The organism is Polynucleobacter sp. MWH-UH19D (genome assembly GCF_040409795.1).
In the GTDB taxonomy this organism is placed as follows: Bacteria; Pseudomonadota; Gammaproteobacteria; order Burkholderiales; family Burkholderiaceae; genus Polynucleobacter.
Map to the genome: position 1 here is coordinate 1,265,300 of NZ_CP099571.1, position 685,680 is coordinate 1,950,979.

Below are 685,680 nucleotides of genomic sequence, written 5' to 3' on the forward strand. Positions count from 1 at the left end.
AGCGCGCATCAAAGCCTCTATCGCTCTGCGGTTTACTTGCCGACGATCTACGCGAGCACAAAAATCAAACAAGTCCTTGAATGGACCACCCGCTTCACGCGCTTTCACAATTACTTCAATTGCCGCCTCTCCAGTTCCCCTGACCGCCCCTAAACCATAACGAATATGACTAATCGGCGAGTCTGGTGCAGCATCTGGTGCTCGCAGCGGTGTGAACTCATATACCCCGGTATTAATATCAGGTGAGAACACACGAATTTGATTTGCCAAGCAATCGTCATACAAAATCTTCACCTTATCGGTGTCATCCATCGCGAGCGATAAGTTGGCTGCCATAAACTCAGCTGGGTAATACGCTTTTAGCCACGCTGTTTGATAGGCTAGTAATGCGTAAGCAGCGGCGTGAGATTTATTAAAGCCATAGCCCGCAAAACGCTCCATCAAGTCATAAATCTCATTAGCCTTAGATTCAGAGATACCACCTGCTTTTGCACCATCACTAAAGATCTTGCGATGTTGGGCCATTTCCTCTGGTTTTTTCTTACCCATTGCACGACGCAACATATCAGCGCCGCCCAGGGAGTAGCCGCCAATCATCTGAGCCATCTGCATCACCTGCTCTTGATAGACCATGATGCCGTAGGTTTCACGCAAAACCGGCTCAATACGCGGATCTGGATACTCTACTTTTTGACGGCCATGCTTACGCTCAATGAAGTCCGGAATCAAGTCCATTGGGCCAGGACGATACAAAGCCACCAAAGCGATAATGTCCTCAAAGCGGTCAGGCTTAGCTTCACGAAGCATGCCTTGCATGCCGCGACTTTCCAACTGAAATACCGCGACGGTATTTGCTCTTTTTAAAACCTCAAATGCCTTCTCATCATCGAGCGGGATATCGCTAATACTCCAATCCTTGCGATCCGCATGCAATGCTTTAATCCAACGCTCAGCAGCCGCCAAGATGGTAAGTGTAGTTAAGCCCAAGAAATCGAATTTCACCAGACCGATTGCTTCGACGTCATCCTTATCAAACTGACTAATAACAGAACTACTGTCTTGGTCTTTGGTTTCTTGGGTATAGAGCGGGCAGAAATCTGTCAAACGACCTGGTGCAATCAATACACCACCTGCATGCATACCCACGTTACGGGTCATGCCCTCTAATTGCTCTGCAAGAGACAGCAGTTGACGTACCTCATCTTCATTTTTCTCGCGCTCAGCAAGCTGTTTTTCTTCCTTCTTTGCCATGTCAATCGTCATGTATTGACCAGGCTTATTCGGTACTAGCTTTGCAATACCGTCAACAAAGTTATAGCCCTGCTCCAAAACTCGACCAACATCTCGAATCGCCGCGCGTGCTGCCATGGTTCCAAAGGTTGCAATCTGACTCACAGCGTCTTTGCCATACTTATCTTTGACATACTGAATGACGCGATCACGCCCATGCTGACAGAAGTCGATATCAAAGTCAGGCATCGATACCCGCTCAGGATTAAGGAAGCGCTCGAAGAGTAAGTTATAACGAAGCGGATCGAGGTCGGTAATGCCCAATGAGTAAGCCACCAAAGATCCTGCACCTGAACCACGTCCGGGTCCAACTGGTACGCCATTATTTTTTGCCCAGTTAATGAAGTCCGCCACAATCAAGAAGTAGCCAGGGAATCCCATTTGAGAAATGGTCTTTACTTCAAATACAAGTCGCTCTCTATAGCGCGGCATTTCCTTTGCACGTTCCTCGGGATCGGGGAAATTGCGCTCCATATGACGCTCAAGGCCCTGCTCTGATTGCGCCAGTAAATAGTCATCCAAGGTAATGCCCGGTGGCGTTGGAAAATCCGGCAAACGCGGTTGACCCAATACTAGAGATAAATTGCAGCGCTTAGCAATCTCTACGGAATTCGCCAATGCCACCGGCAAATCTGCAAACCGCTTTTCCATCTCCTCTTGTGTCAAAAAATACTGCTCTTCATTAAATTTTTTCTGACGACGAGGGTTACCAAGCAACTCTCCTTCGGCAATACAAACTCGCGCCTCATGAGCAATGAAGTCGCTCTTTTGCATAAACTGCACGGGATGAGTAGCAACCACAGGCAAATCTAGTTGACTTGCCACATGACAAGCTAACTGCAAATGTCTTTCATCTTGAGGATGTCCACCACGTTGCACTTCAATATAAAACGCATCAGGAAATATTTTTTGGAAACGTTTAATTGCTTTTTTAGCCTGATCTTCTTGACCCACTAGCAATGCCGCACCTACTTCACCCATACGCGCACCTGAAAGCGCAATCAATCCATAAGCAAGGGTTCTCCTGGCGTCCTTATCTTCAGCATTTGCAGCGGGCTCATTAAACCAAGACAAATCAATTTCAGCGCGACCACGATTTTGGTTATCTAGAGATGCTCTAGATAAAAGCTGGCATAGATTTAAGTAGCCCGAATGGTTTTGCACCAGCAACAGAAGACGATGTGGCTGATCTGGATCTTGTGGATTACTCACCCACACATCGGCACCCGCAATCGGCTTAATACCCCCAGAACGCGCAGCAGTATAGAAACGGACTAAACCAAACAAATTGCTGAGATCTGTAATAGCCAGAGCGCCCATCTCATCTTGAACTGCGGCAGCCACAGCATCGTCGATGCGCACCGTCCCATCCGTAATGGAAAACTCAGAATGGATGCGAAGATGTACAAAACGGGGTGAAGCCATGAGATGATTTTAGCTGTGTCCAAGCTCAAAAACCCCTCATCCCCAGCCGACGGCTATCGCGGGCGATTTGCCCCTTCGCCAACAGGGCCACTTCATGCTGGATCCCTTGTTGCAGCCCTTGGAAGCTGGTTAGACGCCCGTGCAAATGGGGGTCAATGGCTCCTCAGAATCGAGGATATAGACACCCCTAGATGCGTGCCCGGAGCCGACATTCAGATTCAAGCTCAATTGCGCGCTTGTGGCCTTTTTTGGGATGGGAAGCCTAGCTATCAATCTAGACGACAAGAGCACTATCAAATGGCATTCCAGCGTCTTAATAAGCTCGGCAAACTATATGCATGCTCCTGCTCAAGGCAAACGATTTCAAATGCTTTGTTAGCGGCGGGTATTCATACTCCACGCAACCAAGAGGTGGTTTATCCCGGAACTTGTAGGCCATCTCAGCCAACCCCTTATTCAGATGAGTTATTGGGCGATAGCAAAAAAGCATGGCGCATCGCCCTTCCGGAAAATTGCCAAATTAAATTTGAAGATCTTTCTCTCGGAATGCAAAAGCAAGACCTCAATCAAGCAGTGGGCGATTTTGTTTTACGCCGAAACGATGGGCTATTCACTTATCAACTCGCAGTCGTTGTTGACGATGCACAGCAAGGCATCACTCATATTGTTCGTGGGCAAGACTTGCTCAACAATACTGCGAGGCAAATTTATCTACAAAATCAACTAAATTACCCAACCCCAAGCTACCGCCACCTGCCTTTAGTGCTTGATGAGCACGGCGAGAAGCTAAGCAAACAAACGCTGGCCAGCTCAATCAATACCGAAAATGAGAAAAGTGCGCTTGCAGAGCTTCGCATAGCAGCAAAGCACCTTGGATTACATGGCTTGCCTGATGGGGATACCACTATTGCAGAGTGGTTGTTAGCGGCTGCAAAAGCTTGGAGAATCAATATCGCTAAATATGATTGATGCGCCAATAGAAATCTACGATGCTCGCCAAGAAAATAAAACTTAATGACTTAACTGAATTTGACATTGCTCGACTTCTAGAAAATAAGCGCGCGATGACTGAATATTTAAATCAAGTACTCGCTGATGGTGACGATGCCGAATTAGCCACCGCCTTACGGCACATTACCAGAACAAAAAGTAATGATAAAAATTGTTAGCCAGCTAGAAATAATTCAATCTCTTAAATCTATCGACAGCTTATTTTTTCTTAAAGCCACCAAGCAATGCGCCAACCGCAGGCTTAGCAGGGGTGATGCCTGCTTTTTTCACTTCTGGTAATTGAGCTGTTGGCGCTGAATCGGAATTTATAGATTTTGGTGTGCTACCGGGTTCATAGGGCTTGTAGAAGAATGGGTCTGTGATTTGACCTGGGGTGGATTTCACATCAGGTAAGGGCGCCACTTCTAGTTTGCGCTTCATTAATTTCTCGATGTCATCGAGTAAACGCTTTTCACTATCATCAACTAAGGCAATAGCATCACCTTTGCTTCCTGCGCGGCCTGTTCGCCCAATTCGATGAATAAAATCTTCGGCATTAAATGGCAACTCATGATTAATCACGCATGGCATATCAGGAATATCTAAGCCACGTGCCGCAACGTCAGTTGCCACTAGAGCTTCAATTGCACCTGACTTAAATGCCTCTAGGGTTAAAGTACGCTCTCCCTGACTCTTATCGCCATGGATCGCACCCGCTTTAATGCCATCACGCTCTAAGGCACGCGCTAATTTAGCGCAGCCTAGACGACTATTAGTAAAGATGATGCATTGGCGCGATAAGCCTTGGCGCGTACGATTCTCCAAGACCTTTACGATCGCGCGTTGCTTATCCATTGAAGACACCATATGCACTACTTGCTTCACCGTGTCTGCCGCGGCATTTTGTCTAGCAACCTCTACTGTCACTGGAGACCGCAAATAGCTTTGCGCCAATTTCTTAATCTCGGGCGAAAAGGTTGCCGAGAACAATAAGGTTTGGCGTTGCACTGGAATCAAATTAATGATGCGTTGCAAGTCTGGCAAGAAGCCCATGTCAAGCATGCGATCTGCTTCGTCCAATACCAGCAACTCTACCTGTGAAAGATTGGCCACCTTAGAGCCAATATGATCGAGCAAGCGACCAGGTGTAGCGATCAAGATTTCCACACCATTACGCAGGACTTGCACTTGCTCTTTCATATCAACGCCGCCATAAACCACGGCAGTTCGTAAATCCGTATGCTTGGAATAGCTTGCGGCGTTGTCAGCCACCTGAACTGCTAGTTCACGCGTTGGTGTCAGTACTAATGCCCGAATCGGGTGACGTGCTGGTGAAGCGCTATTACTTGCGTGACGCAAAATCTTTTGAATAATTGGCAATACAAACGCTGCCGTCTTACCAGTACCTGTTTGTGCCGCACCCATCAAATCACTTCCCGCAAGTACATGTGGAATTGATTGCGCTTGAATCGGCGTGGGATTGTTATAACCCTGTTCGGCAACCGCTTTTTGAATCAGCGGATCTAAACCAAAATCAGCAAAAGTGATTGTTGCTGTAGGGCTGGCAGCAGGAGCTGCGCCAGACCCAGAGGAAGAATTGTTATCAGTAGCAGTATTTGTCAAGGTAACTTACAGAATGGCCGCAATGCCGGCCTTAGCAGTCTCAGCATCTTCGGACGATTTAACGCCGGAAACGCCGACTGCGCCGATGGTAAACCCATTTACCTCGATGTTGACCCCACCCTCTAACATGCCGGCAATATGCGGAGCAGATAAGAAAGAAGTACGGCCATTGTTAATAATTTCTTCGTAAACACGGCTTTCACGTTTACCCATTGCAGCTGTACGCGCTTTCTCTTGTGCAATATATGCAGAAACAGGAGCGCAACCATCACGACGAATCAAGCCCAACATATGGCCACCATCATCACAAACCGCAATCGTTACTGCCCAGTTATTCGTAGCAGCGTGCTTGTTAGCAGCATCCAAAATCTTCTGAACATCTGCTTGCGTAAGGTAAGGTTTAGTAGCCAACATGTTGAATCCTTTTTTAAATACGTTTGTCTCGAATATGTTTTAAGGGATAAATACTTCATCAGCACAAGTGCCCAAGTGCTCAAATTATATAGGGTGCAGCAGGACTCGAACCTCCAAGCCCCGCTACACCGCATTCCTAAGCCAGAAGAGTTACTTCAGAAACTCTTGGGCAGCCACTACACCGCTGGCCTTAGGCTTGTAACCCATAGCACCCAGACTCATCTCTACACCGCTCAAAGCCGCCATTAAGCTCAATTCATTACAGTCACCTAAGTGACCAATGCGAAATGCCTTGCCTTTAATCTTGCCAAGGCCCGTACCCAATGAAAGATTAAATTTCTCAAGCGCGTGTTTACGCAATACATCCGCATCCATACCCTCGGGCACAGCAATACAAGTTAATACTGGTGAATAGCAATCTTTATCTTGACACTGAATTTCTAAGCCCCAAGCATTTACTGCTTCACGACAGGCTGCTGCTAAACGTTGATGACGCGCAAAAATATTATCCAAACCTTCAGCCATCATCATGTCCATTGCTTCGTGCAAGCCATACATTAGATTGGTGCTTGGCGTTGTAGGCCAATAACCATTTTTATTGGACTCCAAGATTTCATCCCAAGCCCAGTACGACTTTGGAAAAGTATTGTGCTTGCTGGCATCAATCGCTCTCGGAGATAAAGCATTAAAGCCAATACCAGGAGGCAACATCAAACCCTTTTGTGAACCAGACACCGTCACGTCGGCGCCCCACTTATCATGCTCGTAATCCGCCGAGCCCAAGCCAGACACACTGTCTACCAGCAACAAAGCTGGGTGCTTCAATGAATCAATTGCTTTACGTACTGCTGCAATATTGGAGGTGACGCCAGTAGAAGTTTCGTTATGCACTACGCAAACCGCTTTGATCTCGTGCTGGGTATCTTTACGCAAACGCTCTTCAATCACAGAAGCATCAACACCCCAGCGCCAAGTGTCTTGCCCTGGTTTGCCAACCACCTCAACATCTAAGCCGAGTCGTTTTGCTAAGGCACGCCACAAGTTTGCAAATTGACCGGTCTCATAGAAAAGCACCTTGTCGCCAGGGTTGAGAACGTTTACCAAAGCACCCTCCCATGATCCAGTTCCTGATGCGGAATAAATGATCACGGGTTGCTCAGTTTTAAAAATCTTCTTAATTCCCTCAAGCACCTGCAAACCAAATGCGCCGAATTCTGGACCACGATGGTCGATAGTTTGATAGCTAATTGAACGCAGTACGCGGGAAGGCACAGGGCTTGGGCCAGGAATATGCAAAAAATGGCGTCCTGATGCGTGGTTATCTAGTTTCAGCATAGTTTGTCTCGCTCTTGATTGGTTTTTAGGTAATTGAATGCTGTTGCTAGTGTATGCCAATTTTTGGGAATTTTCCATTTTGTATACAATTTATTTTGATTAAATTACCAAATTTAGCCAAATTTATGCTTTATTATGAGTTATTGACTATTTTGTATACAAATTTAGGATTCCAGAATCATGGCAAAAGAAACGCTGAATTCCCAGAATCTTCACGAAGCCACCTTCCAAAAACTCCGCTCTTTATTAGTGGAAGGCAAGATTGCCCCTGGTAACAAACTCAATGAGCGGGAGTTAGCTGAAAGTCTGAATGTTTCTCGCACCCCGATTCGCGAAGCGATCCGTCGCCTGGCCGCTGATGGTCTGGTGGAGTTGATCGCCAATCGCGGTGCAATTGCCCTACAACTAAGCCTAGAAGATGTTATTCATACCTTTGATGTCATTGCTGATCTAGAAGGATTCTCTGGTGAATTAGCAGCGAATAATATTAGCGATACCAGCCTTTCTGAATTAGAAGCTCTTCAATATGAAATGATGGCCTCTTACGCACGCAGAGATTTATCAAGCTATTACCAACTCAATCTACGAATTCATCACCTCATTAATCAAGCAGCAAATAATCCTGTTCTCTCTCGCTTATTCACTCAAGTCAATGCACGCATTGAAGCACTACGCTTTCGCTCCAACCAAGATGGCGTGAAATGGGAGAAAGCCGTTGAAGAGCATCAAGAGATGCTCGATGCGCTTAAGGCTAGAGACGGCGAGCGCATGCGCAATATCATGATGCGGCACGTTCATAACAAGCGAGATGTCGTTGTGCAATTACTCAAATCAGAAATGCCTACAGAGGCAATTGAGACAATCGAGGCAACCAAATCATGAACAAACCCCTTTCTAAAGAGCTCGTGATGGATACGACTATGCTAGCAAAACGCCTACGTCAAGAAACATCTGGCGAAGTAATGACGGATATGGCAAGTCGTGGACGCTATGCAACTGATGCCTCGATTTACCAAGCTATGCCAGTCGCTGTCTTTATTCCTAAGACGGCTGAAGATATTGCTAGCGCTATTCAGATTGCAGCAGATTTAAAAGTACCTGTACTACCCCGTGGTGGTGGCACTAGCCAGTGCGGCCAAACCACTGGTGCAGCTTTAGTCATCGACAACACAAAATACTTTCGCAATATTCTCGACCTTAATGTAGATAAGGGTTACGTAGAAGTTGAACCTGGAATGGTGCTTGATCACCTCAATGGTTCACTAAAGCAGCATGGTCTTTGGTATCCAGTGGATGTTTCTACTGCTGCGCAAGCAACCATTGGCGGCATGGCGGGCAACAACTCCTGCGGCAGCCGCTCCATCGCCTACGGCAATATGGTGCATAACGTATTAGGCATCGATGCATGGCTGGCAGATGGAAAGGTTGCGCAATTTGGCAACTATGCCAATAGCTCTGGTGCTGCCAAACAGCTGGGGGATTTTGTTAAGGGCTTAGCTTACACCCTACAACCTGAAATCGAAGCGCACTTTCCAAAAGTGCTAAGACGTGTTGCTGGTTACAACTTAGATATATTCCATCCACAAAGTGAGCTTCCCTACACTCAAGATGGCAGCGTCAATTTAGCGCATCTCTTAGTAGGCAGCGAAGGCACGCTAGCCTATTTCAAATCCTTGAAGCTTCAACTGGCTCCTTTAGCTAAACATAAAGTACTCGGTATTGTGAACTTTGCTAGCTTTTACAAGGCAATGGATAGTGCGCAGCATATTGTGAAGCTCGGCCCAACCGCAGTCGAGCTCGTCGATCGCACCATGATTGATCTAGCACGTAGCAACCCTAGCTTTAAGAAGACCATTGAGACTTCACTGATTGATCCTTCTGCACAAACACCCGAAGCTATTCTTCTTGTAGAGTTTTCTGGCGAATCGCACGCACCATTACTCGAAAAACTTAGAGCCCTTCAAGAGCTGATGGGTGACTTAGGTTTACCAGGCTCCGTGGTCGCAATGCCTGATACAGGTTTGCAAAAGAATTTGTGGGAAGTGCGCAAAGCTGGTCTTAATATCATGATGAGCCTAAAAGGTGATGGCAAGCCTGTCAGCTTTATTGAAGACTGCGCAGTACCTCTTGAAAGTTTGGCGGAATATACGCAGGCCTTAACTGATGTGTTCTCCAAATATGGGTCACGTGGCACCTGGTATGCCCATGCCTCTGTTGGTACTTTGCATGTCCGCCCCATTTTGGATATGCGTCGTGATGGCGCGCAGAAAATGCGCGCGATTGCCGAGGAAGCATCTGCCCTGGTACGCAAATACAAAGGCGCCTATAGCGGTGAACATGGAGATGGCCTATGTCGTGGCGAATGGATCTCTTGGCAATTTGGCCCCAGGATTACTGAAGCACTTGCACAAATTAAACAGGCGTTTGATCCAAATGGTTTATTTAATCCTGGCAAGATCATTAATCCACCCAAGATGGATGATGCGAGTAACTTTCGTTTTCCTCCAAGCTACAAGGTCATTCCCCTACAACCCGCTTTAGATTGGTCCGCTTGGAATGTACAAAATAATCCCGTTACAGAAGAGACCACTGCGCCAGGCACCGGAGGCGATCCCGCTCAAGGCTTAGCCAAAGCAGTTGAAATGTGCAATAACAATGGCCACTGCCGCAAGTTTGATGCAGATATGATGTGCCCAAGCTACCGCGTTACTCGTGATGAGAAACATCTAACACGTGGTAGAGCAAATACCCTGCGCTTAGCCCTCTCCAATCAACTGGATATTCATGATGAGTCATCTCCATTAGGTAGCGATGCCATTAAAGAAGTGATGGATCTTTGTGTGAGCTGCAAAGCATGTCGACGCGAGTGTCCCACTGGTGTTGATATGGCGAAGATGAAAATCGAGTTTTTAGCTGCTTACAAAAAAAGGGTTGGTCACTCCTTACGAGATTTGGCAGTAGCTTATTTACCCAAATATGCAGCCACAATTAGCAGTATTCCACTACTCCCAGCGCTGCTCAACCTACGTAATCACATCAAACCTATCGCCAAATTACAAGAATGGGTCATGGGCATCTCCGCACAGCGCAGCCTGCCCATTTGGAAGAGCAATACTTTTTGGAATCAGAAGAAAGCATCTAGTTACCAATCCAGCCCGTCTCAATTGCTTGGCGCAGATGGCAAAGGTGTTGTTCTGCTCGCTGATACTTTTAATGCCTACTTCGAGGATGAAAATCTTCAATCAGCCATCAAAGTACTTGAGGCAGCTGGCTATCGAGTACACATCCCCCATAAGAGCAAAGACAAGAACGAAAGCAAGATAAATCTCTCCACTAAAAATTCCTGCTCTAGAGAATTTTGTTGCGGCAGAACATATTTGGCAGCAGGTATGGTTGACGAAGCAAAAGCAACTTTGGGTGAACTCATTAATCACTTAGCACCGTACGCTGAGATGGGTATTCCAATTATTGGTTTAGAACCCTCTTGTCTTTTCACCTTAAGAGATGAAGCGCTCGTCATGGGGCTTGGCGAATCCGCAATAGCGGTATCCAAACAAGCCCAACTACTAGAGGAATTTTTAGCCAAGGAAGCTAAATCTGGAAAGTTAATACTCAAGCTCAAGCCAGCAACTCAGGAAGTACTATTTCATGGTCACTGCCATCAAAAATCCTTTGCAGCAGTCACGCCCGCACTGGAGTTGCTGAAATTGATTCCCAATGCGCAGCCTAAGCTAATTGAGTCATCGTGTTGCGGTATGGCGGGTAGCTTTGGTTATGAAGCGAAGCACATTGAAGTATCTAAACAAATGGCTGAAGCCAGTCTATTGCCAAGTATTCGTAAATCACCAGATAGCTGGGTAGTTGCTGATGGTACCAGCTGTCGCCATCAAATTGCCGATGGCACGAAACGCGAAGCAGTCCATATCGCCAAAATATTAGCAGCGCATCTTCAATAAAAATAGAGTAAAAATGTTTTAGCGAATGACGCCGTAACCTACCATGAGCAAGGTTCCAGTCAACAAGGCTGGAACTAAACGCTTGGTAGGTTTAGATACCATCACACCAATACTGAGCGCGCAAATGAGTATACGTATCCACAAGGGGACGGTTGACATTAATCCCAATGGCATCACAATCAATCGAATTGTTAAAGCCGCAACCATCGCATAAGTCACGGCAGAGAGCCAACGAAAGATCTCGCTATCTTGATTAATGCTATTAGAGAGCAAGACGCCAATCGCTCTACAAAAATAAGTGCCAAGGCAAGCGCCAACTAAGGCAATCCACAAACCCCATCCTGAGAGTGCATCAGCCATGTTATGAATCACATTCATTAACCAATCACCCCTGCTCTTTTGCGCAAGAACTTGCGATCAATAACATAAGCCAAGGTGCCACCAATGACGCCAGCAGTTAATAAGCTGGTATCGCGATCCACAATAAAAAAGATTGGGCCAAAGATACAACCCATCAAAATGGCGATGCGATTAATCCAGGGCTTTACTTCAGTAAAGGTTAGCAAGAAAAACAATGGGTTAATAAATACCAAACCCAAGGTGACTGCAGGTGGAACCATTCCTGCCAGATAAAACCCCAAAATGGTTCCCGGAATCGAAATCAGCCAACACAATAATCCCAAGCCCACAAAATAACTCAAGCGATGTTTGACTTCAATCGAATGAAACTCTTTCATAGAGATCGCCCATGCTGTCATCGCCAATAAATGCACTGAGGCATATAAATTTCGGTTGCGATCTTTTTGATGAAACTGCGGAAATAGTGTCACCGTCATCGTGACAAATCGGGTTGAGGTTAAGGTGACTGCCAAGGCAATTGCTAAAACAGATGAGCCTGTAATAGCCATTTCTAAGAGTACTACCTGACCTGGCAAGGCAAACATAAAGAAGGTTGTGAAGCTTGTAAACCAAACATCAAAACCATTGGTCTTACCCATAGCACCAAAGCCCACCATACCAGCAAATAGAACCATGGCTGGCGCCCCTGCCGCATCACGAATGCCCGACCAAAACGCATCGCTCCGATTTTGGAAGCGCTGCGCTACTAAAGTTTCGTTTGAGGACATGGTGTCATTGTAGAAGCCAAGCTCAATCTTTGCTAACTGTGCTTGTATTGTCTGAAAGGGCCCAGTCTATATGCTCTGCTACCAAAGGGTCTGCAGAAGCGATTGCATTCTCTAAAGCATGACGAATCAGCTGCTTGTCTTCAGTGCTGATCTTGGGACTAGCCAAAGCATTACCCAATCCAACAGCTAAATTGCGGCGCCATCGAGCATACCCAATGCGCCGAATCGCACTTCCTTCATGACGCTGATTGAATTCAGATTCCGTCCAAGACCAGAGCTGCAACAAAGTAGCTTGCCCCAAGCCATGACGCTGAGCAAAATCAGGAAGGCTGGATCGCTTAGCAAATTTATTCCATGGACAAATTAACTGGCAATCATCACAGCCATAGACGCGGTTACCAATCGCCCTGCGAAATTCAAGCGGAATAGTTTCTGGATTTTCGATTGTTAAATAGGAAATGCAGCGTCTTGCATCTAGTTCATAAGGTGCAGTAATCGCTCCAGTCGGGCAAATATCAATACAAGACTGGCAGGTTCCGCAATGCGCCTCTTGTGGCTCATCCACTGGTAGCGGTATATCCACCAAGATCTCTCCCAAGAAAAAAGTAGATCCTGATTCTCGGTTGAGCAATAGCGTATGTTTTCCACGCCAACCAAGCCCTGCTTTACGCGCTAATTCCACCTCCATCAGTGGCGCTGAATCCGTAAACACACGATATCCAAAACGACCAATTTTTTCCTCAATCGCTTTAGCAAACTCTTGCAAACGAGTGCGCAAGACTTTGTGATAATCGCGGCCTCGCGCATATAAAGAGATTGAGGCTTTCGTTGGATTCTCCAAGCCCTGCAATTCACTATCAAAGTCAACATCTAGCGATAAGTAATTCATGGAGACGCAAATGACTCTCAGAACACCTGGCACTAATAATGCAGGGTTTGATCTTAACTCTGCATGGCGCTCCATATAGTCCATATGACCATGACGCCCTGCTGCTAACCATTCTTGGAGCTTTTGACTCGCATCACCCAATGCGGTATCGGTAATGCGCAAATCATCAAAGCCCAACTCCACTGCCTTGGCTCCAAGCCATGCACGCAGCGTTGCTGCATCTAGGCCTGTAGCTTTGTCAGAAGAATGGGTTGATAAAGGCATATAAATGAAGAATGAAGCCGAATAATTGAAATAAACTAACGCAATGGCCAAAACACCAGAACCACTGGATACCATCACACAATATTGTAGGCAAGAAGCAGATACCGCTCAGCTCGCTCAGCGATTTGCTACCGGCATTTCCAGGGAGATCCAGCAAAACCCGAGCAACCACCTTAATATCGCACTCATTGGCAATTTAGGAGCAGGGAAAACTACCTTGGCTAGATATCTTATTCAAGACCTGGGTCATACGGGCAAAGTAAAAAGCCCCACCTACACTCTATGTGAGCCGTATTCATTGCAAGCCAACCAGATTCACTACACTGCGTATCATTTTGATCTTTATCGTATGCGCGATCCATTAGAGTGGCAAGAGTCAGGATTTGCAGAGTATTTTGATGCGCCTGGTTTTTGCTTGATTGAATGGCCAGATAAAGCAGAGGGAACATTGCCACCATTTGACATTCAGATTGAACTTGAATCTGGAAATGATGAGGCCGAACGCACTATTAAAATCAGCGCTTTCTCTGATCGCGGTCTAGTCGTCCTCAATAGCATTAATTGATCGACCCATGAGCCAGTCAATTCACCCCAAACAATCAGAAATGCAGGCGAGCCAATCTAGAAGACGGCACCTCAAGTCCTTAACGAAAGCGCTGGGCTTTGCTCTGCTCTTGGGTGAATTAGATCTGGCTTGGGGGGCAAAAATTTTAGGGGTGCGTGTTTGGCCATCTGAAGACTACACTCGGATTACTCTTGAGTCAGACACATCACTCCCCATCACACAGCAGATACTTACCAATCCCGACCGCTTAGTGGTTGATGTTCAAGGATTAGAACTCAACCCCACCCTGAAAGATTTGGTTGCCAAAGTCAAACCAAACGATCCTTACGTCTCGCAAATTCGAGTTGGTCAATTTCAACCTGGTGTAGTGCGTTTAGTGTTTGACTTAAAAGAGCCAATCAAACCACAACTCTTCACCCTTGATCCTATTGGAGAATACAACTATCGAATGGTGTTTGACTTATATCCAAGCACCCCGCTAGACCCACTCATGGAGTTGGTGAAAAATAGCACCCGCAAAGAAAATGCATTAGCTAAATCCAATGAAGAAGTAGATTTGATTGCACAATTTGCAACCAAAAAAGATAAGGAAATTGCGAAAGGGCCATCTAGTCCAACTGTCCAAGCTATTCCTGAATCTAAAGAAGCGCCGGCTTCAGCTAAATATAAGCGTCTCATAACAATTGCTATTGATCCTGGTCATGGCGGCGAGGACCCAGGCGCCATTGGCTCTCTAGGCTCCAAAGAAAAGCATGTTGTTTTATCGATTGCTAAGCGACTGAGAGATAAAATTGAAAACGAATCTTACATGCGCCCATTCTTAACCAGGGATGGTGACTACTTTGTACCGCTACACACCCGAGTGCAAAAAGCCAGAAGAGTAGAAGCTGATTTGTTTGTATCTATTCATGCGGATGCATTTATCCAACCCCATGCAAAAGGGGCTTCCGTATTTGCCTTATCTCAAATGGGTGCCAGTAGCACCATGGCCCGATGGATGGCCAATAAGGAAAATGCTTCCGATCTCATAGGGGGCATCAATATCAAGACCCAAGATCGGCAGGTAGCTAACTTACTACTAGATATGTCCACAACTGCACAAATTAAAGATTCGCTACAAGTAGGTAATTCGGTTTTAAAACAGATTGGTGGGTTTGCCCCCTTACATAAAGGAAAGGTGGAGCAAGCCGGATTTGCAGTTCTCAAAGCCCCTGACGTTCCATCCATCCTGGTTGAGACTGCTTTTATTAGCAACCCTCAGGAAGAATCTAAATTAAACGATGATGGCTACCAAGACCGGATTGCGGATGCCATTTTGAGGGGAATTAAGGATTATTTTGCAAAGAATCCGCCCGTCGCAAGACGGGGAAATGCATAGCGGTCTTGTAATTACAAGGGCTCGAGGGTTGACACTCAGCACCCAACGAAGAGCAATGAACTTCTTGCTATAATTTAAGGCTTAACTGGGTCGGTAGCTCAGTCGGTAGAGCAGCGGACTTTTAATCCGTTGGTCGCGAGTTCGAATCTCGCCCGACCCACCAGTGATTTGCAGTAGAAACTATGACTTGCTAACCGCAATTCATTTTTTTTGCTTATTTTTTTCGGATAGCGCAATCACAAAGATTTTTATAAGTGGCTTTGGCAGACTACTTTAATTGTGAGAATAAAGTTTGCGTGTTATTGCATACCCTTGCTTTGCTCAACTAGACCATCAAAAACTTTTTCCATTTTGGAATTCGTTCCGCGTATCCCAAGAACCACTGCCTGAGCCCAAGAAAAATACTCTTGTCTGCGCTTCAAATCCCATCCCGCTGGCGGAGATGCCAAAATATCTCTTAGGTTACAAATCTTGTCAGCAAGCTTGACGAGCTTTGCCTCATGACTGGCGAACGGGGCATGCTCGACTTGCATGCGTTTTCGTACATCCTTTGGAAGTGACTTATCGTCAGTAACTTCTTTAACAATTGACGCCACCTTCTTACCAAAGTGAGCTAACAATTCTTCTTCAGTCGTTTCTGTATCTTCAATAACATCGTGCAGTAACGCAGCACATAAGATATCCCAGGAAACTACTCCACCCTCATTGACCAAAACATTAACAAGTTCGATTGGGTGATTGATGTAGGGTGTAATCTGCGCATCTTTACGACGCTGATTTTTGTGTTTCTCGGCAGCAAAAGATAATGCATGAACAAAATGATTAATCATGGCATCAATTATAGGTATTTAAATATGCCGATTCTAGGTACGGTTCTCTGATTAATCGCCACCTGCGAACTAAACCATAGCTTGTTACGGGATGCCTCAATAGATACCATGAAGTAGACTGATTGATGTGCGGGTATTTGATTTCTCCAGCTAACTCAGTTCGTATTTAGAAAACTTCAGAAGCGATAATCCACGATTCCCTTCTCATTATTTGATTGCCCTATTAACCCTGGGGCTAAGCATCTATAAATTCTGGTGCTACTTGTTTGCCTCACAGAATCAAGCACTTACAGAACGCCTAATTTTGGTGCTCTGCAACGAAATTTCACCTCGTAAAAAAGAAGAAATTTTCATAGACAAATCTCTTCAGACCCATCAGCATAAGTCTATGCCGATAACTCAGTTGAACGTGTGTTCGGTCTTGTTTCGACACAACATGGATCAAGGGACTTATTGGCAACCAAATACTAGAATTCTTGAGGAGTACATCATGAATATTCGTCAATTAGAAATCGAAGAAGACAGTCTGTCTGAAAAGTTTTTTGAGTTGCAGTCGAATGAATTGGTACAAGAACGCTTGATTTGGCAGCATTTAACTAGACGCAAAATTAATGAAATGAATCATATCCCCGATCAAGATTTCAGTGATTGGGGTGATGATTAAACGAGAGTAGAAGCACTATGTTTGATCAAAAGAAATCTACGAATTACCACCTGCAATTTACTAACGAGATTGGAGCGGGGTCAACAGTACTGGGCAACCTAGAGGGCAATGGCCATTTTCGGGTTGGCGGGGATTTTATTGGCAATATCACTGAGGCCAAAGATAGTCAGGGCACCCTAGTGATCGATAAAAATGGGGTTCTCAAAGGTGACGTTCACTACACTAACCTGATTGTCGCAGGTCGGATCGAGGGCTCAATCACGGTAGATGAAAAAATGGAGGTCTATCCTAGCGCCGTAATCCGCGGTGATATCCGTTACAAAATTTTAGATATTCACCCAGACGCCAAAGTGGATGGTCTACTCTCCTGTGCCGCACTAGACAAAACCAACTCTTTAGATTCTGGAGTGCTAGAACTCAAACCCAATAAAAAGTCAGCCTAATTACTCTTTAGGGGATGATGCATGTCATATCGGATTGCACCAAAAAATGAATTCAATATTACTGAGCGAATGACTTACCGCAAAGACAACAAAGAAATTCATTGTGGCTTTTTATGGAAAACAGGTGCATTCATTACAAATCAGTCACCTGATTTTTTAGATGATTATGAGCCTAGCGTTGGTTTGAGTGTAAGTCTTCATGACTTTTCCGAGGTTAACCTTTCTGACGAAGGAAAAAAGCTCATTTACTTCTCGCCCACAACGCCACAGGCAGAGCAAAAAGTAATGACTGAAATATTTGAGAACAGCAGCACTATCGATGATTTTGATATTGGCTTCCAGCACAAAGGCTGGCAGTTAGTTGATGCTGATATTGTGATGTGGGGCGAGTTATCCACCACAAGCCACGAGGCAACTTTATAAACTAGGTCAAAATAAAACCACCCTAAGGTGGTTTGTAGGATGAAGTTAAATCCGAATCTAGGCTACGTATCGCAAAAATACAGGGATTGATTGCTCTATAGATTCCACTGAAAGAGTTTGCGTCATTGATTGAACTGAATTTGCTTGAACAGGCTTTTGCGATGAGCTAATCATCACACCCATTTTTTCAGCGCAGTGATAAATGCTAGCTTCAAATTGACTAATGCTTTGGCCGAATGCAAAGAAATTGCCATTCTCTAAATTCACAACTTGATTCACTGACATTCCACTTAAATTAGCCAAGCTAAGGACGCTCATACGTTGTGATTCGCGCGCCTTTTGCATCAACTTGCCCAACTCTTTTGCGCATTTAATCTCAGTTAAATTTGCCATGTCTCCCTCAATTTTTTTGAGTACGGAGGGCAATCTTGCTTCTAGATGAGATCGTTGTCAATGGCTCTAGGGCTAATATGAAAAGAAAAGGTTGGGTGAGCGTCGAACTTTTTCACACTAATGACCTACGATTAATTTGTTGCTACGCAACAAATTAATCTACTGTAATTTTTGCCTTCTCAACCACCTTAGCCCAACGACGCTGTTCAGACTTAATGAAACTCGCGAACTGAGCTGGCGTATCACCTACTAGGACGGCTCCATCCTCAAGCATTTTTTTGGAGTCTTCTTTCGATTTAAGGCCTTTAACAATCTCTTGCGCAAGCTTATCAATAATAGGCTGCGGCGTTCCAGCAGGGACGATGATTCCATACCATTGGGATGTCTCAAAGCCCTTATAGCCAGACTCCGCAATTGTTGGAACACTTGGCAAGACCTTAGACCTGTCCAATGAACCCACGGCCAATGGTCTCAATGCATTTCCCTTGATTTGCCCCATTAATGAAGGTAAGCCATTAAAGGTTGCCTGAATTTGACCTCCAATCAAATCGGTCAACATAGGTCCTGAGCCTTTGTAAGGCACGTGTACGAGATCAATTCCCGCCTCTGAGCAAAAATATTCCATAGCCAAATGGCCCGCACTGCCATTTCCAGCAGATCCATAATTGATCTTGCCTGGATTTTTTTTAGCATCAGCCACTAAATCACCCAAAGTCTTGTATTGACTTCTCTCGCTAACAGCAATGACATTGGGCACCTTAGCAACTAAAGTCACCGGAGCAAAATCCTTATTTGGATCATAGGGCAACTTCTTGCCGAACAGAGCTGGATTTACTGCAAGAGTACCAACATGACCCAACATTAATGTGTACCCATCAGGACTTGCACGCTTCACCTCCTCCATTGCAATATTGCCAGCGCCACCAGGTTTGTTATCCACATAGACTGATTGACCCAAACTAGTCGTCAGCATACTTGCCACTGAGCGAGCAACAATTTCTGATGTGCCGCCTGTAGCAAATGGAACCACCAAGCGAATAGATCTCTCTGGATAGGCGGCACCAACTACTGATGAGCCAATCGCAGCTAGTAGACACAACAATAATTTGGATGTGTTTTTCATTTCTAAAGCTTTGAGTAAATTAGCTTTACCATTGATTAGTCAACGGTAATCTTGCCTGTCTTGATTAACTTACTCCACTCTGCCATTTGTGTTTTGATAAATTTGTCTGCCGCATCTGCGTTTCCTAGAAAAGGTTCACCACCAAGACTAAGCACTTTATCTCTCACCTCTGATGACTGCATCACCTTTGTAATCGCATCCGCAATCTTGACCAGAATTACTGCTGGGGTTGCAGCTGGTGCGAAAATACCATTCCACTCATAAACCTCATAACCCGATACGCCTGCTTCAGCCATCGTGGGAACATTTGGCATAGATGAAGCTCTTTTCTTACCGGTTACAGCCAAGGCATTTAATTTACCTGTCTCAACATATTGCTTAGTTGATGCCACGCTACCGAAGAACACCGGCACTTGTCCACCAACCACATCATTCAACGCTGGTCCACCTCCCTTATAAGGAATATGCTGCATCTCCACGCCCGCCTTCACTTCAAAAAGCGCGCCCGCAAGATGCTGGGCGGAACCATTTCCAGAGGAAGCGTAAGAAATTCCATTCGGCTTTGCTTTAGCGATCGCCACCAATTCTTTTACAGACTTGACTGGAAAACTTGGGTTTACCAACAACACGTTTGGATATTGAGCTAATACACCTAGGGTTTTAAAGTCTTTGTTAGGGTCATATGGCAACTTAGGAAATAAAGATGGATTCACCGAATATGAGGAGGCATCTAACATCAAGGTGTAGCCATCGGCATTTGCTTTGGCCACATATGCAGCTGCAATTTGACCACTTGCACCTGGTTTATTTTCAACTACAACAGATGTTCCTAAAGCCTTACCTAATGGTCCCGCAATGGTTCTAGCCATCAAATCCGCAGTACCGCCGGGAGGATAACTTACTACCAATGAAATAGGTCGATTTGGCCACTCTTGTGCACTTACCATGCCAGTCAAAAAAAGTAGCGCCATAAAAAATGCCTTTATTACGTATTGCATACCACCTCCTTAATAGACTTCTGCAGAATATTCAAATGCCATTGCGTCACCGACTGAGCTGCGGTACTCAACTGGCTTACCCATTAAATCAAATGCCACTCGATGTACTCGCACCGCTGGATGACCCTCTTTCATATTGAGGGCTTTTGCATCAGCTTTTTTCATTAGTTCAAATCCAACTTGATCTTTTGCCCTTATGACAGCCACATTACACGCCTTGACATACATGGGATATAGTAATTCTTCAAATTCGCTGGGCTTCAATCCTTGTAGCCTCTTAAATTTAGGTAATGGCAAATAGATTGTTTCATTTAACAAAGGCCTGTCTTTCAGCAGTCTTAGGCGATGAATTTTTAACAATGATTTAAATGCCCAATCAGTAACTGCAGCAATCCTCTTTTCCATGGGTACTATTTTGATAGTCACTATTTTGGCTTGCGGAACTAATTGCCGGTGATCATCTAGTTGATAACGAAAAAAACGCAACATCGATTGACCGCTTAAACCGCTACTGACCTCTGTACTTTTCCCATGGCGCTTAACCAACACCCCCTCTTGTGCCAATTGCGCTATTGCCTGACGGATCGTACCCAGTGCAACACCAAACTCCTCTGCAAGACTTGCCTCAGAGGGAATTGCACCACCAATAGGCCACGCACCCGCCTCAACTCTTGCCCTAAAAGCTACCGCTAGGTCTTGATACCCTCGATATGTTTTATTACCTGCCATGAATAATCCATTGACTCAATTGCTAACATAACTCATCTAGATGAGTTATGTTAGCATAGATTCATGTACGTCGATACCCATTTCCACATTTTTGATAGAAATACTATTGACCCTGGCGCTACGCGTTATTCGGTCAACTATAGTGCGTCACTTAGCACGTGGTCTTCACTTTCCCGTTCGCACAATATTACTCATGGCGTTATCATTCAGCCCAGCTTTTTAGGCACCAATAATGCATTCTTATTGGATGCTATTGCTCAATTTCCCGATCAACTTAAAGGTGTTGGTGTAGTCGATGCTGCAATTTCTAAAGATGCATTACAAGCGTTAAAGAATCAGGGTATCTGTGGTGTGCGTCTAAATCTCTCAGAAGATCCTAATCCGCTAAGAACAATAGATAACAACCAAGCATTGCTAGAGCACTTATACGATCTTGATATGCATCTACAGATACATCATGATGATGGACTGCTAAATACATTACTACTAAACATACCGCATGGCCTAAAGATCGTGATTGATCACTTTGGCAGACCAAAATCAAATATAGAATTCTTAGCGGATCATCTAGGCATTGAGCACCATCAACCCAACTTATGGGTTAAGCTCAGCGCCCCTTACAGAACCCCTAATCTAGATCATCATTCAATCTATAAGTTTTGGCTTAATAAGATTGGCCCCTCTCGCCTGCTATGGGGAAGTGACTGGCCCCACACGCGCCACGAAGCCGAACAAAATTTTGCAGAACAAATGCAGCAATTTTTTTCTTTAACAAACGATCAAAGCATCAAAGACCAAATCCTAAATTACAACCCGATGGCGTTGTATTGGTCTTAACTTGCCACCTGTCTTTTCTGTTTTGCAACCAACTGCAGCCTTTGGCAATCAGGATTTGGCGTTCCATCATCGTTCAGGATATTGAACTCTCGACAAGGAGAAGGTCGGTTTTCATAAATAGAGCAACGCCAACCCTCTTCTTTGCTGTAACGTAATGCAATACATGGTGCACCACCCTTCTCGGTACCCCTCATGCAAGCAAGATGATCTGTGAGCTTAGTAGTGAGTTCGGCAGGCACGATACCAACACCATTACCTTCAATCTCCCCATGATAAAAACTTACACGGAAATGCTGGCAACACTGACCACAGTCAAAACACGGATTAGAAGTCATGCCAACATTCTAATAGTTTTGCTATCAATAAATACAAGGGAATAAGGAATCCGTGATTTCCTTATTCCCTCGCTGCTGATTGTTGTTCTTATTCTTTTATTTTTATTCTTACTTTTTACTGATACTGACGATTAAATACTTGCTTTGTTTCGATTTCGTGACGCTTGGTATTTTTCAACACTGCGCAGTACGACAGAATCATGATGGCAAGCAATGAGATGCCATTAAAGTTATTCATCAAGTTGCTTAATGTATTCATTTGTTTCTCCTTTACTTTGATTGCTTAGTTGTTTACTTAGTTATTACTAGATTACTGAGTTCAAAGCTCATGAAATGAGCTATTTAAAAATCGTTGTTTTTTCTGTATTTCATTCATATCTTTCATGGCCTTCCTAGCGTGCGACAGGCAACTCATCCCACTTCGTGGTGTAGTTGGGTGATCGATTGTTTGAACGCATTTGCCAAGCTTGTTTACTATCTTGCGTACCCGAGACTGCCGACCGAATCGCCGCATTTCCAAAGCGCGTATTAATCTCATCCATCACTTTCATAAGATGCGCTGATTTACCTTTGCACTCTAGATTCTCAAAGAGTGATTGCTGGACACTTGGCTTATCGCCAATACAGCTCAGGATGATTCCCGCTTTCTTATAGCGAAAGTTCGGCTGATAAATTTGTTTCAGACCTGCTAACGCGGCACTGGTTAGCGTCAATGTGTTATCTGTTGGGTCAGCTAGAGGAATAGTGGTACTTTGATGATGCTGTGGCTCGTGCTGCTTAAATGGATTTGTCTGAATAAATACTGTTAATGCGCTGGTCACTCCATCTTGGGCTCTTAATTTTTCTGCAGCTCTAGCAACATGGGTAGCCACCGACTGAGCTAACTCAGCTTGACTAGTGACCAGTTTGCCGAAGCTACGTGAAGCAATAATTTGCTGCTTATCAGATGCTACCTCTTCTAACTGCAGACAAGAAGTGCCTCGTAGCTCATAACAAAGTCGCTCCATCACTACGCCATATTGCTGACGCATTGCCTGGGGAGAAACATGTAGCAAATCAAACACACTGTGAATGCCTTGTGCTTTCAGTTTTTTGTTTAACTGGCGTCCAATACCCCACACTTCACCAACCTCAGTCTCACTGATCCACTGATAAAGCTCTTCTGTAGGCATCGCCTGTACATCACATACACCAGAGAATGTGGGATGTTTCTTGGCTAAATGATTGGCCAACTTCGCTAAAGTTTTACTAGCACCAATGCCGACACACACTGGCAGACCCGTTGTTTCTTTTACGGTTTTTCGAATCGATTGACCCAACTCAATCGTATCTTGGTAACGCTTTAAAACACTTTCAATTTGTAAAAAACTTTCATCAATGCTGTAGATCTCGATCTTTGGCGTAAATGTTTTGAGCACCTGAACTACTCGATTACTCATATCACCATACAGCGTATAGTTTGATGAGTAGGCAGTAATGCCATGCTGCCTTGCCAAATCTTGCATCTGAAACCATGGCGCGCCCATTTTGACGCCCAAGGCTTTTACTTCTGAGCTGCGCGCTACAGCGCATCCATCATTATTCGATAAGACAACCATCGGAACAGTTTCTAGTTTGGGCTGAAAAACACGCTCACAAGAAACATAGAAATTATTAACGTCCACCAAAGCAAATAATGCTGGGGTTAAATGAGCAGTAGGTAATTTTTTCGGCACGATCATTGCTTGATGCTCTTGTTGTAACGAGTGCTCGCAGTGCTGTACTTGCGCACTACGCCAACTACTACACCCCAAATCTGCAATTCATTACCCTCACTAAAAGTAATCGGTTGATAGCTTGGGTTCTCAGGCTGCAGCTCAATACGGCCACGTGATTGATATAAACGTTTGATGGTGTACTCACCATCCACCACTGCCACAACGATGTCTTTGTGTTTTGGCTTTAGTGCCTTATCCACAACCACCTTATCGCCATCACAAATCCCCGCGCCCAACATCGAATCACCCTTAACCGTGAACATGAATGTAGCCGGCTTGTTCTCGACTAGATACTGATTTAGATCCAGGCCATCCTCAGCGTAATCCGCTGCCGGACTAGGGAATCCAGCTGAAATTCGGTGACTGAAGAGCTTGAGCTCATAGGCGGCAAAATGACCCGCCAAAGCTTCTGGCGCCTGACTTAAGGTCGTTTTGAGGGGGCTTAACTGGGACTTCATAGTGATTAATATACTGTATGTTTATACAGTATATATAAAAACCTGAAAAATGAAGCTGTTTTTGTTGTTTTCCAGTCTTTGAGGTGGTTTTTCTAGTCATAAACCCCAATCTCCTCAAGAAGGATTTAACCCATAATGGGCTATGAGTTTTTGATGAAGTTCCATTCCAAGACAACCGATACCGGTGGGGGAGACAAATGAAGGTGCATCAAAAGGTAATTTCCATTGTTGCTGGATTTTGGTTTTGCTGGGGCCTGTGCACTACAGTTGTTGCGCAATCCTTAGGGCCCTTTCCCGACAAAACCATCCAGTACATCATTCCTTTTCCACCCGCCGGTGAGTCTGATTTGGTGGCTCGGTACCAAGCAGAAATCTCTGCGAAAAAATTTGGGCAGCCTATGGTGGTCATTAATCGCGCTGGTGCTGGTGGCGCCCTCGTTTGGAGCGCACTGAACACTTACCCTGCTGACGGCAGTACCGTAGTGGGAGTCAATATTCCGCACACGCTTTTGCAACCACTACAAGAAGGCATTCAGTACAAGACTGACGATATCAATGCGATCTACTACTATCACTTCACGCCAGATGCCTTAATGGTCTCTGCTGATAGCCCCTACAAAACCTATCAAGAATTTATTGCGGCAGCCAAAAAAGAACCTGGCAAGATGTCGCTTGCTGGTTCAGCCCAATACTCTGCCAACCATATGGCAGTAGAGCGCTTAAACAAATTGGCAGGCGTCAAAATCAACTATGTGCCGTTTAAAGGTACTGGTGATTTAATTACCGCCCTCATTGGCATGCACGTTGATGGCGCTATGGGCTACTTACCCTTAGCAATTCAGCAAAAAGGCAAAGTACGCACGCTTGCTATCGCTACTGAGAAACGCAATCCCGCGCTACCTGATGTGCCCACCTTTAAAGAACTAGGCCTGAACTGGGTAGATGGCGCTTATCGCGGTGTAGCCGTACCAAAATCCACACCACTCATACTGCAACAAAAAATGTCGGATTACTTCGCCAAACTTAATGCGGATCCTGATACTAGGAAAAAACTGGAGGAATCTGGTTTTGTATTAGTCGACATCCCTCTAGCAAAGATGCCCGCCTTTATCAAAGACAAAACTGCGCAATCTATGGAAGATGCTAAGAACGCTGGAATGATTAAGTAAGCGGAATAAAAAACGGGTGCAAGCTTTATGCTTGCCCAGTTTTATGCATAAAGATTTGAATATCTTCTTGCGAGACAGGTAGGCTAATAAGATCGGTGTAGTAAAGACTGGATCCAGGCAAACGCTCAATTGACTTCGGAGCGAGACGTCCAACAGGCACTAAATACTCTTGCCAAAGCTGACGCATATGCATGCTGTATGCACTCACTGGGACCTTTAACTCAATCGCTCGCTCTGTTAATTGCTCGCAAAGGGTCACTGGTCTTTCAATATGAAGTTCGTGAAGATGTGGCCGTTCCGATTTCGCTTTTTTTTCGTAACGCTCAACATGGTAGTCATGATATGTTCTCGTGCCGAAATCAAAAATATTGTCGGCAATCGCACGTGACAGCCAATAAGCATCAGTCGCGTCATAATCACTCAAAAGCACATCCTGCAATTTGTTTTGATAGCGCTCTTTGTATTTTTGGGTTTTATGACTATAAAAAGGGTGTGTTTTCATATAGCTGGCAACTAAGCCGCCTAACACTACCAAACCCCCGATTAATATCCCCTCAGTCATTCCCTAACATCCTTGCTGCCTTAGGTAAGCAGGCTATTTAGCCAAACTAGCAAATCTTTCTAAAATATTTAATCGATAACATACCAAAAAAATAGATCGACCGCATAAATCGTTGCACATTTTCTGTGCAAACTGAATTAACAAAACATAAATGCCAAGATGGCTGGGTCATCTAAAAACGCATTAGACAGATAAATACTGGCTCTAAAAAACCAAGGATTTGCCGCCTCAATGATTTCTGAAAGAATCTCCATGAGGCTATTGTAATAGCCTAGCCCCCGAGATAATCTGACTTACCTACTTCTACGCCATTGTGACGCAAGATGTTGTACGCGGTCGTAATATGAAAGTAGAAGTTGGGAATAATCCAAGCCAATAGGTATTGATCACCCACAAACTCAAAGCTCCACTCTTTAATCGAGAACTTAATCTCTTTGGTGTGGCTATCTACAAGCTGCGTTGGATTAATCGTTTTAGCAAAAGCAATTGTTTTCGCAATACGCTCTTGCAGTTGCTCAAACGTGCTTTCGTGATCATCAAATGTAGGCGGCTCAATACCAGCTAGGCGCGCCATCCCATTCTTGACTTGATCGCAAGCGATTTGTACCTGCTTCGATAACGGAAACATATCTGGTGCAAGACGGCTATTTACTAGCACCGCGCCATCAATGTTCTTATCCTTCGCGAAGGCTTCTCCTTTTTGCAAAATATTGGAAAGGTTTGTCAGCATCTTCACAAATTGCGGGATCGATGCTTCATACATATGTATTGCCATATTGATAGTCGCTCGCTGCTTTAAACGTCACTCATAAAATCACCACCACTATCGTCCCATGAGCTAGTACCACTATCGTCCCATGAACTTGCATCGCTCACACCAAAGTTTGGAGCATCTGGTGCAATTCCACCGACTTGATTAAACCCATTGTTAACGTTGCCAGGGTTCGATTGCTGGCCACCGCCCATCAAATGACTCGCTAGCGCTTGACCTGCAACCATGCCCGCACCTAAAGCAGCGCCAGTTACCAAACTACCCATCAAGCCGCTACCCGCACTAGGTGCGCCAGGATAGCCAGGAGGATAAGCACCGGGGGCGCCAGAGTAAGGACCATTTGCTGTTGGAGCGTTATATACCTCTACTGGTGGCTGACGCTTTTTCATAAAGAAAATAATGCCGGCGATCAAGATCACAATCAGAATCCAGAACAAGGGGCTAGTCAGGATCGAGCCTGCGCCAGAATTTACATTGGCAGGCACCGTGCCAGCACGCAACTCTGCTTGCAAACGTTGTACGGATTGAGCCTGTGCAAATGGTAATCCAGGCGCTAGATTTTCTGCCTTGATGTACGCTTGGCGTGCAGCATCGATTTTGCCTTCACGCAAATACAACTCAGCCGCAATGTAATGTGCCTTGGCGCTATTAGGATGGTTTTGCAAGACCTCTTTCATCATGGCATCCGCCTTTGCTAACTGACCAGATTGAATGGCTTGAGAAACCTCTGGCAATGTAGCTTCGGCAAAAGCCAGCGGGCTCGCCAGCAATAATGCACTTGCGAACACTGTCACAAAGATCTTCATTACATTACGCATTTTCATAAAAACTCCTTTTAGGAAATTTATTGCGATTTTTATTATCGCTAGTTTGGGTATTTTTGCTATCCCTCAGTTATATAGGGGCTTTTTAGAGAAATTCAAGTAAAGAGATGAAAATTCTAAGGGGAGTAACCTTATTTTTTGTAGCTATATTAATTCATTGATGTTATGATTTTATGTAACTACAATAATTTGAATGAAGTTTACCTATGATTCAGTAAAAAATAAGTCAAATCTAAAGAAGCATGGCCTACCCCTCTCAGCAGCTCAGTCTTTAGACTGGGATACGGCACTAAAGTGGGTTGATCTCAGAAAAGAATATGGGTAAGAAAGATGTGTCGCCTTAGCCTTAATGGATCAACGTCTTTATTGCGTAGTTTATGTAGAGTCAAGAGCAACAATGAGGATTATTAGCCTGCGAAAGGCAAACATTCGCGAGATCGACAGATATGAAGAAAAAAATTATTAGGCCAACTGCAAGAGAAAACATTGCCATTACTAAAGCCGCACTGTCTGATCCCGACTCACTTCCACTCACCGACAAAGATTGGAATGAAATTAAACACAGAACAGTTCGGGGGCGAGGAAGACCACCAGGCAGCGGCACCAAAGAGCAAATCACACTAAGAATTGATAAAGACACCTTGGATTTCTATAAATCCAAGGGTGAAGGTTGGCAAACCTTCATCAATCAAATACTGGGCGAAGTAAAAAGAGAGTCTAAAACCATCTCTACCATTGAAAAGAGACTTAATAAAGGCGTCTTAATTGCTAACAAATTAAAGGTGGCTGCTTAGATATTGCGCTTCCTCAAGAAAGCTCTTTAATTTCACCGAAAGAAGAGATCAAATAAGCCTTATTAGGTTTGTCCTTGCGGATTCGCGCTAACTCTTTCTGATAGTTTTGTAGCTGCTCGCGATATTTGACATACTTCTCGCTACCCGCCTCTGGAATGCTTAGCTTGTAATCCAAAATGGCAATGTGATCATCAAATTCAACCAATCGATCCATGCGATAACTCTTGCCTTCTTCGCTGGCGATATCCAACTCATTCCAAGCAGCAACCCACTGATCTGCTTTGAGGTAAGGCTTGAGCTCTTTAGCACTCATGACCTTTTCCACTCGCTCAATTAGTTTCTTGGCTTGCTCTTGATCCACTCCTAACCAATTCATCACCTCTTGTTCACTGGGTACGGGTGGTTTATTTGGAGTGTTGGAGTCTGGCACTAGGAACTCTAATAATTTATGGAAGTTTGTACCCTCTTCCAAAATTTCAGGGTCAGGCTGTTCCTGAGCTTGCTCTAATGATTTTGCGGCAAGCTCTTCTGCATACTTGCCATTTTCAATCTTGGAGAGAAGATCTTTGAAATCTGTTTTTGCTTGCTCCCATTCGATTTCAAAATGATCCATCGTGAATGGCAGACTGCCGAACTGCTCTTTAGTCTCGCTAGCCTGCTGAGCGACATCCTCAAGCTCAAGCGCATTTATATCCAAAGTAGGCACTCCTACAGCCAAGGCTCTGCCATACCATGATCGCTCTTTAATGCCAGTATTAGAGTTGGATGCAACGCCACTGATCCATAAGCCCTGCTTTGCCCTAGTCATTGCTACATATAGCAAATTCCAGTTTTCATTTTGGCTAACTTCTGCCTCTTTTTTAAATACTGCACTACGCTCACCCGTTAAGGTCTTAGAGGTATACAAGGATAAATGGCTTGGACTAGTATCTTCTGGCAACCAATCTAAAAGAACGCCACGATGGGGCGCCCTCCACTCCGTGTTGTTAGCATCAAGCATAAAGACAAATGGCGCCTCCAATCCTTTGGAGCCATGAATCGTCATTAAACGAACCCGTCGATGCTGATCCTCCTCAGACATCTCACTTTCTATATCGACCTCACCAATGTTATCGTCGATTTCCGATTCGGATTCCAACTCAACATCGCCTTCATCTGGAGTTTCATCATCATCGCCACGGCGCATGGCATTGATCTCATCAATAAACCTACTTAAGCTAGGGTAGCGACCACCGTCCTGATTCAAGGCAAGCTCTAAGAAGGCATCTAAATTAGCCAGCACTTGCGGGCGCGCTAAATTTTGGGAAGAAACCGCATACTTAATGCGTAAATCACTTTCGTGATAAATCAGATCCAGCAGATCATGAACTGGCAAAATCTCACCCAAGCTACGCCAGCGCTCTAGATATCGAGCCGCCTTCTGAATCATGGGGTTCTGACTTAGCTGCAGCGCATCCCACCAGCTTGGTAGCTCATCAACTACGCTCTTAGCAAGCTCTTGCATTTGTGCTTCAGTAAAGCCAAATATCGGACTACGCAATACTTGAGCTAAAGGTAGATCATGTCTTGGCGAGACGAGTACTGTTAGTAGCGCAATTAAGTCATCAACCTCTAGCGTATTGAGCAAGCCCCCTAATCGAGAGCTGTCATAAGCAAGACCTGCCTCACGTAAAGCCTTTTCGTATTGAGGTAAAAATTCACGGCGCTTAACCAATAAGATAAAGTCACTTCCCCTTGCTGGTCGCCAAATGGGTTTTCCATCCCTCTTATCCATTACTTGCCTTGTGCCTAACAAATAATGGATCAATTGACTGATAAGTTTACCCTCTTCGTAGCGCTGCTGAATAGCGGTGGTTTGCCCCGCATCCTCTATAGGACCTTCAAGTGCAGTGCCGCAACGCGTAGCAAGCACTGGCTCATCTCGAGCAATCAAAGGCAACAGATAGGCTTCACCCGTAGCTGAGTACTCATCCTTTGCTAGCCCATCGGATAGCGGCTTCCAAGCAGTAGTCTGCTTTGCGTAGCGATAACTCTCAGGCAAAGACCCCGCCAGGAAAATATTATTAACAGCATCATTAATGGCAGTTGCGTTACGTCTAGTCTCGTTTTGATAAAGAGGAATTGCCCCCAGCTTTTGAACCAAGAAATCGCGAGCGCTATCAAATAACCTAGGGTCAGCACGACGGAAACGATAAATCGACTGCTTGGGATCGCCAACAATAAAAATGCTTGGCATAGATTCGTCGCTACCATAACCTGCGAGCCATGAACGCAATATCTGCCATTGCAATGGATTTGTATCTTGAAACTCATCAATCAAAATATGTTTGTATCGAGCATCTAATCTTGCCTGTAAATATGCTGCGTTATCCGAGCTTGCCATTAGCTTGCTAACACCAATTTCCAGATCATCAAAGTCGCGTACACGCATTACCTCTTTGGTTTTTTCCATATGCGTGAGCATGGCCTTGCTCATCGCAAACCAAGCATCATTCAACTGATGAATCAAATGTTCGCTTTGCCAAATAAATAGGGCTTCATAGGTCTTGAGCCAATCATTACGAATTGCGGTAATTTCAGCAGGGTCTTGCCCAGTTTTCTCAAGATAGGCACGCATTGGCGCACTAATCTCTGCAATATCTTTTAAAGGGGTGCGCCTTTGAGTCAAGAAATAGCCTTCCCATTGATTGGCAATTTCCATAACCGGCTTACCTGCCGCATGATGAGCTATCACATCCAAGATAAATGGCGCTTTGTCTTTTTGAGTATTTGTGCCATTACTAAAGCACTTGTACATGAGTTCTAAATTGGCTTTTGTCTGTGGCTGCTTCCAAAATGCTTCTAGTGGATTTGCAGCACCTAAAGTTGACAGCAACTTGTTAAGACAATCAATAGGCTCAACACCTTGCGTATTGCAAGTATCTTGAAAAAATGTCCATGCGCCCCTTTGCTTGAACAAACTGTAATTGCCCATCAAGAATTTTTGGGTCTCAAACGCGCCGAACTCTTCCAATAAGACGTCGTAGTGTTCTTGCAAATCCTTTGGTAAATTTGCCCACCAGTCGGACATACACTCTTCCTGTAAACGCTTAGCGTCTTCACGCAAACGAAAGCCTGGCTGGACTTCAGCGGATACGGGAGCAGCATCTAAAAGTCGACCAAACCAGCCATGAAAGGTGTCAATTACCACTGCCTGAGGGCTTGCTAAGACCTTAAGATATAGCGAACGGGCATTTGGAAGCAATTGATTGGCGCCCTCTTTAGATACACCCCTCTGAACTAGTTGATCAACTAAAGCAACGTCATCCATGCTTGAGAACTCCTCTAACAATTGATAGAGGCGGTCGCGCATTTCTTGTGCAGCCTTGCGTGTAAATGTTAGGGCTAAAATTTCTTGTGGCTTTGCGCCCGCTAAAAGCAAGCGGATCATTCGAGAAACCAATAACCATGTTTTGCCGCTACCCGCACAGGCAGAGACAACCACCGATTTGCTAGGATCACAGGCAATTGCGCTGTCAAACTTTTCGCTCACCACATCCCCTTTCTGCAAACCCCTCGAGCATCGCAGTATTGGCAAACGCTGTCTGGTGCAAATGCTTGCATGGGTTTACGCGCCCATAGGTCATTTAAATCCTGAACAATCTGCACAGAAAATTCTTCCATCAGTCCTGGCATATCTTCAAGCTGGTGAGTGCGTCCATTCTTTTTCTCACCCTCGCCAATTTTTGCTTTCAAGCTGACCCACTCAGCCTGACCTATGGTTCGCCCCGGCAGTCTTGCGGCGACTGGATTTTCATCTACGCCGCGCGCATAAATTAATAACTGTGGATCATCCAGAATATTTTTTGCACGATCAGAAATCTTCTTCATGCTTTGATTTTTATAATCGATCACAGCCGCAATTGACTCATTAGATTGATGTATATCGAATCGATCGGCACGCCCTGCGATGCGAATCTCTCGTTCTACACCATCGGGATCTTTTAAGGTAATTGCAAAGCCTACTGGTAACTCAGCATCGTGATAGCGCCATCCTTCATTTTCACGTTTAATTTGCCAATCAATAAAGCTGGGTATTTGTTTTTGCCAATCTCGCAAGGTTCCCAAGATCTTCGCATCACCAGCAATTAACCTCTCAAACTCTTTTTCAGAAAATTGGGTTAGATGCTCGATCATCCATTGACGTCTCGCTTCGTCACCACTATGAATTAGTGAATGCGAATTTTTTTCTTCCGTTTTGAGGGCATGGAAAAAGTTTCTGAGTAAAGCATGCAGTGTTTGCCCTGCCAGTGAAGCATCAAAACCCTCTTCAAATTCTTTTGCCTTACGCAGTCCCAACAAACTACTCACATAGTAGCGATAAGGGCAATCGCGCAAAGCCTTGTAAGCGCTAGGTGAAATCGTTGTTGGGATAGGCAAATCATGATCTGGTTTACCGATGGCCATCTGAATCGGTTGAGACTGTCCCTCATAGGGCTTTAAGTTCGGCTCTAATATTTTTAATGCATTTTTACCTAACGCTACTTGCAGGCGAGCAATCCAAGCTGAAGACCTTAAAGGCTCACCACTCTTACTTTTGTTTTGCCATAACAAATCTACATTTGGACACGAAACCAATAGTTGAGAAAGATCTCTAGCTTGTTGAATATATTGCGCAGTAATCGTGGAAGACTTGAGATAACGATTTAAGGCATCAGAAAAAAATAATGGCGGCTCAGAGAATGCTGGCAACTGTTGCTCATCACAACCCACAAGCACTACTGCATCAAACTCACGCAGTCTTGTTGAGCTAAGCGGTAAAACACTTAAGGTTGCCTGCGAATCTTTGCCTGCCTCTTCATACGAAGACTCTTCAATTACGGTTTTCAGAAGACTCAGCCACTCGGGCAAACGCATCTTCAATTCACCATATGGACCTGCCCCAAGATCAAATTGCTTAAGGGCCTCTAGCAACTGCTTACCCGCAGCATCTTGCTCTAAGCGTCCAGCCATGCCCGTTATCTCCAACTGGGATTGCAACAGTTGATAGGCTTGCGCGCATGTAAAAACTGGGTTTTGCCACTGCCCATGCAACTGATTGACGAACCGAATTAAATCGATGAGCTGTTGATTGGGTGAACCTCCATGAGTTGTTGCATAGCTGTTTGCTTTTTCAATCGCAGCCATGAAAGTTTCCCAGCCGGATTTCGCTTGGCTAGCAACCAGAATATCTTCTAACTTCGCTAGCAGCCCCACACTAGATTCAGGGGTCTTGTGCAGGCTATGAGCAAGATCTAAATAGGGGTTTTGTAAAAACTCAAACAAAATGCTTGCACTCGGCCCCTCTTTGGGAGTGCGCACTAATTCTAGGAGGCTATCAAATGCAGCAGCTGCTCGAGTAGTGGATAACTTCCACCCAGTTTCGTCTCGTACTCGCAATGCATTGCCTAGACGACTTAATAATGCTCTGGCTCGGCGTGCAACTAAGCGATCTTGCGCTACTAATGCAATATTTTTCTTGCCCGAAATTAAATGAGACTCGACGGATTTCGTTGCAGCCCAGGCTAATTCTTCAAAACGCTTAGCAGAAATTAAACGCCAACCTTCGCGCACACTCGAATCGATATTGCGTTGTATCTGCCGCTCTTCTTTTGTATCAGGGCTAGCAACTTCTCCTAAGGCATTCTGACCCGTAAGCGCTTCCGACCACAAGGCTACGTTGGTCCAATCAAGAGAGGTGCGAACGACAGGCGCCCATTGAGCGTATTCCCCTAAGTAGCGATCAATCAGTTCTTGATCAATTGGCTTTGGATCTGCAGTTTGAACCCATATGAATGGGCGCGGACCGATATGGGTTAGCTTATGTGTTGCACTATCTTGTGCGGCTTGCAAGTGAACTGACATCGCGAGATGTTTACGAATGACTGGATCACCAGCATTGGTGAGGTAACGCCAAAAAGCGAGTAGCACCGCTGCCTCTTCATCAACGACATTTTTAGACAAGCCCACATAAGCTTTTGCTATAGCTTGATCTAAAACTTGCTCAACTTTCTTAAGCCATGCTTGAGTATCAAGTGCATGTGTCTGCAGCAAGCTATTGAATTCATCCTGTAGCTGCGGAACAACCAATTCTGACAATGCATCACAGGCTTGAATTACTGCTTGAGCAAGACCCCAAGCCCCAGCCTCACTCTCAGCCTTAAACCAAGCTTGTAGTGTTTTGTGTTTGCGTAAATTAATAAAAACCGATAGCCAACGCTCTAGGTCAGTCTGCTTTTTAGGAAACTTCCATGCACCTGGCGCCGCCTCTAACCAATCCGTAAAGCTAATGACCTGTGGCAAGAAAGCAATCTGAGGATCTAAGTGATTAGGTCGGTATTTTTCCAGTGCCGCTCTTATGCCAATCAAAGGGCCTGCAGTACTGAGCACCACAAGAGGGCGGGTTTTGGTTTGCACTGCACAATCCCAAATTCCGTTCGCCAACTGCTCAAGCGCAGTAGCATCAGGCGTTATAGCCCAAGCATGTACTTGTTTCTGCTTCGAAATCGGTGGAAATGGGTAGCGCATTAAATAGAGTTTTGAACTTGGGTTTATGACTTATTTTGAGTTTTGAGCAGAATGTTTCGCTTATTGCTAATATAAGCGTTGTAGCGCTATAACTAAATACATAACCAAATACGCCCAAATAAGGAATTTTCATGAGTGCCGGCATTAAATATGTAACTGACGCCTCTTTCGAACAAGACGTCCTCAAGTCTGATAAACCTGTTCTGCTCGACTTCTGGGCTGAGTGGTGTGGTCCTTGCAAAATGATTGGCCCTATCCTGGAAGAGCTTTCTGGTGAATATGGCGACAAGTTGCAAATCGCCAAAATGAACGTTGACGAGAACCAAGGCGTACCTGCCCAATTTAATATTCGCGGCATTCCAACCTTGATCCTATTCAAAAATGGCACCGTGGCTGCTCAAAAAGTAGGCGCTTTGGCCAAATCTCAGTTGACTGCTTTTATCGATAGTCATCTGTAAATAGTCCCACACCACAGGTTCATAGGCTGAGCCTGTGGTTTTAGTGTAGTATTTCGGTTATAACAGTTCAGCGCCTTTTTCAGTGCGCCCCGCTTCCCAGTAATTTATCTCCACCCGTTTTATATTTCCCCCTTCTTTTAGCAAAACTCAAATTCTGTTTTTCTACATCTGCACGATTTCATTCGACGCAGCCTAAGCTCAAAGTCAATTTATTTAATTTCTTTTTTTAACACCCGAGAACCACATGCAATTAACTGAACTCAAAGGCCTCCACGTATCCGCTTTGCTTGAAATGGCTGCTGGATTGGAAATTGAAAACACGCAGCGGATGCGCAAACAAGAATTGATGTTTGCAATTCTGAAGAAACGCGCTAAAGCTGGTGAAACTGTATACGGCGATGGCACCCTAGAAGTCTTGCCAGATGGCTTTGGATTCTTGCGTTCTCCAGAAGCCTCATACATGGCCTCTCCTGACGATATTTATATATCCCCTGCACAAATTCGTCGCTTTAACCTACACACTGGCGACAGCGTTGAAGGTGAAGTGAGAACGCCTAAAGATGGTGAGCGTTACTTTGCATTGGTGAAGGTCGACAAGATCAACGGTTTAGCTCCTGAAGCTCTCAAAAACCGCATCATGTTTGAAAACTTAACACCGCTTCACCCTAACCGCATTATCGGTTTAGAGCGTGACATCAAGGCTGAAGAGAATCTCACTGGTCGCATTATTGACATGATTTCTCCCATTGGTTACGGCCAGCGCGGTTTGATTGTGGCCTCACCAAAATCTGGTAAGACCGTAATGATGCAGCACATTGCACACGCAATCTCCGCAAACAATCCTGATGCAATTTTGATCGTATTGCTTGTTGACGAGCGCCCTGAAGAAGTTACTGAAATGCAACGCTCTGTTCGCGGTGAAGTAGTTGCTTCTACCTTTGATGAGCCTGCCGTACGTCACGTGCAAGTTGCCGAGATGGTAATTGAAAAAGCCAAACGTTTAGTAGAGATGGGCAAAGATGTGATCATCTTGCTTGACTCGATTACTCGTCTTGCACGCGCCTACAACACCGTTGTTCCTTCCTCAGGAAAAGTATTGTCTGGTGGTGTGGATGCAAACGCCCTGCAACGTCCAAAACGATTCTTTGGTGCGGCACGTAATATCGAAGAAGGCGGCTCTTTAACCATCATTGCAACCGCCTTGATTGAAACCGGTAGCCGTATGGATGATCTGATTTATGAAGAGTTCAAAGGCACTGGCAACATGGAAGTTCACCTTGAGCGTCGCTTGGCCGAGCGCCGTGTTTATCCTTCAATTAACCTCAATAAGTCTGGCACCCGTCGTGAAGAGCTCTTGGTTAAACCTGAGAACCTCCAGAAGATCTGGGTATTGCGCAAATTGCTGGCCGACATGGACGATATCGAGGCTATGAATTTCATCGTTGATAAGCTTAAGTCCACCAAAAACAATGGCGAATTCTTCGACCTGATGCGTCGCGGAGGCTAATTTAAGCCATCTTTGTGGTGGTTTTAGGTTTAAAAGGGGCTTTTTAGCCTCTTTTTACTTGGTCAGACAGCGCTTTCTTATTGATTTCATGGCATAATTTCGCTTTTGCTGCACCTTAACTGCTTTTAACTTGGGAAAGTATTTAAGTTCATGAACTTAAACGGCTACCCGCTGATAGGACCTCATATGAAACCTGGCATTCACCCCGAATATCGCGAAATCGTCTTTTTGGACGTTTCCAATAACTTCAGCTTTAAGACTCGCTCCACAATGGCTACTAAAGAGACCATTAAGTGGGAAGATGGCAATGAATATCCATTGGCCAAGATCGAGACTTCCTCTGAATCACACCCTTTCTACACTGGCACCCAAAAAATCATGGATACCGCTGGTCGTGTTGAGAAATTCCGTCAGAAGTTCGGTAGCAAAGCGGTTGCTAAAGCTACTGGTGATGGCGCTGCTAAAACAGCTGAGAAAAAAGCTGCTGCAGCAGAAGCAAAAGCTGCTGAGAAGTCATCTAAGAAGAAGGCTTAATACACCTCCTCATCGCAGGGTATGGCAATGCCTTTCTCTGCGAGATAATCAAGGCAGCGTTTGCTGCCTTTTTTATTTTTCCGTAGTTTGCTTTTGCATTTTGTTTTATTAATTTGCTGTATTGATACTGTTTCACCCGATTAGAGTTCATGGTCAAACTAACCGCCGCCGCTACTAGATCAATTCCGCGCATTATTATTTTTGCGCTGACACTGGTTTATGGATTTGCTGGCCTCTTTTTTCGTGATCCCTGGAAAAATGAGGATGCAATTGGGTTTGGTGGCATGTGGACTTTGTTTCGCGGCAACTCTCTTGACTGGGTTGTTCCACATCTTGCTGGTCGCGATGTTTCATTGGGGGCGCCACTACCCTATTGGATGGGTGCCACACTCATTAAATTATTTAGTCAATTTATTGGCGCAGCCAATGCAGCGCGCTTGTACTCAGCGATTTGCTTTTTCGCTGCAGCACTTGCCATTTGGTACGCCACCTATCTACTTGGTCGTCGTCGTGAAGTGCAACCCATGGCATTAGCCGTTGGTGGTCAGCCAGACATGAAGAGCTACGGCATGACCCTGGCCGATGGCGCATTGCTCATCTTCTTAGCTTGCGTTGGTCTTGCGCAGCGCGCTCATGAAACAACGCCGATGATGGCGCAATTGATGGGTATCAGCATTGTCTTATATGGCACCGTGCGCGGTCTTGATAAACCATGGCAAGGTGGCTTATGGACTGGCTTAGGCATTGCGATCGTCGCACTCTCCAGCAATCTCACCTTAAGTTTGATCGTTGTTACATCCACCATCATTGCAGTGATTGCGAGCAATGCAAAGTTACGTTTTCGCTGGACACTCACTAGTACCGCATTGGGTCTCATTGGTTTTGCACTCTGGCCTATCATTTGGTATCTAGCTGATCTTCCTTCTGAATGGCGTCACATTGCAGAAGAAGGTTGGCGCAATGCACCTGAGATGCGCTCAAGACCTTCCATCGAATCCCTAGGTTTTTTAAGTGTGAACTTCTGGGCATATGCATGGCCCGTATGGCCTCTCGCAGTGATTTCCTTAGCGCACTGGGGACGTGTTAAAGCAGCAGGCGCATGGCGCGCACCCCATCTATGCATTCCACTCAGCATATTTATTGGCAGCTTAATTTACGTATTGTTTCGACTTGAGGCAAATGAGCACGACCTCATGATCATGATCCCGAGCCTATCAATTATTGCGGCATTTAGCTTACCCATCTTAAAGCGTAGTGTCATTAGCTTCATTGATTGGTTCGCAATGTTTAGCTTTACCTTAATCGCTTTGGCTATTTGGATCATTTGGCTTGCAAAAGTCACGGGCTTCCCAGAATCTACCGCTACGAATATCACGCGACTCCTTCCTGGTTTTGAAAGTCAATTTAATTGGCTCGCATTTATAGTGGCCTTGGCCATTACTGGCGTCTGGCTCTCGGTAGTCCGCTGGAGGACCTCTCGCGCCCCTAAAGAAATCTGGCGCTGTCTGATTATTTCTGCATCTGGCACTACATTGATGTGGGTTTTATTAATGACCTTATGGTTACCAACCATCAATTACGCCAAGACCTATCGACAAGTCTCTGCTCGCTTAGTACAAGTAGTACCCTCTGGTGGTGGGTGTATCGATACCACCAATATTGGCCCCGCCCAACTTGCATCATTTGATTACTTCACCAAACTCGCTTTGCGTGATGATCCTAATTGCCCATGGATGCTCACTCATAATCAATCTGAAGCGCAAGCCTATGCTCAACTCAATAATAAAAAATTGCATTTGTTATGGGAAGATCGTCGTGCCGCAGACAGGGATGAGCGCCTACGTCTATATGAAGTGATTCCGGAGTAATCGTTGCTGCACTTTAAGGTATCGCGCCTACGCGAGGACATCCCCGCTCTATTAAAACTCGCTGGTCCACTACTCATTGGTCAATTAGCCGTAATTGCATTTGGTGTTTTAGATACCGCTATGACTGCGCGTTACTCTGCTGATGACTTAGCAGCACTAGCAATGGCATCGGCGATATTTATTAGCATCTATGTAGGCCTAACAGGCGTTGTCTCAGCGCTTGCTCCAATTGCTGGACAACTATTTGGCGCCAAACGTCATCAAGAGATTGGTGAAGAGGTGCGCCAAGCCACTTGGCTTGCTATGGGCTTAACTATTATTGGTTGTTTGATTTTGCTCAATGCAGATCAACTGCTAGCAATCTCACAAGTAGCGCCCGATATCGAAGCAAAAGCCAAGCTCTATCTAAACATTTTGGCCATTGGTTTACCTGCCAGCATGGGCATGCGCGTTTTAATGGCTTTACATAACGCAGTTTCTCGCCCAACTGTAATTACTGTCGTGCAATTGATTGGCTTAGCCCTCAAGCTACCATTAAATCTTCTCTTCATTTATGGAGGCTTCGGCATTGCAGGCATGGGCGGACCCGGATGTGCAGTAGCAACAGTCATCATCAACTGGTCTTGGCTATTAATGACCCTAGGCTTTGTGCTCTACGATCGCTTTTATCGACCCTTTCAGATTTTTGCGCACTTTAGCATGCCCGATTGGCATCGCATTTGGACTCTATTGAAGTTGGGGACTCCGATCGGATTTAGCTACCTCATTGAGGTCACATCATTCACCTTCATGTCCCTATTTATTGCGCGCTTAGGAACTACAGCCTTAGCGGGCCATCAAATCGTCGCTAATATGGGGACAGTTATTTATATGGTTCCGCTCTCATTGTCGATTGCAACCATGACTTTGGTGTCTCAATCCATTGGCGCCGACCAACCAGAACGCGCTGAGGAGATTGGCTGGTCATCGGTATTTTTCACTACTGGCACCTGTATTTTGATTGGGGTTGCAGTTTGGTTTTTTCGTATGCAGTTACTGGATTTATACGATCCACCGGAAGCGGTCAGAGTATTTTCGATTCCACTTTTTTTATTTATCGCCTTTTATCAAGTCTTTGATGCTTTACAAGTAACGGCGGCTTTTATTCTGCGCGCATATCGCATTGCGTTTTGGCCCATGGTGATCTACGCAGGTTCGCTGTGGGGCGTTGGGCTTGGTGGCGGATATCTAATGGGCTTTAATGTTCTAGGATTTACACCAGAATTTTTGCAAGGTGCCAATGGATTTTGGGCTGGCAACAGCATCAGCCTAGGACTAGCTGCCTGCTTGTTACTCTATCTATTTAGAAAAACGGCGGAACGTTATGAAAAAACGCATCCGCCTGTTGAGGTTTAAGTTAAATTAACTTACTAGCGATAGCTAGGACCCGATACGGGCGATGGGTAACTGGGTACTTGATTACCTTTGGAATACATGCACTGCTGATAAGCAATGTTGTACTGTGTCTGTGCTTGATTCTGCTTACCAGCAGAGTTCATCGCACCCATAGCAGCTCCGCCCAATAGGCCAACGCCTGCACCAGTACCAATATTTTGACTGCTGCCACCCTGAATTACTGCGCCTGCAGCAGCGCCAAGAGCAGCACCAATTGCAGCACTAGTAGCTCCTTCTTTTAAGGCGGCATTACTAGTGTCTTTTACTGCATTCGCAGCAAAATCACGACATACTTGATCTTCTTGCTGGAATACTTCAAATGGCTTTCCTTCACGCGGCATAATCGCAATAGTTGGTCCAGTTGGCGCAGAAACGCACGCACTCAAAACACCAGTAGCAACAGTAAGCAAAATAGCTACGCGAGTCATTCTTGTCATATATTGGTAAATCCTAAATTAATTAAAAGTTGTTGTTGATACTTTTTGTCTTGCCATTAATTTTGCGAGCGTGCATGAGGCGCACTACTTGTTGGCGGCGTTGCAGCTTGAGTCTGCCAACCAGTTGGGCACTCTTGAGCATATGGATAATATTTGCCACTTGCAGCGCAGTAATACCAAACTGCAGGTTGTGGTTGCGCAGCCAAAACAACTGGTTGCGACGGTGGCGCATAAGTAATGACAGGGGGTGGCGCATACACAACTGGCGGAGCATAATATCCCGCATAAGGTCCGTAATAACCGCCAGCATATCCCCAATTACCTCGCCATCCTGGGCCCCAGCCATGGCCCCAGCCAGGTCCATAAGCTACAGGACGCCAACCGCCATAACCACCTCCAACAGAAACATTCCAAGCGACATTACCAGCTTGAGCTTGCACTGATGAGCATGCTAAAACGGAAGCCAAAATTAGGCCTAAGACACTGAATTTATTGACTTGTTTCATGGTTGACCCCTTTTATATTTGGCCTTGATACGCCTTACATCTTCATTCTAGTTTCTACTTGTCTTACTATCAATAACGCCTGGATCATCATTAGGCTGACAGGAAATAGCGTTATTTTTGCAATGAATTACTCTAATTCATTGCTCCAACTTCGCACCTGATTGCTGGACCACCCTGCTCCATTTAGCGGATTCTTGCGCAATCAATTTTGAGAGATCTTTTGCGCTACTTGGGGCAGGATCTAAGCCTCCAGCAAGTAGGCGTTTTTTTACTTCTGGATCATTGAGTGCACGATACGTGAGTTGGTTTAACTGCTTCTGAATAGGCGACGGCAAATTAGCAGGCGCCATCAGCGAGAACCAGGAAACCGCCTCAAATCCTGACAAACCCTGCTCTGCAAAAGTGGGAATGTCTGGTGCCGCAGGAGAGCGTTTTAAGGTGGTAACTCCCAAAGCTTGCACTTCGCCTGCTTTGATCAGGGATAGTGAGGAAGATAGGTTGTCAAACAGCATCGAGATTCGACCGCTGACTAAATCAGGCAAAGATTGTGCGCGACCTTTATATGGAATATGCCGAATTTGTATACCTGCCATTTCTTTAAAAAGCTCACCCGACATATGTAATGAAGTCCCTACTCCCGATGATCCGAAGGTGAGTTGATTGGGCTTTAACTTGGCAAGATCGATCAGCTCATGCAAATTATTAACGCCGAGCTTTTTATTTACCACCAAAACATTAGGGGTGCTCGCAAGAAAACTAATGGGTGTGAAATCCTTAATCGGATCAAACGACATCTTTTCATAGAGTGCGCCATTAATTGCATGAATACCTACCGTACCAATCAATAGGGTATAGCCGTCAGGTTCACTCTTGGCAACGATTTCTGCGCCAATGTTGCCACCATAACCTGGACGGTTTTCAACCAAAACAGGAACGCCCAAACTTTGCTGCCAACTTTCCGCTAAAATACGCGCTAAGATATCAGGCGCACCACCTGGAGTAAAACTCACTACGATTCGAATATTTTGTTTAGGCCAACTAGCGCTCTTCAAAGTTTGCGACCAAGTCGTATTCGAACTTAGTAGCAAAGCAAGGCCAATCAAAAGAAAGAGAAAAAATGGGCGCTTAGCCACTTGAGGAAATTGCATTCTTAGCGAGCTCAGGTTAAACCTAAGCCAGTTCAATTAAAAACCAAAACGAGAACGTAACCAAAGCCAACCCTCGTAACGACTTGGATCATCGGCACAGGCACCAACACCACACTCCAGCAGCGTAGACACAAGATTGCCAAACACAAGCAGAATGAAAGCGATAATTAGAATATTGGCAAACCAAGAGCGCGAACGCACATCTCGATTTGGCAACATGAGCAAAATAGCCATGCCAGCTAACAAGCCCAAGTAACCAACAAAAGCCCAGGTATAAAAATGAAGCTCTAGAAAAGTTTTCCCGAAACCTTTATCGCCCGGAAGAATATGAAGAAAAACTTGACGCAAGGAAACCATCATCCCAACTAAACCACCGATGATGCCCCAACCATAGTGAGCAGAATGAGCACCACAACGAATATTTAATACCAGCGCAAATCCAATAATGACAAAACCAATGCGTTGCATCAAGCACAGTGGGCAAGGTAGCTCGCCAAAATAGAGCTGGTCGAAAAAGGCATAGGACAAGGCACCAACGACCGCCAATAAGGCTAGTTGATTACCAAGTGATGCCAATGAAGGAAAAGACTGTTTACTCATGCGAACTTAAAGACTGATATTCAGATGGCTATTCGCATGAAAACGGAACCACACTATGAGCACGGCAACGGTCACCGCAAGAACAGAAAGACCAGCAAGACGTTTCTCAAACCAAACCAGGATGAGACCAACAAAAGCTGTCAGAAAAGGCAGGAACATATACATAGGATAATTCTAGCGTAGTACCGTTTAGCGCCTAGCAAACAGTCAAACCAAACCTAGAAAAATGGTCTTTCAAAGTAGTCATTGTTTAGAATAACTCCATGAACGATAGCGTAAGTAAAAATGCCACATCCCCCTTGCCTTAATCTTCAAATAGACGGGGCAATTGCTCGCATTACTTTCAATAATCCGGCCGCACGTAATGCTATGACCTGGCCCATGTACGAGGAACTCAAATCTATTTGTGGCGCCTTGGCCATCAATCCATCCATTCGGGTCGCCATCTTTAGAGGTGCTGGTGACAAAGCATTTGTATCAGGCAGCGACATTCAGCAATTTGTTGATCTAAAAAAAGATGAGGCTTACGAAGTGGCTGTAGACAACATCTTCAGCTCACTCCAGCAATTACCGATGCCGACTATTGCCCTGATTGAAGGTTTAGCCGTTGGCAGCGGTTTGCTGATTGCTACCGCTTGTGATTTCCGCATCTCCACACCTGATGCACGTTTTGGTATTCCTGTTGCGCGCACTTTGGGCAATTGCTTATCTCCCAGCAACCTCTCATGGATTAGCGCTCACCTAGGCATCCCGATAGTTAAAAAAATGCTTCTGACTAGCGAATTAATTAAAGCCCCAGAGTTACTTGCCTCGGGCTATCTTTATGAAACTGCTAATGCAGAAGAAATTACTCAAGCAGCGGATGCTCTTGCCCAAAAGCTCGCCACTCTAGCGCCTATTACTCAAAAGGCCAGCAAGCTAACCATAGCGCGCTTATTAGAAAGCAATCTTCCCGAATGTACTGATCTGATGCGCGAGACCTACAACAGCCTAGACTTTAAAGAAGGCGTCAATGCTTTCCTAGAGGGTCGCCCACCGAAGTGGGCTGGCAAGTAATCTTTGACTTTAGTTCCTGCTTTTAGTTCTTGGCTTGATTTAAGAACTGAACAACTATAGTGACAAATAGATCGGGCACCTCAACGTGTGGGACATGACCAACGTTATCAATCGGCACTAGTTTCGCATTCGGAATGATGGCTTGAGCTTTTTTACCCAACTCTGGGAAGTTACCCAACGACTTCACCGCCTCTGGTGGAGCAAAGCGTCTTCCGAATACTGTACGGTCTTTTTGGCCAATCACCAACAATACTGGCATTTTGAGCTCTGGCAAATCATTGACCACTGGTTTCTCAGCAATCATTTGGTAGGTTAATACCGATGTCATTGCATATGCAGGATAGTCAGGACCCTTTTGTACACGAACATATACCTCCACAAACTTTTCATAAGCAGGTTGCCAATTTGGAAAATAGCTTTGCAAGAAACGGCGATAACTTGTCTCGGTTTGCGCCATTTCTAACTTTAATAAATTATCGTTTTGCTGTGACGGTATATCTTTGCTGTAATCCTCCAAACCTAAAGGATTTTCTAAGACCAGCTTTTGCACTGTTTGCGGATACAGGCGCGCAAACCGAACCCCAACCATACCGCCCATTGAGTTGGCAATCACAGAAACCCGCTGAATGCCCAATGATTTAAGCAAGGCTTTAGTATTTAAAGCCAAATCATCAAAGTGATATTGCACATTTGGCTTTGAGGATTTACCAAATCCAATTTGATCAGGTGCTATCACCCGATAGCCCGCTTGCGTTAAGCCAGCAATTGTTGGCGCCCAGTAGTCGCTAGAAAAATTCTTTCCATGAAAAAGTAGCACCACACCCTTTTGCTTCCCTTGGGCGGCAACATCCATATAAATCATGCTAGCTGGCACACCCTGCAAGCTAGTCTTGAACTCCTTGGTTGGATATGGATATGGCCAAGCACTTAAACGTAAATCGAGTGGGGCAGCATTGGCATAAAGCGATGCCGTGGGAGACCCACCATTTGCACTGGTAGCTGAGTTTACTGATGGATTACTGGCGCAGGAAGTTAATAATCCAATCAATACAGAAGCTGTGAATAACGTAGCAACTGTGGCAAGTACGCGAATCGTTTTCATATAAGCCCAGAAATTAAATTACACAATTTTGGTTTTGAGGTTTTTTAAACCCTCAACACTACCCTCTAAAACATCACCCTTCTTCACAGGACCAACTCCAGCAGGCGTTCCTGAAAAAATTAAATCCCCTGGCTCTAGAGTAAATAAGGTCGAAAGATACGCAATGGTGTCAGGCACGTTCCAGATCAATTGATTTAAATCGCCTGACTGACGTTCTTCACCATTTACAAGTAATTTCACGGCACCTTTACTTGGGTGACCACATTGAGTTACTGGGGTAATCTCACCGCAAGGTGCGGATTGATCAAATGCCTTGCCTGTATCCCAAGGGCGGCCCATCTTCTTTGCCTCTCCTTGCAAATCGCGTCTTGTCATATCAAGGCCCACGCCATAACCATACACATGGTCCAGGGCCTTATCGGCCGAAATATTTGAACCACCTTTACCAATTGCTACAACCATCTCAATTTCATGATGGACATCATTTGATAAATTGGGATAAGCCATATCCTTACCATCAGTAACGATCGAGTTTGCTGGCTTCATAAAAAAGAATGGCGGTTCGCGGTCGGGGTCATGCCCCATCTCTCTTGCATGATCCGCATAGTTACGGCCTACACAATAAATTCGGTTTACCGCAAAGCGACGACTATCGCCTGTCACAGGCAAAGAAATTTGCACTGGCGGATCTATTACAAATGCTGAACTCATAAAAACCTCTCTCAATATTATTTTTGTTGCTTTCTTTGTGTAGCAGTATGACGCAATTTCAACATCAAGATACTCAGCGCCAAAGCAAAGGTCATTGCATTAGCCAAAATCAATGGCCACTTCTCTAGAACCAAGCCATAAACTAGCCACAAACCCACCCCCGCTGTAAACAAAGAATACATCCCCAGAGATATTCCAGAAAGATCACGCGTTTTCCATGACCAAATTGCTTGAGGTAAAAATGCAACTGTAGTCAAAAAGGCGGCGCAATAGCCAACAATCTCAATCTGGTAGGGCTCAAGGTTCATGAATTTATTGTAATTTGCCTAGACCAGAACATTAATGGCCACATGAGGAAATATTTTCGCCGGCACTTAGCGCTGCAATCAAATCATCCTGATTAATCTTATCTCCAATATTTATAGGAAATAAAGAGTGGCGAATAAAAAAATTATTTCTTGTTCACTCCCGTTTTGCGAGCTTCAATCTCTTTGTTGATTGCTGCAATTGTTTTAGCGTCTGGCGACTTCCAGTTACCACCAGAGTTATTCACCATATAAACAAGCGCATCGGAGAATCCCTCAATACTTAAATTAGGATTGCCCCCTTTTGGCGGCATACCACGTACCCCAAAGTAAGCGTGGGCAGTCAAGGTAACTTGGCCTTCTGCGATTAATGGCGCCCACTTCGCCTTATCACCAAACTTAGGCGCATTTAGTACACCAGCGCCATGACAATTTGCACATACTTGCTTATAGGTATTCTCGCCAGATTGGGCAAATATACTGAATGACATAACGGAGGCAAGCAACCCAGTTACGATTGGCAATATCAATATCTTTTTCATTCGAACCTTCATATAGATCTATGTGAGTAAGAATGTATCGTAAATTACGGAAAATTGCTTTTAGGTGCCTACCCTAAGGAAAATGACTAACCCAAACCAAAATAAATAGCTATGCGATAAGTAATGAAAGAAGCGATATACGCTAGTCCAAATAAGTAACTCAACATTACAGCCGGAACTTTCCAGCCACCAGTCTCTCGCTTCACAGCAGCAATCGTAGATAGGCACTGGGGTGCAAATACAAACCAAGCCAATAAGGAAAGTGCGGTAGCTAAAGACCAATCCCCTGAAATCAGGGGTATTAACGCTTCAGCAGCATCAGCACTAGAGCTAGATAAAGCATACACCGTAGCCAATGAACTCACCACCACTTCACGTGCAGCCATCCCCGGCACTAAGGCAATGCTAATTTGCCAATTAAAACCAATTGGCGAAAAGATGTTCGCTAGAGCTTCGCCCAGCATCCCCGCAAAACTATATTGAATTGGTGGCAAGGTTGCACCTTCAGGCGGTAGCGGAAAGCTCGATAACACCCATAGTCCAATTGTCATCACTAAAATGACGCCACCAACTCGACGCAAAAAGATTTCAGCGCGTTGCCATAGGCTGATTGCTAGATTACCCAATCGAGGCAAGTGATAGCTGGGCAACTCCATCATCAATACATTGGTTCTAAACTGCTCGCTCGCAAAACGCTTCAATACCCAAGCAACTGCCATTGCCCCCAGGATTCCAGCGAGGTAAAGAAGGAATAAAACCAATCCCTGCAAATCAATATTCGCCCATAGCTTTTGTTGCGGAATAAATGCGGAGATCAACAACGCATACACTGGCAGACGCGCAGAGCAAGTCATCATTGGCGCTATCAAAATAGTTACCAAGCGATCCCGAGAATTAGAGATACTTCTCGTTGCCATGATTCCTGGAATGGCGCAGGCAAAACTAGATAGCAAAGGAATAAATGAACGGCCAGACAACCCTACCGACCCCATTACCCTATCTAACAGATAAGCCGCTCTTGGCAAGTAGCCAGACTCCTCAAGCAGCAGAATAAAGAAAAATAAAATCAAGATTTGTGGCAAGAAAATCACCACGCCACCAAGTCCCGCCAAAATACCATCAATCAACAAACTTCTAAGCCAGGTATCTGGAAGGAACTCGCTAATTTGACCGCCAAGATATTCAACAGAAGACTTAATTATTTCCATTGGCACTGTCGCCCAACTAAACACCGCTTGGAAAATAAAAAAGAGTAGCGCTACCAAAATAATGGGCCCCAAGACCGAGTGCAACAAGACAGAGTCCAAACGATCGCTCAAGCGATCAGGAATAATTTGATCGAGACCCAAATTCGTTAAGATCCGTTGAACTTGCACGTTATCTGCCTCAGCATGAGCAATATGCGAGGCAACATTTTCTAGGGTGGCGTCACTAGTACCAGTGCGCAAATTATTTAGATTGCGCCAATCTAATTCTGCTAAGCATGACTTAATTTCATCAGCGCCATTTGCATGAATACCTACGCTTGTAACTACGGGCAGACCCAATTCTTTTGAAAGCGCTGCAGTATCAATATTCAAACCTTGACGCTTAGCTACATCCAACATATTCAGAACAACTACGCAAGGTAAGCCCAAGCGCTTGGCAGCCAAAACTAAACGCAAATTACGACGCAAGTTCATTGCGCTCAAGATGCACAACACTAAATCTGGGCGCTTCTCACCTTCCGCACGACCCATCAATACATTACAAGTGACACGCTCATCAAGCGATCTTGGATACAAGCTGTAAGCACCCGGCAAATCTAATATGCGAATATTTTTTCCGGAAGATAAAGTGAGACGCCCTTCCTTTCGCTCAACGGTAACGCCAGAGTAATTAGCAACTTTTTGTCGGCTACCAGTTAACAAGTTAAATAAGGCAGTCTTTCCACAATTCGGATTGCCCAATAGGGCGACCAGGGGCTCGCTAGGGAAAAAGTGGACAGTGGATTCAGTCATTCACTGGCTCCACCTCAATCATGTGCACCTCGGAATAGCGCAAAGCAAATGTGGAAGCCCCTACTCGCACAAGATAGGGTCCTTTTTTTAATAAGCCTTTGCGCAATAAAGTAACCTGCTCTCCTGGCAAAAAACCAATATCTTCCAGTTGCCCCTTAATTTGAGGAGCGCCTTTGGGTGAATTGACTACGCTCACCCGATAAAGACTGCCTAAGCGTACTTGGTCTAAATTCATGTAATTTATTCAATATGCTTGTTTGTGCCTGAAGTTTTGATTTGATAGTCATTATAGCGATAAATGAGAATGACTATCATTCATACAAAAGAAGAGAAATTTAGACAAATAATGCGGTATTTTTAGTCAGCCAGCTTTGATCCAAAGCAAAAGCTGAGCTGCTAATGCATACTGACCAAAATCTTTTTATAGTTGAGAAATGTACTTACCAAAACACTTCGCTGCTGATGATCAAGACTTGCTAGCGCAGCTCATCAAGGAGTACCCGCTTGCCACTCTTGTTGGCAGCCTCAATGATCAACTCGAGGTTAATCACTTGCCATTGATGCTCAGCTCCGATAAAAAGAAGTTGCATGGGCACATCGCTAGAATGAATCCGCTGATGAAGATTGCGCAGAGTTCAGAAACTGCGGTTACGGCAATCTTTCATGGCCCTAATGCTTATGTCACTCCAGCATGGTACCCCTCTAAAAAGGAATCAGGAAAAGTTGTTCCAACCTGGAACTATGCGGTAGTTCATGCGCAAGGTCACATTAAACTCATTGAAGATGCGCTATGGCTCAGGAGTCATGTGTCGCAAATGACCAATATTCATGAGCCAACCTATCAATCAAACTGGAAGCTTGATGATGCTCCAGAAGACTATGTGCAAACAATGCTCAAAGCAATTGTTGGAATCGAGATCGAGGTTGAGAGTTTGGTTGGCAAATTTAAGCTTAGCCAAAATCGCCCTCCAGAGGACTGCGATGCCGTTGTGAAAGAACTAGAGAAATCCCCGCAAGAAATGTTGCAAGCTATGCGTCAATATATGAAGCCGTAAATGAATTGCGATTATGGTGTTGCATAACCATATTTAACTAGGATTGCCTTAGCCTGAGTGGTCTGCATAAATTGATACAACTCCCTAGCCTCTTGTGAGGCCCCTCTCAAGAGAACCATTCTTTGTTTGATGGGCTCATAAAGTTTTGGGTTTAACAAAACAAAATTTGTCTCTTTGATCACCTCAGGCGACTTTGCCAAGGAAAGCGCAGTAAACCCAATCTCTGCGGCACCTGTGACAACGTAGGTTGTTGCAATACCGATATTATCGCCGTACACCAACTTATCCTTAGCCAGACCCCATAAGCCCTCAGACTTCAGAAATTGAACCGTCGCCCTACCATAAGGGGCTAACTCTGGTTTGGCGATAGCCACCTTATTTGCTTTAGCAATTATTTTTGCTAACTCCACTTTGTTATCAACCAAAACCACCCCAGATTGACTCTTCGCGATCAAAGCCAATTTACCTACGGCATACACTACTCCATCATCAATTGTCTTGCCGTTCTTGTAAAGCTCCAAAGGAAATTGCTCATCTGCAGCAATAAATAAACTAAATGGCGCGCCATTCATAATCTGTGCAGTGAAATTACCTGACGAACCATAAACCACCCTCATCTCTGACTTTCCTGCCAATTTGAACGCAGAGGCAATTTCAGCGAAAGCGTCTTTCATATTCGAAGCTACAGCAACTGTTGTGCTTTGGGCAAATGCTAGATTTACACAGAGCAAGAAAACCGCTAATAGAAAATTTGAAAAAGGACGCATAGTTAGCCCTATTCTAGTCAAACAACTCTTCTATAACCACTATAGCCAGCTTTCAACTTGGCGATTTAGACTAATCGCTTTATAGCCCGGAATTTTGCTCGAATAACTACGAATTCTACGAACCAATTTCGATGATTCAGGATGAGCAAGCATCTCTTTATGCATTGCAATAAAAAATACCTCATCTTTCAGCGGCACAAAACCTAAGCCATTTTCTAAAGCAACATTTTTTACCCCAAGACCAACATCAGCCTTACCAGCCAATATCGCATTGGCAACTGCAGAGTGAGTAAATTCTTCATGAAGATAGCCATTGATTTCAGAAGGATCAATGCCTTGTTCGATCAAGGATGTATCAAGCAATAACCTTGTACCAGAGCTAATTTGGCGGTTAATGAAACGAATTTTAGGATTCAGCAAATCTTCAATTGCATGGATACGCAATGGATTCCCCCTCTTCACCATAAAACCTTGAGTACGCTTCATCACGGGGAAAATTTCAATACCGTGTTTGCGCAACCGCTCATGAATGACTCGCGAATTCTTTTCGTCTGATACATGGTAGCCGGCTATATGAGCATTGTTACTTAGCAATTGCTCTAAAGATTCTCCAGATCCAGCAATCTTTAAGCCAAATCCTTTTACTTCGGAAACAACCTTCTGAATAACCGAGTCACTACTGGAATAAAAACTCCAGCGAGCATTTTCTATTTTTTGATATTTCTTAATTTCTCTATGCAGAGTGTCTTCATAATTGATTCCATGCTGCACATAAGCGCCCTGCAACTCTTCAATAAATTGACATAGGAATGAGCCAAATTCTGTTAATTTTGAGCCGTGCCCTTTGGTACGAACTATCAAAGGTATACCTAGACTTGCCTCAACTTGATTCAACTTTCCCCAAACGCCGCGATAAGAAACTCCAGAGTTTTTGCTGGCCAAGACCAATGAGCTGCCACCCCGAATATCTTTTAATAACCCTACTAGCCAGTAAAGATCAATAGCATCCTTTTCCGGTTCTCGAGCATTCAGAATGAGGGTTGGTCTAGCTTCTATTCGCATATGTAATTTTTTGCATATTCATTAAGTATTAATGTATGCGATGATACAAATTTACTCAACCCCCATCGTATTTAAATGAGGTATTTCATGAACAAAGCACTTAACTCGTTTTTCGTAAGTCTCTTACTTGTCACATCCACCCTCACTTCGAATGTCCAAGCCCAAGAAAAAAGCATTATTGTTTCCTCAACAACATCTACTGAGCAATCCGGCTTGTTTGGCTATATCCTGCCAATCTTTAAGATGAAATCTGGCATTGATGTCAAAGTGGTCGCCGTTGGAACGGGTCAAGCACTTGATATCGGTCGGCGCGGTGATGCGGATGTCGTCTTTGTGCATGACAAACCCGCCGAGGAGCAGTTTGTTCAGGATGGCTACGCCACAAAACGCTATGAAGTCATGTACAACGACTTTATATTGATCGGACCTAAATCTGATCCAGCAAAAGTTGGCGGCGGCAAGGATATTCAGGCTGCCTTTCAAAAGATTGCAGCAGCTCAGGCACCCTTTGTCTCACGTGGAGATAAAAGCGGTACGCATGCTGCTGAACTCCGGTATTGGAAAGGCGCTGGTATTGCCGTTTCCCCAAGCCAGTCTTGGTATAAAGAAACTGGCTCAGGCATGGGTCCTGCTCTCAATACTGCCTCTGCTATGAATGGCTACATCCTTGCTGACAGAGGCACCTGGTTAAGCTTCAAGAATCGTGGGGATCTCACGATTCTTGTTCAAGGTGATCCCAAACTCTTCAATCAGTATGGTGTGATGCTGGTGAACCCAGCTAAGTTCCCTCATGTTAAGAAAGCAGAAGGGCAAGCATTTATTGATTGGCTAGTTTCCAAAAATGGTCAAGACGTCATTGCTAGCTATCAAATTGGTGGTGAACAACTCTTTTTCCCGAATGCGAAGAAATAATCATGCGCCTGCTGAATATATGTAAAGCAACATCTCTAGGTGCATTGCTTATCAGTGGATGTTATATATCTATGGCGCAAAGCAACCCAACTTCTCCAGAGGCCATTTATGGAAAGAGTGCTAAAAGCTTCACTCTCGCAACTGGTAGCCCTGGAGAGCTAGGTCTTCTACAAGCACTGGGTGAGGCTTTTGATAAAAAAGAGGGTGCTCGTTTAGTTTGGATCAAAGCAGGTAGCGGCGCCTCACTCAAGCTATTAAAAAATGCTCAGGTTGACATGATCATGGTGCACGCACCCGATGCCGTTAATAAAGCTATTGCTGAGGGTTGGGCCGTCAATAGAACATTAATTGGTTCGAACGAGTTTTATATTGTTGGACCAAAAAATGATCCAGCTAGCATCAAAATAGCTTCAAGCGGCGCTGATGCGTATTTAAAAATCGCAAATACACAAAGTAAATTCATTTCTAGGGGCGACAACTCTGGGACTCACCAAAAAGAAATAGATATCTGGAAGAAGACTGGCATCACGCCTAACGGCTCATGGTATATCGTCACAAATGACTTCATGACTGCATCCCTCAAAAAGGCAAATGCAGAGGATGCGTACTTTATGACTGATAGCAGCACTTGGGTCGCCGAGAAAGATATTGCTCCAAATCTGCAAATTCTTTATCGAGGCGATCCATTTTTAGTCAATACTTATGATGCCCTAGCAGCTCCAGTTGGGGCAACCGCCAATCGAGATATTGCAGTGAAATTCATTCAATTCGTTTCGTCGAATGAAGGCCAAAAGATCATTCGGGACTACGGCAAATCAAAGCACAGAGAGCCTCTCTATAATGACGCTACATATGCCAAGCAATATGCTCACTAGGGGAAATTATGGAATTAAAAGTTAAGCTAAGCGCACGCAATACTCTGAGCGGTAAAGTGGTTGAGCTCAAAATGGGTCAAACTACCTCGCATGTGAAATTAGATATTGGAGGGGGCCATATTGTGACCGCCTCGATCACCAACGAAGCCGTCGGAGAACTCAATCTAAAGGTGGGAGATCAAGCATGGGCGGTTATTAAAGCCTCTGACGTCATGGTGGCTAAAGAGGCTTAAAAGTAGGCTCCTTAAACAAAAAGCCCGCATTAGCGGGCTTTTTGTTTTGCCAGATTAATCCAGCAAATTTTATATAAGGAATTACTTCTTCGGCGTTACAAAACCAATCGCAGTGTCGTCCACAAACTCAACCATTACATCATCGCCAGCTTTAAATTTCTCGAGACCAAGAACACTGGAATCAACTTTCACTTTTTGCTTCTCGCCACTTGGCATTGTGAAAGTAACGATGCGAGTTTTTTGATCAATTGTGCTGATTTTTACGGTTGCATAAATCGTGTCGGTAGTTTCTTCAAAAGGCTTTGCAGATCCTTTACCAGCTACCACAACAGAACGAACACCAGAAACGCCAGGCTTGGCATCTTTGCCAGCAGCAGTTAAACCAACTGCAATCGCTTGGGCATGCTCAACCAAGAATACGTCACCCTTCTTTACTTTATCCAAATCATTTACAGACTTGGCAACATTCATCTGCGCCAAATTACCATTCGCATCTTTCAATACAACAATGCGTTTTTTTGCGTCCACTGAATCTACCGTTGCACTAAGAACTACTACATCGGCAGCCAAAGGCAACATTTTGGTAGGCAATTGAGCAGAGGCAGAGGTAGCAAAGGCAATACCAATAGCGGCAAATAGACCAGCAAGTAAAGATTTCTTCAAAATAACTCCTAAATGAATAAAGGGTTTAAGGGATTGACTTGGATATTCCAGAACGAATCGCTTACTTCATTGTAACCATAATCAATACGCCTCTAATTAGCTATTTCTTTGATACATTAGATAACCCCCCCACTACCAACATATACCCGTGAACATTCTGATTAGATCTTGGCAAGAAGCAGAAAAAGACGCCTTCAAGGTTAGGAGAGCGGTTTTTATTTTGGAGCAAGGCGTTCCAGAGGAGCTTGAGATTGATGAATTCGATTCATCTGCATTGCATGCTCTCGCCTACCATGACAATGTCTGCATTGGAACTGCTCGATTGCATATGAGTTATGATGGATCTGGCCAAATTGGGCGTATGGCTGTGTTAGCAGGATTTCGCAATCGTGGGCTAGGTCTTCAAATCATGAATGTTCTGATGGGGGTAGCCCAATCAAAAGGGCTTAGCTCCCTGATGCTGCACGCCCAAGTAGACGTCATTCCATTCTATGAAAAGCTGGGCTTCAGGGCAGAGGGTCCGATATATGACGAAGCTGGCATTCCACACCGTAATATGATGATGATATTGCCAACCTAGATTTACTGACTATGACAGCCACCACTCATTCAAACTCTTCTGCATTTACATATATTCATCGCGTTTGTTATTCCGATACTGATGCGGCAGGATTTGTTTATCACGGTCGCTATCTCGAAATTTTTGAGCGCAGTCGTGCTGAATGGCTTGCTCAGCGCGGCCAAAGCCCTACTAAGCTCATGAATGAATTTAACATCGTGATGCCAGTACGTGAGCTCACCATGAACTTCTATAAACCTGGAAGACTAGACGATCTCTTGCACATTGATCAAGTCATTGAGCATCGCGGTCGTACGCAAGTGAGCGTAAAGCAAACTGCTCAACGCAAACTCTCTGATAGCAATGAAATGCAGGTGATTGCTAGTGCTACTTTGCATATTGTTTGTGTAGATACCAATACCCTCAAACCCAAAGCTTGGCCAGATTGGTTATTTAATGCTGAGTAAGCTGGCGTCAATTAAGCTATGGAGAAAAATATGACTGATGGCAAGTTACTTACCTTTGTCAAAGAATTAAGCCAACTACTCAACCAAAATCCAAGTGAAGAAATTATTTTTACCAAAGGTAAAGGATTACTTCGGAATCTGATTGCTGTAGATGACTGGTTGCCAGTAGAATTTACAAAACCACATCCCCAGTACTACCAGCAATACCTTCTCTACGCAGATCCATTAGATCGCTTCTCAATTGTGAGTTTTGTATGGGGGCCTGGTCAGAAGACACCCATCCACAATCACACAGTTTGGGGTATGGTTGGACAGTTGCGCGGAGAGGAAAAAGGCACGCCTTACTATCGCCAAGCAAATGGTACGTTTAAAGCAGGTGAATCTTCTATTTGCCCTCCAGGCCATGTCGATACTGTCTCGCCAACCACTCACGATATTCACGTAGTGGAAAACAATCTTTCTGATCAGACCTCAATCAGTATTCATGTATACGGTGGCAATATCGGTAGAATTCAGCGCTTCGTTTTTGATCCGATTACAGGAGCAGAAAAATCGTTTGTATCGGGATACGCCAATACTCTCGTTCCAAATCTGTGGAACCCATAATCCATCACTAAAATTACTCGTATGACCACCATCAATAACACCAACCAATCAAATGAACCGCGCCTAACCTCCCTCTCGCATGGGGGTGGCTGTGGTTGCAAAATCGCACCTAGCGTTCTTTCTGAGATTCTCAAGAATGTGCCGCAGTTGCCATTCCCTAAAGAACTCTTGATTGGCATTGAAACTTCAGATGATGCGGCCGTATATCAAGTTAATGACTCGCAAGCGATTGTTGCTACTACTGACTTTTTTATGCCGATCGTAGATGATCCATTTGATTTCGGAAAAATTGCTGCAACTAATGCTATCAGCGACATCTATGCCATGGGTGGCACCCCACTCTTTGCTCTTGCCTTGGTTGGTATGCCCATCAAGGTGCTATCCAACACAACCATCGCCAAAATTTTGGAGGGCGGTGCTGAGGCCTGTCGCAGCGCGGGAATTCCAATTGCTGGCGGTCACACCATTGATTCGGTAGAGCCTATTTATGGACTAGTTGCTATTGGTATTGTGGATCCTAAACGCGTCAAAAGTAATGCGAAAGCGCAACCCGGAGATGTATTAATACTAGGCAAACCATTGGGCGTTGGTGTTTTGTCAGCAGCCCTCAAGAAAGATTTACTTGGACCAGATGGGTATCGTGAAATGATTTCAAACACCACGAAACTCAATTCTGCTGGCCCTGACTTGGCAAAAATCAATGGCGTACATGCCTTAACTGATGTCACAGGCTTTGGTTTAGCAGGACACACCCTAGAGTTGGCTCGGGCATCAAACTGCACTGCTCACATTGACTGGAGTCAAGTACCCCTACTATCCAATGTTCAAAATCTAGCGGATGAAGGAATCATTACGGGGGCATCTGATCGCAATTGGCTTAGCTATGGCGATGAAGTTGCTATACCCGCGAATTTCACTACAGCGCAGCGCGCACTACTAACAGATCCCCAAACCAGTGGTGGCTTATTAGTGTCATGCAGCCCTGAGTCCGTTAAAGAAGTGCTGAATATTTTTAACCAACATCATTTTTTAGGCGCTCGCGTGATTGGTCAAATGAGCAAACGACAAGGCAAGCCTTTAGCTGTTTCGTAAGCCAATCTTCTATTAGTCTTTGAGATTAAACACACTCGAAAAATCGAGCTGACCATTACCTGCTTTGCTGTGAGCCTCATAAAGTTTCCGAGACAAATCTCCTAGTGGTACGCTCGCACCAAGATCTTGAGCATTCTCAATTGCCAAGCCCATATCTTTGAGCATGAGGTCCACCCCAAATCCGCCAGCATAGCCTTTGGATGAGGGCACGTTTTCCATAACGCCAGGACAAGGGTTATATAACTCTAGCGCCCAATTACGCCCAGAACTTTTGGCCATGATGTCCGAGAGAACTTTTGGATCCATCCCATTTGCAATCCCCAAGCGCAAAGCCTCGCTAGTGCCCAGCATCTGAATACCCAAGAGCATGTTGTTACAAACCTTAACAGTCTGACCCGCACCATTACCACCCGCATGAAAAATATTTTTGCCCATCTTCTCCAATATTGGGCGTATACATTCCACTGCTGAACTTTCACCACCAACCATAAATGTCAATGTTCCCGCTTGAGCGCCTGCGGTGCCACCAGAAACTGGCGCATCGACCATTACAAAACCTTTAGCCTTTGCCTCACTTGCAACTGCCTGCGCAACTTTTGGTGAAATCGTTGAACAATCAATCAAGATCGCTCTGGGATTGGCGTTAGCTAGCAAACCCTTGTCACCTAGATATAAGCCTTCCACGTGACGTGAAGCAGGCAACATGCTAATCACAATATCTACTCCATCAGCGGCAGCATTGGCGCTAGTCGTCACTTTGCCTCCAGCTTGAGCAAACGCATCGATTTGGGCTTGCACTAGATCAAATCCGATTACCTCATAGCCCGCTTTTAGCAAATTGATTGCCATGGGTAACCCCATATTACCTAAGCCAATAAATCCGATTTTCATATTGCTCCTAGTTTATTAATAACTTGCGCGATGCTAAATACTTAACCCCAAGCGGTCCGTAGGTCTCTGAGTGGGTTTGATTAAATTCGAGTGCAAAAATATCGCCTACCCCATACCTTTTTGAGGCGCCTTGAATTTGGATTTCAATATAACCATCAATCACTAAAGCCTTTACTGCAAATGGGTGTGCGTGATCAGCAAGATGCCCATTGGGTGGTTGCTGAACTTCAACAGGCTCTGGATAACCCGACTGCGATAAGGCTTCCAAAAATTGTGTTTTATTCATGTTGAAACTATAGCGCGGATATACACTCTTTTCAGCATTCACTCTCTTTAGGAGATAAAACACCATGACAGTCAAAGTAATCGGCCTCATTCAACTTACAGATGAGCTCGCTTTTGAGCAATATCGCTCGCAAGTCGGTAAAACAGTTGAACATTACAAGGGCAGCGTCGAGTATCGCGGGTCTCTAACGGAGATCTTTTGGAACGAGCTCAGTTGTGAAGCATTTAGCGCATATGTTGAGCTGAGTTTTCCATGCAAAGAAGATGCTAAAGCTTGGGCTCATAGCGCTGAATATCAAAGTCTTTTAGGGGTTCGCAATCAGGCAATGAGGTTAACCCTATTTGGAGTAGAAAATTGACAATAAAAAAGCCCAGCTTTGTGAGCCAGGCTTTTCATCAATTGGGGGAAAGAATTATTTCTTCGCTTCCATTGCCTCTTTAGCAGCAGTAATTTCTTTACGACGCTCTTTGCATGCACCTGCAATCTCTTGCAAGGCCTTACGGGCGCGTGCGGCAGATGCCTTAATACCTTTTTCAATGAACTTCTCGTTTTCAGCTTTGTATGTTTCAAAAGCGGCTAACAATGTATCGTGTTGTGACATCTCGTCTCCCATTAATCAAATAAATAGTCATTACTACAGCGAAATTAGTATATCCCCATAAAAAGTGGAAAAAAGGGTCATTTTTATCAGGGATAACTCTTAGAAGCACCATATAAGCCAAAAATGTTCTAATAAGAAAAAACACTAGGAGACAGCAAAAATGATCAGAAATTTACTGATATTAGCCTTCACCAGCTTGATTTCACTGATGGCGGTAGCTCAGACCACCTCATGGCCCGCCCCCAATCGTCCAATTACTTTTATTAACCCGTTTCCACCTGGTGGTGCGGTAGATGCTTTTGGTCGCCCATTGGCAAAGCAGTTATCCGTTCAGCTAAATGACTCAATTGTGGTGGATAACCGAGGCGGAGCTGGTGGCACTGTAGGTGCTGCAGCTGCAGCAAAAATGACGCCTGATGGATACACTTGGCTCCTAGGTGCAGTTCACCATTCGATTGCGCCAAGCATGTATCAAAATCTTTCTTATGACATTACTAAAGATTTTGAACCAATCGCAATTATCGGTAGCGTTCCGCACGTAATTGTTGTCAACCCCACCAAGTTTCCTAAGAATGATTTGAAATCCATCATTGAGGAGATTCGTAAGTACCCTGGTAAATATAACTACGCCTCAACTGGCAATGGCACCTCTCAACACCTAACGGGCGAGCTATTCAAGATACAAAATAAGTTGTTTATCACGCATATCCCTTATCGCGGAACTGGGCCGGCTCTTCAAGACCTTGTTGCAGGCCAAGTGGATATGATGTTTGACACTCTTGCAGGTGCTGCACCCTTTATTAAAAGCGGTCAATTGATTGCGGTTGCTGTCGCGAGCAATCAACGTAGCCCAGCCTTTCCAAATGTTCCCACGGCACAAGAACTCGGCATCAGCAATTTCGTAGTCTCTAGTTGGTATGCCATGTGGGCTATCAAAGGCACCCCTAAAGAGATTGTCGACAAAATGAGTGCCGAAGTGCAAATTGCATTGGCCTCACCCGAGATCAAAGAGCGCTGGGCAGGAATGGGTGCGAGCGTCCCTAAAATGACGCGCAGTGAATTAAATACCTTCATCAACCAAGAAATCATTCGCTGGAGTGAAGTAGTCAAAAAATCAGGTGCTAAGCTCGATTAAAAATATTATTTCGCTAATACAGAAAATAAGAGACACGAAAAATCAATGCGCATTTCAACAAAAAACTACTCCTTTGTTCGCAATAAACTTTTAAATAAAGAAGAGATTGCATTTTTAGACGTCAGAGAAGAAGATCCCCATGCACGCGAGCACCCTCTATTCGCTGCTAACGTGCCACTGTCTCGCATCGAAGTAGATGCCTATGGAAAGCTTCCTAAAAAGAACGTGCCAATTGTGACACTTGATGATGGCGAAGGCTTTGCCGAATTGGCGGCAAAACGCTTAGTTCATCTAGGCTTTACAGACGTCTCGGTATTTGAAGGGGGCATTCAGGGCTGGAAAGATGCTGGTGGAGAATTGTTCAAAGATGTAAATGTGCCCAGCAAATCCTTTGGCGAGCTCGTTGAATCAAAACGACATACGCCTTCACTATCCGCTCAAGAAGTTAAACAATTATTGGACAACAAAGAAGATGTGGTGGTTGTCGATGTTCGTCGCTTTGATGAATACAACACCATGAGTATTCCTACGGGGATCAGCGTCCCTGGCGCAGAACTAGTTCTCCGTTTACCCGAGTTAGCTCCTAACCCTAAGACAAAAGTCATCGTCAATTGCGCTGGCAGAACTCGTAGCATCATTGGCACACAGTCATTAATTAATGCAGGCATTCCAAATGAGGTTAACGCTTTGCGCAATGGCACGATTGGCTGGACACTTGCAGGTCAAGAACTAGACAAAGGTCAAAGTCGTAAATTTAGGGAAGTAAGCGACAGCACTACCAATGAAGCAGCCGCCCGCGCCCGCAATGTAGCCGACCGCGCTGGTGTGAAACGAGTCAACCTCAATACTGTCCACGAATGGATGAAGCAAGCCGATAGGACAACTTACTTTTTTGACACTCGCACGCCTGAAGAGTTTGAACACAGTCATTTACCCGGCTTTCGGTCTGTACCCGGTGGACAGCTCGTTCAAGAAACCGAAATGGTTGCCCCCGTCAGAGGTGCACGCATCGTGCTTGTCGACCCCAGTGGCGGAGGCGTCCGCGCAAATATGCCAGCTTCTTGGTTGGCACAAATGGCGTGGGAGGTTTATGTCTTAGACGATATCAAGGCATCCGATCTTACCGAGCAAGGAGTATGGAAAGCACCAATGCCACCGCTACCCAAAGCAGCAACAGTGGATGCAAATACGCTATCAAAGTGGCTCAAATTGGATAGCAACACGATTGTGGTTGATTTCAGCACCCACGCTAATTACATCAAAGGTCACATTCCGGGAAGTTGGTATGCATTGCGATCTCAGTTGCAAGACGCCTTAAGTAAATTACCCAAAGTAGATCGCTATGTATTAACAAGTAACCCTAGCGAACTGAGTATTTTTGCAGCGCAAGAGTTTGAAACCCTTACCGATGCGGAGGTACTCGTCCTAGAGGGTGGTAATTCCGCCTGGATTAATGCAGGCTTTGAGATGGAAAAAGGAGCGAGCCACCTCGCATCACCCCCGCTTGATCGCTATAAACGTCCTTATGAGGGAACCAGTGTAGACCCAGCAGCAATGCAAGCATACTTAGACTGGGAATTTGGCTTGGTAGAACAACTGGGCAAGGACGGAACCCATCACTTCTGGGTCCTTTGAGTCCTTGCAACCAACTTGGTAATGAGTTGGCAATAGCTAGTTAAGCAATCTTATTGCGCAATACGCCTATCCCGGTGATATTTGTCTCCATAATGTCGCCAGGTTTCAAAAACTCTGGCGGCTTTCTACTAAAACCGACTCCAGAAGGAGTTCCGGTCGCAATGATATCCCCTGGCAACAAGGTCAAACTGCGAGAAAGCTCCGCAATGACTACAGGGATTTTGAAATACATTTGCTTATAGCTTGCGTTTTGCTTTTCAACGCCATTTACCCGACAGATAATGCGCGTGTCATCCAAATTAACACCGCCAGCCGTCACAATCCATGGACCCATCGGGCCATGTCCATCCAAACTCTTTCCTTTAAACCATTGTCCAGAATGACGCTTTTGCTGCACATCGCGAGCAGTTGTGTCGTTATAGGCTGAATAGCCAAAGACGTGGTCCATGGCGTTTTCTTCAGAAATATTTTTTCCTTTTTTACCAATCACAACTGCCAGCTCCGCTTCCCAGTCGATCATGGTGGAATAGCTTCCATCATAAGGAATAGGATCATAAGGGCCATTCATAGTCTGCGTGCCTTTAGTAAATAACACGGGTACCTTGGGATACTCTTTAACCCCTTGATCGGCACGCCTTTCTTTACCTTCATCAAAATGATCCAAATAGTTCCAACCAACGCAATAAATATTGCTTTGAGGTTTTGGAATGGGTGACAATAAAAGTACCTGATTTACGTTCTGCGCTTGAGTTCCACGATTTTTAAATAATGCGGCAAGCTCTAAAAGTCCTTTATTGCCAGAACCAGCCAAGGAAATCATTGATGTTGGGTCAAATGAGAGTTGTAATTTTTGACGACTTGCTTCTGCAGGAATGTCTATCACTAGACCGTCGTTCGTCACCAAACCTAAGCGTGAAGTAGCGCCCATTCGCGGCAGATAATTGGCTACCCTAAATCCTGCTTTACCTGTTAAGGGCTCAACCACAACTGGTGGCTGGCTATCTGCAGCAGCCAGAGCATTGGTCATCATCATGCCACTCAATGCGGCAGTTGCACTAAGTTTCAGCGCATCTCTACGATTTGTATCCACAGCATCTCCTTCGTTTAGCTTTAATTTTTTATGGTTAACTATTGCGATTCATTAAGCCTAAGCTCTGCGGTAAATCTTAATACCAAACTACAGTCTTGGGCATAAAAACTAAAACTTGGCTATTCTTGAGTCATGCCCAATCAGAAACACCACTCGATACTGCGCAGCCTAAGTTATACGGCTATGTTACTCAGCTTGATCGCCTGCGAGCGCGAGACCTATACGAGCTGGAACTGTCAATCAAGCAGTGAAACCAAAATTCCCATGGTGTTAAGAAAGGCACAGATGGAATTTCAGGGTCTAGAACTCAAATATTGTGGCAGCCTTGGAGACCAAAGTTACTTTGACCAAACTTGCGCAAAATAAACCGAACAATCCAATACTGTTTTCTCCCCCAAAACTGGCGCACTACTGCGACAAGACAAAGCTTACCAATGTGTCGCCTTATAAACCTTATCACTGACTTTCATGGACGGCTCACAATAAAGTCAATCCCAAAAAATTACTGCTTAGCAAATGGACCGCAGCTCAACCAATTGCCAAGCAAAAGCATTTTTTAGTAACTAAGGTCATTACACCAGAGGATCCTAAAGAGAAGATTGAGTTCGTAGAAATCGAAGCAATCTATAGTAAAAAAGTTCGTCAAATTGCATGGCGCGAACTTATGAACAGCGAAGAATGGTCACAAGGGTGGAAATAAAAAAACCGCCTTAATACCAATGGCAATTAAGGCGGTTTAGCTTGCAAGAAATAGTCTAATTACTTAATGCCTTACTCATCGCCCTTTTTCTTGCTGCCAGCAGGTCTCTTGACCATACCTTCAATATTTTTTTCTGCTGCATCAGCCACTTCATTCACAATGCGGCGACCTTCTTTAAACATCTTTTGACCTGCTGCCGACATCTCATTTACTACTTTAGATAACTTATCAGCATGAACTGGCACCTTGCTCTCGGCATCCTCCAGCCAAGTTACTAGGGAGCTACGAACTTTTTCAAGATGTTTCTCTGTTTCATCCGCAGCGCCCTCCCCCAAATCCTTCAAAACAGCTTTCACCTTTTTTTGATAAGCGGCTGCGCGTTTAGCCGCCTCTTTAGCGGCCTCTTCTTGCAAACTTTTGAGTTTAGCTAGGTCATTTTTTGCTGCTGACTTTGCGCTATCTAAGGCATTTTTCATACCCCATTCAATTTCAGCCATATGGTGATCGCTGAGTTTCTTGGCCGCCTCTAATAGAGTATGGGAATAATCAAATAATTCTTTGGCTTTTTCACGTTGCCATTTTTGTAAATCTTTTGCATCCATGTTGAACTCCAATCATCCTGTGGTTAAGGGGTTTATGACAGCTTACCTATCCACTCTATACCGAAATGGACAGGCTGCCAATGCCTTCAATATCCCACAAATTTAAGGCATTAAAATGACGTTATGACTGCAAGAAAAAGCATTTACGAAACCATTGGGGGTGTCGACAAAATAGATGAATTAGTCGACCGGTTCTACGATTTAATGGCCTTAGAGCCCCAGTTTCAAGGAATTCGGTCCATGCACCCCCAGGATTTATCCACCTCGAGAGAAAAGTTAAAGTTTTTCCTAACTGGGTGGATGGGCGGCCCTGATATCTACTCACCCAAGTATGGACACCCCATGCTGCGCGCTAGGCATTTACCTTTCAAGATTGGCGTTCATGAGCGCGACCAATGGCTTGCTTGCATGTATCGCGCAATGGAAGATTGTGGCATTGAAGGCAATATTGCAAAACAACTAGAAGAGTCATTCTTCAACACTGCAAATTGGATGCGCAATCAAGCACCCTAATCTAACTTTGCTCCTGCCTGCTTGACTGCTCTAGCCCACTTTGGCATTTCAGCAGCAAGATACTTGGTAAATTGCTCGGGATTTAAATAAGCTGGATCAGCACCTTGATCAATCATTCGCTTCTGTATCTCAGGGGATTCTAAAGTTTCTTTAAATGCATGACTTAACTGGCTTGCCACTTCTGGTGGCGTTCCTTTAGGAGCAAGGATTCCATAAAACCCGACAACTTCCAGATTGGCTACGCCGGTTTCAGCTACTGTTGGCGTATTAGGTAGCGCGGCATTCCGTTTGGCACTGGTCACCGCCAACGCTTTTACCTTACCTTGTTTTGCATAGATTGCTGCCTGAGGAACAGACTCCGCCATAAATTGCACATGCCCTGCAATTAAATCTGTAAATGCGGGCGCACTTCCTTTAAATGGAATATGCACCATGAAAATACCAGTTTCATTTTTTAACATCTCAGGGACAAGATGTGAAATACCGCCATTACCTGCAGAGCCATAATTCAATTTACCTGGATTAGCTTTTGCATAGGCAACAAATTCTTTTAAACTACTTACAGGAACATCCTTATTAACAATTAGCGCCAATGGTTGCTGGGCCGTTCTCGCAATCGGCTGAAAATCCTTTAATGTTTCATAGGGTGATTTTGAATAGATTGCTGGATTAATTACCATGGTCCCTGTATTGGCCAGCAACACGGTATATCCATCTGCAGGAGCTTGCATTACATACTGAGCACCTACTGCGCCACCTGCACCAGCCTTGTAATCTACGATGACTGGCTGACCCAAAATAGATTGCAGCTTGTCAATCAATAAACGAATATGTGCATCTAATGGCCCACCCGCAGGAAAACCAATAATGATCTTGATAGGTTTTTCGGGATATGCAGCGTGCACCCCATAGAATGGAATAGAGAGGCTAGTTACTAAAAACAATGTCCTGATAATTTGTATGGGCTTAAGCAACATAAAAGTAATCTGCATTCAGTTAAGTTAGATACACTTCATCTTAATGCGACTTATGAAAAATCAAAAATAATGGAAAACGCCTTGCAACTATTGAGTGACCCCAATGCTTGGGTAGCATTTTTAACGCTTTCCGCGCTAGAAATTGTATTGGGCATAGACAATATTATTTTCATTAGCGTTATTGCCAATCGCCTGCCAATTGAAATTCGGGAAAAAGTTCGTCGTTTTGGTCTACTTTTCGCCCTCGCAACTCGAGTCCTATTGCTACTCAGCTTGTCGTGGGTCATGAGCTTAACCGAACCGCTCATTACCATTTCAGAAAATCCAATTAGCGGAAGAGACCTGATCTTATTATTAGGCGGCTTCTTCCTCATTTGGAAAGCCTCTAAAGAAATCTATACCGAAGTAGAAGTTGGAGATCACGGCCTAGATGACATCACTGGAAATACGGACAATACAAACAAATCACTGTTCAGTTTATTTGTGGGCTCTATCGTACAAATTGGCTTGCTCGATATTATCTTTTCATTAGACAGTGTGATTACTGCTGTGGGCATGGTGGATCAAATTAGCATCATGATTACTGCGGTGATTTTCTCCATTGTCATTATGCTCATCGCAGCCAAACCAATTGGAGACTTTGTACATCGCCATCCTTCAATTAAAGTTTTAGCTTTATCGTTTTTAACGATAGTTGGAGTGGTGCTCATAGCTGAGGGCATGGGCATGCACATTCCTAAAGGCTATGTTTATGTAGCAATGGGCTTTTCACTAGCGGTCGAGCTTCTCAATATTCGCTCAAGAGAAAAGAAAAAACGTAAAGCATGAACGTAAACGCTTTTTGAGAAAGTCTCTAAAGGGCTTTTGCGCAAGCATGGCCGCTAGCCCATGCCCACTGAAAATTGTGGCCGCCTAAATGACCAGTCACGTCAACACATTCGCCAATAAAATATAAGCCTTGATGCTTGCGCGACATCATGGTCTGACTATCTAAGTCTTTAGTACTGACGCCGCCCAACATTACCTCAGCCTTTTTCCAGCCCAAAGTGCCAGCTGGCTTTATTGACCAATCCGTTAAAAGATTCTTTAGTGCTTGACGATCCTTTTTGGATACTTCGGCCCACTTTCGCCCCATTAATCCACATTGCTCTGCAAAAGCTTTTGCAAGGCGCTGTGGCATTAGAGAAGCTAGCATAGTTTCCGTCAACTTCAAGCGCTGATCATGATCACCAAATAAGTCATCACAACGAATCGCTCCTGACTGATCAGAATTTGCAAGCCAATCAATTCGTATTGGCTCACCTTCAATCCAATAGCTACTTGCCTGCAAAATAGCAGGCCCTGAAAGTCCTTTATGGGTAATCAAGACATCTTCATGAAAACGACAACCACCATAGCGAATGCCTTTGAGCCCAGACTCAATACCGATGGAAACACTTAATCCGGCTAACTCTTGAAGATAGTCAAATGCATCTGCAGTAAACGATAGCGGTACTAATGCAGGTCGAGGCTCAACCACAGCCAATTCAAATTGTTTTGCAATGTCTAATGAATAGGCACTTGCTCCAATAGCAGGCACAGGCAATCCACCTGTTGCCATCACTAACGATTGAGCTTGCTCCATACCAGCACTGGTTTGTACTAACCAACCATTAGCCTCTTGAACAATCGACTTTACAGTTACCGGATGGCGGATGGTGACGTTACCGCGTGCACACTCGGCCATTAGCATTTCTACAATCTGCATTGCCGAATCATCACAAAAAAGTTGTCCTTGATGTTTCTCGTGATAAGCAATTCGATATGAGTGAACCAGCTTAATGAATTCTGTAGCTGGATATCTGGCTAAAGCACTTTTAACAAAATGAGGATTAAGCGATAAAAAATTCGCTGGGCCACTATGTAAATTCGTGAAATTACACCGACCGCCGCCACTAATACGAATCTTTTCACCCAGCGTAGAGGCGTGATCTAAAACTAAGACCTTTTTACCAAGTTGACCAGATACACCCGCACAAAACAAGCCTGCAGCCCCACCGCCAACGATGATGGCATCCCATGCCTTACGCATCAGGGCATGCCCTACTCAATGCGGTCAATGATCTCAGGGGAAACATTGAGTTTTTTCATGTGCAGTCTTGTGTATGCCTGGCGAAAATTTCTGGTCATCGAAATCATGACTGATGCAGTCCAGGCAAAAGAAAACATGCCGGAGAAAGCAATAATCACCGCCAACATTTTCCAACCATTTGGCAAGATGTCTTCCATAAACCCCATAGCGGTATAAGTGCTGCCACTAAACAAAATACTTTGACCTAACTCTGGCAATAACTTGAAGCCATAAAGTGCAAAGCCCCAAAGCAGAATCTCTGCGATGTGCGTTAAAAATAAATAAAACACGCTGATGTAAAAACAAAGTCCAACCTCAGAATAACGCTTATCGGCAAGATAAATTAATGTTTTTACTTCATATCGTTTTGCAATCTGCAGCAATAGTGCCCCATGAAATACCATAATCACCAAAAGCATCACTCCACCTAAGAGGTATCCAGGCAGATCCATAGCGGTAGCAATGCTTGTATGAGTGGGATTCATAATGAGATAAAAAGTATTTTTAGTATTTTACCGAGCTGAGGGCATTAAATTGGACCGCTTAGATCAATTGATACCAATCTGCAATGATCTTCCAGGCCTCTTGAGCAGTTTCTACAAAGCGAATGGCCTTCATATCCACTTCGTCTATAACGCCAAATTTCACCATGGCTTCAAAGTTCACCATCTCATTCCAAAAAGATTTGCCGACCAGTATGACTGGGATGCTAACAACCTTCTTGGTTTGAATCAGGGTTAGCACTTCAAACAACTCATCAAAAGAGCCAAAGCCTCCAGGGTAAGCTACGATCGCTCTAGCTCGCAACATAAAGTGCATCTTACGAAGAGCAAAGTAATGAAAGCGAAAACTTAATCCCGGGCTAATATAAGGATTGGGGTGCTGCTCTCTAGGCAAGCTAATATTAAATCCAATTGTTTCATCCCCGGCCTCAAAAGCGCCACGATTGGCGGCTTCCATAATGCCGGGACCACCACCAGTGCAGATGTGTAATTTATTAGCACTCTCTTTTTGTGTTTTGTTATATGAGGCAACTATTGAACCGAACTCTCTAGCGGATTCATAGTATTGACTATGTAGCAAAGCCTTTTTTGCATCCGCAGTTTCCTGAGGGGTCTTTGCTTCACTTACTAAACTCTCCGCCTTCTCGCGACTCACAAATCGCGTAGAACCAAAGACAGTAATTGTGTGATCAATACCATGTTCTTTTAAAAGGATTTCTGGTTTGAGCAGTTCCAGTTCAAAACGAATACCGATCGTTTCTCTACGCGACAAAAATGCTTCATCATTAAAAGCAAATTTATAAGAATCAACGGACTCTTGTTCAGAGACCTGGTCTTTATGCAGGTTCAGAAACTCAGTAATAGTCTGCGCATTGTTTATGGGGAGCTTAGGGCTCATATATAGCCTTCAATATAAATGTGATCCGATCTTACTATCTATGCATCACAAAAATCAGTATTAATACCTAGTTTAGCCCAGTAAATCAAGGGCTAAGCGTCAACGAGCATTTACCACGACGCCAAGTAGAGTTAAGATGGATGCAATTTCAACCAAAACGAAGGAAACCCCCATGAGCAATCGTTCACTCATCATTATGGTGCTTGTATTAATTGGTGCCACCGCCTACCTACTTTTAAAGGGTGATGGCGATATTGATATGGGCGGTGAAAAGCATGGTGCTGAAGCAACTCATGTGGAAGAGAAAAAAGATGCTTCCGCAGCTCCTGCTGCCCCTGCTGCTCCAGCAGCAGCCCCTGCCGCTGACGCTAAGAAGTAATATTCTTTCGCACACTAAAACCGCGGTTCGCCGCGGTTTTTTTATCTTGATCGCATGAAAAAATTTCTTTTTTACCTTGCACTCTATTCTTTTTCAACTTTTTGTTACTGCCAACCTACTCGCACCATGAACACAATCAACGCAAGCATGCTTTCCTCATTTGCACCAACAGGGACTCTAAGGGTCGGCATTAATCTTGGCAACCCGATCCTGGCAGGTGAAAATAGTGCAACCCGCCAACTTCAAGGCATAACGATTGATATTGCCCACGAAATTGGTCAACGCACTGGATTGCCTGTTGAGCTGATTCCATTTAAAACCGCTGGCAATACAGTGGATGCCGTAAAAACTGGAGATATTGATCTAGTCTTTGTTGCCATTGATCCAATTCGAGGCGCCGATATTAGCTATACACCCCCCTATATTCAGATTGAGGGAGCGTACATGGTAAAGGTGACCTCTCCAATTACAGCAAATGAACAGGTTGATGTAGTAGGAAATGAAATCGTGGTTGGTAAAGGCAGTGCTTACGACCTTTTTCTAACTCGTGAAATAAAAAAAGCAAGTCTATTGCGGGCTGCAAGCTCTCAAGCGGTAGTCGATGACTTCATGTCTGGCAAAGGGAATATAGCAGCGGGAGTAAAACAACAATTAGAGAGCGATGCAAAACGGTATGCTGGATTGCGCATGCTGCCTGGACGCTTTATGGTAATTAATCAAGCAATTGGTATACCGAAAGCGCGGCCAGAATATGAAAGTACCACCGCTTACTTAAGTGAAATCATCAGTCAGCTAAAGCAATCTGGATTTGTGGCGCAGGCAATGCAACGACACCAAATTGAAGGCGCTAAAGTAGCAGAATAGAAACTAGCATACGTACGAGTGGAGTCGCTCTGGAATAATCACATTCTTCCAGCTCAACTCTTCTCGGATACATTGGGCAAGCACTGAGGCTGACTCTGGCTCCCCATGAACAACAAAAACAGTCTTTGGAGGCGACTTAAAGCCCTGCAACCAATCGAGCAAACCCGCCTGGTCAGCATGAGCTGAGAGTCCACCAATAGTGTGTATTGAAGCTCTCACTGCAACCTCCTCACCAAACAACTTTACCTTAGCGACTTTATCAACCAGGCGTCTACCCAGACTTCCATATGCCTGAAAGCCAGTAATGACTATGGCATTTTGAGCCCTAGGCAAGTTATTTGCTAAGTGGTGCACGATTCGCCCAGCATCACACATACCACTAGCTGAAATAATAATGGCGCCCCCCTTAATCTTATTGAGCGCCTTTGATTCTTCAACATCCGCAATAAACCGCAGGTCTACTGCACTAAGATTATTTTTGTACCAACTGAAGGTTGACTGCGAATGCGAGTCTAATTGCGAGAAAAAATGTTCAGTTAACTGTGTTGCAGCGGTTGCCATAGGTGAGTCTACCCACACAGATAAGTGCGGCAGCAATCCTCTTCTCACTAAGTCGATCAGAATGAATAAAATTTCTTGGGTGCGACCTACCGCAAATGCAGGAATAATCACATTACCCTGATTGGCCATAGTTGTTTTGATTACTTCAACAAATTCAGCTTCAGTTTCACCTAGGCCTCGATGTAATCGATCACCATAGGTTGACTCAATCACCACCACATCTGCCGCTGCTATCAAATCTGGATCGGGCATTAACACCTTACCCTTCATACCAATATCACCCGAAAAAACACAACGTTTTTTCGGAAAACCATCTTCTTGAATATCAATCACAGCTATAGCAGATCCTAATATATGACCTGCATTGCGGAACTGTAGATGAATTCCAGGCATGGGCTCACACTCCTGACCATACTCGAGCACTTCAATTTGTTTGAGCGCTAGATCCACTTCTTCCCGCGAATACAAGGCTACTGGCAACTCTCCTCGCCACCTTCCCAATTTCATTTTTCGTTCTGCACGCTCTAAATCCGCCAATTGCAGATGTGCACTATCGGGCAATAAAATTTTTAATAATTCATGGGTGGCTTTAGTACAGTAAATTGAGCCCTTAAAGCCTTGAGCACATAAGCGAGGCAATAGACCGCTGTGATCAATATGAGCGTGCGTCAGCACCACAAAGTCCAAATCATTTGGCGGTATAGGCACTGGCTCTAAATTTTTATTGTCTGCCTCGTGCCCACCCTGAAACATTCCATAGTCCACCATGAAATGTCGCACACTACCAACAAGAGCAGTCTCAACCAACTGTCGAGAACCCGTCACTTCACCCGCTGCACCTAAAAACTGAATCTTCATCTCCCCAGAATACTCTCTCTTACAATTAGCTCAAGCACTCATTCAAGACCATCATGCTGAAATAACTACTATGACAGGTAAGCCAGATACACTCAACGCATTAGGACTGATCTCGCGCCTACGCCGTGCACCCCATGAACATAAGGGCGATGCTGGCAAGGTCATTTTGGTTGGTGGTGCTGCTGGTATGGCCGGAGCCCTCTTGCTAGCAGGCAATGCATCCCTACATCTTGGGGCGGGCTGGACTATCCTCGAAATGTTTGACCCCGCTTCCGCACATGCCGATTGCCAACAGCCTGAGCTCATGATTCGCTTAGTAAACCCAAATCCCATTGAGTCATTAAAGCAAAGTCAACCTGATGCACTTGCAATAGGTCCTGGACTTGGAAGATCTGACTTGGCAACAGAATGGCTCAAAGCCAGTCTTACACATAATGCTGCACTCGTGATTGATGCTGACGCATTAAACCTGATCGCAGATTCCAAAGAATTATTGCAAGCCTTGCAACTTCGCAACCAACACTATCCAAATCAAACTGTTTTAACACCCCACCCTGGAGAGGCGGCAAGACTCTTAGGCCAAACCACAACTGATATTCAGTCAGATCGACTGGGTAGCGTTGAAAAGCTAGTCTCTCTGACCCAATCTATCGTCATTCTTAAAGGGCAACATACTTTAATTGCTGCACCAAATAAAGCACCCCTGCAATGCAAAGATGGCAATCCAGGCATGGGTATTGGCGGAATGGGTGACGTTTTAACAGGTAGCATTAGTGCCATTGCCGCTCAAGGAGTACGTCACAATATAAATCTATGGGAAGCAAGTTGTATCGCCGTTCAATTACATGCTAGTGCTGCGGATAAGCTAGTTCAAAAAGGAACTGGGCCAATTGGCCTGACTCCGTCCGAGACTATTCTGGAAATGCGAAGCATACTAAATAACCTGTTATAAAGCAGCATGCAATCAGCTAGTTCAGCACATCATCACCAACGCCACCTCTATGGTATTTTGATGGCCGCTATTGGCGCCATGTTGTTCTCTGGCAAGGCGGTATTGGTAAAACTCGCCTTTGTCTATGGTGCAAATGCGGAAACCTTGTTGGCCTTACGAATGCTAATGGCCTTTCCTCTATTTCTAGCGATCTTCTGGTGGGAAACTAGACGAAAGCCGATGAACCCCATTACTTGGCGTGATCGCGGAAAACTATTTTTCCTTGGTTTCTTGGGCTACTTTCTTTCAAGCTATGTAGACTTTTTAGGACTTCAATACATCTCCGTCGGTTTGGAGCGTATCGTCCTTTACCTTACACCCACTATCGTTTTATTAATTTCCTACTTTGGCTTGGGCAAATCAATTTCCCGCATGCAGTGGTACGCATTGGTAGTTGGTTACATTGGTGTATTCGTTGTATTTATTCAAGATGCTAGCTCTACAGGATTGCATGCATGGCTAGGAATGCTGCTGGTCTTTGGTAGTGCCTGCAGCTATGCCTTATATATGATTGGCTCTGGCGAAATGGTCAAACGTATTGGCAGCGTACGCTTAGTAGTCTATGCAAGCTCTGCCTCTATGGTCTTTAGCGTCATTCAATCCACGCTTCATAACCCTAGCGCGATTTTTGAACAGGCTCAAGAAATCTATTGGCTCAGCCTTCTTAATGCAAGTTTGTGCACCGTAATTCCCATGCTGTTAATTATGATTGCCATTAATCGGATAGGCTCACCTTTGGCTGCTCAAGCTGGCATACTCGGACCGGTATCGACGATTTTTTTAGGCTACTTTGTATTGTCTGAACCGATTACCAGCATGCAGATCGGCGGCATGATTTTGGTTATCGCCGCAATGTGGTTACTAGTACGCAATGACTCGCCAATAAAAAAGTCGCCAAACTCTCAAAAGTCTGGCGACCTAGACGAGGTTGAACCGCTAAATTGAATTACTGAGCTGCAGCCTCAGCAGCATTGGTCTTTTTCTTAGACTTCTTCTTTGATTTCTTTTCTGCTTTCTTTGGTTGCTTAGCTTGCTTCTTAACTTTCTTGGCCTCTGCTTTGTCGCTTGGAGCGGCTATCGGCGCTGTAGCAGGAGAAGCGGAAGGAGCCACAGCTGGTGCTGGCGCAGGATCGGCGGCACAAACTGAAAGTGGCGACAAAATAATGCTAGCTGATACCAAAGATGCTAGGGTTAAGCGGGCGGTACGTCCAATCATGCGATTCTCCAACAAAATAGATGATGCTTCATGATAACCAAAGTTTAAATACAAATACCAAATCTGTGATTTATGCCAAGTCACTCTGGCCTATCTATGGGCAAATAAAAAGGCCATCGATGATGGCCTTTTTATATTGGACTTTGTCAGCTGTGCTTGCAATAACTTATGCAGGCTGAGGTTGCGCTTCGGTGATCTTCTCCAAAGCTCCAGCAAGATGGTCGACAGTCCGATCCACATGACCAAGCTTCTCCAAACCAAACAAACCGATACGGAAAGTACGGAAATCAGGGCGCTCATCGCATTGCAATGGCACACCTGCCGCAGTCTGCAAACCCAATGCAATAAATTTTTTACCCGACTGAATATCTGGATCTGTGGTGTAGCTCACAACGACACCGGGGGCCTGGAAGCCTTTGGCTGAAACAGAATGGTAACCCTTAGACTCTAAAAGCTTACGCACTTTTTCACCCAACTCTACTTGCTTCGCTTTTAAATGGGCAAAGCCGAGCGACTGAGTTTCCTTCATGACGTTACGTAATATCTTAAGCGCATCGGTAGGCATTGTGGTGTGATAAACGTGACCACCTTTTTCATAAGCTTCCATGATTTGCAACCACTTCTTCAAATCCATAGAAAAGCTGCTACTTTGAGTTGCATCAATACGCTCACGTGCCCGCTCACCCAAAGCAATTAAAGCGCAGCAGGGAGAGCTACTCCAACCTTTTTGAGGCGCAGTAATCACAACGTCTACGTTGCAGGCTTTCATATCCACCCACATTGCACCAGAGGCAATGCAATCCAACACAAATAATCCATTTACAGAACGAACTGCCTCGCCCACTGCTTTAATGTAGTCATCTGGCAAGATAATTCCAGCAGATGTTTCAACGTGAGGTGCAAACACTACGGCCGGCTTTTCTTTTTTAATGAATGCAACAACTTCTTCAATAGGAGCCGGTGCAAATACGCCTTGAGCAGCATTCTCTAGCTGACGACCCTTGAGCACGGAGATATCACTAGTGATATGGTCTAACTCAAAAATTTGGGTCCAACGATAACTAAACCAACCATTGCGCAATACTAAGCATTTTTGATTGTTAGCAAATTGGCGCGCAACCGCTTCCATTCCAAAAGTACCGCTTCCTGGAACAATAACGGCTGAACTTGCGTTGTATGCATCTTTCAATACACTAGAGATATCAACCATCACACGCTTAAACTCTTCGGACATGTGATTCAATGAGCGGTCGGTATAGACTACTGAGAACTCTAGCAATCCATCTGGATCAACATTGGGAAGTAAGCCTGGCATAGTAATTTCCTAGGAATTTCTGTGAATAGCCCTAAATGATACCGATTTACCCATTTATTGCACCGCAACCAAGACAATCTTGATTAATTTGTCGATTTTTAAGGGGTGAGTGCGCTAAAACTAGATGGGTCCTACTCTAATCAGCGCCAAACTGTAGGCTATTCTTTTGGCGTTTCTCAACAGCATTTTTTAGCAAAGCCGTCATTCGATAGAAGCCATGAGCAAACTTGCTATAGGGCATCGTTAGAAATAAAGCCATCACGAAACCCAAATGCAGAATCAAAAGTAAAGCCATTGCTGGGGTATCGCGATAAACCAATAAAGCTAGACCAGAAGCGCTAATTAAAAATAGTAGTGCAATAAATGCTCTATCCATTGGCTTTTGACTAGCATCACCATGTGCGGAATTTCTTCGTAAATTCAAATACAGCAAACCCGCTGGACCAATTAATAAGCCGATGCCGCCTAAAATACCCAGCAGCACTGGCAAACTAGTCACACTATAAGGTGCATGCAAATGAAAAACATAGTGATAAACCGTCGCTACACTCGTCGCAGCAAAGCACAGCATAAATCCATAAAAGGTGAAATGGTGGAAACGCTTTCTCCATAGAGAAAAAGCATCATCTTCGTTATTGCAACCCTCCCCATGCCCACCACCAAGATATTTCAAAGTCAATACATCATGAGTGGCTTCGGCCACTGCATTACCTGAAATAGATCCAGGTGTGATCTCACACCAAAACCGTATTAATCCAATCGTTATTGCCAGCAAAGAAAAACTAAATACTGCGCCAAACATCAAGGCTAAAGTATTGTGTGAAAAAACTGCATAGAAATTTCCGCCTGCGGATGCCGATGAAAGCGTGCCGTTTAATAAGGCGCTCAGTATCAAGAAAAAACAGATTGAAATGGCAGTCACCAAAGACAACAACAAACCATTCTTTTTATATAAGGAACCAAATGTTTTTGGCCAAGCATAGGCCATGTACGTTTCTTTTCGAACCTGAGCCATTACTTGCGGAATATTGACACCAAACTCATGTGGCGGAGCATATTGGCAAGCATGCAGACAAGCGCCACAGTTGTGACATAAATTTGCCAAATAATTAACTACGCTTGGAGTAAATTCAATCCGCCTGGTCATTGCTGGAAATACCGCACAAAAACCTTCGCAATACCGACAGGCATTACAGATCTGCAGCATACGATCTGCCTCGGATTCTGGAGTAGTCATTTGACCCTGGGCTTCTTTAATCAGCGCATTAAGTGCTTGCATGTGCAAACTCCATTGGTTTTTTTGTTGCTGCTAGTGCAACTTGTGCAGCTTGCACTCCAGCAGCGCGACCAAAAACAGTGCCAATTGCCATGCCGATACCAGCTGCGTAACCCTTGCCTAAAACATTGCCCGCCATCATCTCGCCAGCGACAAATAAATTTGAGCTAGGTACATTATTAAAGCGGACGGCGGCAGTTTCATCCGTCTTTAAACCTAGATAGGTAAATGTTACGCCAGGGCGAACGGCGTATCCATAAAATGGTCCTTGATCAATCGGCAAAGCCCAATGCGTTTTCGCGGGCTCAATACCTTCCGTATGGCAATCATCCAAAATCGTATGATCAAAAGTACCTACCCTACAAGCTGCGTTGTAAGCCGAAATGGTTTTTACAAGAGCGCCAGAATCAAGACCCAATTTATTGGCTAATTCTTCAAGAGAATCGGCTTTCTCACCAGGAAAAACAGGAGGCATAAATCGTCCGAGCACTTTTGAATCAATGATCGAGTAACCAATCTGACCCGGTTGTTGTGCTACCAACCTCCCCCAAAAAGCATAACGCTTAGGCCAAAAATCTTCACCTTCATCTGAGAAACGTTGTCCATTTTTATTCACAACAATTCCAAATGAAACCGCATCAATACGAGTACAAATGCCGCCATCATATAGCGGGGCACGAGCATCAATTGCAACCATATGAGCTTGCATTGGATCGCTAACTGAATCCGCACCCAACTCAATCAGCTGTTTCAGCAGTACACCTTGGTTATATCGTGTTCCACGAATTAAAAAGTTTTCCGCAGGAGATTCGCCATGGTTGTTTACGCCCCATGCCTCTTTAAGCCATTCGCGATTCGACTCAAATCCCCCAGCAGCCATCACGCATGTTTTTGCCTGAATACGTTCATTACCAACATACGCCGCAACAAATTTACCGTTTTGAATTTCTACAGAAGATACGGGCGACTCATATCGAATCTGCACACCTAATTTTTCTGCACTGCGATAGTAAGCATTAACCAATGCTTTACCGCCCCCCATAAAAAATGCATTGGTGCGTGAGAGATTTAAGGTGCCTGATAGTGGTGGCTGAAAACGAACGCCATGATGTTGCATCCACTGGCGACATTGCGATGAAGCGCGGATCACGTAACGAGCTAATTGCTCATCGGTATGGCCACTAGTGACTTTTAAAACGTCCTGCCAATATTCTTCCTCAGGATAGGATTCCAGCATCACGTCTTCAGGATGATCGTGCATTGCACGAATATTGCGGGTGTGCGAAGAATTGCCGCCACGCCACTCTTTTGGCGCAGCTTCCAAAAGCAGCACGCTAGCGCCAGCCTCCCTAGCCATCAAAGCAGCACAGAGAGCAGCATTACCGCCACCAATTACTAGAACATCGACCATGAAGCTTTTAGAGGAAAAGAAAATACTTTACTGTTTTTTTGACTTATTTACCTAGACCGAAATCAATTCTGAAGAGATCGACCCTTGGTTGAGGATACCCAGATACCCAGCACAATTAAAGCAAACGCAATCCCGTGGAAAAGTTGTGGCGGCTCACCCAACATGGCAGCAGATAATAATGCGGTAAATAAAGGAATGAAGTTAGCAAAAAATGCAGCGGCAGTCGGGCCTGCGCCACTCACTCCTAGTCCCCAGCAACGATAAGCAATCAAAGATGGGCCAATTGCGACAAACAGAATTAGTGAACTAGTCCATAGATTGATCTCAAGATGAGCATGCCCCAGCGCAATTTCAAAGCCATCAAAAAAACTGGTCCATAACAGACCTACCAATACCTGCGCCATCAAGAAATCAGCCCATGGCCAACGTTGTTCGGTGCTAGGACCTGGTCGACTTAGCATCCAACTGTAAAAAGCCCACAAAATTGTGGCCAACATAATTAATAAATCACCCGCCACCATTTGCATCGAAAGTAATGCAGATAAATCACCCCTGGTTAATACAATTGCCACACCGATTAATGAAACAACTGCGCCTAACAATTGCAAAAGACTTGGCTTGACTTGATACCAGACCGCACCAATCAATAACATCCAAATTGGCATACTCGCGCCAATAAGAGTGACATTAATTGCACTGGAGGTTTGCAAAGCTAAGTAGAGCAATACGTTATAGCTCCCAACCCCAAATAGCCCTAAGAGTACAAAACGTTTTTTGTTTTGCCACAAAGGGCTTTGGGGCTTAAATACTCGCCAACCAAAAGGCAATAACAGCAAAGCAGCCAAGCCCCAGCGCGCGGCACTGAGGGTAATCGGCGAAACACTACCCACCAAAAGACGTCCCGCAATGGCATTACCTGCCCACAGGGCTGTAGCAATTAGTAAATAGGCGGCGGTAGCAAAAGTCAGTTTAGGCATTTAGGGTGGGTGGATTGGGTGCAACACAACATTTTAGAAACAATTCCCTGGTATTGCTAAGATAGAGCTAAATGAGAAGCATGCAAATACATTTGAAGGATTGATTGTGCCAGTAATTACCAATATCGAAGACCTGCGGGTTCTTCACAAAAAACGTACTCCCAAGATGTTTTATGACTACGCAGACTCTGGATCTTGGACTGAGTCTACTTATCGCGCCAACGAATCTGACTTTCAGAAAATTAAATTACGTCAACGTGTGGCCGTTGATATGACGAATCGAACAACCAAAACGAAAATGGTTGGGCAAGATGTCGCTATGCCAGTAGCACTTGCGCCAACTGGACTCACCGGCATGCAACATGCGGATGGAGAAATTTTGGCTGCAAGAGCTGCGGAAAAATTTGGTGTGCCATTTTGTCTTTCAACAATGAGCATTTGCTCTATTGAGGATGTTGCGGAGCGCACTACAAAACCATTTTGGTTTCAGCTATATGTGATGAAAGATCGTGGCTTCATTGAGCGCTTAATTGAACGTGCTAAAGCAGCAAAATGCTCTGCTCTCGTCTTAACTCTAGATCTGCAAATTCTTGGTCAACGCCATAAAGATCTGAAAAATGGTCTATCTGCTCCGCCAAAGTTAACCATTGCCAATATGATCAATATGGCTACCAAACCACGCTGGTGCCTAGGTATGGCGATGACGCCACGCAGAACCTTTAGAAATATTGTTGGCCATGCCACAGGCGTAGGCAATATGTCATCACTCTCTTCCTGGACTGCTGAGCAATTTGATCCTGGCCTTAATTGGGGTGATGTGGAGTGGATTAAAAAACTCTGGGGTGGAAAACTCATCATCAAAGGCATCTTGGATGAAGATGATGCAAGATCGGCAGCCAACTCTGGAGCGGATGCATTGATCGTCTCTAATCACGGTGGTCGCCAACTCGATGGTGCAGTCTCTAGTATTCAGGCACTGCCTGGAATTGTGGATGCAGTTGGTAAAGATATTGAAGTCTGGATGGATGGCGGTATCCGCTCAGGCCAAGATGTTCTTAAAGCCTGGGCACTAGGTGCTCGCGGCACGATGATCGGTCGACCATTCCTGTATGGACTAGGAGCAATGGGTGAGGCCGGCGTAACAAAATGCCTTGAGCTCATTCATAATGAGTTGGATATCACCATGGCCTTTACTGGTCATCGAGACATTCAGAACGTCACCAAAGACATTTTGTACCCAGGCACTTTCTAAAGCCACTAGAGCATTTAGCGCCTCGCCTTCAATCCCGCCGGGGGATGCCCTGCTTCGGCTGTTACAGGGTCAAAACCTCTCAATCAGGCCATGGCAATTCCCTAGTCTTGCTATTGTTAATGATATTGATTATCATTAACAATAAGTGAACTTAAGTTATTTTTTTCAATATGACCAAAAGCAAATATCACCCTGCCTCCATCTTTCTTCATTGGCTCGTATTTATTTTGGTAATAGCAGCCTTTATTACCATTGAATTAAAAAGCCAGTTTCCAAAGGGAAGTGAGCTCCGTGAGCTTTGTAAATCTATTCATGGTGTATTCGGTCAGTTGATTTTTTTGGCAATGATTCTTCGTCTAGCCATCCGCAATATCTATGGTGTACCTGAGCCAACGAATCCCATCCCCTTATTTACCCGTCTAGCGAAAGCAATGCATTATTTGCTTTACGCTCTGCTGCTAATTTCCCCTATTTTTGGCATTCTTTACTTCCAATATGCAGGCAAGGAAATTCATTTCTTTGGTCTAGTCTGGCCACAGTTTGTTACACCAAACCCAGAAATGAAGAAAACTGTTGAGGGCATTCATGAGTTTTTAGGTAATTCGCTTTACTTCCTGATTGGGATTCATGCATTAGCGGGTTTATGGCAACATTACATCCTGAAAGATGATTCTCTGCGGAGAATGTTGAATAAAAGTAAATCGCTCGCGTAAGGATTGATTCCGATGAAACCACTCTCTAAAAAAGCCAAGATGGCTGTGGGTTGGACTGTATTAATGACTGTAGTGGGTACGGCAATGCTGCATCAATGGCAATTCTTTGCTATGGGTTTAGCATCCCTAGCGCTCCTACTAATCGCCAATCACTATGATCTCCTCAAAGATCCTGAGGATAAAAACAAATAAGCCCCGGGCAAAAGTAAGGGGTGTTTATTTCGGGCGTTTATTTCTCTTGCTTTGCTTTTTTCAAATGAGCACCAAACTGCTCACGAATGCATTTTGACAGCGCACTAAATTCAGCAAGATGAGCAGTCGAGGATCTTGCAACCAAGGCAATCACCCTTTTTGGTGCTGGTGCACTCATTGCCTTAGCAATGAGGTCTGTGTTTTTTAAAATACTGCTTTTCACTGCCATCTCTGGCAACAAGGCGATACCAAAACCGGACTCTACCATTTGCAATAAAGTTAATAGGCTAGTTGCCTCCATGCTTTCATCCTTGCGAATATCTACTTTCTTGCAAGCCTGCAAACTATGCTCACGCAAGCAATGCCCTTCCTCAAGCAGCAAAAGTCTTTCTGCCATTTTTGCTGGAAGTGTGACCTCTTTTCCTTTAAGCGCAGGATCCCCTCGTCTAGCAACTAACCAAAAACCGTCATCAAATAATTCCTCCACAAGCAAACCGCTCACATCATAAGGTAAGGCGATGAGCGCAAAATCCAACTTATGGTCAGCGATTCTGGAAAGCAAGTTTGCGGTTAAATCCTCGCGCAAAGTAATCTTTAAATTTGGAAACCGATCACGCACTTCAGGCAATACAGCAGGCAGTAAGAATGGGGCGATAGTGGGAATCACGCCAAGTCTTATGGTAGCTGTCATTGGCTTACCAGAGGCGCCCGCATACTCCACTAAATCTTCAGAAGCAGTCAGAATGGTTTTTGCACGTTCGAGCACCTCCATGCCCGCCGGAGTAATGGATACGTTTTGGCGATCACGCTCGACCAATTGAATTCCCAGTCCATCCTCTAACTCTTTTAAGCCCGCACTGAGGGTGGATTGACCAACAAAACAAACCTGGGCTGCTCTTGTGAAATTGAGTTCTTTTGCCAATGCAACGAGATAGGTCAATTGTTTTAGTGAAGGTAAATAAGCCATACCACCCCCTTATCGAATATTTAGATAAATATTAGCATTTCTATTTGCAGAATGATTGACACGATCCAACAAGGAAATCCATCTCCACTTAAAATTACAGGAATAACAAAGGAATTCACATGAAATCATGGCAATGCATCGTATGCGGCTTTATATATGAAGAAGCAAAAGGTTTACCAGAAGATGGAATTGCACCTGGCACAGCTTGGGCTGATATCCCTAAAGATTGGGAATGCCCAGATTGTGGCGTCTCAAAATCAGACTTTGAAATGGTTCAAATCGGCTAAAACCATAACCCATCTTTTGAAACATTGATTTTTTAAATCAGGCATTAAGGGACCCACGTCATGAATCAAAGCAAACCGGAATCCTCTTCCGCCATCATCATTATCGGCAGTGGCTTAGCTGGGTATACCTTGGTCCGCGAAATTCGGAAGATTGATAAGGCTATCCCTATCACCCTGATTACACGAGAGCCTGGTTACTTTTACTCCAAACCAATGCTCTCCACAGCATTTGCAAGCAAAAAAGAAGCTGCTCAACTGATCTCTACAGCAACCGAAGCAATGGCTACTCAACTTGAAATTTCCATACTGCCCCAAACCGATGTGAGCGCAATCGATGTCACCCAAAAACTAGTGGTCTCTAATAAAGGTGAGATTGCTTATGACAAACTTGTCTTGGCGCTAGGCGCAGATCAGATTCGCGTTCCACTGCAGGGCAATGCTGCCCATGAAGTAATGACCGTGAATGATCTTGAAGAGTACGCTCAATTTCGAAATGCAATTAGCAATAAAAAGAAAATTGCAATTCTTGGTGCTGGCTTGATCGGGTGTGAATTCGCTAATGATTTAACGCTTGGTGGCTTTGAAGTTGATGTGATTGATCTTGCGCCGCATGCTTTAGGGCGCCTCATTCCTGAGACGGCTTCATCTACTTTGCAAGCGAAGCTAAGCCAAGCGGGAGTTCGGTGGCACTTTAATACCACCGCACAATCGATTAACCGCACAGGCGATATTCTGGATGTTGCTTTGGCCAATGGATCTAATATCACTTGTGACTTTGTGCTTTCCGCAGTGGGATTAAAACCGAGAGTGGATTTAGCTCAAGCCAGCGGCATTAATACTGGTATTGGCATTCAAGTTAACCGTGAATTACAAACCAACCTCTCTGATATTTACGCATTAGGTGATTGTGCTGAAGTGGAAGGTCTTGTTCTTCCATACGTCATGCCCATCATGCAAGCCGCTAGAGCGCTTGCCCAAACACTTACTGGACAACCTACTGCTTTAAGCTACCCAGCGATGCCAGTGATGGTAAAAACACCGGCTCTACCTACCATCGTATCCCCTCCTGCTAAAGGCATGGATGGCCAATGGAAAACTCAAGAAGTTGAAAATGGTTTAGAAGCTCGTTTTGAATCTGACGATGGAAAATTACTAGGATTTGTTTTGATGGGCTCGGCAACTACCCAGCGTGCAGCGCTTAGCAAAGAACTCCCCCCTATTCTTGCTTAAGTCTTTTTGATCTCATGTCGTAGAGATCAATGAAATAATAAGGCCCGCTAAGCGGGCCTTATTAACGATCAATATAACAACCAATAAACTCGATTAAGAAACAATCACAAACCAAGTAGTGTTATGAGATTGAGCAACCATCAAGAACAACATTGGCACAGAAAGCAAGGTGTTCAAGCGTGAAGTCAACATGGCTACGCGAGCAGATTTAGCCTTTACATCCGCATCTACAGTAACGATGCCGAGAGCACGTTTCTGATTTGGCCAAATAATGAACCAAACATTAAACGCCATTACTAATGCAATCCACATACCTAAGCCAATTGCACGAAATGGTGCTTGCAATGTAAAAGCTTGGTGGGCATAACCGCTCAATACAGCAATAATCAAGCCACTCAAAACAGTAAATAGAGCTGCATAACGGAACCAGAACAATGCTGTTGGGGCAATCACTTTGCCGATCGCTGGCTTTTGCTCATCAGGAATCTTTGGCATAGAAGGAATTTGCACAAAGTTAAAGTACCAAAGCAAACCAATCCACATAACACCAAACATTACGTGCAACCAACGAAATACAAATGGCAATTCAGCAGAGTTGAAGTTGCCGCCCAAAGCGAAAATAATCAATACGAGAAGCACAAAACCAGCAAGCACAGTGCGTCCCAATGAAGACAAGATTGAAGCCATGAATGGATCTCCTATATATAAAAATGCGTTCTAACTATAAACGATTCTTCTAATTTTGTTTGGCAGAGGAAATTTTTGAAAATCTGCACCAAAATAGCAAGCTAGATAGTGACTTCAGCCATTTTCAAGGGCAAAATCTCTAAAAATTGACTAATTAAAACAACGAGACGCCGCTTATGACCCAATCTAGATTATTGCGAGCAATTGGATGCCTATCCTTGCTTTGCATCGCACATATTTCCATTGACGCTTTCGCACAAGAATTCCCTCCAAAAAAGACCATCACGATTGTGGTTGGCTTTGCTCCAGGCGGCTCAGCTGATAGTGCGGCACGCGTTATTGCTAAAAAGCTTAGCGAAGATCTAGGTCAAAATGTAATTGTTGATAACAAACCTGGTGCTGGTGGCAATATTGCTCACGCGTATACCGCGACTGCGCCCGCTGATGGCTCTGTGATTTTGTTTGGCTCTATTGGCCCACTATCAATCGCGCCCCATCTCATGAAACTGCCATACGATCCCCAAAAAGATCTGGCACCGCTGACGATGGGCGTCACATTCCCAAATGTCTTAGTAGTCATTCCAGAACTTGGGGTTAAGAATTTCAAAGAATATGTTGCTCTAGCCAAAAAGAACCCGGGCAAAATTACTTATGCCTCAACAGGAAGCGGTTCTGCGTCTCACTTACAAGGTGAGCTCTTGAACGTACGTGCGGATATCGATACTGTGCACGTGCCATACAAGGGCGGCAGCCCTGCCATGGTTGATCTGTTGGGTGGCCGAGTTTCCTCATACTATTCAGCACTTGCGACAGCTGACCCCTACATTAAAAATGGCAAGCTCATTCCAATCGCTACAACTGGATTAAAGCGTGCGCCTACATTACCTAATGTACCTACGATTGCTGAATCAGGATATCCTGGTTTTGATGCAAGTAACTGGTACGCATTTGTTGCGCCAGGAAAAACGCCTGATGTCATCTTAGAGAAATGGAACAAAGCTTTAGTAGCTGCACTCAAAGACAAAACAACCAACGCCCAACTGGCAGAACACGGCCTCACGCCAAACCCAGGCAGCAGAGAGGATCTGCAGAAATATATCGCCAGTCAATCTGCGATGTGGGGAAAAATTATTGCTGATAGAAAAATCACCGCTGAGTAAACACGCAGCGGTGATATAAGTAAAGCTGAACAGTTCTTTATTGAGCTGTCCAGCCTCCATCCATATTCCACGCTACCCCTCTCACCTCTGATGCATCAGGTCCACATAAAAATACCGCCAATGCTGCAAGCTGTTCTGGAGTAACAAACTGACCAGAAGGCTGCTTCTCAGATACCAAAGCAATCTTAGCGGCTTCATTTGAAATGCCTTCACGCTCCGCACGGGCGTCAACTTGCTTTTGTACCAACGGTGTCAGTACCCAACCAGGGCAAATTGCGTTACAAGTAATACCAGTACGCGCATTTTCAAGAGCGGTTACTTTTGTTAAACCAATAATCCCGTGTTTAGCAGCAACATAAGCCGCTTTTTGTGTTGATGCAACCAAGCCATGCACTGATGCAATATTAATAATACGACCCCAGTTGCGTTTTTTCATACCAGGCAAAGCATGATGCGTTGTATGAAATGCCGAGCTTAAATTGATCGCAATGATTGCATCCCATTTATCCGTTGGAAATTCTTCAATACTTGCCGTGTGCTGAATACCAGCGTTATTCACCAGAATATCCAATGAACCAAAACGCTTTTCTGTCTGCTGAATGAGGTCTTTAATTTCCGCGGGCTTACTCATATCGGCGCCGTGATAATCGACCTCTACTCCACACGCCTTGATCTTGGCAATTGCCTCATCTCTTTCACCAAAACCATTCGCCATAATGTTGGCGCCCTGCTTGGCCAACGCAATCGCCATTCCAAGACCAATGCCGCTTGTTGAACCTGTAACTAGCGCTGTTTTACCTTTTAAAGAAGACATATAAACTCTCTCAAGAAATTAAGTGAACAAAATAAACAATATCAAATCAAATGCAGCCAATGGCCAAGTTGATGCCAAAAACTCTCAGGCACCAGTGTAAGCAACCAGGTCATGGTTAAATAACGCAACAATTTCCCAATAAACATATAAATTAAACAAGGCTTCCAAGCCAATTTAAGCCATCCTGCTGCCAAACATAATGGATCCCCAAATCCAGGCAGCCAGGAAAGCAGCAAAATTTTTGGACCCCAATCTTCCAACCACGCTTTAAGCTTAGTATTTTTAGGCTCTCCAACGGACTTCATCCCTTGACGCGCAATATATCCAAGCCACCAGTCGAGCATACCGCCCAGGGTGTTGCCAATAGTTGCCACCATGATGGCCACCCAAAACAACTGTGGGTTTAAGCTGATGTAACCAAATAAGATTGGCTCTGATCCAAGCGGTATTAAGGTTGCAGAAACAAAAGCGCTAATAAAGACAGCAGGTAAACCTACTGATGGCATGCCAAACCATGCAAAAAAGTGCTGAAGTGCTTGTTCTATCAAGCAAAAACTCCGGATTTTTTCAAAACAAGGCCGCTTTCATATTGAATGATCTCATTTTAAGCTCAAGCATGCTGAGGCATTCCTCCTGAATTTCAATTCTTGCTTAAACTAATGGTTTGCACTGAATAGCTATAGAACATCACCATGAATCACCCCATCCCCAAGCCAGATCAATATCAAGATATGCGTGAAGCGTTGCGCGACCTATGTGGCAGTTTTGATTCTGCATATTGGCAAAAAATTGATCACGAGCGTGACTATCCTGAGGCCTTTGTTGATGCGATGGCAAACGCGGGCTGGTTAGCAGCCTTGATTCCAGAAGAATATGGTGGCTCTGGTCTCGGTTTAGCTGAAGCCTCAGTCATCATGGAGGAAATTAACTTCTCCGGCGGTAATGCTGGTTCTTGCCATGGTCAGATGTACAACATGGGTACGTTATTACGCCATGGATCTGAAACACAAAAGAAACTCTATCTCCCCAAAATTGCAACTGGCGAATTACGTCTACAAACCATGGCTGTTACTGAGCCAACTACAGGAACTGACACAACCAAGCTTAAAACTACCGCTGTTAAAAAAAGTGATAAGTATGTTGTGAATGGTCAGAAGGTCTGGATCTCTCGTATTCAGCACTCTGACTTAATGATTCTCCTGGCAAGGACTACGCCACTTGCGGAAGTAACCAAAAAATCTGAAGGCATGTCAATTTTTATTGTTGATCTTAAAGAAGCAATCGGCAAAGGCATGACAATTCAACCAATCGCTAATATGGTGAATCATGAAACTAATGAGGTCTTCTTTGATAACCTAGAGATTCCTGCGGAGAACTTAATTGGCGAAGAAGGCAAAGGCTTTAAATACATCCTTGATGGACTTAATGCTGAGCGTACTTTGATTGCTGCTGAATGTATTGGTGATGCCTACTGGTTTGTGGATAAAGCGCGCCGCTATGCCAATGAGCGTGTAGTCTTTGATCGCCCGATTGGCAAAAACCAAGGCATACAGTTCCCGATTGCAGACTCTTATATCGAGACAGAAGCAGCTAACCTCATGCGCTTTAAAGCTTGCAATCTCTTTGATGCAAAAGAGCCTTGTGGCGCCGAAGCCAATATGGCGAAGTATCTAGCGGCTAAAGCTTCATGGGAAGCTGCAAACGTCTGCATACAAACTCATGGTGGATTTGGATTTGCTAATGAGTATGATGTTGAGCGCAAGTTCCGCGAGACACGCCTCTATCAAGTAGCACCGATCTCTACCAACCTCATCTACTCTTATGTGGCTGAGCATATCCTTGGTCTGCCAAGATCTTTCTAATCAATATTCAATATGAGCATTCGTCCACTAGATGGCATTACAGTGATTGCTTTAGAGCATGTCATTGCAGCTCCTTTTTGCACAAGACAATTAGCTGATCTTGGAGCTCGTATTATCAAAATCGAGCGCCCAGGCGATGGCGACTTTGCAAGAGGCTATGACACTCAAGTTGAAGGACTCTCCTCTCACTTTGTTTGGGTGAATCGATCCAAAGAAAGCATTACCCTTGACCTGAAACAAGACTCTGCTTTAGCGGTGCTAAAAAGCTTACTCAAAACAGCTGATGTATTTATTCAAAATCTAGCGCCAGGTGCAGCAGCTCGTATGGGCCTCACTCCAGAAGCGCTCCAAAAAGAAAATCCCGGCCTGATTCTTTGTGCGATTTCTGGTTACGGTAATGATGGCCCTTATCGCGACAAAAAGGCATATGACCTGTTAATTCAGAGTGAAGCAGGATTCCTCTCTATTACGGGCACCCCCGAAACCCCAAGTAAAGCAGGAAACTCTATTGCTGATATCGCGGCTGGCATGTACGCCTATACCAATATTTTGGCCGCCCTCTTACAAAGAGGCAAAACAGGCAAAGGCACAGTGATTGATATCTCCATGCTAGAGGCCTTGAGTGAATGGATGAGTTTTCCAATGTATTACGCCTATAAAGGCGCCAATCCACCATCTAGAAATGGTGCATCACATGCCACCATTTACCCCTATGGCCCTTTTAAAGCTGGGGATGGAAAGACAGTAATGCTTGGCCTACAAAACGAGCGTGAGTGGGTACAGTTTTGCGAAATAGTTTTACAAAATCCAGATCTAGCAAAAGACGAGCGCTTCGACAAAAACTATAAACGTAATGAGAAGCGCGCTGAATTATTGGAGATAATTAATGCATGTTTTCAAAAACTCACTGTGGAACAAGTAATCGCCAGATTAGATAAAGCGCATATTGCTAATGCACGACTTAATGACATGGAAGGCCTTTGGAAGCATGAACAACTGAAGGCTCGTCAACGTTGGGCTGAAATAGGAACTCCAGCGGGCAAGATACCAGCCCTTTTACCTCCTGGTCTAAATGATAGCTACGACTATCGAATGGATCCCATTCCTGCGGTTGGTGAGCATACCGAATCCATTCTCAAAGAACTCGGTATGAGTGATGATGAGATCGCACACATGCGTGCAAACGGAGCCATTTAAAGAAGCGGCGAAGCCAGATGTGCTGCGTTCTCAAGGTAGTGATGCCAACGTGGACGCTTTGCCCAAACCTTAGGATCAACCAAATCGGATTGTTGCAGATAGGTTTTGATGAGCTTTTCAAGCTTGGCACAGAAATCTTCGTTATACACAATAAGGCTGATCTCGAAATTCAAACGTAAGCTGCGCTGATCAAAATTTACCGATCCAAAAATTGCAATACGTTTATCAATTAGCAAACTCTTGGTGTGCAATAAACCCCCATGAAACTCTGCGATTTGAACGCCTGCGCCCATGAGGTCAGAATAAAAACTCTTGCTACTCCAAGCCACTAGCGTGGAATCATTTAATTTTGGAACGATCAAGGTAACCTTAACCCCCCTGCCAGCAGCAGCCATTAAAGCCTGGATCAAGCCATCATCCGGACCAAAATAAGGAGTGGTGATTGTGAGCTCTTGGCGCGCATCCATGATGGATGAAAGCAATACTTGATACAAAATATCATCTCGATAAACTGGACCAGATGAGAATTCTTGCGCCAATGCCGCACCCTCATGCGGAGATACGGGAGGCTCACGATCATTAAAATGCTTGATTCTAGGATTATCGACACTCCAGTCAAACGCAAAGGTAAGCTCAAACTGAGCCGCTACAGGGCCTTCAATTCTGACCATCGCATCGACCCATTCACCAACGCCTGAATCTTGCTTAAAGGTGCGCGGATCAACCATGTTCATACTGCCAGTCCACACAACGACACCATCAATCACAAATATCTTGCGATGCAATCTCAAATCTGCTCGTCGGAATTGAAATCGTCCAAACTGAATCGGCAAAGCTTCCGTCACCTGAATGCCAGCACTTCGAAAACGGGCCGGCCATTGCGACTTAAACCAATCTTTACTACCCAGTGAATCCAGCAGAACACGGCATGCTACACCGCGCTTGGCAGCAGAGATTAATGCTTCACCTACCTTGTCCGCATCTCCACCTAAAGCCCAGATATAAAACTCAAGGTGTAGACTTTTTTTAGCCCGCTGAATCTCATCAATAAATAATTGCAATATTTTTAAAGATTCTGTGTGCAACTCGATTTTATTTCCCGCAACAACAGGTGATCCATTACGGGACTCCGCAAGTAGACTGAGTGCTTGCCCCTCAAATGGTAATTTTTTTCGATCTACCAAGTGTTGTTGGCGCATTTCTTGAGTAATCTTTTCATACTCATGATTCATGCGAACAATTTTGCGGGTTAACTTGCGACCAACAGGGCGCTCGCCTATCAAAATATAAAGAGAAATACCAATGAGTGGCACCAAAATAACAATGAGGAACCAAGCAAAGGCAACTCCTACAGGTCTTCTAGCCGAGATGAGATAAACGCCAAATAAAACAACAATGCTGGCATGTAAGACTGGGATCCAGATTAATGAAAAACCAAAAACCGATCCAAAGATATATGACAGTATGTTCATTCCAATTCCAGTTCAGCAGCAATACCTAGATGATCCGATAACTTAAGCCATTCATGCAAAATTTCTCCTGAATGAATTTTAAGTCCACGCACATAAATTCGATCCATCGGCAAAATCGGCTTCATACTCGGGAATGTTCTTGCAGGAGCGCCCGTTAGCACTTCAAAAACCTCATTAAATCCTGCATCGCGCATCGGAAACCCTACTCGATTACGCCAGTCATTGAAGTCACCCGCCACAATGGTCGGCGCACCATCGGTCAATTCTTCGATATAACGAATAATTTCTGCAGTCTGTCGCGCTCTACCTCGCTCAAATAAAGCTAAGTGCACACAAAAGCAATGGATAGCCGGTCCAAGTTCATCAAATTGAATCATGCTATGCAATAAACCGCGTCTTTCAAAACGATATGCAGAAATATCGTAGTTATTTCCTTTGAATAATGGACGTTTAGAGAGAATTGCATTGCCGTGATGGCCATCAGGGTACTCGACATTTTTTCCATAATGCCAGTCATGCCAAAAATCCTCTGACAAAAAATTGGTTAATTCTGTCATTGGCCACTGAGCAAAGCGACGAATTCTTCCACGATGCTCTTGCTGCAATTCCTGCAAGAACAAAATATCGGGATGATGGCTGCGCATTTTTTGACGCAGTTGATGGATTGTTGAATGACGATGCAAGGGAGATAAGCCCTTGTGAACATTCATGCTCATCACTGTAAAGCGGGTTCCTTTAGCTGGACTCACTAAGACTGTCCCGCAGCATTTTGGCGCCGTATGCGCGCCATATAAATTTCACTTTCAACGAGATCCTGGCATTGCATGCATTTATTGCAAATCGAAGCTTGCTCCCTCAGCTCATCAATAGAACTAATCGGGTTAGCGTCTAAATACTCACGCAATTCAATATCAAAGACCTCATTACAGAGGCAAACTATTTCAGCCATAAGTTCTAAATAAGGGAATTCAGTCTCATTTCAGTCATTTTGCCATTGGCTTGATAGAATCAAGCGCATGTTCACCGCCTTTCATGATGCTTTCACACTACTAGCACGCCTCGATAGCGGTGTCATTGGCATTGTCTTGGTTTCTCTTCAGGTTAGTTTAAGCGCCCTTCTATTTGGCGCACTCATCGGGGTACCAATCGGAGCCCTGCTAGCTACCGAGGAATTTAAGGGCAAAAAGGCGATTATCGTGACCCTCAACACGCTCATGGGGGTTCCCACGGTTATTGTCGGGGTGGTGGTGTATCTAATGCTTTCCCGCTCAGGCCCCCTGGGAGCCTGGGGATGGCTTTTTACTGCAAAGGGTATGACCCTTGCTCAAACCTTGCTAACCACCCCCTTAATTGCTGCCCTTAGCCGACAAATCCTTGAAGACTCCTGGAAGATTCATCGGGACTCATTTTTAAGCCTTCGCCTACCGCTATTTTCTCGTTATAAGTGGCTTATTTGGGATTGCCGTTTTTCATTAACAATCGCTATTTTGGCTGGTCTTGCCAGAGCAATATCTGAAGTCGGCGCAGTCATGATTGTGGGTGGCAATATTGATCACTCCACCAGAACGATGACTACCGCTATCGCCCTAGAAACTAGTAAGGGTGATTTGCCGCTAGCCTTGGCATTAGGAATCATCCTATTAACCATTGTTCTTCTAGCCAATTTATTTACTTTTGCCGTGCGCCAGATAGTGGAGCGTCGTTATGGTTAATCACAAGGAACAGTTTGGGCGATTCATCGAGCTCAAAGATATTACCGTCGCAAGGAATGGTCGCACCATTTTGAATATTCCACATGCTCTCATCCCAGCAGATCGAATTACGGCCTGCATTGGGCCCAACGGGGCTGGAAAAACTACTCTACTAAAGCTACTCGCCGGACTCATTCAACCTGATACTGGCACCGTTCAATTTTCATTTGCTAGCAAAACCGCTTTAGTACTTCACCATAACCCAATGATCAAGGCATCAGCGCGCACTAACATCAGCTTAGCAAAAGAGGTTGATGCCACCATTACCGATCAAGCTATTGATGTCGCTTTGAAGCAGATTGGACTCAGCGAATTAGCACAAAATCCTGCACATAAGCTCTCAGCGGGCGAACGTCAAAAACTCTGCCTTGCTAGGGCTATGTTACAAAAACCAAATTTGCTACTACTAGATGAGCCAACGGCAAATCTTGACCCTAGCTCCACCGATCAAGTAGAGGGGATGATTCGCAAATTTAATATTGAAGGCGCGGATGTTCTCTTCTCCTCCCACCAACTTGCACAAGTACAAAGGTTGGCTCAATACATTCTCTTTATCGATCAAGGTGAGATAAAAGAAAAGGGACCCTCTGGCCCCTTCTTTTCAAATCCGCAAACTACTTCGGCTAAACGCTACTTACATCAAGAATTAATTCTTGAATAATCCTCGAATAACTATTTCGCTGCTGGCGTAGCAGCAACAGGCGCTACAAAAGGTGGAGGAGCAACACAGGCTGCTGGAGCAGGAGTCCCAGCAACCCTAAATCGATCAGCTACTCGATTTTGCGCCTGACACAGTTGATACGCAGAGACTTTATCTCCATAAGCAGCTTTCGCCTTGGTCAAGGCCGCAGCTTCAGCTTGCTCTGGCGTTAATGGAGGCAAAGCAGCAAAAGCTGTTGCGCCAACCAATGCACCGAATGCAAAAGCAATGATTTTTTTCATAGCCTATCCTTATTTATTCACCTTGTTATACCAAAGCTCATGATGCTCCTTAGCCCAAGTAGCATCCACGTAACCAGTTTTCATGCCGTCGATTGAACCTTGCGAGCCAATCGTACCAATGTAGATGTGCCCCATTGCCATCGCAGTCATCAAAATTGCTGCACTACTGTGAATAATATTGGCGATTTGCATCGTGCCACGGGTATATTCAATACTCATAAACGGAACGATCATATCAAGCACAAATCCAGACGCTGAGATTACCAAACCTAAGAAAGTCATCCCGAACCAGAACCAGAATTTCTCTCCAAAATTAAAGAAGCCTGCTGGAATATGTTTGCCAGAGAAAATGCCACCGAAACCCATAATCCAATCGACATCTCCTTTGCTAGGTATATTTTTATGAGCAAAGAGTAAAAAGAAGATCACGATACAGATCGTAAATAACGGGCCAGTAAAGTTATGGATATTCTTGCAAAGCGCTAAAAATGATCCATAAGCCACCCCACCCATCAATGGCATTGCAAAATACTTGCCATAGAGAATTAAGAGGCCCGTAAACGCAAGCGCCAAGAAGCTAAATGCCATCAGCCAATGCACAAGACGATCAAAAGCACTAAATCGCTTAATTTTTACGCCTGACAATGGCTCATGCAATTTCATTGGACCTTTTAAGGTGTAGGTTGCAATAATTCCAAAGAATGCAATCGCTAATAACCAACCACCATATACAGTAATGACCCCATTACGAATCAGGCGCCACTCTTGACCTGAACGCTGAATCAGAACACTCGACTCCTTGTCTGGAATGCTGACGTAGTTATAGGGATCGCTATTAGCTGTTGTAAAGATAGATGGGTTTGCGGGTTGTGATTGCGCTTGAGTTCCGCTCGCTAAAGCATTTGGATTTGCAGGCACCGAGGATGGCGGGATATCCACACCACTTGGTGATGGCAATGGCGCCATCGGCGCACGTTCCGCAAAGGCAACACCGCTAACCACCGTGAGCGATAAACCTAAAGTCACCACCAAAGTGCCTAGTAATTTAGAAAATGATCGTTTCATAAAAAATGTCCTTGAACGTTATCGACGTTATCGTTTTATTTATTGTTTTCTGATGATCACTTAATACGACTGTATTCGTTTTGACCTTGAGTACGCTTATCAATCGACTCAGTCCAGCTAGCTTGATTGCCGGGCGTCCAGCCTTTTGTCACGAAACCATTATTAGCGCCCATATATGGAGCAACATCGGGGCGCTTGGCTGCCTTAGCGGCAATCTCAGGCGGCTCGGAACAAGCAGTCAATAGTCCAGCAGCAATACAAAGACCTAGGATTTTGTAATAGGCTTTCATTATTTAGCTCCCGGAATTTTTGCTGCAGGCGTTGGAGTTGGTGCTGGCGTATCTGGACCACCGTAAGCAGTAGTCCAACCAAATGCTTTAGAGCCAGGATATTTGCCATTCTTCTCGCGAGTCTTCACGCGATTATTGAAAATATCGGTGATCACATCACTATCGCCACCAATCAATGCTTTGGTAGAACACATTTCAGCACACAAAGGTAACTTACCTTCTGCCAAACGGTTGCGGCCATACTTTTCAAACTCTGCAACACTTCCATTCTCTTCTGGTCCACCACTACAGAATGTGCACTTATCCATTTTGCTACGAGAACCAAAGGCGCCCTTACTTAAGAACTGAGGCGCACCAAATGGACAGGCAAATGAACAGTAGCCACAGCCGATGCAAATATCTTTGTCATGGAGCACCACGCCTTCATCGGTGCGGTAGAAACAATCCACTGGACAAACCGCCATACAAGGCGCATCGGTACAGTGCATACAAGCTACTGATACTGACTTTTCTTGTCCAATGATGCCGTCATTTACTGTGACCACGCGTCGTCTATTGACGCCCCAAGGCACTTCATTGTCATTCTTACATGCAGTAACACAGCCATTGCACTCAATACAACGCTCTGTATCGCAGATAAATTTCATTCTTGCCATTGTGTTCTCCTGACTCTATCTTTTAACTTAGGCAAATTTTTCGATTTGGCACATGGTTGTTTTGGTCTCTTGCATCATCGTGACCTGGTCATAACCATACGTAGTAGCAGTATTCACAGCCTCACCCAATACAACAGGGGCAGCACCTTCTGGGTAATACTTACGCAGATCATTTCCTTGCCACCAACCAGCAAAGTGGAATGGGACCCATGCAGTTCCTTGATCAACACGCTGCGTTACGAGTGCACGCACTTTGATCTTGGCGCCTGTTGGAGACTTAACCCATACATAATCCCAGTTCTTAATGCCACGATCAGCAGCAGCCTTAGGATTGATCTCCACAAAGTTCTCTTGTTGAAGCTCTGCAAGCCATGGATTTGAACGAGTCTCGTCACCACCACCCTCATACTCAACTAAACGACCTGAGGTCAGGATGATTGGGAACTTCTCATATAACTTCTGGTTCAAGTTTTGATCTTGAACAGTCTTATAGAGAGTTGGCAAGCGCCAGAAGTTCTTCTTATCCGCTGAAGTAGGATACTTGCGCATCATTGCCGCATTAGTACTGTAAAGCGCCTCACGGTGAATTGGAACTGGATCTGGGAAGTTCCAAACCACTGCGCGCGCTTTGGCATTTCCAAAAGGATGGCAACCATTTTTCATGACAACCCGCTGAATACCGCCAGACAAGTCTGTTTTCCAGTTCTTACCTTCGGCTAATTTCTTCTCGTCTTCGGTTAATTGATCCCACCAGCCCAACTTCTTAACTAAGACATGGTCAAACTCTGGGTAACCAGTCGTAATCGCGGAACCTTTGGAATATGAACCATCAGCAGCCAATAAGCTCACGCCATCACGCTCAACACCAAAGTTAGCGCGGAAATTGCCACCACCTTCCATCACGCTCTTGCTAGTGTCATAGAGGTTTGGAGAGCCTGGGTGCTTGATTGCGGCAGTACCATAGCAAGGCCATGGCAATCCGTAGTAATCACCAGTTGTATCGTATCCAGTAACTGGGTCAACTCCACCACGAGACTTCAGAGTCCTTGGATCAAAAACACCAACCATTCGCATGTGTGCTTTCAAGCGCTCTGGTGTTTGACCGGTGTATCCAATTGTCCAAACTGAGCGATTGATCTCGCGCAAGATATCTTCAATTTGCGGCTCTCTCCATTGCTTACCAGCAAACTTGGAATTGAGCATCTTGTAGTTCTTAGACAACTCTTCACCAAAACCTAAACGATCAGCAAAGGCTTGCATGATCACATGATCAGGCACGGATTCAAATAAAGGATCAATTACTTTTTCACGCCACTGCAGAGAACGGTTTGATGCAGTTGCTGATCCCACTGTTTCAAATTGCGTCGCGGCTGGCAATAAGTAAACATTGCGATTCTTATTAACGGTATCCCCTTCTGCTGCAGGCATTGCTGCCATCGCAGCAGTTGCACTTGGATATGGATCAACCACCACCAATAAATCCAACTTGTTCATCGCGCGCTTCATATCCAAACCACGAGTTTGCGAGTTAGGCGCATGACCCCAGAAGAAAACACCCTTCACATTTGTCTGCTGATCAATCATGTCATTCTTCTCGAGAACGGCATCAACCCAGCGTGAAACGGTGGTACCAGATTTTTCCATCATGTCTGGGGCGTAACGACCTTTGATCCAGTCATAGTCAACACCCCAAACTGTTGCATAGTGCTTCCATGAACCCGCGGCCAAACCGTAGTAACCAGGCAATGAGTCAGGATTAGGTCCTACGTCTGTTGCGCCCTGCACGTTATCGTGACCACGGAAGATGTTTGTACCGCCACCAGATTTACCAACGTTACCTAAAGCTAATTGCAAGATACAAGATGCACGCACCATGGAATTACCGATAGTGTGTTGAGTTTGTCCCATACACCAGACAATCGTGCTTGGACGATTCTTTGCCATGGTTTCGGCAACTTTATACATTTGTGCTTCAGGAACACCACAAGCCTCTTCTACAGCGGCAGGGGTCCACTTCTCCATAACCTCTTTACGAATTTCTTCCATTCCATAAACGCGGTCATTGATGTACTTCTTATCTTCCCAGCCATTTTTAAAGATGTGATAAAGCACACCAAACAAGAATGGAATATCTGTACCAGAGCGAATGCGTACATACTGATCAGACTTTGCCGCAGTCCGGGTGTAACGTGGATCAACCACAATTACCTTGCAACCATTTTCCTTAGCATGCAATAAGCTCAACATCGATACAGGGTGAGCTTCCGCAGCATTGGAACCAATATACAAAGCAGCTTTGGCATTCATCATGTCGTTATAGCTGTTTGTCATGGCGCCGTAGCCCCAAGTATTTGCTACACCAGCAACCGTAGTTGAGTGGCAGATACGAGCCTGGTGATCTGTATTGTTTGTTCCAAAGAAAGAGACCCACTTACGTAGTAAGTAGGCCTGTTCATTGTTATGCTTTGAAGATCCAATAAAGAACATTGCATCTGGTGAGTACTTCTCACGAATGCCCTTCATCTGAGCAGTAATTTCAGTAAGTGCTTGGTCCCATGAGATGCGCTGGTACTTACCATCCACCAACTTCATTGGATAACGCAAGCGGTAGTCACCGTGACCATGTTCACGAAGTGCCGCGCCCTTGGCACAATGAGCACCCATGTTAATTGGGGAATCAAAAACCGGATCTTGACGAACCCACACACCATTCTCAACTGTCGCATCTACTGCGCAGCCCACTGAACAGTGAGTGCAAATGGAGCGCTTAACCTCAATCTTGCCCTTGCCGTCCAACATAGCTTTACTTGGCTCGGCTGCAGCTTTTTGCACCAGACTTAATTGACTAGCAGCAATACCTGCACCAACTCCGATTCCGGAACGCTTTAAAAAGGTTCGACGATCCATCGTTGGCACGGCTGCCTTGAGACCGCGAGACAAGCTACCAATTAAACGAGATGTAGATCGACTGCTTTGTGGTGTATTGGATTTACGAGTCAGACTCATGTTTGATCCCTAAGAAATTTTTATCTGCAGAAAATAATTAACGTTTACAAAACCATTGAGTTAAATCAGGGTGCTTGCGTAATATTTGCGCATATGCTCAGTTATGGTTTTGGTCTCCTCCGTAACTTTTGCGCCACCTGCTAGTTCTTGAGTAATTGCTTTACCAACAGATGTTTGGGAAGCCACTGCGACAGTGCCTACTGCTGCGCCTGCACCAATAAAGAACATTCGACGAGAAGTTTTTGGTTGTTCGCTTGAGGCAACTTTAGTTTTAGTGCTCATGGCATGCTCCTTTGTAATTTTTCTTGATTGCAATCAAGTTTAATCACTTATTGCACTTTTGACATATTAGTTTCAAAAATAGTGGGTAAGGCTTTCCCCATATTGCAGCGCAGCATTAAATCATGTCAAAACTTTGGCCTTCGATATCTAGAAATTCTCTAGTCAGAATGGCAACTGGATGGTAAAGATGCATCTCGGGAAGATCTTGTATTGCATCGCACAATTCCCCATACCAAGGACGAATATGTTCGTTGAAAAAAACCCTTTGATTTGTAAGGTTAGATATTTCGACGTCATCCCCCGCAATCAAGTAGCGCATGACTTCGCATAGCGCAGAAATATGATCTTCGGTTTCGGTCACCTCTTCAGCGGCCTCAAGCCCAAACTCTTCAAGTGCCTTGCGAATATTGACCAAAGGCCTTTCATTGAGATGACCGGCCATATAAAACGACCCATTTAAAACAATGTTTGGCTTGCCCACACTAATAAAGTTCAAGTCAAACTCATCATGCCAAGCTTTTGCAGAGTTATTCTTCGCCACCTCAACCACATCCATCCATGCTTTGGCTAGTGGGGCATCATTAGATGCATCTTGCTGATCAGCGGTTGCGGCAATTTGATCTAAAAATTCTTGATCTGGCGGAAGATGAAAAAAGCGCGCAATCAATCCATAGAGATCGGCTCGCGCCAAATCCTCTGGTAACCCAACATCACCAACTTCAGTTGTTAATGGCTTATTTACCTTTTGCGCACTCTGATCCGTCATAACTCTTTCTTAACCATATCGACTACGCGGCAATCGCCGCACATTTTTAAGCGATCCATCGCTGCGCCGCTAAATGCGCTATGCGCACCTAGTTTTGCCAGCATGAGGTCAACCATTTTTGCAGTTCCAAATGGTTTACCACAGCTAATGCAATGAAAAGCCTGGGTCTCATTTAGGGTTTGCTTTTGTTTACGCTGTTCCACACTCTGTAAGCGCGGATCCAAGGTCAATGCGCTCTCGGGACATGTTTGCACACAGATGCCACATTGAACACACTGCTTTTCAATAAAGGAGAGTATTGGCTCATCAACGTTATCAAGAAGCGCACCCTCTGGGCAACTACCAACGCATGACATGCACAAGGTACACGCATCTCGATTAATCTTTAACCCACCTAATAAAGAATTTTTGGGGAGAGATGCGCCCGCCTCAGGCAAACGTGTCTTTGCCTGTTTTTGCAAATACTCTAAAACCGCCTCCAAAGTTTCTCTCTTTTGGTTAGATAAACCGAAACTAGCCGGAGAACAGATTGGCTTTAATGAGCCACGCTGACGCAGATCGCCCATTGCTTTGGATATTGGAGACAAATCTTCTTGCGAATCAGTCAATAACAATTGAATACGATCATCAAATCCATAGGCATTCAAAATAGCATTAGCGAGTTTCACTTGATTGGTTAGCGCTTCACGATAAGCAGGATCTTCATCGCCACTTAGCAACAAAATCACCTCTGCAAAACCATAAGAGAGTGCACCAAGCCACAACTCTAAACCCGTTGAAGCAATGTGTTCGATGCCGTAAGGCACTACAAAGGCAGGCAGACCCTCAAACCGTTTTGGCAAGACATGAGCAGACCGACCTAAGCTTTGAATCAGTTGGCCGCCTACTTTATGGTTGTGCAATAGCAAACTCGGGCTTAATTCCAAGTTGAATTTGGTAGCTTCAGCATTAAATACGCTAGCAATTGTTTTTAATTCTTTTCCTTGATGAGGCACGCTTGGATAGTTGTAGCGCATCGCACCAGACGGACAAACCGTAGAACAAGCACCGCAACCCATACAAAGATTCGGATTCACCTCTACGGCCCCTTGACCATTCTTAAATAGCGATCCGATTGCCCCTGTAGAGCAGACATCAATACAAGCACTGCAACCTACTTTGCCATTACGGCCATGCGCGCATATTTTTTCGTTGTATGCAAAATATTTGGGCTTTTCAAATTCACCAACCATCTCAAGCAATTGATTCATGATCAAAGCCTGGTCTAAAGGGTCGCTGCCAGTTGCGAAATAACCTTGTGGCGTTTGGCTCATACGCATCGCAGGACTTGAGCGTAGATCCAATATCAAATCAAACTCTGAACTACGCTCAATCTCTTGGCGATCAAATGATATTGCGCCAATACTTGCGCAAGCCGTTACGCATGATCGATGTGCCTTGCATTTATTTAGATCAATTTGAAATGAAAGATCAATCGCATTTTCTGGGCATACGTCAAGACATGCTCCACAGCGAATGCACATCTCCAAATCGATAGGGTTTCTTATATCCCAACTCACTGAAAAATTACCGAGATATCCATCTAACTTGGTCACTACACCACTGTAGATAGGGTAATCACGCGCTAATGGCAGCTCGCCTGGCTCAGTACAGAGCACGGAGACATCCAAAGCAGTTTGGAGTTTTTCTGCCCAAGGTATTGCCTGGTCACCAGAGCCTATGATTAGCAATCTACCCTGACTTTCATAATTCACAACTGGCACAGCTTCCGCTTCTGGCATTTCACTTAAAGCCAACAAGGCGGCAATCTTGGGTCCAGATGTTTTCGCCTCTTGAGTCCATCCAGCCACTTCTCGAATATTGACGAACTTCAAAGGAGCAATTAACGGCTTTTCAGATTGGGCTGCTAACTCACTAAATAAAGAAGCCTCTTGCGTGCAAGCGACCACAATGGAATCAGAATCGTTCAAGCCCTTGAGGAAAGAGCCAACCTCTTGCCTACATAAAGACTGGTGCATGGTCACGCCCAACGCCTTAGCATCTAGAGGCATCGTGCCGTTGCAATTACATACAAATTTTTGGGCCATTAACAACCTTCTAGGTTTTTTTCTGCTCTAACTTTGATAAGGGGCCGCTTGAATCTTTTTGGTCCTTTATCAACTCATTTGTCGACGCGTCAGCCCCCTGAATACTAGTGGATGTTAAATCAGTTTTAAATTCTGCCTCCAAAGTCTGATTTTCTGTATTTGACAAAGTGTCTGATGGTTCTGTATCAGCCCTATCCTTTACGATCGCTTCTGACTTTTTGCGGAATAGATTCAGCATGTCACTCTGCACCATGCGCTCCAACATGCCCGTTGGCAGTGGATCAGGCTTTGAATAATCATCAATATAAATGTCTAAACCATCCATCACGTTAAAGTGTGGGTCAGTAAACATTTTCTTTAAAGCGGCCTGCTGCACAGCAGGATCTACATCTGGCTTCATAAAAGCAGAAAAATCTGGGGCGAATCGATCGATTTTTTTTACATCCTCAAAAGTCACTGGTGGTGAACTTTGATCACCCAATTTATTGTGATCTGCAGAACTATTGTCTGCGATTGGCGAAGTGACTTGTTTCGATTCAGGCTGCTGAGGAACTTCATCTTCTTTTTCTTTGCCAGCCTTACGACGCGACCATCGACTGAGAAAACCTTCCGTCATCTTTCCTCCGCAGGGCGTTGTGCACCCTTGAATGAGGCAGGTTTATGGCGTTTTTTAGGTTCAGGTCGATAGTGCTCATCAACATATTCTTGTAACCATGCTGCATGCTCCTGACTCATCGGCACCGTATCAACAGACTCCCCGCCATCTAATAAACGCGCAGCCTCGTTATAACTGACGCAAATTCGGTGAGGAACAGCAATAGCGGTATCAGCCTTAGCTAGCTGCAGAGATGCTGCATCAATATATCGATCAATATCTTCTTCTAAACGCCACATTACAAACCAACAAGGCTTAGTAGCTGAAGTATTCAGGTAATAGCCCTCTGCCTCATCCTGATACAGGTTGAGCTCAAATCCCGTAAACAACCAGGTTTCACCTTCAGAGTCTTGCCCATGGAATCTTCCTGTAACAGAATTCGGTGATTGGCTTGCGTATTGCTCAAAATCAGGCAACACCTCTAGCGGTACCCAGCGGTGCGAGACCCATGGATTATCTATTTTTTGTTTACACATGAGCACCGCAAAGCGCATAGTAATTTAACTTTTTATGTGTTTTGAACAACAATGTTGGGGAACTTGCTACTCATATCCTTTGAGAGTGCAGCAACTCTGATCGCAACTCTTCTGGCGATGTTTTTGTAAATCGCACTGATAGCTCCATCAGGATCCGCAATCACAGTAGGTCTACCCGCGTCAGCTTGCTCGCGAATCGATAGATTGAGAGGCAAAGCACCTAAGAACTCTACTCCGTAGTCTTTACACATTTTTTCGCCGCCACCAGTGCCAAATACATGTTCTTCATGACCGCAACTCGGACAAACATAAGTGCTCATATTTTCAATAATGCCAACGATAGGTACCCCTACCTTCTCAAACATCTTAAGGCCCTTACGTGCGTCAAGTAATGCGATGTCTTGAGGCGTAGTCACAATCACAGAGCCGGTGACAGGCACCTTTTGGGAGAGTGTTAATTGAATATCACCCGTACCCGGGGGCATATCAACTACTAAATAGTCGAGGTCACGCCAACGTGTTTGGCGCAGTAATTGTTCTAATGCTGAAGTCACCATAGGACCGCGCCAAACCATCGGCGCATCATCATCAATCAAAAAGCCAATCGAGCTAGCTTGCAAGCCATGCCCTTCTATTGGCTCAATCGTGTTTTCTTCAAGAGAATCTGGTCTACCAGTAATGCCCAGCATCATAGGCTGACTTGGTCCATAAATATCTGCATCCAGTATTCCAACTTGTGCGCCCTCAGCGGCAAGAGCCAATGCTAAGTTAACTGCAGTAGTTGATTTGCCAACACCACCTTTACCGCTTGCTACAGCAATAATATTTTTAACGCCAGGCAATAACTTAACTCCTCGCTGAACGGCATGCGCAACAATTTGGCTAGTGACGTTCACGCTAACGTTTTTGACACCAGGTAAATTACGCAAAGAATTAATTGCCGCTTTTCGAATAGCATCAAATTGACTTTTTGCTGGATAACCTAAAACAATATCGAGTGAGATGTCACCATCTTCCACCTTGAGATTCTTGATATTTTTAGCGGTGACAAAATCGACGTTTGTATTCGGATCGATCAAACTCTTTAATACACCTTGAACCGCTTCAACAGTAACTGACACTACTTTCTCCCATGGCGAGCAACCCCTAGAATGCATCGCGGAGTTGTAAAAAATATTGAATTAATTAGAAGTAGATTAACCGCACCAGCAAAAAATTGCTTGAAATGAGATCGGGCGATCTTGCGAGGCTAGATTAAAAGATGATTAAGCTGAGGTAATACACCAGCATGGACATTAAGGCGGTAGCGGGAATGGTGAAAATCCATGCCCACACAATGTTTCCGGCCACACCCCAGCGGACCGCGCTAGCTCTTTGGGTAGAGCCTACGCCCACAATAGCCCCAGTAATTGTGTGGGTAGTTGAAACTGGAACGCCCAAAGCTGTAGCGGCAAAAAGAGTAATTGCGCCACCAGTCTCAGCACAAAAACCACCAACTGGTTTGAGCTTTGTGAGTTTTTGACCCATGGTCTTCACAATTCGCCAACCACCAAACATGGTGCCTAAAGCGATAGCGATGTAACAGCAAATAATTGTCCAGGTAGGCGGCATGGTGCCACCCGCTTCTGCGTAGCCAGTAATAATCAGCAATAACCAAATAATGCCAATGGTCTTTTGCGCATCATTACCGCCATGACCCAAGCTGTATGCGCCCGCCGAGAGTAATTGCAAGCGACGAAACCAGCGATCTGTCTTCGCAAGAGTGGCATGTCTGCAAACCCATGAAACCAAGAGCATTGTCAATGAGCCCAAGAGAAAACCAACTAGCGGAGAAATAAAAATAAACGCGACTGTCTTAAAGATCCCAGCCCAAACTAAACCAGAAAAACCTGCTTTTGGAAGAGCTGCGCCAACAAGACCGCCAATCAAGGCATGTGATGAGCTGGATGGAATGCCGTAATACCAAGTAATCACATTCCAAACAATTGCACCCACCAAAGCACCAAAGATGACATGCAAATCCACCGCCGATGGATGGACGATACCCTTACCTACAGTAGCAGCAACACTGAGGTGAAAAATAAAGATTGCTAGGAAATTGAAGAAGGCAGCAAAGACGACCGCTTGCTGCGGCTTTAAAACACCTGTGGAGACAACGGTCGCAATAGAGTTCGCCGCATCATGAAATCCATTCATGAAGTCGAAGCCAAGCGCCAGTATTACTAAAAGCGCTACTACCCAAAAAGCTACTTCTGTCGCTGGCAACTTATTTCGCCTTAAGAATTTTCAAGAACAATGCCTTCAACTAAATTGGCAACGTCTTCACATTTATCGGTCACTTCTTCGAGCAATTCGTAAATACGTTGGCATTTAATCAGCTCGCGAACCTCGATATCTTCACGGAACAATCTAGTAATAGCAGTGGATAAAAGACGATCAGCTCCAGACTCTAAATGATCAATTTCATCGCAAGTCTTCAATGCAGCTTTCGCAACTTCTGGATCAGATATATCTTTAAGCGTACCTACGGCATTCCTCATGCTGATGCAGCACTGATTACACAGTTCAGCCATTTGCAACATTTCTGGTGTCATTTGCTTTACATCGTAAAGATGCATAGCTTCTGTGCCGTTTTGCAATAGGTCGGCCACGTCATCCATCGTATTAATCAGTGAGAAGATTTGATCGCGATCGATTGGCGTAATAAATGTTTTGTGCAGGCGACGGTGCACCTCTTTCACAACATCATCACAAGCATGCTCAGCCTTATCAACTTCTTGCGTGTACTTTGCACGCAAAGCTTCATCGCCGTAATGCTCAACAAACTTCAAAAAAGATTCAGAAGCGGCAACAATATTTCCAGCGTGCTCATTGAACAATTCGAAAAAATTACCATCGTGAGGCATTAACTTACTGAAGAACATAAATCACGATCCTTTAGGAACAAAAACTACGGGTTTTGTTAGGTTTTGCGACATTCTAAACAAAAGCTTATTGAACAACTGGAAAGCCAGCATCTGTTATAAGCTGAGCAGCTTTTTCGACGGTAAGGCTGGTTTCTAATGTCACCGTTTGAGTTGCTAAATCAGCTTGTACTTTGGCGGCAGGATCCTCAGACTGCACCGCTCGGGTCACCGCATTAATACAGCCCCCACAGGTCATTCCGGATACCTTTAAATTCAACATATCAACCTTTATGAAGTAAATTCACCTGCTATCAGGTAGATTATCTTCCATATGAGCCTGCAAAATGACACGAATTCCTCGATTTTTACCCTAGATATTGATGGAATGACCTGCGCCTCTTGCGTGGCAAGGGTTGAGAAGGCGCTTAATCGAATTCCTGGGGTAGAGGCTGCTAGCGTCAACCTTGCTACAGAACAAGCCAAAGTTCGTCTCGAGCCTGGCTCATCAACCACAGCAGACGAAATCATCCATTTAGTGCAAAAAACAGGTTATGGCGCCAAGATCAGCTCAGCCCATGGCAATTTTGATCCCAATCCCGCCCATGCATTTTGGGGTTCAGATGGGTTTGGAAGAGTGCTACTGAGTTTTATTCTCTCCGCCCCACTCTTTTTGCCCATGTTTTTCATGCCATTTGGCATCCATTGGGCACTTGCTCCAAAGTGGCAAATTTTATTAGCAACGCCTGTGCAATTCATTTTGGGTTGGCGCTTTTATAAAGCTGGCCTTAAATCACTAATGGCTGGTGCAGGAAATATGGATTTATTGGTCGCACTTGGAACTAGTGCTGCATATGGACTAAGTGTTTATCAAATGATTGCATCGCCTCACGCGGACCATGAGCTTTACTTTGAAGGCTCTACAGTCATTATTTGCATGGTCTTGCTTGGTAAATGGCTAGAAGCCAGAGCGAAGCGACAAACCAGCGAGGCAATTCGTGCGCTTCAAAAATTATGGCCAGCGAATGCAAAGGTTCTCAACTCCAATCTTGTAATAAAAGAAGGTGTTGCTCTTGATCAGTATCGCGAATTGCCACTGGATCAGGTGTTTCCAGGCGATCATATTTTGGTATTACCAGGCGAACGCATTCCAGTTGATGGCTTGATTCTCCTTGGCAATAGCCACATTGATGAGTCGCTTTTAACCGGTGAAAGCGATCCCGTTAAAAAATCACTTGGCGCGAAAGTGATTGGCGGATCACTAAACGGCGAAGGTGTTTTGATTATTGATGCAAAAGCAGTTGGTGTTGAAAGCGTCTTATCAAAAATCATTACCTTAGTGGAAGATGCTCAAACGCAAAAAGCACCTATCCAGAAATTAGTTGATCGAGTTAGCGCAATTTTTGTACCAAGCGTCATCATTATTGCGTTATTAACGGGTTTGGCAAATTGGATTTATTTAGACTCGGTTTCTATTGCCATCTTGCGTTCCGTATCGGTTCTTGTCATTGCCTGCCCCTGTGCGCTTGGCCTAGCCACTCCTGCGGCCATCATGGCGGGGACAGGAGTTGCGGCACGCTTTGGCATCTTAATCAAAGACCCCCAAGTTTTAGAGTTGGCGCATCGATTACAAATTGTTGCCTTTGATAAAACTGGCACTCTCACTATTGGCAAGCCACAAGTACTCGAATTCATTGATCTTAGCGGCAGTAATCATCAGAAATTGCTTCTTGCAACTGCAGCGGGCTTGCAAATGGGCAGCGAACATCCATTAGCTAAAGCGTTGATTGATGCAGCCAAACTTGCAGGCGCCATTCCTATCCCACCTTCCCAAAGCGAAGCGTTGCCTGGGGTTGGGATCAGCGGCGTACCAAGTTCTGGACCTTGGGCCAATCAAAAGCTCTCGCTTCAAAGTATTGCTTCGCTCGTAAATAATTCACACTATTCAGAAATTCTAGATAAGTCGCAACACTGCCTAAGCCAAGGACAAACCGTATCTGTATTAGTACATTCCGAAACGCCATCAACACCTCTGGCAATCATTGGTTTTGGAGATGAACTCAAGAGCTCGGCAAAGGCAGCAATCTCTGCTTTACATCAATTACACATTCGTACCGTCATGCTCTCTGGCGACAATATAGCTGCCGCAAAAAGGGTTGGCCAATCCATTGGAATTGATGAAGTTTTTGGGCAAGTATTACCAAGTAATAAGGCGGAAATTATTCGTCAATTGCAATCCTCTGGCCAAGATCAAGCTAGACAATACGTCGCCATGGTTGGCGATGGAGTAAACGATGCTCCGGCCTTAGCAAGTGCAGATGTAGGCATGGCAATGTCGACGGGTACAGATGTGGCAATGCAGGCAGCAGGCATCACGCTCATGCGCGGAGACCCCAGTCTTGTTGCGGGTGCGATTGATATCTCTAAAAAAACTTGGAGCAAGATTGGGCAAAATCTTTTTTGGGCATTTGCATTTAATGCCACAGGCATTCCTTTGGCAGCCCTTGGTTATTTATCACCCATGCTCGCGGGTAGCGCAATGGCACTTTCTAGTTTTTGCGTTTTAAGCAATGCGCTCTTACTGAAGCGTTGGCGCCCTACGCATCACTAATTCAAGCATCGCGCTTATTTTGCAGACTTACGGATTAGCTCAATATCACCATAAAAAGCGCGAGTTTCAGATTTAGTGTTATCCGTATCAGTAAGCAAAGCTATGCCAATCAAATCTCCTGGAATTTCACCATAAGCTCGTTTATAGTCTGCCGACAAATCTCGCTGATGCTTGTGCCATTGACCTAAATTATCCCAACCTGAATCCACCACAATCATTTTGATCCGCGAAGTATGGGCATTCGTAATGATGGAATCTACAGGCGACTTACCAGACCAGATATACATCAAGGTGGCATAAGGCATTTCTTGGCCGCTAATTAAATTCGCCATCTCAAAATTCATTTTTTCTTTTAAAGAAAGTTTGGATTTATTGCCATCAAATGCAACCAATATTCTCAATGGGGCATCATCTCGATAACCTTCACTGTTATCAGCTTCAGGCATCGCACTCAACGCCTTCCACTCCCATTGCAGCCATAAATTTGACACCTTCTTTGGTTTTAGCTTGACCGCCAAACCTGATGCTGCCGTTTTTGAGTTCGCACTTAAAACTGTTCTGCCTTGGTAATTCTCCAAACGATAGATGGTGTTCTTCTTATAAGGTGCAATGCGATAGAAGTTCCATCCTTGCGGCATACCCTCGCGCCCCGCTTGAGCAGAAAATTTTGGCAACTCTTCCTGAGCGGGTATTTGATCAACTCGAAAGCTTTTGCCAGACTCATCTTGAACGGAGTCTCCGCCAAATCCAGCACATCCAGATAAAACAATGGCTAACAGGATTGTTGTGAGAAATAAGGCAATTTTTCGCATAACAGAATTGTCCCAAAGTTTTACCCAACTGAGACTAAAATCGTCAAATGCGCCAACACTCACCATCAAGCTGGGCCGCAATCAGCATTTGCATTGCGGCATTGGTGCACTTTGCTTTGGGCTTCTCAATTGAATTTTCTGTTGATGAGGCTCACTACGCTTTATATGCGCAACATCTTGCTTGGAGCTACTTTGATCACCCACCATTGGTGGGATGGATCCAATGGCCACTTATAAGCATCACTTCGCTTGAAGGAATCATTCGACTCATACCAGAGTTTCTTTGGGTGATCTCTTGTTACTTGGTTTATCAAGTGACATTAGAAATTCATCACCTCATCCAAGGCAGAAATGCAGGCTACCTAACTAGTACGCTGCCCGCTCAAAATACCTGCGGACTAATGGCTGTACTTGCGATTATTGCCGCTCCGATTCCTCACGTGCTCGCGATTGGTTTATTGCCAGATACTTTACTGACACCTCTGAGTCTTGGGCTCATGTTGATGGCACTTCGCTGGCTTAGCAAAGAGTACTTTAATGTCAGTGATTGGGTTTTTACAGGTGTTTTGTTAGGTCTATCAGGCCTCAGCAAATACACCGCAGCCTTTAGCGCTTTGGCACTCTTACTTGTCTTCTTAAGTAGCCCAAGAAAAAATTGGATTAACACTACTGGATTTTGGTTAGCCGCCATCATCGCTCTTTTTTGCATTAGTCCTGTCCTCTATTGGAATTGGGCAAACGACTGGATCTCATTTAAGTATCAAATTGCACATGGTGCAGGTAGTACATGGCTATGGCGAAAATTAGCTACCTATGTAGGTCTACAGATTTTGGTTTACGGACCTTTGCTGTTACTTGGTACTTATTTATTTATTAAATATTGTGTGCATGGTGCGAAGCTTTCTGTATGGGCATTGCTTGGATTTTTTGTCATTCCATTTGCCATCTTCGCATCACTCTCTGGCGGCGGAGGCCTGCCACACTGGACAGCCCCAGCATGGTTCTGTCTTGCCCCCTTTGCGGGAATCGGCTTAGCAAAAGCTTGGTCGATGCAACATCGCCGTCTCATTCAAATTCTGTTTGTCTCTCAGTTGCTACTTTGCACTATTGGATTCGCTTACGTTCTAGCGGGTGGCATTCAATCAGAAGTGATTAAAGCAAATCCAATAGCTGACCTATATGGCTGGAAATCAGCTGGACACAAGGCATCTGAGCTGACACAAGCAACAAAAGCTCAAGGAATTGCCGTGCAAAATTGGACCTTGGGAAGTAGAGCTGCATGGTATGCAAAACCGACCCCGGTATTTGTTTTGGATGAGCGACGAGATCAGTTTGACCTATGGTTTGGCGATCTTCCTCAAGGGGCAAATATTCTTCTCATCAACTGGTCTGGAATGTCCTTTCCTGCGCCAATTGGCAATAAAAACTCTTTTGAGCGATGTGAGCCCTTAGATAGCCTAGAAATTAAGCGTTTTGGGCAAATTTTGTCTAAATTTGACTTTAGCCTTTGTAGCAACTGGCAGGGATCTAGCTTAGCCAAGTAAATCACTAAAATTCAAGACCTTAGGCGCCCAAAGCATTATCCTTACGCCTATGCGTTCACAAGTTACATCTACCCCAAATCCAAAAAATACTGCTGGGTGGAAATCCATTCTAAAACGCGCATGGCCAACGATTCGTATTGTTCTGTCTATTGCTTTGCTTTGGAAAGCAACCAGTGGCATCGATTGGCATACCCTACTCGACTCTGAGATCAAGATGCAACCTATATGGCTGGTTGCTGCGGCAATTGCGATTTGCTGTGCCTTCATTTGTGGCGGCTTGCGCTGGGGTTTTCTGATGCGCAGCGTCGGATTCCAGGGCGGGCTATTTAAATATATCGCCTTATATTTTGCTGGCGGTTTAATTAATCAAGGCTTACCAAGCACTCTCGGCGGGGACAGCTATCGGGCAATCACTGCTACGCATTTCAATAGCGCCGGTAGCCTCAGCGAAACAAAAGAGCTTGATCAAGAACTACATCATTCCGTTGATTTAGAACATGCAACACCGAAGCTCCGCTTGAGCTTTGCAATGGTACTGGTAGATCGCCTCTTGGGATTGGCAGGAAATAATTTACTTGGTGGACTTGGACTTATTCTGGGTGGCGCCACTCTTGCAGCTTGGGGTCAAGATCTTGGCTATGCCGTGGTCGCCGTAATGGTATTGGCTGGACTCTCTATAGCATTGGTGTTGACTTGGAAACCCACAACCGAGTTATTGCAAAAGTTACTTGCTCGCTTAAACATGGGCAATGCAATGCCAGGAATAAGACTGGCTTTCTCCTGGCCAATGAATATTGCTCAAGCAATTTTTGCGATTGCCATCCATGGATTTATTATTTTGGCTTTTGGATTCTGCTTAAGAGCCTATGGGGCTGAAGCACCCATTTCCAGCCTGATGATTGGCTTGCCAGCACTAAGCCTTTTACTCATGCTGCCGATCAGTATTTCAGGGTGGGGTCTACGTGAAGCCACTCTATCTTCTGTCTTAGCACTTTGGGGGGTGAGCCCATCACTCACAGTATTAGCCTCAATTAGTTACGGCGCACTTACTGTGATTTCCGTTCTACCAGGTGCATATTTTTTACTAAAACGAAAATAATCTCAGAGCGAAATTATGGCTATTAGCGTCAATACTATGCGGGCAATTGATCATTGGGTTGGTGTACCCCTTTGTGCAATCGTTAGCCCCTTTGTGGCAGTAGTTGACGGCATCAAAAATATATTTAGCCGCGGACCAGAAACACCAAAAAAACTATTATTTATTGAGCTGTCTGAGATGGGTAGCGCAATTCTGGTAGATCCTGCCATGCGAAACGCACAGGCACGCGGCGCAGAGATCTTTTTCTTAATTTTTAAAAGTAATCGCGCTAGCCTTACCCTACTCAATACCGTAAAGCCAGAAAATATCTTCACGATTGACTCTTCTAGCTTAAGTGGCCTGATTAAAGATACATTGCGCTTTTTAGTTTTGGCTCGCTATCACCGCATTGATGCAGTGATTGATTTGGAATTATTCTCACGCTTTACTGCCCTCCTTACTGGTCTATGCGGTGCTCGCAAGCGCGTTGGTTATCATATTTTTCATGGTGAAGGGTTATGGCGCGGCTTTATGCTGACTCGCAAAGTTCATTACAACCCACATATTCATATCACCAAAAACTTCCTAGCCCTAATTCATGCGGCTTTTGCTAAAGAAATTGAAGTTCCTTATAGCAAGATTCATATTGCCGATGCTGAAGTAAAGCTTGAGCAAGCGGTGATTAATCCCGATGTTTTAAAGAAGGTACTAGCTCGCATTGAGAAAAAGGCTGCTGAAGCCGGCATTTCTTTTACCTTTGGAAAAAATCGCATTATCTTGATCAATCCAAATGCAAGTGACCTCTTGCCACAACGTCGCTGGTCGCAACAACGTTTCTCTGAGCTCATTCAAGCAGTAAATCAGCGCTATCCAGAAGACCTGATTTTGATCACAGGGTCACCAGCGGAATTTGTCTATGTAGATAAAGTGCGCTTTGTTGCCAATGTCAAGAACGCCCTAAACTTTGCAGGTCAGGTGACTTTTTCTGAATTGCCTCCGCTCTACACACTCTCTGATGTAATGGTCACGAATGATTCTGGCCCAGGACACTTCTCTGCGGTCACACCCCTCAGAACCGTGGTGCTGTTTGGCCCGGAAACTCCTGCGCTATATGGTTCAGTTGGTAATTCTATTGCGATTACTGCAAATCTTGCTTGCTCTCCTTGTGTCAGCGCAGCAAACCATCGTAAGACCCCTTGTCATGACAATGTTTGCATGCAAGCAATTAGCGTTGCTCAAGTTTTAGAGAAAGTTAGCATTCAATTGCAAGAAGCGGATAAAGCTAAAGGCCGCTAGTGAAATGAGCAAAAAAGCGATTTCTACGCTAACTTGGTTTATCCCGATCGCTCCTATAGCTCTTGCTGCAGCGATTTATTTTGGTGAATTTCAAAGCAGTAGCTTTTTATCAATCAATCGCTTTACTCAACTCCTACCAGACACCTTGTGGGCATGGCTCACGTTCTTGGGTAATGGTTGGGGAGTATTTGCCTTAGCATTTCCATTACTTTTATTGGCACCACGAATATTTAGTGCTGGCATTTTAGGTGGCGCGATCTCCGCTCTGGCTAGTAGCACCCTAAAAAATATCTTTGATCTACCCAGACCTGGAGGTCTGCTAGAGGATGGTAGTTTTCACCGAATAGGCGATCTTCTGCAATACAAGGCTTTTCCATCTGGTCATACCCTTACCGCTTTTGCAATTGCAAGCGCATTGTATTTTTCTTGCGCCAAGAATAATCGCACTCACCTACTGATCCTATTCCTTGTAGCCGGTCTAGTAGGTTTATCTCGGAATGCTGTTGGAGCTCACTGGCTAACCGATGTCTTGGCAGGCGCCGGAGTTGGAATGTGGTGTGGAATGATCGGCGCCTATCTAGCAAATTACCTGCCTGAATCTCAACTGAAGCCACAAGCCCTTTGGACTCGGTTTATTGCTGTTGGCGGGCTTGTATCGATTTATGCCCATTACTCCCAAGTCATGGATCTTGAGTTAAATCTCCCACTGCAATATGCCTCTATTGCGATTATTACCATCACCTTAATATTTTTTATCAAGGCACAGGCAAGTCATTCCCAAACGAATGTAGAGTAAGGCTCATGTTTAGTTATCGTCATGCTTTTCATGCTGGTAGTCATGCCGATATTCTGAAGCACATCGTTCTTATTCAACTGGTTCAATATTTACAAGAAAAACCTGGCGCATTAACCATCGTGGATACCCATGCTGGCGCTGGAATTTATAGCCTAGAAGATGGCTTTGCCGCTGTTAGCAAAGAGGCTGCGGGCGGAATCTTTCGTCTTCAGAAGTTTGTGGAGGCAGGCAATACTGTTCCTAAAAGTATCCAGCAGTATCTAGACTGTATTTCTTCTGAAAATCCTCAAGGTGAAATTCAGATTTACCCAGGATCGCCATTTATTCTTGCGCGCTTTTTAAGATTGCAAGATCGTCTCAAATTATTTGAATTGCATCCCAAAGAAATCGATATTCTGCGTCAGAATGTTTCGCAACTTAAACAGTCCAAACAAATCGATGTGTATGCACAAGATAGCTTTAGCAGACTAAAAGGTCTGCTCCCACCACCAAGTAGACGTGGTCTTGTGCTCATCGATCCTTCATATGAAGATAAACAAGACTACCGTAATCTTGAAATCGCAATTGAGGAAGCTTTGCGTCGCTTTGCAACGGGTTGCTATGCAATTTGGTATCCAGCCATTTCCAGAAGAGAATCCGCAGAACTACCAGAGCGTATGAAGCGGATTGCGACTGCCAATAAACGCTCTTGGTTACATGCCGAGTTAAGAGTAGAAAACGCTCCGAATGAGCGCCGTTTGCAAGCTAGCGGTATGTTTATTATTAATCCACCATGGACGCTTGAGAAACATCTAGCTGAAGCGTTGCCGGTATTAGTTAAGGCCCTCGGCTTGGATGGTGGAGCAAAACTAATATTGAAGAGCTTTGAGGCCTAAAGGATCTAAGAAAGCTCACTCACCAGCTTGCTTTAATACTGAATCCAGTTGGACTGTAATCTAGTGTCGCGTTTGCCCCAACGGGTAGCGTCAGTTTTTCTGCCTGATGACCAAATGGCAAATCCACTAGGATTGGAATTTGCTTTGGCAGGCGATCACGAATAGCTTCTACTGCATGCTCAAAGTTGTACCCTTTATCGTTATCGTACAAACGATATGCTGAAAAGCCGCCCAATAATATTGCAGACTGATTTTGAAGAATGCCAGCATCAAGTAGCTGCATCATCATTCTTTCTAGTCGATAAGGATGTTCATTCACATCCTCCAAGAATAGAATACCGCCCTTCGTTTGTGCTGAAGATGGTAGATGGGATGTGCCAACAAGACTGGCTATCACCGTCAAGTTGCCGCCCCAAAGCAATCCAGCAATCGAGCCTGCACTTACCTCACCCAAGAAAGATTGAGGTGACTGAATTTGGCAATCCAACTTCCGCTCTTGGGTGGCTGATAAGAAATGCTTCCACATAAATGGATCTGGTGCAAGCGCATTGCCATGCTCGTCTAATCGACCAAAGTCATAATTGAGCATTGGGCCAGACAAAGTCACTGCCCCAGTTTTTGCTAATAAACCCAATTCAAAAGCCGTGAAATCACTATGTCCGCAAATTTGCAAACCATTTTTTACCGCTTTTGCAATGGTGTTCCACGCGATATCTGGCAACAAACGATGAATGCCATAACCACCACGCATGGCCATCACCAGATTTTTTGGATCAACTGTTGCTAAACCATTTAATTCATTTAAACGCTCCGCATCAGTACCAGCAAAACGTTCATGAACGCGATGTACACATTGAGCATTTGAAATTTCAATGCCCTGACTATGTAAATAGGCAATTCCTGCTTCAGGACTATTAGGGTCGAGATTTGCGCCCGAAGGGGCAATTAAATAAATAGCCTTCATCTGCGCTCCTTAAAGAAGCTGCGTAGTAACTGACCGCACTCTTCACCCATAATCCCACCCTGAACTACCGTTTGATGATTAATTTGCTTGGATGAGAATACATCCAAAACGCTTCCAGCGGCACCGGTCCTTGGATCCGGCGCCCCATACACAACACGATCCACTCGCGCATGGAGTATGGCTCCAGCACACATCGTACAGGGCTCTAAGGTGACGTACAGGGTGCTACCGGGTAGACGATAGTTTTCTTCTGCTTTAGCGGCTGCCCTCAGCGCCAACATTTCTGCATGAGCACTCGGATCATGATGATGAATCGGCTGGTTAAATGCCTTAGAAATAACCTTACCATCTCGTACTAAAACAGCACCTACAGGAACCTCGCCCGCCAGAGCAGCCAGTTGAGCCTGCCCAATGGCTTGTTGCATAAATTGATGATCAAGGTCTGCTTGGGTCATTTATTGGTGATGTACATCCGCCCAGCAATTGGGTGTTTCATACAGACGAACTGCAGAAAGCTGAAGTCGACCACCAAAAGCTTGATTGAATACAGGTTGCAAAATTGCAAAAGCAGTATTGGCTAGGTTTTCTACTGTAGGAACATGTTCCATGATCACTGTTTTATGATTTGGCAAGCTTGCCAGGAACGCTACCAATTTTTCATCCTCTTTTGCCACTAAGAATGCGTGATCCCAAGGCTCAACCACATGCTGATTTGTGAGACGCTTAATGTCACCAAAATCCAGCACCATTCCATCATCCGCCTTACCAGGATGATCTGCTACCTCGCCAGTTAAGATTACCTCGATAGCATATCGATGTCCGTGCAAATGTCGGCATTGACCATCATGATTCGGAATGCGATGGCCTGAATCAAATTCAAGACGACGAGTAATAGAAATATTCGATGATTTATTAGCCATTTAGATCTATCAATTAATGATCGCTATAGCGACCCATTTATCGAATTCCAATCAGTTTATGTGATTGGATGCTTAATCTCCACAATGGGCGCTTTTGACATAAACCAACAGCCAATTCGGTATTGCTTTTTACGTTTGGCCCATCCATGGGTTGCAAGAAACGGTTGCGGTAATCCATCTTCTCAAACCGAGACATTACATTTTCAAGCGCATCGTGACCAACTTGCGGCACTACTAATTTCAGCTCATTTGCCTGAAGAACAATGAGCTCAGATCCAGCCTTCGGGCTAACGCATACCCAATCGACTCCCTTAGGGACTTTAATGGTGCCGTTTGTTTCAATCGCCACTTCAAAACCTCTTTGATGAAGCGCAGAAATGAGAGACTCATCTAATTGCAGCAATGGCTCGCCACCAGTGAAAACTACGTATCGCTGTTGAGGGCCAGCCGAAGTACTTTTCCAAGACTGCTCAATTGCGCTGGCAAGGTCTTGTGCGTTATCAAATTTTCCACCGCCAATACCATCACTTCCCACAAAATCGGTGTCGCAAAATTGACAAACTGCACTGGCGCGATCCTCCTCACGACCGCTCCACAAATTACATCCAGCGAAGCGGCAGAAAACAGCGGCACGACCAGCGTGAGCACCCTCGCCTTGGAGTGTAGGGAAAAGTTCTTTTACGGTATACATAGCAATACGCTTATTTTAGTCGCATTGCTTACTTCCAGGAGACTAGCTCCCACTGCCAATAGTCTTCCCAATACGCATTGGACCAAAAGACTCCAGGGGTAATGTAACGCCCAGATCCTCTACGGATGACCCAGCGACCAATTTCTGGGGAGAGCCAAACATCTTCCTCTCGAATGTTCATCACCCTAAATAGGTCGTTACTTTCAAAATATGGGATTTCATTATGGTAATGAAGAGCGGGGAAAAGACCTGCTGGTGAAGATACTTGCTCCCAACCTAAGGCCGTCATATTGAGACCCCAGTAAAAACTACTGCCCGGATTCGACAATACTTCATAGCGTGATTTATAAAATGCATTCCAACCAGCTTGAAGTTGTGATGGCCACAAAGGAATGGGTTGTTGAAATTTTTGTGGCGGAGTCCAATGAGGATCTTGCAGAACATAGCCCCAAGGAGATTGAATTTCATCTGGAAGTGGCCCTGCCTTAACACCCACACGCTGAATCCGGATGACCTCACCAACGGAAATTACTCTCTCCGTTACGGTATCGATAATTTCTTGATTAAAAACATTTCTTACTCGATACACCCACTCTTGGCCAACCTTTGGAGCCCTCGCGATAGGAGCGGGAATTGGTTGCGCTAGAGCTGGACCCTCAGGAAAGGGTTGTGAAGAAATACACCCCACCAATAAGATTGATAGGGCGATAGATAAAAGCGCCCTCCAAGAAATCACTTGTAAGCGGTTAACTGCCACTGCAGACTATCCTCAAGATTAACGTTACCTATTTGCCCCTGAATCATGTAAGAGCCGGAAGATTCACGTGCAACCCAGCGGCCAATACTTGGAGCAAACCAAACAGTTTCTCTACGAATGCAGTTAACTTTATTATCATCATCACTTTCGTAATTCACTAAGCTTTGATAGCGCAACGTTAAGAAAGTACCAGCGGGAACGGTAATCTGCTCCCAGCCGTGGGCGCTCATATATTGCTGCCAAACATAAGCAGAATCTGGGTATCCCGCCAATTTATATTTAGTTATAAATTGCTTATTCCAAGTGCGACTTAATTCTTGAGGCCACAACGGAATAGCAGGACTAAAACTCACAACCTTTGGCCATTGTGGATCGGTCATTACCATACCCCAAGGGCCCTGCACTTCATTAGCCAATCTTCCGCCACTCTCGTCTGAGCGCTCAATCACAATCGTTGAACCAATGCTGCTGACTCGTTCAGTTACTAAGCCCAAATTTTTTCCATCAAACACATCTCGTTTGATATAGGTCCACTCTTGCCCAATTTGTGGAGGTCTAATAGCTGGCAAAGGCCTTGGTTGAGCAACAGGTGTACCACGCTCATAAGCCAATGGCACACCACAGGCTACTGGCGCTAAAGCTGCTGAAGTAATGAATGCGCGACGAGATAAATTCATATTTCCTCCAAAATCTATTGAATCAACTATACCCCAAGCAAACTTAACTCCTCAACAGTAAATCCAGCTTGCTTACGAGCCTCAAGATTAAATGGCCCTCTTAATTTCGGGGCGCGGTATTTTCTTGCTAGATCTCGGTAAACTGAAATTGGAGATAAGGCAGCTTTACTGCACAAGAAATTAAACCAATGATTGCCAATAAAAACGTGGCCGATCTCATCACGAAGAATAATGTCAAGAATCTCGACTGCACGGGCATCCTTGATTTGTTTGAAACGATCACGAATCATAGGTACTGCATCAAGACCTCTTGCCTCCATCGTTCTGGGCACTAAAGCCATTCTGGCAATCACAGAATCCTGCGTTCTCTCTACCATTTCCCACAAGCTGTTATGCGCTTGAAAGTCTCCGTAAGAGTAACCAAACGATTGAATATATTCATCGATGAGCGTGAAATGATAAGCCTCTTCTTTGGCAACTTTTAGCCAGTCCGTATAGTACTGCTCTGGCATATCAGAAAAACGCCAGATGGCATCTAGTGCAAGATTGATAGCATTAAATTCAATATGCGCTAATGAGTGCAGTAAAGACGCCCTACCCTCAACGGTATCCATCTTTCTTTTGGGTACATCTAAAGGAGGCACTAACTCAGGCTTAATTGGTCGGCCTGGAAGTGCAAGATTCGCGTCATCATAATTTGCAGCAACATCAAGACTAAGATTTTGCAGTTGATGATCATCAAATAGCTGAAAAGTTCGAGCAACCTTAATCTGGGGATCGCTTATTGCCAAAATTTCAAGGGCGGTTTGGCGTAACTCAGTCATCTAGCAAACTAGAACTTATTCCCACTCGATCGTGGCAGGAGGTTTTCCGCTAATGTCGTATACCACTCGATTAATACCGCGCACTTCATTGATGATGCGATTAGATACTTTGCCAAGCAAGTCATGTGGCAAATGTGCCCAATGTGCAGTCATAAAATCTTGTGTTTGCACTGCCCTGAGAGCAACAACATACTCATAGGTTCTGCCATCACCCATCACTCCGACTGACTTGACTGGTAAAAATACGGCGAATGCTTGACTTGTCAGGTCATACCAAGATTTTTGACTTGCTTCATCTATCGTATTGCGCAACTCTTCGATAAAAATAGCATCTGCTCTTTGCAAAAGGTTCGCAAACTCTGCCCTTACTTCGCCCAAGATACGAACACCAAGGCCAGGACCAGGGAAGGGGTGGCGATACACCATCTCACGAGGTAAACCTAAAGCCACGCCAAGTTCACGCACCTCATCTTTAAACAGTTCGCGTAGCGGTTCAAGTAGCTTGAGGTGCATATCTTCAGGCAAGCCGCCAACATTGTGGTGACTCTTAATGGTGTGAGCACCTTTTTTTCCCTTACCAGCAGACTCAATGACATCTGGATAGATCGTACCCTGCGCCAGCCACTTGGCATTTTTAATCTTTCCGGATTCAGCTTGGAAAATTTCTACGAACTCTTTGCCAATGATCTTGCGCTTAGCTTCAGGATCGGCAACTCCTGCAAGCTTAGACATAAAAGTATCTTTTGCATCAACCCGAATCACTTTTACACCAAGATTGCGAGCAAACATCTCCATAACCATATCGCCTTCATTTAGACGAAGTAGGCCATGATCAACAAATACACAAGTCAACTGATCACCAATAGCACGATGGATTAATGCAGCGGCAACGCTCGAATCGACACCACCAGATAAGCCTAAGATGACTTCTTCATCGCCAACTTGCTTGCGAATATTTTCTACTGCTTCCGCAATGTAATCACCCATCACCCAATCTGGCTTACAGCCGCAAATTTGATGCACAAATCGCTCTAGAATTGCAGTGCCCTGAATGGTGTGCGTGACTTCAGGATGGAACTGGAAAGCGTAGAAGCGACGCTTCTCATCTGCCATGCCCGCAATCGGACAAGAATCTGTCGAAGCCATCAAAGAGAAATCGGGTGGCAATTGCGTTACTGAGTCGCCATGACTCATCCATACCTTCAGAATGCCATGGCCTTCGCTGGTAGAAAAATCTTGTATACCCTTGAGCAAATTAGTATGACCATGCGCACGTACTTCGGAGTATCCGAACTCACGAGCCTTTCCAAGAGATTCAGCGGAAGCAACCGCGCCCCCCAACTGGGTTGCCATCGTTTGCATTCCATAGCAAATTCCCAATACAGGCACGCCAAGTTCAAAAACAATTTGCGGTGCGCGTGGGCTTCCTGCTTCAGTAACAGAGCTTGGGCCTCCAGAGAGAATAATCCCCTTACCACCCTGCTCTTGAATAAACTTGCGGATGAATTCTGGGTCGCAATCATAGGGATGTATTTCTGAATACACTCTACCATCACGCACACGTCTTGCAATTAATTGAGTTACTTGTGAACCAAAGTCGAGAATCAGTATTTTGTCGTGCACGAAACAGTTACTCTTTAAGTCAGCGTTTATCTATTTTTAATCAATATGGTAGTTAGGCGCTTCCTTAGTGATCTTCACATCATGAACATGCGATTCACGCACCCCTGCTGATGTAATTTCCACAAAATTGGCTTTGTCATGCAACTCAGAAATAGTCTTACAACCCAGATAGCCCATTGAAGAACGAATGCCACCTGTTAATTGATGCAAGATGGCGAGCACACTTCCTTTGTAGGGAACTTGGCCTTCGATACCTTCAGGAACTAGCTTCTCAGCATTCGCAACAATATCGCTCTGGAAATAACGATCGGCAGAACCATCAGCCATCGCACCGAGAGAACCCATGCCGCGGTAGCTTTTATAAGAACGTCCTTGATATAAGAATACTTCGCCAGGCGCTTCTTCAGTGCCTGCAAACATACCGCCCATCATTACAGCGCTTGCGCCCGCAGCTAATGCTTTAGCCACATCGCCAGAGTAACGAATACCACCATCAGCGATCAATGGAATTCCAGTGCCTTTGAGAGCACTAGCAACATTGACGATAGCCGTTATTTGAGGGACGCCAACGCCCGCCACAATACGAGTAGTGCAAATTGAGCCTGGACCAATGCCCACTTTCACACCATCAGCGCCATGATCAGCCAGTGCTTTTGCTGCTTCCCCAGTGGCTATATTGCCGCCAATCACCTGGACCTGCGGATAATTTTTCTTCACCCATTTCACGCGATCAAGAACGCCTTGGCTGTGACCATGAGCGGTATCTACCACAATCACGTCAACGCCAGCGCGCACTAACAACTCAATACGCTCATCGTTGTCTGGACCTACGCCGACTGCTGCACCTACACGCAGCTTACCTTCACTATCTTTGCAAGCATTAGGATGCTCAGTCGCCTTCAAAATATCTTTTACGGTAATGAGGCCACGTAATTCAAATTTGTCATTAACAACCAGCACCCGCTCGAGACGATGCTGACTCATTAAGCGCTTCGCCTCTTCTAATGAAGCACCTTCTTTTACTGTGATTAAGCGCTCGCGTGGAGTCATCTTATTTTTTACTGGCGCATCTAAATCTTCTTCAAACCGCAAATCACGATTTGTAATGATGCCAACAACTTCTTTGCCTACCAACACTGGAAAGCCAGAAAATCCATGTTCACGTGAAAGCTGAATTACTTGGCGCACGGTTACGTCTGGACTAATAGTGATGGGATCGCGAAGAACGCCAGACTCATACCGCTTTACTTTAGCTACTTCACGAGCCTGCTCAGAGGGTCGCAAGTTTTTATGAACAATGCCGATGCCGCCTTCACTGGCCATTGCAATCGCCAAACGGCCTTCAGTGACAGTATCCATCGCGGCAGATACTAATGGCGTATTGAGTGAAATATCCCGAGTTAATTTACTAGCCAAGCTGGCATCTCGAGGGAGTACCGCTGAATAGGCTGGTACGAGGAGCACATCGTCAAAAGTGAGTGCTTTTTGAATGAGTCGCATGCAAAACCCCTAGTCGCAAAAACAGATTATAGCCTCCTAGCCCTCCTTTTGGCTGCCGCAGCCTGGAATTTGGCATCCTGGTTCTGGTTTGCCTTCTTGCGACGAACCGCCTTAGGATCGATCAGCAAGGGTGAGTAGAGCTCTAGGCGGTCACCTTCATAAATTGGGCTATCCCAGTCCTTACGCTTCCCAAAGACCCCAAAACAGCCTTTTCTGGAGATTGCTGGATCCTCTTGACCTGACACAACCCCTGCTTTTACCAAGGCAAGTCCAACTGTAGGACTCTCGTCTGGCTTTATGACCAGCTCAAATGACTTGAGCTTAGGCTCGCCATTTCTAGCATCGCAAAGCCAAATATTGAGGACTCGATTAACCATAAAGTTCTTCAGCACGCTTTACAAAGCAATCTACGAAGGTTCCAGCGATATGACCAAAAACCGGACCAATAATTTTGTCCAAGATCACGCTTTTGAACTCCCAATGCAATTTGAACTCGACCTTACAGGCATCATCTCGCAAGGGAATGAAGTTCCATTGACCAGAAAAATGCTTGAAGGGCCCATCTACAAAAACCATATCAATTGTTTCGGGTCGATGATTCACATTACGCGTGTGAAAAAACTGATTAATGCCCTTAAAGCTAATATTGATTTTGGCGTCCAAAACAGTTTCAGTCTGCTCAAAGATTTCCACTCCGCCACACCATGGAAGGAACTCAGGATACTTCTCTACATCAGTCACCAAACCATACATTCGGTCGGCTGATTGGCCAATTAAAACGGTCTTGTAGACGTCTGCCATAATCGTTGCTGGAAACTAAATAAATATGAGTATCGTTGATAACAAAAAAGCCTTCTTTGATTATTTTATCGAGGAACGCTTTGAGGCAGGACTAGTTTTAGAAGGCTGGGAAGTAAAAGCCATCCGAGCAGGTCGCGTGCACATCAAAGAAGCGTATGTAGTGATACGCAAAGCGGAGCTTTTTTTGATTGGCTGTCATATTACCCCCCTACTCTCCGCCTCTACCCACGTTGTTCCAGAGAATACCCGCACCAGAAAACTCCTATTGAATGCGATTGAGATTCGCAAGCTGATTGGCAAAGTGGAGCAAAAAGGTTACACCTTAGTCCCACTCAATCTGCATTTCTCCAAAGGAAGAGTCAAATGCGAAATTGGTTTAGCAAGGGGTAAAAAGCAACATGACAAACGTGCCGCTACAAAGGAGCGTGAATGGGAAGTGCAAAAAGGCAGAATTGCTAGGGGCGACCTCAACGGGTAGAAGCAAAAAGCCTAGATTTTCCTCTAGGCTTTTTGTTCACTACCATCTAAATCGAACTAAACCTTTAAGTTCTTGCCTAGCATTTCCCAAGTTTCAACGACGCTATCTGGATTCAGAGAAATTGAAGTAATGCCTTTCTCAACTAACCAGCACGCAAAGTCTGGGTGATCAGATGGGCCTTGACCACAAATACCTACATATTTATTTTGCTTACGGCAAGCCACAATAGAGCGCTCAATCATAAACTCGACTGCTGGATCACGCTCATCAAAGTCAATCGCAAGCAACTCCATACCAGAGTCACGATCAAGACCAAGCGTTAACTGAGTCATATCGTTCGAACCAATTGAGAAGCCATCAAAATACTCCAAGAATTGATCCGCCAAAATGGCATTTGATGGAATCTCGCACATCATGATGAGACGTAAACCATTCACGCCACGCTTCAGGCCAAATTTCTCCATCATATTAATGACACGCTCAGCTTGCTTGATGGTGCGCACGAATGGAACCATGATCTCGACATTATCAAGACCCATATCTTCACGGACGCGCTTCATTGCAGCACACTCCAGCGCAAATGCCTCGCCAAACTCTTCCGAAACATAACGAGATGCCCCGCGGAAACCTAACATCGGATTTTCTTCATCGGGCTCATAGCGTGATCCACCAATCAACTTCTTGTACTCATTTGACTTAAAGTCTGACAAGCGCACGATGACTGGCTTGGGGTAAAAAGCCGCGGCAATAGTCGCCACACCCTCAACCAACTTATCTTCATAGAATTGACGCGGGCTTGCATAACCACGAGCAACACTTTCCACGGCGCGCTTAAGATCAGGATCAATATTTGGGTACTCCAAGACCGCACGTGGGTGCACACCAATGTAGTTATTGATGATGAACTCTAAGCGTGCCAATCCAACACCTGCATTTGGCAATTGGCAAAAATCAAATGCCAATTGTGGGTTGCCAATATTCATCGTAATTTTGACAGGGATATCTGGTAATGCGCCACGAGAGACCTCGGTTACTTCGGTTTCAATCAAGCCATCATATATATGGCCTTCATCGCCCTCAGCACATGAAACCGTGACCACCATACCATCTTGCAATTGCTCGGTAGCATCACCGCAACCAACAACCGCGGGTACGCCCAACTCACGAGCAATAATCGCCGCATGGCATGTACGACCGCCACGATTCGTCACAATTGCAGACGCACGCTTCATGACTGGCTCCCAGTTTGGGTCAGTCATATCTGCAACCAATACATCACCAGGCTGGACGCGATCCATTTCGCTTGGATCACGAATTACACGTACTGGACCAGCGCCAATTTTTTGACCGATTGCACGTCCTTTTGCTAATACCTTAGAGCTACCTTTTAGTTTGTAGCGCATCTCAACCTGGCCAGCTGCCTGACTCTTCACAGTCTCAGGGCGTGCTTGCAAAATATAGATGCGTCCATCTTGACCATCTTTGCCCCACTCAATATCCATTGGGCGGCCATAGTGCTTCTCGATAATGACGGCGTATTTTGCTAACTCTGTAATGTCTGCGTCTTCTAAAGAAAAACGATTGCGCTTCTCAGGAGAAACATCTACTGTTTGCACCTTCTCCGCAGAACCCTTTGGTGCAAAGTGCATTTGAATCAACTTTGAACCCAAAGCCCGGCGAATGATTGCTTTTTTACCTTGCGCCAAGGTGGTCTTAAATACATAAAACTCATCTGGATTAACTGCACCCTGCACAACTGTCTCGCCTAATCCATAGCTAGATGTAATGAACACCACATCCTCGAAGCCAGATTCAGTATCGAGCGTAAACATCACGCCAGAGGCGCCCAGATCAGAGCGAACCATCCGCTGAATGCCAGCCGATAAGGCTACTTCTTCGTGGGCAAAGCCCTTGTGAACACGATAGGAAATTGCACGATCGTTATATAAAGAGGCGAAAACTTCACGAATCTTTTTTAGAACATCTTCGATACCTTCGACATTCAAAAACGTTTCTTGCTGTCCCGCAAAAGAGGCGTCGGGCAGATCCTCTGCAGTAGCGGATGAACGAACAGCAAAAGAGCCCTTGCCAGAGTCGTCTAAGGCAGCAAAAGCTTTGCGAATATCCTCCTCAAGCTTTGGCTGAAACGGTGCGGTCTCAATCCACTCACGAATCTCAGCGCCCGCTTGCGCCAAGGCTCGTACGTCATCAATATTCAGACCTTCTAAACGCTTTTGAATTCGCTCAGTCAAATGATTGTGTTTCAGAAAATCCCGAAACGCTAATGCAGTAGTTGCAAAACCTGTTGGTACTCGGACTCCTGTTGAAGCTAATTGTGAAATCATTTCACCTAAAGACGCATTTTTACCGCCAACTGACTCAACATCGGTCATGCGAAGTTGCTCAAAAGGCAAAACATAGGCGTTAGCCATACTGCTATTTTGTTGCTGGTGGTTGGACATAAAATACTCTCAAAAGATAAGGAAACTGGTCAAGCGATCGCCTAAAGTGCGACTTCATTTAATATGATTCTATTGTAGTTCTGACCCCCACATTTAGGCCAAATTGATGTCTACTGAATCCCGTATTGTTTTTATTGTCTCTGATGGCACCGGCATTACTGCTGAGAACTTCAGCCAATCGATTTTGGCGCAATTTGAGGCCAGTTTTAAGCATATTCGGATCCCGTTTGTGGATAGTGTCGATAAGGCTCACGAGGCGGTCAGTAGCATCAATCAGGCTGCTCATAAATATGGGGTTCAGCCTATTGTTTTCACCACCTTGGTGAATGCTGAGCTCAATTCGATTGTTGCTAAAGCCAATGGGCTTATTTTGGACATGTTTCAGACATTCGTTGCCCCTCTAGAGGCCGCTTTGGGCATGAAATCAACCCATGCCATGAACCGCCTACACCACAATGCTGATACTGAAGCCTATAAGAACCGAATTGAAGCTATAAATTACTCTTTGGCGCATGATGATGGGCAATCCAATCAAAACCTTGCTGAGGCTGACGTTATTTTGGTTGGGATATCCCGCGTAGGCAAAACGCCAACCAGCCTGTATCTCGCCATGCAGTATGGCCTCAAGGCTGCGAACTATCCATTGATTCCTGAGGATTTTGAGCGAGGCCAGTTACCCAAGGATCTGATTCCTTTTCGCCAAAAAATATTTGGCCTCATGATTGATGCCGAACGCCTTTCAGAGATTCGTAACGAACGACGCCCTGGTAGTAATTATGCCAAGCTTGAGAATTGCCGATATGAAATCAACGAAGCAACGGCAATGATGAAAAAACAATCCATTCCTTGGGTGATGACAACGAGTAAATCCATCGAAGAAATCGCCACAACAGTACTGCAAGCAATCAAGTCAGATAAAACAATATTGGGCTAATTGAATATTTAATTAGCCGCGTCGAACACGGACGGTCTCAAATAAACAAATGGCCGCAGCGGTAGAGACATTGAGCGATTCCACTCGTGGGTCAATCGGAATCGATACGCCCTTTGCTTGCGCCAACAAGTCCTCAGATACACCCTGACCTTCGCTACCCATAACCCAAGCTACGGGTTTCAGTAACTCGCATTTTAAATTGAAAAGGTCTTGCTCAGCATCCGCTGTTGCGGCCATCAAGGGGGATGTAATCGCGCTGAGTGCTTGTTGATTAGACCAACCCTCATATAGATCTAATAAACGATGGGCCCCCATGCCTGCACGCAAGACTTTAGTAGACCAAAGATGGGCACAACCCGACAGAGCAACGATCTGAGTAAAACCTGCGGCTGCGGCTGTTCGCAAAATAGCACCAACATTACCGGCATCCTGAATTCGATCTAGAACAACTACATCACCATCTAGGCTGGCAATCGATTGAGTGGTTGTTAGAGCTGATTTAGGCAACTTTAACAATCCCGCAATATGAGGAGCATTGATCAAGTCGCTTAATAGATTCCAAAGAGAACTATCTAGCTCATACACTCGCGTTTGCGGAAACATTTCAAGATGCGCATAAACAGCTTCGGCAATTTCAGGATTTTGCAATCCCAATTCAGATGTAAAAAGAGTTTCTAAAGCCGGATCACCCACCCAAGTCTGAACTAGATGAATGCCCTCAAGCAAAGCACACCCACTACTTAGTCTAGCCTTTTGACCTTTAGATCCAGTAGCCTGCAATAAACGCAGTTCTTTAAATAGCGGATTCTCTTTTGAGGAAATTTGATCGAATTTCATCGCTTAACCTTAACTCGCAAGGGAATCTAAAACTTTTCGGACGGGAGAAAAAGTTCGGCGATGCTCAGAGCACGCGCCGTAACGCTTGAGAGCTGCAAAATGTGCCTCAGTAGGGTAGCCCATATGCTGCGCAAATCCATATTCTGGATGTAACTCATGTAAACGCAACATTTGTCGATCACGAGTAACTTTAGCAATGATTGAAGCTGCTGAAATTGCCGGCTCTTTCGCATCTCCCTTCACAATTGCTTCTGCGGCAATCGGCAGCTCAGGGCAACGATTTCCATCAATGAGGGCTTTCTCTGGCCAGGCACCCAAACGCATACTTAAATCCTCAATAGCTCGTCGCATAGCCAACATGGTTGCTTGCAATATATTGATCTGATCAATTTCACTGGGACTAGCTTCACCAACCCCCCAAGCTTTGGCATTTTCCAGAATTTGCTCATACAAAACATCACGCTTTGCAGCCGTCAATTTTTTTGAATCTTTTAGCCCATGAATTGGGTTATTCGGATCTAGCACTACAGCACCAGCAACTACAGCGCCAACTAATGGACCGCGACCCGCTTCATCAACTCCACAAACCCACAAAACACTCATGGGGTAATTCGTCCGTTTTGACGATCCATCAAAGTTTGAGCAACCGCTTGAGCCACCAAGAGACCTGTTGGGCGGCGTAAGGTTTCATGCATCTTTGTAAATCGCTCTTTCAGTTGAGCAACCTTGGCAGGATGATTTAGCCAATCCAAAACGGCAGCACTTAATTTGTCCGCAGTCGCATCACCTTGCAATAATTCAGGAACAACAAACTCGCCGCATAAAATATTAGGCAAGCCAACATAAGGCAAATATCCTTGGCGTTTCATAATCTGAACCGTAAGCCAAGGCACCTTATAAGAAATCACCATCGGCTTCTTCCAAAGCGCAGCTTGCAAAGTAGCTGTACCACTTGCAATCAACACTACATCAGATGCTTCCAAAACCTCATCGGCCATGCCGTCTAACAAATGAATATGGATATCTGGAGATTTATCCTTGGTTACCTTTAGCAATGCCTCTAAAGGCGCTCGCAAACGAGGAGTAGCAACCGGAATCAGGAAATGCAGTTCCTGACCCCGAAGCTTTTCTGACAATAACTGCATCGTTTCAAAAAATACAGGGGCAATCAACTCGATCTCCGAAGATCGACTACCGGGCAGCACTGCAATGACTAGCCCTTCAAGATTTTCTTTGTTATCACCATTTAGGAAAAGTGTTTTAGCTATTCTGTCTCTTGCTTGAGACACATTGGGCTCAAATGGAATTTCGCTTGCCAATGGGTGCCCTACATAAGTAGAGGCAACACCTGCGCGATCATAGATCTCTGTCTCAAATGGAAAAATACAAAGCATCCGATCAACTGCTTGCGCTATTTTTTTAATCCGCCCAGCTCTCCATGCCCATATCGAGGGAGAAACTAAATGCAAAGTAGGAATACCTGCTTTACGCAATTGAAGCTCAACACCCAAATTAAAGTCAGGCGCATCAACCCCCAAAAAGACATCAGGTCGCTGCTCGCCTAGAAGGCTAGCAATTAACTCTTTACGCAATTTCAAAATGGCAGGCAATTGTTTAATCGCTTCAACATAGCCACGAACGCTCAAGGTCTCCATAGGCCAGTCTGAGCGCATTCCGTGTGCTTGCATTCGTGGACCGCCAATGCCATAAACCTCCAAGCCAGCCATATCTGGAATTTGATTTAAGGCATTTAAAACTGGCGCGGCTAATAAATCACCAGAAGGTTCGCCAGCTACACAAGCTAACTTTGGCAAGGCATTCCCGTTATCGAATGATGCCGCGAGTTGAGGCTGCAATAAAGTCATGAAACTGCGCAAGCTTTTCAGCGGTAGCCGGATCAGCTGCACTTGCAGAAACCATCTTCTGAATCTCTACTTTTGCTTCCTCAAAACTTAAACCATCCTTGTAGAGAACTTTATATGCTTGGCGCAATGCAGAAATCGTTTCGCTTGAAAAGCCACGACGTTTTAGGCCTTCTACATTGATACCATGGGGTGCTGCTTTATCACCAGCTGCAATGACAAAAGGCGGAATATCTTGCACAAGTGCAGACGCTCCACCTAACATCGCATGCTGGCCAATTCTTACAAATTGATGCACACCAGACATACCACCCATGATGGCCCAGTCACTCACTTGTACATGTCCAGCAATTTGGGCATTACTTGAGAAAATCGTGTGATTGCCAACCTGACAATCATGGGCAATATGAACATAGGCCATGATCCAGTTATCGTTACCAATGCGGGTAATACCCTCATCCTGCGATGTACCCGTATGTATCGTTGTGAACTCACGAATGGTGTTTCGATCTCCAATGATCAGTTGGGTTGGCTCGCCGCGATACTTCATATCTTGTGGTGGACCGCCAATCGCCGCAAAATGTGCAAAATTATTTTCCTTACCAATAGTGGTATGGCCCTCTATTACGGTGTGAGAGCCTACCTTAGTACCAGCACCAATTTTGACATGTGGCCCGATAACGGAATATGGTCCAATCTCGACATCGCTGGCAAGCTCAGCCTTGCTATCTACCACTGCAGATGCATGAATCCGAGTCATCACGCGCCCTTCGTCCGAACCGCACATGTAATATTTGCTTCCGCAGCAATCTCACCATCAACTGTCGCCTGCACAGCAAATTTATAAATACCAGCACGACCACGTTCTAATTTTGCAGTCATCATTAACTGATCACCAGGCAATACCGGCTTTTTGAAACGTGCGCCATCGATTCCTGCAAAGTAATAAATTGCATCTTCAGCACGCTCTTCTGAAAACGTTAACAAAGCCGCCGTTTGCGCCAAGGCCTCAATAATTAAGACTCCAGGCATTACTGGAAAGTCTGGAAAATGTCCCTGAAAGAATGGCTCATTCATGGTGACATTTTTTAATGCAGTAATCGTTTCGCGAGGAGTAATTTCAATCACGCGATCGACTAATAAAAAAGGATAGCGATGCGGCAGTAATTGCAAAATTTTATTGATATCAATTGCGATTGGTGTACTCATATCATGCCTACTTAAAGTTGTGTTTTCGTGACCTCAATCCGTGGATTGTCGACCTTTACTTTTTATCCAATAATCGTAAACGTTGTCGTATTTTATCTAGCCCACGCAAGATAGCCGCATTCTTCTCCCAAGCAGCATGCAACATTGATGGGTAAACGCCCGTGAAATGCTGGCCAGGCTCTGTAATAGATCGAATAATAGAGGTATTACCAGAAACGGTAGTTCTATCAGCAATCGTGAGATGACCAGCAAAATTTGCGGCGCCTCCAATAATGCAGAAGTTACCAATCTTGGTGCTCCCCGAAATAGCTGCGCAGCCTGCAATAACGCAACACTTGCCAACGATAACATTGTGCGCAATTTGTACTTGATTATCAATTTTGGTCCCCGAGCCAATTACAGTATCACTCATCGCCCCGCAATCAATTGTGGTTGAAGCGCCAATCTCAACATCATCACCGATTACCACATTTCCGGTTTGAGGAATTTTGACCCATTCACCGCCTGTCGCGGAAAAATCTGGAGCAAATCCAAATCCATCAGAACCAATCACTGCACCACTATGAATAATGCAACGCTCACCAACTTGCGTTCCAGAATAGAGAGATACCGATGGGTATATGAGAGAGTCGCTCGCAATTGCGCTATCTCTTGCAATAGTGGTATTACCCAAAATTACAACCCGCTCACCCAACTTTACATTTGACCCAATTTGTACAAATGGTCCAATATGGCATGAGGCTGGAACAATTGCTGAAGGATCTATTGCCGCACTCGCATGAATACCTGGTGCATGAGTCGGAGTGTTTTGCTTTGCAAAATGCTGCGCCATTCTGGCGAAAGTTGCATAGGGATTTGACGAGATAAAGTAGACTCGCTGAGCTGATCCTTTTCCAGGATTTGCTTGCAAGAATTCAAAATCAGACTTACTAACAATCAGCGCCCCCGCGCCACTATTGGCAGCCTGCTGACGATACAGGGGATTTGATAAGAATGATATTTGGTTTTGTGTGGCGTGCTCTAGGGGTGCCAAGCCAACAAAGGGGTTGGAAGCCTCCCCCACCAAGCTTGCTTGAAACTGATTGGCCAGCTCAATGGCGGTTGGCATAAATTACTTCTGGCTATTTAAAGCCTTGATTACATCATCAGTAATATCAGCCTTAGGACTTACGAAGGCAGCTTCCTGAACAATGATGTCCAATTTTCGTTGCTCAGCAATTTGACGCAAAACTGCGTTTGCCTTCTCAGCGATCTTACCGCGCTCTTCAAAAGTGCGCTGATTTAGATCCTCAGTGAACTCACGTTGCTTGCGTTGTAACTCACGATCCTGATCAGCCAACTCACGCTGACGACGAACACGCTCAGCCTCATTCATTACTGCGGCATCACGATCCAACTTCTCAGCAGCTGTTTGAATTTTTTGTGCGCTATCACGTAGGTCGTTCTGGCGTTTAGTAAATTCATTTTGCAAACGAGTCTGCATCGCTTTAGCAAGATTAGACTCGTTAAACACTTTTTCAGAATTTACGACGGCTACCCGTGTACCAGCATCCTGTGCAAAAACCTGTGATGCAGCAACTACCAATGCAATTGCAGCAATAATCCATTGAAGCGATTTAGAGGACTGAACAAACTTCATAAATACTTTCCTTAAACAATTAAAACGCTGTACCCACTTGGAACTGTAAACGCTGGACGTTAGCAGTTGGGTATGGCTTGTAGGGGATGCCATAACTAAATTTTAACGGACCAAGAGGGGATATCCATGATATACCCAATCCATACGAATAACTCAAGACCAAATTGATATTCTCTCCGAATGCGTTACCACCATCGATAAATGCAAAAGTACGCAGGGTCTTATCCACCCCAGAGCCTGGCACCGGCACCGTGTACTCAATGTTACCCACAATTTTTGACTGTCCGCCGGTCGGTTGATATGCACCAATCAAGGAGTTGTAATACTGGGGACCCAAAGACCCCGGAGAGTATCCGCGGACCGATCCAATACCACCAACATAGTAGTTTTTGGTGATCGGGAAAGGATATTGCCCATAGGCTTGGCTATACCCAACCTCACCATTTAAGGACAAAATATTACCTTTAGAGAAAGAGTGATACTTCTGATATTGGCCATACATCCGATAGAAAGTCATATTGCCAACCGGAGTGCCTACTTCTGCAGATAACTGCTCTAAAGAGCCATCTGACGGAATTAAAGCGCTATCACGACCATCGCGCGCCCAACCAACAGTCAATGGAACGTTATATGTTTGTAAGCGCCCATATGGTGAACCAGTGTATGACTGCACATAGTTTTGGTACGGTATTGGGGTATTAAGCGTCGAATAAACGCTAAATGCCTCAACACCAGTTCCAAAAAATACTCGATCTACCTCGGTGTAAGGAACACCAAACTTGATGTTAGAGCCCACAGACTTTATTTGGTAATCGGGGTCACCTACATAATACAAAGGCTTGGAAGATCTGTAGTAAAGATCGGTGTAGCGACTAATACCCTCTTCCGTAAAATATGGATCGTAGTTAGACAGGGTTAAGTTCTGATTGATCTTACCCAATGAAGCATTCAGACCCACTGAAGTACCGGTTCCAAAAGCATTATCCTGATTAATACCTGCCGAAAGAATCAACTTTTCAGTAGAGGAGAAGCCCGCACCAATCGTGACAGCACCAGTGGGCTTTTCGGTCACTTTTACATTGACATCGACCTGATCCGGAGAGCCTGGCACATCCTCAGTAGTGATATCGGTTTCGGTGAAATAGCCCAAACGACCAAGACGCTTTTTAGACAAATCAATTTTGTCGCTATCAAACCAAGAGCTTTCAAATTGACGCATCTCACGACGAATCACCATATCGCGAGTTTTGGCATTTCCAGAAATTTCTACTTTGCGTACATAGATACGACGACCTGGATCAATCACCAAGGTCAAATCTACTTCAGCTTGCTCGCGTCGAATATCTGGTTGCGGATTAATGGTTGCGAAAGCATAACCATAGGAACCCAATACCTCGGCGATTGCTTTAGTGCTCTCTGTTAACTTCGCAGAAGAGAATGTATCGCCAGGTTTCAGAACGATCAACTGCTTTAGCTCTGCTTCTTTACCGAGTAGCTCACCAGCTAAGCGAACATCTTTAACAGTAAATTTCTTGCCCTCGCGAATACTAATCGTCAGGTAAATGCCCTTTTTGTCAGGCGTGATGGATACCTGTGTCGACTCAATCACAAACTCAAGGTAACCGCGATTTAAATAGTAAGAACGAATCGTTTCTAAATCCGCAGTGAGCTTTTGCTTGGAATACAAGTTGTCTTTGCTGTACCAAGAAAGCCAGCCACCTGTTTTCAGTTGCATTTCGCTACGGAGAGTACCCTCACTGAACGCATCGGTGCCAATGAAATTAATTTCTTGGATTTTGGCAACTGGACCTTCATCAATATTGAAATACACTGCAACTTGGTTACGCTCTACAGGCGTAACAGTCGCAACCACCTCGGCTGCAAACATCCCTTTGCCAACATATTGACGCTTAAGCTCTTGCTCAGCTTTATCAATTAACGCCTTATCGTAAAAACGTGCTTCTGCTACACCAACTGTTTTGAGCGACTTGCGAACAATCTCCGGATCAAACTCCTTCATTCCCGTGAATTCAATTCGGGAAATAGTAGGGCGCTCATCCACAATCACGATCAGAATATTGCCCTGAGCTTGAATTTGTACGTCCCTGAAGAAGCCTGTGCTGTAGAGGGCCTTAATTGCTTCAGCACCCTTTTCTTCGGTAAACGTATCACCAACCTGAACTGATAAATAACTAAATACCGTCCCAGGCTCTACGCGTTGCAAACCTTCGACTCGAATATCTTTAACCACAAAAGAATCTGCTGCATGAACATGCAGACTCCATCCAATTGACATCAATAGAACGAGTTTTGCTAAAAAACGCATAAAGCGGAGGGAAGATGGTTTAAGAAAATTCAAGACGGAATATAGCGTTGTAAATCGTTAAACAAGGCCAAAAGCGACAAGGAAATCAGCAATAAAAAGCCCACTTTTTGGAGCTGCTCTTGCATCGAAACCGAAATCCGCTTTCCAGCAACTAACTCCCATGAATCATACAGGAGCTGACCCCCATCTAGCATGGGAAAAGGCAGTAAATTGAGCATCCCAATGCTGATGCTGATTAATGCCAAAAATGCTAAGAAGGGTTGCCAACCAACCTGGACCGACTTTCCAGCCATATCTGCAATGCTTAAAGGCCCTCCAAGCTGCTTTAAAGAGGCCTTGCCCGTGAATATTCCCAGCATCAGCCTGGCCGATACCTTAGTAATTAACCAAACCCTTTGGGTGGCAAGTCCCAAAGCTTGCAAAGGGCTCAGTTTCAGTTCTTGCCAATCCTGCAAGGGTATTGATATCGGCATGATTCCAAGATCTTTCATGACATCCCCGTCCGGCCTCATTATTGGGAGATCTTCGGCTTTAAATGTCTTGATAAAGCTACCGCCCGTCGAATCTTGCAACTCCAAAGCAAAACCAGACTCACCTGTTAATGCGTCCATCAAATTCCAGCGCAAAGCATTCCAGCTCAAGACACTTTTAAACTGTCCTGATATTGGCGCGGTCTCTAAACCTAAATCTTGCCACCCCACCACTCTATCCCCTTGGGAGATACCCAATTGAGCGGCAACCGAATTTTCAGGGGGGCTCTGCAATACCGCAGGCAATTGAGGGGCGCCCGAAACATAAATCACAGAAAACAATAAGACAGCTAAAAAGAAATTGGCAAATGGTCCTGCAGCCACAATCAGAGATCGCTGCCAAAGTGGCTTGTGATCAAAAGCATCATTGCGATCCTCAAGACGAATCACCTGATTGCGGTCGCGACCATCCAACAATTTCACATAACCACCCAAGGGAATAGAGGCTAGGACCCACTCGGTTTGATTAGTGGCTCGGTATGTGAATAGAGGTTTTCCAAAGCCAATCGCAAATCGTAATACTCGGACACCACAAGCTCGCGCCGCCAGAAAATGGCCAAACTCATGAAAACTTACCAGGACCCCTAGGGTTAATAAAAACGCGCCGAGAGTAATTAATGCTTGCATGAAATCATTACCTTAAACACCCAGCCTAGAGAGCTTGAATCAACTCGCGCGTTACTTTTCTAGCTTGTGCGTCAACGTGCAAAATCGTATCCAAAGAATCTGCACCCTCAATGGCAATTGCATTTAGCGTCTTCTCCACCACCACTGGTATTTGCAAATACGGCAGACCTTCATCCAAAAACGCAGCAACAGCAATTTCATTCGCAGCATTTAATACGGTAGGTGCAGTCCCCCCAGTTTTCGCGGCAGCAAATGCCAATGACAGGCAAGGAAAACGCGACAGATCTGGCTCTGAAAAACTCAAGTTAGCCAACTGAGTCAAACTCAAAGATGGCACTCCTGCGGCAATTCTCTCTGGCCATGCTAGGCCATAAGCAATGGGTGTACGCATATCTGGTTGGCCCATTTGTGCCAATACAGAGCCATCGCGATAGCGAACCATTGAATGCACTACGCTTTGCGGATGTATTAAAACTTTAATTTTTTCAAGGGGTAGTCCAAATAACCAAAAAGCCTCAATTACTTCCAGACCTTTATTCATCATCGTCGCTGAATCTACAGAAATTTTTCTACCCATTACCCAGTTTGGATGAGCACACGCTTGCTCTGGCGTAATGTTACTAAGCTGCTCCAGCGGAGTATTTCGAAATGGCCCACCAGAGGCGGTTAACCATAACTCTTCAACTCCTAGATACGCATTTTGAGGTGAAGATTCTTTAGTGAAATTATTGGGCAGGCATTGAAAAATAGCATTGTGCTCACTATCAATCGGCAGTAACTCACCACCACCCGCACTAATAGCATGCATAAATAAATTGCCAGACATCACCAAGGCTTCTTTATTAGCGAGCAAGACTCTTTTGCCTGCTTTGGCAGCCGCTAAAGCAGGTACAAGACCTGCGGCACCCACAATCGCCGCCATGACTGTATCGCAATCCGAATCTGTCACAGCAGCTACGAGAGATGATGGACCATGCATGACTTGAGTTGCTATATTTTTTTGACGCAATAACGCTTCTAGACGTTTAGCATCATCCGCTTCAGATACCACTGCAATCGCAGGTTGAAACTCAATGCACTGCTCCACTAAACGATCAATCTGTTTACCTGCAGTCAGCGCCGCTACATTAAAGCGATCAGGGTGCGCACGGATAACATCTAAGGTATTAACGCCTATTGATCCAGTAGAACCCAGAATGGCTACACGCCTTGTCATCACACGAGACCTGCAAGAAGGGCTGCGATGGGCATCGTCGGAATTAATGCATCAATACGATCAAGCACGCCACCATGACCTGGCAACAATTGACTACTGTCCTTGACTCCCGTCAAACGTTTTAATTGGGATTCAAAAAGATCTCCCAAAATACTAAATGCGGTCAAGAAGCTCACCATCAATAGCATCGGCACCCAGCCAAAACGAATAGCCCATGCCCCAAATAGAGTCGACTCAAATGGCAAGAAAAATACGCACGCCGTAGCATATGCATAACACAGCACAAGGCCACCTAAAGCGCCCTCTACAGACTTTCCTGGGCTGATTTGCGCAGCGAGCTTGCGCTTACCAAAAGCTTTACCTACAAAATAAGCGCCGATGTCTGCCACCCAAACCAAGGCCATTGTGGAAAGTAAAAAAACTAAACCTAACTCTCGCAAGAAAACGATTGCAAACCAAGTTGCCGGTAACAGTATGAGGCCAAGGACAACATAAAAAGGGCGTAATCTTTGCAGTGATAAGTTCATACCCTTCGCAAGAATGAACGGTGCAATAAAAAACCAAAAGATTACTGATAGCAACAATATTGAAAACTGCCAAGCTACATTTTGGAAAGCAAGCAAAACAAAGATGATTACCAAACAAAATGTAGCGTAAAGCCAAGCTGCGCGAAGAGCATCAGGATTTAATAAGCGACTCCACTCCCAAGCACCCGCCAATACCGCCACGAGAAAAAAGGCGCCAATATATACAGGGGGCAGAAAAAACAGAATTGGTAATAAGACTGCCAACAGAACAACGGCAGTAATAATTCGGGTCTTCAGCATGAAAAGTAAATTCTGGAATTAGACCGCGTCACTCATAACTTGCGATGCAAGCTGAGCACTGGTTCGTCCAAAGCGACGTTCACGCTGACTAAACCAGTCAAACGCTTTATGTAATTGCACTTCATCAAAGTCTGGCCACAGTACATCCGTAAAGTAGAGCTCTGTATAGGCTAATTGCCATAGCAAAAAGTTACTGACGCGTTGCTCCCCGCCAGTGCGTATAAATAAATCTGGTTCAGGCGCATAAGCCATGGAGAGGTATGGTTGCAACAACTCTTCACTAATATCCTCGGGCTTTAGATTGGGGTTTGCTGCCACACAACGTTGCATTGCCTGCAATATATCCCAGCGACCACCGTAATTAGCAGCAATCGTAAATGTCAGCGCTTTACAGTTCGCTGTTTTAGCCTCAGAAAATTCGACCATTTCTTGAATCGCATGATCAAATCGACTTAAGTCTCCAATGAGTCGCAAGCAGATATCGTTTTCAGCAAGCCGCGAGACCTCACCTTTGAGCGACTTTAGAAATAGCTTCATTAAAAAGCCCACCTCTTCGGGTGGGCGACGCCAGTTCTCAGAACTAAAGGCAAAGACCGTTAAATACTCAACGCCAATACGGCGACATTCTTGAACAATTTTCCTAACAGCACTCAAACCCTCGGAATGCCCAGCAACTCTGGGCATCATGCGCTTACTAGCCCAACGTCCATTGCCATCCATGATGATCGCAACGTGGCGAGGAATGGAGCTAACTTCCGGTATTGCTAGTGTTGAACTAAGATGTTGAGTCATAAAAATCGAAACGCAATACGGTTAAACCGTCATGATCTCTTTTTCTTTATCAGAGATGATTTTGTCAATCTCCACAACAGCTTTATCAGTCATCTTCTGAATTTCATCGGTTGCACGACGCTCTTCATCCTCAGAAATTTCTTTATCTTTAGTTAAGCGCTTCAAATGTTCATTAGCATCGCGACGTAAATTGCGTACAGCAATTTTGGTATCCTCGCCCTCGCCCTTGACGACTTTGGTGAGCTCGCGACGACGCTCTTCCGTTAATGCTGGCATTGGCACTCGAATGACTGTACCTTGAGATGCAGGATTTAAACCCAAGTCAGAGTCACGAATAGCCTTTTCTACTGCAGCAACCATCGTCTTCTCAAAAGGTTGAACATTGATTGTGCGCGCGTCTGCCAAACCCAAGCTAGCCACTTGACTTAAGGGAGTGGGGTTGCCGTAGTACTCCACCTGAATATGTTCCAAAATTCCCGGATTAGCGCGTCCAGAACGAATCTTTGCAAGATTTGCCTTCAAAGATTCAAGTGACTTTTGCATCTTCTGATCGGTATTGGTTTTAATTTCTACTGCAGACATCTGACCTCCTATTAAACGTGCACCAAAGTACCTTCAGGCTCGCCCTGCACTACACGCATTAATGCGCCTGGCTTGAGTATTGAAAATACTTTGATTGGTAATTTTCTGTCACGACACAATGCAAATGCAGTCGCATCCATGACTTGTAAGTTTTTAATCAACGCTTCATCAAAAGTGATCGTTTTATACAAGGTCGCTGATGGATCTTTTACTGGGTCAGCACTATAGATACCATCAACCTTAGTTGCCTTCAACATCACCTCTACACCCATTTCAGCACCGCGCAAAGCAGCTGCTGTATCAGTGGTAAAGAATGGATTACCAGTACCTGCTGCAAAAATGACAACCTTACCCTCACTCATTGCACGAATGGCGCGAGGACGAATGTAAGGCTCGACTACTTGATCCATTCTTAACGCAGATTGAACGCGAGCCTCTACCCCCTTTTGACGCAATGCATCTTGCAAAGCAAGTGAGTTCATCATGGTTGCCAACATACCCATGTAGTCAGCTGTTGCCCGATCCATGCCTGCTGCGCCACCTGCAACACCGCGGAAAATATTTCCTCCGCCAATCACAATTGCAAGCTCTACTCCGCTATTGACTACTTGAGCAATCTCAGAAACCATGGCATCGATGGTGACTGGATTGATGCCAAAAGCATCATCCCCCATCAGGGCTTCACCAGATAATTTTAGGAGGACGCGTTTGTAGCCTGGCATATCTATTTTCCGTAATTTGCCAAGTAATTTTCATACTTAGCTTATTGATCTTTAAGCACTTTTGATACCTGCCCTGAATTATAAATGGCTTGGGGATAACTAAAGAAAAGGGCACAGAAACTAAGGTTTCTGTGCCCATGAGGCTAGACCAGTCGGGACAAGCCCGGCAAGGACTAATTAAGCAGTCGCTTTAGATGCAGCGGCCACTTGGGCAGCCACTTCAGCAGCAAAGTCGTCTTGACGCTTCTCAATGCCCTCGCCCACCACAAACATCGTGAATCCCTTCACACTGGTATTGGCGGCTTTGAGCATTTGCTCAACAGTTTGCTTATCGTTTTTAACAAAAGTTTGATTCAAGAGAGATACCTCTTTGAGGTACTTCTGAATAGAACCCTCAACCATCTTCTCAACGATCTCTGGTGGTTTGCCTGATTCAGCAGCCTTTTGAACAGCCACGCTACGCTCAATCGCAATAGACTCAGCTGGCACATCAGCAGTAGACAAAGCCACTGGCTTCATTGCAGCAACGTGCATTGCCACATCTTTCGCAGCAACTTCATCGCCATCAAACTCAACCATCACACCAATACGAGTACCGTGTAGATAAGAAACTAACTTATTGCCACCAGCGAAACGCTTAAAGCGACGTGGCATGATGTTCTCGCCGATCTTACCGATTAGAGCGCTACGGACTTCATCAACAGTAGAGCCGTTCAAAGGTAATGCCAATAAAGCAGCTACGTCAGCAGGATTCTTTTCCGCTACCAACTTCACGCAGTCATTAGCAAAAGCCAAGAAATCATCGTTCTTTGAAACGAAATCCGTTTCGCAGTTCACTTCCAACAAAGCACCGGTAGTGCCGTTGATTGAGGATGCAACGATGCCTTCAGCCGTAACGCGAGAAGCAGCTTTACCAGCTTTGCTACCAAGCTTTACACGCAGAATTTCTTCTGCACGAGCCATATCACCATCAGCCTCGGACAAAGCCTTCTTGCACTCCATCATTGGAGCATCGGTTTTGGCGCGGAGTTCGCCAACCATTGCAGCGGTAATTGCGGCCATTATTCAGCTTTCCCTTCTTCAACAAACTCTTCTTCGCCTTCTTTAACTGCAGTTAATACTTCTTGAACTGCGTTTGCGCGACCTTCCAAAATAGCATCAGCAACACCACGTGCATACAAGGTGACTGCCTTGCTTGAATCGTCGTTACCAGGAATAACGTAATCAACACCTTCTGGTGAATGGTTTGTATCAACCACAGCGATTACCGGAATACCAAGCTTATTTGCTTCAGTAATAGCAATCTTGTGATAGCCAACGTCCACAACGAAAATTGCATCAGGAACGCCATTCAAATCTTTGATACCGCCAAGTGCTTTTTGCAACTTGTCGAGCTCGCGATCGTTTGTCAAAGCCTCTTTCTTAGAAAGCTTTTCCCAATCGCCAGCTTCTTTAGCAACTTCCATGTCCTTCAAACGCTTGAGGGAACCTTTAACAGTTTTGAAGTTGGTGAGCGTGCCACCTAACCAACGGCTGTCGATATAAGGCATGCCTGCGCGAGTTGCTTCTTCAGCAATGATCTCGCGAGATTGACGCTTGGTACCGACAAATAAAATCGTGCCACGATTAGCAGCAACTTGTTTTGCAAATTTCAGGGCGTCCTGAAACATTGGCAATGTTTTTTCCAAGTTGATGATGTGGATTTTGTTGCGATGACCGAAAATAAATGGGGCCATCTTTGGGGACCAGAAGCGAGTTTGGTGACCAAAATGGCAACCAGCCTCCAGCATTTGACGCATCGTTACTGACATAACTTCTCCTAAGGGTTATTTCTAAAGTTGAGTCCTAGCTGCGCTAAACAACGCCACCCTGGAAGGCTCAACTCGCGATTTCAAGTCCAAAATAGACCTGAGTCCGAAATTATATCTTAGATATCAATGATCTAGCTAGGCCGAGCCTACCCCGATCTTGGACGGATGGGGGCATTTACTGCCAATATCGCCCTAAAAAAGGGAATATTGCCTAATTTTTAAGCATTTGAACTCAGAAAAATCTCTCCAAGTCGTTGATAATCAAGGCATGAATAGTGTATTTACCGCAGAAAAAGACATCCAAGGGATGCGCGAAGCTGGTCGTTTGGCTAGTGAAGTTTTGGATCACGTTACTCCCCATGTCAAAGCGGGCATCACTACGGGTGAATTGGACCGCATTTGCCACGCCTATATGCGCGATATTCAAAAGACCATCCCTGCACCCCTCAATTATCAACCGCCTGGTTATCCACCCTTTCCAGCATCAATTTGCACATCCGTGAACGATGTGATCTGCCACGGGATTCCAGGCGACAAAGTACTTAAAAATGGTGATGTCGTGAATCTCGACATCACCGTTATTACTCCCGATGGTTACTACGGCGATACCAGTCGTATGTTCATGGTCGGCGAAGTTTCGGTGATGGCGAAACGGCTGACGCAAATTACTTTTGAATGCATGTGGCTTGGAATTGCCCAAGTAAAGCCGGGCGCATCACTTGGCGACATTGGTCATGTAATACAAACGCATGCAGAAAAAGCAGGGTACTCCGTTGTTCGCGAATACTGTGGCCATGGCATTGGCAAAGTATTTCATCAAGACCCGCAAATTCTTCACTATGGTCGCCCAGGTACCGGCGAGAAACTTCAAGCAGGAATGACATTTACGATTGAACCCATGATTAACGCTGGTCGTCGTGAAATTCGCACAATGCCTGATCAATGGACCGTAAAAACAAAAGATCGCAGTCTGTCAGCGCAGTGGGAGCACACCCTCTTAGTTACCAACACTGGCGTTGAAGTACTCACCTGGTCCGAAGGTAGTAACCCTCCTCCCGATTGCGTCAAAGGTCTTTCTTTTAGACCTTCTTCTGTTAGCGCCTGAATATGAACTCGTCGGTAACGACAAGCGAAGCCATGGATGTAAAAGGCCTTCACTCTGCGCGTGAAACTGCATATGCCGAATTTAAGAAAACGCAGGCTGTAGGCAAACTAACTAAGCAATTAAGTAAGCTCACCGATCAATTACTCACTCAGCTTTGGAATAAATGCGAGTTAAATAATTTAGCCACGCTTGTAGCGGTTGGCGGTTATGGCAGAGGTGGATTATTTCCATACTCTGATATTGATATCTTGATTTTGCTTCCAAATAAAAGTGAAGAATCTGAAGAGGTATCCAAGAAAGTTGAGCAGTTTATTGCGAACTGCTGGGATACTGGATTGGAAATAGGCTCCTCCGTGAGAACGGTTGCGGAGTGCATCTCCGAGTCAGAGCAAGACATCACAGTAAGAACTTCCCTCCTCGAAGCCCGCTATCTTTGCGGGCAAAAATCATCATTCAAAGAATTCGCCAAGACCTTTGAAGCTGCCATGGATCCTCGATCCTTTTTTCAAGCAAAACTTGCCGAGCAGATCCAGCGTCACTACAAATACCAAAACACCCCTTATTCACTTGAGCCAAATTGCAAAGAGAGTCCTGGTGGTCTTCGCGATTTACAGGTCATCTCGTGGGTCAGCAAAGCAGCTCTGCTTGGTAATACCTTTAAAGATTTACATGAAGCCGGCTTGATTACCAAGCGAGAGCTCACGGAACTCAATCGCAATCAACGACTATTGGAAACTTTGCGTGCAAATTTGCATCTCATAGCAGGACGCAGACAAGACGTCATTGCATTTGATTTGCAATCACCCTTAGCCCATGCCATGGGAATTGAAGAAGAATCATCACGTCGTGCAAGCGAAGCCATTATGCGTCGCTATTACTGGGCCGCAAAAGCGGTGACTCAATTAAATGATGTGCTACTTCAAAATATTGAAGCACTGCTATTTCCGCAGGAGTCGAAGACCACTCACCCTATACCAGGCGAAGAAAATCAATTTTTTATTGAGCGCCAAGGTGTTTTAGATATCACCGACCCACAACTCTTCCAAAGATATCCAGAGCAAATTCTGCGGACCTTTTTGGTGTTTGCACAAACAGCTAGCGTTAAAAGTCTGTCTGCCACTATTTTTAGAGCCCTCTATAACGCTCGTACAAAAATGGATAGCAAGTGGCGTGCCAACCCAATTAATCGGGCGCTATTTATTGAAATCCTGAAGCAACCCGAAGGGGTCAGTCGAGCTTTTCATCTGATGAATCGCAGTAGCGTACTCGGAAGATACTTGCCAGCATTCAGAAAAATTGTTGGCCAGATGCAGCATGACTTATTTCATGTGTACACAGTTGATCAACATATCTTGATGGTGCTGCGTAATGTACGGCGTTTCATGGTGCTTGAATACACTCATGAATTTCCATTTTGCAGTAGCTTAATTGCTCGTTTCGAGAAACCTTGGCTACTCGTCATCGCAGCACTCTTTCACGATATTGCTAAAGGCCGCGGCGGAGATCACTCACAACTTGGCAAAGCGGATATGCGTAAGTTTGCCAAAGAACATGGTTTAGATAAAAAAGATACTGAGCTCTTAGTATGGCTAGTAGCCGAGCATCTGAACATGAGCCAAGTGGCCCAAAAACAAGATATAACTGACCCCGATGTGGTCAAGGCATTTGCCAAGAAGATGGGCGATGAACGCCATCTCACTGCGCTCTACCTTTTGACTGTGGCCGATGTCCGCGGCACCAGCCCTAAAGTGTGGAATGCATGGAAAGGAAAACTGCTTGAAGATCTCTATCGCGCAACCCTAAGGGTATTGGGTGGAGCAAAACCCGATGCCTCCTCAGAACTCGCACAACACCAAGAAGAATCTAGAGCCAAACTGCGGCTTTACGGAATCAGCGACAGTTCTTATGAGGATCTCTGGAAACAATTGGATGTCGCATTCTTCCTACGACAGGATTCATCCGATATCGCATGGCTGACGCGCCACCTTTATAACAAAGTAAATACAGAACAACCAATTGTAAGAGCCAGACTCTCTCCCGTTGGTGAAGGCCTACAAGTAGCTATCTACGTAAAAGATCAAGAGGATCTATTTGCCCGAATTTGTGCCTACTTTGAAAGACATGGCTTTTCTATTTGGGATGCACGCATTCATACAACGCACCATGGCTATGCTCTTGATAGTTTCCAGATTTCAGGAAGTAATCTTGTAGATGAAGGCGGCAGCTATCGCGATCTGATTCAGCTAGTTGAGTTTGAATTAACTGCCGCTCTTTCCAATGCCGAGCCTTTGCCAAACCCCAGCATGGGAAGGCTATCGAGACAATCTCGTATTTTCCCAATTCAGCCGCGCATTCACATGACGCCAGATGATCGGGGTCGTTATTACACTCTTGCTCTTTCTGCCAGCGATCGTACAGGCTTGCTTTATACAATCTCTAGAGTCTTAGCGAAGCACCAGGTTTCCATTCACTCTGCCAGAATTAATACCCTCGGAGAGCGTGTTGAGGACGTGCTGCTATTGGATGCCGCCAACCTTGGCAAAAATCCAAAGCTACAGATTCAGTTAGAAACAGAGTTGCTAGAGGCTTTAAGCGCCTAGCAAATTAAGCATGTCCGCCTCATCAATGACGGGCACACCTAATTCCTCTGCTTTGGTGAGCTTGCTGCCGGCATCTGTACCAGCAACCACATAGTCTGTTTTTTTCGATACTGATCCAGCAACTTTTGCGCCAGCTTTCTCAAGCAGATCTTTTGCTTGATCACGAGTCATGGTTGGGAATGTACCCGTTAGAACAAAAGTCTTTCCAGCCACGGCGGCGCTGATCACCTTCTCTTCTACTGCTAACTGCATGCCCGATGCTAAAAGCTGTTCAATCACTTCACGATTGTGAGCCTCTTCCATAAAACTTAGGATGGAGTCAGCCACTACAGGGCCAACGTCTTTAACACTGAGCAACTCTTCCATATTCGCATCCATTAATGCATGCATGGACTGAAAATGATTCGCTAAATCTTTGGCTGTAGTTTCACCAACATGACGAATACCCAGAGCAAAGATAAATCTAGCCAAGGTTGTATTTCGAGATTGATTAATTGCTTGTATAAGATTGTCGGCAGATTTTTCGCCCATGCGCTCAAGATTAGCTAAAGCAGTGAAGCCTAGTCGATACAGATCCGCTGGTGTTCTAACTAAATTTTGATCAACTAATTGATCTACAATTTTTTCACCCAAGCCCTCAATATCCATAGCTCTTCTGTGAGCAAAATGGATCAGCGCTTGTTTGCGCTGGGCGCCACAAAATAATCCGCCGCTACAACGTGCCACAGCCTCATCCGCCAAGCGCTCAATATGAGAATTGCATACCGGGCAATGATCAGGCATCTGAAATGGTTTAGCGTCGCTAGGACGACGATCCTTAATAACGGATACCACCTCAGGAATCACATCACCCGCTCTTCTTACCGAAACCGTATCACCAATTCGAACATCCTTACGTCTCACTTCATCTTCATTATGCAAAGTGGCGTTAGTAACAGTAACACCCCCCACTTCAACTGGAGATAAGCGCGCCACCGGAGTAATAGCTCCTGTTCGGCCTACTTGCACATCTATCCCCAAAACCGTTGTGAGTGCCTCTTGAGCAGGATATTTATGCGCCAAGGAAAATCGAGGAGCTCGCGAGACATAGCCTAACTTGGCCTGCTCAGCAAATGAATTCACCTTATAGACAACGCCATCTATGTCATAAGGCAATGCATCACGCTTTGCTCCAATTGCGTTATAAAAGTTCAGAATCTCCTGTACAGAGTGCAAGACCTTGCGCTCTGTACATACAGGCAACCCTAGCTCAACATATTTATTTAATAATTCTTCATGCGTTTTGGGAAGCCAGGTTTGTGGCTCCAGAGCACCAAGACCGTAAGCGAAGAATGATAGCGGTCGTTTTGCAGTAATTTTTGAATCAAGTTGGCGCAAACTTCCAGCGGCAGCGTTGCGTGGGTTTGCGAACTCTTTCTCACCTGAGGCAGCAGCTTGCTGATTCATTTTTTGGAAATCTTTGAGGTACATAAAAACCTCACCGCGTACCTCTAAGACCTTAGGAATATCTTTTCCAGTGAGTTTCAGCGGAATTGCACGAATCGTTTTGATATTAGCAGTGACATCTTCACCGCTCGCACCGTCTCCGCGGGTAGCAGCACGCACCAAGGAGCCATTCTCATAACGCAAAGAGATTGCTAGGCCATCAAACTTTAATTCTCCAGCATAAGCCACGTGTTCGGCATGCAAGCCTTCACGACAACGGCGATCAAACGCAATCAACTCCGACTCTTCAAACGCATTATTCAAAGAAAGCATAGGAACTTCATGCGTTACCGAATCAAACTCTTTCAGCGCCACACCACCAACACGTTGAGATAAAGATTGTGGCGTTACCCAATCTGGATGGGTGGCCTCGATTTCTAGCAACTCTCGATAGAGCTTATCGTATTCAATATCGGGCAATAAAGGATTATCAAGAACGTAATAGGCATGCTCTAAGCGAGCCAATTCAGTTTGCAGAAAAGCGTAGCGCTCCGCTAAGTTTTTCGGACTATTGGGAGACAAAGGAAACTCCTAGCTAAAGAGTCGACTGGCAGTAGAAGAGCCTGCTGCAATACCAGACTTCTCAAGATTGGCATAGAGACCATCTAGATGCTGACGAATGCTAATCACAGCCGATTCGCTTAGATTAATTCCATTGTCATCTACCAATCGGCCATGTGCCGCTTGGGCAATCTCAACCCCCTCACCTAACATGCGCTCAAAAGCACGCTGATCTTGAGCGACCAAAGGAATTTCGAGCAACAAAGTTAATTGTGTAACAGGTGAATTTGGATCTAGATCAGTGCTATTGAAAATTAAGGTACCATTGCTAAAAAATTCATATGCACGTCCATTGCGAGCTAATTTAAAACCGCGCTGTCGCATCAGGGCGTCGAAATTTGCCCATGGATAAGGTTCATCAAATAAAACATTGATGCTTAGCTGAATATCGCTCTCAGCAGCCATTGCATCTAATTCTTTAGCGCTCTCGAGCATCGTGTTGACGCTTGGCATATCTATTTGAGCTGCCAAGGTATTTGCTAAGGCTTGGACTCGAGAACAAAAGTCTGACAGCTCTAGAACACCAATTGGACCACGTCGACTTGCCAACTGAATTGCTAACTGCAAATCAGAATAGGAGGCGTCCGCTCTAAGATCTTCCCAACCTTCTGCGGCATCGCGCTCAGTGTTAAGGCCTTCACAGATCCATCGTATGGATGCATTGGACTGCAAATCAGTCCAAGTATTAATTTCATCAAGAATTTCAGCACCAGAGATCGCCTCATCGAAGCGCAGTGTGATGACGCAATCAATCCGGGGATCAATTGCAAATTTTTCTGCCTTAGAGATAGTTGTTTGAGTCGCGCTACTAAACTTAGGCTCAACACGATCACTTATATCCGCATCAGCAAACCCTTTTGCAAAGGAGGGTTCACGAGTAAGGCGATCATCAATTACGTATTCGTTTTGCTCATGCGCATTACGGCGGGCGCGGGAGTATTTCCAATTCAGTACCGCCACCAATATCAATATCAGCAAACCGATAGCAATCAATGCAAACTGTAAATCAGACAAACCTAACATCGTCATGATTTGTTCTATGCTCACTTAAGCCGCCTCCACCATTGAAACGGCTGAAGAAATATCCACAGCAACAATACGAGATACGCCCTGCTCTTGCATCGTGACGCCAATTAACTGATGAGCAATTTCCATGGTGATCTTATTGTGTGAGATAAAGACAAACTGTGTCTTTTCTGACATTTTGGCTACCATCTGTGCATAGCGCAAGGTATTCGCATCATCCAATGGTGCATCAACCTCATCCAATAAACAGAATGGTGCAGGATTCAATAAGAAGAGCGAGAAAACTAAAGCAATCGCAGTCAAAGCCTTTTCACCACCAGAGAGCAAATGAATACTGCTATTTTTCTTACCTGGGGGCTGCGCCATTACCTGAACGCCAGAATCCAAAATCTCCTCGCCAGTCATAACCAGTTCGGCATGACCACCACCAAAGAGTTCTGGGAAGAGTTTTCCAAAATGGCCGTTTACTTCATTAAATGTGCCCTGCAATAATTCACGCGTTTCTGCGTCAATCTTTGCAATCGCATCCGTTAATGTCTGCATTGCTTCATTCAAGTCCGCCGATTGTGCATCGAGGAACTGCTTGCGCTCGCGTGAGCTAGCAAGCTCGTCTAATGCAGCCATATTGACTGGACCTAAAGACTGAATTTCAGTATTGAGACGATTCACTTCGCTTTGTAGCGCGCCAATCTTTAGATCAGGACTGAAATTCGCTTCTAATGCACTTAAATCCGCTTCCGCATCAGCCAACAAGGTTGCGAACTGTTCGTAATTCAAGCGTGCAGCTTGTTCACGCAATTGCAGATCAACTACCTTGTCGCGCATTGGCTGCAAACTACGCTCAATTTGCATACGAGCTTCATCGGCTTCACGCAGTTGATGTAATAGCGCGTCCTGCTCTGTACGAGCATTTGCTAGAGCAGCTTCACGCGCACTCCGTGCCAGCAGCAAACCTTGCAACTTCTCCTGAGCCTCTTCATCACTCAAAGTCTCCAGCTCTTGAGTAGCCAAATCATGTTTATCCTGAATCTCCATGATCTGGGTGCGTGCAGTACTTTGATCACGCTGCAAATCTGCAATACGCTGTTGTAATGAGCGTGTAGCAAACGCCGCTTCTTGAGCTGCCATTTCCGCATTACGCAAAGACTCGCGCAATTGGTCACGCTGTTGAGTGCTGAGCTCTAGCTTTTCTTGAGCTAATGACAGCGCCTCTTGAAGGCCTTGTTTGGCATCTTCTGACTGACTTAACTCAGCAGAGGCTTGTTCACGCGCCAAGCTCAACTGCTCCATTTGTTGACGCAACTCACTTAGCTCATTCTGAATTTGGGCAGCACGTTGACTATATTGCTCTTCAGCTTGAGTCAACTGCATTCTTTCCACTTCAAACCCGTGAGCCTCTTGAACAGATTGTTCAGCAGCAATGCGAGCCTGTTCGGCAGCTTGATGAGCGGCTTGATAGTTAGCAACACACTGATCTAGCTCACCCTGCAGTTCGCTTTGCATCAACTGCTGTGCACGCAACTGCTTCTCTAGACTTTCCATTTCCTGAGCGCGCGCCAACATACCAGCTTGCTCAGAGTCAGCAGCATAAAGCTGAACACTAACGCGACTCACTAGATGACCCTGTTGGGTAACAAACGTACCACCAGCAGGAAGCTTTTCACGACGATGCAAAGCATCCTCAAGACTAGAGGCTATGTAAATATTGTCTAACCACTCTTGTAACACTGAAGTCAATCGAGCAACACCAGCACTTTGAACACGACTCAATAAAGGCGTGAAGTCCGCAGGCGCAGAAGTGTGTGCAGGACTAATCTCCTCGGTAAGCAAAATTGCTAAGCGACTTGGAGGCGCATCATTTGCAAGCGCCAATGTTTCTTGAACGCTTTTTGCAGTAACAGCCGCTAGACGCTCACGTAATACTGACTCAAGGGCCGCTTCCCATCCGCTTTCTACTTTTAGCTCCTGCCAGAGACGCTTACTCTCTTTGAGCCCCTTGCTTTCCAGCCATGGACCAATTTTTCCTTGCGCTTGAACACTTGCTTGTAAGGCCGTTAGTGCTGTGAGTTTTGCTTCAGTTTGAGCTAATTCTTGATTAGCTGTTTGTATTTTTTGCTGAGCCGCATTACGAGCTTCATCAGCAGCAGGAACGCGTTGCTGAGTTTCACCAGCGCGCGCTCTTGCTTCTTCAACTTTACGTTGTGCCATTGCGTGGCGATCTATCGCCATTTGCAAAGCTTCGGCATCAGGTCGACGCATGCCCTCAAGCTCACCAGTGAGACGCACCTCGCGACCCTTTAACTCATCTGCTTGAGCCGACATTGCACGAATTCTCTCGCCCAAACTGGCGAGGCGCTGCTCAATTGTTGCCAAGGCTTCACGTGCAGCGTTCAAATCATGAGAAGCGGTTTGATAAGCCTCATCTCGGCTTGGCATCTGCTCTTCCAAACCATTTAACTCTGCTAATAGGGATTGCTCTTTCTCGCTAGCTAACGTGAGCTCATGCTCAGTCGTGCGCTGTGCCTGAGCGGCGTCGGTTTCTTGTACAGTCCAGCGCTGTAATTGCGCCTGCAAATCTTGAGTTTGCTGCTGCAATCGTTGACGCGCCTCTTGCACGTAATGGATTTGCGATTCAACTTGACTCACATCAGCGTTCGTTTGATACAACTCACCCTGCGCTTCAGATACCTTGTCTTGCAAAGCGTACTGCTGAGAGCGCATTGTCTCTAGCTCTGCCTCCACGTGACGCATTTTGGCAGTTTGCTCCTCAAGGCTAACCTGAGTATCTCGAATGCCGTTGGCATGGCGTTCTTGTTCTTTACCAGCCTCGGTCTGACGAACAAACCACAAAAGCTGCTGCTGCGATTTCATTTGAGCGGAGAGTTCAGCATGACGCTCTGCAACAGTCGCTTGCTTTTCTAAGCGAGTTAACTGTTGATCAAGTTCGCGCAGAATATCTTCAACGCGCGTTAGATTCTCTACCGTATCTTCAAGACGAGAAGCGGTTTCTTTACGACGCTCTTTATATTTAGATACGCCGGCGGCTTCTTCTAGAAATACTCTTAACTCTTCAGGCTTCGCCTCCAAAATACGATTGATCGTACCTTGACCAATAATCGCGTAACCTCTTGGACCCATACCAGTACCCAAGAAAATATCTTGAATATCCTTACGACGCACCACTTGGTTATTAACGTAGTAACTTGAATTTCCATCGCGGGTTAAAACACGCTTAACAGCTAATTCTGTAAAAGCACTCCACTGACCCTGTGCGCGTCCATCAGCGTTATCAAAAATGAGTTCAACACTGGCACGACCAGATGGCTTGCGCAGACCAGAACCATTAAAAATGACATCCTGCATGGATTCACCACGCAGTTCGCTGGCACGAGACTCGCCTAAAACCCAGCGCACAGCATCAATAATGTTCGACTTTCCACAACCATTTGGCCCAACAACGCCAATTAATTGGCCAGGCATTTCAAAATGGGTTGGGTCAACGAAAGACTTAAAGCCGGAAAGTTTGATGGATTTCAGTTGCACGGCGTACTTTGCTGGGAATAATAGGGGTTCAAATAAAGGGCTAAAAATTACATCTAAAGTAGGAGGATGATAGCAAGCCTAGGGCACTTAGACGGGTTTTTGCCCCATCGATATAATGATAAATCTACCTTCAGGGGCAAAATCCCTTAACAATCTGATAGTTAACTAAAAAGCATGAGCCAATCACCACAAAGCATCATTGAACAAGCCTGGGAAAACCGCGCAAACCTCTCTCCTAATAGTGCGCCTGGAGACGTCCGAGGTGCTGTAAATGCCGTCCTAGAAGGACTAAATGCGGGCACTATTCGAGTGGCTGAACGCAGAGATGTTGGTAAGTGGGAAGTAAATCAATGGGTTAAGAAGGCTGTACTGCTTTCTTTCCGCCTGGAAGACAACGTTCCGATGAGCGCTGGGGGCTATACCCAGTTCTATGACAAGGTTCCAAGCAAATTTGAGGGCTATACAGCTGCTGACTTTGCTGCTGGAGGATTTCGTGTGGTACCCCCAGCCGTAGCCCGCCGTGGGTCATTTATTGGCAAAAATGCAGTTTTAATGCCTTCCTACGTCAATATTGGCGCCTATGTTGGCGAAGGGACCATGGTGGATACATGGGCTACCGTAGGCTCCTGCGCACAAATTGGTAAAAATGTTCACCTTTCTGGCGGCGTCGGAATTGGTGGCGTTTTAGAGCCAATTCAAGCCGGTCCGGTCATTATTGAAGATAACTGCTTTATTGGTGCCCGCTCCGAGGTAGTCGAAGGTGTAGTGATTGAAGAAAATGCTGTCCTATCAATGGGCGTTTACATTGGGCAAAGTACCAAGATTTACGACCGCGAGACTGGCGAAGTTCACTATGGTCGCGTGCCAGCAGGCTCAGTTGTTGTACCTGGGTCACTGCCTTCTGCTTGCGGCAAGTACAGTCTTTATGCTGCTGTGATTGTGAAAAAAGTAGATGCTCAAACTAGAGCAAAAACTGCTATTAACGAACTTCTTCGCGACTAACTTAACTAGCTAATTATTTATGAGTGCAACCCTTGAGCTTACCGAGGCTCTCATTGAATGCCATTCCGTTACGCCCGCGGATGGTGGTTGCCAAGAATTAATTGCTAAACGTTTACAAGCGCTAGGTTTTCATACCGAGAGCGTTGTAAGCGGCCCTGAGAATTTTCAAGTCACCAACTTATGGGCAATCAAAAAAGGTAAGGCTGGCGATCAAGGCAAAGTACTGATGTTTGCAGGTCACACTGATGTCGTGCCAACTGGGCCACTAGAAAAATGGACTAGCAACCCGTTCACACCAAGCATTCGCGATGGCAAACTTTATGGTCGCGGCGCTGCTGATATGAAAACCTCATTAGCCGGCTTTGTTGTAGCTACCGAGGAGTTTGTAACCACCCACCCAAACCATCAAGGGTCAATTGCCTTTTTGATTACAAGTGATGAAGAAGGTCCGGCCAACGATGGCACAGTGATTATGTGTGAACGCTTACAAAAGCATGGTCAACGCTTGGATTACTGCGTGATTGGTGAGCCCACATCGGTCGATCAATTAGGCGACATGATCAAGAATGGTCGTCGTGGATCGCTATCTGGCAAATTAAGAATAAAAGGTACCCAAGCCCATATCGCCTACCCTCATCTTGGCAAAAATCCAATTCATTTGGCAGCACCTGCTATTGCTGCTTTAGTTGAAACTGAATGGGATAAAGGAAATGAATATTTTCAGCCAACCAGCTTTCAGATCTCCAATGTGCATGCAGGCACTGGCGCAAACAACGTTATTCCAGGTGAATTGGTGATCGACTTTAATTTCCGCTTTTCCACAGAAAGCAAACCCGAACAATTGCGCGAACGCCTAGAAAAAGCTTTGAGCAATGCCAGTCTCGATTTTGAGATTGATTGGGTCCTTGGTGGCAGCCCTTTTATTACCGGGGAAGGTGATTTGGCCAATGCATTACGCAAAGCAATTAAATCGGAAACCCAAATTGATGCGGAGCTTTCGACCACAGGCGGCACAAGTGATGGTCGTTTTATCGCCAAGATCTGCAAAGAGGTTGTGGAATTTGGGCCGCTCAATGCTACAAGCCACAAAATCGATGAGTGCGTGAACATTGATGATGTTGAGCCACTAAAAAATATCTATCGCAAAACACTTGAGCAATTGATTGCTTAAGTCTGCACAACCTCTTTCTACTTAAAAATCTCCCTATCCATCATGGACCCCGAGCCTTCACAAGCCTTTTCAGTCAATCAATCGATTGAGCAGATTACTCAAAAATTAGACGTCGCAAACTTGCACTACGGGCATGGCGCCATTGATGCACAAAGTGAAGCCCTTTGGATTGTGAGTAAACAAATTGGACTGAGCCCTGCAGATACGCTAGATCATCTGGAGCAAATACTCACAAGCGAGCAATACGAACAGGCTATCAATACTGCGAATGAGCGCATCACCACTCGCAAGCCACTTGCCTACATCCTTGGGGAAGCATGGCTCATGGGTGTTCCATTTTTTTGCAGTGAGCAAAGTATTGTTCCGAGATCATGGATTGCTGAGCTAATTGTTAACGGCTCACTAGAGCCATGGCTACCAGCAGATGGTAAGGTTTTAGATCTTTGTACAGGTAATGGGTCATTGGCAATCTTACTTGCGCTATCTTGCCCCGACATGCATGTCAGTGCATGTGATATTAGTTTGCCCGCACTCTCAATAGCAGCACGCAATGTGGATCGCCATGGCTTGAGCTCACAAATAGAGCTACTAGAAGGTGATTTATGGGATGCTCTGCCCGAGCCAAATGAAGACAACCTCTTTGATTTAATCATTTGCAATCCACCTTATGTGAATGCAAACTCCATGAACGCTTTACCAGCCGAATACCATGCTGAACCAGCGCTTGCACTTGCTGGTGGCGATGATGGCATGGATCTAATAAGGCGAATTATTGCCAATGCAGCCGATTACCTCTCTGAGCGTGGCGCTATTTTGATTGAGATTGGTAATGAGTATGAGAACTTCAAAAAAGCTTTCCCTCAGATTCCAGTCATTTGGATGGAAGTTTCTGCTGGTGAAGAACAGGTGCTACTGATTCAAGCGGAAGGTTTGCATTAAACCAATCTACAGCGACAATCATCTAGCTTAACTCGGCAGCAGCAGCAATTGCTTGATCAATTCGCTCGACCGGAATGACTTTCAAACCAGGAATTTTTGCCTTCGGCATATTAGCCTTGGGAATAATGGCAACAGTAAAGCCAAGCTTTGCCGCCTCCTTAAGACGCTCTTGACCACGTGGGCACGGACGAATTTCTCCCGCCAAGCCTACCTCACCAAAGACAATCAACTCCTTCGGTAATGCACGATTACGAATAGATGACTGAATTGCCAGCAAAACCGCCAAATCAGCTGCTGGCTCAGAAATCTTTACGCCACCAACCGCGTTCAAGAAAACATCTTGATCAAAACATGCCACTCCTGCATGACGGTGCAGCACCGCTAATAACATTGCTAAACGGGCTTGCTCTAAGCCAACAGCTAAGCGACGTGGATTAGGTATATGCGCAGTATCAACTAACGCCTGAATTTCCACCAACAAAGGTCTACTGCCCTCTTGAGTTACTAGTACACATGCGCCAGGAACCATCTGCTCATGTTGTGACAAAAAAATTGCCGATGGGTTAGTCACACCTCGCAAACCCTTTTCCGTCATCGCAAATACACCTAGCTCATTGACTGCACCAAAGCGATTTTTAATAGAGCGTATTAAACGGAATGAGGAATGAGTATCTCCCTCAAAGTAGAGCACGGTATCAACAATATGCTCTAACACACGCGGACCTGCTAAGTGCCCATCTTTAGTGACATGGCCCACCATCAATACACAAATACCACTTGCTTTCGCCGCTCTGGTTAATTGTGCGGCGCACTCTCTTACCTGAGCAACCGATCCAGGCGCAGAACTTAATACTTCGGAGTACAAAGTCTGAATTGAGTCCACAACCAATACTTGTGGCTTCACCGTATCCATAATCGCAATCAGCTTTTCTAGCTGAATTTCTGCCAAGACTTCTAATTGGGGCGCATCTAGTGCAATTCTTTTGGCACGCAAGGCAATTTGCGCTGCTGATTCCTCACCACTGCTATAAAGAACATTCATACCTGCAGCACTCATCTCAGCTAGTGCTTGCAATAACAAAGTAGATTTACCGATGCCCGGATCTCCGCCAAGCAGCACAACACCACCCTGAACTAATCCGCCACCCAATACGCGGTCAAACTCTTCTACACCAGTACTAAATCTTGGCAAATCTTCCGCCGTGATAGCGGAAAGCTTTTGTCTTGGCAACGATTGCGCCAAACCCTGAAAACGAGAATTAGATGAGGACTCGGGGAGCCCCTCTTCCATCGTGTTCCATGACTGGCAAGATGGGCATTGACCTTGCCACTTTGCTGCAGTACCGCCGCAAGACTGACAGATATAGATTGTTTTTACTTTGGCCAAGAGATATTCAGAAATACAAAAATAAGAGGTTAATCAAGCTGCGTGCCAGCTTTATTTTCTTGAGCACGCTTTGGCGCATCCTTACGACGTTGCTCAAGATCTGCCGCTCTGGCAGCTGAAGCTTTTTGTTTTTCCTCAAACTCGCGCTGATTACTGACGCGCTCAGCAGCTCTTTCAGGTGATGCACGCTCAGCAGCGCGCTTTTGATCCTCTTGGTCTTTGATACTTTTGCGCAATTTTCTCTGCACTTCATGCAACTCACGCTCTTGCTCGCTAATCGGATCAACTTCCTTTCGATATTGGGCTCGTGCGCTCCGCAAACAGTAATCTACCCAGTAATTTTGATAGCAGTCGGTTTTAGCTTTGCCCCATCGGTACTTGGCCCAATCACGTTGTAACTCTAGGTCCCGCTCTATTCTATCTAGTTGCTCCAATTCAAGCTCTTCAGCTGGTGTAGCTAACACCATCCCACTAATAGAGCTCGTCAGCAGAAAAATGACGAAAAAAAACTTGGATTTCAAGAGAATATCTATTTTCAAATTTCTACCTTGGCGCCCAACTCAACCAATCGATTTGCGGGAATCTTAAAAAAATCAGATGGTTTTGCGGCATTTTGCATCATCCAACTGAAAAGCTTTTCTCTCCACAAAGCCATGCCTGGTGATGAAGATGGAACGATGGTATCGCGTGAGATAAAGAACGAGGTATCCATCACATCAAAATGAATGCCTTCATGCTTCTCAATTAATTTAAGCACGTTATTAATATCAGGCGTTTCTTTAAATCCATGAACAGCTCTTACCAAATATACGCCACCACCAAAATCCTTCATGGTGATGCGCTGGTCATCATTTACATATGGCACATCCCAAGTACTCAATTTCACAAAGAAGATCCGCTCATGCATCACTCGATTATGTTTTAAGTTGTGGAGCATTGCGACTGGAACATAATCAACGTGAGCTGTCAAAAAGATTGCAGTACCTTCAACCCGATGAGGTGGATGAGCCAATAAACCTTGCACAAAAGCCTGCAAAGGAATAGAGCCCTCAACCATTTTTGCGCGCAATAGTTTTCGACCCCGATACCAAGTAATTAAACAGGTAAAAATTAAGAGACCTAAAAATAATGGGTACCAACCACCATCTTTAATTTTGATGAGATTTGCACTCCAGAAAGAAAAATCCAATGTAAAAAATAAGGATGTGAGCGCAATCACTAGGATTAAATTCATTTTCCATTCACGATACATCACAACCGCTAGTAATACAGCAGTGATCATCATGGTCGATGTCACAGAGATACCGTATGCAGCCGCCAAATTAACGGACGCTCTAAATTCAATGATGGTAATGACAACCATAAACAACAATGCCCAGTTCACAACAGGCACATAAATCTGACCTTGTTCAGAGTCTGAGGTGTGCAAGATGGTCATGCGAGGCATAAAACCTAGGAGAATGGCTTGACTGACTAGCGAGTAGGCACCTGAGATCACTGCTTGCGAGGCAATTACTGTAGCAGCCGTAGCTAAACCAACAACTGGCCACAAAGCCCATTCAGGGACCATTAAGTAAAACGGGTTTGATGCAGCTTCTGGATTAGAAAGCAGCAAGGCACCCTGACCCAAATAGTTGATTAACAAGCTTGGCAACACTATGAATAGCCAAGCGTAGCGAACTGGATTGCGGCCAAAATGTCCCATATCCAAATACAAAGCCTCTACCCCAGTTACTACCAGCACTACTGCGCCCATTACGATGTAAGCAGTCGTTGGATGCAAGGAAACAAAATGAATAGCATGCATCGGGTTAATTGCGCCAATAATTTGTGGTGCAGCACCGATGTTGATGGCACCTAAAATCGCAAGCACAATAAACCAGGCTAGAGTAATTGGGCCAAACAGTTTCCCAACTGCAGCGGTTCCAAATTTTTGAATCAGAAACAACGCAATCAAAATGGTCAACGAAATCGGAATAATGAATTTATGCAAACTCGGTGTTGCAATTTCGATACCCTCAACCGCAGAAAGAACAGAAATAGCAGGCGTAATTACAGACTCACCCAACAACATGCATGCACCAAGCATGCCTAAAATCATTAAACAGAAATACGTTTTTGAGTCGCTCTTATAGGAACGAAGTGCTAGAGCCATTAGGGAGAGCACGCCACCCTCACCTTTGTTATCTGCTCGCATCACAAACAATACGTATTTAAAAGTCACTACCAAAATCAGTGACCAGATCATCATGGCAATAACGCCGAACAGAGCCTCTGGTGAAAACGCAATACCATGTTGTGGATCAAAACACTCTTTAAGCGCATAAAGCGGGCTGGTTCCAATATCGCCAAACACGACGCCAATGGCAGCGAGCATCACCGCACCTAAACTACCCTTCTTATGGCCATTAGGGTCTTCATGCAAGTTGACTGGGTTTAATAGCGTTGAACTCGAAAACTCTGGATTGCTAATTGACATTGCAGGCCTTTGGCTCTTTGTTGCGTGGCAATATATTACTCCCTAAATCAGACCATCCCAAATGACATTGAGCAAGCCAAAACCGCGTTTTTTAGGCTGATTTTGTAGAAACGATCGACATTGCGGTGCAAAAAATGGTAGAATCTCAGCTTCAGACGCGGGGTGGAGCAGTCTGGCAGCTCGTCGGGCTCATAACCCGAAGGTCGTAGGTTCAAATCCTGCCCCCGCAACCAAGATTTACGTACTAAGCCCTTAATTTTTAAGGGCTTTTTGCTTTTAAGGTCAGGGCACTTATTGTCGATGCCATAAGCGCCTATCCTCCCAGCGCATAAACCAACTCGTAAATCCCAAAGAATTATCTCGGAACGTCCAAATTTGAGCACCCGTTTCTGGGGTTAAATAAAACGGAATACCCAAACTTTCATAGCGCGCTGTAACCGTGGGATGCGGATGGCCATAACGATTTCTATAGCCATTTTGAGCAAATGCAAAATCTGGCTTCAGCATATTTACCAACCCAATCGAAGAAGACGTTTTACTCCCATGATGTGGGGCCATAAAAATAAGTTGCCGATTACCAAGCTCCTTTGGCATCACTGATGCTAAGCGCTCAGTAATTTGTGCCTCGCCCTGTCGCTCTACATCACCAGTTAACCAAAACGAGTAACTTTTATTGCGTACCTCAAGAACACAGCTCATTTCATTTGGTTTCATGGAATATTGTTTTTGAAAATGAGTGGATTCATGCGGATGCCAAATCACAAACTCTACGTTATCCCAGAACCAGCGCTGACCATAACGACATGGAAAACTCGGAATTTTTCTTGTTTTTAAATTTTTTAACAGTGGATTATCACTTGGTAAGGAGCCCATCATTCCCCCAAAGGAAATGTGCTTCAGCAATGAAGATGCCCCACCTACATGGTCGCTATCGCTGTGACTAATAACCATTCGATCAATTTGATGAATGCCCCTACCTCTTAAATAGGGCAATATAGTTCGCTGACCAGCATCATCATGTTTGCCTTGTATGGGTCCAGTGTCATACAGCAATCGCTTATTGGCAGTTTCAATTAGGACTGCAGTGCCCTGACCAATATCTAAAACTATCGCCTTGAACTCACCCGGCTTTATGGCATTACCCTCTACATGTGACCAAGGCATAAAGAGTATCGCTGTTGGCGTTAGTGCGCACAACCTTGACCGCCAGGAAATTGCTAAATCGCCAGGCTGAATGGCATAAATCATTCCCAATGCCGAGGATGCCAAAAGCCACCATGTTGGCTGACTTGACCAAACTACAGACCAGCTCCAGCTTGCCAACCATGCTAATAATTTCGCCAAGCACTCCATTGTTGTGTGCGCAGGCAATAAAAGCCACTGACCAATAAACTCTGGCAGCAAGGCCCCAGCAATTGCCAAAGGTGTAACGATGTAACTGACAATAGGAATGGCAAAAGCATTTGCTAATGGCGAAACCATTGATGCCTGATAAAACCAAAATAGCGTGATCGGCAATAGCGCTATAGTGACAACAGCCTGTACTCGACAAGCCTCACGGCAGGCCTGCACAACTCTTGATGCCCAGGGTACCTCCAACTCTTTACCAGTAGGAATGCCCAATAGTCCTGATGAGTCTTTCATGGCATACAGAATGGCTGCGACAGCGCCAAACGATAACCAAAATCCTGGCGTATAAGGCGCCATTGGATCGATCACCAAAACAAATGCTAATGCCCACCACCAAATATCAAATGATCTAGGATTTCTGCCAGTCCACAAGGCGAACGCAACCACGCCCACCATATACATCGTTCTTTGAGCGGGTATCTGAAATCCAGCCAGCCATGCATATACAAATGCAGTAAGAAACCCGAAAAACGCCGCAACTTTCGCAACTGGAATCCGCAACGGTAAAGAACCACGTCTCCAAAAAAATGCCGCTAATGCAGACCCTACCCCCGCCAACATCGTGACATGCAATCCTGATATTGAAATCAGGTGCCCAATACCAGTTGCATTAAATACCCCCCAATCTTCTTGATGAATGGCATTTTGATCCCCCATCACTAGAGCAACAATCACACCTACATAACGCGCATCCGATGGCAAAGCGCTTTGAATTTTTTTTCGAAGATGATGGCGAGCTCGCTCCATCCGCAATTGAAATTCATTCAAGCCAATACCATCTGCTTGCAATAACTCACCGAATTGAACCGATCCACTAGCACCAAAGTCGTGGTGAAAAGCCCAGCGTTCAAAATCAAACGTATACGGATTTAACGACCCGTAAGGTCTTTTCAGTTTGACCTTCAATTTCCACCGCTGCCCAGGAATCATCTCCGGAATTGTTTGCTGACTCCTCCATGCAGGTTGCCAGCTCAAATAAACTTGCTTTGGAAATTGCGTCCTTGTTTCGCCTCTAATGAGCATATCGTCAATTGCGAAAGGAAACTTCGCTCCAGCACCTCCAGTTTGAGCTAATCCAACAACCCTACCCTCAACAATGAATTCCTTCCCCTCTAATTCCTGCGAAAGAATATTTTGCAAACGTCTATCAGCATAATTTGCGTTCCATGCAAAACCTAGAACAAATAAGATGATGCAAATGAAGATATGTCGTAATGGTTGAATTCGATGACATAAACAAATGCAGAACAAACACATCAAGAAAGCGATAAGGCAAATGGATTCCCAATTCAAGGGCACTTGCGGTAAAAGAAAAAGGAGTGACCCCCCGGCAATGAATGCCGTAATTGCTGAGCGCAAAAGTTTAGGAGATCTGAATTAGATTTGGATTATCAGCACAAAGAGTTGACCAACGAGGTAAAACCTGCATGGCATTACGCCAGACTCTTGAAGCAAATTCAGATTCATTTATCCCACGAATAGCAGCAAGCTCTCTGGCAATCCTAGGCATAAATGCTGGCTCATTGAATGCGAGATTTTCACTACGCAGCCAAGCCGGTGGAATATCTGGTGCATCAGTTTCAGTCACAATACTCTCAAGTGGTAATTCTTTGATGAGTCTACGGATCTGCAAGGCACGCTCATAGGTTGCCGCTCCACCAAATCCTAACTTAAAGCCAAGCTCAATAAATTGCTCTGCTTGCTGAAAGCTACCATTAAATGCATGCGCAATACCCCCCGGAATGTTACGCCTGCGTAATGCTTTCAAAATAGCGTCTTGAGAACGACGCACATGCAAAATAACAGGCAGCTGAAATTGCTCTGCCAACTCTAATTGAGCATGAAAAATATACTCTTGTTGATGAGGGTCCAAGTCCTCAACAAAGTAATCCAAACCAATTTCTCCGACCCCAACAAATCTTGGATCGACAAGTGCCCCAGTTATTTGCTCCTCTAATAAATTGAGATCACTTTCTTGGGTTTGATTGGTATACAAGGGATGAATGCCCAAGGTATAGACTAGGCCCGGAATCTCATTGCTGTATTGCGAGGCTAGCATTCGTACACTTTCTGAGTCTGCAGCCTTTACAGCGGGTAACAAAATAGCGCCAACATTTTTGTCTTTCGCTGCACTGATAATAGAGGCTAGCGAAGATGAAAACTCTGGGGCATCTAGATGACAGTGTGTATCAATCCACATGGGAGCAAAATTACTGTGCAAAGGGTTTAAGCACTCCGCGCTCTAAATGCAAAATACGATCACACCGTTGGGCTCGGACTGGATCATGCGTCACAATTACAAAAGCAGTACCCTGCTCACGTGCAATTTCTAGCATTAAATCAAACACGCTATCAGCTGTTTCCGCATCTAAATTTCCTGTCGGCTCATCAGCCAAAACGCAGGCAGGGTTACCAACCAATGCTCTAGCAACCGCAACACGCTGGCGCTCACCACCAGATAATTCGCCGGGTGTATGTTCAACTCGATTGGCCAAACCGACAGCCTCCAAAATCTTTGCAGCTCGGCGTTCGCAATCTCCCCGATCAAGACCTCTGATGCGAAGTGGCAATGCAACATTCTCTAGGGCCGTGAATTCATCTAACAAATGATGAAACTGATAGATAAATCCTAAATTCTCATTACGCAGCAAATCCAACTGCTTAGTGCCAAGCTGTGAAAGGACTAAGCCTGATAACGTGACAGAGCCAGCCGTTGGAGTATCAAGCCCACCCAATAGATGGAGCAAAGTACTTTTACCAGATCCAGAAGAACCTACGATAGCAACTTTTTCGGCTGGCTCGACTTCTAAATGAATGCCTTTTAGTACCTCAACAGCATTGGGCCCTTGACCATAAGTCTTACTGAGATTGCGCGCAATCAATACCGAATTTGCAGCGCCAGAATTGTGTTGACTCATCACATTACTCATAGCGAAGAGCCTCCGCAGGCTGAACCTTAGCAGCGCGACGACTAGGATAGAGGGTGGCTAAAACTGACAACCCAAAAGCCATTAGCCCAACCGTGACAACATCGCCCGTACGCACATCCGATGGCAACTCACTTATGAAGTACACATCACGCGGCAAGAATCGCACCCGAAAGACCGCCTCAATCGCAGGAACAATCACATCAATATTGAGCGCAATCAATAGACCAAGAGCGACGCCCGCCAATGAACCCAATAAGCCAATAGCCAGTCCCTGAACCAAAAAAATTCTCTGAATCAATCCTGGACTTGCGCCCATTGTTCTCAAGATGGCGATATCTGCCTGCTTCTCATTTACCGTCATCACAAGAGTAGAGACCAAATTAAATGCCGCTACCGCAATAATGAGAGTCAAGATGATAAACATCATCTTTTTCTCAGTCTGAACTGCCGCAAACCAATTTCGATTTGATCGAGACCAATCGGAAACCCACAAAGCTTGCGGAACTACTGCAGCAAGTGCCGTCGCCACCTCTGGTGCTCGCTGCATATCATCCACCTTGATGCGTAAACCAGATGGATCGTGCAAACGCAATAAGGCGGCGGCATCTTTCCAGTGCATGATCGCTAGTGAGCTGTCATATTCATAATGGCCACTATCAACAATACCTACCACTTGAAGAGTACGCATTCTTGGCATAGCGCCCGCTGGAGTTAAATCACTCTCAGGCACAATTAAATTGACTCGGTCTCCGATGCGCGCGCCAACCATATTTGCCAGTTGCGCACCAAGAGCTACCCCAAAGCCTCCAGGCTGAAGATCATTGATGTTTCCAGCAACAAATTGTTTTGGAAGATCGGATACCTTCCCTTCCTCGCTCGGGGAAATTCCTCGAATGGCAACACCGCGCATGACGTTGTCGCGAGTTAATAATCCTTGCGAACTCACCATCGGTGCGACACCAACTACATGAGGCTCTTTAGTTAACTTTTGCGCAAGAGGCTCCCAATTAGCCAAACCCTCAGGCGCAGAAATTTCCACATGTGAAAGCACAGAAAGCATGCGATCACGCACCTCTTTCTGGAAGCCATTCATGACCGATAAAACCACAATCAGGGAAGCTACGCCCAGAGCAATACCCGCAGTAGAAATTCCTGAAATAAAGGAGAGAAAGCCGTCACGTTTACCCACCGCCTTTCGGCGCTTGGAGCGGGTATAACGTAAGCCAATTTCTAGATCGATTGGAATTCTCAACATAGCCACAGTTTAGACAATTGCGCGGGCAAACTGATGGAATCTACAAATGCCACCTAAAATTAGGGAAATGACTCAGAAACCAGCCCACCCTCAAAATATGCAAGGTTATCCTCGACGCTTCACCCTGATGCTTGCGGGAGAAGATGTCTTAGATGAGCAAGGCAGCAATCAAGCACGTCAAGGGTTGCCGCATGAACGGTTTCTTTTGGGGGACAAAGTGCCGTTGGCACCAGTCCTATTATTGAGCCAATCTTCTCAACATGTAGATCCCAATCTGGAAATCGCATGCTTACAGCCGGTTCATTTACACGCCACTCGAGACCACCTGATTTTGATGGGCCAAAATCAGATTGGCCTGACAGAAGCTGAATCTACGCAATTACTGAATGCGGCACTGCCCCTCCTCACGGAAGACTTTGGACATGAGTTGTTGTTTCACAATCAGTACTACTGGTTTATCCCAGCTGGTCCATTTAGTAAGTTAGCCAGCTATAGCGTTGAACAGGCACATGGCCGCAACGTTGATTGGTGGATGCCCCATGACATCGATGAGCAGGGCGTCGCCAAGCGTTGGCGCAAATTGCAAAATGAAATCCAAATGCTTTGGCATATTGATTCAGTGAATGAAGCTAGACAAGAAAATGGTTTACCTAGCATCAACTCTATCTGGATTAGCGGCATCGGAAAACTGAGTGATGTTCAGGCGCCACTAGCAGTGACACAAGCCAAGCACATATTTGGTCAACACCCCCTTCTTTCAGGTCTTGCAAAAGTCTGTGACATTCCGTTTAACGCAAATGCCTCTATCGAGCAATTTACTAACGCCTTCGCTTGGGTAAATAATCCAGAAATACTTTGGCCTCAGTTAATTACTCAATTACTCAATAAGCAACTAGACGAGTTACTGATCATTGATTTCCTCGGCGGGAAAATCCGTGAACGAATATTTACTATGCGTGATATTCAAAAGAAATCGTGGATGTTCTGGAAAAAACCCAGAATCCTCTCTTGGAATGATTTAATTCAATCGTGAGCCATTTTTCTAAACGATTATTTTCTGAGAGAGCTGCTACCTGGCTAGAGCAAAGCGGCTTACATCCATTGTTAGCCAGACTGTACGCAGCTCGAGGCGTAGAGTCTCCCGATGAGCTCTCTTTGGAACTCAAAAACCTACTCTCTCCGAGCGATCTCAAGAATTGCACCAGTACCGCGACTTTGCTCGCAGATATTTTGGATCAAAGAGAGTCTATGCTGATCGTTGCAGACTATGACTGCGACGGTGCAACAGCCTGCGCTGTTGGTGTTCGCGGCTTAAAAATGCTTGGTGGCGCAGATACCCCTATTCAGTTTTTAGTTCCCAATCGCTTTACGATGGGTTATGGCTTAACGCCTGATGTCGTTGAGCTTGCAGCCCAACAAATCCCAAAACCCAAATATTTAATTACTGTTGATAACGGTATTGCTAGTGAAGCAGGCGTTGAACGCGCTAATGAACTTGGTATGGCAGTGATTGTGACTGATCACCACTTACCCGGTAACAAACTACCTAAGGCTGCCGCTATCGTCAATCCTAATCAACCAAACTGTGAATTTGCAAGCAAAGCGTTGGCTGGTGTTGGGGTAATGTTTTATGTATTGATAGCACTTCGTGCGGAATTACGTAAACGTGGCAAATTTACTAACGAGACACAACCCAAATTAGAAAACCTATTAGATCTAGTGGCGCTCGGCACTGTTGCAGATGTTGCGCAATTAGACCGCAACAACCGGATCTTAGTTTCCAATGGATTAAAACGCATCCGTGCTGGAATATCGCAAGCAGGCATGCAGGCACTATTTCAGGTGGCAACACGTGATCCTCGCACAGCCAATACCTTTGACCTTGGCTTTGCAATAGGACCAAGACTTAATGCCGCAGGGCGCCTCGCGGATATGACCCTAGGCATTCGATTGCTATTAACTGATAACTCCGCTGAAGCCCTAAGTCTTGCCCAAGAACTTGATCGCATTAATCGAGAGCGGCGCGTCATTGAAACAGGGATGCAAGAAAGCGCGCTAGCCCATCTCTCTGAGGAGCAACTCTCAGGGACGATGGCGCTACGTTCAAGTATTTGCTTATGGAATCCTGAGTGGCACCAAGGCGTTGTTGGCATTGTGGCCTCACGCCTCAAAGAGCGATTTAACCGCCCAACGATTATCTTTGCACCCGATGGCAATACAGGCGAGGAATTAAGGGGCTCGGGCAGATCTCTAACTGGATTTCATTTGCGTGATGCGCTAGATCTTGTCTCCAAAAAAGAGCCTGGTTTGATCCTCAAATTTGGCGGTCACGCCATGGCTGCAGGTTTAACTATTCGGAAAAATGATTTTGAACGATTTGATGCCAGCTTCCAGGAAGTTGCTAATGACTTATTAACGAATGAGCTTCTAGAACGCCAACATATTCATGACGGGGCTCTCCATCCCTCAGAATTTACCCCTGAAATAGGCGATCTCCTCGCAGATGAAATCTGGGGCCAAGGATTTCCACAGCCCATCTTCTATGGCGACTTTGAAATCACTCAGCAAAGCCTCATGAAAGAGAAACATCTGCGTTTACTTGTAAAGCCAGTTACCTCGGAATCCGCTGGCACAACGACCAAACCATTAACAGCCGTTTGGTTTAATCGCACTCAAAGCCTGCCAAGCAAAGCCAAACTTGCCTATCGCCTAGTGACGGATCGCTATCAAGGGCAAGCTCGCGTCCAACTCATGATCGAAGCGCATGATGAAACCCAAGTCAACTAAGGGTCAGTTGGAATAACCCCCTTATAATTAGGGGATGGAAGCTGAACAACTCAACACGATCTCCAATACCTTGTCCGATCTGCTCACCCGTGAGCAAGCTCTTCGGGGGTATCTTTGACTACGACGTAAAGTCACGTCGCCTCACGGAAGTAAATTCCATCCTTGAAGATCCGAGCATCTGGGATGATCAAAAGAAAGCCCAAGCCTTAGGCAAAGAGAAGAAATTGCTTGATGGCGTGGTGTCCACGCTTACTGACCTCAATACCAATATCACTGGCGCGATTGAGCTCTTTGATATGGCTAAAGAAGAAAACGATTTTGAAACGATCGCTGCTATTGAGAAAGATGTAGAAAGTTACAGCAAGATCATCAATGATCTTGAGTTCCGCCGCATGTTCCATAACGAGATGGACTCTTGTAATTGCTTTATTGATATTCAAGCTGGCGCTGGTGGCACTGAAGCCTGTGACTGGGCAAGCATGCTCTACCGTCAATACTTAAAGTATTGCGAACGTAAAGGTTACAAAACCGAGATTTTGGAAGAATCCGATGGTGATGTTGCGGGTATCAAAAGCGCCACAATCAAAGTCGATGGCGAATATGCCTATGGACATCTTCGTTCTGAAACAGGTGTGCACCGCTTGGTAAGAAAGTCCCCTTTTGATTCATCGAATGGGCGTCATACTTCTTTTGCGTCAATTTACGTCTATCCTGAGATTGATGACTCAATTGAAATTGAAGTCAATCCTGCAGATATCCGCACTGATACCTATCGTGCATCTGGCGCAGGCGGTCAGCACATTAACAAAACTGACTCGGCAGTGCGCTTAACGCATATTCCAACTGGAATTGTGGTGCAGTGTCAAAACGATCGCAGCCAACACCGTAACCGCGCTGAAGCGATGAGCATGCTGAAATCTCGGCTTTATGAACACGAGATGCAAAAGCGGCGGGCAGAACAAGATAAATTAGAAGCTAGCAAAACCGATGTAGGCTGGGGTCATCAGATTCGCTCTTATGTATTAGATCAGAGCCGCATTAAAGACTTACGCACTAACGTCGAGATTTCCAATACTCAAAAAGTATTAGATGGTGATCTTGATGCATTCATTGAAGCCAGCCTGAAACAAGGCGTTTAACCAAGCACGACCATGAACGATAAAACGAATTCAGCCAACCCCCAAGCTCCTGTAACCGAAGCAGTTGATGAAAACCATATCATTGCTGAGCGTCGCGAGAAGTTAGCCAAGCTTCGCTCAAATGGCGTTGCCTTCCCAAATGATTTTGTACCAACCCATTTAGCGGCAGATCTTCACGCTCATTACGATAGCCTGACTAAAGAAGAGCTCGCCGCAAAAAAGATTCATGTCAAAGTTGCCGGACGCATGGTTCTCAAGCGTGTTATGGGTAAGGCTAGTTTTGCCACCATCCAAGATCGTAGTGGACAGATTCAGTTTTATATCAATGATGAGCTCACTGGTACCGATACCCATGGCGCATTCAAGCATTGGGATATGGGCGACTTTATTTCAGCTGAAGGCAATCTCTTTAAAACTAATAAGGGCGAGCTTTCTGTTGAATGCAATCAATTGCGCCTGTTAAGTAAATCATTGCATCCATTGCCAGACAAATTTCACGGCCTCTCTGATTTAGAAACAAAATACCGCCAGCGCTATGTCGACTTAATTGTTAACCCAGACAGTCGCAATACCTTTAAAGCACGCAGCAAGGCGATTGCTTCACTTCGTCGTCACATGCTTGATGCAGACTTTATGGAAGTCGAGACGCCGATGCTTCACCCGATACCTGGTGGCGCAGCAGCTAAACCATTCATTACCCATCACAATGCCTTAGACATGCAAATGTTCTTGCGTATCGCGCCTGAACTCTATCTCAAGCGCTTGGTGGTCGGTGGCTTTGAACGCGTCTTTGAAATTAACCGCAACTTCCGTAATGAAGGTGTAAGCCCTCGCCATAATCCAGAATTCACGATGATGGAGTTCTATGCGGCCTATACCGATTACCGCTGGTTAATGGATTTCACTGAAGGACTCATTCGTGCTGCAGCAATCGATGCGCAAGGCACCGCAGTATTAACGCATCAAGGTCGCGAACTGGATTTAAGCAAACCATTTCAGCGCTTAACTATTAATGAAGCCATCCTGAAATACTGTGGTCAGTCTGGCAAAAACTATGACCCCGCTCAACTTGAAGATGCTGCATTCATACGTGCAGAGTTGAAGAAAGGCGGCGAGAATCCAGATTCCCCAACTCTTAAAAACGCAGGAATCGGTGCATTGCAATTAGCGCTATTCGAACTGGTTGCAGAGGAACACCTATGGGAGCCAACTTACATCATTGATTACCCAATTGAAGTTAGTCCACTTGCCAGAGAGTCTGATACTCGTCCAGGCATTACTGAGCGCTTTGAATTATTTATTACTGGTCGTGAAATTGCCAATGGCTTCTCAGAACTTAACGATGCCGAAGATCAAGCGAATCGTTTCCGCAAACAAGTAGAACAGAAGGAAGCTGGTGACGAAGAGGCGATGTACTTTGATCATGACTTCATTCGCGCCCTCGAATACGGCATGCCGCCCACAGGTGGGTGCGGCATCGGTATCGATCGCTTGGTCATGCTTTTGACCGATGCGCCCAATATTCGTGACGTGATTCTCTTCCCACATTTGCGTCGCGAAGAAGAGTGATCAATAAAAAGCTCTTAGAGCACTCAAAGTAAAAAGGCACCACTAGGTGCCTTTTTTGCTAATCAAAAAAAGAGGGGTTAGTTTTTTTCAAATCCCATCAAATTGATTTGTGTCATGCTGCAAAACTTGCTGAGCGATCAACAAAATCCCTGCAAAGAAACTAGCGCAGACTAGTAGCGCAAATGCATGATATTGATTTAATCCGCTTTGATTTAAGGCGCTTAAATATCTTTCGCTTTCCACGGCAAGGTGCGTTGATATGGCTAGCAGAGCAACTCCAACGAGCACCTGAATCACAGAAAGGATTGAATTTGTCAGCTGCTTTCGAGCGCGCACTACCTGATCGACATCTATGATGGATGTCTTGGCGATAAATTGCGAATTGTCTTGAAAATATGTCATATAGAGCCTTTGATCTCGTATGGCTCAAATCTTATGAGCTGGTCTTATATATGTAAACAACGTACTTTTTATATCTAAACTACTTTTAGATATAAAGATTACCCACATCAGTACATGACGGGTCAGAGCGTTTTCTTTGTTACAGGCACAGGCCAGCGGGCATAAATACTCATTTATGACTAAAAATTTGATGTATATCACTACTTTGTACCATTTGATTTACACCAATGGACGGTTAAAGCGCATTGAAATGGGATAATCACCTGTTTTCACAAATTCTCGCTTAACGACCGCTAGTCATGGCTGCATACAACACCGAAACTGTTTTATCCGTTCATCATTGGAATGACACCCTATTTAGCTTTACCACTACCCGCAATAAGGGGCTTCGTTTTCGTAGCGGGCACTTTCTGATGATAGGCCTTGAGGTAGAGGGAAAGCCACTGGTGAGAGCCTATAGTGTTGCCAGCCCCAATTACGAAGAACATCTCGAATTTCTGAGCATCAAAGTTCAAGACGGGCCACTCACCTCACGCTTACAAAAAATTCAAGTGGGCGACTCGATACTTGTTAGCGAGAAATCTGTTGGCACCTTGGTGCTTGATGATCTTAACCCAGGTAAACATCTTTACCTCTTTAGCACGGGCACAGGTCTTGCTCCCTTTATGAGCATCATTCGCGATCCAGAGACTTACGAAAAATTTGAAAAAGTTGTATTAATTCATGGGGTACGCTTAGTCAGTGAGTTAGCTTATGGTGATTACATTAAAAATGAGTTAACTCAGCATGAATACCTTGGTGAACTCATTCGAGAAAAGCTCATCTACTACCCCACAGTTACTCGAGAGGCATTCAAACACACCGGACGCCTTACCACCGCTATCGAATCTGGTCAGCTATTCACGGACATTGGCTTGCCACCATTAGATCCAACTGTCGATAGGGCAATGATTTGCGGCAGCCCTTCTATGCTCAAGGAAACCTCAGAAATGCTTGATGCCAAAGGTTTTAAAGTTTCCCCAAGCCTTGGACAGATGGGGGATTACGTGTTCGAACGTGCTTTCGTAGAGAAATAACTCAAATAAATCTTTATTTCCAATAGTTATTTAGATATCTCTATATATTTCTTGTGGATATATAGACTGCTTGATACATTCAGCATATCAAGCCACCTAGCAAGGAATAAAGATGTCACCCGTACGCGAGCAATACAACCCAGTTATCACTAAATTACTGCGTGAGCATGATTTATTGCCGCACGACAAAGTTAGTGAACGAAAAAATATTCAGAGACGCATTCTGTTTCTGATGACCACCATCAAAATGGAAGAGTTTTCAGATTCTTTTGCTTAAAAAGCATCACTTATTTCTCGATAGGAATAAAACCATCTCGATTAGGCATCTTTATCAACGGCAAAGTCTTAGCATCCATCACTTGATCTGCCGTAATGATCTTATTCATATACAAAATATAAGCGGTCGCCGCGTACACCTGATCATTCGTTAAAGATTGTGGTGCCTGATGAGGCATCGCCCTTCTGACGTAATCAAAAATTGTGGTTGAGTATGGCCAAAAACTTCCTACGGTCTTTACAGGCTTATCAGTATTAAAGGCGCCGCCTCCTACCAACCGGTTTGCAGGGCCACCCTGACCTTTATCGCCGTGACACGCCGCGCACTGTTGTTGATATAACTTCTCTCCCGCAGCAACTGTTCCAGAACCAGCAGGTAGACCGGCACCACTTGGGCCAACATCTATATTCCATGCGCGAAGTTGATCTTCTGAAATTGGTCTACCAAGCCCTACGGGACCATTTGCTTGATAACCCCCCACACAACCCATGAGCGCCCCAACTATTGTCATGCCACTCAAAATGGCGATGTATCTTTTAGCGGCCATTAGTAACCTCCCCATTGGCAGCGACTCGCCAAGGTTGAATCGCATTATTGTGATAGAAAGTATTTGCGCTTTTTGCTTTGATAACTGCATCCATAGTTGGCTGAATCTCACCACTAGAGTCCATTGCGCGGCTCATTAATGTAGCAGGCTCTCCATCCCAAACCCAGGGGAAGCGAAAACGAACCAGAGACTTGTCCATTACAGGCTCCTGGAGCACCGCATCACTCCAAGACTTACCGCCATCCGTTGAGACCTCTACTCGTCGAATCTTTCCGTTACCAGACCAAGCAAAACCAGAGATTTCATAAAAACCTTTAGATTTGAGCTTCATCATTCCCGATGGTTGCGTAATTACGGACTTTACCTCCATGGCAAAGGTAAATTGCAGGGCCTTACCATCAGCCCGAAGATCGGTATATGCAGATGTTTCTTCACGAGTTTGCCAAGGCTCAGTACCCAGCTTTATTCTACGCAACCACTTAATGCTCATATTACCTTCATATCCAGGCAAAAATAATCTCAAAGGGTAACCCTGCTCAGCCCGTAACATTTCACCGTTTTGTGCATAGACTAGCAAAGCATCATCCATTAGCTTACTCATGGGAATACTGCGGGTCATTGCCGCACCATCAGCACCCTCTGCCAATGCCCATTTAGCACTAGATTGCACTCCACATTCCTGCAAAATCGTAGATAGACGTACGCCAGTCCATTCACAACAAGAAAGTAATCCATGAATTTGCTGGACTGTTTGATTGCTTGCCTTTTTAAGTTCAGCAGCGCTATTGCCAGAGCACTCCAGAAAATAAATTCTAGATTCCGATGGGAATCGAACAATGTCGTCCATTGTGAAGACCATGGGCCTTTCAACCAAACCGTGAATTACTAATTGATGCAAGTCAGGATTAATATCAGGGACGCCTGCATGATGACGCTCAAAAACTAAGCCATTCGGGGTAATAATTCCATGCAAACTTTGTAATGGAGTACGCGATCCTGTTAAAAAGGTTGGCGCAGGCGAAGGCAGAAGACGCACAACATTTTTTTCATACTTGGATGGCAATCCATAAGGAGGATTTACAAATCCAGATCCTTGAGTCTTAGACCACGGATCAATCTCAAGAAATCCATTATCCAAATTTTTGGGTGCAGCAGAGTATGCGCTAGTTGCTGCACCTGCACTTATCCCAACAGCAACCGATGATTTTAAAAAACCTCTGCGATTAGAAAATACATCCTTTTTAGACATAAATACTTTGCCTCCAATGTATAAATAACCTTATTCTGTATTTAACGCACACAAGACAATCTACATCAAATTACAACTATGTGATGTAAAAAATAAATATCAAACCCAAAAGCGCAATAAAAAGGGTTTCAACCACCAACATGAGTACTGGTTGCCATCCGAGTTTAGCCAACTCCTCAAAGTTAGTTTTCAAGCCAGCTGCGGCAATTGCAATTACTAACATCCAACGAGATAGTCCGCCAATTTGCTGAGTAAGCACAAGTGGCAGAATTTTCATTGAGGCGACAATAGATAGAGCCACAAAACCTAATAAAAATGTGGGGATCAGTTTTAAACTCCCCCATCCTAGTTTATTAGTAGATTTTTGGGTGCCAAAGAAAATTGAAATCACTAGAACCACAGGAAGCAATAAAGCAACACGAAATAACTTCACTACCGTAGAAACATCACCCGCCTCGGGACCAAAAAGCATACCCGCAGCCACTACTTGTGCAACATCATGAATCGTAGCGCCAATAAAAATTCCCGCAGAAAGATTATCTACATCAAGTATTCGAAGTCCGAATGGGTATGTGACCATGGCAATAGTAGAAAGCACTGTTACACCCACAACCACCAAGAGGGTAAATTGTTCATTCTCTTTCGACTTAGGTAAAACAGAAGCCACCGCAAGAGCCGCAGAGGCTCCACAAATACCCACCGAACCACCAGCAATCAGACCAAAGTCCGGGGATAACTTTAAAAGCTTTGCCAGCAAAAACCCCAAGATAACCGTTGCCACTACGGCACATATCACCATTAAACCTGTATTAACGCCAATCGCACTAATATCAGAAAATGTAATTCGAATTCCTAAAAAAGCGACGCCCAATCGCAAAATCGTTTTTGCACAAAAATCTATCCCCGGTCTAACGGTATCTTGAAGATAGAGAAAATGAAGTGATAAACCTATCAGCAAGGCATAAAGCAACTGGGGGCCACCATAGTTTTCCGATAAAAAACTGGTTGACATGGCAATCACCAGACACACCAAGACGCCCGGCAAATTTAGCTTAATCACATTAGTCATTAGTACTATGCAACTAACTCACTGAAATATTCGTACCGATCGGTATTGAGCATTGAAACACGCCACTCCAGTGGCTCATCCTGCATCCCAAGCGCGACTCTTCGAATGATAAGAACTGGGGAATTTGACTTTAGGTCCAACCACTCTGAGTATTGCTTCCCAGCTAGGCCTGCTCTTAAGCGCTCGCTGCTTCGAACAACTGTTTGACCATACTTCATTTGATATAACTGATAGATACTGCCCTCACGCTGAATAAAATCAGTGCGAGTAAGATTTTTAAAGCGCTTCTTGTCTAAAGTGATGTGATCAATCATCACGCAATAATCATCAAGGTATAGGCGATTAATGATTCGCCAAACTGCTGCACCCTCTTTGATCTGTAATTTCTCAGCCTCTTCTTTTGATGCTGTAGCTGACACTAGTGAAACTAAATCAACACGAGGATTAATTTTTTTCTCAGCATCGTGCTTAACGACATGAAAAAAGTAGTAAAGCAAACGCTTCACATCATGCTCAGCAACAAAAGTTCCTTTGCCTTGTTTGCGCACAACAATACCCTCAGCAACCAGCTCATCTACTGCTTTGCGTAAGGTGCCTATCGAAACATCTAGCTCTTTGGATAAATCCTTTTCTGCAGGCAAAGCCTGCCCGGTTGGAAAACGACCCCTGACCAGATCTTCAGTGATCCTTTGCTTTACTTCTTGATAAGCAGTCAGGGGTCTCATACGTTTTACTTACGCAGACTCATACAAACGAGTTAATACAAACTCACGATGCCCAAGAATTTCCGAGGCAGTCAACTCGCCATCTGCTGTGCGCAAGAGGCATTCCAACAACTTGTCACCTGCTTGATCCATATTTTCTTCGCGACGCAAAATTCCTGAAACGTCAACGTCGATATGCTCACTCATGGTACGAACAGTTTTTGGATTTGCACAAATCTTAATGACTGGAAGAATGGCATTGCCAATGACGTTGCCTTGACCTGTTGGAAAGAAGTGAGCAGCAAAGCCAGCGGCTGCACACAATGTCACCATCTCAGCAGCAGCTGATGAGGAATCCATAAAATGCAGACCAGGGATAGTAGGTGTTTCAGCTTTATCGAGAACGCTATCCACAATACATTTCTTACCGATTTTTTGGATATTGCCCAAGGCTTTCTCTTCAATCGTTGTTAGACCACCAGCTATATTTCCTTTTGTTGGCTGAGAGTCTGACAAGTCGCTCGTTTTATGACGCTCAATCACATCCTGATAACGATCGAACATTTCACGGAACTTTTTCTTCACTTCATCATTGCGACAACGGGCTTCTACCAAATGTTCACCACCAGTCAACTCGGTTGTTTCACCAAACACTAGGGTTGAACCAATTCCATATAACTTATCAAATGCATCACCTACAGTTGGATTTGCGCCGCAACCAGAAGTAGTATCAGACTCACCACATTTTGTGGATACCCACAGCTCTGATAAAGGAGCTTTGACGCGTTGTTGCTTCGAAGCATGCTTCATCATTTTGTAAGCTGCCTTACTTGCAGAGGCAATCGTAGCTGTATCGCCATTACCCTCAATCCAGAAGCCCTCAACTGGCTTACCAGATGCTTTGATACCGTCTACTACGATTTTGGTCCACTGTGGCTCGATGCCAATAACTACTACGCCAGCTACGTTTGGGTTTGTGCCCGTGCCAATCAAAGTGCGGAAATGAAGCTCTAAGTCTGCACCAAATTGCAAACGGCCATAGGAGTGAGGAATCGCCATTGTTCCTTTGATATTGTTCGCAACGGCTTCACAAGCAGCATTCGACAAATCATCTAAAGGCAAAATTAATACGTGATTACGGATACCCATACGACCATTCTCGCGACGGTAGCCCATAAAAGTTGCGTCTTTTAAATTAATCATCTTTTTTCTTTCTCAATGAATAAATGGAAGGTTGGCTTACCAACGCTTTGTTTTAACGTTCTGAACGTGAAGGTGCTCGCCTTTTTTGATTGGAGCAACTACCTTGCCAATATCGATACCGTATTTCATGACCGTATCGCCCGGCTGAAAATCCTTCAATGAAATTTTGTGGCCAATTGGAATATCACTCATTGACTTAAAGTTCAATGTCAGGTCGCCATCCATCACCCAACCAATTAAATCGTCGCCTGCCTTAACGCCTTCAACGACAACTACGCCTACGCCATCACCTGGCTCATGCACGACAAAATGGATCATTACTCTCTCCTCGTTAATCCCATTAAGTTACGAATTACTCCATGACTGGCGAATACCAGCCTGAATTTCTTGCACCACTACCTCAGAAACATTTACACCATTCTTAAAACCACTTGCACGTTGCTTAAAGCGACGCTCGCCAGGTATACGTGTACCAGCATCAGCAGATAAAGCTCTTAAAAAATCGTGCATTCTGCTAGCAAAAACAGACCCCCCAGAAAGACCTGGGTCAATCGTTAACAAAAGTTGTCCGATGCGTGGACGATTGCCTTTCGCATCAAAAAAGGAATCTGCTTCATATGAAAAACGACTGCCTGATAAACCTACAACTAAAAGTTCCACAATTAATGCAAGCAAAGCACCTTTATCTCCACCCAAAGGAACCATCAAACCCTTGAGTCCCTCTTGCGGATCAGTGGTTGGCTTACCATCAGCTGTTAACGCCCACCCTTCAGGAATGGATTCACCCTTCTTTGCAGCAACCAACAACTTACCTCTTGCAACCGCAGAAAGAGACATATCAATTACTAAAGGATCTCGCCCCTCAATTGGAAAAGCAGCAGCCAATGGGTTGGTGCCAAACATCGCCTTGCTTCCCCCAACCATAGGCATCGCAGCAGGGGTATTACCAAATAACAATGAGATATAACCAGCACGGGCAGCAGCCTCAGCATAATGTCCTGCAACCCCAAAGTGATGACTGTTTGTTACCGCAACCAAACCAACCCCAGTTTTTGAGGCAAGGTTAACGGATAAGTCAGTAGCAAAACGCAATGCTAGAAACGCTAGCCCATCGCAAGCATCAACCAATGCAGCAGACGATTTAAATGGACGAACTTTAATTTTGGGGGCCAACTCGATACGACTATTTTTTGCATGTCCCGCATACTGGGATACTCGCGCTAGGCCGTGAGAAGCTAAACCGTCTAATTCGGCAAGCGCTAAAAATTGCGCAGTCTCAAATGCTGCTTTTTCTCCAATACCAGCAGCCATCAAACCAGATGATGCTAACTCAACTATCTGCTCATAGGACAAGCTCATCTTAAGCTCCTAAAAAAAGATTGACTTCATCAGCAATCATTTGACTAACACGCTCATTGCTTTCATGTGTCACGCCAGCAATATGCGGAGTCAGAATTAAATTCTCTATGCCCACTAAATGACTTAAATCTTTAGCAGGCTCAGCAGAAAATACATCTAATGCAGCTCCACCCAAATGACCTGATCGCAGGCATTCAGCCAAGGCGAATTCATCCACAATTCCACCACGCGCAGTATTAATCAAGCAAGCGCCTGCTTTCATTTGACTCAAAATATCTAAATTAAATAAACCTTTTGTCTCAGGTAAAAAAGGTAGGTGAAGGGTTACCGCATCACTTTGAGATAACAACGTATTTAGGGAAACTAAAGGAACATTAAACCCCTCTAATGCCACTTCATTTCCACTTAATACGGGGTCATAAGCAAGACACTTTAAGCCAAATGCATTAGCTTTTTTTGCAACAATGCGGCCAATACTTCCAAAACCTACAATCCCGATAGTTTTTCCTAAAAATTCGTGATAGCCAGAAAACCGCGGGCGAGGCCACTCACCCTTTAGGGTGCTGATCGTTGCAGGAATAAATCCACGGGTCAAAGCAATCGCAGCACCGATGACGTACTCGGCTACAGATTCAGCGTTTGCTCCGGTTGCAGGTATTACTTTGATATTGCGCTTAGCACAAGCTGGAAGTTCAATATTTTCAAGCCCAACTCCAAGACGACCGACTACTTTCAATCTCGCTGCTTTGGCCAAAACTTCTTCGTTAACCTGAGTCAGATTTCGAACAATTAAAGCCTCCACATTTTGCGTCGCAGCAATCAATGCAGCCCGATCCTTGTATAACTCGGGCTCGTAAACAACCGAATGCTTCGAACGCAGGGTTTCTAAGGCTTGACTTGTAATGAACTCAGAGATCAAAATAGATGACATATCTAAATCATATAGATGATTTAGATATCTTGCAATACTCAATTCATTGTGCAGCGCAATTTAAATATATTTTTGCTGAGCAAAGTCTGGGGGAGACAGTGGTTTTACATAAGCTTATTACTATTAAATAGAAGTTGATCTTATTTTTGAATCAAATCGAAGATAAGATAGAAACATCAAATTAACACCTGGAGGGTATAGGCATGTTTAAGCAAGTTATTCGCAATCTAAGCAAAAATCTTGCCTGGATTGTTGGAGCAGTAACATTAATCGCATCACCAATTTCATTTGCACAAAACTGGCCAACTAAGCCAATCAAGCTTGTAATACCTTTTGCTGCTGGCGGCACCACCGATATTCTCGGTCGCTTACTTGCGCAACAACTTTCCAAGGATCTGGGTCAAAACGTTATTGTTGAAAATAAACCTGGTGCTGGCGGCAATATTGCTGCAGAGTACGTAGCCCAGTCAGCCGCAGATGGTTATACGATCATGCTGGCATCTGGCAGCATGCTGACCGTTAACCCAAGCCTTTATAAAAAATTGCCTGTGAACTATGCAAAAGATTTTGTGTACATCACCAATGTCGCCAGTGGACCAATGCTATTGTCCGTAAGCACTAAGTTACCAGTAAAAAATCTTGGTGAATTCATTGCATACGCTAAAACAAAGGACCTGAACTTTGGTTCAGCTGGTATTGGAAGTCAAGTTCATATGGCGGCTGAGAATCTAACCTACTCCGCCAATATTCCAGCTACCCACGTTCCTTATAAAGGTGAGTCTGCCGCACTAAATGATCTGGTTGCGGGCCAAATTGATTTCATGGTGGGCAATCTCACAGCAGCAACTGGTTTTGCTAAATCTGGACAGATTAAGCCTCTAGCAGTGACCAGCTTGAAACGGTCCAAACAATTACCAGATGTTCCAACAGTTGCCGAATCGGGTATTCCTGGTTTTGAATCTACTGGCTGGTTTGGACTCGTTGCGCCCGCCAATACACCTAAAGCCATTACCGACAAAATCTACGCTGCTACCGTGAAGGCCGTTGGCTCAGAGGCGATGAGAAACAGCCTTGATCTCAATGGTTTAACCGCTATAGTAAATACTCAGAAAGATTTTGAATCCCAAGTAAAAACTGAATCAGTTACCTGGGAAAAAGTTATAAAAGGTCGCAATATTAGCGCACAGTAAAAGCAAAGTCGCACTCTAATGTGCGACTTTTTTATTCGCTTATTTGTAAAAAATAAAAAGAGGGTTTTATGAAATTAATTCAAATTCTCACACAAAGCCGCCTCCTGAAAGGTATCGCTGTCTGTTTTTTTATTTATTCCAGTAACGCGTTTGCCCAAAACTACCCAAATAAGCCAATTACGATTGTTGTACCGTTCAATGCTGGCGGAGATGCGGATCAGTCAGCGCGGAATCTAGCAACAGTGGCTCAAAATGTACTCAAGCAACCGATCATTGTTACCAATAAAAGTGGGGCAAGCGGAGCGATAGGCTCACAATTTGTTAAAGATGCGCTACCTGATGGCTATACACTTTTAATGGCAAGGGTGGGATCCCAATCCGTTTTACCCGCAATGAAATCAGACCTAAGCTATAAATGGAATGACTTTACTTTCATTGGATTGCTTGAGCTAAATCCTGTGGTTTGCGTAGTTCATCCAGAATCACCTTACAAAACATTTGAAGATTTAACCAAGGCTATTAGCTCACAACCTGGAAAACTCAATTACAGCTCATCTGGACCTGGAACAATTCTCAATTTTGGACCTCAACTTATTCTGCAAACTCTAAAACTCAAACCTGACGCAGCAGTTAACATTAGTTATAAAGGCGGCTCAGAAGCAGTTGTTGCCGTACTTGCCAAAGAAGTTGACTTTAGTTGTGGCAATCTCACATCAGCATTAACCCAAATTAATAGCGGCAAGTTGCGAGCTCTAGTAGTGACAACTCCAGACCGCGTTAAGGATATTCCATCCGTACCAACAGCCAAAGAAGTGGGCATGCCGCAACTTGAGGCTATCGTTGGCTGGAGCGCCCTTTACGGACCACCTAAATTAAGCTCAGAGATAGTGGCTAAATGGGTAGACGTATTGGTCGTCGCTGATAAGGATGCTAATTGGCAGGCAGGCAATGCTCGTTACGGCGGCATCCCTCGAATTCTTTCGCCCGCAGATACTGAAAAGTTTGCAGCCTCTCAATATGTTTCGTATTCAAAACTCAGTACTCAGCTAGGCATTAAATAACTTAACAAGAAAACTATGAGTTTAAAAAATAAAAATGGTGCTAATGCATTTGTTGAAACCCTAGAATTAGCGGGCATCGATAAAATCTTTACGCTTTCTGGCAATCACATCATGCCCATATACGATGCTATTTTTGGATCAAATATTGATCTGATTCATACTCGACATGAGGCAGCTGCTGTACATATGGCTGATGCTTGGGCACGACTTACTGGAAAGGTTGGAATAGCGCTTGTTACCGGCGGACCAGGTCATGCAAATGCCATTTCCGCACTCTATACCGCCAGCATGTCTGAATCGCCAGTAATCCTATTTTCTGGCCACGCCCCAATCGGGCAACTTGGCAAAGGCGCATTTCAAGAAATGCTTCAGGCCGATATAGCAGCACCTCTTACTAAAGCTTCTTGGGTATGCCAAGAATCTAAAAACATAGCTCAAGATGTTGCAAGAGCGATTCACATTGCCAAATCCGGCAGGCCTGGTCCGGTGCATGTTAGCCTCCCAACCGATATTCTTGAGGCGCCGTATCCCGATACCGCAAATAAGATCACACCAGATTCATTTGCGCCAGAACATATGGCTATCAATTCAAGCGAATTAGAAGCGCTCATAGATCAACTTAAGCAAGCGAAGAAACCGCTCATTCTCGCTGGCCCAATGATGCAATCCAGGGATGGAAGAGTCAAACTCAAATCCATTGAAGATCTCCTTTCCATTCCAGTTATTGGAATGGAAAGTCCACGTGGAATTGGCGATCCAAGTCTAGGTGCATTCTCTGAAGTCTTAAGTCAGGCCGACTGCATATTACTGCTTGGTAAAAAAATTGACTTTACTTTGAAGTTTGCGCAAAGCCCAAGCATCAATCAAGAGTGTGTCTTTCTGCAAATTGATCCCGATCAAGAAGAAATCAATCGAGCTAAAAACGCTGTTGGCAATAGACTTTCTCATATTTTAAAAGCTGATATACCAACCGCCATTCAAACCATCACCAATCTTATAAGCATTGAGACCGAAGCGGTAAATAGCGATTGGCAACACGAAGTCCGTAACGCCATTCAATTTAGGCCAAATGCTTGGAATGCTTTGCCAAAAACCACAAATAATATTCACCCCGCCCAAGCTCTTAAACCATTACAGGAAATATTGGATAGCCACCCAGACTCCATATTAATAAGTGATGGGGGTGAAATTGGTCAATGGGCACAAGCATGCCTTAGTGCACCTAATCGAGTAATAAACGGAGTTGCAGGATCAATTGGATCGGCTCTTCCATTTGCAATTGCCGCAAGAGTTGCAAAACCTGATGCTCCAATTATCTCGGTAATGGGCGATGGTACGTTTGGATTCCACAGTGCAGAAATTGATACTGCGGTTCGCTACAAACTTCCTTTTGTATTGGTTGTTGGAAATGATGCTCGTTGGAACGCAGAGTATCAAATACAAGTCCGCGAATATGGAAAAGATAGAACCATTGGCTGCGAATTACTCCCATCTCATTATGAGAAAGTTTGCGAGGCATTCGGTGGATATGGAGAATTAGTGCAAGACTCAGACAAGGTGCTTCCAGCAGCAAAACGTGCAGCAGCGACCAATCTTCCCTCCTGCCTTAATATCATGATCGAGGGACTTGCTGCGCCAAATATAAAGCGAAATTAAGGTGGATCAGCATAGTAGATTCATTGAGCAATGCCAAAAGATTATTGGCATTTCAAATGTTTTAACTTCTGACTTCGATAAGAAACCATTTTTGCTTGACTGGAGCAAACGCTATTCTGGTAAAGCCATTGCAGTCTTAAAACCCAAAACTACCGAAGAGATTGCAGCATTAGTAAAGTTATGCTGCCAACAAAATATTGCAATTACTCCACAAGGAGGTAACACCGGTCTGTGCGGTGGCGCCACCCCAAGATCACATGGAGATTCCGTTGTTATATGCACAACCCGTCTAAATACCATTCGAGAAATAGACCTAGATAATTCGACGATTACGGTAGATTCTGGCGCCGTTCTATCTACGGTTCAAGAGACTGCGTTAAAGGCGGGCATGCTCTTTCCGCTAAGCCTGGCCGCTGAAGGGAGCTGCACAATTGGAGGCAATTTGGGTACTAATGCAGGCGGCATACAAGTACTTCGCTATGGGAATATGCGTGATCTTACCTTGGGGATAGAAGTTGTAACTGCAAATGGGGAAATTTTGCATGGTTTACGTGGTTTACGCAAAGATAACACCGGTTACTCATTGAAGGATCTCTATATTGGGTCTGAAGGTACTCTTGGAATTATTACTGCGGCAACACTTAAGCTCTACCCACTCCCGAAATCAAAAGCAACCGCATTGGTTGCCATCAAAAATATTGAATCAGCCATCAAGTTAATCGACTTAGCACGCAAAAGATGCAATGCCGATCTTACTGCTTTTGAACTTATATCAACTCGCGCACTAGATTTAATATCAAATCAAGAAAAAAATTGGTCGTCAATTCTTAACGCTAAATCAGGTTGGGCAATTTTGCTGGAGTTATCAAGCATGGAAAATTCCGAATACAGTCGCTCTCAGCTTGAAACATTTCTTACAGAAGCTTTTAAGTTAGAGTTTATTGATGATGCAATTATTGCCAACTCGATCCAACAAAGTAGAGATTTGTGGCACGCAAGAGAGAATATTCCTGAGGCTCAACTAAAATTAGGAACCATCATTAAACATGATATTTCAATACCCATTTCAAAAATCGCTGACTTTGTTAAAGATACGGAGATAAAACTTAAAGCTCGCTGGCCAGAAACGCAAACTATTGTTTTTGGCCATGTTGGCGATGGAAATTTACACTATAACTTAGCGCCCATTGCCACTGATGATTCTTTGAGTAGTATGGAATCAAAGAGGCGAGCGATTAATGAATTAGTTCACAATCAAGTCTATTTGTACTCAGGCTCATTTTCTGCTGAACATGGTATCGGTCAGGCAAAAAGGGAGGAGTTACCTTTTAGAAAAAATATTGTTGAAATAGATCTTATGAGAGCAATTAAGAAAGCTCTTGATCCAAAAAATCTGATGAACCCCGACAAAATTCTTTAAAGCAATTGTCGGATAAGCAAGGTAGCGCCTGCAAAAATCAAAATTGATCCATAGGTAATCCGCATTCCTGCATTACTTAATTTAGTGTGCACATGGGTTCCAAGCCAAATTCCCATAAAAGTTGCTGGTAATAAACAAACTGCCAAGCCAATCACAGACCAACTCAGAATAAGTCCTGTTACCAGCATTAAAGTGAGCCGCAAAAATGTCAGCATAAAAATAGCAAATGCCATCGTAGCGCGTAGCACTTTAGGATCATTAATCCGCAAGCCTAAATACGAAACATAAATTGGACCACCCGTTGCAAATAGCGCAGTAAAAGTACCGCCCATGAAACCAAATGGAGCAGCCCACCATTTATTGATGGGATCAACCATTTCATGATTCCTTTGCCAGAGCACCCGCGCCCCATTCAATGCAGCAAAACATCCTAGAGTAATTAATAGCGGTTCACTTGGCGACTGAATTAATAGCGCGATTCCCAAAATCATGCCAACCAAACTAAACGGAAATAGCCACTTCAACTCTTTTAGGTTGGCATCTTTGGATGACTTTTTTCCAACATAAAGGGAGGCGCAAATGTCGACAATGACCATCATTGGTACTACAGACTTCAATGGGTACATCTGTACTAATAGTGGTACTGCAACAATGGATGAACCAAAACCTGAAATACCAAAAATGAAATAGGCGCCAAAAATGATTAGCGTCGCTAACCCGAAATGGATGGGGTCAATTAATTCAAAAATATTATGACTCTACTAATATTGTTTGACCTGGCTTAATCATCGTAAATTGAACCGGCTGATTCTGAATTCGCAGTCCGTTTTGATCTAGGTTTACAGCTGTGTAATATGACTCCTCTAAAGAGCCCGGCTCAGGAAAATCATCGCGATAATGCGCCCCTCGAGAATTCTCTCTCGAAAGAGCGGCTTCAACTACAGCCTGGCTAACTAAAATCAAATTCTGCAAATTCATCCAATCCTGCCAAGTATTACTGTACTCGCGCTGAATATTACCCACACCCATTTGCTTTAACTGAGATGCGAGCTCTTGAAGCCGTAGACGTGCTCGCAATAAACTCTCTTGTGTTCTTGAGATCCCTACGTCATCCCACATACACTGCGCCAATGCATCACGGATGATCTCAATATCGCCAGCCTCTTTCTGCAAAGGTTCCTCATGAAGACGGATACTAGCGGCAACTTCATCCAAATCATATTCACGTAACTCTTGCGTGCCAACCCACTGCGCCATGGACTCGCCCGCTATACCCCCGAAGACCGTGGAGTTTGCTACCCCATTTCCTCCTAAGCGGTTGGCACCATGTACCCCGCCAGTATCTTCACCAGCCGCAAAGAGCCCAGGAAGATCAGTGCTGCAATCTTTTTTGAAAACTAAACCGCCCATCATGTAATGCGCCGTGGGCACTACCTCCACCAAGTCATTTGCCAGATCAAAACCACTATCAGCGCAACGCTCAACCATCCCTTTAAATTGCTTGCGAACATTATCTGGACCTAAGTGGCTCATTTGAATATAAACGCCCCCATTTGGTGTGGCTCGCCCAGCTCGAATCTCTGAGTTAATTGATCTTGAAACAATATCTCTTGTAGCTCGCTCATTGCGCGAATCATAGTTACCCATGAATCGCTCTTTATTTCCATTTAGTAGATAGCCGCCTGCACCACGTAGACCTTCCTCCAAAACAGTACCAGTCATGCGGGTACCCGGTCCAGCCAATAAACCGGTTGGATGAAACTGCACCATTTCCATATCACGCAAAGTTAAGCCAGCACGTAATGCCATCGCTAGACCATCGCAGCTCTTATCTCCGGATGGTGTGTGATATTTGTACATCGTAGGCCCACCGCCAGTTGCTAATAAAACTGCTTTGGCGCGTACCAACACAAACTGCCCAGTTTGCATATTGAGCATCAAAACACCAGCAAGCGCTTTTTTATCTTTGCTATGTATCAACTCAATAGCACGATGCTCCTCAAGGCGATGAATACCCCTTGACCAAACCTGTTCTGCAAGGCGATTAATAATTTCAATTCCGGTTAAATCCCCTTTGTGCACGGTGCGATCGAAGGTTTGCCCCGCAAATGCTTTTTGATGAATAGTGCCATCGGGGTTTCGGTCAAAGAAGCAACCTAACTCATTCTCTAACTCATGAATTCGCTCAACCGCTTTAGTCACCAATGTCCAGGCTAATTCTTGATCCGATAGCCACTTACCGCCTTCAATCGTATCCATAAAATGACGCTCAACAGAATCACCCTGTGCAAGCGCAACGTTATAGCCGCCTTGAACCATGCGAGTACAGCCGCATTTTCCCAGCAATCCCTTTACTGCAATAGTGATATCTAAGTTTGGATTTGCTTGATGTGCATGGAGAGCAGCAAATAAACCAGCTCCGCCAGATCCCAATATCAGAATATCGGTATCAATGGTTGGAATGTTGCTCATGGATTAATTCCCAAGCTCTTTAAAACAGCGTCTTTATTTCGCGCCACATCCCCCTTGACCTCTTGATAAATACTTCCGCCATGACTATCCATCGCAACCAATAAAGGACCAAAGTCTTTAATCTTGAAGCGCCATAGTGATTCAGGATTAAGGTCATCCATATCCACATCTTCAATTTGCTCAATCCAGGTTGTCTCTAAGGCAGCTGTGCCGCCAATAATGGCGAGATAGACCCCGCCCAACTCCTGAAAGGCCTCTGAGGATCCCTCACGCATGCCACCTTTGCCCACGATCATGCGTACACCATTTTGCGTCATCAATGGTCGAGTAAAGCGCTCCATACGATCTGATGTAGTGGTGCCAATACAGATAGGCTGATAACCCGCGGGGAACTCTTTACTTGCAGGCACCTTGCGCACATTCGGTGCAGTGTGTATCACCGCATGGCCATTTAAATCAAAGCGAGTCTTGCGACCATGGTCAAACATATGAATTTGAGTTGCATCACGAATACCAAAAAGTGTGTTTTGCAAAGTAACCGTATCGTTAATGCGGAGTTTGCGAATATCTTCTTCGCTAACAGGAGTCGGTAGGTTGTAATGAGCCATAGTCTCTTTTTAAAATCCGTAAGTAACACCCGCAGGTGTAATGGTTGCCCGCGATCTACGAGCAGAATGGCACTGCATGTTAACGGCTACTGGGTTCAAGGTGATATGGGTATGCGCCAACTCGACGTGGACAGCAAAGGCCGTGCCATCACCACCCAATCCCTGAGGGCCAATACCTAATTTATTTACTGCAGCGCTAAGTTCCTTTTCAAGCTTTGCACCCTCTTCATCGTGGCATACACTACCAAGCGCACGAGTTGCCGCCCGTTTTGCCATGGCAACACACTGATCAGATGTTCCACCAACGCCAACTCCTACGATTGTTGGGGGGCATGTCTTACCCCCAGCAGAGACAACGCTTTCAATAACAAAAGCTTTAACGCCAGCAATTCCGTCCGCAGGAATTGCCATTTTTAAAAATGAGTTGTTCTCTGAACCACTCCCTTTGGGAACCATCTCAATTTCTACTGAATCTATAGCATCACAAAAATCAATATGAATTGCAGGCATATCGATACCGCAGGATGTGTGATTATTTTTACGAGTAATGGGATGAACTACCGAAGATCTCAAGGGGTATTCTGTAGTGGCGCGCTCACAGCCCTTGCGAATAGCTGCCTTCAAAGCCATGCCATCAAACTCAACGTTACTACCAATCTTGACGTTATAGATTGGCAAGCCGGTGTCTTGGCAGAGAAGATTATCTTCACGCTCTGCTACAGAAATATTGGTGATCATGGTTTTCAAAACGACTTGAGCACGCTTATCCGTCTCAGACTGATCAAGCTTTTCAATGCCACCTTTGATGTCATCAGGAAGCACTTTTAAGGCTCGGATGTAGAGCTCTTTACAAGCATCCTCAACTAAATTCATTTGTAACTGCATATCAATCCAATTAATTGGCTAAAGATAAAAATAGAATTCCACATGCAATAGCGAACAAGATGGAAACTTGAACCCACCCTTTACGTAATCCATGCCATGGTCCAAACTCAATCATGAGCAAACGAATTCCCCCGGCTAAGTGAATGGCCAGCAGAATAACAAGTGCCCACTCACCAAACTTAAATACCCAAAAATCAGTCAAGCTCAAAGATTTCTGAAAGCCCTCCGCACCCCTTAAAGATTGAGACAGCATTAAGAAATGTATTGGAATAAAACAAGCGAGCAACAAGCCAGAGAATCGATGGCATGCATATGCAAAATAAGATAAATGACGTTTAGCCCGAATATCCAGTTTTGGTCTTGATCTCATCATGCACCACCTGTGAAGACACCAAATACCGCAACCGTGCCTAAAACTAAGATCAAGAGCGCCAATGAAATTGAAACCGGCCTTACCATGCCACTTTTAGGAAAAGTTTCTTGCAGAATATTAGCGACTCCAATCGGGGCATGGACAAAGCAGGCGATTACAAAAATCTCATAAAAAATAGCAAACCCTATATTTCCTTGAGTACGACCCAAAATCTCTTGCGCACTTAATCCGCCACGGATAGCGTAAAAAATGATTAGCAAATGAATAGCAACACAAAGTCCGAGCACCATAGCGCTAATGCGTTGTGCGTACCATAACTTTGCCTGTAGCACGCCACTCATAACTTGCCCCACTTGCTTCCACGTACAGCAGCCTTGGCGATCAACTTTTTCAGTCCAGCGATACTAGCTGTAGGCTCAATAGCCTTAGGGCAACGCTCAGTACAAGACCCTTGGGTATGACAGGCATGACAACCAGCATCACCCGCCACAGCGCGCATCCGCTCAAGCTGCTGGGTATCCCGAACATCATTTGCTAGAGTCCATGCGCGGTTAAGGGCAGCAGGACCAAGATAGCTAGGTCTTGCTTCAACCACCTCACAGGATGCATAACAAACACCGCAACCGATGCACTCTATCCCTGCATTAGCTAATTGGCGCTCTTTAGAATCTGGCTCAACTTTTGCAAAATCATCATGCCTTGTTTGATTTCCCTTAAAAAATCCAACGGCGCCCTTCCACTTATTAAAGAACTCACGCATATCGGTTGCGAGATCTTTAATGACAGGCAAGTTATTTAAAGGGGCTATTTCTAAGGAATCGCCTTCTACGATTTGCGAGACGTGTGTTCGACAAGTCCAACGTGCAACACCATTAACCGTCATCGCACATGAACCACACATGCCTACTCGACATGCAAAGCGATAGCTCAGCGTTGAATCTAGCTTACGCTGTATATAAGTCACAACATCCAAAACCGTTTGGTTTGGATTGCGTGGTACTAGGTACTCGACGAATTCGCCCTCTTGAGCACCACGCCAGACTTTTACTTTGAGTTCTGCATTTGACATAGTCTCATTATATTGGTGGAATATAAAAAATAAATCGAATATATTTTTCTTTGAGATAAATTATTTCTTTATAATTAACCAATGTCCAGCATTCGCATCCTAAAAAATTTCCTGATAATTGCGCGCCACAAGAGCGTAGCGGCTGCATCACGCGAAATCGGACTCACCCCCGCTGCTGCTGGCCAACAAATACAGCAACTTGAGGAAGAAATTGGCTTAACGCTTTTTGATCGAACCAAGCGCTCGCTAAGCTTAAATACAAATGGCAGATCTTTAATCGAACCAATCCAAGAAATTGTTGCGCGCTTCGAAGCTCTGGGTTCGAATTTAAAGTCAGGATTAAGTGGAACCATTGTGATTGGAGCCCTTGTTTCATCGCTCATGGGCGCATTCGGTAAAACATTAAATGAACTAAAGCTGCGTTACCCTGATTTAGAAATTAAATTATTGGCAGGGCTTTCAAGCAACTTTTTAGATCAAATTTTAGAAGGCAGTATTGACGGGGCGATTGTTACAGAATCGCCATTTACGCTCCCTCAAAATGTTCAATGGACCGAGCTCTATAGGGAGCCAATGATTTTAATTACGCCAGCCCTCACTACTAATAAGGGTACAAAGTCACCCCCAAGAATTAAGCTCCCATTTATTCGATTTGAGCGAAACACCTGGACAGGGCATTTAGTCGATCAAACAATTAAAGCAAACAAATTACCCATAGAAGAAAGTATGGAGCTGAATTCTGTTGAAGCAATTATTGAGTTAGTACGACAAGGAATTGGTTATTCAATCGTCCCTAAACTGGCTAGCATTTCCTGGGAAACTGATCGACAGTTAACTATACAGAGGCTACCGGGTAAAACAATCTATAGAAAAGTGGGTTTGCTAGAGCGCAAAAAGCATGGACGGCAAAATATTACGCTGGCAATTAAGCAACTCTTTTTATCTGATACCTAAACTTACATTTCCTTACAGATAGCGCTCCGAAGGTATTGCCAAGGCCTAAAAAGAAAGCCATCGTTTCCGATGGCTTAAAGAGATTTATGGAGGAACAGAACAACAACTCCATCGTATTCTTACTTTGCTATTCGATCGATCGATCATGCCCGCAAAGTAAGCGTTAAGCACCAATCTAGTGCGTTAATGATTCTCTTTGGCATGGTTAATTGAGTATTTCGGAATCTCAATTACCAAATCTTCCTTGGCGACAATTGCCTGACAGGACAAGCGCGACTGAGAATTCAAGCCCCAAGCACGATCCAACATATCTTCTTCGTTCTCATCGGGTGGATTCAAGCTTTGATAGCCCTCTTTCACAATCACGTGACAGGTGGTGCAGGCACAAACCATATCGCATGCATGCTCAATCGGAATATCGTTTTCTAGTAGAGCTTCGCAAATAGATGTGCCTGGAGGGACGTCCACTACTGCACCCTCAGGACAATATTCACTATGAGGAAGAACAACAATTTGGGTCATGATGGCTTCTTATTATTTGATGGTTGATTTTTATCTATCTTAGATTTCAGTAACATTTTTTCCAGCTAATGCTTTCTGTATGCTGGCATTCATTCGCTTCTGCGCAAAATCATCAGTTGCTTTAGCCGCATGATCAACCGCCTTACGAACCACTGCGCTATCAGTTTCATTTTTTAGGATTGCTTGAAGAGTCTGAATTTCCGCATCAATTGCAGATTGCTCCTCTTGATTCAAAAGCTCTCGATCACTTGCTAGCGCAGTCTGCACGGCGTCGATCAAACGCTGAGCACTAACCTGCTCTTCTCTCAGGGATCGCGCCAGTAAATCCTCTTTGGCAGAAGCAAAACCATCTTGCAACATGCGCGTGATTTCAGCATCCGTTAAGCCATAAGAAGGCTTAATATCAATCGAGGCCTTTACACCAGAACCTTGCTCAATAGCACTAACCGATAACAAACCATCAGCGTCTACCTGAAAGGTCACTCTTATGCGTGCGGCACCCGCGGCCATTGGCGGTATTCCCCTTAGCTCAAAACGACCAAGAGAACGACAGTCTTGAGCAAGTTCGCGCTCACCCTGAACAACTTGTACGACCAATGCGGTCTGCCCATCCTTAAAAGTTGTAAAGTCTTGGGCTCTTGCCACAGGGATCGGCGTATTGCGCGGAATAATTTTTTCAACCAAACCGCCCATAGTCTCTAAACCCAGTGACAATGGAATCACATCTAACAAGAGCCACTCATCATCTTTGCTTTGATTACCAGCCAGCAAATCTGCCTGCATAGCAGCACCTAATGCAACGACCTGATCAGGATTTAAATTATTTAATGGCTGAGTACCAAATAATTCGCCAACTGCACGCTGCACATTAGGCATACGAGTAGAGCCACCAACCATCACAACACCCTTAACATCTTCGGCCTTTAGGCCTGCATCACGCAGAGCCTTTTTACATGCCATTAAAGTTTTGGTCACTAAGTTTTGGGTGATCTCAAAAAATTGGGCTTGACTAACCCCAACGTTCACTACAGTTCCATCAGATAGGGTTTCATGTACACGAGCTAATGGGTTATGACTTAACAATTCTTTTGCATGCTTACATGCCTGGAGCAAAGTGCGATGATCGTGAACAGATAAAGGTGGTAGTTTTGCCTGCTCTAGAACCCAACAGTACAAGCGGTGGTCAAAGTCATCGCCACCTAAAGCAGAATCTCCGCCTGTAGAAAGCACCTCAAAAATACCCCTACTCATTCTTAATATAGAGATATCGAATGTGCCACCTCCGAGGTCATACACTGCATAAACACCTTCAGAAGCATTATCTAAGCCGTACGCAATTGCCGCTGCAGTTGGTTCATTCAATAGACGCAGTACTTCAACACCAGCCAGCTTTGCAGCATCTTTGGTTGCTTGCCGTTGGGCATCATCAAAATAAGCTGGAACAGTAATCACTGCACCAACAATATCTTCAGCAACAGAATCCTCGGCTAACTGACGCAAACGCGCCAAGATTTCAGCAGAGACTTCAATAGGACTCTTGTCGCCAGCAATTGTCCTCAACTTGAGCATGCCAGGCTGATCTACAAAATCGTATGGGGCACTCTCACTGTTTTCTACATCACTTAGGCCGCGCCCCATGAAGCGTTTTACTGAAATGATGGTGTTTTTAGGATCGATTACCGCATTCTCTAGGGCCTCAAAACCCGCCTGGGTTCGGCCATTGGGTAAATAACGCACCACGGAAGGAAGCAATTCACGACCATGCTCGTCAGGCAATACTTTTGGTAACGCATCGCGCACAATCGCTACCAATGAGTTTGTGGTCCCCAAATCAATACCCACAGCAATCCGACGCTGATGCGGTGCGAGCGATTTACCGGGTTCTGAGATTTGCAATAAGGCCATAAGATCAGTGTATCGCTAGATTAGCGCCGCAATTGCATCATCTAACTCACTTGCGAACTTATCAACAAACAATAAGCCTCGAAGAAGTTCGGCAGCACGTTGATAATTTTTAGCGCCATCAATAGCTTGAGCAATCTCCACCAAGATATTCGATTTGGATTCCTCTACCTCAGTCATTAAGGCCTCAAGCTCTGGCAACTCTTCCGCTTGTTCATCAAGCGCTTCGCGCCACTCCATTTGCTTCATTAAAAACGCAGCTGGCATAGCAGTATTTGTTTCCAACTTGGCATCTACACCATATAACCGACATAAATAGAGCCCACGCTGAATTGGATTTTTTAAGGTTTGATATGCGGTATTCGCTAAGGTAGCCATTTGCATAGCCAAACGTTGCTCGGCTTCACTTCCACGAGCATGTCGGTCTGGATGAACCTCTTTCTGTATTGCTAAATATGCCTGATCAAGTGCAGGCAAGTCGATGTTGAATTGCTGATGAATGCCAAAGAATCGAAAGTAATCGTCAGACGCGGAAAGATTCGCCACAACCACACTCATCTTTTACGTTCGGATTTTGAAACTTAAATCCCTCGTTCAAACCCTCGCGCACAAAATCCAGTTCCGTTCCATCTAGGTAAGCCAAGCTTTTTGGGTCTACAAAAACTTTAACACCATTAGATTCAAATACTTGATCCTCTGCAGCAGGCTCATCCACATATTCCAACTGATAAGCCAAACCAGAACAGCCGGTGGTGCGAACACCCAATCGTAAGCCACAACCTTTGCCGCGTTTCTCTAGGTTTCGGTTAACGTGCTTTGCTGCTTTTTCAGTTAAGGTAATTGCCATGTTGGATCTCGAATTAAATCACTAGTATTTCTACTCAACTTATTTTGCAGGATGCTTTTCTTTGTAATCAGCCACTGCCGCCTTGATGGCATCTTCAGCCAAGATTGAGCAGTGAATCTTTACAGGGGGCAATGCTAATTCTTCGGCAATTAAGGAGTTCTTAATTTCAAGAGCTTGATCTAAGGTCTTACCTTTTACCCACTCGGTAACCAAAGAAGATGAAGCAATCGCAGAACCGCAACCATAGGTTTTGAACTTTGCATCTTCAATAACGCCTTGATCATTCACGCGGATTTGCAGTTTCATGACATCACCACATGCTGGGGCGCCAACCATACCAGTACCTACACTGTTATCGCCCTTTTCAAAGGAGCCCACATTACGGGGGTTTTCATAATGGTCAATGACTTTATCGCTATATGCCATGGTATTTCCTCTTTAATTTCTCTATTTTGTTTCTTTAGTGCGCAGCCCACTGAATGGTGCTGAGATCAATTCCATCTTTATACATTTCCCACAATGGGGATAGTTCACGCAACTTCGCAATCTTTTCTTTCACTAACTTAATTGTGAAATCCACTTCCTCTTGAGTAGTAAATCGGCCCAAGGTAAAGCGAATTGAGCTGTGAGCCAATTCATCATTGCGACCTAAGGCGCGCAATACATAAGACGGCTCTAGTGAAGCGGAGGTGCAAGCGGAACCTGATGAGATTGCCAGATCTTTGAGAGCCATCATCATCGACTCACCTTCCACATAGTTAAAGCTGATATTCAGGTTATGTGGCACACGACTTTCCATATCGCCATTCACATAGACTTCTTCAATATCTTTTAAACCAGCCAATAAGCGATCACGCAAGGCACGAATACGTTTACTCTCTTCAGCCATTTCAATGCGAGCAATGCGGAAAGCTTCGCCCATACCCACAATTTGGTGAACTGCCAAAGTGCCTGAACGCATGCCGCGCTCATGGCCACCACCATGAATTTGTGCCTCAATGCGAATACGTGGTTTACGACGCACGAATAATGCGCCAATACCTTTGGGACCATAAGTCTTATGAGCAGAGAAACTCATCAGATCTACCTTGATTTTCTCAAGATCAATTTCAACCTTACCAGTTGCTTGGGCAGCATCTACATGGAAGATCACGCCACGAGAACGACATAACTCACCAATGCGAGGAATATCTTGCACCACACCAATCTCATTGTTGACATACATGACAGATGTCAAAATGGTACCTGGCTTCATTGCAGTCTCAAGCTGAGCAAAATCAATTAGGCCATTTGGCAGCACATCTAAATAAGTAACTTCGAAACCTTCGCGCTCTAATTCACGGCAAGTATCCAAGGTCGCTTTGTGTTCAGTTTTAACGGTAATGATGTGATTACCGCGATCCTTGTAAAAGTGGGCAGCACCCTTCAAGGCCAAATTAATACTCTCAGTAGCACCACTAGTAAACACGATCTCTCTTGGATCAGCATGCACTAGTAGCGCTATTTCCGAACGCGCCCACTCAACCGCCTCCTCTGCTGCCCAACCATATGCATGACTGCGGGAAGCAGCATTACCAAATTGCTCGCGCAAATATGGCAGCATTTTGTCGACAACACGAGGGTCTATTGGAGTTGTTGCGGAATAGTCCATATACACCGGAAAGTGTTTAGGGCTAAACATCGGAACCGGTTGTTGTGGAAGGTCTTGTGGTGCGTTCATGTTGTATTTCTAAAGGAAGAATTGCTAATTAACTTTGTCGCGCCAAATTAAATACTGAGTTGACTAGCGGCGCTTTTGGGGCAACTTCTTTTTTTGCTGCAAGTACTGGGGCTGGTTTTTCAGCTTTTGTACCTTCAATTTTGATCTTCTTAGGACGCATATCTTGAATCACAATGCCGCGCCCTTCTTGCTGCTGCACTAAATCACGCAAGGTCACTGAGCTGAGGTACTCAACCATCTTTAGATTGAGATTGCTCCACAGATCATGCGTCATACAGCGACCATGATTTTCTTCATCGGTATGGCAATTACCTTTACCACCACACTGAGTAGCATCCAAAGGCTCATCAACCGCCACAATGATGTCGGCAACGCTCACCTCATTAGAGGGGCGAGCCAACGTGTATCCACCTCCAGGGCCACGTGTGCTTTCAACAATGTTGAAGCGACGTAGCTTGCCAAATAGCTGCTCGAGGTAAGAAAGCGAAATTTTTTGTCTCTGACTAATTCCTGCCAGCGTCACAGGACCATGCGCTTCACGCAGGGCTAAATCAATCATGGCGGTTACTGCAAAACGACCTTTGGTTGTAAGTCTCATATGTCACCTTGGTAATGGATTGTTATGGACAGCTAATAGACAGCTTGGTAATACCTGACTATTCCACTCAACTTTACCATAATCCCTAGCAATCTGCTCGGGAATTATCTCAAAAAACCCCACCAGGCGCGTGGCAAACTGAATTAGCTTGGGAGATCCCTGGAGCGCGCCCCAAAAGCCATTTCCTTGATTTTGGAGAGCCGATCCCGCGTACTGGCTGCCTTTTCGAACTCCAAATTCTTCGCCTCAGCAATCATCTGTTTCTCTAAGCGTTTGATTTCATTGGATAAGTCTTTCTCACTCATGTCCTCATAATGGGCTCGCTCTTGCTCAACAGCCATCTCTTGACGCTTTTCTTTAACGTCATAAACACCATCAATAATGTCTTTAATGCGCTTTTGAACCCCTTTAGGCTCGATTCCATGAGTCTTATTGAAGGCAATTTGCTTGCTACGACGCCTCTCCGTTTCACCCATTGCCCTACGCATGGAATCAGTGACCTTATCGGCATACAGGATTGCCTTGCCCCGAACATTGCGAGCAGCACGGCCGATGGTTTGAATAAGCGAACGTTCAGAGCGCAAAAAGCCTTCTTTATCAGCATCCAAAATAGCTACTAAAGATACTTCCGGAATATCTAGACCCTCTCTAAGTAAGTTAATACCAACTAACACATCAAATACGCCCAGCCGGAGGTCGCGCAAAATCTCAACACGTTCAACGGTATCTATATCTGAATGCACATAGCGCACTTTTACGCCGTTATCAGAAAGAAAGTCTGTCAGTTGCTCTGCCATCCGTTTTGTTAGCACCGTTACCAAGACCCGTTCACCCACTTTTACACGCTCATGAATTTGACTGAGCAAATCATCAACCTGCGTGCTTGCTGGCAACACTTCAATTTCGGGATCAACTAAACCTGTAGGTCTAGCCACTTGTTCAACGACTTGGCCTTGATGCTGACTTTCATATTCAGCAGGTGTTGCCGATACAAAAATTGTTTGGCGCATTTTGGTTTCAAATTCAGTGAATTTGAGCGGGCGATTATCCATTGCGGACGGCAAACGAAAACCAAACTCAACCAAAGTGTGTTTGCGAGACTTGTCGCCGTTATACATGGCATTTAATTGACCAATGAGCACATGACTCTCATCCAAAAACATCAATGCATCATTTGGTAAATAGTCAACCAAGGTAGGCGGAGCCTCGCCTGGAGCGGCCCCCGAAAGGTGACGCGAGTAGTTCTCAATCCCCTTGCAAAATCCCAGCTCATTTAACATTTCCAAATCAAAACGCGTGCGCTGTTCTAAGCGCTGAGCCTCAACCAGTTTTCCATCTTTGACAAACTCATCTAAGCGAATTCGCAATTCTTCTTTGATGGTTTCAATCGCTTTCAAAACCGTTTCGCGCGGCGTGACATAGTGCGAACTTGGATAAACAGTAAAGCGCGGAATTTTTTGGCGAATCTTTCCAGTCAGCGGATCGAAAAACTGCAGACTCTCTACTTCATCATCAAATAATTCAACCCGCAGTGCTAATTCATTATGTTCTGCCGGGAAGATATCAATAGTGTCACCGCGCACTCGAAATACACCGCGCTTGAAATCCATTTCATTACGCTCATACTGCATGGCAATGAGTCGAGCCAAAATATCGCGCTGACTCATTTTGTCACCAGGTCGCAGAGTCATCACCATGCTGTGATAGTCGCCAGGATTGCCAATACCGTAGATTGCTGAAACGGTGGCCACAATCACCACATCCCGACGCTCTAACAAACTCTTAGTTGCCGATAAGCGCATTTGCTCAATGTGCTCATTTATAGAGGAGTCTTTCTCGATAAAAAGATCGCGCTGAGGAACGTAGGCTTCTGGCTGGTAATAGTCGTAGTAGCTCACAAAGTACTCGACCGCATTTTTAGGGAAAAACTCTCTAAATTCACTGTAAAGCTGGGCAGCCAAAGTCTTATTCGGGGCAAAAACAATGGCTGGACGACCAGTTCTAGCGATCACATTGGCCATCGTGAAAGTCTTGCCAGACCCCGTAACTCCCAATAGGGTTTGATAGGTCAGACCATCCTCAACCCCCTCCACTAGGGCATCAATAGCTGCCGGTTGATCTCCAGCGGGGGGAAATGGCTGGTAGAGCTGGTAAGGGGAGTCCGGAAAGGTCGCAAATTTGGCTGGATCGAGCTCATGCCCAGCATTCTCCTGAGGATAGGAGCTGGCATTTTTTTGAGCAGCCTTAGGCTCTATTTTTGTGTCAGTTTTACTAAACTTAGGGGGCATCTCGGCTATCATTTCATCTGTGAGTTTTCTTCACAGCGAATTTTGTACAAACAATGATTTTGCCGTTTTTATTAAGAAATAGTTAGCTCTGATTACAAAAACAGACAATTTAGCCTAATTTAACGTCAATTAATAACAAAACCACCCATAAACCACCATTTTTAATACCAAATGACCCTGTTTGCCTCAGTTCAATTAGCCCCAAAAGACCCTATTTTCGGACTCACAGAAGCTTATGTTGCCGATCAACGTCCTGACAAAGTGAACTTAGGTGTTGGCGTGTACTACACCGATGAAGGCAAGGTGCCTCTTTTAAAGGCTGTTATTAAGGCTGAAGAGGCGATTGTGGCAAAACATTCTCCACGTAGCTATATTCCAATCGAAGGTCCAAATCCATACAACAGCGCTGTACAAAACTTATTGTTTGGTGCGGATTCAGCATTAATTAAAGATGGTCGCGTGGTTACCGCAGAATGCTTAGGCGGAACTGGCGCATTGCGTGTTGGCGCTGACTTTATTAAACGTTTGAATTTGAATGCGCCATGCGCAATCAGCAACCCCACCTGGGAAAACCATCGCGGCATTTTTGAATCTGCTGGCTTTGAAGTGCTTGAATACACCTACTTTGACGGCAAAACTCGCGGTGTTGATTTTGACGGTATGGTGAAGTCTCTTGAGTCTTTTCCAAAAAATACAACTGTCTTGTTGCACGCTTGCTGCCATAACCCAACAGGCGCAGACATTACTGAAGCGCAGTGGCGTCAAGTGATTGATATCTGCAAGAACAAGGGTCTCATTCCATTTTTGGATATGGCTTACCAAGGTTTTGCTGCGGGTATTGATCAAGATGGCGTCGCAGTACGTCTCTTCGCCGAATCTGGCATGTCCTTTTTTGTTTCTAGCTCTTTCTCCAAATCATTTTCACTCTATGGTGAGCGTGTTGGAGCCTTGTCTATCGTGACACAAAGTAAAGATGAATCCACACGCGTGCTATCGCAGTTAAAACGTGTTATTCGTACAAACTACTCAAACCCGCCTACCCATGGTGCAGCTATTGCCGCAGCCGTTCTAAATTCGCCTGAGCTGCGCAAACTCTGGGAAGATGAGTTAGCAGAAATGCGTGATCGCATTAAAGCAATGCGTCAGGGATTGGTGCAAAAATTAGCCGCTGCTGGCGTCAAACAAGATTTCGCGTTTATTGAAAAACAACGCGGTATGTTTTCTTATTCTGGCTTAACCGCTGAACAAGTAGATCGTTTGCAAAAAGAAGATGGCATATATGCCCTCTCCACTGGACGTATTTGTGTGGCTGCTCTCAATACTAAAAATATTGATAAGGTAGTCAAAGCAATTGCTCGCGTTTTAGCCTAAAGTAGTAATCAAGATTTAGAGGAGGTAGCATGCTTTATCAGTTACACGAGTTCCAAAAAGCCTTACTTCAGCCAGTAAGCTCATGGGCGCGCGCAGCCTCTGAAGCCCTGATTAATGCATCTAACCCTGCGTCCAAAGTTCCAGGCTCTGAGCGTTTAGCTGCTAGCTATGAACTCCTCTATCGCTTAGGCAAAAACTACAAAAAGCCAGAATTTGGCATTCGCTCTGTGATGGCACATGGACATGATGTTGCGATTCATGAAATCACCAAAGTTGCAAAGCCATTTTGTAACTTAATTCGCTTTAAGCGCTTCTCTGATGATGTTGAAACCATCAAGAGACTTAAAGAGGATCCTTCTGTTCTAATCGTTGCACCGCTCTCTGGCCACCATGCAACATTGCTACGCGATACTGTTCGCACACTATTGCAAGATCACAAGGTTTACATCACTGATTGGGTTGATGCTCGCAACGTCCCTGTCAGCGAAGGTGAATTTGGCCTAGATGATTATGTTCACTATGTCCAAGAATTTGTCCGTTTTATCGGCGCTGAAAATTTACATGTGATCTCGGTTTGTCAGCCTACAGTTCCTACATTGGGCGCCATTTCATTAATGGCTTCTGCAGGTGAAAAGACTCCTGCTTCAATGATCATGATGGGCGGCCCAATTGATGCACGCAAGTCACCGACTGCTGTAAATAACTTGGCAGAACAAAAATCTCACGACTGGTTTGAAAGCCACGTAATTTATAAGGTTCCACCTAGCTATCCAGGCGCTGGTCGTCGTGTATATCCAGGATTCTTGCAACATACTGGCTTTATTGCCATGAATCCACAAAACCACTTGCAATCACACTGGGATTACTTCACAAATCTTGTGCGTGGAGATGAAGAAGATGCTGAAGCGCATATTCGTTTCTATGATGAATACAATGCCGTCCTCGATTTAGATGCGAAGTTCTATCTCGACACGATTAAAACAGTATTCCAAGACTACGCCTTACCAAATGGCACATGGGAAGTTGCTGGCAAACTGGTGAAGCCACAAGATATCAAAAAGACTGCTCTACTCACAGTAGAAGGTGAGCTTGATGACATCTCCGGAAGCGGCCAAACACGATCAGCCCATGCTTTATGCGCGGGTATTCCGAAAGAATCTAAAGCGCATTACGAAGTAGCAGGCGCTGGTCACTATGGCATCTTCGCTGGTCGCCGTTGGCGTGAAAAGGTTTACCCAAAAATTAAATCCTTTATTCGAGAGCATCAGCCTGGAAAACGCAAATCTGGTGCTAATGAATAAAAATGAGAGACCTTAGCGTCTCTCATTTAAATTGGAAACTCCCAATTGATGAAGCCCAACGAGGTGAAAGAGCTTGCTGATCGCCTAGAGGATCTTCTTCCTCAAACCCAATGCACTAAATGCGGCTATCCCGATTGCAGAGGATACGCCCAAGCCTTAGCCAAGGGTGAGGCTGCACCCAATCAATGCCCGCCAGGCGGCGTTGAGGGCATTAAACGACTTAGCCAAGTATTAACACCAATCTACCCACAAGATGCATTCGATTTGCATCCAAACATCAACCCTGAATGCGGCGTTGAGCGTCCACGAGCAGTAGCCTTTATCGATCCGCAAAAATGTATTGGCTGCACTCTTTGTATTCAGGCATGCCCTGTCGATGCGATCGTTGGCGCTTCTAAACAAATGCATGTCGTACTATCAGAGTGGTGCACTGGCTGCGATCTTTGTATTCCGCCATGTCCAGTTGACTGCATCTCGATGATCAATGTCACAGGTAAGCAAACAGGCTGGGATGCTTGGGATGCAGATTTAGCTGAATTAGCACGCCAACGCTATCATGATCGTGAGCGCCGATTAGATCGCGAGCAAAAAGATAATGATGAACGCTTGGCCAAAAAAGCAGCAGTTAAATTAGCCGCTGTAAATGCAGAGCAGCCCTCCTCAGCCGAAGAAGAAAAAGAGAAAGAGCGTAAGCGCGCAATTATTGCCGCCGCGATTGCAAGGGCTCAGCAAAAATCATGATGAATCCAGAAAAGCGTCGTGCCTTTTTTGAGCAACTCAAAGCAAATAATCCCAAACCCACTACTGAACTAGAATACAACTCGCCTTTTGAATTGCTCATTGCTGTACTACTTTCGGCACAGGCAACCGATGTATCAGTCAACAAAGGCACTCGTAAACTGTTTAAGGTTGCTAATACACCTCAAGCACTTCTCGATTTAGGCGAAGAAGGAGTGCGCCCCTACATACAACATATTGGTTTATTTAATTCCAAGGGAAGACATATTCAAGAAACCTGCCGTCTGCTCATTGACAAGCATGGTGGTAAGGTGCCGCAGAACAGAGAAGATCTAGAAGCCTTACCTGGGGTCGGCAGAAAAACCGCTAATGTCATTCTGAACACAGCTTTTGGTCAACCCACCATCGCAGTCGATACCCATATTTTTCGGGTATCTAACCGCACAGGTCTAGCGCCTGGCAAAGACGTCTTGGAAGTTGAGCATCAATTGCTTAAGCGTGTTCCCAAAGAATATCTTTTAGATGCACATCATTGGTTAATCTTGCATGGCAGATATACTTGCAAGGCACGCAATCCAGAGTGTGCACAATGCGTTGTTGAACCACTCTGTGGATTTAAACAGAAAACGGCAAAGGGAAAAGTTCGTGGCACTATTTAATCCTACTCGCGAAGAAGTCCGACGTTTTTTCTGTGACACCTGGAAGAAAAAATCTGATGGGCAGGTTTTAGATCCGATGGAAACACTTGCCGGCGATTGGATTGCACAACATCCTGAATACCACTCTCTATTGACTGACCCAGATGGTGCATTGACTCAAGACTACACACCTGATCGCGGAGAAACCAATCCTTTTTTGCATTTATCCATGCATCTATCGATTAGCGAACAGATCTCCATTAATCAACCGCCTGGCATTAAAGAGATTGCTGAAAAACTCAGTCACAAATTAGGCTCGGAACATGAAGCCCAGCATCTCATGATGGAATGCCTGGGGCAAGTGATGTGGGAATCTCAGAGAGAGGGAAGACCTCTTAACCCCGAGAATTATCTTGAGGCATTAAGAAAGCTTTGTTAAGGCTTGATTAAAAATCAGGCGGGCTCAAAGAGATGGGTTTTCTGACCATCTTGCGTTTCTTGAAATACCACTTTCACTTTTTGCCCAACCCGAATGGAATCAAAATCGCAGTTGGTAAGATGGGTCAACATAGAAATCCCTTCTTGCAATTTGACATATGCCATTGCAAATGGAACCTCAACACCACGGCGCATGACGGTATATGAGTAGATCTCCCCTAGTCCTGCAGATTTAACCCAAGTCGTGTCATCGCTACCACAATGCGGACAAATGGTTCGCGGATAGTAATGCGCCTGATTACAAGTATTGCAATGTTTTACCAGTAACTCACCAATCTGCGCAGCATCCAAAAAGGGTTTGTTCTCGGGATTCGCAATAGGACTTGGCAGTCGATGCTCTGAATGCTCTGAATTTTTTTGATTCACTTGACTCATTGCAATCTCCCCATAATTAATACCGAAGCGCCGTGACGAGTGCCTAACGCCCCACCAATACCAGAGGCTAATGCAAACTCAAGGTTTGGTACTTGCACATCTGGATGCGCCTCACCACGCAACTGTCTAACTGCTTCAATAACTTTAGTCATACCACCACGATTTGCTGGGTGGTTATTACATAAGCCACCACCATCTGTATTAAATGCTAATTTTCCTTTGCCAGAGATAAGCTGACCGCCTTCAACAAACTTGCCGCCCTCCCCTTTTTTGCAGAACCCAAGATCTTCCAGTTGAATCAATACTGTAATGGTGAAACTATCGTAAATAGAGGCATAACGAATTTGTTCTGGCGTCAGCTTTGCCTCCTTAAACGCCAAAGGTGCCGCCCATTTCAATCCTGAATAAGTTAAATCTACCTTGCCACCCATTTGACCCTTGGTTGTTTCGCCCGCACCCATCATGGTTACAACGGGCTTCTTTAGCGTCTTAGCAATATCAGGATGAACTACTACCAAAGCACCGCCACTATCGGTCACTACACAGCAATCAGCACGATGTAATGGATCCGCAATCATCGGCGAATTGAGAACATCATCCACTGTTAGAAGATCTTTTAAAGCAGCATTGGGATTATGTTGCGCATGATGGGATGCTGCCACCTTAATCCAAGCCAATTGTTCACTAGTGGTACCAAACTCATACATGTGACGCATTGCGCACATGGCATAGGTATTTAATGGTGCTGGTGAATAGGGTTTCTCAAAGGCAAAGTCAGGAGCGCTAGCCCATTGACTACGGACCTGCGTACCACTCGATCCCTCAGACTTGGGGCGTCCCGCCAAAGTAATGAGCGCAACCTTACATTGACCGGTAGCGATCGCTCGAGCTGCATGATTAACATGGGTTAGGTAAGACGATCCACCAGTATCAGTAGAGTCAAGATAAGTTAATTTTTTTAGGCCCAAATAATCTGCCATGGATACAGGACCCATTCCAGGCGCATCTCCAGCACAGAAATATCCATCTACATCATCCAAAGTGAGACCTGCGTCTTGCAAAGCACCTCTAGCAACTTCGGCATGCAACTGTGCCACTGTATGGTTTGGCGCAACCCTCAACGGGTGCTCATAAATACCTGCTATGCAGGCATCGTATTTATTAGTTGTAAATGACATGGGTGATTAACGCCTTTCTTAATGAGTCATCTCACTTAACCTGCAAACCCTTGAATCATTGGCACACCACTTAAGGTTTGTAAGTCCTCAAAGCTCATACCTTCTACCCAATCAACTGCAACAAGACCTTGAGGCGTAACCGCAATAGTTGCTAAATCGGTATAGATACAGTCAACAGCAGCGAGAGCAGTTAAGGGGTAAGTGCACTCTTTGACCAATTTAGATTCACCCGATTTGGTGAGATGCTCCATCATCACAAATAGTTTCTTCGCACCCAAAGCCAAATCCATCGCGCCGCCAACCGCCGGAATTGCTTTTGGATCACCTGTGCGCCAATTTGCAATATCACCCTTGACAGAAACCTGAAAGGCGCCCAAAACGCAGATATCAATATGGCCACCACGAATCATGACAAAAGAATCTGCATGATGACAAAGTGATGCGCCAGGCAACATAGTTACAGGTTGCTTACCCGCATTCACCAACTCTTCATCAATCTCATGATCTTTTGCAAGCGGACCCATACCAAGCAGTCCATTTTCAGAGTGCAACAGGATCTCTTTATCTGATGGCAGGTAATTAGAAATAGTCATTGGCTGACCAATGCCTAAATTCACATGCGCACCATCAGGAATGTCCTGAACAATTCTTTTTGCAATGTCGGCTGTTGTGCGTTTTTGCACTTTGGAGAGATCAATCATGATTTACCTCCTACAAGCACGACTCGTTTTACAAAAATTCCTGGCGTAACAATCACCTCGGGATCAAGTTGACCCAACCCCACAACTTGATTGACTTGTGCAATAGTGCAACGCGCGGCAGTTGCCATAATCGGGCCAAAGTTGCGACCGGTTCGGTGATAAGTCAGATTACCCCAACGATCACCTTTGTCGGCTTTGATTAGTGCATAGTCTGCTTTAATTGCCACCTCAAAAATATGATCAATACCATCAATCACGCGCGTATCTTTTCCATTAGCCAACTCCGTGCCAAAACCAGTGGGTGTATAGAAGCCACCAATACCAGCTCCGCCTGCGCGTATACGTTCAGCTAATGTACCTTGTGGAACTAACTCCAGCTCAATTTTTCCGGCACGATATAAGTCATCAAAAGCACCAGATTCTGGCTGACGAGGAAATGAACAAACTACTTTTCTAACCTGACCATTAGCAATTAACTTCGCAATGCCAATCCCAGAATTTCCAGCATTGTTACTAATGATCGTGAGGTTCTTCGCGCCCTGCTCTGCAAGTGCATCCAATAAATAAATTGGTAAGCCCGCTCCACCAAATCCTGAAACCAAAATAGTTGAGCCATCAGCAATATCCTGGACGGCTTGCGCCACTCCAGGAATAATTTTATTAATCACTTCTTGTCTCCAGATTTTTTATTATGGGCACTGCTTTTCAGCTTTGCGCTGATTTTCTAATAATTTAATACATTTGCGAAATGGCATCGCGAATCACCTCGGGCAACCTCTTAGCCAGCAATCTTCTAGCCTCAAGTGAGGCTTTAGAAGTCTCTCTGACCTTGGCTGACCATGGCGACCCTGGAAAATAAGCATCATCTTGATATCGCGGTATCACATGCCAATGAATATGGGGGACCATATTCCCCAAGGTGGCGAGATTGACCTTATCTGGCTCCATCACCTCACGAATCACCTCTTCAACTGCAAATACTAAGGACATGATGTGCTCACGCTCACCATAGGTGAGATCTGACATCTCAGGAACATGTCGATTCCAAATCACCCGACAAAACCCAGGCAAATCAGGATCGTTCACCATAATTACTCGGCAGTCGTCACCACGCCAAATTAACTCACCCTCTTCAGGCTTGAGTCCATCCTTACAAAGTATGCAATCAGTCATTCAATGAATGTAAACGAAAACGGCATCTAAGTCACCCTTGTGGGGTAATTTAAATGCCGCGGCAGTAAGGGTGTTACTGCTACTACAGACTACTTAGGGATTCTTAGTGGAACTGTTCTTCTTCAGTAGAACCAGTCAATGCTGTAACAGATGACTTACCACCTTGGATAACAGTCGTTACATCATCAAAGTAACCTGTGCCAACTTCTTGCTGGTGAGATACGAAGGTATAACCACGATCACGCGCAGCAAATTCTGGCTCTTGTACTTTCTCAACATAAGCAGTCATACCACGCTTAGAGTAGTCTTGCGCCAAGTCGTACATGTTGTACCACATTGAGTGAATACCAGCGAGAGTAATGAACTGATACTTGTAACCCATCGCGCCCAACTCACGTTGAAATTTTGCAATCGTTGCATCATCCAAGTTTTTCTTCCAGTTGAAAGATGGTGAGCAGTTGTAAGCAAGCATCTTGCCTGGGAACTTAGCACGAATTGCTTCAGCAAATTGACGTGCAAAATCCAAATCAGGCGTACCAGTTTCACACCAAACCATGTCAGCGTATTCAGCGTAAGCCAAACCACGTGAAATCGCTTGATCCAAGCCCTTACGAGTCTTGTAGAAACCTTCAGCAGTGCGCTCACCAGTCAAGAATGGCTTGTCATTTTCATCATAATCAGATGTCAACAAATCAGCAGCCTCAGCATCGGTACGGGCTAGGATGATGGTTGGTACACCCATTACGTCAGCAGCCAAGCGAGCTGCGATCAATTTTTGCACTGATTCACCAGTTGGTAACAATACCTTGCCGCCTAAGTGGCCACACTTCTTAACAGAAGAAAGCTGGTCTTCAAAGTGAACGCCAGCAGCACCTTGCTTGATCAATGCTTTTGCCAATTCAAATGCATTCAATACACCACCGAAACCTGCTTCAGCATCAGCAACGATTGGTGCAAAATAATCGATATAACCTGCATCGCCAGGGCCAATACCTTTAGCAGTTTGAATTTCATCTGCGCGCTGGAATGAGTTATTGATACGCTCAACCATCTTTGGAACAGAATCTACTGGGTATAGAGATTGATCTGGATACATTGCTGCATAAGAGTTGCCATCAGCAGCAACTTGCCAACCAGATAAGTAAATCGCCTGAATACCAGCTTTAACTTGTTGCATTGCTTGACCACCTGTCAATGCACCCAAGCAATTTACATAAGCTTCATTGTTAACGAGGTCCCAGAGCTTTTCTGCGCCATGCTTTGCTAATGTGTAATCAATTTTGAGTGAACCGCGAAGGCGTACAACATCCTCAGCTGTATATCCACGTTTAATACCTTTCCAACGTGGATTGGTATCCCAATCCTTCTGAATTGCTGCAATTTCAGCTTTGCGATCTGCCATGTTTTTCTCCCTAAGTTAAACAAGTAATTCAAAAATTTGAAGATCTTTAAGACCGATTTAAGTCTTATGTCTTATATAAGAGTTTAGAGAGATACAAAAACCAAGCAAGCCCTATTGAAAACTTTCTATAAATTATTTAATTCTTTAATTTCAATTACTTATAAAGTAATTTTTATAATGTGGAATGAGTATCCGCTCTACGAAACAAGATCCTTGCTCTTGTAATCCACTGCATTTTACGGAGTGTAATGATATTTCATATTATGAAAATTATTTAGCCAGACTCTCAACAGGAGCCCCAACATTTCGGACCCTAAATACGGTTGGAATAATCATCAACTGAAATAGCGCAATACCCATGAAAAGCGCCTTTGGCAGCCCCGCGTCCATAAAGAAGCCAAAGATAAATGGCCCTACAGCTGCGCCCAAGTCAATTCCTGAATACACAATGCCGTACACCCGACCTGCAACACCCTTTGGAGTTGCTAGCTTCACTAACAAGTCTCTTGAAGGAGCAATCACACCATAGCCAAATCCAAGGGCGCAAAAAATAATTGGGATGGCTTGCAATGAAATGAATCCAGTGGCAAGCAGCAGACACAGAATAATTGTTATCGATAAAAAACTCGACACGATTCGCTCTGGGCTATGAAGCTTGGCTGCTAAATATCCGCCAACCAGAACACCCGCTGCACTTCCAAGAGCTAAAAGTGTTAAGTAGTAATTACCAACGTTCACAGGTAACTCATAAATCTTCAAGAGCGCACTGGGCGAAAACGATTGCAAACTTGAAGTAGAGGCCATGCTAAAGAAAAAGAATCCCCAGCATAACCAAACTGCTTTCAACTTTAAGAATGCAAACATACCTTCTGGAGCTGAACCTGCTAGAGTCGATTGATGATCTTGTTTCCCTTGCTCATGCCGTTCTTTAACGTCATCAACCAGCTGATTCTTATTCATCCAAAGAATCAGCAGAATCATTGCTTCTAATAAAGCCGCTGATATAAAAGCGATTCGCCAATCTGTAAGCTGCGCAATTCCCACCATGAATGCTGGCGCTGCAGCCCAACCTAAGTAACCTGTTACGCCATGCATAGAATAGGCATACGGCAAATTTGGCGGAGAGACCTTGTGGTTTATGAGCGTGTAATCAACTGGATGAAAGATGCCATTGCCACAACCGGCAATTATTGCGCCCATGACTAACATCAAATACCCATTGCTTTGGGAGTAAACCGAGGCGGCTATAACCAATAAGCCAACCCCTGCAAAAAGAACGGGTCTTGCTCCTATGCGATCAACCAAAAATCCTGAGGATGCTTGAACCACACAAGAAACCACAAAGAAGATGGACATCAATAGTCCCAACTCAGCGTAATTGAGTGCGAATTCAGCTTTCAACCACGGAAACATCGGTGGAAGAATGAGATGGAAAAAATGGGAGCTGCCGTGCGCTAGGCTAATCAGACTAATAACCCGGACATCACTGGCACGCCCACTGAGCGCAACAGTCATGTACCGAGTGTACTAGCGCAGGATGATTCCTGCAAAAACAACTAAGGTTTAATGCACTTGGCGGGTAAAACTGAACTCGCCATTCTTATCCACATCAACTGGCACAACATCTTTCGGGCCAAATTTGCCTTCAAGAATCATCTTAGAAACAGGATTCTCGATGTGCTGTTGAATTGCACGCTTTAATGGTCGCGCACCAAAGATTGGATCAAAACCTACTTCAGCAAGTTTGCTTAAAGCTGCGTCACTTACCTCGAGTTGCATGTCGACTCTTGCTAAACGCTCTGACAAGTTTTTCAACAAGATTTTGGCGATATTAGCGATATTGTCCTTGCCTAACCCATGGAATACAACAATCTCATCAATGCGGTTTAAGAACTCAGGGCGGAAATGATTCTTTAGTTCCCCAAAAACCGCTTCCTTGATTTCGGCTTGTTTCTTATCCGCCATAGATTGGATTAACTGCGAGCCAATATTGCTGGTCATCACAATCACAGTATTCTTAAAGTCTACCGTACGACCTTGGCCATCAGTTAGACGTCCATCATCGAGCACTTGCAGTAGCACGTTAAAGACATCTGGATGTGCTTTTTCGATTTCATCAAACAAGATCACGCTATAAGGATGGCGACGCACCTGCTCAGTCAAGTAACCGCCCTCCTCGTAACCAACGTAGCCAGGAGGCGCGCCAATTAATCGAGCAACACTATGCTTCTCCATGAACTCACTCATATCGATACGAATTAAATGGTCTTCGCTATCAAATAAGAAGCCAGCCAATGCCTTGCAGAGCTCGGTTTTACCGACACCAGTTGGTCCTAAAAACAAGAATGATCCATATGGACGATTCTCTTCGGCCAAGCCGGCACGAGAGCGACGGATCGCATCAGACACAGCGCGTATTGCCTCATCTTGACCAACTACACGCTTATGCAGTAACTCTTCCATCTTCAGCAGCTTGTCACGCTCACCTTGCATCATCTTCGACACAGGAATGCCTGTTGCACGAGAAACCACCTCTGCAATTTCTTCTGCGCCAACTTGCGTGCGAAGTAGCTTGTTCTTCACTACACCATCTTTGTCACCCTTAGCTTCTGCTGCGGCTGCTGACTTGAGCTTTGCTTCTAGCTCAGGCAATTTTCCGTATTGCAATTCAGCAACCTTTTCAAGCTTGCCCTCACGTTGTAACTTAGCAATTTCAGCGCGCACTTTTTCAATCTCTTCCTTCAAATGCGCAGCACCTAATACAGCGCCTTTTTCTGCCTTCCAGATCTCTTCCAAATCGGCATATTCAGCACCAAGACGCTTAATCTCATCCTCAATCAAAGCCAAACGCTTTTGCGATGCCTCATCCTTCTCTTTTTTCACCGCCTCGCGCTCAATCTTGAGCTGAATTAAACGGCGATCAAGCTTATCCATTACTTCGGGCTTGGAATCAATCTCCATACGAATGCGTGAACCTGCCTCATCAATTAAATCAATCGCCTTATCTGGCAAGAAACGATCAGTAATGTAACGATGGGATAACTCGGCGGCAGCAACAATTGCTGGATCGGTAATTTCAATTCCATGGTGAAGTTCATAACGCTCTTGCAAACCACGCAAGATCGCGATCGTCGCCTCAACACTAGGTTCTTCCACCATCACCTTTTGGAAACGGCGCTCTAGGGCAGGATCTTTTTCAATGTACTTGCGATACTCATCTAAAGTAGTTGCGCCAATGCAATGTAATTCACCGCGCGCCAAAGCAGGCTTAAGCATATTGCCAGCATCCATTGCGCCATCACTCTTGCCTGCGCCAACCATCGTATGAATCTCATCAATAAAGATGATGGTCTGACCTTCGTCCTTAGCGACATCGCTCAGAACCGCTTTTAGGCGCTCTTCAAATTCGCCACGATACTTCGCGCCCGCCAATAGCAATGCCATATCCAACACCAAAACACGTTTGTCTTTCAGCGTCTCAGGCACTTCGCCGTTCACAATGCGTTGTGCCAAGCCTTCCACAATTGCAGTTTTACCTACACCTGGCTCACCAATTAAAACGGGGTTATTTTTACCGCGTCGTTGCAGAATCTGAATCGTGCGACGAATTTCATCGTCGCGCCCAATGACGGGGTCGAGTTTACCCATACGAGCACGCTCTGTTAAATCCACCGTATATTTTTTCAAGGCCTCACGTTGACCTTCAGCATCTGCACTATTCACCGACTCTCCTCCGCGGACTAAATCGATCGCCGCTTCAAGTGATTTACGATTTAAACCATTCTCACGAGCCACTTTCCCAAGCTCGCCCTTATCTTCAGCCACTACCAGTAAAAACAATTCGCCAGCAATGAACTGATCATTACGTTTATTTGCCTCTTTTTCACACAAGTTAAGCCAATTACCAAGATCACGACCTACCTGAACCTCGCCACCTGTGCCTTGAACTTCTGGCAGGTTATTGATGATCTTTTCAACACCCTTCTCTAGACCAGAAACATTTACCCCTGCTCGGGTAAGCAAACTCTTAGCGGCGCCATCCGAATCGCGCAACATTGCCAACAACAAATGGGCTGGTTCGATATATTGGTTATCTTTAGCTAAAGCAATGCTCTGAGCTTCGCTCAAAGCCTGCTGAAATTTCGTGGTTAATTTATCTATTCTCATTTTTATTGCCTCAAGTATTCCGTATATTTATATCTATAGAATATAAGGGCTATATTGCGAATTTCAAGGCTTATTAAAGGCCTTTTAACCCAAAATTGACATCATTTTGACCTGGTGTGTTTACCTTCTCGAGTGCTCAGATGGCACTTACTATGCCGGCATAACCAACCGTCTCGAGCATCGCATTAATGCCCATAATCTGGGCCAAGGTGCTCGCTATACGCGGTCTCGGGGGCCAGTCAAATTATTGGCCACCCAAGAGCATCCAGATCGATCTACAGCATCTAAAGCTGAGGCGCAATTAAAACGTCTTGCCCGCTCAGAAAAATTGGCATTCTTTGCATCTGCAGATAAAGCGTAGTTATGAGAGGCAAAAGCCTCCTTTAAGCAATGCATCCGATAAAGTCCATGCCCGATACAAACCGAATCCTGCACCAACAAATAGTAGGGAAGCAGCAAAATACCGAACCCATGCATATTGCCCAAACTGAGTTAATGCCGCAGAAAACTTCGAGATCAACAGTAGATTGGGCAAGGTACCCAAACCAAAAGCGAACATAATGGCTGCGCCAGTCCAAATATCGCCAGACAAAAATGCTAATGGCAATACCCCGTATACCAAGCCGCAAGGAACAAGGCCCCACAACATTCCACTAAACCAACGAGATGGACTATTGGCAAAACGTCCAAGATATTTAGCCCAATAATTTGCGATTTGAGCGCCGAGCCATCCACCACCAATTCGCGTACTAGACCCACCCACATTCAGTAAGCGCACTCCCATCACAAATAGCAGGATAGAAGTAAGTACAAATAAGGCGCGTTGAATAGGCAAAACATTCTGCTGCCAAACCACCACCCCAATCCAAGCGGCAAAAGCACCCAACAAAACATAGGTACTAATGCGGCCCAAATGCATGATCAACTGGTCATATAAAAGCGCTGATTTGGTCTTTAATGGCACTTGAGATGCCGTGGGTCGCTCAATCGCGGCCGCAATGCCTCCGCACATCAGGGCACAGTGCCAGCCACTGACAAGGGCGCCCAAAAAGACGGCGGTTAAAAGGCTGGCGGTCAACATATAAAAGGGGTAAAAGCATCCATTGCCCTAGTAGAATAAACTGTCTGCATAATTAGCCCAATATGAATTACAAACCTACCGATACCCCTACCAGCAAATGCTCGGTTTGCGTTTTGGGGCAATTTTGCCTCCCGGTTGGCTTAAGCTCAAGTGATGTATCCAAAATTGATACCTTGGTTAAAGAGCGGGTGCACCTTCAAAAAGGCGAAAGTCTCTATCGTCATGGCGATCCTTTGAGTTCAGTCTATAGCGTGCGGTTTGGCACTCTCAAAACCGAATACTGCCTTCAAGATGGTCGTCAACAAGTCATTGGCTTTCACCTTCCTGGTGAAATCTTGGGGCTCGATGGCATTGGAGATGGCCACTACCAATCTGATGCAATTGCACTTGAAGAAAGCGATGTGTGCATTATTCGTTACGAAGCTTTTGAAGATCTAGCACGACAAATTCCTGTTTTACAAAATCAATTTCATCGCATCATGAGCCGCGAGCTCACCCAAGATCAGCGTCACCTTCTCTCGCTTGGCACAATGCGGGCAGAAGAACGACTAGCGGCATTTTTATTAAGCCTGTCACAACGCCTTGCTGCACGTGGTTATTTAAATAACGAGTTTGATCTGCGCATGAGTCGTGTAGATATCGGCAGTTACCTTGGCATCCAGATAGAGACTGTCAGCCGCATGCTCTCACGTTTTGCTGAATCTGGTCTTATTCAAATTAAACAACGACATATCAAGCTGATTGATATGAACGGTCTTTATGAATTAGCAGGGATACCCAATCCCGATAGGACTACCTGCGTTAGTGCTGACATCCCCGTAAAACAGGCATAAATACTTAAATTAATCCGCGGTCGATTTCTTTATTTTCTGGTGATTCAATGCCTGGCAGAATATATGCAGTTAAAGCGCTAGAAACCGCGCAAAAAGTCCAGATAATAAAAAATCCAATGGTGTAAATTCCTTCATCAGATAATTCTGGATGGTAGCCAAAGAACAGCAAATCTTGTGGATGGATAACGGTAAATAACAGACCCTCAGCCATACCTGCGACTAAAAAAGAGGGCCACAAAATCCAAATGAGTAAGCGATATTTCATTTGTGAGCCTGCGTATCTTTAAGTTGCTCAACCTTTAAACCTTGTTTAACTACACCATCGCGTAATGGCTTATCTGCATACAGATTTACCGCAAGCCAAATCGTAATGATGCAACCAACCATCGCAACCGCAGGGCCGCTAATCAAGAGCCAAGGCCACAACTGCTTCCACCAAGGCTTGCTAATCTGCTGTTCGGTCATATGCTTGCTCTCCATCTTTTGCTTACTAGCTTAACGAGGAATAATAAAGCTTGATTTCTCTTCGCGTTTTCTGGTAATCATTTCATCACCAGAAAGCTCCTGAGCCACGACATTAAAATGAATGGGGTAATTTCCAGGCTGATTAACGCCAATATCTGTACTTACCTTAATAGGCATTAATAAATTACTTGCTGGCGCTACTTCAATCTCGGTAACAACCTGCCCTTGAGAATTAAGGACTTTTAACCCTTCAAGACCAGTCGCCTTCACAGCAACATTCATATTATTTTCAGATGCATTCATGATCTGAATGCGATAGATATTCTCAATACGCACGCCCTCTACCTCACGCGCTAATGCACCACGATCACGCATGACATCGACACGCAAAGGGTTTCGAGTTGCCAAAGAAAATAAGAATGCAGAAGCTAAAAGCGTGATAAAGCTGGTGTAAAAAATTACTCTTGGTCGGAAAATGTGTTTGATGGCACTTTGATTGGACTCTTTATCCAACATTGCTCTCTCAGTGGTGTAGCGGATCAAGCCTTTTGGATAGTCAACCTTCTCCATGACCTGATCACAGGCATCAATACAAGCGCCACAACCGATACACATGTATTGCAAACCATCCCGAATATCAATGCCCGTTGGACATACTTGCACACAGATACTGCAGTCGACGCAATCACCTAAACCCAAGGCCGCATGATCAGCAGACTTGCTGCGACTTCCACGAGGCTCACCACGCACTTTGTCATAGGTCACCAAGAAGGTATCTTTATCAACCATGACGCTTTGGAAGCGGGCATAGGGGCACATGTATTTGCAGACCTGCTCACGCATGAAGCCTGCATTACCCCAAGTTGCAAAGCTGTAAAAGCATAACCAAAATGTTTGCCATGGCCCAAGCGACAAATGCAAAATCGCTGCACTCAATGTTTCAATCGGAGTGAAGTAACCAATGAATGTAAAGCCCGTCCAAAATGCGATCAACAACCAAAGAAAATGTTTGGTGATCTTGAGGCGCCACTTTCTGAAACTCCATGGCCACTCTTCACCATCTAGACGAATACGCGCAAAACGATCACCCTCTACCTTGCGTTCGATCCACATAAAGATCTCGGTATAGACCGTCTGTGGACATGCGTATCCACAAAATAAGCGCCCAGCCACTGCAGTAAACAAAAATAATGCTAAGGCTGAAAGTATTAAAAGTAATGTGAGGTAAATCACATCCTGCGGCCATAACACTAAACCGAAGATATAAAACTTACGCTGAATTAAATCAAAGAGAACTGCTTGGCGACCGTTCCAACTAAGCCAAGGAAGACCATAAAAAAGGAGTTGAGTGGCGAATACTAAGATGAAACGCCAACGGGCAAATAAGCCCGAGACTGAACGCGGGTAAATCTTTCGCCGGACCTCGTAAAGAGATTCCTCTATTACCTCTATTGGAACGGGCTTTCCACCCGGCGAATTCTCTGACACTATTACTTCACTTACCCTATTTTATTTGCTTGCTGGAGCCTGTTTATTGTTTGATAGACCCCATACATAAGCCGTCAATAACTGAATCTTTTCAGGGCTTAACACCTTATCCTGAGCAGGCATCATCGCCATACGACCCTTAGTGACTGTCTCAACAATAGTGGCTTCAGAACCACCATACAACCAAACTTTATCCGTCAGGTTTGGAGCGCCCAAAGCAATATTGCCCTTACCATCTGGACCGTGACATGCTGCGCAGTTTGCTTTAAATACTTCTGCGCCACGCGCTACCTTGAGGTCATCTGCTGGTAAGCCAGATAAGCTACGCACATAATTAGCCACATCCACAATTTGCTTAGCATCCAATTGTGGAAACGGAGGCATGACACCACCGCGACCATTGGTAATAGTCGTTTTGATATTTTCAGGTGAACCACCATACAACCAATCGCCGTCGGTTAAGTTCGGGAAACCCTTGGAACCGCCCGCATCTGAACCATGGCATTGTGCACAGGAATTCAAGAACAAACGTTGACCCATCTCACGAGCTTGAGGATCGGCAGCAACTTGCTCGATGTCCATCTTCACGTATTTTGCGTAGACTGGCTTTAATTCATCGTTAGCTGTAGTCATCGACTTCATTAATGCGCCATCAGTGCTATAGCCCAATACACCTGGATATGAACCCAATCCAGGATATAAAACTAAATAAACCAATGCGAATATGCAAGAAATTAAGAACATCCACATCCACCAACGTGGCAATGGATTATTTAATTCACGTAAATCATCATCCCAAACGTGACCAGTATCGTCCACCTGACCATCCGGCTTCAGCGTTACCTTAGTCTTACGTTGAGAAAATAATAGCCAGATGCACCATACAATACCGACCAAAGTTACTAAGGCGATATAGGCACTCCAACCGGCACCAAGAAAGTCACTCATGATTTATCCTTACTGAATTCATCGGGTAGATCGAACGGAAGTTCTGCGGACTCTTGATTGGCAGGCTGTCTTTTTGCAGACCATGCCCACCAAACAATTCCTAAAAAAACTACTAAGCCAAGCACAGTAGATACTGCTGAGAGGTAGGGTGCGATATTTTGCATAATTTCCCAGTTACTAAGAATTACTTAGCAACTACCTCATCAACAATGATGTATCTACGATTTACACCAAGACCTTGCAAGTAAGCCACTAAAGCATCAAGCTCTGTCTTACCTTCCAATTCTTTAGGCGCATTCGCAATATCTTCGTCGGTATATGGCACACCGAGACGACGCATTGCCGTCATATGCGACTGAATAGTGCTTCCATCTGCCGCATTTTTTGCTAGCCATGGATACGCAGGCATATTTGATTCAGGCACAACATCCCGTGGGTTGTTTAGGTGAATCTGATGCCATGCATCGGAATAACGACCACCGACACGCGCTAAGTCTGGACCAGTGCGCTTACTGCCCCAAAGGAAAGGGTGATCAAATACGGATTCACCAGCCAATGAATAGGGACCATAACGCTCTACTTCAGAGCGCAGCGTACGAATCTGCTGTGAGTGGCAACCTAAACAACCTTCACGCTGATAGATATCGCGTCCCGCTAAACGCAATGCGGAATATGGGACAACCCCAGGGCTTGGCTCTGTAGTGGAGTGCTGGAAAAATAATGGAACGATCTGCACTAATCCAGCAATAGAGATTGCTGCGATCGTAGCAACAATTAACCAACCAGCATTACGCTCAAGCGTTTCGTGGGAGAAAAATCGACGTTGTTCTGACATGTTCTTTTCCTTAGTGAGCAGCAATAGATGCTTGTGGAATCTCAGCATCAATAAATTTTTTGTTAATCACTGTCTTGTATACGTTGTAAGCCATGATCAACATGCCGCCTAGGTAGCAAAGACCGCCCAACAAACGAATGACATAGAAGGGATAAGTTGCTTTTACAGACTCTACAAAGCTGTATGTCAAAGTGCCGTCTGGTTCAAATGCTCTCCACATCAAACCTTGCATTACGCCGGCAATCCACATAGCGGCGATATAGATCACCACACCAATCGTAGCTACCCAAAAATGCAACTCAATTAACTTGGTGCTGTACATATCTTTTTGGCCAACCAGGCGTGGAATGAGATAGTACAAAGAACCGATCGTGATCATCGCTACCCAACCCAAAGCACCAGAGTGCACGTGACCAATTGTCCAGTCTGTGTAGTGAGACAAGCTGTTCACAGTCTTAATAGACATCATTGAACCCTCAAAGGTAGACATGCCATAGAAAGACAAGGCGACTACCAAGAACTTGAGGATCGGATCACGACGCAGCTTATGCCATGCGCCAGATAAAGTCATGATGCCGTTGATCATGCCGCCCCATGAAGGTGCCAACAAAATCAGTGAGAACACCATACCCAAAGATTGAGTCCAATCAGGCAAAGAGGTGTGTTGTAAATGGTGAGGACCTGCCCACATATAGGTGAAGTTCAATGCCCAAAAGTGAACAATTGACAAACGATATGAATAAATTGGGCGCTCAGCTTGTTTCGGAATGAAGTAATACATCATGCCCAAGAAGCTAGTAGTCAAGAAGAAGCCCACCGCATTGTGTCCATACCACCACTGGATCATTGCATCTTGTGCACCAGCATATGCTGAGTAAGACTTAAACAAACTCGCTGGCATTTCGATGTTATTAACGATATGCAAAACTGCAATCGTCAAGATATAGGCGCCGAAGAACCAGTTAGAAACATAAATATGTTTGGTTTTGCGCTTGATTACCGTACCAAAGAACACAATCGCGTAGGCAACCCAAACAACCGTGATTAATAGATCAATTGGCCACTCTAGCTCGGCATACTCTTTAGAAGTAGTGATTCCTAATGGCAAAGTGATTGCCGCAGAGACAATCACCGCCTGCCAACCCCAGAAAGTAAAGGCCGCTAATTTGTCACAGAAAAGGCGCACCTGACAGGTTCTTTGCACGATGTAATAAGACGTTGCAAATAAGGCCGAACCACCAAAGGCAAAAATCACGGCATTGGTATGCAATGGACGTAAACGGCCATAACTAAGCCAAGGAATATTAAAAGTGATTTCAGGCCAAATTAATTGCGCAGCGAGGATAACCCCGACGAGCATACCAACAATTCCCCATAAAACAGTAACAATGGCAAATTGGCTGATGACCTTGTAATTGAAGGTATCTTGATTACTCCCCACGGCAAGTCCCATGGTTTCTCCTTTTTCTAACCAAACAGCGACATAATCCAAATAGACTGGATTGATTATCAAATTAAGGCTTTAGAGGCAGTTTGATCTATATCAAAAAGGGTGGGGCAAAATCAGAGCCCAATAAATAGACCGACTTAGTTGCTTTATAAGCTATTGTTTTATATAACTATTTATTAGAGTGATCACTAACTTTTTGTGGCTTTGGAACATCATCATCCATCAAGATTGACTCTCCTGGACCAGTCAAATCATCAAACTGTCCACTTTTTACTGACCAGCGCAAAATCCACGCCAATAAAGCGATCAAAAGAAGTGAAAGGGGAATCAAGATAAAAAGGCTTTCCATCCCGACAGTCTATGCCTTTCTCAAACGCCAGGCATTTAATGTGACCGCCAGAGAAGAGAGAGACATCCCTATCCCGGCAACCCAAGGATTTACTAAACCCAGCATTGCAGCTGGTATCGCCAGGACGTTGTAAATCAGCGCCCATATTAGATTCTGCTTAATGATGAGCTGAGTCTTATCTGCCAAGGCCAATGCTTTTGCCAAAGGCTCAAGCGAACTTGCAGTCAAGATTGCATCTGCACCAGCAGCTGCAAGTGGCGCGCCCGCGCCTACTGCAACAGAGACATCAGCACGCGCTAGCAATGGAGCATCATTTACACCATCTCCAATTGCCCAGACAAGACGTCCTTCTTTTTGCAAGGCTTCAATGTAATCAAATTTATCTTCTGGTGTACAAGTACCACGATAATTTTCAATGCCTACTTGATTTGCCCACCAAGCTACAGTTTGCGTATTGTCACCAGACACTAAGTGCACTCGAATATTTTTTCTCTTCACCGCCTGCAATAGATTTTCTAAACCTGGCCTTGGTGTGTCTAAGAAAATAAAACTTGCAATGACGCCTTGCGCATCGGCCAAATGCACTTGACCATATTGCCCACAAGAAGAATCTGAAATGTCCTGCTCCAAGCCCAGCCAATGGGCACTTCCAAGGCGATATGAACCAGAACTCAAGCCCTTGCCTAGTAAGTTATTCACTGGCTCAGATAGAACTACAGAGGTAATATTTTCTAATTCCACAGCGCGCAAGATAGATAAAGCCAGTGGATGTTTTTGACCTACCTCCAATGCCCCTGCAATTGCTAAAGCATCACGCTGAAGAAAACCTATGCGCGCAATCACAATCTCTTTGAGCTCGGGCTGACCCATCGTCAGCGTACCCGTTTTATCTAAAACTAAATCCTGTGCTTTTGATAAACCATCTAAAACATGACCTCGCACAATGAGTAAGCCCAGCTTTGTTATGGCACCTTGAGCTGCTGCGAGTGCCGTTGGTACTGCGAGTGAGAGTGCGCACGGACAACTGGCTACTAAAACCGACACCAAAACAGTCCACGCCTGACTCGGATCAAAATATAACCAGACGCTTGCCGATACAAATGCACTGAGCAGAAGAAAGCTAACAAAATAAGCAGTCCATTTTTCAGCAAGGCTCACCATTACTGGTTTAGCTAGCAAAGCTTGATCCAATAAAGCAGCAATACCTGCAATGCGAGTAGACTGCCCAAGCGCATCAATCCGCATAATCAAGGGATTGAGAATGTTGTGTGTTCCCGCATAAACGCGATCTCCAATTTTTTTCTCGACTGGCTTTGACTCACCCGTTAGCAAAGACTCATCCAAAGAGCTGGCATGCTCGACCAAGATACCGTCGGCTGGAAGAATCTCGCCCGGCGAAACGCGCAAGAAATCACCGGGGTTGCAATTAACTACAGGCACCACAGTGACTGCTTTTGACTGCGGGTAATCATTGAATCGCTCACAGGTTGCGGGAAGTTGTTTAGCTAATGCTTCTGCACCACCTTGTGCGTCCTGTCTTGCCAATAGCTCTACATAACGCGCAGCCAGAATGAATGCCACAAACATCGTGATCGAATCAAAGTAGCTCTGACCAGACCCCTTTATCAAATTAATTGTGCCAGCAGCAAATGCCAGAAATAATGCCAGGGCAATAGGCACATCCATGCCCAACATGCGTGTCTGTCTAAATGCATGAATACTGCGCCATGCCGCCTGAAAGATTGGTCCCGCTGAATACAGCATCACAGGTACTGTCAGGGCCCAGCTTGTCCAACCCAACAATACTTCAAACTCAGGAGTGATATCAGCACCTACATAGCTTGGCCATGCGTACATCATGACTTGCATCATGCCTAACATCGCTACGCCTAGCCGCGTTAATAATTGACGACGTTCTTTTTTAGATCGCTCTATCGACAGCGAAGGCTCAAATGGCCAAGCCTCATAACCAATACGTTCAATCTCAAATAGCAAGCGAGCAAGACTGGTTTTCTCTGGCAAGAATCGCACAATCACTTTCTGTGTAACGTAATTGATTTGCACTTCTTTCACGCCAGCAATTCTTCTAAGGTGCTGCTCACATAACCAAACACAAGCAGCACAACGGATTTTCTCTAAACGCAAGGTTGTCTCTAGCCCACCATCATTTCCATAAGGCCGAGTAAAACGCGCGCGCAACGACGGATCGTCATAGGGCTTCAGATTTTCAGGAATTTCATTCCCAGCAAGATAGGCTGCGGGCTTTTCACTCGATTGCGCACGTCGTGCATAAAAAACTTCAAGCCCTTCACCATGAATCGTCTGCGCTATTGCCATACAGCCTGCGCAACAAAACTGACGCTCCACCCCATCTAACTCAGCCTCAATAAGATCGCCCGGCAAGATACTGCTTGAGCAGTGATAGCAATTAAGTGAAGCGCCGCGACTCATCATTAACCTAAGATCTAGTCTTATCTACCCAGCCACTACGACGCTCATAGATGACAAATAAAACGCCCCAAACCACCACGGCCGCATAAGCCCAAACCCAGGCTACTGAAGATGAGCGCGAGCCCGCTATATCTAAGACAAAGCCAAAAATTGCGGGGCCCATTAAGCCACCACCAAATCCCATCAATGAATGTAGACCCATCGCAGCACCCTTGATGTTTTCTTGTGCGCTAATCACTAACCCTGCAGTTAATGTTGAAGAATCAGCCATGATGAAAATAGCATGCCCAATCGCCAAGCAAACTATCAACCACCAAGAGTAACCAGTAGATAAAGCCAAAGCGATACCCATAACAGCACTGGTCAGCATCACAATACAAACCCACTTTTGTCGACCAACTCGCAAAGCGATTTCATTACCGAGAATGGAAGAAGGTACGCCAAAGAAATTAATTACCCCAGCTAATGTTGTAGCGGTTAAAAAGAAACTTTCTCCAGAGGCTGTTGCACAGAACGCAAAAAAAGCAACGATCCAACTTCTAGAAGCAAACAACTCAAGGGAATGCGCCGTATAACCAAAAATAAATCCCGATGCCTTTTTATCCATTAGGACCAGCTTCCATTTATCCACAGGAAATATGTCATGCAAACGAATGCGAATAGGTCCCTTCCACTTTTCATGTGCAAGCGGCGGGATACAGAAGAGCACGATTAAAAATGCTGAAAAAGGTCCTAGCGCAATAATTCCGAATACATAATGCCAGCCCAAGGAATTCAAAATCCACCCTGAGCAGAGATAAGAAAAACCCGTACCAATTCCAAAAAATGCTGTGTAAAAAGCAATATGCCTGGTTAACTCCCCTGACTGGATACGATCAGACAGTATTTTTAGTCCAGGCATATAGGTTCCAGCAAGACCGGCACCATTGATCGACATAAATAACAGGGCAGTCCAAAAGTTATGCGCTAAGAAGCCCATGCCCAATAGACCTAAAGTTGCGGAAAGACCTCCAACCAAATACACCTTACGGGCATCAACGCGATCGGTCAGCGCTGTCGCCAGGGGCACCGCCAACATATAGCCAAAGAAAAAAGCGCTCGCAATTAAACCGGATTCAAGATTGCTTAAATGCCACTCCTCTTGTAAAGGAGCCAAGACTACGGCGTAGCAGGCAAAACCCAATAAGGCGCAGGTTTGCGCCATAAGCATAAAGGGGGTATAGCCGACCGATTTAAAGCGCATAAAGTACCGATAAAAACGTCAGCTCATTCTACTCTCGCCCAGATGATCTAGACCCGCTACACTAATAAAAACGAGAACGGAGACCGTATGAAAAACACAATCATTAAATATCTTGCCATTGCATTATTTGTACTTGGCAGCCCGCTAACTTTTGCGGATAACTATCCCTCTAAGCCCATCAAGGCTATTGTTCCCTTTGCCCCAGGTAGTGCAACCGATCAAATAGGCCGAGCATTTGCCGCCAAGATGGCTGAATCCCTTGGTCAACCAGTGGTTGTCGAAAACCGACCTGGAGCAAACGGCATGATTGGCGCTGATGTAGTTGCCAAAGCACCCGCTGATGGCTACACCCTGCTGTTTGGAACCAATAGCACGAATGCCGCACTGAAGAGTTTAGTCAAGAATCTACCTTATAACCAAGATACGGCCTTTACACCCATTGGTTACTTTGGCTCAGTACCCCTCATTGTTGCAATCAATAACGATGTGCCAGCTAAATCATTAAATGGTTTTGTATCGATCGCTAAAGCTAATCCAGGGAAAATGACCTTCGCTTATGCCAGCACTTCTCAGCGAGTCTCTTCAGAAATGCTAGCGAATGATGCTGGCATCAAAATGACTGGCGTCTCTTACAAGAGTGGTCCTAATGCGATGACTGATCTCATTGGTGGACAGGTAACCATGTTCACCGCAGACTTTGCTGTAACCCTGCCACAGGTTCAGGCGGGAAAAATTCGGGGGCTAGCAGTAACCTCGTTAAAGCGCTCACCAGCAATCCCTGAATTACCAACCGTGAATGAAGCGTTAGGCATTAAAAATTATGAATTGATTGCTTTCTTTGCCGCTTTTGGGCCAGCAGGAATGCCCAAAGACATCGTTATGAAACTCAACAAAGCTATTAACGATGCAGCTAAATCAAAAGAATTAACAGAGCGCTTTGCCTCTTTAGGATTTGAGACGCAACCTGGCAGCCCTGAGGCGCTAGATCAAAAAATTAAGTTTGAAACTATAAAGTGGGCTAAAGCAATTAAAGCTGCTGGCATGGAAGCAGAGTAAAAACTTTTAGCTTGCATCAATTTCCATGGATAAGAGCCAATAAGAAAGGCTCTTACCATGAGAATCCAAATTTAAAGAAAGATTGACGCCACCATCTAATAAGTCGTCAATAACAAAATTGAGTGCCTGCAAATTAGGTAAGTCATAACGCTTTACCGCACTAGGATGACGAAATCCAAAATGGGCTTTAACCTTCTCTTCTGTTAATTCTCTTTGCAAGATAGAAAAGTCTTCTTGCCGATACGCAATCACGCTGATATTTGAGCGAGATCCTTTATCTCCCGTGCGAGCATGGGCAATTTGATGAAGAGGCGTTAGATGTTTTTTCATTTGTCATCCCGCTCTGCATAAAAAACATACGAGGGCTTTATTTCCGCCCGAGGAATCAGGGCAACGAGAGTATTGAGCCTTGGCTTAAGGCTGGTTCTCACACCACCACCGCCAGCCGGACCGCACGTATACAAAGCAGTGACTTCAAGACACACTCGCATGGCAAGCTGCCGGTCCTGATGAGCTGCAGCAACGCGAAGGCGGATATCTTCGTAAGTATTTGAAGTATTTAATACAGGACCTTCGCCAGCATCACTGGCAAAGATACTAGACGATCCAATGAAGTCGATTCTAAGAATCAAGTCTTTACCAATTCGTTCACGAATAATTTGCGCCGCTAATTGTGCACGCTCAAGAGCGTGATGCCCCGCATATGAAATCTCAGCCTCAGCTAACCAACCACCATCAATGCAAATATTTGCTTTTAGGCAATCTGGTTTTGGGTGTCCTTTGACTCCAGATAACTGAACGCAGTCATTTCCCAGATCATGAATTTGGGCCGCAGTAATGTCAGCAACCACATCGGGAGTCAAATATGCGGCAGGATCATGTAGCTCATAGAGCAACTGCTCCGTTACCGTTAAGCGATTAACAATGCCGCCACTACCCTCAGGCTTTGTAACGCAAATATTGCCTTGTGAATCAAACTCCACAATTGGAAAACCAACGTTACTTAAGTTAGGCACATCTTTGTACCCTGGATCTGAAAAATATCCACCAGTAACTTGTGCACCACATTCCAGCAAATGCCCAGCCATAGTGGCGCTTGCCAAGAAATTCCAATCATCCCAGCGCTTTTTGAAATAAGCCATCAGTGGTCCTACAGTAAGCGCAGGATCAGCAACACGGCCAGTCACCACAATTTGAGCACCAGCATTCAGTGCGTCTGCAATTTCTTTAGCTCCAAGGTACACATTTGCGCTAACCATTTGACTACGTTCCAATAGCGCTCGATCTAACTCTGTAAGATGCGTTTCAATGATGCTGTGATATTCAACTCCAGAAATATCATCACCCAAGACCACTGCAATCTTTAATTCTGGTAGGTTTTTTTGTTTTGCTAAGCGCGCAATCACAGAAGCTGCAGCATAGGGATTAGCAGCACCAAAATTACCAACAATCGGAATGCCCGCCGTTACACAATCAGACAAAATGGGCTCAATCATTTCTTCAAGCAAAGGCTCATAGCCCAATTGATTATTTTGTCGGCGCTCTAACTGAGCAAGAGCTAAAGTTCTTTCGGCCAGACTTTCAAAAATAAGGCAGGCTGGGCCACCATGATGCATCAATGAATTAACTAGCGGCTTTGCAACCCCTAAACGATCGCCTGAGAAACCAGCAGCGCAAGCTACGCGATAAATTTCTGACACGATTAAATCAAATTATTGTTGACTGCGGTTGGGAGAGTCTTGAAAACCATTAGATCTGAATGTAAGAACCAAAGTATCACGGTATCCGTAATCCGCAAGAGGCTGAATCGGGGTAGATTCATGAATCATGCGCTCGTCATTCATTAATAGCAAAGACCATGGCTGAGTTAATGTAAACCGCAATCCAGCAGAACCTTTTGCATCGAAGATTCGGGTTTCGCCACCCTTAATACCCACGCGATCCAACAGAAAGACCGCAACAAAATCTACTCCATCGCGGTGAGCGCCTTCCGGTGTTGGACGACCAATTCCATCAGCAGTATCAATTCTGAACTGATGCGCCTCAACAAACCATGTCTTTACGGGCTTTAAACCGCTCAAAAGATTCGCAAGACCAAGAAGTACGCTCTGCCAAGCTGAATCATTTAACACCACTGGAAGAATTGGCTCAAACCAACGCTCTATCCCACCATGTAAGGCGTTGTAGTCAAGGGATTGCCAATGGGCACGATGGGGCACCAAATTCAGGGTTTGATTTTGAATCTCCAGGCTAGCGTGACGACGAAAACGATAACGACCCCCATCTTTAAGATAGGGGTCTCGTGGCAAACCTTCCCAATATTGCGAGAGATTCTCCAAACTTGCTAGTGGCACACCACTAATTTCTGCAACCGTTTCAGACGAAGCCACTACATAACCATTGCGACTCAAGGCTTGAGCAATTTCTTTTGCTGGAGTCAGCTTAGGTGAAAGAATAGTGGCATTCATGGATTGATTGTAGGACAAGCAAGCATTTAATCGAGTTGAGCGCCTGATGCCTTCACTATTTTTGCCCACTTAGATAACTCATCCTTGAGTAACCCTGGAAGTTTTGCAGGAGGTACTGGGCTTAAATCCAAACCTTGCGCGATTAATTTCTCACGTACATCCGGCTTAGCCATTGACTTATCCATTGCAATCTGAATTTTCTTCACTACATCAGGTGGGGTGCCAATTGGAGCAAATAATGCAACCCAAACCTCCCCCACACAATCAGGGTATGTCTCTGCAATCGTAGGAATCTCAGGCGCTGCACTAGAGCGTTTTGCCGAGCTAATTGCAATTGCTTGAAGCTTGCCAGCTTTAATGTAGTTCAATGCAGACGGCAAGCTAGCAAACGCCAAAGGAACTTGACCACCAAGAACATCATTAATTGCAGGCGCCACACCTTTGTAGGGAATGTGCTGCATGTCTACGCCGGCACTGGTATTTAGCATCGCACCCAAAAGATGGCTAATGGTTCCATTACCAGCGGAAGCATAAGATAACTCACCTGGTTTCTTTTTGGCGGCAGCAATCACCTCTGCCAAGGTCTTATATGGTGAGCCAGGTGGCGATACTAAAACATATGGCGTTGCCCCAATGTAGTACAGAGGCACAAAATCATTTACAGGATCAAAACCCGGATTCTTATACAAAACAGGATTGATAGCCTGAGCGCTATTAATTGTGAGCAATAAGGTGTAGCCATCTTTTGCAGATCGAGCAACACTTTGCGTACCAATATTGCCTCCAGCCCCTGGGCGATTTTCAACCACTACTGAGCCGCCTATCGCGTCGCCAAATGCTGGCGCAATCAAGCGCGCCACAATATCATTCGTTCCTCCCGCTGCTTGAGGAACCACCAAAGAAATTGGCTTGTTGGGATACGGTTGTGCAGCCAAAGATACCGAAAGAATTAAGCCACTCATCAGAACGGCAACTTTCATCATGAATTTATGCATTACCTTGTCTCCTACTTTTTATTATGAAATCTGTCGCAATACAAACGCCCTACCAATGTTGCACTACGTATACAAGTGGCTCAAACGCGCTCGAACATCACCTACGTGACTTTTTAGATCGTACAACTCTTTAGAATCCATCATGGAAACCTTGATGTTGTTAACACGACGCTCAATATCCTCTAGATCCAGACGATTCTTATTCTTTAACTCAGGATTTAGGGCATTTTTTTCAAGCGCCCTTAACTCAGCATAAACCTGAGCCAACTTGAGACGCAGCAAGAAATTTTTTGCTGACGGAATATAGGTAAATAGTGGAATCAGGATCACCAACAGCGGAATTACGATCTTCACAAAGCGCCCGACCCAAACGGCAGTCCAGAATGGTAGATGGCGATGTAAAAAAGATGGGCCATCTTTTAAATAAATTTCTGCATCTACATGCAATGGAAAATCCATACCAACGCCAGAAGGAAACTCACCCGGCTTTTGCAAGCGAGAATACGATTTCAGAATATCGTATGAGGCGCTCAACATCAGTGAAATCATTGCTGGGCTCACATTGCCATGCGTTACTAAAGTAGCTGTTGGTGCGATCACCTGAATATCTTGCCTGGGAATATCGTGCTCAATGCTCAGCAGACCCCTTGGGACATTCACTTTGGATAAATATGTCAAGCTACGTGTATAGGCATCAGCTTGATCAAAGCTCATTAAGCGAATGCCAGGAATGTCATAGAATTTCTGCAAAATGGGGGCCTCAGCTGCGGCCACGATAAACACTGCATCGAGCTCGCCATTTTTAAGCTTAGCTAATGCTTGATCTGGCTTTAACTTTTCACCGCGAATCTCATCTTCTTTAATACCGCTGATTTTGAGCAAAGCCGTACTTAAGGCAAGCGTGCCGCTGCCCTCGTTACCTATGGCAACCCGCTTACCCTTGAGCTGACCTAATACTTGCAGGCGTCCGCCCTCACCCTTGAATCCAGACTCGCGATACCAAACCCAAACAGGCTCATAAAACATGCCAGCAATAGAAACCAGGCTGGGATACTTATTAACATCAGCAACACCACCTTGCACCATCGCAAAATTGACGCCAGATTTTGGATCATTCAATAAACCCAAGTTATCAATCGTTCCGCCAGTGGACTTTACTACTAGATTGACACCATCCTTGGCAACCTCTTCTTTTAGACGCTCACCAAATTGGTAGTAAAGACCTGTCGGAAATCCCGTGGCCATCTCAATTACCTTTGGTGGTGGTGGCACCAGAATCCATAACACCGCAAAAATGGCAACCAATAGCACACAGAAACCCGCCACTATTGCAAAGGGGTTGTAAAAATGTTTTTTATAGGTTGTCATAGTTTGAGATTTGGTGATTACGGATAAACTTGATTAACCAATATACGCACATTAGAAGAACCAAGCTTTACAGTCTGAATTGCTGATATCAAATCGCCCGACTCAAGCTTAGCCATACCAGTCTTGGAAACTCTAACTTCTATAGTAACTTCTGGAAGCTCAGAAATCCGCATATTGGGATTCATGGCCAAGGAATCATCTAATACAAAATTAAATGGGAACTGAGTGACAGGCACCTTCAACACCGCTACCGGCATCCGTTCGCCCGGCTTTCTTGCAATAACCATCAACGTATCACCAGGCTTGAGCTTGGACTTTAGGTCTGCAGATAACTCAACTTGACCGCTGATTGATTTTCCCGTTGCCACAGGCGCGGCAATTGACCCACCCTTAGAACGCGCTTCTTCAATTGAAGTGGCAATCGCACGCGCCTCCTCAGAATTGGGCGGCAATAATTTAGCCAGTCTTTCCCACGTCTGCACTGCAGAAGAATAATTTCCATTTGTAAAAGCAGCTGTACCGGAGAGCCATAATGCCAATAGATTATTTGGGTCTAATTTGAGGGCTTGCTGAATTAATTGCATTGGCTTGCCAACAAAACTTCCCTTAGCAACGCCCACCAATACATCAGCATACTCAGCTAACAGCTCGGGATCATCATTAATAAAGTTACCAGCACGCGCATATGCTTTTGCTGCTTCTTCGTTGCGTCCCAAGATTCGATAGGAACGAGCTAACATTGCCCACCCTTTAAGATTATTAGGATCTTTTTCCATCTTGAGCGCAAAATCAGCAACCATCTGCTCTACGCCTGCTTGAGTCATTGGCTTTTGTTGATTGTTTTGTGCCACTCGAAATGCATCACCCAACCCGAGATACAAACCCGAAGACACAAGCACAATAAATACACTCAGGCCAATGATGACTTTTTTAGTAGAGCCCATGATTGCTTTGTCGTCTTCGACCTCGGCATCCTGAAATAAACGCTGACGCATCTCGGCATGACTAATTTCATACTCCTGAGCATCAATTTTTCCAGCAGCGCGTTCTGCTGCTAATTTTTCCAATTCTTCTTGGTAAATAGCAGCATTCATTTGGCGACGTGACGTACTTTCGCCTCCTTTGCCAAATATCAATGGCTTAAGAAGCAACACCAAAACAATTACTAATAGAAGAATTGCAGGAATGAAAAAGCTGATCATGAGGTTAATCCTGCCTGCCCTTAGAGAGAGTATTTAAAAGCGCATCAATTTTTTTATTTTCTTCAGCCGTGAGATCTGTTGTGACCACACTCGCATTGCGACGACGTAAATAAGAAAATAAAAATCCAATACCAATTAATAAGATAACAAATGGGCCAATCCAAAGCAGCCAGGTAATCGGCTTAACGGGTGGACGATAGAGCACAAAATCACCATAACGCTCAACCATAAAACTACGAATCTGCTCATCACTCTTACCTTCTTTAATGAGCGTGCGAATTTCCCTGCGAAGATCATTTGCAAGATCGGATCGAGAGCCTGCTAAAGATTCATTCTGACAAACTAAACAACGCATTTCCTCGGAAATACTGATTAAGCGCTGCTCTGTTACAGGATCATCTACTAATGGTGCAGCATCATTTGCATACGAAAATTTCAATATAAAAAATGAAGCTATCGTCAAGAAAACATATTTCATGATTTCTTTAACTCACGAATTAATGGGTACATTTTTTCATTTAAAACCTGCATCGTGATCGGACCAATGTGCTTGAACCGGATGATGCCAGCCTGATCGATGATGTATGTTTCGGGAACACCATACACCCCATAATCAATGCCTACTCGACCATTGCCATCAAATGCTGAGAGCACATAAGGATCACCTTGGCGTTGCAGCATTGCTAATGCATCTTCGCGCTTATCCTTGTAATCCAAGCCAATCACTGGCGCTTGATTTGATTTTGCCAACTCAACTAATACTGGATGCTCTTCACGACAGGCAACACACCATGAAGCCCAAACATTCAGTATCCAAACCTGCCCTTTCATACTAGCTGGCGAGAAGGTTTTATTCGGTTGAGCTAATTGGGCGACTTCAAAAGCTGGGGCTGGCTTATTGATCAGCGGCGAAGGCACTTCACGCGGATCTCGATTAAGCCCGATCCCTAAAAAAACTACTAAAACAATAAATAAAATTAATGGAATTAAAAATTTAGCTTTCATGGCGAGACTTTCTGCAGCTTCATGCGATAACGCTTATCCATCATCGCCAATATTCCGCCCAAAGCCATCAATAAGCAGCCACCCCAAATCCAATCAACAAAAGGCTTGTAGTACACGCGCACAGCCCAAGCTTTGTCACCCAATTCTTCGCCAAGAGAAACATAGAGATCACGAGTTAAACCAATATCAATTGCCGCCTCAGTCATTGGCATAGTTGATGAGAAATAATTTCGTTTTTCAGGATACAAAGTTGCTTGGTTTATGCCATTCTTACTTAACGTAAAGGTGCCACGCATCGCCTGATAGTTTGGTCCAGGCACACGCTCAACCCCTTGCAACTGAATTTGATAACCCCCAACACTCACTGTATCACCAGCAAGCATGCGGACATCTTTTTCTTCTTGATATGCACCTACCATGGTTACACCAATTACAAAAACTGCTATGCCAAGATGCGCAATTTGCATTCCAATAAAAGATCGGGTTGGCTTTCCTAATTTGAGCTGCCGCAATATTTGCAAAGCTCCTGAAGCAATAATCCAAAAAGCCAATAAGAAACCAAGTCCTGCTAACCAGGTGAACTGACCCATCACCAATGGAATGGCAACTCCAGCAATCACCGCAATCAAGCCAGCTGACCATAGGCGCTTGATGACCGACATTAAGTCCGTATTTTTCCAATTGGTCCACGGCCCTACACCCATGAGTACTAAGAGTGGCACCATAATCGGCACAAAAACACTATTGAAGTATGGGGGGCCTACAGAAATTTTGCCGAGATGGAGGGCATCAATCAATAAAGGGTAAAGCGTGCCTAGCAACACCGATCCAGCTGCTACCACTAAAAATACATTGCCCAACAAAATAAAAGTCTCTCTAGAGCTCAGACTAAATTTTCCACCCAGCGTATTTTTAGGTGCGCGCCACGCGTATAAAGTTAAAGATGAGCCCACTACCAAAGATAAGAAGATCAAAATAAAAATGCCACGCCGTGGATCAGTAGCAAAAGCATGAACGGAAGTGAGCACGCCAGAGCGAACTAAAAAGGTTCCCAATAAAGAAAGTGAAAACGCGGTAATAGCTAACAATACAGTCCAACTCTTGAAGCCACCACGCTTTTCTGTCACTGCTAATGAGTGCAATAAAGCTGTGCCCACTAACCATGGAATAAATGATGCGTTCTCAACGGGATCCCAGAACCACCAACCGCCCCAACCAAGTTCATAGTAAGCCCACCATGAACCCAAAGCGATACCCAGCGTCAGAAATATCCAAGCTGCCGTAGTCCAAGGACGAGACCAACGCGCCCAAGCGGCATCTAATCTGCCAGAGAGCAAAGAGGCAATGGCAAAAGCAAAAGCCACTGAAAAACCAACATACCCCATGTACAACATCGGCGGATGAAATACCAAGCCAGGATCTTGCAATAAGGGATTTAATGATCTCCCATCCTGAGCGGCTGGTAATAAACGCTCAAAAGGATTAGATGCAGTTAACACAAACAGTAACAACCCACTGCTGACTAAGCCCAACACTCCTATTACCCTAGCCACCATAAACTCATCCAAGGCTTTTGAAAGTTGGGCAACCAAGATTGTCCACGTGCCTAACAAGAATATCCACAGTAATAAAGACCCTTCATGGCCACCCCATACCGCACCCAAGCGATAAATGACTGGCAACTGTGAGTTTGAGTGCTCTGCTACATAAAGCACGGAGAAGTCATTGACATAAAAACTCCATGCCAAAGTTCCAAATGCAATCGCCAGTAAGAGAAATGCTGTTTGCGCAGTTGGCCTTGCTAACACTAAAAATTCACGACGGCCATAATGCGCGCCTAACAAAGGCAAAACACCCTGAATCAATGTCACGCAAAGCGCCAGGATTAGCGCAAAATGCCCTAACTCAGGAATCATTTTTGACTTCCATTTTTCTGTGCCTGCTCTAATGCATGCTTTGCTTCAGGGGGCATGTAATTTTCATCATGCTTAGCAAGCACTTCACTTGCAACAAATTCACCATTCGCATTTAGTCGCCCCTGAATAACAGCACCCTTACCTTCTTTAAATAGATCCGGCAAGATACCGGTGTAAGACACTGGAATATCTTTGACCATATCAGTAATCACAAAGTGCACAGTCAAGCCATCACGCTTTAAAGACCCATCTTTCACCATTCCGCCAATCCGAAATGCTTGGCTCTGTGGGGCTTTACCAGCAGCAACATCACTTGGTGTTACATAAAGAGCAATATTGCTATTGAGTGCATTCAAAATTAACATGGCAGCAATCGCAATTGCAGCGAGAGCTGCAACGATGATCAACGCGCGTTTATGTCTTGGCTTCACTGACGACCCTCTTTATCAAACTGCTCTGCAAGCCGTTCCTGCTGTAATCTTTTAATGATCGCTTTTCTACGAATGCGAATACTTGCTGGCTCGATAAACATGACCAAGACACAAATACCAAAGCTGCACCATACATACAAGGCGTAACCACCCATCGCAAAAAATTCTGCTGGACTATTCCACATTAACTATTCACCTCATCTAACTGCTTCACCCAATCTGCATGGGCTTCACGCTCCAAAATAATCGTGCGCACTCGCATCAATCCCACTGCAATCGAATACATCCAAAAACAGAGCGCCATCATCAGCATTCCCCACAACATTGTTTGCGCCATTGCGGGAGCTTTTGTTAAGGAAACGGAAGCGCCTTGATGCAAGGTATTCCACCATTTCACTGAAAAATAAATGATTGGCACGTTCACCACTCCAACCAACGCTAAGATTGCGCCAGCTTTATCCGCTCTTCTGGGGTTATCTATAGAAGCTTGTAAAGCAATAAAACCCAAATACAAAAATAACAAAATTAATTCAGATGTTAGGCGCGCATCCCAAACCCACCACGCACCCCACATCGGCTTGCCCCAAAAAGCACCAGTCCATAAAGATAGAAATGCCATCCATGCACCAACAGGTGCCAAGGCTTGCGCCATCATTGCAGATAAACGCGTATTAAAAATCAAACCGATTCCAGCCCAAGCAGCCATGACAATATAAATAAACATTGACATCCAAGACGCAGGCACGTGAATAAAAATAATTCGGTAGCCTTGTCCTTGAACGGCGTCCACGGGCGCAACAAAAAAACTAATCCATAAACCAATGAGCCCGAAAATAGCTGTCAAGATCCAAAAAAGCGGGATGAGCTTACCTGCCACCGGATAAAAGGTGCTAGGACTTGATAACTTAAACCAATTAATCAAGCGGTTATTTGAAAAGGTGTTGATCTCTGTCATTCAATGGCAATCTTTACAGCAGTAGCGCTAACCCAAGGTACAAATGCTAATGCCAAAATGAATATAGCGCCTAGCAAGGAAAAATGCCCTGATGTATCCAAACCAACACTATTGGCATAAACCGCACCGGCACCAAAAATGAGTACTGGGGTATAGAGAGGCAATATGAGCAAGCTCACCAACAAACCGCCGCCACGCACGCCAAGAGTCAATGCCGCACCAATAGATCCCAATAGAGATAGAACTGGGGTGCCTAACAAAAGTGTTCCCATCAGTACATATAAAGAACTGTTATCTAGATCAAACTGAATTCCAATCAAGGGCGCCAAAATCACCAATGGCAGTCCGCAAACAATCCAATGCGCCAGAGTTTTTCCCGCAACAATCATCACCATTGGCTGTGGTGATAAAGCCATTTGCTCAAGAGCACCATCAGCATAATCAGCAGCGAACATACGATGCAATCCTAATAGTGTTGACAGCAAGGCTGCGACCCAAATGACTCCTGGCGCAATCTTACGCAACAGTGCTGCATCAGCACCAATTCCCAATGGAAAAAGGCTGGTAACTACCACAAAGAAAAATAATGCAGTAAGTACCTCGCTCTTGCGGCGCGCCACCAATAACAAATCACGATGAACTACTGCAAATAGGGCGCTCATAAATCTAACGCCTTCACATTGGGGATGTGAATTGCCTGATGACTAGTCAATACCAATATACCGCCCGAGGTTAAATGTTCAGCCATTAAACCCTCAAGCAGAGCAACTGCGTTCACATCGAGCGCATTAAAGGGCTCATCTAATATCCACAACTGAGCCTGTCTTGTCAGCATGCGCGCCATTAATACCCTGCGCTTCTGACCCGCAGATAAACAATTGACTGGCAGATTTTCGCGGCCACGCAATCCAAAACGCCACAGCGCAGCTAAGGCCTTTTCATGAGGTAAATCAATGCCATCAAGGGCAGCATAGGTCTGGAGATTTTCAAGCGCACTGAATTCTTCTTTGAGAGCATCACGATGACCCAAAAACAATAGATTGCGATGATATTGATTAACTTGTTTTGCAATCAACTCATGGTTCCATAAAACCTGACCAACCTCGGGTTTAGATAGTCCTGTTAATAAACGCAGCAAACTGGTTTTTCCAACCCCATTCTCGCCACGCACATGAAGACAATCGCCAGCAGATAAATCAAAACTGATGTTAGAAAATAGTTTTCGGTCACCACGCATGCAAGCCAAATCTCGAGCTTGTAGCGTGTAGCTACTTTGGGCGAAGGTCGAAGAAAATTGGGCTGTCATGGGGGCTGAGGGCTTGAATCAAAGCGCCAAACGCATTGTCCAAGAGCCCCAAATGGCTGTCAAACATACGTAAAGGGGTATTTAAAGAATAATCTCTTTTAATTCAATTGCTTACGTCATTATAAGCCTTGCACCACTGAATTGAAAAAACCACCCGAAGGTGGTTTTCCAAAAGCCAAAATTGGAATTTGCTTACTTCATCCGCTTTGCAATTTCGGCGATACGCTGACCATATAGTCTGGCAGTCTCAAGATCACCAGGATTCACTTCATCAGCACTAGCATCTGATGGCGTTTGCATCATAGCGCCTGCAAATGAGCCTACATAGTTCACATCATCACGCTTTGCTGCTTTTGAGTTGGATGGCATTAAACCAGTGCCAACCCACAATCCAGAATGCTGCATCGCCAAGGTAAAGAAATAATGCAGTGTTGAGTGCTTATCACCGTTCATTGTGGCTGAGTTTGTGAAACCACCAAACACTTTATCTTTCCACTGTTGTGAAAACCATTGCTTTGAGCTTGCATCAGCAAATTTCTTAAATTGCCAACTTACCGTTCCCATGTAGGTTGGTGATCCGAACACAATTGCATCCGCTTCATTGAGGGTAGCCCACTGCGCATCGGTTAAATTACCTTCAGCATCAATGGCGACCAAAGTTCCGTTCGCGCCTTTTGCAACTGCCTCTGCCTGCTTAACGGTGTGACCATAACCACTATGAAATACCACTGTAACTTTTGTCATTTGATTTCCTTTCTATAGTTTTAATTAAGACTCATTTGCCTTGCTTTTAGCGTCGACTGAAAGTCCACCGGCACCAAATACTGTCAAGAGCAGTAAGCCACCAGCCATACTTAAATTTTTCATAAACATAATGTTTTGAATATAAGCCTGGTCTGCCGGAACCGCCCAAAAGTTATGAAAAATAAAGCCTGCTAGGAGTGTAAAGATTGCCAGCAAGAACCCTGCTAGGCGAGCTTTATAACCAATTGCTACCGCTATTCCACCTAATACCTCTAACGCAATCGTTAGCGCTGCGATGATTGTTGGTACAGGCAAGCCTTTTGATGCAATGTAAGCAACCGTACCATCAAAACCAAAGAGTTTTGATGTACCAGCAGAGATAAAAATTGCGGCCAGCAAAATACGCGCTACTAATGCCAATGGTCTTGCGCTAGATTTGCAAATTGCGTTCATATTGATTCCTTTAGTTTGTAAAAATTTATTTAAATGTATTCGTTAGTGTTTGCAATGCCGTTGACAGCTTCTCAAGCTCTCCAGCGCTTAATTGATTGAATGCGATGCCCAAATGTTGCAAATGTGCAGGAAACACTCTTTCAAATAATTTCTGCCCTTTTATCGTTAACCCAATCATCTGACTACGAGCATCTTCTGGATTTAATTTGCGCTCCAAAATGCCCTTTGACTCCAATCTCTCCAAAACACCCGTTAAGGTCCCCTTGGTAACTAAAGTTTTTTCACCCAATTCTTTGCATGTCATTGGCGGCTGATTACCCAATGTAGCAATGACATCAAACTGAGTCATGGTTAAGCCCATCGCTCTAAGATCTGGCGCTGAATAACGTTCAAATGCCTGATAGGCAGAAACCAAATTTCTCAAAACGGGCAAAAAATGTGTTTGCATGAGATAAACAATGAAAAGTACTAACTAGGACTAGTTTAGTACTAATTAGAACTAATTACAATACATGGTGCATTCTCAATAAAAAACCCCACAGAATCTGCGGGGTTTTTGGAGTTTCGGGCTTTTAACTCGGCCAATGATCAGAACTGCACTGTTTCTCCCTCTGTCATGGGAATGATTTTGATGTTACTTCCCTTCATTGCAGCCTGAAACTCAGCTAACGTGCCTTTAGTCATGGGATTGGAGTTGTAGTGCATTGGAATCACCATTTTTGGTTTCACCCAAGTTTTTAAAGCAAAGGCAGCATCGTCTGGCGCCATGGTGAAATTACCGCCGATCGGAATAAGCACCAAGTCTGGTTTGTAGTGCTCACTGATAAATTTCATATCACTGAATAGCCCAGTGTCACCCATATGCCAAATCTTGAATCCGTTTTCTAATTCAATGATGTAACCCATTGCTTCTCCAGCAGGATGTGATTCCATTTTTTCCGTTGCTGGATTTTTCCAAACCAATAAGGAAGAGTGTTCTGCCTGCACTGCCGTTACTTTTACACCAGGCAACGGAGTAACTCGACCAGTCTTATTAAAACGCCAACCGAGATCCGCTGGAAGAATTCCTAAAGTAATAAGTGGCGTCACCATATCTGCTGGGCCGTACAGCTTGACATTGTTTGATTTCGCGACGGCTGGCGCATCACCAATATGATCGACGTGGGCATGAGTCACTAAAACCGCATCAATCGGTCCAATCGCAGCAAGGTCATTTTTATATTGGGGTGGTGTCTTAGGTCCACCAGTAATCCAAGGATCTATCAGGATCATTTTGCCAGCAGGCGTTTTAATCCGAAAGCCAGCTTGACCAAACCAAAGCAATTCTGTTTTACCTTGCGCCACAGGCGCGCTCTGTGCCAGCGCTGACTGTCCTGTAACCAGCACTAAAGGCGCTAGCAGAACACTAGCAAAAACTTTTTTGAACGAATGATTTCTCATCAACTTGTCTCCCAATCTATTTATGAATAAGAAAACTATATCCCAAATCAGGGCTATCAGCTTGATGAGTTTGTACGGCAACGCAACAATGTTAAGCAGTTGCACTCAAGTTCTTGAGGGTTTATTTCCAGAAAATATTGAGCTTCTGAGAAGAGTCAGCTTTCACGATCAGATTACGCTTTTGTTCTGCGCCTTGATAACTGCCGATGACTTGATAGCTTCCAGGCGCTAGATTAATCAACATATATGGGCCATCCGCCTGCGCGTTAAAAATCGTCTTTTGCTCCTGATCGGTGATCTTAATTTGCGCCCCAAATATCCATACACCCCTGCCATTCTCCAACTGAGACATCTCCAACAAAACTGGCCACTGTTTTGCCTCAGCCAATATTGCAGCACTCTCTTCCTCGCCAACGCCACCACTAATATAGGCAATTCCTTCGGAATGCTGAGTGCCTGGAATCTGAGCCAAAGCAAAACCACTAAAAACCAAAATGAAATATGCAAGGAAGTGATTGAGAAAATGTTTCATATTTTTGATATTACCGCTGACGCACAAAATAAAAAAGCCCTGCTGTAACAGGGCTTGAATTTGAGCTTCGTGAATTTAAGGAATGAGCACGATTGCGCCAGACACTTTTCTACCCTCTGCAGCGCGGTGCGCATCTGCAGCTTGCTCTAGCGGAAATTTAGCACCAATTTCCACTTTGACATGTCCTTTTGAAATCGCATCAAATACAGCCTTCGCATTTTCCTGAAGTAATTCATGAGTAGCGTTATGTGGAAAGACAGATGGTCTTGTTAAGAAGAGACAGCCTTTCTTATTTAAGATTTCTGGCTGAATCTCAGGAGCAGGTCCAGAAGCAGCGCCGAAGAGAGCAACGGTAGCAAACGGAGCGGCACAGTCCAAGGATCCTAAGAACGTATTTTTAGCAACAGAGTCATAGACTACATTCGCCTTCTTACCGCCTGTGACTTTGATGACTTCCTCTACCCAGTTTGGTTGAGAGTAATCCACCACAGCATCACAACCAGCAGCTTTTGCTGACGCCACTTTTGCTTGCGAACCGACTGTACCGACCACAAAGGCGCCCAGTGCTTTTGCCCAGCCCGCCAAAATTTGCCCTACGCCACCAGCGGCAGCATGCACTAAAACAATATCACCCGCTTTGACTTTATAAGTCTTTTGCACTAAATATTGCGCTGTCATTGCCTTAAAAAAAACTGCGGCTGCTACCTCATCAGAGATATTGCCAGGAACAGGAACTACCTTATCTGCTGCAACATTGCGTGCGCTTGCATATGCACCGATGCCTGCGTTCATATACATGACGCGATCACCTACCTTGAGACCAGTCACACCTTCGCCCAAAGCTTCCACGACACCGACTGCTTCATGACCTAGACCCGTTGGCAAATCTAAGGGGTAGACCCCTGAGCGTTGATACACATCGATGAAGTTAAAACCAATCGCAGTTTGTCGTAACTGCACTTCGCCCTTTGCTGGCGGCGGCAGTTCTTTATCGATCACTTTGATTACATCAGCACTGCCAAGCTTATCTAAACTCACCACTCGCGCTTTAGTCACGTGTCACCTATTTATATTTGTTTTGAAAAAAATATCATACCCCAAAAGATGCCCTTCAGCAGGCGCATCAAAGCACCGCTAGAATGACTCAAATAATCGATTGGCAAACCTTGAACGCTTATTACTCCGACCACTTTGTTTTACCCCTTCCCCCGGGACATCGCTTTCCGATGGAAAAATATTCACGCTTACGTGACTTGGTTGGTGAACTTCCCAATCTATTTCTCATTGAGGCTCCTGCAGCAAGTGACACCCAACTACTCTATGCCCATGATGCAAGTTATCTCTTAAGAGTGACCAGCGGAAAGTTAAGCGATGCAGAACAAAAAGAAATTGGCTTTCCGTGGAGCGAAAAGATGGTTGAGCGTTCTAGACGCTCTGCAGGCGCAACTATCGCTGCAGCCAAGAGTGCAATGCAGGAGGGAATCTCGGGAAACTTGGCTGGCGGCACACATCATGCTTATCGCAATCGCGGTAGTGGCTTCTGCGTTTTTAACGATGCAGCGGTTGCCGCACGGACCCTACAAAAAGAAGTGAGCTCAAAGTTAAAGGCAGCAATTATTGACCTCGATGTACACCAAGGCAATGGCACGGCATCAATACTGCAGCATGACCCATCGATATTTACCTTATCCATTCATGGAGAAAACAATTTTCCATTTCAGAAAGAGGTGAGTGACTTAGATTGCGGACTTGATGATGGCTGCGATGATCAAACTTACTTACGCGCCCTGCACGAATGTCTTGATCAATTAGATAATCGATTTAGACCTGACTTCATTATTTATCTGGCTGGCGCTGACCCTCACGAGGATGACCGTCTTGGCAGACTCAACATTACTAAAATAGGCATGCAATTAAGAGACGAGGCCATATTTCAGTATGGTCTTGACCGAAATACTCCAATTGCATTCTCAATGGCAGGCGGTTATGGCAAAGAGATTGAATCTACTGTAGCAATCCATCTCCAAACCATTCAAACCGCTCTGCAATTTCAACTGCGGTATTAAAACTTTTGCCGTCAGCTCTACTTCTTCTTTGAAGGGGCTTTTGCTGCCGACAAGTTACTAACACTCTCAACACTCTTTTCAAAGCTTGCAAAAGAGTCAGCCATGGCGGCACGCACTAACTCAAAGTTCTGCAGTGCATTATTGAAAGAAGTTTTAAAAATAGAAACGTAGGCTTCGCTTCCAACGGGTGCATTATTTGTTGCATCGTTTACAAAATGAATTAAATCGCTTTTTGATGCCTGAATCATCTCTTCGGCAATTTGCGACAACTCTTGATTACCGCTTTTAAGTACATTCATTAATTGCTGTTGATAATGCATCACTTCTTTTGCGGCATCCTGCAAAACTTCTGCATGCACATAATCAAATGCTGTTTTTGGATCGTGGGCTTTCATGAGATCAGAAACACGCTGTTGAATTAATTCAGCGAATTCTTGGGCGGTCTTTTGATTAATACTAGCGATCGCTTGGGCGCTTTCCATTGCAACACGACTAGCCGCTTTACTAGCATCAATTGCCTTTTGTGGACTTTTACTCATAACCCCTCCATAGAGATATTGGTAAATACCAATCTACTCCAGTTTAGGGGTCTTGCCATAGAGAAATACCAGTAGAGCCTTGCCTCACCAGACCCCACATCCTTTTGGCGATTATTTTGCTGTAGCGGTGCCTGACGTTGCCTTCTTAGGCATGCTATTAAGGGTTGCCGCGTCGTTTAATTGTTGGTCTACCAAATATAAAGCGCCACCGTAGTTTGCCTGTAAGTCATAACCAGATAGTCCAACTGTATATATGGTGATATTGGGATTAAACGAACGAATCGTTCCGCCAGAGCCAGCCGAGAAATTAGCATCTACATCAATTCCACCTTGCTGACCGTCTATTGTCGAGAGTAGAAACTGATCAATTGCAGAAGTGGTTTTGAATATGACGATTTGATATTGTTTTTGGTAGCCAGCACCCAAGCCCTCCCCGGTCTTAACATCTTGCATAAATACAGGCTCTTTACGGCGCTTGTCATATAAAACCCCTTCGCCACGCGCCACTACCAACAACACAATATTGATGTTGGTCGCATTAAAAACCGCATACCCTGCTGCCGCATCAATTTCTTTTTTAGCCGCTGGATTTTGCTTTAGCAAAGCATCTAAGCCCATTTGAGCCATCTTTAGGGTTGCTGCACGCTTTTCAAGAATCTCCTGCTGGGTTAGTGGCTTGCCATCTTTACCGGTTGATTGGCAACCGGAAAGGGCCAACAGACCGATAACAATCCAGAAAATGGGTTTTATTAGCGTTATTGAAATGCGCATGAATGGGCTCTTTTGGGATCGTATTGAAACGGGTTTGGACTAGCCGCCATTATCCACGCATTAGAGGGTGTTTAAGCAAGAAAAAGCTAGATTTTGTTATCTAATAAATCGATTATTTATATCAATATTATTCATTATACAAATATAAAGATAGTCCCTAGAATGGACCCCGTTGTCAAAGTTTTTCACAAATCATTTAGTTAAAAAGGAAAAGGAGCACCATGTCTATTATCAACACAGCGGTACAACCATTTAAAACCGAAGCATTCCACAATGGCAAATTTGTAACTGTTACTGACGAGACCCTCAAAGGTAAATGGTCAGTTCTCATTTTCATGCCAGCAGCATTTACCTTTAACTGCCCAACTGAGATTGAGGATGCAGCTGAGAACTATGCTGAGTTCCAAAAAATGGGTGCTGAAGTGTATATCGTTACAACGGATACTCACTTCTCACACAAAGTTTGGCATGAGACATCTCCAGCTGTTGGTAAAGCTAAGTTCCCACTCGTTGGCGATCCAACCCATACACTAACAAATGCTTTTGGCGTTCACATCCCTGAAGCTGGTTTGGCATTGCGTGGCACTTTCATCATTAACCCAGAAGGTGTTATCAAGACAGCTGAGATTCATTCCAATGAAATCGCACGTGACGTATCTGAGACATTGCGCAAGCTCAAAGCTGCTCAATATACAGCTGCTCACCCAGGTGAAGTATGCCCAGCTAAATGGAAAGAAGGTGCAGCAACTTTGACACCATCTTTGGATCTTGTAGGAAAGATTTAATTATCTAAACCTCAACCAATCAGACTCTCTTCGGAGAGTCTATTGGAGAGGATCAGATCCTGTCCAATAGACCCACTGAAATTTTTATAAAGGATGTCACCATGTTAGATAACAACATTAAGACCCAGTTAAAAGCGTATTTTGAAAAGATTGTTTCTCCAATCACTCTAACTGCATCGTTAGACGACAGTCCAGCTTCTGCTCAAATGCGTGAACTACTCAATGAAGTTGCCGAGCAGTCAAACAAAATCACTGTACAAACGAACGGCAATGATGAACATGTTCCCAGCTTTACCGTCAGTAAAACTGGGGAAGGGGCTCGCATTCGCTTTGCTGGCTTACCAATGGGTCATGAGATGACATCATTCATCTTGGCAATCTTGCAAGCGAGTGGATATCCACCCAAGGTTGAAGAAGATATTCTGTCGCGTATTCGTAAATTAGACGGCAAGATGCGCTTCCAAACCTTTATTTCCTTGTCTTGCCATAACTGCCCTGACGTAGTTCAAGCGCTCAATTTGATGGCGGCAATCAACCCAAATATTGAGCACGAAATGATCGATGGTGCTCTATTCCAACCCTTGGTTGATCAGTACCAGATCATGGCGGTCCCAACTGTGATCTTGAATGGCGAGGTATTCGGTCAAGGGCGCATGGGCGCAGAAGAGATCATCGCAAAACTTGACACTGGCAGTGCAGAAGAGGAAGCAGCTAAGCTCAATGCCAAAGGCGACTTTGATGTATTAGTGATTGGCGGCGGACCTGCTGGCTCTGCGGCGGCAATTTACGCTGCTCGTAAGGGTATCCGCACAGGCATCGTTGCTGAGCGCTTTGGCGGTCAAGTAATGGACACCTTAGGAATTGAAAACTTCATTTCTGTATCCCATACCGAAGGCCCTAAGCTTGTTCAAGCTTTAGAGCAGCACGTGAAGGATTATGAAGTAGACATCATGAACCTACAACGGGCTAATGCTTTACGCAAAACCAACTCTGGCATTGAAGTAGAGATGGCTAACGGTGCAGTACTCAAAAGCAAATCGGTCATCATTAGCACTGGCGCACGCTGGAGAGAAATGAATGTTCCTGGCGAACAAGAGTACCGCAATAAAGGCGTAGCCTACTGCCCTCACTGCGACGGCCCTCTATTTAAAGGCAAGCGTGTTGCCGTTATTGGTGGCGGCAATTCTGGAGTGGAAGCTGCAATTGACTTAGCGGGCATTGTGAGTCACGTTACCTTAATTGAATTCGATAGCCAACTTCGTGCTGATGCAGTTTTACAAACTAAGTTGTTTAGCCTCCCGAATGTGACTGTGATTAAGAGCGCACTCACTAAGGAAGTCTTGGGCGATGGTAGCAAAGTGAATGGCTTGCGCTATCAAGATCGCAACACCAATGCTGAGCACACGCTTGAACTCGAAGGCATCTTTGTGCAAATTGGCTTGTTGCCAAACACTGAGTGGCTTAAAGGCACGGTTGACCTATCACCTCGTGGCGAAATCACGGTTGATGCTAAAGGTGAAACTTCAGTTCCAGGCGTATTCGCAGCAGGTGATTGCACTACCGTTCCATACAAGCAAATCATCATTGCTATGGGCGAAGGAGCAAAAGCCTCTTTGGGTGCGTTTGATTACCTCATTCGTCACTCTGTTAGCGAAGAGGCACCGGTCAAGATCGCCGCGTAATCATCAGTCAACAAATAAAAAACCCCAGAGATACTTCTGGGGTTTTTTATCGTTCCCGATAAATCAAAATTAACGCTTATAAAAACTGAGTGTCACTTCACCTAACTCAATGCCAAATTTACTCATTTTGGCTTTATTGAGCATCACTTTTGAGTTCATCAGATACATCCAGTCATCAAACTGAACGTGATAAATGGTGCCATCTACAGGTAGTGCAAGCGTATATGCCCAATTAAGCGCATTGCCTGCAGCAATACCATTGGCATCACCTACAACATCATCCGCCCTACCAACATACTTACCGGGGGAAACCTCAGTAATGGTCCAAATACGTTTTTGCTTAGTGCCATCTGAATATTCAAAACTCTCATCCAGAACGCCTACTTTTTTGCCATCCACCAGTTTCCAGCTGGCCTGCATGAGCACCGTAAATCGCTTCACCACTTGACCGCTGCGATTGGTGAAGATGCCATAAGCATCAATCGTGCCATTGAAATACTCACTCAAATCTAGAGTGGGCTTCTCATTAGCATATTGGGATACTTGAGGCCCTGCGCAACCGAACAAAAACTGCCCGCAAAGAGCTAATACCAATAATTTCTTCAATAGACTTTTCATTGGTTACAAGATTCCTGTAATAAGGGTGGTGGACAGTGCTGCCCCAATAACTGTTCACGCAATTTGGGTGCGCTGGTTTTTGAATCCAACCAAATTCCAAAAAACGCTCTAGAAAAATCAGGCCCTGCTATTTGTGCAAGTGGCTTTCCATCAAAATAGAAAGTGGTTCCTTGTTTTGGGTTATAGATTGCCGTCAGACTTTGACCAGGCTCTACGTTTGGCAAAAAGCTAGCCAATTGCTTTCCCCAATTCTGCGCCTGTGAATCAGGCACGCCTAACTTGCGCATCTCTTCGGCGGAACGATTGGCAATGGCAAGTCCATTTAAGGATTTGTGATATTGCAAATCCAAAGCAAACTCAGAGGAGCTAAAGGAGCCCGAACGATAAAGGCTAGCATCGTATACATGTAGCCCCCACCAAGTCAGTTTGCCACCGCCCTGCAGCTTTGCAGGATTTAAAGCCTGATCAATAAAAGTGAGTTCACGCGCAAGACCTATAGAGGCCAATCCACATCCTACTAATAACGTAGAAACCACAACAATCTTTGTAACAAATCGCATCATTTTTTCTGTACTAAACGCAATGCAGTTGGACCAAGAGCATTTGAAATCGCATGTCGATTTTTAGCAAAAACTTGATAGGAGAACTGTAATAATGGCTGCAAGATCTGCCTAGAAAATAGCCAGGCTAGAAATGGTAGATTTGCCCTTCGATAAGCTTCAGGGAATACCGCTGCACCATGAATCAAGGAGCCATCTTCATATTGGGCATACATTGCCGCGAGAGCTTGCTCACAAGAAACACCCAATTTAGCAGCATCGTATTGCTCTGAATTCACATCTACAAATCTGAGCAGGTCTTGCTGATTGCGTCTAGATAAAAACAGAATCTCAGCCTGGCACAAAGGGCATGCGCCATCATAAAACAAGGTGAGTTTTTGTAAATTGCCTGCCATAGAGCAAGTGTAAGACTTATTCAATAAACTCACAGAACACTAGCTTACTTTTTACCCACTTGAAAATACTCTCCAAACCCTTTCGTGCATTAGTCATTGGCTCCTCGGGAACGATTGGCTCAGGATTTGTTGACCTACTGCAAAATAACCCCTCTTGCGTAGGGGTTGCGGGTATTCACCGCAATTCAATACCCCCCATTAATTATCTTGATCCCGATACTATTCAAACCAGTGCAATCGCACTCTCCCAAGATGGCCCTTATCAACTGATCATTAATACGATCGGGGTATTACACACAAGTCAATGGATGCCAGAAAAACGACTAGAAGATTTAAACCCAGATCAATTGACTGAACTCATGCAAATTAATGCGATTGGACCAGCCTTAACCATTCGTCATTTCTTGCCGCTATTGGATCCAGCGGGAAGCTTAATGGTTACACTCTCGGCCAAAGTTGGGAGTATTGAAGACAATCGCTTGGGTGGTTGGTACAGCTATCGGAGCTCTAAGGCTGCACTCAATATGCTAATTAAAACGGCTTCAATCGAACTTGCAAGAACAAAACCCAATATTGCTTTAATAGCTATGCACCCTGGTACTGTTAATTCCAGACTATCGCAACCTTTTCGCGGTCAGCAAATCGGCCGTCCTGCCCATGATGCTTGCACTGACATGCTAACTGTCATGAGCAACATTGAATCCAAAGACACAGGAAACTTTTATTCTTACTCTGGCGAGAAATTGCCCTGGTAGCTCTCGTTCATTAGGCTTTATCGGAACGCTTTCTGCAAGCGTCTGAGCAATACTTAATAGAGTCCCAATTCTTTTCCCATGACTTTCGCCAAGTCATCTCCCTTTTACAAACAACACAAAGCTTGCTTGGCAAAAAAGATTTATTACCCTTAAACGAAGTTTTTACGCCCTTCATAGGCGATCCAGATTATTGAGTATTTTCTGAGCATGCTCCACAATGGCAGCCTGATCAGCATCATGAATCTTCTTCAGATTTGCCGTCATCAAGCGTGTACGGGGATTGCCATCAAATTGCTCGCGATGCTGAATCAAAAAATTCCAATAGAGAGTTGTCACTGGGCATGCCGTCTCACCAAATCTGACATCGGGCTTATATTGGCAATCTCCACAATAATTACTCATACGCTTAATATAGGCGCCGCTTGCGATATAGGGCTTGCTGGTAAAGCGACCGCCATTTGCAAATAATGCCATTCCTGCAGTATTGGGTAACTCAACCCATTCAATCGCATCTACATAAACCGCCAAGTACCAATCACATACCGCTGATGGCAATATTTCTGCTAACAGGGCAAAGTTACCTGTAACCATTAAACGCTGAATATGGTGCGCATAACCATAGTTCAGTGTTTGACCTATGGCGTTTTGCATACAACGCATATTGGTCTTACCAGTCCAATACCAGCTTGGCAAAGATCGTTGATGATCATAGTAATTATCTGCAGCCATCTTAGGCATATCGAGGTAATACATGCCTCTGACAAATTCTCGCCAACCCAATATTTGGCGGATAAAGCCCTCGACTGTAGAAAGATCAAGAGAGTATTTTTTCCAAGCATCTACTACCGCTGCAATAACCTCTCTCGGATTGAGAAGCTTAAGGTTTAAGGAGCTGGACAAAATTGAGTGCCATCCATAGGGCGTATCCGTCCACATCGCATCTTGATAGATGCCAAAATTTCTCAAGCGATAGTCAACGAAATATTGAAGTGCCTCTAATGCCTGCTCACGTGTCACTGGCCAACGAAAGTGGTCGAGCGAACCTGGGTGCTCAGGATATTGCTTTTTCACAAATGCAATCACATCGCGCGTAATGGCATCAGGCTCAAACAAAATAGGGGTTTCAATAATTCCAGGACCAGATTTTGGATAAGGCTTTCGATTATCTTGATCAAAGTTCCACTGACCACCCTCGGGATTGCCATCTTTATCCAAAAGAATGTCGTGTGTTTTGCGCATTAATCGATAGAAAAACTCCAGACGTAATTCTTTCTTATTGGCAGCCCACTCTCTAAACTCTCGATGACTGCAATAAAAGTGATCATCTTCGCGCATATCCAAATGAAAATTTGCATCTTTGGCAAGCTTCTCTATATCCTGCTTTAAGCGCCACTCACCAGGCTCAATGCAAACCAATTGTGAAATATTCTTTTTCTCTAAAGCATCCTTTAGCGCATCTACTATCGACAAGCTTGAATCTTGAATGTAGTGAACCGAATATCCTTCGGCTTTGAGCTCTTGCGCAAAATGGCGCATCGCTGATAGAAATAAAGCTATTTTGGCTTTATGAGACCAAACAACTTGAGCCTCAGGAACTGATTCAATCATGATCACTTCATCACGCTGAAAATCGTAATCTTTCAGAGCAGCATTTTGCTTATCAAGCTGATCCCCTAGAATCAATATGAGTCTTTTGGGTTGATTCATTTGCTTTTATATTGAGTGGGGCAATAAGCACGTTGAACCAATTTACTTCGAAGTGCCACATGCTTTGTGACTCTTCCAGAGACTCGTTCACGCCATAACTCAAATGAAGTTCTTTTGAGTTCTCTACGCATCAACTGAATCACCTGAGATTCAGATAAGCCAAATGTGGCCTCAATCGCCTCAAACGGCGTTCTGTCTTCCCAAGCCATCTCAATGAGGCGAGATAAATCCTCTTGAGAAAGTATTTTGGCTAGGGCTTTAGGCATTCTGCAAGTTTAAGACTTATTTACTAAACTCGTATGAACCCAGTAATTACTTAGCAAACGATGATCGGTAAAATTCGGCAAAAATTAATCTCGCAAGCCCCTCGAGTAATAGCCAATACTCAGGAGATCATTTGCCCGATTTGCGATCGCCCTATTCCAGCATCCCAGAAAGATGCTCATCATCTTGTGCCCAAGTCCAAAGGGGGTAAAACTACCGAGTTTCTGCACCGCATCTGCCATCGGCAAGTGCATGCCCTTTTTACTGAAACAGAGTTAGCAAACCAATTTAACAATGCGGCCGCATTGCAAGAGCATCCAGAAATGCAACGCTTTATACGCTGGATCAAAACTAAACCGAATGCGTTTTACGAAAGAGTCCGAAAGAGCACACGGATTAAGGCTTAGATTTCTTAAAATGATTTAAGCTAAGCAGGCAATCATAAAATAACAATACCGCTAAATTTCACTGCAAATACTAAAAAGATCATGACTCAATCAAATCACAAAGTTGCTTTAGTTACAGGCGCTGGCGCCGGAATTGGACGAGCAGCTGCTAAAGCCTTATTGCAAGGTGGCTATCAGGTTGTACTGGCAGGACGCAACTTAGAGAAGTTACAAAAAGCCATTAGCGATATTGGCGGTAACGACATTAACTGTCTCGCTGTAGCATGTGATGTTGGCAATCCCGAGCAGGTAAAAAAACTGTTTTCTGCAACAAAACAAAAATTTGGTCGCATCGATGTTTTGTTTAATAACGCAGGACTGGGTGCACCCGCCATCCCCATGGAAGATTTAACTTATGAGCAATGGATGAGCGTGGTTAACACCAATCTTTGTGGAGCATTCTTATGTTCTCAAGAGGCTATCCGCATGATGAAGGCGCAATCACCACAAGGCGGCAGAATTATCAATAATGGCTCGATCTCCGCTCATGCGCCACGACCCATGTCAGCCCCATACACTGCCACCAAACACGCCATCAGTGGATTAACCAAAACAATCGCTTTAGATGGTCGCCCATTTAATATTGCTTGCGGACAAATCGATATTGGCAATGCAGCTACTGAAATGACCGAGCGAATGGCCGCAGGTATCGTTCAAGCCGATCAATCCATCAAGGTAGAACCTCGTATGGACGTGGATCATGTTGGTCAAGCAGTTCTACATATGGCACAACTTCCCTTAGAGTCGAACATTCTGAATATGACCATCATGGCCACCAACATGCCATTTGTTGGTAGAGGTTAAATCAGCTCACTAATCTCAATCAGATTCTGATCAGGGTCACGCACATAAACAGAGTTAATCTTTGAAGTTGCACCTGTCCGCACAACTGGACCCTCAATAATGGGCCAGCTTTCTTGTTCCAAATGATGTATTACTGCGGATAAGGGTCGATCCGCAATGAAACACAGATCTAATGAGCCAGGCGTTGGTAGATTGGCTTTGGGCTCAAATTCTTTGCCCTTGATGTGTAGATTAATTTTCTGATTTCCAAAGGTAAACGCCTTGCGCTCTACTGGTGGAGTGCCACCTATAAATGACTCTAGCTTCATACCCAGAACACGGGTATAAAAATCAATACATGCCGGCTCATTTGCAGTAGTTAGAACTAAGTGATCCAAGTGATCAATCATATAAGTCCTCTGTATATTTTTTATTTCTCACAACTCATTGAAGTTCTTGAATATATCCAGGGGCAGGATGCAAATCGCAACTGCGACCTGCTTTGGCAACTTGTCCCGGAACAGGATGCCCCACTATCTGCGGCAATTCTCTTGCAAGATCTAATAATTTAGGAATATTTACACCTGTGTCGTAGCCCATTGCATCAAGCATATGAATCGCATCTTCACTGGAAATATTGCCACTGGCACCTGGCGCATATGGACAACCACCTAACCCACCAAGCGAGCCGTCAAATCGAACAATGCCACTTTGCACTGCTGCCAATACATTGGCTAAACCCATACCTCTTGTATTGTGAAAGTGCATCGTCAATTGCAGTTGGGGAAATTTCTTTTGCAAAGAGTCTGACATTTGTATAACCTGCGCTGGGTTTGCCATACCAGTGGTATCGCATATGGTTAGTCCACGGACACCCAGATCCGCAAACCGTTGGCAAAATTGCTCTACCACCTCTTGTGGTACATCGCCTTCCATTGGACAACCAAACGCAGTTGATAATGAAACATTGATAGGTGTCCTGCCATCAACATACCGAATTACCTCGGCTAAACCAGTAAAGCTCTTTTCTCTACCCATGCGTAAATTGGCTAAGTTATGAGTCTCTGAAGTTGACATCACAAGATTGAATTCGTCCGCCTTGGACTCTAGCGCACGCTCTGCCCCGCGAAGATTGGGAACCAACACGGTGTATTCCACGCCAGGAACCCGCTGTATTTTGCCCATCACCTCTTCGGCATCTCTTAACATTGGTATAGCCTTGGGTGAGGTGAAAGACGTTACTTCAATTTTTGCGAAACCGCACTGACTCATCGCATCAATTAAGCGTACCTTATCTTCCGTTGGAATAAAGTTCGGCTCAATCTGAAATCCGTCTCTTGTTACTACGTCATTGAAATAAATTCTGGTCATCATCTTTTCTTATCGAGTCTTATTGTGTAAAGGCAACGCCACGTTCTTTTAGGGAAGCAATTTGGGCTTCACTTAAGCCAATCTCTTTCAAAACTTCATCGGTATTTTGACCAATTGTTGGTGCTAGTGTTTTGATTGATCCAGGTGTGCGTGACAACTTAGGCAATACACCCGGCACCTCTAAGTTACTGCCATCTTGCATTTGTATGACTTGAATGTTCTCTCGTGCTCGATAGTGCGGATCATTGGCGATATCCGCCACGGTATAAATACGCCCCGCAGGTACAGCAACGGAATCGAGTAATTCAAGTGCCTTATCTGTAGTCACCGCTTTTGCCCATGTGCCGATTGCCTGATCTAATTCCTGCACTCGTTTCACACGACCATCATTGTTTTCTAAAGCAGGATCGCTGCCTAAATCTTCGCGACCAATAAGCCTCATCAGGCGCTTGAAAATACTATCGCCATTACCAGCAACCAAGACATACCCCCCATCTGCACACTGATAAGCGTTCGAGGGAGCAATGCCTGGCAACGCGCTACCAGCAGCCTGCCTTACTTCGCCAAATGCGCTGTACTCGGGAAGTAGGCTTTCCATGCAGTTAAAGACGGCCTCATATAAAGCAACGTCAATCACTTGCCCCTTACCGCTTCGATGGCGCTCTTGTAGTGCCAACAAAATACCAATAACGCCATGTAGAGATGCCAAGGTATCACCAATGCTCACGCCCACACGCACTGGAACACGTCCAGGCTCTGCAGTGAGGTGTCGTAAACCACCCATTGCTTCAGCCACCACACCAAATCCAGGCTTGTCCTTATAAGGACCTGTCTGCCCATATCCACTAATTCGCAGAATGATGAGTTTTGGGTTTAGCTCAATTAATTTATCTGGATCAAGACCCCACCCCTCCAAAGTTCCTGGGCGAAAGTTCTCAATCAAAATGTCTGCCTCTTTAGCAAGAGCTCTAACAATATCTTGCGCATCAGCTTGTCGCAGATCTAATGAAAGTGATCGCTTATTTCGAGATTGCACTTGCCACCATACGGATGTGCCGTCTTTTAATAGACGCCACTTTCGCAGTGCATCACCCACCTTAGGCGGCTCAATCTTGACTACATCAGCACCAAAATCAGCCAATGTCTTAGCGGCAAATGGTCCAGCAATTAACTGCCCCATCTCAATTACTTTTAATCCGGATAGCGGCTCCATCTGAGATCCCTTTACAGCTTCATTCGTTTTCATACTAGAAAAATAACCGCAGTTATCCCCTTTGGGAATTGCTATGTGCTGAGCAAGCCTTCTCATTTTGCGAAGGCTTGCTAGAATACCCCCATGAAACCGCAAATAAACCCCTCTAGAGTCGATTTTGTCACTCTGAAGTTATTTTGCGCTATAGCCCAATCTGGCAGCATCACTAAGGGTGCTAGCGAATGCCATCTTGCCCTCTCAGCGGCGAGCCGCAGAATCTCTGAACTGGAAGAAACAGTTGGACTAACACTACTAGAGCGAACTGCCAAAGGTGTAACTCTGACGCAAGCTGGACATGCAGTCATGCAACATGCCTTAAGACTTTTTCAAGGCTTTGAGCAATTTAGCAACGAGCTTGGCGAGTATGCAAAAGGTGCTAAAGGACATGTGCGCTTGTGGGCCAATATGTCCGCCCTCACTGAGTTCTTACCAAATTCGCTGGCGAGCTTTTTAAAAATTCACCCTGATATTCAGGTGGACGTAGAAGAGCAGATTAGTGGCGACATTGTCAAAGCCCTTTTAGATGGTATTGCTGATATTGGGGTATTTGCCGAAGGTACCCCTACAGCTGGACTAGAGACCAGCATCATCGGTCAAGATGAATTAGTAGTCGTTTGCAATAAGTCACATCCCATCAAGAGTCGTAAGAGTATTTCTTTTGAAGAATGTCTTGCCTATGACTTTGTTGGACTCAATCGCGGCAGCTCTTTACTTGAGCTCACCTCAAGACAGGCTGAACGGCTAAACAAGCAAATGCGCTTACGTATTCAGGTGAGAAGTTACGATGCAATGTGTCAGATGATCGCCGTCAATCTTGGTGTTGGCATATTACCAATACAAGCATGCGCCCCCCAAATTAAAGCGATGGATCTTAAAGTCATTCACCTTGACGATGCTTGGGCAAAACGCAATTTACTACTTGCAACCAAAGAGGAAGGTCGCCAGTCTCCTGTCTGCTCTTTACTCATTGAGCACTTGCTACAAAAAGCAAAAAATTAAGCTAGTATTGATCGACTTAAAAAAACAAAATTTATAAAGGAGTAAAAATGAATCTAATTGATAAGCTGAAATGGCGGTATGCTACCAAGAAAATGGACCCTAATAAAGTGGTGCCAACAGACAAAGTAGAGCAAATCTTGGAAGCTGTGAGATTGACAGCCAGCTCCAGTGGATTGCAGCCATATGAGCTCATCGTGATTACTAACAAAGATCTTCGCGAGAAAATTAAAGCCATTGCGAATAATCAATCCCAAGTTACCGACTGCTCTCATCTAATCGTTTTTGCGGCATGGGATCATTACACAGCAGAGCGCATTAATGATGCATTTGATATGACCGAGAAAGTGCGTAACTTTAAAAATGATGCGGGCGTTGCTTACCGTCAAATGCTACTCAAGAATTACCCCGCTAGAGATCCAGAAGTCAATTTCAACCACACGGCTAAGCAAGCTTATATTGGCCTAGGAACTGCGCTCATTGCCGCAGCTGAAGCAGAAGTGGATGCCACACCAATGGAAGGCTTTGATCCGAAAGCTCTAGACGATATTCTTGAGCTAAAAGCCAAAGGTTTACGCAGCGTTGTTATGTTACCTCTAGGCTACCGTAAGGCTGATGAGGATTGGCTACTAAACCTGAAGAAAGTCAGACGCCCTGCTGAAGAATTCATTCGCTGGATTAAATAAGAAGTCGTTTGCGCAGCGCTTACCCATGAAGTCAATTGCAGTACTTATCACGCTCTTTGTAATGATTCATGCCAATGCAATCAGCGCAGAGGATGAGGATAAGTTTTCAACAAAATTTCAGAATGTTTCGCAACAATATTCTCGTAGCAGCATTCTAGAATTTTGGGGATACCATGAATATCATGGGAATCAAAATTACGCTGACACTCTCAAGCTTCGTTACTACCATCCGTTAGATGTAGGACAGTTTCAGGGAACTTTAAGACTAGATACCTCTTATGTTTCTGATTATGGGCCTAGCTATCCAGCGCAATCGTCTGGGCAGTACAGTGCAGGTAATACGATGCTTACTTTTTGGGGAAACCACCCACATCTTCTTCCCACCTGGGGTGCTAATTTAGGCGCTAGAGTCATTTTTCCATTTGGCAATAATGGCCAGTGGGCCGTTGGGCCTCAGGTTGGCGCGAGCTTTAGACCAAAAGAAGCTACCCTTCTTAATCTAGCGGACTTCTCGCCATTGGCTAGATATATGTACGGGTTCGATACCAAGAACAACTCTTTTCAAGTTAATCCTAGTCAACCGCCCCTCATCAGAAATCTACAGCTCTTTCCTACCTTAGGATTTCAAATTGATCCGAGTACACAAATACGTTTTTGGGATGAAAACGGGGTCATTTATAACTCTGCCGGTGGTGGCTGGTTTGTTCCGCTAGATGCCATGGTGACTCATAGAATAAATAAAGGCTTTCTATTTGCGATTGGAGCTAGTAAACAAGTAGTCCAAACTTATAACCAATACGATTGGTCTGTATACGGAAAGCTTTCCTTTAACTTCTAAGCTCTCGCCATGATTTAGTCAGTAGATATTTAGTAGTTCGATATCAATAAAAATGCCAACCCTGAGGTTGGCATTTTGTCTTTAAGACATATTAATTACTTCAAGAGCAATTGATTCATTCGCTTTACAAAACTAGCAGGATCATTCAATTGACCACCCTCAGCCAAAAGCGCTTGATCAAACAACAAGTTCGTCCAATCATCAAACTGCTTATCATCATCCTTTAGCTTTAAGAGCAATGGGTGCTCTGGATTGATCTCCAGAATAGGTTTCATATCAGGCGCTTGCTGTCCTGCCGCTTTGAGCATGCGCAGGAGATTGCCAGAAAGCTCATTCTCATCAGCAATGAGACAGGCAGGCGAATCTGTTAGACGGAATGTCACCCGAACATCTTTAGCCTTATCTTCAAGCACTTTTTTCATGCGCTCAATCAAGTCCTTGAATTGCTTCTCGGTCTTTTCGTGCTCTTTTTTCTCTTTTTCATCGCTTAGGCTGCCTAAATCTAAACCGCCCTTAGCGACAGATGCCAACTGCTTACCATCAAACTCAGTGATAAATGAAAGCATCCACTCATCCACTCGATCAGAGAGTAAAAGCACCTCAACACCTTTCTTGCGGAAGATTTCAAGATGGGGGCTATTCTTGGCAGCATTGAAAGTCTCACCAGTAACGTAATAAATCTTGTCTTGGCCCTCTTTCATGCGAGCCACATATTCGGCAAGCGAGACTGTCTGCTCGGACGAATCAGTATGTGTACTTGCAAAGCGCAACAACTTTAAGATGCGCTCTTGGTTTGCCTGATCTTCGCCAACACCTTCTTTTAATACTTGACCAAACTGCGTCCAGAAAGTGCGATATTTTTCCTTTTTCGCCTCGTCATCACTATTAGCCAGCTCCTCGAGCATACTCAGCACCCGCTTAGTAGAGCTTTCACGAATAACTTTAATATCGCGTGACTCTTGCAAAATTTCACGCGACACGTTTAATGGCAAATCGGCAGAATCAATTACACCCGTGACAAAACGCAGGTACATCGGCATAAGCTTTTCTGCATCATCCATAATGAAGATGCGCTTGACATAGAGCTTAATGCCGCCACGCTTATTACGATCCCACAAATCAAATGGTGCTCGAGATGGCACAAATAGTAATTGTGTGAATTCATTTCTACCCTCTACTCGATTTAACGAATAGCACAGCGGATTCTCATAATCATGAGAAAGGTGCTTATAAAACTCGTTGTACTGCTCTTCAGTAATTTCAGACTTATTGCGTGCCCATAATGCCGAAGATTGGTTAATACTCTCAAGCTCATCCTTAATGACTTGCTCTTTCTTTTCTTCATCCCACTCTTCTTTGCGCATTTGAATCGGCAAAGAAATATGATCAGAGTATTTGCGAATGATTGATTTGAGCTTGTAACTGCTCAAGAAATCATCTTCGCCTTCGCGTAAGTGCAAGGTGATCGTTGTCCCGCGCTGAGGGCGATCAATGTTTTCAATCGTAAACTCGCCTGAGCCATCGGACTCCCAACGAACGCCATCGGATGCAGGTAAGCCCGCGCGACGGGTTTCCACAGTGATGCGATCCGCAACAATAAAGCCAGAGTAAAAGCCCACCCCAAACTGACCAATTAAAGCAGCGTCTTTTTGCTGATCGCCAGAGAGTTTTGCAAAGAATTCTTTTGTACCAGAACGCGCGATGGTGCCCAGATTGCTAATGACCTCTTCACGACTCATGCCGATACCATTATCTGAAATCGATACAGTTCTAGCAGCTTTATCAAACTCAACCTTAATTTTTAGCTCGGGGTCATCACCATACCAATCTGGATGCGCAATACCCTCAAAGCGCAGCTTATCCGCCGCATCAGAAGCATTTGAAATCAGCTCACGCAGGAAGATCTCTTTGTTGGAATACAAAGAGTGAATCATCAATTGCAGAAGTTGCTTTACTTCCGCCTGGAAACCCATCGTCTCTTTAGTTGCAACCGTCATTTCAGCATCCTATAAAAAACCAGTAATTCACCTTATATAGGGGCATTTTTGGGGATTTCAAGCCCCTTGAAATTCAAAAATTCAGCCCATAAATACGTTATATCTTGGCGCCTTCGGGGCTCAGATATTAGTGAACTTGCTTAAATTAAGGAGAAAACCATGTCTTATCCATTTGGTAGAAATGTATTACTCAGCTCAGTTGGCTTTGATCGCTTAATCAACGCTATTGAAGAATTAAATTCAGGAGAATCTCTGAATAAAGCCCAGAGCTATCCCCCATACAACATCGTTAAAAAGAATGAGCGTGATTACGCCATTGAGATTGCGGTTGCCGGCTTCAAAAGTGACGAGATCGATATCACTGCCGAGGGCAACAAACTCACCGTAACTGGCAAAGTCAAGGTTGAACAGGAAGGCGAGTACCTGCATAAAGGCATCGCCAATCGCGACTTTAGTCATGACTTTACCTTGGCAGAAACTGTGAATGTTCGCTCTGCCGATATTGAAAATGGCTTACTCATCATTAAGTTAGAAAACGTCATTCCAGAAGAGAAATTACCTCGCAAAATTTTGATTGGTGGCAACTCTAAGCTGGTCATTGAAGAAGTTAAGGAAGCTGCTTAATCTGAGGTTATTGGACGACCCAACGATTGTTGGGTCGAAACTTTTATAAATTATTGGAGAAAATAGATGAATACAAGCAACCCCATCAAATTACGTTACTCGCTTTCAGACTGCATTCAATCGCTACAAAAAGCGAATGTTGGTAAATTTCCTAAGCATAGCATCGTCGATTGCATGAATTCGATTAAGCAAATGAGAAATGGAAAATAACCAATCTGCCTTCATTGGTCTTTTTATCGTCACCGTACTACTCACCATCCTAATATCAAATTGGGATGGTGTTGATTTAGTCACCAATCAAATCACATGGGTTTTTAACGAATTACCCGAAGTCAAATCTATCGAACTATTGGACTTACTAAAAAAGACTTAAGCTGATGACGCAAAGACCAACTTAGCCACATAGATATATAGTGGTATCCCCAAAATGATATTGAATGGAAAGGTGATACCTAGCGACATGCCCATATAAAGTGCGGGATTGACTTCAGGCAGGGCATGCCGCAAAACGGCTGGCACCGCAATATATGAGGCACTTGCTGCAAGCACCATCAGTAGGACCGTGTTGCCCAGTGGCAGAGCCAATAGTTTACATAAACCCAACGCTATTAATGCATGCAGCAAAGGGGCAAGAATTGCGTAGATCAAAGTGATGGGTGGCTTACCTTTTAACCCCTCAAAATTCTTAGCAGCCATTAGGCCCATGTCTAGCAAAAAGAATGCAAGCATTCCCTTGAATAAATCAATCGAAAATGGCGCCATTAGCTTTTGTCCTGCGTCACCACTAATTAAGCCGACGACCATCGATCCCAGCAGCAAAAGTTGCGCTCCATCCGTAAATGACTCATGAAGAATCTTGGATAAGCCAGGGTATTGCGTACTTTTTATAGTTTCAGTGCGTGCTTTATTGGCCAATAAGATCGCCAAAATAATTGCTGGGGACTCCATGAGTGCCATGGCTGCAGCCATATGTCCGCCATACTCAATACGGTATTGACTCAATACTTGCGTAGCAGTGATAAACGTTACCGCACTCACTGAGCCGTAGGTAGCGGCAATCGCCGCAGCATCAAATGTGTTGAGCCTCGTTCTAAGAATCACGTACCCCATCAAGGGAACAAGAATCGCTAAAAACACAGCAAGCCCAAGAGCCAAACCGATTTCGGTAGTAAAGCCCGATTTATGGAGAGCAAAGCCTCCTTTTAAACCTAAAGCCATTAATAAATAAAGAGACAAAAACCGCGCAATTGGTTGCGGTATCTCTAAATTAGATTTCACTAACCCAGCAAATACGCCAAATATAAAAAATAGAATTGCAGGATCAAGGAAATTAGTCATTTGCCTATATTAGAGAATAATTGGCGAATTTGCATTAGCCATGCAAAGAGTGAGTCTAATAATCAAAAAGTGCTCAACAAAAAAATCCCCAAGATCGGGGATTTCTAAGTGACGTTAAAGATCAGAAAACCTCAGGCACATACATCTCTGGAGGCACTGGCCCCCTGAGATAATCAGGATTATGAACGCGCGCAGGGAGCGTGATTTCTGGATGCGGAATTTCTTGATAAGGAATTTGCGATAGCAGATGACTGATGCAATTCAAGCGCGCCTTCTTCTTATCATTTGCTGCCACCACCCACCATGGCGCCTCTGGTATATGAGTGCGCTCTAGCATTGTCTCTTTTGCCTTGGTATATGCCTCCCAAAGTCGACGGGCTTCTAGATCCATCGGGCTAAGCTTCCACTGCTTCAGCGGATCATGAATGCGCATCATGAATCGGTTGTACTGCTCATCATCTGAGATTGAAAACCAATATTTAATTAATATGATGCCCGAACGAATCATCATTCGTTCAAGATCAGGAACCGTACGCAGAAACTCTTCATATTCATCATCAGTGCAAAAGCCCATCACTTTTTCGACACCAGCGCGGTTGTACCAACTTCGGTCAAATAGAGCAATCTCACCACCGGCGGGTAGCTGAGAAATGTATCTCTGAAAATACCACTGCGTTCTCTCACGCTCGTTAGGCGCAGGTAATGCGACAACTTTACATACTCGTGGATTTAATCTCTGAGTAATCCGCTTAATTGCCCCACCCTTACCAGCAGAGTCTCGACCTTCAAAAAGAACGGCTACCTTTACTTTATTTTCAACCACCCAATCTTGAAGTTTTACAAGCTCTCCCTGCAATCTGAAGAGCTCTTTAAAGTAAATATTACGTGGAACTTGGGATTTGGAGTCTCCATCAGGCGATAAGCGGTCATCATCGAGCTCCATTTCGAGCTCTTCATCCATGCTATCAAGTATCTCTACTTGAGCGCGCTGGTACCACTCTGCCATTTCTTTGTGTCTGGATGTCATACGGAGTCCAAATTAGAGGACTTAGTTTCGTCATAAGTTATGACGCTTTTATGACAAAAGACTAACTTTTATCGACTAGGTATCGACTTATTTGCTCATGACTATGTAATGCCAACCATTTACGATCCGATGGCATTTCAGGAGCAGAACCAGGAGGCGGAAAGAAAGTGAGTTCAACAATCAAATTCCGGTTTTTCAGAATTTGAGCCATTGACTCTAATAGGCCCATATCCCCGATAAAGGCAGGAACATTTGATCTTTTGCCCGTGGTCTTGGATAAATAACGGATTGCCAGGCTATAAACAGGCACATTAGCAACTACAGCCGATTCAAATAAATTAGGCTTAAAGGGGCGTACAGATTCCCCATCGGTTGAGGTGCCCTCAGGAAAAATACACACAGATTCACCCTTCATGGTGTTAGCTAACTCCCCAACAACAAGATGAGCATGCCTACTACTATCCCGCTTTATGAAAACGGTTCCTAGTTGCTTGGCCATCCATCCAAATACTGGCCACCCCTCTACTTCAGACTTTGCAACAAAACGAATCGGCGCCAAAGCATTAATGGCATGGATATCCATCCAAGAAATATGATTCGAGCAAAGCAAAAATGAGGTACCGGGCAAGATCTGAGGATTTGTAGCCAACAACTCGATGCCAAAGATATTGAGTAAGCGTTTTGACCATTTTTGAATATGGAGTTGCTTAGCCCGGGAATTTGCCCAAGGAAAAATAACAAAGAGAGTGAATACGCCTGACAAAACATGAGCCCAAATAGCCACCCATAAACAAAACCGCTTAGCAAAGGGTGTGTTCTGTTGTATTGCTTGCTCTATTACTGCTTGTTTTGAAGTCATATGGGAAGAATATATCCCAAATCGAGAAAAAGACTATGCGTCATTAAACTGACTTGAAAGTGTCATGAAGCTTACATACTCGATAGGCTTAATACGAATTCATGATGCATTACAGAGCCATCTGGATTTCAGACGTACATCTAGGCACATCAGGATGTCAGGCTAACTACCTCCTAGACTTTCTAAAACACAATGAGGCCAATAAGTTTTACTTAGTTGGCGACATTATTGACGGTTGGCGCCTTAAAAAATCTTTCTACTGGCCGCAAGCTCACAATGATGTGGTGCAAAAGCTTTTACGTAAAGCGCGCAAAGGAACTGAAGTTATTTATGTTCCTGGTAATCACGATGAAAGCGCTAGACAATTTTTTGGCCTGTCTTTTGGGGATGTCAAGGTAGTCGAAGAAGTTATCCACACGACCTTGGATGGAAAAAAGTTATGGGTTACCCATGGCGATCTGTTTGATGGGGTAATGCAGTACGCAAAATGGTTAGCTTATGTAGGAGATACGCTTTACTCCTTCATCCTTTACGTAAATCGCTATTTCAATATGCTGCGGGTAAAAATGGGCCTGCAATATTGGTCACTCTCTCAGTATCTGAAGCATCAAGTGAAAAATGCTGTTAGTTACATCGCAGACTTTGAACACATCATGGCCAGAGAAGCCCGTTTGCGTGGTTGCGACGGGGTGGTTTGCGGACATATTCATAAAGCCGAAATTCGAGAAATCGATGGGCTGCTCTATTGCAACGATGGCGATTGGGTCGAGAGCCTAACCGCTTTAGTTGAAACCCACACAGGTGAACTAAAAATTATTCATTGGCCCCATATCAAAGGTGAGCCAGTTGAAGCTACTGAAATTTCCTTCCAACCAGCAGTTGAGTCATTACTAAAAGAGGCTGTGTCATGAAAATTATGATCATCACGGATGCATGGGATCCACAAGTTAATGGCGTAGTGCGCACCCTTAAACAAACTAGCGCCGAACTAACCGCTATGGGTCATGAAGTACAAATGATTACACCAACGGGGTTTAAATCCATTCCGTGTCCAACTTATCCCGATATCGCACTCTCATTGTTTCCGGGCAAAGAAGTGGCGCGCCGCATTAAAGAATTTGCGCCAGATGCAATGCATATTGCTACAGAAGGGCCATTAGGCCTATCTGCGCGCTCATATGCCGTTAAAAATAACTTGCCATTCTCAACCGCCTATCACACACGCTTTCCAGAGTATGTAAAAGCTCGCACCGGAATACCACTTGCAATCACTTATGCATTTATTCGCTGGTTTCATGGTCCATCCATGGCAGTAATGGCGCCGACTATTGTTGTAAAGAACGATCTTGAAAAATATGGCTTAAGCAATGTTGTATTGTGGTCTCGCGGCGTTGATTTAGATATTTTCAAGATGCAAGAATCAAAAGCGCTAAATACCGCTCATCCAATCTTTCTATATGTTGGCAGAGTAGCGATTGAAAAAAATATTAATGCTTTTTTAGAAATTGATTTACCAGGCTCAAAGTGGGTGGTAGGAGACGGTCCAGCTATGGCTGGCATAAAAGAAAAATACCCAGATATCAACTATCTAGGCGTATTACAGCAGCACGAACTAGCAAAAGTCTATGCAGCGGCAGATGTATTCGTTTTTCCCAGCAAGACAGATACTTTTGGCCTTGTTCTTCTTGAAGCTATGGCATGTGGCACCCCTGTGGCAGCCTATCCAGTAACTGGCCCTATTGATGTTCTTGGCAATTCCAAGGCAGGTGCAATGCATGAAGACTTGCGTGAGGCATGTATAGAGGCGTTAAAGATTCCACGAGAGATGGCGCGGGCTCACGCAGAAAAATTCTCATGGCGAGCAGCCACAGAGGAATTTGCAAGGCACCTTAAGCCGGTACCAACTCCAGAAGTTCATGTAACTGCTATCGCCTAAGAAGGAACTCTTTTTGACCGCGCCCTATCACATTAATCAAAATCCCCATAAAGGTAATCGTGGGCTAACTAGAGCATGGCATGCCGCCAAAAATTCTTGGCATGGATTGGTATATGCATTTCAAGAAGAAAGTGCCTTTAGACAAGAACTTACTTTACTTATTGTTCTTACTCCGATTGCCCTTCTGTTATCTGTGAGTTATTTAGAAAAAGCATTGCTGATTGGCTCACTGTTAATGGTATTAGCGATTGAATTATTAAATTCCAGCGTAGAAGCGGCGATTGATCGCATCTCCTTTGAGCATCATGACTTATCAAAACGCGCTAAGGATTTTGGTTCAGCAGCAGTGATGTTGGCGCTCATTATTGCAATCATGATGTGGGCCTCTATTTGCATACCAGTTGTCTTAAAACCGTAATAAATGATCTCTACGATCTTACAAATCACTTAATAGGCTAATCATGTCCGACATCCCAAATCCAATAGGTGCATTTGAAATATTTTCTCCAAAAAAGAAGAAAGTCATTTCAGCCAAACCCAAACTCAATCCATTTAAGAAACTATCGAAGAAGTTAGCAAAAAAACTCTTCGGAAAAAAGTTTGCCACTAAGGCGCGTGCTGAATTAACTGCAACTCCAGAAGCCATTCCGGTTACTCAACCTACAAAAGCAAAAAAACCTACATTTCAAATCGAGTGGGCCAGCAGTGCAGGAGAAGTCAAAGAGGCCCAACGCTTGCGTTATAAAGTTTTTGCTGAAGAAATGGGTGCTAATCTTCCTAAAAACGCAGAAGGTTTAGATATCGACGAGTTTGATAGCTATTGCGATCATTTACTGATTCGCGATCAAGACTCATTGAAAGTAGTGGGCACTTACCGAGTACTCCCTCCAAATAAGGCGCAACAAATCGGGCGTCTGTACTCCGATTCTGAGTTTGACTTATCGCGCCTTGATCATCTCCGCCCTAAACTAGTTGAACTTGGCAGATCATGTGTGCATCAAGACTATCGTTCTGGCGCAGTCATTATGGCTTTATGGAGCGGCCTAGCTCAATATATGCTCAAGAATGGCTATGAAATCATGCTCGGATGCGCCAGCATTCCGATGGCAGATGGTGGCCACTTTGCAGCCAGCCTCTACAACTCATTGGGCAGCAACCAATTAGCGCCAACCGAATTCCACGCATTCCCTCGCTTACCTCTGCCACTAGAAAAATTAAATGGTGGTCTAGATGTAGAGGCTCCTCCACTCATTAAAGGGTATCTAAAGCTAGGCGCTAAGATTTGCAGCGCGCCAGCCTGGGATCCTGATTTCAATACCGCTGACTTGCTGACAATGTTACGTCTTTCGGACATCAATCCGCGCTATGCAAAGCACTTCTTGGGCATGTAACCTCTTGGTGATCCAATAAAAAATGCCGCTTCTTGAGCGGCATTTTTACATTCGGAACTACTTCAGACTGACCTCATAAGGGCGACCAATTCGCTCCCATTCAGCAGCCTCTTTCATCAAACTAAATTCCGTTAAGGGGTGTTCAGTAACCCAATCCTTGGAAAGACTCACTAAATACGAACCTTCGTGCTCAGACACTTTAATTTTTGGCAAATTAGCGTCATTACGTCCCCGACAAAGAACATGAGCCAAGCGCAAACAAAAGAGCATTCTCCAATCATTGAACCCATGATTATTGGCTAATTTCCCGAGCTTTCCTGTATGGCCAATTAATAGGGCAGCCAGCCTGGCTTGATCATTCTTTGAAAAGCCGGGCATATCCGCATTGCCAGCGATATAGGCAGAATGTTTATGGTATCCGTTATGCGAAATCGAAAGACCAATCTCGTGTAAGTTGGCAGCCCATTGCAGCAATGCAACATTATCTGCCCTGCTTTCAACCTCTGGCTTTGGTAACTGCTTCAAAAATTCAGCTGCTAATTTTCCAACTCGGTCAGCTTGGTCGCGATCAACTGCATAACGTTGCATAAATTGCTCAACAGTAACGTAGCGCATATCATGATGCTGAGAGCGGCCCAGTAAATCATATAAAACACCGCTACGTAAGGCGGCATCTGTTACTTCCATCTCTTCAATACCAAGCTCATCAAAGACTGCCAGCATGATCGCTAAACCACCAGGCCAAACCGCCCTTCTGTCGTCCTTCAGGCCATTAAGTTCTACCTGACTTACATGGTCATACTTGAGTAAGTGTTTTTTCAGGGCCTTTAAACCCTCTCGTGTAATCAAGCCGCTACCCGCATTAACCCGACCCATGGTTAAGGTATCACCATGGCCATTTAAATCATTAGCCGCAATCAGCTCCGCAAGGGCTCTAGCCGTTCCTGAAGAACCAATAGCTTGTTTCCAACCAGTACTCAGATAAGCACCAGCAATCACCTGAATTTCTCGTCTTGCAGCTAATTCAGCTTCTTTGAATTCGTGCGCATCGATGCTACCCTTTGGAAAGAATCGCATGCTATGAGAGACGCAACCAATATATAAGCTCTCTAACAATTTAGGCTCATATCCCTTACCTATGATGAACTCCGTTGAGCCACCACCAATATCAACCACCAGGCGATTTCCCTGCACCGCTTGAACCTCATGCGCTGCGCCAATATAAATCAAACGCGCTTCTTCAACCCCAGCAATTACTTCGATAGGAAATCCCAACGCTTCCTGAGCATCCTCAACAAATTGCTGGGCATTCTTTGCAACACGTAATGTATTGGTGGCTACGGCGCGAACATTTGCAGGATTAAAGCCTCTAATACGTTCACCAAATCGACGAATCGCCGCTAAACCTCTTTGATAGGCATCATTACCAAGTAACTTATTGTCAGTGAGGCCAGCAGCTAAACGAACTGACTCGCGCAATGTATCAATGGGGCGCAATTGGGTACCAGAAGAAGTATTCACCGCTTGCGCGACAAGCATGCGAAAGCTATTGGAACCCAAATCTACTGCGGCAACTAAATCCTCAGAATTAGATACTTGATCAACGGGATTGCTGGCCAAAATTTTCCCCAAAAAGTCATGCAGTAGTAAATATGACTATTTTATGTAAAAACCATGACACATTGATGAAATCTACTGCCGTACTCAGCCGCCAGGCGATGCCTCTCTAGGCAGCCAGATTTTGCTCTGGACTTAAGCAATCACGATCGCCAAAGCTACACAAAACACAGCAGTCACCAGATTTGGGCTTCAATATAGCGCTACAAGATTTACAGCGATAGAAATGAACGCCAATACCGCTCTCTAGGCAAATAGTTTCTGAGGCATGGCATTGCGGGCAAGTAATAGTTGATTCTAGGTAATTTTGAATGGTATTCACCAGACCATATTGCGCTTTTTATATTTCAATATGATGTCAAAGGCAATCCAGCCTTAGTCAGTAGTGCTCGGACTCCAAAATGCCTGGGTGACAAAATCTTGATCTGCAATCTTAGCAATCAGCTGATCCATTTCGTCGCCATCAACAGCCGATGCCATCAACACAGCCTGGATCTCAACATCATCAGAGCCAAATTGATGTACTTGAATATCTTGCGTTTGATATCCAGCAGCCTCCAATGTTTGAACAAATTGCTTCAATACATGTTTTTGAGCATGTTTAGGTGTAATGACATAAACCGAATTAGTTACTTCAACTGCAATCGTATCCAGCGGTTGCTTGTTAATAAATGCTACCACCGGACGTAGCAAGGTATTGGTAGCCAAAATGAAAGCCGTTGCTAACCCCGCCTCCAATATAAGATCTGCTCCAGCGCAAGCGCCTACGGCTCCCGAAGCCCATAAAGTTGCTGCCGTATTGATGCCGCGAACATTTCCTTCCTCACGCATGATCACACCTGCGCCGAGAAAACCTATGCCAGATACAACGTAAGCCATCACATGCACAGCACCATCATGGCCAGTTAGTCGGTTAGCAGCATCTACAAATATAGCCGCTCCTAAGGCGACCAAAATATTCGTTCTTAAACCTGCAGTTCGTTGGCGGTACTGACGCTCAAGACCAATCAAGCCACCAAAGATAAACGCCGCCCCTAAACTTAAAGCGGTATCGCCCAATGAGGCTAGATTAATGTTGTTGATAAATTCCATGGTGCTTTATTTGCTACCTAAACCCAAAGACTGTACCATCACCTTAAATACCTCGGTGTTATCCATAAAACCTTTAAATTTTTCTGAGCCTGGGCCTTGGGCATTTAAAACCGCATCATCAGCTGTATGAACACCAGATTCCTGATGCACTGGTAAATTGCCGCCTACGTGAATCGCATCTTCTTGCAACTGAATGTATTTTGGATTCGCAACATACTTACCTGACTGATCCTTAACGGCAGGCACAAAAGTGCCATCCAACTTGGGATGGAGTGTTTCATAGTGATCGGGGTAGTTGCCATAGAAAAACGCAATGCGCTTGCTTACATCAATTTTGTTTGGATAACCCATAGCATCTGCCCTAGGATAATTTGGATATCCAGCATCTGCATAAATACCCACCTTTTCGCGAAGTGGGCCAGGCTTATCATCATTCACCACACCACTAATTGAGCCGCTATGAGTATGGTCGGGCGTCACAATAATCAAAGTATCGGGGTGAGTCTTAGCGTAATCTTTTGCAATCTGCACGGCGTTACTTAACATAATCGTGTCAAAAGCTGCCCTCTCCCAATCTAAAGGATGGTTGAACTTATCAATGAGCGCAGCCTCAACCATTAAAAAGAATCCATTGGGGTTTCTTGATAAAACCTCAATGGCTGATTTTGTCATTTCTGTTAAATCAGGTTGATTAGGATATTGCTGCACAGTATTTTTCCCAAGATAAAGTCTATCTAAGGAGCCATCCATATTATCTGGATGAAATACGCCAAATAATTTTTTAGTATTTTTATTTTCTGCAGCAGAAAGTAGTTCTTGCTTTGTGAAGGCAAGTTGATACCCGCCAGCCTTAAAGTTTTCAATTAAATTTTTCTCATCTTTCCGTTTTGATCCCTTGGTGGATTGAGGGTAGAAATAAGCAGATCCACCGCCCAAAATAACCTCAGCTCCACTAGAAAATAATTGGTCGGCAATATATTGCTTATCAGCCCTTCGACGCGTATGGGCAACCATTGCACCTGGTGTAGCATCCTGCAACTCCGCATCAGAAACAATGCCCACTGACATTTTTGTCTTACGCTTAATGAGCTCGGCAATAGTCTCCACCTTAGGGTGAGAAAGATTATCACTTGCGCGAGAAACATACACACCCATAGCGTTGACGGCTGTTTTATGACCTGTGGTGTATGCGCTCATGGAGTTTGCAGAATCCGTAATCAAAGAATCTGATCCCGATGTGCCGATCATGGCAGTACTGGGCATTTCGTCAAATGCCAATTTACCTTGATACTTCCCTTCTTGAATACCTTTTGAAAGCACCCTAGCTGTAGTGCGATTGGCGATAGTCATTCCATCACCAATAAATAAAATTACATTTTTTACACGACGTGGGCCGCTAGCATACACATCCCATGAAACTTGTAAACGTTCCTGTGCAGTGCTTGCTACCAAATCATACTTACCTGGTTTTTTTAGCTCCACATCCCGAAAAATAATCGCGCTACCTTTGCCATTCTCGTTGGCAATAAAGTCGCCCTTTTTGCCCAAAACCGAATTGAGTGGCACGCCATTCATCTCAAGAGTGAGGTCGCTTAAATTAATCTCAGAATTTAATTCAACCTTGATATCAAATTTAGAGCCAGCCAATATTGAGGCTCGGTCTATTGGATAAATTGCAGAGGCATATAAGGTGTTAGTAAGTAATGCAAGAATGAAAACCGCTAAGGGCTTTAAGAGATGTATGGTACTCATAGGATAAAAATGAGTTAAAGAGGGATTGTTACACTATCGTCCAAAAAAATGACAGTTCAGTGACGATTTCGTGAGCGCTTTCAATGCGCCAAATTCATGCTTTTGTAAGGATTACCCCAGCCTAAGAATCTAAATATGCAAGCTTTTTTTGAATATTGGCAGGTAAAGTAGAAAACCAGACTTTGTCGAAACCTACAGCAGGCAGGATCTGGCCATACTCAATCATTTGGCTGGGCTTTATCTCATCTATATATGCCCATATTTGATGACTTGCTAGCTTAGTAGTACGCTGCAATGATATTTCCAACTCAACTAGTAACTGCTTAATTGTTTGCTCGCTTCTACCACTACGAATTTGCCCACTAAGAAATAGATGCGGCTCGTCAAGTAATACTCCGCCAATAAAGAAGTCGTGCGTATCAAGCGCTTTAAATATCACCTGCGCAAAATAAGCCTCTGCACCTGTCACTTCAGCATGAATCTTCGTAATATCCTGAGCAATAGCGAATTTTTGATGCGTGCTTAAGGATACTCCAGCAAAATAAACACTATAAGTGGCCATAACTCCCCCTTAAGGACTTTGCATCATTAGCTAAATTTATGGTGAATTTGATGAAGCTCATTTTTCAACTGGAGGTGATCAAGCTTATCCACCGAAAGATCCATTAGCAATTCAATACGGTTACGGAGCCCTATTTCTACGCTTCTGAAAGCCTCCCAAATGTGCTCATCGCTTCCAACAACCTTGGCTGGATCTGGAAAGCCCCAATGCGCGGTAGCTGGATGTCCAGGCCAATAGGGACATTCCTCGCCAGCGGCAGAATCACAAACCGTGATGATGAAATCCATCTTTGGAGAACCATCTACACCATACTCATCCCAGCTTTTACTCCTAAGGATTTCTAGCGGATACCCAATCTCCCTTGCAATACGCATGGCGATTGGATGAACAAAGCCCACTGGTTTTGATCCCGCTGAATACCCTACAAATTTCCCATGACTAAGCGTGGTAGCAAGCACCTCACCAAGAATTGATCTCGCTGAATTGCCGGTGCATAAAAACAGAATGTTATAGGCTTTACTCATGGCATTCTTCGCAATGAATGCTTAGTCAAATGATTTCATCCAGACCAAGAGAAAAGGTGGAATCAACTAGAAATTGGTCTTTAACTAAATCCATGCTTGAGTTCTGCTTGCCATCCTGGGGATTGTAAAAATAAGTGGTTGGCTCACCACTCATATCTCCACGCATTACCGATGAAAGATACTTAACTAAGTCTAGGTTCATTGTATTGCCCCCATGATAGAAAATCTGCTTTCTATCCTAATGACACAATATTTCAGTTTTATTAATTAACCTGCAGACTGAGCAACGTCCAGGCTATGAATACTCGCATAGGGATCTATCTCATGGGTTTGTAAAATCCCAGGAGGCCTGTAACCATCAGGGGTTAGCGGCTAAAAAGCATTTTTTAGGCATGAATTCCTACTTTGTCATATTACTTTGATAGGATTACCTCGTATTTAATTTATGAGCTAAATCACCATGAGCAAATATCAATACGAAGACGCAGTGAAACAATTGCAGGAATCAGGGAGCATAGGACTTGCGGACCTGAAGAACCTTCCCCATGAGGATCTTGTTGAGCTATTTGAAGAAATAAAAGTTTGGTGCCTTTATGCAAACGGAAAAGCAGATAAGCTGCCCAAGGAATCTAAAAAGAAGAAAAAGAAAAAGAAAGAATAACTAGCCGGCAACTAGCTAGTAGCTATTCTATCTTTGGGGAAGCGCAGCATAAAGGCGCTACCGTTTCCTGGGGTACTCTCAATAATTAATTGCGCCTGATGTCGATTGGCAATATGTTTCACAATGGCTAGCCCTAAACCAGTGCCACCCGTATCCCTAGAGCGACTTCTATCAACACGATAAAAACGCTCAGTCAATCTTGGCAGATGCTCTGAAGCAATGCCAGGTCCAGAATCTTTTACCAAGAACTCTCCTTGGCCCTGACTATTTACACTCCAAGCGACCTTGATGGAACCAAGATCGGGCGTATAACGAATTGCATTGGATACTAAATTACTAAATGCCGAGTGAATTTCTCTTTCCTCCCCAAGCAAATTCATTGGGGAGCTCAATTCAAAGTCAATTGCATGCTTTCCTTGCGAGAGGGCTTCGGCATCATTTTTTAACATTGCCATGAGGGTCTCTATCTTCACAACCGAAACAGAGGCTGGCAAAGTATTTGATTCTAGATTTGCAAGAGTAAGCAGATCCTCAACTAAGCTTTTCATCCTTTGTGCTTGGGACATCATGAGATCAAAATATTGATCTTGCTGATCTTTTTGCAGATCTAAAGTCTGCACTGTTTCAAGAAATCCCATTAATACAGTAATAGGGGTACGCATTTCATGTGAAACATTGGCCACAAAATCACGGCGCATAGCATCTGCTTTTTGCAAGTCAGTAACGTCTTGCACTAGAAGCAAATGACGTTTCTGACCAAATGGAAAAGCCTGCAACATCAAACTTAAATTACCATTTGGGCCCATTCTTTCCAAAAGCAACGGCTCTTCAAAGATGCGCTTTTGGAGATACTGAACAAACTCTGGTCGACGAATTAAAAAGTTAATTCGCTGCATCACATCGCGCTTAAAGACTAGGCCAAAAAAACGCTCTGCAATTGAATTACACCACTCAATCTGATCACTCTCATCGAGCATCACAATGCCATTTGGGGAAGCTTGAAAGGCCTCAATAAAATGGTCATGCTGCTGCTCAATGCTACGAATACGTTGTTTTAGATTACGAATTAATCTTTGCAACCTAAAAAATACCTCCTCCCAAAAGCCGCTGGGAAGAGACATGTTTTCAAGAGAGTCTGCGAGTATATGCTTACGAAGTCTGGCTAAATTGATATAGGCATATATCAACGGTATGGAAATAATAAAAATTCCTGCAGCAATTGCAATCTCCACGCCCCATATCGATAGTGAGACAAAAGCGGCGATGAGCGCAACGCAAATAATGACAAAAAAGCGAGTTAATACAGATAACATGCTGCAATATTAGATCATCTCTAGAAAAGCCTAGAGAATCGGCTTAAACCACCTATGTAAAGCTTAAGTTTCCGTTGGAGTCTTCGTAATACGGTACCCACTACCGCGAACCGTCTCTATAAAGCGATCGCAGGCAAAGGGCGCCAATGCGGCTCTTAGGCGCTTAATATGAACGTCAACCGTTCTTTCCTCTATATAGACCTCATTGCCCCATACTTTATCTAGCAGACTCGCCCGCGAATGCACGCGCTCTGGATTAGCCATAAAGTACTGCAATAAGCGAAATTCTGTTGGTCCAAGAGCAATCGACTTTGGGTCACTGTCAGGCCAGGTAGCCAGCACACGGTGTGAACTAGGATCTAATTTGAGTGGGCCAATTTTGAGTGGGCCGGTGTCTTCAATAGGAGACTGTCTACGTAAAATCGCCTTAACCCTTGCAATTAACTCTTTCGGAGAAAAGGGTTTAGTAACGTAGTCATCAGCCCCAGAGTCCAAACCCAAAACTTTATCGGACTCTTCACTTTTAGCGGTCAGCATTAGTATCGGCAATGCCTTGGTGCGATCGTTAGCCCTTAACTCTTTTGCAAATTGCACGCCTGATTTTCCGGGAAGCATCCAATCTAAGATAATCAAGCTTGGAAGCTGATCCTTCATCATATTGAAGGCAATATCAGCTTGTAAGGCTTTTTCAACCTCATAACCAGCATGAGTCAGATTGATCGCAATCAATTCTGCAATTGATGGCTCATCCTCAACTATGAGTATGCGGTGAGTCATTGTCTGTTATCCGCTTACTGTCTACTAGCTTCGCGCACTAAATCTTCATGAGGGATGTGACGAACGTCAGACCCCTTAGCAATGTAGATTACAAACTCTGCGATATTTTTAGCATGATCACCAATACGCTCAATCGCCTTGGCGATTGTCAACATATCCAAGCCCGTACTAATCATATGTGGATCTTCAGACATGTAAGTAATTAACTTGCGAACAAATCCTCTAAACTCTTCGTCAATTTGGCGGTCTTCTTGAACAACCTCAGCTGCTGCAATAGTATCCAAACGAGCAAAAGCATCCAAGCTACGACGCAATAAAGAAATAGCCATTTGACCGGATAAACGGATCTCAGCTACGTTAATATTGTGGGGCAATCCCGCCTCAATCAAGCGCTTGGTTCTTTTGGCAACCCTCTCGGCCTCATCACCAGCGCGCTCTAAGTTAGTAATTGCTTTTGATACAGCCATTACCAAACGTAAATCACGTGCAGTTGGCTGTCGTCTAGCAATTAACTCAGTACAAGCTAGGTCAATCTGAATCTCTAAATCATTGACTAACTTTTCATTTGCAATCACAACATTGCAAGTTTCAAGATCCATTTGCGTAAAAGCGCGCATAGCCGTTGAGATCTGGGACTCTACTAAGCCACCCATTTCCAACAAACGACTAGATAATGAATTTAAGTCAGCATCAAATTGTGATGAAAGATGTTTATCTGGCATAAGTGTCTCCAATTAACCAAAGCGACCGGTTATGTAATCTTCAGTTTCTTTGCGCTTCGGCTTAATGAATATTTCATCTGTTTTACCGTATTCAATCAAACTTCCCAAATACATGTAAGCGGTATAGTCTGAAACGCGTGCTGCTTGCTGCATATTATGAGTCACGATGGCAATCGTGTAATCAGCCTTGAGCTCATGAATCAATTCTTCTACTTTGCCTGTAGAAATTGGGTCTAACGCAGAGGTTGGTTCGTCCAACAAGATCACGGATGGCTTTACGGCAACACCACGTGCAATACAAAGACGTTGCTGCTGACCACCAGAAAGCGAGAGGCCACTTTGATTGAGTTTATCTTTAACTTCATTCCACAAAGCAGCTTTATTTAAAGCCCACTCAACACGCTCATCCATCTCAGAGCGAGTAAGTTTTTCATATAAACGCACACCAAAAGCAATGTTTTCATAAATTGACATTGGAAATGGAGTAGGTTTTTGAAAAACCATTCCAATCCGAGACCGGAGTAAATTTAGATCCTGGCCTGGCGCAAGAATATTTTGGCCATAAAAATTAATCTCGCCCTCAGCACGCTGACCAGGATAAAGGTCATACATGCGATTCATGGTTCTTAGGAGGGTAGACTTCCCGCAACCAGATGGGCCAATAAAAGCAGTTACCTTACCTTGTTCTATATCTAGGTTAATTTTCTTAAGGCCTTGAAATGCGCCGTAATAAAAATTCAAATTACGAACCTCAATAGCATTCACAGCTGCACTCAGTGGCCCTTGATTTGATGTATCCACTCTTCCCCCTTGACTATCAATCTGATTTAAGTCAAACATTGTTCTCATATTACTCATCATCCCTGCGCCTTATCTCTAAATACAACGCGCGCCAGAATATTTAATCCCAGCACTGCGAATGTAATCAGCAAAGCGCCACCCCAAGCTAGATCAACCCAATTGTCATAAGGACTCATGGCAAACTGGAAAATGACCACAGGCAAATTTGCCATCGGCGCATTCATATTGGTTGAAAAAAATTGATTATTTAAAGCAGTAAATAGCAACGGTGCTGTTTCACCGCTGACGCGAGCTAGGGCTAGCAAAATACCAGTCATGACGCCACTTTTAGCTGCGCGCAAAGTGATGTAAAAAGCTACCTTCCACTTAGGCGTACCAAGTGCATAAGCAGCCTCTCTCAAGCTTCCTGGCACCAATCGCAACATATTTTCCGTCGTTCTAACCACCACAGGAACAGCAATCAAAGCGAGAGCAACCGTTCCAGCCCAACCCGAGAAGTGCCTCACTTGGGCCACAACAAATGCATATACAAATAATCCGATCACAATTGATGGCGCTGATAGCATAATATCTGTCACAAATCGAGTGACTGCAGCCACTTTGCTACGATCTCCATACTCTGAAAGATACAAGCCCGCTAAAACACCAACAGGTGTACTAATGAGCGTGCAGCAAGCAACTAGCAATAAGCTACCAACGATGGCATTTGCTAAACCTCCGCCATCGGATCCTGGCGCAGGGGTACTCTGGGTAAATAGCGCGAGATCAACAGATGAAAATCCCTTAATCATCAGTACGCTCAGAATCCAGAATAGAAAAATCATTCCTAGACCCATAGCGCTCATAGATAGGGTTAAGCCAATCTTATTCGCACGCTTACGACGGGCAAATACTTCTGGATTGATATTGGTGGCTTTATTCATGATTTCAAGCCCTGCTTCTTCTCCATATTACTTAACATCCACTTTGCACAAGCGAGCACAATGAACGTGATAATAAATAGAGCTAGGCCCAAGGCAAATAATGAGGACAAATGATTTCCTGCCTCTGCTTCACCAAATTCATTAGCAAGAGTGGATGCAATAGAGGTGCCTGGAGCAAATAAGGAAGCAGAGAGGCGATGAGCGTTACCAATCACAAAAGTAACCGCCATGGTCTCTCCGAGAGCCCTTCCGAGGCCCAACATAATTCCACCAATAACGCCCGCTTTTGTATAAGGCAGAACAACGTTTTTCACTACTTCCCAGGTTGTACAACCTATTCCGTATGCTGACTCTTTCAAAACTGGCGGGACAATTTCAAATACATCGCGCATGACCGATGAAATAAATGGCAAGATCATCATTGCCAAAATCAAACCTGCACACAAAACACCAATTCCATTAAAAGCACCTGAAAACAAAATCCCCAACCCAGGAATCTGCCCAAGCGTTGCAGCAAGTGCTGGCTGGATATATTCCGCAAACAAGGGCGCAAAGATAAATAAGCCGAACATGCCATAAATAATGGACGGAACAGCAGCAAGCAACTCAACAGCAGTACCAAGAGGTCTGCGTAATGGGCCTGGACAAAGCTCAGTCAAAAAAACTGCGATTCCAAAACTTAAAGGGACTGCAATTAACAAAGCAATCAGGGAAGTAACCAGCGTTCCGTAAATTGCAATGAGTCCACCAAACTCGCCATTAACAATATCCCACTCCTGGGTAAAGAAAAATCCCAAGCCAAAAGTATGCAATGCAGGCCATGCATTAATTACCAAAGAAATAATAATTCCAAGCAATGTAATCAAGACACTGCATGCAAAAAATTGGGTGATCCCATGAAATAAAAAATCTTGGACTCGCTGAACCTTAGCGATTCGGAGTGCCTGGCGGGATGGCGCAGAATGAGACTGTGCGTTTTCGGTCATGATTTCGAACTTAGACAATCAAACAGCCCCACTTTAGTGGAGCTGTTTTCAAACTTCAATTGATTTAAAGATCTTCAAGATTACTTAGTAGCAATTTTTGTGAAAACATTCTTGCGAATGTAGTCAGTAGTCTTATCAGGCATCGGAACGTAATCTAACTCTTCAGCCATCTTTTTGCCATCTTTAAAGGCAAAGTCAAAGAATTTGATAACTTCAGCGACGTTAGTCTTGTTCTCAGGATTTTTGTAAATCAAGATGAAAGATGCACCAGTAATAGGCCATGACTTAGCGCCAGGAGCGTTGGTAATGAATGTACCCATACCTGGAATTGCAGACCAATCTGTGCTTGCAGCTGCTGCAGCAAAAGTGGTGTCATCTGGAGAGACATAGTTACCATCCTTGTTCTTCAAAGAGATATAAGTCATCTTGTTTTTCTTAGCGTAAGCATACTCAACATAACCAACTGAGTTTTTTACACGAGTCACGTTTGCAGCTACGCCTTCATTACCCTTACCGCCAACTGTAGAAGCAGCTGGCCACTTTACTGAAGCACCAGAGCCTACGGAATCTTTAAACAAGCTACTTGTTTTAGATAAGTAGTCCGAGAAGATTGCTGTTGTGCCAGAACCATCAGCACGCACAACCACTGTGATTGGACCGCTAGGAATTTTTACGCCAGGGTTCATGATAGCAATACGCTTATCACCCCAATCAGAGATAACGCCTTGGAAAATATCAGCCAATGTTGGACCATCTAATTTAATCTCGCCTGGCTTCACGCCGTCCACGTTAATAACGGGAACCACTCCACCAATAATCGCTGGAAACTGTACAAGGCCATCTGCCTCTAGATCTGCAAATTTCACTGGGTTATCAGTAGCGCCAAAATCAACGGTCTTGGCCTTAATTTGCTTAATACCGCCAGAAGATCCAATGGATTGGTAATTCAGGTTAGAGCCTGTTTTTGCTTTGTAGGCTTCTGCCCACTTAGCGTAAATTGGGTACGGGAATGTCGCGCCAGCGCCAGTCATGTCCACCGCAAAGGCTGCAGGAGCTAAAGAGATAGCGCCAATAATGAGGGCTTTTTTAAAGAGGGATTTCATAATTTCCTTAAGTTAGCAAATGCGCAAACGCGCGATAGTCAGACAATACGGCTGAAATATGACAGTTTTATGACGGCTCTTAAGTGCCTGAAATTAAAAGTTTTAATTAAAAATCTACTAAAGACTGTCATATTCCCTTGAAAACGGCAGCAAATCCCCATACGATAAAAACGCAACCATATCTTCCACTTAAAACAGACAGGAGCTAGTAGATGAGTAAAGCTAAAACAATCAAGAAATTGACCAAAAAACTCAATAAGCTTGAGACCAGCAAAGAAAAGGTTGCCCAAAAGTTGGCCAAAGCCACTAGCGCAAAAGAGGCCAAGGATGCAAAAAAAGCCGCTACTAAAAAAACGGTAGCCAAAAAAGCCCCTAGCAAAAAGGCTTCCACCGCACCAAAAAAGGCAACCCCTGCAAAAAAGACTAGAACTACTGTTAAGCGAGCAACAAATAACGGGGAAGGCTCAAACTAAATTAGTTACATCTCCACTTTGTAAAAAGTGCTTCAGGGCTATTTTTGGAAACAACTACGATAAATTGATCAGCGGAGTATCTTGAAACCAAAATACCGTAATCATTTAGCCTTTTTTCTAGAGCAATATTTTCTGCAATCCCCCAAACATGATGCAAGTTATTAATAATTGCAGTTTCATACTCGGCAAAATTTTGGCGCGCATCATCATTTAATCTAAGAATATGAACATGTAATTGGTTTTGAGTTCTTTCTGATTTTGGATTGACAACTAGTGCAAGCGAGCGCTCTTCAATGCGATCAAGACCAGCATTCCAGGCAAATTGCCATATTGCTTCGCGTCTATTAGGATCCTCAACCCCAGTCACAACTGCCCTAGGTAATGCCAACCCATGAATAAAGGTGGGGTTACACCCACACATTTTGATGTCACGTATCGCTACATATTCCGAACTCAATTTCCAAACTTCATTCGTCTTTTTACATTCCAAGGCTTGACCACATTGCGTATCCACTTTTGGCAGAGTGCAGCTAGAGCAATAACCAACTTTTGAGGAATCTATACATTGAGTTGCAATGTGTAACAAAATATCACTTTTGGCAATTGCGGCGGCAGACGATGCGCCGCTGAAAGCTACAAACAATATAAATAAGCTAAGTTTATTCAAATAGCTAATAGTGTCAGTAATTTTCATAGTCAAAATTTTGTTCCACAAGTATCCCTTAGGCCATAACAAAATGCTGATATTACCTTGTGACATTGTGATGAATATTGATGCTAAATAAAAACGTCATATTTCAAAGTCATTATTCATTCCAATAAATTAGAAAAATAAAATTTTTTGAGTGATTTCTACAAGGAGCTGGAAATGACGACATTTACCACCGAAGATCGTGAGCTGGTTGAATTAAAAATTAAATCATTTGAATCACGACACTGCCATCTGACAAACCCTGGCGACAAGACCCCTAAAAATCCAGGGGTCCAAACTCAAGCCCTGACTCCGTACCAAATGGATGACAGTAGCGAGGACCTAGATGATTGGCCTTCCTAATCTCAATAAAAGCTTAGGTCATGCTAAGAAAAATACATTCAAGAATTTTTAGAATTTTCACTCGTATCAGTATGCTGTCATGCAACATTCATGATTGATCAGTAATCTAGCAATAGGTTTAGAGGGCATGTTGAGTTAGCCGGATTAATTACTTGGAATGAGATCATGTTAACAACTGAATTTTTACCTGGTAATCGTTTCAATGAATATGGTCATTGGCTTAAAGCCCAAGACCCAGAGACCATACATGAATATTTTGGCTGCCAATTAAATCATGAGGCAATTGATTCATTGATTGAAAAATGGAGCCTAAATCCGCTCAATAACCATTTTTTAGTTGCAAAAATGAATCACTTTTGGGCTGGAACTATTCATATTGCAGCTCACGATAATACCGTTGAATTTGGCATCATCGTTGCCCTCAGTTATCGCAAGCAGGGCATTGCAAGCCACATGATGACTGACGCAATAAGATGGGCGCGCAATCGATTTTATAAGAATTTATACATGCACTGTATTTGCCGTAACCACGCAATAAAAAAGTTGTGCGAAAAGCATCACTTAGAAATCAAAAATATGTTGGGAGATTCGGAAGGCAATCTCATATTGCCACCGCCAACACCAATGACATTTTTTATAGAAAATATCAAAACTTCTCAAGAAAACTGGGCTAAGCTATTTAGACTTAACCCACTGAGCATATAAATATTTAAAAAATTAATCAGCAAACTCATCCCGAGGATTTTCTGAAGGCTCATTCAGATCTTGCAAATTATTTTTTCTATCTCTTTTTAAATGTTGATGAATTAATCTGTCTTTAAATTGACCTTTAAGATCTAATTCTCTACCAAAAAGAACATCAATTTCTTTAGCTTTATTACGCTCTACTTTCTCAGACATGTCTCCACTCCTTTAGAAAATACACTATAGGGAAATGGATTAGACTGCTTCAATATGAAATCTTGATGTCATTTTTATGACGGCCACCAATACTCAGATTAAATAAAAAACCACCCGAAGGTGGTTATGAAAAGTACGAAATTTTACTTTTTAGACTAATTTACCGGAATGGTCAGTAGCGGCTGGTTCAATTTGGTGTATTTAATTTCTTTTGCATTGACATCCATTTTCTTAAAGTCAAATACATAGACATTGGTGTTTTCATACATCTTCACCATGTAAGTCATATTTTTATTATTGGCTGTCACACTCCATTCAGTCACCTCAAAACCACCAATGCCACCACCATAGGGATTAGTCGCCGGTAAAGTAACGGAGCCAGGCGGAATATCAAAACTACCCAAGATATGCCATGCCGCTGCATTCATTTGGGCAGTACTGTAATTATTCGGCACTGAATTTGCCAAAAATAATGCGCGAATAAATCGACTTGGACTCAAAAAATCCCCAGGCAAACCATGCAGACCAGATCCTGAACTTGGGGCAGCATATTTCGCACCATTAATTACCAGTGGCGGTTTTTCTACTTTAGAAAGATTGGAATAATTGCCAATACTGTTGAGGTGATCCTGAAATGGGGGATCGTTTGTCATTACCCCAGTTGGGTTATCAGTAATTTGCAACTCGCCTTTTATGTATTCAACAGCAATACTTTTGCCGTTGGCATCATGGAAAGTGTAGTGCACTAGTGGAGTATTTCCACCATACTGTGCAATCTTTGCACCATTAACTTTAATTTTTCGCAAGCCTGACTTCACTTCATCGACTGATGCAAAATTAGTCAATGCGTAAGTCAGCACCTGAAGAGAACTGATGCTTTCTGCAGAATTTGCTTGGTTTACTGCCTGATACTCTGCACTGTTAGGTAAATTAAGCATACCAGCAATGAGGCCTTTCTCATTCATGCCATCGACCAACTCAGGTAAGCCCAATGGGTTCATACCTACTGCAGCATATTTAGCGGTCCAGCTCATTCCTGAACCATATTTACCATCAACACCTATACCCTTTGCTACATAGTTTCTTGGAATCATAGTTAGCTCTGATTTCAGAGGCAAACCAAATTCCATGGTACGACCATATACATAGCCACCATCATTACCTTTTAGCAAGAAACTAGTGCATGCATTACTTAATGCTGGCGCAAAAGCCAGAGAAGCAGATAAGGAGACAACCAGAACTCTTTTGAATAGTCCACGCTTCATAAATTAACCTTTCATCATTAAAACCACTTAGAATCAATTTAGCAGAAAATCATTTTCAATATGACTACCCTTACTAAATGACCCCCAATACCTCAGTTAGGGAGCTTCCTTGGTAATCTGGATTCTCGCCAATTTCCTCAAATGGATGGCTCTGTCGATTCACCCAGAAAACATCAAAGCCATACCACTTGGCTGCTAAGGCATCCCAGGCATTGCTAGAAACAAATAAAATTTCTTCCATTTTTACAGGAAATTCCTTTAATAGAAGTTCATACGCCTGAGGGGCGGTTTTAAATAGTCGAACATCTTCAACCGTTACCACTTTGTCTAAGTAGGGCTTTAGGCCATTACTCCCTACAACCATAGCAAGCATTTCTCGACTGCCGTTAGACAGTATTGCGGTAGAAATATTCTTCTGTTTAATTGATTGAAGCACACTGAGGCTATCCTCAAAACCAGTAAGCTTGGCGTACTGATCCATCAAGCGCTTCTCGGCTTCCGCGGAAAGATTCAGCCCCATACGCTTGCATACATAACGCAATGATCGAATCGTTAATGCCCAAAAAGGGAGATAGTATTTACTCCCATTTGGATTGGGATCACTCATAGTCACTAAGCGGGTATATTCAATCTGGCGATCACGCCACATCAAAGACAAAGCTTGACCGTGACCCGGGAAAATCTCTTCCGCCAACTGGCTCATGGAATACACATCAAAAAGAGTTCCATATGCATCAAAAGCGACTAATTTGTACATGCGCTGCCTCCTGTATTGAACACTTAGATTTTGTGGGCATGAATACGATCTATTGTCGATTTAGAAGCCCAGCATCAATATTGATTAAGTCCTAAACATAAAATAGACCGCCCCCAACAAACATAGCCCAGCCCAGATATAGTCTGTTTTAAATGGTTCGCCCATATAAAAAATAGCAAATGGCACGAACACACTGAGCGTAATCACTTCCTGAGTTATCTTTAATTGACTCAGAGAGAAATATTGAAATCCAATTCGATTTGCCGGAACCTGAAAAACATACTCCAGCAACGCAATACCCCAGCTAACAAACACGGCAATCCACCAAGGCTTGGAAGATAAATTCTTGAGGTGGGCATACCAGGCAAATGTCATAAAAACATTTGAAAATATTAAAAGGCTAATAAACGATAATGGGCCAAAGAAATTGGATAAATTAGGCATAAGACAATCTTAATGATTTTTAAAGGCAGTCAGACCCACTGCTCACTAGTCCAGTAAGTGGCCAGTCTTTACAAAAATCGTACACCCTTCTTTACTAAAAGGTTGATGCAAGCTCATATGCGGACTTCGAATCCAAGTGCCCGCAGGATAACGCCCATGCTCATCTTCAAAAACACCATCGACCACAAAGATTTCTTCTCCACCATAATGTTTGTGTGGATTAAAGTAAGTTTGTGGCGCCCATCTCACTAACGTAGATCCAGTGTCTTGCTGCATGAGGGGCATCACCATGAGTCCGGGCACTAAACCTTGATACCAACTAGCAGTTTTTGTATCAATCACTTCGCGCTCAAGCGAATCTGAACCTAGGTGCCGCAGTTTTACAAAAAGAGTGCATCCTTGCTCGCTATGCGGAGTATGCGATGATCCAGGTGGATTCATAATGTATGAGCCTGCAGGATAGTCACCCGTCTCATCACTAAATACACCGTCTAATACCAATATTTCTTCGCCATAGTCATGGCGGTGTGACTTAAATTGAGAGCCTGGCTGATAACGCACAATCGAGGTTGCCTTTGCAAGCTCATCCCCATGACGTTCCAACATTCTTCTCTCTACGCCAAATTCAGGACTGGGCACCCAAGGCAAATCAGTTGAGTTGACTACAACTCGCTGACTATAGTCCGAATGAATGTTCATGAATAATGGGCTATACAAAATATTTGAATAACAAAGAATACCAATAAATCTAAAATTTTGCCCAAAACAAAACCCCCATCATTTCTGATGAGGGTTTCTATAAATACGAACTAGCTTTTGTTGAAAAATGGATTACACAACAATGACCGGAAGCTTGGTGTGCACCACGACATTATGGGTATCGCTACCCATAAATGCACCCTTAAGTCCAATACGCTTATGAGACGCCATCATGATGGCATCAACATTAAATTTTTTGGCAGCCTCTAGGATGCCTTCGAAGACAACTGGACTGTACTCATGATGTGTTTTAACTTTAATATCCACACCCATCAGATTCGCAGCCTTTTCCAGCAATTCTTTCGCGTGTTGAGCGCAGGCTTTCTTATGATTTGCATCAGAAATTTTGTAGTCCGAGGCTTTTCGTGTGTAGATAAATGGAGCTCTTGGATCAGATATATATGCCAAAACCGCATTTGCTCCACCCGCTTTAATCAGGGCGCTGATTTGCTTCATTACTTTAGGTGTAACCATATCATCCACCACTGGAATCAATACTGTCTTGAACATATGCACTCCTTTAATTAAAAATTAACTTAATTAAATTTTGGAGCTAGCAAAAATCAACGTATTGATCCAAATCAAATGAATCAAACGACCTTAAAGTAAAACCCCTAAAAATCGAGATAAATTTCAAAGGCCCCATTATTGGAATGCAGGCATTTACAAAATGAAATTTCTTAAATTTCTACTTTTGCCCCAAGCTCCACCACTCTATTGGTTGGTATAGAAAAGAAGTCTGAAGGTTTCGCGGCATTTTGATACATCCATGCAAATAACTTTTCCCTCCAAAGGGCCATTCCAGGTATTGCCGATGGCACAACAGTATCTCTTGCTAAAAAGTATGAGGTTTCCATAGGCTCACAAGCAATCTCATATTGAGAAGCCAATAAATTCATGATTTGATTAATGTCAGGCGTCTCTTTAAATCCATACATAGCTCTAACTAGATAAACGCCACCACCCATCTCTTTTAATTGAATTCTGTCTTTATCTTCAACATATGGGACATCCCAAACACTTATTTTTAAAAAAATTACACGCTTATGAAGCACTTGATTATGTTTTAGGTTGTGAAGCATTGCCACAGGCACGTAATCCACATGGGCAGTTAAAAATACTGCAGTTCCATTTACACGAATAGGCTCACTAACCAGCAATGATTGAATAAATGCTTCCAGTGGAATGCCACCCTCAATCGCTTTTTGCCTTAAAAGCATCCTACCTTTGTACCAAGTAATTAAAAACAAGAAACATAAGGCTCCCAGCAGCAAGGGGAACCAACCGCCTTCAGCAATTTTTAGTGCATTGGCAGCGAAAAAGGCAACGTCAACAAATAAGAATATGCCGATAACACCAGCAACCAAAATGGAGTTCCATTTCCAAACAACACGCATCACAATCGCTGCTAATAGCGTTGTAATAATCATGGTAGTTGTAACTGCAATTCCATAAGCAGCAGCAAGATTGCTAGATTGTTTAAATGCCAAAACAACAGCAATAACTAAGGCCAATAACATCCAATTAATCATTGGCATGTATATTTGTCCGACTTCCTTATCTGAGGTATAGGCTATCTTCATGCGCGGAACAAACCCGAGCAAAATTGCTTGGCTTGTCATGGAATACGCGCCAGATATCACTGCTTGTGAAGCAATAACGGTTGCCATTGTTGCCAAAATGACTAATGTCAAAGTATATGCTTCAGGGACCATTAGAAAAAATGGATTTGCAATGGTTTCTGGATTGCTCAAAATCATCGCTCCTTGTCCAAAGTAATTAATTAAAAGACAAGGCATTGTTAAAAAGAACCACGCATATTGAATTGGTCTGATTCCAAAATGGCCCATATCGGCATATAAAGCTTCTGCACCAGTCAGGACTAGAAATACTGCGCCCAAGACAATAAATGCCTGCAGCGAATGTTCGTTTAGAAAATTAATCGCATATATAGGATTAATCGCAAACAATATGTTTGGGTTTTCCAAAATATTTACAAGCCCCATCACACCCAATGCCAAAAACCAAATCACCATAATTGGTCCAAACAAGAATCCAACTAAAGCAGTGCCTTTCTTTTGAATTAAAAATAGCGCAACCAAAATTATCAAAGTAATTGGAATTACATATCGAGTAAACCCGGGCGAAACCACCTCCAAACCTTCAACTGCAGAAAGTACTGAGATCGCAGGGGTAATCACAGCATCCCCATAAAACATGCAGGCTCCAAACACCCCCAACATCATGATTGTCAGAGCCCTCTTCGAATTTGCTGGGGCCGTTCTTAAAGCTAAGGCCATGAGAGCCAAAATTCCGCCTTCGCCATGGTTATTTGCTCTCATTACAAACAGCACGTATTTGAGTGATACCACCAATAGGAATGCCCAAAATACCATTGAGATAACGCCAAATACGGCTTCTGCAGAAAATGGAATTCCATGCTCAGGACTAAAGCATTCCTTTAGAGCATACAAAGGACTTGTTCCGATGTCGCCAAATACCACACCAATTGCCGCCAAAGTTAACGCTGGAAGGCTACCTTTGGCGTGGTCATTCCCTTTTAGTTCAATAGGGCGCAGTATGTTTGATTGTGAATACTCTGGCTTGCTAATGGACATGATCTCACTCGGTGATTTAAATGCCCAATCAGATCATGCGCGATGTATCAATCGCATAAACAACTAAGAAATCGCTAGGCGATATCCAATTCCAAGTTCCGTCAAAAGATACTCTGGCTCAGCAGATGTCTTCTCGATCTTGGCTCTTAATCTTCCCATATGGATTCTCAAATAATGGGTGTCATCTACATATTCAGACCCCCAAATCTCTGATAGCAACTGGCGCTGAGTAAAGATTTTTCCAGGCTTAGTAGCCAACAACATCAATAACTTATGCTCAATAGGGCTAAGATGAATTTCATTACCAGCAATCTTTACCACCCCAGCAGCAAGATCGATCAACAAATCTTTGTATTGATAGCACTGATCCCGCATGGTCATCTTTTGGGCGCGTCTTAAGCAAGCATTAATTCTTGCTAACAATTCTTCAACATTAAAAGGCTTGGATAAGTAATCATCAGCGCCCTCATTGAGGGCCACTATTTTTTCCTGCTCCGCCTGCCGTGCCGAGAGCACAATGATTGGAAAATCATACTGACTTCTCACTTTTCGAATGAGATCCTTTCCATCACCATCTGGTAGACCCAAATCAAGAATCATCAACTTTGGCGTACTCTCAAGTAGGGCTTGATTTGCCTCATCTAGAGATTGAACTAGTTTAGAAAGATGCTTTGCGGCACTTAAGCTGGTTGTTAAAAAATGAGCAATTCGCTCATCATCCTCGACAACCAATATGCAATCAGAAATCATTTGCTTACCCTATATGGAAAAGCCATACCGACATAAGTGCGCTGATCGCCATCATATGGTGACTCAATAATCAATCGTCCCTCATGCTTATCCATTACCGCTCTCACAATAGACAATCCCAATCCAAATCCTTTTTTATTACGCTGATACGATTGTTGTTGCCCCGCCAATTTTTTATTAAAACCTTCAGGAAAACCAGCGCCTTTATCAACTACACCAATCCGAATTTCCTTATTCACCCTATCAACTAATATTTGTATTGGCTCGGTGCCTATATGTGCTTGAACTGCATTTTCGATTAAATTGGTTAATGCCAATACGATTAAGGCTTGATCGCCATAGATCAGATCGTCCTTTGCGCTTATGGTTAAGGTAAGCGATGGCTTTATCTCTCTATTGTTGTACCGAGATATAACTGCCCCAACGATCTCTTCAGGCGACTGCCAATCCATTCGAAACTGCTTGCTATCGGACATACCAAGCTTAACCAAAGATAGTATGTTTTCCGTGGAGTCATTTAGATATACAGATTCAGAGTGAATGAGCTCTAATAGCTTAGTGGATTGAGCCTCCCCCAACTGCTGACCTTGCTGTAAAAGTGATGAGCTAGCACCAATAATGGTGGTCAACGGGGTTCTCATGTCATGTGAGATAGACGATAAAAACGCCTTCTGAATAGACTCGCGATGTGCTAATTCACCGGCATCTTTTGCCTTCATTTCCGCGATTCGCTTTTGGTAATGAACAGACAGCTGATCGGCTATCGCCCGAATGAGACTAACCTCGATATTTTCCTCGTGCGCTCTTTCAATCACTAATGCTGGAAGTTCATGACTTTTGTAAAACCTTCCAAATGGAACGCACCAATAATCAATTGCTTCTAGAGTGCCTGTATGCGGGCCTAGCATTGCCCCATATTCAATGGCATGAGATAAATACCATGAGTCAAGCTTTACTTCTCCTGGCTTGGAACTTGCTAATTCAATACTGTCCTTGGTTTCTGGATCCAACTTTAAAATTGCAACATCACATCCTAGTTGGCTTTTCAGTAATTGGCAAAATTTCTGCAAAGCAACAGTGGAGTCAGTCTCTACTGAAAATATTTCAATAATTGCTCTTAATAAATTAGCTTTAAAAGATTCTCTTTCAGCAATATCTTTTTGTCTTTTTAGCTGATGCACTAATGAAGTGATAGCAATCGACACCAACAAAAAGCCAAGTAATGCACTCCAAGACTCAATACTTCCTATAGCGAATGTATATCTTGGCTCTACATAAAAGAAGTTAATGAGCAGGAAAGATCCTATTGCTACGAGTATTGAAGTAAGTACCTGGCTTTTATAAGAAACCCAAATGACGAGAATTAAATATAGAAATGAAACACCTGCTAAGCCCAGATACTCATCCACCACATGAGATAGTGCCGTGATAGCGATCATCCCCAAAAAAATACTCATTGCCTCAAGCAAAATAGGATTTTTAGTAGGCTTTCTATTTGTCATATGATCAATATACATTTACGTATATATCAATCACATATACAACCCAAGAAGGTTAAGCCCTCGAACAATACGGATATTCACCTCGATATCTTGAATTTACAGATATCCGACTCTTAAATACCTTAAAGATTTACAAAACTTTTTGTTTTGCTAATTGATCTGAACTTTTATTCAAAATCAATCGCCACCCCTAAATGACCCCATAAATTATGGCTATACGGTGCAACTTTAGCTGTTTTGCACAGAAATAGTGCATCAAGGCACCAAGCTAACCCACTTACCAAGGATTGCTGATCTCAAAAAAGTTAGTTTTATAGCTATGAAACTACCTTTTGACGAAATGCTCGACGCCACTGGCAAGGCGCGCCCTCACTACAAAATCTTTCATGACTGGCTAAAGCAGCAAAGTGACACCCAAATGGGCCTGAAACGCGCTGAAGCAGACTTAATTTTTAGACGCGTCGGTATCACTTTTGCAGTTTATGGAGATAACCTCGGCTCCGAAAGAACCATTCCTTTTGATCAGGTGCCACGCATTTTTTCCGCAAAGGAATGGGAGCAATTAGAAGCAGGATTGAGGCAACGTGTTAAAGCGCTCAATCGCTTTATCTACGACATTTATCACGACGAAGAAATTATTAAGGCCGGAATTATTCCAGCAGAGCAAATTTTTAATAATGCGCAATATCGACCCGAGATGCGTAATGTGAATGTGCCCCGGGATATCTATGCGCAAATCGCTGGCATTGATATTGTTCGCGCTGGCGAAGGAGAGTTTTACGTACTCGAGGATAACCTTCGTGTACCGTCTGGCGTTTCTTATATGGTCGAAGATCGCAAAATGATGATGCGACTCTTCCCGGACTTATTTCAGAAGTATCGGGTTGCGCCAGTAGAGCACTATCCTGATCTATTGCTGGAATGCCTCAAGTCTGTAAAACCAGAAGATGTCAAAAAACCCAATGTGGTTGTTCTCACACCAGGCATGTATAACTCGGCATATTTTGAGCATAGCTATCTTGCGCAGCAGATGGGGGTTGAGCTAGTTGAGGGCAAAGACTTGTTTGTCAAAAATGAACAGGTCTATATGAGAACAACACAAGGCCCTGAGCGAGTCGATGTGATCTATCGCCGCGTCGATGATGACTTTTTAGACCCCTTAGCGTTTAGATCTGACTCTACCTTGGGAGTAGCTGGATTGCTTTCAGCATATCGAGCAGGCAATGTCACACTAGCCAATGCAATCGGTACTGGCATTGCAGATGACAAATCTATCTACCCTTATGTTCCAGAAATGATTGAGTTTTATCTTGGTGAAAAACCCATACTCAACAACGTCCCAACTTTTCAGTGCCGAAAGGCCGATGATCTAGCCTATACGCTAGCTAATCTAGAGAAATTAGTGGTCAAGTTAACTCATGGCGCTGGCGGATATGGAATGCTGGTTGGCCCCGCATCAACCAAGGAAGAAATTGAAACCTTTAGAGCTCATTTGATTGCTAACCCCAATCAATATATTGCTCAACCAACCCTAGCGCTATCAACCTGTCCTACTTTTGTAGAGTCAGGTGTTGCCCCAAGACACATTGATTTACGACCTTTTGTGCTCTCGGGAAAAACCATCAAGATGGTGCCAGGCGGCTTGACGCGAGTTGCTCTCAAAGAAGGATCTTTGGTAGTGAACTCCTCCCAAGGGGGCGGCACCAAAGACACGTGGGTATTGGAAGAATGAGGAAAGAAATATCATGTTAAGCCGCACCGCCGACTGTCTCTACTGGATGGCCCGCTACACCGAGCGTGCAGAAAATACTGCGCGGATGATCGATGTCAACCATCAAACCTCACTACTGCCACAACCAACCGAATTCTTAGAACAAAGCTGGAAGAAGTTATTAACCATCTCCAATTTAGAAGATGCGTTTTTTAGCAAATATGATGCAATCAATCGTGAAAATGTTTTGGATTTCATGATTTATGAAAGTAGCAATCCATCTAGCATCGTCTCTTGCTTATTTGCCGCTCGTGAAAATGCCCGCGTCATTCGTGGCAAGATTACCTCCGAGGCTTGGGAGACCCAAAATACCACCTGGCTTGAATTACAAAGAATCCTGCAGACTAGACATCAAGCAGACCCTAGTCGATTACTCGAATGGGTGAAGTATCGTTGCCATCTATTTAGAGGGGTATTGCATGGAACGATGCTCAAAAACGAAGCTTTCTACTTTATTAATGTAGGAACACTGCTTGAGCGCGCCGATAACACCGCCCGCATTCTAGAAACCAAATATCAGGATCAAGCCTCAATGGCTGAAATCCCTGTCGATAAAACCTTGGATAAAGGGGTAGATGGCGATTTTTTTGATTTTTACCACTGGGCTGCATTACTACGATCAGTTTCAGCCTTTGAAATCTACCGCCAGATTTACTCTGATCAAGTCAGTCCAAAGCAGGTTGCCCAGCTGTTAATCTTTAACAAGCAAATGCCGCGGTCATTGGTATCTTGTATCAACGAGTTGATTGCTTTAATCCCTGAGATTAAGAATCAGCAATCTAAGGAAATTGAGCGCTTACTCGGAAAACTCAAGGCAAGCTTAGATTACTCAGACATTGATGAAGTGTTTGAACAAGGTCTAGAAGGTTTTATTGATACCTTCCTAGAGCGCATTAATCACATTGCTGATGAGTTTAGTAGCGCTTACCTCATCCCACTGACAGTTGCTTAGATTTATAGAAAAATATGCGCCTCAAAATTCGCCACAACACTGAATATCGGTATGAAACGCCGGTTCGCTATTCCATTCAAGAATTGCGATTGACCCCACCCAACACCAATGGACAACAAGTTGAAAAGTGGAAGATCAACACCCCCATTAAGGCGTCCAATTCTTTAGATGCGTTTAATAATCTATGCCACGTTTTTGCGCAGGAAAGCCCCTACACTTCGATGCTCATTGAGGCCGAGGGGGAAGTGCTAACAAATAATGCCCATGAATTTATCGATGGTGCAAATGCTGTTTCTCCATACCATCTATTGCAGCAAACCAACTTAACTGAACCTACCGAAGAGATGCTGGGCTATTTTTCTTCAAGCCTGCCCCGAAAAAATTCTATCGATGAAGTCTTGGTTCTTGCTGCCGCAGTCCAAAAGGCAATTCAATATGCACCAGGTAAAACAAACTTTGCAACTACGGCCACGCAATCGTTTGTCATGAAGTCGGGCGTCTGCCAAGATCATGCACATGTGATGCTCAGCCTATGTAGGGCCTCTAACATACCCGCGAGATATGTCAGCGGCTACTTTTTTGCAGATGACTCACCTAACCTTGCCAGCCATGCTTGGATCGACTTCTGCTCCAATATTGAAAAAGGGATTTGGATCAGTGTTGATATTACCCATGCTTGCCTCATTGATGCCAGACATGTTCGGCTAGCAATTGGACGCGATTATTATTCAGCGGCGCCCGTAAAAGGAGTACGATCAGGCGGCGGGGGTGAAGAGTTAAGCGCTAATATCTCCATTCAGCAATTAGATTAAATAAAAACTACAAATTAAGCTGCACCGATAAAAATAAGGGATTTTTTGGTATGACATATTGCGTGGGGATTTGCCTCAAAGATGGATTGGTTTTTCTATCTGATACACGAACCAATGCAGGCGTAGATCAGATTGGCACTTTTAGAAAAATGACTTTGTTTCAAAAAAGCAATAATCGTCTATTTACACTAATGAGCGCCGGCAATCTTGCTATCACCCAGTCTGTTAAAGAAGTTCTGCTTCAGGGTCAATTATCTAATGGCAAAAATTTATGGAATGTAGCCAACTCCCATGATGCCGCAGCAATAGTGGGCGATGCAGTAAAGCAGATATATGACCGAGACCACAAAGCCCTTGAAAAAGCAGGCATTGATTTCAATTGCAATTTTATTTTTGGCGGCCAAGTAAAGGGCGAAAGTCCACGCCTTTTTAATATATATTCCGCAGGAAATTTCATCGAAGCAACACCGGAAACCTGTTACTTTCAAATTGGGGAGTCCAAATATGGCAAGCCAATTTTAGATCGCGTACTCAATTACTCAACTCCATTGAATCTAGCTACTAAGTGTGCACTGATCTCTATGGACTCAACTCTTAAAAGTAATATATCGGTAGGCCTGCCTCTAGATCTCTTGGTTTATGAAAAAGACTCTTTGAAAGCCGATAAATTGGTAACCATTGATGAATCCAATCCCTACTTCCAGTTGATTCATGAGCTCTGGGGAGAAAAATTACGGGAAGCATTTAACTCCATTGCCGAGCCAAACTGGAGTGGCTCAAAGAAATCTAGTGCAATCTCGTCACCCGCCAAGAAGATGGGAGTGATTAGCATCAATCGAGAAATACGGAAAACTGCGCCAACTAAAAGAAAGTAGTTTTAGCGGGGCCTATCAGAATCCTCTAAAGGATAAGCATCGGCCACATATGCTGGGCCCTTCATCAACACAACAATATAAGCGCCAATCACGATGGTGAATATTGCAATCCAATAACAAATCAAAGTGGCAATAACTAAGATATCAATAAATCCAGGGCTACCTGAAATGCCTACTGCTTGGGGCTGACTTGGAAAAAGTCGAACCAATAGGGATGGCATCAAAATTGACAAAGACCCCATCAGCGTCCAGTAAGGCGCCTGGCGCAAGATCCATCGCTCCTTGCCAGGAGGCGAGGTTTTATAGCCCGGTAGTTTATTGAGCAACTTACCCATCAATCTGCGCACTCTTTTTCATAAAAAGTCTCACAAAGAATACAGCCATTCCTATCATAAAAAGAATAACGGCTAGACTCAACTGACCTGCGAATGTTCCAAATAGCTCTAGTAACATAATCTCCCCCATTAAAAAGTTCACTTCCAATGTAGGCTATGTCCATACTGAAGTGTTTGATTCAAATCAAACTATCTAATGATGATTTGGGCGGATAATCAGTTCATGATTTAGATCAATTTTAAGAAAATGCAAAGGATATGAATGCTACTCAAATGCCCTAACTGCTCTAAATTTAATCGACTTCCGCTTGAAAGAATAAGCCAACAACCAATTTGCGGCTCATGTAAATCTAGCCTCCTATCTGGTCCGATAGATGCCGATCAAGCCAGTCTCCAAGAAATTCTTCGTCTGAGCAAACTTCCAGTAATTGTTGATTTTTGGGCTCCATGGTGCGGCCCCTGCAAAATGTTTGCGCCAACCTTTCAGGCAAGCGCTAAAAATTATGGGGAAAAAATACTTCACATTAAAGTCGACACAGAAGCTAACCCAGCTATTGGCCAGCAATACAATATTCGATCAATTCCAACTTTAGCCATATTTAAACAAGGCGCAGAAATTGAGAGAATTTCTGGTGCGCTTCCTCCACAACAACTGGAGAGCCTGATTAAAAATGCAATATGAAAGCCATTAAACATTATTTTTTAGCAACCAGACCTAGCTTTCTAACCATTACACTTTTGGGCTGTTTAATTGGCCTATTCAGCAGCAAAAATTCGATTGGGCAACACTGGGGTATTAATTTATTGGCCGTTAGTGCTGCCGTCTTTGCTCATGCGGCCGCAAATGTATTCAACGACTATTTCGATCACTTCAATGGCACAGACTCTATTAACTCAGATCGCGTCCCTCCATTTACGGGAGGTAGTAGATACATTCAAGAGAATATCTTTAGCCCAGCAGAAATCAAACAGTTTGGCTTAGCACTTCTCTTACTTTCAATTGGTATTGGGCTATATCTGTGCTTACAGAGCACATGGGCCCTTCTGCCAATTGGAATAGTGTGCATAGCGATTACATGGATGTACTCAGCCCCACCTTTTGACCTGATGTCACGTGGATTTCTGGGTGAGCTTGCCATCACTTTATCTTGGGCTTTAATTGTGATTGGGTTTGCTAGCCTGCAACTAAACCAATTTGATGCGGCAGCAATTTTGATTGCACTCGCCTATGGATGCATGGTGGCAAATATCTTATTTGTAAATCAAATTCCTGACATCAAGGCAGATCAATGTTCTAAAAAAATGACCCTTGCAGTCCGATCTTCTGCAAAACGTTTATGGATCTGGTACTTAGCTTTTTTAGTCAGTGCTTACGTATTTCAAATAATTGCAGTAGAACTTGGTCAGACTTCTTCATATACATTAGTCACTCTTTTAATAGCGCCGTTATTCATAGGCTGCGCCATTAAATTAAAAAATGGCGAACTTAATAAAGCCCTCATGCGCACAGTGATTCCGCTCAATATATTGAGTGTTCATCTATATGCCATTCTGCTCTGCATTGGTTTGCTTATAGGTGCTAAAGTCCCTTCTTGGCAAACTCCTCCAATACCTTCATACTAGGAATTTGCACGGTCAGCCTTGTGATATTTGAAATGAGACCTAAATCTGCCATAGATGCTAAAGCCCTGCTGATTGTCTCGAATTTCACATCCATCATCAGACCCATATCCTCACGCTTAAATAGCGGCGCAATAGCAGTAGCTCCAGACTCTTTTGCTAATTTGAGAAAAAAGCGGGCCAAACGAACCTCAATTCTGCCGGTATTGATTTCGGAGAACCAAGATTCCGATTGAAGCAATGCCTCACCCCATTTACGCACAATTTGCCGATGTAAGCGAGGGGACTCTTCACCCAAACTGGTAATGATTTCTTTTGGGATTTTGCATAAATGCGTATTAGTTAACGCAACTGCAGAATGCTCATATCTCTCACCTAGCAATGCCTCCATCCCAAATAGATTGCCCGGCAAAACTATTCTGACGATACGCTCAGAGCCATCAGAATTAATATGCAATATCTTTATGTATCCACTGCGCAAGGTATACAACCATTGGGCGGAATCGCCTTGAGCATAGATTTCGGCGTTTGCATCGTAGCTTAAATCATCGATTGGACTATGTATTTTTGAGAAATCTTCCTCATTTAATTCAGCAAATAATGCCGAACTTCTAATTGAGCAATTTTCGCAATCGCTAACACCCTGCCATGCGCTTTTAACTTCAATTGTTTTCATTTAACCAACCGAATAAGAAATAGATAGAAATTGATTGACTAGTTAACAATCTAGACAAAAAATTCTATCTATTCTTTCCGCTGAAATTAGCTTACTTATTACAACGGCCGCCTTCACAAGAAGCGCCTGTACCACAAGTATTGATTTTTAGGAGTGGGTAAGCAGGGCAAAATCTAAACAAGCCCGTTGCAAGTGGAACAATTCCGATCCAACCCCATGTGCTCACCATTCCAGTCAACGTCAAGCCAATCAACACTAAACCAACTGCCATACGTAAAATTCGATCAATACCACCAACATTGCATTTCATATTAATACTCCTTTAGTTATTTACTACAGTAATTTCGATACAAAATATTCATAACCTCTAATGCCACATGATTGGAGAGTGAGTAGTAAATTTGCTTACCCTCTCTCCTCGTTTGAACCAACTCTTCATTTCTTAAAACAGTCAGCTGCTGAGATAAGGTAGGTTGATGAATATCAAGACGTTCTTCAAGCTCACTTACACACATCTCACCTTGACTGATTTGACATAAGAGCATCATGCGATCTCTATTTGACAAAACTTTCATTAGGCGACATGCATCATCTGCAGACGACTGCATCTTTTTAAGATTGATATTGTTTTTAACGATTGGCATTGAATAACTCTAGTTAAGTGGTACACCAACTAATGGTCGCCCTTCAAGCGTCCAAAGATACAGTGAACCATCATACAACTTGGTTGATTTATTACCCACTAGCTCAGACATGACAAACCAACCACCTGCTGCCAAATGACCGGTATTGCAGTAAGAAATTGTTGGACCTTTAGTACTCAGGCCATTAGCTGACATCAATGCATCATAAGTATTCTTTTGCCAGAAATAGAGGGCGCCATTGCTTGGTTTTGCAAGCAACTCAGGAGCCAACTCTTTAGAACCAGCAATATGACCAAATGTCAAAACATCTGGACGCTTTGCAAGACCTAAGTACTGAGCAGGTTGACGGGCATCTAATAGTTGAGGCTTACCACTCTTAGACGCTGCAGCTACTTCCTCGGAACTTGCAATCAACTCCTTACGATAGGCTTTTGCAGACCAATTGCCAGCAGCTTTTGCGTTATTGGCTGTCACGAAATCACGGCCCTCACCAAGCCACCCAGCAACACCGCCATCTAATACCGCTACCTGATCCTCGCCATACACTTTAAAAGTCCAATACGTTCTTAATGCTTCATCAATATCAGACATATCCTGCCCAATTGGAACTAAGACAATTGGCTTTTCAGAGTTGATACCCAAAGACTGAATCAATTTCTCAAAGTCGGCTTTTTCCGGAATTAAAAACTTATATTTTTTACCGTCTATGGTACGTTCTGCGCGAACTTTCTTGAAATCTAACAGGCTTGAGTTAGCAATGTGCCCACCCACTTCGACAAGAAACTTCTTGCCGGTTTTTTTATCCACATCAAACTCAGGATTTCTGGTGTAGCTAGCTAGATCTGTTCTCACCTCAATTACTTGAACCTCAGAAAGATTGTTCGCCAACCAATCGGCGCTAACCACTGGACCGGGCAAGTTTATTGCTTGGGCCAAGCCAATGAAGCCTGTTAAAACTAAAGCTAGAAGCCATTGCATCTTTTTCATATATACCCCTTTACGAATTTACATCCAATAAACACTCTGAAAGACGAGCCATTAAATCAATCTTGCACTCTGTTAAAACGTGATGCTCTCTTGAGTTGAGCGCAAGATTTCGATCGCCCAGTTTTTTCGTTAGCTGATCGAGCTTTTGATCTCTTTCCAACACTAGATTTTCAATTTCCACGCCAAATAACTGAATCAAAGCACCAATCCATCTACTCACTGGGGCCATACGACCTTTAACAGTCATCTCAAACCCCTTTAGTGAACGAATGACCTCTCTGGCATCAACAATATCTTCGCCAGTTACCCACTCATTGGTGGTAAACAAGCGGACTGGCAAGCCCTGTTGATTTAAAGCAATTCCCAGTAGATGATGAAAAGCATCTTCACTTCTCTGAATCACATGAAAGTGACCATGTTCACCGCTTGGCATCTCGCTAGACGCATGCGCATGGTAATAGAACTCATAGCCACTAACACTATCTACCAAATCATTATTTGGATAATGTTGCCACTCAATAAAATCTCTAGCCCCACATAATGCGGCCTCATTCAGAGTGCGACCAGATTTAGCATATTTAAGCTGAATACTCGCCAACTCTTGAGCCGCTAACCAGAGATTAGATTGGGTAAGCATGTAAATAATTACTCTGCAGCTTTACGTTTTTTTGGGCCACATGGATTAGCAGGTCCACAAGGATTGGCTGCTTTTTTCTTTGCGGGTCCACAAGGATTTGCACTCTCCTTTTTAGGGCCGCAAGGATTTTTTTGTTCTGCACCAGGCGGATTCGTGGGTGCATCTGCTGAATGAGCCAATGGTGCAGCAGCCAAACCAGCCAAAGCCACTGCTAAAGCTGCTACCGTAGATTTTTTAGACATCAATTTCCCCTCAAAAAATTAAACTGAAGAATTACGAACGGGGCTTTTGCACTTCTTCTCCATCCAAGAGCCCAATACAAATACGCCGATTGCGGCAAAAACCATCACCACATCAATAGATAAAGCCGAAATGTTGAAAGCCTCTGGCAATGAATCGCCTTTTGAAAATTCACCAAGCGTGGTTAATGACTCAATAGCTGGATAAATGCCGGCAAAGAGAACTGTGCCTAGCAATAATCCAATCAAGAAAATTGCCGCATCAATTCGGCCAGACATAAAGCCAACAACTGAAGTTCCAGGGCAATATCCACCAATGGCAAAACCTGCGCCAACCAATGCACCGCCAATTGCTGCCGCACCCAAAAATGCTGGGGGGACGAATAAATTTCCCGCATCGACAAGGCCAAATTTTTCTAATGCCAAAAGACCCACTGACGCAAACACAATCGCTGTGAACATCACCTTAAACACCGACCAATCTGTTAATCGAAATTGGCCGGTTAACTTGTTAGGGTTACCAAATCCAGCGCGCTCCAAAACAAAGCCAAACCCTATACCCAAAATAAGACCTGAAAAAATCTCACCCATCTTATTTCTCCTCTTTCATTAAACGACTAGCTAGCAACCCTACAGCAAAGAATGTGCCCAAAAAGGTAAATCCCGCCAAACTAAGAACTGCTGCGCCAGATAACCCAAGACCACTGGTACAGCCAGCGGCAACACGAGCACCAAAGCCAGCAAGCAATCCACCAACCAAGGCAGTTAATGGACGTTTAGCTCCGCCCAGATATTTCTTGCCATCTAATTGGAAATGAATTCTTTTTGCTAAAAATGCCGATAACAGAGCCCCGATTGCCACACCAACCACTTGCCATGTTATCCAGGCACTTAAAGGGCTGCCATCCTCAACCATGCCACCTAAATAATCATTGGCGCTAGTTGCAACTGGTACCACATACATTCCAAGCCATGCAGTCAATCTCGTGGTAAATCCGGTTGCCCCGAGGCCATGTCCAGTAATTACAAATGTACTTAATAGCACTACCCCCAACATGAGCCCAGCCACAAGGGGGTTCATGTATTTCGTGGATTCAGGCCTTGATACCTCTTGTTTCATTAGCACACCCTCACTCTTACATTTGATTAATTAATATTATATATATTTATATAATATATACAAGCGCCTGTCAAACCCATAAAAACACTTATAAGAAGGCGTATTGGCATGATTGGCCTTAAGGCATATACATCTGGATGAAGTACGCCGCCAAAAATGCAATGACCGCTAGTACTGATGGGGTATTGCCACATTTTTCTGGCCAGCTATACGACTGAGGCTTTATAGGATATTATAACATTATATATATTTATATAATGTTATAGACAAAAGGCATCTTCATGAAGCTCGGAATTTCTGGACGCATAGCATCATTCTTTCAATCAGCGCAGATTACTCCTTTGCTAGCGTTACTAGCATTGCTACTGGGCTTATTTGCAATTTTGATCACTCCCCGCGAAGAGGAACCCCAGATTAATGTGACGATGGCAAACGTGATCATCCCCTTCCCGGGTGCAAACGCAAAAAACGTAGAAGAAATGGTCTCGATACCAGCCGAGCAAGTACTTTCTCAAATTGCTGGAATTGAACATGTCATGTCTATGTCTCGGACAGGATTATCAGTTATTACCGTTCAATTCAAAGTTGGCGTTCCTAGAACAGAAGCTTTAGTTAGATTACATGACACAGTAGCAGCAAACTCCGATTGGCTGCCAAAAGGCTTAGGAGTGATGCCTGCCATCATTAAGCCAAAAGGAATTGATGATGTCCCTATTCTCTCGCTGACACTGTTTTCAAAAAGTTCATCAATCAGTGCATATGAAATAGAAAAAGTTGCCAATCAAATTGAGATTCATTTAAAGCGCATTAAAGGCACACGCGAGGTAACAACCATTGGAGGACCAAAACGTGCCATACAAATTCAGATTAACCCAGAAAAAATGGCCATCAGGGGTGTCACCATTCCTGAGTTGCGGTTAGCACTCGAGTCAGCCAATCTTGGAATGCCTGTTGGCGACTTGCTTACCCAACAGGGTTCTGTAGCGATTGAGACAGGCCCATTCTTGCAGGATTTACAGGATGTTGAAAATATCGCCTTAGGGATTCGTCAAGGAAACCCAATTTATATCAAAGATATAGCCGATGTAATTGATGGTCCAATGCAAAGAAGTCGATTAGTTTGGCATTCAGAAAGAACATCTACTAACTATCCTGCAGTAACAATATCCATTTCTAAAAAGCCTGGTGAAAATGCCGTTGATGTATCAAATCAAGTTCTGAGCCAGCTTGATTCGCTGAAAAAAACGTTGATCCCAAAAGATATCGAAATAGCAGTTTCGAGGAACTATGGAGAAACCGCGAATGAAAAGGCGGTCAAATTAATTCAGAAGCTAATTTTTGCAACACTATCAGTAGTAGCTTTGATTTTCTTTGCGCTAGGTCGTAGAGAAGCGTTGATTGTTGGATCAGCTGTTGTGCTGACGTTATCCGCAACTCTATTTGCTTCTTGGGCATGGGGCTTCACAATAAACCGCGTATCACTATTTGCCTTGATTTTTTCGATAGGCATATTGGTTGATGATGCAATTGTCGTAGTAGAAAACATTCATCGACATCAACTACTTTTTCCCAATAAAAGTCTAAAAGAAATTATCCCTTCTGCAGTAAATGAGGTTGGCGGGCCAACAATCTTAGCCACCCTTACCGTTATTGCAGCATTACTTCCCATGGCATTTATCAGTGGCCTAATGGGGCCATATATGAGCCCAATACCTATTAACTCAAGTATGGGGATGTTGCTTTCATTGGCCATCGCATTTGTCATTACTCCATGGATGGCCAGAATTTGGTTAGTCAACCACCAAGAAGATTTGGGCAAGCATTTCAACCTAGCAGTCTGGTTAAGCCCTAAATTTCAAAAAATATTTAACCCGCTATTAGATGATCAAGTCGGCAAGAAAAATCGAAAGCTCCTTGGAATCGGAATCATTTGCGCAATCTTGATATCCATTGCATTACCGTTAACAGGCATAGTGGTGCTCAAAATGCTTCCATTTGATAACAAATCTGAATTTCAAGTGATTCTGGATATGCCACCAAATACCCGAATAGAAAGCACCTCAAATGTATTAAAAGAAATGGGTGAGGCCATATCGAAGTTTCCTGAGGTCAGCAACTACCAAATTTATGCTGGCACTTCTGCACCCATCAACTTTAATGGCTTAGTGCGCCAGTATTACTTTAGACAAAACCCTGCGCTAGGTGATATACAGGTTAATCTTGTTGATAAACATCAGCGATCGGATAAGAGTCATCTCATTGCAAGTCGAATTCGACCAACTCTAGAACAAATTGCCAAAAAATATCATGCTGCGGTCAAAGTCGTAGAGGTCCCACCAGGGCCACCCGTACTCTCACCGATTGTTGCTGAAATCTATGGCCCTAATTCAGAAGGTAGGCTTCAAGTTAGCAAGTCTGTCAGAGCAGCATTTGAAAAGACTGAAGGCATAGTTGACATTGATGACAGCAGTATTGCTAAATCACCAAAACAATTTTTAGTGATAAATCGCCAAAAAGCGAGTTTGATGGGCGTTTCCCAGCAAGCCATTGTGACAACCCTAAGGGCTGCCTTATCGGGAGAGGATGTTACCTATATTCATGATGCATCAAAATATCCCGCCCCCACAGAAATTAGACTTCCTGAGAGCAAACAAGATTCTTTAAATGAACTACTAAAGCTCACCGTCAGGAATTCCCAACGAGAAGCAATTCCTTTAAGCCAATTAGTGTCTATTGTTGATGCCGATCGTGAACAAACGATCTACCATAAAGATCTCTTACCCGTAAGCTACGTCATAGCAGATACCGCCGGAAAGATTGATAGCCCCTTGTATGGCTTATTCAAGGCAAGAGACTTCACTCAAAAAATTCAGGGCCCCCAAGGGCATCAAGTTGAAGAATTTTTTACAAAAGCCCCAATGGACCCTTATCAAAGGTACGCAATTAAATGGGATGGTGAATGGCAAATAACGTATGAAACCTTTCGAGATATGGGGGCAGCCTATGCTGTCGGACTCATTTTGATTTATTTATTAGTTGTAGCGCATTTTGGATCATATTTAACACCCCTCATTATCATGGCGCCTATTCCGCTAACGATCATTGGCGTAATGCCTGGGCATGCCTTATTGGGAGCTCAATTTACAGCAACCTCAATGATAGGAATGATTGCGCTAGCTGGAATCATTGTGCGTAACTCAATATTGTTGGTAGATTTCATTAACCTCCAAGTACGAGAAAATATACCCTTTAAAGATGCGGTAGTTAATGCTGCAATCACCAGGGCTCAACCGATAGCGCTTACGGGACTGGCGGCTATGCTTGGCGCATTCTTCATATTAGATGACCCCATCTTCAACGGGCTTGCAATTTCCTTAATTTTTGGAATTTTGATATCCACCGCTCTGACATTGATCGTTATTCCCATGCTGTATTACTCGGCGTATTCACAGCGGGTGAATGAAATTATTCAATCTGGCCATGAATAACATTAAGAATCTGAGATGAAACACCATACAAACCCGAAAGGTAGCATGATGAAAATCCGCAGCATTAGACCATTTGCAGCTGCAGCCATTGCTTTACTGTGTATTTCTGCGACTTCTACAAAAGCAACAAGCTTAATTGAAGTATGGCAAGAGGCACAAAATCGAGATCCGGAATTTATTGCAAGCAGATATGAGCAAATGGCTGGCGAGAAACGTCGAGATCAAGGGACCTCCTTATGGCTGCCTAGCCTGAATTTAACCGCCCTTACTGGTAGCATGAGTTACAACACCTCCACAACGGGGGCGCAATTTTATGCTCCAAGCATGGGAACAATTAATGGCGCCACATTTAATACTTCAATTAATAATGGATTTGTTAATCGCTATGCTGTCGGTGCGACTCAATCAATATACAACCTTGAGCGTCTTGCCCAAAGCAGACAGTTAAATTATTCTGCAGACGCTTCGGATTTGGGGGCCCAAATTGCCAGTCAAAATCTGATATTGCTAGTTGCTGAGCGCTATTTTGAAGTGCTTAGCGCTGAAGAGGCGGTGCGATTAATCAGTAAACAAGAGTTGGCTATTGAAAATACTCGTCTGCAGATAGAAAAACGATTCAAGCTTGGAGATGCCAGCCAAACAGACATGCAGGAAGCAAATGAAAGACTTGAAACTGTAAAAGTACGCTCCTTAGATGCTAAAAATAATCTCGCTATCAAAAAACTCGCATTACAAGATTTATTTGGGACTGCTGTAAAAATTGACAAATCTAAGATTGGATTGAATACAGGGCAAATGACAATTGCAAGTCTCGAAACATATGTTAGCAAGCTGAAGTCACAAAATATTCAATTGCAAATGCTTTCTGTCCAAGAAAAGGCTGCAAAAGAAGAGGCTGCGAAGTATGAAGCAATAGCATCACCTAAACTTGATGCCGTTGCTCAAACAGCAAAAGATAGTCTTAATGGCTCTGGTAACTTTGGTCCGGCTAACAATACCGCAACTAATAACTACCTTGTAGGTCTTCAACTATCCATACCCATTTATACCGGCGGATATAGAAGCGCTAAGCATGAGGAGTCTCTATTGTTGGTAGAAAAAACGAAGGCGCAATATAAGCAATCAGAGCAAAACCTAGAAAGGGCTCTGAGATCCATTTGGCAATCTCTTTACACCGCAAAAGATAAGCTTAATGGATTAGCTAACGCCAAAAAGACTGGTGAAGCAAGACTGAATTCGACTCGCCTTGGGTATTCCAACGGATCACGCACAACGATGGAGCTTCTCGCTGCAGAGAGTGATTTAATTGCCAACGAATACATGCTTTACATGGAAAAGGTCAATTACCTACTCAATAGATTGCGGTTAGCTGCGCTCTCTGGTGAAATTTCTGAACAGAATCTTAGAGAGGCAAATGCTTATCTACAGTAAGCAATCACACACTATTACTTACAAGCTTTTTATACAAAAAGCCATCAAAATAAATGCCAAGAGCGCACACCCCCCCGAAAATAAAAATGCATATAGCGGTGCTACAGATTCATAAATCTAGCCAAAGATAAATGAGGTCTCAATGCAACGCCCTAAAGTCCAAGTTCGAGGTACTGCAGGCCTTTTCTTAAATCCCTTGATATAAGTAATGCAAATGTTCCAAATAATTTGAATAACATAGTCACCCCTAATGAATGGTCCACCTTTAATGCAGACGATGCCTGGATTAAAGTGTTTGATTTAAATCAAACCATCCAAATATGATTGGCGGAGATAATAAGTTCATGATTTAAATCAAGATGCATAAAGAATTAATGACTAGATTTTTAACCACCATTAGGGCTTCATATGAAATTCAATAAGCTTTTACCAATAATCCTCATCACCCCATTTTTTGCCATTGCGCAAACCGACGATATTGGTAAAAAGTATGACGTCGATAGCCTGCCTAATGATCACTATGGTCGTTTAGTGCGCTATGGAAAACATTTATCCGAAAAAACATTTGAAGTTATTGGACCGGAAGTTGCTGATAAAAAAATGCGCTATGCTGGCAATAACTTAGCATGCACCAACTGCCATCAAGATGCCGCAACAAAAAAGTTTGCTATGCCATGGGTTGGTGCGCAAGCAACATTTCCCCAATATAGGGGGCGTGAAAATGATGTCAGCACTATTGAAGAACGGGTGAATGGCTGCATGGAAAGGAGTATGAATGGAAAAGTTCTTCCATTTGATAGCCGAGAAATGAAAGCTTTTGCCACCTACATTCACTTCTTATCTAAAGGTGTTCCAGTAGGCAGTGCTGTTGAGGGTCAGGGATTGCCAAAATTCACTCCTCCAGACAGAGCATCTAATCTAGCGTCAGGCGAGAAGGTGTATGCTGAAAAATGTGCGGCATGTCATGGTCAAGATGGTGCTGGACTTAGGAACGGGAAAGTGGGTGAGGCAAAAGGTTATACATTCCCACCGCTATGGGGCAAGGATACTTTCAATAACGGAGCTGGAATGAACCGTTTATTAACGGCTGCAGCATTCATCAAAACCAATATGCCACTTGGCTCATCGCATGGTCAGTCTCTGCTATCTGACGAGCAAGCTTATGATGTAGCTGGCTATATCCTAAGTAAGCCACGTCCAGTCAAATCTAATTTAGATAAAGATTTTCCTGCTCGCTGGAATAAGCCAGTTGATGCGGCATTCCCCCCTTATGTAGATGGCGCCTCCGCTGAGCAGCATAAGTACGGCCCATTCCAACCGTTAATGGAAAACATGAAGCGATTGAAACCTGTTTTGGATAAGGGCGCCTAGGCTTACCCACGCACATTTTTATATGCCAACCATTACTTAAAGTAATGCCAAAAAAATACCAACCCGAAGGTTGGTATTTTCATTTCTGGTGGGCCCACCAGGACTTGAACCTGGGACCAAAGGATTATGAGTCCTCTGCTCTAACCAACTGAGCTATAGGCCCATGAAGCTAATTTTAGTTGCACATTTTTTTGGTCAAACAAGCGTCAAAAAAACGTGCAAACTGTAGAAGCGGTGTAGAAGCAATCTTTTACTACTACACCACGTACAACCTGTTGAAACATAAGAGGTTTAAGCGCAAACAACTCACGGTTAAATCTTTTATGAGTCCTCTGCTCTAACCAACTGAGCTATAGGCCCGTTAGTCTTTGGCTCAATCTTCCTCGAGGAAGGTCTTGAGCTTATCGCTACGACTTGGGTGACGCATCTTGCGTAAAGCCTTGGCTTCAATTTGGCGGATACGCTCACGAGTCACATCAAACTGTTTGCCCACTTCTTCTAGAGTATGGTCTGTACTCATCTCCACACCAAAGCGCATACGCAATACTTTTGCTTCACGTGGTGTTAACGAATCCAACACATCTTTTACAACATCGCGCATAGAGTCATGCAATGCTGCCTCAGAAGGCGCCAAGGTATTGCCGTCTTCAATGAAATCGCCCAAATGTGAATCTTCATCGTCACCAATTGGTGTTTCCATCGAGATTGGCTCTTTGGCAATCTTCATGATCTTGCGAATCTTATCTTCTGGAATCTCCATCTTCAATGCCAATGTTGCTGCATCTGGCTCATGACCAGTTTCCTGCAAGATTTGACGGCTGATACGGTTCATCTTGTTGATGGTTTCAATCATGTGTACAGGGATACGGATCGTACGCGCTTGATCGGCAATCGAACGGGTAATCGCCTGACGAATCCACCAAGTTGCATAGGTAGAGAACTTATAACCACGGCGGTATTCAAACTTATCTACCGCTTTCATCAAACCGATGTTGCCTTCTTGAATCAAGTCCAAGAATTGCAATCCACGGTTGGTGTATTTTTTCGCAATAGAAATTACCAAACGCAAGTTCGCTACCGTCATCTCACGCTTAGCTTCGCGGGCACGCTTCTCGCCAGCGATCATCTGCTTGTTGACTTCTTTGAGCTCAGGCAATGGAATCACGACATTTTTCTGAATGTCGATGAGCTTTTGTTGCAATTCTTGAATCGCTGGAACGTTACGCTGCAAGAGTGCGCTATAAGGCTTGCCTTCTTTGAGCAACTTATCTGTCCAGCCTAAGTTCATAGACATCTTTGGGAAGTCTTTGAGAACATCACCACGGTTTACGCCCACTTTATCCACTAACAAACTGACGATACCGCGCTCTAATTTCCAAACTTGATCCACTTGAGCGCGCATAGTGTCACATAACTTCTCAACACTCTTAGCAGTCAAACGGAAACCAAGTAACTCAGCACGAATCGCTGCTTGCGCTTTCACATAAGCTGGGCAGTTGTAACCCTCTTTATCAAAAGCACGACGCATTTTTTCAGCTTGCGTACGAACAATTGCAAATTTCTCTAAGGAGATTTGCTTTAATTCTTCGAGTTGCTTAGCGTTGGCTGTTGCAGCGCCACCGCCTCCGCCGCCACCCTCGTCGTCGCCATCTTCATCGCCGACTTCAGCATCAGGATCAACCTCTGGCTCATCAGGTCCAAGCTTAATATCTTCAGCATTTGGATCTACTAAGCCATCAACAAATTGATCGATCTCTAATTCGCCAGCGGCGATCTTGTCAACGTTACTTAAAATTTCTGCAATCGTTACAGGACATGCAGACAAGGCCATAACCATGTCCTTAAGACCTGCTTCAATCTTTTTAGCAATGACGATCTCGCCTTCGCGAGTCAATAAGTCCACCGTACCCATTTCACGCATATACATACGTACTGGATCGGTAGTGCGACCAAATTCAGAATCTACAGTAGACAATGCTGCTTCAGCCTCTTCTTCAGCCTCTTCTTCTGAAGCTGCCGCTGCTGTAGTGTCAGACAAGATCAATGTTTCTGCGTCTGGCGCTTGTTCGTAAACAGTAATACCAATGTCGTTTAACAGACTGATCAACGTTTCTAATGCATCGGCATCAGACAATTCATCAGACATCACGTCATTCATCTCGCCATGGGTTAGGTAACCCTTGGACATACCCATCTTGATCAATGTCTTTAAGCGAGCGCGGCGCAACTCTTGCTGCTCTTCAGTACCCAACTGCTGTGCAGCGAATTCTTTTAAGAGCGCCTTTTCTTTGGCTTTACGCTCACGCGCTTTTTGACGATCTGTTAATACTGGCTCAGCGCCATCTGCAGGCGCTTCCTTGGCCTTGCGACCACGCTTTTTTTCTTCTTGAGGAGCCACTTCAGCCTCAAGCGCTTTTGCTTTTTTGCCTTTTAATTCTTTTGGATCTTCAGCCTTACCCTTTTTTGCCAGTTTTTCATCTTTTACAGATGCCTTAGTAACTGGCTTTGCAGGAGTCTTGCCTTTTGATGCTGGTTTAGCAGGAGCCTTAGCAACAACTTTTGATTTTGGTGCTGGCTTAGCTGGTACTTTAGCTTTCACAGCGGTTTTTGCCTTAGGCGCTGGTTTAGCAGGAGCCTTAGCAACAACTTTTGATTTTGGTGCTGGCTTAGCTGGTGCTTTAGCTTTCACAGCGGTTTTTGCCTTAGGTGCTGGTTTAGCAGGGGCCTTAGCAACAACTTTTGATTTTGGTGCTGGCTTAGCTGGTGCTTTAGCTTTCACAGCGGTTTTTGCCTTAGGTGCTGGTTTAGCAGGGGCCTTGGCTTTTGGGGCTGGTTTAGCAGATTTTTTTGTCTTGGTATTAGGCATTTGTTAGCACTTACTCACATTACTGTTATTGATCGCGACCGTTTATGCACAGCCCCGTAGTCCACTTACCCAAAATTTCCTAAAAACTAAGCGCAAGTGGCTGAATTAATTCGTTTTTTTCTTGGGAACAGAGGATTATAGTCGATTGCGACTTTTTTGACCCCGGCTTGGCTAAAAATATTGGGTATTTTTAGGTCATTTCTGGGGGAATTTCAGTAAATCTCAGGCAAATTTAAGCTTTTCACCCAATTCTCGATAACGGGCCTTATCTTGCTCGCTGGCACCCCCCCCAGCAATTTTTTGGGCAATTTCAGTCATTTCTTGCTTTAGGGTCACTTTTTCCAGTTTTCCAAAAGCACCTTCTAGATCTGCAGCGGCACCCTCAAGCTCAAGATCACTACCCATAATACGTTTTCTGAGCACTTCATACATGGATGCAAGTTCACTGCGGGAGAGTTGATCCTGGAACATCGCAAAAGATCCTGCGCCAACGGTCAACTTACCGCTTTCATCTGGGATGAGCTCAACCTGATCACATTGCGCTAGCAAATCGGTCATCAACATCAAAGCATTTGCAGATCGTTGTTCTGCTGCCTTTAATGCCAAAGCACGCTTACTCTCATTTAATGCTTTTCCTAAATGTGGAAACTGAATGAGCACACGCAAAATTTGTTCAGCCAAATCCATCGGTGCTTTAGGTGGCTCAATGGCTTGAGTGGCCACTCGTTTTGCCGAACCCTTTGAAGCTTGCCATGGCGCCCCTTGTCGATTGCTACCAGAAAAAGAATTTGGATAATTTGGGTTATTGGAATTTCCCGTGCCACCAGGGTGACTTGTGCCATAAGTTGATCTTGCTGTTGTCGCTTGATATCCAGATGGCTGCACTGGCGCTGGAACGATACTCAGACCACAGAATGATTCCAACTCAGCAGGAGTGGTGTTGGTGCGGATAGCTAACTCACGCAACATTTGCGTGCGTAGCGCAATCGGGGGCATCGATAACAATAAAGGCTTGGCCGCATGGTGTGTCTGCGCCCTGCCTTCTGGTGTAGTTAGATCATGACCTTCGCTTGCCACCTTAAAGAAAAAACTCGAGAGCGACATGGCTTCTTTGATTGCTTTTTCAAAGGCTGTCTCGCCATACGCTCTGACATAACTATCCGGGTCATGCTCTGTTGGCAAAAATAAGAAACGAATTTCTTTATCGTCAGACATCAGTGGCAAGCAAGCTTCAAGTGCACGCTGCGCTGCACGTTGCCCTGCTGCATCACCATCAAACGAAAAAACCACTTTATCGGTTTGGCGCAATAGCATGCGCACATGATTGGCAGTGCATGCAGTACCCAACGTTGCCACTGCATTTGGGAAACCCAACTGCGCAAGTGCAACCACGTCCATGTAGCCTTCGCAAACGAGCACATATTCTTTGGCGCGTATGGCTTGTCTTCCTTCAAACAATCCGTAGAGCGTATTGCCTTTAGAGAACAAGGGCGTTTCAGGAGAGTTTAAATATTTTGGTTCGCCTTGATCCAGGATGCGGCCACCAAACCCAATCGTCTGACCTTTTGGATTACGAATTGGGAACATGATGCGGTCTCGGAAACGGTCATAACGTTTTACAGGTGCCCCCTCTGACTGTTCCCCCTGAATAATCAAGCCACCCTCAACAAGCGTTTTGGCAATGTCATCATTCGAGTAAGAGCCAAATACCGCTTCAAGTCCTTGCCAACCATCTGGGGCATAGCCAAGAGCATAACGTTTTGCGATCTCACCAGTTAGGCCGCGCCCTTTGAGATAGTCAACTGCACGGGTGCTTCCTTTGAGTTGTTGGCGATACCAATCGGCTGCTGAACTCATCACTTCACTGAGCGCCATGGCTTGCTGTTGACGCGCAACATCATTTGCGCTGCGCTCTTCACGAGGAACATCTAAGCCAGCAGAGCGCGCAAGCTCTTCAATCGCGTCCACGTAACCTAAGCCGGAATACTCCATCAAGAAACTAATGGCAGATCCATGGGCGCCACATCCAAAGCAGTGATAGAACTGCTTAGTAGGTGATACTGAAAATGATGGTGACTTTTCTGAATGAAAGGGGCACAGGCCTTGATAGTTTGCGCCCGCTTTTTTTAACTTTACATGCTGCCCAACCACATCAACAATATCAACCCGATTTAAAAGATCAGCAATGAAGGATTGTGGAATGAGCGCCATACAATCAGTATGAAACGGTTTGGAAGGTTTTGCTAGTTAGTAAAGCGGCTTACTTTGCCAATGCAGCTTTAACCAAGCCAGACACTTTGCCCATATCAGCCTTGCCGGCTAATTGAGCTTTTAAAGCGCCGATCACTTTACCCATATCTTGTGGTCCTGCAGCACCAGTCGCAGCTACTGCCGCAGCTACTGCCGCTTGCACTTCTGCATCTGACATTTGCGCTGGCAAATAGGCTTGCAAGATAGTCATCTCGGCGGACTCAACTGCTACTAAATCATCGCGTCCTGCTTTTTCAAACTGAGAAATCGAATCTTTACGTTGCTTAATCATTTTTTCAACGGTAGCAATCACTGCAGCATCATCGAGCACGATGCGATCATCTACTTCGCGTTGCTTGATTGCAGCCAATAAAAGACGAATGGTTCCTAAGCGCGCAGTTTCTTTAGCACGCATGGCAGATTTCATATCTTCAGTGATTTGATCTTTCAAACTCATAGAGTGATCCTAGTTTTCTGAGGTGGTGATTAAAAAGCAAAAACCCGCTGCGTTTCACCGTCAGCGGGTTTCAAAGCTTCTCGGTGAAGAGAGCTTTAAATTCTATTAGTAAAGCTTCTTCGGCAACATTTGGCTGCGAATACGCTTGTAATGGCGCTTAGCAGCTGCAGCCTTTTTACGCTTACGCTCAGCCGTTGGCTTCTCGTAAAACTCGCGTGCACGCAAGTCTGTCAAAAGACCATTTTTCTCAATGGTGCGCTTGAAACGGCGCAATGCCACTTCAAATGGTTCGTTTTCGCGAAGGCGGACTGTAGTCATACTTATTTAACTCGTATATGCTCGATAGGTATCGAAAAATTAACTGAATTGCGATTCTAGCACGACCAAGCAAAAAAATGATTGTTTTAGGCATAGAAACTTCCTGTGACGAGACTGGGGTGGCGATTTACGACACAAGCCCTTGGGAAGCAGGAAAACCAGCGTTTTTAGGCATTCTAGGCCAGGGTTTGCACTCTCAAATCGCTATGCACCGCGATTATGGGGGTGTTGTTCCTGAATTGGCTTCTAGGGACCATATTCGCCGAGTTTTGCCCCTTTTAGGCCAATCTTTGAGCCAATCTGGCCTCAAATTGGACGATATTGACGCCGTTGCCTTTACTCAAGGGCCAGGCTTAGCAGGTGCGCTATTGGTGGGTAGCGCCTTTGCCAAATCCTTAGCGCAAGGTCTCAATTTGCCCACAATCGGGGTTCATCACCTCGAAGGCCATCTACTTTCTCCGCTTTTAGGCCAAACGGCTCCGCAATTTCCTTTTATTGCCCTACTGGTTTCTGGGGGACATACCCAACTCATGAAAGTTTCCGGCATTGGCCAATATGAACTCCTGGGCGAGACTTTGGATGATGCCGCTGGCGAAGCCTTTGACAAAACTGCCAAATTACTAGGTCTTGATTACCCAGGGGGCGCAGCCATTTCTAAGTTAGCCGAGAAAGGTCGTGTCGGCATTTTTGATTTACCAAAACCCATGTTGCACTCGGGTGATCTGGATTTTTCTTTTTCAGGACTCAAGACTGCTGTTTTAAATCAAGTCAAAAAGTTTGAAGCGCAATCAGTGACCGATCCGAATGTAGTGGCGCAGTTTCATGCAGACCTTGCAAGAAGTTTTGTTGATGCCATCGTCGCTGTCTTAGTGAGCAAATCTGAGAAAGCACTCAAGCAAACCGGATGCAAACATCTCGTCCTGGCTGGTGGTGTCGGCGCTAATTTACAACTGCGCAATGCATTAAATGAAAAAGCACAGGCAATTAAATTTGAGGTGCACTATCCGCCACTAGAGTTATGCACTGATAACGGCGTCATGATTGCCTTCGCTGGTGCACTACGTATGCTGAGTAAAAATAATGGCTCTACAAAATCTGGAGCCTTTGATGTGAAACCCCGCTGGGATTTACAAAGCAATAATTTGACTTAATTCAGCCCAGTCCTAGTGCGCTTTATTTCTGGTGTGAAATTCTGGCAAAAGCGCTGTGGTTGTGAATCGACTCAAAGTTCTCGGCCTCAACTACAAACGACTGAATACGCTGATCTGCTTTTAAACGCCCAGCAACATCGCGTACTAAATCTTCAACAAATTTAGGATTGCTGTAAGAATGCTCCGTCACCCACTTTTCATCTGGGCGCTTAAGCAAACCCCAAAGCTCGCTTGATGCTTCGCTCTCAGCGGCTGCAACTAAATCTTCTACTGTCATCTGGGTTGCTGAGTCCAAAGTCACGGTCATCGTGACATGTGAGCGCTGATTATGTGCACCAAATTCTGAAATCTCTTTTGAACATGGGCATAAACTCATTACCGGCACTTGCGCACGCAAACCTAACTCGACATCACTTGCACCAGCCGCATTTTGTTTGGCTGTTGCCATCCAAGTCACTTCGTAATCCATCAAGCTCTCAACACCGGAAACGGGTGCCGCTTTTTTGACAAAGTGTGTATAGGTAAATTGCACATGACCTTCTTTGGCGTCAAGCAAAGGCAACATCTCACGCACTAAAGCAACCACTGTTGCGCTATCAACGGCTTGATCTTGTTTTTGCAAGAGCGCCATAAAGCGAGACATGTGAGTACCCTTCACATGCGCAGGCAAAGCGACATCCATCTCAAAAGTTCCTACAGATGGAAAGTTGCCAGTTTTGCTACGAATCGTTAATGGGTGACGCACACCACGAATACCGACTTGCTCAATTGGCATTGCGCGCTTGTCCAAAGTGGACTGCACGTCAGGCATTGCACTGGCTTTGAGGAAGGCGGGGTTCATGTCATTCATGGCTCTATTTTCAAGCAAAACGAGCTTATTTGCCTGAAATCACCGAATTTGCCACGAATACCGCTGGAAAACGCTGCTTTATGGAGTTTGTAATGCCCTCTACATCTAGGCCACACTTGGTCATGAGCAACTGATAGTCGCCATGCTCAATGAATTCATCGGGAAGACCTAACTGAAGTAAGGGCTTCTGAATACCCAATTTTGTGAGCGCCTCTAGGCAAGCGCTACCTGCGCCACCAGCAATGGCACCATCTTCAATCGTGACAAAGTAATCATGATCTGCTGCTAGCGATTGAATCAACTCAAGGTCTAATGGTTTTACAAAACGCATGTTAGCAACCGTGGCATCCAAACTCTCAGCAGCTTCTAAAGCACTATAGAGCAAGGTACCAAATGCCAAAATTGCTACCCTCTTACCAGTGGGCGCCGTTGACTTACGACGAATCTCACCCTTACCTAATGGCAAAGTGCGCAACTCTGTTGATGGAATAGCACCTACTCCGGAACCACGTGGATAACGCACTGCGGTTGGATGTGGTTGATGAAATGCAGTTGTTAATAAATCACGGCACTCTGCTTCATCGGCTGGCGTCATCACCAACATATTTGGAATGCATCGTAAAAAGGGAATGTCGTATGCTCCCGCATGCGTTGCGCCGTCGGCTCCGACTAATCCCGCACGATCTAGCGCAAACAAAACTGGCAGATCTTGCAAAGCCACATCATGAATCAACTGGTCATAAGCGCGTTGCAAGAAAGTGGAATAGATTGCCACCACTGGCTTCATGCCTTCACATGCCATACCTGCCGCAAAGGTCACCGCATGTTGCTCGGCAATACCCACATCGTAGTAACGCTTTGGAAAATTCTTCTCGAACTCTACCAAACCAGAACCTTCACGCATTGCGGGAGTAATGCCAATCAACATTGGATCAGCATGGGCCATATCACAAAGCCATTCACCAAATACTTGAGTGAAGGTTTTTTTGCTTGCGGCTACTTTTTTGACGCCTTCCTGCGGATTAAACTTGCTCGGGCCGTGATACAAAACTGGGTCAGCTTCTGCTAACTCATAACCCTGACCTTTTTTGGTTACAACATGCAAGAACTGTGGCCCGCGACCTTCCAATGCTAAACGCCGCACGTTTTGCAACATCGGCACAAGCGCATCTAAATCATGTCCATCGATAGGGCCGAAATAGTTAAAACCAAATTCTTGAAAGATTGTCGCTGGTGACACCATGCCTTTAGCATGATCCTCTAGGCGTTTTGCAAACTCACGTAATGGCGGCGCAATTGACAGGACGCTATCAATACCTTTTTTGGTAGTTGAGTAAATATTGCCACTGAGTAATCGCGCAAGATGGCGATTGAGCGCGCCCACTGCTGGTGAAATCGACATATCGTTGTCATTCAAAATCACCACAAGAGGTAAGTCGTCATAGACGCCGGCATTATTCATTGCCTCAAAAGCCATGCCACCGGTCATCGCGCTATCGCCAATCACCGCAACCGCTACCTGACGCTCACCTTTGGTTTGGAATGCACGCGCCATTCCCATCGCCGCAGAAATACTGGTTGAAGAGTGCCCCGTGCCAAAAGCATCAAACTCACTCTCTGCGCGGTGCGGGAAGCCTGAAAGACCTTTGTATTGACGTAAGGTATTCATGCGCTCACGACGGCCTGTCAAGATTTTGTGCGGGTAACTTTGATGACCAACATCCCAAACGATCCGATCGCGTGGCGTATCAAATACATAGTGCAAAGCAATCGATAACTCGACCGTTCCCAAATTGGAGGACAAGTGACCTCCCGTTTTGGATACTGAATCAAGTACAAATTGACGCAACTCATCCGCGAGGGCTGGCAGCTCATCGCGCGTCAGCTTTTTGAGATCATCAGGAGAGTTAATCGAAAGTAAGGTCATTCTGTTATTACATGAATTCTTTATTTAGCTCTATTGACTACCAATAGCGCTAAATCTTTTAGAGCTTGGGCTTGATTGCCAAAACCATCCAGACTACGCATGGCGATTTCTTGCAATTCTTTAGCCTGTTGCTGTGCATAGTCTAAACCCATCAAGGTGACATAGGTGGGCTTGTTGGCAGCCGCGTCTTTTCCAGCAGTCTTTCCCAGCGTTTGACTATCAGCCGTTGCATCTAAGACATCGTCGATAATTTGAAAGGCTAAACCCAGCGCATTTGAGTACTGATTGAGCTGCTTGAGCTGATCGGCATTTAGCTTAGCCGCGATTCCGCCTAACTCAACAGCGCAAGATAACAATGCGCCCGTTTTCATGGCATGCATTTGCTGAAGACCTGTCAAATCTAATTTTTTGCCAACGCTTTCAAGATCAATTGCCTGGCCACCTGCCATGCCACGTGATCCCGATGCAGCAGCCAAACAGGCAATCATTTGCAGGCGTGCATTTGCATCTCCAGGCGAATTAGCCAATACCTCAAAGGCGCGCGTCTGCAATGCATCGCCAACTAATAATGCAGTTGCTTCATCAAACGCTTTATGAACAGTAGGTCTACCTCGACGCAAATCATCGTCATCCATACAGGGCATATCGTCATGCACTAATGAATACGCATGAATACATTCCACCGCTACAGCAGCAGCATCGAGCATTTCTGTTTTTTGTGCAGAGGATTCTCCTAACTGCCCAGCAGCGTAAACCAGCAAAGGACGAATACGTTTACCGCCGCCCTGCGCGGCATATCGCATCGCCTCATGTAAGCGCTGTGGAGTGGTTTGCGGTAAATCCAGCAATCGATCTAAGGCAGACTCCACTCGCTCGGAGTGTGAAACAAGCCACTCTTGAAATGAAATCGCTGTCAATTAAGCCTCAAACACGCGCACTTGCTGTTCTACTTGGGCCAAAACGCCTTGGCAATGTTTAAGCAGAGCTGCGCCACGCTGATACGCCAATAAGGTCTCTTCAAGGGAAAATTTTCCTGACTCCATATCAGAAATGAGCTTCTCCAGCTCTTTTACTGCCTGCTCATAACGTAAATCTGGGTCAATTTGGACCTCAAGACCTGCTTTTGAACTTTCTGACTTTTTGCTTGCCATAAGCGGTTTCCTTCATATTCCCAATACGGATAGCCCTACATATTAAAGCGAGAAGACGCTTGCATGGGTATAATTCCCCCCTTCCTTTCCAATATCGATCCGTCGATGGTTGGATTGGTTATTCCGCTTAGCTTCGGCTGACGTTTTCGGGGGTGGGGAGAATGACTAATCTGGCTACCGCGCAGCAGCTTGCGCCGTCCAATCTACAACTGCCGGTTTCGGCATATTTTGACGCTGACCTATATCAGCGGGAAATTGAACTGCTTTTCAAGCAGGGTCCTGGCTATGTTGGCCACGAACTCATGGTGCCTGACGTTGGCTCCTATCAAACTTTAAGTGCTGAGAACGAGGGTCGTATTCTGGTGCGCAATCAAGAGGGTATTGAACTGCTCTCCAATGTTTGCCGTCATCGCCAAGCGCTCATGCTAAATGGCAAAGGCAAAACAGAAAATATTGTTTGCCCACTGCATCGCTGGACTTATGACTTGGGCGGCAATTTATTAGGCGCACCTCACTTTGCAGACAAGCCTTGTTTAAATCTTGGCAAATCACCACTGCAAAATTGGCAAGGTCTCCTGTTTGAGGGTCCGCGAGATGTTCGCAGTGATCTCGCAAAACTGGGTGTTGCTGATGATCTCAAGTTTGATGGATACATGCTTGACCATGTTGAAGTGCACGATTGCAACTACAACTGGAAAACATTTATCGAGGTTTACCTTGAGGACTATCACGTCGTTCCTTTTCATCCAGGCCTTGGCAAATTTGTTTCTTGCGAAGACTTGCACTGGGAATTTGGTGAGTGGCATAGCGTACAAACCGTTGGCATTCATAAAGACTTACAAAACCCTGGTTCACAAACTTACCGTCACTGGCATGAGGCTGTATTGCGCCAATTTAATGGCAAGACTCCACGACATGGAGCAATCTGGCTCACCTACTACCCCAACGTGATGGTCGAATGGTATCCAGGCGTACTCTGCGTTTCTACCTTACACCCTATGGGTGTTAACAAAACACGCAATATTGTTGAGTTCTACTACCCAGAAGAGATCGCTCTATTCGAACGGGAATTTGTGGAAGCGGAGCGCGCTGCCTATATGGAAACTTGCATTGAAGATGATGAAATTGCTGAGCGCATGGATCAAGGTAGAGCAGCACTACTTGCGCGAGGGGTAAATGAGGTTGGCCCTTATCAAAGCCCGATGGAAGATGGCATGCAACATTTTCATGAGTGGTATCGACGCGTGATGAACTTTCAAGGCGCATAATCTACATACACACTTCTCGCCACCAACGTATTAGTTAAATAGGAAGCATCATGACTCCTCTAATTACTGCAAACCAGTTAGAAGAAATCATTAATAGTGGCGAGAACGTATTACTCTGTGATTGCCGTTTTGATTTAGTAGATACCCAAGCTGGCAAAAAAGCTTACGAAGAAAGCCATATTCCTGGCGCGATTTATGTAGATCTCGATCAAGACTTGTCAGGCACCAAGACTGGCAAGAATGGCAGACATCCATTACCCACACCTGAAGCGTGGGCACAAACCAAGACCCGCTTAGGCATTAACCCAAACACCTTGGTGGTTGCTTACGACAAACAAGGCTCTGTTTACGCTAGTCGCCTATGGTGGATGCTTAAAGCTAGCGGGCACGCTAATGTTCAAGTATTAAATGGTGGTCTAGATGCTTGGAATGGCCCCATGGGTACAGTGCCTCGCAAACCCACACCATTAAGCACGCCCGTAGCAGCAAGACCCTATGAAGGACTGGTGCTGCTAGATGAAGTTGTTCGTAATTTGCAATCTAAGAGCCATATCGTGATTGACGCACGAGCCAATGATCGCTTTCATGGGCAAAACGAAACGTTAGATCCAGTGGGTGGTCACATTCCTGGTGCCATCAATCATTTCTTTAAAGACAACCTATCGGCTACTGCTTTTAAGTCAGCAGAACAATTGTTTAAAGACTTCGTGGAACTACTCGGCTCACATAAACCAGGGCAAGTGATTCATCAATGTGGCTCTGGCGTGACTGCCTGTCACAACCTTCTGGCAATGGAAGTTGCTGGTCTCAAAGGCTCACGTCTTTACGCTGGTAGCTGGAGTGAGTGGTGTGCCGACAGCAGCAGACCGATTGAAATTTAATTCGGTTTAGTGAATTAGCGACAGTAAGACAACGAATCCAACGCCACAAGCAATCAATATCGTTTGCCGTAGTGACTCGGCCCAGTGTGGACGACGATGCATTTGCGGAATCAAATCGCTTACGGCGATATAAATAAAACTACTAGAAGCAATTACCAATAAATACGGCATCGCTGCATGGGCTTTTTCTAAGAAGAAATACGCCAGCACACCACCTATCACTGCTGCCAAGCCACAAATACAGTTGTATAGCAAAGCACGAGTCCGTGAAAAACCTGCGTTTAACAAGACAATAAAATCACCGATCTCTTGTGGAATCTCATGCGCAATGATGGCAATCGCAGTAAAGATGCCGACCTGATAATCGGCCATGAATGCGGCGGCAATCAAAATACCATCCACAAAATTATGCAAACCATCACCTACCAAAATCATCCAACCACTACGCCCTGCGTTCTCTGCATCATGACCATGATGGTGGTGATGGCCATCACCTTCGTGATGATGATCATGGCGCAAAAGCGCAATCTTTTCTAATAAGAAAAATCCCAACAAGCCAGCTAACAAAGTTGCAAATAGCAGTTGTGGATTAGTGGACTCCATACTAAAAGCCTCTGGCAAAGAGTGCAGCAATGCTGTGGCTAGTAGGATGCCCACTGATAAACTCACCATGTGATTGACCATCTTTGCCAGCAAAGCTAAAGAGCAGCTAGCGGCAACGAGTGCACTCGCAGTGCCCGCAAGCGCCGTTACCAATAGAATGCTTTGTAAGACAGTCATAGGGTATTAAGCAACGCCCATTTTCTTAAACCAAGCAATGCATTTTTCCCAACCATCTTTTGCTGGGCCCTCGCGATAGGTTGCGCGGTAATCAGCATGAAATGCATGCGGCGCATCTGGGTATACCTCGATTACCGATGCTTTTGCAGCAGCATTCTTGGGAGCTGCTTGCGCCAACGCAGCGCGCATCTGCTCAACGCTTTCTAAAGAAATGCCGGTATCAGCACCGCCATATAGCCCCAATACGGGCGCCTTTAAATCAGAGGCCAACTCAACGGGGTGACGTGGACTACCTTCTGTTTTTTCACCAATCAAGCGGCCATACCAAGCCACTCCTGCTTTAACCTGCGGCAAGGTTGCTGAGAGCCAAGTAATACGACCACCCCAACAAAAACCAGTGACACCAACACGCTTTAGATCACCGCCATTCTTCCCGGCCCAAACGAGAGCTGCCTGAAGATCGTTTAATACTTGCGCATCGGGTGTCTTTGCAACAATATTTGACTGAATTTCAGCAACAGTTCCATAAGCATTCGGATCGCCAGCGCGAGTAAAAAATTCAGGTGCGATTGCTAAATATCCCAATTTGGCAAATCGTCTGGTGACATCAGCAATATATTCATGCACGCCAAAAATTTCACTCACAACAATTACGATGGGCAAATTACCTTTAGCTTTTTCAGGACGCGATACATAGGCTGGCATTTGGAAGCTACCTACCGGTATCATTTGCTCGCCTGCCTTAAGCCCCTTGAAATCTGTTTCAATTGCAGCAGCAAGAACTGGATCTGCCGCAGCAACGAAACCTACCCCTAGCGCCGTCACCGCGGTACTTGCCACTGAGGCTTTCATAAAACGTCTTCTACCTTGATCTTGTGTTTTTTCGCTCATGATATTTGTCTCCAAGTGATTTTTTAATGGGCTTCTTCCCAATTATCGCCAATACCGATACTCACAACCAACGGCACTTTTAACTTAGCTACATTGCACATCAAATCCGGTAGTTTTGCTTGCAATAGGTCAATTTCATCCAATGGCACATCAAATACCAATTCATCGTGCACCTGCAGTAAGAGCTTAGTTTTCAGCTTTTCTTTCTCTAGCCAATCTTCCACTGCAACCATCGCTAACTTAATCAGGTCAGCGGCAGTGCCTTGCATCGGCGCATTAATTGCGGCACGCTCTGCACCTTGGCGGCGAGGTCCATTTGACCCCTTAATCTCTGGAAGCCACAAGCGCCTACCAAAAACGGTTTCTACATAACCATTTTCTCTGGCTTCTAGGCGAGTATGCTCCATATACTGCGCCACACCTGGATAACGATCAAAATATTTCGCAATATAGTTTTGCGCAGCAGAGCGCTCAATCCCTAAATTGCCCGCCAAACCAAAGGCACTCATACCGTAGATCAAGCCGAAGTTAATGACCTTGGCATAACGCCGCTGTTCGGAATTGACTTCACTCAAAGGAACACCAAAAATTTCAGCAGCCGTTGCCTGGTGCACATCCTTGCCTTCTTTGAAGGCTGTTAGTAAGTTTTCATCCTCGGCGATGTGCGCCATGATGCGCAGTTCAATTTGCGAGTAGTCGGCAGATAATAATTTGCAACCCTGTGCAGGTACAAAGGCTTCACGAATACGTCGACCTTCTTCAGTGCGCACAGGAATGTTTTGCAAATTGGGGTCGCTTGATGCCAGACGACCTGTCACCGCAGTAGCTTGGGAAAAATTGGTGTGTACACGACCCGTCTTGGAATCAGCCATACGTGGCAATTTTTCAATATAGGTTGACATTAATTTTGCCAAGCCTCGATAGTCCAAAATACGCGCGGGCAAAGGATAGTCCTCTGCCAACTTTTGCAAAACCTCTTCGTCCGTAGAGGGTGCGCCCGATGGCGTCTTTTTAATGATGGGCAACTCTAATTGCCCAAATAAGATTTCTGCAATTTGCTTAGGCGATTGAATATTAAATGGCTGACCAGCAAGTTGATGAATCTCACTCTCTAATTCCAAGAGGCGTTTACCAACTTGTTGGCCTTGCTTACCTAAAAGAGCTGAGTCAATCCGAATACCATTACGCTCCATGACTCCAAGCACATGCATCGCAGGCATTTCAATCTGTTGATACACATACAAGAGTCCGGGATTCGCCTGAATCTGAGGCCATAACTCTTGGTGGAGTCGCAAGGTAATGTCGGCATCTTCAGCCGCATAGTCAGTAGCGACTTGAAGATCTACCTGATCAAAACCAATTTGATGTGCACCCTTGCCGCAAACCTCTTCGTAACGAATCGTTTTCACGCCCAGGTGGCGCTCAGCCATGCTGTCCATATTGTGCGGAAGATGAGACTCGAGCACATAAGATTCCAGCAAGGTATCAAACGCAACGCCGCCCAATGTAATTCCATAGTTCGCAAATACGTGGATGTCGTACTTTAAGTTTTGCCCGACTTTTAAATGCGTTTTACTTTCTAACCAAGACTTCATACGCGACAACACCTGATCACGGCTCAGTTGCGTCTCGCCATTGCGATGTGCCACTGGAATGTAACAAGCTTCTCCTGGTTTTACAGACAATGAGATGCCAACTAATTCCGCGGCTAATGCATCTAGGCTAGTAGTTTCTGTATCAACAGCCGTTAACTCAGCCGCTTCAATTTTTCTCAACCACTTTTCTAAAGTCACTTCATCCGTAACGCACTCATATTGGCGCTCTAGCGAATCTGGTGCAGCTGTTTTTGGTGATGCGCTTACAGCTGCTGTAGATTTTTTTGATTCAACTGCTTCGACTTGATTGCTGATTGGCGTACCGGCTAGATCCAGAGACTCTCCTTCTAGGGCCTCATTGGATGGACTTGCTAACTGCTTTTCTACATCACGCAACCATGTTTTAAATGCATAGCGCTCAAACAAATCTCGCAGTAGAGCAGCATCTTCTGGCTTGGCATGTAAATCATCCAAACCTGGCAAGTGTGGCGACAAATCGCAATCTGTTTTAACGGTGATTAGTTGTCGTGCTTGTGGCAACCAACTGAGCGTTGCACGCAAGTTTTCTCCGACTACACCTTTTACTTGATCTGCATTCGCAATCAAATTATCTAAATTGCCAAACTCTGCCAGCCATTTATTTGCTGTTTTGGGGCCTGCCTTTGGAACGCCAGGAACATTGTCAACGGCATCACCAATGATCGATAAGTAATCCACAATTAACTCTGGTGGAACGCCAAATTTTTCAACCACGCCATCAATGTCTAATTTTTCATTGGTCATCGTATTAATCAGCGTGACCGATGCATTGACTAATTGCGCCAGATCCTTATCACCCGTAGAGATGATGGTTTCCCAACCCGCTTGTGTAGCCTGGCAAGCTAAGGTACCAATCACATCGTCAGCCTCCACCCCCGATACCATTAATACAGGCCAGCCCAATGCCTTAACCATCAAATGAATTGGCTCAATTTGCTTGACCAAATCCTCGGGCATAGGAGAGCGATGGGCCTTGTATTCTGGGTACATCTCATCCCGGAAGGTTTTCCCTTTAGCGTCAAATACGCAAGCAATATGGTCGGCTTTTAGCTCCGAACGGGCACGGCGCATCATATTGACCATGCCATATATAGCCCCCGTGGGCTCTCCAGCCCCATTTCTTAGGTCGGGCATGGCATGGAAGGCGCGATAGAGGTAGCTAGAGCCATCTACCAACAAGAGTCTATGTTTCGTCATACCGCAATCGTACAATCTAGTTAACAATTACCTACAGGACGGATTAATCAACTGCCCAAAAGTAGGCCAAAAAAGGTGAAAAATGATGCATGCCCTAACAAACGTAATTAGCCATATCTTGAGCCAAAGTCTCGCTCTCACGAGTTTTTTGGTAATTTTTGCTGTCTTCGGAGCAGGTTCTGCACAGGCTCAGAATAACAGCCAGGCACTCAGTCAATCTGAGTTGAACCGAATCAATAATCAACCACTCTCACCCATGATGAGTCCGGCTGGCGTTGTGAGCAATCCAGAGACTCGCAAGCCAAGCTTCCAACACAAAGAAGCTACTGGCACTGAAATTACCGAATACAAGGATGCAAATAGTCCTACACAAGTACAAGTTAAAACCAAGTACACCACTTATGAGATGTCGCCACCAGATTCTGTAATGCCTGGACCACCCTCCGGTGAAGGTGCACTGATTAGCGTACCCAGCATCAGCATTCCGATTCAATAAAGAACTACGCATTTAACAATGGCTGTATTTACTCCGATTGAACTTGGTGAGATTGCTCCATGGATCTCCCAAGAATTTACTATCGGCCAAGCAACAGATATTCGTGGCATTCATGGTGGAATTGAAAACTCCAACTTCTTCTTAGACACCACTAAAGATGGCAAGAAACAAGAATATGTTCTTACCATCTTTGAGCGCTTAACTGCAGCGCAACTTCCCTACTACCTAGAGCTAATGCGTCACTTGGCGAATAAAGGCATTCCTGTGCCTAAGCCAATTGAGAATAAGCGTGGCGAGATTCTTTTTACCCTAAAAGGTAAGCCAGCCGCGATCGTTAGCAAGTTACCCGGCCTCTCCCGAATGCAGCCAGAAGTAAAGCACTGCGCTTTAGTTGGTGAGATGCTGGCCAAAATGCATCTTGCTGGAAAAGATTTTCCAAAGACGCAAGAAAATCTTCGCAGCCTTGGTTGGTGGCAACAAACCATTCCACTAGTATTGCCTCATTTAAATACTGCTCAAAAAGAATTGCTTACTCATGAGCTCAGTACCCAAGAAGCTTTTTTCTCATCTAGTAATTACGACATGCTTCCGCAAGGCGCTAGCCATTGCGATCTCTTCAGAGATAACGTCTTGTTTGATCCTAAGGGATCATCAGATAGCAGCAATGATCAGTTAGGCGGGTTTTTTGATTTCTATTTTGCTGGCACCGATAAATGGTTGTTTGACCTTGCTGTCACCGTGAATGATTGGTGCTTGGCTGAGAATAAGCAAGATTTAGATCCAGCTCGCTTTGATGCCTTGATGAATGCCTATCAATCTGTGCGCCCACTTACCAAAGAAGAGCAAGTAAGCTGGCCTCTGATGGTACGAGCAGCAGCCTTGCGTTTTTGGGTTTCTCGCCTATGGGACTTTTATTTACCCCGTGACGCCCAAATGCTCACACCGCATGACCCAACGCATTTCGAACGCATTCTTCTTAGCCGCCGCACTCTATGAGACTTAATAACGTTGCCCCCAAAGAAGGCTACACCTGGATTCAACAGGGAATTTGGTTATTCAAACAAAATCCTTTGGGATTTTTGATGTTGGTCTTTATGTATGTTTTTGTTGCTCAACTTGCCGTCATCATCCCAGTCATTGGCGTCTTTGCGGTCCTGCTACTGACACCCACTCTTTCGGTTGGATTTATGACTGCTTGCCGTCAAGCAATTCAGAAAGAGCGTATTCGACCCAGCGTCTACTTAATTGCATTGCAATCAGGACAATTTGTTCGTAACCGAATTCTGCAGTTAGGCTTGGTATACGCCGCTTTGATTTTGCTGATGAGTTTTGTCTTGAGTCTCTTGGTGGATTTCGAAACGCTATTGCCCCTCATGACAACCGATAAACCCATCACCCCCGAAGCACTCAGGCAGGTTTATCTTGTGCTGGTCTTTGGCGCCATTTTGTATATCCCCATTGCAATGCTGATGTGGTTCTCACCCATCTTAATTGCTTGGGCTGATATGTCTGTTCCGCAAGCCTTGTTTTCTAGCTGGCTAGCTTGTTGGACAAATAAAGCCGCATTCTTTTTTTACCTTGCCATCTGGAGTGCGATTTTGATCGCCATTCCTTTGTCAATCGGCATGCTCTTTGATGCTTTAGATTTAGGTCAGGCAGCATCTTTTATTGTGGCGCCAATTTCGATGGCTGGCTTAACCATCATGCACTGCTCCTTTTATGCCACTTGGAAAGCCTGCTTTGCTGAAGAAGGAGCTAGCCTGTAAGCTTAGCTCTCATCAAACTCAGTCAATTGCAGCCAATTTTGCAATACTGAGTTGTAACCATTTGACGCCGTGACGCTTAAAGTTCACTTGCGCTCTAGCATCCGCATCAACACCCTCTAATCCTGTAACACGCCCTTCACCAAACTTCGTATGAAATACATTTTGGCCAATCGTGAAAGGATAATTTCCTCGGGGCGGTGAAGCTAAACGCTTCACTTCCATAGAGGCTGAGCTGACTCGCTTAGCTGGTCTTGGGCGTTCGCTACCAGAATCAAAAAAGTCATTCGATTCGTATTCACGCTGACGGGTGTAACCATCTTGCCAGGTAGAACTGGATCTTGAGCTGCCACCCCAACGCGCATCTTTTGCTTTAGGTGTTAACCACTTCAATGATTCGCTTGGTAACTCTTCCAAGAAACGGGAAGGCATGTTGTAGCGCACTTGGCCATGCAGCATGCGTGACTGGGTGTGCGACAAATACAAGCGCTCCTTAGCGCGCGTAATAGCAACATACATGAGGCGTCGCTCTTCTTCTAAACCGTTTTGCTCATTCACGCTGTTCTCGTGCGGGAACAAGCCCTCTTCAAGACCAGTAATAAATACCGAGGTGAACTCCAAACCTTTTGCAGAGTGCACCGTCATGAGTTGCACAGCATCTTGACCTGCTTGAGCCTGGTTATCGCCCGCTTCCAAAGAGGCATGCGCCAAGAAAGCCGCAAGTGGAGACATTTCTACTGTGCCTGGATCATTTTCACCAGGCAAGAGTGCGGCAATCGCATCTTGCCCATAACCCTCTTCCGCAATAAATGCAGTAGCGGCGTTAATCAATTCTTGTAAGTTTTCGACTCGGTCTTGCCCTTCGCGCTCAGACAAATAATGCTGAATCAAGCCGCTGTGCTGAATCACAAACTCAACAGTTTCTGGCAGGGTATTGTGGCGGGTTGCTTCACGCATGTGATCCACCAGGCGAATAAAGCCGCCTAAGGAGGCGCCCGCTTTACCCTCGAGAGAAGATGCTGCGGTGTACAAGGAACACTGCTGGGCTCTTGCTGCATCTTGTAATGCTTCAATCGATCTTGCGCCAATACCCCGCGTTGGGAAATTCACAACCCGAGAGAAGGAAGTATCGTCATTGGGATTTTCAAGTAAACGCAAATAAGCGAGTGCATGCTTAATTTCTGCGCGCTCGAAGAATCGCAATCCGCCATACACACGATACGGAATACCCGCAGAGAAAAGTGCATGCTCAATAATGCGTGACTGCGCATTGCTTCTATAGAGCAAAGCAATTTCAGTGCGTTTGATGCCGCTATTTACCAAGGCTTTTATTTCATCTACCAACCAAGCTGCTTCAGCATGATCACTTGGTGCCTCATAGATGCGAACTGGCTCACCATGTCCAGCATCAGTACGTAAGTTCTTGCCAAGACGCTCAGCATTATTTGCAATCAAATGATTGGCGGTATCCAAAATATGTCCGTGTGAGCGATAGTTCTGCTCGAGCTTGACCAGCAAGGGATGAAACTGCTTTTCATAAAGACGCATGTTTTCAACGTCAGCGCCACGGAAGGCGTAAATACTTTGGTCGTCATCGCCGACTGCAAATACCGAACTACTTCCCATACCGCTCACATTGACACGGCTCGCATCATGACCAGAAAGTAATTTGAGCCAGGCATATTGCAAGGCATTGGTATCCTGAAACTCGTCAATCAGAATATGACGAAAGCGCTCTTGGTAATGAGTACGAATCGGCTCGCTGTGCTTCAATAGCTCATAACTACGCAGCAGTAATTCAGCAAAATCTACAACGCCTTCACGCTGGCATTGCTCATCATAGGCTGCATACAGTTGCGCCATCTTTGCCTGAAAATCATCGCCAAGCGATAAATCTTTAGCGCGCTGCCCACGCTCTTTTGCATGCGCAATGAAATACTGCAACTGCTTAGGTGGATACTTTTCATCATCCACCTTTAAACCTTTTAAAAGACGCTTAATGGCCGATAGCTGATCTTGGGTATCTAGGATCTGGAAGGTCGATGGTAAACCCGCCTCTTTATGATGAGCCCGCAATAAACGATTACATAAGCCATGGAAAGTGCCAATCCACATGCCACGAGTATTGATTGGCAGCATGGCGCTCAAGCGCACCATCATCTCTTTTGCCGCCTTATTGGTAAATGTCACCGCCAAGACCCCGATCGGTGAAACTTGCCCTGTTTGAATCAACCAAGCAATCCTAGTAGTCAACACACGTGTCTTGCCACTACCAGCGCCTGCCAAAATCAAGGCAGATTGGGCTTGGCCATCTGGGTTAACGGGCGGGAGGGTTACAGCCTCGCGCTGTTCTGGATTAAGGTTCGCGAGCATGTCTGAATACATCAGCCCAATTATAATTTGCCTCTTATGCCAAATGCCTCAAATAGCCCCAATTCATCAGTCGCTGGCTCTGCGGAAGAGCTAGCCAAATCCTACGAACCTGCACCGATTGAAGCCTATTGGGGCCCAGAGTGGGAGCGCAGAGGAATAGCTGACGCCAGCATGGATGAGGGTAAGGGTGATTTTTCGATTCAGCTGCCACCACCCAATGTGACTGGCACCCTTCACATGGGTCATGCTTTTAATCAAACCATCATGGATGGCTTGATTCGTCATGCTCGCATGTCTGGCAAAAATACCTTATGGGTACCTGGCACAGACCACGCTGGCATTGCCACTCAAATCGTAGTGGAGCGCCAACTCGATGCACAAAAAATTTCTCGTCACGATCTTGGTCGTGAAAAGTTCTTAGAAAAAGTGTGGGAGTGGAAAGAAACTTCAGGCAATACTATTACCCGTCAAATTCGTCGCTTAGGGGCTTCGATTGATTGGGGCAAAGAGTATTTCACCATGGACAGCAAAATGTCCAAGGCCGTGGTTGAAGTATTTGTGCGCTTACATGAGCAAGGCTTAATTTATCGTGGCAAGCGTTTAGTGAACTGGGATCCTGTTTTAGGAACCGCGGTCTCCGATCTTGAAGTAGTCAGCGAAGAAGAAGATGGTTCAATGTGGCACATTCGCTACCCACTGACTGATGGCTCAGGCCATCTCACAGTTGCCACCACCCGCCCTGAAACCTTGCTCGGTGACGTTGCCGTCATGGTCAACCCAACAGATGAACGCTACAAGCATCTGATTGGCAAGTCGGTCAACCTTCCTTTATGTGACCGTCAGATCCCCATCATCGCTGATGAATATGTTGATTTGAATTTTGGTACGGGTGTTGTCAAAGTGACACCAGCACACGACTTCAATGACTATGCCGTTGGACAACGTCATCAGTTACCGCTCATCAACATTCTCACGCTAGATGCCAAGATTAATGAAAACGCTCCTGTTGCCTATCAAGGTATGGAGCGCTTTGCTGCTCGCAAACAAGTCGTTGCTGATTTGGATGCCGCAGGCTTACTTGAAAAAGTTCAGCCACACAAATTGATGGTGCCACGCGGTGATCGTACACAGACCATCATCGAGCCCATGCTCACCGACCAATGGTTTGTCGCAATGTCAAAACCAAGCCCCGATAACCAATATCAACCTGGGTCATCGATTGCAGGTGCGGCTCTAGATGCCGTTACTAAAGGTGATATTAAATTAGTTCCTGAGAACTGGATTACCACCTACACCCAATGGCTAGAAAACATTCAGGACTGGTGCATCTCTCGGCAACTCTGGTGGGGCCATCAGATTCCTGCTTGGTATGGCGATGATGGTCAGATTTTTGTAGCACGCTCTGAAGAAGAGGCTAAATCTAAGGCCGCAACTGCTGGCTATACCGGCAAACTCAATCGCGACCCTGATGTACTAGATACTTGGTTTAGTTCTGCACTAGTTCCCTTTAGTTCACTAGGTTGGCCAGAGGAAACACCCGCGCTACATCATTTCTTACCATCCTCAGTATTGGTAACGGGTTTTGACATCATTTTCTTCTGGGTAGCACGCATGGTCATGATGACCTGCCACTTCACTGGCAAAGTGCCATTCCACACTGTTTATGTACACGGCTTAGTGCGCGATGCGGAAGGTCAGAAGATGAGTAAGTCCAAAGGTAACACTTTGGATCCAATCGACTTAATCGATGGCATCAAACTTGATGAGCTTGTAGGGAAACGCACCACTGGCCTCATGAATCCAAAGCAAGCTGAGAGCATCGGCAAGAAAACCAAAAAAGAGTTTCCGGATGGCATTCCTGCATTTGGTACAGATGCCCTGCGCTTTACCTTCGCATCATTAGCATCGCTTGGTCGCAATATCAATTTTGATCAGAAGCGCTGCGAAGGCTATCGCAATTTCTGTAACAAACTCTGGAATGCGACCCGCTTCGTCTTGATGAATTGCCCAGGCGGCGACCAAGATAATGGTCTTGCTCCATGCGATAACCAGTGTGGCCCCGATGGCTACTTAGACTTCTCGCCAGCAGATCGTTGGATTGTGTCGCAACTACAAAGAACCGAGGCTGAAGTGGCCAAAGGATTCCAAAACTATCGCTTTGACAATATCGCTAGCAGTATTTATCAATTTGTTTGGGACGAATACTGCGACTGGTATTTAGAGCTAGCTAAAGTTCAATTGCAAACTGGCACACCAGCACAACAACGCGCAACCCGTCGCACTTTGCTGCGAGTGCTGGAAACCATTTTGCGCATGGCGCACCCCCTCATTCCATTTATCACTGAAACACTTTGGCAAACCGTTGGTCCAAAATCTGGAAAAGAATTAGCTAAGCAGGCTAAGCAAACCATCGCATTGCAACCCTACCCCGTTTCTCAACCAGAAAAGATTGATGAGCAAAGTGAAGCTTGGGTAGCGCAAGTCAAAGCGATTGTGGATGCTTGCAGAAACCTACGGGGTGAGATGCAAGTTCCCCCGGGCCAAAAAGTTCCTTTATGGATTTGTGGTCCAGAAGCTTTCTTGCAAAAAGCTACCCCCTATTTACTCGCTTTAGCAAAGCTAACAGAAGTCAAAATCTATAGCGATGAATCCGCATTAGAAAAAGATGCTCCGGGAGCCCCAATTGCTCTTGTGGGAGATATCAAGCTACTTCTCAAGATTGAAGTCGATGTTGGGGCTGAGCGCGCTCGTCTTGGTAAAGAAATTGAGCGTCTTGCTAATGAAATCACGAAGGCGCGTGGCAAGCTTGGCAATGAAAGCTTCGTTGCTCGCGCCCCAGCAGAGGTGGTAGCCCAAGAAAAACAACGCCTTGCGGGCTTTGAACAAAATCATGAGAAGCTTGTTGCACAATTAGAGCGTCTCCAATAAAGATCGGATCAGCAATGCCCTTATCTACCAAAGCAGTCACTAAAGCGGTCTTCCCAGTTGCAGGTTTAGGCACCCGCTTTCTGCCGGCAACTAAGGCCAGCCCTAAAGAGATGCTCAACGTAGTTGACAAGCCACTTATTCAATATGCGGTTGAAGAAGCTATTGCAGCCGGCATCACTGAAATGATCTTCGTTACGGGACGGAGTAAGCGCGCAATCGAAGACCACTTTGATAAAGCCTATGAACTTGAAGCTGAATTAGAGGCCAAAAATAAACAAGCTTTATTAGAAATTGTTCGTAGTGTTAAACCCAGTCACGTTGATTGTGTATACGTGCGTCAACCAGAGGCGCTTGGTCTTGGTCATGCCGTACTATGCGCAGAAAAATTAGTTCGAGATGAACCCTTTGCCATCATTCTTGCTGATGATCTCCTTGATGGCCAGCCTCCGGTGCTCAAGCAAATGTTGAATGTATTTAACGAGCACAATGGCTCAGTCATTGCTGTGGAAAAAATTGATCCTGCAAAGAGTAGTTCATACGGAATTGTTGCAGGCACTGAAGTAAGTAAGGGCATCCATCGCTTGAATGGCATCGTGGAAAAACCTCAGCCAAAAGATGCGCCCTCAAACTTAGCAGTTGTAGGTCGTTATGTACTATCCTCCGACATCTTCAAACATATTCGCAATCTCAAGCCTGGCGCTGGCGGAGAGATTCAGCTTACTGATGCGATTGCTTCATTATTAAAAGAAGATGCTGTCTTTGCTTATGAGTACGATGGCGTTCGCTATGACTGTGGCAGCAAATTGGGTTATCTCAAGGCGTCAGTTGAGTTTGCTTTACGTCACCCCGAGGTTTCCAAAGATTTTGCGGCATACCTAAAAGATCGCTCGCTTATCTAATAAACCTCAATGGAGCAAAAATAAGAGAGATAAAAAGATTCATAAGAAAAGCAACAAAAAAGGCAGGTAATCCCTGCCTTTTTCTTTGTCACTGATTGCATGTGATCTAGCGACTGAACTAGTGACTTACCTTCTCTTCAGAAAGAAAACCAATACATCGCCTTCGGTAGTGCTGCCAATAAGTTCATTGCCAGTTTGCTTAGCAAATGCAGGGAAATCTCTAGCAGCACCAGAATCCGTTGCTTTGATCTTGAGTACTTCGCCAGACTGCATAGTGGCCAGAGCTTTCTTGGTGCGCAGAATTGGCAATGGGCAATTCATACCAATGGCATCAACCTCAGCATTGAAAGCGATATTGCTTACATCACTCATTTGCTTGCCACCCAATCTTTCACGCCAGCAAGAGCAACATTAAGCTTGCTAGGATCATTTCCGCCCGCCATTGCCATTTCTGGCTTGCCACCACCTTTGCCGCCCACCTGCTGGGCAACAAAATTCACGAGATCGCCAGCCTTCACCTTGGCAATTGAATCGGCTGTTACTCCTGCAACCAGACTCACTTTATCGCCCTGAACGGATGCTAAAACAATTGCTGCTGATTTAAGTTTCGCCTTCAAAGCATCCATCGTCTCACGCAACACTCCAGCATCTGCGCCATCTAAGCGAGCCGCAAGAACTTTAATACCGTTTACCTCAATTGCTTGACCGGCCAACTCATCGCCCTGACTTGCAGCCAACTTCGAATTAACCTTTTCTAACTCACGCTCAGCTTGACGAAGACTCTCTTGAAGTTGCGTTACACGATTGACCAAATCACCAGGATGCGTCTTCAAAATTGCAGCCACTTCATTAACCTTATCTTCAAGGCCTTGCAAGAAGTGCAGAGCTTGGTTTCCAGTGACCGCCTCAACACGACGAATGCCAGCGGCAACACCGCCTTCAGAGACAATCTTCAGACTGCCAATGTCACCCGTGCGAGATACGTGGGTGCCTCCGCATAATTCTTTTGAGCTGCCGATTTCAAGAACACGTACTTCATCACCATACTTTTCACCAAAGAGCATCATGGCGCCAGTTTTTTGTGCATCCTCTAATGACATCACTTTTCCAGAGGTCGCGGTATTTGCCAAAATCTCAGCATTCACAATATCTTCAATGCGGCGGATTTGTTCTGCCGTTATTGGGGCGTTGTGCGTAAAGTCAAAACGGGTCTTTGTCGCATCCACTAAAGAACCTTTTTGTTGAACGTGGTCACCTAAAACTTCACGCAAAGCTTTGTGCAAAATATGCGTAGCGCTATGGTTGCGCATGGTGTCAGTTCTTTGCTGCACATCTACCAAGGCATTTAATGTGTCGCCTACCTTAATCTCGCCTTCCAGCAACTCGCCTTGATGACCAAATACATCTGCCTGAATCTTGAAAGTATCTTCAACTGCAAAACGGATTGACTCATTGCGCAGTTCGCCACGATCACCAACTTGGCCACCAGATTCGGCATAGAAAGGCGTGTGATCCAAAACGATAACTGCGGCTTCTCCAGCCTTGACTGAAGGAACCTCAGACCCATCCACATAGAGAGCAGTAACCTTAGAGCCTTCATGCTTGAGAGTCTCATAGCCATGGAATTGAGTTGGCTTACCTTTGTACTCCAAGCCTTGCGCAACCTTAAACTTGCCTGCCGCTCTGGCCTGATCGCGTTGCTTTTGCATTGCGACCTCAAAACCTTCGGCATCGACTGAAACACCACGCTCACGACAAACGTCTGCTGTTAAATCTAATGGAAAACCAAAGGTGTCATGTAAGCGAAATGCAGTTTCACCATCAACCACTTTGGCGCCACCAGCTAATGCACTATCCAAGATTGCCATACCATTGGCGATTGTTTGGAAGAAACGCTCTTCCTCTTGCTCCAATACTTCACTCACCTTATCTTGTGCAGCGCGTAACTCAGGATAAGCATCACCCATCTCCTGAACAAGGGCGGGTACAAGCTGATAGAAGAATGGTTTGCGTGCACCTAACTTATAGCCATGGCGAATCGCACGACGGGCAATACGACGCAATACATAACCGCGCCCTGCATTGCCTGGAATCACGCCATCAACCACAATAAAACTACACGCACGAATATGATCTGCAATCACTTTTAAAGAAGGGCTGTCAGCATCGCAATTGGCGCCACCTGCTGCATCAACTGCCTCTTTAGAAGCCTTGAGCAGATTGACGAAAAGATCGATTTCATAATTAGAGTGAACGTGTTGCAACACTGCCGCAATACGCTCCAAACCCATGCCCGTATCCACGCTCGGTTTAGGCAAAGGATGCATCACGCCAGCTTCATCGCGATTGAACTGCATGAAGACGTTGTTCCAAATCTCAATGAAACGATCACCATCTTCTTCAGGGCTGCCAGGAGGACCACCTGGAATATGTTCGCCATGATCGTAGAAAATTTCTGTACAAGGTCCGCATGGACCTGTGTCACCCATCATCCAAAAGTTGTCTGATGCGTAACGCGCGCCCTTGTTGTCGCCAATGCGAATAATGCGATCAGCAGGCACACCAATTTGATCTTTCCAAATGGCATATGCCTCATCGTCTTCGGCATACACCGTAACCAAGAGCTTTTCTTTGGGTAACTTAAATACTTGGGTTAATAAATCCCAGGCAAATTGGATGGCATCTTTCTTGAAATAGTCCCCAAAAGAAAAATTGCCCAGCATCTCAAAAAAGGTGTGATGACGCGCGGTATAGCCAACGTTATCCAAGTCATTGTGTTTACCGCCAGCCCGAATGCATTTCTGGGCAGTTGTCGCTCGGGTATACGGGCGCTTATCAAAACCCAAAAAAACATCTTTAAATTGGTTCATCCCCGCATTGGTAAAGAGCAGGGTTGGGTCATCGCCAGGTACTACCGGGCTAGACGGGACAATTTGGTGGCCTTTTTGAGCAAAGAAATCCAGGTAAGCTTGGCGAATTTGGGAGACTTTCATAGCCGTAATTATCGCATTCGCACTCATCTAGGGCAAACCCTAGACAAGGTACCCCCTTAGTGCCTTACAATCGCTCAACATCAATAAATAATCGGCTTCCAAGTCCGATATAAAAGGAGCGCAACTTGAAAATTCGCAATCAACGGGATTTTGGGGCTGGGATCATGTACATGGTCATTGGCCTCTTCTTCACTATCGTGGCCACCAATTACCCCATGGGGACTGCCGCCAAAATGGGTCCCGGCTATTTCCCATTCTTCCTGGGCATCTTGATGACCATTTTGGGTCTGATTGTTGCTATCAAAGCGTTGAGCGCGACTGCTGCCATTGAATCAATTCCTAAATTCAATTGGAAAGTGATTGCCCAAATTACTGGCTCAGTAGTGCTATATGGATTGCTATTACCAAGACTGGGCTTCCTGATTGCAGTAGTTGTATTAGTGCTTGTCTCCGCCAGCGCTAGCAAAGAGTTCACATGGAAAGGCTCATTAATCAATGCTGCCTTCCTGGTGACATTCACTTACTCAGTATTTGTGATGGGCTTGAAGTTGCAATTCCCATTGCTACCTGTATTCCTACAACAATAACGAACCGGGACTCTGAAAAATGGATTTATTTGCTAACTTAGCACTCGGTTTCGATACCGCGTTCACCCTACAAAATCTCTTGTACTGCCTCATCGGCTGTATTTTGGGAACCCTCATTGGTGTTTTGCCTGGCCTTGGTCCTATCGCTACTATCGCGATGCTCTTGCCCGCAACCTACGCCCTACCTCCTATTGCCGCATTAATTATGTTGGCTGGTATTTACTACGGCTCACAATACGGCGGATCAACAACAGCGATTTTGCTCAATATCCCTGGGGAAACGTCCTCGGTGGTTACGGCAATTGATGGCTACCAAATGGCTCGCAATGGCCGGGCTGGTGTTGCCTTGTTTACTGCTGGTATGGGCTCTTTCTTTGCGGGCTGCGTTGCAACTTTAGTGTTAGCCGCTTTCGCTGCGCCACTCTCGCAACTCGCATTTAAATTTGGCCCTGCGGAATACTTTTCATTAATGGTGCTCGGCCTGATCGGTGCAGTAGTCTTGGCATCTGGTTCTTTAATCAAAGCGATCGGCATGATCATCCTTGGTTTGCTCATGGGCTTAATCGGCACCGACGTGAACTCTGGTGTATCTCGCTACGCGTTTGATGTTCCTGAACTTAGTGATGGTATTGGCTTCGTTGCAGTCGCAATGGGTGTATTCGGTTTTGCAGAAATCATGGGTAACCTTGAAAAACAAGGTGACGATGAGGGCTTTCTCAATAAGCTCACCAGCATGGTTCCAACCAAGAGCGATTTGAAGCGCATGATTCCCTCAATTTTGCGCGGCACAACTATTGGCTCTATCTTGGGCATCCTTCCTGGCGGTGGCGCGGCTTTAGCAGCATTCGGCGCTTACTCTGTTGAGAAAAAGTCCTCTAAGCACACCCATGAATTTGGTAAAGGCGCAATTGAAGGTGTTGCCGGTCCTGAATCAGCAAACAACGCTGCCGCTCAAACCTCATTCATCCCATTGCTCACCTTAGGTATCCCGCCAAATGCAGTGATGGCATTGATGGTTGGTGCGATGACCATTCATAACATTCAACCTGGTCCACAAGTGATGACTAGCAACCCTGCTTTGTTCTGGGGTCTGATCGCTTCCATGTGGATTGGTAATGTGATGTTGATTCTCTTGAACTTGCCACTCATTGGTATTTGGGTGAAGCTCTTGAAGATTCCGTATCGTTTCCTCTATCCAGCGATTTTGGTGTTCTGCTGTATTGGCGTGTACACCGTCAATAACACCGTGTTTGATGTGTACGTAACCGCTGGCTTTGGCTTAATTGGTTACCTATTCTTCAAATTGGGCTGCGAGCCTCCTCCACTACTTTTGGGCTTTGTTCTTGGCCCAATGATGGAAGAGAATTTCCGTCGCGCATTGTTACTCTCTCGCGGCGACTTCTCCACTTTTGTGACTCGTCCACTGTCACTCGGACTATTGATTGCAGCCGCCTTACTGGTAGTAATCGTAGCCCTGCCCGCAGTGAAAAAGACTCGCGAAGAGGCATTCGTCGAAGACTGATTTTTTCGACCTCACAGAAACGAGCCCGCAGCAGTTTGCGGGCTTTTTCTTTATAGCTCGGGGGTTTTCTCTACAATATGGCTATGTCCCAAGATAGCAAATCCCTTAAAGCAGGTGCCGCAGGCGCTGGCGCAGTCACTGAACCATCCAACTTTCTCCGTCAGATCATTGATCAGGATTTAGCAAGTGGCGCATTCTCACAGCGCACTAATTTCGCTGGCGACCCTATCCCATCGATCATTACCCGCTTTCCACCAGAACCAAACGGCTATTTGCACATTGGTCATGCGAAAAGTATTTGCTTAAATTTTGGCTTGGCGGCAGATTACAACCAGCAGCCTGGTGGCGCACGTTGCAATATGCGCTTGGATGACACCAATCCAGTCAAAGAAGATGTTGAATATGCCGATAGCATTTTGGATGCGGTGAAATGGCTAGGCTTTGATTGGGGAACTCATCTTTATCACGCTAGCGATTACTTTGATCGCCTTTATGAGTTTGCAGAAATTTTGATTCAGCATGGCAAAGCCTATGTTGATAGTCAAAGCGCTGATGACATTCATACGAATCGCGGTAACTTTGGCCAAGCAGGTAAAAATAGTCCCTATCGTGATCGCAGTCCAGCAGAAAATCTTGCCCTCTTTCGCGAAATGCGCGATGGTAAATTCAAAGATGGTGAACATGTTCTGCGCCTGAAGATTGATATGGCGCATCCGAATATCGTGATGCGTGATCCCGTGGTTTATCGCATTCGCCATACGGATCACCATCGCACCGGCAGCAAATGGTGTATTTACCCTCTGTACGACTTTACTCATTGCATCTCTGATGCGTTAGAGAATGTTTCTCACTCCATCTGCACTCTAGAATTTGAAAACAATCGCCCACTCTATGACTGGATAGTCAACTCCCTAAAAGAATTAGGCGTATTTAAAGATCCCGTTCCGCATCAGTACGAGTTTGCCCGCCTGAACCTCACTTACACCATTACCAGTAAGCGCAAGTTATTACAACTCGTTGAAGAAAAACATGTTGACGGCTGGGATGATCCCCGTATGCCTACGATTGTTGGTATACGTCGCCGCGGTTACACCCCTGAGAGTATTCGCTTGTTCTGCGAGCGTATTGGCGTATCTAAAGCCGATAGCTGGATTGATATGAGCACTCTGGATCAAGCCTTGCGTGATGATCTGGAAGTCAGGGCTCCTAGGGCTACTGCGGTACTCAAGCCATTGAAATTGGTTGTAGAGAATTTCGATGCGAATGCAAAAGAGCTCTGCTCTGCTCCACGCCACCCCCAACATCCAGAATGGGGTAATCGTGAGTTTCATTTCACACGCGAATTGTGGATTGAAGCTGATGACTTTATGAAAGAACCGATTAAAGGATTCTTTAGACTTTACCCGCCCATTGGCGATCAGCCAGGTAGTCGCGTTCGTTTACGTCATGGCTTTGTTGTGGAGTGCACTGGCTTTGAAACCGATGCACAAGGAAACGTTATCCAAGTCAATGTCACGCACTTCCCTGACAGCAAGAGTGGCACGCCTGGATCTAACAACTACAAAGTGAAAGGCAACATTCACTGGATCAGTAGCGCCGAAGCGATTCCAGCTGAGGTTCGCCTCTATGATCACCTATTTACAGACCCACATCCAGACAGTGGTGATAAGAATTTCTTGGATGCCATCAACCCAAACTCTAAAGAAACGATTACTGCCTATTTAGAGCCCTGCATGAAAGATGTAAAACCAGAAGATCGCTTCCAATTCGAGCGCCATGGTTACTTTATTGCTGATAAGGCAGACTCCAAACCAGGTAAGCTGGTATTCAACCGTACGGTTGGTCTCAAGGATTCTTGGAAATAGTTTTTAGAAAATCCGCTACGCTCGGATAACGTAGCGGTGTTTTTAGTTCTGATAAGCGTGTGTTTGTCACGCGTCTTGATTCCCGCATAAACGACCATAGCATCGGACTCACTATTTCCTGCAATTGATTGGCTGGCATTCTAGGCGCCCTGGCCAACCCAAAAGCATCTGCCACTTCATCAAAGTAGTCACCCATCTTAGTTTCATTGCCATCACACGCATTGATAACTCTTTGGGGTTTGCCGTGATAGACGGCAGCACATACCAAGCGAGCTAAGTCATCACTGTGAATATGATTGGAATACGCATCTTCCTCTGGCAATAATGCAGGCATTTGGGATTGCAAACGCTCTAAGGGCAAGCGATTAGCAGCATAGATACCAGGTACTCGCAAAATAGTGACGGCAATTCCGTGTGCGGGCCCCCACAGACGCAGCGCCCTCTCAGCATCCACCCTTCTTTGGGCTCTCTCACTTTGGGGATTGACTGGAGTCAGCTCACTAACCTTGGCTCCTCGATGATCCCCGTAAACACCGGTAGTGCTGACGTAGATCAGCCGCCTGACGGCAGAAGACCCTTGGGCTAAAATTCTGAAGAGATTACGGGTTCGGTGATCACGATTTCCTTGATTTTGGGGTGGGGCTAAATGAATAACGGTTTGCGCTAAACCTGCAAGCCGCCACAAAGACTCTGGCTGATCCAGATTTCCCAAAATCGGTATCGCGCCAGCCTCCCGCAACTCCTGAAAACGATGTGACGAAGACGTGAGTGCAAAAACCCGATGACCAAGCGATAACTGCTTTGCCACTCGAATGCCAATATCGCCGCAGCCGATAATCAGGATTGAAGGTTTACCAAAAGTACGCATAAGTAACATCGTAACGATTTATTGAAAGGAATGAGAGTGTCTTACCAAGTCACGCTCAAAACGAGCGGCAAACAATTTACTGTTACCCAAGATGAAACGCTCTTGGAGGCCGCACTCCGTCAAGGAATTAACTTACCCTATGGTTGTAAAAATGGCGCTTGTGGATCCTGTAAAGGAAAAGTGATCGAGGGCAAGGTCAGTCATGATCAACATAGTGAAAGCGCCTTAAGCAAGGCCGATGAGACCTCCGGCGGCATCTTATTTTGTTGCTCGCATCCACAATCGGATTTACTAATCGAGGCACGTGAGGTTCAAGGTGCCGGGGATATTGCGATTCGTAAAGTACCTTGCCGAGTCAATAACATTAGCAAGCCTAGTAGCGATGTCGCCATCCTAAAACTGCAACTGCCAGCAGCAGAGCGCTTTCAGTTCTTGGCTGGTCAATACATCGAATTCTTATTGAAAGATGGTCAGCGTCGTGCTTATTCAATCGCTAACTCTCCTGATCAAGAAGGTCCACTGGAACTTCATATCCGTCACTTACCCGGCGGAGTATTTACTGACTTTGTATTTGGAGTATCAAATCCAGCCTTAAAAGAAAAAGATATCCTGCGCTTTGAAGGGCCACTAGGCAGCTTTTTCTTAAGAGAAGACTCCAAGAAACCCATAATCTTTTTGGCAGCAGGTACTGGTTTTGCGCCCATCAAATCCATCATCGAGCAGATGCAAGCCAAGAAAATTGACAGATCCATTTATCTCTATTGGGGTGGACGTCGACCAAGCGATCTCTACTTAAGCGATCTTTGCAAAACTTGGGAAAAAGAGATTCCCAATTTCCAGTACATTCCCGTGATATCCGATGGCCTTCCTGAAGATGCTTGGCAAGGACGCACTGGCTTTGTCCATGAAGCGGTGATAGAAGACCATCCAAGCCTTAAGGACTTTCAGGTATACGCCTGCGGAGCGCCAGTCATGGTCAATGCTGCTAGAACGGACTTTTCTGCGAAATGCCAACTGCCTGAGGAGGAGTTTTTTGCTGACTCATTCACTAGCGCTGCGGATTTAGCCACAAACGTGTCTTAATAAAGTTAGATAATAGAAACCTAAAGCCCTTGTAATTCTATTTTGACCCTACTAGCATGAACACACCAGCGCCCATCGATACCCACTCAGTGATGTTTATCACCCAACGTCCAGACGTCATCATGGTTGAAGGCAAGGGCTCGTGGTTAACAGACAATAACGGCAAGCGCTATTTGGATTTCTTGCAAGGCTGGGCAGTGAACTGTCTAGGACATGGCAATTCCGGAATGATTGCCGCCCTGAACGCACAAGCAAAAAAACTGATCAATCCAAGCCCTGCGTTCTACAACGAACCTATGATTGGCTTATCAAATTTGCTAACGGCTAACAGCTGCTTTAACAAAGTCTTTTTTGCGAACAGCGGAGCTGAAGCGAATGAGGGCGCAATCAAGTTGGCTCGCAAATGGGGTCAGCTCAATAAAAATGGCGCTTTTGAAATCATTACCTTTGATCACAGCTTTCATGGTCGCACTTTGGCAACCATGAGCGCTTCAGGAAAACCAGGCTGGGACACGATGTTTGCACCTCAGGTATCAGGTTTTCCCAAAGCAGATCTGAATGACTTGGATTCTGTAAAAAAATTAGTGACTGACAAAACAGTTGCGATCATGCTTGAGCCCGTGCAAGGTGAAGGCGGCGTCATTCCTGCCACCAAAGAATTTATGGTGGCATTACGCAAATTCACCAAAGAAAACAATATTCTTTTAATTGTGGATGAAGTACAGGCTGGTTGCGGCCGCACAGGTACCTTATTTGCATATCAACAATTTGGCATCGAGCCAGACATCATGACCTTGGGCAAAGGTATTGGTGGTGGCGTTCCCCTTGCGGCACTCATGGCAACTGATGCGGTGGCTTGTTTTGTGCCAGGCGACCAAGGCGGGACTTATAACGGCAATCCTCTCATGACTGCAGTTGGTATCAGCGTCATTGAGCAGCTATTGGCCCCAGGATTTTTGGATAGCGTCAAAACAAAAGGGGAGCTCTTAAAGTCTGAACTACTGAAGCTATCAACAGAGTTCAGTCTAGAAGGCGAACGCGGCGAGGGATTATTACGCGCACTAATGCTTGGGCAAGACATCGGCGCAAAATTAGTTGAGTTAGCTCGTGATCGCAGCCCTGAAGGTTTGTTGATTAATTCACCAAGGCCAAACTTGTTACGCTTTATGCCTGCACTCAATGTCAGCAATGATGAAATCTTGCAGATGTGCAATATCTTGCGCGAGCTACTGAAAGTAGTTGCCAAATAATCTGAATAGTTGACTCATTCGCATCAATTACTCACCTAAGTAAGCAGTGCGCACTCTCGGATCTTGAAGTAATTCAGATCCAAGTCCAGTGAGGGCAATAAGTCCACTCTCCATCACATAAGCACGATCTGCCATTTGCAAGGCTAAGCGTGCATTTTGTTCCACCAATAAAATCGTCATGCCATTCTTGGAGAGATTGCGCACCACATCAAAGATGGTGTCGACCATAATGGGTGATAAGCCCATAGAAGGCTCATCTAGTAAAAGCAATTTTGGCTCAGCCATCATTGCCCTCCCCATTGCCACCATTTGCTGTTCTCCACCAGAAAGTGTTCCGGCTAATTGAGAAATCCGCTCTTTCAATCTTGGGAAGTAATAAAAGACTTCTTCGAGTTTGCGATCAATTGCCTTGGCATCACTCTTCATGAACGCGCCCATCTGTAAATTTTCTAAAATGGTCATGCGCTTAAATACGCCGCGCCCCTCTGGAACTAAACCAAGGCCTAAACGCGCCAACTCATATGCGGGTTGTCCATTGGTTTGCTGGTCAGCAAATTGAATGACGCCGGCCGCTGGCATTAATAAGCCAGCGATTGCTTTAAGGCTGGAGCTCTTACCCGCGCCATTGGCGCCAATTAAAGCTACTAATTCACCTTGATTGACGTGCAGATCAATTCCTTTAACAGCATTGATACCACCATAGGTGACTTTTAGATCTTCTACCCTAAGCAGTGCGCTCATTACACCGCCCCTTGACCAAGATAGGCCTTAATCACTTCAGGGTGGTGGCGAACATCGGAGGGCTTGCCTGAGGCAATCACCTTGCCATAATCTAGTACGGTCAGATGATCACAGATACCCATTACTAAGCTCACATCATGCTCAATTAATAAAATGGTTTTTCCATCAGCACGGATACGTAATAGCAATTCACGTAACTCTAACTTTTCTGTGGCATTCATACCCGCTGCAGGCTCATCCAAGGCCAATAACTTTGGCTCTGTTGCCAACGCTCTAGCAATCTCCAGGCGCCGTTGATGTCCATATGAGAGGTTACGGGCTTGCATATTTGCATAGTCACTCAAGCCAACATAGGCAAGCAATGCAAGCGACTTTTCGCGAATCCGCTGTTCTTCACGTCTAGTAGAGGGAAAACGAAAAATAGCGCCAAGTAATCCTGCCTGAGATCGGCAATGACAGCCAACCATCACATTCTCTACTACTGACATCTCGCCAAACAAACGAATGTTCTGAAATGTTCTGGCTAAACCCGCCTTGGTCACTTGCGATACAGACTCTGGAACATATGCGGCTCCATCAAACAAGAAAATTCCAGAGTCAGCAGGATAAAGGCCGGTGATGACATTAAAAAAAGTAGTCTTGCCTGCACCATTGGGCCCAATAAGACCAACGATTGCGCCATGAGGAACTTGCAGGCCAACAGAGTCAAGCGCCTGCACTCCACCAAAACGCTTCGCTACATCGGTAACATCCAATAACAAATGCGCAGTCATGATTGATCACCCCGCTTTTGCCAGATTCCGCCAGGACGATAGAGCATGATCAAAATTAATGCTAGGCCATAAATTAGCTGGCGAATCACTTCGACATCGACAATCACGTGACCAAACAACATTTTTTGAATGGGCTCAGCGACGCCGCGCAATACCTCAGGAAAAACAGCGAGCACAATCGCACCCAAGATTACGCCGGGGATATGACCAATGCCCCCAAGAACAACCATCGCTAGCACAACGATCGATTCCCACAGGGTAAAAGACTCTGGAGAAACAAATCCTTGAAAAGCTGAAAACAGCACACCTGCTACACCAGCAAATGAGGCGCCAATCGCAAACGCCATAAGCTTCATATTGCGGGTATTGATGCCCATGGCCTTGGCCGCAATCTCATCTTCACGAATAGCAACCCATGCGCGACCAATTCGAGAGTGTTGCAAATGCAGACACACAATCGTCACCAGAACTGCCAGGAATAAAAAAAGGTAGAACACCAGATACAAACCCGGAATCTGAATCAAGCCTAAGTCCAATGGCTTAGTAAAGCTGATACCAAACACTTGCAAGGGATCAATCGCCTTAATACCTTTTGGGCCATTTGTAAGATTTAAAGGGCGATCAAGGTTATTCATAAAAATACGAATGATTTCCCCAAAACCCAAAGTCACAATCGCTAAATAATCCCCGCGTAATTGCAGTGTAGGTAAACCCAAGACAATGCCAAAAAGAGCTGCTAAAACAATTGAAAATATCGCTACCATCCAAGGAGAAAAATGAAGCCCTTGCGGAAATACTGCCGCAATCGATTCAAAATGATTTGGTAAGTGTGGAGAAGCAAGCAAAGCATAGCTATAAGCACCCAGCGCATAAAAGGCGATGTAACCTAAATCGAGAAGGCCCGCAAACCCAACGACCACATTCAGACCTAAGGCAAGCACGATATATAACAAGGCAAAATCGAGAACTCTTACCCAATAGTTGCCACCTCCAGCACCCACTATCCATGGCAACAAAATGAGTGCGATAACTCCCAAGCCAAGATAAGCATTACGACTGAGATGATTACGCGCAAGCTTCTTAAGCACGATCAGAAACTTTCTCACCCAATAATCCAGTGGGGCGAAGTACCAACACCAAAATCAATACTAGGAACGCAAAAATATCTTGGTAATTTGAGCCAAAGACTCCACCAGTTAGCTCACCAATATAGCCGGCACCTAAAGATTCAATCAAACCCAATAAAAGTCCACCCAGCATGGCGCCCTGTAAATTCCCAATGCCGCCCAAAACAGCAGCAGTAAAAGCTTTGAGGCCTGGAATAAAGCCCATATAAAAATGCACATTGCCATAATTGCTGGCAATCATTACACCAGCCAAGCCTGCTAATGCACCACCCAACATAAAGGTGATGGAAATCACACGATTGGGATTGACGCCCATTAAGGAAGCAATTTGCGTCTGCTCAGCCGTTGCGCGCATTGCTCTACCCAGTTTGGTTTTCTCAACCAGAAACAGAAGCCCGCACATGACAGCCAATGCTACAAAAATAATGACAATCTCTTTGCCTGTAATCGTCGCTCCAGTACCACCCAACTCGATTGGGGTTGATGGAAGTAATTGTGGATAAGTCATGGGGTTACGTGACCAAATCAACATGGCTATCGTCTGCAAGAGTATCGACATACCAATAGCCGAAATCAGTGGTGCTAAACGGGGGGCATTTCGCAGAGGACGATAGGCAATTCGTTCAATCCAATAGCTCAAACCTGCACAGACTGCCATCGTGACTGGCAAAACAATCAAGAGGGTTAGCCATCCCGGTAATCCACTTGTAAAGCCTAATATCAAGCGTAGCAATGACAAAGACACCATCGCGCCAATCATCAATACTTCACCATGCGCGAAATTAATAATCCCCAGTACACCATAGACCATGGTGTAGCCCAAAGCAATCAAGGCGTAAATACTACCGAGCACCAAGCCATTGATGATTTGCTGAAGAAAAATATCCATTACTAAATTTAGATAAAAAGAGCGCCGAATATCGGCGCTCTTTTAAGACTTCTTACATATTAATAACGTCAAGAACCGTTTTCTTTTTGTCTTTGAAATCGTACAAAGTGATCACACCTTCTTTCATATCACCTTTACTATCAAAAGCGATATTGCCAACCAAGCCATTCATCTTAGTGTCAGGCATAGCCACTAAAATTTTTGCTGGATCAGTTGAATTGGCACGCTTCATTGCGTCAACCAACACATAGACTGCATCATAAGTAAATGGTGCATAAATTTGTACATCTGAATTAAAGCGCTCTTTGTAACGCTTCTGGAAGTCAGCGCCCTGATCCATCTTAGAAAGCGCTTTACCCGCTTCTGAGCAGGTGACATTCACTACTGCATCACCCGCAAGCTCAATCAGCTTCTCGGTGCACATACCATCACCGCCAACAATCTTCGCTTTGATACCCAGCTCAGTTGCCTGCTTGGCCAAAGGACCACCGGTAGCATCCATACCGCCATACATAATGACATCAGGCTTGCTGCCCTTAATCTTGGTCAAAATCGCTTTAAAGTCAGTTGCCTTATTATTGCTTGCCTCGCGAGTAACTACCTTTACGCCCGCAGCCTTTACAGTCTTCTCAAACTCATCGGCAAGACCTTTTCCGTATTGAGTAGAGTCATCAATGATGGCTACTGTTTTTGCTTTTAAGGTATTTGCTACGTAATTACCCAAAGCTGGGCCTTGCTGAGCATCTGTTGCCACGAGACGATAAGTCGTCTTGAAGCCTTGATTGGTGTAATCAGGATTGGTCGAGGATGGAGAAATCTGCGTGATTCCCGCGTCGCTGTATATCTTTGATGCTGGAATACTAGTGCCCGAGTTTAAGTGGCCTACAACACCAACTACTTTTGCATCTACTAATTTTTGTGCAACCTGAGTAGCGGTTTTTGGATCTTCCGCATCATCTTCAGGCACTAAGGTCAAGACTACCTTTTTGCCATCAATCGTTAAGCCTGCCTTATTAATTTCTTCGAGAGCTAAACGTGCGCCATTTTCATTATCTTTACCTAAATGGGCGATGGGTCCAGTTAATGGAGCTACGTGGCCAATCTTGACCTCAATACCATCAGCTGAAACGGCGGCAGCTTTATCGTCACCTTTGCCGCACGCCGTCAAAATTAACGCCGTTACCGATAAAGCAATGGCGCTTTTCATAAAATTCATTTTTGATACATTGGAATTCATCATCTACAGCTCCTCTGTTATGAATCAAACTTCAATCAACTAAATTTTTGGGTAAAGAAAAAGTTACATCTTCAACAACACCGGCTAGGGCACGAACACTACGCGGCCCAAATTCTTGAATACGCGCCACAATGGCTTGAGCAAGACTTTCGGGAGCAGATGCACCCGCCGTTAAGCCAACGCGCTTTTTGCCCGCAAACCATTCAGGCTTTAACTGCTCTGGCGCATCCACCATGTAGGATGGTACGCCCAATTTTTCCGACAGTTCACGCAAGCGATTAGAGTTCGAGCTTGTCGCACTACCCACCACAATAACAAGCTCAACTTGCGGCGCCATGAACTTGACTGCATCTTGACGATTCTGAGTGGCATAACAAATATCTTGTTTGCGAGGCTGAACAATACTGGGAAATTTTTTTGTGAGCGCTTCAACAATTTCTTTAGTCTCATCAACTGACAATGTTGTTTGCGTCACAAAAGCGATTTTTTCATCACTCGAAAAGGGGAGCTTATCCACATCACCGATATTTTCGATTAAGAAAACACCCTCTTTCACCTGGCCCATAGTGCCCTCTACTTCGGGATGGCCTGCGTGACCAATCATCAAAACGGTATAACCTTCTTTGCACATCTTGACGACCTCCAGATGCACCTTTGTCACCAGTGGGCAAGTTGCGTCATACACTTGCAAGCCACGCTGCTCAGCATCTTTGCGCACTTCTTGAGATACGCCATGAGCACTAAACACCACAATCCCGCCTCTGGGAACTTCGTGCAACTCGTCTACAAACACTGCACCCTTCTCGCGCAATTCATTCACAACATAGACATTGTGAACAATTTCGTGGCGCACATATATTGGCGCACCAAAACGCACCAGCGCCTCATTCACAATATTGATTGCACGATCCACCCCTGCGCAAAAACCGCGGGGTTGCGCCATCAAAATTTCTGCGTGATCAGATCCACTCATATTATTTTAGAGAATAGCGACTATCTGCGCTTCAAAAGTAACTTCATGGCCAGCCAATGGGTGGTTGAAATCAAACCACGCACCTTCATCATCAATCGATTGCAATACACCTGCATATTGGGCTCCACCAGGAGCATTAAATTCGATGACATCACCTGGATTAAATTCCATGTCATCATCGCGACCCTCTTTAAGGGCTTTCAACGAAACCCACTGCACCAAATCTTTTTTGCGCTCACCAAAACTCTCTTCTGGTGAAAGCAAAGCACTCTTTTTATCGCCAACACCCAGTCCCAACAACACCTTTTCAAAGCAAGGCGCAAATTGTCCAGAACCCATCAAAACCGTCGCAGGTCGATCAACAAACGTATTGATGTAATCCTCCCCGTTGGGCAAGGTCAGCCGATAGTTCAGGGTCAAATAGGAGTTGGGCAAAACAGTAAGCTTAGTCATAAGGTGATTGTATCTAGCCCTGCACCTGGCATGCACTCTTCAATACCCCAATGGCCTAAAAATGAACAACCCCGAGAAAAGCTCCGCCTATATGGCGCCAAATGCCTCACCGATGCAGAATTGCTTGCCATATTCTTGCGTGTTGGCGTCAAGGGCAAAAATGCCGTCACTTTAGCGAATGACCTTTTGCATCACTTTGGCAGCCTGCCCCGCCTACTTGCCAGTAGTCCTGCTGAATTTACCCGCATTCATGGCATTGGGCTTTCAAAATGGAGTCAAATTCAAGCCGCATACGAACTGATCAAACGCAGCTTAGAGGATGGCTTAGCCCAGCAGTCCATCTTCTCCTCCCCTGGGCGCGTCAAAGAGTTTTTACAAGCCAAAATTGGGGGTCTTCCTCATGAGGTTTTTCTTTGTTTGTATCTTGACTCTGGTCTGCACCTCCTAGAGTGCCAGGAGCTATTTCGGGGATCTATTACCCATACCGCCGTTTATCCCCGAGAAATTCTTAAAGAGGCCCTGTCCCGCAACGCCAGCGCCCTGATCGTTGCCCACAATCACCCAAGTGGCAACCCCTTACCCAGCAAAGCAGACCAAGATTTGACCCAAACCCTCATTAAAGCCTTGCAGCTCGTTGATATCCCCCTCCTTGACCACTGCATTGTGAGTAATGGCGGATTTTTCTCCTTCTCAGAATCAGGTCTTATGGATATTTAATAAAATTGATAGTAAGTGCTAACTTATTTATAAGATACCAGCACTTTATTGGCAATTTCACGAAATTTTGGCCTTGTAGGCCTGTCGCCAAAGCCACATAGGACTAGCCCAAAACAGGCTTTGACTGATACAATCTTTCTTTTTCGCAATTAATGGAGTTAGTCATGGCAAAAGTTTGCCAAGTCACTGGGAAAAAGCCGATGGTTGGCAACAACGTATCCCATGCAAACAATAAAACAAAGCGTCGCTTTTTGCCGAATTTGCAAAACCGCCGTTTCTGGGTTGAATCTGAAAACCGTTGGATTAGCTTGCGCTTAACCAATGCTGGTTTGCGCGTTATCGACAAAAATGGCATTGATGCTGTTTTGTCTGATCTCCGTGCACGTGGCGAAATTTAAGGAGCGCACAAATGGCTAAAGGCGGCAGAGAAAAAATTAAATTAGAGTCATCAGCTGGTACTGGTCACTTCTACACAACTTCAAAAAACAAGCGTACAAAGCCTGAGAAAATGGAGATCATGAAATTTGATCCCACTATTCGCAAGCACGTTGCTTACAAAGAAACCAAACTCAAGTAATTAGCCGATCATTAAAACTGATCCTTACTTGCAGTCAATAAAAAACCCGCTCACAGCGGGTTTTTTATTATCCATTCAAATTGCTTATGCATAACGACGCAATCTTAAGGAGAACTCTCTTAAGCTTGTTAAGCCACTATCTTCGGCGCGTTGGCACCATGCATGCAACTGAGACAGGAGTTGTTCACGCGTTGCTGAAGAACGACTCCAAATGGCCTGAAGATCACGACGCATCTCAATCATCTTACGAAGCTGAGCATTGCTAGCCATCAACTCTTCCAGCTTAGCTTTCTCCTCTTGGCTCAAGCGTGATTCATCCTTCACGAGCCAAGTACGAGCATCGCTTAAATGGCTTGCGAGCACTTGCATATGCTGCACTTCATTACTAAAGAAGTTACGCAGAGTCTTGCTGTAACGCGCCATGATTTCATAACGATTAGCAATGATAGCTTCCAGCGTATTTTGATCAGCAGGGCGCAAATCACTTAAGACGGGTTTTGGTGGTGTCTTTTTCACAGTAGCTAAACCAACTGCACTCATCATCTGTATGTACAACCAACCAATATCAAATTCATACCATTTGTTTGAGAGCTTCGCACTAGTAGCAAAGGTGTGATGGTTATTGTGCAACTCTTCGCCACCAATCAAAATACCCCAAGGGAAAATATTGGTTGAGGCATCTTCACAGTCAAAATTGCGATAGCCCCAATAGTGGCCAATGCCGTTAATAACACCAGCAGCAGTAATCGGAATCCACAACATTTGAACAGCCCAAACTGTTAAACCAATTGCGCCAAATAAAAACACATCAATGATGAGCATGATGCCAACGCCTTGCCAAGTAAACCTGGAATAGATATTGCGCTCAAGCCAATCATCTGGAGTGCCATGACCAAATTTGATCATGGTCTCTTGGTTTTTTGCTTCTTGCTTATACAGTTCAGCACCGCGGGACAAGACCGTAGTAATTCCCAAAATTTGTGGGCTATGAGGATCTTCAACTGTCTCGCACTTAGCGTGATGCTTACGATGAATGGAGGCCCACTCCTTGGTTACCATTCCGGTAGTAAGCCATAGCCAAAGGCGGAAAAAGTGAGAAACGATCGGATGCAGATCAAGAGCACGATGTGCCTGGCAACGGTGCAAGAAAATCGTTACAGCAGCAATTGTGATGTGCGTAGCAATCAGGGTGAACAGGGTAATTTGCCACCAAGACCAATCTAAATATCCATTGGCAAGCCAATTAAGGAATTGATCGAAAGCAGAGCTTGAGACTGTATTCAAAGTGTGTCCTTTAAGTATCAGCTCTCATTTTAATGCTTTTCAGCTGTTTTTTGACTTATCTTTCGCTAATTCTAGCTTTTGTGATTTTCTGGATTTTCAGATTTTGGGTTCTTTTTCTGAAAAACAGCTCCAAAAAACCCATCAGTGCCATGTATATGAGGCCACAACTGCCACCAAGGATGATCTGCCGAGCAGCCTAATGGTAACTTTTCCTTTGGAAACAATGGCTTAAGAACTTCCGCTGCTGGAACTACCTCAAACTCGGGGTGATTTTTCAGGAAATCTTCTGCAACCCCTTGATTTTCCCGAGGTAATAGGCTGCAAGTGGCATAAACCAAACGACCGCCTGGCTTTAAGAGGCGAGCCGCTGAATTCAGAATGCTGATTTGCTTTTGATTGAGCTCCGCAACGCCCTCGGGGGTTTGGCGCCATTTGAGGTCAGGATTGCGGCGTAAGGTCCCCATACCGCTACAAGGGGCATCAACGAGGACGCGATCAATCTTGCCGGCTAGGCGCTTGATCTTGGCATCATTCTCAGAATCAATCCACACGGGGTGGACATTAGAAAGACCGCTGCGAGCTTGTCGAGGTTTCAGGTTAGCCAAGCGACGCTCGGAGGTATCAAAGGCATATAAGCGACCTGTTGATCGCATTAATGCGCCAATTGCTAAAGTCTTTCCGCCAGCGCCTGCACAAAAATCAACAATCATCTCACCGCGTTTTGGGGCCAACAAGTACGCCAGGAGTTGACTGCCTTCATCCTGCACTTCAAACATGCCCGCTTTAAAACCAGCTGTATTTTGCAAGGCAGGTTTACCCATAATGCGAACACCATCTGGCGCAAAAGGAGTTGGGCTTGCTTGATAGCGCCCACCTAATGCATTCATCTGTGCAAGCAACTCTTCGCGATTAGTCTTTATCGTATTCGCACGTAAATCCAAAGAAGCGGGTTGCATTAATGATTTAGCCAACTCTTCGCGTGCTTGCTCACCTGGATATTTTCCGAACGCATCCCACAACCACTCTGGCAAATTATTGCGCACCAGAGGATTAAGAGCGCTTGCATCTACTGTTGAAATTCGTTGTAACCACTCATACTCACCAGGCTTTAGAACGTGTGCCAAGTCTGCAATTGCACTCTCGGCACGATTGCCAGTGCCAAGTCCACCCTCAGATAAGGCGGACAGCAAACCCAATAGGGCTAAGCGTCTAGCCTGCGAACCTTCGCCGCTTGAGGCAAATTGGGAGAACTCATTTTTACGACGCAAAATAGCAAACGCGCTCTCTGCAATCAATGCGCGATCACGATTGCCAAGCTTTGGTTCAGAACGAAAGTAGCGACTAACAATTCGATCGGCTGGTTGATCAAATTGCAGCAACTCCGGAAGCAAGCGCTCCAAATGAATCGCATGCTGAGGCAAAGCTTTTGCATGTGAAAAGTTTTTTTGCCCCTCTGGCGCAATCAGATTACCGCTTGCATTGCGTCGCTCAGAGCGACGTAATGGATCTTTTGATTTGGCGGCGTAACTTTTTTGCGAGCCTAAGCGCTTATTCAATTTTGGTTTGGAACGTTCTGCGCTCATAATTTAAAAGATTGCGATTCTGGGGGTTGTAACTTCACTTGATTACCTTCAATGCGCAATCGTCCGTCGAGGAACCATTTTACGGCTCGTGGATAAATCTGATGTTCTGCCTTTAAAACTCGAGCGGCGAGTGTGTCGGCATCATCACCCTCGAGCACCGGCACTGAAGCCTGACAAATGATTGGCCCCTCATCCACGCCCTCAGTTACAAAATGCACAGTGGCCCCATGTTCTTTTACCCCGGCTTCAAGCGCCCTCTCGTGAGTGTGTAAACCAGGGAAAGCTGGCAAAAGAGCGGGGTGAATATTTATCAGACGCCCCTCAAAATGGCGAATAAAGCTAGGGGTCAAAATCCGCATAAAACCTGCCAAGACCACTAAATCAGCCCCCAACTCGTCAATCTTCTGAATGAGAGCAGCATCGAAGGAGTCCCGAGTTGCATGCTCCTTGTGCTCAATTGCAAATGCCGGAATACCCTGCGAGCGAGCAAAATCAAGGCCCTTAGCCGCAGAGTGATTCGCTATGACCCCCGCAAATTTGACTGGCCATTGCTCTTTTTGGGCGGTTTTAACGATCGCCTCGAAATTGGATCCGCGGCCTGAGATTAAGGTAACGATAGAAAGCATGCCCACAATATAATTGATGGCTACCCTGAAGGCGATTTTGTGAACGTATTCCGTGGCTCGACCCCGTTTTCCGCAGGACCTGCTTGTGCCCTAACCATCGGTAATTTCGATGGCGTGCACAGGGGTCATCGCGCCCTGCTCAAAGAGTTGGTTGCCGGCGCCCGCGAAAGGGGCCTAGTTAGCTGCGTGCTGACCTTTGAGCCCCACCCAAAAGAATTTTTCTCACCCGAGCAGGCCCCACCCCGAATTCTGAATCTGCGCGACAAATTGGCTGCACTTGCAAAGCTTGGAATAGACCGAGTAGTTGTAGAGCACTTCAACTCCGCATTTGCTCGCTTATCTCCCGAAGAATTTGTATCAGAAATTATTGTTAAAAGACTCAATACCAAATGGATCTTGATTGGCGATGACTTTTGCTACGGAGCCAAACGTGCTGGAAATTTTGCAAGCCTCAAAGCAGCGGGCGAAAAATATGGCTTTGAGGTCTCCAGTATCCAAACCATCTTGGAAGATGGTGAACGTATTTCTAGTTCAGCATTGCGCACCGCACTTGCGAATGGCGATATGAAGGAAGCAGAAAAATTATTAGGTCGTCCTTATGGAATTTCTGGTCATGTCATTCATGGGCAACAACTTGGTCGTCAATTGGGATTCCCCACTTTAAATTTAGCTGTAGCAAATCACCTGCACCATCGCAAGCCAGCCACCACTGGCATATTCACTGCACAGGTTCTAGGGCTTGGTGATAAACCGCTACCAGGTGTAGCCAGCTTAGGTGTACGGCCTACCGTAGAAGATAAAGGTCGCGTATTACTTGAGACGCATATCTTTGATTACCAGCAAGATGTTTACGGAAAAATTATTACCGTTGAACTCTTAGAAAAAATTCGTGACGAGGAGAAGTATGACGACCTCGACACACTCACACATGCGATTGCACAAGATGCAAAGCAAGCCAGAAATTATTTCCAGAAAAAATCTTATGTCTGAAAAAGAAAATAACTATCCAGTCAATTTGCTCGATACCGCATTTCCTATGCGAGGCGATCTAGCCAAACGCGAACCACAATGGGTTGCGCAATGGCAAAAAAATAAGCTCTACGAAAAGATTCGTGCGGCGCACGCAGGTCAACCGAAATTCATCTTGCATGATGGCCCTCCTTATGCGAATGGCGATATTCATATTGGTCATGCGGTGAATAAGATTCTGAAAGACATGATTGTGAAATCCCGCTGGTTAATGGGATTTGATTCTGCTTATGTGCCTGGTTGGGATTGTCATGGTATGCCAATCGAGATTCAAATTGAAAAGCAGTTTGGCAAGAATCTACCTACTGCAGAGGTTCAGGCCAAAGCCCGCGCTTATGCTCAAGTGCAAGTGGATAAGCAAAAGAAGGATTTCGAACGCTTAGGGGTATTGGGTGATTGGAATAACCCCTATCTCACCATGAACTACCGCAACGAAGCCGATGAAATTCGTGCGCTTGGCAAGATCTGGGAAAAAGGTTACGTGTTCCGTGGATTAAAACCAGTGAACTGGTGCTTTGATTGCGGCTCTGCACTTGCCGAAGCTGAGGTGGAATACCAAGATAAAACGGATCCAACAGTTGATGTAGGTTTCGCATTTGATGATGCGCAGCGTCCGCAACTTGCCAAAGCATTTGGCTTATCCGAACTACCCAATAAGCCCGGTCAGATTGTGATCTGGACAACAACACCATGGACTATTCCCGCAAACCAGGCCATGAACGTGCACCCCGAGTTAACTTATGCACTGGTTGATGTAGGTGACAAGTTATTAATTCTTGCAAAAGATCGTGTTGAAACCTGCTTGCAAGAATATGGTCTCGAAGGCAAAGTAATTGCTACTTGCCTTGGTGAGAAGCTCGCAAACATTTCTTTCTGGCATCCCCTTGCTTCTTTGCACGAAGGCTATAAACGCCTTTCTCCAATTTATGTGGCCGACTATGTCACGCTTGATACCGGCACAGGTATTGTTCACTCCGCGCCCGCATATGGCGAAGAGGACTTTAAGTCTTGCAAAGCTAATGGGCTAGTGGATAAAGACATTTTGAACCCTGTCATGGGAAATGGCGTATATGCATCTTGGCTACCACTTTTTGCAAATGAATATATCTGGAAAGCAAATCCAAAAATCGTAGAGGCAATGCGTGAAGCGGGTAGCTTATTGCGTGATAAGACTTATACCCACTCGTATATGCATTGCTGGCGTCATAAGTCACCGATCATTTATCGTGCAACCTCACAGTGGTTTGCCAGCATGGATAAAAAGCCATCCGATGGTAAATCTAGTTTGCGTGAAACCGCTTTAGCCGGTATCGACAACACAGACTTCTTCCCAGCTTGGGGCAAACAACGCTTGCACAGCATGATCGCCAATCGCCCAGATTGGACGCTCTCACGTCAGCGTCAATGGGGTGTACCCATGGCTTTCTTTGTTCATAAAGAAACTGGGGATCCACATCCACGCACTGTCGAGTTACTCGAAGAGATTGCAAAGCGAGTAGAAAAAGGTGGTATCGAAGCTTGGCAAAAACTTGAGGTTTCTGAACTACTCGGTGATGAGGCTACCCAATATGAGAAGAATCGCGACACATTAGATGTGTGGTTTGATTCAGGCACAACACACTGGCATGTGATTCGTGGATCACATCGCGATGAACTACTCACATCAGAAGCAGAAACCCCTGCTGGGCGCCTTGCTGATCTCTATCTTGAAGGCTCTGACCAGCATCGTGGTTGGTTCCACTCATCATTACTCACTGGCGCGATGCTCGATGGCAAACCGCCATACAAGGCGCTCTTAACCCACGGTTTCACAGTGGATGGTCAGGGTCGCAAAATGAGTAAATCCGTGGGCAACGTCATTGCGCCACAGCAAGTGGCAGACAAACTCGGCGCAGAAATTATTCGTTTATGGGTTGCTTCCACAGATTACTCGGGTGAAATGACAATCTCCGATGAAATTCTGAAACGCGTTACTGAAAGCTATCGCCGTATTCGCAATACTTTGCGCTTCTTACTTGCCAATCTCTCTGATTTTGATCCCGCTAAGCACGCGATGCCTACTGATCAATGGCTAGAAATTGATCGCTATGCTGTCGCACTAGCTAACCAATTACAGGGTGATATTGAGGCACATTACAAAGCTTATGAATTCCATCCTGCAGTCGCGCGCATGCTCACCTTTTGCTCGGAAGATTTGGGTGGTTTTTATTTAGATATTCTGAAAGATCGCCTCTACACTAGTGCACCTGATTCAGCAGACCGTAGAGCCGCGCAAAATGCGCTGTTCCACATCACTCGCAATCTCTTAAAGTGGCTCTCTCCGTTTCTTTCGTTCACTGCAGAAGAAGCCTGGCAAGATCTCCCCAAAGATCCTAGCAAGAAACTATCTGAATCCATCTTCATGGAAGAATTTACCGCTTTTCCTGATATAGCCAACTCAGAAGAGTTGCTTGGTAAATGGAGTCGTATTCGTGAGATTCGCTCAGAAGTGACTAAAGCGATTGAGGTTGAGCGTGAAGCAGGCAATGTAGGCTCCTCGCTTCAGGCCGAACTCACGATTAAGCTTGGTGACGTTGACTTTGCCATCTTGCATTCACTAGAAAATGACTTGCGTTTTGTCACCATCACTTCAAGCGCTAACATTCAACTCAGTAATAATGGCCTAGAAGTGCTAGTTCGAGGCAGTCAATATAAAAAATGTGCTCGGTGCTGGCATCACACAAACGATGTTGGGGACAACCCAGATCACCCTGACCTCTGCGGCCGCTGCATAAGCAATCTTTTTGGTAGCGGTGATCATCGCCTTTTCGCTTGAAGCAATTGATCAATGAACCATAAAAAGATTTCATTTTTAACTTGCTTGGTCATTGCCACCATCACGCTGCTTTTAGACCAAGCAAGTAAATGGCTTGCCTTAAGTCAATTACAGCAAGGAATCCCAGTACCAGTTATGCCTTTTTTTAATTGGCTACTACTTTTTAACCCTGGCGCTGCGTTTTCATTTTTAGCGCAAAGCTCTGGTTGGCAACGTTGGTTTTTTACTGCTCTTGGCTTGCTTGCCTGTATTTATATCGTCTATATGTTGCGCAAACATCAAGAAGAGCGAGCGCTTTGCATCGCACTAAGCCTCATTCTAGGAGGAGCTGCCGGCAATATTCTAGATCGCCTGATGTATGGCGCTGTTGTTGACTTTATTGATCTGTACTATGCCAACTGGCATTGGCCAGCCTTTAATCTAGCCGATAGCGCAATTTGTATCGGCGCTGCCTTGATGATTGCTAGCGAAGTGCGCAAGTCATTTGGCAAATCTCCTCAATCCCAGTAAGCTGGCGCCATGCAATCCCTTTTAAACAAAAAAATCGTTCTCGGCATCTCTGGTGGTATTGCTGCCTACAAGACACCCGAACTTGCTCGCTTACTGATGCAAGAAGGCGCATCTGTGCAAGTCATCATGACGGATGCCGCCCAGCAGTTTGTAACACCAGTGACGATGCAAGCCCTAACCGGCAACCCGGTTTACACCAGCCAGTGGGATAACAGCATCAGCAATAACATGGCGCATATTGAGCTGTCTCGCGCAGCCGATGCTATTGTGATTGTCCCAGGTAGTGCCGATCTGATGGCAAAGCTATCTCTGGGATTGGCAGATGATTTATTAAGCACTCTTTGCCTCGCTAGAGACTGCCCCCTCCTGATAGCCCCTGCCATGAATAAGCAAATGTGGGAGCACGCAGCTACCCAAAGAAGCGTGGAGCGATTAAGCAAAGACGGCGTAACACTACTTGGCCCAGCAAGCGGATTTCAGGCTTGTGGTGAAGTGGGTATGGGTCGCATGCTAGAGCCTTCAGAGATAGCTGAGCAGGTTATTGCATTCTTCCAGAAAAAAACTTTGCTGGGCAAAAAAGTATTGATTACCGCTGGACCAACATTCGAGGCAATTGATCCAGTTCGCGGCATCACCAATCACAGCTCTGGAAAAATGGGTTTTGCAATTGCTAGGGCTGCATTAGAGGCTGGCGCCCAAGTACATTTAATTGCGGGTCCTTGCCATTTGCCAACACCACTTGAAGTAACTGGTTTGATTACTCGCACTAATGTCGTTAGCGCAAAAGAAATGCACGCTGCCACACTTGCTGCTAGCGATTGCGACATCTTTTTTGCAGTAGCTGCCGTTGCTGACTGGGGCATTGCCAAACCCGCCAAAGAAAAAATCAAACGTAATGGCAAAGAAGTGCCCAACATTGAATTTGTAGCTAACCCCGATATTCTGTTGGATGTTGCCAAAACGGCAAAAACCAAGGGCGGTAAACCTCATCCTTATTGCGTCGGCTTTGCCGCTGAATCCACGAATCTTGAGAAGCATGCTGATGAGAAACGTAAGCGCAAAGGCATTCCGATGATCGTAGGCAATATTGGCCCCGATACATTTGGCAGCGATTTAAATCAATTGCTTGTCATAGATGCTGGTGGCAGTAAAAAAATTGCCAAAGCAGAAAAGCTGCAGCTTGCACGTCAACTCATTGGGCTAGTGGCCAAGAAAATTTAATTTAGGAAACCTCATGCAATCTTTACAAGTCAAAATTCTTGATGAACGTATGCGCGATCAATTGCCAACTTATGGCACTCCCGGTAGCGCTGGATTAGATTTACGCGCCTGTATTGATGAAACGATTGAAATTACCCCAGGTCAAACAGTATTAATTCCAACGGGGCTAGCAATTTATGTTGAGGATCCACGTTATGCAGCATTTATTCTCCCACGCTCAGGCCTTGGTCATAAGCATGGGATTGTGCTGGGTAATTTAGTTGGTCTAATCGACTCCGACTATCAAGGTCAGCTTATGGTGAGCACGTGGAATCGTGGCTCCACCCCATTCAAGCTCGAACCCATGGAGCGACTTGCCCAACTTGTGGTTATGCCAGTGCAACAGGTTGAACTCAAAGTCGTTGAAGAATTTACTGAAAGCAGTCGGGGCGCAGGGGGCTTTGGAAGTACTGGCCGCGGTTAATTGATTCAATAGTCAATTAGGCAATAAAAAAGCCACTCAGTTCATAACTGAGTGGCTTTTATTTTTTAAAGCTTAAATCTTATTTACGCACATGAGCATGACGTGCTGCGTCCTGTGACATACCTGCGCCCTTACCCTCACGAGACTCTTTTTCAGCAGAGATCTCTTTGCGACGCTCTTTGCAAGATCCAGCAATCTCTTGTAAAGCTTTACGAGCACGGGCAGCAGACGCTTTAATGCCTTTTTCCTGAAACTTTTCATTCTCAGCCTTATACGTTTCAAACGCTTCAAGCAATTTATCGTGATGAGACATATTTTCCTTTTTATCAAGAACGACGATTAATTAAATTTCTTCCGCGGGTGCAATATCAACCTTGGCGGTTTTGCCTGGTAATTTTGGCACATCAAAACTAAGGGTCACTTTACCATCGGCATCAATATCCACATCTACATGCCCGCCCTGTGCTAACTTTCCAAACAGCAACTCGTCAGCCAAGGCTTTGCGAACAGTATCCTGAATAATGCGTTGCATTGGACGTGCGCCCATCAATGGATCAAAACCATGCTTAGCTAAGTGTGCTCGCAAAGCAGGGCTAAATGTAGCATCCACTTTCTTCTCATGAAGTTGCTCTTCTAATTGCATCAAGAACTTGTCAACCACACGCATGATGATGGTTTCGTCGAGCGCCTTGAATGACACAATGGCATCCAAGCGATTGCGGAACTCAGGCGTGAAGAACTTCTTAATATCCGCCATCTCATCACCAGATTCGCGAGCGTTGGTAAAGCCAATGGTTGACTTCTGCATTGCTTCAGCACCTGCATTGGTGGTCATAATGATGATCACGTTGCGGAAGTCTGTCTTGCGGCCGTTGTTATCGGTTAAGGTTCCGTGATCCATTACCTGCAGCAGAATATTAAAGATATCTGGGTGCGCTTTTTCAATCTCATCCAAGAGCAATACGCAATGAGGCTTTTTACTGACCGCCTCGGTCAATAAGCCACCCTGATCAAAACCAACGTATCCAGGAGGCGCGCCGATCAGACGGCTTACTGCGTGACGCTCCATGTACTCCGACATATCAAAACGCAAAAGTTCAATACCCAAGATAAAGGCTAATTGCTTAGCGACTTCAGTCTTACCAACACCAGTTGGCCCGGAGAATAAGAAAGAGCCAATCGGACGATCGATCTTACCGAGACCAGCACGCGTCATCTTAATAGCACTTGCCAAAGCCTCAATCGCTGGATCTTGACCAAATACCACGCTCTTAATATCGCGATCAAGGGTCTGCAACTTACTACGATCATCAACCGTAACGGATTGCGGCGGAATGCGTGCAATCTTGGCAACAATCTCCTCAATCTCGGGACGGCCAATCGTCTTCTTCTGTTTTGACTTAGGCAAAATACGTTGCGCTGCACCAGCTTCATCAATCACATCGATCGCCTTATCAGGCAAATGACGATCATTAATGTAGCGAGAAGAAAGTTCCGCAGCAGCCACTAAAGCACCAGCAGAGTACTTGACACTATGATGCTCTTCAAAACGAGATTTGAGGCCACGCAGAATTTGCACAGTCTGATCTACGGTCGGCTCAACCACATCTACTTTTTGGAAACGACGGGATAGAGCAGCATCCTTTTCGAAGATGCCGCGATACTCAGTAAAAGTGGTTGCGCCAATGCACTTCAATTGGCCATTAGACAAAGCAGGCTTTAACAAATTGCTGGCATCCAAAGTGCCGCCTGAAGCGGCGCCAGCGCCAATCAATGTATGAATCTCATCAATAAATAAAATGCCATGAGCATGATCTTTTAAAGACTTCAGAACGCTTTTGAGTCGCTGCTCAAAATCACCACGATATTTAGTTCCCGCGAGCAAGGCGCCCATATCTAATGAATAGACTGTTGCGTTCGCCAAAACCTCTGGCACATCCCCTTTCACGATTCTCCAAGCCAAGCCTTCGGCGATTGCAGTCTTACCTACGCCAGCCTCGCCTACCAATAACGGGTTATTTTTACGACGGCGGCATAGCACCTGAATGACACGCTCTACCTCACTCTCACGACCAATCAGTGGATCAATCTTGCCTTGGCGAGCCATGGCATTGAGGTTTTGAGTGTATTGATCAAGTGGGCTTTCTTTGCCAGAGGCTGCAGACTCTTCGGCATCTTGCGTAGATTCCACTGGCTTAACTTGCTCAGCTTGATCTTTACGCACACCATGGCTAATAAAGTTCACCGCATCTAAACGGGTAACCCCCTGCTGCTGCAAGAAATACACGGCATGCGAATCTTTCTCACCAAAAATCGCAACCAACACATTAGCGCCAGTGACTTCTTTTTTTCCATTTGAAGTGGACTGAACATGCATGATCGCACGCTGAATAACACGCTGAAAACCCAAAGTAGGCTGCGTATCTACTTCATCATTACCTGGCACAACAGGAGTGTTGTCATTAATAAAGTTTTTTAACTGGGCACGCAGCTCGGCAATATTGACTGCGCAAGCTTTAAGCACCTCAACCGCAGTAGCGTTATCTAGCAAGGCTGCAAGCAAATGCTCCACCGTAATGAACTCATGTCTGGACGCACGGGCGTCAACAAACGCCATATGCAGACTTACTTCTAGTTCTTGAGCAATCATGCTTCCTCCATAGTGCACTGTAGTGGGTGACCAGCTTCACGTGATAATTCGATTACTTGATGTACTTTAGTGGCAGCAACATCGCGAGTAAATACGCCGCATACACCCTTACCAACTAAATGTACTTGCAACATGATGCGTGTTGCAGTCTCATGATCCTTATTAAAATACTCCTGAATAATCATCACCACAAATTCCATTGGGGTGTAATCATCATTCAGCAATAAAACTTTATACATTGAAGGAACCTTAACTTGCTCGACTTGCTTTTCGAGCAAAAGGGTATCCTCAACATGGGGATTAGCAGGGATGCCTGTAGTGGGATTCTTTGGTGCGCGACTCATGAGAAACATTCTAAACACAGATATACAAACTTGATTTAAGGGGCTCTTGTTGCGAAAAACCCTAAAAAACCCTCATTTAACCCATATTGGGGCATTTTTCGACAAAAAAAGGGGTAATTACTGGTCAATAAAGGCACCTAACTCCTTGACACCCCTACAAAAAGGGCAAACAATCAAGGGGTAGGCCTCTAAAAGGGTTCTATTTAGGCGTGTTGTGGATTGAGACTGATTAAAAAGTATTTACCCTCATCACGGTTGTTTTAAGTTTATGTAATGGAGTTCGCATGGCGACCGGAATTGTTAAGTGGTTCAATGATGCAAAAGGTTTTGGCTTTATCAAACCGGATGATGGTGAAGAAGAGTTGTTCGCGCATTTCAGCGCAATTACTATGCCTGGGTTCAAGACCCTCAAGGAAAACCAAAAGGTAACTTTTGATATTACCCAAGGTCCTAAAGGCAAACAAGCTACAAATATCCAAGCGGCTTAATAGTCCTTAGATCATTATGAGAAACCCAGGATTTGCTCCTGGGTTTTTTTTCGTCTGCAATTTGTCTCACTTAAAATACAAGCATGTTTACAAAAGTAAAACTCATAAAGCTTTTTATTTCTAGCGTTCTGCTTTGTTCCGCAAATGTTTGGGCGCAGCTCAACGTGGGGCTGCCAACTGTTGAACTGAAAGCAGGCATCTATCGCATTCAAGCAGAGCTTGCAGATACTCCCAAGAGTAGAGAAATTGGTCTTATGAATCGTACCAGCATGCCAACGAACTCCGGCATGCTATTTATGTTTGAGCAAAAAGCAGGTCATTGCTTCTGGATGAACAATACCAAGATTCCACTATCGATCGCTTTTATTGCTGACGATGGCAAGATCGTGAACATCGAAGAGATGCAGGCCGAAACAACTAATAATCATTGCCCCAAAGCTGCAGTGCGCTACGCCCTAGAGATGAACAAGCAATGGTTCTCTGATCGAGTGATCGTTCCTGGAAGTGTCATTACTCGACTACCTAGAAAGTAATTCGACATCTAATTTTTTAGAATAAATTGGGCAGCAGATTTTATAAACTCAGATTCCTTCTGATTAAAGCCGTGGTAAGCCTTTGAGCCGCAGACATCGCCCTCACTCACTCCGCCATCAATCTGAATAAGCTGAGAAATTGTTTTGGGTGAACGACCTTCAATAATTCGCTCAGATGTAACCAATGGAGTAGAAGCGCAACCATCATCGGTATGGTGAATTGCCATTACTGGAATCGTAACATCTGAATCAATCGATGCAGATCGATATGTACCAGCAACAATTACTCCCGCAACCAAACGCTCTTTATCTTTTCCACCATTCACAAACTCTGTCACACTGACAGTTCCCATGCTGTGACCAAAAATCCACACAGGCAAATTAAATTTATCTCTGTAGTAATTCACAACATTTAGGATTCGCTGCTGATGATCCCGAATTGAGCGGGAATTTCTCATCCCCGCACCTAGGTCATACGGAGTATCCACAAGAACCGCATCGATTCCATATTGAGCCCATAAATCTTTTGACCTAACAAAGGTGTGAAAATTTGTAGTGGAGCCATCATCTTGCAAACGCAGAACACCACCGCCACCAGGAAATAACAATACAACTGCCTTAGCATTTCTTACTGGAATCAATAATGTACGTGTGGGAGCATCATCTTTATAGGGAACGTCAAAGACTTGAGCATTCGCAAGAGAAGAAACAAGAATCCAGGACAGAAGAAATAAGCGAATAAATTTCATTGAGCTATTCTCACATACTTAGCATGCAAATGAGCATGAAAAAAGCCACCCGCAGGTGGCTTTTGTTGAGTGGTTTGATTTACTCAAAATGACAAACATAATGCACAGGCTGTTCAGCGCGGATGATGAAGTAACCGCCTTTTTGCACTTCCCAGCTTTGTCCAGCCTTGAACTCTTGCTCGGGGGCGCCATTGATACTCACAAATGCAGTGCCATCAACCACTTCCATCACCTCTTTAGTGCTGAGGTCAAAACGCAAGGTGCTTGGCAATACAACGCCCACAGATTTACGTACGCCATTAGGCATCGTGACAGTATGTGACACGCACTTGCCATCAAAAAATACATTGGCTTTCTTACCAACGGAAACTTGATCAAATTGCATCTGAATTCTTTCTATGTTGTTTGGTTCTGATTTAAATTATTTCTTAGTACGCTTACGTTTTGCAGTCTCAGCAATACGCATACGCAGCGCATTGAGTTTGATGAAGCCGCCAGCATCAGCTTGGTTATAAGCACCACCGTCATCATCAAAGGTTGCGATAGTTTGATCAAACAAAGTATTGGCTGAGTCGCGTGAAATCACAGACACAGAACCCTTGTAGAGTTTCAAACGCACTACGCCGTTTACCATCTGTTGTGTATGGTCAATTAAAGTTTGCAAAGCAATGCGCTCTGGAGACCACCACAAGCCGTTATAGATCAGACTTGCATAACGCGGCATGAGATCATCTTTTAAGTGTGCTACTTCACGATCTAGCGTAATACTCTCAATGCCACGATGGGCTTTGAGCAAAATTGTGCCGCCAGGAGTTTCATAACAGCCACGGCTCTTCATGCCGACAAAACGGTTTTCTACTAAATCGAGACGACCGATACCATGCTTACCGCCTAGGCGATTCAGTTCAGCCAATAATTCATGTGGCTTATATGCCTTGCCGTTAATCGCAACCGGATCACCGGATTTAAATTCAATTTCAATAATTTCAGGGGCATCTGGAGCCTTTTCAGGAGAAACAGTCCAGCGCCACATGGATTCTTCAGCCTCAGCATTTGGATCTTCTAAGTGACGACCTTCATAACTGATGTGCAATAAGTTGGCATCCATGGAATATGGCGAGCCACCTTGCTTATGCTTCATCTCTACTGGAATGCCATGCTTTTCGGCGTAGGCCATCAACTTCTCGCGAGAAAGAAGATCCCACTCACGCCATGGAGCAATAACTTTAATTCCTGGCTCAAGCGCGTAGTAGCCTAATTCAAAGCGAACCTGATCATTACCCTTGCCGGTAGCACCATGAGATACAGAGTCCGCGCCAGTTAAGCGCGCAATTTCAATTTGACGCTTTGCAATTAATGGGCGAGCGATCGAAGTGCCGAGTAAATATTCGCCCTCATAAATCGTATTGGCACGAAACATGGGGAATACAAAGTCCCGTACAAACTCTTCACGCAAGTCATCGATAAAGATATTTTCTGGCTTGATGCCAAATTGGAGTGCTTTAGCACGAGCAGGCTCTAACTCTTCACCCTGACCCAAATCAGCAGTGAAAGTAACGATTTCACAACCATAAGTATCTTGAAGCCACTTCAAGATCACACTCGTGTCGAGTCCACCTGAATAGGCTAGTACGGCTTTTTTAATATCAGACATGATTTCTTATTCAATAAAAATTAATAAACAAATGACTTAATCTAAGCGACCACAGAGCAAATACTCCATCAAAGCTTTTTGAACATGCAAACGATTTTCCGCCTCTTCCCAGACGATACTTTGTGGACCATCCATCACACCCGCAGAAACTTCTTCGCCACGATGTGCAGGTAGGCAGTGCATAAATAAAGCGTCAGGCTTCGCGAGCGCCATCAACTCCTCATCAACCATCCAGTCTTTAAAAGCATGCATACGCGATGTATTCTCAGCCTCATAACCCATGCTAGTCCATACATCTGTGGTGACCAAATCGGCGCCTTTACATGCGTCCTTCGGATCTGCGCAAATAGTGAGGTGCTTAGCAGCATTACTGCTAAGGCGAGCAGGATCTAATTGATAACCCTCTGGCGCAGAAAAACGTAATTGGAAATCTAAGCACTCAGCGGCCTGAATCCAGGTATAGGCCATGTTATTGGCATCGCCTACCCACGCCACAGTCTTTCCTTGTATGGGTCCACGTGCTTCAACGTAAGTAAAAATATCCGCAAGCACTTGGCATGGGTGATATTCATTGGTCAGACCATTAATCACTGGCACACGAGAGTTCGCTGCGAAACGCTCGATGATTTCCTGTCCAAAGGTACGAATCATGATGATGTCAGTCATTCTAGAAATGACCTGTGCAGCATCCTCTACAGGCTCGCCACGACCTAGCTGAGTATCGCGAGTATTGAGATAAACCGCATGACCACCCAGCTGATGTACACCCGCTTCAAAAGACAGCCGCGTACGGGTTGAATGCTTCTCAAAAATCATCGCCAAAGTACGATCATGCAAAGGGTGCCATGTCTCGTAACTTTTAAATTTGGCCTTTAACCATGCCGATCTTTTCAGCAGATAGTCATACTCTTCACGAGTGAGGTCAGCAAACTGCAGGTAGTGCTTTACCTGACCAGGCACTTGGGGCTTTGCCAGAGATGTCATAGTTGAGCTTTCTACTAAAGTTTTGGCTTGCATTTTTTCTTAAATCAATCAACTGCACGAAAATAGAACATAAAGCCATCTTATGGCCACCTCAGGCTGTTAAGCTAGAGGGCTTAGTACTACTCCTTCAAATATCCAAACGTCAACTTGAACCACAAAACGCTTTTCATTCAAGGCATTACAACCTCTGGTAAACCATTTAGGCCCAGCGATTGGGCGGAGCGTCTTTGCGGGGTTATGGCTACTTTTCGCCCTCCAGGTGACTCTGGAGACCCTCGCTTCACTTATTCGCCCTACGTCAGACCAGTACTGATTGCAAAAGTGAAATGCGTTGTTATTGATACCAGACTGGGTGACCTCGACCCCAGAGCGTTGGACTTTGTCATGAACTTTGCCAAAGACAACAATCTACCGATCGAAGAGGCTTGCGAATTCAATCCAGCATCGCCTCCCCAGCCTTAAAAACAAAAACCCGCTCTGATGAGGAGCGGGCTTAGGTCGAAGTATGCTTCGACCAGCCTAAAACAAAAACTAAATTACGCTGCCATCGCCTTAATCGCTGCAGACAAACGTGACTTTTGACGTGCCGCAGTATTTTTGTGAGCAATCTTTTTATCAGCAATCTTGTCGATGGTTGATTGAGTTGCTGCGAATACTTTTGCAGCAGCAGCTTTATCGCCAGATTCAATTGCTTTACGCACTGCCTTAATGGAAGTACGGAGCTTTGAACGCAAGCTGGAATTGTGCTCGTTCTGTTTTACTGCCTGGCGTGCGCGCTTACGCGCTTGTGCTGTATTGGCCATCTTTAAACCTTGCCTCTATAAATTGCTAAATACGATTAGTTAAATATCTTGCGACCCTGCTAAATTTGTAAGCAAGCTCGCCAAAACCCAAGATTTTACCTGAAAGGGGCAAAAAAGCCCAGTCAAACCATAAATAGGGGAAAATCGGCTCATGAACCTGCTTTCTGCCGCTGCCAAGGTCAGTTCCCTCACCATGCTATCCCGCATTACGGGATTGCTACGGGAAACGCTCATTGCACGTAGTTTCGGGGCTTCAGAGTGGACGGATGCCTTTAACGTCGCCTTTAGGTTGCCCAACCTGCTACGGAGACTATTCGCGGAAGGGGCCTTTTCCCAGGCTTTTGTGCCCATTTTGGGAGAAATTTCCACAAATGAGGACCAAAACAAGGCCAAAATCCTCATCAATGCCGTTGCCACCCTACTATTTTGGGCTTTATTACTGACGGTATTGGCGGGGGTCATTGGTGCCCCTTTATTGATTTTGGTGATCGCCACCGGCTTTAGTGGTAGCCCAGCCTACGATGCTAGCGTTGTCATGACGCGGATCATGTTCCCTTACATTGGACTCATTTCCATGGTCTCATTGTCAGCTGGAATCTTGAACACCTACCAACGCTTTGCGATCCCAGCGTTTACACCTGTTCTCTTAAATCTTGCACTAATCGGTAGCGCCATTTTTTTAGCGCCCCATTTAGATCAGCCTATTTACGCCCTCAGTCTTGGAGTGCTTATTGGCGGCGTATTGCAGTTAGCTATTCAAGTGCCATCACTTTTACGTTTGGGTCTGTTGCCGCGTATTGGCTTACTACCAAAAGCAATAAAAGCCGCCTTGAGCAATCACGACGCGAGACGCGTTATGAAACTGATGGGTCCTGCAGTATTCGCGGTATCCGTTGCGCAAATATCTCTCATCATTAACACCAACATTGCCTCCCGCTTACAAGCTGGAAGTGTGTCATGGCTTTCCTATGCAGATCGTTTGATGGAATTTCCAACCGCTCTGCTTGGCGTTGCACTTGGTACGGTGCTGTTACCCAGCTTGAGTAAAGCAAATGCTAAAAATGATTTGGTGCATGCGGGTGAGTTATTAATTTGGGGCTTACAGCTCACTTTCTTGTTAGCTGCACCTTCTGCCATTGCGCTGTTTATTTTTGGCGAGCCTTTAGCAGCCGTCTTGTATCACTACGGAAAATTCAGCGCACTGGACGTCCTTATGACACAGCGCGCATTAGCCGCATACGGCGTTGGATTAATTGGTTTGATCTTGGTAAAAATTTTGGCGCCCGGTTTTTACTCACGGCAAGATATTCGTACGCCCGTCAAAATTGGCTTAGTTGTTCTCATTGCCACCCAGCTAGCAAACCTCGTCTTTGTTCCTTGGCTTGGTCATGCAGGACTGGCTTTGTCTGTTGGCACCGGCGCCTGCCTGAATGCAGCTCTACTATGGATAGGCCTAAGCAAGCGGGGTGCGCTTCCTAACGCTGCATGGCTTAAGTACCTAGGGCAACTTTTGCTTGCATTAATCCCGTTTTCAGCGGTGCTCTTTTACGCCGCCTCCACGCATAACTGGATCGCACTTCAAGCCGAACCCTGGACTCGTATTGGCCTATTAGCACTATGGTTAACGGCTGCGGCCTTGGTTTACTTTGTTTCTTTGGCTTTAGTAGGAATTCGCTGGCAAAAATTCTTACGTCATGCAAAATAGGTAGTATGCCAACACAACAGCTCGACTACTTCACTTCATTAGTTGCTGAAGATGAACACTTTCCGCTAACGGAAGCTACCATCGCAGTAGCGCAACACGCATACCCAGATCTTGATGTTCAAGGAGTACTTGATCAGCTTGATGAGCTAGGTAATAAATTAAAAGCACGCATTACACCGGATACATCACCAGTGCAGCGCTTGCAAATATTGAAGCACTTTTTTTATACCGATTTAGGGTTTGGCCCAAACCCAAATGATTTTTATGCCCCTGAGAATTCTTACTTGCACTATGTGCTTGAAAATCGTCGTGGTATACCCATCTCTCTAGCCATTCTGATGATGGAATTAGGACAGCAAATTGGTTTAAAGATTCGCGGTGTTTCATTTCCAAATCACTTTATGATGCGCATCTCCTTGCAGCAAGGCGAAGTGATTATGGATCCCCTCACTGGTGAATCACTCTCTAAAAACCAGTTACAAGAAATGCTGGATCCCTACCTCGATGCCAAAGGCTATCGAGGCGAGCTCAGTCTTCCTTTGAACGTCTTCTTGCGAGCCTCCAGCTCGAGAGAAATCCTCTCCCGATTTCTTAGAAACCTCAAAATGATCTACTCAGAACATGAGCGGTGGGAGCGCCTGCTAGGCATCCAAGAACGTCTCGTGATTTTGTTGCCTGATTCCATTGAAGAAGTTCGAGATCGCGGCCTGATCTTTGCGCAGCTGGAATATTTGCGGCCCGCCTTAGCAGATATGCATCGCTATCTAAGCGAGGCTCCAGAGGCAGAGGATGCTAGCGATATTCGCGAGCATATCGCAACATTAGAAAGCCAAACAAAACTGCATTAAGCAATCTTCATTAAGAAATCTGAGAGACAACTTAAACTTGTCTGCTTAGTTTTTCTTGCGTTGAATAAGTTTATATAGCGCAGCCAAGAACACAGGTATTGCAGCTGCACCTATGCCGACTAAAACAATGACGTTAAGGTTTTGCCGAATAAACGGAATGTTGCCAAAGAAATATCCAGCAATCACCAAGCTGAAAATCCAAAGAGCGGCGCCCGCTATATTAAACAATTGAAAACGAGAAAAATTCATCTCTGATACACCGGCGACAAACGGCGCGAATGTACGAATGATTGGAAGAAAGCGCGCAAGAATAATAGTTTTACCACCATGCTTTTCATAGAACGCATGGGTCTTCAATAGAGCGCCTTGATCAATCCAACGAGATTGACTACTAAATACTTTTTTACCAATCCATCGACCAATGAAATAGTTCACCGTATTGCCTGAAACTGCGGCAATTAATAAACCAATACACAAAGTCCAAAGATTAAATTGCTCAGTTGCGCAATAAGCACCTGCGATAAAGAGCAAAGAATCGCCAGGCAAGAATGGGGCAATCACTAAACCCGTTTCCGCAAATACGATGGCAAAAAGTAATCCATATGCCCATGGACCATATTGAGAAATCACCACATCTAAATGGCGATCAATGTGGAGCAATAAATCACTCAACTGCAAAAGGGCATCAATCAACTTGCTCTCCAAAAATAGGTTTGATGGGCATCTTAACAGGCTCTTATAATGCCTTATGCAAACTGAACTACACATTCAGCCTATGCAGTCACTAGCAAACAACCCAATACTGTGTATTGTGGGGCCGACTGGTGCAGGCAAAACCCATCTCGCCATGTTGCTGGCGGAATATGCTAAATCTATTGGCCAGACTGTAGAGCTAATCAGCATGGATTCTGCGCTAGTCTATCGCGGCTTAGATATTGGCAGCGCGAAACCTACTAAAGCAGAACAGGCAACCGTCACCCATCATCTGATAGATATTCTTGAACCAACTGAAGTCTACTCAGCAGCACGCTTTGCGAAAGATGCAAAGCAACTATGCACAGAAATTGTTGGCAGAGGAAATATCCCCGTGATTGTCGGGGGCACCATGCTCTACTGGAGAGCATGGGCATATGGGTTATCGTCATTGCCAACCGCAAACCCCGAGATCCGACAGCGATTAGATGATGAGGGTAAGCGTATTGGTTGGCCAGCGATGCATGCCAAACTCGCTGCGATCGATCCAGAAACTGCCATGCGTTTAGAGCCTAATGATTCACAACGAGTTCAACGCGCCCTTGAAGTTTATGAAATTACTGGCAAAGCAATGTCTAGCCTACTGGCAGAATCACCTAGCGAGGATGGCAGAGAGGGTTCTGATATTCCACAATGGATCAACTTGGTTTCACTAGAACCCAGTGATCGCAAGCAACTGCATCAAAATTTAGAAAAACGCTTTGATCAAATGCTAGCAGCAGGCTTTTTAGATGAAGTAAAGCGCTTGCGAAAAAATCCAGACCTACATGAAGACTTACCTGCTATACGTTCAGTCGGTTATCGCCAAGCTTGGGAATTTCTGAATGGGGAAATTAATGCCGAGCAAATGCGCTACAAAGCATTGGCAGCAACCAGACAATTAGGCAAGCGTCAACTCACTTGGCTCAGAGCCATCTCTGGGAGAAATACCTTTGACCCCTTCAACCCAACTGAGATGAAGGCGGCTCTGGACTATTGCAAAAAAAGTTTGAAGGCGCTTACTGAGATAAGCAATCTTAAATAACGATGGTTTGAGGAGCATCTTTTGGACGCTCTACCACTTCACCAACAACCCATGCCTTTAGACCTTGTGCAGTAAGTGATTTGATCGCTGCATCAGCCTGAGCTGGCGACACAATTACCACCATGCCAATACCGCAGTTAAACACTCGCACCATTTCTGTATCGGCAACCCCACCCTTCATCTGCAACCAACGAAAGAGTTCAGGCAACTGCCAGCTATCGCGATGCAAGACGGCTTGAGTATTCTCAGGCAATACGCGTGGTACGTTATCCACCAAACCACCACCAGTAATGTGAGCCATACCCTTCACATCGATTTCAGAAATCAACTTCAGGAGGGGCTTCACATAAATTTCTGTTGGAGCCATAACCACGTCACCTAATGAGCGACCACCCAAATCATCGCTTGGTTTTGCGCCCGCGCGTTCAATAATTTTTCGAACTAATGAGTAACCATTGGAATGTGCGCCGCTAGATCCAATTGCCAACACGACATCTCCAGGGACAATCGTGTTGCCCGTAATAATTTTGGATTTCTCAACTGCACCGACAGCAAAACCTGCTAAGTCATATTCACCTGGAGGATACATTCCAGGCATCTCTGCAGTTTCACCGCCGATCAATGCACAACCTGATAATTCACAACCCTTAGCAATACCACCCACTACTGTTGCAGCAGTCTCCACAGACAGCTTGCCGCAAGCAAAATAATCCAAGAAAAATAATGGCTCAGCACCCTGGACCAAAATGTCATTCACGCTCATGGCCACCAAATCCTGACCAATGGTGCCGTGACGATTCCACTCAAAAGCCAAGCGAAGCTTTGTGCCCACTCCATCAGTACCTGATACCAAAACTGGCTCTTTATAGCGCTTTGGTACTTCAAAAAGAGCGCCAAAGCCGCCAATACCAGCCAAAACACCCTCTCGCATGGTTTTCTTGGCCAAGGGCTTAATGCGATCGACTAAATCATCCCCAGCATCAATATCAACGCCCGCATCGCGGTAAGAAAGGCCTTTTGAAGCAGAATTAGTAGAAGAAGTCATATCTAGAGCAGGAATATTAGTAAAAAATGCGACTGGGTCAGTAGAATCATTGAATTCTAGAGGATTACTCGTAATGGCTGAAATTTTTACCCCATTTTTGACCGCATTTATCTTGGCATACGCACTCAGACCGGTTTGCCTATGGCTTGAACAGCACCGCATCCCTCGCGGCCTCGCTGCTGGCCTAGCCGTCCTATTTGGGCTAGGTCTCATTTTTTCTATTCTTAGCCTATTTATTGGGCTGCTCAAATACGAAATTCCGCTCATTCGTGCTCAGATCCCTAGCTGGATCAGTAATACCCAAACTTGGCTTGGTCCAAAGCTAAATGACCTGCATATCAATTTTGACTGGGCCGCACTCAAAGTGGATGCTATTCAAAAAATCACAACGCATATCAATGAAAATGCAGACACCTTAATGAGCTCCATCCTCGATACCGTTCTATTGTCAGGAAGCTCAGTAATCGCAGGCTTTGTGAACGGAGTACTGATCATCTTTGTAATGTTTTACTTATTAATTGACTGGACGCACTTCTTTGGCTTGCTACAAACCATTGTTCCAGTACGGGCGCAAAAAACCGTGCACCACCTTGCCATGCACACAGATGGCCTTCTATCTCAATACTTGCGTGGAATGTTGATGGTGGTCTCCATCATGGCGGCTTACTACAGCGCTGGCCTTGCTTTAATCGGCATCAAGGGTGCTGTGGCGTTGGGCGTATTCACAGCCCTCATGATTGTCATTCCTTATATTGGCATTGCTTTAGGCCTAAGTCTTGCAATTGTTTCGGCACTTTTACAGTTTGGCCCCAATACAGAAGCACTCGGAGTGCTCGTCCTTTTTGGTCTTGGGCAATTTATTGAGGGTTTCTTCCTTACCCCGCGACTAGTGGGCGAACGTATCGGATTACACCCTGTAGCCGTGTTGTTTGCGTTGCTTTTATTTGGAAAACTGTTCGGCTTCTTCGGCATTCTCTTGGCGCTACCGATCAGCGCAGTGAGCTTGGTATTGGTTAAATACCTTTGGACTGTTTATACACAAAGCACTTGGTACCAAAAGTAATTTCGCTGCAATGAATACGTCTCCACTGCCAAAGCAGTTTGCTTTAGATATCAGCCACACTCCAAAAGCAAGTCTTGAAAATTATCTTCCTGGAAACGATCGCGCACTCATCTCAACCCTGCAAGCACTTTGTAACTCTTGGAAGCAAGACTTACCAGAGAAAATCAATAATCCGCTAAATCATCGTTGGCTTTATTGGTGGGGGCCTGAGGGATCTGGGCGCACACATTTACTTCAAGCGATTGCTAACGCAGCAGAATTAGCTGGCCTTCACTCGTTTGCCTTATCACCTAATGAACCTATCACTTGGGTGCGACTCGAAGAGAAAATTTTAGCTTTAGCGCAAAACGATGAGGCCTCCATCATCACCGTCGATGATGTGAATTATTTAGATGACAGGCTGGTTGGCGCTCTTTTTCGTATTTTGAATTCAGTTCAAGCCAGCAAGAATATTCATATCTTTATGGCTGGCAATGCTGCGCCGGCTAACCTGGTACTACGCGAAGATTTACGAACACGCCTCGGGTGGGGACTAGTCTTTCAGACTCGGCTCTTGAGTGATGATGAGAAAATACAAGCTTTAGAGCAAGCAGCCAAAGACCGTGGCTTGGTGCTATCACCGGAAGTAGTGCCATGGTTACTAAATCGCTTTTATCGTGACATGCCTAACTTGATGGCATTAATCGATGCTTTGGATGCTTACTCTTTGGAAACTAAACGTGCTGTAACCTTACCGCTGGTGCGCGAGCTCCTGCAACCCAAATAATTTTTTGATATTTCACTAGTGACAAACTTAGCCCTTTTTGATTTAGATCACACTTTACTTCCCTGCGATAGCGATTATGAATGGGGGCAGTTTCTGGCACGTATTGGTGTGGTTGATAGCGAATACTATGCGCGACAAAATGAACGCTTTTACCAAGATTACAAAGATGGCAAGCTCGACATTCATGAATTTTTGCGCTTTGCTCTAAAGCCGCTTTCCGAGCACTCGCGCGCACAACTGAAAGAATGGCATGATCAATTCATGCATGAGGTGATTAATGGCCAGCTGCGTCAAAAAGCCATTGATTTAGTCAAACAACATCAAGATGCTGGCGATCTTTGTTGCGTTGTCACGGCTACCAATAGCTTTGTTACACGCCCAATTGTTGAGCGCTTTGGTATTGAGCATTTGATTGCTACTGAACCAGCAACTCATGGCGATAACCCGCTAGCCGACTTCACGGGCGAAGTCAAAGGCAGTCCAAATTTTCGTGAAGGCAAAATTTTGAATGTGCATAGTTGGCTTGCGCAACAACAACTCGCACTTGCTCAATTACCACGCAGCTATTTTTATTCCGATTCCATCAATGACTTGCCATTGCTTGAACAAGTTAGCCATCCCGTTGTAACCAATCCCGATGATCGTCTGCGCAAGGAAGCACAATCACGCAATTGGCCCATTCTTGAGTTGTTTGCATGATTACTAAGTTTTTAAAACGCATTTTGCGGCGTGACCCCATGGTTAAGCATACGCAAGCTAATCAAACGGGAGCTCCTAAGCGGATTCCTAAAAAATCTCATCGTATCGACCCACATCTTCTCTCTAAAAACGCGGTCAAAGTTACCCAAACTTTGCAACAAGCTGGCTACGAGGCATTTATTGTCGGTGGCGCAGTACGAGATCTCGTTTTAGGGATTGAGCCAAAAGATTTTGATGTAGCAACTAACGCAACACCAGATCAAGTACAAAGACTCTTTCGCAAAGCGCGCCTCATTGGTAGACGCTTTCAAATTGTTCATGTCACCTTCTTTGGCAAAGGTCACCCAGAAATCATCGAAGTGTCTACTTTTAGAGCGCTACTCGATAACGCTGGTGATCATGTAGCAGAAAGCGGTCGTATCTTGCGAGATAACGTCTGGGGCTCGCAAGGCGAGGATGCTGCCCGCCGCGACTTTACGATCAATGCCATGTATTACGACCCATCTACCGAAACTGTCCTGGACTATCACGGTGGCATGGCAGATATGCAAAGAAAAACCTTGCGCATGATTGGCGACCCAGCTAAACGTTATCGGGAAGATCCCGTGCGGATGCTCAGAGCGATTCGTTTTGCCGCTAAAACCGGCTTTAGTCTTGATCAAAATACTCGCTTGCCGATTGCTAGATTAGGCAAGCTATTACAAGATGTGCCAGCAGCAAGGCTCTTTGATGAAATACTGAAGCTTCTCATGTCTGGCTACTCTTGGGCGGCTATTCAAGGTCTTCAGGAAGCAGGATTGCATCACGGGCTACTCCCTCTGCTAGACCGCATCCTTGATGACAGCGAAAATGCTATTGGCGCAAATGCTTTTGTGAAATTAGCGCTCGCCAATACAGATCAACGCATCCAATCTGGGAAAAGTGTATCTGCAGGATTTTTATTCGCCACCTTGCTTTGGCCAGATCTTCTGAAAAATTGGAAAACAAACCTTGCCAAAGGAATGGCTAATATTCCGGCACTACAAGATGCCATGGACGAAACCATCGCAACCCAAAGTAGCGGCATGACCATACAGCGCCGTTTTGAGAGCGACATGCGAGAAATTTGGTCGATGCAACCCCGCTTCGAAAGACGTGTAGGGCGTTACCCTTATCGCTTGATTGAAATGCCCCGTTTTAGGGCAGGCTATGACTTTATGCTCTTGCGTTGCGCAACAGGCGAGCAAAGCCCCGCACTTGGTGAATGGTGGACTAGCTTCATTGCAGCAGATCCAGTAGGGCAGGAGGCGTTAATGGCTAGCGCTAAGACCGAGCTAGGCAATACCACTAACTCGCCAACAAAAAGAAGGCGGCGCAGAAAACCAAAACCCACAACTCCAATAGAAGCATCTTCGAGCTAAGCAAACTTATATAAATTTCGGTAAAGTAATTCCATCTTGAATTTGGAATCGTATGGCACGAGCTTTTATCGGATTTGGTGGCAATATCGGTGATACGCGTCAGCTCATTACCGACGCCATTGTTTGCTTAGCGCAACGTTCCCAACTTCACATCCTTGCTAAAAGTTGCTTCTATCAAAGCGCGCCTGTTGAAGCTACTGGTGGCGACTACATCAATGCTGTAATTGAAATCGAAACAGAACTCAGCCCCTATGGTCTACTGCATGTTTGCCAAGCAATTGAACAAGAATTTGGTAGAGAACGACCCTACGCAAACGCCCCGCGAACTCTAGATCTCGATATTTTGTCTTTTGAGGGCGTTACTCAAAATGAAACTGAGTTAATCCTGCCCCACCCCAAAATCATTGAACGGTCGTTTGTTCTACTACCTTTACTAGAGATTGCGCCTGATTTCTGTCTACCAAACTTAGGCGAGTTAAAGACCTACCTACCCAAAGTAGCTCACCAACGAATCGAAAAACTACCCTGCCGCAACTGCAATTGCGGGGAAAAAGACGTTTATAGCCAAACGGCGCATTAATTCATTAAACTCTCGCCATGGGTTACTTACAGGGCGACAAGCCAATCACAATTACTAAGCTCCTCGCAATGCATGCCGAGGGTGAGAAGATTTCAATGCTGACAGCATATGACTCCACAATGTCAGCGCTACTCAATCGCTGTGGTGTCGAAACCATTTTGATTGGCGACTCTCTTGGTAACGTGATTCAGGGTCACACTAGCACTACCCCAGTGACAGTCGAGCAAGTTGCTTACCACACCGAATGTGTAGCGCGTGCCAACAGTCATGCGTTTGTTATTGCTGATTTGCCATTTGCTAGCTATGGTGATCCAGTACAAGCTTTGGATTCTGCTGCGACCTTAATGCGTGCTGGTGCAGATATGGTCAAACTAGAAGGTGGTGATTGGCAAATTGAGATCATTCAATACTTAGTTGAGCGTAGTGTGCCTGTGTGTGCACACCTTGGTCTGCTGCCACAGTCGGTTCATGTTTTAGGTGGCTATAAAGTTCAAGGAAAATCCAAAGACGCGGCAAGCTTGATGCTTGAGCAAGCGATTGCATGCGAACAAGCGGGTGCTCAAATGATTGTGCTCGAAGCCATTCCTTCATCGCTTGGTAAAAAGATTACTGAAGCTTTATCCATTCCAACCATTGGTATTGGCGCTGGCCCCGATTGCTCTGGTCAAGTATTGGTACTACAAGATATGTTGGGCATTAGCCCTGGTAAGCCTCCCAAGTTCGTAAAGAACTTTATGGAAGGTCACCATTCGATTGAAGCGGCCGTGAAGGCCTACGTCCGCGAAGTGAAGTCCGGGAAATTTCCCGGAGCGGAACATGGTTTTGCAGGTTAGTTAAATAAGCAATTTGATGTTTAACTAAAGAAGCTTTTCACACCATCAAACCAACCCTTTTGTTGTGGGCTGTGTTTGTCGCCAGCCGACTTCAAACTATCGTCAAACTGTTTGAGTAATTTCTTTTGGTCATCAGTTAACTTGACTGGGGTTTCAACAACCACATGAACAAATAAATCTCCAACCAGCGTAGAGCGAAGTCCCTTGATTCCCTTATTACGCAAGCGGAATGTTTTACCAGTTTGCGTCCCCTCGGGAATGGGAAACTCCACACGACCTGAGAGCGTTGGCACTTCGATCTCACCACCGATTGTTGCCGTAGCAAAAGAGATTGGCATCTGCACATGCAAATCGCTGCCATCACGCTCAAACACCTTGTGTGGCTTAACGCGTACCTCTACATAGAGATCCCCCGCTGGACCTCCATTGATTCCAGGCTCACCATTGCCAACAGAGCGCACACGCATTCCATCATCAATGCCAGCAGGAATCTTGATCTCGAGTGTTTTTTGCTCTTTATGTTTACCAGTGCCATGGCAAGTTTTACAAGGCTTTGGAATGTATTCACCAGTACCGCGACACTTGGGGCAAGTTTGCTGCATTGAGAAAAAACCTTGCTGCACACGCACTTGACCATGACCATCGCAAGTAGAACATTTTTCTGCTTTTGTACCAGGTTCAGCACCCGTGCCGTGACATGGCTTGCAATCACTCCAGCTAGGCACACGAATCTGGGTGGTATATCCTTCGGCAGCCTGCTCAAGGGTAATGTCCATGTTGTAACGCAAATCCGCGCCTTTGTAGACTTGCGGGCCAGCATGGCGACCACCACCTTGGCCAAAAATGTCTCCAAAAATATCGCCAAAAGCATCCGCGAATCCACCGCCGCCAAACCCACCACCAAAACCACCGCCCATCGATGGATCTACACCAGCATGACCATATTGATCATAAGCAGCACGCTTGTTGGGATCAGATAGTGTTTCGTAGGCTTCTTTTGCCTCTTTAAATTGCGCTTCCGCAGTCTTGCTGTCGGGATTACGGTCTGGGTGGTATTTCATCGCTAGCTTGCGATAAGCTTTTTTCAACTCATCATCACTAGCACCCTTCGCTACACCAAGAACTTCATAAAAATCGCGTTTACTTTTAGGCACGGCCTATTCCTCTCAACTTCCCAACAACCTCAATGGCACAAGTCGGCACGAGGCCGACTTGTTATTTAAACACTTCAAAACTTTGTTAAAAAATAGTTTTTGACTTCATTATTTCTTGTCATCAACCTCTTTAAAGTCCGCATCAACTACATCGGCATCTGGGGCTGCACCAGGGGCTGCGCCACCAGGAGCCGCACCTGCAGCGCCAGCCTTAGCCTGCTCTGCAGCCATTACCTTTTCACCTAGCTTCTGACTGACTTTACCCAATGCTTCGGTTTTCGCTTCGATGATTGCCTTGTCGCTACCTTTGATAGCCTCATCCAATTCCTTGAGAGCTGCCTCGATTGCGCTCTTCTCAGAAGCTTCTAGGCCAGCACCATGCTCTTCCAAGGCTTTCTTGGTTGAGTGAGCCAAGGCATCCGCAGTGTTGCGTGCAGTAACCAACTCAAGCGCTTTCTTATCTTCTGCAGCATTCGCTTCAGCGTCTTTAACCATACGCTGAATCTCTTCTTCAGTTAAACCAGAATTTGCCTTAATGGTGATCTTGTTCTCTTTGCCAGTGTTTTTATCTTTTGCAGTGACATGCAAAATACCATTGGCATCGATATCAAAGGTCACTTCAATTTGTGGCATGCCGCGTTGTGCAGGCGCAATACCTTCCAAATTAAACTCACCAAGCAACTTGTTGGCAGAAGCCATCTCGCGCTCACCTTGGTAGCACTTAATGGTTACCGCAGGCTGATTGTCTTCAGCAGTTGAGTACACCTGTGAATGCTTGGTAGGAATCGTAGTGTTCTTTGGAATCATCTTAGTCATCACGCCACCAAGAGTTTCAATACCCAATGACAATGGGGTAACGTCCAAGAGCAATACGTCCTTACGGTCACCAGACAATACGGAACCCTGGATTGCAGCACCAACAGCTACGGCTTCATCAGGATTTACGTCTTTGCGAGGCTCTTTGCCAAAGATCTCTTTTACTTTATCTTGAACCGCAGGCATACGTGTCTGACCACCGACCAAAATCACGTCGTCAATATCAGAAACGCTAACACCAGCATCCTTAATCGCAGTCAAGCAAGGACCTGCAGTGCGATTGATGAGTTCTTCAACCAAAGACTCCAACTTTGCACGAGTTAGCTTCAAGTTCAAGTGCTTAGGACCGCTCGCATCAGCTGTCACGTAAGGCAGATTGATTTCAGTTTGTTGAGCAGAAGACAATTCGATCTTGGCTTTTTCAGCGGCATCTTTCAAGCGTTGTAGCGCCAATACGTCTTTGCTCAAATCTACGCCTTGCTCTTTCTTGAACTCAGCAATGATCCAGTCAATGATGCGTTGGTCAAAGTCTTCACCACCTAAGAAAGTGTCACCATTTGTGGAAAGCACTTCGAATTGCTTCTCACCATCCACGTTGGCGATTTCAATAATGGATACGTCAAATGTACCGCCACCCAAGTCATACACAGCGATCTTGCGATCAGCTTTGTCCTGCTTATCCAAACCAAAAGCCAATGCAGCAGCAGTAGGCTCATTAATGATGCGCTTCACATCCAAACCAGCGATACGGCCAGCATCTTTAGTTGCCTGACGTTGGCTATCGTTAAAGTAAGCAGGAACTGTAATCACAGCCTCAGTCACTTCTTCGCCCAAATAATCTTCAGCAGTTTTTTTCATTTTGCGTAAGATTTCAGCGGACACTTGCTGTGGCGCCATTTTCTTATCGCGCGCTTCAACCCAAGCATCGCCGTTGTCCGCCTGAACAATCGAGTAAGGCATCAAGCTGATGTCTTTCTGTACTTCAGGATCAGTAAATTTACGACCCATCAAACGCTTCACTGCATAGATAGTGTTTTTTGGGTTTGTTACTGACTGACGTTTCGCTGGGGCGCCAACCAATACTTCGCCATCCTCAACATAAGCGATGATGGATGGTGTAGTGCGAGCGCCTTCTGCGTTCTCTACAACTTTAGGCGCATTGTTTTCTACGACTGAAACGCATGAGTTTGTGGTTCCTAAGTCGATTCCGATAATCTTTCCCATAATGGCTCCAAAAAATTAAATTACTTTGTTGTACTTCTAAGTTGTTTCAATTTGAGTGGCAACTCAGTGAATGACCCCGAATTGCCGCGAATATTCCAATACTCGTTAAATGGGGTTAATTCATCCAAATTCAAGGGCTGAAATAGCAAAAAAGGCAGAAATCTGCCTTTTTTATGCAATTTTTCAGGTTTTTTACTTATTTTGGAGCGCTTACAGTCACCAACGCTGGTCTCAAAACCCGATCGGCTACGGTGTAGCCCCGCTGCATTACCGAAACTACGGTATTGGGCTCTTGCTCTGATGGGACCGAGGCAATCGCCTGATGATGATGAGGATCAAACTTATCCCCTATTGCAGGATTAATTTCAGTCATCTTGCCTTTTTCAAACGCAGACAGAAGTTGTTTGAGCGTAATTTCCAGGCCTTCTTTAAATGCTTTTGCATCACCCACATCTGTGCTGAGTGCGGCATACAAACTATCTGTTACCGGAACTAGATGTTCGGCAAAATTCTCAATAGCAAATTTGTGTGCTTTTGCAACGTCCTCAACAGCACGACGACGAATATTTTCACCTTCAGCTTTGGCACGTAAGAAATTGTCCTGTAAATCTGCAATCTTTTGATTGAGCTCTGCAATTTCTTGCTCAGGAGTTTTTACCTCAGGCACGTCTGTAGCAGCTACATTTTCAGCGCTAGAAGGAGCGGCAGAATTCTCTTGCTCGGTCGATTGGTTTTGGTTTTCTTGAGTCATGGACAAAAATTCACTTTTCTATATTGAAGGCAATTGCTTTGATATGTGGGGTCAGTTTATTCAATTTCAAGACTGCTTTTGAACAAACTCTGCCCGATCATTGCGCCTTGCAAGTTCTTCAGAAGACTCAGACCCCAATGACCATCCCTGTAAATGCGTATATGCAATATCAGTCAAGGCCTCAATCCACTTCGGACTGCTGTTCAAGCATGGAATATATCGATAATCTTTGCCGCCGCGCTCTAGAAAGGACTCTCTTGCTTCCATCGCGATTTCCTCTAGAGTCTCTAGGCAGTCCGCTGGGAAGCCCGGGCAAAATACATCAACGCGCTGACAACCTTCTTTCGCTAATTTTTCTAATGTAGGAGCGGTATAGGGCTTTAACCACTCCGCCTTACCAAAACGCGATTGAAATGTAACGATGTATTGATTTGAATCTAGGCCTAGCGCTTCGCCTAGTAGTCGCCCAGTCTTCAGACATTCGCAATGATAGGGGTCACCTTTCATCAGGTTGCGTTTTGGTAGTCCATGAAAAGACATGACCAATCGATCACCTCTTAAAAAATCAGGGCGCCCATCTTTATCCCAACTGCTCAACACTTGATCACGTAAAGCGGCAATATAAGCGGGGTTATCGTGATAATGCTTTACCAAACGCAATTCAGGTTGATTGCGCCAAGTGCTGAGTACTCGGAACACTTCATCAAAACTAGATGCCGTCGTAGTGGCAGAGTACTGAGGGTATAAAGGTAATAGCAATAAGCGCTCCATGCCCTCTGCCTTTAGGTTCTCAAGGACTTCTTGGGTTGAAGGCTTACCATAGCGCATTGCCAAACTTACCAAGACAGTGTGCCCTTCATTTGTAAATTTTTCTTGTAATTCTTTTGCTTGTAAACGCGAGTAATGCATCAATGGCGAACCTAATCGAGGCAACCAAATGGATGCGTATTTTTTAGCGGATGCGCTACTGCGAATCGGCAAAATAATGCCATTCAAAATAAACCACCAAATAAATCGTGGAATCTCAACAACCCGTGGGTCTGATAAAAATTCTTTTAGGTACGCTCTTACCGCTTTAGGGGTAGGCGCAGAAGGCGTTCCTAAATTTAAGAGAAGGACTGCTGTTTTACTTGCGCGCAAGTGTGGATTTTGATTCAAGATAAATTTCTCTAGTAACTATTTAATAAGGGCTTAATAAGAACTGTTGGTAGGACCCGATACTCAAGAGCTGAGGGCACCCGATAACAATTTAGATGTGATATCTACAATCGGAATCACTCTATCGTAAGCCATTCGGGTAGGGCCAATCACTCCCAAGGTGCCTACGATCTGACCATCAACGCTATACGGTGCACTAATCACCGCTAGATCTTCATAAGGCAATAAATCGCTCTCGCCACCAATAAAAATCTGAATGCCGTCAGCATGACTGGATACATCCAATAATTGCATTAGTACGGATTTTTGCTCCAACATATCAAACATCTTGCGCAATTTATCAAGGTTAGAACTCAGGTCGCCAACATTTAGCAAGCGACGCTCCCCCGAGAGCAGCATGTCACCCCGGCTCAGGTCATAATCCGCTACACCACTTTGCAAAGCTAGCGCCATCAAACCAGAAATATCGGCACGCAAGTTATCCAAATCCGCCCGCAAGTGTTGGCGCACTTGTTCAAAACTTTTTCCAGCAAACTGCGTATTAATGTAGTTGCCCGCCTCTATCAGTTGGCTTGGTGTGTAATCTTGATTGGTTGGCAAAATACGATTCTGCACATCGCCTTCTGGCGTCACCATAATGAGCAAAATTTTGCCTTCACCCAAACGCAAAAACTCAATGTGCTTGAAAACTTGAGCTCGCTTCGGCGTCATCACCACCCCGGCGAAATGGCTGAGATTAGACAATATTTGTGCAGCGGAATTGAGCACCCGTTGAGGAGAATCCGGCAATAAGCCTTTTTCTACTTCTTTTGCGGCCATTTCTTCTAATGGACGCACCGTCACCATGGTGTCCACAAAGAGTCGGTACCCTCTAGGAGTTGGAATCCGGCCTGCGGAGGTATGCGGACTCGTAACCAAGCCCATATCCTCTAGATCTGCCATCACATTGCGAATAGTCGCCGCTGACAGGTCTAAACCTGAAAATCTCGATAGCGTGCGGGAACCAATAGGCTGGCCCTCCTCGATATAGCGTTCGATGAGGGTTTTTAGTAAGGCGCGAGAACGTTCATCCATGGTGGAAGGGATTTTATGCCTATGGTTTAATCATCATATGTTAAGCCCATCCCCAAATTCTTCCAAGAAGGCCTTTAGCCGAGTTGCTCTCGTGGGCAAATTCCAGGCGGATGGCATTGATGAGCACCTCAGGGAGCTAGCTAAACTGGTCAACAGCCTAGGTTGTGAAGTCTATATAGAGGCCTCTACAGCTAGCCAATTAAGCTTAAAAGACTATCCCACCAAGACTGCGGAAGACTTTGCTGGGGCAATTGATTTGGTTGTAGTTTTAGGTGGGGATGGCACCATGCTCGGAATTGCCCGCCAACTTGCTGGCAGCCAAGTACCACTTGTCGGAATCAATATGGGACGACTTGGATACATGACTGATATTCCCATTCGCTCCGTTCAAGATACTTTGCCCCAAATCATCGCTGGTGAATATGAAGCGGACACACGCACCTTACTAGATGCTGTAGTCATTCGCGCGGGTAAAGAAATGAACCACGCATTAGCTCTCAATGATGTGGTGGTAAATCGTTCTGGCATTTCTGGAATGGTTGAATTAGCAGTGCATGTTAATGGATCATTTATGTACAACCAGCGCTCCGATGGCTTAATTGTCTCAACGCCAACTGGTTCGACTGCCTATGCCTTGTCTGCCGGTGGCCCCATATTGCATCCGCATGTTGCAGGTATATTGCTGGCCCCAATCGCACCACACTCACTCTCCAATCGACCAATCGTTTTGCCGCAAGATAGCGTTACGATTATTGAAGTGGTTAATGGTCTTGATGTCATTGTGAATTTTGATATGCAATCACAAACCAATTTGCAAAGCGGCGATAAGGTTGAAGTGCGTCAGTCCAATAAGACAATCACTTTCCTACACCCTCGCAGTCATAGCGACTACAAAACCTTACGTGAAAAACTGCATTGGAATGAGTACCCATCGACTTTTTAATGTCGGGTTTCCAGCTACGCTAATACATGCTTCAAACCATCTCCCTTCGCGACTTTGTCATTGTTGACCAACTTGAGCTCGACTTTGCCAGCGGCTTTACTGTTCTAACTGGGGAAACAGGTGCCGGCAAATCTATTTTGCTAGATGCTTTAGGCCTTGTTCTTGGTGAGCGAGCTGATAGCAGCCAAATTCGGGAGGGCAGTAACCGGGCAGAAATCTCCGCTACCTTTAGGATAGAAGCAGAGCTCATTCAATCCTTTGGGAAATGGCTTGATGAACAAGGACTTCCAGACGAAGATGAAGGTCAGACCCTACTGCTAAAAAGAATTGTGGAGTCCAATGGTCGCAGTCGTGCATTTATTAATGGTAGCGTTGCCACATTGACGCAATTGCGCGAAGCGGGCGATCAATTGGTTGATATTCATGGTCAACACGCACATCAATTGCTTCTCAAGAGTGGCGCCCAAAGAGAGTTGCTAGACCGCCATGCCGGTTTACTGCCCCTAGCCTCCAATGTTGCACAAGCTTTCAAAATTCTGAGCGACTCTCGTCGACGCTTGGCACAAGCCGAGAACGCAGGGCAAGATATTGAGCGGGAACGCGAGAGGCTTGAATGGCAACTAGAAGAACTGACTGAACTTTCTCCACAAGAAGGTGAATGGGCGCAGATTCAGTTGGAGCACGCTAGGTTAGCTAATGGAGCGAAATTAATTGGGGGCTGCCAAGAAGCTATTGAGATTTTGAGCGACGCCGACAACTCTTTAGAATCTTCTTTATCCAAAGTATGTGGCAATATCGGCGCGCTAGCGGAACACGATGCCGCATTAAAAGATGTGAGTGATTCTCTTGAAAGCGCTCATATTCAACTCGATGAAGCGATTCATGGTCTAAACCGTTATTTACAAAAAATAGATTTAGATCCTGCCCGTCTTGAACAAGTAGAAGAACGAATGCAAGCTTTACATGGCGCCGCTAAAAAATATCGAGCTGATGTTGATGCGTTACCGCAGCTTCTCCTGGAAACTGCAGACCGCCTAGAAGCGCTCACAGCCTCACAAAACATTGAAGCACTAAGAGAAAAAGTAAAACAGGAAGAGGCTAGCTACCTAAAACTAGCAAAGCAACTTTCAGAGCATCGCAGCAAAGCCGCCAACGACCTTGGCAATCAAATAACAAATGCCATGCAAGATTTATCTATGGCGGGTGGACGTTTAGAAATTACCTTAAACCCTCTCCAAGAGGGTGGTTCACATGGACTTGAACAAGTTGAATTTTTAGTAGCGGGTCATGCTGGTAGCACCCCTAGATCATTAGCCAAGGTAGCCTCAGGGGGCGAGCTGGCGCGCATTAGCCTAGCAATCAGCGTTATCACCAGTAAAGCATCATTTACACCAACACTCATATTCGATGAAGTGGATGCGGGTATTGGCGGCGCAGTAGCCGAAACCGTTGGCAAACTATTGCATCAACTGGGTCAATCACATCAAATTTTGTGCGTCACCCATTTGCCCCAGGTGGCCGCGCAAGGCAATCACCACCTCAAGGTCAGCAAGTCTCAGGCTGGGGATAAAACGGTTTCACAAGTTCAAACCCTTGGTAGATCAGAACGCGTCGAGGAAGTCGCCAGAATGCTCGGTGGTGCAACAATCACCGACACCACCCGCCGTCACGCACGCGAGCTTCTAGAACAACATTAAATCAGCTCTGTATTAGAGGTAGTCTTAAAAACACGCTTCCATAGCAATGAGACATTGTCTCTAGCGATCAGCAAATCAGACTCATTACTTAAATGGATCCGCGTTTTTTCAGCGCCATCTAGACGCAAACGATGTTGTCTTGCTCTTAGCAAACGATATGCATCACCAACGGCTTTTGCAATATCTGCCTCAATTAATCCCACTTCAGCGGCTATTCGCAATAAAGCAATGTTGCCTAAGTTACCAATCAGTTGCGGATGCTGATGCGAATAAGCCAGTACTAAAAACTGGACGATAAATTCGATATCTACCATGCCGCCTGCATCATGCTTTAGATCGAAATCGTTTGTTGGATTGGGGTGGCCCTCATGAACTTTACGTCTCATCTCAACTATTTCATTGCGAAGATGATCAATATCGCGTTGCTGACTCAATACCTCTTGGCGAACTGCATCGAATAAATTGCCTACCAAAACATTTCCAGCGACAAAGCGGGCACGGGTAAGTGCTTGATGCTCCCAAACCCAAGCAGCATTGTCACCTTCACGCATTTGATATTTTCTAAATGCATCCACATTCGTAACCAAGAATCCAGCCGAACCATTTGGACGAAGACGTGTATCGATCTCAAACAGGCTACCAGTAGAGGTGAACGCTGTTAACCAATTGATCATGCGCTTAGCTAATAAGGCATATATTTCTTGAGCCTCATAATCATTTTCTGTTGCTTGATATAAAAAAACTAAATCAAGGTCTGAAGCATAACCAAGCTCTTTGCCACCTAATTTTCCGTAAGCGATGATGGCAAAAGTTGGGGCTAAATTTTTCGGCAGATCAAATTTTTTAGCCACCAATGACCATACACGTTCAAAAGTAGCCTGCAGAATTAAATCGGCAAGCGCGGATAAGTGATCGCTAACTTTTTCGACCGAAAGAGCTTGCTCTACACCAATTCCCAAATCTGCCAATAGCGTAATAAATGTTTCGGTGTGATGGGTTACACGCAAAATATCCATCGCTTGCTCTGATCCATCACCATCTGCCATTACATCGTCTAAGCGCATATCCAGATTGGCTTTTACTTCTCGCCAATAATCTTCTGGATGATCGATCAATGCCCTTTCCATATTCGGGTTAAGCAGATAATCCAGTAGATGCGGATGAGAGATGAGGTACTGCGCACCCCACTGAGATGATTGAAGCAAAGACAACACATTGGACAATGCGCCAGGATACTCAGCCAATATAGATAAGTAAGCACTTCTTCGGGCAATTGCTTCAAGCAAATCAAAAAAGCGTGACAAAGTCTTATCAATATCTTCAGTAGCGTCGCGCTTACTCATCAAAGCATCGGCAGCACTTCGAACCAAGTTATCAAAAATCAGTCGACTTTTTTCAGGCAATTGCTTGGCTTTCGTGCTCGCGATCCATGCATTCCAGCGAGCCAAGGATTGCGGAAATATCTGGGCGTCTGGCAACCAAGTATCTTCGAGGGGTGCGAGATCGAGTCGCGTCTCGTCATCCAATAAGAATGCCTTTTCAAATAATCGCGCCACATTATTTTGATGAGCTTGTAGTACACCTAAAAAACTAGCCTCATCCTTACAGCCCATCGAGATAGCCAGACGTTCGCGAATATCAGCTTGGTCTGGCAAATAATGGGTTTGCTGGTCATCCCAAACCTGGATGCGATGCTCTAGACGCCTTAAAAACTCATAGGCACCCTCAAGATGAGTTACATCATCTGCCGGCAAGATGCCACGTTGGCGAATCAAATCTAATACCTGTAAAGTTGGACGCACCCTGAATCGCGGATCTGTACCTCCGCGCATTAACTGAAACATTTGCGCTAGGAATTCAATTTCACGAATTCCACCCCGCCCCAACTTAATATCATGCGAACGCCCTTGGTGTCCTACTGAACGCTTCTCCGCCTCCCGCTGAATTTGTGCATGCAAATCACGAATTGATGCGATCACCCCATAATCTAAATGCCTACGATAGACAAAGGGGCGAATTAATTGCTCAAGACTTTTTTCGCAATGAGTATGATCCTTGGTGCCTGGCAGTGGTGCTATCAACCTTCCCTTGATCCAAGCGTAACGCTCCCACTCTCGTCCCTGTACCAATAAATACTCTTCTAGCATATCGAGACTGCAAACTAATGGACCTGAATCACCATTTGGTCGTAAACGCATATCCACACGAAATACGAAACCATTTGCATCATGCTCAGATAAAAGCTTGATCAATCGCTTTCCCATGCGGGTAAACCATTCATGATGAGAAAGACTCTTTGGGCCATCCCTTGTCTCACCTTCATGCTCGTACAAAAAAATCAAATCAATATCAGATGAAAGATTTAACTCTAGGCCACCGAGCTTCCCCATCCCCACAACCATCAACGGCATTTCAGATTGGGTAGACTCGCTCCATGGAATACCAAAGCGTGACTGCAAATCCTGATGAATGAAAGTCAAGGCATGATGCACTGCGAATTCGGCAAAATGGCTTAGGCTATGCGTCACCTCTTTCAGATCAGCCAAGCCATTAAGATCGCGAAAAGCTAACCAAAGCATCAATCGCTGGCGAGCAAGACGTAAATCCGCCATAAATTGCGCCTCATCTTGCCCTGCAGTCAAACTATCAAACTTGCAAGGCTCTAAAAGACCCTGGATTCCTTCTAAGGTAATCGCGTGCGGCCCAACAGACTGCAGCCAACCCCTCCATTCAGGTTTAGCACTTAACCAGCGACGAGCGTAATTGGAGTGTTGCTCTAAAAATGCGATTTGTTTTGAAAAATCATCCATCCCATCATCTTAATCCCGAGTATTGGGAGCCACATAGAAGCTTGGCGGCATAGCAAAGCCTGACGGATAATAGAGTCCATGCCACCAAATTTCTTCTCGTCCCAGCTAAAAGGCCTATTTGCAAAGGGCCTTCAGAATTTAGGTAAAAATTGGCATAAACGCGCCTTCATATTGGCGGCGACCCTAGCAGCGTTATTTTTACTTGGCCATCTTACGGTCAGGTTCGTAGTTTGGCCACAAATCGAAAAATCCAAGGCCTCTGTTGAAAAAGTGATCGGGGCTCGTGTTGGGGTCAATGTAACCATTGATGATTTGCATGTTTCATGGACTGGCATTAGACCTTCTTTTGAAATTGATGGTCTACGTTTCACTGCCCCCGAAGAAACAAAGCCATCTCTCTTCATCAAAAGAATTTATGGTCAGTTAAGTTGGAAATCGTTTTACCATTTATTACCTTACTTTCATGAAATTCATTTCGAAGACGCAGAAATCTTTTCACAAAGAAATACGAAGGGCGTCATTACAATTGCTGGTATCAAGATAGACAGCAGCCCAAGCGATTATTCAACTCAAAACTGGTTATTCTCGCAAGACCTCATTGAAGCTAAGCAAGTCAAACTAAATTGGGATGATCAGCTCAACCGCAAATCGCCAACCTTTATCGAAGTGCAAGAACTCACTTTAGAAAACGGTATTCGCCAACATAAAGGTTCGCTGATCGTTACCACGCCATGGAACCAAGGACCAGCAGAAGTAAAGCTGGGCTTTGCCCATCACCTCGGTGGAGAGATAGGCAACTGGCGCAATTGGATCGGCAATCTCTCTTGGAACATCAATAATCTTGATCTCAAAAAAATCGCGAGCGAATTTCATTTCCAGTTAAGCGCTCTTGAGGGCCTATTGAGCTCAAATGGGAATTTGAAGATTGACAATGCGCAACCTGATGGCGGTGAATTTTTTATTGCTGTTGACAATTTGATAGTGCAGTCCTCGAAAAGCGAAGATGCTATTGCGCTAGGTCGTTTGGAGGCAAATCTATCCCAAGAAACTACGGATGGCATGATTGCGATCTCCACCAAAACATTTGCTTGGCGTGAAATGGGTAGCTTAAAATCTACCCCGCTTGAAAATCTCAGCCCCATGACATTCCGCTGGCGACCTCCTGACGCAGATGGGGAAATTAAAGAGTTTGGCTTTTCATCTCCCAAGATATCCGTTGAAGACATAGCCTTATTTGCGCTGAATCTTCCGCTTTCCAAAAAAGTACATCAATGGATTAAAGCATCTCAGGCGGAGGGTGATCTCGAAGACGTTGATATTCAGTGGGCAGAGAGTAAGTCTCCCCTATCCGCACTCAATATTCCAGGTGGCTGGTTTAAATCCAACAAACTTGATTTCAACGTTAGCGCAAAACTCATCAATCTCACTTTTGTCGGCATCAACAAATCAATACCCTCTGTTTCAAATTTATCTGGATTCGTTACGAGCAACCAAAAAGAAGGGAGTTTTTCTGTTGATTCCCGAAATCTTGATTTGGAAGTGTATGGCCTATTAAATGATCCCCAAATTCAACTCGATCGAGTAACGGGCCAGATCAACTGGTCCAAACAAAGAGGCAATTGGGTTATAGCCACCAAAAAACTTGCCCTCAGCAATCCAGAGATCAGCACTAACCTCAGCGTTAACTATAAGATCGGTAACGGCAAAGAAGCCGACTACATGACGCTAGACATGGGCTTTGATCAAGCCAATCTCAAAACGGCATATCGTTACTTACCTGTTGGAATGGGGAAAGACGTTAGAACCTACCTCAGTAAAGCTTTTGATGGGGGCATTATTCGAAAGGGGCAATTACACATTAAAGGAGACCCCAATCAAGCCCCCTACCCTGATAGACAACAGGGTGAACTGACTTTGAATCTTCCGATTGCTAACGCCACTTTTAGTCCAACACCATTACTACCGAGCAATCAAGGAACATGGTCAGCATTCACAAGCGTAAATGGCAATATCACCATGAACAATGCTTTCTTCGCTGTTGATATTGCAAAAGCCAATTACAAACAAGTAGGCTTAGATACTTTCCATGCTGAAATTCCTAACGTCAGCGCAAATCAATTGACGCTTAGCGTCAGTGGAAATGCCAAAGGGGACGCACCGCAGTTGCTTGAATACTATTACTTATCACCTGTAGGTAAGAAGCAAAACGGGCTAGCGCAAAAATTACGTATCACTGGCCCCATCAGCCTTAATCTTGGTTTAAAGGTACCTTTGTCAGGCTCAGCTGACACCAATTTAGATTTGAAATTAAATCTGCCAGGTAATCGCGCTCAATGGGCGGATACTCCGCCATTTGAAAATTTAAAGGGTGGCATACGAATCACCGAAGCTCACCCAGAGTTTGAAAATATTTCAGCAAATTTTTTAGGTGGAACTATCAATATCACTAGCGCCGAAGATAGCAAAGATAAGCAACACTTTAAAGTTACTGGGGATGTTCAATCCAAATTTATTCAGGACTATTTCGCAAATTCTTCAAATGCCGAGGCGCAAGCATTTATTAAGAGCATGAGCGGCTCCATTAAATATGATGGGCTTATTGGCTTTAACAAGACAGGCAGCGATTCTAATTTGCAATTTGATTTGCGTAACTGGGCTATTAATACTCCAGCACCCGTGAAGAAGATCAACGGTGCCGCCATGACTGGCCAAATTAATATTAAAACTTCGAGTGATATCAATAACTCAAAACGAGTAAGCTGGTCAGGAAAAATTGGCAGTCTCTACAGCATTGAAGGCGCAGTGAATCGCGACTCTCAATTACAAGTTGGGCTTGGCATTGGTGGCACGGCGGTCGTTCCTCAGCAAGGCTCTCAAATTAGTATCGTCAGTAATGAACTGAATCTGGATGAATGGCAACGATTCCTACAGATAAATAAGGCAAACCGTAGCCAAGAAGCTCCAACAAATTCTGCTTCTACCGCCAGTAATTTCCTAATTACTGCGCAAGCAAAAAAACTCATACTATTTGATCGCCCGTGGCAGGATGTGAATTTATCGGCAAGCAATAAAAAGAACGGCTGGGACTTGCGCATTAATTCACCCTTAGCCTCTGGGCAAATTCAGTATCAAGAAGCACAAAAATCAAATACGAATGGCTTGATCAGCGGGCGCTTTACAAAATTAAAAATTGCGGATGCTCTCAAGGCCGCTGAGGCGAAAGCAACCCAAACCACAGTTCCTAAGAAAACATTAAAACCCGAATCTATTCCTAGCCTCGATATCGTCATTGAGGATTTTTCATGGTCAAAGGCTCAACTTGGTCAGCTGAAGGTGAAATCTAGTACTGCGGACAACACCTTAAAAATTGAATCTATTCAAACGAATAATCAGCAAGGCAGCACCACCATCAGTGGTCAATGGACTGGGGCAACAAAAAATACTCCAGATCATAGCGTGATGAATATTGATATGACGGTAAAAGATGCTGGCCAAATCATTGCTCATTGGACACCTCAAAAATCAGTGGAAGGCGGGCAAGGCAAGGTGAGCGCAAATGTTCAGTGGGATGGGCCACCTTTTGATCCTAAATATGAAACCTTATCTGGAAAGGCTAATTTAAATCTTGAAAAAGGTCGCCTGCTTGAAGTGAACTCGAGTGGCGCCAAACTACTTGATGTTCTTAGCCTTCAGAGTCTGTTTCGATTTGCCACACTCGACCTCAAGGGAAGTCTTGGCAATATCGTTACCAAGGGGACGCCTTTTAATACTATTAATGGAAACTTTGATATTAATAATGGCGTTGCCCAAACTCAACAATTTAATATGAATCTAGATCAAGCCAATGTGGTGATGAGCGGTCAAATTAATATTCCAAAACAATCCCAGGATCTGCGTATCACCATCTTCCCAACTATCGATGCCACAGCAGGATCACTAGCCGCCTTTGCAATTAACCCTATTGTCGGACTAGGTGCGCTGGTTGGCCAATACCTTCTGACAAGTCAAATTAACCGTGGCTTGCAATCCGATTATTTAATCCAGGGTTCGTGGGATGATCCAGAGGTGATTCCGTTAGATCAAAAAGGTCAGCCAATCGACTCCAACACCCTCAATACAATTCGTAGTAAAAATTTACTGATTGAGCAAAATAAACCTGGCGCAAATGGTGCACCCAACCCCACGTCAACGCCCACTCAAAAAAATATTCCGACAAGGTAAATCTTTTAACTTTAATGAGCACAACAGCAAACCTCAAGATTGCATCTGTACAAATGGTCTCCACACCAGACCTTGAGCAGAATTTGAATACCGCAAGCAAACTAATCAAACAGGCGACTGATGAAGGTGCTCAGTTGATAGTACTACCCGAATATTTTTGTATGATGGGCTTAAAAGATACCGATAAAGTTCGCATTCGTGAACCACTCTGTAGCGGCCCTATTCAAGATCAACTTGCCCGAATTGCTCAGGATAATCACATTCATCTAGTCGCTGGCACCATTCCTCTAGAAGCAAAAGATTCAAACAAAGTTTTAAATACGACCCTTGCCTTTGATTCAAATGGCTTACAAATTGGTCGCTATGACAAGATCCATTTGTTCGGTTTTCAAACTACAACCGAACGTTACCAAGAGTCCGAAACGATTGAAGCTGGTGATACGCCTGGACTCCTAAAAGTTCAGATCAATAATCAGGAATGGGTATTTGGACTCAGTATTTGCTATGACATCCGTTTCCCTGAACTCTATCGAGCCATGGGGACTGTAGATTGCCACATCATTCCCGCCGCCTTCACCTACACCACAGGCAAAGCACACTGGGAAATTTTATTGCGAGCGCGTGCTATTGAAAACCAATCCTATGTTATTTCTTCGGCTCAGGGGGGTGTTCATCTAAACCAACGCAGAACTTGGGGGCACAGCATGCTGATCGACCCTTGGGGTACTGTATTAGCCGACCTTCCTGAGGGCGAGGGCTTCATCACTGGGGCGTTAAGCAAAGAAAAAATAAACGAGGTACGCTCTCAGTTACCAGCACTAGCACATCGCAAGCTTTAATTAACCATATAAGTACATGAACGCTCCCGAAGCATTATTTCCAGCCAATTGGACCAAGGCCAAAAGTCAAGCAGATCTTGTCAAACTTGCAAAATCCATCCTACTCGAGCCAACAGGATTATCAGAGCAAGACTTGCATCACACCTTTAGCAATATGTTTAGTCATCAATTGGATGATGCAGATTTATATTTTCAGCACACGCGTAGCGAAAGTTGGAGCCTAGAAGAGGGTATTGTTAAATCCGGTAGCTTTAATATTGATCAGGGTGTTGGTGTTCGATCGATCTATGGCGATAAAACTGCTTTCGCCTATTCGGATGAAATCAATCTAGATGCACTTAATAAAGCCGCCAAGGCAACGCGGGTAATTGGACCTACCGGTGGTAAGCAGGCAATCGCGAGCAAGATATTCAACCCACTATCTAATCAGCTGTATGGGGATTTAAATCCGCTGGATTCATTAAAGCCTCAAGAAAAAATTGCATTGTTAGAAAGCATCGAACGTCGCGCAAAGGCTCGTGATCCACGCGTTATTCAAGTCATGGCGAGCCTTGCTGGTGAGTTTGATGTGGTGCTCGTAGCTAGGGCTGATGGCTTGCTAGCAGCTGATATTCGTCCACTCGTGCGTGTTTCGGTTCATGTTATCGCCGAACAAAATGGTCGTCGCGAATCTGGATCATCTGGTGGTGGCGCACGTCATGATTATCTCTACTTTGATACGGATTTAATTAACCGCTATGTCGATGAAGCAGTCGATGGTGCATTAGTCAATTTAGAATCACGCCCTGCTCCAGCCGGTCCTATGACAGTGGTAATGGGGCCAGGCTGGCCTGGTGTACTTTTGCATGAAGCAGTAGGACACGGGCTTGAGGGTGACTTCAACCGAAAAGGCTCATCTGCTTTTGCAGGCCGTATCGGCCAGCGAGTAGCCGCTAAGGGTGTAACGGTGGTAGATGACGGAACTTTATCGGGTCGCAGAGGGTCGCTCAATATTGATGACGAAGGTACGCCTACACAGTGCACAACCTTAATCGAAGATGGCATCTTGAAGGGATACATTCAAGATAGCCTGAATGCACGTCTCATGAAAATGCCCCTGACTGGCAATGGACGTCGTGAAAGCTTTGCATCACTTCCAATGCCACGCATGACCAATACTTACATGCTGGCTGGCAAAGATGATCCCCAAGAAATTGTGGCAAGCATTAAACGCGGGCTATACGCAGTCAATTTTGGTGGAGGCCAAGTCGACATCACTAGCGGCAAATTTGTTTTTTCAGCATCAGAAGCCTACTGGGTAGAAAACGGAAAAATTCAATACCCAGTCAAAGGCGCCACCATTATTGGCAGCGGTCCCGAGTCCTTAAAGCAGGTATCGATGATCGGGAACGATCTCAAGCTTGACGGCGGGGTTGGAGTATGTGGCAAGGAGGGACAAAGCGTTCCTGTCGGGGTTGGCCAGCCTACTTTACGCATTGATAGCCTTACCGTGGGCGGAACCGCCTGATTTTGTTCTAAATACGGCTTAAAATAGCCGTATGAGCCAACAAAATACAAACCCGACTAATTGGTATTCCGCCGTTGACAAAACGTCAGATACCGACGACCAACGCATTGCCACAATCTCAGTTCTGCCTCCACCAGAACATTTGATCCGCTTTTTCCCAATCTCGGGAACGCCAACAGAAGCGTTGATCAGCAAAACACGTAAAAAGATTCGCGACATTATTCATGGCAAAGATGATCGCTTGTTGGTGATCATTGGGCCCTGCTCTATTCATGATCCTCGTGCAGCATTGGAATACTGTCATCGTCTTTTAGCAGAGCGTAGCCGACTTTCAGGCGAACTCGAAATTGTGATGCGGGTGTACTTTGAGAAACCTCGTACCACGGTTGGTTGGAAAGGTTTAATTAACGACCCATACCTTGACGAGTCTTATCGCATCGAAGAAGGCCTTCGCTTAGCACGTCAAGTGTTAATGGAAATTAATCGACTAGGCATGCCGGCAGGTAGCGAATTCTTGGATGTGATTTCTCCTCAGTACATTGCAGATCTCATCTCATGGGGTGCAATCGGCGCTCGTACAACTGAAAGCCAAGTTCACCGCGAGCTTGCTTCTGGGCTATCTGCTCCAATCGGCTTCAAGAATGGCACTGATGGCAATATCAAGATTGCTACGGATGCTATCCAAGCTGCTGGGCGCCCACATCACTTCTTATCTGTCCATAAAAATGGTCAGGTATCTGTAGTGGAAACCAAGGGCAATAAAGATTGCCACGTGATTTTGCGCGGTGGCAAAGAGCCTAACTATGAAGCCAAATTTGTTCAGGCAGCTTGTGCTGAACTTGAAGCTGCCAAGCTTCCAGGCAGCTTGATGGTTGACTTATCCCACGCTAATTCCAGCAAGAAGCATGAGCGTCAAATCGTTGTAGCAGATGACATCGCCAAGCAAATTGAATCAGGCTCACACCAAATCTTCGGTGTGATGGTTGAAAGTCACCTTAATGATGGTGCACAAAAATTCACACCAGGCAAAGACGATCCAAGCAACTTGGAATACGGCAGAAGTATTACCGATGCATGCATCAACTGGGATGACTCAGTGCAAGTACTAGAACGACTTGCAGCCGCCGTTAAAAAACGTAGAGCAAAGAAAAAATAAAAGTTTGAATTATTTTGGAAAGTAAAAAGAGACTAATTTATTTAGTCTCTTTTTTTTCGTGCTTCCACAACACATCGGATCCGCCCGCAGCACGATTGAGAACTCGGGCTAGAACAAATAACAAATCAGATAAGCGATTGACATACTGTCTTGGGGCATCATACAAAGGCTCTTCCCAACCCAAGCGCACTATCGAACGCTCTGCCCTTCTGCACACCGTTCTGCAAACATGCGCTTGTGCTGCAGCACGAGTACCACCGGGTAAAATAAATTCCGTTAAGGGCGGTAACTGCTGATTGTATTTTTCTAACCAAACATCTAGTTGAGCCACATGCTCAGGATTGAGCAACTTGTAGTTCGGAATGCAAAGTTCGCCACCCAAATCAAACAAATCATGCTGAATCTGTAAAAACAGAGTTTTTAGCTCCTCTGCAATGCTTGTAGGCATCTCTTCGGTCATCAAAACGCCGATTTCAGAGTTGAGCTCGTCAACATCACCCATCGCGCAGATGCGCAAATGATCCTTTTCAACGCGACTGCCATCCCCAAGGCCGGTCATACCCGCATCACCGGTTCTAGTAGCGATTTTTGATAGTCGATTTCCCATAAGCTTAATTATAGGTAAATGGCTAAAATGAATGTCATGAATATGGTGACCCCGCCCCCCGATTTGGCCGCTATTAGCGCCCTTCAATCCAAACTGGTTTCCGCCTTGCGTCCTGTTCTCCCAGAACATGCCCTACTTTGGGAGCCAGAAGACACAATTCCTTATGAATGTGATGGTTTGGCAGCATATCGCCGTATGCCATTAGCGGTTGCCCTTCCTGAAACCGAAGAGCAAGTAGCACAAATATTAAAGATTTGTTTTGCTATGGAAATTCCGGTTGTGCCACGTGGATCTGGAACAGGACTCTCTGGAGGCGCAATGCCGCTTTCTCAAGGCTTAGTTCTGTCACTTGCTAAGCTCAAGAAAATTTTAAGTATTGACCCATTTACTCGCACTGCAGTTGTTCAACCAGGGGTACGCAATCTGGCGATTTCTGAAGCAGTAAGTCATCTTGGTCTGTATTACGCACCTGATCCTTCATCACAAATCGCTTGTTCGATTGGTGGCAATGTGAATGAAAACTCTGGTGGTGTTCACTGCCTCAAATATGGCCTCACACTGCATAACGTCTTGCGCGTTCGCGGCGTACTGATGAATGGTGAGATTGTGGAATTCGGAAGTCTGGCACCAGATTCTCCAGGCCTTGATTTGCTTGCCATCATGATGGGTAGCGAAGGTATGCTCGCAGTAGTTACCGAAGTCACCGTCAAGCTCGTTGCTAAACCTAAATTGGCAAGAGTAATCATGGCGAGCTTTGATGACATTGAAAAAGGTGGCAATGCGGTTGCCGCAATTATTGCTGCAGGCATTATTCCGGCTGGTTTAGAAATGATGGACAAAGCTACCACCCGTGCTGTTGAAGAGTTTGTGCATGCGGGTTACGACTTGGATGCTGAAGCAATTTTGTTATGCGAATCTGATGGCACACCCGAAGAAGTTGCCGAAGAAATTGAGCGCATGACCCAAGTGCTAGAAAAAGCTGGCGCAAGTGGCATTCAGATTTCTAAAGATGAAGCTGAGCGTCTGAAGTTTTGGAGTGGGCGTAAAAATGCATTCCCTGCTGCCGGTCGTTTAGCCCCTGATTACTACTGCATGGATGGAACTATTCCCCGCCGTCACATCGCCACTTTACTTAAACGCATTCAAGTCATGGAAACAAAATATGGACTTGGTTGCTTGAATGTATTTCATGCAGGTGATGGCAATATGCACCCGCTTATTTTGTTTAATGGCGCTGACCAAGATGAATGGCATCGTGCCGAAGAATTTGGTACAGAAATTCTTGAAGCTTGTGTTGAGCTCGGTGGCACTATCACTGGCGAACATGGTGTTGGAATTGAAAAAATTAATTCCATGTGCGTACAATTTGGTGAAGGAGAACGGGAATCCTTCTGGGGTGTCAAAGCTGCCTTTGATCCAGAGAAACTATTAAATCCTGACAAAGCCATACCAACCCTAAATCGCTGCGCTGAATATGGACGTATGCGCATCAGTAATGGCAAATTACCCCATCCAGAATTGGAGCGCTTCTAATGACTCACTCCAACGCACATCAAATAGCGATTGATGCATTTCGTGAACAAATTCTGAATGCCGCCAAAAGCAATACACCTCTTTCTATCGAGGGCGGTGGTACTAAATCTTGGTATGGCAATCCAAATCAATTTACAAGATTAAATACACAAACCTACTCTGGAATCTTGGAGTACCAACCAGAAGAATTGGTGATTACCGCTTGTGCTGGCACACCACTCAAAGAAATCGAAGCAGCCCTTAAAGAAAAAAACCAGGTGCTTGCTTTTGAGCCCCCACATTTTGGTGAGCATGCCACTTTTGGTGGTGCGATTGCCGCAGGACTTGCTGGGCCTGGGCGTATTAGTGTGGGCAACTTTCGTGACTTTGTATTAGGTGCACGCATTCTTGATGGTAAGGGACAAGATCTGTCCTTTGGTGGAAAGGTCATGAAAAATGTGGCGGGGTATGACGTTTCCCGTCTGCTACCGGGCTCGATGGGAACACTTTCTTTACTACTCGAGGCATCAGTCAAAGTATTGCCAAAGCCAGCAGCAACAGCAACGCTACGTTGTCGTATCACTCAAGAGCAAGCACTAAAAGTTCTGAATGAATGGGCAGGTCAACCGCTACCACTCTCTGCCAGTTGCTGGATTGGAGGTGCTAGTGACGATGGCGAGCTAACCATTCGCTTAGCTGGTGCGGTGGCAGCAGTAAAGTCAGCGACCCCACTGATAAGTGCTGAGGTTAATGCGCAACTCATTTCACCTGATGAGGCCGAAGACTTTTGGAATCAGTTGCGTGAACAAAAACTCTCACCATTCACCAGCCTTGGCACGGATCAAACCCTGTATCGCCTAGCTCTACCAGCTGCCTGCGGTCCACTAAACATTCCTGGAGCAGAAAGTGATGTTGTTCTGGAATGGCATGGACAGCAACGTTGGATCAAAGCCCCTGGCGATCAAGCGACATTTGACTCCATCAAAAAATTGGCAAATAGCCATGGTGGACATGCAACCCGCTTTAAGCAAGGCGCCAACGTTAATCCTGCGTTTGAGCGCTTTACTTTACTGAGCGAGCAAGCACACTCAAAAGCCCTTGAAGCAGTTCAAGCGCGCCTAAGATCTGCATTCGATCCTGCGGGCGTATTCGCGACTAAACGTCTTCCTTAAGCGCACCTCTTTCGTTTTTATATGCAAACTCAACTCGCCCCCCAATTTGCCAATACACCTGAAGGCATTGAAGCCGCACGCATCCTAGGCAAATGTGTGCATTGCGGTTTTTGTACCGCTACTTGCCCGACTTATCAGCTGCTTGGTGATGAATTAGATGGTCCGCGTGGTCGCATCTACTTAATTAAACAGATTGCAGAAGGGCAAGCGCCTACTGAAAAAACACGCTTGCACCTAGATCGCTGCTTAACTTGTCGCAATTGCGAAAGTACTTGCCCAAGCGGAGTTCAATACGGCAATCTAGTTGATATTGGACGCAAGTGGGCTGAGGAAAATACGCCATCGCGACCCATAGGAGAACGCATCACTCGCTGGGCTCTCAAAGAGGGCCTTACAAAACCAGTCTTATTTAATTCAGCAATGAGTTTAGGTCGCTTAGTTCGACCATTCATGCCAAGCGGTATGAAGCGCAAGATTCCTTTGGTTAAAAATAAGGTTCTCGATTCACAGATTAATCCTTACGCTCGGCCTAATGCACACCATGCTCGCAAGATGCTCATTCTGGAGGGCTGCGTTCAACCTGGCATGCTTCCCAATATCAACTCTGCTACTGCAAGGGTATTGGACGCACTCAAAATCCAACTGCTTAGTGCCCCAAGTGCCAGCTGCTGTGGCGCACTTCGCTACCATCTCAATGATCAAGTGGGTGGCTTGGATAATGCCAAACAAAATATTGATGCTTGGTGGCCGATGATAGAGAGTGGTGTTGAAGCCATCATCATGACTGCATCTGGATGCGGTGTCATGGTAAAAGACTACGGACATTTATTAGCCAACGACCCTGCTTATGCCAATAAGGCCAAGAAAGTCTCTGAGCTCACAAAAGATATTTCCGAGGTGATGGCAAACTTGCAAAATGAACTCGTCACATTAATCGGCGCCGATCAAAAGCCGGGTGTGGTGTATCACCCACCTTGCACACTGCAGCATGGCCAACAAATTCGAGGCAAAGTTGAAGGTTTGCTTGGCAGCTTAGGTATTGGTGTTCGCCTATGCAATGACAGTCATCTCTGCTGTGGCTCTGCCGGCACTTACTCAGTGACTCAGCCAGAACTATCTGAACAATTGCGCAAAAATAAATTGAAGAATTTAACGGTTGCCTGTGAAGAGTCTGGCGCAGATGTGATTGTTTCTGGAAATATTGGTTGCATTACTCATCTGCAGCAAGATGAAAAACCAGTATTACATTGGATCGAAATTGTAGACCAACTCCTCAGCAAACAAGCGCGGAGCAAATGAACTCAATCGTTGTCAATCTCATTCAGGTTAAAGAGCGTATTGAGCTCGCAGCCCTAGCAGCTAAGCGCGAACCAGAAGAAATTGAACTTTTAGCAGTTAGCAAGACTTTTCCCGCCAGCGCGATCGAGGAAGCGATGCACGCCGGTCAATCAGCTTTTGGTGAAAACTATGTCCAAGAAGCTGTTGAAAAGATCACTCAACTCGAAAAGCTACGTCCTTGGTTAGTGTGGCACTTCATTGGCCCACTTCAAAGCAATAAAACCCGTGATGTTGCCGAGCACTTTGATTGGGTTCATAGCATCGATCGACTCAAGATTGCGCAGCGTCTCTCGACCCAACGGGGTGAGTTTGCAAACTTACCAGAATTACAAGTCTGCATACAAGTTAATGTAAGTGAAGAGGAAAGCAAAAGCGGTGTATCTCTCTCAGATGCCTTAGAGCTCTGTGATGCCGTCAGTAAACTTCCAAATATCGTTCTTCGAGGTCTGATGGCAATTCCCGAACCCACTTCAGATCCATTAAAACAAAGTCAGGCTTTTGCGGCAGTACGTACTTGCTTTGAACAAATTAAAACAAATCGTTTAGCGGATCCTGGCTACCAATTCTTTGACACCCTATCCATGGGCATGTCAGATGATTTAGAGACTGCCATTGCTGAAGGCAGCACAATGGTTCGGGTAGGAACCGCTATTTTTGGGAAGCGCGATAAGATTACAAAATGAGTCAACAAAATACCAATCAAAACCATAGCAACGCACACATCACTTTTATTGGTGGTGGCAATATGGGCCGCGCCTTAATCAGCGGCTTATTAGCTAACGGGTTTGAACCCAATCAAATTTCTGTAGTTGAAGCAAATGCAACTACCGCCCTTAAGCTTTATGAAGATTTTGGTGTTCAAGGTATCGGCGCTCTTGAGCAAATTGCATTTGATTTCACCAAAAATAATGTGGTGGTTATGGCTATCAAACCACAAGACTTTAATGTTGTCGCTAAGGGTCTCGCATCCAAACTCAAACATGCTAGTGCACCAGGTCCATTGATCTTAAGTATTGCCGCTGGCATTCGACTCAAGGATATGAGCCGCTGGTTAGATCACACGCGTTGCGTGCGGGCTATGCCAAATACCCCAGCCTTAATTGGCAAGGGTATTACAGGATTATTTGCTGATGCAGCCGTCAGCACATCTGATCGCGCACTTGCACAAACCATTTGCACCGCAGTAGGTCAAACGGTCTGGGTCTCTGATGAAAAACTAATGGATGCAGTTACAGCAGTATCTGGCAGCGGCCCTGCTTATGTTTTTGCTTTCTTAGAGGCAATGCAATCTGCTGGTGAGAAGCTTGGTTTAGATGCCAAGACAGCTCGCCAATTAGCTTATGCCACTCTCGAGGGCGCCACTCAGTTGGCTCACAACTCAGACGAACATGCTGGGATTTTGCGGGAGCGCGTTACCTCTAAGGGTGGCACTACCGCTGCAGCACTTGAAGTCATGAAACATCATGGCTGGCATGAAATCCTAGAAAAAGCGATTGATGCAGCTAGTCAGCGCGGCAAGACAATGGGTGATGAGCTAGGTCAGCACTAATTAATGCTTCAATAAATGCTCAATCCGAGCACAATTCCTAAGAATAAAAATCCACCTAACCAATTATTGTGTCGAAAAGCGAGGAAACATTCCTCGCGTTTGCGGGTCGAAACAAGCTGCATGTGATAAATGGCACAAGCTAAAGCCATAATCCAACCGACCAAAAAGTAATTACTCAAATCCGCCAAATATGCCACCCACAATTGAGTCATCAATAAGATTCCATAGCAAACACCAATTGCAACCACATCATACTTTCCAAAAGTAATCGCTGAAGTACGTAGCCCTAGACGCAAATCATCCTCTCGATCAACCATGGCATATGCAGTGTCATAAGCAATCGCCCAAAAAATATTTCCCACAAACAAAACCCATGCCTCTAGTGGAATAAAGTTCAAGACTGCTGCATATGCCATTGGGATACCAAATCCAAATGCAATTCCTAAAATTGCTTGTGGTATTGCAAAAAAGCGTTTCGTAAATGGATAAATAAAAGCCACTAACAATGCAAGAACAGATAACTGCTTAGTAAAAATATTTAAGGGTTGAATCAATAAAAATGCGATCAATGCCAAAGCAAGTGCAACAGCCACGGCCTCTTTGCCCGATATCTTTCCGCTCGTTACTGGGCGATCTTTGGTTCTTTGGACATAACGATCAAAATCACGATCCGCATAATCATTCATAGCGCAACCAGCACTACGCATTAAAAATGTGCCCATAACAAAAATAAACAGAATACTAAGGTCGGGCATTCCGGAACTGGCCAACCATAGAGCCCATAGCGTTGGCCACAATAATAAAAGTGTGCCAATCGGCTTATCTAAACGGATTAGATATGCATAGGCTTGTAGTCGATTACGAAAAGACATATCCAGAATTATGCCTTCAGAAATTCTGCGCGAGAGCCCAGCCAACGTTCCAAGTGTCGCTCCACGATATCGCCATGCTCTGCCAGCAAACGTTCAGCCGCTTTCTGCGCTAACTCAATCAACCATGCATCTCGCTGTAAATCTACAAAACGTAACATCGCATCTCCTGATTGCTTTGCTCCCAAAAGCTCTCCGGGGCCACGCAAAGATAAATCGCGCTCTGCAATTACAAAGCCATCAGAAGTTTCACGCAAAGTCTGTAAACGCTCTTTGGCAGTCATTGACAATGGCTCTGCGTACATCAAGATACACACTGAATCTGCCGACCCACGGCCGACCCGCCCCCGCAACTGATGAATTTGGGCATAACCAAATCGTTCCGCATGCTCAATCACCATTAATGCTGCATTGGGCACATCAACACCAACTTCAATTACCGTAGTTGCCACCAATAACTGAATTTCATTAGCCTTAAATGCTGCCATCACTGCAGCTTTCTCATCCGCTTTCAGGCGCCCATGAACTAGACCCACTCTGAAATCAGGCAAAGCCTTAGTAAGTTCTTCAAAGCTCTCAACGGCAGTCTGTAGTTGCAATACCTCAGACTCCTCAATCAAAGGGCATACCCAATACGCTTGCAAACCTTTTGAAAGCCAGCTTTGCAAGCCATGAATCACTTCCTCTCTTCGGCTTGCTTTCACGACCTTAGTGGCAATAGGCTTACGCCCTGGAGGTAGCTCATCAATTACAGATACATCCAAGTCAGCGTAATACGTCATTGCTAAAGTCCGCGGAATTGGCGTTGCCGACATCATGAGTTGGTGGCAATAAAATAATTCTGAGCCAACCCTTTGTTGGATCTCTAAACGCTGTCGAACACCGAATCGATGCTGCTCATCAATAACCGCCAAACCTAATTTGGCGAAGCGCACATTTTCTTGAATCAAGGCATGCGTACCAATGATGAGTTGTGCAGCACCATCCTCAATCAACTCTTGGGCCAATTTCTTTTCTTTTGCCTTGAGACTGCCAGATAGCCATGCGATTTGCGCCCCCAAAGGCTCAAACCATTCTTTCATTTTGAGGTAATGCTGTTCGGCCAATATCTCTGTTGGCGCCATGATTGCTGCCTGATAACCATGATCCATTACCCGCGCTGCTGCTAATGCTGCGATCACAGTCTTGCCACTACCTACATCACCCTGCAATAAGCGATTCATTGGAAATGATTGCGATAAATCCCCCCCAATTTCATCCCACACACGTGACTGAGCCCCAGTTAAATGGAACGGTAGAATTTTTATTAAGGCCTCTTCCAGGCTAGTAGTGGATGCACTATTTTTGTTGAAGCTTGGCGCATGCCGCTCTCGCCGAATCGCATGGGCACGCTTTAATGAAATCTGTTGAGCTAGCAATTCTTCAAACTGGACACGACGCCATGCAGGATGTGTACGCTCTAGCAATGATTGTGTATCTGCAATGGCTGGTGGTTGATGCAGATATGTAATAGCGGATTGCAAACTTGGCCAGTCATTGCTTGGTAATAACTGATTCATCAATTTGCTTGGCAAAAACTCAGCCAGACTGTCTTTCAAACTTGGATCTCGTAAAGCCTGCGTCACCGCTTTGCGAATTACTGCTTGAGAAACGCCTGCACTGGCTGGATAGACCGGGGTCAAGCTCGTTGGAAGTGGTGCATCTGGCGTAACGGCACGGACGGTTGGGTGAACCATCTCTGGGCCCTGAAAACCTTCACGCACATCTCCGCGAACTCGAATATGGGCACCAACAGCCATCTGCTTCTGCTGACTCGGGTAAAAATTTAGGAAACGTAGATTAAGAGTCTCAGTGTCGTCCTCTATAGTGACAACCATTTGTCTTCTGGGCCTAAATAAGACTTGATTCCGAATCACTACACCCTGAGTCTGAACCGAGCTAAATCGCCCCTGAACAAGCGCTTGATCAATTGAGAGCAACTCCGTCTCATCCTCATAGCGAGAGGGAAGATGCAAAGCAAGAGCCATTGGGCTGTCTAAACCCATTTTTTGGAGTGTGTTTGGCGTTTGCTTAGTAGTCATCGTTAAAATCTAATACCTGATGGTAACGCTATGCAACTCTCCGACTTTAATTACGAACTCCCAACCGAACTAATCGCCCAGCATCCACTGGCCAATAGGACTGATAGCCGTCTTCTGGAGCTTAAGGCAAGCGGGGATGGGACTCAATTCATAGATCGACAGTTTAAGGACATTCTTGACCTCATTAACCCAGGTGACTTACTGGTCTTTAATGACACTAAAGTCATTCCTGCCAGACTCCATGGCAAAAAAGAAACAGGCGGTAATGTCGAGCTCCTAATCGAACGCATTAGTGGCGATCGCCAAGCCTGGGTTCAAATCAGGGCATCGAGGGTTCCAAAGACTGGTGACTTTGTTCATATTCACAATGTTGCAGGTGAATCTTTTTCGGCAGAGATGATTGGCCACGATGGACGCTTTTATGAAGTGCGCTTCCCCGAAAACATTTTCTCTTTACTTGAGCGCTTTGGCGAATTACCACTCCCGCCCTACATCGAACACCAGCCTGATAGCAATGATGCCCAGCGTTATCAAACAGTAGTAGCCAAAAATCCAGGCGCAGTAGCAGCGCCAACAGCGGGTCTTCATTTTGATGAAGCTATTTTGAAACAACTTAGTAAATTAGGCGTTAATCAAGCCACTGTTACTCTGCATGTTGGTGCAGGCACTTTTACGCCCGTTCGCGAAGAAGATTTATCCAAACACCAAATGCATTACGAGTGGTTTTCTATCCCAGACTCAACGCTAGAGGCAATTCAAAAAACTCAGCAACAGGGAAAACGGGTGATCGCAGTTGGCACAACCAGCTTGCGCGCTTTAGAGAGTCAGGCGATTAACCAAAAAAGCAGTGGGGAGACCAATCTTTTTATTACCCCAGGATTTAAATTTAAGACCGTAGATTGTTTGCTCACAAACTTTCATCTGCCAAAATCTACCCTACTAATGTTAGTAAGTGCTTTTGCAGGCATGGATAATATTCGCGCTGCTTACCAACATGCTATTCATCAAAAATATCGTTTCTTTAGCTATGGAGATGCGATGTTTTTAAGTCGACTCGGAAACCCATCATCATGACCAAACCTGTAAATTTTTCTATTTTGGCGAAAGACTCTGAGAGTCCAGCGCGCCTTGGTCAACTTGATCTTCCACATGGGAGTGTGCAAACACCCATCTTCATGCCGGTAGGAACCTATGGCACCGTAAAAGCAATGACCCCGCGCGACCTCAATGAAGCGAAGGCGCAAATTATCTTAGGCAACACTTTTCACCTTTGGCTCAGACCAGGTTTGGATGTCATTAAAAAACATGGTGGACTACATCGCTTTATGGCTTGGGATAAGCCGATCCTCACGGATTCTGGTGGCTTTCAGGTTTTTAGCTTAGGCGCACTGCGAAAAATTTCTGAAGAAGGTGTTACTTTTGCATCACCCATAAATGGCGACAAACTCTTTATGTCACCCGAGGTTTCCATGGAAATTCAGGCGGTACTTAATAGCGACATTGCAATGCAATTCGATGAGTGCACCCCCTATGAAACCAAGGGTCAGGCTACCAGTGAAAAAACTGCGCGCGCCTCTCTTGAAATGTCGCTTCGCTGGGGCGATCGCTCATTAAAACGCTTTCGCGAACTCAATACAGGCAATGGACTCTTCGGTATTGTTCAGGGCGGCATGTTTGAAAACCTACGAGAATTTTCACTTGATGCCGTAAGTCAGCAAGGTTTTGATGGCATAGCCATTGGCGGCCTATCCGTTGGCGAACCAAAACCTGAATTTGAACGCATCCTCAATTTCACAGCACCGAAATTACCTGAGCACATGCCTCACTACCTCATGGGTGTAGGCACTCCAGAAGATCTCATTTTGGGAGTAAGCCTAGGAATCGACATGTTTGATTGCGTCATGCCAACTCGAAATGCACGCAATGGCTGGCTCTTTACTCGCTTTGGTGATCTGAAACTCCGCAACTCTGGCTACAAGGATGATGATCGCCCATTAGATCCGACTTGCGCTTGCTATACCTGCCAAAATTTCACTAGATCCTACCTAAACCACCTCCAAAAAGCCAATGAGATTCTTGGCTCACAGCTTAATACCATCCATAACCTCTCTTATTACTTGCAACTCATGTCTGAGGTTAGGGAGGCCCTAAGCAAAGATCGGTTTAGTGCCTATCGCGAGGAATTTCATGCCAATCGTCAGCGGGGCGTAGAGCCAGGACAAGATTAACCCCCTCTAGGGGCAATAAACCCCCTCAAATCACCTCCAAAGCCCCATACAGTTTAGAATTGCGGGTTTACGGCTTTCTCTTAAAAGCTTAAAAATGCAGCAGTTTCTTATTAGCCATTAACGGAGGTTTGATATGTGGATTAGTAATGCTTTTGCCCAGGCTCCAGCCGCGGGCGCAGATGCAGGTGGCTTGATGAGCTTCCTTCCTTTGATTTTGATGTTCGCAGTTTTGTACTTCATCATGATTCGCCCACAAATGAAGCGCCAAAAAGAGACTAAAGCAATGCTCGAGGCACTTGCGGTAGGTGACGAGGTTGTCACTGTTGGCGGCATTATGGGCAAAGTAACCGCATTGAAAGATCAGGTAGTGACTGTTGAAATTGCTACCGGAACAGATGTGCAATTACAAAAAGGTGCTATCACCGCCGTATTGCCAAAAGGCACATTGAAGTCCGCTTAATTTTTTAAAAGTATCTCGACATGAATCGCTATCCTCTCTGGAAATATTTAGTCATCGTCATTGCCTTGCTCATTGGCGGACTGTATTCATTGCCTAATTTCTATGGAGAGGCTCCAGCGGTTCAAGTCTCATCTGCCAAACCAACTATTAAGGTTGATTTGGCAACACAATCTCGTGTTGAAAAAATTCTGACTGATGCCAGTATTGATAACACTGGAGTATTTTTTGAAGCAGCTGGTAATGTAGGCTCAATCAAAATTCGCTTTAACAATACTGATATTCAATTACGTGCTCGTGATCTTCTGCAACAAAAATTAAATGCGGATCAAAATGATCCTAACTACACTGTAGCCCTTAACCTACTCTCCAACACGCCCGGTTGGCTCAATGCGATAAATGCGCTGCCAATGCCATTAGGCTTAGATTTGCGCGGTGGCGTCTACTTCCTCTTGCAAGTAGATATGAAAGGCGCAGTGCAGAAAAAAGTCACCTCATTGGCTACAGATATTCGCAGCCAATTGCGTGATAAAAACATTCGCCATCAAGGTATTGATCGTGGAGCAGACTCAATCACGATTAATTTTGGCAGTGCTGATGAAGCTGAAACTGCACGCTCACTTTTAAATACTTCCCAACCTGATCTCACTTGGTTGGTTAAAGCAAACGGCAGCGCCGCAAAACTACTCGGTGAATTTAAGCCAAAGGCATTGAAAGACATTCAGGACAATGCGGTTAAGCAAAATATCATTACCTTAAATAAACGGGTAAATGAGCTAGCAGTTAAAGAACCGGTAATCCAACAACAAGGCGCCGAACGCATTGTTGTTCAACTTCCAGGCGTACAAGATACTGCTCGCGCCAAAGACATCATTGGTCGTACCGCTACTTTGGAAGCTCGTCTTGCAGATCCATTGGTATCGACCATCAGCGTCGGTGAAATTCCACCCCCAGGCATGGATACTTTCCGTTTTGGTGAAAACCGCTTAGGCGTATTTAAAAAGTCCGTGATTTTTAGCGGTGATCGCATTACTGATGCAAGCGCCGGCTTTGATCAAAACCAACGTCCTGCTGTAAACATCTCTTTGGATGCTGCTGGTGGTCGCGTTATGCAAGAGGTCACTCGGGAAAACATTGGCAAGCCCATGGGCATGATTTTGTTCGAAAAAGGCAAAGGTGAAGTTCTCACGATTGCCACCATTCAAGGTGAGTTTGGCTCAAAGTTTCAGATTACTGGTCAACCAACTACAGAGAGCGCCAATGACTTAGCCCTCTTATTGCGCGCTGGATCGCTCGCAGCCCCAATGGAAATTATTGAAGAGCGCACTATTGGTCCTAGCTTGGGTGCCGAGAATATCGAAAAAGGTTTTACATCCCTTTTAATCGGCTTCTCTGCAATTGCAATTTTCATGATGGCTTACTACATGCTATTTGGAACTTTCTCGGTAGTAGCTTTAGCAGTCAACCTGCTCTTATTAATTTCAGTTCTATCGATGCTGCAAGCAACACTCACCTTACCAGGTATTGCCGCTATGGCTCTTGCGCTTGGTATGGCGATTGACTCCAACGTGTTAATTAATGAACGCATTCGCGAAGAGCTGCGTAATGGTTCTTCACCTCAAACTGCAATTGCTATTGGTTTCGATAAAGCTTGGGCAACCATCTTAGACTCCAATGTCACGACTTTAATCGCAGGTCTTGCACTGTTAGCCTTTGGCTCTGGTCCGATCAAAGGGTTTGCTGTAGTGCACTGCCTCGGGATTTTGACCTCCATGTTCTCTGCTGTCTTCTTCTCGCGTGGCCTAGTCAATCTTTGGTATGGCAGAAATAAGAAAATTCAGAAACTCGCGATTGGCCAAGTTTGGCGCCCACAGGAGAAATAAGCCATGGAATTTTTTCGTATCAAAAAAGACATTCCATTTATGCGCCATGCATTGGTGCTCAATGCGATTTCTTTAATTACCTTCTTAGCAGCAGTCTTTTTCCTCTGGCATAACGGCCTACACCTTTCCATTGAATTCACTGGCGGTACTGTCATGGAGGTTACCTATCCTCAGACTGCCCCACTGGATTCCATCCGCGCCAAAGTAGAAAAGTTAGGCTACGCCGATACGCAAATTCAAAACTTTGGCAGTTCACGCGATGTGATGATTCGCCTACCTTTGCAAAAAGATGCTGAAGGCAAACTGATTTCATCGGCAGATCAAAGCAATGCAGTGATGCAAGCCCTTGATTCTGCAAGCTCTGGCGTTAAGTTACAACGCGTTGAATTCGTTGGGCCGCAAGTAGGTCAAGAGTTGGCAATTGATGGCTTAAAAGCTTTGGTATTTGTGATCATCGGCATTGTGCTTTACCTCTCTTTCCGCTTTGAGTGGAAATTCGCGCTTGCCGGCATCATTGCGAACTTACATGACGTCGTCATCATTCTTGGCTTCTTTGCCTTTTTCCACTGGGAGTTCTCACTTTCCGTATTGGCGGCAGTATTAGCGGTACTCGGCTACTCCGTGAACGAATCCGTGGTGATCTTTGACCGTATTCGTGAAAACTTCCGCAAGTACCGCAAGATGAATACTCGCGAGATTATTGATAACGCGATTACCAGCACGATTAGCCGCACCGTCATCACCCACGGAAGCACTGAAATGATGGTTCTAGCAATGTTGATTTTTGGTGGCCCAACTTTGTTTTATTTTGCTTTGGCACTCACCATCGGTATTTTGTTTGGTATTTATTCATCGGTTTTCGTTGCTGCAGCATTGGCGATGTGGCTCGGTGTAACCCGCGAGGATTTAGTGAAGGGTGATAAAAAGCCTGACGACAATGCTCGTAATGAAGATCCAAACTATGGGGCTCGCGTTTAACCAAAAGGTTAAACAAACAAATTTACCTAGTTGGTAAATTGCTGATCAAGGGCAGCTAAGATATTTTTAGTTGCACCTTGATGCTCAACGGCATAGGCCTTAGCTGCTGCCGACATCTTAGCCAGTTCAGCAGCATTCATCAGCAACTCTCTTAGTGACTCCGTCAGGGCTATAGTTTGCCCTAGCAATAATTCGCCGCGGATACGTTTCGCTGCCCCAATCGCAATTGCATCCAGCGCCGCTTGTTGAAAATTGTAGGTATGCTCACCAAGTAGTACAGGACAACCTGCCGCACAAGCCTCAATTAAATTTTGACCCCCAAATGGCAATAGGCTACCACCCATCACCACAAGATCTGATGCACTGTAATACATGGGCATCTCGCCCATTGAATCACCCAGAACTACATCGACCTCAGGAAAATCGCCTAAGACCTCAGTCAGCTCAGAGCGAGCTTTAAGCTTCAGACCGGCGTTCCGAATATGATTCGCAACCTCAGCAAAGCGTTCAGGGTGTCTTGGGACTATGCATAGTAGTGGTGCGTTTTTTGGCACCTTCTGGAAAGCATGATCAAGCAACAAATCTTTCCAGGCCTTGAGAATAATTTCTTCCTCGCCATCACGAGTACTTGCGGCGCAAACCATTAAACGTCCGTCTGCATGTAAATCTTGCTGCCATTGCTTACCTTGGGCTACCAACTTGAAATCCAAGGGAACATCAAACTTAAGATTGCCAGTAATCTGAACATTATTCACACCAAGACTGCGATAACGCTGTGCATCAAATTCGGTTTGCGCCAAAATACCAGCAAAGGCCTGAAACAATGCTCGCCCAGCATTGCCAAAACGATTAACTCGACGTGCGCTTCTTTCGGATAGTCTGGCATTAATTAAAAATAAGGGCAATCCAATTTCTTTACAACGAAATACAACGGTTGGCCAAGCTTCGGTTTCCATGAAGAGACCAAACCTTGGTTTGAAAGTACTCAAAAAGTGCTCAACGGACCAACACAAGTCATAAGGCAAATACACCTGACGAATCTGCCCACTAGCGATAGCATTGGCGAATAGTTGCTTGCCTGTTCTTCGACCATTTAAGGTCATGTGCGTGAGCAATATGGACTTGCCACGCACTAAATATGCCTCAATCAATGGTTGAGCTGCGCGTGTTTCTCCAACAGATACAGCGTGTATCCATATACAGTTTTTTGAAATGGGCTTCTTGTAGCCAAAACCAAGGCGCTCAGGAATATGGTGCAAATACGCAAAAGAGTGTCTCGCTCGCCAAACTAAACGCACAAATGCCAGTGGCAAGAGTAGATGCCACAGCAGTTGATATACAGCAAACCAAAACCGGGGACGCGCCCCGTATTCAGAGCTGGAGTTCACGCTCACTTTTTGAGACGTTCGGTCAATTCGACCGCCTTACCTAAATACGTAGATGGCGTCATTTCTAGCAAGCGTGCTTTTGCATCTTCAGGAATCTTCAAACCACGGACAAAGTTTTGTAGATCAGCTTGGTTGATGCCTTTACCTCGAGTCAATTCTTTTAATTGCTCATAAGGATTTTCAATGCCGTAACGCCGCATGACGGTTTGTACTGGCTCTGCCAATACCTCCCAGCACTCATCGAGATCAGCGGCAATGGCAGCATGGTTGACTTCTAGTTTTCCTAAACCGCGCAGAGCGCTGTCATACGCCAGCACGCTGTGACCAAAAGCAGGTCCTAAATTACGCAAAACGGTAGAGTCAGTTAAGTCACGCTGCCAACGAGAAACAGGTAACTTTTCAGCCAGATGGCGCAATAAAGCATTTGCAACACCGAGATTTCCTTCTGAGTTTTCAAAGTCAATTGGGTTCACTTTGTGTGGCATGGTGGATGAACCAATCTCGCCCGCTTTGGTGCGCTGCTTAAAGTAACCCACAGAGATGTAAGCCCAGAAATCACGATCCATATCTAACAAAATCGTATTTGCTCTAGCGATAGCATCAAACAATTGCGCCATGCCATCATGAGGTTCAATTTGAATGGTGTACGGATTAAAAGTCAGGCCCAAACGCTTTTCTACAACATTCTTTGAAAAACTCTCCCAATCAAAATCAGGGTAGGCAGACAGATGCGCATTGTAATTACCCACTGCACCATTCATTTTTCCAAGCAAAGGCACAGCGGCGATTGATTCAATTGCACGCTCCAAACGCTTTGCAATATTGGCAATTTCTTTACCGAGAGTGCTCGGTGAAGCAGGTTGACCATGGGTGCGCGAGAGCAAAGGCACTTTTGCATGTTCAACCGCTAAATCAGTCAAAACAGCAAGGACTTTGCGAAGCTGTGGCAATAGCACTTCATCGCGCGCGCCACGCAACATCAATCCATGAGAGGTGTTATTAATGTCTTCAGATGTACATGCGAAATGAATAAACTCGCTAGCTTTTAACAAATCAGGTCGATTGGCGACTTTTTCTTTTAAGAAATATTCCACTGCCTTCACGTCATGATTGGTAACCGCTTCAATATCTTTGATGCGTTGCGCATCAGCATCAGAAAAATTTTCAGGCAGAGACAATAAAAATGCTTCGTCAGTAGCATTGATCTTTGGCACATCTGGCAAACCAGCAGCAGCTAAAGCAAGCAGCCAATGAATTTCCACAAAAACACGCTGACGCATAAAGGCGGCTTCGGATAACCAAGGACGCAAAGCATCGAGTTTTCCGGCATAGCGTCCATCTAAGGGGGAAAGGGCATTTAGGGTTGAAAGCGGCTGACTCACGGGCATTGCCTTTGCTGAGAATATGTCAATAAACCCTAATTTTAATGCGTTCTGCCCCCAAGCAAACCAAGGTTGAGATGGCTATACTGAACCCTATGAAACTCATTTATTCCCCCACCAGCCCCTATGTTCGTAAAGTCAGGATCGTTTTCCTAGAGAAAAAGGTCGATATTGACCTTGAAAGTAATAGTGTTTGGGCCGCAGACACCAATATCGGCACCTATAACCCTTTGGGCAAGGTTCCATGCCTTGTACTCGATGACGGGGAAGCCATCCAAGACTCTCGAGTAATCGCTGAATATGCAGACGCCTTAAGCCCAGTAAGCAAACTGATTCCGGCCGATCATCGAGAGCGTGCCACTGTGAAAACTTGGGAAGCATTAGCCGATGGACTGGTGGACGCTAGCATCTTGGCGCGCCTTGAAAAAACTTGGCGTCCAGCAAATGAGCAAAGCCAAGCTTGGGTTGATCGTCAAGTTGGAAAAATAAATGCTGCATTACGCCGAATGTCAGAACAGCTTGGTGAAAACGCTTGGTGTTTTGGAAATCAAATTACGCTGGCTGATATTGCTGTAGGTTGCGCCCTTGGTTATTTAGCATTCCGATTTCCAGAGATTCAATGGCAAAGTCAGTACCCAAACTTAGAGCGCCTGCATCAGAAATTAATGCAACGACCTTCGTTTAAAGAAACTGAGCCACCAACATCTTAATTTTGAAATTTGTGTTTGGAGTTAGGCGGAAATAATTCCGCCACCTAAACAAATATCACCGTCATATAAAACGGCTGATTGCCCTGGTGTTACAGCCCACTGAGGCTCAGGAAAATCTAAACTAAAGTCTAGTGTTGAATTGCCTGCATTCAGAACACACGCAGAGTCAGATTGTCGATATCGAGTTTTGGCTGAGTAAGAGCCGGATTCAGGGACGGTGCCAGAAACCCAGCTTGCGTCCATCGCCTCCAGCTGATTAGCCAATAACCATGGGTGTTCATGACCCTGCACCACATATAAGGTGTTATTTGCCACATCCTTGCGGGCTACGTACCACGCATCTCCATTACCATCCTGACTGCCGCCTAAACCAATGCCCTTGCGTTGTCCCAGCGTGAAAAATGCTAAGCCCATGTGCTCGCCCACCACTTTTCCTTCGTGAGTTTTAATTGGCCCAGGTATGCGCGGTAAATAACGATTCAAAAATTCTCTGAATGGTCTCTCACCGATAAAACAAATGCCAGTGGAATCTTTTTTCTTGGCATTATGTAAGCCAATTTTTTCTGCAATGTCTCGCACTTCTGTTTTAGGAATCTCACCCAAGGGAAACAATACATTTGCTAATTGTTGCTGCGTTAGACGATGCAAAAAATAACTTTGATCTTTAGTGGCGTCTAATGCCTTCAATAACTGAACCCTGCCACCTTCATGGCGCACTCTAGCGTAGTGACCCGTAGCAATTGCGTCAGCACCTAAACTCATTGCGTGATCCAAAAATGCCTTGAACTTAATTTCGGCATTGCATAAGACATCTGGGTTGGGAGTACGGCCTGCGGAGTATTCACGTAAAAAGTCTGCAAATACTCGTTCACGATATTCAGCAGCAAAATTGACAGCCTCTACATCGATTCCAATCAAATCGGCTACCGAAACGACATCCAACCAATCCTGACGAGCAGAGCAGTATTCATCGCTATCGTCATCCTCCCAATTTTTCATAAAAAGGCCTACGACCTCGTAACCCTGCTCTTTGAGCATCCAGGCTGCAACAGACGAATCTACCCCTCCAGACATGCCAATAACGACTTTCTTGGGGTTTGTAGGCGGTATTGCCGAGGAATTGAGCTGGATCATCAAAAAATGCGAGAATTCAATATAAGCTGACAGGCCATATTGTAGAAGTCTTAGCTCAGATTGACAGAAATTTGGGCAAATAGGCTGTATGTGCTTATAGGGGTAAATAAGCGGGTGGTTTTTAACCCATTTAACTAAAATAGATTTTTTGAAAATTTCGCTTTTGGAGACATGCCATGCGCATAGGAGTGCCGCTGGAAACAAGAACTGGTGAAACGCGAGTTGCCGCTACACCAGAAACCGTTAAAAAACTCATTGGTCAAGGTCATACTGTTGTCATCCAAAAAGATGCAGGTGTCCAAGCTAGCCAACCGGATTCTGCCTATGAGGCTGTTGGCGCATCCATTGGGAGCGCTGCAGATGCTTTCGGTGCTGAGATTGTTCTCAAGGTACGCGCCCCTGAAGCGGCAGAACTTAAACAGATCAAATCCGGAAGCGTGCTCATCGGCATGCTTGATCCATTTGATAATGACAATATTGCCGCAATGGCAGCCCAAGGAATTACCAGTTTCTCATTAGAGGCGGCTCCACGCACTACCCGTGCACAAAGCATGGACGTGTTGTCTTCTCAAGCCAACATTGCTGGATACAAAGCAGTCATGGTTGCCGCGAACGAATATCAGCGCTTTATGCCAATGCTGATGACTGCTGCTGGCACTGTTAAAGCAGCTCGCGTCCTCATTCTCGGTGCTGGTGTTGCTGGCTTACAAGCGATTGCAACTGCAAAACGTCTTGGTGCAGTGATTGAAGCATCTGACGTGCGTCCTGCTGCCAAAGAACAAATTGAATCTTTAGGGGCAAAGTTTGTTGACGTGCCTTATGAAACCGACGAAGAGCGTGAAATTGCTCAAGGTGTTGGTGGCTATGCCCGCCCTATGCCAGAAGCATGGATGAAACGTCAAGCCGCTTTGGTTGCAGAGCGTGCACAACAAGCAGACATCGTCATCACCACCGCATTGATTCCAGGTCGCAAGCCACCAGTACTTTTGCATAGCGACACTGTTGCCAATATGAAACCCGGCTCTGTAGTAATCGACTTGGCTGCTGGCAAAGGTGATAACGGTTCTGGTAACTGCCCATTAACACAAGCCGACAAAGTGATAAATGTTAATGGCGTCAAGATCGTGGGCTATACAAATTTAGCCAGCATGGTAGCTGCAGATGCTTCTGCGCTTTACGCACGTAATTTGCTCGACTTCATGAAATTGATTGTCGACAAAGAAGCGAAGCTAGTTATCCCAAGCGATGACGATATCGTGACCGCCTGCTTGATGTGCCGTGATGGTCAAGCCATCCGCAAAAACTCATAAAAATTCATACGAAGGAACTATCATGGATCTCGCTGCTTTTCAAAGCATCCTCACAGTCCAGAACATTACTGTGTTTGTTTTGGCTATTTTTGTGGGCTACCACGTTGTTTGGAACGTTACTCCTGCATTGCATACTCCGCTAATGGCGGTTACCAACGCAATTTCTGGAATCATCATCGTTGGCGCACTATTACAAACCGAAGTAATTGGTGGAGATGAAATCACCCTCACCAGCGTGATTGGCGCGATTGCAGTATTTCTAGCGTCGATCAACATTTTTGGTGGATTTATGGTGACGCGCCGCATGCTTGAAATGTTCAAGAAAAAAGCGCCTAAATAAATAGAACAAGATCTACAGAGACCAAAATAATGTCAAACATAACTGCAATTTCTTATCTCATTTCATCGGTATTGTTCATTCTCGCGCTGCGCGGTTTGTCCTCGCCAACCACTTCACGCCAAGGCAATACCTTTGGCATGATTGGTATGTTGTTGGCGGTAATTACTACCTTCTTTATTCCTGACTTCAAGCCTGCTGTCTCACTTATTGCTGCGGCTGTTGTGGGTGGCGCCATCATCGGCACTCTTGCAGCTAAACGTGTGCAAATGACCAAAATGCCAGAGCTTGTAGCTTTGATGCACTCATTTGTAGGCTTGTCCGCAGTGTTGATCGCAATTGCTGCAGTATTCAATACTGCTCATGACCATACTGGCGCCCAAAAGATTGAACTCTTTATTGGCGCATTTATTGGCGCAATTACATTCACCGCTTCCGTCATTGCATTTGGCAAGCTCTCTGGAAAAGTAAGCGGCAAACCAGTCAGCTTCTCTGGCCAACACTTGCTCAATTTGATTCTTGCAATCTCTATGGTTGGAGCCGGTATTGCTTATTACATGGCAGATAGTCATGCGGCCTTTATGGCCATGTGCGCTATTGCACTAGTACTCGGTATCACCTTGATTATTCCAATCGGCGGTGCAGATATGCCAGTAGTGGTATCGATGCTAAACAGCTACTCTGGTTGGGCAGCTGCTGGTATTGGTTTTACCCTCAATAACCCAGTATTAATTATTGCTGGTGCATGCGTAGGCTCTTCAGGCGCGATTCTTTCTTACATTATGTGTAAGGCAATGAACCGCTCAATTCTCGCAGTGTTGCTTGGTGGTTTTGGCGCTGAAGCAGCAGCGGGCGGTGCCGATGATGGTGGTCCAAAAAATTACAAAACAGGCTCTCCTGAAGATGCAGCTTTCCTTATGGAAAATGCCGACACGGTGATTATTGTTCCTGGTTATGGCCTCGCCGTTGCCCGTGCTCAGCATGCTTTAAAAGAGCTGACAGAAAAGCTAACCCATCATGGTGTAACTGTTAAATACGCAATTCACCCAGTTGCAGGTCGTATGCCTGGTCACATGAACGTTTTATTGGCTGAGGCAGAAGTGCCATACGATCAAGTATTTGAAATGGAAGATATCAATAGCGATTTTGGTCAAGCGGATGTGGTTTTAGTACTTGGCGCCAACGACGTTGTTAACCCCGCAGCTCGTACGCCTGGCAGTCCAATTTTTGGCATGCCAATTTTGGAAGCATTTAAAGCTAAGACCATCATCGTTAATAAGCGCTCAATGGCAGCAGGTTATGCCGGCTTAGATAACGAACTCTTCTACATGGATAAAACCATGATGGTCTTCGGTGATGCGAAGAAAGTTGTGGAAGATATGGTTAAAGCAGTGGAGTGATGCTCTACCAGCCTTTTATAGAAACCGCCTACGGGCGGTTTTTTATTGCGCTAAGATATGTGAAGAGTTCCTCACCAGCAGAATGAAAACAAAAATATAGATTGAGACAAAATGAAAATGAAGACTTTTATATTAGTAGCCGTTGCCTTTATTGAATTACTTTTTTTCGGACTTGCGAACGCACAAAGCAGCTACCCTAACCGCACGATTCAAACCATCATGCCACTTCAAGCAGGCAGTGGTGTTGATATCTTGATGCGCCCGATTGCACAGAAAATGGGTGAGAGTCTAGGTCAAGCTATCACAATTGAAAATATTCCTGGAGGCGCAGGACTGATTGGCGCTACAAAGGTCGCACAAAGCCCTGCTGATGGTTATGTTTTGGGTGCATTTAATGACAGCATCCTCACAATGCTGCCTAACCTCTACAAAAAAATTGATTACGACCCGATCCAAAGCTTTACGCCTATTTCTGAAGTGGCGGCAATTACATTTGTCATGGTTGCCAACCCCTCATTCCCTGGCAATACCGCGGCAGATCTGGTGCGCATCGCCAAGGAAAAGCCAGGAAAAATAGATTACGCTTCTGGCGGCAATGGGTCGCCACAACACATTGGCATGGAAATATTCCGTCAATACACTGGGGCGCCGATCGTACACATTCCTTATCGTGGAGCCGCTGCAGCAGTTACCGATGTCATGGCTGGTCAAGTACCTGTAATGATTAGCGCATTATCTGTAGTGCTACCTCATATTCGTGCAGGCAAACTCAAAGTATTGGGCGTAGCAAGCAAGATTCGATCCCCTCTTCTGCCAAATGTCCCAACCATTAATGAAAGCATTAAAGGCTATGAATTCTCTACTTGGGGAGCTTTACTTGCTCCAAAGGGGACATCACCAGCTATTATTGAAAAGCTCAATGAATCACTAGCTATTGCATTGAAAGATCCCAAGTTACGCGAACAACTCATTCAGCAAGGTTTTGAATTTGTTCCACTTGGGCAAGAGCACTTAAAGGAAATGATTTCTCAGGGTTTAGTGAAGATGAAAAAAGTCATCAAAGATGGTGGCATACAGCCAGACTAAATCAACCTGCAAATGAATTAAGAAATTAATTTAGGAATAAAAAACGCCTGGTCTTGTGAACCAGGCGTTTTAGTTTGCAGAATATGCAGAATTACATCATTCCGCCCATACCACCCATTCCGCCCATACCACCCATATCAGGCATACCGCCGCCAGCAGATTCTTCTTTTGGCGCCTCAGAGATTGCGCAATCGGTAGTCAACAACAATCCAGCAACTGATGCTGCGTTTACTAAAGCAGTCTTAGTCACTTTAGTTGGGTCAATCACACCTTGCGCTACGAGATCACCGTATTCACCGCTAGCTGCGTTGTAACCGTTATTGCCTTTGCTTTCTTGCACAGCATTAACAACCACACCAGCATCTTCGCCAGCGTTGCTTACGATAGTGCGCAGTGGCTCTTGCATAGCGCGCAATACGATGCTGATACCAGCGTCTTGATCAGCGTTATCGCCTTTCAAGCCTTTAATACCTTGCATTGCACGAATCAATGCTACGCCACCGCCAGGAACAATACCCTCTTCCACAGCTGCGCGAGTTGCATGCAATGCATCATCAACACGAGCCTTCTTCTCTTTCATTTCGACTTCAGTAGCAGCACCAACACGAATTACTGCAACACCGCCTGCTAGCTTGGCAACACGCTCTTGCAATTTTTCTTTGTCGTAGTCACTAGTAGCTTCTTCGATCTGTACGCGAATATTTTTGACGCGTCCTTCGATTGCTTTAGCATCGCCAGCACCATCGATGATGATGGTGTTTTCTTTGCCTACTTCGATACGCTTGGCTTGACCAAGGTGCTCAAGAGTAGTCTTCTCAAGTGTGAGGCCAATCTCTTCTGCGATAACAGTACCGCCAGTCAAGATTGCGATGTCTTCGAGCATTGCCTTACGACGATCACCAAAGCCTGGGGCCTTAACAGCACAGGTTTTGATAATGCCGCGAATATTGTTCACAACCAAAGTTGCCAAGGCTTCGCCTTCAACATCTTCAGCAATGATTAACAATGGACGACCAGACTTCGCAACTTGCTCAAGTACTGGCAGCAAATCACGGATATTAGCGATCTTCTTGTCAAACAAGAGGACGTATGGGTTATCCAATACAGCTACTTGTTTCTCAGGCTGGTTAATGAAATATGGAGAGAGGTAGCCACGATCGAATTGCATACCTTCTACTACTTCCAACTCATCATCCAAAGACTTACCGTCTTCAACAGTGATCACACCTTCTTTGCCTACTTTTTCCATTGCTTCTGCAATGCGTTGACCGATGCTGTGATCGCTATTAGCAGAAATAGAACCTACTTGAGCGATTTCTTTAGTAGTTGTGCAAGGCTTGCTGATCTTAGCGAGTTCACCGATAGCAGCAGTGACAGCCTTATCGATACCACGCTTGAGGTCCATTGGATTATGGCCTGACACAACATATTTCATGCCTTCGCGGACAATCGATTGCGCCAAAACAGTAGCAGTTGTTGTGCCGTCACCAGCGATATCAGCAGTTTTGGAAGCAACTTCCTTAACCATCTGCGCGCCCATATTTTGCAACTTGTCTTTAAGTTCGATTTCTTTTGCTACAGATACACCGTCCTTAGTAACGGTTGGGCCACCAAATGAACGCTCAATAACAACGTTACGACCTTTTGGTCCAAGTGTTGTCTTGACTGCGTTCGCAAGAATATTTACGCCCTCAACCATCTTGGTACGAGCGCTATCTCCAAATACAACGTCTTTTGCTGCCATGATTAGATTCCTCTCTTAAATACCGAAATTACTTCTGAACAACAGCCATGATGTCGTCTTCACGCATCACGATGAGCTCTTCGTTGTCGACTTTTACAGTTTGGCCAGCATACTTACCAAACAACACGCGATCGCCAACTTTGACGTCTGGTGCATTTAATTTGCCGCTGTCATCGCGCTTGCCTGGGCCAACTGCCAATACTTCTCCTTGATCAGGCTTTTCCGCAGCTGCATCCGGAATGATGATTCCAGAGGCTGTTTTTGATTCTTGATCCAAACGCTTGATGATTACGCGATCATGTAAAGGACGCAAATTCATCTCTTCTCCTATGTTAGTAAGTGTTAACTAATTAAATATCTATATAAATCAATGCTTTATAATCTCCCATACGATTGCTAAGACCAAAATCGAGAGATTTTTCTGTTTTAGCACTCGCACGGCGGGAGTGCTGATTATATAGGTCCGCTTCCCAAGATTTCAAGAGCCCATCCCCACAATTTCTCTAAGGATTTAGCCCCTATCTATACTTTGGACAGGGCAGTAGGACGTTTCCTACAGATAAATCAACCCAAAGCCCTTACTCCTCCAATCTGACCTGCCTAGACTGAACAGTCACCGATTGGAGAATGCTGATGAGCCCGAAATCCCGGCTGTACACGCTTGTAAAAGCATGGAAGAACAAGCCCTTCCAGGAAGTACGAGACGCCTCTGGCGCACCCTGGCTTGGCCTAAATAGCCAAGCCCTTGAAGAACACCAATCTTGGTCCAAACGACAAGCAATTAGTCATGAGCCAATTTTTAACACCAAAGGAACAAAACTGACGGGATCCCTATTTAGACCCCTATTACAGGCATCCGACATGCAATTACTTCGTTTATTCATGGAGGGATTGGACACGATCGCCTATTGGCATCGTAGCGGTCGCTTTATTCCTGGAATTTTGCCTATTCCAGTGCATGCGATTGCTTCTAGTGATTACATCGATGCCTTAAGTGACTTAATACTGAATTCCCGCCTACCAGTTGGATTGGTTGCACTGGGGATTCAATCACTACCAGAGCCAAATCTAGCAGACGCCTGCAAAGAAGGTTTATTACGCATGCGTCGGCTTGGCGTCTTACTGCACTTCATTCATTTCTCAGGAACTGTGGAAGAACTTCAATGGATAGATGAATTGAAGATGGAGGGCATTCATATCAACATGAATTCACTTCGCGAACAAGCTCTTTCATCTGATGCGCTGTCTAGTATCAGGCGCGGCCCGTATTCCTCAACTCAAATATACGCAAGCAATATGACGCTTGTAAAAGATTTAGAAAATGCGGTTGCCTGGCAAATTGATCAATGCTACGGGGGCCTCATGATGCCTCCCATTAGCAGACATCAAATGCTCCAAATTAACGATAGTCGAATCGCTAAAGCCATTTTTTCGCTGCACCCTCATCAACACCTAAACCCGAATGGAGACAAGTAATGAGAAAACGCGTGATGTTGGTAGATGACCATCCAGCAATGCTGATGGCTCTAAAAAGTATGTTGCAAGACCAATTGGTATTTGAAGTCGTTGGGCAATCTCAGAATGGCGAGGAGTGCCTGAGATCCATCAAGGAAATTAATCCTGACATGGTGATTTTAGATCTTGATATGCCCAAGACAGATGGCTTTGACGTGATTCGCCGCATAGGGCTCATGTATCCCGATGTGCGAATGTTGATCTTGTCTAGCATGGATGAAGCAGTCTATGGTGGCCGCGTTCGATCTTTGGGTGGACATGGTTTCGTCAACAAGACCGCTGGTGCAGATGTGATTCTGGCGGCTTGCGTTGCTATATCTCAAGGCTACACTTTTTTCACATATGGAAAAAATGGGAATAGCTCATTAACTGATAGTGAGAAGTTAGCATTAATCTCAGATCGCGAATTACAGGTCATGAAGTATCTTGGCAAAGGAAATACGAATCAGCAAATTTCTGACCTATTACATATCAGCAATAAAACCGTAGCAACATACAAAACACGAGTCTTTGACAAGCTTGGTATTAACAATATTGCCGATTTAATTCTGTTTTGCAGAATCAATAACATCATCGAAAGTTAGACGCGTGATGCATCGATTCTTTGCTACAGCCGTACTCTCTTGCGGGCTTCTTTATGGAGGAGTTTCTCACTCGACCTCCATCAGCTCCGCTGAGCAGCGCTGGATCGATGCACATCCTATTGTGCACTTTAGTATTCACGAGAAATACGCCCCTTATCTATTACGGAGCGAAGACATCAATTCAGATGGCGTTTTTCACAAAATCCTAGAAAAACTCAGCGATTACACTCAGCAAGAATTTCGCCCAAAATGGCGCAAAACAGAACAAGAAGGTTTAATACAGTTAGCCAATGGAGAGGTGGATTTCATAATAGATCCGCCCCCAGTTAATGATGAATATCTTCGTTTTGGGTCTTTATCAGAAGCAATTTTTTGGGGACACGATGCTATCGTTACCAAAAGAACCAATGCAGACGAACTTAACTCGCAGGCGAAGCTTGGCTTTCTTGAGCGGGGCTATGAGAATCCTCCGCTCGCAATTGATTCACAAAGCAGTCCATCACATAACCTAGAACAGTTGATGTTAGGTTTGCTTGCAAACGATATTGAGGCCCTCGTTCTCCCCATTCGCTTAGCTCAGCATTTACTAAAAAACCAAGATAACTCAGCACTTCAATTAAATGGGATTTACCAACGAGAGCCTTTTGCGTATCGCTGGCTTATCTCGCATGAAGATAAGCCCTTCCATCAACTACTAGAGCGTTTTCTAAAACGCCTTGATCCAATTGAATCTCGCCAGATTTTTGCATTTGAAATTCAGCCCAGTAAAAATACTTCGACTCGAACAGATATGCTGGGTTGGGTTGCCAGTATGGCAATCCTCATCATTGGTGGTGTATTGATATGGAGTCTTCATAAAAAGCGGTCGCACCAAGAGCAAGCTCTAGCTAATTTGAATCACTCAAAAGAAATTGCTGAAAAAGCGAATGCTGCCAAATCCTCATTTTTGGCAACCATGAGCCACGAGATTCGAACTCCCATGAATGCAATCTTGGGGGTTCAAGAATTATTACTGAGCAGTAAGCAATTTCCCCCACATGAAAAATCCTTATTGAAAAGTGCACATGCCTCTGCAGAATCTTTGTTAGGCATCCTCAATCAGGTCCTAGACCTCTCGAAAATTGAAGCGGGCAAACTAACGCTGAACTTAGAGCCTTGCTGCTTGAATAGCATGATTGATGACATTGACCATGCCTTTTCCGCAGTCGCTGTTAAACATAAACTAACCCTTCACACCTCTAAAGATCCCCGAATCGCTGAAGTATTAATGATTGATGCCCTGCGTCTTCGTCAGGTGCTACAAAATCTTCTGAGTAATGCGATTAAATTTACCCAGCAAGGCGAAATCTATTTTTCTATTAGTGTTTTGGCTGATGATCACGCAGGGCAGCTAATCGAATTTCGGATTATTGATACCGGAGTTGGTATGGGCAAGGAAGAAATTGCAATAGCACTACAACCTTTTGAGCAAATACCTGGAAAAAGTGGCAATGACAATGGAACTGGTCTAGGGCTCACGATTACTAACCATTTAGTTAGCTCAATGAACAGTAAGTTACATTTTGAGAGCGCTCCAGGTCTGGGCAGCAATATCCACTTTTCAATTGCATTCCCACGCACGAGCATTGCAGCTTCACCTATTCTGCATACCGAAGCGCCGGCATCGAATGCTAAAAAATTTATCTCTAAAAATTGTCCTGAGCAAGTTCTAAAAGCGCTAGTAGTAGAGGATCACCCAGCCAGCAGGCAAATCATCTCACTTCAACTACAAGCATTAGGAATTAAGGCAACCGTTTGTGGTGATGCAGATACAGCATTGCAAAAAATTCATGAAGCCGCCTTTGATTTATTGATTACAGACCAATCTATACCAGGCATGCAGGGCTCTGAATTAGCAAAGCATATTCGAAAATTAGGCTATGGCAATCTCATCATTATTGGCGTAACAGCGGATATTTATGCGCTTGAATCGCGGCATCACTTTTTATCTTCGGGAATGAATGGGGTACTCATCAAGCCAATTAGCCTACTTGGCCTTGAAAATGAATTGGCTCGCTATTTCCCAATATGCCCACTACCTCAAGACGACACAGAGGATAGCTACTCGTTTGATGCGTTCTCAAACCTGATCGCCAAGAACCCAAAACAGATATTTGTCATCTTGGATGAAATTAAAAAAGTGCATGATGACGTCCTATTGCAATTAAATTCCCCTTCAATTAATCAACATCAACTGGCTAGTTTGATTCATAAAGTGAAAGGTGGAGCTCTTTTACTTCAAGCAACTCGTTTTATTAAAGGCTGCGAATCACTAGAAAAAGAGGGTGATTTTCTCAAGCAACTTGATGCTTTTAAAGATCTCTTGCTGGAGCAAAACCAACAGATTAAGCGTTACCAGGAAAAGCAAATTCATCTTTAGCGGTAGATAGGCAACCAAGAATGTTTTATCTTCCGGACTTCTCGGTTTATCCTATGACCAATGAAAACCGCAACACGTTCACTGGCTCAATACACCTCAGTCATCCTGTGTTTTATTGGATGCATACATAGCCTACCTGCAAACGCCGAGGGCAACCCGAATACTGCAATTCCTCGCGCTGTAAAAAGTAGCTTGGAGCGCAATCAAATTCCTCTGGATGCCATCAGCATCGCGGTAACCAAAATTGAACCTGGAAAACCTGGTAAGCATCAGGGCAAAACCGTTATGAGCTGGCGTGAAACGGAATCCATGAACCCCGCCTCAACGATGAAAGTATTAACCACTCTTGCGGGACTAGACATCCTTGGACCTCAGTATCGCTGGCGCACAAAAATATTCACTGATGGCATGATTCGGCAAGGCACGCTGCAGGGCAACCTATATCTACAAGGGAGCGGCGATCCTAAATTGATCCCTGAAGAATTAGCTAAGTTGATGAAAGATTTACAAGGCTTAGGTATTCAGAAAATTGATGGCAACTTATTTTTTGATCGTAGTGCTTATGCGCCAAGCGCTATGGAACATAACACAATAGATGGTGAGTCCTTGAGGGCTTATAACGTTCCGCCAGATCCATTGCTCTACGCATTTAGAACCTTATCTTTTCAGCTTGGCAAATCCCGTACAGCCGACTTCATTGATATCAGTTATACACCTACGCTCTCTCAACTTAAGGTGGTCAATCAACTGCAATTGGTTGAACGATCTTGTGACAAATGGAAAAGCAATATTCGCTTCAAACTCGATCCAGAAACGGTATTCAGTACTGATCAAGCCCTAACCGCACAATTTTCAGGCTCTTTACCTAGGGCATGCAAAGAGGTGAACTATAACGTCGTGGCATTAGATCCCAATACTTTCTTGACGCAGGGCTTTGCGGCGGCTTGGGAACTTGCAGGTGGCTCCTGGGTTAAAACCCCAGTTGGTAAAGATGGTTTAGTTCCTCTAGCAGCTAGACTCTTATTGCAATTTGAGGGCATTACTCTTGCAGATGATGTGCAAGATATCAACAAATTTTCCAATAATGTTATGGCTCGACAATTGCTATTAACTCTAGCTTTAGAAAAAATGGGTAAACCAGCTACCACCACAAATGGTGAGCTAGTAATTCAAAGTTGGCTTAAGCAAAACAATCTCAATTTTCCAGGTCTCGTAATTGAAAACGGTTCGGGACTCTCGAGAAATGAAGCAATCTCTGCTGAACAAATGAATCAACTTTTATTAAAAGCACGCAACTTGCCGGTGGGGGAGGTGTTTTATGACAGTCTACCCATAGCAGGGGCGGATGGGACAATGCGTCACCGGTTGATGACCCAACTACGAAAATTTTTGCACCTCAAAAAGAAACCTGAAGTCAGAATGAAGACTGGTTCGCTGGCAGATGTACGAGCCATTTCTGGATATGTGTTGAGTAAATCTGGAAAGATGTACGCAGTCAGCTCCTTCATTAACCACCCTAATGCTTGGAAGGGTTTAGAAGCCCATGATCAATTGCTTGCGTGGTTACTCGATGATGGCCCAGAACCAAAGCAGGCGCGCTGAAGGCGATCTCTCACTCCATCCCACTCTTCGCCAGTAGGAGGCTCTGGAAACAATATAAGATCCCAGCCCTGCTCATCCAAATCTCTCAGTGTTCTGTATAAGCGACTTGCAAAAGCACTGCTATCACTTGGCACCCCGACTTCCACAAACTGTGCCGATGGATGCCCATCGTCCCCTAAAGAAAACTCAGAGTCCCAAACGGCAACAGCAACCCTTGACTTTGTATCTGGAAATTCTGTCAATGCGTCTAGCACTCTGCCAGGAGCATATAGTCGCAATGGTGTTGTAGGTGCGTAATGGGCTTTTAAACTGCCAGAAACCCTTGGAATGGATTGGGGCTTAGCATGAGCATCAACAGCCTCTTCAGGTCCATACACGCGCACACCCGCCTTAGCCAGCATTTCTTTTGGAGTAATCACACCTGGGCGAAGTAGTAGCGCTCGATCACCACTAGATACATCCACAATTGTCGATTCAATACCAACTTCGCAATCACCGCCATCGATGATCACTAAATCTGAATTCCCTTCAAATTCAGTACGAACATCTGCTGCACTTGTGGGAGAGACTTTACCAAAGCGATTAGCTGAGGGAGCAACGACACCGCCTTGAAATTGATGCAAAAGTGCTTGAGCAATTGGATGCGCAGGAGACCGAACGGCAACTGTATCTTGACCACCGGTAATCTCATTTAAAACATCTTTACCTTTTTTAAAGACCAAAGTTAACGGGCCAGGCCAAAAAGCATCCATTAATTTAAGAGCATCCTCTGGAATATCTCTTGCCCATCGCGCTAAAACCGGCACCCAATCATCTTGACCTTGGCGTAACTCTTTGGGTGACGCAACATGCACAATCAAAGGATGATTGGATGGTCGCCCCTTGGTCGTAAATACTTTTTGAATAGCGCTGGGATTGCTGGCATCAGCACCCATGCCATAAACCGTTTCCGTTGGAAAAGCGACCAAGCAACCATCACGCAAGGCCTGAGCAGCTTTATTGATCATTAAGGATTGTGGCAAAGCTTCGCCAGCTGTCACCCCAGACATTTCTAGGGCTCTATTCCCAGCTCAGTGGCTACAGCAGCACAATTTTGGCGAGCTTCATTCAATGCTTCGCCTAGGCAATTGATATGCCCCATTTTTCTACCCATGCGTGGCTCAGATTTTCCATAGAGATGCAATTTAGCATCAGGATGCGCAAGTACTTTATTCCATGCTGGCTCTTTTGACTGATCTTCATTGCCATTGAACCAAAGATCGCCCAAGAGATTTAACATCGAAACGGGAGCTAATTGACGGGTATCACCCAAAGGCAGTCGTGCCATTGCTCTGACCTGTTGTTCAAACTGACTACTGACACAAGCATCCATCGTATAGTGCCCAGAGTTATGTGGTCTCGGAGCGATCTCATTGGCAACAATATCGCCGCTCTTCAAAACAAAGAATTCAACACATAAAACACCAACGTATTCAATTTTCCGAATCAATGCCTTAGCCGCATCAATAATTTTCTTCTCTTGCGCTGGCTTCAAAGAAGGTGCGGGCACTGTAGAGGTATGCAAAATTCCATCGCGATGAACGTTTTGCGAAACTGGATAAGCGACTACTGCATCATCATGACCTCGGACTACCAAAGCAGAAACTTCAAAATCCAATTCCATCCGCTTTTCTAATACACAAGGAACCTTACCTAACTCGGCCCAAGCATCCGATAATTGCTCAATTGAATGCACAGTAATTTGGCCTTTGCCGTCATAGCCCATGCGCGCTGTTTTCAAAATTCCAGGCAGTAAATCTGTTGGAACATGAGCAATATCAGCATCATGCTCAATGACACAATGAGGGGCTGGTCCAATATTGGTCTCAGACTTCCAAGTTGCCAAGAAATTCTTTTCAGCTATGCGATTTTGCGCCAAAGACACACAACTGCTTCGCGGAGCTACAAATACCCCCAAAGACTCTAATTCATCAAGTGCTTGTGCAGGGACATTCTCAAACTCAGTACTTATAGCAGCACACAAATTAGCCATTTGTTTTAAGGCAGCAGAATCTGTGTAGTCAGCTTGAATAAATTTCTCGGCGATTGAACCAGCGGGACTATCAGAGCCCGGATCCAGTACGCAAACTTTATAACCCATTGCTTGAGCAGCCTGCGTAAACATGCGCCCTAATTGACCGCCGCCTAATATTCCCAAATACGAACCCGGTAAAATGGGTTCCATACGATTTGCCATCTAGTTATACCCTGGCAAATTCATTGAACGCGCTGCATCAGATTGTTTGACCCGAAACTCTTCCAAACGTTTTGCCAAGTCTGCATCATGCAAAGCCAAACCTGCAATCACGTGCAATGCAGCATTTGCAGCGCCAGCCTCGCCAATAGCGAAAGTAGCAACAGGAATCCCTTTGGGCATTTGCACAATTGAATATAAAGAATCTTCGCCGCGCAAATATTTACTAGCCACGGGTACGCCATACACAGGAACTATAGTCTTTGATGCCAACATACCTGGCAGGTGAGCTGCGCCGCCTGCACCAGCAATAATCGCTTGCAAGCCATTCACTTGAGCATTCTCGGCGTACTGAAACATGTCATCTGGCATGCGATGAGCGGATAATACTTTTGCCTCATGAGCTACACCAAACTGCTCAAGCATTTGAGCGGCATGTTGCATGGTGTCCCAATCTGAATTGGATCCCATTACGATTCCGACAACTGGCTTCTTGCTCATTTAGCTCTCCAAATTACTTCTTTGCCCTTTAGGGGCTCTATTATCCCTAAGATCCTTGGGTTAAGCGAGTAAGGGCTTCGCGGTACTTTTCAGCAGTCTTTTCAATAACATCAGTAGGCAGCTTAGGCGCTGGAGCCGTCTTAGGCCATAACTTGCCGTTCACATGTGCAGTTTCCAACCAATCACGCACGAATTGCTTGTCGTAAGACGGTGGATTTGAGCCAACATAATAGGTTTCGGCAGGCCAAAAACGGGAAGAATCAGCAGTGAGAATCTCATCCATAAGAACCAATTGCCCAGCCTCATCTAGACCGAATTCAAACTTGGTATCAGCAATGATGATGCCTCGTGTAGCCGCATATTCAGAGGCCTCTTTATACAAACGGATACTGACATCACGAATTTGGTTTGCTAATGGTTCGCCAATTAGCTCAACTACCTTTTCAAATGAGATATTTTCATCATGCTCGCCCACCTCTGCTTTTGCAGCCGGAGTAAAAATTGGTTCAGGTAATTTTTGAGCATTTTCTAAACCAGCAGGTAATGCAATCCCGCATACCTTGCCAGTATCTTTGTAGTCTTTCCAGCCACTGCCAGCAAGATAACCACGCACAACCGCTTCAACCAAAATAGGCTTCAAACGCTTAGCGACCACCGCACGTCCTTTAACTTGCTCAACCTCATCAGGAGCTACTACTGTTACGGGATCAATTCCAGTTAAGTGATTAGGTATCACCCTGCCTAATTTATCAAACCAGAAATTAGCCATTTGATTCAGAACAATACCCTTCTCAGGAATGGGCTCGCCCATGACTACATCGAAAGCTGATAAACGATCGGTCGTAATCATTAATAATTTGTCATCCCCTAGTGCATATACATCACGCACTTTTCCCTTAGACAGAAGAGGCAAAGACTTGATAGAAGTAGCGTAGAGAGCTGGCATAGCAATCACTTAACAATCTGAGCTAGCTTGCCACTCTTATACAACTCAGCCATTTTTTCCAGTGGAATTGACTTAATCTTGGATGCCTGACCGGCAGATCCAAAAGCCTGAAAGCGAGCAATACAAACCTTCTTAGCAGCTTCACGAGCTGGCTTTAAATAATCACGTGGGTCAAACTTGCTAGGGTTTTCAAATAAGTAACGTCGAATTGCGCCTGTCATTGCCAAGCGAATATCGGTATCAATATTAATTTTACGAACCCCATTCTTAATGCCTTCTTGAATTTCTTCAACAGGCACACCATAGGTTTCTTTCATATCGCCACCAAATTCCCGAATCTCTGCAAGCAGCTCTTGAGGAACACTCGAAGAGCCGTGCATTACCAAATGTGTATTCGGAATGCGAGCATGAATTTCTTTGATACGGTCGATTGCCAAAATATCGCCAGTAGGTTTTTTAGTGAACTTGTATGCGCCATGGCTAGTGCCAATCGCAATTGCTAAAGCATCGCACTGAGTAGCCTTAACAAAGTCAGCAGCCTGCTCAACATCTGTCAGCAACTGCTCTCGCGTCATGGTTCCATCGGCACCATGACCATCTTCTTTATCGCCCTTCATAGTTTCTAGAGAGCCTAGGACTCCAAGTTCCGCCTCAACCGTCACGCCAATCGAGTGAGAAAACTTCACAACCTCTCTTGAAACCTCTACGTTGTATTCATAGCTAGCAACTGACTTACCATCAGCCTCCAAAGAACCATCCATCATGACGCTAGTAAAACCACTCTTAATCGCCGCCATACAGACCGCTGGGCTTTGACCATGATCTTGATGCATTACCACAGGAATGTGGGGATAAGCCTCTACAGCCGCAGAAATCAAGTGGCGCAAAAATGCTTCACCTGCATATTTACGTGCACCTGCAGATGCCTGCATGATGACCGGGGAATCTGCTTCGCTTGCAGCTTCCATAATCGCGGTCACTTGCTCTAAGTTATTGACGTTAAATGCTGGCAAGCCATAGCCGTTTTCAGCAGCATGATCCAAGAGTTGTCGTAAAGATACTAAAGCCATGATGATCTCTTAATTTGAAATGAGTTTAAGGTTGTATTGAATGTCGATGATGTTATTTACTTCACATGAATAATTTTCAGAGTATTGGTACCGCCTGGTTCGCCCATAGGCTCACCAGAAGTTAGTACTACGGTATTGCCTTGTTTAACTGCACCCAAACTCTTTAAACAGGCTTCAACTTCTTGCAAGGCGGTATCACGATCTTTGGTGTAATCCAATCCAATTGGGGTGACATTACGATAGGTGCTTAAGGCGCGTTGGGTTGCAATTTTAGAAGTTAATGCAAAGATTGGCACATGAATATTATGGCGACTCATCCAAATCGCAGTAGATCCTGAGTCTGTCAAAGCTGCAATCGCATCGGCGTTAAGATGATGCGCGGTAAATAAAGCACCTAAGGCAATTGTCTGATCAATACGAGTAAAAGTTTGATCTAGGAAATCGGTATCCAACTGCACACGATTTGATTTTTCAGCCTCTACACAAATCTCGGCCATCGCTTTAATCGTTTGCACCGGATACATGCCTGCCGCGGATTCTGCTGAAAGCATCACTGCGTCAGTACCATCAAGCACCGCGTTAGCTACATCACTTACCTCAGCGCGAGTTGGTACTGGTGCATTGATCATAGACTCCATCATTTGCGTAGCGGTGATGGTGAACTTATCTGCTTCTCGAGCCCAAGCAATCATGCGCTTTTGTAAAGCAGGGACTGCAGCATTACCCACCTCAATTGCAAGGTCGCCACGAGCCACCATGATGCCGTCACTCTCCGCAATAATGCTTTTCAATGCTTCTGGCTCTATCGCTTCGGCACGCTCTACCTTAGCAATTGTTCTCACCTTACCAACACCATGTTTTTTGCTAGCCGCATCTGCTAGTTTGCGGGCATAAGCCATGTCCGCACCATCTTTAGGAAAACTAATCGCTAAAAAATCGACACCCATCGCAATTGCGGCATCTAAATCAGCAATGTCTTTCTCAGTCAGCGCGGGCGCAGTTAAACCACCACCTGCACGATTAATACCCTTGTTATTGGAGAGTGGGCCACCTTGCTCAACCAGCGTCAAAATTTTTCCACCTTGAACACTTTCAACACGCAATACCACCAAGCCATCGTTTAATAACAGTCGATCGCCCTGTCTTACATCATTTGGCAACTCTTTGTAATCTAAGCCAACGCAATCTTGATTGCCCAGTTCGCAATCAACATCCAAAGTAAATTTATCGCCCTCTTTAAGCAATATTTTGGTGTCAGCAAATTTGCCTACGCGAATCTTTGGACCCTGTAAATCGGCCATGATGCCAACTTCTTTGCCGACTTCTGCAGAAATACTGCGTACCAAATCATGCCGCGCCTTGTGATCAGCAACAGTGCCATGGGAAAAGTTCATGCGCACCACATCCACGCCCGCACGAATCATCTCGCGCAAAACTTCCGGCTTTTCGGAGGCAGGCCCTAAGGTTGCAATGATTTTGGTTGCTCTAAGCATATTTAATCTTTCGCTCTCTCAGCCAGAACCGCAAAAGCGGGCAATGTTTTACCTTCTAAAAATTCTAAGAATGCGCCACCACCAGTAGAAATGTAATCCACTTGATTTTCAATTCCGTACTTGGCAATCGCTGCTAAGGTGTCACCACCGCCAGCAATTGAGAATGCTGGTGAGTGTGCAATTGCCGCTGCTAACATTTTTGTGCCGCCACCAAATTGATCAATTTCAAATACACCGAGCGGTCCATTCCAAACAATCGTGCCGGCATGAGCCAACATGATCGAAAGTCTGGCTGCAGTCTTTGGTCCGATATCCAAGATCATGTCATCTTCAGCAACTTGATCGGCTGGTACTCGGTTTGCACGTGCTAATGGAGAGAGTTCGTTTGCAACCACGACATCTTCTGGAATCGGTACATGAGCGCCACGCTTTTCCATGAGATCCATAATCTCTTTGGCTTCATTCACCAAGTCAGGCTCTGCCAAGGACTTGCCAATTGGCAAACCTTTAGCCAACATGAATGTGTTAGCAATGCCACCACCAACAATCAACTCATCTACTTTTTCAGAGAGCGCCTTCAAGATAGTTAACTTGGAGGATACTTTTGAGCCAGCAACAATTGCCACTAATGGACGCTTGGGGCTTGCGAGCGCACGGCTTAATGCATCTAACTCTGCAGCCATCAATGGACCAGCGCAAGCGACTGGCGCAAATTTAGCGACACCATTTGTAGTGGCCTCAGCACGATGCGCAGTACCAAAAGCATCATTTACGTAAACATCACAGAGCGCAGCAATTTTCTTAGCTAACTCATCGTTATTTTTTTTCTCACCCACATTTAAGCGGCAGTTTTCTAGAAGCACGACTTCGCCCGGACTTACTTCAAATCCACCTTCGACCCAATCGCTAATTAAAGGTACTTTTCGATTCAGCAATGATGCAATTCGATCGGCTACTGGCGCCAAACTATCTTCTGGCTTAAATTGACCTTCAGTAGGGCGACCCAAATGGGACGTCACCATGACAGCAGCGCCCGCATCTAGACACATTTGCACTGCAGGCATTGAGGCGCGAATACGGGTGTCCTCAGTAATATTTCCGGCTTCGTCTTGAGGCACGTTCAAATCGGCACGAATCAGCACTCGCTTACCCTTCAGTTGGCCTGATTGGGCTAATTCGCTTAAACGCTTCACTTTAAATAAGGATTCCGGCATGAGATAGGCTAAATATGGTGGTTTATGGGGAATACTCCATTCTAAATCGTCCCGCCTGATAACCCCCTAGATCCTTGCCTATAAATAGGATTGCCTGCTCTACAATAGAGACTTGGACGCACCCTAAGCCGAAAGGTCCTAGACCCCCTGGCTTGGCGCCACGATTAATCCGCTATTACAGATAGCCAATAGACACAAAAGGTAGAAAAAATGTCGATGTCCGACCGCGATGGTTTTATTTGGTCCGATGGGAAGCTTATTCCTTGGCGTGAAGCTAATGTTCACGTATTAACCCACAGCCTACATTACGGAATGGGCGTATTTGAGGGTATTCGCGCCTATAAAACAGCACAAGGCCCTGCCATTTTTCGCCTGCCAGAACACGTAAAACGCTTATTCAATGGCACCAAAATCTTCCAAATGAGCATGCCCTATAGTCCGGAAGAGATTAGCAAGGGCATTATTGATGTCATTAATAGCAACAAGCTCGAGGCTTGTTACATCCGCCCCATTATTTTTATTGGATCCCAGAAGCTGGGTATCTCTCCTAAAGGCAACAGCATTCATACCGCAATTGCCGCTTGGGAATGGGGCGCTTATTTGGGCGAAGATGGGATTAACAAAGGTATTCGCGTTAAAACATCTTCGTTTACACGTCATTTTGTTAACTCTTCTCTAGTACGTGCAAAGGCATCTGGCTATTACATTAACTCCATTTTGGCCAACCAAGAAGTAACCGCCAATGGATATGACGAAGCCTTGTTACTCGATACCGAAGGTTACGTTTCTGAAGGCTCAGGCGAAAACCTCTTTATGGTTCGCAACGGAATTATTTACACACCAGATTTAGCATCCTGCTTAGATGGAATCACCCGCGACTCTGTCATTCAGATTGCTAAAGACCTTGGCTATGAAGTGCGTGAGAAACGCCTAACGCGCGATGAAGTGTATTCAGCTGATGAAGCATTCTTTACCGGCACGGCGGCCGAAGTAACCCCAATTCGCGAGCTTGATGACCGCACGATTGGCGATGGCAAACGCGGTCCGATTACCGAGAAAATTCAGAAGACTTACTTTGACGCTGTTTATGGCAGAAATGATAAGTACAAATCTTGGCTCACCTTTGTTAAATAAGTTAAGTAACATTTAGCCTCTAGAAAGCAAGTGATGACTCAATCTCAAGCGGTAATGGTGGATGGCAAAAACCTCCCTTTGCATTGCCCCACAAGTAAAACTCCCACATGGAACTCTCACCCCCGTGTCTTTTTGGACATCACAAAGACTGGGGAAGCCAAGTGTCCATACTGTGGCGCAGAGTACAAACTGATTCCTGGCACCGAGCCGCACGGACACTAAATCGCATCAGCACCCCGTCTCTTGATGGGTGCTGAGTCGGGATACATCTCATGCAAGGTATTCTGATCATTGCCCCAAACTGGATTGGGGATGCCGTTATGACACAGCCACTCCTGGCTGCGCTGAAGAGACAATATCCAGCTTCCAAAATTGATGTGCTTGCTAGCTCTTGGGTGGCACCCATTTATCGCGCGTGCAGTGAAGTCAATCATGTAATCGAAGCAAATTTTCAACATAAACAATTGCAGTGGGGCTTGCGCAAGCAACTAGCAAATGATCTTCGCTTGAGAGGCTATCAAGTCTGCTTCATTCTTCCGAACAGCTTGAAGTCAGCACTAATCCCTTGGATGGCAAATATTCCCTTCCGCATTGGCTATCGTGGTGAATTACGCTTTGGCCTCATTAATATTGCTCTTAATAATCCAAGCAAAATCAATCGCCCCCCAATGGTGGAGCATTACCTAGCTCTAAGCCAGCTACTCTCCGATGAAGAGACCTTAGCAGCAAAGACGCTGACACCAAAACTAAATGTTTCATCGAGTGCTAAACAATCGATTGATAAAAAACTGTCAGACGCTAATATTGACTCTAAATCTGTTTTTGTATTTTGCCCAGGCGCCGAGTATGGCCCAACAAAACGTTGGCCGGCTAGTCACTTTGCAGAACTAGCAAATCATCTTGCTCAACATCTTCCAAATGCAAACATCATTCTTTTGGGTAGCAAAAGTGATCATGAGTTGGCTGAAGCAATTCTTCAGCAATCCCAAGACTCAGTAAAAATCCATAACTGGTGCGGCAAAACCTCTCTTGACGAAGCTATTGCATTAATAGGGGCGGCTAAAGCGATGGTCAGCAATGACTCTGGATTAATGCATATTGCCGCCGCTCTTAAAATACCTCAAATTGCAATTTTTGGTTCGAGTGATCCTGCGCATACTCCGCCCTTATCGGAGAACGCCAAGGTCATCTGGCTTCACCTCCCTTGCAGTCCTTGTCATAAAAAAGAATGTCCCTTAGGTCATCTCAAGTGCTTAAATGACATTCTTCCGCAACAAGTATTAGCTTCACTCAATACCTTGCTATAGCCCATAGGAGCACTAGCCATGACCAAACTCGCCAGACTTTTCGATAATGCCGATGATGTAGTCGATGCTTGGAGGGATGCTCTGCGTCACCGTGATGCTCAAGGTGCACTAGCGATTTGGTTGGATGACGACTCAATTACCTGTGTTCTACCAGAAGGTCATCGTCTCAGTGGTCACGCTGAAATTCGGGAAGGTTTAGAAAGACTGCTTTCTAAGCAAGCCTTATTCTTGGAGCCCATCGCTTGCATCAGTCACTCTATTTTAGGTGCAGCAATTTATGACACTACTGAAGCGGTTCATTTCAGAGCTGATCAAATAGAAGCAGAATTTTTTCTCAACATCACCCTTGTGCTCTTACAAGATAGTCAGGGTTGGCGTATTGCCCATTTGCATGCAAGCCGATCCACTGACGATACCTTTGACGCGCCATCAACACCCCACGGTTTACACTAAATCCATGGATGAGCAAGTCTTACGATCACTCATTAAATGGCCCAATGTGCCTGATTGCTATGGCTGGCTAGCCTTAGACCGCAGAGGTCAATGGCGCATGCGTGATGAGTTCGCTCAGCAAAATGGATTACCTGGCCCAATCATTGAACACACCGCCCTTAAAGAATTTATTAACCGAAACTACGCCTGTGACAGCGCAGGAAGATATTTTTTTCAAAATGGTCCACAACGGGTGTTTATTAGCCTCATTGCTACTCCATGGATTGCGCGCATCGTTCCAAATGAAACCACCCAAAAAATAATCACGCAATGCCAAGCTGAAATACATCCCACGTCAGCGTTTAGTGATGAACACGGCAACATTTATATTGCCGGATCAATTCAACAAAATATTTGTAAAGATCTAAGAACTCAACAGTTTGAGACGGAAGATTGCTCTAGCATTGCTCTACTCCATGATCACGATTTAGATCAATTTTCTGAGCTTGCCAAATTGCGTGAAGAAGCTTGTAGCTTTGGCGGTTCGTGGAATTGGCAAGGCAGACAACTAGCACTTGATCCCATTCACTCCGAAGAGCTGAGCAAGCGCTTTGGGTTCATGAAAGATCCCAGGTCGCTTTAATAGGCAAAGGCTAGCCGGGGAATTGTTTTCCTTGCTCTTTTAACTCATCTCGATACTGTCGCTGCATCTCCCGAAGACGCGCATCAATGCTGGAACTTTGATAAAAATCAGCACCACCCGCACTTCGCGCAATCTTGAGCTGCTCAATAGCAGAAGGCCAGGCACCCTCTAAAGCGTACTTTTCACCAAGAGCAAAATGACGCATCGGTACGTTTTTGGCTTGATCATAGGCATTGGAAAGCATGCTCCACCAGAGGATTTCGTTGGGCTGGGAGCGTGTACGCGCTTTTAACCAAGTAATGGCATCGTTTGTACGCCCCATCTTCAGTTCTGCATTGACCATAGCAGCACCAGCTGCGTATGACTGAGGATAAGCACGCAATGCATTTTGGGCAATTTGCAGCGCCTCTTCGCTGCGCCCTTTTGCTAGTGCCAACTCGGAAGCGGTAATTTCAAGCGACAAACTTTGACGCTGAATTGGTGAACCTGGAGCGCTTGCTTTTTGAGCTAAGTTGCGTGCCTGCTGTAAATCAGATTCGGCTTGATCCCACTTTCCTTGACGTTGCGCGATCAACGCCAAGCCATAGAAACCTTCCATTTGCTTACCAACCTGAGACTGTTTACTTAGGCTATCAAATGTATTTTTTAAATCGTAGAGGCCACTCGAGCTTCCCGCTTGCTCCATTCGGGCTCGCGCTTTAATGAAATAAAACTCCACAGCAGTGGGGACATTACGCGCTGGGACAGTACGCGCCCTGTCTTGCATATCTGCAATGCGATCCGTTGTAAGGGGGTGGGTGCGAACATAAGCAGGCACACCTTTATCCATAATGCCAGTTGCTTTTTGTAAACGCTGGAAAAATCCTGGTGCACCATTTACATCGTATCCACTAGCTTCCAAAATCTGAAATCCAATACGATCTGCTTCACGTTCTGCATCTCGCGAATAAGAAAGTTGATTATTGATGGCAGCAGCCTGACCGCCCTGCATTAAGCCTGCAGCAGCCTGAGGATTACGTGACATTGCCAAAGCGCCCAAGACCATACCAGCAATCGCAATCATCGTATTGGTGGTTTGCTTATCCATTTGTCTAGCCAAATGGCGCTGTAGCACGTGACCAGTTTCGTGCCCCATCACTGAAGCAACTTCGGAGTCTGACTCTGCGCTAACAATTAAACCCGTATGAAAGCCAATAAATCCACCAGGCAATGCGAACGCATTAATACTACTGTCTTTGACGGCAAATAATTCGAAGTTGTAGGCACCGCTACCTTGTTCATTAGCGCCACCAAGTTGTAACTTTTTAGCAGCCTGCAATAGACGCCGCTCCATTTGATTGAGGTAGTCGTAAATTGGTAAATCGTTTGAATAATCAGCATCAGGACGAATCTGACGCATGATCATTTCGCCATACTTACGCTCATCTACACGACTTAAAGCATCGCCGCCTGGATCACCCATATCTGGCAATACAATCGTGGGCTGACTTTGCAAGCCACTACGAGTTGGGGCATTTGCAGGCCGCGCATCCGGAGACTGCATGACACGATTAATATTTGAAATTGCTGCTGAATTACCCTCTACAGAAACATCCCCCGTTGTAGCGGGTCCAGCCGAATAAGCGGGGGAAGTAAAAGAACCCCATAAAGCCAATATAAGCTGACCCGCTACCAAGCGGCGCCAAATTGCGATTTTTTGTGGTGACTTTAGTTCTTTCATCCCTATATGGTAAAACTTATCCCATGAACAAACTAACTCATTTTGACGCCAGCGGACAAGCCCATATGGTAAATGTGGGGGATAAGCCCCACACCCATCGTATTGCGATTGCAACAGGCAAAATTACGATGCTCCCAGAAACCTTCAAAATGGTTGAGGATGGCACTCATAAAAAAGGTGATGTTCTTGGAATTGCCAGAATTGCGGGTATCCAAGCATCCAAAAAGACTTCTGATTTAATTCCACTCTGTCATCCACTCTCTTTAACCCACGTGAGCTTGGACTTTCAACTTGAACCCAAGACCAATAGCATTTGCTGCGAAGTTAGGGCAGAAACTACTGGGCCAACTGGCGTTGAAATGGAAGCCCTCACTGCAGTGCAAGTGGCCCTGCTCACAATCTACGATATGTGCAAAGCAGTTGATAGAGGAATGGTAATAGGTGAAGTAAAGCTACTAGAAAAGAGTGGTGGCAAGTCTGGTGAGTGGAAAGCTTAATAAAGTTATTTAAATAAACCACCGGATTGTTAGGTGGTTTATTAATTCTCACTAAATTATTTACTGATTCTGCACTCTGAAGGCAATAGTTGCGGTATTAGATTGGTTTGAGTAGACCTGCATGACCAACCTCCAGCCCAAGTTGCCCCCTCTGGTGCAGACAAATCAATTGGCTTGGGTGAATTTGCATCAGGCTCATTGGTAGGCACAAGATGCAAGGTATTTTTTCCTTCTGGCGCTACGCTAACCTGATAGTCAATGGCAATAGCACCGGAGGGTGTAATTTCAATTAATTTCACGCTTCTTGTTGGGGTAAAGGTGAATGAGCCATGGGTAGCTTCATCCATGGCAACAGTGCCACGACTAGCAAAGGCTTCCGTTACTGCGAGCTTGGCACTTGATGATAAGTTCATTCCCTCTACAACGCGAGTTCGAGCAATATAGTCTTGATACTGCGGGACAGCTACCGCCACTAAGATGCCAATAATGGCCACTACCACCATCACTTCAATTAATGTGAACCCAGCCTCGTGATGATCCCGAGTCACTTGAACTTCTTTATTGCATGCTTTCATATCATTTGCTCCTGAGGTCAAATACCTCATACTCCAGTCTATACCTCCTTTAAACAAGGCAATAGAAAATAAAAAAGCCAGCTTAATTCGCCGGCTTTTTCTGATTCCTTGGTATGGAAAAAATTACTACTTCTGGGCTTCTGCGTGGTTATTCTTTTTCTTCAAATAAGTGCCCACCAAAATAACAATAACAACACCGATTACCTCAAAGGCCAGTTTTGCATCGCCCAAAGCCTCTTGAATACTAGATTTAATTGCAGGGTCATCAACCAACATACCGCCAGCAAGAAGACCCAATAATCCAGCACCTAAGGTGATAATGATCGGAAAACGCTCCATAACTTTTAGCAACATTGCGCTACCAAAAATAATGAGCGGAATAGAAAGACCTAAGCCGATGATCAAGAGTAGCAAACGAGTTTCTTCTGGTCCTTTTTGAGCTGCTGCTGCCACTGCTAGAACATTGTCCAAGCTCATCACCAAGTCTGCAATCAAAATGGTGCGGATGGCCGCCCAAATACTAGACTCCGCCTTCATATCTTCCTCGCCGCCACTGTCTGCGAGCAATTGAATACCGATATAGAGCAAAAGAATACCGCCAATAATTTTTAAATAAGGCAGTGTTAGCAAAGCAACCGCAGTAATGGTTAGCACGATACGCAAAATAATCGCAGCAGCACTACCCCAAAAAATGGCTTGCTTTTGCTGATGTGGAGGTAAATTTCTTGATGCCAGAGCAATCACTACTGCGTTATCACCTGACAGCAAAATATTTGCAACGATAATTGATAGAAGCGCCGCCCAAAAGGTGGCGTCCGAAAATGCTGATAAATCCATGTTGTCTCCCTACGTGTTTTTATATTTTAATTTTGCTTTTCTTTTACTACTCAAACTACTAAAAAAGATACTGATCTCTCAGTATCTTTTTTTGGATTGCTAATTACAACATAGCCTTCAATAAAGCCGCCATTTCTGATGGGTTCTTTGTTACCTTGAAACCACACTCTTCCATTACTGCAAGTTTGGCATCAGCGGTATCAGCGCCGCCAGAAATCAATGCGCCAGCATGGCCCATACGCTTTCCTGGAGGAGCAGTTACCCCTGCGATGAAGCCAACAACGGGCTTCTTCATGTTTTCTTTGCACCAGCGGGCCGCTTCAGCTTCGTCTGGTCCACCGATTTCACCGATCATGATGACAGCATCAGTTTCTGGATCTTCGTTGAACATGCGCATCACATCAATATGCTTGAGACCATTGATTGGGTCACCACCAATACCAACCGCCGTGGATTGACCTAGACCAATTGCAGTTAATTGACCTACAGCTTCATAAGTCAAAGTACCGGAACGGCTCACAACACCAATGCGACCTTTCTTGTGAATATGGCCTGGCATGATGCCAATTTTGATTTCATCAGGAGTAATAATTCCAGGGCAGTTAGGGCCAAGCAATAAAGTCTTTTTGCCGCCCTTTGCTTCCTTGGCTTTCATCTTATTGCGCACTTCAAGCATATCGCGCACAGGAATACCTTCTGTAATGCAAATAACAAAATCAAGATCTGCGTCAACCGCTTCCCAAATTGCTGCTGCCGCACCTGGAGGTGGAACATAGATTACTGAGGTTGTTGCACCAGTTTGCTGTGCAGCCTCTTTTACAGTTGCGTAGATTGGAATATCAAAAATAGATTCGCCAGCTTTTTTCGGATTCACGCCAGCAACAAAACAGTTTTTGCCGTTTGCGTATTCCTGACATTTTTCAGTATGAAACTGACCGGTCTTACCAGTAATACCTTGTGTAATGACTTTGGTGTTTTTATTGATCAAAATAGACATATTGAAATTCCTGGATTATTTGTTTTTAGCAACAGCAGCAACTACCTTGGTAGCGGCTTCAGCCATGGAGTCAGCGCTAATGATTGGCAAACCTGAATCAGCAAGAATCTTTTTGCCGAGCTCTTCGTTTGTACCTTTCATGCGCACTACTAATGGCACTGTCAGATTTACCGCTTTACATGCTGTAACAACGCCATCAGCAATCACGTCACAACGCATAATTCCGCCGAAGATGTTGACTAAAATCGCTTCAACGCTCTTGTTTTTCAACATGATCTTGAATGCTTCAGTCACTTTCTCTGCTGTAGCGCCACCACCAACGTCCAAGAAGTTTGCTGGCTCACCACCGAATAACTTAATGGTGTCCATGGTTGCCATCGCTAAACCAGCACCATTCACCAAGCAACCAATGTTGCCATCTAATGAGATGTAAGCAAGATCAAATTTAGACGCTTCAATTTCAGCAGCATCTTCTTCATCAATGTCGCGATACGCCACGATTTCTGGGTGACGAAACAAAGCGTTTGGATCGAAGTTGAACTTCGCATCTAATGCCTTAATCTTGCCATTACCCTCAAGAATTAGCGGGTTGATCTCTACTAAGGATGCGTCAGTATCCCAATAGGTTTTGTATAAATTCTTAAACACATCACGAGCCATTGGAATAGATGCTTCAGGAACACCAATTCCTTTTGCCACAATGTCGCAGTCCGCATCGGTTAATCCTACCAATGGGTCAACAAACACTTTAATAATTTTTTCTGGATGTGACTCAGCCACTTCTTCGATATCCATGCCGCCTTCGCTAGAAGCCATGATCACATTCTTTTGTGTCGCTCGGTCTGTAACGATACTGAAGTAATACTCTTTTTTAATGTCTGCGCCATCTTCAATCAAGAGGCGATTTACTTTTTGGCCTTCAGGACCAGTTTGGTGAGTCTTGAGTTGCATGCCCAAGATTTCAGAAGCGTATTTTTTCACTTCATCCATGCTTTTAGCTAACTTCACGCCACCACCCTTACCGCGTCCACCAGCATGAATCTGAGCTTTAACAACCCATACTGGGCCGCCTAGTTTTTCTGCGGCTTTTACCGCCTCATCAACACTAAATGCAGGAATGCCGTTTGGAACAGGCACATTAAATTGGCGCAGAAGTTCTTTGCCTTGGTACTCATGAATTTTCATAATGACTCCGAAACGGTATCTTTTTTAGCAAGCGATGAGGATTTAAAACAATGTCGCCAAAATCCCATACTTACTCTGGAATAGCTAAATTAGCCAATTTTTGAATAAATACGAACGGCTTGACCGACTCTCTAAGTCTATCATGTTGCAATGCCGCAAATAGGGTTTTCTGATCCGTAATTGCCCTAATCAGGAGTCTGGCCACCAATAATCTTCGCCACCACGTCCAGACCAAATCCCTTGCTAGCCAAAAAACGATATTGCCTTGCGCGCTCCTTCTGGTCTTGCGCTTTTACCCCATACTTTTTAGACCAAAGTCCATAAGCACGCTCAAACTCCGTTTCCTTTAAATCAGCCAAGAGTTTGGCTGATTGCTTACTATCCACACCCGCCCTTTGCAGGTCCTCCTGAATTTTCCGGGCACCATAACGCTCACTACGGCGTCGCACTAACGCTTCTGCGAAACGCTCATCCGATAACCAGCCACGAGCTTCAAAATCATCAAGAACCGCCTCAATACTCAAAGCGCTTGCTTCTGAGGATGGCTCAACTTCAGTCAACCTCGCCCAACGCGCCTCAGATTCAGCAAGCTTTGCTCCTAAAGTTTTGCGACTGTATTCTCGCAAGGACAAAAGGCGCAAAGCCCGAGCTTTGAGACTCGGGCTTTGTTTCTGTTTTTTACTGCCAACTTCTGTCATCGAGTTATTCGACTTCCTCTTCCTCGCTTAGAACATCTGTCACTACCGCAGATCCAGCTTTGACACCCAACTTTTCACGGATTTTTGCTTCGATCTCTTTGGCGATGTCTGGATTCTCTTTCAAGAATTCACGCACATTGTCTTTGCCTTGACCAATACGATCGCCGTTATAGCTATACCAAGAACCTGATTTTTCAACGATATCAGCCTCAACACCCATATCGATAATTTCACCTTCTCTTGAGATGCCCGCGCCATACATGATGTCAAAAATAGCTTCGCGGAAAGGTGGAGAAACCTTATTCTTCACGACTTTCACACGAGTTTCATTACCAACAACTTCATCGCCTTTCTTGATGCTACCGATACGACGAATATCCAACCGCATAGAAGCGTAGAACTTCAACGCATTACCACCAGTAGTTGTTTCTGGAGAACCAAACATCACGCCGATCTTCATACGAATCTGATTAATGAAGATAACGGTTGTATTAGTACGCTTGATTGCCCCGGTAAGTTTGCGCAAGGCTTGGCTCATTAAGCGGGCCTGTAAACCTGGCAGAGAATCGCCCATGTCGCCTTCAATTTCGGCTTTTGGTACCAATGCTGCAACCGAGTCCACCACGATTAAATCAATCGAACCAGAACGCACTAATGCGTCTGCAATTTCTAAAGCTTGTTCGCCAGTATCGGGTTGAGAAATTAAGAGGTTGTTTACGTCAACACCCAACTTGCCTGCGTACTGAACATCTAATGCGTGCTCAGCATCAATAAATGCACAGGTGCCACCAAGCTTTTGCATCTCTGCAATTGCATGCAAAGTTAACGTGGTTTTACCGGATGACTCAGGTCCGTAAATTTCAATGACGCGACCACGCGCAAGACCACCAACGCCGAGCGCAATATCCAAACCCAACGAACCGCTCGATACCACCTGAATATCTTGACTAATTTCAGCATCGCCCAATCTCATGATTGAGCCTTTGCCAAATTGCTTTTCAATTTGCGCTAAAGCTGCTGTTAACGCCTTTTGCTTGTCTCCACTCATCCCCTCAAACTCTGAGGAGGCTGACTTTCTTTTCTCATCCAAGGCCATTTTTATTCCTTTTTCGCTTTGTATTGGGCTATTTCCCGAAGTTTTATCTACTTTCCAACAACTTAGGAGTTACTGTATATAAAAACAGTATCCTTTGCAAGCGACTTTTTAAAAGAATTTACGGATTTCCCACTAATCCATGCTCAATTGGGGTTCGATCCCAATAGAAAAAGAGCGGGATAGCTAGCGCCCAGATTACCCCAATCAGTATTAAACCGATAATTTGGCCACCAGACCCCCAGGATCCAGCCCCCAATCGAACGCCAGCCTCATAGGACATTGGACCGCAAATACCACCTAAAACAGCGCCCAGGATAGGCCTGCCTCGAAGCCAAGAGAGTGAGCCATTAATCGTAGTGGCTACCAATACCCATAAAACCCACATCCAGACCGGGGAAAGATAGCTGGTAGGCCAAGAATCCTGGAAATTCAAATAATCCAGCTGCACTAGAAGGGTGTCAGCAACAATGCCGAAAAGCAATGCCCGACTCAAAAGTCGTAAGGACTGCTTAGGTTCATTCAAATGCCATATGTGAAAGGCGATGTACGCCAAGGTCAGCGGGACCGTCCAAAAAACTTGATGGTTGGCTGCGCCCAAGACACAAGCAAACCAGCCAAGTTGGAAAAAAACAAAGTTCCAAAATTTAGCCATGAATGAATACTAAGGCAGCCCAAGAAAAAAGCCATTGCAGTACGCAATGGCTCTCGAATTTGGTGGCGAATCAGGGATTTGAACCCCGGACCTGCGGATTATGATTCCGTCGCTCTAACCAACTGAGCTAATTCGCCGAAGGTGTGATTGTAGCAAATTTCACTCCATATCGCTATGTGAAATAGTTTTAATTCTTTCGTCTTTGGAAACGGAATTTTCACGGTCTAGAAACGGTACACACCTTGCGCACAGAATTTGTCGTTTTAAACGACATTTCTATCCCACCTTAACTTCATAAGCCTCTTTGTAAATTGGCTTAAGAACTCTTACCAATGAATCTACATCCATTGCGGCTAAGTTGGATCTACCGCCCAATGTATCAACTTTCATCATGAAATTTCTAAAATTATCCCTCTTGAAAGGCGTACCAGATGTGTAGGCTTCATCAGTAATTTTAAGAATGGCGGTTGTGACATTAATTGCATTTGCTGAACTATTTCTCTCTAAAAGAGATGATCGATAGTCACTATTGAAAAATAGAATTTCAAAAACCTTATCGACAGAGAAAGCTGGTATGTTTTTAGCCATATATCCCATCCACCACAAGCGAGAGATAGCGTTATCTCTCATGCGACCACGGACTCCATTGGCAAACCAGTGACTTGAGATGTGATTCTGAATCTTTTCTTCGCTTGATGATTTGAATGGCCATCTTTCGTTTACATATCCTTTAAACAAGGAGAAACATAAAGTAACCCATAATCTTTCATCGGTTGCCTGGGCGGGTGTTAGTTCAGGCAAAATTTGAAGAATCAATTTACAGTTTTCGGTATCTCCATTTAATTCCTGAGTTGCCCCCTTTGGCATCACCAGAGTAACCTCAGTATTAACTTTGTAATTTGTTGTCACAAGAGACAAATGCAATTCATCACACAAATCATCAAATGACAGTTCCAGTAATGCTGGATTCGCCAAGAGAGATCTCTTGAGCTTTAGTACGCTCTCAGTTTTTAAAACGCTATATAAGTTATCCGACATTTCTAATCAACCTTTGTACGCCATATTTGGCAACTAGTTTTTGTGAATTTATGCAGAGTTCATTGAAATCACTCTCTTCGCTAATATGCACACCGAGAGTTTCGAGCTTTAACTTCAAGGCCCTTACCCACTTATATCCATCAGCGTCTTCATTTTTAATGATGTATTCCAAGGCTGCATGTATACAGTCTTTATATACAGACATTGCCAACATAGGAGCCTTATCCCGCTCCTCCCTACATACATCCCAAACATGTCGGAATTTTTTACCCATCAAAATGATGATCATGTCTTGCTCAAGACTAAAGCGATAAGTCTCTTCTGGAATTTCAGTTGATGTCTCAACCCTAACCAATGATTCAAACTGCAATTTATCAAATTCAATGTATCGAATTTGCGGATCATCGATTGCCATAATGTCACCCGTTTGAAGTGCGAATGGCTCTTCGCCAAACTCTTCATTCAAGTCTTCAGATTGAAAACTTTGAATATTCTGGGAAACAATAACCAAAGGAGTAAACGTAACTTTTCCATATAACTGGCCCGTCTCAAAATCGATTTGCCCATCATTGCCAACTAAAAATACTTTTCTAAATAAAGTGTCGGAGCAATGGACATCAATTGCATAAGATGCCTTCTTGGCTACAATCAACTTTTGAATGTCATCGTTAGATAATAAAAAGCTATAGTCGAGAATGACATGCTCTGCTGGGCCCGCCATCTCCTTACGTGTATCCATCGTTGATTGAAACTCCGAGTCTAGATAATCATCACCTCGACCCAAAATTGGATATGGAAATGCCTTAATTATTGACTTCATGTGCCTCAGCCTCTATCGCAAAATCTACAGTCTTATCCGCAAAGGTTACTAATACATATTCCCTTTGCCCGCTAATTAGTTCAACGTCTATCGCAGTGACTGGCTTGTTATTAACTATCAAGCTAATCGGCTCACTTCCAATCTCACCAGATTTTTTAAATCTAATCGACGCCAAACCTGTTATAGGAGAATCAAAGTAAATATAGGCTTGGTTAGAACCTGTCGCCCGCATCCTCAAGTTTTCTAACTTCTGATAATTTTTGGGTAGCCCTCCATGCGTCGGAGAAGATGGCCCAACAATCTTTTTACCCCCTTTTGGATCTGGCAAGTTGCCCCCCTTACCTTTTCGCTTCTTATTGCCGCCTCTAAGGCCACGCCCATCCATTTCTTCAGGGTCGCCATCACCCGCTTTGGGTTTATCTGAAGGAGTCGGTTTTGGCTTAAATGAGTAGTTTCCATTAGCTATCTGAATTGAAGCACCACGCTCTAATGTGCCACTACCTTCTTCTGGATTCTCAGAGATTTCAGAAAAAAGATCTTGGAGCTCATCTACAGTCACGCGATCTGTGGATGAATACTCTGCAAAACGTTTAAGTAGATCCCTTACAGCATTAGAAAATGTGTAATATTTTTTTTCGGCTTCTTTACGTTTTTGTAAATTGTCAATCCGATCAAATGCAAAATTATTATGCTCGGGATTTTCAAGTGTTTTCAGGGTTTCAGACCCATCCCCAGTTACACAAACAAAGAAATCAAAAGGCTTCAAATTTGGAAATCTCTGCAACGCCGGTGCGGATCTTGTTATCAACATTCCATTTTCGCGAGCAATCGCTACTGAACGCCCTTCAACATCTTCATTCATCCTTATGTACCAATCAATTCTTCCGAATTTAGGTATCTGTTGCTCGCCCTTATGAGTACTATTAACAACGGTTTCAATTGCCTGGAAACAATCTAACAAATAATCTTTATTAACCTCATCAAACTCTTGGCTCAATCTATCTTTGTAGTACTGATACTTTTCTTCGATATTTTGAGAATTTAATTCCTCGTCTTCACCAATCTTGACGATTAAACTTCCTTTACGAATTGCATAGAAAAAGTTTGCTATTGCAGTAATAACAATAGAAGGATACGAATTCAAATTAAAAATAGTATGTGGAACAAAAATACTTGTACCTGTATTTTTTGAGAACTTTTCTCTAATATCTATTGCCCATTGCGGTATATCTAAGCCATCCAATGGAAGGCAGCCCGCAGGTATTCCATAAAAACCCGTTCCTTGAGTCATTTCATGTTCAGTTTTGTTGTAAGACTGAAGGATGCTCTTACCCTGAAACCTATAAACGTGCTGATTATTTTGCTCAATTTTCGTCAAATAAAAGAGTGCGCGAACATTGCTATTTGCAAAAGGTGCTTTAGAACCATGTCCAAATGACCCCAATGATGAAGCTGAAGTCTTTTGACTTAAGCCTGCACCCTTAGTCAAAGCGAACCATGCTCCATTAGGCCCGCCAATTGGGCCAGTTAATCCAGTCGTATTACTGTCGTGTATGCACAAAAAATTAATTTTCTCTTCATCATTAATTAGTTTGATTGCGCGATCATAAAAATCAACAGCAGGATCGAGGTTTTGTTTCTTAGCAGTAGCTTTTGCTTGAACAAGATGCTCCTCAAGCTCCGATACCTCTGGAACATCTTTTTTATCGATGCTAACTATATTGAATGAGACTGTAACTGGTTCAGTTCTCATCAATCCTGCATCTAAGCTGTTTTGAACAATTTCTCTCACGAGAGATGAAAGTCGATGCCCTTTAAAAGTGTCTATCCCAGAATCATTAAACCCTGCGGCTAGACCCCCTTGGTTATCAGGAAAGTACCATTTCGCCTTTGACATTTTCTTCCTCTAATATTGTTTGAATAATTTTTTTAAATATTTCATCTGCTACATCTGTACAAATTGCATTTCCGATCATTGAAAGTTTTGAGCTTTCTGAAATTCCAGCTGGAAACTCAAATTCCTTCTTTTCAATGCATTGCAACCTCATCAACTCATCCACACTTAATTTACGAACACCAAAGTCATCGACTAAAAAAGGCACGTTATGGCCACCACCGCCCATATTGGCGGTTAATGTAGGGCAAACATTTTCAGGACATGAACGAGCATCCACACGTCGAATTTGAAAGAGCCTATTTGTCCCATCCAATTCGGCGTTTCTTCTAATCATCCTTGCATATTTGTTCTCTTCATCAAGATAGAGTCTTGCTTCGCTTCTTTTATCTTTGTTGATGTATTTCCATAGATTTTTTTTACCCTTTTTTACTTCTGGAAATATGAACTTATTTTTCTTAAAATATTTTGAGTGTGTAGCAACTATGAATAATCTCTCTCGTCTTTGTGCTGTATCCCCGATTTCATAGCTATCCAATATTTGGGCGTTATTAATATTGACCCAGTAACCGGCCTTTCTAAGTTCATTGATTACGACTCGCAATCTTGCCCCGCCATCAAATAACTTCAAATTTGGAACGTTTTCAAGCAATAACACTTTTGGAGGGTTTGCCATTTCCCCGCAAATTCTTGGAATCTCAAAAAACAACTTCCCACGCTCGTCATCAAAACCTAGATTTTCACCAGCCACTGAAAATGATTGGCAGGGAAACCCCGCAGACAAAATATCTATAGTTTCATTTAACTCGGGGAACTCCGATGGACAAACTTCTCTTACATCCCCCATAAACACAGTAGATGATGGGAAGTTGTGCCGTAGCGTAAGACAACAAGCATCATCCATTTCGTTTATAAAAACGGTTTCAACGCCGTTTCTTTGGGCAGCAAGAACAAATCCCCCCAATCCGGCAAAAAGAGCTACATGTCGATACATTCAAAAAACCTTTAATTCTATTTTTTAGACTTATTTTTAAAGGTAAATGCTACCTGGCTTTCAGCTGAACCTGACTTATATCTCTGTTTTGCGTTTTTCATTTCAGACTCAAGGGCATCAAACATCTCTTTTACATGCTCTTCGCTGTATGAATAATTTCGCGTATCACTTAGGTTTCCAATAAGCCTAATTCGATTCATAGCTTCTGATACCCTTTTCTGGGCCAGGCGCTCAAACTTCTCATACTTCTCAGTATCTTTAGTCATATTTTTCCTTCCAGTGTTACTACAAATTTGATATATTTCTGTAATATATCATAAAATTATACTTAGATATAGAAATATTCATAATATATTTTTGCAATATTAAGGATATAAGTACATGAAATTATTACCTTTTTTCACAATACTATTTGCAACATTCGGGGCATATGCTCAGCCTTACAACCTAAATAGCTCCCCATACAACATGGAGAACTCGCCCTACAACATGGAGAACTCGCCCTACAACATGCGAAATAGCCCTTACAACATCGAGAACAGTCCATACAACTTAAATTCAACAAATGGGGTTTACGACAATTCTGGCAATCGCATTGGTTATGAAGTTAAAGCCCCAAGTGGGGTTACAAACTATTTTGACAATAGCGGAAACAGGATTGGGTATACCCCAGCAAAAAAATGATTGCATCCCTAGTAATTGCTATTGCTTTGGCGACAATCAAGCCCGAACCCGTCTTGATACGTAGCGCAATTGATCTTTCAAGAATCATTGGACTACCAAGAATGAAGTCTTTTGATAAGCATATTTTGAAAACTGTCTACTTAAATGAAATGGATTCAAGTCAGACCTATCAATCCAATACAAGACGAGAATTTTTTAATAATTATTTCAGAATAAGTGCAACAAGAATTAGGTAAGGAGAGAAGATGCGTGACTATACATACATAGATGGCTATCGATTCACAATCTGGAACATATATCGTAGCAAACGCTTTGATATTGACCGTCTAGATATAAATTTTGCTGATAAAGAGAAGCCTAACTTTGTCAGAGGATTGAGGGTGGTAGATCACAACGAATCGGAAACTTATTTACTTCATGGAGGAGATGCTGACAATCTAAGCTACAGCCTGTGTTACCTTCATCATGAGAACAAAGAAAATATTCCAGATTATTTTGATGAATACCTAATTCAAGCCACTTCCAAAAAAGAATATCTTGTCCATAAATTATTTGAAGAAGAGAAACCATTAGAAGTTGCCGTTCATTAGCCCTTCAATAAATGTCGTTTTAAACGACGTTATTTGCGCTTTCGATTTCTACGCTCAAACTCAATAGCCCCGTCCAATATCGCTTTTTGTTTCTCAGCCTCTTTATGACGATTAATTAAGTCTTTGCCTGTAATGACCGATTTGTCATTTAGCAGGTCATCTAAAGTCTTTTTAATCTTCTTCGATTCGCTTGTGAGCATTTTTAAATGCTAATAAAGACTTGGGGTAATGTCTACTGTCGTTTTAAACGACAACTTTAGACTTTCTTTTTCGACTTACACGCAATCTCAAATTAATATAAAACTTTCTTATGCGAATTAGCCAATTAAGCAGATGAAATAAGGCTTTTGGGAATACATTATCCAAGAAGACAAGCAATATCAAGCTATGTACAAGTAATAAAAAATCACTTCCTATTAGATTTCCAAGATACGTATCCTCATCAACTGGCAGCATCATCCAACAAAAAATTGCCACGACTACTGCAAAAAGAATAATTACTCTTTTTGAGGCTTTATATCCAGCAATTTCTAAAAAATCCGTGCCAGTCACCTTAAGACTATTTTTGGAATAGCCGTCAAAGTAAGTCATTCTCTCTAAACTTTCGTCGAGAGTTCTTCCAAAGCATCCTTCCAAAAGGAATTTGACGGAATTTATCAGCACATCTAATAGCTTGGTAATAAAACCTGAAACAAAAGCCTTCGATCTCAGGCCAATCCCTTTAACAAGATGCACTGAATCAATATGAGCCTCAAATAAGGTAACTAAAATTTTTACGCCTGGAACCAGCTTGTATGCATCATCTACAAAGCAGTCCTTCTCTGAATCATAAAAATAAGACCCAATTAAATCCAAATCCATTGGTTTTGGAGTAGAAAAACTTATGGCAACAGAATCTTTAGTGGGGCAACTAGGATCATCATAGTCATAGTCAATATTTTTAGTCCTATATTTACTCATTACCGCAATACGAAATCTAAGCGGTATGTACCTATCTCCTTTTAATTCAAACCTATTCTCATACACGGCCCAAATAACGGCTATGTTGTCTGGATTTCCCTTCTTATCCTTTGCTGGCTTGTATCTAATATCATTGGGATAATTTTTTTGAATCGAAAATCCGACCTTAGCATCGGTTAGCAACGTAGGGTCATCAAAGCCTGCGAAATTAATGTCGCCAAACTTATCTAAAAATTCTTGGGAATTTTGAAGGTATGCCATAGCCTAATTATGAGCGGCATTTAGAAATGATGCTGTAATTTTTATCCTGCATTTTCTGGTTGCCCAACTCTACACACCGAAATTAAGCTATGTTTTTCGCCACAAAAAACATGCTTAAAGAAACAGAAGTGCTTGCCCTTTTCTTTCAAAGCGCCTCTACCTCTGAAAAATCACCCCAACTCAAATACCTAGAAAACTTAGCTACTGGCAAGCTAGTACATATGAGGGATGGCAACATCACTTTGTATAAGCGAGAGCGCAGTAAACAGTGGCAAATGCGCTTTAGGCTTTATGACAAAAAGTGGCACAGAGTCAGTACAGGCTATGAAGATCTGGAATACGCCAAAAAGAAAGCTGGCGATATTTACGATAGAGCCCGCTTTATGGAAGAGCTGGGATTGCCACCCCTCAATAAACGCTTTGATTCAGCTGCAGAGTCAACCAAGATAGAACTACAAGGTGATTTAGATAATGGCGTAGGCAAAAAGATCTATGTAGATTACATCGCAGTAATTGATAACTACCTGATTCCCTTCTTTGGCAAGAAACACTTAACTAACATTAACCACCAAGATATTGCTGAATATGAAGTATGGCGAGCAGACAAGATGAAACGCAAGCTCATGCGCTCAACCATGATGACGCACTTCTCCGCATACAACAGAGTGTTTGATTCAGCAATCAAGCGTGGCTGGCTAAGCGATAAACACGCCGTACCTAGACTGGGTACTAAAGGGGAGAAAAGCACTCCGAGGCCAGCCTTTACTAGAAAAGAAATTGACTACTTGCTGGAATTCTTAAAAACCTGGAGTCAAGGCGGCAAAAATCAAGAAGCTCACCAAGGCAGGCTATTGCTTCGCGATTACATCGAAATATTGATGGCCACAGGAATGCGCCATGGTACAGAAGCATTTAACATCCAATGGCGCCATTTAGAGTGGCATACAGATAAGAGCGTTAGATACTTACGCATATGGGTGAATGGCAAAACAGGCGCTCGCTGGCTAATTGCAAGACACGAAGCTGTTCCAGTAATAGAGCGACTTAAAGCTCGCTTTACAGAATGGGATCACTTAACGCTTGATCAATTGCTTGAAGAAAAGCGTGAAGAGTTTGTATGGCGACATCCTAATGGTGAGCGCCCATATGACTTTGTGAGCAGCTTTAAGTGGCTTATGAAAGACTCTGGATTATTGCTATCGACTACAGGGCATAAGCGCACCATGTATAGCTTCAGACATACCTACGCTACCTTTAGCTTAGTGGAATGGGGCATGGATATTCATACGCTAGCAAAGCAAATGGGCACTTCCGTACAAATGCTGGAACGCTTTTACAGCAAACTAACTGCAACGCTAGCAGCTGAGAAACTAGCGGGATAGGAACCATTTAAAATGGCTCTTGCATAGTTAATCAGGTAAAACTTAATTCAGATTGATCAACTGTAAAAATCAGCGATTTTGAATCAAATGACCGAATTATTGAGTAGTCAAAATCAAGTGGGATCTAAAAAAGTAGTTAAAGCACAACTTTCTGTGCGCTTAATTTTTTGATCTTAGCTTGAGCTTTTTGAATTTGTTGCGCTTTACGCTCTGTATCCAATGCTTGCTTAGCAATTTGAGCATTACGCTTAAGTGAGTTAATGCGGGCTTGTGAAGGCGTCAATGGTTTAGTAGGTTTGAATTCGTAAAAGCGCATACGATTATTTATATGCGCCTTTACATGACCACTACTTACCAAATCCAGCACGAACGGCACCACTGGCTTGCTCAATTTGAGCATCAAGCTCTCCAGCCTCTACCGCTCCCTTAATAATTTCTAAAGCCTTAATAAGTTCATCTGCAGAGCTTACCTCTACAGCAGTTTTGCCTTTGGCAAACTCAATCACTCTGGCGCCATAGCGAACATTTAAACAAACTTTCCCATCTTGGGCGACAAACCACCATGGACGAACACGTTTTTGATGCTCTACCATCTTTCTCGAACCATCAAGATCTTTTACTGACTTGAATTTCTTTACCGTAAATGTATTTCCTTCGCGCTGGGCTTTTGCAAGCTGTATCTGTTCCCAGACTTTTGTAGAAAGTTTATTTCGACGCTGCAAGATTGGCGGGATAGAAGTTGGCTTTTTGGAATTAACCATTTTCAAACTATTTAATGTGCTCATTGCATTTCTCCTTTGTAGTTAATGGGCACACTTAATTTATGGTCACAAGTTTTGGTTGGACAACCTCTTTTTGCCAATATCTTCCAAAACCAAAGGATTTAAGCCAGATCTACTCTTCTTTCATTAGATTTCGCTAAATAACTTTAGTAACAGGCAAATAACCGCCCTGTACTAAAGTTACTACTGATATGAGTAGCGGCACTCAGTTGTTATGCCGCCCTAAACCTGGACATTGGTGATCGCAGGGATGGAAATTCTGAGCAGTAGCAGAGACTTGTTATCACTACCCCTAGATGCCATTGGACTTGCTATCCAATTGATACAAGAATATTTCAGCACAAGACGATAGCTAACGCTATTGCGTCACGAGCAAGCCCTGCCATACACAGCAACTTGCAAACATTACAACGGTAGCCACTTACTGCTGTTGTAAATGTTGCGTTTCATTTCAACCGCACGTAAAAGGAGATCGCGAAACCGCCCTAACCAATTTGGTTGTGCCATAAGTGGTGTAGTAAAGAACTCAACAAAAGAACTTTTCTATAACTGAGCCTGTTGCTTAAGGCTCAGTGTAGGTTGAATCTAACAAAAGTAAAAAACAAAAAGAAAGAAAAGTGTGAGCGAGAGCGATACACAGGCGAACTGAAGTTCGCCATTAATTAGTGGCATCGGTCAAAAATCACCACCCTGAAATGATAAGTACTCCACCTAAATTTTTTGCAGCTCAATTTTTAATTGACAAAAACCCATTTGGACTTCAAATCATTCGTTTAAGCGGTGATCTAACTAACTCGCATACATGGGTAGCTGAGGGGTAAATATGTGCGCTTATGTGAAGGATTTAGCCGTGGCATTTACGCCACGAAATGTAATAGAAGCACGAAACTATTACATTTAGAGATAAGTCATTGATTTTTGGAAAGATCTTGTAAGTCAGATTTCGGTTGCTCAAACCAAACCTAAGAAAACATACTGTAGTTGCTTATTTATTACATTTTGGAGCTACTTATGTCACAAGCCAAAACATTAAATGCAATAGAACTACGCAGAGTCCTAGATCACATCGCTACACGCAAGCATTCAGCCCGTAATCGATGCGCCCTGCTTTTAACTCATTACGCAGGAATGCGAGTGGGGGAAGTTGCAGCATTACGCATTTGCGACGTTTTGAACGACAGCGGCACGATTAAAGATGAAATCCGCTTAAAACCAGAACAAACCAAGGGAAAATATGCCAGAACTGTGTATATCAATGCCCGCATGCAAAAGGAGATTGCTCATTACATCAAGCTATTACACATTACTGATACAAGCAAGCCTTTGTTCTATACACAAAAACGAGCTGGGTTCTCAGCCAATACGCTTACACAGTACTTTCACTTCTTATATAGACGTGCTGGACTTGAGGGCTGTAGCTCGCATTCAGGAAGAAGATCATTTTTAACTTCCTTGGCGAATAAAGGGACAGCCATACATATATTGAAGTCGCTGGCGGGTCACCGCAATATTAGTACGACCGCAGGATATTTGTACTCAAGTCCAGATCAAATGAAAGCGGCTGTAGAGCTTGTTTAGTTATTTGGCCTTACCAATATCAACTACAACCTTACCCGTATAGCCTTCAATTACTTCGGTATTTTTTGAATCAAGAGTTAGCTCTGGATAATCGGTAAGAATGCTATGGCCATACCAAGTACAAAACACTTTTTTTGTAGCTTTGCCTGATTTAGACACTTTAATATCGCGGCCATTAACTACAGCAAAAATGCCATCTATTGTTGCAGAGCGATATTTGGCATTTTTCACCTTTATTACTGTAACTCCGCTCAATGTCTTTGACTTGGTGGGCTTAGCTAGAGGATCTTTATGTGGGCATTTTTTGTCATTCCACTTCGGTGCTTTTAGATAAAAGTCCATACAAACTCCTTTAACTGTCATTAATTGCTATAAGAATATCAAAGTACTCTATAGATTGGGCTTTTTTAATCGCTTTTGCGTAGTAGTCCATTCATGGGGATCTGTACATGGAAAACGAAGCTCTGTTGCATGAGCCATTAAATTTCTTACCTGCTTCAGGATATCGCTTGCTACATTTGCAGCTTCAACTCGAAGATCTTCTGGAACATCAACATTCTTTAATAACCCCTTGAAGAGCTTTGGATGCAGCTCCATTTCTTTTGCAAAGTTATATAACTTAAAGTTTTTTTGATCTTTTTGTTTTTCATATTCACGATAGACCTGAAGCCATCGCGAAATAGTCTGATAACTTAGTTTTGATTCTCGATACTGGTGAGCCTCAGCAGTACTGTGATCCCAACGATCCTTGCTCTCAGAATAATAATCACTGTGCTGTTTTAATATTTCATCAAATTGCTCTCTTAATGCTTTTGGGTGAAGATTTAGAGGCACTTCTATTTTTAATACGGGTGGTTTTTTGCCACTTGCTAATGCTTGAACTTTTACAGTTGGCTCGATAATGGTTAGGGGTTGATATGGAACTGATTCAGAAAAGATCTTATAACCAACTGTTTTCCACCACGAAGTAAAGTCAAGATTACGCAAATCTCCAAACTTTTCCCAGACCTCTTCTGCGGCAGCACTCTTAAAAACACCGGTCACGGTAGACTCGCGATACCAAGGGGAAATTTGAAGCGCATCAAACCATGCCTCATAAAGTGTGCCCTTTGCTAATTTTGCAGAGCTCTCAATAGTCTGTGGAAAGATCCTATCTTCGGCAGAAAGGCCTTTTAAGAAAAATTTAACTGCCATTTAGGTTCATCCCATCTTTTCTTAATCCCTAAATTACCCAACCCCAAATTTGGATAATCATCCCACTTCATATTACGACATCATTAATTCAACTTACTCACTATTTAGGTAGATTAGTTCAATTTCATATCCCTAATTTTTAGCTAACTTTAGGTTTTTAATCCTCATGCTCGTTACCACGCAGTAACCATTTCAAACCGGTAGCGAACATATAAGGAGAATTAACATGATCGTATCAAATAAGGTAGTAGCAGATTCATTTAACATTTCATCCGTCGTTTTGAACGACAAAGATGAGGCCATTAAACCAGCAAATCTTGAACTGCGCTCCATGGAGGCTAAGCGCATTTACTGGGAAGATGGTGCATTTCGCACTAGCAATCAAGCACTCTATCAAGTTCTTGCAGAATGCTTAGTCTATAGCGGCGAATTAACCGTCTCGATGGCTAAACTTCGCAATGCTGCTCTCGCAAATTTCTACAAAGAGCGTGGTTATAAGTACAAGGAAGATACTCCACTTGTTACTCGCGTTGTACGTGCAGTATTTGGCGACATCGATCGTCGTCGCATTAGCACATACTCTCTCGTACTTCGTCAAGCGCAAAAGGAAAATATTAGCTGTAACAATCTAGCCTCTTGGATAGAGGAGCGCGGGGGTATTCAAGAAATTCGCCTTAGCCGTAGTCCATCTTTTATTAGTGCATCGCAAAAAGCATCAGTGGGCAAGATGTATTTTGAAGGCAAGCCTGATTTAGGCGTTGTTCAATCTGAATTTTTATCTGTCGAAGCTGACCCAGGCTTCATCGGCCAAGCCTGTGTACTGCTTGCTGAACAGCAAGCTGACGGCAGCTTTAGCGTTCGCGCAGTCATTCGTAATCCATCAGCACTAAATGCAGCGTATTCGGCTCTGTATGCAAAGCAAAAAACTTCAATTGCTAAAGCCGAAGCCGAAGTTGCGGCTGCAAATGATGCCGATGGTGCTCTTGCCCTACAAGGCTAATTAGTTGGGGGCTACTTAAATGTAGCCCCATTTGAAAATTATCAGGAGGAACTAATGAATGAACCTAAAACACTTAATGACATTATTTTCGGTAACTATGAGAGCAAACTGCGTATTCATGACATCGTTACAGGCGCTGAATCACTACCCTCAAGCGGCAAATCAGCCATTCTTCTCTACGGAACATGGGGTACAGGTAAAACCACACTGGCCACTATGCTACCTAACGCAATCGAAAAAGGAAAAACAGGCTGCGATCTAAATATGCCAGAGGACATGATTTGCTGTCAGCAAGGATTTAACGGACCGCAAGTAACAGACTTTATTGCCAAAATTTTAGATAAGAATTCAATTAATCTTAGCAACCTTCATTACATCATTATTGATGAGGTCGACTTACTCACTAAGCTAGCTCAAGAGAGTCTTAAATCGGCATTGAACAATAAACGTTGTATCTTTATTTTGACAACAAATCATATTGCCAATCTCGATCGCGGCTTGCTAGATCGCTGCGTTCTTATTGAAATGAATGCAGCAAAGGAGGACCAACTGCTTCCATTGGCACAAGCAACAGCAAAAGCGATTGGAGTTGAAATGACTGATGAAGAGTTGCTACCAACCATCAAAGCTGCCAATGGCTCATTTCGAAATATTACACACAATATTGAGCGCCTCATTCGTCGCAAAAATATCCCCACAAACATCACTTTTTAATTTACTAAAGCCCGCCTTTACTGGCGGGCCAACTACTCATGAAAAAGAAAACTAAACCACTAAATCAACTGTTTCTATTCTCGGACTCTCTAGATCCTAGAATTGACACCTGGTTTTCTGGAAGCGTAATTATTGAGCAAAATATCCCTCGCATAAATCATTCTTGTGAAGAACTAAAAAGGTTAGCCTTATTAATTCCTGCTCTAGATATTGGAGGGTACAAATACGTTACAAACATTATTAATTACAAGACAAGTAATTTATTGCTAGTGAAACTTTCAGGGATTTATCCAGTAATGTGCTCATTTTCCTCTAAGGCCAGCTATTCGGCTCTTAATAGGATTTATCAAACATTTGAGGCGTGGATCGAACGCACTAATTCTCTCAATGAATTTACCTATAACGACTTTTATTTACTAAAGTCACTCAAAGGTAATAGCCTATTGAGAAAGCTAGCTTATAAGAATGAAATGGCTATCCTCGACTCTATAAAGAAAAATGATGATGCCATCAAAGATTTGCTAGCTAAAGAATTTCGTGACAAATTAACAATATGACTTGAATTGTCGTTTAAAACGACACTCTGTTACACACCCACCTAAATCTGTTCTAGACCCTTATATTCAATGGAGGATTCATTAGTGCGATCTATTACCAGTCCGAGAGTCCAAAGAAAAACCACCCAAGGGTGGTTTTGTCACTACTAAGTGGCTTGAATCGGAATTGACCAGGAGCAGAGATACCCAATCGAATATCAATGATTATGTCCTTGGTTATTCATCGGCATTTGACCATTACCCATTGGTATCTGCCCATTCATCATCTTTTGATGATTACCCATCATTTGCTGATGAAGTGCTGGATCACAATGTTCATAGTCATTGCTTCCACTCATTTGATGAGCACTAGAGCCCTTATAGCCAAGAATACTTGGATCAACCATGCCGGCAATCATGGCGATATGGCCAAACACTAGGAATAAAGCTACGCATATAGCATGGATCTTAAGTTTACCCATTTGATCCAAAGCCTTATTGACTACACCCATCTCTTGTAGAGCAATCCAAATGAGCGGCAAACCAGCAATTACATAACTGCCCACAGCAATCGGATCAACCACCGTTCTCCATTCTCCCGCTTTGGTGATTGGTATGACAGCATTGGTCATGATGTAGTAAATGATGCCTACAAAATAAACACCAACAGCAATACCAGCAAAACGATTCAGGTAATAGACCGCCCCATCAAACTTGCGAGTAAAGAGTAGGTATAACTCAGTAATAGCCAAAGTCTCAGCCAAGATGACTGGGATAGCCATAAAGATAATTAAATTCCAAGGCTGGTTAACAGCCAATAACTCCATGTAGTGAGTCATGTTCATATATTTCTCCAATAGATAGTAGTGGCTTGCTGCCACAAAAATTAGTTAAAACAAAAATTAACTAAATTGTCTTGGAGGCTTGAAGATATGGGCAGGAAATGCCTCAACGACCAATAGAGAAACTTGAGGGGTATAGTGACTTAAAAGATCAGGTTGAGTGTATTGATTTGTAGATAGGTTCGCCACAACACCCAAACAGCACTGATGGTGAGTTTGATGATTGCTTGATTGTGACTTTTTAATCTTGGTGTCGGCATTTGTATGACAGTCATGTTGAACCACATGCTGAACATGAGCATCACTTGAAGACTCATATGACGCAGACATGCTGCCCGCATGAATGAGGCTGGCAAAAAGACTAAAGCAGAGAGCAATACATAGTTTTCTCATATTTTTATTCTATGCCTATTTAATGGTTTTGTCGTTTAAAACGACATACTTTTAAACTAAGCTTTATCGGGTCCATGAACCCAAAACGCCATCAACATAAACGCTACCAGCGCACAGCCACCTGAAAATAGGAAAGCATATAAAGGCGCAATCGCCTCATAAATCCAACCAAAAATGAATGAAGCTGGAAAGAGCATCAGTCCGGTGACTAAATTGAACCAACCAAATGCCGTTCCCGCTAGACCCTTAGGCGCCATATCAGCTACCAATGCTTTCTCCACCCCTTCCGTTGCGGCCTTAAACAATCCATAGATTCCAAACAGAGCAAATATTTGGAATATGGAAATACTGGGCATGCCCATGGCGATGTAAAAGAAAGCAAAAGCAATCCACGCAATCAAAATAAATCGTTTGCGTCCAAACTGATCGGATAGCGCCGATAATGGTGCACCAAATACGGTTGTGATCAACGAAATACCAGCCCATAACAGCGGGATATTCTCTTGGGGCACGCCAGCTTCTTTTGCTCTTAATAGCAAGAACATATCTGATGAGTTAGCTAAGGCAAAGATACCGGCTACAACAAGGTATCTTTTAAATTGATCAGGCATGCCTTCCAGAGACCAGCTAAACTTACTCGCTTGAGGAGCGGCTTCTTTGTGAGGCTCTTTAATACACAAGGCAAGGGCAATCGTGATAACCGCCGGCACAACTGCCCACAGAAAAATATCTCTGAGTGGCACCCCCAAAGATAATAATAGAGCGGCCAACAACGGGCCAATGACAGCTCCAGCATTATCCATAGAGCGATGAAGCCCAAAGGTAATACCTCTCTGATTTTCATTGACGCTCTCCGCTAATAAGGCGTCTCGAGGCGAACTACGAAGACCTTTGCCCATGCGATCTGTAAAGCGAATTGCCAAAACCCATAACCAAGAACTGGCGATTGCTATTAGTGGCCTACCAATGCCCGCAAGTGAATAACCCAGAACAATCCATGGCTTTGCCTTTTTGGTGCGATCTACGATTACGCCTGAAACCAACTTAAAGATGCTCGAAGTGGCCTCAGCAATCCCTTCAATAATGCCCAGCGCCTTTGGCCCCGCCATTAAGACTGATGCTAGGTACAAAGGCATTAAGGGATAAAGCATCTCGCTGGCCGAGTCATTGACTAGACTAATGAGCCCGATGAGCCAAACGGTACGAGGAAGAGCGAGAATACTTTTAAACATGACAGGCTCAATTTACTCTTATTTGTCGTTTTAAACGACATTTTTGAGTATCCGTTTAGAGGACTGTTGATAGAATTTTTGACAGAGTTATCAGTCCGTAACTTTTAGTTTAGATACTTTACAAAACCCTATACATCTTTCTGAGATTCTCAATCTTGTGATACTGCCTCTCTGCTGCATCAAACGCTTGGGTAAAGTTTTGCTTAATGGCGTGCTGCATGATGATTAGACAGCGATGTGCATGTTGGTGCTTTAAAAGAGTGGCAAGTGTTAAGAAGTAAAAGGCCTTCTGATGATCTTGCTTGATATATTCACCCTTTTCGTAGAGAACGCCTAGGTTATAAGCAGACTGACGGCTACCATCGTTGGCTCCCACGGTAAGAAGCTCCACACCCCGAGAAATATTCTTCTGAACACCTTGGTCCTCGCCAGTACCAACAACATAGATATTGCCTAAATTACAGTAAGCATCGAGCACTTCTTCTTTAATGGCTTTTTCATAATACTCAACTGCCACAGGGATATTTCTCTCAATCATACCCATACCGCGTTCGTGCATTAATCCAACATTAAAGTGAGCATAACCATTACCTAGACTACTGTTTGAGTTCACCCATTCAAAAAGTCGATCAATCTGTCCAGCATCTAGATGCCCATCAAAACACATTTTGGTCAAAGCAAACTGCGCTTCAGAATCTAGCTCATTAACTGCCAAATCAAAGAAAATTTCGAATGCCGCCTCATAACGGCCCCGACTAAGGTTAGATACCGCCAACTGTAGTTTGGGGTTATTAAAGTTGTAACTATCACCACTAGAGGTGTTTTCAAAACCTAAATCCACAAAATTGCCCTATCTGATTGTTTTATATGCAGCCTGGTTCTAAATTAGCTGACCAAACAATACAAGGGATAAATTTAAATTTGTAGGCAAATTACCCATTTTGGGCAGTTTGCCTACAAACCTGTTTTTTTATGAGTATTCTCAAGTCATGGATAAAGAAGTTTCTTTAAAACTCAGCGGTCTTTTATTTGCAATAAATGATCACTACATCAACCATTTGATTCGGATTTATCGCTTATTTGAAGGAGATATTGAATGTTGCATTGTGCTTGGCGAAATTGCCCATCACAATGTACAAAACGTTTATTCCGAGCTAACCGAAGAAAGATTAATGCTTAGTGAGGTAGCTACTAAGTACCGGGGAAGTAATGCTCACTCAATTAGCCTATCAACCGGGATCCCCAGAGAAACAGTTAGACGAAAAATTAGAAAACTCGAAGAAATGGGATTTATACAGCAAGATGAGAAAAAACAACTTCGTATTACTAACCTGCCGCCTATCAAGCTAGAAGAGTTCTCCATGGAGTCTTTAGGTTTATTTATGGGTCTAGTTGACCGACTAAAAAAGCAAGATTATTTATAGGATGACGCTTTGAATTCTTATGAAATACTTTCAATTGAAAATGCTGGCGGTAAATACTGGGTAGTTACTTATAAGTTAAGTAATGGCCAAACCGAGATTGAAACTATTGACGCCTTAGACCATCATGAGGCATTTGTGAAGTTTCGCAATCTGATGATTGAACAACAAAAAGCTCGAAAGTAATTACTAGTTTTTTGTCGTTTAAAACGACACTCTGTTACACACCCGCCCAAATCGGTCTTAGACCCTTGTATTAGCTGGTGAATTGATTAGTGCGATCTATTACCACTCCGATAATGACTTGCTTTATTTAAGTCTTAATATTCGTATAGCCCCACTCAATACTAAAAATCCAATGGCTAAGCCAATAATCCAGTCGGGAACTGGACTGTTAAACCAAGCAACCAATACACCAGCAATGATGACACCCAAATTCGCCAAAACATCATTAGCAGAGAAGATATAGCTTGCCCGCATATGAACGCCATCGTTCTTACGCTTAGATATCAAGAACAAGCAGGTCACATTGACAGCTAACGCCAACACAGAAATCCAAATCATCGTATTGGCTTCGGGTTCGGCACCAATATAGATCTGATAGCCTGATCGCCAAAGAGCGCCTACGGCTAAAAATAACTCAACAACGCCTGCTAATTTCGCGGCCTTTAATTTATTAGAGGCAGCTTTTCCAACAGCATATAAAGCAACTCCATAGACTGCCGCATCAGCAAACATATCCAAGGCATCAGCAATAAGTCCCGCCGACTCTGCCAACCAACCAGCAATGATCTCTACAAAGAACATGGCTCCGTTAAGCACCAAAAGCCAAATCAAGACTTGAAGCTCTCTTGCTGTTTCTTCTGTATCTTTAGGCCGAATGGGCACAGAATCAACAGATTTATTGCTCTGAATGCTTGCCCCAAAATTTAACGGCTCTAATTTTGCTAATACATGATTAGGCTCTTCGGAGTGACAAATCACCACTTTGCGATTAGGAATATCAAAATTCATTGAATGAATTACCAATGAACCCAAGACCATCCTAATCATTTGCTCTTCAGAGGGGCAATCCATAGCCGGCACATGAAATGTTGTTTCAACTACAAGTTGGGATTGTTTTTCTTTCATATATTCGGAATGTATAGGATTTCATAATACTTTCATACAAGAATTGCTATAATTGACACGTCACTAGGGAGTAGCCTCTCTTCTCTACAGAAGATGGCTTACATCAACATACTTGAGCTTCTAGCTTATGGTGTAAGCGGTTTAGATACTTGGCAAGACTTTTGACTACAAACACTTACTTAGGCTGTGGGTGCGTTGTAGTCATTTGTTTATGTCACAGCCTAGAGGACTATCAAAATGGATTCACTCTTAATCTCCACTGGCGTTGTGGCTCTTGCCGAGATGGGCGATAAAACCCAGTTACTGGCATTTATTCTTGCGGCTCGCTTTAAAAAGCCTGTTCCGATTATTTTGGGTATTCTTGCGGCAACCATCATCAACCACGGCTTGGCTGGCGCATTAGGCGCCTGGATTACAGCAATGGTCAACCCTGAAGTATTGCGCTGGATATTAGGCGCCTCATTTATTGGTATGGCTATTTGGACTTTGATCCCAGACAAGATTGAAGAAGAGGAAACGCAGGTTGCTAAACACTTGGGCGTATTTGGAGCAACCTTTATCACTTTCTTTTTAGCAGAGATGGGTGACAAGACTCAATTGGCTACTATCGCCTTGGCCGCTCACTATGTCGCTCCTTTAGCCGTTGTTGTAGGAACGACTTTAGGAATGCTCATTGCGGATGTACCAGCAGTATTTGTAGGCAATAAGTTCGCCAAGAAGATTCCGATGAAGCTGGTTCACTCTATTGCGGCCGGCATCTTCGCAGTAATGGGCGTACTCACATTACTTGAAGTTGATAAATTATTTTAAGGAGGCGTTATGACTTGGATTATCACCAAATACTTACTGACAGCCGGAATGGTTGTATTCATTAGTGAAGTTGCCAAGCGAAGCGATAAGTTAGGTGGATTCATTGCGGCATTGCCCTTGATGACATTACTTACTCTTACTTGGCTATTCATTGAGAATCAATCGGAAGAGAAAATAGCAAACCACGCTTATTACACTTTTTGGTATGTGATCCCGACACTACCGATGTTTTTACTATTTCCCTATTTGCTACCAAGACTAGGTTTTTGGCTCACTATGGGAGCAAGTGTTGTGGTGACAGTTATTTGTTTCGGGCTCTTTGCCTTATTGATGAAAAACTTTGGGGTTGAACTGTTGTGATGATTTGTCGTTTTAAACGACAATTCAATACACACCCACTAGATCACACTCTAGCTTCTTGATTTGCTTGGTGAAATAATTAGTGCGATCTATTACTACTCCGAGAAAAGCCTTAAGTCGCAAAATCTATTTAAATAAAACATGAGCGGCGCCAAAAATAAATTCCTCAAACTCTCTCTTATTCCACGAGATATCAGCTCCGCCATTTATTAATCTATGCTGCATATTTGCACAGAACAATTTAGAAGAGTCGACTCTTTTAAGCCAATCAATACAATTTATTACTGCCTCAGTGTAGGTGCTTGTATTGAATAACTCGTCTGGGACGTTACTTAACATTCCCTCAATAAAGTATGAAGGCGCACTACCAATATTAATAATTTTCTGTTCAACTAACTTTTTTCTTAGGTTTTTAAAAATTCTAATCACATGCTTCAACATTCCAAGAGTTCTTTTGTTTTTTTCTACTAGATAATCCTTGTGAAGCTGAGGAAAGTTAACAATATGAGTGCCATCTTTTTTATAAAAACTAATTCCCTCAAGATAATCATCTGGTTTCATTGGATCAAAAGAAAAATATTTTCGGTGCTTGATTGCGACTAATACATCAGCTTTGCGACGATTTCCTTTGGGTGATATTTGTATGGCCTTCGAGCCAATTACAACCTCAGAATCGAATCTTGCTATCAATAAATTAACTACATCACCTCTAAAATCAGAATATTTATATGCCGCACTAATAGGAAATGCGGCTTGAAATTTATTCTTTTGATTATCAGAAATTAGGCTTAAATCATATGTAAATGCGGAATCAAGTCGAATGATGATGTCTACATCACTCTCTCCAATGACATTTGTGTCATTTGCATAAGATCCCTGTAAAAAGATCTTTGTGGCTTTTGATTGATAGGCTGCATTTCTATCCTCAAGGACGCCTCTAATAGTCGAATATGTCTCCTTTGATGTTACCTGGGCGCCTATAGAAGACATAGACTCCAACTCTAACTCTGAAATTGGCATTTCGACTCCCTCATAAATTCAAGGCTCTTAGGGCCACTTCATATTTTCTAAAGGAGTCTCGACCAAATTGAAATAATAAGTTCAATTTCTTGATATCAGACTCCAACAGGTCAACAGCTAAAGCACCCTTAGTTGAAGACTCATTAATTCTTACAATCGGGACATTTTTGAATATCAAATTCGTCAACTGCTCCATAGAGCGGGTATTCATATTCAAGGTTTTTTTAAGTAGCCTCTCTAAGGTCCAAATAAATATCATTCTCTGATACCAAGGCTTTATCGGCTCTATATAGTCACCAACTCCCACACTTACAACACGCAAATCGAATTCAGAGTAATTAAGGGGGCCTACTGCATCACTGATTGAAAAAAGAGTCGGGTTGTTTGCGATGTATCCACCGTCTATTAGCTCCCATGTAAGGCCATCATCCGCCTGCACTACTTTTCTCTCAAACAATGGATACGCCGAACATGATGAAACTACAGCATCAGCCAAAGAACACCCAAATCCAGGCTTAAAACTGGCAGTCATACCGTGCGCCTGTTCTAGGTTTGACTTAAAAATCATCGGCTTCTCTTCCAGCCACTTTGACGCAACAATACCCAGCTTAACTTTTAAATCTGAAACGGTGTAATGCCCAAATAACTCATTCGCATATAACTCCAACTTTTGAGTTCTTCCATTTGAAGTTTTTTGGGACATTATTTCTGGAATAAGGCGCCTGTATTGATCAACGATCTCACTTACAGACTTACCAAGACCAAGCATGGTTGCAATAATTGCACCTGTACTGGTTCCATAAATTAGATCAAAGTGCAAACCAAGGGGTTTATCCCCTAAAGCTGCCTCAAGCTCTGAAAGTACCCCGAGGGTATACATGCCCTTCGACCCTCCACCATCGAGGCTAAGAATCTTGCATAGGGGCTTCTGAGGGGATGTATTCACACCCTCATCTTATATTTTTTAGAATCAGTCGTTTTAAACGACACCTCATGCCGCTACCCTCCGCTCTGAGCCATATGGTTACAGGGTTTTTTCCAGCAAACCCTTATTCTTCGGTACTTTGCAGGCGGTGTGTAGCACGGCGAAAACCATGGTTTTCTAAGTGTTTGATTTTATTGGGAAAAGGGTCGGCAACCTAAGAACCTTGCGAGTTATGATTCCGTCGCTCTAACCAACTGAGCTAATTCGCCGAAGGTGTGATTGTAGCAAATCCGCCTCATTCTGTAACCGCAAAGCCCATAAACCGTAATATAGGCACATGAGAACGCACTTCCCTAAAATCCTGATCTGGTTTGTTTTGCTCGCTTTTGCGCCACTAGGGGCATTTGCCGCTCAGATCTATATAACTAACTATCCGTCAGAAGCTAATGCAAAGGTATTTGTCACTAAATATCCTTCTGAAGCGAATTGCATTGTGTATGAGACCCAATACTCCAGTGACACCGAACCTGGCGTGTGGTTTTACACAAAATACAAAAGCGATGCACGCGCTGTAATTGCTTACACCCAATACAAATCCGAGGCTGACTTGATTGTCTATTACACCAAGTACAAGAGCGACGCCCGCTGTCGTTATTAATGTAATTCTTTGGAATCGAGCTAATGCGATTGCTTTCAATATCCTCTGGCAAGGTAGCGCCTTTGTTTGGCGATCACCATCCAGACTACAAATCCGTTCCATCAGCTATTCGCAAAACTAGTATCAGTAATTTAGAAAGTTGCGTACAAATTCACATCAACAAACTTGGTGTTCAAGATGATGAACAAGCGGACCTTAATGTACATGGTGGAGTTGAAAAAGCTATTTACGTTTACCCAGCAGAACATTACGTTTTTTGGAATCAACTACTTACTCGGGAAACCAAAAAACCCACCTCTCTTAAACATGGATCACTTGGTGAAAATTTCACCATTGAGGGTTTACTAGAAACCGAGGTATTTGTTGGCGATAAATTAGAGATTGGTGATCTGGAATTTGCTGTTACCAAATTACGAGAGCCATGCTTTAAATTCAACGCAGCACTTGGCTATAAGGGTGCTGCAAAAGCTATGGTTCAATCTGGCTATAGTGGCTGGTATTTGCGAGTACTGAAAACTGGGCTGGTGTCAGCAGGAGCAACCATTAAGCTAATCCCAGGCCCAAGAAATACTTCCATCGCTCAGCAAAATCAAAATCTGCTCATGAAGCGCAATCAGAAAGATCTTTGGGATTGATATAAAAAAACCCGATCATTTCTGATCGGGTTTTTAATTTCCTCCAGACTAAAGAATCTTAGTCACGCGCGTAGATATCTACGTCTTTAGTTTCACGTACAAACAGTGTACCGATTACCAATGTCATCGCAGCGATGATGATTGGGTACCAGAGACCATAGTAAATGTTACCGTTCTGCGCAACCAAGGCAAAGGAGATCGTTGGCAACAAGCCACCGAACCAGCCGTTACCAATATGGTATGGCAATGACATAGAGGTGTAGCGAATGCGGGTTGGGAACATCTCAACCAACATTGCGGCGATTGGACCATAAACCATGGTTACCAAGATCACCAAGTACACCAACAAGAGCAATACAGCAACATAGTTAACCTGTGCTGGATCAGCTTTAGCTGGATAACCTTCTTTATTCAAAGCTTCGCGAATAGCTTTCTTGAATTCAGCATCTTTTGCTTTTGCCTCAGCAGGATCAATGCCCTTAGCTGAGTAGCCCTGAACTTCAATATCGCCAATCTTCACAACCGCTGTGGAACCAGCAGGGCCAGCAACAGTGCTATAGCTAGCAGAGTTAGAAGCCATCACTTGTTTTGCAATATCGCAAGAACTAGTGAACTTAGCTGTACCAGTTGGGTTGAACTGGAAGGTACATTCGTTTACATCAGCAGTAATAGTTGCTGGTGCAGTAGCCATTGCCTTTTCCAATGCTGGGTTAGCAAAGTGTGTCAAAGCATTAAACACGGAAACAGGAGTGTTAGGGATGTAAGTAATTACAGCCAATAACAAACCGCCCATGATGATGACTTTACGACCAATCTTGTCAGACAAGCTACCGAACACGACGAAGAATGGTGTACCAATTACCAATGAAGCAGCAATTAATAAGTTTGCAGTCTTAGCATCTACCTTCAATACTTGGGTGAGATAGAACAAAGCGTAGAACTGGCCCGTATACCAAACCACCGCTTGACCTGCAACCAGACCAAACAATGCCAAGATAACGATCTTCAAGTTTTTCCACTGACCGAATGACTCGCCCAAAGGAGCTTTAGATAACTTACCTTCTTCTTTCATCTTCTTGAAAGCTGGCGACTCATTCATGGACAAACGAATCCAAACAGAGACTGCCAACAATGCGATAGAAACGATGAAAGGAACACGCCAACCCCACACATCAAAGTCTGGGCCAGTGAATTCACGTGTGAACAAAATCACGAGCAAAGACAAGAACAAGCCTAAAGTAGCTGTAGTCTGAATCCATGCTGTGTATGCACCGCGACGACCATGAGGAGCATGCTCCGCAACATAAGTAGCTGCACCGCCGTACTCACCACCCAAAGCCAAACCTTGAAGCATACGCAATGCAATCAAGATGACTGGAGCAGCAACACCGATGGTTGCATAGTTAGGCAGAATACCCACGATGAAAGTCGCGCCACCCATTAACAGGATGGTCACCAAGAAGGTGTACTTACGACCAATCAAATCACCTAAGCGACCGAACACCAATGCGCCGAATGGACGCACGATGAAACCAGCAGCAAACGCTAACAAAGCGAAAATGAAGGCAGAGCCAGCATCTAAGCCTGAGAAGAATTGCTTAGCGATAACCGCCGCAAGTGAACCGTATAAATAAAAGTCATACCACTCAAAAACCGTACCTAGTGAAGAAGCAAAAATAACTTTGCGCTCTTCGGCGGTCATTGGGGCTGCTTTGTGTGCTGTTGACATCCGTAGCTCCTAACTATTTTTATTGAATAAATAAACAACGAACCGATTATGCTGTGAAAAAAATCAAAGAAATCCACTAGTTAGGGTAATTCCCCATCAAATCGGATCGGGGTTTTCCCGAAAAATGTGGATTTGATGCAACGCACTTAATCCATGATGTCTTCATGGATTTGCACTATTTGATTGCAATCTGCCCAAGTCAAGTGCATGTTGAGCAAACCAAGTGCAAATCATCTCACTCGTCATATTGCACTCCGTTTTTAATGTTTTCTGAAGATAGTAAATAGCGTTGCTAGATATACCCCAATAAATATTACACAAGGAGCAAATCAAATGAAAAGACGTGACTTTTTAGGCAAGACCACACTAGGCGCTGCTGCAGGTGTTTTAGCAGCACCAGCAATCGCTCAATCCATGCCAGAGGTGAAATGGCGATGCGCATCCAGTTTTCCCAAGAGCTTAGACACTATTTATGGTGGTGGCGAATTTATTTCTAAACGTGTAGCAGCTCTTACTGACGGTAAATTTCAAATTCGTATTTTTGGTGCTGGCGAGATTGTCCCTGCCTTTGGCACCGTGGACGCGGTCCAGCAGGGTACTGTGGAATGTACTCACACAGCTGGCTACTACTTTGTCGGCAAGAACAAGACTTTTGCCTTTGACACTACCGTGCCGTTTGGCATGAACCAGCGCCAACAAAATGCGTGGATGTATTGGGGTGGTGGCTTAAAACTGCAACGCGAGTTCTTACGCGACTACAACATCATCTCCTTTCCAGCAGGCAATACAGGAACTCAGATGGGTGGATGGTTCAAAAAGCCAGTGAAAACTGTTGCAGACCTCAAAGGCCTCAAGATGCGTATCGCTGGTCTTGGCGGTGAAGTCATGTCTCGTCTAGGTGCAATTCCACAACAGATCGCAGGTGGCGACATTTATCCTGCACTCGAAAAGGGTGTGATCGACGCAGCAGAGTGGGTCGGTCCATATGACGATGAAAAATTGGGCTTCTACAAAATAGCCCCGTACTACTACTATCCAGGATGGTGGGAGGCATGTTCGATGTACTCCATGTATGTAAACATCAAAGAATGGGAAAAGCTTCCTAAGCAATATCAAGAAGCCCTTGCCTCAGCCTGTGCGGAATGCAACATCGACATGATGGCCGAGTATGACTACAAGAATCCAATTGCCCTGCAGAGCTTGATCAAAAATGGTGTGAAACTGCAATCATATTCAACTGAAATTATGAAAGCAGCATCAACCGCAGCCTTTGAGATGTATGAAGAAGAGGCTGGCAAAAATCCTTCCTTTAAGAAGATTTATGAGCCATGGAAAAAATTCCGCAATGATCAAATGCTCTGGAATAAAGTCGCTGAGCAGACTCTCATGAGCTTCATGCTAACCAACCCAGTCAAGTAAACCAAAGCGAGATACTGAAATGCCAAAACAATTTTTAGTTTTTGCAAATTTCGTTGATCGCTTAAATGACCGTTTTGGTGTTTTAGCAAGTTGGATGGTTCTTATTGCCGTACTGATCAGCACTGCAAATGCGCTGATCCGGTACGGCTTTAATATCAGCTCAAACGGTTGGTTAGAGGCTCAATGGTATTTGTTTGCGGGAATGGTTATGTTTGGTGCCGCAACCACCTTTCGTCTTAATGAGCATGTGCGGGTAGACGTGCTTTATGCCCTTTATCCCAATAAAGTGCGTCTCTGGTTAGATTTTTGGGGTGGAATCGTTTTCTTCCTGCCCATGACCATCATTATTGGCTGGTATTCCTGGGAGTTTTTCATAACTTCGATCATTCAAAGTGAAACCTCAAGTAACCCCGGCGGACTTATTCGCTGGCCAGTGCGTGGCGTAATTACTTTAGGCTTCTTTTTGCTAACCCTTCAAGGCATCTCTGAAGTCATTAAGCGCTATGCAGCGATTATCGGCATGATTCAGATCGATCCTAAGTACGAAAGACCCTTGCAATGATTAGTCATGACTTGATGGCCCCCATTATGTTTGGGGGCTTAATTGTATTTTTGCTGCTTGGATATCCAGCAGCCTTCTCTCTCGGCGCAGTTGGTCTGTTCTTCTCCTTAATTGGTATTGAAATAGGAATGTTTCAGCCCACATTCTTGCAAGCACTACCAGACCGCGTTTTCGGAATTCTTTCGAATGACCTTTTGTTATCCATACCCTTCTTCACCTTCATGGGGGCCATTCTTGAAAAGTGTGGATTAGCAGAAGACATGCTCGAAGGTCTAGGCCAGCTCTTTGGACCAATACGTGGTGGTTTAGCCTACGCGGTCATTATTGTTGGCGCAATTCTTGGGGCAATTACTGGAACTGTGGCTGCATCAGTCATTGCAATGGGCTTAATTTCCTTGCCTATCATGCTGCGCTATGGATATAACCCACGCGTAGCAACGGGTGTGATTGCAGCGTCTGGAACAATTACTCAACTCATTCCTCCCTCATTGGTATTGATTGTGTTGGCAGACCAGTTGGGTAAATCCGTTGGCGATATGTATGCTGGCGCTATTGGACCATCCATCATTCAAGTCGTTCTGTTTTGCCTATTCATTTTCTTCTTATCAATTTTCAGACCCCAGGATGTTCCAGCGCTTCCGCCAGAAGCACGTCCAAAAATTGATTGGAAATTATTCAGGCGAATCTTATGGGGCATCGTTCCATCGATTGCTCTGATCTTCTTGGTACTGGGAACCATCTTGATGGGTCTTGCCACCCCCACCGAAGGCGGCGCAATGGGATCTGTCGGAGCCTTAGTACTGGCAGCAATGAATAAGCGTTTAGAAAAGTCTTTGGTCTGGGAAGCAATGACCTCAACCATGCGCATCAATGCGATGGTGATTTTCATTCTGATCGGCTCCACTGTATTTGGCCTCGCATTCCGCGGCGTTGATGGCGACCTTTGGATTGAGCATCTCTTATCAGGTCTACCTGGTGGCCAAGTAGGCTTTTTAATCGTGGTGAACCTGTTTGTTTTCTTCTTAGCCTTCTTCTTAGACTATTTCGAAATCGCCTTCATCATCATCCCGCTCTTAGCGCCGGTTGCAGATAAGCTTGGGATTGATCTCATTTGGTTTGGTGTGTTGCTAGGAGCTAATATGCAAACATCATTCATGCATCCACCATTTGGTTTTGCCTTGTTCTATTTGCGTGGAGTGGCACCAAAATCTCTCAAAAGCTCTGATATCTACTATGGTGCACTGCCATGGGTGGCTTTACAACTCATGCTAGTGGCTATCATCATTTTCATACCAGAAACTGTTACCTACTTTATTGATAAGCCTACAGTAGCGATCGATGCAAATGGTCCGTCAATTGATCCACTTGCTGGTGTTGAGCAAAATGAAATCACTGTAGACTCTAGTGCAGAAATCGAGCGTCAGCTTCGAGAAAATAAATAAAACTAAAAAGTAGAGGTTTTGCATGCAACCAAAATGGGGAATCAGGGGGATGGCGGTAGCGCCCCACTCTCTCGCGTCTGAATCTGCTTTGGCAGTTCTCCGCGAGGGGGGTAACGCACTAGAAGCAATGATTGCTGCGGCAGCAACTATTGCCGTGGTCTACCCGCATATGAATTCCATTGGCGGTGATTCCTTTTGGGTCATTCACTCTCCTGGAAAAGCCATGGGCGGAATTGATGCTTGCGGTGCCGCAGCTGGCTTAGCAACTAAAGAGTGGTACAGAGAGCGTGGCATTACCAAGACAATTCCTTTTAGAGGTCCAATAGCTGCCAATACTGTTGCTGGAACAATTTCAGGCTGGGGTGCTGCTCACAAACTTTCCAAGCAGGGCTTGGGCGGAAGAATGCCTCTATCTAGATTACTGGCAGATGCTATTCACTACGCTGAAAGTGGGGTGCCAGTTACCCATAGCCAATCGAGCTTAACGGCAAAAAAGAGTGAAGAGCTAAAGCCCATTCCAGGCTTTGCAAAAACATTTTTGGTAAATGGCAAGGCCCCTGAAGTTGGCAGCATTTTTAAACAAGCTCGTCTTGCAAAAACACTTCGCCAAATTGCTACTAAGGGTACGGAAGATTTTTATCGTGGCGACCTTGCTGAACTTATCGGAAAAGAACTTGCAGAGATTGGAAGCCCGCTACGTCTGGCAGATCTTCAGCGCCATCATGCCAAGCTCATTGACCCCCTAGAACTCAAGCACAGCATCGGCAATGTTTACAACATGATTCCGCCTACCCAAGGCGTGGTTTCGCTCATGATCATTGGCATCTTGGACCAGTTAAATCTCAAGCGCTTCAAAGTTGATAGCACTGAATACGTCCATCACTGCGTTGAAGCAACCAAACAAGCGTTCAAGATTCGCGATCAATTTGTTACAGACCCTGCTTACATGACCAAGAATGCGCAATCATTCTTATCTCCAGAGTTTCTAAAAAAACTTGCCAAGAACATCGACCCAAATAAAGCCCTACCATGGGGTCAAGGCAAGGGACCTGCCGATACGATTTGGATGGGCGTAATTGATGGTGATGGTAATTGCGTATCCTTTATTCAAAGCATCTATCACGAGTTTGGCGCAGGTATTGTTCTACCCCAATCCGGAATCAATTGGCAAAACCGCGGCTGTAGTTTCTCTCTCGACCCTAAAACACTTAATCACCTTGAGCCCTATCGAAAACCATTTCACACCCTTAATCCAGCCATGGCTTTATTTAAAGACGGTCGTTCAATGGTCTATGGGACTATGGGTGGAGATGGTCAACCCCAAACGCAATGTGCAGTATTTACACGCACCGCTACTTACGGCCTAGATCCTCAAGATGCTATTAGTCGTCCTCGCTGGTTATTGGGTCGCACTTGGGGTCAAACAAGTGATAGCCTTAAATTAGAGTCTCGCTTCAGCCCGTGGGTCGCAAAAGAACTTCATGAAATGGGTCACGAAATTGAAATGCTTGATGCCTTCGATGAAACCGTAGGTCATGCAGGTTGCATCATTCGCGAACCATCCGGTACCCTGCGCGGTGGCTGGGACCCTCGAAGCGATGGAGCAGTTAGCGCGTTTTAGTAATAAATAGTTTAGGTACGCGCAGATCCCAATAAATAGCGGCTGCGCGTAATCCAAATATTCCCAACATGCAAAGAACAGAGCCCTCGATGGCATATTGCGGAAAAAAATTCAGAATCAAGACGTAAGCACAGCAACCAAAAGTTACCGGAATAGCATAGAGCTCATGCGACATGATGAGCGTTTTTCTTCCGGCCAAAACATCCCGTATCAATCCGCCACCAATAGCAGTAATGACACCTAAAATTACTGGGGCAACCGGTAAACCATAGTTAATACTCCAAGCTTTGTCAGCGCCCTGTATTGCAAACAATGCGGCACCAAAACCATCTATGTAAAGCATCAAACGATAAATTTGTGGTTGTGTAAAAAAAGATTCGGCAACAAAAGTGAGAACACTCGCACCTAAAGCTAGCCACACATACACTTGATTTTCAGACCAAAAGACAGGAGCCTCCAAAATAATGTCACGAATGGTTCCGCCACCAATAGCGGTAATGAGCCCAAGAACCAACACCCCAAATAGATCAACTCCTCGATCCGCAATTGCTAATACGCCCGTAACTGCAAACGCCATGGTTGCAATAACGCCGACCCAAAATTGAATATGTTCCATAGGAATGAGTCTAAAACACTTTAAATAAAGTTCATCTCAATTTGCCACCATGCATATACTGAGAGTAAATAATTCGCTATAAATAGATGATGACCACGAAATCTCAATCCAAGCCTAAGCTCTACAGTTTTTGGCGAAGCTCAGCAGCCTTCCGTGTGAGAATTGCATTGAATCTCAAGGGGATTCCTTACGAGATTATTCCTATTCATCTCACCAAAAATGGTGGCGCTCAATTTAATCCAGATTATTCAGAAAAAAATCCTACTCACTTGGTACCGCTGTTTGAAGATAATGAAATTAGTATTCATCAATCACTAGCCATCATTGAGTATTTGGAGGAAACGCATCCTGCTCCACCTCTTTTGCCTGCATCCCCCCAGGACCGCGCTTGGGTTCGCTCATTAGCAATGGATATTGCATGTGATATTCACCCTATTAATAATGTACGAGTTTTGAAATATCTTCTAAAAGATTTGGGCTGCGATAAAGAAGCAAAAGAGATTTGGTATCAGCACTGGATTCGGTTAGGCCTTGAGAGTCTAGAGAAACAATTGCGCTCAGACTCTCGCCTTGGTCGCTTTGCTTATGGAGATCAACCTGGACTTGTGGAGGTTTGCCTGGTCCCGCAATTGTTCAATGCACTCAGTAGCGAGATGGATCTCAGTCCTTATCCAACCTTACTCAAGATTTTGCATGAGTGCTTAATGCTTCCCGCCTTTATTGAAGCTTCTTGGGAAAAGCAAATTGATGCTGAGGGTCTAAACCCCAGAATTCCACCACAAAAATAATGACAATGTCAGCAAAGAACCAATAGTCGTAATGAGCACTACGCGAGAAATCACACTGCCATCAGCCTTGTAATATTGCGCCAGCATAAATGGGCCAGTTCCTGTTGGTAGTGCACTCAAAATTACAACCGCATTTAACCAAAGAGTTGGCAGACTCAAAATAGGGCCCGCAATCAACCAGGCAATCAGCGGCTGCACAAACAATTTTGCAAAGCTGATGCTCCATGCTTGACTAGCTGAAGCCTTACTTTTTTGCAGCAAAAATAAACCAATCGACACCAAAGCGCATGGTGTGGCTGCTGCTGCCAAAAATACAATGACCTGGTCAACGGGGCCATATAAAGATTGACCCGTTGAAGCCCATGCTAAGCCCGCCACTGGAGCAACCAATAATGGGTTGGCGCAAAGCGACTTTAATACGCTAAATAAAATTTCATGATGTTTTTTGTGAGACAAAATATCGATCTCAATGAGTACCGTAACCAAAGCAAACATCACAAACACAATAAAAGTAGAAATGATTGCTGGCGCTATTCCTTCCTGACCCAGGGCCAGGGCACAAAGCGGTATACCCATATAACCTGTATTTGAATAAGAGGCGCTTAAGCCATTAAAACTTGCCGCAGCCAAATCTTTACCCTTGAAATAACTAATAGCGAGAACCGCTGAAAATACAATCAAGCAACTGAAGAAAAAAGCGGCAATAAATCCTGGCTGCCAAAGATTTTGCCAACCGCTATTTGCAGCAAAACTGAAAAGCTGAGCAGGAAGTGCCAACCAGACTACGAAACGATTCAGCTCAATTGAGGCGCTCTCACCCAATTTTCTGGTGCGACCACAAGCATACCCAATCAGTATGAGTGCAAAAACTGGCAGAACTACATTAAATACGTAAAGCAAGGTAGCGTATACAGAATTAAGAAATCTTCTTTAAGGTCTTTGCATAGCGTTGCGCATTCTTGACATACCGTCCTGCGATTTCACTAATCCCTGATATTTGCTCAGGAGTCAAAGTTTTCACTGCTTTTGCAGGTGATCCAATAATCATGGATCCATCAGGAAATTCTTTGCCTTCTGTAACAAGAGCGCCAGCACCTACTAGACAATGCTTACCAATTTTTGCGCCATTCAGAATCACTGCACCAATACCTATCAAACTATGATCGCCAATTTGACAACCATGCAACATCACCTGATGTCCTACAGTGACATTCTTACCAATGGTCAGTGGGTAACCAGGATCAGTATGCAAAACAGATGCGTCCTGCACATTACTGCCCTCACCAATCTGGATTAAGTCGTTATCGCCACGGATTACAACTTTTGGCCAAACGTTAGCATTTTTATGAAGCTCAACTTTGCCGATAACTTCAGCGCTTTCAGCAACCCAAGCCCCATCGGAGACTTGGGGGGCATTTCCATCTAGTTCAAATATAGCCATGACCCATTATAGGTACGAATCAGGCTATATCTGCACAGCTTGAATCAACTTACCAGTTAGGCTCGCGGTCTGGAGTTGAAGAGATACGATGCACACTAATATCGGCGCCCTCAAACTCTTCTTCTTGTGACATCCGAATACCGATTGCCGCCTTAAGTGCACCATAGACTACAAAACCACCAACTAGGGCAATGGCAACTCCCATCAGGCTACCAATCAGCTGACCTGTAAAGGTAATACCACCAATACCGCCAAACGCCTTCGTACCAAAAATGCCTGCGGCTAAACCACCCCAAAGACCACATAAGCCGTGAAGGGGCCAAACACCCAATACATCATCTAACTTCCAACGGTTTTGCACTAAGGTGAACATATACACAAATAAAGCACCAGCCACCAAGCCAACAAATAAAGCGCCAACTGGATGCATCAAATCTGAGCCAGCGCAAACTGCAACTAAACCGGCAAGTGGCCCGTTATATGCGAAGCCTGGATCATTGCGTCCAACAACCCATGCTGCCAGCGTTCCACCAACCATTGCCATTAAAGAATTCATAGCAACCAAACCACTAATCTTGTCGATGGTTTGCGCACTCATCACATTAAAACCAAACCAACCTACCGCTAGAATCCAAGCACCTAAAGCCAAAAATGGAATGCTGGATGGCGGATGCGCAGAAATTTGACCCTCTTTGGTGTAACGACCGCGACGTGCGCCCAAGAGAATGACTGCCGGCAATGCAATCCAGCCACCAACTGCATGCACTACAACCGAACCCGCGAAATCATGAAACTCTTCGCCAGTGAAACCCTTGATCCAAGCCTGAATACCGTAATGCTGGTTCCAAGCAATACCCTCGAAAAAGGGATAAATGAAACCAACCAACACAAAAGTAGCAATTAATTGAGGATTGAACTTTGCTCTCTCAGCGATTCCACCAGAAATAATTGCCGGTATTGCTGCAGCAAAAGTCAGGAGAAAGAAAAACTTCACCAGCTCGTAACCATTCTTTTCAGCCAAGATTTCTGCGCCTGAAAAGAAGTTGACTCCATACGCAATGCTGTAACCGATGAAGAAATAAGCGATTGTTGAAACCGCAAAATCCACTAAGATTTTTACCAAAGCATTTACTTGGTTCTTCTTACGTACGGTGCCTAACTCTAAAAATGCAAAACCAGCATGCATGGCCAGCACCATGATGGCGCCCAACAAAATGAATAGAGCATCACTGCCAGATTTCAAAATTTCCACTTGTTTTCCCCTTCTATTTTTCGCATCATTATGGGGAGTAAACAATCGCATTTAGGTGCACTATGCACTTATTTAGTGCATTTATTCGCTAAAGTGATGGTTTATGATTGTTTTACATACACTTAAAGGAACACCCATGAAGAAAGTCCTCGTTTTTTTTGCTGCAATAACCGCATTTTGTGGCTTGGCACAAGCCCAACCTAATGCTGGCGTTAAGGTTCTCAGCACACAAGAGTTGGTCAACGTTTGCAAATTACCTGCAAGCCCTGAATCCAGAAGTTTTTGTATTGGATACTCAACTGCAATTTATGACACCTATTTGGCTACACGCCACCCACAGCGCGCCAAACCATTCATCTGCGTAAAGCAACCAGCTCCATCACGCGATGAAGTGATTGCAGATTTTGTGAAATTCGGACAAGAGAATCCACAAACTGCCGACAAACCAGCCTCTGGGGTTTTCTTAGGCTTCTTGTCAGCAAAATTCCCTTGCGCTAGAAAATAATCAAATCAAGCTACTGAACTCAATTTAATTAAAGGATCTGTTGATATGAAAAAAGTTATCGCGATTACTGCAGCAACTCTTGCAATAGCTGGCTGCTCCAATATGAGTAACACTGAACAACGCACTCTCTCTGGCGCATCAATTGGTGCAGTTGCTGGTGGTGTTGGCGCGGCGATTTTCCATGGCAACCCAATCTGGGGTGCAGTTGGTGGCGCGGCAGTTGGTGCAGCATCTGGCTATATTTATGATTCCTACAAAAAAGAACAGGCATCTGAATACAACGCAGGCTACAACGCTGGTAAAAATAACAAGCCAGCAAACGCTCCGAACTAATCCTGATTTAACCCCACGCCTTTTATTGGCGTCACTGTAAAAACTACCCAGCTTGCATTAATTTACAAGCTGGGTTTTTATTTGAACTTCTCCAGCTAATGCCTTGTGTATTGGGCATTTGTTTGCAATCTCTACTAAGCGATTTTTTTCCTCTTCGCTAAGCTTGCCTTGTAGTTGAATTTCACGCGTAAATATCTCTACATCATTCACTCGTTCAATATCGACAGTCACAATCGCATTCTCTAAATGCATTGATTTACGACCGGCGTACATTTTTAATGTCATGCTAGTGCATGCTGCCAATGCCGCACCCAAATATTCATGAGGCGTGGGACCCGTTTCCTGCCCACCATTGCTAAGATACGCATCCGATAAAAAATGCAAATCGCCTGTTTGCAATTTCTGCTGCAAGGGTCCATCACCAAACTGTGAAACTACTTTTCTCATGCTGTCTCCATATTAAATAGCTAATTATTAGTACAACTTAAATCTTAGAAGCTTTTGATACCTTCTCTGCAACGGCCAAGTTGGCTTGCTTCCATGCAGTAAATCCACCTTCTAAATGGCACACATTAGGAAGGCCCATATCTTGTAAAGTTTTTGTAGCAAGTGCAGAGCGCCAAGCAGAAGCGCAATACAGAATAAAACGCTTGCCCTCGCCAAAAATAGGCTTGTAATAAGGGCTTTCTGGATCAACCCAAAACTCCAGCATTCCACGCGGAGCATGCAATGCGCCAGGAATCATTCCCTCGCGCTCAAGCTCTCGTACATCACGAATATCCACAAAAACTGCACTGGAATCCTCGAGTAGTTTTTGAGCCTGCTCCAGTCCAATCGTTTCAATTTGTTCTGTGGCACTATTAATTAACGCCTTATACCCAATCTTTAATTTCACCAAAATCTCCTAAAGTGACAATTCTCTTTATCTTTGAGTCACCTGCTAACATTCTCCTATGAACTTTACCCCGATAGAACTTGGTGCAACTATTATTTTTGCAATCGCTGTCTTGCATACTTTTTGCACTAGTTATTTTGAATCTTTAGCAAAACACTCCGCCAGACATGCGGGCCTTTGGCATCTCTTAGGAGAAGTCGAAATTGTCTTTGGCTTTTGGGCAGCTGCGCTCGTCATTTATATCTGCCTTATTGGCAATCTACAGGAAGCTAAATCCTACTTAAACTCTCGCAACTTTACAGAGCCCTTGTTTGTTTTTGCCATCATGATCGTAGCTGGCAGCAAACCCATATTGCACTTTTCCACACAACTACTGCATGCCGCGGCAAATATATTAAAACGCTTACTTGGCATTAGAGGTGCTCCACCGCTGTACTTTTTAACCCTTGGTTTGACTCCACTGCTAGGTTCACTCATTACCGAGCCTGCGGCAATGACATTAGCTGCTTTTTTATTGCGCGATTTGGTGTATCGACACCGATGCTCCAAATCATTATTGTTCGGCACGCTTGGTGTTCTATTTGTCAATATCTCGATTGGTGGCACCCTGACCAATTTTGCAGCGCCACCCGTGCTCATGGTTGCATCCACTTGGGGGTGGAGCTCAGGATTTATGTTTAGCAATTTCGGCATTGAATCCTGCATTGCAATATTGATTAATGCACTTGGCGCAACTCTTTTATTTCATCGCCAACTGATTGAGCCTACAACATCAAATCAAGCTGAAAAAATTCCGTTGGCAGTCATCGTAGCGCACCTACTTTTCTTATTAGGAGTGGTGATATTTGCTCATGATCCAATTATTTTTATATGGCTTCTTTTGTTTTTTATTGGATACACCACTGCTTATCCAAAACACCAAAGCCCCCTTATTTTGAAAGAAGCTTTATTGGTGGGCTTCTTCTTGGCTGGCTTAGTTGTACTTGGGGGTCTGCAGGGCTGGTGGTTACAACCCATTCTAGAAATGATGAGCCCAACAGCAGTGTTTTATGGCAGTTTGGCCCTGACTGCGTTTACTGATAATGCTGCACTCACGTATTTAGGATCATTAGTAACAGGCACATCTTTGGACTTTAAGCTTGCTTTAGTGGGTGGCGCAGTAGCTGGTGGTGGACTTACCGTTATTGCAAATGCGCCAAACCCAGCAGGAATTGCCATATTACGTAGCCACTTTCCTGGTGGTGCCGTTTCAGCCCTTTATCTACTACTTGCTGCAATACCCCCCACACTGGTAACCATTGCGGCCTATCGCCTGCTCCCAATCTAGTAAACGTTATAGGCAGTAAAATCAAAGCTTCGCCCCCAGCTATAAATCTGAGAACGGCATATGAAAAAGCTTTATATCAAAACCTTTGGCTGCCAAATGAACGAGTATGACTCGGGCAAAATGGCCGATCTTCTACATGCCGATGAAGGCATGGAAATGACCAACTCACCAGAAGATGCAGATGTTGTCCTTCTGAATACATGCTCTATACGAGAAAAAGCAGAGGATAAAGTTTTCTCTGACCTTGGACGTCTAAGAGAATTAAAAAAGACAAAACCCAATTTACTTATTGGAGTTGGTGGCTGTGTCGCTAGCCAAGAAGGTCAACAAATCGTTAGTCGGGCACCCTATGTTGATGTTGTTTTTGGCCCTCAAACACTACATCGCCTGACTGATCTCATTGCGAAACGCCGCACAACCGGACTTCCTCAAGTAGATATCTCGTTTCCTGAAATTGAAAAATTTGATCGTCTACCAGCATCGCGTCAAACGCGTGGATCCGCGTATGTATCGATCATGGAAGGCTGTTCAAAATATTGCAGCTATTGCGTGGTTCCCTATACCCGAGGTGAAGAGGTATCACGCCCTTTTGACGATGTTCTCACTGAAGTTGCTGGACTTGCCGCCAATGGCGTCAAAGAAATTGTTTTGCTTGGACAAAATGTCAATGCTTATCGCGGAAGAATGGGCAATACCGCAGAGCTTGCTGATTTTGCCTTGCTTATTGAATACATTGCTGAAGTGCCTGGTGTTGAGCGCATCCGCTTTACCACTAGCCATCCCAAAGAATTTACCCAGCGCTTAATCGATGTGTATTCCAAAGTACCAAAGTTAGTAAGTCATCTACACTTGCCTGTACAACATGGTTCAGACGCCATGCTATCAGCGATGAAACGAGGCTATACCGCACTTGAGTTCAAAAGCATTATTCGCAAAATGCGAGCTGTGCGTCCTGACCTCACCCTCTCTAGCGACTTTATCGTTGGCTTTCCTGGTGAAACAGATGCTGATTTTGAAAAACTTCTCAAGATGGTGCGTGAACTACATTTTGATAACAGTTTTTGCTTTATCTTTAGTCCACGCCCTGGTACACCCGCAGCCAATCTGAGTGACACCACACCATATGAAGTCAAATTAAAGCGCTTGCAAACTTTGCTTAGCGTTGTCGAAGATCAAGCCAATCAAATTAGCCAACAAATGCTAGGTAATATTGAAACGGTTTTAGTGGAAGGCTTGGCAAAAGATGGAGTTAACCTACAAGGCAGAGCAGAAAATAATCGGGTTGTTCATTTTGCTGCACCAAGTGATGAAATTGAATCTCTTACAGGTCAAATGATCGACATTCAAATTACTGAAGTACTCAATTACACCCTAAGAGGTGAAATGGTAGAAGCACATGCCCGCTAAATTGATGATTGATCTTCAGTTTGCTAGCCCAAGCCTTGAAAGCACTGTAGAGAAAAATGCTTCTTCAGCGCTAATTAAGAAATGGGTTAAAAGTACAGGCGCCAAGTCAGGTTTAATTACTCTGAGATTTGTCAATACTGCAGAAGGCAAAAAACTAAATCAATCCTTCCGTAAGAAAAATTACGCAACCAATGTGCTCACCTTTCCTTATGAGCATTCAAAGGGTGACCTCACAGCCGATATTATTTTTTGCTTACCCGTTATTCAAAAAGAAGCGAAAGAACAGGGCAAAACACTCAAAGCCCATTTGGCGCATTTAGTGATTCATGGCTCTCTTCATGCCCAAGGCTATGACCATGAGAATGATCGTGATGCTAAAAAGATGGAAGCGCTAGAAATTAAGCTTCTTAAAACGCTAGGGTTTACCAATCCATATCTAAATACGTGATTTTCTTTTGTCACAGTTCTACGCTATTCTTGCTATATGCCTGACCCCAAATCTCTATTAGATCTCCTGGCCGATTTTTTATCGCCAAAACCAACCAGCCCCAACGAGCGTCGTCAAGAATTGATTGATACGCTTCGAGAAGCCCAAACGGAGGGGCTGATCGATGCTGATGCGCTTTCTATGATTGAGGGGGTCTTTCAGGTAGGGCAATTATGTGCACGCGATATTTTGGTGCCACGAGCACAAATTGACTGGATTGATATCAACCTGCCCTTGGCAGATTTAATGAAAAACGCAATTGAAGCGGCTCACTCCCGCTTTCCAGTGTTTGAGGGAACTCGCGATAACGTTATTGGTATTCTGCTTGCCAAGGACTTATTGCGCCATGCCACTGAAAAAGATTTTCAAATACGGGACTGGTTACGTCCCGCTGTATTCATACCAGAATCAAAACGTCTGAGTGTTTTATTGCGTGACTTTAAAGATAACCGCAATCACCTAGCCATCGTCGTGGATGAATATGGTGGTGTAGCCGGCATTATTACGATTGAGGATGTCCTTGAACAGATTGTTGGCAATATCGAAGATGAGCATGATATTGATGAGGAAGCAGATAACATCATTGCACTCGATAACGGAGACATTCGAGTTAAAGGTATTACAGAACTCGAGCAATTTAACCAAACCATTGGCACTCAGTTTGCGATTGAAGATATTGATACCGTAGCTGGCCTAGTGATTCAGCATTTAGGACGGGTTCCCAAAATAGGTGAACGTATCACTATTGATGGCATAGAATTTGAAGTACAGCGCGCGGATCCACGGCAAATACACGTGCTGCTAGCGCGGCAATTACCTCAAAAGATCGACTAGGGCTTCCCTTGCTCATTCCTCAATTGTTTTCAAGGCGAGTGTTTGCAGGACTTATTCTTTTTGGACTTGGGGCACTGCTTGCACTGATTGCTGAACTACCCTATGGTGGTTGGCTTCAAATACCAATTTTGAGCACCATCTGGTGGAGACTTCGTCTTGAAGTTTCTCAAACATTAAAGCGCTACTTTGCTTATGGCCTGATGTTTGGACTTGGTTATTTTCTGATTGGGTTATGGTGGCTCTACATCAGCATGCATGATGTTGGCGGCATGAATCCTGTTCTCTCAAGCCTAGCGGTTTTCATGCTATCGCTTTACATGGCGCTGTATTTTTCTGTGGCTAGCTTTTCCATTCGCTACTCTAAACAAAGTTCTATTAATGGCTTACTGCTTGCTGCCAGCTGGGTGGCGATGGAATATTTACGGAGCTACTTATTTACCGGCTTTCCCTGGATGGGCTTGGCAGAAAATCAATTCAATGGTCCCTTTGCAGCGATTGCACCTATATTTGGCGGGCTGGCCTGCACATTCTTAGCAGTGTGGGCCTCATGGGAAATTTTGCAAATAAGAGTGCGGCCTGTAATCTGCAGCACAACCATTCTCGCAACAATTGCCCTGACTCAACTGGCTGGGCAAATTTCTTATACAAAGCCCTTTGGCGAACCAGTCAGTGTGCGCCTCATTCAGGGCAACTTTGAACAGAGCCTAAAATTTAATCCACAAGCAATTGGTGAGCAGATTGACTTTTATGTATCAGAAATTCAAAAAAAATCGGCTGACCTCATCATCATTCCCGAGACTGCTTTTCCTTGGCCACAAAATAATCTACCAGTCGGCCTACTAAACCACCTGCAAAATTATTCGAATGTGAGCTTAAGCAATCTCTTGCTTGGTTTAGTGGGAGAGGTTTCCAGTAAGCAAGGAGTGCAATATACGAATCGAGCAGTTGGCTTATCACCGAATACTCAACCCTATCTGTATGACAAAGTTCATCTTGTTCCATTCGGAGAATTTATACCTACAGGATTTCACTGGTTTATCAAAGCATTTAATGTTCCGTTAAGTGACTTTGCACGTGGTAGCTTTGATCAAAAACCATTTAGCATTGAGCGCAAAGATCAAGAGGACGTTCATGCGGCAATTACGATTTGCTATGAGGATGTCTTTGGGGATGAGCTAGCTTCACGCTTACGACATAACCCAGAACCAGTTCACCTGCTAATCAATATGACTAATTTGGCTTGGTTTGGTCAATCACAAGCCCCCACTCAACAATTACGGCTCTCACAATTACGCTCACTGGAGACGGGCCTGCCAGCCTTAAGAGCAACCAACACTGGAATTACCGCTGCCCTGGGGCCAAACGGGAAAGTACTTGAAGCCCTTCCCGAATTTACCCAGGCTACACTTACCTACAAAATTCAGCCCTACAGCGGTCAAACACCCTACGTGAGATGGGGCAACCTACCGATCCTCAGTCTTTCTGTCGCATTATTAATCTGGGGCTTTATTCGTCATCGTCGTTTTTGAGCATTTTTAACTCTGCAGCACGCTAGCCATGTAAAATCAATGGCTTAGCCAGGTTAATCATGCTTACTTTTCAGCAAATCATTCTCAAACTTCAAGATTATTGGGACCAACAAGGTTGTGCCCTTTTGCAACCTATCGATCTAGAGGTGGGAGCAGGAACCTCTCATACCGCCACCTTCCTAAGAGCAATCGGTCCAGAGCCTTGGAAGGCCGCTTATGTGCAACCATCACGCCGACCTAAAGATGGGCGCTATGGTGAAAATCCAAATCGCTTACAGCACTACTATCAATATCAAGTTGTTCTAAAACCAGCCCCTGAAAATATTCTGGAGTTGTATTTAGGATCCTTGTCAGCACTTGGTTTAGATCTCAAACAAAACGATATTCGCTTTGTTGAAGACGACTGGGAAAATCCAACTCTGGGTGCCTGGGGTTTGGGCTGGGAAGTATGGCTCAACGGCATGGAAGTCACGCAGTTCACCTACTTCCAGCAAGTTGGCGGCTTGGACTGTAAACCTGTTTTAGGCGAGATTACTTATGGCATTGAGCGCCTGGCAATGTACATCCAAAATTGCTCTAATGTTTACGACCTAGTTTGGGCTGATGGAATTTCTTATGGTGATGTCTATCACCAAAACGAAGTTGAGCAATCTTGCTATAACTTTGAACACTCCAACACAGAACTTTTGTTTGCGAATTTTGGCAACTACGAAAGTGAAGCAAAACGCTTAATGGAGGTGCCCTTAGCCTTGCCTGCCTATGAAATGGTTTTGAAAGCAGCGCATACCTTTAATCTACTAGATGCTCGCGGCGCCATTTCTGTGACTGAGCGCGCTGCTTATATCGGCCGCATACGCAATCTATCGCGTGCAGTTGCGCAAGCCTACTTTGATTCCCGAGAAAAACTTGGCTTTCCCATGTGCCATCGCCAAACCAAGGCTTAAGAGCCTGACTGATTGAAATGATTGTTTTCCTATGAGCTCATCCAATTCAAATACTCCGTCAGCAAGCTTATTGATTGAGGTCTTTACCGAAGAATTGCCACCCAAGTCTTTACGCCGTTTGGGTGATGCATTTAGTGAAGGTATTTTTGCAAGTCTTAAAGCAGCCAATCTCACTACCGAGTCTTCTGTTGCAGTTGGATTTGCTACTCCACGTCGCTTAGCGGTTCAAGTTAGCAATGTATTGGGTCAAGCACAGGATTACCCAGTAAGAGAAAAGCTGCTGCCAACAAGCATTGCTTATGATGCCGAAGGTAAAGCAACAGCGCCTTTGTTAAAAAAGTTAGCGGCTCTTGGTTTTTCTGATGTTGACCTATCTACCCTAGAAAAGTCAGGTGAAGGTAAGAATGAAGCGCTCTATCTCAATGTGATCGCCAAAGGTGCCTCGCTTGAAAAAACTGCACAAACCGGTTTAGAGCAAACACTGAACAAATTACCAATTGCCAAAATGATGCATTACCAAGTGCAACAAAAAAACGGTGAACTTAGCGATGTTCAGTTTGCACGACCAGCGCATCGCATTTTGGCACTTCATGGCGATAAAGTTCTCAATATTCATAGTCTCGGGATTGATGCTGGCAATCAAACTGAGGGACACCGCTTCCTAGCGCCTGGCGTATTTACGATCAGCAATGCAGATCAATACGAAAATGAATTGCAAAGCAAAGCAAAAGTAATTCCTAGCTTTACTAAGCGTCGCGAACAAATTAAAGCGGCCTTACTTAAAGCGGCAGGCAATGATCTCGTTTTAATGCCTGACAGCCTCTTAGATGAGGTGACCTCACTGGTCGAATGGCCAGCTATTTATGAATGTCACTTTGATCCAGAATTTTTAGAAGTGCCGCAAGAATGTCTGATTCTGACCATGCAAACCAATCAGAAATATTTTGCGCTAACTGATAAACAAGGAAAGCTGCGCAATCGATTCTTAATTGTTTCTAATATAGAAACTGCTACACCTGATGCAATTATTTCTGGAAATGAGAGAGTAGTACGTCCCCGCTTATCGGATGCGCGCTTTTTCTTCCAACAAGATCAAAAGCGCCCGCTAGCTTCTCGTGTGGCAGACCTCGGAAAAGTGGTCTATCACAATCAACTTGGCAACCAGCTTGATCGCACTAAACGCGTGCAAGGTATCGCTATTGGTATCGCCAAGAAACTCAACGCAGATGAAAAATTAGCAAATCGCGCAGCGGAGATTGCTAAAACCGATTTGCTTACTGACATGGTTGGTGAGTTTCCTGAACTGCAAGGCATTATGGGAACTTACTATGCAAAGCATGATGGTGAGAATACTGATGTAGCCTCAGCATGCAGCGAACATTACATGCCACGTTTTGCTGGCGATGCATTGCCTCAAACGCAAACCGGGACAATATTGGCAATCGCCGATAAGCTCGAGACGCTAGTAGGCATTTGGGGTGTAGGACTTGCGCCAACCGGTGACAAAGATCCCTACGCACTACGCCGTCATGCACTTGGTATTTGTCGTCTGCTTTTAGAAAAAAATCTTTCGTTAAATTTGCCAGAATTAATTGACTTAGCGCGTAGTCAATTTACTCAAAAGGATGTTCAAGAAAAAGCGAAAATGGCAGATATCTATGAGTTCATTATCGATCGCTTGCGAGCCTACTTACGTGACCAATCGATAGCTGGTAAGCCATTCACCAGCGCAGAAATTGAGGCGGCTCTAAGTCAATCTCCTGAACAAATTAATGATGTGATTGAACGTCTGACCGCTCTTCGTAAATTCAATGCATTGCCTCAGGCAGCCCAATTGGCTGCTGCGAATAAACGTATCAGCAACATTCTCAAAAAGACCAGCACATACATTCCAGAAAATTGTTCAAGCAAGCTTTTACAAATTCCCGCAGAAATTGCTCTGCATCAAGCCCTAGAATCCATTACTCCAACACTCACTACAGCTTTTGAGAAACGTCAATATGTTGAGCTTTTGGAAACATTGGTTGCCTTGAGCGCACCGATTGATCAGTTCTTCGCGGATGTTATGGTGATGGATCCAAACACTGAATTGCGTGATAACCGTTTAGCGCTTTTGCAACAACTGCACCAAAAAATGAATCTGGTTGCCGATCTCGGCAAACTAGCATGAGTACCAGCTCTGCCAAGCTCGTTATTTTGGATCGCGACGGCGTAATCAATGAAGATCGTGATGATTACGTCAAATCAGTAGATGAATGGATTCCCTTGCCAGGTAGTTTGGAAGCGATAGCGCTACTCAATCAGGCTGGCTATCAGATAGCAATTGCTACCAATCAATCTGGATTAGCAAGGGGGTATTTCACGATCAACGAATTACATGCCATGCATAGCAAAATGGAAAAGCTTCTCAAGCCATTGGGCGGCAATATCGATAGTATTTTTTTCTGCCCCCATACTGATGCTCATGCTTGCGATTGCAGAAAGCCCGCTCCAGGACTGATGAAAGAGATTGCTTTGCGCTACAAAAGGACGGATACAAAACATCCTTTATTAGGCGTTCCCATTGTTGGCGATTCTCTGCGGGATTTACAAGCGGGCGTAACATTAGGAGCGTCACCGCATTTAGTGCTGACTGGAAAAGGGCAAAAAACTTTGGCAAAGGGCGAGCTTCCTGAAGGCACACAAATTCATGCGGATCTCATGGCATTCGCGAACTCTCTGCTAGCAGATAAAGCCTAGAATATTTATGGTATTGATTCGATCTACGATTTTTGCCCTCTTCTTGTTAATCTTCACGCCGATTTGGTCGGTGTTATGCATGCTCGCTTTTCCCTTCCTAAGCGCTGAAAATCGCTATAGCTTTATCGGAATTTGGAACAAAGTAGTCATATGGGTCTTATGGCATCTTTGCGGCATTCATTATGAAATTCGCGGCATGGAAAACATGCGTGCCGTTTTAAATCAGCCCATAGTCATCCTGAGTAAACATCAATCAGCCTATGAAACCATTGCCTATATAGCGCTCTTACCAAAACAGCTTTGTTTTGTTTTTAAACGCGAATTATTTTGGATACCATTTTTTGGCTGGGCGCTTGCCTTGCTAAAAATGATTCATATTAATCGCGCCAATAAACAAACCGCTGCCCTATCAGTAGCTAGCCAGGGCCGTAAACGCCTGAGTGAAGGTAAGTGGATCATGCTGTTTCCAGAGGGCACAAGAACCCCTAGGGGCTCAACTAAACCCTACCGCAAGGGTGGCGCAAGACTGGCGAGCGCTACTGGGGCTTTAGTGATTCCGATTGCCCACAATGCGGGCTTATGTTGGCCAAAAAATAGCTTCTTGAAGCGCCCAGGCACTGTAATCTTCTCTATAGGTCCAGCGATTATTTCCGAAGGAAAATCGGGAGAAGAGTTGCAACAAGAAGTCGAGAGCTGGATCGAATCTGAAATGCGCGTTATAGACCCAAGCGCCTATAACTAAAGACCATTAAAGTTTAGTTGGCTAAAAGCTTAGCCCATTCAATATAACGATCTACTGAAATATCTTGAGCTCTGACTTTTAACTCATCTTCCGAGAGCTTAAGCCTGGAAGAAAATGGCTGTAGATTTGTTCTGAGCATTTTTCTTCTTTGCGAAAAAGCAGCTGCGACCACTTGCTCTAAAGCACTCCATTGAGCAAAATTTAAATGAAACTCTTTTCTAGGAATCATGCGTACTACCGCTGAATTCACTTTAGGCGCCGGCTCGAAAGCTTCAGGGGGTACCTCAAGCACCAATTCCATATCGTAGCGAGCTTGCAACATCACGGAGAGCCGACTGAAATCGGAGCTGCCAGCTTGTGCAACCATGCGCTCTACCACTTCAGCCTGCAACATAAATACTTGCTCATCAATGTGTGAGGCTGCAGAAACCAAATGAAACAGTAAAGGCGATGAAATGTTGTAAGGCAAATTACCAACTACCTTACATAAACCCGACTTTTCAGAACGCTGTTGCGCCCACTTATTGAAATCAAACTTGAGAGCATCACCCTCAATAACTGTTAAACCTGAAAGATTTTCATGCTGCCAGTAAGCTACTAAATCACGGTCGATTTCCAGCAAATCAAGATGGGTAAGGTTACTTAGCAGCGGCCTTGTTAGAGCACCAAGACCGGGTCCGATCTCAATGACATGCATATCCGAACTCGGGTTAATCAAGCGCACGATTGCATGAATAATGCCTTGATCCTGAAGAAAGTTTTGGCCAAAACGTTTGCGTGCGCGATGCATTAGTTAACCAATTTTTTTTGGGTGCGCGCCATTTGATAAGCGGCTCGTATAGCCTCTAACATTGATCCAGCATCCGCTAAGGCCTTGCCAGCAATATCTAAAGCTGTTCCATGATCCACCGAGGTTCGTATTATCGGCAAACCTAAAGTGATATTAACGCCACCCCCAAAAGTAATAAATTTGAATGGTGCCAAACCTTGGTCGTGATACATGGCGATAAAAGCATCTACCTCTTCCAAAGCTTTAGGATCAAACATCGTATCGCCGGGATATGGTCCAGATACATTGATCCCCGTTTTTTTAGCAGCGTCAATTGCTGGGGAAATCATGTCGATTTCTTCTCGACCCAAATAACCAGATTCACCAGCATGAGGATTTAATCCCGACATACGAATTACAGGATTACTAATACCCATTTTTAACTGGAGATCCCGATGCACAATTTGGATTGTGTCTAATATCAACTCTTGGCTTAAAGAAGAAGAAACTTTTTGCAAAGGTAAATGGGTTGTTACTAAGGCAACCCTGAAATCTCTTGCACTAGAAATCCCTAAAAACCCCTCATTAAGAGCGGCACTTAATAGCATTACGACATGCTTCACACTGCAACGCTGCGCTAAATATTCAGTATGGCCAGTAAAAGCTAGCCCTGATTGATTAATAACACTCTTCTGAAGAGGTGCTGTAACCATCGCGTCAAACTGCCCTGCGATACAACCATCGATAGCCCGATCTAATAATTGAATTACATATGGGCTATTTTGAGCATCTAAAACACCTGGAATTGAGGGGGCAATAAGGGGTACAACCTCTACCTGAAGACGATCATCATTAGAGCCATGAAGAGCCTCTTTTAAAAGGGTTTGATCCCCCAATAAAGTAATACTCGCATTTGGCTGCTCAAGCAAAAATTGCTTGGCTGCCACTATTGATACCTCAGGGCCAATGCCGGCAGGCTCACCGGTAGTAATGACGAGTTTAACGAGGGGTTCCAGTTGCCGCATCTTCAACATTCAAGATTTTTACTGTTGCGGTATCTCGTATCTCACGCAACCAATCCTGATAAGCTTGCTCGAACTTTCTTTCTCGAATAGCAGCACGCGCAAATTGACGTTGCTTTTCAACAGTTAACTGAGCTTCGCGACGCTCTAAAACCTGGATTAAATGCCAACCAAATTCTGTCTTGACTGGGTTGCTCACTTCACCGATTTGCAAGCGATTCATAGCCTGCTCAAATTCAGGAACTAAATCCCCTGGACCCATCCAACCCAAGTTTCCACCATTAGGTGCAGATCCGTCCTCTGAATATTTTTTTGCCAACTCAGCAAAATCAGCAGTTTTTGCACGAACCTGATCACGATATCCAGCTAAACGACGCTCAGCATCTTGATCGGTTAAACCGGGACGATTGCGCAACAAAATATGGCGAGCCATTGTTTGTGTAATCGGAATATTTTGTGGAGTATTCGAACTTGATGCAGCTGGCTCAACTTGCTGAGTAGCTTGCCCAGCGACCAAGGCACGGCGATCCATTACTTTGAGGACATGATATCCCGCAGGACTTTTAACCACGGCATTCGCAACCTGTCCGCCACCTGTATTACGAATTGCTTCATAAAACAACTGCGGAAGTCGATCAGCAGATCGATAACCTAAGTCTTGGAATTTAATTTTTGGATTTTCTTTGGCGGCCATAGCGCCAAGTTGCATAAAGTCTGCATCCCCTTTTGCATCCCGCAAAAGTTGATCTGCTTTTCTTTTTGCTTCAGCTTGAGCACCAACACCAGCAGAAGCGTCTACGGGAATAAAAATTTGAGCTACATCAATCTCTTCGGGCTCTCCCTTACCAGCTGGGGTGGAACGCGGTGCGGCACCGCCGATAGCTCGGGTTCTCTCCGCAATAAAGTTATCTATCTCCGCATCCGAAATCTTGATCTTCGCTTCAACTTCCCGTTCACGATAGCGACTTAATACAACATCATCACGCAGTAATTGTTTGTAGCGTTCAAATGTACTTCCTGATGCAACTACTTTTGCCTTGAATTCAGCCACGCTGATTTTATTTTTTTCAGCAATATCAGCAATGATCCTATCAAGTTCTTTATTGGTAACCGTGACGCCTTCTTGTTCAGCATTTTGTAACTGAATTTTTTCAATGATTAAGCGCTCTAGAATCACTTTCCGAAGCGAACCATCATCTGGCAATTTTGCGCCCTGCTTTCTTAGCGCTGCAATTCGATCATCAATATCTTTACGGGTCACATAACCTGTATTCACCACAGCAGCAACGCCATCGATATTACGAATTTTGTTATCGCTTGCGGACGGCGTTTTATTGGCATCTTGAGCACTAGCTATCGCGACCAATCCAAATGAGCCAAGGAATATGGCAAGACAAATATATTTATTCAAACTGAACCTACAAAGCATCATTGGTAATTCTCATATATGGATGGAGGGATAGGCTTAGAAGTTGGCATATACCCAGGTACATTTAACTTCATGATATCAACTGGATTACTTCCTGCGCTAGCAAAGCCCCTAAATTCGATCTGAAATAAGACTTGGGTAGTGGTAATAAGGGAAGTATTGACTGCCTGGGAATAGGCGCCGCGGAAAGTCCAGCAATCTCTGGTCCACTCCAAACCAACTAATGTATTCAAGGTTTTTGTTGTTAAAGCATCATAACCCCAGCGACCCAGGACGGAAACTTCACGCGTTAATGGCCATTGACCAGAAATATTGTATTGATCAGTAGTAGTTGCTGCTGGGGTTGCAACCTGATTATTCTGTGCAGATGCTTGAATCGGTGGCGTCCACACATTGCGGTAACCAAAGTTCAAGCTTCTGCCAACAGTTGGACGCCAACTAGCACCAACTGTGGTTTGTACAAAACGATTTAATTGCGTGTTGTACTGCCCAAACATATCTGCACTAAAGTTACCAAGCAATCGAACCGAAGCAGAGCCCAGAGTGTCTGAGTAGGTTGTCGGGCTCGCAATATTTCCATTAAGTCCAACTTTTTGCGCTGTAAATTGTTGCTTTTGGGCCAAGGTCACATTCGCCCGCTCAGCTCCCGTATTTGACTCAATCATGCGACTGGTTAAGCCCAGGGTTGCAGCATTGGTATCGGCAACGCGATCATTACCAATAAACGTGTTCGCTGTAAAAATTTGTGAAACGCCAAAACCTGCATCAGCAGTATCGAATACTGGCGTACTGGCCTGACTTTGGTATGGTGTGTAAGCATAAAACGCTCTCGGCTCCATCGTCAGGAGCATGTCGCGACCAAAGAAGCCATGAAGCTCTGACGCATCTCTTTCAAATGCCAAACCAGAATCTAGGCTGAATGTGGGGATTGTGAAACCCTGAACTGCCGCAGGACTTGTTCCGGTATAAGCCGCTGGATTAGCGGTAGCGTTGTATGTATTCGACTGCAAACTTACTGTAGGTGTAATGTAGTAACCAGGAGTGATTTGCGGCAGTGATAATCCAGCCTTGACAACAGTACGATCCGCTTGCGTATATGCGCCTGGCGGTGGAGCATTAAAGTTACTTCCCAGCGCATATGCAAAGCGAGTGTAGTCAGCTGAAAAAGTGGTCTTAGGACCCGTTGGCAAAGCTAGATATCGACCACTTGGATCTGACACCACTGGACTAAGCTGACTGTTATAAGCGGCAGTGACATTAGGTAACACGTTGTAAGGCGCTTGCACTAAATTATTTGGGTCGGGCTGTAAGGTTTGAAAGGCAGCGGCTTTAGCGCCAACCGTCCAATTACTTAACGCACCAGTCAATTGCTTCGATGTGCCAAGCTCTTGACGAAATTGACTTGTTACTTGACCAGCAATACTTTGAGAAAAGTTGGTGGGATACAAGCTATCTGAAACCCGCGACATGTTTGCGTAACCACTCCAAGATCCTGGCAATGGTGCGCCACCAGGACCCACTCCTCCCGCAAAGATTTGTCGCTGTTGCCAATCGTATTTCCAACGATCTGTTCCGGTTTGTTTGTCATACGGCAAGTACTCTCCCGTTGCTACGCCAGAATACTCTCTCTCTAAAAAACGATAAGAAGCACCAAGCATGAAACCGCGATGATTCATCTCGCGAGGCAACAACAATAGATCACGATTTGGAGCGATGTTGACATAGTAAGGCGCCGTAATATCTAGGCCATTATTAGAGTTATATCCAACAACTGGAGCTAGTAAACCAGTTCTACGCTCACTAGAAGTAGGCGCTGTGAAGTAAGGCACGTAAGCAATTGGCACATTGAAAAAACGCATCACACCATTAGTGCCAACCATTTCTTTTTGTTCATTATCGATTTCAAGACTACTTGCCGAGAAATACCAATCCATGTTTTCTGGAGTACAAGTTGTATAGATAGCGCGATCAAATACAAAGATGTCTGAATTTTCAATAGTTAATTTATTAGCTGTACCATTTCCACGCGTATCCCTAAGCTCATAGCTTGGTGTCTCCATAAACCCTTCGCGTGCATCAACTTTGAATTGACCCTTTGGTCCTTTAAAAGTTGTATTCCCTTTTGAAAGTTCAGCATTACCAATCAAGTCAGCAATATCAGTATCAGGGTTATAAGTAATCTCATCCGCTTTTAATGCGGCTCCATTACGACGGATTTGAGCGCGCCCCCTTAAGTGCATGTCACGATCAACTACGCCATCAATCACATCACTCGATGTAAATGTAAGAGCTTCACCATCCGAGATGGGTTTACCAACGCGCAATTGATCATCAAGCTTTAAGACGGTCACATTTCCACGATCAGGTAAGAGCGTGAAATTCTGAGTAGCTTGTGAAACTGGGGGGAGTGCTGCTGGTGCCTGAGCATGTCCTAAAAGTGAAACCGGGAGTAATACCACCCCCATCACTACACGCAGGGTTAAGGCTAAAAAAAGAGGGGCGCAAAAGCCGGCGCGACGGCGATAATGACTCATGGATCCAGACCGCCTTATTATACGAATCGACCATGACTGACTCTCGCTTAAACACCCTAAAAAACTGGCTAAAAGCCCTCCAGGCTAACTGGCAATTAGATCTCGACACTTTAGCCCCGGCCTCTGCCGACGCCAGCTTTCGACGTTATTTCCGCATTCAGTCCCAAAATCCAAAATTTGGGACCCTCATCATTATGGATGCCCCGCCCCAACATGAACCTCTGGACGCATTTATTCAGGTTGATTCACTGCTTGCAAATGCGGGATTAAATGTACCCAAAATCTTGGAACAAAATGCACCAGAAGGATTCTTGTTACTAAACGATCTTGGTAATCAAACTTACCTTGCGGCACTAAATAATCAAACTGCAAATGCACTCTATCAAGGTGCAACACAAGCATTAATCCAAATGCAACTTGCGAGTAAGCCAAACATCTTGCCAAATTATGATGAGGCATTGCTACAAAGAGAATTAGATTTATTTCCTGATTGGTATCTCAAAGCACATCTTCAAATTGAACTTACTGATATTCAAAAGCAACAACTCAAAGATGCCTTTGCTTTAATCATCGAAAACAATTTAGCTCAACCAAAAGTCTATGTTCATCGCGATTACCATTCACGCAATTTGATGGTTACAGCCGAACAGAACCCAGGGGTTCTCGACTTTCAAGATGCAGTATATGGACCCATCACTTATGACGCTGCATCACTTTGGCGAGATGCATATATCTCTTGGCCTGAAGAACGTGTGATTGATTGGGTCATTAAATTTTGGGAACAAGGCCGAAAAGCTGGACTATCAATGCCAGATGACTTTGGACAGTTCTATCGAGATTTTGAATGGATGGGACTACAGCGTCATCTCAAGGTACTCGGTATTTTTGCCAGACTGTTTCACCGCGATGGCAAAGATGGATATTTGAAAGATATTCCACTAGTACTCGAATACGCTATCGCAACTGCGAACCGCTATATTGAATTAAAACCCTTAGCGCGTATTTTGGAATCTACTCGAAACTCTCAGCAATAAATATTGGCAATCATGAATCAACGCACTTCTCTTCCATGCTTTTTGCTTGCTGCTGGCAGAGGGGAGCGTATGCGTCCTCTTACTGACAATTTGCCAAAACCTTTGCTCACCATTCAAAACAAATCTTTACTTACATGGCATCTAGAAACACTAACAAACGCAGGGTTTAAAAAGGTGGTGATTAATCATGCATGGCTTGGTCACAAAATTGAGGAATCTTTGGGCAACGGAAAGCAATTTGGTCTGCAAATTCAATACTCGCCAGAAGAAACCGCTCTTGAAACCGCTGGCGGAATAGTAAAGGCACTACCTTTACTGCAAGCAGAAGATTATTTTTTGGTCATTAATGGTGATGTGTTTTGTCCAAATTTACCGATTCATAAATTGCTCGACGAAGTTGACAGAATAAAAAATCAAGCAAATCCTGTATTGGCACATCTATTAATGGTGCCAAACCCCGTTCAGCATCCAAATGGTGATTTTTACCTTCAGAGTAATCGCGTAAGCTCTCACAAAGTAAGTAACTCAGAAAAACTCACCTTTTCTGGAATTGGCATTTATCACAAAGACCTTTTTCAAGACCTGGAGATTGGCAGTCCAGCTAAATTAGCGCCATTATTACGGGCTGCTATGGAACAAGGCAAAGTGTCTGGTGAAAAATATCTTGGTCCATGGCACGATGTAGGTACGCCACAACGCTTACAAGAACTCAATGCCGCATATGAATAAAACAGATATTTACCAACTTCGCAGAAATGCCTTAGCTAAACATATTTTTGCCAAAACTGGTGGCGGTATTGCGGTTATCTCAACTGCCCCAGAGCTTGTACGCAACCGAGATAGTGACTTTCCCTATCGCCATGACAGTGACTTTTTTTATTTAACAGGCTTTGAAGAGCCAGGCGCAACCTTGGTAATGAAAGTTTCTGCTAATGGCAGTTCACATTCACTTGAATCGCATCTGTTTTGCAGACCCAAAGATCTTGAACGTGAAATCTGGGATGGCATTCGTCTAGGGCCAGAAGCGGCACCCAAAGCATTGGGAATTGACTTTGCCTACAGCAATCACGATCTTGATCAAAAGCTTGGTGAACTTTTAGCAGATCAAACCGCTATATATATCCGACTAGCTCAAAACAAAGAAGCGGATGCGCAACTTAGGCGCTGGATGAAACAGGTTCGATCACAAGCGCGTAGTGGAATTAACACACCATCTGAGTTACACGATATTGAAGTGCTGATTCATGAAATGCGCTTGTTTAAAGATACACATGAACTCGATATCATGCGTCGCGCGGCGGCTATTTCTGCTCGCGCCCACATTCGTGCCATGCAAGTTTGTAAACCTGGTATGCGCGAGTACCAACTAGAGGCGGAATTGCTTCATGAATTCCGCAATAGCGGCGCACAAAGTGTGGCTTACAACAGCATTGTTGCTGGAGGTGCCAACTCTTGCATCCTTCACTATCGCGCTGGCTCAACCGAATTACGTAGTGGCGAGCTTTGCCTGATCGATGCAGGATGTGAATTGGACAGCTACGCTTCGGATATCACGCGTACCTTTCCAGTCAATGGGAGGTACTCTGGTCCGCAGCGCGCTTTATATGAGATTACTCTTGCAGCTCAAGAGGCAGCAATTTCTATGGCCAAAGCTGGCAACACTTTCATGCAGCCTCATGAGGCTGCAGTCAAAGTGCTCACACAAGGTTTATTAGATGAAAAGCTGATTAAGCTAAGTGATGTCGGCTCATTAGAGAATGCTATCGAAACAAGCGCCTACAGACGCTTTTATATGCACCGCACTTCTCATTGGCTTGGAATGGATGTCCATGATGTGGGCTCTTATAGAGAAGAAATTTCCAAGCCCCAAACAGAAAAGCCTTGGCGCATTCTGAGAAGCGGCATGGTAATCACGATCGAGCCAGGTCTTTACATTAGGCCTGCTGATGATATTGATGAAGCCTTCTGGAATATCGGCATTCGCATAGAAGATGACGCGGTAATTAATGAGACTGGCTGTGAACTCATTTCTCGTGGAGTGCCAGTCAAAGTCGATGAAATTGAAGCACTCATGAAGCACTAGTCTTTTGCATATATGAACACTCAATCTTGCGATATTGTGATTCAAGGTGGTGGCCCCGTTGGGCTGGCTTGTGCTGCCTGGATATTGCAAAAACTTCCTGAAGCAAAACTTACCCTAATTGATCGAAATCCTAGTAATGATGCTGACTTAAAAGCGGGTGATAGTCGCGGGATCGCACTTTCTCATGGAAGCAAGCTACTACTCGAGACAATTCAGGCGTGGCCTAGAGATTACGCTGAAATTCATCGAGTACATGTCTCACAAGCAGGTCGCTTTGGACGAGCATTAATGACTCGGGAAGAGCTTAATCAAAGCGCGCTCGGGCACATTGTTCGTTATCACGACATTCATCTTGCTTTACGTCAAGCCTTGCGAATTATTCAAAAGAAAAGTTCTTGTTTCCAATGGCAGCATGTGACCAATGATGACGCACTAAATGCCATACAAGCTAAATGTATTGTGCATGCCGAAGGTGGTTTATTTAAGAAACAAGATTGGGTTGAGTCTGGAAGAGACTATGGGCAGTCTGCCCTTGTTGGTTTGGTCGAAGTAGAAAAGGCAGCACCTCACCAAGCTTGGGAACGATTTACCTCAGAAGGGCCATTAGCCATTCTGCCAAGCCACTACGGCCCTAATATATTGAATCTCGTATGGTGTGGCTCACCTGAATCTTCGCAATACCGCTTACAACTTAGTGATACTGATTTTCTTGCGTCATTACAAAACGAATTTGGCTCTCGTATCGGTAAATTTTTGAAAGTGCAAGATCGTCGCTTATATGAACTCGGCTTGAACTATCGCAAAGAAATTATTAAAGATACTGAAGTGTGGATCGGGAATGCCGCTCAAACCCTTCATCCCGTTGCAGGCCAAGGACTGAATCTTGGATTAAGAGATTCTTTTTTGCTTGCGGAAAAATTAAGTCGTGTTTTTGCAGGCCCCATTGATGAACAAAATCCTACGCAAATTCATAGCGCGCTCGAAGAATACGCACAAAGCCGAAAGGCAGACAGAACTGCAACCATTGGCTTGACGGACTTTATGGCCAGAATTTTTACTTCAAATTTAGCGCCTATTGTCTTTGCTCGAGGATTAGCTTTATCAGCGCTTCAATGGCTTCCACCAGTCAAAACAGCCTTAGCTCGCCAAATGATGTTTGGCAGGCGCTAAGAGGCTCCTAAAGCCTTTTAAAGAGGTTTAAATCCGAACTTTGTAGTACTTGATCTTCTGCCTAAAAAATAGGCAAATTAGCTTACAAATGTGCTAAAGTGTCATGCTTTCCGCAAGACACACCAATATTTCTCCAGCACCAATTCGCAATAAATGAAGATTGGCCCTCACACCCTCTCAAATCGACTTTTTGTCGCCCCAATGGCTGGGGTTACAGATCGCCCATTTAGACAACTTTGCAAAACATTGGGGGCTGGTTACGCGGTTTCAGAAATGGTGGCATCCAATGCCTTGCTATGGAAAAGCGAAAAAACACAACGACGTGCTAATCACCAAGGCGAGTTCAAACCCATCGCAGTTCAAATTGCTGGCGCAGATCCTGCAATGATGGCTGCTGCTGCAAAAGTGAACGTGGATCATGGCGCACAAATCATCGACATCAACATGGGATGCCCAGCAAAAAAAGTCTGCAATGTCGCCGCCGGTTCTGCACTCCTGCGTGACGAGCCATTAGTCAAAACGATTTTGGAAGCTGTGGTGAATGCTGTGGGGGTTGGTCCAGATGCTATACCGGTTACCTTAAAGATTCGCACAGGCTGGGATCGTGAACATAAAAATGCTTTAGAGGTCGCTCGTATTGCAGAACAGTCTGGCATCTCCATGCTGACAGTTCATGGCCGCACACGTGCAGATTTGTATCACGGCGAAGCGGAATACGACACAATTCAAGCCGTTAAAAATAGCGTCAAGATTCCGGTGGTTGCCAATGGCGATATTGATAGTCCCGAAAAAGCGGAATATGTACTGAATAATACTGGCGCAGATGCCATCATGATTGGTCGCGCAGCGCAAGGTAGGCCCTGGATCTTTCGAGAGATCAATCACTATCTCATTACTGGTGAAAGATTACCCATACCTGAAATTAATGAAATCCAAAGCATCATGAATGCCCACCTTGTTGATCATTACGAATTCTATGGCGAGCACATTGGCCTGCGAACAGCTCGCAAACACATTGGCTGGTATTGCAAAGGCCTCAGAAATTCTCACGCATTTCGTCAGCGCATGAATACTGCTGACGACTGTAAAACACAACTCCAAATGGTGAATGATTATTTTGATGAAATGAAATCACACTCTGATCGTCTCATCTTTTTAGAAGCTGCTTAATTTACTTATTTTTACTGATTCATTTTTCTTATTTACATTTTCATTATTAGTATTCATTGATTTTTTATGAACAACAAGCACCCGATAACTGAATGCATTGAAACCCACCTCCAAGGCTACTTAAATGATCTCAAAGGAACTGCACCATCCGATGTCTATCAAATGGTACTAGCGGTAGTAGAAAAACCGATGTTAGAGATCGTCATGCGCCATGCAAAGCAGAACCAATCTCTCGCAGCCCAATACCTAGGCATTAACCGCAACACCTTACATAAAAAGTTAGTTGAGCATCAGCTATTGAAGTAATTTACTGATTTCTTTCAAGCCATTTAGCCATTGATTTATTTATTCCTTTAAACAATATGATCCGTACAGCACTTCTTTCCGTCTCTGATAAAAATGGCATTGTCCCTTTTGCTAAAGCCCTCCATGAGCAAGGCATCAAGTTGATCTCAACCGGCGGCACCGCAAAATTATTAGCAGAGAATCAATTACCAGTGGTCGAGGTATCTTCCCTAACCAAATTTCCAGAAATGCTCGATGGGCGCGTTAAAACCTTACACCCAATGGTGCATGGTGGCCTACTAGCACGCAGAGATTTTCCTGAGCACATGGCAGCACTCAAAGAGCATGGCATCGACACCATTGATATGCTAGTAATTAATTTATATCCATTTAATGAAACTGTTGCTAAAGAAAATTGCTCTTTTGAAGATGCAGTCGAAAATATTGATATTGGTGGCCCAGCAATGTTGCGTGCGGGCGCTAAGAATCATCAAGATGTCACCGTGCTGATTTCACCTGATGATTACGCACCTGTTCTTGCTGAGATGAAAGCAAATAAAAACCTTGTCTCCTATAAAACAAATCTCGGTCTTGCTAAAAAAGTATTTGCGCACACCGCTCAATACGATGGCGCTATTGCCAACTACTTATCTGCTTTGGGCGATGATTTAGATCACAAGGCACGTTCACCGTATCCAGAAACCTTGCATCTTGCTTTTGAGAAAGTCCAAGAGATGCGCTATGGTGAGAACCCGCATCAGTCAGCTGCTTTTTACAAGGATATCCATCCTGTTGCTGGCGCACTCGCCAATTACAAACAACTTCAAGGTAAAGAGCTGTCATATAACAATATTGCCGATGCTGACTCTGCTTGGGAATGTGTGAAAAGTTTTACTGGCAATGCAGGTGGTGCTGCAGCCTGCGTGATCATCAAACACGCAAATCCCTGTGGCGTGGCAGTTGGTGCAACTGCGCTTGAGGCTTATCAAAAGGCATTTAAAACCGACCCGAGCTCTGCTTTTGGCGGAATTATTGCCTTCAATGTGCCATGTGATGGTGCCGCTGCTGAGGCGATCTCAAAACAATTCGTTGAGGTTTTAATTGCACCTAGCTTTAGCGAAGAAGCGAAAGCTATTTTTGCAAGCAAGCAAAATGTTCGCCTCCTCGAAATTTCATTAGGTAATGCATTCAATGCTTATGACTTCAAACGTGTTGGTGGTGGATTATTAGTCCAATCACCAGACGCAAAAAATGTCCTGCAAAGTGAAATGCGAGTGGTGAGCAAAAGACAGCCTACCCCAAGCGAAATGAATGACATGATGTTTGCATGGCGTGTTGCTAAATTTGTTAAATCCAATGCGATTGTGTATTGCGCTAATGGTATGACTCTAGGCATTGGCGCAGGCCAAATGAGCCGCGTAGACTCCGCCCGTATGGCCAGTATCAAGGCTGAAAACGCTGGCTTGAGCCTAAAAGGCTCGGCAGTAGCGAGTGATGCTTTCTTTCCGTTTCGTGATGGTCTAGACGTCGTAGTGAATGGTGGCGCCAGCTGCGCAATTCAGCCAGGCGGCAGTATGCGCGATGAAGAAATCATTGCCGCTGCTGATGAACACGGGATTGCCATGATTTTCACTGGCACACGACACTTCCGTCACTAAGTAGATCATTATTCATGCGTTGGATTGGAATTGACCCGGGTCTGCGTACGACTGGTTTTGGAGTCATTGATGTTGAAGGCCAAAGGCTGACTTATGTAGCCTCGGGAACAATCGAAAGCGGAGACCCTGCTAAGGGATTGCCTGACCGTCTAGGCACTCTTTATCAAGGCGTTAAGGAGGTTCTTGACACATACCAACCTGAGTCCGCTGCGATTGAAGAAGTCTTTCTGAATGTCAATCCGCGCTCTACCCTGATGCTGGGCCAAGCAAGGGGTGCGGTAATTGCGGCATTGGTCTCTGCAAACTTACCCGTGTCTGAGTTCAGTGCCCTAAGAGTTAAACAAGCCATTGTTGGGACTGGTCGAGCAGCTAAACCGCAGGTGCAAGAGATGGTAAAGCGTTTGTTAAGACTCAGTCGCGCCCCTGGAAGCGATGCATCGGACGCATTAGGCGTCGCCATATGCGCGGCACACCATGCGCAAATTCCCCAAGCAATCACGTCTGCCGCATCTAACTTAACTCCCAAAAAGCGTAAACGCTAGGCCATGCCAAAGCGCATTACAGGTTAAGATCTTCATATGATTGGTCGCATTCAAGGAATCCTCGTTTCAGTTCACCCTCCTCGCTTATTGGTTGATTGCCAAGGCATTGGTTACGAGGTGGATGTGCCGATGAGCACCCTATATCAATTACCTCAAGCAGGACAAAAAATTATCTTGCTGACTCACTTTCAGGTACGCGAGGATGCGCAGCAGCTTTTTGGTTTTGCGACTGAAACAGAGCGGGAAGCATTTAGGCAACTAATTAAAATTAGTGGCGTTGGTTCACGGACTGCATTAGCCATTCTTTCTGGCATGAGCGTGAATGAACTTGCCCAAGCAATTGCCCTACAAGAAGCAAATCGCCTCACCCAAGTTCCTGGCATTGGCAAGAAAACTGCTGAACGACTTTGCCTAGAACTCAAAGGCAAACTTGCGCCTGACTTAGGAGTGGCGCCAGGAAAAACTCATGCGCCCGATGCTCATAGCGAAGTTTTACAAGCACTTTTATCTCTTGGCTATTCAGAAAAAGAAGCGCTCCTAGCTCTGAAGCAAATTCCGCCTGACACATCGGTGTCTGATGGTATTCGTATGGGCTTAAAGTATTTATCTAAGGGCTAATCGCCAAACCGAATAAACTCATAGCATGGCAATTCATACTGACGACCTAAGCGCTATCCCCGAAGATTTACCAGAAGGGAGAGACCGACTTGTCAGCGGTGCCGCAGGAAATGCAGAGGCTATTTTCGAAAAAGCTTTGCGCCCCAAGCAACTTGACGAATACGTTGGTCAAACCAAAGCGCGCGCCCAATTAGAAATCTTTATCAGCGCCACTAGAGCGCGACAAGAAGCGCTTGATCATGTGCTGCTATTTGGTCCTCCAGGCCTTGGTAAAACTACTTTGGCACACATTATTGCCAGAGAGCTTGGCGTCAATCTTCGTCAAACTAGTGGACCTGTTTTAGATAGACCTGGCGATCTTGCGGCCTTGCTAACCAACCTGGAAGCAAACGATGTGCTCTTTATTGATGAGATTCATAGACTCTCACCAGTTGTAGAAGAAATCCTCTATCCCGCTCTAGAAGATTACAGCCTAGACATCATGATTGGCGAAGGTCCAGCAGCACGTAGCGTCAAGATTGATCTCAAACCATTTACATTGATTGGTGCAACTACACGCGCTGGTATGTTGACTAATCCCTTACGTGATCGGTTCGGCATTGTTGCTAGATTAGAGTTTTACAACACCGATGAGCTCACCAAAATTATCGATCGTTCTGCAAATCTACTAAAAGCAAAGATTGATCCTGATGGGTCTGTAGAAATCGCAAAACGCGCCCGCGGTACGCCACGTATCGCAAACCGTCTCTTACGTCGCGTACGAGACTATGCGGAGGTCAAAGGCACCGGCACCATTACCAAAGCCATAGCGGATGCTGCCTTAAAAATGCTCGATGTTGATCCTAGTGGATTTGATGTGATGGACAGAAAATTACTTGAGGCCATTTTGCACAAATTTGATGGTGGTCCTGTAGGTATCGATAATTTGGCAGCTGCAATTGGTGAGGAACGCGACACCATTGAAGATGTACTTGAGCCTTACCTCATTCAACAAGGCTATCTCCAGAGAACCTCTCGAGGTCGCGTGGCTACTCGTCAAGCCTATGAACACTTTGGACTAACTCCGCCAAGCACTACAGGCAGCCTAGATATCTAAGTCCAAGATTTTTAGCTAAGTGTGACCTTAGCAAATTTGCGTTTGCCCACTTGCACGACGTAAGTTCCTGCTTCAATTTTTGCTTGTTTGTCAGATACGGTTGTACCGTCAACTTTTACACCATTCTGTTCAATATTGCGCATCGCCTCAGATGTCGATGGTGCTAAGCCAGCAGACTTTAAGAGAGTTGCGATTCCCATTGGCGCACCAGATAAATTCACTTGCGGAATATCATCTGGAACACCACCCTTAGCGCGATGATTAAAGTCCTCTAAAGCCTTTTCTGCGGCAGCTTGCGAATGAAAGCGCGCGACGATTTCTTGCGCAAGCAGTACTTTGCAATCTTTTGGATTACGGCCTGCAGCAACCTCTTGCTTCATCAAATCAATCTCTGACATAGGACGGAATGACAACAAGGTGAAGTAATCCCACATGAGGTCGTCAGAGATGCTCAACAACTTGCCGAACATATCGCCCGGGCTTTCACTGATACCAATGTAGTTCCCTTTGGACTTGCTCATTTTCTCAACGCCATCAAGACCCACTAACAAAGGCATAGTCAAAATGCATTGTGGCTCCTGGCCATACTCTCGTTGGAGTTCACGACCCACGAGTAAATTAAATTTTTGATCCGTTCCACCGAGCTCTAGATCGCTCTTGAGCGCAACTGAGTCATAACCTTGCATCAGGGGATATAAAAACTCATGAATCGAAATGGGCACACCATTGCGATAACGCTTTGTAAAGTCATCACGCTCTAACATTCGTGCAACGGTATGTTTAGCAGCTAACTGAATCATCCCTCTAGCGCCTAAAGGGTCGCACCACTCACTGTTGTAACGCACCTCTGTTTTAGCTGGATCTAATACCATGCTCGCTTGGCGATAGTAGGTCTCCGCATTCACAGCAATCTCTTCTGCGGTTAATGGAGGGCGAGTAGCATTGCGACCCGATGGATCGCCAATCATGCTTGTGAAATCACCAATCAAAAAAATCACGGTGTGACCTAAATCTTGTAATTGGCGTAATTTATTCAAGACAACAGTATGCCCCAAATGAATATCCGGCGCAGTTGGATCCAAGCCCAACTTAATTCGCAAAGGAGTCTTAGTGGCCTGACTACGAGCCAATTTCTGGACCCAGTCAGCCTCTACCAGCAGCTCATCGCAACCACGCTTCGTGATTTCGAGGGCAGCAAAAACCTCAGGGGTTAAAGGATATTTTTGTTCTGGTTTATCCGTCATGCTGATTCTGATAACTGATACAGTTAAATTAGTATTTAAATTGCTAAAGCATAATTGTCGCATTCCTGAGAACAAAGCCCAGAACCCCATGAATCAGCCCCATTCCCTCTATATCGGCATCATGTCAGGCACCAGCCTAGATGGGATTGATGCGGTACTTGCCAAAATTGACGCAAATGGACAGGCCGTTGCCCTAGATGCTGTGAGCCTACCCTTTCAAGCAGAATTGCGTAAAGCCTTATTTGAGCTTCAAAGCCCCGGCCCCAACGAACTTCATCGGGATAAGCAGGCCGGCAATGCCCTAGCCCTTGCTTATGCAGATGCGGTCAAACAGCTGCTCGCAAAATCAAAACTACAAGCTTCTGATATTGCGGCGATTGGCGCCCATGGTCAGACAATTCGTCATCAACCTCAGCTCGGCGAACTTGCTTACACTCATCAAACATTGAATCCTGCCCTGCTGGCCGAAAAAACAGGGATTACCGTGATTGCCGATTTTAGAAGTAGAGATCTTGCCGCAGGCGGTCATGGCGCGCCATTAGTGCCAGCATTTCATGCGAAACAATTTTCATCCAAAGAAGATATTGCCATTCTGAATATTGGTGGCATCGCAAACTTGACTCTACTGCCAGCAAATGGAGAAGTTTCAGGCTTTGATTGTGGCCCAGGAAATATATTGATGGATGCCTGGATACATGAGCATCAAGGAAACGCCTTTGATGAAAATGGAAGTTGGGCCAGTCAAGGAAAACTCAATACAGCACTACTCGAAAATTTATTAGCAGATTCTTTTTTCTCGAAAGCGCCACCAAAGAGCACTGGTCGAGATGATTTTCATCTTGCTTGGCTAGAAGAGAAACTCAGTAATGAAAATCACCCATTAGAAGATGTGCAAGCGACCTTGCTTCATCTCACTGCACACTCATCTCTAGAGGCGCTTGCCCGCCATGCCCCGCAAACCCAGAAACTGATTGTGTGCGGCGGTGGCGCCCGTAATGCTGCATTAATGAAATTACTCAAATCTCAAAGTGAAAAATTCTTTAAACAGCCCCTAGAAATTACTACTAGTGATGCCGAAGGAATTGATCCACAACTCGTTGAAGGCTTGGCATTTGCTTGGCTTGCCTGGGCTCACCAACAAAAACGGCCAGCAAATTTGCCAGCCGTTACAGGAGCCAAGGGACCTAGAATTCTAGGTGCTTGCTATCCCGCTTAAATCAATTGAACTCTTAGGCGGAGAAAGAAGAGCCGCAACCACAAGTTGTTGTTGCATTAGGGTTCTTGATGACAAATTGAGATCCATTGATATCCTCTTTGTAATCAATCTCAGCGCCAACTAAATATTGGAAGCTCATTGAGTCCACCAACAATGTCACGCCATTTTTTTCAAACTGAGTGTCATCTTCATTTACCGCATCATCAAATGTGAAGCCGTACTGAAAACCAGAGCAACCACCACCCTGAACGAATACACGTAACTTCAAATCTGGATTGCCTTCTTCTGCAATCAAGTCAGCTACTTTAGCGGCGGCGGCATCTGTAAACACCAAAGGGGTTGGTGGTTCAGCCAAATCTTGGGTAGTTTGCGTAGCCAATTCAGTCATGATTTACTCCTAATTCAAAAGGCAATGTCTTATTTTAGGCTTTTAATGCCCAGCTTGCTGAAGGCTCATGAGTTGATACCCCCACCTCAATTAGGGCGATACCGCAATCTGCGTCAAACCCGTAGTTTCAGGAAAGCCAAACATTAAATTCATACACTGCACACCCTGGCCAGAAGCACCCTTAACCAAGTTATCTTCTACGACCAAAATGACCAATGTATCCCCACCGCCGGGACGATGAATAGCAATCCGAATCCCATTGCTACCCCGTACAGACCGCGTCTCAGGATGACTGCCTGCAGGCATCACATCGACAAAGGGCTCATCCTTATAAAAGTTCTCGTAGAGCTTCTGATAATCGACATCTTTACCGGCCTCAGTTAAACGTACATATAAGGTCGAATGAATGCCTCTTACCATTGGCGTGAGGTGTGGCACAAAGGTCAAACCAATTTGATCGTGCCCAGCAATTGCTTTCAAACCCTGAACAATTTCTGGAAGATGGCGGTGACCTTTTACTCCATAAGCCTTGAAGTTATCGCTTGCTTCAGACAGCAAAGTACCAATCTCAGCTTTACGTCCAGCACCAGAGGTACCAGACTTCGAATCCGAAATAATATGTTCACCATCAATCAATTGCTTGCCACCAGTCGACTTTGGTGAAAGCAATGGTGCAAGACCGAGTTGTACTGAAGTTGGGTAGCATCCTGCTAAACCAACAACACGTGCCTTCTTAATAGCTTCGCGATTAATTTCTGCTAAGCCATAAACCGCTTCTGCCAAAATTTCTGGGCAGCTATGCTCCATGCCGTACCACTTTGCAAATTCTTTCACATCCTTAAGACGGAAGTCTGCAGCTAAATCCAAAATCTTGACATTGTTTGCTAGCAACTCTTTTGCTTGAGCCATGGCCACCCCATGAGGTGTGGCAAAGAAAACCACATCGCAGTCATTGAGCTTGGCTTCATCTGGAGTAGTAAATTTCAGATCAACGCGGCCACGCAATGATGGAAACATCTCAGCTACTGGCATGCCAGCCTCAGTACGAGAAGTAATGGCAACGATCTTGACCTCAGGATGTTGCGCCAATAAACGCAACAGTTCCACGCCGGTATAACCAGTACCCCCAACAATGCCAACTTTAATCATGTCTTTCCCCAAAACGCCTAAATCGAGAAGCAATACTCAAACTTTATAAACCTCATTGTAGAAACAAAAAGGGCCGCTTGCGCGACCCTTTCGATAAAACAACAGTGACCGAAAGAAATTAGCGCTTGCTGAACTGCTTACGACGACGCGCGCCATGCAGACCAACTTTTTTACGCTCAACTTCACGAGCATCACGAGTAACCAAACCTGCTTTAGACAGGGTGGGCTTTAACGCATTGTCGTAATCGATCAAAGCACGTGTTACACCGTGACGTACCGCACCAGCTTGACCAGTCTCGCCACCACCAGATACGTTTACTTTGATATCAAAGGTAGTGAGGTGAGATGTGAGAGCCAAAGGCTGACGAGCAATCATGCGTGATGTTTCACGAGCAAAATAAGCATCGATAGGCTTACCGTTAACAGTAATTTCGCCTTTGCCAGACTTAATGAAAACGCGCGCAACAGAACTCTTGCGGCGACCTGTACCGTAATTCCAACTTCCGTAATTAATAGCCATTTGGTTTCCTTAAATCTCTAACGCTTTTGGCTGTTGAGCCGCATGCGGATGATTAGCATCGCCATAGACCTTCAATTTCTTGATCATGGCGTAGCCGAGTGGGCCTTTTGGCAACATACCTTTCACAGCCTTCTCCAAAGCGCGACCTGGGAAACGGTCTTGCATCTTGTCAAAGTTGGTCTCGGAAATACCACCTGGGTATCCGCTGTGACGGTAATACATTTTGTTCAAGCCCTTAGTGCCTGTAACACGTAACTTAGATGAATTGATCACGACGATAAAGTCGCCAGTGTCAACGTGTGGAGTGAATTCAGGCTTGTGCTTGCCGCGTAGACGGTGTGCCACTTCACTGGCGACACGACCGAGGACTTTGTCCGTTGCGTCAATCACGAACCATTCACGCTTTACCTCATGGGATTTTGCGGAAAAAGTTTTCATGATTTCTCAAATTGTTATAGTCAAAAAATACTCCAATCAAACAACTTCCACTTTGGCCCTGCTTATATTTGCAAGCTCGCAGATTCAGCGATTTAACTGGTACAACGATTGCCGCTGACTAATCGACAATCCAGTAAAGCCTTGAATTATAAACCAAAAAAAACCCAGGAGCTAGTCCTGGGTTGGAATCCACCTATGTTTGGGTGGAGGAGACACTGGGAGGTAAGTCGCAGTCTTATATAAGACTGACTACCAATATGGGTATTCTACACAAAGAACATTCTGCAACGCAAGAAAATTGACCAAAATCAATCATTTTATGTTGCTATGCAACAACTATTCATGGGTCTAAAATTGGTAAACTATTGATAATATTGATTAATTTAGTAAGTTAGGGGTCACTAATATGGAATGTCGAGTATCTTGGTTGGGTAATGGCGGCATGACTTTTTCTGCAGAAACCGGCAGTGGACACCTCGTAAACATGGATGGTGCCCCCGAAGCGGGAGGCAGAAACCTAGCCCCAAGGCCAATGGAGCTCATTTTGGCTGGTGCTGGTGGCTGCTCTGCCTTTGATGTCGTATTGATCCTACAAAGATCCCGTCAGGCTGTTAGCGGCTGTGAAGTGACCCTGCAGGCAGAAAGAGCTGCGGAGGACCCAAAAGTCTTCACCAAGATTAATTTGCATTTCAAAGTTAAAGGGAAAGATCTAGATGTAGCAAAAGTAGATCGAGCAGTTAAGCTATCCCACGAAAAGTACTGCTCCGCTACAACGATGCTGGCAAAAACTGCTGAGTTGACCTACAGCGTTGAAGTCATCGCGGAATAAGTGCAGAGTCAATCGATAAGCCGGATTCTGTCGCCTAAATTTTCATTTAGGGGCAATCATTCCTCTAGGCCGTCAGTTACCTGACGGCTCAAGCTCCCTACCCGCAGACTCAGCGGGACGCCTCATCGTCTGCATACTTGGGATTGCTCCAGGTGGAGGTTACCGCGTTTCACCGTAACTAAATACGCTCGTCTCTGTGGCCCTATTCCTCACGTCACCGTGGATGGCCGTTAGCCATCACCCTACCCTATGGAGTCCGGACTTTCCTCCCCCTCAATAAAGAGGCGGCGATTGCCTAATTGACTCTGCGCCTGCAGTCTAACGCAGTCAGAGCAAATTAGCTGATAAAAATAAAAGTGATTTATTCAACCAATGACCAAGCAATTGATTCCCCTGCGCGTAGCGGAACAATCGTCGCATCACCGAGTGGCAATTCTGCAGGAATAGCTTGAGTCTGCTTAGACATGGTAATTTTTTTAGTATTGCGCGGCAAGACATAAAAGTCAGGACCAAAGAAACTAGCGAAACCTTCTAATTTATCTAATTTGCCAACACTCTCAAATGCTTCGGCATACAAACCTAATGCATTGAAGGCGCTGTAGCAACCTGCACAACCACATGCAGCTTCTTTTGCACCCTTGGCATGTGGAGCGCTGTCCGTTCCTAAGAAGAAACGTGAATTTCCACTGGTGGCAGCATCAACTAAAGCAACTCGATGTTCTTCACGCTTTAATACTGGCAAGCAATAGTTGTGAGGACGAATACCTCCAGCAAAAATGGCGTTACGATTCATTAGCAGATGTTGCGGTGTAATCGTCGCAGCTAATGTATTTTTTCCATGAGTCGACGCGTCACGAACATAATGCGCAGCCTGCTTAGTGGTGATGTGTTCAAACACGATCTTTAATTCGGGAAAATCTTTGCGTAAGGGCTCAAGCACAGAGTCAATAAATACAGCCTCACGATCAAAGATATCAATATCGGCAGTGGTTACTTCCCCATGCACTAACAATGGCATCCCCACTGCCTGCATGGCTTCCAGTACTTGGTGGCAACGCTTAATGTCACTAACACCAGCATCACTATTTGTTGTTGCACCTGCGGGATATAACTTAAAAGCAGCAATACCTTCTGCCTTTGCTTTACGCACCTCATCTGCGGAAGTGTTATCAGTCAGATATAAAGTCATTAGCGGAGTAAAGCTATTGATGCCCAACGTTTTTAAGTTGGCATCAATACGGGATTGATACGCCTTTGCCAAATCAACCGTGGTGACTGGTGGCTTCAAATTTGGCATGATGATTGCACGCGCAAATTGGCGGGCAGTGTCAGCCAAAACATCCTTCATCACATCACCATCACGAATATGCAAATGCCAGTCATCTGGCTGGATCATTTCAATTCTTGAGGGCGTATTCGAATTCGACATAGTTATTTATTAAGCAAGATGATACGGAAATCATTGACATTCGTCAGTGTAGGACCAGTTTCCACTAAAGCTCCAAATTGCGCAAAGAAACCATAACAATCATGAGCCGTTAAATACTCATTAGGATTGGCGCCATGAGCTTTGGCCGATTCCCGAATATCACTATCAAACCAGGCGCCTGCATTCTTTTCGCTTCCGTCAATCCCATCCGTATCCGCAGCTAAAGCTGCTATCTTGGGCAAATCTGCGCTAGCAGCCAATAGCGAAAGGAGATATTCGCTACAACGTCCGCCACGCCCTTTAGTACCAGCGGGGATGGTCACAGTACATTCACCACCAGAAATCAGTGCAATGGGTTTATCGGCTTGATTCGTCTTTGCCAAATACTCACGCGCTAACTGCGCCTGCGCCACACCAACTTCCTGAGCCTCACCCGTGATCGTATCGCCCAATACAACAGGCTTGTATCCATAATCTTTTACATAATTTGCTGCAGCCTCTAGGCTCTTATAAGCGGTTGCAATCACATGGTTAGATACTCGTGCACCAACAAGATCAATATCTTTTAAAGTTTCAGGCTTCTGCCCCGCAGCCCCCTGCTTTAGATGAGTCATGACTGGTACTGGAATAAGCTCCTGCAAGCGATAGGATTCAATAATATTCAATGCATCTAAATACGTTGAGTAGTCAGCTGCGCAAGGGCCACTTGCAATATCAGCAGGGGCATCACCCGTTACATCTGAAATTAATAGCGCCTCTACTCGCGCTCCACGAGCAATCGCACATCTCGCTAGGTTGCCGCCTAAGATGGCTGATAAATGTTTACGTACAACATTCATCTCTTCGATTGGGGCGCCACTACGAAGCAAGGCTTCAGTAGTTTTGCGCATATCGTCAATCGAAATTCCTTCGACTGGCAAAGTTAACAAACTAGATCCGCCACCAGAAACCAAAGCTATTAATACATCATTTTCTTTAAGCGTTTGAGTTAATTCCAGAATAGCTTTTGCGCCATTCATGCCTGCCTGATCTGGAACAGGATGACCTGCTTCAACAATCTTAATATGAGAGGTTGGAGCGCTGTGTCCATAACGCGTCAATACGACCCCTTCAATCTTGACTTGAGGCCAATGCTCTCTGGCATAAGCCTCTAGTGCGCTCGCCATTGCTGCACTCGCTTTACCGGCACCCACAACCAAGCATCTCCCTGTAGGCTCTTGCCCCGCTGAAAAAATCTTTGCTAAATATTGAGGAACAATAACTTGTGGATCCGCAACTGCCACTGCTGCTGCAAAAGCATTTTTGAGAATAGTCTCGGTACTTTTTGGCTGAGAATGTTGTTGCGTCATGGGTTTATTCTAATCAAGCCCAGCACGCTCTTGCATTTGCCACATCTCGGCATATTTTCCTTTGGCTGCTAATAGCTCCAAATGTGTACCTCGCTCTACAACCTGCCCATGATCCATTACCAAAATTTGATCAGCATGAACAATGGTTGATAAGCGATGCGCAATGATGAGAGTGGTTCGATTTTTTGCCAAATTGAATAACTCTTCCTGGAATGCACGCTCTGTTTTGGAATCTAAAGCGGAGGTGGCTTCATCAAAAATCAGCATCGCTGGTTTTTTCAATAGTGTTCTCGCAATCGCAACACGTTGCTTCTCGCCGCCAGATAACTTTAAGCCTCGCTCACCCACCTGAGTTTGGTAAGAATCTGGTAGATGCTTAATAAAGCCATCAATTTGAGCCGCCTTAGCAGCCTGCTCTACTTCTTCAAAACTCGCCGAGGGGTCACCATAAGCTATGTTGTAACCAATGGTGTCATTAAATAAAACGGTATCTTGCGGAACAATACCAATGGCTTTACGCAAACTCAACTGCGTAACATCGGCAATATTTTGTTCATCAATCATAATTTTTCCAAACTGCACATCATAGAAGCGAAATAGCAATCTTGCTAAAGTACTTTTACCAGCACCGCTCTGACCAACAACTGCGGTCGTTGTACCCGCTGGAATATTAAAACTCACGTTATAGAGAATTTCTCGCTTACTGTCATAATGAAACGACACATTCTCAAAACGTACATCAGGCCCGTAACTCGGGTTATTAATACGCAAAGGATGCGCATTCGGAGAATCCGCAATTTCCTTTTCCGTGGTGAGCAATGAAAACATGCGATCCATATCTGTTAAAGATTGTTTGATCTCGCGATAGATGACACCTAAAAAATTTAAGGGAATATATAACTGAATCATCAAGGTATTTACCAATACCAGATCACCCAGCGTCATCGTCCCATTGACGACTCCAAGGGTAGCGCGCCACAAAATCAACACCAAACCTATTGCAATAATGGTTTGCTGCCCTAAATTTAGGAAAGCTAAAGTTTTCTGAGATTTGATGGCTGCTGATTGATAGCGCAAAAGATTGTCATCGTAGCGAGCAGTTTCAAAAGCCTCATTACCAAAATATTTAACAGTCTCAAAATTCAATAATGAATCAATTGCTTTTTGATTGGCTTTTGAGTCCATCTCATTCATGGCGCGACGATAGTGTGTGCGCCACTCGGTAACCACAATCGTGAACGCAATATATAAAACTAAAGCCACAAGAGTGATTGCCGCAAACCAGATGTCATATGAGTATGCAAAATAGCCAAGCACTAGACAAAATTCAATCAAGGTCGGCAAGATGCTATAGAGAGAATATGAAATGAGCGATTGAATACCTCGGGTACCGCGCTCAATATCACGGCTCACACCACCCGTTTGGCGAGCCAAATGAAAACTCAGAGCCAATGAATGTAAATGCTCAAAAACTTGAAGCGCCACCTTTCGCACTGCATTTTGAGTAACGTGAGCAAACAAGGCTTCACGTAGCTCAGTAAACAAAGAGGCGGAAATTCTTAATAAACCATAAGCAACAATGATGCTGACAGGAACTACTAAGAGCGCCTGGGGGGAGCTTGCTTTGATATCCAAAGAGTCAATTAACTCTTTCATCAAAATCGGGATACCCAAATTAGCAAACTTCGCAGCAACTAAGCAACTTAGAGCCAGAATGACTCTGAAGCGGTATTCGAGCAAATAAGGAAGAAGGTCACGAATAACGCGCCAATCACCACGATGAGGTTTATTTGGCTCGCCGCTAGACCGATGGTGGCCCGATGAATGTCTCATCGTTGTATCTTATTCGCTTCTGTTTTGCTCTGCCGAGAAGAGTCTCATGATGGCTTCACCATTGCTACGAGAAAAACACCTCTTAGCGGCCTCTTCAAATGGCAACCATTCATAGGCAACATGCTCTCGTGGCGCCAACTGAATTTGAATACCATCAGGCACTTCAAGAGAGAACCAATGTTCAGTATTACGAGTAACGCCAGGAGCATATCGAAAGCGCCACTCAGGATAGATTTCATATTCAATATGGTGATGCATATCGCGCAGAGACCCACCTGGCAATTGGTCAACAGCGATACCCGTCTCTTCAAATACCTCGCGGGTTGCTGCCACAGATAAATCTTCGCTTGGTGAATCTAAGCTGCCAGTAACGGACTGCCAGAATCCCTCGCGATCAGCACGCTCTATCAATAAAACATCCCTATTCGATTTATAGATAACAACCAAAACCGAAATAGGGATTTTCAAGATCGATACTGCTTCCGCTTTTATGCTGCGGGGGCAGCTTGACGCAAGCGAATATGCAATTCACGTAACTGACGCTCATCCACTGGGCTTGGTGCTTGAGTTAACAAGCATTGTGCGCGTTGTGTTTTAGGGAATGCAATTACATCGCGAATTGATTCGGCCCCTGTCATCATTGTCACAATACGGTCCAAACCAAATGCGATACCGCCATGGGGAGGAGCGCCATACTGCAAAGCATCCAATAAAAAACCAAACTTAGCCTGCGCTTCTTCAGCACCAATCTTCAGCGCACGGAATACTTGGCTTTGAACTGCCTCTTGATGAATACGTACAGAGCCGCCACCGATTTCACTGCCGTTTAGAACCATGTCATAGGCTTTAGCTAAGCACTTGCCTGGATCAGTTTCTAGATACTGCATATGCTCATCTTTAGGGCTGGTAAACGGATGGTGGCAAGCAACCCAACGCGCCTCACCTTCGTCATAGTCGAACATAGGAAAGTCAACAACCCATAATGGCTTCCAGCCTTCAGTGAGGAGGCCGTGCTCTTTACCCCAAGCGGAATGACCAATGCGTAGACGCAAATTACCGATGGCATCGTTCACGATTTTTTCTTTATCAGCACCAAAGAAAATAATGTCGCCATCTTTTGCACCAGTGCGTTTCAAAATGCCTTCGATCGCTGCATCATGCAAATTCTTAACGATTGGTGATTGCAAACCGTTGCGGCCTTCCGCAACCGAATTAACCTTAATCCACGCCAAACCTTTGGCGCCATAAATGCCAACAAACTGGGTGTAATCATCGATTTCACTACGACTAATTTCAGCGCCACCAGGTACGCATAAACCAACCACGCGACCACCAGCTTGATTTGCCGCGCCTGAGAACACCTTGAAGTCAACATCTTTCATCAAATCCGTTAACTCGGTGAACTCAAAGTTCACGCGCAGATCAGGCTTATCGGAACCAAAACGCGCCATACCCTCTGAATAAGGCATCGTTGGGAATGGATTTGGCAATTCCACATTCAAGGTCTTCTTGAAAATATGGCGAATCATGTTTTCGAATAAGTCCCGAATCTCTAATTCACTCAAGAAAGCGGTTTCACAATCAATCTGAGTAAATTCAGGCTGACGATCTGCACGCAAATCTTCATCTCGGAAACACTTAGTAATTTGATAGTAGCGATCAAAGCCAGCAACCATCAACAACTGCTTAAACAATTGGGGCGACTGTGGCAAAGCAAAAAACTGGCCATCGTGCACGCGTGATGGCACTAAATAGTCACGTGCACCTTCTGGTGTGCTTTTAGTCAACATCGGGGTTTCAATATCAATAAAACCCGCATCATCTAAATAACGGCGGCACTCCATCGCAACCTTGTAGCGCAAACGCAAATTCTTTTGCATTTGGGGGCGACGTAAGTCCAGCACACGATGGGTCAAGCGTGTAGTTTCAGATAAGTTCTCGTCATCAATCTGAAATGGTGGCGTTACCGAAGCATTCAAAATCACTAAGCTGTGGCAGAGCACTTCAACCTTACCTGTTGCTAGATCATTATTTTCTGTGCCAGCAGGACGCGCACGCACAAGCCCTCTAATCTGAATACAGTATTCATTGCGCACCTGCTCTGCGAGCGCAAACATTTCTGGGCGATCCGGATCGCAGACCACTTGCACAAAACCTTCGCGGTCACGTAAGTCAATAAAGATCACGCCCCCGTGGTCACGACGACGATTGACCCAGCCTGAGAGTGTGACCTCTTGACCAATCAGCGCATCAGTTACTTGGCCGCAATTATGGCTACGCATTGACATAACAATTTCCTATAAATCAAAAATGGTGTGGCAACTCTTGAGAAGTCAATCCACTGGAATTATTTGGGGGAACAGAACCCATTGAAACAATGTGCTTCAGGGCCTCCTCTACGCTCATCTCCAATTCGATCGTTTGCGCACGAGGCACGATCATGAAAAAACCAGAGGTTGGATTTGGAGTCGTAGGTAAAAAAACATTCACATAACCTTCGCCCAACTTACTAGCAATCTCTTTAGCAGGATTACCGGTTTGAAAAGCAATTACCCAAGATTCAGAATGTGGGTAACGAATTAATAAGGCCTTACTAAAAGCCTGACCGCTACCGGAAAATAATGTTGAAGATACCTGTTGGACGCTGGAATAAATTGAACGCACAACCGGGATACGATTAACAAACTTATCCCAAACTTTCAGCCACCACTGCCCTGCAAAACTGATCGCCAAAACACCAGTCAACATAATGACTGCGACCACAATCAAAATGCCCACGCCTGGTAGTTCTCGGAAATGCTGAACATCTACTGCAGCATCGTGCGGAAGAACCATGATGATGGCGTGTATTACAGATCCAAACACGCCGTCGAGTAAACCCAAGCCCCATGCAATCACCCAAACTGTGATTGACAATGGTGCCCAAACCAAGATGCCAGCGATAAAGTATTTTTTCATGTCTTTGCCTAACCCGCTATTTTAGCGGGTTAGAGCCCAATCAGCGAAAGACTAATAAATGCCTAGGGTGATGATCAATATTCCGGCCAAAAACCCGCCAGTAAATAGCAAGAAACCTGCTAATAGACGATGATTGCGTCTTTCTTGTAGCAAAAGTGCCTTTAAAACCTCTAATTCAGCATTTTGGTCTTTTGCAGGGTGCCGGCTTTGAGCCAAACTGTCAGCAATTAAACGAGGTAAAGATGGCAAGATTTTGGCCCAAGTGGGCGCCTCTTGTTTTAGACCATCGATCAATCCCCGCCAACCTAATTGCTTACTTACCCACTTTTCTAAGATTGGCTTAGCAGTTTTCCATAGGTCTAGATCAGGGTCTAGTTGACGGGCAAGGCCTTCCACGTTCAAAAGCGTCTTTTGAAGCAAAGTTAATTGTGGCTGAATTTCCACCTTGAAACGACGAGAAGTCTGGAACAGGCGCATCAAGACAATACCCAATGAAATTTCCTTCAGGGGTCGATCAAAGTATGGCTCGCATACTGAACGAACTGCGCCCTCTAACTCTTCAACGCGAGTATTAGCCGGCACCCATCCTGACTCGATATGTAACTCAGCCACTCTGCGGTAATCTCGATTAAAGAAGGCCAAGAAGTTCAGCGCTAAATAATTTTTATCTGATTCACTTAAGGCGCCGACAATTCCAAAATCCAAAGAAATAAAACGTCCAAATGTTTCTGGCGCCAAGCTGATCATGATATTTCCTGGATGCATGTCTGCATGGAAAAATCCATATTCAAATACTTGCGTGAAAAAGATCTCTACACCATCCGCAGCCAATTTCTTAAAGTCGACACCAGCCGCCCGGAGCTCTGCAGTTCGCCCAATAGAAATGCCATCCATCTTCTCCATGACGATGACATTGGTATGACATAAATCCCAGTACATTTCCGGAATCATGAGTTTCGTGGAATCAGCAAAATGCCGACGTAGCTGACTAGCATTGGCTGCCTCGCGCATGAGGTCTAACTCATCATGCAAATAGGTATCAAACTCTGCGACGTTTTCACGAGGCTTTAAACGACGGCCATCTTCAGAGCTCTTCTCAATGATCTTTGCCAAGTCATACATCAATGCAAGATCACCCTCGATTACAGGCAATATTCCAGGACGCAACACTTTCACTGCAACAGATTGATTCTGCCACTCTGGATGCTTTTCGGTTCCCCGTAAAACACCTAGATGAACTTGCGCAACAGAGGCGCTAGCTACAGGACTCGCATCAAAACTCAGAAATGTTTCATCAATCGATTGCCCCAATGCTGTCTCTATTAGACGCATAGATTCTGCATTCGAAAACGGCGGTACTTGATCTTGTAACTTTGCCAACTCATTGGCTATATCTTCTGGCAATAAATCACGACGGGTTGATAGCACTTGGCCAAACTTCACAAATATCGGACCAAGCGCCTCAAGCGTTAAGCGAATCCGCTCACCTCTTGGCAGACTGGTTCCTGGTGAAGTCCAGCAAACTATCGTTAAGCAACTACGCCCAATGCCTGGCTTTAAAACATCGCGAAGAAGCGGTAATAAACCATAGCGCCACGCTGTAAAGAAAATGAATGAAAGACGAGCTATTCGGCGCACGATTTATTTACCCTTATGCTCGAGATGCTGAATACGTTTTTCTAAACGATCAACAGAATCGCGCAATTCGTGTAATTCAGATTTATGAATACTAAAGTCACGCATGTTCAACAGCACTTTTCTCTCTTCGCTAACATATTCCACTAGATTGTCTAGCAAATCCCCGGCCGCTGATTTGGTGGCTGAAATAAACTTCTTTCCATTCTGAACAGCAAAATGGGCAGGGGCATCACCAAAAACACGAGCCAAATCCTCCTCATACTCCCAACGTAATTGACCAGCCAATCGGCCAATCAATTGCGCTAAATCCGCATCACCGGTAATTTTTACAGCTTTAATTGCCTGCTCTTTGATATTTCCTGATCCACCGAGTAAATCACCAAGAGCTTTAGCGGGCACCTCTAAGGTCAAGCTTGGGCTCTCAATCTCTTTCAATGCCTCAAGGCGCCCAGCATCAGTAATGCGAAAAGCAAGCTGACCGACGGGCAATTGCAACAAAATTATTTTGCATGTATGTTTTGCCAATTCTGAGCAGGCCCAAGGTTCGCTCTCCAAAACATGATTGATGCCACGGCAAGCTACGGTAGCGGCAATTGTATGAGTAGAAGAAGAAAGCTTATTCATTGAGTGTAAAAAACCCGCACTAGTGCGGGTTTTCCGTTGGAAATTACCTTAAGCTTAAACCAACTGAGAGATACCGGCTAGTACCCAGCCTCCAGGCCCTTCTACCGGCTTGCTTAAGTTCCAAATTTCTGAGAAATCATCAGCTGGACCGCCAGGTTGCTCGCGAATGACCCCGCTAAATTGAACACTACAGAAATAATGCGCTTCATTAGTCTCAATCCCTAACAAGCGTGCATTAATCGTAATGACATCGGTTTGATTGGCAGCATCAACACGTCCAGCGAGATCTTGTGAAATTCTTGCAAACATCTCTGAGGTTGTGAATTCTTTTAAGGACTGCAAATCACCCTGATCCCAGGCTTTTTGCAAAGTCACAAAAAATTGTTTGGCGTTCTCCAAAAATGAACGCTCATCAAATCCTGGAGGCAGGGTTGATTGAAATTTTTCTGGATCAGTACCAACATCAGCAAATGCATTGGCAGCTGGAATAAATGCCGGTTCTTGTCTTGGTGTCTGACCGAGATTTGCACGCTGCATACCTGAGGGCGATACCACTGGCAACAATCTACGAATCAAGAACATCATGACAAAGCCAGCTAGCATTGCAATTAATAATCCCATTACCAGTGACGATGCCGCCTCACCCAAGCCAAAATGTGACAAAAGGTAACCAATACCAAGACCTGCGGCTAAGCCGCCCAAAATCCCGCCCATGCCACCAAAACGACTGGGTGCAGGCGCTTGTGGAGCAGCAGGAGCTGGGGCAGTTGGCTGAGCCTGCTGAGCAGGCTTTTGCGGAGGAGTAGCTTGTTTTTGAATTGGCGCACTTGGAGCACGACCCAAGCTTTTTCCTCCGCCTAGGCGAGCCGCCTCTACATGTCCAACACTTGCAAAAACCAAAGCGAGACTTACTAATGTTGCTCTAAAAAAATGCTGATTCATTTTGACTACCCCTTTAATCATTTCATTGGCATTTTTGTTAATGAAAGTACATTAAATCAGTATTTAATACCAATATGTAAGGCAACGATACCCCCAGTCATTCTGTGGGTTTCCACTTCATCAAAACTAACGTCCAACATCATTTGCTTGAGGGTATCTGCATCTGGGTGCATCCGAATCGATTCAGCCAAATATCGGTAGCTCTCTGAATCCTGCGCAATCTTTTCACCCAACCAAGGCAATACCTTAAATGAGTAAGCGTCATACACGGGCTGCAAAAATGCATCTGGCTTAGAAAATTCGAGCACCAATACACGACCGCCTGGCTTAATCACACGACACATTTCAGCCAGCGCCACTTCTTTATGAGTCATATTGCGCAAGCCAAATGCAACTGTCACCACATCAAAATGATTATTGGGGAAAGGAATTTTTTCTGCATCAAATTGCACACAAGGTAATGCGACGCCACGATCTAACAAGCGATCACGTCCAACACCAAGCATGGATGCGTTAATATCGCTTAACCAAACCTGAGCATCGGGATTACGACCCCATTCGGTTGCTTTAGCAAATGCAGCGGCAAGATCACCCGTGCCTCCCGCAATATCTAATATTTTTTGACCAGGGCGTACATTAGCGCGTGCAATCGTAATTTTTTTCCAAACACGATGCAAACCAAATGACATTAAGTCATTCATCACATCATATTTATTGGCTACCGAATGAAAAACTTCCGCTACTTTGCCAGCTTTTTCTGCTTCATCAACGCTTTGGTAACCAAAGTGGGTTTTGCTCATTAGTGACTTCCGCAAGAATGGCCATGAGAGTGGCCTGTTGTCGCCATTGGGGCATCACGATCAAGGCCAGCGGCCGCCAATTTATCTAAATGCTCCCGCCAGATTTGCTCTTGGTTCTCACACAAGAAACGTAGATACTCCCAAGAATACAAACCAGAATCATGCCCATCAGAAAATGTTGGCTTTAAGGCATAGTGGCCAACAGGCTCAAGACTAGAAATCAAAACATCGCGCTTACCTGTTTGCAAGGTTTCTTGACCAGGTCCATGACCCTGCACTTCAGCAGAAGGTGATACCACCCTCAATAGTTCAAATGGCAAGCGAAAAGTTTGACCATCTTCATAGGCAAGCTCAAGAACTTTAGATTGCTGATGCACCACTACATTACTTGGAATCATTAAACCAATACCCTTTCAATACCACCTTGGTTTGCCTTAGCAACATAGTCTTGCATCCAATTATCACCAAGCAATTTTTGCGCCATCTCCACCACAATGTAATCCGCAGTAGTCCCACTGTCAGCATTAAATCGTGACAAGCCTTGCAAGCAAGATGGGCAGCTAGTGAGCACCTTCACATCGCCCGTAAAGTCACCTTTGCGTAAATCATTTGCGCTCTTCTCCATCTCGATTTGCTTACGGAAGCGAACTTGAGTAGAGATATCAGGACGTGTTACGGCCAAAGTTCCAGACTCACCACAGCAACGATCATTCTTAGCAATCGCTTTGCCGTCTTCCAACTGAATCAGCTCGTTAACCGTCTTCAAAGGATCTTGCAACTTCATCGGTGAGTGACAAGGATCGTGATACATATACTTCACACCATTCACACCCGAGAGCTTCACACCCTTCTCCATCAGATACTCGTGAATATCAATAATGCGGCAACCCGGGAAGATCTGCTCAAACTGGTAGCCAGCAAGTTGGTCGTAGCATGTTCCACAAGACACCACGACTGTTTTGATATCCAGATAATTCAAAGTGTTAGCAACGCGGTGAAACAGTACGCGATTGTCTGTAATCATCTTCTCAGCTTTGTCAAAATCACCATTACCACGTTGCGGATAGCCGCAACAGAGATAACCTGGAGGCAATACAGTTTGCACACCGACATTCCAAAGCATTGCTTGGGTAGCTAAACCTACTTGAGAAAATAAACGCTCCGAACCGCAGCCAGGGAAATAAAATACCGCCTCGCTATCAGCAAAAGTGATCTTCGGGTCACGAATGATAGGCACATAGTTCGCATCCTCAATATCCAGCAGGGCGCGCGCAGTCTTCTTAGGCAGATTACCTGGCATCTTTTTATTCACAAAAAAGATAACTTGCTCTTTCACGCTTGGCTTACCTACTGTTGCAGGAGGATGTGCTGTTTGTTGTTTAGCAAACTTGCGCAATACATCATTACCAAGACGCTGCAATTTATAACCCCATCCAATCATTGTCTTACGCGCTAGGTGAATGGTGTCCGGGCTCGTTGCATTCAAGAAGAACATCGATGCTGCTGTTCCAGGGTTGAAGCGCTGTTGCCCCATCTTGCGCAATAAATTACGCATATTCATGGTGACATCACCAAAATCAATCTTGACGGGGCAAGGGGTTAAGCACTTATGGCATACGGTACAGTGCGCAGCAACGTCATCAAACATTTCCCAATGCCGAATCGAAACGCCGCGACGTGTTTGCTCTTCATACAAGAAAGCTTCAATCAATAATGAGGTAGCTAAAATTTTGTCGCGTGGACTGTAGAGCAAGTTCGCACGTGGCACATGTGTTGAGCAAACTGGTTTGCACTTTCCGCAACGCAAACAATCTTTGACGCTATCGGCAATCGCGCCAATATCGCTCTGCTGCATGATGATGGACTCGTGTCCCATTAAGCCGAAGCTAGGGGTATAAGCCATGCTCAAGTCAGCATGTGGCATGAGCTTACCTTTATTAAAGCGCCCTTCTGGATCCACACGATTTTTGTAACTGCGGAAATCCTTGAGCTCTGCTTCAGTTAGATACTCTAATTTTGTAATACCAATTCCGTGCTCACCAGAAATTACACCATCTAATGATCGCGCCAACTTCATAATGCGATCTACTGCACGATGCGCATCTTGCAACATCTCGTAGTCATCCGAATTCACTGGAATATTCGTATGCACATTACCGTCACCCGCATGCATATGCAAAGCAACGAATACTCGCTTGCGCAAAATATTTTTATGAATAGCTTCTAGCTCATTCAAAATCGGCTCAAAAGCTAAGCCGCCAAAAATAATGCGCAACTTTGAACGCACTTCTTCTTTCCAAGAGGCGCGCAGACTGTAGTTTTGTAGTTGCGGAAAATAGACATCCATATGCGCAAGCCAATCAGACCAACGCATCCGTACTTTTGCAATTAACTCTAAAGCTTGCTGAACACGGTCACCTAGGATCTCAGCCGTAGGAATTTCGTAATCTTCATCATTCTTTCCTAATGGCAATGCACTCTTCTTTAGGAAGGCTTCGAGACCATCCAAGACTTGAAGCTTATTCTTAAGCGAGAGTTCAATATTGATTCGATCAATACCATCGGTGTACTCTCCCATACGTGGCAATGGAATCACCACGTCTTCATTGATCTTGAATGCATTGGTATGCCGCGCAATTGCTGCTGTTCGGGCGCGATCTAGCCAAAACTTCTTACGGGCATCGGCACTTACGGCTACAAAACCCTCACCAACTCGCAAGTTGGCCATACGCACTACTTCACTCGTTGCTGCTGCAACTGCCTCTTCGTCGTCACCAGCGATATCGCCAATCAGCACCATCTTAGGCAAACTATTGCGCTTGGATTTTGTTGAATAACCAACTGCACGCAAGTAACGATCATCTAAATGCTCAAGACCAGCCAAGATTGGACCGCCTTGCTTACTTAGTGTCTCTAGGTAAGCCTTAATCTCAACGATGCTTGGAATTGCTTCACGTGCTTGACCGAAAAACTCTAGGCAGACAGTGCGCATGTATTTGGGCATACGATGTAAAACCCAAGTTGCACTTGTAATTAAACCATCACAACCTTCTTTTTGTACCCCAGGTAAGCCAGCTAAAAACTTATCGGTAACGTCTTTACCAAGGCCTTCTTTACGAAAACGTTTACCTTCTACCTCTAATATCTCCGTCTTCAAAATACGTTGGCCAGGCTCACTATTACCATCTGACCAAGTCAATTGAAAGCGAACTTTTTCAACATCATGAATCTTGCCAAGGTTATGCTCAAGGCGTTCTACATCAAGCCAGTTACCTTGTGGATCTACCATGCGCCAGCTGGCTAAGTTATCAAGAGCAGTGCCCCACAAAACAGCTTTCTTACCACCTGCGTTCATGGCGATATTGCCACCAATACAACTTGCATCAGCCGAAGTAGGATCGACAGCAAACACCAAGCCCGCATGCTCAGCAGCATCGGATACGCGACGCGTTACGACACCAGCGCCCGTGAAGATCGTTGAAACCTCATGATCGACACCCGGCAATTGCTTACTTTTAACACCGTCAATTTGTTGCAGCTTTTCGGTGTTGATCACAGCCGACATGGCGTACAAGGGAATTGCACCGCCCGTATAGCCTGTGCCTCCCCCGCGCGGAATAATCGTCAAACCTAGTTCCACACAAGCCTTTACCAAGCCAGGGATTTCAGATTCATAGTCTGGCTTAAGGACAACCAAAGGAAACTCAACGCGCCAGTCGGTTGCGTCAGTCACGTGTGCGGCACGCGATACACCATCAAAACAAATGTTGTCACTCGCAGTGTGACGGCCTAATTTTTTTCGAGCGCGCTTGCGAATTTGCTCAACTTCCTTAAAGCCGTTCTCAAAATTTTCAATGGCACGATAAGCGGCATTTAATAAAACTTCTACTTGTTCAGCAGAGTCGCCGCTGTTTCGCTTCTTCACTTCGCCCAGGCGGTGCCACAAAGCATCAATTAGTTGCTTACGACGATTGGGGTTATCAAGCAAGTCATCCTGCAAGAAGGGATTACGTTGAACTACCCAAATATCCCCAAGGATTTCAAACAACATGCGAGCTGAGCGACCAGTCCTACGAACGCCGCGCAAATCATTTAATACACGCCATGACTCCTCGCCCAAAAGGCGAATCACAATCTCACGATCGGAAAATGAGGTGTAGTTGTAGGGAATTTCTCGAAGCCTGGGCGAGCCCGCTTCAAAATCCTGCAACTGGTTTAAAGCCAATGGTGCGTTCATATCGACATATTTGATAAATATGCATTTTAATTGAGCTACCTCGATACTGGCAGGAAACCAAGAAAGTTGCCGACGAGGTATATAAACCCCTGAAAATCTAAGGGCTTAGAGCCTATCCGTGGTACGCTCATTGGATGGCAACGAACTATTTAAAGAAAATTTTATCGGCTCGCGTCTACGACGTGGCGAGAGAAACCGAGCTTCAATTCGCCCCAGAATTGAGCAAACGTTTGGGCAACCAAGTTTTACTCAAAAGGGAAGATAACCAGCCAGTCTTCTCATTCAAACTCCGAGGCGCTTACAACAAAATGGCGCATTTAACGCCAGAAGCCTTAAAACGTGGCGTTATCGCTGCTTCAGCAGGCAACCATGCTCAAGGTGTCGCACTAGCGGCGGCAAAAATGAAATGCAATGCCGTCATTGTGATGCCAGTAACTACACCAAGCGTCAAAATTGATGCCGTTAAATCCAGAGGCGGATCTTGGGTAGAAGTTATTTTGCATGGGGAATCCTATAGCGATGCCTTTCAATACTCAGAGCTTGTAGCTAAAAAACGTGGTCTCACTTTCGTTCACCCTTTTGATGATCCAGATGTGATTGCAGGCCAGGGCACTATTGCTCAAGAAATTTTTACGCAGCATACAAAGCCAATCGATGCCGTCTTTGTTGCTATCGGCGGTGGTGGACTGATTGCAGGTATTGGCGAATACGTTAAAGCCGTTAGTCCAAATACCAAAGTCATTGGCGTTCAAGCATCTGACTCCGATGCAATGAATCAATCGCTCAAAGCCAATAAACGCATTGAGATGAAAGATGTTGGACTATTCTCAGATGGCACTGCTGTCAAATTAGTTGGCAAAGAAACATTTCGTATATGTAAAAAAGTTGTTGATGAAATCGTTACGGTTGATACTGATGAAATCTGCGCAGCGATTAACGATGTCTTTACTGATACTCGAAGCATCCTTGAGCCAGCAGGTGCCTTAGCTATTGCCGGTATGAAGAAGTATGTGGAGAAAAAACGCATCAAGAAAAAAACTCTTGTTGCGGTTGCTTGTGGCGCCAATATGAATTTTAGTCGCCTGCGCTTCGTTGCAGAAAGAGCTGACGTAGGCGAATTCCGCGAGGCAGTGTTTGCGGTCACTATTCCAGAAGAGCGCGGGTCATTTAAGCGCTTTTGTGAATTACTTGGAAAGCGTAACGTCACAGAATTTAACTATCGCATCGGCGACCAAAGCGAAGCACATATTTTTGTGGGGATCAGCACTCAAAAAGCCGGTGATAGCGATGCAATTGCAAAGCATTTCCGCAAAGCAAAATTTGCAACCATTGATCTGACGCATGATGAATTAGCCAAATCTCATTTACGCCATATGGTGGGCGGTCACTCAGCCTTAGCAAAAGATGAGCTACTTTATCGCTTCGAATTTCCTGAGCGTCCAGGCGCATTAATGAAGTTTTTAACTAGCATGGCACCGAATTGGAACATTAGCCTTTTCCACTACCGGAATCACGGCGCTGACTACGGCCGTATTTTGGTTGGCATCCAAGTTCCAAAAAATGAGCAGAAGAAATTCCAGAAATTCCTAGCAACCCTAGGCTATCCACATTGGGATGAAAGCAATAACCCTGCTTATCGCTTATTCTTGAAATAACCATGTCTTACACGCTCACCGGAAAACTTGTCGTCGCGATCTCATCGCGCGCCTTGTTTGATTTCGAAGAAGAAAATCGCATCTTCGAATCCGCTGATGACAGTGCTTACATGAAGCTTCAGCTTGAGCGCTTAGGTATTGCCGCGCAAACGGGCGTTGCTTTTCCGCTGGTTAAGAAATTATTAGCGTTTAATGAAGCAGGCGAACAACGAGTCGAGGTAGTCATACTCTCTCGCAACGATCCCGTAAGCGGTTTAAGAGTATTCCGCTCTGCCGAACATCACGGCCTTCATCTTGAGCGCGGAGTTTTTACAAGAGGACGTCCGCCATACCACTACCTGCGGTCTTTGCATGCCAATCTGTTTTTATCGGCAAATGAGGATGATGTCAGAGCAACTATCGATGCTGGCTTCCCAGCGGCAAGAGTGTTCCCAGAATCTAGCAAGATTGCCGAGTCACATCCCAATGAAATTCGCATTGCATTTGACGGTGACGCAGTACTGTTCTCAGATGAAGCGGAGCAAGTATTCCAGAATAAAGGTCTTGAAGCTTTTGTCGACCACGAAAGCAAAAAGGTGGACATACCTTTGCCACCCGGCCCATTCAAGCCCCTGCTAGAAGCGTTACACAGGCTGCAACGCTCGACCAGCGAGAATGGTATGCGCATTCGTACTGCTTTGGTTACTGCACGTTCAGCTCCTGCACATGAACGTGCTATTCGCACCTTAATGGCCTGGGGCATAGATGTGGATGAGGCCATGTTTCTGGGCGGTTTATCCAAGAGTGAATTTTTGAGAGAGTTTGAACCAGACTTTTTCTTTGATGATCAAACGGGTCATTGCCAATCAGCCGCTTCTGTTGCACCAACAGGACACGTAGTCTCTGGCGTTTCCAATCAACCAAAAGTTCATAAGTAAGTATGGCGATACTTTCACTTGGGCAAGCAACTCAATATCCAGATCAATATGATCCAAGTTTGCTATTTCCCATCCCTAGAGCAGAGAATCGCGCCAAACTTGGCTTCAAAGATAGTCAAGCGCTGCCATTCGTAGGCGTTGATATTTGGAATGCTTTTGAACTCAGTTGGCTCAATAAAAAAGGGAAGCCTCAAATCGCACTCGCTGAGTTTCAGATTCCAGCCGACTCACCCAACATGATTGAATCTAAATCATTCAAGCTTTATCTAAACAGCCTAAACAACACGCACTTTGCAGATGAACATCAGCTTCGCGAACTCCTCATTAAAGATCTTTCTGCTGTTGCAGGAAGCAAAATCACAATACGCATTCAAGCGACTGAAGCCGTAGCCAAAAAAGGCATGCAAGAAATGTCTGGCGTTTTGCTCGATAGACTCGATATTGAAGTCGACCCAAATTTACCTGCAGATCCAAACTTACTGGGTATCAATGAGTCCTTTGGCCCAATAGAGCAATGTCTAGTTTCTCATTTGTTGAAATCGAACTGCCCCGTTACAGGCCAACCCGATTGGGCCAGCGTTCAAATTCGGTATCAAGGTCGACCCATTCTGGAAGAAGGTTTATTACGCTACCTCATTGGCTTTAGACAATTGGGTGAATTTCATGAGCACTGTGTTGAAACGATCTTCACCGATATCAAACGACAATGCAAACCAGAAAAATTGTCTGTGTATGCGCGCTATACTCGACGCGGTGGTTTAGATATCAATCCATTTAGAACAGATTACAACTCGCCTTGGCCCGACAACATTCGCCATGCTCGGCAATAAATAAAAAACCCCTCTAGAAATTTTCTGAGGGGTTTTTCTTATCAGTCATCAATCACTTAAATGACTTCTTGGTTTTCGCTTAAAACGGAATATCGTCATCCATCGCGCCTAATGAGGCAGCATTAGAAGCCGCTGGAGCTGGCTGCTCAGTAGACTTAGAACGACTATAGCTCTCGCCACTATCGCCACCACCAACTGGCTTGCCACCAAGCATTTGCATCGTTTCGGCAACGATTTCTGTGGAATATTTTTCTTGACCACTCGCATCGGTCCATTTACGTGTACGTAAACGACCCTCTACATAAACCTGAGAACCTTTTTTAAGGTACTGACCCGCAATCTCTGCAAGCTTGCCAAAGAAGGCAACACGATGCCATTCTGTGGTTTCTTTCATTTCGCCTGTTTGCTTATCTTTGTAGCGGTCTGAGGTTGCTACTGAAATATTGGTAACTGCGTCGCCGCTTGGCATATAACGCGTTTCTGGATCGCGCCCAACGTTACCTACGATGATGACCTTATTTACCGAAGCCATGTTGTCTCCCGAAGAAAATACTACTGTTATTGCTACTAAAAAATTGCTTTAATTAAAACGATAAAGCTACGGCTGTGTCTTGGTAACGAATTACTTTGAACTTGTTGCTTTCGCTGGCATTTCGCCCATCGACCATGCAATTATAAGCCAGCACACTAAGAGCGCGAGGCCCATCGTAAAGACCGATAAATCACCATGGCTATCCATGAGATAACCCCCTACAGCCGCTCCAGAAAATAATCCAATCGACTGAGTAGTGTTATACACACCCAGCGCCGTGCCCTTAGATTCTTTTGCAAATCGTGACACTAAAGAAGGTTGTAAAGCCTCTAATAAATTAAATCCTACGAAGTAAATTAAAAGCGCAACAGCGATCGACATTACAGAAGATGTTTTGGTAAACAAAAATTCTGCGACTAATAACAATCCGATTGCCAATAACAGGATGGTGCGCAATTTTTGTTTCTTCTCGCCAAAAATTAAAATGGGTGCCATTAGAAAAAATGACAACAACACTACTGGCAAATAAATTTCCCAATGCGATGCCAGGGGTAGACCTGCTTGAACTAACAAACGTGGTACCACTAAAAACATCGCAACCTGTGTTGCGTGAAGAACAAATACACCTAAATTGAGACGCATTAACTCAGGGCGTAAAAAAACTTCTTTTAACGAAGCTTGTTGAGTATTTGACGCTGGTTTATTGCTTGGTAATACAAAGTGTGTCACTAGCATCGCGGCAACGCCCAAGATTGCGAGGACAATAAAAATTCCACTCAAACTAATCAAGCGATAGATTGGCGCAGCAATCACCAGAGATAAAGCAAATGACAGAGCAATACTGCCGCCCACCAAGGCCATCGCTCGAGTCCGAACCTGTTCGCGCGTAAGATCTGCAACCCATGCAGAAATTGCAGCCGATACCGCACCTGCACCCATAATTCCACGGCCAATCGCAATCCAGAGCAAATTATCCTGAGCGGCACAAATTAGGGCGCCAGCGACAAACAAAGAAAGACCCCAAAGCACTACAGGCTTGCGCCCAATACGGTCAGAAAGACGCCCCAAGGGGATGTAAAAGCAGGCCTGAACAATATTAAAAATGCCGAGGGCCAAGCCCACCCATAGGGCATGCTCCCCACCTGGTAAGCCGCGTGCATGAATACTAAAAACCGGCAAGAGCAGGAAAAGGCCCAACATTCGCAAGCCAAATATGCCTGCTAAAGCCAGAGTGGAGCGAAGTTCAGAAGGATTCATGGGAAAGAGCTATATTAACAAGTTACGCTAAAAAATCATGAATAACGAAATCAAGATCCGCGGTGCCCGCACCCATAACCTCAAAAACATCAATCTGGACATTCCTAGAGAGAAGCTAGTCGTCTTAACCGGCTTATCTGGCTCTGGAAAAAGCTCGCTTGCTTTTGATACGCTCTATGCAGAAGGTCAACGACGTTACGTAGAGTCACTATCGGCATACGCCCGTCAATTTTTGCAGTTAATGGAAAAACCTGACGTCGATACGATCGAGGGCCTATCTCCTGCCATCTCCATTGAGCAAAAAGCGACCAGCCACAACCCACGGTCTACCGTTGGCACCGTCACAGAAATTCATGATTACCTACGCCTTCTGTTTGCGCGTGCAGGAACACCACATTGCCCCGAGCATGATCTTCCATTAGAGGCGCAAAGCGTTTCGCAAATGGTAGATACGGTATTGGCAATGCCCGAGGACACCAAGCTCATGATCCTTGCTCCTGTCGTCAGCGAGCGCAAAGGTGAGTTTGTTGATTTCTTCCAGGACCTCCAAGCCCAAGGCTTTGTCCGCTTTCGAGTACGCTCTGGCGGCGGCACTGCAAATGCAGCTAAAGCAGAAATCTTTGAAGTAGATCAACTACCAGCACTCAAAAAGAACGACAAGCACTCAATTGAGGTTGTAGTCGATCGCATCAAAGTTCGACCTGATATACAACAACGTCTTGCTGAATCCTTTGAGACTGCCCTGCGCTTAGCTGATGGTAAAGCCATGATTGTCGACATGGATACCGGCAAAGAGATGATTTTCTCCAGCAAGTTTGCTTGCCCAGTTTGTTCGTATTCCCTACAAGAGTTAGAACCGCGTCTTTTTTCTTTCAATAATCCAATGGGTGCTTGCCCTTCATGCGATGGTCTTGGTCACCAATCTTTCTTTGATCCAAAACGTATCGTTGCGCACCCGGATTTATCCCTTGCATCGGGCGCCATTAAAGGCTGGGATCGACGCAATCAGTTTTATTTCAAACTATTACAAACCCTCGCTAAACATGGTGGCTTTGATGTTGAAAAACCATTTGAATCTCTATCTAAGAAACAACAAGATTTGATCTTGTTGGGATCTGGTGATGTCACCATACCATTTGAGTACATTAATGAGCGTGGCAAAAATACCATTCGTGAGCATGCATTCGAGGGTATAGTTGCCAACTTTGAGCGTCGCTATCGAGAAACTGATTCCGTCACTGTTCGTGAAGAGCTTGCTCGTTATCAGAATATTCAAACCTGCCCTGAATGCAGTGGCAGTCGTTTGCGCAAAGAAGCGCGCTTCGTTAGAGTGGGTGAGAAAAAACAGTCACGCGCTATTTATGAAATCAGCGCGCTCCCATTAAAAGAAGCAAAAGAATATTTTGAGGCTCTTGAACTGAAGGGCGCCAAAAAAGAAATTGCTGACAAGATTGTTAAAGAAATCAGCGCACGCCTACGCTTCTTAAATGATGTAGGTCTTGACTATCTGTCGCTTGAGCGCAGCGCAGACACACTCTCAGGCGGGGAAGCACAGCGTATTCGCCTTGCAAGCCAGATTGGCTCGGGGTTAACTGGCGTAATGTATGTGTTAGATGAACCATCCATTGGATTACATCAACGCGATAACGATCGCCTCATTGGCACCCTCAAGCATTTGCGTGACCTAGGCAATAGTGTTCTAGTGGTCGAACATGATGAAGACATGATTCGCGCATCAGATTGGGTAATCGATATTGGCCCAGGTGCCGGCGTTCATGGCGGCGAGATTGTTGCAGAAGGTACACCCGAGGAAGTTGAAGCCGATACCAATTCTCTGACAGGCGCCTATCTTGCTGGGCGTGAAGCAATTCAAGTCCCAGAAAAGCGCATTCCTGTTAACGATCGTTTCCTGGAAATCATAGGCGCACGTGGTAATAATTTGCAATCCGTGCACGCCAAGATTCCAGTCGGACTACTAACTTGTGTCACTGGAGTCTCAGGCTCAGGCAAATCCACCTTGATCAATGACACCCTTCATCATGCGGTGGCACAACACTTGTATGGTTCAAGTGCCGAGCCCGCTGCACACGATGCCATCAAAGGCCTAGAACATTTTGACAAAGTCATTAGCGTAGATCAATCACCGATTGGTCGTACACCGCGCTCAAATCCAGCCACCTACACCGGCCTTTTCACACCTATTCGCGAGCTCTTCGCAGGGGTACCTGCCGCGCGTGAACGCGGTTACGAAGCTGGCCGCTTCTCCTTTAATGTCAAAGGTGGTCGATGTGATGCTTGTGAAGGTGATGGCGTTCTCAAAGTAGAAATGCATTTCTTGCCAGACGTATATGTGCCTTGTGATGTCTGCCATGGCAAGCGCTATAAGCGTGAAACACTAGATATACGTTACAAAGGAAAAAATATTCATGAAGTGCTCTCAATGACAATTGAGCAGGCGCATGAATTCTTTGAGGCTGTTCCCGTTGTTAAACGAAAGCTAAAAACACTTTTAGATGTCGGCTTAGGTTATGTTCAACTCGGGCAGAGTGCCACAACTTTGTCGGGTGGCGAAGCACAACGCGTAAAACTCTCATTAGAGCTTTCTAAGCGAGACACTGGCAGAACTCTTTACATCTTAGATGAGCCAACCACTGGTTTACATTTTCATGATATTCAGTTGCTTTTAACTGTTATCCAAACACTCAAGAAACAAGGCAATACGATTGTCATCATCGAACATAATCTTGATGTCATTAAGACCGCTGATTGGATTATTGATTTGGGACCCAAAGGTGGCGCAGGTGGCGGACAAATTATTGCAACTGGTACCCCTGAAGAAGTGGCCAAAAATGATGCGAGTTTTACTGGATATTATTTGGCGCCGCTCTTAAATCGTAAAACCAATATAAGCACTGCCAAAAAGAAAAAGTAGGTGGCGATATTTGCCATCTACTAAAAATAAATGCTCAAAGTAATTTAGCTTCGGCTAGATCAATTGCCTCTGAATTTCCAGAGATCACTAAGATATCGTTTGCTAGAAGCACTAAATCGGCAGCAAGCGTCAGTTTGCTGTAGTCAGCATTATGTCCTTTGCGACGAACAGCTTGAATACTAACCCCATCATCTTCTAGATTAAGCTCTGATAAAGTTTTGCCAACAGCTTGTGAATTTGGTAACAAGGTAATCGAGTGTAAGCGCCAAGATTCATTTGAACCAAAATCGTCATCACCCGAACCCCGGAAGTAGCCCCTCAACAAACTGTAGCGCTCCTCACGCGCAGTCGTAATCCGTCGCACTACTTTACGCATGGGCACACCCATAATGAGCAAGACATGCGATGCAATCATCAAGCTACCTTCAATTAATTCGGGCACCACCTCAGTCGCACCTGCTGCTTGTAGCTTAGCTATATCAGCATCATCTTTTGTGCGAACCAGCACCGTCATACCAGGGCGTAAATGCTCAACCTGACGCAATACTCTTAAGCTAGCAGTGGTGTCGGCATAAGTAATAACAACCGTTTTTGCTCTTGAAAGACCAGCCGCTGTTAGATAATTTTCACGGCTAGCATCGCCATACACAACGTTGTCGCCAGCTGCAGCAGCCTCTTTCACACGATCAGGATCCAAGTCCAAAGCAATATAAGGAATTTTTTCTTGGTCAAGCATACGAGCCAAACTTTGACCAGATCGACCAAAACCACAAATAATGACGTGATTTTCATTGCGCACACTTTTCGCAGCAACCCGTGTTAATGCCAGTGACTGCAAGAGCCACTCGTTACTTGAGAAGCGCATTGCAATACGGTCGCTGTATTCAATCAAGAATGGCGCGCAAAACATAGATAGCAACATTGCAGCGAGAATAGCTTGACTCATGATGGGATCAATCAGATCTAATCCGTCGATTTGTGTAAGCAACACAAAACCAAACTCGCCAGCCTGAGCAAGACAAAGTCCAGTTCTTATTGATATGCCGGCGCTCGAACCAAATGCTTTTGAAAGTAAAGCGATGAGGCCAAATTTAAATACTAAAGGTCCAATCAGTAAGGCGATGACTAACACCCATTGCTCACGAATCACATTAAAGTCAAGCAACATGCCAATCGTAATAAAGAAGAGTCCCAACAGAACATCGCGGAATGGTTTGACATCTTCTTCAACCTGATGGCGATACGGCGTTTCTGAAATCAACATGCCCGCCAAGAATGCTCCTAAAGCTAGCGATAAACCAAAGTGCTCAGTCAGGGCTGCCATTCCAAGCACAATCAATAACAGATTGAGCATGAATAATTCTTGTGAGCGCAACTTCGCAACCAATCTAAACCAATGGCTCATTAACGATTGGCCAATAAAGAAAATCAGCGTTAAGGCAACAGTGATTTTGATGGAAGCAGTGGTCAGTGCCACAAAAAGATCTTTTGGATTTTTCCCTAAAGATGGCAACAAGATCAATAGAAAAACCACAGCCAAATCTTGAAATAGCAAAATCCCGACAACATTACGACCATGTTCTGTCTCTAGCTCTGCACGATCAGAAATCAATTTGGTCACAATGGCTGTAGATGACATTGCTAGAGCACCGCCCAATGCAATTGCCGCTTGCCATGAAATCGGATAAATCCAATTCATCAATAAGCTAGCGGGTACTGCCAACACCATCGTCAAAATGACCTGGCTGCCGCCCAAGCCAAATACGATATTTCGCATTGACCTGAGCTTGTGCAGATTAAATTCCAGCCCAATTGAGAACATCAAAAAGACCACCCCAAATTCGGCTAAATACTTCACCGTAGCGCTATCGCTTGCCAAGCCTAGGGCATTTGGGCCAATCAGCACCCCAATGGCTAAGTACCCCAAAATAGGGGGTAAGCCAAAATAGCGGAAAATAACTACTCCAGCCACACCAGAGGCTAAGAGAATGAGAGTTAACTGAAGGACTGACGGCATATACTTACTCGATGATAGCTAAGACTCGTGAACGTACCCTAAAGCTTGCCCGCGATACCCTCACTATCGAGGCTGCTGCACTGCAAACAATGCGTGATCGCCTAGAGGGCGTCAACGCAGATACCCTAATCCACGCGGTGGAATTGCTCCATAACTGTAAGGGCAGAATTGTGGTCTCCGGAATCGGAAAGTCGGGACATATTGCCCGCAAAATTGCTGCCACATTTGCCTCAACTGGTTCACCTGCCTTTTTCGTTCACCCTGCTGAAGCCAGCCATGGTGACTTAGGCATGGTTACTCGTGAAGATGTATTTGTAGCACTCTCTAATTCTGGTGAAACCGATGAGTTACTCACGATTGTTCCAATCGTCAAACGCACTGGCGCAAAATTAATTGCGCTGACTGGCGCGCCGAATTCTTCTCTGGCAAAACTAGCGGATGCACATATCGATACCAGCGTAGAGAAAGAAGCATGTCCGCTCAATCTTGCGCCAACCACAAGCACCACTGCAGCTTTAGCAATGGGAGATGCCCTAGCAGTGGCTTTGCTTGATGCGCGCGGCTTTCAAGCAGAAGACTTTCAACGTTCACATCCTGGTGGCCGCTTAGGCCGCAAGCAATTGATGCACGTCAGCGAAGTCATGAGAAGCTTAGATGACACGCCAAAAATTTCAATTCAGGCATCCCTGCAAGACGCGCTACTGGAGATGACTGCAAAACGCATGGGTATGGTGGTTATTCTTGATGAGAGCAATAAGGTGTTTGGGATTTTGACTGATGGCGATTTACGACGCTTACTTGAGAAAAATACCGACCTGAGTAACATCACTCTTAAAAACGCTACGACCTCTAGCCCAAGAACGATTCCATCTGAGTTGTTAGCGGAAGAAGCAATTGAGATGATGGAAAAACATCGCATCAATCATTTAGTGGTTACAGATAAAGCGGGTCTTTTACTTGGTGCACTGAACTTACATGATCTTTTTGCTGCAAAAGTTATTTAACCTAGCCACTTGATTGATTTTCATGCCAAGCGCTTTCAATACCCACAATACAAATCCTCTGTCGAACTACCCACAAGCATGGGAACGCGCTAGCAAAATTAAGTTATTGGTTTTGGATGTAGATGGGGTACTCACAAACGGTCAGGTTTGGATTGGTGCGGATGGAAAAGAATCCTTAAAAGCATTCGATATTCAAGACGGTCTAGGCATTAAGTTACTAGAGCGATGCGGCATTGCTACTGCGATTATTACTGGCAGAAACTCCAAGATGGTACTAGCTCGATGCGACGAGCTTGGCATCAAATATGTGCATATGGGTGTTGAAAATAAGGCGCTTGCTCTTGAAGAAGTACTCAAGACACTCGGGCTAAATACATCCGATTGCGCCGTCATGGGTGACGATTGGCCAGACTTAGCGATGATGCGACAGGCAGGCCTGCGCATTGCGCCAGCTCAAGCTCATGAAGCAGTTAAGGAGTTTGCACATTTTGTGACTTCACGAACTGGTGGTAACAGTGCCGTAAGAGAAACATGCGATCTGATTCTCAAATCCCAGAATCGATACGAAGAACTTCTCAATAAAGCTCGTAATTAAAACTAGTTATTTCTTAATGCAATTAAATTCTCGACAAATCAAATTGAGCATCGGTCGCACACTATTGCGTCTAATGCCCTTGATATTGATGGGAACACTAACCTTAATTACTTTTTGGTTAGTTCGCAAAAATACTCCGCCTGAGCACTCTAAGTTAGAGCGCGTCCGCCTGCATGAGCCTGACTACATTATTCAAAATGGCACTCTTTCAGCATTGAACGAACAAGGCAGTACAAAGTACCGCATTTTGGGCGATAAGGTCACCCACTACGATGACGATGCTTCGATTGATATTCTCTTACCCCGTATGAGGCTCTTTCAACCAAATAAAGCGCCCGTTACTGTCAAATCAAATACTGGGCATTTGGATGGCGACCTGACGATCTTGGAATTATTTGATAACGCATCGATCTATCGACCACCTCAGGCAGCGACCGCAACCGAACCAGCTACTCTACGAATGCTAGCGTCTTCGAGCTACTTTAAAGTTCGCATTAACGATGACATCGTTCAAACAGATAAACCGATTACGCTTGAACAAGGCATGTCAGTGATGCACTCTACCGATGGCGGCATATTTGACAATATTCAGCAAAGCATGACTTTGTCAGGGCAGGTAAAAGGTCGAATTGAGCGCGTGCCACGCAATGGGCAATAAAATAACCCCATGATTCGACTCTCAATCATTTGTTCTGCTCTTTGTCTCTCTTTCTGCGTTGGGTCCACCCATGCAGAAAAGGCTGACCAAAATAAGCCTGTCATTCTTGAAGCAGAGAGCGTTTCGGTAAATGATGTACAACAGATTTATGACCTCAAAGGTCAAATCTTATTAATCAAAGGTAGCATCGTTGTTACAGGAGACGATGGTCACATCCAAGTAGATCCTGAGGGCTATGAATTTGTTGATGTCAAAGGAACTCCTGAGACAGCAGCAAGCTTCAGACAAAGAAGAGAGGGTGCAGCCGATGAGTTTATGCAAGGGCATGGCACTCAAGTCTCCTACAATGCAAAAACAGAATTACTCACTATCACAGGCGATGCCCGATTAAAACGTTTACTCAATATGCAGATGCTTGATCAACTGCAAGGCTGGAAAATTGAATACGATGACATTACTGAACGCTATCGAGTAACCCCGCCATCTAACGCAAAACCAGATGACCTCCCCTTGGCAAGAGCAGTGCTATCACCAAGACGTAAAGCAACATTAGAAAAATGACAACAGACCAAGCCCAAGATCACTCAACCGCAACACTTAGTGCCCATAAACTACAAAAACGTTATGGCTCTAGAACGGTTGTGCGAGACGTTTCTGTAGAAGTGAAATGCGGCGAAGTGGTTGGACTGCTAGGCCCAAATGGTGCTGGCAAAACTACCTCCTTCTATATGATTGTTGGCTTAGTTCCGCTTGACGGCGGTCAAATCGTGTTGGATGGCAAAGACATTACGCATTTACCCATTCATGAGCGCGCCCGCATGGGTCTGTCCTATTTGCCTCAAGAGGCCTCTGTTTTTAGGAAACTCAATGTGGCCGAAAACATTCAAGCTGTTCTTGAGCTGCAGGTTCAGGGCGGCAAGCCATTGAGCAAAGCGGAGATCGCAAATCGATTAGACGAACTCCTAGGGGAACTTCAAATCGGTCACCTGCGCAATAATCCAGCCTTATCCCTTTCTGGCGGTGAACGCCGGCGCGTGGAAATTGCCCGCGCTTTAGCTTCACAACCTAAATTCATTTTGCTGGATGAGCCATTTGCCGGGGTTGACCCCATTGCCGTTGGGGAAATTCAGCGCATCGTTCGCTTTTTAAGAGACCGGCAGATAGGTGTCCTAATTACCGACCACAATGTTCGGGAGACTCTGGGTATTTGTGATCATGCCTACATCATTAGCGAAGGCAGTGTTTTGGCGGAAGGCCAGCCAGATCAAATCATCGAAAATGACGCGGTTCGTCGAGTGTATCTAGGCGAAAACTTCAGGATGTAATTCCCCAAGCTTGTGCAAAGCATAGGGCTTCTATCCGTATAAGTAATAAAAAATTGATTCCCCTCTTGGATTTCGGCAAATTCGCTGATACGCTGGAGGTTCATGCATTACTTCTCAAAAAAAAACAGCTCAAATTTCACAGGGGCATGCTGCGCACCCCAGGTATAGCCATGCGCAGGCTTTGATATAAGGAGTTGCTAATGAATTTAAAAATTAATAGCCGTCATGTTGAAGTTACGCCCGCCATGCGCACGCACCTTGAGGCTGGCTTAGCGAAAATTCGAAAGCACTTTGATCATGTCATTGACGCCTCAGCATTCTTGGTGGTTGATAACGCCAAGGAAAAGGATTTGCGCCAAAGCGCTGAGATCACTATCCACCTCAAGGGTAAAGAATTATTTGCAGAAGCTCATAACGCCGATCTTTATCACGCCATGGACGCCGTTGTTGACAAACTGGAACGCCAAGTAGTGAAACACAAGGAAAAGATCCAGGACCATCATCACGAGAAGCGTTTTGAGTGATAACCCGTGTCAGGACACCTATAATCAATTCCAATGAATGCCCTGACGAATCTTTTCACCCCTGACTGCATTGCATTAGATAACCCTGCTAAAGATAGGGCTGATGCTTTTGCAGCCGCTGGGGATCTGTTTGCTAAGCAAATTGGTATCGATGCAAACTCAGTGATTGAGTTTTTAAATGCTCGGGAAGAATTAGGCTCAACCGCCCTTGGCGCTGGAGTTGCAATTCCACACGGTCGAGTAAAGGGATTAAAACAGCCAGCGGCTGCCTTGATTCGCCTCAAAGATCCAATTGAATTTGCCGCACCCGATGGTGAGCCGGTTAAAACCCTCATATTTCTTCTGGTGCCCGAGAAAGCAACACAGCAACACCTCGAGATCTTGTCATCAATTGCTCAACTATTATCCGATGCAGATATTCGCGAAACGTTAAGCACCTCTACCGATAGAACAAAAGTTTGTGAGCTCTTGCAGAATTGGGGCAATACAAAATGACACAGCCTTTACTCCTAGATGGGGTAACTGCTCAGCAGATTTTTGATGACAACGTCTCTGACCTCAAACTCTCTTGGATTGGCGGGCTTGAAGGTGCTGACCGAACCTTTCCACCCGAAGCCGTCAAGGCAGCTGCCGCCAGCTCTGACCTAGTAGGTCACTTAAACCTCATTCACCCTAGTCGTATCCAAATTTTCGGTGAACAAGAAGTTGATTACCACGCAGCCTTAGATCCCAAACAGAAACAAGAACAAATTGCCAGCCTGATTTCAAAAACGCCACCTTGCGTCATTGTGGCCGATGGTAAATCCGTTGACCCAGATTTGCAATTATTCTGCCAGCGCTCCTCAACACCATTATTTACAACTCAAGTTTCAGCAGCAGAGGTGATTGACCATCTGCGCACTTATCTCACCAAAATTGGCGCCCCGCAAATTACTATGCACGGGGTCTTCATGGATATTTTGGGATTGGGCGTCTTGCTTACTGGCGAATCCGGATTAGGCAAAAGCGAGTTAGGTCTCGAACTGATTTCGCGTGGCCATGGTCTAGTTGCTGATGACGCCGTTGATTTTGCACGTCTTGGCCCTGATTACATCGAGGGTCGCTGCCCAGTTATTCTGAGAAATCTACTTGAGGTACGCGGTCTTGGCTTGCTCGACATTCGCACCATTTTTGGTGAGACAGCAGTGCGCCGCAAATTAAAGTTACGCCTGATCGTACAGTTGGTTCGTAGAACCGATGGTGAATTTGAGCGACTTCCACTGGAAGCTCAACACATTGACGTTTTGGGTGTGCCAATTCGAACCGTCAAAATTCAAGTGGCAGCAGGTCGAAATCTAGCCGTTCTAGTTGAAGCAGCGGTTCGCAATACGATCTTGCAATTACGCGGAATAGACACTCTCAAAGAGTTTATTGAGCGTCAACGTATTCAAATGAATTCAGAAACAGATTTAACGAAATCTCAAGGGCGACTACTTTAAGTCATGCAAATTAATCTGATTACCGGAATTTCAGGCTCAGGTAAATCAGTTGCCCTGAGGGCATTTGAAGATGCTGGTTATGATTGTGTGGATAACCTCCCCGTTTCTTTATTAGAAAATTTAATTGATACCCTCGCCGGTGAAAATAGCGAACGAGTAGCCGTAGCAATTGATGCGCGTCGTGGCCAATCAATAGCAGAGCTCCCCTCAATTCTAGAGTCGCTCAAGCGCAAGCATCAGGTCCGGGTGGTTTTCCTAAACGCCGATACCAATACCTTAGTGCAACGATTCTCAGAAACACGACGTCGTCACCCCTTATCGAGCGATGCTAAACAATCCCAATCAGCCACATTGATTGAGGCAATTGATAAAGAGCGGAATTTACTTGAGCCTTTGCGTGCCCAAGCTCATAGCATCGATACTAGCAACTTACCTGCTCACGCTTTGCGTTCATGGATCCAAGATCTTTTAAAAGACAAACCCGTTGGTCTCACTGTCATTTTTGAATCCTTTGGCTTTAAAAAAGGAATACCTAGTGAAGCAGATTTGGTTTTTGATGTTCGCTGTCTTCCTAACCCACACTATGACAAGCTACTGAGACCTCTTACAGGCAATGATCAGCCCGTGAAAGAATTTTTAGAAAAAATTCCTGAAGTTGTAAGCATGGAAAGTGATATCACCCAATTTGTTGAGAAATGGTTGCCACATTACATTGCGGACGGAAGAAGCTACCTAACAATCGCCATAGGTTGCACAGGCGGACAGCATCGCTCGGTATATTTAGTTAATCGAATCAGCAAACATTTCCGCGCAAGAAAAGATCTGATAGATCTGCAACTTAATTTTTTAGATCGCCATCGCGAACTAGACTCAATTCCTGCAACAAAACCTTAATTGGTTGCGGCAGGCCGTAGCGACCCAACTGCTTTAGGGGCACCCATTGCAAGTTTTGATCTTTGGGCTCTAAACTCTTGGTAGCAGTAACTTCCCAAATTTGCATCCATAAACGCCGATGCGTAAATACATGCTTAATTTGGGGGCCCTGTATTACCTCTTTGCATACTTTTAGCCATGAATTCTTGAGCTCATGAGGTAAAACTGCCTCAAATATGCTTTTGAATGCTGGCAATGTTCTTTTATCGGATTTTGTTACCCAAGCTGATTCTGGCAGCGACCATAAGCCACCCCAAATAGCTTTACTTGGGCGCTTTTGCAAGAGGACAGAGTTACCAGATCGAATGAGCAGCATGTCGCAATCAAATTCAGGCGACTTCGCTTTAACGATCTTTTGCGGAAAAGAAAGCACTTGATTGCTAAGATTGGCTTGGCACTCCTTTTCAAAAGGACATCTTTTTTCATCGCCCAAACATACGGGCTTACGAGAAGTACACCAAGTGGCACCAAAGTCCATTAATGCCTGCGTATACACCGGCATATCTGAGTTTTCTTTTGGTAACAACTTGCCCGCTAGGCCCCAAAGACCATCATTCACATGCCTGTTTTGTAATGATCCTTCGATTGCAAATAAACGAGCCAAGATTCGTTTGACATTGGCATCCAAAATTGGAGCTCTGACATGAAAAGCAAATGCCGCAATAGCTCCAGCCGTTGATCGACCAATTCCTTTTAATTTTTCAAGCAAGTCTGGATCACTTGGAAAGCATCCGCCGAACTCGCTCACAACTTGCTGTGCACATGCATGTAAATTTCGAGCACGAGAGTAATAACCTAAACCAGCCCACTCTGCTAAAACTTCATCAATATGCGCATCAGCTAATTTTTTTACCGTTGGGAAGCGTTTCATAAAACGAGGGTAACGCTCCAATACAGTAGCAACTTGCGTTTGTTGCAACATGATTTCTGAAACCCAAACCGCATAAGGATCTCGCTTGCCCTGCCAAGGCAATCCAGACCGACCATGACGAGAGTGCCAAGCAATTAACTTCTGGGAAAAAAGATCACTTAGCGTTTTTGGCATGTTGGGCAGAAATAAGTAGATCGTTGCCCTTGAACGATTTGCTTAATCGGTGTTTTACATACTTTGCATGGCTGATCTTTACGATCGTAGACTTTAGTTTGCACCATGAAGTGACCAGGGTCACCATCGCTATTCACAAAATCTTTAAGACTACTGCCGCCGGCATCAATCGCTTTTTTCAAAATAAATCGCACTGCCTCGGCTAAACGAACGCACTGGGGTCGCGTTAATTTGCCCGCTGGTTTTGCTGGATGAATACCAGCCTGAAACAAACTCTCAGAGCAGTAAATATTCCCTACCCCAACTACCGCTTGTCCTGCTAATAAAAATTGCTTTACGGCAACACTACGATTACGCGAATGTTGATACAACAGTTCTGCGCCCAACTCACCCTCAAACTCTTGTGAAAAAGGCTCAACCCCTAATTTTTGCAACAAGGGGTTTTGCTCTAGAGGCCCTTTTGATTTGGGGTGCCACAAAACCGCCCCAAACTTTCTTGGATCATGCAATCGCAAACTCAACTTACCAAACTCCAAAATAACACGATCATGTAATTTAATAGGCTCAGTCAGAGGTAAGACCCTAAGAGTTCCAGTCATGCCCAAATGAATCAATAAATAACCAGTTGCAAATTCCAGCAACAAGTACTTTCCGCGTCGCTGAATACCTTCGACCTTTTGATCAAGCAACAGTTTTGAGAGGTTTTTAGGAACGGGCCAACGCAGGCGCCCATCCAATATCCGGACGGCACTGATACTGCGCCCCTGTACATGAGGGGCAATCCCTAATCTAGTAACTTCTACTTCAGGTAGTTCTGGCATAAATGGATTGTAGATTCGCAGATTAGAATGTGCTTATGAGCAAATTGTCACTCAAGACCCTTTTCCTAGATTTGCGCCTAGCCATCATGATTGCTTGGGCTTGCCCATTCGGCTTGGCTATGGCTCAAACGGATGAAGCCTCGAGTGGGCAAGTAGTCTTTGAAGTCTTAGCCTCTGAGATTGCTCTGCAACGCGGAGAGGCCGGTCTAGCCTATAACACCTATATGGAAATGGCGCGGCAATACAAAGATCCGCGCCTTGCTCAGCGAGCGATGGAAATTGGCATAGCGGGTGGCTCTCCCGAGCTCGCTTTGCAAGCTGCAAAAACCTGGGATAGCTTAGCGCCAAAATCTGAGACCAAACCAAAAGAGGTGCTGGTCACACTCCTCATACTCAATAATCGCTGGCAAGAAGCCACCAAACCTGCGATTGCCTTGCTTCGCCAACAATCACCAGCGCAACAAGAAGCCACTTTGGTGCAATTACAAACCTTACTGAGCAAAGCCAAAAACGAATCAGAAGCTCTCCGCGCTTTTTACGAAATTGCATCCAACGCAAAACTAGGTTCAAAAAATTTAGGCTTACTCTATACCTACGCTATGTCAGCAGAGAAAGCGGGTCGAGTAGACATCATGGAGAAGACTTTGCGAGAAATTTTGCGCAAGAATCCCAATGATGTAAACGCTCTCAACGCGCTTGGCTACTCACTTGCAGATCGCAACGCCAAATTACCAGAAGCATTTGTGTTAATTAGTAAAGCACATCAGCTTTCTCCTCAAGACGCTTTTATCTTGGATAGCTTAGGCTGGGTGAATTTTCGCCTTGGCAAAAATGCGCTGGCTTTAGAGCAGTTACAGCAGGCATTTCGGATGAAGCCTGAAGCAGATATCGCAGCCCATACTGGTGAAGTTTTGTGGTCAATGGGACGCCAAGCTGAAGCAGAAGCGATGTGGCAGGAAGGCCAGAAATTAGATGCCAATAATGCCACCCTTCAAGAAACCTTAAAACGTTTAAAACCTGACTGGTTACAACCAACCCAGGCTCAAAAAGGCTCATGGGATGGTCGTTTTGCCGTCAAAGTTACTGGCCTTACTGATGCCCAAATCCAAGGCGGCTCTGGTGGCTTTACGCTAATCCAAGAAAATCTCAAGGACACACTCGAGATTCGCAATCCCATGGGTGGTGCCATTGCAAAAATTACGATCACCCCTGGTGAGGCAACCCTCGAACGTGATGGTCAAATCACAAGCGCAATTGATGCAGATACTCTGGTGCAGAACACATTAGGGCTTCCATTACCAGCAAGGGGTTTATCCAATTGGCTAAGAGGGGAAACGCGGCCAGGTAGTGAAGCAAGCATTGAAAGAAACAATAAAGGGCAAGTTAGTGAAATTCGTCAAGATGGCTGGAATTTACGTTACAACTGGAGCAATCAAAACCGCCTCGATAAGTTAACGATGACCCGACGCTCAAACATCGGATCGATTGATATCCGCCTTGTTTTTGATCAAGCAGATGAGTGAACTTATTCGCGACAAGCTAGTACTGCAATCACCAGCCAAGCTCAATCTGTTTCTACACATTGTTGGTCGCAGATCCGATGGATATCATTTGCTGCAATCTGCCTTTCAACTCATAGACTGGTGCGACACCATTACGCTTACACGAATTACCGAAAATGAAATTCGTCACACCAATCCACTTCCAGGTGTTCTTCCAAAAGATGATCTCGTTGTGCGCGCTGCGACACTCTTAAAAGATTTTTGTCAGGTCAAGTCTGGAGTAGAGATTCATCTCAAAAAAGAAATCCCCATGGGTGCTGGCCTAGGCGGAGGATCATCTGATGCTGCCACTACCCTCATCGGTTTAAATGCACTCTGGAATCTTCAACTTGACAGCGACACGCTTTGCAAATTGGGCCTTCAACTTGGCGCTGATGTGCCATTCTTCATTTTTGGTAAAAATGCCTTTGTTGAAGGAATTGGCGAGCAAATGGAAGAAATGCGCCTTGATCAGCGTGATTTTTTGGTAATCTTCCCCAACCAAGGAATACCGACTATTCGCATTTTTCAAGACCCAGAATTGACCCGAGATCACGCTCAGATTACAATGGAGGGCTTTCTTGCATCGCCATGGTCCGAACTTTCAAATGATTGTCAGGCAGTAGCGATGCGGATATGTCCTGAAGTGAAGCAAGCTTTGAATTGGATTAGTCAGGCGATACCGGGGTCCGAACCCCGTATGTCAGGCTCCGGAAGTAGCGTTTTTGCCATCTTAGACCCTAAGATTGAGCGCGAAAAACTGGAAAATCTTGTGCAAAATCTTCCTAAAGGGTGGAAAGGTCGGGTTGTTCGGGGGCTAAACAAAAATCCCGCTTACAATTTGATTTCTTCAGATTGAGCTGTAGGGGAATCGCCAAGCTGGTTAAGGCACTGGATTTTGATTCCAGCATGCGAAGGTTCGAATCCTTCTTCCCCTGCCAAATACTGTAGAAATGACAAAGATAACCTTTTGACCCTACAAAATTCTTAATACTATGTCCTCCACCAGCTCAGATTTATTGACTTTATTTACAGGCAACGCAAATCCGATTTTGGCGCAGGCTGTAGCAAAAGAGCTGAAGCTGCCACTTGGTAAGGCGTTTGTAGGCCGTTTTTCTGACGGCGAAATCCAAGTTGAGATTCAAGAGAACGTGCGCGGCAAAAATGTCGTTGTTATTCAATCTACCTGCGCTCCAACAAACGATAGTTTGATGGAGCTTATGATCATGATCGATGCTCTAAAGCGCGCTTCTGCAAGTCGCATCACCGCAGTGATTCCTTATTTTGGATATGCCCGTCAAGATCGTCGCCCTCGCTCTGCGCGAGTGGCCATCTCAGCACGCATCGTAGCGAATATGCTTCAGTCTGTTGCAGGCATTGAGCGCGTGCTTACTATGGACTTGCACGCTGACCAAATTCAGGGCTTCTTCGACATACCAGTTGACAATATTTACGCCTCTCCTGTTTTGTTAGCAGACTTACAGGCACAAAAAACACATAAGGATTTAATTGTTGTTTCTCCAGATATCGGCGGCGTTGTTCGTGCCCGCGCAATGGCAAAACAACTCGGTACTGACCTGGCCATTATTGATAAACGTCGCCCCAAAGCAAACGTTTCTGAAGTCATGCATTTGATTGGTGAAGTTGAAGGACGTCACTGCGTCATCATGGATGACATCATCGATACTGGCGGCACTCTTTGCAAAGCAGCAGAAGCACTCAAAGAACGCGGCGCTAAAGGCGTAACCGCTTACTGTACCCACGCCGTACTCTCGGGTGGTGCAGTAGCACGTATCGCCGCCTCAGAATTAGATGAACTCGTTGTGACCGACACCATCCCTCTGACAGCGGAGGCCTCAAAGGTCAGCAAAATACGCCAATTGTCTGTAGCCCCCTTGCTCGCCGAGACCCTGTCTCGCATTAGCAAAGGCGACTCAGTCATGTCGATGTTCGCTGAATAAGCCAAAAAACGCTTTTTTACCCATTTTTAGGCTATTTCTGAGTCTTTTTACCATTTACAGGTAAAAAACAGGGTTCCCACGATATAATTTAAGGCTTTTCTGTTTGGTCGCGAACGGAAATTAACCTTAAAAGGGAATTTAATATGAAAGTTGTCGCCTTTGAAAGAAGCGTACAGGGAACGGGTGCGAGCCGCCGTCTGCGCAATTCTGGAAAAACTCCAGGAATCGTTTACGGAAGCAAAGAACCAGCCTTGGTGATCGAGTTAGATCACAACGCTTTATTCCATGCTCTCCGCAAAGAAGCATTTCACTCATCCATTTTGGATTTGGAAATTTCTGGCAAAACACAAAAAGTGTTGCTACGTGATTACCAAATGCATCCATTTAAGCCATTGGTTTTACACATTGACTTCCAGCGTGTATCTGCGACTGAGAAAGTTCATATGCGCGTTCCATTGCACTTCACCAATGCTGAAACTTCAGCAGCTGTGAAACTGCAAGGCGCCGTTGTAAGCCACATCCTCAATGACATCGAAGTTTCTTGCTTACCAGCAGACTTGCCAGAATTCATTGAAGTGGACTTAAGCAAGATTGAAGTAGGTCACTCAGTTCATGCAAAAGACATTACCTTGCCTAAAGGTGTTTCTTTGGTATTGCATGTTGAGCAAGAAAATCCAGTGATCGCTAATGCACGTATCCCAGCTGTTAAAGCCGCTGAAACTGAAGAAGCTGCTCCAGCAGCTGCCGCAGCTCCAGCAGCAGCGCCCGCTGCCGATGCAAAGGACAAAGCTTAATTTTTTAAGCTTTACCAATGTGTTTAAAGCCCGCGCAAGCGGGCTTTATTTTTTTCAGCCTCTTACATTGAAATTTTTTGTAGAAACGCTTTGATATCTTTAAACTCTTGTCATGACTAAATTAATTGTTGGCTTAGGCAACCCCGGCGATGAGCATGAAGCAGATCGGCATAATGCCGGCTTCTGGTTTGTCGATGCCTTCGCAAAGCAATTAAATGCCCGCTTTGAAACTGAGAAGCGCTTTCATGGAAAAGTGGCTAGGGCAAAATGGGAAGGGCAAGATCTTTATCTTCTAAAGCCAAGCACCTATATGAATCTGAGCGGACAAGCGGTTGGGTCTCTCTGTCGTTTTCATAAAATGAATGCCGAAGATATTTTGGTAGTTCAGGATGAGCTTGATCTTAAGCCTGGAGTTGCTCGCTTGAAATTAGGCGGTGGCACTGGTGGCCACAACGGCCTTAAAGATATTCAGGCGCATCTTGGAACACCGCAGTACTGGCGCTTACGTCTTGGTATAGGTCATCCACGAGACTTAGCTGGTGATGGTCGACCAATGGATGTAGCCGACTATGTTTTGCGTAGACCCCAATTAATTGAGCAAAAACTGATTGATGCCAGTATTGAAAATAGTCTAGAAATATTGCCGCTGTTTTTAAGAGGCGATCTACAAACCGCCATGCTAGAGCTTCATTCCAAAGCTTAATTGCTTAAGCCGCTAACTTGCTTTTTTGTTCGCCGTTAACAGTCTAAATTTCACCATTAACTGCTCTTGAGTTTCTTTGTATTCCGGATTAAATGGAATACAGTCTACTGGACAAACCTGGCGACATTGGGGGGCATCGTAATGACCTACACACTCAGTGCACTTGTTAGGATCAATTTCGTAGATCTCTAATCCCATATAGATGGCGTCATTAGGGCACTCTGGCTCGCATACATCACAATTAATGCATTCATCAGTGATCATTAAAGCCATGCTTACTTATACCAATCCTACTTAATCTATTTTTGTTTTGAAGACTCAATCTTCTTTACTAACCACTTCTCCACAGAGGGGAAAACAAATTTACTAACATCGCCCCCCATCGAGGCAATCTCTCGAACAAAGGTGCCAGAGATAAATTGATATTGATCAGATGGAGTCAGGAATAAGGTTTCTACATCTGGCAATAAGTAACGGTTCATCCCTGCCATTTGAAACTCATACTCAAAATCCGACACTGCACGTAAGCCACGAACGATTACTCGCGCATGATGTTCACGAGCGAAATCCTTTAATAAGCCATCGAATCCGACAACCTTTACATTTGGATAGTGTCCGAGAACTTCTTTGGCAATGTCAATGCGTTCTTGAAGCGTAAAGAATGGATGTTTGCTACGACTTGATGCAACACCAACAATAAGCTCATCAAAGATATTCGATGCACGACGTACCAGATCCTCGTGACCACGAGTGAGTGGATCAAATGTTCCTGGGTATACAGCTACAGTCATAACTCTCCTAAGGCTTTATCAGCTACACGCAAGAGTTTAGCCCTTTCCGCTCCGAAATAGACAAGCTTTTACCTGCCCAGCCTCTAAGTATTTTCCACAATGCCACGCTGGTAATAGGGATTCCACCTCATCACGTGATCGATTTGCAGGAAATTCAACATAAATTCCCCCTCCCATAGCGTCATCACATACTCTCGCAGCCTCAAGTAACGCAAGGTTTAATAAGTCTGAATTCTGAAACGGGGGATCAATAAAAATCAAGTTGGCAGATTGATCAGGTTGCCGCTTGAGAAACTCTATGCAATCTCCTTGCAAAATTTCTATTGAGCCTAAGGCAGGGGATGATTGAAGTAGCTGAAGGTTTTTTAATAAATTAGCATGGGCTTTTTTATCTTTTTCCAAAAGAACCACCCCACTTGCTCCACGAGATGCAGCCTCAAATCCAAGAGCCCCGGTACCTGCAAATAAATCTAAACATTTGAGACCAGTTAAATCTTGGCCTAACCAATTAAACACAGTCTCACGAATTCGATCAGTTGTTGGTCGCAATCCAGGCAAGTCGATTACCGTAAGCAAACGACTTCTCCAATTGCCGCCAATGATTCGGATTTTCTTTGGAGGCTCGCTTCGTAAGGATTTAGGTTTATTTATTCTGAGCTCCTAAAACTACAATCTTCATGCGATCCATCGCGAGATATTTTTGAAAAGCTGCAGTCACCTGATCCAAGGTAACTGCTTCGACCTGCTGAGTCCAGATCTCCATTGTATTTAGTGGAAGATCATTCCAGACAATTGAAGAAACGTTATCTAGTAATTTTCGATTGTTATCTATCCGCAATGGATAGCCATTCACTAAATTTGCCTTAGCAGCGAGTAACTCGGAGACTGTTGGGCCATTTGCAATGAAATTGGCAATGGTCTGACTCATAACTTCGAGCGCCAAAGCTCCTTGATCACTTTTAGTTTGCAAACCCGCTTGAAAAATTCCCGCGTCTTTTCCGGGAGAAAAATAACTAAAGACGCTATAGGCAAGACCGCGTTTCTCCCGAACTTCAGACATCAATCGAGATACGAAGCCACCACCACCCAAAATGTAATTGCCCACTAGCAGCGGAAAGTAATCTGGATTATTACGTGTAACAGCAGTCATGCCCATAGCGATATGAGCCTGCTGAGAATCGAATGGAATAAATACCTCGCGTTCAGAAAGCGGCTCCACAGGGGATCGCTGCAACTGTGCAAGCGTGGGAATATTCGGCCCCGCTTGAGGAATCTTCTTGAGCAAATTTTGAACAATCTCTTTTGCTTGCGCCTGATCCACATCCCCAACAATACTGACAATCATGCGATCGCTTCTATAAAAGCGCTTATGAAACTGCGCGAGATCAGCAGGAGTAATTGCAGAAACCGATTTAACGGATGGGCTTTGAGCCAAAGGATAGTTTCCATAAACCATTGACTTGAAGCGACGCTCCAATACATATTCTGGCTTAGTCTCTGCCTCAAGCAAGCTTGTTATGGTGCGCTGTTTTTCACGGGCAACAATATTGGCATCGTAACTTGGCGCGCTTAACATGGCTGCAACAAGTTGCACCGCGCGATCACGCAAATCTTTGCGACTCAAGCTTCGAATACGCAAAGTGGCACGCTCACCACTCACCGAGAACCCAATGTTGGCACCAAGGTCAGCAATTTCATCAGCGATTTGTGCTTCACTTAAGAGGCCTTTATCGCCTCTAGCACCATATGTCATCAAACCCGCAACTAAATCAGCCAATCCGCTTTTGCCTGCAGGATCATAGCGATCACCTGCATCAATGCTGACTTCGATATCCACCATAGGCAAAGATTTAGTTTGAACAAGATACGCTTTTGCGCCATTAAAAGATTCCAATTGCTCAATAGGCAAGGTTGCTTGAGCACTGGCAATCAAACCAAATAAAGAGAACAGAAAAATTGTTATTTGGTGGGGGAGTCTCATGGTTTATCTCCCTTCGAAGCAAATTTTCGAGACTGTGGATCTAATATGGCGATTGTTAGGTGCTCATCGACTAAATATTTTTTAGCTACAGCCTGAACTTGCTCTGGTGTAATGGTCTGCATTCTTTCCAACATCGAATCGATATCTTTCCATGAAAAGCCAGCCATTTCTGTACTACCAATTTCCATTGCTTGACCAAAAATTGAATCTCGCTTGTAGATTTGTTCGGAGAGAATACGAACCTGAATACGTTTTAACTCGGACTCTAAAATCCCATTTTGTTGAATATCCTTCAAAGCCTTTTGAATACTTGCTTTAGCCTGTTCAACCGTCTTACCTTTTGCTAGGGTGGCATTTATGACAAATAGAGCTGGACCCCTAGAGACCATGTCGTACCCCACGCCCACATCATTAGCCACTTTTTCTTGCTTTACTAAACTGCGATTTAAGCGCGCATTGTCATAACCATCTAAAACAGCTGTCAATAACTCGAGCGCATATGGATCTGGCTCATTGAGTTTGCCAGGCTCAAGGCGAGGCACTTTCCAAGCCATAGCCAGTTGCGGACTATCAGCCGGAGCCTTAACCTGAACTTGCTTCACACCTCTCTGTGGTGGCTCAATTTGCGGTTTACGCACAGGAAGCTCTTTAGCAGCAACAACCCCATAATACTTTTCAACACTGGCCAATACTTGCTTTGCATCCACATCGCCAGTAATGACTACAGTCGCATTATTTGGTTTATACCAACTACGATACCAATCGCGCGCATCTGATGCAGTCATATTTTGCAAATCATTCATCCAGCCAACAACTGGATGACGATAAGGAGAACTCATAAAGGCTGTTGCCATTAACGATTCATTTAATAGACTACTCGGGTTATCTTCTGTTCTAAGGCGACGCTCTTCCATCACCACTTGGATTTCCTTTAAGAATTCAGCATCATCAAAATTTAAGTTAGACATGCGATCAGCCTCTAACTTCATGACTTCTTCTAGTTTTGATTTTTCTACTTGCTGAAAATAGGCCGTGTAGTCGCGTGATGTAAAGGCATTTTCTCGGCCACCAACTGCTGCAACCAAACGTGAGAACTCGCCCGCCTTTACCTTATCAGTCCCTTTGAACATCATGTGCTCAAGAACATGGGCAACCCCCGTTTTGCCATTCGTCTCATCCATAGAGCCTGCGCGATACCAAACCATATGTGCTACCGTTGGCGCCCGATGATCCTCTCGAACAATCAGCTTAAGGCCGTTATTTAATAGAAATTCATGGGTATTTGAAGGGGTTCTATCCTCCGCCCATAAATGCTGAGTAGCCAGTAGAAATAGAAGAGAGAATCGGATTAAATTGGAGCGCATCTGCTAAATCACCATATCCCAAGAATTAAATTGATAAGATGCAAGGATTAAATTGTATCGATTATGTTTGGATTACGTAAAACCCTAGGATCTCTATTTAAATCAAGCAAAGCAGATGATGCTTGGTTTGATCATTTAGAAGAATCACTGATTCAAAGTGATGTGGGTTTGCCCACGACTGAACAATTGATGGTTAAGCTACGTAAAGCAGCTGCATCAGAAAATGCTTCAAGCGCGGAAGAGCTCCAGGCTCTGCTGATTCAAGAGGTCGCCAACTTATTACGAAGCTTAGAACCTAACCCAAACCCCCTGCTGATTAATACCTCAAGTCATACCCCTGAAGTATGGTTGGTTGTCGGCGTAAATGGCGCAGGCAAAACCACCACCATCGGCAAACTCTGCAGACTCTTTCAATCTCAAGGTAAGTCAGTTTTACTGGCTGCAGGCGACACCTTTAGAGCGGCGGCACGCAATCAATTGCAAGAATGGGGTGGGCGCAATCAAGTTGATGTTATTACTCAAGAGGGTGGAGACGCCGCTGCAGTCGCTCACGATGCAATTCACTCTGCAATCTCTCGCAAAGCTGACATTCTGATTATTGATACTGCAGGTCGTCTTGCCACCCAGGATCACCTCATGGAAGAACTCAAAAAAGTAAAAAGGGTTATCGGCAAAGCCCTTCCAGGGGCGCCCCATCACACCCTATTAGTCTTAGATGGCAACACCGGGCAAAATGGCCTAAGCCAAGTAAAAGCCTTTCATGCAGCTTTGGGTCTTACTGCAATCATTGTGACAAAGCTCGATGGCACAGCCAAAGGGGGAGTTATATGCGCTCTTGCCCACACCCTAAAGGAGGGTCCCAAACCAGCCATTTTGGCCCTTGGCAAAGGGGAGGGAATTGATGATTTAGCCCCATTCTCAGCAGGGCAATATTCCTCAGAATTATTCAATTAATTCAATAACTTAAGGGCACCAAAAACCATTAGCACTCTCTTGACAAGAGTGCTAAAATGGAACCCTATTAACACCTCATATTTATAAAAAGAAAATGGTTCAAAAGAAATCTGACAAACCGAATTTGCAAAGGCTGCCTGTAGCGCAGGCTGCAGCGGCGTCCGCATTTCCAATGCTGCCATCCCTTGGGGTTGGCACACTCGATTCTTACATTGCGTACGTGAATCGCGTACCCATGCTCAGCGCTGCGGAAGAGTTACAACTTGCGCAAGAGTTTCGTCGCACTGAAAATGTAGAGGCTGCAAAGACCTTAGTGCTTTCACATTTACGCTTGGTGGTTTCTGTTGCTCGCCAATACCTTGGCTATGGCATCCCACACGCTGACCTCATTCAAGAGGGCAACGTTGGCCTCATGAAAGCGGTTAAGCGTTACGATCCCAGCAATGGCGCTCGCTTAGTGTCTTATGCAATTCACTGGATCAAAGCTGAAATTCATGAGTACATTCTCAAGAATTGGCGCTTGGTAAAAACAGCAACTACTAAAGCACAGCGCAAGTTGTTCTTCAATTTGCGCAGCAATAAGCCAACACTGAATTCACTGACAACGGCAGAAGTGGATGCACTTGCAAAAGCATTGGACGTTAAAGGTTCAGACGTCAAAGAAATGGAAATGCGTCTTGCTGGTGGTGATGTTGCACTCGAAGGCGATGATAGTGATGATGAGGCAGCATATGCCCCAATTCAATGGCTGGCTGATAACAGCCAAGAGCCAACTGAGCGTATCGCCAATGCCCAAGCAGAAGCATTGCAGGGGCCAAAACTAGATCAAGCGTTAATGGCTTTGGATGAACGTAGTCGCAATATTGTTCAATCTCGCTGGCTAGCAATGGATGCGGATGGTAATGGTACAAAAACTTTGCATGATCTTGCAGAAGAATATGGAATTTCTGCAGAGCGCGTTCGTCAAATTGAGACTGCTGCGCTTAAAAAAATGCGTACCTTGCTACAAGCCGAAGCTGCTTAATAGCAGCCTCTTGTTACCCTACTTCAACAACTCTTTCAAGTCATGCGCCAAGGTCTCTGGACCTTGCGCATGCTTGATATAAAGACGTAAGCGGCCTTCTGGATCAAAGGCATAACTGCCTGCCGAGTGATCCATCGTGTATGAGCCGGGACTGTTACCGGGTACTTTCTTGTAGTAGATCTTAAAGTCCTTGGTCACCTTTTCTAAGGCCACCTCATCAGCTGGGCGCAAACCTAAAAAGCGAGAATCAAAAGAAGGCACATACTGCTTTAGGATCGCGGCCGTATCTCGATCAGGGTCAACCGTGACAAATAAGACCTGCACTTTATCGGACTTTGGACCTAACAAAGTCATGACTTGCTGCATCTCGGTTAAGGTTGTCGGGCAGACATCAGGGCATTGAGTGTAGCCAAAAAACATGACAACTGCCTTGCCCTTGAAATCAGCCAGGGTTCTGACCTTTCCGTCGGGATCGAGCAAACTAAAGTCTTTCCCAAAAGCGGTACTACCAGTGATATCTACATTTTTAAATTCTGGTTTTGGACTGCATGCCATCAAGATCATTGTCATGAAAGCAATGATGAAACCACGTAATACAAAAATATTCATACTGATAATCTCAAAGGAAATAGTGATCTACTAACAATGCTGCAAAGAGTAAAGATAGATAGGTAATCGAAAAACGAAATGTTTTTTTAGCTAGCGCATCACTATACGAAATAAATAGCGCGATCACATAGCCCAAAAATATCAAGCCTAATAACACAGCAGAGACCAAATACACCATGCCACTCATTCCATAGATGTAGGGTAGTAGAGTTGCCGCAATCAAAATCAAGGTGTAGAGCAAAATATTCAATAAGGTGAAACGCTCGCCGTGAGTCACTGGAAGCATTGGTAAACCTGATTGCACGTAATCATCGCGTCGATATAAAGCAAGCGCCCAAAAATGTGGGGGTGTCCATACAAAAATAATTAATACCAAAAGCCAAGCTTCAGCAGAGAGGCTATTAGTAACTGCCGCCCAACCCAATGCAGGTGGCATAGCGCCTGAAAGCCCTCCAATCACAATGTTTTGTGGCGTTGCAGGTTTTAGCAACCAGGTATAAATCACTGCATAGCCAACAAAGGTTGCGAGCGTTAACCACATCGTTAAGGGATTGCAAAAGTTCCACAAGACAATCATTCCGAGCGAGCCGAGAACGATAGAAAAAAGAACGATGTGAAACGGAGTAACTTCACCAGTAGCTGAAGGACGCCATGAGGTGCGTTTCATTTTGGCATCTACGGCTTGTTCTATTAGGCAATTCATAGCAAATGCCGCGCCTGCCAATAACCAAATGCCAACAATGCCGCCAAAGAGAACGGTGTAAGGCACCATCCCTGGTGTAGCCAAGAACATTCCAATCACAGCACAAAAAACGGCAAGCTGGGTCACCCTGGGCTTAGTTAAAACCCAATACTGGCGCCAACGTGGCATCGCCTGCTGTTCACTAGTATGTATTGTGCTCATAGGCGCTTCCAAGAAGTCCAATAACCAATTCTGACCATGCAGAATACCAAAGCGGCAGAACCAGCCGTATGTAATAAAGCGGCTACTAAAGGCCATTGAAAAATTACATTCGAGATTCCAGTAATGATCTGCAAACCAAGCAAGCTTAATAAGAGCTTAGCGAGACGCTTCAGACCCTCTGTTGCTGGGCTTGAGCGCTGTAATATTTGCCAGGATAAAAAAGAAAGTACCAGTAGAACCAGACATGCAAATAGACGATGTGCCCAATGAATAGTTTGCAAAGCCACCGGTGAAATAAACTCGCCTTGCGCATTTAAGCCAAGCTGACGCCATAGCGTAAAACCTTCTTGCCAATTTGTTTCAGGCCAAGCTGAACCAAGACAGGTCGGGAATTCTGGGCAAGCCAACACTGCGTAATTTGTACTCACCCAAGCACCTAAAAAGATTTGGCAAAAGAGAGTTACGAAAGCAAACAACCATAAAACACCCGAAACAGGTTTTATTTGCAAAACTTGTACAGCAGAATTCTTACCTACCCAAACTTGTTGCGCAAAGCTAGTTAAAGCCGCCAATAACAATAGTGCCAAGATTAGATGAAAGGTCACAATGATGGGCTGCAGTTTGAGAGTAACAGTCCAAGCACCAAATGCACCCTGAACACACACCAACAACAACAAACCCAAGCTACCTAATAGCGGACCTTTACCTAAGGATTTCAGCTTGGAAAATGCTGTGCCTACCTGAAGCAAAATCAGTGCGCCGACAGTCATTGCCAAATAACGATGAATCATTTCAATCCATGCCTTCATTACCGTTACTGGACCATCTGGTAGCAGCTGTTCGGCTTGCTTAATATCACCAAGAGCGTGCAGGGGGTTGGAATTTCCGTAGCAACCTGGCCAGTCAGGGCAACCCAATCCAGAGTCAGTCAAACGCGTAAATGCACCAAAAACAATTAAGTCAAAAGTCATAAAAACTAAGAGCCAATTGAGCTTTTGAAAAAAACTGTAGCCAGGCCTTGTCCAAAGATAGGCTAGCGGCAATCCTGCAAACACAATCGCAATAAGTGCTAATTCCAAAAGCAAGATCAAACTAGGCATTACAAATTCTCACCTTTGTGATTTAGGCGTAATAGCTTCTCTAAATCTTTTTTAATCGCCGTAAATTCTTTTGGAGAATTGGTAACTGGGATCAGCATCATTTTGGCTGGGCTTGGATCAACCAACTGGATTTGATCTCCGGCACCCTCTTGATTGAGCCAGCTCATAAATTGGGCACGTACTTTGGGATCGACTGGTAAGCCAACCACTTTAAAGCCGGCAACTTTTTCATCATAAGCCTGCTTGACTGCTGGATCCACTGACTTACCGTCCGTGTTGACCCATATCAGCTGAACACGCCCACTCTCTCTACCAACCGCCACTTTTGCTTGGCGCATCAGAAAAAGTGCTTCGATGCATTTTTTATCTTGAATGCGGCACTCACCTGCTGGTCTAGCGATTAATAGAGTCCACTTGCCTTGCAAAGGAACATCAAACCATTCTGAGTTTGCCGCCTGAGCTGGGTACACCAAAGTACCAAAGTTTGTTTTTCCACCCTCAGGCTTAATCACATAGTATGCAAAATACGAGGCGATCACAGGCGCCGCACACGCAAGTAACAGTAGCAACATTTGCATACGACCTCGACGGGTTTGCGCATTGATTGCGGAAGAATCCATCTGGGATGCTGGTATCAATAACTCTTTATCACTCACTCTCAATCCCCATTTGCCACACTTTTTCGCCAATATTGACGCAAACCACCAATCAACCAAAATATAAATCCAGCAAATGCCAATGCAAACCACTGAAAGGCATAAGCATAATGGCGATCGACGCCCGTTGTCAGCGGAGCCCATTCTCGAACTAAGCCGTCAGCAACCCCCGTCTCTTCTAAACGCAAAATAAACGGGGCTTGTGACCAGCCATGAAGTTGACCTTCTCGCTCCAAATCAAAATTTTGCGCAATGCGTGGCTTATGAATATCTACATTCGAGTCTTCGGAGCCTAATGCGTAAACCTTTCCAGGATGTGCAAAAACGATGCCCTCAATATTTACTATTCCAGTGGGCGTATCAGTGCTAGGCAGTATTTCTCGGTTCTCGCGATTGCGCGGAGCCCAGCCCCGATTTACCCAAAGCACCTCATTTCGACCTTCTAGACGAAATGGCATCATTAAATAGAAGCCTGCTTTTGCAGCAGCGCCGGCACCACCCGAGGGAACTGGTTGCGGGCGATTATCTAGCCAAATAGCTGCCTCAGGAATGTAACTGCCCCGAGCAATCATGCGACGCTCACTAGCCTCCTCTAGAGCCCACGAATTGGTATTCGCATTTAATATCGGCATCTGTTGGCGCTCCAGTAAATTAGCCGCCAAGGCAATCTTGCCGTGCGCCCTGCTAACTTGCCAAATTCCCGCCCCACAAGCAATCGCAATCACCAATAAGGCTGATACAGTAGCAACTACACGCTTTACTACCAAGGCATCGAAGAGACTATTTTTACGGTTCAAGATAAGGATTTGAAATGAAGTGGATTATTCCCATTGCGCTACTCATGATTGTGATCAGTCTAGGCTCCGCCTTGTATTTCATGATGAAAGATCGTGGCAATAGCTCTCGAATGGTTCACTCACTCATGCTACGTATTGGCTTATCCATTATCCTATTTTTAGGAATTTTGCTTGCGCATTACTTTGGTTTTATACAAGCCACCGGCATCAAAGTAGGAAGCAACTAAACCACCAATAAACAACCGCACTAAAACTGAATCGGGGCTTAAGAGCCCCGATTTTTATTTCTTTTACATCCAATAAACAGCGATGTATAAACCAAGCCAGACAACGTCAACAAAGTGCCAGTACCAAGCAGCACCCTCAAATGCAAAGTGGTGCTTAGCGGTAAAGTCACCACGCATCATGCGACGCAAGACAATTGCCAACATAGTGCCGCCAAGGAAAACGTGGAAACCATGAAAACCAGTCAACATAAAGAATGTTGAACCATAAACACCTGAAGTCAATTTCAAATTGAGTTCATGATATGCATGGTAGTACTCGTAAGCTTGGAAGCCCAAGAAAATCGCGCCCAAAACAACTGTCGCCGCCAAGAAGTTCACTGCTTTCTTCATGTGGTTTTCTACTAAAGCATGGTGAGCAATCGTAATGGTTACACCAGAGCTCAAGAGCAACAAAGTGTTGATGGTTGGGATTGGCCATGGGCCCATCGTAGTGAATTTCTCAACCAACCCAGCAGGACCATCATTAGGCCAAACAGCTTGGAAATCAGGCCATAGTAATTTGCTCTCGACATCACCCATCCATGGCATCGCAATATTGCGAGCATAGAAAAGAGCTGCGAAGAAGGCGCCAAAGAACATGATCTCAGAGAAGATGAACCAAGCCATCGACCAGCGATAAGAAATATCTACATTCACGCCGTTCTTGCCAGAATTTGACTCGGCAATCGTATCCCCAAACCAGTGGTATAGAACATATAAAACCCAAGCCACACCAACCAAAGTTAGCGCGCCGCCCCAAGCAGTATGGTTAACCCAACCAGTCATGCCATAGCCGAAGGCAATTAAGCCAGCTGCCGCCATAGCAGGATGACGAGACAATCCTGGGACGAAATAGTAAGGGGTTGAATTGGATGACATCGTATTCTCTCTATTCAATCAAAAAATAATCAATGGGATACAACTGCTTTCACTATCAAGAGCAGAATGGCCATAAAAATTAAGGCGCCAACAACACCTGCAATGATAATGTGCACAAAACTTAATGTAGCTACATCTTCCTGCAAACCAGATTTCTTACGCACACCCAAAAAGCCCCACATCACAGCTTTCATGGACTGCATAAACGTACTTTTCTTTTTCATGAAACCACCCTTGATTTAGGGGCTGGCGGTGTGCCACCCAAGCCCAACTCAAAGAAGGTATATGACAAAGTAATTGTTTTCACATCACTTGGTAAGCCTGCATCGATCACAAAGACCACAGGCATCTTTTTTGTTTCGTTTGCAGCCAGTGTTTGCTCTTGGAAACAAAAACACTCTAATTTAGTAAAAAACTCTGTGGCACTTTTAGGTGCATAACTTGGTATTGCTTGAGCACGCACGGGACGATTTTGATTATTCGTTACTTCATAAACAATCTCAGTCATTTCACCAGGATGCACTTCCAAAAAATTCTTAACGGGCTTAAAGGTAAATGGTCCACGACTATTGGAATCAAACTCAATAGTTACTGTACGGCTATAGTTAACTTGTGTATTGCCAACCTTGTTTGGACTAAAGGCTCTAACACCATAATCATTCTTACTCGTCACCACGTTAATTCCAGTGACTTCGCATAATGCCTTATACATTGGCACCAATGCATAGCCAAAGCCGAACATCATTACTGAAGCTATTAATAGCTTCAGTAAGATTTGACGGTTAGCAGACTGAGTAATTGTCATATGAAAAGGGCTTAACCCAAAAGGCTCCACTTCATCACAATGCCAATAAAAAATACAACGGCAATGCTCAAAAGAATCAGCCCTAGACGGCGATTATTCGCAGCCAGGGCTTGATCAGAAGTAGATTTAAATTCCTGCTTCACGCAACTGCTCCGCACTTGGAGGAGTTTCGAAAGTGTGATGTGGAGCTGGTGAAGGCACTGTCCACTCTAGACCTTTTGCACCATCCCATGGTTTAGCAGAAGCTTTTTCACCTTGGCCACGGTAAGCTGGCAGCACCACAAACAACAAGAAATACACCTGGGCTAAGCCGAAGCCCAATGCACCGATTGAGGCAATCATGTTGAAGTCAGCAAACTGTGTTGGATAGTCTGCATAACGACGTGGCATACCTGCAAGACCCAAGAAATGCATTGGGAAGAAGGTGATGTTAAAGAAAATCATCGAAGCCCAGAAGTGGATCTTGCCGCGCGTTTCGTTAGCCATGCGACCTGTCCACTTAGGACACCAGTAGTAAAAACCAGCAAACATTGCAAACAATGAACCAGCCACCAATACATAGTGAAAGTGGGCAACAACATAATAGGTATCTTGAATGCCGATATCGATTGGAGCCATCGCGCATACCAAGCCTGTGAAGCCACCCATTGTGAACACAAAGATAAAACCAACGGACCACAACATTGGGGTTTCAAAGGTCATTGAACCTTTCCACATTGTTGCAACCCAGTTAAAAATCTTCACGCCTGTTGGAACAGCAATCAACATCGTTGCGTACATGAAGAACAGTTGACCAGTTACTGGCATACCAGTTGCAAACATGTGGTGAGCCCAAACGATGAATGACAAGATCGCAATCGATGCTGTTGCATACACCATGGAGCTGTAACCAAACAGCGTCTTTCTGGAGAAAGCTGGCACGATTTCACTGATAATGCCAAACGCTGGCAGAATCATGATGTAAACCTCTGGGTGACCAAAGAACCAGAAAATATGCTGGAACATAATTGGGTCGCCACCGCCTACAGCGGAGAAGAATGATGTACCGAAGTGACGGTCAGTCAACACCATGGTGATTGCGCCAGCCAATACAGGCATTACAGCAATCAACAAGTAAGCAGTAATCAACCAAGTCCAGCAGAACATCGGCATCTTCATCAATGTCATGCCAGGAGCGCGCATATTCAAAATGGTTACGATGATGTTGATCGAACCCATAATGGATGAAGCACCCAATAAGTGAAGCGCAAAAATACCCATATCCAAACCTGGGCCCATCTGTGATGTCAAAGGCGCGTAAATTGTCCAGCCACCTGAAGGTGCGCCGCCAGGAGCAAGGAATGAGCTCAACAATAAAGTCGCTGCAACTGGAAGAATCCAGAAGCTAAAGTTATTCATGCGAGCAAAAGCCATATCGGATGCACCAATCTGCAAAGGCACCATCCAGTTCGCAAAACCAACGAACGCTGGCATGATCGCACCAAACACCATCACGAGACCATGCATAGTGGTTAGCTGATTGAAGAACTCTGGACGGAGATACTGCAAGCCAGGCTGGAATAACTCCAAGCGGATACCCAAGGCCATTACACCGCCAGCCAATAAGCTTATAAATGAGAAGATCAAATACATCGTACCGATGTCTTTGTGGTTGGTTGCAAACAACCAACGGCGCCAACCATGTGGCGTGTGATCATCATGCGCGTGATCGTGGCTATGTGCGTGATCGTGGGTAGTAGAGACTGTGCTCATGGATTTCTCCGAGTTGGGTTATCTGTATTAGTTAATCTGAATTAGTTGCCGCCACGTGCGGTAATAATTTCTTGGGTCTGAATCACTTCACCCGTCTTATTACCCCATGAGTTACGGGTATAGGTCATCACTGCAGCGATATCGCCATCAGAAATCACACCAGCCCATTTCGGCATTGCACCTTTACCATTAATCAAGATGTTGAACTGACCTGCCTTAGGACCGTTCACCACCTTGCTGCCATCAAGCGCTGGGAAAGTGCCAGCACCCTTACCGTTCGGTTGGTGGCAAGCAGCACAATTAGCCGCGTACACCTTTGCACCACGCTCCTTCTGCTCTTCCATGGTGTAAACCTTAGAAGGATCATCTCCGGCAGTGCCCATTTCTTTCTTCTTCTGAGCTACCCAAGCGGTGTAGTCATCTTGTGAAACTACCTTAACAACGATTGGCATGAACGCATGCTCTGCACCACACAACTCAGAACACTGACCACGGTATGTGCCAATGTTTTCAGCCTTGAACCATGTATCACGCACAAAGCCTGGAATTGCATCTTGCTTTACACCGAATGCTGGAATCGTCCACGCATGGATAACATCGTTTGCTGTAGTGATCAAACGAATTTTTTTACCAACTGGGACAACCATTTCGTTGTCCACTTCCATTAAGTAAGTATTCGATTTTGGTGCGAGATTGTTAATTGCTTCACGTGAAGTGGAAAGAGTAGACAAGAAGCTAATTCCTTCGCCCTCACCCTTAATGTAGTCGTAACCCCATTTCCACTGATAACCAGTTGTCTTAATGGTGATATCGGAATTAGTAGTGTCTTTCATTGCCACAACTGTTTTCGTTGCTGGCAATGCCATACCAATCACAATCAATAGAGGAATCACTGTCCAAATAATTTCCACTAATGTGCTCTCGTGGAACGACGCTGATTTGTGTCCGAGTGATTTGCGATGTTTCAAAATTGAATAGAACATCACGCCAAAAACGCCCACAAAAATCAACGCGCAAATGACGAGCATCATCCAATGCAACCAGTGGATTTCTTGCATGATTTTTGTAGCTGGGGCAGGGAAATTCAGCTGGTTTACAGCTGGACCGCCCGGCATGTTTTCAGTTGCGTAAGCAAGTGCAGTGCCAAAAGCTGCTACTAAGTAGAGCGATGCCCTAGTGACTTTTCCAAATAAATTCATCTTATTCTCTGTTTATTGTCGCGAGCATTGCAGCAAAAAACGCCACAAAATGCCCAAAATGCGGTCTCAAGCCAATACATCCAGCGGTGATTATAGGGTTAATTGAGCTCAACAACAAACAGGGATAACCCACCTCCACCCAATCTTGGTGTAGCTTAAAATGATAGTAAGCACTTACACTTAATGAGAATCTGTCCTAGTCTTGCGTCCAATTTGATTTACATCAATAAAGGCTACGCTGTCATGAGATTTAGCAAGGTGTTTTCCGATAGCCCAGGCATGTCCATAAACAATCTCTAGGGTCAATTTATGTGGCAAATCGTCGATTTCAACATCCAAATGGTGGTTTACATTGGCTAGGCCCAAGGCTTCAATGTCACTCAATAAAAGCTCGGACTTTTGGTAATCGAGCGTCAAATATTCCATATCCATTACGGGGTCCGCAAACCGCTCGACCACTAGGGCATCCCCAAGGTCATGCATATCCCAAGGACTGATTAAATTTTTGAGCTGCAATGAACTACTCGACAGGGCCCGCAATTCTTTTCCAGTATCAGGTCCCAGGTAGCTAAATACTACAAGCCCACCTTCACGCAAAACGCGCCAACATTCTCGCAAAAATAACTTGGGGTCAACCAGGTCCTGCAGCAATAAATTGCTAAATATCAAATCAACAGAATGGTCAGAAATACTAAATTTATTGTTATCGCGTAAATGGGAAAGTGAGCCTACTGCTCCTCCGCTAAATAGTGATCGCCAATTTACAGCAGTTTTCGAAATCCACAATTGAAACCTTGAAGATCCATCCTCAATAACACTATGAATACGCGCTCTGGGAAAACGCTTTGCTAATGATGCGTGATGATTTCCTGGAAAGTCTGGAATCAACAAAATATCCCGAACATCTAATTTCACAATATCCAGTTTTTGCAGCATTCGCTCTGCAATTTCATCTTGTAACCATTTGATGGGCTGGGTCATTGACTCAGTATACTCAGCGCCCCATGCAACTTCTACAGAATCTGATTCAATCAATTAGCGGACAGCTTTTGCCAACCGCATGCATCATCTGCAAACAATTCCAAGCCGCCAACGTATGCAATTCTTGTCTACAAAGGCTTTACCACGACAGTCTTTTGAATTATGAGTGTTGCTACCAATGCGCAACACCACTGCAGTCAGCAGAATTAAGTTCGGGCAGATGCAATAGCTGCGATAGACAAACACCTGCGTTTGATCAAACAGTATGTCTTGACCGTTATGATGGCACTCTTCAAGAGGCACTTCATCAACTCAAGTATCAAAAACGTCATTCATTTGCCCATGGCCTAAGTGACGTTTGGAACACCCTATTAGCCAGCACGATAGATGACCAATCAATTGATTATTTAGTACCAGTCCCGTTGAGTCAGAAAAAATTACTTACCCGTGGATTTAACCAAAGCTGGGAGCTAGCAAGAAGAATTCAGTGCGGCAAGCACATTCAGAAACTAGCTTTCACCCTCAAGCGATTTCATGACATAGAACAACAAGCTGGTAAAAATTTCTCTGCACGACAACAAGATATCCATGGAATGTTTTATATTGATGCAAAAGACGTTCCGCTCCTTAAAGGTAAATCCGTTGTTGTCTTTGATGACGTGATGACTACGGGGGCAACCTTAAATGAGATAGCGCGCACCCTCAAAATGATTGGTGTTACTTGGGTTGGTAATTGGGTGTTATTGAGAACCACTAAACTGATGCCCTAGTCGTACAAAGCAAATCATTTCATATGTTTAATATTGTTTTATTTGAACCAGAAATTCCACCCAATACAGGCAATATCATTCGCCTGTGTGCCAATACCGGGGCAAAGCTGCATCTAATAGAGCCCCTGGGCTTTCCAATGGAAGATGCGAAGTTACGACGTGCTGGATTGGACTATCACGAATTTGCAAGCATTGCGGTTCATCAAAACTGGTCGCAGTTTCTCAAAAATGAATCCCCCAACCCCCAACATCTATTTGCCTTGACTACCAAAGGTAGTGGCAAATTTCATGAAAGTAAATTTCAAGCAAATGATTATTTTGTATTTGGCTCTGAAACAAAAGGAATTACTGATGAAGTTCGCAATTCCATTCCACTAGAAAATCAATTGCGCTTAGCAATGAAAGACAATAGTCGAAGCCTAAATTTATCGAACACTGTTGCGATTGTTGTATATGAAGCTTGGCGCCAAAATGGGTTTACAGGCGGCAAGTAAGTAAGATCAAATTAAGATTCAATTTTGGGATCACGTCCCATCAACTTTTTGACGGCGTCTTGGGCCTGAAGTTTGCCTGCCAAAACATCGCCCATCATCGCAGTAATTGGCATCTCTACATTTAATCGCTTTGCTAGATCGCCAACAGCTGCGGCACATAAAACACCCTCAGCAACATGCCCCAAGTTTGCCAAAATTTCACTCAAAGGCTTGCCTGATGCGAGCTCAAGACCAACACGACGATTGCGAGAGAGATTGCCTGTGGCAGTCAAAATTAAATCACCAACACCAGTTAATCCCATACAGGTCTCAGATTTGCCGCCCGCAGCCTTTACTAAGCGCATCATCTCAGCCAATCCACGTGTCAATACAGCTGCGCGCGCATTCAAGCCCAGATCTAGGCCATCACCAATGCCGGCAGCAATTGCCAATACATTCTTAACGGCGCCACCCAACTCTACGCCAATCAAATCATCACTCGAATAAACGCGCATATTGCCATGATGAAATGCTGCTTGCACAATTTTGCAAAGACGCTCGGATGAGCTAGCAACCGTTAATGCACAAGGCATTCCAGAGCCAACTTCATGCGCAAAACTGGGTCCAGATAGAGCGCCATATGCATGCTGAATTCCGCGACTATGTAGTCGATCCTCACGGTCAACCACTTGATGAGGCAACAGAGCTGTCTCAGGTTCCAAGCCTTTGCAAAGCCAAACAATATTGAGCGGCTGATTAGCCACCTTAAGAACTCGAGCAATAGTTTCTGATAAACCTGACATCGGAGTTGCAATCACTAAAAGGTCATCAACCCCAAGTCTTTTTACTGCTGCATCAAAATCACCTTCAAGATGAAGGTTCTTTGGCAAAGAGATTCCTGGAAGATAAGCCTGATTTTGGCCAGTTTGAGCAATCGCCTCTAATTGATCTGCGTTACGAGACCATAAACAAACATCTTCTTCACGCAGCTGGCGAGCAGCTTGGGAGGCCATTGCTGTCCCCCAGGCACCAGCGCCAAGCAGTGTCACTTTCATGATTAGTGACTCAATCCTACAAATTTAATTAGGGAGAATGATTTTGCTCTCATCAGTACCATCATTATTGGAGCTAGCTTCAGCCTGTTGCGCCTGCATTAGCCTATGCTCATACATGCCATGGAAGTTAATCTCGTTTAAGTGGATTGGCTGGAAGCCAGCACGACTGATCACATCCGCCATGTTTGAACGCAGGTATGGATACAAGATGGTTGGGCAGGTAATACCTAGCATTGGATCAATCTGTTCGGCGGGGATGTTATGGAACTCAAAAATTCCAGCTTGATTTGCCTCAACCAAGAACAATACTTTTCCTTCGACCCGCGCAGTCAAGGTTGAACTCAAGGCAACCTCAAATAACTCATCATTAATTCGCTTCACAGCAATATCAATCTCTACTTGCACTTGGGGCTCAGCCACCACCAAAAAAATCTCAGGGGCATTTGGCTGCTCAAGAGATAAATCTTTCAGATAAATACGCTGTATGCGAAAAGATGGATCTTTTGATTCAGAATTTGCAGCACTTGTTGCGGAAGATTGTTCAGTCATTACAAACTTTCTAAAGTTATATCTATTAAATCAATAATGGATCAAGCTTACCGGCGCGATCCAAGGCTACCAAATCATCATATCCACCAACATGGGTATCGCCAATATAGATTTGGGGAACTGTGCGTCGGCCTGTTCTCGTCATCATCGTTTCACGTTGCGCAGGATCTCGATCAATCAAGATCTTTTCTAAATTAGTCACACCCTTTTTTACCAATAACTTTTCTGCCATTACGCAGTAGGGGCACACTTGTGTGCTGTACATCGTTACTTGAGGCATATCACTTACCCTGCTTCACCAAAGGAAGTGCGGCAACCTTCCATGCCTGCACCCCACCTTCCAAAATACCCACTTCAGAAAACCCAAGATTTTTTACTTCAGCGACTGCTTTACGCGAATGCGATCCGGTATCGCACACCAAAACTACTGGGTGCTTGCGATCCAGCTTCATACCCTCAATAGAGGCGGTCAAACCAGAAATATTGGCTAATTTTGCACCTGGCAAATGCCCAGTTTTATAGGCATCTTCAGAACGCAAATCGAGCACATACGCCTTGCGTCGATTAATCCAAATGGTGGCCTCAGTAGGTGATAAGCCGCTACCGCTAATAAGCGTAGATAATGTAGGCAGGAAAAGCGCGGCGCCCGAGAACAGCAACAGGGCTATAAGCGCTAAATTATCAGTTTGCATGAGAAAGTTCATCATCAGATTATAGAATGGCTCTATGAAACAACTTGTCCTTATTCGTCATGGCGAATCCGCCTGGAACCTTGAAAACCGCTTCACTGGGTGGGCAGATGTCGACTTAACCCAAAAAGGCACCGAGCAAGCGCTGGTAGCTGGTGAAAATCTCCGAAAAGCAGGCTACGAATTTGATATTGCCTATACCTCCGTTTTAAGACGCGCTATTCGTACACTTTGGCATGTTCAAGACACCATGGACCTGATGTGGATACCAGTTGTACATAGCTGGAGATTAAATGAGCGACATTACGGCGCACTCACCGGCTTAAATAAGGCAGAAACTGCCGCTAAATATGGTGACGAGCAAGTTCATATTTGGCGACGCTCGTACGATGTGCGTCCACCACTTTTAGAATCCGGCGATGAACGCAATCCCAAAAATGATACGCGCTACTCCAAACTCAACCCCTCTGACATTCCTTTAGGGGAGTGCCTAAAAGATAACGTCGAGCGCGTATTACCACTGTGGAATGAGTCGATCGCTCCCGCGCTTAAAGCTAACAAACGTGTATTACTTGTTGCCCATGGCAACAGTATTCGCTCCTTAATTAAATACCTTGACCAAATGTCCGATGAGGCCATTATGGAAGTCAATGTACCGAATGGTGTACCCCTAGTTTACGAATTAGACGATAACCTCAAGCCAATACAACACTTCTACTTGGATTAAGTCCTAAATAATATGCGTCAATTTTTTAAGAACTTTGCACTAATAACCATCGGCTTAATAGCGGGTGTTACTGCCACTATTCAGCTTTCAGCTACAGCACAACAAAGTGGGCAACTTCCTTTAGATGAGTTGCGCACCCTCTCAAATGTGTTTGCTCAAATTAAGCGAGAGTATGTTGAGCCCATTGAAGACAAGCAACTGCTAACAGATGCTGTCAAGGGCATGGTCAGCAGCCTTGATCCTCACTCTACTTTCTTAGATAAAAAAGATTTTTCTGAGATGCAAGAGCAAACCTCTGGAAAATTTGCAGGGCTGGGAATTGAAATTACCTCCGAGGATGGCGTTGTAAAAGTACTTAATCCAATCGAAGATAGTCCTGCCGCTCGTGCTGGCTTGCAAGCAGGCGATCTAATTACTCGCCTAGATGACAAACCTGTTCGCGGCATGTCTCTCGATAAAGCAGTGCGCACTATGCGAGGTACGCCAGGCACCAAAATTACTTTAACGGTTTATCGCAAAAGCGAAGAACGCAGCTTTCCAGTGACGATTACCCGTGCTGAGATTAAGGTGCAATCCGTCAAAGCCAAAATTGTTGATAACGATATTGCATGGGTACGTATCACCAGCTTCCAAGAGCGTACTGTTCCAGATCTCGCTAAAAAACTAACCGACCTTGCCAATCAAAATCCAAAACTAAAAGGGGTGATCTTAGACCTCCGCAATAACGGCGGCGGCTTATTACAAGGCGCTGTTGGCGTGGCAGCAGCATTTTTGCCAGCGGACTCGGTCATTGTTTCAACTAAGGGTCAGGCGCCGGATTCCAAGCAAATCTTTAATGCAACTCCAGCAATGTATCGCCTCAGCGAACCAGGCGATCCATTAGCAGGTGTACCGCCTATCTTCAAAAAATTACCAATGGTTGTTTTAGTAAACGCCTATTCAGCGTCCGCATCTGAAATTGTTGCTGGCGCATTACAAGACTATAAGCGCGCAACTATTATTGGTAAAACGACCTTTGGCAAAGGCTCTGTTCAGACTGTTCGACCACTAACAAATGACTCTGCTCTAAAAATTACAACTGCCTACTACTACACGCCTAGTGGCAAGTCTATTCAAGCATTTGGCATCAAACCAGATATTCCTGTTGATCAAAATAAGGATGGCGATCCTGATGATGTATTAATTACACGCGAGATTGATAGCGAAAAGCATTTGCGCAATAAACAATCTGCTGAAGATAAATTAATTAAGGATCGCGAAGAGCGTCGCTTGCAAGAGCTACAACGCATTGAAGAGAAAAATGCGAAGAAAACTCCTGAAGAAAAAGAGAAAGACAAGAACAAGAAACCGGTTGAATTGGGCAGCGCTGATGATTTCATGCTTACCCAAGCGGTCGCATTTATCAATGGACAGCCTGTAAAACGCTCATCATCAAAACTAGAGTGACTTCAAATTAGTATGAATGATGAGCAGTTACTTCGCTATTCAAGGCATTTGCTGCTTGAGGATATCGATGTTGAAGGCCAAGAAAAGTTATTACAAGCCCATGTAGTAATTGTTGGAGCTGGCGGTTTAGGTAGCGCAGCCGCGCCATACTTAGCCGCCGCGGGCGTTGGCAAAATTACTCTTGTTGACCACGATGTTGTTGAGCTAACCAATCTACAGCGACAAATCATGCACTGCGAGTCAATGGTTGGCAAAAGCAAAGTTCATTCAGGAAAACAATTCTTAGGTCGACTGAACTCAAGCATTCAAGTTGATATTGTTCAAGAGAAGATTACAAATGACTTGCTCGCAAAACTATTGCCATCTGTTAATGTCGTTTTAGATTGCACTGATAACTTTAAAACTAGACAGTTAATCAATGCTGCATGCGTTCACCATCAAACGCCTCTAGTTTCTGGCTCTGCTTTACGCTTCGATGGGCAAGTAGCTGTATTTGATCCCCGCGTTCCAAGTTCTCCTTGTTATGCATGCATCTTCTCTCCCGAGGAAGAGTTTGAAGAAGTTAGTTGCTCTAGCATGGGCATCTTTTCTCCACTGGTTGGCATCATCGGCGCTATTCAAGCTGCGCAAGCGCTTCAGGTCATGATTGGTTTTGGAGAGTCGCTTCTTGGACGAATGTTGCTGTGGAATGCGCGAACAACACAGATAGATCAGATCAAAATTGCCCGCAATCCTGACTGCCCTGTTTGCGCAAGCAAGCGGATTTAAGAAAACAAGCGCTCTAAAGCTTTTGCTTGGGCCTCAGGCTCATAAGCCTTGAGAACGCGTGGGAATCGCGCTTTTAATATACCCACATTAGCCTGCAGAATTTCTCGCTTCACTAATAAAAGTTGACTGAAGTGCATTGAAAAATCGGTTAAGCCCATTGCGAGCAATAGCTTTGTTAAGCTGGGATCTCCTGCCATCTCACCACACACTGCCACTGGCACGCCAGCACGCTTTGCTTGATCAATAATGCCGGCAATTAAATTCAGAATCGCTGGATGCAATGGGTCGTATAAATGTGCCACCGCATGATCAGCACGGTCAATCGCCAGAGTGTACTGAATTAAATCATTGGTACCAATTGATAAGAAATCAAAACGATCAATAAATAAGGGCAGCACTAATGCAGCGGCTGGAATCTCAATCATAGCTCCCACTTGTATATTGGGATTAAACGATTGTCCACGTTGCAGCAATTGTTGTTTTGCTTTTTCGATCAAACGAAATGTTTCGTCGATTTCTTTTGCATGAGCCAACATTGGAATCATGATGCGTGCTTGGCCATGAGCAGAAGCGCGAAGTATGGCCCTGAGCTGAGTCAAGAAAATTTCAGGCTCGGTTAGGGACCAACGAATCGCTCTCAAACCTAACGGTGATGTTCCAGTTTGAGATACTTCAGATCCACCTACACCGAGCGCCTTATCGGCACCAACGTCAATTGTTCGAATATTGACTGGCAAGCCATGCATTAAATCAACTACTCGACGATACTCTTGATATTGCTGCTCTTCGTCTGGCAAAGCCTGCTTACGATCCATGAATAAAAATTCAGAGCGGAATAAGCCAACTCCCACTGCACCAAGCTTCACCGCCTGCACAGCATCTTCAGGCAATTCAATATTGGCGAAGAGCTCAATATCAACACGATCTTCAGTTTCAGTTTTTGCGTGCTTTAACTGTTGGAGTTTTCGAGCCTCCTTAGCAGCCTGACTTTGTAGCTTGCGATACTCCGTTAGCAATTGTTCGTCAGGAGAAACTACAACTACCCCTTGCTCGCCATCCAAAATAAGCCAGTCACCATGGCGAATCATTTCGCTGGCATGGCGCACACCAACTACTGCTGGAATCTCCATGCTTCGGGCCACAATCGCGGTGTGCGAAGTTTTTCCGCCAAGATCCGTAACAAAACCAGTAAACGCATGATCTTTAAAACGCAACATGTCATGCGGAGCAATGTCATGAGCAACAATAATTGACTCAATATCAGCATCGCTTGATGGCAGGAACTCAGTTTCAAGGCTGTCTTTTTGCGAATTGAGCGCCTTAATAACGCGCTCTGCTACTTGCCGAATATCATTTGCACGCTCTTTTAAGTAGGGGTCTTCAATTTCAGCAAATTGCTCTAATAGATCATTCAGCTCGGTAGTCAAGGCCCAAGCAGCATTGAGTCGTTGCGCACGAATTAATTTAAGCGGCTTTTCTGCAAGAGCGGGGTCAGCCAAAATCATGCCATGCACATCTAAAAACGCCGCCATTTCTTGGGGCGCATCTTTAGGCAAACCTTGGCGCAATTGATCGAGCTCTAAACGCACCTGATCAAACGCATCTAATAATTTTTTAGCCTCAACCTCTTCTTTACCAGGCTCTACTAAATAATGACTTACTTCTAAGGCTGCACGTGAGATCAGTACGGCTTTGCCAATGGCAATGCCTTTTGATACCGCAATTCCATGCAACGCAAATGTCATGCCTACTCGCCCTCGCCAAAGCGATCATTAATCAATGCTGTGAGCGCCTCCATGGCTTCATCCGCCTTCTCTCCCACGGTTTCAAGCGTCACCGTACTGCCAATACCTGCTGCCAACATCATCACACCCATGATGCTCTTAGCATTAATTTGACGACCATTGCGTGACAAGAATATTTCGCAAGGAAACTGTGCAGCTAATTGCGATAGCTTGGCAGATGCCCTGGCGTGCAAACCCAATTTATTGATGATCTCAATTTCGGCAACAGGCATATTCCAGTTCTCTCCTTTTATGTTTGACTTACTTTTGCGCCCAGACGCAAAATACCATTCTGACCACCAGCCAAAGCCTTTTTAGCTAACTCTTCAAGGTCTTCAGCGCGATGAGAAATACAACGCATCAACATCGGCAAATTTAAGCCTGCTAAAACAATCACTGGAGTATTCAGGCCAGATAAAGGGCCCAAGCCTTCCAACTTAGAAGCGACGTTTGCGGGTGTCGCCCCCATAACATCAGTCAAAATTAATACGCCATTACCTGAGTTAACCCCATAGGCAGCCTTTAAGACTCGATCAAAACTAGCCTTGATATCTTCATGAGGCGGAATATCAACCGCTCGGATGCGTTCAGGCAAAGCGCCAAACGTATGCTCAACAAAACCCAGCATTGCGCTAGCTACTGGAGTATGTGCAACGATCACGATTCCCGCCATGTTATGACACTGCCCTTTCAAGCGCTTTTAACCAAAATTGCGGCACATCAAATTGGGTTTGATCCGTTATTTCAACAAAACAGGTGGGGCTAGTGACATTAATTTCAGTCAAATAGCCGCCGATCAAATCCAACCCTACTAAGAATAAACCGCGTTGATGCAGTATTGGTGCCAGCTTATCAGCAACGCGCTTTTCAGCTTCAGTCAATGGCATTGCAAGACCTTTGCCTCCAGCAGCTAAATTACCCCGAATTTCTGTTCCTTGCGGAATGCGCGCCAAAGCAAATGGCACAATTTCTCCGCCAATCAGTAGCACACGCTTATCACCTTGCGTAATCTCCGGCAGAAAACGCTGAACCATTAATGTTCTAGCGCCGTTCTCCCCAAGAGTTTCAACAATACTCGCTAAATTCAGGCCATCTGCGCTAACTCTAAACACACCCATACCACCCATACCATCAAGAGGCTTAATAACAATATCGCGCTGTTGTCGATGAAACTCTTCAATCGCACTCAACTCTCGAGTGACTAATGTTGGCGGAATGAAGTCGGGGAACTCGGCAATAGATAGTTTTTCAGAGTGATCGCGAACAGCGCTAGGATTATTAAAAACTTTCGCACCTTGTCTTACTGCAGCGGAGAGCAGCCAGGTTGCATTGAGGTACTCAATATCAAATGGAGGATCCGTTCTCATCAATACCGCTGAAAATGTTTTTAACGATCGAGTTTTAGCAGAACCTAATTCATACCAAGATGTTGAAGAAGGCTTAATGAGCAAACTTTGACAATCAGCAACCACTGTATTGTCTTTCCATAAAATATTACGACTTTGACAAAACCATAGTCGATGCCCAGCTTCTTGAGCAACACGCATCATTGCCAAAGTAGAATCTTTTTTGATCTTGAAAGACTCTAGTGGGTCGGCAATAAATAAAAGATCCATCATTTTTGTGGCCGCAGCAAGAAGTTTTATGCCACTTCCATATTAGGGTCAGTCCTCTCCAACTCAAGAGAGGCAGCAAGCAAAGCTAAGCGAGCAACGACGCCATATAGATAGAATCGATTTGGCGCCGCACTACCAGGCTTGGCAGAGAGATCTGGCATTGAGTTTTGCTCAAACGCAAGTGGTACAAAGTGCATTCCTGGGGCATTCAGATTCTCATCGGGGCCACGATCAGTATGAACGCGATAGAAACCACCAATCACATATCGATCAATCATATAAACCACTGGCTCAGCGACAGCTTCATTCACTTTCTCGAAGGTATAAACACCCTCCTGAATTAATACATCACTAACCTCAAGACCTTCTTTTACTACGCTCATCTTGTTGCGGTCTTTGCGATTTAAGCCCTTTAGCTGAGCTGGATCATTAACTACCATTACTCCCATGCCATAGGTGCCGGCATCGGCTTTCACAACCACATAAGGTTTATCTTTGATGCCATATTCACGATATTTCTTTGCAGTTTTTTTCAGCACCTGCTCAACTGCAGCCTGGAGCTCCTCTTCACCCTTACGCTCATGAAAATTAATATTTGAGCAGCTCGTGAAATAAGGATTAATCATCCATGAATCAATATCAACAACTTTGGCAAACTTTTTAGCAACCTCTTCATATGCAGCAAAGTGATTTGATTTGCGACGTACATGCCAACCAGCATGCAAACCAGGAAGCAAGTACTGCTCGTAAATATTCTCTAAGATTGGAGGAACACCTGCAGATAAATCATTGTTGAGCAAAATAGAGCAAGGATCAAAATCTTTAAGACCTAAACGTTGCTTCTTTAAACCAAGTCGTGACAAAGGTTCCATTAAGAGTCGATTACCATCTGGCAACTCAATCCAAGTAGGCTTTTTAATTTCTTCAGAAAAAGTACCTAGGCGTACATTGAGTCCAGCTTGTCTCAGGATCGAAGACAAGCGGGCGATATTCTGTAGGTAAAACGTATTGCGTGTATGACGCTCTGGTATTAACAGTAAATTTTTTGCCTCTGGGCAAATCTTCTCAATAGCAGCCATTGCAGCCTGCACTGCCAAGGGCAACATTTGCGGCGAAAGATTATTGAATCCACCAGGGAACAAATTCGTATCCACTGGGGCTAACTTAAAACCCGAATTTCGTAAATCAACCGAACAATAAAATGGTGGCGTGTGCTCTTGCCACTCAAGCCTAAACCAGCGCTCGATTGTTGGGGTTGCTTCAAGCACCTTTGACTCAAGTTCGAGCAAAGGGCCACTTAGGGCAGTAATGAGATGTGGAACCATTCCACCATTGTAAGATTTTTAAAAGAAAGACGCGGGATCCTAGGATCCCGCGCTTAAAGTACTGAACAGCCAATAAAAGCTGCTCGGTGAGGGGTAAAACAGCTTAAGACTCGTAGGCAGACTCACCATGTGAGCTGATATCCAAGCCCTCGCGCTCCTCTTCTTCTTTTACACGCAAACCAATCACAACATCGATCAATTTGAAGGCAATATAAGAAACCACGCCAGACCAGATCACAGTAGTAATGACACCCTGAGCCTGAATCCATAATTGGCTAGCAATAGAGTAATCAGGGGCAACAGCGTTTGCTACGTAGTCCCATACACCAGAACCACCCAAAGCAGGGTCAGCAAACACACCGGTCAACAACGCACCAGAAATACCACCTACTCCGTGAACGCCAAATACGTCCAAGCTGTCATCAGAGCCCAAGAGTCTCTTGAGGCCAGTTACACCCCAGAGGCAAACTACACCAGCGATTAAGCCAATAATGATTGAGCCCATTGGACCTGCAAAACCAGCAGCAGGAGTAATTGCAACCAATCCAGCTACGCAACCTGAAGCCGCGCCCAACATGGAAGGCTTGCCTTTAAGAACCCATTCAGCAACTGACCAGCCTAATACAGCAGCTGCGGTAGCCAAGAAGGTATTCACGAAAGCTAATGCAGCACTACCGTTTGCTTCAAGTGCTGAGCCTGCGTTAAAGCCAAACCAGCCAAACCACAAGAGCGCTGCGCCAGCCATTACATAAACCAAGTTATGTGGCTTCATAGCTTCTTTGCCATATCCAAGACGCTTGCCGATTACAAATGAGCCAACTAAGCCAGCAATCGCCGCATTGATGTGTACAACGGTACCGCCAGCAAAGTCGAGAACACCCTTTTGCCACAACCAACCAGCACGGGCAGTGATTGCCTCGAGTGATGCAGCATCTTTGATGTCATCTGGACCAGGCCAGAACCAAACCATATGAGCGATAGGTAAGTAGCTAAATGTGAACCAAATGATCATGAATACCAAAATTGCAGAGAACTTAGCGCGCTCAGCAAAAGACCCGATGATCAAGCAACAAGTAATCGTTGCAAACACTGCTTGGAAAGCCATGAACACATACTCAGGAATAACTACACCCTTACTGAAGGTTGCAGCTACAGAGTCTGGGTTCATACCAGCCAAGAACAAACGATCTAATCCACCTAAAAATGCACCACCTTCCGTGAATGCGAAGCTGTAGCCATAAATTGACCACAAGATTGCAATCAAAGAGAACACCATGAAGCATTGCATGCAGATAGATAGAATGTTTTTACTACGGGTTAAGCCACCATAGAACAAAGCCAAACCAGGAAGTGTCATTAATAACACTAAAGCTGTACAAACCATCATCCAAGCTGTATCAGCTTTATTGCACTTCTCAGAGCAAAGTACTGGTGCAGGTTCTGCAGCTGCTGGAGTTGCGGCAGGAGCAGTAACTGCTGGCTTTTTCACTTCATCAGCATGCGCTGGCGAAGTCACCACTACACCAGTAGCGCCAATGGCTAAGGCCATCGCACCACCAGCAACAAGTCGTTTCATCCAAGTTAACATTTTGAACCTCTCTTTAAAGTGCTGACGCGCCGGTTTCACCGGTACGAATACGAATGACGTGCTCAACTGGAGAGACAAAAATCTTGCCATCACCAATCTTGCCAGTACGTGCAGATTTTTCAATTGCTTCAATCGCACGCTCCAAGATGCCATCTTCAACAGCAGCTTCAATTTTTACCTTAGGTAAAAAATCAACAACATATTCAGCACCACGATACAACTCGGTATGGCCTTTTTGACGACCAAAGCCTTTCACTTCAGTGACGGTAATGCCCGAAACTCCCACTTCCGAGAGAGCTTCGCGCACTTCGTCAAGCTTGAAAGGCTTGATGATTGCGGTAATTAATTTCATGTGTATCTCCGTTCAGAAGTGGAAATTAGAAAGTCTTTGTTAAAGAAATTAAGCCGGTTGATCGACCAAGATTATTGCCGGATGGGCTTGTGTAAGAATATGCACCTTTATAAGTTGCAGCATTTGTGCCTACATATGCAATTGCTGCAGATAAGCCGCCACCAAAATCTTTAGTCACCCCTAACTTCCAATCGGTATAGCTATACAAAGTGCTATTGCTTGTTCCATTTGGAATGGAATTGCCTACCCAGTTTGTTGAACCATTCTTCACATTTCCGGCAACATACTGATAACCCACGTGTCCATTAAGCGCCAAGCCCCAAACCCCAGTATCGTAATTAACGGTTAAATCAGGATAGTATGAGCCTGTTGAGTTAACAGCACCAAACAATGTAGAGACCGCATAAGATACTTTTGCAAACCCTGCTATTGGTCCAAGCGTGAAGTTCTGGGCTAAATAAACTTCACTTGTATTAGGATTGGCTGTATAGCCATTTGTATTTGGAATTCCAGAGGTTGGATAGTAGTACTGTAAGAATCCGAGATCAGTTGCAAAACCTTCACCAATTAACTCTTTTTTGAAGCCCGCATAAAAATCCATTTCAACAGGGGCAGATACTGATCCATATGGGCTCGATGTATTTTTGCCAACATTTGATCCATTTGTTGCATATGAATCACTGATCCAGCTAATCGAGCTGTTCCAGTTGCCAATGTAGAAACCGCTGTCATGGGCGTAATCAAAACCGCCTTGGATCGCTGGCTTGAAATTGGATTGGCTGATACCACGATAGCGGTAGTCATTTACGATTGTTACGTTTGCAGAAATTGGGCTACCAGCATCTTCTGGATTGGTTGGTGTATCAGCAGCAAATGCTGATGAACATGCTAGGCCGGATAGCAATGCAACTGCGGCTGCAGAGATTGCTTTCTTATGTAAAGTTTTCATGTATTACTCCTTACTGTTTGTAATGAAAAAGGGATTAATGCTTATTGCATGGAGTGATCATGACGGGCTGGTCGCTCCTGAATTTCGGGCCATTCCCCTTATTAATGCCAATGCACTATTTTGGTGCTATATATTGCACTTATATTGTGAATTTCTTCAGTTTTTAGGGCTTTTCAGTGATTTTTACTATTTTTGGTGCCTCAAATTAAAATACTAATGTGTGTTTTTTACGCAACTTTTAATCTCACTAAGAAGCCCATCATGCAAAAACCTGGCGAAATCCTCGAACAAATTCAGCGCATTGCTAACGATATGCAAAACAAAGTCGGTGAAGCGATTCGTAATTCCCCCGCGCAAGAGCTTGAAAAAAACGTTCGTGCCATGATGAACCAAGGTTTCCAAAAAATGGATTTGGTAACACGTGAAGAATTTGATTTACAAACCAAGGTTCTTGCAAAAACCAGAGAAAAACTAGAAGCGCTAGAGGCTAAAGTTGCCACTTTAGAGCAAACGAAATAATTTCTCGCGCCCTATTTGAAGTTTTTATTCTGGGTAAAACTCATTAAAGAAGTTTGTATATTCTTCTTTAGATAAAAGTGTTTTGGCATTATTGCCATCTGCATTTGTATGCAACACAGATACTTGATATGTCCAAACACCTCCATCAGCATTCGCTCTTGTAATCCAGCGCACTCTCATAGTTTGTTTGACTTTGACATCTCCACCAAAAAAGATGTAATAGTCTTTTGTCTGCAAGCGTTGACGCTGACTATTTTGAAAATAAGCTGTCTCATCAACAACCGATCCATCGGAAGCTTTTGCTCTATTTAATAAATTACTTTGTAATTGGGCAGTGATTTTTTGCACTAAATCAGCTTTAACATCTTTAGCTGGAATCTCAATTGAGCTAATCGAGTAGATATCATCATCGAGCTTTACTGCTTCAAGAGTCTGAACAAACTGTTGATCCCCTATTGAGATCTTGCGTTCAAGCTTATCTGGCTTCCCTGGAAATAGAGCGGCATATCTTTGCTCGGGTGCCTGTACTATTCGCCAATTTAACTTTGGACTACAAGCTATTACCAGAAGAAAAATTGCTAAGAGTAAATAAGATCGAGCAAAACTTTTAAACAACGCCTGCTCCGTGCGCCTGTTGATCAGCATGATAGCTAGATCGCACCATAGCACCTACAGCTGCATGAGAAAAGCCCATTTCATAAGCTTTTTCTTCAAACATTTTGAATACATCTGGATGGACATAGCGAGTCACGGGCAAATGATGGCCTGAGGGGGCTAGATATTGACCAATCGTCAACATATCAATGTTGTGTTCGCGCATGTCACGCATGACTTCCAAGATCTCTTCATCAGTTTCACCCAGACCAACCATTAAGCCACTTTTTGTTGGGATATGTGGGAAGCGCTCTTTAAAGTCTTTTAATAATTTCAGAGAATGCAAATAATCCGCGCCCGGACGAGCCTGTTTATACAAACGTGGAACAGTTTCTAAATTGTGATTCATAACATCAGGCAACCCACTAGGCGCATGCTCGGCAAATATGTCTAATGCCTTATCTAGTCTTCCACGAAAATCAGGCACCAACACTTCTATGCGAGTATCTGGAGAAAGCTCTCGAGACTGGGTAATGCAGTCCACATAGTGCATGGCACCACCATCGCGCAGATCATCACGATCTACGCTGGTAATGACTACATAATTCAGCTTGAGGGCTGCAATCGTACGCGCCAAGTTTGCAGGCTCTTTTTGATCAAGAGGGTCAGGCCTTCCATGACCTACATCACAAAATGGGCAACGCCTAGTGCACTTATCGCCCATAATCATAAATGTTGCAGCACCTTTGCCAAAGCACTCGCCGATGTTGGGGCAGCTTGCCTCTTCACAAACTGTTACTAATTCATTTTCACGAAGAATCTTTTTGATTTCGTTAAAACGAGAATTTCCTGAGGCAGCTTTCACCCGAATCCAATCGGGTTTTTTTAACACCTCTTCAAGCGGAACAATTTTGATCGGAATGCGAGCAGTCTTCTCACTCGATTTTTGCTTACGAGTAGCGTCATACTGAAGATCTTGACGCGCTTCAGTAGATTGATTGGTATCCGATTTATCTATGGTCATCTGGTGTTATCTAACTCATTAAGCCCATCTAACATTAAGTGCTTTTGTAAATGCTGCAAAAGCACCTGGCTAATTCTGTCTATATTGTCCTTGATCCCGAGGGTTTGCATATCAACAGTCTTTAAGCCCTCATAACCACAGGGGTGGATGCGCCCAAACGCCTCCAAATCAGTGGCTACATTTAATGCAAGGCCATGATACGAGCAACTTTTGGAGACTTTTAGCCCTAGTGCCGCAACTTTCGCCCCAATCCACTCACGTGGCATCTGTTCCTGCTCTGCAATATAGATTCCGGGGGCGCCCACTTTTCGCTCGGCTTTCACCCCAAATTCTGACAGGGTGTCAATAAGTGCTTGCTCAATACGAAAGACTAGTTCTTTAACGTAAATTCCTAAACGCTTTAAATCAAGTAACAAATACACCACTAACTGCCCAGGGCCATGATAGGTAATCTCCCCGCCTCGATCCACTTGAACCATCGGAATCTGATTGCTAGGAGAGTGCAAATTGCTAGAATCTCCCGCTAAGCCCAAAGTAAAAACTGGGGGATGCTCTAGCACCCAGATTTCATCAACGGTATTTGTATCGCGCTCTTTAGTAAACGCTTGCATTGCTGCATACGTTTTGGCGTAATCTGCAACGCCAAGATGTTTAACCAAAGCCTTCATTAGGTCTTCTTAAAGAACAATACTCACCAGGGGATGGGTCGATAGTGTGCGATAGAGCTCATCTAATTGCTCTCGACTTGTTGCAGTGATTGGCAAAGTTATGCCCAAGTAATTTCCATCTTTTGAGGGTCTTTGCTTCACCTTAGTTTCATCAAAAGTAGGATCAAACTGTTTTGCAATGTGCACAATCGCTGGCAAATAGTCAGGAATGTTTTTTCCCATGACCTTGATGGGAAATAAAGATGGATATTCAATTAACGATTTTTCTTCTGACATACCAATGCTCTTTTCTTATTGCTGACGATGATCTGGCATTCCTAACCAAGCGCCAGTAATGATATTGCGTATGCAATGTAATCTGCGATGGAAAAAGTGATCAGCCCCTGGAACTACTTGAACCGTTAATTCTTGGGGGCGCGCCCAATCAAGCACATCAATCAATGGAATTGTTTCATCTAACTCACCATGAATCAAAATAGTGTCGGCAGGAACCTGCGCTAAGGTCCATTTACCTGCAGCACTTCCTACCATCACTAGACGCTCAGCAGGCCTACCCAATTCTGCCAATCGCTGAACAAGATGGCTACCTACAAAACTACCAAATGAAAAACCAGAAATGACGAGAGGCAAAGTGTTAGCAACATTAATCCAAGAGTGGGTAGAAGTTGCCTCAAACTGAGACCAACTTGATGGAGTTTGCATCCACTCGGTAACATGCAATAAATCCTCTAATTCTCCAACACCATCATCATGCACTCCTGCAGTGCCACCTACACCACGAAAATTGGGGCGCACGCTTACATAACCCAGTTGATTAAATGAACGAGCCATGGTCTGTGCAACTTTGTTATCCATTGTTCCGCCCATTAATGGATGTGGGTGGGCTACCAAAGCAAGACCTCGCACTGCGAAGTGCGGATCGTTTTTCAACTCATCGGGAAGATCAATTGACATTTCGATTGAGCCAACAATCCCCTCAATCTGAATTAATTTACTTCGACTATTCATACAAAATACTTTCAACAATCTAGTTAAGTTGTAAACGAGCTACAGGAGCGCCTTTAATTAAGTGTGATTGAATTATTTCCTCGACATCATCCTGATCAATTAAGGTATACCAAATGCCTTCTGGATAAACCACCATCACCGGTCCTTCAGCACAGCGATCGAGGCAACCAGCTTTATTCACTCGAATTTTTCCTGGGCCAGCAAGACCCAATTCTTTAGCCCTGTTTTTTGCATACTCAAATAAAGCAAACGCATTATGACGAGCACAACAGTCTTCGCCATTGCTTCGTTGATTTAAACAAAAAAATAAATGGTGAGAAAAGGACATAAGTTAGTACGTTTTAGTAATGTGAGTGCGGTTGAGGACGAAATGCGTTACGGATCATCCAAATAAAAGCCATAGGTAACCAGATCACTGAAACCGATTGCATCAAATCATTAAAGTGCAATAAGCGCCCCTGATTCCAGTGTCTTAAAGTCAATATGAAATAAGGATTATCAGGCATGATGTTGATCACGACAGTAACGCCAATTAAACAATATATAGCTAAAAACCATTTCGTACGCTGAGGCAAGCTTAGGGCCCAACGTAAAGCAATTGTTGCCAGAAACATTCCCCAAAATGCGCCGGTAGTTAACCAATTGAGGCTGAACTCAAGGCCAAATTGAAGAGCTGTAAACAAGGTCTTCAAAATGACGGTGAAACAAAGTAAGCCATTTAAGATCTGCCACTGTGGTGCTTTAACACGCATACCCAAGGAAAGCAGTAGGGCTACACCAAGCCAACAAAATCCAGTGATTAACATCTCTTGAGCTAGTTGATTGACCACAAGAGTGCCCCAATCAATAGATCCAAAAATGACATGCCCCCAAACGCCAACGCCGAGCCATGAGCTTTGTGGATAAATTTGCGACCATGGAAAAAGTAAAAACAATGCGCATACTGTCCAATTCAAACCAAACCACTGATCAAATCTTCGCCGCAAGGCACTTCCAGACAACCACTGCGGCCCCAAAGGAATCGCCAGCAGAGCACCTAATAAACCCCCGAACACATTTGCCCACCAATCCATTAGGCTAGGAATACGGCTTGGCACCCATGACTGCAATGTTTCCACACTTACCGCTAGAGCCGCACTTAAACCAATGGCTATGCCTAAGGCCACAAAATTTTGCCAACGCGGGTACGCAGCAAAAACCAATAAGAATCCAAAAGGGATATACGCCAAGAAATTTACCGAAACATCAAAAAGCGTAATAAACCTTGGCAAGGGGGCATCAATCCAAGCGGATGCACTAATACCATTCTGAAAATCGAAATCAAATGGGGTTAGGCTCATATAAGCAATGAGTAAGGCATAGAAAATACTGATTGCACGAGCAAGAGGCATAGCCTGCAACGGCCAAAGCAGCTTACGGGGACGATGATCTTTTGCATCCATTCCACAATTCTAGGTCAGACCTTTCTACAATGGAGAAATGACTGCGAATTTCATCCTTGAACGTGTCGCCGAGACTAAATCCACAAATGATGATCTTTTGGATCGTTGGCGCTCAGGTCGACTCATCGACCCTGTTGCCAGGATTGCTCATAAACAGACATCTGGAAAGGGGAGAGCTGGCCGGACATGGTTTTCTAGCCCCGATGACTCGATATGCTTCTCTGTTGCATATCCTTTTAAAAGAAGTCCCGCTCAACTGGCAGGCCTAAGTCTTTTAGTTGGCTTAGCAGTCATTGAGGGTATCACAAAAGCATGCAATTTAGATCCATCACTGTTGCTGCAAATAGGCTTACGTCTCAAGTGGCCAAACGATCTACTACTCAAAAATGCCAAACTCGGCGGGATTTTGATTGAAGGGGGGCAATCAAAACCTCACGAGCCAAGCTGGATGATTGTTGGTATTGGCCTCAATCTACGCAATACAGATGTAATAGAAAAAAATATCGGCCAAACAAATATTCAGCTCAGCGTAATAGAAAATTTATTACCAAAAGGGGCTGCTTTGCCAGATACAGAGTATCTTTGGTTAAGCTTGCTTGACTCTCTAGAGCAACATTTTCAGAGATTTGATGAGCAGGGATTTACCCCCTACCAGCCTGCCTGGAGCACATGGGATGCCTATGAAAATCAGGCCGTCTGTCTTTCTGGAGTAGGTAAAGATCCTATTTATGGCACAGCAAAAGGAATTGGTATTGATGGTTCACTGCTGCTAGAGCAAGAAGGAAAAATCATTTCCATTTATGCAGGTGATGTTTCATTAAGATTGCAGTCATGAGTCTATTTTTAATTTTTGATGTTGGTAATACACGCCTCAAATGGGCTGCTGTTGATTCCACAAAACAACCATCAGATCAACAAAAAAAGTTATGGGATTATTCTGGCTCAATTAATACTCAATCATTGAAGTCAGTCGAACATCGCATAGAGTTATCAGACTATATCTCCAAAACATTGCCAAAGCCTGATGCCATTGGCTTTAGTTGCGTTGCAGGCAAAGAGGCAATTGATCAACTTCAATCACTTTTTCCGCAATGGGAAGATATCCAGTGGAAGCAATTGAGTGGCGACAGTACCTTTGATGGCATGCGAACCCTCTACCAAGATCCAAGCAGATTAGGATCTGATCGCTGGAGTGCGATTATTGGCGCTCGCTCCTTGTCCAAAGTAAACACGCTCATTATTAATGCAGGAACTGCCACAACTATTGATTTATTGGGCGCAAATGGTGTGCACTATGGAGGCTGGATACTGCCTGGGCTTGAATTAATGCACAAAAGTCTTGAAACCAATACAGCGCAATTACCATTAGCGGTTCGCAACTCATCACTGCAAGGATTTGGCACCGCTACAAATGAAGCCATTATTGGCGGGTGCGATGCAGCGCAAATTGGCGCGATTCAGTACGCATTCAATTTAGCGAAACAGATGAATTTGCCTATAGAAAAAATCTGGCTTGATGGAGGTAATGCGAAAACCCTCATGGATCAGATTCAGAAAGCAAATTTACTAAGCACTCAGAAAATTGAAGTGAGCGAAGGTCTAGTGCTACGTGGCGTTTGGGCTTGGCTGTTAAAAAACATCTAAACCAAATAAGGAAAATTTAAGAACGTATTTTTCCTAGCAAACTCGTTGTAGAGCGCTCATACAAAAATGGGATAGCAACTGCTTTGCCTCCCCAAGTTTTTACTAGTTTGGTCTCTTCCAAGGTATCGATTTCATAATCGCCACCCTTGACATAAATATCTGGATGAATTTGCTCTATTAAATTAACGGGTGTTTGCTCAGAAAAAACAATCACTAAGTTAACACTCTCCAAGGCCGCCAATAAAGCCTGTCGATCAGATTCTGAATTAATCGGCCTATCATCACCCTTCCCCAGCATTTTGACCGAGGCATCTGAGTTCACGCCTACTACCAAGCTAGCACCTAGCGCTCGGGCTTGAGCTAAATAACTGGCATGACCACGATGCAAAATATCAAAGACCCCATTAGTAAAAACTAATGGTCTAGGCAATTTTGCGATTCGTTCATGAAGTTGTGCTGGAGAGCAAACTTTAGACTCAAAAGACGGCGGGGAATATAAACTCATATCGCAATATTAATGGCTTTAAGCACCTATCTGCGATTTTCATCAGAATGTCTTAGACTTGGCAGGCATAACTAGAAAAAAGAGGCTTCATGAACCCCAAAGCAACCTGTCAACTCGCTATTTGGCTCTTCACATGTTTAATTGGCTTATCCGTGTATAGTCCTGCTCGTGCAACATCTACTTGTAGTCCTCTGCTAAACCATACCTTCCCCCGCCTTCAGGATGAGGCTCCTCAAAATCTCTGTCAATATCAAGGCAAAGTGATTTTGGCGGTTAATACTGCTAGCTTCTGTGGCTTTACCAGCCAATATGAGGGTCTTGAAAAAATTTACGCCAAATACAAAGATAAAGGTTTTGTAGTTCTCGGATTTCCCTCCAATGATTTTGGCCAACAAGAACCTGGCAGCAATAAAGAAATCGCTGATTTCTGCAAAAATACCTATGACGTAAAGTTTCCAATGTTTGCAAAAAGTAGTGTTTCAGGAAGCAATCCAAATCCTTTTTTTAAAATGCTCATAGCGAAAACAGGCACTACCCCAAAGTGGAATTTTTATAAGTACCTAATCGACCGCAATGGTAATGTCGTGGATTCTTTTGGGAGCATCACAAAACCAACGAGCAGCTCTATTACAGATCAGATACAAAAACTTTTAGAGGAAAAAGCGCAGTGAGCAAAAAAAGAATTGCCATAATCGGCGCTGGTATTTCTGGTCTAGGGTGTGCCTATGCCCTTCGTCAACAACCCAATCTCGAGTTAACTGTGTATGAAGGTGGTAGTCATATAGGAGGACACAGCAACACCATCGATTTTTCCTATGAACATCATGGGGAACAATTAACGTATGGCGTTGATACTGGCTTTCTGGTTTTCAATCGCAAAACCTATCCACGTCTGGTAAGACTCTTTGAAGAGATTCAGGTTCCAATAGCGCCCTCTGAAATGTCTTTTTCAGTCTCAATTGATACCTCTAAAAAAGATCCCTCTCATCCCAAGCTTGAGTGGGCAGGCAATGACATCAATTCTTTTTTTGGCCAAAGATCTAATTTACTATCGCCATCCTTTTGGCATATGGCTTATGACATTCTGCGCTTTAATCGCTTAGCAACAAAACTAGCGCAAGATCAAATTGCAGCAGGCCATCAATACGCAGAGCCAGATGAAACGATTGCCGATTTTTTAGATCGAAATCGCTTTGGCCGAAGCTTTAGAGAAAATTATTTCTTACCAATGATTGGCGCAATATGGTCATGCTCAGTCGAGCAAATGCTCGAGTTCCCAATTCAAACCATGGTACGCTTTTGTCACAATCACGGCCTTCTACAAATTCAGAATCGACCTCAGTGGCTTACGATACAAGGAGGATCTCGCGAATACGTAAAACGGATTGTTCGCGCCCTTGAAGAGTCTCACGTTACGATCAAACGTGAAAATGTTCTGTGCGTCAATGCAGCCCAAAATGGGGGTTTAGCAGAAGTTATTAGTGCTTCAGGTGTCGCCTCATTTGATGAAGTGGTTATGGCATGTCATAGCGATCAAGCTCTAACTTTGTTACACGGCATTGATCAAGAAGCGCAAAATATTTTGGGTGCAATTCCTTACCAAAAAAATCGAGCCATTCTTCACACAGATACAAACTTTCTTCCCATGACAAAGCGCTGCTGGGCAGCATGGAACTACACCGCTCAATCTGGCGCGGTACCAACATCCAAACAACATGTGAGCGTGAACTACCTGATTAACCGCCTACAACCGCTTCCAAAAGCGTTACAAGATACGCAAATTATTGTGAGCTTAAATCCTTCATCGGAACCTAATCCTAAATTAGTACAACAGGAAATTCAGTATTCACATCCTGTGTTTGATATGAAAGCAATTCAAGCACAAAAGGCATTACCACTCATTCAAGGATCATCCTCAATTTGGTATTGCGGCGCATGGACTGGCTTTGGCTTTCATGAAGATGGATTGCGTTCTGGAGAGCTGGTTGCAGAAGCCTTGATTGAAAGCATGAATTCGCCGCTAAATACAATGCCTAAGCAAGATACATGCTAAATGAGTCAAGCAAAGATCAATTTTGGAGTAGTCAAGCATAGCCGCTTAAGACCAGCATTTAACGCTTTCTCTTATGGTGTTTTTACACTCACCATTCCGATGCGAGAACGCATGCGTAACCCTCACTTGTTTGATAAAACAGGCATAAGTGACAATTGTCCGGGATTATGCTCTTTCTACGACGAAGATCATGGGCATGGGAAGGCAAATAGTCTTGCATGGATCGAAAATATTTTGCAAGAAAACGGCATTGATCAAGTTGATGGTGAAATTTGGTTGCAGACTTTTCCCAGGGTTTTAGGATACGTTTTTAATCCCGTCAGTTTTTGGATTTGCACTAGCTCCAACAATAAGGTTCGCGCAATTTTGGCCGAAGTTAATAACACCTTTGGAGAGCGACACTGTTATCTGCTATGCAAGAACTCTGGGGATCCACTTCGATCTGGAGAAACGTATATCAGCAAAAAGGTATTTCATGTTTCGCCTTTTTGCGAAGTTCGTGGTGAATACCAGTTCCGATTTTTATTTCCCGAGGATAGCCAATCAAAGCAAAACACGCTTGCCCGAATTGAACTCCATGAAGATGGATTGCCGCTCATTAACACCAGCATTAGCGGAGTAAGTCGCCCCCTTACTCAATCTGCTCTATATTTAGCTCTATTGCGCTACCCGTTGATGAGCCTAGGAGTAATATTCCGAATCCATTGGCAGGCATTGAAATTATGGTTAAAAGGTGTACCCTTTCATTCGAAGCCCGAACCACCCAAGTATGAAGTTAGCAAATGAATCGCCCTGGACAAGACTTACTTTCTCGCCTAAATTTTTCAGACCATAAAAAGGGCGTGTCACTCCCACTTAAAAGTGACTACAGCACAAAAACCATTCTTAGTCTGCTATCTCAACTAAAGAATGGATACCTCAAGATGACCCTGCCAAATGGTCAGGTAAGGGAATTTGGTGATAAGGCTAGCTCATTACAGGCGGATATTCAAATCTTTGACTGGAGCGTATTCAAGGGTTTGATGTCTCATGGAGATATTGGTTTTGCAGAAAGCTATATTCGAGGAGACTGGGATAGCTCAAACCTTAAAACAATTTTAGAACTCGCCATTCGCAATCGTACGATCTTAGATAAAGCGATATACGGCACTTGGCTTGGCTCAATTTTTTATCGAGTTAAACACTGGTTAAGAGATAACAGCAAGTCGGGAAGTCGAAAAAATATTCATGCGCACTATGATTTGGGCAATGCATTCTATGGCTTATGGCTTGATCCCAGCATGAGCTATTCCAGTGCTTGGTTCTCCGAAGGCGCAAAGCAAGCTCTTGGTGATGCACAAAAAGCCAAGATTCAACGCATCTTAAGCTGCCTTGAGACCAATCCAGATGATCATATTTTAGAAATTGGCTGTGGCTGGGGTGGGGTGATGGAAGAGGCCTTGCTTAGCGGCAGATCTATTACTGGACTCACTTTGTCCACAGAACAAAAAGTGTTCGCTGAAAATCGACTACAAAGCATAGAGTCAGCAACAAGCAAACCGCATTTTGAGGTTCGCCTACAAGATTATCGTGACTGCCAGGAGCAATTTGATGGTATTGCATCTGTTGAAATGTTTGAGGCTGTTGGCGAAAAACATTGGCCACAATATTTTGAAACCATTGCAAAATGTCTGAAATTTGGTCGCAAAGCATGCATTCAGACAATTGTCATAGCCGATGATTTATTTGAGCGCTACCGCCACAGTACTGACTTTATTCAGCAGTACGTATTTCCTGGAGGCATGCTGCCATCTCGTGACAGCTTCAAAGCAGCCGCAGCTAAAGCTGGCTTACAAATTGAAAATGAATTTGTATTCGGAGCAGACTACGCTAAAACGCTTTGTATTTGGCGGGATAACTTTAATCAAAAACTTCAGGAAATTCGTGAGCTAGGCTTTGACGAAACATTTATTCGGCTCTGGAACTTTTATCTGATGTATTGCGCTGCTGGATTCTCAGAGCGCAATATTGACGTTGTGCAATTTACTCTCAGCCACTCTTCATATAAGACATCATGAAGCAAATGGGAATCTCCAGTTTTTCAGGTAAATGCATTTGGATTATTGGTGCTTCTAGCGGAATTGGGGAAGCGTGCGCTAAATTATTCATTCAACAAAATGCACGCGTAGCTCTATCAAGTAGAAGAATTGATCGCCTGAATGCTATTGCAAACAAAGCCAAGCCTAATCAAGCACTTGTAGTTCCTTTAGATGTCACTAAGGATGAGCAATTTGCAATAGCTTACGAACAAATCATCAATACATGGGGTGAGATAGATTTACTTCTATTTGTATCGGGTGTTTATGCCCCCTTAAGAGCAGATAATTTTGATATTGACATAGCCAGACAAACCATCGAAGCTAATCTGCTTGGTCCAATGAAGGCAGTAGCTCTGGTACTACCAAAAATGCTTAAGGCTCAAAAAGGTCATATAGCAATTGTAGGAAGCGTTGCTGGATACAGCGGCCTACCAAAGGCTCTAGCATATGGGCCCAGCAAAGCTGCCATCATCAACTTTTGTGAAACCCTACACTATGACTTGCTGCCCAAAGGCATTGGTGTGCATATGATTTCCCCAGGCTTTGTCGCAACAGAGGCCACCGCACAAAATGATTTTGAAATGCCGGCCTTAATTAGTGCTGAAGAGGCAGCCTCAGAAATATTAAAAGGCATTCAGGAAGGTGAATTTGATATTCACTTTCCAAAACGATTTTCAAGATTTTTAAAATTCCTGAGAATCTTGCCTTATCCCCTTTATTTTTGGATAGTACGGCGCTTCGTCAAAATCTAGTGCCCTGTTTATACAGGGGCTCGACTCATTACTATTGACGATATTTATCTTTACGAATTTTTTCTTCAAGGTAATCCATTACTGCGATTGCCTTTGCCTTAGTACCAGCAATGGATGGTGAGGTGACATACTTGCCTTGCATCACAATAGTTGGCACACCATCAATACGATAAGCTTCGGCTAATTGTTTAGCAGCCCTTGCTTTTGAAACTACTGCGAAAGAACGATAAGTTGCGAGGAAAGTATTCCGATCAATACCCTGTGAGGCAACCCAATCGGCAATTTCAGTTTCGGTAAGTAAGCGCTTGTTCTCTTTATGCATTGCGTACATTACTTTTTCATTGAGCGCATCGCCCTTACCCATCGCCTCAAGAGCGTAATACAGTTGGCTATGTGGCAGGAAATCATCTCTAAATGCTACTGGCACCCTGCGGAAAACAACATCTTTAGGCTGACGCTTAACCCAAGCGCTTAACTCAGGCTCAAAGTCATAGCAATGAGGGCAGCCATACCAAAAGAACTCGATAACTTCGACCTTACCTTTTTGCTCTACAGCTTGTGGTGCAGGCAGAACTCGGTAATCAAAGCCTTCTTCAATTTTCTGTGCGTGGACAGCGCCACATAAAAATATCAGAGTGAATGCTAAAAAAATTCGTTTGCTAAATGAAATCATAGTTACAGTTTATTTGCTTGTTTTAATCAGGGTAGATTTAATGCCCATACCATTTAATTTATCGCGAGCAGGGTTGCTCTCTTCGGCGCTGGCATATGGTCCGGTGCGAACACGCCATAAGGTATTGCCATCACTCGTTACCTCACTTAACTGTGCCTGAATACCTTGAATGGCTAATGCAGCTTTTTGGGCGTCTGCATCAGCGCGCTTTGTAAATGCACCTACTTGCAAGAAATAAATAGCATCGCCTTTTGAAGCTGCCGCAGAACTGCTCGCATCGGTCGACTTTTTGCCACTGACCAAATCGCCAATTGGGTCGCTACTTGGAGGTGCCGGAAGTTTTCCTTGTAAGGGCTTATTTAAATCTGGTCCCTCATTGGCAACGGCAGCCTCACCCTCAGCTGAGGCTGAAGGTTTAATGGTAATAGGCAAATTAGGCGCCCTAACCCCTGGTCTTTCTTGTGGGGTATTTTTAGAAAGATAGAAAGCAATCACGAAAGCGATTCCTAAGCCAGCACCCAATCCAAGAACAAAACCCAAAATAGTGCCGCCATATTGAGAATTGCGATTTGAAGTGCTCATATTAGGATCCATGGCTTGCTTTTTGAAGCTTGCTAGTTGATTCGGTTTTTTCATCATATCCTCATCTTACATATTCACTTCATTCGATGCCACTACATCTTTGCTGGCGCAGATACCCCTAGCACTCTTAATCCATTTTGCAGAACCTGGCGCGTTGCTGATAACAACGCCAAGCGTGCAAGCTTTAGTGGCTCATCATCTACTAATACACGATCAGCATTGTAGAAAGTATGAAAATCACCAGCCAAATCACGCAAGTAGAAAGCAAGAGCATGCGGCGCTAGCTCTGCTGCTGCATTAGTTAATACCTCTGGGTACTCTGCTAAACGTCTTAACAAATGGTCAGAAGCCTTACTTTGCAATAAAGATAAATTGGCATTTGTTAAATCAGCAAGCTTGCCACCCCATTGCTGCAATATAGAGCTAATACGCGCATGTGCATACTGTACATAGAACACGGGATTTTCATCATTTTGCGCAAGTGCCAAATCAATATCAAAAACAAACTCTGTATCGGCTTTGCGAGAAATCAAGAAAAAGCGAACTGCATCACGACCACGCTGTAAAGCCAACTCTCGCTCTTCAGCAGTCATTTCAGGAGTAACGCCACCAGACCATTCAATCAGATCTCGCACAGTCACATAAGAACCTGCACGTTTTGAAATCTTCACCTCTTCACCATGACGCATCACGGTCACCATCTTATGCAAGACATAATCTGGATATGTCTTTGGAATATCCCATCCCCGCTTTTGCGCTACGCCCTGCAAACCAGAGCGAACACGCACAATGGTTCCATGGTGATCACTACCTTGAACGTTAATCACTTTCTCAAAGCCACGATTCCATTTGCTGGTGTGATAAGCCACGTCTGGAACAAAGTAAGTAAAGCTTCCATCTGACTTGCGCATGACGCGATCTTTATCGTCGCCATCATCCGTTGTCCTCAACCATAAAGCGCCTTCGGCCTCATAGGTTTTTCCGATAGCCTGCAAATCTTGCACGATCTGATTAACGCTTCCATCGGTATACAAAGATGACTCTAGGTAATAGCAATCAAATTTCACACCAAATGTCTTCAAATCAATGTCTTGTTCCTTACGTAAATATGCCACTGCAAATTTACGAATAGATTCCAGGTCGTCTTGATAATCGGGTGATGCCTTAAAAGCACTGGCAATTTCTGCGATATATTCACCGTTGTAAGCCTGCTCGGGCCAATTAGCATCTCCAGGCTTTAGTCCTTGTAGACGGGCTTGCACAGATAATGCAAGATTGGCAATCTGAACACCAGCATCGTTGTAGTAAAACTCGCGATGTACCTTAACCCCTTGAGTGGCCAAAAGATTGGCTAGAGCATCGCCGAGCGCCGCTTGTCTACCATGACCCACATGCAAAGGACCGGTTGGGTTTGCTGACACGAACTCAATCATGGCCCTAGCAACCGGTTCGGAACCCTGATTTATCTCGCCAAAATGGACTCCAGATGAAAGGATCTCTCTAACAACTGCTGTCTTAGCGGTATTGCTGAGACGGAAATTAATGAAACCAGGTCCAGCAATTTCGCAAGATGAAATGAGTTGATCAAACCCCGCCTGCTTTTGCAAGCGATCTACCAATGCCTGAGCCAAATCTCGCGGATTGAGCTTCCAGGCCTTGGACAGCTGGAGAGCAATATTGCACGCAACATCTCCATGATCGACCGCCTTGGGCCGCTCTAAGCGAGGGGGTGGGGCTTCATCTAAGCCACGCTCCTGAGCCATGCCGTTTAAGGCCGAGCTCAACATCTCAATTAAACGATTTTTATTGGTCTGCAACATAGATAAGTGAGTTTATCAGGTGGTAAGCTGTCGAAATGATCTATCAATTTCGCTCCAAAGCTGGTCCAGACGTCATCATGCTGGCTGATCTGACTAAGCGAATCTTCGACATCTTGGGTCGTCAACTCGAGCCCAGGGGGATTCTGACCGAAGAGCAATTGCCCACGTTAATTGCTACTCTAGAAAACGCCATCTTGAAAGACCTTGAAGAGCGTTCAAAAGTAAAGGGCGAGCAGGGCGAAACATCTGAAAAGCCTAAGTTAGCTGATCGACTTGGTCAAAGGGCGTATCCATTTTTAGAACTCATGAAACAGGCTCGAGCTAAAAACGAGCCTGTGATATGGGGCGTTTAATCAATCAAACTTGCAAGTTGTCGGCGTACATCATCCACCGATTGACCTCGACGCTTTGCCAAATCCTCAAGCTGCTCAGGAGTAATTTTTCCAACATTGAAATATTGAGCATCGGGATGCGCCAAATAGAAACCGCTTACGCTTGACGCAGGGTTCATCGCCAGAGATTCAGTTAAGGTCATGCCAATATCTTCTGAACCAATCACTCGCATTAAGTCTTCTTTCACTTCATGTGCAGGGCACGCAGGATAACCAGGCGCTGGACGAATACCACGATATTCCTCATTGATCATTTGATCATTAGTAAGTAGCTCATCGGTTGCGTAGCCCCAGAGATCTGTACGAACGCGATGATGCATTAATTCAGCGAAAGCTTCAGCCAAACGATCTGCCAATGCTTTCAACATAATCGCGCTGTAATCATCATGCTTAGACTGAAACTCTGCCACCTTCTTGTCAACGCCATGACCAGCGGTCACCGCAAAACATCCCACATAATCAGCCACACCTGAATCTTTTGGTGCAACATAATCCGCAAGACAACGATTCGGTCTGCGTACACCCTCAATCACTGGACGCTCGGATTGTTGGCGTAAGTTGTGCCAGACAAATAAGGGATGTTGACGCTCTTCATCGCTATATAAAACAATGTCATCACCAATGGCATTAGCAGGATAGAAAGCAACTACACCGTCAGCCTGTAACCATTGACCTTTAATGAGTTTGTCCAACATGCCCTGAGCATCCGCATAAACCTTGCGCGCCTCCTCGCCAACTACTTCATCATCCAAGATCGCTGGGAATTTACCCGCTAAATCCCAAGTTTGAAAAAATGGTGTCCAGTCAATGTACTTCGCAATATCGCCAAGAGAAAAGTTCTTAAAGACACGACGCCCAATAAATTTTGGCTTTTCTGGCACATACGCCGACCAGTTGATCATCTCGCGATTTTTACGTGCTGCCTCTAATGAAATACTCGGTGTAGCTTTCTTATTTGCATGTTGCTCACGAATACGAGCATAGTCATCTCTTAACTCTTGAATGAATTTCTTAGCACTCTCATCTGACAAGAGATTTGAGGCTACTGACACAGAGCGAGATGCATCGGGCACATACACTACTGGACCGTCATAATGGGGAGCAATTTTTACAGCCGTGTGAACCCGTGAAGTAGTCGCACCACCAATCATCAAAGGAATTTGGCGAGAGCGGAAATATTCATCACGCTGCATCTCTTGTGCAACATAAGTCATCTCTTCAAGCGATGGCGTAATCAACCCTGAGAGACCAACAATATCTGCATTCTCTTCTTTAGCGCGCTTTAAGATTTCCGCACAGGGCACCATGACACCCATATTGGCAACTTCAAAGTTATTGCACTGAAGCACTACCGTAACAATATTTTTACCAATATCGTGAACGTCACCCTTGACGGTAGCCATCACAATCTTACCCTTAGCTTTAGCCTCTCCACCGGCAGCAATATGTTGGCGTTTTTCTTCCTCAATATAAGGAATGAGCATGGCTACAGCTTGTTTCATTACGCGTGCGCTCTTTACTACTTGAGGCAGGAACATTTTTCCAGCGCCAAACAAATCACCCACAACGTTCATACCATCCATGAGCGGGCCTTCAATGACCTCGATTGGTCTGCCACCCGCACCCATGATTTCAGCGCGCAACTCTTCAGTATCCTCTTCGATGAATGTCGTGATGCCATGTACTAAAGCATGCGTTAAACGCTCACGTACTGGCGCTTCACGCCATACTAAATTCTCAACCTGCTTGGTACCATCGCCTTTAAATTGATCGGCAATTGCCAAAAGTCTCTCGGTTGGCGTTTGACCTTCTTTTTCCTTAAAACGATTGAGTACTACATCTTCAACACGCTCACGTAATTCTGGGTCGAGATCTGCATAAACTCCTAGCTGCCCAGCATTGACGATACCCATGTCCATGCCGGCCTGAATGGCATGGTAAAGAAATACTGTATGTATCGCCTCTCGTACTCGATCATTTCCACGGAAAGAAAAACTTACATTAGAAACACCACCGCTAACCTTTGCGCCAGGAAGATTCTCTTTTATCCAACGAGTGGCATTGATGAAATCCACAGCATAGTTATCGTGCTCTTCAATACCCGTTGCAATGGCAAAGATATTAGGGTCAAAAATAATATCTTCCGCGGGAAAGCCAATCTCGTTTACCAGAATGTCATAGCTTCGCTGACAAATTTCTATCTTGCGTTGGAATGTATCTGCCTGACCCGCCTCATCAAACGCCATGACAACCGTCGCGGCACCATAACGACGGATTAGGGCTGCTTGCTTACGAAAGGGTTCCTCGCCCTCTTTCATGGAAATCGAATTAACGATGGGCTTACCCTGTATGCACTTCAACCCCGCCTCGATCACACTCCATTTCGAGGAGTCAATCATGATGGGTACACGTGCAATATCTGGTTCAGAAGCAATCAAATTGAGGAAGCGTGTCATTGCCGCTTCAGAATCAAGCATTGCTTCATCCATATTGATATCAATCACTTGCGCGCCATTTTCAACTTGCTGGCGTGCTACCGCAAGCGCTTCATCAAATTGATTATTCAGAATCATTCGCGCAAACGCTTTGGAGCCCGTTACATTGGTGCGCTCCCCAATGTTCACGAATCCCACTTCGGCAGTCACATTGAATGGCTCTAAACCAGAGAGCTTCATTGCGGGAATGGTTTGCATCTGATTTTTGTTTTCTACCTTAGTCATGCTTCCTCAACTTCTTCTCGATAGAAAACTCTAGGCTTACGTTTTGCAACAGCATTCGCAATAGCGCGAATATGGTCCGGCGTAGTCCCGCAGCAACCGCCCACCAAGTTCACTAACCCATCTTTCGCAAAACCGTCTACTAGACTCGAAGTAATTTCAGGAGTCTCATCAAATCCAGTGTCACTCATCGGGTTAGGTAAACCTGCGTTTGGATAGCAAGAGACTGCCGCATCGCAAATACGGGCTAACTCGGCAATATAAGGTCGCATTAAGGCTGCACCAAGCGCGCAGTTGAGCCCAAAGGTCAATGGCTTAATGTGGCGCAAGCTATTCCAGAACGCCTCAACGGTTTGCCCAGAGAGAATTCTTCCGGAGGCATCTGTTACGGTTCCAGAAATCATGACTGGTAAGCGCTCGCCCGTTTCTTCAAAGAATTCATCCAGAGCGAACAACGCTGCTTTTGCATTCAGAGTATCGAAAATAGTTTCAACTAAAAATAAATCGACTCCGCCCGTAAAGAGCCCTTCGATTTGTTCACGATATGAAGCACGCAAAGCATCAAAGGTAATATTGCGAGCACCTGGATCATTCACATCAGGAGAAATACTCGCAGTTTTTGGAGTTGGGCCAATCGCACCAGCAGCAAAACGGGGTTTTTCTGCAGTGCTGTATTTATCGCAAGCCGCACGTGCCAGCCTTGCCGAGACTTCATTCATCTCTCTCGCCAAGCCAGGCATTTTGTAATCTTCTTGGGCTACTGAGGTGGCGCCAAATGTATTCGTTTCAATAATGTCAGCGCCAGCATCCAAATACTTCTCATGGATCTCACTAATAATTTGTGGTTGTGTGAGCACCAATAATTCGTTGTTTCCCTTGAGGTCGCCAGCGTGCTCTGCAAAACGAGTATTACCTGGTAGTCCGCGGTAATCTGCCTCAGTTAACTTGTATTGCTGAATCATGGTCCCCATGGCACCATCCAATATGAGGATGCGCTGCTTTAAAAGCTCAGGAAGCACCTGGCCGCGGGTATAAGGCTGGGACAAACCATTAAATTGCATTGCTTAACCGGGATTGATCTCTAGAATCCCTTATTCTATTGGAAAAGCCACTTTTTATTTACCTTGGAGCCCTCATGTTTGGAACCATTCCTGAATTCAATCAAAGTCTTGAGATGTTTAAAACCATGTGGGGACAAGGTGCGGCTGGCCAAGCTGGACAGTTTCCTTTCACCACAGATGCCTCAAAGGCGGCAGGGGGACTAGGCGCGGCATTCCCTGGCATGGATATTGAGGAGCTCGAGAAACGCATTAAAGACCTCAAAAGCGTTGAAAACTGGCTCAACCTTAACCTCAATATTTTAAAGTCAACAATTCAGGGGCTTGAAGTGCAACACGCAACAATGATGGCCCTGAAATCATTTGGAGATGCGGTCTCAGCTGCAAGCACAGCAGCAACTGCAAAAGCAGAGCCCAGTGAGAGCCCTAAAGCAAGTAAGCCTAAATCACGGAAAACCGCAACACGCCGTCCTCGCAAAGCCGGCGATCCAACTTACCTTGACGAAGTAGGTAATTCAGGTGAGCAATAGCCTCTCCCATTGCAAAAGTCAGTTGGTGAATGTCGAGCTCGCGCTTAAATAGAACTGGCACAAGCTCACGAGCAGTCGTAGGCTTTTGACAGGCTTTTAGCGCATCTGCAAGGCGCTCGTCATGATGCGCATTTAACTGGGCTACTCTAGGTTTAATTCCAATGAAAGGTTTGCCATGAGATGGCAATACCAATGCATCATCCGGTAATGGCAAATACTTTTTAAGTGATTGCAAATATAAGCCCAATGGATCTGCATCTGGATCTGCATCATAAACGCTAACGTTCGTAGAGATGCGCGGCAACAGCATGTCTCCAGAAATGAGTACATTGAGGTCTTTACAAAAAAGTGATGCATGTTCTGGCGCATGACCATAACCCATAATGACTTGCCAATCATGCCCACCGATTGAGATCAACTCGCCATCAAGTATCCGACGATATTGACGCGGAACACCGGGAACCATATTGCTGTAGTAATTTGAGCGGGCCCGTATCTTTTCCAAATCTTCTGGTGCAGTTAATCCATGCTTTTGAAAATGATCAGCTGAACCACCACTGCCCGCACGCGCACCAACTGCTACACCCCCTTCTTTACAACTTAACCACTGCGCCGTCAAATAGTCAGTCATTGAAATCCATAAAGGGACATTCCATTTTTCACATAGCCATTGAGATAAGCCAATGTGATCTGGATGCATATGCGTCACAAGCACGCGTAACACTGGCAAGCCTTCTAATTGAGTTGAAAAAATAGATTCCCACGATGCTTTCGTTTCATCATTTGCGATACCACAATCAACAATTGTCCAACCTTCAACCCCATCAAATTGATCGCGTAATAACCAAAGATTAATGTGGTCTAAGGCGAATGGCAGCCTCATCCGCAACCAACGAACCCCTGGAGCAACTTCAATGCTTTGACCAATTGGCGGAAGTTGATCACCTAATGGATAATGAATAGCGGATTCATTTGCAGCTTGATGTTGATTACTCATATTGAAATTTTATTTTTTATTTAAGGATCGCATTGACAACGGTTCCATCACCCTGCATCAACTGGTGCGACATTAACCCTGAAAACGGCTATTGTCGGGGCTGTTATCGCACGCTCTCGGAAATTTCAGATTGGTCGGAACTTTCAAATGAAGAAAAACTAAAGATTTGGGAAGTCATTACTACTGGCAAACTACAAGTCACAAAGTAAGGCAATTCCTAAATCAACTTAGCGATTCACATCCACAATCAAACGACCACGAACATTTCCAAGCATCAGCTCTTGAGCATACTTTAAAGATTCTTCTAAAGTAATTTCATGCGAAATTTCCTCTAAGGTCTTTAAATCTACCAATTGGCTTAATTGCTCATAAGCGGCAATACGTTTTTCACGAGGCACAGTAACACTATTAATTCCATACAGGGTAATACCCCGCAATATAAATGGCGCAACAGTAGCAGGAAAGTCCATGCCTTGCGCAAGACCACAAGCAGCAACCGCACCATTACTCTTGGTTTGTGCGCAAGCATTTGCAAGCGTATGGCTGCCTACACTATCTAATACTGCCGCCCAACGCTCTTTAGCTAAAGGCTTACCTGGTGCTGACAAGCTGGCACGATCAATCACTTCGGTGGCACCTAATTTTTTCAGATAGTCCGCCTCAGCCATACGCCCTGTGCTAGCAACAACCGTAAACCCTAGCTTACTTAATAAGGTAATGGCAAAGCTACCGACGCCGCCCGCAGCGCCGGTGACCAGCACTTCACCGTCGCTTGGCTTGAGCCCATGCTTTTGTAAAGCCATCACGCACAACATCGCGGTATATCCAGCCGTACCAATTGCAAGTGCTTGTTTTGCGTTAAAGCCCTTTGGCAATGGAATCAGCCACTCTGATTTCACGCGTGCTTGTTGGGCTAAACCACCCCAGTGACCTTCTCCCACTCCCCAGCCATTTAAAAGTACCTTGTCGCCTACCTTAAAGTCAGGGCTAGCACTTTCTATTACCTCTCCAGCAAAATCAATCCCAGGAACCATTGGAAAACTCCGCACCACAGGACCTTTCCCAGTAATTGCAAGACCATCCTTGTAATTTAGGGTGGAGTAGAGCACTTTTACCCTGACATCGCCCTCCGGAAGGCTGGTTTCATCAACCTGCCCAAGCTCAGCTCTATATCCTTGGTCATCCTTATTAATCAAGATTGCTTTAAACATGTCTCTTTTCCCCGGTTCTTTCAATCCATGGAGTGCTTTCCCCACAGCTTTTGTGTAATAGGTTTATCCTAACGAGCATTGTCGATTATGGAGGTTTCCATGAAAAAAATTCTACTATTAACTGCAACTTCTGGCTTATTGCTCGCAGGCTGCTATTCAACCAGCATCAATATGTCGATGGGCAATATGCGTCTGATCACCTCAAGCGCAAGCCCACAGGACGTCATGGACTTTGCGACCCAAACATGTAAAAACGATTTTTACCAAGGCGCCAGCTTTTTATCTAAGGCTGGCAAAGAGTATCGATTCAAGTGCGTGAAGGCCGAAGAAAACGAAGTATTAATTCCAATTCCAGGCACGACAATAGAAGCAACGCCTAAAACAGAAAGCAAGTAAAGAGAGATGGCCCCATTTACATCTCAAGAGTTACGTAAAGGATTCGCATCTTTTGCAACTGGGGTCACTGTCATTACCTGCACTGATGAAGATGGAAATCCGCACGGTATTACGATTAGCTCATTTAATACCGTCTCTCTTGAGCCACCGTTAATTTTATGGAGCCTAAAGAAGCATTCTCGCTTAATGCCATGGGTCGAGGTGGGCAAAAAACATTTAATTCACGTGCTAGAGCGCTCACAAGAATCTTTAGCGATGCACTTTGCAACTGTCAAGGTCAATCAATTTTCACAAATTGATCATCAACTTGCCGATAGCGGATTAACCCAAATCAATGATTGCGTTGCCTACTATGAATGCGAAACTGTCTCCGTTCATGTTGGCGGAGATCACAACATCATTGTTGCCAAAGTCATTCAGTTAAAAAATTATCCCGAAAAAGAGCCGCTCATTTTTGCTAGAAGCAAATTTGTTGGTTTAGATTTTTCTGAAGCTAAAACTAGCTAAGCACTAAATCAATTGATAGGAAAACACATGATGCGTTTATGGGGGCGAAAAAGCTCTATTAATGTTCAAAAAGTATTGTGGTGTCTTGCTGAATTGGGCCTCAAAGAAGGCGTTGATTTTGAACGAATTGATGCTGGCCTTCAGTTTGGGAAAGTGCGTACCCCCGAGTTCTTAAAGCTAAATCCAAATGGTCTAGTACCCACACTTGAAGACAAAGGCCTTGTGCTGTGGGAGTCTAATACCATCATGCGTTACTTGGCATCACAGTACAACCAGAATAATCGCTTTCCTACAGATGTTTCATCTCAATACAGCTCTGAAAAATGGATGGACTGGCAAGTGGGTACGCTGTGGCCTATTTTGCGCCCTGCTTTCATCGGTCTTACACGAGTTCCAGTAGCAGAGCAAAATCATGAATTAATTCTGAAGTCTTATCAAGAAACAAATCAGCTATTTGAAGTGCTTGATCAAACCTTAGCCTCGCAAGCATTTTGCTCTGGAGAAAGATTTCATCTAGGTGATATCGTTCTTAGCTTGTGCGTGCATCGCTGGATCTTAATTAATAATACATTTGCAAAAGAAACTGGTCCACGAGCAAATTTACAAAATATCGATCGCTGGTTAATTCGTATCAAGACTGAAACGCATTTTGAAGAATTTGCCGAGAAAGAGCTCAATATCATTAACAAGTGATATTGATTAATCTCAAAAAATTATTCTTGTTTGAATTTTTTCTGATGGTGATCTGCACCCATATAGAGATACATCGCAGGTACTACAAACAGTGTAAATAAAGTGCCGATTGATAGGCCTGTAAAGATCACAATACCCATAGATTGACGACCGGCCGCACCAGCTCCAGAGGCAATAACCAGCGGCACCACTCCCAGCACCATCGCTGCAGTAGTCATCAAAATTGGTCTAAGACGAACACTGCTTGCCTCCACAATTGCATCTAATTTACTGCGTCCCGCCTCTTGCAATTCGTTGGCAAATTCCACAATCAAAATACCATGCTTACTTATCAAACCCATCAAGGTCACCAAGCCTACTTGTGTGTAAACATTTAAGGTGGTGAAGCCAAGATTAATAAAGATCAGGGCGCCAAAAAGCGCTAATGGCACGGATACCAAGATAACAATCGGATCACGAAAGCTTTCAAACTGTGCCGCCAACACCAGAAATACAATCAAAATCGCAAAAAACATTGTTACAAGAAAGCCGCCCGACTCAGACATAAACTGACGTGAAGGGCCAGCGTAGTCCATGGAATAACCATTTGGTGCAACCTCTTTGAGAGTCTGGCGCATGTATTCCAATAAATCTGCCTGGGAAATAAATGGCGTACTCACCCCAGAAATAGTTGCGGAGTTCAATTGCTGAAAATGATTAATCGATTGCGGTACGACGCGCTGCTTAATGCTGGCAATAGTACGCGCTTGAATCATGGCACCGCTTGGCGTACGAATGTAGTAATCAAGAATCTGATCTGGATTTAAGCGGTCAACCTGCTTTACTTGCGGGATCACTCGATATGAACGGCCTGAGACAGAAAAGTAGTTTACGTAGCCGCCACCTAAAGCCGCTGAAAGCGCTGCACCAACTTGCTGTTGGGTCATTCCTAATGCGGCTACCTTTTCACGATCAATCACCAGGACATCCTGCGGCTTATCAATTTTGAGATCAGAGTCCACAAAGAAGAAGTTGCCACTTCGGCGCGCTTTATCTAAGACAGCTTGAGATACCTCATTCAGTTGCTCATATGACTCAGTAGTATTGATAACCACCTGCACTGGCAAACCTTGAGCACCAGGCAAAGCTGGGAACTGGAAGGCTGCCACCCGAGCGCCAGCAATCGTATTCCATTTTTGCTGCATATCCTCTTGAAACTTAGTGGCACTACGACTGCGTGAACTCCAATCCTTTAACAAAATTCCACCAAAGCTAGAGGTTGGACTTGTAATTTGAAAGGCTTGCTCATATTCTGGTTCGGCTGCGGCAATCGCATAAATTTGATTTGCATAGGTTTGCATCTGATTTACAGTGCCGTTTGGTGGGCCAGAAGCCTGCATCAAGACAATCCCCTGGTCTTCTGTTGGCGCTAATTCAGCACGGGCAGTGGCATAAAGATAGGCAACTCCACCAAGCAAAATAACACCCATAACAATAATAACTTGCCATGTACTCAATAAGTCACGCAAGCTTGCTTGATAACTGTGATGCACCCGATCAAATATTTGATCAATCTTTTGCACAAATGAAGAGGCTTCTTGCTCTTCAGTAAAAATACGTGAGCACATCATCGGCGATAAAGTGAGTGCGATTAAGCCCGATACCGCCACAGCACTAGCTAACGTAAAAGCAAATTCTGTAAAAAGAGCCCCGGTCAACCCACCCTGGAAACCAATTGGAATATATACGGCAATCAATACAACCGTCATTGCTAGAATTGGGCCGCCTAATTCACGAGCTGCAATTAATGAGGCCTCTAAAGGTGATTTACCTTCCTTCATATGTCTGTCAACGTTTTCTACAACGATAATGGCGTCATCAACAACCAGACCAATTGCTAGCACTAAAGCTAGAAGCGTTAGCAAATTGATGGAGTAGCCCAGAATTTGCATTAAGAAAAAAGTGCCGATTAAAGACAATGGCATCGCAATCACAGGAACTGCGACTGCACGAACACTACCCAAAAACAAATAAATGACAACTGTCACTATGACCAATGCCTCAAGCAGCGTTGAGATCACCTCATCGATCGAACTAGTAATAAATTCTGTTGAGTCGTAAACAACTTGACCATTCATCCCAATCGGCAATTGTTTCTGAATATCAGGAACGACATCTCTTACTCGCTGGGCAACATCCAGTAAATTTGCCTGAGGCGCAACCTTAATGCCAATAAAAACCGATTGTTTGCCACTAAAAGCCACATTGGTGTTGTAATCCTCAGAGCCTAAAGAAACATTTGCTACTTGATCTAAGTAAACAATGTTGATGCCATCCTTCTTAACAACCAGCTTTCGGAACTCTTCTAAGGTATGTAAGTCAGTACCGGCAACCAAGTCGACAGCAACCATGTCTCCTTTTGTACTACCCACTGCAGAGAGGTAATTATTTGCTGCCATGGCACTGTAAACATCATCCGCACCGACGCCCAGGCCAGCCATTTTTTCGCGATCCAACCAAGCGCGTAAGGCAAACTTTCTTCCACCAATAATTTCCGCATTTTGTACGCCCTCAACCGAATCCAGCTTAGGCTTTACAACACGCAATAAGTAATCTGTGATCGCATTGTTTGGCAATTGATCACTATAAAAACCCATATACATCGCTGCTGTAGATTGGCCTACTTGCACGGTTAATACAGGTTGTTGTGCCTGAGGTGGTAATTGATTTTTTACTGCACTTATCTGCGTCTGAATCTGCGTCAATGCTGAGTTCGAGTCATAGTTCAGTTTAAGTGTCGCAATAATAGTTGAGACACCGCTCACACTCGTTGAGGAGAGATAATCGATTCCTTGCGCTTGCGCTATCGAAGCCTCTAAAGGCTGCGTAATAAATCCAGCGATCGTTTCAGGATCAGCGCCATAGTAAGCCGTTGTAATCGTAACAATGGCATTTTGAGTTTGTGGATATTGATTAACTGGTAATGAGCCAATCGCCTTCAAACCAAAAACAAGCACAAGCGCACTTACTACCAGTGATAGCACTGGCCTGCGGATGAATATATCAGTCCAATTCATCGGCTTATTATTCCTGCGGCTTAGGATCAGGTGAATTTGCTGGCTGCACCTTGTTATTCACAATCAATGGTGTCCCGTTCTTTAGCTTTAACTGACCACTAGTAACTACGGTATCGCCTTCATTAATTCCCTTAAGAATGGCGACTTGATCTCCACGAGTTGCCCCAGTCGTGACAAATACTTGCTGCGCCTCTAATGCAGGTTTGCCCTGCTTGTCCTTCTTACCAGTGGGTTTAGCAATAAATACGGTTGATCCATAAGGGTTATAAGTCACTGCCGTTTGTGGCAAGGTTAGCAATTTCACCTCAGCACCAAGTTTGATGTTTACATTAGCAAACATACCAGGCAAAACTTTTTTCTCCGGATTTGCAAGCTGCGCTTCAATTTGAATGTTACGAGTATTGGTATCTACTTTTGGACTGATTGCAGTAATCTTTCCAGTAAAACTAGCGTCTTTAAATGCGTCTGTAGTAACTACAACCTCTTGCCCAACTTGAATTTGCTCTGCATTGCCCTGAGGTAATGTGAAATCAACAAAAATGGGGTCTAGAGTTTGTAAGGTGATTAATTTATCGCCTGGATTAACAAATTGACCAGGATTAATCGAGACAATGCCAACCCGCCCACTAAATGGGGCCTTCAGATTTTTCTTAGCAACTAAAGCGGTTTGAGCTTCAACTTGAGCTTGCTTTGATTGTGCATCGGCTTTACTGGTATCAAAAACATTCTTGCTGATTGCCTGAATGGCTAGCTGCAATTTATCTCTCTCATTTATTACTTTTGCGAGATCTGCCATTGCCTTTAAAGAATTGAGCTGAGCGACATCAGATGCATCATTTAATTTAATGAGAAGATCGCCTTCTTTTACGTCTTGACCAGATTTAACAGGCACAACCTGCACTAAGCCGCCAATTTCTGTACTGAGATCAACGCCCCTGAAAGCACGAATATTTCCAACGCTAGTTAACTTGGGCTGCCATTCTGACGTTGCAACCACCATCGTAGAAACGGTAGCTGGAGGTAAACCCATTCCTGATATGAAGTGCTTAATCATGAATGACTTGAACTGATTAAAAGCAAAAATCAGGCCTAGCAATAAAAACACTCCGCACAACATCACTGTCATGCGACGTTGCAAAGGCTCCATTGCCATTAACTTGGCATAAGCTTTTGTGCCACGCCACTTAACGCCCATGCGTGCATAAAATGCTTTGGCCCTCTCCCACAACCCAATAGCTCTTTCGCGTATCTTCCATTGCACGGCCTTTAACTTCAACCACGCCCATAGAGCAATAGCGGCGGCAATTAGCTTACTTTTAATTGTTTGCAGAAGTTTCATTTTGATCTTTATTCGCTATATCTTTTGGTTTGAAGGCTGGGCCAATCCGATTCCACCACCCACCGCCTAATGCTGCAAATAATGCTGCTGTATCCGAGAAGCGTGTTGCTTGTGCAGCGACAGACTTCACCTTGGCTTGCTGATATTGATTTTGGTAATACAGCACTGCCAAATAACTTGCTGTTCCTAATTTATATTGCTTCTGAACCAGATCTAATGTTTCATACGCATAACGCTCTGCATCAGAAGCCGCTTTCAGCGCTTGAGCGCCGGTCTCTAAAGCGCGCAATGCATTAGCAACCTCCTGAAAAGCATTTAAGACGGTGGCTTGATATTGGAAAGCAGCTTGCTCATAGTTTGCAAGTGCGCCACGACGTTGCGCCAAAAGTTGACCGCCTTGAAACAAAGGCTGCAAAATTCCGCCCCCAATAGACCATAAAGCAGAGTTCGGGCCAAATAGTGCTGCAGAAGTTAGAGCAGCAGAACCAATAGATCCTGTGATATTAAATTGGGGCAATAAATTTGCAGTAGCTACTCCAACGAAAGCATTCTGTGCTTTGAGTAGCGCCTCTGCAGCACGAACGTCTGGACGCTGACGTACAAGACTTGAGGGTACTGAGAGCGGCAATTTTTCTGGCAATTGCAATTTACTCAAATCAAAATGAGTAATATCAGCATTGCTAGGTAACTCGCCAACTAAAACCGCAAGCTGATTGCGAGTAAATGCTAAATTTCTTTCATAGCTCAACAAATCTACTTGCGAGTTTGATACCAAGGTTCTTTGTGAAGTAACGTCCACTCTAGAAACTGTGCCAATCTCCAATTGCTTTTCTGTCACTTCAGCAAGATTGGTTTGCGCCTTCAAAATTTCTTCAGTAGCATTCATCTGCGCACGCAGAGCAGCTTCTCTTACCGCACTAGTTACGACATTGGCTGTTAAAGAGAGGTATGCTCCCTCTAACTGAAATTGTGCAACTTCAGCCTGGGCTCTAGCGCCCTCAACCGCGCGGCGAGCCCCTCCAAATACATCCAACTTATAACTAACATTCACAGAGGTGTTGTAGAGGTTGTAGGTATCAGACCCATATGGCAAACCATAGATAGCCGATGGCTGGAGTTGACGACTAGCCCCTGCACCAAGGCCGACAGCAGGAAAGTACTGCCCACCGATTTGAGCATTAACGTTTTCCTGAGCAGCTCGCAATGCGGCATCAGCGGCACCTAAATTTGGGTTTTGCTCTAATGCTTTTTTAATTAAGGCATCTAGCTCGGGGGATTTATATAACTCCCACCACTGCGCTTCTATATCAGCACCTTCAATAAATTCCTGCTCTGTTCCACCTGGAACACCAGGAGCTGTTGCTAATTTCTTTGATAAAGCACTTTCGGTGTATGAGGAGGTCTTCGGCGCCTCAGGCTGCTTAAAATCCGGTCCCACTGCGCATGCTGAAAGAATACCCACGCACAGAATGGAGAGCGCCCTGAAAGACAAACAAGAAGAGGGTTTTAAAAAAAACATGTGTGCGGCAAATATTCTCTTTTACAAGAGTTATTTGAACACAAAAACTCTAGAGGTGTTTTGTAACACCCTGATTTATCTACTGAAATTTGTACACAAGTTTGTGTGAAAGTCAAATCAACAAAAAATTATTCGACAGTGACACTTTTCGCTAAATTTCTTGGCTTATCAACATCCGTCCCGCGAGCACATGCAGTGTGATACGCCAATAACTGCAGTGGAACCACATGCAAGATAGGAGAAAGATTTCCATAGTGCTCAGGCAATCGAATTACATTAATACTATCACTATTTACTATTTCTGTATCTTGATCAGCAAACACATAGAGCTTACCGCCGCGCGCCTTCACTTCTTGCAAATTAGACTTCAGTTTTTCAAGTAGCACATCATTAGGAGCCACGGTTACCACTGGCATCTTCTCAGTAACAAGTGCCAATGGCCCATGCTTCAATTCCCCAGCAGGATAGGCCTCTGCATGAATATAAGAAATCTCTTTTAATTTCAATGCGCCCTCAAGGGCGATTGGATAGTGGAGACCGCGCCCAAGAAAAAGTGCATTCTCACATTTTGAAAAAAGATCACTCCAAGCAATTATTTGCGGCTCGAGTGCTAATACCGCATGCAAAGCTTTGGGTAAATGACGCAACTCGCGTAGCAATTCTTTTTCTTTTTCAGGAGAAATTTTTCCAGATCGTTTTGCTAGCGACACCGCCAAAAGATACAGCGCCAACAACTGAGTGGTAAATGCCTTGGTTGAAGCAACGCCAATTTCTGCACCAGCCTTGGTTAAAAAATGCCACAGGGTTTCACGAACCATTGCGCTGCTTGCAACATTGCAGATAGCCAATGAATAGCGATGACCCAGTTCCTTGGCATGACGCAAGGCTGCCAAGGTATCAGCCGTCTCGCCCGATTGGGAAACCACTACAACCAATGCCTTAGGATTTGGGACAGTTGTGCGATATCGATATTCACTTGCAATTTCTACTTGCGTTGGAATACCAGCAATATCCTCTAGCCAATACTTAGCAACACATGCCGAGTAATAACTCGTACCGCAAGCCAAAATCAAAATCTGGTCAAACGCTTGCCACTCATCTGAATTAGCTCCAAATAACTCTGGGCCAAATGAAACAATATTGGCCAACGTATCGCCAATTGCTCTAGGTTGCTCAAAGATCTCTTTTTGCATGTAATGCTGATAAGGCCCAAGATCCACTGAGTCCGCTTGGGTTGGCATAGGCTTATGCTCACGCTCCACCAGCTTGCCACTTTGATCTACCACTTCAACACTATCTGCCTTCAGAATGGCTACATCACCTTCTTCCAAATACATCATTGAGTGAGCCCGCCCTGCTAAGGCAAGAGCATCAGATGCTAAGAAGTTTTCTTGCTCACCCATTGCTATGACTAAAGGGGATCCAACTCGTGCACCCACAAGAGTACTTGGATTATCTTGTGCAATCACACCGATTGCATATGCTCCATGTAACTTTGGCAATACTGCCTTGACTGCATCTGCAATATTTTTTTGGCCGCCAGCAACATATTGCTGATGAATTAAATGGGCAATAACTTCAGTATCCGTCTCGGATTCAAAAGCATAACCAGCCGCTTTTAACTCTGTGCGAAGAACCTCATAATTTTCAATGATGCCATTGTGAACAACCGCAATCAGTTCATTTGAAATATGAGGGTGAGCATTTTGGGTGTCTGGCTTACCGTGTGTTGCCCAGCGAGTATGAGCAATCCCAAGAGTTCCTTTAAAGTCTTTGCCTTGCTCAGCTAATTCAGAAACACGAGCAGTGGTGCGCGCACGCTCAATGACATGCTTTGCATCATCGCCATTAATCACGGCAAAGCCACATGAGTCATAACCACGATATTCAAGGCGACGCAAACCCTCTACTAATACCTCAACGATATTTTGATGAGAGGCTGCGCCAACGATGCCGCACATTATTTTTTACCCTTAGTTTTAATCACTTTTTTAGGGGCCTTTTTGCTGGTGATTTTTTAACTGCTACCTTTTTCGTAATTAACTTCTTAGCAGGCGCTTTTTCTTTTTTAACAGGGCGTTGCCACTGTAAAGAAATTTGCTTCGCCCTTGAAACAGTTAACTGATTAGCTGGTGCGTCCTTCGTAAGCGTTGTTCCTGCGCCGAGAGTGGCGCCACGACCAACACGCACAGGGGCAACGAGCTGAGTATCTGACCCAATGAAAACGTCGTCTTCAATAATAGTCTGGTGCTTATTAACACCATCGTAATTACAGGTAATAGTGCCTGCGCCAATATTGACTCTTGTACCAACAATAGAATCGCCAACATAAGCTAAATGATTGGCTTTACTGTTTGCAGCAATCTTGCTATTTTTTACCTCAACAAAATTACCAATATGCACATCATTTGATAATTCAGCTCCCGGCCTCAGGCGCGCATAAGGACCGATGAGAGATTGATTACCAACCCTCGCTCCATCAATATGACTGAAAGCATGCACAGCAACGTCTTTACCGATCGTGCTGTTACGAATAATGCAATAGGGCCCAATTTTTGATCCTGAAGCTAAAGTAACACAGCCCTCAAATACGCAACCAACATCAATAAACACATCCGGTCCGCACTCTAAAGTACCGCGAACATCTATACGCTTAGGATCTGCAAGAGATACACCAGCATCCATTAACTGATTTGCAATATTGAGTTGATGTAGACCCTCTAGACTAGCTAACTGCTCTCGACTGTTGACGCCAATGGTTTCATATTCATAATCAGCCTGCGCAGTACGTATAGGCACCCCATCTTTTACGGCCATTGCAATCACATCAGTCAAGTAATACTCGCCCTGAGCATTGCTAGCCCGTAAAGCTTTGAGCCATTTTTTTAAAGGGCTTGTTGGCAACACCATGATGCCAGTATTAATTTCTTTAATCGCCTTTTGTGCTGTTGAGGCGTCTTTTTCCTCAACAATTTCTTTTACAGAGCCGTCGGTATCACGCACGATACGACCATAACCTGTTGGATCACTCAAGTCTTGTGTCAGCAAAGCCAATGCACAATCTTTACCCCGAACGCCGTCAGCTAATTTAGCCAGCTTACTTAAAGTCTTTTGCGAAGTCAGTGGAACGTCCCCATATAAAACTAGGGTTGGCTCTTGCGCATCTAATTTTGGTAGTGCTTGTAAGAGCGCATGGCCAGTACCCTTTTGCTGAGCCTGGAGAGCGGTGCTTACCTTACTAAACCTAGCATCTTCCTGGGCCGCATTCGATAAGAATTCCTTCACATCAGTAGCGCCATGTCCAACCACCACCACTGGACCTGTTTTAGAGGATTTGCCTTGAAGTGCCAGAGCAGTATCGAGCACATGATGTAAAAGGGGTTTGCCTGCTAGTGTTTGCAAAACCTTGGGAAGTGCGGATTTCATCCGCTTCCCCTGCCCAGCAGCCAATATGACGATATTCATAAAGGGGAATTATAAGTCCCTTGCACAAGGGTTCCGCAAGCCAATTCATCTAACTCTGACTCGTCAATTGCCTTATCTCCTAGAGACCTGGCGGCAATACCAGTTAGCTCTGTTGAAATTTCTAGATTTTTGAAGTCAAAAGCCTCGGCATCCATTAAATGTGAGGGGACGATATGGTGCATTGAGCGGAACAAATTTTCTACGCGGCCTGGATGCTTCTTTTCCCAATCACGCAACATTTCTTTCATTACTTGACGCTGCAGATTAGGCTGACTACCGCAGAGATCACAAGGGATAATTGGGAAATTCATATCGCCCGCGTATCGTTCCAATAATTTTTCCGGCACATAAGCGAGCGGTCTAATGACAATGTGTTTACCATCATCAGATCGTAGCTTTGGAGGCATGCCTTTGAGTTTCCCCGCGTAAAACATATTGAGCATTAGCGTCTCAAGAATATCGTCCCGATGGTGACCTAGGGCAATCTTTGTGGCGCCCAACTCATCTGCAACTCGATATAAGATGCCACGGCGCAAACGGGAGCACAACCCACAAGTCGTTTTTCCTTCAGGAATAACACGCTTCACAATGCTATAGGTATCTTGCTCTTCAATGTGAAACTGAATCCCTAAGCTCTTCAAATAATTGGGCAATATCTCGGCAGGAAAATTGGGTTGTTTCTGATCTAGATTCACGGCCACAATTTCGAAATGAATTGGGGCGCGTTCTCGCAACTTCATCAAAATGTCGAGCATGGCATAGCTATCTTTACCACCAGAAACACACACCATTACCTTATCGCCATCTTCGATCATGCCAAAGTCGCCAATAGCCTGACCAACTAAACGGCAAAGCTTTTTTTCTAGCTTGTTCTCTTCAAAGACAATTTTGCGTATATCACCCATAAACACTCAACTCATTTGCAATACTCAAGACTGCTTGATTCGAAATACTTCGACGCCAACCGAATGACAGTCTGGATAGACATCGGGTTTAGACGTGCTTACCCGAGCTGCCAAAACCTTCGGATGAGCCAACATTGCGGATGCAATTTCATCGCAGAAAGTTTCTTGAAGCTGGATATGCCCCTTGGATGCACGCTCTTTAATCGTTTCACGCATAAAGTCGTAATCAACTACCTCACTCAATTGATCGTGCGTTGGCGTATTCATTGAAAGAGGAATGTATAAATCCACATTCAAAATCACACGTTGTTCTGCTTTCTTTTCAAAGTCATGAACACCAATATTGATATAGATCTCGTAGTCACGTAAAAATAAACGGCGACAATCGATTAAGGCGGGATGCGAAAGAATGGCGTGCATAAATGGGAATTTTTTCTGAATGCTCAGTTCGGGTACTTAGTTAGTTTTAAACATCACATCACGTGATGAGGGTAATAAGTGTTGGCCACCATCTACATAAAGAGTGGTTCCAGTAATAGCGTTGGCATTAGCCAAAAATACAGCAGCACTCGCAATATCAGCAGGCGTAGAAGATTTACCCAAAGGCGTCATTTTATGGGCTTGTGTGAAACCTTGTTGCGATTGATCCCCTGATAGCAAAGTAATGCCTGGTGCCAAACCAACAACTCTGAGGTAAGGGGCAAAATCCATTGCTAAAGCTTCAACTGAGGAAGCAAGGGCTGCCTTTGATAATGTGTAAGACAAATAATCGGGATTGAGATTAATTAGCTTTTGATCAAGCAACTGAATTACAGATGGAACTACATCGGGCGTTTGCTTTTTTTCTTTTTGAAATGCAAACATACATTGCGCCAACAAAATAGGAGCTAGCAAATTGACCTGCAAATGATCCAACAAAGATTTACCACTCAAAGGCGTGTTGGAATTAGCGCGGTCATATTGAAAAATCGAGGCGCTGTTAACTAAACAGTGCAAATGAGGAAATTGCCGACTAACTTCAGCAAACAAACTCCCAACAGAATTCTCGATCGCCAAGTCTGCCTGAAATGCGCTAGATCTCATGCCAAGACCCTGAATTTCCGCTACGGTTTTCTCGGCCTCTAGTTGAGAACGTCCATAATGAACTGCCACATCCCATCCTTGGCGGGCAAACTGCAAAGCAATTTCTCGACCTAAGCGCTTACCAGCGCCAGTCACTAAAACTGCTTTTTGGTGCTCTGAAGGGTGGGTAGAACTCGGGCTCAATTAAATTCTCTTAGACTAGCGAGCTATGGATATTACCTTGACCAGCCTTGAAAAGGAGCATAGCGAGCTTCTCCAGGCAAAAATAGCCTCTCAGATCGCCTCCCAGGGTGGGTGGGTGCCTTTTTCTCGCTATATGGAGATGGCTCTTTATGAGCCTGGAATGGGCTATTACAGCGCTGGGGCGCACAAATTGGGCCTGGGCGGGGACTTCACAACCGCCCCTGAACTCAGCTCCTTATTTGGGGCTGCCGTTTGCTCAACATTGATCCCCATCCTTGAAGGCCTCAAACGTCAAGGCTTACCAACTCAAATATTGGAGTTCGGCGCCGGCACTGGCAAGTTAGCCACATCCATACTGACTCGTCTCCGAGATCTCGAATTCATCTTGGATGCCTACAGCATTATTGAAATCTCTCCTGACTTATCCCAACGACAAGAAAAGCATATCCGCAAGACTACTCAGGAACTCAATATACCAACCCAGTGCGAGTGGTTAAACGATCTACCAAAAAATTACTCTGGCATCATTTTGGCAAATGAAGTGATTGATGCAATACCATGTGATGCCATCATTTATAAAAATGGTTTTTGGTATTGGCACGGCGTTGCTTTTGAAAACAATGCACTGATTTGGAAATCAGGCACGCCTGTTGAGCAAGACCTGCTTACTGAAACATTGCTGACCAATACCTTTCCCGAAGGATATGTCACTGAATTACACACCCCAGCAATTGCTTGGATGCATCAGATTGCCAAACATTTGCATAGTGGATTATTTCTAACGTTTGATTATGGCTTTCCAGAGAGCGAGTACTACCACTCACAGAGAATTGAAGGAACGCTGATAGCACACCATCGACATCATGCCATTCAAGATCCATTTTATTTACCCGGGTTGTGTGATCTAACCACTCATGTTGAGTGGTCGCAAATTGCACGCGCCGCCTTAGCGGAAAATGCTGATGATGTTTATTTAACCAATCAGGCTGCCTATCTTTTAGATGCTGGCATTGGCGATATTGCGCTCGAAATCGGCGACCCTAGTAATCCAGAAACATTTCTTCCAATCTCTAATGCATTACAAAAGCTTTTATCAGAAGCTGAGATGGGTGAATTATTTAAAGCCTTTGCTTTTTCCAAAAACCTAGAGCAACTACTCCCAGGTCATACTCTAGAAGACTTGCCAGGATTGCGCGGCAGAAATCGGCTTTAAACAGACTTTAGAAATTTAGTTCTGAAGGGCCGCTGTAATTGCGGCTAATCTTGCCACCTCAAATGCACTACCGATACGCTCACCATTTGAACGATCTTCAGCAGCAACTCCTGCTATCACTTCCGCAGCATTAAGCGCCTGCGCATTGCGCATTGCCTTTATTAATGGCAACACATTGAAATCAAGTTGCTGAGCAAGATTCAGCAAGGCTTGTCCGCGATCGGGCTTACGCCAGACATCTGCGCGATTGAACCATGCTAATACATCCACAGCCTGAAAGCTCTGTTGGCTCTTACTAATTAGCACCAATAGCTCACTAAAGATTTCACTGAAGTCACGAACCTCTACTGGCATTCGAACACAATCAGCCCATGAACGAATCTCTGCTGCGGGAACATGCATCAACACAATAGCGCAACGCTCCTCCAATGAACTCCCTGCTAAGTGCAAATGAGCTAACAGCGCTTCACGAAAATCTTCTTGCGATAGTTGAGCTACAAGCGTTGGCGCTAATAGCGTTTTTGCAGCCCCTGTGTTGAGTAAAACCTGAAACATATGCATGGGCTTATCTGCAACCAGCCCTCTAGCTAACTCTTGCCAAATACGTTCCGCAGATAATGCTCGCAATTCATCTGCCTGAACAATAGCTTTTAGTGCACGCATCGTCTCTTCAGCAATGCTGAAACCTGGAAACCGCGCAGCAAATCGAGCAATACGCAATAGGCGAAGAGGATCTTCAGCAAACGCATCTGAAACATGCCTAAAAACTTTCGCAGCTAAATCCTGTTGACCGTTATAGGGATCCAAGATAGGGCCTTGTAAGCTCCCATCTTCGCCAAGCTCCTGAGCCATTGCATTAATCGTTAGATCACGACGTTGCAAATCTTGCTCTAGGGTCACAGATGGGTCAGCAAAAAAATGAAAGCCTTTATAACCCCTACCAGTTTTGCGCTCAGTGCGAGCTAAGGCGTACTCAGCTTGAGTATCAGGATGTAAAAAAACTGGGAAATCTTTGCCCACGGGACGAAAGCCTTTAGCAAGCATTTCCTCTACGCTTGAGCCCACCACTACATAATCAATATCGTGAACAGGCAATCCCATTAAAGCATCACGGATTGCTCCGCCAACGGCGTAGATTTTCATCTCAAAATGCTTTCTAGATGATGGCGACTCACTTTAAAAACTTGCGTTAAGGAATCGATACCGCCCTCAGGGAGAATATTTGGCAATTGCATAGACGCAATATTGTCTCGAGACATAAGCGTGGGTCCAGGTAAAAATTCAAATGCCAGCGCCTGTAGATAACCTACAAACGCTGGAACAGGAATAATCCAACAGGAAGTTTTCGCTTTTCGTTTGGCTAACTCCACAATCTCTTGCATCGTAAATATCTTAGGGCCAACCAAATCATAAGTCTGGTGGATTGTTTGCGGCATTGCTAGTGCTTTTACAAAAGCGCTTGCTACATCATCAACACTCACTGGCTGAAACTTTGCTTGATGATTGGCCAGTGGCATTAATGGCAAAAGCTGTGTGAGTTTGGCAAATAAATTTATAAATTGATCTTGAGAACCAAAAATGACAGATGGTCTAAAAATAGTCCAATCCAAATTACTGGCTTTAACCGCTAACTCGCCATCGCCTTTACTCCGCTGATACATCGAGGGCCCATTAGAGTCTGCACCAAGTGCGCTCATATGCAAATATCTTTTCAAGCCATGCAACTGCATTGCGGTAATAATATTTTTAGGCAACTCAAGGTGGGCAGATTTAAAGATCTTGCCATAAGGATGCGCTGGTTTGTCATGCAAAACACCCACCAGATTAATCACTGCGCCATTTGGCTTAATCCTTGAACACAAAGATTGCAAGGCATCAAACTCGTGAATATTTGCCTCTTCAATATAAATCTTGGGTAACATCCGCAATTCACGACCCGTTGATGGGTGGCTTGTTGGAATTAATGCTGAGTAACCAGCCAACTGCAATTGCGCTGCTAACACCCTACCCACAAAACCATTTCCACCGATTAGCAAAATGTCATATTGCATAAAAAGCTCCTATAACAATCTAGGGCAGCTCAGATTGAGTTGCGGCTTTAGGTGTAATCACACCTAATCGTTGTTTTAATGACTGTGTCTGACCATTCAATACCGATGAATAGTAATTTGCATTAGACATCACATTTTTTACATACGTGCGCGTTTCATTAAATGGAATGGTTTCGGCAAAAATCGCGCCCTCCGTTGGGCCAGTAAGCTTTTCTCGCCAAGCCTTGGATCGAGATGGTCCAGCGTTATAGGCTGCAGATGCCAATACCCAGGAACCATCCAAATCGATCAATACCATATTGAGGTAGTTACTTCCCAAGGTCAAATTTGTATTTGTGTCGCTTAATTTATCGTTCGTGTAATTAGTCATACCAATTTTCTTGGCAACATACTTGGCGGTATTGGGCATTACCTGCATGAGCCCAGAAGCACCCACCGAAGATGACGCATTCATGATGAAACGCGATTCTTGGCGAATAAGTCCGTATGCCCAAGCAAGATTTAAATCAATCTGCCTTGCGATTGGAGAGAGTTCATCGCGAAAAGGGGTGGGATAGCGCAAATGAAAATCATGCTCTAGCTTTGTCCGATCTGCAGTATTTACAACGCGATCATACAAATGAATACGCTTGGCATACTCTGCAGCAGCTAGTAACTGCCTATCCGTCATATTACGGAGCTCCCAATTCCATTCACGATTACCCTCAAATCGTAAATTCATTGCATAAAGACGATCACCGCGCGCAAATCCTTTACGGCTTGCCATTGCATCAATTTCTTGATCCGTTACTTTAGTACGACTAGGTGGATGATTTGGTCTGCCCAGCTCCTCACGAGCCAATTGACCATAAAAGTTATATTGATCTGCAATCAGCTCAAAACTTTCTTTTGCTTTTGCTTCTTGACCCTCAACCTTTAAAGCACGGCCATACCAATAGGCCCATGCAGGATCTTTGCTTCTTACTACTGGATTCATCCCATTAATCGCATTCTTGACTAGAACCCAATCTTTTGCACGCAAGGCAGCGCGCACTTTCCACTCCTGCGACTCCACAGATAGCAACTCGTTGTAACCAAGATCCTGCTGCATTCGATAAGCATCATCAGCATTGGGATCGAGCTTCTTTGCCAGAAATTGCCCAATCACACCCCAAGCAAGCGCTTGGTTTTCTTTACTAAAACGTGATGAGGTTTGCAAAAAATCGCGGTATGCTTTTGCTGGATCGGATCTTGCGGACTTTACAATTTCGCCTATTGGATCATCGCCGCCAAGGCGTCGAGCCATCGTGTCATACCCTTTTTCACTTGCAGCGCGACCAATTGCTTTGGCCTCACTTGGTGTCATACCTCCCGCTACTACTAATTCAGGAACCAATTCTTGGCAAGCCTGACCAAAGTAGCTTGGGTCTAAAAGTACTGAGCGTGAATCGACGGCTAGCTTTGTTGGGTTTTCTCCTTGCGACAATTTAGACAACAGTGAATAGCACTTCACCTGAGTGTCATCATCCAATACAAACTTGGCATACTCCGCATCAAAACGCGCCCAATCTTTACGTTTACCAAGCACCAATAACCAATCGTTCCGCATGCGATCTGCCAATGCAGTTCCTTGATACTGGTTCAAGAATGCCACTACCTGTGAATCAACGGTACTATCATTTCGGGGATTGCCTGCACTATCAAACATTTGAGGTTTGATCCGAAAATACGTCACATAGTCATCGAATGGGTAGCCCACCAACGCGGAAGATAATTGCTGCGTTCTAAATACATCATTCTTTTTGGCAGCCTCCCGCAAATCTATAAACATTCGATCTGTATCGGTGATTTCTGCTGGCGCCACTTTACTTTCATAAGATTTGGGCATCTTCGGTTTTTTGGTTTTTTCTGCATATGCGCTTGGCATAGCAAGAGCCGCCCCCAGAGCCAATAACCCTGCCCAACAGGCGAAATGCCCCTTTAGAATTTGACGCGTTTTATTCACTATCTAACCTTATCTACTATATTTTTTAATTTTCGCCCGATAATGCTTGTTATGCACAGTAATTCGACAAAAACTCTGCGACAAGAATTATTAAAACAACGTAAAGAATTTGCTACGGGTCGATCTTTCGCTCAAATAAACGAGCGCCTCATTCATGGAGTTCATGAATTTCTACGGAATGAAGCCAAACTTATCCGTTCAATTGCCCTATATTGGCCAATTCAAGATGAGCCTGACATCAGACCCCCCTTGCTCAATTGGGCTAGTGACGATGAAGGTCGCCGCTTAGCGCTGCCCTATGCCCGCCCAGACAAACACCTGGAATTTTATGAATGGCATGATGGCGATAGCCTGATCCCGAGTCAACATGGGGTTCCTGAGCCTATTCCCAGCAATCAAAGTAGGCCGGCCATCAATCCAGACTGCATCTTCATCCCCTGTGTTGGTTGGTCACGCTCATTCGTAGATGGCAAATCACTCTATTGGAGGCTGGGCTATGGCGGCGGTTATTTTGATCGAACCCTATCGTTGTTACGCAAAAAAAATCCCAAGCTAGTTTGCGTTGGGATTGGATTTAATTGGCAAGAACTCGATGATGTGCAGTGGTCTGCTCAAACTCATGATGAGCCCTTAGATATGTTGCTCACCGAATCAGGTTTACTTCGTTAACTTTAGCTCGTCAACTCTAAGTTGTCTGCAATAGCCAGTACGGCATCCGCTTGATTTAAAGAATAAAAATGTAGTCCTGGTGCACCAGCAGTAAGCAACTGATCGCATAAGTCTGTTACAACCTCCTCACCAAATGCACGTATGGAGGCTATGTCATCACCATATGACTGGAGTCGCAAACGAATCCAGCGGGGTATCTCTGCACCACAAGCATCTGAGAAACGCAAAAGCTGACTGCTGTTGGTAATCGGCATGATCCCAGCGATGATCGGCTGAGTGACTCCTAAATCATAGGCTTCATCGACAAAACGAAAGTAAGCATCACTGTTATAGAAATACTGGGTAACTGCCGAGTTTGCCCCTGCCTTCATTTTTTGCACAAAGAAATCGATATCGCTTGCGGGAGATTTTGCTTGAGGATGCGTTTCGGGATAAGCGGCTACATCAATATGGAACCAATCACCCGTTTCTGCACGAATAAACTCCACCAATTCATTAGCGTGATGAAATTCACCATACTGACCCATGCCTGACGGTAAATCACCGCGAAGTGCAACGATTCGCTTTACCCCTAGGGCTTGGTATTGCTTCAGCATTTCACGAACGCTTTCACGCGAGCTGCCCACACAGGACAAGTGCGGAGCAACAGCTGCCCCAGCGGCATGAATATCACTGACCACTTTCAACGTACCTGACTGAGTAGAGCCGCCAGCCCCAAAAGTCACAGAATAAAACGAGGGCTTAAGCGTTTCTGTGAAACACTTGCGCACCAGATGCAATTTATTCTCACCTTCAGGTGTTTTTGGAGGAAAGAATTCAACGCTTAATTCCATGATTGGGGCCTAGATCTCTGACAGCAGATTAATAACGATAGTGCTCAGGTTTATATGGACCCTCTTTAGTGACGCCAATATATGCAGCTTGCTGATCTGTTAATTCGGTCAATTGTGCATTCAACTTCTTCAACTGCAAGCGCGCCACCTTCTCATCCAAATGCTTAGGCAGAGTGTAGACACCAATTGGATACTTATTCGTACCAACTGCATTCCACAATTCGATCTGAGCAATCACTTGATTGGCAAATGAAGAACTCATTACATAAGAAGGGTGACCAGTGCCACAACCCAAGTTCACCAAACGACCTTTAGCCAAGATAATTAAACGTTTCTCTGGCATACCATTCGTCGCAGGGAAAATCACATGATCCACTTGCGGCTTAATTTCTTCCCATCTGTATTTCTCAATACCAGCAACATCGATCTCGTTATCAAAGTGGCCAATGTTACAAACAATCGCCTGATCCTTCATCTTCACCATGTGGTCATGCGTAATCACATGGTAGTTACCTGTTGCTGATACAAAAATATCTGCCTTGTCAGCGGCGTAATCCATCGTAACAACACGATAGCCTTCCATAGCCGCTTGAAGTGCGCAAATTGGATCAACTTCTGTTACCCATACCTGTGCAGACAAGGCACGCAAGGCCTGTGCAGAACCCTTACCTACGTCACCATAACCGCAAACTACTGCCACCTTACCGGCCACCATGACATCAGTAGCTCGCTTGATTGCGTCAACCAAAGACTCACGGCAACCATAAAGATTGTCGAACTTGCTCTTGGTTACAGAGTCATTAACGTTGATAGCTGGGAACTTCAAATCGCCTTTGGCAAACATTTGATACAAACGATGTACACCAGTAGTTGTTTCCTCAGTAACACCTTTTACCTTCTCTAAGCGAGTGGAGTACCAAGTTGGATCTTGTGCCAACTTCTTCTTAATGGCAGCAAAGAGAATAGTCTCTTCTTCACTGGTTGGATGATTCAAGCACGCCTGATCTTTTTCTGCACGAGCGCCTAGATGCAACAACAAAGTAGCATCGCCACCATCATCCAAAATCATATTGGTATAGCCACCATCAGCCCATTCAAAAATACGATGAGTGAAATCCCAGTACTGCTCAAGCGTCTCGCCTTTGATTGCAAATACTGGCGTGCCATTGGCAGCAATCGCTGCAGCAGCGTGGTCCTGTGTAGAAAAAATATTGCATGAAGCCCATTGCACTTCTGCACCAAGCGCTTCAAGCGTCTCGATCAATACCGCAGTTTGAATAGTCATGTGCAAAGAGCCTGTAATGCGCGCGCCACGTAATGGCTGTTGAGCGGCAAACTCATCGCGAATAGCGATTAAGCCAGGCATCTCAGTTTCAGCAATCGCGATTTCTTTGCGACCAAAATCAGCCAAAGAAATATCTGCAATTGCGCAACGAGTTGCAACAAAGTCTTTTAAATTGAAATCAGAAACGGTATTCATATCATGCTCCAGCTAAATACGATCCAACGCTGGAGTCCAAACTCGCTAGCCGTTGAATCATGGGTTAGCGAGCGCAGTTGCAATTAGCAAATCCTTAAAGCATTTGCCCCTTCAAGCCTGGGGATGTGCCAAATTGACAATCCTTGCAACGCTCCTTGAAGGTATGGCGAAATTGTAATCAATTTCGCCATATTTCGCCTCAATACATCTTAAAACTGATTTTTAAGCCTTAATTCAATGAATGGGGCTTATAAACCTGCAGCTGCGCGCAATGCAGCCGCCTTGTCTGTCTGCTCCCAAGAAAATTCTGGCTCTTCGCGTCCAAAGTGCCCATAGGCAGCAGTTTTGCGGTAAATCGGACGCAAGAGATTGAGCATCTTCACAATGCCTTTTGGACGCAAATCAAAATGTTCTGATACGAGTTGCGAAATCTTCTCATCAGAAATCTTGCCAGTGCCAAATGTACTCACCATTACTGAAGTAGGCTTTGCAACACCAATCGCATATGAGATTTGGATTAAGCACTTACTTGCCAAACCTGCGGCGACCACATTTTTTGCTACATAACGACCAGCGTAAGCGGCTGAACGATCAACTTTTGATGGATCTTTTCCAGAGAACGCGCCGCCACCATGCGGAGCAGCGCCGCCATAGGTATCTACAATAATTTTGCGACCAGTTAAACCGCAATCCCCTTGTGGGCCACCGATTACAAAACGGCCTGTTGGGTTGACCAAGAAATTAATCGCGCCTTTGATCAAATGCTTAGGCAATACTGGCTTAATAATTTCCTCTACCACTGCCTCACGCAATTTTTCCAATGAAATATCTTCGTCATGCTGAGTAGACAGCACAACAGTATCAATAGAATCAGGTTTGCCATCGACATAACGCAAAGTAACTTGTGACTTGGCATCGGGACGCAACCAAGTTAAGCGACCATCACGACGCAATTGTGACTGACGCTCAACCAAGCGATGCGATAAATGAATTGGCAAAGGCATAAGCTCTGCAGTTTCATCACAAGCGTAACCAAACATTAATCCTTGGTCGCCAGCACCTTGGTCCAAGCCATCATCGTGGGCCTTATCAACGCCTTGAGCAATATCGGGACTTTGCTTGTCATATGCAACCAGTACAGCACAACCTTTGTAATCGATACCATAGGCAGTGTTGTCATAGCCGATTTCACGCAAGGTATTGCGTGCAACTTGAATGTAGTCAACGTTTGCATTGGTAGTAATCTCGCCAGCCAATACAACTAAGCCAGTGTTGCACAAAGTTTCTGCCGCAACACGTGCAGTTGGATCTTGCGCCAAGATGGCATCAAGAATTGAATCAGAGATTTGGTCTGCTACTTTATCGGGATGACCTTCAGAAACAGATTCTGAGGTAAAGAAGTAATCATTTGCCATTGCATATTCCTTTAAAAATTAACACGATCAATCGGACAACTCGACGTGCCTGGAACCACAACGGCGACGCTTTAGCAGAATTTTTGGATCGCCCTGCAAGTTGTCTTAACTCAGCGATGGTGCAATTCTATCTGAAAAAGTCCATATTCATCAAGACATCGTGAAATTTGGTCTTACCGACAGCATTGAATATCATTGGAGGGTGCGAAAACTCCTCTTAAAGATTGGCCTCAATATTGCTGCTGCGCTGCCCTTGGCAGCAGTACAGGCATTAGGTGCTTTTTTAGGGCTTCTTGCCTACCTGGGATCAAAGCAGTATCGCTCATTATTTAGACCTCAATACGAAGCGGTAGTCAAAACACGCAATTTACCTCTCAAGCTTTGGGAAGCAGTGCGCGCCTCCGGAATGCTCTTTTCAGATAGCCTGTGGATTTGGCGAAATCCACAAAAAGCTCTCAACTTAGTAGAAATTCAAAACTGGGATTTAGTAGAAAGTGCGATACAAGAGGGCCATGGTTTAGTCATGCTCACCCCCCATTTAGGCGGCTTTGAAATTATTCCGAGAGTATTAGCAAGACATTTTCCAGCGACGATTCTGTATCGCCCATCACGCCAAGAATGGTTGAATGAAGTAGTAGAAGAAGGCCGTGCGTATCCTAATATGCATTTCGTGCCTACCAACCTCAATGGCGTTAGGCAAATGACAAGGGCACTTACACGGGGTGAGGCAATTGGCATTCTTCCCGATCAAGTACCGAGTGGTGGTGAAGGGGTATGGGTACCATTCTTTGGTCGCCCTGCTTACACCACGCCACTACCTGCGCGCCTCGCAAATCGCAACAATACTCCCGTGGTGATGTTTACGGCAAAACGTAAGGGCATGGGTAAGGGCTGGGTAATGCAAGCAAAGCGTCTTGCGCCTTTTAGCGAAGACGCCACCATCGCAGCTGCTGAGCTCAATATCGCCATTGAAAATGCTGTCTTAGTTGCTCCTGAGCAATTTATTTGGTCATACAACCGCTATAAGCATCCGTTAGGTGCAGAATTGCCGCCCAGCACATAAAGAATATTATTATTTTGTAGCATGGAATGGCTCTCGAACCTTTTTAATTTTTTAGCGCTTAGTCTATTGCGCTTATTTGCCTTTCTTCCCTACAGCATCACGATCTACACTGGCTACGGTCTTGGCTGGCTCGCGGCACATATTCCCAATAGTCGCTCAAAAGTCATCAAAACCAATTTGCGATTGTGCTTTCCCAATCTCAATGAAAAAGAAATTGATTCGCTAGCGCTTGAGCACTGGAAATTATTTGGTCGTAGCGTTTTGGAAAGAAGCAGAATTTGGTTAGGAAGCGGAAAACAAATTACCGACATCGTAACAATTAAATCCGCTATCACGCTTGGCGATCGCAAACCTCGACTCCTCATCAACCCACATTTTGTTGGTCTTGAGGGCGGTTTCATGGCGCTATCTGTATTAGCCAGCCAACATGATTGGCCAAAAGGTGCGGGGCTTTATCAAAAAATGAAAAATCCATTTTTTAATCAAAAGATGATTGAATGGAGAAATCGCTTTGGTGGCAAGTCTATTGAGAGACAGAGTCGATTGCGCGATCTGATACGAGAAATCCAAACTGGAAATTTTATTTTTATAGCTCCAGATATCGACTTAGGGCCACGTGATTCTGTATTTGTGCCTTTCTTTGGAATTCAAACAAACACCATCACTTCTGTATCACGCTTAGCGAGACTGAGTGGAGCTGAGGTTTGTTTAATGACCACAAGACTAAACCATGATCGCAAAGGCTATACCTGCCATATCAGTGCCCCACTGCCAAATTTCCCAAGTGATGATGTTGAAAAAGACACTGCTAGCCTCAATCAATATATTGAGGCGCTTGTTCGAGAAACGCCAGCGGAGTACTATTGGGTGCATAAGCGCTTTAAGCATCGCCCTCCTGGCGAACCAAGCCTTTACGATTAATGGATCATTTTGAGCTCTACTCCAAGCAACTCCAAGCGCAAATTACGCTTCACCAAAATGCATGGTGCAGGCAACGATTTCATTGTGCTTAATGGTATCGATCAAGATTTAAGCAATATCACCCGCGCGCAATGGCAAGCCTTAGCGCACCGTCAATTTGGTATTGGCGCTGATCAAATTCTTTTGGTTGAAAAATCAACGCGTGATGACGCCGATTTTCGGTATCGCATTTTTAATGCAGATGGCGGAGAAGTAGAGCAATGCGGCAATGGCTCACGTTGCTTTGTACGCTTTGTTCAAGATCAAGGTCTATCGAATAAAAACCCTCTGCGTGTTCAGGTAGCCCACACCGTGCTTACTCTGAAATCACATCCCGATGGGCAGGTCGAAGTAAATATGGGCGCTCCAATTTTTGAGCATGACCAAATTCCATTTAATGCAAGTGGCTTGGCTAGCTTACAAGAATTTCAGGAAATTCTTTTTGCTCTACCCCTAAATCATCCCGCGGTACACGACAGTTTTGTAGGCGTCTTATCAATGGGTAACCCCCATGCAGTTCAAGTGGTTGGCGATATTGCCAGCGCCCCCGTCATAGAAGAGGGCCCTGAAATTGAAAAACATGCGGCCTTTCCTAAAAAAGTAAATGCGGGCTATATGCAAATCATGAGCCGCAATGAAATTGCATTGCGTGTTTATGAACGTGGCGCCGGTGAAACCTTGGCCTGCGGAACTGGCGCTTGTGCTGCGGTAGTTTCAGGTATTCGCAGAGGGTTGTTAGATTCACCAGTAACGGTACACACACGTGGTGGCGACCTACATATTGCGTGGGGTGGATTTGCTAATAAGATAGCTCAACCCGTCATCATGACCGGGCCAGCTGTTACTGTTTTTGAAGGCGAAGCAGAAATCTAAAGAGCAGGTTAACTGCTCTTGATCTTAAACGCCGTATTTTTGTCGATACGCCTTTACAGCTGGTAAATAGGCGGTTAACCGAGCATCACTAGATGCAGTTAAAAATGACATCAAGCCATTCAAGTTTGCAATTGAGATGACTGGCAAACCAAACTCTTGTTCAACAGCCTGGACCGCCGACTTATCTCCAATATCAGTGGCGTTACCCGATCTTTCCATCCGATCTAAGGCAATTAATACAGCGGCAGGTTCTGCGCCCGCTTTACGAATAAGGTCCACAGACTCTCGAACTGAAGTGCCTGCTGAAATTACGTCATCAACAATAATGACCTTGCCCTTTACTCGGGCACCAACTAGCATACCGCCCTCACCATGGTCCTTGGCTTCTTTGCGGTTATAAGCATAAGGAACATTCATTCCATCATTTGCCAAAGCAATGGCAGTTGCAGCAGCAAGCGTAATTCCTTTATATGCTGGGCCATACAACATGTCGAAAGAAATTTTGGACTCTACCAAAGCCTTGGCATAGTAACGCCCTAGCGCGCCCAAACGAGCTCCATCATTAAATTCGCCAGCATTAAAGAAATATGGAGAGAGCCTGCCAGCTTTGGTTTTAAACTCCCCAAAGGACAAAACCTTTGCCTCTAAGGCAAAACGAATAAAGTTATCTTGATTTGAATTATTTGAGCTCATAGACCTACATGTTACGCATCATTTCCGCGAACCTCAACGGTATCCGTTCTGCAGTTAAAAAAGGCTTTCTACCTTGGGCCATGAAACAAAAGGCGGACTTCATCTGTATGCAAGAGCTCAAGGCTCAGCGTGATGATTTAGAAGATGCTATTTTGAAACCCGATGGACTACATGGCTTCTTTCATCATGCCGAGAAAAAGGGCTATAGCGGATGTGGCATCTACACCCGGCATCAACCTGATGATGTGCTCTATGGATACGGTAATGAAGAGTTTGATGCCGAAGGGCGTTACGTTGAAGCCCGTTTCAAAAACCTGTCGGTGATCTCGGTATACATGCCATCAGGATCAAGCTCTGCTGAACGACAAGAAGCTAAATATCGTTACCTCGATAGCTTCATGCCACATCTCGTCAAGCTTAAAAAATCTGGGCGTGAAATTGTGCTCTGTGGTGACGTCAATATTGCCCACCATGAAATCGATTTAAAAAACTGGAAAGGCAATCTTAAGAACTCAGGCTTTTTGCCCGAAGAGCGCGCTTGGCTAAGCAAGTTGTTTGATCAAGTGGGTTATGTCGATGTCTATCGCAAACTAGAGCCCAAGGCTAGCGAAGCTTGCTACACATGGTGGAGCAATCGCGGCCAAGCTTATGCGAAAAACGTTGGGTGGCGCATCGATTATCAAATCAGCACTCCTGAGATTGCTGCAGCGGCCAAGAAAACAACTGTGTATAAAGATGAACGTTTTTCTGATCATGCGCCGCTAACAGTAGATTACGACTGGAAGCTTTAAAAACTATTCGCCATCCTTTTTGGTCTGCACGATTTGAAAGCGCATGGTCACCCAAATTAACAACAATACCGGCAGACCGATAATGGCTGTGCCATAGAAAAAGGCGGAGTATCCAAAGTGATCAACAAAGACTCCAGAAAAACCAGCCAGCCACTTTGGCAACAACAGCATCATGGAACTAAATAAGGCATATTGGGTTGCTGAGTAACGAATATTTGTGAGCGACGAGAGAAATGCGATGAATGCTGAGCTAGCAATTCCAGAGCTCAAATTATCTGCTGAAATCACCCAAATCAAACCATGCAAATCATGCCCCTGATGGGCAAGCCATGCGAACAGCAAATTGCTTACGGCTGATAACACGGCGCCTACAAATAGAATTCTGAGAACGCCGAATCGCAGCGTGAGAACCCCGCCTACAAAGGCGCCGACGAGAGTCATCACCACACCAAATACTTTACTTACAGCAGCAACCTCATCTTTTGTGTAACCCATATCAACATAAAATGGGTTGGCCATAATGCCCATCACTACATCGCTAATACGATAGATCGCGATGAGAGACAAAATTAATATGGCATGCCAACGATAGCGACGAATAAATTCAGCGAAAGGTTCAATCAAAGTTTGATAAAGCCATGCTTTTGCATTGCGCGCCTTAGCCAACTCATAACGAGCAGGCTCTTTGCTAAATAAGGTTGTCAGAACCCCAACGCCAATCGATGCGGCCATACAAAGATAAGCAAACTGCCAAGCATTAGCTTCGTAACCGCTGCCCGTTTCAGCTCTTGCTGCTAGCCACAAAACACCTGCACCAGCCCAGATGAGGGCCAATCGATAACCCGTTTGATAGGTGGCTGCAAGCGCTGCTTGATGATCGCTATCGGCTGATTCAATTCGAAATGCATCTAGAGCAATGTCTTGAGTGGCAGAACCAAACGCCACCATCAGAGCACACCAAACCATGGCATTCAGAGCAATTTTTGGATCTAAGGTAGACATACCTAACAAACCCAGGATGATCAAAGCTTGTGCCAATATCAACCAACTTCTTCTGCGGCCCAATAGCGTTGTTAAAAGCGGGATTTGCACTCGATCAACCAATGGAGCCCACACCCATTTGAATGCATAAATCAAACCTACCCAAGTCAAGTAACCAATCGTGCTGCGATCAATCCCCGCTTCGCGAAGCCAAAAACTTAAAGTTCCTAGAATTAATAAAAGGGGTAGGCCTGCTGAGAAACCTAGAAATAACATTCTTATGCAAGACCATTCGAGATACACCCGAAAGTCTTTTAACCAAGATTGAATGGTGGAAAACACCTAGATGCTTTTGTTTTAAGCGCGGCGTACGCGAAATAATGCAAGACTGCCAAAAAGATTTGGCATTAATGTCACCTGACGACCATCATGCAAAATAAATTGATCAACGACTTTAAGTCCTAGGCTGGATGCTAATTTTTCAAAGTCGGCAACCGTTAGCACACGCACATTCGGGGTGTTGTACCACTGATAAGGCAAACTCTTTGATACAGGCATACGGCCGAGTGCAACCGCCAATCGGTGAGACCAATGACCAAAGTTTGGAAAAGACACAATGGATTCTTTTCCAACGCGCACAATTTCACGCAAGATCTTTTCAGTTTGATGAATCGTTTGTACAGTCTGGGATAACACAACCATATCAAAGCTATTGTCTTCAAATAGCGCAAGGCCACCTTCTAGGTCTTGCTGAATGACATTTAAGCCCTTTTGAACGCAAGATAGCACTCTTGCATCATCAATCTCAACGCCATATGCGTGCACGGGCTTTTGTCTTTGCAAGAACTCTAAAAAACTACCATCGCCGCAACCTAGATCTAGCACCTGACTATTTGGGGCAATCCAATTGGCAATTGCAGAAAAATCAGCGCGTTTATTCAGATTGCTCATGATTGAACCTCACGCATCCGCTTGAAATATGCACGTACTAGGTTGTGATAACGATCATCATCTAGCAAGAAGGCGTCGTGCCCATGGGGTGCATCGATTTCAGCATAGGTAACTTCACTTTTATTGCTAAGCAAAGACTGGACAATTTCGCGACTGCGGTTAGGAGGAAAACGCCAATCTGTTGAAAAACTCACCACCAAAAATTTTGCCAGCACTTCGGACAAGGCTCGATTAAGACTTCCATCTGAACGGCGCGCAGGGTCGAAATAATCTAATGCTCTGGTAATAAGTAAATATGTATTGGCATCAAAATAAGTTGAGAACTTATCTCCCTGATGACGTAAGTAGCTCTCAACCTCAAATTCCACATCGAAACTAAATCGATAATCATTAGATTCACCATGCGGGCGTTGTAGCTCACGGCCAAACTTTTCGGCCATATCATCATCGGATAAATAAGTGATATGACCAACCATGCGAGCTAAACGCAAACCGCGTTTGGGCACCACACCATGCTCGTAATAATTGCCGCCATGAAAATCAGGATCAGACAAAATAGCATTGCGAGCTACTTCATTGAAGGCTATATTCTGCGCGCTTAACTTTGGAGTAGAGGCAATCACAATGCAATGATCAAGACGCTTTGGAAACTGAATAGCCCAGGCTAATGCCTGCATACCACCCAAGCTTCCACCCATGACTGCCGCAAATTTCCGAATACCTAATTTATCTGCAAGGCGAGCTTGGGTATTGACCCAATCTTCAACTGTGACTACTGGGAAATCGGCTCCATATGGCTTACCTGTAGCAGGGCTTAAGCTCATTGGCCCTGTGGATCCAAAACATGATCCCAAATTATTCACGCCGATCACAAAAAAATGATTGGTATCGACCGGTTTACCGGGCCCAATCATGTTGTCCCACCAACCTATATCCTCAGGATTATCAGGACTTGGTCCTGCTACATGATGGGAAGCATTTAATGCGTGGCAAATGAGTACCGCATTACTTTTATCAGCATTGAGCTTGCCATAGGTTTCAATAACCAAGTCATATCCCGATAACATGGCGCCACTTTGCAAAGGAAGCGGCTCGGCAAAGTGGATAGTATTTCTAGAGAGGTTTAACTCGCTCATTCTGAGAGCAGAAGACGCAAACTAACGTCAGAAGCATCTGTTGGTAGCTTTTTAAAACCGCTACGTGCAAAACGATGCCAGCGACCCAATACAAAACTCATCAACATGGCAGCGCGAATACTCACTTCTTCTTGACCCAACTTTGACCATGCCCCATCTTGAGTTTGGGCGATACGCAACGCTTGCTTAAGAGAAGCTTCAACACGATCCAATACTTGGGTAATACGCTCTTGCAAACGATCATCCTCTTGCAATAAGGCGTCTCCCAATAATACGCGGGTCATTCCAGGGTTTTTTTCTGCAAAAAACAAAAGCATTTGCAAAATACCGCGAGCCTGAGCAAGGCCAGACTCTTCTTTTTGATTAATTTGATTAATTAAGCCGAAAACAGTTTGCTCAATAAATGAAATCAAACCCTCAAACATTTGCGCCTTACTCGCAAAGTGTCTGTATAGGGCGGCCTCCGATACATCGATCTTGGCTGCTAAAGCCGCAGTAGTAACACGCTCACCCTTTGGGTTTTGCAGCATCTCCGCCAATACTTGCAGAATCTGCAGGCGGCGCTCACCTGGGCGAGGGCGCTTGCGTGTCTTCCCAGCATCGACATTGCTGTCAATTTCTGCTGGTTCTATGGATTCGTGCATCGTCATCTATTTATCTAGAACGAATCATCGTTCCAAAAGCTTGTTCAGTCAAAATTTCTAATAACAAAGAATGTTCAATACGGCCATCAATTATGTGTACCGAATTTACTCCGCTCTTGGCTGCATCTAAAGCAGAGGAAATTTTTGGCAACATCCCACCTGAAATAGTGCCATCTGCAAACAAGCCATCTATCTCTCTAGCAGTCAGGTCCGTCAACAACTTTCCATCTTTATCCATTACACCCGGAATATTCGTCATCATGACTAATTTTTCCGCATGCAGTATCTCTGCCATCTTACCAGCGACCAAATCAGCATTAATGTTGTATGCCTGACCTTCTGCACTAAAACCAATTGGCGAAATCACCGGAATAAATGCATCGTCTTGCAATGCTTTAACTACCGCTGGATTAATTGCTTCGATCTCGCCAACGAAACCAATATCGACTTTCTTGCCTGGCTCTGTATCGCTTGGAATCATCATTTTCTTCGCGTGAATCAAGCCGCCATCCTTACCAGTTAAGCCAACCGCTTGGCCGCCAAAATGGTTTATCAACATCACGATATCCTGCTGGACCTCACCACCGAGAACCCACTCAACTACTTCCATGGTTTCTTCATCAGTAACGCGCATGCCCTGAATAAATGTTCCCGTCTTGCCAATCTTTTTTAGGGCTTCATCAATTTGTGGACCACCACCATGAACCACCACAGGATTCATGCCAACCAATTTCAACAAAATTACGTCGCGCGCAAAGCTTTCTTTTAGTCGCTCCTCAACCATTGCATTCCCACCGTATTTAATAACGATGGTTTTGCCGTGATACGCGCGAATGTAGGGCAAAGCCTCAGCAAGAATCTCCGCCTTTAATAAGGGTGAGATATCGCCAATAGTTGTTAAATGCTTAGTCATTGCTCAGCGTGTTTATTCACCAAATAGCTTTTGACGGAGCTCACGACGCTCTTGGGCCTCAAGCGACAAATTGGCCGTGGGTCTTGCAATTAAGCGGTTCAGGCCAATAGGCTCACCCGTTTCTTCGCACCAACCATAGTCGCCAGACTCAATTCGGCCAAGCGCTTGCTCAACTTTTTTCAATAACTTGCGCTCGCGATCCCGAGTCCGCAATTCCAAGGCATGCTCTTCTTCAATCGTGGCACGATCCGCTGGATCTGGCACCAAAATATTTTCACGCAGATGTTCAGTTGTTTCTGATGCATTTTTTAAAATGTCATCTTTCAAGGTCAGCAACTTTTGACGGAAAAAATCTAACTGGGCAGCATTCATGTAATCCTTGTCGGACATTTTGAGCAATTCAGCCTCAGTTAAAGGCGCGCCCTTCACTGCTTTAGTGCTGGTAGCTTTGCTGCTTGCTTTTGTAGCACTTGCAGGTTTTGTTGCTGTTTTTACCGTCATCTCATTCTTTCCTAGATTTGAAGCATTATTGCCTCATTCTGCCAAACTTTTACTACGACTCAGTAATATTCTTAACGCTTTTACAAACTTAGCCGTGGCGGCGGATTGTACCCGAATCTGGCTAGACCAAACACCCCTCGAGCCCAGCCATCAAGGTGTCCTTAGGCAGATCAATGCCTATGAACACCATACGAGTTTGCTTGGGCTCAGACCCCCATGGACCAGCCAAATCACTCCCCATCATCTGATGAACCCCCTGAAAAACCACTTTTCGGGCACTTCCTTTGACATAAAGCACGCCCTTGTAACGCAGCATCTTCTCGCCAAAGACCTCCAAAATGCCCCCGAGAAAATCTTCCAATTTTTTATGATCAAAGGGTTTATCACTACGAAAAACGAAGGACTGAATGCGATCTGTGTGGCCCGCGTGATCATGATGATGGTCATGGCTATGATCATGTCCGCAAGTGCTGTGATCATGATCATGGGAGTGGTCGTGACCACAATGAGCATGATCGTGATCGTCCTGCTCTAAAAAATGAGGATCAATATCTAACTTCGCATTTAGATTGAAGCCTTTGAGGTCTAACACTGCATCTAATGGCACCACTCCTTTAGAGATTGCACTGATGGGCGCCCTCGGATTCATGTGCATTAAACGGCTACGAAGCGACTCAACTTCAGCCGCCGAAACCAAATCTGTTTTTGTAATAAAAATTTGATCTGCAAAGCCCACTTGTCGCTGGGCCTCCTCATGCTCGGTCAATTGCTGCTGACCATGCTTAGCATCGACCAGGGTCACCACGGCATCGAGTACATAGTGATCCGCAACATCATCATCCATAAAAAAGGTTTGTGCTACTGGCCCTGGGTTTGCCACTCCGGTAGTTTCTATAACAACCCGGTCAAAATGGATTTTTTTATCTTTTCGCTGCTCCCACAAAGTATTTAAGGCCTCAACCAAATCTCCGCGAATAGTGCAGCAAATGCAGCCGTTACTCATTTGCACAATATTCTCTTCGTGGTCCTGAACCAAAATATCGTTATCGATATTCTCTTCGCCAAACTCATTCTCAATCACTGCAATTTTTTTACCGTGATCTTCGGTCAAGATGTGTTTTAACAAAGTAGTTTTGCCGCTTCCTAAAAAGCCGGTCAATATGGTTACTGGAATTAAAGCCATGGCGATCCAATCTAAAAATATTGCCTTCCCAATCCTGGGAAACCTACTATCTTAACGAGTTCTTCAAGCTTTGCCAGCCTTGGCGCGTGGATGCGCTTTATCGTATGCCTGGGCTAGATGTTGAAAGTCTAAGGAGGTATAAATTTGGGTGCTAGCAATACTGGCATGCCCCAACATCTCCTGAACAGCACGCAAATCCTGCGACGATTGCAGAACATGGCTCGCAAAGCTGTGGCGCATCATATGCGGGTGAACGTGTGTTGGCAAACCCGCACGAATCGCTAGCGTCCGCAAACGCGCCTGCACTGTACGAGGTGATAATCGCTTACCATTTGTTGACAAAAATAAGGCTATCGATTCTGCTGAGTTTTTTACTGAATCCCGCATACTCCGCCATGCCAGCAAAGACTTCATTGCAGGCGCCCCGACTGGCACAGATCGTCTTTTTCCACCCTTACCGAGAACAGTGACTTCGGCCGCATCCCAATCTAACCATCCTGCAGATTCATGTTGACGATCTTTACTCTGCATGACATCAATGCCCAGAAGCTCGGATAAACGCAAACCAGAGGAATACAGCAAATCAACCATCGCAGCGTCACGAAGCGAATCCAGGTCTTTTTTCTCCTCCGCCTCTTTTACAGCCTGATTCACCAGCGCAAGCGCTTGTTCGACTGACAGGGCTTTAGGCAAAGACTTCAGACGCTTTGGAGCCTTCACATCGTCAACGGGATTGGCGGCTAACTGACTGCTGGCTTGACCCGCCTGCGCAGCACGGCTTGTATTTTTTTCTGTTACCCAGTCATACCAACCGCGCCAAGCAGACAAAGCTCTCGCAATACTTCGAGGCGATTTGTCTTTTGAATGTAAGCGGCCCGCCCATCGACGCACATGGGCATTAGTTACTTTTAGTAAATCAACTGAATCGTCTTGTGCAAAACTTTGCAAATCACTTAAATCCATCCCATACGCTTTAAGCGTATGTGCGGAGAGTTGACGCAATACATGAAGCTCATGCAAATACTCTTGCATGAGTGGATGAAGATCAGCCGGCTTTAATTTCATAAGCTTGGATACGATCCAAAGCTGCTGCCGTGAGTTCTGCAATTTGCTTGAGGTAGAAAGCGCCCATATCAGCAGTAAATCGAGTCTCGTCTTTACTAGCCAACAGCAGAACTGCTGGGGACTGATTTGCGCCGATGCTTTTTCCAATCGGTAGACCAATAGCCACCATGCTTTGCCATTCAGGATCTACTTGCGTTTGGCTGGCTAACAAATCTACGCTGGCCGCAGCCAGCTCCTTGGCAGAGCCACACAAGGGTGTATCGATCCATGGGCCGAATGCAGAATTGGGTGATAACAGTTGCGCGGCTTCAACCTCAAAGACCTCGGCCAAACCAGTAGTAATTGCAGCCTCAACATCAGCTTTATTGTTGGCCTTCATCAAGCGCAATAACCAAGCCACTAAGCTTTGTTGAGTTTTGTCATTGCGACTACCGAAGTGCAACATCTCACTTAAACGACGATTGAGCTCTTGGTTCTGCGAACGCAGTACAGTCATCTGCCGTTCTTGCAAAGAAATGGCTCGATCTTCGTGGGGATGCTTGATTCGAATCTCATTAAAAAGATTGGCATAACGTTCAAAAAAACCAGGGGTTGCTCGCAACCATTCGGCAACCAACTCTTCTTGCTCGGCCTGTTTTGGATCTATCGCGCTCATGTATCTCTTTCCTGAATTTCTTACTTAGCTCAGTTTTTTACGTAGCAATTCATTTACCTGACCAGGATTTGCTTTACCCTGTGAGGCTTTCATAATCTGACCCACCAAAGCATTGAAAGCTTTCTCTTTTCCGGATCGGAATTCTTCAACGGATTTTTGATTAGCCGCAAGCACCTGATCAATGATGGCTTCTAATGCGCCACTATCGCTAATCTGCTTTAGCCCTTTGGCATCAATAATTTGATCGACTGTACTCATTGACTTGCCTGCAATCGCGTCATCCCAAAGGGTTGCAAAAATATCTTTTGCAATCTTGTTCGAAATTGTGCCATCAGCAACTCGAGTTAGCAGGGGCGCCAAATGCTCTGCTTTTAATGGCGCATCAGCGATCGCAATTCCTACACGATTAATTGAGGAAGCAAATTCTCCAGCAATTAAATTAGCCGCTGCTTTTGCTAATGGCTTACCAACAATCGCCAATAACTCTTCAAACACTTTGGCAGTATCGCGATCTTGACTTAACAACTGTGCGTCATATGCACTGAGTCCATACTCAGACTGCCACTGCGCACGCAAATCTGCAGGCAATGCTGGCATCGTACTGCGCACCCTAGCAATCCATGCATCATCAATGACCACCGGCAACAAGTCTGGATCTGGGAAATAACGGTAATCATTCGCATCTTCTTTACTACGCATGCTGCGAGTTTCACCGCGAACAGGGTCGTATAGGCGTGTTTCTTGAACTACTGTGCCACCATCTTCAATCAGTTCAATTTGACGGCGCACCTCATACTGAATCGCTTCTTCTAAAAAGCGGAAGGAATTTAAGTTTTTAATTTCGCAACGCGTGCCAAATTCCGTCTGCCCTTTTGGTCGCACAGATACGTTGGCATCACAACGGAAAGATCCTTCTTGCATATTACCGTCGCAAACACCTAACCAAACCACTAAGCCGTGCAAAGCCTTCGCGTAGGCAACGGCTTCAGCAGCGCTACGCATCACTGGCTCAGTTACGATCTCCAAAAGTGGGGTGCCAGCGCGATTGAGGTCAATGCCACTTGAAGGCTCTCCATGCGGGCCAATGAAACCCTCTTCATGAACGGATTTGCCTGCATCCTCTTCCATGTGGGCACGAGTGAGTTCAACGGTCTTGACTTCATCACCCACCAAGATTTCAATCTTTCCACCAATCACCACGGGAATCTCAAACTGACTAATTTGATAGCCCTTTGGAAGATCGGGATAAAAATAGTTCTTGCGAGCAAAAATGCTTGCTGGTGAAATTTTTGCGCCCACTGCCATGCCAAAACGAATGGCATGCTCAACAGCTTCTCGATTGAGAACTGGTAGTACGCCAGGCAAAGCTAAATCCACAGCACATGCTTGTGTATTTGGCTCAGCACCAAAACGAGTACTGGCACCGCTGAAAATTTTTGATTGCGTTTGTAATTGCGCGTGTGTTTCTAGACCAATAACGACTTCCCACTGCATCATGCCACCTCGCTTGCTTGACGCATATGCCAATCACTGGCCTGCTGATATTGATGCGCAATTTGCAACAGACGCGCCTCAGAAAAATAATTACCAATTAATTGCATACCAATCGGTAAGTTGCTTGCATTAAACCCGCAAGGAACACTCATCGCGGGCAACCCTGCAAGATTGGTAGAGAGCGTGTAAATATCCTCTAAGTACATTTGCACAGGATCTTTTGACTTTTCCCCCAAACGCCAAGCCACATCAGGCGCTACAGGACCCAAAATAACATCGCACTCTTTGAATGCCGCCTGAAAATCTGATGCAATAATCCGACGAATTTTTTGTGCCTGTAAGTAATATGCGTCGTAATACCCATGACAAAGAACATAGGTTCCAATCATGATGCGGCGTCTTACTTCTGCACCAAATCCTTCGGTGCGAGACTTTTGATACATATCACCAAGATCTTTGTATTCACTTGCACGATGGCCATAACGAACACCATCAAAGCGACTTAAATTACTAGAGGCTTCTGCTGGCGCCAAAACGTAATACACCGGTATCGATAATTTAGTTTTAGGCAATCTCACTTCGACTAATTTGGCGCCCAAGTTTTCTAAAAGCTTCGCCGCCTCGTTTACAGACTTTGCAACATCGGCAGCTAAGCCATCGGCAAAAAATTCTCTTGGCAGGCCAACTCTCAAACCTTCTAACGGTTTTGCAGGATTTGCGTTTCCTTCTTGCCAAGCTTGATTGAGGTAGCAAGAATAATCTTCACCAGAGTCAGACAAAGAAGTGGAATCGCGCGGATCATGTGAAGACATTGCGCTTAGCAAAAGTGCACAGTCCTCTGCCGTCTTGCCCATGGGGCCGGCTTGGTCTAAGGATGATGCGTAGGCAATCATCCCATAGCGAGAAACGCGCCCATAAGTGGGTTTAATGCCGGTTAAGCCACAAAATGCCGCCGGCTGACGAATCGACCCGCCAGTATCTGTGCCCGTTGCAATAGGGGCCAAACCCGCAGCAACTGCAGCAGCAGACCCTCCTGATGACCCACCAGCAACGCAGGATGCATTCCAGGGGTTCAATGCTGGGCCATAAGCAGAATTTTCATTCGATGACCCCATTGCAAATTCATCCATATTGGTTTTACCCAAACAAACCATTCCGGCTCCATTTGGATTATTGGCATCCGGAATTCCCAAATTCGCAACCACAGTGGCATCAAAAGGGCTTTGGTAACCAGCCAAGATTTTGGAAGCTGCGGTGGTCTTCCACCCTCGGGTTACAAAGACATCTTTGTGCGCAATAGGGATGCCCGTCAACCTGCCAGATTTACCATTTGATATGAGCGAGTCTGCTTTATTTGCTTGCTCTAAACTTAAGTGAGCATTCACATCAATAAATGCATTCCACCTTTTTTCGGACTCTATACGATCTAAAAAGTACTGTGTTAACTCTTTGCTGGAGACCTCTTTTGCAGCCAGCGCTTTTGCCATTAAGGCAACGGAAGTGTTGTGCCAGCTCATTCAATCACCTTCGGAACTAAAAAGTAGCCATCTTGTTGGGCTGGCGCAGATTGCATGTTTTCAGCACGCTGGTCGTGCTCACTCACCTGATCGACCCTCAGTGGCTGAGCCAATTCACGCAAAAATAAAATCGGGTGGGCAAGCGGTTCAAGACCCTCGGTATTAACAGCCTGCATCTCTTCAACCAGGGAAAAAACTGCTTGTAGTTGAGGCAAAACTGCCTCAGCTTCTTTTTGGCTTAACTCAAGCCTGGAAAGGTGCGCAATGCGCTGAACATCATCAAGTTTCATGGGGCGCTAGAGTATCATTACTAAATATTTTCATTAACACATTCTATTTTCCCACTACATCATGTTTGGTTTTTTCCGCAGTTACTTTTCCAACGACCTAGCCATCGACCTTGGTACCGCTAACACCTTAATTTATATGCGTGAGCGGGGAATTGTCCTCGATGAGCCATCGGTGGTTGCAATCCGCCAAGAGGGCGGGCCAAACGGCAAAAAAACGATTCTAGCTGTCGGCAAAGAGGCAAAAGCGATGTTGGGCCGCGTCCCAGGGAATATTGAAGCCATTCGCCCTATGAAAGATGGGGTGATTGCCGACTTCACCATTACCGAACAAATGCTTAAGCAATTTATCAAGCTTGTGCATGAGAGCAAACTCCTAAAACCAAGTCCACGCATCATCATTTGCGTACCTTGCGGCTCAACTCAGGTTGAGCGTCGCGCTATTCGTGAATCCGCATTAGGCGCAGGTGCTTCACAAGTATTCCTGATTGAGGAACCAATGGCTGCTGCAATTGGTTCAGGCTTACCTGTATCAGAAGCGGCTGGCTCCATGGTCGTTGATATCGGTGGCGGCACAACCGAAGTTGGCATGATGTCATTAGGCGGCATGGTTTACAAAGGATCAGTTCGCGTGGGTGGCGATAAGTTTGATGAAGCCATTACTAACTACATCCGTCGCAATTATGGAATGTTGATTGGCGAGCAAACTGCTGAGCTCATTAAGAAAACAATTGGCTCTGCTTTCCCTGGCGCAGAAGTTCGCGAAATGGAAGTGAAGGGTCGCAATCTTTCAGAAGGCATTCCGCGTAGCTTCACTGTTACCAGCAATGAAATTCTGGAAGCATTAACTGATCCATTAAATCAAATTGTGACCGCAGTTAAAGCCGCCTTAGAACAAATTCCACCAGAGCTAGCATCGGACATCGCTGAACGCGGCATGATGCTCACAGGTGGTGGTGCCTTGTTACGAGATCTAGATCGCCTCTTGTTAGAAGAAACCGGCTTGCCCATTCACGTAGCAGAAGATCCATTAACTTGCGTCGCTCGTGGTTGCGGTATCGCACTTGAGCGTATGGATAAGTTGGGTGGCGTGTTCTCGCAAGAATAAAAGACGCACGCGTCAATCTAGGAATTGCAACATAGCGCCCCACCACTTTTCAGACAGGGCATTCCGGCCTTACTTAAACTGATTGTCTGTCTATCAATCAGCATCGCTCTGATGCTGATTGATTTCCGCTTTAAAGCACTTGATCCGATTCGCAATTATGTGAATTGGATTTTGCGCCCACTCGAGTATGTCATGATGGCGCCACGCAACGCGTTTGAAATTACCTCAGAATATTTCACAACGCGCTCTGTCTTAGAAAAAGAAAATCAAGCAATGAAAACCCGTCTAGCAGAGCTCTCACTGCTAGCTAATCAATCAGAATTTTTAATGATTGAGAATCAAAATTTGCGCGAGTTGATGGCACTGCAAAACCAAGTACCTTTTAAAACTTTATCCGTTGAAATTCTGTTCAACCCGCCCAATCCAATTTCACAACGAATTGTGATTAACCGAGGCAGCAATGATGGCTTAAAACTCGGCAATCCGATTGCCAACGATGCGGGCATTCTTGGTCAGGTTGTGCGACTCTATGAGCGGTCTGCGGAAGTATCTCTGTTGGAAGATCGTGATTTTGCAGTTCCTGTACAAGTTGCTCGTAACGGGCTTAGAGCAGCTGTTTTTGGCGTTGGGCGAGGCAACCCATTGGAACTACGCTACCTTCCCGTAGCTAGCGATCTAGAGGTTGGCGACATCTTGCTGACTTCAGGCATTGATGGCGTCTATCCCCCAGGGTTTGCAGTTGCTGTCATCAGCAAAATAGAACGCAATGCGGATAAAAACTCTTCCAATGTATTTTGCGAACCTATTGCAGCGGTCAATCGTTATCGTCAGGCTCTAGCTCTTTTATACGACCCACAATTTGACGCTAAAGCACCTGTCTACAACAAGCCGACTACTGGAACTCAAAATAACACACCTGGTCGTAGACAAACCCGCGCAAGAGGAATGCAATGATTGACTTTCAAAGCGGCTATATCTTGCGCCCGGTAAATCCGGCATTCATTTACTTCAGCTTATTTTGCGCGCTACTACTGAATTTATTGCCGATCGGCAATTACAGCTGGGCACCAGACTGGCTCATTCTGTGTATCGTCTTTTGGAATATTCATCAACACCGCTATGTTGATGTTGTTTGGGCATTTATTTTGGGCCTAATCATGGATGTTCATAATTCCGATCTTTTGGGATTACATGCGTTTAGTTATTCATTGGTTGCTTACATTGCAATCTCCTGGCATCGACGCATTGTTGCTTTGACCGTTCTCTCTCAAGCGCTACATCTCATTCCTATATTTTTATTGGTCTCCTTATTTCCTGTATTGGCGCACTGGATGCTTAGTGGTGAACTTTACTGGTGGGCACTAACAGGCTCCATTCAAGCTTTAATAGAAGCAGCACTTTGGCCATTTGCGACTCGAATTTTATTGGCCCCACAACGTCGCCCAATTGACGTTGATTACAATCGCCCGCTTTAAGAAGCGACATGGTTTCTTTTAAAAAGCCCAACCTAGATTCCTTTCAGGAACGCATTCACATTGCGACCTTATTTGTCACCATCTGCTTTTTGCTTTTAGTTACACGATTAGTATGGCTACAGCTAATTAGCCATGGAAAGTACTCCTTACTTGCGGAAAGCAATCGCATTGCGCTGGTGCCAGCACCAGCTAATCGGGGATTAATTATTGATCGCAATGGCATTGTGATTGGGCGAAATTATTCTGCATTAACGCTCGATATCAATGCAGAAGAAGTGAAGGGCAATGTAGACCAGCTGATCAACGAACTCTCCGAAATTATTGATATCTCCCCAAGAGACCGTCGCAATTTCAAGCGCTCTTTAGAAGATTCACGCAATATGGGCACAATTCCATTGCGCTCTATGCTCAATGAAGCTGAAACAGCGCGCTTTATGGCTAATCGCTACCGCTTTCCCGGCGTAGAGATCAGAGCAAGAAATTTCCGTGAATATCCATACAATGAATTAGCCTCGCATTTAGTTGGTTACATCGGTCGAGTTTCGCAACGCGATAAAGAGCGCATGCAAACTGAAATTGAGAACTCTAGGGCAGATGATCTAGACGCTTTACAAACTTCATTTTTACCTGGCATTCAATATGTAGGAAAAATTGGTCTAGAGCAAAGCTATGAGAGCGTATTGCGTGGCGTACCTGGATATGATCAAGTTGAAATTACCGCTGGAGGCAAACCGGTTCGCACGCTTTCTAGCTCTCCCTCATCTCCAGGAAAAAATATTGTGCTGTCAGTTGATGTCAAACTGCAGTATTTAGTTGAAGAGCTTTATGGAAACTTTCGAGGCGCCTTTGTTGCAATTGAACCAGAAACTGGCGACGTATTAGCATTTGTCTCCAAGCCGAACTTTAATCCCAATGATTTTGTCGAAGGCATTGATTCGGTAACCTGGAAAGAATTAAACGACTCGCCCCAAAAACCTTTATATAACCGCCCACTCAAGGGTATCTATCCGCCTGGTTCAACCTATAAGCCATTTATGGCTCTAGCGGCATTGGAAAATAAAAAACGTACACCATCACAAACCATATCAGACCCTGGTTATTTTGACTTTGGTAATCACACTTTCCGTGACGACAAAAAAGGTGGGCATGGAATAGTAGATATGCAAAAGTCAATTGTTGAGTCTTGCGATACCTACTACTACACCCTTGCCCGCGATATGGGTGTAAACATGATGCATGACTTCATGAAACCCTTCGGCTTTGGTCAAATCACTGGCATTGATTTACAAGGCGAATCGAAAGGCGTTCTTCCTTCTACGGATTGGAAAAAAGCAACTTTCAAAAAACCAGAGCAACAAAAATGGTACGAAGGAGAAACGATTTCGCTTGGTATTGGTCAAGGATATAACTCATTCACTATCTTGCAACTTGCTCATGCCATGGCGAACTTAGCTAACAATGGCGTTGTGATGAAACCCCATTTAGTAAAAGCTATCGAAGACCCATTCACGCGCAATCGAGTGCTCACGACTCCAAAAGAAAGCTATCGGATTGACTTGAACCCTGAGAACATTGAGATCATCAAAAAAGCCATGGTTGAAGTAAACGTTTCCGGCACCTCTGCTGCAGCATTTAGAGGCGCTGGGTACGTTGCTGGCGGTAAAACTGGTACAGCGCAAGTATTCAGCTTGAACTCAAAAGATTACAAACATGGCGCAACTGCAGAGTTCTTGCGCGACCATGCGCTTTATATCGCGTTTGCGCCAGCAGATAAGCCCACCATAGTGATCGCCATGGTGGTTGAGAACGCAGGGTTTGGCGCTCAATATGCCGCCCCCATTGCCCGCAAAGCATTGGATTACTACGTTGAGGGAAAGTGGCCTAAGGAGGTTCCTGAATGGAAAAGAGCCCCATAAAAAAAATTCAATCACTTTTCTTTGGTTTTTTCGCTGGTTTAGATCGCCAGCTAGGCTTGATTCTGCTTGGCTTGGCATGCGTAGGCTTTTTTACGTTTTTATCTGCTAGTCAAAATACCCCCGTCCAAATTGCCGATGAGCTTCGCAATCTTGCATTGTCATTTGCAGTAATGTGGCTGGTATCTCGCATTCCACCAAAGTGGCTAGAAATTAGTGCTGTTTGGATTTACGGCTTTGGCGTTGCATTACTCATTGCAGTAGCAGTTTTCGGACTCATCAAGAAAGGTGCGCGCCGCTGGCTCAATATTGGAATTGTTATTCAACCCTCTGAAATTATGAAAATTGCGATGCCACTCATGCTGGCGTGGTACTTTCAAAAACGAGAAGGTATACAAAAAGCATGGGATTATGCTGTTGCAGTCATTATTTTAGCGATCCCCGTCTTTCTTATTGCACGTCAACCCGATCTCGGAACCGCATTACTGGTTTTCGCGGCTGGTCTTTACGTCATTATTTTGGCTGGCTTGCCTTGGAAGTGGATACTGCCATTTGTAGCGGTTGGGGTTATTGGAATTTTCTTAATTATTATTTTTGGTAGCACTATTTGTGCCCATGATGTTGCGTGGCCTTTTGTACATAACTACCAAAAACATCGTATATGCACCCTTTTAGACCCCAGCAGCGATCCGCTTGGCAAGGGCTTTCATACCATTCAGTCCATGATTGCAATTGGCTCGGGCGGCTTTTTTGGCAAGGGCTGGTTTCAAGGTACGCAAGCGCATTTGGAGTTTATTCCTGAAAAACATACGGACTTCGTTTTTGCAGTTTTTTCTGAAGAATTTGGCTTGCTTGGTAACTTAGTGTTAATTGCACTCTTCTTCGCGCTCATCAAACGTGGCCTCACCATATCAGCTAGTGCACCGAATTTATTTACACGTCTTCTTGGTGCAGCAGTGACACTCATCTTCTTTACTTATGCATTTGTAAATATTGGTATGGTTAGCGGCTTACTTCCTGTCGTTGGCGTTCCCCTGCCGTTCATTAGCTATGGAGGAACCGCATTAGTCACCCTAGGATTTGGTGCTGGCATCTTAATGAGCATTCATCGCCACCGCCGCTTAGTGCAAAGCTAATACAAAAATTGATGAGCGATTTCTTGATGGGTCGGCTGTGTATTGTGCAGCTTGACCCAATAAAAAAGCCCGGCATGCCGGGCTTTTTTATCAACAACGAAGAATTACTTCTTACGCTTGTTAACAGAGTCTTTAAACGCTTTGCCAGCAGAAAACTTAACAGTTTTCGCAGCAGCGATTTTGAGGGGCTCACCAGTTTTTGGGTTACGGCCCATACGTGCTGCGCGCTTGCCTGAAGCAAAAGTACCAAAACCGATCAGTTGTACTGAATCGCCTTTAGTAACAGCTTTAATAATGTGCTCAATTGCAGAATTCAATGCAAATTCAGCCTTGGCTTTAGAGATCTCCGCGTCGTCAGCAATCGCTGCGATTAGTTCGGCTTTGTTCAAGTGAAGCTCCTTATAGATAGTGATGTCGGCGCATAACGCGCTTCCATGATTTTAACCACAAAAAATTATAAAAATAAAGCTTAGCGATAACAATTTTAAAACTATTGCAAATTAATCATTTATTACTTCTACGCCAGAAACAAAATATTCAGTATCCCCAAAACATGTTGTTGGCAGGCCAATGTGTTGATCATAACTTAGGGCGACTTTTTTTCCTAAGTTAGCATTGATTTTTTGCGCTACAGCATCATCACGCACCGTAAAGAGGAATTTTTCAGACATTGTTCCTGGCATAGAAACCATTGCCAATTCACCCTCCCACGTCTTACATATAAATCCACGTTTAGAGAATTTTTGTACATAACCCGCTCTTTCTCCATTGCCATAGCTCCAAGTTAACATGAGCCACGTGTAGGCCGAAATACCCACTAAGCCAATTAAAACAAGGCTTAAGAGCCATTTTATAAAGCTATTCATGCGGTGTTCTCCATTTATTTGTATCCACATTTACCCTAGCGGGGCAACCCTCTTGATTTACATCAAGTATAGGGGCTTATAAGAAAAAGAAATGATCAATTGGCTACCTCATTCCAAATTAAAATCTAGCTATTACGTTAATAGGCAAAAGCAATGCAAGTTCGTCACATTATTTTTTTTATATTTGTAGCATCAGCAATTTATGTCTATTACAGAGGAAAGGTACGTTTTGGCGTTGTTAGATCGCTTACGGATTACCAAGTTTTACTCGCTCCAGTAAATGCCTTGTTGTATTTATTTTCAAAAGTTAAAGCAAGCGCTTTCATTCCAGTAGGCCAGTTTCCTGAAATGAAGCCCTTGCAAGATAACTGGGAAATTATTCGCCAAGAGGCGCTTTCCTTGAATGCCGATGGCGCAATTGCTGCCGCTACTGGATACAACGATATTGGTTTTAATTCTTTTTTTAGAACAGGCTGGAAGCGCTTTCATCTATATTGGTATGGCAAAGATTTGCCATCTGCCCAGGCAAGCTGCCCTAAAACTGTCGCCTTACTTAAGTCAATTCCCTCAATTAAAGCCGCTATGTTTGCTTCGCTGCCGCCTGGGGCAACGCTAGTTCGCCATCGCGATCCCTATGCTGGATCGCTACGCTATCACATTGGTCTTGTAACACCAAACGATCCCAAATGCTTTATTGATGTAGATGGGGAACGATATTTTTGGAAGGATGGCGAGCCCGTTATGTTTGATGAAACTTTTATTCACTATGCTGCCAACGAAACCGATCATCAGCGAATCGTTTTGTTTTGTGACGTTGAGAGGCCCGTACATACAAAAGTGGTTCAACTGCTAAATCGTTGGTTTGGACGCTATGTCATGAGTGCTGCCGCTTCACAAAATGTCCCAGGCGAAAAAGTTGGCTTTGTAAATATTTTATTTACTTACTTTTATCATCTTCGTGCTCAAGCCAAAAAACTGAAGGCCAAACACCGCTCAATTTATTACATTGGCAAATGGGTGTTGATCTTGGGTATATTGTGGGCAATTTTCTGGTAAGCGTAAATCTAGGTCTTTAGCAACAACTCGGCAGCAATACTTCGATAATTTGCTCAAGACTGATATTGCCGCAAATCTCAATTCGCTTTTTGCGACTGTTTTGCCCAGAAATAAGCTGGATCTGCTTTTGCTGAACCTTTAACTGTTTAGATAGCCACGAGATCAATAGTTCATTTGCCTTATTTTCAAGCGCGGGTGCTTGTAAAGCAATTTTTAAGCAATCGTCATGCAATCCAACGACTTTGGTCTGCTTGGCTCCTGGCTGGCAATGCAAGCTCAGCACAGCTCCTTTGGGGGTTTGTTTTAACCAAATAGGCGTCATTAAAGTACTTTAAACTTAAACCCATGCCATACAAAAATTCTCAAGCCTTAAATCACCTCTTTGCAAGCAATCGCCAGTGGGCTGAAGGCATGGTTGCTAAAGATCCAGATTTTTTTACGAGACTGGTAAATCAGCAGGCCCCTGAATATCTCTGGATTGGATGTGCCGACAGCAGAGTGCCAGCAAACGAAATTGTAGATTTATTGCCTGGCGAACTTTTTGTACATCGCAACGTCGCCAATGTTGTCGTTCACACAGACCTTAATTGTCTATCGGTTATTCAATTTGCAATTGACTTGCTAAAGGTAAAACATATTTTGGTGGTTGGTCACTATGGTTGTGCCGGTGTCCATGCTGCCTTAAGCGATAGAAGAATTGGCCTTGCTGATAATTGGCTCCGCCATGTTAAGGATGTTCATCAGAAACATGAACGTTATCTCGGCGAAGTATTACCAAGAGCAAAACGACAAGATCGCCTATGTGAGCTAAATGTCATAGAACAAGTTGTCAACGTTTGCGAAACCACTATTGTTCAGGATGCTTGGTCCCGCGGACAAGACTTAACGGTTCATGGCTGGGCTTACAGACTAGATACTGGTTTGGTTAATGACCTTGGAATGTCTAGCAGCTCAACAGAAGAAATGTTGGAGCGTTACGCAAAATCAATCAAGCGTTACGAGTCAGAGTAATAAATTAGTGTTTAGCGCTTTTGCGAACCATGCAAGTGTTGCATGCTTAAAACTACTCTCTCTGCTTCCTTATAGAGTTTTAATATCGATAGGTTATGGGCTTGGCTATATTGCAGCCAATATACCGAGCGATCGCAATTGCGTTATCAAAATTAATTTAAAGCTGTGCTTTCCAGATCTTTGTGAAATAAAAGCTAACCTATTGCGAAAACGACATTGGCATCTACTAGGTCGTAGCCTGGTTGAAAAAAGCATTATCTGGCTGGGCAGCGAAAAACAGCTATCTCAATTAATTGAAGTGCAATCTTCTGTTGATTTAACAAATCGCAAGCCTCGTATATTAGTGAATATGCACTTTACTGGTATTGAAGGGGCAATTATTTTGAGCGCACTAGCTAAGCAAATGAACTGGCCAAGAACATCAGGATTTTTCCAAAGAATGAAAAGCCCATTTTTTAACCAAAAGATCATTGGGTGGCGAAATCGATTTGGCGGAAACTCCATTGATCGTCAAGGAAATACAAAGGCTATTATTCGTGAGATTCGTAACGGCAACTTAATCATCATCGCTCCAGATATTGATCTTGGACTGAAGGACTCTGAGTTTGTGCCGTTTTTTGGGGTTCAAACAAATACGGTTACAACAGTCTCTCGTCTTGCAAGCATTACTGGAGCAGAAGTCTGCTTAATGACAACGACTCTAAAAGATGATGAGTCAGGATACCTCTGCAAGATTAGTGAGCCTTTAAATGACCTTTCATCCGAAGACCATAAAGCAAATACAGCGCGCCTCAATAGGTATTTTGAGGATGAAATTCGTTTGCGGCCTGCAGAATATTATTGGGTGCACAAGCGCTTTAAAAATCGCCCAAATCACGAAGCAAACCCCTACAGCGCTTCTAAGTAAAAGACTTTTGTCCTATCATTAGAAGATGACTGAACGCATTGGACTGTTCGCAGACCTTCACAGCAATTTAGAGGCTTTTGAGGCCTGCATTACTCGGGCCGAAGAGCTTGGGGTCACCCGCATGGCATTTCTTGGTGACCTTGTTGGCTATAACGCCGATCCCGTTGCAATTATTGATCGAATCGCTGATTTGATCGAGTCTAAAAAGGCAATTGCGATTCTTGGTAATCATGATGAAGCGATATTTAAAGATAGTCGCAACCATATGAATGCAAGTGCAAATGCTGCGATTGAGTGGACCAAGAGTCAGCTCAGCAATGCTCACGTGCAATTTTTACAAAACCTCCCATTGATTGTGAATGAGGAAAAAATTTGCTTTGTACATGCCTCTGCGCACAACCCATCTGATTGGCACTACGTTACTGATAGCATGAGCGCTTGGCGTTGTGCTCAAAGCTCCGGCAAAAGCTATACCTTTGTTGGTCATGCTCATGAGCAAGCGCTCTTTTACCAAAGTGCAGTTGGCAAACTCATTCGGTTTGCTCCCCACCCAGGCGATGAAATTCCGGTTCTTAGTCATCGGCAATGGGTTGGCATTGTTGGCTCTCTTGGACAACCCAGAGACGGAAACCCTGAAGCATGTTTTGCAATATTTGAGCCGGAAGCAGAAGTGCTGACATTTCATCGTACTGCTTATGATCACTTTACAGCCGCCGAGAAAGTACGGCGTGCTGGGTTGCCTGAAGATTTAGCCAACCGCCTCATTACTGGCAAATAATCTATGCCCATCAATACTGAAATTGAGGCAGTAGACGACATCTTTCAAGAAGGCAAAATCGTTGACGGTTTTGTGCTTGGACAAGAAGTTCATCGTGGTGGAATGGCAAGCCTTTTCTCGGCTACAAAAGAAGGGGTTGATGTTCCGATTTTGCTAAAAATTCCAAGAGTAGGAAGAGACCAGCCTGTTGAAAGCTTGATTGGTTTTGAAACTGAGCTCACTATTTTGCGATCTTTGAAAAGTCCTTATGTACCTAAATTTTTAGGTGCGGGCAATATGGCCACAAGACCTTATATTGCAATGGAACGAGTTGAGGGTAGGCCGCTCGAGGACTTAATCAAAGAGGGTAAAGAATTTACGATTGATGAAGTTGTTCGCATCGGGTCTGATCTTGCACAAGCAGTTCAATCACTACACTCTCAAGATGCGATTCACCTAGACATCAAACCTGAGAATATTCTGATAGATGACAAAGGCAAGTTAACGCTAATCGACTTTGGTCTGTCTCACCATGCACGTTATCCCGATCTACTGGCGGAAGAAATGCGCAAAGGGGTTGGTTCAGCACCTTATATATCGCCTGAGCAAGTTGCTGGTATTCGCACAGACTCTCGTAGCGATATTTATTCCATAGGCGCGATTCTGTATGAACTACTAACCGGCGAACTACCTTACGGAAACCCCCAAACCATGTCGGGGCTTAGAAGGCGAATGTGGGCAAAACCATTTCCACCACGAGCCATTCGCCGAGAAATTCCCCGCTGGCTACAAGAGATCGTTTTACGCTGTCTCGAGCCACGAGCAGCAGATCGCTATCAAAGTGCCGCACGCTTACGACAAATGTTACGCGACCCAGAAGGGGTGACGCTTACCGAGCGAGCTGACCGCATTGAACCGCCAAGCTTTTGGGAAAACCTCAAAGGCATGTTTAGGGCTGCCGGCTATGAGCCCTCACCAAGCCCCAAACCTAGTATGGGGAACTACGATGCACCATTAATGATTGCAGCTATTGACACTCGTCAGTCTGATGAAAATTTGCGCGAAAGAATGCAAGTAACTGCAAAAAATTTATTACAAGCTTATCCGGAAAGTCGTCTTGTTTGCATTAGCACCATTGCAAGCACCCCAACTTTTGAAGGCAACCTAGAAAGTGAAACTGCTAGTGGCATTGTTCGTGGTCACCTGGTGCAATTGATGGATTGGGCAAAACCTCTGAAGCTCCCGCCAGAACGTATCTCATACCATGTTCTAGAAGCTATAGACCCAGCATCACGGATTGTCGAATTTGCAAAAGATAATGATGCTTCTCTCATCTTAATTGGCGCATCACATAAGCTTCCAAATAAGGTGGCGCCTTGGCGAACCTCAATGACCAAGATTGTCGAAGAGGCCCCTTGTAGCGTTCACATCGTTCGAACCTAATTCTTTATATGGGCATGACAAACCTCCTAAGTTTGTTAATGAGTGCCAAACAGTGAATTAATCACTTCAAGAGGCCTGCCCTATTTACGATAGTTGTTTATCGGATAATGTAGCCATGGAAGAAAAAGTGCGCGTCTCAAAACTACTATCCGAACTTGGCTTATGTTCACGGCGAGAAGCCGACTCTTATATTGAACAAGGGCTTGTGACGGTTGATGGAGAAGTGGTAAACGAACTCGGTATTCGTGCATATCGCCATCAAAAAATTGAATTGCAATCTGGGGCTAAAGCACAACAAGCATCTCGAATTACTGTCATTCTTAATAAGCCTGTTGGCTTTATCTCGCACTACGATGACGAACAAGAATATCAACCTGCCGCCTCGCTCATTACGCCAGAAAATTATTTTCCTAATCCGCTTGATAAAAATCGGAGTCCGCGCTTCAACACTAAAGGTCTTGCTCCTGCAGGTCGACTAGACATTGACTCAACAGGCTTACTTGTCCTGACTCAAGATGGTCGAATCGCTAAATTATTAATTGGGGAAAATAGTCCAATTGAAAAAGAATATCTGGTGCGCGTGGAAGGCAAACTTTCATACGAAGATTTAGATCGATTAAGGCACGGCTTATCTTTGGATGGCGTTGCCCTTAAGCCCGCTCAAGTCAGCTGGCAAAATGAAGATCAACTACGCTTTGTTTTACGTGAAGGCCGCAAACGTCAAATTCGGCGCATGTGTGAAATGGTAGGCCTGAGAGTACTTGGACTAAAACGTGTTCGCATGGGGCGTGTTTCCTTGGGCCCTTTGCCTCCTGGTCAATGGCGCTATCTCAAGCCAGGCGAGCAATTCTAAAGGGGGCTTACCCGCTTATAATTGCTCCCGAAATAGATTAATCAGCGCAGAATTACCATCGATACCAATACCCCTAGCACCCCCGCCTCAGAAGTATTAAGACGTCGCAGCTTTGCCATCATCTCTCACCCAGATGCAGGCAAAACTACGCTAACTGAAAAACTATTACTTTATGCGGGAGCGATTCAAATTGCTGGGAGCGTGAAGGCTCGTAAAGCCAGCAGACATGCTACATCTGATTGGATGGAAATTGAGAAGCAACGCGGCATCTCTGTAGCAAGCTCGGTGATGCAAATGGAATATCGCGACTGCATTATTAATCTCTTAGATACTCCAGGACACCAAGATTTTTCTGAAGATACTTATCGAGTGCTTACTGCCGTTGACTCTGCCTTAATGGTTATTGACGCAGCCAATGGCGTGGAATCGCAAACATTGCGCTTACTAGAGGTCTGCCGAGCACGCAACACGCCCATTGTGACCTTCATCAATAAAATGGATCGTGAAGTAAAACCACCAATGGAGCTCATGGATGAAATTGAGTCGGCTCTTGGTATTGAAGTCGTTCCATTTACGTGGCCAGTTGGCATGGGCAAATCTTTTGCTGGTGTTATTGATATTGCAAACAATCGCATGCGGATGTTCAAAGCTGGCGAAGATCGAGTAACCGAGGACTCTCATGCGGTAGTGGATATCAATGATCCAGCACTGAAAGAACGCTTGGGTGACGATCTCGAAAACGCTTTAGGAGAAGTTGAGCTTATCAAAGAAGCAATGCCGGCATTTGATCGCGAGGCATTTCTGGCTGGATATCAATCTCCCGTATTTTTTGGTTCAGCAATCAATAATTTTGGTGTGCGAGAAATTCTTAACACCCTCGTTGAATTAGCACCATCACCAGGTGGTCGCAAAGCTTTGCAACGCGAAGTTAGTCCAGCAGAAAATAAATTCTCGGCGGTGGTTTTTAAAATTCAGGCAAACATGGATCCTGCGCATCGTGATCGCGTGGCTTTCTTGCGAATTTGCTCGGGACATTTTGAGCGCGGCATGAAACTTAAAATTTGTCGCAATGGCAAGGAAGTTCGCACCAACAACGCACTTTCTTTTTTATCGCAAAGGCGCGATATTTTGGACGAAGCTTTTCCAGGCGACATTATTGGTTTGCCAAATCATGGATTATTGCGCCTAGGTGATACGCTAACTGAAGGCGAGCAACTGCAATTTACTGGTCTACCCTTCTTTGCTCCGGAAATTTTTCGCCTCGTTGAATCAGCCGATCCATTGCGATCCAAGCAGCTACGAACTGGGCTTATGCAACTGGGCGAAGAAGGCGCTATCCAGGTATTTCGCCCGATGGCTGGTGGCACCATGCTACTAGGTGCTTTCGGGCAACTGCAATTCGAAGTGGTTAGTCATCGGCTGCAGACCGAATATGGTGCTGAAGTCCGCTTATTGCCCGCACGTTATAGTCTAGCGCGCTGGGTTAGCTCTGAAGATCCTGTAGCTTTAAAAAAATTCACTCAAGAAAATATTCACCGAATGGCAGAAGACGTTGTTAGTGCGCCCGTATTTTTGGCGTCTCATAAATCAGAACTAGACGTTGCACAACAGCGCTGGGAATCAATTCAATTCCACGCTCTCAGAGAGCATGCCGGACTAATTTATCAATCTGATTTAGCTGGCTAATAAAAAATATTAATGCGCTGAATGACAGGTAAAAACTGTTGCTAAAGAAGAATCGCCACTTTTATATCTAGCAACTTTGCCATACTGAGCGCAGTAAGCATTTGCTTTTTGAGTCAACTGATCTATTGACTCGCCGCCAGCGTTTAAAAAAGTGACATGATTTGCATCCGATGCATCCGTATAAACCGGCGTACAAGCAGTCACCCCAAAAGCGATCATGAATAAACTAATTACCTTCATATTGGCTCTTTGACTTTTTAGCTCTTTAGTTTTTTAAGTACTAATTCAGTTATTTTGCTTGCAAAAGGTCGGTAGAGCAAAATACAAATAATTGCAACAGGATATGCAACCAGCCATACCTCTAGCCACAGCCAAAAGAAGTTCTCAACGACACCAATCCTGACAAATGTGGTTGCAAGAGTAATGCTGGCGGACATTAAAAAGCCCATTACCAAAGCAAAAATGATGCTTGCAATATTAATCATGATTTAAATATAAATTAAGTGCGCTTAACTAGCATTCTTTTGCTTAAGATGACTGTCGACACTACCAAGAATGCAAAAACCATATTGATCATCGTCAAATGGTCGCCCAATAAAACACTGGCCGCAACTAGCGTACAGAATGGTTGTATGAGTTGTACTTGACTAACTCTAGCAATTCCGCCGACAGCAAGGCCTTCATACCAAAAGAAAAATCCCAGAAACATTGGAAAGAGACTCAAGTAAATAAAACTTGTCCAAGCAAGTGCATCAGCGCCCCAATACGTTGATGAAAATAGATAGAAAGAGGCGATGACGTTTATTGGCAGCGACACCACTAAGGCCCAAGAGATCACTGCGCGCGGATTCATGCGGCGGGAAAGCTCCCCGCCCTCCACATATCCTATGCAGGCGCAAATACCGCCAGCCACCAGCAGGCCGTCGATATAGGTAATGCCTCCTGAGCTCTTTAACAAGGCATAAACCACAACCAATGCAGCCCCCAACAAAGACACCAGCCAAAAACCAATTGAGGGCCGCTCCTTAAAGCGAATAACCCCAATCACAGTAGTAGCTAAGGGCATCATTCCCAAAATCACTGCACCATGCGATGAAGACCCTTCTTTCATGGCTACAGTTGTAAAAATTGGAAAGCCAAAGACAACCCCAAGCGCAATAATGACAAACTTGACCCAATCTGATTTTTGGGGCCATGGCACTTGTTTGTAAATTAGGTAGGCCAAAGCAACTATTCCGGCCAAAAATGCCCTACCAAACGCAATGAAATAAGGATCAAAACTGAGGACAGCGATTTTACTTACTGGCAAGGTCAAACTGAAAATCAGAATGCCGATAAAACCAATCAACATTCCCTTGCTTTCCTGATTCACTCTTATCCCTTTTGATGTCTATAGGGTCATTGTATTAATAAAGCATCGACATTGGGCTGTAATATATAAATATCCATGAATACAACATTGCCCTATATTCAGGCTATTTATATTGCCACTAGCGCTGGCGCCCCGATGCAATCATTGTCCAAAGTTAAGGTCATTTCAATGGGGATAGAGGGCGATCGATATACCAACGACAAAGGTGCTTACTCAGATATTTATCCCAAAAAAACGCGCCATCTTAGCTTAATCACTGAATCAGGAATTGCTACTGCTAACGAATGGCTTCTCGCTGGGGACGAGCCAACTTTTGATGCCTCACAAACCCGCAGAAATATTGTCATTAGCAATATGAGTTCGGATGAGCTTAACTCACTTGTTGGCAAGTCTTTTATCTTAGGGTCTCTTATTCTCAAAGGCACCGAACTATGCACACCATGTCAAAGACCCGCACAACTCCTGAGCAAACCAAACTTCATCGATGCATTTGAGGGGCGTGGCGGCTTAAGGGCTGAAATTATTAAAACAGGAGAGATTTCGGTGGGCGATACATTACGCCCACTGATAAAGGACTGATCATGATTCTCTATCGAGACGATGCAAAAGTAAGTGCCGATGAAGCAATTGATTTGTATATTCGCTCAACTCTTGGAGAGCGTCGACCAATTCATAGTAAGCCAACTTTTGAGGCAATGTTAAAAAATGCCAATCTCACCATCACTGCCTGGGATCGAGAAAAGTTAGTTGGCATTTCGCGATCCTTGACAGATTTTGAATATGTCGCCTATTTGGCTGACCTAGCAGTAGATCAGCAATATCAACGCAAGGGCATTGGCAAAGAGCTAATTGCGCAAACGCAAAAGCGTTTAGGATCCAGCTGTATGATTGTTTTACTAGCTGCACCAAAAGCAAATGCATACTACGAGCACATTGGCTTTGAACATAATCCACGCGCTTGGACGCTAAAAAATTAGTATGAAATCAACTCGCTTTTGCTTAGTGCGTCATGGTGAAACTGATTGGAATGTCGCTCGACGTCTTCAAGGTCACACCGACATTCCACTAAATGAACATGGGCTAACTCAAGCCAAACAAATGGCAAAAGCCATTAAGGCAATCGACTTACAATTTGATGTCTTATATTCCAGCGACTTACAACGTGCCGCCAATACAGCAGCTGCAATAGAAGCAATATTTGGTGTTAAAGCAAAGCTTGATCAAGCGCTTCGCGAGCGACATCTTGGCGCGCTTCAAGGACTCACCACTGACGAAGCCCCAAAGCTCAAATCAGATCTTTGGGCAATTCACTTAAGTCGCAACCTTGATCACCCCTTGGATGGCGGGGAAAGTATTAGACAGTTTGCACAGCGCATTCATAGTGCTTTAGAAAATATTCGCAAGCAACATGAAGGTAAAACCATTCTGCTGGTGAGCCATGGAGGTGCTTTAGACATGATGTATCGACTAGCTAGTAAACAATCCTTGGACTCTGAAAAGGCTGTGGCCGTTCCAAACGCATCTTTAAATTGGATTAGTCATAATGGAAGCTTTTGGCAAGTGGACAAATGGGCTGAAACAGGTCATTTAAAAAATGCGGCTCTTGATAATTTAGATCTTTAGACAAATCAACATGTCCTATCATGGACAGATGAAATTGATCATTAAGCTCTTAATTGGCCTAATCGGCATCACCCTATCTATTTTTGCCTATGCCTTAGATGTAGAACCGGTAGATGTGCCCAATGGCTTGCCCGATCGTATTGTTGGCGATATCGGTGTTGCGGTCTATACCTCCAATATGCATATTGGTACAGAAGGAACTCAATCTTTAGTGCTGCCTTATGCTTTTTTTGATTACAAGCGATTTTTTGTTCGAATCGATGAGGTGGGCATTAAAACATTTGAGCTTGGCAATGGCTACCTTGAGATCATTGGAAAAATTGATCTCAATACTTACAAAGTTAAGTCGCCATTTAATGGCGCCTCGATTAATCGGAGTGATCCGATTCCGCTGGGCATTGGCACCTATCAAGAAACACCTATTGGTGGTTTTTTTGCGAATGCATACCATGACTTTGGTAAATCTCATGGGGCCCTTTATGAGCTTTTGTATTTTGCTGAAATAGAAACTTATAAAAATGTGGTGCTATATCCAGAACTTGGAATTGAAAGGCAATCTAGCCAGTATGCCAACTACTACTATGGTATGAATGCTGGCGAAGTAAATGCAACAGGCTATGCAGCCTATGTTGCGCCAGCCACCAATAATTTAATAGCGGGCTTCATGCTTGAAATTCCGGTAGTGGATAACTGGTATGTGAATCTTTATGGGCGTCGCAAATGGTTAGGTAATGGCATTAATAACAGCTCCGTCATGAATCGCTCATTTCAAGATAATATTTTTGCTGCACTTGCTTATCGCTTTAAATAAAAAATAGGCCACTAATTGGCGGCCTATTTAGCAAATGCTATTTTGCAATATTGAGCCGATTATGGCTCGACGAGCAAAAATCAACAATTACATCTGCAAAACTCAAGTAACGAGAATTGCTTTTTCTGAAACTGTCAATTTCGGCTGCCAAACGTGAGGTTTCATCTTTAAATCCAACATCTTCATACCCAGGATGGTACGGCGCTTCTTCCACAAATTTATTGCTCATATTTATACCTTACGTAATTAATCTTTAAGATCTATTAAAGATGCATCAAAATATTCTGCCAATGCAGAGCCAAAAGATAGGCAAATTACTTAAGTAGAGTTGTGCATGCTGTACTCCCAAAGCGATCCAAGACACACGTGGTGTATGGATGCCGCTCCCCCTGTCCTTGATACCTGAGAGATTCATGTCAAGCTATGCTTGACACTTGCTCCTTCGGTGCACCATTAGAGGTGACTCTCCAGACGGCAGTTAAAGTTAAGCAGTACATTCCTAGTAGATACCTGAGCGTTCATGGGAGTTTGCGCCTTCGGTGGAGGGCATGCCCTCACTCTCCTGCTTGTTGAAGATTATATCTGTGAATTGTTGCGCTTATCTAGTGAGTTTTACCTATGCTTCAAAAATATCAAAAAGTCATCAGTAATATAGCGAGTCCTGAGATCAACATTACCAACTCCATCAGCATTAAGAATTTTTCTTCTGGCAGAGCTAAAACAATTTTCTTTGAAAAAATGGCGCCCATCAAAACAAATATGCCAATAAATAAGCCTTGAACTATCGCAGCAGTATTCAAAAATCCTAACTGATGAAAAGTAATTCCTTTTGTAAAAAGAATCGATAAAGTGCTTGCCGCTTCAGTCCCCAAAAATGCACCCTTGCTTAAGCCATAAGCCAAGAAGAATGGTGTATTGATTGCGCCGGTGGTGGCAACAATTCCAGTCAGATAACCAATACCTGCACCTACCAAACTCATCTGCCAAAGTTTTAAATAAAAGTTTTTGTTGCGCATCCATCTACGAATTGGGATCAGCGCTATCAAAAAAAATCCCAAGGTCATTTCTATAAACTTCTCATTTAAAGAAACTAAAGTATTAACCCCCAAAACTACTGCGGGCGCGCCGGCTAGGCTATAGACAAAACAAACCTTCCAATCAATCTGATTCCACCACAAAAAAATGCGAGATAAATTTGCTACTGTAGCCACTAATGCAATGATCGGAATCGCCTGTATTGGTCCGTAGAAATAAACCAGGGCTGGCATCAAAATAATGGTGGTTCCAAACCCGATGACTCCCCCCAATACTCCAGCCACCAAGCCCAACGAGCCCAGCACAAAGCCCTGCAAAACATAATCAGCGAGACTCGTAATCAAAATCGGGCTACCAAGGCAATGCCGGTAAGACTGGTTTTAGACCTGCCTTCTGAATAGTGGGTGCCGCCTTGGGGGAGGCTAGAAATGCAATTAGATCTCTTGAGGCATTGAGATTTGAAACATTGCTAGTGATGCCCGCAGAGAATAAAACAGTTTGCTGAACCTCTGGCGGAATCTCGCCAATAAAATCAATTCCTGAAATCGGAATTAATTCACTCACCTGCTGAAAACCTAATTCCGCATCACCTCTTGCAACTACAGTACCAACGCGCTCACTGTAAATCTTTTTTGCAGTCTTACTCATTTGCTCTGCAATGCCTAACTTCGGAAATAGATCGTTGGATAAATAGGTTCCGCTTGCGCTGGCTGAGTAAGCCACAGATTTTGCATTCAAGAGCGCCTGCTTAAGAGCGGGGACAGTGCTAATGTCTGGCTTAGGAGCGCCCGCTTTAACAGCCGCACCAATTACAGACGCAACCAGATCCACACGAGTGCCTGATTGAACTGCTCCACTTTTAATGAAATTATCTAAAGATGGTGATGCCAAAATCAAGACATCAAACTTTTCATCTCTTGCCAGTCTTGAAGGAATTGAATCTGGTGCTGATCCCATTGATGAGCCGTAAGAAATAATCACTTTGTTGGGCGATTGTTTTTCATACTCTGGCACCAATGCTTTTAATGCTTCAGCAAATGCGCCAGAAGTAATTACTTGGATGTCGGCTGCAAAAGCAGATGTGACACCAAGTACGCCAATAATAGTAATTAGGATGCACTGTTTAATCCAAATGAAGGTTTTCATTTTCTTTTCCTAAACCTTAGTATCCAATTGTTTGTGATGTTTTTTACTCAGTCGACTTACATTACCTGCCTTGGCAAGCAACTGGCATTTCCCACAACGGCTTTTCTTGGCTGAAGTCGCAATTCACGCCCACTGGCGAATTAGTGCTTGCAAGACACCCGCTCAGGGATAAAGCCATTGCGGCAATAGAAATTGTTAAGGCGAATCTTTTCATAATCACTCATTTATAGATGTTGCTAGCACGATTTGTCGTCTAATCGTAAACCAATCTTTTCACATAATCGATTTTTCAGATCAATAAAATCAAAATAATTCGTTAGGATAATAAGCAACTGTGCCGCCATAATGATCCTATAGTGTTTATTTATTAGGAGAGATAACCATGGCTGCAAAATCATCCAAAACCGCAATTGATATTGGTATTAGTGAAAAGGATCGAAAAGAGATTGCCAGGGGTTTATCTGCACTCTTGGCCGATAGCTACTCTCTTTACTTAATGACTCATAATTTCCACTGGAATGTCAAAGGCCCAATGTTCAATACCCTTCATACCATGTTCATGGCTCAATACACAGAGCAATGGGCAGCCCTTGATCTAATCGCCGAACGAATCAGAGCGCTTGGTGAGCCAGCACCAGGGACCTATAAAGAGTTTGCTAAGCTGAGCTCGATTGATGAAGTACAAGGAACTCCGAAAGCAATGGAAATGGTTAGGCTTCTTGTTAAGGCGCAAGAAGCTACTGCCAAGACTGCTCGCAAACTATTTCCAGTGGTTAATAAAGCGAACGATCAACCTACTGCCGATTTACTCACTCAGAGACAAGATGTACATGAGAAAACTGCTTGGATGTTACGCAGCCTACTGGAAGAATAAGCATCAAAGGAGTTTATATAGCAACGGCAATTGGCTGCTAGCGAAAAGGAGTATATAAACTCCAGACCAGATTCAATATAACTAAAGCTATTAATGTATTGAAGGTAAATTTCATTCCAAGAATTCGCTTACTAAAATCTGGGGGCGGCACATTAATGCCCTTGGCGTGAATCATCCGACCAACAATCAAAGTAATACCTGGAATAGCAACTAGCCACCAAGGTGCTCCATTAAGCTCTAAACAGGCGATCAAAATAATTCCAAACGGAACATACTCGGCAAAGTTTCCCTGGGCACGAATTGCTCGCTCAAGATCTTCGTGACCACCACTGCCTAAGCCAACCTTATTTTTTCTTCTTAGCCCAATAACAGCAAATGAAAGCTTAATAAAGATGATGGTTAATAAAGAGGCAATGATTGAAGTAACTATTAACATTTAGATCTCCGAGAGGTTTCCCCAAATATTACTCAGAAAATAAAAAACCACCCGAAGGTGGTTTTGGTGTTTCTTGGCGGACCGAGGCAGAATCAACCAGGGTCGAAAATGCTTGGCTCTCACCGCATAAAAGCATTAAGAGTTTCAGCAAATTTTTTATGCTGCTGAAATAAAAAAGCATGCCCACCGTCAAAGTATGCCAACCAAGCAAATGGGATCTGATTCGCAATAATTTGTGAATTTTTGGGGACATCAAGGATGTCATATTGGCCATCTGCTACCAACACAGGAACCTTAATATTTTTTAAATCAACGAAATTCTTATTGTCCGCATCCCAAAGGGTTGTTCTCGCCCGAGTTTGACGTAGCTTAGATTCTTTAGAAATAACAAAATCATCAGGAACTGTTCCCGCCAACTTCGCAGCCTGCTCCCTTGCTAGCGCATCTTTAGCGGCTTGTTTTCCAGCTTCATTATTCGGGAACAGAAGTGCGACATTTTCCATAACCGATAAATGGGGATTGTTTAGCTCCTCCTCGGTCTTTTTACTTGCTTTAACCTGATACTTGCCGCCCGGGTTTGGCGCACAAAGAATACCTTTAATAACCAAGTCGGGATGTCTAATCAAAAACTGTTGCGCAACACGGGCCCCCATTGACCAGCCCAGAACATTGGCTTTTTTATAACCAAGCGCTTTTACCAGCCCAGCGGCATCATCAGCCATCTGAGCCATGGTAGTTTTGTTTTCTTTGGTGTCCGTTGACAGCCCTATGCCACGATTATCAAACAGTATCAAAGTATTGTTTTTGGATAACTCTTCAATCAAAGCTGGATCCCACATGCTCATCGTTGCCGAATACCCATTAATCAAAATCATGGGATCGCCCTGACCACGGGTGTAATAAGCAAGTCTCACTTCCCCAACCTGAGCATATTTAACCTCTGCCTTGAATTGAGCCTGAGCTGGGTCAGCAAACCCAAACAAGGCCAACAGCAATACAAAAGATAAGCCCACAAGGTTACGGATACCGACAAAGTAATGATTCATTTATTTCCCAAAGAATTTCAGTCCATCTTAAAACAACTCGGACGCCCCTCGCATCAAACACATGGGGAATTAATAGGAAATCAAAAAGAAAAACCACCCGAAGGTGGTTTTGGTATGTACCTCGTGATTCTTGGTGGCCCGGGGCGGAATCGAACCACCGACACAAGGATTTTCAATCCTCTGCTCTACCGACTGAGCTACCAGGCCAAGAGAAATGATTATAGCGGAAGTGCCTCAAGCCCCTAAATTTGGGCTTTATTGTTCGCCCTTATTGCGAGACGTATCGATCCCGAGAGCCTTCAACTTCCGATATAAATGTGTTCTTTCTAAGCCCGTGTACTCAGAAATCTTGGTCATACTACCGCCCATAATTTGCATTTGATGCTCAAAGTAGGCCTTCTCAAACAGGTCTCGAGCCTCTCTCAGGGGTAAATCAAAATAGGTCTTTGCAATGCCGCTGATGTATTCACCCTCAGAGTGATGACCCGCTGATTCTGTAGCCAAAGGTTTTACGGCAGCGCTAGCCTGAACCCCCGAAGAGAGTGTTTTCTCTTCAACAGGCTCAACGTGTTTTGGTGAGCTCTCTAGGGCTTTGCTGACCGTCTTTAATAACTTTTGTAAAGCTATTGGCTTTTCTAAAAAATTTAGCGCGCCGATGCGAGTGGCCTCTACAGCCGTATCAATCGTTGCGTGCCCTGACATCATTACTACAGGCATTGTTAGCTGACCAGTCTTTGACCATTCTTTCAGCAAAGTAATGCCGTCGGTATCAGGCATCCAAATATCCAACAATACTAGGTCGGGTCGCATTTGCTCGCGAATAGTGCGCGCTTGTATGGCGCTCTCAGCAGCATACACAGTATGGCCTTCGTCCGTGAGGATCTCATTGAGAAGCTCACGAATTCCCATCTCATCATCAACAACCAAAATACTCGCCATACTTAGGCAGCCTCTTTTGCTAAGCTCATAAACAAAATGGATACTTGTGCACCAACCACTTCTTCTCCCTGCATACGATTACGAATTTCTATTTTGGCTCCGTGATCGTCAATAATTTTTTTAACCACCGCCAAACCCAATCCCGTTCCCTTGCTCTTTGTAGTAACGTAAGGTTCAAATGCTCTTGCCAATATCTTAGCTGGAAAACCAACACCACTATCACTTATTGTTAGGCGAACCGCGTTTTGCGTCAGACCGCTTTGCTCCACATAAGATACTAGCTCGGTTTTAACTTCAACAGGATCTGCTTGCCTATTGCCCTCTAAAGTCGAGTCTTGCGCATTTTGAAGCAAATTATGTATTACCTGTCTTATTTGGGTAGGGTCTCCCATGATACTTGGGCACCTAGGATCAAGATGAGTACGCATCGGACTTCCCTCATAAAGGCCTAATATTTCTGAGGTAAGCGTGTTAATCGATATAGGCTTTAGTTGTGGAGTTGGTGTTTTTGCAAAATCACGGAAATCGTTCACCATCTCCTTCATCGCCTGCACCTGACTGATAATTGTTTCTGTGCTGCGATTGATCATCTCTTCCTGCTCTGGGTTGAGTTTGCCAGCTAATTTATGCTGCAATCGTTCAGCAGAGAGCTGAATTGGTGTAAGCGGATTTTTAATTTCATGAGCCAAGCGTCGCGCAACTTCGCTCCACGCGATTGATCTTTGGGCACTAACAACATCGGTAATGTCGTCAAATACCACCATGCGCAGATCATCCGTTAATTGGGTGCCACGCACAAACAAAGTTACACCCAGCTCATTCTCATACTCATTGTTTGTATGAAGCTGAATTTGCTTTTGCCAAATAGGTGCGACCGAATCTTCGGCGCTAACATCAGCAACAGCCAGCTTCATCGTCGCAAAACCTTCCTTAATGGATTCTTCAAAATTAACAAGGGCAGGATTGCTGCTCAGAGGCATGCCGTCAAGCAAGGTCAGATCTTGAGCAAAAATTCGGTCTGCGCCAGCATTGCTAGAAACAACGTTGTAATTTTTATCAAAAATGCAAACGCCCGCAGTAAGGCTCCCCAGCACTTTTTCCAAAAAGGCCTTGGACTCCTGCAGTGATGAGCGCGTATCGGCCAATTGCTTGGTCATCACATTAAATTGTCTTGTTAGCATTCCCAATTCATCGCCAGTTTCTAGCTCTGGCTTGGGGGACAAGTCGCCCTGAGCAACGGCCTGAGTGCCCTTAAGCAACATTAGTAATGGTCTGGCCAACTGACGACCCAACAATAATGCCAGGGTTACCGCAACAAACAATGCAAAAAAGAGGGTCAATGTTAGTGTGCCCACAAACATTTTTCGCAGACCAGTTCGCCCTAAAGATTTTTCCTGATACTCGCTGTAAGCGGACTCAACTGCATAAATATTTTTAGCCAGTGGCATTGGTATAAATCGCACCAGCTGTAGAAAATATCGGTCTTCAGCATCTTTACTGAGCATAGCCTTCTTGCGGATGACGGGAACAATTGCCCGCACTCGATAACCCCTTTGGCCACCATTCATTTCAACCTGATCTAAAAAGGTGATGCCCTTCTTTTTAAAAGCCTCGGCAACTAGATCTGGACTTGGTGCAGGCGAATATTTTTTCGACTTTAGTTCGCTCGACAATATTAAATTGCGTTGCATATTAAACAAACTGACTTCTTGAATACCAAACTGATTACGTATCTTCATCACCATGGCGCCAACTTGCTCTGAACTAGTTCCCGATGGAACTTGCGCAATTTGTTCGGCAATAAAATTGCCCTCTCCCAAAATTTCTTCCTGCGCCACTCGCAAAGTTACACGGCCCAACTCCAAACCTGAATTTAGGGCTGACTCAACTTGCACATCAAACCAGCTTTCAATACTTCGCGAAACGAATTGAAGGGATACGCCATACAAAATTAAGCCTGGAACGATGCCGACCAAAGCAAAAATCATCGCCAGCTTCGCGATGAGACGCGTTCCAAAATGGCCCCGATGCCAACGCACTGCAATCACAATGACGAGCACAGCGATAACTAAAATTAGAGAGGCGCCAATAATGAGGTTGGCGGCATAAAGCCAAATAAAGTAGCGATCAAAAAACTCTGTGTTGGACGAAGCAATCGAGAGCAGCGCCAACAATAAAAGCGCAAAAACACCGATAAGGCCTATCGCTGAGGGTAGTATTTTTTTGCGCCAAAGCTTGGAATCAAAAAAGCTTTGCTTATAAGGCACGTGCGCTTCTCTCATTACTTATCGCTTAATTGGACTCGGGCTATTTACTGAAAATGGAAAATGTAGCCACTCACTTGAAACATTCCATTCACGATTATTTAATGCATTCACTTGGAATGGTTTAGGAAGCTTGCTTAAATCTAAGCTCATACGCAAACCAGCGTTATAAGATTTATTAGGATCAATTTGGCTGGCATCAATTACGCGCCAACCCCCAATACTTCCAACCGCCTGGAGCGCTTCAGACATTGTTCGAGCAGAAAATGTCAATCCTTCAGAGGCTATACGATATTGCTGAGTTAAGGGCTGATATGACAAACGTGTTTGTCTTTGTGCAAACACAGATTTCTCATCAAACCAATACCAACGAGGGCGCACTAAATCAAAGTCGGTTTGAAAATACAAAACCACGCCTTTTTGAACCGCCTCTTCTAGTCCTGGAGATAGCTCAATTTGAAAGGCGGCGCTCAATACCCAGTCGCTATCAACCCTCTCCAGCTCAAAGGATTTGATTTTGATGCCTTCGGCATTGACGGTTGTTGAGAATATGCTCAACGCGGTCAAGCCCAAAAGGATGAATTGCTTAATTCTTTGGCTCATTGCCCATTTTTCTTAAACAAAGCATAGTAAAAGCCATCGTTTACCTCTGAGGGTAAAAGCTGTCCTGGAGCATCTAATCGTAATGCATTGGCATGCTGCTGCGCAAACCATATTGCTTGATCCTCACCCTCTTCAGGAAATACAGAGCAAGTCACGTATAAAAGCAGTCCGCCTGGCTTTAACAGCTTCCATGTCTGAGTCAAAATTTCACGTTGCTTTTTCTGTAAAGCGGGAATATCGGATTGCCGGCGTAAAAACGGAATATCCGGGTGTCTCGCCACAATCCCCGATGCCGAACAGGGCGCATCTAACAAAATCTTGTCAAAAAGAACGCCATCCCACCAAGTTGGTTTTGATGCGTCCCCTTTGAGTACCTTTACTTTATTAGACCGGAAACGAAGCCGGTCTAGGTTACCTTGAATCTTTCCAAGGCGAGCTTCATCGATCTCAAGGGCCAACATATGACAATCTGCCAGCTCTAATAAGTGTGCTGTTTTTCCTCCGGGCGCAGAACAAGCATCCAAGATCAAATCATTTGGATCGGGCGCCAATAAAGCCGCCGCCAATTGCGCACCGCTATCTTGTACAGAAACAGCGCCACTATAAAAGCCTGGCAAATCCGAGACTGGCACCGGGTTGGCGAGCAAGAGCGCGCTTGGCAGACTGATACCCGCAAGGGTTTCGATTGCAGTTGAAGCAATACCAACATCATTTAGCATTGATTGATACTGCTCTCGAGAATATTGTTTTTGGTTTACTCGCAAAATAAGTGGTGCGCGTTTTGCTTGAGTAAATAAGATGGATTGCCACTGCTTAGAATAGTGACGCTTGAGGTTTGCTCGCCACCAAGGTGGCACATACATCGGAATAGGATCAGGAGGGTACTGCGAAGGTTGTGTTGCCAAGCTTACTTTGCGCAATACTGCATTTACTAAACCCTTGGCGTACATCGTCTTGTCATACTCTCCACAAGCCCTTACTGATTGATCAACAATTGTATGGCTGGCATAGCCTTTTCCTTGAGCGTCATCATGTATAAAAAGAGCGATGGCAACACTTAATAAATGAGCAACTTCTGGTGCTGGGGCTTTGGGAATGAATTTTTTTATAAATTCCTGAGATCGAACCCACTTGCGAAGTGTATTGAAGCTTAAGCTCTGAACAATTGGTCTCTCATGTGCATCTAACTGATCTAATACATCGGTTAAAGATCTGCCATTCATGACCTCACTAATCGCTTGTGCTGAGATCGTGATCGCTTCAGACAGCGGAAGATTGAGTGAGGGCTTTTGATCTTCCAAGGGTGACTTATTTAGAGGCAACTGTTTTCTTGGTTTGAAAGTGAAGCGCTTTACCAGCCTGACCTAAGCCCTGCAAACATAACTTTGCTGTAGTTCTTTTTCCACCGGGCTTTTGCATTTCTAAAACCTCAATAACTCCAGCGCCGCACTTTACAAATACACTTTCATCACCAAAGCCCAACACTTCGCCAGCACTCGCATGCTCGTCGCTAGGAGCAGTTTTTGGAATTCGAGAATTCCACAGCTTGAGGTCTAAATCACCAATCGAGCTAATGGCTCCAGGAAATGGATTAAAAGCCCGAATTCGGTCATCTATTTTTTGTGCCTCCCCATGCCAATCAATCTGCGCCTCATCTTTTGAAATTTTTTCAGCATATGTCACCCCGCTTGCTGCTTGTGGGTAGCGAGCTAACTTACCACCGGCCTCGAGTTGATGAAGTGTTTTAACAACTAGTTTCGCGCCTAATGTTGCCAACTTATCGTGCAAAGAAGCACTGTTCTCAGTTTGATCAATGTTTACCTCTTCAACCATAACGGTATCGCCAGTATCTAGACCCACATCCATCTGCATAATACAAACGCCCGTCTTGGTATCGCCAGACTCTATCGCTCGCTGAATAGGTGCAGCGCCTCTCCAGCGGGGTAAAAGCGAGGCATGAATATTAAAGCTTCCGTATCTGCCAGAGCGCTCGCTGATATCTAAAATTTCTTGGGGCAAGATTAGACCGTAAGCAACCACCACCATTGCATCAAATTCAATGTCAGAGAGTTGCTTATAAGCCTCTTCAGCTTGAATTCTTTTCTGAGGATCTGCGGCGTTTCGTCTTAGTGTTTCCGGTTGTAATACGGGAATATTTTTTTCTAGAGCAAATTGCTTTACAGGACTTGCTTGCAAATGCATGCCTCTCCCCGCGCGACGGTCGGGTTGCGTCAAAGCCAAAACAATTTCGTGGCCAGCTTCATCAATCGCGCGCATTGCTTGTGCCGCAAATTCAGGGGTACCAGCAAAAACAATTTTCATCGGGATGTTAGCGCTGACCTTGCAATTCTTTGCTACGTTTTTTTAACTTTTGTGAAATGCGGTTACGCTTTAACAAAGATAGGTATTCAACAAATACTTTTCCTTGTAGATGATCTAATTCGTGCTGTAAACAAACCGCCAACAACCCATCTGCCTCAATTTCAAACTCTTTCCCATTGAGGTCTAAAGCTTTGACTTTCACCTGCGCAGGGCGCTCTACCTCATCATAAAATTCTGGCACCGAAAGACAGCCCTCACGCCACATTTTTTTCTCAGGGCTCGCCCAAATAATTTCGGGGTTTATAAAAACCAACAATTCATTTTGATCATCCGAAACATCGATAACAACGATACGCTCATGAATATCGACTTGGGTCGCTGCAAGACCAACGCCTGGTGCTTCGTACATAGTTTCAGCCATGTCAGCCACTATTTTTTTGATACGTGCATCTACCGTTGCTACAGGTTTGGCAACCTTATGCAAACGCGGGTCGGGATAGCTAAGCACTTTTAATAAAGCCATGTAGGAATTATCCAACAGAGCAATCAGTCTGTCCCAATTGATTTCATTTTTCTTATCTTCAAAATGACTCGTTCTTTCCTTGAATTGGAAGCACCATGCATACATTGTTCCGAAAAGACAAAAACTATCCGCCACGCCTCAATGATTTGTTTGATCCTCCCAGCCAACTATATATATGCGGAAACATGAGCCTATTAAAAATGCCCATGATTGCCATCATTGGGTCTCGTCAGGCCAGCCCCCAGGGCATCAAGAATGCAGCAATGTTTGCAAATCAACTATCTCGATCTGGGGCTTTGATTATTTCTGGGCTAGCTAGGGGTATAGATGGCGCAGCTCATCGAGCCGCTTCAAATGCTTCAAGCCAATACCTCACAGCAGCGATTTGCGGTACGGGCCTAGATATCGTTTATCCGCAAGAACACCAGAAGTTAGCGGCGGCCATTAGCCAACATGGTCTATTAATGAGCGAGCTGGGGCCTGGTGTAGGGCCCAAGCCTTTTCACTTCCCAAGACGAAATCGAATCATTGCCGCCCTGGCTTTGGGGGTGGTAGTTATTGAGGCGGCCGAAAACTCTGGATCACTGATAACCGCGAAAATTGCCGCCGATCTAGGAAGAGAGGTTTTTGCGCTCCCCGGCCCCGCGCACGACCCACTTTATGCGGGATGCCATCAGCTCATTCAACAAGGGGCTAAGTTGGTTTGCAGGCCCAAAGAAGTGCTAGAAGAGCTCATTTTTTGATAAAACCATGTTTAAAGGCCAAAAAATGAGGTTTTGCACAAACTACAGTCAAAAAATCAAGGCTTTTTGGACTTTTTTTAACTTATCGGTTAATAATAAAAAAGGGGTTTAAAGGGGTAAAAGCCAAATTCAGGTTGAATTAGCCCTCCTTATTACCTATGAAAAATATTCATTTCAGCTCAAATTTAGGCAAACGCGTGGCAAAAGCATCCTCCAAAAGCAGCTCCAAGACCTCTTCGGTAGACCACCCAAAGGCGCTCATTATTGCCGAGAAACCTTCGGTTGCAAATGACATTGCTAAAGCCCTCGGTGGTTTTACAAAACACGAAGACTATTTTGAAAGCGACGATTTTTTAATCTCATCTGCTGTTGGACATTTATTGGAAATTGCCGCGCCTGAGGAATACGACGTTAAGCGAGGCAAATGGTCTTTCGCCAATCTTCCTGTCGTGCCACCCTATTTTGACCTACGGCCTATCGCTAAAACTGAATCGCGCCTAAAGGTTTTACAAAAGCTAATTAAACGAAAAGATGTCACTTCACTCATCAACGCATGTGACGCGGGGCGCGAGGGCGAACTCATTTTTAGGCTAATCGCACAACACGCAAAAGCATCCCAAACCGTAAAACGACTCTGGCTACAGTCTATGACACCCGCCGCTATTCGAGAAGGATTTGCAAGCCTGCGTACCGACGAAGAAATGCAACCTTTGGCAGATGCAGCGCGATGCCGATCTGAGGCTGACTGGCTAGTGGGCATCAACGGTACCCGCGCAATGACTGCCTTCAACAGCAAAAGCGGTGGTTTCTTTTTAACTACTGTTGGACGCGTTCAAACTCCCACGCTCTCAATCGTGGTTGAGCGCGAAGAATTAATTCGCAAATTTATTTCCAAAGACTATTGGGAAGTAAAAGCGGAATTTATTGCTGCTGCGGGAGTCTATGAGGGGCGCTGGTTTGATCCTAAGTTCAAGAAGGATGTTACCGAACCAGACGCTCGTGAAAATCGTCTTTGGAGCGAAGCCGCAGCACAAAGCATTGTTACTGCTTGCCGCGGGAAAAAAGCAAACGTTAGCGAGGAATCAAAACCGGCAACCCAGCTTGCTCCGCAATTATTTGACTTAACCAGCTTACAACGGGAAGCGAACGCACGCTTTGGTTTCTCAGCAAAAAATACTTTGGGTTTGGCTCAAGCTCTTTATGAGCGCCATAAAGTTCTAACCTACCCTCGTACTGATGCCAAGGCTCTGCCCGAGGATTATCTAGACACCGTTAAACAAACAGTGGAAAACTTGGCTGAGCATTCTCAAGAATATCGACCATTTGCTAAGCAAATTTTGCAAGGGGATCCTAAAGATCCAAAAGCAAAAACGGGGCATGGCTGGATCAAGCCGAATAAGCGTATTTTTGATAACTCCAAAATTTCAGATCACTTCGCAATCATTCCAACTCTAGAGGCCCCCAAAAGCTTAAGCGAACCTGAAGCAAAGCTATATGACTTAGTGGTTCGACGCTTTTTAGCAGTCTTTTATCCTGCTGCAGAATTTAAAGTTACTACCCGTATTACGGAAACTGCTGGTCATCATTTCAAAACGGAGGGTCGCGTTCTTGTTAATCCCGGCTGGCTCACCGTCTACGGCAAATCCAATCAAGCCGATGATGAGCTAGCGCCAGTGCAAGAAGGCGAGTCTGTACAAACAGAATCTGTAGTCGCCGTTCCACTTAAAACCAAGCCGCCTGCTCGCTATACAGAAGCAACCTTGCTCTCAGCGATGGAAGGCGCGGGCAAGTGGGTTGATGATGATGAGATGCGCGAAGCCATGGCCGAGAAAGGCTTAGGCACGCCAGCAACTCGTGCGGCAATTATCGAGGGTCTGCTGGCAGAAAAATATATCGTGCGTGAAGCGCGCGAATTAATCCCAACCGCAAAAGCATTTCAGTTAATGACGCTATTACGCGGTCTCGATGTTGAAGAGCTCACCCGTCCTGACTTAACTGGTAGTTGGGAAAATAAACTGTCTCTCATCGAACACGGCAAGATGAACCGTGACACCTTCATGCAAGAGATTGCGCAGATGACTCAACGCATAGTCAAACGCGCTAAAGAATATGACAGTGATACGATTCCTGGCGACTACGCCACACTAAGCACTCCTTGTCCACACTGCAAGGGGCCAGTAAAAGAAAACTACCGCCGTTTTGCTTGTGAAAAGTGTGGCTTCACGATCAGCAAAACTCCTGGTGGCAGGGCTTTTGAATATCCAGAAGTAGAAGAACTATTACGTGAAAAAACAATCGGCCCTCTCCAGGGGTTCCGTAGCAAAATGGGTCGCCCTTTTGCTGCAATCATCAAACTAACAGAAATCCCCGAAGATGATGCCGATTATCCAAATGCAGGCTATAAGCTTGAATTTGATTTTGGCAATACCCAAGATGATGAAACGGAAGCCATCGACTTTACAGGTCGTCAAGCTCTAGGAGTCTGCCCTAAATGCTCGGGCGCAGTATATGAAGATGGCATGCGTTATGTGTGCGAGAACAATACTGGGCCCAATAAAAGCTGTGACTTCAAAACTGGCAAAGTTGTATTACAACAAGAAATATCTGCCGAACAAGTTCAAAAGCTTTTGAAAGAAGGCAAGACGGATTTGTTGAATAACTTTAAATCTAATCGAACTGGGCGTGGCTTTAAGGCTTATTTAGCTTTGGGTCCTGATGGAAAAATTGGTTTTGAATTTGAGGCCAAGGCTCCGGGCGCTGCCAAGGCGCCAGCCAAAAAACGTTCCGGCGCAAGCGCCGCCACTAAATCAGCAGCAAAGCCCAAACGCGCGAGTAAAGCGAAATCGTCTTCGAGCAGTTGAGCGGTAATTAACTTAGCCGCTAAGGCAGACCACAAGATTCCTCGCGACCCCAGGGCAATAGCGAGGAAGATCCCTGGCTGATGAGCCAATGCGCCAATGATCGGCAACCGATCGCCAGCCACACATCGCACGCCTACAAAATGATCGTGCTTTACAAGGCTGCTAGCTTCGCCCTCTATAAAATTGACCAAACCTTTTGCTTGCTCGCGATTAAAGTTATCACTCACCTCTCTTGGGGCAAGATCATCTTCGCCCTCATCAAAACTAGAGCCGACAATCCAGCGATAGCTGCCGTCATTCAGACGCTCTGCAGGCAAGCAATAGCCATCTCCCGATAAGCCCACCTTAGGTAATTTTTTGATCCATGGGTCATTCGGCTCAATAGAAAAAATGCTCAGTTGACCGCGCACTGGCTTCAGAGGCAAGCGAACTCCAATGCTGGTGAGTAATTTTTTGCTTTCCATTGCCGCAGCAATCACAACTCGATTTGTAGAGGCAATCACTTGGTCGTTGAGATCCAATAAAAACCACTTACCATTTCTTTGCTCAAGCTTTGCAACCTCCGTGTTCCATAAACAGACAAGACCTGTGTGTGGTCGCAAAAGATCTTTGCTTGCCTTCGACAAATTTAAGCAAGCGCCCCGAGAAATCCAAACACCGCTTTGTGAGACTCCACAAATTTTTTCAGCCTGTTCACAATCAAGGGGAACAGCAATGTCTTCGCCAAGCTCTAATGAGCGTAAATGTTCAATTAGCCCTGCTCGATCGAATGCTTTTTCTTTTTTGGTTGGCTGAAAAATTCCGTGGGCATGCCACTCTTTGCCCCACCTTGCTTCGGCCAACAAAAAAGCCAATCGCGTTAAGCGTAATAAACGTGGGGAGCCTTTGCCTATATGGGGATGTGCAATAGCGTAGGCATGGCTTGAGCAGGCGCTCGCAGGAGCGTTGGCTGCATCAATAACGCAAACTGACTGATTGCGATTAAGTAATTCGTTAGCAATCGTTGCGCCACAAATACCAGCCCCAATCACCACGATGTCATGGTGTTGGGGTTTGGTCATCAACAAATTTTATTAATGCGGGTTTTAGTTGCTTGATGAATTAAGCGTTTAGGCGTTGTTCGATCTTGGAGCGAGTTTCTTTTAACTCTTTTGGCAAACGCTCACCAAGGTGCTCAAACAAATCTGTATGGAGTTTTAATTCATTTTTCCATTCATCAACAGCAACAGTGATCGCCTTAGCAAATTTCTCTGGAGAATAGTCTAATCCACCCCAGTGCATATCGCTGTACTCAGGAGTAATCCCAAATGGAGTTTCTTTGCCATTGGCTTTGCCTTCTGCACGATTCAAAATCCAAGAGAGAACGCGCATGTTTTCGCCAAAGCCTGGCCATACAAACTTGCCGTTTTCATCTTTGCGGAACCAGTTTACGCAATAGATTTTTGGCAATACAGCGCCTTCGGCTTCCAACTTCTTGCCGATGTTGAGCCAATGTTGGAAGTAATCGCTCATGTTGTAGCCGGCAAATGCGATCATCGCAAATGGGTCGCGGCGGACAACGCCGATCTGACCGGTAATAGCAGCGGTGGTTTCTGAGCCCAAAGTAGCTGCCATGTAAACGCCCTCAACCCAATCGCGCGCTTCACTCACCAAAGGCACAGTATTGGAGCGACGACCACCGAATAAGAATGCATCAATTGGCACGCCCTCTGGGTCATCCCATTTTGGATCTACTGCAGGGTTGTTGGTTGCGGCAACCGTAAAGCGTGAGTTTGGATGTGCAGCTTTGCGACCTGCTGCGCCATCGGCCGGAGTCCAGTCTTTGCCTTGCCAGTCGATCAAATGTGCAGGGGGGGTTTCCGTTAAACCTTCCCACCAAACATCACCATCATCTGTTAAGCCGACGTTAGTAAAGATAACGTCTTGATTGAGTGAGTCAATACAGTTTTGGTTAGTTTGACGATTTGTACCAGGAGCAACGCCAAAGTAGCCCGACTCTGGGTTAATCGCAAACAAACGGGTCTTACCTGTAACGGGGTCTTTGCGAGGCTTAATCCATGCAATGTCATCACCAATCGTGGTTACCTTCCAACCATCAAACCCTTTTGGCGGGATCATCATAGAGAAGTTGGTTTTTCCACAAGCAGATGGGAATGCTGCGGCAATGTGGTATTTCTTGCCTTCGGGGGATGTCACACCCAAAATCAACATATGCTCAGCCAGCCAACCTTGGTCACGACCCATATTAGATGCAATGCGCAATGCAAAGCATTTTTTACCTAACAAAGCATTGCCACCGTAGCCTGAACCAAAAGACCAAATTTCACGAGTCTCTGGGTAGTGAACGATGTATTTGGTTTTGTTGTTAGGCCAAGCAACGTCTTTTTCACCTGCAGCTAACGGCTTACCAACCGTATGGATACAGGGAACGAATTCACCATCAGCACCCAATTGATCAATTACGGCCTTACCCATGCGGGTCATTAGGCGCATATTGATAGCAACATATGGACTATCGGAGAGTTCAACGCCAATGTGGGCAATTGGAGAGCCGATTGGGCCCATCGAAAATGGCACTACATACATGGTTCTTCCGCGCATGCAGCCATCAAATAAGGGTTTCAGTGTCGCGCGCATTTCGCTTGGCTCTACCCAGTTGTTGGTGGGGCCGGCATCTTCCTTTTTTGCAGAGCAAATAAAGGTACGATCCTCAACGCGAGCCACGTCCTCTGGATCAGATAGGGCTAAAAATGAATTTTTACGCTTAGCTGGATTTAGGCGCTTGAAAACACCAGCACTTACCAATAACTCACAAAACTCATCGTACTCAGCTTGAGAACCATCACACCAACGAATGGCGTCAGGTTTAGTTAGGGCCGCAACTTCTGCAACCCACTGAATTAAACGCTCGTTTTTTACGTAAGACGGCGCATTCACATTGATCTGGCCGTTAGCAGTTGAAGTCATATGTTTCCCTATGAAAATTGAATTTTTTAATCCAATGATTTTAACATTTTGGTCATATTTGACGTATTTGCCGCCCAAGAAAAATAAGGGAGTTTGAGGGCTTTATTTACCAATGCAGAACTGGCTGAAAATTTTTCCCAAAAGGTCGTCGGGCAGCAGTTTTCCGGTAATTTGGCCAAGGCAATTTTGAGCTAAAGTAAGCTCTTCTGCTAATAACTCTAGTGAATTGTTGCCATTTGCTGCGAATTGTTCAGATTTTGCAATATGTTCTGCTGCCCTCTCTATGCAGTCTAAGTGACGCCTTCGGCTAACAATTGCGCCCTCTTGACTACCGCTCCAACCAACGCTTTTCAAAATTTCTTGCTTTAAAACATCTACCCCCTGACCAGTTTTGGCTGATATTGGAATAGCGCCATTTAAATATGGCCCGGGGCTACTCACCATACCCCCTATTAAGTCGGCTTTGTTTAAAACTTCCAAAATTGGGCATTTTGGTGACACAGCCTCCAAAATGCGATCCCTTAGAGTTCCGCCCTCTGACTCCACATTCGGGGCACTCAAAAACAGCACTATATCGGCAGAATGAATGGCTTCCCAAGTTCGCTCTATTCCTTTTGCCTCAACCTCATCCGAGGTTTGTCTTAACCCAGCCGTATCAATGACATGCATTGGCACGCCCTCGATCTGAATACTCTCTTTAATTCGGTCTCGTGTAGTTCCAGCAATTGAAGTGACTATTGCTACCTCCTCACCAGCCAAAGTATTTAGCAAAGAGCTTTTGCCAACGTTTGGGGCGCCAACCAACACCAGCTGTATACCATCACGCAAAATCTTGCCTTGCTTGGCACCATTTTGAAGTGTTAGTAATTTTGTTTTAACCGCCATTAAGCGCTCGCGTGCATGGGCGTTTTCTAAAAATTCAATTTCCTCTTCCGGAAAGTCGAGTGTGGACTCAACCAAGATTCTCAACTGGGTAATTTCATCGACGAGTGCATTAACATCCCCCGAGAAGCTTCCCTGTAAAGATCTTGCGGCGCCCCGAACCGCGGCCTCACTTTGCGCATCTATTAAATCGGCAATCGCCTCGGCCTGAGCCAAATCTATCTTGTTATTTAAATAGGCTCGCAGACTAAACTCGCCGGGCTCGGCAATTTCTAGCCCAACATCTCTGCCCAACTCTAAGCATCGCTGCATAACCAGTTCGAGTAAATGTGGACCGCCATGGCATTGCAGCTCGAGAACATCCTCGCCCGTAAAGGAAGCGGGGGCAGCAAAAAAAATTGCCAGCACTTGATCAATCAATTGGCCATGTTTATCGCACAAGCCCAGTAACGTTGCCATTCTTGGCTGAAGATTTTTTTGAAACAAGGCTTGAATAAGCCCCGTTAAATTTTGTCCGCTAATGCGGATAATGCCAACACCCGCTTTGCCTGGGGCGGTAGCGATAGCAATGATGGGAATCTTACGCGTCACCATTGCTATTCGCTTTCAATAAACCTATGCCATTTTTTATTTGACAGCTTTTTTGCCAAATAGTTTATTGATTTGCCACTGTTGTGCAATTGACAATAGATTGTTTACCACCCAATACAAAACCAATCCAGCGGGGAAGAAAAAGAACATGATCGAGAAAATAATCGGCATGTACAGCATCACCTTTGCTTGCACTGGATCGGGTGGCGTTGGATTAAGTTTTGTTTGTACAAACATTGATACAGCCATAATCACCGGCAATATGTAATATGGGTCAGGAACCGATAAATCGTGGATCCACAAAACCCAAGGTGCACCGCGCATCTCTACAGAAGACAACAACACCCAGTACAAGGAAATGAACACTGGGATTTGAATCAATACTGGCAAGCAACCACCCAATGGATTGATCTTTTCCTTGCGATACATTTCCATCATTGCTTGATTGAGCTTTTGTGGTTCGCCTTTGTATTGCTCCTTCATGGCCATTAGGCGTGGCTGCACCTCTTTCATGCGTGCCATGGACTTATAGCTAGCAGCGGACAGCGGGAAGAAAACAAACTTAATCAAAATGGTTAAAAGGATGATGGACCATCCCCAATTACCAACAATATTGTGAATGTGCTCAAGTAACCAGAAAATTGGTTTTGCCAATATGGTTAGATAACCATAGTCTTTTAACAACTCAAGGCCTGGGGCAATTTTTTCCAACATGCGCTCTTCTTGCGGGCCCACGAAAAGTTGTGCATTTGCTGTGATGGTTGTTCCAGTCGCAATGGTTCCAAGTTGGCTTTGCATGCCAACCCGATATAAATTGTTATCCAATCTTCCGGAGTAAATATCGCGCACTAGTTTTATATCTGGAATCCAAGCACTAGCAAAATAGTGTTGAACGACCGCAACCCACGCAGGTTGTCCAGCATTAATTTGTGATGGCGCTATAAATTTATTTTTTTCAAGATCAACAAAAGGGATCTTTATAAACTTATCGCTATCTGTGTATATGGCGGGGCCTGTATAGGTACTTGCAGAAAATGCGCCTCCGAATGGGCCTACTTTTGCATCCTCTGAACCATCACGAACAATCTCTGTATACAAATTTAATGGCACAGGATTTGCAGAAAGTTGTGTTACCCGGTGCCCAACATAGACATCGTAGCTGCCCGGATTAAGGATGAAGGTTTTCTCTAGCTTCACACCACTGCGTTCTGATGATAGAACCAAAAAAGGTCTCCCAGAGCCATCCTTGCCTGAGCGGTCAAGCTTAAAGACGCTGTTGTGATTTGGTAGGTCGATCCCGCCCGCGGCGACCAACCCCGACCGTGCAACATAGGTGTGATTTGCTGTGTGTTTAAAGATTTCTACCGGCTTTTCATCGGCAGTCAACTCTTTTAGCAACTTGGCATCAACCACATTTGCGCCAGCAGAGCTAATTTGTAAAGATAAAAGGTCGTTTTCTAATGCAAATAGTTGTGTATTTTCGTTAGCGCCAGTTTTTGTGGTGGGCGCTTGTGGCGGTGTGGCGCCCGAAATAGCAACAGGGGCATCTGATTTGGGTGAAGAAGATTTATCGCTAATGGCGGGACTCACATTTTGCTGGGAACCAGCAAACATGGAGGGCTTGCCTTCGTGAACCTGCCAATTGTTGTAAAGCATGAGCCCGGAGAGTGAAAACACAGCCCAAAGAATTGTTTTTTTAAAGTCCATTGAATTCGCTTTACTAATATTTTTAATGTGACGTCTGTTTTACAGCAGGATCATAACCACCATGTGACCAAGGGTTACAGCGCAATACCCTCCAGGTTGCCAACGCAATGCTTTTGACAAAACCGTAGTGATTAAAGCAATCACACGCATACTGGGAGCATGTTGGCACGTATTTACAGCGTGCGCCCAAATATGGGCTTACTACTATTTGATAAAGCCTAATGAGTTTAGTTGCAGCAGTGTTGAGAATGCGCACTTAAATAAGCTCCGCCACCCGCGAACGAAGGAAATCTTTTTCTTTTTTTCTGAGCCTGCCGCGCGTTTGTTGACCAATTGGTTTTTTAAGCTTAACAACGACGTCTTTATTTAAGCCCTTCGACTGTGCCGCCCAAACCAGGTTACGAACCATTCTTTTGAGGCGGTTTCGGTCCACGGCTCTTTTGACTAGTTTTTTGGCAACCGCTAGCCCTAAATCAGGGTTGGCATTATTTGCGACGTCCCCAGAATACAGGCCCCAATACACGTTTGTTTTGGGGCGCGTTTTAAGTAATTCAGAAATCCTTGTGCTATTCAACTATTAACTAAACAGCTAAGCGTTTGCGGCCTTTGGCACGTCGAGCATTTAGTACAGCGCGACCACTTTTGGTTTTCATGCGAACACGAAAGCCGTGTGTGCGCTTGCGACGAGTTACTGATGGTTGATACGTTCTTTTCATGATAGATCCCTGCAAAACCCAATATTTTCCTTGTTGCAGGACAAAAGGTCAATCCATCTCAATAAATATATAGGTGTTTTTATTTATTTTTTGTTGCTTTTTATTTAAACCTCTAATTTATAAGTCATTTTTTTGTTTATTCACAAGTTATCCACAGGATTTCCACGACTTTTTACCTTGTGGAT

At 44.7% G+C, this 685,680-nt stretch carries 708 protein-coding genes, 6 tRNA genes, 1 other RNA gene, 2 pseudogenes and 3 riboswitches (1 of these 720 running past the window's edge); of the genes and pseudogenes, 280 read left to right on the forward strand and 437 right to left on the reverse strand.

The window, feature by feature from the left end:
- On the reverse strand, nucleotides 1-2,715 hold the 5' portion of the coding sequence (gene dnaE / locus NHB34_RS06380) for a DNA polymerase III subunit alpha (RefSeq protein WP_353426810.1). 900 nt of this gene lie to the left of the window's left edge; the window shows 2,715 of its 3,615 coding nt (coding positions 1-2,715); the start codon lies at nucleotides 2,713-2,715; its stop codon lies beyond the left edge, outside the window.
- Nucleotides 2,716-2,718: 3 nt separating this feature from the next.
- Between dnaE and gluQRS the strand changes: the two genes are divergently transcribed.
- Both gluQRS and NHB34_RS06390 read left to right on the forward strand, forming a co-directional pair.
- Nucleotides 2,719-3,684 (forward strand): tRNA glutamyl-Q(34) synthetase GluQRS, encoded by a 966-nt coding sequence (gene gluQRS, locus NHB34_RS06385; RefSeq protein ID WP_353426811.1) that lies wholly within the window; start codon nucleotides 2,719-2,721, stop codon nucleotides 3,682-3,684.
- Nucleotides 3,685-3,704: 20 nt separating this feature from the next.
- Nucleotides 3,705-3,884 carry a hypothetical protein gene (locus NHB34_RS06390; RefSeq protein ID WP_353426812.1) on the forward strand — a complete coding sequence of 60 codons (180 nt, stop codon included), beginning with the start codon at nucleotides 3,705-3,707 and terminating at the stop codon, nucleotides 3,882-3,884.
- A 40-nt stretch (nucleotides 3,885-3,924) separates the two neighbouring features.
- Here NHB34_RS06390 and NHB34_RS06395 read toward each other — a convergent pair whose 3' ends face one another.
- The 3 genes from NHB34_RS06395 to NHB34_RS06405 form a co-directional block, all read right to left on the reverse strand.
- A complete protein-coding gene (locus NHB34_RS06395) occupies nucleotides 3,925-5,328 on the reverse strand; it encodes a DEAD/DEAH box helicase (RefSeq protein ID WP_353426813.1) in 1,404 nt (467 codons plus the stop codon).
- Nucleotides 5,329-5,334: 6 nt separating this feature from the next.
- Nucleotides 5,335-5,739 carry a heme-binding protein gene (locus tag NHB34_RS06400; protein ID WP_353428561.1) on the reverse strand — a complete coding sequence of 135 codons (405 nt, stop codon included), beginning with the start codon at nucleotides 5,737-5,739 and terminating at the stop codon, nucleotides 5,335-5,337.
- Nucleotides 5,740-5,892: 153 nt separating this feature from the next.
- Nucleotides 5,893-7,077, reverse strand: a complete 1,185-nt coding sequence (locus tag NHB34_RS06405) for an aminotransferase class V-fold PLP-dependent enzyme (protein WP_353428562.1) — start codon at nucleotides 7,075-7,077, stop codon at nucleotides 5,893-5,895.
- A 180-nt stretch (nucleotides 7,078-7,257) separates the two neighbouring features.
- Here NHB34_RS06405 and NHB34_RS06410 point away from each other — a divergent pair, with 180 nt between their 5' ends.
- Nucleotides 7,258-7,959: a GntR family transcriptional regulator gene (locus NHB34_RS06410; RefSeq protein WP_353426814.1), complete on the forward strand. Its 702-nt coding sequence runs from the start codon at nucleotides 7,258-7,260 to the stop codon at nucleotides 7,957-7,959.
- Entirely contained in the window at nucleotides 7,956-11,033 is a 3,078-nt protein-coding gene (locus NHB34_RS06415; RefSeq protein WP_353426815.1) for an FAD-linked oxidase C-terminal domain-containing protein, read from the forward strand. Before NHB34_RS06410 ends, NHB34_RS06415 begins: the two co-directional genes overlap by 4 nt.
- An 18-nt stretch (nucleotides 11,034-11,051) precedes the next feature.
- Here the strand turns inward: NHB34_RS06415 and NHB34_RS06420 are convergent, their stop codons facing one another.
- From NHB34_RS06420 to queG, 3 genes are read right to left on the reverse strand one after another with little or no spacing between them, the layout of a single operon-like run.
- Nucleotides 11,052-11,411, reverse strand: a complete 360-nt coding sequence (locus NHB34_RS06420; protein ID WP_353426816.1) for an AzlD domain-containing protein — start codon at nucleotides 11,409-11,411, stop codon at nucleotides 11,052-11,054.
- Nucleotides 11,411-12,160 (reverse strand): AzlC family ABC transporter permease, encoded by a 750-nt coding sequence (locus NHB34_RS06425; RefSeq protein ID WP_353426817.1) that lies wholly within the window; start codon nucleotides 12,158-12,160, stop codon nucleotides 11,411-11,413. Before NHB34_RS06425 ends, NHB34_RS06420 begins: the two co-directional genes overlap by 1 nt.
- 22 nt (nucleotides 12,161-12,182) lie before the next feature.
- Nucleotides 12,183-13,313, reverse strand: coding sequence for a tRNA epoxyqueuosine(34) reductase QueG (queG, locus tag NHB34_RS06430; protein WP_353426818.1), 1,131 nt, complete (start codon nucleotides 13,311-13,313; stop codon nucleotides 12,183-12,185).
- Nucleotides 13,314-13,356: 43 nt separating this feature from the next.
- Between queG and tsaE the strand changes: the two genes are divergently transcribed.
- The 3 genes from tsaE (at nucleotide 13,357) to NHB34_RS06445 (ending at nucleotide 15,419) form a co-directional block, all read left to right on the forward strand.
- Nucleotides 13,357-13,878, forward strand: a complete 522-nt coding sequence (gene tsaE, locus NHB34_RS06435) for a tRNA (adenosine(37)-N6)-threonylcarbamoyltransferase complex ATPase subunit type 1 TsaE (protein ID WP_353426819.1) — start codon at nucleotides 13,357-13,359, stop codon at nucleotides 13,876-13,878.
- A gap of 7 nt (nucleotides 13,879-13,885) precedes the next feature.
- Nucleotides 13,886-15,256: an N-acetylmuramoyl-L-alanine amidase gene (locus tag NHB34_RS06440; RefSeq protein ID WP_353426820.1), complete on the forward strand. Its 1,371-nt coding sequence runs from the start codon at nucleotides 13,886-13,888 to the stop codon at nucleotides 15,254-15,256.
- A gap of 87 nt (nucleotides 15,257-15,343) precedes the next feature.
- Nucleotides 15,344-15,419, forward strand: a tRNA-Lys gene (locus NHB34_RS06445).
- Nucleotides 15,420-15,555: 136 nt separating this feature from the next.
- Here the strand turns inward: NHB34_RS06445 and NHB34_RS06450 are convergent.
- A complete protein-coding gene (locus NHB34_RS06450; protein ID WP_353428563.1) occupies nucleotides 15,556-16,083 on the reverse strand; it encodes an HD domain-containing protein in 528 nt (175 codons plus the stop codon).
- Nucleotides 16,084-16,576: 493 nt separating this feature from the next.
- On the opposite strand from NHB34_RS06450, the gene NHB34_RS06455 reads away from it, so the two are divergent.
- From NHB34_RS06455 to NHB34_RS06465, 3 genes are read left to right on the forward strand one after another with little or no spacing between them, the layout of a single operon-like run.
- Nucleotides 16,577-16,750, forward strand: coding sequence for a hypothetical protein (locus NHB34_RS06455; RefSeq protein ID WP_353426821.1), 174 nt, complete (start codon nucleotides 16,577-16,579; stop codon nucleotides 16,748-16,750).
- Nucleotides 16,751-16,767: 17 nt separating this feature from the next.
- Nucleotides 16,768-17,193 carry a polymer-forming cytoskeletal protein gene (locus NHB34_RS06460; RefSeq protein WP_353426822.1) on the forward strand — a complete coding sequence of 142 codons (426 nt, stop codon included), beginning with the start codon at nucleotides 16,768-16,770 and terminating at the stop codon, nucleotides 17,191-17,193.
- Between the two features lie 21 nt (nucleotides 17,194-17,214).
- Nucleotides 17,215-17,616, forward strand: a complete 402-nt coding sequence (locus NHB34_RS06465) for a hypothetical protein (RefSeq protein WP_353426823.1) — start codon at nucleotides 17,215-17,217, stop codon at nucleotides 17,614-17,616.
- A 57-nt stretch (nucleotides 17,617-17,673) separates the two neighbouring features.
- On the opposite strand, the gene NHB34_RS06470 is transcribed toward NHB34_RS06465, so the two are convergent.
- The 4 genes from NHB34_RS06470 to NHB34_RS06485 form a co-directional block, all read right to left on the reverse strand.
- Nucleotides 17,674-18,009, reverse strand: coding sequence for a helix-turn-helix transcriptional regulator (locus tag NHB34_RS06470; protein ID WP_353426824.1), 336 nt, complete (start codon nucleotides 18,007-18,009; stop codon nucleotides 17,674-17,676).
- Between the two features lie 154 nt (nucleotides 18,010-18,163).
- Entirely contained in the window at nucleotides 18,164-19,132 is a 969-nt protein-coding gene (locus NHB34_RS06475; RefSeq protein ID WP_353426825.1) for a tripartite tricarboxylate transporter substrate binding protein, read from the reverse strand.
- A 35-nt stretch (nucleotides 19,133-19,167) separates the two neighbouring features.
- Nucleotides 19,168-20,130, reverse strand: coding sequence for a tripartite tricarboxylate transporter substrate binding protein (locus NHB34_RS06480; RefSeq protein ID WP_353426826.1), 963 nt, complete (start codon nucleotides 20,128-20,130; stop codon nucleotides 19,168-19,170).
- 9 nt (nucleotides 20,131-20,139) lie between these two features.
- Nucleotides 20,140-20,859, reverse strand: coding sequence for a GntR family transcriptional regulator (locus NHB34_RS06485; protein WP_353426827.1), 720 nt, complete (start codon nucleotides 20,857-20,859; stop codon nucleotides 20,140-20,142).
- Nucleotides 20,860-20,922: 63 nt separating this feature from the next.
- Here NHB34_RS06485 and NHB34_RS06490 point away from each other — a divergent pair, with 63 nt between their 5' ends.
- Nucleotides 20,923-21,696: an amidohydrolase family protein gene (locus NHB34_RS06490; protein ID WP_353426828.1), complete on the forward strand. Its 774-nt coding sequence runs from the start codon at nucleotides 20,923-20,925 to the stop codon at nucleotides 21,694-21,696.
- Here NHB34_RS06490 and NHB34_RS06495 read toward each other — a convergent pair.
- The 4 genes from NHB34_RS06495 to umuD form a co-directional block, all read right to left on the reverse strand.
- Nucleotides 21,693-22,031, reverse strand: coding sequence for a YkgJ family cysteine cluster protein (locus NHB34_RS06495; RefSeq protein WP_353426829.1), 339 nt, complete (start codon nucleotides 22,029-22,031; stop codon nucleotides 21,693-21,695). The two genes, NHB34_RS06490 and NHB34_RS06495, sit on opposite strands and share 4 nt — an antisense overlap.
- 115 nt (nucleotides 22,032-22,146) lie before the next feature.
- Entirely contained in the window at nucleotides 22,147-22,290 is a 144-nt protein-coding gene (locus NHB34_RS06500; protein WP_353426830.1) for a hypothetical protein, read from the reverse strand.
- Between the two features lie 133 nt (nucleotides 22,291-22,423).
- Entirely contained in the window at nucleotides 22,424-23,752 is a 1,329-nt protein-coding gene (locus NHB34_RS06505; RefSeq protein ID WP_353426831.1) for a Y-family DNA polymerase, read from the reverse strand.
- Complete coding sequence (umuD, locus tag NHB34_RS06510) at nucleotides 23,749-24,246, reverse strand: translesion error-prone DNA polymerase V autoproteolytic subunit (RefSeq protein ID WP_353426832.1); 498 nt, start codon at nucleotides 24,244-24,246, stop codon at nucleotides 23,749-23,751. The genes NHB34_RS06505 and umuD overlap by 4 nt, the downstream gene beginning before the upstream one ends.
- A gap of 197 nt (nucleotides 24,247-24,443) precedes the next feature.
- On the opposite strand from umuD, the gene NHB34_RS06515 reads away from it, so the two are divergent.
- Nucleotides 24,444-25,415, forward strand: a complete 972-nt coding sequence (locus NHB34_RS06515) for a tripartite tricarboxylate transporter substrate binding protein (protein ID WP_353426833.1) — start codon at nucleotides 24,444-24,446, stop codon at nucleotides 25,413-25,415.
- A 25-nt stretch (nucleotides 25,416-25,440) separates the two neighbouring features.
- On the opposite strand, the gene NHB34_RS06520 is transcribed toward NHB34_RS06515, so the two are convergent.
- The 3 genes from NHB34_RS06520 to NHB34_RS06530 all read right to left on the reverse strand — a co-directional run bounded on the left by NHB34_RS06520 (nucleotide 25,441) and on the right by NHB34_RS06530 (nucleotide 27,573).
- Nucleotides 25,441-25,977: a hypothetical protein gene (locus NHB34_RS06520; protein WP_353426834.1), complete on the reverse strand. Its 537-nt coding sequence runs from the start codon at nucleotides 25,975-25,977 to the stop codon at nucleotides 25,441-25,443.
- Between the two features lie 271 nt (nucleotides 25,978-26,248).
- Entirely contained in the window at nucleotides 26,249-26,752 is a 504-nt protein-coding gene (locus NHB34_RS06525; protein ID WP_353426835.1) for a DUF1993 domain-containing protein, read from the reverse strand.
- A gap of 20 nt (nucleotides 26,753-26,772) precedes the next feature.
- Entirely contained in the window at nucleotides 26,773-27,573 is an 801-nt protein-coding gene (locus tag NHB34_RS06530) for a tetratricopeptide repeat protein (RefSeq protein ID WP_353426836.1), read from the reverse strand.
- Nucleotides 27,574-28,019: 446 nt separating this feature from the next.
- On the opposite strand from NHB34_RS06530, the gene NHB34_RS06535 reads away from it, so the two are divergent.
- The gene (locus tag NHB34_RS06535; RefSeq protein WP_353426837.1) at nucleotides 28,020-28,367 is read left to right on the forward strand and encodes a BrnA antitoxin family protein; all 348 of its coding nucleotides are present in this window, start codon (nucleotides 28,020-28,022) and stop codon (nucleotides 28,365-28,367) included.
- A gap of 13 nt (nucleotides 28,368-28,380) precedes the next feature.
- Here the strand turns inward: NHB34_RS06535 and NHB34_RS06540 are convergent, their stop codons facing one another.
- Together NHB34_RS06540 and NHB34_RS06545 are read right to left on the reverse strand one after the other, a co-directional pair.
- The gene (locus tag NHB34_RS06540; RefSeq protein WP_353426838.1) at nucleotides 28,381-31,899 is read right to left on the reverse strand and encodes a UvrD-helicase domain-containing protein; all 3,519 of its coding nucleotides are present in this window, start codon (nucleotides 31,897-31,899) and stop codon (nucleotides 28,381-28,383) included.
- Complete coding sequence (locus NHB34_RS06545; RefSeq protein WP_353426839.1) at nucleotides 31,896-34,913, reverse strand: PD-(D/E)XK nuclease family protein; 3,018 nt, start codon at nucleotides 34,911-34,913, stop codon at nucleotides 31,896-31,898. The genes NHB34_RS06540 and NHB34_RS06545 overlap by 4 nt, the downstream gene beginning before the upstream one ends.
- A 131-nt stretch (nucleotides 34,914-35,044) precedes the next feature.
- On the opposite strand from NHB34_RS06545, the gene trxA reads away from it, so the two are divergent.
- From trxA to NHB34_RS06570, 5 genes are all read left to right on the forward strand, one after another.
- Nucleotides 35,045-35,371: a thioredoxin TrxA gene (trxA, locus tag NHB34_RS06550; RefSeq protein WP_068948270.1), complete on the forward strand. Its 327-nt coding sequence runs from the start codon at nucleotides 35,045-35,047 to the stop codon at nucleotides 35,369-35,371.
- 244 nt (nucleotides 35,372-35,615) lie between these two features.
- On the forward strand, nucleotides 35,616-36,878 hold the full coding sequence (gene rho, locus NHB34_RS06555) for a transcription termination factor Rho (protein ID WP_173956026.1): 1,263 nt from the start codon (nucleotides 35,616-35,618) through the stop codon (nucleotides 36,876-36,878).
- Between the two features lie 186 nt (nucleotides 36,879-37,064).
- Nucleotides 37,065-37,412, forward strand: coding sequence for a type B 50S ribosomal protein L31 (locus NHB34_RS06560; RefSeq protein ID WP_353426841.1), 348 nt, complete (start codon nucleotides 37,065-37,067; stop codon nucleotides 37,410-37,412).
- 149 nt (nucleotides 37,413-37,561) lie between these two features.
- Nucleotides 37,562-39,280 (forward strand): hypothetical protein, encoded by a 1,719-nt coding sequence (locus tag NHB34_RS06565; RefSeq protein ID WP_353426842.1) that lies wholly within the window; start codon nucleotides 37,562-37,564, stop codon nucleotides 39,278-39,280.
- Nucleotides 39,281-39,283: 3 nt separating this feature from the next.
- Entirely contained in the window at nucleotides 39,284-40,675 is a 1,392-nt protein-coding gene (locus NHB34_RS06570) for an MATE family efflux transporter (protein ID WP_353426843.1), read from the forward strand.
- A gap of 14 nt (nucleotides 40,676-40,689) precedes the next feature.
- Here NHB34_RS06570 and NHB34_RS06575 read toward each other — a convergent pair whose 3' ends face one another.
- The 5 genes from NHB34_RS06575 to NHB34_RS06595 all read right to left on the reverse strand — a co-directional run bounded on the left by NHB34_RS06575 (nucleotide 40,690) and on the right by NHB34_RS06595 (nucleotide 43,564).
- Nucleotides 40,690-41,151: a glycine zipper family protein gene (locus NHB34_RS06575; protein ID WP_353426844.1), complete on the reverse strand. Its 462-nt coding sequence runs from the start codon at nucleotides 41,149-41,151 to the stop codon at nucleotides 40,690-40,692.
- Nucleotides 41,152-41,207: 56 nt separating this feature from the next.
- Nucleotides 41,208-41,657 carry a hypothetical protein gene (locus tag NHB34_RS06580; RefSeq protein WP_353426845.1) on the reverse strand — a complete coding sequence of 150 codons (450 nt, stop codon included), beginning with the start codon at nucleotides 41,655-41,657 and terminating at the stop codon, nucleotides 41,208-41,210.
- A 137-nt stretch (nucleotides 41,658-41,794) separates the two neighbouring features.
- A complete protein-coding gene (locus NHB34_RS06585; protein ID WP_353426846.1) occupies nucleotides 41,795-42,805 on the reverse strand; it encodes a tripartite tricarboxylate transporter substrate binding protein in 1,011 nt (336 codons plus the stop codon).
- Between the two features lie 36 nt (nucleotides 42,806-42,841).
- A complete protein-coding gene (locus NHB34_RS06590) occupies nucleotides 42,842-43,405 on the reverse strand; it encodes a disulfide bond formation protein B (RefSeq protein WP_353426847.1) in 564 nt (187 codons plus the stop codon).
- Between the two features lie 6 nt (nucleotides 43,406-43,411).
- A complete protein-coding gene (locus NHB34_RS06595; RefSeq protein WP_353426848.1) occupies nucleotides 43,412-43,564 on the reverse strand; it encodes a DUF5993 family protein in 153 nt (50 codons plus the stop codon).
- 126 nt (nucleotides 43,565-43,690) lie between these two features.
- Between NHB34_RS06595 and NHB34_RS06600 the strand changes: the two genes are divergently transcribed.
- On the forward strand, nucleotides 43,691-44,461 hold the full coding sequence (locus NHB34_RS06600; RefSeq protein ID WP_353426849.1) for an enoyl-CoA hydratase/isomerase family protein: 771 nt from the start codon (nucleotides 43,691-43,693) through the stop codon (nucleotides 44,459-44,461).
- Between the two features lie 22 nt (nucleotides 44,462-44,483).
- Here the strand turns inward: NHB34_RS06600 and NHB34_RS06605 are convergent, their stop codons facing one another.
- The 6 genes from NHB34_RS06605 to NHB34_RS06630 all read right to left on the reverse strand — a co-directional run bounded on the left by NHB34_RS06605 (nucleotide 44,484) and on the right by NHB34_RS06630 (nucleotide 49,356).
- On the reverse strand, nucleotides 44,484-45,563 hold the full coding sequence (locus NHB34_RS06605) for an alpha/beta hydrolase (protein WP_353426850.1): 1,080 nt from the start codon (nucleotides 45,561-45,563) through the stop codon (nucleotides 44,484-44,486).
- An 18-nt stretch (nucleotides 45,564-45,581) separates the two neighbouring features.
- Nucleotides 45,582-46,274 (reverse strand): fumarylacetoacetate hydrolase family protein, encoded by a 693-nt coding sequence (locus NHB34_RS06610; RefSeq protein WP_353426851.1) that lies wholly within the window; start codon nucleotides 46,272-46,274, stop codon nucleotides 45,582-45,584.
- A gap of 17 nt (nucleotides 46,275-46,291) precedes the next feature.
- Nucleotides 46,292-46,582, reverse strand: a complete 291-nt coding sequence (locus NHB34_RS06615; RefSeq protein WP_353426852.1) for a SemiSWEET transporter — start codon at nucleotides 46,580-46,582, stop codon at nucleotides 46,292-46,294.
- A gap of 143 nt (nucleotides 46,583-46,725) precedes the next feature.
- The gene (locus NHB34_RS06620) at nucleotides 46,726-47,121 is read right to left on the reverse strand and encodes a c-type cytochrome (protein ID WP_353426853.1); all 396 of its coding nucleotides are present in this window, start codon (nucleotides 47,119-47,121) and stop codon (nucleotides 46,726-46,728) included.
- 86 nt (nucleotides 47,122-47,207) lie between these two features.
- On the reverse strand, nucleotides 47,208-49,121 hold the full coding sequence (locus NHB34_RS06625; RefSeq protein ID WP_353426854.1) for a ferrous iron transporter B: 1,914 nt from the start codon (nucleotides 49,119-49,121) through the stop codon (nucleotides 47,208-47,210).
- On the reverse strand, nucleotides 49,114-49,356 hold the full coding sequence (locus NHB34_RS06630) for a FeoA family protein (protein WP_353426855.1): 243 nt from the start codon (nucleotides 49,354-49,356) through the stop codon (nucleotides 49,114-49,116). Before NHB34_RS06630 ends, NHB34_RS06625 begins: the two co-directional genes overlap by 8 nt.
- A gap of 199 nt (nucleotides 49,357-49,555) precedes the next feature.
- Between NHB34_RS06630 and NHB34_RS06635 the strand changes: the two genes are divergently transcribed.
- Nucleotides 49,556-50,176 (forward strand): FMN-binding negative transcriptional regulator, encoded by a 621-nt coding sequence (locus tag NHB34_RS06635; RefSeq protein ID WP_353426856.1) that lies wholly within the window; start codon nucleotides 49,556-49,558, stop codon nucleotides 50,174-50,176.
- 11 nt (nucleotides 50,177-50,187) lie between these two features.
- On the opposite strand, the gene modA is transcribed toward NHB34_RS06635, so the two are convergent.
- On the reverse strand, nucleotides 50,188-50,943 hold the full coding sequence (gene modA / locus NHB34_RS06640) for a molybdate ABC transporter substrate-binding protein (RefSeq protein WP_353426857.1): 756 nt from the start codon (nucleotides 50,941-50,943) through the stop codon (nucleotides 50,188-50,190).
- A gap of 39 nt (nucleotides 50,944-50,982) precedes the next feature.
- Entirely contained in the window at nucleotides 50,983-52,005 is a 1,023-nt protein-coding gene (locus NHB34_RS06645) for a substrate-binding domain-containing protein (protein ID WP_353426858.1), read from the reverse strand.
- Between the two features lie 87 nt (nucleotides 52,006-52,092).
- On the opposite strand from NHB34_RS06645, the gene NHB34_RS06650 reads away from it, so the two are divergent.
- The 3 genes from NHB34_RS06650 (at nucleotide 52,093) to NHB34_RS06660 (ending at nucleotide 54,025) form a co-directional block, all read left to right on the forward strand.
- A complete protein-coding gene (locus NHB34_RS06650) occupies nucleotides 52,093-52,917 on the forward strand; it encodes a substrate-binding domain-containing protein (protein WP_353426859.1) in 825 nt (274 codons plus the stop codon).
- A 71-nt stretch (nucleotides 52,918-52,988) separates the two neighbouring features.
- Nucleotides 52,989-53,792 carry a substrate-binding domain-containing protein gene (locus NHB34_RS06655; RefSeq protein ID WP_353426860.1) on the forward strand — a complete coding sequence of 268 codons (804 nt, stop codon included), beginning with the start codon at nucleotides 52,989-52,991 and terminating at the stop codon, nucleotides 53,790-53,792.
- Between the two features lie 8 nt (nucleotides 53,793-53,800).
- The gene (locus NHB34_RS06660; protein ID WP_353426861.1) at nucleotides 53,801-54,025 is read left to right on the forward strand and encodes a molybdopterin-binding protein; all 225 of its coding nucleotides are present in this window, start codon (nucleotides 53,801-53,803) and stop codon (nucleotides 54,023-54,025) included.
- Nucleotides 54,026-54,106: 81 nt separating this feature from the next.
- Here NHB34_RS06660 and NHB34_RS06665 read toward each other — a convergent pair whose 3' ends face one another.
- Nucleotides 54,107-54,688 carry a hypothetical protein gene (locus NHB34_RS06665; protein ID WP_353426862.1) on the reverse strand — a complete coding sequence of 194 codons (582 nt, stop codon included), beginning with the start codon at nucleotides 54,686-54,688 and terminating at the stop codon, nucleotides 54,107-54,109.
- A 148-nt stretch (nucleotides 54,689-54,836) separates the two neighbouring features.
- Between NHB34_RS06665 and NHB34_RS06670 the strand changes: the two genes are divergently transcribed.
- From NHB34_RS06670 to selD, 4 genes are read left to right on the forward strand one after another with little or no spacing between them, the layout of a single operon-like run.
- The gene (locus tag NHB34_RS06670) at nucleotides 54,837-55,268 is read left to right on the forward strand and encodes a GNAT family N-acetyltransferase (protein ID WP_353426863.1); all 432 of its coding nucleotides are present in this window, start codon (nucleotides 54,837-54,839) and stop codon (nucleotides 55,266-55,268) included.
- Nucleotides 55,269-55,279: 11 nt separating this feature from the next.
- Nucleotides 55,280-55,714 carry a YbgC/FadM family acyl-CoA thioesterase gene (locus NHB34_RS06675; protein ID WP_353426864.1) on the forward strand — a complete coding sequence of 145 codons (435 nt, stop codon included), beginning with the start codon at nucleotides 55,280-55,282 and terminating at the stop codon, nucleotides 55,712-55,714.
- 30 nt (nucleotides 55,715-55,744) lie between these two features.
- Nucleotides 55,745-56,320 (forward strand): hypothetical protein, encoded by a 576-nt coding sequence (locus NHB34_RS06680; protein ID WP_353426865.1) that lies wholly within the window; start codon nucleotides 55,745-55,747, stop codon nucleotides 56,318-56,320.
- A gap of 21 nt (nucleotides 56,321-56,341) precedes the next feature.
- Entirely contained in the window at nucleotides 56,342-57,412 is a 1,071-nt protein-coding gene (selD, locus tag NHB34_RS06685) for a selenide, water dikinase SelD (RefSeq protein ID WP_353426866.1), read from the forward strand.
- A gap of 12 nt (nucleotides 57,413-57,424) precedes the next feature.
- Here selD and mmsB read toward each other — a convergent pair whose 3' ends face one another.
- Together mmsB and NHB34_RS06695 are read right to left on the reverse strand one after the other, a co-directional pair.
- Nucleotides 57,425-58,303, reverse strand: coding sequence for a 3-hydroxyisobutyrate dehydrogenase (gene mmsB / locus NHB34_RS06690; protein WP_353426867.1), 879 nt, complete (start codon nucleotides 58,301-58,303; stop codon nucleotides 57,425-57,427).
- Nucleotides 58,304-58,310: 7 nt separating this feature from the next.
- On the reverse strand, nucleotides 58,311-58,589 hold the full coding sequence (locus tag NHB34_RS06695; RefSeq protein ID WP_353426868.1) for a cupin: 279 nt from the start codon (nucleotides 58,587-58,589) through the stop codon (nucleotides 58,311-58,313).
- A 64-nt stretch (nucleotides 58,590-58,653) separates the two neighbouring features.
- Between NHB34_RS06695 and NHB34_RS06700 the strand changes: the two genes are divergently transcribed.
- Nucleotides 58,654-58,947, forward strand: coding sequence for a DUF1330 domain-containing protein (locus tag NHB34_RS06700; RefSeq protein ID WP_353426870.1), 294 nt, complete (start codon nucleotides 58,654-58,656; stop codon nucleotides 58,945-58,947).
- Nucleotides 58,948-59,001: 54 nt separating this feature from the next.
- On the opposite strand, the gene NHB34_RS06705 is transcribed toward NHB34_RS06700, so the two are convergent.
- On the reverse strand, nucleotides 59,002-59,190 hold the full coding sequence (locus tag NHB34_RS06705) for a hypothetical protein (RefSeq protein ID WP_028819023.1): 189 nt from the start codon (nucleotides 59,188-59,190) through the stop codon (nucleotides 59,002-59,004).
- Between the two features lie 160 nt (nucleotides 59,191-59,350).
- Here NHB34_RS06705 and NHB34_RS06710 point away from each other — a divergent pair, with 160 nt between their 5' ends.
- A complete protein-coding gene (locus tag NHB34_RS06710; protein WP_353426871.1) occupies nucleotides 59,351-60,325 on the forward strand; it encodes a tripartite tricarboxylate transporter substrate binding protein in 975 nt (324 codons plus the stop codon).
- A gap of 45 nt (nucleotides 60,326-60,370) precedes the next feature.
- Nucleotides 60,371-61,960, forward strand: a complete 1,590-nt coding sequence (locus tag NHB34_RS06715) for a rhodanese homology domain-containing protein (protein ID WP_353426872.1) — start codon at nucleotides 60,371-60,373, stop codon at nucleotides 61,958-61,960.
- A 40-nt stretch (nucleotides 61,961-62,000) separates the two neighbouring features.
- Here the strand turns inward: NHB34_RS06715 and NHB34_RS06720 are convergent, their stop codons facing one another.
- Entirely contained in the window at nucleotides 62,001-63,050 is a 1,050-nt protein-coding gene (locus NHB34_RS06720; protein WP_353426873.1) for a fumarylacetoacetate hydrolase family protein, read from the reverse strand.
- A gap of 505 nt (nucleotides 63,051-63,555) precedes the next feature.
- Between NHB34_RS06720 and NHB34_RS06725 the strand changes: the two genes are divergently transcribed.
- Nucleotides 63,556-63,750 carry a TIGR02450 family Trp-rich protein gene (locus NHB34_RS06725; RefSeq protein ID WP_353428564.1) on the forward strand — a complete coding sequence of 65 codons (195 nt, stop codon included), beginning with the start codon at nucleotides 63,556-63,558 and terminating at the stop codon, nucleotides 63,748-63,750.
- A 71-nt stretch (nucleotides 63,751-63,821) separates the two neighbouring features.
- Here NHB34_RS06725 and NHB34_RS06730 read toward each other — a convergent pair whose 3' ends face one another.
- Entirely contained in the window at nucleotides 63,822-64,352 is a 531-nt protein-coding gene (locus NHB34_RS06730) for a hypothetical protein (protein ID WP_353426875.1), read from the reverse strand.
- 123 nt (nucleotides 64,353-64,475) lie between these two features.
- On the opposite strand from NHB34_RS06730, the gene NHB34_RS06735 reads away from it, so the two are divergent.
- Nucleotides 64,476-64,865, forward strand: a complete 390-nt coding sequence (locus tag NHB34_RS06735; RefSeq protein WP_353426876.1) for a group II truncated hemoglobin — start codon at nucleotides 64,476-64,478, stop codon at nucleotides 64,863-64,865.
- Here the strand turns inward: NHB34_RS06735 and NHB34_RS06740 are convergent.
- Nucleotides 64,862-65,851: a tripartite tricarboxylate transporter substrate binding protein gene (locus tag NHB34_RS06740; protein ID WP_353428565.1), complete on the reverse strand. Its 990-nt coding sequence runs from the start codon at nucleotides 65,849-65,851 to the stop codon at nucleotides 64,862-64,864. The two genes, NHB34_RS06735 and NHB34_RS06740, sit on opposite strands and share 4 nt — an antisense overlap.
- A gap of 60 nt (nucleotides 65,852-65,911) precedes the next feature.
- Between NHB34_RS06740 and NHB34_RS06745 the strand changes: the two genes are divergently transcribed.
- Nucleotides 65,912-66,670, forward strand: a complete 759-nt coding sequence (locus NHB34_RS06745; RefSeq protein WP_353426877.1) for a TerC family protein — start codon at nucleotides 65,912-65,914, stop codon at nucleotides 66,668-66,670.
- A gap of 25 nt (nucleotides 66,671-66,695) precedes the next feature.
- Here the strand turns inward: NHB34_RS06745 and NHB34_RS06750 are convergent, their stop codons facing one another.
- From NHB34_RS06750 to NHB34_RS06760, 3 genes are read right to left on the reverse strand one after another with little or no spacing between them, the layout of a single operon-like run.
- The gene (locus tag NHB34_RS06750) at nucleotides 66,696-67,913 is read right to left on the reverse strand and encodes an NAD(P)/FAD-dependent oxidoreductase (RefSeq protein WP_353426878.1); all 1,218 of its coding nucleotides are present in this window, start codon (nucleotides 67,911-67,913) and stop codon (nucleotides 66,696-66,698) included.
- An 11-nt stretch (nucleotides 67,914-67,924) separates the two neighbouring features.
- Nucleotides 67,925-68,437 (reverse strand): hypothetical protein, encoded by a 513-nt coding sequence (locus NHB34_RS06755; protein WP_353426879.1) that lies wholly within the window; start codon nucleotides 68,435-68,437, stop codon nucleotides 67,925-67,927.
- 58 nt (nucleotides 68,438-68,495) lie between these two features.
- Nucleotides 68,496-69,353 (reverse strand): LOG family protein, encoded by an 858-nt coding sequence (locus NHB34_RS06760; protein WP_353426880.1) that lies wholly within the window; start codon nucleotides 69,351-69,353, stop codon nucleotides 68,496-68,498.
- Nucleotides 69,354-69,525: 172 nt separating this feature from the next.
- Between NHB34_RS06760 and NHB34_RS06765 the strand changes: the two genes are divergently transcribed.
- Entirely contained in the window at nucleotides 69,526-69,732 is a 207-nt protein-coding gene (locus NHB34_RS06765) for a hypothetical protein (protein ID WP_353426881.1), read from the forward strand.
- Between the two features lie 126 nt (nucleotides 69,733-69,858).
- Nucleotides 69,859-70,596 (forward strand): ABC transporter substrate-binding protein, encoded by a 738-nt coding sequence (locus NHB34_RS06770; RefSeq protein WP_353426882.1) that lies wholly within the window; start codon nucleotides 69,859-69,861, stop codon nucleotides 70,594-70,596.
- A gap of 3 nt (nucleotides 70,597-70,599) precedes the next feature.
- On the opposite strand, the gene NHB34_RS06775 is transcribed toward NHB34_RS06770, so the two are convergent.
- Nucleotides 70,600-72,015, reverse strand: coding sequence for an MBL fold metallo-hydrolase (locus NHB34_RS06775; protein WP_353426883.1), 1,416 nt, complete (start codon nucleotides 72,013-72,015; stop codon nucleotides 70,600-70,602).
- Nucleotides 72,016-72,085: 70 nt separating this feature from the next.
- On the opposite strand from NHB34_RS06775, the gene NHB34_RS06780 reads away from it, so the two are divergent.
- Nucleotides 72,086-72,967, forward strand: coding sequence for an NAD(P)H-hydrate dehydratase (locus NHB34_RS06780; protein WP_353426884.1), 882 nt, complete (start codon nucleotides 72,086-72,088; stop codon nucleotides 72,965-72,967).
- 6 nt (nucleotides 72,968-72,973) lie between these two features.
- Nucleotides 72,974-73,951, forward strand: coding sequence for a DMT family transporter (locus NHB34_RS06785; protein WP_353426885.1), 978 nt, complete (start codon nucleotides 72,974-72,976; stop codon nucleotides 73,949-73,951).
- A 1-nt stretch (nucleotide 73,952) separates the two neighbouring features.
- Here NHB34_RS06785 and NHB34_RS06790 read toward each other — a convergent pair whose 3' ends face one another.
- From NHB34_RS06790 to NHB34_RS06810, 5 genes are all read right to left on the reverse strand, one after another.
- Nucleotides 73,953-74,222, reverse strand: a complete 270-nt coding sequence (locus NHB34_RS06790; protein ID WP_353426886.1) for a protein tyrosine phosphatase — start codon at nucleotides 74,220-74,222, stop codon at nucleotides 73,953-73,955.
- A gap of 166 nt (nucleotides 74,223-74,388) precedes the next feature.
- Nucleotides 74,389-75,537: an aminotransferase class V-fold PLP-dependent enzyme gene (locus tag NHB34_RS06795; protein ID WP_353426887.1), complete on the reverse strand. Its 1,149-nt coding sequence runs from the start codon at nucleotides 75,535-75,537 to the stop codon at nucleotides 74,389-74,391.
- 136 nt (nucleotides 75,538-75,673) lie between these two features.
- Nucleotides 75,674-76,816, reverse strand: coding sequence for a tricarballylate utilization 4Fe-4S protein TcuB (gene tcuB, locus NHB34_RS06800; RefSeq protein WP_353426888.1), 1,143 nt, complete (start codon nucleotides 76,814-76,816; stop codon nucleotides 75,674-75,676).
- Nucleotides 76,803-78,224, reverse strand: a complete 1,422-nt coding sequence (gene tcuA, locus NHB34_RS06805; protein WP_353426889.1) for an FAD-dependent tricarballylate dehydrogenase TcuA — start codon at nucleotides 78,222-78,224, stop codon at nucleotides 76,803-76,805. Before tcuA ends, tcuB begins: the two co-directional genes overlap by 14 nt.
- A 62-nt stretch (nucleotides 78,225-78,286) precedes the next feature.
- Nucleotides 78,287-79,201, reverse strand: a complete 915-nt coding sequence (locus NHB34_RS06810; protein ID WP_353426891.1) for a DMT family transporter — start codon at nucleotides 79,199-79,201, stop codon at nucleotides 78,287-78,289.
- A gap of 106 nt (nucleotides 79,202-79,307) precedes the next feature.
- Here NHB34_RS06810 and NHB34_RS06815 point away from each other — a divergent pair, with 106 nt between their 5' ends.
- From NHB34_RS06815 to NHB34_RS06825, 3 genes are all read left to right on the forward strand, one after another.
- Entirely contained in the window at nucleotides 79,308-80,453 is a 1,146-nt protein-coding gene (locus NHB34_RS06815; RefSeq protein ID WP_353426893.1) for an alpha-hydroxy acid oxidase, read from the forward strand.
- 170 nt (nucleotides 80,454-80,623) lie between these two features.
- Nucleotides 80,624-81,166 carry a cytochrome b gene (locus NHB34_RS06820; RefSeq protein ID WP_353426894.1) on the forward strand — a complete coding sequence of 181 codons (543 nt, stop codon included), beginning with the start codon at nucleotides 80,624-80,626 and terminating at the stop codon, nucleotides 81,164-81,166.
- 12 nt (nucleotides 81,167-81,178) lie between these two features.
- On the forward strand, nucleotides 81,179-81,358 hold the full coding sequence (locus NHB34_RS06825) for a hypothetical protein (protein WP_353426895.1): 180 nt from the start codon (nucleotides 81,179-81,181) through the stop codon (nucleotides 81,356-81,358).
- Nucleotides 81,359-81,395: 37 nt separating this feature from the next.
- Here NHB34_RS06825 and NHB34_RS06830 read toward each other — a convergent pair whose 3' ends face one another.
- Nucleotides 81,396-82,325 (reverse strand): LysR substrate-binding domain-containing protein, encoded by a 930-nt coding sequence (locus NHB34_RS06830; RefSeq protein WP_353426896.1) that lies wholly within the window; start codon nucleotides 82,323-82,325, stop codon nucleotides 81,396-81,398.
- Nucleotides 82,326-82,444: 119 nt separating this feature from the next.
- Between NHB34_RS06830 and NHB34_RS06835 the strand changes: the two genes are divergently transcribed.
- Nucleotides 82,445-82,612: a rubredoxin gene (locus NHB34_RS06835; protein WP_353426897.1), complete on the forward strand. Its 168-nt coding sequence runs from the start codon at nucleotides 82,445-82,447 to the stop codon at nucleotides 82,610-82,612.
- A gap of 60 nt (nucleotides 82,613-82,672) precedes the next feature.
- Nucleotides 82,673-83,842: an FAD-dependent oxidoreductase gene (locus NHB34_RS06840; protein ID WP_353426898.1), complete on the forward strand. Its 1,170-nt coding sequence runs from the start codon at nucleotides 82,673-82,675 to the stop codon at nucleotides 83,840-83,842.
- Between the two features lie 93 nt (nucleotides 83,843-83,935).
- Here the strand turns inward: NHB34_RS06840 and NHB34_RS06845 are convergent, their stop codons facing one another.
- The gene (locus NHB34_RS06845; RefSeq protein ID WP_353426899.1) at nucleotides 83,936-84,529 is read right to left on the reverse strand and encodes a urate hydroxylase PuuD; all 594 of its coding nucleotides are present in this window, start codon (nucleotides 84,527-84,529) and stop codon (nucleotides 83,936-83,938) included.
- A 176-nt stretch (nucleotides 84,530-84,705) separates the two neighbouring features.
- On the opposite strand from NHB34_RS06845, the gene NHB34_RS06850 reads away from it, so the two are divergent.
- Nucleotides 84,706-85,689, forward strand: a complete 984-nt coding sequence (locus NHB34_RS06850; protein ID WP_353426900.1) for a tripartite tricarboxylate transporter substrate binding protein — start codon at nucleotides 84,706-84,708, stop codon at nucleotides 85,687-85,689.
- 37 nt (nucleotides 85,690-85,726) lie between these two features.
- Here the strand turns inward: NHB34_RS06850 and NHB34_RS06855 are convergent, their stop codons facing one another.
- Both NHB34_RS06855 and NHB34_RS06860 read right to left on the reverse strand, forming a co-directional pair.
- Nucleotides 85,727-86,503, reverse strand: a complete 777-nt coding sequence (locus tag NHB34_RS06855; protein ID WP_353426901.1) for a 3-hydroxybutyrate dehydrogenase — start codon at nucleotides 86,501-86,503, stop codon at nucleotides 85,727-85,729.
- 41 nt (nucleotides 86,504-86,544) lie between these two features.
- A complete protein-coding gene (locus NHB34_RS06860; protein ID WP_353428566.1) occupies nucleotides 86,545-87,048 on the reverse strand; it encodes a YqaA family protein in 504 nt (167 codons plus the stop codon).
- Between the two features lie 147 nt (nucleotides 87,049-87,195).
- Between NHB34_RS06860 and NHB34_RS06865 the strand changes: the two genes are divergently transcribed.
- Both NHB34_RS06865 and NHB34_RS06870 read left to right on the forward strand, forming a co-directional pair.
- On the forward strand, nucleotides 87,196-88,365 hold the full coding sequence (locus tag NHB34_RS06865; RefSeq protein ID WP_353426902.1) for an acyl-CoA dehydrogenase family protein: 1,170 nt from the start codon (nucleotides 87,196-87,198) through the stop codon (nucleotides 88,363-88,365).
- 12 nt (nucleotides 88,366-88,377) lie between these two features.
- Nucleotides 88,378-89,562: a CaiB/BaiF CoA-transferase family protein gene (locus NHB34_RS06870; RefSeq protein WP_353426903.1), complete on the forward strand. Its 1,185-nt coding sequence runs from the start codon at nucleotides 88,378-88,380 to the stop codon at nucleotides 89,560-89,562.
- Here NHB34_RS06870 and cls read toward each other — a convergent pair.
- The 3 genes from cls to NHB34_RS06885 are packed head-to-tail and all read right to left on the reverse strand — an operon-like array spanning nucleotide 89,559 to nucleotide 91,983.
- Nucleotides 89,559-91,034, reverse strand: coding sequence for a cardiolipin synthase (gene cls / locus NHB34_RS06875; protein ID WP_353426904.1), 1,476 nt, complete (start codon nucleotides 91,032-91,034; stop codon nucleotides 89,559-89,561). The two genes, NHB34_RS06870 and cls, sit on opposite strands and share 4 nt — an antisense overlap.
- Nucleotides 91,031-91,783 (reverse strand): endonuclease/exonuclease/phosphatase family protein, encoded by a 753-nt coding sequence (locus NHB34_RS06880; protein WP_353426905.1) that lies wholly within the window; start codon nucleotides 91,781-91,783, stop codon nucleotides 91,031-91,033. Before NHB34_RS06880 ends, cls begins: the two co-directional genes overlap by 4 nt.
- On the reverse strand, nucleotides 91,783-91,983 hold the full coding sequence (locus NHB34_RS06885; protein ID WP_353426906.1) for a hypothetical protein: 201 nt from the start codon (nucleotides 91,981-91,983) through the stop codon (nucleotides 91,783-91,785). Before NHB34_RS06885 ends, NHB34_RS06880 begins: the two co-directional genes overlap by 1 nt.
- 67 nt (nucleotides 91,984-92,050) lie before the next feature.
- Between NHB34_RS06885 and NHB34_RS06890 the strand changes: the two genes are divergently transcribed.
- Both NHB34_RS06890 and NHB34_RS06895 read left to right on the forward strand, forming a co-directional pair.
- Nucleotides 92,051-92,746: an ABC transporter permease gene (locus NHB34_RS06890; protein WP_353426907.1), complete on the forward strand. Its 696-nt coding sequence runs from the start codon at nucleotides 92,051-92,053 to the stop codon at nucleotides 92,744-92,746.
- Nucleotides 92,739-93,446: an ATP-binding cassette domain-containing protein gene (locus tag NHB34_RS06895; RefSeq protein WP_353426908.1), complete on the forward strand. Its 708-nt coding sequence runs from the start codon at nucleotides 92,739-92,741 to the stop codon at nucleotides 93,444-93,446. The genes NHB34_RS06890 and NHB34_RS06895 overlap by 8 nt, the downstream gene beginning before the upstream one ends.
- Before the next feature lie 11 nt (nucleotides 93,447-93,457).
- Here the strand turns inward: NHB34_RS06895 and NHB34_RS06900 are convergent, their stop codons facing one another.
- The 14 genes from NHB34_RS06900 to NHB34_RS06965 form a co-directional block, all read right to left on the reverse strand.
- Nucleotides 93,458-93,727 carry a hypothetical protein gene (locus NHB34_RS06900; protein WP_353426909.1) on the reverse strand — a complete coding sequence of 90 codons (270 nt, stop codon included), beginning with the start codon at nucleotides 93,725-93,727 and terminating at the stop codon, nucleotides 93,458-93,460.
- Between the two features lie 9 nt (nucleotides 93,728-93,736).
- Entirely contained in the window at nucleotides 93,737-94,792 is a 1,056-nt protein-coding gene (locus NHB34_RS06905) for a formate dehydrogenase subunit gamma (RefSeq protein WP_353426910.1), read from the reverse strand.
- A 56-nt stretch (nucleotides 94,793-94,848) separates the two neighbouring features.
- Entirely contained in the window at nucleotides 94,849-95,082 is a 234-nt protein-coding gene (locus tag NHB34_RS06910; protein ID WP_353426911.1) for a hypothetical protein, read from the reverse strand.
- Nucleotides 95,082-95,738 carry a formate dehydrogenase FDH3 subunit beta gene (gene fdh3B / locus NHB34_RS06915; RefSeq protein ID WP_215315677.1) on the reverse strand — a complete coding sequence of 219 codons (657 nt, stop codon included), beginning with the start codon at nucleotides 95,736-95,738 and terminating at the stop codon, nucleotides 95,082-95,084. Before fdh3B ends, NHB34_RS06910 begins: the two co-directional genes overlap by 1 nt.
- Nucleotides 95,739-95,765: 27 nt before the next feature.
- Nucleotides 95,766-98,744, reverse strand: a complete 2,979-nt coding sequence (locus tag NHB34_RS06920; RefSeq protein ID WP_353426912.1) for a formate dehydrogenase subunit alpha — start codon at nucleotides 98,742-98,744, stop codon at nucleotides 95,766-95,768.
- Between the two features lie 60 nt (nucleotides 98,745-98,804).
- Nucleotides 98,805-99,026: a hypothetical protein gene (locus NHB34_RS06925; RefSeq protein WP_353426913.1), complete on the reverse strand. Its 222-nt coding sequence runs from the start codon at nucleotides 99,024-99,026 to the stop codon at nucleotides 98,805-98,807.
- Nucleotides 99,027-99,141: 115 nt separating this feature from the next.
- Entirely contained in the window at nucleotides 99,142-99,792 is a 651-nt protein-coding gene (locus tag NHB34_RS06930) for a molecular chaperone TorD family protein (protein WP_353426914.1), read from the reverse strand.
- Nucleotides 99,789-101,879, reverse strand: a complete 2,091-nt coding sequence (locus tag NHB34_RS06935) for a 4Fe-4S binding protein (protein WP_353426915.1) — start codon at nucleotides 101,877-101,879, stop codon at nucleotides 99,789-99,791. Before NHB34_RS06935 ends, NHB34_RS06930 begins: the two co-directional genes overlap by 4 nt.
- Nucleotides 101,880-101,889: 10 nt before the next feature.
- Nucleotides 101,890-102,495, reverse strand: coding sequence for a DUF3306 domain-containing protein (locus NHB34_RS06940; RefSeq protein ID WP_353426916.1), 606 nt, complete (start codon nucleotides 102,493-102,495; stop codon nucleotides 101,890-101,892).
- A complete protein-coding gene (locus tag NHB34_RS06945) occupies nucleotides 102,492-103,010 on the reverse strand; it encodes a DUF3305 domain-containing protein (protein WP_353426917.1) in 519 nt (172 codons plus the stop codon). Before NHB34_RS06945 ends, NHB34_RS06940 begins: the two co-directional genes overlap by 4 nt.
- A gap of 32 nt (nucleotides 103,011-103,042) precedes the next feature.
- Nucleotides 103,043-104,131: an iron-sulfur cluster carrier protein ApbC gene (gene apbC, locus NHB34_RS06950; RefSeq protein ID WP_353426918.1), complete on the reverse strand. Its 1,089-nt coding sequence runs from the start codon at nucleotides 104,129-104,131 to the stop codon at nucleotides 103,043-103,045.
- A 133-nt stretch (nucleotides 104,132-104,264) separates the two neighbouring features.
- A complete protein-coding gene (locus NHB34_RS06955; protein ID WP_353426919.1) occupies nucleotides 104,265-105,275 on the reverse strand; it encodes an inorganic phosphate transporter in 1,011 nt (336 codons plus the stop codon).
- 11 nt (nucleotides 105,276-105,286) lie between these two features.
- Nucleotides 105,287-105,934, reverse strand: coding sequence for a DUF47 family protein (locus NHB34_RS06960; protein ID WP_353426920.1), 648 nt, complete (start codon nucleotides 105,932-105,934; stop codon nucleotides 105,287-105,289).
- Between the two features lie 67 nt (nucleotides 105,935-106,001).
- A complete protein-coding gene (locus NHB34_RS06965; protein ID WP_353426922.1) occupies nucleotides 106,002-106,196 on the reverse strand; it encodes a heavy-metal-associated domain-containing protein in 195 nt (64 codons plus the stop codon).
- A gap of 51 nt (nucleotides 106,197-106,247) precedes the next feature.
- On the opposite strand from NHB34_RS06965, the gene NHB34_RS06970 reads away from it, so the two are divergent.
- Entirely contained in the window at nucleotides 106,248-108,524 is a 2,277-nt protein-coding gene (locus NHB34_RS06970) for a heavy metal translocating P-type ATPase (RefSeq protein WP_353426923.1), read from the forward strand.
- Nucleotides 108,525-108,538: 14 nt separating this feature from the next.
- On the opposite strand, the gene NHB34_RS06975 is transcribed toward NHB34_RS06970, so the two are convergent.
- Nucleotides 108,539-109,336: a DUF3047 domain-containing protein gene (locus NHB34_RS06975; RefSeq protein ID WP_353426924.1), complete on the reverse strand. Its 798-nt coding sequence runs from the start codon at nucleotides 109,334-109,336 to the stop codon at nucleotides 108,539-108,541.
- Nucleotides 109,337-109,383: 47 nt separating this feature from the next.
- On the opposite strand from NHB34_RS06975, the gene NHB34_RS06980 reads away from it, so the two are divergent.
- The 5 genes from NHB34_RS06980 to rlmJ are packed head-to-tail and all read left to right on the forward strand — an operon-like array spanning nucleotide 109,384 to nucleotide 114,925.
- Nucleotides 109,384-110,880, forward strand: coding sequence for a glycosyltransferase family 39 protein (locus NHB34_RS06980; protein ID WP_353426925.1), 1,497 nt, complete (start codon nucleotides 109,384-109,386; stop codon nucleotides 110,878-110,880).
- 49 nt (nucleotides 110,881-110,929) lie between these two features.
- Nucleotides 110,930-111,979, forward strand: coding sequence for a lysylphosphatidylglycerol synthase transmembrane domain-containing protein (locus tag NHB34_RS06985; RefSeq protein ID WP_353426926.1), 1,050 nt, complete (start codon nucleotides 110,930-110,932; stop codon nucleotides 111,977-111,979).
- Nucleotides 111,980-111,994: 15 nt separating this feature from the next.
- A complete protein-coding gene (locus tag NHB34_RS06990; RefSeq protein ID WP_353426927.1) occupies nucleotides 111,995-113,254 on the forward strand; it encodes a glycosyltransferase family 9 protein in 1,260 nt (419 codons plus the stop codon).
- Between the two features lie 4 nt (nucleotides 113,255-113,258).
- Nucleotides 113,259-114,050, forward strand: a complete 792-nt coding sequence (locus tag NHB34_RS06995) for a phosphatase PAP2 family protein (RefSeq protein ID WP_353426928.1) — start codon at nucleotides 113,259-113,261, stop codon at nucleotides 114,048-114,050.
- A 5-nt stretch (nucleotides 114,051-114,055) separates the two neighbouring features.
- Nucleotides 114,056-114,925, forward strand: a complete 870-nt coding sequence (rlmJ, locus tag NHB34_RS07000; protein WP_353426929.1) for a 23S rRNA (adenine(2030)-N(6))-methyltransferase RlmJ — start codon at nucleotides 114,056-114,058, stop codon at nucleotides 114,923-114,925.
- A 19-nt stretch (nucleotides 114,926-114,944) separates the two neighbouring features.
- Here rlmJ and NHB34_RS07005 read toward each other — a convergent pair whose 3' ends face one another.
- From NHB34_RS07005 to NHB34_RS07055, 11 genes are read right to left on the reverse strand one after another with little or no spacing between them, the layout of a single operon-like run.
- Nucleotides 114,945-115,889 carry an LD-carboxypeptidase gene (locus NHB34_RS07005; RefSeq protein WP_353426930.1) on the reverse strand — a complete coding sequence of 315 codons (945 nt, stop codon included), beginning with the start codon at nucleotides 115,887-115,889 and terminating at the stop codon, nucleotides 114,945-114,947.
- Nucleotides 115,886-116,344 (reverse strand): tRNA adenosine(34) deaminase TadA, encoded by a 459-nt coding sequence (tadA, locus tag NHB34_RS07010; protein ID WP_353426931.1) that lies wholly within the window; start codon nucleotides 116,342-116,344, stop codon nucleotides 115,886-115,888. Before tadA ends, NHB34_RS07005 begins: the two co-directional genes overlap by 4 nt.
- Nucleotides 116,345-116,809 carry a 6-carboxytetrahydropterin synthase QueD gene (queD, locus tag NHB34_RS07015; RefSeq protein WP_353426932.1) on the reverse strand — a complete coding sequence of 155 codons (465 nt, stop codon included), beginning with the start codon at nucleotides 116,807-116,809 and terminating at the stop codon, nucleotides 116,345-116,347.
- Nucleotides 116,810-116,846: 37 nt separating this feature from the next.
- Entirely contained in the window at nucleotides 116,847-117,500 is a 654-nt protein-coding gene (gene queE, locus NHB34_RS07020; RefSeq protein WP_353426933.1) for a 7-carboxy-7-deazaguanine synthase, read from the reverse strand.
- A gap of 28 nt (nucleotides 117,501-117,528) precedes the next feature.
- Nucleotides 117,529-118,257, reverse strand: a complete 729-nt coding sequence (locus tag NHB34_RS07025; protein WP_353426934.1) for a hypothetical protein — start codon at nucleotides 118,255-118,257, stop codon at nucleotides 117,529-117,531.
- The gene (locus NHB34_RS07030; RefSeq protein ID WP_353426935.1) at nucleotides 118,233-118,934 is read right to left on the reverse strand and encodes a hypothetical protein; all 702 of its coding nucleotides are present in this window, start codon (nucleotides 118,932-118,934) and stop codon (nucleotides 118,233-118,235) included. The genes NHB34_RS07025 and NHB34_RS07030 overlap by 25 nt, the downstream gene beginning before the upstream one ends.
- Before the next feature lie 26 nt (nucleotides 118,935-118,960).
- Entirely contained in the window at nucleotides 118,961-119,758 is a 798-nt protein-coding gene (locus NHB34_RS07035) for a ferritin-like domain-containing protein (protein ID WP_353426936.1), read from the reverse strand.
- Between the two features lie 15 nt (nucleotides 119,759-119,773).
- Complete coding sequence (gene guaA / locus NHB34_RS07040) at nucleotides 119,774-121,381, reverse strand: glutamine-hydrolyzing GMP synthase (protein ID WP_353426937.1); 1,608 nt, start codon at nucleotides 121,379-121,381, stop codon at nucleotides 119,774-119,776.
- 36 nt (nucleotides 121,382-121,417) lie between these two features.
- A complete protein-coding gene (guaB, locus tag NHB34_RS07045; RefSeq protein ID WP_353426938.1) occupies nucleotides 121,418-122,881 on the reverse strand; it encodes an IMP dehydrogenase in 1,464 nt (487 codons plus the stop codon).
- A 26-nt stretch (nucleotides 122,882-122,907) separates the two neighbouring features.
- Nucleotides 122,908-123,258, reverse strand: a complete 351-nt coding sequence (locus NHB34_RS07050) for an RnfH family protein (RefSeq protein WP_353426939.1) — start codon at nucleotides 123,256-123,258, stop codon at nucleotides 122,908-122,910.
- A complete protein-coding gene (locus NHB34_RS07055; protein WP_353426940.1) occupies nucleotides 123,251-123,682 on the reverse strand; it encodes a type II toxin-antitoxin system RatA family toxin in 432 nt (143 codons plus the stop codon). The genes NHB34_RS07050 and NHB34_RS07055 overlap by 8 nt, the downstream gene beginning before the upstream one ends.
- 25 nt (nucleotides 123,683-123,707) lie before the next feature.
- Here NHB34_RS07055 and smpB point away from each other — a divergent pair, with 25 nt between their 5' ends.
- Nucleotides 123,708-124,160, forward strand: a complete 453-nt coding sequence (smpB, locus tag NHB34_RS07060) for an SsrA-binding protein SmpB (RefSeq protein WP_353426941.1) — start codon at nucleotides 123,708-123,710, stop codon at nucleotides 124,158-124,160.
- A 56-nt stretch (nucleotides 124,161-124,216) separates the two neighbouring features.
- Here smpB and ppsA read toward each other — a convergent pair whose 3' ends face one another.
- A complete protein-coding gene (gene ppsA / locus NHB34_RS07065; protein WP_353426942.1) occupies nucleotides 124,217-126,622 on the reverse strand; it encodes a phosphoenolpyruvate synthase in 2,406 nt (801 codons plus the stop codon).
- Between the two features lie 106 nt (nucleotides 126,623-126,728).
- On the opposite strand from ppsA, the gene NHB34_RS07070 reads away from it, so the two are divergent.
- Nucleotides 126,729-127,556 (forward strand): pyruvate, water dikinase regulatory protein, encoded by an 828-nt coding sequence (locus NHB34_RS07070; RefSeq protein WP_353426943.1) that lies wholly within the window; start codon nucleotides 126,729-126,731, stop codon nucleotides 127,554-127,556.
- A gap of 12 nt (nucleotides 127,557-127,568) precedes the next feature.
- On the opposite strand, the gene NHB34_RS07075 is transcribed toward NHB34_RS07070, so the two are convergent.
- The 16 genes from NHB34_RS07075 to rpsB form a co-directional block, all read right to left on the reverse strand.
- Nucleotides 127,569-128,393, reverse strand: coding sequence for an RNA methyltransferase (locus tag NHB34_RS07075; RefSeq protein WP_353426945.1), 825 nt, complete (start codon nucleotides 128,391-128,393; stop codon nucleotides 127,569-127,571).
- 9 nt (nucleotides 128,394-128,402) lie between these two features.
- Nucleotides 128,403-128,996, reverse strand: coding sequence for a ribonuclease HII (gene rnhB / locus NHB34_RS07080; RefSeq protein WP_353426946.1), 594 nt, complete (start codon nucleotides 128,994-128,996; stop codon nucleotides 128,403-128,405).
- Entirely contained in the window at nucleotides 128,993-130,258 is a 1,266-nt protein-coding gene (gene lpxB / locus NHB34_RS07085) for a lipid-A-disaccharide synthase (protein ID WP_353426948.1), read from the reverse strand. The genes rnhB and lpxB overlap by 4 nt, the downstream gene beginning before the upstream one ends.
- Nucleotides 130,218-131,015 (reverse strand): acyl-ACP--UDP-N-acetylglucosamine O-acyltransferase, encoded by a 798-nt coding sequence (gene lpxA, locus NHB34_RS07090; protein ID WP_353428567.1) that lies wholly within the window; start codon nucleotides 131,013-131,015, stop codon nucleotides 130,218-130,220. Before lpxA ends, lpxB begins: the two co-directional genes overlap by 41 nt.
- Nucleotides 131,015-131,464, reverse strand: a complete 450-nt coding sequence (gene fabZ, locus NHB34_RS07095) for a 3-hydroxyacyl-ACP dehydratase FabZ (protein ID WP_353426949.1) — start codon at nucleotides 131,462-131,464, stop codon at nucleotides 131,015-131,017. The genes lpxA and fabZ overlap by 1 nt, the downstream gene beginning before the upstream one ends.
- Nucleotides 131,465-131,519: 55 nt before the next feature.
- A complete protein-coding gene (gene lpxD / locus NHB34_RS07100; RefSeq protein ID WP_353426951.1) occupies nucleotides 131,520-132,572 on the reverse strand; it encodes a UDP-3-O-(3-hydroxymyristoyl)glucosamine N-acyltransferase in 1,053 nt (350 codons plus the stop codon).
- A gap of 3 nt (nucleotides 132,573-132,575) precedes the next feature.
- Nucleotides 132,576-133,103 carry an OmpH family outer membrane protein gene (locus NHB34_RS07105; RefSeq protein ID WP_353426952.1) on the reverse strand — a complete coding sequence of 176 codons (528 nt, stop codon included), beginning with the start codon at nucleotides 133,101-133,103 and terminating at the stop codon, nucleotides 132,576-132,578.
- Between the two features lie 19 nt (nucleotides 133,104-133,122).
- Nucleotides 133,123-135,429 carry an outer membrane protein assembly factor BamA gene (gene bamA, locus NHB34_RS07110; protein ID WP_353426953.1) on the reverse strand — a complete coding sequence of 769 codons (2,307 nt, stop codon included), beginning with the start codon at nucleotides 135,427-135,429 and terminating at the stop codon, nucleotides 133,123-133,125.
- A gap of 29 nt (nucleotides 135,430-135,458) precedes the next feature.
- Complete coding sequence (locus NHB34_RS07115) at nucleotides 135,459-136,586, reverse strand: site-2 protease family protein (protein ID WP_353426954.1); 1,128 nt, start codon at nucleotides 136,584-136,586, stop codon at nucleotides 135,459-135,461.
- Between the two features lie 25 nt (nucleotides 136,587-136,611).
- The gene (gene ispC, locus NHB34_RS07120; RefSeq protein ID WP_353426955.1) at nucleotides 136,612-137,802 is read right to left on the reverse strand and encodes a 1-deoxy-D-xylulose-5-phosphate reductoisomerase; all 1,191 of its coding nucleotides are present in this window, start codon (nucleotides 137,800-137,802) and stop codon (nucleotides 136,612-136,614) included.
- Nucleotides 137,802-138,629, reverse strand: a complete 828-nt coding sequence (locus NHB34_RS07125) for a phosphatidate cytidylyltransferase (protein ID WP_353426956.1) — start codon at nucleotides 138,627-138,629, stop codon at nucleotides 137,802-137,804. The genes ispC and NHB34_RS07125 overlap by 1 nt, the downstream gene beginning before the upstream one ends.
- An 18-nt stretch (nucleotides 138,630-138,647) precedes the next feature.
- Nucleotides 138,648-139,421, reverse strand: coding sequence for a polyprenyl diphosphate synthase (gene uppS / locus NHB34_RS07130; protein WP_353426957.1), 774 nt, complete (start codon nucleotides 139,419-139,421; stop codon nucleotides 138,648-138,650).
- Nucleotides 139,422-139,442: 21 nt separating this feature from the next.
- On the reverse strand, nucleotides 139,443-140,003 hold the full coding sequence (frr, locus tag NHB34_RS07135; protein WP_353426958.1) for a ribosome recycling factor: 561 nt from the start codon (nucleotides 140,001-140,003) through the stop codon (nucleotides 139,443-139,445).
- Nucleotides 140,004-140,014: 11 nt separating this feature from the next.
- On the reverse strand, nucleotides 140,015-140,725 hold the full coding sequence (gene pyrH, locus NHB34_RS07140) for a UMP kinase (protein ID WP_353426959.1): 711 nt from the start codon (nucleotides 140,723-140,725) through the stop codon (nucleotides 140,015-140,017).
- A 177-nt stretch (nucleotides 140,726-140,902) separates the two neighbouring features.
- The gene (gene tsf, locus NHB34_RS07145) at nucleotides 140,903-141,787 is read right to left on the reverse strand and encodes a translation elongation factor Ts (protein ID WP_353426960.1); all 885 of its coding nucleotides are present in this window, start codon (nucleotides 141,785-141,787) and stop codon (nucleotides 140,903-140,905) included.
- Entirely contained in the window at nucleotides 141,787-142,536 is a 750-nt protein-coding gene (gene rpsB, locus NHB34_RS07150) for a 30S ribosomal protein S2 (protein WP_215389196.1), read from the reverse strand. The genes tsf and rpsB overlap by 1 nt, the downstream gene beginning before the upstream one ends.
- A 268-nt stretch (nucleotides 142,537-142,804) precedes the next feature.
- On the opposite strand from rpsB, the gene map reads away from it, so the two are divergent.
- On the forward strand, nucleotides 142,805-143,641 hold the full coding sequence (map, locus tag NHB34_RS07155) for a type I methionyl aminopeptidase (RefSeq protein ID WP_353426961.1): 837 nt from the start codon (nucleotides 142,805-142,807) through the stop codon (nucleotides 143,639-143,641).
- 32 nt (nucleotides 143,642-143,673) lie between these two features.
- The gene (locus tag NHB34_RS07160; protein ID WP_353428568.1) at nucleotides 143,674-146,241 is read left to right on the forward strand and encodes a [protein-PII] uridylyltransferase; all 2,568 of its coding nucleotides are present in this window, start codon (nucleotides 143,674-143,676) and stop codon (nucleotides 146,239-146,241) included.
- Here NHB34_RS07160 and ligA read toward each other — a convergent pair.
- The 3 genes from ligA to smc are packed head-to-tail and all read right to left on the reverse strand — an operon-like array spanning nucleotide 146,230 to nucleotide 152,856.
- Nucleotides 146,230-148,248 (reverse strand): NAD-dependent DNA ligase LigA, encoded by a 2,019-nt coding sequence (gene ligA, locus NHB34_RS07165; RefSeq protein ID WP_353426962.1) that lies wholly within the window; start codon nucleotides 148,246-148,248, stop codon nucleotides 146,230-146,232. The two genes, NHB34_RS07160 and ligA, sit on opposite strands and share 12 nt — an antisense overlap.
- A 9-nt stretch (nucleotides 148,249-148,257) precedes the next feature.
- The gene (locus tag NHB34_RS07170) at nucleotides 148,258-149,334 is read right to left on the reverse strand and encodes a cell division protein ZipA C-terminal FtsZ-binding domain-containing protein (RefSeq protein ID WP_353426963.1); all 1,077 of its coding nucleotides are present in this window, start codon (nucleotides 149,332-149,334) and stop codon (nucleotides 148,258-148,260) included.
- Nucleotides 149,335-152,856, reverse strand: a complete 3,522-nt coding sequence (gene smc, locus NHB34_RS07175) for a chromosome segregation protein SMC (protein WP_353426964.1) — start codon at nucleotides 152,854-152,856, stop codon at nucleotides 149,335-149,337. It lies immediately after the preceding gene.
- 174 nt (nucleotides 152,857-153,030) lie between these two features.
- Here smc and dapD point away from each other — a divergent pair, with 174 nt between their 5' ends.
- The 3 genes from dapD to prmB are packed head-to-tail and all read left to right on the forward strand — an operon-like array spanning nucleotide 153,031 to nucleotide 155,968.
- Entirely contained in the window at nucleotides 153,031-153,858 is an 828-nt protein-coding gene (gene dapD, locus NHB34_RS07180; protein ID WP_353426965.1) for a 2,3,4,5-tetrahydropyridine-2,6-dicarboxylate N-succinyltransferase, read from the forward strand.
- A 19-nt stretch (nucleotides 153,859-153,877) separates the two neighbouring features.
- The gene (gene dapE / locus NHB34_RS07185) at nucleotides 153,878-155,029 is read left to right on the forward strand and encodes a succinyl-diaminopimelate desuccinylase (RefSeq protein ID WP_353426966.1); all 1,152 of its coding nucleotides are present in this window, start codon (nucleotides 153,878-153,880) and stop codon (nucleotides 155,027-155,029) included.
- Between the two features lie 42 nt (nucleotides 155,030-155,071).
- Complete coding sequence (gene prmB / locus NHB34_RS07190) at nucleotides 155,072-155,968, forward strand: 50S ribosomal protein L3 N(5)-glutamine methyltransferase (protein ID WP_353426967.1); 897 nt, start codon at nucleotides 155,072-155,074, stop codon at nucleotides 155,966-155,968.
- Nucleotides 155,969-155,990: 22 nt separating this feature from the next.
- On the opposite strand, the gene radA is transcribed toward prmB, so the two are convergent.
- From radA to NHB34_RS07205, 3 genes are all read right to left on the reverse strand, one after another.
- On the reverse strand, nucleotides 155,991-157,355 hold the full coding sequence (gene radA / locus NHB34_RS07195) for a DNA repair protein RadA (protein WP_353426968.1): 1,365 nt from the start codon (nucleotides 157,353-157,355) through the stop codon (nucleotides 155,991-155,993).
- A gap of 29 nt (nucleotides 157,356-157,384) precedes the next feature.
- Nucleotides 157,385-157,822 (reverse strand): hypothetical protein, encoded by a 438-nt coding sequence (locus tag NHB34_RS07200; RefSeq protein ID WP_353426969.1) that lies wholly within the window; start codon nucleotides 157,820-157,822, stop codon nucleotides 157,385-157,387.
- A 68-nt stretch (nucleotides 157,823-157,890) separates the two neighbouring features.
- On the reverse strand, nucleotides 157,891-159,732 hold the full coding sequence (locus NHB34_RS07205; RefSeq protein WP_353428569.1) for a potassium transporter Kup: 1,842 nt from the start codon (nucleotides 159,730-159,732) through the stop codon (nucleotides 157,891-157,893).
- Nucleotides 159,733-159,990: 258 nt separating this feature from the next.
- Between NHB34_RS07205 and NHB34_RS07210 the strand changes: the two genes are divergently transcribed.
- Nucleotides 159,991-160,067, forward strand: a tRNA-Met gene (locus NHB34_RS07210).
- Between the two features lie 58 nt (nucleotides 160,068-160,125).
- On the opposite strand, the gene NHB34_RS07215 is transcribed toward NHB34_RS07210, so the two are convergent.
- The 4 genes from NHB34_RS07215 to NHB34_RS07230 all read right to left on the reverse strand — a co-directional run bounded on the left by NHB34_RS07215 (nucleotide 160,126) and on the right by NHB34_RS07230 (nucleotide 165,426).
- On the reverse strand, nucleotides 160,126-162,537 hold the full coding sequence (locus NHB34_RS07215; protein WP_353426970.1) for a DNA internalization-related competence protein ComEC/Rec2: 2,412 nt from the start codon (nucleotides 162,535-162,537) through the stop codon (nucleotides 160,126-160,128).
- Nucleotides 162,538-162,607: 70 nt separating this feature from the next.
- Entirely contained in the window at nucleotides 162,608-163,444 is an 837-nt protein-coding gene (locus NHB34_RS07220) for a TatD family hydrolase (protein WP_353426971.1), read from the reverse strand.
- A gap of 10 nt (nucleotides 163,445-163,454) precedes the next feature.
- Nucleotides 163,455-164,162: an ABC transporter ATP-binding protein gene (locus NHB34_RS07225; RefSeq protein ID WP_353426972.1), complete on the reverse strand. Its 708-nt coding sequence runs from the start codon at nucleotides 164,160-164,162 to the stop codon at nucleotides 163,455-163,457.
- A 4-nt stretch (nucleotides 164,163-164,166) separates the two neighbouring features.
- Nucleotides 164,167-165,426: a lipoprotein-releasing ABC transporter permease subunit gene (locus NHB34_RS07230; protein ID WP_353428570.1), complete on the reverse strand. Its 1,260-nt coding sequence runs from the start codon at nucleotides 165,424-165,426 to the stop codon at nucleotides 164,167-164,169.
- 70 nt (nucleotides 165,427-165,496) lie between these two features.
- Between NHB34_RS07230 and NHB34_RS07235 the strand changes: the two genes are divergently transcribed.
- The 4 genes from NHB34_RS07235 (at nucleotide 165,497) to lysS (ending at nucleotide 170,924) form a co-directional block, all read left to right on the forward strand.
- Entirely contained in the window at nucleotides 165,497-166,462 is a 966-nt protein-coding gene (locus tag NHB34_RS07235; protein ID WP_353426973.1) for a hypothetical protein, read from the forward strand.
- Nucleotides 166,459-168,216 carry a single-stranded-DNA-specific exonuclease RecJ gene (gene recJ, locus NHB34_RS07240; protein WP_353426974.1) on the forward strand — a complete coding sequence of 586 codons (1,758 nt, stop codon included), beginning with the start codon at nucleotides 166,459-166,461 and terminating at the stop codon, nucleotides 168,214-168,216. Before NHB34_RS07235 ends, recJ begins: the two co-directional genes overlap by 4 nt.
- A gap of 34 nt (nucleotides 168,217-168,250) precedes the next feature.
- A protein-coding gene (gene prfB, locus NHB34_RS07245) for a peptide chain release factor 2 (RefSeq protein ID WP_353426975.1) occupies nucleotides 168,251-169,355 on the forward strand; the annotation gives its coding sequence in 2 pieces (ribosomal slippage) (nucleotides 168,251-168,331 and nucleotides 168,333-169,355; 1,104 coding nt in all).
- Between the two features lie 12 nt (nucleotides 169,356-169,367).
- Nucleotides 169,368-170,924 (forward strand): lysine--tRNA ligase, encoded by a 1,557-nt coding sequence (gene lysS / locus NHB34_RS07250; RefSeq protein ID WP_353426977.1) that lies wholly within the window; start codon nucleotides 169,368-169,370, stop codon nucleotides 170,922-170,924.
- 87 nt (nucleotides 170,925-171,011) lie between these two features.
- On the opposite strand, the gene NHB34_RS07255 is transcribed toward lysS, so the two are convergent.
- Complete coding sequence (locus NHB34_RS07255; protein WP_353426978.1) at nucleotides 171,012-171,326, reverse strand: hypothetical protein; 315 nt, start codon at nucleotides 171,324-171,326, stop codon at nucleotides 171,012-171,014.
- 299 nt (nucleotides 171,327-171,625) lie between these two features.
- Here NHB34_RS07255 and NHB34_RS07260 point away from each other — a divergent pair, with 299 nt between their 5' ends.
- Nucleotides 171,626-172,402: a ferredoxin--NADP reductase gene (locus NHB34_RS07260; protein ID WP_353426979.1), complete on the forward strand. Its 777-nt coding sequence runs from the start codon at nucleotides 171,626-171,628 to the stop codon at nucleotides 172,400-172,402.
- Nucleotides 172,403-172,514: 112 nt separating this feature from the next.
- Nucleotides 172,515-172,679 carry a hypothetical protein gene (locus tag NHB34_RS07265; RefSeq protein WP_353426980.1) on the forward strand — a complete coding sequence of 55 codons (165 nt, stop codon included), beginning with the start codon at nucleotides 172,515-172,517 and terminating at the stop codon, nucleotides 172,677-172,679.
- Nucleotides 172,680-172,689: 10 nt separating this feature from the next.
- On the opposite strand, the gene NHB34_RS07270 is transcribed toward NHB34_RS07265, so the two are convergent.
- From NHB34_RS07270 to NHB34_RS07305, 8 genes are all read right to left on the reverse strand, one after another.
- The gene (locus NHB34_RS07270) at nucleotides 172,690-173,190 is read right to left on the reverse strand and encodes a cytochrome c (RefSeq protein WP_353428571.1); all 501 of its coding nucleotides are present in this window, start codon (nucleotides 173,188-173,190) and stop codon (nucleotides 172,690-172,692) included.
- Nucleotides 173,191-173,215: 25 nt separating this feature from the next.
- Complete coding sequence (gene soxC, locus NHB34_RS07275; RefSeq protein ID WP_353426982.1) at nucleotides 173,216-174,475, reverse strand: sulfite dehydrogenase; 1,260 nt, start codon at nucleotides 174,473-174,475, stop codon at nucleotides 173,216-173,218.
- A 76-nt stretch (nucleotides 174,476-174,551) separates the two neighbouring features.
- Nucleotides 174,552-175,544 carry a putative sulfate exporter family transporter gene (locus NHB34_RS07280; RefSeq protein ID WP_353426983.1) on the reverse strand — a complete coding sequence of 331 codons (993 nt, stop codon included), beginning with the start codon at nucleotides 175,542-175,544 and terminating at the stop codon, nucleotides 174,552-174,554.
- A gap of 5 nt (nucleotides 175,545-175,549) precedes the next feature.
- A complete protein-coding gene (locus tag NHB34_RS07285) occupies nucleotides 175,550-176,269 on the reverse strand; it encodes a GntR family transcriptional regulator (protein WP_353426985.1) in 720 nt (239 codons plus the stop codon).
- 9 nt (nucleotides 176,270-176,278) lie between these two features.
- Nucleotides 176,279-177,451: a UxaA family hydrolase gene (locus tag NHB34_RS07290; protein ID WP_353426987.1), complete on the reverse strand. Its 1,173-nt coding sequence runs from the start codon at nucleotides 177,449-177,451 to the stop codon at nucleotides 176,279-176,281.
- Between the two features lie 36 nt (nucleotides 177,452-177,487).
- Nucleotides 177,488-177,769 (reverse strand): flagellar biosynthesis protein FlgA, encoded by a 282-nt coding sequence (locus tag NHB34_RS07295; protein WP_068322357.1) that lies wholly within the window; start codon nucleotides 177,767-177,769, stop codon nucleotides 177,488-177,490.
- Nucleotides 177,770-177,796: 27 nt separating this feature from the next.
- Nucleotides 177,797-178,810 (reverse strand): Ldh family oxidoreductase, encoded by a 1,014-nt coding sequence (locus tag NHB34_RS07300; RefSeq protein ID WP_353426988.1) that lies wholly within the window; start codon nucleotides 178,808-178,810, stop codon nucleotides 177,797-177,799.
- A gap of 1 nt (nucleotide 178,811) precedes the next feature.
- The gene (locus NHB34_RS07305; protein ID WP_353426990.1) at nucleotides 178,812-179,741 is read right to left on the reverse strand and encodes a hydroxyacid dehydrogenase; all 930 of its coding nucleotides are present in this window, start codon (nucleotides 179,739-179,741) and stop codon (nucleotides 178,812-178,814) included.
- A 203-nt stretch (nucleotides 179,742-179,944) separates the two neighbouring features.
- Here NHB34_RS07305 and NHB34_RS07310 point away from each other — a divergent pair, with 203 nt between their 5' ends.
- The 4 genes from NHB34_RS07310 to NHB34_RS07325 all read left to right on the forward strand — a co-directional run bounded on the left by NHB34_RS07310 (nucleotide 179,945) and on the right by NHB34_RS07325 (nucleotide 185,068).
- A complete protein-coding gene (locus tag NHB34_RS07310; RefSeq protein WP_353426991.1) occupies nucleotides 179,945-180,931 on the forward strand; it encodes a tripartite tricarboxylate transporter substrate binding protein in 987 nt (328 codons plus the stop codon).
- A gap of 68 nt (nucleotides 180,932-180,999) precedes the next feature.
- Nucleotides 181,000-181,992 carry a tripartite tricarboxylate transporter substrate binding protein gene (locus tag NHB34_RS07315; protein WP_353426993.1) on the forward strand — a complete coding sequence of 331 codons (993 nt, stop codon included), beginning with the start codon at nucleotides 181,000-181,002 and terminating at the stop codon, nucleotides 181,990-181,992.
- Between the two features lie 15 nt (nucleotides 181,993-182,007).
- On the forward strand, nucleotides 182,008-183,648 hold the full coding sequence (locus NHB34_RS07320; protein WP_353426994.1) for a thiamine pyrophosphate-binding protein: 1,641 nt from the start codon (nucleotides 182,008-182,010) through the stop codon (nucleotides 183,646-183,648).
- Between the two features lie 22 nt (nucleotides 183,649-183,670).
- Nucleotides 183,671-185,068 carry an FAD-binding oxidoreductase gene (locus tag NHB34_RS07325; RefSeq protein WP_353428572.1) on the forward strand — a complete coding sequence of 466 codons (1,398 nt, stop codon included), beginning with the start codon at nucleotides 183,671-183,673 and terminating at the stop codon, nucleotides 185,066-185,068.
- On the opposite strand, the gene NHB34_RS07330 is transcribed toward NHB34_RS07325, so the two are convergent.
- Genes NHB34_RS07330 through NHB34_RS07360 form a run of 7 tightly spaced genes read right to left on the reverse strand, consistent with a single transcriptional unit; the run spans nucleotide 185,065 to nucleotide 190,475 of the window.
- Nucleotides 185,065-185,817 carry a sulfite exporter TauE/SafE family protein gene (locus NHB34_RS07330; RefSeq protein WP_353428573.1) on the reverse strand — a complete coding sequence of 251 codons (753 nt, stop codon included), beginning with the start codon at nucleotides 185,815-185,817 and terminating at the stop codon, nucleotides 185,065-185,067. The genes NHB34_RS07325 and NHB34_RS07330 overlap by 4 nt on opposite strands.
- Before the next feature lies 1 nt (nucleotide 185,818).
- Complete coding sequence (locus NHB34_RS07335; RefSeq protein ID WP_353426995.1) at nucleotides 185,819-187,540, reverse strand: FAD-binding protein; 1,722 nt, start codon at nucleotides 187,538-187,540, stop codon at nucleotides 185,819-185,821.
- Complete coding sequence (locus NHB34_RS07340) at nucleotides 187,537-188,148, reverse strand: fumarate hydratase C-terminal domain-containing protein (protein ID WP_353426996.1); 612 nt, start codon at nucleotides 188,146-188,148, stop codon at nucleotides 187,537-187,539. Before NHB34_RS07340 ends, NHB34_RS07335 begins: the two co-directional genes overlap by 4 nt.
- Before the next feature lie 9 nt (nucleotides 188,149-188,157).
- Entirely contained in the window at nucleotides 188,158-189,033 is an 876-nt protein-coding gene (locus NHB34_RS07345; RefSeq protein WP_353426997.1) for a fumarate hydratase, read from the reverse strand.
- A gap of 10 nt (nucleotides 189,034-189,043) precedes the next feature.
- Nucleotides 189,044-189,406, reverse strand: a complete 363-nt coding sequence (gene sdhC / locus NHB34_RS07350) for a succinate dehydrogenase, cytochrome b556 subunit (protein WP_353426998.1) — start codon at nucleotides 189,404-189,406, stop codon at nucleotides 189,044-189,046.
- Complete coding sequence (locus NHB34_RS07355; RefSeq protein ID WP_353426999.1) at nucleotides 189,403-189,747, reverse strand: succinate dehydrogenase; 345 nt, start codon at nucleotides 189,745-189,747, stop codon at nucleotides 189,403-189,405. Before NHB34_RS07355 ends, sdhC begins: the two co-directional genes overlap by 4 nt.
- The gene (locus tag NHB34_RS07360; RefSeq protein WP_353427000.1) at nucleotides 189,744-190,475 is read right to left on the reverse strand and encodes a succinate dehydrogenase/fumarate reductase iron-sulfur subunit; all 732 of its coding nucleotides are present in this window, start codon (nucleotides 190,473-190,475) and stop codon (nucleotides 189,744-189,746) included. Before NHB34_RS07360 ends, NHB34_RS07355 begins: the two co-directional genes overlap by 4 nt.
- An 81-nt stretch (nucleotides 190,476-190,556) precedes the next feature.
- Between NHB34_RS07360 and NHB34_RS07365 the strand changes: the two genes are divergently transcribed.
- On the forward strand, nucleotides 190,557-191,429 hold the full coding sequence (locus tag NHB34_RS07365) for a LysR family transcriptional regulator (RefSeq protein WP_353427001.1): 873 nt from the start codon (nucleotides 190,557-190,559) through the stop codon (nucleotides 191,427-191,429).
- A 183-nt stretch (nucleotides 191,430-191,612) separates the two neighbouring features.
- On the opposite strand, the gene fdx is transcribed toward NHB34_RS07365, so the two are convergent.
- From fdx to uvrB, 8 genes are all read right to left on the reverse strand, one after another.
- Nucleotides 191,613-191,951 carry an ISC system 2Fe-2S type ferredoxin gene (gene fdx, locus NHB34_RS07370; protein WP_353427002.1) on the reverse strand — a complete coding sequence of 113 codons (339 nt, stop codon included), beginning with the start codon at nucleotides 191,949-191,951 and terminating at the stop codon, nucleotides 191,613-191,615.
- A 39-nt stretch (nucleotides 191,952-191,990) separates the two neighbouring features.
- A complete protein-coding gene (gene hscA, locus NHB34_RS07375; RefSeq protein ID WP_353427003.1) occupies nucleotides 191,991-193,856 on the reverse strand; it encodes a Fe-S protein assembly chaperone HscA in 1,866 nt (621 codons plus the stop codon).
- A gap of 15 nt (nucleotides 193,857-193,871) precedes the next feature.
- Entirely contained in the window at nucleotides 193,872-194,399 is a 528-nt protein-coding gene (hscB, locus tag NHB34_RS07380; RefSeq protein ID WP_353427004.1) for a Fe-S protein assembly co-chaperone HscB, read from the reverse strand.
- On the reverse strand, nucleotides 194,377-194,700 hold the full coding sequence (iscA, locus tag NHB34_RS07385) for an iron-sulfur cluster assembly protein IscA (RefSeq protein ID WP_068948041.1): 324 nt from the start codon (nucleotides 194,698-194,700) through the stop codon (nucleotides 194,377-194,379). Before iscA ends, hscB begins: the two co-directional genes overlap by 23 nt.
- A gap of 39 nt (nucleotides 194,701-194,739) precedes the next feature.
- Entirely contained in the window at nucleotides 194,740-195,126 is a 387-nt protein-coding gene (gene iscU / locus NHB34_RS07390) for a Fe-S cluster assembly scaffold IscU (RefSeq protein WP_173956180.1), read from the reverse strand.
- Between the two features lie 34 nt (nucleotides 195,127-195,160).
- The gene (locus tag NHB34_RS07395; protein WP_353428574.1) at nucleotides 195,161-196,381 is read right to left on the reverse strand and encodes an IscS subfamily cysteine desulfurase; all 1,221 of its coding nucleotides are present in this window, start codon (nucleotides 196,379-196,381) and stop codon (nucleotides 195,161-195,163) included.
- 67 nt (nucleotides 196,382-196,448) lie between these two features.
- On the reverse strand, nucleotides 196,449-197,018 hold the full coding sequence (locus NHB34_RS07400; RefSeq protein ID WP_353427005.1) for a Fe-S cluster assembly transcription factor: 570 nt from the start codon (nucleotides 197,016-197,018) through the stop codon (nucleotides 196,449-196,451).
- Nucleotides 197,019-197,161: 143 nt separating this feature from the next.
- Nucleotides 197,162-199,318, reverse strand: a complete 2,157-nt coding sequence (gene uvrB / locus NHB34_RS07405; protein WP_353427006.1) for an excinuclease ABC subunit UvrB — start codon at nucleotides 199,316-199,318, stop codon at nucleotides 197,162-197,164.
- Nucleotides 199,319-199,477: 159 nt separating this feature from the next.
- On the opposite strand from uvrB, the gene NHB34_RS07410 reads away from it, so the two are divergent.
- The 5 genes from NHB34_RS07410 to NHB34_RS07430 are packed head-to-tail and all read left to right on the forward strand — an operon-like array spanning nucleotide 199,478 to nucleotide 203,793.
- The gene (locus NHB34_RS07410) at nucleotides 199,478-200,677 is read left to right on the forward strand and encodes an amino acid aminotransferase (RefSeq protein ID WP_353427007.1); all 1,200 of its coding nucleotides are present in this window, start codon (nucleotides 199,478-199,480) and stop codon (nucleotides 200,675-200,677) included.
- Between the two features lie 29 nt (nucleotides 200,678-200,706).
- Entirely contained in the window at nucleotides 200,707-201,978 is a 1,272-nt protein-coding gene (gene phaZ / locus NHB34_RS07415; RefSeq protein ID WP_353427008.1) for a polyhydroxyalkanoate depolymerase, read from the forward strand.
- Nucleotides 201,979-202,026: 48 nt separating this feature from the next.
- Entirely contained in the window at nucleotides 202,027-202,719 is a 693-nt protein-coding gene (rsxB, locus tag NHB34_RS07420; RefSeq protein ID WP_353427009.1) for an electron transport complex subunit RsxB, read from the forward strand.
- The gene (gene nth, locus NHB34_RS07425) at nucleotides 202,719-203,375 is read left to right on the forward strand and encodes an endonuclease III (RefSeq protein WP_353428575.1); all 657 of its coding nucleotides are present in this window, start codon (nucleotides 202,719-202,721) and stop codon (nucleotides 203,373-203,375) included. The genes rsxB and nth overlap by 1 nt, the downstream gene beginning before the upstream one ends.
- Nucleotides 203,362-203,793 (forward strand): DUF1841 family protein, encoded by a 432-nt coding sequence (locus NHB34_RS07430; protein WP_353427010.1) that lies wholly within the window; start codon nucleotides 203,362-203,364, stop codon nucleotides 203,791-203,793. Before nth ends, NHB34_RS07430 begins: the two co-directional genes overlap by 14 nt.
- A 14-nt stretch (nucleotides 203,794-203,807) precedes the next feature.
- On the opposite strand, the gene NHB34_RS07435 is transcribed toward NHB34_RS07430, so the two are convergent.
- From NHB34_RS07435 to clpB, 8 genes are all read right to left on the reverse strand, one after another.
- On the reverse strand, nucleotides 203,808-204,227 hold the full coding sequence (locus NHB34_RS07435; protein ID WP_353427011.1) for an OB-fold domain-containing protein: 420 nt from the start codon (nucleotides 204,225-204,227) through the stop codon (nucleotides 203,808-203,810).
- Nucleotides 204,224-205,405: a thiolase domain-containing protein gene (locus NHB34_RS07440; RefSeq protein WP_353427012.1), complete on the reverse strand. Its 1,182-nt coding sequence runs from the start codon at nucleotides 205,403-205,405 to the stop codon at nucleotides 204,224-204,226. Before NHB34_RS07440 ends, NHB34_RS07435 begins: the two co-directional genes overlap by 4 nt.
- 35 nt (nucleotides 205,406-205,440) lie before the next feature.
- Nucleotides 205,441-206,088, reverse strand: coding sequence for a 3-oxoacid CoA-transferase subunit B (locus NHB34_RS07445; protein ID WP_353428576.1), 648 nt, complete (start codon nucleotides 206,086-206,088; stop codon nucleotides 205,441-205,443).
- A gap of 14 nt (nucleotides 206,089-206,102) precedes the next feature.
- Nucleotides 206,103-206,774 (reverse strand): 3-oxoacid CoA-transferase subunit A, encoded by a 672-nt coding sequence (locus tag NHB34_RS07450; protein WP_353427013.1) that lies wholly within the window; start codon nucleotides 206,772-206,774, stop codon nucleotides 206,103-206,105.
- Between the two features lie 64 nt (nucleotides 206,775-206,838).
- Nucleotides 206,839-207,279 (reverse strand): HIT family protein, encoded by a 441-nt coding sequence (locus NHB34_RS07455; RefSeq protein ID WP_353427014.1) that lies wholly within the window; start codon nucleotides 207,277-207,279, stop codon nucleotides 206,839-206,841.
- Nucleotides 207,280-207,382: 103 nt separating this feature from the next.
- Complete coding sequence (gene aceA, locus NHB34_RS07460; protein ID WP_353427015.1) at nucleotides 207,383-208,681, reverse strand: isocitrate lyase; 1,299 nt, start codon at nucleotides 208,679-208,681, stop codon at nucleotides 207,383-207,385.
- A gap of 270 nt (nucleotides 208,682-208,951) precedes the next feature.
- Nucleotides 208,952-210,196, reverse strand: a complete 1,245-nt coding sequence (locus NHB34_RS07465) for an MFS transporter (RefSeq protein WP_353427016.1) — start codon at nucleotides 210,194-210,196, stop codon at nucleotides 208,952-208,954.
- A gap of 48 nt (nucleotides 210,197-210,244) precedes the next feature.
- Complete coding sequence (gene clpB, locus NHB34_RS07470; RefSeq protein WP_353427017.1) at nucleotides 210,245-212,848, reverse strand: ATP-dependent chaperone ClpB; 2,604 nt, start codon at nucleotides 212,846-212,848, stop codon at nucleotides 210,245-210,247.
- A 106-nt stretch (nucleotides 212,849-212,954) separates the two neighbouring features.
- Here clpB and NHB34_RS07475 point away from each other — a divergent pair, with 106 nt between their 5' ends.
- Nucleotides 212,955-213,209: a GIY-YIG nuclease family protein gene (locus NHB34_RS07475; RefSeq protein ID WP_353427018.1), complete on the forward strand. Its 255-nt coding sequence runs from the start codon at nucleotides 212,955-212,957 to the stop codon at nucleotides 213,207-213,209.
- Here NHB34_RS07475 and NHB34_RS07480 read toward each other — a convergent pair whose 3' ends face one another.
- Complete coding sequence (locus NHB34_RS07480) at nucleotides 213,210-213,929, reverse strand: sulfite exporter TauE/SafE family protein (RefSeq protein WP_353427019.1); 720 nt, start codon at nucleotides 213,927-213,929, stop codon at nucleotides 213,210-213,212.
- Nucleotides 213,930-213,991: 62 nt separating this feature from the next.
- Between NHB34_RS07480 and fnr the strand changes: the two genes are divergently transcribed.
- Nucleotides 213,992-214,762 (forward strand): fumarate/nitrate reduction transcriptional regulator Fnr, encoded by a 771-nt coding sequence (gene fnr / locus NHB34_RS07485; RefSeq protein WP_353427020.1) that lies wholly within the window; start codon nucleotides 213,992-213,994, stop codon nucleotides 214,760-214,762.
- A gap of 4 nt (nucleotides 214,763-214,766) precedes the next feature.
- Here the strand turns inward: fnr and NHB34_RS07490 are convergent, their stop codons facing one another.
- From NHB34_RS07490 to NHB34_RS07535, 10 genes are all read right to left on the reverse strand, one after another.
- Nucleotides 214,767-215,027, reverse strand: coding sequence for a hypothetical protein (locus tag NHB34_RS07490; RefSeq protein WP_353427021.1), 261 nt, complete (start codon nucleotides 215,025-215,027; stop codon nucleotides 214,767-214,769).
- Complete coding sequence (locus NHB34_RS07495) at nucleotides 215,024-215,227, reverse strand: hypothetical protein (protein WP_353427022.1); 204 nt, start codon at nucleotides 215,225-215,227, stop codon at nucleotides 215,024-215,026. Before NHB34_RS07495 ends, NHB34_RS07490 begins: the two co-directional genes overlap by 4 nt.
- Nucleotides 215,228-215,257: 30 nt before the next feature.
- The gene (gene ccoG / locus NHB34_RS07500) at nucleotides 215,258-216,715 is read right to left on the reverse strand and encodes a cytochrome c oxidase accessory protein CcoG (RefSeq protein ID WP_353427023.1); all 1,458 of its coding nucleotides are present in this window, start codon (nucleotides 216,713-216,715) and stop codon (nucleotides 215,258-215,260) included.
- 21 nt (nucleotides 216,716-216,736) lie between these two features.
- Entirely contained in the window at nucleotides 216,737-217,663 is a 927-nt protein-coding gene (gene ccoP / locus NHB34_RS07505) for a cytochrome-c oxidase, cbb3-type subunit III (RefSeq protein ID WP_353427024.1), read from the reverse strand.
- A complete protein-coding gene (locus tag NHB34_RS07510) occupies nucleotides 217,660-217,818 on the reverse strand; it encodes a CcoQ/FixQ family Cbb3-type cytochrome c oxidase assembly chaperone (protein WP_353428577.1) in 159 nt (52 codons plus the stop codon). Before NHB34_RS07510 ends, ccoP begins: the two co-directional genes overlap by 4 nt.
- Nucleotides 217,819-217,847: 29 nt before the next feature.
- Complete coding sequence (gene ccoO, locus NHB34_RS07515; RefSeq protein ID WP_353427025.1) at nucleotides 217,848-218,498, reverse strand: cytochrome-c oxidase, cbb3-type subunit II; 651 nt, start codon at nucleotides 218,496-218,498, stop codon at nucleotides 217,848-217,850.
- Nucleotides 218,499-218,508: 10 nt separating this feature from the next.
- Entirely contained in the window at nucleotides 218,509-219,951 is a 1,443-nt protein-coding gene (ccoN, locus tag NHB34_RS07520) for a cytochrome-c oxidase, cbb3-type subunit I (protein WP_353427026.1), read from the reverse strand.
- Nucleotides 219,952-220,117: 166 nt separating this feature from the next.
- The gene (gene ccoS / locus NHB34_RS07525) at nucleotides 220,118-220,297 is read right to left on the reverse strand and encodes a cbb3-type cytochrome oxidase assembly protein CcoS (protein WP_353427027.1); all 180 of its coding nucleotides are present in this window, start codon (nucleotides 220,295-220,297) and stop codon (nucleotides 220,118-220,120) included.
- Between the two features lie 9 nt (nucleotides 220,298-220,306).
- Entirely contained in the window at nucleotides 220,307-222,751 is a 2,445-nt protein-coding gene (locus NHB34_RS07530; protein WP_353427028.1) for a heavy metal translocating P-type ATPase, read from the reverse strand.
- A 4-nt stretch (nucleotides 222,752-222,755) separates the two neighbouring features.
- Entirely contained in the window at nucleotides 222,756-223,991 is a 1,236-nt protein-coding gene (locus NHB34_RS07535) for an MFS transporter (protein WP_353427029.1), read from the reverse strand.
- 87 nt (nucleotides 223,992-224,078) lie between these two features.
- On the opposite strand from NHB34_RS07535, the gene NHB34_RS07540 reads away from it, so the two are divergent.
- Nucleotides 224,079-225,047, forward strand: coding sequence for a tripartite tricarboxylate transporter substrate binding protein (locus NHB34_RS07540; protein ID WP_353427030.1), 969 nt, complete (start codon nucleotides 224,079-224,081; stop codon nucleotides 225,045-225,047).
- A gap of 6 nt (nucleotides 225,048-225,053) precedes the next feature.
- Here NHB34_RS07540 and NHB34_RS07545 read toward each other — a convergent pair whose 3' ends face one another.
- The 20 genes from NHB34_RS07545 to NHB34_RS07640 form a co-directional block, all read right to left on the reverse strand.
- Nucleotides 225,054-225,377, reverse strand: a complete 324-nt coding sequence (locus NHB34_RS07545; RefSeq protein ID WP_353427031.1) for a hypothetical protein — start codon at nucleotides 225,375-225,377, stop codon at nucleotides 225,054-225,056.
- Nucleotides 225,374-226,750, reverse strand: coding sequence for an acyclic terpene utilization AtuA family protein (locus NHB34_RS07550; protein WP_353428578.1), 1,377 nt, complete (start codon nucleotides 226,748-226,750; stop codon nucleotides 225,374-225,376). The genes NHB34_RS07545 and NHB34_RS07550 overlap by 4 nt, the downstream gene beginning before the upstream one ends.
- A 9-nt stretch (nucleotides 226,751-226,759) precedes the next feature.
- On the reverse strand, nucleotides 226,760-227,515 hold the full coding sequence (locus NHB34_RS07555) for a 2OG-Fe dioxygenase family protein (RefSeq protein ID WP_353427032.1): 756 nt from the start codon (nucleotides 227,513-227,515) through the stop codon (nucleotides 226,760-226,762).
- Between the two features lie 26 nt (nucleotides 227,516-227,541).
- Nucleotides 227,542-228,510 (reverse strand): tripartite tricarboxylate transporter substrate binding protein, encoded by a 969-nt coding sequence (locus NHB34_RS07560; protein WP_353427033.1) that lies wholly within the window; start codon nucleotides 228,508-228,510, stop codon nucleotides 227,542-227,544.
- A 63-nt stretch (nucleotides 228,511-228,573) separates the two neighbouring features.
- Nucleotides 228,574-229,878, reverse strand: a complete 1,305-nt coding sequence (locus tag NHB34_RS07565) for a TAXI family TRAP transporter solute-binding subunit (protein ID WP_353427034.1) — start codon at nucleotides 229,876-229,878, stop codon at nucleotides 228,574-228,576.
- A gap of 17 nt (nucleotides 229,879-229,895) precedes the next feature.
- Nucleotides 229,896-231,080 carry a c-type cytochrome biogenesis protein CcmI gene (ccmI, locus tag NHB34_RS07570; protein ID WP_353427035.1) on the reverse strand — a complete coding sequence of 395 codons (1,185 nt, stop codon included), beginning with the start codon at nucleotides 231,078-231,080 and terminating at the stop codon, nucleotides 229,896-229,898.
- 4 nt (nucleotides 231,081-231,084) lie between these two features.
- Nucleotides 231,085-231,558, reverse strand: coding sequence for a cytochrome c-type biogenesis protein (locus tag NHB34_RS07575; RefSeq protein ID WP_353427037.1), 474 nt, complete (start codon nucleotides 231,556-231,558; stop codon nucleotides 231,085-231,087).
- Complete coding sequence (locus NHB34_RS07580) at nucleotides 231,555-232,085, reverse strand: DsbE family thiol:disulfide interchange protein (protein WP_353427038.1); 531 nt, start codon at nucleotides 232,083-232,085, stop codon at nucleotides 231,555-231,557. The genes NHB34_RS07575 and NHB34_RS07580 overlap by 4 nt, the downstream gene beginning before the upstream one ends.
- Complete coding sequence (locus NHB34_RS07585) at nucleotides 232,082-234,001, reverse strand: heme lyase CcmF/NrfE family subunit (RefSeq protein ID WP_353427039.1); 1,920 nt, start codon at nucleotides 233,999-234,001, stop codon at nucleotides 232,082-232,084. Before NHB34_RS07585 ends, NHB34_RS07580 begins: the two co-directional genes overlap by 4 nt.
- Nucleotides 233,998-234,432, reverse strand: a complete 435-nt coding sequence (gene ccmE, locus NHB34_RS07590) for a cytochrome c maturation protein CcmE (protein WP_353427040.1) — start codon at nucleotides 234,430-234,432, stop codon at nucleotides 233,998-234,000. Before ccmE ends, NHB34_RS07585 begins: the two co-directional genes overlap by 4 nt.
- Entirely contained in the window at nucleotides 234,429-234,617 is a 189-nt protein-coding gene (gene ccmD, locus NHB34_RS07595; RefSeq protein ID WP_353427041.1) for a heme exporter protein CcmD, read from the reverse strand. The genes ccmE and ccmD overlap by 4 nt, the downstream gene beginning before the upstream one ends.
- Nucleotides 234,617-235,387 carry a heme ABC transporter permease CcmC gene (gene ccmC / locus NHB34_RS07600; protein ID WP_353427042.1) on the reverse strand — a complete coding sequence of 257 codons (771 nt, stop codon included), beginning with the start codon at nucleotides 235,385-235,387 and terminating at the stop codon, nucleotides 234,617-234,619. Before ccmC ends, ccmD begins: the two co-directional genes overlap by 1 nt.
- Nucleotides 235,384-236,049, reverse strand: a complete 666-nt coding sequence (ccmB, locus tag NHB34_RS07605) for a heme exporter protein CcmB (RefSeq protein ID WP_353427044.1) — start codon at nucleotides 236,047-236,049, stop codon at nucleotides 235,384-235,386. The genes ccmC and ccmB overlap by 4 nt, the downstream gene beginning before the upstream one ends.
- Nucleotides 236,046-236,693 (reverse strand): cytochrome c biogenesis heme-transporting ATPase CcmA, encoded by a 648-nt coding sequence (ccmA, locus tag NHB34_RS07610; protein WP_353427045.1) that lies wholly within the window; start codon nucleotides 236,691-236,693, stop codon nucleotides 236,046-236,048. The genes ccmB and ccmA overlap by 4 nt, the downstream gene beginning before the upstream one ends.
- Before the next feature lie 192 nt (nucleotides 236,694-236,885).
- Entirely contained in the window at nucleotides 236,886-237,437 is a 552-nt protein-coding gene (locus NHB34_RS07615) for a flavodoxin family protein (protein ID WP_353427046.1), read from the reverse strand.
- Nucleotides 237,438-237,461: 24 nt separating this feature from the next.
- Nucleotides 237,462-237,890, reverse strand: coding sequence for a DoxX family protein (locus NHB34_RS07620; protein WP_353427047.1), 429 nt, complete (start codon nucleotides 237,888-237,890; stop codon nucleotides 237,462-237,464).
- A 25-nt stretch (nucleotides 237,891-237,915) separates the two neighbouring features.
- Complete coding sequence (locus NHB34_RS07625; RefSeq protein WP_353427048.1) at nucleotides 237,916-238,338, reverse strand: MarR family transcriptional regulator; 423 nt, start codon at nucleotides 238,336-238,338, stop codon at nucleotides 237,916-237,918.
- Nucleotides 238,339-238,478: 140 nt separating this feature from the next.
- Entirely contained in the window at nucleotides 238,479-239,330 is an 852-nt protein-coding gene (locus NHB34_RS07630) for a metal-dependent hydrolase (protein WP_353427049.1), read from the reverse strand.
- Between the two features lie 121 nt (nucleotides 239,331-239,451).
- Nucleotides 239,452-239,862: a carboxypeptidase-like regulatory domain-containing protein gene (locus tag NHB34_RS07635; RefSeq protein ID WP_353427050.1), complete on the reverse strand. Its 411-nt coding sequence runs from the start codon at nucleotides 239,860-239,862 to the stop codon at nucleotides 239,452-239,454.
- A 75-nt stretch (nucleotides 239,863-239,937) separates the two neighbouring features.
- Nucleotides 239,938-240,918, reverse strand: coding sequence for a quinone oxidoreductase (locus NHB34_RS07640; RefSeq protein ID WP_353427052.1), 981 nt, complete (start codon nucleotides 240,916-240,918; stop codon nucleotides 239,938-239,940).
- Nucleotides 240,919-241,028: 110 nt separating this feature from the next.
- Here NHB34_RS07640 and NHB34_RS07645 point away from each other — a divergent pair, with 110 nt between their 5' ends.
- Nucleotides 241,029-241,928 (forward strand): histone deacetylase, encoded by a 900-nt coding sequence (locus NHB34_RS07645; RefSeq protein WP_353428579.1) that lies wholly within the window; start codon nucleotides 241,029-241,031, stop codon nucleotides 241,926-241,928.
- A gap of 17 nt (nucleotides 241,929-241,945) precedes the next feature.
- On the opposite strand, the gene NHB34_RS07650 is transcribed toward NHB34_RS07645, so the two are convergent.
- Both NHB34_RS07650 and NHB34_RS07655 read right to left on the reverse strand, forming a co-directional pair.
- Nucleotides 241,946-242,467 carry a phasin family protein gene (locus tag NHB34_RS07650; protein ID WP_353427053.1) on the reverse strand — a complete coding sequence of 174 codons (522 nt, stop codon included), beginning with the start codon at nucleotides 242,465-242,467 and terminating at the stop codon, nucleotides 241,946-241,948.
- A gap of 111 nt (nucleotides 242,468-242,578) precedes the next feature.
- On the reverse strand, nucleotides 242,579-243,238 hold the full coding sequence (locus NHB34_RS07655; protein WP_353427054.1) for a hypothetical protein: 660 nt from the start codon (nucleotides 243,236-243,238) through the stop codon (nucleotides 242,579-242,581).
- 221 nt (nucleotides 243,239-243,459) lie between these two features.
- Here NHB34_RS07655 and ahpC point away from each other — a divergent pair, with 221 nt between their 5' ends.
- Together ahpC and ahpF are read left to right on the forward strand one after the other, a co-directional pair.
- A complete protein-coding gene (gene ahpC / locus NHB34_RS07660; RefSeq protein ID WP_353427055.1) occupies nucleotides 243,460-244,023 on the forward strand; it encodes an alkyl hydroperoxide reductase subunit C in 564 nt (187 codons plus the stop codon).
- A gap of 101 nt (nucleotides 244,024-244,124) precedes the next feature.
- Nucleotides 244,125-245,705: an alkyl hydroperoxide reductase subunit F gene (ahpF, locus tag NHB34_RS07665; protein ID WP_353427056.1), complete on the forward strand. Its 1,581-nt coding sequence runs from the start codon at nucleotides 244,125-244,127 to the stop codon at nucleotides 245,703-245,705.
- A 69-nt stretch (nucleotides 245,706-245,774) separates the two neighbouring features.
- On the opposite strand, the gene NHB34_RS07670 is transcribed toward ahpF, so the two are convergent.
- The 3 genes from NHB34_RS07670 to NHB34_RS07680 are packed head-to-tail and all read right to left on the reverse strand — an operon-like array spanning nucleotide 245,775 to nucleotide 247,278.
- Nucleotides 245,775-246,323 (reverse strand): DUF3833 domain-containing protein, encoded by a 549-nt coding sequence (locus NHB34_RS07670; protein WP_353427057.1) that lies wholly within the window; start codon nucleotides 246,321-246,323, stop codon nucleotides 245,775-245,777.
- Nucleotides 246,320-246,886 carry a chalcone isomerase family protein gene (locus tag NHB34_RS07675; protein ID WP_353427058.1) on the reverse strand — a complete coding sequence of 189 codons (567 nt, stop codon included), beginning with the start codon at nucleotides 246,884-246,886 and terminating at the stop codon, nucleotides 246,320-246,322. The genes NHB34_RS07670 and NHB34_RS07675 overlap by 4 nt, the downstream gene beginning before the upstream one ends.
- Nucleotides 246,883-247,278 (reverse strand): DUF393 domain-containing protein, encoded by a 396-nt coding sequence (locus NHB34_RS07680; RefSeq protein WP_353427059.1) that lies wholly within the window; start codon nucleotides 247,276-247,278, stop codon nucleotides 246,883-246,885. Before NHB34_RS07680 ends, NHB34_RS07675 begins: the two co-directional genes overlap by 4 nt.
- Nucleotides 247,279-247,337: 59 nt before the next feature.
- Here NHB34_RS07680 and NHB34_RS07685 point away from each other — a divergent pair, with 59 nt between their 5' ends.
- On the forward strand, nucleotides 247,338-248,033 hold the full coding sequence (locus NHB34_RS07685; RefSeq protein ID WP_353427060.1) for an SDR family NAD(P)-dependent oxidoreductase: 696 nt from the start codon (nucleotides 247,338-247,340) through the stop codon (nucleotides 248,031-248,033).
- A gap of 10 nt (nucleotides 248,034-248,043) precedes the next feature.
- Here the strand turns inward: NHB34_RS07685 and NHB34_RS07690 are convergent, their stop codons facing one another.
- Genes NHB34_RS07690 through NHB34_RS07700 form a run of 3 tightly spaced genes read right to left on the reverse strand, consistent with a single transcriptional unit; the run spans nucleotide 248,044 to nucleotide 250,006 of the window.
- Nucleotides 248,044-248,208: a DUF2256 domain-containing protein gene (locus NHB34_RS07690; RefSeq protein ID WP_353427061.1), complete on the reverse strand. Its 165-nt coding sequence runs from the start codon at nucleotides 248,206-248,208 to the stop codon at nucleotides 248,044-248,046.
- A complete protein-coding gene (locus NHB34_RS07695; RefSeq protein ID WP_353427062.1) occupies nucleotides 248,205-249,740 on the reverse strand; it encodes a cryptochrome/photolyase family protein in 1,536 nt (511 codons plus the stop codon). Before NHB34_RS07695 ends, NHB34_RS07690 begins: the two co-directional genes overlap by 4 nt.
- Nucleotides 249,737-250,006, reverse strand: a complete 270-nt coding sequence (locus NHB34_RS07700) for a TIGR03643 family protein (RefSeq protein ID WP_353427063.1) — start codon at nucleotides 250,004-250,006, stop codon at nucleotides 249,737-249,739. The genes NHB34_RS07695 and NHB34_RS07700 overlap by 4 nt, the downstream gene beginning before the upstream one ends.
- A 60-nt stretch (nucleotides 250,007-250,066) precedes the next feature.
- Here NHB34_RS07700 and NHB34_RS07705 point away from each other — a divergent pair, with 60 nt between their 5' ends.
- Together NHB34_RS07705 and NHB34_RS07710 are read left to right on the forward strand one after the other, a co-directional pair.
- Nucleotides 250,067-250,411: an HNH endonuclease signature motif containing protein gene (locus NHB34_RS07705; protein WP_353427064.1), complete on the forward strand. Its 345-nt coding sequence runs from the start codon at nucleotides 250,067-250,069 to the stop codon at nucleotides 250,409-250,411.
- A gap of 81 nt (nucleotides 250,412-250,492) precedes the next feature.
- Nucleotides 250,493-251,254 carry an SDR family oxidoreductase gene (locus NHB34_RS07710; RefSeq protein ID WP_353427065.1) on the forward strand — a complete coding sequence of 254 codons (762 nt, stop codon included), beginning with the start codon at nucleotides 250,493-250,495 and terminating at the stop codon, nucleotides 251,252-251,254.
- Here NHB34_RS07710 and NHB34_RS07715 read toward each other — a convergent pair.
- Genes NHB34_RS07715 through NHB34_RS07725 form a run of 3 tightly spaced genes read right to left on the reverse strand, consistent with a single transcriptional unit; the run spans nucleotide 251,251 to nucleotide 253,850 of the window.
- On the reverse strand, nucleotides 251,251-251,643 hold the full coding sequence (locus NHB34_RS07715) for a VOC family protein (protein WP_353427066.1): 393 nt from the start codon (nucleotides 251,641-251,643) through the stop codon (nucleotides 251,251-251,253). The two genes, NHB34_RS07710 and NHB34_RS07715, sit on opposite strands and share 4 nt — an antisense overlap.
- A gap of 34 nt (nucleotides 251,644-251,677) precedes the next feature.
- A complete protein-coding gene (locus tag NHB34_RS07720) occupies nucleotides 251,678-252,604 on the reverse strand; it encodes a hydroxymethylglutaryl-CoA lyase (RefSeq protein WP_353428580.1) in 927 nt (308 codons plus the stop codon).
- Nucleotides 252,605-252,623: 19 nt separating this feature from the next.
- Nucleotides 252,624-253,850, reverse strand: a complete 1,227-nt coding sequence (locus NHB34_RS07725) for a CaiB/BaiF CoA-transferase family protein (RefSeq protein WP_353427067.1) — start codon at nucleotides 253,848-253,850, stop codon at nucleotides 252,624-252,626.
- A gap of 90 nt (nucleotides 253,851-253,940) precedes the next feature.
- Here NHB34_RS07725 and NHB34_RS07730 point away from each other — a divergent pair, with 90 nt between their 5' ends.
- The 3 genes from NHB34_RS07730 to NHB34_RS07740 are packed head-to-tail and all read left to right on the forward strand — an operon-like array spanning nucleotide 253,941 to nucleotide 256,376.
- Nucleotides 253,941-254,855, forward strand: coding sequence for a LysR family transcriptional regulator (locus NHB34_RS07730; protein ID WP_353427068.1), 915 nt, complete (start codon nucleotides 253,941-253,943; stop codon nucleotides 254,853-254,855).
- A gap of 47 nt (nucleotides 254,856-254,902) precedes the next feature.
- Entirely contained in the window at nucleotides 254,903-255,538 is a 636-nt protein-coding gene (locus NHB34_RS07735; protein WP_353427069.1) for an NAD(P)H-dependent oxidoreductase, read from the forward strand.
- A 25-nt stretch (nucleotides 255,539-255,563) separates the two neighbouring features.
- Nucleotides 255,564-256,376 carry a hypothetical protein gene (locus NHB34_RS07740; RefSeq protein ID WP_353427070.1) on the forward strand — a complete coding sequence of 271 codons (813 nt, stop codon included), beginning with the start codon at nucleotides 255,564-255,566 and terminating at the stop codon, nucleotides 256,374-256,376.
- A 95-nt stretch (nucleotides 256,377-256,471) separates the two neighbouring features.
- Here the strand turns inward: NHB34_RS07740 and htpG are convergent, their stop codons facing one another.
- Nucleotides 256,472-258,373 carry a molecular chaperone HtpG gene (gene htpG, locus NHB34_RS07745; RefSeq protein WP_353427071.1) on the reverse strand — a complete coding sequence of 634 codons (1,902 nt, stop codon included), beginning with the start codon at nucleotides 258,371-258,373 and terminating at the stop codon, nucleotides 256,472-256,474.
- A gap of 159 nt (nucleotides 258,374-258,532) precedes the next feature.
- Here htpG and NHB34_RS07750 point away from each other — a divergent pair, with 159 nt between their 5' ends.
- The 3 genes from NHB34_RS07750 to NHB34_RS07760 all read left to right on the forward strand — a co-directional run bounded on the left by NHB34_RS07750 (nucleotide 258,533) and on the right by NHB34_RS07760 (nucleotide 259,370).
- On the forward strand, nucleotides 258,533-258,997 hold the full coding sequence (locus tag NHB34_RS07750) for an Hsp20 family protein (RefSeq protein ID WP_353427072.1): 465 nt from the start codon (nucleotides 258,533-258,535) through the stop codon (nucleotides 258,995-258,997).
- 66 nt (nucleotides 258,998-259,063) lie between these two features.
- Nucleotides 259,064-259,207, forward strand: a complete 144-nt coding sequence (locus tag NHB34_RS07755; protein WP_353427073.1) for a hypothetical protein — start codon at nucleotides 259,064-259,066, stop codon at nucleotides 259,205-259,207.
- Complete coding sequence (locus tag NHB34_RS07760) at nucleotides 259,197-259,370, forward strand: hypothetical protein (RefSeq protein WP_353427074.1); 174 nt, start codon at nucleotides 259,197-259,199, stop codon at nucleotides 259,368-259,370. Before NHB34_RS07755 ends, NHB34_RS07760 begins: the two co-directional genes overlap by 11 nt.
- On the opposite strand, the gene NHB34_RS07765 is transcribed toward NHB34_RS07760, so the two are convergent.
- The 3 genes from NHB34_RS07765 to NHB34_RS07775 all read right to left on the reverse strand — a co-directional run bounded on the left by NHB34_RS07765 (nucleotide 259,367) and on the right by NHB34_RS07775 (nucleotide 262,221).
- Nucleotides 259,367-260,335 (reverse strand): sodium-dependent bicarbonate transport family permease, encoded by a 969-nt coding sequence (locus NHB34_RS07765; protein WP_353427075.1) that lies wholly within the window; start codon nucleotides 260,333-260,335, stop codon nucleotides 259,367-259,369. The genes NHB34_RS07760 and NHB34_RS07765 overlap by 4 nt on opposite strands.
- A gap of 121 nt (nucleotides 260,336-260,456) precedes the next feature.
- Entirely contained in the window at nucleotides 260,457-261,362 is a 906-nt protein-coding gene (ppk2, locus tag NHB34_RS07770; protein ID WP_353427076.1) for a polyphosphate kinase 2, read from the reverse strand.
- 61 nt (nucleotides 261,363-261,423) lie between these two features.
- Nucleotides 261,424-262,221, reverse strand: coding sequence for a lysophospholipid acyltransferase family protein (locus tag NHB34_RS07775; RefSeq protein ID WP_353427077.1), 798 nt, complete (start codon nucleotides 262,219-262,221; stop codon nucleotides 261,424-261,426).
- A 104-nt stretch (nucleotides 262,222-262,325) separates the two neighbouring features.
- On the opposite strand from NHB34_RS07775, the gene NHB34_RS07780 reads away from it, so the two are divergent.
- The 4 genes from NHB34_RS07780 to NHB34_RS07795 are packed head-to-tail and all read left to right on the forward strand — an operon-like array spanning nucleotide 262,326 to nucleotide 265,548.
- Nucleotides 262,326-263,132 carry a UDP-2,3-diacylglucosamine diphosphatase gene (locus tag NHB34_RS07780; protein WP_353428581.1) on the forward strand — a complete coding sequence of 269 codons (807 nt, stop codon included), beginning with the start codon at nucleotides 262,326-262,328 and terminating at the stop codon, nucleotides 263,130-263,132.
- Nucleotides 263,129-264,157: a glycosyltransferase family 1 protein gene (locus NHB34_RS07785; protein WP_353427078.1), complete on the forward strand. Its 1,029-nt coding sequence runs from the start codon at nucleotides 263,129-263,131 to the stop codon at nucleotides 264,155-264,157. The genes NHB34_RS07780 and NHB34_RS07785 overlap by 4 nt, the downstream gene beginning before the upstream one ends.
- Before the next feature lie 13 nt (nucleotides 264,158-264,170).
- Nucleotides 264,171-264,575, forward strand: coding sequence for a diacylglycerol kinase (locus tag NHB34_RS07790; RefSeq protein ID WP_353427079.1), 405 nt, complete (start codon nucleotides 264,171-264,173; stop codon nucleotides 264,573-264,575).
- A gap of 43 nt (nucleotides 264,576-264,618) precedes the next feature.
- Nucleotides 264,619-265,548: a GNAT family N-acyltransferase gene (locus NHB34_RS07795; protein ID WP_353427080.1), complete on the forward strand. Its 930-nt coding sequence runs from the start codon at nucleotides 264,619-264,621 to the stop codon at nucleotides 265,546-265,548.
- A 57-nt stretch (nucleotides 265,549-265,605) separates the two neighbouring features.
- Here the strand turns inward: NHB34_RS07795 and ppx are convergent, their stop codons facing one another.
- The 7 genes from ppx to NHB34_RS07830 form a co-directional block, all read right to left on the reverse strand.
- Nucleotides 265,606-267,168, reverse strand: a complete 1,563-nt coding sequence (gene ppx / locus NHB34_RS07800; RefSeq protein WP_353427081.1) for an exopolyphosphatase — start codon at nucleotides 267,166-267,168, stop codon at nucleotides 265,606-265,608.
- A gap of 106 nt (nucleotides 267,169-267,274) precedes the next feature.
- On the reverse strand, nucleotides 267,275-267,487 hold the full coding sequence (locus NHB34_RS07805) for a GDCCVxC domain-containing (seleno)protein (protein WP_353427082.1): 213 nt from the start codon (nucleotides 267,485-267,487) through the stop codon (nucleotides 267,275-267,277).
- Nucleotides 267,488-267,540: 53 nt separating this feature from the next.
- Nucleotides 267,541-268,257: an MgtC/SapB family protein gene (locus NHB34_RS07810; protein WP_353427083.1), complete on the reverse strand. Its 717-nt coding sequence runs from the start codon at nucleotides 268,255-268,257 to the stop codon at nucleotides 267,541-267,543.
- 6 nt (nucleotides 268,258-268,263) lie between these two features.
- Nucleotides 268,264-270,009, reverse strand: coding sequence for an alkaline phosphatase (locus NHB34_RS07815; RefSeq protein WP_353427084.1), 1,746 nt, complete (start codon nucleotides 270,007-270,009; stop codon nucleotides 268,264-268,266).
- 121 nt (nucleotides 270,010-270,130) lie between these two features.
- Complete coding sequence (locus NHB34_RS07820) at nucleotides 270,131-270,571, reverse strand: tautomerase family protein (protein WP_353427085.1); 441 nt, start codon at nucleotides 270,569-270,571, stop codon at nucleotides 270,131-270,133.
- 26 nt (nucleotides 270,572-270,597) lie between these two features.
- Nucleotides 270,598-271,095, reverse strand: a complete 498-nt coding sequence (locus NHB34_RS07825; RefSeq protein WP_353427086.1) for an arsenate reductase ArsC — start codon at nucleotides 271,093-271,095, stop codon at nucleotides 270,598-270,600.
- Nucleotides 271,096-271,120: 25 nt separating this feature from the next.
- Nucleotides 271,121-271,297 carry a hypothetical protein gene (locus tag NHB34_RS07830; RefSeq protein ID WP_353427087.1) on the reverse strand — a complete coding sequence of 59 codons (177 nt, stop codon included), beginning with the start codon at nucleotides 271,295-271,297 and terminating at the stop codon, nucleotides 271,121-271,123.
- 258 nt (nucleotides 271,298-271,555) lie between these two features.
- Here NHB34_RS07830 and NHB34_RS07835 point away from each other — a divergent pair, with 258 nt between their 5' ends.
- Nucleotides 271,556-271,756: a hypothetical protein gene (locus NHB34_RS07835; RefSeq protein WP_353427088.1), complete on the forward strand. Its 201-nt coding sequence runs from the start codon at nucleotides 271,556-271,558 to the stop codon at nucleotides 271,754-271,756.
- Between the two features lie 11 nt (nucleotides 271,757-271,767).
- On the opposite strand, the gene phoR is transcribed toward NHB34_RS07835, so the two are convergent.
- From phoR to pstS, 7 genes are all read right to left on the reverse strand, one after another.
- Complete coding sequence (phoR, locus tag NHB34_RS07840) at nucleotides 271,768-273,069, reverse strand: phosphate regulon sensor histidine kinase PhoR (protein ID WP_353427089.1); 1,302 nt, start codon at nucleotides 273,067-273,069, stop codon at nucleotides 271,768-271,770.
- 63 nt (nucleotides 273,070-273,132) lie between these two features.
- A complete protein-coding gene (gene phoB, locus NHB34_RS07845; RefSeq protein WP_353427090.1) occupies nucleotides 273,133-273,846 on the reverse strand; it encodes a phosphate regulon transcriptional regulator PhoB in 714 nt (237 codons plus the stop codon).
- A gap of 14 nt (nucleotides 273,847-273,860) precedes the next feature.
- Entirely contained in the window at nucleotides 273,861-274,568 is a 708-nt protein-coding gene (phoU, locus tag NHB34_RS07850) for a phosphate signaling complex protein PhoU (RefSeq protein ID WP_353427091.1), read from the reverse strand.
- A gap of 12 nt (nucleotides 274,569-274,580) precedes the next feature.
- Nucleotides 274,581-275,429 carry a phosphate ABC transporter ATP-binding protein PstB gene (pstB, locus tag NHB34_RS07855; RefSeq protein WP_353427092.1) on the reverse strand — a complete coding sequence of 283 codons (849 nt, stop codon included), beginning with the start codon at nucleotides 275,427-275,429 and terminating at the stop codon, nucleotides 274,581-274,583.
- Complete coding sequence (gene pstA, locus NHB34_RS07860) at nucleotides 275,426-276,292, reverse strand: phosphate ABC transporter permease PstA (protein WP_353427093.1); 867 nt, start codon at nucleotides 276,290-276,292, stop codon at nucleotides 275,426-275,428. The genes pstB and pstA overlap by 4 nt, the downstream gene beginning before the upstream one ends.
- Nucleotides 276,289-277,278 carry a phosphate ABC transporter permease subunit PstC gene (pstC, locus tag NHB34_RS07865; protein WP_353427094.1) on the reverse strand — a complete coding sequence of 330 codons (990 nt, stop codon included), beginning with the start codon at nucleotides 277,276-277,278 and terminating at the stop codon, nucleotides 276,289-276,291. Before pstC ends, pstA begins: the two co-directional genes overlap by 4 nt.
- 80 nt (nucleotides 277,279-277,358) lie before the next feature.
- On the reverse strand, nucleotides 277,359-278,381 hold the full coding sequence (pstS, locus tag NHB34_RS07870; RefSeq protein ID WP_353427095.1) for a phosphate ABC transporter substrate-binding protein PstS: 1,023 nt from the start codon (nucleotides 278,379-278,381) through the stop codon (nucleotides 277,359-277,361).
- A 212-nt stretch (nucleotides 278,382-278,593) separates the two neighbouring features.
- On the opposite strand from pstS, the gene NHB34_RS07875 reads away from it, so the two are divergent.
- Complete coding sequence (locus NHB34_RS07875) at nucleotides 278,594-278,854, forward strand: hypothetical protein (protein ID WP_353427096.1); 261 nt, start codon at nucleotides 278,594-278,596, stop codon at nucleotides 278,852-278,854.
- Nucleotide 278,855: 1 nt separating this feature from the next.
- Here NHB34_RS07875 and NHB34_RS07880 read toward each other — a convergent pair whose 3' ends face one another.
- A complete protein-coding gene (locus tag NHB34_RS07880; protein WP_353427097.1) occupies nucleotides 278,856-279,548 on the reverse strand; it encodes a CDP-diacylglycerol diphosphatase in 693 nt (230 codons plus the stop codon).
- A 174-nt stretch (nucleotides 279,549-279,722) separates the two neighbouring features.
- On the opposite strand from NHB34_RS07880, the gene NHB34_RS07885 reads away from it, so the two are divergent.
- Both NHB34_RS07885 and NHB34_RS07890 read left to right on the forward strand, forming a co-directional pair.
- A complete protein-coding gene (locus NHB34_RS07885) occupies nucleotides 279,723-279,908 on the forward strand; it encodes a hypothetical protein (protein WP_353427098.1) in 186 nt (61 codons plus the stop codon).
- A gap of 165 nt (nucleotides 279,909-280,073) precedes the next feature.
- Nucleotides 280,074-280,613 (forward strand): GNAT family N-acetyltransferase, encoded by a 540-nt coding sequence (locus tag NHB34_RS07890; RefSeq protein WP_353427099.1) that lies wholly within the window; start codon nucleotides 280,074-280,076, stop codon nucleotides 280,611-280,613.
- Between the two features lie 12 nt (nucleotides 280,614-280,625).
- On the opposite strand, the gene NHB34_RS07895 is transcribed toward NHB34_RS07890, so the two are convergent.
- The 9 genes from NHB34_RS07895 to NHB34_RS07935 all read right to left on the reverse strand — a co-directional run bounded on the left by NHB34_RS07895 (nucleotide 280,626) and on the right by NHB34_RS07935 (nucleotide 288,903).
- Nucleotides 280,626-280,808 carry a hypothetical protein gene (locus NHB34_RS07895; protein ID WP_353427100.1) on the reverse strand — a complete coding sequence of 61 codons (183 nt, stop codon included), beginning with the start codon at nucleotides 280,806-280,808 and terminating at the stop codon, nucleotides 280,626-280,628.
- A gap of 155 nt (nucleotides 280,809-280,963) precedes the next feature.
- A complete protein-coding gene (locus NHB34_RS07900; RefSeq protein WP_353427101.1) occupies nucleotides 280,964-282,073 on the reverse strand; it encodes a choloylglycine hydrolase family protein in 1,110 nt (369 codons plus the stop codon).
- A 73-nt stretch (nucleotides 282,074-282,146) separates the two neighbouring features.
- Nucleotides 282,147-282,830, reverse strand: a complete 684-nt coding sequence (locus NHB34_RS07905; protein WP_353427102.1) for a haloacid dehalogenase type II — start codon at nucleotides 282,828-282,830, stop codon at nucleotides 282,147-282,149.
- A gap of 84 nt (nucleotides 282,831-282,914) precedes the next feature.
- A complete protein-coding gene (locus tag NHB34_RS07910; protein ID WP_353427103.1) occupies nucleotides 282,915-283,274 on the reverse strand; it encodes a DMT family protein in 360 nt (119 codons plus the stop codon).
- 45 nt (nucleotides 283,275-283,319) lie between these two features.
- Nucleotides 283,320-283,973 carry a cupin domain-containing protein gene (locus tag NHB34_RS07915; RefSeq protein ID WP_353427104.1) on the reverse strand — a complete coding sequence of 218 codons (654 nt, stop codon included), beginning with the start codon at nucleotides 283,971-283,973 and terminating at the stop codon, nucleotides 283,320-283,322.
- A gap of 132 nt (nucleotides 283,974-284,105) precedes the next feature.
- Nucleotides 284,106-284,543 carry a universal stress protein gene (locus NHB34_RS07920; protein ID WP_353427105.1) on the reverse strand — a complete coding sequence of 146 codons (438 nt, stop codon included), beginning with the start codon at nucleotides 284,541-284,543 and terminating at the stop codon, nucleotides 284,106-284,108.
- Nucleotides 284,544-284,713: 170 nt separating this feature from the next.
- A complete protein-coding gene (locus NHB34_RS07925; protein ID WP_353427106.1) occupies nucleotides 284,714-286,651 on the reverse strand; it encodes a potassium transporter Kup in 1,938 nt (645 codons plus the stop codon).
- A gap of 63 nt (nucleotides 286,652-286,714) precedes the next feature.
- A complete protein-coding gene (locus tag NHB34_RS07930; RefSeq protein ID WP_353427107.1) occupies nucleotides 286,715-287,401 on the reverse strand; it encodes a response regulator in 687 nt (228 codons plus the stop codon).
- Complete coding sequence (locus NHB34_RS07935; RefSeq protein WP_353427108.1) at nucleotides 287,398-288,903, reverse strand: DUF4118 domain-containing protein; 1,506 nt, start codon at nucleotides 288,901-288,903, stop codon at nucleotides 287,398-287,400. Before NHB34_RS07935 ends, NHB34_RS07930 begins: the two co-directional genes overlap by 4 nt.
- Nucleotides 288,904-289,222: 319 nt before the next feature.
- Here NHB34_RS07935 and NHB34_RS07940 point away from each other — a divergent pair, with 319 nt between their 5' ends.
- The 4 genes from NHB34_RS07940 to NHB34_RS07955 are packed head-to-tail and all read left to right on the forward strand — an operon-like array spanning nucleotide 289,223 to nucleotide 293,313.
- The gene (locus NHB34_RS07940; protein WP_353427109.1) at nucleotides 289,223-290,635 is read left to right on the forward strand and encodes a circularly permuted type 2 ATP-grasp protein; all 1,413 of its coding nucleotides are present in this window, start codon (nucleotides 289,223-289,225) and stop codon (nucleotides 290,633-290,635) included.
- A 13-nt stretch (nucleotides 290,636-290,648) separates the two neighbouring features.
- Nucleotides 290,649-291,626 (forward strand): alpha-E domain-containing protein, encoded by a 978-nt coding sequence (locus NHB34_RS07945; RefSeq protein ID WP_353427110.1) that lies wholly within the window; start codon nucleotides 290,649-290,651, stop codon nucleotides 291,624-291,626.
- Nucleotides 291,627-291,640: 14 nt separating this feature from the next.
- The gene (locus tag NHB34_RS07950) at nucleotides 291,641-292,438 is read left to right on the forward strand and encodes a transglutaminase family protein (protein WP_353427111.1); all 798 of its coding nucleotides are present in this window, start codon (nucleotides 291,641-291,643) and stop codon (nucleotides 292,436-292,438) included.
- Nucleotides 292,439-292,488: 50 nt separating this feature from the next.
- Complete coding sequence (locus NHB34_RS07955; RefSeq protein WP_353427112.1) at nucleotides 292,489-293,313, forward strand: proteasome-type protease; 825 nt, start codon at nucleotides 292,489-292,491, stop codon at nucleotides 293,311-293,313.
- A gap of 2 nt (nucleotides 293,314-293,315) precedes the next feature.
- Here the strand turns inward: NHB34_RS07955 and NHB34_RS07960 are convergent, their stop codons facing one another.
- Together NHB34_RS07960 and NHB34_RS07965 are read right to left on the reverse strand one after the other, a co-directional pair.
- Nucleotides 293,316-293,648 carry a hypothetical protein gene (locus NHB34_RS07960; RefSeq protein ID WP_353427113.1) on the reverse strand — a complete coding sequence of 111 codons (333 nt, stop codon included), beginning with the start codon at nucleotides 293,646-293,648 and terminating at the stop codon, nucleotides 293,316-293,318.
- Complete coding sequence (locus NHB34_RS07965) at nucleotides 293,641-293,778, reverse strand: DUF3149 domain-containing protein (RefSeq protein ID WP_353428582.1); 138 nt, start codon at nucleotides 293,776-293,778, stop codon at nucleotides 293,641-293,643. The genes NHB34_RS07960 and NHB34_RS07965 overlap by 8 nt, the downstream gene beginning before the upstream one ends.
- A 132-nt stretch (nucleotides 293,779-293,910) precedes the next feature.
- Here NHB34_RS07965 and trxC point away from each other — a divergent pair, with 132 nt between their 5' ends.
- A complete protein-coding gene (gene trxC / locus NHB34_RS07970) occupies nucleotides 293,911-294,330 on the forward strand; it encodes a thioredoxin TrxC (RefSeq protein ID WP_353427114.1) in 420 nt (139 codons plus the stop codon).
- Nucleotides 294,327-295,271: a prenyltransferase gene (locus NHB34_RS07975; RefSeq protein WP_353427115.1), complete on the forward strand. Its 945-nt coding sequence runs from the start codon at nucleotides 294,327-294,329 to the stop codon at nucleotides 295,269-295,271. The genes trxC and NHB34_RS07975 overlap by 4 nt, the downstream gene beginning before the upstream one ends.
- Here NHB34_RS07975 and NHB34_RS07980 read toward each other — a convergent pair.
- The 8 genes from NHB34_RS07980 to NHB34_RS08015 form a co-directional block, all read right to left on the reverse strand.
- Nucleotides 295,228-295,944, reverse strand: coding sequence for a Crp/Fnr family transcriptional regulator (locus tag NHB34_RS07980; protein WP_353427116.1), 717 nt, complete (start codon nucleotides 295,942-295,944; stop codon nucleotides 295,228-295,230). The two genes, NHB34_RS07975 and NHB34_RS07980, sit on opposite strands and share 44 nt — an antisense overlap.
- A gap of 91 nt (nucleotides 295,945-296,035) precedes the next feature.
- Complete coding sequence (locus NHB34_RS07985; protein WP_353427117.1) at nucleotides 296,036-296,254, reverse strand: DUF2892 domain-containing protein; 219 nt, start codon at nucleotides 296,252-296,254, stop codon at nucleotides 296,036-296,038.
- Nucleotides 296,255-296,270: 16 nt separating this feature from the next.
- Nucleotides 296,271-296,588, reverse strand: coding sequence for a metalloregulator ArsR/SmtB family transcription factor (locus NHB34_RS07990; RefSeq protein ID WP_353427118.1), 318 nt, complete (start codon nucleotides 296,586-296,588; stop codon nucleotides 296,271-296,273).
- A 9-nt stretch (nucleotides 296,589-296,597) separates the two neighbouring features.
- Nucleotides 296,598-297,575, reverse strand: coding sequence for a rhodanese-like domain-containing protein (locus tag NHB34_RS07995; protein ID WP_353427119.1), 978 nt, complete (start codon nucleotides 297,573-297,575; stop codon nucleotides 296,598-296,600).
- A gap of 10 nt (nucleotides 297,576-297,585) precedes the next feature.
- The gene (locus tag NHB34_RS08000) at nucleotides 297,586-298,212 is read right to left on the reverse strand and encodes a hypothetical protein (protein ID WP_353427120.1); all 627 of its coding nucleotides are present in this window, start codon (nucleotides 298,210-298,212) and stop codon (nucleotides 297,586-297,588) included.
- An 8-nt stretch (nucleotides 298,213-298,220) separates the two neighbouring features.
- Nucleotides 298,221-298,454: a hypothetical protein gene (locus tag NHB34_RS08005; protein ID WP_353427121.1), complete on the reverse strand. Its 234-nt coding sequence runs from the start codon at nucleotides 298,452-298,454 to the stop codon at nucleotides 298,221-298,223.
- An 18-nt stretch (nucleotides 298,455-298,472) separates the two neighbouring features.
- Nucleotides 298,473-299,042, reverse strand: coding sequence for a YeeE/YedE thiosulfate transporter family protein (locus NHB34_RS08010; RefSeq protein WP_353427122.1), 570 nt, complete (start codon nucleotides 299,040-299,042; stop codon nucleotides 298,473-298,475).
- 1 nt (nucleotide 299,043) lies between these two features.
- A complete protein-coding gene (locus tag NHB34_RS08015) occupies nucleotides 299,044-299,571 on the reverse strand; it encodes a YeeE/YedE thiosulfate transporter family protein (protein ID WP_353427123.1) in 528 nt (175 codons plus the stop codon).
- 281 nt (nucleotides 299,572-299,852) lie between these two features.
- Here NHB34_RS08015 and NHB34_RS08020 point away from each other — a divergent pair, with 281 nt between their 5' ends.
- The 3 genes from NHB34_RS08020 (at nucleotide 299,853) to NHB34_RS08030 (ending at nucleotide 305,861) form a co-directional block, all read left to right on the forward strand.
- Nucleotides 299,853-303,059 carry an efflux RND transporter permease subunit gene (locus tag NHB34_RS08020; protein WP_353427124.1) on the forward strand — a complete coding sequence of 1,069 codons (3,207 nt, stop codon included), beginning with the start codon at nucleotides 299,853-299,855 and terminating at the stop codon, nucleotides 303,057-303,059.
- 15 nt (nucleotides 303,060-303,074) lie between these two features.
- Nucleotides 303,075-304,490: a TolC family protein gene (locus NHB34_RS08025; protein WP_353427125.1), complete on the forward strand. Its 1,416-nt coding sequence runs from the start codon at nucleotides 303,075-303,077 to the stop codon at nucleotides 304,488-304,490.
- Between the two features lie 408 nt (nucleotides 304,491-304,898).
- The gene (locus tag NHB34_RS08030; RefSeq protein ID WP_353427126.1) at nucleotides 304,899-305,861 is read left to right on the forward strand and encodes a c-type cytochrome; all 963 of its coding nucleotides are present in this window, start codon (nucleotides 304,899-304,901) and stop codon (nucleotides 305,859-305,861) included.
- 86 nt (nucleotides 305,862-305,947) lie between these two features.
- On the opposite strand, the gene NHB34_RS08035 is transcribed toward NHB34_RS08030, so the two are convergent.
- The 5 genes from NHB34_RS08035 to rpsU form a co-directional block, all read right to left on the reverse strand.
- Nucleotides 305,948-306,024 (reverse strand) — tRNA-Ile (locus NHB34_RS08035).
- A 210-nt stretch (nucleotides 306,025-306,234) separates the two neighbouring features.
- Nucleotides 306,235-308,727 (reverse strand): RNA polymerase sigma factor RpoD, encoded by a 2,493-nt coding sequence (rpoD, locus tag NHB34_RS08040; protein WP_353427127.1) that lies wholly within the window; start codon nucleotides 308,725-308,727, stop codon nucleotides 306,235-306,237.
- Nucleotides 308,728-308,949: 222 nt separating this feature from the next.
- Nucleotides 308,950-310,938, reverse strand: a complete 1,989-nt coding sequence (gene dnaG / locus NHB34_RS08045) for a DNA primase (RefSeq protein WP_353427128.1) — start codon at nucleotides 310,936-310,938, stop codon at nucleotides 308,950-308,952.
- 49 nt (nucleotides 310,939-310,987) lie between these two features.
- Nucleotides 310,988-311,434 carry a GatB/YqeY domain-containing protein gene (locus NHB34_RS08050; protein WP_353427129.1) on the reverse strand — a complete coding sequence of 149 codons (447 nt, stop codon included), beginning with the start codon at nucleotides 311,432-311,434 and terminating at the stop codon, nucleotides 310,988-310,990.
- 105 nt (nucleotides 311,435-311,539) lie between these two features.
- On the reverse strand, nucleotides 311,540-311,752 hold the full coding sequence (gene rpsU, locus NHB34_RS08055; RefSeq protein WP_011903537.1) for a 30S ribosomal protein S21: 213 nt from the start codon (nucleotides 311,750-311,752) through the stop codon (nucleotides 311,540-311,542).
- Between the two features lie 77 nt (nucleotides 311,753-311,829).
- Here rpsU and tsaD point away from each other — a divergent pair, with 77 nt between their 5' ends.
- Nucleotides 311,830-312,903, forward strand: coding sequence for a tRNA (adenosine(37)-N6)-threonylcarbamoyltransferase complex transferase subunit TsaD (tsaD, locus tag NHB34_RS08060; protein ID WP_353427130.1), 1,074 nt, complete (start codon nucleotides 311,830-311,832; stop codon nucleotides 312,901-312,903).
- Nucleotides 312,904-312,925: 22 nt separating this feature from the next.
- Here tsaD and folE2 read toward each other — a convergent pair whose 3' ends face one another.
- From folE2 to xseB, 4 genes are read right to left on the reverse strand one after another with little or no spacing between them, the layout of a single operon-like run.
- Nucleotides 312,926-313,753, reverse strand: coding sequence for a GTP cyclohydrolase FolE2 (gene folE2 / locus NHB34_RS08065; protein WP_353427131.1), 828 nt, complete (start codon nucleotides 313,751-313,753; stop codon nucleotides 312,926-312,928).
- Between the two features lie 25 nt (nucleotides 313,754-313,778).
- Entirely contained in the window at nucleotides 313,779-315,680 is a 1,902-nt protein-coding gene (dxs, locus tag NHB34_RS08070; protein ID WP_353427132.1) for a 1-deoxy-D-xylulose-5-phosphate synthase, read from the reverse strand.
- Between the two features lie 20 nt (nucleotides 315,681-315,700).
- Nucleotides 315,701-316,597, reverse strand: coding sequence for a polyprenyl synthetase family protein (locus tag NHB34_RS08075; RefSeq protein WP_353427133.1), 897 nt, complete (start codon nucleotides 316,595-316,597; stop codon nucleotides 315,701-315,703).
- Complete coding sequence (gene xseB, locus NHB34_RS08080) at nucleotides 316,598-316,831, reverse strand: exodeoxyribonuclease VII small subunit (RefSeq protein ID WP_353427134.1); 234 nt, start codon at nucleotides 316,829-316,831, stop codon at nucleotides 316,598-316,600. It abuts the gene before it with no gap.
- Between the two features lie 161 nt (nucleotides 316,832-316,992).
- Here xseB and NHB34_RS08085 point away from each other — a divergent pair, with 161 nt between their 5' ends.
- Entirely contained in the window at nucleotides 316,993-318,099 is a 1,107-nt protein-coding gene (locus tag NHB34_RS08085; RefSeq protein WP_353427135.1) for an aromatic ring-hydroxylating dioxygenase subunit alpha, read from the forward strand.
- A gap of 50 nt (nucleotides 318,100-318,149) precedes the next feature.
- Nucleotides 318,150-318,980 carry a sulfurtransferase gene (locus tag NHB34_RS08090; RefSeq protein WP_353427136.1) on the forward strand — a complete coding sequence of 277 codons (831 nt, stop codon included), beginning with the start codon at nucleotides 318,150-318,152 and terminating at the stop codon, nucleotides 318,978-318,980.
- Nucleotides 318,981-318,986: 6 nt separating this feature from the next.
- Here the strand turns inward: NHB34_RS08090 and NHB34_RS08095 are convergent, their stop codons facing one another.
- Genes NHB34_RS08095 through polA form a run of 3 tightly spaced genes read right to left on the reverse strand, consistent with a single transcriptional unit; the run spans nucleotide 318,987 to nucleotide 323,482 of the window.
- On the reverse strand, nucleotides 318,987-319,760 hold the full coding sequence (locus NHB34_RS08095; protein ID WP_353427137.1) for a ZIP family metal transporter: 774 nt from the start codon (nucleotides 319,758-319,760) through the stop codon (nucleotides 318,987-318,989).
- Nucleotides 319,761-319,766: 6 nt separating this feature from the next.
- The gene (locus tag NHB34_RS08100) at nucleotides 319,767-320,651 is read right to left on the reverse strand and encodes a dienelactone hydrolase family protein (RefSeq protein ID WP_353427138.1); all 885 of its coding nucleotides are present in this window, start codon (nucleotides 320,649-320,651) and stop codon (nucleotides 319,767-319,769) included.
- A gap of 23 nt (nucleotides 320,652-320,674) precedes the next feature.
- Nucleotides 320,675-323,482, reverse strand: a complete 2,808-nt coding sequence (gene polA, locus NHB34_RS08105; RefSeq protein WP_353427139.1) for a DNA polymerase I — start codon at nucleotides 323,480-323,482, stop codon at nucleotides 320,675-320,677.
- An 82-nt stretch (nucleotides 323,483-323,564) separates the two neighbouring features.
- Between polA and NHB34_RS08110 the strand changes: the two genes are divergently transcribed.
- The 3 genes from NHB34_RS08110 to NHB34_RS08120 are packed head-to-tail and all read left to right on the forward strand — an operon-like array spanning nucleotide 323,565 to nucleotide 325,744.
- A complete protein-coding gene (locus NHB34_RS08110; RefSeq protein ID WP_353427140.1) occupies nucleotides 323,565-323,978 on the forward strand; it encodes a hypothetical protein in 414 nt (137 codons plus the stop codon).
- Between the two features lie 18 nt (nucleotides 323,979-323,996).
- Nucleotides 323,997-324,974: a homoserine kinase gene (locus NHB34_RS08115; protein WP_353427141.1), complete on the forward strand. Its 978-nt coding sequence runs from the start codon at nucleotides 323,997-323,999 to the stop codon at nucleotides 324,972-324,974.
- The gene (locus NHB34_RS08120; RefSeq protein ID WP_353427142.1) at nucleotides 324,971-325,744 is read left to right on the forward strand and encodes a BPSS1780 family membrane protein; all 774 of its coding nucleotides are present in this window, start codon (nucleotides 324,971-324,973) and stop codon (nucleotides 325,742-325,744) included. Before NHB34_RS08115 ends, NHB34_RS08120 begins: the two co-directional genes overlap by 4 nt.
- Nucleotides 325,745-325,762: 18 nt before the next feature.
- Here the strand turns inward: NHB34_RS08120 and NHB34_RS08125 are convergent, their stop codons facing one another.
- Nucleotides 325,763-328,126, reverse strand: a complete 2,364-nt coding sequence (locus NHB34_RS08125; RefSeq protein WP_353427143.1) for a UvrD-helicase domain-containing protein — start codon at nucleotides 328,124-328,126, stop codon at nucleotides 325,763-325,765.
- A gap of 24 nt (nucleotides 328,127-328,150) precedes the next feature.
- Here NHB34_RS08125 and NHB34_RS08130 point away from each other — a divergent pair, with 24 nt between their 5' ends.
- Nucleotides 328,151-331,042 carry a valine--tRNA ligase gene (locus tag NHB34_RS08130; protein WP_353427144.1) on the forward strand — a complete coding sequence of 964 codons (2,892 nt, stop codon included), beginning with the start codon at nucleotides 328,151-328,153 and terminating at the stop codon, nucleotides 331,040-331,042.
- 14 nt (nucleotides 331,043-331,056) lie between these two features.
- Nucleotides 331,057-331,941, forward strand: a complete 885-nt coding sequence (galU, locus tag NHB34_RS08135) for a UTP--glucose-1-phosphate uridylyltransferase GalU (RefSeq protein WP_353427145.1) — start codon at nucleotides 331,057-331,059, stop codon at nucleotides 331,939-331,941.
- Nucleotides 331,942-332,067: 126 nt separating this feature from the next.
- On the opposite strand, the gene NHB34_RS08140 is transcribed toward galU, so the two are convergent.
- Nucleotides 332,068-332,295 (reverse strand): sulfurtransferase TusA family protein, encoded by a 228-nt coding sequence (locus tag NHB34_RS08140; RefSeq protein WP_353428583.1) that lies wholly within the window; start codon nucleotides 332,293-332,295, stop codon nucleotides 332,068-332,070.
- A 14-nt stretch (nucleotides 332,296-332,309) separates the two neighbouring features.
- Nucleotides 332,310-334,934 (reverse strand): alanine--tRNA ligase, encoded by a 2,625-nt coding sequence (alaS, locus tag NHB34_RS08145; protein WP_353427146.1) that lies wholly within the window; start codon nucleotides 334,932-334,934, stop codon nucleotides 332,310-332,312.
- 125 nt (nucleotides 334,935-335,059) lie between these two features.
- Here alaS and NHB34_RS08150 point away from each other — a divergent pair, with 125 nt between their 5' ends.
- From NHB34_RS08150 to NHB34_RS08160, 3 genes are all read left to right on the forward strand, one after another.
- Nucleotides 335,060-335,521: a tripartite tricarboxylate transporter TctB family protein gene (locus NHB34_RS08150; RefSeq protein ID WP_353427147.1), complete on the forward strand. Its 462-nt coding sequence runs from the start codon at nucleotides 335,060-335,062 to the stop codon at nucleotides 335,519-335,521.
- 19 nt (nucleotides 335,522-335,540) lie between these two features.
- Nucleotides 335,541-337,043: a tripartite tricarboxylate transporter permease gene (locus tag NHB34_RS08155; protein WP_353427148.1), complete on the forward strand. Its 1,503-nt coding sequence runs from the start codon at nucleotides 335,541-335,543 to the stop codon at nucleotides 337,041-337,043.
- A gap of 83 nt (nucleotides 337,044-337,126) precedes the next feature.
- A complete protein-coding gene (locus tag NHB34_RS08160) occupies nucleotides 337,127-338,908 on the forward strand; it encodes a glutamine--tRNA ligase/YqeY domain fusion protein (RefSeq protein ID WP_353427149.1) in 1,782 nt (593 codons plus the stop codon).
- On the opposite strand, the gene NHB34_RS08165 is transcribed toward NHB34_RS08160, so the two are convergent.
- Entirely contained in the window at nucleotides 338,889-339,785 is an 897-nt protein-coding gene (locus tag NHB34_RS08165; protein ID WP_353427150.1) for an SDR family oxidoreductase, read from the reverse strand. The two genes, NHB34_RS08160 and NHB34_RS08165, sit on opposite strands and share 20 nt — an antisense overlap.
- Nucleotides 339,786-339,812: 27 nt before the next feature.
- Between NHB34_RS08165 and NHB34_RS08170 the strand changes: the two genes are divergently transcribed.
- Nucleotides 339,813-340,859: a CDP-6-deoxy-delta-3,4-glucoseen reductase gene (locus NHB34_RS08170; RefSeq protein ID WP_353427151.1), complete on the forward strand. Its 1,047-nt coding sequence runs from the start codon at nucleotides 339,813-339,815 to the stop codon at nucleotides 340,857-340,859.
- Between the two features lie 56 nt (nucleotides 340,860-340,915).
- Entirely contained in the window at nucleotides 340,916-342,109 is a 1,194-nt protein-coding gene (locus NHB34_RS08175; RefSeq protein ID WP_353427152.1) for an acetylornithine transaminase, read from the forward strand.
- Nucleotides 342,110-342,136: 27 nt separating this feature from the next.
- Here the strand turns inward: NHB34_RS08175 and NHB34_RS08180 are convergent, their stop codons facing one another.
- Genes NHB34_RS08180 through NHB34_RS08210 form a run of 7 tightly spaced genes read right to left on the reverse strand, consistent with a single transcriptional unit; the run spans nucleotide 342,137 to nucleotide 348,302 of the window.
- Nucleotides 342,137-342,850, reverse strand: a complete 714-nt coding sequence (locus NHB34_RS08180) for an ABC transporter ATP-binding protein (protein ID WP_353427153.1) — start codon at nucleotides 342,848-342,850, stop codon at nucleotides 342,137-342,139.
- Nucleotides 342,850-343,623, reverse strand: a complete 774-nt coding sequence (locus tag NHB34_RS08185; protein ID WP_353427154.1) for an ABC transporter ATP-binding protein — start codon at nucleotides 343,621-343,623, stop codon at nucleotides 342,850-342,852. Before NHB34_RS08185 ends, NHB34_RS08180 begins: the two co-directional genes overlap by 1 nt.
- Complete coding sequence (locus NHB34_RS08190; protein WP_353428584.1) at nucleotides 343,620-344,660, reverse strand: ABC transporter ATP-binding protein; 1,041 nt, start codon at nucleotides 344,658-344,660, stop codon at nucleotides 343,620-343,622. The genes NHB34_RS08185 and NHB34_RS08190 overlap by 4 nt, the downstream gene beginning before the upstream one ends.
- Before the next feature lie 43 nt (nucleotides 344,661-344,703).
- Entirely contained in the window at nucleotides 344,704-345,639 is a 936-nt protein-coding gene (locus NHB34_RS08195) for a branched-chain amino acid ABC transporter permease (protein ID WP_353427155.1), read from the reverse strand.
- 52 nt (nucleotides 345,640-345,691) lie between these two features.
- Nucleotides 345,692-346,876 carry a branched-chain amino acid ABC transporter substrate-binding protein gene (locus tag NHB34_RS08200; protein ID WP_353428585.1) on the reverse strand — a complete coding sequence of 395 codons (1,185 nt, stop codon included), beginning with the start codon at nucleotides 346,874-346,876 and terminating at the stop codon, nucleotides 345,692-345,694.
- A gap of 31 nt (nucleotides 346,877-346,907) precedes the next feature.
- Nucleotides 346,908-347,849: a 4-hydroxy-3-methylbut-2-enyl diphosphate reductase gene (gene ispH / locus NHB34_RS08205; RefSeq protein WP_353427156.1), complete on the reverse strand. Its 942-nt coding sequence runs from the start codon at nucleotides 347,847-347,849 to the stop codon at nucleotides 346,908-346,910.
- A 6-nt stretch (nucleotides 347,850-347,855) separates the two neighbouring features.
- The gene (locus NHB34_RS08210; protein ID WP_353427157.1) at nucleotides 347,856-348,302 is read right to left on the reverse strand and encodes an FKBP-type peptidyl-prolyl cis-trans isomerase; all 447 of its coding nucleotides are present in this window, start codon (nucleotides 348,300-348,302) and stop codon (nucleotides 347,856-347,858) included.
- Between the two features lie 3 nt (nucleotides 348,303-348,305).
- On the opposite strand from NHB34_RS08210, the gene radC reads away from it, so the two are divergent.
- The 3 genes from radC to rpmG all read left to right on the forward strand — a co-directional run bounded on the left by radC (nucleotide 348,306) and on the right by rpmG (nucleotide 349,596).
- A complete protein-coding gene (gene radC, locus NHB34_RS08215) occupies nucleotides 348,306-349,019 on the forward strand; it encodes a DNA repair protein RadC (RefSeq protein ID WP_353427158.1) in 714 nt (237 codons plus the stop codon).
- 164 nt (nucleotides 349,020-349,183) lie between these two features.
- A complete protein-coding gene (rpmB, locus tag NHB34_RS08220; RefSeq protein WP_011903570.1) occupies nucleotides 349,184-349,417 on the forward strand; it encodes a 50S ribosomal protein L28 in 234 nt (77 codons plus the stop codon).
- A gap of 11 nt (nucleotides 349,418-349,428) precedes the next feature.
- Nucleotides 349,429-349,596 (forward strand): 50S ribosomal protein L33, encoded by a 168-nt coding sequence (gene rpmG, locus NHB34_RS08225; protein WP_015421876.1) that lies wholly within the window; start codon nucleotides 349,429-349,431, stop codon nucleotides 349,594-349,596.
- An 84-nt stretch (nucleotides 349,597-349,680) separates the two neighbouring features.
- On the opposite strand, the gene NHB34_RS08230 is transcribed toward rpmG, so the two are convergent.
- The 3 genes from NHB34_RS08230 to purN form a co-directional block, all read right to left on the reverse strand.
- Entirely contained in the window at nucleotides 349,681-350,880 is a 1,200-nt protein-coding gene (locus NHB34_RS08230; RefSeq protein ID WP_353427159.1) for an acyl-CoA desaturase, read from the reverse strand.
- Nucleotides 350,881-350,951: 71 nt separating this feature from the next.
- Nucleotides 350,952-352,463 (reverse strand): RsmB/NOP family class I SAM-dependent RNA methyltransferase, encoded by a 1,512-nt coding sequence (locus tag NHB34_RS08235; RefSeq protein WP_353427160.1) that lies wholly within the window; start codon nucleotides 352,461-352,463, stop codon nucleotides 350,952-350,954.
- Nucleotides 352,460-353,089: a phosphoribosylglycinamide formyltransferase gene (purN, locus tag NHB34_RS08240; protein WP_353427161.1), complete on the reverse strand. Its 630-nt coding sequence runs from the start codon at nucleotides 353,087-353,089 to the stop codon at nucleotides 352,460-352,462. Before purN ends, NHB34_RS08235 begins: the two co-directional genes overlap by 4 nt.
- Nucleotides 353,090-353,128: 39 nt before the next feature.
- Here purN and NHB34_RS08245 point away from each other — a divergent pair, with 39 nt between their 5' ends.
- Genes NHB34_RS08245 through dut form a run of 5 tightly spaced genes read left to right on the forward strand, consistent with a single transcriptional unit; the run spans nucleotide 353,129 to nucleotide 359,127 of the window.
- Nucleotides 353,129-354,079, forward strand: coding sequence for a bifunctional riboflavin kinase/FAD synthetase (locus NHB34_RS08245; protein ID WP_353427162.1), 951 nt, complete (start codon nucleotides 353,129-353,131; stop codon nucleotides 354,077-354,079).
- Nucleotides 354,072-356,933, forward strand: coding sequence for an isoleucine--tRNA ligase (gene ileS, locus NHB34_RS08250; RefSeq protein ID WP_353427163.1), 2,862 nt, complete (start codon nucleotides 354,072-354,074; stop codon nucleotides 356,931-356,933). Before NHB34_RS08245 ends, ileS begins: the two co-directional genes overlap by 8 nt.
- Nucleotides 356,934-356,945: 12 nt before the next feature.
- Nucleotides 356,946-357,443, forward strand: a complete 498-nt coding sequence (gene lspA / locus NHB34_RS08255; RefSeq protein ID WP_353427164.1) for a signal peptidase II — start codon at nucleotides 356,946-356,948, stop codon at nucleotides 357,441-357,443.
- 9 nt (nucleotides 357,444-357,452) lie between these two features.
- The gene (gene coaBC / locus NHB34_RS08260; protein ID WP_353427165.1) at nucleotides 357,453-358,664 is read left to right on the forward strand and encodes a bifunctional phosphopantothenoylcysteine decarboxylase/phosphopantothenate--cysteine ligase CoaBC; all 1,212 of its coding nucleotides are present in this window, start codon (nucleotides 357,453-357,455) and stop codon (nucleotides 358,662-358,664) included.
- Nucleotides 358,665-358,677: 13 nt separating this feature from the next.
- On the forward strand, nucleotides 358,678-359,127 hold the full coding sequence (gene dut / locus NHB34_RS08265; RefSeq protein ID WP_353427166.1) for a dUTP diphosphatase: 450 nt from the start codon (nucleotides 358,678-358,680) through the stop codon (nucleotides 359,125-359,127).
- 79 nt (nucleotides 359,128-359,206) lie between these two features.
- Here dut and NHB34_RS08270 read toward each other — a convergent pair whose 3' ends face one another.
- Genes NHB34_RS08270 through clpS form a run of 3 tightly spaced genes read right to left on the reverse strand, consistent with a single transcriptional unit; the run spans nucleotide 359,207 to nucleotide 362,088 of the window.
- The gene (locus NHB34_RS08270) at nucleotides 359,207-359,440 is read right to left on the reverse strand and encodes a hypothetical protein (RefSeq protein ID WP_353427167.1); all 234 of its coding nucleotides are present in this window, start codon (nucleotides 359,438-359,440) and stop codon (nucleotides 359,207-359,209) included.
- Nucleotides 359,441-359,470: 30 nt separating this feature from the next.
- Nucleotides 359,471-361,777, reverse strand: a complete 2,307-nt coding sequence (gene clpA / locus NHB34_RS08275) for an ATP-dependent Clp protease ATP-binding subunit ClpA (RefSeq protein ID WP_353427168.1) — start codon at nucleotides 361,775-361,777, stop codon at nucleotides 359,471-359,473.
- On the reverse strand, nucleotides 361,774-362,088 hold the full coding sequence (gene clpS, locus NHB34_RS08280; protein WP_353428586.1) for an ATP-dependent Clp protease adapter ClpS: 315 nt from the start codon (nucleotides 362,086-362,088) through the stop codon (nucleotides 361,774-361,776). Before clpS ends, clpA begins: the two co-directional genes overlap by 4 nt.
- A gap of 317 nt (nucleotides 362,089-362,405) precedes the next feature.
- Here clpS and NHB34_RS08285 point away from each other — a divergent pair, with 317 nt between their 5' ends.
- Together NHB34_RS08285 and NHB34_RS08290 are read left to right on the forward strand one after the other, a co-directional pair.
- A complete protein-coding gene (locus tag NHB34_RS08285; protein ID WP_011903586.1) occupies nucleotides 362,406-362,609 on the forward strand; it encodes a cold-shock protein in 204 nt (67 codons plus the stop codon).
- Nucleotides 362,610-362,692: 83 nt separating this feature from the next.
- Nucleotides 362,693-363,142 carry a DUF192 domain-containing protein gene (locus tag NHB34_RS08290; RefSeq protein WP_353427169.1) on the forward strand — a complete coding sequence of 150 codons (450 nt, stop codon included), beginning with the start codon at nucleotides 362,693-362,695 and terminating at the stop codon, nucleotides 363,140-363,142.
- Nucleotides 363,143-363,150: 8 nt separating this feature from the next.
- Here the strand turns inward: NHB34_RS08290 and NHB34_RS08295 are convergent, their stop codons facing one another.
- The 4 genes from NHB34_RS08295 to argF all read right to left on the reverse strand — a co-directional run bounded on the left by NHB34_RS08295 (nucleotide 363,151) and on the right by argF (nucleotide 366,529).
- A complete protein-coding gene (locus NHB34_RS08295; RefSeq protein ID WP_353427170.1) occupies nucleotides 363,151-363,891 on the reverse strand; it encodes a hypothetical protein in 741 nt (246 codons plus the stop codon).
- A 79-nt stretch (nucleotides 363,892-363,970) separates the two neighbouring features.
- On the reverse strand, nucleotides 363,971-364,276 hold the full coding sequence (locus tag NHB34_RS08300; protein ID WP_353427171.1) for a pyrimidine/purine nucleoside phosphorylase: 306 nt from the start codon (nucleotides 364,274-364,276) through the stop codon (nucleotides 363,971-363,973).
- Between the two features lie 36 nt (nucleotides 364,277-364,312).
- Nucleotides 364,313-365,545 carry an argininosuccinate synthase gene (locus tag NHB34_RS08305; protein WP_353427172.1) on the reverse strand — a complete coding sequence of 411 codons (1,233 nt, stop codon included), beginning with the start codon at nucleotides 365,543-365,545 and terminating at the stop codon, nucleotides 364,313-364,315.
- Between the two features lie 36 nt (nucleotides 365,546-365,581).
- Nucleotides 365,582-366,529 carry an ornithine carbamoyltransferase gene (gene argF, locus NHB34_RS08310; RefSeq protein WP_353427173.1) on the reverse strand — a complete coding sequence of 316 codons (948 nt, stop codon included), beginning with the start codon at nucleotides 366,527-366,529 and terminating at the stop codon, nucleotides 365,582-365,584.
- Nucleotides 366,530-366,676: 147 nt separating this feature from the next.
- Here argF and NHB34_RS08315 point away from each other — a divergent pair, with 147 nt between their 5' ends.
- Entirely contained in the window at nucleotides 366,677-366,991 is a 315-nt protein-coding gene (locus NHB34_RS08315) for a DUF3579 domain-containing protein (protein WP_353427174.1), read from the forward strand.
- A gap of 74 nt (nucleotides 366,992-367,065) precedes the next feature.
- Here the strand turns inward: NHB34_RS08315 and rpsT are convergent, their stop codons facing one another.
- A complete protein-coding gene (rpsT, locus tag NHB34_RS08320) occupies nucleotides 367,066-367,332 on the reverse strand; it encodes a 30S ribosomal protein S20 (RefSeq protein ID WP_296970112.1) in 267 nt (88 codons plus the stop codon).
- Between the two features lie 151 nt (nucleotides 367,333-367,483).
- Here rpsT and murJ point away from each other — a divergent pair, with 151 nt between their 5' ends.
- Both murJ and NHB34_RS08330 read left to right on the forward strand, forming a co-directional pair.
- Nucleotides 367,484-369,037, forward strand: a complete 1,554-nt coding sequence (murJ, locus tag NHB34_RS08325; protein ID WP_353427175.1) for a murein biosynthesis integral membrane protein MurJ — start codon at nucleotides 367,484-367,486, stop codon at nucleotides 369,035-369,037.
- 5 nt (nucleotides 369,038-369,042) lie between these two features.
- Nucleotides 369,043-369,885, forward strand: a complete 843-nt coding sequence (locus tag NHB34_RS08330; RefSeq protein ID WP_353427176.1) for a tetratricopeptide repeat protein — start codon at nucleotides 369,043-369,045, stop codon at nucleotides 369,883-369,885.
- Between the two features lie 45 nt (nucleotides 369,886-369,930).
- Here NHB34_RS08330 and NHB34_RS08335 read toward each other — a convergent pair whose 3' ends face one another.
- On the reverse strand, nucleotides 369,931-370,575 hold the full coding sequence (locus NHB34_RS08335) for a VTT domain-containing protein (protein WP_353428587.1): 645 nt from the start codon (nucleotides 370,573-370,575) through the stop codon (nucleotides 369,931-369,933).
- Between the two features lie 58 nt (nucleotides 370,576-370,633).
- Here NHB34_RS08335 and miaA point away from each other — a divergent pair, with 58 nt between their 5' ends.
- Complete coding sequence (gene miaA / locus NHB34_RS08340; protein WP_353427177.1) at nucleotides 370,634-371,662, forward strand: tRNA (adenosine(37)-N6)-dimethylallyltransferase MiaA; 1,029 nt, start codon at nucleotides 370,634-370,636, stop codon at nucleotides 371,660-371,662.
- Here the strand turns inward: miaA and purM are convergent.
- On the reverse strand, nucleotides 371,655-372,707 hold the full coding sequence (purM, locus tag NHB34_RS08345) for a phosphoribosylformylglycinamidine cyclo-ligase (RefSeq protein WP_353427178.1): 1,053 nt from the start codon (nucleotides 372,705-372,707) through the stop codon (nucleotides 371,655-371,657). The two genes, miaA and purM, sit on opposite strands and share 8 nt — an antisense overlap.
- A gap of 73 nt (nucleotides 372,708-372,780) precedes the next feature.
- Here purM and NHB34_RS08350 point away from each other — a divergent pair, with 73 nt between their 5' ends.
- Genes NHB34_RS08350 through panB form a run of 6 tightly spaced genes read left to right on the forward strand, consistent with a single transcriptional unit; the run spans nucleotide 372,781 to nucleotide 378,048 of the window.
- On the forward strand, nucleotides 372,781-373,770 hold the full coding sequence (locus NHB34_RS08350) for an AI-2E family transporter (RefSeq protein WP_353427179.1): 990 nt from the start codon (nucleotides 372,781-372,783) through the stop codon (nucleotides 373,768-373,770).
- Nucleotides 373,771-373,780: 10 nt separating this feature from the next.
- Nucleotides 373,781-374,536, forward strand: a complete 756-nt coding sequence (hda, locus tag NHB34_RS08355; protein WP_353427180.1) for a DnaA regulatory inactivator Hda — start codon at nucleotides 373,781-373,783, stop codon at nucleotides 374,534-374,536.
- An 18-nt stretch (nucleotides 374,537-374,554) separates the two neighbouring features.
- Entirely contained in the window at nucleotides 374,555-375,235 is a 681-nt protein-coding gene (locus NHB34_RS08360; RefSeq protein WP_353427181.1) for an HAD family hydrolase, read from the forward strand.
- Nucleotides 375,232-376,635, forward strand: coding sequence for a polynucleotide adenylyltransferase PcnB (gene pcnB, locus NHB34_RS08365; RefSeq protein WP_353427182.1), 1,404 nt, complete (start codon nucleotides 375,232-375,234; stop codon nucleotides 376,633-376,635). Before NHB34_RS08360 ends, pcnB begins: the two co-directional genes overlap by 4 nt.
- 52 nt (nucleotides 376,636-376,687) lie before the next feature.
- Complete coding sequence (gene folK, locus NHB34_RS08370) at nucleotides 376,688-377,215, forward strand: 2-amino-4-hydroxy-6-hydroxymethyldihydropteridine diphosphokinase (protein ID WP_353427183.1); 528 nt, start codon at nucleotides 376,688-376,690, stop codon at nucleotides 377,213-377,215.
- Nucleotides 377,216-377,232: 17 nt separating this feature from the next.
- Nucleotides 377,233-378,048 (forward strand): 3-methyl-2-oxobutanoate hydroxymethyltransferase, encoded by an 816-nt coding sequence (gene panB, locus NHB34_RS08375; protein WP_353427184.1) that lies wholly within the window; start codon nucleotides 377,233-377,235, stop codon nucleotides 378,046-378,048.
- 20 nt (nucleotides 378,049-378,068) lie between these two features.
- Here the strand turns inward: panB and dnaJ are convergent, their stop codons facing one another.
- From dnaJ to hrcA, 5 genes are all read right to left on the reverse strand, one after another.
- The gene (dnaJ, locus tag NHB34_RS08380; protein WP_353427185.1) at nucleotides 378,069-379,202 is read right to left on the reverse strand and encodes a molecular chaperone DnaJ; all 1,134 of its coding nucleotides are present in this window, start codon (nucleotides 379,200-379,202) and stop codon (nucleotides 378,069-378,071) included.
- Between the two features lie 108 nt (nucleotides 379,203-379,310).
- On the reverse strand, nucleotides 379,311-381,242 hold the full coding sequence (gene dnaK / locus NHB34_RS08385) for a molecular chaperone DnaK (protein ID WP_353427186.1): 1,932 nt from the start codon (nucleotides 381,240-381,242) through the stop codon (nucleotides 379,311-379,313).
- 196 nt (nucleotides 381,243-381,438) lie between these two features.
- Nucleotides 381,439-381,993: a nucleotide exchange factor GrpE gene (gene grpE, locus NHB34_RS08390; RefSeq protein WP_353427187.1), complete on the reverse strand. Its 555-nt coding sequence runs from the start codon at nucleotides 381,991-381,993 to the stop codon at nucleotides 381,439-381,441.
- 66 nt (nucleotides 381,994-382,059) lie between these two features.
- A complete protein-coding gene (gene hemH / locus NHB34_RS08395; protein ID WP_353427188.1) occupies nucleotides 382,060-383,151 on the reverse strand; it encodes a ferrochelatase in 1,092 nt (363 codons plus the stop codon).
- 63 nt (nucleotides 383,152-383,214) lie between these two features.
- A complete protein-coding gene (hrcA, locus tag NHB34_RS08400) occupies nucleotides 383,215-384,225 on the reverse strand; it encodes a heat-inducible transcriptional repressor HrcA (protein ID WP_353427189.1) in 1,011 nt (336 codons plus the stop codon).
- Nucleotides 384,226-384,262: 37 nt separating this feature from the next.
- Here hrcA and NHB34_RS08405 point away from each other — a divergent pair, with 37 nt between their 5' ends.
- Nucleotides 384,263-385,168, forward strand: coding sequence for an NAD kinase (locus tag NHB34_RS08405; RefSeq protein ID WP_353427190.1), 906 nt, complete (start codon nucleotides 384,263-384,265; stop codon nucleotides 385,166-385,168).
- 26 nt (nucleotides 385,169-385,194) lie between these two features.
- Entirely contained in the window at nucleotides 385,195-386,865 is a 1,671-nt protein-coding gene (recN, locus tag NHB34_RS08410) for a DNA repair protein RecN (protein WP_353427191.1), read from the forward strand.
- Here recN and glnE read toward each other — a convergent pair.
- Nucleotides 386,862-389,675, reverse strand: a complete 2,814-nt coding sequence (gene glnE / locus NHB34_RS08415) for a bifunctional [glutamate--ammonia ligase]-adenylyl-L-tyrosine phosphorylase/[glutamate--ammonia-ligase] adenylyltransferase (RefSeq protein WP_353427192.1) — start codon at nucleotides 389,673-389,675, stop codon at nucleotides 386,862-386,864. The two genes, recN and glnE, sit on opposite strands and share 4 nt — an antisense overlap.
- A gap of 78 nt (nucleotides 389,676-389,753) precedes the next feature.
- On the opposite strand from glnE, the gene NHB34_RS08420 reads away from it, so the two are divergent.
- From NHB34_RS08420 to NHB34_RS08435, 4 genes are read left to right on the forward strand one after another with little or no spacing between them, the layout of a single operon-like run.
- Nucleotides 389,754-393,896 (forward strand): YhdP family protein, encoded by a 4,143-nt coding sequence (locus NHB34_RS08420; protein ID WP_353427193.1) that lies wholly within the window; start codon nucleotides 389,754-389,756, stop codon nucleotides 393,894-393,896.
- Between the two features lie 14 nt (nucleotides 393,897-393,910).
- Nucleotides 393,911-394,735 (forward strand): carbon-nitrogen hydrolase family protein, encoded by an 825-nt coding sequence (locus NHB34_RS08425; protein ID WP_353427194.1) that lies wholly within the window; start codon nucleotides 393,911-393,913, stop codon nucleotides 394,733-394,735.
- Between the two features lie 16 nt (nucleotides 394,736-394,751).
- Complete coding sequence (gene tldD / locus NHB34_RS08430; protein ID WP_353427195.1) at nucleotides 394,752-396,242, forward strand: metalloprotease TldD; 1,491 nt, start codon at nucleotides 394,752-394,754, stop codon at nucleotides 396,240-396,242.
- A gap of 31 nt (nucleotides 396,243-396,273) precedes the next feature.
- A complete protein-coding gene (locus NHB34_RS08435; protein WP_353427196.1) occupies nucleotides 396,274-397,398 on the forward strand; it encodes a 3-deoxy-7-phosphoheptulonate synthase in 1,125 nt (374 codons plus the stop codon).
- 37 nt (nucleotides 397,399-397,435) lie between these two features.
- On the opposite strand, the gene NHB34_RS08440 is transcribed toward NHB34_RS08435, so the two are convergent.
- Nucleotides 397,436-398,005, reverse strand: a complete 570-nt coding sequence (locus tag NHB34_RS08440; protein WP_353427197.1) for a cob(I)yrinic acid a,c-diamide adenosyltransferase — start codon at nucleotides 398,003-398,005, stop codon at nucleotides 397,436-397,438.
- 27 nt (nucleotides 398,006-398,032) lie between these two features.
- On the opposite strand from NHB34_RS08440, the gene NHB34_RS08445 reads away from it, so the two are divergent.
- The 5 genes from NHB34_RS08445 to proC are packed head-to-tail and all read left to right on the forward strand — an operon-like array spanning nucleotide 398,033 to nucleotide 403,576.
- Nucleotides 398,033-399,538: an FAD-linked oxidase C-terminal domain-containing protein gene (locus NHB34_RS08445; protein ID WP_353428588.1), complete on the forward strand. Its 1,506-nt coding sequence runs from the start codon at nucleotides 398,033-398,035 to the stop codon at nucleotides 399,536-399,538.
- Entirely contained in the window at nucleotides 399,538-400,689 is a 1,152-nt protein-coding gene (glcE, locus tag NHB34_RS08450; RefSeq protein WP_353427198.1) for a glycolate oxidase subunit GlcE, read from the forward strand. The genes NHB34_RS08445 and glcE overlap by 1 nt, the downstream gene beginning before the upstream one ends.
- 21 nt (nucleotides 400,690-400,710) lie before the next feature.
- Nucleotides 400,711-401,988 carry a glycolate oxidase subunit GlcF gene (glcF, locus tag NHB34_RS08455; protein WP_353427199.1) on the forward strand — a complete coding sequence of 426 codons (1,278 nt, stop codon included), beginning with the start codon at nucleotides 400,711-400,713 and terminating at the stop codon, nucleotides 401,986-401,988.
- Entirely contained in the window at nucleotides 401,985-402,710 is a 726-nt protein-coding gene (locus NHB34_RS08460) for a YggS family pyridoxal phosphate-dependent enzyme (RefSeq protein WP_353427200.1), read from the forward strand. The genes glcF and NHB34_RS08460 overlap by 4 nt, the downstream gene beginning before the upstream one ends.
- Nucleotides 402,707-403,576 carry a pyrroline-5-carboxylate reductase gene (proC, locus tag NHB34_RS08465; RefSeq protein WP_353427201.1) on the forward strand — a complete coding sequence of 290 codons (870 nt, stop codon included), beginning with the start codon at nucleotides 402,707-402,709 and terminating at the stop codon, nucleotides 403,574-403,576. The genes NHB34_RS08460 and proC overlap by 4 nt, the downstream gene beginning before the upstream one ends.
- 8 nt (nucleotides 403,577-403,584) lie before the next feature.
- Here proC and ubiA read toward each other — a convergent pair whose 3' ends face one another.
- Nucleotides 403,585-404,448, reverse strand: a complete 864-nt coding sequence (gene ubiA / locus NHB34_RS08470; protein WP_353427202.1) for a 4-hydroxybenzoate octaprenyltransferase — start codon at nucleotides 404,446-404,448, stop codon at nucleotides 403,585-403,587.
- Between the two features lie 8 nt (nucleotides 404,449-404,456).
- A complete protein-coding gene (gene recG / locus NHB34_RS08475) occupies nucleotides 404,457-406,526 on the reverse strand; it encodes an ATP-dependent DNA helicase RecG (RefSeq protein WP_353427203.1) in 2,070 nt (689 codons plus the stop codon).
- Nucleotides 406,527-406,556: 30 nt separating this feature from the next.
- On the opposite strand from recG, the gene queA reads away from it, so the two are divergent.
- From queA to secF, 5 genes are all read left to right on the forward strand, one after another.
- On the forward strand, nucleotides 406,557-407,600 hold the full coding sequence (queA, locus tag NHB34_RS08480) for a tRNA preQ1(34) S-adenosylmethionine ribosyltransferase-isomerase QueA (RefSeq protein WP_353427204.1): 1,044 nt from the start codon (nucleotides 406,557-406,559) through the stop codon (nucleotides 407,598-407,600).
- Nucleotides 407,597-408,754 carry a tRNA guanosine(34) transglycosylase Tgt gene (gene tgt, locus NHB34_RS08485; RefSeq protein ID WP_353427205.1) on the forward strand — a complete coding sequence of 386 codons (1,158 nt, stop codon included), beginning with the start codon at nucleotides 407,597-407,599 and terminating at the stop codon, nucleotides 408,752-408,754. Before queA ends, tgt begins: the two co-directional genes overlap by 4 nt.
- A 133-nt stretch (nucleotides 408,755-408,887) precedes the next feature.
- The gene (gene yajC / locus NHB34_RS08490; RefSeq protein ID WP_353427206.1) at nucleotides 408,888-409,214 is read left to right on the forward strand and encodes a preprotein translocase subunit YajC; all 327 of its coding nucleotides are present in this window, start codon (nucleotides 408,888-408,890) and stop codon (nucleotides 409,212-409,214) included.
- Between the two features lie 20 nt (nucleotides 409,215-409,234).
- Nucleotides 409,235-411,094, forward strand: a complete 1,860-nt coding sequence (secD, locus tag NHB34_RS08495) for a protein translocase subunit SecD (protein WP_353427207.1) — start codon at nucleotides 409,235-409,237, stop codon at nucleotides 411,092-411,094.
- Nucleotides 411,095-411,097: 3 nt separating this feature from the next.
- Nucleotides 411,098-412,072 (forward strand): protein translocase subunit SecF, encoded by a 975-nt coding sequence (gene secF, locus NHB34_RS08500; protein ID WP_353427208.1) that lies wholly within the window; start codon nucleotides 411,098-411,100, stop codon nucleotides 412,070-412,072.
- A 26-nt stretch (nucleotides 412,073-412,098) separates the two neighbouring features.
- Here secF and NHB34_RS08505 read toward each other — a convergent pair whose 3' ends face one another.
- Nucleotides 412,099-413,466, reverse strand: coding sequence for a 3-deoxy-D-manno-octulosonic acid transferase (locus tag NHB34_RS08505; protein ID WP_353427209.1), 1,368 nt, complete (start codon nucleotides 413,464-413,466; stop codon nucleotides 412,099-412,101).
- Complete coding sequence (purB, locus tag NHB34_RS08510; protein WP_353427210.1) at nucleotides 413,463-414,848, reverse strand: adenylosuccinate lyase; 1,386 nt, start codon at nucleotides 414,846-414,848, stop codon at nucleotides 413,463-413,465. The genes NHB34_RS08505 and purB overlap by 4 nt, the downstream gene beginning before the upstream one ends.
- An 89-nt stretch (nucleotides 414,849-414,937) precedes the next feature.
- Between purB and NHB34_RS08515 the strand changes: the two genes are divergently transcribed.
- Nucleotides 414,938-415,552 (forward strand): glutathione S-transferase C-terminal domain-containing protein, encoded by a 615-nt coding sequence (locus NHB34_RS08515; RefSeq protein WP_353427211.1) that lies wholly within the window; start codon nucleotides 414,938-414,940, stop codon nucleotides 415,550-415,552.
- Nucleotides 415,553-415,573: 21 nt separating this feature from the next.
- Here NHB34_RS08515 and mnmA read toward each other — a convergent pair whose 3' ends face one another.
- Nucleotides 415,574-416,686 carry a tRNA 2-thiouridine(34) synthase MnmA gene (mnmA, locus tag NHB34_RS08520; protein ID WP_353427212.1) on the reverse strand — a complete coding sequence of 371 codons (1,113 nt, stop codon included), beginning with the start codon at nucleotides 416,684-416,686 and terminating at the stop codon, nucleotides 415,574-415,576.
- Nucleotides 416,687-416,862: 176 nt separating this feature from the next.
- On the opposite strand from mnmA, the gene NHB34_RS08525 reads away from it, so the two are divergent.
- The 4 genes from NHB34_RS08525 (at nucleotide 416,863) to NHB34_RS08540 (ending at nucleotide 420,819) form a co-directional block, all read left to right on the forward strand.
- Nucleotides 416,863-417,996, forward strand: coding sequence for a Re/Si-specific NAD(P)(+) transhydrogenase subunit alpha (locus NHB34_RS08525; RefSeq protein WP_353427213.1), 1,134 nt, complete (start codon nucleotides 416,863-416,865; stop codon nucleotides 417,994-417,996).
- A gap of 22 nt (nucleotides 417,997-418,018) precedes the next feature.
- Nucleotides 418,019-418,336 carry a proton-translocating transhydrogenase family protein gene (locus NHB34_RS08530; RefSeq protein WP_353427214.1) on the forward strand — a complete coding sequence of 106 codons (318 nt, stop codon included), beginning with the start codon at nucleotides 418,019-418,021 and terminating at the stop codon, nucleotides 418,334-418,336.
- A 29-nt stretch (nucleotides 418,337-418,365) separates the two neighbouring features.
- Nucleotides 418,366-419,733 carry an NAD(P)(+) transhydrogenase (Re/Si-specific) subunit beta gene (locus tag NHB34_RS08535; RefSeq protein WP_353427215.1) on the forward strand — a complete coding sequence of 456 codons (1,368 nt, stop codon included), beginning with the start codon at nucleotides 418,366-418,368 and terminating at the stop codon, nucleotides 419,731-419,733.
- A gap of 111 nt (nucleotides 419,734-419,844) precedes the next feature.
- A complete protein-coding gene (locus tag NHB34_RS08540; protein WP_353427216.1) occupies nucleotides 419,845-420,819 on the forward strand; it encodes a tripartite tricarboxylate transporter substrate binding protein in 975 nt (324 codons plus the stop codon).
- 91 nt (nucleotides 420,820-420,910) lie between these two features.
- On the opposite strand, the gene groL is transcribed toward NHB34_RS08540, so the two are convergent.
- Together groL and NHB34_RS08550 are read right to left on the reverse strand one after the other, a co-directional pair.
- Nucleotides 420,911-422,563 carry a chaperonin GroEL gene (gene groL, locus NHB34_RS08545; protein ID WP_353427217.1) on the reverse strand — a complete coding sequence of 551 codons (1,653 nt, stop codon included), beginning with the start codon at nucleotides 422,561-422,563 and terminating at the stop codon, nucleotides 420,911-420,913.
- A gap of 28 nt (nucleotides 422,564-422,591) precedes the next feature.
- The gene (locus NHB34_RS08550) at nucleotides 422,592-422,882 is read right to left on the reverse strand and encodes a co-chaperone GroES (RefSeq protein ID WP_173956397.1); all 291 of its coding nucleotides are present in this window, start codon (nucleotides 422,880-422,882) and stop codon (nucleotides 422,592-422,594) included.
- A 314-nt stretch (nucleotides 422,883-423,196) separates the two neighbouring features.
- Here NHB34_RS08550 and NHB34_RS08555 point away from each other — a divergent pair, with 314 nt between their 5' ends.
- The 4 genes from NHB34_RS08555 to dacB are packed head-to-tail and all read left to right on the forward strand — an operon-like array spanning nucleotide 423,197 to nucleotide 428,683.
- A complete protein-coding gene (locus tag NHB34_RS08555) occupies nucleotides 423,197-424,039 on the forward strand; it encodes a diguanylate phosphodiesterase (protein WP_353427218.1) in 843 nt (280 codons plus the stop codon).
- Entirely contained in the window at nucleotides 424,039-424,662 is a 624-nt protein-coding gene (locus tag NHB34_RS08560) for a response regulator transcription factor (protein WP_353427219.1), read from the forward strand. Before NHB34_RS08555 ends, NHB34_RS08560 begins: the two co-directional genes overlap by 1 nt.
- A gap of 7 nt (nucleotides 424,663-424,669) precedes the next feature.
- Nucleotides 424,670-427,081, forward strand: a complete 2,412-nt coding sequence (locus tag NHB34_RS08565; RefSeq protein ID WP_353427220.1) for an ATP-binding protein — start codon at nucleotides 424,670-424,672, stop codon at nucleotides 427,079-427,081.
- A gap of 60 nt (nucleotides 427,082-427,141) precedes the next feature.
- Nucleotides 427,142-428,683: a D-alanyl-D-alanine carboxypeptidase/D-alanyl-D-alanine-endopeptidase gene (gene dacB, locus NHB34_RS08570; RefSeq protein ID WP_353427221.1), complete on the forward strand. Its 1,542-nt coding sequence runs from the start codon at nucleotides 427,142-427,144 to the stop codon at nucleotides 428,681-428,683.
- On the opposite strand, the gene NHB34_RS08575 is transcribed toward dacB, so the two are convergent.
- The 7 genes from NHB34_RS08575 to NHB34_RS08605 are packed head-to-tail and all read right to left on the reverse strand — an operon-like array spanning nucleotide 428,629 to nucleotide 436,140.
- Complete coding sequence (locus tag NHB34_RS08575) at nucleotides 428,629-429,732, reverse strand: L-threonylcarbamoyladenylate synthase (protein ID WP_353427222.1); 1,104 nt, start codon at nucleotides 429,730-429,732, stop codon at nucleotides 428,629-428,631. The genes dacB and NHB34_RS08575 overlap by 55 nt on opposite strands.
- A 2-nt stretch (nucleotides 429,733-429,734) precedes the next feature.
- Nucleotides 429,735-430,919, reverse strand: coding sequence for a 5-(carboxyamino)imidazole ribonucleotide synthase (locus tag NHB34_RS08580; RefSeq protein WP_353427223.1), 1,185 nt, complete (start codon nucleotides 430,917-430,919; stop codon nucleotides 429,735-429,737).
- The gene (gene purE, locus NHB34_RS08585) at nucleotides 430,920-431,417 is read right to left on the reverse strand and encodes a 5-(carboxyamino)imidazole ribonucleotide mutase (RefSeq protein ID WP_353427224.1); all 498 of its coding nucleotides are present in this window, start codon (nucleotides 431,415-431,417) and stop codon (nucleotides 430,920-430,922) included.
- A 46-nt stretch (nucleotides 431,418-431,463) separates the two neighbouring features.
- Complete coding sequence (locus NHB34_RS08590) at nucleotides 431,464-432,363, reverse strand: phosphoribosylaminoimidazolesuccinocarboxamide synthase (protein WP_353427225.1); 900 nt, start codon at nucleotides 432,361-432,363, stop codon at nucleotides 431,464-431,466.
- A 5-nt stretch (nucleotides 432,364-432,368) separates the two neighbouring features.
- On the reverse strand, nucleotides 432,369-433,433 hold the full coding sequence (gene fba / locus NHB34_RS08595; RefSeq protein ID WP_353427226.1) for a class II fructose-bisphosphate aldolase: 1,065 nt from the start codon (nucleotides 433,431-433,433) through the stop codon (nucleotides 432,369-432,371).
- Nucleotides 433,434-433,489: 56 nt separating this feature from the next.
- Entirely contained in the window at nucleotides 433,490-434,926 is a 1,437-nt protein-coding gene (gene pyk / locus NHB34_RS08600) for a pyruvate kinase (RefSeq protein ID WP_353427227.1), read from the reverse strand.
- A 2-nt stretch (nucleotides 434,927-434,928) separates the two neighbouring features.
- The gene (locus NHB34_RS08605; protein WP_353427228.1) at nucleotides 434,929-436,140 is read right to left on the reverse strand and encodes a phosphoglycerate kinase; all 1,212 of its coding nucleotides are present in this window, start codon (nucleotides 436,138-436,140) and stop codon (nucleotides 434,929-434,931) included.
- A 210-nt stretch (nucleotides 436,141-436,350) separates the two neighbouring features.
- Here NHB34_RS08605 and NHB34_RS08610 point away from each other — a divergent pair, with 210 nt between their 5' ends.
- From NHB34_RS08610 to NHB34_RS08630, 5 genes are read left to right on the forward strand one after another with little or no spacing between them, the layout of a single operon-like run.
- Nucleotides 436,351-437,274 (forward strand): branched-chain amino acid transaminase, encoded by a 924-nt coding sequence (locus NHB34_RS08610; RefSeq protein ID WP_353427229.1) that lies wholly within the window; start codon nucleotides 436,351-436,353, stop codon nucleotides 437,272-437,274.
- A 33-nt stretch (nucleotides 437,275-437,307) separates the two neighbouring features.
- Nucleotides 437,308-437,496: a zinc-finger domain-containing protein gene (locus tag NHB34_RS08615; RefSeq protein ID WP_353427230.1), complete on the forward strand. Its 189-nt coding sequence runs from the start codon at nucleotides 437,308-437,310 to the stop codon at nucleotides 437,494-437,496.
- A gap of 50 nt (nucleotides 437,497-437,546) precedes the next feature.
- Nucleotides 437,547-438,581 carry a lipopolysaccharide heptosyltransferase II gene (gene waaF / locus NHB34_RS08620; protein WP_353427231.1) on the forward strand — a complete coding sequence of 345 codons (1,035 nt, stop codon included), beginning with the start codon at nucleotides 437,547-437,549 and terminating at the stop codon, nucleotides 438,579-438,581.
- 18 nt (nucleotides 438,582-438,599) lie between these two features.
- Nucleotides 438,600-439,034 carry a nuclear transport factor 2 family protein gene (locus NHB34_RS08625; protein ID WP_353427232.1) on the forward strand — a complete coding sequence of 145 codons (435 nt, stop codon included), beginning with the start codon at nucleotides 438,600-438,602 and terminating at the stop codon, nucleotides 439,032-439,034.
- Complete coding sequence (locus NHB34_RS08630) at nucleotides 438,973-439,656, forward strand: DUF2946 family protein (protein WP_353427233.1); 684 nt, start codon at nucleotides 438,973-438,975, stop codon at nucleotides 439,654-439,656. The genes NHB34_RS08625 and NHB34_RS08630 overlap by 62 nt, the downstream gene beginning before the upstream one ends.
- A 10-nt stretch (nucleotides 439,657-439,666) precedes the next feature.
- On the opposite strand, the gene NHB34_RS08635 is transcribed toward NHB34_RS08630, so the two are convergent.
- Nucleotides 439,667-441,376, reverse strand: a complete 1,710-nt coding sequence (locus NHB34_RS08635) for a M48 family metalloprotease (RefSeq protein ID WP_353427234.1) — start codon at nucleotides 441,374-441,376, stop codon at nucleotides 439,667-439,669.
- A gap of 23 nt (nucleotides 441,377-441,399) precedes the next feature.
- Between NHB34_RS08635 and moaC the strand changes: the two genes are divergently transcribed.
- Entirely contained in the window at nucleotides 441,400-441,873 is a 474-nt protein-coding gene (gene moaC, locus NHB34_RS08640; RefSeq protein ID WP_353427235.1) for a cyclic pyranopterin monophosphate synthase MoaC, read from the forward strand.
- A 56-nt stretch (nucleotides 441,874-441,929) separates the two neighbouring features.
- On the opposite strand, the gene NHB34_RS08645 is transcribed toward moaC, so the two are convergent.
- The 13 genes from NHB34_RS08645 to NHB34_RS08705 all read right to left on the reverse strand — a co-directional run bounded on the left by NHB34_RS08645 (nucleotide 441,930) and on the right by NHB34_RS08705 (nucleotide 452,925).
- Nucleotides 441,930-442,448 carry a pilin gene (locus NHB34_RS08645; protein WP_353427236.1) on the reverse strand — a complete coding sequence of 173 codons (519 nt, stop codon included), beginning with the start codon at nucleotides 442,446-442,448 and terminating at the stop codon, nucleotides 441,930-441,932.
- Between the two features lie 126 nt (nucleotides 442,449-442,574).
- On the reverse strand, nucleotides 442,575-443,285 hold the full coding sequence (locus NHB34_RS08650) for a TerC family protein (RefSeq protein ID WP_353427237.1): 711 nt from the start codon (nucleotides 443,283-443,285) through the stop codon (nucleotides 442,575-442,577).
- 103 nt (nucleotides 443,286-443,388) lie between these two features.
- Nucleotides 443,389-444,282: a succinate--CoA ligase subunit alpha gene (sucD, locus tag NHB34_RS08655; protein ID WP_173956421.1), complete on the reverse strand. Its 894-nt coding sequence runs from the start codon at nucleotides 444,280-444,282 to the stop codon at nucleotides 443,389-443,391.
- A 15-nt stretch (nucleotides 444,283-444,297) separates the two neighbouring features.
- The gene (sucC, locus tag NHB34_RS08660) at nucleotides 444,298-445,467 is read right to left on the reverse strand and encodes an ADP-forming succinate--CoA ligase subunit beta (RefSeq protein ID WP_353427238.1); all 1,170 of its coding nucleotides are present in this window, start codon (nucleotides 445,465-445,467) and stop codon (nucleotides 444,298-444,300) included.
- 185 nt (nucleotides 445,468-445,652) lie between these two features.
- Nucleotides 445,653-446,165, reverse strand: coding sequence for a recombination regulator RecX (gene recX / locus NHB34_RS08665; protein WP_353427239.1), 513 nt, complete (start codon nucleotides 446,163-446,165; stop codon nucleotides 445,653-445,655).
- Nucleotides 446,166-446,169: 4 nt separating this feature from the next.
- On the reverse strand, nucleotides 446,170-447,261 hold the full coding sequence (recA, locus tag NHB34_RS08670; RefSeq protein ID WP_353427240.1) for a recombinase RecA: 1,092 nt from the start codon (nucleotides 447,259-447,261) through the stop codon (nucleotides 446,170-446,172).
- A 118-nt stretch (nucleotides 447,262-447,379) separates the two neighbouring features.
- Complete coding sequence (locus NHB34_RS08675) at nucleotides 447,380-447,913, reverse strand: DUF2878 domain-containing protein (RefSeq protein ID WP_353427241.1); 534 nt, start codon at nucleotides 447,911-447,913, stop codon at nucleotides 447,380-447,382.
- A gap of 60 nt (nucleotides 447,914-447,973) precedes the next feature.
- Nucleotides 447,974-448,050, reverse strand: a tRNA-Met gene (locus NHB34_RS08680).
- 139 nt (nucleotides 448,051-448,189) lie between these two features.
- Complete coding sequence (locus NHB34_RS08685) at nucleotides 448,190-448,951, reverse strand: DUF6339 family protein (RefSeq protein WP_353427242.1); 762 nt, start codon at nucleotides 448,949-448,951, stop codon at nucleotides 448,190-448,192.
- Complete coding sequence (locus NHB34_RS08690; RefSeq protein WP_353427243.1) at nucleotides 448,941-449,771, reverse strand: hypothetical protein; 831 nt, start codon at nucleotides 449,769-449,771, stop codon at nucleotides 448,941-448,943. Before NHB34_RS08690 ends, NHB34_RS08685 begins: the two co-directional genes overlap by 11 nt.
- Nucleotides 449,755-451,668, reverse strand: a complete 1,914-nt coding sequence (locus NHB34_RS08695) for a hypothetical protein (protein ID WP_353427244.1) — start codon at nucleotides 451,666-451,668, stop codon at nucleotides 449,755-449,757. Before NHB34_RS08695 ends, NHB34_RS08690 begins: the two co-directional genes overlap by 17 nt.
- A complete protein-coding gene (gene dcm / locus NHB34_RS08700; RefSeq protein WP_353427245.1) occupies nucleotides 451,640-452,659 on the reverse strand; it encodes a DNA (cytosine-5-)-methyltransferase in 1,020 nt (339 codons plus the stop codon). Before dcm ends, NHB34_RS08695 begins: the two co-directional genes overlap by 29 nt.
- Before the next feature lie 17 nt (nucleotides 452,660-452,676).
- Nucleotides 452,677-452,925 (reverse strand): hypothetical protein, encoded by a 249-nt coding sequence (locus NHB34_RS08705; RefSeq protein ID WP_353427246.1) that lies wholly within the window; start codon nucleotides 452,923-452,925, stop codon nucleotides 452,677-452,679.
- Between the two features lie 115 nt (nucleotides 452,926-453,040).
- Between NHB34_RS08705 and NHB34_RS08710 the strand changes: the two genes are divergently transcribed.
- Together NHB34_RS08710 and NHB34_RS08715 are read left to right on the forward strand one after the other, a co-directional pair.
- Nucleotides 453,041-453,343: a hypothetical protein gene (locus NHB34_RS08710; RefSeq protein WP_353427247.1), complete on the forward strand. Its 303-nt coding sequence runs from the start codon at nucleotides 453,041-453,043 to the stop codon at nucleotides 453,341-453,343.
- Nucleotides 453,344-453,588: 245 nt separating this feature from the next.
- Nucleotides 453,589-453,933 carry a hypothetical protein gene (locus tag NHB34_RS08715; RefSeq protein WP_353427248.1) on the forward strand — a complete coding sequence of 115 codons (345 nt, stop codon included), beginning with the start codon at nucleotides 453,589-453,591 and terminating at the stop codon, nucleotides 453,931-453,933.
- 29 nt (nucleotides 453,934-453,962) lie between these two features.
- Here the strand turns inward: NHB34_RS08715 and NHB34_RS08720 are convergent, their stop codons facing one another.
- Both NHB34_RS08720 and NHB34_RS08725 read right to left on the reverse strand, forming a co-directional pair.
- Nucleotides 453,963-454,133 carry a hypothetical protein gene (locus NHB34_RS08720; RefSeq protein ID WP_353427249.1) on the reverse strand — a complete coding sequence of 57 codons (171 nt, stop codon included), beginning with the start codon at nucleotides 454,131-454,133 and terminating at the stop codon, nucleotides 453,963-453,965.
- Nucleotides 454,134-454,176: 43 nt separating this feature from the next.
- Nucleotides 454,177-455,154, reverse strand: coding sequence for a hypothetical protein (locus NHB34_RS08725; protein ID WP_353427250.1), 978 nt, complete (start codon nucleotides 455,152-455,154; stop codon nucleotides 454,177-454,179).
- Between the two features lie 110 nt (nucleotides 455,155-455,264).
- Here NHB34_RS08725 and NHB34_RS08730 point away from each other — a divergent pair, with 110 nt between their 5' ends.
- The gene (locus NHB34_RS08730) at nucleotides 455,265-456,536 is read left to right on the forward strand and encodes a tyrosine-type recombinase/integrase (RefSeq protein WP_353427251.1); all 1,272 of its coding nucleotides are present in this window, start codon (nucleotides 455,265-455,267) and stop codon (nucleotides 456,534-456,536) included.
- Nucleotides 456,537-456,672: 136 nt separating this feature from the next.
- Here the strand turns inward: NHB34_RS08730 and NHB34_RS08735 are convergent, their stop codons facing one another.
- Together NHB34_RS08735 and NHB34_RS08740 are read right to left on the reverse strand one after the other, a co-directional pair.
- Nucleotides 456,673-456,936 carry a hypothetical protein gene (locus tag NHB34_RS08735; protein ID WP_353428599.1) on the reverse strand — a complete coding sequence of 88 codons (264 nt, stop codon included), beginning with the start codon at nucleotides 456,934-456,936 and terminating at the stop codon, nucleotides 456,673-456,675.
- Nucleotides 456,884-457,321: a DUF6641 family protein gene (locus NHB34_RS08740; RefSeq protein ID WP_353427252.1), complete on the reverse strand. Its 438-nt coding sequence runs from the start codon at nucleotides 457,319-457,321 to the stop codon at nucleotides 456,884-456,886. Before NHB34_RS08740 ends, NHB34_RS08735 begins: the two co-directional genes overlap by 53 nt.
- A 1,008-nt stretch (nucleotides 457,322-458,329) precedes the next feature.
- On the opposite strand from NHB34_RS08740, the gene NHB34_RS08745 reads away from it, so the two are divergent.
- The gene (locus NHB34_RS08745) at nucleotides 458,330-458,896 is read left to right on the forward strand and encodes a site-specific integrase (RefSeq protein WP_353427253.1); all 567 of its coding nucleotides are present in this window, start codon (nucleotides 458,330-458,332) and stop codon (nucleotides 458,894-458,896) included.
- On the opposite strand, the gene NHB34_RS08750 is transcribed toward NHB34_RS08745, so the two are convergent.
- Nucleotides 458,897-459,238, reverse strand: a complete 342-nt coding sequence (locus NHB34_RS08750) for a hypothetical protein (RefSeq protein ID WP_353427254.1) — start codon at nucleotides 459,236-459,238, stop codon at nucleotides 458,897-458,899. It abuts the gene before it with no gap.
- Nucleotides 459,239-459,286: 48 nt separating this feature from the next.
- Complete coding sequence (locus tag NHB34_RS08755) at nucleotides 459,287-460,090, reverse strand: hypothetical protein (protein WP_353427255.1); 804 nt, start codon at nucleotides 460,088-460,090, stop codon at nucleotides 459,287-459,289.
- A 226-nt stretch (nucleotides 460,091-460,316) separates the two neighbouring features.
- Between NHB34_RS08755 and NHB34_RS08760 the strand changes: the two genes are divergently transcribed.
- From NHB34_RS08760 to NHB34_RS08770, 3 genes are read left to right on the forward strand one after another with little or no spacing between them, the layout of a single operon-like run.
- Nucleotides 460,317-461,090, forward strand: a complete 774-nt coding sequence (locus tag NHB34_RS08760) for a hypothetical protein (protein ID WP_353427256.1) — start codon at nucleotides 460,317-460,319, stop codon at nucleotides 461,088-461,090.
- Nucleotides 461,091-461,144: 54 nt separating this feature from the next.
- The gene (locus NHB34_RS08765) at nucleotides 461,145-461,804 is read left to right on the forward strand and encodes an ATP-binding protein (RefSeq protein WP_353427257.1); all 660 of its coding nucleotides are present in this window, start codon (nucleotides 461,145-461,147) and stop codon (nucleotides 461,802-461,804) included.
- 38 nt (nucleotides 461,805-461,842) lie between these two features.
- A complete protein-coding gene (locus NHB34_RS08770) occupies nucleotides 461,843-462,361 on the forward strand; it encodes a hypothetical protein (RefSeq protein ID WP_353427258.1) in 519 nt (172 codons plus the stop codon).
- Nucleotides 462,362-462,558: 197 nt separating this feature from the next.
- On the opposite strand, the gene NHB34_RS08775 is transcribed toward NHB34_RS08770, so the two are convergent.
- The 4 genes from NHB34_RS08775 to NHB34_RS08790 form a co-directional block, all read right to left on the reverse strand.
- Nucleotides 462,559-463,185, reverse strand: a complete 627-nt coding sequence (locus NHB34_RS08775; protein WP_353427259.1) for a DUF6803 family protein — start codon at nucleotides 463,183-463,185, stop codon at nucleotides 462,559-462,561.
- Between the two features lie 57 nt (nucleotides 463,186-463,242).
- Nucleotides 463,243-463,575 carry a hypothetical protein gene (locus tag NHB34_RS08780; RefSeq protein WP_353427260.1) on the reverse strand — a complete coding sequence of 111 codons (333 nt, stop codon included), beginning with the start codon at nucleotides 463,573-463,575 and terminating at the stop codon, nucleotides 463,243-463,245.
- Nucleotides 463,576-463,631: 56 nt separating this feature from the next.
- On the reverse strand, nucleotides 463,632-464,807 hold the full coding sequence (locus NHB34_RS08785; RefSeq protein WP_353427261.1) for an MFS transporter: 1,176 nt from the start codon (nucleotides 464,805-464,807) through the stop codon (nucleotides 463,632-463,634).
- 118 nt (nucleotides 464,808-464,925) lie between these two features.
- Nucleotides 464,926-465,648 (reverse strand): tetratricopeptide repeat protein, encoded by a 723-nt coding sequence (locus NHB34_RS08790; protein WP_353427262.1) that lies wholly within the window; start codon nucleotides 465,646-465,648, stop codon nucleotides 464,926-464,928.
- A 148-nt stretch (nucleotides 465,649-465,796) separates the two neighbouring features.
- Between NHB34_RS08790 and NHB34_RS08795 the strand changes: the two genes are divergently transcribed.
- A complete protein-coding gene (locus tag NHB34_RS08795) occupies nucleotides 465,797-466,231 on the forward strand; it encodes a hypothetical protein (protein ID WP_353427263.1) in 435 nt (144 codons plus the stop codon).
- A gap of 9 nt (nucleotides 466,232-466,240) precedes the next feature.
- Nucleotides 466,241-466,414 (forward strand): hypothetical protein, encoded by a 174-nt coding sequence (locus NHB34_RS08800; RefSeq protein WP_353427264.1) that lies wholly within the window; start codon nucleotides 466,241-466,243, stop codon nucleotides 466,412-466,414.
- A gap of 123 nt (nucleotides 466,415-466,537) precedes the next feature.
- Here the strand turns inward: NHB34_RS08800 and NHB34_RS08805 are convergent, their stop codons facing one another.
- A complete protein-coding gene (locus NHB34_RS08805; RefSeq protein WP_353427265.1) occupies nucleotides 466,538-467,359 on the reverse strand; it encodes a cation diffusion facilitator family transporter in 822 nt (273 codons plus the stop codon).
- 53 nt (nucleotides 467,360-467,412) lie between these two features.
- Nucleotides 467,413-467,590: riboswitch (yybP-ykoY riboswitch) on the forward strand.
- Between the two features lie 6 nt (nucleotides 467,591-467,596).
- Between NHB34_RS08805 and NHB34_RS08810 the strand changes: the two genes are divergently transcribed.
- Together NHB34_RS08810 and NHB34_RS08815 are read left to right on the forward strand one after the other, a co-directional pair.
- Nucleotides 467,597-468,169, forward strand: a complete 573-nt coding sequence (locus NHB34_RS08810) for a TMEM165/GDT1 family protein (RefSeq protein WP_353427266.1) — start codon at nucleotides 467,597-467,599, stop codon at nucleotides 468,167-468,169.
- Between the two features lie 9 nt (nucleotides 468,170-468,178).
- Nucleotides 468,179-468,529 carry a DUF3147 family protein gene (locus tag NHB34_RS08815; RefSeq protein ID WP_353427267.1) on the forward strand — a complete coding sequence of 117 codons (351 nt, stop codon included), beginning with the start codon at nucleotides 468,179-468,181 and terminating at the stop codon, nucleotides 468,527-468,529.
- Nucleotides 468,530-468,655: 126 nt separating this feature from the next.
- Here the strand turns inward: NHB34_RS08815 and NHB34_RS08820 are convergent, their stop codons facing one another.
- Nucleotides 468,656-469,549, reverse strand: coding sequence for a nucleotidyltransferase (locus NHB34_RS08820; protein WP_353427268.1), 894 nt, complete (start codon nucleotides 469,547-469,549; stop codon nucleotides 468,656-468,658).
- Between the two features lie 10 nt (nucleotides 469,550-469,559).
- Nucleotides 469,560-470,495, reverse strand: coding sequence for a patatin-like phospholipase family protein (locus NHB34_RS08825; RefSeq protein WP_353427269.1), 936 nt, complete (start codon nucleotides 470,493-470,495; stop codon nucleotides 469,560-469,562).
- Nucleotides 470,496-470,811: 316 nt separating this feature from the next.
- Here NHB34_RS08825 and NHB34_RS08830 point away from each other — a divergent pair, with 316 nt between their 5' ends.
- Both NHB34_RS08830 and NHB34_RS08835 read left to right on the forward strand, forming a co-directional pair.
- Nucleotides 470,812-471,132, forward strand: a complete 321-nt coding sequence (locus tag NHB34_RS08830) for a DUF6150 family protein (RefSeq protein WP_353427270.1) — start codon at nucleotides 470,812-470,814, stop codon at nucleotides 471,130-471,132.
- Nucleotides 471,133-471,155: 23 nt separating this feature from the next.
- Nucleotides 471,156-471,767 (forward strand): MOSC domain-containing protein, encoded by a 612-nt coding sequence (locus NHB34_RS08835; protein WP_353427271.1) that lies wholly within the window; start codon nucleotides 471,156-471,158, stop codon nucleotides 471,765-471,767.
- A 58-nt stretch (nucleotides 471,768-471,825) separates the two neighbouring features.
- Here NHB34_RS08835 and NHB34_RS08840 read toward each other — a convergent pair whose 3' ends face one another.
- Complete coding sequence (locus tag NHB34_RS08840) at nucleotides 471,826-473,496, reverse strand: MFS transporter (protein ID WP_353427272.1); 1,671 nt, start codon at nucleotides 473,494-473,496, stop codon at nucleotides 471,826-471,828.
- A 333-nt stretch (nucleotides 473,497-473,829) separates the two neighbouring features.
- Here NHB34_RS08840 and NHB34_RS08845 point away from each other — a divergent pair, with 333 nt between their 5' ends.
- Genes NHB34_RS08845 through ggt form a run of 4 tightly spaced genes read left to right on the forward strand, consistent with a single transcriptional unit; the run spans nucleotide 473,830 to nucleotide 478,540 of the window.
- Entirely contained in the window at nucleotides 473,830-474,915 is a 1,086-nt protein-coding gene (locus NHB34_RS08845; protein WP_353427273.1) for a TRAP transporter substrate-binding protein, read from the forward strand.
- A gap of 19 nt (nucleotides 474,916-474,934) precedes the next feature.
- On the forward strand, nucleotides 474,935-475,477 hold the full coding sequence (locus NHB34_RS08850; protein WP_353427274.1) for a TRAP transporter small permease subunit: 543 nt from the start codon (nucleotides 474,935-474,937) through the stop codon (nucleotides 475,475-475,477).
- Nucleotides 475,474-476,919: a TRAP transporter large permease subunit gene (locus NHB34_RS08855; RefSeq protein ID WP_353427275.1), complete on the forward strand. Its 1,446-nt coding sequence runs from the start codon at nucleotides 475,474-475,476 to the stop codon at nucleotides 476,917-476,919. Before NHB34_RS08850 ends, NHB34_RS08855 begins: the two co-directional genes overlap by 4 nt.
- A 22-nt stretch (nucleotides 476,920-476,941) precedes the next feature.
- Nucleotides 476,942-478,540 carry a gamma-glutamyltransferase gene (gene ggt, locus NHB34_RS08860; protein WP_353427276.1) on the forward strand — a complete coding sequence of 533 codons (1,599 nt, stop codon included), beginning with the start codon at nucleotides 476,942-476,944 and terminating at the stop codon, nucleotides 478,538-478,540.
- Here ggt and NHB34_RS08865 read toward each other — a convergent pair.
- Complete coding sequence (locus tag NHB34_RS08865; RefSeq protein ID WP_353427277.1) at nucleotides 478,527-479,156, reverse strand: trimeric intracellular cation channel family protein; 630 nt, start codon at nucleotides 479,154-479,156, stop codon at nucleotides 478,527-478,529. The genes ggt and NHB34_RS08865 overlap by 14 nt on opposite strands.
- An 89-nt stretch (nucleotides 479,157-479,245) precedes the next feature.
- On the opposite strand from NHB34_RS08865, the gene maiA reads away from it, so the two are divergent.
- The gene (gene maiA / locus NHB34_RS08870; protein ID WP_353427278.1) at nucleotides 479,246-479,944 is read left to right on the forward strand and encodes a maleylacetoacetate isomerase; all 699 of its coding nucleotides are present in this window, start codon (nucleotides 479,246-479,248) and stop codon (nucleotides 479,942-479,944) included.
- Here the strand turns inward: maiA and NHB34_RS08875 are convergent.
- The 3 genes from NHB34_RS08875 to NHB34_RS08885 are packed head-to-tail and all read right to left on the reverse strand — an operon-like array spanning nucleotide 479,915 to nucleotide 482,637.
- Nucleotides 479,915-480,844, reverse strand: coding sequence for an AEC family transporter (locus tag NHB34_RS08875; RefSeq protein ID WP_353427279.1), 930 nt, complete (start codon nucleotides 480,842-480,844; stop codon nucleotides 479,915-479,917). The two genes, maiA and NHB34_RS08875, sit on opposite strands and share 30 nt — an antisense overlap.
- Before the next feature lie 16 nt (nucleotides 480,845-480,860).
- Entirely contained in the window at nucleotides 480,861-481,385 is a 525-nt protein-coding gene (locus NHB34_RS08880) for a gamma carbonic anhydrase family protein (protein WP_353427280.1), read from the reverse strand.
- Between the two features lie 49 nt (nucleotides 481,386-481,434).
- Nucleotides 481,435-482,637, reverse strand: a complete 1,203-nt coding sequence (locus tag NHB34_RS08885; protein WP_353427281.1) for an ammonium transporter — start codon at nucleotides 482,635-482,637, stop codon at nucleotides 481,435-481,437.
- A gap of 136 nt (nucleotides 482,638-482,773) precedes the next feature.
- On the opposite strand from NHB34_RS08885, the gene NHB34_RS08890 reads away from it, so the two are divergent.
- Both NHB34_RS08890 and NHB34_RS08895 read left to right on the forward strand, forming a co-directional pair.
- The gene (locus tag NHB34_RS08890) at nucleotides 482,774-483,142 is read left to right on the forward strand and encodes a Rap1a/Tai family immunity protein (RefSeq protein WP_353427282.1); all 369 of its coding nucleotides are present in this window, start codon (nucleotides 482,774-482,776) and stop codon (nucleotides 483,140-483,142) included.
- 45 nt (nucleotides 483,143-483,187) lie between these two features.
- A complete protein-coding gene (locus tag NHB34_RS08895) occupies nucleotides 483,188-483,475 on the forward strand; it encodes a hypothetical protein (protein ID WP_353427283.1) in 288 nt (95 codons plus the stop codon).
- 57 nt (nucleotides 483,476-483,532) lie between these two features.
- Here the strand turns inward: NHB34_RS08895 and NHB34_RS08900 are convergent, their stop codons facing one another.
- Both NHB34_RS08900 and NHB34_RS08905 read right to left on the reverse strand, forming a co-directional pair.
- Entirely contained in the window at nucleotides 483,533-483,922 is a 390-nt protein-coding gene (locus NHB34_RS08900) for an OsmC family protein (RefSeq protein WP_353427284.1), read from the reverse strand.
- 37 nt (nucleotides 483,923-483,959) lie between these two features.
- Nucleotides 483,960-484,370, reverse strand: a complete 411-nt coding sequence (locus tag NHB34_RS08905) for a rhodanese-like domain-containing protein (RefSeq protein ID WP_353427285.1) — start codon at nucleotides 484,368-484,370, stop codon at nucleotides 483,960-483,962.
- Nucleotides 484,371-484,428: 58 nt separating this feature from the next.
- Between NHB34_RS08905 and NHB34_RS08910 the strand changes: the two genes are divergently transcribed.
- The 9 genes from NHB34_RS08910 to NHB34_RS08950 are packed head-to-tail and all read left to right on the forward strand — an operon-like array spanning nucleotide 484,429 to nucleotide 494,379.
- Nucleotides 484,429-485,697, forward strand: coding sequence for a putative Na+/H+ antiporter (locus NHB34_RS08910; RefSeq protein ID WP_353427286.1), 1,269 nt, complete (start codon nucleotides 484,429-484,431; stop codon nucleotides 485,695-485,697).
- Nucleotides 485,698-485,757: 60 nt separating this feature from the next.
- Nucleotides 485,758-487,104 carry a tRNA (N6-isopentenyl adenosine(37)-C2)-methylthiotransferase MiaB gene (gene miaB / locus NHB34_RS08915; protein WP_353427287.1) on the forward strand — a complete coding sequence of 449 codons (1,347 nt, stop codon included), beginning with the start codon at nucleotides 485,758-485,760 and terminating at the stop codon, nucleotides 487,102-487,104.
- On the forward strand, nucleotides 487,094-487,552 hold the full coding sequence (gene ybeY, locus NHB34_RS08920) for an rRNA maturation RNase YbeY (RefSeq protein WP_353427288.1): 459 nt from the start codon (nucleotides 487,094-487,096) through the stop codon (nucleotides 487,550-487,552). The genes miaB and ybeY overlap by 11 nt, the downstream gene beginning before the upstream one ends.
- Before the next feature lie 36 nt (nucleotides 487,553-487,588).
- The gene (locus NHB34_RS08925) at nucleotides 487,589-488,425 is read left to right on the forward strand and encodes a transporter associated domain-containing protein (protein ID WP_353427289.1); all 837 of its coding nucleotides are present in this window, start codon (nucleotides 487,589-487,591) and stop codon (nucleotides 488,423-488,425) included.
- 38 nt (nucleotides 488,426-488,463) lie between these two features.
- Nucleotides 488,464-489,954, forward strand: coding sequence for an apolipoprotein N-acyltransferase (gene lnt, locus NHB34_RS08930; protein ID WP_353427290.1), 1,491 nt, complete (start codon nucleotides 488,464-488,466; stop codon nucleotides 489,952-489,954).
- A gap of 59 nt (nucleotides 489,955-490,013) precedes the next feature.
- The gene (gene glyQ, locus NHB34_RS08935) at nucleotides 490,014-490,898 is read left to right on the forward strand and encodes a glycine--tRNA ligase subunit alpha (protein ID WP_353427291.1); all 885 of its coding nucleotides are present in this window, start codon (nucleotides 490,014-490,016) and stop codon (nucleotides 490,896-490,898) included.
- Nucleotides 490,899-490,929: 31 nt separating this feature from the next.
- Nucleotides 490,930-493,068, forward strand: a complete 2,139-nt coding sequence (gene glyS, locus NHB34_RS08940) for a glycine--tRNA ligase subunit beta (RefSeq protein WP_353427292.1) — start codon at nucleotides 490,930-490,932, stop codon at nucleotides 493,066-493,068.
- Nucleotides 493,065-493,637, forward strand: coding sequence for a D-glycero-beta-D-manno-heptose 1,7-bisphosphate 7-phosphatase (gene gmhB, locus NHB34_RS08945; protein WP_353427293.1), 573 nt, complete (start codon nucleotides 493,065-493,067; stop codon nucleotides 493,635-493,637). The genes glyS and gmhB overlap by 4 nt, the downstream gene beginning before the upstream one ends.
- A gap of 7 nt (nucleotides 493,638-493,644) precedes the next feature.
- On the forward strand, nucleotides 493,645-494,379 hold the full coding sequence (locus NHB34_RS08950) for a lysophospholipid acyltransferase family protein (protein WP_353427294.1): 735 nt from the start codon (nucleotides 493,645-493,647) through the stop codon (nucleotides 494,377-494,379).
- Nucleotides 494,380-494,392: 13 nt separating this feature from the next.
- On the opposite strand, the gene rsmA is transcribed toward NHB34_RS08950, so the two are convergent.
- From rsmA to lptD, 4 genes are read right to left on the reverse strand one after another with little or no spacing between them, the layout of a single operon-like run.
- Nucleotides 494,393-495,169: a 16S rRNA (adenine(1518)-N(6)/adenine(1519)-N(6))-dimethyltransferase RsmA gene (gene rsmA, locus NHB34_RS08955; protein WP_353427295.1), complete on the reverse strand. Its 777-nt coding sequence runs from the start codon at nucleotides 495,167-495,169 to the stop codon at nucleotides 494,393-494,395.
- On the reverse strand, nucleotides 495,169-496,173 hold the full coding sequence (pdxA, locus tag NHB34_RS08960) for a 4-hydroxythreonine-4-phosphate dehydrogenase PdxA (protein ID WP_353427296.1): 1,005 nt from the start codon (nucleotides 496,171-496,173) through the stop codon (nucleotides 495,169-495,171). Before pdxA ends, rsmA begins: the two co-directional genes overlap by 1 nt.
- A complete protein-coding gene (locus tag NHB34_RS08965) occupies nucleotides 496,148-497,581 on the reverse strand; it encodes a peptidylprolyl isomerase (RefSeq protein ID WP_353427297.1) in 1,434 nt (477 codons plus the stop codon). The genes pdxA and NHB34_RS08965 overlap by 26 nt, the downstream gene beginning before the upstream one ends.
- Nucleotides 497,582-497,598: 17 nt before the next feature.
- Nucleotides 497,599-500,133: an LPS assembly protein LptD gene (gene lptD / locus NHB34_RS08970; RefSeq protein ID WP_353427298.1), complete on the reverse strand. Its 2,535-nt coding sequence runs from the start codon at nucleotides 500,131-500,133 to the stop codon at nucleotides 497,599-497,601.
- Nucleotides 500,134-500,165: 32 nt separating this feature from the next.
- Here lptD and NHB34_RS08975 point away from each other — a divergent pair, with 32 nt between their 5' ends.
- The 10 genes and pseudogenes from NHB34_RS08975 (at nucleotide 500,166) to ruvB (ending at nucleotide 509,789) form a co-directional block, all read left to right on the forward strand.
- Nucleotides 500,166-501,167 carry a phosphotransferase gene (locus tag NHB34_RS08975; protein WP_353427299.1) on the forward strand — a complete coding sequence of 334 codons (1,002 nt, stop codon included), beginning with the start codon at nucleotides 500,166-500,168 and terminating at the stop codon, nucleotides 501,165-501,167.
- 12 nt (nucleotides 501,168-501,179) lie between these two features.
- Nucleotides 501,180-501,896: an N-acetylmuramate alpha-1-phosphate uridylyltransferase MurU gene (gene murU / locus NHB34_RS08980; RefSeq protein WP_353427300.1), complete on the forward strand. Its 717-nt coding sequence runs from the start codon at nucleotides 501,180-501,182 to the stop codon at nucleotides 501,894-501,896.
- Nucleotides 501,889-503,250: an aminopeptidase P N-terminal domain-containing protein gene (locus tag NHB34_RS08985; RefSeq protein ID WP_353427301.1), complete on the forward strand. Its 1,362-nt coding sequence runs from the start codon at nucleotides 501,889-501,891 to the stop codon at nucleotides 503,248-503,250. Before murU ends, NHB34_RS08985 begins: the two co-directional genes overlap by 8 nt.
- A gap of 12 nt (nucleotides 503,251-503,262) precedes the next feature.
- Nucleotides 503,263-504,420, forward strand: coding sequence for an FAD-dependent monooxygenase (locus tag NHB34_RS08990; protein ID WP_353427302.1), 1,158 nt, complete (start codon nucleotides 503,263-503,265; stop codon nucleotides 504,418-504,420).
- A gap of 153 nt (nucleotides 504,421-504,573) precedes the next feature.
- Nucleotides 504,574-505,590 (forward strand): tRNA dihydrouridine synthase DusB, encoded by a 1,017-nt coding sequence (gene dusB / locus NHB34_RS08995; RefSeq protein ID WP_353427303.1) that lies wholly within the window; start codon nucleotides 504,574-504,576, stop codon nucleotides 505,588-505,590.
- Between the two features lie 66 nt (nucleotides 505,591-505,656).
- Nucleotides 505,657-505,896, forward strand: a complete 240-nt coding sequence (locus NHB34_RS09000; protein WP_353427304.1) for a helix-turn-helix domain-containing protein — start codon at nucleotides 505,657-505,659, stop codon at nucleotides 505,894-505,896.
- 56 nt (nucleotides 505,897-505,952) lie between these two features.
- Nucleotides 505,953-507,533 carry a bifunctional phosphoribosylaminoimidazolecarboxamide formyltransferase/IMP cyclohydrolase gene (purH, locus tag NHB34_RS09005; RefSeq protein ID WP_353427305.1) on the forward strand — a complete coding sequence of 527 codons (1,581 nt, stop codon included), beginning with the start codon at nucleotides 505,953-505,955 and terminating at the stop codon, nucleotides 507,531-507,533.
- A 14-nt stretch (nucleotides 507,534-507,547) separates the two neighbouring features.
- Nucleotides 507,548-508,006 (forward strand): annotated as a pseudogene (gene ruvC / locus NHB34_RS09010) (crossover junction endodeoxyribonuclease RuvC); the annotation flags it as partial.
- 105 nt (nucleotides 508,007-508,111) lie between these two features.
- Complete coding sequence (gene ruvA / locus NHB34_RS09015) at nucleotides 508,112-508,693, forward strand: Holliday junction branch migration protein RuvA (RefSeq protein WP_353427306.1); 582 nt, start codon at nucleotides 508,112-508,114, stop codon at nucleotides 508,691-508,693.
- A 25-nt stretch (nucleotides 508,694-508,718) separates the two neighbouring features.
- Entirely contained in the window at nucleotides 508,719-509,789 is a 1,071-nt protein-coding gene (ruvB, locus tag NHB34_RS09020) for a Holliday junction branch migration DNA helicase RuvB (protein ID WP_353427307.1), read from the forward strand.
- 11 nt (nucleotides 509,790-509,800) lie between these two features.
- Here the strand turns inward: ruvB and tyrS are convergent, their stop codons facing one another.
- Entirely contained in the window at nucleotides 509,801-511,033 is a 1,233-nt protein-coding gene (tyrS, locus tag NHB34_RS09025) for a tyrosine--tRNA ligase (RefSeq protein ID WP_353427308.1), read from the reverse strand.
- An 88-nt stretch (nucleotides 511,034-511,121) separates the two neighbouring features.
- Between tyrS and NHB34_RS09030 the strand changes: the two genes are divergently transcribed.
- The gene (locus NHB34_RS09030; protein ID WP_353427309.1) at nucleotides 511,122-512,249 is read left to right on the forward strand and encodes an anhydro-N-acetylmuramic acid kinase; all 1,128 of its coding nucleotides are present in this window, start codon (nucleotides 511,122-511,124) and stop codon (nucleotides 512,247-512,249) included.
- Between the two features lie 13 nt (nucleotides 512,250-512,262).
- Here the strand turns inward: NHB34_RS09030 and erpA are convergent, their stop codons facing one another.
- The 4 genes from erpA to rplM form a co-directional block, all read right to left on the reverse strand.
- Entirely contained in the window at nucleotides 512,263-512,637 is a 375-nt protein-coding gene (gene erpA, locus NHB34_RS09035; RefSeq protein ID WP_353427310.1) for an iron-sulfur cluster insertion protein ErpA, read from the reverse strand.
- A gap of 90 nt (nucleotides 512,638-512,727) precedes the next feature.
- On the reverse strand, nucleotides 512,728-513,786 hold the full coding sequence (gene argC / locus NHB34_RS09040) for an N-acetyl-gamma-glutamyl-phosphate reductase (protein ID WP_353427311.1): 1,059 nt from the start codon (nucleotides 513,784-513,786) through the stop codon (nucleotides 512,728-512,730).
- Between the two features lie 118 nt (nucleotides 513,787-513,904).
- Nucleotides 513,905-514,306: a 30S ribosomal protein S9 gene (gene rpsI, locus NHB34_RS09045; protein ID WP_173956463.1), complete on the reverse strand. Its 402-nt coding sequence runs from the start codon at nucleotides 514,304-514,306 to the stop codon at nucleotides 513,905-513,907.
- 9 nt (nucleotides 514,307-514,315) lie between these two features.
- Nucleotides 514,316-514,744, reverse strand: a complete 429-nt coding sequence (gene rplM, locus NHB34_RS09050) for a 50S ribosomal protein L13 (protein WP_173956464.1) — start codon at nucleotides 514,742-514,744, stop codon at nucleotides 514,316-514,318.
- Nucleotides 514,745-515,150: 406 nt separating this feature from the next.
- Here rplM and NHB34_RS09055 point away from each other — a divergent pair, with 406 nt between their 5' ends.
- Nucleotides 515,151-515,573 carry an OsmC family protein gene (locus NHB34_RS09055; RefSeq protein WP_353427312.1) on the forward strand — a complete coding sequence of 141 codons (423 nt, stop codon included), beginning with the start codon at nucleotides 515,151-515,153 and terminating at the stop codon, nucleotides 515,571-515,573.
- Here NHB34_RS09055 and rnpB read toward each other — a convergent pair.
- The 13 genes from rnpB to NHB34_RS09120 form a co-directional block, all read right to left on the reverse strand.
- Nucleotides 515,574-515,880, reverse strand: an RNA gene (gene rnpB, locus NHB34_RS09060) — RNase P RNA component class A.
- Nucleotides 515,881-515,934: 54 nt separating this feature from the next.
- Complete coding sequence (gene pyrC / locus NHB34_RS09065; protein ID WP_353427313.1) at nucleotides 515,935-517,002, reverse strand: dihydroorotase; 1,068 nt, start codon at nucleotides 517,000-517,002, stop codon at nucleotides 515,935-515,937.
- 2 nt (nucleotides 517,003-517,004) lie between these two features.
- Complete coding sequence (locus NHB34_RS09070) at nucleotides 517,005-518,351, reverse strand: glycerate kinase (RefSeq protein ID WP_353427314.1); 1,347 nt, start codon at nucleotides 518,349-518,351, stop codon at nucleotides 517,005-517,007.
- 9 nt (nucleotides 518,352-518,360) lie between these two features.
- The gene (locus tag NHB34_RS09075; RefSeq protein WP_353427315.1) at nucleotides 518,361-520,184 is read right to left on the reverse strand and encodes an ABC transporter ATP-binding protein/permease; all 1,824 of its coding nucleotides are present in this window, start codon (nucleotides 520,182-520,184) and stop codon (nucleotides 518,361-518,363) included.
- A gap of 9 nt (nucleotides 520,185-520,193) precedes the next feature.
- Nucleotides 520,194-520,652: a dihydroneopterin triphosphate diphosphatase gene (gene nudB, locus NHB34_RS09080; protein WP_353427316.1), complete on the reverse strand. Its 459-nt coding sequence runs from the start codon at nucleotides 520,650-520,652 to the stop codon at nucleotides 520,194-520,196.
- Nucleotides 520,653-520,672: 20 nt separating this feature from the next.
- Nucleotides 520,673-522,472, reverse strand: coding sequence for an aspartate--tRNA ligase (gene aspS / locus NHB34_RS09085; RefSeq protein WP_353427317.1), 1,800 nt, complete (start codon nucleotides 522,470-522,472; stop codon nucleotides 520,673-520,675).
- A 16-nt stretch (nucleotides 522,473-522,488) separates the two neighbouring features.
- Nucleotides 522,489-523,142, reverse strand: a complete 654-nt coding sequence (locus NHB34_RS09090; protein ID WP_353427318.1) for a DUF502 domain-containing protein — start codon at nucleotides 523,140-523,142, stop codon at nucleotides 522,489-522,491.
- 51 nt (nucleotides 523,143-523,193) lie between these two features.
- Nucleotides 523,194-524,780, reverse strand: coding sequence for a ubiquinone biosynthesis regulatory protein kinase UbiB (gene ubiB / locus NHB34_RS09095; RefSeq protein WP_353427319.1), 1,587 nt, complete (start codon nucleotides 524,778-524,780; stop codon nucleotides 523,194-523,196).
- Nucleotides 524,781-524,783: 3 nt separating this feature from the next.
- Nucleotides 524,784-525,404: an SCP2 sterol-binding domain-containing protein gene (locus NHB34_RS09100; RefSeq protein ID WP_353427320.1), complete on the reverse strand. Its 621-nt coding sequence runs from the start codon at nucleotides 525,402-525,404 to the stop codon at nucleotides 524,784-524,786.
- A gap of 54 nt (nucleotides 525,405-525,458) precedes the next feature.
- Nucleotides 525,459-526,346: a Tim44-like domain-containing protein gene (locus tag NHB34_RS09105; protein ID WP_353427321.1), complete on the reverse strand. Its 888-nt coding sequence runs from the start codon at nucleotides 526,344-526,346 to the stop codon at nucleotides 525,459-525,461.
- Between the two features lie 56 nt (nucleotides 526,347-526,402).
- A complete protein-coding gene (ubiE, locus tag NHB34_RS09110; RefSeq protein ID WP_353427322.1) occupies nucleotides 526,403-527,146 on the reverse strand; it encodes a bifunctional demethylmenaquinone methyltransferase/2-methoxy-6-polyprenyl-1,4-benzoquinol methylase UbiE in 744 nt (247 codons plus the stop codon).
- Nucleotides 527,146-527,544, reverse strand: coding sequence for a DUF971 domain-containing protein (locus NHB34_RS09115; protein ID WP_353427323.1), 399 nt, complete (start codon nucleotides 527,542-527,544; stop codon nucleotides 527,146-527,148). Before NHB34_RS09115 ends, ubiE begins: the two co-directional genes overlap by 1 nt.
- Nucleotides 527,544-531,383, reverse strand: coding sequence for an FAD/FMN-binding oxidoreductase (locus tag NHB34_RS09120; RefSeq protein ID WP_353427324.1), 3,840 nt, complete (start codon nucleotides 531,381-531,383; stop codon nucleotides 527,544-527,546). Before NHB34_RS09120 ends, NHB34_RS09115 begins: the two co-directional genes overlap by 1 nt.
- A 134-nt stretch (nucleotides 531,384-531,517) precedes the next feature.
- On the opposite strand from NHB34_RS09120, the gene ilvA reads away from it, so the two are divergent.
- The 3 genes from ilvA to queF are packed head-to-tail and all read left to right on the forward strand — an operon-like array spanning nucleotide 531,518 to nucleotide 534,785.
- The gene (gene ilvA, locus NHB34_RS09125; protein WP_353427325.1) at nucleotides 531,518-533,038 is read left to right on the forward strand and encodes a threonine ammonia-lyase, biosynthetic; all 1,521 of its coding nucleotides are present in this window, start codon (nucleotides 531,518-531,520) and stop codon (nucleotides 533,036-533,038) included.
- Nucleotides 533,039-533,040: 2 nt separating this feature from the next.
- On the forward strand, nucleotides 533,041-533,955 hold the full coding sequence (locus NHB34_RS09130) for a 5'-nucleotidase (protein WP_353427326.1): 915 nt from the start codon (nucleotides 533,041-533,043) through the stop codon (nucleotides 533,953-533,955).
- Nucleotides 533,956-533,957: 2 nt separating this feature from the next.
- Nucleotides 533,958-534,785 carry an NADPH-dependent 7-cyano-7-deazaguanine reductase QueF gene (queF, locus tag NHB34_RS09135; RefSeq protein WP_353427327.1) on the forward strand — a complete coding sequence of 276 codons (828 nt, stop codon included), beginning with the start codon at nucleotides 533,958-533,960 and terminating at the stop codon, nucleotides 534,783-534,785.
- Nucleotides 534,786-534,864: 79 nt separating this feature from the next.
- Here queF and ssb read toward each other — a convergent pair whose 3' ends face one another.
- Together ssb and NHB34_RS09145 are read right to left on the reverse strand one after the other, a co-directional pair.
- Nucleotides 534,865-535,317, reverse strand: a complete 453-nt coding sequence (gene ssb, locus NHB34_RS09140) for a single-stranded DNA-binding protein (protein WP_353427328.1) — start codon at nucleotides 535,315-535,317, stop codon at nucleotides 534,865-534,867.
- 90 nt (nucleotides 535,318-535,407) lie between these two features.
- Nucleotides 535,408-536,574, reverse strand: a complete 1,167-nt coding sequence (locus NHB34_RS09145; protein WP_353427329.1) for an MFS transporter — start codon at nucleotides 536,572-536,574, stop codon at nucleotides 535,408-535,410.
- A gap of 37 nt (nucleotides 536,575-536,611) precedes the next feature.
- Here NHB34_RS09145 and uvrA point away from each other — a divergent pair, with 37 nt between their 5' ends.
- A complete protein-coding gene (uvrA, locus tag NHB34_RS09150) occupies nucleotides 536,612-539,506 on the forward strand; it encodes an excinuclease ABC subunit UvrA (RefSeq protein ID WP_353427330.1) in 2,895 nt (964 codons plus the stop codon).
- Between the two features lie 34 nt (nucleotides 539,507-539,540).
- On the opposite strand, the gene NHB34_RS09155 is transcribed toward uvrA, so the two are convergent.
- The gene (locus NHB34_RS09155; RefSeq protein ID WP_353427331.1) at nucleotides 539,541-541,523 is read right to left on the reverse strand and encodes a monovalent cation:proton antiporter-2 (CPA2) family protein; all 1,983 of its coding nucleotides are present in this window, start codon (nucleotides 541,521-541,523) and stop codon (nucleotides 539,541-539,543) included.
- Between the two features lie 11 nt (nucleotides 541,524-541,534).
- On the opposite strand from NHB34_RS09155, the gene NHB34_RS09160 reads away from it, so the two are divergent.
- The 9 genes from NHB34_RS09160 to rapZ all read left to right on the forward strand — a co-directional run bounded on the left by NHB34_RS09160 (nucleotide 541,535) and on the right by rapZ (nucleotide 548,001).
- The gene (locus tag NHB34_RS09160; RefSeq protein ID WP_353427332.1) at nucleotides 541,535-542,527 is read left to right on the forward strand and encodes a KpsF/GutQ family sugar-phosphate isomerase; all 993 of its coding nucleotides are present in this window, start codon (nucleotides 541,535-541,537) and stop codon (nucleotides 542,525-542,527) included.
- 22 nt (nucleotides 542,528-542,549) lie between these two features.
- Nucleotides 542,550-543,122, forward strand: coding sequence for an HAD hydrolase family protein (locus NHB34_RS09165; RefSeq protein ID WP_353427333.1), 573 nt, complete (start codon nucleotides 542,550-542,552; stop codon nucleotides 543,120-543,122).
- 16 nt (nucleotides 543,123-543,138) lie between these two features.
- Nucleotides 543,139-543,780: an LPS export ABC transporter periplasmic protein LptC gene (gene lptC / locus NHB34_RS09170; RefSeq protein WP_353427334.1), complete on the forward strand. Its 642-nt coding sequence runs from the start codon at nucleotides 543,139-543,141 to the stop codon at nucleotides 543,778-543,780.
- Nucleotides 543,781-543,789: 9 nt separating this feature from the next.
- On the forward strand, nucleotides 543,790-544,341 hold the full coding sequence (locus tag NHB34_RS09175; RefSeq protein ID WP_353427335.1) for an LptA/OstA family protein: 552 nt from the start codon (nucleotides 543,790-543,792) through the stop codon (nucleotides 544,339-544,341).
- Nucleotides 544,338-545,105: an LPS export ABC transporter ATP-binding protein gene (gene lptB / locus NHB34_RS09180; protein WP_353427336.1), complete on the forward strand. Its 768-nt coding sequence runs from the start codon at nucleotides 544,338-544,340 to the stop codon at nucleotides 545,103-545,105. Before NHB34_RS09175 ends, lptB begins: the two co-directional genes overlap by 4 nt.
- A gap of 200 nt (nucleotides 545,106-545,305) precedes the next feature.
- Entirely contained in the window at nucleotides 545,306-545,629 is a 324-nt protein-coding gene (gene raiA, locus NHB34_RS09185; protein ID WP_173956490.1) for a ribosome-associated translation inhibitor RaiA, read from the forward strand.
- A 33-nt stretch (nucleotides 545,630-545,662) separates the two neighbouring features.
- Nucleotides 545,663-546,124 carry a PTS sugar transporter subunit IIA gene (locus tag NHB34_RS09190; RefSeq protein WP_353427337.1) on the forward strand — a complete coding sequence of 154 codons (462 nt, stop codon included), beginning with the start codon at nucleotides 545,663-545,665 and terminating at the stop codon, nucleotides 546,122-546,124.
- Nucleotides 546,121-547,107: an HPr(Ser) kinase/phosphatase gene (hprK, locus tag NHB34_RS09195; RefSeq protein ID WP_353427338.1), complete on the forward strand. Its 987-nt coding sequence runs from the start codon at nucleotides 546,121-546,123 to the stop codon at nucleotides 547,105-547,107. The genes NHB34_RS09190 and hprK overlap by 4 nt, the downstream gene beginning before the upstream one ends.
- A gap of 3 nt (nucleotides 547,108-547,110) precedes the next feature.
- On the forward strand, nucleotides 547,111-548,001 hold the full coding sequence (rapZ, locus tag NHB34_RS09200) for an RNase adapter RapZ (RefSeq protein WP_353427339.1): 891 nt from the start codon (nucleotides 547,111-547,113) through the stop codon (nucleotides 547,999-548,001).
- Here the strand turns inward: rapZ and mutY are convergent.
- Both mutY and mutM read right to left on the reverse strand, forming a co-directional pair.
- Complete coding sequence (gene mutY, locus NHB34_RS09205) at nucleotides 547,946-549,085, reverse strand: A/G-specific adenine glycosylase (protein ID WP_353427340.1); 1,140 nt, start codon at nucleotides 549,083-549,085, stop codon at nucleotides 547,946-547,948. The genes rapZ and mutY overlap by 56 nt on opposite strands.
- Nucleotides 549,070-549,906, reverse strand: coding sequence for a bifunctional DNA-formamidopyrimidine glycosylase/DNA-(apurinic or apyrimidinic site) lyase (gene mutM, locus NHB34_RS09210; protein WP_353427341.1), 837 nt, complete (start codon nucleotides 549,904-549,906; stop codon nucleotides 549,070-549,072). Before mutM ends, mutY begins: the two co-directional genes overlap by 16 nt.
- Nucleotides 549,907-549,941: 35 nt before the next feature.
- Between mutM and NHB34_RS09215 the strand changes: the two genes are divergently transcribed.
- The 6 genes from NHB34_RS09215 (at nucleotide 549,942) to pth (ending at nucleotide 554,905) form a co-directional block, all read left to right on the forward strand.
- Nucleotides 549,942-551,429, forward strand: coding sequence for a lipoprotein insertase outer membrane protein LolB (locus tag NHB34_RS09215; protein WP_353427342.1), 1,488 nt, complete (start codon nucleotides 549,942-549,944; stop codon nucleotides 551,427-551,429).
- On the forward strand, nucleotides 551,422-552,306 hold the full coding sequence (gene ispE, locus NHB34_RS09220) for a 4-(cytidine 5'-diphospho)-2-C-methyl-D-erythritol kinase (RefSeq protein WP_353427343.1): 885 nt from the start codon (nucleotides 551,422-551,424) through the stop codon (nucleotides 552,304-552,306). The genes NHB34_RS09215 and ispE overlap by 8 nt, the downstream gene beginning before the upstream one ends.
- 5 nt (nucleotides 552,307-552,311) lie before the next feature.
- A tRNA-Gln gene (locus NHB34_RS09225) sits at nucleotides 552,312-552,388 on the forward strand.
- Between the two features lie 54 nt (nucleotides 552,389-552,442).
- Nucleotides 552,443-553,408, forward strand: a complete 966-nt coding sequence (locus NHB34_RS09230) for a ribose-phosphate pyrophosphokinase (protein WP_173956498.1) — start codon at nucleotides 552,443-552,445, stop codon at nucleotides 553,406-553,408.
- A gap of 143 nt (nucleotides 553,409-553,551) precedes the next feature.
- Nucleotides 553,552-554,202 (forward strand): 50S ribosomal protein L25/general stress protein Ctc, encoded by a 651-nt coding sequence (locus NHB34_RS09235; RefSeq protein WP_353427344.1) that lies wholly within the window; start codon nucleotides 553,552-553,554, stop codon nucleotides 554,200-554,202.
- A gap of 112 nt (nucleotides 554,203-554,314) precedes the next feature.
- Nucleotides 554,315-554,905: an aminoacyl-tRNA hydrolase gene (gene pth / locus NHB34_RS09240; RefSeq protein WP_353427345.1), complete on the forward strand. Its 591-nt coding sequence runs from the start codon at nucleotides 554,315-554,317 to the stop codon at nucleotides 554,903-554,905.
- Nucleotides 554,906-554,917: 12 nt separating this feature from the next.
- Here the strand turns inward: pth and NHB34_RS09245 are convergent, their stop codons facing one another.
- Genes NHB34_RS09245 through NHB34_RS09265 form a run of 5 tightly spaced genes read right to left on the reverse strand, consistent with a single transcriptional unit; the run spans nucleotide 554,918 to nucleotide 559,041 of the window.
- Nucleotides 554,918-555,178: a YfhL family 4Fe-4S dicluster ferredoxin gene (locus NHB34_RS09245; RefSeq protein ID WP_353427346.1), complete on the reverse strand. Its 261-nt coding sequence runs from the start codon at nucleotides 555,176-555,178 to the stop codon at nucleotides 554,918-554,920.
- Nucleotides 555,179-555,204: 26 nt separating this feature from the next.
- Complete coding sequence (gene coaD / locus NHB34_RS09250) at nucleotides 555,205-555,696, reverse strand: pantetheine-phosphate adenylyltransferase (RefSeq protein ID WP_353427347.1); 492 nt, start codon at nucleotides 555,694-555,696, stop codon at nucleotides 555,205-555,207.
- Nucleotides 555,697-555,732: 36 nt separating this feature from the next.
- On the reverse strand, nucleotides 555,733-556,347 hold the full coding sequence (rsmD, locus tag NHB34_RS09255; RefSeq protein ID WP_353428589.1) for a 16S rRNA (guanine(966)-N(2))-methyltransferase RsmD: 615 nt from the start codon (nucleotides 556,345-556,347) through the stop codon (nucleotides 555,733-555,735).
- The gene (locus NHB34_RS09260) at nucleotides 556,340-557,677 is read right to left on the reverse strand and encodes a pitrilysin family protein (RefSeq protein WP_353427348.1); all 1,338 of its coding nucleotides are present in this window, start codon (nucleotides 557,675-557,677) and stop codon (nucleotides 556,340-556,342) included. The genes rsmD and NHB34_RS09260 overlap by 8 nt, the downstream gene beginning before the upstream one ends.
- On the reverse strand, nucleotides 557,674-559,041 hold the full coding sequence (locus NHB34_RS09265; RefSeq protein WP_353427349.1) for a pitrilysin family protein: 1,368 nt from the start codon (nucleotides 559,039-559,041) through the stop codon (nucleotides 557,674-557,676). Before NHB34_RS09265 ends, NHB34_RS09260 begins: the two co-directional genes overlap by 4 nt.
- A 63-nt stretch (nucleotides 559,042-559,104) precedes the next feature.
- Here NHB34_RS09265 and ftsY point away from each other — a divergent pair, with 63 nt between their 5' ends.
- Both ftsY and rpoH read left to right on the forward strand, forming a co-directional pair.
- Nucleotides 559,105-559,995 carry a signal recognition particle-docking protein FtsY gene (gene ftsY / locus NHB34_RS09270; protein WP_353427350.1) on the forward strand — a complete coding sequence of 297 codons (891 nt, stop codon included), beginning with the start codon at nucleotides 559,105-559,107 and terminating at the stop codon, nucleotides 559,993-559,995.
- A gap of 94 nt (nucleotides 559,996-560,089) precedes the next feature.
- Entirely contained in the window at nucleotides 560,090-561,019 is a 930-nt protein-coding gene (gene rpoH, locus NHB34_RS09275) for an RNA polymerase sigma factor RpoH (RefSeq protein WP_353427351.1), read from the forward strand.
- 18 nt (nucleotides 561,020-561,037) lie between these two features.
- Here rpoH and NHB34_RS09280 read toward each other — a convergent pair whose 3' ends face one another.
- The 5 genes from NHB34_RS09280 to NHB34_RS09300 are packed head-to-tail and all read right to left on the reverse strand — an operon-like array spanning nucleotide 561,038 to nucleotide 565,085.
- Complete coding sequence (locus NHB34_RS09280) at nucleotides 561,038-561,628, reverse strand: SCO family protein (RefSeq protein WP_353427352.1); 591 nt, start codon at nucleotides 561,626-561,628, stop codon at nucleotides 561,038-561,040.
- A gap of 10 nt (nucleotides 561,629-561,638) precedes the next feature.
- A complete protein-coding gene (gene cyoE, locus NHB34_RS09285) occupies nucleotides 561,639-562,532 on the reverse strand; it encodes a heme o synthase (protein ID WP_353427353.1) in 894 nt (297 codons plus the stop codon).
- A complete protein-coding gene (locus tag NHB34_RS09290; RefSeq protein WP_353427354.1) occupies nucleotides 562,529-563,632 on the reverse strand; it encodes a COX15/CtaA family protein in 1,104 nt (367 codons plus the stop codon). Before NHB34_RS09290 ends, cyoE begins: the two co-directional genes overlap by 4 nt.
- A complete protein-coding gene (locus NHB34_RS09295; RefSeq protein WP_353427355.1) occupies nucleotides 563,632-564,288 on the reverse strand; it encodes a hypothetical protein in 657 nt (218 codons plus the stop codon). The genes NHB34_RS09290 and NHB34_RS09295 overlap by 1 nt, the downstream gene beginning before the upstream one ends.
- Before the next feature lie 2 nt (nucleotides 564,289-564,290).
- Nucleotides 564,291-565,085, reverse strand: coding sequence for an SURF1 family protein (locus NHB34_RS09300; RefSeq protein ID WP_353427356.1), 795 nt, complete (start codon nucleotides 565,083-565,085; stop codon nucleotides 564,291-564,293).
- Nucleotides 565,086-565,099: 14 nt separating this feature from the next.
- Between NHB34_RS09300 and NHB34_RS09305 the strand changes: the two genes are divergently transcribed.
- The gene (locus tag NHB34_RS09305) at nucleotides 565,100-565,312 is read left to right on the forward strand and encodes a twin transmembrane helix small protein (protein ID WP_353427357.1); all 213 of its coding nucleotides are present in this window, start codon (nucleotides 565,100-565,102) and stop codon (nucleotides 565,310-565,312) included.
- Between the two features lie 63 nt (nucleotides 565,313-565,375).
- Here NHB34_RS09305 and NHB34_RS09310 read toward each other — a convergent pair whose 3' ends face one another.
- From NHB34_RS09310 to NHB34_RS09340, 7 genes are all read right to left on the reverse strand, one after another.
- Complete coding sequence (locus NHB34_RS09310; RefSeq protein ID WP_353427358.1) at nucleotides 565,376-566,230, reverse strand: cytochrome c oxidase subunit 3; 855 nt, start codon at nucleotides 566,228-566,230, stop codon at nucleotides 565,376-565,378.
- Nucleotides 566,231-566,259: 29 nt separating this feature from the next.
- Nucleotides 566,260-566,454: a DUF2970 domain-containing protein gene (locus NHB34_RS09315; RefSeq protein ID WP_353427359.1), complete on the reverse strand. Its 195-nt coding sequence runs from the start codon at nucleotides 566,452-566,454 to the stop codon at nucleotides 566,260-566,262.
- Nucleotides 566,451-567,035 carry a cytochrome c oxidase assembly protein gene (locus tag NHB34_RS09320; RefSeq protein WP_353427360.1) on the reverse strand — a complete coding sequence of 195 codons (585 nt, stop codon included), beginning with the start codon at nucleotides 567,033-567,035 and terminating at the stop codon, nucleotides 566,451-566,453. The genes NHB34_RS09315 and NHB34_RS09320 overlap by 4 nt, the downstream gene beginning before the upstream one ends.
- An 11-nt stretch (nucleotides 567,036-567,046) precedes the next feature.
- On the reverse strand, nucleotides 567,047-567,178 hold the full coding sequence (locus NHB34_RS09325) for a cytochrome oxidase small assembly protein (RefSeq protein WP_353427361.1): 132 nt from the start codon (nucleotides 567,176-567,178) through the stop codon (nucleotides 567,047-567,049).
- Nucleotides 567,162-568,787 (reverse strand): cytochrome c oxidase subunit I, encoded by a 1,626-nt coding sequence (gene ctaD / locus NHB34_RS09330; protein WP_353427362.1) that lies wholly within the window; start codon nucleotides 568,785-568,787, stop codon nucleotides 567,162-567,164. Before ctaD ends, NHB34_RS09325 begins: the two co-directional genes overlap by 17 nt.
- 41 nt (nucleotides 568,788-568,828) lie before the next feature.
- Entirely contained in the window at nucleotides 568,829-569,986 is a 1,158-nt protein-coding gene (coxB, locus tag NHB34_RS09335; RefSeq protein WP_353427363.1) for a cytochrome c oxidase subunit II, read from the reverse strand.
- A 180-nt stretch (nucleotides 569,987-570,166) separates the two neighbouring features.
- Entirely contained in the window at nucleotides 570,167-570,967 is an 801-nt protein-coding gene (locus tag NHB34_RS09340) for a methyltransferase domain-containing protein (protein ID WP_353427364.1), read from the reverse strand.
- Between the two features lie 23 nt (nucleotides 570,968-570,990).
- Here NHB34_RS09340 and NHB34_RS09345 point away from each other — a divergent pair, with 23 nt between their 5' ends.
- Together NHB34_RS09345 and trmL are read left to right on the forward strand one after the other, a co-directional pair.
- Nucleotides 570,991-571,737, forward strand: a complete 747-nt coding sequence (locus NHB34_RS09345) for a ComF family protein (RefSeq protein ID WP_353427365.1) — start codon at nucleotides 570,991-570,993, stop codon at nucleotides 571,735-571,737.
- 23 nt (nucleotides 571,738-571,760) lie between these two features.
- On the forward strand, nucleotides 571,761-572,231 hold the full coding sequence (gene trmL, locus NHB34_RS09350) for a tRNA (uridine(34)/cytosine(34)/5-carboxymethylaminomethyluridine(34)-2'-O)-methyltransferase TrmL (RefSeq protein ID WP_353427366.1): 471 nt from the start codon (nucleotides 571,761-571,763) through the stop codon (nucleotides 572,229-572,231).
- Nucleotides 572,232-572,242: 11 nt separating this feature from the next.
- Here trmL and NHB34_RS09355 read toward each other — a convergent pair whose 3' ends face one another.
- Genes NHB34_RS09355 through NHB34_RS09370 form a run of 4 tightly spaced genes read right to left on the reverse strand, consistent with a single transcriptional unit; the run spans nucleotide 572,243 to nucleotide 574,518 of the window.
- Nucleotides 572,243-573,265, reverse strand: a complete 1,023-nt coding sequence (locus tag NHB34_RS09355; protein WP_353427367.1) for an NAD(P)H-dependent glycerol-3-phosphate dehydrogenase — start codon at nucleotides 573,263-573,265, stop codon at nucleotides 572,243-572,245.
- 24 nt (nucleotides 573,266-573,289) lie between these two features.
- Nucleotides 573,290-573,814: a protein-export chaperone SecB gene (gene secB, locus NHB34_RS09360; RefSeq protein ID WP_353427368.1), complete on the reverse strand. Its 525-nt coding sequence runs from the start codon at nucleotides 573,812-573,814 to the stop codon at nucleotides 573,290-573,292.
- Nucleotides 573,815-573,839: 25 nt separating this feature from the next.
- Entirely contained in the window at nucleotides 573,840-574,094 is a 255-nt protein-coding gene (gene grxC, locus NHB34_RS09365) for a glutaredoxin 3 (protein ID WP_353427369.1), read from the reverse strand.
- Between the two features lies 1 nt (nucleotide 574,095).
- Nucleotides 574,096-574,518: a rhodanese-like domain-containing protein gene (locus NHB34_RS09370; protein WP_353427370.1), complete on the reverse strand. Its 423-nt coding sequence runs from the start codon at nucleotides 574,516-574,518 to the stop codon at nucleotides 574,096-574,098.
- Between the two features lie 22 nt (nucleotides 574,519-574,540).
- Between NHB34_RS09370 and gpmA the strand changes: the two genes are divergently transcribed.
- Genes gpmA through NHB34_RS09385 form a run of 3 tightly spaced genes read left to right on the forward strand, consistent with a single transcriptional unit; the run spans nucleotide 574,541 to nucleotide 577,444 of the window.
- Nucleotides 574,541-575,230 (forward strand): 2,3-diphosphoglycerate-dependent phosphoglycerate mutase, encoded by a 690-nt coding sequence (gene gpmA / locus NHB34_RS09375; RefSeq protein WP_353427371.1) that lies wholly within the window; start codon nucleotides 574,541-574,543, stop codon nucleotides 575,228-575,230.
- 12 nt (nucleotides 575,231-575,242) lie between these two features.
- Nucleotides 575,243-576,676: a S41 family peptidase gene (locus NHB34_RS09380; protein WP_353427372.1), complete on the forward strand. Its 1,434-nt coding sequence runs from the start codon at nucleotides 575,243-575,245 to the stop codon at nucleotides 576,674-576,676.
- A 12-nt stretch (nucleotides 576,677-576,688) separates the two neighbouring features.
- Nucleotides 576,689-577,444, forward strand: a complete 756-nt coding sequence (locus NHB34_RS09385; protein WP_353427373.1) for a HesA/MoeB/ThiF family protein — start codon at nucleotides 576,689-576,691, stop codon at nucleotides 577,442-577,444.
- On the opposite strand, the gene ptsP is transcribed toward NHB34_RS09385, so the two are convergent.
- The 8 genes from ptsP to NHB34_RS09425 all read right to left on the reverse strand — a co-directional run bounded on the left by ptsP (nucleotide 577,441) and on the right by NHB34_RS09425 (nucleotide 585,058).
- Entirely contained in the window at nucleotides 577,441-579,189 is a 1,749-nt protein-coding gene (gene ptsP / locus NHB34_RS09390; protein WP_353427374.1) for a phosphoenolpyruvate--protein phosphotransferase, read from the reverse strand. The genes NHB34_RS09385 and ptsP overlap by 4 nt on opposite strands.
- Nucleotides 579,190-579,191: 2 nt before the next feature.
- Nucleotides 579,192-579,461 (reverse strand): HPr family phosphocarrier protein, encoded by a 270-nt coding sequence (locus NHB34_RS09395; protein ID WP_353427375.1) that lies wholly within the window; start codon nucleotides 579,459-579,461, stop codon nucleotides 579,192-579,194.
- Nucleotides 579,462-579,478: 17 nt separating this feature from the next.
- On the reverse strand, nucleotides 579,479-579,901 hold the full coding sequence (locus tag NHB34_RS09400) for a PTS fructose transporter subunit IIA (RefSeq protein WP_353427376.1): 423 nt from the start codon (nucleotides 579,899-579,901) through the stop codon (nucleotides 579,479-579,481).
- 1 nt (nucleotide 579,902) lies between these two features.
- A complete protein-coding gene (gene gshB / locus NHB34_RS09405; protein WP_353428590.1) occupies nucleotides 579,903-580,844 on the reverse strand; it encodes a glutathione synthase in 942 nt (313 codons plus the stop codon).
- A gap of 26 nt (nucleotides 580,845-580,870) precedes the next feature.
- Nucleotides 580,871-582,169 carry a glutamate--cysteine ligase gene (gene gshA, locus NHB34_RS09410; RefSeq protein WP_353427377.1) on the reverse strand — a complete coding sequence of 433 codons (1,299 nt, stop codon included), beginning with the start codon at nucleotides 582,167-582,169 and terminating at the stop codon, nucleotides 580,871-580,873.
- 103 nt (nucleotides 582,170-582,272) lie between these two features.
- Nucleotides 582,273-583,757, reverse strand: a complete 1,485-nt coding sequence (locus NHB34_RS09415) for an ammonium transporter (RefSeq protein ID WP_353427378.1) — start codon at nucleotides 583,755-583,757, stop codon at nucleotides 582,273-582,275.
- Nucleotides 583,758-583,770: 13 nt separating this feature from the next.
- Nucleotides 583,771-584,109 carry a P-II family nitrogen regulator gene (locus tag NHB34_RS09420; RefSeq protein WP_011903792.1) on the reverse strand — a complete coding sequence of 113 codons (339 nt, stop codon included), beginning with the start codon at nucleotides 584,107-584,109 and terminating at the stop codon, nucleotides 583,771-583,773.
- A gap of 25 nt (nucleotides 584,110-584,134) precedes the next feature.
- On the reverse strand, nucleotides 584,135-585,058 hold the full coding sequence (locus tag NHB34_RS09425; protein ID WP_353427379.1) for a TorF family putative porin: 924 nt from the start codon (nucleotides 585,056-585,058) through the stop codon (nucleotides 584,135-584,137).
- A gap of 261 nt (nucleotides 585,059-585,319) precedes the next feature.
- Between NHB34_RS09425 and NHB34_RS09430 the strand changes: the two genes are divergently transcribed.
- Nucleotides 585,320-585,577 carry an accessory factor UbiK family protein gene (locus NHB34_RS09430; RefSeq protein WP_353427380.1) on the forward strand — a complete coding sequence of 86 codons (258 nt, stop codon included), beginning with the start codon at nucleotides 585,320-585,322 and terminating at the stop codon, nucleotides 585,575-585,577.
- A 24-nt stretch (nucleotides 585,578-585,601) separates the two neighbouring features.
- On the opposite strand, the gene NHB34_RS09435 is transcribed toward NHB34_RS09430, so the two are convergent.
- Genes NHB34_RS09435 through NHB34_RS09465 form a run of 7 tightly spaced genes read right to left on the reverse strand, consistent with a single transcriptional unit; the run spans nucleotide 585,602 to nucleotide 590,313 of the window.
- Complete coding sequence (locus NHB34_RS09435) at nucleotides 585,602-586,192, reverse strand: hypothetical protein (RefSeq protein WP_353427381.1); 591 nt, start codon at nucleotides 586,190-586,192, stop codon at nucleotides 585,602-585,604.
- Nucleotides 586,185-587,195, reverse strand: coding sequence for a lipoyl synthase (gene lipA, locus NHB34_RS09440; protein WP_353427382.1), 1,011 nt, complete (start codon nucleotides 587,193-587,195; stop codon nucleotides 586,185-586,187). The genes NHB34_RS09435 and lipA overlap by 8 nt, the downstream gene beginning before the upstream one ends.
- Nucleotides 587,192-587,863 (reverse strand): lipoyl(octanoyl) transferase LipB, encoded by a 672-nt coding sequence (gene lipB / locus NHB34_RS09445; RefSeq protein WP_353427383.1) that lies wholly within the window; start codon nucleotides 587,861-587,863, stop codon nucleotides 587,192-587,194. The genes lipA and lipB overlap by 4 nt, the downstream gene beginning before the upstream one ends.
- A 9-nt stretch (nucleotides 587,864-587,872) precedes the next feature.
- Nucleotides 587,873-588,139 (reverse strand): DUF493 family protein, encoded by a 267-nt coding sequence (locus NHB34_RS09450; protein WP_353427384.1) that lies wholly within the window; start codon nucleotides 588,137-588,139, stop codon nucleotides 587,873-587,875.
- Between the two features lie 15 nt (nucleotides 588,140-588,154).
- Complete coding sequence (locus NHB34_RS09455; protein WP_353427385.1) at nucleotides 588,155-588,871, reverse strand: alpha/beta hydrolase; 717 nt, start codon at nucleotides 588,869-588,871, stop codon at nucleotides 588,155-588,157.
- A gap of 19 nt (nucleotides 588,872-588,890) precedes the next feature.
- Nucleotides 588,891-589,199 (reverse strand): ferredoxin, encoded by a 309-nt coding sequence (locus tag NHB34_RS09460; RefSeq protein ID WP_353427386.1) that lies wholly within the window; start codon nucleotides 589,197-589,199, stop codon nucleotides 588,891-588,893.
- 13 nt (nucleotides 589,200-589,212) lie between these two features.
- Nucleotides 589,213-590,313: a VanZ family protein gene (locus tag NHB34_RS09465; RefSeq protein WP_353427387.1), complete on the reverse strand. Its 1,101-nt coding sequence runs from the start codon at nucleotides 590,311-590,313 to the stop codon at nucleotides 589,213-589,215.
- Nucleotides 590,314-590,350: 37 nt separating this feature from the next.
- Here NHB34_RS09465 and NHB34_RS09470 point away from each other — a divergent pair, with 37 nt between their 5' ends.
- Together NHB34_RS09470 and NHB34_RS09475 are read left to right on the forward strand one after the other, a co-directional pair.
- Nucleotides 590,351-591,148, forward strand: coding sequence for a biotin--[acetyl-CoA-carboxylase] ligase (locus tag NHB34_RS09470; protein ID WP_353427388.1), 798 nt, complete (start codon nucleotides 590,351-590,353; stop codon nucleotides 591,146-591,148).
- Nucleotides 591,145-591,957, forward strand: a complete 813-nt coding sequence (locus NHB34_RS09475) for a type III pantothenate kinase (protein WP_353427389.1) — start codon at nucleotides 591,145-591,147, stop codon at nucleotides 591,955-591,957. The genes NHB34_RS09470 and NHB34_RS09475 overlap by 4 nt, the downstream gene beginning before the upstream one ends.
- Before the next feature lie 16 nt (nucleotides 591,958-591,973).
- On the opposite strand, the gene rfaE2 is transcribed toward NHB34_RS09475, so the two are convergent.
- On the reverse strand, nucleotides 591,974-592,462 hold the full coding sequence (rfaE2, locus tag NHB34_RS09480; RefSeq protein ID WP_353427390.1) for a D-glycero-beta-D-manno-heptose 1-phosphate adenylyltransferase: 489 nt from the start codon (nucleotides 592,460-592,462) through the stop codon (nucleotides 591,974-591,976).
- 89 nt (nucleotides 592,463-592,551) lie between these two features.
- Here rfaE2 and NHB34_RS09485 point away from each other — a divergent pair, with 89 nt between their 5' ends.
- Genes NHB34_RS09485 through NHB34_RS09505 form a run of 5 tightly spaced genes read left to right on the forward strand, consistent with a single transcriptional unit; the run spans nucleotide 592,552 to nucleotide 597,345 of the window.
- Complete coding sequence (locus NHB34_RS09485) at nucleotides 592,552-593,133, forward strand: glutathione peroxidase (protein WP_353427391.1); 582 nt, start codon at nucleotides 592,552-592,554, stop codon at nucleotides 593,131-593,133.
- Nucleotides 593,130-594,515, forward strand: coding sequence for an NAD(P)-binding protein (locus NHB34_RS09490; protein WP_353427392.1), 1,386 nt, complete (start codon nucleotides 593,130-593,132; stop codon nucleotides 594,513-594,515). The genes NHB34_RS09485 and NHB34_RS09490 overlap by 4 nt, the downstream gene beginning before the upstream one ends.
- Nucleotides 594,516-595,301, forward strand: coding sequence for a DUF1365 domain-containing protein (locus NHB34_RS09495; protein WP_353427393.1), 786 nt, complete (start codon nucleotides 594,516-594,518; stop codon nucleotides 595,299-595,301).
- Nucleotides 595,298-596,572, forward strand: a complete 1,275-nt coding sequence (locus NHB34_RS09500; protein WP_353427394.1) for a cyclopropane-fatty-acyl-phospholipid synthase family protein — start codon at nucleotides 595,298-595,300, stop codon at nucleotides 596,570-596,572. The genes NHB34_RS09495 and NHB34_RS09500 overlap by 4 nt, the downstream gene beginning before the upstream one ends.
- A complete protein-coding gene (locus tag NHB34_RS09505) occupies nucleotides 596,569-597,345 on the forward strand; it encodes an SDR family NAD(P)-dependent oxidoreductase (RefSeq protein ID WP_353427395.1) in 777 nt (258 codons plus the stop codon). Before NHB34_RS09500 ends, NHB34_RS09505 begins: the two co-directional genes overlap by 4 nt.
- Nucleotides 597,346-597,376: 31 nt before the next feature.
- Here NHB34_RS09505 and NHB34_RS09510 read toward each other — a convergent pair whose 3' ends face one another.
- The 3 genes from NHB34_RS09510 to argS form a co-directional block, all read right to left on the reverse strand.
- Nucleotides 597,377-598,018: a thiol:disulfide interchange protein DsbA/DsbL gene (locus NHB34_RS09510; protein ID WP_353427396.1), complete on the reverse strand. Its 642-nt coding sequence runs from the start codon at nucleotides 598,016-598,018 to the stop codon at nucleotides 597,377-597,379.
- A 9-nt stretch (nucleotides 598,019-598,027) separates the two neighbouring features.
- Nucleotides 598,028-598,600, reverse strand: coding sequence for an SPOR domain-containing protein (locus NHB34_RS09515; RefSeq protein ID WP_353427397.1), 573 nt, complete (start codon nucleotides 598,598-598,600; stop codon nucleotides 598,028-598,030).
- A gap of 92 nt (nucleotides 598,601-598,692) precedes the next feature.
- Nucleotides 598,693-600,420: an arginine--tRNA ligase gene (gene argS, locus NHB34_RS09520; RefSeq protein ID WP_353427398.1), complete on the reverse strand. Its 1,728-nt coding sequence runs from the start codon at nucleotides 600,418-600,420 to the stop codon at nucleotides 598,693-598,695.
- A 35-nt stretch (nucleotides 600,421-600,455) separates the two neighbouring features.
- Here argS and NHB34_RS09525 point away from each other — a divergent pair, with 35 nt between their 5' ends.
- Nucleotides 600,456-600,773, forward strand: a complete 318-nt coding sequence (locus NHB34_RS09525) for a DUF1840 domain-containing protein (RefSeq protein WP_353427399.1) — start codon at nucleotides 600,456-600,458, stop codon at nucleotides 600,771-600,773.
- On the opposite strand, the gene metH is transcribed toward NHB34_RS09525, so the two are convergent.
- Nucleotides 600,770-603,532: a methionine synthase gene (gene metH / locus NHB34_RS09530; protein WP_353427400.1), complete on the reverse strand. Its 2,763-nt coding sequence runs from the start codon at nucleotides 603,530-603,532 to the stop codon at nucleotides 600,770-600,772. The two genes, NHB34_RS09525 and metH, sit on opposite strands and share 4 nt — an antisense overlap.
- Nucleotides 603,529-604,590, reverse strand: coding sequence for a homocysteine S-methyltransferase family protein (locus NHB34_RS09535; RefSeq protein ID WP_353427401.1), 1,062 nt, complete (start codon nucleotides 604,588-604,590; stop codon nucleotides 603,529-603,531). The genes metH and NHB34_RS09535 overlap by 4 nt, the downstream gene beginning before the upstream one ends.
- A gap of 74 nt (nucleotides 604,591-604,664) precedes the next feature.
- Between NHB34_RS09535 and NHB34_RS09540 the strand changes: the two genes are divergently transcribed.
- Nucleotides 604,665-605,117 (forward strand): PhaM family polyhydroxyalkanoate granule multifunctional regulatory protein, encoded by a 453-nt coding sequence (locus tag NHB34_RS09540; RefSeq protein ID WP_353427402.1) that lies wholly within the window; start codon nucleotides 604,665-604,667, stop codon nucleotides 605,115-605,117.
- On the opposite strand, the gene NHB34_RS09545 is transcribed toward NHB34_RS09540, so the two are convergent.
- Entirely contained in the window at nucleotides 605,029-606,114 is a 1,086-nt protein-coding gene (locus NHB34_RS09545; RefSeq protein WP_353427403.1) for an MBL fold metallo-hydrolase, read from the reverse strand. The two genes, NHB34_RS09540 and NHB34_RS09545, sit on opposite strands and share 89 nt — an antisense overlap.
- A gap of 32 nt (nucleotides 606,115-606,146) precedes the next feature.
- On the opposite strand from NHB34_RS09545, the gene NHB34_RS09550 reads away from it, so the two are divergent.
- The gene (locus NHB34_RS09550; RefSeq protein WP_353427405.1) at nucleotides 606,147-606,323 is read left to right on the forward strand and encodes a DUF1289 domain-containing protein; all 177 of its coding nucleotides are present in this window, start codon (nucleotides 606,147-606,149) and stop codon (nucleotides 606,321-606,323) included.
- Between the two features lie 18 nt (nucleotides 606,324-606,341).
- Here the strand turns inward: NHB34_RS09550 and NHB34_RS09555 are convergent, their stop codons facing one another.
- A complete protein-coding gene (locus NHB34_RS09555) occupies nucleotides 606,342-607,325 on the reverse strand; it encodes an MDR family oxidoreductase (RefSeq protein WP_353427406.1) in 984 nt (327 codons plus the stop codon).
- Nucleotides 607,326-607,424: 99 nt separating this feature from the next.
- Here NHB34_RS09555 and NHB34_RS09560 point away from each other — a divergent pair, with 99 nt between their 5' ends.
- The 3 genes from NHB34_RS09560 to NHB34_RS09570 are packed head-to-tail and all read left to right on the forward strand — an operon-like array spanning nucleotide 607,425 to nucleotide 608,921.
- Nucleotides 607,425-607,721: a hypothetical protein gene (locus tag NHB34_RS09560; RefSeq protein ID WP_353427407.1), complete on the forward strand. Its 297-nt coding sequence runs from the start codon at nucleotides 607,425-607,427 to the stop codon at nucleotides 607,719-607,721.
- Nucleotides 607,722-607,727: 6 nt separating this feature from the next.
- Entirely contained in the window at nucleotides 607,728-608,228 is a 501-nt protein-coding gene (locus tag NHB34_RS09565; protein WP_353427408.1) for a flavin reductase family protein, read from the forward strand.
- 27 nt (nucleotides 608,229-608,255) lie between these two features.
- Entirely contained in the window at nucleotides 608,256-608,921 is a 666-nt protein-coding gene (locus NHB34_RS09570; RefSeq protein ID WP_353427409.1) for a glutathione S-transferase N-terminal domain-containing protein, read from the forward strand.
- A 20-nt stretch (nucleotides 608,922-608,941) separates the two neighbouring features.
- Here NHB34_RS09570 and NHB34_RS09575 read toward each other — a convergent pair whose 3' ends face one another.
- The 8 genes from NHB34_RS09575 to NHB34_RS09610 form a co-directional block, all read right to left on the reverse strand.
- Nucleotides 608,942-611,977 carry an efflux RND transporter permease subunit gene (locus tag NHB34_RS09575; RefSeq protein ID WP_353427410.1) on the reverse strand — a complete coding sequence of 1,012 codons (3,036 nt, stop codon included), beginning with the start codon at nucleotides 611,975-611,977 and terminating at the stop codon, nucleotides 608,942-608,944.
- A 7-nt stretch (nucleotides 611,978-611,984) separates the two neighbouring features.
- Nucleotides 611,985-613,124, reverse strand: a complete 1,140-nt coding sequence (locus NHB34_RS09580) for an efflux RND transporter periplasmic adaptor subunit (protein ID WP_353428591.1) — start codon at nucleotides 613,122-613,124, stop codon at nucleotides 611,985-611,987.
- Between the two features lie 169 nt (nucleotides 613,125-613,293).
- A complete protein-coding gene (locus NHB34_RS09585) occupies nucleotides 613,294-614,778 on the reverse strand; it encodes an efflux transporter outer membrane subunit (RefSeq protein ID WP_353427411.1) in 1,485 nt (494 codons plus the stop codon).
- 185 nt (nucleotides 614,779-614,963) lie between these two features.
- The gene (gene glmS, locus NHB34_RS09590) at nucleotides 614,964-616,796 is read right to left on the reverse strand and encodes a glutamine--fructose-6-phosphate transaminase (isomerizing) (protein ID WP_353427412.1); all 1,833 of its coding nucleotides are present in this window, start codon (nucleotides 616,794-616,796) and stop codon (nucleotides 614,964-614,966) included.
- A 22-nt stretch (nucleotides 616,797-616,818) separates the two neighbouring features.
- Entirely contained in the window at nucleotides 616,819-618,300 is a 1,482-nt protein-coding gene (gene glmU, locus NHB34_RS09595; protein WP_353427413.1) for a bifunctional UDP-N-acetylglucosamine diphosphorylase/glucosamine-1-phosphate N-acetyltransferase GlmU, read from the reverse strand.
- Nucleotides 618,297-619,205, reverse strand: a complete 909-nt coding sequence (ttcA, locus tag NHB34_RS09600) for a tRNA 2-thiocytidine(32) synthetase TtcA (RefSeq protein ID WP_353427414.1) — start codon at nucleotides 619,203-619,205, stop codon at nucleotides 618,297-618,299. The genes glmU and ttcA overlap by 4 nt, the downstream gene beginning before the upstream one ends.
- 24 nt (nucleotides 619,206-619,229) lie before the next feature.
- Entirely contained in the window at nucleotides 619,230-619,625 is a 396-nt protein-coding gene (locus NHB34_RS09605) for a dihydroneopterin aldolase (protein WP_353427415.1), read from the reverse strand.
- 36 nt (nucleotides 619,626-619,661) lie between these two features.
- Nucleotides 619,662-620,471, reverse strand: a complete 810-nt coding sequence (locus NHB34_RS09610) for an SDR family oxidoreductase (protein WP_353427416.1) — start codon at nucleotides 620,469-620,471, stop codon at nucleotides 619,662-619,664.
- A 25-nt stretch (nucleotides 620,472-620,496) separates the two neighbouring features.
- Between NHB34_RS09610 and NHB34_RS09615 the strand changes: the two genes are divergently transcribed.
- Nucleotides 620,497-621,684 carry an SAM-dependent methyltransferase gene (locus NHB34_RS09615; protein WP_353427417.1) on the forward strand — a complete coding sequence of 396 codons (1,188 nt, stop codon included), beginning with the start codon at nucleotides 620,497-620,499 and terminating at the stop codon, nucleotides 621,682-621,684.
- Nucleotides 621,685-621,699: 15 nt separating this feature from the next.
- On the opposite strand, the gene NHB34_RS09620 is transcribed toward NHB34_RS09615, so the two are convergent.
- Genes NHB34_RS09620 through NHB34_RS09630 form a run of 3 tightly spaced genes read right to left on the reverse strand, consistent with a single transcriptional unit; the run spans nucleotide 621,700 to nucleotide 625,641 of the window.
- Nucleotides 621,700-622,827: a polynucleotide adenylyltransferase gene (locus tag NHB34_RS09620; RefSeq protein WP_353427418.1), complete on the reverse strand. Its 1,128-nt coding sequence runs from the start codon at nucleotides 622,825-622,827 to the stop codon at nucleotides 621,700-621,702.
- Nucleotides 622,824-623,735: a complex I NDUFA9 subunit family protein gene (locus NHB34_RS09625; RefSeq protein ID WP_353427419.1), complete on the reverse strand. Its 912-nt coding sequence runs from the start codon at nucleotides 623,733-623,735 to the stop codon at nucleotides 622,824-622,826. The genes NHB34_RS09620 and NHB34_RS09625 overlap by 4 nt, the downstream gene beginning before the upstream one ends.
- Nucleotides 623,736-623,754: 19 nt before the next feature.
- Nucleotides 623,755-625,641 carry a transglycosylase SLT domain-containing protein gene (locus NHB34_RS09630; protein ID WP_353427420.1) on the reverse strand — a complete coding sequence of 629 codons (1,887 nt, stop codon included), beginning with the start codon at nucleotides 625,639-625,641 and terminating at the stop codon, nucleotides 623,755-623,757.
- 129 nt (nucleotides 625,642-625,770) lie between these two features.
- On the opposite strand from NHB34_RS09630, the gene NHB34_RS09635 reads away from it, so the two are divergent.
- Complete coding sequence (locus NHB34_RS09635; protein ID WP_353427421.1) at nucleotides 625,771-626,388, forward strand: 5-formyltetrahydrofolate cyclo-ligase; 618 nt, start codon at nucleotides 625,771-625,773, stop codon at nucleotides 626,386-626,388.
- A 2-nt stretch (nucleotides 626,389-626,390) separates the two neighbouring features.
- Here the strand turns inward: NHB34_RS09635 and metF are convergent, their stop codons facing one another.
- The 3 genes from metF to metK all read right to left on the reverse strand — a co-directional run bounded on the left by metF (nucleotide 626,391) and on the right by metK (nucleotide 630,116).
- Nucleotides 626,391-627,221, reverse strand: coding sequence for a methylenetetrahydrofolate reductase [NAD(P)H] (gene metF, locus NHB34_RS09640; protein ID WP_353427422.1), 831 nt, complete (start codon nucleotides 627,219-627,221; stop codon nucleotides 626,391-626,393).
- Nucleotides 627,222-627,249: 28 nt separating this feature from the next.
- Entirely contained in the window at nucleotides 627,250-628,701 is a 1,452-nt protein-coding gene (gene ahcY / locus NHB34_RS09645; protein ID WP_353427423.1) for an adenosylhomocysteinase, read from the reverse strand.
- A 62-nt stretch (nucleotides 628,702-628,763) separates the two neighbouring features.
- Nucleotides 628,764-628,864: riboswitch (S-adenosyl-L-homocysteine riboswitch) on the reverse strand.
- Between the two features lie 85 nt (nucleotides 628,865-628,949).
- Nucleotides 628,950-630,116, reverse strand: coding sequence for a methionine adenosyltransferase (gene metK / locus NHB34_RS09650; protein WP_353427424.1), 1,167 nt, complete (start codon nucleotides 630,114-630,116; stop codon nucleotides 628,950-628,952).
- Nucleotides 630,117-630,276: 160 nt separating this feature from the next.
- Here metK and NHB34_RS09655 point away from each other — a divergent pair, with 160 nt between their 5' ends.
- The 3 genes from NHB34_RS09655 to dapF are packed head-to-tail and all read left to right on the forward strand — an operon-like array spanning nucleotide 630,277 to nucleotide 633,012.
- Entirely contained in the window at nucleotides 630,277-631,179 is a 903-nt protein-coding gene (locus NHB34_RS09655; RefSeq protein ID WP_353427426.1) for a lysophospholipid acyltransferase family protein, read from the forward strand.
- 21 nt (nucleotides 631,180-631,200) lie between these two features.
- Nucleotides 631,201-632,100 carry a lipid A biosynthesis acyltransferase gene (locus NHB34_RS09660; protein ID WP_353427427.1) on the forward strand — a complete coding sequence of 300 codons (900 nt, stop codon included), beginning with the start codon at nucleotides 631,201-631,203 and terminating at the stop codon, nucleotides 632,098-632,100.
- Between the two features lie 57 nt (nucleotides 632,101-632,157).
- The gene (gene dapF / locus NHB34_RS09665; RefSeq protein WP_353428592.1) at nucleotides 632,158-633,012 is read left to right on the forward strand and encodes a diaminopimelate epimerase; all 855 of its coding nucleotides are present in this window, start codon (nucleotides 632,158-632,160) and stop codon (nucleotides 633,010-633,012) included.
- Between the two features lie 24 nt (nucleotides 633,013-633,036).
- Here the strand turns inward: dapF and pyrE are convergent, their stop codons facing one another.
- The gene (gene pyrE / locus NHB34_RS09670) at nucleotides 633,037-633,705 is read right to left on the reverse strand and encodes an orotate phosphoribosyltransferase (RefSeq protein WP_353427428.1); all 669 of its coding nucleotides are present in this window, start codon (nucleotides 633,703-633,705) and stop codon (nucleotides 633,037-633,039) included.
- 8 nt (nucleotides 633,706-633,713) lie between these two features.
- Between pyrE and NHB34_RS09675 the strand changes: the two genes are divergently transcribed.
- Complete coding sequence (locus NHB34_RS09675) at nucleotides 633,714-634,496, forward strand: exodeoxyribonuclease III (RefSeq protein ID WP_353427430.1); 783 nt, start codon at nucleotides 633,714-633,716, stop codon at nucleotides 634,494-634,496.
- 3 nt (nucleotides 634,497-634,499) lie between these two features.
- Here the strand turns inward: NHB34_RS09675 and NHB34_RS09680 are convergent, their stop codons facing one another.
- The 12 genes from NHB34_RS09680 to gatC form a co-directional block, all read right to left on the reverse strand.
- Nucleotides 634,500-635,819, reverse strand: a complete 1,320-nt coding sequence (locus NHB34_RS09680) for an MFS transporter (protein WP_353427431.1) — start codon at nucleotides 635,817-635,819, stop codon at nucleotides 634,500-634,502.
- A 15-nt stretch (nucleotides 635,820-635,834) separates the two neighbouring features.
- Nucleotides 635,835-636,428, reverse strand: coding sequence for a methionine biosynthesis protein MetW (gene metW, locus NHB34_RS09685; RefSeq protein ID WP_353427432.1), 594 nt, complete (start codon nucleotides 636,426-636,428; stop codon nucleotides 635,835-635,837).
- The gene (locus NHB34_RS09690; protein WP_353427434.1) at nucleotides 636,425-637,564 is read right to left on the reverse strand and encodes a homoserine O-acetyltransferase; all 1,140 of its coding nucleotides are present in this window, start codon (nucleotides 637,562-637,564) and stop codon (nucleotides 636,425-636,427) included. The genes metW and NHB34_RS09690 overlap by 4 nt, the downstream gene beginning before the upstream one ends.
- Nucleotides 637,561-638,208, reverse strand: coding sequence for a nucleoid occlusion factor SlmA (gene slmA / locus NHB34_RS09695; RefSeq protein ID WP_353427435.1), 648 nt, complete (start codon nucleotides 638,206-638,208; stop codon nucleotides 637,561-637,563). The genes NHB34_RS09690 and slmA overlap by 4 nt, the downstream gene beginning before the upstream one ends.
- Before the next feature lie 10 nt (nucleotides 638,209-638,218).
- Nucleotides 638,219-639,121, reverse strand: a complete 903-nt coding sequence (gene argB, locus NHB34_RS09700) for an acetylglutamate kinase (RefSeq protein WP_353427436.1) — start codon at nucleotides 639,119-639,121, stop codon at nucleotides 638,219-638,221.
- Nucleotides 639,122-639,133: 12 nt separating this feature from the next.
- A complete protein-coding gene (dksA, locus tag NHB34_RS09705) occupies nucleotides 639,134-639,511 on the reverse strand; it encodes an RNA polymerase-binding protein DksA (RefSeq protein WP_173956792.1) in 378 nt (125 codons plus the stop codon).
- 232 nt (nucleotides 639,512-639,743) lie between these two features.
- A complete protein-coding gene (locus NHB34_RS09710; RefSeq protein ID WP_353427437.1) occupies nucleotides 639,744-640,805 on the reverse strand; it encodes a GTP-binding protein in 1,062 nt (353 codons plus the stop codon).
- Nucleotides 640,806-640,868: 63 nt separating this feature from the next.
- Complete coding sequence (locus NHB34_RS09715) at nucleotides 640,869-641,870, reverse strand: tyrosine recombinase XerC (RefSeq protein ID WP_353427439.1); 1,002 nt, start codon at nucleotides 641,868-641,870, stop codon at nucleotides 640,869-640,871.
- Nucleotides 641,851-642,525 carry a DUF484 family protein gene (locus NHB34_RS09720; protein WP_353427440.1) on the reverse strand — a complete coding sequence of 225 codons (675 nt, stop codon included), beginning with the start codon at nucleotides 642,523-642,525 and terminating at the stop codon, nucleotides 641,851-641,853. Before NHB34_RS09720 ends, NHB34_RS09715 begins: the two co-directional genes overlap by 20 nt.
- Before the next feature lie 24 nt (nucleotides 642,526-642,549).
- Entirely contained in the window at nucleotides 642,550-644,019 is a 1,470-nt protein-coding gene (gatB, locus tag NHB34_RS09725) for an Asp-tRNA(Asn)/Glu-tRNA(Gln) amidotransferase subunit GatB (RefSeq protein ID WP_353428593.1), read from the reverse strand.
- Nucleotides 644,019-645,536 carry an Asp-tRNA(Asn)/Glu-tRNA(Gln) amidotransferase subunit GatA gene (gatA, locus tag NHB34_RS09730; RefSeq protein WP_353427441.1) on the reverse strand — a complete coding sequence of 506 codons (1,518 nt, stop codon included), beginning with the start codon at nucleotides 645,534-645,536 and terminating at the stop codon, nucleotides 644,019-644,021. The genes gatB and gatA overlap by 1 nt, the downstream gene beginning before the upstream one ends.
- Entirely contained in the window at nucleotides 645,533-645,826 is a 294-nt protein-coding gene (gene gatC / locus NHB34_RS09735; RefSeq protein ID WP_353427442.1) for an Asp-tRNA(Asn)/Glu-tRNA(Gln) amidotransferase subunit GatC, read from the reverse strand. The genes gatA and gatC overlap by 4 nt, the downstream gene beginning before the upstream one ends.
- 61 nt (nucleotides 645,827-645,887) lie before the next feature.
- On the opposite strand from gatC, the gene NHB34_RS09740 reads away from it, so the two are divergent.
- From NHB34_RS09740 to rodA, 5 genes are read left to right on the forward strand one after another with little or no spacing between them, the layout of a single operon-like run.
- Nucleotides 645,888-646,931, forward strand: a complete 1,044-nt coding sequence (locus NHB34_RS09740) for a rod shape-determining protein (protein ID WP_173956587.1) — start codon at nucleotides 645,888-645,890, stop codon at nucleotides 646,929-646,931.
- A 24-nt stretch (nucleotides 646,932-646,955) separates the two neighbouring features.
- Complete coding sequence (mreC, locus tag NHB34_RS09745) at nucleotides 646,956-647,885, forward strand: rod shape-determining protein MreC (RefSeq protein ID WP_353427443.1); 930 nt, start codon at nucleotides 646,956-646,958, stop codon at nucleotides 647,883-647,885.
- Nucleotides 647,882-648,406, forward strand: coding sequence for a rod shape-determining protein MreD (gene mreD, locus NHB34_RS09750; protein WP_353427444.1), 525 nt, complete (start codon nucleotides 647,882-647,884; stop codon nucleotides 648,404-648,406). Before mreC ends, mreD begins: the two co-directional genes overlap by 4 nt.
- 8 nt (nucleotides 648,407-648,414) lie before the next feature.
- Complete coding sequence (gene mrdA, locus NHB34_RS09755) at nucleotides 648,415-650,322, forward strand: penicillin-binding protein 2 (RefSeq protein ID WP_353427445.1); 1,908 nt, start codon at nucleotides 648,415-648,417, stop codon at nucleotides 650,320-650,322.
- The gene (gene rodA, locus NHB34_RS09760) at nucleotides 650,304-651,455 is read left to right on the forward strand and encodes a rod shape-determining protein RodA (protein ID WP_353427446.1); all 1,152 of its coding nucleotides are present in this window, start codon (nucleotides 650,304-650,306) and stop codon (nucleotides 651,453-651,455) included. The genes mrdA and rodA overlap by 19 nt, the downstream gene beginning before the upstream one ends.
- Before the next feature lie 104 nt (nucleotides 651,456-651,559).
- Here rodA and NHB34_RS09765 read toward each other — a convergent pair whose 3' ends face one another.
- Complete coding sequence (locus tag NHB34_RS09765) at nucleotides 651,560-651,844, reverse strand: HU family DNA-binding protein (RefSeq protein WP_353427447.1); 285 nt, start codon at nucleotides 651,842-651,844, stop codon at nucleotides 651,560-651,562.
- A gap of 111 nt (nucleotides 651,845-651,955) precedes the next feature.
- A complete protein-coding gene (locus NHB34_RS09770) occupies nucleotides 651,956-652,321 on the reverse strand; it encodes a hypothetical protein (RefSeq protein WP_353427448.1) in 366 nt (121 codons plus the stop codon).
- A gap of 153 nt (nucleotides 652,322-652,474) precedes the next feature.
- Here NHB34_RS09770 and NHB34_RS09775 point away from each other — a divergent pair, with 153 nt between their 5' ends.
- Complete coding sequence (locus tag NHB34_RS09775) at nucleotides 652,475-653,377, forward strand: aspartyl/asparaginyl beta-hydroxylase domain-containing protein (protein WP_353427449.1); 903 nt, start codon at nucleotides 652,475-652,477, stop codon at nucleotides 653,375-653,377.
- Between the two features lie 16 nt (nucleotides 653,378-653,393).
- Here NHB34_RS09775 and NHB34_RS09780 read toward each other — a convergent pair whose 3' ends face one another.
- Nucleotides 653,394-653,699: a DUF167 domain-containing protein gene (locus NHB34_RS09780; RefSeq protein WP_353427450.1), complete on the reverse strand. Its 306-nt coding sequence runs from the start codon at nucleotides 653,697-653,699 to the stop codon at nucleotides 653,394-653,396.
- 23 nt (nucleotides 653,700-653,722) lie between these two features.
- Between NHB34_RS09780 and can the strand changes: the two genes are divergently transcribed.
- From can to NHB34_RS09810, 6 genes are all read left to right on the forward strand, one after another.
- Nucleotides 653,723-654,388, forward strand: a complete 666-nt coding sequence (gene can, locus NHB34_RS09785) for a carbonate dehydratase (RefSeq protein WP_353427451.1) — start codon at nucleotides 653,723-653,725, stop codon at nucleotides 654,386-654,388.
- Nucleotides 654,306-655,295 (forward strand): lipid A biosynthesis acyltransferase, encoded by a 990-nt coding sequence (locus NHB34_RS09790; protein WP_353427452.1) that lies wholly within the window; start codon nucleotides 654,306-654,308, stop codon nucleotides 655,293-655,295. The genes can and NHB34_RS09790 overlap by 83 nt, the downstream gene beginning before the upstream one ends.
- Before the next feature lie 25 nt (nucleotides 655,296-655,320).
- Nucleotides 655,321-656,073, forward strand: a complete 753-nt coding sequence (locus NHB34_RS09795) for a metallophosphoesterase family protein (protein ID WP_353427454.1) — start codon at nucleotides 655,321-655,323, stop codon at nucleotides 656,071-656,073.
- A 3-nt stretch (nucleotides 656,074-656,076) separates the two neighbouring features.
- Nucleotides 656,077-657,495: a protein kinase gene (locus tag NHB34_RS09800; RefSeq protein WP_353427455.1), complete on the forward strand. Its 1,419-nt coding sequence runs from the start codon at nucleotides 656,077-656,079 to the stop codon at nucleotides 657,493-657,495.
- 115 nt (nucleotides 657,496-657,610) lie between these two features.
- Complete coding sequence (locus NHB34_RS09805) at nucleotides 657,611-658,348, forward strand: pseudouridine synthase (protein ID WP_353427456.1); 738 nt, start codon at nucleotides 657,611-657,613, stop codon at nucleotides 658,346-658,348.
- A gap of 57 nt (nucleotides 658,349-658,405) precedes the next feature.
- Nucleotides 658,406-660,034, forward strand: a complete 1,629-nt coding sequence (locus NHB34_RS09810; protein WP_353428594.1) for a peptide chain release factor 3 — start codon at nucleotides 658,406-658,408, stop codon at nucleotides 660,032-660,034.
- A 9-nt stretch (nucleotides 660,035-660,043) separates the two neighbouring features.
- Here NHB34_RS09810 and NHB34_RS09815 read toward each other — a convergent pair whose 3' ends face one another.
- From NHB34_RS09815 to NHB34_RS09825, 3 genes are read right to left on the reverse strand one after another with little or no spacing between them, the layout of a single operon-like run.
- Entirely contained in the window at nucleotides 660,044-660,274 is a 231-nt protein-coding gene (locus NHB34_RS09815) for a hypothetical protein (protein ID WP_353427457.1), read from the reverse strand.
- 17 nt (nucleotides 660,275-660,291) lie between these two features.
- Complete coding sequence (locus NHB34_RS09820; RefSeq protein ID WP_353427458.1) at nucleotides 660,292-660,519, reverse strand: DUF2798 domain-containing protein; 228 nt, start codon at nucleotides 660,517-660,519, stop codon at nucleotides 660,292-660,294.
- Nucleotides 660,520-660,533: 14 nt separating this feature from the next.
- Complete coding sequence (locus NHB34_RS09825; RefSeq protein ID WP_353427460.1) at nucleotides 660,534-661,406, reverse strand: DMT family transporter; 873 nt, start codon at nucleotides 661,404-661,406, stop codon at nucleotides 660,534-660,536.
- A gap of 75 nt (nucleotides 661,407-661,481) precedes the next feature.
- Between NHB34_RS09825 and NHB34_RS09830 the strand changes: the two genes are divergently transcribed.
- The 4 genes from NHB34_RS09830 to NHB34_RS09845 are packed head-to-tail and all read left to right on the forward strand — an operon-like array spanning nucleotide 661,482 to nucleotide 663,840.
- A complete protein-coding gene (locus NHB34_RS09830; RefSeq protein WP_353427461.1) occupies nucleotides 661,482-661,985 on the forward strand; it encodes an MOSC domain-containing protein in 504 nt (167 codons plus the stop codon).
- A 2-nt stretch (nucleotides 661,986-661,987) separates the two neighbouring features.
- The gene (locus NHB34_RS09835) at nucleotides 661,988-662,383 is read left to right on the forward strand and encodes a GNAT family N-acetyltransferase (protein ID WP_353427462.1); all 396 of its coding nucleotides are present in this window, start codon (nucleotides 661,988-661,990) and stop codon (nucleotides 662,381-662,383) included.
- Between the two features lies 1 nt (nucleotide 662,384).
- Nucleotides 662,385-663,029, forward strand: coding sequence for a histidine phosphatase family protein (locus NHB34_RS09840; RefSeq protein ID WP_353427463.1), 645 nt, complete (start codon nucleotides 662,385-662,387; stop codon nucleotides 663,027-663,029).
- A 28-nt stretch (nucleotides 663,030-663,057) separates the two neighbouring features.
- On the forward strand, nucleotides 663,058-663,840 hold the full coding sequence (locus NHB34_RS09845) for a MipA/OmpV family protein (protein WP_353427464.1): 783 nt from the start codon (nucleotides 663,058-663,060) through the stop codon (nucleotides 663,838-663,840).
- 37 nt (nucleotides 663,841-663,877) lie between these two features.
- Here NHB34_RS09845 and NHB34_RS09850 read toward each other — a convergent pair whose 3' ends face one another.
- From NHB34_RS09850 to NHB34_RS09865, 4 genes are all read right to left on the reverse strand, one after another.
- Nucleotides 663,878-664,069 carry a hypothetical protein gene (locus tag NHB34_RS09850; RefSeq protein WP_353427465.1) on the reverse strand — a complete coding sequence of 64 codons (192 nt, stop codon included), beginning with the start codon at nucleotides 664,067-664,069 and terminating at the stop codon, nucleotides 663,878-663,880.
- Nucleotides 664,070-664,219: 150 nt separating this feature from the next.
- Nucleotides 664,220-664,321: riboswitch (glycine riboswitch) on the reverse strand.
- A gap of 151 nt (nucleotides 664,322-664,472) precedes the next feature.
- Complete coding sequence (locus NHB34_RS09855) at nucleotides 664,473-665,219, reverse strand: sulfite exporter TauE/SafE family protein (protein ID WP_353427466.1); 747 nt, start codon at nucleotides 665,217-665,219, stop codon at nucleotides 664,473-664,475.
- A gap of 7 nt (nucleotides 665,220-665,226) precedes the next feature.
- Nucleotides 665,227-666,021 (reverse strand): substrate-binding domain-containing protein, encoded by a 795-nt coding sequence (locus NHB34_RS09860; RefSeq protein WP_353427467.1) that lies wholly within the window; start codon nucleotides 666,019-666,021, stop codon nucleotides 665,227-665,229.
- A gap of 61 nt (nucleotides 666,022-666,082) precedes the next feature.
- Nucleotides 666,083-666,235 (reverse strand): hypothetical protein, encoded by a 153-nt coding sequence (locus tag NHB34_RS09865; RefSeq protein WP_353427468.1) that lies wholly within the window; start codon nucleotides 666,233-666,235, stop codon nucleotides 666,083-666,085.
- A 168-nt stretch (nucleotides 666,236-666,403) separates the two neighbouring features.
- Here NHB34_RS09865 and NHB34_RS09870 point away from each other — a divergent pair, with 168 nt between their 5' ends.
- Complete coding sequence (locus tag NHB34_RS09870; protein ID WP_353427469.1) at nucleotides 666,404-666,895, forward strand: Dps family protein; 492 nt, start codon at nucleotides 666,404-666,406, stop codon at nucleotides 666,893-666,895.
- A gap of 37 nt (nucleotides 666,896-666,932) precedes the next feature.
- Here NHB34_RS09870 and NHB34_RS09875 read toward each other — a convergent pair whose 3' ends face one another.
- The 9 genes from NHB34_RS09875 to def form a co-directional block, all read right to left on the reverse strand.
- Nucleotides 666,933-667,331 carry an MAPEG family protein gene (locus NHB34_RS09875; RefSeq protein WP_353427470.1) on the reverse strand — a complete coding sequence of 133 codons (399 nt, stop codon included), beginning with the start codon at nucleotides 667,329-667,331 and terminating at the stop codon, nucleotides 666,933-666,935.
- A 119-nt stretch (nucleotides 667,332-667,450) separates the two neighbouring features.
- A complete protein-coding gene (locus NHB34_RS09880) occupies nucleotides 667,451-668,377 on the reverse strand; it encodes an alpha/beta hydrolase (RefSeq protein WP_353427471.1) in 927 nt (308 codons plus the stop codon).
- A 131-nt stretch (nucleotides 668,378-668,508) separates the two neighbouring features.
- Nucleotides 668,509-668,584 (reverse strand) — tRNA-Phe (locus NHB34_RS09885).
- A gap of 48 nt (nucleotides 668,585-668,632) precedes the next feature.
- On the reverse strand, nucleotides 668,633-669,316 hold the full coding sequence (locus tag NHB34_RS09890; protein ID WP_353427472.1) for a response regulator: 684 nt from the start codon (nucleotides 669,314-669,316) through the stop codon (nucleotides 668,633-668,635).
- A 2-nt stretch (nucleotides 669,317-669,318) separates the two neighbouring features.
- Entirely contained in the window at nucleotides 669,319-671,598 is a 2,280-nt protein-coding gene (locus NHB34_RS09895; RefSeq protein ID WP_353427473.1) for an ATP-binding protein, read from the reverse strand.
- A 3-nt stretch (nucleotides 671,599-671,601) separates the two neighbouring features.
- A complete protein-coding gene (locus NHB34_RS09900) occupies nucleotides 671,602-672,183 on the reverse strand; it encodes a DUF4390 domain-containing protein (RefSeq protein ID WP_353427474.1) in 582 nt (193 codons plus the stop codon).
- Nucleotides 672,180-673,484 (reverse strand): 16S rRNA (cytosine(967)-C(5))-methyltransferase RsmB, encoded by a 1,305-nt coding sequence (gene rsmB / locus NHB34_RS09905; protein ID WP_353427476.1) that lies wholly within the window; start codon nucleotides 673,482-673,484, stop codon nucleotides 672,180-672,182. The genes NHB34_RS09900 and rsmB overlap by 4 nt, the downstream gene beginning before the upstream one ends.
- A 7-nt stretch (nucleotides 673,485-673,491) precedes the next feature.
- Nucleotides 673,492-674,505, reverse strand: a complete 1,014-nt coding sequence (fmt, locus tag NHB34_RS09910; RefSeq protein WP_353427478.1) for a methionyl-tRNA formyltransferase — start codon at nucleotides 674,503-674,505, stop codon at nucleotides 673,492-673,494.
- Between the two features lie 7 nt (nucleotides 674,506-674,512).
- A complete protein-coding gene (gene def, locus NHB34_RS09915; RefSeq protein ID WP_353427479.1) occupies nucleotides 674,513-675,028 on the reverse strand; it encodes a peptide deformylase in 516 nt (171 codons plus the stop codon).
- Between the two features lie 95 nt (nucleotides 675,029-675,123).
- On the opposite strand from def, the gene dprA reads away from it, so the two are divergent.
- Entirely contained in the window at nucleotides 675,124-675,771 is a 648-nt protein-coding gene (gene dprA, locus NHB34_RS09920) for a DNA-processing protein DprA (RefSeq protein ID WP_353427480.1), read from the forward strand.
- Nucleotides 675,772-675,968: 197 nt separating this feature from the next.
- A complete protein-coding gene (locus NHB34_RS09925) occupies nucleotides 675,969-678,632 on the forward strand; it encodes a DNA topoisomerase III (RefSeq protein WP_353427481.1) in 2,664 nt (887 codons plus the stop codon).
- Here NHB34_RS09925 and mnmC read toward each other — a convergent pair.
- From mnmC to rpmH, 7 genes and pseudogenes are all read right to left on the reverse strand, one after another.
- A pseudogene (mnmC, locus tag NHB34_RS09930) lies at nucleotides 678,602-679,693 on the reverse strand (FAD-dependent 5-carboxymethylaminomethyl-2-thiouridine(34) oxidoreductase MnmC); the annotation flags it as partial. The gene NHB34_RS09925 and the pseudogene mnmC overlap by 31 nt on opposite strands.
- 40 nt (nucleotides 679,694-679,733) lie before the next feature.
- Nucleotides 679,734-681,599, reverse strand: a complete 1,866-nt coding sequence (locus tag NHB34_RS09935) for a phosphoenolpyruvate carboxykinase (GTP) (protein ID WP_353427482.1) — start codon at nucleotides 681,597-681,599, stop codon at nucleotides 679,734-679,736.
- A gap of 102 nt (nucleotides 681,600-681,701) precedes the next feature.
- A complete protein-coding gene (mnmE, locus tag NHB34_RS09940) occupies nucleotides 681,702-683,075 on the reverse strand; it encodes a tRNA uridine-5-carboxymethylaminomethyl(34) synthesis GTPase MnmE (RefSeq protein ID WP_353427483.1) in 1,374 nt (457 codons plus the stop codon).
- A gap of 33 nt (nucleotides 683,076-683,108) precedes the next feature.
- Complete coding sequence (gene yidC / locus NHB34_RS09945) at nucleotides 683,109-684,779, reverse strand: membrane protein insertase YidC (RefSeq protein WP_353427484.1); 1,671 nt, start codon at nucleotides 684,777-684,779, stop codon at nucleotides 683,109-683,111.
- A 22-nt stretch (nucleotides 684,780-684,801) separates the two neighbouring features.
- Nucleotides 684,802-685,035 carry a membrane protein insertion efficiency factor YidD gene (yidD, locus tag NHB34_RS09950; protein ID WP_353427485.1) on the reverse strand — a complete coding sequence of 78 codons (234 nt, stop codon included), beginning with the start codon at nucleotides 685,033-685,035 and terminating at the stop codon, nucleotides 684,802-684,804.
- The gene (gene rnpA, locus NHB34_RS09955; protein WP_353428595.1) at nucleotides 685,036-685,302 is read right to left on the reverse strand and encodes a ribonuclease P protein component; all 267 of its coding nucleotides are present in this window, start codon (nucleotides 685,300-685,302) and stop codon (nucleotides 685,036-685,038) included.
- Between the two features lie 58 nt (nucleotides 685,303-685,360).
- Entirely contained in the window at nucleotides 685,361-685,495 is a 135-nt protein-coding gene (rpmH, locus tag NHB34_RS09960) for a 50S ribosomal protein L34 (RefSeq protein WP_082784010.1), read from the reverse strand.
- Nucleotides 685,496-685,680: the final 185 nt, after the last annotated feature.

Excerpts from the sequence above, each read along its gene's own strand:
- gluQRS (WP_353426811.1), top strand. The coding sequence starts at position 2,719 with ATGATTTTAGCTGTGTCCAAGCTCAAAAACCCCTCATCCCCAGCCGAC.
- NHB34_RS06390 (WP_353426812.1), top strand. The coding sequence starts at position 3,705 with ATGCTCGCCAAGAAAATAAAACTTAATGACTTAACTGAATTTGACATT.
- NHB34_RS06405 (WP_353428562.1), bottom strand. The coding sequence starts at position 7,077 with ATGCTGAAACTAGATAACCACGCATCAGGACGCCATTTTTTGCATATT.
- NHB34_RS06410 (WP_353426814.1), top strand. The coding sequence starts at position 7,258 with ATGGCAAAAGAAACGCTGAATTCCCAGAATCTTCACGAAGCCACCTTC.
- NHB34_RS06415 (WP_353426815.1), top strand. The coding sequence starts at position 7,956 with ATGAACAAACCCCTTTCTAAAGAGCTCGTGATGGATACGACTATGCTA.
- NHB34_RS06420 (WP_353426816.1), bottom strand. The coding sequence starts at position 11,411 with ATGAATGTGATTCATAACATGGCTGATGCACTCTCAGGATGGGGTTTG.
- NHB34_RS06425 (WP_353426817.1), bottom strand. The coding sequence starts at position 12,160 with ATGTCCTCAAACGAAACTTTAGTAGCGCAGCGCTTCCAAAATCGGAGC.
- queG (WP_353426818.1), bottom strand. The coding sequence starts at position 13,313 with ATGCCTTTATCAACCCATTCTTCTGACAAAGCTACAGGCCTAGATGCA.
- tsaE (WP_353426819.1), top strand. The coding sequence starts at position 13,357 with ATGGCCAAAACACCAGAACCACTGGATACCATCACACAATATTGTAGG.
- NHB34_RS06440 (WP_353426820.1), top strand. The coding sequence starts at position 13,886 with ATGAGCCAGTCAATTCACCCCAAACAATCAGAAATGCAGGCGAGCCAA.
- NHB34_RS06455 (WP_353426821.1), top strand. The coding sequence starts at position 16,577 with ATGAATATTCGTCAATTAGAAATCGAAGAAGACAGTCTGTCTGAAAAG.
- NHB34_RS06460 (WP_353426822.1), top strand. The coding sequence starts at position 16,768 with ATGTTTGATCAAAAGAAATCTACGAATTACCACCTGCAATTTACTAAC.
- NHB34_RS06465 (WP_353426823.1), top strand. The coding sequence starts at position 17,215 with ATGTCATATCGGATTGCACCAAAAAATGAATTCAATATTACTGAGCGA.
- NHB34_RS06470 (WP_353426824.1), bottom strand. The coding sequence starts at position 18,009 with ATGGCAAATTTAACTGAGATTAAATGCGCAAAAGAGTTGGGCAAGTTG.
- NHB34_RS06475 (WP_353426825.1), bottom strand. The coding sequence starts at position 19,132 with ATGAAAAACACATCCAAATTATTGTTGTGTCTACTAGCTGCGATTGGC.
- NHB34_RS06480 (WP_353426826.1), bottom strand. The coding sequence starts at position 20,130 with ATGCAATACGTAATAAAGGCATTTTTTATGGCGCTACTTTTTTTGACT.
- NHB34_RS06485 (WP_353426827.1), bottom strand. The coding sequence starts at position 20,859 with ATGGCAGGTAATAAAACATATCGAGGGTATCAAGACCTAGCGGTAGCT.
- NHB34_RS06490 (WP_353426828.1), top strand. The coding sequence starts at position 20,923 with ATGTACGTCGATACCCATTTCCACATTTTTGATAGAAATACTATTGAC.
- NHB34_RS06495 (WP_353426829.1), bottom strand. The coding sequence starts at position 22,031 with ATGACTTCTAATCCGTGTTTTGACTGTGGTCAGTGTTGCCAGCATTTC.
- NHB34_RS06500 (WP_353426830.1), bottom strand. The coding sequence starts at position 22,290 with ATGAATACATTAAGCAACTTGATGAATAACTTTAATGGCATCTCATTG.
- NHB34_RS06505 (WP_353426831.1), bottom strand. The coding sequence starts at position 23,752 with ATGATCGTGCCGAAAAAATTACCTACTGCTCATTTAACCCCAGCATTA.
- umuD (WP_353426832.1), bottom strand. The coding sequence starts at position 24,246 with ATGAAGTCCCAGTTAAGCCCCCTCAAAACGACCTTAAGTCAGGCGCCA.
- NHB34_RS06515 (WP_353426833.1), top strand. The coding sequence starts at position 24,444 with ATGAAGGTGCATCAAAAGGTAATTTCCATTGTTGCTGGATTTTGGTTT.
- NHB34_RS06520 (WP_353426834.1), bottom strand. The coding sequence starts at position 25,977 with ATGACTGAGGGGATATTAATCGGGGGTTTGGTAGTGTTAGGCGGCTTA.
- NHB34_RS06525 (WP_353426835.1), bottom strand. The coding sequence starts at position 26,752 with ATGGCAATACATATGTATGAAGCATCGATCCCGCAATTTGTGAAGATG.
- NHB34_RS06530 (WP_353426836.1), bottom strand. The coding sequence starts at position 27,573 with ATGAAAATGCGTAATGTAATGAAGATCTTTGTGACAGTGTTCGCAAGT.
- NHB34_RS06535 (WP_353426837.1), top strand. The coding sequence starts at position 28,020 with ATGAAGAAAAAAATTATTAGGCCAACTGCAAGAGAAAACATTGCCATT.
- NHB34_RS06545 (WP_353426839.1), bottom strand. The coding sequence starts at position 34,913 with ATGCGCTACCCATTTCCACCGATTTCGAAGCAGAAACAAGTACATGCT.
- trxA (WP_068948270.1), top strand. The coding sequence starts at position 35,045 with ATGAGTGCCGGCATTAAATATGTAACTGACGCCTCTTTCGAACAAGAC.
- rho (WP_173956026.1), top strand. The coding sequence starts at position 35,616 with ATGCAATTAACTGAACTCAAAGGCCTCCACGTATCCGCTTTGCTTGAA.
- NHB34_RS06560 (WP_353426841.1), top strand. The coding sequence starts at position 37,065 with ATGAAACCTGGCATTCACCCCGAATATCGCGAAATCGTCTTTTTGGAC.
- NHB34_RS06565 (WP_353426842.1), top strand. The coding sequence starts at position 37,562 with ATGGTCAAACTAACCGCCGCCGCTACTAGATCAATTCCGCGCATTATT.
- NHB34_RS06575 (WP_353426844.1), bottom strand. The coding sequence starts at position 41,151 with ATGACAAGAATGACTCGCGTAGCTATTTTGCTTACTGTTGCTACTGGT.
- NHB34_RS06580 (WP_353426845.1), bottom strand. The coding sequence starts at position 41,657 with ATGAAACAAGTCAATAAATTCAGTGTCTTAGGCCTAATTTTGGCTTCC.
- NHB34_RS06585 (WP_353426846.1), bottom strand. The coding sequence starts at position 42,805 with ATGCAATTTCCTCAAGTGGCTAAGCGCCCATTTTTTCTCTTTCTTTTG.
- NHB34_RS06590 (WP_353426847.1), bottom strand. The coding sequence starts at position 43,405 with ATGAGTAAACAGTCTTTTCCTTCATTGGCATCACTTGGTAATCAACTA.
- NHB34_RS06595 (WP_353426848.1), bottom strand. The coding sequence starts at position 43,564 with ATGTTCCTGCCTTTTCTGACAGCTTTTGTTGGTCTCATCCTGGTTTGG.
- NHB34_RS06600 (WP_353426849.1), top strand. The coding sequence starts at position 43,691 with ATGCCACATCCCCCTTGCCTTAATCTTCAAATAGACGGGGCAATTGCT.
- NHB34_RS06605 (WP_353426850.1), bottom strand. The coding sequence starts at position 45,563 with ATGAAAACGATTCGCGTACTTGCCACAGTTGCTACGTTATTCACAGCT.
- NHB34_RS06610 (WP_353426851.1), bottom strand. The coding sequence starts at position 46,274 with ATGAGTTCAGCATTTGTAATAGATCCGCCAGTGCAAATTTCTTTGCCT.
- NHB34_RS06615 (WP_353426852.1), bottom strand. The coding sequence starts at position 46,582 with ATGAACCTTGAGCCCTACCAGATTGAGATTGTTGGCTATTGCGCCGCC.
- NHB34_RS06620 (WP_353426853.1), bottom strand. The coding sequence starts at position 47,121 with ATGAAAAAGATATTGATATTGCCAATCGTAACTGGGTTGCTTGCCTCC.
- NHB34_RS06625 (WP_353426854.1), bottom strand. The coding sequence starts at position 49,121 with ATGACTGAATCCACTGTCCACTTTTTCCCTAGCGAGCCCCTGGTCGCC.
- NHB34_RS06630 (WP_353426855.1), bottom strand. The coding sequence starts at position 49,356 with ATGAATTTAGACCAAGTACGCTTAGGCAGTCTTTATCGGGTGAGCGTA.
- NHB34_RS06635 (WP_353426856.1), top strand. The coding sequence starts at position 49,556 with ATGTACTTACCAAAACACTTCGCTGCTGATGATCAAGACTTGCTAGCG.
- modA (WP_353426857.1), bottom strand. The coding sequence starts at position 50,943 with ATGCGTCCTTTTTCAAATTTTCTATTAGCGGTTTTCTTGCTCTGTGTA.
- NHB34_RS06645 (WP_353426858.1), bottom strand. The coding sequence starts at position 52,005 with ATGCGAATAGAAGCTAGACCAACCCTCATTCTGAATGCTCGAGAACCG.
- NHB34_RS06650 (WP_353426859.1), top strand. The coding sequence starts at position 52,093 with ATGAACAAAGCACTTAACTCGTTTTTCGTAAGTCTCTTACTTGTCACA.
- NHB34_RS06655 (WP_353426860.1), top strand. The coding sequence starts at position 52,989 with ATGGCGCAAAGCAACCCAACTTCTCCAGAGGCCATTTATGGAAAGAGT.
- NHB34_RS06660 (WP_353426861.1), top strand. The coding sequence starts at position 53,801 with ATGGAATTAAAAGTTAAGCTAAGCGCACGCAATACTCTGAGCGGTAAA.
- NHB34_RS06675 (WP_353426864.1), top strand. The coding sequence starts at position 55,280 with ATGACAGCCACCACTCATTCAAACTCTTCTGCATTTACATATATTCAT.
- NHB34_RS06680 (WP_353426865.1), top strand. The coding sequence starts at position 55,745 with ATGACTGATGGCAAGTTACTTACCTTTGTCAAAGAATTAAGCCAACTA.
- selD (WP_353426866.1), top strand. The coding sequence starts at position 56,342 with ATGACCACCATCAATAACACCAACCAATCAAATGAACCGCGCCTAACC.
- mmsB (WP_353426867.1), bottom strand. The coding sequence starts at position 58,303 with ATGAAAATCGGATTTATTGGCTTAGGTAATATGGGGTTACCCATGGCA.
- NHB34_RS06695 (WP_353426868.1), bottom strand. The coding sequence starts at position 58,589 with ATGAATAAAACACAATTTTTGGAAGCCTTATCGCAGTCGGGTTATCCA.
- NHB34_RS06700 (WP_353426870.1), top strand. The coding sequence starts at position 58,654 with ATGACAGTCAAAGTAATCGGCCTCATTCAACTTACAGATGAGCTCGCT.
- NHB34_RS06705 (WP_028819023.1), bottom strand. The coding sequence starts at position 59,190 with ATGTCACAACACGATACATTGTTAGCCGCTTTTGAAACATACAAAGCT.
- NHB34_RS06710 (WP_353426871.1), top strand. The coding sequence starts at position 59,351 with ATGATCAGAAATTTACTGATATTAGCCTTCACCAGCTTGATTTCACTG.
- NHB34_RS06715 (WP_353426872.1), top strand. The coding sequence starts at position 60,371 with ATGCGCATTTCAACAAAAAACTACTCCTTTGTTCGCAATAAACTTTTA.
- NHB34_RS06730 (WP_353426875.1), bottom strand. The coding sequence starts at position 64,352 with ATGGATGCAAAAGATTTACAAAAATGGCAACGTGAAAAAGCCAAAGAA.
- NHB34_RS06735 (WP_353426876.1), top strand. The coding sequence starts at position 64,476 with ATGACTGCAAGAAAAAGCATTTACGAAACCATTGGGGGTGTCGACAAA.
- NHB34_RS06745 (WP_353426877.1), top strand. The coding sequence starts at position 65,912 with ATGGAAAACGCCTTGCAACTATTGAGTGACCCCAATGCTTGGGTAGCA.
- NHB34_RS06750 (WP_353426878.1), bottom strand. The coding sequence starts at position 67,913 with ATGCGTAAGGCATGGGATGCCATCATCGTTGGCGGTGGGGCTGCAGGC.
- NHB34_RS06755 (WP_353426879.1), bottom strand. The coding sequence starts at position 68,437 with ATGAATCCCACTCATACAAGCATTGCTACCGCTATGGATCTGCCTGGA.
- NHB34_RS06760 (WP_353426880.1), bottom strand. The coding sequence starts at position 69,353 with ATGAGCCCTAAGCTCCCCATAAACAATGCGCAGACTATTACTGAGTTT.
- NHB34_RS06765 (WP_353426881.1), top strand. The coding sequence starts at position 69,526 with ATGAGCAATCGTTCACTCATCATTATGGTGCTTGTATTAATTGGTGCC.
- NHB34_RS06770 (WP_353426882.1), top strand. The coding sequence starts at position 69,859 with ATGAACACAATCAACGCAAGCATGCTTTCCTCATTTGCACCAACAGGG.
- NHB34_RS06775 (WP_353426883.1), bottom strand. The coding sequence starts at position 72,015 with ATGAAGATTCAGTTTTTAGGTGCAGCGGGTGAAGTGACGGGTTCTCGA.
- NHB34_RS06780 (WP_353426884.1), top strand. The coding sequence starts at position 72,086 with ATGACAGGTAAGCCAGATACACTCAACGCATTAGGACTGATCTCGCGC.
- NHB34_RS06785 (WP_353426885.1), top strand. The coding sequence starts at position 72,974 with ATGCAATCAGCTAGTTCAGCACATCATCACCAACGCCACCTCTATGGT.
- NHB34_RS06790 (WP_353426886.1), bottom strand. The coding sequence starts at position 74,222 with ATGATTGGACGTACCGCCCGCTTAACCCTAGCATCTTTGGTATCAGCT.
- NHB34_RS06795 (WP_353426887.1), bottom strand. The coding sequence starts at position 75,537 with ATGCCAGGCTTACTTCCCAATGTTGATCCAGATGGATTGCTAGAGTTC.
- tcuB (WP_353426888.1), bottom strand. The coding sequence starts at position 76,816 with ATGCAAGCACTTAATGCGCTGATTAAAGAAGCCCAGGGTCAAATGACT.
- tcuA (WP_353426889.1), bottom strand. The coding sequence starts at position 78,224 with ATGGTCGATGTTCTAGTAATTGGTGGCGGTAATGCTGCTCTCTGTGCT.
- NHB34_RS06810 (WP_353426891.1), bottom strand. The coding sequence starts at position 79,201 with ATGCCTAAACTGACTTTTGCTACCGCCGCCTATTTACTAATTGCTACA.
- NHB34_RS06820 (WP_353426894.1), top strand. The coding sequence starts at position 80,624 with ATGACCAAAAGCAAATATCACCCTGCCTCCATCTTTCTTCATTGGCTC.
- NHB34_RS06825 (WP_353426895.1), top strand. The coding sequence starts at position 81,179 with ATGAAACCACTCTCTAAAAAAGCCAAGATGGCTGTGGGTTGGACTGTA.
- NHB34_RS06830 (WP_353426896.1), bottom strand. The coding sequence starts at position 82,325 with ATGGCTTATTTACCTTCACTAAAACAATTGACCTATCTCGTTGCATTG.
- NHB34_RS06835 (WP_353426897.1), top strand. The coding sequence starts at position 82,445 with ATGAAATCATGGCAATGCATCGTATGCGGCTTTATATATGAAGAAGCA.
- NHB34_RS06840 (WP_353426898.1), top strand. The coding sequence starts at position 82,673 with ATGAATCAAAGCAAACCGGAATCCTCTTCCGCCATCATCATTATCGGC.
- NHB34_RS06845 (WP_353426899.1), bottom strand. The coding sequence starts at position 84,529 with ATGGCTTCAATCTTGTCTTCATTGGGACGCACTGTGCTTGCTGGTTTT.
- NHB34_RS06850 (WP_353426900.1), top strand. The coding sequence starts at position 84,706 with ATGACCCAATCTAGATTATTGCGAGCAATTGGATGCCTATCCTTGCTT.
- NHB34_RS06855 (WP_353426901.1), bottom strand. The coding sequence starts at position 86,503 with ATGTCTTCTTTAAAAGGTAAAACAGCGCTAGTTACAGGTTCAACAAGC.
- NHB34_RS06865 (WP_353426902.1), top strand. The coding sequence starts at position 87,196 with ATGAATCACCCCATCCCCAAGCCAGATCAATATCAAGATATGCGTGAA.
- NHB34_RS06870 (WP_353426903.1), top strand. The coding sequence starts at position 88,378 with ATGAGCATTCGTCCACTAGATGGCATTACAGTGATTGCTTTAGAGCAT.
- cls (WP_353426904.1), bottom strand. The coding sequence starts at position 91,034 with ATGAACATACTGTCATATATCTTTGGATCGGTTTTTGGTTTTTCATTA.
- NHB34_RS06885 (WP_353426906.1), bottom strand. The coding sequence starts at position 91,983 with ATGGCTGAAATAGTTTGCCTCTGTAATGAGGTCTTTGATATTGAATTG.
- NHB34_RS06890 (WP_353426907.1), top strand. The coding sequence starts at position 92,051 with ATGTTCACCGCCTTTCATGATGCTTTCACACTACTAGCACGCCTCGAT.
- NHB34_RS06895 (WP_353426908.1), top strand. The coding sequence starts at position 92,739 with ATGGTTAATCACAAGGAACAGTTTGGGCGATTCATCGAGCTCAAAGAT.
- NHB34_RS06900 (WP_353426909.1), bottom strand. The coding sequence starts at position 93,727 with ATGAAAAAAATCATTGCTTTTGCATTCGGTGCATTGGTTGGCGCAACA.
- NHB34_RS06905 (WP_353426910.1), bottom strand. The coding sequence starts at position 94,792 with ATGAAACGATCATTTTCTAAATTACTAGGCACTTTGGTGGTGACTTTA.
- NHB34_RS06910 (WP_353426911.1), bottom strand. The coding sequence starts at position 95,082 with ATGAAAGCCTATTACAAAATCCTAGGTCTTTGTATTGCTGCTGGACTA.
- fdh3B (WP_215315677.1), bottom strand. The coding sequence starts at position 95,738 with ATGGCAAGAATGAAATTTATCTGCGATACAGAGCGTTGTATTGAGTGC.
- NHB34_RS06920 (WP_353426912.1), bottom strand. The coding sequence starts at position 98,744 with ATGAGTCTGACTCGTAAATCCAATACACCACAAAGCAGTCGATCTACA.
- NHB34_RS06925 (WP_353426913.1), bottom strand. The coding sequence starts at position 99,026 with ATGAGCACTAAAACTAAAGTTGCCTCAAGCGAACAACCAAAAACTTCT.
- NHB34_RS06930 (WP_353426914.1), bottom strand. The coding sequence starts at position 99,792 with ATGACGGATCAGAGTGCGCAAAAGGTAAATAAGCCATTAACAACTGAA.
- NHB34_RS06935 (WP_353426915.1), bottom strand. The coding sequence starts at position 101,879 with ATGGCCCAAAAATTTGTATGTAATTGCAACGGCACGATGCCTCTAGAT.
- NHB34_RS06940 (WP_353426916.1), bottom strand. The coding sequence starts at position 102,495 with ATGACGGAAGGTTTTCTCAGTCGATGGTCGCGTCGTAAGGCTGGCAAA.
- NHB34_RS06945 (WP_353426917.1), bottom strand. The coding sequence starts at position 103,010 with ATGTGTAAACAAAAAATAGATAATCCATGGGTCTCGCACCGCTGGGTA.
- NHB34_RS06960 (WP_353426920.1), bottom strand. The coding sequence starts at position 105,934 with ATGTTCTTCAGTAAGTTAATGCCTCACGATGGTAATTTTTTCGAATTG.
- NHB34_RS06965 (WP_353426922.1), bottom strand. The coding sequence starts at position 106,196 with ATGTTGAATTTAAAGGTATCCGGAATGACCTGTGGGGGCTGTATTAAT.
- NHB34_RS06970 (WP_353426923.1), top strand. The coding sequence starts at position 106,248 with ATGAGCCTGCAAAATGACACGAATTCCTCGATTTTTACCCTAGATATT.
- NHB34_RS06975 (WP_353426924.1), bottom strand. The coding sequence starts at position 109,336 with ATGCGAAAAATTGCCTTATTTCTCACAACAATCCTGTTAGCCATTGTT.
- NHB34_RS06980 (WP_353426925.1), top strand. The coding sequence starts at position 109,384 with ATGCGCCAACACTCACCATCAAGCTGGGCCGCAATCAGCATTTGCATT.
- NHB34_RS06985 (WP_353426926.1), top strand. The coding sequence starts at position 110,930 with ATGCGTTCACAAGTTACATCTACCCCAAATCCAAAAAATACTGCTGGG.
- NHB34_RS06990 (WP_353426927.1), top strand. The coding sequence starts at position 111,995 with ATGGCTATTAGCGTCAATACTATGCGGGCAATTGATCATTGGGTTGGT.
- NHB34_RS06995 (WP_353426928.1), top strand. The coding sequence starts at position 113,259 with ATGAGCAAAAAAGCGATTTCTACGCTAACTTGGTTTATCCCGATCGCT.
- rlmJ (WP_353426929.1), top strand. The coding sequence starts at position 114,056 with ATGTTTAGTTATCGTCATGCTTTTCATGCTGGTAGTCATGCCGATATT.
- NHB34_RS07005 (WP_353426930.1), bottom strand. The coding sequence starts at position 115,889 with ATGAAGGCTATTTATTTAATTGCCCCTTCGGGCGCAAATCTCGACCCT.
- tadA (WP_353426931.1), bottom strand. The coding sequence starts at position 116,344 with ATGACCCAAGCAGACCTTGATCATCAATTTATGCAACAAGCCATTGGG.
- queD (WP_353426932.1), bottom strand. The coding sequence starts at position 116,809 with ATGGCTAATAAATCATCGAATATTTCTATTACTCGTCGTCTTGAATTT.
- queE (WP_353426933.1), bottom strand. The coding sequence starts at position 117,500 with ATGTATACCGTAAAAGAACTTTTCCCTACACTCCAAGGCGAGGGTGCT.
- NHB34_RS07030 (WP_353426935.1), bottom strand. The coding sequence starts at position 118,934 with ATGAATTTATCTCGTCGCGCATTCATTACTTCAGCAGCTTTAGCGCCA.
- NHB34_RS07035 (WP_353426936.1), bottom strand. The coding sequence starts at position 119,758 with ATGACTGAGTTACGCCAAACCGCCCTTGAAATTTTGGCAATAAGCGAT.
- guaB (WP_353426938.1), bottom strand. The coding sequence starts at position 122,881 with ATGCGACTCATTCAAAAAGCACTCACTTTTGACGATGTGCTCCTCGTA.
- NHB34_RS07050 (WP_353426939.1), bottom strand. The coding sequence starts at position 123,258 with ATGGTTAATCGAGTCCTCAATATTTGGCTTTGCGATGCTAGAAATGGC.
- NHB34_RS07055 (WP_353426940.1), bottom strand. The coding sequence starts at position 123,682 with ATGGCAGACGTCTACAAGACCGTTTTAATTGGCCAATCAGCCGACCGA.
- smpB (WP_353426941.1), top strand. The coding sequence starts at position 123,708 with ATGAGTATCGTTGATAACAAAAAAGCCTTCTTTGATTATTTTATCGAG.
- ppsA (WP_353426942.1), bottom strand. The coding sequence starts at position 126,622 with ATGTCCAACCACCAGCAACAAAATAGCAGTATGGCTAACGCCTATGTT.
- NHB34_RS07070 (WP_353426943.1), top strand. The coding sequence starts at position 126,729 with ATGTCTACTGAATCCCGTATTGTTTTTATTGTCTCTGATGGCACCGGC.
- NHB34_RS07075 (WP_353426945.1), bottom strand. The coding sequence starts at position 128,393 with ATGAAATTCGATCAAATTTCCTCAAAAGAGAATCCGCTATTTAAAGAA.
- rnhB (WP_353426946.1), bottom strand. The coding sequence starts at position 128,996 with ATGAGTGTTTTGTGGGTTTGTGGAGTTGATGAAGCGGGTCGCGGTCCA.
- lpxB (WP_353426948.1), bottom strand. The coding sequence starts at position 130,258 with ATGACTTTATTGCAGCCTCAACTCGCGGCATCATTCGATAACGGGAAT.
- lpxA (WP_353428567.1), bottom strand. The coding sequence starts at position 131,015 with ATGACTCGGATTCATGCATCTGCAGTGGTAGATAGCAAGGCTGAGCTT.
- fabZ (WP_353426949.1), bottom strand. The coding sequence starts at position 131,464 with ATGAGTACACCAATCGCAATTGATATCAATAAAATTTTGCAATTACTG.
- lpxD (WP_353426951.1), bottom strand. The coding sequence starts at position 132,572 with ATGCCAACCGCCATTGAGCTGGCCAATCAGTTTCAAGCAAGCTTGGTG.
- NHB34_RS07105 (WP_353426952.1), bottom strand. The coding sequence starts at position 133,103 with ATGAAGTTTGTTCAGTCCTCTAAATCGCTTCAATGGATTATTGCTGCA.
- bamA (WP_353426953.1), bottom strand. The coding sequence starts at position 135,429 with ATGCGTTTTTTAGCAAAACTCGTTCTATTGATGTCAATTGGATGGAGT.
- NHB34_RS07115 (WP_353426954.1), bottom strand. The coding sequence starts at position 136,586 with ATGCAAGCATTAATTACTCTCGGCGCGTTTTTATTAACCCTAGGGGTC.
- ispC (WP_353426955.1), bottom strand. The coding sequence starts at position 137,802 with ATGACAAGGCGTGTAGCCATTCTGGGTTCTACTGGATCAATAGGCGTT.
- NHB34_RS07125 (WP_353426956.1), bottom strand. The coding sequence starts at position 138,629 with ATGCTGAAGACCCGAATTATTACTGCCGTTGTTCTGTTGGCAGTCTTA.
- uppS (WP_353426957.1), bottom strand. The coding sequence starts at position 139,421 with ATGACTCAACATCTTAGTTCAACACTAGCAATACCGGAAGTTAGCTCC.
- frr (WP_353426958.1), bottom strand. The coding sequence starts at position 140,003 with ATGTCTGCAGTAGAAATTAAAACCAATACCGATCAGAAGATGCAAAAG.
- pyrH (WP_353426959.1), bottom strand. The coding sequence starts at position 140,725 with ATGCCAGGCTACAAACGCGTCCTCCTAAAATTATCTGGTGAAGCCCTG.
- tsf (WP_353426960.1), bottom strand. The coding sequence starts at position 141,787 with ATGGCCGCAATTACCGCTGCAATGGTTGGCGAACTCCGCGCCAAAACC.
- rpsB (WP_215389196.1), bottom strand. The coding sequence starts at position 142,536 with ATGTCAGTAACGATGCGTCAAATGCTGGAGGCTGGTTGCCATTTTGGT.
- map (WP_353426961.1), top strand. The coding sequence starts at position 142,805 with ATGAATAGTGTATTTACCGCAGAAAAAGACATCCAAGGGATGCGCGAA.
- NHB34_RS07160 (WP_353428568.1), top strand. The coding sequence starts at position 143,674 with ATGGATGTAAAAGGCCTTCACTCTGCGCGTGAAACTGCATATGCCGAA.
- dapD (WP_353426965.1), top strand. The coding sequence starts at position 153,031 with ATGAGCCAATCACCACAAAGCATCATTGAACAAGCCTGGGAAAACCGC.
- dapE (WP_353426966.1), top strand. The coding sequence starts at position 153,878 with ATGAGTGCAACCCTTGAGCTTACCGAGGCTCTCATTGAATGCCATTCC.
- prmB (WP_353426967.1), top strand. The coding sequence starts at position 155,072 with ATGGACCCCGAGCCTTCACAAGCCTTTTCAGTCAATCAATCGATTGAG.
- NHB34_RS07200 (WP_353426969.1), bottom strand. The coding sequence starts at position 157,822 with ATGGTGTTAGCTACACCAGCTGAAGAGCTTGAATTGGAGCAACTAGAT.
- NHB34_RS07205 (WP_353428569.1), bottom strand. The coding sequence starts at position 159,732 with ATGCTCGCTGCCATTGGCGTCGTGTTTGGCGATATTGGAACCAGCCCG.
- NHB34_RS07220 (WP_353426971.1), bottom strand. The coding sequence starts at position 163,444 with ATGTGGATTGATACACACTGTCATCTAGATGCCCCAGAGTTTTCATCT.
- NHB34_RS07225 (WP_353426972.1), bottom strand. The coding sequence starts at position 164,162 with ATGAGTCAACACAATTCTGGCGCTGCAAATTCGGTATTGATTGCGCGC.
- NHB34_RS07235 (WP_353426973.1), top strand. The coding sequence starts at position 165,497 with ATGACTCAGAAACCAGCCCACCCTCAAAATATGCAAGGTTATCCTCGA.
- lysS (WP_353426977.1), top strand. The coding sequence starts at position 169,368 with ATGAACGATAAAACGAATTCAGCCAACCCCCAAGCTCCTGTAACCGAA.
- NHB34_RS07255 (WP_353426978.1), bottom strand. The coding sequence starts at position 171,326 with ATGACATATTTTCAAGACAATTCGCAATTTATCGCCAAGACATCCATC.
- NHB34_RS07260 (WP_353426979.1), top strand. The coding sequence starts at position 171,626 with ATGGCTGCATACAACACCGAAACTGTTTTATCCGTTCATCATTGGAAT.
- NHB34_RS07265 (WP_353426980.1), top strand. The coding sequence starts at position 172,515 with ATGTCACCCGTACGCGAGCAATACAACCCAGTTATCACTAAATTACTG.
- NHB34_RS07270 (WP_353428571.1), bottom strand. The coding sequence starts at position 173,190 with ATGACAATAGTTGGGGCGCTCATGGGTTGTGTGGGGGGTTATCAAGCA.
- soxC (WP_353426982.1), bottom strand. The coding sequence starts at position 174,475 with ATGTCTAAAAAGGATGTATTTTCTAATCGCAGAGGTTTTTTAAAATCA.
- NHB34_RS07280 (WP_353426983.1), bottom strand. The coding sequence starts at position 175,544 with ATGACTAATGTGATTAAGCTAAATTTGCCGGGCGTCTTGGTGTGTCTG.
- NHB34_RS07285 (WP_353426985.1), bottom strand. The coding sequence starts at position 176,269 with ATGAGACCCCTGACTGCTTATCAAGAAGTAAAGCAAAGGATCACTGAA.
- NHB34_RS07290 (WP_353426987.1), bottom strand. The coding sequence starts at position 177,451 with ATGATTAATTTAAAAGACGCAACTTTTATGGGCTACCGTCGCGAGAAT.
- NHB34_RS07295 (WP_068322357.1), bottom strand. The coding sequence starts at position 177,769 with ATGATCCATTTTGTCGTGCATGAGCCAGGTGATGGCGTAGGCGTAGTT.
- NHB34_RS07300 (WP_353426988.1), bottom strand. The coding sequence starts at position 178,810 with ATGAGCTTGTCCTATGAGCAGATAGTTGAGTTAGCATCATCTGGTTTG.
- NHB34_RS07305 (WP_353426990.1), bottom strand. The coding sequence starts at position 179,741 with ATGTCATCTATTTTGATCTCTGAGTTCATTACAAGTCAAGCCTTAGAA.
- NHB34_RS07310 (WP_353426991.1), top strand. The coding sequence starts at position 179,945 with ATGTTTAAGCAAGTTATTCGCAATCTAAGCAAAAATCTTGCCTGGATT.
- NHB34_RS07315 (WP_353426993.1), top strand. The coding sequence starts at position 181,000 with ATGAAATTAATTCAAATTCTCACACAAAGCCGCCTCCTGAAAGGTATC.
- NHB34_RS07320 (WP_353426994.1), top strand. The coding sequence starts at position 182,008 with ATGAGTTTAAAAAATAAAAATGGTGCTAATGCATTTGTTGAAACCCTA.
- NHB34_RS07335 (WP_353426995.1), bottom strand. The coding sequence starts at position 187,540 with ATGAGCAACATTCCAACCATTGATACCGATATTCTGATATTGGGATCT.
- NHB34_RS07340 (WP_353426996.1), bottom strand. The coding sequence starts at position 188,148 with ATGGCTCATTACAACCTACCGACTCCTGTTAGCGAAGAAGATATTCGC.
- NHB34_RS07345 (WP_353426997.1), bottom strand. The coding sequence starts at position 189,033 with ATGCAGTTACAAATGAATTTAGTTGAGGATGCTTGTAAAGAGCTCTAC.
- sdhC (WP_353426998.1), bottom strand. The coding sequence starts at position 189,406 with ATGATGAGATCAAGACCAAAACTGGATATTCGGGCTAAACGTCATTTA.
- NHB34_RS07355 (WP_353426999.1), bottom strand. The coding sequence starts at position 189,747 with ATGAGTGGCGTGCTACAGGCAAAGTTATGGTACGCACAACGCATTAGC.
- NHB34_RS07360 (WP_353427000.1), bottom strand. The coding sequence starts at position 190,475 with ATGTCAAATGCAGAACTCAAAGTAAAAGTCTGGCGTGGTGCTCAAGAG.
- NHB34_RS07365 (WP_353427001.1), top strand. The coding sequence starts at position 190,557 with ATGTCCAGCATTCGCATCCTAAAAAATTTCCTGATAATTGCGCGCCAC.
- fdx (WP_353427002.1), bottom strand. The coding sequence starts at position 191,951 with ATGACCCAAATTGTTGTTCTTCCTCATAGTGAATATTGTCCTGAGGGT.
- hscA (WP_353427003.1), bottom strand. The coding sequence starts at position 193,856 with ATGGCCTTATTGCAAATCTCAGAACCCGGTAAATCGCTCGCACCGCAT.
- iscA (WP_068948041.1), bottom strand. The coding sequence starts at position 194,700 with ATGGCAATTACCTTAACTGAAAAAGCAGCAAAGCACGTTAACCGAAAC.
- iscU (WP_173956180.1), bottom strand. The coding sequence starts at position 195,126 with ATGGCATATAGCGATAAAGTCATTGACCATTATGAAAACCCCCGTAAT.
- NHB34_RS07395 (WP_353428574.1), bottom strand. The coding sequence starts at position 196,381 with ATGTTTAGCCCTAAACACTTTCCGGTGTATATGGACTATTCCGCAACA.
- NHB34_RS07400 (WP_353427005.1), bottom strand. The coding sequence starts at position 197,018 with ATGAGACTTACAACCAAAGGTCGTTTTGCAGTAACCGCCATGATTGAT.
- uvrB (WP_353427006.1), bottom strand. The coding sequence starts at position 199,318 with ATGATAGCCGAGATGCCCCCTAAGTTTAGTAAAACTGACACAAAAATA.
- NHB34_RS07410 (WP_353427007.1), top strand. The coding sequence starts at position 199,478 with ATGACCCTGTTTGCCTCAGTTCAATTAGCCCCAAAAGACCCTATTTTC.
- phaZ (WP_353427008.1), top strand. The coding sequence starts at position 200,707 with ATGCTTTATCAGTTACACGAGTTCCAAAAAGCCTTACTTCAGCCAGTA.
- rsxB (WP_353427009.1), top strand. The coding sequence starts at position 202,027 with ATGAAGCCCAACGAGGTGAAAGAGCTTGCTGATCGCCTAGAGGATCTT.
- nth (WP_353428575.1), top strand. The coding sequence starts at position 202,719 with ATGAATCCAGAAAAGCGTCGTGCCTTTTTTGAGCAACTCAAAGCAAAT.
- NHB34_RS07435 (WP_353427011.1), bottom strand. The coding sequence starts at position 204,227 with ATGAGTCAAGTGAATCAAAAAAATTCAGAGCATTCAGAGCATCGACTG.
- NHB34_RS07440 (WP_353427012.1), bottom strand. The coding sequence starts at position 205,405 with ATGTCATTTACAACTAATAAATACGATGCCTGCATAGCAGGTATTTAT.
- NHB34_RS07455 (WP_353427014.1), bottom strand. The coding sequence starts at position 207,279 with ATGACTGATTGCATACTTTGTAAGGATGGACTCAAGCCTGAAGAGGGT.
- aceA (WP_353427015.1), bottom strand. The coding sequence starts at position 208,681 with ATGGCAGATCGCAAAGCTGAAATTGCAGCAATTCAGAAGGATTGGGAT.
- NHB34_RS07465 (WP_353427016.1), bottom strand. The coding sequence starts at position 210,196 with ATGACTGTTGCGCTCAGTGGGCGTGCCAGTGATGTCCGGGTTATTAGT.
- clpB (WP_353427017.1), bottom strand. The coding sequence starts at position 212,848 with ATGAGAATAGATAAATTAACCACGAAATTTCAGCAGGCTTTGAGCGAA.
- NHB34_RS07480 (WP_353427019.1), bottom strand. The coding sequence starts at position 213,929 with ATGTTGACCGCCAGCCTTTTAACCGCCGTCTTTTTGGGCGCCCTTGTC.
- fnr (WP_353427020.1), top strand. The coding sequence starts at position 213,992 with ATGAATTACAAACCTACCGATACCCCTACCAGCAAATGCTCGGTTTGC.
- NHB34_RS07490 (WP_353427021.1), bottom strand. The coding sequence starts at position 215,027 with ATGAAATATCGCTTACTCATTTGGATTTTGTGGCCCTCTTTTTTAGTC.
- NHB34_RS07495 (WP_353427022.1), bottom strand. The coding sequence starts at position 215,227 with ATGACCGAACAGCAGATTAGCAAGCCTTGGTGGAAGCAGTTGTGGCCT.
- ccoP (WP_353427024.1), bottom strand. The coding sequence starts at position 217,663 with ATGAGTGACTTTCTTGGTGCCGGTTGGAGTGCCTATATCGCCTTAGTA.
- ccoO (WP_353427025.1), bottom strand. The coding sequence starts at position 218,498 with ATGTCAGAACAACGTCGATTTTTCTCCCACGAAACGCTTGAGCGTAAT.
- ccoN (WP_353427026.1), bottom strand. The coding sequence starts at position 219,951 with ATGGGACTTGCCGTGGGGAGTAATCAAGATACCTTCAATTACAAGGTC.
- ccoS (WP_353427027.1), bottom strand. The coding sequence starts at position 220,297 with ATGGAAAGCCTTTTTATCTTGATTCCCCTTTCACTTCTTTTGATCGCT.
- NHB34_RS07530 (WP_353427028.1), bottom strand. The coding sequence starts at position 222,751 with ATGATGAGTCGCGGCGCTTCACTTAATTGCTATCACTGCTCAAGCAGT.
- NHB34_RS07535 (WP_353427029.1), bottom strand. The coding sequence starts at position 223,991 with ATGCGCTTTAAATCGGTCGGCTATACCCCCTTTATGCTTATGGCGCAA.
- NHB34_RS07540 (WP_353427030.1), top strand. The coding sequence starts at position 224,079 with ATGAAAAACACAATCATTAAATATCTTGCCATTGCATTATTTGTACTT.
- NHB34_RS07545 (WP_353427031.1), bottom strand. The coding sequence starts at position 225,377 with ATGAAAAAACATCTAACGCCTCTTCATCAAATTGCCCATGCTCGCACG.
- NHB34_RS07555 (WP_353427032.1), bottom strand. The coding sequence starts at position 227,515 with ATGAATGCCACTATTCTTTCACCTAAGCTGACTCCAGCAAAAGAAATT.
- NHB34_RS07560 (WP_353427033.1), bottom strand. The coding sequence starts at position 228,510 with ATGCATAAATTCATGATGAAAGTTGCCGTTCTGATGAGTGGCTTAATT.
- NHB34_RS07565 (WP_353427034.1), bottom strand. The coding sequence starts at position 229,878 with ATGACAACCTATAAAAAACATTTTTACAACCCCTTTGCAATAGTGGCG.
- ccmI (WP_353427035.1), bottom strand. The coding sequence starts at position 231,080 with ATGATCAGCTTTTTCATTCCTGCAATTCTTCTATTAGTAATTGTTTTG.
- NHB34_RS07575 (WP_353427037.1), bottom strand. The coding sequence starts at position 231,558 with ATGAAATATGTTTTCTTGACGATAGCTTCATTTTTTATATTGAAATTT.
- NHB34_RS07580 (WP_353427038.1), bottom strand. The coding sequence starts at position 232,085 with ATGAAAGCTAAATTTTTAATTCCATTAATTTTATTTATTGTTTTAGTA.
- NHB34_RS07585 (WP_353427039.1), bottom strand. The coding sequence starts at position 234,001 with ATGATTCCTGAGTTAGGGCATTTTGCGCTAATCCTGGCGCTTTGCGTG.
- ccmD (WP_353427041.1), bottom strand. The coding sequence starts at position 234,617 with ATGTGGAATAGTCCAGCAGAATTTTTTGCGATGGGTGGTTACGCCTTG.
- ccmC (WP_353427042.1), bottom strand. The coding sequence starts at position 235,387 with ATGACAGAGATCAACACCTTTTCAAATAACCGCTTGATTAATTGGTTT.
- ccmB (WP_353427044.1), bottom strand. The coding sequence starts at position 236,049 with ATGAGCGCCCTATTTGCAGTAGTTCATCGTGATTTGTTATTGGTGGCG.
- ccmA (WP_353427045.1), bottom strand. The coding sequence starts at position 236,693 with ATGACAGCCCAATTTTCTTCGACCTTCGCCCAAAGTAGCTACACGCTA.
- NHB34_RS07615 (WP_353427046.1), bottom strand. The coding sequence starts at position 237,437 with ATGACAAAAGTTACAGTGGTATTTCATAGTGGTTATGGTCACACCGTT.
- NHB34_RS07620 (WP_353427047.1), bottom strand. The coding sequence starts at position 237,890 with ATGAACGCAATTTGCAAATCTAGCGCAAGACCATTGGCATTAGTAGCG.
- NHB34_RS07625 (WP_353427048.1), bottom strand. The coding sequence starts at position 238,338 with ATGCAAACACATTTTTTGCCCGTTTTGAGAAATTTGGTTTCTGCCTAT.
- NHB34_RS07630 (WP_353427049.1), bottom strand. The coding sequence starts at position 239,330 with ATGAGAAATCATTCGTTCAAAAAAGTTTTTGCTAGTGTTCTGCTAGCG.
- NHB34_RS07635 (WP_353427050.1), bottom strand. The coding sequence starts at position 239,862 with ATGAAACATTTTCTCAATCACTTCCTTGCATATTTCATTTTGGTTTTT.
- NHB34_RS07650 (WP_353427053.1), bottom strand. The coding sequence starts at position 242,467 with ATGAGTAAAAGTCCACAAAAGGCAATTGATGCTAGTAAAGCGGCTAGT.
- NHB34_RS07655 (WP_353427054.1), bottom strand. The coding sequence starts at position 243,238 with ATGCGCATTTCAATAACGCTAATAAAACCCATTTTCTGGATTGTTATC.
- ahpC (WP_353427055.1), top strand. The coding sequence starts at position 243,460 with ATGTCTATTATCAACACAGCGGTACAACCATTTAAAACCGAAGCATTC.
- ahpF (WP_353427056.1), top strand. The coding sequence starts at position 244,125 with ATGTTAGATAACAACATTAAGACCCAGTTAAAAGCGTATTTTGAAAAG.
- NHB34_RS07670 (WP_353427057.1), bottom strand. The coding sequence starts at position 246,323 with ATGAAAAGTCTATTGAAGAAATTATTGGTATTAGCTCTTTGCGGGCAG.
- NHB34_RS07675 (WP_353427058.1), bottom strand. The coding sequence starts at position 246,886 with ATGATGCGATTTGTTACAAAGATTGTTGTGGTTTCTACGTTATTAGTA.
- NHB34_RS07680 (WP_353427059.1), bottom strand. The coding sequence starts at position 247,278 with ATGGCAGGCAATTTACAAAAACTCACCTTGTTTTATGATGGCGCATGC.
- NHB34_RS07690 (WP_353427061.1), bottom strand. The coding sequence starts at position 248,208 with ATGAAGGGCGTAAAAACTTCGTTTAAGGGTAATAAATCTTTTTTGCCA.
- NHB34_RS07695 (WP_353427062.1), bottom strand. The coding sequence starts at position 249,740 with ATGAATCAACCCAAAAGACTCATATTGATTCTAGGGGATCAGCTTGAT.
- NHB34_RS07700 (WP_353427063.1), bottom strand. The coding sequence starts at position 250,006 with ATGCCTAAAGCCCTAGCCAAAATACTTTCTCAAGAGGATTTATCTCGC.
- NHB34_RS07705 (WP_353427064.1), top strand. The coding sequence starts at position 250,067 with ATGATCGGTAAAATTCGGCAAAAATTAATCTCGCAAGCCCCTCGAGTA.
- NHB34_RS07710 (WP_353427065.1), top strand. The coding sequence starts at position 250,493 with ATGACTCAATCAAATCACAAAGTTGCTTTAGTTACAGGCGCTGGCGCC.
- NHB34_RS07715 (WP_353427066.1), bottom strand. The coding sequence starts at position 251,643 with ATGATTGATCACTTGGATCACTTAGTTCTAACTACTGCAAATGAGCCG.
- NHB34_RS07720 (WP_353428580.1), bottom strand. The coding sequence starts at position 252,604 with ATGACCAGAATTTATTTCAATGACGTAGTAACAAGAGACGGATTTCAG.
- NHB34_RS07725 (WP_353427067.1), bottom strand. The coding sequence starts at position 253,850 with ATGAAAACGAATGAAGCTGTAAAGGGATCTCAGATGGAGCCGCTATCC.
- NHB34_RS07730 (WP_353427068.1), top strand. The coding sequence starts at position 253,941 with ATGAAACCGCAAATAAACCCCTCTAGAGTCGATTTTGTCACTCTGAAG.
- NHB34_RS07735 (WP_353427069.1), top strand. The coding sequence starts at position 254,903 with ATGAATCTAATTGATAAGCTGAAATGGCGGTATGCTACCAAGAAAATG.
- NHB34_RS07740 (WP_353427070.1), top strand. The coding sequence starts at position 255,564 with ATGAAGTCAATTGCAGTACTTATCACGCTCTTTGTAATGATTCATGCC.
- htpG (WP_353427071.1), bottom strand. The coding sequence starts at position 258,373 with ATGACGGTTGCAACTAAAGAGACGATGGGTTTCCAGGCGGAAGTAAAG.
- NHB34_RS07750 (WP_353427072.1), top strand. The coding sequence starts at position 258,533 with ATGTCTTATCCATTTGGTAGAAATGTATTACTCAGCTCAGTTGGCTTT.
- NHB34_RS07755 (WP_353427073.1), top strand. The coding sequence starts at position 259,064 with ATGAATACAAGCAACCCCATCAAATTACGTTACTCGCTTTCAGACTGC.
- NHB34_RS07760 (WP_353427074.1), top strand. The coding sequence starts at position 259,197 with ATGGAAAATAACCAATCTGCCTTCATTGGTCTTTTTATCGTCACCGTA.
- NHB34_RS07765 (WP_353427075.1), bottom strand. The coding sequence starts at position 260,335 with ATGACTAATTTCCTTGATCCTGCAATTCTATTTTTTATATTTGGCGTA.
- ppk2 (WP_353427076.1), bottom strand. The coding sequence starts at position 261,362 with ATGACATCCAGACACAAAGAAATGGCAGAGTGGTACCAGCGCGCTCAA.
- NHB34_RS07775 (WP_353427077.1), bottom strand. The coding sequence starts at position 262,221 with ATGACTTCAAAACAAGCAGTAATAGAGCAAGCAATACAACAGAACACA.
- NHB34_RS07780 (WP_353428581.1), top strand. The coding sequence starts at position 262,326 with ATGCATTACAGAGCCATCTGGATTTCAGACGTACATCTAGGCACATCA.
- NHB34_RS07785 (WP_353427078.1), top strand. The coding sequence starts at position 263,129 with ATGAAAATTATGATCATCACGGATGCATGGGATCCACAAGTTAATGGC.
- NHB34_RS07795 (WP_353427080.1), top strand. The coding sequence starts at position 264,619 with ATGTCCGACATCCCAAATCCAATAGGTGCATTTGAAATATTTTCTCCA.
- NHB34_RS07810 (WP_353427083.1), bottom strand. The coding sequence starts at position 268,257 with ATGGAATTTATCAACAACATTAATCTAGCCTCATTGGGCGATACCGCT.
- NHB34_RS07815 (WP_353427084.1), bottom strand. The coding sequence starts at position 270,009 with ATGAGTACCATACATCTCTTAAAGCCCTTAGCGGTTTTCATTCTTGCA.
- NHB34_RS07820 (WP_353427085.1), bottom strand. The coding sequence starts at position 270,571 with ATGGCCACTTATAGTGTTTATTTTGCTGGAGTATCCTTAAGCACGCAT.
- NHB34_RS07825 (WP_353427086.1), bottom strand. The coding sequence starts at position 271,095 with ATGAGTAAAGCCTATAACATTCTGTTTTTATGCACCGGCAATTCAGCG.
- NHB34_RS07830 (WP_353427087.1), bottom strand. The coding sequence starts at position 271,297 with ATGAACCTAGACTTAGTTAAGTATCTTTCATCGGTAATGCGTGGAGAT.
- NHB34_RS07835 (WP_353427088.1), top strand. The coding sequence starts at position 271,556 with ATGAGCAAATATCAATACGAAGACGCAGTGAAACAATTGCAGGAATCA.
- phoR (WP_353427089.1), bottom strand. The coding sequence starts at position 273,069 with ATGTTATCTGTATTAACTCGCTTTTTTGTCATTATTTGCGTTGCGCTC.
- phoB (WP_353427090.1), bottom strand. The coding sequence starts at position 273,846 with ATGACTCACCGCATACTCATAGTTGAGGATGAGCCATCAATTGCAGAA.
- phoU (WP_353427091.1), bottom strand. The coding sequence starts at position 274,568 with ATGCCAGATAAACATCTTTCATCACAATTTGATGCTGACTTAAATTCA.
- pstB (WP_353427092.1), bottom strand. The coding sequence starts at position 275,429 with ATGATGAGTAATATGAGAACAATGTTTGACTTAAATCAGATTGATAGT.
- pstA (WP_353427093.1), bottom strand. The coding sequence starts at position 276,292 with ATGAATAAAGCCACCAATATCAATCCAGAAGTATTTGCCCGTCGTAAG.
- pstC (WP_353427094.1), bottom strand. The coding sequence starts at position 277,278 with ATGACCGAAAACGCACAGTCTCATTCTGCGCCATCCCGCCAGGCACTC.
- pstS (WP_353427095.1), bottom strand. The coding sequence starts at position 278,381 with ATGAAATCCCTCTTTAAAAAAGCCCTCATTATTGGCGCTATCTCTTTA.
- NHB34_RS07875 (WP_353427096.1), top strand. The coding sequence starts at position 278,594 with ATGAGTAAAGCTAAAACAATCAAGAAATTGACCAAAAAACTCAATAAG.
- NHB34_RS07880 (WP_353427097.1), bottom strand. The coding sequence starts at position 279,548 with ATGAAAATTACTGACACTATTAGCTATTTGAATAAACTTAGCTTATTT.
- NHB34_RS07885 (WP_353427098.1), top strand. The coding sequence starts at position 279,723 with ATGACGACATTTACCACCGAAGATCGTGAGCTGGTTGAATTAAAAATT.
- NHB34_RS07890 (WP_353427099.1), top strand. The coding sequence starts at position 280,074 with ATGTTAACAACTGAATTTTTACCTGGTAATCGTTTCAATGAATATGGT.
- NHB34_RS07895 (WP_353427100.1), bottom strand. The coding sequence starts at position 280,808 with ATGTCTGAGAAAGTAGAGCGTAATAAAGCTAAAGAAATTGATGTTCTT.
- NHB34_RS07900 (WP_353427101.1), bottom strand. The coding sequence starts at position 282,073 with ATGAAGCGTGGACTATTCAAAAGAGTTCTGGTTGTCTCCTTATCTGCT.
- NHB34_RS07905 (WP_353427102.1), bottom strand. The coding sequence starts at position 282,830 with ATGTACAAATTAGTCGCTTTTGATGCATATGGAACTCTTTTTGATGTG.
- NHB34_RS07910 (WP_353427103.1), bottom strand. The coding sequence starts at position 283,274 with ATGCCTAATTTATCCAATTTCTTTGGCCCATTATCGTTTATTAGCCTT.
- NHB34_RS07915 (WP_353427104.1), bottom strand. The coding sequence starts at position 283,973 with ATGAACATTCATTCGGACTATAGTCAGCGAGTTGTAGTCAACTCAACT.
- NHB34_RS07920 (WP_353427105.1), bottom strand. The coding sequence starts at position 284,543 with ATGTTCAAGACAGTATTGATTCCAGTGGTGGATGATATGGTTACACCT.
- NHB34_RS07925 (WP_353427106.1), bottom strand. The coding sequence starts at position 286,651 with ATGTCCATTAGCAAGCCAGAGTATTCACAATCAAACATACTGCGCCCT.
- NHB34_RS07930 (WP_353427107.1), bottom strand. The coding sequence starts at position 287,401 with ATGATTTCTGATTGCATATTGGTTGTCGAGGATGATGAGCGAATTGCT.
- NHB34_RS07935 (WP_353427108.1), bottom strand. The coding sequence starts at position 288,903 with ATGACAAATAGAAAGCCTACTAAAAATCCTATTTTGCTTGAGGCAATG.
- NHB34_RS07940 (WP_353427109.1), top strand. The coding sequence starts at position 289,223 with ATGAAACTACCTTTTGACGAAATGCTCGACGCCACTGGCAAGGCGCGC.
- NHB34_RS07945 (WP_353427110.1), top strand. The coding sequence starts at position 290,649 with ATGTTAAGCCGCACCGCCGACTGTCTCTACTGGATGGCCCGCTACACC.
- NHB34_RS07950 (WP_353427111.1), top strand. The coding sequence starts at position 291,641 with ATGCGCCTCAAAATTCGCCACAACACTGAATATCGGTATGAAACGCCG.
- NHB34_RS07955 (WP_353427112.1), top strand. The coding sequence starts at position 292,489 with ATGACATATTGCGTGGGGATTTGCCTCAAAGATGGATTGGTTTTTCTA.
- NHB34_RS07960 (WP_353427113.1), bottom strand. The coding sequence starts at position 293,648 with ATGGGTAAGTTGCTCAATAAACTACCGGGCTATAAAACCTCGCCTCCT.
- NHB34_RS07965 (WP_353428582.1), bottom strand. The coding sequence starts at position 293,778 with ATGGGGGAGATTATGTTACTAGAGCTATTTGGAACATTCGCAGGTCAG.
- trxC (WP_353427114.1), top strand. The coding sequence starts at position 293,911 with ATGCTACTCAAATGCCCTAACTGCTCTAAATTTAATCGACTTCCGCTT.
- NHB34_RS07975 (WP_353427115.1), top strand. The coding sequence starts at position 294,327 with ATGAAAGCCATTAAACATTATTTTTTAGCAACCAGACCTAGCTTTCTA.
- NHB34_RS07980 (WP_353427116.1), bottom strand. The coding sequence starts at position 295,944 with ATGAAAACAATTGAAGTTAAAAGCGCATGGCAGGGTGTTAGCGATTGC.
- NHB34_RS07985 (WP_353427117.1), bottom strand. The coding sequence starts at position 296,254 with ATGAAATGCAATGTTGGTGGTATTGATCGAATTTTACGTATGGCAGTT.
- NHB34_RS07990 (WP_353427118.1), bottom strand. The coding sequence starts at position 296,588 with ATGCCAATCGTTAAAAACAATATCAATCTTAAAAAGATGCAGTCGTCT.
- NHB34_RS07995 (WP_353427119.1), bottom strand. The coding sequence starts at position 297,575 with ATGAAAAAGATGCAATGGCTTCTAGCTTTAGTTTTAACAGGCTTCATT.
- NHB34_RS08000 (WP_353427120.1), bottom strand. The coding sequence starts at position 298,212 with ATGCTTACCCAATCTAATCTCTGGTTAGCGGCTCAAGAGTTGGCGAGT.
- NHB34_RS08005 (WP_353427121.1), bottom strand. The coding sequence starts at position 298,454 with ATGTCTAAAAAATCTACGGTAGCAGCTTTAGCAGTGGCTTTGGCTGGT.
- NHB34_RS08010 (WP_353427122.1), bottom strand. The coding sequence starts at position 299,042 with ATGGGTGAGATTTTTTCAGGTCTTATTTTGGGTATAGGGTTTGGCTTT.
- NHB34_RS08015 (WP_353427123.1), bottom strand. The coding sequence starts at position 299,571 with ATGAAACAAGAGGTATCAAGGCCTGAATCCACGAAATACATGAACCCC.
- NHB34_RS08020 (WP_353427124.1), top strand. The coding sequence starts at position 299,853 with ATGAAGCTCGGAATTTCTGGACGCATAGCATCATTCTTTCAATCAGCG.
- NHB34_RS08025 (WP_353427125.1), top strand. The coding sequence starts at position 303,075 with ATGAAACACCATACAAACCCGAAAGGTAGCATGATGAAAATCCGCAGC.
- NHB34_RS08030 (WP_353427126.1), top strand. The coding sequence starts at position 304,899 with ATGAAATTCAATAAGCTTTTACCAATAATCCTCATCACCCCATTTTTT.
- rpoD (WP_353427127.1), bottom strand. The coding sequence starts at position 308,727 with ATGCCTAATACCAAGACAAAAAAATCTGCTAAACCAGCCCCAAAAGCC.
- dnaG (WP_353427128.1), bottom strand. The coding sequence starts at position 310,938 with ATGGCGCTCATTCCACAATCCTTCATTGCTGATCTTTTAAATCGGGTT.
- NHB34_RS08050 (WP_353427129.1), bottom strand. The coding sequence starts at position 311,434 with ATGAGTTTGAAAGATCAAATCACTGAAGATATGAAATCTGCCATGCGT.
- rpsU (WP_011903537.1), bottom strand. The coding sequence starts at position 311,752 with ATGACTACAGTCCGCCTTCGCGAAAACGAACCATTTGAAGTGGCATTG.
- tsaD (WP_353427130.1), top strand. The coding sequence starts at position 311,830 with ATGATTGTTTTAGGCATAGAAACTTCCTGTGACGAGACTGGGGTGGCG.
- folE2 (WP_353427131.1), bottom strand. The coding sequence starts at position 313,753 with ATGAATGACATGAACCCCGCCTTCCTCAAAGCCAGTGCAATGCCTGAC.
- dxs (WP_353427132.1), bottom strand. The coding sequence starts at position 315,680 with ATGACCTTACTTTCGATTAACTCTCCTGATGATCTCAAAAAGCTGACG.
- xseB (WP_353427134.1), bottom strand. The coding sequence starts at position 316,831 with ATGGCAAGCAAAAAGTCAGAAAGTTCAAAAGCAGGTCTTGAGGTCCAA.
- NHB34_RS08085 (WP_353427135.1), top strand. The coding sequence starts at position 316,993 with ATGACTAATCTGGCTACCGCGCAGCAGCTTGCGCCGTCCAATCTACAA.
- NHB34_RS08090 (WP_353427136.1), top strand. The coding sequence starts at position 318,150 with ATGACTCCTCTAATTACTGCAAACCAGTTAGAAGAAATCATTAATAGT.
- NHB34_RS08095 (WP_353427137.1), bottom strand. The coding sequence starts at position 319,760 with ATGACTGTCTTACAAAGCATTCTATTGGTAACGGCGCTTGCGGGCACT.
- NHB34_RS08100 (WP_353427138.1), bottom strand. The coding sequence starts at position 320,651 with ATGAGCGAAAAAACACAAGATCAAGGTAGAAGACGTTTTATGAAAGCC.
- polA (WP_353427139.1), bottom strand. The coding sequence starts at position 323,482 with ATGACGAAACATAGACTCTTGTTGGTAGATGGCTCTAGCTACCTCTAT.
- NHB34_RS08110 (WP_353427140.1), top strand. The coding sequence starts at position 323,565 with ATGATGCATGCCCTAACAAACGTAATTAGCCATATCTTGAGCCAAAGT.
- NHB34_RS08115 (WP_353427141.1), top strand. The coding sequence starts at position 323,997 with ATGGCTGTATTTACTCCGATTGAACTTGGTGAGATTGCTCCATGGATC.
- NHB34_RS08120 (WP_353427142.1), top strand. The coding sequence starts at position 324,971 with ATGAGACTTAATAACGTTGCCCCCAAAGAAGGCTACACCTGGATTCAA.
- NHB34_RS08125 (WP_353427143.1), bottom strand. The coding sequence starts at position 328,126 with ATGTATTCAGACATGCTCGCGAACCTTAATCCAGAACAGCGCGAGGCT.
- NHB34_RS08130 (WP_353427144.1), top strand. The coding sequence starts at position 328,151 with ATGCCAAATGCCTCAAATAGCCCCAATTCATCAGTCGCTGGCTCTGCG.
- galU (WP_353427145.1), top strand. The coding sequence starts at position 331,057 with ATGCCCTTATCTACCAAAGCAGTCACTAAAGCGGTCTTCCCAGTTGCA.
- alaS (WP_353427146.1), bottom strand. The coding sequence starts at position 334,934 with ATGAAAGTCTCCCAAATTCGCCAAGCTTACCTGGATTTCTTTGCTCAA.
- NHB34_RS08155 (WP_353427148.1), top strand. The coding sequence starts at position 335,541 with ATGGATTTATTTGCTAACTTAGCACTCGGTTTCGATACCGCGTTCACC.
- NHB34_RS08160 (WP_353427149.1), top strand. The coding sequence starts at position 337,127 with ATGTCCCAAGATAGCAAATCCCTTAAAGCAGGTGCCGCAGGCGCTGGC.
- NHB34_RS08165 (WP_353427150.1), bottom strand. The coding sequence starts at position 339,785 with ATGTTACTTATGCGTACTTTTGGTAAACCTTCAATCCTGATTATCGGC.
- NHB34_RS08175 (WP_353427152.1), top strand. The coding sequence starts at position 340,916 with ATGAACACACCAGCGCCCATCGATACCCACTCAGTGATGTTTATCACC.
- NHB34_RS08180 (WP_353427153.1), bottom strand. The coding sequence starts at position 342,850 with ATGAGCGCACTGCTTAGGGTAGAAGATCTAAAAGTCACCTATGGTGGT.
- NHB34_RS08185 (WP_353427154.1), bottom strand. The coding sequence starts at position 343,623 with ATGACTGCGCATTTGTTATTGGATGTTACCGATGTAGCGAAGCGTTTT.
- NHB34_RS08195 (WP_353427155.1), bottom strand. The coding sequence starts at position 345,639 with ATGGATATTTTTCTTCAGCAAATCATCAATGGCTTGGTGCTCGGTAGT.
- NHB34_RS08200 (WP_353428585.1), bottom strand. The coding sequence starts at position 346,876 with ATGAATTCCAATGTATCAAAAATGAATTTTATGAAAAGCGCCATTGCT.
- ispH (WP_353427156.1), bottom strand. The coding sequence starts at position 347,849 with ATGAGTGGATCTGATCACGCAGAAATTTTGATGGCGCAACCCCGCGGT.
- NHB34_RS08210 (WP_353427157.1), bottom strand. The coding sequence starts at position 348,302 with ATGACTAAGCTTACTGTTTTGCCCAACTCCTATTTGACCCTGAACTAT.
- rpmB (WP_011903570.1), top strand. The coding sequence starts at position 349,184 with ATGGCAAAAGTTTGCCAAGTCACTGGGAAAAAGCCGATGGTTGGCAAC.
- rpmG (WP_015421876.1), top strand. The coding sequence starts at position 349,429 with ATGGCTAAAGGCGGCAGAGAAAAAATTAAATTAGAGTCATCAGCTGGT.
- NHB34_RS08235 (WP_353427160.1), bottom strand. The coding sequence starts at position 352,463 with ATGAGCGCAGAACGTTCCAAACCAAAATTGAATAAGCGCTTAGGCTCG.
- purN (WP_353427161.1), bottom strand. The coding sequence starts at position 353,089 with ATGCTTTCTATCGTTACCTTAATCTCAGGCCGCGGATCCAATTTCGAG.
- ileS (WP_353427163.1), top strand. The coding sequence starts at position 354,072 with ATGTCTGAAAAAGAAAATAACTATCCAGTCAATTTGCTCGATACCGCA.
- lspA (WP_353427164.1), top strand. The coding sequence starts at position 356,946 with ATGAACCATAAAAAGATTTCATTTTTAACTTGCTTGGTCATTGCCACC.
- coaBC (WP_353427165.1), top strand. The coding sequence starts at position 357,453 with ATGCAATCCCTTTTAAACAAAAAAATCGTTCTCGGCATCTCTGGTGGT.
- dut (WP_353427166.1), top strand. The coding sequence starts at position 358,678 with ATGCAATCTTTACAAGTCAAAATTCTTGATGAACGTATGCGCGATCAA.
- NHB34_RS08270 (WP_353427167.1), bottom strand. The coding sequence starts at position 359,440 with ATGTCTCATCACGATAAATTGCTTGAAGCGTTTGAAACGTATAAGGCT.
- clpA (WP_353427168.1), bottom strand. The coding sequence starts at position 361,777 with ATGATTGCTCAAGAACTAGAAGTAAGTCTGCATATGGCGTTTGTTGAC.
- NHB34_RS08285 (WP_011903586.1), top strand. The coding sequence starts at position 362,406 with ATGGCGACCGGAATTGTTAAGTGGTTCAATGATGCAAAAGGTTTTGGC.
- NHB34_RS08290 (WP_353427169.1), top strand. The coding sequence starts at position 362,693 with ATGTTTACAAAAGTAAAACTCATAAAGCTTTTTATTTCTAGCGTTCTG.
- NHB34_RS08295 (WP_353427170.1), bottom strand. The coding sequence starts at position 363,891 with ATGAAATTTATTCGCTTATTTCTTCTGTCCTGGATTCTTGTTTCTTCT.
- NHB34_RS08300 (WP_353427171.1), bottom strand. The coding sequence starts at position 364,276 with ATGCAATTTGATCAAGTTTCCGTTGGTAAGAAAGCCAATGTATTTTTT.
- NHB34_RS08305 (WP_353427172.1), bottom strand. The coding sequence starts at position 365,545 with ATGTCTGATATTAAAAAAGCCGTACTAGCCTATTCAGGTGGACTCGAC.
- argF (WP_353427173.1), bottom strand. The coding sequence starts at position 366,529 with ATGACATCTCTGGCAAAGCCCCAAGTGCCTGGTCAGGTAAAGCACTAC.
- rpsT (WP_296970112.1), bottom strand. The coding sequence starts at position 367,332 with ATGGCCAATACAGCACAAGCGCGTAAGCGCGCACGCCAGGCAGTAAAA.
- murJ (WP_353427175.1), top strand. The coding sequence starts at position 367,484 with ATGAACCTGCTTTCTGCCGCTGCCAAGGTCAGTTCCCTCACCATGCTA.
- NHB34_RS08330 (WP_353427176.1), top strand. The coding sequence starts at position 369,043 with ATGCCAACACAACAGCTCGACTACTTCACTTCATTAGTTGCTGAAGAT.
- miaA (WP_353427177.1), top strand. The coding sequence starts at position 370,634 with ATGCAAACTGAACTACACATTCAGCCTATGCAGTCACTAGCAAACAAC.
- purM (WP_353427178.1), bottom strand. The coding sequence starts at position 372,707 with ATGACTTCTTCTACTAATTCTGCTTCAAAAGGCCTTTCTTACCGCGAT.
- NHB34_RS08350 (WP_353427179.1), top strand. The coding sequence starts at position 372,781 with ATGGCTGAAATTTTTACCCCATTTTTGACCGCATTTATCTTGGCATAC.
- hda (WP_353427180.1), top strand. The coding sequence starts at position 373,781 with ATGAATACGTCTCCACTGCCAAAGCAGTTTGCTTTAGATATCAGCCAC.
- pcnB (WP_353427182.1), top strand. The coding sequence starts at position 375,232 with ATGATTACTAAGTTTTTAAAACGCATTTTGCGGCGTGACCCCATGGTT.
- folK (WP_353427183.1), top strand. The coding sequence starts at position 376,688 with ATGGCACGAGCTTTTATCGGATTTGGTGGCAATATCGGTGATACGCGT.
- panB (WP_353427184.1), top strand. The coding sequence starts at position 377,233 with ATGGGTTACTTACAGGGCGACAAGCCAATCACAATTACTAAGCTCCTC.
- dnaK (WP_353427186.1), bottom strand. The coding sequence starts at position 381,242 with ATGGGAAAGATTATCGGAATCGACTTAGGAACCACAAACTCATGCGTT.
- grpE (WP_353427187.1), bottom strand. The coding sequence starts at position 381,993 with ATGACTCAAGAAAACCAAAACCAATCGACCGAGCAAGAGAATTCTGCC.
- hrcA (WP_353427189.1), bottom strand. The coding sequence starts at position 384,225 with ATGGATGAACGTTCTCGCGCCTTACTAAAAACCCTCATCGAACGCTAT.
- NHB34_RS08405 (WP_353427190.1), top strand. The coding sequence starts at position 384,263 with ATGTTAAGCCCATCCCCAAATTCTTCCAAGAAGGCCTTTAGCCGAGTT.
- recN (WP_353427191.1), top strand. The coding sequence starts at position 385,195 with ATGCTTCAAACCATCTCCCTTCGCGACTTTGTCATTGTTGACCAACTT.
- glnE (WP_353427192.1), bottom strand. The coding sequence starts at position 389,675 with ATGGATGATTTTTCAAAACAAATCGCATTTTTAGAGCAACACTCCAAT.
- NHB34_RS08420 (WP_353427193.1), top strand. The coding sequence starts at position 389,754 with ATGCCACCAAATTTCTTCTCGTCCCAGCTAAAAGGCCTATTTGCAAAG.
- NHB34_RS08425 (WP_353427194.1), top strand. The coding sequence starts at position 393,911 with ATGAGCACAACAGCAAACCTCAAGATTGCATCTGTACAAATGGTCTCC.
- tldD (WP_353427195.1), top strand. The coding sequence starts at position 394,752 with ATGAACGCTCCCGAAGCATTATTTCCAGCCAATTGGACCAAGGCCAAA.
- NHB34_RS08435 (WP_353427196.1), top strand. The coding sequence starts at position 396,274 with ATGAGCCAACAAAATACAAACCCGACTAATTGGTATTCCGCCGTTGAC.
- NHB34_RS08440 (WP_353427197.1), bottom strand. The coding sequence starts at position 398,005 with ATGGGAAATCGACTATCAAAAATCGCTACTAGAACCGGTGATGCGGGT.
- NHB34_RS08445 (WP_353428588.1), top strand. The coding sequence starts at position 398,033 with ATGAATGTCATGAATATGGTGACCCCGCCCCCCGATTTGGCCGCTATT.
- glcE (WP_353427198.1), top strand. The coding sequence starts at position 399,538 with ATGACTCACTCCAACGCACATCAAATAGCGATTGATGCATTTCGTGAA.
- glcF (WP_353427199.1), top strand. The coding sequence starts at position 400,711 with ATGCAAACTCAACTCGCCCCCCAATTTGCCAATACACCTGAAGGCATT.
- NHB34_RS08460 (WP_353427200.1), top strand. The coding sequence starts at position 401,985 with ATGAACTCAATCGTTGTCAATCTCATTCAGGTTAAAGAGCGTATTGAG.
- proC (WP_353427201.1), top strand. The coding sequence starts at position 402,707 with ATGAGTCAACAAAATACCAATCAAAACCATAGCAACGCACACATCACT.
- ubiA (WP_353427202.1), bottom strand. The coding sequence starts at position 404,448 with ATGTCTTTTCGTAATCGACTACAAGCCTATGCATATCTAATCCGTTTA.
- recG (WP_353427203.1), bottom strand. The coding sequence starts at position 406,526 with ATGACTACTAAGCAAACGCCAAACACACTCCAAAAAATGGGTTTAGAC.
- queA (WP_353427204.1), top strand. The coding sequence starts at position 406,557 with ATGCAACTCTCCGACTTTAATTACGAACTCCCAACCGAACTAATCGCC.
- tgt (WP_353427205.1), top strand. The coding sequence starts at position 407,597 with ATGACCAAACCTGTAAATTTTTCTATTTTGGCGAAAGACTCTGAGAGT.
- yajC (WP_353427206.1), top strand. The coding sequence starts at position 408,888 with ATGTGGATTAGTAATGCTTTTGCCCAGGCTCCAGCCGCGGGCGCAGAT.
- secD (WP_353427207.1), top strand. The coding sequence starts at position 409,235 with ATGAATCGCTATCCTCTCTGGAAATATTTAGTCATCGTCATTGCCTTG.
- secF (WP_353427208.1), top strand. The coding sequence starts at position 411,098 with ATGGAATTTTTTCGTATCAAAAAAGACATTCCATTTATGCGCCATGCA.
- purB (WP_353427210.1), bottom strand. The coding sequence starts at position 414,848 with ATGCCCGTGAGTCAGCCGCTTTCAACCCTAAATGCCCTTTCCCCCTTA.
- NHB34_RS08515 (WP_353427211.1), top strand. The coding sequence starts at position 414,938 with ATGAAACTCATTTATTCCCCCACCAGCCCCTATGTTCGTAAAGTCAGG.
- mnmA (WP_353427212.1), bottom strand. The coding sequence starts at position 416,686 with ATGATCCAGCTCAATTCCTCGGCAATACCGCCTACAAACCCCAAGAAA.
- NHB34_RS08525 (WP_353427213.1), top strand. The coding sequence starts at position 416,863 with ATGCGCATAGGAGTGCCGCTGGAAACAAGAACTGGTGAAACGCGAGTT.
- NHB34_RS08530 (WP_353427214.1), top strand. The coding sequence starts at position 418,019 with ATGGATCTCGCTGCTTTTCAAAGCATCCTCACAGTCCAGAACATTACT.
- NHB34_RS08535 (WP_353427215.1), top strand. The coding sequence starts at position 418,366 with ATGTCAAACATAACTGCAATTTCTTATCTCATTTCATCGGTATTGTTC.
- NHB34_RS08540 (WP_353427216.1), top strand. The coding sequence starts at position 419,845 with ATGAAAATGAAGACTTTTATATTAGTAGCCGTTGCCTTTATTGAATTA.
- groL (WP_353427217.1), bottom strand. The coding sequence starts at position 422,563 with ATGGCAGCAAAAGACGTTGTATTTGGAGATAGCGCTCGTACCAAGATG.
- NHB34_RS08550 (WP_173956397.1), bottom strand. The coding sequence starts at position 422,882 with ATGAATTTGCGTCCTTTACATGATCGCGTAATCATCAAGCGTTTGGAT.
- NHB34_RS08555 (WP_353427218.1), top strand. The coding sequence starts at position 423,197 with ATGAGCCCGAAATCCCGGCTGTACACGCTTGTAAAAGCATGGAAGAAC.
- NHB34_RS08560 (WP_353427219.1), top strand. The coding sequence starts at position 424,039 with ATGAGAAAACGCGTGATGTTGGTAGATGACCATCCAGCAATGCTGATG.
- NHB34_RS08565 (WP_353427220.1), top strand. The coding sequence starts at position 424,670 with ATGCATCGATTCTTTGCTACAGCCGTACTCTCTTGCGGGCTTCTTTAT.
- dacB (WP_353427221.1), top strand. The coding sequence starts at position 427,142 with ATGAAAACCGCAACACGTTCACTGGCTCAATACACCTCAGTCATCCTG.
- NHB34_RS08575 (WP_353427222.1), bottom strand. The coding sequence starts at position 429,732 with ATGTCTGGGGTGACAGCTGGCGAAGCTTTGCCACAATCCTTAATGATC.
- NHB34_RS08580 (WP_353427223.1), bottom strand. The coding sequence starts at position 430,919 with ATGGCAAATCGTATGGAACCCATTTTACCGGGTTCGTATTTGGGAATA.
- purE (WP_353427224.1), bottom strand. The coding sequence starts at position 431,417 with ATGAGCAAGAAGCCAGTTGTCGGAATCGTAATGGGATCCAATTCAGAT.
- NHB34_RS08590 (WP_353427225.1), bottom strand. The coding sequence starts at position 432,363 with ATGCCAGCTCTCTACGCTACTTCTATCAAGTCTTTGCCTCTTCTGTCT.
- fba (WP_353427226.1), bottom strand. The coding sequence starts at position 433,433 with ATGGCTTTAGTATCTTTACGACAACTCTTGGATCATGCTGCTGAAAAC.
- pyk (WP_353427227.1), bottom strand. The coding sequence starts at position 434,926 with ATGCTTAGAGCAACCAAAATCATTGCAACCTTAGGGCCTGCCTCCGAA.
- NHB34_RS08605 (WP_353427228.1), bottom strand. The coding sequence starts at position 436,140 with ATGCCGGAATCCTTATTTAAAGTGAAGCGTTTAAGCGAATTAGCCCAA.
- NHB34_RS08610 (WP_353427229.1), top strand. The coding sequence starts at position 436,351 with ATGTCGATGTCCGACCGCGATGGTTTTATTTGGTCCGATGGGAAGCTT.
- NHB34_RS08615 (WP_353427230.1), top strand. The coding sequence starts at position 437,308 with ATGACTCAATCTCAAGCGGTAATGGTGGATGGCAAAAACCTCCCTTTG.
- waaF (WP_353427231.1), top strand. The coding sequence starts at position 437,547 with ATGCAAGGTATTCTGATCATTGCCCCAAACTGGATTGGGGATGCCGTT.
- NHB34_RS08625 (WP_353427232.1), top strand. The coding sequence starts at position 438,600 with ATGACCAAACTCGCCAGACTTTTCGATAATGCCGATGATGTAGTCGAT.
- NHB34_RS08630 (WP_353427233.1), top strand. The coding sequence starts at position 438,973 with ATGCAAGCCGATCCACTGACGATACCTTTGACGCGCCATCAACACCCC.
- NHB34_RS08635 (WP_353427234.1), bottom strand. The coding sequence starts at position 441,376 with ATGAAAGAACTAAAGTCACCACAAAAAATCGCAATTTGGCGCCGCTTG.
- moaC (WP_353427235.1), top strand. The coding sequence starts at position 441,400 with ATGAACAAACTAACTCATTTTGACGCCAGCGGACAAGCCCATATGGTA.
- NHB34_RS08645 (WP_353427236.1), bottom strand. The coding sequence starts at position 442,448 with ATGAAAGCATGCAATAAAGAAGTTCAAGTGACTCGGGATCATCACGAG.
- NHB34_RS08650 (WP_353427237.1), bottom strand. The coding sequence starts at position 443,285 with ATGGATTTATCAGCATTTTCGGACGCCACCTTTTGGGCGGCGCTTCTA.
- sucD (WP_173956421.1), bottom strand. The coding sequence starts at position 444,282 with ATGTCTATTTTGATCAATAAAAACACCAAAGTCATTACACAAGGTATT.
- sucC (WP_353427238.1), bottom strand. The coding sequence starts at position 445,467 with ATGAAAATTCATGAGTACCAAGGCAAAGAACTTCTGCGCCAATTTAAT.
- recX (WP_353427239.1), bottom strand. The coding sequence starts at position 446,165 with ATGACAGAAGTTGGCAGTAAAAAACAGAAACAAAGCCCGAGTCTCAAA.
- recA (WP_353427240.1), bottom strand. The coding sequence starts at position 447,261 with ATGGCCTTGGATGAGAAAAGAAAGTCAGCCTCCTCAGAGTTTGAGGGG.
- NHB34_RS08675 (WP_353427241.1), bottom strand. The coding sequence starts at position 447,913 with ATGGCTAAATTTTGGAACTTTGTTTTTTTCCAACTTGGCTGGTTTGCT.
- NHB34_RS08685 (WP_353427242.1), bottom strand. The coding sequence starts at position 448,951 with ATGTCGGATAACTTATATAGCGTTTTAAAAACTGAGAGCGTACTAAAG.
- NHB34_RS08690 (WP_353427243.1), bottom strand. The coding sequence starts at position 449,771 with ATGAAGTCAATAATTAAGGCATTTCCATATCCAATTTTGGGTCGAGGT.
- NHB34_RS08695 (WP_353427244.1), bottom strand. The coding sequence starts at position 451,668 with ATGTCAAAGGCGAAATGGTACTTTCCTGATAACCAAGGGGGTCTAGCC.
- dcm (WP_353427245.1), bottom strand. The coding sequence starts at position 452,659 with ATGTATCGACATGTAGCTCTTTTTGCCGGATTGGGGGGATTTGTTCTT.
- NHB34_RS08705 (WP_353427246.1), bottom strand. The coding sequence starts at position 452,925 with ATGACTAAAGATACTGAGAAGTATGAGAAGTTTGAGCGCCTGGCCCAG.
- NHB34_RS08710 (WP_353427247.1), top strand. The coding sequence starts at position 453,041 with ATGAAATTATTACCTTTTTTCACAATACTATTTGCAACATTCGGGGCA.
- NHB34_RS08715 (WP_353427248.1), top strand. The coding sequence starts at position 453,589 with ATGCGTGACTATACATACATAGATGGCTATCGATTCACAATCTGGAAC.
- NHB34_RS08720 (WP_353427249.1), bottom strand. The coding sequence starts at position 454,133 with ATGCTCACAAGCGAATCGAAGAAGATTAAAAAGACTTTAGATGACCTG.
- NHB34_RS08725 (WP_353427250.1), bottom strand. The coding sequence starts at position 455,154 with ATGGCATACCTTCAAAATTCCCAAGAATTTTTAGATAAGTTTGGCGAC.
- NHB34_RS08730 (WP_353427251.1), top strand. The coding sequence starts at position 455,265 with ATGCTTAAAGAAACAGAAGTGCTTGCCCTTTTCTTTCAAAGCGCCTCT.
- NHB34_RS08735 (WP_353428599.1), bottom strand. The coding sequence starts at position 456,936 with ATGCTCAAATTGAGCAAGCCAGTGGTGCCGTTCGTGCTGGATTTGGTA.
- NHB34_RS08740 (WP_353427252.1), bottom strand. The coding sequence starts at position 457,321 with ATGAGCACATTAAATAGTTTGAAAATGGTTAATTCCAAAAAGCCAACT.
- NHB34_RS08745 (WP_353427253.1), top strand. The coding sequence starts at position 458,330 with ATGTCACAAGCCAAAACATTAAATGCAATAGAACTACGCAGAGTCCTA.
- NHB34_RS08750 (WP_353427254.1), bottom strand. The coding sequence starts at position 459,238 with ATGGACTTTTATCTAAAAGCACCGAAGTGGAATGACAAAAAATGCCCA.
- NHB34_RS08755 (WP_353427255.1), bottom strand. The coding sequence starts at position 460,090 with ATGGCAGTTAAATTTTTCTTAAAAGGCCTTTCTGCCGAAGATAGGATC.
- NHB34_RS08760 (WP_353427256.1), top strand. The coding sequence starts at position 460,317 with ATGATCGTATCAAATAAGGTAGTAGCAGATTCATTTAACATTTCATCC.
- NHB34_RS08765 (WP_353427257.1), top strand. The coding sequence starts at position 461,145 with ATGAATGAACCTAAAACACTTAATGACATTATTTTCGGTAACTATGAG.
- NHB34_RS08770 (WP_353427258.1), top strand. The coding sequence starts at position 461,843 with ATGAAAAAGAAAACTAAACCACTAAATCAACTGTTTCTATTCTCGGAC.
- NHB34_RS08775 (WP_353427259.1), bottom strand. The coding sequence starts at position 463,185 with ATGAACATGACTCACTACATGGAGTTATTGGCTGTTAACCAGCCTTGG.
- NHB34_RS08780 (WP_353427260.1), bottom strand. The coding sequence starts at position 463,575 with ATGAGAAAACTATGTATTGCTCTCTGCTTTAGTCTTTTTGCCAGCCTC.
- NHB34_RS08785 (WP_353427261.1), bottom strand. The coding sequence starts at position 464,807 with ATGTTTAAAAGTATTCTCGCTCTTCCTCGTACCGTTTGGCTCATCGGG.
- NHB34_RS08795 (WP_353427263.1), top strand. The coding sequence starts at position 465,797 with ATGGATAAAGAAGTTTCTTTAAAACTCAGCGGTCTTTTATTTGCAATA.
- NHB34_RS08805 (WP_353427265.1), bottom strand. The coding sequence starts at position 467,359 with ATGAAAGAAAAACAATCCCAACTTGTAGTTGAAACAACATTTCATGTG.
- NHB34_RS08810 (WP_353427266.1), top strand. The coding sequence starts at position 467,597 with ATGGATTCACTCTTAATCTCCACTGGCGTTGTGGCTCTTGCCGAGATG.
- NHB34_RS08815 (WP_353427267.1), top strand. The coding sequence starts at position 468,179 with ATGACTTGGATTATCACCAAATACTTACTGACAGCCGGAATGGTTGTA.
- NHB34_RS08820 (WP_353427268.1), bottom strand. The coding sequence starts at position 469,549 with ATGCCAATTTCAGAGTTAGAGTTGGAGTCTATGTCTTCTATAGGCGCC.
- NHB34_RS08830 (WP_353427270.1), top strand. The coding sequence starts at position 470,812 with ATGAGAACGCACTTCCCTAAAATCCTGATCTGGTTTGTTTTGCTCGCT.
- NHB34_RS08835 (WP_353427271.1), top strand. The coding sequence starts at position 471,156 with ATGCGATTGCTTTCAATATCCTCTGGCAAGGTAGCGCCTTTGTTTGGC.
- NHB34_RS08840 (WP_353427272.1), bottom strand. The coding sequence starts at position 473,496 with ATGTCAACAGCACACAAAGCAGCCCCAATGACCGCCGAAGAGCGCAAA.
- NHB34_RS08845 (WP_353427273.1), top strand. The coding sequence starts at position 473,830 with ATGAAAAGACGTGACTTTTTAGGCAAGACCACACTAGGCGCTGCTGCA.
- NHB34_RS08850 (WP_353427274.1), top strand. The coding sequence starts at position 474,935 with ATGCCAAAACAATTTTTAGTTTTTGCAAATTTCGTTGATCGCTTAAAT.
- NHB34_RS08855 (WP_353427275.1), top strand. The coding sequence starts at position 475,474 with ATGATTAGTCATGACTTGATGGCCCCCATTATGTTTGGGGGCTTAATT.
- ggt (WP_353427276.1), top strand. The coding sequence starts at position 476,942 with ATGCAACCAAAATGGGGAATCAGGGGGATGGCGGTAGCGCCCCACTCT.
- NHB34_RS08865 (WP_353427277.1), bottom strand. The coding sequence starts at position 479,156 with ATGGAACATATTCAATTTTGGGTCGGCGTTATTGCAACCATGGCGTTT.
- maiA (WP_353427278.1), top strand. The coding sequence starts at position 479,246 with ATGACCACGAAATCTCAATCCAAGCCTAAGCTCTACAGTTTTTGGCGA.
- NHB34_RS08880 (WP_353427280.1), bottom strand. The coding sequence starts at position 481,385 with ATGGCTATATTTGAACTAGATGGAAATGCCCCCCAAGTCTCCGATGGG.
- NHB34_RS08890 (WP_353427282.1), top strand. The coding sequence starts at position 482,774 with ATGAAGAAAGTCCTCGTTTTTTTTGCTGCAATAACCGCATTTTGTGGC.
- NHB34_RS08895 (WP_353427283.1), top strand. The coding sequence starts at position 483,188 with ATGAAAAAAGTTATCGCGATTACTGCAGCAACTCTTGCAATAGCTGGC.
- NHB34_RS08900 (WP_353427284.1), bottom strand. The coding sequence starts at position 483,922 with ATGAGAAAAGTAGTTTCACAGTTTGGTGATGGACCCTTGCAGCAGAAA.
- NHB34_RS08910 (WP_353427286.1), top strand. The coding sequence starts at position 484,429 with ATGAACTTTACCCCGATAGAACTTGGTGCAACTATTATTTTTGCAATC.
- miaB (WP_353427287.1), top strand. The coding sequence starts at position 485,758 with ATGAAAAAGCTTTATATCAAAACCTTTGGCTGCCAAATGAACGAGTAT.
- ybeY (WP_353427288.1), top strand. The coding sequence starts at position 487,094 with ATGCCCGCTAAATTGATGATTGATCTTCAGTTTGCTAGCCCAAGCCTT.
- NHB34_RS08925 (WP_353427289.1), top strand. The coding sequence starts at position 487,589 with ATGCCTGACCCCAAATCTCTATTAGATCTCCTGGCCGATTTTTTATCG.
- glyQ (WP_353427291.1), top strand. The coding sequence starts at position 490,014 with ATGCTTACTTTTCAGCAAATCATTCTCAAACTTCAAGATTATTGGGAC.
- glyS (WP_353427292.1), top strand. The coding sequence starts at position 490,930 with ATGAGCTCATCCAATTCAAATACTCCGTCAGCAAGCTTATTGATTGAG.
- gmhB (WP_353427293.1), top strand. The coding sequence starts at position 493,065 with ATGAGTACCAGCTCTGCCAAGCTCGTTATTTTGGATCGCGACGGCGTA.
- NHB34_RS08950 (WP_353427294.1), top strand. The coding sequence starts at position 493,645 with ATGGTATTGATTCGATCTACGATTTTTGCCCTCTTCTTGTTAATCTTC.
- rsmA (WP_353427295.1), bottom strand. The coding sequence starts at position 495,169 with ATGCATCGCGCACGCAAACGTTTTGGCCAAAACTTTCTTCAGGATCAA.
- pdxA (WP_353427296.1), bottom strand. The coding sequence starts at position 496,173 with ATGCGGCAACTGGAACCCCTCGTTAAACTCGTCATTACTACCGGTGAG.
- lptD (WP_353427298.1), bottom strand. The coding sequence starts at position 500,133 with ATGAGTCATTATCGCCGTCGCGCCGGCTTTTGCGCCCCTCTTTTTTTA.
- NHB34_RS08975 (WP_353427299.1), top strand. The coding sequence starts at position 500,166 with ATGACTGACTCTCGCTTAAACACCCTAAAAAACTGGCTAAAAGCCCTC.
- murU (WP_353427300.1), top strand. The coding sequence starts at position 501,180 with ATGAATCAACGCACTTCTCTTCCATGCTTTTTGCTTGCTGCTGGCAGA.
- NHB34_RS08985 (WP_353427301.1), top strand. The coding sequence starts at position 501,889 with ATGAATAAAACAGATATTTACCAACTTCGCAGAAATGCCTTAGCTAAA.
- NHB34_RS08990 (WP_353427302.1), top strand. The coding sequence starts at position 503,263 with ATGAACACTCAATCTTGCGATATTGTGATTCAAGGTGGTGGCCCCGTT.
- dusB (WP_353427303.1), top strand. The coding sequence starts at position 504,574 with ATGAAGATTGGCCCTCACACCCTCTCAAATCGACTTTTTGTCGCCCCA.
- NHB34_RS09000 (WP_353427304.1), top strand. The coding sequence starts at position 505,657 with ATGAACAACAAGCACCCGATAACTGAATGCATTGAAACCCACCTCCAA.
- purH (WP_353427305.1), top strand. The coding sequence starts at position 505,953 with ATGATCCGTACAGCACTTCTTTCCGTCTCTGATAAAAATGGCATTGTC.
- ruvA (WP_353427306.1), top strand. The coding sequence starts at position 508,112 with ATGATTGGTCGCATTCAAGGAATCCTCGTTTCAGTTCACCCTCCTCGC.
- ruvB (WP_353427307.1), top strand. The coding sequence starts at position 508,719 with ATGGCAATTCATACTGACGACCTAAGCGCTATCCCCGAAGATTTACCA.
- tyrS (WP_353427308.1), bottom strand. The coding sequence starts at position 511,033 with ATGACGGATAAACCAGAACAAAAATATCCTTTAACCCCTGAGGTTTTT.
- NHB34_RS09030 (WP_353427309.1), top strand. The coding sequence starts at position 511,122 with ATGAATCAGCCCCATTCCCTCTATATCGGCATCATGTCAGGCACCAGC.
- erpA (WP_353427310.1), bottom strand. The coding sequence starts at position 512,637 with ATGACTGAATTGGCTACGCAAACTACCCAAGATTTGGCTGAACCACCA.
- argC (WP_353427311.1), bottom strand. The coding sequence starts at position 513,786 with ATGATTAAAGTTGGCATTGTTGGGGGTACTGGTTATACCGGCGTGGAA.
- rpsI (WP_173956463.1), bottom strand. The coding sequence starts at position 514,306 with ATGGCTATTAATTACGGAAGTTGGAATTACGGTACAGGTCGCCGCAAG.
- rplM (WP_173956464.1), bottom strand. The coding sequence starts at position 514,744 with ATGAAAACTTTTTCCGCAAAATCCCATGAGGTAAAGCGTGAATGGTTC.
- NHB34_RS09055 (WP_353427312.1), top strand. The coding sequence starts at position 515,151 with ATGGAATGTCGAGTATCTTGGTTGGGTAATGGCGGCATGACTTTTTCT.
- pyrC (WP_353427313.1), bottom strand. The coding sequence starts at position 517,002 with ATGTCGAATTCGAATACGCCCTCAAGAATTGAAATGATCCAGCCAGAT.
- NHB34_RS09070 (WP_353427314.1), bottom strand. The coding sequence starts at position 518,351 with ATGACGCAACAACATTCTCAGCCAAAAAGTACCGAGACTATTCTCAAA.
- NHB34_RS09075 (WP_353427315.1), bottom strand. The coding sequence starts at position 520,184 with ATGAGACATTCATCGGGCCACCATCGGTCTAGCGGCGAGCCAAATAAA.
- aspS (WP_353427317.1), bottom strand. The coding sequence starts at position 522,472 with ATGTCAATGCGTAGCCATAATTGCGGCCAAGTAACTGATGCGCTGATT.
- NHB34_RS09090 (WP_353427318.1), bottom strand. The coding sequence starts at position 523,142 with ATGAAAAAATACTTTATCGCTGGCATCTTGGTTTGGGCACCATTGTCA.
- NHB34_RS09100 (WP_353427320.1), bottom strand. The coding sequence starts at position 525,404 with ATGAATAAGCTTTCTTCTTCTACTCATACAATTGCCGCTACCGTAGCT.
- NHB34_RS09105 (WP_353427321.1), bottom strand. The coding sequence starts at position 526,346 with ATGAATCAGCATTTTTTTAGAGCAACATTAGTAAGTCTCGCTTTGGTT.
- ubiE (WP_353427322.1), bottom strand. The coding sequence starts at position 527,146 with ATGAGCAAAACCCACTTTGGTTACCAAAGCGTTGATGAAGCAGAAAAA.
- NHB34_RS09115 (WP_353427323.1), bottom strand. The coding sequence starts at position 527,544 with ATGATTCCAAGTAATGTAGTGGTGCATCAGCAATCTAAAGTTCTTGAG.
- NHB34_RS09120 (WP_353427324.1), bottom strand. The coding sequence starts at position 531,383 with ATGAACGCACCATTGGCTTTAAACCAGTTGCAGGATTTTGAAGCGGGC.
- ilvA (WP_353427325.1), top strand. The coding sequence starts at position 531,518 with ATGGCAACGAACTATTTAAAGAAAATTTTATCGGCTCGCGTCTACGAC.
- NHB34_RS09130 (WP_353427326.1), top strand. The coding sequence starts at position 533,041 with ATGTCTTACACGCTCACCGGAAAACTTGTCGTCGCGATCTCATCGCGC.
- queF (WP_353427327.1), top strand. The coding sequence starts at position 533,958 with ATGGCGATACTTTCACTTGGGCAAGCAACTCAATATCCAGATCAATAT.
- ssb (WP_353427328.1), bottom strand. The coding sequence starts at position 535,317 with ATGGCTTCGGTAAATAAGGTCATCATCGTAGGTAACGTTGGGCGCGAT.
- NHB34_RS09145 (WP_353427329.1), bottom strand. The coding sequence starts at position 536,574 with ATGAATCCTTCTGAACTTCGCTCCACTCTGGCTTTAGCAGGCATATTT.
- uvrA (WP_353427330.1), top strand. The coding sequence starts at position 536,612 with ATGAATAACGAAATCAAGATCCGCGGTGCCCGCACCCATAACCTCAAA.
- NHB34_RS09155 (WP_353427331.1), bottom strand. The coding sequence starts at position 541,523 with ATGCCGTCAGTCCTTCAGTTAACTCTCATTCTCTTAGCCTCTGGTGTG.
- NHB34_RS09160 (WP_353427332.1), top strand. The coding sequence starts at position 541,535 with ATGATAGCTAAGACTCGTGAACGTACCCTAAAGCTTGCCCGCGATACC.
- NHB34_RS09165 (WP_353427333.1), top strand. The coding sequence starts at position 542,550 with ATGCCAAGCGCTTTCAATACCCACAATACAAATCCTCTGTCGAACTAC.
- lptC (WP_353427334.1), top strand. The coding sequence starts at position 543,139 with ATGCAATTAAATTCTCGACAAATCAAATTGAGCATCGGTCGCACACTA.
- NHB34_RS09175 (WP_353427335.1), top strand. The coding sequence starts at position 543,790 with ATGATTCGACTCTCAATCATTTGTTCTGCTCTTTGTCTCTCTTTCTGC.
- lptB (WP_353427336.1), top strand. The coding sequence starts at position 544,338 with ATGACAACAGACCAAGCCCAAGATCACTCAACCGCAACACTTAGTGCC.
- raiA (WP_173956490.1), top strand. The coding sequence starts at position 545,306 with ATGAATTTAAAAATTAATAGCCGTCATGTTGAAGTTACGCCCGCCATG.
- NHB34_RS09190 (WP_353427337.1), top strand. The coding sequence starts at position 545,663 with ATGAATGCCCTGACGAATCTTTTCACCCCTGACTGCATTGCATTAGAT.
- hprK (WP_353427338.1), top strand. The coding sequence starts at position 546,121 with ATGACACAGCCTTTACTCCTAGATGGGGTAACTGCTCAGCAGATTTTT.
- rapZ (WP_353427339.1), top strand. The coding sequence starts at position 547,111 with ATGCAAATTAATCTGATTACCGGAATTTCAGGCTCAGGTAAATCAGTT.
- mutY (WP_353427340.1), bottom strand. The coding sequence starts at position 549,085 with ATGCCAAAAACGCTAAGTGATCTTTTTTCCCAGAAGTTAATTGCTTGG.
- mutM (WP_353427341.1), bottom strand. The coding sequence starts at position 549,906 with ATGCCAGAACTACCTGAAGTAGAAGTTACTAGATTAGGGATTGCCCCT.
- NHB34_RS09215 (WP_353427342.1), top strand. The coding sequence starts at position 549,942 with ATGAGCAAATTGTCACTCAAGACCCTTTTCCTAGATTTGCGCCTAGCC.
- ispE (WP_353427343.1), top strand. The coding sequence starts at position 551,422 with ATGAGTGAACTTATTCGCGACAAGCTAGTACTGCAATCACCAGCCAAG.
- NHB34_RS09230 (WP_173956498.1), top strand. The coding sequence starts at position 552,443 with ATGTCCTCCACCAGCTCAGATTTATTGACTTTATTTACAGGCAACGCA.
- NHB34_RS09235 (WP_353427344.1), top strand. The coding sequence starts at position 553,552 with ATGAAAGTTGTCGCCTTTGAAAGAAGCGTACAGGGAACGGGTGCGAGC.
- pth (WP_353427345.1), top strand. The coding sequence starts at position 554,315 with ATGACTAAATTAATTGTTGGCTTAGGCAACCCCGGCGATGAGCATGAA.
- NHB34_RS09245 (WP_353427346.1), bottom strand. The coding sequence starts at position 555,178 with ATGGCTTTAATGATCACTGATGAATGCATTAATTGTGATGTATGCGAG.
- coaD (WP_353427347.1), bottom strand. The coding sequence starts at position 555,696 with ATGACTGTAGCTGTATACCCAGGAACATTTGATCCACTCACTCGTGGT.
- NHB34_RS09260 (WP_353427348.1), bottom strand. The coding sequence starts at position 557,677 with ATGAGACTCCCCCACCAAATAACAATTTTTCTGTTCTCTTTATTTGGT.
- NHB34_RS09265 (WP_353427349.1), bottom strand. The coding sequence starts at position 559,041 with ATGCGCTCCAATTTAATCCGATTCTCTCTTCTATTTCTACTGGCTACT.
- ftsY (WP_353427350.1), top strand. The coding sequence starts at position 559,105 with ATGTTTGGATTACGTAAAACCCTAGGATCTCTATTTAAATCAAGCAAA.
- rpoH (WP_353427351.1), top strand. The coding sequence starts at position 560,090 with ATGGTTCAAAAGAAATCTGACAAACCGAATTTGCAAAGGCTGCCTGTA.
- NHB34_RS09280 (WP_353427352.1), bottom strand. The coding sequence starts at position 561,628 with ATGAATATTTTTGTATTACGTGGTTTCATCATTGCTTTCATGACAATG.
- cyoE (WP_353427353.1), bottom strand. The coding sequence starts at position 562,532 with ATGAGCACAATACATACTAGTGAACAGCAGGCGATGCCACGTTGGCGC.
- NHB34_RS09290 (WP_353427354.1), bottom strand. The coding sequence starts at position 563,632 with ATGCCTAGTTTGATCTTGCTTTTGGAATTAGCACTTATTGCGATTGTG.
- NHB34_RS09305 (WP_353427357.1), top strand. The coding sequence starts at position 565,100 with ATGAAGTGGATTATTCCCATTGCGCTACTCATGATTGTGATCAGTCTA.
- NHB34_RS09310 (WP_353427358.1), bottom strand. The coding sequence starts at position 566,230 with ATGTCATCCAATTCAACCCCTTACTATTTCGTCCCAGGATTGTCTCGT.
- NHB34_RS09315 (WP_353427359.1), bottom strand. The coding sequence starts at position 566,454 with ATGAAAAAGAAAAGTACGTTTATGCAGTCCATGAAAGCTGTGATGTGG.
- NHB34_RS09320 (WP_353427360.1), bottom strand. The coding sequence starts at position 567,035 with ATGACAATTACTCAGTCTGCTAACCGTCAAATCTTACTGAAGCTATTA.
- ctaD (WP_353427362.1), bottom strand. The coding sequence starts at position 568,787 with ATGAGCACAGTCTCTACTACCCACGATCACGCACATAGCCACGATCAC.
- coxB (WP_353427363.1), bottom strand. The coding sequence starts at position 569,986 with ATGAATTTATTTGGAAAAGTCACTAGGGCATCGCTCTACTTAGTAGCA.
- NHB34_RS09340 (WP_353427364.1), bottom strand. The coding sequence starts at position 570,967 with ATGACCCAGCCCATCAAATGGTTACAAGATGAAATTGCAGAGCGAATG.
- NHB34_RS09345 (WP_353427365.1), top strand. The coding sequence starts at position 570,991 with ATGCAACTTCTACAGAATCTGATTCAATCAATTAGCGGACAGCTTTTG.
- trmL (WP_353427366.1), top strand. The coding sequence starts at position 571,761 with ATGTTTAATATTGTTTTATTTGAACCAGAAATTCCACCCAATACAGGC.
- NHB34_RS09355 (WP_353427367.1), bottom strand. The coding sequence starts at position 573,265 with ATGAAAGTGACACTGCTTGGCGCTGGTGCCTGGGGGACAGCAATGGCC.
- secB (WP_353427368.1), bottom strand. The coding sequence starts at position 573,814 with ATGACTGAACAATCTTCCGCAACAAGTGCTGCAAATTCTGAATCAAAA.
- grxC (WP_353427369.1), bottom strand. The coding sequence starts at position 574,094 with ATGCCTCAAGTAACGATGTACAGCACACAAGTGTGCCCCTACTGCGTA.
- NHB34_RS09370 (WP_353427370.1), bottom strand. The coding sequence starts at position 574,518 with ATGAACTTTCTCATGCAAACTGATAATTTAGCGCTTATAGCCCTGTTG.
- gpmA (WP_353427371.1), top strand. The coding sequence starts at position 574,541 with ATGAAACAACTTGTCCTTATTCGTCATGGCGAATCCGCCTGGAACCTT.
- NHB34_RS09380 (WP_353427372.1), top strand. The coding sequence starts at position 575,243 with ATGCGTCAATTTTTTAAGAACTTTGCACTAATAACCATCGGCTTAATA.
- NHB34_RS09385 (WP_353427373.1), top strand. The coding sequence starts at position 576,689 with ATGAATGATGAGCAGTTACTTCGCTATTCAAGGCATTTGCTGCTTGAG.
- ptsP (WP_353427374.1), bottom strand. The coding sequence starts at position 579,189 with ATGACATTTGCGTTGCATGGAATTGCGGTATCAAAAGGCATTGCCATT.
- NHB34_RS09395 (WP_353427375.1), bottom strand. The coding sequence starts at position 579,461 with ATGCCTGTTGCCGAAATTGAGATCATCAATAAATTGGGTTTGCACGCC.
- NHB34_RS09400 (WP_353427376.1), bottom strand. The coding sequence starts at position 579,901 with ATGGCGGGAATCGTGATCGTTGCACATACTCCAGTAGCTAGCGCAATG.
- gshB (WP_353428590.1), bottom strand. The coding sequence starts at position 580,844 with ATGGATCTTTTATTTATTGCCGACCCACTAGAGTCTTTCAAGATCAAA.
- gshA (WP_353427377.1), bottom strand. The coding sequence starts at position 582,169 with ATGGTTCCACATCTCATTACTGCCCTAAGTGGCCCTTTGCTCGAACTT.
- NHB34_RS09415 (WP_353427378.1), bottom strand. The coding sequence starts at position 583,757 with ATGTTAACTTGGATGAAACGACTTGTTGCTGGTGGTGCGATGGCCTTA.
- NHB34_RS09420 (WP_011903792.1), bottom strand. The coding sequence starts at position 584,109 with ATGAAATTAATTACCGCAATCATCAAGCCTTTCAAGCTTGACGAAGTG.
- NHB34_RS09425 (WP_353427379.1), bottom strand. The coding sequence starts at position 585,058 with ATGAAAACTTTACATAAGAAAGCAATCTCTGCAGCCGCAGTTGCATTG.
- NHB34_RS09430 (WP_353427380.1), top strand. The coding sequence starts at position 585,320 with ATGCAAAAACCTGGCGAAATCCTCGAACAAATTCAGCGCATTGCTAAC.
- lipA (WP_353427382.1), bottom strand. The coding sequence starts at position 587,195 with ATGACCATAGATAAATCGGATACCAATCAATCTACTGAAGCGCGTCAA.
- lipB (WP_353427383.1), bottom strand. The coding sequence starts at position 587,863 with ATGAAGGCTTTGGTTAAACATCTTGGCGTTGCAGATTACGCCAAAACG.
- NHB34_RS09450 (WP_353427384.1), bottom strand. The coding sequence starts at position 588,139 with ATGTCAGAAGAAAAATCGTTAATTGAATATCCATCTTTATTTCCCATC.
- NHB34_RS09455 (WP_353427385.1), bottom strand. The coding sequence starts at position 588,871 with ATGAATAGTCGAAGTAAATTAATTCAGATTGAGGGGATTGTTGGCTCA.
- NHB34_RS09460 (WP_353427386.1), bottom strand. The coding sequence starts at position 589,199 with ATGTCCTTTTCTCACCATTTATTTTTTTGTTTAAATCAACGAAGCAAT.
- NHB34_RS09465 (WP_353427387.1), bottom strand. The coding sequence starts at position 590,313 with ATGGATGCAAAAGATCATCGTCCCCGTAAGCTGCTTTGGCCGTTGCAG.
- NHB34_RS09470 (WP_353427388.1), top strand. The coding sequence starts at position 590,351 with ATGACTGCGAATTTCATCCTTGAACGTGTCGCCGAGACTAAATCCACA.
- NHB34_RS09475 (WP_353427389.1), top strand. The coding sequence starts at position 591,145 with ATGAGTCTATTTTTAATTTTTGATGTTGGTAATACACGCCTCAAATGG.
- rfaE2 (WP_353427390.1), bottom strand. The coding sequence starts at position 592,462 with ATGAGTTTATATTCCCCGCCGTCTTTTGAGTCTAAAGTTTGCTCTCCA.
- NHB34_RS09485 (WP_353427391.1), top strand. The coding sequence starts at position 592,552 with ATGAACCCCAAAGCAACCTGTCAACTCGCTATTTGGCTCTTCACATGT.
- NHB34_RS09495 (WP_353427393.1), top strand. The coding sequence starts at position 594,516 with ATGAGTCAAGCAAAGATCAATTTTGGAGTAGTCAAGCATAGCCGCTTA.
- NHB34_RS09500 (WP_353427394.1), top strand. The coding sequence starts at position 595,298 with ATGAATCGCCCTGGACAAGACTTACTTTCTCGCCTAAATTTTTCAGAC.
- NHB34_RS09505 (WP_353427395.1), top strand. The coding sequence starts at position 596,569 with ATGAAGCAAATGGGAATCTCCAGTTTTTCAGGTAAATGCATTTGGATT.
- NHB34_RS09510 (WP_353427396.1), bottom strand. The coding sequence starts at position 598,018 with ATGATTTCATTTAGCAAACGAATTTTTTTAGCATTCACTCTGATATTT.
- NHB34_RS09515 (WP_353427397.1), bottom strand. The coding sequence starts at position 598,600 with ATGAGCACTTCAAATCGCAATTCTCAATATGGCGGCACTATTTTGGGT.
- argS (WP_353427398.1), bottom strand. The coding sequence starts at position 600,420 with ATGTTGCAGACCAATAAAAATCGTTTAATTGAGATGTTGAGCTCGGCC.
- NHB34_RS09525 (WP_353427399.1), top strand. The coding sequence starts at position 600,456 with ATGATCTATCAATTTCGCTCCAAAGCTGGTCCAGACGTCATCATGCTG.
- metH (WP_353427400.1), bottom strand. The coding sequence starts at position 603,532 with ATGACTAAGGTAGAAAACAAAAATCAGATGCAAACCATTCCCGCAATG.
- NHB34_RS09535 (WP_353427401.1), bottom strand. The coding sequence starts at position 604,590 with ATGCAATTTAATGGTTTGTCCCAGCCTTATACCCGCGGCCAGGTGCTT.
- NHB34_RS09540 (WP_353427402.1), top strand. The coding sequence starts at position 604,665 with ATGTTTGGAACCATTCCTGAATTCAATCAAAGTCTTGAGATGTTTAAA.
- NHB34_RS09545 (WP_353427403.1), bottom strand. The coding sequence starts at position 606,114 with ATGAGTAATCAACATCAAGCTGCAAATGAATCCGCTATTCATTATCCA.
- NHB34_RS09555 (WP_353427406.1), bottom strand. The coding sequence starts at position 607,325 with ATGTTTAAAGCAATCTTGATTAATAAGGATGACCAAGGATATAGAGCT.
- NHB34_RS09560 (WP_353427407.1), top strand. The coding sequence starts at position 607,425 with ATGAAAAAAATTCTACTATTAACTGCAACTTCTGGCTTATTGCTCGCA.
- NHB34_RS09565 (WP_353427408.1), top strand. The coding sequence starts at position 607,728 with ATGGCCCCATTTACATCTCAAGAGTTACGTAAAGGATTCGCATCTTTT.
- NHB34_RS09570 (WP_353427409.1), top strand. The coding sequence starts at position 608,256 with ATGATGCGTTTATGGGGGCGAAAAAGCTCTATTAATGTTCAAAAAGTA.
- NHB34_RS09575 (WP_353427410.1), bottom strand. The coding sequence starts at position 611,977 with ATGAATTGGACTGATATATTCATCCGCAGGCCAGTGCTATCACTGGTA.
- NHB34_RS09580 (WP_353428591.1), bottom strand. The coding sequence starts at position 613,124 with ATGGAGCCTTTGCAACGTCGCATGACAGTGATGTTGTGCGGAGTGTTT.
- glmS (WP_353427412.1), bottom strand. The coding sequence starts at position 616,796 with ATGTGCGGCATCGTTGGCGCAGCCTCTCATCAAAATATCGTTGAGGTA.
- glmU (WP_353427413.1), bottom strand. The coding sequence starts at position 618,300 with ATGAATATCGTCATATTGGCTGCTGGGCAGGGGAAGCGGATGAAATCC.
- ttcA (WP_353427414.1), bottom strand. The coding sequence starts at position 619,205 with ATGGGTGATATACGCAAAATTGTCTTTGAAGAGAACAAGCTAGAAAAA.
- NHB34_RS09605 (WP_353427415.1), bottom strand. The coding sequence starts at position 619,625 with ATGCACGCCATTCTTTCGCATCCCGCCTTAATCGATTGTCGCCGTTTA.
- NHB34_RS09615 (WP_353427417.1), top strand. The coding sequence starts at position 620,497 with ATGGATATTACCTTGACCAGCCTTGAAAAGGAGCATAGCGAGCTTCTC.
- NHB34_RS09620 (WP_353427418.1), bottom strand. The coding sequence starts at position 622,827 with ATGAAAATCTACGCCGTTGGCGGAGCAATCCGTGATGCTTTAATGGGA.
- NHB34_RS09625 (WP_353427419.1), bottom strand. The coding sequence starts at position 623,735 with ATGCAATATGACATTTTGCTAATCGGTGGAAATGGTTTTGTGGGTAGG.
- NHB34_RS09630 (WP_353427420.1), bottom strand. The coding sequence starts at position 625,641 with ATGCCAAGCGCATATGCAGAAAAAACCAAAAAACCGAAGATGCCCAAA.
- NHB34_RS09635 (WP_353427421.1), top strand. The coding sequence starts at position 625,771 with ATGCACAGTAATTCGACAAAAACTCTGCGACAAGAATTATTAAAACAA.
- metF (WP_353427422.1), bottom strand. The coding sequence starts at position 627,221 with ATGGAATTAAGCGTTGAATTCTTTCCTCCAAAAACACCTGAAGGTGAG.
- ahcY (WP_353427423.1), bottom strand. The coding sequence starts at position 628,701 with ATGAATACCGTTTCTGATTTCAATTTAAAAGACTTTGTTGCAACTCGT.
- metK (WP_353427424.1), bottom strand. The coding sequence starts at position 630,116 with ATGGCAAATGATTACTTCTTTACCTCAGAATCTGTTTCTGAAGGTCAT.
- NHB34_RS09660 (WP_353427427.1), top strand. The coding sequence starts at position 631,201 with ATGGAATGGCTCTCGAACCTTTTTAATTTTTTAGCGCTTAGTCTATTG.
- dapF (WP_353428592.1), top strand. The coding sequence starts at position 632,158 with ATGCATGGTGCAGGCAACGATTTCATTGTGCTTAATGGTATCGATCAA.
- pyrE (WP_353427428.1), bottom strand. The coding sequence starts at position 633,705 with ATGAGCTCAAATAATTCAAATCAAGATAACTTTATTCGTTTTGCCTTA.
- NHB34_RS09675 (WP_353427430.1), top strand. The coding sequence starts at position 633,714 with ATGTTACGCATCATTTCCGCGAACCTCAACGGTATCCGTTCTGCAGTT.
- metW (WP_353427432.1), bottom strand. The coding sequence starts at position 636,428 with ATGAGCAATCTGAATAAACGCGCTGATTTTTCTGCAATTGCCAATTGG.
- NHB34_RS09690 (WP_353427434.1), bottom strand. The coding sequence starts at position 637,564 with ATGAGCGAGTTAAACCTCTCTAGAAATACTATCCACTTTGCCGAGCCG.
- slmA (WP_353427435.1), bottom strand. The coding sequence starts at position 638,208 with ATGCACGAATCCATAGAACCAGCAGAAATTGACAGCAATGTCGATGCT.
- argB (WP_353427436.1), bottom strand. The coding sequence starts at position 639,121 with ATGACTAAGCATTTAACAACTATTGGCGATATCTCACCCTTATTAAAG.
- dksA (WP_173956792.1), bottom strand. The coding sequence starts at position 639,511 with ATGTCCGACAAGGATTACATGAATGCTGCCCAGTTAGATTTTTTCCGT.
- NHB34_RS09710 (WP_353427437.1), bottom strand. The coding sequence starts at position 640,805 with ATGGCTTTAATTCCAGTAACCATATTGACCGGCTTTTTAGGAAGCGGC.
- NHB34_RS09715 (WP_353427439.1), bottom strand. The coding sequence starts at position 641,870 with ATGAAATTAAAGCCGGCTGATCTTCATCCACTCATGCAAGAGTATTTG.
- NHB34_RS09720 (WP_353427440.1), bottom strand. The coding sequence starts at position 642,525 with ATGAGCGCGATAGATCCAAAACAGGCCGAGCAAGAAGAGTTGGTTGCC.
- gatB (WP_353428593.1), bottom strand. The coding sequence starts at position 644,019 with ATGCAGTGGGAAGTCGTTATTGGTCTAGAAACACACGCGCAATTACAA.
- gatA (WP_353427441.1), bottom strand. The coding sequence starts at position 645,536 with ATGAGCTGGCACAACACTTCCGTTGCCTTAATGGCAAAAGCGCTGGCT.
- gatC (WP_353427442.1), bottom strand. The coding sequence starts at position 645,826 with ATGAAACTTGATGATGTTCAGCGCATTGCGCACCTTTCCAGGCTTGAG.
- NHB34_RS09740 (WP_173956587.1), top strand. The coding sequence starts at position 645,888 with ATGTTTGGTTTTTTCCGCAGTTACTTTTCCAACGACCTAGCCATCGAC.
- mreD (WP_353427444.1), top strand. The coding sequence starts at position 647,882 with ATGATTGACTTTCAAAGCGGCTATATCTTGCGCCCGGTAAATCCGGCA.
- mrdA (WP_353427445.1), top strand. The coding sequence starts at position 648,415 with ATGGTTTCTTTTAAAAAGCCCAACCTAGATTCCTTTCAGGAACGCATT.
- rodA (WP_353427446.1), top strand. The coding sequence starts at position 650,304 with ATGGAAAAGAGCCCCATAAAAAAAATTCAATCACTTTTCTTTGGTTTT.
- NHB34_RS09770 (WP_353427448.1), bottom strand. The coding sequence starts at position 652,321 with ATGAATAGCTTTATAAAATGGCTCTTAAGCCTTGTTTTAATTGGCTTA.
- NHB34_RS09775 (WP_353427449.1), top strand. The coding sequence starts at position 652,475 with ATGCAAGTTCGTCACATTATTTTTTTTATATTTGTAGCATCAGCAATT.
- NHB34_RS09780 (WP_353427450.1), bottom strand. The coding sequence starts at position 653,699 with ATGACGCCTATTTGGTTAAAACAAACCCCCAAAGGAGCTGTGCTGAGC.
- can (WP_353427451.1), top strand. The coding sequence starts at position 653,723 with ATGCCATACAAAAATTCTCAAGCCTTAAATCACCTCTTTGCAAGCAAT.
- NHB34_RS09790 (WP_353427452.1), top strand. The coding sequence starts at position 654,306 with ATGACCTTGGAATGTCTAGCAGCTCAACAGAAGAAATGTTGGAGCGTT.
- NHB34_RS09795 (WP_353427454.1), top strand. The coding sequence starts at position 655,321 with ATGACTGAACGCATTGGACTGTTCGCAGACCTTCACAGCAATTTAGAG.
- NHB34_RS09800 (WP_353427455.1), top strand. The coding sequence starts at position 656,077 with ATGCCCATCAATACTGAAATTGAGGCAGTAGACGACATCTTTCAAGAA.
- NHB34_RS09805 (WP_353427456.1), top strand. The coding sequence starts at position 657,611 with ATGGAAGAAAAAGTGCGCGTCTCAAAACTACTATCCGAACTTGGCTTA.
- NHB34_RS09815 (WP_353427457.1), bottom strand. The coding sequence starts at position 660,274 with ATGAAGGTAATTAGTTTATTCATGATCGCTTTTGGGGTGACTGCTTGT.
- NHB34_RS09820 (WP_353427458.1), bottom strand. The coding sequence starts at position 660,519 with ATGATTAATATTGCAAGCATCATTTTTGCTTTGGTAATGGGCTTTTTA.
- NHB34_RS09830 (WP_353427461.1), top strand. The coding sequence starts at position 661,482 with ATGAATACAACATTGCCCTATATTCAGGCTATTTATATTGCCACTAGC.
- NHB34_RS09835 (WP_353427462.1), top strand. The coding sequence starts at position 661,988 with ATGATTCTCTATCGAGACGATGCAAAAGTAAGTGCCGATGAAGCAATT.
- NHB34_RS09840 (WP_353427463.1), top strand. The coding sequence starts at position 662,385 with ATGAAATCAACTCGCTTTTGCTTAGTGCGTCATGGTGAAACTGATTGG.
- NHB34_RS09845 (WP_353427464.1), top strand. The coding sequence starts at position 663,058 with ATGAAATTGATCATTAAGCTCTTAATTGGCCTAATCGGCATCACCCTA.
- NHB34_RS09850 (WP_353427465.1), bottom strand. The coding sequence starts at position 664,069 with ATGAGCAATAAATTTGTGGAAGAAGCGCCGTACCATCCTGGGTATGAA.
- NHB34_RS09860 (WP_353427467.1), bottom strand. The coding sequence starts at position 666,021 with ATGAAAACCTTCATTTGGATTAAACAGTGCATCCTAATTACTATTATT.
- NHB34_RS09865 (WP_353427468.1), bottom strand. The coding sequence starts at position 666,235 with ATGAAAAGATTCGCCTTAACAATTTCTATTGCCGCAATGGCTTTATCC.
- NHB34_RS09870 (WP_353427469.1), top strand. The coding sequence starts at position 666,404 with ATGGCTGCAAAATCATCCAAAACCGCAATTGATATTGGTATTAGTGAA.
- NHB34_RS09875 (WP_353427470.1), bottom strand. The coding sequence starts at position 667,331 with ATGTTAATAGTTACTTCAATCATTGCCTCTTTATTAACCATCATCTTT.
- NHB34_RS09880 (WP_353427471.1), bottom strand. The coding sequence starts at position 668,377 with ATGAATCATTACTTTGTCGGTATCCGTAACCTTGTGGGCTTATCTTTT.
- NHB34_RS09890 (WP_353427472.1), bottom strand. The coding sequence starts at position 669,316 with ATGGCGAGTATTTTGGTTGTTGATGATGAGATGGGAATTCGTGAGCTT.
- NHB34_RS09895 (WP_353427473.1), bottom strand. The coding sequence starts at position 671,598 with ATGAGAGAAGCGCACGTGCCTTATAAGCAAAGCTTTTTTGATTCCAAG.
- NHB34_RS09900 (WP_353427474.1), bottom strand. The coding sequence starts at position 672,183 with ATGAGCCAAAGAATTAAGCAATTCATCCTTTTGGGCTTGACCGCGTTG.
- fmt (WP_353427478.1), bottom strand. The coding sequence starts at position 674,505 with ATGAAAATTGTTTTTGCTGGTACCCCTGAATTTGCGGCACAAGCAATG.
- def (WP_353427479.1), bottom strand. The coding sequence starts at position 675,028 with ATGGCTTTATTAAAAGTGCTTAGCTATCCCGACCCGCGTTTGCATAAG.
- dprA (WP_353427480.1), top strand. The coding sequence starts at position 675,124 with ATGCATACATTGTTCCGAAAAGACAAAAACTATCCGCCACGCCTCAAT.
- NHB34_RS09935 (WP_353427482.1), bottom strand. The coding sequence starts at position 681,599 with ATGACTTCAACTGCTAACGGCCAGATCAATGTGAATGCGCCGTCTTAC.
- mnmE (WP_353427483.1), bottom strand. The coding sequence starts at position 683,075 with ATGGTGACGCGTAAGATTCCCATCATTGCTATCGCTACCGCCCCAGGC.
- yidC (WP_353427484.1), bottom strand. The coding sequence starts at position 684,779 with ATGGACTTTAAAAAAACAATTCTTTGGGCTGTGTTTTCACTCTCCGGG.
- rpmH (WP_082784010.1), bottom strand. The coding sequence starts at position 685,495 with ATGAAAAGAACGTATCAACCATCAGTAACTCGTCGCAAGCGCACACAC.